The organism is Paenibacillus sp. FSL H7-0737 (assembly GCF_000758545.1).
In the GTDB taxonomy this organism is placed as follows: Bacteria; Bacillota; Bacilli; order Paenibacillales; family Paenibacillaceae; genus Paenibacillus_AQ.
In genome coordinates, this window is the sequence record NZ_CP009279.1 from 3,979,332 (window position 1) to 4,902,077 (window position 922,746).

A 922,746-nucleotide genomic window follows, 5' to 3' on the forward strand; every position below is an offset into this window, starting at 1 on the left:
ATAATGCTCTCCGAAATAATATTGTAAGGATCTAGATTTGGAAACAAAAGACGAGACGCTTTTTAATCGATCACCCTCAGGCTTATTGAGGTTAATCCATTGCGCAACTGGACCAATTGAATGTGTCGGATAATTGATCCCGTTATACTGCTGATGTAATTGCCCCCGCCAAGTCAGAGAACCATCCGGATGATGAGTCAAATGACGTAAATCATGGATATATCCGCCTTCCAGATAAGTAATTTCACCGAACATGCCTTGATCCGCCATATGTTTAATCGTCAGATTGGAGCGCGAGAAACAGTAATTTTCAGACATCATATATTTAAGTCCAGTTTGTTCAACAGTTTCGATAAGCTCCCAAGCTTCCTCTAAAGATTGGATCGAAATCACTTCGCTTAGGACATGCTTACCCGCATTTAAAGCATCAATAGATTGTCTGGCATGCAAATGCATGGGGCTTAAAATAAACACCGCATCTATTGCCGAATCTTTTAACATTTCATGATAATCCCGATACGTTCGGATTTCCGGGAATTTCTCTTTCCATTGGTTAAGCACCCACTCATTCAAGTCACAAGTGGCGGTCAGATGTATCCGATCCGATAGAGAGTACAATGCATTCATAAAACTGGCTCCACGATTTCCACCTACGATCGCTAATCTTACTGGCTGACGATTCATTGCTGGTCCACCTGCTTTCTATCCATTTGAAGTCGATTGATGATTAGCTCCTGATCTCTTGTCTCCCCTTCAGCCTGCGGATATTTTTCATAATCAAAAATGCTGAAGGTAAATAATGAAGACCATTTACTCAATTGCTCGCTTGCCAGATTCACCATCTCTAACCTGATTTCATCTTCAAGTACAGTAAGGATTCGAGCAGCAGGAATATCCAGGATGGAGGCTGTTTGAATGAAATGCCAGTTTTCTTTTCTAACGATAGAATGCACATGATTATGCCCGTTGAAATAGAAACCCACACCTTGCCATTGCTTCAATATCGGCCAAATGTCCAAGCTGGGATCCAGTGACATCATTGGCTCAGTTGATCTAGCCGTCGTATTATACAAGGGATGATGACCGAAGACGAATAAAGGCTTTTCCGATTTCCGCTTCATTTGTGCTTCGAGCCAAGTCAGCTGTGCATCATCAAGTGTTCCGCTCCAATCGTCACGATTTTCCCGTGCGGTATCCAGCAAAATAATGATTGCATTCGTCTCTTCAATCACACTGTATCGCTGCTGCCGGGTGACGGAAAGGATTTCTTCCTTAGGATAAGTGTACGTATCATGATTACCAAGAACATGTAGAAAACGTCTAGAATGCTTGCTGTCCTTAATCTTACCCATGATATAATTAAATTCGCTAAATTCTCCTGCGTGCACCATATCTCCCACGGAAATATGATAATCGGCTGGGATGGACAAGAATAGATTCATAAATTGCTCATAAAAAGCATCTCGTGCCTCTTTAATCAAAACCTTGTTGTTTAACAATTCGTCCGGGTAATGTAAGTCCCCAATAATCGCCAGCCTCATAAATGCCTCCTCCTAACCTTTAATGCCAGAGCTCATAAAACTACCTATCACTTGCCGCTGGAACAATAAAAATCCAATCATTAAGGGTGCCGAAACAATCAACGTAGCCGCGCAGACATCAGACCACTGTGCACCCGACTCTGTGGCTTTTGCGAACATCGCCAAGCCTACAGTTAATAAGCGATTCTCCTCCGAATTGGTTACAATAAGGGGCCACAAGAAATCATTCCAATGAAAGCTGACCGACACGATCGCAAAGGACACATAAATCGGGCGTGACAGTGGGACATAGATTCTTGAAAGAATATGCAGGCGTGATGCGCCCTCCACCCGAGCAGCTTCATCCAGCTCATAGGGTAATTGCTTGAAGGACTGCCTTAACAGAAACACTCCAAAGGAGGAGGCAAAGTAAGGTAGCATAATCCCCAGCTTGGTATCCAGCAGCCCCATTTCGTTCAACACCTGATAGTTGGAAAAGATAAGTACATCTGGCGGCACCATAATTTGCACCAAAAATAACATGAATAACAGATCTTTTCCGAAGAATCGTACCCGTGCGAAAGCATAAGCAGCCATCGTCATTGTAACGAGTTGCACAGCAAGCACAACACCGCACACAAGCAATGTATTTATTAAAAATCGTCCAAAAGGCGCTCCATTCCAGACATGAATCAAATTCTCAAACGTGAAGTCCCAAGACCATCCCGCATCGATAGCGATGTCTTTGGGTAGAAAAGCCGTTCTAACCACCCATAGGAAGGGAATGATCCAGGCCGCGGCAAACGTAAATCCAACCGCATGCCACAGTATCTGCTGGATTCGGCGCTTCGTTCTTTCGGAGTTCAGTATGCGCTCCTCTTCTAAAGCTTTGCGTGTATTCTGCCTTAATACTAAGGGCAGCTTTAGTGGATTATCCTCCATGGATTCCACCTCCTATTCATAATGGATTTTCCGATCCCAGCCAAAAAACTGTAAAGAGGAAATCAGGAGCAGCAGCACGATCATGACCACCGTCATCGATGCGGCCATCCCTTGATCGTAGAAATTAAAGGTGGACTCGTAGATATAATAAAGCAGCAGATTACTTGCATTATTCGGACCGCCCTTTGTCATAATCCAGAGATGGTCTACCAGCTTAAAAGAATTGGTTATCGCCACAACAGCCACGAACAACGTAGTCGGCATCGTGAGCGGAATTGTGATTCTGCGGATGGAAGTGAATGTACCGACTCCGCTTACTGCAGCCGCTTCATATAAATCCTTGGGAATCTGCTGCATTCCTGCTAAATAAAAAATCATAAAATATCCGGCTTCTTTCCAAATCATCATGATGACTAATGCGCCCATCACCGTATCAGGTGTTCCCAGCAAATTCACAGGCTGATCCGCGATCCATGAAGCCAGTCTGGCAAAGAGCCCAAAATGAGGGGTATACAGAAACAACCAGATGTTCGCCACAGCGATCATCGGGATCATATTCGGATAGAAAAATGAAAGACGTGCCAGTCCCCGCCCTTTTATCGCCTTGTCGGCAAACAGTGCCATCAAGAAAGCCAAAGCTAATGAAGTGGGTACTGTGCCAATGGCGAACCATATATTGTTACTGAACACCTTCATAAAGACATTGTCGTGCAATAGATTAGCGTAATTGTCAAAACCGACGAACAGAGGCTCAGGAGTCGCCAAATTTTTCTCATAAAAGCTAAGCCAGAACGATTTAAACATAGGGTAATAAGTAAACAAGCAAAGAAAGAGCAGCGAAGGCAACACTAGTCCCCAGCCGAATCCGTTTCGTCTAAGCCTCTCACTCCATCCGGCATTCATACCATTCAATCCTTCCATGATTAAGGTTTCTACGATTAATGAATAAAGTAATGACGCCAGAACAAGCTATCGAGCCGTCCTGGCGTATTCCATACCTCAAAGCTTACTTATTGAAGGGAGCAAGTGCCTGATCTGCTTCTGCTTGAGCCTTTTTAAGTGCACCTGCTGCATCAATCTCTCCTGCCAATGCCGCTTGAATCTGGTTCGTAATTGCCGTCGATACTTTACCATGATTATGAGTGGACAATTCCCGGAACGCATATTCCAATTGATCTCTCGCTACCAATGCTTGCGGGAAATCCGCTGTATACTTCTTCATAGCATCTGTATCGTATGCAGATTTTCTTACGCCAACATAACCGGATGAGCTGCTAAAGAGGGCAGCTTGTTCTGAAGCCGTCATATATTTGGCAAATTCCCAAGCTGCAGCTTGTTTTTCAGGAGATGTGTCCTTGAAAATATACAGGTTACCTCCTCCAGTAGGTGATCCAAATTGGTTTTGTGCGGGTGGGAACGCTACGCCGAATTCGAACTTCGCGTTATTTTTTACGTTGGTTAAGTTGCCGCTTGTATGCATCATCATGGCTGTTTTGCCTTGAATGAAATCTGTCGGAACGGTTGCCCAATCAATAACACCTTCCGGCATCGCCTTGTATTTATGGGACAAATCTAACCAGAATTGCAATGCCTCCACATTTTCCGGCGTATCGAACATCGCTTTTTTGCCATCGGAGGACATTATGTTTTGCTTCGGATCGGAAGTATTTTGCCGTGCAAGCATTTGAAACATCCAATACGAATCATCATTGCCCGGAATTTCCAGCCCCACGTGACCGTCTTTGTTCAGCTTCTTAGCATAGGTTACAAGCTCATTCCATGTAGTGGGTGGTTTCTCTGGATCAAGTCCTGCGGCTTTGAACATTTCTTTGTTGTAATACATAACAATCGTGCTCCGCTGAAAAGGCAGGCTGTACGTTTTACCTTCAGACTGTGTATCCTCTACAAAGGCGGGATAAAAATCAGCCATCTGAATATCCGTGTCCTTTGCAATAAAATCATCCAGCGGAATGATTGCATTCATATCGAGCATACTGTACAGCTCTGTTGACATCATGACCGCGACATCCGGTGGCTGTTTGGCCTGCACACCTGCTTGAATTTTCACGGTATTGTCACCGTAATTACCTGTGTACACGGGATTAACCTTAATTTCCGGGTGCTGCTCCATGAATGCACTAGCCATCCCATCGATTACTTTTGTAAGGGGACCACCAACATTAACCGGATAATAAAATGTAATCTCCACTGGCTTAGCGGTTGGAGTCTCTGTGGATTCCGGAGTTGCAGCGATTGCTGTGGGTTGAGCGGTATTTTCTTTGGCTTCTGCCGTACTGTTATTAGATTGTCCGCAGCCCGCTACTGCCAGCATTGAGACGGATAGCAGTGTTAGAATGGTTTTGGTTTGCTTTAGCATTTCTGTTAGCCCCTTTTTTCGCTTGGATTTGAATTAAAATGCATAATGGCGAAAGTTCACACTAATGCGATTCGAGCCTACATCAAGAATATGGAGCTGTGCACCATCAGCGGTAGGCAATACAGCAATTCCTTGGGCTTCAGTACCACTAGGCAGATTACGATCAAAGGCAACAGATACGTTTCCAGTCTCCGGATCAATCTGATAAACCGTTTGGGTTGCGTTATCCGTAGAAGCATACAGAACACCGTTGTACACTTCGGCACCTTGAATTCGATCAATACTTTGGGAAAGTGGAATGGTTGTGATCACATGCATATCGTCAAGACTTAGTACATTCAAGACGCTTGCATTACTCCACTGAGCTGTGTAGACCTGACCGCGAGCAGCATCAACGGCTACCCAAGGCACACCGCCAATATGCAGATTTAACGGTAAAGCATAGGATGTACCCGTATATTTCAATGTGTTCACATCATAGAGGGCGATGTAAGGATGCTGATAGTTTTTGCCGTCTTCAATAGGAGCGTATATTTTACCGTTATAGTAGGAAATATCACCGATATGGTCTCCACCTTGGGAGGCAATCTCCAGTGGAATAGCCAATTCATTCCGTGCTTTTACGGATTTTCCATCAAGTCCAGTCCGTAAGAGCCCATACGAGGAATTAAAGATCCATGAATTCCCGTCTGTAGCCACCCCTTGTCCCCGTTCCAGGGCATCAAGTAACCAGAAGGTTTGCTTAGATACTTCATGCCAAGTTCCAGCAGTTGTAGCTGAAGTTGACTCTGCACTGATTTCTACCTCGGTGTTTACTAGGTTATCCGGTCCGACTGGTGTGGCAGATGCTACTAAAGATAAAGAACTGGTCGTAAGTACCCCCGCGCAAATCAGACTGAATAATCTCTTTAATCTCATGTTTTCTCTCCTCCTAATAAGGTTGTAGTTCGGCATTTGTGCGCCTTACTTCAACCTTATTATAGGAGCTGGCAACAGCTCTCTAATTGAACAAAACACTTCTTTCCTTGAACAAAACTCTCATTTGCAAGAATAAAATCAATAAATCATATGATTAGGTTTGGAGGAGCTTTGATTCGCATACAGCTTTGGGGTTAGGCCGGTTTCTCGTTTGAATAATCTAGTAAAATGACCTTGATCGGCAAAACCAACCTGAGATGCAATTTCCTTCAAACCAATTTTTCCGGAACGAATTAGAAATTTAGAACGTTCGATTCTCAGACGAATTAAATAATTATGGGGTGTATATCCTGTCTGTTGTTTAAAAATCCGAATAAAATGCGACTGGCTCATATTAGCCATGCCAGCGAGATCAGTCAGTTGAATCTCATCTTCTAAACGCTCACGCATAAATTGAATGACCTGAAATATTTCTTGATTGGCTGGCGTTTTTCGGTTTGAATGCTGGGGAATCACTGAAGAATAGTGTTGTAACAAGTGAATAATTAACATGTTGGATAAAGAGTCGCTATATATTTTTCCTTTGGCACCGCCATTCTGTAATTCCTCCAGCATCCAAAGCCCTAATTGCAGAAGCTTGGAATCCTTGACATGAAATTTGCGGTCCAACTGGATATGGCCTTCCTTCAGATAACCAGATTCACGAGCAATCTCTTCGAGTACCGCTGGCGTAATTTCTATTTTCAAAAAATAGAGCGAGGTTCTGCCCCAAGGGCAAAGAAGACTCTCATTACAGGGGGTAATATGAATGGTGTAGTAATTTTCGTAGTAGGCTGTGCAGTGAATTCCTATTAAATATTTAGACTCCGAGGATGGGGTGAAAGCTTGTTGCGGGCTATACCATTGCGAAACTTGAAGCTTATCCCAACCAAAAGTATCACTTGCAAGGACAGGCTGAGCAGCTGCAAAGGACGACTCTTCCATTTCTTTCATATTCATCCCCCTTTTCCCTTCAATATAGCAAGCCAGTATACGCTCCGCGTCAATGAGCTGTAAAAGCTATATTAATTTCCTCATAGTATTCAGAAGGTTATTTACGTCAAAACGCAAAAAAGAGGGGTTAATTCCCCTCTTTAATATTTTACATATTCTATTTCTGTAACTCTAAGTCTGAACATCTATTCCAATTTAAACTGATTTACTAAAGCACGCATCTCATTTGAACCCTCTTGGAGCTTGCGAGCAGATGCGGCAATTTCCTCCATAGATGCAAGCTGCTCCAGAGTGGCAGCAGATACTGTCTGTGCAGCCGAAGCTGAGTGCAATGAAACCTGCTCGACCTCCATCACCGCAGCAGATATTTGTTCGGAGCCCATGTACATCTGTTGTGCAGCGGTCGATGATTGCTCCACCTGATCTACGATGGTCCGGGTGGCCTGCAAAATGCGTTCAAATGCTTTACCCGTATCATCAATCGCTTGAACCCCTGCTGCGACTTCATTTTGGCCTTTACTCATCGAATGATGGGCATGACCTATACTCGTAATAATTTCTTCAACCATGACTGAAACCCTTTCAGCTGCTTCACTTGTTTGTCCTGCCAGCTTACGGACTTCACTAGCTACCACTGCAAATCCCCTGCCTTGTTCTCCTGATCGAGCAGCTTCAATTGCCGCATTAAGCGCTAATAGATTCGTTTGCTCAGATATTCCTTTAATAGTACTGACGATGGTGCCTATTTGTTGAGACTGGTCATTTAAACTAGTAACGGTGATCCCTAAATCATCAACAGTATTACTTACTGCGTTCATTTGCTCGGAAGAGTTAATGATAAGGCTGTTTCCTTTATCAGCCTCTTCCAGTGTTTGCATCGACAGCTGATAGGCATGTGTAGAGGCTTCAGCTACTCGCTGAATCTCTTTTACCATCTCCTCCATCGATTGGGAAGTCTCCTGCGTTGTGGAAGCTTGTTTCTCACTATTGTTCGCCACTTCAGTCATTGAGGATGAAGTCTGAACAAGTGCCGCTGTGGTTTCACCTAACGTTGAAGACAACTGTTTGGAGGAAGAAGCTAATAACTCCGAGCTTATGGTTAAATTCCCAACCAATTGCCGAATATTACCCGATAATTGATTAAAGCTGATTCCGAGCTGTCCGATCTCATCCCGATTGCGCACAGTCAATGCTTTACCGCTTAGATCCCCTTGAGCGATCCGTTCAGCTTCACGGGCTATGCGTACAATCGGTCTTGAAATATGTTGTGCAAATATGTATATTACAGCAATTCCGATGACAACGCATACAATCAATGTAGTAATAATTCCCTTTAGAATGGTTTGTTGCCCGGTATTATAGTCTTGCATATAAGAGCCTGCTGCTACGACCCAGCCCCAAGAGGGCGATAGTTTAGCATAAGATATTTTCAACGCTTCTTCTCCTACAGCGTTTCCAGTACCATCCGATTTAGGTAGCGGCCATTTATAGTAAGTAGCTCCACCACCGTTCTGTGCTGCTTTAATCAAATCCTGTATGTAAAAAGTACCGTTTGAGGTTTGTTTATCCCAAATATTATCTCCCTCTAGTTTGGGATGAGCAAGCAGTTCCCCCTTGTTATCTAATATAAAGAAATAGCCGTTTGGACCCAAATCAATTGATTGATTAATAGGCCGAGTACCATCCTCATTTTTGTTTCCAAGTAGTAAGGTCCGTACTTGTTCTTGGGCTTCCACTTCAGTCAACTGCCCCGATTGAACGGAATTTTCCAAATTCTCAATTAAGGCGACAGCCAGGTTTACGCTTGAACTCAGTTTACTCTCAATGAGCTGATTCGTTTCTTTGACTGAAATCTGATAAATAACTGCTCCTAATATTCCGATGGGAAGAATTAGTAGTGTGAGTGACATCACGAGCAGTTTTTTCCGAATTGTTAGTCGCAACCTTGTACGTGTAACTTTTACCATATACACCGCTCCGCATCCTATTAGAATTAATTACAAATTAATACTATAGTACTAGTTTTGGGAATATAAATCAAAAAAAGAAATTCATAATTTAACAAAAAAAGCAAACGCCCCCCTAATAAGAGGTCCGTTTGCCATTTATTCAATGAAACTCCAAATTCCTACTTCTCATCCAACCACAATATCGCTGTTACTCCACGAGGATAATATTTACTGCCTGTAATCTCCCCGGAAATAATTTGATCACTCCAGCTGAAGATCGATAATTCTGGATGGGTAAGCCATGCCACATGAGCGCGATCTGCTGCCGCTCCTCGTTCATCCCATTCCAGTCCCAGAATGTTGCGGGCGATGAACTGCGAGAGATAGATTTTGCTAAGCCAGCTGTTATTGCTAGTGGATGAGATTTTCCAACCGCCGTCATCAAATAAGCAAACGCCCGGCTTCAACACCGCATGAAGATGCTTGTCGAGTGCGCCGATATATGCGGCGAACCGTCCATTGCGATCAAGAGCTTCCTTACAACCCGTATAGTATGGGAATACAAGACCCTCGATAGCCGGAATGATCTTGGAGTCGTTACCTTCTCCAATCACAGCCGGGATATATCCATCTGCTGTAACGCTTGCCACCATCGTTGCGGCGCATTTCTCTGCCCCTGCCCCTGCTGTTTTGGACAGCTCCGCACGCTCATACTCTGCAAATATTTTCTCCATAGCTAAGTAAGCCGCCCAGCATTTTCCTGCCAAGTAAATATTGTTGCGAGCCTGACCTAAAGAGACATCCAGACTATCATAGGTAGTAATCTCTGCTCCACCCATCGTACGTGAGCTATCTAGCGCCATAACACCGTTTCTTTGCTCAGGATCTGGATGATCCCGATTTAACATACTATCCAAGCACTTTTCCAAGATACTCAGATTACGTTCCATCCAACTCCGATCACCTGTGTGTTCAAGATAAGTTGCCGCACTCAGCACCCAGTTTACCAATTGTTCATGTGTCATATGAGAGAAGCAACCATCAATGCCATATAACTCATAGGAGGAATAGCCCGGACGTGAAACTACGTTGGCTACACCCATATCATGTGTGAAGCTAATTCCACCTGGATACTCTGTATCATCCCCAGGGAAACGTACCGTATCTTCATAGCTGAATCTTTCTACGAACATATCCAGCTCATTGCAAACCGTCCAAGGATTCAGACGCAGCTCGTAGAATAACTGATCGACGGTCAGATCAAAGGTATTCATCATCCGGTATTCGCCTTCGTTGACGATCCAGAACGGCTTATTTTTATTATCCAGTAATTGTGTGGAACCATAATAACTACGAATCGCATGCGCTAGCATAAAGGTTTGATCTTCGGATAGGTTTGCATGATTAAACATCTCGTTACCTTTCTCCGCTGCTTGTTTAAGAACATCGAATTTAGCTAATGCATATTCGGCTACTGCCTCAACATTGTTGAAATAGCGATTATAGTAATAGGAAGCATCCATACCAGAGGTAACATAACCCGAACGGTGAAAACAAATCGCAAACCGGTACGTTTCTTTTACTCCGGCTGGAACATCCATGATTAAAGCACCCACGCGACCCAGTCCAAAGGTCCAATTTTCCTGAAGCTCTTCACTTAGAATATCCTCCATCGTGAAATGAAGTGCGGACTTTGTAGTGCCTTTCTCGGCAGCAATCGCAATAAATCTTCCTTGTCCAACGCCTGTAATTTCAGATGACACATCATCCAGTCTTCTCATTCCGCTATACACATCTGTTCCCTGAAAACCAAAGAACGCGCGACGTGAGGTAGCTGATGAGGTGTTATCCACTTCGAGCTCAACCAGTACTGCTGGCAGCAACACTTCCTTCATTTCTTCCACAGACGCAGTTTCAGGATCTGGTACTGATCGAACTGGCGAGAGAATCCGGAAGGTCAGATCCCCCGCACTCCAGCTGTCTGTAGCTACTTGAAAATCTCTAGAAATCTCACGATCTTGAAAAGGGAACAGAATATTCTCCTTGTCTGGATTGGGGTCTGGATTCTCGATGTCATAGCGTTTGCTCTCGTCATCTCCGCCAATCTCGTGAAATGGTAGTGTGTCATAACCTTTCCCATCAGTGCGTTCTAATCCTATGAATATATTCTGTCTAGGAGGTTTGGCCATCTCCAAATCGAAACCACCACTAGCTCCTTTAAATCCTAAGGTAAAACTCGCAAATGCACCGATCGGTGAATGATGAGCATTAAAAAATTTATTATGTAACATAAATAAATGCACTCCCTCCAACATGATCCCGGATACCTCCGGGCAATATATCCATGTTATCGATATTTCTGGAAGTGCAACAGGGCTAAAGCCTTCTATTATTTGGGCAAATCAAACATCGATAACAACCTATGCTATAATTAAGCCAAATTTTATTGTAAAAGAGGATTGAAATGATCTCGAATGATCCCGCCTTCCATAATTCTATTGACGGTCAGATGTCACCAGACATTCAAGCAGCCTTTCATATCTTCGCCGCACATTGGAGAAAAGTAAATTCGGATTGGCAATATCCTGTACACACTCATCCGATGTTTGAGATTAATATTGTCCTTCAAGGTGAGCAACAAATGACGGTAGGCAATAAGTCTTTTATACAGAAAAGCGGCGATATTTTATTCATTCGTCCCGGTGTTGAGCATAGTAGTATGGGTTCAAATGCTGACTGTGACATGACTTATTACTGCCTGCATTTTGATATCGATGATCTGATTTTGCGGCGTGCCTTACTTACAGCAGATGCTGTTAGTCTCAGCGGAAACACCCCCGAACTGCTGGCCATCCGTTCCGCGCTAGATGTAATCATTAACTCTTCCATCTTGTCAGAGTCTAAAGACACACATAGAAATCGCTTGATCACACTGCATGCTTCACTGCAGCTTCTGACCGCGCTCAGCGGTTGGGTGCTTTCGGAAATGCCTCTCCCATCAGATACAGAAGCTACAGAAAATACAGTTGCCCTGGCTAACGCTATTGAAGGACTATTGCAGGAATCCGTCTCCACCGCTGCCAGCACAGGCGAAAGAGGTGGCGGTATTGAGGACATTGCTGCCAAGCTCGGATATAGCACTACTCACTGTAATCGTGCTTTTCATCAAATCTATGGGATGTCACCAAGGCAATATTTATCACGCTTAATCATTCGACACGCCAAACTGCTGCTGATGGATAATAGTCTATCTGTCGAATCGGTTGCTCAACGACTGGGGTACCGTGATGTGTCCCATTTCAGCAAACAATTCAAACGCTGGACAGGTCTCCCGCCAATGGGCTACCGCCGTTTAACTGCGAATCCAAGCACACTTTAAAGATCTTTACGCCTATGAAAAAAGGGGTGTATTCCGCTGTCCACTTAGTGGTTACAGGATACATCCCTCTTATGAATTACCCCTTCGTCGCTCCCGACGCAATCCCCTTCACAAAGTACTTCTGCAAAGCGATAAACACAATCAATACAGGCACCACCGACATCGCTGTTCCCGCAAAAATCATATCCCAACGTGAAGAGAATTCTCCGATATAACGGTAAATTTCCACAACCATCGTCTTGGCCTGTCCTGAAGGTAATACCAGCATCGGCATCAAGAAATCATTCCAGATTCCAAGTCCGTTCAAGACAACCATGCTTGCCGTAACAGGCCCTAATAGCGGGAAAACAATTCTCCAAAATATCCCGTACCGAGAACAGCCATCAATCTCTGCCGCTTCTTCAATTTCTCTAGGTATTCCTTTGACAAAACTGGTATACAGCAGACATCCGAAACCTACCGCACCGGCTACATAAATAAGAATGGGTCCCGCAAGGCTACCGTACAATCCTAGCATTCTAAGCTCTTTGAACAAAGGAATCATATACGCCTGAAAAGGAATCATCATTCCGGCCAAAAAATATACGAACATAAATCGAGTCCATCTAGTATTTCTACGTTCAATGGCATACCCTGCCATGGGAATGATCAAGACCTGCGCGGCGATAGACACCGCTGTCAGAATCAGACTGTTCAGAATCGCTCGTGGAAACTCTGTTTTTGTTAACAGGTATTTAAAGCTGTCCAGATAAAGGGTTTTCGGAAAAGCAATGGCATCCTTCATGATCTCTGCATTACTCTTAAAGGCCGACATCAAATTAAAGAAAATAGGAAAGAAAAATAGAATAGCCACTACTAAGGTAACCATAAAAAGTGCGATTTGCCCAACTCTTCTGCGTGTCTGCATCGTCATTTTAGAGCTGCACCTCCCGCTTCTGGAGAACCTTCACTTGAAAGACTGTAATGATCAGTATGATTAAGAACAAGACCATGGCCAGCGCCGTACCAAAGCCTTGTCTTAATTCACCAAACCCAACTTTATAAATAATATAAGTTAACGTCTCCGTCTCAAAGCCCGGACCACCATCGGTCATGACAGCAATCTGATCAAAAATCTTCAAGGCGCTGATCATCGATAGTACCATACATACAGTCATTGACCCCGCAAGCAGCGGAAAGGTGATATGCCGGAATTGTTGCCAGCCCCCTGCTCCATCAATGCTTGCCGCTTCATTCAATTCCTGCGGAATACCTTGCAATCCAGCGAGATAAATGATCATATAATAACCCGCGCCTTTCCAAACGGTAGACAAAATTATTGACAGCATCGCATATTTAGGATTGCCCAACCAATCTACAATCCAGCTTCCGAGACGGGCAGACTCCAGAATCTGATTAAATACACCAAAGTTGTAATTCAGAATCATCGCCCACACAAAGCCCATTACGATCCCACTCAGCAGTGTAGGGAAATAAAACACACTTCTGAATAAATTACGGAACCAGCGTACCTTATCGACCATCATAGCCATTGCAATAGCTGCAATATTCTCTAGAACAACTAGTGAAAGGGTCATGATCATCGTATTTTTCAGCGCATTATGCACCCTTGGACTATTCCAAATTTCCACGAAGTTAGCAAAACCGATATAGCGGACGTCATCGCTGATACCATCCCATGAAGTAAAGCTTAAATAGACACTTCCTACCGTTGGGACGATAACGAACATGGTGTATAGAATAAATGAGGGTAATATGAACAGTAGAGCGTAAGACTGCCATTTCTTCTTTTTCTTTTTGAGCTTTAACGTGGCAATCAATGACTTGTCAGCATTTACTGCGGATGTAGCCATGGCTACTCTCCCTCCCTTAAGGCAGGCTTGTAAAAAAGAGAACCTCTGCAGCAGCAGAGGTTGCTCTAACAGGCGCTGCACTTACATCTGATTAGCTTTCACTTGGTTGTCATATTCTTTATCAGCATCTTGCATATATTTAGTTACGTCTCCATCTTTCACAACAAGATCCTGCAGCAGTTTGTAATACCAGTTGCGGAACTGTGGAGGAATCAAGTTATCACCCCACCAGTTGTTGATCGCTAAGGACTTCACTACATTCGTGTCAGCAATAAGATCTAAAGCCACTTGCATTTGTTCACTGGTATCATACGTTACTTTTTCTTTAGTCGAAGGAATTGCGTTTATCGTCGCTAAATAATTCGAATATTGCTCCGGGCCGAAGAAGAAGCGGATAAAATCTTTAATGGCTTCTGTCTTCTCTGCGTCCTTAGCAGCTTCTGTGGATAAGGACCAGCCTGCTGGAGACGGAAGACCAATCACATTGATATTCCCTTCACGGTCAGGAAGACCATAGAAGCCAAATTCAAAGTTCGGGTCCGCTTCTGCAATTTGTGTAAACATCCATGTACCGGAGTACAATTGCGCGGCTTTGCCTGAGACAAGAATCGAAGCGGTTTGATTGTCGCCCGTGCTGAGCCAGCCTTTATCGACATAATTCTGGAACAGCTCTTTAAAATCAGTAATGCCTTGAACAACATTAGCATCTGTGAAGCTGACAGTTTTAGCTGTACGTTTGGAGTTCCAATCTGGATCTTTCGAGTAGACATCATCGATCAGGAATTTGTTTACCCAGAAGCCCATGTGGAAAATGTCTTTTCCGCCCACTACAATCGGAGTAATGCCTGATGTTTTCAATTTTTCTTGAATAGCTATGAATTCGTCATAGGTTTTGGGAAGCTCGGTGATCCCTGCATCTGCATATGCTTTTTTGCTGTAGATAATTCCTTGAGGTGCGTTGACTTGCAGTGGTGCATTCCACACCTTGCCATCCACTTGAGGAGGGGCTTCGAACAAATCTAGTAGATCGGAAGGCAGCTCTACAATTTTACCTGCGTCGGCAAAGACTTCAGTATCACGCATTTCCACCAGGTCCGGGAATTCCCCCACTGCATCTTTTGTTTTGAGCCAGTCAAGATAGGCAGCGGATGAAGTTTCACTCAAATCTTTGATGGTGACGTTCGGATTAGCTTCTGTAAATTTTTTGACCGTATCTGCGATAGCTTTTTTGGTCGCCGGATCACCGGATGCGTAGCCTATCGTAAAGCTAACTTCTTTCTTCGTCTCTTGCGGTGCATTTGCAGGTGCTTCGGATGCTGGTGTATTGCCTGCACTATTGCCGGCACTATTATTATTGCCACCACAAGCCGTCAAAGCTGTCGTTGTGGCGAGCAACAATACGGATAATTTCATCATTGTTTTTGTGAGCATACCTTAGTAGCCTCCCCTTTTGTATTCACTGTGGAAACTGAAGCAAGATGTGCGCATCATCTCTCGAAAGCGTTTCCGTTGCTATAAGAATAGCATTCATTATTAGTTGCTTGAATGAACTTTTTTAAGCGGGATGTGTGGTGAATTTAAGATGTGTTCAAGTACGATTTCAAAAAAAGAACGAAAGACCGCAGTCTTTCGCTCATCGCCTAACCCTTGATATTCATTCTCCATCTGCGACTGTATAGGGATTCTCTACAATTGGAAACGACAAAAGAATCGATGTTCCAATATGCTCTCTACTACTTAAGGACAGCCCGTATTCTTTACCATATACTGTACGAATCCGCTCATGAACATTTTTTAAGCCGACATTTTTACTGGGCGAACTAGGCTGTTCCAAGATTTCACTCAACAGCAGTACCTTTTCTTTGCTCATTCCAATTCCATCATCATAGATTGTAGCCAGCAACTTATCCTCTTGCTTCTCGACGGTTAGCGCTACTGTACCTCTCCCTTGACCGCGTAGTCCATGCTGAATAGCATTTTCAACAATCGGCTGAAGAGACAATTTCAGAATGTACCAGTTCAAATCCACTTCCGGCGAGACATCCACGACAAGCTCAAATTTATTCTCGTACCGTACAGAAATGATATAGAAATAATCCCGCAGATGATCCAGTTCCTCTCGGATGCTTACTTTATCCTCCCCATAATCAATCACATATTTTAACTGGTTGGATAACGATAAAATCATATCTGCAACCTCATCATTATCTTTATCCACGGCATTCATTCGAATAACTTCCAGGGTATTGTATAAATAATGTGGCCGAATCTGGCTTTTTAAAGCATTTAACTCAGTTTGCTTCTGCTTGATCTGGGCAACGTAAGCTTCATCGATATAAGCCTGTAGACGCTCAACCATTCGATTAAAACCATGGCTAAGTCTACCCATTTCATCATTGCTGTTCACTACCATCTGGGTATCAAGATTACCGGATTCTACAATTGCCATTTGCTTAATTAAGTTTCGTATCGGAGCAGCTAATCTTCTAGAGAACCAGACTCCCATGAGAATCATCACAATCGCACAAATAAACATCGCTATAAACACGGTCGTACGGGCTGAAAAAAGCTGATCGAATAAATTCGCTCGATGAATTCTTGCAGTTACCTTGCCGTTAAGAAAAGGAATATCCTCACTGAGGACGATCATTTTCTCATCTTTCCGTGCATGTAGTACCTCACCGTTCTCTGCTGCGTTCTCATTTGTGAAATATATATTTCCATCGCCATCTAATAAAAACAGATCATCCTGTTCTCCGAGATTTAGCTCTCTAAAAAACTGATTGAATATGGATGCATCAACGTCCATAAATAAAGTCCCTACAACCTTTGGCTCCTTGGTAACACGCCCAGAAATATCAATCAATGTACGTCCAATTGTGAATACACTTCGCTTTGAGCCTATGAAGTATTCCTCAGAATGAGTAGGAAAAATAGCCACATGAGATGGATCCGGAGCCATTTCCGTCAACCACTCTTTATAGGGCAGCAGATCAAAGTTGATCCCCTTGTTTTCTTTTTCCTGATAATATAGCTTATCGTCTAACTCCCTATGAAAATAAACACTAGTGATATAAGAGTCGCTGTATAGAACTGTTTTTAGCAAAGATTCAATGGGAATCGTGTTGATTTGTTCTAGCTCATTTACATTATAGGTTTGATTCTGCGAATAACTCTCGATAAAGCCTTCATAACGCCCCGTGTACATCAGTTTGGAAATCTCATTGTACTGATTAAAGGCAGAATTTAAGTTATAGCTCATATATAGCACCATTTGCTGCAAGTTACTTGTTGTGTAACGCTCGACATATCCAGAGAAAGTCTGAACAGAGATATAGCTAAGCGCAAACAACGGAATCAGACCGACTAGTAAAAAAGAAGCGGAGAACTTAACAAATAGGCTTTTGGACCTTCGGCCCCAGATAAACATGAATGAAGGCATCCCCTTTGCTATCCATCTGACGATTGGCTTTTGAAAGATTGCTTATACTCTTGTGGCAGTTTGCCGTATTTCTTCTTAAACATGTCGCTAAAATGCCGAGCATTGTTGTATCCTACACTGTCAGCAATCTCATAAACCATCATATCGCTTTGCAGCAATAGGCGGAGTGCGTGATTCATTCTTACCTCTGTTACATAGTTCTTAAAGTTCTGACCGGTATGCTTTTTAAAAAAGCTGCTGAAATAATAGGAGTTCATAAACATCATCCCTGCTATAGACTCCAGCGTTATGTTTTCTGGATAATGCTCATCTATATAAGCCTTCACTTGTGACAGTAGCTTTAGCTCCTTGTTGCCCATTCGACTGCTGATTTGCTCAGACATCTTACCCAGAATCAATCGAAACTCTTCCTCAACTTCTTGAAACGTAGTAAGACTAGCCATTCGCTGAAGCATAGGACTAGTATCCTGAACGGAAGGACCTGCCTCCACACCAAATTGCATAAGCTCCTGTTCAAGTTGGAGGATCGCATTATAAACGGTAGACACCGCTTGATTTCTATTCCCATCAGCCATGATCCGAATCATCTGAAGTAATCGCGAGCTCTCATATGTTATTTGCTCTTTGTTTTGAGATTTTAAGGCGATGCTTAGGGTGGATTGTATTTCATGCAAAGGAGTTATGATTAACGATTCATTTTCGAAAGGATTCTTTCTATAAGATAAGACACGATTTAGCCCTGCGAAATATTTACAGTGTAGCGCTTTCAAAGCGTTGCAGTAAGAATTATCAGCTTCGTCCATTCCGTCTACGGTGTTGCCCACGCCAATGGATACCTTCAATTTGAGAAAATTATTAATCTTCCCATGCAGATCCTCTGCCAATCTCTCTGGTTCCTCCGCATGCTCATGTTGAAGTAGAATGCAAAAACGTTCACCTTTGCGGAACATATAACTATTCTCTCTTTGCTCTACAGTTTCCTTAATAATGTTAGAGAGCGCAAAATCAATCAGCTTACGTTCACGCTCCTCCCATCTGGATGGCTGACCTGAGGATTCATCCGTCTCCACTATACAAATACTAACGTACCGACTGAGTGCAATAATCCCCATATCTTGTAGGGTATCCGCCGTCCCCTTGTTACCGTCCGTCAGCTTATCGAGCAATTCTTCGATGGTTAATCTGTGGTTTCTCTGTTCATAATGGTTCAGCTTTTCTTTGTTGCGTTCTCCTTCAGTTTCTTGACGAATAAGCGAAACAGCTTTACTAACGACCTGCTCCAGCTGGTTCTTATTCACTGGCTTCACCAAGTAATCCAGCGCACCATATTGCAGTGCCTGACGGGCATATGTAAACTCCTGATAAGCGCTAATAAAAATAACCTTTACCGACCTGCCAGCTTCATGAATTTCGCGGATAATATCTATTCCTGTATAGCCAGGCATGCTTATATCACTAATGATCAAATCGGGATTATGTTCTTCGATCTGTTGTTTCAATTCAAGACCGTCATTGGCTTCTCCAACGATGCTGAGTCCGAGGTTTTCCCAAGAAATTAGTTTTTTTAGACCTCGCAAAATCACCGGTTCATCATCGGCGAGCAGTACCCGAATTCCCTTCATTCTACAGTCCCCCTACCTTAGAAAAATCATCTCACAGTAGCCTAATAAACTTATTCTAATGATAACAGACAAACAATCTTTGGTGCATTGTGTGGGAATGAACTTTTTTAAGGAGAAACTGCAGTTATTTAAGAATGTTTTAAAAGAAAATATTATACGGTGGAGGTCGTAACTGCAGGGAATGTTTGGACTTCCGGCCGCTGTTGTCCCCAGTAATTTAACCGTGATTACGGTTGAAATCCGGAGACAGCTTATGCTTACGATGCGAGCTTTCCTACGGAAAGCTTTCGGGCGGTCGCTATCGCTCCTACAGTTCCAAACTTCCCCTCCGTTACTGCTCACCTGTTATTCTTTTTAATGTCTGAAGTTAAAAAAGTCTTACACTGCCTCAAATATAAAACCAGCGGCAGTATTGGACTTAAAAATAAAGTCTTAGACTGCCGCCGGTTTAATGAGATATCGTTCCCCTTTAGTTTACTTGTCTTTTAAGCTTTATGTTCACCTCTAAAACAAGCAATTAATGAAACTATTAAACCTACAAATGAAACACCAAGTCCAAATGCTGTTGCTGAACCACTTGATGTTAATATAAGTGCTATTCCAAAAAGTGATATTGAAATACCTAAAAGTGATAAAAGCATAATTAATTACCCCCAAAATTTCAAATTTCCACAAGAAAACTATACCATTTTCTTTTCAACTAAACTGCCAGTTAGTTGAACAAATAAAAAACGGCTGCCGAAGCAACCGCTATTCCACTAACGTGTCCCGTTAGTTCAATGAGTTCATGGAGGAAAAGTTATTTCAGACCTTCATTTTTCGTTTCGGAACCCAGAACCTTCCCTGTCTTGTCCATATACAGTTTTGTCATCATACCGTACTTGTTCTGCCCAATTACTCCAAAAAACAAGGCTTGATGGTCTTTTATAACGTTGAAATGATATCCTTTAGCCCATCCTTCCCCTGGTTTGACATCGTTTTTAATCGCAATCTTACCTTTTTTTATGTTAATGATTAAAATTTGATTTCTTTGACCATTTCCAAAGAGCAAATTCCAAACTTCTCTTTTGCCATCAATAGCAAGAGTAGATGGTGGTGTTGAGCTTGTGTCACCAACACTCGTGATTGAGATTAGATTCGCCTGAGCATCCCATTTTCTTGATTCTGTAAGACCGATCTGGAAAGCGTCTACTAATGTGATCCCTGAACTGGTGGATGCTGTAGCTTTACTCATTACATTAATGCCGCTCAACAAGATCAAAAAAATCAAAACGCCTCTCCGTAACATTGAACAGAATCCCCCATAAATGTTTGGGTTATTTTCCGCATAAATGATTGAATTATTCTGCCCAAAGTTTAATCACTTTCCATTGTCATTTGCAGTACGTAGATACATCGCAGTAGACTCATACTGCTTACTAGCGAATTCCAAAAGAACTCGTTTTGAGGGTTCCAATATAAAAAACTAACAGTTGCCTTAAACTAAAAAATAAAGTCCTCGACTACTGTTGGTTTATTGAACTAAAGTGTCCCGTTAGTTTAACAAGAATCGTTATAAAGCGAATCTATTTTTTATGATTTCAGCAACTTCACGAGCGTTGATTTTCGTATTGTTTATTCTCAAATAGTTTTCTTTTTTAATTTCTCCCTCTAACGAGTTCAATCGATGTTGCTCCATTGTCTGTTTTAGATCCTGTTCAGAGAATGTGATATCTCTCTTTGTCGGTTTATGTTCAAGTCTATGGGGAGTCTTGTTACGCTCTATTCTCTCCTCAAGATCGGCTTCAAGCTCAACAAAATAGACATCTGCACCTTGATCCTCAAATATTTTACAAATTTTATCGACATAATCCCAATCGCTCTGCAAATCGAATCCCCATACATATGTAAATATCATTCCATACATTTTACTGACGGCGGTTGCTTCAAATATATCTTGACGGAATTTATCCGATAATCCCCACATTTCACTACTGAAGCCAAAATATGGAGCCAGCAATTCTATCGTCATATGGTTGTGGAACAATTTTAAATCAGATATCATTTCCAGTTCATGCCCCACTGTCATTTTACCAACTGCCTGAGGACCAAATATCAAAACAAATTTCATGATATCACCACTTTTCGAAGTCATTTTAATAATAGTACCACAATTGGTAAAGTTTTATTGCACTAAACTGCCCGTTAGTTGAACAGGAACGTGTATGTTTACCACACAGATAGACTTGTTCTAAAATCATTTTCGTCGGTAATATACTCAACGTTCTCATATCCTTTTCTGACTCCATTCAGATATAAATCATTAATTATTTTTTCGTCCTTACAATAAATTGTGACGTACAAGGAGTCAACCAACAACAGAACCAACTGGCACTGACTATTTAAGAATTCCTCATATGTGAGAACATCTTTAATGATTTCACCTTTTAAATATGCCTTGAAATTCGCGAAAATTATATAATAAACTCTTGATTTCAAAATTTCACTGAGGTCTTGCCCCTTCATTCCATATATCTCTCCATGGAACATGGGTTCAATTTTACCCTCCCCAGTATCCTGATATGCTTCCTCTCCACCAATATACCAATCAAATTGACTGATATTGAAAGGTTCCAGTACCTCGCCAAGATGGCTACCCCATTCATTCGGTATCTCAAATTGGACTCCTCTGTTCATTTGCTCGCTTCCTCCCATCAATTCAAACGGGCTGCGTTCTCAGCCGTTTAAATATCGTACCCGTTAGGGTAATGAGAATCGAAATTTATTGGTATAGCATTTCCCGCCCGCAGTTGAAGCTTTAGATGGCATCACGGAAGGGGAATGGCTTTGAAGAAAGGGGAAAACCTGAGGTTTAATAAAGGGTTTCACATATTAGTCATGACTAATATGTGAAACCCTTTATGTTCAACTATCGTGTCCCGTTAGCCTAATCTGAGGGATCTGTTTTCTTTTAATAATATTGATGTTATCATCCATTTGCCATTAGAATTTAACAGCAAGTTAATATTGTTAGTTTCGTTAATTTCATTAGCTGTAATGCGCTCTTTTTCCGATACAATCTGTGAAGCTCAGTTGTTCTGCCTTACTATAGTTTTGTCACTCCGTTCGGAAGTTCGGAAGCCGGCGGCCAGACGATCGCTCCGCTGCGGTTCATGTACCCTCTGATTTCCTCGCGCGAATTCGGAACGAGCAAGCTGATCACCGCCAATTCTCCGTTAAAAGCGTCAGCCCAATAGAATTGCGACTTGATCACAAAGCGGCCGGATGTATTGATATAACCGTAACTCTGCCCCTTGCTGGCCGGAGCCAGGCCGCCCTTGAACAAGCCTCCGGCTGTAAAGCCCTGAATGACTTTGGTTCCCTTCTTGTTGATGTAGAAGCTGACTCCATTACGCTCGACAAAAGCCAGTCCTTCCGAGAACGGCTGCGCCATGCTGAACTGCGGTTTTATCAGGTAATTGCCGTTTTTGTCGATGTACCCGTATTTTCCGTTCACGTAAACTACTGCCGCCCCGTTTGAAAACGGTGTGGCGTAATCATACCGGGGCGTAACGCGGAGCTTGCCGGTGGTGTCGATATAGCCGTATTTGCCGCCGTACGCAAGCACTACGGTCGCCATACCTTCGGAGAAATCGGACGTCGAGCTATACCGGTACGGAATGACCAGCTCGCCCTTCGTGTTGATGTACCCCGATGCTTTGCCCACATTGACCCGAGCCAGACCTTCGGAGAAATTAAACGCCCGGGCGTAGATGGGCTGTATGCTCACCTTGCCATGGCTGTCTATATATCCGTACCGTGTCGCCGTAGCTCCGTCAGCGTTCTGAACCTGCGTCGTATACAGCGCACGGTCATTATAAAGAATGCCGGCATCTCTCAACTTGTATTCGAACAGCTCGCTGCCCGCCGAGCTGAAATAATATTGCTTTTTAGCCGCATAGTCCTCGACATACACCGTCCCTCCGGATACTCCTGAATACCCGTATCCGTCGTACACCGCCTCGATGACCTCCTTGCCTTTGCCGTTGATGAAACCGTATTTTCCATTAACTTCAATCGGATACAGTTGATCGCCTGTCTGCGCCTGCATAGCGGTCGCACTGGCAGCCAGCGATTGCTCCGCCACGTTTGTACTGAATACCATCGTCGTAAATATAAGGGTAAGAGCCATCTTTTTAAGCACCTGTTGTCCACGCTCCTCAGAGACTATTTTCCAATCGTTAGTATAGACGACACTTGTACCGGTCTTGTTGCGCGTGATTGGGAATAAATCACAAAAAGCCTTCGCTTAATCCCACATTTCGCCCGCCCACATACTGCCGATCAGAAAAATACTGTTTCGTTCCGAGTCTTACGGACACTGGAGCTGCTATTTGGTAAAATATGATTATTCCCTACTTATCGGCCCCAGTTCTTTTAGCTGTATTTTATGTCTTCATCGAATTGCCTATTTTTCATCGCCATAATCTATTCACCAAGCTTTCGGTGATGGTAAATCAATTAAATTTATTATAGAAAAGATTTTCGCTTAATACCCACTAACATTCTTATCAATCTTAGTTTTCTGCACTATCCTGCCCGTTAACTTAATAAAAACAAGGAACACTGCCGAGGCAAACCGTTCCTTGTTTCGTTCAACTATAGTCTCCCAATGCTTAAATATGGTGCTATCTGATGAATACGCCTTCTAAGAAACACTAACATTTCTTTTACTTAATTTCTTAAATACCGAATATTCCTTATTGGACTTAATAAAACTCAATATCTTTTCGGCACATTCTATTGGATTCATCTCTTCAGTATTTACTTCAAGGTCATATTCATCAATGCAATATACTGTGCTGAACTGTGAAGCTGCTAATCCAATTTTTCTATCTCCTCTTGCTTGCTCTCTTCTTATGAGTTCTTCTTTCGAGCATATTACACCTATAAATAACGTAGGCTGATCGAAAAATTGATCAAGAAACTCATTAAACCTCTTGTCATTGTCGATTACGGTATCTACTATTACATTAAAACCCAATTCTGATAACAATTTAATTGTCGAATGGTACACTGAGAATATGGAATCATCAAGTATTTGTGAGACAACTTGATGATCTATTTCTCTTGGAGGTTCATCTGGAAATTTATTATTAATAAAATCATTGTAATTATTAAAAAAATCATCAATTGATAAATGATAAAAAGGAATCTCTTTCTGATTTATCAGTTCAGTCGATATGGAGGTCTTTCCAGAACTTGAAGTTCCATTTAGATAAACTAATATCCCTTGTTTCAATTTAATCATCCCTTCAAAAACGTATTTTACAGATAACGTTATAATCACAAAGTTCATAAAATTATCCAACTCATAAAATATTCGAGAAACGATTGAACTATCCTGCCCGTTAGTTGAACAAAGGGCTACCTCTCGGCAGCCCTCTCATTATTGAACTATAGTTTCCCGTTAGGTTAACCGCTTTTTGCTTACTATTGGGAACAACCCTAGATTTTATTTGAACAAGATTGAGGTATCACGAGAATCAAAAAAGTACAACCGGACGTTGATGCTAACTAAATATTAGGACTCCAAATATAATAGTCAGTACCACAATAACTGTCAATGAGGCTACTTTTACATAACGAATTGCCCCCTCAGATACTTCAGGTTCTTCTTTATACATCCATCGTTTCCCCCATAATAAACTATCCTCAGGACAAAAATAGGTCCATATTAATACTCCATACATAGGAATCATAAAAATAAAAAACAAATAAATTCCAGCTATCTTTTCCACTACATCACGCTCCCTCTACCATACCCCAATAATGGATTGGACAATTCTTATGGCCTCCAATAAGTAGGATTTCGTCTTATTTAAATATACCATATATTGGAACCACCCTGCCCGTTCAATGAAAAAAGCAGGATACCGTAGCTCCTGCTCATCAATGTGTATTATTGAACTATCGTGTCTCGTTAGTTGAACGAAATGCACTGTTTGGTCACTATAAAGTCAGTTATTGGAGGCATAAACATAATGAAACTCTTTGAGGTTGCCTGTTATCTTGTCGTATAGAAATATTAAGCAAAAAGAATGGCTGTCGAGCCTTTCTCGACAGCCTGACAAGGAACCAAATGCGGTTCCTTGTTTTATTTATATTCCATAACCCAGTACTTCTCTTCTCCCAGACGGCCTTCCTCATCAACCTTCTTCCATCCGTTGCGTTCATAAAAGGTCAATGCCTTATGATTTTTAGATACGCATTTTAATCGCATCGGTTTATTCATTTTAACGTCAGCTGCTTGCAGCAAACGACTGCCGACTCCTTTCCCTGAGCAATCAGGGTGAACAAAAAGATTATGAATGAAGTTATCCGGCAAATACAAGGAGGTAAAGCCCATAAGGATACCGGCCTCTTCTACTACGATGATGAATTCGTCCTCCGTATGCTTGTCGAAATCCTCCAAGGTCATTTCAATAATATTGTCCCATACGAAGGTATTGTGCCGTGATTCGAGATACAGCTTTCTTAGTTCAGGGTAATCCCCTTCATGAGCCTCTCTAATATTCAATTGCTCACTCCCTCTGCACTGAAATTTTGATGTGATGTATGCCCCTTTTTCAAATATTCACCATTAATACCCAACTATTCTGCACGTTAACTAAACAGGCTGCCGATCGTGCTGGAAGCCTAATGATGTACTATACTATCGTTCCCCGTTAGCTTAATCAAGGATATAAACATACTTGGATGAAACACTCTGTTTCATCCCTTAAATCGGGTGGGATTATAATAGTGAAATGAACATAAAGTGTGGGATTCATCTAATGATTTTACTTATAGGTGAGATCCACCGCTTGCATCGAGCAATTGACCAGTTACCCAACGGCTGTCCGACGAAGCGAGAAAGGTAACAATATCCGCTACATCCTCAGGTTCTCCCCACCTGTTGAAGGTTGAAAGACCGGCCGCATATTTTTGTCCATGGGGATCTTGCAACGTCCCGGCATTCATCTCTGTGTTAATAATGCCGGGCTGGATGGCGTTTACCGTAATATTGCGGTTACCCAGTTGTTTGGCCAGAAGATGCGTAAATGTATCGATGGCCCCTTTCGACATGCTGTAGGTGAACACACTTGGAGAGGCTACGCGCGTCACAAAGGATGAAATATTAATAATGCGCCCCCCGTCTTTTAGACGCGGTAAAGCTTGCTGGGTAACAAAAAGCGGTGCTTTTACGTTAATCTTCATCACCTCGTCAAAAGATTCTTCAGTTGTCTCTTCTAGGCTAACTATTTGACCGATTCCAGCATTGTTGACAAGAATATCGAATCCGCTACCGCCCGTACGTTTCCGAATGTCATCATCCAGTACCGAAAATAAATCATGAATGCCATCGAGAGTGCTCAGGTCAGCACCAATTGCGCACGCGTTACCTCCGCTTTGCTTGATCTGGTGAACGACTGCCTCCGCTTCATTTCGTCTTTTTCCATAGTGCACGACGACAAATGCGCCCTCTTGTGCCAGACGCAATGCGATGCTGCGGCCAATTCCTCGGCTCGCTCCAGTTATTAAAGCGATTTTACCTTCCAACTTACTCATGCTTTCATCTCCTTGTCCGAATTCAGATATAGTTATATCACAGGATAACATTTGAAATGTTGCTCTCTCATTCGGTTACAAGGGGATGTCTTTTGGTAGGTTCTCCGTGCTTATTAAACTATACTGCCCTTTAGTTGAATAGCGGCAGATTTCTAAAAGGGATCTGCCGCTATTATATGCTAAAAAAATCGTCGATACATTTCTCTCCTGCGTTCGCCACGAAGTTGTGCGTATATTTGCGTGGTTGAGGCTTTCTCATGACCCAACATACCTTGGATGAAATCCAAGGGAGCACCGTTATCAAGGAGTTGGCAAGCATAGGTATGTCGAAAGCGATGCGGATAAACATTCGTTTCAATCTCTCCTCGATCTGCAAGTCGTTTTAATGCCCACCTTATTGTAGGAATAGCCATGCGTTTAGTTGGGTTGGTATCCATTACGAATAAGGCTTTACAGGTATCTCCAAGACTGGTCAGGTACTTCCTTAACCATACTTTGCACTCTGTCGTAAAGTACACTTCTCTCTGCTTGGAGCCCTTACCGTTTGGGAGCAGCTGCCCATAGCGGTCTGCTCTATGGTTGTTTGAACTATCGAGTCTCGTTAGCGCAACGACTTACTCTGTTGAATTTCGTGTTCCTCAACATAAAGCGGCATCAGAGAAGGCGGATCGTACCTTATCGCGGCCTTTAAACGACAAAATGGTGCCGATAGCCATAGCCCCATAGCCGCAACGAAATAATGAGCCTAATCCGACAGTGCCCGCATGATGTTGGATTTCGCCTCTGCCGCAATCGCTTCATTCCCGTCATCGACCGCTTGCATTAAGATCAGTATGGGGATGTATACCGCGATCAGCCGCGCCAGCAGCTTCGTTTCCTCGTCCGCTCCTCCGTACGTTTCGAAAAACACGCCACGAGCGTAAGGTGGTAAAAAGCTATAAGCAACGCTCAAATCGCAAGCCGGATGGCCTACGCTCAGATCGCCCCAATCAATGATGCCGGAAACGATCCCGTTCTCATTCACAAGCATATTTTTGAAATGAAGATCGCCATGTAGCAGTGCATTCACCGACTCGACACGGTCCTTTTGCAGCCTGCTAATATACGCTTCGATCACACCGGACTCCTCCGGCGACAAGTGTTCAACCACCTTCGATAGAAAGCCCTCCAATTTCACTTTGCGCGATGCTATGTCCGTCAAGTTTCGATGATCTTGCTGAACTCCGCACTTCAGCGCCGCCTGCACCGGAAACTCATGCAATCTCCGCAAAAATTTCGCCAGCGTCTCTGCCGATAAAGCCCGGCGTTCTTCCGTCAAACCGATGGGGAAATCTCCTGGCACGTAGGCATAGCCAAGAAATGGTGCCGGGTATTCGTCACTTGCTTCGCCATAAAACAACGGTTTCGGATAGGGGATGGTCATATATGCCTCCAGCTTCGGCAGCAGCTTCCCTTCCATATGAATCGAGCCAACTGCAATCGTTCTTCTTGGAAACCGGAACACGTACTCGTCACCGATGAGAAAAACCGTATTGTCCCAGTCCCAGCCCCAGCCCAATCGCTTCACTTTCTTCGATGACAGCTGAGGGAATTGTCTGCCGATCAGCGTCCGCGCCTGCTCTTCGTTAACCTCCCACTCCGCATCCCATACATTCGTTCCTCCCATGAGATGTCTGCCTCCTCGTTCCTTACGTTATTTAGATGTTTACATTCCCTGGTAGTTACGCATAACTGCCCGTTAGTTGATTGCATATCAGTATTATTCTACATATTACCAGTCGAAATCATTATGCAAAATGTACTCTTCTGGTTCCAATTCTATTGCAAAACTTTCGCAGATTATATCTTGTTCTGCATATTCATTACCATTGTCTATACCCAAATAGATATGTAGGAGTTCTTTAGTTCTTTATGTTTTTGTGCTCGTTCGGGAACTCTTTGTAGGATACTTGAAGTTTTGATAACTGCGGAGCGGTAAAATTCACTCCATTCATCAAATTCCATCCAATAAGGTAGTTTCGCATATACCACACCTGAAAATTTTAGCCTTGCTTCCCTTACTTTATAGGTAAAGCTGTGCTCACTTCTATCTACTCGCTCAATTACCTTAAGAAAGTAAAACTCAACGGTCTTGTTTTGGTGGTCAATTATGAGTTTCTTTATGACTGAATCATACAGTTGTAAATCATCATTACCTTTGTAATCTTCAGTGTTCATATTTTCTCCTTATTTATCCATTTGAAGATTATGCCCTAATTTTTGGAAATCTAGTGCCACTTTTATTTACAGATTACTGCCTGTTAGTTGAACGAAGGGCTACCTCTCGGCAGCCCTCTCATATATTGAACTATAGTGTCCCGTTAGCTTAACAACCATCGATCCACATGTTCCTTTGTTATTCATTTCATTTTTCTTTTATAGTAGACTCTTGACCATAAGAAAATTGTATTACCTATCAACAAAATAGTGAATTCCCAGTCCGTTTTACCTTTAGAGAAAAAGTTGACTAATGACCAAACCAACAACGCTAAAGTAAAAAATATATAAGCATTTTTAGCTGATTTATCATTTTGAAATTGTTCCATTTCATCGGCTCTTTGCAGTTTCATTTCGAGTCCTCCTTGTAAGTAAATAACTGGTCAACTGTAATTTTAAGTTGATTAGATAATTTAAATGCCAAAGTTAATGTGGGGTCATATTTATCGTTTTCTATAGCATTAATTGTTTGTCTTGTAACTCCACATCTAATGGCAAGATCTTCTTGAGACAGCTTCATCTTTTTTCTAATATCTCTAATTTTATTTTTCAAGGTATCACCATTCCCGGGATGTAAAAAACTTTTTACATTTTCAATGTACAATACATATAATGTAATGTCAAATTGTTTTTACATTTTTAATTAGAACCTATTGCATCTAACCTGCCCGTTAGTTGAACAAAGGGCTACCTCTCGGCAGCCCTCTCATTATTGAACTATAGTTCTCCGTTAGTTTAACCAAATTTCGGATTCACCAAGTCTCTAACATCGAATGCCGAAAGAGACTTTAAACCAATTTTTTTAAGATAAGATAAACGCAGTTCTAGATCATTAATCAATTCGCAATAATTATCTAACACTTGCTTGTCGAGACAATTTCGTAATTTCTGGAGAAACAATAGTGATTCTGAAATCGGCATTCTCAACACATCTGAAAGGGAATTCCCCATAACCAAGCGTTCCTGCTCCAACAAGCATTCGGTACAATTTGGGCACTTATCATGTCTGGAGAATAATTTTATCGCCCAAAGGTTTCCTTTACTAGTTGTTCCTGCATCACGCATATATTTCAAATCGAAAACGCATCCACGATAATAGTTTCTAAGTTCCTTTTTCTTGTGAACGTATGTTACAGGTTCCTTATCATATCCATAAAGTAAAATATCAGTAAATCGCTTATCCTGCTCAGCAAGTGGCCGTTCAAAGTTAATTCCGATCATTTTAGCCAATTCTCTGATCTTTACAACAGGTCCGCAGTTAGTACCCGCCCATAAAAGCACAGCTCCTTTTTTAAGCGAGAGTTCAGTTGCGACCATACGACTTGGATCTATATCACCAATGACAGTGCCTATGCCATTACATGTAGGGCATGTTGGAGTGCTTTCTAGTAAAGACCAAGTGCCGTCTTTCTCCTTGGCCTCCCCAATATTCGCATACAATGCCGAAAGATGTTCTAACACTCCAGTAATTGTACTAACAAGGGATCCTCTTTTGGTGTTAAACTTTTTATGGGAAAGAACAAATTCCAATTAAAAAACCCCCTTTGGCTGTTTGCTCGATACCCTTTAATCATACCAATTACTTGTTCCTGTGTAAATATTTCCCTTGAAACTATCCTACCCAATAGCTTAATGAGGCCGCCGTTCTTGCCGGCAGCCTCGTCTTATTTGCTGGCCTAAACTAACGTCACCCGTTAGTTCTAAACGAATTGTTTGGATAGATCATGGTCTCGATATATGGTAAAAACCCGATTTACATGAAATTTGTTCTTAGTCTAATTGCTTTTAGTTTTGGAATTTCACTATTAATTAATGAAATTTTCTAGATCGATTGATAGTTTATGAATTCCGCGAAATATGAATTTACCTTTTGATTTAGTATAATTGCAGAGAATTATTCTTGTATTAAACAACCCAGTTTTTAAGTCCATTTCATCAATTTCAATTTCTGCAATTATAAAATCATTTGATATTCTGGGTTCACCAATAATTCTCAAAATATTGCCTCCTTATTATTATTGACTTAAAAATCCGCCAAATAACTATGCTCTCCTGCCCGTTTACTTCAACGAGCAACGGCAACCGATCGTGTGGCCGGCTACCGTCATGTCTGGTGCTATCGTGTCCCGTTAGTGTAACTTCACCTAGCTGAGTTACCATTTCGATTACGACTATCCTATGTCTTTTTGTCAACAATGACCACAATGGCTTGAAGTCAAGAGTGGGGCAACCTGTTCCGCTTCCGGCCATAAACACAAGTGTCTTTCCTCCATTCCCTTCCAAAAAAAATGCATTTCAAGGCCATTGACGTTGACAAGTTTTCCTGGCGCAGAATGTATTAATTCCTTTTTCATCCCTTATCATATTACACATTATGTATTATTTGTAATTACTTTCTTATCAAAAATATGGGAATGCTTTTTTGAAGAATGTATAAAATTATTAAACTTTTAGGAAAAAAGGTGAATAAGGATAACGCTTATTTTGTATAATTTTGATAAATAACCTGTGATGACATTGCAGTTAATTCACAGATTGTGTACCCTTTGGTGATTAAATCGTGAATTATATACATACCAATGAAATATCCGCTTAAAGGATATTCGGTAGCATCATCACCACTCCACATAAAAAACTGACTCATTTTCTCTGCGGTCAAGGGTGTCCCAAATTCGTTTACAACCGCCTTTTCTAACGAATTTTTATTATTCATGAGTTTCATTGTTTTATTTATTGGCAATCCCATTACTTCCGCCACTATCTCAATAGTTAAGTCAAAATCACAACTGCCATATTTGAAAGCGACAGGACAATAAGTGCCCAAACCTTCCGATATTACCCGTTCGGTGAAGTCAAACATATCTATGTTTTGTAAAATAGCACCGCGCACCATATGATTTAGTTCATGCGGAATTAATGACTCGACGTTTGATTCACTTATATTTCTGTCAATTCCAATGTAAGCATAGGGGTTTCCGTGATTAACCGGAAGCGCAACGCCTCCGTGCATACCTAGGTCAAGCCCTATGTATAAATCAAAATCGCCATGATAATTCAACAATTTAATGGTTTTATTCACTGTCTTGACAATCTTATCAACAATACCGTTATTTATATTTTCTTTCGCTTTCGCAAGACAAGAATTAAAGTCACACTGTTCTATCATTGATTGCAAATTGCTAATATCAGTCATATAAAAATACTTAAAAATACCGTCATATAAATCTGGATATTTTTCAGTATAACACTTATAAGCGTTAAATTTGTCCTGAATTTTTGACATGTCACACATCTCATTGTAGTTGTCAATCATTTTTATTATTCTCATCTAAACAACTCCCAAAATATAATTTTAAAATTTCCGAATAGACAGCATCGTAGTCATTTCATTCCTCCAAAGATTGGATATTTCACATTAAATATTCGTGGGAAAGTAATCCATTCCTTTTTTTGGAATTGTGATAAACTGCCCTTTAGTTGAATAGCGGCAGAATTCTAAAAGGGATCTGCCGCTATTATATGCTAAAAAAATCGTCAATACATTTCTCTTCTGCGTTCGCCACGAAGTTGTGCGTATATTTGCGTGGTTGAGGCTTTCTCATGACCCAACATACCTTGGATGAAATCCAAGGGAACACCGTTATCAAGGAGTTGGCAAGCATAGGTATGTCGAAAGCGATGCGGATAAACATTCGTTTCAATCTCTCCTCGATCTGCAAGCCGTTTTAATGCCCACCTTATTGTAGGAATAGCCATGCGTTTAGTTGGGTTGGTATCCGTTACGAATAAGGCTTTACAGGTATCTCCACGACTGGTCAGGCACTTCCTTAACCATACTTTGCACTCTGTCGTAAAGTACACTTCTCTCTGCTTGGAGCCCTTACCGTTTACGACTATAGAGCAGTTTTCCCAGTTGAGATCCTCGATGTTTATCCTCTCTACTTCCCCGAATCGACAGCCAGTACAATAGAGAAGCTCAAGCAGCGCTCTTTCTCTTAATGTTTGGCCACGAGATCTTAAGATGAATAACATCTTCCTCGACTAAAAACTTAGGAATTCGCTTGTCCAATTTGGGTTCTCTTAGTTTTAAAGAAGGATTTGAAGTCAGGTAAGTCTCTTCATACGCATAGCGAAACAGGGATCGGACGAAACGAATTCGATGCCCTAGGCTGCTTGGCTTCAAACGTTCTGCTTGTTTCGCCAAATATTGCTTCAGCATTGACAATGTAATCTCCGCTATCTCGGGATCACCTAGTTCCGTCATTAGCATTTTGTTTTGGAGGATGTAGGCGCTCAATGTTCTCGGACTATATCCTTGAATTCGTTTATCAGCCTCATATAGATGCCACAACTCACTTAACTTCATAATAAAACCTCCCCTTAGAAGCTATTACAACTAGGTTTGCTTCTAAAGGGAGGTTTTAATCTTCTAACCTGCTTGAGCTAGCGTTCCTCGTTAGCTTAACGGCATGACGCACGGGTCCGACGGACTTCGCCATTGTAGAATTGTCTGACTGATAGCTCTTCCTAGAGATGCTTCGGACAGAATCAAGGAGTGAATGCGACTCAGTATACGGTGTTACAGGATGTCAACGCCTTCTTAGAGTTACTACTATATAAATCACAATAATAAAGTATCGATAATTTGATGAAATTTCATTCTATCCTCGTCTAATTCAGATATTCCATATCCTTTCATAAATTCAACTATTTCTTCTTTCCTATCTGTATAATAAGTAAGACTTTTTACAAGATAATAAATATCATAGTATGGATCTGATATCCCTGAAGCTCCTAAATCAATAAATGCTTCAATACATCCATTATTTATCATAACGTTTCCAGAACCATAATCACCATGAGTAAAAACTAGTTCCTCTGTCGACGCTTTATTCATTTCCAAAAAATCAATTAGTTGCTCAATAGTATGGTTGGGAAATGAGTTATTAATAGCCTCTATGACTTCATGTTTTCTCTCATTAATATTGTTTTTGACCATATCAATCAGTTTTTCTGGCAAAAAATCATTGAAAAAGCAATTATCAATGGGAACATTGTGTATTGTTCTTAAACCTTCTCCTAAAATATAGCCTAGACTTTTATCTCCCTCTTCCTGCTGTTATTCTTCCGCAGTACAACCTTCTATATAGGTCATAACTAAATATTCCTCTCCATTCTCCTTCTGATAACTTATTACTTTAGGAGAAGGAATCACATCATTTACCCATTTTAGTCTTTCTGCTTCGTCCATTAAACTTCCAGAATCTTTAACGTTTTTTTCTTTCAACACATATTTTACAGAATTATCAAACTCTAAAATATGCAAAGATTGATAATGTCTTCCTTTTTCAATGATTGTAGTTTTAAGTAATTCTGACTGATTTACTAATTTACTTGGCATTGAGAATCGGTTATTCATCATTTTGTACTCCTCATTTGTGTATCTTGGCGTTATTTCCAATATCGTCTTATCACGGACTCTATAAATAATTCATATGTAGGGTATTCGCGAAACTTTTCAACTAACCTGCACGTTAGTTGAACAAAGGGCTACCTCTCGGCAGCCCTCTCATTATTGAACTATAGTTCCCCGTTAGCGTAACGTCATTTCTCCATCTACAACGGATTTTCACAACTCCACTCGCATACCAGTCTTCCGAAATTATCCAGATAATTAGCCAGATATTTTTCAAGATTTTTGATTCCTATAATATTAATTTCATGAATCGATTCGACAAGTTCGTCGTCTGTAACATCCCATTCATTTTCTAGATACGTTGTGGGTACCTCATATTTCCTTAAGTAAAACCTAGCCGATTCAGGTTCTAACTTATTTAAGTATTTCTGTTCATTAATAACCTGTACTTATACGAAAGCTCGATTCATTTCAGTGTTAGCTTCAAGTTCACAAGCAAGGCCAACCCCAGTCATTAAATTGTTAATTTGACGTGTATCGAAGACCTGCACCTTTCACTTCCTCCTTTTCCTAATTAACTCTTCAACGTGTGTCATGGGATATAATCCCAACTAATTTTAGATCATATTGGTAGTATTCTATCCGTTAACATAACAAGAAGCAGCTGGTCCTCAAGGCAGTCTACTTCTGCCTGTATTGAGCTATCGTTCTCAGTTAGATTAACTGCACCTACCGTAGCCGTCTCCATTCTTTAGGAACATTTAGCCATATGGCGGGTACAAAACATGGGCTAAACCGCTCATCTTCCTTAAACTGATTAGTGTAGACTAGAATAGATTCATTTATTGAGGTTATTTCAGTAGGTGATATATTGCCCTGTTCTAATTTTTCGTATATACCATCAGGTAAATCAGAACTTTCATAATCTACACCCATTTCACTAAACCAGCCCTCGAAATGAATGCTTTGGGGACCTCCCATTCCATGAGGACATCCATAAAGACTCCTATTCTCATCTGTACAATGGCACCACCATGTTACACCATTAATTGCTATCCCGACTTGTGTGAGTTCAAATACTAAATTTCGAATATATCTAGAGTCAGTTATTATGTCGATATAACGATGTCCGACAGGTTGTGCTTTATTTCTTTCAAGTATATCTTCAACTTGTTTCTGTTTGCCTTCTTGATTTAACCTTAAAGACCCCAGATAATTCATGTTTAGCACTTCCTGACTTATAGATTTTTATTTGTATTTATTCGATTACTCATTCAACTAGCCTGCCCGTTAGCTTAATCACTAATCTGATTCATTTACTTTAAAAGAAGTGATTCAATAAATACCTCTATGTCAAATGGTTCAGTCGTAGTTTCGTATCTACCATATATATGGCCGTTTCGATCGATTAAAAACTTTGAGAAATTCCACTTGATCCCGTCACCGGCATATATGTCCGGATACTTTTCCAGCAGAAAATCCTGCATCCATTGACCGCCTGATGTCTCAGTATCGAACCCTTGAAATGGTGCTTGCTGTGTTAAATATTGAAATAACGGATGAGCAGACGGTCCCCTAACCTCAACTTTCTCGAATAAAGGAAACTTAACTCCAAAGTTGCTCTCACAATATTCACGTACTTCCGAGTTACTCTCTGGCTCTTTCTCGTTAAATTGGTTACAAGGAAAACCTAGTATTTCAAACCCTTGCTCATGGTGTATTTCGTAAAGCCTTTGAAGATCAGGTAATTGGCGAGAATAGCTGCATCTACTAGCAGTGTTCAGAATAAGCAGAACTTTTCCACGATAAATTGACAATTCAACAGGCTCACCCTTAATTGACTTCGCTTGAAAATCATAAATAGACATCAGACCATTCCTCCGCAGTATTATTATAAATAACATAATATAGCTACAGGCTTTTATTGGTCTAATATATAAAAGAAATAATTTTTATAGAATGAACCTATAATCAAATATTACCTTAGTATATTGCCCGTTTAATTTACTAGAAAAGAGGAGCTACCATATAGGAAGCTCCTCTACTTATTTCCCCCCAACAAAATCCGTTTCTAAATTCATCATGAAAATAGTACATCCTCTCAGCTCTGGGGCTTATCCTAACTCGCTGGAGAACTTTTTTTATTACCTATAGCCAATTGAACGATAATCTGAAGCACGATGATTACAGCCAAACCATAGAATGCTTGGACGAAGCTGCCCGTTGCATCGTGGAGCCAGCCAATGGCTAGCGGCCCAAGCGCTCCGAGAATGTAGCCACCTGATTGGGTCATTGCGGACCAGCTACTGGCTTCCTGAGCATTGCTTGTTTCATCAATGGGCAACATCAGTGCAATCGGGAACAGTCCACCTGCTCCAATACCGAGTGGAATCGCCGCGAGCCAGGGGCTAACGGATATGTTCAGCATCAGGACACCCATCAACTCTAATAACGCACACCCGACAAGCCAGAATACACGTCTTTGGTAACGGTGTACAAGCATGGGAATGAACAACGTAGAGGGCAGAGATATCAATGTAAATAAGGTTTGGATGTTGCCGGCCGTCTCTTGACTATACCCCTGGCTTTGGATTGCTGGCGCAAGCCAAGCGGTCAACGAGTAGAAGATCGCTGCCATCAGCCCGAAGAATAATGTCAGCATCCAGGCACGCTTGTTGTTCACTGGAAGTGGTGCATTAAGTACACTCGAGATTTTACCGGATTGTCGATCTATGCGCGCAGACCAGGCTAATCTCAACCAGATCGGCAATGCAATGGCTGCGAGAAATGCCCATACAGCCAACGAGCCCCTCCACGAACCACCCAGCGTATGCTGAAGCGGAACCGATAATCCCACACTAATGCTGGCCCCCATCACCATCGCTGTAGAGTAGATGCCCACCATAGCTGCCACTCGGTCAGGGAAGTACTGCTTAATGAAGCTGGATAATAGCGGCCCTGCCAATGCAATTCCTACACCGGACAGAAAAGAAGTGAACATCATCAATGGAGTTGTACCAACAAACCATCGTAATCCAGTACCTAACCCAATGAGGATTAAAGCCAGAACAATTGCGCCCTCATTCCCCCACTTTCTGCTTAATCTTACGGAGAACGGAGCAAATATGCCCATGCATAATACCGGAAGTGTGGTTAACAGACTGGCGGTAATCCCGCTTATACCCAGATCATTCTGTACGGTGCTCATTAGAGGTGAAATGGATGTAATAGGTGGTCGTAAATTCAGTGAAGCCAGGATAAGCGCTAGGACGATATAAAAAAGTTTCATTATGAATCACCTCATGGTAGTAGTATCGTTACATTCACCCATCATCCTATTTTTTAACGACAGATCGTTGGGTGGTGCACGATTAAGTATAGAATCTTTAGAATGATTGAACAATACTATAGTTTCTATTAAAATGATTACTAAAACCAATGATTAGAGGTAATACATATGGAGATTCGTCAGATGGAAAACTTCATTGCTGTTTGTGAGGAGCTTCATTTTACACGAGCAGCTGAGAAGCTCGGTATATCTCAACCTACGTTGAGCCAACAAATACGCGCGCTCGAGGATGAACTCGGTGTTCCCTTATTTGACCGAGTCGGCAAAAAGATTGTGATGACCCAGGCAGGAAATCTGTTTCTGGAGCACTGTGTACAGATGATTCGGCATTTACAGAATACCCAGGATGCGTTAGCTGAACTCCGCAATGATCAACGAGGTCGCTTAGTAATTGGTGTTCTTCCTTCCGATCTGGACTATCGGCTCACTCCATTGCTCGTGAATTTTCATGCACGATTCCCCAAGGTACAACTGAAGGTTATCTCTTCGATCTATGTCTTGAATCAAGTGCTCGATAATGAAGTAGACATCGGTATCGAGATCACGTCTGCTCCTGATGATCGGCTTGTACGCATTCCTTTGTGCAGTGAAGAATATGTACTCGTCGTTTCCGAGAATCATGATTGGGCTGAACGAAGCACGATCGGAATCCAAGAACTGCGAAATATCCAAACTGTGATGTTCCCCGAAGGATTTACAGGCAGAGAACTGGTTGATGGCTATTGCCGTAAATATGGATTCAGTTTAAATACGATCATGGAGACCAGTTCGGCTACTTCCATTATTAGCTTGGTTAAAGCCAACGTCGGAGGAACATTGCTGCCTTATCGTTTGATCCAAGCGATGAATGAACCAACTCTACGCTGCATCCGAATTACAGACGATCCGCCATACCGTCACTTTGAGATCATTCATAGGTCCGACCGTTTTCTGACAAAATCGGCCAAGGCATTTATTGAGAAAACTATCGAGTATTTCAATTAAGAGTGAGTTGCGATATAGAGAAGAGAAGTTACTAAGGAAACCGCATAATGCATGACAGAAATGTCATTGCGGATTCTTTTGTAAGATTCGCTTCTGCTGCCAGAACTAGAGTATAGTAGGAGTTGTTAAAAATATATTCAGGAGGCTATAGCCATGCCACAGGAGATCTGGATTAACCTGCCGGTCAAAGATGTTGAGAGGTCAACTGCCTTTTTCAATGAGATTGGATTCCATGCAGTGAGCGTTGGTAACGAGAGAGCCAAGCTTGACATAGGCCAGACAACGATTCTGCTGTTCCCGGATGCAGCGTTTGAGAAATTCACAGGTTCTAAAACCGCAGATACTTCCCATAGCGCAGAAGTAATATTCTCCATTGGCGCTGAAAGCAGAGAAGAAGTAGATGCCTTTATTCAAAAAGTAGAGTCTGCCGGAGGAAACATCTTTGGCAAGCCGAGTGAAACTGACGGCTGGATGTACGGCGCAGGATTTGCCGACCTGGACGGTCACCGCTGGAACCTGCTGTACATGGATGAGAGCAAAATGCCTAAAAGCTAATATGAAAACGCCGGTCACCTGCTTAAGGTGACTGGCGTTTTTTTCACACCCACTATAATCTCATATCTGTAATTCAAATCACCTGGGTTAGCCTATCGTTTCTTTGACCAATAAAGAAGCATATCCTTTTTTTCTTAAATATAAAGGGGTAGCAATTGAACCAATCCCTTTTACAATTTGGTCATCAGAAAGATTTAGATCATATACGATGAGGGAGCTTAATAGTTGCTTTGTATCTGTTGCTTCAAGAACGTACCACTTTCCCTTTTTATACTTTTTGGAAGCCTGGCACATAGTTATATATGCTTCATATGGCAGATTATCTCCCCAAACATCATAGCCCATCTTATAAATTTCGATCATTTCCTCTTTTGTTGCTTCCCTAATTTTTTTCAAAGTACCTTTCCTTTTGTTTATGCGGTTATAGATTCTTTTCGACAATAAGCTTATCATGATCTCTATTCTTCTGAAGCAAAACTGCTCCCAAAATATCTGGGCTAACGTTCGCCGTTCGTTGAACAAACTACTCCCAGTAAGGAGTACCACTAAAGAGAAATTCTTCTTTATTTACATATCGCTTAAATTCCCGACTTGCTAATTTACTAATGTGACTGGGTAACCACTCATTAGATTCAGGCAGCCCAAGCCAAAAATTCATTGTTTCGAGTTGGGCTGCTACAAAGAAACCTTCCAAACGTTGAACATAGTTATGAGGCAGGTCGAATTGTTTTGCGTATGATTCTAGCAACTGGTTTCTGAATGCTGGGTGGATATAAGAAAGTGTCCAACCTAAATCGAATAAATAATATCCGAACCCACAAGCTCCAAAATCAATAGCTCTAGCTTCTTGTTCATGAAACACAAAATTACTTGGAATCAAATCTGCGTGAATTATCCCCCAATTGCCTGGTGTTCTTTCTATGTCGTTCATCATTAAAATTGCACACTCTCCGGCCAATTGCAGAATTTCCACATCATTTTTATCGAGCTCACCAGCGTTAGCAAGCTGTTTTAGCTTTTCTAATGATTGTGAAATTCTAAAATTATCAAATGACGGTCGAGTAAATGATGACGGAATTTCCAAAAAGATGATTGTTTATGAAGCTTTCCGATCAATTCGCCTACGCACTCGGCATCATTGACTGTTGGAACAAATTGTTTTTGATCACCATCTACCCATTTTAACAATGTACAGTTTATGTCAGCTATCTTAGTAACATATTCACCAATGTTATTTTTTATAGGTGATGGCAACACCAGATTTGTATCATTTGTTAATGATTCCAGCCAAATCATTTCTGAATGGATGACTTTTCCTCAGACCAAATACTTTCCATCGAATCATTTTTTGATAGATGTATTCGCAAACTATAACAGTTACTTTCCTTATCTGTCACTTTATAGATGGTGTTTGCATTTTGTCCAATATGAGCTATTGATTGATAAGTAATTGGATTACAAGTTAATGCTTCTATAGCAATATTCTGAGTATTTAGCACGGTATCTTCTCCCCTTGAAACAACCGAATAAGGACATCGTACCATAATATTTTCCAATAGTTTGAGAGAGAACACTTATATTTATATTTTATCCATCACTTAGTTTATTAAGATAACCTGCTCATCTATATGTATTATTCAACTATCGTGTCCCGTTAGCGGAACGCTTAATATACTTTTTTATTACTTTCCTCCAAGATGAAACACACCAATTACGGTTTCACCATCAACTTCATAGAGCGGAATATCACGACCACCTGGTGATCTACTGTTCTGTATCGCAATGGCTTCCTCGGGTGATTTTGGTAGCTCAACGTCTAAGTCTTTTTTCAGCACATATCCTTCAGTGCCATCCACACCTATAGCACTGATTAATTCAGGTTCCGTTTCTGGAGAAGTAGCATCTGCGCCAGAACCATATGTCTTTCCGTTTTTATTTTTAGGATAGTTCATATTCTTAGCGCCAATATGAAAAGAACCAATTATGGTTTTCCCATAAACATCATACACTGGGACATCGCCAGGTTCACCGAGATAATCTTTTTTCAGCAGATAGCCTTTAATGCCATTCACAATTCCTACATGGATTAAGTCAGGTAGCATTTCAACGGAGCTGGCTTCTTCAGCAGAACCGTATGTCTGTCCATGTTCATTTTCAGGATAGCTCGTATAATTAGTGTGGCTTTGATTAGTCGTACCTTTAGCATACGTGCTTTGGAATATCATTACACTTCCTACAACACAAACGATAAAAACCATACCCATCAATATTCTAATACTTTTAGAATACATCCGCATATTTGTTCACTCCTAAAAGTTTTCTCGCTCTTTACTCTATAGCCGTTGTCTGTACGTTGACATAAAGTTGCCTACATAAATGACACAAATTTACCTACATTGTTATTAATAACATTAAAGTATCCTTCAATACATATGGCCTTCCTTATTACCGATAAGTTTGTTATTCATGGTAAGAATAAAGACCATTGAATCTATAAAATGAATGATCACATCATCCATATCTTCACCATACATTAGCGATAAATCATTACGATAAAACGATTCCGTTTCAATCACTACTAGACAGATAGGGAAGCGTCTTATTTTTTGATTGGTTTACTGTGGAATGCTTTGAATAATATCACCGTAATTAAGGCCTGTGTATTTAAATGTTTTTACAGTTCCATCACTAAGCCTGTAATAACCCAAATAGGTACCATTATTATAATTATAAGAATCATTGTAAATATCGGAAATATACTCAGGTCTACTGCCGCCCAACGTAGTGGTATCATAACCAGGTATATTTACATCAGAAAATTGCCATATGGCCTTTGCCGTTCCATCATTAATCTCAACCACTGTTGTTACTGTTCCATTACTATAGGTATAGCGAGTAGTCTCTTTGGAGGCAAATGTATACGTGTAGTATTGAGAATTATCACTTTCTGCACTTACATCAGGTTTAAATGAGTAATTAATTGGTAAAGAAATGGCTACCAGGCGCGCCTGCTTTAAGTCTGATGAATTTATTGCGCTGAGATCAGGAATAAAGTTTTTGGATTGAATGAATAAAATCCCTCGTGTCTTTTCATAGTATAAGCTATATCCAAAAGCTTCACTAACAAACTTTGCGGGGACCATCATGCGACCATTATAATTATTTGCTTCACTATCCATTTGTACAGGTTTCCCATTTTTATAAGCAATACTCTCACCCTGAACCATTTGAAATATTTCATTAGAAGAATTAGTAATTGTTGCAGTGTGGCTTTTAGCGTCCCACGAATAATTGAGTCCGAGGGAAGCAAGCGTTCTAATTGGAACCATAATTCTACCCGCCTGTATAAAAGGATTAGTATCGGTAGAAATAAAAGATCCGTTAATGTTGACGTTTATAGATCTTGTTGTTGAGTTGGTAGTTGTAGAAGCAGCCGAACTAACGCTCGGAAGCATCAATAAAATTATTAAACAGATAGGAAACAACTTTTTAATGATAGACATATACAATTAATTCATTCCCTTCCAATTATTTTCACAATGTTTATAACGCGAAATTAAAAAAAATGTTGCGCTATATATTTTTTAAAAAGGTATTGCGTAACGATACATTATAAAATGTAAGCCAATACAAATACTCAGGCTTATGAGAAGATTGATATATAGCCCGTAATAATAAAAATAACCCTTTATGAACAAAAACATAAGGGGTTATTTTTATTAATATTGAAAGGGGAATTTAATTGATCGTACTCTAGTTGTATTATTATGTCATAATTTAACTGTCCTGCCCGTTAGTTGAACAATAAAAAACGACTGCCGAAGCAACCGCTATTCCACTAACGTTTCCCGTTAGTTCAATAGAATCAACAGTTTCAGTCCGATGGTATCCTCTTGTCTATGATTCAAGCCACCACTTTCAATCCTATGATAAAATACTTATAAATCCCACTATAGCCAAACGGCCAAAGCGGATATAATCTTACTCTAAATTACTGGAGGTAGCGCTCCGTACTCGGCCCACTGCTCTTTTGTCGGGCCGTAAAGATCCGGCACACGAAGGCCTGCCTGACGCATCAGGACTGTCATCTGGCCACGATGATGAATCTCATGCTTTACGAGAATATCCAGCATTAAGCCGTTTGGCCATTGATCACCATACATATCGCTCATGATAAGCAGATTCTCATCTTTCCAACTGGACTGCATAGCATCAAGGAGCGCTTGTGAGGTCCTCTTATAGACTGACGCGATGTCTGCTGCCGAAGCTGGCACCGGCATATCTTCGCCCGGTCCTTCGAAAGACAGTCCCGTCCGAGATGGCATTTCGTGCAACGTCTGTACAAGGTGCCATGCAACACGTCCAAGCGTTCTATGATCGCTTGTTATCTGTTGGCCAAGAGACTCGTCGGTCAGCATCTCCAGTGTCCGCATTGTTGCTTCCGTTTCATTCTGCCAAGTTGCGGCAAAATCTTTAATGTGTTTATACATATCCAACATCTCCTTTTTGTAATGGAATCAAGCTTATTATACCGAACATTAGTTCGCAAGTAAATATTTACATTTACTTAAACTACCCCCGTTAACCAAACGAAGCTGCCGAAAATCATTGCGCTAATCCCGAAATGTAATTAACTACGTATGGTTAATACTTTTGATCATTTTGTTTACGCTAGCCTGCCCGTTAGTTGAACAAAGGGCTACCTCTCGGCAGCCCTCTCATTATTGAACTATAGTTCCCCGTTAGCTTAATATGATATGCTTTAACGCTCGGAAAGCGGCAGCTAAGAAGTTTCTTCAAAAATTAGTGTAAAATCACTTTTCAAGCACATCCGCCCTTACAGATTCATTTCTCGATAATCACTGTCCAGTATACTGTAAAAGAATTGATTTACCCATTTACCTTGCCAGGATAGTTCTTCTCTAAATATTCCTTCTCTGACCATTCCTGTCCTTTCCAATACCTTGTATGAAGCGATATTGAATTCATTGCACATAGCAACCACTTTATGCGCATTCCAATCTTCAAAAGCATACTTCAACGCTATTTTTGCAGCTTCTACAGAATATCCATGCCCTCGATATTCAGGAAAGATACAATAACCAATTTCCCAACTTTCACGCTCTTTTGCATACCAATGAATATGCAGTTCTCCTATAGGTGTTTTTTTTGGATCATCAAGCTTTATTATGTATTGTTTATACCAATCACTATTAATTTTTTCTACTACATTCTTCCTAACTGCTTCCTTATCGGATAAAATAGCATCTTCGAAGTGCCATAAGGAAGTGCAAGTTTTTTTATCAACAATGAATTCTACATCGTCTAAAGTTGCCTGAGATAATATAATTCTTTCAAATCTTTTCACCATCCAATTTGGTTTTATTGTGATTTCATATAACGGATTATTAGCGAACTTCTTAAATAACTCTATATGTAGAGTATTCGTGAAATTATTGAGCTATCCCGCCCGTTAGCGTAATGATGATCTGTCATCTATGGTACGGTTCTACTTAATGGGGCGGCGAATTAATTTCATAAAGCACCCTCACTGCTTATAATATTCTAGCAAATGATCTTGCTTGTGCAGAGTGTTAATGCCCACGGATGTCAAGATCACTTAATGGATAGTTACTACTGCCCCAAGTATAAACAATATAATAGTTAATTAGTTTTTCATCTGCTTTCAATGCTTTGAATTTCAAGTTACCATTAAGAAAATCAATGTTATTACTCACTTGCTTTTCAACGATGTAACGCCACTCATTCTCGTGATACTTTGAATAAAAATGATTTAATTCTTCTAAAGTTAGTTCCGATTTGATTAAAATAGCGCCAAAAAATTGCATTCCATTACCATTCCCAATTAATTTTCCAGCTGATGATAAATCATCTATCAATTCAGTTTTGTCTGGCAAAGATACTTCTACTAGATCTTTTTTTATGGAATATGCAATATAATTGTTAATAAATGGAGTGGATACGACTAGTAAAACAAGAGCACCTACTGCAATTATTAAAATGATTATGAATGTTTTCTTCAAGTTAACACCACTCTCAAAAAATATAAATATCCTACCGAACCACACAGGTTCAATACACTTAGAAACCCCTTTTTATTAATTTAGACGCAGTTTAATATTCTCCCTTACTTATACCTGCTTAATATTTCTTCTGGAATATGACAATAATCATTTGGACATTTAGCTAATCTATCTTGATGTTCTTCTGCACTTCTCACATAGTTTATGAGAGGTAATACTTCAACAACTATAAGGTCATAATCATTTCTCTCACTAAGAAACGCCTTCGCCTCTTTTAAGTGTTCAGGCTTTTCACTATATACTCCTGTTCTGTATTTCTCGCCAACGTCCTGTCCTTGTTTATTCAAACTGTATGGATCAATGATTTCAAATAAATACCCCATTAATTCACTGATCGTTACAACTGTCGGATCAAATCCTGTTTTTACAGATTCGGCGTACCCATCATAATCACCCTCAAGTGTATGACTTGTTCCATTAGCTCTTCCTGCTTCTGTAAACTTAACTCCAGGTAAAGTTTTTATAAAAGCTTGTACTCCCCATAAACATCCACCTGCAAAATATACTACTTCCATATTGACTCTCCTCTTCGTTTAAAAACCAAAAAAATTCATTCCAACTAAATAGGAAGAAAAAACTGTAGTTACTAAGTCTACTACACATTAAAATAATGACAAATTTTCTTATTCCACATTATGTACCGATTGTTGAACACAAATTAAACAACACTGTTCAACTAACCTGCCCGTTAGCTTAATGAAAAGAGCAGGATACCGAAGCACCTGCTCATCAATGTGTATTGTTCAATTGTCGTTTCCCGTTACATTAAAACCTAAATCGAACTGAATGCAAACATAATTTCAGATTCGCATACCAATTCATTATTTACCGTGGCGACTCCCTTTCCTTTGACGATTTGTCCCTTGATTCGAATTACATCAAATACAAGATGGAGTTGGTCTCCTGGTTTTACTTGTCGTTTGAAACGACAATTATCAATACCAGTCAGTAAGCCTATTTTATGATTGTTGCTTTCAACGTTAGACATAGCGACTCCACCGACCTGTGCCAGTGCTTCTACAATTAAGACTCCAGGCATTACGGGATAGTCAGGGAAATGACCGAGAAAATAAGGTTCATTAATGGTTACATTTTTAATCCCAACAGCTCTCTTCCCCTCATTAATCTCCAATATTCTATCGACCAAGAGAAATGGATTCCGATGAGGAATAATCTCTTTAATTCTTTCAATATCAATCATGGATTTGCCTCCCTAATCGGTTTATTACCATTTTATCGCCTTTGGGTTAAACTGGCCCGAAAAAAACTCAACATAACTCTTATTAAACTATCCTATCCGTTAGCGTAATAACTGCTCGAAATCAATAACCAAAGGGTACATACTCTCCATTGAAATGATAACGGTAGCCGTTATCTATTCGGACATATCCGAGTATACAATGATCTCTCCCCCTGAATGAGACACTAGAGTAGTTTTTATTGTCTTTATTACCTTCAGCAATCAAAATTTCATTGTCTTCACAAGCTAAAACAATTCCGATATGATCGTGAGAATTATCGGAGAGAAGCTTATCGAAAATAACAATATCACCACGTGCCGGATTAAATTCTTCTTGTTTAGCGTCATAGAAAAATCTAGTTTCGGGCAGCTGAGCCCAATCCAACCACGCACCAACCCCAGCTAGACGATACATTCGGTTAGGATATCGAATTGGAAGAAGTATTCCAACCTGCATACAGCAGTAGTATACAAATGCAGCACACCAGTTACCTTCTAGTACTTTATAGATATCAGAGTCCGGCCAATACTTGCAAATTTCCCGATAACGTTCATCTTCCGGTACCCCGATTATGTTTTGCTCTGCGAGCTTTTCCACAAAATCAGCCAGCATAAGTCGTCTGTCTTTAGTTTCTCTATTTAATGCTTCCACATCTACGTTTAATTCTGTATCTACATTTCCCTCCTGAATCCCTAATTCAATAAATACATTTTGTAGTCTATGTATATCCGTCTTAAGTAAATGATTTCCTGTATTTTGAAAGTACCTCTGCAATAAAATAGCGTCTTTAATAACTTCCTCATCTGGTCCATGAACTCGATTTCTGTCTTCTTGATAAAAGATTGATCTAAGAATTACTAAGATCTCTTCGTCGGTAAAGATTTGAGTGCTACGTATTATAGATCTTACCGCGTCTGCGCTATTGTGACCAGGAAAGGTATTTATTCCAGTTTTATAGAAATAAAAATCGTGTAGCATCCCCGCGATCGCAGCTATTTCCGAATCTTGTCCTCTTCTCATAGCGAGTATCGAAGCGAAGGTAGACACTCCTGAAAGATAAGCCCAAGCTTCCTGATTCTTGAAGCTGCTCTGCATTTCACAAACAAGGGATCGAACAATTTCAAGACGCTTAGATTTCTTCTCACATATCATAATTCATTCCCCAATCCCCGAACTAACACAAGCTTATGTCCGTAGCCTCTCTGTACTCATAAAACTAACGTTTCCCATTAGTTCAAGTAAGTTTTTTTAAAATGTTTGTATAGATCCATGTGAGTCTTGCTGTACTAGTTAATCCGTATCCGTGCAATCCAGTACAGACTTTTGACATCTATGACTCCGTTACCAACTCCTTTACTTTAGATGCAAAAGTCTCCCAGCTGTATCATATCCTACATTAAACGTCCACCCGTTAGATCTAAGCTTTTCACCTAAATAGATGTAATCGGCGCGTTGCTTATCATTTAGGTTTACATCTAAAATCTCGTCACCAACCTTGAACTCGTTCATGTAATCGTACATTTTCATAAGGATATCTTCCTTATCCTTATCTCTTTCCATTCCACTGTGTAAGATAATTGAATCGATGGCATCATCTAGTTTCTGTGTAACAAGAGTTTCATTATTCCAATTATGATCTTGTTGATACTGTATAGTTGCTTCAAGTTGAGCTAAATCTCGGTGAATGTTAGCATTCAATAATTCATATTTCAATTCTTGATTTCTGCTATCCTTTTTCTGATTCATAAAAAAGACAACATTACCGTTAGCTCAACGAGTCATTTGAGGTTATATCTCGCTAGGTGGTCTGCTCAATCGAGTGTCCGGTTTATAATATTTTGTTACCCAATGGTTTAATGACTTTGCTTTGAAACCAAGACTCTTATACAATTTTATTGCAGGATTGCCTTTCACAACCCCGAGTGTCACGTTTTTCCCACCTCTTCGCACAATTTCATTTACAAGAAATGAAATAAAAGCTCTTCCGTATCCTCGTGATTGAAGATCTAGATGAACGGACATATGACTCAGTTCAACCCCGTCAATAATTCCGACTGCTGCTATTTCACTATCAATAAGCATCACGAATCTATTGCTTCTATCTTCGGCGAATCTCATCCGCTCCGTTTCGTTAGGAGGATAATAGTAAGACGGAAGAATCCCCACGCGTTCATGCATTTCGTAAAAAGCTATTTCTCAAATGTTATGACATATTACATAATCATCATCTTCGTATTGCCTTACAGTAATATTAGTTTCAGGAAAAAGTACACCTTCACGCTCCATGATAAAGGATGAGTAACTTATGTAATACCCATGCGCATTTTGTTACTCTGTTGAAATTTTCAGTTGTTCCATCTGCATTCACCTAATACGTACTTTATAATAATCAGACCATAATTTCACAAAAATAGATTTCTCTATACTACCCGATTAGTTGAACAAATAAAACGGCTGCCGAAGCAACCGCTATTCCACTATCGTTCTCCGTTAGCTTAGTTTCTAAAATACAAATTCTGTCTCGTTGTTTTCCTTATCAAGATATATAACCCTACAGGAATCTTTCCAACTATCCCAATTTAATACGCTATCAACATCCACACGGAATAATTCATTATATGGTACATTCATAGGATTAGAAAAATCATAAAAAACAAGTTCATAGGGGCATGCCCAATAGCATCCATCAATCACTATTAGTTTTTTTTGTTGAAAATATATTATTTCCCCCCAGCAAAATCCATGCCCTTTATAAGCCTCTTCGGGAACATAATGATTGGTTTCTTTATTTGATAAATTAACAATTGAATACCCCTGATAATCTAACCCACACAACAGATATTCTGTGCCATCTACCTCCAACCAACTAAATAAGAATGGGTCATAATTTCTATATATTATGTCGATGATTTTATGCTCACTATCCATAACAATCCCTTTTGTGTAATTATGTCTGTAAAAACCTTCAACATGGTTATAGTGATGGATTTCAAGTTTGAACTTTCCTGAAGGTGAATGAATAATTTCAGTTTTCTCAGAGATGTAAAATTCATCTTGAAAATAGTACATCATCTCAGCTCTTTCACTGAGAAACTGTGAGTCCTCAACAATATTCCTCAAATTCTATCACCTCGCTTTAGTATTACAAATTGTACCATATTTTCAGACAGGCTATTACGCTATCTTGCCGTCTAGTTGAATAAAGGCGGACTTTAAGGGGGAATCTGCTTAGGATCACCAAAAATCCCCTCGACCTGAGGGGATTTTTCCTATTGCAATGCATTACGTCTCTCCTAACATTTCCTACAAACGCTAATGATAGATGAAGATGACGGAGAGAACGGCGTTTTATCCCAGTTAGCATATTGATGTTCGACGCGAAAGCCGTGACGGGTTAATAAAGATTGCAGTGTAGCCTGATCTGTAAACCGACAAGCAATTCGGGAAGTCGTTCGTTTATCCCCCCAATCACGCATCGTGACCCAATGCATGATATGTTGGCTAGCATCGTAATATTGTGTACCTGATACCTTGACGTTTTTCCCATCCTTATCAATAAATGATCCCCATTTTGTCTCCTCTTGATCGGATAAATCCGTTCCCATCGGATTACGGGTCTCGAATGCAAAGATTCCATGGGGTTGTAAATGTTTGTGAACGGTAGTAAGCAAATCGTTTTGATCTTGATCACTTAAGAATGCCTGAAATGCATTGCCAGTCAAATAGATCATCGAAAATCGCTTGTCCGATTCGAAGGTACGGGCATCGCCTTCCATAAAAGTAACAGTCAACCCTTCCGCCTTCAGCCGCGCATATGCGAGCATCGCCGAAGAGATATCTACGCCGGTCATCGTTATACCGGCTTTTGACAGTGGTATCGTTGTTAAGCCTGTACCACAAGCAAGTTCTAACACTTCGCCAGGACTCGATCTTGCAAGCTCAAGATAGAACTGATATTTGTCCATTTCACCGTCAAATTCAAGATCATAATTTAGCGGATCCAGATATTCTTCAAGATTGCTATGTTCAATCAACGCTATCCCCTCTTTCATTTCAATGTTACATTAGAGAAAAAATAATTTTCATTAGGAAAAACATGTACTTATATAGACTCAAAAAGGATAATCAAAATAAAAGCCCTCTCGATAACCCTCGTACTTAACAGTATTATTTTACTATTTATTCGATAAACCGTTTGGTAATTCATAGTTATAATCAATTTTTATCGAACCTTACATAACTACTTTTTAAGTCGATAATCACTACTTTATCCTGACCGCAATAGAATAATTAGAGGCCGACCCAACAAAATGGTCATCTTTTTTTCATATTCGGTATAGCATCTTTCTTTATTCGATACAGGTGATCGAGTAAACGATATCTCGTTCCCATCTTCAAGCCGAAACTGGTTCGCAGACACCGTGTCGGAACAATAACCGGGCCAGATGACGCAAAATTATTTCGACTGCGGTACCATTCCGTTAACCTGCTGTTAGCTTAAATGAAAAAGAAGAGCTACCCTATAGGAAGCTCCTCCACTAACGTTCTCAGTAAGCTCGATGACTTATCTAAATCGGAATAAAATTCTGCTATCGACACAAATATCAGAATAGGTGGACTCCACCTCTACCGGAAATTTTCTACACACTCATGTAGAAAGGCGTCTAGTGTGCGTGGCTCTCTGCCGAGCAAGCGCTTCACAGTGTCATTTGGACTTTCTGGCACCATCCTAGACATGGTTTGAATTTCCACAACGTGGTTCGCGAGCCAAGGAGGCAGATTCCCGTGCTCGATAAGATTACGGAGTAGTACTTGGGGTTCCAAGTTGATGTAACTTATCGGCCGATTAAGCAGGGCAGATAGTCGACTCGCGATCTGGGGATAACTGAAAATCTCCGAACCAGTAAGCGTATATATATGGCCTGATACCTTGTGGTTGGTCAGAACTTCTGCGGCAACGTCTGCAATATCGCGACAGTCTATAAAGTTACACGGTGAAACGCCCATGGAGCCGAAGAAAACATTTTGGGTTGTGATCGTTGGTGCAAAGCGCCTTAAATTTTGCATGAACGCATAGGGGCGCAATACGGTGTGGGTGAGACCCGATTCTCTCAGCGTGTTCTCAATTTCTTGATGCCAGCCCGCCACTGCCACTGGAGAGCTCTGCTCAAAGGCTGGACTGGATATTTTTACGATGTGTTTGATTCCAGATTCGGCGGCAATCTGAATGATAGAGGTTTCCAATTCGATTTGTCTTGGACTGTTGGACATGGCAAGGAAGAGCTGGCTAGCACCTGTAAACACGCGTCGCAGCGATTCAGGATCGGAAGCATCCACCCTTGCGACCTCAGTAGTCGATCGGCCTTTTTCTCCGATCTGATCACGCAACTTCTCTGGCTCTCTGCTCAGCGCCCTGACAGGTATGCCAAGATAAACCAAACGTTCCAAAAGCGCACTTCCAATCGTACCTGTTGCTCCCATAATAACTATCATTTTTATCTTCTCCTTTTAGATGAAAAATTAGTTGTGACGGCAAGTCGCCACCGCCATGTCACTATCGTGCTCGCTATGAATCCAGACAACGGGAAATCGATCCAGACACGATTTACCCAGGCCAAGTGATTACTCGGAATCATAATTTCTACTACAACAGATGTCACCCATGCAGCGTATAGTCCAAATGAGGACCCGGTCATTGCGAATACCCCTACCACAACCAAGTGAGGTGCACCGATGACCCATCGCAAATGGCCCACTCGGCTGTGCAACAAAAGCCCAATCATCAAGGCCATCAAGGCCGATGCACCGCCAATTGTGGTCAATGCCGCTATTTGAAGCCCCCTATCTGCAGTAACCAATCCCCCGATACCTGCCATAATGGCAGGAGCAGCATAGGCCATTACAACTTCACGCCATAGTACAAAAGTCTTTTTCTTGGAACCAGCAGCCTTGATGCCGTAAACATCATCTGTCTGATTCGAGTATTTCATCTGGTTCATTTACTTGCTCCTTTCTTCTTTGAAGTAGTTCAATGATTGCGTTCAGCTAGATATAATTAGGTGCCTAACTATATAAGAGTAAAAATAGGCTAGCTTCACTAGCCCATTCTACTCATTACTGATATTTCCCTTTGGTTTCGAGCCTAATTCGCCCGTAAGTGCTGAGATGCCTTGTGTAACTCGACCTAGCAAGTCGAGAAATACGCTGCGTTCTTCGATGTTGAGCAAGCCCACCATTGCTTCCAGCCGAGCGAAATGCTCAGGAGCCATTTCACGGAGCTTCTTCGCTCCTTCTTCCGTTAAAACGACTGATTTCTGACGTCCATCGTCTGAGCTTGATCGCCGAGATACTAGCCCATCTCGTTCAAGAATGTCGATAAGACCAGTCACTGTAGCACGTGTAACGCCTAGATGCTCCGCCAATTGCGAAGGCAATTCTTCTCCTTCGTTATCTTCAAGATCTGCCAATAAACGATAACGCCCTGTTGATAAACCGAATCTAGAGAAATGAATCTCTGAGGCGTGTCCAAGCATGGCTCCCGCTGCCATTAGCCTAGACGCGACGAGTATAGCCTGTGCGTCTATGTCTAGGTTATAGCGATCAATCTGACGCTTGGATTGTACAAGCGAGGGAATAGCCTCAATGTCATTTATTTTTTTATTATTGTTGTTCATATATGTAGTATGGTCCCTAACTACTTTTGTGTCAACTCATTTTTATTGCACAGCTCTTTATTTCTCCCAAAGCTCGATCAGTCGACCTTCAGGATCCTCAATCCAAACAAACTTTCCAAATTCACTAATTTCTTCTTTCTTTGCAAGTGGTATACCAATATGCTCAAGATGCTTAATAGTCTCGTCTAGATTATGTACTTGGAAATTTAACATCACTTGTTGTTCTGTTGGAAAATAACTATCATCCTCGGTAAAGAAAGAAAAGATAGTCTCATTTCCTGATTGGGGCTTTATCACAGTCCCATTCCAATGATCTATTTCTATCTTCAAGGCCTCACTGTACCATTTTTTTATAACTTCAAGATTCTTAGTTCTCCAAAAGATTCCTCCGAAACCTTTGATCATCGTATTTATCTCCTGTCTGTCATCAATTTTTTAGCTATCCGTTCTCAATAGATATTCGAGATTTAAATTTAAGTTCCTTTTTCAACTATCTTGCCCATTAATTGAACAAATAAAAAACTACTGCCGTAGCAACCGCTATTCCACTATCGTGTCCCGTTAGCGCAATGAGTCTACTACATCAAGTGGATGCTGTATGGAAGATTTTAGGTAGATGTATTCATAGAATAATGGTACATTATTTTGGAATCAATAGCGCGCAAGTCAGGATATACATTTAGACTAATATTTTTATATTGGGGGATGGTACTGGCATGGACAAGAATTCTGTTTATAGAACAAATATTATAGGTGCTGGCGAGGTTGGTAGCGCTATCTCGGTCGATATGGACAAGAATGTTATTCATGAAACTAACAGCTTGTTTTGGGATACAAAAGGAAATGATATTTTAGGAGCAACCGCGCTTCCTTTATATGGAGCATTCGTCTCAGAAGAAAAATGCCAGCTTTTTGGCGATATTTCAGGAAAAAAGATGTTGGAGATAGGCTGTGGAAGCGGTCAATCCTTGCAATATCTCGGGGAACGTAAAGCATCTGAACTATGGGGTATGGATATATCAGAAAACCAAATCGAAAAAACAAGAGAATACTTATCAGATCACGGACTTTCAGCAAAATTAATCTGTTCACCCATGGAAGAAAAATGTGGACTACCTGAGGATTATTTTGACTTTGTTTATTCGATTTATGCTATAGGCTGGACAACCGATCTTGAGGGTACTTTTAGCAGGATTGCTTCTTACCTAAAAAAAGACGGCGTATTTATTTTCAGTTGGTCTCACCCTATACACAAATGTGTTGCTGCAGAAGATGATATGCTTGTTTTTAAAAAATGTTACTTCGATGAATCTTGGTATTCGGTAACTCTTGACGAAAGTACGCTAACATTAGCTGACCGTAAACTATCAACCTATGTGAATGCGCTCTCAAAAGCGGGATTTGTTATTGAAGAAATGATTGAGCAATCTGATGATGAAATTATTCAATTGCGGGACGATAACGACGATTTTGCAAAAAAAGCAAAGATGCTTCCTGTAACTTTCGTAATCAAAGCAAGAAAACTGTAATTAGTAGTTGAAGATAAATGCCCGTTAATTGAATAAAGGCAGCCGATCATGTTGACTGATTGACTGCCTTATCGTGTTTATATTGAACTATCGTCTCCTGTTAGCTTAATTATGATTCCCGAAAGTCCATACATTCATCAAGTACGTCTCGATTTCTTCATTCCTCTAATATTTGCACATTCTTAGCTGTCCTACGCTGAGAATCAACTATATTCGGAAACTCGAATAGGTCGAATTCAACTTTTTGACCCTCTTTAAGGAACCGAAAGCCGTTCGGTAACCTAATAGGGTCTGGTAGTATTTCGCTGAAGTGTACAACAACATGGTAACCTTCCTGGCCGTCTAGCATTATCCGTCCGTAACCTTTATCTTCTTTGTACCATTTGACAACACCCCATCTTCTTTCCGCCACCTAAGCACCTCCTCTGTAACTTTATGGTACAACTCATTATGTGCTCACATCGCGTTGAATGAGTTATCTCATTTGATTTTTTTCGGAAACCCATATACAAAAAGTATCATACCGAGAAACGCAAGGATTGGCACAAAGATATTATCGAAGAAGCTTGTAATATGAATTTCAGGTAGGGCATTGAACATATTTGCTTCGTACAACGCTGCAATTTCATGGCTGCGAGCTATCAAAGAGCCTACTCGTTCGATTGCATAGATTACTCCAGCGGAAATTAGAAAGGATGCACCTAGTTTTCTGTAAAAGTCGTTGCCCATGAAATATTTGTCTCCTCCTCTATTTTTTATTGAGTACTTCTTCCATCATCCCACTTTACCACATTGTTCCAATTTTTTGAGTATCAGAATATCATTACATAACCTAATGCTAATAATGTGACGCTATAGCGCCACAAATTGTAAGTATTCTGCCGGCTAATTGAACAATAAAAAACGGCTGCCGAAGCAGCCGCTATTCTACTGTCGTTCTTCGTGAGCTTAATGATTTACTTTGCTTCGGACGAATCCTATTGCTCTTTATTGTGAACTTCATGGATTATATTTGTTATGTCGTTAATTTTGCGGGAACAATATTTTAAAATAGGGTTAGCCCAATATTCGGGTCCAGTTTCATCATCACCAATTTTCACTAAATTCAATGTATACACACCCTCTGAACGCATAGCTGGATACCATCCTAAATCCAAAATCAAACCTGTCTTTTCATTTCTTAAATAGAATATATCCTCATGTAGCTCCCATACATAAGAAAATGAGTCGTCATGAAAGTCATCGGGATTAATTTCATAAAAATGATTCCATAAGACAGTCCAATCTGACGGAATATTTAATGGCACCAATTGTAGACTCATGTTAATAACACATCCCTTAACAATCTTCATATTCAAATCTCCGTGATTGTCCAAGTTATCCTGCCCGTTACTTCAATGAAAAAAGCAGGCTACCGTAGCGCCTGCTCATTAATGTGTATTATTCAACTAAAGTTCTCCGTTAGTTCAATAGTCTTATGTTTTAATTAGAGTCGCTGCTTATAGTTGTAAGGCTGCTGAACACCTAATGCAGTGACGTCCCGACGGGCTTAGGGGGCTGGATGTGGTCACTCGCTTCTGAGAGTGACCCGGAGCGTCAATATGGTGTTAGCCGAAGGAAGTTCTGGAAGCAGCCATTGCATTTAAGGCGTTCTCAAAATAGCTATATACTTCATCTGCAATTCCCAGAAACTCTTCAACAAGTACATTACTATCCAAGTAACAAGCATACAGATAATCAACTAAAGCGGAGTCAATCTCACAATAGTTTAATATGGCATTCTTCATCTTAATAATGTCATCTTGCCATACACCTGTATCTTCTAAAACCAAAGAGTATAATGCACGAATTAATCTCTTAGAGTAACCTTTAATATATCTAGTTTTCATTGTGTTATCATTAGCATTAGAAAGTAAACTATGTATATGATCTACTTCCTCCTTGGTCTCTGTATTTAAGTCTAAAATGAACTCTGGAGAAATAATTATCGGTGGTACTTTTTCACCAACGTCATGACCATATATGCAAACACAAATTATCTTTACCCAAAAACCCCACTCATTTGGTTTACTTAATACATCGTCAATCGAGCAAATTATCGTATCAATCTTAGTTACTACTGGATATTCTTCCAAAAGCCTGTCTTTAATATTTGACAATCTTTCGTAATCAATATCTTTGGGATTTACACATACAATAGTAAAGTCTGCATCTGACTTAAAAGGTTTAGCAGTTCCTTTTGGAATCGAGCCACACATATAAATGCTATGAATCTTACCTTTAAATTCGGTAAGTATATTATCTATATACTTATCAACAAAATCCTTATATTCACTTTGTATTACAATTCTATTTATAACTTTTTCTAATATCATATAGACTCCTCCTAAACTAAGAACTTCTTTCGGCTAACGTCTTTTTTGCGAACTTCGTAAATTCGTCATGACTTAAGTTATTCGCGAAATCATTCAACTATCCTGCCCGTTAGCTCAACGGCATCCACGATTTGACGCCTACTTCAATAAAAAAGAGAACAGGGCAAGAAAGGCATCGACAAAAACCAAGCAGACACCTATTATTTTAACGTTGAACAGTGCAAGCATTGTCCGTTTGAAAGAGGGTTGTTATAAAGAAGGATCGAAGAGCAAAACCTACTCTGTAACGATTAAATCTGAAGAACATTCGGAACAGATTGCGTTCCAGGAAACAGAGTACTTTAAAGAAAAATCTAAGGAACGCTACAAAATTGAAGCGAAGAATAGCGAACTTAAACATGGGCACGGGTATGATGTAGCTACATCCTCGGGTCTGATTGGTATGGAATTACAAGGTGCGATGAAGATATTCGCCGTGAACTTAAAGTTTTTTGCAATGGTATGGAGCCGAGCTTAACCAGTTGAGAACCCTGCAGATCCCTTCGGATCGTCAGTTGATTTCTATGGTCAGGGAGCTTGTGAAATTCGCCCCCGGCTCCAGGGTGATTATTCCCTCTTTAGCTTGAAGTTCACCTTCGAAGACGTCCATATCCGCTACTCCTTGCCAAGGCTCGATGCATATGAAGGGAGCGTTCAAAGGCTGCCAGATGCCGAGGTCGGGAAAACCCTTATAGCTGACAACTACGCTTTTGGAGGAGTGCTTGCTTCTAAGCGAAATCTGCCGAGAGCTCACATTTCGGAAAATCAATGCGCCTTCGGCGAACATTTCATGGGATAAAGGCAGGATGGTCTCTTGTTTCAGAACGGGCTCCGATTTGCCGCTGATCAGCAGGCCGTCCGAATTCAAGAACAACCTTTCAAGGTTTTCCGATTCAGCGAACTCCAGATAGTAATCGTTCAGGCTACCGTTGTCATCAAGCGGACAATTGAACGCCGGGTGGGTTCCGAGCTGGAAGAAGATATCCTGTTCATCGCTATTTTCCACCCGGTAACTAAGTTCCAGTGTGCTTGCATTTAGTTTATATGTAATATATAGGTTGAATTTAAAAGGATAACTGGCCAGGGTTTTCTCATCATAAGAGAGGCGGTAAACCGCGTGGGTGTCGCTTTCTTGGACCAGCGTAAATTCGCTGCGTCTGGCGAATCCATGATTGCCGATCTTATAGGCTTTGCAGTCCACCTTAATCTCTCCATTCCGGGCCGTACCAATAATGGGAAACAGCACCGGAGAACGGCCTGTCCAATACGTGGCGTCACCGCTCCAGATGTATTCAGCTTCCGGATCCAGCTTTCTGAAGCTGATCAGTTCCGCCCCAAGGGTATTAATCTCAGCTTCCGCCGAGCTGCTGCGCAAAATTTTATTCATTGTTGTACTCCCTTTCATACTTATAGTCCAGATACACATATTATATCAAAGTTCTTGAGGGAGTTGAGAAAAAGACAGCCAATTCATCAGCTGCCGTTTCTTCGTGCTTATTGAGCTATCGTGTCCCGTTAGTTCAATGAAACTACGTGTCGTTCACGATCCTTCAACGCAAACGGTCTAGCATTGCGGGAGGGGCTTGTTCGATGGCCTCGAGGAACGCAAAATGATCAAAATCAAGGAAAACGACAGGTTGGATGAAGAACTGTTAATCCGTCTGCTTACGCAAGCATCCTCTGCTATCTAGCCTCGCAGTAGCAAAATAAGCCTATTTTCCCCCTATGGTACGGTGGCTGCAAACAGGCTTTTTGATTCCGCTTATATCATGATATGTCTTCGTTCAATGCCAGCCACTGCACCGCCGACCCGAACCTGATTGATTTCACCGCTCTCACTCAGGCGCAATCCTGCCTTGATTTCAGAAGGACAATCCATCGAATACCCTTGCCTGAACATGACATTCTCTACCTCCCGCAAAGATCGTTGGCCATGTTGGTACAAATAGCTGAGCAGGGCACCGTTGGATGTTCCTGTCGCGCTCTCCTCGGGAATATCGTACAGCGGCGCAAAATTCCGGCATTCCGCAGCAGCATCGTCTGGAGTATCCATCGTGAACAGATGATATCCAACCACACCATATTTTTCGCTGATGGCGGTTATGGCATCAAAATTTGGCTGAACCTCATTCAAGAGCTTCCTGCTGCGGATCGGGATCATAATGTCCCGCAGGCCCGTCGAAACAATCTGGATCGGCAACCCGGTTTCCAGACCCTCGGCATCCATCCCCAAAGATGGGGCGATTTCCTCACAGGATATCCTTTCAAGAAATTGAGGTAAAGCCTGTGACAAATAAACAAGACCCTCGGAGCTAATATCGACATCCAGAATCCCTGCCTTGGTTTCTATCGAATAGGAGGTCCCTTCCTTTGACAAACCCAGCGAATGCATTAGTCCAAATGCAGCAATCGTGGCGTGTCCGCACAGATCAACTTCGCTGGCGGGGGTGAAATAGCGGATTTTGTAATCCGCAAGCAGAGATTTTTCCATAAAGGCCGTCTCCGAAAGGCCCAATTCCTTCGCTATGAGCTGCATTTCGGCAGCATCCAGAGAAAGGCCATCCTCCAAGACAACGCCTGCTGGATTACCGCCACGCTCCCCTTTCGCAAACGCATTTAACGTATACACTTCCACATTCATGTTCCGCTCTTCCTCTCTTTATCTTCAAAAAACCGATGTGCGCAACCGCACGTCCACTCGCATTCAAGATCTTCCTTTTATCAATTTATTACTAGGTAAAGACGACAGGAGCGATTGAATTGTTGCGTTAATCTGCCCGTTAGCGTAATGATGATCTGTCATCTATGGTACGGTTCTACTTAATGGCGCGGCGAATTAATTTCATAAAGCACCCTCAATGCTTATAATATTCTAGCACGTAATCTTGCTTATGCAGAGTGTTAATGCCCACGGATGTCAAGATCACTTAATGGATAGTTACTACTGCCCCAAGTATAAACAATATAATAGTTAATTAGTTTTTCATCTGCTTTCAATGCTTTGAATTTCAAGTTACCATTAAGAAAATCAATGTTATTACTCACTTGTTTTTCAACGATGTAACTCCACTCATTCTCGCGATACTTTGAATAAAAATGATTTAATTCTTCTAAAGTTAGTTCCGATTTGATTAAAATAGCGCCAAAAAATTGCATTCCATTTCCATTCCCAATTAATTTTCCAGCTGATGATAAATCATCTATCAATTCAATTTTGTCTGGCAAAGATACTTTTACTAGATCTTTTTTATGGAATATGCAATATAATTGTTAATAAATGGAGTGGATACGACTAGTAAAACAAGAGCAACTACTGCAATTATTAAAATGATTATGAATGTTTTCTTCAAGTTAACACCTCTCTCAAAAAATATAAATATCCTACCGAACCACACAGGTTCAATACACTTAGAAACCCCTTTTTATTACGCTATGACAGTATAGACGTTAGACATTTTTTAAATTTCAATTTAATGGTATATAATCCAATATCAACATTTCTGTTACTCAGCTAACCTGCCCGTTAGTTGAACAAATAAAAAACGGCTGCCGAAGCAACCACTATTCCACTAACGTGTCCCGCTAGGTTAAATCAAGACCCTTTAAAAGCCAATAAATCTTTTGTGTTAATATGTTTAATATCAGAAATTTGCCCACTTGTAAGCATCTCATAAAGACCGTCAGGAACAAGTTTATACTGAATGTTTTCTTCAAAATCATATAAGTTCTTCCAAACAGCTATAAACTTTTTGTCCCCCTCAATCCCTTCAAATTCATTCTTGTTATAGTTATCCATTCGACTAAAGCTCGCTTCATAAATAAAATCATATTCATGTCCAATTTCTCCGTACCAAGGGAAGATGTGCTCGATAATCCCTATCAATTTTGGTTCAATAATATCAATATTAATTTCCTCTTTTACTTCTCGTATTACAGCTGATTTGCTATCTTCCCCATACTCAATCGTGCCACCAACTGGGCGAAATGTAATGATACCATCTTCTTCCGGGAATTGTTCAAGTAATATTGATTCTCTTCTTTTAATAATGCAAAGTGAACAAGCTCTATATCGCAAATTTTTCACTCCTCATAGTATTTTATTTTTCAAATATATTCCATATAAGCATTGCGTTATCCTGCCCGTTAGTTGAGAAACAGCAGCCAATTAACTTGGCTGCCGTTTATTCATGTTTATGCTCTTTTTAACTTATAAAATTTAAGATATCATCGGGTTCAATCAGTGAAATATTGTTTTCCATATTATATCGGGCACGCTTCAAGAACTCCCTAGACCAACCATCGAGTGCTTCAATATTTCCGTTTCGATAGAGAGCTGAATAAAGGATAGCTTGTCTCAAATCCATAAATAGTGGTAAGTCTCTTAACAATCTTATATCAATCGTATTTTCCTTTTCGTAACCTTCCAAGAACGAAGTTAGATACCTTTTCACAAAAGTTGGAACATCTTCATCTGGACTAGGCACTGCAATACCATAGAATAAGTTAACAGAAATATCTTGCGTGAACCATCCATATTGACATTCATCGAAGTCAAATACAGCGATGCTTCCATTTAGTTGAACTGTATAGTTACCAAAACAAAAATCACCATGAATAAGTCCAAAATTTTCACTATCACGTGATAATTTATGGATACTCTGCATCAAGGATTCAAAATGAGCGATTACAAGGCTCTGGGAAGAAGGAATATATGTTATGAATTCTTGAAGATAACTATTTTCATGCCAGTCGTATCGTGTTATCTCGGCTGTACTAGGAACATATTTTTTAGCTAGTGCGTGCATTCTCCCTGCAATTTCTCCCAATTTATTAAACTCTTCATTTTGAGATATTTCATCACTCCATGAGGCACCAAGCCCTTTTTGGAATGCTACAACAAAAAAACCATCCATCTTTTCAATTAGCTCGCCGTTACTTGATTTCACTGGAGTGGATACTGGAACACCGTTTTTCGCAAGATATTGTATCCATTCTAATTCACCATGTATAAGCTCCAGCGTCCTGTGAGATTCATGTATTATCCGAATGATGAGATTACGTGCTTTGTTTTTACTACCATAGGTAAAGTTTTGATTCTTCCCCAATAAAATTAACTCTTCAGGTATGAACCCATACCTTTTTGCTGCTTCAACTACAATCTTATCCGTAAAAAAGGCTTCAATTGTTGGATTCATATTTCACCTCATTATTTTTAATTCAAAGTGTTATCTCCATTCTAGTTCATTCTCTATTAGCACTTCTTTCCTCGAAGATTTTTCACGATAGTATTTTCCATTTTTCTACCTATTTCCATATATGCATAAAAAGAAGATAGACATTAGGTTTTATTTGTAAATAACTGCCACGTAACCTGCCGATTAGTTCAATGATTAATTACTAGTATTCAATGAGTTTCTTGTCAATTCCTGCAATTTCGCCGATCTTTCATATACCCTCCCATAGATTATTGACTTAACATCAGTAGGTACTTTCTTTCGTACTCCACTACGATTTGGAGAAAAGTAAGAATTGATTTTTTTTCCAAAATACGTTATTTTATAGAAAGCTTAGCGATAAGCAAGTTCCTGACACGAAGGGAGATGTGTTTTAATGGCAACTACTTATATGGTGGTTTGGTCTTAAAACTGAATAGTAGGCATACGCGAAAAAAGCGGGGAAACGCCCCTATTATTTGGTATGCCATCCGAAGTAACCTTTCGTGAATATTGCTGTTTGCAAGATACGATGAAGGTCGTGTCTTTTTTGCGTCCTGATGCCGCGTGACAGCAGCTTCTTTAGAGGCTGCTTGTACGTGGCATTTTTGCGTCCAAAAACAACATTAAAGGAGCTAACAAAAAAACTATGATAAATCTGAAAACCTATGGCTATACAGAAATAGAAGCAATTCCCGACGGATTATTGCCCGGCAGGGTGACAGAGCTTCGGCGCGAGCGCTTCACGGTCATGACCGAGCGCGGCGAAGTAACGGCGGTGCTCAAAGGAGCATTCTATCACAGCGTGGAAACACACGTAGATTTTCCGTGCGTCGGTGATTTTGTCTTGCTGCACTTCAACGAGAGCGGAGATTCTCTCATCGTTACGGTATTGCCCCGTCGCTCCAAGTTCTCACGCGCGGATTACTCAGGGCATGCTGTAGGCTATGCCAAAACCATCCGGGAACAAGTAGTCGCGACTAATTTTGACTATGTATTTATCCTTACTTCTCTGAATTGGGATTTCAACATTACACGCATCATGCGGTACCTGACACAAGCTAGACAGAGCGGCGGTCAGCCGGTCATCATTCTAACCAAGTCTGATCTCGTTGAAGATTATAATCTCACGCTCGCAGAAGTCACACAAAGCATCTCTGATGTTCCTGTTCACGCGATCTGCAGCCATACCGGCCAGGGGCTGAACGAGCTTGATCCCTACTTGATGCCTGGTAAAACAGTCGTCTTTCTCGGCATGTCCGGCGTCGGCAAATCGTCTCTGCTCAATGCATTGATAGAACAGGAAGTAATGAAAGTTCAGGCGATTCGGGAGGTTGACAGCCGGGGGCGGCATACGACAACGCACCGTCAGCTGTTCATGCTCCCCTCCGGTACGATGGTCATCGATACGCCGGGTATGCGTGAGCTCGGGCTTTTTGATGCCGGTGAAGGCATACGCGCAAGCTTTACCGATGTGGAGGATTGGTTCCCGCAATGCCGGTTTGCAGATTGCCGCCATCAGGGCGAGCCGGGCTGTGCCGTTCTCGCCGCGCTTGCCGACGGTTCGTTGCCGCGTGAACGGTGGGAGTATTATGTTGCCCAGCAGCATGAGCACAAGTATGTCCAGGATAAAACAAGCTACCTCATCGACAAGAGGGCTCGAAATAAAACGATAGCTATGTCAAGCAAGCAAACGAAGAAAAACGGAGGATGGAAGAAATGAATATTAAATTTGAAACGCTGATCTATGCTTTAAGCCGACAGTTCAAGAAGGATATTATCTCGGCTGACTGCCAAACCATGCCTTTACAGGGCGGAACTGTGGGAAATGTGCACCTGATAAACGGGATCGCCAAAACCGCAGATGGTGAAAAAATGCCGTACCGTATCGTGCTGAAAATTCAAAAGAAATGGGAACGTTACAACGATCCGGATTCCTGGCGCCGGGAATATGATCTCTATATGTCTGACTTGGGAATGACGTTCTCGGATACCTTCCGCTGGCCGACATGTTACCATGCGGAGATAAATGCCGAAGAAAATGAATTCCAGCTGTGGCTGGAATATATCGATGGCGTAACCGGTTTAGACTTAACCGGTGACATGTATGAAGAGGCGGCGCTGGAGTTAGGACGCTATCAAGGCAAGCTGTATGCGGAGAAGCCCGCTGTGCTGCAGAGCCTGACAAACCTGAGCCATGCAGATCTCATGAAGAATACGTATCTGCATTACCGGTCGTGGCCAGTCGTCTACGATTATATACGCTCGGAGGACTGCGAATTCCCGCAGCACATGCGGCAAATGCTCATCGACATCGATGAGCACGCAGATGAGATACTCGCCCGCATCGAGCAATTGCCCCTAGTGCTATGCCACCGGGACTTCTGGGTGACCAACCTGATCTATGCCGACGGAAAAATCGCACTCATCGACTGGGATACATGCGGTTGGGGCTACATGGGTGAGGATCTCGCAAGCTTGATTGCGGATGAAGCTGATATCGATCACATGGTCGAATACTACCAACGATGTGTCCCTGCGTATTACAAAGGTTTTTCGGAGTATGCAGATGCATCCCCTATCGCCGATAATTGCGTCTTCGAATTGATCCTTCTCATATTCGGGTACAGGCTTGTAGAGTGGTATCTCCACACAGAGAGCGATGACGAGAAAACAAAGTGTCTTCATACGCTTCAAAAAATCCATGAAATGAAGACTAGCCCTGCGCAGGGTTGACTCTAAAAAAAGAACTCCGAAACCCCTTGAATATAGTGGGTTTTCGGAGTTTCTTTCATTACTCTCATTCGGTGAATCGACAATGGAAATAAAGTCCTAGACTGTCACTACTCCACTTAACTAACGTGTTCTGTTAGCGAAAAAGTTATTGTTAACAGTCTTTTTTATAGGACTACAAAGATTCTAGTTTAATGAATTGTTGATTCGAGAACTCTGTCCAGATCATGTGATGCTTCAATAATGGCTGGCTCCAAATTACTCAACCATTCGGAATACTCTAAACGTGTTACCATGGATGGATCCTTCCTTAGCTCCTTGCATCTCTTCAAATTCTCTTTCCATCCGCTACTAAGATGTAAAAGCCCCCAGTCTGCTGCCTGGCTTTTAGACAAGTTGACACCTTCCTGCCACCAAGCTATAAATTTAGAAGCTAATAGGAGCCAGTCGACGGAATGTAGACTATTTCCCTTGCCAAACTTCCGCATACACTTGGCATATTCCTTAAAAAAACTAATGAACTCTTCCTTCGAATACGATGGAATATTGTCTAGATGGGACTCACCATACAACAAGATACTCTGCTCCTTGATCGTGTACAGGGTGAACAGGTCTAATTGATTTTCCGTCCAGACGGATTCGCGCTTTGTTCCCCACCATAAGCCACTGCCCTTTTCCCCACTCAGCATATTAATCGTAAGAAAGGCACCCTCAAGCATATCGGTATAGAGGTTGGGGGTTTGTCTATCGACGGATCTTCTAAAAAGGGATGATCTATAATTGGATCTTTGTTTGTTTAAAAGTTCGATTTCATTTTGGTTACGGTCCTCTCCAATTACAACGAGAAAATCCAAATCCCCGTATCCACAAATATAGACAAAGATTGCTCAAGTGTTTCGTCTACAAATGATTGGATAAACAATTCAATCGCTCCATTTTGTATTTCTATTTTCAGTAGCGTTCGCGTAGTTATGTATCTGCGATCACTCACAATAACCCAGTAATGCTTATAGGTTGGTATCCGCTAAACTTTCGCCTTCTTTAGATTGTAATAGCATGACATGAGCCTCTGCTACGGCATTACGAAACAACTTATCTGTCAATTCAATGCGATCTACTATATCTTCTAAGGTTTTTACACCATATAGCTTTTCCAGGATTAGTACCACTTCGACAGGAAAATCCCGAGATGCATGAACCAAGAAGCTGTCAGCTTGGAATGGTGTATAGATTATCCGAAGTACATCTACAAGTGGATTCACAACATACTTATGATAGTAAATCAACGACTCTAAAAAAAGCCCGCGTTTGGTATATTTGACAGCTCGGTTCCTTTGACTGTAAATACCCTGAGCACGTATCAATTGTGATTGAAGTTGTGAATGGTGTGTCGTGTGATCAACGTTTTGATACTTCACGATACCAGTCTTATCTATCAATATAACGGGTACGACAGTTTTGTCTTCGTTAATGAATAAAACAGGGACACTCTCACTTTGGATCGTCACGTCAACTAAGAGACTATCTGATGACTCCTGTAGGTGGTAAACCTTGTAGCGGTTATTTGTGGGTCGACCAGTTTCTTCATAGGCAATATCTACTTTTCCTAATCGACGCATACAGGCATCCAACCGGGTAATTGCAGAATCTATGCAGCCTTCTTTTGTATAGCACACCAAATCGATATCAGAATACTCGTCCAAAGTTTTAGTACCATCTGAACCCTCTAGCCAGATAGCTAAAATATAATTTTCAATTCCAAGGTCTGATACAATTGCGTTTAGAATGGTCTCACGGTTAATCGTCATAGCTAAACCTCCCATGTATTTTCATCTAATAATAGTTTTATCACCGGTTCACTCCTGTCATTACTGCAGGTAGGATTTTCGTTATGATCAACGAACACTTTTCCAGATTGATTTCGCTCAATTACGGAATATGCAAACACAGGTTCATATGCTAGATTTTTCAACAGTGGCAGAACGTGTGCGTAGTTTTCTTTAGATAATTCTATCATTTCATCTCTCCCTTCAAATTTCATCATTAGATAAGTTCCTTGTTAAATTAACCTGAACACAGTTGAACAAATAAAAACGGCTGCCGAAGCAACCGCTATTATACTAACCTTCCCCGTTACCGGAATGTGTCACCTCGGTCATAGTAATTTAAACTTCATCTTCAAATATACTTTTTAAAATCAAATCTGCGCATTCTTCGGAAGTGTTTAAATGTGTGTTGACTGTACAATTATACCGGATATCTTTTGCCATGATTTTGTGTTGCCAATCAGATTGGTCTTCGGTTCTATTTTCTCGTGCAATATTTCTCTGACGGCAAATGTCTAAAGGGCAAAACACTTCAACAATGTATAATGGGTAACCAGAAAATATATTGTTCACTTTTTCATAATGCGGTTTCAACTCAGGCCTTTCTACCATAATGCCATCAATAAGTACATTTTTACCATGGTCAGAAAATAATTTGGCTGTATGATACATCATGATAATTGCTTCACTTAAATACTTCCAATAATCTTCACGAAGATAACGTTCACCTATCATTTAACTGTAAAGCATCTCTGTTAATACCCCTAATTAATTCAATTAATCTCATTTTAATATTTAAACTGTAAGTCTGGAAATAAAAAACAACTATAATTGAACTATACTACCGTTAGTGAACAAATAAAAAACGGCTGCCGAAGCAACCGCTATTCCTCTATCGAGTCCCGTTAGCACAGCGAAGTGTTGTTACTGCACTAAACTGAACAATTATTAATCATTGCGAAAAAATACTAAGCACCAAATTGTCTTAAATGATGGTCTAGATGTTTATAAATCCCTTTACCCCATTGCTCAGGAGTAAACTTGCCAAAAAAAGGATGCGGATGGGATGAACATTTCTCCGGACCGTTTCTTTGGAAAGTTAAAATCTTTTGTTTCAGTTTTTCTTTTTCTGTCATAAAGTCTCTTTCATCTACAATAAGTATGGTCGGAATTGTTGACATATTGTGTGGTACCGGCTTGTCATTATAGAAAATAGAATTCACAAACCTTCCTATTAACCTTCCTAGCCAATATCTAGGGGGAAAGGAATTTCCCAATGCGATATCTTGAAATGCTGAGCAGTGAGCCAACATTTGAGCAACATTCATTGTTCCCCATTGTGGTTTTGAATTTGGACTTAAATTCTCGATACGGTTCAGTATTTCCGCTGTATGCAATTCATTATATATATTTTCCATTGGCACGCTCCATTAAATTTATCTGAGGAAGTTCATATATGGTGTAGACCGATGCGATTTCCTGCATAATCTAGAACCTTCTGGTTTGTCTATTATATTTATAATTGCTTCAGTACAATTCGACAGCACGTTGTCATTCTAATATTTACCATTTCCCATCAATCTATTCTTTGCTCACTATCCTGCCCATTAGTTGAACAAATAAAAAACAGCTGCCTAAGCAACCGCTAATCTACTAACGTTTACCTATGTCGTCCCTCATCAACCCTATTCTTCGCCACTACTCTTATATCTTCGTCATCATCGTTCAATAAAATAGTTAAAACTCGAAATGTCGCTTTTTTGTTATAGACAATTCGTTTTCTAACTGAGCTATCTAAATCTTTTGCCAGTTTCATTTGTAAACTTTCTGGTAGTCGATTTTTTGTAGCAACATTAAATCTAACCCTTTCATCTGCATCGTCAGCTAGAATTTCCATAATCTCAACAGGAATTGATTTATTATGTGCTACCCATTCACGCATTTCAGGGTACGTTTCAATTACTTGTAACCAAACCTCAAAAGGTGCTTCATCCCATGCAGCCTTCAGATATTCCTCCATGTTATCACTAAGCCTTAACCTTACAAATTCTTCAGCCGAATTAATCATCATTCAACCCCGATAAACAGATTTATTCACATTTTAACATAAAAATTTAGTTCAACTAACCTGCCGTTAGTTGAACAAATAAAAAACGGCTGCCGAAGCAACCGCTATCGGTTAACTTTCATCTTTGAAATGATAATGTTCATGATGGATCGTATCCATTCCAACCAACTTACTACTCTTTCTATGGTAATATGCGAAGTTATTATTTCGGAAAATCAGTTGAAGCATCAGCAACGAAAATCCCCCAAACATAATCATTTGGCATATAATTCACCCATCTCCTTTACCGCTCAATAAGACAAAGAGCAGCTGCCGCGGCGATCTGCTCCTTGTTTTAAGTAACTATAGTTCCCCGTTAGTTGAACAGACTCGAACGGCTGCTACAAGACACTGTTAAACAATTAAAAGGTCATGATTTTCCGCTTTCGCTTTTCTTATTTGTCTTCTTTTGGCATTGGCAATGGTACTTTCCAATCCAGGTCATAGCTCTTTTTTGCCAATTCTGAAGTAAGACTGAGCTTTTGAGGGAGTTCTTTCATTTCATCACTTTGCAATTTTATTCGGATATGGTTTCTGCCTTGTTCATCCTTTCCCATCATTTTAAAATCTCCACCTGTTACATTGAATATTTTGCCCTTTTCATCTTCTATAGTCCAACCAAAACGATTAATAATTTTATCTGTGTCATCATCCATTAAAATCGTATCTGCTACATTAATATATGATATATCCTTTAAATAAGCCTCTAGCAAAATAGTAGCGTGCTTCTCATTCTTTGGAGATGCTTCATTTAATGGTTCGTCAAAGGTTACGGACATGATCTCAATCGTTTTGCCATCCTCATCTACTCTTACAGATTTTTCAGCAAGCTGTTTTGGCTCAAATGATACACGTAGCTCATACGGTTCTGTTTTTTCTAAAGAATCCAATACAAGTGTATATTGGTGATCAGGAGACAGTGGAGCAAATCCATACTTCCGATTGGAATGACCGTATTCTCCCACAGCCTTGCGTGGAATATCAAGCGCCCTAGTTAAATCTTTTACTTTCTCTCCTTTTTCATTTTCAACATGAAAATTCAGTTTATAATCATCATAGCGAACATAAGGATCAACTGAATCTAGTTTTCCTTTCACTTGTTTACTTTCCTCTACTAATCTTTTCTTTGCCTCTTCCGTCCATTTCGTTTCATAATCCACACGAGCAGCAGTCGGTGAATGCATAATGCTATTTAGATTGATTTGCAGTCCCTGTGGTGTAGTATACGTTTTATCGATTGGTAGCACCTTGGATGCCTTAATTGCTTTTTCTAAATCAATAGGAATCTGTAAGGCCCAATTTCCTTTAACAGAGTCGATCTGATTCCCCTCAAACTGTAATAAAAGGTTTTGATCTTCTGTTTCCCCCGGTTTTTTTAGAGTGAGATATCCGTAATTTTCTTGGATTTCTACCATATACGTTTTAGTTTCTTTAATCACATTCCCTTTCAAATCTGTTACCTCTACGTTACTTATGTGAAGCTTATCCGGATGAATAAAGTTCTTTTGCTGATCCTTGATCGAATAAACAGCCACAATTCTCATCGGATCAGCCAATATCTCCTCTATTTCAAGAGTATAGCCCCGATCAGTAACAGAGACATTTACCTTCTGTGAAAAACCTTCCTGTGCTGCATATTGCAGTTCTTTATCAGAACCATTAAATAGCGATTTAACATAGGCCGCAAAGGTAGGACTCACCGATATCGTTAGAAGCAAAGCGCAGCTGATTAAGACAGGAAGTACCAAAGTGCCTAGTAAACGCGACCTTTTTCTTTTATAGGCTACCACTTGGTCAGGAATCACAAAACTAGGCTGATCCAATTCTCCAGCAACATTTTTTAGAGTTTGTGCAATTTGTTTGTCAAGATTAGTCATGCATGTTCACTCCCATCTCGGTAAATACCTGTGTTTCTTTGTTTACTTGTATTTTTTCAGCAATTAACTTTCTGGCCTTATGTAGCCTTGATTTTACCGTTCCCTCAAATACACCAAGGATTTTTGCAATTTCAGCTATACTAAACTCCTCATAATAGTAAAGGATAACTACTGAGCGATGTTTCAGCGTCATCATCTGAATCGCTCGCCAAATCTGTTGCTCTTTCTCCTTTTGAAGAATACTCTCCAATGGGTTTTGCCCAGGGTCAATAGAGTCCAAATATTCTTCCGTTTTTTTCTTTCTACGCACCATATTAAGTGCACGATGTGTCACAATTTTTATAAACCAAGCTCGAAACGATGTCCCTTTTCGTTCATCATATCGATAAAGTGATTGATACGCTTCCCATAGTGCTTCTTGAACGGCATCCTGAGCTAGATGATAATCATGGACGATCAAAAAAGCGACTCGAAATGCACTAGTTAAGTGAGGTTGAACAAGTGTTTCAAAATCAACTTGACCTCCTTCCTTGGGTATTGGAAAATGATGATTTTCTTTCACTTAAAAGACCTCCTCGTTTTTCCTTTCACTTCTTATTCACCAGTTCTCGTATTTTGGTTCATAAAAAGAGGAAAAAACTTTTCCCTCACTTGGGTGAACTGCTACTTGCGAGGTTATCAATAAATTCCTCCTTCTTATCGGTGGCACTCAAATATATACTGCAGCGAAAACTAAAAAGGTTGGGGAATTTAGAAAAATTTATTCAACTATCCTTCCCTTTAGCTTAATGCCGCTCCCAATCTAGTTCTAGATTAGGCTTCTCATCAAATAAAAAAAGACCGTTTCGGTCTTTTGTACAACTTCGAACACCCCAACTCATGTTACAATACAACCTGAACTCATACTTTACGAAGGCGGTTGATACTGTTGATTTACATCATCAAATTTGTATACAGCTTTGTGCTTCCTCCAGGACTTTTCATCCTACTTCTGCTCGGTCTTGTCATTTGGTTATGGAAAAAGAACCGTCGCCCTGCGATTGCCCTGCTTGGCGTTACACTGCTTATGTATTTCTCCATGACTTCCTTAGTCAGCGATGCGTTAATCGGAGGTTTAGAACGAAAATATCCTCAACCGGATACATTGCAAGGAGATGTCATCGTTGTTCTTGGTGGAGGTGCAAGCTCTGGGACACCGGATATTGATGGCGAGGGCAACTTATATGGATCAGCAGCGAATCGGCTAATTACATCTGTACGACTACATAATGCAAGTGGTTTACCCATCCTATTCTCTGGTGGACAAGTCTTCTCCGACAGCGGCAATGAAGCGGATATCGCCAAAAGACAACTCCTTGGACTCGGTGTCCCCGAAGAGGATATCCTGACCGACAATCAATCTCTTAACACGGAGCAGAATGCTGTAAACACCGCCGCAATCCTACAAGAGAAGGGACTTAAGCGTCCTGTACTAGTCACATCAGGGTTTCATATGCCCCGCTCGATGCAGCACTTCAAGAATGCAGGGCTAACAGCGCAAGCTTTTCCTACAGATTATATCGCCAGCGCTGAATTTTCGTTGCAACCCTCAAAGTTCACTCCTTCGCCAGGAGCCATGTCGACTACAGGCACAGCCTTGAAGGAGTATTTAGGTCTTCTTGTTGCTCATCTATTTAATTAGATCTGTGAATTTTGCATTTGTTACCCCTGCAAGAAGCTGCGGTGATACATCCATTTGTTGACCAATTTTCCCGGCGCTAACGGCTATCGTTTCCTGACTTTCTGCGCTGCTATCAATGAACGTCGGATATAGCTTTTTCATACCGACTGGTGAACATCCACCACGGATATAACCCGTCCACTTCTGCAAGTCCTTCACTGGCAGCATCTCAATCTTTTTCTCTCCGGCGGCCTTGGCCGCCTTTTTGAGATCCAGCTCCTCAGCAACCGGTATAACAAATACATAAAGATTTGCTCCGCTATGAGCGACCAAAGTTTTAAAAACCGTCTCTGCCGCCTTTCCAATCTTCTCCGCAACTGCCGTACCATGGATTAGTCCATCCTCGTTGTCATAAACAAACACTTCATATCCAATTTTCTTCGCATCTAGCATTCGCATCGCGTTGGTTTTGGTTACTGCCATATCTGATCTACCTCTCTTTAATCTATTCGATACTATATGGTCAAAGAGGCCCCAAAGCCAACATGGCTTACAGGACCTCTTATTGCTGCGTTCCCATTAATCTCTGGGATAATTAACTTGCATAATATCCATAAACGGAACTTTTTCGATACCTTCGTTTTTACTGATGTGTACTTTTCCTGTCCGCGAGTCCATTTCTACAATCGTTCCGCGCACCTGTTCTTCTTTTCCCCATACGGTCAATAAAATCTCAGAACCTTCTTGCTTCGCTTCAACTAGCTGATTGCCTAGCTCCTCAAGTACAAATTCATCTCTTGTGGGCCGCTTGGCCACTTTTGCTTTTGCCACTCTACTCCTCCAATAAGCGATTACAGGTATTAAGTATTTTAAAATACTAAGTATGAATGCTCTCGTTTATTATATCATGTTTCAGTTTAAGGCTCGAACCCCTTCTGGCTCAAGAAAAGCTCATCTTCATTAAAAACACTCCGGAGTCCATCGTACACCCTGCGATAAGCCGCCGGATCGTACCATTCTTCCAATTGCAGCTCTTCATAAAGGGAATAAATACCTAATCTCCGTGTCCGTTTGCCCCCACTGCCATCTCCCATAAAATAATCGTCGATACAGACCCTATCCACCAAACCCCTTAGGATCTCTGGAAAAGAAGTGCTGCTTGGCAATACCGGAGCGATGGTTGCTTGAATAGGAATGCCCGCTTCACGCAGTAATTTCAGTGTCTTTAATCTTGCAGAAATGGGTGGAGCACTTGGTGTGAATTTTTTGCGAATATCTTCACGATCCGTCTCTACAGTCATACTCACGCGAACCTTGTCTTCTAAGCGTAATAATAAATCTATATCTCTGCGTACGAGCGGACTGCGCGTCTGCACGAACAGAAAATCGGGTGGGGTCTCCACCATAACCTCCAGCAAAGCCCTGGTTACCTGCTCCTTGTGCTCTATCGGTTGGTATGGATCTGTACTAGAGGACATAAAGATGGAGACCGGTCCTTTGGACTTTGCTTTCAGGAGTTCTTTGTGTAAGATAGCTGCAGCTTCTTGTTTGACATCTACCCACGTTCCCCATTCCTCTTGGCGAAACAGTGAAACAGGCATTTGACGCACATAACAATAAGAACAGCCATAAGTACAGCCGGTATATGGGTTTAAAGAATGACTATATCCGTTCAGATAACCCGTCCCTTTATTTAGTAAGGTCTTTGGGGTTTTGTACTGGACCTCAATATTCATAATTCTAGAGCACTCTTTCCACTTTCCAAATTAAGCAGCCTAGTCTTCATCTCTAATCCCCCGCGGTAGCCAGTTAATGTTCCATTCTTGCCAATGACTCGGTGGCAGGGCACCGTAATTAGTATCGGATTTGCACCTATGGCCGTCCCTACCGCGCGTACTGCAGCAGGCTTTTGAATATGTGTGGCGATATCCGAATAAGACCACGTTTGTCCATATGGGATTTCACATAACGCTTTCCACACCGCGAGTTGAAATGGAGTCCCCCGATAGTCAAAAGGAATGCTGAAAGCCTGCCGTACCCCTTGCAAATATTCGATCAGTTCCTGTACAAATGGAACCATTTTCTCATCGTCCTGCACCAGTTTACTTTCAGGAAATCTACGGCTCATCCAGTCACTCATTTCTTCGAATGGCTTCTGCTGCGACCCCACATAACTTAATCCTTTCTCCGACGCTGCGATATAGAAACTCCATTCCTTATAAGCTAGCAATGTCCAGTATATGATTGCACTTGGTCTATAATCCATTTTTCTGTACCTCCATGAATAATTCAGAATGATTCGTTAATTCTAATTTGTTAAGCTGTCGATACTTCGTTGGGGTAAGCCCCGTCTTTTTCTTAAATAAGGTAATAAAATACGACGTATTTGGCAGACCCACATGTAATCCAATATCAGCTACATCCCGATCCGTGGTAACCAAATATTCAGATGCCTGATCGATTCTCTTTTGCTGTATATAATCCGCTGGAGTGATTCCCATTACTTTCTTGAAGGTTCGATGGAGATGATAAGGGCTTCCATGACAGACTTCTGCCAGCGTTTCAAGAGTAAGAGGTTCATGATAATGTTTGTCGATATATTCAGTCATTACAGCCACCCATTCCTTATCCGGCAGCCGCTCACCCGTCGGTTTGCATCTTTTACAGGGACGAAATCCAGATTCTAATGCTTGTTCTGCATTTTGAAAGATACGTGCATTCTCTCGATTAGGTGCTTTGGACTTGCAGGAAGGTCGGCAAAAGATTCCCGTAGTCTTCACAGCATAAAAGAATTTTTCGTTATAAGCTGCATCATTTTGCAAAATAGCCTGCCATTGCTCCTCAGTCATCTTTTCCACTTCTCCACTCTTATCCATACGATTCACCTCTAAACCAAGTATACCCCGCTACTGGGTCATCTGTACTCATTCTAGAATGTAAAAGCAAGATAGTGAAATCCAAGAATGGTGAGATTGCTCGTAATTACACTTTGTTTATCGAATCCGCACTTCCTTTGTCAGCCTTGCAGGGAGCAGCAATTGAACAACGAATTACTCATAACATGACTACCTGAACTGGAGGAATCAAAATGGAAATTCTGAAAACAAAGGATGCCGCAGAGCTGCTGTCAGTAAGCCAGACTACGATCAAACGTTGGGCTGCTATGTTCCCTGATTTTTTTCCAAAAGACCGGTTTGGCCACTATACATTCTCAGAGCAGCAAATCAGCTTGCTTAGTCATATTAAAGACCGCATTAATCACGGAGAACCACTAGAGAGTATTCAATTAACTGACTCGAATGAAAAGCAGATGTCCACGTCACCGCAAGATCCACTTCATCCCACAGACGCTGAGCCTATGCAAGATATATTATCCCGGATTCATTATATTGAACGTACACTCGATCAAAAAGCCGACGAAGTAGTCATGATACAGTTGCTTCAGCAGCGTGAAGAGCTTGAGGATCTGCGGATAATGATCAAACAATTAGCAGCAACCCTAGAACCCATGCAAGCTTCAAAAGGCAACGTCTTCACATCTAACGAAGCTTCTCGTCCCGTTACTACTACAAGGTTGCCCTCTCCACCAAGGAAACGTGGTCTATTACGCTCATTCTTTTTCCTGTAAGCCTGAAACGCAAAAGAACCTACTTCTAACTAGCGTTGAAGTAGGTTCTTTTAAATGTCGTAGGACACGCATGACAAAGTCAGCGATTAACGGTTAGGTAATCCCCTATTGCTTCTGCAATAAAGCTGAGCCTGCGATTCCTGGATGCGTCATTTCGTATGGGTCCAGAATCAGATTGAGCTCTTCCTCGGATAACACATTATACTTAAGGCACAATTCACGAACAGATTCTCCTGTCAAAATCGCCTCACGAGCAATACGTGATACCACTTCGTAGCCCAAATGTGGGTTAACCGCAGTAATGATTCCGACACTACGCTCCACATCCCGCTCTAGCTTCTCTTTATTGGCTTCAATACCAGCCAGACAGAAATCTGTGAAGACTTGGAAGGAGTTGTTCATGATGCTGATGGACTGAATGAGATTAAACACTAGAACTGGCTCCATAACATTCAGTTCCAGTTGACCCGCTTGGGAAGCCAGACAGATTGTATGGTCATTTCCTATCACTTGAAAAGCTACCTGATTGATGACCTCTGCCATAACCGGATTAACTTTACCTGGCATAATGGAGGAACCAGGCTGGCGAGCAGGTAATGAAATTTCATTAAACCCTGTCCGCGGGCCGGAGGCCATGAGTCGAAGATCATTAGCAATCTTGGACATGTTCATCATGCAGACTTTTAGCGCAGCAGATACTTCTGTGTATGCATCTGTATTTTGCGTAGCATCCACAAGATGATCTGCAGTAACTAGCGGCAATCCACTTATTTCGGCCAAATGTTCTACAACCACTTCGATATATCGAGGGTCAGCATTTAATCCAGTTCCTACTGCCGTTGCCCCCATATTCACTTCATACAAATGATGACGTGTATGTTCAATACGTTTGATATCTCTCTCAAGTACTCTGCGATAAGCCTCGAACTCTTGGCCCAGACGAATTGGCACTGCATCTTGTAGATGCGTGCGTCCCATTTTTATAACCGGATCGAATTCCTTGGCTTTGTCTGCAAACACCTCATGCATTCTGCGCATTGTAACAAGCAGTTGTTCCAGAAGAGAAAGCGTCGCAATATGAATAGCCGTCGGGAATGCATCATTTGTAGACTGCGCCATATTCACATGAGAGTTGGGACTTAAATGACGATAGTCTCCTTTTTCATGACCAAGCAGCTCTAATGCTCGGTTAGCAATGACTTCATTGGCATTCATATTTAACGAGGTACCTGCACCACCCTGTATAGGGTCTACAATAAATTGTTCGTGCCATTGACCTTCGATGATCTCATCTGCTGCTTTCACAACAACTTCTCCAAGCCCACGATAGAGCCTGCCGATTTCCATATTTGCAAGCGCAGCGGCTTTCTTTACGATCCCCATCGCTTTGATTAATTCATTGTGCACTCTATAACCCGTAATTGGAAAATTCTCTACTGCGCGTAATGTCTGAATCCCATAGTATGCGTTCTTATCTACTTGTTTGCTGCCTAGAAAATCATTTTCTACACGAAATTCAGTTCCTGTCACAGTAAATCCCTCGCATTCTTTGAGTTAGGTTTGAACGGATTTAAGAAAGCGCATTCATTCATATGTCTCACTTAGATATTAACCTTTATTGTGATAAATGTCTCTCATAAAATTAGAGATTAATGTAATTAATTTCAAATAAAATTACGAAAGCCTTGCCCTTAAAGGAAAGCTGGTTTTTTTTAGGAGTAAATTTCCAATTGAAGCTATAGCATAGTATGCGCATTTATAATATAAAAAAGCCGACCTTAAGGTCGACTCCATCCAAACTTAACTCACAACTATGTTGAGTTCTTATTAAACCGTATAGTTCTCCAAAGAGATCTTCACACCATTCAGCAAAGCTCGCGGTTGCTCTGACTCGCTCTTCATACTCAAATGCAATCTATCGCCATTACTGGTCGTATAATGAGCCGCCAAGCCGCCTTCCATCTCAAAGTGTGGTTCATTATGGGCCATTGCTATTACGAATGCATCCAGTCCGATGATGCCACGCTCTGCAGACTCCTTAACACCGATCGCCTCAACGATCACTCCACCCGGCATCCCTTGAACGGTTACCTCAATATATCCCGGACGTTCCTGTATTTGGTACGATTGAGATAAATATATTGCGAAATAGACATCCCCAACCTGACCGAATAAGGCGTTCGGGTCTTGCATCCACTCCCCATGAGGAAGAACACCGATGATCGTATTCTTTTCCCCCTGAGGAATGGGAAATAAAGAAATAACTACATTCTTGTGATAGAGGACCTCCATATAACGGCTCTGATGGCGAGGATCTCCCTCATTGTAGCCTTGACCTGGATGGAAGAAAAATAGCTGGTTGGACCCTCCTTCTCCATTCACAGGCAGAGAGAAAGTCCAACGGAGCTGTTCATTATCAAATTCCTCTACTCGTTCCCACATCCCGCCTGCTGCAAAATCCTCTGTAATATAGGCATAGGAATGAAGCAACGGTTGAGCGTTCGGATCTGCTGGGACTACCTTCTGTGTAATCTTGGTGGTTTCCACTGGCGTCCGCCGATTCATTGCATCTGTTAAAGCCTCATCTGGTGCTTTATAGAATAGGAGTCCAGCGTATTCCGTGCGTGGCATTGCCTCTGAAAGCTTGAAGTCCCCGAACTGAACATAGTCATGAAGCACATTAGCATCCCCTGGTACATCATGTGGCCAACCTCTAGAATGTGCACCCACCCAAGCACCATGTAAATAAAACTCTGCTCTTACCTTCCAAAGATGATCAAGCATGTCTTTAAGAGTAGTTATTAAATCCGTATCCTCTGTTGGGACAAGCTCCAAAGCGCAGGTAAACGCCTGTATCCAATGCCAGAACCACGGGAGACTGCCGTATTCTGGCATACCCTTAGAGCGGATGTATGTCAATGTATCCTTCAAACTTTGCCGACCATCCTCAACGAGCACATCATCTGCAAACATAGTGCCAAAAATCAGCTTTGCTGCTGTATATTTCGCTTCATGATGTCCAAAAGTGATTACCGGCTTACGGTAGAAATCACTCCGATAGATGTGTCCAAATGCTGTATTCAGGACAATGCGAAGTTGAGCGTTTAGTGCTCCACCATATCTTTTGCAAAAGTAGGCCATCAGACTGCCCATAATTTCTACAGGCAATTCATGCGGCGAAGCCTCACGTGGAACCGGATTCAATCCAAGCGGCCAGTGCCCGTATAGCTCCGTGCCAGGTTGACGATTCTGTAGCATTAATGTCTCTAGCAGCACATCCTGTGCCTTCTGTTTCGCTTCTTCCCGGTCAAAAGGCAACGACAAAGAATCATCTACTGCAGCTGCAAAAAGATATGAGGCATAATAAAAGTTATTTCGCACATCATCGTGGAACCAGAGTCCACTCTCAAGCAGAGGCCGTCTCTGCGCTTCCAGCGCTATACTTATAATGATTTCTTGTTGACGGTCCTGATAAGTACTCTGAATACCATTAGACTCCAGCATTCAAGTTCAACCTCCCACATCTAAATTTTCAATAGTATGATAACAACCCTATAAATGAGAACTAAGCATTTTAGATCTATTGTGCACACTTTTCGTTCATTTGGCAATTATTAAAACTTATAAATAAACTAAAATGAACCAACATCTAAAAATAAACACTTGTAATACGAACGTAAATGGAGTAAATTGTACCTATACGAACGAAAATATGCTTGTGAAGGAGATTGAATATTCCATGGAAAGACGTTTTGCATCCCATCCTAATGAAGTTAAACAGTTTGACACTGAGCGCCTCCGTAAGGAATTCCACATTCCTGTCATTTTTGCACCAGATGAACTGAAACTTGTACTTACCCATGAGGATCGCATGATCGTTGGCGGTGCTAATCCTGTTAAGGAAGAAGTTGCACTTACAACTGACCTCAAAGAACTTGGGGTTACTTACTTCTTGGAACGCCGTGAGCTGGGGATCATCAATGTTGGCGGTAAAGGTTCGGTTATTGTCGATGGTACAGAATATGAAGTAGATTTCAAAGAATGTCTGTATGTCGGTCAAGGTTCTAAAGATGTTATCTTCAAAAGTGCAGACGCTTCCAAGCCCGCTAAATTCTATTTGAATTCTGCGCCTGCTCACCAGTCCTATCCAACTACCAAAACCACTCTGGCTGAATCCGAATCTGGTGCAATGGGCGGTTTGGAGAACTCCAATGAGCGTACCATTCACCGGTTCATTCATACAAATGGCGTGCAAAGTGCTCAGCTAGTTATGGGTATGACTCAACTGAAGCCAGGTAGCATGTGGAATACGATGCCAGCACATACACATCCACGCCGGATGGAAGCTTATTTCTATTTCGGTCTACCGGACGATTCCGTTGTGTTCCACTTGATGGGAGAGCCTAATGAAACTCGCCATATCGTAATGCAAAACGAACAAGCGGTTATTTCTCCAAGCTGGTCCATCCACAGTGGTGTTGGTACTCATAACTATACTTTTATCTGGAGTATGGCTGGCGATAATAAAAGATATGATGATATGGACCCCGTATCCATGAAAGAACTACAATAGAGATAAGCTAAAACGCCTTCGGCGTCCTTTTAAGGACGATAAGCGTTTATGCGAGAATTATAAGGAAGAGTCTAGCGTGAAACTTAAACTTTCTTATAATTTTAATCAATTACGGAAAGCTGAGGCAAGCGGATGAACCCGATACGACGACATGAGATGATTATGGAAGTTATGCTGAACCAAAAAGATGTAACGGTGAATGAACTGAGCGATAAGCTACAAGTTACGGGAAAAACAATTCGTGAGGATTTAAGCAAGCTGGAGGAGCAAGGACTGATCGTACGTGTACATGGCGGAGCTGTGCTGGCACAAAGCGACCAGTTTGGTATTTTGCCCTCTAAGGATCCATTGGATAAGTATTCCGACGAAAAAACAGAGATCGCCTTGCGCGCGCTTGCTCATATTGAACAGGACGATATTATAGCTCTTGACGGCGGGAGCACAACGCTTGAAATTGCCCGACGCCTGGACAATATGCCTCTAACGGTAGTCACCAATGATGTATACATCATCAGCGAACTGGTTCCCAAAGATCATATTCGTCTCGTCGTTCCCGGAGGTTACCGTGTCCGCAATATGTTGGCCGGCACTGAAGCCGTCTCCTATGTGCAACAACTTAATATTCAAAAAGCATTTCTGTCCTCGACAGCTGTTCATATCGAACATGGACTTTCTATTTATACAGGAGATTTAATTGAGTTTAAGCAAGCCCTTGTGTCTACTGCCCGTAAGGTGTTCGCGGTTGTGGATCATCATAAATTCGGCCAAACTGCGCTGCGTACATTCGCTTCTCTGCAGGAAGTTGACGTTATCTTGACAGATAAAGGACTCTCTCCCGAAACAGCAGAACAGTTCCGCAGTGCAGGCATTGCCATTGAATGTGAGTAATAACGGAATCAAATCCATTTAAATCAAAGGGGCGTAATTTATAATGTCATCATCATTATTCAGCTTGGCAGGTAAAACAGCACTCGTAACCGGTGCTGCTCAAGGTCTTGGACAAGGCATTGCCCTTGCCTTCGCAGAAGCAGGTGCGGATATTGCATCCGTATCGCTTAATACAAGTCAAGAAACCGTAAACGCTGCAAAAGCTTTTGGTGTAAAAGCGGTTAGCATCGAATCTGACTTAAGTGATCATAGCAACCTGCAAAACACATTTGACCAAGCACTTGAACTGACTGGTCATGTTGACATTCTCGTGAACTGTGCAGGAATGATCCGCCGTACTCCGGCAAAAGACCATAGTGAAAAAGACTGGTTCGATGTTATTAACCTGAACTTGAACACAGTGTTCCTTCTGTCTCAGATCGCTGGCCGCCACTTCCTGGAAAGAGGATCCGGCAAAATCATTAATATCGCCTCTATGCTCTCCTATCAAGGCGGAATCAATGTCCCTGGCTACACCGCGAGTAAGCACGGGGTTGCAGGTCTTACTAAAGCTTTTGCCAATGAATGGGCAGGCTCCGGTCTGAACATCAATGCGATTGCACCAGGCTACATGGCGACTGAAAATACAGCTCCAATCCGTGCTGACCAAAGCCGCTCGGATGCTATCTTAGATCGTATTCCAGCTGCACGTTGGGGAACACCTGATGATCTTAAAGGTCCTGCTGTATTCTTAGCTTCCGCAGCATCCGACTATTTGAATGGTCATATTCTTAATGTTGACGGCGGATGGATGGCTAGATAAATAACCTGAAATATTTAACCCGCTGCCTGAAGCAGCGGGTTATTTTTACTTAAACAAGCTTGTAATGGATTCCCCATCAAATTTACTAGTAATCTTAAAATTTCCAGAGTGATACTTACTATTACTAGATCGATCGCTGAAATACAAGTAATCTGTGCCATAGAGTGTCATTCCAAAGCGCTGATCTTTATTTACATATATTCTTATCCAATAGGTCTCCGCAGGTCGTTCTGATGCTTCACTTCTTTTTAATTTCACGTCAGAAAACTCATGTATGATCTTTTCAATTTCTTTCGGGTCATCCACTTTAATTTCTTGTTCATTAGAACTCTTAAGAACTCTAATGGAGGTGATTTGAGTAGCATCGATTCGATCCAGTACAAGATTTTGAAATGAATTATAACTGTGATATAAGGGAACTCCATAAAGAAGCAGATTTATTACTATAAGAAACAATAAAAATAATTTACTTTTTTTCATAATTATTAGCCTTCTATCTCCACAAATTCTCCCGGATGTGCCCGAATATACTCGCCAATCAACCTGTGGCTATCTTCGGCTATGTTCTTAAATCGTTCAAATAAACCACTCATCTCATTCAACAACTCAGGATCTCGATCGAGATCCGTGATGGTAGCATCAACCCACTGTATTCCAAGTCGATTGTTTCTTTCTTCGAGAAATGCCTTTGTTTCCTGAAGCAAAAGAATCATCGGATCATCGCCAAAAAATCGTATGCCTCCCATCACCCCTGTCCAATACCCCGGCAGGTCTTGCATGTAAGAAATCCAAGCATAATACTCCCCTTCGGAATTACGGCTGTGATCATGCATTACTCTGAACATACAAAGTGCTTTCTGTCCGTCTGTGAGCTTTGAGATCACTTCGGATTTGATCGATGGTGATTTTGCGCGAATCTGCTGAAAGGTAGGCTCCATACAGGCCCATCCTAATCTTTCATCACTAAAAGTGTCCAAATCCTTCTGCTTCATGGTTACTAAATTCATTTAACTCCTCCTTTGATTAACATCCAAAAATATACATTTCATTCTAGCGGTTGTCAATAAGAACCTCCCTAACATTTAGGGTAATTCGAACGTTTTTATGATAGGCTTTAGAAAGAAGAAATCATCACAAAGGAGCTTTTCTATGCATAATGAGATACTTACCATTTTTGATGAAGCAGGCAACCGAACAGGTACGGCTCCACGTGAAGAGGTACATCGGTTAGGTCATTGGCATGAGACCTTCCACTGCTGGTTCATAAGCAAAGATCAGGAAATACCCTATATCTATTTACAACTTCGGAGTAAACAGAAACAAGATTATGCTGGGCTACTGGATATCACGGCCGCCGGACATTTGCTAGCAAACGAAACTGTAGAAGATGGAACACGCGAGGTTCATGAAGAGCTGGGACTGGATTTATCCTTAAAAGACCTGATCCCGCTAGGAACAATTCCTTACAGTATGAAAAAAGAAAAACTTATCGATAATGAACGAGCGCATGTCTTTGTTTATAACAATCCCTATCGTCTAGAAGATTTCCAGCTACAAAAAGAAGAGGTCGCCGGCATTGTCAAAGCTAAGTTCTCTGATTTCCGCAGATTTTGGCAGGGAGAAATACATAGTCTACAAGTCAACGGTTTTCAAATCGATCCGCATGGACATAGAATTACCATTGAGCAGGATGTAGACAAGACCCATTTTGTACCCCATGAAGTGGGTTATTATACTCGTATTATCGAGGGTATCGAAGCAATATTTCTAAAATTACCAGTAGTAACGGAGGACAAATGATTATTGATCAACGAACATTTACCGTGAAAGGAACCCAATACACTATTAGATCTGCAATCACTACGGATGCTATGGCATTGTCCGAAATAAGAGTACAAATCGATGGTGAGACCGAGAATTTAGACAGAGAACCAGGGGAGGCTTTTATAGACGAAATAGGGTTTCAGCAGCTAATCCAATCTGATTCAGAGAAACTAAGAAACTTATTTCTAATCGCGGTAGTTAATGATAAAATCGTTGGGTTCTCTAGATGCGAAGGCCATTCTTTAGCAAGATTCGCTCATAAAGTCGAGTTCGGAGTATGTGTGCTGCAGGATTATTGGGGTTATGGAATTGGAAAGAATCTTTTAGCAGAATCGATTGCTTGGGCCGACGCTAACGGTATCCAAAAAATCACTTTAAATGTCCTCGAAACGAACGACAAAGCTATTACCCTTTATCAGAAGCTTGGCTTTGAGATCGAGGGAATATTAAAAAATGATAAGATTCTTGCTGACGGAAAATTCTATAACACGATTATGATGGGACGATTTATGGATTGATATTAAAAAGGCAGAACCTGAATCCTCAGGTCCTGCCTTCTTTTTATACTAACGATTTACGCTTCAACATTGCGAGATCATTTACAGCTAGATTTAACACAGACGGAGCAGCAGTGCCTGAGCTCAAATCTGTATAATCCGCTCCATCTAATTGTACCGTTTGCGGACTGCCGCTGTAGTTTTGCACAAAAATATAATCACTCTCTCCATCCGTACGAAGCTGCGCTGTCACACCAGTTGGAAGCTCACTATCAAGCGCACGAGTAATTCCCGCTTTTGCAGTGATTGCAGCATACAATTCAATGTAGAAAGAGGCGTCTTTTACACGAGTAGCGAGATGATAAGCATTTCCTTCACCGAAACGATTTACCGTAAGCGCTGGACGTCCAGCATAGAAATCGCTGCGATAAGTGCCTAATACTTCCGCACCTTCCAAGTGGATCAGCTCAGCAATTTCATGCGCATCATAATCTCCACTTAGATTAAGTGCATTGCTCGCCTGCATTACAACACCATTCAAATCACGGCTATGCAGCCCTTCGGTCTCTTCTGCCCAAATCCCGAGCGTTCTACGTAGCGGTCCTGGGAATCCACCCAAATGACATAAATCCGTTTCGTTAACGACACCAGACCAATAGGTTGCAAGGAAAGTTCCGCCTTGCTCAACAAACTTCTCGATACGCTTTCCATTCTCTTCACTGATCAGATATAACATAGGTGCGATCACCAGCTTGTAAGCGGACAGATCATCCCCCGATCCGATCATATCAACTGGAATGCCTAGCTCCCAAAGGGCACGATAATGCTGTAGTACAGTCTCCTCATAACGCAATCCGGAATTACGAATGCCTTGCGCATCCTTGATCGCCCAGCGGTTGTCCCAATCGAAAATAATCGCTGTTTTTACTGGAGTTGATGTACCTACTACTTCTGTCATTCCCGCCAGCGTCTTTCCTACCTCTGTAACGTCTTTAAACACACGAGTCTCGGAGTGGCCGCTATGGTCAACAACTGCACCGTGGAACTTCTCACTAGAGCCCCGGCTTTTACGCCATTGGAAGTATTGTACAGAATCCGAACCATGTGTTACCGCTTGAAGCGAAGACAGCTTGTGCATACCTGGACGCTTCAGCTTACTGACCGATTGCCAGTTCGTAAGAGATGGCGTGCTTTCCATGAGCAGGAACGGTTTCTTTTTAAAAGAGCGCATTAAATCGTAGTGCATCGCCGTCCATGCTGCCAGTCTAGCATCGTCACCATCTTCGGTATAATGCCATTCTGGATAAGCATCCCATGAGACAACATCCAGAATTTTGGCTAGTTCGCGATAATCAATGCCATCGATCATATGCATATTCGTTGTAATAGGCAGTGCAGGATTGTAAGGACGAACAACATTGATCTCATGCTGACAGAAGTCAATCGTCCGTTCACTGACAAACCGCCGCCAGTCGAGGTTCAAGCCATGTACTTGCGTCTCTCCATGTGGAGCCGGGGATTCAATCTGTGTCCATGAAGTGTAGGTATGACTCCAAAAAGTAGCCCACCAAGCATGATTCACCTCATCCAGACTGTTATTGTATTTGACCTTTAACCAATCTCTAAAAGCATTTTGACAAAGATCACAGTGACATTCACCACCGAACTCATTCGAAATATGGCAACCGATAACAGCCGGATGCTGGCTATAACGTTCTGCTAGCTTCGCATTTAAAATCGCAGTCTTTTCCCGATACACAGGGGAGGTGAAGCAATGATTATGACGGAAGCCATGTAAATTGTGAACACGATTACGTTCCACTCTTAGAACTTCAGGGTACTTCTCAGACATCCAAGCAGGCCGTGCTCCACTTGGTGTTGCTAGAAATGCGTAAATCCCATTCTCAGCAAAAGAATCCAATACACTATCTAGCCAATCAAAAGTGAATACACCTTCTTCAGGCTCTATGGATACCCAAGAAAAAATTCCGACAGACATCACATTGCAATTCGCAAGCTTCATCAGACGAATATCCTCACGCAAAATTTCTGGGTACTTCAGCCATTGCTCAGGATTATAATCGGCACCGTGCAGCATCACTGGAGCTTTGCTGCTAATCGGGGAGTGTTTTTTAGTCATAATGTAAGATCATCCTCTCAATTCTGCCCATTTCTTAAATGGGACTATTCTCTGATGAGACGCTAGATGCTTAAGCTATCAAATTCACGAATCATCATTTATACTATTTATAATATAAGAACATTCATCCCGATCAGTAGGAATATACTCTCGAAGTGATAGTACAAAATGAATATGAGGTGAATCATCCTGCTTCCTTTTTCACTGATAGAACTACCGCGCGACGCTGAGACGCTTCCCTTATATCCCTACTCTGTAGGTCGTCATATACAATTTCATCATGTGCGCCCTACAGGTTTTCCTGTTCATCAAATTTTTCTGATTCGTACCGGAACTGGGTTGTTTCGTGATCTGGAGAGCGGTACTGAAATCATACTAGAACCTGGAATGGCTTTCGCCTTCCCACCGGATCGAGGACACGAATATTATCCTACCTCACATGAACCATGGCATGTGGGTTTCATCGGAATCGAAGGGAGTCAGTCGCAGGGAATGCTGGTGGGGATTGGCCTTCTCCCTTATCTCCCTTATCATCCTGCTCGTTTTGAACAATGTTGGGAGGAAATCGGAAAGATCTGGCATACGGTGAACAATCAGACGGCTAGTCGTCAAGACGAGCAAGGGATGGAGGATCTATCTATAACCCTATATCGATTACTTCTGATGTTACGTCGTTCTGAATCCATACACTCCTCAGGCAGTCGTTTAGAACTTGAGTCTGTACGTAATGAAGCGTTGGCTAAAGCGGTTGAACTTATTAACGAACATTATACTGAGCCACTCCTTATCTCCAATCTAGCAGCTGCTGTGGGGTATTCCGTCCAGCATTTCCAGCGTCTATTCGTACAGGAATATGCCGTAACTCCACATAAATATCTACAGAATCTGCGACTAGAACGTGCGATACAGTTAATGACAGAGAATGCTGATATTCTCGTTCAGGATATTGCGATTCAACTGGGAATGGAGACGAATTATTTTATCCGAATCTTCCGAAATACTTATGGCTGTACACCTGGGGTGATGAAGCTTCGACTTTTAGAGGGTGAACAAAAAAGATAACGAAATCCAAAGGGATATCGTTATCTTTTCATTTAAATATAGGATGAAGTTAATCCCGCAGCAATTCGTTCCTCACTTCGGTCAGTACGAATCCAAGTAGGTTCCTCCCCCGCCATTTTACGGGATTCTCCGCATCCGGATTGGACTGGCTCATACCTATTCCCCAAATGCGATCCTGTGGGCTAGCTTCGACGAGAATACGGTTTTTCGTTGACTTGAGGTATTCGCCAAGCTTCGGATTCTGCGAAAATTTGGCTATATTTCCTCTTTTGACAATGTCATAGCATTCTTTATCCCAAGTGTCATTTTCGAAGTTTCTTACTGCACGCCCGTAGGCTTTCATCTCCTTGGGATGCTTAGCTTTAAGGATCGCGTCCAACATATCGTCATCTCCAAACAGTCTTGCTTTCTCGGACATCATAAACTGCTCGACACAGGAATACTCGATCCCCTCTACCACGAAAGGACTCATCCACCATTGGCTGAAGCAGCTTTTGTCGACGCCGTCGTGCTTTGGCGGTGTATGGCCCCAGAAGAACACAAACTTGAACGTTTTGCCCGCGATATAAGCTTTTCTTAACTGCTCGATATTGTATATCATTGATATTCCTCCATATTTCTCCGATATAAGCGGGAAGGACGGTGTCCCGCATTTTCAGTATAATGATCGGTCTCCGCTACGAGATCCGCTACTTTACGCCGGAATGCGGCTTTCAACAACTCTTTGTCTAAGATCACCTCATAAACCTGCTGCAGATCCGTCAAAGTGAAGAGATCCGGCATCAAGTTTAGCGCAATATCGGTGTAATTCACTTTTCCCCGCAGTCTCTCAATAGCGCAAGCTATAATCTTCGCATGATCAAAAGCCAATCCGTCATTTGATACAATGGAGTATGCGGTTGACGTAGAAGCCGACTTTGACGTTATCGTCCGACCCACAACTGCCGTTAACTCTTCTTCATCGCTGCTTAGCTTGAGCTCGTATTCCTTCGTTTTCACATACCCATCCTCAATAATCTCTTTCCGCTCGCGCAGAAGCCGATAGGTTACCTTGAACCAGGCAGCATGGGCAGCGTCATCTCCCGCTTTCAGCTGTACCTGATCACTGTTGATTAAGGCCATGTAGCTGCAGCTCATCACCCAGGTACGAGGGTCCCTTCCAACATCGCTGAAGGTGTACAACTGCTCCAAATAAACGTCATCCACACCGGTTTCCTCACTCAGCTCCCTCACCGCCGCCTGCTCTGTCGTCTCGTCCGGCCGGACGAAGCCGCCTGGAAGTGCCCAATTGCCCAGGAACGGGTGACCTCCCCGCTGAATGAGCAGAATTCGCAGCTCTTTTTCCGGAAGCTTGCGGTAGCTGTCCGCCTCCGTGTTCGTAACGGTGAAAATGACCATGTCCGCCGCCACCGAAGGCCGCTCGAAATCCCCGGCATGGTACTGCTCTAAAAATTGACGTTCCGTAAGTCCATCGCGATCCAACATATTCATGTATCCTTGCCTCCTTTGTTCTTTATTCTAGCCATTCAACTCTCCGAAATAGTTCCGGTAGGGCTCGAACTTTGCCAAGACCTCACTTACTTTGTGCATTCGTTCCTCTAGGTTTCCTCGCAACGTGATATAGGGAATCCGCCGCTCTTTCAAATCGGCAATGATTTGCTTATGAAAAATATGCCGCTTCTGATCCCCGCTACGGTCCCATGTATTCTCATAAGGAATATCATCGTCACACAGGAAAAACAGATCGTAGCGCTGCGCGTTTTCTAATGCGATCCGGGCTAAGCATTCAGGAGCCCGGCCGTGGTAATCCAAAGCAAACATATATGTGGTAATTGCATTGGTATCGACAAAGAGATATCGGTTAGCTTCCAGCATCGCCTGCTCCTCACGTTCGATATGGCCCAAAGCGATCTCATCGAACGCTTCTAGGCTGATTCTACGATCCACTTGATGCTCGGTCCAGTAATCACGCCCATATTCGCTCGCAAAGGTTGTGCGATACCGCTGCGCCAACGCTTCGGTGATTGTAGATTTTCCAGTCGACATCGCTCCCACAAAAACCACTTTCGTGATTAACCCCCTATACACGACATCACTTACAAATCTGCGATATTTATAAGGGTCGGCACGTACCATCGTGGCCGAAATCGGCACCCGCTCACGGGCTTCATCCACCCGCCGGTCCACCGCGCCTAATGCGACACTCATATGCTCACCGTAAAACTCACTAGAGTAAAAATGCGTCACTTGCTCGCCCTTCAGCAGCCCTAGAATAAACTGCTCCTCTCGAATCTCATGCTCCCGATCGTTCGAATACCCGTCTGGACCGTCCCAAGCTTCGATTACCCGGACCGACGGATAGAGCTTGCGGATCCAGTTCGCCCGGATATGCAGCGGAATCGGGGTCACCGTCGTTTCGTAGATTACCACAATCAGTTCGTCGACCTCTTGCAACGCCGTCTCTATCATGAATTGATGTCCTTTATGCAACGGGGCAAACTTCCCCAGCGTTAATCCAAGCGTCTTCATACCGATACCTCCTTAGCACCTTTATTCCAATTGTAATAGCCGTAAGCCGCGTTAATCAGATACGCACTCCACATGACGATCATTAGCACCCCTTCGCTACTGCCTTCTAGCATCCGAATTACCCACAGCAGCACCGTAAACATATTCAAAACAATGTAGACCAGCCATTGTTCCTTAAATCTTCTGACCATTAAAAAGGTAGCCACAATGGATAATACCGTTGTAATAGCATCTATATAAGGCGAGTTCTGCCCTGGGATGAACGATAGCCCGATTCCCAGTAACAGGCAGCCTATTATGCAGACCGCTCCAACAAGGAACAGCCACTTAAGATCCATCTGTCGCATGGATAGTTTGCCGTCTTGGCGGTTGTTTTTCCACATATAGAAGCCAATGACATTCATAGGTACAAAGAATAACAAATTCAGCATGACCTCTCCAAACAAACCGTTTATATAAGCCAAGTACGCGTAACCAACGGTATTGTACATTCCGAAAACATAACTCATCAGGTTTCCTTTCGCCGCGAGCACCACACACAGCACCCCGGTGATAAAGACCGTAAATCCGAATAAGGAATCTTTAGAAATAACCGTAAACGCAACAGCAATAGAGGTAAATAAAACTAGCCAGACGATTTCAAACAGATTCCAACCACCCCATGTTTTATTCACTTTCATCCGCTCCCTTTCATTAAATTTCCTAATCTTCACCATTCAGTTTGTTGTTAGTAACTTTTTGATAATAACAATTTGTTAATATCAAATATAGCAAAAAGGCGAGGAAGATGCAATAAAAAGGTGAGAATAATTTCCAACTTAAGTCTGGACCCGTCCATGGTCGGTATCCTCTTCCTTAGCATAAGCCTATTTCTAGAATCAGCTAACGGTACTTATTCTTGACAATGATTTCTGGCAAGAATATACGCTGACAAAGGAAAAAAACCGCGATTTACGCGGGTTGGCGTTCGAACATGTATTTGTCATCCAGCTACTTCTTCTTCTCTGCTACTACGCTCGAATTATTGCCCACGGGCGTAATTCTTATAGAAATTTGTTACAGCTTAATTAAAAGCTTTATCGGCTGTGGAGTTTGGAGAACATTCTTGCAGATTGTGTTCCCGCTGCTTATGCCGGTGATTGCCACAGTAGCGATTTTAAATACGCTACATTTTCATGCAAAAATATATCATTAACGGCATCACGTCCGGTTCGTTAAAGGGATAGGGAGTTAGCTCTAGCTCTTCTTTCTGCAATCAGTTTTTTCAATGAATAATTTATCTCACTATATAACAGGCGCTATTTCATTTTTTCCTTCTTAGTATCCTACTCTTTTTTTTGCATGGATCGTAACGGTAATCGGCATATCGGCTTCTGCGTAAATTGATCGTAAGTACTTGGGTGGATGGGTTGCGCAAGATGAAATAACGAATAGTTTCCCCATCAGCGATTGAGTCGCCTGGAATACCTAAAATAGCGTCAACTATTATATTTGTGCTTGTCTGTTTTATAATTTTTAAACCCAACACTCTGCTAGGCAATCCCCCCGTATCTGCATCAGGAGAGTAAAGACGTCCTCGAATGTTTTTAAAACCTGCGGAGCAAATCATGCGATTTGCGTACACATTGTTCCAAAATTGGCGGTAATACCGAAAAATTTTGATTCGGGTCGAGAATCGCAAGGGAAGTCTGTAGTAATCAAAATCACCGATTCGAATCGGTGGACTGTTTAGATCATACGAAAAGACTACTTTCTCCCATGCCTTTTCCGCATTCTGAATAAATGCCATAAGTCGTTTTCTCGAAACCATGCCGTCCCCCTCCTTATCGCTCTTCCATTGCATTCTATGTATGTTACCTTATGGAAGGCACGGCAAGAATGAATCCTCGTATTTCATGATTTTTCATTTCATGATGTTTGCCGGCTCATAAGTAAAAACCTTATTTTTGAGACAGCAACTTGTAGCAAGGAACGATTACTGCTCGCACTTCACGCATTACAATCTTTGTTATCAACTAGCAAATGAAGATGATATCGGATATCCGAGCATTGAAAAATAAAACAGATTTCATCCTTGTATACCTACATTTCGGGAGAGAATATCGATCATTTCCATGCAAGCTGCAGCACAAAAAAAAAAAAAAAAAAAACGCGACTAAACCGTTCCTACCGGCAGCCGCGTCATTTCTTGCTAAGTAATTTTCTTATCGTTCTAGCAGTAAATCTAAATCCCGAAAGCCTGGAGTGCTTTTTCGATGAAATGTCCAAACGTACCTTTCCGGTAAAGCATATGTTGCAGATAACTGAATTTTCAAGGAGGGAAGCATATTGAATAAGAAAAGAAAACGTCAACTCCCCGTTCGCAAACAGCAAAACGAATTTATAACACCTGCAATTTTAAGACGAACGATACGAAATGTGCTGCCCTTCTATCGCGAAATCGTGCGCAATCCAGCATACTCAGCTGCATGGGTACAAGCGGTGAATACGATTGATTTTGTGCAGATGGAAAGACTGTTTCAAAAGGTAAGCCATGCCCCAATTGCAGAATTGGGATCAGGGTACAGTTTCGGCTTTCGTACACCTATGCGGGATCGACTATACGTCAACGGTTTTTTTCTTGACCCCGCTCAAAGTAAGTATAAAGTGGGAGAACATCTCGTAGTAGTACAAGCTATTCTTCCCTTATACCTCAGGTTGGCGACTGATATTCCATTTGCAACGCGTGTCACTGCCGCAATTAATTCAGGTAATACGACAAGACTGAACAATTTAATTCGTGGATTAATACGCTCCCGTTTTTTACTAACTATCAGAGCACAAGATTCAGGCTTCAGAATCAGCTTTAGATTTCCGATCAGTCGCAAAATATATACTAATTACATCTTACTAGGAGTGGGTTAGTTAGTTGTGAAAACTGCCGGCTTTCACTGGTGGCAGCAACTGATTGAACTACTCGCGACTAAAGTGGCAAAATTCCTAAGTACGGGAGACTAACGTTTCTACTCCGCCGCTTCCGTCAACCATGCTTGCATAACCGGTGATTCCGCCCGATTCAAACGTAGGGCGATTTCGGTATTGATCTCATCCGGCGGCATGACTTCGACAAGGACACATACTGACTCTCGCAGCTGATTCATGGCAAACATGCCTTCATCATCAAGCATTTTCATTGCCAGCTCCATGGCCTTCAGCCTCAAATCAAACTCGCGATTCCCTTCGTCATTCTCAAGATCCGCTATGAAAGGACGCTCGATGAATCGTTGTTTAACGTGATCGAAGTTCTCATCCCCGAAACAACAATAGGGTGAATCGGCATAGGACCATTTGATGAGTTCAGCAATCGTCGATCCCGGTGTGTCACTTTCGTCTCCTTGTCTGGTCGATTCCATCTCCAAAGCTTCCCACGACCAGGCAGAGATGCTAGGCGCATGTCCCTCGCCAGTAGTATGTAGCGTACAGTAATAATAATGTTCGCCATTTTCAAAAAGAGCACGAAATGACGTTCTGGCAGCAGCGGCGATTTCTATCGCCAGCGTCTCTATTTCTTGCATCGGCTTCATGATAACGGTCCTCCTTTCCATTAGTCGATCAGCTCAGGTTATTTAAGAACGCTCGTCAATCAGCCGTTCTAGAAATTCCGCAAACGTTGAAGCATACTTGTCGATCAAATCATTCATGAGATCATAACACATGATCGGAAATTCCCCCTGTTTATCTCTAGTAGACGTATCAAAAAAATAAAGCTCGTCGCTATCCGGCACGAACAAGTCCAGTCTGTGGGGAAACCGACCTACCCACCATTCCTCGGCTTTATTCAGTCTATGTATGTAAAGAAGGTCGCCGTCGTAATACTCTCTATGTTCCGGAGCTGCGATCGCTAGAATATTGCCGTCTCCCAACCGGGCATTACCGTAATGAACCAGCCACCAGCGATAAGATGGCGGCAGGCAGAATCCTAATTCCTCTTCAGCTTCTGCTATCCAGCTTTCTTCCGCACCATGGCCAGGAAACCATTTTAAAGCGGAGGTCGTTTTCAGTTTTTCTGCCAAACGCTCATACATAAGTTCGATCCCCTCTCCTTATACATGGGTTTATTGTAAGTTTTGGACTCTCCAATCTTCTACAAATGATATGGCGGCGCTTTTCCTGCTACAATATTATCAGGATGAACGTCAGTTGGCTCATAGTCATTCATACGGAGAAGGATATACTCAATCTCTTCTAATGGCATCTGCAATTTTTGGCTGACTTCATAAAGACCCATGTCTTGCGAAAGTAGTTTCCGTGCTTGATTTAGCTTTCCATTTAGCCAATTGTTTTCAAGCATCCATTTTTTCACCAGATCCAGTAGTTGATTTTGAGTTTCCTTATCTGCATGCTTATTATATTTAGCGACTGACTCTGACAAATAGTTACAAAGGTGACTGCTTAATACCTCACGTTGCTCATGCTTGGACATCCGTTGGTACTGTTCATAACTTATGCTGATATCTAATTCGAGGGTATGATCCCTGCTATCAAAACGTCTGGATGTTGTTCGACCATAACTTTCAGGTAAAACACGCAATACAAAAAAGATATCATAGGGAAACTTCCATGTATTTGCTAATTCCTCTAAGGGCAGCAGCTCATCTCTCAATTGACCCACACACGTTCCATGTGTATCCAAAGTAAAAACTAGTTTCATACATACCTCCCTCTCCCACACTTAAGGAGTATCCGGATCATCTGTTATTTTCTGAGATCGCATCGCAGCCTTTCGACAAGAGCCACTGCTCCATAACTTCAAACGCCTGCCCCGCATCCTGTTCATAGAAGACAGCCACCTCTTGCTGGTAGGCATAATTCAATCGTACATAGCCGCCCAGCTGCCGGTAGAACAGGAAACAAGCATAGGCATTCTCAATGGACAAATCCGGCGGAAATTCGTTTTGGCATAAGTCGGCCAGTTCAGGCAGCGTAAGCTGATCCTGTCCTTGTGGCAAACGCAAAAAGAGATGGCTCCGAGTGCCCGTCCACGGTTCATAGTAGATGCTCTCCCCTTGGCTGATTCCATACACCTGACGATATATTTCATCCAGCACCAAGGCGTACATCCCTTCGTCTTCCTGCTCCCGTGCCTGCAGGGAAATCGCCTTTACGTGCTCCGCATGCCGAGGTAGCCAGATCAGCCTAGCTGTCTGGGGATGTACTGCCAGAAAATCACCGTCCACCGTTGTACCTATAACGATACACTCGCCGATCTGTTGCTCACTAATGGGGCTGTTTTCGTCATGCTCCCATAATCCGTACTCGGCAAAAGGTTTAAGCACCTCCGCATCGGGAAGCTGAACATTCAACCACCCTCTGTAAGTCCCTTCACCGAATCGCCGCAAAAACCGGAGGTAGCCCTGTGGATAAACAGTAACGTCTTCCTTCGCAAGTGCTTGGTTTTGGCAGTCAGATAGCGGTTTTGGCTGAGATACGATGTACATAAATACTCCTCCTGTTAACTGAACGATCCTACCTTTTATTGAAAACCCAATTTTGCTAAAATTTGTTGTACTTCCCGGTCTGCTTTACTTTTGAAAGTTGCAAACTCCACTGAAGATAAAGAATTCGGAAGTTTCTGATGGATAAAGGAATCAAAATCGATTGCCGTCTTGAGAATACGAAGCGTGTGCAGTAAAGGTAGTTGCTCCATTCCCGTCAAACGGGTTAAGCCTTTACAATTCCTAATAGAAAGTTCCTCCAGTGCCTTCATTTCCTGGTTAAAGCTGATTTCCTTCAGTTGGATTTGATCCTCAATAACAAGTCTCTTCAGCGCTTGAAAGGCTGTAATATTGGTCAGGTCATGGAAGCCGCGGACTCTAGTAATCTCCAGGTTCTCGATTGTATTCTCTTCAATTTCATGAATGTGCTCCCGGCCTCCAAGCAAAATGCGAAGGTGCTCCAGCTTCCTCAGCCGGTTAATACAATGTAACGGCAGTTTGCTGATCGAATGCAGCGCGAGATAATTTAAGTTCTCCAGATAACCTATAGCATCAAGGTTTTTAACCTTACCCCCTACATGCAATTCCTCCAGATCAGAGAACTCTCTAAAATATTGCAGGTTGAGAGTCTTTTTATCCGAGATAATGTTTAATTTATTTAGAGAGTGCAACGTATCAATCCCCAGAATTTCCGAATTCTCCAGCTCGTATATGCCTATGCTCAAACTGCGCAGGTGATCCAGCTTCGCCAATGCTTCAGTGTTATGTGCCTGGGTGAGACTATCGAGGTGCAGCATTTTCACATGAGGAATCCGCAAGAGAGTATGACAATCAAAAGACAGCGAATAGTGGGCGTAGAAACGTACTCCGAAATCCTCATTCCAGCGCGCGCAAAGCTCATCCACTTCTTCCAATATGGAGCCATAAAAATCCGGGTGAGAAAATTGAATAATCACTTGGTTACCGTCGTGCAAATCCCGCTCGATCAGATCCCGGTCCAGCAGGGCAGGATTATTGATCAGAATTCTTTTTCTCCATATTTTCCGCATCCATTAATCCTCCTTTTTTGCCATTGATCACAAGCCCGTATTTACTGAAAATCCACGATTTGCTCAAATCGTGAATCGCATCATGGCTTATACGCACAGAAGGCTTTTGCTCTTTCATAGCATCTGCGTCATGCGTCGAGAAGCGAAGCGGCTTTGTCATTTTATTAATAGAGTCTTTTATTTCATCGAAAAACTTATATGTTAACGGCTTATGATCCTCGATATCCTCATAGATATAATACTTCCCGTTTTCATCTTCCAAATCCATTTGAAAGCCTTTAGGAAATGAAAGCAAGATACACGGCAATTCATCCTCTGCCCATTGTCCGTAATAGGGAAAATGGACACCTTCATTTCTCGCAAAAAATCCGGAGCCTTCATTATCAGACGCAACAGAAATGGAATAAACAAAGAATGGGTGACCATCATTCCTTTTTTCCTCTGCCGTAAAATAATGATAAAATGACTGATACGCCTCATACACCTGATTCTGGTCATGCTCTGTCTGGGCATAATTGGTTAGATAAAATTGCGCTTGCTTATGTTCAAAAAGCTTCAAAACGCTTTCAAACTCTTCCGGCCTTAAGAAGAATCTAAGTTTATAAAATCCGCTGTTCTTTAATCTATCCATTTCTTTTCTCTCACCGCCATGTTCTAAAGTGTCATCTCAGATGACTTTAGCCATTTGCTCATGTATTTTCAAAATTCATATTTCGCAAATCGTTCTTTGAGAGTTTCTTCGTGCGGGATCCACTCCCAATCGCTCCATAATGACATTCTTACGAGTTCTGACAGCTTATCTACGGCTTGTGCCGGACTCGTAATGCTAATGAAGTCGTCAAAATCCTCATTGCGGATATCCAACGCTTTCTGCAAATAGTCATCGTTAAGACGCTCTTCTTTAAGTTGTTCATATTCATCCCTCGTCCACTGTTCACAAAAGATTCTTTCGGCCTCAATATCTCCATTCTCGAACAACGACAACTCGAATATTTCCTCATTTATATATCCGGCGGTCATCACTGGCTCCTCGATAAGCCGAGACAGCGTTTTGCCGATCTCCTTCACCGTACCCCATACAAAATAATCATGGAGCACGCTGATCCAGTACTCGTTGCTTTTGCTTACGTACATGACAACATTGAACTTTTGAGCCTCAGTATTTGGCTTGCCTAATACTGTGGCATGCCCTTCGCTTAGCTCTCTTAATGCTTCGACAGTCTTATCAAGGTTGTTCGACTTGATATGCAAATTTGCGAATGATCTTCCCACGAGATGGCCTCCTCTAATCGCTTTCTTATTCAGACTGATTCTTATTTATATCCTATAGATTGTATCTAAGTATGTCTCTTATTTCCATTATAGTGATCATTTGTCCTGAGTCTTCCTACTTTTCACCTGAATTTTGGAAATGACCTTTACTAGGGAGAGATACTGTATTGTTGCTTCAAGCTGAGTTAGATCTCGATAACACAGTCATGACTGTGATCTTGTGTTCTTTATAAAAATCCATTTTTGCATCCCTGAGGTTGATATGCCGTTACTCTATCCTAACTTGGACATATCGTATTATGAGACTTTTCCCAAATAAAAAGCATCTAAGGGTTGGTTAAATGAATGGTGTTTCCATTATTACCTGTACAAATCGTCAAAATTATTTAAACAACCTACTCCAAAATTACAACAGACAACGATATGCCCAAAAAGAACTCATCATTATTATCAATAACAATGCAATTCCACTATCTCCTTACCAACAGTTATCTAATAATCACAAAAACATAAAGATATTTCGTAAGCCAGAACATCAAACTCTGGGTTCATGCTTAAACTATGCCGTAACGAAATGCAAATATCATACCATCGCCAAATTCGATGACGACGATTATTATGCCCCTCATTATTTGACAGAAAGTATTCAGACATTAAATAGAACAAATGCTGATATTCTTGGAAAACGAGCTCATTATATGTATTTAAGTGGTTCAAAGACTTTAATCCTTCGTTTCGCGCATGACGAACATCGAACAGTTACCCATCTCCCAGGCGCTACACTCGTCTTCAAACGTAAAGTATTCGATCATGTGAAATTCCCTAATAAAAACGTGGGTGAAGATGATCTTTTTTGCAGCAGAAGCAGAAAGAAAGGTTATAAGGTTTATTCTGCGAGTAAGAATAACTTCGTAGCCATCCGTAGAAAAAACTCTTCAAAGCACACATGGATCATCAGTGATAGCACTTTAATAGCAAACCATAAGATCATCCGTAATATTAAAAATTACAAAGCATTTGTTGGACGCAGTCCAAAGATCAAATTATGAAACGGGCTACAGATTCCACTATATCTGCTGTATCTATTCTGACCTGTACGAAACGAGCTGACTGTATAAATACACTGTTTGATAACTATCGACGACAAAATTTTAATCTTAAAGAACTTATCGTAATCATAAATAATGATAGTTTGAAGATAGATGACTATACAGCTGCTGCAAAAAAACATAAGAATGTGTGGGTTTTTAAAGTACCGGAACATCATTCTCTCGGTTATTGTTTGAATTTTGGTGTGCAATTAGCGAATTATAGTTATATTGCAAAATTTGATGATGACGATTATTACGCTTCCAACTATTTAACTGATAGCATGCAAATACTCCATAAGACTAAAGCAGATATCGTTGGAAAACGGGCTCACTATATGTATTTGAATGATAAGAAGTTACTTTTGCTTCGTTACCTCCGAATGGAGAATAAATATGTAACCAATGTTCAAGGTGCGACCCTACTCATTAAACGCAAGGTGTTCGATCAGATTTCTTTTCCAAATCGGAACAGAGGTGAATGCGTTAAATTTTGTGCTGATTGCGCAGCTCATGGTTTTAAGATTTACGCAGGTAATAAGTATAACTTCGCTGCAATTCGTAGAAAAAACTCCAAAGATCACACCTGGATCGTCAGCGACAAGAAGCTTTTATCAAAAAGTGTTAAAGTTATTAAAGTAAAAAACTTCAAAAAATACGTCACTCGAAACTGAATTAATGAAATACGAAATGCAGACTTTGGCCAGATCGAGTTATTTGCTGATGTTACCGGACACTGTTCCATAACGAGAGACTACCATTTGTGCGGTAATAGCCCAATAAAAAGACTGGATGGCAACATAACCATCTTGCTATCCAGTCTTTTTATAAGGGCTTCAAATCGTGAAATACCAAGAGTTAGTTTTATAAATTTCTAATACATAGAAGTCACGCTTCACTTTACTCACCTCGCTATTTCATTTATTTTTTTATTGCAAATGCAACAATTATGAGATAAGTTAATATATATTATTTATTGCATTTACAACAAAATACGCGCTAAGGAGTTATTTATGAAGGAAATCCTACGTGAAATTGGAATGATAGCTAGGGCATTAGATTCAATAAGCAATATAGAATTTGCAGAACATGACCTTACAAAAGGGCAATATTTGTACCTTGTTCGAATATGTGAAAACCCAGGAATAATTCAAGAAAAGTTAGCTGAGATGATAAAAGTAGATCGAACAACAGCTTCACGTGCAATTAAGAAATTAGAAATCAATGGATTTATAGAAAAGAAAGAAGACAATCAAAATAAAAAAATAAAAAAACTATTTCCTACAGAGAAAGGGGTTACTTTGTACCCTTACATAAAAAGGGAAAACGATTACTCCAATAAGGTCGCATTATCTGGATTCTCTGAGAGTGAAGTAGAAACTATGTTTACCTTGCTGCAGAGAGTCAGAAAAAATGTAGAAAAAGACTGGGAGTTAGTCAAAAAAGGAAACAAAAGAAATTATTGACTTAGTAAATGGAGGACAAATAAAAATGACCATAAAAATAAAAAAGTGTACGTTTGAAGATTTAGGGCTACTCCAAGAAATCAGTGTTGAAACATTTAACGATACATTTCAGAATCAAAACTCACCTGCAATTATGAATGCTTACTTAAATCGTGCTTTTAATTTGAAAAAATTAGGAAATGAATTATTGAATAATTGTTCGGAATTCTATTTTATTTTTTTGAATAAGGAAGTTGCAGGATATTTAAAGCTAAACTTTAATGATGCCCAATCAGAAAAAATGGGTAATGATTCGCTTGAAATCGAGAGGATTTATATCAGGGGGAAATTTCATAAACGGGGACTAGGTAAATACCTGATGAACAAGGCTTTAGACATAGCAAAAGATCAGAATAAAGAGAAGATTTGGTTAGGCGTTTGGGAAAAAAATGAGAATGCAATTAAATTCTATGAAAAAATGAATTTCGTTCAAACAGGGACTCACTCTTTCTATATGGGTAATGAAGAACAAATTGATTTTATAATGACTAAAACACTCATTTAATATTCTCATATTTCGTGAACCAGAACATCATCAGAAAAAAAATCGGCACCAAGTATATAGCTATATGCTAACTAGGTGCCGGCTGATAAACGCCTATAATAGATTTAAATTAATAGCACCATGCTTACGAATGCGGACAGGATAAATCTGCTCAACACCAAATGAGTGCATATATGCTTTATAGGAATCCGTATATTCTTTTGGCAATAAAGCCATTATAACTCCTGCAAAACCGCCTCCATGTACCCTGCAGGCTCCTGCCCCCTTCTCCTTGATAAACAGCTCAGTTAATGCCAAATATAGTGTCACACCCTGTTCAGTAGGAGTAGAGTTAGAATAGCAATTTTGCAGCCATTTCCAGGATGAGTTTCCAGATTCATTTACGAGTCTTATGAAGCTGTTTGCATTATCGCCTGTCAAAGCTTCTACTTGTTGATCAACTCGAATGTTTTCCTCATAGAAATGCAGTGCTCTCAATACAGCTCTATCCCCAACACTCTCTCTAAGTTTGTCCAGGTTGTCCAATATATCTTGCTTTTCTAAATCACGAAGCACATTTTTCCCAAGTTCTCGGGCAACAGCCTTCATTTCTGTTGGAATTGAGGAGTATTCTTCACTTAAATCTGCATGGTTTGCACCTGTGGGGACAATGAATAACTCATAACCTTTGTCAATAGATGAAAAATTTAATGTAGTGATCAGTGGAGCCTCGATGTTTTTAAAATCAATCGAAATTAGTCCCCCATATCCACAAGCAATTTGGTCGAGCAAACCCGATTGTTTGTTCCACTCTGAATTCTCTGCATATTGGCCTATCTTGGCACAGGTAACGACATCCAGCTCGTTATTGTTGTAGAAGAAATTAATAATAGAACATATCAACATCTCAAAAGAAGCTGATGAGCTTACACCTGCTGCACTTATAACATCACTTGTGATACAAACATCAAAACCGCCTAATTTATAACCGTACCGTTCAAAACCGTCCAAAATCCCTTTAACTAAGGTATATGTTCCTGAAAGGTTAAGGCTATTCCCACTCGAATTTAAATCAATAATGAAGTCTTCGTTATAGGTAATGCTTTTTATACGAATAATATTTTGATCATTTTTCGCAGCCGCTCCAATACAATCCATGTTTATACTGGCAGCAATTACTTTACCTAGATTATGATCTGTATGATTGCCACTAATTTCACTGCGCCCTGGTGAGCTAAAGAGAAACACTTCGCCCTCTGCAAATTTTTTTACATATTCCTGAACCAAGGTTTTATATCTTTGCTTTTGATCGTTTATGATAGATGGAACATCACCATACAGACTTTCTAGTGTTCTTTGAAATTCTTTTGATTCGATCAGTTGAATTGTTTCTGTAATTGATGGCATCCTTTGAATTCCTCCATATGTATAATTGCTCAAGAAAAATATAGCACTTATTAATTATTTCATACTAGTGAAAAATGTAACTTTTATATGGATGATTATGACTTATAATTCCTCAAATATATATATTTAGTGTATATGTTGCGTGCCAAGAGCTTTCACCGTAACGTGCTGTTGTTACGCTGTGATAACTAAATAAAAAGACTGAATGCCATAGCAAGGTAGCTATATGCATCCAGTCTTTCTTTTTAAAACGTATAATCGTAAAATTTCTCTGCATTACTTACACTAGACCATATATCTGCGCTTTCCCCACCTATATACCAATAAGCGATTCCGGCTAGATTGTTCTTAACGCTTAAATCGTATTTTGCTATTAATGAACGGCCATCCTCAATCCAGATTGTGTGCTTTATGGCCTGCTTCGAATAGTTGGCAACATATTGTCCTAAAGTCTCATTCCATACGGGCTTCATACCATAGCTACTAATAATCTGATTTTGCTCCGGAAGCGAGATATACTTTGAAGATGAAACCGTACCATTCTGATTCAATGTCCAGTCACGATTATATAAAGGCAATGCCAATATAACCTTATGGCTGGGTACGTCCTTTAGTACAGTATCCACTGCATGTTGATCAAAAGGAATAGAAGCATTGGGCCCTGGAAGCTTACTCCCGTCATAATGTTCGTCATAACCCATCATCACCATGTAGTTCACTTGCTTACCTAGTGCAGCGTAGTCAAAAGCATCTGTCCAATCTGTTCCAAGATCAGGAGAGACGTCTATCGACAGCGTCGCATTAAGAGCATGCATTTTCTCAGCTAATAATGTAATGAACGAGGTCAAATACTCACGATCGTCAGGCGCTACATTTTCAAAATCAATGTTTAGTCCATCTAATCTATATTTGCTCACTAAAGCTACTAATTGATTTACTGCCGTATTCCTTGTGGTTACACTCGACAACATTTGATGGGTCGCTTCTTGATCCGATCTATTGCCTACCATCGCCCATATTTTCTTATTATTCTTCTTTGCCCATGTGATCAGCGAAGCATCCGTTGAATCCGTTACTGCACCTGTTTTTCCTACATAATACCACCGTGGTGATAAGGTGTTAACGTTGGATTTCAGAACTGTATTCACATATTGTGCCGTCGTCTGCCCATATTGCCAGCCTAGAACGATTCGCTCCTCCGGCTCATCATCGAGTTCTGCTGCCCAACTCTCATTTTGCAGCACTCGGTCAATGAGGACGGCCGTTTCCTGTCTAGTTATAGGATCAGAGGGTCGGAAATTCTTGCGATTATCCCCCTTCATTAAACCTAGATCATTTACAGTTGCAACAGCTGATCTTGCCCAGCTAGCAATTTTATTTCGATCATTGAACGAAGTTAGAGCAGACGTATGGTTTGTTTGCTTTAAAGCTTTGGCCATCCATACAGCCGCTTCCTGCCTTGTAACTGCTTTTGCCGGCGCGAAAGTAGTTGCCGATGTGCCGTTAGCCAGCTCAAGCTGAACAGCTGCCTGTATCCAGCCGTAATACCAAGCTTTTTTAGCTACATCTGTATAAGGAGATACTGGACTGACTGCCGGATCAAGCTTTAGCAGACGGTCAAGAACCGTAATGAATTCCGCTCTAGTAATCGATTTAGTAGGTGAGAAGCTTGTCACCGTTGTGCCGGTTAATATGTTGCGGTGATACAAATCTATAATTTCATTTTTAGCATAACTAGTATCTATATCCTTAAAAGGCGCCTCATCATCAGCCGATATATGTTGAATAAATATTCCAGCTACAAGCACTAATACAAGTATCGTAATTACAAATCTTCCAAATCTATTGTTCACGAGATGATCCTCCTCGGATATAATCTTCGAATTATACCAAGGATAGAAGCTATAAACACTGCTAAAATATTGGTAGAACACAAAAAAATAGGGCATCCCACTAGCCGTTACGACTTTTAGGATCCCCCTATGATTTAAAGAGCCCGAAATAAAAGCTCCCCTTTGGATTGAATGTATCGATACATCACACCACACACCACTAATATCAATAATCCAATGCCTAACAATACGAGATTACCGTTCAGATCGGCTAGAAGAAGACTCAAACCAACTGGAATCAGTAAGCTTATAAAGCCTATCAACATCGCAACTAAAACAGATGCACTTTGTTTGACTACCGATACTTCATTTGTCCACTCCAGTTTAGGTAACTTCAAATTAACGAGTACACCAGTCATTGCAGTAAGACAAGCATATAAGACGGGAATAACCAATAATAGCAAACTTTCCATCCATCCGGTGTCTAGAGATATCATGAGGAGCACACTACTGACAATTACAATCGGCACGGTAATCGTAAGATTCACTGCGATTTTACTTAGCAATATCGTTATTGTCGGCACGGGTGCGCTTTTTAAAATCCAAATATTATTACCTTCGAGCGAAATAGAACTGGATGTCGTACAGCTTAAAGTTACAAAAACGGAAACAAACAGTGGAGCCAGTCGATTCAGATAATTTGAAAGCTCTGGTATCTCAACGAGTTGACCTAGTTGGTCTGCACTAACGAACAGTAAGGCGATCGCTAACACAAGTAACATTACCATGCCTATACTCGTGTTAAGTACATAGATAGAAGAACTAAAATAGCGACGCAGCTCTTTTTTATACAATGTGTAAAGCGGTGAAGATACTGCAAGTGATTTCATTTGATATTTATTTTTTGAAAAAGAAGTCGTAAGACCTGTGTGGATCGCTTTATATTTGCTACCAAGCACGATGGTAAACAGCATAAAAGAAATCAGTGAAAACCCAATAAACAATACTAAGGAATCAAACTGAAACGAGCAAACCGCATTTACATACATAAGCGTCAAAGGATACAAGCTGTATATTTGATCAGCAATTTGAGCGCTCATATCCGCAAGTAATTGTGGATTGTTACCATTTATTTGACCTGAACCAACAATTATAGCAATAATTACAACAAAAGTTAGGATGAGCGTTATTATACGACTTCCTTTAAATCTTGAGGAAACCCAGCTGATCAGAGCACCTATAATCGTTGCAGCTATGATCGGCACTAATGGAATAAATAACAGTGTAATCAAAAAATACAAATAATATAGTACGCCGGGATTCACCTTTATAGCATAAACAATGCCTGCAGGTACCATCACCATTAAAGAGAAGAATAGGTTTAACACATAAAGCTGAGCCACCCGACTTGCTACAATATGACTCGTTTTGATTGGCAGCGACATTACGAGATCGTAGTCTTTGGAGCCAAATAATACACCACTAGCCTTATAGATCGTTGTAAAAAATCCGATTAAGCAAGTAACTGCCATCATTATCGCAAGCAGCAGCTCTGGCCGGCCAATCTGTTCAAGGGTCTCTGCTATCATATAGCTATAACCAAATGAAACCACAGCCATCATAACAATTCCAATTAGGATCCCGATGGTCAGCAAAATCATTTTTCGTCTTTCTTTCACATCACGTGTGTGCAAAGCTTTATTTAACCCAAAGGAAGAGATCAGTTGAATCTTCGTCAATCTCCAGATATTAATCATGCTTAATCAACTCCAAAAATACATCTTCAAGGCTGCTGTCACCCTTCACCTCTTCTGTTTTCCCATGCGTAATCAATTCTCCCGCTTTGATAATGGCAATCTTATTACAGAGCTTCTCCGCTACATCCAGTACATGCGTTGAAAAAAAGATCGCACTGCCCTGACTGCAAATCTCCGTCATGATTTTTTTAAGCGTGTGTGCCGCTTTTGGATCAAGTCCCACAAAGGGCTCATCCAGAACTAACAGCTTCGGTTTATGTATCAGTGCTGAGATGATCGCTAGCTTCTGCTTCATACCATGAGAATACGAGGAGATTAAATCCCCCAAATGAGATGTAATCTCAAATTCATCACCATATTTCTTAATCAACAACTCCCGATCTGCTTTCGATACACTAAAAAGATCACCAATAAAATTCAAGTATTGAATGCCGGTCAGATGATCGTATAGATCTGGATTATCCGGAATATACGCAGTGATCGCTTTGCAGGCTAAAGGATCTTTTTTGATGGAATGTCCACCTATTTCGATATCCCCCTCTTCAAAATCAAGAACACCTACTACTGCCCGAATCGTCGTTGTTTTCCCCGCGCCGTTATGACCGATAAAGCCATAAATATCACCTTTCTCGACCACTAAGTTCAAGTCATTCACTGCCTTTTTACCGCCCTTATAGCTCTTGGTAAAATGCTTTATTGTCAACATCTTGGCACTCCCTCTCCGTTCGTATTCGTATTAGTAACTTTCATCATGCAATCAATGCCTACCGTTTCATACGATGTTAGGATAGTTTTACTATAGTACGTTTATCCTGTCCATTTAGTTCATTCCTTCATATAAATAAATTTTTCTTTATAAAAACGAAAAAAGAGAGGGGTTTTCCCCTCTCTTTTATAATCCTGTTTATACGTATTTATGGATCGTTGCGAGCAGTTGATCAGCTACATAGTCAACTCCGTAAGCAAGTTGATTGTGATCAAAGCGTATTTTCACAAAGCTCTCATCTGTATCAAGCGCATCGGCGAACAAACCAGCTAAACCACGTGCCTTGCGATCAATTTGTAGGAGCAACTCAATGCAATCCTCATTTGGAAAGAAAACGATTTCTAATTCGTCTAGTTGATTCCGGAACTGAGAGGGGGGAACGAATTCAAATTCTTGAACAAAATCTAAGCCATTGATCCTGCCGTAACACGGTGCATATTCACAAGTCACTTCACGAATAAGGAACCCGAGCTGATTCATCGCATCCAAAATAATAGCACAATATGGATGAGGGCCTACTTGAAGATAATCCTGATCCTTTGGATCAATTGCCTCTTTAATATCAAGTCCGGTTTGAATCCAAACCGGCGATCTCCCTAACGTCACTGGCGTTATCGCCGGAAGCTGGAATGAGACGGGAAATTCATAAACCTGCTCCGCCACTACTTTAAATTTACTTGCTAACAGGAATTTGGATACCGTCGCTTCCACTTCCATCTTCTTATCGTTCAGCTCTTTCAAGTAACGCGTCTTAACGAATGCGTAGACGTCATCGACCTCCTGATCCACTCGGCCACCTTGAATTCGAACGGAACCACTGATCGTATCACCTGCGTTCACGAAATCTTGATGGAGCATGAGATCTACTTTTGCCGCTCCAATTCCGGCACTCGCGAGCATTCGTTTAAACATTGACATTGTAATGAATTCCCTCCCTAATATTTGCATATTTAAGGATACGAAGGGAACCATCTGAGGTTTCATTTACGGGACAGTAAATGCCATGCTACTGACAAAAAAGAAGCATCCTCACCCAAAATAGGGTCGAATACTTCTTTTTATTCACAAAGTCTATGCTGAGGCGAACTGACTGTTATATAATCTGGCGTAATATCCACCGCTGGCTATGAGTTGATCATGCGTACCACTCTCCACAATGTCTCCATCCTTCATGAAAAGAATGAGATCCGACTCCCGAATCGTTGACAATCGGTGGGCAATCACAAAGCTGGTCCGACCAGCGATCATAGTCAGAAAAGCTTTTTGAATCCGTACCTCAGTTAATGTATCAATACTGCTTGTAGCCTCGTCTAAGATGAGCATAGGAGGATCTACAAGCATTACTCGTGCAATGGTAAGCAGTTGCTTCTGTCCTTGGGAGAGATTATCCCCTGAGCCACTGATCTTCGTATCATACCCTTCAGGCAGACGTTTAATGAAGCTATGAGCATTAGCAGCTTTAGCAGCAGCGATGATTTCCTCCTCTGTAGCCCCAGGTTTTCCGTAAGCAATATTATCTCTAATCGTGCCCCCAAAGAGCCAAGTATCCTGCAGCACCATCCCAAAATTACGTCGCAGACTGTCACGCGTAATGGTCTTAATATCCACACCATCAATCTTGATGGACCCACGGTCCACATCGTAGAAACGCATGAGCAGGTTTACCAGCGTCGTCTTCCCTGCTCCAGTCTGACCTACAATCGCAACCCGGGTACCGGGCTTCACTTCTAGACTGAAATCGTTAATCAAGGGACGTTCTGGATTATAAGCAAAGGTTACTTTTTCGAAGGTAATGGTTCCTTGACTTGTACTCATGATTTTGGCGCCCTTAGAATCAGCAGGTTCTGGTGTTAGATCGAGAATGGCGAAGATCCGCTGCGCAGAGGCAGTTGCCGATTGAAGCTGTGTAATCACACCTGTTATTTCATTAAACGGCTTAGCGAACAAGTTGGAGAAGATCAAAAAACTAGACAGATCCCCTACCGTGAAATGACCCCGAATTACCATAACACTACCGATCATAGCTATAACTGAGAACGTAACGTTATTTACTAGCCGCGTTGTCGGATTGGATAAGGAGCCATAAAATTGTGACTTCACACCGGTCTGATATAATGTCTCGTTTTGTTCTTCAAACTGAGACATTGCACGTTCTTCATAATGATAAGCGGTGACTACTTTTTGCCCGCCGATCATTTCCTCCACATAGCCATTGAGACCACCTAGAATCTTCGCCTGCTCTTTAAACATCTTTTGAGAGCGCATCGTAATAAATCTGGCCACAAAAAAGGTGGCGGGTGCTGACAGAAGAACTACTAAGGTCATCAGAGGACTGATGTACAACATAAGCACAATTGCCCCAACAATGGTGATGATCCCTGTAAGCAGTGTGGAGAAACCTTGCAGCAGTCCATCAGAGACGGCATCCATATCGTTAACAAACCGGCTGATACTGTCTCCTTGCGGGTGATTGTCGTGAAATTTTAAAGGCAAAACATTTAATTTATCAAAAAGCTCCCGCCGTAAGTCATATACAGTCCGGTAGGCGATTCGATTCGTCAGATAGGTAAGGAGCCATCCGAAAAAGCTGCCGACAATATATACCGCTGCCAGAATCAAAAGCAGTCTAAGTACGGCGTCAAAATCCACCTCTCCCGGTCCGATCATAAAATCAATGGCTTTACCGATAAGTAGTGGTCCGATTAGACTGGCGATCACACTGAGTAACGCGCATATAACTGCCCCAATAGCAATTTTTCTATAATGTCCTGTATATACAATTAGTCTTTTCCAAATGTTGTTTTTGTTCATTGGCCCGACTCCTCACTCGATAGCTGGGACAGGCAGATTTCTTTGTACACTTCACAACCACGCATCAGCTCCTCATGGGTTCCGACACCGGCGATCCGCCCTTCCTCAAATACCATAATTTTATCCGCTTGCCTTACAGTGCTCACCCTCTGCGAGACAACGAGAACGGTCATTTGCTGGCTGCTCTCTTTGAGCGCTTTACGTAGAGCCGCATCAGTAGCGAAATCCAGCGCACTGGAGGAGTCATCCAGAATTAGAATCGACGGCTTACCTACCACTGCACGAGCTATGGTCAAGCGCTGCTTTTGCCCCCCGGATAAATTAAGTCCGCCACGTGATACCTGCGTATTCAATCCTTCTGGCAATTTACGAATAAACTCTTCCGCCTGAGCAACAGAGGCTGCTTGCATGATTTCTTCCTCGGTTGCGTCTTCCTTACCCCAACGAATATTCTCAGTGATTGTTCCTGTAAACAACACTGCTTTTTGCGGCACAATCCCTATTTTCTCTCGAAGCTGATGCAGCTTATAATCTCTGACATTCACTCCATCCACTTTAACTTCACCTTGCACTGCATCATAAAAACGTGGAATTAAGTTCACGAAAGTAGATTTACCAGAACCCGTACTGCCAATCAGCCCCACAGTTTCTCCGCGGTTAATAACTACCGAAATATCCTCTAATGCCAATTCTCCTGTTGTATTATAACCAAACGATACATGATCGAATGATATGGCAGGAGCGGTATGATCAGGTTCAGTCATCACAACATTCCCGTCCTCAGACACGGATGCTTTGACACTCAGCACTTCATTCACACGATTGGCAGAAGATGAGGCTTTTGTAAAAATAATGACCAAGTTGGAGACCACTATAAGTGCCAGCAAGATTTGAGTGACGTAATTGATAAAGGCAATGATCTCACCTTGAGACAATCGCCCCCCATCAATGTGAATTCCACCTACCCATAAAATAGCTATGATCGCCGCATTTACTACAAGTGTCGTCATAGGTCCAAGTAAAGCGGAAATCCGCGAGACCCGGATCGCTGTATTGGTTAAATCCTCAGATGAGGCATCAAAACGTTCTTTTTCTGTACGTCTCTTCGCAAAAGCACGAATGACTCGTATCCCCGACAAATTCTCACTAAGAACGAGCGCAAGGGCATCCAGCTTCTGCTGGTATTTTCGATACAAAGGTGCACTTCGAGTGATAATAAAATATAATATAATGCCAAAAATCGGCGTTGCCGCTATTAAAATCAGCGATAATCTAAAATCCAAAATCATGGACATTATGATAGCCCCGATGCAGATAAACGGCGCACGAATAACCAGGCGAATCAGCATAGCCACTGCAATCTGCAACTGGTTTACGTCATTGGTAATCCGGTTAATCAGCGTAGGCGTACCGAACGTATCCAGCTCAGCGTACGATAAGGATGTAATATGATTGAACATTTTATTACGAAGCGTCGTGCCGAATCCCTGAGATGCTCGTGCCGCATAGTATTGACATACCATAGAGCAACCGAAGCCAAGTAGAGACATCAGCACCATCAAGCCACCCATACGGTATACATAAGCACTGTCATGATTTCCTACCCCATTATTGATGATTAATGCGACAATGGTTGGCAGAATCAGCTCCAGAATCGCTTCCATCAGCTTAAAGATTGGACCGATGATGGCTTCTTTTTTGTACGGTTTTAAATAAACTGCAATTTTGAACAACGTCATCCACACCCAACATAAGAAGTATTTAAGCATTTGAAATATGTATAATAACAGTTATGATTATGGCATATCTACTCACATATTAATAATATTTGATTCGTATCGCTCCCATACGATAAACATATCTCAAGTTCGGAGGATTCTTTTTATGGATATTAGACAGCTTAAATATTTTATGGCTATCGCTGAGGAAGGGCAGATTACTTCTGCAGCCAGAAAGCTGCAAATGGCCCAGCCTCCGCTCAGTCAGCAGCTTAAGCTGCTTGAGGAAGAACTAGGCGTCAAGCTTGTGGATCGAGGTCCGCGCAGTGTGCAGCTTACCGAAGCAGGAGCCATTTTACGTGATCGGGCTCAACAAATTCTGGAGCTGGCTGATTCCACTGCCCGAGAGCTCAATGATTTTGTCAAAGGCTTAAAAGGAACGCTCGCCATTGGTACGGTGTCTTCCTCAGGAGCGACCCTGCTCCAAGATCGACTTTGTGAGTTCCACAAAACGTATAAAGGCGTTAAATTTGAAATACATGAAGGGAATACCTTCAGAATCATCGACCTTTTGAACAAGGGTATTGTCGAGATTGGTATTGTTCGGACACCCTTTAATGCTACAAATTTAGAATGTCTTTACACACAGGCTGAGCCTATGATTGCCGTAATGACTCCAGAGTATGACTGGAAAACAGATGAAAACTTTGTTGAGATCGGTGAGTTAAAAGATAAGCCGCTCATTATCTACCGCCGTTTTGAGCAGCTTATCCGGGAAACCTGTCTTGAGAATGGTTTTGATCCGCTAATTTTCTGTATGAATGATGATGCGCGAACAACACTGCTCTGGGCAAATGCTGGTCTCGGCATCGGAATTATCCCCAAATCCGCTTTCGAATTAACGAGTAATCGTAATTTGATCTATAAAGAAATCAGTAGTGAGTCGCTTCGCACGCGGGTCGCCGCCGTCTGGATCAAAGATAAATACTTATCATCACTAGCTTCCAAGTTTATTGAAAGCTTTAAGAACGGTTAAGAATCTTCGCTATTTATTCACTTGTTGTTGAACTAGTCTATCCTCCTCTTCTTTAATACAAGTAATATCAATTCGTTCAAACAACAATTGTAAATCAGTTACCTGTTGATAAGGGGGAACTGAGCAGGGCTTCCATTTCGGTAGTTCAAGCGATAAGAACCCCCGAATCTTCTCACAAGAAAAGGGTAGAAACGGATGCAGCAAATTCGCCAAATTAGCAATAATCTGCACACAAGTAAATATTGAATTATTACAAGCTTCCCGATCCTCTTTTACCTGAATCCAAGGCTTTTGCCAATCAAAATACTGATTTGCCTTACGTACATAAAAGAAAATATACTCGAGCGCATCCTTCAAATCTCCCGCTTCAATTAGGCGTCCTGACTCCAGATACAAGAGGTCAATGTTATCGCTCCACCCCTTATCTAACTTTCCACTTGGCACGATCCCTTCATAAAACTTATCTACAAAAGCCAATGAACGATTCACAAAGTTACCAAATGCTCCAAGCAGCTCACCATTATGACTATAAATAAACTCTCTCCAGGAAAAATCCGTATCCCGCTTCTCAGGCCCGTTGGCAATTAAGAAATAACGAATAGAGTCCGGATGATACCGCTCTAGAATATCAGGTACCCAGACTGCCCAATTACGGCTAGTGGAGAACTTCTGCCCTTCAAGGGTTAAATATTCGCTGGATATAATCCGATCCGGTAAATGTAGTTCTCTTGCTCCTAATAAGACGGCTGGCCATATCAGGGTGTGAAAAGGAATATTATCTTTACCATGGACATAATAAGCGGTGATGTCCTCTTGTTCCTCTGACCAAAAATCTTCCCAGCTCCGCCCAGACTGTGCAGCCCACTGCTTACTGGCTGATAAATAACCACTTACCGCCTCAATCCAGACATAAATCTTCTTGTCTTCAAATCCAGCTATAGGAACATCTACGCCCCAAGATAAGTCTCTGGTTACTGCCCGATCCTGAAGCTCCTCCTTCAAATATCGTTTGGTCAGTTTTACTGCATTTTCTCTCCAGTGTACTGCTTCGTCTACGTAATCCGTTAATTCAGATTGAAATTTAGATAAGCTAAGATAAAAATGTTCTGTCGGTCGTTCTGTCGGTGTATTCCCACATAATTTACAGACTCTGTCTAACAAATCGGCAGGATCTAGAATCGTAGAACAATAATCGCATTGATCTCCACGCGCCCGCTGTCCACAGACTGGACAAGTCCCTTCCACATATCTGTCTGGCAAAAATCGCTGATCCGCCTCACAGTAACATTGCGCTATGGTTTTTTTATATAAATGTCCATTCTTTAGTAACTCTATAAACAACTCCTGCACGACCTTATGATGCTGCTGTTGATCCGTACGAGTATAAAGATCATAACTAAATCCCAGCTGTTCAAAACACTTCAGAAACTCTTCGTGGTATCGACTTGCAAAAGCTTCGGGTGTGATCCCTTCATTAGCAGCCTGAACCGCTACAGGTGTGCCATGACAATCGCTGCCTGACACATATAAAACGTTATCCCCCTTGCTGCGAAAATAGCGTGCCAGCACATCTCCAGGCAACACACTTGATAATCTTCCAAGATGTAAAGATCCATTCGCATACGGCCAAGCACCGCCTATAAACACATTACTCATTAACCTTCTCCTCCTTTTTTTAGACAACAAAAAAACTCCCATCCACAAAGGACGAGAGTTCTACTCACGTGTTACCACCTAATTTTATAAATGCCTCATGACATTTACCTCTTCAGGTACGACGTTAATAAACGTTTATACCCTAGCACTGTAACGGATGCAGGTTCCGGCGCAGCCTACAACCCAAAAGGTTTCGATGCGCAGCTCTGAGACCATATTCCCAAGGTTTTTCTTTACTCCTTTTCAGCGACCGGAGCTCTCTGTAGAAAGAATTGCCGTGGTACTCTTTCTCTTCTTTGCCTTTGAATATTCAAGTTACTGGAAATAATACTTAATTTATCGAGTAAAGTCAATACATAAGCTCAAGCACCATGAATTCGTCATAGTTTTTATAAAAAAAGACCACCCAATCGTACAATTGGATGGTCCCTGTAGTTTAAATTATTTCATGATTTTGCAAATATCATTGGTGAATTGAACAGGATCACTAACTTGCAATCCTTCGATCAGCAGAGCTTGGTTGTACAGCAGGTTCGTGTATAAACCGAGCTTCTCTTTATCGTTCTCAGCTGCCGCTTTCAAAGACTGGAAGACTTCGTGATGGATGTTGATTTCGAGTACCTTATCCGCTTGAACCTCTTGCCCATTCGGCATCGATTTCAGGATTTTTTCCATCTCGATTGTCAATTCGCCTTCAGCTGAGAGGCATACCGGATGAGTCTTTAAACGTTTGGAAGCTTTAACATTCTTCACTTTGCCGGACAAGATGTCCTTCATCGCTTCAAAAAGCTCCTTGTTTTCGTTCTCTTCCGCTTCCGTTGGCTTGTCCGCTTCGTCTGCTTCGATACCCAGATCACCACTGGATACGGATTTAAATTCTTTTTCTTTATAAGACATGATCATCTTGATCGAAAATTCATCAATATCATCAGTGAAGTAAAGAATTTCATACCCTTTATCCGATACAAGCTCGGTCTGTGGGAGCTTTTCGATTCTGTCGATCGACTCTCCGGATGCATAGTAGATATACTTCTGATCTTCTGGCATTCTTGACACATATTCGTCCAGCGTTACCAGCTTCTTCTCCTTGGAGGAGTAGAACATCAGCAAATCTTGAAGTGTTTCTTTGTGCATTCCATAATCGTTGTACACACCAAACTTAAGCTGTCTGCCAAAAGCGTTATAGAACTGCTCATACTTCTCTCTTTCATCCTTCAGCAAGCTTTGCAGTTGACTCTTCACTTTATTCTTAATGTTCTTAGCGATCAGAGTCAGCTGACGGTCATGCTGGAGCATTTCTCTGGAGATGTTTAGCGAAAGATCCTCTGAATCTACCATACCTTTTACAAAGCTAAAATAGTCAGGCAGCAGATCCGCACATTTATTCATGATCAATACACCATTGGAATAGAGCTCAAGACCTTTTTCATATTCCTTTGTGTAGTAGTCAAACGGTGTATTTTCTGGGATGAACAGGATTGCATTGTACACTACAGCACCATCGGCACTGATATGAATATGTTTAAGCGGCTTATCGAAGCCGTAACGTTTCTCTGCATAGAAGTTATCGTAATCTTCTGTTGTCAACTCGTTTTTGTTCTTCCGCCAGATTGGCACCATACTGTTCACGGTTTGTTCTTGAACAACTTCCTCGAACTCGTTCTCTGTGCCTTCTTTTGGCTTTTGCTCCTTCACGTCCATTTTAATTGGGAAACGAATGAAGTCAGAATATTTTTTAATGATGGATTTCAGGCGATACTCTTCCAAGTATTCATCGTATTGATCTTCTTCAGTATTCTCTTTAATCTTCAAAATCACTTCAGTACCTACAGAATCCTTCTCGACAGGCTCGATAGTATAGCCATCAGCGCCCTTAGACTCCCATTTAAAGGCCTCGTCGCTACCAAGCGCCTTACTGATCACAATTACGTCATCTGCTACCATAAACGCAGCATAGAAGCCAACACCGAACTGTCCGATGATATTGTGACCATCCTTGGCTTCGTTCTCTTTCTTAAATGCAAGAGATCCACTCTTCGCGATTGTTCCTAAGTTATTCTCCAGCTCTTCTTGTGTCATCCCGATACCTGTATCGGAGATCGTCAAAGTTCTGTTCGCCTTATCGGCAGTCACTTTAATATAATAATCTTCTTTATTGAAGACCAGGCTTTCATCAGCTAATGCTTTGTAATAGATCTTATCAATTGCATCACTTGCATTAGAAATCAACTCGCGCAGAAAAATTTCCCGTTGTGTATAAATGGAGTTAATCATCATTTCCAGCAATCTTTTCGATTCGGCTTTAAACTCTTTTTTGGCCATGAATAAGTAAATCTCCTTTCAAAATAACATCTTGTCCAACACTTCGTGATTAGCACTCTTATTAGATGAGTGCTAATTCTTCTTTTTATATAACATAAACTGATTTTGAATGTCAATATTTACAGCGACTTTCTTTAAAGAATGCTATCTTTTACATACAAATTTAAGATTTTATTGATCATTAATGACCCACTTGCGCGTAGGCTGATTCTATGTTTTAAATAGACTAGAGCATAAATTCCAAATAAAGGGTTATCATTATCAAACCTAGGAGGAATTCGAATGAATAATCACGCGCAGTCCATTGTAAATTCTTCAGCAACAAGTCCCATTAAGAATTTGATTGGCAGTGTATTTATCCCCGTACACGATATTGAAAAAGCCCGTAGCTGGTATTGCCAAGTCCTAGGACTCCAGGAAGCAGATCATCCGATTATGAACGGTCATTTATGCCCGTTAACTATGCAAGGAAGCACTGGGATCATTCTGGACACCATGCCCATGTGGGGAGGTTTAGAGCCTGAAGGGGCTCCTCCAATCACAACACCTGCTCTTATGCTTATAACCGATGATTTGCAAGCCTCTTTCAACTACATAAAGGAGCTCGGTGTAGAGATAGTAACCGAAATTCAAGATCAGCAATGGTTTGTGGTGAAAGACCCTGATGGGAATAAACTAATGATTTGCAAGTAACATTTGCGTTAGAAATTGCAATGGCTGAGACTTCCACTTCTTAGGATGCATCAAAAGCTGCAGATCAAAATGAATTTCTTGATGTGCGAAGGGCAGCTCAGCCAAGTTCCCTCGCTCAATTTCTTCCTCTGCAACAATTTTAGGTAATAATGCAATCCCTAACCCATTCATAACACATCGTTTGATCGCTTCTAGATTCGAAAGCTCAAAACCAATGCGGAATATAATCCCGTGCTCTTTTAACAAATTCTCGAACAGACTCCGATAAATACAGCTCTCTTCAGAAACAATTAATTCGCAGTTATTTAGATCCTGTAACGTTACTGTATCCATCTGGGCAAGGGGATGGTTAATGGGAGCTATCAACACGAGCGGTTCATCTCTAATGATCGTACGATCAAGCAAAGAATCCGTAGTGGTACGATCGAGCATCAAACCGATGTCTACTTCCCCATCTTTTATTTTGGCCAAGAGGTTAGCTTCCTGCATCGTTTGTAGATGGATATCAAGTTTCGGAAATTTCGTCCTCAACTGCTGTAAGTAGGGTGGCAAGTAGAAAGCAGCTAATGAATCAATCGTACCAATCGTTAGCGTACCTCCAATTTGCTGGGCGATGGTTTCTTTAGAACGATCATACAGATCCAAAATCTCCACGAATAGCTTCAACAACTCTTCTCCAGGCGGGGTAAGACGCAACTGTCGACCATGCCTTTCTATCAATGGCACTCCGTATTCCTTCTCTATTTTCTGTATTTGCATCGTAACACTCGACTGCGCGTAACCCAGCTCTTCAGCAGCCCGTGTAAAGCTCTGACGCTTAGCTACCTCGCGGAATGTTCGTAAATAGGTTAAATCCATAACCTCACCCTAACATCAATATTTTTGATGATACACATCATTTATTATAGCTAACGACGATGCAACATTCCATGGTAAAGTGTATGTAGAGGAATTAAAATATTTTGGAGGCCGATAATTTATGCTTACAGAACAACAGATTTATGGAATTTATGTCCCCGTGGTCACCCCGTTCAATGCTGCTGGTGAAGTCGATCTGGATTCGTATCAGCGTTATGTAAAGAACATTATTAACAACAGCATACAAGGTCTGGTCGTTAATGGAACCACCGGTGAATCGCCAACTGTAACCGTATATGAAATGCAGCTTCTAGTAAACACTTCTCGTGAGCTTTTACAATCTACATCTATCCCCTTAGTAGTCGGTACAGGAACCAATGACACAGCTTCTACGGTAGCACGCACAGAGATCGCAGCTAACCTTGGTGCAGATTGCGCACTAGTTGTCGTCCCTTATTATAGTCGTCCATCGCAAGAAGGCATCATTGCCCATTTCCGCAAAGCAGCAGAAGTAGGTATTCCGATCATGGCTTATGACATTCCAAGTCGTACTGGTACTGCAATGACTCTAGATACTGCACGTACAATCCTAGAAATGAATAATGTTGTCGGATTAAAAGACTGCTCAGGTAGCACCAAAATGGTTACTGAGCTAGTTCGTACAGGTAGCAAACCTGTGCTTGGCGGCGACGATTCACTCTTTTATGAAATGCTTAGCTCCGGGGCAGCTGGCGGTATGCTTGCTACTGCGAACGTTTATCCAGCAGAATGTATCCGTATATACGAAGCCTTCAAATCGTGTCAATTCGACTTGGCAAAAGAAAACTTTGAACAACTACTGCCGATCATCCGTCTCTTGTTCAAGGAATCGAACCCCGCTCCAATCAAATGGATGCTTAGCCAGAATGGCCTAATCAATTCGGATACGCTTCGCCTCCCAATGACTTCCATCAGCACAGCGCTTCAGCAAGAGCTTAGTTCTTATGTTCAGGACAATGCAATTGAAGCGACTGCATAAGAGAAAAGATAACAGCCGTTATACAGTGAGGAACTGTTTAGCGGCTATTTTTTTGTAAATTTAAATTCTCTGTAACTAATGTTCTGATATTATCTATTCTTACCCCTCTTCATCATAAGTTCACTAATACGCCCTTCAGAGACATCTCCTGCCATATTTCCAAATGCGATGGCTAGATAATCAGGATAGTTTTTCCTGCCGAACATCTCACTTAAATCTTCTTGTTCGGTGAAAATAAAGTATTAGACTGGAGTTGTTGATTTAACGGGGGTTTTGAATTGGAGATTACTCAGTTTTTTAAAAATTAGTTTTAGACTGATTCATTAAAAGAAGCAGCGGCAGAACAAGACTTGATAAATAAAGTCTTAGACTGACGCTGTTATTGAACTAACGTTCCCCGTTAGTTTAACGAAATGACAAGCGGGTCCGACGGACTTCGCCATGCAGAATTGTATGCCTGATTGCTCTTCCTAGAAATGCTTCGGACAGCATCAAGGAGTAAATGCGACTCAGCAGGAAAACGGTGTTACAGAATGTCAACGCCTTCTTAGGGTTACTACTATATAAATCACAATAATAAAGTATCGATGATTTGATGAAATTTCATTCTATTCTCGTCTAATTCAGATATTCCATATCCTTTCATAAACTCATCTATTTCTTCTTTCCTATCTGTATAATAAGTAAGACTTTTTACAAGATAATAAATATCATAGTATGGATCTGATATCCCTGATCCTCCTAAATCAATAAATGCTTCAATATGTCCATTATTTATCATAACGTTTCCAGATCCATAGTCACCATGGGTAAAAACTAATTCCTCTGTCGACGCTTTATTTATCTCCAAAAAATCAATCAGTTGCTCAATAGTATGATTGGGAAATGAGTTATTAATAGCCTCTATGACTTCATGTTTTCTCTCATTAATATTTTTTTTGACCATATCAATCAGTTTTTCTGGCAAAAAATCATTGAAAAAGCAATTATCAATGGGAACATTGTGTATTGTTTTTAAACCTTTTCCTAAAATATAGCCTAGACTTTTATCTCCCTCTTCCTGCTGGTATTCTTCCGCAGTACAACCTTCTATATAGGTCATAACTAAATATTCCTTTCCATTCTCCAACTGATAACTTATTACTTTAGGAGAAGGAATCACATCATTTACCCATTTCAGCCTTTCTGCTTCGTCCATTAAACTTCCAGAATCTTTAACGTTTTTTTCTTTCAGTACATATTTTACAGAATTATCAAACTCTAAAATGTGCAAAGATTGATAATGTCTTCCTTTTTCAATGATTGTAGTTTTAAGTAATTCTGACTGATTTACTAATTTACTTGGCATTGAGAATCGGTTATTCATCATTTTGTACTCCTCATTTGTGTATCTTGGCGTTATTTCCAATAACGTCTTATTCACGGACTCTATGAATAATTTCATATGTAGGGTATTCGCGAAACTTTTAAGCTAAACTGCCAGTTAGTTGAACAAAGGGCTACCTCTCGGCAGCCCTCATTATTGAACTTTAGTTCCTCGTTAGCTTAACGACACGATAACATAAAAATCCCAATATATGGTACAATGTTGTTGGAAGTTTGAAAGTCATCAATCTAGCATTAAAAGGGGGCTGCTGAGAGTTGAGTAAAGAATTCAATTCCAAAACTCTCATAAATTTTACTTGCTACATTTACAGTAAGTAACAAGCCAATAGCCAAAAAAAACAATTGATTCAAGCAATATAACAACATCTTTTTTTAAGCCTTGAATTACGTCCAATATTGCTCTTCAATCTTCAGATCCTTATGTCTCTTATCTACGTACTCATTCTCACTAATTATTTCTATTTCATTAGAATCAAAAAAACTAAGCAATCTCAATCCTTCATTTAACAATTCATCTTTATATTGTCGGGAAAACTCTGACCTTTTAACTGGGTCTGCAAGTTGATCATCGTAATCAAATACAATATATTTAAGGGCTATCATCCTAAAAAAGGAATATCCATTACAATACCCCCTGTAAATGTGTGAACAAGAACTAATGAATTCCTCCTCAATATAAACAAATCGATTTAATAGATCTCTGATCTTAAACTCTTCAACTGACCTATAATTAAGAATTTTTGTAAGTTGCCCTTCTAATTCATCCATCACATATTTAGAATTATAATTTAGATTAATCAATCTAAAATAGACATCTTTACCTAATGATTCTTCAAGTATCTCTTCTTTGTCATAAAGCCACTGTTCAAATTCCTTTGTTGAAAGTTTATTCCTCAAGACTGAGTGAAACCATTCTATAATTTCTTCATTGATCGGATCCATGATTTCAATCCTTTCCTTGCACCGCGGTTTCATATAACGCCTTATTTACGAACTTCGTGAATTTTCTTATGTATGAAGTATTCTTCGAAATGCTTACGCTCTGCTGCCCGTTAGTTGAATAAATAAAAAACGGCTGCCGAAGCGACCGCTATTCCACTAACGTACCCGTTAGTGTACTTTCATTCTATCCTAAAACAGAAATACAAACTAGTGTTCTTGTTTCTGTGTTTATATAATCAGGGGTTTCAGACAACGTCTTATTCGCGAACTTCGTGAATAATTCCGTATGTTGAGTATTCGCGAAATTACTGAGCTATCCTGCCCGTTAGCGCAGCAAGGCTGCCAATCGTGCTGGCAGCCTTGTCATGGTTGAACTATCGTTTCCCGTTAGCATTCCTGTAGAGCGTTATCTATCGTCACTTATCAAGCTGACAAATTTCACGAATAAATGAGCCTTCGTGAGAAAACTTAATAGCTCTTTGGCAATCGTACACATTCTTGACATTGTACATTGACAAGAATATTTACCGATAAAACAATAAAACCACGATTTACGCGGTAATTAATCGGCTTATATTCTTGTCATTCGACAGAAAAATAAGGCCACGGTGTAAACCGTGACCTGCCTAAAACTAATTGGTTGTTGGTCTTGTAGATATTAGACCCACTAACATTTATAGGATAAAGTTTGATTTATGGTCATGCATCCGCATTGTATGAATAATGAGTAATTAAATTATTCTTTGTCAAAATAATCATCTGGCAAATTTAATTTTTTCAAACAATCTGTAAATTTTTCTTTGAAATTAATATTGCTTTTATATTCCGGCCATGCAACCTTATAATGACGCAATAACTTCTCATGAGGGATAACGCCCCAAAATAAAATAGTGTTTTTCACAACCTCCTTATCGCCACCCACTAACATCTGTTCAATGATTTCCCAACTTTCCGATTTGTCATTGCAATTGCGTGTGGCATAGATTGCGGCAGATTGAATATTCGAGTCGGTGTGGCACAAAAAGGACGCAAAGTTCTGAAGTGTAATCGCGCCGGAAGATTCCAAAACATACCCCACATGACGTAACGTTTCCGAATCGTGAACCCTGTCAAGACTTTGCAATATCACTTTTATAAATTCCGCTAAATCAAAAGATTTACCGTACCAATTCAGAATCATTAAAGCTTGTAAAAAATCTTCATTTCTTTCAGAATACAACAGCTCCAGAAGATAGACTCTTCCCGCATCAAAAGAGGTTTTGCAGATTAGCTGAATGGATGTGGTGCGATCATTTTGTCTTTGCTCAGCAACGCTCCTTAAAAAATCAATGGTTGGCTGCGAGATTTTCTTAAACTTGAACATTCCATCAAGCGCTTTTGATTTGATTTCTTCGTTTGGGGCGTTTTGATAAACCTGTATCAACGCATTTTCATCGCCCGGCATTCTACTGCCAAACCACGCGATATCATAATCCAGAATAATTTCGTCCAGCCAGCGCTCATACCAGTCCAGAAAGTTGTCTTCATAGACAAAGAAAAAGGGATGATCAGGATAAAAAACTGCAGTGTAAATGATTTTCCCCCTGTGTTTCCCTTCAAGTACGAGATACATATCGTATTCACAGCCTTGTGTACCAATGCACAACATGCCGCCCATCACCCTATCACGGGCGGCGTCGTATTCCGGGTCGGAGATGTCTTCATCACTGATCAGTGGCTCGATCAGATGGTTCCATTTTTCTTTTGTCATTCTCGGGTGTATAACGCATTTTGTAGTGAATGCATTTCTTTCGGTATAGGAAGTTGCTTTTTCAATCGAATAAATCCCGTAATAAGGCCCGGCACCTCCATTTCCGACTTTCGTTAAAAACTGGGCATAAGGCTCCGGAAGTGTGACTTGATTCTTTGCTTGCCAGTCCGCAAGCTCTTTTGCTGTAAGCACTTCATAAACCTTGTATTTATGTGAAGATGCTCCAAACACCAAAAAAGCCGTATCTTTGCGCATGGCCTTTTCGAGTTTGTTTTTTATTCGATCAATTTGTGTTTCTTTCTTCCAAAACAACATATTGAATCCCCCCTGTTGATTATAGCCGGGCTTCCTTCGTTTGCTTATCCAGCAATTTCAGCAGATGCGGAAATCGGTATTCTCCGTACATACTCTGTATGTGCTCGGCAGCGACTGCTAGCTCCATGCCGACAGAGGTTATATACAAAGGCTTGGAGCTGTTGCCTCGGTAAAGCTTTTTGACAAAGGCTTCGTTGTCGTGAAAGGCATTTTTTGCAACACCGATCACTGGAATTTCCCCTGAAAAATTTGTGTAAACATAATGTCCGAGCCCGGGCTTTTTCTCATTGTTTAAGTACACATAGCCATCCACAACAATGGTATGTATTTGATTTATGTCAGTAAGTTTCAACAGTTCCTGTATGCAAGGGAGCTCTCGTTTATAGAAAAAACCCGTTTCGTATTTGTGAGGGTTTTCCGTATAAGACATGATGACTTCGAGTGGTTTAGAATCTTCCCAACATTGAAAAATAACCCCCACTGATTTCGCTTTATTTTCCTCATAATACACATCGACAGCGATGATCATTGATAGCGATTCCTTCCTTTAAGCTCATTTTAAGCTATAGATTATAGCCAATATATCACATTTTGCCGTGCAGGATGATCTATAGATTATCCCAATACCACCACTCCACCAATCTAACCTATCAAGGGGCGGGTAGTATTTATTCTGCCGCAGGCGCAGCACAGAAAAAATCTCCACCCTATAACCCTTGACAGGCTGGATTTTTGACGTGCCATTTCGCCGCCGACAACGGGGAACAGGATTTTATCCTGCCCCCGGCCTCCTCCAAAGAATAGGATAGGGTGTAAATGATTGAATCTAAATGTACAGTTTCGCTTGGATAAGATTGTACAAAACGCTTGAATAATAACAGAGAATTAAGAATCTTTGGCTCTAACTAACGCCTTCCGCTCTCGCTTCAGTTGTTAGCATATATAGAGTTGGAATGGTTTTGTTTCACAAACCATTCACTTCTATACATGTAATATTCACAGAAAACTATGTACAAGAAGCTCACTTGTACGCATATAATCCTAGAAAAGCGCTTAGCAGCTGTTTTTAAGGATTATACCAATCATTTTAGAACATTCTTACACAAGCAAATATGTACATCCTTATATCAGCATTTACAAACTATCCTCCGTTAACTTAACGAAGAAAGGAGCAGCTGCCGCGGTGGCAAACTGCTCCCAGGATCTCTGGACTAACGTGTCCCGTTAGTTCAAGAAGAATCGTAAACATTTCACTATTCCTTTACTTCGGTTAATTTCAATAAAACACCCTTTTAACTAACCTGCCCATTAGCTTAAAGCCATTACCGCAAAGGTACCATCGACAGCAATATTACTACTCCTGTTTAATTTTTGATAATATATCATAAAAAAGACTATCGAATGGACTTGTCGATAGTCTTTTTTGGGCTATTAATTGAATGGATGCATTGTTGCAGCTATTCCTTTAGGGCATCCACATATTGCTTCGCTTCTAATAGTGACAAACCAAGCACTTCTCTCGCTTTTTTAACAGCTGCTACTTCCTTGCCGTTACGTACGAGCTGGAGAACCTCATTTTGAACAAGATGTGGGGGCAGACCTTCAGACTTGGCAATTTGGTCAACGTTTACCTGCATTGTTTTGATACGAGCTTCCATGGCACTTACTTTGTTATACACAGTTAAACATACAACTAAGGACACAAGTGATATCGTAATTGATAGGTATTCCATTTGCGACACTCCCTTCTATCTCTTCTTTTATTCTAAATGAAGATGTCTGGTTCAACAAATTTATGTCGTGTCCTATTGAACTAACCTGTCCGTTAGCTTAATAACGCAGTGTCAGTCTAATACTTTATTTGCCGAGTCTAACACTTTATTTTTCAGTCTAGAACTCTATTTTCATTTGACACTTCTCTCTCACATTTAATTTTCTCGCAGTCTTCAATAATGAACTGAATCTCTTCCGCTGTAAGCTTAGCTTTTTTCGAAGAAAAATCCTTTTTTAAATTGTTGTAGACTTTCTTATTATTTTTGAGCAATTTGAACTCATATCCCATACTACTAACATAAAAATGTTTTGGCTCATGACTATCAATTCCATAACCCGAAACTTTAAGTATAGTTAGATATTCTAAAGTTTTTTTTCTATGTATGCAGCAGTGGACCTATGATGTCCGTCAATTAATGTACTCATAAAACCTTCATAATAATATGCGAGCCAAGTCATGATCTCCCCATTTTTAATTTGCTCCCTATATCCATAACTCTTTCAATGTTTAAACAATCGATTCGTTGAGAAGGTAAAAGGAATTTGGGAACCCCCTTGCTTGAATGGTACTTGTAAAAAACATCAGCTGACGCATTATACGTTCTCCTCTTAGTAAATAAGTTCCAAAAAAACTCTCCTTCTCCGTTAGTTGGTATCATTTCTATATAAGACATCAGGTAATAACCATTTTCTCGAATACTCAGTAGAGGTTTAACCTTTTCAAATGCAGTACTAAGGTCATTCCCTACCTCTTGTGAATCTTTAACTCTATCAATCGCTCACCAGAGTTATCCACCCCAAATTTAGTTATTAACTTTCCACTCCCATTATTTACTCGAAGTAACAAAGCATCCTTGTCCCATGAGTTAAAAATACTCGGAATGATTTCTTCGCATACGATCGAATTAGGTGCCTTAAATATCTTCCTCATAACTTCCACCCCACCCTAATATTACAAAAACCATACCATATCTTGAATTCACCTTATCATCAACTAACAAAAAAACCATCAGATTTCTCTGATGGTTTTGAGGTCTTACTATAAAAAACGTCCAGCGTTCATAATAACTTATCTGCTGCTCGTTTGTCTTCCTTTAGTGAACCACTCGGACTTTGGCTTTAATGGAGGGTTAGACTTAGGTTTTGCTTTGGCAGGTTTAGATGCCGCAGGTTTAGATGCCGCAGGTTTAGATGCCGCTGGTTTTGCCCCCGCTGGTTTAGCTGTTGATGGTCTGGAAGTCGATGGTTTAGAAGATGCAGATCTCGAACCTGACGGTTTCGAAGATCTTTCTGTCTTCATTTGCGTTTTACGAGACATCGGATACGGATGATCCTTCACTTCTGGAATCGATTTTCCGATCAATTTCTCGATATCTTTAAGGAACGGAAGCTCTTCAGATTCGCAAAAAGATATTGCCGTTCCGCTTAACCCAGCTCTACCCGTACGACCGATCCGGTGCACATAGGTTTCTGGAATATTCGGCAAGTTGAAGTTGATTACATGAGATAACTCATCAATATCAATTCCTCGCGCGGCGATATCTGTAGCTACAAGAACGCGGGTTGCACCACTTTTAAAATTCCGCAATGCATTCTGACGATCATTCTGCGATTTATTGCCATGAATGGCCTGTGCAGAAATGTTCACTTTCGCTAGATCGCGTGTAACACGGTCCGCACCACGTTTTGTACGAGTAAACACCAGCGCAGAAATGATTGATTTATCCTGTAACAAAAGATTCAATTGATTCTGCTTATTTCCATTCTCTAATAAATAGATCGATTGATCGATTCTATCCGCAGTAGATGACACGGGTGTGATTTCTACTTTTACTGGATTCACAAGCAAGGTTTTGATCAATTTGGAGATCTCAGTAGGCATCGTTGCCGAGAAGAACAGTGTTTGTTTCTTCGTTGGCATTTTGGCGATAATTCGCTTCACATCATGGATGAAGCCCATATCTAGCATGCGGTCAGCCTCATCCAAGACAAGAATTTGGACATACTGTAAGTCTACACGTTTTTGATTGATCAGGTCGATAAGTCTACCTGGAGTAGCAATTAGAATATCAGCACCTTGATTCAAGGCACGCTCTTGCACTTTCTGTGATACACCGCCAACGATGGCAGCAGAGCGGATATCTGTGAATTGGCTATACGCTTTTATGTTATCAGCAATTTGAATCGCTAGTTCTCTTGTCGGTGTTAAGATCAGCGAGCGAATGCGTCGCACATTGCTTGATTTATTGGGACTTGATTGTTCGCTTAATAATTGAATGATAGGTACAGAAAAAGCAGCTGTCTTTCCTGTTCCCGTTTGAGCACATCCAAGTAAATCTCTACCTGCTAATACAGCTGGGATCGATTGCTCCTGTATAGGTGTAGGTGATGTATAGTTTTCTTTGGTTAAAGCCTTTAAAATCGCAGGCATAATATTCAGTTCGTTAAATGTCATTGGGTCTCCTTAATTTCTAATACATATATTCTTAACATTAAATCCAATTATCACGTCATAAACAATAATCATAACACAATTAGTCACATAATAATAGATATTCTTTATCATCACACCAATTTTCATTAAAAATCCATTTCAGGATACCAGTACAATTAATAGCTAATAAGAGCTATGCAGCCAAGTATGCGTATCAGCCAAATAACGTTTCCCAACACACAACAAAAAAAGCGAAGGATTTCTCCCCCGCTTCTTATCATTCGTATGAAGACTAGTCTACGATTTCAGCAGTGTCGCCATTGTTGGCACCAGCAGCATTAGCTTCGTCAGTATCAATATGCATATCAAGTTTGAAGCTGTCGGATACACGAGCAATTACGTTCTCCAATACGAGACCGCGGTCGCCACCGAGACGAACTTTAAGCAATTGCTTATCCGCAATGCCCCAAGCTTCAGCTTCAGAAGTGTGGAAGTGAATGTGACGAGCTGCGATGATAACGCCTTGTTCTAATTCAACTTCACCAGCAGGTCCTTTAAGCGTAATGCCAGGTGTTCCTTCAATATTTCCAGATTCGCGAACTGGAGCTTTCACGCCAAGTGCGAAGGAGTCAGTACGGGAAATTTCTAATTGGGAAGCCGGACGAGCAGGTCCCAAAATTCTTACCTTGTCAAATTTACCTTTGCTACCGATAACTGCTACTTGTTCATTTGCTGCAAATTGTCCTGGTTGGGAAAGTGGTTTGAACTCAGTTAATTGATATCCTGGGCCAAACAGAGCCTCCACGTGCTCTTGCGTAAGGTGAATATGTCTAGCCGACACACCTACGGGTACAGTCTTACTCATTGTAAAGTCACTCCTTGTATTTTCTCTAGTATCTGTACAAGCCATTAACCATTATACATCTTCTTACCCAAAAATAAAAAGGGCTGCATCATAACGAAGCCCCTTTTTTCGACAATTTATGTTTTTTGCACAAGATTGTCATGGTTTAGACACCTGAGAGGGCAAATTTACGCTTAAAAAAGAGGTCGCATTCTCATACATCCAGCCTTTCACAGTATCCTCTGGATAATAACGGAGCAGCTGCTCTATAAGATCAGGGTATTTTCCCGGATGCTCCAACTTCTCTACCCAAGTATCGATGCCGTCAAAATCCGAGCCAAACATCATATGCTTCTCACCGCCGAGACTACATACATGTTCAATGTGCTTTAACAAATCATCCATACGAGCCTTCCCATCATCACTTACAAACCAAGGATAAAAGGTCAGACCCATTCTTCCATCCATTGCAATCAAAGCTTTAATCTGTTCATCATTTAAATTTCTAACATGCCCACATATAGCCGCAGCATTCGAATGGGAAGCAATAAACGGACGATTGCTTAAATCAGCCAACTCCCAGAACCCCGCTTGTGACAAATGCGACACATCAAGCAGCATTCCACTTTCGTTGCACCATTCTATCAGCTTTCTCCCTTTTTCCGTAAATCCACCATTACGCTTCTCTAGCACACCATCTGCTGCCCAGTTCGCATAATTCCAAGTCACACCAAGAAACCGTACTCCAAGTTCGAAGCAGAGCTGAGCATAAAACAAGTTCCCTTCTAAGCCGTCTACGCCCTCCAGAGAGAGCATTGCTTGTGGAGGTGCGCCTACTAATCGATTCCCTACTTGCTCCTTCCACTGTAACCACTGAAGCCCATCTGTGTTCACTATCTTTTGCCTAAAGAGATCAATTTGCCCTAGAACATGTTCAAAGCTTGGTTTTCCTCTGTTAGTTGAAAGATATATTGCAAAACATTGCAACGCCACTCCGCCAGAAGCCAGCCGCTCTGCAGTAACATCTAATCGAGGATCATTGTCAAAATTTATATCCGGGGAGGCTTGCATTTTGCTTAGCACATCACAATGGAAATCCGCTACTTTAAACTTATCAGCCCTCATTTTACAACCCCACTTTCTCACTGTCCCAGCCGTTCATTTCATTTCCAAATGCCTATTTCAGATACTATGCAAAAAAACGCCAGACTATAAATCAAAAGCAAAAAACCTGTTTACAAAAGTAAACAGGTTCAATCATTCTATAGGTCTATTATCTGGGTTCAACAATCAGTTTAATCGCGGTTCGATCTTCCCCATCAATCACTATATCAGTGAACGCAGGAATGCAGATCAAATCTACTCCGCTTGGTGCAACAAATCCCCGGGCAATGGCAACTGCTTTGACTGCTTGATTCAGTGCTCCAGCTCCAATAGCTTGTAATTCGGCCGATCCACGTTCACGAAGAACACCCGCTAATGCGCCGGCGACGGAATTTGGATTGGATTTAGCTGATACTTTTAATACATCCATAGTAAGTACCTCCCCTGGGAAAATAATGGTGTTCTTCCACTACTTTAGATGTTATTCGCGAGAGAAGAAATAATTCCTTCTTTTTACGGACCACGTCTTCCAAAAACGGTATTAAAGATACTCTTTTATGATATAAAAAATATCACACTTTACCCTAACTCAGCGAAATTACCCGGATTAAACCATACTCTGTTCTACGTTTAGCTCATAACCCATTCATCTTCACGTAACCGTATCTTCTCCAGACGAGTCGCCGCACCAGTATTTTCATCTAATTCTGCAAATAAACCGTGAAGCTGCCACTTGCCTTCATCGACAACAAATCGTGCTGGAAGCTGAGTTGTGAACTTATAAAGTACTGCATCTCTTTCCATACCCAGAATTCCTTCGCTTGAACCAACCATTCCCGCATCGGTCAAATAAGCAGTTCCTCCTGGTAAAATCACATCATCATTTGTCTGAACATGAGTATGTGTCCCAACAACAATCGATGCGCGACCATCCATAAAATATCCCATGGCGATTTTCTCAGAGGTTACCTCTGCATGGAAATCGACTAAAATACATTTGTGATCTCTGCGAAGCTCTTCCACAATTTCTTCCCCGACACGGAAAGGACAATCGATAGCAGGTAAGAATGTCCGGCCTTGCAAATTTACTATGGCCAGTTCTTTACCGTTCCCTTTAACGACTGTATAACCTCTTCCCGGTGTTCCTGGCGGAAAATTAGCGGGACGAATAATCCGAGCCTCATCATCGATGAACTCAAAAATATCTTTGTTGTCCCATGTGTGGTTTCCCATAGTTATACCGTGAACGCCCCAGTTAAAAAACTCATTAGCGATCGCCTTGGTGATCCCTCTACCGGCAGCAGAATTTTCACCATTAACAATAATGATATGTGGCTGATATTTACTTTTTAGTGAGGGCAACATCTCACGAAGAGCCTTTCTGCCAACATTTCCAACGATATCTCCAATAAATAGTACTTTAATGATTCTCTCCTCCTAATCGTAACCGCTATATCTAATAGATAAAACCTCATATTCAAAAGAAAAAAGGCCCCGCTTAGGGGCCAATTCTCAACAAATATAAGAAAGTATAAGTTACATCTTATCCCTTAACCTTATATTCCACCTATTTAGCGTATTCAACAGCCCGTGTCTCACGAATAACGGTAACTTTGATATGTCCTGGATAATCCAGTTCACTTTCAATCATTTTCGTAATATCGCGAGCAAGACGGAATGCCTCTGCATCGTCAATCTTCTCTGGCTGTACCATCACGCGTACCTCACGGCCCGCCTGAATAGCAAATGATTTCTCAACGCCTTCGAATGACTCTGAGATTTCTTCCAGTTTTTCTAGACGTTTAATATACGTTTCCAGTGTTTCACGGCGAGCGCCAGGTCTTGCTGCTGACAATGCATCAGCTGCACCAACCAACATAGCAATAACCGAGGTAGCTTCGCAATCTCCATGATGAGACGCGATACTGTTGATAACAACCGGATGTTCCTTATATTTCTTCGCTAGTTCAACGCCGATCTCAACATGCGATCCTTCTACTTCATGATCCAGCGCTTTGCCGATATCATGGAGCAATCCTGCACGTTTTGCAAGCACGATGTCTTCCCCAAGCTCACCGGCCATCAGTCCAGTTAAATAAGCAACCTCCATGGAGTGCTTCAATACATTTTGACCATAGCTTGTACGGAATTTCAGACGACCCAGAATCTTGATCAAATCTGGATGCAATCCGTGAACACCCACTTCGAAAGTAGCTTGTTCACCATATTCGCGAATTCGTTCGTCCACTTCTTTGCGGGATTTCTCCACCATCTCTTCAATTCGAGCGGGATGGATACGTCCATCTGCCACAAGCTTCTCAAGTGCCGTACGGGCCACTTCACGGCGGATTGGATCAAATCCCGACAAAATAACTGCTTCCGGCGTATCATCAATAATGAGGTCGATACCTGTAAGAGTTTCGAGTGCACGAATATTACGGCCTTCACGACCGATAATCCGCCCTTTCATCTCTTCGTTCGGCAGGGTAACAACTGAAACTGTTGTCTCCGCTACGTGATCAGCTGCACAGCGTTGGATAGCGAGTGTGATGATTTCACGGGATTTCTTATCCGCTTCCTCTTTCGCCTGCTGTTCAATCTCTTTGATCATTTGAGCCGTTTCATGGCGAACTTCTTGCTCAACATTGCTAAGAATAATACTTCTTGCATCTTCGATGCTTAAATTGGAAATTCTCTCCAATTCAGTGACTTGGTTTTTGTAAATAACATCAATTTGCTGTTGGGTTTCATCAATTCGTTTCTCTTTGTTAGCTACTTGTTCTTCTTTTCTTTCAAGCGATTCCATTTTTTTATCCAGAGATTCTTCCTTTTGCAGCAAACGTCTCTCTTGCCGTTGGATTTCATTCCGACGTTCACGAGTTTCTTTCTCAGCTTCAGTACGGATTCTATGGACTTCGTCCTTAGCTTCCAATACTGTTTCTTTCTTCAGCGCCTCTGCGTCTTTCTTCGCGTTCTCCACGATGACTACGGCTTCTCTTTCTGCGCTTTGAATTTTAGCTTCTGCAAGGGATTTACGAATAAAATAACCGAACCCAAAGAATAATGCAGCTACAACGAGAACGATAATGACCCAGATCCATGCTTGCATCTGTTCACCTCCTCGTTGGTTCCTCTCCAAGGTATATCCCTGGGAATTGTGCAGTTGTTAAACTATCCGTTCATCACCATACAAAAAACCGGTAAATAACCGATTGCCATACTGCACATGCTGCACATGCACACTGCCCGCCTTATCCGGCGATTACATTTCATATGAGTTGTACGCGAACCGTTTTAAAAAGTCACCTTTTTGGGAAGGAAAAAGGATTCTTACTTTATGCCGATTCATGTTATATTTTATTATTTATAAAAAGACATTGTCAAGAGAGTCGATATGCGCATTAATGTCAAGAGAATCAGTGAGTCTAGTAAAATTCCTCATCTTCACCCTCATAGTTGTCTTCCTCAAGTAAAGTATTGATCACTTGTCGCACCATATCACCCGAGAATCCACGCCGCATTAAGAAGGCTCCAGTCTTTCTGCGCTTATCTGTGGCTTCACCACGAATAAGATTCCATTTCTTACGACCAATCTGAAGTGCACTCTCTAGTTCTTGTTCAGGACTGACATTCTCCAGTGCTTCCGAGATCAAGGTTTTGTCGATTCCTTTCTCACGTAGCTCTTGGCGAATCCACATTTTCCCTTTTCGCTGGTTCGTAATGCGTTGCTCGGCCCATTGCTTTGCATACAAGGGGTCATCAAGAAATCTTTCCTGCTGTAGCCGTTGCACCACTTCCGCAATAATAGTCTCCCCTATTTCCTTCTGCCGTAAACGGCGAGTCATTTCCATAGCGGTACGTGGCTTCCGTTCTAGATAACGAAGTCCTTCTACATAAGCTCGTTGTCGCTCATCAGCAACAACAATTTCCTCCAAATCGGCTTTCATAAAAGAATTTCCAGTAATCATCCGATATTTAATCATGACGTCTTCGTGTACAGTCATGTTATAGGCTCCGAAATGTATGATGTAGCGGTGGTCTGACTTCTTCTGACGTTCTACCTTAGTAATTTCTAAAAGTTCTCCATCAGGAAAATCAGATAGGACCTGTACGTCCTGCTCATCCGATTCAAAATCCATATCCAGCTGTATTACCATAGTTGCTTGTCACCTCATAGCAATAAAATATCCCCACAAAGTGCGGCTTAACTTCGGTGCGTACTCAGGTACTTTGGGGGGACCCCAAATATATATGTTCTTACACTGTTAAGAAAAGACACCCTGCAACAATGAATCACAGGGCGTCCTATTCCTTAGTAAATTCTATTGTTCGATTTCGAGAAGTAGCTTTTCTTCTTCCTCTTGCTCTGCAATGATTTCCGCTTCATTTGGTGCAGCAACAATAGTGGACAGGTTACTTGCTTCACGGATCTTGTTCTCAATGATAAGTGCAATATCTTGATGTTCTTTCAAGAACTGTTTGGCATTCTCACGTCCTTGACCGAGACGCTCACCCTCATAGGAATACCATGCACCACTCTTATTCACGATGTCCATTTCAGTACCGATGTCTACAAGACTTCCTTCTCTGGAAATCCCTTCACCATACATGATATCAACATCAGCTTGTTTAAATGGAGGTGCTACCTTATTCTTCACAATCTTGATCTTGGTTCGGTTACCTACAACGTCGTTACCCATCTTAATACTTTCGACACGGCGAACATCCAACCGTACGGAAGAGTAGAATTTCAACGCCCGACCACCCGGTGTTGTCTCAGGGTTACCGAACATAACACCAATTTTCTCACGAAGCTGGTTAATAAAGATAGCAATTGTATTCGATTTACTAATGGCACCAGATAGCTTCCGAAGCGCTTGAGACATCAAACGAGCCTGTAGGCCGACGTGAGAGTCACCCATATCACCTTCGATTTCCGCTTTAGGAACCAACGCAGCTACGGAGTCAACGACAATAATGTCTACTGCACCACTACGGACAAGTGCTTCAGCAATCTCAAGTGCCTGTTCACCCGTATCTGGCTGAGATAGCAACAATTCATCAATGTTTACGCCCAAGTTACGTGCATACTTCGGATCGAGAGCATGCTCAGCATCGATAAATGCAGCTTGTCCTCCTTGTTTTTGCACTTCTGCAATAGCATGAAGAGCAACAGTCGTTTTACCGGAGGATTCAGGTCCGTATACTTCAATAATACGTCCCTTTGGAAGTCCGCCTATACCTAACGCAATATCAAGTGCCAAAGATCCGCTAGGTACAACTTCCACTTGCATATGAGTGGATTCTCCCAGTTTCATGATCGAACCTTTACCAAATTGTTTTTCTATTTGACGAAGCGCCATATCAAGCGCTGCACGACGATCTGACAATCAGACCACTTCCTTCACTGTTTATAATAATATAATAACGCGTTTTTGAGGTCTTGCCAAGCTTTTTTTCGAACATACATTCGTTTTTTTTGTCTCAAGCGTTAATTATCCCTTTTATTGTAAGCCTCCCTCCGGACATAGAAGTTAACTGATTTCTCTACTTCACCGGACATCAACGACTTATGATCAAAACCAAAACAGCGATCAAAATCTCCGCAGATATACAAAAAACCGCAGCAAAGAAATCTCAGTGCCACGGTTCTTCCGTATGTCTCAATTATAACTGGGCTAATCTCCCATTACAAGTCTGAGCCTTCAAGAGGTGTCTCCACCTTCCGTTCCTCAAGTCTGCGCCATAGACGATACAACAGAGCTTTAACAGTACGCAGTCGTATATTTTCACGTGTACCTTTAAGATTAAGCTCGTATACTTCTGTCTTACGCCCGCGTTCAGCTAAACCAATAAATACAAGTCCAACTGGCTTACGTTCAGAATAGCCTGGTCCTGCTACACCAGTTACAGATAAACCGAAATCACTATCTGCGATCATTCTCACCTGATCAGCTAACACCTCGGCAACTTCACGACTAACTGCCCCTGGAGCATCTGGCCCCTCCAAATAAGCACTTGGCACATTCAGAAGTTTTTTCTTCAGGTCGTTGGAATAACAGACGATTCCTCCCGCAAACATCGAAGCACTGCCTGGAATGTTAGTTATACTCTCCATCAGCAAGCCTCCCGTGCAACTCTCTGCCGCACTTAAAGTCAGACCTGCATCCGCCATCCAATCCACAATCAATTGCTCCAGTGGAACATCAATATTTGCATATAAATGTTCTGGCAAAATCTCTTTGATCTGTTTCTCCAGAATCTCCAGCTTCTTGTAAGCTTCATGCTCGGAAGGCGCTTTTGTCGAAATACGAACGGTTACCTCTCCCTCTTTAGCGTAAGGAGCTATGGTTGGGTCTGTCTGGCTGTGAATAAGATCAATGAGCTTATCCTCAAGCAGTGATTCTCCGATACCTGCAAATTTAAGCATTTTAGAATAAAGTGGCATTTCTGTCGTTAGAGCGTGCTGCTGGAGCCACGGTACAGCTTTATCTACGAACATCGGCTTCATCTCGCGAGGCGGACCAGGAAGCACAATATAATATTTCTTTTCATGCTCAAAAGCAATGCCAACAGCAAGACCAATCTCATTTGGCAAAGGTGTAGTTCCTTCAATTATAAGTGCCTGTTTACGATTATTCTCCGTCATTACAATCTTTCGATCATCAAAGAAACGTTGTACATGATCCATTGCCAAGCGATCTATATGAAGTGTGCGACCTAAGGAAGCAGCCAGCGCGTCCTTCGTTAGATCATCTTCTGTAGGACCAATACCACCGGTAAATATGATAACATCCGCTCTGCTTTGAGCGATCTCAATGGCTTGCTGCAAGCGACTGCTGTTATCCCCAACTACGGTTTGAAAATATACATCAATCCCAATAGCAGCTAGCTCAATAGACAAAAACTGGGCATTACTATTTACGATTTGACCGAGCAAAAGCTCCGTGCCTACTGCAATAATCTCCGCTTTCATACCTGGCTTTCGCCTCCTCGTTATAATGTAGATACACTGCTTTTAGGGTTTAAAAAAGGTAATAGGTGCTTTACCTATTACCTCTCCTATATGTAGCTGCCTAAAACGCTTAAGCATTATGCAGCTGTAATAGATCCTTATTCTTCACAAAATAATCAATTCCAGAGTAAATAGTGATCAAGGCTGCAGCCCAGATGGCAATATCGTCTACAGGAATGCTGACGAATTGAAATGGGAAATTATTTAACAACAGCAGTGAGATCGCTACAATTTGTACAACCGTCTTTATCTTACCCCATTTGCTGGCGGCAACCACTTTTCCCTCTAACAATGCTATCTGGCGAAGCCCGGTTACTGCGAACTCACGACTAATGATAACAATTGCGATCCATGAATCACATCTGCCCAATTCCACAAGTGAAATCAGAACTGCAGAAACTAACAGCTTGTCCGCTAACGGATCAAGGAGCTTACCGAGATTGGTGACCATATTATATTTCCTTGCTATGTAGCCGTCTATTCCATCTGTGCTCGCTGCAAGCAAAAAGATTACAGCTGCCACCAAATGATTAACAGATAGCTGAAAAGAGCCCCAATGTATCGGTTCTGGATAAAAACTGAAATCCACCAGTAAGAAAAACATCATAATCGGGATCAGGCAAATACGTGCTAGCGTGATGCGGTTGGGCAAATTCACTGAAGTTCCTCCCCTAAATCGTTCATACAAATTGCCTGAGTCAGGCTCATCTATTTCTACTTAAGCAAGTATATTATAGCTATAAATAGGTGTCAAAAAAAATACAAAGCACCCCGCATAATGGCGCTGATAAGCACTGCGGGGTACAAAATGCTATTTTAAGTTGTTGAACTGCAGGTCCAGCGGCAAATCAGCTTTACGCAAAATCTGGATAATTTGTTGTAAATCATCGCGACTCTTACCAGTTACACGGATCTGATCTCCTTGAATCTGGCTCTTCACCTTCAATTTCGAATCACGAATCAGGATGTTAATTTTTTTTGCGTTCTCCTGATCAATTCCTTGCTTAAGACCTAAACGCTGACGAACACTACCCAGAGAAGCAGGCTCCACTTTGCCGAAATCCAAGTTTTTCAGCGTGATACCTCTCTTCACCATCTTCGATTGTAAAATATCAATAACAGCGTTTAACTTATATTCGTCCTCAGAGGCGATAATAAGTGCGTCTTTCTCCAGCTTCAGACTACTCTTGCTGTTCTTAAAGTCAAAGCGGTTGTCAATTTCTTTCTCTGTTTGGTGGATCGCATTGGTTAATTCCTGCATATCCATTTTAGATACGATATCAAATGAACTTTCTGAACTCATAACTACACGTCCTTTGTACTTTTTAGTCTGCTACTATTATAAAAGAATGATACCCTTAAGTCTAATATTGGATAATATGTACCTCACCCGACACAGAAAACAGCCCCACATAGTGGAGCTTTTCCTTCGAAATGTGTTGTGTTTCAGGTAGAAATACGTCTCCAATGGAAAATATCCTCGGAGACGCACATTCTAAATCCCTATCTGCTTCGAAGCGGGCTTCGAAACATATCCAGAATTCCAAGCACGATATGTGCAAGACCGAACCCGAGAATTCCATAACCCCAAGCACTTGGTGTCATATAGTATCCGATAAGACTGACAACAACCCCAAGTCCAGCTACAATCCAGCTAACAATCATGAATGTACACCCCACTTTGGCTAAGAACTAGAAACAGTCTTATGTTCCCCGCAAAGCCAAAGTCTATGCATCATTTTTCTTATTGGCCTGTTTCATTAGTCTGGTCAATAGTATCGGTGGTACCTTCATTCTGGGTCGTTTCACTTCCAGTACCGTCATCCAGATTAAGTAGCAGACGAGATGAGGTCTTTTCATCCGTAATCACTTGTCCATTGACAGTAATCTCAGTAGCTGGTGAATAACCAGATTTAATATACATTCCTTCACTTCCAAGCACAAAGCTCATACGATCTCCTGCCGCTGTGTTACCAAATGAGAGTTTTTCACCTTTAGAGTTCTCACCTTTATACACCTCAAGCCAGCTTACCCCAGTAGCAGAAATCTCAACCTTCACTTCACTTCCAGCCGGAGCTGAAACCTTGAATTTTGTTGTTTTTCCTGCTTTCCCATCCGGTGTAACTGTAATGGATTGCGGGGAAGGCGTAGGTGTTGGTAATGGCGTTGGCTCTGCAGTAGGTTCAGTTGTTGCTTCTGTTCCTGCCGAAGAAGTTGGCGCCACAACTCCACCTCCTGAAGCCGGTGGAGATGTTTTAGCAGTCGTAGGATCCTGCTGTTCATTTGTCAGATTCGTCTGATCAATCTGATCAGGGTCCGGTTTGTTCAAACTAGATGCATAAATGTAAATCACAACAATAATTAATATTGGAAATGTCCACATTAGCACTGTTGGCAGCCATTTTGCATTCCGTTCGGTTTCAGGTCTACGGCTGCGTTTTTGAATCACCGTTTCCATGGCTGTGTCTTCGGGAGGGGCAGGTACATTCCCATGCTCCTCTAGCAGTTCGTCAGGACTCATCCCTACTGCCTCTGCGTACGTTTTGATAAACGCCCTAACATAAAAACTTCCTGGAAGCACCTTATAGTCTCCAGACTCGATGGCTTCCAAATACTTTTTGCGAATTTTCGTTACTTCCTGGACATCGTCAAGACTCATCCCTTTTTGCAGACGCGCCTCTTTCAATTGCCGGCCCAGTTCCGACATACCATCACCTCCTGTAAATTTCAATGAATATCATTGTTCATTGTTTTCTTGTTCTATAAATCATCACTGTAGCTAGTCGTAAACGACTCGTACAATATTTCTTCATTTGGATTATTGCGAAGCTCGATAATAATATCAAAATCATCAAAGGTGTACTCAGATTCCCGCACAAAAATATCTGGATGCTCGATCACTTTCGTACTTGGCATACTCATAACATTTTGTAATAAATTATAATGCTTCTCATTAGAGCGGATCGTACTAACAATACCATCAATAATAAATACATTATGTGGGTTCATCTCATCTTCTGCTAATTGACTTCGAACCGTCTGACGTAAAAGTGTCGAGGAGACAAATGTCCAACGCTTCATCGCGCAGACACTGCCAGCAATGATTGATTCCGTCTTTCCTACACGGGGCATACCTCGAAGTCCTATTACCTGATTTCCATCTTTTTTAAACAGTTCCCCGAGAAAATCGACCAATAGACCAAGCTCATCCCGGGTAAAACGAAACGTCTTCCGATCATCTGAATCCCGTTCAATATATCGCCCATGGCGCACAGCCAGCTTGTCTACGAGTCTTGGAGACCGCAGAGCTGAAACTGTAATATTATCAACTTTCTTGAGCATTTCGCCCATCAGCATTATTTTGTCATCGTCATTGGTCTCCAGCAACATTCCGCGAGTCTTTCCTTCAACGCCATTAATCGTCAGAATGTTGACTTCTAGCATCCCTAACATTGAAGCGATATCACCAAGCAGACCGGGTCTGTTCTTGTGAATCTTGTATTCCATATACCATTGTTTATATTCCACTTGTACACCTCATAGATTCCTTTTCCCGCACTTTGATATACATCAAAAAAATGCCGTTCAGACAAAGCGGTCTGAAACACGGGTCATGTTAATGATATATAAAATAAAAATGAAAGGCAAGGTCAGTCCTGTAATAATTGCAGAAAAGCTCCCACAAGGGGAGCTTTTCCGCAAGCTTAGGCGTGATTTTTCGCCAACTTGACCATGAGTTTAGCAATCGTCTGCTTTTCTTCATCGTTGCCGACGTCCCATAGCTCTTTGATTGCACGGTTTTGAGTGTTTGCTGGATCCACTTTTTCATCGAGGAATTCCCCAATTTCAAAAGCCAGCTTTGAGATTGTGTCTTCACTCATCCCAAGTTTCTCCGCCTGTACAACACGTTTTCCCAGAAATTTCTTCCAGGTGTCAAAATTTTTGATTACGCTATCTTCTTGTGTCATCTTAAATCCTCCTTCATGTTTACGGTCAAACACCTGCATACAGGCTGTAAGCCGCCTTACGTGAGATTTAAAAACAACACTTATAATATGTCTTAGAAGCTAAGTTATTATGCTGGAGCTTTTCTCCAACTGAAGATCAGGTAATCCATCCACCATTTGGACTAATAATCTGACCAGTGATATACCCGGACTCAGGCAAAGCCAAAAAATAAATTAGTGAAGATATTTCATTAGGCGTAGCCAAACGCCCTACTGGAATCTCATCCTCCAGCATACGGACTTCATCCTCCTGTAAATTGGACAGCATGTTCGTATTAACCGCTCCTGGAGCTACCGCGTTAACCGTTACACCAGATGGAGCCAACTCTTTAGCTAAAGCCTTTGTAAAGGCATTCACTCCACCCTTACTAGCCGAATATGCTACTTCGCAAGAAGCTCCAGTGATACCCCATACAGAAGAAACGTTGATGATACGTCCATAACGCTGAGACACCATGTACGGCATAAAAATCTGACTGCACATAAAGGTTCCCTTCAAGTTAATGGACATAATGTCATCCCATTCCTCTTCGGTCACATCAGCTAGCATTCCGTAATGCGATTTACCGGCATTATTGACGAGAATATCCGGCTGCATCCCATTACTCTCAAGCTTTTCAGCCATACGTACAATTTGACTACGATCCTTCATATCCGCGTTTACTGTCATTACCTTTGCGCCAAGGGCCATACAACGCCGAGCGACATCATTCGCAGCTTCATGTGAGTGTTTATAATGAATAACTATATTCATCCCCACAGAAGCAAATCGTTCCGCAATGGCGCCGCCGATCCCTCCGCTTCCCCCTGTAATGAGCACTGTCATTTCCCCTAGTGGTTTGCTGCTCTCTCCCAAAACGCTCACCTAAGGACTCACCACCAATGAAACGGCAAGCTGTTCCCAGTTTACATGGGCATGCAGACGCTCATTTACTTCTGCCAAAGTAATCGATTCATACATAGGCAGAACTTCAAAAAGGTCACCACCACGGAACTGGTAGCGTGTAAATTCATGTGCGATACTTTCAGGGGAGTTCAGCATGCGCAAATAACCGCCAATTTTCTTTTTCCGTGCCCGCTCGAAATCCTTCTCCGCAAAGCCAGACTTTAAGATTAGATCTATTTCTTCTTTAATTCGTTTTAAAAGCAAATCCGGATCCTTTGTATCCCCCCCCATTGCAGAAAAAGCATACTGCGGAGAACTATTAAATTCATGTCCAAAGCTGTCCGAGATCAATTCCTCATCATAAAGCTTTTGATACAATGCTGTGCTACTACCTACCAACAAATCGAGCATTAGCTTCGTTATCAGGTCGCGTTTCAGAGAAGCTTCACCTGTTAGATCTTCTACTTTTTCCTTGAAACCAAACATGATTTTCGGCATCGAAACAGCAAGCTTGCTTTCTAGCCGTTTTGTAGCGACTTGTTCGGGTTCATCTTCAAAAATACGCTTGATTTCACCCTGCTTGCCGTAGGTTTTACCCTTTTGGTTAGCGCGAATCAAGGAGAATACTTTCTCCGGGTCCACGCCCCCAACCACGAACAACAACATATTGCTAGGGTGATAAAAAGCGTTATAACATGTGTACAGCGTTTCTTTCGTGATCGTACTAATCGATTCTACCGTACCTGCAATGTCAATCCGAACCGGATGCTTCGAATACATCGCTTCAATAAGGCCAAAATACACGCGCCAGTCCGGATTATCAGCATACATATTGATTTCTTGACCAATAATTCCCTTTTCCTTTTCTACATTCTCATCTGTAAAATAAGGTCGCTGAACAAAATCAACGAGCGTACTAAGATTGGTCTCTATATTTTCTGTTGCTGAGAAAAGATAAACGGTCTGATCAAAGCTTGTAAAAGCATTGGCCGAGGCTCCATTTGAAGCAAAGGTAGCAAAAATATCGCCTTCTGGCTCTTCGAACATTTTGTGCTCTAAAAAGTGAGCTATACCATCAGGAACAGTGGTCTCTTCTCCACCTGCGACATGAAAATGATTGTCAACGGAACCATATTTAGTTGCAAATGTAGCATAGGTCTTTTTGAAGGTTGGTTTCGGCAACACATATACCTGAAGTCCGTTATCCATGACCTCATGATAAATGGTCTCTTGAAGTCTGTCGTAATGAATTTGTTCCATCGTTATTCCTCCTTTCCTGTCAAGAAATATATCGTATCCAGCTGAAAGGTTTCAGCGGCAGCTTTTACATCTTCAGCACCGATTTGTTCCACCTGCTCCAATAGCTGATCCGCTGTCCGTTCTTTTCCTGACAACTGGCGGTTGAAGTCGTAAGAGATCATTTCAAAAGCAGAATCCGGAATCTCGGAAAGCTGATTGCGGATCATAGCTTTGGTCTGACTCAGTTCCAGATCACTGATATTGCCAGCTTTCATCTCTTCCAATTGCTTCTCTATAATGTCCACGGCTTTGCCGTAATTTTGCGTTTCGATACCTGATTGAATCGTTCCAATGCCCTTGTGGCCGTCATAACGAGACGAAGCATAATAGGCAAGGCTTGCCTTCTCACGTACGTTAACGAAGAGTTTAGAGTGGGGATACCCTCCTAATATTCCGTTGTACATAAGTGCGGATGCGTAATTATCATCCTTATAAGTAATAGAGGTGCGTAGACCCAGGTTCAACTTGCCCTGACTGACATCCAGCTTCTCTTCTACAGTCCGCACCTCATTAACTGATACAGGTACGAACTTAGAGCTATATAAGCCCACCTCGGACTGAACCCGACCGAAATGACGCTGTACAAGCTTTTCTACTTCCTCAGCTGTAGTGTCACCCACTACATAGAGATCAAGGATGGCATCATCCAGCCAGGAATTATACGATTCATACAAACTTTTCGGAGTGATTTGATCCAGATCCGCTCTTTGCCCCAGAGGGTGAAGACGATATGGCTCGTTTCGGCACATTTCCTCAATACAGCGCTCAGCAGCGTAACGTATCTTGTCATTTACGATGGACTCCAGCTTCTTGCGAACGGTTTCACGCTCCGTTGCAACATACGAAGGTCGGAAGCTGCCGTCTTCAACTAATGGACGAGTCAGTACTTCACCTAAGAAAGCGAAGGATTGTTCAAGTAAGCTCTCCTGGCTTTGCACAAAAGAGTCATTAATAGTATCCATGCGGAACTGAACGATTTGATAATCGCCTCTTTTATAAATATCAAACCCGAATCCAGCGCCATACAGTTCCTCCAAACGCTCGCGGAATTGCGTGGTCTCCGGATAAGTCGCGGTACCTCTGCGAAGCACGAATGGAGCTAGTGCAGTAGAGGTTACTGTATTCTCATCAAGAGGGATCCCCGCATAAAGTGAGATCGCGTAGGTCTTGAATGCCTTGGTTGGCATAACGTGAATGCGCAAGCCTCCTACGGTGCCATGCTGAAATACATTATTAGTCAAGTCCAAAACTCCTTTACGGCGTGGATAGTTGCTCTACATCATGTTTATGAATTATTAACCATTCTAAACCATTCCAAAGTAAGGAAGCAACCGGAAGCCTCTTCCCGGTTGCTCTCTGAATTCTCTATCCTTCTTTTTACATACAGAAAATATGCTGACCAATCGTCTTCACCTGAGGACGGGTCCAAATCCATTTAGAGGTCGCTGTTTTAGGATTGAAGTAATACAAACATCCACCTGAAGGGTCCCAACCATTGAGTGCTTGCTGCACTGCTTTACGTGCTTGCTCATTGGGCTCCAGATAGATCTGACCATCGGCTACAGCTGTAAATGCTCCCGGTTGAAAAATAACGCCAGACGGCGTATTCGGGAAACTAGGTGATTTCACTCGGTTTAAAATGACCGCAGCAACAGCAACCTGACCTTCGAAAGGCTCACCTCTGGCTTCTCCATACACGGCATTAGCCATGATCTTGAGATCATTCTCCGATAAGCCCATCGAATTACCTGAAGACAATCCTGGCGAATTCGTTTTATTGGACGTATTTGTTTTATTGCCAGTGTTATTCTGTGCTGTCTTATTTCCCGTGCCCGAAGAAGGCTCAGTAGGCTTCCAGTTCTTCGTGGCGTTATACAGCTTAAGCTTAGTTTTGGCACCCACAATGCCATCAGACTTCATTCCGAATTTCCATTGAAACCAAGTTACTGCATTCTTCGTTTTTGGCCCAAAATGACTGTCTATTTTTCCGGCATAATAACCTAAATGCTTTAATCGCCCCTGCAATTCATAGACATCCTGACCCGTGGACCCAAGTTTAATGGGTGTTGTACTGAAAGCCGGCAAGACTTCTTCGTCAGGATTATTTAACTCGTGGACAAATGACGCAGCAGCACTTTGCTTGGTCTGAACAATGCCATTCCCCTTGAAAAACGTTCCTGCAAACGGCGCGACAGCAAGTGCAAGAGTTAAAGCAGCAAATATCCACATCTTTTGTTTCTTCATAGGGTTCGCTCTACCTTTCTTTTGTAAGTTCTGCATGGATGGCTAAAGTTATTATGACGACTGTCAGCGCATCCTATGCATTACTAAAAAAGAAGAAATAGCTTTTCATTATAATTGAGAATAATTATCAACTATAATACGAAATAAGAAAACCATGAAGTTGATATGAATCCTGAATTAAAAGGACCACATTTTACTGTGGACCACGCATGAATTGAAATTATAGATATAAGTCATACTTTTCAACATTTTAGTGATATGAATTCATAATAGTCCAAGTAACAGGTTCGCACTTTTAGGGAATTCCTCCCTAAAAATCAGGCCAATTCCTTTATTTCTTACCAAAATTAATAAATTATAGGGAGATTTTCCCTAATTATAAGTTTGAGAACCAATAATCTCAGAATTCCAGGGAGAAATCCCCTAATTATTATAATGAAGCTTCACTAAAGCCATTATTTAAAGTGTCATTTACACTTCTTCAGCATGAGTAAGGGCCGTCCCCAAGTAGTACAAACTACTTGGGGACGGCCCCTTTTTACTGTCTATTTAAGGTTTAAACTGACTTGTTCAGCTTAAGAACTGATCTTGTTATGCTGATACTGCTCAAGTGATACAAGCACCTCACGCGGCTTGCTGCCCTCGTAAGGCCCTATTACCCCACGAGCCTCCATAGAGTCAATCAAACGGGCTGCACGGGTGTAACCAACCCTCATCCGGCGCTGTAGTAGCGAGACTGAAGCTTGCTTCGCTTCAAGCACGATCGTTACGGCCTGCTCATATAACTCATCCTGTGGCTCCTGGTCTTCAGCGATTGTGTCATCAACCTCTGGAACAATGGACTCATCATATTCTGCTTCACCTTGGCTGCTGACATATTGAACGATCGTCTCAACCTCTTGATCGCTCATAAAGGCACCCTGCACACGAATCGGTTTAGAAGCTCCCATCGGTAAGAACAGCATGTCTCCCCGACCTAACAGCTTCTCCGCACCTGGCATATCCAGAATGGTACGTGAGTCTACATTGGAAGATACGCCGAAAGCGATACGAGATGGAATATTCGCCTTAATCAAACCTGTAATGACATCCACGGAAGGACGCTGAGTGGCGATAATTAAATGTATACCAGCTGCACGCGCCATCTGTGCAAGCCGACAGATAGCATCCTCTACATCGTTAGCGGCAACCATCATCAAATCCGCAAGCTCGTCCACAATAACAACAATATACGGAAGTATAGCAGCTGGGTTCTCTGCCATCAGCTTATTATAGCCTTCCATGTTGCGTGTTCCTGATTTGGAGAAGAGTTCATACCTTTTCTCCATTTCCACAACGATCTTCTTTAAAGCTAAGCTCGCCCGCTTCGGATCAGTAACGACTGGAGCCAGAAGATGCGGAATCCCATTATAGACATTCAGCTCTACCATCTTCGGGTCCACCATCAGGAATTTGACTTCATCGGGTTTAGCTTTGTATAAAATACTCGTAATAATCCCGTTAATACAAACCGATTTACCAGATCCCGTTGCACCAGCCACCAATAAATGGGGCATCTTCGCTAAATTACCGATAATCGTCTGACCCGAAATATCACGTCCAAAAGCAATCGATAATCTAGATTCAGCTTCCTGAAAGATCTGTGTCTCCATAACTTCACGCATGGTCACAATAGACACTTCGGAATTTGGTACCTCTATCCCAATGGCTGATTTACCCGGAATTGGCGCCTCCATACGTATATCTTTGGCTGCAAGAGCAAGCGCAATGTCATCTGTCAGATTAACAATACGGCTAACTTTGACACCGATATCCGGCTGAATCTCATAGCGTGTAACCGCTGGACCTCTAACTACTTCGAGAACCTTTGCTCTTACACCGAAACTCTCTAGGGTAGCTTCTAGCTTACGGGCGGTCTGCATATAATCATTCTGATCTCCTGCTTTACCGCTGTTGTTAGGTTTGGCTAGAAGTCGGAAAGATGGCAGCTTATATGGTTTTGGTGGAGGTGGTGCCGGTGGAGCAGGAATGATCTGTCCATCAGGAGTGGCGCTTAGCAATCCATCCAAGTCTATAGTCACATTCTCATCAGGCTCATCTGAAGGCTGTTGACTAACTGGATTAGCCCCTGCGACAGGAGCTTTGACGGTAACACCTCGAGCTGCAGGAGAGAATTCACTCCATTCCTCCCGATCTTCCTCATTCAGCCCTTCTGAGCGGATATGCTCAAAGAAGTCGCGAATAATTGGAGTCACAGGTTCCATATCCATATCTGCATCATCAAAATCATGTTGGATATCCTCAAGTGGAGTCACACGACTATCTACTGAAAGCCCAGAAATGATCGGACCGTGCGAAGCACTTGTTACAATTGGACCATGATCATCATCAGAATCGGCTTCCGCCTCTGAACGGGTGGAGCCTGTGAACCAACCGGATATTTTTTTCAATAGAACAGGTTGCTTACGATTAGGTAAATATCGATCGTCTTCTTCCTCTTCGTCATCTTCGTCATAGACAGGCTGCTTCACTGGCCGAGTCTTTGCGGGTGCGGCTGCTTTGGAAGGTCTAGCCGCTACTGGGACTGCCTTCGGACGGTTTGCCGCATGGAGACGAATCCCTTCCACAAACTTAACCGTACGAACTCGCAAAAGGGTAATAATCTCTACATAGGAGAGATTTGTAATTAACATAAAGCTGATGGCAAGCATAACGATCATGAGCAGCTTAGCTCCCAGACTACCAAAGAGCCACAGCAGCGCAGCATACTCCAATCCGCCGATATATCCGCCACTTATATCCTTACCCAGCATATAGACATTACTATTGTTAACACCGGGCGAAAGAGATCCCGAAAGATCATTATGTATTTGTGTCATCACGTTGCCAGGATGGAGCAAGGACAACGGGCCAAGCTTCTGCTCCATTGCAGAAATAGTGCTCATTAGGCACATGGATAGCAGAAGCAGAAGCACGCCTGTATGTCGACTGTTCCAAGAAGAAGGCCATCTTCGATGGATCATAACCATAAGCCCATAAAAAATACCAATAAGCGGCAACACAAAATAAAATCTCCCTAATAAATAACCCGCCATACTTGAAAGTGACCGCCCTACCGCCGCTTCACCGGACAGAGCAATAACGGATATCGTTATTAGTAAAATTCCGTAAATTTCATATTTTAAAACGCTGCCGAGCAGCGCTTTTTTCTTTTTCTTTTTTCGTTTAGCCACGCCAGCCACCCCCGGAACAACATTATACCATATAATGGCGTGGCGTACCTATGTTCTCTTTTGTCAAAAAATGAATCTTTATGTTAACGTAATTATCGCTCCAGGAGAGAACGACGGATCTAAATATCGCTCCAAAGGACAATCCAGTAATCTTACTATGCGCGCGCGTCCTTCCTCCATCGGCTCAACCTGCATGAGCATCCCCTGAACACTTACTTCTCGCGTTGTAGCGTAATTATTAAATGCCCCCTCCCACACCTGTTCCATCGACATTATCGTATAGAGTGTCATTGCGTAAGCCCTCCCGAAATCGCTGCTGTAGGCGCTGAAGAGAAATCTCCACCAATCATGCGGTTAAGATGCGCTAAGGCAGCTCCGATCCCGCCCACCTCATCCATGAGACCATATTTAACGGCGTCCAACCCCCCAACGGCTGTTCCAATATCACGATTGAGCTCACCTGTCTTAAACATGAGGTCACGGAACTGTTCTTCAGAAATCCGAGAATGAGAAGTAACGAATTTTACTACACGCTCCTGCATTTTTTCCATGTATTCGAACGTCTGTGGCACTCCAATTACTAAGCCATTCATACGAATCGGATGTATCGTCATTGTTGCACTTTCCGCAATAATTGAATACGTAGAGGATACAGCGATCGGAACGCCAATACTATGGCCCCCTCCAATGACTACTGTTACCGTTGGTTTAGAGAGCGAAGAAATCATTTCGGCAATCGCTAGACCAGCTTCTACATCTCCGCCAACAGTATTTAAAATAATAAGCAGACCTTTAATATTTTTATTCTGTTCAGCTGCCACCAGCTGGGGAATGATATGTTCGTATTTTGTCGTTTTGTTCTGAGGAGGCATTACAATATGGCCTTCAATCTGACCGATGATCGTTATGCAAAAGATATCCGGTTCACCGGTAGGAACCGCTGTTTGTCCAAGCTCTTTAAGTGCACCCATTGTAGTGGGCGGCATATTTTCATTTGTACTTGGATTTCCCTCTTGTGGTATAACTTCCTCATTCGTTGCTCCATTTGATCCATTCATGTAGTTCATTTTCGCAGCTCTCCCTTTTCTTATGCAGCTCTGGTCTGCTATAGCCTTACTAACTTTCATTAGTATGACATTTCAGGGCCCCGCATTATGCAAACCTCTCCTCATGATATGAATATAAACAATACAAAAACCCCTTTTCCCGTAGAAACCGTCCAATATTTCCGGGGAAAAGGGGCCAATGCCCAAGCTATATATTTATTTAAGGAGAATTCTCCTTACACTTCCATGATAATTGGCAAAATCATCGGTCTACGACGCGTTTGCTCATATAAGAAACGACCGAGTGAATCTTTTACGCTTGTTTTAAGCGATGCCCACTCATTTACTTTCTCACTCATCAGGCGCTGCAGTGTACTGGAAACAATTCGGTTCGCTTCGTCAAGCAGTCCTTCGGACTCACGAACATAAACGAAACCACGAGAAATGATGTCAGGTCCGGAGACAATTGCACCATTCTGTTTGCTTAGTGTAACCACGACAACCAAAATACCATCTTGAGACAGCAACTTACGGTCACGCAATACAATATTACCTACATCACCTACACCCAGACCGTCAATCAATACGTTACCAGCCGTTACTTTACCAGCTTTACGAGCGGCACCGCCTTGAATTTCCACAATCTCACCGATTTCAGTGATAAAAATGTTCTGAGACTCTACGCCAACGGATTCTGCCAAAAGCGCATGTTTGCGTTGCATACGGTATTCACCGTGAATTGGAATGAAATATTTAGGTTTCATCAAGTTGAGCATAAGCTTAAGCTCTTCCTGGCTACCGTGACCGGATACGTGAACGCCAGAATTGGAACCGCTATAAATTACGTTAGCGCCAAGACGGAACAATTCATCAATGGTACGACCTACATATTTCTCGTTACCTGGTACCGGTGTTGCTGCAATAATAACAGTATCACCTGGCAAGATATCTACTTTACGATGACTGGAACGTGCCATACGGGTCAATGCGGACATTGGCTCGCCTTGGGATCCTGTGCAAAGAACAACGACACGGTTCGCTGCCATTCTGTTCATTTCTTCAGGCTCGATCAGCATACCGTCAGGTACGTTCAGATATCCAAGCTCAGAAGCGATGGATACAACGTTTACCATACTGCGGCCAATAACTGTAATCTTACGACCTGTGGATTCTGCTGCATTAACCACTTGTTGAATGCGGTGCACATTGGAAGCAAAAGTTGCTACAACGACACGTTGTTCAGCTTTGCGGAAAATGTCTTCCAGAACGATACCGACATTTTTCTCAGATGGGGTAAAGCCTGGTTTCTCAGCATTTGTACTATCCGACAAAAGAGCAAGCACGCCCTTCTGACCAATTTCAGCCATCCGATGCAGATTTGCAAATTGACCGTTGACTGGAGTGTGGTCAAATTTGAAATCTCCCGTATGAACTACGTTACCTTCCGGTGTTTCTATGCATACACCGACGGAATCAGGAATACTGTGATTGGTTCTGAAGAAAGTAACTTTGAGCGAACTTCCCAGTTGAATTTCTGAATCTTCATTGATCAGAATTCGTTTGGTGTCACCCAGTAAGTTTGCTTCCTTCAATTTGTTTTCTACAAGGCCTAATGTAAGTCTTGTTCCGTAAACCGGAACATTCAAATTCTTCAGGACATATGGGAGACCACCGATGTGATCCTCGTGTCCGTGGGTAAGTACAATCCCTCTTACCTTGTCACGGTTCTCTGTCAAATAAGAGATATCAGGAATTACAATATCAATACCGAGCATATCTTCTTCCGGGAACTTAAGTCCCGAATCCACGACTACAATGTCAGCTCCATATTGAATGACATACATGTTTTTCCCGATTTCTCCGACTCCGCCCAATGCGAAAATCATCAATTTATCGTTGTTGTTTTTTTTGGACAAATGAATCTAACCCTCCTATGATGTTGGACGTCATACTTTTATTGGTAAATATTGAACTTCGATTATTTCAGCGGCGCTGAACACATTCTTCAAACAGCTGATAGCTTCCTTAATTAACAAGGATATTCCTGATATCTGTAAAATGCGCAATGCGAAAGCTCCCGATTCCGGGCAGTAAAGTTCATATTGAAGCGGACAAATGCCGTCAAAATTCACCGTCGCGCCCCTCGCGCGAAGACATTTCAATCATTTACACAGACTCATCTTGGGACCTATCCTGTCTCACAATGTATACCATTGACGGAAGATTACCGCATATTTAATTTTAACCGCACCCAGTCACTTAAGATCATTATACATGATTTTTTTGGCAAAAGACAAGTCACCCTATCTCGTATCCAAATTCTTTCCTTAAATGTGACCCATTATTTTAGCAAAATATAATAAATATAAAAACCGGCTCTCCACAGGAGAAGCCGGTTTAAAGACTAGAATATCATTGTTCAGCATTTAGTGAAATAGTGCCTCGATAAAGGCCGCCTCAGCTTCAGTAGGTGAAATAAGCGGCAATCTGACGCCTCCAACAGGCAGACCATTCAGACTTAAAGCATATTTGACCGCTGAAGGATTCGGTAAAGGTTGTGGACATTCGAACAACCCCTTGAAAATAGGGAACAATTGCCGATGGATCTCTCCCGCTCGCTGAACATTTCCTGAGGTGTATGCATAGATCATTTCTGACATCTGTGCACCAACCACATGACTAGCTACACTGATAATTCCGTATCCTCCTACGGCTAGACTAGCTAAGCCCGCAGAGTCATCACCAGTATATACACGGAAGTCATCGGAACACGCAGAAGCGATAAGTGTTACTTGATCGACAGATGCACATTCTTTTGTCGCAACAATATTCGATATTTCAGCAAGTCGAAGGGTTGTGTCCACGCTCATACTTACACCCGTGCGACCGGGAACATTATACAGCATGACTGGCAATGAAGTCTCCATAGCAATCGCAGAAAAATGCTGATAGAGCCCTTCCTGATTAGGTTTATTGTAATAAGGAACGACCAAAAGTACGCCATCCACACCTATTTTCTCCGCTTCTTTCGTGAGGTGAATAGAGTGCTTCGTGTTATTACTGCCTGTTCCAGCAATAATTTTACAGCGACCATTCGCCTTCTCTAATACAAAAGAAAACAGCTGCAGTTTCTCCTCATCACTTAACGTTGGGGATTCCCCAGTTGTACCACAGACAACCAATGCCTCTGATTTCTGTTCCTCAATTAAATAATCGACAAGCTGTGAAGTTACATCCCAGTTGATTTCTCCATCCCCGTCAAAGGGGGTTACCATGGCTGTTATTAATCTTCCGAAATCCACTTTGAATTCCTCCTTAGCGGTGCAATTCAAACATAGCGTGCAGCGAACGCAGGGACTGCACCATATCCTCTTTCTTCACCAGCACCCAAATCGTTGTATTCGAATCTGCGGATTGGAGAATCTGAATATTTTGTGAGCTAAGTGCCTCAACGATACGCGCCATAATACCAGGTACACCATTAATTCCGCCCCCGATAACGGAAACTTTTGCACAACCTGATAAACTCTTAGGACGCAAGCCCAATTGCTGAAGTACTGAGATCGCCTTTTCTGATTTGTCATCGAACACAGTATAAAGAGCTTCAGTAGGAGTTACATTAATAAAATCAACGCTTATTCCGTTGTCGGCCATACTTTTAAAAATTTGCAGTTGAACGCCCGTACCATTTCCATCTGGACACTCCACAGAAATCTGTGTGACGTTGCTGACATAAGCAATCCCTGTTACGAAGCGATCTACAATGCCACCAGACTGGATGTCGTTGAATCCTTCAGGATTCGTAACCAGCGTACCTTCATTCTCAGAAAATGTTGAACGAACGCGTACTGGAATTTGTGCCTGCATAGCAATCTCAACCGCACGTGGATGGATCACTTTTGCTCCTTGATGAGCCATATTACAAATTTCTGTATAACTAACATACGTTAGCGGTTTTGCATCTTCAACGATCCGCGGATCTGCTGTAAGAATCCCGTTAACATCTGTATAGATATCAACCATATCTGCATGAAGGGCAGCACCCAGTGCAGTCGCAGAGGTGTCACTTCCTCCACGGCCCAAAGTCGTCAAATCACCAGCTTCAGTCTGTCCTTGGAACCCGGTCACTATAACTACTTTATCTTCACGCAGTTCGCGAAGAATACGTTCAGGACGTACATCTAGAATTCTTGCATTGCCATAGTTGCTATCTGTCATAAAACCAGCCTGAGCTCCCGTTAGTACCGTAGAAGCAATCCCTTCATTCTCCAGCAGGCCACAAAGTGTAGTAGCAGAGATAATCTCACCACAGCACATCAAGAGATCCTTCTCACGCTCTGGGAGTGAATCTCCATTCTGAACAGCCCAATCCAGCAGAGTATCTGTTGCATAAGGTTCTCCGCGTCTGCCCATTGCCGAAACGACAATGACCAAACTATAGCCGCTAGCGAGCTCCCGTTTGACATTACGAATGACGTGCTCTCTAGCTTGTGGTGTTGAAAGTGATGTTCCTCCGAATTTTTGTACCAGAATACCCATGTATAATTCCTCCATTATTGTCAAAGCAAACACACTAATCGTTCGTAAATAGAACTCATTTCGTCTCTAATGAGAAATTCCTTTACAGTACGTAAGCTTATTTCTTAAGTAATTTTCTTTTATTTTGAAAAATGGTTGTACCGCCCTCGAAATGAGGACGGTAGCAGTAAATCTTATATTTTTTGGTGGCAATGATCTCAGCAATGGGTTTAGCAGATCTTGGCTTTGAATGTTCACGACCGTATCTATTGATTAAGAAGTAACTCCGACCAAGGCGGCATTTAACTTCTCATTGCTCATTTAGTGCATCTCCCCTTTTATTGTCCGCAACTAGCTCCACCGATTCCGCCCTATTCTAGACGGAATGAAACTTTTCAATAATCATCGGCTGTAGTTGTTTACCTTGCAAAGCGGCATAGCAAGCTTCTGGGATAAGATCCATACGCGCTACTAACGAATTAGGTTTACCCTCAGGGTTATCCTGTCCGAATGGCACAAAATAAATATGTTTAGCCACTAGAAGCTTTGCAATATTTGCGGCATTAAGACCTAAGCCATCATTGGTAGATATCGCGAGAACAAGTGGACGTCCATTGCGCATCTGCGATTTTGCAGCCATGAGCACTGGACTATCGGTCATAGCATTTGCCAATTTACTCGTTGTATTTCCAGTGCAAGGTGCTATCGTCAGCACATCCAGCAGCTTGGAAGGACCCAGCGGTTCCGCTTCAACAATTGTAGAAATGATATCATTACCTGTTATATCTTTCAACTGTTTTAGCCAATTTTGCGATGTTCCAAAGCGGGTGTCGGTGCCTAGTACGGATGCTGAAACTATGGGCACTACGTTTGCTCCTCCATCTACGAAGCGTTGAATTTGCGGCATTACCTCCGCAAATGTGCAGTGAGATCCGGTAATCGCATACCCTACTGTTTTTCCGTGCCAATCCATTTTATTCGTCCCCCTTGATTAAAGCCTCGTCCGATATCGACTGAACCAGCGCATTTGCCATAATAATCCCAGCGCTTTTAGGAGCTACAATGCCAGGGAGTCCAGGTGCCAGCATCGCTTTAATTCCTCTTTTCTCGGCATAACGAAAATCACATCCACCTGGAGCAGAAGCCAGGTCGACAATTAAGCAATGCGGTGAGATACGTGAGAGTACTTGTGCGGTGATGATCATACTTGGAATCGTATTAAATATCAGATCAACATCCGGCACATGAAGCAACAGTTCACTGGTCATAAACGGCTTCCAGCCCATTTCCTCAGCACGTGCATAATGTTCCTGTTTTCTAACACCAGCTTTGACACTAGCACCCAATCCTTGCAGGCTTCTTGCCATTGTAAAACCCGTTCTGCCCAAGCCCAGTACCATCGATTTAGAACTGTGAATGGTAAAATCCGTGTTCTGTATGGCCATAACCAGTGCCCCTTCCGCTGTTGGGATGGAGTTGTAGATGGCTACATCATCACGATTAAGCAATTCAATTAACTTTAATGAATGCTTGGCGCACATGCCGCGTAAGTAGCTTTTAGCCATACCGCTATACACCAAACAATGGGGTGGCAGAGCAGCAAAATGTTCTTCCAAGAGCATCAAGCGTTCAGAAGAAAATAAAGCACTAATATTCCCTTCATCATCACAACCAACCGTAGGCAACACTAATACATCTGCATTACTAAGCAGCTCTACCGTCATCTGTTCCAGGCTCACCCCTGGGCAAGGGGCTTCCCATTTATCGAACCCGGCAGCGCTTACCGTCGCATCCAATTCCACACATTTCCGAATCACTTCAAGCTGTCTCGCGTCCCCGCCCAGGAACACGATCCTGACGCCAGTAAGCATAGGGATGACGCTCCTTTCAACATACACTATCGACTATAGAGCATCTTATGCTGGGCATTCTTAATGGGTGAAAAGCGGAGAAGAATTAGCATGCAGGCTTAAATGTGAAACTTATAAATTGTCATATTCAAACGAAAAAAGCTCGCGAATCACGCCGATTGGGCATAATTTCGCAAGCTTTTTAATAAGTCATATTATTTGCCAGTGTGACCGAAGCCTCCGGCTCCACGTTCTGTTTCGGATAAAGCATCTACTTCAACCAAAGTGACCACTGGAACCGCTTGAAATACCATTTGGGCAATGCGCTCATTACGAGCGATAGCAAATGGCTCTTGCCCTAGATTGATCAACAACACTTTGATCTCTCCACGATAATCAGCATCAATCGTTCCAGGTGTGTTCAAACACGTAATCCCATGCTTCAAGGCTAGTCCACTTCGTGGACGAATTTGAGCTTCTAATCCGTCTGGCATAGCTAATGATATGCCTGTTGGAATTAATGCACGTTCTCCAGGTGCAAGCACGACTTCGCTACCAACTGCGGCATATAGATCATACCCGGAAGCCTGTTCTGACATTTTACAAGGAAGATTAACATCCTCGTTTCCAGCTAGTTTATTGATTTGTACGTAATAAGACAAGATCATCTCTCCTAACATTTGCAATAGCTTTATCTGTTGAACCTACCATCGCTAAAGAAAGCGGCTCAGCAAACATATTATCAAGCACACTGTTGATATTGTCCATCGTTACTAACTGAATCTTGGCGATCATATCGTCTAATGTGTTATGTTTTCCGAGCATAAGTTCATTTTTTCCAATCCGATTCATCCGGCTACTAGTGCTTTCCAGGCTAAGAATAAGGCTACCTTTAAGCTGCTCCTTGCCTTTTCTCAGTTCATCTTCACTAAGACCCTCAGTAGCAAGTTCGTACATCATTTCCTTAATTAGCTCCGTTACATCCTTAGTTTGCTTCGGTGCTGTTCCAGCATAGACCGTGAACAAACCAGAATCCGCTTGAGAACTGTGGTATGAATATACAGAATAGGCTAGGCCACGTTTTTCGCGAATCTCTTGGAACATCCGTGAGCTCATACCGCCGCCAATGGCATTATTAATAAGCACCATAGCATATTGCAATGGGTCGCCAGAGCGGACCCCTGGTAGGGAAAGACAGATATGATTCTGTTCTGTTTTTTTGCGGTGAAACAACAAGTCCCCATAATAATCCGGTGGAGTCAACGGCGCAGATGTGCCATGATTAGCAAAAGAACCAAAATGCTGCTCCAGCAGCTCAATCAATCCATCGCTGATGTTCCCAGCTACACTAATTACCGTATTCTCAATCGTATACTGCTCCTTCATGTAGGCACGAAGATCATCCGGCTTCATCTCCATCAGCCGTTCCTTTAAGCCAAGGATAGAATACGCAAGCGGATGATCCTTGTAAGCAGCAGCACACATCAAATCATGCACAAGATCGTCTGGTGTATCTTCGCACATAGAAATTTCCTCAAGAATGACGTTCTTTTCTTTCTCCAGCTCTTCAGCATCCATACGTGAACGGAAGAACATATCTGCTAATACATCTACTGCGATAGGCAGATGCTCATCCAGTACTTTTGCATAATAGCAAGTATATTCCTTAGAAGTAAACGCATTTACATTGCCGCCAATAGCATCGAACTGTTCGGCAATATCCTTAGCACTATATCGGTCCGTACCTTTAAAAAGCATATGCTCTACAAAATGGGATATCCCGTTGTTTCCAGGGTGTTCATTCCGCGAACCTGTCTTCACCCATATTCCAAATGAAACGGACCGGCCGGTCGGAATTTTTTCCATCACTACTCGTAATCCATTGGATAATACTATTTTTTCCACTTCATGTCCTCCTGGCAATAGCCATGTTCTATCTAAATTAATACACGTGCCTATAATCCTACCAGAAATAGATCACTCACTCAACATCAGAGGGGATTAGACGCTCCGCTGACAGCGTTTGGCTAACTGTTCCTAGCTGTAACCCTTTTGCCTTTATCCCGCGTATCATGGCCTTCAGCGCCTTGGAGGATGAGGCAGTAGGATGCATTAGAACAAGTGTGCCGGCTTCAGCTTTGCTTGTGATTTTGGCAACTATAGATTCAGGAGAAGGATTTCGCCAATCCACCGTATCTACAGTCCAGAGTACAGTCTTTAAGCCCAAGCTGCTAGCGATTTCTACTGTCTCTTGATCGAAATCACCAGATGGAGGTGCGAACCATTTATTAGTGACTCCAAGCGATTCCTTTAGCAGCTTTTGCGTCTTCTCAATCTCAACGGTAGCCCGCGCTCGACTTAAAGTACTCATATTGGGGTGGGTATAGGCGTGATTCTCCATCTCATGACCACGCTTTAACATTTCTGTAGCAAGCTCTGGATTCTTACTCAGCCAGCTTCCATCCAGAAAAAACGTAACTTTCACGTTCTCTTCATCCAAAATATCCAGCATTGGCACGATATACTGATTCCCCCAAGCCACATTAATCATCAGTGATACCATCGGTTTCGCCGAATTTCCTCGATATATAGGTTCTGCTCCCAGTTCATTTAACGATACTTTTGGTTCGATCTGCCGATACACTAACTTTATGGGCTCTTTTGGTGCCAAAAGAGCATTCCGATAGGTACTCTCTACATCAATCTCAAGTCCGTTATAGCCCGGAATGGCTTTCCACACCCGGTCAACCACTGCATCCACTGGAGGTGCATTTAGTTTGGCCGCGGCGGTCTCAATCCTCAGACGAAGATCGTTGTTCGCCGCCTTAGGGATATCCATCCACACCGCGAGATCATCCTGCGGCTTCAATTGCGCAAGCATGTCTTTGACTGGTCCCTGTGTGCTACCAATTCCTATCACGATTGCTACACAAGCAACCACTAATGCCACTTTTTCCGTCTTCATGACGACTTCCTCCCCGGTAGAAACGAATTTCAGGTTCGTTCCACACGATTACAAAGACACTTTGTCCCAATCTATGAGACAAGGGAGGAATTTATGTCATGAACAGATACAAGACTAATAGATAGGAATGTTTGCTACAGTTTTCCAGCTTCGTTCATATAAAAAAAGAGCCAGAACGCAAATCGCTTCTGTCTCTTTTAATAATGAAATTAGATCCCTTTAGTAAAGGTTATTACTAAGATCAATCTTACGCTTTAGCTCCAGTTTCCGAAGTCAACACTGCTTTACGAGACAGGTTAACCCGGCCTTGTGGATCGATCTCGGTAACTTTAACGGTAATGGTGTCACCAATAGCAACAACATCTTCTACCTTAGCTACACGCTCAGTAGACAATTGGGAAATGTGTACCAATCCGTCTTTGCCCGGAATAAGTTCAACAAATGCACCAAATTTCTCAATACGTCTAACTGTACCCACATAGATTTCTCCGACTTGTACTTCACGCACAAGACCTTCGATAATCGAACGAGCCTTTTGGATCATTTCTTCATCTGAAGAACCGATAAAGACACGGCCATCTTGTTCGATGTCGATTTTCACGCCGGTTTCTTCAATAATTTTATTGATAATCTTACCACCAGCACCGATAACATCACGGATTTTGTCCGGATTGATGTTGATAATAATGATTTTTGGAGCATATTTGGACAGATTAGGTCTTGGCGCAGAGATCGCTTCATTCATTTTGTCCAAGATGAACAGACGGCCTTCTTTAGCCTGCTGAAGTGCATCTTGAAGAATGTTGCGGTCGATACCGGCAATCTTAATGTCCATTTGAATAGCTGTAACACCTTCTGCTGTACCAGCTACCTTGAAGTCCATATCTCCGAGATGATCTTCCATACCTTGAATATCCGTCAGGATGGAGACATGATCTCCGTCTTTGATCAGACCCATTGCTACTCCGGCTACTGGTGCTTTGATTGGCACACCAGCGTCCATCATAGCCAGAATGCTGGCACAGATACTTGCCTGGGAGGTAGAACCGTTAGATTCAATTGCTTCTGATACTAGACGAATCGTGTACGGGAATTCAGTTTCACTAGGAATTACCTTGGATAATGCACGTTCTCCAAGTGCTCCGTGACCGATTTCACGACGTCCTGGTGCTCTAAGCGGACGAGCTTCTCCTACGCTGAACGGAGGGAAGTTGTAATGGTGCATGAAACGTTTCGTTTCAGTAGGATCGATTCCGTCGAGGATTTGTACATCACCTAGAGCTCCAAGGGTACAAACGCTAAGGATTTGTGTTTGTCCACGTGTGAACAGACCGGAACCATGTGTACGCGGTAACAGGCTTGTATCACATTCAATCGGACGGATTTCATCAAGTTTACGTCCATCTGGACGAACCTTATCATGCGTGATTAGACGTCTTACTTCATCCTTCACGATATCATGTAGGACTTCTTTAACATCTTTCAGAAGCTCCGGTGCTTCTATGTACTTCTCTACGAAATACGCAACCGCTTCATCATTAACGACATCAATCGCTTCCTGACGAGCATGTTTTTCAGCAATTTTAACGGCTTCCACCAGACGAGCTTCAGCAAATGCACGGACCTCAGTATTCACGTCAGCATTCACTGCATGCAGCTTCACAGCCATTTTTTCTTTACCAGCCACTTTGACCAGTTCTTCAATGGTTGCAACGATCTTACGGATTTCATCATGACCGAACATAATCGCTTCGAGCATCACATCTTCCGTCACTTCATTCGCTTCTGCTTCAACCATCATGATTGCTTCCTTCGTTCCAGCAACCACTACATAAATATCACTGATTGCTTGCTGAGCCATATCCGGATTGATCACAAATTCTCCATTAATCCGACCTACAGCAACTCCGCCGATGGGTCCATCAAAAGGCACATCTGAAATACTAAGTGCAGCTGAAGTACCGATCATAGCAGCAATATCTGGTGCGCAGTCCTGATCCACACTCATTACCATGTTCAATACCTGAACATCGTTACGGAAACCTTCAGGGAACAGTGGTCTGATTGGTCGGTCAGTCAAACGGCTGGACAGAATCGCTTTCTCACTCGGTCTACCTTCCCGTTTAATAAATCCTCCCGGAATTTTACCTACCGCATATAATCTTTCCTCATAGTTAACTGTAAGCGGGAAAAAATCCAGGTCCTTCGGCTCTTTCGAAGCCGTAACGGTACATAATACCGAAGTATCCCCATAACGCACCATAACGGCTGCGTTTGCTTGTTTAGCTAGTCGGCCCGTTTCCAGCACAAGGCGTCTTCCGCCTAGCTGCATTTCTACACGTTTTTCCATAAATACCTCCTTGAATAGTAGTAGACCCGCAGTCAAATATTGCAGGTTCACATATCGATCTAATGAATCGGAAAGGCTTGTCCCCAAGCTAAAAACGCCTTCGGCGTCCTTATAAGGACGGTAGCGTTTATGCGAGAATTATAAGGATAAAGTATAGCATGAAACATATACTTTCTTATAATTCAAGGTATGTAGCCTGTTCTGTATACATATAAGAAGAAACGGCTAAGTCTTACAGATGATGTAAAGTGGCCGTTTTTACGAATAATCTCATCAGTCTTGCTATAAAGTTTTCCCTAAATTTTCAAAAAGCAACCCAGCTGTCCCGCTGTCGCTCCGAGAAGGACATACGGTATACAACCAGGCTGCTTTAAGGGTTATCTTATGGAAAATTAACGACGCAATCCCAGTCTTTCGATCAGGGCGCTGTAACGTCTGATGTCTTTGTTTTTCAAATACGCCAGAAGTTTACGACGTTGTCCAACCATTTTCAACAATCCGCGACGGGAGTGATGATCTTTCTTGTGCGTACGCAAGTGGTCAGTCAAATTAACGATGTTCTCCGTTAGGATAGCAACTTGCACCTCAGGGGATCCAGTATCGGATTCGTGAGTTTTGTGCTCGTCGATCAATTGATGTTTACGTTCTTGAGTTAATGCCATCCTGTTCACCTCCTTCAATATAATCGCCATTAGCCTCGTCACCGTCGGTGAGAACGTGCAACCAAGCTAAGGTTATGGTGCTGTAAGCCAGCAACGTTTATTAGTATAGCATCTCCATTAACAAAAGTAAACGGCTTGTCCGGGATGACTATAGATTATAACCCAAAATCTTCTTCGCGGTTTCTGCATCCTCACCGATTTGAGTAATCAATGCACCAATGGATTCGAATTTTCGTTCAGGACGAATGTAAGATACTAACTCCACCTTAAGCTCTTGATCATACAAATCACCTTCGAAGTCAAACAGATGGACCTCAAAGCTTGGCGTCAATACACCCTCATGAAAGGTAGGTTTAACGCCCACATTCATGACCCCGTACAAAACTTTATCCTTATAAAAGACTCGGACCGCATATACACCTTTAGTCGGAATGACAAAATGAGCACTGAGCTTCAAATTCGCCGTTGGAAAACCAATGGTGCGACCTCTCTTCTCACCATGACCCACTTCACCACGCAGATAGTAGCAACGTCCGAACCAGGAGTTTGCCAGCTCTAAATCCCCGTTTTGGAGACTTTTACGAATGCCGGAGCTGCTGACCTTCTCACCATCTAGCAGAAAAGGGGGAGCAACCTCTACATTCATAACACCTTCACCCAGCTTGCGAAGCATTTCAACGTCGCCTTCACCTTGATAACCAAAACGAAAGTCAAAGCCGACAACTGCAGTTACAATATGTAGCGGCAAAAGCATAACAGAGACAAAATTCTGTGGACTTACACGGGAAAGCTGCTCGTTAAATTCAATAACATATAAGATATCGACACCCAAACTAGCAAGAATCTCCTGCTTTTCTACGGGTGGCGTCAAATACCCTTCATAATCACCCTTACCCATAACATCTTTAGGATGTGGATGAAATGTAAGGACTGCGGCCGGCACACCTTGTTTACGGGCTAGGGCCACAGCGGATGTAATGACGCTAGCATGTCCACGATGCAATCCGTCAAACTGCCCTAGAGCAGCCACTTGAGGCTGAGCCCACTCTGCAGCAGTCTCCGGAGACATCGGATAAGTTAACGTTACGGTTCTCACGCTGTTTCTCACCTACAATTCACTTGGTAAAATTGATTTAAGCTTGTGCAAATACCTTCACTGGAGCAATTGCACCTGTATCTTCCAATTCATAAATGCCAAGAAATCCACCTTGAAGATCGTATAGCCGAAATTGACTGTTCGTCTTCACCTCTGGAGCTATAAATCGTGAGGACAAACGCTGCCCCTGCAAAGCTGCCTTCTTTTTCTCATCCATTACAGTGTGCTTTGGCATATGAGAAATGGCTTCGTCTGCAGCGATTAAATGATCTTCCAATGTTCCGGCTTCCTTGTGAGTCGCAATATCCTCTAGCGTAAGACAATGACTGGCTGAAATCCCTGCCGACATCGTTCTCTCTAGTTTCACCATCACACCCGGCAGTCCAAGTGCTCGTCCGATATCGACACAGAGCGTACGAATGTACGTCCCCTTAGAGCAAAGCACCCGGAATGTGATATCGGGATGATTGCCTTCCCAAGTCATATCCGTCATTTCAATTTCATAAATCTCTACTTCACGGCTTTTACGTTCAACGGTTTTACCTTCTCTTGCTAACTCATAAAGACGTTTGCCGTCAACTTTAACCGCAGAATACATCGGTGGAACCTGAGAAATAACCCCTTTAAATGAAGCGAGCACTGATAGAATCTCTTCTTCAGTTACATGCACCTCATCTACAGTTTCTATAATAGTCCCAGTTAAGTCCTCAGTATCACTGGACATCCCTAGTCTCAGTGTTGCCACATATTCTTTGGGCAACTCCTGAATATACTCCACGACACGAGTAGCACGGCCCAGACAAAGTGGCAGCACACCTGTTACCTGTGGATCAAGCGTTCCCGTATGTCCGATCCGTTTCATGCCGAGAATACGACGTGCCTTGGCCACAACATCATGTGAAGTGAAGCCGGCCGGCTTGTAAACCGCCAGTACACCTTCTAATTCACTCATAAATGACGTCTTACCTCCTCAAGCACCTGCGATATTGCCGTTTCGAGTGTAGCTTCTATACGCGCGCCTGCAGCACGGGTATGACCGCCACCTCCAAACGTTTGCGCTAGATCAGCCACGTCCACCTTACCAGCAGAACGCAAACTAACTTTAACCGCATGTTCATGAATGACTTTGAACAAAATCCCTACCTCCACACCTCGAATATTGCGAGGGTAGTTCACGAGACCTTCTAAATCTTCATTAGCAGCAGCACATTCAATCATATCCTCCGGTGTAACATAGAGCCAGGCAATATCCCCTTCGGGTGATAATTGAAGAGTATTTAACGCTTTATTTAAAATTTTAATCTGCGGCAATGTCATTTCTTCAAGTAATGTCTCAGCCAGTTCAGGACCGTTAACGCCATAAGAAAGCAGTTCAGATACGGCTGCCATTACTTTTGGTGATGTGTTGGTATATCGAAATCCACCAGTATCTGTCAAAAGACCTGTGTATAAAGCTGTGGCGATATCAATGTCCCATTCAATATCGAACGTCTTCAGCAGATCGAACAAAATTTCCGCAGTCGCAGCAGCATCCGGTTTGATTAAATTCACAAGTCCATAACCGTTGTTAGTGGGATGATGGTCAATGTTCAGGATTAGAGCATCCTTCGCAAAATAGCGATGAGTCAGTCCTACTCGCTGAAAATCAGCACAATCCACACAGATCACATTGCTGTATTGACGGGGCGGCTCACTAGAGGCCATATTGATGATTTCATCCGAATGCCATAAATATTCCATCCGCTTCGGTATCGGTCCTTCATTCAGCATAGTGTATTTTTTGCCCAGACATGAGAGAAGCCAGCCCACCGCTAGGGTGGAGCTGACTGCATCTCCGTCCGGCTGAACATGCGACACTACAAGGTAATCGTCGTGTTCCAGCAGAAACTCACGGGTCTGCTGGAGACTTTGTTCATAGCTCTGCATTCGCCGTCTCCTTTATAAAGGTTGTTCAAAATAGCCTTGAGCTATTTTGAACTCCTTTTAGTACCTATTTCTAATCGTTCTTATGAAGCTCTCCAAGAAGTTTCTCAATGTGACTGCCATAAGCGACAGATTCATCGATCTTGAAGATCAGTTCCGGTGTATGCCGAAGGCGTATCGCCTTGCCAAGCTCGGAGCGAAGAAAACCATTAGCTTTCTCAATCGCTTTAAGGGAGCCTGACTTCTGCTCTTCATCCCCGAACACGCTTAGGTATACTTTCGCTTGCGACAGATCGTTAGTCACGTCTACGCCAGTTACAGTTACAAAACCGATTCGAGGATCTTTCAGTCCGCTTTGGATAAGTTGACTAAGCTCTTTCTTGATCTGCTCGCCCACTCGTCCTGCTCTAATTTTAGACATCTATATTCACCTCTTCGCTTAGCGCTCTACAGTTTCCATAAGAAACGCTTCGATAATGTCGCCCTCTTGGACGTCATTATAGCGTTCCAAAGTTATGCCGCATTCATAACCTTGCGCCACTTCTTTGGCATCATCTTTAAAGCGTTTCAAGGTATCAACTTTACCTGTAAATACAACGATTCCGCTACGGATCAAGCGCATTTCAGCATTACGGGTAATTTTACCATCAATTACCATACAACCTGCAATGGTACCCACTTTACTGATTTTGAAGACGCTACGTACTTCAGCGTGACCGATAACGTTCTCTTTGTAGATAGGATCAAGCATACCCTTCATTGCACTTTCGATTTCCTCGATTACATTGTAGATGATGTTATGGAGACGAACATCTACTTTTTCTTGTTCAGCAGCTGCCTTGGTCTGAGCGTCCGGACGAACGTTAAAGCCAATAACAATAGCATTAGATGCTGCTGCAAGTGTAATATCGGATTCCGTAATGGCACCAGCACCGCTGTGAATGATCTTCACGCGGACGCCTTCCACTTCGATCTTAGCCAAGGAACCTTTAAGTGCCTCGACTGAACCTTGTACGTCAGCTTTAATGATAACGTTAAGGTCTTTGATCTCGCCGTCTTTAATGTGCTGGAACAAATCATCCAATGTTACACGGGTGTTCGTATTCAGCTCAGATTGACGTTGGGATGTGGAACGTCTATCAGCAATCGCACGGGCTTTACGCTCGTCTTCGAAAGCCATAAACGGATCGCCAGCTTGTGGTACCTCAGTCAAACCAGTAATTTCTACTGGAGTGGAAGGTCCAGCTTCCTTGATCTTACGTCCTTTATCATTAACCATCGCACGTACACGTCCGAAGCAGTTACCTGCTACGAAAGCATCGCCGACTTTCAATGTACCGTTCTGTACCAGAACACGTGCAACTGGTCCACGATTCTTATCAAGCTCAGCTTCTATAACCGTACCGCGTGCCCGTTTGTCAGGGTTCGCTTTGTACTCATTTACTTCAGCAACGAGCAGAATCATTTCCAGCAGTTCTTCCAAGTTAATACGTTGTTTTGCAGAAAGGTTAACGAAGATGGTATCTCCGCCCCACTCTTCAGGAACGAGTTCATAGCTTGTAAGCTCTTGCTTCACTTTGTCAGGATCTGCACCCGGCTTGTCGATTTTATTAACAGCGACAATAATCGGAAGTCCAGCAGCCTTAGCATGTGCAATAGCTTCAACGGTCTGAGGCATAACACCGTCATCAGCAGCAACTACGATAATAGTCATATCTGTTACCTGTGCACCACGAGCACGCATAGCAGTAAATGCTTCGTGACCAGGTGTATCTAGGAACGTGATTTTCTTCTGGTTGATTTCAACTTGATAAGCACCGATATGCTGTGTGATTCCGCCTGCTTCGCCTAGAGATACACTCGTCGAACGAATGGCATCCAGCAAAGTAGTTTTACCGTGGTCAACGTGACCCATGATCGTAACTACTGGAGGACGTGACTGAAGTTCTTCTTCAGCATCATTCTCTTCCACAGTTTCAAAGCTATCCTCATCAACAGGAATCTTCACTTCTACTTCTACGCCGAATTCAGCAGCGAGTAGCAGGATGGTGTCGATATCCAGCTCTTGGTTGATGGTTGCCATAACACCCATAGAGATAAGCTTCTTAATTACTTCAGAAGCGTCTTTGTGAAGCAATTTTGCTGTTTCACCAACAGTCATGCTACCACGAACGATAATCTTCTTAGGTGTGTTATCGATCTTCTCACGGTGAACCATTGGCTGATTCTTGCCGCGGCCATTCTTACCACCACGACCGCGGTAGTTACCGCCTTTGCCATCATCAAACCGTCTATTGTTCGTATTTGGTCTACCACCAGTTGTGTTCTTCTTAGGACCTCTGTCGTCACCGCGTGTGAAGCCACCGCCAGTGCCAGATTGACCTTGTGGGCGGCTGTCAGTGCGAGGTGCACTGCTTTGTCCTTGCGGACGGCTGCCAGTATTGCTTCCTTGTGGACGGCTACCACCGGTATTACTACCTTGCGGACGGCTGCCACCAGTGCTGCTGCCTTGCGGACGGCTACCACCGGTACTGCTACCTTGTGGACGGCTGCCAGTATTACTTCCTTGCGGACGGCTGCCACCAGTGTTGCTACCTTGTGGACGATTGCCGCCTGTGCTACTTCCTTGCGGACGGCTTCCGCTAGTACTGTTAGTACGTGGAGCTCCGCTTTGTTGCGGACGTGCATTCTGCGTTGAACCTGTTGTTGTTCTGCGGGAATCTTGTCCGCTTTGGGGCCTTGGGGACGTCGTCGATTGGTTGTTGTTTTGGTTACTGTTCATACCTACCTGCTTTTCCTGTTGATTTTTGTTGGCATTCTGAGCACTTTGGGGTTCGGCAGTTACCGCACCGGTTGTCACCGGACGGCTGCTAGAGCTGGTATCCCGTTTGGCTGCAGCGTTCGACTTGATATCCTTGAAGAATTGCTCTACTTTGTTCACGGAACCGTTCTCCATGACACTCATATGATTATTCACAGGGACATTCAAACGCTTCAGAATTGTAATAATTTCTTTACTGCTCATGTTTAGTGACTTGGCGTATTCGTACACGCGCAATTTATCTTTGTTCTCTTCTTTAGTCAATAAATCCACCTCCGACAGTATCTCCGAGTTGCTTGGAGATCATTTCCGCGAATCCTTTATCCGTAATGGCCAGTACTACACGCTGGTCTTTACCAATACTTGCACCGAGGCTGTCTCGGTGAAATGCGATTACTAGTGGAATATCGTAGGTTCCGCATTTATCACGGAACTTTTTTTGGGTATTATCTGAAGCGTCACCTGCCAGAACGACCAGCTTCGCCTCTGAAGACCGTACAGCTTTGAGTACAGCCTCATCGCCGGTGACTATCTTGCCTGCTCTCATGGCAAGCCCTAAATAAGAAAGCGCCTTACTCATTATCCTCACTATCCTTTGCTGCTAGAAACTGCTCTTCCACGGAAGTAAACTCCCGGGCAAGCTGGTCATAGATTTCAGGACTCACTTGACATTTCAAAGCGCGGTCAAGTGCTTTATTCTTCTGTGCCAGCTTAAAGCATTCAAGCTTGCCGCATATGTAAGCACCACGGCCTGACTTCTTTCCTGTCAGATCAATCAGTACTTCACCCTCGGGCGTTCTAACCACTCGAATCAGCTCTTTTTTCGGCATCATCTCCTGGGTAGCAACGCATTTGCGCAGCGGCACCTTTCTTTGTTTCATACATACGCCTCCCGTCAAGCAGGTTAATTAATCAATGGAGACGGAATCCTGATGCATTTCATCAATAGAAGTTCTCGGTCTACCGTATTCCTGCTCCGCTTGACTTTCACTCTTGATATCAATTTTCCAGCCGGTAAGCTTAGCGGCAAGACGTGCATTTTGCCCTTTAATACCGATAGCCAGTGATAATTGATAATCAGGAACGATCACCCGTGCCATTTTCTCTGCTTCAAAGACTTGAACTTCAAGCACCTTAGAAGGGCTGAGTGCATTAGCGACATACTCCTGCACCAGATCAGAGTAACGGACGATATCGATCTTCTCGCCACGAAGCTCAGTAACGATGGTTTGAACGCGTGTTCCTCTTGGGCCTACGCAAGAACCAACTGGATCCACTTCCGGATTGCGGGAATACACAGCAATCTTCGAACGGAAGCCAGCTTCGCGAGCTACGGAACGAATTTCAACTACACCATCAAAGATTTCCGGAACTTCTAGTTCGAACAGACGCTTCAGCAATCCGGGATGACTGCGGGACAGCATAATTTGCGGTCCTTTGGTGGTGTTCTCAACTTTAGTGATATAAGCCTTGATACGCTCGCTTTGTTTAAACTTCTCACCTGGCATCAATTCGCTAAGCGGCAAGACCGCTTCGATTTTACCAAGATCAATGTAAATGTTCCGCATATCTTGACGTTGTACAAGTCCTGTTACAATATCATCTTCTTTGTCAATAAAGGCATTATAGATGAGTCCACGCTCTGCTTCGCGAATCCGTTGTGTTACAACCTGCTTTGCAGTCTGTGCAGCAATACGCCCGAAATCACGTGGTGTTACTTCAAGCTCAGCAATGTCTTCAAGCTGGAAATGCGGGTTAATTTCTCTGGCTGCCGGCAATGAGATTTCAGTCCTTGTATCCAGGACCTCTTCAACAATTAGCTTGCGGGCAAACACTTTAATGACACCTGTGTTGCGGTTCATGTCAACACGCACGTTCTGTGCTGCATTGAAATTACGTTTATAACTAGAGATCAGCGCCGCTTCGATCGCTTCGAACAGCACATCTTTACTGATGCCTCTCTCCCTTTCCAGCTCATTCATTGCTTCAATAAACTCCATACTCATGAATTTCCGGCCCCCCTTTCAAGACGTTAAAAAATAATGGCCAATCTCGCGCTTGCGACTTTGGCATACGGTACTACATGTTCTTTTTTGCCCGCGGAGATGAGCAGTTCCTCGTTCTCGAACGAGAGCAAACGACCTTCAAATTCTTTGAGTCCTTGAATCGGCTCATAAACAGTCACATACACGTCCTTACCTACCGCTTTAGCTACATCCGCAGCTTTTTTGAGAGGACGCTCTGCTCCCGGTGAGGAAACCTCAAGGAAATATGCCTCAGGGATAGGATCATTCTCATCCAACTGCTGACTGAAATATTCGCTAATGCTTCCGCAGTCATCAATATCAATGCCGCCTTCTTTATCTACGAATATACGCAGAAACCAATTGGAGCCTTCCTTCACGTATTCAACGTCCACCAGTTCGAAACCATTGTCGTCGAGATAGGGCCCGAGCATCTGCTCTACCGTTTGTTTAATTTTAGATTTGGGTGTGCTCAAAAGAAAATTACCTCCACGAACTTGTCTTTTGCTATATACCAAAGATAAAGAGTGGGTTTCCCCACTCTTTACACAACGGACTTATCTCATTATTACCAAAGAAATTATACCATAGTGAGTCTGGACTGACAAGTGCTAGCCCTTGACTCCCCCTTTGGAGCTCTCTTTTCTAGCCATGAAATAAGTGTTGTTAAAGCCTTTAAAATAGGGAAAGTTGATTGCTCTCCGGTAGGCCGCGGAAGCAGCCCATATTGGTTAGCAGCTCAATAACTGTCTTACTCGCCTTGGATTTTTGCTGGAAATCCTCAATAGAAAGGAATTCCCCGGCATCTTTCGCAGCGGCTATGTTGATAGCAGCATTCTCACCAATTCCCGCTAATGCGGAAAACGGAGGAATCAAACTCTTGTCATCAACAATAAACTTATTCGCTTCCGAACGGTAAAGATCAATGTTTTTGAATGTAAACCCACGTGCCGTCATCTCCAAAGCCATCTCAAGGACAGGCAACATAGCCTTTTCCTTTGGCAAAGCTTGAAATCCTTTTTGCTCAATTTCTACGATCTGACGGTTGATCGCTTCATATCCCTTACAGCACAATTCAATATCAAAATCTGCTGCACGTACAGAGAAATAAGTCGCATAATATTCAATAGGATGATACAGCTTGAAGTAGGCGGTACGTACTGCAGAAATTACGTATGCAGCAGCATGCGCCTTCGGGAACATGTATTGAATCTTCAGACAAGAATCAATATACCATTGGGGAACCTTGCACTTTTTCATTTCCTCGATCCATTCGTCAGATAAACCTTTACCTTTACGAACACTCTCGGTAATTTTAAAGGCCAAGCTCGCATCCATTCCCGCTTTATAAATTAAGAAGAGCATGATGTCATCCCGACAACCGATAACGGTCTTAATGTTACAAGTGTTATTCTTTATAAGCTCTTGCGCGTTACCAAGCCAAACTCCAGTACCATGAGACAAACCTGATATTTGCAGTAAGTCAGCAAAGCTGGATGGTTTCGACTCAATAAGCATTTGACGTACGAACTTGGTACCCATTTCGGGCACACCATAGGTCGCAACCGGTGATCTGATTTCGTCAGGTCTTACTCCAAGTGCATCTGTAGAGTTAAACATGCTCATTACTTTCGGATCATTCATCGGGATAGAAGTTGGATCAACACCTGTCAAATCCTGAAGCATCCGCATCATCGTCGGATCATCATGACCCAGAATATCAAGCTTCAGCAAATTCGCATCAAAAGCGTGATAATCAAAGTGTGTGGTCTTCCATTCGGCATTGACATCATCCGCCGGGAATTGTACTGGCGTAATATCTTCTACCTCCATATAGTCTGGAACAACGACTATACCACCAGGATGCTGTCCCGTACTACGTTTAACGCCTGTACAACCGGCCGCCAGACGGCCAACTTCAGCTCCACGCCAACGTTTCTGGTGAAGTTCTTCGTATTTTTTTGCAAATCCGAAAGCTGTCTTCTCAGCCACGGTACCAATCGTTCCGGCACGGAATACATTTTTCTCACCAAACATTTCTTTGGTAAAGTTATGTGCATTCGGCTGATATTCCCCTGAGAAGTTCAAGTCGATATCGGGAACTTTATCCCCTTTAAATCCAAGGAAGGTCTCGAACGGAATATCCTGGCCTTCACCTTTGAGCTTCTGACCGCAATCCGGGCAAACTTTATCTGGTAAATCGAATCCGCTCCGCACACTACCGTCCAGGAACCATTCACTATGGCGACACTCAGGGTTTAGGCAAATATAATGCGCAGGCAAAGGATTAACTTCTGAAATTCCAAGAAATGTAGCTACTACAGAAGAGCCTACAGAACCCCGCGAACCTACGAGATATCCATCTCGATTTGATTTTTTAACGAGACGTTCAGAAATCAAATAGTTGGCAGAGAACCCGAATTTAATAATCGGTGCAAGCTCTTTCTCCAAACGGGCAATAACTACTTCAGGTAGTTCTTCGCCATAAATGGATTTGGCAGTGTTATAACAGGTCTCGCGAATTTCTTCGTCCGCCCCTTCAAGAATTGGTGTAAATAGCTTATCTGGAAATAGCTCCAGCTCTTCAAAACGTTCTGCCAGCTCAACTGTATTCGTAACCACGACTTCCATCGCTTTTTCAGCACCGAGAAATTCGAATTCAGACAGCATTTCATCCGTTGTGCGGAAGTGTGCATCCGGTTTGCGTTGGTCTTTAAGCGGACTAAAGCCTGTGATCCCATTAATCGTAATATCACGATACAGCTTGTCCCGGGGTTCAAGATAATGCACATTCCCCGTTGCGATAACAGGTTTATTCAACTGTTCCCCTATTTCGCAAACCTTGCGGACTACATCGCGAAGCTCATCAGGGCCTGCTACAAAGCCCTTGTCCACCAAGTGCATGTACATGGTCAATGGCTGAATCTCCAGCACATCATAAAAATGAGCAACCTCCATGGCTTCCTCAGTCGTTTTGTTGAGTACTGCTTCAAAAAACTCTCCACGTTCACAACCGGAAATCACGAGCAGTCCATCTCTATGCTCTTCCAGCTTGGATTTCGGAATACAAGGTACACGTTTGAAATATTCCGTATGTGACATGGAAATGAGCTTATAGAGATTTTTTTTGCCTACTTGATTAAGTGCATAAATATTACAGTGGAACGGTCTTGTGTTCGAAAGATCATTACCCACATAATCGTTTAGTCGATCAAGGCGGGTCATGCCCTTCATCTTTTCAGCATCTGCGAGCAATCCCGTTAATATACCGCCGAGCGCTATGGTATCATCAATCGCACGGTGATGGCTTTCCAGAAGAACTTTATATTTATCGGCTAATGTGTTCAGCCTGTGATTCTTCATGCTTGGATATAGTAACCGAGCGAGCTCAAGCGTATCAAGAGATGGATTCGGAAGCACAGGTTCACCTATTTTACGTAACGAGGCCTGAATAAAACCCATATCAAATCTGGCGTTATGAGCAACAAGGATACTGTCACCCACAAATTCAACAAACTTACGCAGCACTGGCTCAAGATCAGGAGCATCCTTAACCATTTCATCCGTAATATTGGTCAATTGCTGAATATGATAAGGGATCTTCTCATGCGGATTAACAAAAGTAGAATAACGGTCTACTTCTTTGCCTTCGCACATTTTAATGGCCGCCAGCTCCGTAATATTATTGCGGGTAATCGATAATCCAGTGGTCTCTATATCAAACACTACATAGGTAGCTGTCTTCAAGTCCAAAGGCTGAGCATTCTCGACAATATTCACAGAGTCATTCACAACATTGGCTTCCACGCCATAAATCATTTTTATCTTATGCTTATGAGCTGCATGGTTCGCATCAGGAAAAGCCTGAACTCCGCCATGATCAGAAATAGCAATCGCAGGATGCCCCCACTGGGCAGCTGTTTTGACATAGGTAGTGATCGGAGTGACCGCATCCATCGTACTCATCGTAGTGTGAAGGTGGAATTCCACCCGTTTCTTAGGAGCCGTATCTTTACGCGCAGGCGGTGCCTTAACTTCCGTTAAATCCGAAGGGATCATCACTAGCTCAGGAATCTGCATAAAACGGTCATATTCAACTTTTCCGCGTGCTCTTACCCATTTACCGTTTGCTAGCTGACTCATAACCTTCAGATCATCTTTAGTCTTCGCGAACATCTTCATTTGTAGAGAATCCGTAAAATCGGTCAAACTGAAGGTGAACAAGGTACTACCATTGCGAAGTTCCTTACGATCCAGACCAAAAATGGTACCCTGAATTGTAATTTTCTTCTCTTCATCTTGAATTTCAAGAATCGGCACAGCCTGTTCCTTAATTTCATACCCCACTTGAAGCTTAATTACTTCATTAGGATCGCTATCATCAGCAGGAGCTTCTGATTCTACAGCAGTCATCATCTGCTCAACGATCTCGCGTTGTTCTTGCTGAAGCTTTTGTTGAAATTCTTCGTATGCTTCAACATTATTATTTTCGTTCTCTGCCATTAGCACTTTAACTTTTAAGGAGAGACCGAAATACTTATCATAAAATTTAATAATTGCCCCATCGATGCCTTTTTTACGAGCCAGCTCCATAGAAGTGGAGTCACTCATCGTCAGCATTAAAGTGTCATCTTTAAGCTCTTGGGTAGAACGTGTCAGCCAGCCATTAACCGAAGGGATCTCGCGAGTCACCCACTCCAGAAACAATCCCCAATATTCTTGGACTAGCTCTGCTCTACTAACTTTTTGATCATATACGAATAAAAAGCTTACTTTGGCTATATGCTGTAGCTTCTCGCGCATTCTGAGGCAAAATGTCCGGTATACCTGCGCTGGAACCAGACTTTCTTTCGCAATCACAATTTGCCAGTCTCGGTTACCACGGCTGATCTCTACTCGTTCTATATATCCATCTAAAAAGTAGGGATCCATAATTGCAGGTGGAATTTCACCTTGCTTCATCAAGAGCTCGAATCTTTTTCTTCTCTCCTGGTTTTGTTCCATGCTTTCCTCCCACCTTTGATAACTCCGTAAAACACAATCAATGATATTCAGTGAAAGTACAATATGATAAGAAGAAACGACGTTGTCGTCTTTTAAAGACGATAACTGTTTCTCGTAAAAATATAAGGATAAAGTATAGTGTGAAACTTATACTTTCTTATATTTCAAGCATAAACGCCTTCGGCGTCCTTATGAGGACGGTAAGTGTTTATGCGAGAAATAAAAGGATAATTTATTACGTAAGCCTATAAATTCTTATATTTTAAAAAGCTTCTGGATTCAAAAAGCATTGGGTTTTTTCGGCCCGCTGACTCCTCTCTCCAGAAGCTAGATTAAAATACTACAAGACTGTTGATCGGTACCAAAAGATTAATATGCCTTTGCAAAAACCACAGTATGCTCAGCTGGTTTACCACAGCAAATGCAGACTTGTTTCTTCTCCGCCGGATCGAAAGGAATGTTACGGCTACCCGCACCTGTCTCTTCCTTAACTTTGGACTCGCATTCTTCGGAACCACACCAGCCAGCTAGTGCAAAGCCGCGTTTTTCTTCCATTGAAGCTTTCATTTCTTCCAAGGAATCTACAGAATAGAAATGGTCCTCACGGAATTTCAGGGCACGTTCGAACATTTCATTATGAACCTGCTCGAGCATTGCTTGTACCTCTTCAACAAGGTTCTCCTGCTGAATTACCTTCTTCTCACCTGTGACACGGGATACGATAACGCAAACGCCATTCTCCATATCGCGTGGTCCAAGCTCCAAGCGCACAGGTATACCGCGCATTTCATATTCATTGAACTTCCAACCTGGCGTTACATCCGAACGATCATCCACACGTACACGAACACCTGCGTTCTTCAGCTCCTTGAACAGCTCGTCTGTCCGTCCAATCACGGCTTCACGAGTTTTAGGAGGTCCGATCGGAATCATAATCACTTGAGTTGGCGCTACCTTAGGTGGCAGAACAAGACCACGGTCATCGCCATGTACCATAATCAGCGAACCAATCAAGCGTGTAGTGGATCCCCATGAGGTCGTATGCACATATTCTAAATTATTGTCGCGGCTCAAATACTGGATCTCAAATGCTGTTGCAAACTTGGTACCCAAGTAATGTGAGGTAGCAGCCTGAACAGCACGTCCATCTTTCATCATCGCTTCAATAGAATACGTATCTACTGCACCAGCAAAACGCTCGGAAGGTGTCTTTTGTCCAGTGATCACCGGAATGGCAAGGAATGTCTCGGCAAAATCACGGTAGTTATCCAGCATCTTCATGGTTTCTTCACGAGCTTCGGCTTCATTCTCATGCGCAGTATGCCCTTCTTGCCAAAGAAACTCAGTAGTGCGGATAAATGGTAAAGTACGCTTCTCCCAACGAACCACGTTCGCCCATTGATTGATAAGTACAGGAAGGTCACGATAGGACTGAATCCATTTGGAATACATGTGCCCGAACATGGTCTCAGAAGTAGGACGGACAGCCAGACGTTCTTCAAGCACGTCTCCACCAGCCTCAGTTACCCATGGCAGTTCGGGATTAAAGCCTTCAATATGATCCTTTTCCTTTTGAAAGAAACTCTCTGGAATGAACACTGGAAAATAAGCATTACGATGCCCAGTTTCCTTGAGGCGACGGTTCATTTCCTCCTGAATATGCTCCCATATTTCATAGCCCTCTGGCTTAAATACGATACAGCCACGAACAGGAGAGTAGTCCATCAAGTCTCCTTTTTTTATAACATCAATATACCAGCGTGAGAAATCCTCGCTTTGCGGCGTGATTTCCGTAACGAATTGCTTATCTTTTGCCATGTAATGGAATGCCTCCCGAAGAAAATTAGCCGCTGATCAAACGTAAAATATCATTATACGTAACAGCAATCATTAATAAAAATAACAGTGCAAATCCGACAAAGTGAACCATACCTTCACGACTCGGATCTACAGGTTTACCGCGTAATGCCTCCACACCTAGGAACGCCAGACGGCTTCCATCGAGTGCCGGAATCGGTAATAGGTTGAAAATCCCCAGATACAAGCTTAGGATAGCAGCCCAATAGGTAAGATACTGAATGCCTTGTTGGGCAATTTGACCGGTTACTTCAAAGGTACGAACCGGACCTCCAATATCATCCATATTGAATTTATTGATCAATTGCTTAAAGCCCAGAAAGATAGCTTCCGTCGTATCGACCATAGCTTTACCTGAACCTGTCAACGTCTCTCCAACCCCTGCTTTGCGGGTAGGAAGCTCAGGTGTAATCCCGATTTTACCGCCTTCTTGTCCCTCCATGCTACGAGGAACGAGAGTCACATTAAGGGTCTCATCACCACGTTGCAGCATCCATTTCATTTCTTTCCCTTTGGACTCCGAGGTTAAGTCAATCATTTTTTGGTAATCGGCACCAATCTTCTCACCGTTGATGGAGACAATAATGTCACCCTTCTGCAATCCCGCCTCTTGTGCAGGCATTCCTTCAGAGACATCACCGATCTTAACATAAGTAGGATTCTCCACCGGAATTCCAACCATTTGCAAATGGATGGCAAACAGAACAAAGGCTAACAGGAAGTTCATCACAGGACCCGCAACAATAGCCAATGCACGCTGACCCACTGTTTTACTACCGAATTGGCGATCTTTAGGCGCAATTTGAGTCTGTTGCGTTCCTTTAATCATCATCGCTTGAGGATGAACGTCATAAGTAGTAACTTCGCCATCCACATCCAAGCGGATTTGCAGATCATTTTCAAGATCAGTATGCAAAGCCTCACCACGGATTACATTTTTACGTGTATCCAGTGCGTCCAGATAAATATTTTTCACTTTGTTATCCTGACCGAGTCTTACTGCAATGGTCTGTCCTGAGCCAATTTCAATAATTTCCGGATCTTCACCAGCCATCCGAGCATAACCGCCAAAAGGCAGTAAACGCAAAGTGAACTGTGTCTCATTCCGTTTATAAGAAAACAGTTTCGGACCGAAACCGATAGCAAATTCCCTCACGAGAATACCGGCGCGTTTGGCAAAATAATAGTGACCCCATTCATGTACAGTCACCAGGACAAAAAACATGAGCACCGTTAATAAAACGACTTGAACCATTTCCAAACGTATCATCCCCCTTTAGGTGTAAGACCGAAGTATGTCCTCTTAATTTATCATTATTCTCCGATCAGGCACAAGAGAATCAACTGTCCCAACCTATTTTTAGGGCAAAGTAAGTATTTCCAGCTTATCTAGAGATTTCACTACGTTCTACAGCGTTGCTGCCAGCTCACGAACACGCTTATCACAGGATTCAATTTGTTCCAAATTCGGATTGTCCTCGTTAATATGACGATGCAGCACTTCCCCGATGATCTCCTCAATGCGCAGGAATGGGATCTCATGACTCAAGAAACGAGCAACAGCAATTTCATTCGCAGCATTAAAAGCAGTAGTAGCTGTCCCTCCAGCTTTTCCACAATCCATGGCTAGCTTAAGCGCAGGGAATCGTTCATAGTCCATTTCTCGGAAAGTCAAACGTCCAACTTCAGCTAACGACAAACGCTGTGCCGGCGATTCCCAGCGTTCGGGATACGTGAGCGCATATTGAATCGGGACACGCATATCGGGATTACCAAGCTGAGCAATAATACTGCTATCGCGGAACTCCACATATGAGTGAATGATACTCTCTGGATGCAAAAGTACATTTACTTGTTCATAAGGTAGACCAAATAACCAATGCGCTTCAATCACCTCAAGCCCTTTATTCACCATTGTAGCAGAATCAATCGTGATTTTCGCGCCCATGCTCCAATTCGGATGACGAAGTGCATCTTCTACTGTTACATTCTTGAGTTGATCACGAGTGAAATCCCGGAAGGATCCACCAGAAGCCGTTAAAGTGATGCAAGCAATATCCGCGAGATTCTCACCATTTAAGCACTGAAAAATAGCAGAATGCTCGCTATCAATAGGTAACAACTTAACACCCTTACGATTAGCTAGATCAGTGACGAGGTGTCCTGCCGTTACCAAAGTCTCTTTATTAGCTAGTCCAATATGTTTGCCTGCTTCGATCGCAGCTAACGTGGATTGGAGGCCTACACTACCCATAACAGCCGTTACGACCATTTCGGCATCTCCACCAGCTGCCACCTCAACAAGACCTTCATTCCCGCTGTATAGCTGTATGCCAGAAGGCAGACTGGATCTAATCTCATCTGCCAACTCCTTTGTTGCAACAGAAACACGACGAGGATTAAACCGACGGACTTGTTCCAGCAATAACGCTGTATTCGTTCCAGCTGCCAAGCCATCTACTTGAAAAGAGTCTGGGTGCATAGCGATGACATCTAGAGTCTGAGTGCCGATCGAACCTGTGGAACCAAGAACACTTATTTTTTTCATAGTTATACCCTCTCCTTCCGTTAATAGTAAGGCATGAGCGTTAGGATATGTACGAATGGAAATACGATAATCCAGCTGTCACATCGATCAAGAATACCACCGTGACCTGGCAGAAGTGTGCCTGAATCTTTGATACCATACGCACGTTTATAGGCAGATTGCACAAGATCACCAAGCTGACCCAAGACCGCACAAGAAAGCCCTATAAGTAGCGCTCGTCCTATCGCTAGATGTTCAGGAGCAAATATTGCAAACACGATCGCGATTAGCATCGAGATCAGTACCCCACCTACTGCACCTTCCACCGTTTTGTTGGGACTGATGGCAGGCCAAAGTTTGTTCTTACCCATGCTTCTTCCAACAAAGTAAGCCCCGGCATCACTACCCCAAATGCAGAAAAGGAGTAAAAAAGTCCAGAACAAACCATGTCCGTCATCCGATGCACGAGCCATGGCCATATAAGAAAAACCCATTCCAATGTATACTATACCAGTAAACAGCAAGGCTGTTACTCGAATATCTAATTTATTTTTAGTAAAAACTGTAACTAAAAGGAACAACAGCAGCAGAATCCAAATTCCTTGTTCCCACGATAAGGGTGCAGAGATCCCAAGCAAATTCCAAGGGATCATAAAACTTAGAATGGCTGCATAACCAAGAACGGTAGAACCGGAAAGCGCAGGTATCCCTATCATTTTCACAAATTCATAAAACCCGATAAAAGCCATGGCAGTAAGTAACAACTGGTATGGCCAGTTTCCCAACACGCATAAGCCTAAAAATAGTGCTCCGGCAACAATTCCGGTAATCAATCGCTGCTTCAAAGGTTTCCATCTCCTATCAAGCTACTTCAGTCCACCATAACGGCGTGTACGGCGTTGATATTCAGCAACTGCCTGATGCAAATGCTCCTTATCAAATTCAGGCCAATACACATCAGTAAACCACAGCTCACTATAAGCAAGCTGCCATAGCATGAAATTGCTAAGTCGCATTTCTCCGCTTGTACGTATAAGCAAATCCGGATCTGGTAACCCACCAGATAACATTCGGCTATCGATTAGATCAGTCGTAATATCTTCCGGTGACAAAGCCCCTGATTGGATGTCCTTACCAATGCTGCGCATGCAGTCCTCAATTTCTTTACGTCCCCCATAATTAAGAGCAAAATTCAATATAAGTCCAGTATTGCCCTGTGTTCGGGAAACCGCTTCTTCCATAGCCTTACGTGTATATGAAGGTAATGCATCAGTATCCCCCATCATACGTACTTGGACATTCTTCTCAATCAGTTCATCAAGCTCAATGGCTAGAAACTCCACTGGCAAGCGCATCAGATAATCGACTTCTTCCTTTGGTCGTTTCCAATTTTCTGTCGAGAACGCATACATCGTCAAAAACTCAACACCCAGTTCGTCTGCAGCGATTGTAGCACGTTTAACAGCCTTCATGCCATTCTGATGACCCACAACGCGCGGCAACCCGCGACGCTTAGCCCAACGCCCATTGCCGTCCATAATAACAGCCACGTGCCGGGGAATGTTATCCGGTGAAATCTCGACTGGCTGTTGCCTGTCTTTACGGCTCAGCCACGCTTGAACCCGTTTGATCATTTCCGTTTCCTCCAAGCTCTTATCAGAAAGAGACAAACCCCACCATTAACGGAGGGGCCTTAAGTCTCTAGAATATCTTTATACTTCCATAATCTCTTTTTCTTTGGATACAAGCACTTTGTCGACCTCGGCTATGAACTTATCCGTTGTCTTTTGAATGTCTTCCTGATGGCCACGGGACTCATCTTCCGAGATACCGTTTTTCTCCATCTTCTTAATATCATCGTTAGCATCACGGCGAATGTTGCGGATCGCTACTTTCGCTTCTTCACCAAATTTCTTCGTCAATTTCACCAAATCCGTCCGACGTTCTTCAGTCAGCGGAGGGATAGAAAGACGAATGATTGTGCCGTCATTAGCAGGCGTCAAACCGATATCCGATTTCATAATCGCCCGTTCAATGTCAGACATCGATGTTTTGTCCCACGGCTGGATTAACAGTGTCCGGGAATCCGGAGTACTGATGTTCGCCAGCTGATTGATTGGAGTTGGGGAACCATAATATTCAACTTGAATGCGATCTAGCAGTGATGTTGTTGCACGTCCTGCACGCAATGTTGCCAAGTCACGTTTCAGCGATGAAATCGCTTTTTCCATACGCTCTTCGGCATTTTTTTTGACCGATTGTGGCATTAATCTACACTCCCTTTAACAATCGTCCCGATCTTCTCACCGAGAACGACACGTTTGATATTGCCTTGTTCAGTAATGGCAAATACAATGAGCGGTATATTATTATCCATGCATAGAGATGAAGCTGTGGAATCCATAACACCAAGGTTTTTGTTTAGAACATCCATGTAAGTGAGCTGTTCAAATTTCTCGGCTGTGCTGTCTTTAAACGGATCTGCTGAATATACACCATCAACTTTGTTCTTCGCCATCAGAATAACTTCTGCTTCGATTTCTGCTGCTCTAAGTGCTGCAGTAGTATCTGTAGAGAAGAAAGGGTTTCCTGTGCCTGCTGCAAAAATAACAACACGGCCCTTCTCCAAGTGGCGAATCGCACGACGACGAATGTACGGTTCAGCAATTTGCTGCATCGAGATCGAAGTCTGCACTCTTGTTGGCACATCGATTTGTTCTAATGCATCCTGCAGAGCAAGTGAATTCATTACTGTTGCCAGCATGCCCATATAATCTGCAGTAGCGCGATCTATGCCACTTGCACTACCAGCGATCCCGCGCCAAATGTTACCTCCACCACAAACAATCGCAACCTGAACGCCAAGCTCTACAACTTCCTTGATCTGTTCAGCGATGGAAATAATCATGTCGGCATCAATACCATATCCGTTTTGTCCTGCCAAAGACTCTCCACTTACCTTAAGGACTACTCTCTTAAATACCGGCTGTTCCAAATGTATACCCTCACTTTCTGCAAAAGACGGAACACTACGTGTACGTGTTCCGCTCTTCTGATGCTTGCCTTTATTCAATTCTTCACATTTATGATGAAGCTGATATTAATTATTTACTTGTGCCATAACTTCTTCAACAAAGTTATCGACTTTCTTTTCCAAACCTTCGCCTAGTTCAAAACGAGCAAAACGACGGATCGAGATGTTTTCTCCGATTGTGCTGATTTTTTCGTTCAGCAATTGGGAGATCGTTTTGTCTGGGTCTTTAACGAAGGTTTGCTCAAGCAAGCAATATTCTTCGTAATATTTACCAATACGTCCTTCAACCATTTTTTCAATGATTTTCTCAGGCTTACCTTCATTCAAAGCTTGAGCTTTCAGGATTTCTTTTTCTTTTTCTACATCTTCTTGCGGAACTTCTTCACGACGAACATAACGTGGGTTTGCTGCAGCGATTTGCATAGCGATATCGCGAGCAAAATCCTTGAAGGAATCTGTTTTACCTACAAAGTCAGTTTCGCAGTTGATTTCTACAAGTACACCAATACGGCCGCCAGCGTGGATGTAAGATTCTACAACGCCTTCAGTAGCAATACGTCCTGCTTTGTTTGCTGCTGCGGACAAACCTTTTTCACGAAGCAATTCAGCCGCTTTAGTGATATCGTTATTAGCTTCTTCAAGCGCTTTTTTACAATCAAGCATACCAGCGCCTGTTCTTTCACGAAGTTCTTTTACTGCTTTTGCATCAACTGCCATTGTTTATTCCCTCCAGGTAATTGTCGTTTTCTTACATTATTCAAGGCTTTTATCCTAAAAAAAGGGCAGTGAGAGGTTATCCACCTGCCAACCACCCTTTTCATTTAAGTTCTTGTATGTGTTAGTCGCTACTTAAGCAGTAGTTGTGTCTTCGCCTTGGTGAGCTTCAACAACAGCGTCTGCCATTTTACCAGTCAACAATTTCACGGCGCGGATAGCGTCGTCGTTACCTGGAATTACGTAGTCGATTTCGTCTGGATCACAGTTAGTATCAACAATAGCTACGATTGGAATACCCAATTTGCGAGCTTCTGCAACTGCAATACGCTCTTTACGCGGGTCAATGATGAACAACGCGCTTGGTAGACCTTTCATGTTCTTGATACCGCCCAAGAATTTCTCAAGACGATCTTTCTCTTTGCGAAGAAGGATAACTTCTTTCTTAGGTAGAACTTCGAAAGTGCCGTCCTCTTCCCAAGATTCCAATTTCTTCAAACGATCAATACGTTTTTGGATAGTTTGGAAGTTAGTAAGAGTTCCGCCCAACCAACGTTGGTTAATGAAGAACATACCGGAACGTTCTGCTTCTTCTTTTACGGAATCTTGTGCTTGTTTCTTTGTTCCTACGAACAGGATTGTGCCGTTGTCACCAGCGACGCTTTTTACAAAGTTGTAAGCTTCTTCTACCTTCTTGACTGTTTTTTGCAAGTCAATAATGTAAATTCCGTTTCTTTCAGTGAAGATATAACGATCCATCTTTGGGTTCCAACGACGAGTCTGGTGACCGAAGTGTACCCCAGCTTCTAGAAGCTGTTTCATGGAGATTACTGCCATCTTCACACACCTCCTAAGTTTGGTTTATTGTGTGTCTCCTCCGCCGTGCGTCATCTTTCAGCAAGACTTTCTTCAGAAGAAAGCACCCCTTGTCGAAATCAACCGGCGTGTGTTTTAACACCGTCAATTACTATACCATATTTTATTAGTGTATGCAACGATCATTGAAAACTTATTAATTTTTCTAGTATAGAATCTAGACTCTCGTCTTTATTAAAGGTATAAGAACCCGATTGAATCTTCGTATTGATCTGGCGTTGATTGGCCGCTTTAAGAAAACTAGCCTTGTCCTTAATGACTTCAGCCTTCTCCAAAATATCTGCTGTTTTTGTCAGTGTGCTACCTGAAGGTATACGAACAACAACCCCTGCATTCGCAGTGGCTTTAGGCTTATCAGGTGCAACAGCAGATGGTGCAGTAGTGACCTCTGGCTTCTCAATTGTGCCTTCTTTAGGCGTTGAGGGCTCTTTAGGAGGGACAACCTTATTAGGGTTATCAGATACTGTAGGAGATACTACAGGAGCGGGAGAAGCCGCTACTGTAGGCTTAGAAGGTTCCACGTTCTCCGTACTTCCCTCATTAACGCCGTCTGTCTTCCCACCTTGAACAGCGTCCTCCAAAGCAGACTCATCAGAAGGAGGTTCAGTAGATTCGTCGATAACCTTCAAGTTCAATTTCTCAGCACCTTGTATTACCTGTTCCTTGGTGAGTGGAGCCGCTCCACCGGATATCATTAACTGAAGTAATAGTGCGCCTGCAATTAGCCCTGTGCCAAGACCGAACAAAAAAGAACGGTTCTTCATCATACCGATTCCTCCTGTTTGGCGAGTTGCAGAATCAGTTGCACTTCTCCCCGCTGAAGTCCAGCCGTCTTGGCAATGGAGTCTATCGATTTCCCCTGCTCATGTAGTTCAAATAATCGTGGATATCGCAATTTAATAGAACTAATAGGTTTCGCTTTCACTTCTGATTTTATTGAACTCAGTTCAGCTCCGGCAGACGGGTCTCCGATCAACGCAACCTTAGCATACGAACCCTTCTCAACCAAAACTTCCAACTCTCTTAACCGCTTTTCTTCGTTAGTTACTCGGCCCTCTAATAATAAAGAGCTTTGCTGTAATTCTGTCAATTGATGCTGTAAATCACTAATCTGCCCTTGCATTGCTACATGATTAGTTTGTGATTGCTGTTTAATACTGCTGACCAACTGTGCTAGCTCTTCATTCTCGCGCTCTATGTCAGCCATATATAGCTCAAGCGCAGCCTCCGTTTCTTTGAGGCTTTGCTGCTCTGCTTTTCCTTCCTTCATACGTGCTGGAAGTAAAAGGGCATAAAGAATAGCGGCGACACCTACTAGCACAATATACACCCATGGTTGCAAGTGCCTTATCTCCTTTTACATATCAAATATAATTACTTATTAAAGACTCAGATCAATGCGCTGTCCTTTGTAAGGATGTTCCGCATCACGAGTGCCTGACTTCGAACGTTTCTCCGAGGAAGGATTCCCTCCGGAATGATGATTGCCTTTATCTCCGCCATCGCGTAAAGCAGATTCAGAAGATTCATCCACTTCAGCGCTTCGCATGGTCATTTCCTGACTTTGTTTCACATTTTGTCCGGCAAGTTGATGCTGATCAATAGCGGGGCGCTGCTGAGATTCATTCTGAACCTTACCCGCTTCCGTAGTCCGAGGTAGTGCAATTTGCAGTTCCACTGGTTTTAGGCTCATCATAACCCTCTTCTCATAAGAAGAAACGATGTTGTCGTCTTTTGAAGACGATAACTGTTTCTCGTAAAAATATAAGGATAATGTATAACATGAAACTTATACTTTCTTATATTTCAAGAATGGCCGGCCGCTATTGCTGCCCGCCCGATTAATTGTATGGCGTTAAGGATATATCACCTTCACTATAAACAAACACAACTCGTTCTGTGGGGTCCTTTACAAATCGTGTATATCTACCGATCATAATTTTGGATCCGCCATAGATCGTTTTGATCACTTCAACTCTAGCTCTGCCTGTATCTTCTAGCATTCTTTCAATCTCTAGTACACGTTCTTTAATTCTTTTTTCCTCACGTTGATGAGACTGTTTGGTAGCATTCAATTTAACGCGAAGTGCCACTTTATCTGCAGGGAGTTGACCATTAGTTGCCAATTGATTTAATAGATACAACGCTTTAGACGTTTTGTCCTCATTTTCAAGTAATTGACGCAGTGATTGACGCAGCTCGTTAATCTCATTTCTGAGCTCAGGTACTACTCCTACCTCAATAGAAGTCGCTGTGGACATGGTATTGCCTATGGTACGTGCTACGACTCTTTCCCCAGACTGTACAGTTCCGCCAACTATCAATCCCTTAGCCCCATTACAAAGAACGTCTCTGCCCGCGCGTATATTGGAATGCATAATGCTCTGGGATACAATGACATCTTCACCAGCTGTTACATTACCATCTTGAATGAAAGAGACCTTAACATTTTTCCCAGCAGTTACATGTCCTTTGTTATAGCCGATAATTCCACCCGTAATTTCGATCGATCCTCCAGAGATTAATTCCGCTCCTTCAACTCCACCAACCACACGAATATCACCGGCGGATTTTACAGAAAATCCTGAAAGTACGTTTCCTCGAATAACAACGGTACCTACAAAATCAATGTTCCCAGTACTGTAGTCCACATCACCATTCACTTCATACACAGGAAATACATTGATTTTACCGCTATCAGTTAAAGTAACAAGACCGTCAATTGCGGCATACATCGAGGTTCCATTGTTATCAACGAGTACGTTCTTACCCACTTTAAAATGAGCTTCCCTTCCAGCTCTGAAAGCAAGCTCATCACCAGTTACAGTCTTACCATGCTTACCAGGCTGAGCAGGGATAATTCTAGCTATCAGCTTTCCTTTGAGGACGTTACGAAGCCGAACTAAATCCTTATAATCCACCTTACCATCCGCTTTTTCAAGCGGCTTGCGATCCTCTTCCAGATCAACAGTAAGCATAATACTTCCGTCGACTCCATTTACTGCAGGTTCACCTGTAGCAATAGCGACTTTACTCCAAAAAAACTCCTCCGGATGACTACAAATACGTCCAACAATATCACGCTGGACCCCGTAGCGAATATTGTGACTGTGCAGGAAGCTTTCCAATTCTGTAGGAGTGCAGGAAAAATTCTCATCCTTTTTGGAGAACTGCAAATACGCGATCCCTTTGTCATCCGAAAAAGTAATACTTAAGTACTGATCCAAAGCATTTTGACCGATCAATTTTGCTCCCCCTTGTCACCACTAACGGTTAATCGTTCTGCATAAGTAGATCGCGATTCTTCTCAAGCGTTCCCCTCAGCCGCAAAATAGCCTTGGAATGAAGCTGCGAAATCCGTGAAGGAGATAGTGACATGACCTCTGCGATTTCGCTCAATGATAAATCTTCATAATATAAAAGGGACACAACGGTCCGTTCTTTCACCGTTAATTTCTCAATACCTTTGGTGAGGGCTTCGCGTAAGTAGAACTCATTTACCTTGCTATCCGGATTCTTAGCTTTATCGTCCACCAGTATGGACATTCGGGTCTCTGATTCCTCTTCACGAATCGGGTCTTCCAGTGAACATAGTGACATTACAGCCACATCCTGCAACATATTTTGAAATTCAGTTACACTAATATTCAGGTATAGACTCATTTCCTCATCACTAACGGATCTCAAATACTTCTGTTCCAACTGCTGATAAGCGTCCTCGATTTTTTTAGCTTTTTCTCGCACAGATCTAGGGACCCAATCACTTTGACGTAAGGAATCTAAAATCGCACCACGTACGCGCCAGGAAGCATAGGTCTGAAACTGCAATCCCCGTTTGTAGTCGAATTTTTCAATCGCATCAATTAATCCCATTACTCCATTGCTGGCTAGATCATCTTTAGATACATTTTTGGGCAATCCCACAGCCAAACGGCTGGATACATAATCAACAATATGGAGATAACTCTCTATCAGCTTCTTTTTGGCTTCAGGGTCACTGTGTTCTTTCCACTGTTCCCATAGCTCGTCAGTTTCCAATTGAGAAGCTTTACGCTCGTTCAATAGCTTTCACCCTTCCCAAAGTTTAGTCAGAGAGCTTGTCGCGGCGAAACCTGCCTAGTCACAAGCATAAACGCCTTCGGCATCCTTATGAGGACGGTAGCGTTTATGCGAGAAATATAAGGATAATGTATAAAGTGAAACTTATACTTTCTTATATTTAAGATAACCGATTCCGCCACAGCGCTCGCTTATTCTTCTTTCAGGTGACGAACGGCCTTGGCCAATTCTTCAGGATCTTTCATAGAGACTAGTTTTGGGGGTGTAAGAGGCTTGAACCCCTCACTGTTCCCACTCCCTTGTCCTGGCTTCGGTTTGAGTAGATTAATTAACTCTTCATCCTCATTAGGGGTACTGATGTCTAGCTTTGCACCAAGTTCTTCTCCCTCAACATCCTGTTCATCCGGAGGCGATGATTGATACACGATAAAACCCAATACCCATCTTAGGAGGAAAGCAAGCAGAAACCAGATGATAAATCCTAATAGGCTTCGTAATAAACTAGTACCGAGAACATTATTACTGTAGGTTACAAAAAATGTGAATACAAAACCTATCAAACCAAACAGCAAGTTTATAAAAATGTTTCCTATCATTTTCATATTTATATTTCCTTAGCGCCTTTTTGCACACTGCGGATGAACAATACACCAGTGTTGCAGGCAATTTCTATCGTACGGCCATAATTACCGCCCGTGTCTTCCGCAATTAACGGAATTTTCAAATTCTCAAGAGCAAGTTTACAAGATTCAACATTACGAGGCCCGATCCTCATGGTGTCGCTCCCCCCGGCAAAGGCAAACATTTGTGATCCTCCTGCCATCTTGGCTACGATCCGACTCCGAACCGCACCAAGCTCCAGCAAACGGGATAAGAGCTCCGGCACTGCAGTATCTGCAAACTTAGCGATGTTTAATTGCCCTTCCCTAGCAATCTCAGAAGTAGGGAGCATCACATGCGCCATTCCCGCGAGTTTTTTTCCAGGGTCAAACAATGTCAATCCCACGCAGGAGCCAAGACCCGTTGTACGAATCAAACTATCCTGGCTTCCAATGTTAAGATCTGCCATCCCTACTTTAATGATGCTTTGTTCTTCAATCATTTTCAAACGGAACTCCTAGCGATTTGAAGATTTTCGGGAATGATTCCGGATCGGGAATAAGGAAAAATTGCCCTTCAATTTCGTTTTTCCCCTCAAAAAAGGTAGTATCGATCAACAATGCATCGTCACCCATTTGCCCAAATTGCAGCAAACCGTAGCTTAGGATGGCTCCAGCCATATCCATAGCAAGTGCAGGAACTGTTGGATACATAGAAAGTGAGGTAAAGTCTGCAAGAGAAGATAAGTACGATCCTGCTAATATATTTCCAATTTCACTCAGCGCGGAAAGTTCCATTTCTCCAAGTTCTTGGTCACTCAAAATCTCGATGCCTGCAATGCGACTGAGTAAGTTCAAAGCGGCTTCCGGGGAAAGAATGAAAAATAGGTTGCCCGGAGCTTCTCCCTCCACACGTAAGAAAACTGCATATACTAGTTCTTCAGCTCCACCAACTTTGTCCGTTATCTCTTCAAAGTTGAGAAGCTGTACCTTGGGAACAGCCATATCAATCGGCTTATTCAAGAGCTGTGATAATGCGGTGGCTGCATTCCCAGCTCCAATATTCCCGACTTCCTTAAGCACATCCATTTTAAAATCCTTATAGTGCTTAAATAATTCCACAGGTTAGCCCTCTAGGCTTTCTAATTGAACGATTTCGTTTTTGTTAAGCACTTCTGACAGATTAAGCATGATCAGCAAGCGCTCTTCACCTATCTTGGCCACCCCATCTAAATACTTCGCTTTGATGCCGCCAACAACATCTGGAGGTGTATCGATAGAATCCCTGTTCAAATCTATTACATCATTTGCTGAATCTACAATGAAACCTACTTCCATTTCATTAACAGATACGATAATTACACGAGACTGATCTGTTTGCTCCGCCTCTTCGATCCCAAAGCGACCTCGAAGGTCAATCACAGGGATAACAACACCACGTAAATTAATTACACCCTTGATAAAAGAATACGTTTTAGGTACACGAGTTATTGGCATCATGCGCTCAATGGTTTGTACCTTCTCAACTTCGATACCGTATTCCTCTGAGCCTAATTTGAACACTATCACTTTAATATCTTCAGCCATGGAACGAACCTCCCTGTTCTATCCTAGTTATTTAATAAAAGCGTTCGGATCAATAATAAGTGCGACTTGGCCATCTCCAAGTATCGTTGCGCCAGATATCCCTTGAATTTCAGGTAAATATTTACCCAGATTCTTGATAACAATCTCGTTCTGACCAATAAAATCCTGTACAGCCAAGGCCACAAGACGTTCTCCCTTACGTACAACTACGATCTCTGTCTCTTCTTCAGTACTCTCATCATAATCAGGCACCGAAAATAGACGACTAAGAGAGACTAGTGGAATATGAGAATTCCGGAACTCTAACATTTTGTTGCCATGAATCGTACGGATTTGAGTGTTCTTCACGATTCCAGTTTCCACAATAGAGGATAATGGAATGGCGTACTTCTCAGAGCCCAATCGAATAAGCATGGCCGCAATAATGGATAGCGTAAGTGGCAGCTGTACTGAGAAATTCGTTCCTTTACCTGGTGAAGAATAGATTGTTACATTACCACCCAGTGAAGAAATCTTAGCTTTAACAACATCCAGTCCTACGCCACGACCTGAGACATCAGAAATAACTTCTGCCGTGCTGAACCCTGGTGCAAATAGTAGTTGATAAGCTTCATCATCCGTCATATTTGCCGCCTGCTCTTGCGTGATCACGCCTTTTTTCACAGCAGACTTCAAAACCTTCTCTGGGTAAATACCTGTTCCATCTTCCTCAATTTCAATGAAGACATGATTTCCGCTGTGGAAAGCACGTAGATGAACTGTCCCAGTCTCTGGTTTACCAGCAGCAATACGATCAGCAATAGATTCAATACCGTGATCAACCGCATTACGCAATAAATGCACAAGTGGATCACCAATTTCATCAATTACCGTCCGGTCAAGCTCGGTTTCGGCACCCGTTACAATTAGATCTACTTTCTTATCCAGAGACTTAGCTAGATCACGAACCATACGCGGGAAACGGTTAAATACGGTATCTACTGGAACCATCCGAAGCTTCATCACAATATTCTGGAGATCTCCGCTTACTCTGCCCATATGCTCGACGGTTTCCGTAAGATCACCATTCTGAACCTCTGAAGCCAGCTGCTCTAAACGAACTCTGTCGATCAGAAGTTCACTAAATAGATTCATGAGCACGTCTAAGCGTTCGATATCTACGCGGATCGTACGTGAAGGCGCTCCTCCAGTTTTGGTTGCTCCCGGCTTATTACCTTCATCTTTGGTAGGCAACGGTTTAGATGCTACTGGAGCAGCAGGAGCTGTTTCCTCTATAGTGGCTGTTGCGGCAACCTCTGACACGGCAGCTGCCGATTCTTGACCAAGCATTTTCAAGGATTCTTGATCTAGTGCTACTGCTGTTACTTTATCAATTTCAGACAAATTCATAATCATTGCCTGAATCTGATCAGCGTTTTTTTGGGTTATGTAATAGAGTGAGAAGCTTTGGTCAAATTTCTCTTGTTCTATATCTTGAACAGATGGGAAGGATTTAACTACTTCACCCGAACGTTCGAGCAGATCAAACACCATGTATGCACGTACAGCCTTAAGTTGGCAATCCTTGCGGATCGTTACATCTACATACAATGCATGATGCCCTTCCTGAATCGATTGTTCTAGAACAGAAAATTGGAACTCATCTAAATGTATCGGAGTTTCAGCTGCTTGTGCATCAGACGTATTAGCAGCAGAGGCTGCTCCGCCTTCAACTGGAATCTCACCCCGGACGATAGCCTGCAGGGATGAGACAATGGCTGATACATCTGCTTTACCTTCGCCACCTCTAGTAATATCCTCAACCATAGACTCTAAGGCATCCAAACTTTTGAATAACGTATCAAAAATGAAATCCTGCATGCGCAGCTTGTTATTACGTACAAGATCTAACACATTCTCCATTTGGTGTGTAAGTGAAGCCAAATCTTCAAAGCCCATTGTCGCTGCCATACCTTTTAAAGTGTGCGCAGAGCGGAATATGACCTGTACGATACTAAGATCCTCAGGATTCGCTTCCAGCCCCATCATGCTCTCGTTCAATGACTGCAGATGATCATTCGACTCATCAATAAACATGGATAAATATTGGTTCATGTCCATAGTAGAGCACCTCCCCTTCGAGTTCGCTTTTCCGTTATTTAACGGCTTGCACTAGCCTTGGAGCAATTTCTTGCAAAGGCAGTACATATTTGACGCACTGCAATTCCACCGCAGATCGCGGCATCCCGTAAACGACACAGGTCTCTTCACTTTCAGCAAATGTTGAGGTAACCCCTGAGTCATAGAGAGATTTCATCATCCTAGCACCATCACTACCCATCCCTGTCATCAGCAACACGTGCCGATCTAGAGATGTGAGTGGAAGCAATGATTCGAATAAAACATCCACTGAAGGTCGGTGGCCATTTCGCGCCTCCTCCTTCGTGAGTACAACTGCATATTGCCCTTTAGATGTTGGGGTAACCTGTAAATGATAGCCTCCAGGCGCAATGTAGGCTGCTCCTTTTCGTAATATCATCCCCTGCTCTGCTTCTAACACTTCTAGCGGACTGAATGTATTCAGACGCTGGGCTAGTGATTTCGTAAAGTTAGGCGGCATATGCTGCACAATGACAATAGGAGCTGGAAAATCCGCTGGAATTTTCTCCAGGAGTACCTTCAGTGCACGAGGTCCGCCTGTAGAACAACCGACAGCAACTAATTTGTGCAAATTCTCGCTACCAACCATTCGATCCGGAGTAAGTCCCGGAGACTCAGTAGATACCTCCACTAAAGACTCTATCACCGGTTTGGGCGGAAATGGTTTATTCTCTACTTTAGTCTTTGGTTTAGACTTTTCGATTAACGGTGTTTTAGCAGAGATGATTGGTTTGGTTGCTTTTTTAGGGATAGTACTATCTACTGGCTGTTTCCCCCGAGGTTTTCTCATTTCTTCATCTTTGAGAGAAGATTTAAGTGCTGCCTTGGATTTGTCCGGTAACAATCTCGGTGCAGTCGGCAGTAATGGCTCTAAAGGCGTGATTTCAGGCATCCTAAAAGCAGATGCTCGTGCTTCACGTTGCTCTCGAGCCAACATAGCTTCTTTCATTTGCTCTCTTAGGGATTCCCCTACGCCCGTTATATCCTGGGAATTTGATATTGAAGGTTTACGAATGAAATCAAAAGCGCCCCATTCCAGTGCAAGAATGGTTTCCTTCATACCCTCTTCATTGATGCCTGACAGCATAATCACTGGCAGCGGATCTGACGCCATTATTATTTTCAGCGCTTCCAGGCCGTTCATCTCCGGCATTTCCACATCCATAGTAACTAGATCCGGCCGAAGTTTATTTATTTTCTCGATAGCCTCGCGACCATTTGTGGCTGTTGCCGTCACCTGAAAGTCAGCGTCATTTTCAATTAAATCGGAAATGATCTTGCGCATAAATGCAGAATCATCAACAACCAAAACTTTATATGGCTTCATATCATTTCCACCTCTGTTCCAGATTCAGAACAATTATTTACTTCGCTTTAACCATTTATGGATAAAGCCTTTTATGCCTTGAACTTTTGTTTCTTTTTTACCATCTATGGTCAAATAACTTAGGGCTAGCCGATGTATATCTTTTGCAGCAACACTGTTTGGAAAAGCCAATGAAAATGGCGTCTGCCTTTTGACAGCCTGCACTACATGGGCATCTGAGCTTATATGACCAAGATAGGAAACATCTAATTGCAAAAAACGACTGGCCGCCATACGGATCTTATCACTTGTCACTGATGCTTCTCTCTCATCACCCGCTTGATTCACGATCAGTTTAAAAGAAATATCCGGATATGTCCGATTCACAACCTTCATTAATGCGTAAGCGTCTGTTATAGCAGTTGGCTCTGGTGTTGTAACTACTAGGCAATCGTCCGCAGAGGTTATAAACTTCATCGTTTCCTTAGATAATCCAGCACCTGTATCGAACAAAATATAATCCATGCTGTCCGCAATAAGGGCTATCTGGGCTGTGAAATAATTAAGGTCCGATTCCGAAAGAGAAAATAACTCATCCATGCCCGATCCACCAGCTATAAAAGGAAGCCCGTTCGGTCCTAACTGAATAATCTGCTCAATATCCGCTTCTCTTTTTAACAGATGATATAGGTTATACTTCGCCGACACGCCCATTAACACGTCTATGTTAGCCATGCCAATATCTGCATCGAACAGCAATACTCTCTTTCCCATTGCTTTTAAAGTTAAAGCGAAATTAAGTGTAAAATTCGATTTCCCTACGCCACCTTTACCACTACAAACAGTAATGATACGGGCGGATGTTTCCCCTTTTTCAGCTAGTTTAGGCTCCTGACTGGATACAAGCTGTCTCAAGGATTGTGCCTGATCCATCATGATTCACCTGTTCCAAGAAGCATCTCACTAAGTTGTTCTTTGGAAGCCATCAATAAATCGTCAGGTACATTTTGACCATTGGTCATATAAGATAATGTGAGAGGGAAATCATTCAGGACGTTAAAGAGTGGTCCATAACTTCCCGTCTCATCTAGCTTGGTAAAAATAACTTTATCCAGCTTGTACCTGCCGAAATGCTCGGCAATCAATTTCATATCACGGCTTTTCGAAGTTAAGCTGAGTACAAGATAGGTCTCACTTCTTAATTCCTTCGCAAGCAAGCTTTGCAGTTCTGCTACAAGCATATCATTACGATAATTCCGTCCCGCTGTATCCATAATTACAAGATCACAACTCTCCAATCGAAAGAGTGCTCTTTGTAAATCTCCTGGAGATTGTACAACCTCTAGCGGAACATTCAGGATAGCTGCGTATGTACGCAACTGCTCCACAGCTGAAATTCGATACGTATCAGAGGTGATAAAACCAACCTTGCGTCCGTTTTTGAATAGCTGTTCAGCCGCAAGCTTGGCTATGGTAGTAGTTTTTCCTACTCCTGTGGGCCCTGCAATATATACGATTTGGGTATCAGGTGCAATTCCATCAGCGATTCGCCCTGACAGGAATCCATCGAGCTGTTCTTTTAAGGACTCCTGAAATTTCTCAGGTCCCCAAGTACGCCCTTCATCCGCCCAACGTTCGGAAATATTACTGATCCACTCCTCAACAAGTACAGTATCCATCTCCTGCTCAATCAAAAGATCTCTAAGCTGCTGGAGACTATCCGGTAATTCTCTTGCCCCTGAAGACTGCCTCGCGATTCGTTCCATCCAAAGCTTCATATCTCTAATTTCACGAAGAACATCATTCTCCAGCGCCGAGGCAACCTCTGGCGTTTGATCTAACCCTAAAGATTCATATAAGGTTGATACAGAGGTAGTTTCATCTGGATTGGATTCAAGAGATTTCTGATCAGGCTCTGGATGTTTGGTTATCGATTCTTTTACATCAATAGCTTCCGACAAGGCAGCGGCGATTTCCGCAAAGGACCGAGGCTCTTCCGGCTTTTCCAACGTTACAGTAGAAGCAGATGATGAAGATGAAGCTTTTTGGTAAGCTTGCGGGACAGCGCTGCGCGGAATGTTCATCGCAGGCTTCACAGGCTTTTCAGGAGCACTCTCCTTTTGAGCTTTTTCAACAGCCGCTACTACCTCTATTTTTTTCTTTTTAAACAATCCTAAAAATCCGCCAATCTTAATTTCTTTAGTACTTAAAATTACTGCCTCGCTTCCAAGCTCACTACGAATGGAATGCATGGCGTCAGGCATCGTATCGACCACATAACGCTTCACTCTCATAAATTCACCACTCCGACGCTTTGTATTTCAATGTTAGGTTCTAGTTCGCTATAAGACAGTACAGGAATATCCTGCATTGTCCGTTCAATCACCTGCCGCAAATACATACGAATGGTTGGTGATGTGAGTACAATGGGCTGTTGTCCTGACTGCAGCAGTCGATTGATCTGTTCACTTAACCGCTGATAGATCGTTTGAGTCGATGCTGGATCCAATGCCAAATAACTGCCCTGTTCAGATTGCTGCACACTCTCAGAAATTTTCTTCTCTAGGTTAGGTCCTACCGTAATAACTTTCAGAGTCTCTCCAACTTGCGAGAATTGCTGAGTAATCTGTCTGGACAAGGATTGACGAACATATTCGGTAAGAATATCAGGATCCTTGGTGTACGTCCCGTAATCCGCCAACGTCTCAAAAATAGTAACCAAATCCCTGATCGATATTTTCTCGCGCAGCAGCTTGGCAAGTACCTTTTGCACATCCCCAATCGCTAATACCGAAGGAATAAGATCATCAACAAGCACTGGATAATTGTCTCTTAGGTTATCCACCAACATCTTAGTTTCTTGTCGTCCTAACAACTCATGTCCATAACGCTTAATCAGCTCCGTCAAATGAGTTGCAACAACGGATGGTGGATCTACCACGGTATAACCTGACAATTCAGCCCGCTCTTTAACCGATTCGTCAATCCACAACGCTGGAAGTCCAAAAGATGGTTCAATGGTCTCAATACCGTTTATAGATTCATCATCATAGCCTGGACTCATGGCTAAGTAGTGATTAAGTAATAATTCACCGCCGCCGACAGTATTTCCTTTAATTTTTATGACATATTCATTCGGTTTTAGTTGAATATTGTCGCGAATGCGAATAACAGGCACTACAAGACCCATTTCAAGTGCACATTGCCGTCGAATCATGATGATACGATCTAGTAAATCTCCACCCTGACCTGTATCTGCCAAAGGTATAAGACCGTAGCCGAACTCGAATTCAATAGGATCTACAGAGAGTAAATTAATTACACTTTCCGGACTTCGTACCTCTTCAATCTGTTTCTCTTCAACAAGCTGCTCTTCGGCAATCTGTTTTCGATTTAAATTTTGTCCCATACTATAGGCTGCAAAAGCCAGCAAACCAGCTAGCGGGAGCGTAGTAATCATATGTATAGGTGTAAAGAGACCTAGAAAAGCAACAGTAACTGCAACAATATATAATAACTTTGGATAGGAGAGTAACTGCCCTGTTAATTCTTCTGCCAGATTACCTTCCGATGAAGCTCTAGTAACGATAAGACCTGCTGCAGTCGAAATGAGCAAAGCAGGAATCTGGCTGACTAGACCATCCCCGATCGTCAATACGGAATAAGTAGATAACGCAGTGGAGAAATCCATTCCATGCACAACCATACCGATAATAAATCCACCAATAAGATTGATTAACAGGATAATGATACTCGCAATCGCGTCTCCTTTAACGAATTTACTCGCACCATCCATGGCTCCGAAAAAATCCGCTTCCCGTTCAACATTGCGGCGACGCTCACGTGCCTGTGTTTCATTAATCATGCCTGCGTTAAGATCGGCATCAATACTCATCTGCTTGCCGGGCATCGCATCCAAGGTAAATCTCGCCCCTACCTCAGCTACACGCTCTGAACCTTTAGTAATAACAATAAACTGAACCACTACCAAAATCAGAAACACGATAAATCCAACGGCAATTTGTCCACCGGCGATCCAGCTTCCGAAAGTAGATACCACGGAACCGGCATCTGCGTAAGTCAGGATCAATTTCGTTGTCGAAATGTTTAGTGACAGACGAAACAATGTCGTAACAAGCAATAATGAAGGAAAAATTGAAAATTCGAGCGCATTCTTCGTGTTCATAGCAACTAATATGATAATTAATGCTATAGAAATATTAATAACTAGCAAAACGTCCAAAAGCCAGGACGGGATAGGCAGAATCATCATAAGCACAATACCGATGATGCCTAGCAAAACTGTTAAATCTTTAGCTTTCAATGTCCTAACCCCCCGCCTTATTTCCTCTTACCTTTAAGTTTATATACATATGCCAGCACTTCAGCTACAGCCTGAAACAGATCATTTGGAACGACATCTCCAATTTCTGCTCTTTGGAATAATGCCCGTGCCAGCGGTTTGTTTTCCATAGTCACGACGCCATGTTCTTTAGCCAGCTCCCGTATACGAAGTGCTACATAATCCTGCCCTTTTGCAATAATCTGTGGCGCCTCCATTTTGGAACCATCATATTTTAGCGCAACAGCAAAGTGAGTTGGATTTGTAATAATTACATCCGCGTTAGGAACTTCCTGCATCATACGCTGCATGGCCATTCTGCGTTGGCGTTCCCTGATCTTACCTTTAATTAGAGGGTCACCCTCCATTTTTTTGTATTCATCCTTGATATCCTGCTTAGACATTTTCAGGCTTTTTTCATGCTCGTACTTCTGATACATAAAATCTAGAAAAGCCATAATTAGCAGGGCAACCCCGATTTTCAAACCAAGACTCATCGTCAGCTTGGCCGCAAACTTAAAAATTCCCTCCGCACTGATATGCGACAGGGATGCAAAGTTCTTCTTTTCTCCCCATAATGTGCTATATACCAGATAAGAAATAATTAGAAGCTTAAATATTGATTTCAGGAATTCTACAAACGAACGCATAGAGAAAATATTTTTGAATCCTTTTATCGGATTAATCTTACTGAATTTAGGAGTAATCCCCTCTCCTGTAGCCATAAAGCCCACCTGCGCCAAGTTGGAAACAAGTGCCATAACAAACGTAATTCCAAGTAATGGAGCTAGCAAAATCAAGATTTGCAAGCCATACTGATTAAATAGCAGCGTTATATTCTCAGGCGTAACGTCCAGCATCATTCGATTCTGAAATACGTCCGTGTATAGCTTCATAAAACGCTCTTTCATAAAACCACCAAACATCATCAAGCTAACTACCGCAGCTAGCAATACAACCGCACCAGACAGCTCAGCACTTTTGGCTACTTGGCCTTTTTTACGAGCATCCTGCCGTTTCTTCGGGGTTGCTTTTTCCGTCTTTTCACCGGCGAAGAGTTGAAGATCTAGTCTATAACGCTTCGTCTTAGGCATAATACTCTCCCCTTACGGTCACCTACGGCTTCTTCCCCATGAGACCCAGTAAATTCTCCATGGATTCGAACATGATTTCGAAGAGATTCTGAAACAACACAGCCAGACCTGGCATCAGCACTAAAAGAAGTGCAATACCTATGATGATTTTTAGAGGAACCCCTATAACAAATACATTATATTGCGGAGCCGTTCTCGCTAAAAAAGCAAGACCAACATCGGTCAGAAACAGTGCAGTTACTAATGGAGCCGACATTTGAAACGCTAATACAAACGACTGCGCAAATGTTCGGACCAGAAACTCTGACAAACTACCATCAACCATGCGTAGAAATAAATCATTATTCATAGGAATCCATTTATAGCTGTACACAATGGCATCTAGTAAATGGTGATGTCCATTCATACTCAAAAACATTAGCAGGGCTATCATATATTTGAAATTACCGAGAATAGGTGCTGACGTTCCTGTCATAGGATCAATGACGTTGGCAATACCGAAGCCAATCTGAATATCTATGAAAGAACCTGCTGTCTGAATCGCCATAAACATCAAATATCCAATGAAACCTAGCAATAAGCCTATTAATACTTCTCTCATAATAAGCAAAATATAACTAAAATCCTGCGGAATAGTAATCCCTGTTCCATTAGCACTAAAGACTACCAATGCTACAAAAAAAGATATGCCAATCTTAAAAGTTGTCGGTACCCCTTGAGAAGAAAATACAGGAACGACAACAAAAAAGGCTGTAATTCGACAAAAAATAAGCAAAAAGACGGGTAAACTTTGCAATAAGGTATCCATGTTCATTGGTTAACCAATATACATATAGAGACTGCCTAGAATTTGGCTAGTAAAGTCAATTAGCTTCGTGATGATCCACGGTCCAAATAGCAATAAAGCCAGCAGTACTGCGACGATTTTTGGAACAAACGCTAGCGTCTGTTCCTGAATCTGTGTCGTAGCTTGAAAGATACTGATTATTAGCCCTACCACCAGACCAAGAATCAGCATGGGAGCGCTGACTTCCAGCACTAAATATACGGCTTGGCTTGCTAGACCGATAATAAACTCCGTACTCAATCCTCATGCCTCCTCTTAAGGTCAGGTGTTAAAACTAAGAAGTAGTGATTTAATGACTAAGTACCAGCCGTCTACCAGTACAAAGAGCATAATTTTAAAAGGTAATGAAATCATGACCGGGGGAAGCATCATCATCCCCATAGCCATCAGCGTACTCGCCACAACAATATCAATAATCAGAAATGGAATGAAAATTAAGAAGCCCATTGTAAAAGCTTTTTTCAATTCTCCAATTGCGAAAGCTGGCACCATCACCGTCAGTGGAATATCACTGTATGTAGCCGGTTTAGCCGATCCCGTATAACCGGTATATTTCATAAATAACAAAAGGTCTTTGGAATTGGTCTGTTTAAACATAAACTCTTTCATCGGATCAGCAGCTTTATCAAAAGCCTCAGTCTGGGTAATCGTCCCCTTCATATACGGCTGTAATGCCGTTTCATTCACTTGCGCCAAAGTTGGCGACATAATGAACAGGGTCAGAAACAGAGCAAGCCCTACCAGCACCTGATTCGGAGGCATGGCCTGAGTACCAAGTGAGGTTCTAACAAAACCGAGCACGATTACAATTCTAGTAAAACTGGTCATAAGAACTAGAAACGCCGGAGCAATACTCAGAACCGTAACGAGAAGAAGAATCGATATGGAACTGGTACCACCGCTTGAACCATCTTCATTACCGACCTGAATATTAACATTAGGTATAGGATCAGCATGTATCGGCCGCATCATAACTATACTAATGAACCCGAATAGCAGAATAGCAAGAATTAGCTTCTTTTTCATAAATTCCTCGACTCATCCTTAGTAACATCATCCCGTAACAGCTCTTCCATTTTCTCTTTTCGCTCTGGTGCAGAACGAAGCTTGGATTGCAGTGTCTCGTAAAAAGATGATGTTTCACTAAGCTCGATTTCTTCTGATGGAACCTCCCCACGCAGCTTAACCTTAACCTTGGCAATAAGCGGTGCGAGAAAATTATTCTGGTTGGAGGACTGATCCTCAAATGCTGCAATGATCAAAGCCACCTCATCCGGATCAGTGACTTTATCCAAGATGGATATGTTCTCACCAATCCCGATTAAGTAAAGGCTGCTTCCCAGTTCAATAACCTGCATCGACTTGTTAGGTCCCAGCCCTACAGCACCAAGCGTTCGAATGGAGCGCCCGCTCATAAAGGTCTGATTACGACGTCCAAGAAAACGGATCAGCAGCACAATAAGTACAATGATTACCGCAAGGACAATAATAACGTTAAGCAAATTCAGCAGGGTGTTATTGCTCCCGAGCGGTTCTGAATTGAGGGGCATGTCTTTTTCCTACACACCCAACGTTTTGTTGATAGCTTCGATAACTCGGTCAGCTTGGAAAGGCTTCACAATAAAGTCTTTTGCTCCTGCTTGAATAGCATCGATAACCATAGCCTGCTGGCCCATGGCTGAACACATGATGACCTTAGCAGCCGGATCTACCTTCTTGATTTCTTTCAGGGCGGCGATTCCGTCCATCTCAGGCATAGTTATATCCATCGTGATAAGGTCTGGACGCAGTTCTTTAAATTTCTCTATAGCTTGAGAACCGTCCTGAGCTTCGCCCACTACTTCAAATCCGTTTTTCGACAAAATGTCACGGATCATCATTCTCATAAATGCTGCATCGTCCACGATTAGAATTCGGTTAGCCATTTTTACAAAATCCTCCCTAAGTATGCTTATTGTAATTTCTGAATTCGGTCCCACTGGCTGACGATATCCGTAACGCGTACGCCGAAGTTTTCATCGATAACTACGACTTCACCTTTGGCAATAAGCTTGTTGTTAACCAAAATATCTACAGGCTCACCGGCGAGCTTGTCCAGCTCAATGATCGAGCCTTGAGACATTTCTAAAATATCTTTAATCTGCTTCTGGGTCCTTCCTAATTCTACGGTTACTCTAAGCGGTATGTCCATCAATAAATTTAAATTGTTTTCATCAATATGACCAAAAGCTCCACCGTTAAGGTTAGCAAACTGTACAGGCTGTACATTTACATTGCGATTCGCTTCAGGACTAAGCGGTGGTGTCTGCCCATAAGGCATGCCTTGAGGCGGCATTCCGTAGGGTGGCATCCCTGGCATGCCATACGCCGGCATTCCTGCTGGAGGGTAATAATATCCGCCTTCTGGCATTCCTGGATAACCAGGCATCCCCTGCGGCGGGTACGGCGGAGGTGTTTCTCCTACGGGCTGTGAAGGCGCCTGTTGCACTGGAGGAGCTACAGGAGGCGTCTCTTGAGCCGGCTTAGCAGGAGTCTCTGTCGACGTAACTGCAGCCTCCTGCGCTGCAGGGCTTACATCACCCAGAAGCATCGTTACCATATCCTTAGCAAACTGGACAGGCAAGAGCTGCATAATAGTAGAGTCGATTAAATCTCCTATCTTAAGTCGGAACGAAATTCGAATTAAGGTTTCGTCATTGGGTAAGCTGCCGACACCTTCACCGCTGGACATGTTCAGAATGTCGATACCCGGAGGTGAAATATTAACAAACCGATTGAAGATCGTAGACATTGATGTGGCAGAAGAACCCATCATTTGGTTCATTGCTTCCTGCACAGCACTAATGTGAATTTCATTCAATTCTTCATCTTTAGGTTCGCCTTCTCCACCAAGCATTAAATCTGCGATGACCTGTGCATCCCTAATCTTAATAACAAGAGAGTTAATACCCTGAAATCCATCTACATATTCCACGTGTACAGCTACATGTGGTTTAGGAAAAGCCACTTCAAATTCCCCGCGTGTAATGATGGAAACTTGAGGGGTTGTAATATCAACCTTTTTCCCTAGTAATGTGGAAAGAGCTGTCGCTGCACTACCAAACGTTATATTACCGATTTCACCCAAAGCATCCTGTTCAAACGGTGTTAAATAGTCATTTACCGTTTTCTCTGAAGGAGCCAATGAGCCTTCCGCAGATTGTCTCAGAAGGGCGTCGATTTCTTCTTGGGATAAATAATCTTTACTCGTCAAATTCTTCAACTCCTTCACTGACAATCTCGTCTATTTGCACGGCTACCCGGTCTTTCACCATTCCAGGACTTCCGATGAACTTAAGCTTCTCCCCTACCTTAATCGAGAGTCCAGAATCTACATTCCTGTTTAGTGAGATCACGTCACCGACGCTAAGCCCAAGAAACTCAGATATAGATAAGCTCGATTCTCCAAGTTCAGCGACAATCGGCAGTTTCGCCTTATGAACTCTAGCTTTAATAGCTTCAAGTTCATCTGCATCCCGCGTCTTCTTCTCTGTTACAAACCATTGGTGAACAGATAGTCTAGACATTATTGGTTCCAGAACGACGTGCGGTATGCACAGATTGATCATACCTGTTGTATCTCCTATTTTGGTGCTTAACGAGATCAATGCAATGGTCTCATTTGGCGATACAATTTGCATGAACTGTGGGTTCGTTTCGAGCGCTTCCATGCGCGGATGGATATCCAGCACAGTCTTCCAAGCCTCCTGCAAGCTCTCAAAACATCTGCTGAAGATACGCTCCATAATCGTTGTTTCGATTTCAGTTAAAGCATTAATCTTAGATGGCGCAGTCCCAAAACCGCCCAGCAATCTGTCCAGCATAGCGAAAGCGATGTTTGGATGAACTTCCATTACCATTCGACCTTCTAAAGGTTCGGCTTCAAAAATGTTCAGTATTGTCATTTTCGGAATGGAACGAATGAATTCATCATAAGGGAGCTGCTCTACTTGAACGACATTAATCTGCACAAAGGTGCGTAATTGGGCTGAAAAGTACGTTGTAAGATAGCGTGCGAAATTGTCATGAATCCTTGTAAGACTACGAATATGATCTTTAGAAAATCGAACAGCCCGTTTAAAGTCATAAGATCGGATCTTCTTCTGAGTTTCTTCCTTTTTAAGTTCATCGGCATCCATCTCACCTGAAGAAAGTGCAGCAAGTAGAGCATCTATTTCGTTTTGTGATAGTACATCAACCAATTCAATCACCCCCCTATCAAAGAATTATCATGCCTGAAGCTACATAGAAGCCAAAAGGTATTTGGTGACTTCGATCTGAGTGATTTTGCCTTCGGTCAATGTCTTATTGATCAGATTAACAAGCTTGCTGCTAAGCTGGTCTTTGCCATTTGCTCCATTAAGCTCCTCAGGTTTGGTATCTGCAAGCGTTTTGATAATAATCGGTTTGATTTTGATCTCTTTTATTTTTTCGAATGCTTCCTTTGATTTCGCAGAATTCAGTTGGAAGGCGAAATCTATTTGAACGATATAATCGGGATCAGCAAGATTTGTTTTGATATCTTTGATCTCTGCCGTTAATTCGACGATTTCATCTGCAGTTAAATACTTGGTTTCCACACTTTGAACCGCAGCATTTACATCATTCGAATCTTTCGGAAAGATCTTGTCCATTAATAAAAATGCGGCGATCACGATAAGTGTAATCGCAAGTAAAATCGTAAGTAACCATGGCAGCATCTTCTTCATGTTAGCTCCTCCATTGACTGGACTTTAATGGTGGCAGCATATGTGCCTATGTCCCTGTTATAATCCCGGATCTTCGTAATAACTTCATCAGCTTTTTCAAGCACGATCAGTCTTTTTCCGGTTACTAGCGTAATATATGTATCCGGGCTTTCTTCTACCATTTCTACCAGTAGGGCATTGATCCACATCGGTGTTCCATTTAATCTCGTTACCGATATCATAACAGGCCTCCTAACAAAAATAGGGGGAGGGGTATCTCCCCCACGACTCCGCGTTAATCTTTAAAAAAAGATATTAAATTATTGATAAAATTAACGCTTCAGGTTAACTACTTCCTGCAGCACTTCATCAGAAGTCGTAATGATACGGGAGTTCGCCTGGAATCCACGTTGCGATACGATCATTTCTGTAAATTCATTCGTAAGATCCACATTCGACATTTCGAGTTGACCAGAAATGATCGCCCCAGTGCCATCTTCTGTATTATTCGCTGTAGTCGGAACAAGCTCACCTTCTGCATTCGCATTAAGTGACATACGGTATAGATTGCCACCAATCTTCTCTAATCCAGATGGATTAGTAACCTTAGCTACACCGATCTTCACACCTGCTTCAGTCGTTCCATCCGACATGGTCTGAACAATCGTTCCATCATTGGAAATGGAGAACGCTGTTACATCATCACCCAGTTGAATGGGTCCACCATCGGAATCTAGCACATGAAGTCCGTCAGAAGTTACAAGATTACGTGCAGCATCTACATGAAAATCTCCTGCACGAGTCAAGAAAGGTGTTTCTTGATCTTCTGATAGCTTTACTAGGAAAAAACCATCTCCGTCAATGCGTAAATCTGTCGGGTTATTAGTAGTTTGAGCACTACCGGGTAAATGGAGTGTATCGATAGAAGCGATACTTACGCCTAGTCCGATTTGTTTAGCATTCATACCACCTGCACCATCATCACTAGGAGCAGTTACACCAGAAACAGTTTGACTCATAATGTCCTTGAACATAACCCGTCCTGATTTAAAACCAATTGTATTGACATTGGCAATGTTATTACCGATTACATCAAGCTTAGTCTGAAAGCCTCTCATCCCCGAAACCCCTGAATACATAGATCTTAACATTTGTGTTGTCCTCCCAGATTATAGAGTCCTAATAACTTACTAAGTGAATGGGACCGCGTCAGTCGGTCAGCGGCCGCCTCGGCTTTCCGTTAGGACCAGCCGGTTATGAAATCACAATTGCACTATCAATTTGCGTAAACACGTTATCTTTAATCGAATTTCCATCCATAGCGGTTACAACCGTACGATTCGGGACACTTACGATAAATGCCAAGTCCTTCATTAATATCAAGGATTCTTTACTGCCTTTGGCAGCAGCTTTATCCACAGCAGAAGATATCTGATCCAGTTGTCTGCTTCCAAGTTCAATTCCTCTTTGTTCAAGACGCTTAGCAGCATGATTGCTGAATTTTAGAAGATTTTGTTGCAGTACGCTCTCAAAGGTGGCTTCTCCAGTCACAGTCTGCTTCGGTATCGAAGATCGCTGTAACGTTGAGGAATGTAGGGACGACGCAGGATACAGTTGGCCTATGGTCAGCCTGTCACTCATATTGTCGCCTCGCTTCCTCCGTTATTCTCCGGAGTATTACTATCTGTACCAGAACCATTCTCTGTTGTTGCGGGATTCTGAATTTGTGTAATATCGGTTAAAGCAATTCTGTCTTTCCCCACAACCGCATATTGAATCCCTTTGCTGACAACGATTGATTCAACGTTCCCTGTCTTAGGTAGATTTGTGGCGGTATCCGTCCATGTGATATCTTTACCAATCAAGCCGGATACTGATCCAAGAGACTGATTCATTGATGTAAGCTGTGTAGAGATATTCATCAGCTGCTCAACAGATGTAAACTGTGCCATTTGAGCAATAAATTCTTTATCTTGCATCGGCTGCATCGGATCTTGATTCTGCAGCTGGGTGATCAAAATCTTCAAAAACTGATCCTTACCCAAGACAGAATTTCCTGTTGTTTTAGTAGATTCAGGAGTTGTATAATTCCACTGGTCTTTAGTAGAAACAGGAGGAGTTGTTGTTGTCGTCATAACCGTTCACCTCTCTTTCACTTGTGATAAGTTTAAGCTTTGGCAGAGAAGGAGTTTCCTTGATTCTCATCTTCTTGCCCTGCGTTTGAAACCCAATCTTTCCATTCACCATTTAGCTCTGCGGCAAGAATGGCATCATTAGCTTCCTCACGACTTTCTTTGGAGCGTCTTCCCTGCTGACCACTTCCAGAACCAGGTTGGCGTCCTTCTTGACCCCACCCTGAATTGAGGGGGGTATTATTTTGTGTGACTTCCAATTTTTCTACTTGGAGGCCTTGAGACTGCAATGCCGCTCGAAGCTGGTTCATCTGCTGTTCCAACATATCCTTTGCTCCGGAATGTTCAGTCATAAACTGTGCAACCAGATGGCCGTTTTGCATAGTAATCTTAACATCTACTTGTCCGAGATTTTCTGGAAAGAGTGATATCGTAGCCTCAGCTACTCCGCCTTTTTGCACAATCTCCAATTTACCTGTAATAAAACCGGTCATTTCCTGTGCAAACTGATGAACGGGTACAGGAGCTACTGGAACCTCAGCCTTCAACGGAGCAGTAATTCCTCCCCTAAGAGCTAGTTGACCAGCAGTTACAACCTCATGATCTCCTTCTATGATAGTAGTTCCTGATGTGGAATCTTGAGCTGATTCTGCCTGCTTTGTCTCTCCAGTTGCACTGCTTTTAATCAATGGAGCGGTAAGCTCTGCTTCAGGATCTTGAACAGCTCCTGAGGTCACAGGCGAAGTTAGGACTGCTTCATTCTTAATTGCAGCTGCTTCTCCAGCACGATTACTAAGGTTTTGAATGGTTTTGTCCGTCGTATTACCTTTGCTTTCAGTCACTATAGGTTGTTGTACAGATACACCAGAATTTTCATTTGTACTGGAGTTCTTTCCCTTCCCCTTAATAGTGTTAGCGGAGGACTGTTCTAGTATTGCTGTGAAATTATTTAACAGGCTTATTCCTTTACTAGCAGCTTCTTCGTTCCCACTGACAGCAGCTTCCTGAATCATAGTAACTAAACTTTGCAAATCATCTTGAACAGCAAATCGCAGTGTATCCGCATGCTTAGCTAACGGCGACAAGCTTCCTGCCGACTCCGTATCAGATGTAGCATCACCCTCAGTCGCTTGACTTCCCGATAGAAGAGCTGATACCTGAAGTAGCCAAGCTTGTAAAGCTACCAGCACAGCAGGATCGCTATTGATGCTTTCATCTAGATTTTCAACATCAGCAGTTAGCTTCTCGATAAGATCAGAATTCTGCGTATCTTGTCCCCCTTGATCTTCTCCAGTTGTCTGCACTTCCTTTAAAAGACCTTGCAATAAAGAGGCTAGATTTCCCAGAAGCGGATCAGTAGGTACCGATGTGGTGTTAGCTGTGTTTCCTCCCATAGTTTGCACTAAAGTCTGCGCGAAAGGTACAGCAGCTGTTGTGCCAGTAGAAGTTGATGAGCTACCACTTGCGGCTGTAGCATTTGCGCTCACAAGCGATTGAACCACTAAACTCATATTATTTTTCACCTCCTTTCAATATTTATTTAGCACCCATCAAACGGTTAACAATCTTCGCGGTTTGCGCACTATCATTTTTAGTCATTTCTCCCAAAATCGAAGAACGAACACTATCACTAACGGTATTCATAATCGTTACTACTTTATCAGGGCTAATCTTATACATTTCTCCTAGTAGAGAAGCTGCATTGGCAGGCGTCATTGAACTAAAGGTTTGGTTCAACTTTTCCTTATCCAGATTTGTACTAGTTTTAGTCGTTTGAGTAGTGCTACCAGCTTCTTTTTTCAATCTAGATTGAAGAGCAGCAATTGCCATATCACCCGAAGAGGTAGTTTCTTTCAACTTAATCGTGACATCTGCCGCTTTTTGAGGATCCATTTTTTCCAGAATCGCAGTTTTACTCGCTTTATTCATCACGCTGAATATCTGCACCATCTCTTCTGTAGTCAAATTCTCCATAATCGGTGCAGCTTTGGAAGCTTTCATGCCCGCGTACAGCTTCGCCAGATCAGTAACCTGCTTCTGATAAGGATCTTCTGTTTCCTCACTGTTTACTTCAGCAGCTGCAGCAGCTTCCGTCTTCATCCCCTCAATTTGCGACTCTAGCGCCTGAACCTTGGTATCCTGGGCTGTTTTTTCATCTGTGACCTTCTTCAACTCATCTGCCTTCTGGGCAAGCTGAGCTTTGAGCTCCTTAATCGTTGAGTTTGAGCTCACTTCCTGCTTTTTGCTTTCTTCCTTCGGTTTAGAAGGATCTGTTGGCGGATCAGGAACCCATTTTTCCAGAATCGGAATTTTATTCGCAACTTCAAGCACGTTATTACGAATGTCCATATTAAAAAGCGTCAACAGTACTCCAAGCAGTACTAGCGTGAAGATAATCGGTATCATTAGAAATAAGAACCGCTCAAATTTCCCCGCTGACCCTTCATTTTCAAGTTCCATGTCATTATCAATTTTAGCCACTAGCGGAAACCTCCCGGGTTAGAGGGATTTCATCGCGAAGCGGACGGTTGCCATCTCATCCAGTTCGTTTTGTTCCCGTAAAATCATACTTTGCTGAAACTGTGTCTCAGCCTTATCTTTTGCCTTTAACCATACTTTTTCATCTAATACCTTTGTGCTTAACTGATCTTGCTTCTTCAAGACTTCCTGATGTGCACTTCTAATGTCCGTATGTTTACGGGCAATGCATATATCCAGGTATTCTACATATTCTTGTATTTCACGAATCTTCGCCATAGGTGCCTTTTGTTCTGCGGCATTTTGTAAAGATAACATAATAGCGCTCCGCTGAAAGGTGAGTTCATCCAGGCTTCTTTCTTGTGCCTGCAATTCTCCAAGCGCGCTTGAGAGCATCCATTCTGCCTGTGTCTTCTCATTGCCCTTCAAGTCAACGACTTTTTGAAAAGTATAATGAAATCTCATGATACTGAATCAACTCCTCGAGAAGTGTGAAATTAAAGACTGTTGAACTTCAGCCAGCGTAACTTTTTCATTCACTCTTTGTTTGGTGAATTCCCATATACTGTCTATATACTCCATCGACTCATCGATTTGAGCATTGGAGCCTCTCTGATACGCTCCGATATTAATTAAATCCTCTGAATCCTTGTACACGGCCATTAGTCGCTTAACATTCTCTGCTGCGGCGATCTGTTCTTCTGGCGCAATATCCTTCATTACACGACTAATGCTGGAAAGCACATCTATTGCTGGAAAATGTCCTTTGTTCGCAATACTTCGGTTAAGGACGATATGTCCATCGAGTATTCCTCTCACTGCATCAGCGATCGGCTCATTCATGTCATCACCATCAACCAATACAGTGTAAAAAGCTGTGATAGAGCCTGTAGGACCAGTTCCGGCGCGTTCTAGTAGTTTAGGTAAGCTTGCAAATACAGATGGTGTGTAACCTCTCATAGCTGGTGGTTCTCCGACTGCAAGTCCAACTTCACGTTGAGCCATAGCATAACGAGTGACCGAATCCATCATCAGCATCACATTAAGTCCACGATCCCGAAAATACTCAGCAATCGTAGTAGCAATAAGTGCTCCCTTAATTCGAATTAATGCAGGCTGATCAGATGTAGCGACAATAACAACTGACCTCTGCAAACCCTCAGGTCCCAAATCGCGTTCGATGAAATCCAGTACTTCCCTGCCACGTTCCCCAATCAGAGCGATAACATTAACATCTGCTGATGTATTACGTGCAATCATTCCCATGAGCGTACTTTTGCCGACCCCTGAACCAGCGAAAATCCCCACCCGCTGACCTTTACCAATTGTTAGCAAACCATCTATCGCTCTTACACCGATGCTAATAGGTTCTTGCACTCGTGGTCTATTGAGTGGATTGGACGGAATGTTAAAGGTCGAACTATGTGGCATTCGAGCTGGGATCAGGGAACCATCAAGCGGTTGCCCTAGACCATCCAGTACCTTACCCAGCAATTCTGAACCCACCTGAACACTAAGCGGCTTACCTGTTCCCACTACATCACAACCAGGTCCAATTGCCTGCAGTTCTCCAAGTGGCATTAATAGCACCTTGTTGTCACGGAAACCAACGACTTCAGCTTGCAGCGGCTTATTTCCTTTAGAAGGATAGATATAGCACACATCACCAATGCTAGCATCAGGTCCTTCAGATTCAACCATAAGACCGATAACCTGCGTCACTTTCCCATTGATCCTCACCGGATCGAGATTACGAAGTTGCTCCTTATAACGGTTACTATCAAGCATCTTCTTCCCCATTTCTCTGCTCATCGGTGTCCAGCGCGATTCTAACCAGCTCTTTCTTGATTTCTGCAAGCTGAGTATCAATTCGGGCATCTATGCTGCCAAAGGAGGAGCGGATTACACAACCTTGATCTTTCACAGTCGAGTCAGGCAAGATCTGTAGTTCAGCCTGCGAGTCAACCGCTAATGACAATTCTTCCCTTGCTGCGTTTACGAAAGCGAACTGCGCAGGTGATACACACAGTGAAATCAGCCCCTGCTCACGTTTACGAGCTAGATTCTTCCGAATCAAATCCATTGCAAACTGCGGCTCAACCGTTAACTGTCTGTCCACAATTTTCTCCGCAATATCACAGCTTAGCTCAACCAAGAAAGGTTCAGCTTCCTGAATAATGACATCCCTTGCCTTATAGGCTTCAGTTAAAACAGCACGAGCTTCATCCATCATCGCTGCAATTTTGAGCTTCATCTCTTGCTCAGCTTGAGAAACACCTTCTTGATACCCTAGCTGATAAGCCTCGGCTTTGACGGCCTCAACTAGATGTTCATCCTGCTCACGCCGCTCTTTCCACCACTCTTCAGCCTCCGCTTTTGAGGATTCAACAATCTGTTCCGCTTCAAGAGAGGCATTCCGTACTTGCTCTTCAGCAAATTCTTGGGCGTCTTTAAGCATTTGCTTACGTGCCACTTCAGCCTCTTCACGAGCGGGATCATGATAGTGAGTCTCGCTTACAGTCTCCTCTGGAACGGGCTCCTCAGTTAGGCCCGCATAGTGCCGGGCCTGCTCCAATCTTTTCAGTACATCAACTGGAACATACTGAGAATGCTTAATCAGCTTAGACAATGATGTCATCTCCTCCGCCACGAGCGATGATAATTTCTCCAGACTCTTCGAGTCTGCGGATCGTACCTACAATACGCGTTTGCGCTTCTTCTACATCACGCAACCGCACAGGACCCATGTACTCCATTTCTTCTCGGAATGTCTCTGCCATACGTTTGGACATATTCCGGAAAATAACATCTCGTACTTCTTCGCTTGCAACCTTAAGGGCAAGCTGCAGGTCCGCATTATCAATATCACGAATAATACGCTGAATCGAACGGTTATCCACATTGACAATATCCTCGAATACGAACATCCGCTTCTTGATTTCCTCGGCGAGCTCTGGATCTTGAATTTCGAGAGAATCCAGAATTGTGCGCTCTGTCCCACGGTCAACACCATTCAAGATCTGTACGATTGATTCGATACCGCCAGCATTTGTATAATCCTGAGTTACTGTAGCAGAAAGCTTCTGCTCTAGCACTCGTTCAATTTGTGTAATGACCTCCGGAGAGGTGCTGTCCATTACAGCAATTCTTCTAGCCACCTCCGCCTGCTTCTCTTGAGGTAATGAGGAGAGAATAGCTGCGGCTTGTTCGAATTGCAGATAAGACAATACAAGTGCGATAGTCTGGACATTCTCATTCTGAATAAAGTTCAAAATCTGGTTTGGATCAGCCTTGCGTGCAAAATCGAAAGGTCTTACCTGCAAAGTCGCAGTCAGACGGTTAATGACCTCCATTGCTTTTGCGGAACCAAGTGCTTTCTCCAGAATCTCTTTGGCGTAGTTAATACCGCCTTGTGATATATATTCCTGGGCGAGGCATATCTGATGGAACTCAGACATGATCGACTCTTTTTCACTGCTGTCCACTTTACGGACATTGGCAATTTCAAGAGTTAATTGTTCAATCTCCTCGTCTCTTAAATGTTTGAATATTTGCGCCGATACCTCGGGCCCTAGTGTGATAAGCAGGATCGCGGCCTTTTGACGGCCACTAAGCCCCTGCTGACTAGCCTTTGCCATTAGTTCACCTCTGTTCGTCTGCAAGCCATGTACGCAGCAGATTTACGAATTCGTCTGGCTTTTTCTTAGCCAAACTTTCCAATTGCTTACGAACTTGACTGTCATTCGTCACACTTTCCAAATTAATAGATGGAAATTCGGTAGGAACCTGCAATGGAATGTCTTCATCTTCCTCTTCCACAGTCTTCTTACGACTCCGATAGATTAGATATCCTCCACCTGCTCCAACCAGCAATGCAGCTGCTCCGATAGCCCATAACATCCATGTGGCAAGACCACCTGGTGTTGTATTAGCAGCGGTTCCGCCAAATTGTTGAGAATACACCGAAACCTTTTTGGTTAAATCAGCGTCTGTATATGTAGTACCTGAATCTGCGAGCGAAGCACGAACAATATTTACCAAAATGTTTTGAATTGCTGCTGATGTAGCAGCGTCCAAAGTATTTTGTCCTGTAGGTGGTTCAACTGCAACATTTATGGTTAAATCTTTAACAGTAAAGGGACTTGCGATAACATCCTTTGTAATTCGGTTTACTTCATAGTTCCTCGTTTCAGAAGATTCTTCCGAAGTAGAAGTATCCGTACCGGCTTGTGAAGGATAGCCCGCTACATCTTGTGAACCAGTGCCTGCCACTCCACCAGTTGTATTTCCTTGACCCGAATACGAATTACTAATGATTTGTGAACTGATCTCAATCCCCTTCATGTTCTCTGTATCCACAGGGGTTACGAGATTCTCCTTCCGGTTTTCCTTGTCAAAGTTCAGCTTCGAAAATACAAGAACATCAACTTTATCTGGACCCGTAAGAGTGCTAAGGAATTGTTTCACATCTTTCTTTACTTCTTCTTCGAATTTCTTCTGAAGAGCGAAGTTCTCTTCGACTTGGCTGGAAACTCCAGCTTGTCCACCTTTGGCCGTAGGCATTAACTCGACTTCATTATTAGCAATCGTAATGTTATCGATTGGTAGATTTGGAACAGCCGTCTTTACAAGGTTAAAGTACCCATCAATATTATCTTGAGTGGGTCTGAATCCCGGATTAAATGAGAGCACAACGGATGCAGATGCTTGCTCTTGGTCAGCCTGGGAAGCAAAAACTGTTTCTTTAGGCAGATTAATCAGCACTTTAGCATCCTTAATTCCTTGCATACGTCTCATTAACTGTTCTACTTCACCGTTTAATGCATTATTATACTTCACATTAAACTCACTATCTGTCGTCCCTATCATTGACGAATTTTCATTAAAGACCTTATAACCGATAGAGCCCCCCTGAACAATCCCCTGAGAACCGATATCCACCTTTATTCGAGCCGCTTCTGTGCTTGGCACGGAGATGCTTTTTCCATCTTGGCTTAATCGGTATGAAACACCTGCTGTATCCAAGTAGTTCATTACTCCAGCTGAATCTGTGCTGTCCAAATCTTGAAACGCTACTTCATATTCTGTCTTTGAAAGCTGCATGGTTAATACTACGATTATTATTAGAATGATAAACAATGTAGAAAAGAATAAAATCTTCTGTTTACCACTAAATCTGTTCCAATACAGGGTCACCTTCTCCCGATATTGGGCAAATCTTTCATTCACAGTGTCACCCCATCCGGAACTAAGCTAGGAATTAATTAAATTTGAGTTCTCATAATTTCTTGATAGGCTTCTATCACTTTGTTCCGGACTTGTGTAGTCAACTGCAAACTCAGTAAAGCCTGTTGGGAAGAAATCATCACCTCGTCTATGTTCACTTCTCCCAATACAAATTTATTACTCATATCCTTTGCTTGTTGTTCCTGATCTGCTACTTTAGTGAGTGCATTCTCAAGATAAGAACCAAAGCTCTCCATGGCATTAGCAGGAGTGGATGAAACTTCGGTAGATGTTGGTTTCATGGCAAGCTGCTGTACAGCTTGAACCCCATTAGTGATATTCTGTATCAACTGTTTCCCTCCTAAAAGTTTTGTAAGCTTATGCTTCCTAGATTCACTTCGTACAAAACTCACTGTGGAAGCGTTCCTTGTGTTAATTACGTTTAGCGCCCAATTTCGAGTGCTTTACTTACCATAGCTTTAGATGCATTCAGCATCGTGACATTGGCTTCATAAGAACGTGATGCAGATAACATATCTACCATTTCTTTAGTAATATCTACGTTTGGCATATAGACATAACCTTCGGCATCCGCATCAGGATGGCTTGGGTTGTAAACTGGCTTTAACGGTGAAGTATCTTCTATAATGGACTGCACCTTTACACCTTCACTACTACTACCGTTCAATTTCGAATTTAGTATATTCGAGAACTTATTGCTTTCGGTAGCTTCCATAACAACAAGTTTTCGACGGTAAGGAACGGCTTTGCCATCAACGACCGATGCTCTTGTAGTTTCCGCATTGGCCACGTTGGAGGAAATCACGTCCATCCGCAATCGTTGAGCTGTTAATGCTGATGCACTTATCCCAAAACTACTCCCAAAGTTCATGCAATCTTATCCTCCTTGAATTACAGCTCGCATCATCGAAATTTGACTGTTGATCTGCTCGACATAAGAACTATACCTGAGTTGGTTCTCAGCACTTAACGCCATTTCTCGTTCTACATCCACATTGTTGTCGTTATTATTCATCGAGGTAGTTTCATCCGTACTAACGACAGCTGCTGGTACAATTCTTTTACTACCAAATTGAAAATGTCGGGAGTCCGTTACCTTCGCGTTAAGTGTAGGTTTTATTCCACTTTCTTGTTGCTGAAGGAAACTTTCGAATGAAACATCAGAACGTTTGAAATTTGGCGTATCTTCGTTAGCCACATTATTCGCTAGAACATTTTGTCGTTTGTAGGCAGCATCAATGCCTCCCTGCAATCGTTGAAAACTGACACTATTCAGCAATCCCAAGATAATTCCTCCTTTCAAAGCTATCATAATGAAATGAATTCCACAACTTTCCTTAAAAAACCTGCTTGATTTCGACAAATAAAGTATAAAAGTCCTCTATTTATCAGTTTCTACGTCGAACCTTGTCGCAAAGTATAACTAATTAGTATTTTCACATACATTGATTTTCATTTAATTTGTATATTATTACAATAAGAAATAAGCCCTATCTTTTTAGAAAAGACAGGGCTTTTAGCACTTTATTGCTATTTTATTCCTTTTTTAACTCAAAATTATCTTTTTAATTGCATCTTTTTACATTTTTTTACCTATTAATGACACTAAATTGTAATTTTCTAATTCAATATGCCCAAATCCAAAAGAATAAGAATTTGTCGCATTAAAGAATATACTGACTTAGATCACGATCCTGCGCAATACTTGCCAATTTCTCACGCACATACTCTGGTGTAATAACCATAGTGTCCAGCGTCAGCTCAGGTGCTTCAAAAGAAAGATCCTCCAATAACTTCTCCAAAATCGTATGAAGACGTCGAGCACCTATGTTCTCCATATTTTGATTCACTGAAGCAGCTATTTTGGCAATTTCATAAATAGCATCTTTCTGGAACTCCACTTCAATGTCCTCGGTTTTTAACAAATTAACATATTGTTTCGTCAAAGCGTTCTCTGGCTCTGTTAAGATGGAAACAAAATCCTCCAGTGTCAGACTGCTTAGTTCTACGCGAATCGGAAAACGCCCCTGAAGCTCTGGAATCAGATCAGAAGGTTTAGCAACATGAAAAGCCCCGGCAGCCATGAAGAGCACGTAGTCCGTCTTCACAGGACCGTATTTTGTCATGATTGTAGAACCCTCTACAATTGGAAGGATATCTCTTTGCACACCTTCACGTGATACATCAGGGCCCGAACCCTTTCCTTGACTTGCAACCTTATCAATCTCATCGATAAAAATAATACCCGATTGTTCAGCGCGTGTCACAGATTCCTGAATGACATCATCCATATCAATCAGTTTGGTTGCTTCATCTTGAATTAGCACTTTACGAGCCTCACGGATAGGAAGCTTGCGCTTCTTCGTCCGCTTCGGAAGCAAGCTACCAAACATTTCTTGCATATTCATCCCCATCTGGTCGTTCCCTTGCCCTGCAAACATATCCAGCATAGATGGCGCTGTATCCTCAACATCTATTTCAATGATATCTTCTTCCAATTGACCAGCAAGCAGCTTAAATCTAACCCCGCGACGGCGTTCGCTTAAGCTTCCATCTGGTTCGGAATCTTCTTTAGAATCCTCTTGTGAAGAGTTCCCGCCAAAAATCATCTCAAAAGGATTCTTCTGAGATTTATTTTTTGAAGACGAAGGCACTAATATAGAGACAATCCGCTCATTAGCCAGTTCTTCTGCACGGTCTTTCACTTTTTCCGTACGCTCTAGCTTCACCATACGAATAGAGGTCTCAACTAAATCACGCACCATAGACTCCACATCTCGCCCTACATAACCCACCTCAGTGAATTTGGTTGCCTCCACTTTGATGAACGGAGCATTAACGAGCTTAGCTAGACGCCGAGCAATCTCAGTTTTCCCTACACCAGTAGGTCCGATCATCAAGATGTTCTTAGGAACAACATCATCACGCAGTTCCTCAGCCAGCAGACTGCGCCGATAACGATTACGAAGGGCAACAGCTACCGATTTCTTAGCTTGTTTCTGACCTACAATATATTTATCCAATTCAGCTACGATTTGACGGGGTGTTAGCGATTGATTCACCATCGTGAATTCCTCCTTGTCTCTATGGCACTGAGCCTATAATTGCTCAACAATAATATTGGAGTTAGTATACACACATATTTCTGATGCAATCTGAAGAGCTTCACGAGCGATATCCGCAGCAGCAAGATTTGGAGCATGACGTTTGAGCGCGCGACCGGAAGCAAGTGCAAAGTTACCACCGGAACCAATAGCGAGCACATCATCATCTGGCTCGATAATTTCACCATTTCCGGAGATCAAGAGCATTCCTTCCTTGTCCATAACAATCATCAATGCCTCAAGTTTTCGAAGAATACGATCTTGACGCCAGTCTTTCGCCAATTCTACGGCTGCCCGTTGCAGGTTTCCATGATGCTCCTCCAACTTGCCTTCGAATTTTTCGAACAAAGTGATAGCATCGGCCACAGATCCTGCAAACCCTGCTATTACTTGTCCTCTGTATAAGCGACGAACTTTTCTGGCCGTCGTCTTCATAATTACACTCTCTCCGAATGTAACCTGACCATCACCTGCTATAGCTGCCTGTCCGTTATGTCTTACAGCACAAATTGTAGTCGCATGAAAGCTGGGTACCATGATTGTAGTTACCTCCTTAAGATGGGCTTTGTTCAAAAATAAGAAGTATACGTTTCACGTTATACATTATCCTTATATTTCTCACTTAAACGCTAACGCTTATCATCCTTATAAGGACGCCCAAGGCGCTTATTCTTGGTTATCGATAGCCTCCGGCTCTTTATAAGCAAGGCCCGTACGATTGGCGTACTCGGCAAGACTGTCTAGTGCACGATGCGCTAAAATCTCATTCTTTTCTTTCTTATTACGGATTTTCTTCTCCACCTTCGGCAGAAGACCAAAATTGGCATTCATAGGCTGAAAATGCTCCGGATCAGCGGAAGTGATATAAGCAGGCATACTACCAAGCACCGTGTCTTGTGGGAAGATCAGTCCTTCTTGACCAAGTGCGGCTCTAGCAGCGTTAATGCCGGCAATCAGACCTGAAGCTGCTGATTCCACATAACCTTCCACGCCAGTCATCTGTCCAGCAAAGTACAGCCTTTCTTTACCCTTCATTTGATAAGTAGGATGCAAGAGTTTAGGAGAATTAATAAAGGTATTTCTGTGCATTACCCCATACCGAACGTATTCAGCGTTCTCAAGACCTGGAATCAGCGAGAATACCCGCTTCTGTTCGCCCCATTTCAAGTGCGTTTGAAAGCCCACCAGATTGTAAAGCGTTCCAGCAGCGTTATCCTGACGAAGCTGCACTACCGCGTAAGGTAGCTTACCTGTGTGCGGATTGATAAGCCCAACAGGCTTCATCGGACCAAACAATGCAGTTTGCTTACCGCGCTTCATCATGATTTCGATAGGCATACAGCCCTCAAAGTATATCTCTTTCTCAAAATCCTTGAGTGCCGCCGTCTCTGCAGAAATCAACGCGTCATAAAACACGTCAAACTCCTCTTCAGTCATAGGACAGTTCAAATATGCTGCTTCCCCTTTGTCATAACGGGAAGCCAGATACACTTTATTCATATCAATACTGTCCTTCTCAACAATCGGTGCTGCAGCATCATAAAAATAGAAATACTCTTCACCTAATAGACCCTTAATTTCAGCAGATAATGCAGGGGAAGTTAGTGGACCCGTTGCAATAACAACAATCCCTTCCTCCGGTATATGCGTAAGTTCTTCATTTATGACTTCCACAAGCGGATGATTATGCAATGTACTCGTAATTTCTCCCGAGAAACCATCCCGATCCACGGCAAGTGCACCGCCAGCAGGTACAGCGTGGCGATCAGCCGCACCTAATACAAGAGAGTTTAAACGTCGCATTTCTTCCTTTAATACACCCACCGCATTGCCTAAACCATTTGCACGCAAGGAGTTGCTGCATACTAGTTCTGCGAATTGATTGGTGTGGTGTGCTGGCGTCTTCACCACTGGTCTCATTTCATACAATCTTACCGGTACGCCTTGAGAGGCTATTTGCCAGGCCGCTTCACTTCCTGCGAGACCTGCTCCAATTACTGTTACCTTTGCTGTATCTGTCACTGTCTTATTTCCTCCTGTAGAGACTATTATTCTGCTAACTCTTCTTCGTTGTCTAAAACTGCCTCTGTATGGTCACAAGACGTACATTGCAGTTTGGTGCCTTGCTTATTGCGTTTCTCAATCATCCAAGCCCCGCAAGATGGACATGGTTTAGTGGATGGTCTATCCCAAGAGACGAAATCACACCCTGGATATTGATCGCAGCCATAAAAGACACGCCCTTTTTTGCTTCGACGCTCTACAACTTTTCCTTCATTACATTTAGGGCAAGTTACACCAATATCTTTGATAATCGGCTTCGTATTTCGGCAATCTGGAAAGCCAGAACATGCTAGAAACTTCCCAAAGCGTCCTAATTTATATACAAGTGGTTTACCACATTTCTCGCAGATCTCATCAGAGACTTCATCTTCAATCTCAATTTCTTTCATTTCTTCTTCGGCAAACACTAAGCGCTTCTCGAAAGACTCGTAAAATTCGGCAAGAACCTTCACCCAATCTTCTGAGCCTTCTTCCACATGGTCAAGATCGCCTTCCATATTAGCCGTAAACTCTACGTTCAATATTTCCGGGAAAAATTGTTCCATCTGCTCGATGACAAGTTCTCCAAGCTCTGTAGGCATGAATTTTTTCTCTTCAATCGCTACATAACCACGCTTCTGAATCGTTTCAAGCGTTGGTGCATACGTACTTGGGCGTCCTATCCCTAATTCCTCAAGTGTCTTTACAAGCCTTGCTTCTGTATATCGCGGTGGTGGCTGTGTAAAATGCTGCTTCGGCTCGATCTCTTGCTTATTTAAAGCATCTCCCGCTTCAAGAGGCGGTAAATACTTATCTTCATCTGTAGTTCCATCATCGTTACCTTCCACGTAAACCTTCATGAACCCTGGGAATGAAACCTTCGAACCCACCGCTCTGAATGTGGCTGTACCTGCTTCTATATCAACCGAGAGTGTATCAAGAAGAGCAGACGCCATTTGACTGGATACGAACCGCTCCCACACCAGCTTGTAAAGACGGAATTGATCCCGGCTTAAGAACTCTTTGACCATTTCCGGTTCACGAAGTGCTGAAGTTGGTCGGATCGCTTCATGCGCTTCTTGCGCTCCAGCCGCTTTCTTTGAATACTGGCGAGGGGCTTCAGGTAAGAACTTTTCACCATACTTAGCAGTAATCAGCTCTTTAGCCTCATCCTGTGCAGTGACAGATAAACGTGTCGAGTCCGTACGCATATAGGTGATCAAACCTACGGTTCCCTCTTTGCCTAGTTCCACACCTTCGTATAATTGCTGGGCAACAGACATTGTCTTAGCTGCACGGAATCCAAGCTTACGAGCTGCTTCCTGTTGAAGGGAACTTGTTGTAAAAGGAGCCGAAGGATGCCGTTGTCTTTCCTTCTCCTTCACATTACTAACCTTAAAAGCTGCGTTCTTGATTGCCTCAAGGACCTCTTGAACATCGCTTTCCTGATTAAGTTCCTTCTTCACACCATTCAGCTTATGAAACTTAGCTTCAAAGACAGAATCTCGAATCCCAAGTTTAGCTGTAATACTCCAATATTCAGTAGGTACAAAAGCGGAGATTTCATTCTCACGATCCATTATGATCTTTACAGCTACAGATTGAACACGTCCAGCAGATAACCCTTTTTTGACTTTCTTCCATAATAGAGGGCTAATCTTGTAACCTACTAGCCGATCCAGTATACGTCTTGCCTGCTGTGCATTCACAAGATCCATGTTAATCTTGCGTGGCGTCTTAAAAGCATCCTTCACCGCTTGTTTGGTGATCTCATTAAATACAACTCGGCATTCCTGTGTATTATCTAAATCCAGGGCATGTGCCAAGTGCCAAGCAATTGCTTCTCCTTCGCGATCGGGGTCAGCTGCGAGATAGACTTTTTTCACTTTTTTACTAGCGTCTTTCAATTCCTTCAATATAGAACCTTTACCACGAATCGTAATATATTTGGGATTGAAATCATTCTCCACCTCAACACCAATTTGACTCTTCGGTAGATCTCTGATGTGTCCCATAGATGCCTTTACAATATACTTACTACCTAGATATTTGCCAATTGTCTTCGCTTTCGCGGGCGATTCGACAATAACCAATGCATCTGCCATAGACTCTTCCTCCTCGTTAACACTCGTACCTCTATATTAAATTACCTTATAAATAGCTCCTGGTAATTGTGCTACCGCTTTTTTTATGATTAAAGATAACAGAACTGAATGCAAATGTCCAAAATCCCATCCTGTCCTCACAAGCAGATCGTCCAAAATAAAGGGGCCTTGATGCAGTATATGGTATAGGTGTAACTCCTCATTTGTCAATTTCTTTTCAATTAACAAATCATCAGCCACCTGTTTAGAGGGACCGCTTTCACCCGTTTTTGAGAGGTTTGTCGGGAGAAAAGAAGTGTATTCTTCTAAAATATCTAGTGCACCGGTTACCAGCTTTGCCCCCTGTTTAATCAGATCAAGAGCACCTCTACTTTTTGGAGATGTAATAGGTCCAGGGACAGCAAAAACATCCCGTCCTGCCTCCAAGGCAGCATCTGCAGTAATGAGTGATCCACTTTTACTATCCGCCTCTACGACCACTGTCCCGTATGTGAGACCTGCAATAATTCGATTGCGCTGCGGAAATAACCCTGGATGACTTTTGGTTCCAAGGGGATACTCTGTTAGCACTAACCCATCACGGGAAATCAATCGTTCAAGCTCCTTATTCTCAGGCGGGTAGACCCGATCAAGTCCTGTAGCCACTACCGCTATTGTGCCTCCACCGCTTCTTAGCGCAGCTTCATGGGAAACGCTATCAATCCCCCTAGCTAATCCGCTAACCACTGTTAGACCTGCTTCACTAAGCTCTTTCGTGAGGATCTCTCCTACCTTCCGTCCATAAGCTGTTGGCACACGAGTACCGACCATCGCTACACTGGGTGTCGATAACAGATCCAAACGCCCACGATAATAAAGAATCCATGGTGGCTGAGCTGTCTCCTTCAATAAATGGGGATAGTCTGCATCAAAAATCGTAACCATGTTCACAGCACTTTCTTCCATTAGTAAGCGGCGGTTTGCTATCCACTCCAACGTATATATAGAAGCAAGTTGAATCGACACTTTCTCGCTCAATCCAACCTTTTCCCAGTCTTCTGAGCTACAAGAAAATGCTTTTTCTGACAAAAGCCCAGCTCTGCGAATTTTGTCGATAGTTTTCCAGCCAATGCCTTCCACTTCATTAAAGCCGAATAGTAGTTCCCGTTCTTCCATATCATTTTTCGCTCCTTAACATGGAAGGCCTAGCCTTCCCTATTTTGTGTTACACATCATGAAAACGCAAGTATTTCTTTAAATTCAATAAATTTCTATTTAAAATAAAAAAAGCAACCTTTCATCCCTAAATAGGAACAAAAGGTTGCTTACCTCTTTAATTAATTATACACGAAATAACCTCACTACGTGGAGTGATTTCTCTGTCTTAACTACACTAATTAGTGCGATGTAAAAGCATTGAGAATACCGCGCTCTTCAAGCACACTTACGAGTGTTGAACCCATTTCAGCAGGTGTAGGGGCTACCTTGATTCCGCAAGCTTCCAGTACGGCAATTTTTTCGCTTGCTGTACCTTTCCCTCCAGAAATGATAGCACCAGCATGCCCCATACGCTTGCCTGGAGGTGCAGTTGCTCCTCCAATGAAGCCTACAACTGGCTTGGTCATGTGTTCACGAATCCACTCTGCTGCTTCTTCCTCTGCAGTTCCACCGATCTCTCCGATCATAATAACTGCCTTCGTACCCGGATCTTCATTAAACAGCTTCAAAATATCAATAAACTCAGAGCCTTTAACCGGGTCTCCGCCAATACCTACAGCCGAAGATTGCCCAATTCCACGCGTGGTCAGCTGATGAACCGCCTCATAGGTTAGCGTTCCGCTACGCGAGACCACTCCTACATAACCAGGCATATGAATATAGCCAGGCATGATTCCAATCTTACACTCTCCAGGAGTGATAACACCCGGACAGTTTGGACCGATCAACACTGTAGAACGACCTTCCATATAACGTGAGACTTTTACCATATCAAGCACTGGAATACCTTCGGTAATACAGATAACCAAATCCAACTCTGCATCTACAGCCTCCATGATGGAGTCTGCTGCGAATGCTGGCGGTACATAAATCACACTAGCAGTTGCACCAGTAGCTGCCTTAGCAGCTGCGACTGTATCAAATACCGGAAGACTAACTTCACTGCCATTTTCAAGGGTGATATTAACTGTCGTTCCACCTTTACCCGGCGTTACCCCTCCAACCATCTGAGTTCCATAATCAAGCGCACCCTTAGTATGGAACAAGCCCGTTGCTCCCGTAATACCTTGCGTGATAACTTTCGTATTTTTATCTACAAGAATGCTCATGCCTTAAGTCACATCCCTACTTATATTGTCAAATACGATAACTGGCTTCAACTTGCGAGCCATTATTGCACAAGAGATACAATCTTACGGGCACCGTCCGCCATAGAATCAGCAGCTACAATGTTAAGTCCCGATCCTGCCAAGATTTGCTTACCCAATCCAACATTTGTTCCTTCAAGACGAACAACAAGCGGTTTAGTCAATCCCAATTGACTTGCCGCTTCCACAACACCGTTAGCAATAACGTCACAGCGCATAATACCGCCGAAAATATTAACGAAAATTCCATTTACCTTTTCATCCGATAGAATGATTTTAAAGGCTTCTGTAACTTTCTCGGTAGTTGCACCGCCCCCTACATCAAGGAAGTTGGCGGGTTCGCCTCCGTAATATTTAATTATATCCATTGTTGCCATCGCTAGGCCTGCACCGTTCACCATACAACCAATATTGCCATCAAGTGCAATATAGCTCAGGTCATACTTAGAGGCTTCGATTTCTTTCAAATCTTCTTCATCTAGATCCCGAAGCTCTTGAATATCTTTGTGGCGGAACAAGGCATTGGGGTCAAAATTCAATTTAGCATCTAGAGCCATCACATTCCCATCCGCAGTAACTACCAATGGGTTAATTTCGGCAATAGAGCAATCTTTATCCACAAAAGCTAGATATAGCGCTTGCATGAATTTAACAGTCTTGCCTACCAGTTCATTAGGAATAGAGATGCTGTAAGCTAATTTACGAGCTTGGAAAGTCTGCAAACCTACTGCCGGATCAATGATTTCTTTGAAAATCTTCTCCGGATGTGTAGCTGCAACCTCTTCAATCTCTGTGCCACCTTCTTCAGATGCCATCATAACCACTCGGCCAGTTCCTCTATCAACAACGATACCGATGTAATACTCTTTAACAATTTGACAGCCCTCTTCAATGAGCAGCCGTTTTACTACCTTACCCTCCGGACCAGTCTGGTGAGTAACTAAAGTCTTACCGAGAATTTCGGTTGCGTAAGTACGCACTTCATCGATATTCTTAGCAACCTTTACACCTCCAGCTTTACCTCGTCCACCTGCATGAATCTGAGCTTTAACTACAACAACCGGTGTACTCAGTGACTCTGCGGCTTCTACCGCTTCCTCCACTGTATAAGCTACTTTTCCATTCGGTACGGCCACACCGTACTTCTTAAGCACTTCTTTTCCCTGATACTCGTGGATATTCATAGCGGTAGCCTCCTAAAGTAGCGTGGTGACTTAACAGGCAGCCTGTTGTCATCTCGCTTTCCGTTTTGATTGCCGCGGGGTTAGGGATAGGCTGATGCTAAACATGCAGCACTATTCCGGAACCAACAGAAACTGCTCTACCACTCGTAAAAGAATGGCCTTATTTCTGTGAGAGACATTGAGTAAATCTATAAGACTAAGCTTATACTTACCTATATGCCATATAAAGGAACCCAGAATAGTGTAACATGTTTTTAAAACGCTTTCCTTAAATATATTCATGATTTGTACACATTTTTTCGCTTGATTTCATGCCGGAATGCGAACGATCGCACAGACTCCTGATTATACTTACTTTTTACTATCTTGAGTGTTCGCTTCATGAACACGATTTAACAAGCTTTTGAACTGCTCAAGCAGCTCTACAGTTTCATCGCCGGACATAGTCGTTTCTTCCATCATTTTTCCAGGAATACAAGCCGCATTGCTTTGAAGTGCCCAGCCCTGTTCCGTTAGTGAAATCAGAACTTTTCGCTCATCTTGTGTCGAACGTTCACGCACGATCAACCCTGCAGCTTGTAGACGTTTTAAAAGAGGTGTCAGCGTACCCGAATCCAAAAATAGCGCCTCACCAATTTCTTTAACCGTGCATTGCTGCCGTTCCCATAACACAAGCATTACTAGATATTGCGAGTATGTTAAACCGATCTTATCCAAATAAGGTTGATACAGCTTTGTGATCTCACGAGAGCAAGCATAAATCGTAAAACAGAGTTGATTCTCAATCAGCAGCTCAGGTGTAGTCGTCATCTTTTGCATATCTTCTTCATTCATTTTCATATCTTATTCACCTGCCTTATACCCTTATTTTATCATAATTCACTCATAACATCATGTTAATAGCAAAAAATTAATTTGACATTATAGTTAATTGTGATAAATTAGATTGTACACAAACTAATTAGGAATTGGAGAGATACACAATGATGACGATCCAGCAAAAAATGTATGAAACCACTGTTAAAGCCGTAGGAGGAAGAAACGGTTTTATCGAATCAGAAAGCCCTAAGCTCAATCTTACAATCAGCACACCACGCGAAATGGGAGGTGCCGGTGGCGAAGGTACAAATCCTGAGCAATTATTTGCAGCTGGTTATTCCGCTTGTTTCGATAGTGCACTGAATATGGTTGCCCGACTCGGAAAAGTGAAAATTGAAGGTAGCGAAGTAACAGCCACAGTCAGCTTTGGTAAAGTTGAAGATGGAGGTTTTGGTATAGCGGTTAAGCTTGATGTGCTAGTTAAAGGCGTTGACAGAGAAACCGCAACCTCTTTAGTAGAGGCTGCTCATGGCGCTTGTCCATACTCCCGCGCAACCCGCGGCAATATCGCTGTAGAATTGAATGTACTGTAAGGAAATACAGAAAAATTTTTCTCAAACGAAGCCCTAACGGACACAGATGATTTTAAATTCAATTAGTGTCTCTGAAGTCCGAAAGCACGCTCCAAAAGCTAAAAATGACCATATCATGTCTTTCGGGTCCATAAGGTTCCAGAGATGTTAACAATTTTAGCGGAATGAAATCAATAATCCAAAAACAGAGCAGCAATTCGCCAATAACGGGAATCGCTGCTCTATTTAGCTTATTCTTCTGTCATCGCCTGCCGGTCTAAATTACGGTACTGCACAGCCTCCGCAAGATGCGCGGAAGTAATATCCGGTGCGCCTTCCAGATCAGCTATTGTACGGGATAGCTTAATAATTCGATCATGCGCTCGCATGCTTAAACCTAAATTCTCCAGAATGTCATACAGCAATTGGGCACCTTCACGGCTAAGACTTGCATATCTCCGAAGGGAAGCGCCGGAAAGTTCACTATTCCAAGAAATAGGCAAACGCTTAAACCGTTTAGCTTGTATCGTCTGTGCCGCCATCACCTCTGCATACATCTCAGCCGAAGATAGAACATGCCCTTGACGATCCCATTCCTTCGGGCGAGGAACATCCACCTGTAAATCAATACGATCCAATAAGGGTCCTGATATCTTTGCGCGATATTGAGCAATCCTGGCGGGGCTGCATGTACAATGTTGTTGAGAAAGATTACTCCCAAAATAACCGCAGCTACAGGGATTCATCGATGCGGCCAGCATGAATTTTGCAGGATAGGTAAAAGAAGCTCGAGCACGACTTATGGTAACAACCCCGTCTTCGAGCGGCTGGCGTAGCACTTCAAGTACATTCCGAGAGAATTCGGGCAACTCATCTAAAAAGAGAATCCCTCGATGCGCAAGACTAACTTCTCCCGGCTTTGGAATGCCTCCACCCCCAATAAGACCTGCGGCCGATATGGTATGATGCGGAGAGCGAAAAGGACGACTACGCAGTAAGCCGTTGTGGGCATCTTTTAAAGTTCCTGCTGCGCTAAATATTTTGGTTACCTCTAGTGCCTCACTCTCAGACAATTTCGGAAGGATGCTTGGAAGGCGTTTAATCAGCATCGTCTTCCCTGTACCGGGTGGACCGATGAGCAATATATTATGCATACCCGCTGCCGCAATGGTTAGGGCTCTTTTTACATGTTGTTGCCCTAGCACATCACTGTAATCATCCAGCATCTCGTTCATTGCATATGAGGAGTCCTCAGAAGTACCGTAAACTGGGGTATATTTAAGATGTTCCAAAGAAAGGACAAGAACCGGAGGTCGGTCATTAGTATCTATCCCCTTGGTCACAGTTACAGGAAAAGGAAGAGATGATAAAGAAGGCATATCTTCGGAAACTCCCCCATTCCTTCGGTTCTGTTCGTCTTCCCCTTTTATACCCTTAGCTGAATTGGACGGTGATTCTTCCGGGTTCGGTAATGTGCACAAATGGTCGATTGCGTATATATTTATACCACTGATCAAAGCTGCCTCAGCAGCATTCCCTTCAGGAAGCATTACAGCCTTAAATCCATTTTTGCGCGCAGCTTCCACCATTGGTAGAACACCTGATACTGGACGCAGACTACCATCAAGCGCAAGCTCTCCAATAAAAAGCACCTCATTGGCTGAGGGCATTATCAGTTGACCACTAGTTATCAGTATCCCCAGGGCAATCGCAAGGTCAAAGGCAGAGCCTTCTTTGCGTAAGTCGGCTGGTGCTAGATTTATCGTAATGCGCTGCTGGGGATAACGATAACCACAGTTCTTAATAGCGGCTCTTACTCGTTCTACTGCCTCACGAATCGCAGAATCAGGCAGACCAATGATATTCGTCTGTGGCAATCCATTCGCAAGATCAATTTCTACACCTATCATTACCCCTTCAATTCCATACAGACATGCACTATGCATTTTTCCATACATAAAAACACCTCATCTCCTGAAATACACCCCTGTTTGGGTGTCACATCTTCAAGAAAAAAGGTGCTTCCTTATTTTCCGGTAATAAATTTGCTATTATATCTCATTATATATAGGAAATCTTTGCGTAATCAAGAATTATTAATAAACATCAGATTGCATAAATACGCATAAATAATCACATAGACCCACATTAACCTTCTTCGCTAACTATGACAGAGTCCCTAATCTGTTCAAAAGTCAACGGTTTATAGTTCCAATGCTCTACACAAATGTTAAAATAATTGTTCCCTTCATATTTTTGGCCGTGAATATGACCATGCACATTTACGTAAGGCATATGTTTATTCATATACATAGGCTCATGAGAGAGAAAAAAGAAATCCTTATAAATCAGCGGATATTCACTAACCTCGTCAAAGCCTGCTTCAAGCCACCAATCCCGACCGCGTCCCCGATCATGATTGCCGAGAATTAGAATCTTATAGCCATGTAACCTCTCCACAATAGCACGTGTCGCTTCCTTATTAAGAAACGAAAAGTCTCCCAAATGAAACACTTTATCATCCGGATTTACGACCGAATTCCAACTCTCAATCATGGCTTCATTCATTTGCCCCACATCTATAAAGGGTCTGGATTCAAAATCAATAATCAACTTATGTCCAAAATGATGGTCGGATGTAAAAAAAACGTTAGCCATGTTCACCCTTCTTTCTTTTTTGATCATAGTTTGTATGATTATCTCCAGTCACGCCGCTTATGTGGTCGTTTTTTATTATCGCTCTGGATCAGTTCAGCTAGAGGGGGAGTCTCTTCATTCTCAATGAGCCAGCCACGCATCTCTTTAATCGCTTCCACCTGTCCATTTCCTTTATCACGCCATGTAAGAAGCTCTATGACTTTTATAACAAGCGCTAAGAGACTGCTATTGCTGTTTTGTGATTTATCAGCACGGATTTTTTGAAATAGCGCCTCATTTTTCCAATCGATTAATATTTCCTCAGCTATAGTGGGCCGCATAACCGTGAAGTTCTTATTGCAATTTGCACAACAGACAACGGATACTGGCTCTGCGGTAAATTTCACTTCAATCTTCTGCTGGCAATATTGGCAAGCAAAACTAACCTGCATTTCAAAAGGTTTATTCTTCACTTAAACAGCCCTCCTCATGATGACATTAAAAAGTTACTCTAATGTTTACCCATTTCTTTTGAGAAATGACCCACTGTGCGGAGGCTATGTAAAGACTTTTTTCATAAGAATGCTAGTGCCCATAATGAATGGCGTGAGAATATGGGGTGCAGCTTAAAAAGCCTCACGTATATGCCCCAAAGAAGCAATGCTTAAATCTTCATTCAGTAAAATGCTAATGACGTCAAAAGTTACTCTTCGATCATCATAACCTTTCATATGCAAATAAACCTGTGCTGTATTTCGCACTTGATGTATTTTTCGTGTATTCACAGATTCCTCCGGAGTCCCTTGATATAGCTCTCCACTACGACTGCGAACTTCAACAATAATAATACAGCCTTCGTTCTCCGCAATAATATCAAGTTCTCCGGTTCGACAACGCCAATTTCGTTCTAAGATCTTGTACCCACAAGTAGATAAGTACTGCACAGCCCCGTCTTCAGCAGCGGCTCCCTTTTGTTTGCGGTTGTAGCGTTCTCTTGTGTATGGCTCTTTCATTCCGGTCTCCGTTCACCGGCGGAACGGTCGCTCTGATACACAAAGCTGAGGATTTCAGCCACTAGCTGATAAAGTTCAGATGGAATCTGTTGATCTAGATCGAGCTTTGAAAGAACTTCTACGAGAGCTGCGTCCTCTTGGACAGCAACCCCACTTTCTTTAGCTTTTTGCAGAATCAGATCCGCTATCGCCCCTTGTCCTTTGGCAACAACGACAGGTGCCTCGCTTTGTCCTGGGCTATATTTGAGAGCGACCGCTTTTTTGAGCCCTTGTGAAATTGGAGGTACAGGCTCATTCTCGTTCATATACGGTAATCCACTCCTTTATAAGCATCAGGAACATAATCAACAAGCTTACTATGGGGATTGGCAAGTTCTGTAGATAGCTTTAGTTCTGGTAAAGATTCAGTTCTTAATCCCGACAACTGATAACCAATAGATTCTACTGCCGTTTTAATGTCATCACGCCGCTGTTCCAACAGCTCAAGCACCCAAGGATGATCATTATGCAGCTTAAGACTAACGATTCGATCAACAACCTGCACATCAACCAGCGTCTGGCCGAGCTGCTTCATATCCAAATCAAACCAGAGCCTGCAATTGGCAGCATCTAATTCACCCTTGCGTCCCCGACGCGACTGAATATGAACGGAAGCTGTCTCCTGCCCATCTGGACCTTGCAGCGGCAAGAACAAAGTTACTTGCGCGAAAGGAGCCGTTCGATCTGTATTGAGCAGCAGCTGTTGTCCTGTCAGCTGCTGCACTAGTCCGCTCGCGGCTTCTTTTACCGCGGGCGGCACCTCGCTGCTGCTCATGATCTGCAGCAGCACGCCCTTTAAGGTGTCGGTGGCTTGTTCGCCTCCGACACCCGCACTGCCAAGCGCGGCCGTACCTGTCGCCGCGCGGGCCGTCTCAGCGGCGGCTACTGCGACGCCGCGCACCGCCTGCTGCTCGTGCTCCGCACCGAGCAGCTTCAGCACCCGCCCCACCCACGACTCCGCGTCCGCGGGTGGGGCGGTGTCTGGCTGCACCGGCGAAGCCGTCGCAGCCGGGGCCTCCCCGCGCGGCGCAGCAGCCGCGGGGGCAGGGCTTGCTCCCGCCGCGTCAGCAGGCGGGAGCATGGCGAGCTGCGGCAAGCTCCCGCGCAGCTCGGTGAGCACGCCCTGCAGCTTCGCAAGCAGGGCGGGACCACTTGCTGCGTGAGGCGCCGCACCAGCAGCAGTTCCTTCGGCGCTCACACTCGCGCCACCCGGCATAGCCCCGCTCTTATCCATCGAGGCAGCCCGACTCTTATCTGCCTGTATAGCACTATCCAATGCCCCATCCTTATTCAAATTCAAGTCATTACCCTGAATCTCAACTTCACTGGAACGGATAGGATTATTCACCGCACTATCAGCTTGAGCGCTTAAAGCACTATTTTGAGCGCTAGAGGTCATGGCAGGTGTTGATTTACCAGCCATAGGCTCTGTAACAATACCACCCTTGGAGATCTGAGCTCCTTCACCTGTCTCATCAACTACAACTGGCTTGCCAGTTCCAATCCCCGTTTCATTATCAGAAGCTATATTAAGAGTCACCTTGACTGGCGTACCTTGTTCAACCGGTTTCAGAGCACCTTCAGCTGCTCCTTCTGAAAGAGCCGTACTTCCGCTAGCAATATTGCCTTCAGCGGTTTTAGTTGTAGCTTGTCCATTTCCTTTAGCTGCCAATTGTATAGGGTCAGCTTCTGTGACATCACTCTCAACAACACCCATGTTATTCCCACTTCCAGCACCTGCAGTTACCGAGGGTTCGAGTTTTCCAGTAATTGTACCCATTCCAGCTTTAGATTCTGCGGTCATTGTTTCTTCATTAGCAATTTGACCTGCCCATATAGTAATCTGATCTTCCAGTGCTGATAAAAGCTGATGCAGCTGCGGGCCAAATACAGCCTGCTGCAATCCTCTCACACTCTCAGCTGTAACGGGTAGTCCCCGCTTTACAGAAATGACAGCTGCGTCAAGCCACTCCGAAGCAGGCACACCAGCTGGTTTTGCACTCATTACCGCATCCAGCAAAGCCGCTGTCTCTTTTGTAAGTGGAACGCCTCCTGCTTGCATCGCTAGTACGATTTCTCGACCTGCTTTGGAATCAGCTAATCCTAGCGACTCCAAGGCCTCACCCATGCTTTGGGGAGTGACTAACGCCGTTTCACCGAGGGAGACCGGCTTCAATACGGGTAATCCGCCTTCTCCGGGTGATCCAACCTGTAAATTCAAGGTTTCTCCAGGCAGTAGTGGTGTTTCTAATTCTGCACGAACAGGTGTACCTTGGATTTGCACAACCGCTTCTTTGCCTGAATCCGATACAGAGAGGACAACACCACGAACAACTTGCCCTTCTTTTAACTCTAAAGACTTCGCCGCACCCGGTTTTTGATCTCCAAGCAATCCACGGATCAATGTTCCGATATTCATACCATTTCTCCTCCCTCCATTTTCTCTCTTCTTACTATATCGGTATTCATCCTACTTTTTTAAGCATTGCTTCTAGAATAACGTTTGCTGCTCCGCGAGAATCCGCCCAATAAAACTGCGCCGATGCATAGGTGTTGGACCTAGAGCCGTAATTTGTTCCCGGTGAAGCTTGGTCGCGTAACCTTTATGTATCGCAATCCCATAATCAGGGTATAATTCCTCCCACAGACCTTCACACAACCTGTCTCGTGTCACTTTAGCGATAATTGAAGCTGCTGCAATGGACTGACTATTAGCATCTCCTTTAATAATTGCCTGTTGTGGCAAAGGGAGGTCTACCTTTTCAGCATCGATCAGCATATAGTCAGGAGTGTGCTCTAGACTCTCAACCGCCTTTTTCATGGCCAGGCGTGAAGCTTGCTTAATATTAATCTCATCAATGACAGTAGAGTCTACATACCCCACACCCACGGCCAGTGCTTGCTCCATTATAATCTCGTATAAAGCATCTCTCTTTTTAGCTGTAAGTTTTTTGGAATCATTCACTCCATCAATAATAAGCCCCTCTGGCAAAATCACCGCTGCTGCGACGACGTCCCCAAACAAGCAACCTCTTCCTACTTCATCTACGCCTGCTATTCGGCGATAAGACTGTTCCCAGCCTTCTTTTTCATAGGCCAACATATCTAACGAACTCACTAATTTGTCACCGCCAATTATGAATTATTCTATGATCTATATAAGTCAGCTTATCATAGTAAAGCTTACATGGTCATCTTAAAATAGACGTTCCAATTTAATCCATTCCCATAAAATATCCCTAACAAGTGGGGCTTAGCTTGAGGCGTACTCAGGCACTTTGTCGAGGACCCAAAACATAAAAAAAGAGCCTCCGAAATTTCGGATGGCTCTTCCATACCTAGTCCATTAAACGCAGAATTCACACTATTTAAGGCGTTTCCAGCGTAAAGCGTCCAAGCTTACCTGCCCGTAGCTCATGCAACAAGGCCCGCGAAGCTTTTTCCAGATCTACACGTCCACCGCTGATTAGACAACCGCGTTTACGACCCACGGCTTCCATAACAGCCACGATCTCATCTGGATTCTCCAGATCCTCAGGAAGCTTCTCAATGCCAAAGCGTTCTTGAAATCTAGAGCCGTAGTCCTTCACCAAATATTTCACTGCATAAAAGGCGATGTCCTCAATATTCAGGATTTCTTCCTTTATTGCACCTGTTACCGCTAGGCGATAACCTACTTCTTGGTCCTCAAATCTCGGCCACAAAATACCTGGGGTATCCAGAAGCTCCAAGTTGCCGCCTGTCTTAATCCACTGTTGACCCTTGGTTACCCCTGGGCGGTCACCAGTAGCAGCAATACTCTTACCAGCCATCCGGTTAATGAGTGTTGATTTACCGACGTTAGGAATACCAACGATCAATGCACGCATCGCTCGCGGATTCATTCCTTTTGCAATCTGCCGGTCAATCTTCTCTTTTAGCAGTAGCTTGACTTGCTCTGGAATATCCTTTACACCTGTTCCAGTAGATGCATCAACAGGATAAGCAACATGCCCTTGTGCCTTGAAGTACGCCAGCCACTTCCGTGTAATTTCTGGATCTGCCAGATCCGCTTTGTTCAAAATAATCAATCTTGGCTTGTCCCGCAAAATATCGTCAATCATCGGATTGCGGCTGGAAAGCGGCAGACGGGAATCGAGCAATTCTATTACAACATCAATCAGCTTCAGCTTATCCTCGATTTGCCGCCTAGCCTTCGTCATATGACCAGGAAACCATTGAATGGCCATTGCCGTCACCTCCTTTGACTTCTGTCAACTTAATGGTTAATCAGTGAAATATCCTTTATCGGCCAGAAGATTAAATCTGCACGGCCTACAATATCCCCCAGAGGTACATAACCGATCATTCGGCTATCCGTACTATCCGAGCGATTATCCCCCATAACGAACACATGTCCTTCAGGTACAGTACCATCTGGGAACTCTTCATTAGGGAAATCTTTATTATTATACAGAGCGTTGATACTATGCTTTGCATCAATTGCATCTTGGATATAGGTCTCATTAACAACTTCCCCGTTAACTGTAACTACATCCCCTTCTACTTTCACAGTATCTCCAGCGACACCGATTACACGTTTAATAAAATCTCTACCCTCAGATGGCACGTGGAATACTATAACCTCGCCCCGCTGCGGAGATCTAATATCGTACAAAATCTCATTTACGATAACACGTTCACCAGTATGGAAATTAGGCTGCATGGAAGGTCCATCTACAATAAAAGGCTTGAACAAAAGCCAGCGAATCAGAAAAACCAACACTAAAGCAATCGCAATGGCCTTGACCCATTCCAAGACTTCATTTTTAGGTTTACGTGGGTTCTGCGCGCTTGATTCCAAAGTTTCACTTTGTTCCTGCTGCATAGTTCACCGTCCTCTCTTAATACTACTCTTACTATACAACACAAAAAAGCTCCTGCCAAAAACCCCTCCACAGATACTCCTTCAGGAGGCCTTTTCGGAGAAGCTGATCCCCAAGCGTATATGTCGCACGCATTGTATGCCAAGCTAAAACGCCCTCAGCGTCCTTTAAGGCGGGTAAGCGTTTATACGAGAAATATAAGAATAATGTATAACGTGAAACTGATGCTTTCTTATATTTTCATAAAATAATAAAACGAAAGGGGCTTGAATTCAAGCCCCTTTCCTTTGTCACTATTCTAGCGACGAATTTCTTTAATTCTCGCTGCTTTACCACGTAGTTCACGAAGATAATAAAGTTTAGCACGACGCACTTTACCACGACGAGCCACTTCGATTTTCTCGATTTTAGGCGAGTTGATTGGGAATGTTCTTTCCACACCAACACCGTAAGAAATTTTACGAACCGTAAAAGTCTCACTGATTCCACCGCCACGACGTTTGATTACAACGCCTTCGAACAACTGGATACGCTCACGAGTTCCCTCGATTACTTTTACATGCACCTTCAAAGTGTCACCCGGGCGAAAACTCGGGATATCTTTACGAAGTTGCTCTTGCGTAATAGCTTGTAGGATATTCATTAAGGACTTCCTCCTTCCGTACAGGTGTTCTTGCCTCTTCCGGAGAGATCTTTGCTCTCCCTCATTATCCGCAGCGGACCACCGTATTCCACACAACAGAGATAATAATACCATAAAGGACGGGCTAATACAACTTATTTTTTCTATTTAAAGCGGTAGCATATCTCTTTTTTTCGCCTTCGATTGGCAATCTTTACATAGACCAACCACAGTTCCATTATCTTGTGCATAGAAGACTAGCTTTCCATTCTTCTTCTTACAAGAAGAGCAAGGCTGCTCCCCTGGGCTCTGTTTGGCTTTACGATGACTATCCATTGAGATTACATTGCTCTGAGTGGTACGCGGATAATTTTTTGTAGTATTTATTTTCCGTTTCCAGACTAAAAAATATACGCCTGTCAAAACTACTAAGGCAAGCAAAATGGCTACATATTTCATTTGGCTCCCTCCACCCTTCAGGATTTATTAAAGAAAGAAAGTAAAAAGACCGCCCTGTTCTGCAAGTGAGGTAACGGTCTATATCTGTATACAATGTAGCCTTAGCACACCTATGCACTTCTATCCGAAAAAAGCGATTTCCAGTAGCTGCTGAAGGTTCTATATGAGGATTTCCGCGTCCTTTTAAATATGTACCCGTATCGTATTTATTCAGCGAGTGATCTTTCATTTATTTTAGCACAATTAAAAATCGAAGTGTAGTGAACACTTTTGAGACCTAGTCTTTGGTCCAGTATAATAACCCGCCTCCAGCCGTTTTTACAGATAAATTCCATAAGCTATACTTACAGAAGTACATAACGAAATCACATATGCCAGATCACATACACCCATATATGAGGAGGAGTTTTTTCAATGAGGAAAAGGAATAATAATAGTGTATTAGCAGCAGTAGCCGTATTATCTATCGTACTTTTGGCGGGTTGCACTGAATTACCAGGCAGACAATCTGCCAAAAATGAGGTTGAAAAGAGTATTTCTGAGGATGTGCACCAGAACATTGGTGAAGTTGTCAAGCAAGAGCTAGGAAAAGCAGCTGCAACTGTGCAGCAAGCCGTTGAGGAAACAGCAACTAAGGTAGTTGACGAAGTTAAAGCAGACAGCATTAGCAAAGAACTCTCCGTATCGCAAGCGATCGGTTCAGCATCCGTACTTAGCATGGACAATGCAGTAGGAGAAATAGAAGTTACAGCTGTTACAGGAGATCTGATCCATGTAAATGCAACGATCTCAGCCCACAATAGCTCTCTCCATGCGTCTGACCGTCAAAAGATTATGGATGATGCTGAAGTTTTAGTAGAGGTCAGTGGTGATACGTTGAAGGTGTCCACGCATTCCAAATCAAGTCCTAAGAAGGACTTATGGACATGGGCGCAAGACAAATACGGATATTCAGATTTTAGCATAAGCTATAATATAGAGCTCCCCGCCAGCATGAATAAATATAAAATCACAAATAACGTAGGTCAAATTCGTCTTCACAATCTAGAGGGGAATTATCAAATCGTCAGCAACGTTGGAGCGATCAATATTGAAAGAGCTAAAATCACTGGCAAATCCACTGTAGAATCCGATACTGGCAGCATACGAATGGATATAGCAGGGATGAAGAATGATAGCAGCCTAAAAGCCAAAACAGAGGTCGGCAGCCTCAGTGCTGTCTTAGCCGATGGTATGAAATGCAGCTTAGAAGCCAATAGTGATCTCGGGCAAATCAAAGGTGTAGAAGGCGGAAAGACCGATATCAATGGAGGCGGTCCCTTATTGTCCCTAAGCTCAAATATAGGCGCAATTACAGTACAGTAATCAGCAGTAAACAGACCGTCCGGGATAATCGGGCGGTCTGTTTTTGGTTCCTAATGATTAGATTAATGCGATGGCTAGCAGAGTGAATAAACTTAAAGTTAAGATCTGATTTCCGGCAAAAGAATTTCCCCAAAAAGCAGAAGTATGCACAGAACCATTGTCAGTTCTTAAGTAAACATTGTATCTGTCTACATCTGTAATAACGCCTTCATGCTGTCTACCGTCTCTAGTCAGAATCCGCACCCTTCTATCCTTACAACGCAAACAATTATAATAAGCTTCCACTAGTGTACTCCTCCTTGTTCGTAATGATATAATCTATGTGTAGGGGTACAGGTCGGTAACGGCGAACTTACATAGGTCGGACTTTGGGTCAATATTTACTTTTTTCGATCCTTGTATCTTTCGTATTCCTCAAGGCTATAGATAATGTAAGACCTATCTACAACTTGCAGTCCGCAATATCCAATCCATTCGAGGAGGCCAATCTCATGAATGTTGAAAGAAAACAGTTTATTAAAGAAGGCGTACTGCGTATCACCATTTTCGTTATTTTAGCTTCACTTACTTACACCGTTCGCAACTACGCATGGGCTGTTACTGTTCTCGTATGTGTTGCGCTGTACTCACTCCTTACAGGAGTACACAAAATCTTACGAAAAGAATAACATGTGCCTCCACGAACTTTTATAGCAAGCTAAAACGCCTACGGCGTCCTTTTAAGGACGGTAAGCGTTTGTGCGAGAATTATAAGAATAAAGTATATCGTGAAACTTATACTTTCTTATAATTTCAAAAATAACCACTTCTCGCTGAGATGCTAGATCTCATTGGAAAGTGGTTATTTACAGTTTAACCGGAGTAATAGGATTCAAGCTTTGTTACCTTCTAAAAGAATAAAACCATTAGCGACAGCGAACACAAAATTCACTGTATCTAATGGTTTTATTAAGCCTAACAATCAATCCCTAACATTCAATCTTATATGTTCACTCTTTAAATGGCGAATGGGCATTGCGATTTGTATAAAAATCGATAATATCATTCACGGTGCGGAGCGGCTCCGCTTCCTTGTGGATTGTGTCCACGTTAGGCTTGAATTCTTCATGCGTCTTCGTAGTCACTTCAGTTCATTCCCTTCAATAGTTAAGCTTGCTGCGTTATCAGCTGCATATATTAGTGCGGCACCTCTATTCATTACCCTAAAAAGAAGCTTTTAACGCACCAATACTCATATTATTTTGAAAACTATTATTTTATTTGTTCTCAGGTACACATAACAAAAACGCCTCCTCAACGTAAGATACGTTAAAAAGACGTCAAATATACCTGTTTCATTAAATTATCACTCCGGTTTGTCCACATTCCTTAGACGTTCCAGTGTCTTTTTGTCTTTCAATGTAAGTTCTGCAGTCTCAAGCAGGTCCGGTCTGCGTTCCAACGTGCGCAGCAGTGCCTGCTCTCTCCGCCATATGTCGATGTTAGCATGATGACCACTCAGCAAAATATCCGGTACCTTCCAGCCGCGAAACTCGGCAGGACGTGTGTAGTGTGGATATTCTAGCAGTCCAGTGCTGAACGAGTCAGATATCGCAGAGGTTTCATTTCCAAGTGCTCCTGGCTGAAGCCGGACTATGGAATCTATAACCGTCAACGCAGGCAGCTCTCCACCTGTTAGCACGTAATCACCCATTGAAAGTTCATCAGTTACCAGATGCTCACGAATCCGCTCATCATATCCCTCATAATGCCCACATATGAAGATTAGATGCTGCTCTTGCGCCAGTTCCTCTGCAATCTTCTGATTGTAAGTTTTTCCTTGTGGGCACATAAGGATGATACGCGGCTTCACAGAGCCCACCTCATCAGATCGATTGTGATCTTCCTCGTTCGGTGTAATACCAAGCACATGCTCGACTGCATTAAAAATCGGATCAGGCTTGAGCACCATACCCCCGCCACCGCCATACGGTGTATCATCCACACTATTATGCTTATTTCCCGAGAAATCACGGAAGTTCACAGCATTTAAGGAGACGATTCCTTTTTCACGTGCTTTACCAAGAATACTTGTGCTGAATACGCCTTCGCACATTTCTGGAAAGAGCGTAAGCACATCAATTCTCATCATGGCAATAACCCTTCCATCAAATGGACAATAATTCGTTTGGCTTCTATATCCACATTCAGGACTACATCGTTGATTACAGGAATTAGAATGTCTTGTCCTTTTGCAGGCTTAACAACCCATACGTCATTCGCACCAGGCTGCAAGATTTCTGTAATCGTACCGAGTGGTTTGTTTTCATCTTCATCCGTGTATACCTCACAACCGACGATTTGGTGGAAGTAGTATTCGTTCTCAGGGAGATCAACCAGATCATTACTCGGAACCTTCAGGAGGCTTCCTTTATATTTTTCCACTTCATTGATGTTCGTATACCCTTTGAGCTTAACGATGAACATACCCTTGTGCTCACGAGCGGATTCTACAGTTACTTCGAATTTAGAACTGCCATCTGCAGGGATCACCTGCAGCTTCTTACCTGCAGCAAAACGAACATCAGGGAAATCGGTATGGGATAGTACTTTAATCTCCCCGCGAATACCATGCGTATTCACAAGTCTGCCTACGGTTAACTCTTCTGTCATACAACCCTCTCCTTTACAAGCTTCATCTAATCTATATTTGAACAAAAAGGAGCCGGGATATACTATCCCTAGCCCCTCATTGTACGCATCATTTAAGATAAAATATCTACAGTTACGCGTTTATCGCTCTTGACTGCTGCAGATGTGACTACTGTACGGAGCGCCTTAGCGATCCTTCCTTGTTTGCCAATGACCTTTCCAACATCATCAGGATGTACGGACAGTTCATAGACAATTAGGTGATCCTTCTCCACCGCTCGTACCGTCACATCTTCTGGATGATCCACTAAAGCCTTAGCAATTACTCCAACTAATTCTTCCATAGAGGACCCTCGCAATCAGTCATTATTTCTGTTGCTTAAGCTCATGAAACTTCTTCATTACGCCTGCTTTGGAAAGCAAGTTGCGTACTGTATCAGATGCTTGCGCACCTGTTTGAAGCCATTTAAGAGCTTTTTCCTCATCGATCTTAACTACTGCCGGTTGTTCAATCGGATTATAATAACCGATTTCCTCGATAAAACGACCGTCACGAGGGGACCGGGAATCGGAAACCACTACACGATAGAAAGGCGCTTTATGCGCTCCCATTCTTTTCAGACGAATACGTACTGCCACGAAAAATCACCTCCTTATAATAGTTTCGAGATATTAGAACAGCAAGATCATTTAAAAGGGAACTTCATACCTTTTCCACCTAGACCTTTAAGCTGCTTCATCGCATTCTTCTTAGAGGCTTTGCCGCCTCCGCCCATCATGCCTGAGAATTGCTTCATCATCTTACGCATCTCATCAAATTGCTTTATGAGACGGTTGACCTCGGCAACCGAAGTTCCGCTACCAGCAGCAATACGCTTGCGGCGGTTATGGTTGATGATCTCGGGCTGACGCTTTTCCGTCTTAGTCATAGAATGAACTATGGCTTCAACGCGACCCATTTGCTTGTCGTCAACCTTCAAATCCTTAATGCCCTTGGCTTTGTTCATGCCAGGTAGCATGTCAAGAATTTGATCGATCGGGCCAAGCTTCTTCACCTGATCCATTTGCTCAAGGAAATCATCAAACGTAAATTCTGCATTACGCATCTTACGTTCCATTTCCTTTGCTTTATCAGTGTCAATGTTCGCTTGAGCTTTCTCAATCAGCGACAACATGTCACCCATACCCAAAATCCGCGAAGCCATACGTTCCGGATGGAACGGCTCCAATGCGTCAATCTTCTCACCTAGCGCAGCGAATTTGATCGGGCAACCAGTTACGGCTTTGACGGATAGTGCAGCACCACCGCGGCTATCGCCGTCAAGCTTCGTCAATACAACCCCTGTAAGCTCAAGCTGCTTATTAAAGCTCTCAGCTACGTTCACGGCGTCTTGACCGGTCATTGCATCAACTACTAACAGAACTTCATCAGGATTTACAATGTTGTGAATCTGCTTCAGTTCTTCCATCAATTCTTCATCAATGTGCAGGCGGCCTGCAGTATCAATAATTACATAATCAAGTCCGTTATCCTTCGCATGTTGTACAGCTTGTCTGGCAATCTCTACCGGACTAGTCTGGTCACCTAGCGAAAATACTGGAACTTTAATTTGTTCTCCAAGTACTTGAAGCTGTTTGATCGCAGCAGGGCGATAAATATCTGCCGCAACAAGCAATGGACGATGATTGCCCTTCTGTAACAGCTTCGCCAGCTTACCCGAAGTGGTTGTCTTACCCGCCCCTTGTAAACCCGCCATCATAATGACAGTTGGTGGCTTGTTCGACTTGGCCAGCTTCGCTTGGCTTCCGCCCATCAGCTCGGTTAGTTCCTTGTTAACGATGTCGATAATGACCATCCCAGGTGTAAAGCTGTCCATCACTTCTGTGCCAATAGACTTTTCTTTCACCTTAGCCACGAATTCTTTAACTACCTTGAAGTTAACGTCGGCTTCCAGAAGGGCCAACCGTACTTCGCGCATAGCTTCGTTTACGTCATCTTCGGATACTTTACCTTTACCGCGCAGCTTGCTGAACACATTCTGCAATCTTCCGGTTAAACCTTCAAACGCCATATGCAGTTTCTCCCTTCATGCTACTCTAACCTCTGCAAGCGATCCACGATCTCCGCGAACCGAAGTTTATATTGCTCAGGCAGCATCCCATTCGCCGGCAGTCTGCGCAGTTCTTCTAAATATTTGGTACGACTCTCATGCTTCACTAATAAACCAAGTTTTTCTTCATAATTTTCTAGGACTTGCTCCGCCCGTTTAATATGTTCATAAACGGCTTGGCGGCTGATTTCAAATTCAGCGGCAATCTCTCCCAAGGAAAAATCGTCGTGAAAATAATATTTAAGAAACGTTTGCTGCTTATCTGTAAGCAGTCGTTCATAAAAGGCAAAAAGCAGATTGATACGATTCGTTTTCTCGAGCCTATTCTCCTGACTCATTAAGGGCACTCCCTTCGTCAAGGAAAAACACTTTACACCTTCACAACGTCCCTTATGATACCTAAAAGAAAGAGAGATGTCAAGCATTTTTGCTTGTCATCTCTTTCTTTATTAAAAATCCCTTTTTCACGCAATAAATACGCTTGAAATTATTGGATCGGCAGTACATAAATCAATACGGCGAAGAAGTGTGTGACACTACCCGCAAGGACAAATACATGCCAAATCGCATGATGGTATGGAAACCCTCTCCATACATAAAAAACAGTACCTAATGTATAGAGTATACCTCCAGCCATCAGCAGGATCATTCCTCCGTCTGCTACAACAGCCGAAAGAGGGTTCCAAGCGATTACAATCAGCCAGCCCATTGCGATGTAGAATATGGTGGACATGAACAGAAACTTTTTAACAAAAAATGCCTTGAAGAAAACACCGAACACTGCGATTCCCCAAATAACTCCGAACAAACTCCATCCAAGCGTTCCCCGAATGGCGACTAACAAAAAGGGGGTATACGTGCCAGCAATAAACAGATAAATAGCGGAATGATCGAAAAATTCGAACAAATCCTTCGCCTTACCCTCTTTGAGACTATGCACTAGTGTTGAATTCAGATACAGAAGCAGCATTGTTGTTCCATAGATGGAGAAGCTGACCACATGCCATGTCGTTCCTTTCAGACTTGCAAAAACAACAAGCAGAACAAGTGCAGCCACGCTTAATACCGTTCCAATCCCGTGCGTAATCGCATTCGCGACTTCTTCTCTCCGGCTGTAGGTGTGAGTATTTGCCATATCCATATCCTTCCGTCTAAGCTTTCTTTCTATTATACCACGCGTACCCTACTGGATTACAGTTTGTAAATCTCCGTATACTTCGCTTCTAAATAATCAGCTAAATAATCTGGACTCAGTGGTTCCCCCGTTACTTGCTCAATAATTTGTGAAGGCGTTAAGCTATTGCCGAAACGATAGATCTTATCGGTTAGCCACTCTTTAATAGGTAGTAGGTTCCCTGCAGCAATTAACTCATCAAACTCCGGTAACTCTTTGCGAAGTGTATTCAGAATCTGTGCAGCGTACATATTACCTAAGGAGTAGGAAGCAAAGTATCCGAAATCCCCGCCAGACCAATGGACATCTTGCAGCACACCAAGTGCGTTAGAAGGCGGAGTAATACCCAGATACTCTTGATACTTAGCATTCCATACTTGAGGCAAGTCTTTTACAGAAAGGCCTTCATTAAAAATAAGCTTCTCGATCTCATAACGCACGATAATGTGCAGATTGTATGTAAGCTCATCTGCTTCGATGCGGATAAATGAGTTCTCCACGCTGTTGATCGCCCGGTAGAAATCTTCCAACTCCACATTTGCAAGCTGTTCCGGGAATTGTTGTTGAAGATCCCCGTAATAACGTTGCCAGAAAGCCCGGCTGCGTCCGATCATGTTCTCCCATAGTCTCGACTGAGATTCATGAATCCCCATCGATGCACCTTGTGCCAGTGGTGTTCCAACAAAATCCTTGCTGATATTTTGCTCATAAAGCGCATGTCCACCTTCATGTAGTGAGCTGAATATGGCACTAGTCACATTATCAAGCAGATAAGCGGTTGTAATACGAACGTCGCCTGGATTCAATCCTGTTGCAAAAGGATGCACACTCTCATCTAAACGACCTGCGTCAAAATCGTAGCCCATTTGCTCTAAAATAAAGTTGCCGAACTTTTCCTGCTGTTCTTTAGGGAAGATCTGCTGTAAGAAGCTTGTGTCTGGTTTATTGGGCGAAGCAGCGATAGCTTCTACCAATGGCACCAAACGGCTGCGCAGGCGGCTGAATACTCCATCCACTTTTTCTACCGTAAGATCAGGCTCATACATATCAAGAAGCGTATCGTACCGCGTTCCTTTTACACCCCAATAATCGATAAATTCTTGCTTTAGAGCAACTATCTTGCTTAAGTAAGGTTCAAAAGTAGCGAAATCATCATTCTCCTTGGCTTCTTCCCAGATGGTTTGGGAATGTGCGGACAGGACAGCGTACTCCTCAAATCTTTTGGAAGGGATGCTCTTGCTGCGCTCATATTCTTTACGGCAATCGGTAACGATCTTCTTCTGATCATGTGATAGCTGGGAAATCACTTCAGGACGGGTAAAAAATGTTGTAAAATCTCCCATTTCCTCCGAAATTCCGAGTCTGAACAGTTCTCCACTCAGCATCCCAATCGTACCCGAACGAACCTCTACTCCCTTACGTGGCGCACCGGTGCGTAAATCCCAGTGAAGTAATTCTATGGCCTCTGAATATCCACTTATTTTTGATAATAACTCGCTAAATTTCTCCCACTGTTCCTTCACTTGCTGTTCCATTTTATTACACCTGCTTTCTCTGTTTTGCCGACTCCTCTTGATGATACTTTTTTGAATGAGTATAATCAACTTCAGAGATTACATCTCTAATTTAAAATATTCAATGGGTTACATAAGAAGCAGATCTTGCTTCGCACAAAATTCAAAGGAGCGTGAACAGGCTATGATGATTCAAGTTACACCTCTCGCAGAAAGGAAGTTGAAGGAAAGGCTTGAAGATCGGCCAGGATTTTTCAAGCTCTTTTATGATACGGAAGGCTGCGGGTGTGACGGAATTAATGTATTACTGATTGTTTCAGAAGTGGAGGACGGCGATTCCAGGATGGAAAGTGATTCCCTTCCCTTTATCGTAAGCCGTCAGCAGGAAATCTTTTATGAGGACAAGATGCGTCTGGATGCCGAGGAAAGATTCTCTTCCTTTAAGCTAGACAGTGATTCACAGATTTACGGAAAAAATATCCTGGTAAGAGATATGCGTAATGTAAGTACAATTCAGTGATTTTAGGGAGGAAGAATAGCCATGAGCCATGTATCCGATATTATTAACTTTAATAAGAGTTTTGTAGAGAATAAAGAGTATGAAGCGTATTTAACAAGCCGCTATCCAGATAAAAAAATGTTGATTATCACTTGTATGGATACCCGTCTGGTTGAACTATTACCAAAAGCGATGAATTTTAAGAACGGTGATGTCAAAATCATCAAAAATGCCGGAGCGGTTATTTCTCAGCCCTTTGGTAGTGTTATGCGTAGTGTCATGGTTGCGTTATATGAACTTGACGCGGAGGAAGTTATCGTTGTTGGGCACTATGAATGCGGTATGGCTTCCCTCAATGCAGATCATATGATCAATTCCATAAAAGAACGCGGAGTATCCGAAGAGGTGCTAAACACGCTGGAGAATTCCGGGATCAAGCTTACCAAGTGGTTACGCGGGTTTGACAATATCCAAGAAGGGGTATCCCAAACTGTGAATCTGATCAATAAGCATCCATTACTACCCCCAAATGTACCAGTGCATGGCATGATCATCGATCCGGCTACCGGAGCGCTTGAGCTTGTCGTTGATGGGTATAAATGATTTAAGTAACTACCTTCTATCTGCTAATTGCGTGGATCCTGGATCCACGCTTTTTTTCTGATTAAAAAAGTATAAATTATGACAAGCATATACTTTCTTATATTTTAAATAAAAATTGAAACCTAGTAGGACTAGCTGCGTAATACTGAACATGCACACAAATTCATACTCACAGGAGGGTTTTCGTACTAAATGAAACCAATGAAACGCGTAATGATGATTGTAATGGCCTTTACTCTATTTTTCGCCGTAGCTACCCCGAACTTTGTGGATGCGAAGCGAGGTGGTGGCGGTTTTAAATCCGGCACTCGCAGCTATTCAACAACTCCAAAAAAATCAACAACCGATAACGTAAGAAAAAGCGATAGCACTAAAAGCTCCACAGCAGGATCTACTGCGAATACGAAACGGGGATTCTTCAGCGGTGGTGGCTTAATGAAAGGTATGATGATCGGTGGTTTGGCTGGGTTACTGTTCGGCGGAATGTTCGCCGGTATGGGTGCCTTCGGTAACATTCTAGGATTCGTCATTAATATGCTTGCTATCTATGTGCTCGTAATGCTCGTGATGTCCTTCTTCCGTCGCAGAAAAGAACGTCGTCGCTTAGAAGATCAAGGTGGGCGTTACTAATGTCAACAATGGTTCTAAGCATGGATGAGATCATCAATGCCCTCTGCCTACACATGGCTGAACGTAAAGCGGTTCGCCCTGAAGATGTTCAAGTAGAACTGAGCTGGGAAGAAGACACCGGATACTCTGCTGAGGTTTGGGTACAGGGACGTAGTCAATATTTAGTTGAGTCCAACATGATCGAGGCGATTCTACGTTACATGCTTAGCGAATATGGCATTCGTGCATACCGCGAAGATGTAAGGCTAGACCTGGACGAGGAAATCACTGCAATTGTAAATACAGGAAACTAATAGTAAAAGGGACAACCCAAATGGTTGTCCCTTTTTTTTGTATGCATCTATTCATAGAAAAATTGCTTTACCGTTCCTACTCCGTCCGTCACATCAACTTCAGCGTACGCACCGTTAATCAGCGTAATTTGCGGTGGAATATGACCACAATCGATATCATACACAATAGGTACCTGGAGCTCCTCAGAAAGCTCTGCGTAGATGTCTTCGGCCGTGTAATTCTCTACTGGTCGATTAGCAGGACTTCTGCCAAACATAATGCCAGAACAATTCTCAAACCAACCTGCGAGCTTCATCTGAACTAATGACCTACGTACATCAACCGTATTCAGTTCGCAGTTTTCCAAATACCATAGGATCGGTTCATTGTTAATCATTTGTTCTTGGAAATGCTGCAGATTGCCAAATGGTGTGCCAATCAGATGCCTAATTACATCTATACAGCCCCCTAGCAGACGCCCTTTCATAGTTACAGGACCAGAGGATACTGTCTTCCAACGGGTATCTTCTGTCAAGTGAAATACATAAGGCGTAGGAGCATCATGTTGCCATTCCCCCTGATATTTAAGCGATGAATGCTGGACAATAGAACCCCCTGCTTTCGTCTCTAGAACCGCTTCCCACATGGCTGTGGTATCATCTGAATACTCTCCTCTTAAATCAACAAGGTTAGTTCCGTGGGCCGTGGCAATCCCTGTTCTTAAAGTAACTGCAAGCAACAGCACGCTAATATCTGAATAACCTAAGATCCATTTGTCCTTCATGGTATCAAAATCAATAAATTCAAGAACCTCAATTAATAACTCTCCGCCCCAAGGCGGAATAAGGATATCAATATGCTCACTGCCCATCATCTCGTTAAACTCCTGAGCACGAACTTTGGCCGGTGCGGATTTGGCTTTCTCTTGCGTCCATACCGTATCCCCACAAATCATATTAAATCCTTTAGACTCTAAACGGCTTGAAGTAAGCTTAATTAACTCTGCATTTTGAGCGCCTACTCCAGATGAAGGTGCTGTTACCCCTATTGTCGCATTCTTGTTCAAAATCGGATATTTAATCATATGACACCTCCAGTATTACAGCAATTATATCAAGAGTACACATCAATTACACAAAAAAAGAACATGACTAGTCGCGTCAACGTACGATCGCAAAACCAGTACATGCTCTTATTCAATAGAATTCAACTTTAGAGTAAAGAAATAGCAAGCAGTTCGAACAACACAAGCGGCAAGATCACATTATTATTAGGAGGACCTGGGTAAGGACCCGGGCCGGGATACGGACCATGACCATGACCCGGATGATACGGTTGGTAAGGGTTATAATATCCGCGTGGCATTTGCCCATTTACTGCAACGTTCAAATACAAATGTTTATTATCTACTCCGGCAATAGTGCCTTCATGCACTAAGCCATCTAAAGTCTGTACATTCACCCTATGGTTTAGGTAGGGCTTGCAAGATTGATGCAAGGAATCACGGACACCGTGCAGGTGCCGGATCACCGTAGGATCGGCCTGATAAATCACATTCTGCTCTTGCCCAGTGTTATATGTCGACATGGATGCTCTGACCTCCGTAAATGGATTTGCTCCATTCTATGCAGAAGCCTATATCACGGTGCCTATTTGAGAGATATCCTTATACTGGAAGGGCTACCTTCTCAACTTTCACATTTACCGAAACAAGGGACAAGCCCATCATATTCTCCACAGCATTACGCACATTTTTTTGCAGCATATAACAGACCTCTTGAATCACACATCCGTAATTAACAATAACCCGCAGGTCGATGGCAACGTCTACTTCCTTCACTTCTACAGACAATCCTTTTTTCACATTTTTACCGCCCAAACGTTTGGCCCAGTTGTCCGAAATATTACTTCCTGACATCCCGGCAATACCTGGCGTTTCCAGAACCACCTGTCCAACGATCGATGTGACTACATCATCTGAGATATGAATTAATCCTTGCTCCGTTCCTTCATTCATATAAACAACCTCCATATTTGCTAATTTAAGAGATATTAAAGGCTCTCCTCTACCTCTACTTCTACCTCTGACTCTGCCCTGTGGTTCTTAACAAACAAATTATACACTTTGGTCAAGAGGATTTTCACAATCATATACAATGGAATAATCAGCAATATCGCAATAATCCCGCCTATATCTCCACCAACCAACACTAAGATGATCGTTGTCAGCGGATGAATATCAAGCTTTTTCCCAAAAATGTAGGGAGCAATCAGATTATCCTGAATTTGCTGCGCTACAAGAACGATGATGATGGACCATACTGCAATGGACGGCGATTGGATGAATCCGATAATGAAAATTGGGATACTGGAGAGAATTGCACCAATGAAAGGTACAAAATTCATCACAACAGCAATCACTGTCAACAACAATGCATACTGTAGTCCAATAATAAGGAAACCAATATACATCAGAACACCAAGTGCCAGATTGACTAATACCCGACCAACAATGAATCCACTTAACGCACTGTCAATTTCACTCATCATTGTAGTCCCTTCTCCACGATACTTCTTTGGAAAGAAACTTACAATCTTACGACCAAATTTCCCACCTTCCTTAAGCATGTAAAACAACATAATAGGAAAGGTAAATAAAATAATCGCGAAATTTGAAACAAAGGAGAATAGTCCCGTTACGTAGTTCGAAATCAGATTAAATCCTTTATTCAAATATTCAGTCAATTGGGAAGCAAGATCCATATCTGCTGGGATAATAGAAGCCAAGAATCCACTGTCCTCGAGCCTCAATAACTGCTGATTCACGGCTGCGATCAGATTTGGCATATTATCGACAAAATTAATTAGCTGTGTTCGAAGTGAAGGCCATACTCCAATACTAAAACCAAACAAGAGCAATGCAATGACCACATATACGATGATGATCGCAACAGAGCGATTTAGTTTATATCTCTCCAAAGTATTGATTAGAGGTCGGAGTAAATAATAGAAAAATCCTGCCAACATTAAGGGCACGATAATAACATTAAACAAAGACAAGATTGGACTGAAAATAAAATTAACTTGTGAGCCTAAAAATACGATGCCTAACACCAAAAGGATCGCTATACAAACTCGAATAAATGTGTTCAGTTTAGCCATAGTTCTCTCCTATCTTCTATTTTCGGGTGTCTTTCATCTCGTTATTTGGGAATACGTATAGTGAATACCGTTGGTTCCTTCTTTCCGCGACTGAGATGAAGCGTTCCACCCATCTTCTCTGTATTTTTCATAGCAATGGATAAACCAAGACCCGTTCCACCTGTAGTTGACCGCGCTTTATCTCCTCGAACAAACGGATCAAAAAGCGTTGACCAAAGCTCTTCAGGAATGCCTACTCCGGTATCTGCAATTTCAATAGTAACCTCGCTCTCCGAGGGGATAACCTCCACTCGTAGATGAGTGCCTGGCGGATTATAGGTCAAAGCATTGGAGATCAAATTATGAACTACACTCGAGAGTAGCTCCGCATCGAAGCTTGCGAACACTTCCTGTTCAGGAACATTCAGCTGCAGGATGAAGTTCTTTTGTTCAATCTCACCATAGGAGTCTGCAACGATTTCACGAATAAACTCGCCCAATTCATGACGCTCCATTCGTAGTAAAAAATCTGGGGAATCTATTTTAAGTAGCTCCACCATATTTTGAATCAGCTTGGTCACTTGCGAGGATTTATTATAGATATAGGTTAAATACCGTTTCTGGCGTTCTTCGTCCTCACCACGGCCTTCAACCAACGCCTGTGCAAACCCCTGTATACTCGTAATGGGTGTCTTCAGATCATGAGAAAGATCAACCATCATGCGTTTCTTACTTTCTTCTGCTTGACGTTTTTCTTTCGTTGTCTTCTCGATTACGTCCGCCATATAATTAAAAGTCTCCCCAATTTGCGAAAATTCTTTCTCTGCATATAGCGAGATACGAGTATCATAATTTCCTTCAATCATCTGCTTCAAACCAAGCGTAATAATACGCAGCGGCTTCCTGATTCTTCGTGCCACCCAATAGCTGTACACGATAATAAGCAAGAGAACCATTCCAACTCCTAAAAAAACATAGTATGAAAGCGAGTGGTTGAAGTATTCAACTAATGGATCACTATTAATTGAAATGTCGATAACTTCTCTAGGGATTTTCAAAAGCAGCCACTCTGATTCATTCTCATTATTACGTGTAGTCAACGAGTAGAAGTACGCCTGATCTTCTCCGTTTTCCAGGTTATTTAAGAGCTGGTTGTCGGTATATTGTGTTACATCGTCTTTCTTCTCACCAACTACGTCGATGACCTTCTTGTCTTGACCCAAGATCTCAATCCACCCACCGCTACGCAGAAGCCGTTTGGTTTCTATCCCATGCTCCAGATTATCTCGATAGGCACTCGCTTCAACCTTCAAATCAGGATCAGCGATTTTATTTTTTTCGAACATATGGGTCACATCAAGGTTAATGAACAAATAATAAACAATCACAAGAAAAAACAAAATGCAGATGAATAACAAAAAATCCAGCGTCAGCGATGATTGTAAAGGTCGTTGATCTCTATTGCTCCATAGGCGCTTCAATTTTGTATCCCAGCCCTCTAATAGTCTTTAAATAAACCGGCTTTTTGGAATCTTCCTCGATCTTTTCCCGGATATTACTGATATGTACCATGATACTATTATCCTCGTACACATAGAAATCTTCCCATACCGCCTCATATATTTTTTTTCGTGTAAAGACCCGACCCGGTTGTTTCATCATTAATTCCAGAATTTTGTACTCAGTAGAAGTAAGAACGACGGGTTCTCCTGAACGATAGAGCAGACACTGGCTTTGATCCAGCCTCAATTCTCCCAACACAATTTGTTCAGCTGCCTTTTCTTCAATAATCTGTGCGTCAAAATGATGTACCCGCCGCAGTAAAGCTCCTGCACGAGCTACAATTTCCAATGGATTAAACGGTTTAGAAATATAATCGTCGGCACCGAGTTCAAGTCCCAGTATTTTGTCGTAATGTTCGCTTTTTGCAGATAAAAACAACACCGGGAAATGATGGAACTCACGAATTTTCTTCAATAATTGCAGTCCATCTAGACCAGGCATCATAATATCAAGAATCGCTAAATCAATTTTTTGGTTCTGCACTTGCATTAACGCTTCAGTCCCACTGTTCGCTTCCACAATGTTGTACTCTTTCTCTAAATATAATCTCAACAATTCCACAATTTCTGCTTCATCATCTGCGATTAGAATTGTATACACAGTAATCACCCCATCTAACTATAATCTTCGATTATTAAACCCACCTAAACGCAATCTAAAGAATAGCTAAATTATTACATCCATCAAATTCTTGTATTTAAATAAAAATCGCACACAGGAACTCGTCCCATGTACGATCGTATAATTCCAGAAATCTGAACACCTGCTGGCAAATATAAACGCCCTCGGAGTCCTATTAAAAAGCAACACCAATTCCACCTTCACCCGCATAGGTTCCCATTACAGGTCCCATACTTGAGAGTAAAACTTCTTTGAACGGGTGCTTTTGTAAGATGCGTTCTTTGATCTCAAGTGCAAGCTTCTCACAGTTACTGTGTACTATAGCGATAACAGCCTTCTCGTAGTCATGCTGCTTCTCATCCAAATGCGCAAGCAGTCGGTTTAATGCCTTTGGAAGACCCCGGGTCTTCTCCACTACCTCAACAGTACCCTCTTCGCTGATTTTAAGCAGTAGTTTGATATTTAGCACGGAAGCAACCGCTCCTGATATACGGCTTAGACGTCCGCCCTTCATTACATTCTCAAGTGTATCCAGTGTAAAATATGCGCGAACTTCATCCATTTGCTGAAGCACCTTGTCCTTCAGTTCCTGCAGACTTGAACAAGTCTGTGACCACTTCGCCGCAAGGCCCACGATCAGCGACAACCCGCCAGAAAAGGTCTTGGAATCTATAACCTCTATCGCATTGGTGTGTCCTTCTTCTTGGTACATTTCCATAGCGATCATAGCCGTCTGATAAGTGCTACTAATATTAGAGGACATACAAATGACCATAATGTCAGTACCTTCCTCTACTTGCCTGAATGTCTCAAGGAATTGGTTTGGACTTGGACTTGCCGTAGTAGGTAGCTCCTTGGATTCACTCATTTTAGCATAAAAGGTTTTCGTATCCGTATCCGCAGGCATTAACTCATGCCCAAAATGAACCGGTAGATGGACCACGGAAACATTATACTTCTCCATGTAGTCAAGGGGTAGGTCAGAACCGCTATCTGTTATGATCTTGATTGCCATAATATAAGTACTCTCCTTTCAATATCAGTACTATTATAGCTATCGCCAAATGAAATCTCCAGTAACCAATATAACTTGAAAAATCCTTCAATTTGTGCTTATGTCTTTCTTCCTTAACTTGTCCTAATATGATATGGTTTATGAATAAGCGTATAGAAATGGAGTGTATGTATGAGTAAGGGAAGAGTATGGAACCGAGGCAAGCATGATGGAACAGGACTATCAAGAAAAAAAAGCGTGGATCAAGAAGTTACAACATCTACTGAAACAGAAGCGACTGAAGCTTCAAGTGAACCGTCAAATGCCAGAATTGATACAGTTAAGCCGATGAATCGTACGAACTGGGTAACTCGTCCTGCACGGGTTATCAATAAAGATTCCAAAAACAAACAATAACTATGACAAATAGGGTTTCAGAACTTGTCCCAGAGTTCTGAAACCCTATTTTTATATGTTCTTAAACGTAGGTAGTTTACATAATTACATCCGGACGCTTATACAAAACGAGTATGGCTGCTGCTATAAGGATCATCCCCATAAATGCGGGTGCGGCATGGCCTAGTGATACATAAATCTGACCTCCAATGATAGGCCCAATCATTCTTGCTAAAGCCTGAATAGATTGGCTACCTCCTTGAATCCTACCTTGTTCACTAGAATCGACAGATTTGGAAAGCATCCCGTTAAATGAAGGCCCAAAAATCGAATCCCCAAAGCCAAATATAAACATTCCAGCGATAAAAAGAGGATAGAATGAGAACAACGCAGATAACGCAATAAAACTGTAACCGATAATTTCCGAAGCCATTCCAAGAATTGCTATACGTTTATCACTAAGCTTCTTCAACAGCTTTGGCATGATCAAACCTTGTGAAATGATGTCTTGGAGACCCATAATCGAAAACATAAGTCCGATTAGTGCAGGCTTCCAGCTGAAAGTATCCATCGTAAATTGAGAAAATACTGCCTGTAAAGATCCGTTAGGAATCCAGAGTAAAAACGCTGAGACTAGCAGCCTATTTAAGTTTTTCATGGAAAGTAAGTTTGCAAGCTGTGAAAATGGATTCAGTCTTACAAAGGTAATCTCCTTCAGTCTATTCTTCTTGGCAAGGCTCTCTGGCATAAAAAAGAATCCATAAACAACATTTAATAAAGTTATGATTGCTCCAAAATACAAGGGAACAGAATAACCAAACTTAGCAAGTAATCCGCCAATCGTTGGGCCAATGACGGTGCCAACACCTACAACTGCACTCACCCATCCGAAGTATTTGGTTCTCTGCTGTGAAGGAATGATGTCTGCAAAATATGCAAAGATCGTGCTTATGCTCCCGCCTGTTATCCCTTCGATTATACGTCCAGCAAATAGTACCCATAGAGCTCCTCCTATGCCAAAAACCAAGTACCCGACGGCGGAACCCAACAGGCATACTAAGAGTAATGGACGCCGGCCATATTTGTCGCTCAAAGCTCCAAGTACGGGGGCTGCAAAAAATACACAGACTGCATATACCGAGGTCAGCATCGTAACAACTATTGCTTGTTCTCCCGGACTGCTAGTATAAGGCTGCACTAAGAATGGGACGACAGGCATTATGATACTAAAGCCTATTCCGCAAAGAAACACAGAGATAAGACCGAATATTAATGCGTGTTTATCTACGGATTGTCCTGTGTTCTGTTCATTGTGTGATTTAAATATGGACATTTATGTTCACTCCTTAAAGTCACTGTTTTGATTCCTAGGAAACATGTTTATCGTATCGCCATTTTGTTTCCTTGTCAACAAAATAATAACAATAAAAATGCAGCCGTTCTCCATAGAGCACGACTGCATGTGGTTTCATTTTCATTATTCAAATTTTATTCCGATTTAATATCTTTACCCTGTTTCTTTATTTCCGCATCCAAATGACTACTATACTTTTCCACGAAACTAAGCATACTATCAAATTGTTCCTCGGTTATCTGCGCAAAGACGGCTTTATCCCGCTCTTGAAACTCTTTGTGAAGGTTCTCATGGATTTTATAAATTACTTTTCCTTGCTCAGTAAGCCTAAAATAGATTTCTTTTTTGTTATCCGACTTCTGGTAGCTTTCGATCAGGCCTTTTTCTATGAGTTTCTTAGTTAATTTACTTATAGCACCGCGAGTCATAAAAAAGGACTCCGCAAGTTTTGTTACGTTGGAATCTACATTTTTTTCAATGTATTCAATACAATGTACTTCGGAAGATGTATAACCCTTAAGACTTGCTTCCATCTTATCTTTGTTAAGCCAAACCATCTTATTATATAGGTCCCTGACACCCGTTAGGATCTGATCTTCTTTGTTCATGACCTGTCCTCCTACCCACTCTTGCATTAACAATAGTATATCACATTATTTTTTTGTTCCTATTTCAACAATATTCAAAATAATTAATTCAGAATTGAACGAACAGCAAATAGGGTTTCGAAACGGAAATCATTCGTTTCAAAACCCTATTGCTCTATAGTCTGAAGCTACCTACAAAAGCAGCCTTTGCTAATCCTAACATTATGCACGAGTGGAGAGAATGAATCTCTCTAACGCTGCTGTATCCGTAATCCTATGATTACATTCTTGGCTCTCTATGCAAATATATTGGCCAATGGAGGAGTAATCATCCGGCGAAGATTTTGCAAGCCTGGTCTTGACCGTAAAGAAGGCGAGCTGCTGCTGCCGATTACAGAACAGGCAATACCCCTTCTTGTTCATTGGTGTCATTCTACCCTCAATACCGATAAACTGCCCTTCGAACGGATATACAATAAATAGTTTATTGGTAGCAATATCTATCCAGCTCAAATATGTCATATATCGAAAGTCGATTGCTGATAAATCAGGTACCTTCAGCTTCTTATTCTTAGGGAATAACTTCTGAATCTGTTTCGGTGTAATCTGTGGAAAAGGTTCTAAATAAGGCTCTAATCCACTAAGATACTTCTGAAAATCGTATGCAGTCTCAAAGGCAGATATTTGTTGCAGCAACTGTTGCTGACTATCACTTAGTGTTGAAAAAGCTTCTAATACATTCAACGATGAACGATATCTTACCGTCTCCAAGACTCTTCGATCCGCTACAGTTCGCAGTGTTTTTAGAAGGAAGTCTGTTTGTTTTTTAATAAAATTATATTGATGGTTTCTAATAAATGGTGTATTCATTGCTCTTCAGCCCCTTATATTTTGAAATTTCATAAGGTGCAAAGCCCATTATTAGAAACGATAATATTTAGTTTGGGCGATCATCCATCCTATCGCACCTCACGCAAAGTATCGCCCTAATTTAGGCTTTGCGTGAGGAACTTCTAGCTAATGGGCAAACCAGCATTAGCACAGTACCACCTCCGATTACATTCACGAAAAAAGTATAACAGGAATGTTTGGAATCGGCTAGACCACGTTGCCAACCTCTGCATCATCTCTGGAAGGTGCTTCACCAATGAGCTGCTTCAAAAGTTTCTTCATCATGACCGAAGCTTTCACTTTGGTGTGAAGACAAGGCGAAAGCTCAATTTCGTAGTTTCCTTGCTTAATGGTTTCTTTCAATTCCTCAACCGTCGAGCAGGTAATATTCAACCGATTCAGAACACTCCCATATTGCAGACATTGATGACTATCACTACCGGCAATCACAGGTACACCAAGCTTTTCAGCAAATGGTGTGATCAGGTTCTTATAAGTCTCTGCCCCCTGCATGTAAATATCCTTTGCATTGAAATCAAAAGCATCTAATCTCCGAAGCAGCTCCGGGTCCAGTTGATGTAAAGGCGTAGAAGTACGGAAAGGATGAGCTCCGATTTTCCAAAGGTTATGTTCGTCAGCCATGTCCAGCAGATCCTTGAAAGGAATAAAATCCCCCTCCTGCGTATGTTCATCCAGTAAAGCGCGAACTGCTAGAACATTCTCCTTAAGACCGATCAGCAGGATATGACCTGTCTCCGCGATATCCACCTCCATACCTGGAAACAGTTTAAGTCCGTTTACATCATAATAATGTCCGTTATAAGGATAAGTCTGGTCCAGCGTCTCATACATCGCAAAGAAATTAGAAGTGTTAAAGTGCTCGGTCAAAGCTACTGCCTGTAATCCATTCGCTTTCGCCTCAAACATCATTTCAGCAAAATATTCAGGGGAAAAGGTCGATTTCTTAGATAATTTACCGTGGGTATGCAGATCAATATTCATGTCTAATTCGTCTCCTTTGAGCTTATGAGTGATGTTAATACACCAGTTTAGGGTAGAGGTAGCCGATCCAGAAAAGCAAAATAACATAAACGGTGGATCCGGATAAAAAGTACCAGTCGGACCGCTTCATTTTCAAATAAGATAACTTGATCTTCTTCACTTTCTTATTATTCAGACCGTAGCTAAATCCCCTAGTCTCAAGCGCCTCGATCGTAGTCCGGGAACGTTTAGCGGTGTTTAGCATGAGTGGATAAAAAGCCAGGATCACAATGCGCAAATAATACGTTGCTGTTCTCCAATACAACAAACCATGTTGCAGCGGTCGTTGCCCTCTCAGTCTGAAGGATAACAAAATCTGATGGAATTCCTCCAATAACGTAGGCAAAATACGATAACCATAAGATAAGCTGAAAGCAAATGTATCAGGAATCCCTAAGGATAGCAGGCCGTCGCTAAGTCTTTCCGGATCGAGACTGGAGAACACCGTAATACTCGCTAGTGATATCACTGAAAGCTTAAGTGTCAGCGTCAACATAGGCAGCAACGATTCAATTCCTCCGCCGAAAAAGAGAGACAGGATGAACATCCACCCAATTTGGCTGATTAATCCCAGACACAATATAAAAATAATGTATGGGCTGACTCGGGAGAGGACAGTCGTTAAGACCATAAGCACGAACATCCCTAAGAGAACTGTACGGTTATGTACAAACCAAGGCACAATGGCAAAGAACAAATACCAAAGTAGCAGCGTTCGCGGGTCGAGCCTCCCCAGAAAAGTACTGCTGCTGTTATAAGCAGTCCCTAAGAGTTCCAGTTTAATTTGTTCTACAGATATACGGTCAAGTGCCCGTTTAACGGCTTCCATGGATTGCAGTTACCTCCTTTTTCACTTCCACTAGACTTACGAATTCCTCTAAGCTGCTGCAAATTTCGGGCAAACCGAGCATACGACTCAGCTCCATCAATTGTGTCTGAGCCAGACCTGCCCTCCGTAATAGAAGTCCGTCAGCGAAGATTTCATCTTTCGTTCCGTCAGCAATAATCCTGCCTTGATGCATAACGATAATCCTAGTCGCCCATTCAGACACAAGCTGCATATCATGTGTCGCGATCACCACTGTCTCAACATGACTGCGAAGTGTATCCAGCACATGAACCATTTCTTGTTTGGTCGAAATATCCAGATTTGCCGTAGGTTCATCAAGCAGCATGACGGCAGGCCGAACAGCGGCACCTATGGCCAGCGACACCCGGCGCTGCTGACCTCCACTCAGGAGACGAGCGTCACGTTCTGCTAATTCACTGAGTCGGAATGCCCTCAGCATTTCTTCTACTCTCTCTTCCGTATCCGCTATCTTCCGCGCCTTCAAATAATAAGAAATTTCTTTGCGTACAGAATCCTCAATAAACATTTCCTCTGGATTCTGAAATACATATGCTACGGTACCGGAGAGACGCTCAGGTGGTAGCCCGTTCACGGTTATCCCCTTGACATTAATGGTTCCTGCTGTAGGCCTAACAATCCCAGCGATCAGCTTCATCAATGAAGATTTACCCGCTCCGTTGTTGCCAATAAGAGCGATAGACTCACCCTGCCGCAGATCTAACTGAACACCATTCAAGACTGGATGCTTCGTCTTATGAATCGTACGGTATGAGAGGTGTACATTCTCCATCTGAACGACACTCTTCTCTTCCCGAATTACAGTAAGGGACTGCTCCTTCATATAGTCAGATGGATCATTTCTCTGGATCGCATGCTGCCGTAATATCATGTGGGCGTTCCCTTCTTCAGCACTCAAGGGAAGGAATTGGGTTAGCCGCGCATCAGATTGCAACAGCCAAGCTGCCCGAGTCACATCGGGGGGATAAATGCCCAGCTCCAGCAGTTCTTTTACAGATGAGAGGGCTTCACGCACCGGCTTCTGCCAGCGCATTCTCCCCTTATCCATCAGGACAACATGCTTACAATAGTCTGCAATAAATTCCGCATGATGTTCGATCACTACAATGGTCTTCCCATGCTCCTCATTCAAACGGCGCAAAATATCATAGATATGGCGGGCATGCTGCGGATCCAGCTGAGCTACCGGTTCATCAATGACCAGAATTTCTGGATCCATCGCTAGTGCTCCGGCTAAAGCGAGCAAATGTTTTTGCCCGCCACTCAATTGCCAGATGAATTCATTTCTTAAATCACTAAGTCCGGTTAGTGCCAGTGCTCGCTCTCCCCGTTCCTTGTAATCGGCAAATCCATAATTGAGTGGCGTAAACGACACATCATCAAGAACCGTCGGACGCACCAATTGATTCTCAAAATCCTGATAAACATACCCTATATGCTTGGAAAGCTCAGCTACACTTTTCCCATCCGCCGGTTGTCCACAGATCGTCACCTCTCCAGTGAAGTCCCCTGTGTAATAATGAGGAATCAGGCCATTAAAGCATTTACACAGCGTGGATTTTCCCGAACCATTACTGCCGATAATAGCAATGAAATCTCCTTCTTCTAGCCGCAAGGATACTTCTTGCAGTACAGGTTGTTCGGCTCCTGGATAAGTAAAGGTAACTCCGTTCAGTTCGAGTATTGAATTACGCATCTACTTGACCCGCTTCCTGTCTTTTACGTGCAGAACGCCGAATCAGGGATATAATCGCTGTTGCTGCAACAATTGCCGCTACCAGCATACTCAGCCAGATTAAGCTCTCTTCATTGGACTCTGCCCATGCAAACTCAAAGTCACCAAAGTTCCATCCGGATTCCGAGAGCAATTCCGATCCAAGCGCAACCATGACCATAATCGTTCCAAAAATAACGAGCTTAGGAGATAACCAAGCCCCTGTTGCATATTTCATGTTCCGTTCACGCGGCTTCATACCAAGCAAAGGTTCGATTTTTCCATATAAACGTGGAACCAGATACATAGTTGGAATTAAGGCGAACAAGATACCGGAGAAGAGTACATCGTTCAAAAAGCCAACTCCCTCGATCACAACGATACTCTCTGCCAGACCTTTAACAGCTTCAAGTTCTTCTACACCCACCCATACTTTCACTATATCCACAACGGAGCTGAAGAACTGGTGAATTGCTACGCCAGTAATCGCCGCCACTCCAACCTGTCTACGATTCTTCGGATCAGATACCATACGGCCAGCAGTATACATCGCCAATGAGAAAGTGATGAATTTCTCCAATTCGCCCAGCCCACCAAATTGACCTAACATTAGTTCCCCGAAGATCACTTCACCTACAGCTGCCCCAATAGCCGCATACAATGGATGGAACAGCATACATAAGGTCAAAGGAATGAAAGCGAAATATTCAATCGATAATTCAATGGGGCCTAGTTTGATCCCAGGCACAAGCTCCGTAAACATATTGGACAAGCCATAAAGCGACATCGACAGTACAAAAATCATCATTTTTTGTGACTGGGTCAGCGTGTAGCGTGTTTTTATCGTACTCATGAATATTTGGCCTCCCTACAGGAATTTATCTTTATTATAAGAAGGTCATGTCAGCACAACTTTTACCAATTGTTAAATGGGAGTAATATTTTTTTCAGTATTTTTAACGTTGTAAAAATATTTACAACATCTTCGCACGTTATATTCTATTTATTGCTTCATATTAGGAGGAATGAGAGATTGTATAAGGATTGGAATCGTCGCGCTTTCTCACCAAATCAACGAATTATTGCTGACTTCATTCAAAAAAATGAGCAACGTGTGGTCTACATGACCGAACAGGAAATGGCAGATGAGCTTCAATTAAGTATCGCCTCCGTCTCACGGTTCTGGAAAGCGGCTGGATACAAGCATGCCAAGGATTTCAAGAGCCGACTCCGTTTCCGCTTCGAGTCTACTCCTTCCATAAAAATGCGTGATGCCATGCAAAGATCGGATGATAGTTCACTCCCTCAAGTGCTGCTGGACAATTGCTTACATCATCTGCAAGAAACACGCCGCTATTTAAGCGACGAGGCGCTGCAGCGCGCAGTGGATGCTCTGTCGACAGCACGAATTGTGTATGTATATAGCCCTGGTCCGTGTGCTGGACTGGCAGAGCTGATGATCTATCGTATGGCACGTTTTGGAATACAGATGAAAAAAATGGCCCCCAGCGGTCACGAACTGCTAGAGACCTTAATGCACGCTGATCAAAAAGATGTATTGCTTGTCTTTGGATTCGTTCAACTGTTACCTGAAATCGAAGTGATTCTGGACCATGCACGTGAAGCTAATTACCAGGTCATCCTGATCACCGATAGACTCGTGTATCCTCGATCCCAAGATGCAGACATTGTACTGTATGCCGGAAGAGGTGAGGTTTGGGAGTTTCACTCCATGGTCGGTCCCACGTATATTATCGAGAATCTGATTCTTGGGGTAGGCTTAGTAAACAGGGAGAGTAGTCTGAGTAAGCTGGACAAATTGCAGCAGCTAAGGGCGCAATATGGAGGGAGGCTTCCGAGAAGCTAGGTTAAGCTATAAAGAAACGGAGTGATTGCTAAAATAGGACCATGGAAATCATGAATAATTTACCTCCTTTTACAAACACTACGAAACAAAAGGAGGCTGATGTTTCATGTGTCAACGTTTTTCTCTGGCGGCCGAACTACAAGACATTAGGGATCATTTTGAAATCAAACGGGTGATGTACTACTATAAAGACCGCTATAATATTAGTCCCACACAGGATATGCCTGTTGTATTACAGCAGGATGGTGAGCGAATTCTGGATGAGTTCCGCTGGGGCTTCGTTCCTTATTGGGGTAAAGATGCGATCAATGCGGATCTCCGAAATGTGCATCAGAATCCAACCTATCGCAAGATGGTGGACAAGCAGCGCTGTATTATCCCTTGTAATGGATTTTACTATTGGAAAAAAGAAGGCAAAAAGACTTATCCAGTTCGGGTAGTCATGAATAATCGCAGTATGTTCGGAGTGGCTGGTCTATACGAAATTTGGCGGGATACGCGCGGGGAGCCTCTTCGCACCTGCTCTCTGGTCATGACAGATGCCAATCCACTGATTAGCGAATTTGAGAGCCGGATGCCGGCGATTTTGTCCCCACAGGATATCACTCGATGGCTTGATGAGGAGACAAATGATCTGGAAGCACTGAATCCGATTCTGCGGCCTTATTCAGCAGATGAAATGCAGGTGTACCCGGTCACACCAATGATTAGTAACAACAGGAATGACTCGGCTGATTGTATTCGGGAAATGGATCTGAACGAATCCTGGGTAAAGCCCTGAAATAATAGCAGAATTAGATTAGAATACCTAAATAATGAAGCAGCGGTGCTAGGGCTGGAAACTAAAGCCTTAACATACCGCTGCTTTTATTGTTACCGCTGAATATTGAAAGCAAGTAGCTGCTCGGACCTCTATTCTTCTACTGTCTACTTGACGGAGAGTTCGGTTTCATATCGTTCAAGCTTTTCAAAAACACCGTCAACCCATTCTTGATCATCCCATATTTGTGGATTGTTAATCTTCCTTTCTGCAGGATGACCCGTTGTGAAAGTATCTACACCATCTTTGTATCCAAAGTACAAATCAACAATTTCCAATGACTTGTTTGAAGATTGAACTAATAGTTTGCAAGTCATTCCAGACCCTTCGCTTGAAAAAGGTAAGCTTAAATAGTAAAGATTCTTATCAAGTTTTTTAAACACTTCTTCCCTAAACTCATTATCAAGGCCGAAATTCACACTACTGGCACCACTCAATTCCTGCTTCTGTGTCAATTCCAACATTTTATTTGTGAAATTAAGAAGATTTGCATTCGAGATATAGTTCTCAAATACTACAGTTTCTTGTTTTGCAACAGCTCCGGTATATAGATTAATGAAGGCTTTACCAAAGGTCACAATGGAATCATAATCATCTTCACGGATCTGATCTTCTTTTATAGAAAATTTACGATTAGCCAATTCACTTAAGCTTTTTGCTGCTAATTTCTCTGACGGTTCAACAGATGCAAATAACATCAATACTACAATACCTAACGTGAATATTCTCATAAAACCACCTTTTTTAACCCGTTCTTAGTTTATTTTTGAAATTTTACTGGCTCTCTGTCGTTGTTTATTAACGCCCCTCCTTTATTTTGTATTTTGTATATTGAATGAGTTCTTTTCTGTTTTTCTAATTCCATAATATACTAAATGAGGTTTCTATATGGGGTGAAATCGATGCGTGAACAATAAAAAGCCCATTAGCGCAATATGTGCTAATGGGCTATGCCGCTTTTGTATTATCCAAGCATAGCGGCTTGTCGTTTGTACTGATCCTCTAACACTAAACAAGCCATAGCCTCTACGACAGGTACGATTCTCGGACAAATACATGGATCATGTCTGCCTTCGGTGCGTATCTCTTGTTCTTCCCCTTTGATGTTAGTCGTTTGCTGTGGCACAGAGATGGACGAAGTAGGCTTTACACTGATCCGAAATACTATTTCTTGTCCTGTGCTAATCCCCCCGATGATTCCTCCGGAATGATTAGTTAGAAAACCATCGCTATTCCTCGCATCATTATGCTCACTCCCCAGCATCGTTGCTGCTTCGAAGCCAGCTCCAAATTCTATCCCTTTAACAGCGCCAATGGACAGCATAGCTTTCGCCAGCTCTGCATCCAATTTATCAAAGACCGGCTCTCCAAGACCCGGAACCACGCCACGAATACGGCATTCTACAATGCCACCACAGCTATCCCCAATCTCGGCTAACCCCTCAATTTTTTTAATCATTTTGTCAGCTGCAATTGGATCACAGGCACGGACAGCGTTTTGTTCAATCACACCCTCATCGAAGGATTCACATCTTATGCCTCCGATTTCTTGTGTGTACGCTACTACCTGTACGCCTCTTCTCTCTAACAACTTACGAGCTATCGCACCTCCGGCCACTCTTGCCGCAGTTTCTCTACCTGAAGCACGTCCGCTACCGCGATGATCCCGAATGCCGTATTTCTCTAAATAAGTAAAATCGGCATGGCCCGGACGAAAAGCGTCCTGGATCTCGCTGTACGCTTCTGGTCTCATATCGTGGTTTTGAAGAACTACAAAGAGCGGTGTACCTGTTGTTTTTCCCTCAAATACTCCAGATTGTATGTGGACAACATCATATTCTTTACGAGGAGTAGTCACTGAAGATTGGCCCGGTTTTCTCCGATCCATCTGTTTCTGTATATACGCTTCGTTAATCTCGACGCCTGGTGTTACACCATCCACTATGACCCCTACCGACACACCATGTGACTCACCGAAGGTTGTAATTTTGAACACTTCACCGAATGTATTTCCTGCCATTATATATGCACTCCTTATTTAGTATTGGACCTGTACGCCTAACGCTGACAAACGGTCAAAATAATCTGGACAGGTCTTGGAGACACAACCAGGGTCGATAATCTGAATATTCTCAATCTTCAAGCCGATTAATGAAAGCGCCATAGCCATCCGATGATCGTCATGAGAATTTAGTAAAGCTGGGAGTGGCTGACCCGGATATACCGTTAGACCATCCTCAAACTCTTCCACATGTATTCCGAGCTTACTTATTTCCTCGCATATCGCGGATATCCGATCACATTCATGATGTCTGATATGTGCAGCATCCTTTAGAGTGATTGGACCATCTGCAAAAATAGCCATAGCAGCCATTGTTAGTGTTTGATCCGACCACTTCTTCATACTCACTGTGAATCCACCCTTAAGCCGTGGGACACCTTGTACTTCAACAAAGTTCTCCCCACGAACAACGGTACAGCCCATTACCTCCAGAACGTCTAAAAACTCGATATCAGGTTGACTTGTCTCGCTAGCATTAATCCCTTCAATTCGTACACGTCCTGCCGTAAGCGCAGCTACCGCCCAGAAGTAACAGCATGTGGATACATCAGGCTCTAAAGTGATCGCTTGTCCCTGATACTTTCCTGTAGGAACCGTTATTGATTGACCGTCCTTAGACGCTTCTGGTGTTACACCAAAGGAGGCCATCATGGTAAGGGTCATCTCGACATAATCTCTTTGCACAACTTCTCCATCAATATACACGGTTACCGGTTTTTTGGCATACGGTGCGGCTAGCAATAATCCACTTATAAATTGACTTGAAGTGGAGCCGGGCAGCGTTGCCTTTCCTCCTTGCAGACCTTTTGCCTCTAATGTAAAAGGTAAACAACGCTCGGCTTGTTTATACTCAAATTGTGCACTCAGGGTCGTTAATGCGTCGAGTAATGGGGCGAGTGGTCGCTCACAAAGTCGTTTACTTCCATTCATTGTCCAAGTGCCAGTCCCTGCCGCGAGTGCAGCGGGTAAGAATCTCGCAACCGTACCAGCCGCTCCTACATATAGCTCACCAGTCGGATTCGGCCAGTTGCCGCCACATCCATCAACAACAGCTGTCTCTTCTTCTATCACAACGGGAATCCCCAGTTTCTTTAATGATTCAATACACCAGTAAGAGTCATCACTTCTTAATATTCCCTTTATTTCTGAACGTCCATCAGCTAAAGCAGCGATTACCAAGGCCCGATTCGTCAGACTTTTGCTTCCTGATATGGTTATCGTTCCATTGATTACCGCTTTCGCTGGGCTAATCTTCACTATGTGTTTATCGCTATTCGTTGACCATGGAGAACGTGCTTCTAAGTCCGGTTGATTGGATTCCACTTCATCCACCCCTTTGAATTATTCCTCTAGCCTGATTATAATGAATGAAATGAAATAAATGAAATTGGATTTTTACTATAATGATATAGAGGTGATCTATACCACATGTTCAACTTGGAGTGGTATCGTATTTTCTGGCAAACGGCACGTCATCGAAATTTAACAAAAGCTGCAGGGGAACTACATATTACACAGCCTTCTGTGAGTTATGCCATTAAACAAATGGAAGAAGCCTTAGGACTGAAGCTATTTCACAGGCTGTCCAAAGGTGTAGAGCTTACAGAAGAAGGACGAGCGCTATTTGAATATGTGGAGCAATCCTTTTCCATGCTGGATTCTGCACAGAAGCATCTGGAGAGCTTGAAGCAGTTAAATGAGGGAGAAATACGAATCGGAGCCAGTGATTATCTGATCAAGCACCTTTTGTTGCCGCAGTTGAATACCTTTCATAGCACATACCCAGGTATACGAATTCGTCTCTCTCATGGGAAGACACCAGACATCACTAAGCGTTTAAAAGATGGTGAGATCGACTGCGCCTTTGTCCATATGCCGCTTCACGATCCACTGCTAAATATACAGAAGCTGGCTGTGTTAGAGGATTGTTTTGTAGTAGGTGAAGCCTATCAAGAATTAGCTAGTCGTTCACTAACCATGAGAGAAGTGTCAGAGCTGCCTTTAATCCTATTTTCTCAAGGGAGCAGCACTAGAGTATTTGTTGAACAATGGTTTGCGACTAAGGGATTATCGGTAATTCCAGATATTGAATTAGGGAGTATAGAATTGCTAGCAGAGTTCGCCAGATTAGGGTATGGGGCAGCTTTTATCAGCCGTTCTTTCGTGCAAGAGGATCTTCACAGTGGAAAGCTTCATGAGTTGAAGTTAGAAGATCCGCTTTTACCTCGCAGTATAGGTTTTGCAGTACGACGGGATCGAAAGCTGTCTGTTGCGGCTGAGCAATTTGTTCAGATGATTGGGGCACGGCTATCTGAGGGTTTATAATTCTTTGACTAAAAAAAGCAAAAACACCGGGAATCCCGATGTTTAATTCATTCCTAGAGCTTCTTTAATTTGCGGGATAGATAAACCGTTTGTTTTCATCTCTTTGATCCAAAGAATGCGTGCGACGGTTTCCTCTCTTTTATATCTGCGTGTTAAATTCTCCTCGGCCTGTTCAAAGGGAAGCATGCCTTCTTCTGTGTAATGTTTGAGTGTACTATAACGAGAGTTTGTGATTCTTACCAATTCACCTATAGATACATACTCTGAAGCCAAAATATTCTCCATGGAACGTTGTCTAGACATTGATTACCAACTCCTTTACAGCGGGCGCTTCGGAACAAGACGCACACCTTGGATTGGCACTTTCATCATTACAAAATGCGGGATCGCATCGTATAACAAATTATCAATTTTAAGGGTCGCAATCGATCCTCTCTCCATCACCTTAACTTCATGTCCATAGGACAATAATCTTGTAATAACTGCGTCTAGTCTTTGATTAGAATTATCAAACCAAGACTCTGTTTCTATAAAGACAGCTCGCGATGGCTCTAGGGCAGGGAATAAAAGATTGATGCTACTACCGATAAAAGTCTTCGCAAACTTTGTCTTCAATTCTAAAAAGCGTTTGATTCCCAGCTCAATTCCATGGCGAATTTGTATTGGAAGCAATGCCTTTGCCCATACATTACTTTGGTATAGAACATGTAGTTTGATATTTACCTTTTCTATTTCATTTAGCGAGAAGAAATCATGCATGCATCCACATTCACGAAGCAGCCACAGCATACAAATGACCTCATCCGTTACTGAACCCTCTTCCAAAATCTCTGCGCGAATGTTCTCTGTAATGCTTGAGTACGCCTCCATATTACTGCGATACGCTCTAACTTCAACTTCGGCAGTTTCAAAATACATATCGCTCCCTAACAGACTTGGGATATCTTCAAGCAAATCCATTGCTTTAAGATAATCTGAAATCGCGGTCTCGAACTTTTTTAATTGTTTGTTAGACAGCATGGAGGCCTTTTTTACCCACCAATTAAGATCACCCTTCACTTCAGCATGTTTATGAAGCAAGGGCTGTAGAACCGTTTCTCTATAAAGTGTTGAATGAGCTTGATCCAATCCTTCCTTGGGCAAAGTTAACTTGTTCTCTGATTGCGTAAAACATCCCTCTAAGTAAAGCTCCAATATAACCGCTGCTGCCATACAGCGTAAAGACACTTTCTTGACAGTAGTCATATGAAGACTTCTCTGTGCATTAAGCGCGATCACTGAAAAACTTGGTGCTAATTTTAAATCCATCATAACCATCCACCCCTATCCATAAATTCGTATTTACTGGATGATATTTATTCCGTATGGTGAGCGTTTTGATTTACTTACTACTTACTACTTATCACTTACAATACTCTACATTTACATTATTTTCAAGTGTTCTTGAATAAATTAAATAAAACCCCAACTCGTAATCGGAGACTACTAAAAGAACGGACATTCATATCCTTTTTAGCAAAAAAATCCAGATCGTCAAGCAATTACGCACATTGCTTGACGACCTGGATTTTAACTTAAAAATAAACCAACATTTTCTTTTTATGTATGTTCTTAAGTCATTAATATTTAGCACTGCGGTACAAAGTTATTTTTTTTTCATATTATAAAATAAGACCCGCAGTGAAAGGAATTTACACTCATGGAATATTTGAATATGCTTGCTAAATTAGGTGTTGGAAATGCTCATCCTGGAGGGTTTACTGCAACTTTAAAGCAGTTTGAACAATATCCGCTACCACCTGCTTCCCGAATCCTTGAAGTTGGTTGTGGCACTGGCAGAACATCTTGTTATTTAGCTGCACAAGGTCATGATGTAATAGGTATAGATATTCACCCAGATATGATCTCAAAAGCAAAAATACGGGCTGAAAAAGAGAATTCTTTAATTCAATTCTTAGTAGGTGACGCAAGTTCGCTTCCTTTTCCTAACGAGTCATTTGATGTGATTCTTGTTGAGTCTGTATCCATTTTCACTGATACAGAAAAGGCATTTTCGGAATATTATAGGGTTTTGCGGACTGGAGGCAAGCTTTTTGATAGAGAAATGATTCAATATAAACCTATGTCTACAGAAATCAATCAAGTGATTAGTACATTTTATCATGTTGAGAATCTATGGGACTTTAATAAATGGTCAGCATTAGTAAACACTATGGGATTTTATCATTCACAGATAGATGGTCCCTTCTTGTTTCCTAAATCAAGTGAGGATCTTACAGAGCATCCAGACCATTATCAACAAATGGATACTGATTCCTTTCTTGACCATACGATTTGGGAAGTGATCAGTAAGTACAACAGTATAATGGACCGTTATCATGAATACATCGGATTTATTCTCGTTATTGGAACGAAATAAAGGATTGGCATGTCCATCAACATTTGCAAAAAAAGAACAATAGCCTTGGAACAGTGGCTATTGTTCTTTCTGATAGCCTGCTATTATACAAAGAAACAAGCAGATAATATAATTACCAATAAGATATAAAGAACCAAAATTTCTCCAGTAGAAGTAAATCTGCCTCCAACTCCACCGCTCATTGATTATCCCTCCCTTTTACTTCCTAAAATATAATATGCGCCACTATTCTAAAAGTATGGACTATCACCTAATTAACCGAAGGAAAAACACGGCACGTGCTGACAAACAAAAATCACATTCCCATCGATATTAAACATTATAGATTAAGGTTAGTCATTGGACATAAAAAAGACTTGCTCGAAGTAGCGATGCCCGACTTATCATCTATCTTAAGGCTGAAGCTAGCGTCCTCTAACTCTATTACAGGCACTCCGTATATCGATATCGAACCCCAATGTTTAGCGGTGGTTGCAGAATCGGAGACATGGAATATAGCGTGTACGATTTCAACATGCCCAGAAGGTTGAGGGTGGATGGATCTGGACGATGTTAATCTCTCCAACCTCATTCGTCTCTCACATGGGAAGACACCTGAGATCACTAAGCATTTAATAGATGGTGAAATCGACTGTACCTTTGTACATATGCCTCTTCACGATCCACTAAGACAGAAAGAAAGCTATCCGTTGCGGCTAAGCAATTCGTTCAAATGATTGGTGTAAGGCTATTTGAGGATTTCAAATGAAGGAGGATTCCCAAAAGCGATACACATAGTTATACTCGAACGTACCATTTTTGCGATAAGTGTATGCGTCTGATGCAACAGATATTAACGCTCCCATCCATTTGGATACCACTTGTCCCAGAAGGCATGAGCAGCTTTCTTGTAGTCTTCGACATTCGTGATTCTTGAATAGTCTCCGCTATAAATCTGATACTTGAAAATAACTTTGGGCTTCTCATCTTCATCCAAAGCATCTATATATGGATCGTAATTGTCAAGCATAACTCCAATCAACCCCTCGTAAGTACCAAAATACCCTCTATTCTTATGATCAACTATATAGCTATCCATATCAAAATCACCCTTTTCATAAAACATGTAATCCACCGAAAACTCTATTTCTTTATGAGCACTATCCGGGTGAGTTTCAAAGTACCTAATAAGCGCTGAGATAATTTCCCCCTCTGCTAACCAGTTTTTCTCTAGTTGCTTGTCGATGTCGATGCGATCATACATCACACCTAAGTGCAAGTCGGTAGAACTGTCCCTAATAAGTACTGGTCCTGAGATATTTTCAGGATAGATACCTTGATATTTATTAAGATGATTATCTGGGTTGTACTTCTCTAGAATATTGAAAACTTCTTGTCTCAGTTCGAAAGCATCATTATTAAAGTTATCTTCAAACTTGCCTGTTTCCAGGCGCTTCTGGATTTGAATAGCTAAGCTAGGGTCTCTCTTGTCAAAGGCCTCGGCAATAAGATCTCCTGTTTTAGTACCGTGAGCATTATTTTCATACTTTTCGTACCACACATCAACTTCTCCAATTTGGAGACCATATGTCTGCTCCAGATAGGAAGTAACCTCAGCTTTCTCTTTCGAATAATCTGGTTCTTCACTAATCAAACTGCATCCAGAAAGAATAAATAAAGAAATAAAGAATACTAGTACTGCTCTTTTCACACAAATGACCCCCTAGAACTTTTTGACCTCGCTGACCCACGTCACTAACACTTTCCTATTTTCAACACTGTTTGCGGAAACCATTTCATAACTAATATTCTCCATTTCCACAATTAACCATTATTATAAATATTCAAAAAATGTTATACAACCACTTTTATGAACAATTAAAATCTGAAAAACACCGGATCTTTCCCACAAATGCTCATAGTGTATTTACCCTCTTGACCCTTAGAAACGCGCAAGACATCCTCTTAAGCAAAAAAGCCAGACCACCAAGCAATTAAGTACATTGCTTGGTGGTCTGGCTTTGTATTTAAAAAGAAATCAAAAATGTAAATATGCTACTTCCTTTATACAAAAACATACTCCCCGTCACCGATCTGAACCGTCTTCCCTTTCAGCGCTAACGAATCAGTCTCAAAAATCACCTGCTTGAACTGGTTCTCATCCCCTTGCACGAAAGCAAAAGACTTATCTCCTATCGCAAGTTTGAAGGTACCGTCCCCTGACTCTGCTACAGGCAGTCCGAATATCGATCCCCAGTGTTTAGCGGTAGCTGCAGGATCGGAGACATGGAATACAGAGCGCACGATTTCAACATGACCTGCAGGATGAGGCTGGATGACTCCAGACGATGATAATCTTTCTAACCTCTCTGCATCTGTCCCGCTCCATTGAATGATGAACGGATAGACTAGGCCTTGAAAGTCACCACCGATAGTCATCATGCGCCACTCGATTAATCTTCCCTCGTTATCTAGACGCTTCCCATCGATGATTGGAGATAGTGATAAACCCGCTGCTTTCAGGGAAGCCGCTACTTCTTCAATATCATCTGTCCGGATGACTACTCTGCTTAAGACTTCATGCTCCGGCAGAAGTTTTACAGCGTCTTTCACCACTAGATTATGTTCAGTTGCCTTTGCCAGCTCAAGATTCTCAATGCTCAGAAATTCGAGATAGGTTAGCCCGAAATAACTTAATGCGTTATAGGTTCCCCAATCTTTATGAGAACCTCCCTTAAAAGCAACCAAATCATGGGCTCTAAAGATTTCAACCGGTTTAGACAGATCATTGACGTAGTGTACTAAGTGATCCCATTTCACTGTTGCCATGATTACTTCACTCCTAGCTCAGTAGTACGCTTCACAGCTGCCAGAACACTTCTTTGCAGACCTGCTGCGAAATCACTGTTATTTAATTCGTACAAGCCATGCATCCCAACTCCGCCAGGTGAATTATTAATATCAAGCAGCTGTCTTGGATGCAGCCCTGTCTGCTGCAGCATAGCTACCGATCCCATCAAATTCTCCAGTGCAACATTCCAGGCTTGCTCACGCGGCAATCCGGCAAGCACACCTGCATCTACAAAAGACTCAATGAAATAATAAATATAGTTGGGGCCAGCCACACTAAATCCAGTGAAAATATCCATGAATGTCTCATCCAGATATTGCACTTTACCAAATCCGAGTAAGAAATGCTCCACTTGATCACGGCTAGCGTAAGCATTTAATGCTACACCGCTATATCCGTAGCCTGTATCCGTCAATGTATTTGGAATGACACGGATAATGGACCTCTCAGCTCCAAAATAACCAGCTAATTGGACATTCGTCACACCTGCCACAATCGATACGATGACTGCGGTAGGTGAAGCGAATTGTTGTACGATTTGTCCAAGTGTAGTTAAATCATCCTGTGGACGCACCGCAACCACAATCAGATCTGCAGTAGATAGGCTTTGTTCCTGTGAGCTCTTCGTATCTATTCCGTATTTGGTACTCAAAAACTGAAGACGAGCTTCATTAATGTCAGATACACTAATTTGATCTACCGACAGGGTGTTGTTGGATATACATGCGCGAATGATCGCCTCCGCCATCTGTCCTCCACCGATAAAATGAATCTTTTCTTGTGTCACTTGCGTTCACTTCCTTACTTAATTGTTGTCCCATGCTTCAGGCAGAATGAAACCATCATATTTCTCTATTCCACGAATATATTCTTCGAACTCTTTAGATTCATAAGCTGCTTTCAAGTCTTTCGCCCACTGTGTATTTTCATCCTTTTTATTAACCGATACGATAATTCTGTGTTCCATAGGTGTATTTTCGATTTTCAAGGCATCCGTAATCTTTCTGTCTGAATTAGCAATATAATTCCCGTTTACAACGCCGTAATCAACATCTTGCAGTGAAACTAGGATTTGAGCAGGGTCCAATATTTTAATATCAATGTTATATTTATCCGGTTCCATGCTGTTGATGTTAAAATCAGCTACGCCTGCGCCATCTTTAATCTTGATCCAACCCAATTCTTCCAGGATACGCAGTGCACGCTCCTGGTTCACCGGATCATTCGGAACAGCTACGGTTGTACCATCTTTAACATCGTCAAGTGTAGTATGATTTACGGAATAAAGACCTTGTGGTGCACCAGGCGCATAAGCAATTCCTACCATGTCTGCTTTGATTTCTTTGTTAATTGCCTCCATGTATGCTGTGCTTTGGAAGATACTTGCGTCAATGGAGCCTTCCTTCATCGCAGGATTGACCTGCATGTTTTGCGAAAAGGACTTAATTTCAACGCTATAGCCTTGTTTCTCTAGGATCGGAAGGATCGATTGGCGGAATTGCTCCTCATAGGTTCCCACACCAAATCCAATGGTAAGCTTCTTCTTATCTCCAGAATTATCGGATTGATTATTCCCGCAAGCCGTCAACACCGCTAGAACCCCTATCATCAACACTACTATCAACTTTTTCATAACTTCATCTCCTATTCAAATATAGATTGTTTTAGTTGTGCTAACGCCTCATCCGTCACATTAAGCGGGATAGCGCAATTTGGAGAAAGAATAAAAGGCTGGTCTTTCATTAATGTCAGTGCTTCTTTAGCCTGCTGCTTAATTTGTGCGATATCGTTTACAGCGAACAGCCCATGATCGACGCCACCTACTTTAGTAGCTTTAAGATCCGCCTCTAAACCAGGGTTCCCCTCGGCTACAGTATCCCAGCTGATCCCATCAATTCGATAATCATTAAATTTCTCAGGCTGGGCATAAGCCCCACAAGTATGAAGAATGTTTTTGCCGTAGCTTGCAGCTTCTAAGACAATAGAGTCATAAGGTCTGGAGAACTCGTCAAACATGACTTCATCAAATAATCCTGGGTGAGCGGTGCCTGTCACAGCGTAGAACAAACCGTCAGAACCCACTTGCTGCAGCTCTTGTACATAATCGGCTAAGGTTAATGAAATCGCATGTAACGCATGGTGCGCTGCCGCACGATGCTCCTTAAATAACGACTCCAAAGTTACCGGATGCTCAATGCCAAACACTGTTTTTGTAACATAAGCAGAACGTCCTACAATAAATAGCAATACAGTCAATGGAGAGAATACCGTTTGGATTAGTGGGGTATCAGGTAGTCCTTGACGAATTTTTCTAACACTCTCTAAGTGTTCTGCCAAGGAAGCTGTATGCACCGCCTTTTTAACTTCGATATCCCATAGATTAACCGCTGATGGAATTGCTGTTGTTTGCTGCCTTGGAAATACAGTCTGATAATCCGTAAAATCATATTGATTGCCCCAAGCTTCCGCCAAATAAGTTGCTCTAGGATTGATCTTGACCCAGTCCCAATCATATTGTTTCGTAAAAGAAATCGTAGTTTGCGCTAAATCATCTGCAGTTTGTTCTTTGTCGATAAAATGTCGCCAACCACTTACAATTGGGCGATCTGCCTTTTCTCCAGATAATATCGCTTTAAATCGATCTTGCTTGCTCCATTCACTCATCTGCCAAACTCCCTCCCGGAATATGTAATGACTAATAACGGCGAATTTTTCTTGCTAGCGTGTTGCCTAAAGATTGAATGCCTTGCACTAAAATAATGAGAATAACAACAGTAGCTACCACGACAACCGTATCAAAACGTTGATATCCATATACAATCGCCAAGTCGCCGACACCGCCGCCCCCTACCGTTCCAGCCATTGCAGTTGCACCGATCAACCCGATCGTCGCCGTTGTCAAAGACAGGATTAATGATCCAACTGCCTCTGGCAATAAAAAGTACCATATCACTTGAAATGGCGTTGCCCCCATCGCTTCAGCAGCTTCGAGAATTCCCGGGTTCACTTCAAGCAGGGAGTTCTCTACTAAACGGCCAATATAAGGTGCGATGTAGATAATTAAAGGTACGATCGCTGCGCTTGTCCCAATCGAAGTATGAACAATCAAACGTGTGAAAGGTACAATCGCTACAAGTAAAATAATAAAAGGCAGAGAGCGTATAATGTTGATGATCGGATTTAGTATGGCGTAAAGCGCTTTGTTCTCCAAAACCCCACCAGGACGAGTGATTACAAGCAATATCCCAAAGGGTATCCCTATCAATGAGCCAACAAACAAGGAGACGCCAACCATCTGAATCGTTTCAATAATCGCCTGCAGAAATTGATCACCTGTTAATGTGGTCGAAAACATTAGATTCTACCTCCTCTACACCGACTCCATGACGTTTTAAGAAAGATAACGCATTGTTAATCTCAGCTGTATCTCCACTGCATTGAATAATCACTGTACCCAGTGTCGTTTCCTGAATCTCGGTCGTGTTCGCAAATAAAATATTGACCTTCATATCGAAGGATCGAATCATCTCGAACAGGATAGGCTCAGAGGCGCTTTCTCCAACAAAATTAAGTTTATAAAGAACACTTCCGGGTTCTGTTTTGATGGATTTTTGGACGCTTGGCGTAATGCTATTTTGAATAACCGTCTTCACAAAATTCTGTGTCGTCTTATGCTTCGGACTACCGAATACATCTAGAACGCTTCCTTGCTCAATAATTCGGCCCTCTTCCATCACTGCCACCTTGTTGCAAATCTCTTGAATGACAGACATTTCATGTGTAATGATCATCACAGTAATGTTGTACTCTGCATTGATTTTTTTCAATAGCTGTAAAATAGAATGTGTTGTCTGTGGATCTAAGGCAGAAGTCGCTTCATCACATAATAGGATGGATGGATTCGAGGCAAGCGCTCTGGCAATCCCGACCCGCTGCTTCTGTCCACCTGACAATTCACTAGGGTAACTCCCTGCTTTGTCACTTAATCCAACAAACTCTAGCAACTCTTGTACACGCTGGCGGATTTCATTCTTATTCTTTTTTAAGAGAACTAGAGGAATCGCTACATTATCAAATACTTTTTTAGATTCTAATAGATTAAAATGTTGAAAAATCATGCCGATATTCTTCTTAGCCGCCCGTAACTCTTTATCGTTATACGTTCCTAAATCACGCCCAGCAACGAAGACCTGTCCTTCTGTAGGTCTTTCCAAATAATTGACTAAACGAATTAATGTACTTTTCCCCGCACCACTATAGCCGATAACGCCAAAGATATCGCCTTTATCGACCTTTAAATCGATCCCTTTAAGAGCATCAATCGTGATTCCTTTCCGAGTGAACGTTTTGGAAACCTGCTTTAGTTCAATCATATACATTCCTCTCAATCATCTTTAGGATTTAGGTCTAGGAGATCAATTAAGCTTTGACTTGTAGCTTCACCAGCGCTTGTTCTGCCAATAAAGCGAAGTACTTCGCAGCGGGTAAGATCGCAGCTTCATCCACATCGAACCGAGGGTGATGTAAAGCATAGGCTGGACCTGATCCTATATTTACAAAAGCACCTGGTATCTGTTGTAAATAAAAAGAGAAATCTTCTCCTCCCATTTGCGGAGGGATATCATGTACTATATATCCGGCATCTGAAGCGACCTCTTTGGTAAAGTCAGCCCATTCGCCATGATTAATCGTTGCTGGTGGTCCTGGATACCAATGTAGTTTAGCCTCTGCCCCAGCAGCTGCAGCAATCCCTTCAATAATTCGAGTCATTTGGACTGGAATTTGGTGACGGTTCTCTTCATTGTAAGTTCGCACCGTACCTTCTAATTCCACTTTTTCCGGCAGGACATTCCATGTGAAGCCCCCATTAATTCTGGTGACACTTAACACCACCGGTTCTGTAGTACTGTTTTGGCGGCTTACGATGGTTTGTAGCGAGGTAATGATCTGAGCCGCAGTGACAATGGAATCCACACCTTTTTCAGGATAAGCAGCATGAGCGCCGACACCTTTAATCGTAATTTCAAACCGATCAACACCTGCTGTTAAAGCTTCTGTTCTTGTTCCAAAAGCTCCTGTAGGCAGGTCTGGAGAATTATGTAAACCGAATATAGCGTCAACACCCTTGAGTCCTCCTGATGCTAAGACACTCTCCGCTCCATGCCCTGTTTCTTCTGCTGGTTGGAACAATACTCTAACCTTGCCAGGCAATTCACTTTCACGTGCCTTTAACAATAAGGCAGCTCCTAGAATCGTAGCCGTGTGAAAATCGTGCCCACAAGCATGCATTTTTCCAGGAATCTCAGAAGCAAAAGGTAATCCAGTCTGTTCCTCTATCGGAAGTGCATCAATATCACAGCGAATAGCTACAACAGGTCCATTACCTTGTCCGATCTCTGCGATAAGTCCGGTTTGTAAAGGAAGGTCTAGAATATGAATATTGGCATGGGTCAGCCATTCCCGTAATTTCTCTGTGGTCTTAAATTCTTCATAAGCTAATTCAGGCTCTCTATGTAGGTTTCTACGAACATCAATTAATTGATTCGCTAATGCTTGATCAACCTCATTAAGTATATTCATAGTAAAGTGCTCCCCTTTCTTTATGCTTCCAACTTTTCTTCAATACCTTTAATCCGGTCAAGTGCAGTAGCTAGACTGCTTAAAATATGATCTCGCATTGCTTTTTCAGCGCCATCTTCATTGTGGTCAGCGATCATTTGCAAGATAAGATCATGTTCTTCATCCGCCTGTGTATTCCAATCTCCATGCATGGAGACGAATCTACAATAGCGAAGGGAATGATCTCTTAATTGATTCAGAACTTTCTCGAATGTTTTTAGTTCGCTGATTTCTGATAAATAATCATGGAACTCAAATCCATAGGTTACAAAATTCTGATTGTCGCCAAGTTGGAAGGAGTGTTTCATTTTTGTAATCATCGTCGTTAAATTAACAATATCGTTCTCTGTAGCATGCTTAGCTGCATTTCTTGCGATATAGCCTTCAAGCATGCTGCGAATTTGGAATATTTCTTCAACCTCTTTGAGTGTCACAGAAGCCACCCGAAGTCTTCCATTTGGCTGTCGAATGAGAAAATCCTCGTTCTCCAATCTCTGTATCGCCTCTCTTAGTGGAGTACGACTAACCCCTAGTAACGCTGCCAAATTTTCTTCATGTACAGGCTGATTCGGCTCTAATTCACTATCAATAATTTTTTGTTTTAATGCATCATAGGTATTATCCTTTGACAACCTCCGTGATCGTATCGCCATATTTATGTAGCTCCTCATCGATAATCTGTCGGGCAAGAGCCTCAACAATATATTTGTATAATTGTATACAATTATTAGTTTTGAATTGATTCGTTCAATCTTTTTTTATACTATATTCCAATTAATCCACCTAGTCAAGTAGGATTTAGAGGAATAATGTATTTATCTTCAATATCAAAAAAAGCTCTACAACCACAAGGGTCGTAGAGCTTTTTTTGATGATTTTTTAGAAATTGAATTAAATTAAAATTTAATAATCCCTGAAGTATGAAGCAACACCAAGAACACCAGAATCGGCGCAACATACCGGAGCATAAACAACCAAACGCGGAACCAACCTGCCTTAAGCCCAGCCGCTTCTGCTGCCCCTTTCCAGAAATAACCGGCAAAGATGGTAACCAACAAACCGCCTAGTGGCAACATAATGTTAGAAGTTACAAAATCCACCCAATCGAACAACGCTTTGCCGCCAAACGATAGCTCAGGGACCATTCCCAGTGACATCGCCGAAGGAATACTGAGGAGGAAACATACTAATGACAAAATCCAAACTGAACGTTTCCGGCTCCAATTCCAGCGCTCCATCGCGAAAGATACAGGCACCTCAAGCAGAGATACGGCAGAAGTTAAAGCGGCAATCGCCAGCAAGATAAAGAACAAACCACCAAAGAATGCACCAAATGGCATTGCTGAGAAAGCTGCTGGCAAAGCAATGAAAATTAGCGAAGGACCTTGATCAGGAGCAATGCCAAATGAGAATGTCGTCGGAAAAATAATCAATCCTGCGATAAACGCATATAACAAATCTCCTGCCCCGACTGCGAGTGCAGCAGTTCCTAGCGATTGTTTTTTATCCACATAAGAGCCGTAAGTCAGGAGAATTCCCATCCCAAGCGACAATGAAAAGAAAGCATGTCCCAAAGCGACTAGCGCAGATTCCGCCGTCAGCACCGAAAAGTCTGGTTTTAGGAAAAAGGCTACTCCTTCGTTTGCACCTGGTAAGGTAACCGCACGAATCATCAATACAATTAGGAGAACAACCAGACCAGGAATCAATACCTTATTAAATTTCTCAATCCCGCCTGATACTCCAAGAATAACAACACCCGCCGTTATAAGGATTGCTATCCCCTGCCAAACAATTGGCATAGGTCCAGATATAAAGGAGCTGAATTCACCTGCATAATTACTGGAACTGAACAATTGTCCATTGAAGGCAATCATTGCGTAGTTCAACGTCCATCCTGCAACAATAATATAAAAGGAAAGAATTAAAAATGGTGCAAGGACTTGCAGAAATCCGACTGCCATCCAGTTCTTCCCGCCTCCGGCTCGTACAAATGCAGTAGCCGCGCTTCCACGTCCGCTACGACCGATGGCCAACTCTGCCAACAATACGGGTAAACCGATCAACACTAAACATACAATGAAAAGAAGGAAGAAAGCCGCTCCCCCATTTTCCCCAGTGATATACGGAAATTTCCACATATTCCCCAGTCCTACTGAGCTCCCAATCGCTGCGAAAATAAAGCCGGCGGAAGAGAAACGCTCCTTCTTCTCTGAGAGAAGATTTTTTTCACCTTTAAATTGATTCATTCTTATGCCCCGTTTTCTTTTTTTTCTTTTTTAGACCTCATTATAGCCTATGTTAGCTTGATCGTCATATGAAAATTTTCTGAATATTTTTATTGTTTTCAATAATTATCCAGTTTAGCCATGAAATCCGTCTAAATAAAAAAAGAGCTACATGTTCTAGTCTTGGACTAGAACCGTAGCTCCTTCTTCAAACTCTTTTTCTAAAAAGAGATTATTCTTTTACAGCACCTACCACAATCCCAGTTACAAAGAAACGTTGCAGGAAAGGATAAACCAATAGAATTGGCAAAGCACTTATAAAAATCTGCGAGGCCCGGATGGTTCGTTGTGATAAATTAGCAACGGCTGCCGGATCAAGCTTAGACATATCTGCCTGAACGATAATCGTCTGCATAAACGTCGCTAGCGGAAGCTTGTCTGCATCTCTGATATAAATAATACCGTCAAAATAAGCGTTCCAGTGTCCTACCATAAGGAATAGAGAGACGGTTGCAATAACAGGTAAGGAGACCGGTAAATATATTTTCACAAAGGTCTGAAAGTGTCCTGCCCCATCAATAAAAGCTGCTTCCTCAAGATCTTTAGGTACGGTACGGAAGAAATTCAGAAGCAAAATGATGTTAAATACAGCAACTAATCCAGGAAGAATAAGTGCCATCAATGAATTCATAAGACCAAGCTTCAGAATTAGAATGTAACCCGGTATCAGACCACCGCTGAACAGCATGGTGACAACAAAATACCAAAGATAAACGTTTCTTGCACGAAAGACTCTTGTTTCCTTAGACAGCGCATAAGCTGCAACCGTATTTACTACCAGCGCTAGTCCTGTTCCGAGTACTGTCCGTTCCACAGACACCCACAAGGAGTTAAGGAAATTGACATTATTAAACGTCTTTGCATAGGCTTCAAAGGTAAAGCCAATCGGCCAGAATGTGACTAATCCAGCATTAGCAGGTGCGGATGCACTAAGAGATACCATGAGTAAGTGGTACAAAGGTAGCAGGCAGAGCACGGAAAGGATAGTCAAGCACACATTATTGATAATACTGAATATTCGATATGGAATTGTTTTATGGTACATCAGTTGTCATCCTTTCTAGAAAATTCTGTACCCTGCAAATCTATAAGCAAGTCGGTAAGAGACTACAATTAAGACTAAGCTAATTAACGATTTGAATAGATTAACTGCGGTTGCGAAACTGAACTGTCCGCTTAGTAGACCTTCTCTATACACGAAAGTATCAATGATATCTCCCTGCTGATAGATCAATGGACTGTACAAGTTAAAGATCTGGTCAAAGTTTGCGTTGAGCACATTACCCAGTGCCAAGGTGGCGATTACGATAGCGATTGGGATTAACGCAGGAATTGTGATATACATCGTTTGTTTCCAACGCCCCGCCCCATCCACTTCAGCAGCTTCATAAAGTGATGGATTGATACCCGAAAGTGCCGCTAAAAAGATAATCGTATTGAAACCAAACTCTTTCCAAACATCACTAGCAATGATAGTGAACCTGAACCAGTTGCCGTCTCCTAGGAAGAAAATCGGCTTGATGCCGAATACAGATGTGAGGAATTGATTGACAATACCTGTCTGAGCAAGGATATCAATGAGAATCCCTGAAAGTGTAACCCAAGACAGAAAGTGCGGAAGATAAACGAGTGTTTGAATAGTTCTTTTAAGGCCCATTCTTCTTACCTCATTAAGCAATAAGGCGAAGATAAACGGAATAATCAAGTTCAAAACAATTTTAGAGCAAGCAAAAAATAACGTATTCCACGTAATGGACAGGAAATAATCATTCTCCCACATGTACCTGAAATGCTTAAGTCCGACCCACTCGGAATCAAAAAAACCTAGTGCAGGTTTATAGTCTTGAAATGCCATAAGAATTCCGGACATCGGAATATAAGAAAAAATAAAAACCATGATTGCCGCTGGCAACACCATAAAATGGAGAATCCATGGTTGATTAAAGCCTTTTTTTCTTTTTTTACTCGGCTGACTTTCTAGGCTCGCCTGTGGTATCGAGTTAACCTCCATATTAGCCTCCATAGCTCTCTCCTGTTCCCAAAAAAAATATTTTGTGTGTGATGGGGATCTCTGCTATAAATAGTATCAGGCGTTTCTCAGGTTTGACTATATAACATTGTTAGGCTTGATAGGGTTTTATTAGGACAACATCTGGAGGGGCATTTATGAATTTATGGAAGCGCTTTACAATACTTAGAGGAAACTTACAATCTCGATTTAGTCTGTTTGCCAAAATAAACAGCTTGATCATACTCCTATTCATTCCCATCATTATCATGTATACCTTTTCAAATAACGTCACCTTCGAGGTTGTTGGCAAAGAGTTGCAGACGTCCAATACGAAACAACTCACTTTTTTATCCAATCAGATCGATTCTCGAATTAATCAGATGATGGACTTCACCCTTATTCTCTCAAGAGATCCCAACGTCAGGGCATTCAATGGACTAAATGTATGGGAAGATCGATATGATCAGATGCAGACCAGATATATTCTCCAGGAAAAGATGGTGCTTCAAGCTGGGGTTACAGATATTTGGCCGACCAGATACGCCGTTCATTCACAGCAGAATAAAGATGTCATCGCCAATTACGACAGACCCATCGGGTATGATGAGGATTATTTAAAAGCAAATATGAGCGGAAGATGGACGTATGGTGATCATGGTGTGGAATCTCAAGGCGATTTAAAATCCTTTTACTGGTTCTTAACGGATTCCTTAGCTCAGCCGGGGACATTAACAGGAAGTAGCCTAGTCATTGAAGCCAGCTTCAGTTATACGAACATTCAGAACATGCTCGATTCGTACAAAGCAGGTGGGCAAGGCGATCCGTTCTTCTATCACAAAGGGGAGAAACCGATCCTCAACCGTAGCGCGGACAAGCAGCTATCCGACGAACTAGTTAATTACCTGGATAATCACTCTCCGGAGAATACAACTCAGGATGTAGTGAAGCTAAATGGGAAGAACTATTTGGTCAGTTCTGTGAAATCAGCCTCTTTGGATTGGCATCTAGTAGATGTTGTCCCCCTTTATCAAATTCTCAAACCGATTTCTCTTAGTCGAGATTTATTCTATATCACAATGATTCTGCTGTTTGTTGTGGGAGTATCCTCTTCCATTCTGCTGTATAGAAACGTTCAATATCCGATTAAAAAACTAGTCAGTGGTTTACAGCGCGTACAGCAAGGAGATTACTCCGTACGGCTTCATAGCAATGAGCAAAATGAGTTTTCGTTTCTGTTCCGTCGTTTTAACGATATGTCCCATCAAATTCAAGACCTGATAGAAAATGTATTTAATGAAAAGATCCGTGCTAGAGAAGCTACCCTCAAGCAGCTTCAAGCGCAAATTAATCCACATTTTCTCTATAACTGTCTTGGTTATATTATCAATATGGCCCAGATGAAAGATGAGGACGCAGTCGTCTCAATGGCTTATAATCTAAGTGCTTACTATCGTTATACCACCCGGATGGAACGGGAGACGGCTTCTTTGGAGGAAGAAATCAAGCTCTTAGTCAACTATTTAGATATCCAGAAACTGCGTAATGGCAGAATTGATTATCATATTGATATTCCTGAGGATATGCTTAGCCAATCTGTACCTCGCCTAATGCTTCAACCTATGGTGGAGAATTCTGTGATTCATGGAGTAGCGAAGTCCTATTCATCAGGTGAGATCAAGATTAGTGGTGAGAAGTCAAACGGTTTCTGTAGAATTTATATCGATGACGATGGTCCTGGCTTGAATCCCGATCAGCTAGAAGCATTAAACCGTAAAATGCAGGAGCCTTTGCAGGAGGAAATGGGTTGTGGTCTTTGGAATACAAATCAGCGGATCATTCACCTGTTCGGCAATCATTCAAGTCTTACCTTCAAGCCATCCCCTCTCGGTGGATTCCGAACAGAAATTATCTGGGAAATCCCAACTGAGGATGATAGTTATAAATTAAAGGAACATCAAGGAGACTAACAACATGCAGATGATCATAGTAGACGACGAAGCACACTGGGTAGATAATCTTTCCATGACTAAACCCTGGCATACGCTAGGAATTGAACATGTGCATAAAGCTTATTCCGCACGTGAAGCGCTACAAATTATCGATACGCATCCCATTGATATAGTAATCTCAGATATTCAAATGCCAGAAATGACGGGAATCGAATTGATAGAGCGGATAAGAAAACATAACAAAAAAATTAAATGTATTATTTTATCCGGCCATTCAGAATTCGATTATGCCAAAAAAGCACTTCAGAACAAGACCGTGGATTACTTGCTTAAACCGCCGACTGATGACGAATTGCTCGGAGCAGTCAAAAATGCGATCAATCAATTGAATGCTGAATGGGAGCTTATAAGTTCTCTTAAACGAACCCAGTTTACCCTCCGTGAGAACCTCCCTGTTTTACGGGGGCGATTGCTACTGGATGCCTTACAAGGTCATCGTTTTCAAGCCGGTGAATGGGAACGGAAGCTCGTGAGTTACGATCTGCCCTTTCAATCCGGAGAAGCCGCATTGATGCTGGTACGAATGGAAGAAGAATTCAGAGAATTTGATAATACCGATCAAACCTTGATTGAATATGCGATTATTAATATGGCTGAAGAGATTATGGGAGAATTTATGGAAGTCTGGGGCGTTAAAGAGGAACATGGATATCTTGTGTTTCTGCTCCAGCTTAAAGAACAAGGAGCTGACCTTGGAAAAGAATCCATATTAGAGAAGCTTTCTTTACAACTTCAATATAAGGTCAAGCAATTTCTGAAAGGCTCACTATCCATTGTAATCACGGAGTGGTTCAAGTTTCCTGAGCAGCTGTCGAATCGTTTTCATCAGGCCTCCTCCTCTTTCCGCCAAATTGTCGGAGATGAGCGAGAATTCATTATGCGGGTCAGTGACTTGGAGCTTCCCTCAACACAAGGGCCTTTAGACGCTCTTTATACTCCACCCTCTTTGATTCATCTACTGGAGAGTGGACATTGGGATGCGGCCGAAGAGAAATTGCTTGCCGTCTGTGCCGAGCTGGATGAGAAATGGTCTGAATCCTGGGAGCATTGCATGGAAGCTGGCTTTTTAATTACTGCTTCTTTCACGAATCTTGCACATCGCAATGGTCATACGCTAGCAAACTTAATGGGGACCGATATAGAAGCGTTACAAAGTGGGGATGCTTTTACCAGCATTAGTAAACTAAGAAAATGGTCGCTAAGTGTTCTAGCCAATCTAAAAGAAGGCACATCCAACGAAATCAAAGACATACGTTCCGAGTATGTAAAGAAAATTCAAGATTATACGGATAAGAACTTACATGATGATGTATCATTACGTGTTCTCGCTGACCATGTAAACCTCCATCCGACCCATTTATCAAAAATTTATAAGATTGAAACAGGTGAAGGCATTAGCGATTATATCTCGCGCTTGCGGATGGATCGTGCCTGTCATAAGCTGAAGACCACCAATAAAAAAGTCTATGAAATCAGCATGGAGATTGGATATATGGACCCTGCTTATTTTATCAAAGTATTCAAACGGCAGTTTGGGGTAACGCCGCAGGAATATAGAGATACTAACAAATAACATGATAGAGTCCTATCGAAACTAAAAATCTCATATAGATGACATCCCCGACAAGTTGTTAAAGTTACACTTGTAAAGATCATACACAGTAGGGGGAATTGAAGAATGATCAAGTTCAAGAAAATGTGGTCGGTTCTCACGGTCACAGCACTTATCACTCTCACAGCATGTGGCAGTAGCGGCACATCTAATGAGAATGCCAAAAATGGTAACGCTACCAATAATACCCAATCCGAAGCAGATGCTGCTTTCGCAAAAGGCAAATACGATCCACCGATCGAGTTCAGTGCCGTATTGATGCCTAAGAAGTATGTTCAAGGTGATACCAAAGAAAACAACGTTCACGATCGCTGGATGCTTGAAACATTGGGTATGAAGCATAAAGATACTTGGTATCCTGCAAATGACGATCAATACAGACAAAAGCTTCAACTTGCCATTGCTTCCGGCGAAAAGCTTCCTGATTTCGTTTTTGCACCAACTAACGCAGTATTGACCAATCAGCTTATTGATTCCGGTCAGTTCATCGCTATTGATGAGTTGTTTGATAAGTATGCAAACAAAATTCTGAAAGATCACGTTGCAGCACATCCAGAACTTTGGTACCCATTCACTAAAGACGGTAAGAAATATAATCTGCCGATCCTTGAATATACCGACAATGATGATACGCTCTTGTGGTTACGTGAAGATTGGATGGAAAAGCTGAAGCTGGAAGCGCCTAAGACCATCGCCGATCTTGAGAACATCATGGATAAATTTAAGAACGAAAACCCTGATGGGTTAGCGCCTAAAGATGTGTACCCGCTTGCAATTTCTTTGAAAAACAACACAAATACCTGGATGGGCCAACTAGACTGGTTATTCGGGGCATACGGTACAATTGAGGAACAATGGAACAAAGATAAAGATGGCAATCTTGAATATGGTTCCATTAACCCAGGTGCTAAGCAAGCACTCGCAAAGCTTAGCGAATGGATGGATAAAGGATATATTCACACGGACTCCGCCCTTTGGGATGAAGGTAAATCCGCTGAGAGCTTCACGAAAGGTGCAGCTGGTATTCTGCCAGGCGCCAACTGGGTTCCAGACTGGCCAGCTCCCGATCTTATGAAGAATGTACCTGGAGCGAAGATTAAAGGTTATCCGGTTCCAGCAGGACCAGATGGTTTGATTGGAACCAAATGGCAGAATTCCGGTGTAAATGCTAGTATCATGATTAACAAGGATGCTAAGCATCCAGAAGCTATTTTCTTGTACTATAACTACTTGCTTGATAACTTAGCTAACCCTGCTGCAGGCAGTCAATATGAATATGGCTTTGCTAAAGGTTACGACTGGGATATGATTGATGGAGAACCAACAAGTGATAAAGACAAGATTAAAGACTTCTCCAATGAATTCCCATTCTTAACAGGTCCGGCCCGTATTCCTGATCTGTTTATGAAGACTTTGGTTAAACTTGCTGACGGCGAGACACCTGTAACACCTTATGAAAAACAAATGGCAGAGTTCCGTAAACCAGAAAACTGGGCGGCAGGAAAAGTGGTTATGTCACAACTAGACGTTCGTAAACAAAACTACTTTACTGGTGCTGCTACACCAACGATGGTTTCCAAATGGAACCTGCTTCGTCAGTCCGAAATGGAAACTTTCAACAAAATTATTTATGGCAAACTGCCAGTAGACTCCTTTGACCAATTCGTTGCCAATTGGAAATCCAATGGCGGTGACCAAATCACTAAAGAAGTTAACGAATGGTTCAAGTCTGTATCCGCGCAATAAGCTTTAACAAACATAGAAACAAGCCGGAGCGTGATTCAATCGCTCCGGCTTGTTTTTTATAGAATTTGCACTCCTCTGGTAAAATAGAAATAAGATAAGGTCGTTTACAAAGGTGGGATTGAATGATGAAGGGAATACCCAATGGAATTACGTTTGGCAGAATCATTTTGGCAATGTTGTTGTTATTCCTCAAGCCGCTAAGTTTGGCCTTCCTTGTAATTTATATCCTTTGCGGGGTCACCGATCTGATCGATGGACCTATTGCTAGAATGACGAACACAACAAGTAGCCTTGGAGCAAAACTGGATTCCGCAGCCGACATGATACTGTTAGCGGTCTCCTTATTTACACTATATCCGCTTCTGGGACTTACGCTCGAAATCATGATATGGATCTTCATGATCGCGGTCATCCGTATAACATCGATAGGAGTTGCCCTCCGAAGATTCAAAACTTACGCAAGCATTCACACCTATGGCAATAAACTGACCGGACTCCTCTTATTTATAACTCCTCTATGGCTTCTCCACATCGATCACACCATTTGGAATGTCTTTGTATGTATCATTGCTACCATATCCGCCGTGGAGGAATTCATCATCCAATTCACTTCAAAACAATTACAGTTAGACCGAAAAGGATTGTTTATTAAAAATTGATCCATTAGAAGCGGCTTTCACCCTTCGATTCAGACAAACTCAAATACTCGAATTTCATCGAGCAGCCTTCACCCTGCGGGGATTGCGCGACAACACCTGCTACGCATTCAGCACCTTTATTCATTCCAAAATATCGGATCAGTGCCCAGTTCGCTCCGTCCTCTGAATAGGAGAAAGTAACACAATGATTTTGCTTGGTGATACGCAAATATGGATTATCCACAGCAACTTGTACGGAGTTACAATCATCTGACATCCCTTCCCTTGTCACCACAGACACGATTATGGGATACTGTCCGTCAAACTCAAAGCAAATTTTGGCCCAGTTATAATGGTCCATCATAAACATGAGACATCCTGAATCATATTTATGGCGCATTTCGACACGAAGTCTGGTTGTCAATTCAAAAGAATCTCCAACAGGTATAGATAAGAATGGCGCTGAGCTTACCATATGTTTTCCTGCCGGGTCTTGGAAAAAATCCGATTTAGGTGGTGCAATTATTGTAAGCTCATCTAAGTCTGTAAACTCCCAACGCTCGGGGCGATTCATCCAGCTCAGTTGTTCTCTTGTCTCGTTTACAAATAAGTTATTAGTCATTCTAATTCTCCTATCATGAATGATTTTTTGATTACAAATTTTCCTTTCTCTGTAATAATGGCAGGTAGCTTTTATTTTTACAATCAATGATGCAACAATAATGAAATATTCACATAAATTCCTAAAGAAAACACCAAAAAGGGATAACTCCAAGGAGTTCCCCCATGATCACAATCAATCTTTATCAGGTATGATAAATGACACCGTAGTTCCCAAACCAGGGATACTTTGAATTTGCAAGCCACGTCCATATAGTTGTGTCAATCTTCTATCCGTATTAAGCAGTCCAATACCTTGATTCTTATATCCATTCGGATTTAACAGCATGCTGACTTGTGCTTCGTCCATTCCAATCCCTGTATCTACAATGTTAAAATGAACAGCATCCGCACGTGTCTCAATATGAATACGCAGTGTCCCACCTTTTGCCCGACTTAAAACGCCATGTCGAACAGCATTCTCAACTAGTGGTTGAATCGTAAGCGGAGGCATCAACATTTCAAGATTCGCATCTACTTTCCATTCTACATGGAGTCTCTCCTCAAAACGCTGCTGCTGGATATATATATAATTCTCCACCAGCTCAAGCTCCTGTGACAGCGTAACGAGCTTGCCTGCATTTAAGAAGTCAAAACTTATGCGCAGATAAGCTGTGAACGCATCTGATAACTCTCTCATTTTGGCAGTATCAAAGTCACTTAAGGACATGATCGAATTCAGTGTATTGAAGAGAAAGTGTGGATGGATCTGCGCTTGTAAATAAGCACCCTCCATCCTCAACCGGTCATTGACCGCTCGCTTCATAGATGAAAGTGATAAGGCACGATACTTCAACTCCATTGCATCTACCGGCTTGGTAACATAGTCGTTTGCTCCAGCCAAGAAGCCCGCATAGACATCTTCCCGCTCACTGCGTGCAGTCAGTAGAATAATAGGTAATTCATACATCGTAAACCGCTCGCGGACTAATCTAGTCATTTCGTAACCAGACATACCCGGCATCATCACATCAGCGATGATCAGATCGAATCGATCATGGTTTAACTTATCCAGCGCTTCACGTGCAGAAGTCGCAGTCACCATCTGATATGTTCCATCTGACAAAATATTTTGCAAAACTTTTAGATTGACCGAATCATCGTCAACCGCCAGAACACGAATAATATCAGCGTCTGTATTCGAGAGTGGCTCTACTTCCTTCGTGGAGTATGTGGCGGCCACCATAGTAGATACCTCAGCAGTGATCCATTCACTGAAAGGTGACAATGGGTCCGTATCTTTTTCTATATGAATATCAGAAATGGAAGACTGTACACTCTCATTTACTTCAGGTAATTTGAAGCTGAACTTACTTCCCTTGCCCGGCTGCGATTGCAATAATAATTCACTACCGTGCAGCTCAACCAACTCTTTACAAATACTAAGACCCAGACCGATACCACCTTCACCGTAAGCTCCTTGTTCATAACGCATAAATACACGCTTTCTCAGTGCCTCATCCATACCAATTCCTGTATCCGTAACATGGATCCATACCTGCCCATCCACTTGTTCTGCTGACAGTACAACACTTCCCTGTTCGGTGAACTTAAGCGCATTATGAACTAGATTAATCAGAATCTGTACCAATCGTTCCTCATCAGCATATACACACGGCAAATCCTCATTAATGTCCATGCGAAGCTCCACCTTAGTCTCACCGGTCAGGAAGCGTAACATATCCAGCACGCCCTCAGCCAAGGACCTTACTTGCACCACCTTGATGTTCATCACAATCCGTTTATCCTGCAATCTCACTACATCTAGCAAATCGTTCAGCATGAGCGACATCCGCCGACTGACCATTATTAGCAGTTCCATGTCACGTTGACTCTCTTCATCCAGTACATGTTTCTTTCTTATGAGCACACTCTGAGCAATATTCATAATCCCATGCAAAGGAGTCCGTAGTTCATGAGATGTATTGGCCAAAAAACGATCCTTTAATTTGTTCGATTCAGCCAATTGAGCATTCAGTAACACATTTTGATGGGATTGATGAAAATATCTCCTAAACCAATAAGTAGAAAAAGCGGCAAGTGCAGCAATTAAATCTACAGGATAAAACATGAATTGTGAGGTTCCTGCGTAATAGACAGACGCCCACAATATATTATTAATCACAGCTAGCACTGAACATAATAAAAATAGAGCTCCCTCAGCTTGAATAAATACCATTTTCATAAAATAATAAGCCGTCCAAAATACTGGAATGTAATACAGGATCATATAGACCCCTTTTTCGATCGAATACAGCACTGTCTCTTCTGGACCAAAGATTATAAATAGGGTAAAACCGAGGAGTGAGAGGATATAACTATAAAAAGCCTTACCTTTCCGCAGGTTCCCAAAGAGCTCTCTTCCCATGAGGAACAGAAACAAGCAAAACCCTATGTATGAAAGAACCTTTAGCTTCAATGTCCAGGCAAAATCAACTTGAAGAAACCGGAACAATAGTCCATTATGTTCAACCCCAATAGATACAGCTGCTGCGACCATCATCGAAAAGAAAATAATCAACTCTGTTTTTCGCACATCCATCAAATAAATAATCAGTAAATAGAGCCCGTGAATCAAAAGCAATACCCCTACAACTAGCTGCAAGCCAATGGAATTCCAGTAGACTGTATCTATCTCGTGTTGAATGCCAAACTCTACAGACCTAACAATGCCTCCTTTTAACGGAGACCCGTAATTTGACGCTCGAACAAATAGATCCATTTGGTTCTGATCTGTCGGTACATAACTGATCAAGAATGACTTCGTGACAGAAACATGGCCTTCTTTCTCTTCAGATAACTTACCGAATCGTGAGAGGACTGTTCCATTAATCTCCACTTCAGAAGCAGTATAGACCGATTGAAACCAAAAGCTAAGCGGCTCAGATAAGGGTTGATCCAGCAGAATACGCAAATGATAAGTTCCGTATCCATATGCCTTCTCTTGATCTGCCGGATTGAATTTATAAGTCCAGTTACCCGGCACCTGAAGCCTCTGCCATTTCGTAGCGTTGTTAATATTGGTAGCGTTCACCCATTGTTCAGGATAGAATTCCCATTCACCATCCAGCGGAAAGGAGCTTAGTGATTCAATATCCACCCCACGTAAATCTAATACACCTTGTTTCACAGCAGGTGGATTGGACAACGAAAAATGATTATGCCAGCCCCATCGCACAACAATCAAGAGACCGATAAATACTACTATGTATAACATATGACTTAACTTAATTTTATTCTCCGAAGTTCTCATGTACGCCTCATTCTTCGATAAATTTAATAGTGCTATATTCCCATCTTCCACTATTGAATATTATAGTCTGATTATACTATATTATGAGGTTTATAGAGGTGGGTAATCCTAGTTTCAAAGGACAAAAAAAAGGAACTCCGTTTTGAGCGGAGTTCCTTTTTTAAAAATTATATCGAATCACTACTCTTGTTCATTAGCATTTCTACCATTTCTTGATAACCCCTATTTTGCGCATGCTGTAAGGGACTAACTCCGTTAGAATCTGCTATATGAATATCAGCACCATGATGTATTAACAATTGCACTATAGCCTGATGTTCTTTGCCCCCATCGCCTAGTATGATAGCTTCTAGTAATGCAGTCCAACCCAGATTATTGACATGATCAATATTGACGTCAGAACTTGTAAGAAGTTCTTTCACAATATCCACATGACCACGGTCTGCAGCAGGGATGAGTGCGGTCCCCCCAAACCTATTCACAATTGAGGTATCAGCACCTGCAGCAATAGATACCTTCACAAAATCAAGCATTCCTTCAGCGCCTGAATAAAGAAGTGGATTATCCGAGCGATTGTCGCGGATATTGATGTTGGCACCTTGTTCAAGCAATAATTTGAATATATCCAGTTGATTCGTGTGTACAGCGATTAAAGCGGGCGTTCTACCCTCATTATCTGTAACATCAATATCTGCACCGTCTGTTAATAGTTTTATTATAAGCTCCTTATCCCCTTCACGGGTAGCAGCTAACAACGCTTGGTTCAGCTTATCCATTTCATTGTTCACCTCCTGAGTTGATTGCTGCTCTTGGCTGTTTAACACCTTGAAATCATCGATCTGACATCCTGAAATAAAGAGGAAGAGTGTTAAGACAAGAAAGCGCATGACATTCAACACCTTTCATGTAGACTCGCCTTATTTCGAAGTGAATGTGGCTTGAGAGGTTGCCCATGCGCCTAGTGGTGTTACAGTATACACTGTCCCAGCAGCCAATTTACCGCTATTCGTAATATCGAATACACCAACAGCACCTTTACGACTGGAGAATTTATAGGTTGCAACCCATTTGTCTCCGTTTGGAGCGGTTAGTTGTACACTACGGCCCGAAAACAATTCATCGCCAGGGTCTTGAGCCAAGGATACATTGATGGATGTATCGCTGACAGCTTCAGCGCCAGAGATTTGCAGTGGAGATATTTCTTTTGCTTCGAATGAAGGATTTGCTATATTGGCCCAGTCAGATGTTACGGTATATTTCACACCCGGTTTCAAGACTTGTCCTTCAGGAAGCCGGAATTTCGGCTCAATCTTACCATCTGTTGATTGTGTAAATGGAACATACTTGGCAACGATGGATTCTCCACCTTCTGGGGTAATCGTTACTTGTCTACCTTGCATGGAAGGAATGATTTGATACGTGATGCCATTTGCTCTGTTGTTCTCATCCAAAACAAATGCGTTAGCACCACGTCCACCACTGTATGCAGAGATGACATATCCATAGTCAATGACGCCATTTGTTTTCAGTGCTTCAATCTCAAAGGTGTCGCTGGTTACCTGAGTGGTTGCTGTCATATCCACCTTGGCTGCGTTTCCTACAAATGATCCTGCATTCTTACCTTTGTACGTTAAATTATAGGTTGTTCCAGCTTTTTGCACCGATGTAGGAACAATGTACGTTGCAACAGAACCCGATTTCAGCCGCGGCATATTCGTTAAGGTTAGACCGTCATTGAATACAAAATCTTCTTTTACTTTAGCAAACACCTCATTCTCAGCTGTCAAAGGAGCATCTAAGGTTACGATTAATGTAATTTCATTGATCGATTTCACACTTGTAATTTGAGCTTTATCGGATGGCATTGCTTTACGTGCTGTATTCAGTAAGGCCGCTGTTTCGCCACGTGTTGCGGGTTCAGTAGTAGAATTCAATTGATTAACCCAGTAGTTAACCGATAAGACGTCACGCTTCAACGCCTTCGATACAACTTGCACGATTTCTTCATCCGTTACCGTTTTATTAGGGCTAAATTTACCATCTTCCGTTTCCATTATCCCTAAACCAACAAGTACTGACGCATATTTGTAATACCATACGTTCGAGTTCACATCGGTGATTGGGGCAGTGTTCTCTTCAGTGCTTTGTAATTTAAAAGTCAATACTACCATTTTCGCTAATTCTGCACGATTGATTGGATTGTTCACACCCATCGAATGATCTGCATAGCCCTGTAACACACCTAATCCCGCAAGTACTTCAACGGCTTCTTGAATTTCTTTATCTGATAACTTAGATGCAGCTGCGGATATTCCTATGTTGCCTGATGTAGGTGCTGCTTGTACATTTAACACCGCAAAGGATAAAGAGGTTGCTCCTAGTGTTGCTGCGACCATTAATGCTGCTGCTTTTTTAGCTACGATTTTCACTATATTTCCCCCTAAGATCATTAAGTTATTTGTTGTTCATGTCTATAACTAAATGATAATTGAAAGAAATAAACTCCCCAGAAACGATTTATTAATAAAGTATTAACTAGAGCTTAAAAATATCGAAAATCGTCAAGAAAATGCCATTACACCGTAAATCGGTATCCCGCACCCCACACTGTTTCAATATACTGTGGGTTCGAGGGGTCCGATTCCAGCTTCTCCCGTATTTTGCGAATATGAACCGTAACCGTTGCGATATCTCCGCTGGAGTCCATCCCCCAGACCCGTTCGAATAAATCATCTTTGCTGAATACCCGATTCGGATGACTCGCTAAAAAGACCAGTACATCGAACTCCCGCGCGGTAAACAAAACCTCATGATTACGTACAAACACTCTGCGGGAATTTTTATCGATATGAACTCCACGGATTTGGAGCTCATGCTTCTCCATTGGCTCTAGCTTGCTGAGCATGCGTTCATATCTAGTTAGGTGCGCTTTCGCTCTTGCCACTAATTCACTTGGACTAAAGGGCTTCGTAATATAATCATCCGCTCCGAGATTAAACGCCCGAAGCTTATCGATCTCCTCTTTTTTCGCAGATACGATAAAGATCGGCACTTCCTTAGCCTCCCTAATACGGCGGCATAATTCAAAGCCATCGATGCCAGGTAACTGCAAATCTACGATAATAAGATTGTAATCCCCTTCAAGAGCCTGCCCAAGCCCCTCAGAACCTGTATGACATATATCAACGGCAAAACCGTTCAGCTCAAAATAATCCTTTTCCAATTGCGCTATCGTTGCCTCATCTTCAATAATCAGAATCCTTGTCATGCGAATGAAATCCTCCTTCATCGGTCGTTCGCTTCAAAGTAAAGAACAAGCTTGATCCCACACCTGGTTCACTTTCCATCCATATCGACCCACCATGCCCTTCAATAATCTGACGAGCTATCGCAAGACCAAGTCCGCTACCGCCTGTCGATAGGTTCCGAGAAGGCTCTGCACGATAAAACCGTTCAAAGATATGTGGAAGAGCTTCGGCATCAATACCCATTCCATTATCCTTCACTTCAGCAGTCACCCATTCGCTATCCACTTGCAAAGAAAAACGGATGAAAGGGTCCGGCTTGTCCATATACTTCAGCGCATTTCCAATTACATTCAGTAATACCCGCTTTAATTTATCCAAATCTGCTATAACCTCAATACGCTCGGAGTTATGGTCGTCCAGATGAAATGAAACTCCTTTATTTTCGTTATGGTAGCGCATCTCTTCGATACAATCCTCGAGGAATGCAATAATATCCACAGCCTCGAACGAAAACGGAACCTGATTCAAATCCAGCTTGGAATAAAGGAACAATTCATCAACCAATTTATCCATTCCAATAGTTTTGTTATAAATAATGTCGACGTACATGTCCATCTTCTCAGGTGTATTGGCGACACCATCTCGTATGCCTTCAATAAACCCTTTAATATTCGTAATCGGAGTACGTAAATCATGTGAAATATTTGAGATTAATTCTTTCCGATTCTCCTCATATTGCAGACGAAGGTTCACTGACTCTTGCAACCTCTGTCTCATCGTCTCAAACGCTTTATTTAACTCCCCAATCTCATCTTTGGACTGCAGGTTAAGTTCAAATTGGAGGTCACCCTCTTGAATTCGTTCTGCGGAATCCCTTAACTTGTTCAGTGGCTTAATAACACTTCGTGTAATCCAGCGATATAATAGCACATTCGCAATCACAAGAACGCCAATTAATATCAATGAAAAGATCGGTAGCAGCCTCCGTGTGAGTTCCGCAAAAGGGCTATGCTCTTTGATGACGAAAACACTGCCTTTCGCCCCATCCGAATATTTAAAGTCAAATTTGGCATAGCCATAAAATCTTTCTTTAATATTAAACGTGTTACGAATCTGATAGTTATTGAGATCGTAAGGAGGTAAAGCATCCTTTAATTCAGGTTGATTGAAGGTGCGCGATTCAAAAACAGGGTCATTCACTCGCCTTACAAATAGTCCCGCTTTCTCAGTCTTTAGCTTAAAATCATATTCCAGTAACAAATCCTTGTTCTGCAATTCATCCGGGTCATGCTTGGCTAAATACTTTAATTCTAAAAAAATAGATTCCTCTTGCTCCGACAACGGATTTAATTGATAGTGCACTTTATAAAAATCCCGAAGACTGTGAACATCTCCTGTAGATGCAATTGTAAATAAAGCTGCCGTCATTACGATGATAAGTAAACTAACGACTAGCATTCCCGTATAAGATAACAGTAATTTTATCCGAATCGACACGACTGTTCCCCTCTCACTAACATTGGATCCGCTAAATAATCATCTCCGTATTTTAGTGAAATACTATCACATGGGGAGAGCGTTTGCTAACAGAAAAAAACTTCTACCAACACTTTGGCAGAAGTTTTTATAGAACTTAATTTACGCGAGATCATCAAATGCTATATAGATTGATCTGATGATTTTCCTATTTCGGGTTGGTCGCGACTCCAGAGAATGTTTGGACTTCCGGCCGCTGTTGTCTGCAGATTTCTTGATTTATACCGTTCTTAACGGTTGAAATCCGCAGACTGCCTATGCTTTCGAAGCGAGCTTTCCTACGGAAAGCTTTCGGGCGGACGCTACCGCTCCTACAGTTCCAAAATTCCCTTCCACCACTTTTCCCTTTTTTGAATATTTTCAAGTTCAATCTATATGGGTACGTTTTTCAATGATGAGAATACTTTATCGAAGCCTGCTTTAGAACGAGAAAATAATTCAGATGAACTTTGCGCGGAAGCCGGCGCCAGAACTTCTTGGGCGATCACACCGGTATACCCGATCTTTTTCAGGCTTCCCAAGAATCCTGTGAGATCAATAGAACCTTCTCCTGGATACAATCGATCGAAATCTAACAATTCCACTATCGGTAGAGGTTTAGCATCATTAATATGGACATATGCAATTTGATGCGGTTGTAATTTCAACAGATCCTCACTCGTTAATCCATTCGTATGCCAATGGTAAGAATCCAATAACAATCCGATGTTCCTTACTTGAATCGTCTCCATCCAGCTCAACGTATCTTGCATCGTCCAGATCAGTGGATTTGCCCATTGTGTACGTAAGTGATGAGGGCCTACGAACTCTAATGCTAATGTAATTCCATAAGCGCCTAATATTTCCGCGCATAGTCTTAAACGTCTTGTGGCTGCAATCATAAAAGCTGCGACCGGAAGATCTGTCGAAGGTAAAATATATGTACAACATGTCGTACAATTTAATGCAGCAGCGGCCTCAGCCATTTGGGTAAGCGATTTCAACCCTTCTCTAAAGCTTTCCTCTGTTGTGCGCCAATCTACCACTAAACCAAATGATCCTAGCATGATTCCATGGCTTTCCAGCAATTGAACAGCCCCATCCTTACCATACTGCTGCACTAACTCTAATGGATTTGCGTCTATCGACTGAAAGCCAAATTGGCTCGCAAGTCTGATATATTCTTCATTAGAACTGAGTTCACCCAAGCCTGCTGTTGTTAATCCTCTTATCATCGTCGTTCTCCCCCTTATGACCAATCTAAACAGTTCGTCATATCTAGTCTAGCGCATCGTGCACTCGAATAAAACCATCTCTAGTCCCCTTTAACAAATTCTACGATCCAATTGCAATAATGTTTTTTGTCAAAAATTAAGATGGGGTGAGAGGCTTATGGGGGGACGATGAGCCCTTCCTTTCATTTTCGTTCAAAGATCCTTATACTTGCTTGGAGAAGCATTTCAAGGGAGATTGAACAGTATGGACATAAAAAAATTGCAATACTTTATCGCAGTAGCAGAGGAACTGCATTTTAACCGTGCAGCAGAGAAGCTGAATATGACGCAGCCTCCCTTAAGCCAGCAAATTCAAGCTCTGGAGAATGAGATTGGTGTGAAACTATTAGAACGGAACAAAAGACAAGTTCGTTTAACGCCAGCCGGGGCGGTATTTCTAGAGGAGGCTAAATCCATTTTATCTCAACTGGAACGCTCTATTAAAACAACACAATTAGTCGATCAAGGAATTATCGGACATTTGAACATTGGATTTATTGATTCTGCAGCTGGCGGAGTATTGGTTGATATGTTAAAAATGTTTCGGGAACGTTATCCACAAGTACAACTCACATTACATGAGATGACGTCTGCTCAGCAGTGGCAGGCTTTACATGAAGGAACGATTCACATTGGATTTGTACGTTATACAGAGTCGGGCAAACATATCGAGCATCGTCCCTTAGTCAATGAATCGCTAATTGCCGTTTTGCCAGAGCAGCATCACCTAGCTCATTTACCGGTGTTATCCATTCGCTCTTTAGCTTTAGAGCCGTTTATATCGTTTCCACGTCATTTAGGAGCACCTTTTCATGACCTCATTATGAGCTTCTGCGCCCAACACGACATGTATCCGAATGTTGTACAGGAAGCCATTCAGATGTACACCATTGTAAATTTGGTAGCTGCTAATCTTGGAGTTTCCATTGTGCCCTCTTCAGTTGCTATTTTTCAGCGTGAAGGTGTCACATTTCGTCCCTTTGAAGAAAGCACACCATCGATTCCCCTTTATGCCGCTTGGAGAACCGATTGCGATCGTGCCTCCTTATCCGCGTTACTAGAGATCATAGGACAAATGAGTTCAGAAGTTATTAATGGTGAATGATATAATATTCAGCCCGTTTTTCTAGGATCACGTTCAACGAGTCCTTCTAGCACTCTATCGATTTGCATCATCACTTCCCTATCCAGACGAACTCCCGCAGCTTTGGCATTTTCTATTACTTGCTCAGGCTTGGATGCCCCAATAATTGCAGATGAGACTTGTGGATTTTGCAACACCCATGCTATAGCCAATTGCGGAAGCGTCAACCCAACTTCACTGGCGATGGTAGAGAGATTCGAGATCGCCTCAAGCACCTCAGTCCGAAGCCATTGACCCGCCAATTTATTCATAAAAGGTGAGCCCGCAGCTGTTGAAGCACGAGAACCCTCTGGCAATGGTTGCCCTGGCATATATTTGCCTGAAAGAATCCCTTGAGCAAGCGGTGACCAGACCACCTGTCCAATCCCTTCCCGCTCACAAGCTTGAACTACCTCCGTCTCCATTACGCGCCATAACATCGAATATTGAGGTTGACTAGCCACCAATGGCACCTTCAATTCCCTCGCCAAAACAGCACCTTCTGCTATCTGATCCGCCGTCCACTCACTTATCCCGACATAGAGAACCTTACCTTGACGCACCAGATCCGAAAAAGCCAAGAAGGTCTCTTCAAGGGATACTGTTGCGTCAAAGCGATGCGCATAATAGATATCAATGTAATCGGTCTGTAATCTGTTCAGTGAGGCATGGCACGCCTCCATAATATGCTTGCGGGACAGACCTCTTGCGTTACGTCCCGTCCCTGTGGGATGGCACACCTTGGTACACAATTCGATATCAGCTCTGTGCACTCCTTTTAATGCTTGGCCCAGCACCATCTCAGCTTTCGTATCGGAATATACATCTGCAGTATCAAATGTTGTGATCCCTACATCCAATGCAGCGCGAACACAAGCATGGGCAGTATCATTGTCCACTTGAGCACCATGTGTAATCCAATTACCATAAGCAATCTCACTTAGATGTAAGCCACTCGTTCCTAATTTGCGATAGTTCATTTTTACCCTCCTTTAGATAACAATCTGATTGTAACAAAGAGATATTAATACGAGAAATACTCTTTGATATGCGATTTAATTCAAAAAAGATATTACTGAGATACTTAAAGATAATAAAAAACGCCCTTTAGGCGTTTTTTTTCGGTAAATATTCTGTTTCGAAACTCTAACTTCGCCTACACTCCGGTGAGTATTAACCTCCAAGCCTTGTTACCGCACCACAACTAACAGTACAATAATTCCGAGCCAAAACAGCCAGCTTACTGGGTGACCGAAATTTAATCCCCAGCCGACTCCGAGCCTTTTCTTGACGATTAGGTTTGGATCTTTACGATTGAAATAAATCATACCTAATCGCCATTTATCATCATCATGGACAGGTCTGACATTGGAGCTATCGGCAGATCGCTCCAAGCGGCTTTCGCCCTGACCAGCCCAGAACGTTAAGACCAAGGCGTATAGGATAATAAGGGCTATTATGATTAGGATAATAGGGATAGCGAAATTCATGTTAAGCAGAGATATCATGTTTAGTTGCACAACAGAAAACAGGATAACCATTAAGAAGCTTGCTGTAAGCATAAAATATGACCAAGTACGGCGGTAAGTTGCGTCTTGTCTGATGGAACGGTTAGGATCATTGGGTTGAACCTGCTGCTTTACTCTGCGAATACTCCAATTCTCAAATATGAACAAAAGTGTTATGAACACTTGCATTATCGTAGGCATAAACACAGAACTAAAAGATTTAGCTGCATAGCGGTCTACGTTCCAACTGCTGTTGAAATGGATCGGAATTTGATCAGGAATCAGATCGTAGTTGCGTAGCACAGTTACAATACTAACAACAGTAATTAAAACATGAATGAGGAACCAATTATTAGACAAGCCAATGTTTCTTTTCCGAAATCCAGTGTCCACTGCCATGATCGATGGTTCCAGAGCAATAGGCAGCATAGGTAGTAAACTTTTCATTTTGAAATGATAGCTAATGTTAATGACTAGGGAGATTACGACCATGGCAAGTGAATAAGTGACAATGATCCAACTTTGTTGCTTGGAATGTTCATCACCGTATAGTAGACAGATGATACAAACAATGAACAAGATGGTATGCAAGGTAGCACTGATCCTAGCATATGACTTCCGCATCTGGTGCAGAGGCTCACTATGGAATTGTACAGGGCTGACGGTGACCCCAAAACTAATCGTCTCTCTTGTTAAATAAGGCATGCTTACCATGAGTACAATGGCAGGAACAAATACAAGGATCATTACTATAACAGGCATTATCGTCATATCATTCGCCTCCTCTTATACATAAGTGTTTATTTGAAAACTCTATAGCATATCCTATTAACTTAGGATAGGTAATCGACTTGAACATAAATTTTATTATAATCGATTTTAGTGACTATAGGGATGAAATTAACAATTTATCCAGTTTTTTTGCTACACAGAGCTACTCATCTGACAACTGAATTATGACAAGTACATCTGTTTGAAATTCTGTGTAGGTAAAGGATAGGATTTCGGACACTTACTTTAAATATTCTGCAATTTGGATGACTTGTGTGGGTAATAAATAAACATCATCCAACTCTTGTCGAGTGATTCCTATGGACGCTAAAGTGACACTCGGTGCTGAATGTGATTAATCTTACGATTTAATGATGAGAGGAAACTGAACAGCATATGCCTTATATTGATCGAAATGGTATGAACATTTATTATGAATATCTTCACTCTAACTCTCTTAACCAACAAATAGACGCTGTCCTGATTATCCACGGAGCGGGTATGAATTTACGTTCCTGGGATTTGATTGTTTCTTATTCGCAGCAACACTATCATATTCTTCGCTATGATTTGCGCAGACATGGGTTGAGCGATAAAGGACCAGATAGAGTAGCTTGAAGACTGCTATTCACTCTTTTTCTTCTAGAGCGGCTCAATATTTCTTCTTTTTTTCGCTGTTGGTCATGGAGCAGGAAGCATATGTGCCGTGCTGCTCGGTACAATCCGTCACTTCATAAAGGCAGTTAGTTTGATTAATTCATTTGAATTAATTATACTCAACAGTATGGAGGAATGGACATTGAATACAAACCTAAGCAACGATATGAATAAAGGAAATGAAGACTCCACCCAAACTCGTTTATTAGAAGCAGGGCTGCGGATCTTTGGATTAAATGGCTATGAAGGCGTACGTACGCGGACCCTTGCAGATGAAGCTGGTGTGAACCAATCGGCGATTCCGTATTATTTCGGTGGAAAAAAAGGATTGTACTTAGCGGTTGCCCGTCGCTTGACAGCAGCCGTTCAAGATGATTTTTTGAAGCAGGCTTTAATTGAGACAGAAGAGATTGAGAAACGGTCAAAAGAAGAAGCCGCAGAAGCTCTTAAAAAAGTCATGACGCAATTTTCCAAGACGATGATTGGTAATCATGAAGCCAATGCAAGAAGTGTATTTATCGCAAGAGAGCAGATGCAGCCTACAGAGGCTTATGACATTTTGTATGAACAATTCTTCCAGCCACTACATCAGATGATTGCCGTCTTGGTGAGTAAATTAATGGATCTAGACGCAAAAGATTCAAAAACGATATTAATCGCACATGCAATTGTTGGACAATCGGTTGCGTTCTCTGTGGCGAAGGAAACCTATTTGAGACGCCAAGGGATTCAAGACTTGGATGAAGTACACATTGCTTTGATCGCCAAGGAGCTTGGCGAAATGTCGATTCGTACATGCAGTGGCTATTCTCATTAAAAAGAGGGTACGTAACGAAGACATAAACATTCTTCTATACGTACCCTTTTGCTATTTTACCAAGTTGCCCTCATCAGCTGAGTAGAATTTTTATTTAGTTCAATCCCCCCAGCTTCACCCACGATCACCGTTCCGCCAAGATTAATGACCTTCTTACCAATCGCACAATTCGGCTCAAATGCAAACACCATTCCTGTCTTGAGTTCGGTCTCTAACCCTATGGATGGGATCGGCAGCACTTTCCCGTACTCTCTCGCCTCAGGCAACCGTGCAATCTCATCGCCAACCCCAATAAGACCAAATGGACTAATGGAATGAATAAGCGGATGAACGTGCCAACCTCCTGCTTCACGCATCGGCTCATTCATCGCTTTAACCACGTCTCCGAAAGTAGCCCCATGCCGCAGCTCTTTTACTCCGTTCTCATACGATTGTCTCGCTGCCGCTGCCGCCCGCTCAAAATCCGGATGCACAGCTCCTACAGCGATTGAAGGCTGATGCTGCGTCTCTAGCATTCCGAATGATGAAAATACCTCGGCCAAAATAATATCTCCTTCTTGGATCACCCGCGGCTCCTCTGGTCGATATGTCCATGCGGGCAATCCCCATCCTACGAACTCTGGTCCTGATCCCATTAATATCGTTGTCGTGAACCCGACATGGGTCGCACAAGCATTCATCGCTGCCGCATAGATCTCATTTTCTCTCACGCCTGGCTTCGTTGCCTCAAGCATCGCCTGGCACATTTTTTCCCCAACGTTCGCTGACCATTTTAATACCGCGATCTCCTCCTGACTTTTCACAGAAGACAGTGCGAAAAATTTGTGTCCCACAGGCTTAAAGGTCCCATTCGGTAATCCTTTTAGGATCGTTTGCCAAGTATTATAGGGCATGGCTCCATCAAAGTAATAGGGAGGATAAGGCTCTAAGCCAATCACACCAAATGCTTTATTTGTAAGTCCTCTCTCTTCCATAATCTTGACAATGTGCGCACCCATTTTTCCGACATACATATTTTCCGGGCGTATCCAGCCTTGCGTATTCGTATATCCAGCTTGAATATGATCTTCCACAGCAGTGGCTAAAAAGACAACAGAGATCGGCTCTTCATTCTTAGGGAAAATGACAATAGAACCTGGACGCTCATTCGTAAAGTAGGTGTCCGGGTTAAATACAGCAGGGAACGCACCTTCTCGATCTCCATACACAATCAATACATCCACATGCTCTTCTTCCATTAGCTGATTTGCAATGTTCCATCTACGATCTCTTTCCGCAAGTGAGTAGGTAGGGATTCTAGTATCTTGATTGTTCATACCTCTTTCTCCTCCTAACGTTTATTTCTTTCCAGAGTTCATTGCTGATCGTTGCCTTTTGTCATCATCCAACCGTATACATGCGAATGGCCCCCCTCCAATAGATGCCATGAATGAACCTGTTACATTGCAAGTATAATTCATTCATTTGATTAATTCAATTGAATTAATCAAATGATTTATGTGCAAAAATAGCTCCAATAACTTGGAGAATTAATCTTTAAATCATTAAAATGAAAAACACTGTATCTTTAAAGAGCCTGTTCAAAAAGCTCATAAAGTTGTATTAAAAAAAATGCACCTTTACGAGGAACGGTAAAATGAAGGTACCCCTACCAACATCAAACCATACGCGAGATGCATTTTCATGGACTTACAGTTTGAGCTGCAGACTTTGCGAGAAGACGTATTCCGATCACGACGCCATCTGCGGCGTTCAACGAGCGAAGGCGAACCAGAATAAGTTTTTCATTGGTTATCGCAAGCATTCCATTGTTTGCCCCAGCCCGAAAGGATCGGTCATCCCGCCCAATGATACGGCGGATGTCAAATTAATGCTGCCGCCAATTGAAATAATGAAGAAAATCGAAGGACTCAAGGTCGATTATCTGGTGGCCGATTTGGGTTATTTCGATGCCGATGATCAAAAAGAAGCGCGCCTTAAGCATGATGTAGCGGTCGTAACGGAAATCAGAAAACACGATATTTCCTGAACTCTCTTCCCATGAAGGAAAACCGGAATGTGAGCAAGGACATGCCCTTGTTTTCGACGGATTCGATAAAAAAACATATACCTCTTGTTTTCGCGGATACGATGACAAATGCGCCGCCTGTCCGCTACAAGGCCTTTGTGAGAAGCAGTTTGGCTATACCTTCAAGGAAAACCCGTTTTCTACGGACCTGTTTCACAGGGCAGTATGCTACAAGAGCACATGCTGAATCTCCGTAAGCAAGTGGAACTAGCGTTTGCACAAGAATCGAATCAACTAACTTCCGTTATGAAGTATAAAAAAGTAACGGTTCGTACAACAAAGCGCGTCGAGAATTGGTTTATCTTGCGGAATGCGTTTCGATTAATTGAGCGGATGATTGAGCACTTGCGAGCCACAATCCTGCCTCCAAATCATGTGACGACCCTCAAAAAGCTTCAAGAGATTCAAGTGGAGCAAATCTCGTTGCCGTTGGCGGGGTAAGAAAGTTGAACTCCCCCTAAAAAAAGCAAATTACGACACAAGGGATACGTCTGTTCAAAATCAGGTAAGTAACATACTTACTCTTAGCGACAGCATGACTTATCATATCTAACGGAACATCACCTGGTTTACTCGCTTCATAACAAAGAATATGTGTAAAACTATCCAGCTGAGGATTAAAATCGGGCCTCGCAGGATAAATCTGCAATAAAATAACATTCTCATTCTTCTTGCTTTGAATTTCGTCTTTTCTTTCAAATAAGTGTTATTACTTTAGCTTCCAGAAAATCTCTTCCATTCAAAATGTCTATTCGATCTGCTTAAAGCACTTTACAATAAAAAAACTTCCACCATACTCTGGTAGAAGCTTCTTATCGCAATTTAATCATTCAAAATTCCAATCATTTTTCTTTCCTTCGCTAGCTGCTCCACAGTAAAATCATGCTGAGCAGAAGCATAAGCGCTAAAAACAATATCGAGCACAAACAATTGAGCAAATCTGGAGCTTGTTGCCGCACTACGAAGCTGTGCTTCCGGCGCACGTGATGTAAATAAAGAAACATCAGCAAGCTGAGAAAGCTTGTTATTACCAGGACGAGTGAGGCTAATTGTTTTTATTCCCTGTTCCTTAGCTCGTTTTATTAATTGAATAACTTCTCTCGTTTCACCGCTATACGAAATTCCCCAGAAGACGGCATTTTCTGATTTCGTAGCCATGGCTCCCGCCAATAAATGACGATCTGAAATCGCATATACATTTTTGCCTTACCCCATAAACATAAATAACCTCTGCGTGCTCAATAGACTGCGCGTCGAGTTAACTGGCCGTATTCTGAAAGGTCAGTATGGTGTTCGACAGCAATTTATCAATGATGGAATCAACGTTTCATTCGATTCAACATCAAAGTATCTAACATGCGGCGTGTACTCTACCTCCGCGGATAAACGGATTTTCAGCGCTGGAAAGCCCTCTATTCCAAGCGACCGACAAAAACGAACAACCGCGGCACTGCTTGCCTCCGCTTTTGTCGCTAACTCATGTATGGTCATATGCAGTACTTCTTTAGCATTTGCAAGAATGTACTCCGCTACTTTTTTCTCTGATTCTGGCAATTCATTTAAGACTAGCTCAATTTGCGAAATCATACTTCCCCGCAATTAAACCTGCTCCAACAAATGTAGGAATCATTGGTATGAAAATATTTCCCATTTTTCGCAAAAAATTCTTGAACGGTTTATCATTCTTCTTTTTAAGCTTCGCCTTCATTTGTGCGCTTTGTGCTTGTAATTGCTCAGCCGAAGTCGCTATTTTCCCAATACTCATTTAGACTATATTGAGCAATCTAAATTTTGTATCACTTCTACGATTCCACACGTTCCATTATTGACGAATTTTTATTTCAATATTAAACTATAAATAAGAAATTAAATTCCAAAAAACCGTTTTTTTCATTTATTAAATTTATCCCAACATTACGTCGCAGGAGGAAATGAAAGATGACGACGACACCAAACATCATCGTAATGAACCATCCAACTAGAGAGCAGCTTGACAAGATTTACGATATTTTAGATGAATGCTTTTCCGTAGGCCGAGCTTATTTCCAAGAAAGATTAGACCTAGACACCACATATGATCCAGATACAACATGGTTTGCGATGGTTGACGATAAGATTGCATCTAATGTACAAATTTTTCCGTTTCATATTAGAGTCGGTCAAGCGATCTTGAAAACGGGTGCAATGGGGAGTGTCGGTACAGATCTAAATTACCGCGGGCTGGGGCTTGCACACAAAATTCTTCATGCGCAGACCAACTATATGAAAGAAACCGATTATGATATAAGCTTGCTTTTGGCTAGCAAGCATGCGTTTTATGAAAAAGCTGGCTGGAGACTTATTCCGGAGACTGCTTTCGCAATTGAAAAACCAGCAAGTTTGGAGCAGCAGCAAAACAGTGATGAAATCATTCCTTTTGAAGCCTGTTATCTCGATGATATCCGTTTCATCTATGAACAATTCAATAAGAATCGTACCTACACCGTGATCCGAAGTAGAACGTATTGGAATGATTTATTGACCTGGCCGGAATGGAAGAAAGTTGACTGCTTGCTCCTTCGCAGAAATGGAAAAATCGTCGCTTATGGCATCATTGAAAAGAAAGATACTGAACAAGTATTTATTAATGAATTATTGTATTTGAACGAAGCCGAAAACGGTGTTGAAGCTTTGTTTCATGCCTTATGTCAGCTGCGCCAAAATGCAAAGCAAATATTAGCGATGCTCCCAGAGGACCATAAGCTATATTCCTATTACCAACAGCATCAAGCAAATTCAATTCAAATCAATATGGCGATGTGGAAAATGATCAATCTCAGTTCAACTTTCCATAAGCTTCAGCCTGAATTAGAAGATCGCCTAAACCGTAGCAACATAATTGCAGACCAGGAGCTGCATATTGCACTTCGCAGCAATGAGGACTGTATCTACTTGGATTATAAGCAAAAGCAGCTTTCTGTTTCCGATGCTAGTAATCATACCAATCCCTATACTTCAATAGAAGTAGATGAACGTGAGCTAATGACTTATATCATGTTCGGCTATAATGAAGCAGGCGCAGCAAAGGACAGTACTGAGCACGCTAACATCCTTCAAGCTCTATTTCCGAAACAACAAGCTGTGTTTTATTTGACCGATAAATTTTAAGCCATTTTTGATTCCTACCATTTTAAAATAAGGGTGTGTCGCAAGTCCAACTGCTCGGACTTATGACACACCCTTATTTTTCCATAGCGACAAAAACTAGTCGTTGTTCATTTTTGATCTTCCTAACAGGACAGCACCGTAGGCTGCATCCTTAATCGGCAAAATCAGCTTTGTTTGCGTGTAGCTCTGTGCGAGCTTTCTCTCCAAGGCTTCTTTCACAAAGCGAGACTTTTGCAGCACACTTCCTGCAATCGCAATCGGACTTTCATATAGCTTAAGCCGTTCAATAACAGGCACAACAAGCTCATATAGATTGGCTGCACATTTCTCCGCTAACGCTATTGCATGTGCATCGCCCTTCTCGCATGCGGTCGTCATAATCGGTGCGAGCTGCGCAATATCTTTTTTCGTCGTATTTTTATCATAAACAAAGCCAATAATCTCTTTCACAGTGCTTAATCCAAGCTGCTCATATACCATCGCTGGGATGACCGTATCGGTTATTCTTCCGTCCTCCACTTGAACTAATATGGATAATAGATCGCGCCCAATGCTATAACCGCTTCCCTCGTCATCAATCAGATGACCAAAGCCTCCTGTGCGATGCTGCTCTCCTTTTTCATTGACCCCAAAGCAAATCGATCCTGTACCGGCAATGAGAATGATGCCTTGCATCGCATTTTGTGCCCCGTATAATGCGGTTTCTTGATCGCCTGTAATCGTTAATGACCCGATATAACCGTTATTTCTCACATGCTGCTCCAAAAAATTGATGACCAGCGGATTACTTATTCCTGCCGCACCTATACATATATGAGCAACTTCTTGTAAATTACCGCAGTAGAGCCTCGTTTGACTAAAAATTTCCTCAAAGGAGGCGGCAATAGCATCAGCATCACCACCGTTATAATTAATAGGCCCTACAGTAAAGGTGAATAAAGAGTCTTCCTGGTCATGCGTAATGGTGACAGCTGTTTTCGTGCCACCCCCATCAATTCCAACGATAAATGCCATACCTATGTCCCCTTGTTGTACTTTTTATCTACATCTGTATCGTAATATTGGCGGTGGGTACAACCTCACCATTTAGGATTGGAAGGAGTGATTTGAATGCATCAAGTGTATACTCAAATGCCGCAATTCCGCAGAACTCGCCTTCGATTAACGGTAAATCATATGGGCGACCTAATGTAATGGCCGTTACTTTGCAGCCTGCTGCCAGCAGCTTCTGAACAAGCGCAAGCTGACCTTTGTTTTCACGCGCATTGAACAAGCCGATAACAATATGCTTGTAGCCTTGTACCTTTGGCAGCGCAGCGTTGATTTGCTCCTCGCTCGGGTCAATGTCGATAATCTCATAAGCTGTATTAAAATGCTCCCCCATATATTGCGGAAAGCTAAGAGCTTGATTCAAGCTGCTGGACGCAAGATCGGTGCGGTATGAATAGGAACCCATAAATAACATTTGCTCGTCACCGGTATGAATGGGCTGGAGCTCACCTTTAATGAGGCAGATCGTTTCCGTACGCATTAGCTCATTTGCTCGGCGATGTACATCGCAGCCAACTAGTTCATAATCTAGCTCCTCAATCGTCGCATATTGTGCTTTATAAGCTAAAATTTTTGTAACAGCTGCATCAATCAGCGCTTCATCCAAATCACCGGTGGCTACAGCTTCTTCGATCAAATGAATCGCTTCCTTCACTGTCTCAGGAGTATGGCTAATGAATACCAAATCAATACCTGCTTTAACAGCTCCTAACGCTCCTTTTGCCGTACCATAGTATCGTTTGATCGCGTCCATTTCTAAACAATCCGATACAACTAACCCTTTATATCCTAATTTTCCTTTTAATATCTCTGTAATAATGGTATGAGACATAGTTCCGGGCACACCGGATTTTTCAATTTTCGGAAATAAAATATGTGCACTCATAATCGCTTGAGCGCCTTGCTCAATTGCGGCCTTAAACGGCAACAGCTCAAGCTGCTCTAATTCCTCAAGTGTTTTTTCAATGGTAGGCAAGCCAATATGTGAATCGACATTTGTATCACCATGACCTGGAAAATGCTTAAGTGAGGACATGACGCCTCCATCGAGCAATCCCCTCATCATTTGAATTCCATACTGGGATACTGTTGCAACAGAATCACCATATGAACGAACATTTATGACTGGATTCAATGCATTATTGTTAACGTCCATAACTGGAGCTAGATTAAAATTAATACCTAATGCTTTCAATTCTCTGGCAGTCATTCTGCCTGCTGCATACGCATTTTCAGGTCGTCCTGAAGAAGCAATTGCCATGGCTCCAGCAACATTGGTCGCGTCTTTAGGCATACGAGTGACTCGACCGCCTTCTTGGTCGATCGTAATAAAACCCGGGATACCAGTATGTGTCGTGTACCATTGCTGCAGCTCAGTAACAAGCTCGCCTAATTGATATTTATTGTCGATATTATGTGAGAATAAAATAATATTGCCGACTTTATAATGCTCAATAACTTCCTTCAGCTCAGGAGTGATCTCGGTTGAAGGGAAGCCTGTTACGAACATTTGTCCAATCTTTTCGCGCAAGCTCATATGTTCTATTGTTCTCATCAATTACTCACCTTCCTCTAGCAATATAAATGATACTGCTGTGTTATTTCTGCAAATTGCTTGCTTTCCGCTGCAAACTGTTCAAGCATCTGCTTGGCTTGCATATTTTCCGTACGATACATGTTGTCTCCCCCCAGCAAATCGATAAATGGACGAGAGCCCTCCTTCACAGGAGGCAGGAATGAAAATTGCTCGTACAAATCTCTTATCGTAAATAATAAGGTTACCCCAACTTCTAAAGGCCTCAGCACTTGGAGATCTGTAATGTAAATTTGTACCCCGCCGCATAGCTCGCCACAATGTTTAGATGACGTTGGCTTGAAATGAACTGGACGAAAAAGCACACCCGGGATACCTTTTGCATTCATCTCATCTGCCAATTGCTGCGCTTGAATGAACGGAGCACCAATCATTTCAAAAGGGAACGTTGTTCCACGTCCTTCGGAGCAGTTTGTGCCTTCAAATAAACATGTTCCTGTATATAATAACGCCGTTTCATATCGTGGTATTCCAAGTGAAGGATGAACCCAAGTTAATCCTGTATCCGGGAAGGACATGCTCCGTTCCCAGCCTTCCAAACGAACGACATGCAGCGATGCATTCCAATTCATTTGATCATTTGCCATCGTTGCTACCTCACCTGCTGTTAAGCCGTATCGTACGGCTAGCTCGTAATTTCCAACAAATGATTTGAAGCCGGGCTTCAAGACATTCCCTTCTACCGTTACCCCGTTAAGCGGATTAACACGATCAAGAACAACAAATTCTACACCTGCATTTGCACAATCTTCAAGTGCATACAGCATCGTATAAATAAATGTGTAATAGCGTACACCAACATCTTGAATATCGTATACAATGATGTCTACTTCATTCAGCATTTCTTTTGTTAAACGCTTGGAGTCTTTACGGTACAAGCTATAGACTGGAACATTCGTAAAAGGATCCATGTAAGTGTCTACTACTGCCCCTGCATCCAAATCTCCGCGAACGCCATGCTCAGGTGAAAACATCGCAGCAAGATTAAAATTATCATGTAATATAGTAATCGTTGATGCAAAATCCTTCGTAAGACCTGTCGGCGCTGTAATCAATCCTACGCGCTTACCTTCGAACAAATAACGATAATTCGTTATAGAATCAATCCCATTTAACACCATATGAAGCTGCCTCCTAGCTGCTTTTTCGCATAAATGGATAGAACAAGGGAATGTTTCCTGCTATACATAGAAACACTCCCTCTTAGCTAGTTGAATAGTTACCAAAGACTAGACTGCCTAACCTTCACCGTTTCAGCAGGCACCATAAATGCTTCTGCATATGTCTTTCTTGCTTCACAGCCGCGAACAACTGCTAGTGCTTTATAGTAATCCATGTATTTGAAAGATTTGCTATTCGTCACAAACCAATGCTTGCTTAAAGCATCTATCCATAGATCAAATGCCGCTTGATCAAAATCCACATATACGTAAGGGACATAATCAACCGCATCCTCCCAGTTTTCGGAGTAATATAATCTTGCTGCAAAGTGCGCGGGGAGCGCTCGTTCAAAGGATGATAGACTTGCGAAGAAACGGGCATCATTTACGATATGATGCGTTAGCGCATGGTCCTTATGCATACTGTTTTTCCAGTGTGTAATAATAATGTTAGGCTTCACGCGACGAATTACATCACAAACCTTCATACGAACTTCCTGATTGTCAGGCAACTCTCCGTCACAATAATCATCGAATACAATGGCTTCACCGCCTAGCATATCCGCAAAAACCTGTGCCTCTTTCACTTTTTGCTGACGATATTCCTTTATATCCTGTCCTGCCGGGACCCCTCGTTCACCCGCAGTTAACGCTAGTGTCACAATGCGATCTCCCTTTAAACTATGACTTGCGAGTACACCACCAGAAGCTAGCTCCACATCACCAACATGTGCTCCAATTGCTAATACTGTGAATTTTTCGCTCATCTTTAAAGTTCCCTCCGCAATATAGAAAATTGTTTTTCAATAGTAAAGCCCGCTTTTTGATAGATTCGAAGAGCCGGATTATTATTTCCAGTGAATAGAGAGATATATTGACAGCTCACATTTTGAAAAGCTTCAACCATTCGGAAAAATAATACACTGCCAAGGCCATGCCCCTCATGCTCTGGGTGCACTCCGATACCGCAAAAAAATGCTCTTCCATCAGGCTGCGAAATAATTGGACCTGCAAAGCCCACAACCTCGTTTCCGTACACAGCTACTACAAGCGGTGCGCCAACCTTCACATAAGTAACAACATCCTTCTTCCACTGCGGATTTTGCAGGGCAGCAAGCGTTGCTTCAAGCCCAGTATGTAAATCAGGGACATAGGACGTAATGTAATAGTCCTTGCTATTTGCATTGGTTTCCTTATCTAAAATATCTTCGGGAACTATAAAGCTTCCGAGTTTTAAATACATGCCGCATTGCGTCGCTCGATCTTCGTAGCCTCTAGCCATTAAAGCTTCATATAATGGCTGGTCCTTACTGATACCCGGGGCATTATTATGCTCATGCTGAGGTGCACTTGGTATACTCCACTTCAGCTTAACAGGGTTGAAAAACAATACATCCGCTTGTCTTTTCCCAAGTTCTTGGAATCTTTTTTCTAAACGCAATAGAAAAGCATCGTAAAGCTCCAGAGAAGCCACATGGGTATCTATAATAACACTCGTAATATAACCGGCCACATCTCCAAGAGGGAGATCTTCACCGCAGCAGCCAGCTGCAAAACCAACAATCCCTTTTTCGTCACAGCCTACCCATATACAGTCAGCGTCAAAATAAGGATGGTCGATGAATGTATCTTGAAACTCTCGCTCTGTAAATGGCTTATAATCATATTTTGTAGCCTCACGATTCCAAAGCTCTACAACTGCAGAGTGATCTTCAATTGAAAAGGGTCTGATTCGCAACATTTAAGCCTCCTGTGAACGTCCAATATAGGGCCAGGAAATTTTGCCCATTACTACTGGCTGTGAAGCTCCAGTTACTAGCGGGATATTGTTTGGTAAGCGCTCCATCGTGTAATACGCTAGCAGAGCAAAAGCAATTGCTTCCTTAGCATCACTATTACCACCGATATCCTCCTGCGTCAGCACCTGCACGTTATGCGGTGCAAATAAGTGCTGTAAATCACGCAAAAGCGTCTTGTTATAGCTTCCACCGCCGCCAATTAACAATTGCTCAGCCTGGTGCTGCGGTGTAATATACCGTTCATAGCTATCGACGATGCTCCAGGCAGTTAAGTACGTAGCTGTTGCAACAACATCTTCTGCTTTCCAGTTATTAACCTTCATCATTTCAATAATTTGTGCCACGTATTGTTGGCCAAACCGTTCTCTGCCTGTCGATTTTGGTAACGGCATCGTATAATATTTATCCTGCTGCATCCATTTCAATAGCTCATCAATCACTTGACCGCCCGCACCAATTTCGCCATTAACATCCATTGTCATTGGTGCAAATAACTGCGATACAAGGCCATCGATAATCATATTTCCAGGACCCGTATCAAAAGCAAATACCTCATCCGGTGAGGCATTTACAGGCAAAACAGTCACATTGCCTATTCCGCCAATATTTTGCATCAGAAGTGTTTTCTTTGGATTGTTAAACAACAAGTATTCGGTAAATGGTACTAACGGAGCTCCTTGTCCACCCATTGCCATGTCAGCAACTCGAAAGTCTGATACGCAAGGAATTCCTGTGCGATTGGCGATAACTGCACCATCCCCAATCTGAACGGTACAATGCAGATTATAACCGCCCATAACATTCTCATCCGGAGCATGATAGATTGTTTGACCATGCGATCCTACTGCGAATATTTGCGAAGGCGAAAGGCCGCATTTCCCTATAACGGATAATGTGGCTTGGGCGTATAATTCGCCAAGCCACATATTCATTGCGCCAACCTTATCAATCGTAGCGCTAGCGGGATCAAAAAGCTCAAATATGGAGTTTCTAACTTGCACCTCAAAAGGTGTGTTTTCAAAAGCCAGTAATTCAATCTCTACTCCATGCTCTTTTTCGGCTGATGGGAAAAGCTTAACTACTGCTGCATCAATACCATCTACTGATGTACCGGACATCAAGCCAACTAAGTATGTTGCATCAACTTTTGATTGTTTGTCCATTAACCTTTCACCGCTCCAACTGTTACCCCTTCAAGGAAGTATTTTTGTAAACTGAAGAACAAAATAAACATTGGAACTGCTGAAATGGTTGCCCCCGCCATCATCGGTGCAAAGTAAGTTGTATTCGCAAAACGAAAGTTTTTCAAGCCGACCTGAATGGTTTGCATATCCATTGTATTCGTTACTAGGAACGGCCAGAAAAAGTCATTCCATGCCGCCATAAACGTTAGGATTGCTAGTACTGCCATAATTGTTTTAGATAAAGGCATAATGATATACCAGAAGATTTTAGGCTGTGAACAACCTTCGATTTTAGCAGATTCAATAATTTCAACTGGAATGGAGGACATGAACTGCTTAACCAAGAAGATGTTGTATACCGTTACTATGCTCGGCATAATCAACGCCGTGTACGTATTTTGTAATTCAAAAATATTTACGATCAAAATATATAGTGGAACCTGTGTGACTTGAACAGGAATCATCATAGATCCCAGCAAAATAGCGAACAAAATGTTTTTCCCTTTAAATTTCATTTTTGCAAAAGCATATCCAGCAAGTGTAGCAAAAAATACGTTAGATACCGTGATACACGCTGCCACTATAAAGGAGTTCAATAACCAGTCCCATGTATGTGGGCTGAAGTTAAAGAAGAATTTATAAGATTCAAATGAAATCTTCGATGGTAAGATAGAATAGCTCATTGCACCAGCTTCTACCGGATCACCGAACGAGGAGATGACCATAAAGTATATCGGGAATATGGTAGCTGCGGCAAATAGGATAAGGAACGTAATGTTTGCGCCATTACGTATGAACAGATACCCTTTGCTTCTTAAGCTGTTGTTGTACAAACCCATAGTATTCTGCTCCTTTTCCTAGTATTCTACATCTTTACCTAAAAACTTGAATTGAAGGAATGATATAAATCCGATAATCGCTGCTAGAACTAATGATTGTGCCGCTGCCTCACCAAACTCAAAATATGTGAACGCATTGTTAAAGATTAACAAACCTACCATTGTTGTTGCATGGTCTGGTCCACCGCCTGTCATAAGATAAGCGTTTTGGAATACTTGGAAGGAACCGATAACACCAGTAACAAGTAGGAATAGCGTTGTTGGCTTAAGGAAAGGGACAACGATAAACCAAAGCTTTTGCAGGAAAGACGCGCCATCAATTTCAGCTGCTTCATAATAGCTGTTATCAATAGCGAGTAATGCGGCTATATAAATAATAATTGCTGTACCATGACTTGATAACCATGACATTAACACAAGTGAGAACATTGCAGTTGCACTGGAACCAAGCCAGTTTTGATTTTCAATACCTAAAAAACTCACGAGCTTATTAGCAATACCTGATTTTAACGGATCGAAGATCCACAGCCACACAACAGAAAGCGCTACACCAGATGCTACGGCTGGCAAGTAATATAGTGCTTTAAAGATCGTTTGTGTTTTTTTCTTGAAAGGAATAATCAAAATTGAAATTAAAAATGATAGAAGAATATTAAACGGAACAGTTAATAGCGTATATACTAACGTGTTTTTCAGTGCTTTCCAGAAAAGTTCATCTGAAAACGAGTTAACGAAGTTATCCATGCCGACAAAAGTGGATCCTAATGGACCATATTTTTGTAAGCTGATAATAAAAGCATTGATGACTGGGTATGCGGTAAATAAAGAAAACGCAATAAGTGCTACTGCGATAAACGCGTATCCCCAACCTGAGTCACTTTCGAGTTTCAATTTTTTTCTTTTAGTCAACGTTTGATTCATTGGGTCGCACCTCTCTTCTAAAAACAGTACAAGCTCTAGCTAATTTAGAAGGAAAGCTGTACGTTCTAGCTACGCACAGCTTTCACATGTCAGCCTAAGACAGACTAGTCAACTACAATACCATCTTTACCGAAAGATTTAATTGCAGCTGCTTTAACTGCATCATACATTTCTTGTGGAGCAATCTCATTTGCAAGTAAGGCTTGTAGTTTAGGAATAATAACTTCTGTTTCAATTTTTAATGCTTCAGCAGCCAGATCAGTAGGAATATCTGTACGAGCCGGAAGCGCTTTTGCCATCATAGCTTTACCTGCAGCAACGTTATCTTCGTTACGAGGGAATTTTTCAAGTACTTCTGCATTACGTGCAGATTCAGTAATTGGTGATAAGAACAGCTCATTACTGTAGTTAGCAGCAATTGAACCAGAAGACAAGAAATTCGTTGCTAGGGCAATATTTTTGATGTGCTCTTCAGATGGAGCTTTTTTACCACGAAGTGCGATATAACCATCAACGATTGAAGTAGGGACATAATCGGCACCGTTGAATGTTGGGACTGGAAGTGAAATATAATCAACTTCAATAGAATCTGCAACAGCTGAACCATCGTTCGCTTTAATCTTCTCATTGTTTAGACGAGCAGAGTTTTCAAATGCAGATAAACCTTTACCTGTGATCATCGTTTGACCCGTTAGGAACATGTTCCACCGTTTACCAGCATCGATAGAGCTTAGCTCTTTAGGCATAGAACCATCGTTGATCATTTCGCGAATAGATGTAAGTAGCCCCAAGAAGTTTTTGCTTGTATACGTATATTTAAGATCTTTATCGAAGTAATCTGGTAAACCAGCAGTTTTAGCAAGAATAGCTAGATAGTCTTTAGATGCTACACCAGATGTTGCGAACACGAAACCATAACGAGTAGTTTCACCTTTATCATTTTTCACTACGCCTTTAGAAATTGCATTACGGAACTCTTCATAAGTCCAACCGTTTTGTTGAATGCTTTTCCAATCAATTCCGGCTTCTTCAAGGAATTGTTTGTTACCACCGATAGTGTGGATTTCCATATACGCTGGTAGGCCGTATTGAGCGTCACCTAGTTGGAAATATTTCAATGGAACTTCGTCATAATCTGCCTTCGCTTCATCAGAAAGGGCACCGTTAAGGTCGATTAGTACATTAAGTGCTGCATATTTCGAAATTCCTGAAGCACCGATAAAAGCAATATCTGGAGGAGAACCTGCATTTACTTGAGTATCAAGTTTTTGCGTCATATCTTCCCAGCTCGCTGGCTCGATTTTCAAAGTCAAGTTAGGATGTAGTGTATTAAATTCTTTTTCCATATCAGCAAAACGTGTTTGATAGTTCGCTGATATCGGAGGTAAAAGTGCTGTAATCGTATCCTTTTTAGGCTCAGAACCACCGTTACTAGTTCCTGTGTTACCGGAATCTGTAGAAGCTGGAGCGTTATTTCCGTTTCCTCCGCAAGCCGATAATAGTGATACCATCATGATTCCTGACAAAAACAGAGTTAATCCACGTGATCTTTTTTTCATCGAAAACAGCCTCCTCAATTATTAATAGCATCCATCCTGTTATTCCACTTTTCACACCTAAACCAATGATGAGATTGCCTGTTTCAAGCGTCCTCCGTTTGCGTTAAGTACTTGTTCTGCTTCTTTTGCATCTAACCCCGATTTAATCATCATAATTGCCAACTTACAGTTCATAGATGCTTTTTCAAGTGTTTCTGCGGCGGTTGATGTATCTACACCAGTCGTGTTCATGATGATACGAATCGAGCGATCTACGAGCTTAAAATTACTAGCCTTCAGATCAACCATCAAGTTGTTGTACGTTTTTCCTAACTTGACCATTGTGCATGTTGTCAGCATATTAAGCACCAACTTCTGAGCAGTTCCTGCCTTTAATCGAGTCGAACCGCTAATGACCTCAGGTCCTACAACAGGTGTTATACAAACATCTACAATGGGTTCGAACTTTGAGCCTCTGTTGTTACAAACACCGATAGTGGCTGCTCCAAGTTCCTTTGCTTTCGCTAAAGCTGCAATTACGTAGTTTGCACTACCGCTTGCCGAAATCCCAATAAGTACATCTTTGTTTGTTACACCAATGCTTTCGATTAATGCGATCCCTTCATCCATATCGTCTTCACAGCCTTCAACCGCAGTACGCAAAGCAATATCACCACCAGCAATATAGCCCTGCACCAAGGAAGGATCTGTACCAAAGGTAGGAGGACATTCGGAAGCATCCAGAACACCTAATCTTCCTGATGAGCCAGCTCCTATGTAAAACATTCTTCCACCATTAGACAACCTATGATGTAGAATATCTACCGCCTTTGCAATCTGCGGAATCTCCTCAGCTATAGCTCTGGGGACCAGTGCATCTTGTTGATTCATTAACTGGATCATTTCTTCCGTAGTACATTCATCAATCATTAATGTGTCTGGATTCACAGCCTCTGTTGTCAATCCCGCAAGGTAGTCATTCATAGCCATCCTCCTTCTTCCCAGTCTTAATCTGTCATGTAATTAACAAAACGAGTTAGATTAACTTACAATTATTATGTCCTTATACTAATACAACACCATCGCTTCGTCAATAGATTTTGAAATATAATTTCATAAAGAAAATAAATTCTGATGTTTTATTTCATTCCTTACACACTATGTTATACCACATTTATAAAGCGCTTACAAGATGCAATTTAAATTTTTAACAATTGCTTTGATCGCTATGGCTCTAAGGTTAAAGCGATTTAAAAAAATGTATTATTTGCTGATTATCGCTCCAAACGAAACATAAAGTTACATCATCCGTGTTCAACCGGATGATGTTTCGTCTTCGATTCCATTCATTTTCTTCCTCATAATTGTGTGCCAAGCTATTAATTATTGAATTAAACTAATTATTATATTCATTAGATCAACGTATTCATCATGTAGATAATCTGACATGGATTGATAAATAGTATATTTAAGTATACGAAGTGAATGAAATACAAAAAAAAGAAAGCATTGATCCATGATCAATGCTTTCCTCCACATTCATTCTATCAGAACCTAATTTCTAAGTTTTTTCTTTAATATATTATGCGTTTTTGTTAAGTAGGTTTTTACTTCTTCATATTCTGCACTTGCGACACCAGCAAATAATATGTCGATGATCGTAAGCATCGCAATACGCGAGCCCATAGCCCCACTGCGGATTGTTATTTCAGGTGTGGATATGCTCAGTACAATATCCGCCCGCTCCGCAAGCTCACTTTTATTGTACTTCGTAATCGCAATACATTTCGCTCTATTCTTTTGGGCAATTTCCAGTGCATCAATAATATCACTAGTTGCTCCAGAGTTAGAAATGAAAATGGCAACATCATCTTTCTCAAGTAAAGTTGCTGCCGTGAGCTGACTATGACCATCTGTATAGGCATGACACATCTTATTAATTCGCGAGAACTTCTGTTCCCCGTCCATACAAACGAGTCCCGAAGCACCTATTCCAAAGAAAACAATTCGCTTACTATGACATAGTAATTCTACAGCTCTTGTAATTTCTTTTCGATCAATAACACTAAGCGTATCCTCAATGGACTTGCAATTATTCAATGAAATATTTGATATAATTGTCGAGAGATCGTCACCTGGCTGAATATCTGTATATTGAGCCTTTGAATCCTCATCACGAGAACCCAAAGATGCAGATATACTCACAATAAAATTGCGGTACCCGCTGTAACCCATCGTCTTACAGAAACGAAGGACAGATGCATCGCTTGTCTTACTCGATTGAGCCAATTCCTTAATCGACAAATGAGGGATCTCTTCCGTATTTTCTAAAATGTAATCTCCGACCAATCGTTCAACTGGTGTAAAACTCTCTCGCATATCACGAATTTTAATTAATACGTTGTCATTTAGACTCATAATCTACCTACTCTAGATTTAATTAACACCTTTAATAATATCATAATCAATATAAACAACCTATTTCAATAACAAAATACGTTTTGGCATATCAAAAGCAAATATTAATTAATCTATTAAAATCATCCTACTCTTAGATCACCTGGTGACTTTACGTTGATTATAGCGTAATAAAGTTGTAAGGTATAGTCGATAATTATATACCTTCTGATATGGTGAAACAAGGGACCACAAAGGTCCCCGAAGATTCTTTCTATTGTTCTCAGCATACGTATAACGCATGTATTTTTTAATTTTACTGCCGTCTAAATATGACTCGATTTGTCAACTACATTCTTTGATGTAGCACCGTTGCTTGAACCATTTAATTTGCTAGCAAGCTGCTTTAATGCAGTCAAGAACACCGGCATGGCCGCTACACTTAGTAATAATAGTGCAATGATTAATACGAATGCTACCTGTATAAGTGTCATTACGCCCGAAGGAATCAACGCGGCGCAGGTGCCTCCTAGAATAAAGGCAGCAGACAATACTACACCAACCATATAACGTGATGCCACTCAATTCTTGATCCAATATCCCCTTCAAGCTCGTTGTACCGCATCATCAGGAATATGCTGTAATCAACGCCCAGGGCTGCAATCAAGCCATCTAATGGCATTCCAAAAGCTGTCTGCAAGTTCTTCTTCGAGCTCAAGCGAATACAGTAACTCACCTTCTCCCATCATTTTAGCGAACATCTTCAAAGGGCCATATACAGTGCAGATCAATGCCATGGAAGGCAGGGGGCGTAACAATTTTTCCTCCTTACCTGATTTGGTTATATCTAGAATGAATTTTATTAAATCACCGAATATTGCTTTGCTATGTTCGTCTAAGTAATACCCATCTTCATGCAAGCCTTTCTTTTGCGATTTTTTTGCGCAAGAAATAAAGAGTCCTTTATAATGTAATAATGTACATAAAGACGGATTTGGAGGAAAACAAATGGCAAGTCATAAATGGGTATTAATCATAGACGATGAAGATGATTTAGCTCGTCTGATGAAGGCAGTTTTACATAAAGAAGGTATTGCAGACGTTGTAACTGCCGGGACAGTTGCAGAGGGCTGGGACAAGTTTCAGGAGTATAATCCTGAACTTATCTTGCTAGATATTATGCTACCAGATGGAGAAGGATATGACTTATGCAGAAAAATTCGGGAAACATCAAATGCACCGATCTTATTTATGTCTGCAAAGGATGAGGAAATTAATAAGCTGTTAGGACTGGCGATAGGTGGCGATGATTATATTACTAAACCGTTCAGTCCCAAAGAAGTTGCCTATCGGGTAAAGGCACAACTGAGAAGAGCTGGCTTTACAGAGGAAAAAAAGGCTCCGAAAAGTTTGCAAGTGGGCCCCTTTGAGCTCAGTGCCAATGAGACAGAATTAAAAAAGAATGGCAAACCCCTTGTGCTTACCGCCAAAGAAGTCGGTTTAATGAGCTGTTTCATGCATCATCCGAATCAGATCATAAGCAAAGAAACCTTATTTGAACAGGTATGGGGTGAAGATTTTTTTGGTTCCGATAATACAGTGATGGTACATATTCGGCGCTTACGCGAAAAAATTGAGGCCGACCCTTCAAATCCTTCCTTTATTTTGACGGTTAAAGGGTTAGGTTATAAATTAAATACCAAGGAGTGAGACTAGTTGAAATGGAAATTGACACTCCGCTTTTTAAGATCGGTTATGACTATTGTTGTGATCGTTGGTATTGTAAACGCGATTTTGTTCCTTTCCTTATTCGTTATAAAGGTAAATAATAATAACTTTGGCACTGAAGAAGCATCTGCAGAAACCTTTAGCCGGACCTTTTCACAATACGTAGAATTACAGGCTGGCAAACCTGTTGTGAATGAAGAAGGTCTCAAAAAACTACAAGAAATGAGCGCCTGGGTACAATTCTTGAATGACCAAGGGGAGCAAGCAGCTGCCTTTTATACCCCTAAAGAATTGAAAACAGAGTATTCTCCTATTGAAATTGTACAAATGTATAAATATAAAGAATTAGATGCACGCACGACGGTTTTTGTCAGCGAAGCCCAAAATTTCAGTTACTTTTTAGGGATTAATAATCCAAAAATAGGCCGGTACGTAATGACCTATGACTACGCTAAAATTTTCAAAGATGTTAATGTTTTTCTTTTCATTTTTTTAATCGTTGATGTGCTTATTGTAATCATCATTGGATTTTTATTTGGGAAAAAGTTAACTGCACCCCTTCATACATTAATAGAGGGTATTCAACAGCTTAGGGAGCGACGTTTTAAGAAAATGCCTACTCCTAAAGGCGTTTATGAAGAAGTTTTCCGAAACATGAATGAACTATCAGAAAAGCTCGATCGACATGAAGAAGAACGTAAGCATCTCGACCAAATGCGTGAGGAATGGATTAGTAATGTTTCACATGACATGAAAACACCACTTGCTTCTATTCAAGGTTATGCAGAATTTATAAACGACAGTGCCACAGATTTAACAGCACAAGAATTACAGGAATACACAGCAATTATCAAGAGTAAATCGATGTATATGAAAGATTTGTTAGATGACCTCAATTTAACGACGCGTTTGCGTAATCACCAGCTATCCCTGCAATTTGAAGAGGTGAATCTCGTTCAGTTTCTACGAGAAATGACGATTGAACTTTTAAATGACCCGACCTTTGGTGAACGGCAGATAGAGTTTGAGGCAAATGTGGTTAAAGCCGTACATAAAGTAGATAAAAAATTACTAAAACGAGCGATCCTTAACTTTATCTACAACGCGCTGGTGCATAACGATGAAAATGTTGTGGTGAAGATTCGAGTGGAAACCATTAGTCCGCATACCCAAATTACAATTTCTGATAATGGCCAGGGTATTCCAGCTAAAGATCTGGAACAGGTTTTCGAACGCTACTATCGGGGTACAAACACAACGAGTAAGCATGGAACTGGGTTAGGAATGGCCATCGCCAGAGATATTATTTGGGCTCATGAGGGGAAACTCGATTTGACGAGCGATGAAAATACCGGTACCACCATTACTATACTTTTATAATACAAATGACTTACCTACTCATTAGGTAGAGAAAAGGGCTGTTCTCCACTTACTTTATTGGAGACAGCCCTTCTTCAATCTATTAGTTTTTTAGTGCCTTTAGCGGAATATCCTCTAATTTCACTTCATCGTATGAGGAGACTTGATCACCTTTTTTTACATACATTTTCAAGTAGGCGCCTTTACGAAGATTTTTTTGTGCATTAAATTCCAGTGGAATTGTATTACCTTTGGCATTTGTAGCCTCTAGTGTATAAGAATAAGAGGTCATGACTGAACCATCGCTCAGTTTATATTCATGGGGTTCCCCATCCTCTGTGATTTGTAAGTAGTAATTTTCGGCATTGAAGCGATTGAAATCAATCTTGGCTATAGCAAAGACCCCTACAACTCCAATAACAAACAAAATACCCATAGTAATTAGAAATTTTTTCATCTCAATCATCCTTCTGTTCTATTATTTAGTGTGATAATACGATTGTAAGAACCTACGGTTAAGAAATAATACAACCCGTAAATTACGGTATAAGCAATCATCCAGAGCAACACAGGTTTTGCTAAATCTATCATCAGTAGACTAGAGAATGCTTTTAAAGCCACTACACTATGCAATAACCCTACTACAAGCGGTACAACAAAGATAACGAATACCTGTGACGCAATGGATTTTCGCATTTCTTTTGCACTGACACCCATTTTATGCAGCATATTGTACTGTGATTTATCCTCTTCTGCCTCTGTTAAAACCTTAAAATAAATGATACTGCCTGTAGCAGCCAGAAATACTAGACCAAGGAAACTTCCGATAAACAGTAGAGACCCCACACCTTCCAAACTTGTTTGGTAATCTTGTGGACCACTTGAAAATAACGCTTCTTCAGGTAATTGGTTTGCAATTTTTTTAGATAAATCTACAGAAGCATCATCTACCCCAAGAACACGATAGTGCAGCACTTCCCCATCATTTTGCAACACTTTATACTGATCCTCCGAGACTACCACGGTTATACCTGCTGTACCTACATTCAATACGCTTTGCGTTTTAAAGCTTTGGAATGTGAGAGGATGGCCGTTGCCTGTTGTTATAGTTTTCCCTGTATATATTGGTGAGAACCTTTTGTCATATCCGATATCTAAAATAACCGCGTAGCTGTCCTTTACATCTAATTTTTCTTTATGTTGTAGACTTGCTAATTGGTTGTATGTTTTTTCATCGATAACTGTATATTCTCTTTTATCAGAGCTATCGAATGTTGATGACGAGTTTAATTCTTTCGTATGAAACGTAATGGATAGTGCTTCGATATTTTCATCGTATTTTGTATCTGATACTACAGCACTCACTTGTTTATCCATTTCTGCATCTATCGACTGATACATAAAGGTATTAGGATTAATCGTTTTCGCCGAGTCATTCGTATTGTAATAAAGGCCATAGACCGCTCCACCGGCAGTTACTGTCGTAGCACTCAACACGGCAATCACAGTTAATGTACGTGCGTTCCCACGAATACGATAGAGCAGCTGAGAAATAGTAATGACATGAAGGCCTTTCCAAAGCCACCTTTCATTTTTCTTAATCATTGCTAACACAAAGCCAGTCACACTGTGGAACAATAAAAATGTACCCAAAATAACCGTTGTTAAAATAATTAATACAGTCAAGGGGAATCCAATTTTTTCCCATACCTTAGAAGTGAAAAGGTCCTGCATTGCAAGCCAATAGCCCAAGACAATGAGTAACACTCCAAGAACAGCTACTATCATAGATGGTTTAGGCGCCACTTCTCCCTTTTTGGAAGCATGAAATAAATCAATCAGCTTAAATTGATAGATCAAGCGATAGCCTTGAAACGATGTTACTAAAAATATAACTAGAAATACGATAGCCGTGTTCATCGCTGCCGCCGCTGAAAATGTAAAGGGTGCAACAACGTCATAACCCATTAATTGAATTAAAATCGTCATAAATCCTTTTGAACATAGGAACCCAAGTACAATTCCTACTACTAAAGAGAACAATCCTAACAATAAATTTTCGAAAAAGAGCATAAAGCCTATTTGACGATTACGTACCCCTAGCAACGCATACAATGCGACTTCTTTTTTACGTTTTTTCATAAAAAATGAATTGGAATAGGCTATAAATATGAACACGAAAAAGATGAGAATGACTGCCGCCCCACTCATTAGTGACCCAAGTTTTTGGGATGAAGCCGTCTGTTCTGCTATCGTATCGCTATATTTTAAGGTCACAAATGTAAAGTAAATGATGATACTAAACACCATCGATGCAATGTATAAAAAATATTGCGAAAAGTTTCGGGCTATATTTTTTCTTGCTAGACTAAATAACGTCATCTACCTCACCCCCAATGGCCGCATGAACATCTAAGATCTCTTGGAAGAAGGCTTTGCGTGTCTGATCACGACGAAATATTTCTGTAGAAAAAGAGCCATCCTTGATGAAAATAATCCGGCGGCAGAAGCTTGCGGCAAAGGCATCATGAGTCACCATCATAATGGTCGAGTTGTTATTTTCATTTAAAGTGCTTAAGCTTTCCAATAAATCTGTTGCTGATTTAGAGTCAAGCGCACCTGTTGGTTCATCAGCCAAAATCAGTGCAGGCTCTGTCACGAGCGCTCTAGCCGCAGCGGTTCTTTGCTTTTGACCACCAGAGATTTGGTAAGGATATTTTGCCAGTAAATCTTCAATCCCAAATACTTTAGAAATCTGAGTCACGAGGTGATTGATTTTCTTCGCTGGAATTTTAGCAATCGCCAGAGGAAGCAATATGTTCTCCTTTACCGTCAAGGAATCGAGTAAATTGTAATCTTGGAAGATGAAGCCGAGATGTTCACGTCTGAAGTCTGATAAGGCTGCTTCCTTCATATCATGAATACTCTTGTTCTTCATATAAATCTTCCCTTCAGTTGGGGAATCAATAGTTGCTAACAAATTTAGCAAGGTTGATTTCCCCGCTCCTGAAGGTCCCATAATCCCTACAAACTCACCTTCATGAATGTCAAAAGACACGTTTTCTAAGGCTGTGTAAGCAGCACTTAACTTCCCGTACACTTTTTTTATGTTTTCTACTTTTAATAATGGTTCCATTCATTTCACCTCATAATTTGCTGATACTTATACTATAGGCTGTGAACCTTACAGCAAATTCATGCCAACCTTACAATAAGCTTAAATCCAAAAAAAAGGGGTACCCAGTAGCCATTTAAGACTACGGAGTACCCCTTTACGATTGAAAAGAATTCATTTTTTTCTCGTTGTATATAAATCAGAAGCTTCATCAAAGTAAAAGCGGCGTTTTTGTTTGCCAAACACGACTAATATAACATGAATGAACAACACGATCGTTAAAATGATAGAGGTCAATGCTGCACCTAACGTTAAGAATATAGATGCCTTATAAAATGGAGAATCCATTGATAGTTCCACGTTATTCAAAGTATTCGCAATGACTGTTATGAAGTACATCGCGTAAATGGCACCAAAGCGTTTAAATAACCGCTTGTTCGTTTCCACTCGACTTATTTTACTGTCATAGCGATAACGCATTATTTTCGTACCGATTGTCGATCCATTCCAAATCCATGGAATAATAAACAAGGTTACAGATAGTGTAATTGTGCTCACAATAAATTCACTAACCATATTAACGTTGGTCATACTCAACACAACTTTAACTAATATGTTGCTGATAAATAGATCAATAATAACAGCCAGCAACACAGACATCCCTCTTACTTCATCAAGAGCCAATAATCTTTCTGCTTTCTCATTAATTTTCTTTTTTGATGGGAATAACGCCAACACGGCTGGAGCAATAAAGAAGCCCAGTACCCCGCCGGTAGTATTCAACAATAAATCATCCACATCAAAAATACGATAAGGGCAATTATAAATCCCGTAAATGCCGGTTACCTGTGTTATCTCATAAAATAATGTTAATAAGAACGTGATTGCTAGCGCTTTTTTCCAGTGTTTCTTGTCTTGAAAAAAGTATCGCAAATAAACACCAAAAGGTAATAATAGCAAGAAATTAAAAAAAGCTTGATAGAATGAGGGTTGGCTAAATAACAGTCTATAAGTTGCAGGCTGTGATAACACGATACCACTATTCCCTAAGGTGCTCACTATAAATTGAAATGGCATCAATGAATAATGTTGTGTGCCCGGTTTTTGTAGTGAACAAGTATCGCGTATCTCTGGCAACGGCAACAAGACTAAAAATAACGCTGCTAGAAAGTAAAAAATAAACGAAAATGAAATTAACGTGGTAGAAAATGGCAGATAGTTATACTTTCTATAGGTATAAATGAGCCATGGGATAAATAAGGCGAATGCTAAAACCACAAAAAAGATCGCTGCCACAAAGATTGGTTGAGTATATGCTGACATTTCTAGTTCACACCCCATAATTATTTAGTATTCATATTAACCATAAAACTGATTCTAATTCAACTGAAGTTGGAACATTTTATCATATTTAAGGATCCTGTAATGTTGGCATCAATTTAATGTAAGGTTCGCACCATATCACGGGTGGGTCAAATGGCATTTACAAATTATGTAGCTCAAAGCATTATAGGGACGGCAATCATTTCAATGATAGGTCTCGAAGTCGTTTCACCCAAAGATATTCTCTACATCGCTGTTCTGATTTATATTATTCAAATCATTTGTAGTACCATCTGGTTCAAGTTCTTTTCCATGGGACCTTTAGAAAAGCTTTGGCGCTTGATGACCTATGGAACAAAGCCTGCAACAAAAAACCCCTCATAAAAAAGGGGTTTTCGGGTTTAAGCGTTTTAACTTTTAGTCGAAGAATCATGCCATGAACTCTAATAATTAGAGAATCAAGTCTAATGCATCCTGTGAAACCCACACTTTATCTTTAATCATTACTGTCAGTACATTGAGTTTCGTTGTTTTGCCATCCAGAATGGCGATGTTTTTATCTATAGGTAGCTTGAGAACTTGGCCTGCTTTTTTCACTACAACCACCGGATTAGTCTTATCGGTCTTGTCTAGGGTGATCGTAGCTCCTTTGGCCTTGAATTTATCACTGGATACGTACAGTGTATCCTGAAGCTGTGCCAGATTTAGTCCGGTCACTTCTTGAATATACTTATTCACATCCGTATTCTGGATTACACCGCTGTTCACGAAATCGGTCGGTTTATAATTAGCCGGATGGTAGGCGAACAATCCAACTTCTTCCGATGTATGATCATCCGTAGAGAAGGTTACGCCTATCTTATTCCCCAAGATTTTACCGATGACCGGCGAAAGGTTATCTTTCATGCCTAATCTGACTTGATCCGCTTCTTCTTTGGTTAAATCACTAAGTCCATAATTATCCGCTAGGACCTTTTTGAAATTGTGCTCATTAATACTGCCTTCAATGTAATAACTGGTGTGCTTCGCTTTCTTCAACACGGAGACTAGGTCTTTGGTGGAATCATAGTTCGTCATATTGAGCCCGCCAGTAGCATGATCCGAAACGGACAAGACTGCTGTATTTCCGTCTTTTTCTGCAAAATCAACAGCGGCTTTGAAAGCTTTATCAAACGCTAAGGTCTCACTCATAATCCCCACCGGATCGTTATCATGACCATACCAGTCAATCTGGCTTGCTTCGACCATCAGAATAAAACCTTTCTCGTTCTGTGACAATTTCTCTATCGCTACTTTGGTCATTTCAACAAGGCTCGGTTGCTTTTGCGGGTTCAGATCAAAATCAGCATCCAGTGGTTCGGGGTTGAACAGCCCCCAGATTTTATTCGTTTTAGAATTCATTAAACCTGCTTTATCCGTTACGTATTCATATCCATTTGATTTCAGGATTTTGGTTAAATCTTCTCCGTCCTTACGGTTAATGTCTTCTTTGCCGGGTACCAAATACCCGGACCCACCCCCGAGAAGAACATCTACACCACTGTAGACCATCTGTTCTGCAATAGACTGCGCATTGTCACGCGTGTAGGCATGACTTAAAAATGTAGCCGGCGTCGCATCCGTTAATTCACAAGTAAATACCGTTCCTGTACTTTTCCCTGCCATTCTCGCTGCATCCATAATCGTAAGCAGAGGTTTGTTCACGTCCTCTGGCTTAACTGCGTCCACGAACGGCATCGTGATTCGGTCGGGCAGTATGGAGACCGTCTCACTCTTAACCTTATGGCCAGTGGCATAAGCCGTAGCTCCCGCAGCGGAATCTGTGGTAAGTGAATCCGTAGAATAGGTTCTGACCAGCCCACTGAAGTACTTATCCATCGCAAGCGCCTGTCCTCCCTGATACCATCTGGCCAAGTTCACATCGGATAAGCTCATCCCATCCGTAATAAACAGGATTACGTTCTTGACTGAATTGTTTGTAGGAGCATCAGAGTTATTGGCGCCACTGGCGTAGGTCGTTCCGTTGCCTGCTGCAAGCAGACTGCAAACCATAACTGTACTGCAAATTCTCCCGATAACCTTTTTGCGCATTTGAATCCTCCTCTAGCAGATTTTGTTAAGTACGTTTCTAGTTTAAAGGAGGATTGTTTGCGGGAGCAGCACCTATTCTCTTTTAATATATTAAATTCTGTGCATATTTTGACTTGACCTGTGCTACTGATAGTGGGCTGCATCCCTAATGCCTTAACACATTATTGTCCATATAATCTTCTATTTAACAGTAGCTACTTATTCAGATTATCAGATAAGTACTTAACAATGCCGTCGTCAGAGTCTTGAGAATACTCCCACACCATGACACCAGCCAGTTTTTTATCTTTGATATATTTAACTTTTGCCTGCAAGGCCTCTTTATCTTCATACGTAATAAAAGTATCACCATCATATAAATAGGCCGTCTTCGCTGTATCGTCAAAGTATCGTTTAAATCCATCTTGGATCATATATTTTTCTTTTATCGTCTTGTAGCTTAAATCTACTTTGTCGATATTGATAGGTTTACCCAGTAAAAATGAGGCGTCATTATTCACATCACTTTTAACATTATCCCATCCGTAGGAATAAGCTGGAATACCTAGGAGAAGCTTGCTCGGATCAACATCACGATCTAAATATAAATGAATAATACGATCCACGCTGGTTTTGCTCTTTTTATGCTTATCTATAAATAAATTCGAATTATACCCTGTTGTATCTGACCAAGCTCCAGTCAAGTCATAGCTCATGACATTAATGAAATCCACATACTTTTCTACTTTTTTAACTTCAACGTTTTTGAAGAACCACTCTTCATTCCCTGCAGCAAAGGTTAAATAGTAATTTTTATTTTTACGCGGGAGTCTATCCAATTTTTCATCAAGTTCCTTCATTAGACTAGTAAAGTTCTTGGTATCCTCAGGTCGGGCTTTAGTCGTATTCCAGGAATCAAAGGCTGGATATTCCCAGTCTATATCGATCCCATCTAAATCTAACTCCTTAACCATTGCGATCATACTCTCAGTAAAGGAGTACCGGTTTTCATCCAATGAAGCATCGGAGAATCCGTCCGCTTTATACCCACCAACACCAAGTATGAAACTCGTTTTTTTATTATTTGCTTGCAGCTTCTTTATATTTTCTTTAATGATCTCATTTTTAGCAGGGTCTAGATCAAAATATACATTGGTTTTATTAATTTTGGCAAAGGCGAGAATAGCAATATCAATGTTTTTGTCTTTTAGCTTAAGATCTTTAAAATCTTTCCATAACGGTATGTACACGGAGGTTATTTTTTTGTCTGAATCATTGAGATTGTAATAGTAAATTCCCATGCCTATAGCTAATATAGCCAGGAAGACTTTTGTATATATACTTATTTTCATCATGTTAACTTCTTCCCCCAAATAATACATGTGTAATATATTTATTTAGATTTAAGACTTTAACCGTGATATAGCTAATTAAGAATACAATAATGACATTAAAAGCAAGGTTAAATATGGATTGGAGTATAGTAGCTTGTATTTCTGCTCTTCTGGATACCAATATTTCAACTAACAAATGAATTAAGTAGATACTAAAGCTAGCCTTGGAAATGGAGCTGATTATTTTTTTGACTTTGTAATTTAACTTCTCGCTAATCGCGGTTTCTTTTTCTTTAAAATAGATAAACGTTCCAATAGCCATAAAAAATGTTGAGAGTGAATAGTTGCCATAGAACATTTCATCTAACACACCACTATATAAGGAAGAAAAATAGGTCGCTAATGGCGTTACAAAAAAGGATATAATGCCGAAGTTAAAGAAAAGATTTTTAGCTTTGATGGATATCGTATAGTTGAAGAGATAATATCCAAGGATAAAATATCCTAGATAACCCATGAACAAGGGGATGTTGGTTATGGGAATATTAATATATTCGGAGGTCAATCTGAATACGAGGTCGGAGATGAATTTATAAACCACACTAACAAAAAACCATATTAACAGATAATATCTTAAATCTTTTTCACTGCACACTTTTACCAGCTTACTAATTAATGGAACTGTTATATAGATCGCAATAATTGCATATAGAAACCATAAATGTATATAATTCTTATCAAAAATTAAACCGTACGAAAAATGAATAAAAAAATCATAAACGCCCATGCTGCTTTTTTGAATGAAATATTGGGTGTATACAGCATAAATGAGTGACCAGCTAACTAAGGAAATGATTAAAGGAATTACTTTTTTAATATAAAACTGCCGATATGATTTCACTTCCACTCTAAGGATCATCGCACCACTTATCATAAAAAACACTGGTACAGCAAATCTGGATATCGAATTAAAAAAGTTGCTAATCCACCAAGAGGTTGTATTGAAATCATTTGTCCTTGTAAGCAAGTCTGCAGTGTAGTGCAGAATGATGACAGCTATAATGGATATTATTCTTAATACATCTATAAATATAATTCGTTTATCTTTCAATATATGATTCATAAATACCTCCCGATGAATAGTTTGCTGATAGTTTCAGTTGGAGACTAGCTGATACTTGATACACCTTTTCTCTCAACGAATCCCCAGCCCTCGTCATTATCAAAGTATTTAAACGTGCCTACGATATTCATATAAAGCAGCAGATTTCGATAGGTTAGTAATTCAAATTGGCTAAACAAAAACATCCTAATATAATCTTTAACTGAATAATTGCTGCCATATTTTTTGCATAAATAGAGTGAAATCCCGATTTGCAGTGCATTAATGACAATAACAGACAACAAGAGAATAACTGCCTTAAATAAATTTGTACCTTGAAAGAGCGATTGTATGAGATAAAAAACGCTTGTAAATGCTGTTAATGTACCTAGAACAAAACCATCAATAGCAAAAAGAGACTGACGCCAACGCTAAACTTTCGCGATAATTTAGACCAATAGATTAATATGCAATCTACAAAAGCTTTTTGCCAGCGTATTCTTTGTTTATAAAAGTTACTTAAGTTTTCTGGGCATTCCGTGTAGCATACGGCTTCTGGCGCGTAGACGAGCTTCTTATTCAAGTTATTCGCTTTAATGAACTCGTGAATTTTCAAGGTAATATCAATATCTTCGCCTACAGTACTTCTAAACCCGTTAACGTCCACCAATATACTCTTATAAAAAGCACCAAATGCGCCTGAAATAACGACAATTGAATTAAAAACGGATTGTGTTAGTTTTCTAACATAAAATCCATGGATGTAGCTGATAACTTGGCTTTTTATAATACCTTTACCAGTAAATTTATCTTGGATAACTCCGTTTCTTTTCTCAGCGCCCTGTACGATCTTTACCGTGCCACCTAAGGCGATGATCTTATCATCTTGAAAATATTGATTTACATATTTAAGAGAGTTTATTTCCAGCATGCTATCTGCATCCAGCGTGATAACAACATCAGAATTCGCACAATCGATGCCGGCGTTAAGAGAATCTGCCTTTCCGCCATTTAATTTATCAATTACAAATATTTTTTCATATTTCTCCGAAAAATAAATTCCTTTTATAGCAGCGTATGAAAGCTTACCCTCTGCTTCTCTATCACTTATCGATAAATCCAAAAGCTCATTTAATTTTTGAAACGTCTTATCCTTTGAACCATCATTAATAATGATGACTTCATAATTACAGTAATTTAGGCCCTCCATTGCATCTATGCAATTCTTAATAGTGAGCTCCTCGTTATAAGCAGGAACTAAAACGGAAATCGATTTTTCATCACAATCGTTATTCAACTTCTTAACTTTACTGAAAAATAAAGGGATGACTGTGTAAAGAGTTTGAAACCCAATAAAAATGAAGGTTAACAAATAAAAAAAGTATTGCATCTCCTCACTCCTTTTTATCTATCTAAAGCTTATAATTCTATGAATTGAACTGTTCTCCAGACAGTTAATCCCACACTAATTTCAATCACTTACATCCTTTGTTAGTAATTCCAACTAATAATAGTAAATAAAACCAAAAATAGCAACCTTTGAAAGCGTTGTTATTGTAATTTTCTGAATAATATATAGTTTCCCTCTTTATTTTACATACAGTAGTTTTCATTTTTCATTACAAAAAAAGAAGAAAATTAAAAGAGAGATGAATTAAGAAAATGGTATATTAATCGTTTGATCATAATTTAAAGTAAATCTTTCAAATTTCAAGAATTATATGGAAAGATAGGGGGAATGTAGATCAGGTTCCGAGGAAGTCATTTCATACTAAAAACAGTTTATTTTTTCTCATTTAATCCTAATTTTGGTAGACAAATACCATTTATTTGCATATAATCACTGTGGTGTTATAACAATTGTTATCATTCAATGAATTTAGCCCTACGCACCTTTTTCTCTTACCTTTCATGTCGATATATGAGCTCTTTGTGAGTTTATATAAATACGTTCAACAAAGAAAGGAGTTGTAATTGAGACAAGACGTTCGGTTCTGAATGTAACATTCGTTCGTAGTGCATATTTCAAAAAAAGGAGGAATAAAATGTCATTTATTCGCATTTCTCATTCACCTAGGGTAAAGTTGTTAGCTTATGGGAGTATGATCTTGATTTTTTCATTGGTTGTAATGTTATTCCCGGAAAGATCCTTTTCTCACGGTTATGTTGAAGGACCTGCTAGCCGGGCTGCACTCTGTAAATCCGGACAAAATACAGATTGTGGCCCGATTGTTTATGAGCCCCAAAGTCTAGAGGCACCAAAGGGGTTCCCTGCTGCAGGACCAGCAGACGGGAAGATTGCAAGCGCTAACGGAGCTTTTCCTAAGCTTGATGAACAATCAGCTACACGCTGGTCTAAAGTCAATATATCTGCCGGACAAAATACATTCACTTGGAAACTGACTGCCGCTCATTCAACGGCCAGCTGGAAATACTATATTACAAAGCCCGACTGGAATCCTAACGCCGCTCTTACTCGGGACTCATTCGACCTGACTCCTTTCTATTCGGTGAACTATGGAGGTGTACAGCCACCCTTCACTTACTCAGACACGTTTAACGTTCCGGAACGTAGTGGATACCACGTCATCTTGGCTGTGTGGGAAGTCGCAGATACTCCGAACGCCTTCTATAATGTCATTGATGTCAACTTTAGCGGAAGCAACCCTGTCGATACCCAAGCTCCTTCCGCACCAGCAGCTTTGACGGCAACTGCAAAAACATCCACCAGCGTTTCCTTAGCCTGGAACGCATCCACGGATAATACCGGTGTAACAGGGTACCAAGTATTTAACGGAACTTCATTGGTTGCAACCGTATCCGGCACTACATTAAATCACACCGTATCTGGATTAACCGCGAATACTGCCTATACCTTTAGTGTCAAGGCAAAAGACGCTGCTGGAAATGTCTCAAGTGGAAGCAATTCCGTCAGTGTTACTACTAATGCACCCGTTGGTAATGATACGGAAGCACCCACAGCCCCCGGCGGCTTACATGTTATGGGGACACCAACATCCTCCAGCATTCAGTTAATGTGGAATCCGTCAACGGATAATGTTGGTGTTACAGGCTACCGTATTTATAGAGGAACGACATTAATCACCACTGTACCTGGCTCCACAACGGATTATATGGTAACAGGTCTTAGCGCCGGTGCAACATATACGTTCAATGTACATGCCTTCGACGCCGCAGGCAATCAATCAGTGGCCAGCACCATCAATGGCACAACCGCTACAGCCTCTACAGCCCCAGCTTGGGCACCCAATACCCCTTACACAGTCGGTATATTGGTAACCTACGATGGTTCTGTGTATGAATGTCGTCAAGCCCATACATCGTTAACCGGTTGGGAGCCTGCTAATTCCCCGGCGCTATGGTTGTTAAAGTAATGTTGTAATAAAAACATTAAATACCTAAATCTTAAAAAACCACGAGATACAGTGAAACTGTACTTCGTGGTTTTTTACTGTTTCGATCATATCGTTCAATTACCTTTTCACAAATTTTGGCACTCGTACATGGCCGACAATTTTCATGATAAACTAACGTTAAATATTAACTTACCTCATTACAACTGCTGGCTGGGCTTAGTAATATTTCCATATTAAAATCGGAGGGAATACATGAAAACATTTATACTCAAATGGAACCAATTGAGCCTGGTAAAACAAATACACTCGGAACGGTTACGGTGAGATTGATATAGCTTCCTACAGCATCCATAACCCCTACAGCCTTCAATCCGGAGGCATAGTACTTGTTTATAATCAGGGCGCCTCCACCAACGGTTCAACGGTTCCGCTTTCCATCTCCACATGGATAGGCTTTAAAGTTACCTCAAGATAGTCAAGGTCTGCTGTGTAGAGGTCATTGGAATCCTTTTGGATTTTAATTTTGTTGGTCCCCGCTTGCAGGTTTACCGTTCCGACGCCAGATACTTTCTTCCATGAGGAGGCAGACTGGTCCCATCCAGCATTTGTCTTGGGGAATGATGCCTGGAACTTATAAATTCCATTTACATAGACGCTTTGGGCGGCATCCGCCCCCGATCCGTTCGCATAGGCAATATCCAGTATATAGTCTCCGGCTACAGGCACATCTATTGTAACTTCCGCGAAACTCCCTACACTGTTCATAACGGCCACAGCTTTTCCAAAGGATGCATAATTCTTATTGGCGGCAATTGGCCCATTCAATTGACCATTTTCAAATTCATAGTGCTTCCCGGATGTCCCATTCAACACTTGAACTTTCCCAGAGCCTGTAACATTAGCAGCGGAAGTATTGGCGACCAAATTGCCTTTATAATATACGTTGTCAAATCTTACATAATATTTATCACTAAGATAGCCTCCAGTGGTTTTATCAAAGTATACATTCTTCAGGTTGAAATTTTTATTGGAGGATACATTCAGGTCAAAATACAGCAAGTTGTCCCTAGTCGAACCCGGCTCGGTATAGAGATTTTCGATCGTAAAATTATCGATATTGTCCTGAATTTTACCCCATATGCTTCCCAGTACATTTGTTTGCTTTATGGCATAGAAGTTAGTAATGCGAACAGTTCCAATCGAGCTGGTATCCTCGCCCGGCTTAGTTCCCTCAATTCCCTGAGCGAAGATGGCTGAAGTTTGAGCAATGCCGGCATGTTCGGGGAAATAAGCAATGTAATTATCGATCGTTACATTATCGGTTTTGCCCCACCAGCCAATGACAAGATTATTATCACCGGATACACTGAAGAAATTCTTAACATCTACCCCATTATTTCCACCAAGCGATAAACCGTCAGAGCATCTAGCATCGCTAATAACTTTAACATTGTCTATGGACACATTGTCCGTATTGCGTACAACCAGTTGATGGATCAGATTGTCGTTAAAATTTCGTACCAGGATGAAATCCCGCAACTCAACATTGTTGGATTTATAGAATACCATGTTGTTTTCAAACTCTGATTCATTCGGATTCACACCTGTATCATAGGCAACAACAATTCCTGGGCCCAGAATTTTTAGGTTGGAATTGTTAGCGGTATCAATTCTGGCATGCAGAACAGCTCCCGGCATGAGGAAAATCGTCTGATTGTCCTGCATCGTGAGTTCATTATTAGCGGGATAATGCGCCCCTGCTTGATAGACGATTGCACCGGCAGGAGGCGTCGCTACAGGCGGATCCCCGAACAAGAAAAGCTCTTTATTCGGATCGTTGTCGATCCGAATAATAATTTTGCTTTTTTTATAATCGTTTAACGTGAACTGAAGCTGGTTGGCCGCCGGTTTAGTATACGTTATTCCGTATTGGGAAGGCATAATATTAGCTGATGTGAAATTGGACTTGTACTGTACCTTAACAGTCACCGTACCCGTGAATGCGAAGCTGGTAACTGCTTTGGGGGTAGCGGCCATTCCCGGTGCAGTCCATACGGGTGATGAAGTGTTTTCGACCCACACCTGAAAATCGCTGTTTGAAGCGAGACTTGCGGGAAACGGATAGACTGTACTAGTTCCTGCTGCTTCGGCTTGCCGGACATAACCGACTGTAAACGCTACCAAAAAAGATAAAAAAAACATCCAATAAAACCTATTCTTAGCCCAAGTCATTTTTTCTCCTCCTCTAAACTTGTGTTGTAGGGGACTACAATCTGAATATTAGCAACACTGCCTGTAAAAAAGAATGGAAAATTTCAAGAAAGCGTGCCATATTTATTGAAATCGCATTTATTGTTGTTAAAAATAAACCTACATGTGGAATATGCTTTTTTCTTTATATTCCTTAGGTGTAATTCCCACATTTTTCTTAAATACCTTGCTGAAATACTTCTCATCATTGAATCCGGTTTTGGTTGCGACCTCGTACACTTTGAACTGGGGATCTATTAGGTATTCCATTGCCTTGTTTATTCTGACATTCACAATATAATCGGTTAAGGATATGCCCTCCTCCTTTTTGAACAATACACTGAAGTAGGAAGGATTCATGGAAACCTGATTTGCCAGCATATCGAGATTGATTACCTTGTGGAAATTCTTCTGGATGAATAGTTTGACAAGCGCAATTGATTTATTGTCTCCTGATTTTGTTCCTTCTTTATGGTCATAGGTACTTATCAATACTAAAGTATCAATAAAGCGCTTATTGGCCGCCGGTAAAGAAGTACATTCCTCCAGTTCCTCCACGAATTGATAGATGTTATTAGCCATAAAAACAGCGGCCTTTTCGGAACCGTTTATACCGGACCCCACCTGTATAAGCAAGCTGCAAAGCTTGTCCTGGTATTCCTTCACCGTTACCATTCCTTTTATACTTGTCTCATTGCACCTCTGATTGATGAAGACTTCCAGCCTCCCGGTGTCCATCATTCTGAGCATGGATATCATTTGGGTAATATCAGATTCGTTAAAGTGCAACCTGTCAGCGAGTTTAGGCAGTTCATCTGCAAAATAAATATTCCCTTCGCCGTATACCAATTTTTCCATGAAGGCGGCTTTGGCCTGCCTAAACAGCGTGTACAGAGGCACAGATTTACTGCTAATACCGCTGACTCCCCAGTTTACTCGAAGCCCTTTTTCCCGGAGATATTCATTCATTTCGTTTAATGAGGCTCGAAGTTCTCTCAAACCGTCTCCTTTTTTTATGTTGATGATAGAGATCACACTGTTTTTCACATGCGGAACAGATAGTACCTGAGGAAACATTGCCACCAGCTTACTGCCGAGCATAGTTGCAGGGAGAATACTTCCCTGTCCGGCATCTGAAAAAAGTTGCAGGTGGGTAAACTGTGCATATAAAATGATGAAATGCGGGCAAGGCATTTCAATCCTTCGTTCGGATAAAAACATTTGAAAGACCTCATCGCTCCCACCAGCGCTTAGCAGCATATCTTTAAGCATATTCCCATCTGTCTCGGAGAGGCTCCCAGGAGGCAGTTCTTCCGTTCCCTTTTCCTGGTCCAGATCGTCCAAAGCCCTCTTCAGGGCAGCCTCCAGATCCTGTCTCTTGATCGGTTTGAGCAAATACTCGGTAACCTTAAAACGAATAGCTTCCCTGGCATATTCAAATTCACTGTAGCCGCTGAAAATAATAACCCGGCTATCAGCACCTATATCCCTTATTTTTTTAAGAAATTCAATACCGTCCATATGAGGCATTTGAATATCGACTATAATAATATCCGGCTTGTGTTTCTCATATATTGCCAAAGCTTGGACTCCATTTTCGGCTTCCACCACTTCCCTGAACGAGAACCCAAGATCGTCGATAATCACTCGCAACCCTTTTCTAATGATGTTCTCATCATCTACGATCAATAATGAATACACGTTCATCCCTCCTTGGTTAATCAATAACCGGAATGCTGATATAAATTCGGGTTCCTTCCCTCATTTCACTTTCAATCTCTATACCATAGCAGCTTCCATACGCCAGCTTAAGCCGGTCATTGACATTGGACAGACCGATTCCGTTCTCACCTGGGGATAACCTGTTTTTATGGTTGTTTTCCAACCGTTCTCTCAAGGCTCTGAGCTTCCCGGGCTCAATGCCGTTCCCATTATCGCAAATTGTGAATCGGATATTATTTTGGTATACCTCGGCCGAAATTTTGATGACACATTGACCATCAAAGTTGCGAAACCCGTGGAGGATTGCATTCTCTACGATCGGCTGAAGGATCAGCTTCAGCATCTTTAACGAATATATCTGCTCTGCAATCGAGCATACCAGCTCCAATCGGCCGTTCATCATCAAATTCTGCAAACTGCAATAGCTCCTGATTTGTTCGATTTCTTCCGTTATCAGGACCAGCCTGTTGTCTTTTGTCAAATTGTAGCGGACCATAGCGCCCAATGAGGTTAACGCATCGGAGATTTCCCTTTCCCTGTTGATCTCGGCCATCATCTTGATGGTCTCCAGCGTATTATACAGAAAGTGGGGATTCACCTGGTTCTCAAGCGCTTTCAACAGCGCATCCTTCTGAAGAATTTCCGTTTTGTATACCGTCTCGATCAGTTCATTTATCCTGTTAAGCATTCTATTAAAATCCTTGCCGAGCTCGTCAATTTCATCATTCCCTTCAATTACCACTTGGGTATTCAGGTTGCCCTTCTGGACGCTCCTCATGACCTTTACGAGCCTTTTTATTTTCTTCATCAGTTTTCTGGAAAAAACATAGGAGATGAGAATCATCAAGATAAGTGCGGCTACGAGACAAACTACGAAGGTGTTTCGCGCTTTCGTGGTTTCTTGGATAACTAGATTCTGAGGAAACATTCCAATAATTCTGTAGTTAGGATTCTCTAAAGTCTGGATTTCCGTCAGAAAGGACTGGCTTCCCACCTTCGTAACGAAATTGGATGTACTTTGTTCAGCCTTGTTTAATTGGGAGGATAGCTGTGAGAGAACACCTGCCGGGTGATGATTGGATTCATAGACCAGTTGACCTACGCTATCATATACGAACACGGCTCCCTGTTTGAACTCCTCCATCTTGCCGAGACCACCAAAAATAGCGTCAGGTGCAATAAAAATTTCCAGCAGCGTGTTTCTATCGTTGGTTGTATAGGATAACATAGGCACGAACAAGGAGATTTCCTGATCGCGAATCGCTGGGTTTTTGACTTTGTCATAATCCAAAATACGGGCTTTGTGGAGATTCTCCCAGTATGGAGCGCTGTAAGTCGCCTGGATCGCTTCTTCAAACCATGCTTCGTTACCATAAGGCTTAGAATGGTAAATCCATTCATTCTGAAAGGTGTTGTCATTCGCAGTAAAGAACCGGAAGTGATACTCCGTAGTCTCCAGGCTGCGGACCCAATCCATAAAAGAATTGAGGTAATGATAGGAAAAATCAATCTTGTTGGTATCGGACATATATAAATCATCAAAATATGAAATCAGCAAAGGGTATTGCGCAATTTGGCTCCCGAGTTTTCGGTAATCGTTAAAAATTTGATGCACATTCTCTTTTTCTTTTGCCAAGGCTTCCTTGAGGGCGGTCTTAGACTGATCCTCCACATATTGGACAGACCGAATGTAGATAAAAACAGCCGACAAGGTTACGGGTATGAGAAGGACAAGCACAAAGGAAATCATGATCTTCCAAGTATAGCTGGTGTTTACGGGTCCCCGAAGCATTCTTAACATAACTCGTCCCTCTCTGTCCCTCAATATCCACTGCCGCGACCGTATTTATTATATCAATACTTACTGAAATCGACAAAAAATGAACATTTTTTGAGCTTTACTGCCCTCTTGCATGGGAGATTACCCTAATTCAATTTCAATCCATTTGTTCTCCGGTGTAATCTCGCAACGGATTCCCTGAGCAGCCTCAATACGACCCTGGTATACTGACAAATACTCTGTTTGAGATATGATTGTGATTCTTTTCTCTGTAGCAAGCCTGATTCTTCCCCTTATATCACCAACAAAAAAATAACTAAACTCGGGAGCCGTGCTCATAAAAACCAGACAATTTTCATGAAACGTAACTTCACCATTCAAAGCAATCGGCTTACCCTTCTGGCTGTGAATGCCGCTCGATTTAAACCAGGTGTCCACTGCCCGCGGCCACACATACCTGGAGAGAGAATGGTCTGGCTTCAGCGGGTATCGGTGGACCAGCACCCCAGGTTCCGTGCTATAAGGAATATAATCCGGAATATAACAGGCATATACAGTGCCATCCTGTTGAATCTTGCTGAGATTGGTTAGATAAGCATTGTAGGAAGAGAGGAGCCTGTTCATATCCCCTGTGAGGAGTGAGTAATAGAAATCGGCTTCTCCCCGCCAGATCGTCCAGGCATGTCCTGCATTGATGCACGGGCCGTCCTGATCGCCTTCCCAGATGGTCTCCCACCATCTGAAGGATGACTGGTACATCCGGGCATCAGGCGTGTACATCTTCCAGGCATCATGAAGCCGTAGAATACTTTCGGCAAATCGAATGTATTCATGCTTGAATTCAATGTGAAAGCAAACATACAGAACGGATAATGCCGTGCAGGAGATCGAGCCGTCCTCCATCTCCGACTGTGAGTATTCCTGATCCCCCTCCGTAGGGAAATGAAATCCCCGTTGCAGCAGATAATCCGCAATTTTCACGGCTGCTGCTTGAAAGACAGCCTCTCTGGGATCTCTCCTCTCCCCAAGCACCTTCGCCATATCCACCACTGCAATTACAGGGGCGCATACGGTGGTATAATCGATCTCTCTTCCTTTCTCATAACACAGGATGGCCCCATTCTCGGCAATATGCTCATGGAGCAGGTTCAGCAAGGTATCAATCGCATACTCCAGATAGCTTGAATTGCCAAATGCTTGATAAGCAGATAGAAGAATAGACACCCCAAAAAACTGCTCTTGTATTCGGGTTGACTCGAAGATATGGTAAGGCCCATATTCCCGACCCTCAAACCTGTGCGGATAAGGTACGATGGAGCATCCTGGCGTAGGGGAGACTCCGGACAGATTCAATATTTTATGATCAATATGTTCTAAAACCCTGTCCGCCAATTGCGGGTCCACCCCAAACCGCTTGATATGTTCACACAGAGCCCAGCACCACACCCCTCCCTCAGCAAGATTCTCATCACAGTGATAGGGTTGTTCGATAGTACTGCTCGCCTTGCGGAACAGCTCGTTCCAACCGCTGAAGCTGAATAATACACAGTCCAGGCTGTTCAGGGAATTTCCAAATGCTTCAACCCTGTAGAATCCCTCTTCACAAAGCCTAATTGAAACCTGATATACTCCGCTATCTTCTACTACATGCTCTGTAATATCCGTGCTGTTACCTGATGGTGAATGAAGGATAATTTTGTTATATACTCCTTCAATAGTCATGGGAAGCTCTGTCCCCAATGTTCCCCCTGCAACCGGAAAATAGGGAACAGGGGATCCCAAGGCGGAGCTCGCAAGCGACATGGCCTCCCTGTACGTGTCGGGAAAGTCGATCCTAAGGGCTATCGTATGTTTTTGTTTCGTGCCTGAATCTGAAACAAAAACATCATCAAAGCTCTCAAACATCTTCAATCCGAGAATAAAATGTCCAAAATTATTGGGAGAATACTCCAGTCGCCACCCAGCCAGGGGTTGAGGTGAGGTAACCAGAACCCATCTGCCGTTAGGCCTTGTCATTAGATAATAGGAGGCTTTGCCGTCTGCTGAGGTATAGGGGGATGTCGGGATCACCTGATCCTCATATCCTGTGCCTAACTTCCCTAAAAAATTGAAGTCAAGGTTCATGCCGAATTGGCTGATATTCGTGTCTGCAGCTTCAATGGAAAGGATAAAAAACTCGTCCATAAATTCGTATTTTAAGGTGGAGTTATATTCGAAATTGGTAAAAACGGCACAGGAACCTCTCAGATAAGAAAAAGAATGGGTGATGAGTTGGTCATCTATAACGATGTGTTTCTTGGACTCTGCGACATGGCTTATTTCTGTATGGTATGATTTCTTGTCTTTAAAGGTTGCGGCCAAGCTCCCGAATCGCCTGTTGCGGTCAACAAGGTTCACCCGGTTAGCATCTTTATTGTCATACAATTCCCTGATGCAGCCAGAACCTTTCTCGATGACAATGTCATACCCTTTTTTGCAGATTTTAATGGTTTCCTTCATTGTATCCCCCGAATAAACGTATAACGCGGATTTGTAGTGGATTTAAGAGTTTTCCTTGCGAAAAGAAGAAGGATGAGCCTGATTCTCGTCACACTCATCCACTTCTTTGATTAACATTATTTTATTGCTAAGCTGACTTATTTAAACTCCGCATACTTAGCGGTCCAAGCAGCCTCCAGTTTTGCCAAACCGGTGTCTTCCGCCTTCTTCACAAACTCATTATAGGTATCTAAAGCGGCACCCTCGTTCTTGGCCATAACCATTTTAGGGTAGTACGCTTTGGAGAGCTCATTGAGCTTATTTTGGATAATCCCTTCTTCAGAAGTGGACAATGGATGAATAAGTCCCAATGCGATATCCGCTTCTTTGTGCGGCTTGACAATGCTCTCCAAGTTCTTTCTGTAATCTGTCTTCTCGGAATCGGTAAGTGCAGCCATTCTGCCATGGATATAGTCATCCGAGAAAGCAAAGTAGGTGGATACCCCTGTTTCCTTCTGATATTTGCTTCCGTCGGTTTCGTATAAGGTCTGGAATTCCGGAGTCCGTCTTGGTACTTGCTTCCCATCGATCTCCTTCATCTCCCAATGAACGCCCTTTACCCCATAAGCATCAAGCTCTCTACCTGTTTGAGAAGTCATAAAAGAGATGAATTTAGCCAGCCGTTCAGGGTCAGCGACTTTCTTGGAGATCAGCGTAGCTGTCCAACCAGAGCCATCTTTGAAATACTTACCATCCGGGAAATACGGTAGAGGCTCCCAGCCCACTTCCGGATTATCCTGAGTTTTGATCGTTTCGTTAAAATCATTCACGATCCCGGAGAATACGATCGTATCCCCTTTTTGTTTCTTAGCTTCTTTAATATCCTGCGCATCTACGAATGATTCAGAGGACATTAATCCATTCGTGTACATTTTATTCATGAACTTTACGAATTCAGTGAATTTCGGATTACGCACACCCGATGTGAGCTTTCCATCCGCGTTTACATCATATACATGGATGCCGAATTGGGTAGCAGGGAACATATAACCTTGAAATTCACCTGCTTTAAAGAAGGTCAGATCTTTGTTGAAAGCCCCGAAATACCAGCCGGTAAGCTTAGGAAACTTTTCCTTTGCTGCTTTCACTGCATTAAAGAATCCGTCAGGCGTTGACATATCTGGTTTTCCGATTGCCTCATAAACATCACTTCTGATAGCGCTTACTCCATCACCTCCGCTAACCGTATTATAATCTGATTGTTGAAGGTCATATGGGGTAACGAGAAACGACGGGAAGAAATATTGCTTTCCATCCTTATAGTTGTAGTATTTAAAGACCTCTGGTTCACTCTGCTCCCTAATCTCAGGCGCATATTGATCAATAAAATCAGAAATCGGCAAAACCATGCCATTCTTGATCATTAAATCGATGGCGGGATCATCCTTGTTGGTTGTAATCAAATCAGGAATGTCACCGGAAGCAACCATCATATTTAGCTTGGTATTATCACCAGAAGTTGCTTTGCTTAATTCAATCTTTACATTGGCCTGCTTTTGAATTTCCTGACCGGAGGGCGAACTTGTCCAATCGACATTGAACCAGTCATAATTATAGAAATGCTTGATAACTAGAGGTTCCTGCGTCAATTCTTCCGAACCCGCAGTTGCTTCTGTACCCGTTGCTGGCTGACTTGAACTCTCCGCATCCTTATTCGATTGACACCCGCTAAAAACAACAGCCATCATTACTGCCATAAAGATTGACACAATCCTTTTTCCCTTACTCATCTTCTTTCCCCCTTTTTTTGTGTGTATATCAAGGCAAGTGACCTAGATATCGAGCATTATCCTTTTACAGAGCCCACCATCATGCCCTGGACAAAATATTTCTGCAGGAATGGATACGCGAGAGCTACCGGAACGACGGACACAACCATAGTTGCATACTTCATGGAATCAATAATGTTAATATTCTGCTTACCGGCTCCGAGATAATTTGCAGCAATCGCGGCTCCTTCCGATTGACTGATGATCTGATAAAGAACCAGTTGCAGGGTGGCCAGGTCTGGTGAATTGGTGTAGTAGGCTGCATCAAACCATGAATTCCATTGCTGTACTCCATAGAACAACGACACGGTGGCCAGAATCGGCGCAGACAACGGAAGGAATATTTTCCAGAAAACACGCCAATCATTTGCACCGTCTATCTTGGCTGATTCCTCTAACGCATCGGGAATGGAGGAAAAAAAGTTAATAAACAAAATGGCATTAAAAAATGAATACAGGGAAGGTATGATATACACCAAGAAGGTATCAATTAATCCAAGTGAGTTGAGCAGCAGATAGGTTGGAATGATTCCACCAAAAAAATACATGGTGATTACACCCGTCCGGATATAGAAGCTTCTAAGGGCCAAGTTTTTTTTAGATAAGGGGTAAGACACGCAAGCAGTAAACAATACGCTTGCAATTGTACCCAAAATAGTTCTCGCCCCTGTAATTAGGAATGAATGAGCTAACTTGCTCTCTGTAAAAACAATCTTGAAATTCTCAAGTGTGAATTTTCTTGGAGATAAATAGATGAAGCCTTTTTCGGCGATGTCATTGGCATCATTCAAGGATATGATGAATGAGTAGTACAATGGATACAACGTTACCAGGGTGACAATCGACATAAGAATAAACAGAACTATGTTGATGACTTTGTCTTCTGTATTTCCCTTCATTTCCTTCGCTCCTGACGGTTCACTTTATACGGGAATTTGCTTGTTAATATAAACTGGTGTTTGTTAAATTACGGCTGACTGCATTTGCTCCACTGAACAGCACAAACGATAACAATGATAAGATTAACCCTGCAGCAATAGCATAAGAGAAGCGACCTTGGGAAAGCCCCATATTTACGATATAGGTTTCCAAAATCATGGAATTGTCATAATTGAGCGAATTCCCAAAGAGTAGAGATTGCTGCAGATTTGATCCGGAGAGTCCTCCGTAAATCATGCTTCCAATACTAAGGATAACTACCATCATAATTGTGGATTTAATGGACGGAATAGTGATGCTAATCATTCTTCTGATGCGACTTGCTCCATCCACCACAGCAGATTCATATTGTTCTACAGGAATCGCAGCAATGGCAGCGAGATATATAATCGCCCACCACCCGGTCTCTTTCCAGGTGTCAATAATTGCCATCCAGATCCAGAAGCCTCCGGGAGAATTCAGATGAGCTTGGGGCTCATTGGTGAAACCAAGCGACATCAGTACATGATTGACAATGCCATCGGTGTTGAGCCACATAATAAACAGTCCTGCAACAACTACCCACGAGATAAAGTGCGGAAGATAACTCGCCGTCTGAACGATTTTTTTCAGGGTCATATTCTTGATTTCGTTAAGCATTAAGGCAAACAAAATCGGCATGATGATGGCAAAAACCGTCTTCGTTAAACTTAACCCGAACATGTTTCTTACCGAATTCCAGAACAACTCATCGTGAAACAGTTCTTTAAAGTGCGCGAAGCCTACAAATGGACTCTTTAGAATTCCCAGAAAAGGATTATAATCAAAAAATGCTGCAAAAAGTCCGACCATAGGGATATAGCAAAAAACAATTAGCCATATAAGACCAGGTAGCACCATAAGTTGAAGATATTTCTGTTGCCTTAGCGAATTTCCGATTCGTGAAAGCTTTATTTTTTTCCCTGCTTCATTTGACATTGTAGCTTCCTCTTCTTTTTCGTTTTGTAAAGCTCGGCCGGCCTACCAACCCTGTTACAAACCTTATTATAAAGGGGATTAAAATTCCGAAACACAGATAAAATATACATAAGGTGCAATATTTATAGGTCTTTGCCCTTGGAAGGAAAAAGACACTAGCGTGAGCTAGTGTCTTTTAACCAGGGTACATTCGGTTAGTAATTTTGTTTTTCGAGGATTCATTGCATTCCTACCTCTGCTGGAAGCGAATTATTTCTTGTCCCCACTGCTTTAATCACGAAATTGTAGGCTTTAGCAGAATCAATGCCGTTTAATGTATAGCTGTAACTCGTCTGACCGCTTACCGTCGGCACATACACGCTCCAATTTGTGCTAACTTTATCATTTTTCTCATAAATCCGGTAACCTCGCACCGGCTCAGGGCTATTTGTTGGTGCTTTCCACGAAAGAACTGCACGGTTCCCTGACTGTCTTACTGCGCTTGGATTTTCGACAATGCCGGGTTTGACGTCAGTCCGCTTGATACTGTAAGCATCATAGACGGCAAGGGGTTTATCTTTAACTGCTGTGTAGGATGTAAATTTCAGCACATCGTTTGTAATGGAAACATCCACGAACATTTTCTTGTTGGGCTGATCGTTTTTTGCTGCAAAAAAAGTGTCTGCGTCTGGATTAATAGCATAGAATTTCGAAGCAGCCGAGTTGCCCATTAGATACACAGTCCCTTTGGGATTCAGCACATTTCCTTGCTCATCGGTAATGACATTCTTAATCGGAACGTTGTTCAGCATTTGAAAAGACCTCATATACATATGGTCATGTCCCTCAAACACCATATCCACACCCAGCTCATCAAATACAGGAATCAGATATTTCCGGTAAAATTCTACCCGGTCGCTTTCTGCCGAAGCATTATCCCCTGAGGAATAAGCTCCCTTATGCATAGAGACGAATTTCCACTTCTTATCGGTCTTTGCCACCTGATTCCGCATCCATTCCAATTGCTTCGTGAACTGAATATCTGCTTTGTACGGCGTGACCTCTCCTTCATACTGGGAATTGATCTGCATAAACAGGGCATCGCCGTATTCGAAAGCATATACCGACCCGTCATGAGCACCCGTCCCGACATCTTTTGGAAGATTAAAATGGTTATAGAAGTTATTATTCGGATAATCCTCTATCTCATGGTTGCCGATAATCGGTGCAAATGGCACATTTGCAAATTCTTTTTTCGGCACACCCAAGAACCACTGCCACAGCTGCTCCAGATCACCATCATCCGTTAGATCCCCTGTAAGAAGAACAAACTTGGGATCTACCGTTTTCTCAATAGCTCGCTTAAAAGTATCCTGCCACAGATCGAAATTCGATTTACTTGAGCCTTGGGTGTCGGTCACGTAGAGGAAATGGAAATCCTGATTATCCGCCTTGTCCGTGGTAAAAGAACCCGCCTCGCTCCAGCCGTCCGCATCACCGTTACCGGCCCGGTATATATACTTAGTTCCAGGATTGAGACCGCTTGTAATAACTTTGTGACTAGCGAACTTTTTATACTTTTTGGAGCTTCTGTCTCCTGATGTCATTAAGGTTTCAATAACTGTTGAGCTGCCCTCATAAGAGGTTGCCAGTTGTTCCGGGAACTCGCTTCCTCCCGCATTGGAGGCCTCCACCACTTGCACTACTGTACCTCTGACTGTTTCGGCTGTATACCAGTCAAAGGCGATACTTGTCTTTGGGTCCCCATTAAAAGTCATGTTCAGCAGTGTTGGTGTTTTGTTTCCGGTATCCGGAGACTTCGTCTTAAAGCTCCAGGTAATATCGTTCTCCGGTGTCCGGCCATCCGTAGTCCCCTTAACAAGCTCTTTTGGGATGGTCACTTTATAAGTTTTGCCGGCAATAAAATCAGGGTGGCTGACTTTAACCGAGTCTTGACCGAGGAGCGAAGCAGAGATGTTGTTAAGAGGAACATTGTTTTCTGTGATTACAACTTGATAACCACTGTCGAGACTGATGGCTTTATTAAACTTCACAGTGATCTCTGCATTAAGGGAAACATCTGCAGCCCCTGAAGCGGGAGTTTTGCTTACCTCAAGTGTGGGAGTGTCCCCAGGTTCGCCGCTGCTACGTGTTCCTTTAATTACTACATCTTTGATTCTACTTGAGCCTGAGCTGGACACTGTTCCCCCGCTCACGCTTTTCGTAGAGTTAACCACCCAGCGGATATAGAGTACATCTTGATTGTTAGTTCCCGCAGGCAATGCGAGGTTCGTTAATTTGCAGGAATTATTGGAACAATTAAAATTGTTCTGGGCAAGAACAAGGTTGCCGCCCGCAACATCTGTCCATTCCTGCTGATCTATACTGTATTGCACCTTAAAATCCCTAGGCCCTGTACTTGAAGAAGTTTGCTGTGAAGAGAGGAAGATACCTTCGAAGCCTTGGGTAGAAAGCGTGGCAAGCCAGTATTTAGTGCCCGTTCCTTCATGCCAGCCCTGGTTGCGTACGCTGTTCTCACTGGGCTCATAGGTGTATGCATCCGTATTTGTTCCTACATCACGAATGGATGAAGCCGTTTGATATACCCCGCCTGTAGCCGGAAATACCCCGTTCTCGCCTTTGTCTTTAAAAATCCACTGGGCAATCGTTTCCTGAGCTGCAGTAACTTCGCTTGCAAGATCTTCCTCATTTCCCTCCCTTCCTGCTGAAACAAAACCGGTCAACTCCATGGCAAGCAGCAAACCTATAACCATTAGACTGATTACCTTGGGAAATCTGTTTTTGAGATAAGATTGGTGGTTATCCATTCGACCATCTCCCTCTTCATTAATCTCACTTATCATCGAACCGCCGTCTCCAAGAAGAACGGCGGTTTTGTCTACTCTCGCATTCCTGTTATTGGAGTTCCCAGTCGGTGACTTGAAGGACTGCCGAATCTGCACCCTTCAGGTCTGTCTCTCCCATGTTGAGCAAATTGCTCCACTGCTTCACACGGTTCTTGCCGTTAGGCGGAGAGTTGTACTCATTAGTATCCACAATCTTGGTCCGTTCTTTATAAAATTTGGTCATGAAAGTCTTCTCATCTGTGCTGCTTCCTGATTTACCCAAAAGCCCTTGAAGAGTCTCGGAGCCGCCGGTTGCTCCATGGTTCAGCGCAGCATCCACGAAGGAACCAATAGTTAATGCCGAGTTAAAGCCGCGATTTCGGGCCTGCTCCACACTGTATTTAATGTAGATATTGTAGAACGTTTTCCACATAGCCTCTCTCCACTCGGGATCATTTTGCAAATTGCCAATTTTTCTGCAGAAGCTCTCTTCGCTTTCATTGATTTCGAGGATCTTCCCTTTCATCGCACCCTTGACACCTATCCGGGCCAATGCGCCTTTAACCGAAGGATTACTCGCGCCTTTGGCAGCATCATATGCCTTGAACAGATCCGGACCGTCGGGACCGGTATCATTTGAGCCACCTGTAGTCGCACCGAATATTCCAATCGTATACCCGCGGTCATCATCAATATCTTCACAATATCCGTAAAAATTGATCCAGTTCAGATCGTCCTGCTCCGGTTTGTTGACAAGCATCATAATATTGTTCCACTGCTCACCATCCAGACCTGTGTTGTCGCGCAAGAATTGAAGTGTTGCCGGTGAGAAATTAGAATCAGGGTTCCCTGCCGCATAACTTTTCTGTTGAGATGCACTGGACAGATAGCCATAAGAAAAAATCATTGAAAAACTGAGCAGGATCAACAATGAAAATTTCATCTTCTTGGAAACCTTACTATTCGTTGAATTAAGCACCGCAATCTCTCCTTTGATTAAATAGTTTAAGCGCTTTAACTTTGAGTGGCAGCGAACCTTATCCCCAACCTAGCTGAGCATGACAACCCTCCTTTTTCCAACACTTGGTAATTCAATTTAAGCTTATCTCAAAAAGTTTGTCCAAACAGCACGTATTTTCTTGTAATTATTATTTTTTATACATATATTGCTATAACCCCTAGATTAAGTCTACAATCCTCTTAGGAGGTGCTGAATGAAACCGGTATTTTATGAGTCTACTCTTTTTGAGATCAGCCGCAAGAAACAGGTATACACCAGCATGCCTTCAAGACACTATCATGATGCATATGAGATTCTGTATTTAATATCCGGGGATTTTTATTATTTTATAGGGGACAGAACCTACCAGGTTGCGGGCGGTACGTTGCTATTTATGGATATTCACGAAATGCACAAACTGGTTAATTCCGGCTGCAATATGTATGAACGGGTTACACTGCTGTTTAAAAAAGAATTCCTGCAGCATTTTTGTACCGGTGGTCAAAGTGAGGAACTGCTCGAATTGTTCAAAAGTGATTACCGCGCTTTGAAGATGACCGGTATAGATCAGTATTTCATCGAACAGCTTTTTCAGAAGATGATTCAGGAGGGGAAGAAACAAGCCCGCGGATATGAACAGTACCAACAACTATTATTGGTGGAGTTGCTCCTCTATCTTAATCGTAAACTATTCGACAGCCGTGTTGCTCCAATGGTGGAATCCAATCGTACACACAAGAAAGTCCTGGACATCGTTAATTATGTAAATCAACATTATATGGAACCGCTTAAGCTCTGTGAGATTTCACAGAAATTCGACATAAGCTCTTCCTACTTATGCCGAACTTTTAAAGAAGCCACCGGGTTCAGCTTCATTGAATATATCAATAACATCCGCATTAAAGAAGCGCGTGATTTGCTGGTTGGCTCTTCTTTTAATGTTACTGAAATTGCGGGAATGGTTGGGTTTGATAACACCTCCCATTTTGGACGAACCTTCAAATTATTGATGGGCATCTCGCCGCTCTGCTTCCGCAAACAATTTAAGTCTTAACAGCAAAAACACTGGAATACATCAAGACATTTCGTCAAGACGAACAAATTGCAGGTTTCTTGCCTGCAGTTGGTTTAGCACTTCCTCTAAAGCTTGCAGCATAAAATAAGGAGCATGCCGGTCCGCGCCCACAGTCTCACCACTGTCGTGAAGTAGGACAACGGAGCCATCGGTGATTCCACCTAACAGAGTGGCCTGCATCCGGGTTTGACAGACCCGGGTGTTCCAGTCGCCTGCCTTCAGCGACCATAGAACAATTCGATACTGTTTGTATCGAAAGAAATCAAATAGATTGATTAATCCCCAGGGTGGACGGTAATGATTGGGTCGGGTTCCGACAATAGACTCTATAATATCAGCAGAGCGGTCCAGATGTTCTCGCCTAATAGTACGGGGCAGCATCAGCCAGTTAGAGGTATGACAATAATTATGGATGCCAATCTGATGGCCTTCCCGATCCATTCTTCTGATCAGGTCTGGATACTGCTCCGCTCTCGATCCTAGCACGAAAAAAGTAGCCTTCACTTGATGCAACTTCAATAAATCCAGCAAAATCGGCGTATATTTCGGATGTGGCCCATCGTCAAAAGTGAATGCCACCTGTTTTTTTACCGTTCCTTTGCGAAAGACACCAAAGCCGCTCACTCGCGTAATCAAACTCGGAATAAACATGTAAAGAGTGGCGGTACATAGTATCCCTCCTATTAAATATGTAAGAATAATTACACCTCCATATAACAAGCTTAAGACTTATCCAGAATAGTTCTGTCCGGGTGAGAACCGACTCTTCAGTGAGGCCCGTGAATGAATCAGTAGCATCGGGACCAGTTGTTCGGTTCGCCGACTGATTCTTTGTCTCCCTTCCGGATGCATGGCAGACAGCAGCAATCGAAGATAAATGGTGGTGATGCGTTCAAAAACACCGGACTTTATATTTTGTTGTTCAAAACCAAGACCGTGTGTTAATCCCCGATGGAGCAGTGTAATCCCCAATAAAGCCTTGACCTGCCTGAACTCGGACTGCGATTCGAAGGCTTCATTGATTTGCTGCATTGATTTGCGCAGCATGCGAGCCGTTTGGAGTGCAGCACGATCCGATCCTTCGGACTGGATCAACTTCAGGATGCTTCCATTATCGAGGTGGAGCTCTCCCACCCACTCCCCCTGGTTGATGACCGTGGCGTCCTGGCATACAATTGGCTGTCCCCGGTGTTTTTTTAGCATCACGGTACATATACCAAAACTCGACTTATGCGATCCGCGAAAATGTGAAAGCAACGCAAAAGCTTTTTCCCACATCATCCAGACGGATTGCACTGTGGTTTTACGTATTTTGAAACCCAACTCATCCACCATCCTTAATACGGTTATAGTCTCTCATTTCATACATTGTACATAACGGAACTTTCTTTTTTCTTATCCGATTCTCACAAAAATCTTAAGACTGTTCGACTGCAACAAGGAACATAATGAATCACATTTAATCTTTTTTAACATCTACTTCTATTTGACGTTATTCACCGGGAATTCTCTGCGCGTATATCAAATTTTTATACAACTATTTTCATTAGGACATAGGCTTCTCCAGACCACATTGCGGGTCCCATGTGACTTCAAAGTAAAAAGGTAACTTCAAATGAAGTTACCTTGAATAAAGAATCGTTATGATGTCATTTCATCGTTTTTTGTTTATTGATCACAAATTTACTAGCTGTTTAACTCCCTTGCTTCCTCATGATGAATAAGACATGCTACTATCAACCCAATGCACAGAATACATTCCAATAGAAGAAATGTAATTAAATAACTTGCATGATTCATCAATTGAAGCGAGATAATCGGACCAAAGCTTGTGCCTGTAAACAATATAAAAGTATATACAGATACAGCTATCCCGCGCATCTTGCCGCCCACTTGCCAAACAAGCGAAACAAGTGAAGGAACGGCTAGTGCGATCCCCCCACAAAAAGGATGCTCATCACAATAAGCAGCGGCAGATTAGAAATCATCCCCATAGACGCCAAACCAATGATCGCTAGCAGCAATCCACCGCGAAGCGTTATACCTACGCCGACATGCTTGGATATTCTTCCAGCCAATGGAGAAACAAGCATAAGGCAGAGTTACCTAACATCATGTATTATTGCTTTCCATTAACGTACCTATTCTTGCCACACCACTCTTGAGCGCCGCTCGAATAACCGCTTCCCGGATACGTTCCACTACCCGTGGATCAAACGCATTCGGCATAATATAAGTTTCATGAAGATCACTGGCGTCAATTACTGAAGATATCGCCTCTGCAGCAGCCAGTTTCATATCTTCATTGATTTCAGTGGCGCCACAGTCAAGGGCTCCACGAAAAATACCGGGAAAACAGAGAACATTATTGATTTGGTTAGGAAAATCGGAGCGCCCTGTCGCCATAACCTTGACGTAAGGCGCGGCAATTTCAGGATCAATCTCCGGAGTAGGATTGGCCATGGCAAATACAATCGGATCAGCAGCCATTCTTTTTACATCACCTAGCTTTAAGGCACCTGGGGCGGATAGTCCGATAAATACATCGGCACCCTGAATAACTTCAGATAAGGAACCTATCTCCAGATGTGGATTCGTAATTAGTGCAAACTCACTCCAATGCGATTTATCGTAATGGACAGCACGGTTAATTGCACCCTGGCGGTCCACACCGATCAAATTTACAGCACCGGCATGCAGGAGCATCTTGGATACGGCGATACCGGCGGCTCCAATACCGTTCACCACTATCTTTACATTCTTAATGTCCTTGTTGCATACTCTTAACGCATTCAAAATTCCAGCCAGTACCACAATCGCCGTTCCATGCTGATCGTCGTGGAAGACTGGAATATCGAGCTCCTGCTTAAGTCTCGCTTCAATCTCAAAGCAACGAGGCGAAGAAATATCTTCGAGATTAATGCCTCCGAAGGTAGGGGCGATTGCTTTGACAATCGCGATAATTTCCTCGGTATCTTTTGTATCCAGGCAGATTGGGAAAGCGTCCACATCTGCAAACTGTTTGAACAACGCTGCTTTGCCTTCCATGACCGGCATGGCTGCTTTGGGACCGATATCGCCAAGTCCAAGTACAGCTGTTCCATCACTAACGACAGCCACCGAATTTTTCTTAATCGTATATTCGTATGCTTTATCTTGGTCTGCGGCGATAGCCTGACACACTTTAGCTACTCCGGGTGTATATACCTTGGATAAATCCTCCATGCTTCGAATAGGGTTCTTCAAGCCGGTCTCCAGCTTGCCGCCAACATGCATCTTCATTACTTCATCCATTATTTTCATTACTGTTCCTCCTGTTAATTGCAATATATTTTTCTCTATAAGCTTTCTGGCTGTATGCTTGACATCCTAATTAGCTCCAAAACCGCAATAGAATAGTTGCCACAATAACAGTGCTGACGCCGCCGATCCGGGTGGAGATCTGGGCAAATGGCATGAGCTGCATACGATTGGAGGCAGAGAGAATGGCTACATCTCCGGTTCCACCCAAGCCGCTATGGCAGACGGTTACAATTGCCGCATCGACAGGGTACATATTGATTTTTCTTCCCACAAAATAGCCGGAAACCACCATGCTGAAGACGATGGCGAGGCAGGTCAGCACATAAGGTAGAGAGATAATGGCAGCTACATCCTTCAGAGGAACGTATAGCATGCCCAAACCTACCATGAGCGGCCATGTCAGGTTACCAGCAACGAACTTATACAACTGGTAAGCCCCATTTTCGAATCTTTCGGGAAGCGCCTTGACACATTTGATCAGAACGGCCATCAGAATCATGACAATCGGTCCGGGTATCCCTACATAATCTGCAAGCAATGCCCCAACAATGAAGAAACTGCATGCGATCAGAAGTCCCGCACCCATCATCATGAAATCTTTGGGTTTGTTATCCGGATTGTCATGCTGTAGATCGTCACCGGATTTGACTAGTGTACCGTTACCGCTTAGATGGGGCTTTTTCTCGCCCAGACGTTTCAGGAAGCCCGCCACAATGATGGCGAATACGTTACCGATAATTGCCGACGGGATCATCTGCGATACGTAATAACCCGCTTCGTGTCCACCCAGAATGCTTGAGTATGCAATCGAGAGAGGAAGAATCCCTTCACCGATTCCACCACCAAGGATCGGTACGATAATAAAGAAGAAAGTATGATACATGCTATAACCTGTGAGCGTTCCTACCAGTAGTCCACCGAGAACCGCTGCAATCGTCCCGACGATCAGCGGGATGAAGATCCGCGTAATACCCGCTACCAATGTTTTGCGGTGCATGCCGAGCATACTGCCACTCACCAGGATGGAGATGTACAAGTACAGAAAGTTGGCCTCTTTCATCAATGTGGTGACAGCGTCTGTCACAGTAGAGTTGAACAAATTCAAGTAAATCAGCAAGGATGGGATCATAAGGGCCATGATTGCGGGGCCGCCTATATTTTTCAACAAGGGAAGCTTCATACCGATATCACTCAGCAGAATACCCAGAACCATAATGACAGCGAACCCTCCAATCATGTCATTCGGTAGCTTCCCGGCCACACTTGCAAGAAGAATGACCACTGCCAGAGCTAGATACACAGGGAGCGGAAAGACACCGACCTTAAAGTGCTTACATTTTTGAATGAAGGCAGCCTTTTCTGGCAGGGGACCTTCCTTTCCTTTGGTAACAGGTGATGGAATCGTATTTTGCATTTTTCATTTCCTCCTAAACTCTTTTCTAGCCTTATAGTAGCGGAAATGAAAGCGCTTTTGTTTTTACGTAATTATTAATTGAATTATAAAAATTATTAAAGTAAGCGCTATCAAAAATAGGCAATCAAAAACCGCCGATTCCTTATAAAACACGGAACCGGCGGCCCACTCCAAAAAATTATATGAATTTAGAAATCACAGAACTGCCGCGGGAAGACATGCGATATCGCTGTACAGGTCTTCCTATGGTGCCATAGGTCAATTCACTGTTCAGCGCTCCCATATCTGCGAGGACGGCAAGATATTTCCCGACCGAAACCCGCGAGATTCCGGAACTAACTGCAATCTCTTCAGTGCTAAAGGAATTTGCATTATGGGTCTCCACCGCTTTCCAGACCGTCCGAAGTGTGTGCCGGGTAAAGCCCTTAGATAAATCCTGAACGACCGAGGGCTCTTTCCTATACCCGGTTAGCTTATCTAGTTCAGACTGATCCAGGGAATCCTGATTGCGGAACAGGAAATGCTGCTCCTTGTAGGCGGAAAGGGCTGCGAGAAACCGTTCAAACTCAAACGGTTTGATAAGATAATCGACTGCACCGTTCTGAAGCGCGTCTCGGATACTGTCCTTATCGCTCGCAGCTGAAATGATAATCACATCTATTCGTTTACTGCCTCGACGGAGAGCGGACAGCAGCTCCAATCCATTGCTCTCCTTCATGTAAATATCCAGCAGAATCAGCTCGAAAGACTCATCTGCCAATTTGATCAGAGCTTCACCCACTGATTTTGCCCAGCCTTTACACTGAAAACCTTCCACTTGCTCCAGATAGAATTTATTCATCTCGGCTACCATCGGATCATCTTCTACAATCAATACACTAATCATTGACCATCACTCTTTGCTCGATAAGGTAAACTAACCGTAAATCGGGTCCCTTCTCCCTTTCCTGTTTCACAAACAATCTTACCTCCCATAGCTTTAAGGCTCCGCTCAACCAGATACAAGCCTATGCCTCGATCATGTCCTTTTGTCGAATACCCCTGTTGAAAAATATACGGCAATTTCTCATCTGGGATACCGCTTCCATTATCGCTAACCGTAACTATCAGCGTCTTATCCTGATATTGAAAGCTGAAATGAATATATTTGCTGCCTCTACCTTCCGGTGCTTCCATAGCATTATCCAAAAGATTACCGACTATCGTAATGAGTTGGCAGGAGCGTTCCGGATCGCTAGGCTCCGGCAGAACCCCATCCTCCAGAAGCACCAGCCGAACTCCGGCTTCTCTGGCCCGGCTCAGCTTACCCAATAGAAAGCCGGCCATCACAGGGTCCTTCACTTGTCTCACCACCGTTCCCATCTCTGCCTGTGTTGTTGTGACAGTACTTGTTATATACGCCTCCAACCGATCATACCTTTTCATATGTGTTAATCCTAATATTACATGCAGCTTGTTCATAAACTCATGCGCCTGGGCACGTAATGCTTCGGCATATAAGGAGATGCCAGATAACCTTTCCATAAGTATGCTGATTTCCGTCTTATCACGGAATGTGGCAATTGCACCTTCTACAGCTCCCTTTACGTGAATGGGAACCACGTTTGCCAGTAACGTAACACCGCTATGCTCCACCTCCAAGTCCTGGCTGGCTTCACCGGTTTTGAGCACTGTATTCATCCGCAGTGATGGCCAAAAGCTCTCCACCGACTGGTTCAAGGGATCATCCTGCATGCCAATGGCTGCAAGCAAACGCCTGGCTTCTGTATTAATCAAAGTAATACGTGACTCTTTATCAACGGCAATGACTCCCTCCCTAACTGACTGTAGCATGGAGTTGCGCTCTTCCAAAAGCTTAGCAATAGCGGCCGGTTCCATGCCAAACATCATTTTTTTGATAACACGTGCCAGCAGAAATGCTCCTGCAGCCCCTATTAGACTGCCTATAAGCAATCCCCAATAAAGGATTCCCACGTTCTCTCTTATGGCAAGTCTGATGTTTCCTAGTGATATTCCTACTGCCACCGCTCCTAATTGTTTCCCGCTTGCAGAAAAGACAGGTGAAAACGCTCTTACAGATGGGCCCAAAGAACCCTCGGCTTCCGAAATGCTTTCCTGCCCCTGCAAGACTGCGGCTTCGTCGCCACCGATAAAATGCTTACCAATTTTGTCCTTGTCCGGATGGGAATATCGGATTGCATTCATATCCATGACCACAACAAATTCCACATTGTTCAACAATCGGATTTCCTCAGTGTAGCTTTGCAATTCAGACGAGCTGCGTGATTTGTTTAACGCTTCAATAATTAGAGGGTTACGCGATAACGTACGGGAAATGATCACAGCCTTTTGTTCCAACGAGGATTTTGTTTGTGAGGAAACCTTTATACTAAATAGCACATAGACCACTAGCAGCATTATGATAAGAACTGCACCAATCATCAAAGTAATTGTTGTTTGCAGCCGAAGTGTGTGTTTGCCAATTTTCATCAGCTGTCCCTCCGGAAATTTTTCTTCATTCTAACGTATACGTGCAAGGCTGGCTATGACCTTATACGCTACACCGTTATTATAAAACAACAAACGCATGGCTAAGATGAGCCCAAGCGTTTGTTTGCCTAGCCGAAAAGAGGCAGGGGGATAACTTATTGTGCTTTTACGAATTCAGCGGATTTTATACCCGTTTGGCGGCCGAAAATAATGATTTCCGCAACAGAGTTACCGCCGATCCGGTTTTGACCATGCAAGCCTCCGGTAACTTCTCCTGCTGCAAAAAGGCCTGGAATCGGTTGTCCGTCTTTATTTAAAACTTCAGTGTTGGTGTTGATTTTCACGCCTCCCATCGTATAGTGAATTCCCGGGCCGATTTTAATTGCATAATATGGCGCGCCGGACAAGTCATTGTCCATTCCGGTTGTTCTGCCGAAGTCGGCATCCTGTTTATTCGTCACCGTGCTATTCCAGCTGTCCAGTGTAGTTTTCAACTGATCTGCCGGTACGTCCATTTTTGTTGCCAAAGCCTCGATCGAATCTCCTTGGATAACGAAGCCCATTTTTTCATATTGTTCAATCGCTTTAGCGCGAGATTTTACGCCGGAATCAAATACAAGAAACGCAGATTTCTCAGGAATCTTATTGATTGCAGCGGTGACATTATCTCTTGTATCCAGTTCGTTTGTGAAACGTTTGCCTACACTTGAAACCAGGATCGCTCCTTCCCCACGAACAGCCTCCCCAATGAGATAGGATTTTTCCTGCTGCACAGTCGGGTGAACTTGGATTTGATCCATATCGACTGTGGTACCGCCGAGCTTCTCAATCATCTTGATACCGTCACCGGTGCTGCCCGGCTGGTTGGTGGTAACGTACCCCTCCAAATCAGATCTGACTCCTGAAATCATGTCTAGATTGGCGCCGAAACCACCGGTTGTCACCACGACAGCAGATGCTGTAATCGTTCTCTCCTCCGTTTGGCCAAAGATGACTTTGACGCCATTGACCTTACCGTCTTTTTCGGTAATTTCCTTGACATTGGCGTTCACAAAAAGGGGAATGCCTTGTTCTTGTACGTTTTTCACCAAACCTTTGACAAGGTATTGTCCTACTGCAGAACCATCTTCAGGACGGTGTGTACGTTTTTCGTTCATCCCACCTGTAATCGTGATATTATTCAATCTAATCCCGATAGAATCCAGCCAATCAATCGCACTTGCGGAATTGTCTACGAAGAAACGAAGCATCTCTTTATCGTTCGTATCATGGCCACCTTTTAAGGTCTCTTCATAAAAGAGATCATTGCTGTCTTCAATGCCTTGCTCTATTTGGAATTTCGTTTCAGAAGCATTCATTCCCGAAGATGATTTTGTTGTATTCCCGCCGGCAACCGGCATTTTTTCAAAAACAACCGGGTTCATACCTTTTGCTCTCGCCTCAAGTGCAGCAGACATTCCTGCACCGCCTGCACCGATAATGATGATGTCATATTTATCTTTTAGTTGATCGTACGGTGTATAGCTAGCTTTGGATGCTCCCGAAACGGCTTCAGTTTCCTTTGTCTCGTTGATCTTGCTGGTGTTCTTGTTCCCGTTTCCATTGCTGCTGTTGCTATTGCCACATCCTGTGATAACAAGCATGACTGAGAGAACGAGAATAAGAGCAGTGGTTACTTTTTTATTCATGTTATAGCTTTGCCCCCTTGTGAATATTTTTACAATCAGCTTAACGGCAAAGGCCCTGCTCTTGAAAGTTTATGTAACTAAAAAAAACGTTTTGTAACTAAATTAATCACTGCAATGTGTACGAAAGACCACCGGTTAGGGGCATGGCTCAAAAAAAGAAGAGCCTTTAGGCTCTCCTTCGTTTACAAGATCGCTTTCATCCGATTGTTTCTTGGATTATGCTCTACTTCCGCAAGACCCAATTCTTCGAGCAACGGTGGGATATACATTCCGAATCGCCCCCGAAGTCCCTTCTTTAATCCATACCAACCGCCGACAGGGTTTTCAGGTGAACGCCCCCATGCTTCAACGGTACCTTCTTTTGCTGGTTTTTGCTCATCAGCACTTCCTAACTCCATCCAATCACCATTTTGTATAAGCATGGCGTGCAGATCTTCAATACAGCGGTAGTCATAATGCAAAACCGTTTTCCCTACAGTGCAAACTATAATTTCTTTACCGTCTTTTTCGACCTTATACATTTCATACTCGGATGTTTGCGGTGGTGTCTTTAACTTCCAAGGATTTTCCTTGGTTCCTGTAGCTGTCGTCATATTTTCAACTCCCAAAGTAGCTCACAAAATTAGTAAGTTCTACTCATTTTATTATATTTGCATCACCTTACTATACTTCATTACCTTTATTCGTCCTACTCAGTATAAGAAAGCTTGCACTATCATTCCAAACTACTCAACTCCACCACATCTCCACTAGTGGCCTTCACAGCATAATTACAATCTAACTTCCCGCACAGCACATACTTCTTCTGCCCAGGATCATACACATAGACGGGTGTTAATTCGAACCATCCCTTGAGCTTGTCATAAGCTTCGTCATGGCTTACAGAAATCCCCTCTTCGCTCTTGAACTCATCAAACATATCGAGCATTGGCTTGTTATCCATATAATTTATAACCTTATAATTCTGCACATCGATGAACAGGAGGATCTTACGCTGGAATATACGATTACTTGGCGCCTTCATCCTCAGTGTTGCCTGAATATGTCCTCTTTCCCGTTGAAAAGTCTTCAACATCCATTCTCCGGATTCATCCGGAAAGAGCTGGCTTAAACCAGCTTCGACTGCGGCTATACATTCGGCTTGTTCTGCGTCTGTGATAGGAAATGAGTCCGGATGCGGCTCACTAGCTATTGCCTGCTCAATGGTAACAACCTCAAGTAGACGTATCTCCGTCCTTTCGAACGGCTCCAGCTCCGTATTCTGTTGCTCCCAATGGATTACTTGATCAATATTCAGTCGTGCTCTTGTACCTGATATAAACTCAAACGGGATGGTGGTTGTTCCGTCATTTGTAATGTAGATTTCTTCTATCCCATAGATCGGCAGGAGTTGCTTCGTCTCGTACACCGGATATTCTATAAGCTGTAGTTGTTTCCTCGCCTGTGGCTCTATCGTTTGAAGTGTGAGAGTATAGTTCTCTTTATGCACAAGGGAGCTGGAAGGAAACTGGCCATATACACTGTAAAAAACAAGCCTGCCTTCCGCATCGAAGCGAAGCTCGATCCGTCCACCAGGAGTGACTGGTATGCTACCTATTTTTTCAATAAAATGATATTCTCCAATCTGTTCCTTCTCTAAGTGAAATTGTTTACCGTATACAATCCTTGCCTCATCTTCAATCCACCGGATGACTCCGTTAAAATCTATATTTTGGAATGGTGTCCCATTCGCATAAGATATCCCGCCAACAAAAATCACACTTTTATAGTTGCGGGATTGTAGGTCAATCGTGATGACGGCAGTTCCTTCCGGATTGTAATCGCCCTTCCATTCCTTCATATGTGCAGGAAACCATTCCATACTAAGAAAATAGTTGGTCTCTCCCAGTATCGTAACGTCGCGATAAATTTCATGAGAGTGTAAGTAGTAGTTGTCCAATCCATATTTTTGCTGTGTAGCATCAAGCAGTTCTTTGATTCGAATATCCATCATAGTGCACCCCATAAAATTGATGCCTACATCATACCATTACTTAGCGTTGATTACGAAGCGCAGCAGCGAATATTGGAGTCGATTGTTACTTATTAAATAGTAAAATCTTCTGAATATACTACATGCTCATGCAATGGGCTTTGGTGATGTTCAGAAAATGATCAGTAGCTTGGGTTTTAATAATGCAGAGTGTAATAATATTTTGCACAACCTTCACCAGAATTCTATACGTGAATAATAACTAAAAATTTTTAATGGAGGTAAATCATCATGAATGACATCATCGATGGAAATGCGGCATTAATACAATTTTTCCCACTTCCAGCGCATCTTTATAGTAAGGATATTGCTTGTATTGCAACTGTTGCTTATGCAGAAGAGCAGGGACCAAATTTAACGGGCCTCATAAATGCTCTATACTGCAAGGGATATATAAACCTTGATCATCTACTAAATTCCACGTGGAAAAAACTATACCAAGTTCCGAGGTTGGGACACAAAAGACTGATGCTTCTACTTCGTTTACTAGAACGAATTTCTGCAGATCCCAAGACCATAGAAAACCATACCATTGTCCCTCGTGTTACAATGCAGAGTAAAAAGGATATGAAAGAATTAACTTTAAAGAGGATTATAAAGAAGTATAACGAAACATCTGTGGTGGTATTAACTGAAGCTACCGAAAAAGAAGCTCGTATAAAGAAAATTAAAGATAGACTCCGTGAAATGGGGTTGATTATATAACAATATCCCGCCAATAATCACTGATGGGAATCTTTTTTATGATCGATTTGGCTTGTGTGCCTGGATTACCTACCAACGAAATGCAATATACTTGCATGAAAAAACTCAAGCGGCATTACGCTTGAGTTTTTAAGATGTATTACAAATTGTTAATAATTTTTTTAAGCTCTTTTGCCGGTACTCCTGCAACGACAGTATTCGCTGGAACATCTTTAGTGACAACTGCTCCTGCCGCAACAACAGAGTTATCTCCAATCGTCACCCCGGGCAGTATGGTAGCGTTTGACCCAATCCATACATTGTCTCCAATGATAACTGGAGAGGGATAGGTTACATTTCTCGTTTCTAAAGGTAACCCATGATTAAGAGTAGCAATCGTGACATTCATACCAATCATTGTACCGTCCCCTATATTAATTCCACCTCTATCTTGGAAGGAACAGCCTATGTTGAAAAACACATTCTTCCCTACAGTGATATTTTTCCCAAAATCTGTATAAAACGGCGGAAAACACATAAACGACGAATCAACTTTATTGCCTGTAAGTTCACTAAAAATCTCCACTATTTCTTCTTTTGAATGATAGGATGTATTCAATTCCATTGTGATCTTTTGAGCTTGATAACTGCATAGAGTTAATAATCCATGCAATTCTTTATCCTCACCCGAAATTGAATTTCCCTTCTTACAAAAATTAATAAATTCTTTCATCTCCATTTTTAAAATCACCAGCCCAATTTAATTATACTTCTGATAATGAGGTTCATATGTTTAGAGTTCAACCTTTTCATTCACATCATAAGTTGATATGATTCAAATGACTAATACTTATACCAAATACATTCTTATGCCTTTTAAGCATAGATATAATAAGGAGACTGTTATGGAAATTCGTGTATTACGCTATTTTATTGCTGTAGCGAATGAAGAGAATATATCGGCTGCTTCAAAACAGCTGCATTTGTCCCAACCTACATTATCAAGACAATTAAAAGACCTTGAAATGGAATTAGGAGCAACTTTATTTGAAAGAGGTAATCGGAAAATTACTTTAACAGATGAAGGGAAGTACTTATTTAAAAAAGCGAAGGAAATCGTTGAGCTAGTAGATAAAACCGAAGTCAGTTTTAAAGAATCAAAAGAACTGATTAGCGGAGAAATTTACATTGGTGGTGGTGAAACAGAAGCTATGAATTTCATTGCCAAAGCATCAAAAGAATTACTTGAACATTATCCAAGTATTCGATTTGATTTATACAGTGGTAATGCTGACGATATTACTAGTAAGTTAGACAGTGGATTATTAGACTTTGGCATTGTCATAGAACCCACAGATAAACAAAAATATGATTATATAAAATTACCTGCTACTGATGTTTGGGGTGTTTTAATGCGCAAAGATAGTCCTCTAGCGTACAAGCAGTTCATCCAGCCAATAGATTTAATAAATAAACCACTGTTAATTTCACGTCAAACTGCTGTCAGTAACGAATTCACAGGATGGTTTGGAGCGAATATCGAGGATCTCAATATTGTCGCAACTTATAATCTACTTTACAATGCTGCACGAATGGTAGAAGAAAATATTGGATATGCATTGTGCTTGGATAAACTGATTAATACATCAGGAGATAGCAAGCTTTGCTTTAAACCTTTAAACCCCAAATTAGAGGCTAATTTAAATATTATCTGGAAAAAACATCAAGTGTTTTCTAATGCAGCAAATAAATTTTTAGCTCAGCTACGAAACAATATAAAAATATATAATTCATAACTGTAGACAATAACCCTGGAAAAGCGATCCCCCCCCCAATCGTAACATGTGTTTGTATGTTAGCTTGTCTTCAAAACGCAAGAAAAGCTCAAGCTTTTTTCTCAGCTTGAGCTTAGTCTTGCGATATTAAATATTGTACCCTAACCAATGATACACAGCACTCCATATGTCTCACGTGTTAAGCACCCATATTAACCTACGATAACGCCAACATCGCGTTCATATCTTCCTCGGCAGTGGTAATCAACTTTAACCCAAAAAGCTCTACCAACACATCCAACACCCCATCCGAGATAAACTCAGGCGGTTTCGGTCCGATACGAATATCCTGAATGCCAAGACTGAACAAACCCAGCAGAATCGCTACCGCTTTTTGCTCAAACCAGGACAGCACGATGCTGACAGGTAGCTCGTTCACCGTACAATCAAATGCCTCAGCCAGAGCTAAAGCAATCTTCACCGTAGAACCAGAATTATTACATTGCCCAAGGTCAATATAACGCGGAATTCCTGTGTCTCCAACAGTTCCATAATCTACGTCATTAAAGCGGAATTTTCCGCAAGAAGTGGTTAAAATGACGGTATCGTTCGGTAAGGATGTCGCCAACTCGCGGTAGTAATTCCCACCTTTACCTGGCGCGTCACAACCCGCAATAACGAAAAACCGGCGGATATGCCCATCTTTGACAGCCTGAATGATCTCTGGTGCCAGCCCGATTACTGTTTCATGATGATATCCTGTCGTAAGTACCAGATCTGACTCTACATCAGCCGCAGGTAATGACAATGCACGATTAATCAGGGGGGAGAAATCGTCATTCGTGATTTTCGCTACACCTTCTAGTCCTGCTACTTCATATGAGAAAAAGCGGTCTGCATACGTACCCTTAATCGGCATCACACAGTTTGTAGTTGCAAGAATCGCACCAGGAAACTGCTCGAAAAGTCTGCGTTGATCGTACCAAGCTTTGCCGATGTTGCCTTTCAGATGTTTATACTTTTTGAGCGCAGGATAGCCATGGGCAGGTAGCATTTCCGAGTGGGTATAGATGTTGATGCCCTTTCCTTCCGTCTGCTGCAGCAATTCCTCGAGTGCATACAAGTTATGCCCTGTCACCACAATACATTGACCTTCTATTTTATTCTGGCTAACTGTGATTGGTTGTGGAATCCCAAAGCGATCCGTATGCGCACGATCCAGCAGATCCATGACACGAACCGCCGCATCTCCAACCTTCATCGCCATCTCCAAATGCTCCTGCGTATTAAAGTTGGAATTGGTCAAGGTCATATACAAAGCTTCGTGGGTAATACGATCCACCTCAGGATCGCTATATCCTAGCTGCCGAGCATGTGTTGCATAAGCTGCAATTCCTTTTAAGGCAAAAATCATCGTGTCCTGTAAACTCGCAATGGTTTCATTTTTGCCGCATACACCAACAACGGTGCAACCGCCAGTCGGTGTCTGTTCACACTGGTAACAAAACATATTGTTATCCTCCATATCTAGATAATCTTTCGTTACTCAAACGTAACAGAACACCAAACCTTGAGTTGTGATTACACACACATTTTTTTAGATCAAGCAGATTTAAATGGCCGTCTATTGATAACAACCATCATTATAATAACGCCTATACAAATGAAAATATTAATCCCAAAAACCATTTTGAACGCCTGTAGCTGATTCTCCTGCCCTATCTCTCCACCCACCATGCCAAGTCCAAGTGCTGAACCAAACACCATCCCCGCATTTCGTGTTAAGGCAATTATTCCTCCAATTGAACCTACGTGTTCCTTAGGCGTCTGCTGCATAATATAGCTATTATTCGGAGAAGCAATGAGCCCCATCCCAAGTCCAATAAGACATAGAATCGCAGCGATTCCATAGACCGGGATATTCTCTAAAAATACTAGCAACAGGACGAACCCGCCTCCCATAGCACTCAGCCCCATAAGCATCAGCCGACGAGAACCATAACGATCGGACCAGTAGCCTGCAAGAGGACCTGCAAATGCCAATGCAATGGGATAAGCCGCCATAATGTAACCGGTCGTGGAGGACGAAAACTGAACCGCTGCTCCCATCAAATAAAATGGAATAAGGACAAGCAAGGTATTAGAAAGAATAAAAGAGGCACAGCTAACGATCAAGCCACCCGCCACAGCAGGAATTCTCAGCGCCCGAAGAGGTAGAAAAGTTGTCTTTTGCGTCCGTTCCCATAATAGAAACGTGACCAACAGCAGGATAACCCCCATCAAACTCGCCATCGTCTGCTTAGACACCCAGCCCCACTTGCTCCCATTTGTTATCACGAGAAGAAGCAAGGTGATCCATACCATGAACAAGCTAGCCCCCACGATGCTGACTGTTCCCGGCTTACGATCTTGCACACGGCTCGGAATGTACCGGTAAGCCATAACTGTAGCCACAATTGCCACAGGAACATGGATCAAAAATAGCCACTGCCAGCTGAGCCACTCCGCAATCAACCCTCCCGCAATAGGGCCTGTCATCCCGCCCAGTGCGACAGCCGTACTCAGAATTCCGAGTGCATGTCCTCTTTTCTCTTTCGGCATATGGATGGTGATGAGCGCAATATTCGTTGCTTGGAACATCGCAGCGCCTATTCCCTGCACAACTCTAAGCGTAAGCAATATTGGCAGATTAGGTGAAAAAGCGACCAAGATCGAACCAACTGTAAAAATCACATATCCGAGATTATGAATGCGGCGAAACCCATAACGATCACCCAGTTTTCCCATCACAGGGAGAAGCGCAGTAATCACTAGTAGGTACCCTGTTGTGATCCACAAACCCTTTGCAAGCTCCGTCTGAAAATGATTTATAAAAAAAGGAAGCGATACATTCATAATTCCGGCTGTAAAATGGGAAATAAAAGCTCCCATACAAATAGCCGCCATCATACCCAACCGCCGCCTGCGGGTGCCCGCTAGCTCTGTATTTTTTGCAACATTCATGCTGATCCCGTCCCCACTCATATTTGTCTAAGAATTACTAACAATTATAAGTAGATCCATTGCCAGGACCAATCCCATAAAGATGGGATATGAGAATCAAGCTCCATTAGTGAAAAAGCAATCTGATCAATCTAAATTTGCATTCAGATTAAAGCACACACCTACCTAGAATAAATTCCTAAATCAGGGAGAAGATAAAAATCACTTAACATCTAATTTATTAAGGAGAACTGCATGCGGAAATTTTTCAGCCCCAAGATACCTCCGGCAAATCCTAAGCTGCATCCACAAACAGAAACCAAAAATGAGCTTTCAAACAAGGATCCTTTGTCCCATGCCATCTCTGAATCTCTCGAGGACAATTTGCAGATGATTAGCGATTGTTTTGCCAATTGTTCAGATCTAAAGATTATCCCTTGGAATTATGGCCCTGATCTTAGCTATCAAGCCTTGGCAATCTACTTCAATACACTTACCAAGTCTGACCCTACAAATCATTTTAAAGATACTTTGCAAAATCTTGTTCCGCATGAGCTAGGTCCCACCTCAGATGTAAATGTTAAAGATGTCATCTCTTTCTTTGAACAAAATGGGGTTACTTCCCCACTCCTTGAATTGATGGACAATATCAATCAGGCCGTTAAGGGAATTCTTGACGGAAAGGTTGTAATTCTCTTTGATGGCTGGCAGAAAGCAGTCGCATATTATGCCCTTGATGTTGAGCAGCGTCAAACCTCTGAGCCTATTACTGAGCCAACCGTACAGGGCCCACACATCAGCTTTATAGAAAGCTTGGAGCGTAATATTGGTGTTATTCGTAGCTTATTAAAGACTACTAATCTTAAGTTTGAATTCTTCACTTCCGGTAAGCAGGTTCAAAGAACGTTGTCCTTTGGTTACCTGGATGGAGTAGTGAAACCAGAAACATTACAACAGTTCAAGCAACGCATAGCTGATATCGAAAAGGAAGAGATTATTGACGTATCCTATCTCGAAGAGTGGATCGGGGATTCTCTCTACTCTCCCTTTCCACAAGTCCGCTACACAGAACGACCAGATACAGCTATAACCGCTCTACTTGACGGGAAAATTATTGCTATGGTAAACGGAAGTCCTTCCATATTGATATGTCCTGGAAATTTCATGGAATTTTTTACGAATAGCGAGGATTATTACTACCGAACCATTTTTTCATCTTTAATACGGTTGATTAGAGTGGCTGCCTTCATTATCGCGCTGTTATTGCCTAGCACCTATATTGCGTTATCTAACTTCCATTCCGAACTAATTCCCACTGTTTTGCTACTTGCCATTCTTAACACGCGCGAAGGCATTCCCTTTCCTGCCTTGATCGAGGCATTGATCATGGAATTTTTCTTTGAGCTATTAAGAGAGGCAGGCATACGCTTACCTAGACCGATCGGGTCAGCCGTCAGCATTGTTGGTGCATTGGTCATAGGACAAGCAGCTATACAATCGCAAATTGCCTCTCCGGTTATGGTTATTGTCGTGGCCTTAACGGGGATTGCCTCTTTTGCGCTCCCTCAATACAATATGGCCATTGCACTGCGAATCTTGCGGTTTCCATTAATGATTCTTGCGGCAACGTTCGGAGGGCTTGGGATCATGGTTGGTTTTATACTGATTTATCTTCATCTGACTACCTTGCGTTCATTAGGTGAGCCGTATTTAGACTCGTTGGCTCCACTTGACCTTAAAAAAGTACGTTTTTCAATTTTCGTTCTGCCGAGAAAGCTACTGCTTCATTCACCTCGTAGTCGTCATTTATATAAAAAGACTTCAGGAAGGAAGTAGATATAGTGAATCGACTTACTACCATGCTAATCTGCCTTCTTGTTCTCAGCCTAACTAGCGGATGCTGGGATAATAAAGAACTTGACGAGTATGGGTATGTACAAGCAGTAGCCATTGACCAAGGTGAAGATGATCGCTTTGTGATAACGACTCATTTCTATAATCCTTCGACCAAAATTGAAATGGGGCAGTCAGGGAATCCAGCGTCCAAGGGGATTAATATTTCAACGAGTGGAGAGACTTTTTTTGAAGCCATACGAGAAATCCCTGCAAAATTCGGCCGCAAAGCCAAATGGGATCATATGCGTGTCATTTTAATCGGTGAACAATTAGCTAGAAACGTGAACATAAGGGAAGTGCTTGATTTTTTCTCTAGGGATCAAGAGCCACGTGGTACCGTTCTTCCCCTCATTGCTGAACAAGCCGCTGCACCTTTTTTAGATGTAAGTCCGTTTATTGAACAAACCATTGGTCAACAGTATAAGAGAATGGAGACGAGTGGTGCTCTTTATGCCGCAAAAACTTCCAAAATCCCTCTCTATGAGCTGGCTATTCAAATGTGCAGTCCCTCCAACACTTCTGTTCTACCTTACCTGCATAAGACCAGTGTAGATAATAAAGCAATAATATCAGGACTAGCGCTAATACAAGACGGGAAAATGGTAGAACTTCTGAAGGAGAAAGACACAGAAGCGTTCATGATGCTGATGGACAGATATATCTATGGAGCCTTAGAATTCCCTTGCACCAATGAGAACGAAAATGCGCTGCGAAAAAAGGAATCTCTTGAAGTGCTCACCTTCAACAGTAAGCTTACTCCAACCGTGAACAATGGTTCTGTTTCCGTCGGTGTAAAAATTGCAATTGAAGGTACAATCGGAGAGTTACGCTGTTCACATTTAAAAACATCTAAAGACATGAAACAATTTGAACAACGGATTGTAGCTCAGGTTGAACAGCAGGTGAAACATACTACCGATTTTTTTAAAACAAAAAAAGTAGATGCACTTGGAATTGGTAATCAGATCTATCAAAGAAATCCGCAACAGTGGAAACAATTAGAGCCGGTATGGAAGGAAAAGATTGCTCAGACTGAATTCGATATCAATGTTGAAGTCAAAGTGTTAAGCACTGGTATGAACTCAGGTACAATATTCGGGACAAAGGAGTAGTAGCTATGCTGGGACAAATTATCTGTGTACTGCTATTAGCTTCCGCTATGCTAGCCCATGACCTCCCAAAGTTTAGACAGGCCTCCGTTCGTGATCGAGTGGTCTATGGAGTCCTTCTGCTGCCGGTTCTTTATCTCGGGTTTATCTTCATAGCAGCAAAGCCATGGCCTAATTTGGACTCGCTCTTCAATCTACTTACGGGTCCAGCTGAACACATCGTCCATTGGATCAACCCGGCTATTTCATAAGTGTATAGAAAGAGGAGGAACGTATGAATAAGCAAGAACGTGTTAGCTCTATCCAAATGTCCATGCTGTTTCTCTTCTTTATGACAGGCTCTTCAATCGTCATCGTCCCTGCTTCACTAACTAACTTTGCTGGCAATGGAGCCTGGATTTCTCTCATTATTGCCTCGGCCACAGGAATGCTTCTGCTATCCGGTATTCTATATTTAAATAGACGAGCCCCAGAGCTATCACTTGTGGAACAAAGCCGCGCTGTGCTTGGAAATGGGCTGACTCTCGTTCTATTACTTCCTTTCACATGTGTTTTGTTTTGGAATGTCGCAGGAATTGTCATTGAGATCGGTACCTTTTTCAAAAGTACGATGTTAAAAGAAACGCCTACTTATGCGGTAAATACGATGTTTTTTATAACGATTGCTATGACAGCGCTCGCTGGCATCGAAGTAATTGCCCGTATGGCCGCAGTCTTAATGTCTCTAATGTTCGGATTTATTATCTTGGTCTGGATTCTTGTAGCAGGTTTGTATCATCCCGAATACTTGCTGCCCATCATGTCTGATGGAGTTAGACCTATCCTGAGTGCTGCATATGTAGTCTATGGTTTTCCCTATTCCGAGCTAATCGTTTTTTCAATAATTTTACCGTTTGTGCATAAAGAAGATAAATCAAAGCTAGGAAAACAAATGTATCTGGCACTCCTTATAAATGCTCTGACGTTAATTGCTTCTGTCATTAGCAGTATTATGGTACTGGGACCCCTGTCCGGAAGCTTAAAATATTCATTGTACCAGTTGGCGAGGTTAATTTATTTTCAGGAAACTATAGAACGGGTCGAGTCCGTGATCGGTTTTTCATTAATTATTGGCTTTTATTTCAAGGCTTCAATCCTGCTGCTTATTCTTATTAAAGTCATGAAGGAGCTTCTCAGATTGGAAAATGAAAGACTGATTGTCTTCCCGCTTGCTTTTATTTGCCTTCTGCTGTCAGTAACGACTTACACACAAGAATCTGAGCTCACAGAAATCGTAAACACTACTTGGCCGTTGATCACTAATTTGGCATACATCCTGCCTTTTCTTCTGATTCTGTTGGTCACTTTTATTCGATTCCACATGAAAAAGCATAAGAATCAACAGTTCTGATCCAATTTTAGATTACAGTTATATATTATCTGCCTAAGCTTGCCTTCTTCGCAATTCGGAAAGTAGCTAAAAAGCTTAAAATTACGAAAAAAAGCTGGATCGATAAGGCCAAGAGAATTCCTGTCATTACGCCCCATCCAAAGGATTCACTAACGGTAATTAGGGCACCGCCTAATCCGATGCTAAGTGCAGGACTAAACGCATCAATAAATTGAATATTCGCTGAAATTGAACCTGCATCGCCATCTTCGGCATGCTGTAGTGCAATGGCTCCCGTGGTTGGATGTGCCAGCCCTATTCCAAAACCGGTAAGTATTTGTGAGAACACTGCGAGCACGATTCCATTACCTGAAATGCCTATCACGGTTATGACCAGTGCAACTCCGACAATCATAAATGCAACGCCAATCATCACCCGTTGTCTACGGCCCCTCCCATGGTCTTGTTCATCAAGCTTGGATTGCAGCCACGCTGCTATTGACCAACTTATAGCCCCGGCAGCAACGATTAATCCCGCAACATCTGCCGATAACCCTTTAACATTTGTTAGAGCTAGAACAACGTAGGTTTCAACAGCATAGTAGCATGCAACAAACAGCCCTCTAGTAACAATGGTTGCCGACAAACCTTTTTTAACTACTAAAGCACCCTCTGGCAGCAGTTTCCGTAAAGGTTGAATCATAATAAAGCCCCCTGCAATTGAAATCACAATCCCCTTCCAAGAAGGTAAAAATCCTAATCCTGCTAATAGCAGCCCTGTTCCTAATGTTAATAAAATTGCGTATATTTCTTTATACGTCCCTCTTTTCGTCGATGAAGCATTATTATTTTCAGCTTGTAACTTACGAAATAATGGGAGCGTTAAGCATACAGATAGAACAATGAACGGCAGAACAAGCCAGAACACAAACTTCCACGAAAGATTTTCGGCTAAAAACCCTGCGATATAAGGACCAATTAATGCTGGAAGAATATAAGCACTAGAGAAAGCTGCAAGTATTTTTGTTCTTAGACTGTCAGGGTAACTTAAAGTAATGCTGGAGTATACACAAGTTAAAAGTGCACCTGCTCCGAAACCTTGAAAAGCTCTTCCGCCGATCAACATGTAAATATTGAAGGAAGTTGCTGCAATGATGATACCCGTAACAAAGATTAGAATAGAAACTACAAATGATTTATATACACCATTCTTATCAATCTGCTGTCCAATGACCATTGTGCCAATGATTTGGGATAAAAGAAATGCACTAAAAATCCAACCATAATAATGGATCGCATTCAAACTTTGCGCCACCTTTGGTGCAATCGTCGTAACCCCCAATCCTTCAAATGCTACTGTTGTGACTGCCAGAATAATACCGATAGTCAACGCTCTGTACTGGGCATCAAAAATCCCGATTTTATTATTGCTTATTCTCATCTTTGAATCCTCCTTATAATTGTCGAAGCATTAGTTGCCATAGCAAGTATTGGATAATAAACAAACGATTCAAAACAAATGGTCTTGACGATAATAGTCATAGCAACTAATTGGGTTGAGACGATCTATTCTTTTACAAACAAAATCTACTATAAATCCTTTACATTATTATGAATGACAGAAAGTAGCCTTCTAAAGGTTTCAACCTCTTCCTCAGTTAACCCTTCAATGGTCTTTCTATACGCTTCAAGAGAGGGAGCAAGAATCTCATCTTTTATTTCACGCCCTTTAGAGGTTAGATAAACACGTAAAGATCTTCTATCCGTCTCATGGGTTACACGATGAACAAAGCCTTTCTTTTCAAGCTTGAAGAGCATACGCGCAATGTTCGTCTGATCTTTATATAGTCTTTCAGCAATATCCTTTTGAGTAATCCCTTCACTCTCCCAAAGAATAACGAGGATCTCCCATTGGTCCACCGTAATATCAAAGGGATTTACCACTTTTTGATAATAGTTATTCAGCTTCAAATCTGCCCGGTGTACAATTACGCCTATGTATTTTTCTAATTCCAATGGTATAGCCTCCAGATAATTGATATGATCATAGTTGCTATGACGAGTATAATTGTAAAGGCTAATAAATGCAACTCTAGAATATAAGCTCCTTATTTCGCAGATTTCAGCTTCTTCTTCTCTTGAAACCAGCCCATCACTAGAAGTATTAGTGGAATGATAAACAGCATCGGAATCTGGACATAGAACCGGACGACACGTAATCCTGTATAGATAAATTCTACATAGTTTCCTGCCATCGCAATGGAACAAATAAACATGACCATAGTCACGGGGATCATTAATTTACGATAGGAGGGAATACCGAACAATGTTGCCGCACCGATTAGTGTCGCATATAAATAAATGCCGATCCGGAAAAAACCACCGACAATAGCTGTGACGAGAAACAATACATCCAATCGTTCTAGTAAAGCTCTTCCCTCAATCAACTCCGAGGTTGTCAGCAATGGGTATTGTGTTCTTGTAAATAGATCCGCACCGAGGACAGACACATTTAGCATCGTAACAAACGCGATAAAAGATCCGCTGATCAATAATCCTGTAATCACTGATTTCTTCACTTGTTGCGGTTTATTCACATAGGGAAACAACATCAAGAACACTATAATCTCTCCAAAAGGAAATACAACGGTACTTGGAATCGATTGCTTCAGCACGGTTAACCATCCCTCTTCGAGTACAGGTCTTAAATTTTGAAGATTTACATTCCCAGACGTAAGGATCGAGCTTAGACCGGTGACAGTAACAAGAAGTAACACAGAAAAAAAGAGCTCTGCTGTCCTCGACAACACCTCAATACCTTTTCCAATGACATACATAACCGAAAGTAGCATCAAAGCAATAATAACGAGAAAGGGAGTCTGTGTAAAAACAAAGGATACAGCCATTGAGGCGAATTCACGGACTACAAAACTCCCATTAAACAAGAAATAGACAACATATAACAAGGCGACGATACGACCCACAACGGGCCCTAATATTTTTTTCGCATATTCCGTGAGCGGAAGATCCGGATAAAATAAAGACAATCGATGATAGATTAGAAATAAACAAATTCCCCCGAGCATTCCGAGGATTGCGGTGATCCATGCATCTTGCTTGGCTTCCGCACCAAATCCGGAGATAATCGCGCTCACGATTTCAAACATCAATACAAGGATAAGCAATTGACGGGGACTGATCTTTGCTTTTTCCAATGTCACTCCTTCTCTCTATGAACAATTCATTTATCAGCTATTATCGATACTTTCCATTATGGTTCTATTACGCAACCCAGTATTACGCAAATAAGCCTCCACTTTCACTTTTACCTCAATCGTGGGAAAGGTCACATCGTTCCAATCCCGCTTTAACGTTCTCCATTGCTTAGGGTGATCACGATGCACCACTTCTCCAAATCCAAAAATGTCCGACTTTTGCTGTTGCATTAATTTAATCGTGGCTACCGCTTCATCATGAACGGCTTGCATGTACAGGCGCTCAATTTGCAAAAACAATCTCGGGTTAGTTACATCAATTGGGACATCAACCTCACCAATATTTGCATCCGCACCAATCTTCACCTCAATAATTGGTTTACCGGATTTATCAAAGCTTGAATGAAATGATGATTTGGTTCGTATATTCTCGATCCCGATTGTATGTGGCTGACCATTCCAATCCATGGTTAACAATGTCGAATTAACTCTGCCTAACACCCATAAGAATCCACGGCTTTCATTTCCGTCTAACCACCTCATTAATTTTCCATCTTTAAAAGTAGCAATCCCATTAGCCATTAATTTATCTTCTTTATTTGTAGAATCGAGTTGAATGCCAGTAATCGTAGGTTCTTTACCAGATGAGACGATGGCTTGAATGACTTGGTATATTTTCTCATCAATATTTTCACCAAAGGCTTTCTCGGTTTCAGCTACCATTTTCTTAATTTTAATGGCCGGTGAATTATCGAGACTCGTTCGTTGTTTAATGATTTCTTCTCCCGTCGTTCCCCTCGCGATAACCATTGTAGCGGAAGGACGAAACTCACTATCCCGCTCAATGCCGTCAAAAAGCTTCTTTATCCCTTGTGTTGTAGCTAAATCTTCACCTACCAAGAGAACTATCGCATGACCATAATGCAATTGCCTAGAAAGTTTTTGTGAGAGAACGCGAGTAGCATCAAATACATTATTTCCTTCTGCTGAATATGTGGTTGGAGGTAAAGGCATTGGGCTACCTCCTCCTTGTGAACTTGAGACATTTATTGGATTCACGATCTGAACCGTAACCCTAATGTTCTTTTTTTCTCCTTTATCAATCGCCATCGCAACCACAAAACCGATATCCGTTAACTCTCGACTATCCCAGCAACCCGTAAGAAGAGCAATCATAACTATCGACAAACAAAGCCGTGCCATTCTACGTCCCATCTTGATCACCCACTTGCTCTGTTGTAGGCTTCTTCATCAATTTGGGAACCAAATGTCTCATCCAAATCGGTAAAGGTGCATGAATCTGACTATTCTTTACATGCATCATTGGACTATAAGGAGCCATGTAAGGTACACCAAATGAACGTAAACTACACATATGTGCAATGATCATAATCAAGGTAAGAATCATTCCAAAGAAACCGAACGTTGCTGCACTGATCATGAGGAGAAAACGTAACAATCTCGCGGATACAGCAATCGAGAAAACAGGTGTCGCTAGACTAGAGATAGCTGTAAGTGAAACAACAATAACCATTGCCGTTGACACTAAACCTGCTTGTACAGCTGCCTGCCCAATGACAAGTGCTCCAACGATGGATACTGCTGATCCAATTGCTTTTGGCATACGAACACCCGCTTCACGCAGAATTTCAAAAATAACCTCCATTAATAGCGCCTCAACAAACGCGGTAAATGGCGTTGCTTCTAGCTGTGAAACAAGCGAAATCACTAACTGTGTTGGTATCATTTCTTGGTGAAAGGTTGTTGCTGCAATATAGAAAGAAGGTCCAATCATCGAAATGATAAACATTACGATGCGTAACAGCCGCAATGCAACACTGATATCATACCGATGATAAGAATCCTCTGTAATTTGAAAGAATTGATTAAAAACGGCTGGGATGATTAGCATAAAGGGGGTTCCATCCACCATAATTGCAATTTTTCCTTCTAAAAGATTAGCAGCGACGGTATCTGGGCGTTCTGTAGGTAGGACCGTTGGAAACGGAGTAAAACTCTGATCTTCTATCATTTTCTCAATATATCCTGATTCCAGAATGCTATCCAACTTGATCTTGCGGAGACGTCGCTTCGCCTCTTCAACAATGCTATCATCCGCGATCCCATTTATGTACATGATCCCTATCCTGGTATGTGTAACTTGACCTAATGTCATCGATTCCAGCCATAAATTAGGATTTCTTATGCGACGCCGAACCATCGAAATATTTGTCGTTAGGCTTTCAACAAACCCTTCACGAGATCCTCGAATAGAAGTATCTGTACCAGGCTCATCTATGGCGCGGACTTCACCGCCCGATGTAGCAATCGCTAGGGCTTCTTTCGATCCATCAATTAATAAAATAGTCTGCCCCCACAACAAAGCATCATAGAGTTCATCCCATTGAACAAGTGTCTTCAGACCACCGATTGGAACAATTTTATCTGTGATTACTTGAACCAGATCATTTAATGTCCTTTGTTCATTACTCAGCATGACGTTCAGCAAGACTTCCATGACAAATTGATTAATGGTTGTATTGTTAACAATGCCATCCACATAAATAATTGCGGCTTGAAGCTCCTCCTCCGAGCCCCCTATCGTAAATTCACGAATAATTATATCTCCACTATTCCCTGTCTTTTGTCGAATCTGCTCTAAATTGACTCTTAATTCTGTTGAATCAATCGGAATTGAAGGGACGGTCCATTGTGGATTGCTTCCAGCACTTTTGCCACTTGCATTGCCATCCTTTGCCATGCCCTTCACCTTTCTCTCCATTATTTGCTGCTCTTTGCGTGATTATTCTACCCATTAACAGCAAATATTATTGGAAGATTAACAATGAAAGCAGGGAAGTGGTATGAAAATATTCGTCGTAACTATACTCTTATTAATCTTAGTAATAGCACTGACCTTTCTGCTTGACTTCATTTCACTCTTTAGCATACAAGAAACATTTCGTAATCTAATGGCTTCTTTTCGCGTCATGAGTACCTCAGAACTCATTATCTTTAATTTCTTGATTGTAGGCACAATAACTTATTTAATGTGGCCACTGGTACAAAAATGGCTACCACAGCAATCTCCATCATCGCAAGGTCAACCATCCGAGCATGTCGACAAGACCCAGACGAAATAGTAATCATCTACATCGATTTCGATCTTCCAGCCATCTGTGAAATTAACTACCCTCCTTTATAAAAATAAACCCCATGTCTGATGACATGGGGTTTAAAAATTAGCTTTTAATATGTGACGTTTAGATTGCTGATCACACTAACCAATAAATTCTTGAACCCACTCGCTGTTATAGTAACCTATTCCAATTTCAGTAAAGGAACTATTCAGGATGTTGGCACGGTGACCAGGGCTATTCATCCATTGATTCATTACTTCTTCCGGGCTCGACTGGCCTTTCGCGATATTTTCCCCTGCTGTATTATAGGAGATCCCAAATGCCTTCATCATGTCGAACGGAGATCCGTAGGTTGGTGACTGATGGTCAAAATAATTGTTGTCGGACATATCCTGCGCTTTAGCCAAAGCCATTTTCGACAGCTCACTATTCAAACTAAGGGGTTTCAAGCCTGCGTTTGTTCTTTCTTTGTTTACCAGTTCCAATACTTTCTGCACAGATGCCGATGCATTGGTGGAGGTTTGCGGATTAGCAGAATATTGTGGATTGGACGATTGTTGCGGATTAGCAGAATACTGTGGCTTAGCGGATGTTTGCGGATAAGTGGTTTGATCCCCTGTTGTACCACCTGTAGGTGGAGTAGTGCGGATAAACCCATCCAGCCATTTCGTTACATCGCCGGGTACTTGTTTAGCCTTAATCGTTGATTTCCCAGCATTCTCTGTGGAAATAGAAGACGCTTGAGTTAAGGTTGTTGTTGTAGCTGTTTTGCCAGCATGATGTCCAACCTTCGTTTGTTGAGTAGTCATTTGGTTGTTGGCCGATTGATTACCCGAACAAGCTGTAACGAGCAATAGCGCTACTATTACGATAAATGGTTTAATAACGACCCCTCCTGATTTGGCAAAGTTGTGACTTAATCGAATAAAGTTTTTGTAAAGCACGATTGAATTATTCATTTCAAATTCAAAAAATAAAAAGCAAAAAAATCCACAGCAACATTCGTTGCTGTGGATTCTTTGTAAACTTATTATGTATCGAGATCCGTATTCTTGCTCACGTAGAGCTCACTAGGCTGAACTTGAAATCGTCCGGTTTGCAGCAGCTCTGGTAAACGCCCCATCCGTTCCGCTAAACAAGAAAGACTTTGCTCATGAAAATTAGAAAGCCCCGTATGAATCCGATCTTGAAAAGGTTTAAGCCACCTTGATTCCAAGCCATCAGGACCGAAATAAACCCCAAGCAGAGAGCCAGCCGTTGCTCCGAAGCTATCCGTATCGTTGCCTTGCATCACCTGCTTGCATATTCCATCACCAACATTGTCTGCAAATCGCAGGGTATTAATTAAGGTGCCTATTTCCTGATAAACATCACAGTGACAATAATTCGCATACTTACGGTTAATGCTCTGATACGCTTCCAGCCAGTCATCTGCATTCGCTACCATCTCAAGGCAATCTTTAGTAATCTCGTAGAATCGGCTTCTTTTAGGGACGAATTGCAGAGCCGTATTGATTATTTCAATGGGATCGCGCTGCACGTGAGCAACAGCAATCGCAGCAGCAATGAACATTGTGGAGTAAATGCCGGTCCGGCGATGAGTAAAACTTGCATCCCGCCAAGCTAGCTCAGCAGCCAGAGCAGGTTGACCAGGACAGGCATATCCGTAAGCATCTGCACGAATCGCCGCACCGCATAGTTCCGTACCCTGCACCATAAAATCAGGCCAAGCCTCTATTTCAGAATGATTGAATAGCTCCTTATCATGTTCCAAATAGCTAATCCCTGATCGCATCAAAATAGCCCTTTCCGGCCCCCAAGTTGTACTTATCGGAAGGTGATTTAACCATAAATCCCTTAAATTTCTTTTCGTAAAACCATCACCGAATTGTTCTAGCACCATCATTCCCATTAATGTGTAATTGATATCATCATCAGGTGCTACATAACGAATTCGCCCCCGTGTCGTCTCAAACCAAGACCAATGACGACGATCCAGTGCATGGAGAATTTCTTCAGAAATGTAATCATTCAGTGGCCATTCCCCTACAGAAGTTAAGGCTTGACGTAATTCCGACAAGTTGGGATTTACCTCTATCGGTTTGCCCAGCATTGAGCCACAGACTGAAGCGAGGAAACCTGCTTCTACACGCTTGGAGCTATCCTTCAGATTCAAAATCCCGACCTGACCTAGAGGTCGAGCCGGATCACATTCCCGCCATATCTCATCTAAATCGTTCGGCTCATTGTAAGGCCAGTTGTCCCTCATTGGAATGACAGCCAAGCTATGAGCGAATTCTAGATAGGCATCATAGCTTGCTGGGAGCTTTTCCAACTTAGCTAAATAACCGGAGGTTTGATGCCCCTGCTCGAATTTATTACGCAGAACGCCTTCCAATTGAAGTTTAAGAAATGTGAGTGATGGTAGCATATTGCATCTCCTTTGTCCTCGTATCTATCCACAATACATCAATATCATAAGCTTTAGAAGTAAAAGATAACTAGATAAAAAAGTATTGGTCGAATATTGATTTTCCCTTAATAATCCTTCATCCCAACACTATCGAAACTGCACAATAAACTAACAACAGTCCCATCAGTACATTAAATTGACTTCTATATTTAGATATCATTTTTTTGAAAAGAGAACCACACAAACACCAACAAAAAGTGCCCATATAACCGATGAAAGCAAGAATTAAAGAATAACTCAATAATCTAAAAGAGGAAGAAGGATAGGTAAGGATAAATGTTGATGTAACTGTGATCCCATATAATATCCCTTTCGGATTGATAAATTGTAAAAGCATTCCCGCAATAAAGCTATTGTGTTTATCTCCAGCTGCATCACTTTCTGGTTGTTTACTTGTAATCATTTTAAATGCTAAATACAGCATGTAGACTCCGCCTATTACAGCCATAATAGATTTAATTTGTGGAAGAAGATTATTCAAAAGTAGATTAAAGTAGGAACATAACAATATGATTATAAAAAATCCTGTACCCACTCCTAAACAAAATTTCATTGATTTTTTCAGCCCAACTTGGTTTGCAAAACCCATTGCCATAATATTATTGGGTCCCGGAGTAAAACTTGCAACAAATGCATATAAAAACAAAGAAACAAACACTAAATTATATCTCCCCTTCCAGCTTGTATGCTATAATGTATTCATCAGACGTTATAACGTACATTTGTGCGTTTTATTGTATATCACGATCGTTATAAAGTAAATGGAGACAGGAGTAATTACAGTGGAAGAAATAAATCTAATTATTGCGGAAAATATAAAAAAGATAAGAAAAAGTAAAGAGTTAAGCCTGGAAAAGGTTGCGGAATTAACAGGAGTCAGCAAAACAATGATTGGTCAAATCGAAAGAGGCGAATCGACACCAACCATTACAACCCTTTGGAAAATCGCCAATGGCTTAAAAATTTCATTTTCTGCGCTGATAGATTATCCAAAACCTGACACAAGAGTAATCTTAAGAAGTGACATTCAGCCACTGCTTGAAGATAACGGAAAATATCGAGTGTATCTATCTTTTCCATTTGAAGAAAGTAAACGGTTTGAAGGTTATACCGTGGAGATAGACAAGGGTGGATACCTTGATGCCAATTCTCATATGGAAGGTACCGAAGAATTAATCACCGTGTTTGACGGAGAATTGTCTTTCCGTGTCAATAACAATGAATACCTCTTGAAATCAGGTGATTCTATCACATTCCTCGCAGACAAACCCCATGTATATTATAATCCAGGACAAACAATAACCCGGTTAAGCATGATTTTATACTACCCCTCTTAGCAAAAAAATCCCAAGGCACTTGAGCCTTGGGACTACGTTCTCTATGATAGGGTTGCTAGATGAGTTAATATCCTTTTACAAAAAACAAGCCATCCTTTAGAAAGAACTAAAGGATGGCTTGTTCGTAATGCTTAGAGCGCCGCAATCCGCTGCTGGATGCGTGGAAATAAGGCGAAGGCATTCTCGTAAAATACTTTTTCGTGGTGCTGCTCAGGGACAAGTCGACGGACAAATTCCGCATACAGGTCAATAGGAGCAAGTGGCCAATCCGTGCCGAACAACATTTTCTCATAGTGGTCGGAATACACCAGCGCCCGGCGAAAATGATCCATGAACAGAGGTTCATTCATGAACCGTTCAAAATGAGGCCGATCACCGACTACAAGACCGGACAAATCGGCATAGACGTTTGGATTTTTGGCCACCACTTCGGCGGCATCCATCACCCACGGATCGCCAAGATGGCAAATCATAAAATTCACATCACGTCGTTGAAACGCTAATTCGTCTACCGTAAGAGGATGTGCATACTTAAGCAATCCATTCATCGAGTACGTATCACCGGTATGAATGACGACAGGCGTGCCGTACTTGGCTGCCAACTCATAGATCGGTGAATAGATTTTGTCATAAACGTAATGATGATAGTAACCGGCGTAGAGCTTAATACCAGCCACCTCGGGCGCTTGCAGCCGTGCCTCAATTCGGTCGAGCTCCTCCTGAGCATCCTTGCCTCCGAGCATATTCGGATTGATCCCCACGCATTCCATTAAGAAAGGCGGCACAGTGTCTTCCAAGTCAAGGCCCATCGGATTAGGGGAAGTAGAGTCAGGGAAAGCTCCCTTCGTCTGCTCCGATACCCCCATTCCAATGCCCAGAATAACGTCGTTCTTATCAAACTCCGCTTTGAGCCCGGCAGCAGTGTAATCAACTTTAGAGAGATCCAGTGCTGTTTGATGAAAGCTGTCGATGTCCGACAGATGAATGTGAATATCAATGATCGGCATTTAAGATCTCCTTTTCGTCAGTAGGTCTAGCAAAGGTCAGCTTCAAAAGACTGCGGACATCCTCTGAATTCAGAGCGAGTTCTCCCATGATCAGGAAGGACGGCTGTGTCCAAACGGTTTCTCCATTGAGAAGCGGAAGATGATGATGCACCCCGTGATTAAATACCTTATTGTTCACATACGCCGAGGCACTCTGATTCGGGTGACTGCTCGCCATATGCAGCATATCCTTACGCGAAGATGCCCCAATTCGCAATAGTCCCTTGGCCTCAAGATAGGTTTCAACCGTTCCTAATAAGAACTTGCCCTCCTTGGAGAATTCCATCCATCCTTCGGCATAGACTGGCGAAGGTTTGATATAATTCTCCTCCGACAACGAATAATTCGGCAGGGTCATTCCGCTGTCATTGGTCACCGAATGCAACACACAGAGCACAGGGACGCCGGGGAGCATAAGGTAATGCTGATTAACAACAATCCCTCGGTTCTTTTCCTGCTTCTCGATCGAAGTAGTGATACGTAATCCTTTCCATACATTGCCCTGAACATCCATTTGCTCGGTCCAAGCTGCGCTTCTTGGCTCCTCCAAACGACTAAATCCACCTATGCCTGAAATACCTACACCGAGTCCACCATGCCAAGGATTCCACCAGGAACGTGGTGCTGCTTCCGGGTAGGAGCTATCCAGCCATTCTTCTCCATGGTGCTTCAGGGAATGCACAACACTGCCGAAATCAGGAGCAGCTGCAATAGAAAGTACTCCGTTACTCACAGTGTAAATAGGACCCGCTGGTCCCTCTTCTGTGTCACAGATAACGGCTGCTGTTTCCGTTTGAGGGAACCAGAGGCCTGCTCGCTCTTGAATACGATCCTCTCCACGATAGACGACTCGAACCTTCTGTCCTGATTGGCTGTGTTCTGAAGAAGATTCCGCTTCCTCAGGCGAGAGCTCAAAGCCCGCGGAGTGCAGATTCTGCTCTCTTTGCAGATCCATCTCAGCGACTTTCTGCTCCTCTCCTCTATCCGTTTGTACATATAACTCGAGGCTTCCATTAAGCGGAGTCATCTTTCGTTCGATTAACTCCGCATGAAGCGCCCCCGCCGCAAACGGATTTCCACCGCCGAGCGTTAATTCAAGATGATCATCCAACACCGGTGTGATCGGATCCAGCTGCTTCCGTGCAAAGGTGCGGAAATCCGACCACTTCAGGAAGGTGTTTAAAGCGAACACCAGCGTCTTTGTTCGTACGACATCTCCAGCAGAGATTTGACCAAGATTATGCTCCAGTCCAAGTGGATACTCCGGACGAAGCAGCTTCAGCGAAGGGTCCCAGCAAACGCCGCATGTGACATTTTCTTCCTTGCTAAACAACCAATTTTCCGTAATTTGAGCGCTGTCCCAATAACTCGGATCACCCGAATAAGCATCGCCCATATCTACGTAATGCCCCTGATAAGGCAGGATGAGCCGTTTGCCAAAAAATCCGAAATTCGTTAGCAGATACATATCCTCTTCCAACGTTTGGTTACTCGTATTGCGTACCTCGCTATAAAACTCAGCGATTCCGTTTGCAAAGAGCTTAGCCACTCTTTTTATCTCCAGACCCGGGAATTCATCCGATTCATAAAGGGTCTCTAGAACTTGGCCCTCTCCTTCGGAATAGATCTTTACTTCTTTAGCCTGTTTCTTCGAGAATTCTTCGGCGAATGGTTTACCTAACTTCGGATGGGTTAACCAGAAATTATGGCTCGATCCGGGATATTCAATCCACATCCCATTGTCGTTATTATTAAGATGTACGGAGTAGGTGCCGTTTACAGCCACCCACTGATCTCCGTTTTCCCCACCGAAGCGGCCATGTGTTCCTTTCATTAGCACAGATAATTTGCTGATGAAGGACACTGCCTTCTCTCCAGTCGGAACGGCCGTCACCTCAATATCCCGTGAATAAAGGCCATATGAATTTAGGGTAAAGGGGACTCGGATGGAAGCCTTACTTTTAGCTGGAACCGAGAAGCTTACTGTCCGATCCGCCCACGTCAAAAATTCTTCCTCAGGCAAATCAAAAGAAAATTCCGCTTCCGTTGCAAAATTATTCTCAACATTCAAATATAGCTCAGCGGGAAGACCCGGATACAGCTCACGCTTTGGCAACTCCATCATCATTTTCAGTGGGAATTTAGGAGCAACACCTATACGAAACTCAGCACGCTTGCCACCGATGATCCATTTGCTCATAACCACAGGGTGAGTCTTCTTGTCGTTTTGCTCTTCACGAATCGGATCAAGCTCGAACTCACCTTCTACGATAAGTGTTTCTCCTGGCGCGAGTGTTGGTGCAGCAGACAAGGCAAAACGAATATTTTTGTCATTTTGGCCTTTGATCTCAATAGCCAGATCAGACGCCGAACGATTCTTGATGTGATAGCGAATCTTGTAGGTGGAACCGAATACAAGATCGTGATCGTCAATCTCCGTGGAGATTTCATAGTCAGGTGTATCAAGAGCCGTCAGGCCGCGACCGGTCTTCTCGAATTCTGCACGTAAGGAGAGTTCTCCCTTTTGCCAGGTGTAATCGAAGAAATCAAAACCACGCTCCCGGCGACCATCCGGCTGAATGGGCAGTTCACGGGTACTATCTGCATACCAATCCAGCTGTTCAAAATAAGGAGCGAGTGCTTCCGTTTGCAGAACTGTCGGAATAAAGTTCATCAAATGAACGTAATCCTCATTTTTTTCCCAAAAGAATCCACATTTCTTATACATCGGTACGGCCTTCGTATTGCCTGCCCAAGTAAACAGATCAAGACGTGGCCAGCCCGCTTCAATTGTTGTGCGAACAGCGTTCAAAATCAGGTTACGTCCTACCTTGTATCCGTGATAATCAGGTCGTACATTCAACAGCGGAACATACAAAGCTCCTTCGTCTTGACGGTAATGGGCAAAACTGCAGAAGCCGACCACTTCCTCACCATCAACGGCGAGAAACACATTCAGGTTGGACGAGATTTCCATCTCGCGGCGTACTGTATCCTCTGTTCTCTGATTGGTGCCTCCACCCCAGCTTTCGTTGCTACGGTTCCACATTTCTGCAACCGCCTTAGCGTAAGAAGGATCATATTCTATAATGCGGATTTGTTCCGCTGTAGTCTTAACAGTCATGCTCTCAGCTCCTTCTCCCTCAAATAGAGTATGTATACAACTTTATTCAAATAACTCCTACGAGTTCTTATTATACTATTAATTGGAAGGCTGTTACGAGGTAAAAAACTCTTTCTCCTTATTTTCTACATAAAGCCACTGCCAGCAGAAAGCTACAGAATAAAAAAGCTGTCGAGACTCCCTCGACAGCTTAGAATCTACTCTATGAGCAGCATTTCTATTTAACAACTCTCCACATGATCCGCTGATCTGTTTTTTAAATTCGCGATACCTACAATACCAATCAACAACACGCAGAAAGAATAAGGAAGTGCCATATTCGCGGTGTATAAAGCTGTGCCTATAACTGGACCTATAAATGATCCGCCACCTTGAAGGGCCGCAATAAAGGAAGCAACGCTTCTTTGCTCATGGTCTTGAACCGCCATTGAAGCACCCGCACTGTAGCCAAGCAATGTAAAGCCGATGCCAATTCCCAAGAATGTAAAGTCCACATAAGCAAATCTGATAAACAATAATAAGCCTAGCAGACCCAAAGCCACAAATAATAGCCCTACGAGCAGCACCTTCTTAGGATGCCATTTGAGATATTTGCTGATCACAATTTGCGAGAGCACCACCATTACTCCCGAGATAGCCAGACCCGTTCCAATTAACTGAGTGGCTTGCTGGGTACTGTATCCAAGGCTGTCTTGCACAAAAAATCCGATAGTAACCTGCACGATATTCAGAGCAAACGATAGCAATAGTCCAATCCATAAATAGAGGCGTATCCGTTTGTCGTTGGGTGAAAGTGAAATCGCCTGCCGTTCGATCTCGATATTCTTTTCTTTAGGAATAAACACTAGAAATAAAATAGCCAAGGTGAATAATAATATGGCTGCGGCGTACATTGGTGAGGTGAGTCCCAGCGAAGCCATTCCTCCGCTCATTGCAGGTCCTACTACGAAGCCAAGTCCATTGGCTGCACCGAATAATGCCATTCCCTGAGTACGGGTCTCTTTTGTACTCCAGCCCATAACATAAGCTTGTGCTAATGCTGGAATACCTCCAAAGAAAAAACCGGCGATTGCGCGAAGTATAAAGAAACTCCAAAACAGGCTAGTTTTGCTCGCAGCATGTACTGCATAATCAGCCAGCAGTGCAAAAATGACTAGTGTTGCCATATAGACGAACATGATCGAAGCGAGCAGCCATTTCCGGCTCATGAATGTTTGTTTTTCCCAGAAATATCCTCCGAGCAGCCAGCAAAGTCCCGCTACCGATACCAAACATCCTGATTGAAAATCACTAAGTCCCAAATTTCGAGCAAGCGGTCCAATAATCGGATTAAATGCAGCTATCGATATCATCCCTGTCAGTACAATTAGAAACATAATACCCAATCTGTATTTCATGAAATTCCCTTCTCCTCTCAAGTAAACCAAAACAATGTACGATTCATAATCGCTGTGTTCATGGTACTATGCTTGGAAGTCAGGCCTCTACCCGTTGGCGGATTACTTTACTGGTTATCGGGATTATTAGTTGAACACAAAAAAACTGCTCCTAAGAGCAGTTTAAGTGATAGCCTTTTAATCTACCGTCCCAATATTCTCCAAGTGCAATGAGCTTTCGGAGCTAACACCCGCTTCCGTACTCAGAGTAGTAAGTGCTTGTTTAAGATCCTCTTTATTCACATACACGTATGGACTCTTCCAAAGAGATTCCACATGTAAGGAATTGATATGATCTGGTTTGAGTTTAGGGAAGTTCAACAACCATTGCTGGAGATCTGCTTGTGGAATATCAGTCTTCACATTTTCACCGATGATGTCCAATACATTCCCCCATTGGGACACGCCTTGGAAATTCCCTAGCTTATCCAGAATCTGCTTAATTACTTGCTGCTGTCGATCATTGCGCTGAAAATCGGAGGATTCAGCCGTTCCTTGATTCGATTTGCGGTAACGCACAAAGTCAAGCACATGTTTGCCATCCAGCTTCTGCAAGCCCTTCTTTAAGTTGATGTTCGTTCCATCTGCCGAATCGATATATTTCATATCCATATCGACATCAATGGTTAGCCCGCCAAGCAAGTCCACCGTCTCCTTCAGCACATCAAAATTCACCACAACCATGTGATCAATTGGCAGACCTAGTAAATTGCTGAAAAACTCTTTTGTATTAGGGATAGCTTCAGTTTTATCTTTTATGTAATGGTAAGCATAATAATAATTAGCTTTGCGAGAGGGCAACGATTTAGGTTTTAGCAACAAATCCCTCGGTATAGATAAGAAACTCGTCGACTTCGTGTCAGGATTGAAGCTGACAAGCATTAGCACATCGGTATTCATTACCCCACCACCACCGTCCCGACTATCTACCCCGGCAAGCAGAAAAATCATAGGTTCAACCGATACCGTCGCCTTTTTTTCCTCTGGGGCAGCGGTTGGCTGGACGTTGACTGGAGCAGCCATGCGCTCTATCGCGTTATCCGTCTTTTTGTATAAATACCCTGCATATACTCCAATTCCGATAATCGTTGCGCCTAAGACAAGTCCAATGCTCGTCAGAATTTTACGAGTTGTTGTCCACTTGCGTTTGTTAGTCATAATTCCCTCCACTCAGTTCCAGTAGCTTTTTCAATCCGTGCTTTCATCCTTATGGACTTTCACACTTAGCACTATGCCAATCGCAATCATATTAGTAAGTAACGAGCTACCTCCATAACTAATAAACGGCAAGGATATCCCCGTCAGGGGCAGCAATCCAAGATGCATTCCAAGGTTAACAGAAACTTGAAAGATAATCATGGCGATAAACCCGGTGACAACATATGCCCCTGCACGGTCCCTGCTTTCGAGTGCGATAAAGATCATTCGATAGACGAGCAATAAATATAGCATCAGCAAAATGGATGAACCTATAAAACCGTATTTTGCACCGATGACTACATAGATCGAATCGGAATACGCGTATGGAATATATCCTTTTCGCAAAAAAATACCTTCACTACCCGATAATCCACCGGAGCCAATGGCTATCATTGCGTTTTTGACATGCCAAGATTTATCGGGATCACTCTGCGGGTCCAAAAAAGCCTGAATTCGTGACAATTGATGGGGCTCGACAATCTTGGATAACAAGTCGAAGTTGGCATAATAGAGCCATAATATCGTGCCAATCGAAATAATCACCACACCGAGGATCAAGATCATATATAGAGCACGGATGTTACCTATCCAAAGCATACTAAGCAATATGCCCGCAAAAACGAGCGCTGTACCCAAATCGGGTTGATCCATGATCAAAATAAAAGGAATTAAAAAAACGAAACAAACCGGCACTAAATCTTGAAAAAAGCGAAGCTGCTGTCCTTCTCGTTTACCCAATAGATGAGCAATGAGCAGCACCGTACATATTTTAGCCAGCTCGGAGGGCTGGAGCTGAAAGCTTCCAATACTTAACCAACGCACGGCACCATTGAGGTTCTCCCCAACCAGCTTAACTAGCACAAGTAGACCAATACCCACGCTATAAAAGAGATATGCTAACCAACCTAATAGAATCTTATAATCTACCAATGCGATGAATAACATGGGTATGCAAAATAAAGCAAATAAATACAACGAACTGATGTAAAGACCATCTAACCGTGTATCCGTAGTCGCGCCATAAATAGCAACAGTACCAATACCAACTAGGCATGTTACGAGAAACAGTACGGATCTGTCCAGCTTTGCAATTTTGGTGGTGAGAAACATGATACAACCTCTATTTAATTTCTGTATTTTTCTTGTTGTAAAATGAGCATCATAAATAATCCGCCTGAGCACTAATACATCTTGTTTCAAGATGAAGCTGAAGTGCAGCGGATTATAAAGTGGTATGATTATCTCAGATCAAATTTGTCCTGATACGCCTTCTTCGATAACAGCTTTAATTTATCTTCACTCAGCGTATAAATATCCAGCCCGTTCCCTGCCTCGCCCAATGACCAGCCCAGCGCGAGCTCGTTATGGCCATCATCATCGACATCATAGAATTCGGCATAATCCAAGCCATACCCAAACCCCTCAACCTCCGAAATCTTTTGCCACGCTTCATTTTCCTGCCTAAGCAGCATTGCTTTTATAGAAGAACCTTTGTTTTTGCTGTATTCATATACAACTACCGCTTCATCGATTCCGTCTCCATCCATATCCCCAAAGGAGATAGCATTATCCTCTTGTCCATCCAACGGAGTTATCAATTGAGCTTTGTCGGGAAGCCATTTGATAAATTCCTGGCTCGTTTTGTCTCGCTGCAGGCTTGCTTCTGATGATGGAGGCTTAATCAGCTCTCCTGGTGTCGCCGGCACTCCGCATCCTCCGAGCAAAAGTATCGTTGTTAACATAGCACCTATCTTTATGAATTTGCTCGGCATTTGGATCATCGACTCCTCGCTTGTCCGCATATATAGTATTTTATCTGTGAAAGAGATGAAAGTGGTTATGAAATAGTTAAATTTGAGCTCTATTTATATCGGCAAGTCAAATTGGACAATCGTCCCCTTACCTAAAGTACTGCTTATACGCAGCTCGCCATGATGCAACGTAATAATCTGTTCCGAGATGGACAGTCCCAAACCGCTGCCTGACGCCTGTTGATCCCCTTTGTAGAATTTTCGCCGCACATTCTCTAAATCCGCTTCTGCGATGCCTGACCCAGTATCCTCAACCGTAATTACAACTTTCCCTGGAACCGTATGGGCAGTAATAAGAATTCGACCAGAGGAGCTAGTAAATTTGAGCGAATTATCAATGAGATTAATCATGACTTGCTTCACACGATTCTCGTCAGCTTGAATGACAGGCAGATTCTCTTCTATTTTCACTTCGAGCAAGATGCCTTGTCTGGTTGCTCTAGGGGTGAGTTGTCTGCCAATATGCTGCAACAGCTCTGTTAGCTCCACAGTTGTGAGGTGAATTGCGATTCTTCCGTTATCCAATTTGGAGAAATCCAATAATTCATCCACCATATGAGTTAACCTGTCACTTTCAGATTCAATGATATCTAGCCCATCATGAAACAGAGCCTGGTTACTCTCCCCACCCGCCTTCAAGGTGATTACCCAGCCTTTGATCGAGGTCAATGGCGTACGCAGTTCATGGGATACGGATGCGATAAAATCATTCTTAAGCTGTTCACTTTTCGAGATTCGACTGGCCATCATATTCAATGTATCTGCCAAGGAACCAAGCTCGTCTTGATAGCGCTTTTGTACTCTTATGCTAAAATCTCCTTCAGACATTTGGTCTGCTGCCTGTTTCAGATCTTTAATGGATCTGGTTATGGTCCAAGATAGTAATAATCCAAGCAAGGTGACGATACCAATCACGAGCAAACCTACCCCGATCAGCAAAACCGCAATTTGATTTACTGTATGTATCGTTTCCGTTAAGGAGGTAATAAACCTCACTTCCCCGACGATGTTACCTTTGGCTTGTAAAGGATACGACACCGTAAAAATAGCTTCCTCCGTTACAGGGTCCTCACCCTTCCAACTGTCAGGCTGCCCTTGTATGGCTGCTTGCACATCCATGTTATCTGTCATCGTAAAATCGCCTTGGATTCCATTAGAATCCTGCAGCAGCCGACCTTCAGCATTAATAATCTGTACCTGTGCATCGGAATGGCTGGCAAAGCCCTTTAACAGCCTATCCGATTGTGCCTCTAAATCCTCGTCGCTAAAATATTGCTGATAAAAAGAAGCCGACAGTTCTGCTTGATTCATCAGGGTTTGCTCTATATTATGAAAATAATAATAACGTACAGATAAATTAAGAATAATCTCAAGAATGAGCACAGTAAGACAAATCACTACAAAATAGCTTCCTACTAATCTTTTCTGAATACCCATTCTTCAACCATCCTTTCTAAAGCGGTATCCGAGCCCCCATACAGTCTCAATCCAATGCGGGTTAGAGGCGTCCTCTTCAATCTTCTCTCTTAGCTTACGCACGTGAACATCTACTGTCTTTGGATCACCAATAAAATCCTCACCCCAGACCAGGTTCATTAATTCATTCCTAGATAGTGCTGTATCCGGATGCTCTAAAAAGGTCTTCATCAACTGGAATTCCTTCGGGGTTAATTCAATAATGTCATCGTGCTTAAACATCTTGTTCGAGTTCAAATCCAGACGAATCGGTCCAGCTTGAAGGATAGTTTTTTGCGGTTTTAAAGCTGTTTCTGTACGACGCAATATCGCTTTGATCCGTGCCACCAGTTCTAATGGATTAAAAGGTTTCACAATGTAATCGTCGGCACCCATTTCAAGGCCATTGATTTTATCCAGATCTTGTCCTCTTGCTGTTAAAAAAATGATAATGACCCCAGGGTCCTGCTCTCTTAGCTTCCGGCAGATCTCAAACCCATTTAAATCCGGCAACATGATGTCCAGAACAATAACGTCTGGCCGGTTCGCCTCAAAGCTCTGCAATGCTGCTTCTCCACAAGCAGCCTCACTAACCACAAACCCACTATTCGTTAAATTGATAGCTATAAACCTTCTAATATTATCGTCATCTTCCACAATAAGTACTTGATTGCGTTCTACAGTGTTCATGCTCTTCACCCCTATAACCCAGTATTCAAACATGCAAAAAAAACAAAAAAACTCTCCCAGTAAAGAGAGAGTCTTGTCTCAGATCCCTGTAATTAAATCACAAGTGGATATTACTCTATATCTCTATGCTTGTCAAAAATCTAATCCAAATACACAGCCTTACCCGTTTGTGCAGATTCATAAATCGCTTCTAATATTTGCGAAACAACATATGCCTGTTCAGGTGTTACAACCGGGTCTTTATCCTGTTCAATAGCCTCGATCCACTTTCTTAATTCGATGTCAGGTGCACTTTCTGCTTTACCTTCATAGTAAGCCACGCCGCCTGCCCCAAGCTCAATTTTATTAGTGTACAGCTTGCTGAATTTCTCTCCGTTAATTCTAAGTCCATCCTTCATATCTGCACCTGCTTCAGTCCCGCTCAAGCTGCATTTCGCTTCATGCACATCCAGAGAATTGAGTGCCCAGCTCGCTTCCAGCATAATTGTAGCGCCATTCTCCATTACGACCATCCCAAAGGCTGAGTCCTCCACGGTGAACTTTTTAGGGTCCCAAGGTCCCCAAGCGTTGGCGGCCTCTTCTTTTTGAGACAGTTCGTGATATTTGGTGCCCAGCACGACTTTTGGTTTATAGTTATCCATCATCCACAGCGTTAGATCCAGCGCATGGGTTCCGATATCGATCAGAGGTCCTCCACCTTGCTTCTCTTCATCGAGGAATACTCCCCATGTCGGTACCGCTCTCCGTCTGATGGCGTGTGCTTTTGCAAAATAGATATGACCAAGCTCCCCGGACTCACATGCTTTTTTCAAATATAAGCTGTCTTCTCTGTAGCGGTTGTCATATCCAATGGTTAGTTTCTTGCCTGTACGTTTCGCTGCTTCCACCATTCGTTTGGCATCTGCTGCCGTCTTGGCCATTGGTTTTTCGCACATAACATGTTTTCCTGCTTCAAGGGCTGCAATTGAAATTTCTGCATGAGCATCATTCGGCGTAAGCACATGAATAATATCAATCGAATGATCTTTTAATAGTTCTGTGTAATCCGTATATACAGCAGCTTCGCTAGTACCGTATTTCTCCGCTGCTTCATCAGCACGTTCTTTAATAATGTCACAAAAAGCTACGATTTCCACTTTACTTTGCTTGCTCAAACTTGGAAGATGCTTGCCATTCGCAATTCCACCACATCCAATAATTCCTACGCGAAACACTTTACTCATATCTTTCACCCTCACTTCTAATTAGTTTGTTTTGTATTTCGATAAGTTGCTGGAGTCATGCCTAACCGCTTGCGAAATACGATATGCAAATACGTGGCATTCGTAAATCCTTCCGTTTGAGCGATTTGTTCGATCGGACAATTGCTTTCTTCAAGCTTACGGCAGACCGCTTTCAACCTTATATCCTCAAGCGCCCTACTGAAAGATTGATCGGCGTTAACTTGTTTAAACACTCGCTGCAGCTGCCTTGAACTAATATTCAGCTTTTCAGCAACATTCTCCAAGGTAACAGCTCCTGAATAATTAGCTTCCATATATTGAATGGCATATTGGTACCGATAAGTTGACATATCTCTAACAGGTGCTTCTGTTCGAATTCCACCTGCATCATACGCTCTTACTGCCTTTAATAAAATGCTGATTACGAGATGTTTAATGGAAGTGTAATATCCCGTCAGTTTACCTTCACAAGCTTCATAGGCTTCAAGAAAACATTTCATAGCGCTGTGATAATCTTGCGCTGGAACTAGTGGTAGCTGCTTTAGCTTCTGAACACAGGTCTCAGCCTCCGCAACCTCCCAAGGATCAACCTCCTCTCTGATCTTCTCTTTGATGTCCACATGTAGACACAGTTCTTCCATAGAATCATCTGGATCCGCCTCTTGGCGGTGCATGACACCCGGTCCGGTTAAATAAAACATTCCCTCAGACAAGGGGTATTTTAAATCGCCAAGAGTCACTTCTCCCTTTCCTCTTGGAATAAAATGAAATTCGAATTCAGAATGATTATGGAAATCTATGACTCTTCCCGGCGGAAAAGAGGTCAAATGAAATCTAAGAACTGTTATCTCGTAATGTCCCCATTGGATTGAAATATCCAATCTTTCGAGCATATCATGCTTCTCAAACATCATCTCATAGGGAAAGTTACTCAATGTTAAATCCTCCTAACAGGTGGAGACCGGTTAAGCGTCTAGATCTGCTAACCGAATCATACGAGCTTCTTTAGCAGAACGATTCGCCGCCTCCATTAATCTCGTAAGCTCCACAGCAATTTGAACATTCTCGGTGGCGAAAGTATCCTTTTGGATATGATTAACCCACTGATGGAATGCGCTTTCACGATTAGCATGTAGCGCTACTTCTTTCCATCCTTCCTCTTTGTCAGCGGATTTGTTACTTCTAAGAAGAAGCTTATCCTCTGGTGTTCCGTAAAGAAGAGTTCCCTCGGTTCCATGTACCTCGATGGTAAACGGCGAATGACTATTCACGAAACCAGCCTCGACCACACCAATTGCTCCTGATTTCGTAAATAATGTTACCACTGCATTATCTTCTACTTCCTTGCCCGTTACATAACCAAAATTAGCACTTACACCAGTCACTTCTTGACCTAAGAAAAGCTTTGTCAAATACATAGGATGACAGCCCAGATCAATCAAAGCTCCGCCACCACATTGTTCCAAGCTATAGAAATGATCGGGAAGCCAGTTTGCTGTAGCCCCATTATGGGATAAGCGTACTCTAACGTAAGTAATCTCTCCGAGCAGTTCTTGACTTAGAACCTCTTGAATCGTTAATGCGTATCCATCATTTAGACGTGGCAAGGATACGGTCAGCTTCACCTCGTTCTCTTCCACTGCACTTATGATCTCTTCAACTTCTTTATGTGTGGGGGCAATTACTTTTTCCGTAAAAATATGTTTGCCCGCTTTAGCCGCAGCAACAATTACATCTCTGTGCACATTGGTCGGCGCATCCACTATGACGGCATCTATATCCTCTTGCGCAAGCAGTTCATCCAGTGATTCGAAAAAAGGAACATTTAAGCTTTCGGCAGCTTTTTTCCCACGCTCTGCATCTTCATCCCAAACTGCAGCCAATACAGTATCCTCATGTTCTTGAGCTTGCTTCGTATAGTCCCAAGCATGTACATGCCAATAGCTAATCTTACCAATTCTTATCGTCATTTGCTTGTGCCTCCCGTATATATGTTATTCTGACATCTACTAATAAAATATCACATAACAAAGCCCTTTATTAGTAGGAAAATGCGACATTATATATATAATATTACGACGCTATCGTTTCATATGATGTACAATTTCCATTTAATCACTTCTTACATTACACAACCAAACCATATGATCGGAATTGGGTCCCCAATAATCTTTTACTACCTTATAAGGCTCCCCAAATTTACGCTTCCACTTGATTTGTGCACGTTTATAGCCACTGTCCAAACAAAATTGCTCTATCCCTTGTTCGTTTAGAAATATCGTCATTTTCTTAATTAATGCCGAACCAATCCCTTGCCCCTGATAGCTTGGCAACACGTATAAACTCCCCAATTCCCCCAAATGATCCAACTGATGTTCTGTACAGATTTGAATAGTCTCACCACAGGGACCATAGGAAATCGTACCCACAACCTTCTCATTGATTTTAGCGATAAAGAAATAAATATCCGAGTTTGCCTGTTCCAGTGAAGATAGCGCCTTTTGCTTTTTATGATCGGTTTCACTTTGTATATCCTCAAGTAAGTGACCTAATCCCTCTTTGTAAAAGGCATCCGATATTGATTCTTCAAATACCCGGCATGTAGATACATAATCGCCCTCGGTGAGTGTACTAATAGTTAAATGCTTTGTCTCATTCATTATGTTGATCTCCTCTGCAATAATGTACTATAAACAATCAAGTTATGAGGTTTATATTCATAAGACAACTTTTACTGGAGGTCATCATGAATATAATTTCCTTTTTTCTCTATTGCATTGTAGTTACATGTTCACCCGGTCCTGCCAATATTGTTATTCTTTCTTCCGTGCAACATTCAGGGGCTAAGAAAACCATGCGGTATGTATACGGGGCTACGATGGCTTTTGGTCTATTGCTTATCCTTTCTACCTTGATGAATCGTGTTCTGGTGGAGGTTATCCCAAATATCCTGATCATTATGCAAGTCGTCGGAAGTATATATATGCTCTATCTTGCTTATAAAATCTTTAAAATGGGTGCAATGGAAGACCAGCCTAATCCAAATGCCAATTTTCGGTCAGGTTTACTTATGCAGCTTGTGAATCCTAAAGTGCTCTTATTTACTTTAACAGTCATTCCCAGCTATGTAATGCCATTCTATACTTCTTCTCTCACCTTATTTATGTTTGTTATAATTATAACTGTGATCGGATTTTTTGCTTTTACGACATGGGTTGTATTTGGGGCAATCTTCAGAGCATTTCTGCAAAATCACCAAAAAGTTCTAAATACTTTGATGGCACTATTTTTAGTATACTCTGCCATTATGATATCGGGAATCCTATAAGTCGTGGAGGTTAAGAGCGTGGAGAAATTCAACTATAAAAAGTCAGCAGATATCCTAACATTGTCAGCTAGCATGAGTGATTTCACTTATAAAAAACATTGCCATGAGGAATACGCAATCGGTGTCACCTTACGTGGCATTCAGCAATATAACCTTGATGGTAGCTTGCAATCCTCTCATAAAAATGGCGTAATGCTATTTAATCCCGAGCAAACGCATGACGGCAATTCATATGATAAAGCAGGTATTGATTATGTCATGCTATATATCAAGCCAACCTTGATACAAGAGATCCTAGGAAAAAAGGAACTTCGCTTCGCCTCTCCCATCCTATACGATGACAAATTGGTACAGTGCATATTAGCGCTAAGTCATGCCATCCAGAATGGCAAAGAGGAGTCCTTGTGCAGTGAGCTGTTGTTAAACCTGGTTCATCAAGTATCTAATACTGAACTAGTTACAGAGCACAGGATAAATAATAAATTTGTCAAAAAAGCAAAGGAAATGATGTACTGCAGTTTAGAACATGTACTGAAACTAGATGATCTCTGTAAAGAGTTTGGACTTTCCAAATATCAATTTATCCGAGAGTTTAAGACACATACAGGAATATCACCTTATCAATTTTTCTTAAATTGCAAGGTAGAGCATGCCAAGCAGTCCATTGAGAAAACTAAGGATATCTATGCCGCTGTAGTAGATTGTGGATTTGTGGATTTAACTCATTTGAACCGGCATTTTAAAAGCGTGTTTGGCATAACCGCACATGAATACAGGTTACAACTGCATTGAGCAGAAGTAACCTGTATTCATCATGATTTATGAAATTTGACCATTCACCATTGTCCAGCACACTTTAAATTCATCATCCAAGAGGACCAGATCAGCATCAAAGCCGGATGTTATTGTCCCCTTTTGTTGAAGTCCAAGAATATTGGCCGGCGTAGTTGAAGCCATCTTTACGGCGTCTATCAATGGAATTCCAGTTTCGACAGTATAACGTAAAGCTTCATTCATAGTCACTGTGCTTGAAGCTAGCGTTCCATCCTTCAGTCTCGCTACCCCCTCGGATACCGTAACATGATGGCCTCCGAACATATAATCCCCATCACCTAGTCCCATAGCTTGCAGTGCATCTGTAATCAAGACCATTCCTTCTGGTCCTTTCAAGGTATGCATTAATCGAATAATTGCAGGATGCAGATGGACGTTGTCCACAATCGCTTGAAGACTTACATGCTTCTCTTCAAAAGCAGCCACAATTACCCCTGGATCTCGATGATGGATAGGCCGCATGCCATTAAAACAATGCGTAACATGACTTGCCCCCGACGCAAAGGCTTGTTTAGCTTCTTCATATGTGGCATCCGAATGAGCGATGGCTATAACTACACCCTTTTCTTTCAAAAAGGAAATGAGCTCCATCCCTCCCGGTAACTCCGGAGCAATTGTAACCATCTTAATGAGTGAACCCGCTTCTTCAAAAATCAGGTTCATTTCCTCTAAGTTGGGGTGGCGTAGATACTTTTCGTTCTGCATTCCTTTTCGCTTCGGGTTCAAGTAAGGTCCTTCTAAATGAATACCTGCGATCTTTGCGCCCACTTCATGTCCGATCACACGCTTGACACTACGAATCATTTCTAAAAGATCTTCTAGCGTAGAACTCACAGAGGTAGCCAAAAATGAGGTACAGCCAGATGAAGCACAAGCACTTGAGACCTCTTGAATACTCTTTTCCGTACCGTCCATCATATCGAAGCCATTGGCGCCATGAATATGAACATCTATCATCCCGGGTACTAATAAATGGCCACCACCATCGATCCGTTCATATTGTCCCTCTGGAATCGAAAGATCCTCTGTATCTATCTTTATGATTTTCCCTTCAGAAATCCACACATTAGCCGCTGGGACAATACGATTCTGAAGCGCCACTTGTACATTTTGCAGAATATAAGACATAAATATCCTCCTCTGTTTTGTTATCAGTCTTGCTCTCGAGCCTCTTCAGTTTCTTCTGGACATTCAATCACTGTGATGTTCTTCTGATCTAGAATTTCTCTGATCTCACTGGGGAGTTCCCGATCGGTAATTAGAATGTCAACGAACTCAAAGTCTAGACGGAAAAATGATTTGCCAATAAATTTGGTGTGATCAGCCACTAAGATGACTTGATCTGATCTTCGGGCCATTTCTCTCTTCACCCGCACATCTTCTTCATATGGATAATAGAGTCCATCAGCACGGATCGCGGATGCTCCAATAAAGGCTTTATCAGCACGGATTTCACTAAGTTTATCGATAATAGAAGGGCCATATAACAAGCGGTTTTTCACATTCAAGTAACCACCAAGAACATAAATTTGCAGATCCTCCCGCTGTGACAAGATCCCTACGTTATCAATCGAGTGCGTGACAACCGTAATATCCTTCGCGCTGATCTGTTCTGCTACAAACTGCACGGTGGTTGATACATCTAAAATCACAGTCTCATGATCTTGGATAAGCTGCGCCGCAGCCTTCCCTATCCTCTGCTTACTCTCAGATTCATCGATCAATCGATCCTGATAAGATAACAATTCTTTTTGTAACTCAGGTAACGATACCCCTCCATGCGTTCGGATCACAACACCTTCTTGTACTAATCTAACAATATCCCTACGTGCGGTATCTCTGGATACATCAAATTGCGTACAGATCTCTTGAACACTCATCGATTGGTGTTGTTTCAAATATTCGAGTATTTTTAACAATCTCTCCTCTTGAAACATCATGTATGCACCTCCTAAAGTCATCATAAGTTATTAAGTAAGTATTTGCAAGTATTAAATACGTAATCATAAGTATATGTAAGTATTTTTCGCAACTTATCTTCATTGATATTCGCAAAAAAGACGTTAGCCAGATGAATGTACATCCGTTAACGTCCTTCAATTCACTTCATAGTGCGATTCCAACTCTTTTGGATCTTTCGAATAAAAACGATTTGCCCCACGTGATACGCGTTATGTGTTGTCACATTGCCTATTACTTCCCACCACTGACTGCCTTGGAATTCTTGAACATCGGCATCCAATTGTTCCTTTGTAATCAGTTCCTGCCAACGTAAAAGAACTTCTAAGAGTTGTTGTTGAAGCTCTTGGAACTTTACTCCTTCTGCAACGACAAAAGTATTATTGTTATCCACTGAAGGAACCGCATGGATACTCTTTTCTTTATACCTTGTTTGCCAAGTTTCATTCCAGTAGAGCAGGTGCTGCACTACCTCAGCAATACTATTGCTTTCTTCCGTTACTTTCCAAAATGCTTCTTCTTCGCTTAAGTCTTTTACGGCTACCTCAAAGGGCACATACCAACTTGGATCATTCGCATTAGCTAGCAACTGGTTAGCCAGAACATCATATACATGAAACATTCTTACTTCACCTCATTATTTAGATCATTATCAGCAAATCAAGTGCCGCAGAAGGTTCGATATGGACGTGCTGATTCCTCAGGTAGTGCCGAGTATTCATCCTGTTCAGGGGAATAAGCGTAAGGATTGGAAAGAGCTTTAAGCAATTGCTCCATCACACTGTAATCTTCCTGTTGTACTGCCGCTTGGAGCGCTTCTTCTACCCTGTGGTTCCGCGGAATGATCGCCGGATTACTATTGCGCATTAGCTGCAGCGAAACCTCTTTCGATTGCTGCTGTCTGCTAAGTCTAGCCTGCCATAACTCTTGCCACTTCGTAAATTCCGCTGCACCAAACAGAGCGGTTTCTTCCAGCTTCTCTAAAGTTAGGGCTCGGAAGGTATTGGTATAGTCTGCCCGATATTTCTGCATCAAATCTAGCAGATCCTCAATTAGCGCTACATCCTCCACCTCTTCGTTGAAGATTCCGAGCTTCGCCCTCATACCTGAGAGCCAGTGATGGTAAGACCGCTCTTTAAAATCTGCAATTTCCTCTTCAGCGAGCTGAATCGCCTGTTCTTGATCATCAGCCAGCAATGGCAGGAGAGTCTCAGCGAATCTCGCGAGATTCCAAGAGGCAATACCCGGTTGATTGCCATAGGCATAACGACCCTGCTGGTCAATGGAACTGAATACCGTTTCTGGATGATACACATCCATGAAGGCGCAAGGACCATAATCAATCGTTTCTCCGCTAAGCGCCATGTTGTCGGTGTTCATTACTCCGTGAATAAATCCTACCAGCTGCCACTTGGCAATTAATTCAGCCTGACGTCCAATCACTTCTCGAAGCAGGAAAAGATAACGATTCTCTTGAGAAACAGCTTCCGGATAATGTCTTTGTAATGTGTAATCTGCCAGAGTACGGACATCCTCAACAGTACCCCACGCTGCAACATATTGAAAGGTGCCCACCCGTAGATGACTTGCAGCAACTCGGGTCAGAATAGCACCAGGCTGCTCTGTTTCTCGAATAATCGTTTCTCCAGTAGTTACCACTGCCAAGCTGCGAGTGGTAGGAATACCCAAACCATGCATGGCTTCGCTGATGATATATTCACGAAGCATCGGTCCAAGTCCGGCTCGGCCATCGCCACCACGAGAATATGGTGTTCTTCCCGCGCCCTTAAGCTGAATGTCTATGCGTTCACCTTGGGGTGTGATCTGCTCACCAATCAGTGCAGCTCGGCCGTCACCTAACATGGTAAAATGTCCGAATTGATGTCCAGCATACGCTTGAGCAAGGGACACAGTACCTTCAGGGACTTCATTGCCTGCAAGATTCTGAACCCCCTCCTTACTATGTAGTGCTGTGCTATTCAGCCCTAAGGTAGTAGCCAATGGTTCATTTAAAATAACTAACTCCGGCTTACGCACAGGAGTTGGTTTGATCCTTGTAAACATGGATTCCGGCAGATGAGCATAACTGTTCTCAAAGTTCCATCCTATATCTATCTTCTCCGTCATAATATCTCCTTTTTATACCATCAGTCTATGCCTTTATGATCTCAGAATAAGTTATGTTAAAATTTAATGCAAATCTTCGCAATAACAAATACCCTTACTGAATAGATAAAAAGACCGCCCAGTTTCCTGCCATTCATGCAGGGAACCGGACGGTCTTAAATTATGATGTTCTAACCTGTTATTACCTTAAGAGAGGCTAATTCGCTCCGTCTTTGGAGAGCATGATATTTAGAATGGTCTTGTCAGTATCCGCCAGACCTTCCTGAACCAGTCGCTCCATGTTGCGGATAGTGTCTTCGACCTCTTCAAAAATAACTCCATCCTTGGTCGAAGGAGCAATATTGTTCATCGCTAGTGTGGCTGCCTGAATCGCCGTATTGGTGGAGGTAGATATCTTCAGCGCACAGGTTGAATTTGCACCGTCGCAAATCATTCCTGATAAAGAGGCTATCGTATTCTGTATCCCATGCTTGATCTGCTCAAGAGTGCCGTCCATGAGATAAATGATCCCGCTATTCGCTCCAACTCCACCTGCAATTCCTGATCCACATAAAGGCGACAACCGCCCAATATAATGCTTGATATGCACAGTGACCAGATTACTTAGTGCAAGCGCCCGAGCCAGCGTCTCTTCATTCTTGCCAAGTAATTCCGCCAAAGATATAACAGGAAGCGTACAGGCGATGCCTTGATTACCGCTGCCCGCTGTTGTCATCACAGGCATTGCGCTGCCATCCATACGAGCATCTGAAGCCGCAGCAGTAGCCGCTATTATTTTGTTCGCTACATCATTGCCGAACAAATTCACAGCAGATTGCTGATTCATCTTCTTCCCTACTTGCAACCCATAATCGCCTCGGAGTCCCTCTTCGGAAATCGCTTTGTTCATCCGAGCGCCTTCCAAGAGGAAGCTAAGATCTGAAAATGGAGCCGTAGTTATAAACTCGAATATCCGATCTACAGAGCCTTCATAGGCTTCAGTATCGGAAAGACCAGGCTTGCCACAATCTGCTTTAGACTTCTTAGGTGTCACTTTTTTCCCGTCCAGAGCCAGATATTCTATATTAGTGTGTTCTTTAGCAAGGATGGCAGTCGCTGTATGATTCTCTGTCTTCACCTGTGCTTCAATATATAATTTCTCAGGAGTGTCCATTATCTCCACTTTTAGCAGCTTTCGATCAAGCAGGTCATTTGCCAGCTTTAGCTCATCCTGAGTCAGACCTGATAGAATTTCCAGCTCCTTGTGCGAACGTCCGACCACCGCACCAAGGGCTGCTGCGATAGGCAGACCTGTCTGGCCTGTCCCAGGGATGCCCACTCCCATTGCATTTTTAATAATATTACCACTGAGATGCAGCTGAATCCCCGTTATTTCTTCCTCGAGAAGCTCTGCCGCCAAGGAGACGGCATACGCAACTGCGATCGGCTCTGTGCAGCCTTCTGCCGGTACGACTTCCTTGTGCAAAATTTCCAATAAGTTGCCCATGTATGCTTTTCCCCCTTCTCTCTCCCACTTGGAGTCATTTCTATATAGTAACGCAGAGTGAAGTTTCAGGGAATCCTTTTTCCTTTTTCTTCTCTAGAAGCTTCTGCTAGATCAACATCTTACATGCTTGCGTTTAAAACCAAGCCGAGCTTTGTCGACTGCTTTTTGAATATTTGCGTACGCGTGAATCAATTTACTCTTTGCCTTATTCTTATCAACTTCAATTGGCCCTACAGTTCTTGCGGTTTCACTGGCCTTATCATGAAGTGGCGAATAAGATACGGCCACTGTGTACATGAAATTATTCATTGCGTATTGGGTACGTTCTGGAGAATCATGAATCGTATTTTCCACCATCTCAAGCATACCAGCAAGCTTGCTTTCGGAAAACTCAACATCCGGCCGACTGCCAAGCAGCCAGCAGTAACAGCTCCAGCCCGCTGACATTCTCAGCTCTTCACCACTCGCGATCCATTTATCGGCAACTTGTTGTGCAATATCTGCTTCTGCCAAGGTTACTGCCACTACAAAGTCGGACAGCATATAAAAATAAGCCGCATCCATCCATCGGTCATAATCCGCTTCCGTCATTGCATTGGGATCAGCAATGATGCCAGCAAAATACATGGCATCATAGTTCCCTGTCGCGTAAAGTTCCTCAGCCAATGGCTGATTTATTTTGGTTTTCTTGAAAATTGGCTTCATTGCTCCGGTAGCCACGCCAAATAGCGGTTCCTTTGCTCCATTAGACATATATATTTTCTTGGTTCGTTCCTTGCCAAGCGCTTCCAGCTCCTGCATGACCATCTCTAAATCCACTATTTAACACTTCCTTTTTCAAAGTTCTTTCCCAAGCTATCTTAGGTTTGTACTAGTTAAAGAAAGTGTACTGTATGGGTTTCCTTGTCGCAAGTTAAGTTTCCTAAGAAATCCTTATGGGTGCGCAAAGAACCACCTATATTATTAGGTGGTTATTACCTCAACCTTTTACAGAACCGATTGTAATCCCAGCAACGATCTTTCTGGACACAAGAAGATAAAGTATAAACGTGGGCAGGAACACCAGAAGTGACGCAGCAAAAATACCCGAGTAATTACCAGTATTCGTATATCCTACTACGATGGATTGAAGAGCTAATGCTATTGGATGTCGATCCGGATTATTAGCAAAGATCAGAGCATAAAAATATTCATTCCAAATCCCCATCACATTAAAAATCGTTAATGTCAAAATACCAGCCTGTGCCATAGGTAAGATGATTTTGATAAAAGCTTTAATCGGCCCACATCCATCGATCGCTGCTGATTCCTCCAATTCTTTCGGAATGGATGCAAAGAACCCTGTAAGCAAAAATACAGCAAAAGGGACATTCGTAAAAATGTATACAAAGATTAACGTAAATGTTGAGCCTGTTAAATTCAATGAATAAAATAACGAAAACAACGGGATCGAGATCAATAGCCCCGGAACTGATAATGCCGAGATAAACATTAAATCAACTAACCTTTTTCCCCTAAACTGAATTCTTCCCAATATATAAGCAGCCGGAGCTGCAACAACAATAATACCTACGCAAGAGGTTACCGTATAAACTAGACTGTTCAAAAAGTACAAGCCGATCTTCGTTTCTTCGAATAATCGGGTATAGTTAGAGAAATGAAATCCGCTCGCCAGTAGTTTGTTCGTAAATATCTCTCTTGTCGTGCTGAGTGAAGCAAGGAATGCGTATCCAAAAATAATAATTGTAAAGATAAGCCAGACTACTAATGGAACATATCGTATGATTCGAGTGATTGAGTGAAAACGCATATTGTCTCCTCCTTCCTAATATTCTAAACGATCCTTCCTAAACAACAGACCAATCAAGAAGGAAAATCCAATAATTGCAACAGTAATCAATACACCAATCGCAGCCCCTGCTCCAACATTAAAAGCTTGCGTATCAGAAATTCTCTCCCCACCAAATACCTTCAAGTACATATAATAGCCAGGAGTCATCGTATGTGGATCATTTCTCCCGAAAATGGAAGACCATACAAAGAAGTTAATGGCTGTAACCGTCCATAACACCAGCGTGGTCTTAAACACATCACGGAGTAACGGAAGAGTAATATGGAAGAACTGATATACTGTGTTTGCTCCTTCCAATAATGCTGCTTCGTAGTAATCATTAGGTATCCGATCCATGGCCGCACCAAGAATTAATAAGAAATAACCAATTGATCCAAAACAAAAAGCGATCAGCATGGATAAAAATAAATGCTGGTCATCCGTCCATTGAATATTGGCTAATTGTTCAAGTCCAAGAAGGCGAAATACATGTGTCAACAATCCAAAGGTTGGATTATACACATACTGAAGCCATATTACTGACATGACAACAACAGATACAGTATTAGGCAGGTAAATCAAGGCTCTCCAGAATCCTTTGAAACGAACGCCGGAGGAAATAAGCACGGAGAAGAAAAAAGCCATAACGAAAACAATGAGTCCACCAATAATCCAAATCTTAAGCACATTTAATGAAGAATTTAAAAAATAGGAATTATGAAATAACCCCCAGTAATTGTCTAAACCAATAAATTTCCATTCACTGATACTACTGTTTATATTAGATATCTCGTAAAAGCTCATAAACACTGCCCGCAAGGTTGGATAAAAAAAGATCGACATATAAACCAGGATAGCAGGCAGAAGGAATAGCATCATAATCGGTTTACTAATTCTCATCTTTGTATCCCCCGCATCATAATGTGCAACTTATTCTTCCTAATACTCTAAAAAAATCTATATGCAGCTGCCGCTATTGACCGCCACATATAGATTTACATTAAATCTAGATTGAACAAAAAGACTCGAGAAAAGGGAACGAAGTGACGGAGGGTAATTTGGAATTGTTATGTTTTATTTACCGGCGTAGAATTTCTTAGCTTCCGCACTTAGCTTCGGCCCGAATTCTTCTGGCTTCAGTTTGCCAGTGATAAGTTCCATGAAGGTAGGCACAATGGTAGCAAGCGTAAAGTCGCCTCCATCACCAATACCTCCACCCCAAGGCATATTTTCTTTTGCATTTAGAAAAGCAGCCTCTGCTTCTGCAAGCATCGCAGGCCATTCAGAATCAATAGTAGCTGGGATCGCAAGTGCATCCTTCGCCATTTTTTCTTGTATCTGCTTACTAACGATATGTTTGATAAGCTCAAAAGCAGCCTCTGCATTCTTGCTCGATTTATTAATGAACATCCCTTGAGATCCAAAGATCAACCCTTGTTTTCCACCTTTACCGTTTCCATTTGGAACATCTGGGAATTGAAACGTGCCCCATTTGAAATCTGGTCCTGAGGTGGCAAGCACTTCATTCGGAAGCCATGTTCCATTTAGATAAGCGGCAGAACCACCAAGCACGAGATCTTGCTGAGCCGCAGGATATTTACTTCCGGCAATTTTATTAGAGAAAAAACCTTTAGCGTTTAAATTAGCCATATCTTTAGCGAATTGAAGAATGATTGGATCATTCCACATCTCACCGGTCTTATCCTGCACAAGCTGGCTTACCCAATCTGCCCCCATCGCATTTGCCAGATAGGATCCAATAAATAAGTCCCGATATGCGTCATCAAAGGTAAGCGGTGCTGAACCTGCTGCTTTGATTTTTTCAGCATCTGCAAGGAATTCGTCCCAAGTGGCAGGCGCTTTTGTTATCCCAGCCTTCTCATACACTTCCTTGTTATAGAAAAAGAGTACTGCATACGGTTGCTGCGGAATCGAATAAATACCTTCTTCTAAACCGTACTTAATGGAAAGCGATTGTATCCAGCTTAACAAGCTTGGAATCATTGAATCCTTTACTGACTTGCCTTCCATTCCGATGGATGGCTCCGCAAGCAAATCATCAAGCTTCATAACGTAATCTTTCATCCCTTGAATACCAGCTGGGCTACCTGGATCGGCTTCCCAAATATCAATTTGCTCTCCTCCATCCAAAGCAGGCTTGATCAATTTTAAGATATCACGACCGGTAAACTTCAGATCCACTTCAACTTCTGGATTAGCTGCCTTGAATTCAGCAACTGCAGACTCAATAACCTTCGCTTGTGGTTCTGTGCTGCTCCACATCGACCAGAATACTACCTTACCTTCTAGTCCAGAAGCTTTAACTTCGGTGGTAGCCTCAGTTGTAGCTGTAGGGGTGTTCTCCTTAGTTGCTTCAGGCGGGGCAGCATTGTTCGTTGTATTGCTTGATCCACAACCAGCCAATAACGTTAGAACCATCGACATAGCAAGCAACAAACCTGTGAGCTTCTTTTGTCTTTTTTTCACGTGTGTAGCATCCCCCTCAAATATGAAAGTGCTTTCACAAGTAAGTATATAACGAAGCAACTCAGGTCTAACATCGACGATATTGAACAAAGCATGCACAATTTTATCTAAATTTCAATCACCTTCAGCATCCTAAAAAAAAGAGAGCTTCGATTAAAATCATCGAAACTCTCTCTTGGTTTAAGCTCCAACTATTCTAAAATCAATGTTATTAGGCGGTGGATTTAAGGTTATAGCTTCCTTCATTAATTCTTCAGATAATACATTGTTTCTGCTCTCTGCTAGCTTCTTAGCTTGATATTTATACCACAGCTCCACAATCGTAACTTCACCTTCACGAATCACAGCAAATTCTTTCTGGAATAAGTTTAATAGGAATTCATTATGATCCAACTCCTGAGCTGCAGCTCCAATAATAATTTGAAGACGATCACTTTGCCTGAACTCTTCAGGAAGTGATTCGTACACACTCCAAGCCTTAGCAAATTGTTTATTTCTAATCAACATGCTAATATACTCATCTGCAAATGCTCTGTCTGGAAAGCCATTGTATAAAGAATACGCCAGTTCATAATAGACCAGAGCCTGATCTGCCTCTCCTCTCTGTTCAGAGGTAATCGCCAGATTACGATAAACCCAAGCAGATGGCTTCAATTCAAGCGATTGATGCCATGCAGTTACACCTTGATCTTCCAATCCATGCTCATAGAGCATAGTGCCGTAATGCAAGTAGGAATCCCACGTTTGATTATCTGCATGCTCTAGACTGGTACGAAGCAATTCCATCCATTCTTCTTGGACCATCCAAGAGGCCGGAATATCTTGCACATCTCCCTCTGGCAAACCACCTTCTTGTAACAGGGCTAACCATGGAAGTTGCGGTGCTGCAATACTGGATTCCAAGAATAAAAATCCATCCGGAATCGACCTTTCAGCATGAGCTTTTCTGCGAATATCCTCGAGTGCTCCCCAGCCTGAGCCTGAGTGCAATAGTTCTGATGGTGTTAAATTAGCATAAGTTTGCAACTTCTCATGAAGAATATACACTTCATCTTCTTGCAATTGTTCATTGACTTGCGTTTCAATAAAATCCCGAGCCTCAGACCAATCCCTTTGATTTGCCTTATGTGCATCCACCTGAGTAACACCGAATATTTGCGTGAAATCCCATATTGAATTCGCAGGCATATCTAGTCCATGCATCTGTGTTGGAGCAAGCCCTGCTTGTATCTCAACATAATTACCTTCGCCTGGCTTCGCTAAGAAATCGCACCATCTTCTACCACCTGCATGGTTGCCCCAGCAAAATAACTTACGATATCTTAAGAGGCTAGTCGAACGTTCGTAGAATAAACTACCATCCTCATAGGCAATCGCTTCCCACGGGGATTTATAATCTGCTTCTGTCTGAAAAAAATACTCGTTAGAGAAAGGAATTCTCATTGGATATGACGAGTCTTCATTTGGAACTGAAGGAAGCACTGGCAAATCTCCCAATCCAAACCCCTTTACTTGGTGATCAATATAGATAACCTTACTAGTGGATGAGAATACTCTTGATTGCAAGGTTTCCGGTGCTGCAATATTTGTCCAATAATACATAGGAACCGACGCTTTGCTATCATTAATGATTCTTACATAGACAGAGAGTTCCTTAGCCCCTTGAGGAAGATGAAAATCAATATGCCAAAAAATGTTCTTACAACGCTCATATTCATAAATTCTTAGAAATTCATTGCCATTATCATCCATCAATTTGGCAGCATGTACGGGAGATGCGGTCGTAAAGGTGTGACCTACCTGTCCCACATTCCATTCAATCCCTCCAGAGAACCAAGCGTTAAGAATCGCTAAATTAGCCGGTTGAAAGACAGGATTTGTATACAGTATATCTTTATTCGTACGTTTATCTTTAAGCGAATAGAGTCTACCTCCATACTCAGGTAAAAAGACTGCTTTTAAGATGTCATTTTCCAATACAATCGACTTCATAACCATCGGTTTTCTTTCACGTGTATATCGATCCTGCATGCGATAAGGTAAATATCTCCCACCTGTATGTTCACCCAGCTGCTGTCTCAATTCTGGCGTAAGTGTACCATTATCCCCCACTTTTGTATGATGGTCTCTGTTTCTGAACATTGGAAGAGGATTCTCTCCTTCTAATAATGCGCCTTCAAGAGTTAATGTTGAAATGACTACACTCATTCACGTCACATCCAATCCCATATAGTTAATCCAATTTTACACTGCTAAATGCTAAAGCTACCATTAACAGAATTGAACAAAACCTGTACGATTTAGGACACTCAATAAACAGGTTTATTCTTTAGAAGAACTTAATTCCCGCACACTCTTGGTTATTTTCTCAACCTCATCTTGCCACTGTTTAACAGTCAGCGTATTGCTCATTAGGCCAGTTATGGGGTTCCATATTGCCTCTACGTCTTTGATGACTAGCTGCGATGCTTGTTTCCATTGAAAAACAATCGGTGCTACATCTTTTTGAGATATTTGAACGGAATCATAGAATATTGGAGAAGTGTATGGCTTTACGATTTCCAGACCATTTTTAACCGTGACTATACCTTTGGATTTCTCCGCGTTTAATTGAACGATATCATCATTGTATTGATAACGCAGGAACTCCTTGGCAAGTTCAATATTCTTCGCCTTGGCGGGAATAAACAGGCTATCCAAATAGGACATGACATACCTCTGATCCCCCTTATTAAACACAGGTGGTGCGAGAAAACCAAATTCGAATCCTTCTTCGCGTGGAGTGCCTTTCATTTCATTCTCTATCCATATTCCGCAGGGAATGAACAATGCCTTACCTTGTAGAAAAGCAGCCTGTGCTTGTGTATGGCTTAACTTAACGGTTCCTGGCATGACATAACCTTTTTGTGCTATAGCACTCAACACCTCAGCTATTTGTCTGACGGAATCGGACCTAAATGCATCCTTCTCATAATTTTCCGCCTTCCAGACGTCTTCCATCCCCCCTACAGATGCCACTGACGGCCAGAAAATAGACTCTAAATAACCCGGAAACAAACCTTGGTAGGTAAATAGTGATCTTCCATCCTTCTTAGCGAGCTCACCTAACTTCAAGAATTCATCCCATGTCTCTGGGAGCTTCCAGCCTTTTTTCTCAAAAAGAGTCTTGTTATAGATTAGCCCCATTGGTGAGGTATAGAACGGTGCAGCATAAATTTTTCCATCCCCTAAGGGATTAGCATAATCTAAAATACCATCCAGCATTTTATTGTTAAGAGGTTCTTGATTATCGAGAGCATTCCCTTCAAATACATCCGTCAAATCGAGTAATAATTTATCTCTTAACATTTCTTCAATCATACCTGTCGTCTCACTCTGTGAGATATAAATGATATCGGGTGGATTACCAACTGCGATTTGCGGTTTAAGTATTTCCATGATCTTGGGGCTTGAAGTCAAATTAATAGTTACCCCTGGATAATCTGATTCAAATCGTTGTTTCACCGCGAGCCAATAATCCTTTCCTTGCCCTCCCTCAAATACTGCTAAGTTCAGAATTTTGTTCGCAAACTCATGTTTCACTTGAGAGGATTGCATTTTGCTCAGGCTCGAATCTTAAGGAGTACATCCTGCGCTAGCCCATAATAATAGGATCACACCTGCGAAAATTAAACTCTTTTTAATAGATTCCACATATTTCATAACAGGTGCCTCCTCCTTGGACTTATTTAGTTGCGAGTAATTTCTTTCGGAAATCTGAAGGACTAAGCCCCACGATCTTCTTAAATACTCGATTAAAATAAAACGGATCATCTATCCCCACTTGTGAAGCCACCTCTTTAATCCTCGTACCCGGAAGCTTTAACAATTCAATCGCTTTATTGATTTTTAGTTCATTCATATATTGAACAATGCTTCTACCCGTATCTTGCTTAAATACACGGCATAAGTAATTAACATTCATATTTACTTCTTGAGCGAGACGGTCAAGCGTTATTTTATTCTCAACATTCTCCTGCAAAATCTCCGTGATTCGAAGTACTTCTTTGCGATAAATATTACTTTTAACTTGATACAATAGATTGATGGCTTCCTGCATCGCTTGTTCAATAGATAGACTAAGCCCTTCCATAGACTCAGCTTGTGAAATATCACTCTCAAAACTCTCTAAGAGCGTTGTTGCCCCTACCCTATTTTGTTCAGTGGACGTTAGTACTTGTGTGTTCCATTTTAAGATCAAGTTGTCTAGGTCAGATAATAATCCCAAAAGGTGAAATTTTAAGGCTGAAGGGTCCCATTTGATTTGTTTTGCCTCATTAAATAATATGCTTATATTCTCCAATACTAGCTTTGTGTTCCCTACTTCAACTGCTGCTTTGACTTGATCCAACCATTCCACATAATTAATGGAGTGTAGTGACTGGGTTAACTTTGAATGCCCAGCAACCAAGACAGATGCAGGCCCCGTATAAAAGTTGTTTGTAGATGCTCGCAGACACAAAGTGTATTGTTCTCTCAACTGCTTCAAACCTACGAATGCATCACTTAATGTAATGCTGACACTTAAATTCAAATACAGCTTAAGCATCTGCACTAAGTTATTCATCAACAGTAACCAACTGGGTTCGTCAGAATAACCGCTCTGTTCATAAACTATAACAATATACTGATTACTCTCCATCTCTATGAAATCAAATGCAAAGCGATCAGACACGGTTTCTTTCACAATATTCGCTATAGAAAAGCTAAGTAGCCTCTTGTTATTAATTTTGCCGTTACTTAGCGCCTCCACATAATCATCGATTCTTAACATAATAAGATTACCAGCAAGTCTATCGAAGGGTATCCCGTACTTCTGTGTTTCTTGTAACAAATAAACCATGTCCTGCTCCTGATCTAAAAGAAGCTCTCTCCATATGCTGTTCCGTTGCTGAAGCTGCGTTTCATTAAGCTTAATTTTCATATGAATGTCCTGTTCTTTAAGCTCTCGTTCCGTTAATAATTGCTCCGAGATCTTCGTCAGCAAGACAATCAGCTCATCTGGCTTAAGCGTCAGCTTCAACATATAATCTTCTGCTCCAAGTTTCATGGCTTCCCGCACGTAAGCATAATCATCATAATTACTAAGCACCACAAACTTCCCAGTGAATTTGCGTTCGTTGAGCGTTCGGATTAATTCAAGTCCATCCATGTTAGGCATCACTAGATCCATAATCACGATATCGATCGATTCTGTCTCTATGACCTCAAGAGCTTTGTATCCATCTGCAACAGCACCCATTAATTTAAAACCATATTCATCCCATTTAATTAGTGTACTAAGTGCAATCCTCACTATTTTCTCATCATCCACAATTAGTATCCGCATCAGCTGAGTCCTCCTGAAGTGTAGAAATATAAGGTATCGTGATGATAACATCCGTGCCTTGATCAGGCTTACTCCAAATCTCTAATCCATAGGGGTCTCCATAATGTAATTTGATTCTCTCCCGTACATTTCCAATACCGATATTTGCTAATCGATTCTCTGAATGATTATCTTTAAGTTGCAATATCTCCTGTAACTTCTCAGCACTCATCCCTTTCCCATTGTCGCTTAACTTAATCTTTAACACCTCTCCGTTCAATTCAGCAGTCATTGTAATTCTAGGTTCCATATTCTCGCCGCTTAGTCCATGAATAATCGAATTCTCTACAATGGGCTGAAGCAAAAATTTCAACACTTGAGTATCTAATAACTGTTCAGGAATTTGCACATCAACCTGTAATGACATCCCGTATCTAATTTGTTGAATAACTACATAGTTCTTGATGTTCCGAAGCTCTTCCCCAAGCGTTATCCGTTCATTCTTCTGAACAATTGTACTTCGAAGTAATTCAGCCAGTGCACCTAAACCATTGCTTACACTATCCGCCTGACTTAGCATCGCCGTCCATTTTAACGAACTCAATGTATTAAATAGAAAATGCGGATTAATTTGTGCCTGCAACATTTGTAGCTCAATACCCCTCTTCTGTGCCTGTTCTTGCTCCACACGGTCAATCAATAGTTTGATTTCCTCGATCATGGCTTCAAATTTCCCTGAAAGGTATCCGATTTCATCTGGATGATTGTCGTTTATTTCTACCTTTAAATTACCTCGCATGACCTGGTTCATTCCACTCACTAACTTCTTAAGGGGGGTGGAGATACTAACAGAGATGAAGGTTGCAAATAAGGATGAAACAACTACACATATGACGGCAATGAAGAACATTTCATTTCTAATTTCTACAGATCCCATATTCAAGTAGGCTTGCGGAATTAAACTAATTACATTCCAATGAAGTACCTCATTATGTGTATTTAAGAAAAAGTAGGGTTCTGCCCGCAGCGTTACTGTCCCCGTCTCCATACGGGAATTAATCAAATGATTTAAAGTACGATTAGCTTCCAAATCTTGATCAGACTGAAACAAGTGGTTGTTGCTCGTCAATATTTCTCCTGCATCATTCATAATGATTTGTTCACTACCCTGTCCCATATTAATGCTTCCAAACAAAATCTGTGAGAATAATTCCTCATCAATCCCCATAATGACGAACCCTACAGTTTCACCCGATCCATATGAAAGTGGAATCCTCCTAGACAATGAAAGGATATTATCACCAGCTGTCGTATGGGCTGTGGTCCAGATATCTGCACTTTTATTCTGTTTGGCCTGAGCAAATATTCGCTGTTTATCCTCTGTAGTAAATTCTTCGTATCCATAATCGTACAGAACTTGTCCATTATTAGTTAGAATCTGTAGTGTTTTGATTGTAGCAAACAGCCAAAATTTATCGCTTAACACAGTGTCTTCAAACTTCTTATGTATGTTACTAATATCAAGATCACTCAATCTATTGTAGCGGAGCAGTGCTTGCTGAATATCTCCATTCAACATAATTTGATCGGCAAAAGTCTCATATTTGGCCACTTCTGTTCCGATCTTGCTTCCTAAGAGGCGTAATATATCATTTACAAAGGTAGTTGTCTTAGAGGTGATTGCTTCATTCGATTTATGGTAAGCTAGAAAGCCGAAGGTACACAGTGGGATAATAGCAAGCAGCAGAAATGAAATCATTAAGCGTCGCTGAACTTTTGACTTTCGTAGTAATTTAATCATTTACGTACACTAAAGTTAGATTCATAACGTTAAACCTCCTAATAACAGATCATCTGAAGTAAGTATTCAAGCGGTGTAGAATTTAGCCCTTTCATTAGTACAGGGTCTTGCATGATATAGGAATCTCTCCCTCGTCCCCCTAATATAGTTTAGGAAGAAGGGCGGGATGCACATGGGTACCAAAAAAGATCAAGAGCAAAGAGCTATCTTTCTAGCTGCTATCTGCGGACAGACCTATGCGCAGTTCTCAAATAAAGATGGTTCGTTCGTCGTTCCATTAGATTATCAGATCGTGGATACGATTGAAGCAAGATCCATCAGCGAGGTGTGGGAACGCTTTGGATTTATTTTGGAATCTCCACAAGAGATTATCGTTGCTTTCCGAGGAACCAGCTCCACAACCGATTGGATGTCAAACGTTATGGCCTCACAAGAGAGATTCAATTACATTAAAGAAGATACCCTTACCCACCGCGGTTTCACGAATATCTACTCATCAGCGCGCGATGGGATTATCTCTACACTCGCTAAGTTATCTCCCGATAAGACCTTATACATTACTGGTCACAGTCTTGGCGGAGCACTCGCCACTTTATGTGCTATTGATCTTGCGGCCAACACCTCGCACATCTCACCTATTCTGTACACCTATGGTTCACCACGTGTAGGCGATCCGAACTTCGTTAATGCTTTTAAACAATATGTCCGCAAGAGCTACCGTTATGCCAATCTCTTTGATGTTGTTACCTACGCGCCTCCACATGTATACAGGCTACCTAAACGGGAAACGAAGTACTATTACAGTCATGTCCACACTTTTTTATCACTGTCATTTCAGAATGGATCGGCAAGTGGTAATCATATGATCAGCTACTATTTCACAGAGCTATCCAAGCTTCAACCGCAATACTCCGAGGAACTTTGTCTAACGAACCCAGGATTCTGTCCAGTTGTAAATAACCCCATCATAAGCGCATCAATTCCACCAACTGCACCTCATGCGGAGACAACTTACTAATTAACGAATAGGTGCTCGTTATTTCGACTTGTTCAAAGGTCAGTTGCGGGCAGCTCGCTTGCTTCAAATAATTAAGGGTGTCAGCATCTATAGGATGAGGCGCCCCCATTCGTACCCACAGGTCGAAAACGCTTCCATTTTGTCTGTTAATTGTATGTCTTTTGATCGTATACGAGCCTGGCTGAATATCTGTAAGCTCCAACGTCAACTCTATGTCTCCACCTTCTTCGAACACATCGTATCTATTCATGCGATTAATGAGTGAGGCATCACCTTTTTGGTACAATGAATCGATATGCGCGTAAGCATACATCATCACCTGCAGCCCCATATCACTACTAGTAATGTAATATCCTTCCCCTTGATGAATGAATTGGCGGCCTAACTTTGCAAGCAGTTTAAACGCGTAGAAGGATGGCTTTGGTATCCCGTTATATGTCATCAGCCCCAAACCTCCATGAAACGTTTCTGACGACATTTTGAACTCCTCTAGCAAATCCGTAGCCGTCCAATAACCAAAACTATGGAGACCATCCATATTTTCCAGTACATTTTTCACGATATAGGCTGCCTTAAAGCATGTATCATTCACTAAATCACGGTGTGAGCCTGTGGCATTCCATTCTGTCATATGCAGTTCAGGAACATCACTTCCCATAGCTTCCGATACGGTTTTCTTCAATTTATTAATGACTCGCGATAAATATTCTGTATCCGCTGAAAGCTCTATTTTCTGAAACAACACATCCGGATTCTCTTCATAATCCACCTGAATCACTTGAGTTGATCTTAACGATTCATCATACGGATAACTGTGAAAGGATATAAAATCAGGCTTTACGCCTCGTCTGCACACATCATTCATAAACCTTGTCAGCCAAACTGACTGCATTAACGTAAGAGATAAAACACCTGGCCCCCCCACACGTAGCTCAGAATCTATGGATTTGATGGTTTGAAATGTTGAAATGAACAGTTCACAGTAAGCTTCATAAGTATCTGGCCAAAAAATATGGATTTCCGGTTCGTTCCACACCTCGAAATACCACTGCCTCACTTCATGAATGCCATATCTATGAATGTAATGTGTAATAAACTGATGAATCATCTGATTCCACTTACGGAGGTCCTTAGGACTACCCACCAAGCTCTTTTTATAAAAAACAGAAGTAGCTCCCTCTCCCGCAAGCTGGCGTGGTAAAAAAGAAAGCTCTAAAAACGGTTTCAATCCGGAGCACAGTAAAAAATCAAATAATGAATCGCTATAAGCAAAGTTTAAGCTCACTTCTCCCCGCTCATTCTCGCCATAAATCATCATCTCATCATCAAAAATACCGTGAAACCGTATATACTGAAACCCAATCTCCTGTTGCATTTGCTTGATATGTCTTTGTACCTCTGCAAACAATACCTCTTTGGCCTTTCCCACCGTCATGAGCTTCTTCCAAGTATGCGCAAGCTCCTTGCTTTGGTTAGACTTTACCGAAATCTCATGGGTCTGCTTATGTATATGAAGGGCAACTGGTAGATTGGAAGTAGCTGATAAATTCTTGTTAGGCAGATATTTGAAAAGCGACTCAAACGCCTGTGTGGGATTCATGTCAAAGTAGTTAAACTGGGCCACACTGCTTTTCTGAAATGAACTGCGTCCGTCAAAGACGGTCTTCCGGTATTCTCCAGGCGTCTGTCGATAGAACTCTTTAAACACCGCATTAAAGGATTTCAGGTTGGGAAACCCATGATCATGAGCGATCTGTGTAATAGATAGATTGGTAAGCGTCAAATCTTTTACAGCTTTATCCAAACGCACCGCATTCACATATTTGGTAAAGGAAGTACCCATATACTCTTTGAAAAAACGCGACAAATACGGAACGGTCAAATACTCCTGAAGAGCCAACTGCTGGATGTTAATTGCCCGATTGTAGTTCTCTTTGACATAAGAGGTAATTCGCAATAGCCGTTCACGATGCTTATCATCATGTTTCTCAGGACTTTGGTCTTGTTCACGAAACCCTTGCATGAGTAAATAAGTTAAATTAAGAAGACAGGACTGTATGCGTAGATGATACCCTTGTGGGCGCTTATTGTGGAGCAGCATCATCTCAGCCAGCAATGTACGAAGTTCATCAAACTTAGATTGTTCTTCATAGCTAGCAGCCGCAGAATTACAATCGAATAACATTCTTTCGATTTGAGGTTCAATCAGAAGTAAATAAGAAACTGGAATTTGCAGCGCTAGCACCAAATTATTCTCTTCAGCTTTAATCGCATGAATTTCATTAGCATTAATCAAGAACAAATCTTCTTCATTTAACTCTCTAAATCTGTCCTTTGTGAAAAGTTCAAGTTTCCCCTTGAGTACGAATAATATTTCAATGCTATCATGCCAATGATTCGGGACCTGATGGGTACTGTGCAAAAACATGTGGACCGGAAGATGATCGTCCATCTCAATATTTTCGTAGGTGTAGCTTTGCAACTAGCACCCTCCTCTCACTCTCTCAATATATGTCTTATGCCCTATTATATTATAAAAAAAGCGATTGAATAGAACTATCCTATTCAATCGCTTGATACTATTACAGATGACTATAAATTCTGATTATAGTTGTGTATCCCAATAGCCACAAAACGAATCCACAGGATTAATTCCTTTAAAGAAGGAACGTCCCACAAGCTTCTCAATCAGTGCATCTACCACATAATTACTTGGTGAATAGGCATTAATGAACGTTGGTATACGCGGGACGTCGATCAAATGATAAGGATTCGCTACAGAAATGAACATCGTTGGCATTTCTTGAATAAACCATGGCATGTCTGCCCCAAATGGAGGTGCCCAATTAATCCGTACAACGGTTTGATTACTATGGGTCTCCAGATTTGAGATATAGACCGCAGCATCATAGTGATCCGTTAACGCATTTACACCTCCGAACATGGCACTGAAATCAACTTCACTCTTATTAAAGAGCGTTACCTCGAATCCTTCCTCTTTTAGCTTGGAAATGAAGTACGGTGCAATATCTGCCCCTCCGAATAATCCTTCCTCGCCTCCTAGTGTGAATACCAGTAGACGTTTGTGACTCTCAGGACTAATGGGGAGCATCTCCTGTGTATCCTTCACTAATGTAACTGACTCATCTGCACATTCCTGAGCCCAACGCACATGCTCTTCGCAAGCAAGGACGGAAAGGGCTTCTTTTTCTGGAACGAGCATGCCTTGTTGTTTCTTCTTATGAAGTCCCAGCGCAGCTTTCACTGCAAGAATACGAGTCACTGCTTCGTTCACGCGTTCCTCCGTCAGAATGCCGGTCTCAATTCCTTTCATCATATAGGCAAAGTCTTCTTCTAAACTCTTGTTAAAGAGAAACATATCACAACCTGCAGCTATGGATGTCGGAACCGCTAGCTCCCGCTTCATTGCCATCGTGAATCCCGCCATTGGCGTAGCATCTGTAGTAATTAATCCATTAAAGCCGAGCTTGTTACGCAATAAATCATTTAAAAGCTCAGGAGCTAACGTTGCAGGCATAATCTCCAAATCTGTAATCCCCGGACGTAATTCTCTAGAATAGGCGGGATGAGCGATATGCCCTACCATAACCGTATGCGCGCCAGCTTCTATACAATCCGCATATACCTTTCCAAAGGTAGCATCCCACTCTTCCACTGAAAGTGAGTTAATAGAGGTCAACAAATGCTGGTCCCTTTCGTCAACGCCATCTCCAGGGAAGTGTTTAATAGATACCGCCATGCCATGCTCTTGAATCGCTTCGGTATAAGCCTTGCTCATGCGAGCCACTCTCTGCGGATCAGAACCAAATGTTCTAACGTTGGTTATCGGGTTACGGAAATTATAGTCGATATCGAGAATGGGTGCGAAAGCCCAGTTACAGCCTACAGCACCACCCTCCCGCGCGGCAATGATACCAAGTTTACGAGCCATTTCGGTGTTATCCGTCGCCGCCACTTGCAGCTGCTTGCCGAAGAAAGTACCCTCTGCCGCAGAACCATTACCTCCTGCTTCAAGATTAGCTGCAATTAGAAGCGGAATATCCGATGTATCCTGCAAGTAGCGATGTGTTTCTTGCACCATCTCTCCTGGACCGGGACGGAACATAATCCCGCCAATCTTAATCCCTTGTGTCAAAAGTGCCAGCTGCGTCTTATCCTCGGTGAACCCGATCGGGCAAAATAACTGCCCGACCTTGCCCACCAAATCCAGAGAGGCTAAGGTTTGTTCTACCCATTTAATCCCCTCATCATCTAGATGAAACGGTTTAGCTTTCAAATCTATCATGTCTTTTATCTCACTCTCCCAGATTTATTTATTGGAATTCAATAGATTAATCAGCTCATCTAACCCTTGTTCCGTCATAGCACCTTGACTGAACATAACCATTGCACGAATCGGCATGTTGCGCATCATCTCGATCATCATATCCGAGCCATCCTGAAGCATGGGCATCATCTCACCAGCTTGTGACAGCATAGCTTGAATAATAGCAGCAGCCTGTGGATCTCCCATAAGATCACCTATAGTTGAATTACGGGTATAGGATTTAGCGAGGGATACAGTTGATTCAACAACCACAGACTCAACAAGCAGGATCTCTTGGGAGGAAGCTCCCACCAAAATTTCAAATTCACCGGTTTCCACATGCCAATCTTTCAGCTTCACGTTATAATAAGCAAACGCTCTGCTATCAAGCGTAAAGCTTACCTGCTTCGTTTCCCCAGGCTGCAGATCTACCTTCGCGAAGCCCTTTAACTCCTTCTCTGGCCGCACCATATTACTGAGTACGTCTTTTACATATAGCTGTACTACTTCTTTGCCTTGCATAGCGCCAGTATTGGTAACCTTCACGCTTACTTGCAGCGTGTCAGTATCTTTCAAAGAGTGCGAACTTACCGAAAGATCAGAGTATGCAAATGTTGTATAGCTGAGACCATAACCAAAAGGGAATAAAGGTGCAATTCGCTTAGCATCGTAGTAGCGGTATCCTACGAACAATCCTTCCTTGTATTCAACGGTATCTCCTTCGCCAGGGAAATTTAAGTAGGAAGGATTATGTTCCAGCTGCAAAGGGAAGGTCTCTGCCAGCTTACCTGATGGGCTTACGTTTCCGAATAACAGATCGGAGATGGCACCACCAAGCGCTTGCCCACCTAGATAACCCTCAAGCACAGCTTTGACGTTGCTGATCCAAGGCATTTCAATGGCCGATCCGTTACTCAGCACAACGACAGTGTTAGGCTGAACATCAGCGACTGCTTCGATCAGGCGGATCTGACTCTCTGGAATACGAAGATGAGTCCGGTCGTAGCCTTCAGACTCATAGCGCTCTGGCAATCCGACGAACACAATCGCCGTATCTGCTTGTGAAGCGGCTTCTATGGCTTGCCCAATAAGTTCCAGACTCGGCTCATCGCTATCAGAAACGTAACCTTGAGAATAACTCAATTTCGCATATGAACCCGCTTCTTCAAGAAGGCTGTAATATATATCATCCAACCTAGTTGGCTTGATATGTGAGCTTCCACCACCTTGGTAACGTGGATTACGGGCAAAATCACCAATCACAGCATAGGAGCCTTCACGTTTCAGAGGAAGAAGACTACCCTCATTTTTAAGGAGTACCATACTTTCTCTGGCAGCAACTCTAGCTAATTGGTGATGTGCCTCAGGATCATAAGAAGCATTTTCTTTGTCATTCTCAACAGCTTTGAAAATAATAGAAAGCAAGCGACCCACCGCACGATCCAGTGCTGCTTCAGATAATGTTCCGCTCTGAACCGCATCGATAATCTTCTGATCACCGGCACCATTACTTGACGGCATTTCTAGCTCCAAACCTGCAGCTAAGCCTTTAGCTCGCTCATTCACCGCACCCCAGTCAGAAACTACGACCCCTTCATGTCCCCATTCTTCTTTTAATATATCCGTGAGTAAATACGGATTCTCTGAAGCATACTCACCGTTCACCTGATTGTAGGAGCACATAACGGTCCATGGCTGCGCTTTTTTCACCACGCTTTCGAAGCTCGCCAAATAGATTTCCCTTAGTGTACGCTCATCTACAATTGCATCTACAGACATACGCCGATGCTCTTGATTATTTGCAGCAAAGTGTTTTAACGAAGTTCCTACGCCTTGGCTCTGAACGCCTTCAATATGGCCTATTGCCATCTCGGAGGATAAATACGGATCTTCAGAGAAATATTCAAAATTGCGGCCGCATAAGGGTGAACGTTTAATATTAGCTCCAGGCCCCAGTAAAATAGAGACATCTTCTGCCTGACACTCTTCCCCAATGGCTGCGCCTACCTGCTTGATTAGCTCCCGGTCCCAAGAACAAGCCATTCCAGCTCCTGCCGGAAAACAAGTAGAAGGGACACTATCGAATATACCCAAATGATCATTCCCAGCTTTTTGCTTACGCAGACCATGTGGACCATCTGTCATCATGATGGATGGAATACCTAGTCGTTCGACGGCTTTTGTCTGCCAAAAATCTAGTCCTGAGCAAAGACCTGCTTTTTCCTCTAAAGTCATTTGTGCAATAATTTCTTGAATGTTAGGTACCATGTTCATTTCACTCCTTATGAATGACTAGTTTCTTTACATAGCGATAGAAGAATTGCGACGTTCCTCGAGCTCACGCATCATAACGGGTTGATCCTTGTCAAGACGATAGAACAACAGCAAAGTAATCATAATAATTTGGCCAATAATCGGTGCCCACAAATAGTTAAATGAAATCGCAGCTAATGCGGATTCTGACTGCGCCGTGGAGTTAGCTACATAACCACCCATCGACAATATCACCCCACCAAGTGCTCCACCGAGTCCCATCCCCACCTTAACCCCAAAACTAGCAGCAGAATAAAGTAGGCCTTGTGCCCGAACACCTGATTTCCACTCCCCATAATCAACCGTGTCGGCCATCATTGCAAAAATCAGACCTGCTCCTACTCCCATGCCAAGCCCGCTTATAAGAAGCCCTGCCAACAGCACCGGAATAGAAAGGGCATTCCCCCCAGTAATTGCAATAAGGTAGCCAATGATAGAAACCACTGATCCCATAATAATTGTGTTCCTTTTCCCAATTTTCTTCACTACAAAAGGAGCGATCACCATCGAAAATATCATCAACAATTGCATCGAATTCACGATAGGAATGAGTTCAGGCTTTTTCATATAATAGGTCATATAATAAATGCTGGTCTGTCCTTGTATCGATGTTGTGATCCACAGGAACAAGCTCATCAGAAGCATGATCAACCAAGGCACATTGCCTTTGAGCGCTTTAACACCTTCTCGCATCGGAAGCGGTTTTTCATCAATGGCTTTTACTCGTTCTTTAGTGTTCGCAAACATGTTTAGAAACAGCAGCAGTGCAATGCTTGAGAACAAGATCATGGTGACCAGAAAACCCTTTGCTTGATCGCCACCACCAAAAGCTTTCACAAGCGGCATCGTTCCAGCACTAACTGTAACAACCCCAATCACGGCGAATATCATACGAACCGTATTGATCACTGTACGTTCATTAGAATTACTAGTCAGACTTGGCAGGATTGCAGACAGTGGTAGATTAATACCGGAATACATAATACCGAGCACGGTGTACGAAATGTATGCGTATACAAGTTTGCCCGTATCACCAAAATCCGGCGTCAAAAACATAAGTACTGCAGTCAAGCTGAAAGGAACAGCAAGCCAAAGAAAATAGGGTCTGCATTTCCCCCACTTTGTTTGCGTGCGGTCAATCATGACACCAATGAACGGCTCGACGATCGCGTCGATTACCCGTGCAACAAGAAATACCACAGCTACCGCACCTGGGTTCAGACCAAACACATCCGTATAGAAGTACATGAGGTAAAGTGTTGTCATCTGGAATATCAGATTTGACGCGGTATCCCCTAGCCCATAACTGATACGCTCTCTCCATGGCATTTGATTTTCATTCATACTACCATCTCCCCTGCGCCGCATTTTGTTAGCGCTTTCTTAATTGCATTGTACTGAAGCTGATTCTTTTAAACTGTCCGTATTTTAACGAAAATAGGGGGCATTTTTATCTTTTAACAGAGCGGTAGCGGTATGTTGACTATTAGGATACAGATCAACCTTAAAGAGCTTACAGAACAGCAGCATACAAGTAATTGTAATAAATGCTCCAAATAATACATCCGTTGCAAAATGATCTCCCATAATGACGCGGCTAGTCGAGGTGCTGATTCCCCACACTACCGCACAGACAAGCATGATATTGCGCCATTTATTAGCGAAAGGCATAAACATCATCCACAGCATCATGGTCCAGCCATTGGCAGAGTGACCCGAAGGAAAGGATTTGTATGCTTCCGTTGTGACGCCGTTCTCTTGAATGCCTTGGGGGAGAAACCAGCTTGTAAATAGAGAATAATCGCCCTCCATATTACGAAAACGCATCCTGCCCCAAAAGATTTTGAGGACATTTACAAGCAGAATCTCCGCGAATACGATCACGATAGCTGCCCAAGCAGCACGATTATACTGTCTGAGCGTTTGAACAGCTATACGGTTCAATAGCCATTGACACAACGTTGCAAATAGTACGGTTATAATTAAACTGTTGATCATAACATGATCTCCATCCAGCTCATACCCACGAGTTAAAGTAATCGTTATAATACCAAATCCACTAAGTAGGATGAAAAATCCGGACACCAGACGGACCATAATCTTCTTTATCAACCGTTCATTTCTAACCGTACTAAATAGAATACTCCCAGCTGCGAATAACACTAGAAAAGCTGGATGTTCTCCATATACCTCAAAAAACCAACCAAACCGCGATTCATGTTCGTTATACAGAGCTTTGGATAGATTCAGATCATTAAACGTAAAGATCGTCATTAACATGACCCATACTATAAGAAATCCCCATATAAAACGTTTTGTCCCTTTTGTCGTCATCTCCTCATCCCCTTTATACTCATTTAGGAAACGCTTACATTTGAGATTATAAAGCTCCATTCATGAATTCGGATAGGCGAATAATAACTTAAACTAGGGTAGATTTTAACCCTCCTCTTATGTGAAAAAGTGATCAATAAATCAAAAGGATCGTTTATCTACAATAAGCAAAAAAGCCTAATCCCTTGTACACACTGAAAGGAGATTAGGCTTTATGGTACAAACGATTAGAAAAGGAAATAAACTAACACCACACCTTCAACTAACAAAATCAGTGAAACGATATGTTGTTTCGTATGCTTTAAGAATTTCCAATCAATAAATGACTGAAATCCTAGGGAAATAATTATGAATACAATCCAAAACCACTTCATTCCCATCCCCTGTACGCCATCAGCTATCATTATGACAATTACCGAAATTAATCCAATAAGTCCGAGTATTAATTTACCTTTTATATTTAGCTCATTACCGTCGTCAGAAAGTTTTTCTTTATCCGGGCCAACAATCCATATCCTTAGAAAAAAACCAGAAAAAGCAATAATTAATAATAAAAATGGAATGATCAATCCTGATGCCCTCCTTCTAAGAAGTTATTCATATTTATTTCTTATCATTAGTTCTTTGATTTCTCTTAACTCATTTAATATTTCTTTTGATATTTGCGTACTTCTAGAGTTATCGATGCCTAATTTAATCACGAATACTCCAAGCAAAAAATAGATGACTAGCATTACGATAATACTCAACTTATCTCCACTCCCCTCTTTATCGTTTGATTCTTAAAAGATGTAGTTAGTGATACCTTAATTATTCCTATGATACCATAATAAGGGTGTATGATTAACGCATGAGAACTTGTTTCTAACTTGACAAAAGATCTGCATTTTCGATAGTATAGATAATATCTCGATTATCAAGATATTCGATTTGCGAGAGTATTTTGAAACCTGAACAATTTAAACTGAAAAGAGGGACCACAATGGCAGTACTTATTCTATACGCTACAAAATCAGGGGCAACAGAGCAATGCGCAAAGGTATTATCAGAAGAGCTTCCTCAGAGTAAGATCTGTAATATTGAAATAGAGAAGCCAAGTCTTGAGGCATTTGATAGCATTATTTTAGGTGCTGGAGTAAGAGACGAGAAAATATATAAAGCGATTCGTGATTTTATCAAAAAAAATAAAGATGAGTTACTAAATAAGAAGATGGGCTACTATATTTGTAACGAAAAACCAAAGACTACGGAGGAATTAATTGAGAAGAATTTCCCAGATGATTTAAAAAAAGCTGCGATTTGCATCGAATCCTTTGGCGGTTATAAAGCCTATAAGGCTCCCAAAGAAGGTACTGATCAGCTCAAGGGGATTTTTGTAGATAAAATAAAAGAGTTTTCTAAGAATTTTAAATAGGGAATATAGAATTTTCTAATAAAAATCCTGTTATCCAGATATATTATCTGGATAACAGGATCTTTTTTAATAAAATATAATTGAATGGTTTATAACTACTTGATTGTCAATTCAAACTTCGCACCCACATCGCTTACAAATACAATTTTCCCGTTACTCGGAAGTTTAACTTGCGTAAGACCACTGACAGTAGAGAAATTCACACACACACCATTCGCATCATAAACAGCAAAGGAACCTTTAGATGGTAGCCCTACTGTCATCAACTTGCCTGATGCTGTCTCAGGTACTTCATACCATCTCGCATATCCATCTGCTTGAATGGTCACCAATGATTGCGGGCCGGCATAGATAGGTTTAATGGCATCCTGCGTTATAAATATTTGGTTTCCAATCTTGAGATACTCCACGCCCTCTTTATTTTCAAAAACAATATCCGCAAGATCGCGCCCACCTAAAGTTGGAATTTGCACGGTCATTTCAGCTTTATTCGGCCCAGTTATTTTATTTGAGCCCATATAGCCCGGTGCATCAAGGAACATAGCAATTCCAGCTACTGGCATACTCATGTAAAATTGTGAGCTATACTTCTCACTGACATCAAAATACAATTTCCCTTGACGCTGCTGCCAAGCTGACAAGACCTCATTGGATAAAGCGTTTGCCTCTAGCTTTTCAGCCGAATATTGAGAAAGAGCAGTCTCACCAAGCCCTGGAATGACCCCGTACCCTTGAATCCAAAGGTAGACACGACCATTGCTTTCCTTCACAAAGCTGACTTTATTAGTACCCGTTGCATCTAAGAATTCACCGTTTGTATTATACGAAAATTTCTGAGCTGGAAATGTAGGTGCCATAATCGAAGATATACTCAATTCCCCAGCTTTACTAATCTCTATCTTCATCAGTTGTGTAGAATCAGCATAGACACCAGCATACTCCAGCAATTCCTGCGGCATAACCTCTTTGTTCGAAGCTTTAAATGTAGGTGTAGGTTTTAGTTCCTTGATAACTCCCTTTTCTTGTAGCGCACTGAGCAATATTTCGTTAGCAAGCATCTGATCGGTTGTGCTATCCCCACCAGAAGATACCACAGCTGCTGCCATCTGCTGATCAGGCAAGACAACAAGTGAAGTATGATACAGAGTTGTATCCCCACCCTTTGTCAGAGCTTTGATCTCGTACTGATTGAATGGATATAAATTTACACTGTCCCAGCCCAATCCATACGCAAACGAATTATCTTTTCCTTTTGGCCACATTCCACGCTTGTACTCCTCTTGCTCCATCGCTTTTACTGATTTTTCTGACAGAAGTTCTTTCGATCCTCCAGTGAAAATAGTTGCAAATCGCACCAAATCTTCAGCCGTAGAATAGATGCCCCCTGTTCCAATCACGTTAATCGTCTCTTGGGGTAAAGCGGCAGGATAGGTAGCATTGTATACACTTGCCAGCTGTCTAGAATCCACAGAATCTACTGGCGTTTTCGTATGCCCAAGCCCTAAAGGACCTGTAAAATTCTGATGGATGAATGTAGTGAAGTCCATACCACTAACTTTCTCAACAATCAACTCCGCCAGCGTAAATCCATCATTACAATATACTGAGTAGGCTCCTGGATCTGCCTTTAGGCGTTGAGTTGTCAAAGTCGCCAGCAAATTATCTTTGGCGATAGAATCAGAATCATTGAATAAGAAAGAGTTCGATAAGTTCGAACCCCCAAGACCTGATGAATGATTCAGCAGCATTCGTACGGTGATTTGCTTATAGCGTGAATCTTCCATCGTAAAATTATTCAGATACGATACGACAGGTGCATCCAAATCTACCTTTCCTTGATCAACGAGCTTCATAATAGAAGCGGTCGTATACATTTTACTCGTCGAGCCAATTCCATACATCGTTGTAGTGCTTGGTGCTGTCTTGCTCTCCACATGGCTGTATCCAGCTGTGCCGCTCATAACGATATTATCGCCATCGATAAGAGCATATTGGAGACTTGTCGTTCCTATCTTTTCCGTTAAGAATGCTGCCTTCTCTGCCGCGACCTTCTGAGTGTTCACATATGTTTGCGTTTTGCTGCTATCCGCTGCTAATGCATTCGTAGGAAGATAAACTACTAAAAGTAAAGATACCATCAACAGGGATATTACTTTCTTCTTCATACATTCCCTCCCGCTATGAATTTTCCATTCCTTTAAAGGGTAAATTATCCATATGAGAATGTAAAGGACGTTTATATCATTATCTAATCCATTAATTCTACTTTGTCTCCGATTCTGATTTCCCCTGTCTTAACTACAGAAGCGTACACTCCGAAGTGTAGTTCAAACTCTTGGTTTAGTTTTTTCAATAATTTAGGGTCTCTTTCCTGACTATCCGGGTCCATCGTGATAACCATACATCTCTCACAAAAACTATCTACCTGTAGCTGAACATCTCCTATGGAGAGCTGCCGCCCGATCCAATCCCCTTCGAAAAGAGATTCATCGCGTAGAGCTATAACAAAGTTCCCACGAAACCGGCGCTGATCTAAGGTATGTCCCCACGCAGCCTCTAGCTTCTTCAAACTAGCATCCGTAATGAGTAAAATACTGGCGCCATCCACCGATAACAATTGCGGGTGCTCTGGCTGTGGATGTGAAGCTTTTATACTAGACATGGTAATTTGCGTTTTAGTTTGGCTTTGGATTTCTTCCAATAAATGCTCATCCCACCCAAAGGTTCGTCCATCCGAAGCCCTTACATGAATTTCTCCATTGATAAATTGCGCTTGGTAGGTCAGCATTTTAGGATTATTTCTAGCCGTAAAATACCGCCACCAGCCCTCTTTTGACTCATCATAAAAGGCACAGAAGCGATCCCCTAACATTCCATACGGTTCTATTACACAGGTTTCCAATCGTTCACCTGCAAATGACTTGACTGGATAGCGATTAATTTCTCTGATTTCACCAACGATTGATTGCACGGCACAACACCTCCACTTTCTAAAAATACAACATATCCTTTAATTCTAACTGAAATCGTTTGACTCTTGCACCCTTATTTTCACAACAACACATAGCTATTTCGAACGATTCTCGATCATATAAAAATTTATATATTTTATTTGATTATATGTTTTATACTATGACTATTACATATAGTGGAAAGAATATGAGAGGTGAATAGCAGTGCGGTCCAATGAATTCCAAAGTTTTGATTTTGCTTTTACACATGCTGTAATTGGAATGGCTCTAGTTTCGTTAGATGGAACGTTCCTAAAATGGAATTCAGCCCTAAGTACCCTATTGGGATATGATCATAACGAGTTAATAACACCTTCACCATCCGTCCGAACCCTTCTAAGTCAGATCCATGAAATTGCTGAGCTTGGAAGGTCTCTTTCCTCTATGAACATCCATCCGCATCGATTCCAACAGGACTACTACCTACCAACCGGACAGCTGTTATCAATAGAGATCTCCATATCTATCGTTTCTGATGCTAATGGTGCATCCCTATATTATTTTACTCAATTTGAGAACAAGACCTTGATCAGGCATATAGAAAATCAGCTGCAAGAAGCGGAAAGCAGTCTACTAGAAAAAGATAAATCATTCCTGCAACTCCTGGAGGGATTACCTCTGACCGTTGTTATTACAGTAAAAGGGATTATTCAGTATGTGAATTCAGCGGGCTTACAGTTAATCCATGCGGAGAGCCTGAATCAATTGGTGGGTACATCCACTACTAATATTGTAGACCTTTCCAATCATGCTATCCTCCAAGAACGAAGGGAAAGATATTACAGTGGTGACACGATTGGCTCTGTTTGCTACTTAATTAATTGCTTAAATGGTCAGCAGAAATTTGTGGATGGATTCACATTACCGATTATCTTCAATGGAAACAAGGCATTTATCGGAATATTTAAAGATGTCTCTCAGCAAATGCTGGAAGAAGAACGGCTAATCCAATCCGAGAAATTATCTACCGCAGGGCAATTAGCAGCTGGAATCGCTCATGAAATCAGAAATCCGCTTACCGCCATTAACGGCTTTATGAAGCTGCTTCGCTCTTCCGAGCGCATGAATGATAAATATTTTTTCATTATTGAGTCAGAATTGAAACGCATCGAATTTATCGTCAACGAGCTGCTGGTCTTATCCAAGCCACAAACGACGCATGTCAGTAAACCAGTGGATTTATTATCTTTACTAGAACAAGTCACCACACTAATGAATGGACAAGCTGCACTGAAAAACCTTCAGATCCTCCCTGTCTGTACAGATCACTCCATATGGGTCCATGGTGAGGCTTATCAGCTGAAACAGGTATTTATTAATTTACTTAAAAATGCGATGGAAGCAATGAATAGTGGAGGAAACATATATATTCATGTGCTTACGAATGAAAGCGAAGCCCGAATCAGCGTGCAAGATGAAGGTTGCGGGATGACAGAGGAACAGATTAAAGCACTTGGTAAACCATTTTATACGACAAAAGAAACAGGAACAGGCCTTGGATTTATGATCACGCAGAATATTGTACATAATCATGGCGGAGCGATCACTGTAGAAAGTGTTCCTGAGCAAGGCACTACATTTACGGTAACCATTCCAAAAATTTTAGAGCCAGAGGAAGCTGTCATATAACATAAGAAGTCCCGGAAACGCAACATCGTGCAAGAATGCACCTGATTTTCACATTATAATGCTTATACATAACTGGAAAAGAAGGTGCAGCAGTGACTCGTGAAGTTCGGACCATCGTCTTCGATAGCGGCTTGAATTTTGAGGCGTATCGCTTTGAAGGGATCATGCAAAAATTCCCTAACCATTTTCATGACTATTACGTTATAGGTTTTATTGAACAAGGCAAAAGACTTATGATTTGTAACAATGAAGAACATATCCTTAACAGCGGAGATGTTATCATCTTTAATCCGCAAGATACCCACAACTGTGAACCGATGGACGGAAACTCTTTTGATTACCGCGCCTTCAATATTCAGCCTGAGATAATGCGTAAGTATGTGCTTGAAATTACCGGCATGGACTACTTGCCTCGGTTCACACATAATGCGCTATACCAAAGTGAACTGGCAACCTCATTACACGATCTACATCAAATGATATTAGAGGATCAAACTGATTTTCAAAAAGAAGAATTGTTTCTGTTTCTCCTGGAGCAGCTTCTGAGGGAATATTCCGATGCAGAGCCTTTCTATTCTTCACAAGACCTTACCTCTGAAATCAAAACCATTTGCGAATACATAGAGACTCATTATGCGCAGAATATTACCCTCAATCAATTAAGTGAATTGACAAGCTTAAGCAAATATCATTTACTGCGTTTATTTACCAGACAAAAAGGGATATCTCCTTATCGATACTTGGAAACCATTCGGATTATTCAGGCCAAGCGACTTTTAGAACAAGGAGTACTCCCCATAGAAGTGGCCTCACTAACCGGATTCAGCGATCAGAGCCATTTCACAAATTTTTTCAAAAAATTGATTGGCTTAACCCCTAAGCAATACATGCGTATATTTATTCAGCAGCCGGGCCAAACGCGATCAACGGAACGCATGATATGATGGATCAACGCAAGACCCATACGGGACATCTGCTGGCACTAATTACGATTATCATCTGGGGAACGACCTTTATCTCTTCAAAAATACTATTAACGGATTTTACGCCTGTTGAAATTCTGTTCTTCCGCTTTCTTTTGGGTTACTTTGTATTGTTACTGATCTATTCACGTCCAGTGCGAACGAAATCCATTAAGCAAGAATTACTATTTATTTCAGCAGGATTATGTGGAATTACTTTATATTTTCTTCTAGAGAACATTGCCCTAGTCTACACCCTTGCTTCCAATGTAGGCGTGATTGTCTCAATTGCTCCATTCTTCACAGCTGTGATTGCTCACTTCTTTTTGGAGGAAGAGAAATTTCATCGTCAGTTTATATTAGGATTTGTAATTGCGCTGTCTGGAATTATTTTAATCGGGCTAAATGGAAGTTTTCTTCTAAAACTGAACCCGATCGGAGACCTATTGGCTTTCATAGCCCCTATGGTTTGGGCCATTTACTCTGTATTAATGCGAAAAATAAGCGATTTACAGGCTCATACGATTGGGGCTACCCGTAAAGTATTTTTTTATGGAATCTTATTTATGCTGCCAGCTTTATTTATCTTTGATTTTCATTTGGATCTAAGTAGATTCAAAGAAATCCAAAATATTACTAACATCCTCTTTTTAGGACTGGGAGCCTCTGCTTTATGTTTTGTCACCTGGAATCGGGCTGTAGGAATCTTAGGAGCCGTAAAAACAAGTGTGTACATATATATTGTGCCTGTAGTTACGGTGGCAGCCTCTGCCCTTATCCTGAATGAAAAGATCACTTGGGCAACTTTGCTGGGAATCTTCTTGACGCTAACCGGTTCATATATTTCTGAACGCAAACCGAAATAATCATTCATCTCCTAGAATTAAAATAAGATGCTATTCCAATATATGGAGTGGATCTAAAAACTAATTAGGGAAAACCTCCCTAATTCATCCTAAACGCGAAAAAAGGGGCGTACCGGAGTAGCTTAATGCTACTTCGGTACGCCCCTTTCATTATGGACGCTGGTAAACGCTGCTGATCAAAACAGCGAAACAGGAATGAGCTTTCTTCCACCCTTGACTAGGGTGGATTCTAACATATCCCCTTTAACGCCTCCGAAATAGAGCTGCCAGTACACACCAAAGCGAACGCTAACGTCATTCTTCACTAGCTCCGGTGGTGTTACAATCAGCCACTGAAATTTTAGAGCCTTAGAAATTTCAAATACGGGATCAAGCACGTTATTAGAAACCATTTCTCCAAAAGGATTGTCATATAAAAAGACCGTCCACCCTTTGTTCTCACGATTCACACGTTTATGTGTCATGATCATCATGGCTACCAGCAGCTGTACAGATTGGCGCTGTCCACCACTGCCGACAGCCTCATCCAGCGCACCCCGATTGATGATCTCCCAGTCGGAATAATGATAATCTTCCGGAGCGGCGTAGAGGAAGTAATTTTCCGTTACTGGTTTATATACCTGAAGAATCGGGAAGCGATTCTGAAGCGCCGCATAGACGATTCGTCCGTCATTTATAACCTCTTTGATTACCAGCGCTGGTACTTGTTCAATCTTTGGATATTTTGAGAGTAGTTCATTGATACACCGATTGAAATAGTCGCTCACCATCGGTTCTACCTCATCACTTGATCTCGGTATATTGATATTCTTATAATTCAGGCGTACCAGCGGGAAGGCATAATTATTCTCGTTATGAATAATCATCCGACGTTCCATTCGCTTCATAATATCAATGATTTGTACTACACGATAAGAAGCCCGGGCGACCCACATCTTGCGGGACAGATCCATATCCTCCTTATCACTTTGAATGCTCTCAATCTGATCGCGTGAGCTACGTAACATCGAATCTAGGACTTGCTGAGCAATAGCGAAGTTATCCCAATGAACCGTATTTAAACGATCTAGAATTTTGGTCTCCAGTTCAGAATTCCGTTCGTTTTTGGCAAGTTTTCCGGTTAATGAATTTTTCTCTTCCTTCACCTTTCTGGAGACCTCGTCCCGTCTAACTCGGCTATCCTTAATACGAAGAAGCCAGTCAGCAACCAGTGACTCACAGCCTTCTCTTACGCTCAGCATTAATTCTTCTGGCACAGTCCGTAGATTGACCCGATCCTCAATATGTGCATTCATGATCTTGATTTGATTGGATAACGTCTGAATAAGCGTATCCATTCGTTCCAAAGATCGTTTACACTGGTTAAGCATGAGCTCATTCTCTTGGAAACGCTCTTGAATGTCCGCCTCTTTTTGCTCGAGTGGCTCATTCCAAATTTCCACGGCACGCTCATGTTTCTCTTTGATTCCTTTTTCTACCTTACGCAATTCCTTCTGCAAATTCTCCAATTCGGTTTGGCAGCGGATGAAAGAGTCGTGAACCATCTGATAGTCTTCTTCCAGTGAAGCAGTTTCCGACTTTTGACGGTTTCTTGCAGCCATAATGGATTCAGTAGATTCAGCAGGCTCTGTTACCTTCCGCCAATTCTCATCCACTTGATTCAGGCTGGCTTCAAGCTCCGTTAGATTCTCGCTCGCCGCTTTAATCTGGGCGGCTCTTGTTCGAATTTCAAGCTCATTCTCCGTCAGAGATTGCTGCAGACTTTCAACGGTACTGAGCTGCTGCAACAGAAGGTTCTGCTCTACAGGATCTATTGGTGTGGGGTCCATATCATCCGAAAGCTGATGATATGTCGGAAATACAATTTCAGGGAACCAATGTTGCAGTCTAGGAAACAGAGCATACTTGGCATCTCCCATCCATTTCTCACGCTCTCCGCCAAGGCTTACCATTTGCGCTTCAAGATGCTCAAGTTGCTGGTCCTTACTCGCAAGCTCTTTGCTCACTAGACTCTTACGATCTGTATACTTTTTCTTCTCCTTTTGATCCTGCTCATGTTTCTTCGAACGTTCAATCCAACCTTGCAACGCTGCTGCTCTCTGCTCATGCTCTGCACTAAGCGCTTTATTCTCGATAAGTTCCCGACCGATCCGAGCAAGCGTGCTCTCGTTCTCATTAATCTCGTTGCTCAGACTGATAATGCTCTGCTGAAGTTCACTTTGCAGTTTCATAAGAGTATTGCGTTTGGCTGTAATCGTCACAGTGTTCTCTGTTTGATATAACCGCTCATATTCCTGACGCACAGATTTCAACTTCGATAAATAAGCCTCCGCGTCCTGAAGCACTTGTTCTTGCTCCTTAAGCTTCGCCTGAATACCGCTCTTAAAGTTTAAGAACCGATCTGGCTCCAGTACCATTTGTGGGCCTTGGTTAGCTAGAAGCTTAAAAGATACTGGATCTGAAGCTACCATCTCTTCACGGATAAAGATTGGCACCGCTGATTTCAGCAGCGTGTCCTTCAGCAAATCCGGTTTGATTTTATCAGCTTCGCGCCGGGTAACAATCAGACTATAAGGAAGGAGTGGATAGCGCTCTAGTTCTTCCTCACGTTCAAGGTATGGACGATCATTTAAATAGGAACTGCCCGGTGTGGATTGAATCTTGAGCGAATCGAGTGTATCCTTGACCGCGAGAATATCTGAATTCGGCAGCCAGTAGGATTGGTTCTGAAGTTCCACGTCCATAAGCTGATTGTAGTACTCTCGTCTGGAACGTTTTGTCTGTTGCTCCACTTCATCCATTTTTCGGATAAATCGTAGTTGAATCGTATCCTGCTCTTCAAAAAGGCCAGTAGCTCCCAAACGATTATGTTCATCAAACATTTCCAGTAGAACAACAATCTGTGACCATAATTGTGATTCTTTATAGGTCTGCGAATCAAGCAGTGCCCCAAGCTCGTCTGCCTCTCGTTCATAAGAGCGATGCTTCTCGCTGAGTTCTGCGTGATTCTTATGCAGTGCCAGCTTTCGGTTCTCTGCCTCTTTATGCTGTTCCTCTAGCACTTCCATATCCAGAATTATCGTTTTGGCAGCTGAAATCGCACGTTGAAGCGCTGCCACCGGAGCATGTGCAGCGTCCTGACCATGCTGAGCTGCGAATGTTCCGAGTTCTTCTGTATATTGACGGATAGATAGCGTCAATTCATTAATTTGGATATCCAGGCCTGCTAACTCCAACAGAAAGCTCTCCCGCTCCTTGCGCAGACCCTTTTCTTCAGTCGCCAGTGCTCGCTCAGCGTTTCCAAATCCTCTGATCGTTTGTTGCCAGAGGCTTGACACCACATCCCATTGTTTACGAAGCTTTTCTTTAGCCGTCTGAATGACCTCTTGACGTTCTTTCATCTCCAGAGATCCTTCGATTGCTTGAATTTCTTTCTGCCATTGCTCAATTTGTCGTGTGTGGAGCATACGTTTAGCTAAGAAATGAGCCACTTCAAGCTTTTTCTCCTGAGCCTTGGAATCGTCCAGCCGTCCACGTGCACGTCTCTGATCATCACTAAGCTTTTTGAACTCATCTTGTTTCAGTTCCATTTCTTCCTTGCTGCGCAAATACTTTAGATTGTCCGTCTCAAATCGCAATTGCTTCGCATCCTGATAACGCCCCGCCAGTTCATTACCAACCTTACTTCGCTCTTCTTCCGCATTTCTCTGTTCTTCATGAATAACCGTAAAGATCTGACGCCCACGAAGTTCCGTTTCTTGAACAACACTCTCTGCCTCTACTCCTAGCTTCACCAGCTCGTATAAAGGTGCAGCCATGCCAAGAAACTCTGTATAGACCTGTTCCCGCTGTTCAAGCATCGGTAGACGCTGAGCTACTGTCGCCGTGTCAATAAACATCCGCTGCAGCGTATTGTCTTCTTCTTTGGGTCCCTCATTTAGACTGGAACCTATCTCAGGGATAATTAGCTTTTCGAATAAGTTATGGTTGGTAAAGGCATCATTCTTTTTAAAATAACCTTTAATACCGCCCTCTTCCCCATTGATCCGCCGCATATTGCGCCACTCGGCGATATGGATATCCCGGGTAGCCAGGAAATCATAATATCTTTTTAAATCCGAGCTATGGCTACCAAAAGGTACAATTTCCCCTCGCCGATCTCGTATAAATTGCTGGATCGTTTCAAAACTCGTAGGTTCAGCAGTTTCTTCATCGAAGAGTGGCAACGTCGAAAGGGTGAGTTCAGATGCATCGCCATAATCCGTAAGTGCGTATAGAAGGTAATCCACTTTAATATCCTGCTGATCCAGTGAGTTATGTGCCGTCATAGCAATACCAGTCGTCATATATTCATTACGCTCATTGTTGTCCAGATGCCATTCGATAGCTACATGAAAGGTGTAAGGTTTAAGTTGTTTTTTATGATTATGAAAAAATGCTTCCACCTGGTTCTCACTATCTTTTCCCCATGGCGTTTTGGGCATTAATAACTGAAATATGGATTGCAGCAGTACGCCCTTCCCGCCACCATTCATAAGCGTAATAAGCGTATTGCTTGGCCCCTCTTCGTTACAGAGATCCAGAATCATATCATCATATTTCTTGAGCATTTTCTCGTATTTAAGTCCTGTAATCCGTATGCGTTCAATCCGCGGCATTAATAGCACCGTCTTTCTCAGCTAAAGTTCGTCCGATGAGTTTCTTCAATTCCTGATACCGGTCAACATCATGATATAAATACCGCATTCTCTCATAAAGCTCTTCCCGTGGGAATATCCGCTTCTCTGACTCCGAGATGAACACGAGCTTCTCCTCTTCGAGGAGCTTCATGCCTTCATGAATCAGCCCAATTCGTGAGCCTGCGCCTCTTGTCAGAAGATCGCTCTCTTCCTGACTCTTAGTTTGCATATAGAGGTTAGTCCACACCTTGGACATCGCTTGGATATCCAAGCGCCACTGCTGACTAAACCGACCTTCATCATCCATCTGCATCCATGCTTGGAAAAGTGAAGACACCTGATCTGATATCTGTATATAGGACATACTGTCCTGCCCGGACTTAAAGTGAGTCTCGTCCTGATCCATCTCGGCCAGAAACACAAGGATGATGATATTAATGATATGTAAATGAGTTTTACGCTCAATTCGTGAGTATTTATTCTTCAACTGGGTAAAGTTGGTGGCGAACACTGACCCGAGTGGATTGACCAACAAATGGAGACGGTGTCCCGAATTCATCACTCGGCAGCCTGCCTCCTTGGCAACATATTGAAGCGCATCATATGTTCCTGCATCCTGCAGGCATTCCGCTGCCGCAGGATCATCGAGAGGGATTACTTTTTTACGAAGTAATTCAAAAAATAGCCGTGAAGCTTGCTGTACCTGTTCTAATGTATAACTCATGCTAGTAACCTCTCACCTCTCCACGATCGTAATAGTATATGGGCTCATGTCTAGACAAGACCAGCGTACCCTTAGGCCTGATTCTTGCGCAATGCTCGTCCGCAATAGCTTGCCGCGCAGGCTCTCCAATTGAGGATCATCCGCAAGTACATAACGGATTAGCAACTGGCATTCATCGGATCCGTTGCTGTTCTCAGGAGCCTGCTCTTGCACAGTAATCTCTGAATGAAAAAACTGCACCCACAGATCGACAGCATCTGGTGTGCGTGCCCATCTTGTTAATTCCTCCTCGGTAAAAGCTTCTGTAGTAAACGTAAAGCTTCCCCGCTCGGCTAGCGCACTGAACACAGGCTTCCACAGTTCAACGACTTCCGCCCATGGAATACCTTTAGGAATATATTGAGCATTCTCAGCATAGAGCTCATCTTCAAGTTCATCTATTACTATATCCGGGATAAAACCAACCTCTTGTTCCTCCCAAGCCCAAGGAAGTGGATAGACAAAATCCTGATTCGGAGCAAACAATCCGCCGAGCAGCAGTTCAAAGCTGTCACCGCTTGGCAGCCCCTCTTCTTTAACCCATTCCTCCCATACATGTGTACGGAAATTAAAGCCGGCGGCTCCCCAGAATAGTTCAGGAAAGTTCAATCTTAAGTTGGTCTCCACCTCGAAAATATTCAAGACTATCTCAGCCAGCTCATCGTGTACACGCCTTGAGAGCTCGACTCGTTCAGAAAGAATACGGATCTCATTAAAGTCGATCACATCTTTCTCGTCATTGGCTAGCCGGGCCAGAGAACGATGAATATTATCAAAATGCTTGCGTTCCTCATCGAATTGCTGATGAATTTCTTCAAGTCGCTGATGCCGGGCCACTCCGAATTCACTAAAAATATGCTTCGGGTTACGGCGCAATGCATTCCGGTATTCCTGCTGCTCATGGGTCATCTTTCGAACCCGGGAGATAAGCTCATTCACATCCTGAAGCGCACGAGTTACACGTCCATGCTTAATATGCATCTGAATCTCGAGCAGCTTGATGCTGATCTGGAACTCTTCGATAATCTCATGACTCATAAAAATAAGCTCCATGGCATATTCGGAGAGACGATAGATTGTTCTGCCGCTCTCTTCCCAGCTACTGCGGGTCGCATCCTCATCCACCATGAAATACTTATATTTCTGCACAGACATTTGCCGAGCCGTATCATCATAATAATAGGATTCAAAATCCCCACCATTTCCGCTCCAGAGCAGGCCGTCTACTAAACGTTCTACGGATTCGGTAGTCCCGAGATTCGCAATATTGAACCGTTCCAATGCAGTCCAAGCCAACGCTATTATATCTTCCTTGGATCTTCTCTCATTGGATTCTAGCTCCAAATAATAGACTTGCAACAAGATGCTTAAAGATACCATTTCTTTGTACGGTTGGATTTCGCCAAGGTTCATCCCAGCCCCCAGATTCCATAGGGGATTCAATCGTTTATTTCGTTCGCCAAAATCCGACCAATTCATCTTTCTGCCATCCTCACCAAATAAAAATAAAACCCGTATACATCCGTATAGGGTTCTGAAGTACGCGAATATATGTTTCTATTATATCAATTCATCGAAGGTTGTGCTATTTATTGTTAAACAAAATCTTATAAGGACGGAGACAATTAAATGCCCCCGTCCCTACTATATCATTTTGTTACTACTTCACAGATCCGAGCATCCCTTGCACAAATTGTTTCTGCAGCAAGAAGAAGATTAATACTGTCGGCAATGTAGTGATAACTATGGAAACCATAATCATGCCATAATCTGGGTTATAAGACGAAGCTAACGATGACACGATCAAAGGCAGTGTTTTCTTATCCTGACTTTGGAGTGCAATCAACGGCCACAGGAAGTTATTCCAATTACTCATGAATGTAATAATCGCTGCTGCCGCATAGGTTGGTTTCATGGTTGGCATATACACTTTTGTGAATAATCTCAATTCACCCAGCCCATCCACACGACCTGCTTGCAGCAATTCTCGCGGGAAGGATTTGGTATTCTGCATAAAAAAGAAAATCATAAACGCGGTTGTAATGGTAGGCAAAATAACTGCTACAGGCGTGTTTAAAATTCCAAATTTACTGAACATCCGGAACAGTGGAATCATGATCGCTGCAAACGGCATCATCATGGAGAGCATTAGAATACCAAACAGGCGATCTTTACCTTTCGTCCGATAAATCTCAAATCCATACCCTGCGATCGAGCTAAGCAGCAATGTTAGGAGGGTACCCACGACCGCGATCAGAGCAGAATTCCAGAACGCCTGGCCAAGGTTGGTCGAGCCGAATAAATGACTTACATTATCGGAAAAGCTTGAGCCAAACGAGAATTTTCCTTTTACTATATCCGAAGAAGTATTCGTCATCCCAATAAGCATCCATACAAAAGGAAATAGAGAAATGACAGACGCTATGATTAAAAAGAAATGAATGACTGATTTATTTAGCTTGCTCAATCTTTTTCGCCTCCCACCTTAAGTTGAAGAAATGCCAACACAGCTACCATGATTACAATGGCATAGGAGACTGTAGCCGCATAACCAAAGTTAGGAGTATATACGAACGATAGATTATAGATATAATTCGATATCGTCATTGTCGAGTTACCCGGTCCACCATTGGTAATATTAACGACCTCATCAAATAATTGCAGCGTACCATTCGTTGAGATAATTGCTGTAAACAAAATAATTGGTTTCAACATTGGTGTAGTGATACTGAAGAACTGCCGAGTCTTTGAAGCTCCGTCAATAGAAGCCGCCTCATACACACTAGGATCAATATTTTGCATAGCAGATAAATAGAAAATCATGTTGTAACCCGTCCAACGCCATGTGATTGCTAGAATAATAACAATACGGGCCCAAAGTGGGTCAGTGAGCCATCCAACAGGCTCACTCACTAAATGAATGGACATAAGCATACGGTTGAGAATACCGTCTACAGAGAATATGCTTTTGAACAAGACTGCATAAGACACCAATGAGGTTACACACGGGAGAAAAATCGCCGTACGATAAACCCCCTTAAAGCGCAAACCAGGCATATTAAGAAAATAGGCAATGATTAAGCCCAAGAACAACATAATTGGCACCTGAATAACCAGGTATAATAAAGTATTCGAGACCGCTTGTCTAAACATAGGGTCGGAGAATAGACGCACATAGTTTTTGAGCCCTACAAAACTGTACACAGTCCCTTTCCCTGATTGAAATGATAACAGTAATGATTGAATCATGGGATAGAAGCTAAACAGCATTATGATCAGTGAAGGCCATAATACGAACTGCCATCCCGCGATAGTAGATTTATTCCACTTTTTCTCCATATCCTATCCCCACCTGCTAACTTTATATTTATTGCACCTGTTGTTCGAACAATTTTTGGATGTTAGCTAAGCTTTGCGTCAAATCCGCGCCATTCAGAATGTTTGGCAATTCATTTTTAAGTGCATCTTTTGCTTCCTGTGTATACATTCCCAGAGAAATCCCCGGAACTTCTGTAGACCATTTCGTGAAATCGCTGTAGATAGCTTGACCACCAAAGAACTCTGAGGTTTGACCATAAGCCTCACTGGAGAATGCCGGAATAAAGGAACCCACACCGCCATTTTCGGTCAAGAATCGCTCGTAGAATTCACTGCTGGAGCCCACTGTTTTGGACAGGAAATCAATCGCAAGATCTTTATTAGCTGAGCCATCAAGCACGAACCAGCTGGAACCGCCTTCATTCGATGCATTAACACCACCATCAATTCCCAATCTTGGCGTTGGCGCTACTTTCCATTTACCACTTTGATCTTTAGCGTCCATGATAGATGATACCTGCCACACTCCCGATACTACTGTAGCTACATCACCAGCATTAAAGCTGCCTACAAATTCACTCCAGCCTGTAACAGGCTTAGCAATCCCGGAATCAGAAATCGCTTTGTATACACGAAGGGTCTCTGTCATTACAGGGTTATTAACAAAGTTTCCTTTATTGTCAGGTGTGATGTACCACGATCCACCCGATTGCAGAAGAATGGAGGTTAAGGCTTCATCATTTGGATTAATGGTCGCCATGTATTTGCCCGTCTTTTCTTTTACAATTTTACCGATTTCAATATAACGATCCCAAGTGATATTCTGTAAGTCTGCATCCGTAAAACCCGCTTCCTCCAGATAATCCGAGCGGTAGAACATACCTGTTGAACCAATATCAAAAGGAACACCATACATTTTACCGTCTACCTTAAGTGCATCGACCTTGTATGGAGAGAATTGAGTGTAATCAATCTTGTCACCAAAATCTGCGAAGGTATTTGGATATGCGTTTACATATTTTTGAATATTAGGATCATTTACCAGAATAATATCTGGAAGACCGTCTTTAACATCTGCTGCCAGATTAGTATTCAGCTTTTGTTCCAAGTCCGTTTTGGCCATTTCAACAACCTCTAGCTCAAAATCAGGATTTTCTTTTTTGTAAAGATCTTCAGCGATCTTTAAAGCTGCACCATTAAAGGAAGGGTCCCAGGCCCAAGCGATCACTTTTTTCTTAGTAGTACCGCTTTCATTTTTCTCCGCTGAATTTGATGACCCGCAAGCAGCGAGTACCGTTACTGTCATTGATACTAAGAGCAATACTGATAACCATTTTTTCAATTTCTACAACCCCTTTTGACTTTGTATGTAAGCGGTTCATTCTTTAACGCTTGAACCTAATTTTAGAGAATTCAAAATGATAAGTATAATAATCATTCGTTCTTTCTTAGTAGTAATTATTGTTCATTTAATAAATGTTATTTTTTTCCTAGTAAAAATTATGGTCGATAGCACTTTTTATTTGTATATAGCTTTTCAAACCAGATCCCATACCGTAATATGAAAGATTGTTATATGATGAGAAAAATACAACAAGAGAAATAACGGGGTGTCCTACTATGAACAATAACGTTTCAACCTATCGGGTGATGATCGTAGACGATGAAGCCATCCTTCGAACGGGGATTATGCATTTATGTAACTGGAGCAAATATGGAATTGAAATCGTTTCCCAGGTCTCAAATGGCCAAGATGCGCTCGACCATATCGAATCCACACGTCCACATGTCGTCATCACCGATATTGTGATGCCAGTTATGGATGGAATAGAATTCTCAAAAATCATGAAAGTGAAATATCCGGAAATTAAAATTATCGTATTAAGCAGCTACAGTGAATACGATTATGTTCGGGAAGTCTTTAAATACGGCGTTACTGATTATTTACTCAAACCGAAAGTCTCTTCTGCTGAGCTTATAACTTTAATCCAGACATTGTGTGGTTCAGTGAACTTACAAACATCCGGTTATATTCGTCCTAATCTGGACATTTCGTTGATCCTTGCCCAATGGCTTGAACATGATTCGTTACCAAATGAAGAATCTATAGACTTGCTCACAAAATATTTTCGAGGAAATTGCTTTATGCTGGCAAAAGCCAGCAACAGCTTACTTCTGTCCAGAACAGAGTGGAGTCAAAACCAAATGGAGGAGCTCCTTCTTTCATTGGCAAAGCAACATTTATCTAATAACTTAACCTATTCTTTTATATTCCTTAAGACAGAATTTCTAATTCTCCTAAACTATGAGGAGACTGCAGCTCAAAATATAACGACATCAATTCAATCATTAGCTGAGGCCGTGAAAGAAAAGCTTCTGTATATCTCATTTATTCTTTCCAATCCATTTTCCGGTTTAGAACAGATTAAGGAAGCGCATTTGCGATTAACACCGTACCTTGGCAAACTGATCTATTTCCCAACACAAGTAGTAGTTCCGGAAAATGCAATTCTCATTCCTAGCGAAAAGGTATCTTTCGACCTGAATCAGTTTACTTCATTGTTACGGATTTTGGCTATAGATGACGCCAGAGAACAATTGAAAGCGTTTTTTCTAAAAATCTTATCTACACAGGACTATGACGAATATAGCTTGAAACGTTTATGTCAAAATCTCATCTATACGGCAATGAGTACACTTGAGCATATTAAGCAGCCCATTTCTGAGCTTGGTTCGTCCAGACTAAAGTTATTTAAAACCATTGATTTAGCTTATAGCATCAATGAATTAGAGAGTATTTTGATACAATTCCTAGATGCACTGAAATCCAGTATGAAACAAACAGATCAACAATCGATGATTCTGCACCAGATTTATGAATACGTCAACAAACATTATGCTAATGAAATCTCATTATCAGAAATGGCAAATACCTTGCATCTTAACTATAGTTACCTCTCCTCTTATTTCAAACAGCGAACGCAAGAGAATTTAACTACATATATCAGCAGGGTGCGAATAGATAAAGCGAAAGAACTGCTGCTGGACCCTAATTTAACCGTATCAGAAATCAGCCGTTTAACCGGATTCTCAGAACATAATTATTTCTCGAAGGTATTCAAAAAAATGACTGGAAAGACTCCTGTGGAGTTCCGTACTCAAATCTCCCAGTAAAGACAGGTGAACGGCTTGCTTCGTAAGAATAGTATCTTTATCAAAATTCTAATCCTTATGTTAATGGGGATTCTTGTAATCTCCTTCATCCTTACCATGGCCTCCTCGAAAATTTCAGAGCGGATTCTACTAAATCAAGTCGTCCAGAATTCATCCGCCAATATGAATTTGGTAAAGAATGATTTACTGCGATACAATGACCAGGTTGTGAATACGATGCTGCAGATAAACAGTAGTGTTGAATTTAAAAATTATATTACCAAGCCGGCTCTGACCTCGCTTGAGCATACCAATCTGGTTATGAGTCTTGGAAGATATATTGATATCTACAAAGATTACCTCAGTCCCGACAACTCCCATATCATTGTTTCGGCAATGCCGGGAAAAGGAGGACGCCATTATTCAAGCAATAACTTGAAATGGGATAAAATACCGGATGAAATCGTATCGGATTATATGACGATTAATGGAGTTATCCCCAATCGAATTCAATATCATAGCAGTTCAGATCTTTTCAAAGAAACTGTACCCTATAAAAACTATATTTTTGCTACGAAACCTTTGGTGGATAGTGCTTCCGGTTCAATGTACGGATATACAGCCGTTGTTATGGACGAGCTTAACATCTATCTTAAATACAGCCCCTACATTTCGGAAGGCATTCATATCTCGCTTATCTCAGCAGAGGGTACGATTCTCTCCAGCAGCAATAAGGCTTCCATTAGCACGTATAATTCCGTTCTTCTATTGAATGCCATGAACGCTGTGGAGCAAGGAGGTATCGTCACAAATTCAGAAAATAAACAAACCTATATTTCGTATTTCCTTCCGGAGTTTAATGCCTACATTATGGAGGAGGTTGATCAATTAACTGCATTTGCGCCGCTATATACAATCTCAAACGAAATCATCAAGGTAGTTAGCATTGTACTGGTGATTAGCATGTTGTTTGTCTATTGGCTTAGTAAACGAATCATTCAGCCCCTGAATCAGTTAGTCAATACGATGAAAACGTCCAAAGGGGACAGTCTGAAATTGCATCCCTTGCAGGAAGATGGCAGCTACGAGACTAATGTATTAACCAAAGCCTACAATCATCTGATTAGAGAAATTGACCGGTATACCGAAAGAGTTGTCTACGAACAGCAGGAACGCCGGAAGGCAGATCTCAATGCTCTGCAAATGCAAATCAACCCTCACTTCCTGTATAATACGCTGAGTTCGATCAAATATTTAGCCAACATGCATCGGACCCAACAGGTGGATCAAACGATCGATAGCCTCATCTCCATGCTTCAGAATACCTTAGGATCTACAGAGGACATGATTACTGTAAAACAGGAGATAGAGACTTTAAAGCATTATGTATTTATCAATCAGATCAGATACGGTGATCAAATCGGTGTCCACTTTGAGATTTCTGAAGACAGTACGGAGCTGTTGGTCCCCAAGCTGATCATTCAGCCTTTTGTGGAAAACGCGTTTTTCCATGCTTTCCCTGGATACGTCAGCGGCAATATTCAAATCTTCATCTCCCAGCGGGATGAGCATTTAATCATCGAAATTATGGACGATGGTATAGGGATGCCGAACGCTCCTGAGCAGGTGAATGTAAGCAAAAAACATCATTTATCAGGGATTGGCATCCAGAATGTTCATGATCGAATTCAGCTGCTCTTTGGATCACCTTATGGTATCCACATTGAAAGCGAGCCAGGTTATGGCACAGCCATAAAAATAATCATCCCTGCTGCGAAATATAGTTCATGATCAAAAAAAGGGCTGCCCCAAAAGCCATGAAATGGCTGAATGGGACGCCCCGTTTTAATAACTACTCAGTAACGCTTGGAGAATACGCCATGCAATACTGCTCTAATGTACTGTTGGGTAAGGGGATAACCTTAACTGTGCGGAACTGATAATGCTCATAGATGGGAAGATTACTTAGCGTCTGTGTCTCTAACGTGCATAATGCATTCTTCTCACAGCATTCGGCAAGCAGCGGCTTCAAGATCTTCGATACATAGCCTTGTCCACGGTAACGTTCTTGCACTACAAGCATATCCAAATGCATATACTTCTGATCTCCAAACATCGATAACCATAAGGAGCTCATACTGCGCAAAGTGGCTAACCCTCGAATAAATCCTCGCACACCAATGATACGGCAAATCGGTAAACACTTGAGAATCGCTAGCCCAATTTGTTTCATATAGTTGACGTTCGAAATCAATGTCCCGCTCTGACGCTCCGAATGGAACACCAAGGCGACAGCTTCATAATTTGTTGACGTCGTTAGTAAATCCGAATAAGGATACAACATCTCAATATAACGATGAAAAAAAATGTTTAATACGCGGAGTCTGGTTGTTTCATCAGGCAAAATATGCTGATACAGTGGATCATCCTTTGCGAAGGCTTCTGCCAGAACGCTGGCGGCTTTCGGAATGTCCTGCCGATGAATTTTAATTAATGAACTACAAATAGTTCCACCTCATTTAGTTTACTTTCGCGATAGGCTCGGTTAGTGAACAAGCCATTCAAGAATATTATAACTGGTTCAGTCAAGCCCTCATTTAAGGCGATGAACTTCGATATGGCACGATGGTTCTATTGTCATTTCTTCATTGAATGAGATATGATTAAAAAGATTACAAAAATACTGGGAGGAAAAATGGAAGATATTATACTGTGGCTTAAATACTTGTTTCTAGGGTTTGTTCAAGGGGCAACTGAGCCAATCCCCGTTTCCTCGAGCGGCCATTTAATCATCGCGCAGAAATTGCTAGGCTTAAAACAGAATGGGCTATCCTTTGAAATCCTGACAAATACGGCTTCTCTAATTGCGATTTGCTTTATTTTCCGCAAAGATATCGGAAGATTGATCACTGGATTTGTTCAATTTATTCTGACCCGCAAAGAGGAATATAAGTCAGATTTTATGTTCTCTTTGTACATTATCATTGGCACCATGCCTGCGGTTATCGTAGCCTTGTTCTTTAAGGACCAAATTGAGGAGATCTTCTCGTCAGTACACACCGTGTCCATCGCCTTGCTGGTAACCGGGGTTGCTTTATGGTTAATTCGTAATCTTCGCGGTCGTAAACAAGATGGGGATTTAAAAGCGAAGGATGCAGTCATAGTCGGACTTGCCCAAGCTGTAGCTCTTATTCCCGGGATAAGTCGCTCAGGCGCAACGGTCATCTCTTCCATTGCTGTGGGAATGAAGCAAGAAACTGCTTTACGCTTTTCTTTTATGCTGTATATTCCAATCAGTCTGGGCGGACTTGTTATGGGGGCATCTGATATTGCCAGTGACCCGAACCGAGCGCAACTAGCAATTCCATACTTAATTGCATTTATCACTACACTAATCGTTACGTATTTTTCTATGCGCTGGTTTATGGGGATTATGGCTAAAGGTAATTTGAAGTACTTCTCTTACTACTGCTTCTTGGCTGGGATACTACTCCTTATCTTCATGTAAGTACATGATTTCAAACAAAAGCCCTCATGACAATCTCTGGGATTACAGAGAGCATGAGGGTTTTTCATCCTATTTTAAGAGGGATATTACTTCACCACTCGACCGAATCTTGCCGATTCTAGGGAAAATCGTTTTACACACATAGTCATGCTCTTCTTTCGTAGAAGCAGTCATTGCATCTTCCACAAAAACTTGGTTGTAACCAAGCTGATAAGCTTCTCTAGCTGTCGTATCCACACCTATGGATGTAGAAATACCACACAAGACAATTGTATCTATACCACGACGCCGTAGCTGTAAATCAAGATCCGTTCCGAAGAATGCCCCCCACTGACGTTTAGATATCACATGTGCGTTTTTGAAGTCAGATAATTCAGGTACCAAGGTATCCCAACCTTCTGGAATGGCTCCTGCATTCATCTTCAGATCTGTTTGAGGTCTTAACATATCCTGTCCATCTAACGAGGATACTCTTACAAGTACTACAAACGCCCCCTTTTCCGTGAAGGCTTGAACTAAACTGCTGCCCTTCTGAACCACCTGCTCACCTGTATGTGGAGCCTTATTAGGCATGTTAACAATTCCATTTTGCAAGTCGATTACAACCAGCGCCGTTTTCTTTGCATCAATACATTCAGTTTCTGATCTCTTTAAGTCTTCCATTGTCTTCTCTCCCATTTAAGCTTAGTTTTTTATATACTTTAAAATAAACCCAGCCTGCATTTATCAATAGCAAAACACTGGTAATAAAGAATACATCTCGGATCCCAAACCAGGCTGCCACTTGCCCACCTAGAACCGAACCCGCAAATGTGCCAAGATAACCTGCCGACATGTTAAATCCAAACACTCTGCCTGTAAGCGCATCTGGTGTTATTTTCTTAACGAGGATATTCACAGAAGGTATTAACCCACCTGCCGCTAATCCTAGTAGAAAACGCAGACCCATTAACTGCCAAGGATTCTGAACAAACGCTTGTGGGATAAACAGAAGTCCTGCCGCTATAAGCGCAACTAGTATAACTTTTTGAGCACCTATTCGGTCAGACAACTTGCCAAGCCTTGGAGCAGCAATGATGTTAGCCAGCCCTGAAGCTGAGAAGGTCATCCCTGCAAGCAGAGCCACATGACTAGCACTCTTGGAGAGCTGAGTAACATATACCGTAATAATTGGTTCTACAGAGTATAAAGCAACAGTTAGAATAAAGAAGGTTACAAACAAGGTTAGCGTTAGGCTCTTCTCTGGAACACTGCTCCAGACCTCCTTGATACTTAGCGTCTTTTTATCTTCACGATGAAAAGATTCCTTCACGAACAAAGCGGTAGTAATGAAGGCAACCAGCATCAGTCCACCCGTAACAAAAAATGAACTTTGTAAACCCATGCTCTCTGCAATGAAACCACCAATCGTTGGGCCAAGCAAGGCTCCAGCAATACTGGCTGTTGAAAGAGTTCCTAAAGCATATCCTGCATGTTCCTTATCCGTCTGAGTGGCGATTAATGTAGTACAAGCTGTACTATAACCCGTTATTGTGCCCTGTAATAATCTTAGTGCAATTAATACATACACATTAGGCGCAAAACCCATACAGCTGATCACAATCGCCATCCCAAGACTTGCCCGCAAAAGCATTGGTTTTCGTCCGAACCTGTCTGCCGCCAGTCCCCAAATGGGTGAAAATATGGCTGAAACGATAAAGGTAATCCCAAAAGCAATGCCAGAAAACTGAGCAACGGAATCGGCGTTATCCACGCCAAGATGCTTAATGTAAAGTGGCAATACTGGCGCAATCTGGCTCATACCTACACCCGTTACAAACATACCAAACCAGCAAACGATCAAATTCCTTTTCCACATGGACATAAAAAAGCCTTCTTTCTGCTAACAATAACAACCTCATATTAACAGTCAGATTGGCTCTATACCATGCATTATTCTAAACTCCATGGACATTTTTGCTCTGAAATTCCGAAGGGCTGATGCCTGTCATTCTTTTAAAAATTCTGCTGAAATAAAATTCATCCGTAAATCCAAGGGTTTGCGCAACCGCTTTGATTTTTATGTCCCCTTCAAGAATCAGCTCTTTCGCTTTATCAATTTTCATTTTATTAAAAAACTCAATGATCGAATAACCTGTAATCTCTTTGAATGCTCTCGATAAATAAGCAGGTGAAAGCTGTACCAAATCTGACAATTCGCTCAAGCTAACTTTCTCATTGATCTTTTGATGCATATAATTAATAATTTTTTCCACCTTTAATGAAGTGGAGTAATTTTGACTTTGTTTTTGTGTATTTTGAGCAATTGCAATGATAAGCTGCTGTAACAAAGTCTTCGCTACAAATTCATACCCTGGCAGCTTAGTATTCCAGCTCTGAATCATTTGTCCGAAGATATCTTCCACTTGATAATAATCCTTCAATTCGGATACAGCTTGCAAATGGAGTGAATCCACATCACCACTAATTCCCCAGTTCTCCTCGTTCATGCTCACCTTCGCATAGTTGAAATGAACGGACAGAAAGCATAAGGGATCTTCAGCATCTATCTCTATTGAATGCTTAACATCTGGAGAAATATAGAATAACATACCAGCTTTAAACGAATGTCGTTTTCGCTCCATCATAAAGCTGCCCTTCCCTCCAGTCACTAAGAGAAGTTCATGATGCTGAAGGGTTCTAACGAGCTTGCTCCAATTTCTCTTGGGGTCGTTGAAGTATCTGTAATTACAATATAGTATGTGGAAAAATAGATTATTTATATTCATAAAAGCCCTGTCCAAATGTCCACCGAACGTTCGATCGGATCGTATTCAACGTCATATCCGAACGTTTCGGATATGAATCGGAGGGGAACATAGGTCGAGTAACCGTATAGATGAGGTGGGCTATTCATCTGCACAGCTTGTCCATTAATGTAGGCTGTATGATCGTCGATGGTCATCTTCAGAGAAAGTCCATTTTTTTCAGCGGTAATCGTGCGAGTTGCCTTGTTCCATTCTACCCTGGCTCCAAATAACTCAAAGAGATAACGCATGGGCACTTCTGAAATACCATTCACAATGTTTAGCGGCGGTGCTGATAGAAGTGGCATATCATCAATATTCAACTGATACAGGAATGGGCTTGTCTTAAAGGTCCATTTTTTCACTAGCGTTTCGCCACCAGATTGAAATGAAACCTCCGCGGTATACTCCCGATCCCCCCTCAACTGACGCTGCGCTGTTAATACATACCCGTAACCAGAATTGAGTTTCTTCACACTAAGCGGGATACTAATGTGGCGGTTGCCTGCCTGTGTGCTTAGTTTAGCCTTTATGTCCGCTACATCCCGTAGACTACTAAAGACCGTAAGTGTTGTAGCTTCTCCTTGAATTAACTGCTGTGCATTCATTTTGTAAATGTTGCCTGACCACACTCGCGTCATTCCATCATAAGGAAATAAGCTCGCAGTCGCTGGTGTAGTCATTACGCCTTCTGACTTCACAGCACCAACAATCACGGTAGACTTACCCACTCGTGCAATGCCAATAGAAGCAACTGCCGGGGTCAGCATCACTTCCCTGCGATCATGCATAACTGCTAGCTCGTTAATCTCTGAAGCCATATCAAATTCATCATAGGCCCGCTCTTTCATATATACGGTTTCCATAATCTCCGTTACTTCTCCGCTTAAACCCGACGTTAACACTCTCTCTTTAGGCGTTTGTTGGGTAAAGAACTCACGACCTTTCACTTCTATAGATAAATCGCCTTCAGACTTTATTGTAAAATTAGCATTAGCATAGCGAGCATGATTAATCGCCGCCTTAACGAGGGCAGGATCAAGTTTCACTTCATCCAACCCCATTTGTTGCCGAATTTTATTAATTGAAGCTAGTGCTTTTAGTTGCTCCGCACTACTAGTTCCGTCAAACAATACTTTTGCGGCTTGTACCTTTGTGACATCAATCAATGGAGTGATTGCCATAAGCAGCAAGACGCCTATAAGTATCCATCTTTTACGCATAGTTCCCCTCCTCAAAATTCCATATCTTGTTAGACGACATTCTTCCAGAAAGGTTTCTGTAAAGCAGTTCAAAAACACAAAACAAACCACCCCGTAAATGAACTTCACCTCAATGGTTAGACACACAATCAGAGGCGTATTTCATTATAGAGTGGCTTCTCTGTGATCTCTTATGGTTTCTGAATAAACAGTTGTGTCCAATAATGTTGATATTGACTAGTCGCAGTTCCCCCTACATAACCAACCCCAATATCCGTAAAGCGAGGATCCAAAATATTAGCTCTATGACCAGTACTATTCATCCACGTTCTCATTACTGCTTCAGGTGTTGCTTGGCCCGCCGCGATATTTTCTGCATAAGCACGCCACTCCACTCCAAATCGATCTAGCATTTGAGAGGGGGTACCATAAGTTGGAGAGGTATGACTAAAATAGTTATTATCCCTCATATCTCTTGATTTCAAAACCGCAAGATCAGTTAGCCGCGTATTTAGAGTTAAGGCAGCGATTCCTCTACTCGTCCGTTCTTCGTTGACTAATCTAAAAACTTGCAATTCAAATGCGTTAGCTTGTCTAATATGAATCCTTGACTTCCCTACTCTTTTCGTTCCGGAACTACGTTTCGTTTTTATTCCTTTACTCAAAGAACTTTTGACTCTTCTTATTGAAGATATTCTTTGCTTCATGATTTTCCCTCCTACACTGTATTTACAACAATATATTGTGGAAGAGGTCTTCACGCTTGTACCAAAGTCTATAATTCTACTATAAATTTTGTTAATCCTATGTACTTGATTTCTCTTTGACTTGACATGTATGTGTTACTTTATGTTAATATAAACAAATCATAAACGTTGATATATCATCTATTTTTCTAATTAGGAGAGATCATATGGATTCCAAAGACCCGCTAGGGTTAGTTATTCGAGATTTACACTTAGAAATAGCCAATTATTTAACAAAATTGCTTGCACCCGTTCGGCTTGCGCCTGAACAACATTTACTTATGGCTTTGTTGCTTGAGAAAGAAGGTCTATCTCAGAACGAGATTGCTAATAAACTTGGGAAGGATAAAGCCAGTGTTGCCCGAATGATCGCTAGCTTAGAGAACAAGGGGTACATTCATAAAGTACCAAGTACGCAAGACCGTCGTTCGGTAAATGTTTTTGTCACAGACGAAGGCAGGAAATTAGAGACTATAATCAATGAGGTGACGATCAAATTAAACGAAATTATAGCGACAGGATTCTCTCCTGCGGAGTACTCAGCGCTAACAACTTTGTTAACTCGTGTGCAGAATAATGTAAGAGAGGCATAAATGTATATCCTCTGCCCTATAGTTGACATATCATCTATTCTTCAAAAATAATACGAATCCATTTCTGAAAAGAGGTTTATCCCTATCATGGAATCAACAGCAGCTGTTCAAGTTAAACGTCCCGCCCTAATGGCCTTCTCCCTTATGCTAGGAGCATTCGTCGGACTATTTAGTGAAACTGCCTTAAATATGGCTTTTACCAACTTAATGGATGAATTTTCAATCAACGCCTCAACGGTTCAATGGCTAACCACAGGATATTTACTTGTATTAGGTATCCTCGTTCCGATATCCGCCCTATTAATGCAATGGTTTACCACTAGACAATTATTCACAGCATCCTTGTTATTATCTATCATTGGTACTTTAATTGCTGCCCTCTCCCCCAATTTCACCTCCTTATTAATTGCGCGTTTAGTGCAAGCCTTGGGAACTGGTTTATTGCTGCCCCTAATGACGAACATTATTCTAATAATTTTCCCTGCACATAAACGTGGAACTGTCATGGGGATGATGGGACTTGTTATTATGTGCGCACCGGCCATCGGGCCAACTTTGTCTGGTTTGATCGTGGATCATTTGGGCTGGGAGTTTATCTTTTGGACAAGTTTACCTTTATTATTATTTACATTTGGATTCGGATTAACATTTATCAAAAATGTAGCCAAAATCTCTAAACCTAAAATAGATATTTTATCCATTCTACTTTCTACTTTCGGATTTGGTGGCATCGTATTTGGATTTAGCAACATCGCTGATCATGCTTTAAGTGAAATCATTGTCTATCTGCCTCTTATCGTTGGTGTCATCAGCTTAATTCTGTTTGTATTAAGACAGTTTAAGTTGGAAACGCCGATGCTAAATTTACGAGTGTTTAAATATCCTATGTTTACAATAGGTCTGATAATGGTCTTTTTAGGAATGATGATCATTTTATCCTCTGCCATTTTATTACCGTTATATTTAAAAGGAGGTTTATTGTTATCAGCTACAGCTGCAGGAATTCTACTCCTTCCAGGGAGTGTGATTAACGGAGCTATGGCTCCAGTTACGGGTAGAATATTTGATAAATTCGGTCCAAAATTATTGCTGCCGCTTGGATTCTCCATCGCAACCATTGCAGGTTTTCTATTTACAAGCAATTCTACTGAAACCAGTAACCTGACCTTTATTTTAATACACTGCGCTATGTTTATCGGATTAGCTATGGTCATTATGCCCGCTCAAACCAATGGCTTAAATCAGTTACCCGTGAAATACTATCCGGATGGGGCTGCTGTTATGAACACACTTCAACAAATCGCAGGTGCTCTTGGTACAACGTTCGCCGTTACACTAATGTCTAGCGGACAAACACGATTCGCGAATACACATCCAACTGCTGCACAGCCTGAAATTTTAACCGCAGGAATTACACATGCATACTTATTTATCGCAGCAATTGCAGTTATCGGATTAATTTTATCGTTATTTGTGAAGCGTATTAGAGTTTATTAATTTTAATCAAAAAAAGACAGTGGACACGAGCTGTCCGCTGTCTATATTTTAATCAATAGTTTTTTCATAAAATACTAAAGTTAACTTATCATTAATTTGCTTTGTTTCTTCTGTTCGTTTATATCCTACCTTTTCATATAAATAGCAGTTCCTCTGCTCTTGCTCAATACTATCCAGCTCCCATTTTTTCGCGTCATTATATCTCTGTTCAATGATTGCAAAAACCTGCTGGGCGATCCCCATCCCCTGGTATTCTGGCATAATAAATATAGGGCTGACACGGTAAGTATTGTTTTCCTTTTTAACGATTCGGACACCGCCCACAACAATATCAGAATTCTTAATCATAAAATAATCTGTAAAAGACTGATTAATTCGATCTATCATTTTTTCTACGGACTCATTGGCAGGGCTGGTTTCATAATCCTTATATTTCTCCAGTAATGGCATAAAGGCTTTGACTTGCATTTGATGAATAAATTCCGCATCACTTACGTCTGCTTTACATAAAGAAATCCCCATAAAGATGTACCTCCATTAAAATATATTACTATTAACAAGGTTTATGGTTTGTTTTTAGGTATGATATAGAGTGATCCGTCTTCCTTGTATTCAGCATAAGCAATGTCCTCAACGCATTGATAGCCATGCTCCCTGATCCATTCCTGGATCTGTATCTTATTCATCGGTCTGCCACGCATCGAATCTTCCAGCAGCCTACCTTTATCAATAACTGTAATGGAAAAAGAGGAAGACTGCTCCGATTGCTCCTCTTCAGACTTGCGCATAATCGACAGTGAGCCATTCGTTTCGAGCAGAGCATACTTCACTTCACTTAGAGAAAAAATATTTTGCTGCCGCAGCATAAACAGCAGTTGGGTAAACTCAATATCGTATTTCTCCATCAAATCCTGATTCACTTTGCCATCGTCAATAAGCAACACCGTCCGGCCTTCCGCCATGTTCCCGAACTTCACAAAATGGGTCGTTGCCTTTTCAAACAAATAAGACAAAGCGGTCCAGATGAAAAGCGCAAACAGCAGATGCCAGATCTTCACCTCATTATCATATATCGTATTCCCTACAATCTCACTTAAAATCAATGATGACAGGAAATCAAGTGGCGTCAATTGACTAAGCGTCTTGCGGCCAGTAATAAAGGTAATGATCCACAAACCAAAGAAACTAATGATCAGTTTGACACCTATAGTTACAAATATCTCCATTGCTGCACCTCCAGATGGGACTTCGCACAGGGTCGTTGCCCTTATGACACGAAATCCATTCATGAAAGGTATTACACACTCCTAGTGGGGGATAAACAGCAAACGAGACGCTCTGCAGCTTGCCCTTATGTTGGAATGGTGATAAGGAACGTTGTGCCTTTTCCTTTTTCACTATCAACTTCAACAATGCCTTTCACTTTATCAATGGTACTGTAGACCATAAGCATCCCCAGTCCCGTACCTTCAGCTTTGGTCGAATAATACGGTTTACCGAGACGCGATATTTCTTCCTTTGTCATTCCAATGCCAGTATCGCGAATACTGATAATAATATTTTGTTTTTTTTCCGAAATATCGATGAACAGCGTACCACCGTCCTTTTCCTTCATGGCTTCGATTCCATTTTTATACAGATTAATAAGACATTGCTGTATTTGGTTCCGATCATAATTTTTGAATAGCGAATTATTAAAATTAAATTTGACCTCTACTTTGTGCATAGTGGCATAAGGCATGATGATATTCTTAGTATATTCTGCCTCCTCCTGCATGTTGGAATAAACCATATTATCGGATTGCGGCTTAGCAAATGAAAGATAGTCACTCACGATTTTTTCAGCCCTCTGTAATTCTAATAGAGATAACTCTACGTACTGTTTCTCCTCCCTTGTGATCGTCTTCGATTTATTCAACAGCTGCAAAAAACCGCTGGTCACTGTAAGCGGGTTTCTGATTTCATGTGATACACTTGCCGCTAGCTCGCTCACGACATTTAATCTTTCAGATTGCATAATTCGGTCGCGATTCTTAATATTAGTAATAATCTTTTCTATTAAGATCATATTGATACACATCACCCCGACATGCGTCGTAAAGGCATTTAAGGTGAGAAACCAATATTCCCTATTTAAACTCCCCTGTGTAAAACCTAATATAATTAGGTAAAATCCCATTGTCAGAAAAGAAATTATTGTTGCCGCGATGATGCGACTTTTCGAATCTAGTTTTAGGAACTTTTTACTATATAGAGGAACCAGAATTAGGATTGAAGTGGCGAAAAGAAAGGATTGTAACGTACCCTCTCCCCCCACATAGAATCGATAGATATTTAAAAGGATATATAGCGGTAGAACGTTCTTGTACCCACCAAAAAGAGCCACAATGATAAACGGGATATATCTCAAATCAAAAATAAAGCCCATATCGAGTTTAAAAGGTTTCGCTATGCAGAGACACATGGTCACTGCCGACAGTAGAACTAGAATCTTACTATTATAAGCAAAAGCACGATTCTCAAAGAAAAGTAGAAAAATTAAGATTGGAAACAATAAAAACAAGAAATTTAAAAGCAAAGTCTCAAACAAGGGATAACTTCCTTTCAGCCTAGTGTTGCTTAAAATACAGCGTACTGGAAAAATACGCTAAAATAATATTATAAGTAAAGTTCCCCTTATTAACTATGTATTTCTCAACCATTTTTAAAATAATAAAAAAAGCACCTGACGGCGTCCTTGGAGGTAAAGTTACAAGCTGAGTACATCCGTAATTCCATACTCGTATCCGTGTGAGGTTCCGCTTACCAACCGTATAGCCTTTATTTCGATGAAATAAGCACATATATTAGGGACGGACCATATTGCACTTATTCCCTAATAACAAGCCCATTCCGGGTGAATCAGGGCGAATAACGGCGCTGGCTCGTTTACGTTACCGGCGGCACATTGTATTCGGTTTTTCGCATACATTTAGCTCGTTACGTTACCGGCGGCACATTGTATTCGGTTTTTCGCATACATTTGGCTCGTTTACGTTACTGGCGGCACATTGTATTCGATTTTTCGCATACATTTAGATCGTTTACGTTACCGGCGGCACATTGTATTCGGTTTTTCGCATACATTTGTCCGTAAGCTCGACTAAAACATGCATTTCGGAGGATATAAGATCCACTCTGTCCGTTCTACATCCCATAGAGGCGTGTGCTTAATAAAAAACAGGGCTCCCCATCCCCAACAGTTGAATATAGGACCATCCATTGAATTTGTTTCACATTTCTCCGCAGTCTCAAAATTTTACAAATTCTATTATTTCAAAAAACATTCAATAGATGCTTTAATGATGCGATGATATTCTTACTCGTAATTTATTTAACGAATCGAATTATGATTATTTTGTCTTTTGTAAACCTCTTATTACGATCGATACAAACAATATTCCTAAACATCCCCCTGTAATAGGCGAAACCACAAGAATACCAATTATATTCCTGCTCGAACTAAAAAGTAACTTCATACTAGTTACTGCTATCGCTACAACAACTACTGATGTCCAGAAAATATTTTTTTGTATTGTTGTAACTGTTGGTATCATTGTTACCGTTTCTCGATGTCGATACAACGACCTAACTATGATCCAAGTTACCATGAGTAATCCGAATATAGAAAACGAATGCTGCAATATTTTATAAAGAGTGAAATTATAAATCACTATATCCCTTAATGGGGGAAATTGTTCTACAAAGTAACCATTGAAATGTGTAAAACCATCGATGAACACGTGAGTAAAGAAACCAATAATCACAGATATGATGAACACTACCCAGCCCTTAGAGGTCAATCTCCACTTGCTCAAGGTATTGTACGCTCGTTGATCTATATTATAGTTCGAAGGAAGATGCAATATTAATATCTCCTTAACTATAAAATGGAAAATTAGTGCAATAATCACACATAGGGGAATTGCCTGTAAAAATAATCCTGTTATAGAATGCCCTATACTTTGATGGGGCTCAAGCATAATAAAATATTCAAAATCAGGTGACATACTTCCTAGAATCAAGCCGGTAGCACTAAAGTATTTTGGGTTCACATATTTAAAAGGAAGTGCAAAAATAGGATGAGCAAAAGTGAAAGGCATAACAATCTCCTAGTGTTTATTATATTTTTTTAGCAACAAAGGTTATACAATCTGTTGTCAGTTTTACGGGGTGGCCTTTTCTATCAATTTCATATTCTATTTGTTTTACAAATCGTTGTTTAACTTCCCATCCAGTGTACTGCTGAACTAATAAATCAATCATTCTTTCTGTAGGTATATTCACTTCAAACATCGGGTCTAGTTCTTGTCCATTTTCAAGGTTTACCTCTTGTATGTTCGATCCGATAATAATGCAATTGATTCCATTTCTTTTAGTTCCAATAATCATTTCGTTAAGTTTACTTTCCAGAGCTTTTTCCGAACTTATATGTTCCAAGGCAGATACAGCTAAGATAATGTCATATTCCTCTTGATCGATAATGAAATATTCAATGTCAGATAGTCTTGTTACAATAAATGGTTCGACTCCAAATTTTCGACTATAACCTTCCAATTTTTCTATGGCCGACTCCAATAAATCAACACAAACTACCTTCCCATTTCTATTTTTCATGGATTCCGCTATGGGGATACTATTCCTACCAATCCCAGCTCCTAAATCTAATACACTTAAGTATTCTTGATCTCTGTATTCTTCTAATAGATCGATTACCGTTTTTACGGGTCTATGTAGCCAGGAACCTGGCTCGAACAAATTATAACTATCGTAACACAAGTCATGATATCTCTTCTCTTCAGTTCTTATATTCGCTACTCTGTCCATTTCACACCTCGAGCTTTCCTTATTACATATTTTCAACTAAGCATTGTACTGCGTTCAAATAAAACCTAAAATACTACATATATAGGTTTTTTTAATATTACACACTATGAACCCCCTATGATAATGAAGGAGATGGTTAACGTAGAGCCTACTCTTCTACCACATCATAGCTATATCCACGCGACGGAGCTAGCTATTCAATACATGAAGGAGCATCTTGATGAAGAAGTAACTTCAGAGCAACTCGCTCATCTAGTCGGTTATAGCGCCTATCACTTCACTAGAATATTTAAGAAGGCAACAGGAATTTCACCACGCCAATACTTGTCCGCCTTGCGGATTGAATCTGGTAAACAAGCGCTGCTGAAACAACCTTCGTTGCTAACGAAGATTATGCTCTCGATAGGCTTCCGAAGTGCCGGCTCCTTCCATCATCGGTTCAAGCAATTCGTCGGCCTATCACCTAAGAAGTTTGCAGCCACTTCGTCTGAGTTATTCTCCCATATGAATCAATATGAACACACACCCTTAACATCTGATACATTGCCATCCTCACCACAAATGTGTATTCACTGTCAACTAGAGACACCACCGGATTTTCGCGGTCTATTATTTGTAGGTTTATTTCCACGCCCCATTCCCGATCAGAAACCCATCGTCGGTACTGCGCTCAATATGCGCAATCGCGAATGCATATTTACCGATATCTCACCTGCTACGTATTACATACTTGCAGCAGGTATTCCATGGAGTCGTAATCCTGTTGACTATTTTAAGTTAGATACATGTTTGCGAGGGAAATTTGATGAGCCTGTTGAAGTGAATATTACAACGAAGTTGCACGTAAACATCCTCTTAAGAGATCCTCTCCCGCATGATCCACCAATCGTCGTTAATTTGCCGCTGTTATTGTTTGAGAAATTTAACCGAAAGCGAGCAAACTAGAAGACTTTACAAGCTGATTAATCACATATACTTAATCAAATTGACAGTAATCTTCCTGATAAGAGGTGACCAGATGAGTCTAGTATCACAAATCGTCGTTAACAGTAATCTAGAATTGGTATGGAAGGCATGGACTGAAGCGGATCTTCTATCGGAATGGTTTGCCCCAGAAGTATTAGTCGAATTGAAGGAAGGGAGGTGAAATTGAAAGCTTTTTCCGATGGTACACTTGTTACGATATGTCATTCGGGATGGACAGAATCTGAACCCTCACAAACCGCTAGAAGCTGGCATGAGCAGGCTTGGGCACAGATGCTTTCAAGTCTTAAGAGCAAGTTAGAGGCAGGTCAAGGAATATTGTGCTGTCAATAAATGATCCTATCCCTTGTTTGTGCACGTATTCTAACCTATTGGAGGAATAATTGTATGCCTAATATCAGTGTTATTTCTATTAACATAGCAGATATGACTGTAGCCATTGATTTCTATTGTAATAAATTAGGATTCGAAATCTCCACCCAATATGATGATTGCCTTATTAGCTTGAAGCACGAACCTATCCCGATTGTACTCTGTCAAGTGGAGCTCAATACTCAAGTTCAGTATCCAAGAGAATCACAAGTTGTAATTGGACTCCAAGTCGAGGACCTAGTCGCTTCTATTCAGCAATATAAGCTGCTTGGTATCAAAGTGCTATACGATGAACCTCGCGAGTGTCCTCCAGGCATCTATAGCGCCATTGTAGATCCGTTTGGCAATGTAATTGAACTGTTGGAATATAGATAATTAGTATAAACCGTTACTAGCATTTTCGAGTAGCAGTTTCTCTCATTGCTATGAGACATCGATCAATACATGGGAGCCAGTTCCATCTCCGATACGTGAATTGTGATTTGATACTGCTTCAAAGTAACGATGATTTCACAAAGCGGTTCGAAATCTCCAAGTAAAAAGCAAATCAAAGTCGCAATACGGTTGTTAGCTCTTCTTCAATAATTTCGCCGCTGTCACGGAAACCGAAACTTTCATAGAGCCTTTTAGCGGGCAAGTTATCAGCCTTATAAGAAATCCAACAATATTGTGCGGGGCCAGCCGGTAAAGTGCGGATAAATTCTAAAATTCTTGTCATGGCTTCTCGGCCGTAGCCCTGATTCTGGTATCGTTTATCAATCATTAGTCGCAAGATACAATAGCTATCATTTACAAAGGATGGCACTTCATATCCAGTAATACCATAAGTCATCATCACAAAACCAACCGGCTCTTCATCCGCGTAAATCGCAAACGGAAATGGATGACCACCATTAGTTACAAGGACATAACACGAAGCCATGCTTGATAAATTGGACGCTACGAAGCGACATTGATCGTCTGAAACCTCCAAATTGAAAATAGCACGTCGGTTTTCTAGTGTGATCTTTCTGAGAGTAATCATGCTGGGCTTCTCCCTTCATATCTGAATTATTGAGTTTGGATATTATATCATCATTTTCCATGTTTTGTGGCGATAGTCTGCCCACTAGCTAAAAAAGGCTACCGTTCAATCGGTAGCCAGGATAAAGCATTTATGTCTTTTATTTTCCTAGAAATCCGCCTTCAGACTTAATCACTTGCCCCGTAATCCACTGCGAATCATCACTCGCTAAGAAACTAATGCCTCTAGCTGCATCTTCTGGCAAACCGATTCTTCCCATTGGAAACATAGGCAAAAAATGAGTTTTCATCTCATCCGTTATCCACCCGGAATCCGTAGGACCCGGATCAAAACCATTGACTGTGATATGAAGCGGAGCTAAACCAACAGAAAGAGGTTCAATTAATCCAATTAATGCACCTTTTGTCAATATATAAGCCAGGTTATCAGGGTCAGGCCCTTTAGAAACCATAAAAATAATTCTACCTGGAGTCCCCTTTGAATGATTCTTTTCGAATCTTCTGGCAAATTCAGTACTGAGTAAAACCGTACCACGATTGTTCACTACATAGTGTTGATCTAACGAAATGATGCTCAGATTCTGATAATTCGTGGGCACGCAATATGCTGCATTGTTAATCAAAATGGAAGCATTTCCTAAAGTTTGTTCTACGTGATCCATAATCTTTATTGAGATTTCAGGATTGGAAAAATCCGCTTCCATATGACTCGCCCTGACTCCCAAGCTTTTCAGTTCTGCACAAAGTTGCTCCGGCCATTCCTTTTCTCCACCATTCCCTTCTGATTCATCAAAAGGATGCCAATGCGTAAAGAAAATATCTGCCCCCTGGCTTGCAAGTGAACGGCATATGGCTGTTCCGATTCCTGTGGATCTGCTTGCTCCAGTAACGATAGCAATTTTATTTTTCAATGAGTTCATCTATACCATCTCCGATCATAAATTAGAAGGATAGATAGGTAGAGATCCATAGACATAAGCAGATTCAGCATCACTAATCTATAAGGGAGATAGTGTACCGTCTTATTAATTATGTGCATTAGTGTAGGAACAGTTACTGTTCTATCCTTTAACAATAGTAGCTGAAATTCTGCTTCAAACATAGATAAACTTTCCAAAACTATTAATGAATTTACATCGCTTGTAAGTCATCCCTTCAGCGTCGTTCCTCTACAAGCTCTAACGCCCTGTTCTTCTCATCAAACTTACTGTTATGTGAGGAGACCTGCGCTCTTGTTGACGCATCCGGCTCGATATACAACTTGGCGCTGTTCACGGCTAACGCTGCATCCGTAAAAGCTCCGGCAATAAGATAAAGCTTGCTGCCGTAATTTGCCGTATCTCCAGCCACGAACACTCCCGGAAGATTGGTTGCCAGCTTCTCGTCCGCATTAAAATTCCAATCCTCACTCACTAACCCCCAATCTACAATAGGGCCTAAATCCCCGCGTAGCCCATGATTAATTAGGACGGCATCCACCGCAAGACGCTCCTGTTCTGTTTCATCCGTCCATTCCCCGTCCGCATTTAATGGAGCGATTGAAACAGCATCAAGGCGATTGCCATTCCCATATAAATCCTTAATGGCATATGGCGTAAGAACTTGAACGCTCGATGCCTTCATCCGCCTCACATTCCGTTCCATACCACTGAATCGTTCCCGCCTGTGCACGAGCGTAACCGATGAAGCGATTCCTACTAGTTCATTAGCCCAATCGACAGCTGAATCACCGCCTCCAGAGATTAGCACTCTTTTACCGCGAAAGCTTGCCACATCCGTAACGTTATAATGGAGATTATCCTTTTCGTAATTTTCCGCTCCGGGCAGGTTAAGCTTAGCAAGCTTTAGCGCACCATGGCCTATGGCCAAAATCAGCGTCCGGCTCCAATGCTGCTCTCCGGTCGCAGATGTTATACGCATCGTGCCATCAACCAATCTCTCCAACCCGGTAATTTGTTGACCCAGTACAATGGTCGGATCAAAAGTTTGAGCTTGCTGGATCATGACCTTTGTCAGCTGTGCTGCGCGAACGGGGGCCATGCCGCCGACATCCCAGACGATCTTCTCCGGATACATTAATGTCCTTCCTCCGAGTTCCTCTCTCGCCTCAATCAGTTTCGTCTTCATGTCGCGCATTCCACTGTAAAAGGCAGCATACAACCCCGCCGGTCCTCCACCGATTATAGTTACGTCAAAAAGCTCCAATTTCTGACCCATTCTTTGCCTCCCTCTGTTCTCATCCTCTTGAAAGAAGATCTAAATCTTCTTGCGCTTAAACAGCAGATACATGAAAAAAGGAGCTCCAATGCCTGCTGTGAACACGCCTGCCGGAACATCTAGCGGTTGAAAAAGCATTCTTCCTGCCAAATCCGCCAACAGTAGAATGATTGCACCTATTAATGCGGATACCGGGATGATCAGCTTGTAAGAATTTCCAACTAGCATTCTGGCGATATGCGGTGCCATCAATCCGATGAACGATATCGTCCCGGCTACGCCAACTGCAGCACCGGCAAGTGCAACGCTATAAAATAAGAGAATCATTCGGCTTAACTGAAGCCTGCTTCCAAGCCCGCGAGCGACATCCTCACCTAAGGATTGCACATTTAATTCCTTCGCGAGCAGTAGCGATAAAGGAATGAATACCGCTACCCACGGCCACAGCACTTCAATATAACTCCAATTGGTGCCGTAGATGCTTCCCGTCATCCAATTCAGCACTTGTGCGGCCAAATAAGCCGGCCCGCTAATTAGCAGGAACGTAGTAAGCGCGCCCATTGCGGTAGAAATGCCAATACCGATCAGCACCAGCCGAAACGGCGACACACCTTTTTTCCAGGCAAATACATAATTAATAGTTGTCGCAACCAACGCGCCGCCGATAGCAATGAACGGTACCCAGTGGATACTGTAGCCGGTCACGAAAGTCATAAAGGCAACTACAGCTACCGATGCCCCTCCGGTTACACCCAGCAGATCGGGCGAAGCGAGAGGATTGCGGATGACGCCCTGTAATAGCGCACCCGCTACAGCCAATGCTGCGCCAATGAGTATAGCGGCTGCTATTCGAGGCAAACGGAACTGCATAATGATAAGGTTACTGGCTTCTGCGTTTCGCCCCGTAAGAGAAGCAAGTACCTCTTTTAATGGTACGCTAACTCCCCCAACGGATAAACTAAGGAGCGATAATGCGGCAACGATACAAGTTAAACCTAAAAACAACAAGAACGAATGCTTCGCTATACGCGCTTTAAGCATGCTGTTTCCTCCTAGCCACATGGATCAGAAAGGGAACGCCGATAATCGCCGTTGCGACACCAACCGGAACTTCTCTGGATTCCAGAATAAAGCGCGATGCTAAATCCGCAGTCACCAAAAGAATTGCCCCAACTAATGCGGTATATGGAAGCAGCCATCTAAAATCATGCCCAACGATGTATCTGCATAAGTGAGGGACAATAAGTCCTATGAAAGCAATCGGACCAGCTGCTGCTACCGAGCTTCCCGCCAATAGTACAATTGCCGTAGCTGACAGCACGCGGACCAGCGTTAGACGCTGTCCCAAGCTCTTCGCGCTATCGTCTCCAATCGCCATAATATTTAACGAGCCCGAGAGTAATAGTGAGATCGTCATTCCTATTGCCATATAAGGCAGAACCATCAATAAATGCTCCAGATTTCTTCCTTCTACAGAGCCGATCATCCAGAATAGGGCAGATTCCAACGACTGCTTATTAATTAGAATAATGCCGGATGTAATAGAGGAAGCGAAAGCTGCCATACAAGCGCCGGCCAAGGTCAGCTTTACCGGCTCGAAACCGCCTCCTTGCAATCCAAGCGTATAGACAACCGCCGATGTTGCGACCGCACCTGCGAAAGCAAGCCAGACCATGCCGCTCATCGTTAACGAGGAACCGAATACGAGTAGCCCGATGACAATAAATAGCACAGCGCCCGCATTTACACCGAAGACAGAGGGTGAAGCCAGCGGATTTCTTGTCAGAACCTGCATAATTGCCCCGGCTACTGCTAAACTTGCCCCCACCAGTGCCGCAATCAGGGTTCGGGGAACACGAACCTTCGTCAGAATAAGATGTTCGTTCGAACCGTTGAATTGACTGTAAGCCAGCCATAGATCTTTTAAGCTGAATTGATGAAGACCGTACAATACACTGCATAACATACTAATTAGAAGCAGAATCGCGCCGACAACGAGGCCGGCGAGCTTTCGCTTGCTTAGGAAAGAACCATTCACGTCTGCACCGAGCCTCCTATTCATTGGCAGTCTTAACAACTAAACTGCCGGAATCGTCAACAAGCTGACGCGAATACAGCGCCAGCTTGTTGATTCGATCCGCCTTTATTATTTCACATCAAAGTATTTAACGAGTTCGTCCAGCAGCAGATTGGCTGCTTCATATCCGCCTGCTGAGTTCCAGATCGCTTCATCGACTTGAATCACCTTGTTGTTCTTTGAAACGCTCAAATTTTGGAACAACGGATCTTTTTTCCATTCCTCCACGACCTTCGATGCATCGTCCTTGCCCGGAGTCTCAGACACAAAATAGAAAAGCACATCACCATCCATGCTAGGAATCGTCTCTTTGGTCATAACTTCGATAAAGGAGTCTTTATCCTGCGACTCAGGCCGTGCAATTCCTAATTGGCTCAAGAGCACGCCGGAGAACGTTTGCTTCTGATAAATACGCACTTGTTTCGCGGAGAAGCGCACCACCGACACTTTCGTGTCTGCTTTGCTACCGAGCTTCGCCTTGACTTCCGCAACTCGTTTATCGAAGTCCGCCATCGCCTGCGCTCCTTCTTCCTGCTTGTTTAAAGCTTCGGAGTAGAGCTTGAAATTAATCTTCCAATCTCCTGCCAGGTCATCGGAGAATATCGTCGGAGCTATCTGCTTTAATTGATCGTAGATTTTCTCTTGTCTGACCTTATTACCGATAATCAGATCCGGCTTGAGGCTCGCGATCAATTCAATATTCGGCTGAAGCTCGTCTCCCACAACCGTAACGCCTTCCATGTCTTTCTTGATATGGTCGTACCAAGGGTCACCAATCCAAGACTGAACGGCTCCGACCGGTTTGATGCCCAGTGCCAAAAGTGCCTCTGTTCCTTCATTGGTCAATATGACAACACGTTCAGGGGCGCCGGTAAGCGTTTCTTCCCCCATCGCATGCTTAATCACTCTTGTGTCATTGCTTACATCCGTCGACGGACTCGCAGCTGGACTTGCGGAAGTTGCAACATTATTAGTAGAAGTGCTGTTGCTTGTCGGTGTGACATTCGTTCCCCCTGTCGAGCATGCACTCAAAAAGAGAACGAAACAAAATAATAAGGTTGCTGCCATTGTTGTTCTTGACTTACGATACATCGGTATTTCCCCTTCTCTTTTATATTGATAATGATTCTCAAACTCATTACCAATATAACGTTGCTGCCTTCTAGCAACAATGGGAGATCTGAACACGAAGGATGGATTATTTCGACGCTGCTCCTGTTGCAACGCTGCTTCTTTAAAGCTGGTGGGAGAAACACCCTCGTATTTCTTGAAGATACGGCTGAAATAATAGCTGTCAGTATAGCCTACACTCTCGGCAATTTCCTTCAGCGTGAAATCTGTGGATAGAAGCAACTGCTTCGCTTTGCTCATCCGCAATTGAATCAAATAATCGATCGGGCTCGTTCTCACTTGCTTCTTAAAGGCGTGCAGTAGCTGTCTGGAGCTGCAACTAAGGTGTTCAAGCAGCGTCTCTAGGGTTATCGGCTCCCGATAGCGTTCATGAATATAACGAACCGCTTGGGCCACTAAGTCAGGCTTAACGGCTATGATATTCTGGCGTTCCATCTGCTCTAAAATTTCATAAACCATTTGATAAAATATCGCTTTAACTTGAAGCTTATTGAGTAGATCTGAACGATGCCACTCCTTGCTCATGGAGATGACATGATGGAAAACGGAAATCGGATAATGGGGCTTAAATACATATTGCATTTGAAACGGATTGTGCTTCTCCATCAGCTTGATCGTTTCTTGACGGGATGGTAGTGCTAGTACCGCTTTATACAAAATAATATAGTATTCCAGCAGCTCATCTGCCGTAATATCAAGGTAGAGACCCTTGCCCCCATGGAGCAAGGAAAACCGGCTGACGCGGTGTGCTATGCCGTCCAGTTGGAGATGTGCGCTACCTCTAGTCACATATAAGAAGACGCTTGAGGGCATTCTGTACGCATGCAGCTCCTCGCCTTGTTCCATTCTTGTATGTCGTATATCTATGATCTTGATGAATGCCTGATTCCATAGCAAAGCTTGATCATTCAATGTCACTGTCTTGCGCTCCCCCTTCTCTATCACTCCATGTTGAGAGATTTATACCCCCATCATATATGATAATGATTATCATTTACAATGATATTCGCAGAACTATTTTCCAGCAGTGTTACTGACAATGGAACGTAAAAAAGACGAGCAACCGTTGATGGTTTGCTCGTCTTTTCTATCAAATTTAATAAATGTTTTATTTCCTCCCCATAGCTGATGTGTGTTGAAGGATTTTCGACACACATTCATCTAAGGAAAACTTGTCTGTCTCTACGATCACATCCGGGCTAATGGGCTCCTCATATGGAGAATCAATACCCGTAAAATGCTTGATTTGTCCGGCTCTTGCTTGTTTATATAGACCTTTCGGATCTCTCTCCTCACATACTTCCAAAGGACATTGAACATAAACTTCCTTGTAGGAATCCCCTATGAGAGAACGGACCTTATCGCGTGTAGAGCGGTATGGAGAGATCGAGGCAACGATCACATTCAGGTTCGCATCAAGCAGAATCTTACCAATCTCACCAATTCTTCTACCAACTTCCAGTCGATCTTCTTCGCTAAATTGAAGATCCTGATTAATACCTCTCCTCAATGTGTCACCGTCCAGAATGTAGCAATTCTCAATGTGATTTTTCAGTTCCTCTGCAAGCGTAGATTTACCTGAACCCGATAGTCCAGTTAGCCAGATCATTTGATTCATAGATACGTACCTCTTCCTGCTAGATTCTATTGTTAAAATACTTTGTATAGTTATTCTAGCTTAAACACAATTTCAGTACCTGTCCCGTCCTTCTTTAAGGGTACACTAAATTCCTTAAACACTAATGTAATACCGGAGTTATCATCTGGGAGAGGCGGAGATACTACGTAGTTATAGGCTGCATGTCCTGATGAACTTCCACCATTCGTCATTCGACAATCATACGATTTATCTATATATAACTCAAAGTGGTTAGGTTTATTAGCATATAATTCAGAGGTAATATCCCAATCCATACTAAGCGTGATAACACTTGCATTACTGTATTGTCGTATAGAGGTCAGTGTATAGAAGAACTCATCTGCCTCAATAGATTGTAGAACAGCAATATGTTTTCTAAAATCCGTTGGCTCGACCATCGGCTTAAAATGTTCTTCATTAAATAAAGTCCCAAATACCGCTTTCAAGAAATCCTCGTAGAGTTCAAACCTCGCCGCCCAATCTGAAATATACTCAAAAGATGGGAATCCTGGATTATTATCCGAGCGTTCCTTACGTTGTTTTATCAATGCACAAATCTGCTCATCGATATCAGTAATTCTTTGATCGTAATGCTCGGTTGGGCGTATAAACTGCATCCGTTTCATCTTAGTCCTCCTTATTGCAATTCTTTTCATTCATATGCTCATTAGACTAGCGTTACTTCAACAAACTATTTTATACATTTAAACACGAGAAAAAGTGGGATTCTCATCCTTCTCTTATACTCGCCTTCACTATCAAAAAACTGAGGATTTGGTTTACATTCTCTAATATCCTCTATTTTAAATCCTACATTTTTCAGTGACTGAAAATACTCTTCAAAAGTTCTGTGGTGCTTAACTACACTTTCTCCAATCCAAGGCTCCATTCTCTTACCCATTTCAAAATAGTTATCGACGATCCAGTCCGACTTTCTTTCTGAAGTTGTTGCACTTTTCATGGATGATGTTAGAACCGGATGCTGTACACTAAAAATAAACTGACCATTAGGGATAAGCGCACTACGGATACTATCAAAGATTGGTTCTAGGTCTTGTAAATAATGAATAGCCAATCGAGAGATTACCAAATCATATTTCTCTTTTGGGTAATTCCAACTCTCCATAGTAGCATGGTGAATCTCACTTTTAGATGTATTTAACAGTTCTTTTGCCGCTTTGACCATATTACTTGAACCTTCCACACCTTCGTAAAAGTTACATCCCTGCTCAAGCAACTCATATCCGAACTTAGCATCCCCGCATCCTAAATCGAGCACCTTTTTCCCAAGTACATCGCCCATAAGATCATATATAACCGGCTTTTCAATAATGTTATTTGGGCTATCCGCTCTGTTTCTTCTCAATAAATAGTTATAGAAAAAATCTTCATTGTCATACACCGATGACCCTTTGTAATCCAAAAAAATACCTCCTTGCTGTTTAGAGTATACTTTTGGGTAATTTTAGCATCTAAAACAACCTTATACTACCGATAATTTCATTTAGCTCTTAAACCTATCATTAAAAAAAACACCCCAAAGAGTCTCTCTGAGGTGTCCAATTCTTAGTGTTTGATTGGCAACGTATAGTATCCAAAAGCAAGATCAAGTAATGCACTCGCTTCTTGGCGAAGCAAAGGCTTTTTAGAACGAAAATCGACAGTCCCGTCATCATTCACTTTTGTATCAGGATCTACAATGCCTTGTGACACTAATGCTATGATCGAATCAGTGGCCCATGAGTCTGTGTCACCTTTAAGCGTAATCTCTGAAGCTTGCTTAGCTTGTTTTAGATTTTGAATCATAACGGCTGCTACTTGTCTTGTAATAACAGCATTACGATCAAAACCAGGGATACCTTTTTTCGTTAATTCTTTATTCCCCTCAATTAAATGAGGAAAGCCGTACCAACCATGAGCAAGAATTAGAGCATCCATAAACTCACCTTGCGTCATCGTTCCCTGTGATTCGAAATTGTTGCCAGATTTAGCACTTATCACATCAAGCGAATACAGGTTGTCGATGTAAGATTTATAAGGGCTCTCCTCAGATACATCAGCGAATGCTGGCTTCGTGTGAACCTTACGAGCATCTGAAACAAAGTCTGGGCTATTAGGATTCGTATAATAAAAGTATTCGATCTGATCTTTATGATCTTTTTTAAAGGCCAATTTGTTACCTAATTCATCTTCGAACAATAGCGGATTAATCATTCGTAACGTATGTGTACCGCTTGTTCCAGTCTCCATAATCAGATTGCCATCTGCATAGGTGAAGTTCGATTTCAAGAAATAGAATCTGGTGTTCAAATAAGTTCCAGTATATTTAGTAGCTTCTGATGCAGGTAATGGGAGATACGTTGGCGCCTCTGGTGCTTTCTTTTCAGGAAAATAGTGATCCATCAAGGCTTCATAAATGTCTAAGCTCATCATTGTGTCATTGTTATAGGACATGTAGAAAGCGGTATTCTCCTCTGGCAATAATACGATCAGTGATTGATGACCAGGCATATTCCCACCTTTGAGAACCACATGATAGCCATTCATCAGATCATTACGATACCCTTCAAATCCTCCAACCGTCGTCATCGGAAGCGATTCATTCGCAAATACAGAGTACGTTTGCATCATCTTCGTGGTTTCTTTACTAATGATTTGCTTCCCATTCACGCTACCTTGTTGTTGAAAAAGAGTTAAATATTTAGCCATATCTTCTCCTGTGGAAAGGATGCTGCCCTGTGGCCCATCGGTAGGCGCATGCCCAAAGGTTGGATGAGGTTTACCATCTGGTCCATAATGCGTGGCCATTCTAGCTAAAAGCTCTGGGGTAAATCGAGCACTAGTAGAGTTCATTCCTAACGGTTTGAACACATGGTTCTCCATATACTTATAAAACGGGGTACCACTTACGTTCTCAATCGCATAACCCGCAAGTAAAAAGGCAAAATTATCATAGGTATACGCTTCACCCGGCGTCCGAACGACAGTCGGCATATGCTCCGTCATAAACTTTTTCATGGGGATGTCCTGATCTACATATTCCGGTGCAACAAAGTTAGCTTTATCCGGGTAATCAAAGCCCGTTGTGTAAGATAACATATTTCTTAAGGTTAACGGAGTTTCCGTTTCATTTGGTACTTTCATTCCGCCAAGATACGCATTGATATCGTGATCAAGATTCATCTTTCCTTGTTCCACTAGCTGCAAAGCTGCTAGAGCGGTAAATGTCTTCGACACGGATGCGATCTGAAAGACGGTATTCTTATCGACAAGGGTTTTCTTTTCTTTGTCCGCATATCCGTACCCTTTATTCACGAGCACCTTTCCGTCTTTAACCACTACAAAATTGGATCCGTTCACATTGTATTCCTTCATTTTCTGCGCAAATATAGGGTCCGCGAAAGCCTCGATTTCTTTTCCATTAAAAGATCCTTTCGAACTGGTTGCGTTAGTGGAGACTGGTGCTGAACATGCTGTAAATACAGCTGTTGATAATAATAGTGCGATGACGCTAAGCTTGCGTGTCTTTTTCTTCATAATCCATTCTCCTCTATAGGGTTAGTTGTAAATAGTAAACCTGTTCTGAGTATCACAAACGGATTGTCATTCTAGCTAGAAACGTTCTGTCACCAATTAGCTTCGTTACATGTCATATGACATAACGATTTAATCAAAAAAAAGACACCAACAAGGAGTCAGTGTCTTTCATTTCGTATATTAATTTTGAGGAGCTTAGAGCCATCTCGAAAAACTTTTATGAGATACATTGATCTGATTTCGTTCGGCCCAAGCCTTTAACTGTTTCATCACTTCATCTTCATCTTTTTGTGACAGAAAATTAAAACATAATTTATAAGGAACAAATTTATTCACTTTAGGTCTAATCCCAACTACAGGACTAAAATATCCTTTTATATAAATATCATTAATCCGATCTGCTTCTATTCTTAGATCTTCTATTAATATAGATTCCGGTTGAATCTGAATTTCAACAACCCTTCTGATCGTAAATATCCTGTAGACTAAAACAATTGCAACAATGAAACACAAAATAGCCTGACCATAAAGTAAACAAGATAGCACTAAGTTGTCACTACTTGTATAGCGATAGTTTAGATTATAAATTTGAAATAATTGAATCCCCATTAGCAGACTGATATACACCAGAAGTGGTATTAACGACGGACGCCTCACTCTATAAACCTCTGTATTATCCATGTGCCCCTCCTTTTCTCACGTCCATATAGATTACCATATGTTATAAAAAATGGATATTGCACTTTTCTTCACTTTACTGGAATCTCAATCACCTTATTGTATGCCTTCAAATAGTGTATTCCTTCTATTAGTAGTGACCCAGGCTCTGCTTGTGTATCAAATAATAAAGTTCGTTCTTTCATTAGTTTACCGTCCACTTGCTTTGTCTCTTTTTGATTGATCGTTGTTTTTAAAGGTGTACTCTCGTTGTTCGTCTCTATAGACACACCATCCAGCATTACATCATCGTCAGAAGCGATTGTTATTTCGATGCCTTGAGAGGTTTTGGAGACATCCTTTAACCATAATTCTTTATCACCCAACATCAATGGCTTATCACTAAGGGAAGTCAGGGAATACTTTTCGTCCAGCTTTTGATATCCAGGAAACTCTTTAACGACTAGCTGCATGGAATGTAGCTCCTTAGGCAATGTGTCGAAGCGAATATCAAATGTTCTTCCACCTAATGAGGTTTGATTACCACTACCCAGGATCTCTACAGGTGTTCCATCGACAATTAATTGTATCCCATATAATCCAAGCTTCACTCGATCAAAATTATCGACATCCAGCTTCCCTTTTACTACAGTCATCATTGGTGTAGCTGTAATTGATTTGAAGGTAATCATCCCTTTGTCGACTTTAACCTTCTTGTTAATCGATTGTTTAATCTGAGTTTCCATGGCCTCATTAGGGTTATAAGGGAACGTAACTGTTCCTTCGCTCATCTGGCCGTTCTCTACTAGCTGCTGCCAAAAGTGTAACGTTAGTTTTTTTGAAAATGGATTTACGCTGTCAAACGACATCTGTCCTTTAATCTCCGTATGCTCTTCATTGATTAATGATGTACCACTTACTGCGTTAGAATCGGTTAAAAAACCACTTATTTTTGAGGGTCTAAAAGCGTCTACAGACATATCCTCTAGTCCATTTGGGTTAGTTAAGGTGTAATACATAATGAATTGATTGGCGTCCGCCATAATTCCGTTAATGGTAAGAGTTGTTCCGTCTAGTAACGTAGTTTTCTTGTTGATGTTTTGTCCCAACCCTTTTTCATTTAGCTGTTGTAAAGTTGTGCCATTAAGCAATTCATCAAAGCCAAAAAGCTGTTTGCCAAAATAAGCAAAAGCATTGTAGTTTTGTCCAGAGATCACTGTCACCAATAAAACAACCGCCGCAACCTTCCAAATCGGTGCTATTCTTTTCGTTCTTTTTGCGGGAGCCGAATTCAAAGCCTTTCTTAATCTCATTTCTAATTCTTCAGGTGCGGTAATGGATGCTATGCGCGTCTTCTCATCAGCCAATTGTTGCTCGACATTATTGTTCATCAACATCACCTCTGTACTGATTTTTGAGCGTTTGTAATCCATGGTAAATTCTTGATTTAACCGTTCCTATCGAAACCTTTGTAATGTCAGCTATCGTTTGATAATCGAGATCATGAAAATACTTTAATTGAATCGCTTCTCTCTGATGTTCATTTACTTGTAACAACAAGGTCTCCATATCCATTTGCTGCTCACTTCTGCGATAAGGATCATTACTACTCACTACTTGGCTTATTTCCCTATCGTCAACCTTACTCCAATCCTCTAACAGCACCAGCTTGCCGCGCTTATGAAGGAGTCGTTTACAGCCATTCACCAAAATCGTCTTACTCCAGCTATAAAATGCTTCCTCTTTCTTTAGTTGACCGATCTTTTCATAAAGTGTGACGATCATTTCGTCCATGGCATCCATGGCATCATGCGCATTCCCCATATAGCTGAACGCTAGCCTATAATAAACGTCTTTTTCAGACATGATTAAGTGGAGCAATGCTTCTTTATTCCCCTTTTTGGCTTTTTTCACCCAACGAGCAACATCCATGCCTTCACCTCTCTCCCCTATAAGAGTTAGGAGTAACTTAAAAAGTTCATTTCCCATAAAATAATTTTTATATACTATGTATGGTTTCATTCACCTAAATGTAATATTAAGGAAAATAAGTCTCTACTATACCCCAATCTAGTTGATTTTAAACACTTCAAGTAATAGAATGAACTAATCTAAAAGAAAAGGATGGGCATAAGAGATGCCGTTTAAAGAACCTCGTACACTCAGTAAAAGATCCCTATTTTTTTTCTCTCTCATTATGCTAGTTAAAAGTTATTTTGCTTGGTATTTTCTCTTTGAAGATGGGCCTACGTGGACCACATGGCTTAAAGAAATCCCTTTTGTGCTTCTAGTCTTTTGCTTGATTGAATGGTTCGCAACGAAACGAAAAATTGCCATCTACATGCTGGTCAATGTGTTGATCACTACACTATTTTTCTCACTCATTGTATATCATAATCATTTTGGCATTATTGCTACTTCACAAGTATTAGATCAGGTCAAGCAAGTTGGAGCCGTTAAGAAAAGTATTTTCTCGGTCATGCGTCCGCAATATATGCTTATTTTTGTGGATATCATTGTCATTGGTTTGGTCATGTTGAGAAAACAGAAGGCACTTAATTGGAAAAAAGCCATGTCGCGTAAAAGTAACCGGAAAGCGGTTGCGATCTTATTCTGTGTTTCCATCGTCATTTGCGCAATGAATATTTTTCCAAACCGAGCCAGTATGAACGAAACCGTTAAAGCCGAGCAAATGGGCATTCTCAATTATGAAGCTTACTCTCTATTAGCCAATCAAGAAGAAGAACAAATCGACGTCGCTAAGATTACACAAGCAGCGATTAACGAGACCAAAGGAATTCAAGCAACCTCAAATCCGGTTCAATTTGGAGCCGCCAAAGGAAAGAACCTGGTCATTCTTCAGATGGAGTCTTTCCAGAACTTCTTAATCAATCTAAAGATTGATGGAGTAGAAATTACGCCGAATATGAATAAGCTTGCGGCTAGCAGTTATTACTTTCCGCGTTTCTACCAGCAGGTTGGACAAGGAAATACTTCTGACGCCGAATTCATTGTAAATACTTCTTTCTATGTTCCACCTGATGGTCCAGCCACTCAAATGTATGCGCCAAAAGAGCTTCCAAGCTTACCTAAGCTGCTTCAAGCGCAAGGTTATGATACGGCAACATTCCATACCAATGAAGTCGACTTTTGGAACCGTGGCGAACTTTATACTGCCTTAGGATTTAATCGATATTACGATAAGGAATATTATGGTGAAGAGGACACGGTATTTTACGGAGCTTCTGATGAGGTGTTGTATGAGAAAACAGCTGCAGAGCTAGCAAGGATGGATCAGAAGGATCAGCCTTTCTACTCCCATGTTATTTCGATGTCAGCACATAATCCGTTCTCGATCCCTGAGGATAAATACAAAATGGCCCTTCCAGAACGATTCGAAGGAACATTAGTCGGAGATTATATTCGTGCTCAAAATTATGCTGACTATGCACTGGGACTTTTTATTGATGAGCTCAAACAAAATGGGGTATGGGATAACAGCTTGATTGCATTGTACGGAGATCACCGCGGACTTCCTATCTTCTCTCTAAAAGAGGACGATCATGTCTTATTACAGGAAATCCTTGGTCATGAATATACGGAACGCGAATTAATTAATATTCCATTGATCCTATCAGCGACAGGGATTACAACGCCAAGTGTAAAAGAACAGTTGGGCGGTCAAGTGGATATTTTGCCTACTGTATCTAATTTATTGGGTGTTTCTCTTGCGGATCATATTCATTTCGGACAAGATTTATTGAATCAATCGACTTATAACCTACTTCCTCAGCGCTATTATTTGCCTACAGGATCGTTCGTAAATAATGAAGAGCTCTTCCTATCTGGCAGTGGCTTCGAGGATGGTCAGCATTATACCTTATCTGGCGATGGTAACCACACGCAACAAACGACCGAGGATGAGTTCGATCGTGCTTTAGAGCTTCTCCATCTATCAGATAGTTATGTAACACAGTTACCGGATAGAGTAATTGAGGAAAAATAAGCTTATATATATCAAAAACACTGCACTCACCAAATCGGCGAATGCAGTGTTTTTCTATAGTCATTTACTTATTCTTTTACGACCAGTTTTAGAGGTGCGGCAATCAGTTTCTCAACCGTCTTGCCATCTAATACGTCTTTCGCTGCTTGAATCGCTAACTGCCCAATTAATGCAGGCTGCTGAGCAACGGTTCCTGTGAGTTTACCCGCCTCAATGGATTTAAGTGCATCTTCATTTCCATCAAAACCGATGACAGGAATATTCTTACCTGAACTCTGAATCGCTTCTATAGCACCAAGAGCCATTTCATCATTATGAGCGAAAACCGCTTGTACATCTGGATTTCCTTGGAGAAGGTTCTCCATAACGGTCAACCCTTTCGTACGGTCAAAATCAGCAGTTTGCTTCGCAATCACCTCAAGCTGCGTGTCGGCAATTTCATGGAATCCTTTCCCGCGTTCACGGGTAGCTGATGCTCCCGGTGATCCTTCTAGTTCTATAACCTTTGCACCTTTTCCAAGTTGCTCTACAATATATTCAGCTGCCATTGATCCACCTTTTACATTATCAGAGGCAACAAGGGCTTTAATGTCTCCCTTATCTGCAGAACGGTCCAAAGTAACGACTGGAATATCTAGACTGTTAGCTGTCTGAACAACCGTCGAGATCGCTGAAGAGTCTACTGGATTGATTAACAGCGCATTTACACCTTTTTGCATTAAATCTTCAACGTCATTACTTTGCTTGGCTGAATCATTCTGCGCATCGATAACGAGAACCTCCATACCAAGCTTCTTAGCTTCTGCCAAAACTCCATCTTTAACAGATACAAAGAACGGATTGTTCAAGGTAGATATGGATAATCCAATCTTCAAATTCCCTGGGCCCCCGCCGCTGTTCGGCTTTGCCCACTCTGGAGGCTCTAAGGAACAGCCCGTCATAAGAATCAAGAGTAAGGAAGTAAAAATTAATGTGAGCTTTTTCATGTGGAATCCCCCTTATACGGCTTTCTTACGGTCTATGAGTACAGCAATCGCAATAACGATCCCTTTTACTACCATTTGGTAAAATGATGATACACCGAGCAAGTTCAAGCCATTGTTCAGAATCCCGATAATAAGAGCACCAATTAATGTGCCTACGATACGTCCACGGCCACCTGTTAAGCTCGTCCCCCCTAATACTACTGCCGCGATCGCATCCAACTCATAGGATGTACCTGCTGTTGGTTGCGCTGAGTTCAATCTAGAGGTCAAGATGGCGCCAGCCAATGCTGATAACATACCCGTTAAGGAATAGATCATTATTTTGATGCGGTCTACTTTGATCCCTGAAATAATGGAAGCTTTCTCATTACCCCCAATAGCATACGTTTTACGGCCAAATGGCGTTTTATGCAGTACAATCCACAACACAGCGAATACGATAATCATCGTGATAGCAGGTACAGGTATTCCTAGTAAATATCCACGACCAAACAATTGGAACGTCATGCTGTCACCAAGACCTGTGATCGGATTACCGTCCGTGTATACAAGCGTTAATCCGCGGAAAATAGTCATGGTCGCCAGTGTAGCAATAAAAGGTGCCATTCTGCCTTTCGTAATCATCAGTCCGTTGACCATCCCCATCAGTCCACCCGCTAAACAACCCACAACAATAGCTAAGATTGGATCCCAGCCTGACAACATCAAGTTGGCTGTGAAGGCACTGGATAAAGCTAGAATAGACCCTACTGATAAATCGATACCACCCGTTAGAATAACAAAGGTCATCCCAAAAGCGATAAGCGCATTAATTGCGACTTGTCTAAGCAAGTTCAGTATATTAAGGGGTTCCATAAAGCTTGGGTTCAGCACGGTTACGATAATAATTAGAATGATTAGCCCTAGTAATGGCCCTAATTTCTGCGTGATTTGCCCAATTTGGAAACCTTTCTTTACACTCTCATCTTTGATAGTAGTCATTACTATTGCCCCCCTGTAGCTAACGTCATGATTTTTTCTTGCGTAGCTTCTTGTTGTGAAAGTTCTCCACTAATTTCCCCTTCATGAACAACTACGATGCGGTCACTCATCCCTAAGACTTCAGGAAGTTCTGAGGATACCATAATAATGGCGACACCTCGTTCAGTTAATTCGTTCATAAGCTGATAAATTTCCCGTTTTGCCCCAACATCGACGCCGCGTGTAGGCTCATCAAGGATAAGAACACTGAGGCCAATACCAATCCATTTGGCGATAACTACTTTTTGTTGATTACCCCCAGATAAATTCCGGACCAAAGTGGATGATGATTGTGTCTTAATGTGTAGCCGTTTAATAAGCATGTCCACGAATTCTTGTTCCTTCTTAGCATTAATTACACCCTTAGGGGCAAAGTCGTATAAATTCGTCAGTACCATATTATCTCGAATAGAGAAATCTAGGATTAACCCCTCATCTTTACGGTCTTCTGTAACAAAGCCGATTCCAGCTTGCATAGCGTCATTGGGATTCCGAATGGTAATCTTCTGTCCCTTCACCCAAATCTCACCTTGGTCTAATGATTCTAATCCAAATAAGGTTCTCATCATCTCTGTACGTCCAGATCCCATTAATCCAGAGAATCCTATGATTTCGCCAGCTCGCACAGAGAAATTAGCATTTTTAAATTGCCCTTTCTTTGAAGCATTCTTAACTTCAAGAACCACTTCTCCGGGTTTAGAAGTCCGCTCAGGGAACCGGTCCGTTAATTCACGACCTACCATCTTCCGAACTACATCGTCAAAATTAGTTTCAGGAATGGGCTTCGTGTCTACGGTTTTTCCGTCTCGCATCACGGTGATTCGATCACATATCGTAAAAATTTCTTCCATCCGATGCGAAATATAGACGATAGAGACGCCTTCTTTCTTTAGCGAGGCAATGACTTCAAATAGTTTCTGTATTTCTCTCTCGGTTAATGCAGCGGTAGGTTCGTCCATAACAATAACTTTCGCATGAGTCATAAGCGCTTTAGCGATCTCAATCATCTGTTTTTCACCTACTGAACATTCCCCCGTCTCTTGGTTCAAAGGGATGGTCACAGAGAGCTTAGCAAACTGTTCATTTGCTAACGCTTTCATCTCTTTCCTATTTAACAGGCCGAATTTGGATGTTCGTTCCTTGCCAATGAACAGATTATCCAGAACCGTCATATCTGGCCATACATTCAGCTCCTGATGGATAAATGCGATTCCATATTGTTCTGCCTCTTTGGGATTCGTAAAGTATTTCTCCTGATCATCTATACGAATGGTCCCTTGGTCACGTTGGTGCAGACCGATCAGAATATTCATCAGCGTAGACTTACCTGCACCATTCTCACCCATCAGGGCATGAACTTCACCATCCTTAAGTTCAAAATCCACACCGGTCAATACACGGTTAGCGCCAAAAGACTTATGAATATCTTTCATCGTAATGTGCATACACTTAGAACCCCCTTTTTATCCAAAATAGACCCCAGCTTGTAAAATACAATTTGCATATGGCTTTGCTTCACCCGTGCGAATAATAACCTTAGCCTGCTGGGTCAGCTGCTTAAATTGCTCATGTGAATACGCTTCTATCGGTATTCCCTTAAATTTATTATTCAAGTATTGAGAGGTGACTTTATTATCAGTCTCTAATTCCTCTGCAACGATCACCTTTTCGATGACCATATCCTCTGAAATCATATCAACGATATCTTGGAAGCTAGGGACCCCTAGTTTAACCGCCAAATCAATCTTCGGAATACCCGGTGGAACAGGAAGCCCAACATCTGCGATGACAATCGTATCGGTGTGACCTAAGTCCGCAAGCACTTTAGAAATATGACTATTTAATACTCCGTGTTTCTTCATAATTACAGATTCGCCTCCACCTCTGCTCTTGTTGGCATACCACCTTGAGCACCAAATTTAGTAACGGATAAAGATGCTGCTCGATTGGCAAACTTTACACTATCCAGAATGGAGCTGCCTTCAGCTAAAGCAACTGCAAATGCCGCATTAAAAGTATCTCCAGCTCCAGTCGTATCTATAGCGTTCACTTTGTAAGTAGGAACCAGAATTTCTTGTTCTCCATCGTAAAATCGAACGCCATTGCTTCCTTCTGTTATAAACAGCTTGTTGGGATACTTCCGTAAAGCATCTGTAGTACTCATCCCAGGGAATAAAATCGTACATTCATGTTCGTTCGGTGTCAGATAGGCGGCATTTTCTATAATCGTGTCACTGATGGGACGAGCAGGAGCTGGATTAAGCAGCATAGGTACATTGAATTTATGGCAAAGCTCACTTACATAAGACACCGTTTCTTCGGGTATCTCTTGTTGGATTAGCACCATATCAGACCCTTTTATAGCATCCAGTGCTCGCTCAACCAACTCAGGAGTGACTAAATCATTAGCTCCTTTTACAACGATAATGCTGTTATCACCTTCTGCTAAAATGATGTGAGCTGTCCCGCTTTCGATATGTGTAACCGGTTCCACATTGGTTGTAAGAACCCGATGTCTCTTAAGATTCTCCATGATTTCCGTACCATAGAAATCTTCACCTACACAACCAACCATCGTAACTTCTGCGCCCAAACGTGAAGCAGCTACAGCCTGATTCGCTCCCTTGCCTCCTGGAACGGTAGCGAAGCTCTCTCCAAGAACAGTTTCCCCTGCGTGAGGTCGCTTGGATGAGGTCACCACCAAATCCATTGAACAACTTCCGATTACACAAATTTTAGCCATGTCCATCAACCTTTCTTATGTTGTCATCTATTCTTTTCTTCTTGTTGTTTCCCGCTCCACAAAGCTAACGGGTAATTGAATGATTTTATCTTCTACTTTATCTTGCTCAATTAACTTAATAAGTAAACCAGCTGCTTCACGGCCCATGTCATGTGCAGGCTGACGGATAGTGGATAACGAAGGCGACAACAAGCTGCTGAGTGGGATATCATCGAATCCAATGATTTGGAGATCCTGTGGCACTCTTTTACCTAAGCGATGTGCTTCATGAATAACAGCTGTCGCCACGATATCATTACTGGCAATTACACCATCTGTATCTATATATTTATCAAACAACTCTACAGCCCATTGTTCCGCTTCCGTGTGGGAGAAGGATGAAGTCTGGATCACTTGATAAGTGATTCCCATTTCATCAAGTACTTCAATCGCACCTTGAAATCGATCTTGCGCCGGTTTAATATGCGCCGGTCCTTGCATAACTGTAATTTTGGTGCTTCCCCGTGCAATGATTTCTTGAGCAGCAAGGCGTCCGCCTTTTCTGCCATCTGCATATACGGAGGGACTGTCATTAGAAGTACGGTCAAGAAATACAACCGGAATTTTCAAATTAGAATAAATATCTTTCTCGGGAAAATTGGTTGATGAGATCATGCCAATGACATTATTTTGGATAAAGGTTTGAATATAATCCAATTCCTTTTCCTCGTTCTCATCACTATTACCAAAGATTATTCGATAACCATGCTCCTGCATCCGATCTTCTATCCCACGTGCTAATTGCGGGAAGAATGGGTTCGTAATGTCAGGCAATAGAAGTCCTATTAATTTGGATTTCCGTTTATACAATGACCTTGCAACCTCATTAGGGGTATAATTCATTTCTTTGATAGCTGCCTCAACTTTTTTTCGAGTATCGATATTCACATAACCAGATTCATTTAACACCCTAGAAACGGTTGCTACCGACACTCCAGCTATTTTTGCAACATCTTTAATCGTCATCATGATTCATTTCATCCCCCAATGTGTAACCGGTTACATGTATTACATTAATTAGATTATCATAAAACCGTTTTCATTACAAATCTTTTTTCGTTCCAATATATAACAAAAGATATCGATTGAACTCGATATCCTTAGTGAGGCTAATAAACCAGTTCACAATCATGGTGTTCCCAAACATCAAATAAATTACCATCCAGATCTTCAAATACAAAAAACTTACCATACTCACCTTCGTCACTAATGTTTCCGACTTTCACATCTTCACAACTCAAATTGTTATGAAGTGATACGACATCATTAGTAAAGAAAGTGATCACCCATCTTTTCTTATCCCTTACCTCGAACACAGCTCTTGAATCATGATCACTTTGTGTTAAACATAGGATCGGTCTATTCTCTCTAAATAAGCTTAGATTGCCTTCTCTTCGATCCCTAATATTAAAACCAAAATGTTTCACAAACCAAGCTGCAGATTTCTCCAAGTCTTTTACTGGGATCACATTATATGCAATACCTAAAATTCTTCCAACCTCCATCCAATACCTCCTTGACCTTAGACTTTTATCTACTAAAGATCTCTAAAGACTTTTATCAGCAAATCGATTTAATAGTTTGATTGTATTAAAATGCATCCCTTCATGGTAAAGCGTGAAATTTATGAATTCTCCGATTGTATTTAAGGTTAATCCACTTCCGGTTGTAAGCGGTGTTGCTTGCTCACTTAAGCGATTGTGCATTGCTTCCTGAATACGTTTGGGTTGCTCCGAAAGCATCTTAATTAACACTTCAAGTGTTGGTGGTTTCTCGCTCCACTCTGCAGGTTTAGTACCTTTTGCAAATAATCGTTCAAAGCTTTCCGGCAATTGCATAAGCTCCCTAGCGGAATGAAAAGCGAACTTCTCTTGCACCAAATAAATATGTCCCAAGTTCCATCTAATGTTGTTATTAAGGCCCTGTGGAATGATATCTAGTAGTTCCTCGGAAAGTTCTTCAACTGCACGAACAGTAACACTACGTACAAATTCAATTTGTTTGAACACGATTTGCTCCATCATAGCCCCTCCTATTTTTTATCCATAGTTTACCATGCACGACAACCGAATCCCAGCAGTTAGTACGAATTGTAAAATATCCCTTTACAAAAGAAAACGAATGGTTTATTTTAACATTAAGTAATTATTAAATATTACTCGTATTATCCCAACATTTAAATTCTATAGCAATAAATATCGGAGGTTATGATGGAAGATAACATGAAAGATACCTTACTATCGAACATAAAATTTGCGTACAACGAAGCTTTGGAATTCATTGTTTCTATGGGAATGATTGCTTGTGAAGAGCAGTTGCTTAAGGCAGCAGAGGATTACAAACTTGAAATGGACCCACAAGTGTTGTCTTATCATAAAGATGCACGAGCACGGTTGTCACCTCACTCCTACCGAGAACTTCAGTTTTTTTTCCAGTACAACTTTTTTCATAAAGCACTCGATTTTGCTTTCTATGAATCCATTTGCACCTGTCCAGAACCACAAACAGCTGAAGCATGGATAAATCGACTGGAAAAGAGTCCTGCAGAAAAGGTAGTCGCTGAAATGGTATATGGTGTGTATTACGATAAATTAGATGAGTTGCTAGAAGGAAACGATTGGGAAATCGTCAAGAAGGATACCCGCTTAATGGCTGAGCTTGTGGCAAGAACAAAACCACAGCTGGATGTGATTGAAGCGCAGGGGCCATTACTAGAGTGTCTTGCTTATCCCGAAGAAACTAAGCTACGTTATATGCAGCTCTTAAACCAGTTCTACAAGGATGTCTTTTCACTTTGGAAAGAGGAGTTAAAAAGGGAGTCTGAACAAGCCTCTCAGCGTTATGAAGGTTTGTTCCTAGCGAATCCTGAAAGATTCATTCGTGATATCAACAAAAATGAACCTGCAGTTTATGATGTTCCCACTACTTTTCATGTCAGCTTTTTCTCACAAGTTGGGAATCATGTTCTCTTCTTTTACGCAGGAAGTTCCCGTATCGCTTGGGTTATATTCGGCATTTTTAATGATCATGTATTCGGACCAGCTGCTGATCGAGAGAAAACTGAACTTTTTTTAAAAGCATTCTCGGATAAACGACGTTTAGACTTCTTGCTGCTCTTAAGGAATCGCCCTCACTATGGACAAGAAATTGCATCAGCACTTGGCATAACGCCCGCGGCAGTAACTTATCATGCCAACTTCCTATTCTTTTTAGATCTTATCGAACTAAAAAGAACCGACCATCGATTATATTACCATCTTCGAATGGATAAATTGAGAGAATTACTTGCCGTCACCACAAAAGTAATGCTCGATGAGGAACCTCCTATCTTTTAAGTGAACCAGAGCAATTAAAACCATAGTGGGGAGGGTCTAAATTGAATGGATCTACAAACATAGAAGCAGACTCGATCAAAAAATCCAAAGTAGTTTCTAACACTTTTATGCGTTTACTGAAACTTGGAAAACCCTATTTAGGCTGGTACCTCATATTATGTCTCTTAGCTGCCGTCGTTTCCCTTTCAACAGTTGGGATAGCCGAATCTTTACGACGTATAATCAACGCTGCTACGAATCAGAACATGTCCTTTTTAATGTCTGGTGCTATCTTTGCTCTAATAATCGTTATTGTAGATGCTTTAGCCAGCTTCTTTTTGACTTACTTATCAGGTGTGCTTGAATTCAAGTCGACCTCCAAGCTTCAGGTATCACTGCTAGCTAGATTATTAAACGTACAGATGAAGGATTTGGATCGTTATCATTCTGGTGATCTCATTAGTCGTATCAATGATTCTGCCCCAGCTGCTCAGCAAGGTATCAATCAGAAGACCATTGAACTATTCAGTAATCTGATGCAAATTACATTTCTCCTAACTTATCTGCTCTCACTCCAATATGTCTTAACGCTCGGAACTATATTGATTTGCTCGCTTGTTCCACTTGTGATGATTCCCTTCACTTCCCGCCTACGTTCCATGCACGAGCAAAGACAGCAAATTGAAACCGCTCAACAAATGTTTATTCAAGATACGATACAGGGTGCTGAGGTTGTGCGTGCCTTCTCCCTTGCACCTAAGCTGCATAATCAATTCACACAACGTGTTAGGCAATATTTCAACATTCATTTACCTGTCACACGCTTAGAAGCTGTGGGCTATAATATGCCCTTTGCCGTTATTCTTAGTGGATTGCTATATGTTCTCTCCTACGGCGGATATCTAGTTATCCAAGGGAGATTGGATGTGGGTGCAGTGGCGGCATTTCTGATTTGTTTCGAGCAAATTACAAACCCTGTATCAAAGCTGGCTAATCTATGGACAGAATTACAAGCCTCGCTGGCGCAAGGTAAACGATTGTTTGAAGTCCTTGATTTACCAGAAGAAGACGCAAGCCTTGAATGTAATCAGGAAGATTCTCATAAAGAAACGCCGATGAATAACAACCAAGCAATTAGTGGCTTGTACCCTATCACCTTTGAGAATGTAGGTTTTCTTTATGGTAATCATCAAGTATTAACTAACGTAAATCTAACCATAGAACCAGGTAAAGTAACTGCGTTTGCCGGTCCTAGTGGCAGTGGAAAAAGCACCCTCCTTCAATTAATACTCGCAACCTATGAACCTAATGAAGGGGTCATCCAATCTGGTAAGTTGCCGTTAAGCAGCATTCCCCCTCGGTCTTGGCGCAATCATTTGGCTTATGTTTCTCAAGAGCCTTATCTGTTCACTGGAACCCTATATGAAAATATTGCATGGGGAAGACCTGACGCAACCTATGAAGAAATTATTAAAGCAGCAAAAAGTGCGGGGATACATGAATTTATTATGAGAACCCCCCTTCAATATCAGACTTCCATTGGGGAACGGGGCCATACCTTATCTGGCGGTGAAAGGCAGCGGCTATCTATTGCCAGAGCGTTTGTCCGAGCGCCTAAGCTTCTCCTTCTTGATGAACCCACAGCTGCACTTGATAGCCATAATGAGGAGATTGTCGGCCAGGCCCTGCAAGAACTCATGCATGATCGTACAACGGTTGTTATCGCACATAGATTATCTACCATCAGAAATGCAGATCACATTTATTATATGGAAGCGGGTTCTATTGTTGAAGCTGGGACTCATCTGGAGTTAATGACTTTACAAGGACGGTATTACAATATGGTTGAGACCTCAATGAAGAAGGCTGATATTTCTGCTCTGGTCAGGGAGGTAGAGATATGAATGAGATGGAATCCAAGAATCTTAAACTGGGGTATGTTCTGCGTAGATTAATCTCTTACGCTAGCCCTTATCGAATTGGATTTATTGTGGCTGTTCTCCTTCTCTCTGCTAAGCTTGTAATGGACATAGGATTTGCAGCCATTCAGCAAGTATTTATTGATACGATCAACAACGCCAATATGAATGCATTAACACGTATAACTGTAATCTGTGCCATTGCTTGTGTCATCATTATCTGCTGTCTTATGGTGCAGCATTACTTCCGTTTTGTTATGCAAAGTCGGATGGCTTGGGATATTCGTGCGAAGCTGTTTGACAAAAGTCACCGACTTCCATTCCGTTACCTTCAGTCGATGCATTCAGGTGATTTGACTTCGCGTAACACTAAGGATGCAGGGATGGCCATGGGGATGATAAACAGCATCGTATACGATCTAGGCTATAATCTACTTCTCTGTTTCATTTCCTTTCTATATTTGGCTAAAATGGATGTCTGGATCGCCCTGTTAGCTCTTGGATCAGGTCCCCTTGTTTTTCTGTCCGGACGTTTCTTTGATCGCAGATTACGAAAATTATCTACTCAAATATATGCAAAAGAGGCGGAATTGCGAGGAATCTTACAAGAAACGCTTCAAGGAATGAAGGTCGTCAGAGCCTTTTCGCTTGAAGAAACTCTCTTAAATAAATATGCGTTGGAACGTGAGAAGTTAAGAAGAATGCAGCTGCGAAAATCGCTTCTAAATGGTCTCTTATGGCAATCTTCTGCCTTTATCAACAATCTCGTAATGGTGACATGCGCCGCTTTAATTGCGTTATCAGCTCTAAGTGGCGGAACATCAGCAGGTGAAGTACTCGCTTTTATTATTTTGATGGGTAGGGTTCAATGGCCTTTTGTCCATATGTCTCAAACATGGGGAGGTGTCCAGGAGGCTTTAGGTGCAGCTGACCGCGTATTCGCTATACTTGATGCACCGGATGAAGGAGCTACTCATCCTTTGCCAGAATCCAGCTCATCAACATTTGCTTCCGTAGAGGTAGCTGCATTACAAATAGAGGATGTCCACTACAACTATTCGGGTAAACCGGATAATGAAGCCTCCCTATTTACAGGGCTTAATATTCATATACAACATGGAGAAACTATCGCAGTAGTCGGGCCAAGCGGGTCAGGGAAGACGACGCTCGTTCGATTATGTAATGGACTTTATGAGCCTACTGCAGGAAGCATCACGGTTTATGGAAAGTCTGTACATGATAAGCTTGAAGAAGCACGCGCAATGATTACCTATGTTCCCCAAACCCCTTATTTGTTCTCAGGAACTATACGAGACAATATCGCCTTCAGTTCTAGTACAGCTAGCGAAGAGGATATTCGAGAAGCCGCTCGGCTCGCAGGTGCAGAAGAGTTTATTACGAAGATGCCCCATGGTTATGACACTATCCTAGGTGAACATGGATCGACTTTATCTGGTGGACAAAGACAACGCATAGCCATTGCCAGAGCTTTTCTTCGTGATGCTCCACTCCTTCTTCTAGATGAAGCAACTTCCGCACTCGATAACGAATCTGAGCGAATGATTCAGCAATCGCTTGATTTGTTAATGAAGAATCGAACCACATTGGTTATTGCACACAGACTATCCACCATACGTGAAGCATCTAGAATTATCGTGTTAAATCAGGGTTCGATTGTTGAGGAAGGTACACATGATTCCTTATTAGAAATGAATGGGCTATACTCACAATTATATAACATTCAATTTAAATCTTCTGAAGCAGAAGACATTAGTGCACCTGAGTTGCTTCAATTACATTCCAACCTTTGATCTCAGTTCAATGCATACATCGTAATTCATAAGTTATTTTAATTAAGGTGTATGCGTTGGAATCGAGTATAAATTATCCTCTTCTTTTAATCGTTTCATGACGAGCTTAATAAATGACTGGATATAGCTTTCTTGAAGCTCTTTCTTTCTGTGGCTCATCCATATCGAATGCTTAGAGACTACATTTTCCACTTCGACCTTGGCTAACATACCCTGATCAAGATAAGGCTTTGCTAACAACGCAGATACAAAGCTAATCCCATAACCGGCAATCACGGCTTGAATAACCTCATTTACTCCATTAAATTGCAGTTCGATCTTCGGTTGTTGTATCTTTCTTTCTTCACATAATTGTACAATTCTCTCTCTGGCTGCACTACCTTCCTCCCTCATAATAAATGCCTCAGCCATCACTTCCTCAAAGCTAACCTCCTGCTTGGCTAAAGAATGATTTGAAGAAACTACGAACACATACTCGTCCTTGTACAACTCACGATGTTCGAACACCCCTGTATGATGAGAAGGAAACGCCATATCACTATAAATCGCCACGTCTGCTTCAAAGTTATTTAATTGTTCCATGACTTCATGAGAATTTGCAGTAGAGATCTGAATTTTAACCTCCGGAAAAGATTGTTTGTATAATGATGCCCACCGGGGGATGAGTATGCTTGTGGCCAGGTAATTGCCTGCAATCCGAATATGGCCCGCAGGAAATTTATGATAATCCTCAATAATCTGCTGTACCTGTTCACCCATAGCAAATAACTTTTCAAGTGGTTCGATCAGTTTTCTCCCAATCGGTGTTAGCACCATTCTCTTTCCTATGACCTCTAATAATACGATATTATTCTCCCGTTCAAATTTGCGGATCTGCGCTGATATAGCGGGTTGACTAATGTGCAAACGTTCGGAGGCTTTGGTCACACTCCCTGTTATCGCAACATAATAAAACAATTTTAATACATGATAGTTCATTCTGATTTCTTCCTAACTATATAAAATAAAATCATATTTAACGGACCTTCGGCTTTCTTATTATAACTATACATTATGAATATTAACTATTATATATTGTTTATTTATAATTATTTATCTTATACTTACAACTATTCAAAAGGGAGGTTTCGTTAATGAAGGAGACAGTATTATTTCTAACCCGTCACGGGCAGACCGAATGGAATTTGCAGAAAAGAATGCAAGGACATCAAAATTCAGCGTTAACAACCTTGGGTGAACAGCAAGCGGAATGGTTGAGAGAACGTTTGGAAGGTGAGAATTTAGGAGCCATTTATTCTAGTACTAGTCCAAGAGCATTGCATACTGCGCAGATTTTACGAGGAAATCGGAGTTTACCGATTCAACAGCAAGCTTCATTAATGGAAATTAACATGGGCATTTGGGAAGGAATGAACACAGATCAGATTGAACAAGAATATCCATTACAGTACACCCATTTTTTCACCAGACCTGATCTTTTTATTCCTCTAGCCCCAGGTGAGACCTATAGTCAGCTTGAACAAAGAGTAACGCCGACTATTGAGCGTATCATTAACGATAATGAAGGACATGAGGTACTTATTGTCACGCATCGGATGACCCTGAAAGTCATTATGGCTCATTTTCTCAATAAATCATTGCAGGAATTAGGGGAACTACCGGATATTCTCTCTACAGCATTGTGTAAAGTAACCCTAACTGACAACAATACAACTATCGATCTGTACGGCGATACTTCACATTATCAATAAATCCTTCTCAAAAATAAAAAAGGAAACTCCGATTTAAATGGGGTTCCCTTTTTAGACTTCAATTTTAAATTTCCACACTTTTGATTGTAAAGCTGCGGACCTTCATCCATTTTCCTGAAATAAATTCGTCAATTGTTTTCGTCTTCGGTCTAACACAAAAACGATGCTTGCTCCCTTTATCAAAACCAACTGCTTCAAAAATCAGGCCGTCACCTATTTGCTCCTTAAAGAACACTTGCTTAAGTCCCAATCTATTTAACATTTCAAGCTTTACACTTTCGATATATGTGCGTGAATACTCCTTAGACATATGTGTTCCTCCTAGTAGTGGTAGTAATATTATAAGTTCAATATTAAGAAAATCAACCGAAGATCACATAATCACAAAAAGAAAAAAGCCAACCCATAGTCTATGGATTGGCTTCTACTGTATAAGTTGATTACGAAATTATTTAACTTCTGTTGTTCCAGTCACTTTTCCATCAATAACAGCTGATGTTTTCAGATCTTCGCTCGCGAAGTAGAGGTTACCATCAATAGTGGCGGTTTCAGGCAGAGTAAAGCCTTTCGCTTCTACATAAACATCGCCTTTAATCGTTCCGCCTTCAACTTTCAAATTCTCACTTTGTACTGTAAACTTTGGTACGGTTAGTGTATAAGTAGCAGTGATCTTGTGATCAGCATCTTGCGAATAAAGGGCAATCTTACGGTAGATGTCGCCATCTGCGGCTCCTTTATTACGGAATTCTCCAGCTACAACAACCTCATCAGGAATCGTTACATCATTTAGAATCGCAACAATCCAGTTTCCATCTTTGCTAACAGCCTTAGTAAATGCATCTGCTTGATTCACAATCGAAGCTGTAGTGACAGCATCTGTCTGCTCAGCAGCCGGAGCTGAAGTTGCCGCCGAATTGTTTGCTTTATCCTCATTTGCTCCACAACCTGCCAATACTGCTACCGAAACCCCAGCCACTAAAATCATTTTAAATAGTCTCATTTTCGATTCCCCCTAATTTTGATTATGAATTAATTATATATTAAAATTCTTAATAATTAAGTGAATAATTTCACAAATTTGTGTCAGTATCTAAAGCGGTTTCACAGCGCGCTCTCTTCCCGATTAAGATTCGTTCCCATGAGCCACACCTCTTCTCGCTGACTGATTTAGCTTCTTATATCTATTTACCCAAATTATAAAAATGAACACAAGCATCATTTGCTTCTTGGTATAAAGTCAATCGTTGACTCTTTTCAAGTGTTAATGATAATATTTGGAAATAAATATCTCAGCAAGGGAGAAGTTTACTGGTGAAAAAGACTACAATGAAAGACATCGCGCTACAAGCTAATGTCTCCGTTGCGACTGTAAGCTATGTTCTGAACCGCGTCGATAACCAAACCATTCCTGAGAAGACCCGCAATCAAATTCTGTCACTTGCCGAAGAACTTCATTACATTCCTAATCTAGCAGCCCGTTCGCTTGCCAATAAAAAAACGGGATTAGTAGGGATACTTGTCAATCATTCTGCTTATATGCCTCCTTGGAAACTCTATGCCCAGTTTACCTTTATCCGTGCTTTGGAACAGCGTTTAACGGATGCCGGATATCATACGCTGTTATATTCTCTTGGTACTGACCATCCTTCTCTGAATATCATCGTCGAAAGAAAGCTCGAAGCCGTCTTTCTGATCGATGTACACGATGAATCCTTCTATTCGATTTCCAAACATTTTGTAGAAGGCATCCCTTTGATTTTGATCGACAGCATGATTGAAGATAAGCTGTTTAAGCAAGTTCTTTACAATTATCGTTCAGCTCTACAAAAGGTAATGCCGGAGGATCTTTCACAGGTTTGTTTAATTATGGAGAGCTTCAATAACTCCCTACTCACTAGCTTTATCCAAGACAATCTTCCTTTACCTGAGAAAGCAATATTCAAAGTTCAAAATATGGAGGAATTGAATACAATCTTATCGGAGGGGATTTACAAAGAGGCCATAGTTATTAATGAGTTTATCGGAAGTTGTGTTGAAAGATCCGGGGTATTCGCACGTCTTTCTGTTCTATGTACCTGTAATTGCCCAGAAATGCTTGGAGAAGACGTTCAGAAATTCATATTCACTGGGGATAAATCAGCCACTGCTTTTGAACTAATGGAGGAGTTATTACATCGTCCTGACTACTCCAAACAAGAGAATAATCGTTATTTTGTTGATTAATTTTTTTTCGATATTCACTTAAGCGTTTAAGTCGAGAGGAGATTTTCCAATGACAGATCCTGTATTAGCAAAACATGCATCCACCACCGATCAATTCTATCCAACCCTTTGGGGAAACCGGAGATTTATGCTGCTACTCAGCTCGTATTCCATTTCCTTGTTTGGAAATACCTTTCACAGCATTGCTTTAAGTTTATGGGTACTTCAGACGACCGGAAGCGCTAAAATGATTGCCATTATTACGATAATCAATTTATTGCTCAGTTCTTTACTCGGATCGATAGGAGGCACACTCGCAGACAGGATCAATCGCAGAACCATTATGTTAATCACTGATTTGATAAGCTGCGGTCTAGCAGTTACGCTTGCTCTGGCCATTTCCATGTCTTCTACATCATTCATTATCGTGGCCATATTAACGGGACTTACGACAGTCTCAGCATTATTCCAATCCCCTGCGTATCAAGCTTCAATTACCACTGTAGTTGGAAAAGAACATGTACAAAAAGCAGTCGGGATTCTGAACCTGTCGGAGAACATCTGTCGGACGATTGGGTATTCGGCTGGAGGTATTTTTGTAGCAAGTTTTGGAGCGGCAGATGCCATATTATTTGATGGAGCTACATTTTTCGTTTCCTTTCTACTAGTTCTTGCTGTCCGCTCCCTTCCACTCCCAAACCGAGTGAATACCGGACCTAAAGAAGAAAGAAAATTCACACAGGATCTTGCGGATGGCGTTCGTTATATTTGGAAATACCCCTTCGCCCGAGCAATAATCATCATGCTTCCTACGCTCACTTTGTTCTTTATGCCTTCACTGATGCTAACGCAAGTTATGGCCGTCAAAGTATGGAATTCTAGTCCCTTTCAGTTTGGACTCATGGAAGCCTGCATTCCTCTAGGTTATATGATTGGTTCCAGCATGATCTTGTTTCTCGGCTCCAAATTAAAGAATCGCGGCTTCTTTATCATGACTGGACTGCTGTGTCTGGGTCCCCTGTACCTCCTGTTATCGTTCGTCACTACTGCTAACTTAGCCATTCCCATCATTCTTCTAATTGGCTTTATGTTCTCATTCTGTACATTGTTGATAAATACCATCCTCAGACTGGAAGTTTCGGAGGATATACAAGGTAGAGTCTTCGGTGTACTTGGCTCCATTATGAGTGTAGCACCCTCACTTGGTCTTACAGCTGTTTCATTCCTGTCCGATCACTTCAGTCCAGCCCCTGTCATGGGTTCCATCGGAGTCCTGATACTACTGTTTGCTTTATTAACTTTGACCAAGTTAAAGGTGATTCGAAATTATAAGTAATTTTAGAACATATCTTATGACCGTTATCGCCCGTTTTTCCTAATAACGCGTCTACTATGAAGCTCAATCAGTAATTGAACAACTATAATGATCAACAAGAAGATTCCCACGACACCTGTTAAAAATGGATAAATTAGAGGGAAAAATACACTTGGATAACTTTTAGTAATATCCGAATGGTAGCCCATACCCATAAGTGATGTACCCGAGAACTCGATAAGCTTCACCCCTAGATGATTGTCACTTCTTTGAGCATAACTCAGCATCTTTTCTTCTATACTGCCGTCATGTGAGATCGTGATTATTTTCCATTTTCTCTTTTCCATCGGCTGACTATCATCTGTAAGTCTTTGGACTATATTAATTTCTTTCTCGCCAGTCTTTCGATCCGTAACAGTAAGGATATCTATCCATGAGAAATATCTGCTTCCTCGTTCCCGATTAGACAACCATATTTCATCAGGAGTTGAGATTTTTTGACCATTTAATAAAAACTGAACTTTCACAATATCTCCAGGCGGGACACTCTCCTCTTCATCCCAAAGGGTCAATTCTGCTTTCCTGCCTGTATTTTCTTCTTGGATCTTAATATGCTTATCATCAACCGTTAGTTCTTGAACGTTTAACGTGTTATACCCTTTCTCAGCATGGTTGATCTCATAACGCTGATTGATCTGATCTGAAATCATATACTCACGGATATAGTTGAACAATGGGCTGAAAGAAATCGCTAGCAAGAAAAATGAAATCACCGATAAATAAATTATTTTTTTCATAATGAATCCTTGTGAGCGATCGTCAGCTTGAAATTTTGTCTTGAGCCACCTTCGAGGCCATTTGGAACCCCATCCTGCATAGGAAAGAAACCAAACTTCTGATAAAATCTTCTAGCAGGTTGACCCTCTGGATGATCCTCACCAAATGTAGTAACGAATATCTCTGCTGGGGTTTCGATACTTTCGATAATATAGTTAAGAAGTACTGTCGCTACACCCTTATTTCTCTCTATGGCTGAAACAGATAACCAACCAATCTTGTAATTAGGGGCATTGGATGAAGAGAATAACACAGCTCCAAGTAATCTTGAACCTGGCGAACCATTGTTTTCTCGTACACAAAAAGCGCTTTGTCGACTGATATTTTTTTCTAACGCTAGAGTGAAATTCGGATCATCTACCATCGGCCCAAAAAGGGACTCCACCTCTGCCGCCAGCTCCAGCCATCCTCTTATATCCTCCATAGTAGCTTTTACTACATTCATATATAAGTTCTCCTTTAGTAGTCTTGGTTACACCATTCGATACACTGAGGAATAAAGTTATCATAGTCATTTAAAGCAGTGATTGTATTTATTACTTCACGGGTTCCAAGCTCTCGCTCTGTATCATCCGTACTCTCTATTCCAAGTGACCGTCTGATATTATAAGCTAACCATTCTAGCTTCCCATGAAAACCATAGTTGAGCACATCGGACCAGTTAGCATAAATCTCGCCGCCATGATCGCGGTATGCATTAATAAGCGTGCAGAAAGCATCTTTGCTTACACTTCCCGATTCAAAGCCTGACCAATAAAGGGCTACATCTATTAACTCTTGGGTTGGATGGATAGGTCCTGCTGCTTCCCAGTCAATAATAATGGGTATCTGATGCTCATCCCATAGTACATTTTTTTGATCTAAATCCCGATGGCTGATCACCATATGATTCAATAATTGTTCCGCTGAAGAATCTACAAGTTGTTCCCAATGATTTATTTGGTTCAGGTTATCTAATAGCAAGCTAGACCATTCCAAACCATCCTGTTTTGCTTTTAGTGCATATTCATTCCAACAAACAGTGGATGTATTTACTGCCTCAAGATTTCCATTAGGATGATGATTAAGAAGTGTAGCGAAATCGATCTTATGAATTTTAGCAAGGTTTTCGCCAATCTTTTTACAACACCCTATATTAATACCTCCTGATGGCAATGCCTTACCTTCGACCCATGGAAATAATAAATAGAATTGACCCTCGAATTCATGCATAAAACTATCTTTGGATACGATGGCCGGTACTGCATTTATTCCATTTTGATAAGCCATATTTGCAACCTTTTCAGAAAGAATATAGTTGTACATAGCAGTATCCCGCTGCATAATTTGAGGATTTAAAGCTTTCACTGCATAGAGCGCTTTGTCCGTTTGTAGACGATACATTCTGTGCAGAAGACCACCTGTTACCTGTTCTGGTTCATTTTTCAAATGACCTAACCCGTATTTTGCACATAGCATTTCGAAATTTAAGTTATAATTCAGATTTCCCATGTTATGTATCCCTTTCCTATCAATCAGAATCCCAACTTCAATAACCAAGCCGACAACTTCTCTTCCCGCTCTTTTAAGTCCCCATTTATGCGATTGAATTTACCAAGCCATTGCTCAGAAGCTATGCTGCCATCCAGCATATACAGGACACGTTCTGCCTGAGCAGCGACTTTCGCATCATGTGTAGCCAGTAGAATCGTTGTACCCGTCTGATTAATATCTATTAATATCTCCATAATTTCACTAGCAGCTTTAGAGTTCAGTGCACCTGTTGGCTCATCACCAAATAGAATATCAGGCTCATTGATGATTGACCTGCAGATCGCTGCTCTTTGCAGTTGTCCACCCGACACTTGTGTAATATCACGCTCAGCGAGTGCGGAGATTCCGGTTTTTTTCATTAACTCAGCGGCTCTGTTATTGATGGTTCTACGACTAACGATTTTAGCTCGATAAGCGGATAAGATGATATTGTCCCGAATAGTCAGGTTTTTTAAAAGATGCATCTGCTGAAAAATAAATCCCATTTGATTTAAACGCAGTTCAGCTAATTCACTCTCAGAAAGACCACTGATGTCCTGCCCTTTAAAAACAACACTTCCTGAAGTCATCCGGTCCATGCCGCTGATCGTATAGAGCAATGTTGATTTCCCTGAGCCAGAAGGCCCCATTATAGCTACGAATTCCCCCTTTGATACCTGTAGATGAACATCTTTTAATACCGTCTGCGGGGTTCCTTGCCCGGTTACAAAGGTTTTATTTAAACCCTTCGTCTCTAATATGAACATACTACCACCTCACCCTCATTCGACAATCAGTTTAGATAAATTGGATTTCTTCATCGATATCGTGCTTACTAATGTTGTGAGTGCTACAATGAGCATGAAAAAAAGAGGGAGAACAAGATAAGCTATTACCGGATTAACCACAAACTGTATTTTGGATGCTCCCATAAAGGATCCGAGTAATTGAGTGAATTTTTGACCGATGGTATTCGCTGCAAAGGTTCCGAGAATGATTCCGAGACCAGAAACCAGTAGTAGCCTTACCTGATATTGCTTTCGAATATCTTCTAACGTAAAGCCAATGCTTCTCAAAATGGCAATTTGCGAGACGTCCTTCGCTAGCAGCATTTTTAGAAATAAAGCTGTAATCAATACTGAAATTGATATCGAGATGGCAATGGATAAGCCAGTGACCAGCTTTAATTGGCGAATCGTATTCCCGAGCGTCTGAGATAAATAGCTTTCTAGATGAGTAACTTTGGCTGGATAAAATAACTTTGCATATTGATCCATTTTCTCCTGAACGGAAACATTCGGATTCACATCTAAAGCTACGATATACCATAGCACGGACTTCGGGTCATACGGTAATCGGGCTTTTGCAGTTCGACCTCCATTCGTTATATCTTGGTAGATCCCGCTAACCGTCAATTTTTTCGAAGTGCCATCTACCTCCAAAAGAACGCTATCCCCTACCCTTTTGTTCCATTCCTTGGCATTCAGATCAGAAAGGGCAATCTCCTCCCCACTTTCAGGGGTTCCTCCGTTAACATAGGTGAGCGGAAAAATAGAGAAATCTCCTGTTTCAACATTGATATTCTCCCATACGCCATCGCTGCCTAGCACTTTAAATCGAGAAGTAATTAATGGTGAGAATTTAGCTATATCGGAGTCCTTATTTAGCGTCGTTATCAGTTCATTAAATCGCTTCTCTATTTGATCAGATGGCTGCAAATCGATTCTCATGTCACTCTGACCTACACCCATATAAGAAATAAACCGAGGGGACTGAAGGGTATTCAATATATTCACTGGCACAAGAATGATAAACAGACAGATCACAAATACGAAGAATAGCAATCCGAACATGGTGAAGCGTCCATAAACATCCTTTAGGCCAAGAAAAACATTCACATTTATATGCCTGCGCTTACTCAGCACTACTCTACTTTTATTGCCTTTCAACTCTCCCACAGTCCCTGACCTTAAAGCGTCTACTACTGTTATACGATTAAACCTTCTAAGAATAACTCTGCAAAAGAACACAATCATCCCGAAGATCAAACCGACCGCTAAGACTGGAACAATAGGCTGAAGGATCGTTTTCGGAGCAGTTCCCAAGTACAATGTGATATTCGCTGTAAACAATCGCACCACACCCAAAGATAATAAATATCCTAGCAGTGAAGCGCATGCTGCCATCACCATATATTTTGCCAAATAAATCCTTCTAATATCTCGCTGTGAGATCCCAATTGCTTTCATGACGCCAATCTCTCTGTAATCCTCCTCTAAAGTCGCGATCATCGTGAACCTTAAACATAGGACGGCAATAATCATCAGAAGGATACTTACCAAAATAATGACAACTGCAATAATCCCATCTGTCAGCGCATTCAGCGTCTTAAATAAAGGATAGTCTATCATTGGTCCTTTAGCGGGCATATCTGAGGATTGATAGGTATTCCGGAACTCGCTAAGTCTACTTAAATCGGTGATTTGAAATTCAATTAAGTACTCAACTTCTCCATGGTTCTTCTTAAGTACATTATAATCCGTGTCATTTACGACAAAGCGCTTAGAGCTAACAATTGCGGGGTTCATTTGGATGTCTCGAACAAAATCTGTAACCATAAATTTTTGATCAAACTGTCCATTGGAAAGGGTAACCTGATCACCAATGTTCAGATCATTCTGCTTCATATAATAAATAGGAACTGCGATTTCTCCTTCAGCTACCCTAATCACTTGATTCTCTAAATTCAGCAGCAAATCAAATGATGGGTTCTGCTTAACAAAACCTATATCCATTACGCTGTTCTCTTCCGACTTATTGCTGTTACCCAAGACAATCTGCGAACCATCTATCCTTAGCATTTCTACCGTCTGTTGATTCTTAACAAGTGGATTTGCAGAGGCGAATTTTTGAATACCTGCGTTATCTATTGGACCAGCATGCATTTGAACAAAATGGGGAGCTTTTGATTTATCCAGCAAATGACTTAAAGAACCGGACAATTCCATAATGACTTGAGAAGCACAAGCAGCAAGCAACGCCGATAACATCATAAAAATAAATAAGACGATCGTTATGATTTTATTTCTTTGAAAATCTTTTTTCACAATTTGTAGCAGCATTGACGATCTCTCCCCTGCGTCTCATTCATCCTCCCTGCCCGGACCTTACTCAAACATTTGCGTTACGTAGGAAAAGCTTCCTTTTTCAGCTCCCAACGTAGTCTCCATAATATAAATAAAGCTCTGAATTTTGAGAATGATCTCTTCCGGTTGCCACTTGAAAATCCCTTCATCCAATAGAAATTGTGAGGCGATCAACAGAAATTCCATCGTTTCTTTAGGATAAGGACAGTGGAACAAGCTCTCCTCGATTCCCTGCTCAATCACCTCTGTCAACACAGGTGTTAGCTTCAAAATAGTTTCAGCCAAGCTTTTCTGATGGATTAGTGCATTCTCAGCTTGATGAAACTGTTCGATCATGTGACCTTTTCTCTCCGAATCAGGTTTCTGTGCCATTATGATTTGTAGTAGCTTTTCATGTACGGAGAGCTTCGAATCAGCAGCAATGATCTTCGCAATGTCCACTCCAGCATCGATAAATCGTGTGACCACTGCTTCCATAACCTCCTCCTTCGACTTGAAATAATAGTAGAACGTGCCCTTGGCAATCCCGATCTCCTGCAAGATGTCGTTCACTGTAGTTCTCGCATAACCTTTCGTAAAAAAAAGCATTTCTGCCTTATCTAATATTTCATTTCTGCGTTCTTCCGCTTCTTTGGAAATTCTCATTTATTCTGAGTCCTCCTTTTATAGACCGACCGTCGGTCTATACCATTTAAATACATTTAATACATCATGTCAATGATGTTCCAGCAAATTGGACAAAAGAAAAAGGTAACCTCCAAAGGATGAGGTTACCTTAATGTGCAGTCAGCATAATCAGGAGACTTTTTTGCGCTTTAGAATATGATACACATTGCTGAACATACCGGACAGGATGCCAGCAATTGGAAATACAGCCCAGTTGACGTCCCATCGTCCATAGACAAAGCCCGTAAACAGAAAAATCGCCGTCGCCAACGGCCACAACACAGCCCTCTCACAAATTGTTCTTTTCCCTTCTACTTTGCATCGATATGTGGCTCATTCAGTAGCTTCGTATAAGTTTCTTGGATATTTCCATAATAGACGAACAAGAACACCGCAGTTGCTGCAATCACCAGAAATGCAGAAACTCCATAAGCAGCGAAATCATCGTTGAAATACGAAGTTGCGAAGATAAAGGTCGGCGACAGCACACAAAGACAGACGCCCACAATCAAAGCAAGGCGATAAGTCGGAGCATAAAGGGCTTGACTGCGCTGAAGCGCCGTTTTGAGCGCATAAGGTAGCTGAAAGCCTTGCTCTAGACTTTCGAAGCGCTCGAGTTTCATGCCGCTATGAATGAACATCCCAACGGCCACAGCGACCAGCACGAACATTCCGACCATCCCCAGCATTGAACCTTTATCAGCCATATCAGCATTATTTTCAAACAATGTACTAAGAGTAATCAACAGCGCCACCCCGCATGCGCAGAGAAAAACACCGAGACCGGTCCATAATCCGGAGCTACGTTTGGCAGCCGCATAAGCATAAACCTCTTCTTCACTCAGCATGGGCACAGTCTTCTCCTGTCCGGCTGGATGGATGCCTAGCTCAGCAGTCAGCTCCTCAATATTGCCGAATTCCGAAATAACGATACCGATCGCCTCATTCTCAGACTTACCATCCCGCTTCAGCTCCAGGTACTTATCTTCCATCCCGGACAGCAGCTCCTGCTTCAAACGCTCCAGTTCCGGAGTCTTCGGCAGACCTGCAAACATATTATCCAGATATACTATGATCGTCTCCATGCACTATCACCACTCCTTGATAAATTGGTTTACAACTTCCTGCGTAACCTTCCATTCCTCACATTTTTCTCGGTAATAGGCGAGACCCAGCGGGGTAATCCGGTAATATGTGCGCCGCTTGCCAAGACTCTCATCCAGATAAAAGGATTCAATGTACCCGTTCTTCTCCAGCCGGGTAAAGGCGGAATACAGCGTTGTCTCCTTCATGACATACTTCTCCTGAGTCAGCTGCCTGATATTCTTAGAAATCTCGTACCCGTAGGATTCCCCATCGAGCAGCATGTAGAGGATCATCGTATCATTGTAACCACGTATAACATCACTGCTGATCAAAAATGGTACCCCCTATGATTACTTCATCTGTCGTAGTAGTTGCAGTATACCATAATTACTACGACAGATGAAGTAGTTGCAAAAAAATAGGCAAAAAAATCTAAAAAGCATAAAAAAAGAGAATTGCTCTATGTGAGCAACTCTCCTCAAATCAGCTAGTCTCTTGAATTTTCAAAAATCTGATCAATCTTCTCTTTCGCACCTTCCCAGGAGGTCAATAATGGAAATCCATATTGTTCACGGGCTCTCAAATTCCATGGATGCGGAATACAGAGTACTTTCCTTCCGTCCTGCAATGCAGGAACCAAGTTGTGAACCCCGTCATCGATCAGAAGATCATAATTAATAAGATTCTTTCGTTTGCATGGGAAGAAATTTTCGATGGGAATAAACGGCATATGCTTCTGCAGCCAGTTCCATTTTTCAACAACTGCATTGGGCTGAGCCGCCGTAACAATAATAACATCATAAGCATTGTGCAGCTTCTCCATTTCACCTACAACATGCTCGTCGAATAATTCAAGCTCCTCATATAAACCAGGCCGCCCATAGAATACATCTTGTGTACAATCTGGATGACGTAAATGATCCGTATTCCAATCAAGCATCTCCTCGTACTTCAGTACATGAGTGGGGAAATCATTGTTGTTATGGTATATAGCTCGTTTGACTAGATGGCATATCGTGTCATCCATATCAACTGCAATTATAGGCTTTCTCATCTGTGTCCCCCATATGTTTTTTTATATTACTATTTAAGTATACACAATATAATTACTGTTTTCGTCTTGAGTTAGTTAAATTTCAATTTAATGTTTTTTAAACGCCTCTACGCATCTTTGACAGATACAGGCTTTACCACTCAGTTCCAAAGGTACCCTTTCTAGTAGTTCTGCAGGAATTTCCGTATGAAAACACCAACAATCACCACTATTAGCACCACAATGATTTAATTCTTTACATAAAGGACAATACCGTTGTTCAACTTGTTTATTTTTTATTTCCAAAGCTTCTACTCCCCCATACGATTAAACATTTCTCTTCTATTTAGTTACCAAGCATAGGATTATTCAATAAAGCATGCACAGCACTTTCCCAACATGCAATAAAGTCATTCACATTTTTTCCAATCATTTCATTCCTTCTATAGATCTTTGCAATACCTCTATACTTTCCTGAAGAAATGCCTTATTGTTCTCAATTCCTCTGGTTTTACACCAAACTACCGCACTAAAAGCATCATAAAAATTATAAAACGGTATAATATTTTCGAGATCAGGTAAAGGATGAACCGATTCGTAGCCTTGCACATAAGGGAGCCGTGTTAGCGGGTTTACTTCCCAGACGTATCGGTTTATTTTTGTAAAATCAATTTCGGAGGAACCACCACGAGCGCTCTCGTAATCAATTATACCAACGACTTCATTATCTTTTATTAATATATTGCCTGGTCGAAAATCCATATGAACAACACAAGGCCCATCAGGTTCAGGTAACACCGAATATACGCTATCAAAGTGAGTAATACATTTCTCAAATAAATCAGGATGAAGGAGTTCCTTACAAGGTTCTTTCCACTTTTCAAAATTATTTTTCAGGTATAATCTCCAGCTATTGTTCTCTACCATCTGAAAACCATCGGATCCATAACATCCATACGCTGGCATGGTAACTTCATGAAGCATGGCATGATAATTACCGATTTGAAACGCCAGACTCTGATCAATGTTACTCGTACAAGGCACCCCATCTATAGCGGAGAGAAGCAATGCACCGACACTTCTATTATCTCCGTCCCAGAAATCCAATACTTTTGGAACAGGTATAACACCCTTTAGTCTTTCAAGCATCTCATATTCGCGAACCAGTTTATCCCTGTTGTATGGAATTTTCACGTATACGTTGTCTAGATTATTAAGAGTAAGTTTATACACTTCAGAACTAAACGACTCTGGAACAGACTCTATATTCAAAACACTCAGCTTAAAAATTTCAATTAATTTATGTATGGATTTCATACGACTACCTCCAATCTCAAGGGAAAGGTGCTCTGTTCACGGTTGTGAACTCCCTATTCTTGCATTAAGATAGAGAACATTAGGAGTTTCTAAGGAACTCAACCGGGAGATTTGAACAGATGAAATTTAAGAATCACAGCTTTTCAGGTATCATTCATAGTGATCTGCTTGCTACCCAAGAGCTTCTATATAACCCGTGCAATCTTGATTGCTCTGACCTCATTCATGAACCACATAATGCTGATTATGGGGCGTATATATATATAAACGCGCAATCCATTAGATTCCGTGTTGCAAAAATCACACCTACAAAGATCGGGCAGTTTGTCACGTTATGGGAGAGAATTGGAGATGGCCCCATCCAACCCTATGATATATCAGATCCTGCTGATCTCTTCGTTATAAGTACGCGCAATGAAAATCACTTTGGTCAATTTGTATTTCCAAAAGCTGTGTTAGGTAAACAAGATATATTATCCAATAAAGGTGAGGGTGGCAAAAGAGCACTACGAGTGTACCCGCCATGGGATAATCCCACGAGTCGTCAAGCTCAAAAAACACAAAAATGGCAGTTGGAATATTTCTTAGAGATACCGGTAATTAAGCCAGCAGACGTTCTTCGTGCGCAAACACTTTACGGTTTTCCAGTAAATCGAACAGTCTGACCTATGTCCTCCACATGTTTTATATCCGCCCATAAAATAAAATAATTGTACAAAGAATCTCCTATTTTCACCGCTTCTGGATATTTCAAAATAATAGCAGCCTGTTGATTCCATTCCTCTTCCTGATCAGCAGAAGGCACAATTAATCGTGCTTTCTCTTCCGCTTTTAACCCCTCTAGTGTCAGTTCAATGATTTGTGGATCAGAGCCATAAGGCTTCAGTTGATGAAATGCATCCTTGTTTGCTACTTCATCGATGGATAACCCCTCTCCAGAAATAGCGGATAATTGAAAAAATCCGTCGTTCCCCTGATACCTCTCAGCATATTCTGGATTTAGTTCCCACTCGGAGGGATACTTCAAAGTGACCTTATACTCTTTTGAAGTATATGTTGACAACCCCGATGGCTTAACCAGCATTCCGATTCCAGTACTTACTAATGCAATAGCCGCAATAATCAGGACCCCTAACCACCATCTTTTATACGTTGACGTCTTCACATTATCCCCCTAAATCAATATTTAGTTGACATGCACAGCATCAGGAAATAAGATATAAGCAAACATATGAGCAATCATTCATATGTATTGGTGAGGAGGAAATTACAATGAGTAATCTAAAAAATATTCTATCCCTAATTCTTTTCTCCATATTCCTTATTTCTTACCTTTTGAAGCTCCTTATACTTTACAAAAAGAACCACATTAAAGGAAACGTATTAGCTAAAGGAAAAAAACGATCTATGATCCATTATACCGAGCTGTTCGTTAAGACTACTACTTTTGTGTGGGGAGCAGCGTGGTTTACGTTTTCCTTAGCGGAGTCATACATAGTTACACTAGTAGGAGAACATTTTAATCATCCGGCGATTCACTTTATCGGTGTTGGTGTAGTAGCCCTCGGATGTTCCATTTTCATACAAGCAATGATTGCCATGCGTACTTCGTGGAGAGTTGGGATTGATAAGTCTACTGTAACAAAACTCATCACGCACGGTATATATAAATTTAGTAGAAACGCCGCATTTGTCGGTTTTGATCTCATGTTTCTTGGATTGTATCTTATGTATCCAAATTCATTAACACTAATTATATTCTTTCTTAACATTGTAGCCATTCATTTACTTATTCTTCAGGAAGAGCAGCATTTAAAATCTGTATTCGGAGATGAATATATTCAATATTGTAATAATACACCTAGATATATTTTATTTTGAAATCTTGCCTACTGTAAATCCTATGCTTTCAAGCACGCTACAATTTACATTTTTTACAATATCCGAAAACATTCTCTTAATGTAATTACTATAGTATGAGGTTGTAAACATACATTAGGAGGGAAATTATGAAATCACCGAAAAAGTACGGCGTTAAGACGGCAATTGTAGCGACTGCAGCAACTGCTCTCTTCGTTTCCAACGTAGTCACTACACAAGCACCAAATCAGGCCAATGCAGCTTCATCAAACACAAGAAATGTGATTCTGTTTGTCGGTGACGGAATGGGTACTGCCCAGCGCAATGCCATCCGCCTAGCTACAGTAGGTGAAAAAGGAAATCTAGCGATGGATTCTATGCCATATGCTGGACTAATTCATACAAGCTCCACTGTCCCTGTTACAGATTCAGCTGCTTCAGCCACAGCCTATGCCAGCGGAGTCAAGACTTATAACGGTGCCATTGGGATGAATGCAGATAAAAAGTCCGTACAAACCATTATGGAATATGCAAAATCAGCAGGGAAATCTACAGGCGTTGTAACTACCAGCCAAATTACTGATGCTACAGGCGCTGCCTTCGGTGCTCATGTTGAAGATCGCTCCAAACAAAGTGATATCGCTCTGCAGCTTCTGACCAAGAGCAAAGTTGACGTTCTTCTCGGTGGAGGCGAAGACTTCTGGTATCCTGCTGGGAATCCAGGTAAGTTCGCAGATGAGCCAGCTGAAGATCCTTCAGAGAAGAGCAAAGGAACGCAAGGGAACCTTGTAGACAAAGCTAAACAGCTTGGATACTCCTACGTAACGAACAAAACCGATATGCAAAAGGCGAAAAGCGGCAAGCTTCTCGGGTTATTTGCAAATGAGGAAATGTTCCAGCAAAAGCCAGAGGGTGAAGGAGATATCTACAACCCGGTTGTATCCCTCCCTGAAATGACGAAAAAAGCGATAGACACGCTTGCAGCAAATAAAAAAGGATTTTTCCTGATGGTTGAAGAAGAGGGTACTGACGAATTTGCACACCAAAACAATGCCAAGATGACGATTAAAGCGGGACAAGAGTTAGATAAGTCCGTACAGATTGCCAAAGATTTCGCTAAAAAGAATCCGGATACCCTTGTCCTAGTTCTCGCCGACCATGAAACAGGTGGATTCTCTATTGAAGCCGTAGACGCTGAAGATGAATCAGGTGACGGCATTTCCAAAGAAGATGGTCCGTTTGCCATCGCTAACTCCAAACAGAATTTCGTTGTAGACTGGACGACTTCAGGTCATACAGCAGTGGATATTCCAATTACGGCCATGGGCAAAAACGCTCAGTTGTTTACAGGAGTATACGAAAATACCGAAGTATTCACTATGGTTGCGCAAGCCATGGGCATTAAAGTGAAATAAAAAGATCGAACAACATAAAAGACTAACCAGACTTTCTGGTTAGTCTTTTTGATTGATGAATCGCAATCCCGGGTTCTCCCTTATACACTATGATGATCTCCATACCTACTTAGCATCTGTTCGAATAACAAACGTGATTTCCTTAGTCTGGTCTAGCCACTCGCCTGTCAGTCGAAATCCCCGTATAGTTGCCCCTGATTCATAATCCTTACTATCTGAACTAAGAAAAGCCGCCATATTCGAATCGAGCTTAAAAGTAGCTGTCTTATCCGCCCATTCAACATTTACCGGCTCTGCTGTTTCTTTTTTATACTTTAAAGTACCATTATCTTTCAAAATATAATCTGTCAATTTGTAGCTGTTTGGGGCTGTATTGCTAAATTCGATTTCTATGATTTCTCCAAGCTTCACATAGGGAATTGAAACATCCGGTTCAGCCATAAGGCTTTGGAAAGATACATTATCTTCTTCTGAATTAGTGTTCCTTTCAAGTGGCTTTAAGACAGATTGAATGACTCTCCCCTTGGATGTAACCGTTACTTCCTTAATTACAGAATCACTTGCCTGTTCTTGATCGCAGGCTGAAATAATAAACAGGAGTACAAGACCAAGGGTTAATAAGTATACTTTTCTCAAGGAAAACCCCCTTCTTGATTAATTTCAGTTACAATGATGATCGACAGCGAGATACGGATCAATGCATATCCAAGGCGTCCAGTTTATGGGAAAGCTCATGGATTAACTCTAGCTCATGTAATACCATACTTCGGGTATAAAAATATAGCTCTTCAGAGTAATCCAAATCTTCACCGTTCCCAACCACTAGGGATAACTGTTGTAAATGTTCCAGCTTCTCTTTCATGTAAGTCTCTCTGTAATCAAGTAATCTTCGGCGGGCCTCCTGATCCAGTAGCTCATAATAAGCAAGACGAATAGACCATTCATTATCAATACGAATAGTCTCCAGTGAAAATTCGTTCAAGCAGATATGAAACCGCTCCTCACCCTCGGCTGTGATGGAATACACATACCGTTTAGGCCGGTTTTCCTGCATTTCCGTTTTTTTAATCACCCAACCTCGCTTTTCAAACAATTTCAGCTTCGGATACAGCGAATTATTATTAACGATTTTATCGTTACTCATTACGAAAATGATATTTTTTTTAATCTCATAACCATGTTTTGACCCTTTCATTAATTGAGCCAGAATCAAGACTTCAATATCCATATTCATCCTCCGAACTACCGGACTTCATTTCCGGTCATTTTCTTATCTTACCTCAAGGACTGCATTTGTGCCAAATACTTCGTGATTTTATGCACATACTTTTATCGTTCCGTTCGATAGTATAGGTTAAAATAACCTAGTTATTTTTAACCTATATATAGAGAGGAAGTTATAGCATGGAATTCGCACATTTGTTCAGCAAAGGTACGATAGGAAATATGGAGCTTAAGAACCGGGTCATTTTGCCTGCCATGGGAACAAAAATGAATGCTCCGGGTGGGTATGTCAGCGAGCGCTTGATTGATTACCATGTAGCACGCGCAAAAGGAGGTAACGGCTTAAATACAGTTGAAGTAACAACCGTTCACCCAACGGCTGCTTCTGAGGATGCTCCAGCCATTTTTGATGATAAATTCATTCCTGGTATGACCCAATTGGCTCATGCTATTCGTGATGCAGGCGGCAAAAGCTGTCTTCAGTTATGGCATGGAGGGAAAGTAACTCCCAACCTGATTCAAGTCTCCTCCTCCCCTGTCCCTTTCGAGGGTGTAACACATATCCCCCGAGAGCTGGAGAATCACGAAGTTAGTGAGATGGTTCAAGCTTACGCAGATGCTGCTTCACGTGCGAAAAAAGCTGGATTTGACAGTGTAGAATTCCATGCTGGTCATGGTTATTTGCCACAACAATTTCTAAGCCCAGCGATGAACTTCCGTCAGGATGAGTACGGCGGTTCCTGGGAGAATCGTTGTCGCTTTCCGCTCGCTTGTATCCGTGCCATTCGAGAAGCCGTTGGACCCAGGTTCCCTATCTTGATGAGAATCTCTGCTATCGAGGATCTTCCCGGCGGACTTACACTGGAAGATATGAAGCTCTTCTCGAAGCTCGCTGAGGATGCTGGTATTGATGCGATTAATGTATCGCGCGGAGTTCCAGCAGGCGCAGCTATTAAATATGAAGTACCACCTATCGATTTACCTGTGGGCTTCAATGTAGATAACGCAGCACAAATTAAATCCGTGGTTAACATTCCAGTTATAGCTGTAGGTCGTATTAATGATCCAGCTATTGCTAATCGAATTATTGCCGAAGGACTGGCTGATTTCGTAGCTATTGGCCGCGCTCAATTGGCAGATTCTGAATTCTGTAACAAAGCATTAGCTGGACGCGCGGACACCATTGTTAAATGTGTGGGTTGTGATCAAGGCTGCTTCGATGGATTCGTAAATCCGAAGGTGCCTTTCATCAGCTGTGTATTTAATCCTGCTACCGGAAGAGAAAGTGAATATGAATTACAGCGAGCGAGCACACCAAAAAAAGTACTTATAGCCGGTGGTGGGCCAGCCGGATTAGAAGCAGCAATCACACTGAAACGTCGTGGGCATTCTCCAATTTTATGCGAAAAAAATGACATTCTAGGCGGACAGCTTTATATCGCTGGTGCCGCACCGCGTAAAGAAGAAATGGCCGCGGCTGCTCTGAATATGGGTGAGACGGCTAAACGTGAAGGTGTAGAAATCCGAATGAATACGGAGGTTACTCCAGAGCTTATTCAAGAAATCAGTCCTGATGAAGTCATTCTTGCAATCGGATCAGCCCCGATTATTCCTCCAGTAGAAGGTGTTTTGAGTAGTCATGTAGTAAATTCACATGATGTATTATGGGGAACAGCTCATCCTGAAGGTCGAGTTGTTATTATTGGAGGGGGTTTGGTCGGTCTCGAGGTCGCTGAGCTCCTGGTCGAACGCGGAAATCAAATCACTGTTGTAGAAATGCAAGCCGATGTAGCAAATGATCTGGGTATCCTTCGTAAAATCTGTGTAATGGAAAGCTTATATGGCCACGGTGTTAGATTAATGACCAACAGCAAGTGCATGACGATCCAAAAGAATAGCGTGATGGTTGAAAAAGATGGGGAGCTTCTCAGCCTGCCAACCGATTATGTAGTAATCGCAGTAGGATCACGCGCCCTAAACAAGCAACCCCTTCAGAACTTCTTGGAGGAAAGCTCCATTCCTTATCATGTAATTGGGGATGCAGTACAAGCTCGCAGAGCGCTTAATGCTATTTGGGAGGGTGCAGAATTAGCTAGACGAATTTAGTTCATATAGTCAATTAGATTTATGAATAAACCCGGCAGGTCGCACCTGCCGGGTTACGTTCTTATCAGAACTATCTGAAAAATCAACTTTCAGGGGCTAATAAGTGCGTTAGTGCCTGCACCTGTTCCATATGTATTCGTCTTCTATAAAGCACCTTAACTCGCCCTCATTCATGAACTTGATCTTCACCCCTGAACGATATTTTCATTCTCATGTCAATGTAGAAGACACGCTAAAATTGAGTATCGGCAGCCCGATAAAAGCAGCATATCTTTCAGCAGCTTTAAACACAGCTTCTTCAGCATTTCCAAGTTCTCTAAATGGATGAATGACTATCTCAATTCCTTTTTTCTTAATCGAACGTTTCCATGTACCTATAACTTGGCCACCAACAACAATCATAGGCAGGAAAACACCGTTGTTGCCAGGAACAATTAAAGGAGCCGTCTCAGGTTCAAGTACAGCACTCCGGTCTTTATAACCAAGAATGTACTCATCGAAACCTGGAAGTAAATAGATACCTGACTCTTCATCCGCTGAAACTACTCGATGGTTAGACATCCAATGCTGATTGCCATTTATATCTGTCGATTGAAGTTCTTTTTTCACAGATTCTAGCCCTCGTCTGGCATCTGTAAGGGTTATGCCTGCCCACCAAGCGAAGTCCTGAACGGTCGCTAATCCACGGGCTGTAAAATACCGCAAGGCGAGTTCTTGCAACGATTGTTCGTAAGATAGCTCTCGGCAATCTGGCACCCATTCCTCTAACAATACAATCGTTTGCTGTTTACCATTCATCGGACCAAAACAAATCAGTCCTTGATAGGCACTATTCCAGAGCATGTGATAACCGCGTTGATTCCCCGTGTAGATACCTTTCTCTTCTATTAGCTGAAGTAGGACCGAACGATCCATATGCTTCCCGCCCTTTAGAGCATTCACAATAATTTCTCTACAGCGCTCCAGTGTCTGATCATCAAGTCCAAGCTCAGCCATTCGCCGCTTCGTTTGTGATGCTAAACGCGGTGCAGAGAGCTGTAGCATCCATTTTACATCTTCTGCTGGGACGAAATGAAGCGTACCTCGCAGCGTCCAAGTAAGAATAATCTTGCGGTCAGAGATTGCACGCTCTATATCAGCTAATTTCGTAGCAGGAGAACGTAGTCCGATGGCCCAAACCGCCTGCATATAGTCTTGCGCTTGCATAGCCCCCATTTTTTTCACGACCTGCTCTGGTGTGTGATGTAAAGAGCCTGCAATCATTTGATTATACAACCTACTATTTGCAATAAGGTTATTCGTCACACTACTCCCCCTTTTCAGAAATGAATCCTCAAATTATATACTTCCAGTTATTTAACAAAATGGTTAAGTTCTTGCTCATGTCTATGTCGATATTACTATTGATTCTATTGAAATACGAGATTAAATTAGAATATGAACTCCATTCCATTGCATAATGTGCAATAGAAAGTCATATACAGACCTCAAAAAAAGGTTTCTGTTGCACTTCGTACATTAGAATTTGCTGAAAACCTTCAAAAAAGAGTTTTAACCTATACTTAATTGTAAAAAATGCAACAGAATTCAGATCCCCTTTCTTTTGGATCCATTCTGTTGCACGAAATACAACGTTAGGGATAAAATACCCTTTTATATTACAGACTGAAGGTATTTTCTTAACAGAGCCCTTCTTTTTAAAAGAAAAACGCTGCTTCTTCCGCTTGCTTCACTTGCTGCATCGCATTCGTGGTATTCACCAATTCATTAGCTAGTCGATTCAGTCTAAAAATAATATCATCATCCACAATTACTTTCCGGTCATATTGTTTCTCTTCAATAAAAACATACTTAGGAACCACCACCGCTCTCATATAAGAGAGGATCGGTTTCAGTTGTTGTTCTGCCACTAAGTAATGTTTTGAAGAACCTGCAGTTACTACAATACCGATAACTTTATCCTTAAACCCATTAACCGGGAGTAAATCAAATAGATTCTTAAGTGTTCCTGGAATCGAAGCTTGAAAAACTGGGGTGCCAATGATATATGCATCGGCGGCCATGATTTTCTCCAGAACAACTTTGGTATCACCTGTATAATCCATGTAGCTGCGTCCATCACTAAATTCCAGCTTATAATCTCCTAGATCAATTAGTTCTACGTCGAAATCCGGATGCTTTTCTGTGATGTTGTTAAGTGCTTGCTGTACAGCAATTCTAGTCTTCGATCCAACAATGGATCCTGAAATCCCAATGATCTTCATACTATCCCCTCTTTCTTATTTCTTAGCTGTAGCACGTCTTACGGCTGGTGCTACTTCAGATGCGAACAGGTCAATCATTTGTTCCACTTGAGCATAAGGTAACCCACCGACATCAATCTGAGCTAGAAAACGATTATGGCCATACATCTCATGTTGATAGAGGATCTTCTCCACAATTTGTTGCGGGCTTCCCACGAGCAGTGCATTTCTCACACTCATCGCTTCCGCAAATTGTTCTTTCGGATAGTAAGACCCACGAAGCTCTTTCATCAAGTGATTGATATATGGATAATAATCGCGGAATGCTTTTTGTGAGTCCGGATCAATATACATTAAAGAAGTTGTGCTGATGGGAAGGTCTGCTGGATTGAACCCTGACTCTGCAGCAACCATACGATACGCGTCTACAGAACCTTTAAAGGCAGATGATGGTCCACCAAGGGTGGTCAGCATCATCGGGATCCCCATTCTTCCCGCCTTAATTGCACTTGCTGGAGGTCCCCCAACCGCTCGCCAAATTGGCAGCTTTCCATTTAAGGGCTTAGGGAAGATTTCCATATCATTTAATGCAGGGCGGAATTTCCCTTCCCACGTTATGCGATCGGACTCATTTATTTTCATGAGCAATTCAATTTTCTCTTCGAACAATTCTTCATAATCTCTTACGTCATAACCAAAAAGTTCATAGGCCCCGAGACGCGATCCACGTCCAGCAACAATCTCTGCTCTACCGCCTGATAACAAATCCAATGTTGCAAAGTCCTCATATACACGTACAGGATCTGCTGTACTTAGTACAGTTGCTGAACTGACAAGCTTTATACGTTCGGTTGCATTTGCAATGGCTCCAAGGACAACCGAGGCAGCTGAGGTAATGAATTTCGGTTGATGACTCTCGCCTACCCCAAATACATCTAATCCAGCATCCTCAGCTAATTTGGCAGCCGCTACGATCTCTTGAATCCGTTGTCGTTCACTAATTGCTTTTCCTGTTAAGGCATCTGTGGTGTGATCACCTAACGTGTATAAACCTAGCTCCAACCCTTTTTTCTCATCGATTCTATATTGTTCCATCATGATTATGTCCTCTTTTCATAGTTGTATTAGGTTTAGCGGATAGGATGAAGCTTCGATTCAATCTCTTCACGACGTTCTTCCAGAAATGAAGGTAAGGTCAAATTCTCTCCTAGCGCGTCAAAAGTTTCATCAATCTCAAATCCCGGGCCATCTGTAGCAAGCTCAAAAAGAATATGGTTCGGATCCCGGAAATACAAGGAATGGAAGTAATAACGATCAATGACCCCTGTATTTTTAAAGCCTGCAGCAGTGATCTTGGCGGCCCATTCGGTTAGTTCTTCGACATCCTTAACTCTTATAGCCACATGATGGATGCTCCCTTTACCCGGTCTCTCCCGATCTTTGTCATTTACTTCTTTGACCTGGAGCTCGGTGTATAAACCACCCTTCCCCGTTTCATATATATCTACCATAATCTTGGAATCACCCATGGAGGGTACTGTCCGAACTTGTGTATAGCCCAAGATATCTTCCAAAACCGTCTTTGTGCGGCCAGCCTCACTTACAGTCAATTCAACGGGTCCTAACCCAACGATGGCATACTTTGGAGGGATGTCTTCTGTAATCCACGGTTCAACTAGCTCGATACCGTTATCTTTTTCAGCCGATACTAAATGGACCGTCAATTCATCTCTATCATAAAAAGTAAGCGACTTACGTTCCCCGATACTTACAATCGCTTCATGAGGAACTTCAAAAGAATCTAATCGACTAGCCCAATATGACAAGGCTTCATCGCTAGGAACAAGAAGGGAGAAAGAACTAATACTGTTCGTCCCTTTGCGGGTCTGACCTGCATTTGGCATTTCAAAAAAAGATACTTCGGTTCCAGGAGCACCATTACGATTTCCATAAAATAGATGGTACATGGATGGATCATCTTGATTGACCGTTTTCTTTACAAGTCTCAGTCCCAGGACCTCTGTATAAAACCATAAGTTTTGTTTAGCGTCCTTAGTAAGCATAGACACATGATGTTGTCCGTTTATGGGTTGTTGTTTCATTTTAAAAACCTCCTAATGAGTTTTGTCGAATTTAAGTTTACTAGTATACTGATGAGGAAAAAAGTAAGCTTTATTATCAATAAAGCTTTTGCGATACTACTGAACACCTCGCGGGAGTCGATTCTCATCTTGGCTATGGCGATGAATCTTTTTAAGCATGCTGTAAAACACTTTCTTCTCCTCATCTGTCAGTGGATCGAATAACGAGGCTTGGAAATCCGATTGCAAGGGCAGTACCTTCTCAATAAGTGTTTGGCCCTTTTCCGTTAAAGTAATGTACTTCACTTTCCAATCCTGTTTGCGTTCAATCCATCCTTCTTTCTCTAATCTGCCAAGCATATGGGATACCCCACCTTTAGTAATGGTTAGATGCTCGGCAATTTCCATCTGTGTTACAGGCTGATGTAATAATATTTGTACCAAGGTATCGAATTGATTAACTGTTAAATTAAATTGCTTCAAGAATTCATTGGAAAGATCGTTACTATTCTCATATACCCTAACCAGCCGCAACCAGATCAATAAGCTTAATTGGTTATCTTCAGTGAATCCATTGTTTCTCATTTGGTCACGTCCATCGTTTGTTTATTTTATGTGTTAATTGATTTGTTAATATGAGTATACTAGTAAACTGACAAGGAGTCAAGCTCAGTAAAAATCCTACACGCTTGCCAAATACCACTTCGGAATATAGGTTTGAAAATCATCATACCACTCCAGAACACTCTCCGCTCGGCTCAGCATATTAGTAACTTCCCTTTGACCACCCCCTATGAACCGGTTCAACTACCTCCCCTTTAGAAGCATTAGGGATGTCACTAAAAAATGGAATCATTTCACAACCTCCTTTTAATCAAACTGCTTCACAAAATAGAAAAATTTTCTTATTTATTTCTCAGAAGATTATTTTATTCAATTGATGTTGGAACAACAATAGTGTATGATGCATAGTATAGATCGAATACTGTATGACACATAGTAAGTATAAGCGGCTTCGACGTCCTCTCAAGGACAGCAAGCGTTTAAACCTAAAATATAAGAACAATTTATAAGAGATTATAAATCCTTATATTTTAAATAATGAGGTGGGTGAATGAGTACTTTATTAAATTCTTTAATCACAGAGCTTAGAAGAGGTACGTTAACGCTAGCCGTTTTAAGTCAATTACGAACACCCCAGTATGGATATTCGCTCGTTCAATTGTTGGAGGAATCCAGCATCATCATCGATCAAAGCACCCTATATCCATTACTTCGCCGATTAGAGAAACAGGAATTAGTGACGAGCAGCTGGGACACATCCGAGAGCAGACCCCGTAAGTATTATGTTCTAAGTGACTATGGCGTAGAAATTTTTTTACAGCTAAAGGAAGAATGGCTTAAGAATTCGAAAGAGCTCTACGGCCTATTACAAGGGGAGGATGACCATGAATCTAATTGAGATTTACATTCATGAAGTGACTCGGAGGTTACCGGAACAAAATCGGGAGGATATCGCTCTCGAATTACGATCTACCATCGAGGATATGTTACCGGATGATTATGACGAAAAAGAGGTAAAAGCCGTCCTTACAAAATTGGGCAATCCCGCTATTTTAGCTAGTGAGTATCGCGATCAGCCCATGTATCTCATCGGCCCACGCTATTTCGATTTATATGTTACGTTGTTAAAAATGATTATACCAATCGCTGTAGTTGTTTCTTTAATCGCTCTGGTTGCTGATTACTTGATTGGCTATAGCGGAGATAAAACAGTTGCGGATATTGTTACTGCAGTTATAAGTAGAGGAATTGGAACCTTCCTTGAAGTAGGAATCCAAGTCTTTTTTTGGATAACTGTTGTGTTCGCTATTATCGAACGGGCGGATAAAGGAAAGGAAGGTCATCCACTTACTACAAAATTAAGGAAATGGACTCCTGATGATTTGAAGGATATCGCGCTTGTCCATAAGAAAAAAGCAATTACAAGCTTCGAAGTGTTCGGAAGTTTACTGTGGACTGCCATTTGGGCTACTGTTTATTTTAATGCTGAACACCTGATCAGAGTCTATAGAGGCGGTGAAGGCGCACTTAACTTCGTAGCCCCAGCTTTTAATCAGCATGTGTTACTTGATTATTGGCCTATTATTCTTATTGTGATCGGATTAGAAGTCGCATTAACTATATATAAATTAATCAAGAGACAATGGACTAGAGAATTAGCATTATGTAATACGGCTCTCGAGCTCATTGTGCTTATTGTATTCGCTATTATCCTTATAAATCCGAATGTATTTAACCAAGAATTCATTAACTACATGTCTAATTTATTAACCACTACAGCTAACCAGTTTGAAACGGGGCTAGTAGGTGGAGGAATAGCGGTCTTGATTTTAATTGCGGTCCTCAATATATATGAAGGCTTCCGCAAGGCTCGCCTTTAGTATTCACAGAACGGCGATTCTCCTGTTATTTGGAGAATCGCCGCTTTGTATTCTGATTCGTTGGCTGCCTGCTTCAACAGCTTTCACAGTGTCAGTCAGCACCCTCTAAGTGTTACGGACCCAGAGGACGTTATTTGCGAATTTCCAGCCTTTAAAACAGAGTTTCGGACAATAGAGTGCCCCAGTAGCCATTCATGACTTATGGGACACTCTATCTGGTTTAATTAAAGAAGCTCAAGCTCAATAACCGTATCCATCTCGTCGGGAAGCTTAGCCCCTTTTAATGTAATAAACGCTCCACCGTCAACATCCGAATATTCCTCAGCCATCCACGGCACCTCCACCTTTAGCTCGGTACCATCACGTAGTAATCTAGCCTTTTTAATCTTCCCTTTCAAGCCTTGGAAATAGATCGGGCCAATTCCACGGTCGTAGACGTGCGCATACAACTTGTTGCCCTTTTGCGTATAACGTCCCCACTCTGGCTTAGGCAGCGAAGACTTCCCGCATCCATAAATACTTTCGCCATTAAGGCGCATCCACTCCCCAACTTCGTCAAGGATAACCAGTGATTCCCGTGTCATTTCACCCTTAGCATCTGGTCCAACATTAAGGAGGAGGTTACCATTCTTACTGATACATTCGACCATTGAGCGAATGACCTGCTGGGTTGATTTATAATTTTTATCTTCGGAATGGTAGCCCCAGTTATCATTAAGCGTAATGCATGCTTCCCATGGAATGGATTGACCATTCACGTCAACAATGCCACCGGGAGGAATGATCTGCTCTGGAGAAAAGAAATCTCCTGCATATTCTTCTGGCTCGGCCGCGCGGATATTCCCACCCAAACGATTGTCGATAATAATATCCGGCTGGATAGAGCGAATCATACGGATTAGCTCCGTTGCTTTCCATTTCTCTCCGGTCATATTGTCGTAGGAGAAGTCAAACCACATGATGTCGATTTTGCCGTAATTCGTCAACAGTTCCTTCACTTGTCCATGCATATACTCCAAGTATCGATCAAAATCAATCGGCTTGTCTTTAGCCGCTTCGTTATCCCGATCAGGATGCGCTTTATCACCATATCCAGGGTAGTCATCATTATGCCAATCAATAATAGAGTAATACAGACCTACAGCAATACCTTCCGCCCGGAAAGCGTCTACATATTCTCGAACGAGATCACGTCCAGCAGGCGTGTTAGTCGCTTTAAAATCTGTTAGCTTGCTATCAAACAAGCAGAATCCGTCGTGGTGCTTGGTCGTAAGAACCGCATACTTCTGCCCCGCTGCTTTTGCTGCGCTGGCCCACTTCTTCGGGTCATATCGAGATGCGTCAAATTCATCGAAATACGTCATATAATGCTCTCTACTCATTCGCTCGTTTCCACGAATCCACTCACCTCGTGCTGGAATGGAATATAATCCCCAATGAATGAACATACCGAATCTATCCTGTAAGAACCATCTCGTTCTTTCTTCTCTTGTACCCATCTCTTCAGCCCCTCCGTTTGCTAGCTTTGATAAATAGTTCAGATAGTCTAGACGGTATGAAATAATGCTGCAGCGCCTATAAGACCTACATCATCCCTCAGACCTGCTGATTCAATAGTATAAGTTCCTTTATACGGCTTCATGACAAGTTCCTCTGTTTTCTCTCTCAGCGCTGGAAACAGTAGTTCACCAGCTTTGCTTACGCCTCCACCAATTACAATGCGATCAGGATTAAATGTATGTACCGCGTTAGCTAATCCAATCGCCATATAATGAATCGTTCGCTCAATCACCTCGACAGCCACCGGATCTTTTAGTGCCATCGCTTCGAAGACGTGTCGAGAATTAATCTTTTCACCACTTCTACTAGCCAGCTCTGTAATCATCGACGTTCTGCTCTCCATACTCCGCAGTGCCATATCCCGAATCGCTGTACCCGAAGCAAATACTTCCCAGCATCCATATCTTCCACAGCTACATTCCGTTCCGTTCGGGTCAATAATATTATGACCGAGTTCTCCTGCAAATGAGTTCGTTCCGAGCAGTAGCTCACCATCCATAACAATTCCAGCTCCAATTCCTGTGCTGAAGGTAACATACACCATGTTGTTCGAGCCTTTACCAGCCCCTCTTACATACTCGCCCCAAGCCGCAGCGTTCGCATCGTTTACCACCTTCACTTCTATGCCAAGTTCTGACTCCATCCAATGTTTCAGTGGAACATTATCCCATTCAGGAAGATTGGTACCGTGAATTACGATTCCATCCTGGCTATTCACAGCTCCAGGAGAAGCCAGTCCGACTCCAATCAGCGGTCGCCCTTCGGATACAGAGCGGATCATTCCGATCATTCGCTGCACCACCTCTTCAGCGGTGCGCGCGCCAGCTGTCTCCATTAATTCCCGATTCAACATGGTACCCTTTGAATCGAATAATGCTGCGGCAATTTTTGTTCCGCCTAAATCAATTCCTACTACATAGCTCTCAGCCTTATGCATAACCATTCACCTTTTCACTATCTATTATTAGCCGTTCGAATGAATATTCTTAGCTAACGCCCGCAGGGCTACTGGATCGATTGGCGACAAAGCATCTTTGCCATGACGAACAGCCGATCCAAAATGTACTTCTGTGACTCCGGTCTGTTGAATAAACGATGTAATACCTTCTGGCTTCAAACCACTTCCAGCCAAAATACTTATCGAACTACCTCTTGATTCCTCTACTAGCCTACGCATAGCGGGAATGGCTTCAGGTGCCGGACCTGGTCCAGCAGAGGTAAGTATACGAGTGATTTGCGGGTAATTACAAAGCGTCCGATAACCTGCAATTTGGTCCTCCAGCTCGTCAAAAGCACGATGGAAGGTTACTTGTAAGCCATCTGTCAACGGCAATAATATTTCAAGCGCATGCTCATCGATCTTTTTTTCCGGTGTTAATGCGCCAAGAACAACTCCCGAAGCACCACTGGCTGCAATCTGCCTGATCTCTGCAGCCATGGTCAAAATATCATCCTTGGAATAGTTAAATGATCGACTGTGCGGACGGACCATAACAAAGACAGGAATGCTAACCGATTTGGCTACCTGCTCCACCAACCCTATTCCTGGTGTTAATCCACCTTCCGTAATGGCAGTAATAAGCTCAAGACGATCTGCGCCATTCGCCTCAGCCGTCAGAGCATCATCTATACAAGTAGCGATGATTTCCAATCTCATAACTTTCACCCACTCTTCCAGTTGTTAATGATGCACTTGCTTCATGACATAATCGGCGAGCAGACGTGCACCATATCCCGTCGCTCCAGCTTCAGAGTACCCCACATCCTGTTTGTACTGTACCGTCCCAGCCATATCAATATGAACCCAGCTCATAGATTCTGCTACAAAGCGCCGAATAAATAGGGCTGCTGTAATCGCACCTGCAAAAGGGGAAGTACTAACATTGCGGAGATCGGCGTAATTACTCTGGAGATCTGCTTCATATTCATCCATTAACGGCATGGGCCACAGTCGTTCTCCATTGCGCTCACCAATCTCAACTAGACTCTGCGTTATATCTGCATCGCCCCATATGCCCGCGATGCCTAATCCGAGCGCCGCACCGACATTTCCAGTTAAGGTAGCGATATCAATAGCTTGGGTTGCTCCGATATTCGCGGCATGAATAAGCGCATCCGCTATGATAAGTCGACCCTCGCCATCCGTATTCGCAACCTGAACGGTTAGCCCGTTAGGGTAGCGGATAACAGACGAAGGTAACATCGCCTCAGCATCTGGCACATTATCAACAACTGGAATAAGTGCGGTCACATTTACATTGGCACGCTTCCGTATCAAAATATCCATAGCCCCAATTACAGCAGCCGCACCACCCATATCCATGCGTGCATCGCTGATATCGCTAGCCGTCTTCACATTCATGCCACCTAAGTCAAAGGTTACACCTTTACCTACCAGTGCTAACATCGGTAATTCAGGGTTACTCTTGTAACGAATTTCAACTAGGGCTGGAGCGTGCTTACTCCCCGCTCCAACTGCGAGCAACCCATTCATCTGAAGTTCCACAAGCTCCTGTCCTCGATAGATATGGACTTTCAAAGCAGCATCATCACGGTCGAAAAATTCTGCCATCCATTCCGCAAAACGATCAGGGTTCAGTGTCCCAGGTACTTCATTCACAAGATCGCGAGCAACTACGGCTCCTTCAGCGCGTATCTGCGCAGAAACCCGTACAGCTTCCAATTCAATCGATGACAGCTCAGGCCAATCTATCGATTGAAGCTGTAAATCAACAGAGCCTTCCACCTTGGTAGTTCCCCGATAAGTTTGGAAACGGTACAAGCCGAGAATCCAGCCTTCCATCCAAGCTTGTAATTCATCAGCAGCAGAAATATCCCTATTCCTATTTATAGCCTCGGATGCTAAGCGAACAAGTGAAGCACTACTGCATCCTTCCTTCAGAATTGCACGAGCAGCAGCTCCACCCGCTCGGCGAATCCTCTCAAGCGTAATATCCTTGCGCTTTCCCATTCCTACCGCTAACACATCAGACTCTTCCTCAGTGCGAGCATGTAACCAAGTCACACTGCTGCACTGTTTGTGGGGCGATCCCAGCTTAAAAGGAAAAGACTCCTCGTCATAAGCTAAATAGACAATAGTATCCGCCACATTAGCGGAATCGAATAAGATATTCATCGCTGTCCCTTCTTTTCCGTAAAGTTATCTCACAATTTCAGCTACCGCTCTAATTTCAGCATTTCTTCATCAAATAAATGACACGCAACCTCATGACCTGGTTCGACTTCTCGGAATATCGGTACATGCTGCTTACAGATTTCCATGCAGGAGGGACATCTTGTATGAAAACGGCATCCCGACGGTGGGTCAACCGGACTTGGAAGATCTCCCTTCAGAATAATGCGCTCCTTCTTTAAGGTAGGATCGGGTACAGGTACAGAAGATAGCAGTGCTTGTGTGTATGGATGCATTGGACGATCATACAAGGTATCCTTATCCGCCGTCTCTACGAGCGAACCAAGATACATAACTCCAATTCGATCACTAATATGCTCAACAACACTCAGATCATGTGAAATGAATAAATATGTCAGGCCATACTCTTCCTGCAGATCCTGCAACAGATTTAGCACTTGTGACTGAATCGATACATCCAGTGCTGACACAGGCTCATCCGCCACGATTAAGCTTGGGCGAACAGATAACGCCCGGGCAATTCCAATCCGTTGTCGCTGCCCACCGCTGAACTCAAAAGCGTAGCGCTCGGCGTGGATACTATTCAATCCCACTGTCTCTAGTAACTCGCATGCTAGTTTATCCCGTTCTTTGGAAGAGAGCTTTGTATGAATGAGCAGAGGTTCAGCCACAAGATCCTTCACCTTCATCCGTGGATTAAGCGAAGCATAGGGGTCTTGGAACACCATTTGTATATCTTTACGAATAGGCCGCATTTGATTGTCTGAGATATGGCTAATATTTTGACCCTTAAACCACACTTCACCGTCATTCGGCTCCAGCAAGCGAGTCACTAATCTACCCGTAGTAGATTTACCACAGCCACTTTCACCCACAAGGCTGAACGTTTCTCCTTTACGTATAGCGAATGAGATCCCATCAACTGCGTGCAAATATCTAGTAGTTCCGAAAAAGCCCTTTTTCACCGAAAAAAACTTCTTCAGACTTTTAACTTCAATGAGTGGAGTCTCCTTCACAAACGTTCCCCTCCTTCCGTGTTCTCCTGCTGTGTAAGCCAACAACGACTCTTTCGCTCTAGTCCCTCAATCGGGAGTAACTCTGGCTCCTGCGAGAGACAACGCTCTGTGACATAATCGCAGCGTGGCGCAAACTTACAACCTGCTGGCATTTGTGATAGATCAGGTACATTCCCTTTAATGGAATCCAAGCGACGTACGTTTTGACGCAGCTTAGGAACGGATTGAATTAATCCCTTCGTATATGGATGCTGCGGTCTTGCAAATAGTTCATGAACGGAAGCTTCCTCCACTACACGACCAGCATACATAACGACTACACGGTCGCATAGTTCTGCTACTACACCAAGGTCATGGGTTATGAGCAGCATTCCCATATCCTGTTCTTCTTTCAGGTGCTTCATTAGATCAAGGATTTGAGCTTGAATCGTTACATCAAGCGCCGTCGTTGGTTCATCTGCAATCAGCAGTTTCGGGTGGCAAGACATCGCCATCGCAATCATTACACGCTGCCTCATACCGCCAGAGAGCTGATGCGGATATTCATCCACCAAGTCTTCCGCACGTGGTATACCAACTAACCGCAACATATGAATGGCATGTTCACGAGCCTTCTTCCGACCATAACCCAAATGCAACATGATCGGCTCCATCAATTGCAAACCAATCTTCAGCACAGGATTAAGCGAAGTCATCGGCTCCTGAAAAATCATCGCCATTTCATTTCCCCGTATCTGGCGCATCTCTTTGTCCGTAACCTTTGTCAGATCCGTTCCCTCGAAACGAACAGAACCGCCAGAAATTCTGCCTGGCGTATCCTTAAGGAGCCGCATAATCGACAGTGAGGTAACGCTTTTGCCACAGCCGGATTCTCCAACTAGACCCAGCACTTCACCTTTCTTAATCACAAAGTCAACACCTGCAACTGCCGTTATACTTCCATCGCCGCGTTTGAACTCCGTTTTCAGCCCTTGTACTTCCAGCAAATTTTGAGTCATGTCTTGTCCCTCCTTAGTTTTTCATTTTGGGATCAAGAGCATCGCGCAGTCCGTCCCCGACCAGGTTAAATGCAAGTACTGTCAAAAATATAGCTAAACCCGGAAAATAAACGATATGTGGAGCTATACTTAAATAATCGCGCCCCATACTTAACATTGCCCCCCAATCGGGCTCCGTTGGCTTCGCACCCATTCCAAGAAAGCTCAGTGACGCAGCGGCTAAGATTGCCCCGCCAATTTTCATAGATAGATTAACGATGATACTAGGGACTGTTTCAGGAAAAATATGTCGCCAAATGATTCGACGATTCTTTGCACCCATTGAACGGGCAGCTTCAACAAACAATGTTTCCTTCGCAGACAATGTTACGCTCCGAATAATGCGGGCGAACGAGGGTGTACCGAAGACTGCAACGGCAATCACAACGTTGGATAAACCAGGCCCAAGTATAGCGACGATCCCAATGGCAAGCAGTAAATCAGGGAATGAGAACAATACGTCACTGCCACGCATAATAATCCGATCCAGCCAACCGCCATAATATCCACTGACAAGACCAAGGATGGTTCCAAGTACACCTGCAATCAATACGGAGCTCAGACTGACCGCCAAAGTCAACCTTGTACCATCAATTAAGCGACTTAGAATATCACGGCCGTATTCATCCGTTCCCGCCCAATGCTTGGCAGACGGACCCTGCATTAGCGCATCATAGTTCGGTTCATCAGGATTATAAGGGGTCAGAAATGGCCCGAAAATGGCAATTAAAAAAAGCAATATGATAAAAAATGCAGCCACAAGGGGCATCTTTTGTTTGCTGAACTTGCGAATAAAAACACCCGCGCGGCCTTTTGTTTTCTCCGGGGCTATTACCTCTCCGGGTATAGGAGAATTAGTTCCCATTACCGCCGAATTGTCGCTCATGATATCCCTCCTAATCCTATATTCACCCTATAGAAAACTATCGTAATTCTGCCTCTCAGTTACTCTAGCTTACTGAGAAAACCTGATTTTCGGATTGAGTACGCCATACAATAAATCTACAATTAAATTGATAAGGATAAATTGTGTTGAAAACAGCAGCAGCAAAGCTTGAATAACTGTATAATCCCGGAACAAAATGGAATCCACCAGCAGTCTACCCAGGCCAGGAATACTGAACACTGTCTCAACCATTACCGATCCACCAAGCAAGAACCCAAATTGAAGTCCAGCTACAGTAACGACCTGTATAAGAGAATTGCGCAGTGCATGCCTGCTAATAACAACATACTCGCGTAAGCCTTTCGCACGTCCAGTACGGATATAATCCTCCCGTAACGTTTCTAGCATCGATGACCGTGAGTAACGAGCCAGCATCGACATAATTCCCATTCCAAGTGTAATGGAAGGAAGAATATACGACTTCCAGGAATCTACACCACCGGTCGGAAACCATCCAAGCTCTACCGAGAAAATTTGAATGAGTACCAAACCTAACCAGAATCCAGGAATCGACATCCCCGAAATGGCTGTCAATGTGCCTAAGTGATCAGGCCATCTATTACGATAAACCGCTGAAATAACACCAATTAGAAGACCAATGACAAGCGCCCAAGCCATGCTGAGAAACGTTAACCACAAGGTAGGCATTATTCTACTTTCTAGCATATCGGTTACTGGAATCCCTGATCGAATCGAGTTGCCCAGATTACCACTTAGTAGATCGCTCATGTAGTTTATGTATTGATTCCACAGCGGCAGATTGAGACCTAGTTGCTCTTGAATGCCATGAATCTCTTCAAGTGTGGCGTCTTTACCCGCAATAAGCCGGGCCGGATCGCCCGGAATTAAGTGAATAAACAGAAAGACTAATACCGATACAATGAATAGCAACGGAATAACCCCGAGGAGTCTTTGTAAAGCATATCTACCCAACTCATAAGCCCCCTTCAGTATCGACAAATGATTTAGTTAAGGCCGCTTCCTACCATTCTTAAGAAGCGGCCTCGTTCAATTCTTGGGAAATTAAATCTTGCGTTTGACTTGAATTATTTCACTTCTGCATTTAGGACATTAATGGAACCATCCGGGAAAACTTTGACACCTTCCAGATTCGATCTTTTGCCTGAGATGATTTGGTCAACGCCCATGAATGCCCACGGAGCATCTTCCCATACTGTTTTTTGAATATTTGCATAAATGGATTTAGCCGCTTCTGGATCAACAGATTTGTTTGCTTCAGCAATCCATTTATCTACATTTTCATTTTTATAATAAGCTGTATTCGAGCCAGCAGGTGGGAACATTTCACTACTGAACAACCCTCTAGTAGCACCATCTGCATCACCGGAGGATGGAGACCAGCTGACATACCACATTTGAATTTTTGCTTCTTCAGGTGTTTTAGCATCGTTAATTTGGTCGGATAAAGTACCGCCTTCCATAGACTTCACTTCTACTTTAATGCCTACAAGCGCTAGCTGTTGTTGGATAAATTGCATACCCTTCATAGTTTCGGATTCATTCTCACCCCAAATTTCGGTTTCGAATCCGTCTGGATAACCCGCTTCCGCAAGCAGTTGCTTAGCTTTTTCAATGTCATAGTCATAACCTGTTTGTGGGGAATAATATTGTGTTTTGGATGACATCGTGGAATCAAGCTTAGCGCCAAGACCCGATTTCACCACCTTGGTATACGCATCTTTGTTGATAGCAAAGTTAATGGCTTGACGTACCTTTACATCATCGAAAGGTTTCTTCATCGTATTCAAAGTAACATAACGAACAATGGTTGAATCGATGGTATCTATAGTAATTCCTTCAATGCCTTCAACCTCGGATACTTGCTCGGTAGGCATTGGATAAATGAAATCAGCCTCTCCAGTCTTCAGCATCGCAATCCGTGATCCATTCTCTGGTACGGGTCTAAAGGTTATACTATCCACTTTCGGCAAGTCCTTTTGCCAGTAATCCGTATTCTTCTCAACAACTAGACGATCACCTTGCACCCATTCTTTGAACTTAAACGGACCCGTTCCTACAGGTTTTTTCGAAATATCAGCTCCGTTTTCTTCTAAAGCTTTCGGGCTAATAATAGGTGCCATAGCAACTTTATTTAAAAATGCGTTGTATGGCTCGCTGAGTGTAATAACCACGGTTTTGGCATCAGGAGTCTCCACTTTTGCTACCTTTGCAAAGCTTTTGCGCAGTCTCAGATTGTTCTTCTCATCTTGAATACGGGCGATGTTTACTTTAACCGCTTCAGCATTGAAGTCAGTACCGTCTTGGAATTTAACGTTCTCTTGTAAGTTGAACGTGTAGACCAACCCGTCTTCACTTATGGAATGGCTAGCAGCAAGGACAGGAACTACGTTCATATTCTCATCAAAACCCATTAGACCTTCGTACATCGTTCTGGCAGCGCTGATTGAATGTGTATCGCTTGCGTTATGAGGGTCCAGCGTAATAAAGTTAGCATTGATGGCAATTACAATGTCTTTATCATTTTTTGTAGTTGGGGTGCTAGTTTCAGTTCCACCAGCGGTATTGCCGCTTTGTCCCTCGTTGTTCGCTTTGTTGCCGCACCCTGCAGTCACTACTACTGTAATAAGCAGCAGCATGAACATTGACCATACTTTTCCTTTTGCTTTCATGTTATACACTCCCCTTTAGAAACGATGTATTAGAAAAGCTCCCAGTCCAATTATTCATGAGACTTGAAGATTATTCTCGATCCTTATAATCAGACTTCCCATTGGAATACAGCACGGCGTTCGCCTACAACTGTGCCGCCATCATTAACAATAGTGTTCGGCACGAGTGCATATAAACGATCAATCGTATCTTGATTGCTATAGCCTAAACGTTCCAGAATCGATGCGATGATACAAGGCCAGACTTGCTCAGAACCATCGGATACTTTTAGTGAGATACCGATTCGCTCCTTTCGGAGTCCAATCCCATATACACCTTTAGCGCCGCCCTTTGCCGTCAGATTATCATCCTTCAGTAGCTCTGAGCAGACGAATTTCGTATCTGCAATCATCACCGGATTATCGTTCATAAGCTTTGCAGTCGCAGCAGCTGCGTTACGTATTTCCGTATTCTCAATCAAATCAGGACAGGCTAGCTTTAAATATGAATAAGCGATTTTATGAAGAGGGAGTGCGATGATAGGAAGACCACAACCATCAATCCCTTGAGGAATGGATTCCTTCGATACTTCTGCGATATAAGCCATGATATCAATGATCTCCTGTTGCACGGGATGGTTAGGATCATAATAAGTATCTATATCCCAACCCATATATTTGCTAAGGCCCATTAACCCTGCATGTTTACCTGAGCAATTATGAAAGATTTTGCGAGTGGGCTCATTCGCCCGATGGCGTTCTGCCTTGGCTTCCTCATTCAGTGGGTATGTAGAACAACAATGAAGTCCCTCTTCTTTTAATCCCATTTTCTGAAAAAGAGATTCAAGTGCTTCAATATGAAAGGCCTCTCCCCGATGCGAAGCAGTAAAGAGTGAGGCTTCCTTACTTGTCAAACCGTAAACTTCATCGATCCGACGCTTCATAACCGGTAAAGCTTGGAATGGTTTAGCAGCTGAACGAAGATAGGTCATATGCTCCGGATTACCTGCTTTATACAAAATATTACCTTTCTCATCGACCACGCTAACTGCACCATAATGGACATTCTCCAGTAAGCCACCGCGATATTCTTCTACTAATGTTGTAAACCCCATCTGTACAACCTCCTTCGATGTAATTATTTTAATCCAATGCGAAAAAACGATTTTGCGATAGTAGTCCAGATCCGATAATTACACCATTCTCGTTCAACATCGAACGATGAATGGAGAAAGACCCACGAAGGGGTTCCCATGTGAAGCGTGAAAGATATAGCTTCTCGACTGCTTCATAAATATCCGGAAATTTGTCTACGAGTTCTCCACTCAGGATCACACTATCGGGGTTATACATGCATACGACATTGTTGATTGTAATCGCCATATACATGAGCGCACGCTCGATCAAATGAACCGCCCAATGCTCTCCTGCATCCTTTGCTTCAAATAACTCCTCGATCGTGCGAATCGGACGAATCCGATTGGCTTCCGACAACAATGAACTGATATTTATATAGGTCTGTAAGCAACCCGCCTTACCGCACTCGCACATCATTCCGTTAGGATCCACTGTCGTATGCCCTATTTCACCAGCACTGTTCATCACCCCGCGATAAATCTCTCCCTCAAGGATCATCGCGGAGCCAACGCCTTGCCCGAAGCCCAATAGTGCGGTACGGACAGATCCAACAGCAGCGCCTTTGAGGTGTTCAGCAAGAGCTCTAACTTTCAACTCATTATCTACAGCAATTTCAAAACCGGTTAGTTCCTTTAGGCGTTTTGCTAAGGCAACATTCTTCCATCCAAGCTGAACAGAGAAGACAACAATACCTTCTTCGTTATTCACAATTCCAGGAAGTCCAACGCCAATACCGACGATACGCGTTCTGTCAATCACATGCTGCTGCGTCAGTTGTTCAATCGCTTCATTGATTCGTTCCAGTGTCTTGTCTGGACTCTCGTCCGGAGTACGCGGGTATTGCCTGCTGCAGAGAAGCTTACCTTGCAAATCTACGATACCTACAATCATAAGACTGCGATCCAGCTCAACCCCAACCGACAATACAGAAGCGTCAACCATAGCTAGCAACGTTGATTTCCGACCTAATCCTGACGATACCTGATCCGAATCCAGTAGATAGCCCTGTTCAGTTAATTCCCCAACAATTCGACTTACAGTTGTAGGACTCATACCCGTTTGTTTGGCGATGGAAGCGCGAGAAATTGGTTGTAGATTTTTTATGATTTCGAAGACCGTCAAACGATTTTGCCGCTTCATAAAATCCTGATCGTGCTTTTTCACAGACATTCTCCTAATTATTTTCTTCAGTGCATTAATCAAACTAATAAAACTATAAAAATAAGAAAAAATTTGCCAATTAAGCTACGCTAATGTATTATTTGATTAAATTTCAGTTTAGTTTCTCCAGTGATGGGATTAATAATAAAGGCTCATTGATTGTATGTCAATATAAATGACATATTTTTTTATTCGAAATAAATGAAAGCGTTTAATATGTGATTTTTATAACAATCTCCAATAAATACATAACACAAACATAACATCAAAGACCAAAACCGCTCTCATAATAGACCGGGCGGAAACTATAAATAGGAAAAACTTAATTTAGAGGTGGAGGAAATATCTTAAAAATAAAAGAGGTTTGGGGTCGATGCAGAAGTTTTGTGAATCTGAATATTGGAAAAAAGGTAGAATCGTGCGCGGATTGATAGTGAAATGGAGATTGCACCCGCATCAAAAGCAAGTTCTTCATATAGAAACCAACTTTTGATGCGTAGTGTTAAAAAAATTATTGAAACTCTACTGCCTTAACAGACGCGTCCTCTTGTATCAATGACAACAATTTCACAGCATTAAACGATTCAGGAAATTTTACGATAATTTCTAAATTCAATTCGGAGGCAAGACTATTATTTTCAGCGTGAAAGCTTAAAATGGTAATATTTTTTTCTTCAAGGAGCTGTTGAATTCTACTCACGGCTCCTTCTGAATTAGTCAGACAGATCACAATCTGTTGCGTTTTCGGTGAGGCCAGCCAACTGTAGCGGCCATGCAAAATCTTTTGTCCAAGTAAGATAATAATTGTTGCTCCTCCACCAAGAATATATAGGCCCGATCCAATCGCCAGCCCTAGTCCCGCCGTTGCCCAAATCCCCGCTGCAGTTGTCAGGCCCTTCACAGTGTGTCTATGCATGAAAATCATTCCTGCACCAAGAAATCCCACTCCACTTACTACCTGGGCAGCTATACGTGCGGGATCGAGCTTAACATAGGACCAATCAGCTTGATCCTGAAATCCATATTTTGAAATGATCATCATAAGTGCAGCACCTAAAGCAACAATAAAATGCGTTCTAACTCCCGCTTCTTTCATCCGACTTTTTCGTTCAAAGCCAACTAAAACACCACAAATTCCAGCTCCAACTACACGAAGCAAATATTCAAACTCCATACATAGTCCTTCTCTCCTTATAATATTGCTATTTATTGTATCATAAACGGATTTCTATATTTCTCCCTCCTATAATATGAACATGATATTTAACATAGTTTGAGCATGCGCACAGTCACATCTGCAAAGATTTAACTGTGATACCTTTATAACTGTTACTCCAGTAGACATTTTATAACGGTCTACAACTAGTGAAAGAGGTGCGTTTATGAAACTGCCAACAATCCAATTTGGGCATATTAAATCCAAGGTTCCTGTAATTCAAGGGGGTATGGGCGTAGGCATATCCTTAAGTGGCTTAGCTGCTGCTGTAGCCAATGCAGGCGGGATCGGCACCATTTCCGGTACAGGAATCACCACTGATGAACTGAGAATGCATATTCGCAAAACAAGAGAGCTCTCAAAAGGGATTGGATATATCGGTGTGAATGTTCTATTCGCGATGAAGGATTTTGCTGATAAAATGAAGGTCGCTTTGGAAGAAAAAGTGGACTTTATTATTTCTGGAGCCGGGATTTCCAGAGATATTTATGCTTGGGGTAAAGAGTACGGTACTCCTGTGGTGTCTATTGTTTCCTCCGCCAAATTAGCCAGAATATCCGAAAGACTTGGTGCTTCTGCAGTCGTAGTGGAAGGATTTGAAGCTGGGGGCCATTTGGGCACAGAGAGATCCATGTTCGAAATTCTTCCTGAGGTTGTAGAAGCCGTTTCAATTCCGGTTATTGCTGCTGGTGGGATTCTTACAGGAGATGATATCGCAAAAGCCCTTCGGATTGGCGCTTCTGGTGTTCAGATGGGGACTCGTTTCGTGGCGAGCCATGAATGTGATGCTCCTTTGGCCTTTAAACAAAAATATGTAGATGCTCAGCAAGGTGATACTATTCTAATTAAGTCTACAGTTGGGCTAGATGGCAGAGCGATTCGTAATGAATTCACAGAACGTATTAGTGATGATGCCAAATTAAAAATAGCAAAATGCTCTAATTGTCTAAAGGTATGTTCGCATCGCTTCTGTACCATGGAATCCCTGCTAACTTCGCTTAGAGGAGATGTTAAGAACGGATTAGTGTTTGCCGGGTCCAGAGTTCATGAGATTAAAGAGATATTGTCCGTACAGCAGATTATTGACAATTTAATGTATGAGTATCAGGGAGCATTGAACCCGGTAACTTAAGATTGTAATAGGATACTTATGGGATGATAAAGTTAAAAAAAGAACCCTTTGTTGTATGCAACAAAGGGTTCTTTTTAAAAGGCGTTGTTTATAGTTGACTCTATATCAGCATAGCCTTACATCATTCCACGAGTATTAGAAATGCCATCTTGTTGATGACAGCTCTTATACATTTGTTCTAGTTCGGAATCACCTAAGTTAGGATGTCTTTCTTTCATAAAGGGCAACATCTCTTTAAAAGTGCTTGGAGCAAACCCGGCAGCATAAGCTGCTGTTCCAATTCCAAATGACAAAATAACAACACAGATTACTGCAAATACTCCTCTTTTCAAAAAAACCATCTCCTACTTTATAATACGGAAAAAATCAATACGAAAAAAATTTGCTGAAACCAACATGCACATCAGACCCATTCCCATAACTAGAATGGCTATGATCCAATCCGCTTTTTTCATATTCATCCTCCCGTGCCATCGAACACCCTGAATCTAACGAATAGTGGGGTTCAATAATATTAATGATTATAGATGAATATTGTGTGGAAACTATGTGGGACATGCTTAAGAGGTTAATTTTTGTCAATTCCGTGAAATTAATCACTATATAATCATTTGTTCATACTGCGTTCTTATTTGAAAGATATGATTTCAATATAACAATAAACATAAAGGAGTCATGATCATGAAAAAATTGTATTACACGTCTTTTTTCTATGCCATTCTTGGTTTGATAGCAGGTGTTGCTTATCGTGAAATTACCAAAATGAATGATTTCGAAGGAAACACCATCTTAGTTGCACTTCATACTCATATCCTTGTACTGGGCTTCTTCTTCTTTATAATCGCATTGATCCTAGCCAAGTTATTTAATATCCATGAAGCTAAATCCTTTGGCGCATGGTACATTGTATATAACATTGGTCTCCTGATCACGATCGGTACTATGGCCACTCGCGGGATGCTGCAAATTAACGGGACTGATATCAGCTTCTTACCGCATATTGCGGGTCTCGGTCATGCCATAGTAGGTGCTGGTATCATTTGGCTACTAGTTCTGCTCGGTAAACGAATTAAATCATAGGAAAAAAGCCGCTGGATCATATTCCAGCGGCTTTTTTTGATTAGTCATATTTAAGTTCATACCAAATGAGACTATAAGTATATTTGTTTATACACTGGTAAATGATACAATATGGAAGTCGCGAGATATCTTAAATTTTAACTTTAAACTATGCTTTCGATGCCAATAAAACTTTTAAGGAGTGAAGTAAATGTCTATCGATGTTTATCTGAATTTCAACGGGAATTGTCGTCAAGCCGCAGAATTTTACGCGGAGGTGTTTGGCGTTGAACGTCCACAAATCATGACCTTTGGCGAAACACCACCTGATCCCAATTTCACTCTTCCTGAAGAAGCCAAAGATTTAGTTATGCACACTCGCTTGAATATCGAAGGCAGTAATGTAATGTTCTCTGATGTTTTTCCGGGCATGCCTTTTGTGGAAGGAAATAACATTAGTCTTTCGGTAGTTAGTAAGGATTTGGATGGCATAAAAAAATATTTCCATAAGCTTAAAGAAGGCGGCAAAGTAGGTATGGAATTACAAGAAACCTTCTGGAGCTCGTGTTATGGTAGTCTAAAAGATAAATTCGGCATCGATTGGCAATTCAATTATGATGACGGACGAATGAATATGTAATAAAAATAACAACGAGTATGGAGTGGCTGCGAAACCTATTAATACAGGTATGGCCTACCTCCAGCTCGTTGTTTCTTGTTCAAGCGCTTAGTCCATAATTAAATCATATACACTGACCTTCCGAATCCGTCTTGCAACTAACATGGATACCACATAAGCAACCACTAGAATGACAGCACAGAGTAGAAGCACTTGAGGCAGACTAACCGCCAGCTGAACGTTATAAATGCCTAGACTTGAAAGCAATAATACAAACGCTGAATCCGAGAAAAAATAACCTGCTAAACTCCCCAATAATACTCCAACTACAATCACCGGAAAAAGACTGAACGTAATCTGTGTCATCAGATTAAAGGTTGTATATCCGATACCTTTAAGAATACCGAATTCCCGCTTACGTTTCATAATCAACGTCTTAATCACCAAATACAAAATTAAACTAACCACTATAATTGTGACCGCGGTAATGACTGCTGTCATAGAAGTTACTGCTGAAGTGAATGTACTAAGCGTGCTTTCTAACATGTCTAAAATGTTCGTTACGACCCATTGTCCAGGGAGACGTTCTTCAAGCTTTTGAATGAAGACTTGAGGATCTTCCCCTTCCTTTAAGTATACATTAATGGACTGGACGGAATAATTCGGCTGCAATTTTCTCATTCCATCTTCTGTTATGGTAGCAACCATACCTAACTGATTAATCTGCTGGCTAAGACCAGTCACCAAATAATTTTGGGTTAACCCATTAAACGTAACTGGAATCTCGTCCCCAATCGATTTATTTTTCATTTTTGCAATTACACCGGATATCGCAATTTCATTATCAAAAATGGGCTGCCTACCTTTATAGACCGTCTGCGTCTCCAGCTTGGCATAATCATCAGATACACGGATCATAAAACTGGAATCATCTATAGAAGCTACTCTACCTTCCAATATGGAGATCTTCTGAACCTCAGGCATGGCCTCTACTTCTGCAAATATCATTGGATCATGATCAGCTTTTTTTAGATCAAGTTGCAAATTGGTACGTTCTAGACCCACTAAATCTAAAACGGCTGAAGTATCCCCTTTAAAGTTAAAATTAAGGATGGAGCAAAATATACTCGAAAAGGTCAACCCTGCAACGATCAGCACGATCATAAAATTCTGCTTGGTCTGTCTAAATAAAGACTTCAGACTTAAGGCGAATTGCAAATTCAATGAAGTGCTCGCTAGCGGAAAATGATTTTTCTTAAAATTGTGGGTAAGAAGCCCGCTCTGAAGAGCTGCTATCGGAGTAATCCTTCGAATCTTTCTACTAGACAGGTAGGCAACTAAGAGAATCAGCACCGTAACGATAAGCAAACTCAACAAAGCACTTAATAATTCAAAAGTTGTCGGCCACAACAGTCCAACCGAAGACGAAATCATATTACCTACTAAGGGCATGACTAGAACAGAAATCAAACTTCCCGGTATGGAGGCCATTATAGACACTGAGACGAACTGTAACAGAAATGAGGATATGATCTGCCTTGACGTATAACCGTTCGCTTTCAAAACACCGATGTTGGTTAGATTATCCTCAATATTCCCGAAGATCTGAAACCTGATCACAATCAACGAGATTACAACCATAATCAATGCAAATACAATCAGAATAGCGGCTAAAATATTCACAAAAACGCGGTTACCTTCGAGCCCCACATCAGTTCGCATGACTAAAAATGAACTTGTATTTCCAGATCCAAAAATCTGTTCACTCAACTTTTGCTCCAGCTTGACTTCTTTCGCCCGTTCGTTTAATTGTACAGATAAAAAATTAAATTGAACTTCTTTCCCAAGCCGTTCCTCTAATTGCTTATAACCTTCATCGTTTAAAAATATTTTCAAAGCCCCATTCGTCAATGTCCCAAAAAGGGGTTCCTCAGTAAATCCACCGATGGTATAAGTAAATTTGTTGTTATCGTATTCAAACGAGATCGTATCCCCAAGGTTATACCCTGAGCCTCCGTGAAAGATATACGGCAAATAAATTGTATTTTGATCCGCAGGTTCCAACCGAGAAGTGGTATTAAATAGTCCCATAGAGCGCTGCGAATCCTTATTAAGAATCAAGAAAGCAATAGCTGTATTGTTTCCCCCGTAGTTTATCTTTACATCAGGTAGCAGAAGCGCCGCCTCATTCTCCCATGTTTCAGTATAAGGATAGCTATCCACCAGAGATTCATAATTCTTCACATTCTCATTTAAAGGAAAATAAGCGGTGATATCAGGTGTATTTAGCTTCGATATTTTTTCTTGCTGAAAAGAATTAAGCTTCAAGCTGACCGTGAGGCCAATGTTCAGCAGCAGCGCAGCAATCATAATCAATACGAAGAGCGTAATCGTTGCACTTTTTCTTTTACGAATATTGGACCAAGCAAGCTTTCCTATTAAGCTTCTCATCCCTACCACCCCAATTCGGTCAGAAAGGACTGTAATTGCTGCTGCCGTTCAGGTCCACTATCTTCGCTATAAGGGGAAAGGCGCAAATCTCCGATGACTACCCCATCCTGCAGATACAAGATCCGATTACCACGCAGCGCAGTTTTGAGATCATGGGTTACCATAATTATGCTTTGCCCCTGCTTATTTACCTCGGTTAGGACACGCAGTACCCCTATTCCTGCTGAGCTATTTAACGCTCCAGTCGGCTCATCCGCAAAGACCGCTTTTGGACTGTTGATCAGGGCCCGGATAATTCCGGCACGCTGAGCTTCTCCTCCTGAGATTTGCGCTGGAAACTTACCCCAGATTGTGTCATCCAGGCCTACATCTAAGAGCAGCTTTTTGGCTTTTTCCACAGCCCCAGCTCTATCCTTTTGGACAAGAAAAGCACTTGATAATACATTGTCGAGCACACTCATTGAATCGAGCAGATGGATCTGCTGAAACACAAATCCACAATTCTTCCGCCGGAATATCGCCAGCTGATCATTACTCATCGCCGTAATATCTTGACCTTCAAACAAGACCTCTCCAAGCGTTGGTTTATCCATTCCCGAAATGGCATACAGCAGTGTTGATTTACCAGAACCAGAGCTGCCCATGATAATCGTGAAATCACCATGATATAAGGTCAGATCTAGATTTTTTAATACATGCTGCTGAGTTCCTCCATGGGAAAAGGTTTTTCCAAGCTTATGGGTCTGCATCAATACTTTATTATTCACTTCGTTCATGTTGAACACTCCATTTACGTTCATGCTCATTAATTACGCTAATAGTAACCCTAGCTCTACGCACAATATAATGGCTGCAATTACAGACTCATTCGTAATTGCAACCTAATCGTACGTTAAATGTTCTTAACATGTCTTTGTGCAATCCTTAGCGAATTCTTAATTCTATCCTGCTAAAGGAATCAGCAGCTTTACAGTAAATCCATCCTCCCGATTGGAGCATACAATGTCGCCCTGCATTTTTTGCATCATATAACGAGAAATGTACAGACCTAGACCTGCACCGTTCTGGCTCACGGCCAGACTGCCCCTAAAGAATTTATTGAATATTAAAGGCAATTCCTCCTCAGGGATACCCGGACCATAATCCAGAACATCAATCTCCAGATAATGATCCCTAATCTCGAATTGAATATCGATGGGTGTACCGGCGTAGGCATACTTATAGGAATTGTTCACCACATTATCGATGACCTGCTGCAGCCGTAAGGGATCCACCATAATGATGCAGTCTGGCACAGATGCAGCTGAAATCCGTTCGTAGAAGTTCACATTATTTATAATTTGGGTCAGGAGGTGACTATTCTCCTCCGTTAAGCTGACGTTTAGTTCATTCAGTTCCTCCAAGGTGGAATGGAACATGTCTGTGACCAGACGATCAATCTGATCCGCTTTGGAATACAAGGTATTTAGCTGTCTGCTTGTCTTCTCATCTCTTGCGCTTAATAACATCAGTTCCGTAATCGCCTTCATCGAAGCGACGGGTGTCTTAATATCATGACTGAGACTAGCAACCAGCTCCTTCTTACTCTTGTTCGCTAAATATTCACTGTGCCTAGCCGCCGCTAGCTCTTCCCGCATCATATCGAAGCTTTCGGTAAAAGCACCAAATAGATGATTACGATCCATCTCCAGAGGCACTTCAAGATCGCCTCTTGCGATATGGTTTGCGAATAGCTGCATTTTGCGAAACGGACGAAGAATGGATCTATTCAGGAACCAAATATAGAGGATGCCTAGAATTGTAAGCAAAAGCAGCATCGCAACAGAAACTTGTATAAATTGTTGTTTCATATGTATAAAAATCGTACGGTAATCATTATTAATAATTACTTTACCCACCAGCTGATCCCGAACAACAACATCAACTAAGGTATCCCGATTATTGATAGCTTCGTTAACGCTAACGGAAATCGCATTTTCAGTCTGATATTTAAGTTCACCAGAAGTATCAATAATGGCGAAATCATAAGGACTTTCCTTGTACAGTTTCGGCTCAAGCTTATCCCAATGCTGCTCTGTAAGCTTAACAATGGTATTGATCGCCACTCGGTCTGTTGAGGTCTCCACTTTCAAATTAAATATCAGCAATAAGAGAGTTATACTTGCAGCGAGTATAGTGAGCATTAGCGCCAGTAGCAATTTTTTAGTCATCACTATTTATCCTCAAAAGCATAACCGATGCCCCATACGGTGCGGATGTACTGTGGATCGTTAGGATTCTGCTCAATCTTCTCACGAAGATGACGGATATGTACATTTAAGGTGCCATCTCCCGCAAAAACATCTCCCCATACCCCTGCAAATAGCTCCTCTTTAGGGATTACCCGATTTTTATGCTGGATCAAAAACTTTAGCAATTTATATTCCATTGTTTTCAGCTTGAGGGGTACGCCGTTAAGACTTGCCCTTCTGAGTTCGGGATCAATCTGTATGGGTCCGGATTCAAGAAGGGAGGACTCGGCTACAACTTCGTTGTTGTACCGTTTAAGCACCGCCTTTACTTTTGCCAGCAGCACTCTCAGGGTATACGGCTTATGAATATAATCATCTCCCCCGATATCTAGCGCAATTAATACATCATCCTCACTGGAGCGGGCACTAATAAACAGGATGGGAATCCCGGTCGTCTGACGCAGTTCTTTGCATAACTGGAAGCCGGATTCACCACCTAAATTAATATCTAGGAGTAACATCGACACCTGATGCTCACTCAAAAAGCTCCGACAGGCATCGGCGCTCGTAACAAATGCGGTTTGAACATCAAACAAATTAAAATATTCGCAGGTGGTCTCCGCAAGTTCAATTTCATCATCAATAATCAAACAATCATATCTCATCGATTTCTCTCCGCTTCAACTGAATTTATTATTATGTTAGAATATGCCTTTAAGGAGGGGTTACCTGTGGATACACAATTCCAGCGTCTGGAGCACTATTTAGATAAATACGAACAAAGCTGGCCATTAAGTGGCACAGTCTTAATAGCTCAGCGTGGAGAAATCAAGTTACATAAAGCGTACGGATATGCGAATCTTGAACATCAGGTCCCGAACACTTTAGATACCAAATTCCGGATCTGGTCACTTACCAAATCATTCACTGGCATGGCTATCCTGATGCTAAAAGAACAAAAACGTCTCAGACTGGAAGATACAATCCTAAAATATCTCCCTCAGCAGGATGCACATGCACTAGAAGGGATTACCATCCTTCACCTGCTGGGACATACCTCTGGTATAGCCAACTACACTTCCATACCCGAATATAATCAAAAATTAAATAAGCTAAAGCTGACTCCACAGGAGATGGTAAAGCTATTTGTGAGTCAACCCCCTGCATTTATGCCTGGCACTTCATTTGCCTATAACAACTCAGGTTATTATTTGCTAGGGATGATTATTGAGAAGATTACAGGGATGACATTTGAAGATTATATCACTACTTTTATATTACAGCCTCTGGGCATGGTAAATACAGGAGTTTATAACAATCAGCAGATTATTCAAAAATTAGCCTCACCTTATCATTCTTCTTGGGGAGAGTATACTCAGGGGGAATACATAGATATGAGTTCTATCTTATCTGCTGGCGGGATGTATTCGACCGCTGCCGATCTTTTCCTGTGGGATCAAGCCTTATACTCCGATCAATTAGTGTCTCATAACACCCTAGAGATGGCTTTTCATTCCAGTAACCTCAAATATCGATTTGGTTGGTTCTTGGACGAACGTTTTGATCGAAAAAGAATGTATCACGGCGGTGCCTATCGCGGCTTCCGAAGTGAACTGCATAGATACCCTGAAGATCAAACAAGCGTAATCATGTTGACTAATTATGATTGCGTACCCGTCACTAAGTTAACGGAATCGCTAGCTGGATTAGTCTTCGGTGAACCTGTAAGGGTGCCGATCTCTCCGCAAGCCTACCCGCTTGATGATAGTATTTATGCTTCTTATATGGGAACCTATGAGGGATATGGCTGCAAAGCGAGCGTGGAGCGTAGTGGGCAAGCTTACTATTTTGTCTGGAATGATGTAGAAGTCACTCCCTTTTATCCAATCTCGGAAACAAGATTCCATCATACGAAGCATGATTCAGAATATGAATTTAAGCGGAATGTACAGGGTGAGCTTTCATTTCTGGGAATGCATAAAAAACAAGACAAGTCTTAATAGACCTGTCTTGTTTTTTTGTTCGTGTTTACGCTAGGCCTTAGCTATAATGATGAACTCAGCCAGAAGCACAAGTAAGGCAGTAGCTACGCCAAGCGAATTAATTACCGTTAAAGCATCTGGGTAGCTTTCTTTCTTAAATTGCGAGAATAAAGATACCATCCATAATACACTGAAGAATAATGCGACCAATCCGGAAATAGCCTCACTATCCACTTTTCTGCTCCGCATAAAAAATCCTACAAGGCCAACAACGGTAAAAATCATGTATATAACAAGCTCTATGGATGTGATGATAATCGCCTCGCCTGCAGAGAACAAATGCATTAACATGTATTGAATCCCTAAACAAATAAACACAAGCTGGTTAAAAGAAACTTTGCTCACTCTCATAGCTTATCTCCTTTTAATTTAAGTAAACCGCAATAAAAAGATAACGCTTTCATTATATCGATAATTAAAATAATCCTCTGTGACTTTCAGTACTCTTCCGATATCAGCCCAATCAAAAACAAGCCCTGAACAAAAAAAATCTCCTGGCAATATGGTTGCCGGAGATTTTAGATTAGAGTTTAAATGCTGACATAAAGGATGTATCCAAAACAGCCAATTTTCTAATAAAACTTCATCAAAAACAGGATCTCATTAATGATGCATAAATCCACTAATTTTTAACTGCATTCAAAGCATCTAATTGGTCACTATGTCTTTTTTCTGTAAAAATAAGGCATAGGCACATACACCAGCAAGCTGCAAATGTAGAGACCATAGGAGCTACTTGTTGAGAAGCATTTTTATTCAGTTCCATTGTTTAGTCCCCTCCTTTCAGTTTGTCATAGGGTCTGTTTTGAATACATCTCTTATGTCAGCATTGAGAATGATAGAGCGAAATTTCTATGCCACTACTTTAGATGTTTCGGTATAACTTCAATAAGTTTTTCTACAGTTAAGTCTTTGATTTCACGGACAAAAGAATCATTGATTTGGAATCCAAGTTCGTTCTCGAGATCTGTTAAAATATAAATGATATTTCTAACAGAAGTTACACCTAATAGATTGGTCGTTCTATCGAATTCTTTGACATAATTTTTGACTGTTTCTTCTATAACCTGTTCGTTTAGATACAACAACTCCTTCCCCTCCTTTAAATCATCGGAATATTATTTTGCAGCTCACTTATAATTCTTCTAAAAGCCTCTTCCTGACTTGTAGAATTAGAAAGATTAAAAGTATACATCCCCTCTTGAGAATAGGAATTGTTTTCCATTGAGTCTCGATAATCTACAGAATAGTATTCTAGTTGTCTTGCTTCTGGATTATATAAACAAACATTCTCAGAAATATGATAGTAATCAATATTAACGCCATATTTATATAAACAAGTGGACTTCATTTCTTTCAAATGGGATTCTTCGTAATTTCCGTTATACAAACTTAATATTGTGATATCTGGTGTGACTGCATTACTGATTAGGAAAGGTATATACCCATATCCATTGGGAACTGAAGTGCTATACTTAAGAATGCTTCCTGGAACTCCAATAATAATGACATCTGGATTCTCAGCTTGTTCTATATATTTAATATAGGCATTAATACTCTCGACCTGTTCTGAAAACGTTAGATCATTGCCGTCTATAATGTCTGGGATTGTATGGTATCCCCATAATCTAGATAGTGCATTGCTGGAAATCAAACTCATCTTATATCCCGAATTGCGAAAGTTTTCACTTAGTTTAAGCTGCAAATTCCATTTTCCGCAGTTTTCCCCCATCCCCATAATTAAAATAACTGGGACGTCGATACTCGCTAATGCATTCTGTTTCGATATAGAAGGATGCTCTAGATCCAGACACTCCCAACCCTCTATGGTTGATTGGTTTAATACAGTTTTTAATTCAGACACGTACATAATATGCTTTCCCTTCTCTTCTGCAAGAGAAGTTAACCGGCAGTAACCTGATTCATCAACTTGAAATTGAGGCTTACATAATAACAGTACATCAACTGAGTTAATCAGATCATTTAAATAAAAGCTCTCTTCATCACATATTAAAGCCTTTTTAGTGTCGTCCACTTCATCGAATGACTCCCAGCCTTTTGGAACTACGGCATACATCAGCTCGAAATTCTGAAGCTCACTTTCTGTTAGCAATAAAGGTATCAGACCTTTGTGAAAAGGGTAAACCGCCAGTTTTTTCTTCACAGTGAAATATCCTCTCTTTTAAACTGATATTTAAATTCCCTCATCATCGTAAAGTTCTTCAAATTCTCTAATGCCGACGCTTTAACCCTGTTGCATTTGCTAAGCTTATAGCTTTCTGAATAATGTTCATCCTTTCCATTATCCGCTGCAGCGGGGCATATAGAGCAGCAATGAAAGGCCCAGCATTCTTTACAGTGTTGTTCCGTAACTGCTCCAACATTCAAAATTTCTCGAACCTTTTTAATATCAAAACCATCCTGAAGATTTCCCATTTTCATTAGTGAAGAATTTTCATCTATACGCTCACAAGGAAATAAGTTACCGTTTACATCTACAAAAAGTTTTTTCAAGCCTGGTATACAAGTCCCGCTAGGATGAGCAATTTTCGGGGTCTCATTGATTGGCGAAAGAAACTCTTTGTAGCTATAAATGGTTTCAATATCACGTTTATGATAGGCCACAGGCTCTTCTTTTACTTTTCCTAGCAGCAATAGATATGCCTTCAAAGCTTCGTAATTCCGTTCTTCAAAATAAGCCTCACCATATACGAATTCCGTCTCTGTATAGTTCATGGATAGTGTATTAAAGTTAACTTTAGAGAGGTCACTAACTCCTTCTCCCGCTCTAAAATAATCAAAGATCTCTTCAAACTTACCATCTGGACTAATAACTGTATTGAACTTCAGTTTTTGATATAGATCAGGATAGTTATCTCGAATATGTACAACATTACGATATACAATCTCATAGGAACCACGTCCATTTACAAACGTCCTATTTTCATTATGAACATCCTTCGGTCCATCCAGGCTAATCATAATGGATATGTTAAAATCACGAACTTCCCTTGCAAAACTATCATCCAGAAGTGTGCCATTAGTAGTCATACCAAAGGAAATTTCTTTGCCGCTGACTTTTTCCTGTGTATATTTCATAGTATCTATGATGAGTTTTTTTTCAATCAAAGGCTCCCCACCATAAAAAGCTACATGCAAGTGGTCCACGTCTTTAGAATGGGCTACAAGGAAATCAATCCCTTGCTGCAGAGTATCCCAGGTTATATTCAGAGCAGAATGTGAACGATTATTATAAATTTCATTGCTTGAGTAAGGACAGTAACCACAACGCAAGTTGCAATTTTGAGACATTTGAAAAGTGATTGAGTTAACACAGCGCTCTAACTGGTACTCCAACATTTGACTTGCCGGATGCTCAATTTGTAGAATCGGAGATTCAGCTAAAAGCCCTCTCTTTTGAAAATCTTTAAGCACATTTACATCAGCTTCCTCATAACTGCCTTCAGAAATATGACTTAACGCTTCATACTGATTCTGTTTGATTTTATAAATACTGTTTCTATTCATGTCATAGACGTAATGTAGATTCGCTCTCGTTTGAAAAGGAATAAAAGGCATCCGGGGTTTCCTCCCTTTGCGTACTAGTAATCATATCTCTAAAACTCTCCTGAGATGTATACAACTCATCAAAAGTACCTATCCCAAGAACCTTGCCACCATTTAAATAAATGATCTTATCTAATCTCTTTAACACTTCCGGTCGATGCGTGATAATGATAGTCATCATATAACGATCTGAAGATAACAGTTCCTCGTTAAAAACCTGCTCCGAATAATAGTCATAGCTTGAGGTTGCTTCATCCAATAGCAGAATTTTTGTATCCTTACGTGCTAATGTTCGGGCAAGTGCTATTTTTTGTTTTTGTCCACCCGATAGTTTAGCGCCATTATAACCAATTCGAGTGTCCATTTTTTCGGGTAGGTCTTGGATAAATGAATATGCCCCTGACTGTTTGCAGCTTTCCAATATCTCAGTAAGTGTAAGCTCTTCAGAAATGTTGATATTGTTCGCCACAGTATCATTGAAAAGATAATTGTTTTGAGCCATCAAGCTCCATATTGAGCGATAGGATTCAAAAGTATACTCTTTCACATCTTTATCGTTTATTTTGATGCTGCCTTCAGTAGGCTCATAGAATCTTAGCAGCAGATTTACAACGGATGATTTGCCGCTGCCGTTCAAACCAATAATCGCTACTTTCTCACCTTTTTGAATGGTGAAATTTACTTGATCCAGAGCTTTTTCATTCTCATATACCAAGGATACGTTTTCGAATTTCAGATCATTGATAGATATTGATTCTAATAATTCCTTCGCTTCCGGTTTATCAATTTCAGCATCGGTATTTAGAAATTTTAAAAACCGCTCAAAAGCTGGCTTCACGCTGGATAATTGCGTAATCAAATACGATATGATAGTAATTGGTTCAAATACCAATGATGAGTACGAAATGAAGGATACCAGACCGCCAATGGTGATTTCATCTTTTTGGATTAACCAAGCACCGTACAAGTAAAGACCACAAGTAAACAATGTCGTCATAAACGAACCCGATATACTATCAATAAATCCATAACGCATTAACTTGGATTTAGCATTTTTACTTCCATCCAGATTCACTTTCAGTTTCGCTAGTCGTTTTCCAGTAATCCCCCATACTTTTATCGCTTCAATGCCACTAATTGCATCCCCTAACCATTCTGAGAAATTTGATTGCAAGTGCATAATGATTTCATATACCTTTACTTGCTTTTTATATAAAAAACTGCTAATTAGCATTTTGACTGGAATTGTAGCGAGCATAACTAGAGTTAATTTCCAGTTAATATAAAACAATGCTGTTAAGCCGGCGAAAACTTTAAATAGATTAACGAAAGATGTTAAAAATTGCGTGTCTGTCAAAGACGATATGTTGGCGATATCTTGAAAAAGCTCAGACATCACTACTGAGAAATTTCTGTCTTTAAAAAATTTCGTGCGTACGGATAACACATGTTTACAAGCTTTCTTATTCAAGTCATATGGTATTCTCACACTTATTTCCTTATAGTAATAGAATTGAAAAATACCAAGTAATTGTTGGATAAGGAATATTAAAAAAATTAGTCCTACGTATTGAATAACTCGATAAAAATCCAAACCTAGAATACCAATGTCAATAAGTTGCTTGGTAAACCAAGGAGTCAAAAAGCTCCCTATAGAAGTCACCAACATAACAATACTGATTATCCAAATGTTTTTACGGTAAGGATGAAATAACTCTTTAATGCTGATCCATACTACATTGTATTTCATTTCACATAACTCCCCGCGACATATACTGAGACTAGCCTCATCCCATCTCAATACCAACAAAAAGAACAACAAAAACTACAATAGCTAGCAACGCACCTACAATAACGATCGTTTTTGGTGATCTATTACCCCTGTCCATTTCAATTCCTCCTTTATCTACGCGTGTATATCTCTTTTTCCAAACGAAATATAGGTGACAGACAAACTAATAGCTATGATAATCACAGGAATCAACACCACTTCCATAAAGCTCTTTGCTCCGGTTAGGACTATATGTTGTGAATTAACGACGTAGATTCCGGAAAACTTCATAACCTGAGTCGTTAAAGCATGGTCTGAAATCGCCCTTAACAATGCGGAGGAAGCATCACGGAAATAACCGGATATCATGAAGTCTCCGAATATAATTAGAAAAGTTACAACCACCGCTGAAGCCGTTCTTTTAATAAGAATACCTACCATAATGATTAGAGCAGCATAAGCTGATAAATAAAGGATATTTAATCCCAGTACACGGGAAACTTGAATCAAGTCAGCAGAAAAATTACGATTACCGATGTCAGTCCCAATTATCAAAGCAGCTATCATATAAGCGAGATAAAACACTACTGTAAATTGTAAAATCCACCATATAATAATTTTAAAAACAGAAAGGTATTTCCCCGTGATATAGATAAACCTACTTTGTCCGGAAGCCAGGATAACTTTGATAGATCCATATTCAAATCCTTCGGTTGCAAAAAAACATACGTAAACTGGAATAATAAAATAAAAAAATAAAGATAAAGGTGTCACAATCGTTAAGGGTTCCGCGAGATTACCGATTTCAAAACCACCTTTACCGCCAATCCAGATTGCTAGTACCAGACTTGCTATAAGGAACAGAAGAGAAATTCCCTTAAACATGATATCCCTTCTTATAAAGTAAGACTCAGCTTTCAGAAAATCCCTCATTGCTCATTCTCCTATCAGATCCATATAATAATGCTCAAGATTTGCTGTGGAAAGGTTGATTCCTTCAAGTGGAATTCCATTTCTAATTAACGTTGACATTAACTGTTCAAGATCTGTCAAATCCTTGGGAACCAATATTTCTCCGGCTTCTGACAATGTGATCGAATGAATATTAAGATCGTTCTTAAGCACGTTTATTGCTGCAGCTATTTCAACGGTCTTAATACAAATTTGTGCTTCGGCTGATTGCAAGAGTTCTTCCACAGAGACTTCCTTAATGAACTGCCCTTTATGAATAAACCCGAATTTGGTAGCTAACAATTGGAGCTCACTCAAGATATGGCTGGAAATCAAGATGGTAACCCCTTTTTCATGTGCCAGCTTAGCCAATAATTTTCTCATCTCTACAATTCCTGTAGGATCAAGTCCATTAATCGGTTCATCCAACACTAAAAATTCCGGTTCATTGAGAAGGGAAATCGCCAGCCCTAAGCGTTGACGCATGCCCAGAGAATATTCCGTTGTATTTTTGTTTTCAACATCCGTTAGTCCCACTAAATTCAGCACATCTTTAATTCTCTTGAAATCCGAAATACCATGAATCTTACAATAAAAGCTTAAATTCTCTTCAGCATTCATATGGGGGTAGAGGGCAGGTAGCTCTATTAAAACCCCCATTTTTTTTCTGACTCGTGCGATGTCCTTCTCACTACTTTTACCCATCAATTGGAAAGTCCCTTTTGTAGGGTAAACTAATCCACTAATTATTTTCATGAGTGTGGTTTTACCTGCTCCATTCTCACCTACAAAGCCATAGATATCACCCTGTTTAATCTGCATATTTATATTATGAAGCGCATTTGCACTGCCGTACTGTTTAGTTAATCCCTCAGCTTCAAAGATTGTTGTATTCATTTTTCAACTCCTCCATACCGTTTGCTACTAATTGATATTAAATTAGCATGTTTACTAGAATTACTAATCGCAATGGTAAAAAACACGGGAATAAATGTAACTTTCGCCGCTTCCAAGTGATCCCTAAAAGGATAAAGGTTGATTATACTCCCATATAATGTATTATTATTTATAACACAGGAGGGGAATTTCACATGATACATATTGCTATTTGTGATGATGATTTCAAGGCAACAGAATATATTGAGAGATTGATCCTTAACCATCCCATTCAGCAGACCGTAAAGATAGAGGTATCCATATTCTATTCTGGTGAAAGCTTCACGAAAGCCATTCAACATGGTTGTCCATTTGATCTTATTTTTATGGATATAGAAATGAAGGGAATAAGCGGAATAACAGCGGGTCATATATTACGGAGAGATTGTGATAATGATAGGGTTCGGTTGATTTACGTATCGAGCCACGAAGAGTATCATGTTCAACTATTTGACGTTCAACCTTCTGGTTTTATAAAGAAGCCTATACATAACGAGTCTTTTGAAAAAAAACTAATCTCTATGATTCAGCAAATAAAGGTCAAGCGTCAGCAAAATCAACCAAAATTACTGCCTGTACACCAAAGTGGAACTAAACTACTTATTCCAATCCGTAATATTATGTACTTGGCAAGTGATCGCCGAAAAATCATTTTGCAAACAACGGAAGATCAAACGGAATATTACAGTACTTTATCTATAGAAGAAGGAAAGCTACCTTCGAAGCAGTTTGTGCGGATTCATCAATCGTATCTTGTGAATTTCGATTACATAAAACAAATTCAGGGCAAAAAAATTGTATTAACGAGTGGGGAAGAACTTCCGATTAGCGATAAGCAAAGCACCGTAGTGAAAAAGAGTTATTTGCAATTCAGGGGGAGTCTGCTTGAATAATATTCTACTGGATGAACTGTTCTATGCCCTCACACTGGCAGCTCTCCCATTTATCATTCATTATTTCTATGATCATTGTTTCCCACGGCTTTGGGAATCCAAAGTAATCCTTTATTCCGTATACACTGCTTATTATATTTTCGTACTCCTCCTTCATTACAGCCCACTCCCCGGCTTATGGATGCTAGGGCTTAATATAGTGGGGATCGTTCTCTTGTCCTTTTTGTATAAAGGAAAAATACAATGGCGAATTGGTGCTGCTTTATTTATAGTCGCACTGATTATTCTTTCAGATGCAGCTACTGCACCTGTGTATACGACAAGCGGATACATCTTTACCTTGTTTTTGTCGAAGATTCTGATGTTTATACTGGTACAGATCACGCTTCGGTTTACCAAAGCTTTTGGCGAGGGTAGTCTAAGCAGTTGGTATTGGATCGGGCTGTTCTGCTTTCCGTTTATCAGCATCCTCAGTATTGCAAAATTATCGGGCGAGCTGTCATTGCGGGAATATCCGGCGTTGTATCCGACTTTGTCCGGAGGATTGCTGTTAATCAACTTCCTGATCATTCTTTTGTGTGATCGTGTATTAACCATACAATCGGCACAGAATAAAAACTACTTGTTGGAACAGCAGAACACCTACTATATGAACCAGTATCTGCTCACGAAAGAAAGGCAGCAAGAAGTCTTTACGTTTCAACATGATTTCAGGAATATCTTGCTCGGCCTGAGGTCTCAATTACAAGCTGGGGAAAAAGAAGCCGGACTGAATGATGTGGATAAGCTTCTTGGAGTAATAGAACTCTCTTCAGGTGAAAGTAATACCGGCTCCATCCTAATCGACTCTATCATTAATTACAAGTCGCAATTTGCCAAAAAGCTGGGTATTTCCTTTCAAACGGATATTAAGATTCCACCTCAGCTTGACCTTGATGCTTATGCATTTAGCATTATTCTAGGGAACACCCTTGATAATGCCATAGAAGCATGCAAGCATCCAGGTGTGACTCAGCCCTATATTAAATTCCAACTTCATTATCATAAGGGTACTTTATTTATCAGAATACAGAATCCATATCAGCATTCAATACGTATGAATCATTTCGGGGAATTAGCCACAACAAAACGAGACAAGCATTTTCATGGTATCGGTCTAAAAAGCGTAAAGAATGCGGTAGAAGAAATCGGCGGAATATGGGATATCATCTATGAAAACCAAATTTTCCAAGTGGAAATTTGTCTTTTTAACATTGAGATCTTATCAGTTGCAGAAACTGAGCAAAAATGCACCTCATAGAAAGACATCGGACCCAGAGGGTTTTCCAATGTTTATTCTAAGGGGTGCATTTCAGTCACAAGTACATCTATTATTTTACTTACGGTTCGATTGTAAATTTAGACGAAAACGAAATACTGCATCTTCACCGTACCACATAGGGAAATTGGTACCCCAGATATTGTTGTGCAAATTAAAATGCCATCCTTTATCTAGAGAAACAAAAGAATTATCAAATTGTAGCAGTCTTTTTTGACCCGGTGCAGCCAAAGCAGCATCCATGGTTTCGATAAAGGCGCTCCCATCTGCCCCCTGATAACTAACGCCACGTCCAATGGCATGAAGATTACGATTCCCGTCCTTCACTACACGCAAAGGTGAGACTGGCAAGCCCATCTTATCCATCATCCAAAGATTTGGATTATCGACATTCAATGCACAACCGAACCAGCTTGCTTCTGGAAGGCGGTTCGCTTCTTTTCCGAACCATTGCAGTGATACGTCAACCGTACCTTCATGCTCAAAATCATACACTAATTCAAGTTCCTTCGGCGCACCATATAATTCATAGGCTTGTACCGGCATGCGTAAACGTAGCAAGAACCGTTTGCCGTTTACTCGCTTCATATCAGTCACGATGGGCTCATATAGCTGATGGCTAGGTAATGGTCGAACGAATTCAAAGCCAGGCTTATTAAAGTCGGCATCAGACCATGGATGGGTGAAGCTTAAATTTTGCATATAGGTACGGAAGTATCTGGCGTAGTCCTCCGTTCCAAACGTCTCATAGGCGTAAACGCCGAACGGATGGCTTTCGTCTACCCATACTTTCTCATTAGCGTCCGATAAATGAACAAGTGAGCCATTCACGCCAAAGGTCAGTTTGTAACCTTCAACCGCGTACACCTCTTGGACACTAACCTGCTCAGCATCAGCGGAACAATCTTTCCTCGTAGGCTCTAGCCTACCGAACGCTTCCTTTGCCTCCGCTTGTTTATCTTTATCCAGGCATACGACTGCCTGATCCAGATAGCCTCGTTGCTCCGCCCAAGAACGTTCGATCATCGAATACTTTCGGACGCTCTGTTCTGAGGCAAATAAACCACTAGAATGTTTATCGAATTCATCCATAGCGAATGCACCAATATAATTGAATTTCGCAGGAATATCGTCTACATCAATCTCGTCCTTGATTCTAGCATCATTGAAATCTTTTTTCGCATAGTTTCGAAAGTCAGGAAGCCATTTCTTTACGTCTAAACCCCATGTATGCTCTGCTACCATCAACATAGCATCGCTCATCCCTTTATAGGCAGTACTATGCTCGTCTAAGCTTCCTTCGGACAGCCATTTGCTTCTCAAACGTTGAAGCTCGCGAAGCTTGGCAAGTTTTAATGGATCTGTCCCTGCACCATGAATCCAAGTATCACCGATTTCTTCACTAACCACAGGAAGCTGCTCGCGAACTTGCATAAGACTTCTTGCAAATGCATCTAGTGAAGACGCTATAATCTCAGCGTCAGGGTATCGTTCTTGGATTTCACGGAACTGCTCTTCGATTTCCTCAGCACTTGGCGGCCCACAATTGTCACCTGTATGCGCAAATAGCAATATATCGTCGATCCCTTCAATCTCAACCGGCTCTCCGTAGCTTCCGGCATAGTTCACAATTAATTCGCTGCCATCCTCTACCTGCCAGCGAAACAGCTTTGGTACATCAGGACGCATAGATGCTGGGTTAACTCCGAGATGCATATACTGAATGCCTGCTTTCTGCATATACGGAACCATGGACAGGGTATGACCTGGCACATCCGTCATTTTGGCGGCTATCGTTTGTTTTCCAAATTGTTTATCAAGCTCTTGGCTGATCGTTAGCCCGTATTGGAAAAGCTCCTTATCCATAAGCTCTGTATGTGTAGTGAACGGTAACCCATGCCACACTATATGTCCTTTACGAATTGCCTTCTCCATCGCTTCTCTTTCCGAAGCAGGTGCGCGATCCAAATAATAACGAATTAGCCAGGATCCAGTCGTCCATACAAATTGCGCGCGGCCTCCTTCAGCCTCTAATGTATCGGCCAAAGCGATCGCTTTCGGAATATACTCTTCCATGTATTGTCTTAATACATGCGCAGCCAAATTCGTGAACCCAATATCCAAATGCGTTTTAAATACAACATGGACCTTCTTAGTGTTATTCATTTTCCCGACCTGCTTCCGTTAGATTATGGCTTATAGAAAACTGGAATTTCCAACGATCTATTTTCAGATTATTATATGTCACTGATCTATACAACCAAATAGTCCGAAATAATAACATTAAATAATATGAAAAATACAATGTCGCAATTTTATATCACTGATATAAAAAAAACTCTTCCCTCCACAAAAATGTGGGGAAAGAGCCTCAAAAGTTAATTTACAAGCGAATTATTTAATAACGTTGGGTCTAACGGAGCTTCGCTCGACGATGGTGGTATCAATCTTAATCGTTAGCGCCCCTTCACGTGAATTATCCATCCGTTTAACAACTCGCTGGACAGCTGCTTGTCCGAGTTTCTCTGTAGCTTGTCTTGCTGTAGTTAATGGAACCGGCAGCAAGCTTGCCAATTGAATGTCGGTAAACCCTATGATAGACAAATGATCCGGAACCAATATTTGCATGGAGATTGCCGTATACAAGCATGATGCAGCGATATAGTCGTCTGCACATACGACTGCCGTTAAAGCGGAATTATTACCTAAAAACGACGCCAACTGCACATTCGGAGCATTCAACTGATGCATATAATCTTCTGAGCAGCTCAAGTAAATTTTACGGCTGTTTACCGGCAGATCATGATCCAGCATAGCTTGAAGATAACCTCTATACCGGTCTTCCCTGCTCGTCACACCATCAAATGCCATTGAAAGATATCCGATTTCCTGATGGCCTTTCTCAATCAAATACTGGGTGGTTTTATAAGCCCCTTGGTAATGATCATGGTAGACACAGTCAATCTGCAACTCTCGAAAGATACGATCAATGATAACTAGAGGGTAGTTTAATAGACTAAGCTCCAATACTTTCTCACTGCACTGCGTACTCCCACGCGGATATAAAATAATACCCTCCACTTGATCATCGTACAGCTCTTGCAAGCATATGCTTTCGTCTTCTTTGTCCCCAGTCATTCGAATGAGTAAATGACAATTCGCTTCACGCGCTTCTTTTTCGACGGAAGTAATTATTCTACCAATATAATCATCCATATTAGGAATCACCAATGCAATCCTTCGTATCGGTTTCTTCTCCTCGATCACCTTCTCCAGCATCTGTTCACCGGAATGTGTATGCTGGTAATCAGCGGATATGAATGTCCCACGACGGGCATGGCGATAAACGATCCCTTTTTTCTCCAAGATCTGCAGAGCAAGCTTCGCCGTCATGCGACTGACACCGTACAACTTCGCAATTTCCCCTTCAGATGGGACAAGATCATGTGACTGAAGCCTTCTCTTCCTTATTTCTTCCATAACATGATTTGCTGTCTGTATATATAATAGCGGTTTCCGCTCTTTTTGATGATCCTGATTATCCATTCGAGTCTTCACCCTTTACTCTTCTATGCCGTTAGTCTAAATATTTCGAATGGGACATCTTGTTCTCAAAATAGAATGAACAGTGGATTTATATGCTGCGTTATCAAATAGGAGGTCAACCACTTGAAAAATAAAGAATCATTTGTATTCGTCACAATCCCACTATCCGAGATCAAGAAATTCATTCTTATTGACTTTGTAGCTGGAACGGTCATTTACTTTGCCATTAGGTTTCCCTTACATTCCTTTATAGCCGCCTCAGCCGGCAGCATGTTCGGCCCAATACTTATTCGCCAATCCATGAAATTGGTTCAGAATCGCGCTAAAGCTTAAACCATAAAAGGCAAGCTTTCAACCTTGCTGTATGTATTTTAGAAATTGTTCAATCTGTTTTTTATGATGCTTATCATGTGGTATAAAACTTCTCATATACTTGCGAACACTGAACTTCTTGCGGTCTCCATCCTTATATTCCAAATCACATTCTTCATCCGATAATCCAGAGACTGCATCTAAAATTCTAGATCTGTAGAGCACAAATTGTTCAATCAAGGTTTGCTTGGATAACAATTTGGCATACTCAATCGCGTTAGCATTAAATTCGTTAAAATCCAAATGTTTCGTTGTTAGTGGTTCTTTCAAAATAATCTTCTTAATAGCACCTTCATAGAAATATTTATCCCAGAGCATGAGGTGACAGAGAATATCCTTCACGGTCCATTTACCAGTAGCTATGGGCTTATCCCAATGTTTATCTGGCACCTCTTCTAATGATTTCACGAATGGAATAAGAGACTTAAATTCGAGTATCATTTGCTCCTTTGATTTTACTGCCATAGAAGCTAACCTCCGTGTGAATATAAAATAGAATAGCAAAAATATTATGCAGCATCATCCTTAGAAGCAGTTATTAGATCAGCCTCAGTAGATTCTGGATTCAGCCAAATCTCAATCATATCATGGGTACGCTTTACATCATTTTCATCGAGTATATAATACCATTGATCCGTATGTTTTCCTTCCCCTTGGAGCATATGACTCGTTATTTCAGGGGTTCCACCTTCAAGAATTACCTTCTTAGCCAAATCCAAAATAAAATCTGACTTCATATTGGTTTTAAAGTTACTGCCAGCAATTTCAATAATGTTCTGTATATTAAGAATATTATCTATTCTTTTCATCCGATCAAGCGCTGCTTTTAGGAAAATCCGTTGTCTCTCTGTTCGCTTAAAATCAGAATCTTCCCGATATCTTACATACATTAAAGCTTCCTTACCGGAATAGATCGCTTTGTTCGGCTCAATTCTTAGTTTCTCATGATCGGGGCTCTTATTCTCTATCACCTTGGTGATTGGAAGCACCACTCCTCCAAGAGCATCTGTAACACCCACAAGCCCATTAAAATTAATAGTAGCATAGTAATCAATAGGTGTGTTCAGTAGATTCTTAACGGTATCCACACTCATCTGAGGACCACCGTAGGAATGCGCTGCATTAATCTTGGTTTCTTTTCGTGCTCCTTTGATATTTTCTGCTCCAATAATTTCAGTATATGAATCACGGGGAATGGAGACGAGCAGTGCTTTATGGTCTACAGGTCGAATAACTGTATAAATAATAGAATCAGATAGTCCGTTTTCTTTGCCACGCTGATCGGTGCCTAGTAGAAGGATAGAGAAAGGACGGTCTTTATTTTCCGTCGTTGCTTGTATTCCAGATTCTTCAGTGTCTTCCAACGGCACATAGGACTCTTCAAGGGTGTGTTCAATAGTGGGTGCTACAACATTATTAAACCCAAAAATCATTAGTTCTTTACGGAAAATAAAGGATCCTAGCCCAACAAGAAGTAAGGTAGCGATCGAAAAATACCAAATCTTCATTTTCTTGCTGATTTTATTCTTTTTCACTTTCTTTTTCTCGATTCTACTTAAAGCAAATGAAGCAGGTGGATGAGTGCTCTGTTTATTTTTCATTTGAATGAATTACCCTTTCTGTTTATGCGACTTCTCACCATTAATGAACATCACTTTTTATTTGTGCCTACCCTCCATTACCTAAATATCCCATTATTATAGACGATCATTGGATCGATAAGTTTCTTTTTATAAGAAATTTTTGAGGCAAAAAAAAGACCACATCCTATCAAGGATGGGTCTGCTAAGTTTATTGAGGTTACATTAGGTTTTGTTCAGGATCGTATCGATTTCACTTTTCAGTAAAAGATACCTGACAACACTTCTCATAATTGGGACTTTGGTTAACTTATGCTGGTCTACATAGCTTTTCATTTGATCTTTAGACAGACCAAGCAAGCTACCGGCTTCAGACACAGTCAATACTTCTTTGTTGCTTGTAGCGTTAAAGGTTTTCTTCACTTTTAAATTCCAGTCTTCAAACACCTGCACTTACATCCGCCACCTTTCTACTAAGCGAGAAATATAAGACATAAAGTATTGTGTGAAACTTATAATTTCTTATATTTAAAAAAATCCCCAAACTATAAGTTTGGGGATTTTTTTCACAACTTTAGAGTTTTACAACATTCTCAGCTTGTTGACCACGATTGCCTTGAACTACGTTAAATTCTACACGTTGTCCTTCATCCAAAGACTTGAATCCGTCACCAGTGATTGCGCTGAAATGTACGAATACGTCTTCTCCGCCTTCAACCTCGATAAAACCAAAGCCTTTGTCTGCGTTAAACCATTTCACTGTTCCTGTTTGCATAATATAATTACCACCTTTTTTAATTTACATGTTATTCTTATCCCAAAAAAATCTCTTACAAAATCTCTAAAAAAATAAAAATTCACATATGGTACAAGGTTATTGTCATCTTAAGAATAACCCTCTACGCTATGTGAATTAGCAGGTAACTACTTTCGATATATTGATTATAGCACATCCGATGGCATGTAGATACCTTTTAGATTATGTAATAAATGGAAAAAACCCTGATCCTTTAGAAAAGGACAGGGTTTCCCACCTGTAATCACGATATCACATCAGTTTAAATTTTAAAATAAGACAATTTGTCCAGCAAATCTTGCACCATTGAGCTGAGGGATTCCGTCGAAGCTGAGATTTCTTCCATAGAAGCAAGCTGCTCCTCTGAGGCTGCTGCAACACTTTGTGAATCTGCGGACGCTTCTGATGCAAGTTCGGCTAATACTTTTACACTAGCTGAAATTTGCTCTGTACCAGCAGTCATCTGCTGTGCAGCTGCAGATACTTCCTGAATCTGATCTGTAACCTGTGTCATTTCAGCAAGAATCGATGTAAACAAAAGATCACTGTCAGATACACCCTGCACACCGATACGTACTTGCTCATTACCAACAGCCATAGCCTGTGAGGCTTGATTAGTATCTTGGACCACATGTTCGACTAATTCAGTAACTTGTTCGGCAGCTTGTTTCGTTTGATCCGCCAACATGCGTATTTCCGAAGCTACTACAGCAAATCCACGACCTTGTTCACCCACTCTGGATGCTTCAATTGCTGCGTTTAATGCCAATAGATTAGTCTGCTTACTAATATTTGAGATCAGACCAATAATCCCACTAATCTGTACAGATCTTTCACCTAGTCGTTCAATCGCCAGACTGGTCTCGTCCACGGATTGCTTAAGCTCTGTCATCTGGTTCACCGCCATTTGAAGCTGTGCACTGCCTCTCTTCGTTTGATCGGTTACTTCGTCTGCAGATGCAGACACCGCTGATGAAGAGTCAGCGATACGTTGCACTCCAATGCTAAGATCGCTCATGGCCAGAGAAGATTCTCCTGCATAACCATTCTGCAGTTGCGCTCCCTCGGCGACTCGTCCAATAGCCACAGCAATCTGTTCAGCAGCTTTCCCTGTCTGTTCCGCGTTCGCTGTCAACTCTTCAGAAGTAGCACCCACTGACATCGATAAATCAGCCACAATTCCAAACATTTCTCGAAGCTTATATGTCATCTGATTAAAATGTGAAGACATCTTACCGAATTCATCATCATTTCGAACCTGCAATGTTTGTGTTAAGTCCCCTTGAGCCATAAGCTGCAATTTCTCAGATAATACTCGAAGCGGTTTGATCACCATTAACCATAATTGTAAGACTATAACTATTCCTAGAATCAGCATCCCAACAATCATGATAATAAATGATTCTGTTTTCGTTTGTTCGTAATCAGCCATGATTGTGGCTTTAGGAATCGCAGTCTGCGTATACCATACCTGATCGCTTTCTGGCAGTGGAATCGGAACAAAAATACGAAGTACATTTTCTCCTTTCGAATTATTGGTGTACCCCTGAACCGACTTCCCATTCTTCACTTGTCTCCACAGTGCAGCTTTCTCTTCCGTATCACCGAAATCTTTAAGTACACTTTCTGGATCATTAGGATTAGCTGCATATTTGCCATTACCCGTGACTAGAGAAACGTATCCACCCATAGGTTTATATTTATCAGCATCCTCCTGGAGCTTTGATAACGAAACATCAAATCCTACCGTCCCAAGAAAAGTGCCCGATTTGTCCAAAATGGGCAGCATAACCGAAATCATCTCTATAGCCCCACCAGTCGTCTCATAGGAATAGGGTTCAATGTAGATCGGTTTTTTCTCTTTTTTAGGTAAAAGGTAATAATCACCCGCACCTTCTACATCGTAATTCTTTAAGGGTTCAACCGTTATTGAACCTTGATTCCTAAGAACATAAGGAATAAAACGCCCCGTACCATCATCATACGGCATCTTATTGATATTAGCCTGATCGTTTTGATCGAAGGCATTCGGTTCCCACACTGTACTAATTGCAAAAAGCTCGGGTCTATTCTCAAGCATCGATTTCATTGTTGAAATAACTTCTTCACGACTCAAAGTTTGATGTTCTCTTGATTCAACCAGTACTTCTGTGAATACCTTTGCTGCCGACTCTATGTCTACCATACTATTCTGAATAGTTTCCGCATAACTTCGTCCAGCAACTTCCGCCTCTAGTTCACCATTCGATATGCTCACACTTCGAAGATTAAGCAGATTCGCGATTAGACTAAAGAAAAAGATAACAATGATAACTAAACTTACTACCAGAACAAATTTAACCGTTAAAGAAAGCCTACGATATAACGCCATCTGAACAACTCCACTCTAGGATAATATACCTTATCTTTAATCGACAAAATACGACTATCACTAAATAGGTCTTTTCACCTATAATTAAATAATAAAATTTAAAACACCTATCCCTTCAAAAAGTATGTTTAAATAAAAGTAGCCTAACTAAAAAAATCTCAATACAAAGGAGTTCATGCCGATGGAAATATCCTCTTTTTTGTTGCCTAAAGATCAAGTTGCCTATATCACTAACTCACTATCCATGCTGGAAGCCTTAGAACAATTAGAGCAGCACCATTATACGGCTATCCCTATTATTGATAATGAAGGAAAATATGTAGGAACACTTTCGGAAGGTGATCTATTGTGGAAGCTGAAAAACACAGCAGGTCTAACTTTTGACAATATAGGAGAAGTTCCAGTAAGCGATATCCAGAAGCATGTTCATAACGAGAGCGTTCTCATAAATGCCGAAATGGAGGATATGCTGACGCTCGCCGCAGATCAGAATTTTGTTCCTGTGATTGATAAAGAAGGCGTGTTTGTCGGAATTATTCGTCGAAAAGATATCATTGAATATTATACTCGCAACATTACTGATTAACTGATTAGTTGAACAACAAAAAGACCTGATCAGCAACATCATGAGAAGATGAAGCTAATCAGGTCTATTTTCTACCCTAAATTATAGTTCAGTCAGGATAATGGTTCCTTGAGGGGTGATAGCTAATGTATGTTCATACTGTGCTGACAGACCGCCGTCAATGGTACGTGCAGTCCAACCATCCGCATCAATCTTTGTCCTGTAGCTGCCTGTGTTCAGCATCGGTTCAATGGTAAATACCATCCCCTCTTTAAGACGAGGTCCTCTGCCAGCCGGACCATAGTGAGGTACTTCTGGTGCTTCATGCATTTCTGAACCAATCCCATGGCCAATAAAATCACGCACAACTGAAAAACCATTAGACTCTGCGTAAACTTGAATAGCATGAGCGACATCCCCGATACGGTTGCCTGCAACTGCCTGCTCGATACCACGGAATAAAGATTCTTTTGTGGTGTCTAGCAATTTAGTCGCCTGCTCACTAATGTTGCCAATCCCATATGACCAAGCGGAATCTGCCAACCAGCCATCTAAGTTAACTACCATGTCTATGGTTACTATATCTCCATCTTTAAGTGGTTCCTTCTTCGGAAATCCGTGGCAGATTACATCATTTACAGATGCACAGGTTGCATACGGATATCCGTTATATCCCTTTTGCTCAGGAGTCGCTCCTTGAGACAGTATAAATTTTTCTGCAAATTCATCAATCTCCCAGGTAGTAATTCCCGGCTGTAGAATTTGCGCAATTTGACGATGACATTCAGCGAGAATTTTTCCCGCCGCACGCATTTTTTCGATCTCTTCCATCGTTTTCATGATAATCATAATATCGCCTCTTCTGTACAGAACACATCACTCTCGGGCAATGGCTCTTCTTTTGTATTTAGTTTCCCCTTTATATTATGAAAGAAAAACACGAGAAATCCAAATCATTAAGCAAAAAAAAATATTTATTCCTGTCTGAAACTAAAAAACTCCCCTTATTCTTATGAAAATGTGGTTAGGGTAAGGCCAACCAACAAAGAGGTGTCCCAGCAGCCATAATGCAGGCTCTGGGACACCCATTTCAGTCTAAATTAGATTAGTCATGAAAATTAAGACCTGACGAAACCACTTTGACATAACCTGCACGGATCACGAAATCTCCAAAATGCTCGCTATGCAGACGTTCTTTTGAATAACGATGAAGAATTGGCTCCAGCGTCTCCAGAATTTCTTTTTCATCTATGTTTTCTTTATACATTTTGTTCAAGCGATCTCCTGTAAACCCTGCTCCCAAGTACATATTATATCTGCCTGGACCTTTACCAATAAACGAGATTTCGCCTAGTGCCGGTCTTGCACACCCATTAGGACAGCCTGTCATCCGGATCACGATTTCCTCATCGCGTAGACCAGCTTCATCAAGGACAAGTTCTAGCTTATCAATCAACGAAGGCAAATAACGTTCTGCTTCAGCCATTGCAAGTCCGCAGGTTGGTAGCGCCACACAAGACATCGAACTGCGTCGTAGCGCAGACAGATGAGCTCCGTCCGTAAGTCCATGCTGTTTAGCCAGCTCAGCCACTTTTCGCTTTTTGGCAGTGGTTACGTTAGCAATCGTTAAATTCTGATTCGGCGTAAGCCGGAAATCCCCGGTATGAATCTTGGCAATTTCCCGCAGTCCAGTCATCAACGTGTACCCTTCTTGGTCATGAATCCGTCCGCTTTGGATATAAAGCGTCAAATTCCATTTTCCATTCGTACCCTTCACCCAGCCATAGCGGTCTCCATTATGGTCGAAATGGTACTCACGTGCCGCCTCAAGCTGCCATCCGAGTCTTTCATGCAGCTCATCGACAAACCATTCCAGACCGTGGCGGTCAATCGTATACTTGAACCGTGCATTTTTGCGGACAGAACGATTTCCATAGTCCCGCTGAATCGTTACTGTCTTCTCCGCTACATCGATTAATTGATCAGGACGGCAAAAACCAATGATACGGCCAAGCTGAGGATACGTGCTGGTATCGCCATGCGTCATTCCCATACCACCGCCTACAGAAACGTTGAACCCTACCAGCTTATCATTCTCAAGAATAGCGATGAAGCCTAGATCCTGCGAGAACACATCTACGTCATTTGAAGGAGGCACCGCAAGACCAATCTTGAATTTACGCGGTAAATATACCGGACCATAGATCGGTTCAACTTCTGCCCGATCTCCTAAACTATCCACTACCTTTTCACCGTCTAGCCAAATTTCATGGTAAGCGGGAGTACGTGGGGATAGATGATCACTAACTTTGCGCGCCCATTCATAGACTTCTGCATGCACCTCAGATTGATAAGGATTCGGATTGCTCATTACGTTACGGTTGACATCCCCACAAGCTGCAAGGGTTGTCATTAGCGTATCATTGATGCTTCGAATGGTTTTTTTTAAGTTCCATTTGAGAACGCCATGCATTTGAAATGCCTGTCTTGTAGTCAGACGTAAGGTTCCGTTACCATACTTCTGTGCCAGATCATCCATCACCAGCCATTGTTCCGGTGTAGCTACACCACCTGGGGCAACTACGCGGAGCATAAACTGGAATGCTGGCTCCAGCTTCTGACGTTCCCGTTCATTGCGCAAATCTCTGTCATCCTGCATATAGCTTCCGTGAAATTTAAGCAGCCGATTATCATCTTCAGGTAGACCACCCGTAATCGGATTGCTTAGTGTCTCAACTAATGCACCCCGCAGATAGTTACTCTCCGATTTAATATGCTCAACATCACTTGGAGGCCCGCCGATCGGCTTAACCTTCTCATTGTTTGCCATTGTTGTTATCTCCCCCCGAAGTCATTCGATAACTCCATCTATCCATTAATAGACATCACGCTGGTAACGCTGCGTCTGTTGCATATCTTCCAGATAAGCCGCTGCCGCTTCAGGGCTCAGTCCGCCCTCACTCTGAATCACCGTAAGCAGTGCAGAATGAACATCATGCGCCATGTACTTCTCGTCACCGCAAACGTAGATATGAGCACCTTCTTGCAGCCATTCATAAACCTCACGACTTTTTTGTAAAATGCGATGTTGTACATATACTTTCTCTTCGGTATCACGTGAGAAGGCGACATCCAGCTTACTTAGAACGCCATCCTTTAGCATTCTCTGCCAATCAGTCTGATACAGGAAATCTGTTACAAAATGCCGATCCCCATAGAACAGCCAAGATTTCCCTTCCGCTCCCAGTTCTCCACGTTCCTCTAGGAAAGAGCGGAATGGTGCAACACCTGTGCCTGGTCCGATCATGATGATCGGCGCATCCGGATTAGTCGGCAGCTTAAAGTTAGGATTATGCTGAATGTAAATAGGCAATGTATCTCCCGGCTCTACTCTTTCTGCGCAATGCACTGAGCAGACACCGTAACGTTCCCTACCGTGAGCCTCATAACGTACAGCTCTGACGGTTAGATGAACCTCATCCGGGTTAGCTTTATAACTGCTGGCGATAGAATATAGGCGTGCAGGAAGCTTCCGCAAAATCGTCACAAAACTGCTGGCTGGACCTTCCCACGGTGAGAAGTCCTGGATCAAATCGAGTAGATCGCGTCCTTGAATATACGCTTTAAGCTCCGAAGCACGGTCTGGAGCTAATAACTCACTCAGCTTGTTTGAAGCAGACAGCTTTGCCGCTTGCTCCAGCAAAGGTCTGGTCAATACAGTGATTTCATAATGATGCAAAAGTGCCTCACGTAAGGCTCCTTCATCACCTTTCTTATTAAACGGAACCTTATCATTAGGATTCCAGCCCATAGTATGAATAATAGCGTCCACCAGTTCAGGATGATTCTCTGGGTAAACTCCCAGTGCATCCCCAGGTTCAAACTGTATATTAGAGCCTTCAAGCGATAGTTCCAAATGGCGAGTCTCCCTGTCCGAACCGCGTCCGTTCAAATTCAGATTCTCCAGTACCTCTGCCTTAAAAGGATTATTACGAGTATATAGAGGTTCTTGTGACTCTGCGTCCTCCGCGGCTTGAACCGCTTTTGCAGCAATGGCTGGAGCATTTAAATTTGCATTTAATGCACCAATTACACCTTCAAACCATTCGGCAACGGAATCGTCATAATCGAGATCACAATCTACACGTGGACTTAGAGGCTTACCACCAAGCTCCTCTAACCTCTGATCGAACTCTTTACCCGTCTGACAGAAAAATTCATAAGAGGTGTCTCCCAGAGCCAGAACTGAAAACCGTAGGTTCTCTAATTGAGGAGCTCTTTTACTGTAAATAAATTCATGAAAAATCCTTGCATTATCAGGTGGTTCACCTTCTCCATGAGTACTCACCAATAGAAGTAGATTCTCAACCTTTTTAAGCGCTGTAGGTTTGAAATTGTTCATCGCGGAGAGTGTGACCTGAAATCCTTGCTCTTCCAGCTTGCGGGACAAGCTCCCCGCAAGTCGCTGGCAATTCCCCGTTTGCGAACCAAATAATATGGTCACTTCCCGTGAGGCTGCTGGTTGGCTCGTTACGGAAGCGCCAACCTCTGTGTTTCCAATCGTATTCGATGGCACTTGAAGTTCAGCACCTGCTGGCGCTGCCGCCGTAGTACGTCCAATCGCGGACAAAAATCCACTAAGCCATATTTGCTGCGTCTCCGTTAAGGTTGGTAGAAGACGATTGAGAAGCTCGACTTGGTTCTCGTTAAAAGGACTGTTCGTTACCTGTAGTTGCAACAATATCCATCTCTCCTAAACATGAAATCTGGTTATGATCCGTGCCTCAATTGAATTTATCTGAGCCTTTTTTAGAACCTCATAAAATCAGGCTATCACAATATTTGTAAACGATCAATGAAGTCATTTTCACCTAAAAATTGTTAATTATTGAAAAAGTATCAATAAAGTACGTAAAAACCGATCAAAACAGTATGATTTGCTCTGTTTTGATCGGTTTCATTATAAAAAATGATACTATTTATAAAATATTGTGATAAATAAAAACTATAAATCCTTCTTACTTTCGGGAAATAATACCTCGCCTACCCCTGTCTTTATCTTCACAATCTCTTCAAGCGTATTTGATAACTCACCTGGCGGATAAGGCTTCGTCAAATACTTCTGTATCACATCATTCAATTGGTTCTTATCTGATTGATCCAGAGCAGAAGAGATAACAATCGGAATATTCTCTGTTCTCGAATCCTCTTTTAGCATTCGGATCAAATCCCAGCCGTCCAGTTCTTCACCAAGCATCAAATCAACCACGATCGCAACAAATGGTGTTTTCAAGGCCTGATCAAAAGCTTGCTGTGGATGATAGTGATGGGTAACACGGAACCCCTTCCCTTTTAGCTCTTCTGATAAAAGCAACGAAAGACTATAATCATCTTCAACAATCATTACATTAGGTTTGAGCTCTTTATCGGCATTCCATTTATTCAGCTCATCTTGCTGCCGGCTTGCTTCTGCATTAAGGATTGGAAGGCTAAACCAAACGGTTGTCCCTTCACCCTCTACCGAATCAATACCGATGGTTCCCTTTTGTTTCTCAATAATTTCTTTACAGATGGCAAGACCGAGACCTGTTCCACCAATTCTTTTGGAGGCGCTGTTGTCCACTCGTCTGAATTTTTGGAATAGCTGTCCGATTTGATCCTTTGGAATGCCCAGACCATTATCCTGGATACGCACAATAATATGATCCGGCTCATTATGCAGCAGTACCTTCACTTCATTGTTAGAGGGTGAGAACTTGATCGCATTACTTAACAAATTTGTTAGAACTTGGACGATCTTATCCTTGTCCACATCTACCTCCGCATTCAGAGCCTCATCCACCAATAGCACATGATGTGTGCTACTAAGTTTATATTGATCGATAACCCCAAGGACAATTTCACTAAGATTTACATGCTCCGTGATATACTGCTGCTTCCCTGACTCCATTCTCTGCAGATCCAGAAAATCATTAATAAGCTCAGTCAACCGCTTCGCTTCCTTATGAATCGTCTCCAAATACTTCAGCTGCTTCTCAGGCTTCATGGTTTTGGACAATAGCAGTTCCGTGAATCCTAATACACTCGACAATGGCGTTCTCAGCTCATGACTTACCGTACTGACAAGATCAGATTTCATAAGATCCAGCTCGTACTCCCTAGTGATATCTCTATATACAAACAATGTACCAATTCTAAGCTCCCGACGGAAAACAGGAATCGCATAAACATCAATATGCTTCTTGGATTCCGTTCCAATGGAGTATTGCATACTGCTAGACTCCAGAGCATCCTCAGAGATTGCCTGTTCAAAAAACGACCGAAGTTCATGGTTCTCATTCGAGCGTTCGATGAAATAATCCATCCATTCTTTTCTAGGAGTCAGTGTACCTTCGATCCAGTCATAGTTAACGATGTTGCACAGCGCCTTATTCATCTGAAGCATCACGCCTTCTGTACTCACGAACTGAATGCCTTCGTTTACGTTATTCACGATATCGCGGTTCAGCTTTCGCCCATGTTCAATCTCTTCGTACATGAACAAACGTTCAATCGCCAGAGCTACGCGATTCATCATTCCTTGAACCTCATTAATCTCTTCTTTACTGAAAGAATGTCCAATCCGGGTCCCGCAAAATACAGCTAGAATCTCATCTTCTGCATTTACAACAGTGGTATAGAAATCATAACAGTAGACCTCATCCGCAGAAATCCCCTGTTCCGATTGCGTAGCTAGACGCTTAATCAGATAGGTTTTTTCCGTCTTCAAACGATATAACATTTCATTGTTCTCATTATCGAGATAACGCTCTACATTTTCCTGAGGAATCCCTTTAACAGCCGCGATCTTATCTTTTACAAGAAGGAAGAAACTCGAATCAAATGAATACAGGTGATGCATGAACTGAATAAACTTATCTGCAAATTCATGTTTATCTAAGGTGTAAGTAATGTCATGATTCAACTGATTATTAAGCTCAAGCATTTTTTTTGTCTGTTCCGTATTCTTCAGCGTTTCCGCTAGCTCCAGCTGTACACTCTTCATAGAGGTGACATCATACGCGATAAAAATGTACTGATAAATCACACCCTCATTGTTCAGATACGGCACGACAGTCAGATGCATCCAGATTGGCGATCCGTCTTTAGTCAGAATCTGGAGTTCATTGCTCCATACCCCGCCCGTATATAATTTGTTGAAGATCTTCTGCATTTGTTCTCTAGAAATATTATAGAGTTCAAATAACTTATAGGTAAAACCGATAATTTCAGAATTTTTATAGCCGGTATATTTACTTAAATTATCATTCGCGTAGGTAAATACGCCTTTATCTGTAAGGATCCCCACCGCTGAGGATTGATCGAGTGCCTTCATCATACTCTCTATTTCACTAAGCGAACGTTGCAGTCTATACTGCTGATCCTGAAGTTCATCTTGCTGCGCGTGCAGCTCTTCATTCTGCATCATCAATTCTTCTTCTTTGTCCTGAATACTTCTGGCCATATTTAGAAATGCATTATAAAGCCGACCAATCTCATCTTGATGCTTAAGCTTGCCGAGAAGAATTTCCTCACCGGCAGCCAAGGAATGAGTGGCCCCTTCCAGCTTCAAAATAGGATTAATCAAATTCTTAAGAATCCGCCAGATCATAAAGGTAAAGAACAGTAGAATAATCGTGCTAAAAAAGAAGGCGATAAAGGTGAATTCGTTAGCTCGTTTAATATAATCCATAGCCATGGTATTTAATGCTGCATCGGATCGCTGTCTGTACTCTTTCGTATACGTTAGAAAATCATTCACTGATTTAGTAATACCATCTCCGGATAGTACTCTTAAAGCAGCATAATCATCAGCCTCGACAAGCCGAATTGCTTCCGGTAAGGTTTTATTTTTATACTGGACATAAAATGATTTTAAACCATCTCTAAACAAGGCTTCTTCGGCGGATAAATTAAGATTAGAATACGTATCCAGTATTTGATCAAATTTTACTAAGGCTGCATTTAAGAGCTTTAATTCATTCTCGTCCTTAAGCAAAGTGAATCCCCTAGCTCGGAAAAACACCTCATTTAACGTGCTCGCCATCTCGCTGATCGTGTCTGCTTTATACTGCAAACTTTCACGTTCTCTACTTAATTCATCTTGCTCATAGTTTATGAAAATAAAAAAAACAGTTCCCATAAGAAAGATTAAAGAAAACACTAATACAATGATGCGGAAATATTTATTTTTGATGCTGTGATTAGCGTTACTTTTCTTCACCACTCAGGATCCCCTCCACAATCTGCAAGAGTTCCATCGGACTAAATGGTTTCGGCATGAAGTAACGCGCACCTGCTTCAACTGCTCGAATTCGATCTACATCTTGAGCTTTGGCCGTTAACATTAATATAGCTGTACTTTTCTTCTTCTCCTCATCCAGCTGCTGAAGCACTTCAATCCCTGTCATTTCCGGCATCATATAATCCAGAATCACCAAATCATAAGGATCCGTAGACAGCTTAGTTAGAGCTTCCAACCCATTCTCCGCTGTGTGAATCTCAACATTCTCCAAATCTTCCAATGTATCCTCGATTAACATCCGTAATACTTCTTCATCATCCACTACCATTATTTTTTGCATATTCACACAATTCCCTTCATGTTAGAACAAGAATCTATGAGCCAACCGTTCCATTCGGGACAACAGCTCAGGCATATGGACAGGTTTTACTACATAATCATCGGCACCCATCTGCAGGGCATGTACAATATCCGCCTGATTATTTCTCCCTGTCAGCATGATCACTAATATATTCACTTCCGGATACGTCTTGCGAATTCTTTCCAGGACTTCAACGCCATCAAGATCCGGCATCACTCCATCTAGTAGAATGATATATTTCTCATCTATGGAATACCAATCCGATTGCAAGAAATCCAGCCCGTTCGCATAACTGCTGATATTCACCTCAGCAATATCCTCCGGCTCCCAAGTATCAATCTGATGAGTCACTATTTTTCGAATCAACGCATCATCATCCACAACAATTACATTTAGAACCGAATGCTTTTTAGTCGACGATAAATGGTCCGTGTAGAGTGTAGTCTGATTCCTTCCGGCATCTTTGCTGGCATAGAGAGCTTGGTCTGCTTCTTCTACAATTTTATCGGCAATATTCTCAGCTTCTGTTACCTCTGATATCCCACTCGAGAAGGTCACATGAAAGACTTCATTCTTCGCAAAAAAGTCAGTGGCAGCAAATTGCTCCTGAATACGGTTTATTACTGTCAATGCAGAACTCGCATCCGTATTTGGTAGGAACACAGCAAACTCTTCTCCACCGAAGCGGCAAAAGGTATCTTCCATACGAATCGAACCCTTTACAAGCTCAGACAAGGACTGTAATACCTCATCTCCGATTAGATGACCATATGTATCATTAATCTTTTTGAAATAGTCCAGATCAATCAGTGCTAAAGAAAACACCCGTTCCGTGCGCTTAAAATCGCAAATCAGCTGCTTCATCACTTGATTAAAGTGTTTTCGATTAAACGCACCCGTCAATTCATCCACAATGATGGATTCCTGCCACTCCCGCTTTAACTCAAAGCGGTTTTTAATCAAAGCCAGAAATAAATCAATATCTACAGGCTTCGATAAAAAATCCATCACGCCCAGCCTATACGCATGCAGTTGAGTCGCTTTGGAGTACTCCCCACTTATAATGATGATTGGAATACGTTCTTTTTTGGCTTTGCCGATAATTTGATTCAAGACCTCAATTCCGCTGATATCAGGCAAAAGAATATCCAGAAGAATTAGATCCGGTTTGGTTTCATAAAAAATCTTGAGACCCCGTTCAGCGGATAAGGCTATGCTTACATAATAGTTCTGCTTCTCCAATGATTCTTTTAAATAAGCCACTAATTCTACATCATCATCAATAAGCAAAATATCATTATGTGGGAGTGCAACATCATTTCCTTTTTTGTCTAACGGCTTAACTGAACCTAGAGAAACCGATGAATCTTGGTTAAACAGTGGAATAAGCGGATACAAATAATCGCCCCACTCTTCAATAGACCAGCTCTTAAGGCTACTTTCCATGAAATAGGGCAACGTTGCATCGGCAAACTGTTCAACTTCTTGTAACCCCACTGTTCCTGCCGTACCTTTCAAATTATGCAAAAAACGATAAATGTCCTTCTCGTTAACTTCCGACAGTTCCGACCATTCCTGGAGGGTTTGTTTGGTCCGCTCTTCAACCATATTTTTATATTTTTGTGTAGTCATATTTACTCCTTCAGAGTATCGTATCAATCTCTCACTTCATCATATTTTTCATATACTGTCAATCGAATTTTCTTTAAATTCATAGGACTTTATATAAAAATGATCAAACGGACAAAAAACCTTTGGTTGAAGCTTGCTTCAGCATTTGTAATAATGATTGGAATGGTTCATTCCGTTTACACGGCGTAATCACCATATACAAAGGGAGGCTGTATTTATGAAGGGGATTATTACTGTATTAGGAAAAGACAAAGTAGGGATTATTGCCAAGGTATGTACATATCTTGCCGAGCACAATTTGAACATTCTGGATATTTCTCAGACGATTGTACAAGATTATTTTAACATGATGATGATTGTAGACATTTCTGGCGCGACTAAAGCATTTGAGGATATTGTTGAAGATTTACATTTGATCGGAGAAGCGATCGGCGTGGAAATCAAGCTTCAGCATGAGGATATTTTTAATATTATGCACCGCATTTAGGAGGATGACCATGATATCACTGGTGGAAGTACAAGAAACGAATAAGATGATCCGTGAAATGAATCTGGATGTACGTACTATAACGATGGGGATCAGCCTCATGGATTGTGCACATACAGATATGAGAACTTTTAACCAAAACGTATACGACAAAATCACTAGATCCGCCGAGAAGCTCGTCAAAACAGGTGAAGATCTGGAAAGACAATTCGGTGTACCCATTGTTAATAAACGGATTTCTGTGACTCCTATTGCTATTGCTGCTGGCGCCGTAAAGACGGATACGTATGTGCCTGTAGCGGAAATTTTGGACAAGGCTGCCAAAGAAGTCGGCGTTAACTTTATTGGCGGCTTCTCTGCGCTTGTGCAAAAAGGGTGCACCAAAGGTGATCGTATTCTAATCGACAGTATCCCAGAAGCACTTGCAGTCACTGAAAGAGTTTGTTCTTCCGTCAACGTCGGCTCCTCCAGAAGTGGAATCAATATGGATGCTGTGAAATTAATGGGTGATATCATTATTCAAACTGCAGAACGCACCAAGGATCGGGATTCCATCGGCTGTGCTAAGCTGGTTGTCTTCTGTAATGCTGTCGAGGACAATCCTTTTATGGCTGGAGCCTTTCATGGGGTCGGTGAACGGGAATGTGTCATCAACGTTGGCGTCAGTGGCCCGGGTGTAATCAAGCGTGCATTAGAGGAAGTAAAAGGTCAGGACTTCGAAACCCTGTGTGAAACGATCAAACGAACTGCGTTTAAAGTTACGCGTGTGGGACAACTAGTTGCGCAGGAAGCATCGAAACGGATGAACGTGCCTTTTGGGATTATCGATTTATCTCTGGCTCCAACACCAGAAATTGGGGATTCCATTGCGGAGATCTTTCAAGTCATGGGTCTGGAAGAAGCTGGCGCACCAGGAACAACAGCAGCTCTGGCGATTCTAAATGACAATGTTAAAAAAGGTGGCGTGATGGCCTCCTCCTATGTTGGCGGACTCAGTGGAGCCTTTATTCCAGTTAGTGAAGATCACGGAATGATTCAAGCCGTACAACGTGGTGCTCTTACACTTGAGAAGCTAGAAGCCATGACCTGTGTATGTTCTGTGGGACTGGACATGATTGCTATTCCGGGAAGTACCACCAAAGAGACGATCTCTGGCATCATCGCCGATGAAGCTGCTATCGGAATGGTCAACAACAAAACAACCGCTGTTCGCGTCATTCCTGTCATTGGTAAGGATGTAGGCGAAATTGTAGAATTTGGCGGCCTACTTGGATATGCGCCTGTCATGGCTGTTAACGGCTTCAATTGTGCCAACTTTATCAACCGAGGCGGACGAATTCCTGCTCCAATTCACAGCTTTAAGAACTAATAGAAACCTCAAACAGCAAGTCCCTATTTGTACCTAGGCGACTTGCTGTTTTTTTATTGTTCAGAGCTTGAAGATGTTAATGTTATCAGATTTAAGCTCTCTGGATCCCAATATTAGGTGTTCCCCCGGTCAAATCGATAAATAATACATAGTCATTTCCATCCGTGCCCTTCAGCACGAGTCCTGTCTGACTTGAAACTCCCACAGCGAAATATCTGACTTGCTGAAGGCTCGTAGGTGCTGAAACTGGTGACAATGCCTGATTCACCGCGATCAAACGGGTCGCAGTTTTGATGGTGCCTGCACCGCTAATCTCACCGGTAACCCCCAAATGACCGAGCAGGGACTGACTGCCGTTCACCTGAAGGCTTCCCATAATAGTCTGACTACCATTTAATTGCAAGTTTGAATCGATAGTCTCATTCCCGTTGACATGCAGATCATTTTGAATGGTCTGACTTCCTGTAACAAGAATATTATCGAAGGTTGGCAAGACGATCATCCCTTTCAGGTTTTATAGTATATCTTATGTTAGACAAGACAATCCGGTCATAGATAGATATACATCTTTTACTAAATCCGCTTTTTCCTTCAAGATTCAGATTAATGGTCTTATACCTAAAGTCAAATGAACCCCCTACACATATAATGATTAGCAAGACTAGGTGCTAGAGCGAACGACTGGCTCCAATGAATACAGGAGGAATTATGAAGAAGACAGCTACTAGGCTCACTCCTCAAAGGATCTCAACTCACGAAGTCTCCATCAGCCAAGTTCATCAATCGCAACACCATAATCTCATTCTCGAGAACTCTTACAGAGCGGAAACCATAATACGGGAACTAAAGCAATTAAGAGTATTGCTTCTGGTCCCCTCAGAGATAAGTGATAAAATGCCTAATGTACGACTTTTTAAAGATCAGCTAAGGCATCTGGTCAAAGAAGTGCTTGCCATTAAGTTACATCATAATCTAGAAGAATATTTAGCCCAGTATCAGCCTGATATGATACTAGCCTTGGGATCAGAATCCCTGTTCCCTGAGGAGAATATTCCTGCCCTCAAAGCTTATAACGCTCCTAAGGCTGTATGGATGGCAGACGCGACCTGCCTTACCCGAACAGAACGTAATCTAGCGCTGTTATTCGATTATATTTTCACACAGAACATAGCTAATCTAATCTATTATCAAGGTTTACGTGAGAAACATTCGTGCTACCTCCCTTATGCTCCAGATACAGAACTCTATTATCCAAGACGTGTCGAGAACCGTTACCACAGTGACGTACTCATTCTCGGCCATTTTCAAATGAATAGTGTTCTGGACACCCTAGCTCATTCAGAACTACTTCATGGCCTCAAGATATTGACCATTGGTAGCGGGTGGGAGCCCACCAAAAATTTCATAGACATCACCTACGATAAAGCAGAAATATCTAACTATTATAATGGAGCAAGGATCATCATCAATTGCACAGGATCTGTGCAGCAAATTATGGAGGTCGCTGCTTGCGGTGTATTTCAGTTCGTGGAAGATCATCCCCATTTTCAAAGTTACCCCATCACAGAAGAAGGCCTTATTCGTTTCCAGAACTTTAAAGAGCTCTCTGAGAGCTTCAAGTACTATATTGCTCATAGTGATGCAAGGAGAAGTTCGGCCTCTCTTGCTCTAAAGGAAGTGAAGTACAATCATTCTTATCTTCAGCAGGGAAAGCTGCTTCTCAAAAAAATATTCACGGAACCATAGGGGGTGACTTGACTTGAAATGCATCGCTTTTGTATTGCCTCAGTTTCATCAGATAGCAGAGAACGATTCCTGGTGGGGAGAGGGATTTACAGAATGGACAAATGTCAGGAAGGCTACAGCCCTTTATCCTGGACATGATCAACCGAAAAAACCGTTAAATAATAACTACTACGATTTAACGGACCCTAATGTGAAACAATGGCAGGCAGAAACTGCAAAAGCTCATGGCATTTACGGTTTTTGTTATTATCACTATTGGTTCAATGGCAGGCGACTTCTGGAACAACCGGTTCAGCAGATTCTTGCCAGCAAAGAGCCTGACTTCCCCTTTTGTCTGTCTTGGGCTAACGAACCTTGGACACGAAGCTGGGATGGCACTGAAGAAGATGTCTTGATGCCACAAGAATATGGAGAAGAACGGGATTGGCGAATGCATTTTTATGCTTTGTTGGAGGTCTTCAAAGATGAACGATATATTTGCGTAGACGGCAAACCAGTATTCATTATCTATAGATCCTCCAGCATCCCTCGGTGTGATGAGATGCTTCAATGTTGGCGTGATTTGGCTCAGCAAAACGGACTTAAGGGCCTTCATCTTGTCCGGACACTGGGCGGATTCCCCCTATATACAGAGCACGGGTTCGACGCCAGTCTAGAATTCGAGCCTCACTACACATTCGCACATGGCGGTGTAAAGCACTTATGGAGTTCCAAGCAGGTGGAGGATCAAAAGCATATTGTCATTGATTACGATGAATTATGGGAATCTATGTTAGAACGGACACCTCATAGGGATGGGGAAATTATATATCCGGGAGCATTTGTTAACTGGGATAATACACCACGCAAAGGTGCTGCCGGACAAAGTACTTTAGGTGCAAATCCTCACAAATTCGGTCAATACCTGTCACGACAAATTGAGAGGACCAAGAAGATGTTCAAAAGTGATTTTATTTATATTAACGCTTGGAACGAATGGGCTGAGGGTGCCTATTTAGAACCGGATGATCATTATCGGTATCAATACTTGCAAGCCATTAAGAAAGCCCTTCAATATCATCACAAAGAAGATCCTTCCACGCCGTAGCGTCAGAAGGATCTTCTTCTTTTACTCCTTATGGTCTTTCCGAAGTCTGCACTCTGGCGCTTCTTGCACTAATCATTCTCCAACCCGTTAGCAGTGCAGCCACAAAGCATATGGATGCCGAAGTCATGAACACTACATGCATCCCACTGATAAATAACTCTGGTCGGCCTGGAACTAGACCTGTTACCCGATAACCAGCTTCACTGCTCATCACATGAAAGAGAATCGTCGTAGCTATCGTAATACCGACGACCATCCCCACATTACGAACAAGCGAGTTGACGCTGCCCGCAGAACCAAGCTGAGTTCTAGGCACCTTTGACATCACAAGCGAATTATTTGGCGACTGAAACAGACCACTCCCTATTCCTAACATAGCGATCCACACGCCTACCAGCACAACAGAGCTTCCTTCATGAAGCTCAGCTAATCCAAACTGAGCAATAACCATAACTACCAGCCCTGCAAAAGTTAGGAATTCAGACCCGATTTTATCCGATAAAGCACCGCTTATTGGTGCTACGACTACCATACATATCGGTAATAACATCAACAGGAATCCCGCTTCAAAGGGCGATAGATTCAGCATATTCTGTGCATAAAACGGCGCGATGATATTAAAGCAGAAGTTCGCTGTAAACACGAGAAACCCACATAAAATACTTAATGAAAACAACGGATTCTTAAATAATGACAATTGCAGTAGCGGTTCTTTCCGGCGAAGCTCCGTCCATAAGAAAGCAATGAAGCTGACTATAGCTACGATTAAAGACGTCACAATTAAGCTATCCCCATAACCGAGCTGCTGTCCCAATAATAGCCCTGCGAACAAACTTATGATAAAAATAGCGAAGAGTAAACTACCTGGAACGTCTATTGTAGATTTCGTCCTAGTTAAATCCTTAGGCAGTACCTTCCAGCCTAACAGGATAGCGATCACTCCAATAGGAATGTTCACCCAAAAAATATACTCCCAGCCTAATGTCGAAACCATAATCCCACCTAAGCTAGGGCCAGCTATACTTCCCAGAGACACGAATGTACCTATGAAACCAAGCGCTTTCCCCCGCTCATTGGCAGGAAAGATATCCGTAACGATTCCCTGGCTGTTCGCCATTGTCATCGAAGCTCCGATAGCCTGAATGACACGCGAAGCAAGTAAAGCAGGTAAACTTATACTAAATCCACACAGCATAGAACCAATAACAAAAACTATCGTACCAATCTTAAAGATTCGAATCTTCCCGACAATATCTCCAAGCTTCCCGAAGAAAAGAATCGCAGCACAAATTGCCATCAAATATCCTGTGGTTACCCATTCGATTTGTGCCATAGGCAGCTTCAATTGTTTCGATAATTCTGGCAGAGCGATGTTGACAATACTACCATCAAGTGTGGACATGAAGGTGAAAATATTCAGAACAATTAAAATCATCCAGCGTTTCTTCTGAATTTCCTTGTCTTCCTGATAGGTTGCGCTAATAGAACTCATAAACTAACACCTCATTGAATATAAAATCAACGTTTAGTTGCGCACGCAACAAAACTCACTTACCCAGTGTACATCAATTTAGTTGCGCGCGCAACGACTTTATTGTACACTTTGTCTCAGAGTAGCAAATACGCGAACTATAAACCCAAAGAGGTGTCTATATCTTGGAAAAAGAGCCTATAGGAAAGTTGATTTCCTATTTTCATCGTCAAAATCAAAAGCAATTGGTAAAAAAATTCATGCCCTATGGAATAGGTAGTGGTGGGCAACATAGTTTTCTAAAACTGATTACTTCCAGACCAGGGATTACACAAGATCAACTAACTTCTGAACTAAAATTCGATAAAGCCACCACCGCACGCTCCGTGAAGCAATTAGAGAATTCGGGTTATATTGAACGTAAACCAGATCCTAATGATCGACGCTCTCAACTACTATATCCAACGCCTAAAGCAATCGATTTCTCGCCAATTCTTCAGTCTATTTTAGATGATTATAACAAGAACCTAGTTGGTAAATTAACCAGCGAGGAAGTAGAGCAGCTTCGCTACTTACTTCAAAAAATCAGCACTGACGAAGAATAGGACAAAAAAAGAAACTGTCTCAAAAGTAGTAAAGGCTACTTAAAGGACAGCTTCTTTTTTTTGAGAATTATTAGGGAAATCCTCCCTAAAAATCAGAGTAATATCGGTATTTGCCAACAAATCAGCGAAATTATAGGGAGAAATTCCCTAATTATCGATCTGTGCTCCCGTTTCCTTGGTGAGGACACTCCACTTTTCCACAATCAGTCCATTCACTCCGCTACTTTTAGAGAAAAAATCTATATCATCCCGTACTTACTTCACCTTTACAGTTTCAGCAACTTCTTTAGTAATCGCCTCCCCGCCGAGGCTCTTCCATTTCGCTACAAAAACATCAAAGTCACTAAGCGGTGAATCGCCCACAATGATATTCAAAAATGTCTCGCTCTCCAGATTTTGCAGCTCCGTCCACTTACTCTTCATTAGTTGGGTGTTTCCGTAAAATACTCCCCGCACTCCCTCAATTGCAGTTGAGGTTAAGACGGCAACTCCATATTTATATGCATTCGCTGCTTTCCAGCCTTCCAGATCTTTCTTTGGTTGTTCAGTGTCCTCCACCCATTGATCATAAATGAGACGGGTATCTGGATTTAATGTTTCCGGGTCTATTTTGCCATGTAAAGCTTGCTGGATATCTGCATAATGTTTCTCTATCGCATCCGAATAATCAATTAAAAGGTCAAACGGATAATAAGCACGCAGCTGAATTCCTGTTTGCGCAGAGAAATCATCCAGCTTCTTAACTTCCTCCGAATTAGGGTCTTGTCTTCTCTCAAGTCTTGTAAACACGTTCAACTGCTTCATAATCGCCTCTGGATGCTCGAAACCTTTACGCACAACAAGGTAACGGTCTGTTACCGGAGCCAAATGAGCAACAAATTTACCAGACTCATCAAGTGGAGCAGCATACGCTCTCCATTCTGCCTTCGTATCGAGAGCAACCGCCTCTGACAAAGGATAATACGGCATCCACCACGGGCCAAAGAACATGCCTGATTTCCCTGTAATAATAGGCTCTTGCGTTTCTTTATAAAGTGCAAAATTAGGGTCCAGCAACCCTCTTTTATACCAATCAGCCAGTTTGGCTAGCGCTTGTTTGGTCTCAGGTGCAATGGATCCATATACGATATTCCCAGCGTTATCCTTGATCCAATTGGTGGGAAAAGCATGCAATGCACTAAACACAGCATCCAGACCATTTACTAATGGCTTTGTCCCATAGATGATATTTTTGTAGCCGCTAAGTCCGACCGTATCTCTTTTGCCATTGCCATCGGGGTCCTTCTCAATAAAAGCCTTCGCTATGTTCTCAATATCTTCAAAGGTTTGCGGTGCCTGCAGCTCCAGTTTATCCAGCCAATCCTGACGCACCCAGAGCAGAACAGGCGAATCCGCATCAATGGCTACATTAGGCAATCCGTATAATTTGCCGTATCGAGAAGCATCGGATAATGCCTCACCCTGAGTAGAATTGTACATATCCTTAATTAAATCAGAGCCATATACATTGTAGGTCTCTGTAAGATCCTCTATCATGTCATTATCAATGAGTTTCTTCAATTGATCTCGATCAACAACCATCGCATCCGGCAAATCATTGCTATCGATCGCAAGCTGTGCTTTTTGATTAAAAGCATCTTCACCCTTCGCTTCCCAAGAGTGAACTACCTTGATATTCGTAATGCTCTCCAAATAACGGGTGATTGGATTGTTGTCGTTGCTGTCACCTGTATTTAGCCTGGAATCGGGAACCTTAAATCCTACACGAATCACGATCGGATCTTCGTATTTGCTATACGCTAAAGAAGCATCTTCGACCTCACCCTGAGGACTTCGAGTAGAATCTACTGTTTTGTTCTGGTCACGGCATGATGTAAGTCCGATCATCATTACAAGTAAGAGGATGGATCTATACAATCTCATCATTGGTCCTTCCCCTCCGCACGATATTCACTCGGGAGTTGACCAATACGTTCTTTGAACAGTCTACTGAAGTAACGGTCATCTTCAAAGCCAGACCTTGAAGCAATCTCACAGACGGGTAATGAAGTCTCCCGTAATAATGATTTAGCCAACTCAAGCCGCATTCCCCGTAAACATTCACCGAATGTCTCCCCGGCAAAACGAGCGAAACATTGACTGAAATAACCACGGCTCATATTAATTTCCGCCGCTACGTCGCTCTGATTGATTTTGTCACCTGCATGGCTCTTCATGTAACGAACTGCGCGAATAAGGCAAGACATCACCTCTTTAGTCAATCCTAGCTCGAGCATTCTCCTTCCCACATGATCAGAAAATCGGCGCAGCCAGGTCTTCCAATGGCACCAGTTCAAATTAAAAGAAATATCCCGTTCCAGTTGAACAGCATCCTCTGACTTCAAAAGTAAAGAACTCCAGCTTTGCAAAAGGGAATGGGCGAACGTTAGAAATCTATCTTGCCTTGGCTTCTGCAGGAGTATGTTCGTTACAAAATTCTCCCATTCGTTTCCATCAATCGTCCACTTGAGATTTTGAGCTTGCACGAATAGATCAGCTTCATCCGGTTTTAAATGGGGAACCGCTATTTCCTTCTTTAGTTCCTCATAATTCAGAAAGGTCAGTTCTTCAGCACTAGAATGATAAAATAGCATATGCCGAAGCTTCGTGGTGAGCTGCTCCTCCAATTCCTGTAGTGACTGATCTCTTAACCCACTGATGAGCGCGGTCTGCCATCTCCCAGAAAGCTGGTTCTTAAGCTCACGCTTCCCCTCCTCTTCCGAGAACCGGTGAAGCAAGGGCGACATCCACATCTCATGAAAGGTAATCAGCGGATTATTCTTCACGAAGGATAGGTGAAATAACTCTTCTTCATTACAGTGGCTGCTTAATGGTAAATAGAGCAGTGCCTTGTCTGCAGCTATCCTTTTACCTTCACCATGAACCAGTGCATCCCTTGTATTGTCCTCCCATTTGATGCGATCGACCAGGCGACGTATAGTCTCGTCCGCATTTTCCATCTCCAATAGAGTTTTGACAATATAATCAACGGCTCCTAAACGCATGGCCTCCTGCACATAGTCAAACTCATGATGGCAAGTAAGCACAACACAGCGAATACCTGCGAAACGCTGCCTTACTAGTTTAATTAGCTCGAACCCAGAAATGCCGGGCATGGTCAAATCTACAAATAACAGATCCACATCCTGTTGTTGAAGTAGCTCCAAGGCCGATTTGCCATCTCCCGCCTCACCGACAATCACAACCCCTAAGGATGACCAATCAATTAGAGATATGAAGCCTTTCCGCACAAGTCTCTCGTCATCAACCACTACAGCCTTAATCATCGAAGTCCTCCTTACCTTTCCTCGGAATCACGATAGATACAACCGTACCTTCCCCTAGCTTGCTGTACATCTCTAGCTTCATTTGTTCTTCATAGTAGGTTCTGAGCATCCGGTTCACGTACGAGAATCCGATTCCGAGCCCCCGTTTCTTGGCGCCATTCTCTGACAGCAGTTGATCTAACGTATCCGCATCCATTCCAGCCCCATTGTCTCTTACACACAGCTGAACTTCTCCTTCACCATGCTCTGTAATCAAGACGTCCACCCTGCCATTATCGCTTAGTCCATGATAAATCGAGTTCTCAACAAGAGGTTGAAGTAAGAATCTGGGGACAGCCACAGACAATACATCCTCATCAGCCTCCACGTTAAATTCGAATTCATAGTCATAACGGATGCGCTGCAGTTCCATATAATTTCGGATCGCTTCAATTTCCTCTCCAAGGGTAACAATGATGCTTTGCTTGCCCAGATTATAATGCAGCACCTTAACAAGAAGGGTAACCAGCTTGTCGATCTCCTTCTGACCGTTAAGCCTTGCCATCCACTGCACCGTGTTCAATGTATTATGCAAAAAATGAGGGTTAATCTGGCTAAGTAGCTTTTCAATCTCGAATTGGCTTTTCTGCTTCTCATTATGGGCTACCGCAACAATCAGCTCATTCACCTGTTTCTTCATCTGCTGGAAGTTACTGAGCACAAAATCAAACTCTTCCACATTCGTGTAGGCAACCGGAGAGGTAACATTTTCCGCCATTCGATTAATTTCAAGGTTAACCTTGCGCAAAGGACCATAAATCTTTTTCCAGATCATCAAAGCCAGAACTCCAGCAAAGAGTAGTGTCGAGAACGCGAGCAGGATCATTTTATAGAACCAAGAATAAATTTCACTGTTGAATTCGGACTTTTTAACTACTGCAATAAGCTTCCATCCCTGTGGGCTAGCGTATCGAAACAGATGATATCCGGTAAGTGTTTCATGTGATAGATTAGAGTTGCTTCCAGCAGCTTTGATAATTCCTTGAGGCAATTTACCATCAATGACATAAGTGCTAGAGCCCTGTTGATTCACAAGCAGGTGGTTAACCTTCATCCCGTAAGATTCCTGATTAAATATTTTGCGAAGCAGGCTATAATTCGTCTCTAAATAAATATATAGCTTATGCTCACCTGGTACGCGTACAATGCGCTGCTCTGAGAACACGAGATTATCGCCGACGGCATACATCGTAGAATGAGGTCCATAATAATCAGCTCCGTTATATCGCATAAAAGAAGGTAACGTACTGATATCGAAATTTCTGCGCGCACTCATATTCGTGAACAGAACCGGATCATCACTGCTTGGCATAATGTAGGCTGTAAGTCCAATGTAGGGATTCGTGAAATTAACGAGGTTGATCTTCTGGTTGATGGAGTTCATCATTTGCGATTTGCGATAAATTTGCTTTTCCTGAATAAATGAGGACATTTCTTCCACAATCTGACCATCCAGCGCAAACTGTTTAGAGGCAAAATCCATATTGTCGATGGCATTCTCCAAGCTAGAGGCTTCCTGTTTCAAGCTTGCACTTATACCATTGCCAATTTTCCCTGAAAGAATAGAGTAAATAGAGGTGTAGGTTACGAATCCTACTAAGAGAAGCGGAAGAAGTGTTCCGATAACTAGATAGATGAATAAGGTATTCCGTAAGGATTTGACAACTGGGGTATGATTACGCTTAAGTACTCTTACCATCCGAATGATCCTCTTCCTTCTTCCTGTAAGCGTTCTATATATATATCAATGTGAGAATACCACATTTATCCTTAATTGAATAGAATAGGGCAGAACAGCCTCCACGCCGCCCCGCCCTATTTGTATTTTTCTAATCACACCTTATTTCACGCTTTTACGAGCCTCGAACAATTCCTCTGCCTTTTTAATCGAGAAATCCATAACTTCGGCATAGCCGAGACCATTCACCTTATCATGCATTTCTTTATTCAATTTGTCATATTCCGCTTGATCTTTAGCAAAAACCATTTTCCAAGAAATTTGTTGAATGACCGTACCAATTTGTTTGTTCTTTTGCTCCAGTGTTTTGTCCATCATCAATGGTTCTTTTCCAGTGAAGCCTTGTGGTGCTACGGCCAATAGATTATTTTTCTCAAAATACTCCTTAGGCGTCAGAACGCCCATCTTCGCTCTCCAGTCACTATCAAGCTTAGACGGATTACGCTCTAGGGTTGTCGTCCATAGATTGTGATCGTATGGCTCTTTGTTGTCTGGATTCACCATCGCCGGAACTACAAAAGAGAAGTTCATTTGATTAGAGCCGTAATAGTAGTCACCACCACCATATTCTGCAGGCACTTGTGTATTCTGTTGATCGGCATAAGCCTTCCAACCAAAGTCAGTCACGACAGGTTTACCGCTTGCATCCATATCCCAGGTTAGACCTTTAGGTCCGTTAGGCACCGCTGTTCCGCTTCCTGCAGAGATCATTGCACCTTCCGGAGTATACATCCAGTTAATAAATTCCATAATTCTAGCAGGTTCTTTAGCTTTTGCACCGATTGCTATAATACCGTTACCACCGTATACATTGAAGCCAGTGGAATACATCAGCTCATCCTTGAACGGAACTAATGCAAAACCTTTACCTTCTGCTGTTCTTTCCGGTGTATTGTAGTTTGCTGCCCCTAGCCACGGGAACCAAGAGAACAACAGACGACCATCCTTGTATTTCGCTACAACATCGTCGAATTTTTGTGTCATAGAATCTGGATCCACCAGACCCATTTGGTTAGCTTCAAAATACAGTTTGAGCGACTTCATATACCAGCTGTCTTCGGATAAGAAGTCATAATATTTCTCTTCGTCTGCTTTAACATATACAGCGGTATCAGGAATTTCGTCATAGCCCATCATGTTGGCGAACTGTTTCGCCAGTGTCATTTTATAGTTGCCGTCCCAGTCAGACCACATCGAGAAAGCATAGGTTTTCTTTCCTTGCTCATTTTTGGGCTCAAGCTCTTGCATTTTTTTCAGCACGGGCAAATAATCTTCAATCTTTGAAATTTCAGGTGCTCCGATTTGTTGATAAAGATCCCATCGCAGGTCTGGCCCCCAAGTCATATCTCTCCCTTCAGAAGGTCCAGATGGATTAGAAGCTACGCTGTTTCCGATGCCAAAAACGGATGATCCACCACCAAAAGCAACCTTTGCTTTCTCAATCGCTTTTGGGAACGTACTCCCAATGTCTTTTCCGTATTTATCCAGAAGTCCGTCTTGTGTCCAGTCTAAAAGAAGCTTTCCTTTGATCGCATTTGGATAATGGTTCTTATCATCACCGAAAATAATGATATCTCCAAGATCACCCGATGCCATCATTGCAGAGATTTTGGTATCTCCACCTGTCAGGTTTGAAGCTACAATGTCCATCTCAATATTGAACTTATCTTTGATGATTTTGGCAAACCACCCGGTTTGTGGACCCGCATAGTTAGCTGTTGTAGAGAATACGGTCAGCTTCAGCGGCTTGGAATGATCAAGTGCTCCGTCATCCGGTGCTGCTGTTTCTTCCGCCGGCGCATTCGTTGCAGCGGAAGTAGGCTTCTCTGTGCTCGTGTTTTTACCCGAGTTAGCCGTATTATTCCCCCCGCCACATGCTGCCAGAACAAAGACCAGGATTACGGATAGCATGACAAGCGATGCTCTTCTTAGTCTCATTGCTTTATACCCTCCCTTTCGTATCTTCACATATAGTTCAGCTCTGCTCCTAGCAGAGGAAAACCCCATTTCGTTACCGATCCGGTAGCTCATTAGCCCTTAACCGCACCGATCATAATCCCTTTGACGAAAAAGCGCTGGAAGAATGGGTAAACGATTAGAATCGGCAATACGACGATCATCGTTACGGTCATCCGTACAGAGGTTGGAGTCTGCATATTCGCTACACTAGCGGCCATATCTGGTGAATTACGAATTAAAGCTGCGAGTGAGCTGGACTCGTTCAAATAACGCCATAACAAGAATTGGAGCGTAAAGTACTTCGTATCTGTCATCAGAAACGCCGTATCAATAAATGAGTTCCACTGATTCACTGCGGAAAAAATCGTAATCGTAGCCAAAATTGGCGTAGTAAGCGGTACAATAATGCTCCAGAACACCCGCATGTAACCAGCACCATCCATAGACGCTGACTCCTCAAGGGATGGAGGAATGGCCTCAACGAAGGTTTTGACCAGAATGATATTGAATGGCGTAATAATCGTAGGCAAAATATAAGCCAGATAATTATTGGTCAGATGCAAATTGTGCATTGTAATATACCAAGGGATCAGACCTGCGCTAAAATACATCGTAACCACGACACTCCGGTACCAAATACTCCGGCCCCACATTTCCTTTTTGGTGAACAAATATCCTAAAAAAGCTGAAGACCCCACAGTAAGCAACGTCCCGACAACCGTTCTATACACGGAGACTGTTGCCGCATGTCCTAGACCACTGATTCTTAGCACCTTACTATAGTTATCAAAATGGATCTGTCTTGGATAAAATTTGATATCCCCCGCTGCGCTAAGATCATTCGAGCTAATCGTATTGATGAACAAATAATAGAATGGGTAGATGCATGACAGGGTGAACAATCCAAAGAGCGTATAGATCATAATCTGGAAGATAAGTTCTCCAGCCGTTAGTTTTTTCTTTCTCAAGTGGGATCACCCCTGACTTAAATGATAGATTCGTCACGCACCATCTTAGACAACGTGTTCGCTGCGAATAGTAGAATTACACTGACAACCGATTTCAACATGCTGACGGCCGTGGCAAAAGGAAAGTTGTTCGCGAAGGCGATGTTGTATACATAAAGATCCAGCACCTCAATAGAATCCTTATTCATCGCATTTTGAAAGGCAAAGTACTGCTCCATCCCGTTATTGACTAGATTACCTATGGAGAGCAGAAGCAGTACAAAAAAGGTTGGAATCAGACCTGGAATGGTGATATGCCAAATTTTGCGGAACCGACTTGCACCATCCACCTCAACAGCTTCGTACAATTCCTGATCAATGCCTGCGATTGCAGCAAGATAGAGAATGGCACCCCAGCCTAACGATTTCCACCAGTACCAAACGATCATCGTGACCCAAATATTTGAGCTGGAGGCTAAGAAGTTATACCCTTCATCTACCACTCCAAGCTGCACTAAAATGTGAGTGATGACACCGTTATCTACAGAGAACAACGAGAATGCCAATGCATATACCAGAATCCAGCTGATAAAGTTTGGAATCGTGGTTAGTGTCTGCACCAACTTGCGATACCAGCCTGACTTAATCTCAGTCAACATAATGGCAAAGATCACTGGAAAGATGGATGTAATTAATCCGAGTGAACTCATGGCAAGCGTGTTCTTCAGCACCCGCAGAACCTCTGCGGTCTGCGTCGGATTAGATACAATCGTCTTGAACCATTTCAAACCAACGTAAGGCGTGTCTGACAACGGTATTCCGGGAATGAAATCATAAAAGGCATAAATCCATCCGCTGATCGGCAGATAATAGAAAATAAAGGTGACAACAAGAAATGGAAAAGCCATGAAGAACAACTTATGTTTGTTCTTCATCTTCCAGCGGGATCGATGAACCGGATCGACGCTGGGAAGCAGTTCGCCAGCAGGTACCCCCATATCGGAATCTCCTATACCCAGATTTTGATTACGTTTTCAGAGTATCAGAATCTTAGCTTCTGGCGAGATAGAGAGCAGAACGTCTTATCAGGGAAACCGTCAGATACTTGTGAACCAAATTCGCAGTACAATCGACCATTTTCTACCTGTTTGTGGGACTAGAGATGGAGGGCATATATGACTTTAGACAAAAAACGACCACCACTTAGGAAGTACCCGAAGTGGTGGTCATTTTTTTATATGTCTATTTTCACTGAAACATAACCAAACGAATATTATCTAGACTACATGTTAATGCCCAGACGCTTGAACATCCCCCTCCGCAGAGGCATCCATCTTCTGACGTCCCATATAGAACGAAGCCAATAACGCTAAAGCTGCAGGAATCACCGCCCAAGCAAAGGTGTTTACTATGGAAGAAGATAACCCAGCTGTAATCTTACTCAGAATTTCAGGTGGAATGAGCGCCCTAGTCTCAGGTGAGAGCAAAGCATGCGGATCTTTAAAATCCATAGCTCCCGCCGGAGCCGCTCCTCCACCATTAGCCGAGAGTAGCTTGGTAAGACTGCCTGAGAAATAGTGACTTTGAATGATACCGAAGGTGGTAATGCCTATGGTCATGCCCATTGAACGAATGAAATTCAGCGTTGCGCTGGCAGAGCCACGTTGCTGTGCCGTCAATCCATGAATAGATGCCGTACTTAGCACTGAGAATGAAGCACCAATCCCTAGCCCAATTAAAATCATATATAAAGTAACAAGCAGTCGTGAAGCCTCCGGCGTGAGTGTCGCTACAAGTCCAGTACCGATCACCAAAAGTGCGAATGTAGGAATCAGCAGGCTGCGGTAACTGGTTTTTGACATCAGAAATCCGCCCATTGTAGCTGTAACCACTGAGCCAACCATCATTGGCAGCAATACAAGTCCTGAATTTGTAGCTGATCCGCCCAATACCCCTTGAATAAAGATCGGAATATACACAGAAGCCACAATAAAGGCTGCACCGCTAAATAGTGCACAGATAATGCTCACCGCGTATAATCTTTTTTTAAACAAAGCAAAGGAAATAATCGGTTCTTTCGCTCTAGTCTCTACAACAAGAAACACTGCTGCAAGGATGGCAAAGGCTGCAAATAAACCAAGAATCATGGAAGAATTCCAAGCATACTCTTTCCCGCCTAGCTCCAGCGCAAACATTAAGCAAATGACTGAACCAAGCAGCGTACCCGCTCCCAACCAGTCAATGGGCTGTTTAGAATGCTCATGCGATTCTTTATAAAAGAATACGACCATCGCAAAAGCCAACAGTCCAAGGGGTAAGTTAATGTAAAATATCCACTGCCAAGCAATATGATCGGTAATATACGCACCCAGTAATGGACCAAATATACTCGACAACCCAAATACTGCTCCGAATGCCCCGCCGAGCTTGCCCCGCGTCTCCAGCGGAACAGCATCGAACATGATGGCAAAAGCGATTGGCACCAGCGCCCCGCCACCAATGCCCTGAATGGCCCGGTACGCAGCTAACTGAGTTATTGTATCAGCCGTTCCACAGAGAGCCGAACCCGCCATGAATACGATAATTCCAAAAATAAAAAACTTCTTACGACCATACATATCAGACAGCTTGCCGAAAATGGGCATACCCGCCATCTCGGCTACGAGATAGGCTGATGTCACCCAGACAAATTTGTCCATTCCGCCAAGCTCCCCAACAATATTACCCATTGCAGTTGCAACGATGGTGCTGTCCATGGAGGCCATAAGAATTCCTAATAGGAGACCTGCGATAACAATACCCAGATTGGGCGATTTGGCAGCACTCATATGTTCCACTCCTCTTTTTCTCAAAAAATAACTATAATATTGTCTTTATATCTTCACTTGATGCTTCACTGTTGCGTGCTTATGAACTTCTAGTGTATCGCGGAATTCCACCGTTTCTATTTCACAATCCGGACCAATGATTACACGTTCTCCCCTCACCATACTAGCCTTTGTATTGACCAGATCAATAGCATCGCCTTCGATTAGCCCCGCTTCAAACAGTATTTTCGAAGTTGGCTTCATCATATGCAGCAGTCTCCCCGTTTTACTCTTCTTAATGGTTAAGATACTGCCCCCAACCTCCTTCGCACTACTTGGACCAAACAATTTAATCTCCAAATGCTCAGCGCTAAGTAATCCAGCTACGCTTAAGGCACCGGAAATTTGCAATTTTTCCCCTTCACAATCACCCTTCACATCCAAATTTCCGTAGAGATGAAGCTCATCGATTTTTACGGAGGCTGCTTTTATTTCACCCTGTCCACGTAAGGAATCCCCTTCAAGATTACCCTCGAGTGCAATTTCGCCAGTGATTTTCATTTGCTTCATATGCAGATTTCCAGCTATATTTGCATTTCCAGTCAGATTCATCTTTTCGCAATTCACATCTCCAGCGAATTTGCATTCTCCAGTGATCTTAACATCTTTAAAAGAACCACCGGCTGAAGATGTTGTTCCAATTATTTTCAGATTATCATTCACAGGGCCTTCTCCACCTTTCCAACCTTAGCCTCTGGATGCACTGTAATTTGTTCGCGATACTCTACCCGTCCGAGTGTACAGCCTGGGCCAATAATGACAATATTTCCTCTGATGATATCCGCAGTTGTATATTCTACATCTATAAAATCTCCCTCGATTGTTCGAGCACATAGCTCAGGCCGAAGTTTAGGGATGATTCCGCTAAACATCTTACTCCAAAACCCATTATTCACTTGCCGTATCACGAGGCTTTCCACACCAATTTCATTAGCCTTCCCTTGACTCTGCAGTTTGAAATCCACATGACCGGCACTTAGTAAACCACCAACACTAAAGCTACCTTCACCTACAAAATCCTCAAGTTCACAATCCCCTTTGACACTCACCATTCCGTTAAGGGTACAGCTTTCACCTCGAAAACTCTTACCTACATTAAGAACCCCATCCACCTTTAGGGTGCCAAAACGCATATTACCCATCACTTTGATGACCCCGTTGCATTCTGCTTCTTCTGCTGCGAGATCATCATTCAAATTCATATGCCCATTTCCTTTAAACATTCGCGCCACAATCGGTCCGACTACTTTACCTACACCATCCATGTTTACGTTGTTGTAAGTACCTCCGGCCCCACCACTAACCCCGTTTATTATCAAATCAGGCAGCTGATGTTTGTCCATTACTCTTCCTCCTATTCAACAAGCTTGTAGGCAAGCTTACCTTTCAATTGTTCGATCAAATCTGAATATGTCATTTTACTGACTAATCTAACCCCTTCATCAAACCATAACTCCGCAGGTGCTTGTGCCAGAATGAAGGATGAAACCCCCATTTTCCGGACAAAAAACAACTCCCAGCTTCCACTCTCGAGCCTTGAAACTTTCTCCTGCAAAGTGCGAAACAGAAGCTCCGCCTCCTCCATACTCATTTCCCCAGCACTAAGCAGGCGGTCTACGGCGAATAAATGAACGAGCTCCTCAAAAGTATATTTACTTTCATCACCGAGACTTTCTCCAAATTTCCTCAGCGTTGTTGTCGAAACAATGTTACGTTCTATAATTTCCTTAGCAGTTACACTCACCTTCTCAAAGGATGCCTTATCCGATAGCTTATCAGCCATTTCATCCAAAGAAAGCCCATCTTTCATATTCACAATGTTGTGAATTCGCGACAAGATCATCTCTTTAGGAAAAAAAGTCTCTTGTCCAGTAAAGGTAGATTTGCGAATAAACCATTCCTCGGGGATTAACTGCTTCCTTTTCCAGCGATACAATTGCCCATATGAAATACCGGTTAAATCCAGCAGTTGCTTCTTCGAAATCAAATCATCTTCCATTTCGATCACTCCTCGAAAACATCGTAACATAACACTGTTACGTTGTAAATAAAACACTCCCCCTTAAATCTCCTACTGAAACAAATCATTGCATTAAAGTTTCCCTCCAAGATTTTACGGCATAAAAAAAGAGCGTACCTCCGTCTAGAGGAGGATCTTCGCTCTTTTACCCGCACTGTATTCTTTGATTTAAGCTAGGCTGTTGCTTCACTCTTCATTTAAAACAAAGAAAAGAAAGCCCTCCCGAGCCAATACTATGGCATCTGGGACAGCCTTCTTTATTTTACTTGCTCTATCTACGAATTTTATTGTTCAAGTCTTTCATAATCTCACTACTGAACAAAAGTATAATGAGCTGAATCATATTGTGGGCCGGATTTCTCGTAAGTGAACCAGTACTCAATGCTGCTGCCAGCACTTAACCCACTCACAGTCTGTTTCCATGTACCTGAGCTGTTGGTCATCCGGTAATTAAGCTGTGGCCCCCCGTTAACCTTATAATGCACATCTACATAAAGAGCACTGGTTACAGGTGTAATATAAATGCTCGCTTCTGTTGAAGAAAGTCTCGTTACCCCTGCTGTAAAGTCAGCCGTCACATGATCACCGCCTCCGCTGCCTCCAGTGGGATTAGTAGTAACTGTTGCGGTATTACTAGCGGATGATAAATTACCTGCTGCGTCCGTAGCTTTTACTGTAAACGTATAGGCTGTGCTCGGAGTAAGTCCACTAACAGTTGCTGTAGTTCCCGCCACAGAGGCTACCTGCTGTGTTCCGCGATAAACGAGATATCCCGTTACACCAACATTATCAGTTGAAGCAAACCAGCTCAGGTTAACTGCTGTATCCGTCTTGCTGGTTACTGTCAGATTAGCAGGTGTAGTAGGTGCTATCGTGTCTCCAGTATTACCACCACCCGTCAAGTATTGCCCGGTGAATGGGTTAAATCGATGCAGGGATAGAATTAACCAACCCGTGCTGGACACGCAGTTTTGCTGCGCCATCACCCAATAGCTGTTGCTGGTCCCTTTCAGTGAGTACGGGATTCCCCCAAGCGAAGCGCCGCTTGTGCCTTGTTTTTTAATAATTTCAGTGTTAATGGCATCCGCTTTGGATACATTGCCTTGCATAAAGTAGGCGAGCGACATGAATGCGCTTCCTTCAAACCATACATCAGCACCCGTGTTACCGATTTGATTCCCGTTATCGTCATATGCGGGTAAAACTTCATCCGTCCAGTCAAAATCATAGCCGGTCAGCGTATTCCCAGCATCATTGTAAGTAAGCGTCTGCTTGTAACGCGGATTTGCAAGGGTCCCCGGGGTGCCGGAGGCATTTTCAACATAGGCTAAGCTTGCTCCATAGTTATGCGTTCCAGATACTCCTAAAGCCAGTACTCCCCATGGATTCACATCTAAAGGAATTTTAGGATCAATCAGATTCGTATCGTTTTTCCAGCCTCCCTTGAAGCGTTTGACACTGTCATCCCACACATAATTATCCAGGAAGGTTTTGACTCCAGTAGCTGCGCTATTGTATGTGGCAGCCTTTGAGGAATCCACTGAAGCATAATACTGTAGCACCCGGTAAATATCGATATTGTGCTCGGTTGAGCTCCAAGGCTCATCGGAGTTACTCCAAGCACTCCATCCTCCTGCGATACTGCCATTTGCTTTTTTATACTGTAAGCTCCAATCGAGCGCTTTGAGCGCCATCGGACGATATCGCGTGTCATTATATTGCTTTTCATAAGCCATAGCTGCCATTGCCATCCATACAACCGGCCCCACATGTTTACGAATTTCTTCTCCGAAGCCATTGTTATACCAATAAGAATTCAGCCAGAAACCTGAAGGGTCCTGAATGTCTCGCATTTTGTTCAACACTTGCTCTGCCCGTGTCCGTTCACCTTTTACAATAAAGGCAATAGCTGCAACAGCTTGATCATACGTATATACAATCTGTTTGGGGTTGTTAGGTCCCCAGAAATCCTCAAAGCTATCTACCAAGCCTTCAAAAGCATATCCCACCGTTGCATCCTGCTGGGCCTTCAGCCAAACTAAAGCACGATTTGAAGCATCACTTGTGGCATCTGCACTCGCTTTTCCACCAAAAGGTAGAGCTACCCCAAGCACCAACAGACTTGTCATTAAGATCGAAAACAGCTTCCTCATCTTCATAACTTTCCTCCTCATAATCATGATGAACTGGGTAATGAGAGATCTTTGAAGCATAATACTAAAGCGTTTTCAAACAGCGACAACAGGAACTTTTGAATTCTTTACCATGGTAATTGTCCTCATTTTCAGCCTTCGCGGCCTATTCGTCAACGATTTTCTGTAAAATTTTAACTAAATGAGGCGAAACAACCATAAATCCCATTTAAGAAACTATACGAAAGACCGCACTTATTTTATTAATTCGTGTTTACGAAGACAAAACAAAAAGAGCAGAAAGCTCCTATGGTAGGAATCTATCTGCTCTTTATGATTTATTCACTATTCTATTCAGCTTTATCTTCACCAGAAGCTTCGACTGCAGCTGGTTCAGCAGCATCTTCATCGGTTGGTTCTTGAGCAGCTGGAGGCGCAATTCGGACAATCAAAGTGTCCTCAGGCGTCAATACTTCCCAGCCTTCATGCTTCGGAAGATCAGACACCAGCAATTGATCACCAATATCTAGTCCACTGAGATCCACCTCAAAGGATGCCGTTAATTTATCTGGAAGTGTGCGAATATCCAGCTCATGCAATTCAATTTGCTGCACGCCGCCACTCTTCACACCTACTGGATCACCTGTAAAGTGGAATGCCACTTTTGTATCCAATTTAGCCTTCATATCAATTTGTTGAAAATCAATATGCAGCAGTTGTTTGGATACTGGCTGGCGCTGGATTTCTTGGATGACAACGTTCTTTTTACCCGAGTCTGGTAATTCCAAGGTTAATACTGCCCGAGGGTTATTAGCCAAAATCCCGGTAATTGTCTTAGCATCCGCTGTAAAGGACTGGCTATCTGAACCTGCACCGTACACGACTACCGGTACAAAGCCTTTTCTGCGCTGTGAAGAAGTCGAGCCGGATCTTTCTGTCAAACGTACTGTTGTATTCACGATGATTCCTCCTAAGTAGGGATTTTATACTAGACCGATTAGATATGTACGTCTAACCTAACCACTCTCTATTACCCCATTAACCTGGCTTCGAAACCCTCTAAGACTTTTTGTGCTCAGGCAAAAATAAGGTCAAATTGTATTATTATACAATTCAACATTAATTATTCAAGACTTAGGAGCGAATCGTCATTATATCTTTGACAGCTATCAGACCAAATGACAAGCTACAAAGTGGTTATTGCCAGCATCCCGGAATTCCGGAATTTCAGATCTGCAAACCTCTTGAGCATAGGGACACCGTGTATGGAATTTACAGCCAGAAGGAGGGTTCACCGGACTTGGAATATCCCCCTTAAGGACAATTCTTTCCCTTTTCAGCTTGGGAATAGGTATTGGAACAGCTGATAGCAATGCCTTGGTATACGGGTGAAGCGGATTCTTAAATAATTCATCTCTAGAAGCCGTCTCCATCATAGATCCCAGATACATAACACCGATTCTTGAACATAAATGCTCAACCACACTCAAATCATGGGAGATAAACAAATAGGTGAGCCCACGGCTCTGCTGCAGCTTACTAAATAAATTAATAATCTGTGCTTGGATGGACACATCCAAGGCCGAGACTGGCTCGTCTGCAATGATTAGCTCAGGATTCAGCACAAGCGCACGCGCGATTCCGATCCGTTGTCGCTGTCCTCCTGAGAATTCATGCGGAAAGCGATCAATATGATAAGAGGATAAACCACATGCCTCAAGCGCCTCAAGCACCCGATCACGAACCTCTGATTTTGAGCATAAGCCATGATCCAGTAAAGCTTCTCCGATAGCATCTCCTATGCGGACCCGAGGGTTAAGTGAGCTATACGGGTCTTGAAAGATTAGCTGCATTTGGGGTCTGATATTTCGCAATTCAGCGGGAGACAAAGAATGAATGTCTATCCCTTTGAATTTGATCTCGCCTGCCGTTTTATCCGTTAGCCGTAAAATCGTCCGTCCGACCGTACTCTTTCCGCTCCCGGATTCTCCTACAAGCCCAAACGTCTCCCCTGGCTGAAGCGTGATGCTAATATCATCAACAGCCTTTACATGCCCAACCGTCCGGTTAAGCAATCCCTTAGTGACAGGGAAATATTTCTTCAGATGATTGACCTCAAGCAGTGCCTCAGGCATGAACAACCGCCTCCTCATACAACCAGCAAGCTACCTTTTGTCTGCTGGCCACTTCTTTAAGCTGGGGCTGCTGGCTGACACATACAGGCATGCAATGCTCACAGCGGTCATGAAAATAACAAGAGGGTACCAGCTCTAGCGGATTTGGCACTTGACCTGGTATGGAATACAGCTCATCCTGCCGCTGATTGATAACTGGCTTCGATTTGAGCAGCCCTTTCGTATAAGGGTGTTTGGGATTGTTGAACAATTCAACAACCTCCCCCTCCTCCACAATCTTTCCGGAGTACATAACAATCACGTAATCAGCCATCTCCGCGACTACACCCAGATCATGGGTGATTAATAGAATAGACATGCCGGAGTTGTCTTTAATTTCACGAAGCATATCCAGAATTTGTGCTTGAATCGTTACATCCAGCGCCGTTGTCGGTTCATCTGCAATCAATAACTTTGGACTGCATGCGATAGCAATAGCGATCATTATCCGCTGCAGCATCCCTCCACTTAATTCATGTGGATAACTATCAGCAATTTGCTCAGGTCGTGATATGCCTACCTGTTTTATTAGTTCAATCGCCCGGATACGCGCCTGCTTCTTATTCATCTTCAAATGCACGATCAACGGCTCCATAATTTGTTCACCGATCTTGATTACAGGATTAAGAGAGGACATGGGCTCCTGGAATATCATCGCGATCTCGTTGCCACGGATGGCTCGCAGTGTGTTTTTGTCCATTTGCAACAAATCTTCACCCTGAAAATCAATTTTGCCATGGGTTACCTTGCCCCCTGGCTCTTCAACAAGACCCATGATGGACATCGCAGTTACACTTTTGCCGCAGCCCGATTCTCCGACGATACAGACCGTCTCTCCTTCACGGACACGGAAGCTTACATCATCAACGGCTTTCACTTTTCCTTCTTCCGTGAAGAAGTATGTACTTAGACCGTCTATATTCATTAAATCACTCATGTGAGGGTCACCTACCTCTTCTGTTTAGGATCAAGTACGTCCCGGAGTCCGTCACCAAAAATATTGATCGCGATTACTGTCGCGAAGATGGATAGCCCAGGTGGAATCCACAGCCACGGCCGATCCTTGAAGTCGATCATATTATTCGCTGCGTCAATCATATTGCCCCAGGTTGGCGTTGGCGGCATAACACCTAGCCCAAAAAAGCTAAGAACCGATTCACTCAGAATAGCGCCACCGATGTTGAGCGTTGCCATAACGATCAGTAGCGGGATAATGTTCGGCAGCAAATGGTTAAATAATTTACGCCGATCCCGAAGGCCTAATACTACAGCTGCTTGCATAAACTCACGTTCTCGCAGACTAAGCATTTGCCCCCGTACCATACGCGCCATACCTGGCCAGCTCACAATGCTGAGCATAAGCATAACGATATACATCCGGTAGTCCGTTGGAATCTTCCACTCTGATAATAATGCTCCAAAAATAAAAAGCAGCGGCAAACTCGGAACCGTCAATAAAAGATCCGCAATCCGCATTATGATTTGATCGGCGATTCCGCGGTAATACCCAGCTATGGCTCCCAAAAGAGCCCCGATAAACACTGAAAGAACCATTGATGCCAGTCCTACTGTTAGTGAAATGCGTCCTGCCTGCATCACCCGGGTCAAAATATCTCTGCCCAGCGCGTCAGTGCCAAGCCAATGCTTCATATCAGGGGCCTTGTTCATCAGTGCCATATTTATTTTGTTATCCGTATAGGGTGAGAACAGCGGGCCAATAAAACAAAGCGCAAACATAAAGATCACTACCACAAACCCGGATACCGCCAGCTTGTTCTTCAGCAACCTCCGAAGGGATTGCCGGAATAAAGAGGATTTTCCTTTGGTGGTCTGGGGTTTCGAGATACCCGCTACATTACTTTGAACTGCCACGTCAGCTTCCTCCTCTCTATAGCCGAACTCTAGGATCGGCAATCCGGTACAAAACATCCGAAAGCAACGTTCCTATGACGGTAAGTATGGCAATAAACATCGTAAAGCCCATCAGCAAAGGATAATCCCTAAGTCCGAAGGACTGCATATACAGCTGGCCAATCCCAGGCCAATTGAATATTTTTTCTATAATAAGTGATCCGCCAAATAGTGCTGGAAGCTCGAAACCAACCAGAGTAATCGCAGGCAATAAAGCATTTCGCAGAGCATGTGTAAAGAGCACCTTTCGCTCCCTTAGGCCTTTAGCACGGGCGGTGCGGATATAATCCTGTTTTAAGACATCGATCATATTACTGCGGAAATAACGGGTGAGTGAGCCCAATCCAAGGAGGGTCATAACAACAACCGGAAGGGTCATATGCGTTACAATCTCCTTAAAATACGCCAGACCCGTAGCATTACTACCTGTCGTGATTATTCCACCCGGAGGGAGCCACTTGAGATCGACGGCCAGGATTTTGATCAGGAATAAGCCTATAAAAAATGACGGCAGTGACATTGCTGCGAATATAGCGATCATCACGAGAGTATCGAACCATGAATATTGCTTATAGGCTGAAATCACACCAATAATAACTGCAATCACCCACGTCAGAAACGTGGAAACGGCAGCCAGTAGAAAGGAATTCCAAATATAATCATTAAAAAGCTGCAGCACAGGCTTTTGTTGGGCTAAGGAATACCCGAAATCGCCATGCAGCGCATTCTTCATCCAGATTCCATACCGCTCAAGCATCGGCTTGTTCAAGCCGTAGATCTCACGCAGCTCAGCTTTACGTTCTGCAGTCAATTTGATATTTCCAGTTATGAAATCGCCGGGGGTTGATGCATACAGGCAGAAGATCAATAATGATGCCGCAAATAAGATAATGACCATGTACAACAGTCTTTTCGATAAATAAGCGCTCATGACAGACTCCTTATGATTTGTCCCCTGCTCATCAGAGCAGGGGACACTGTTTTATTTATTTCAGGCTCCAAGTTGGCAGACTGCCAGCAAGACCGATGAACGGGCTGACCGATAGATTCTCAATACGTCCGTTATAGGCGTATACAGTCTTTTTGTAACTTGTGAAAATAATAGGCAGTTCATCATTGAAGAGCTGATACAGCTCTTTGTACACCGCTTTGCGTGCTTCAATATCAGTAGTAGCTAAGGCTTTATTGTATAGCTCCAGGAATTTCGGATTGTCATAATCCGTGATTTCTCCATCGAAGAATTGCATAAACCCGTCAGCCGGATCAGTTAACATACTTGTGGAGAAGGATACAAGATCGTAGTCCCCGCCTTCTACCTTAGATACCAAAGAGTTAAAGTCTGCAAAAACCTCAGGCTGGAAATCGATACCCAGTGCTTCAAAATTCTCTTTAGCTACAGCAATGAAAATATCTGTATTTTTGCTCTTAGAGCCGAGGTAGTGAATGGTAAGCGGTTTGCCATCTTTTTCACGGATACCACCCGCGCCTACTGTCCAGCCTGCTTCATCCAGCAATTGTTTTGCTTTTTCCGGATCATATTTGTAAGGATTAATGCCTTCCTCCGTGTAAGACCAAGAGATAGGGGATGCCGGGATGTTGGCAATTGAGCCTGCACCTTGCGCTGCATCTACATAAATACTCTGACGATCCAGACCGTACACAATGGCTTGACGTACAAGCTTATCCTTGAGCTGTTCATGCTTCAGATTGACTTGCAAATAACCATAGGTGCTTGGAGTGTAAGGAATAATATTCACAAAACCGAGCGCTTTCAGCTTCTCGATATTCTCGTCTGTCGCACTAAAAGAAGCGTAGTCTACCTCACCTGTTTCTACGAACTGCCATACATCGCCTTCCGTAGTTTTATAAATGAAATGTTCCGTTTTTGGTTTACCTTTGAAATAATTCTCATTCGCCACAAAACGTACTTCTTGCCCCGGAATAAATTTCTCCAGCTTGTAAGGTCCATCTCCAAGTGGCTTCTCATGCAGCTTCTTGATGTATTCAAGATCTCCAAATTTATAGTCCTTGCCATAGTAAGCTTTCGACAGAACATTCGAGCCGAGCTGTACCAGCGCTGTTGCGTTTGGTTGCTCAAGCGTCACTGAGATCGTCTGTGGATCAATCACTTTAATCCCTTCTATCGCTGTAGAAGTACCTTCTTTATAGGCTTTGCCGCCTTTAACATTTAGTGATGGGAGCTGTGAGCTACCGTCATACGATTTGTCGTATTGGATCGTCCAAGTAAACGCTACGTCATCCGCTGTCAATGGTGAACCGTCGCTGAATTTTAGATCTTTTCTCAAGTGGAACGTATATGTAAGCTGATCATCCGAAACATCCCAGCTCTCTGCAAGCTCCGGTGTTGGAACGCCTTTATCGTCTACAGTTACGAGAGAAGCGTATAGCAGTGAAGATACATTGCCATCATAACCACTTTGCTGAAAATACGGAGTAAAAGCTCCGCTTGGGTCCGTTAACCCTACGATAATGGTGTCTGTACGTTTCTGTGCAACTGCTGGAAGTTTGGACAAATCGGTTGCGGTAAAAGGCTCGCTTAGCGCACCCGCAGGAACAGTCTCTGGTGTAGTTGTTGCTTCCACATTGGTTGAATTGGACCCTGCAGCCGCATTGTTCGCGGACGAGGATTCGTTATTACTGTTGTTAGCGCAAGCAGAAAGTAACAGTGAACCCGTAAGCAGTAATGAAGTGATTACAATCGCATTTTTTCTCATGTACCTATCTCCCTTTTCTCTCTAATAGAATAATAACTATAATTCCTACCTGTTAAGTATGAATAACTTCTGATGTTCATTATAGAAAGGTTTTCGAGTTCTGTAAAGAGAGAACTTTAAAAAAATTCTCTATAAACAGAATCACAAGAAAATTAAGACACATAAAAAAAGCCAAAACCCTCTCTGTATAAGAGAATTCTGACTTTTAGATCGTTATATTTTTTTGTGAAATGATTATTTCAAATAATCGAATAGCTGCTCATTCATCCGATGAATGCCTTCCAGGCGTAGACTATATCCGGTGACATTCTCCCCTTCAATATAGGCATGAAGCAAACCCGCACAACGAAGATTAAAAATATGATCGTGAACAATTCCCTTCGAGATCCCCGCATGCTTAACAATTTCGGTGAATGTTTTGCGACCACCGCTAAGAGCATGGAGAATTTTCAGGCGGCTTTTTTCACCCAGACTACGAATGGCTCTATACATAAAAGGTGAAATTTCCTCGTTCTCCATCGAAATCCAGGCCGCATAATGACAGATTGTTAATTCACCGTAGCAATAGATAATATTAGCAGGCTGAAAATGATACTGTGGAATTAATACAAGCTTCTTAAGCCCATCCGTAGGCATGAAATAGAATCCGTTGGTCGTTTTGTTCACAAAATCAGCAGTATCCAGTTCATTAAGCTCCATGTTCTTCAAATCCGTATGCTGCTGTAATTTGCTTAGAATCGCAGGATTGCATTGACTAAAGTACTGGCGGTTCCATTCGGAGAGTAAAAATACTACGCGATTACGGTAATCCTCCATATGGCTTGGAAATACCATTACATATTTTGATAAGGTCTCATATAACTCGCCAACTGTTAACCCTTCAATCCAGTTCAGCACACTGTCTACATCATCCTTGAATGGACAACAGTAAATGAGCAGATTCAACATTTTCCATTCATTGTTTAGTTCGGTTTCCTTCAGACGGGATAATAGTTCCTCACTTAGGGTGCTTTCAATTTCAGTAACCCACGCTACCCCTAGGTCAATCTTCTTATAGGATTTTTTGCAGAGATAAGTATGTAAGCTATTCAATAACTCATAAATCGATCCAAATTCAACCTCAACTTTGTATTCCACAATGATTCCTCCTGCTAGCGGTTCTTTTCAGTAGTGAGATATTCTCTTAATCTTATTGTATTATCCTGAGAATACGCAAGCTACTTTATAAACGGGAGTGTATAAAAATTCATTGACTGCTGCTTGACTACTGTTTGAATGCAGAATTTATTTGCATCTCTCTTTGATTTTGAGATTGCGAGAGTCTAAGCAAGGGAATTGCTACTCATATGCAGCAGGACATTAAAGTGCGATTTCAACGGTGAACACGTCCCCGTACGAAGTTGCTATCGGGCATAGTGGGCCTTATAAGCAGTATTCCCCCCAATTTGGGGTTCTATCAGACTCCATAGGCGCTATTGGCATAGAAATCGCCTAATTTATGCTTTTTCCTAAGGAATAGCTGCAATGGAGTCCGAAACTTTACTCAAACGGCTAAAAATTTGCTAATAACGTCATCTGAGTCCGAAAGCTCCAGTGGATGATTATGATAACAGGAGTTTTTGGCACGCTGAGGTCTCAAGAATTCCCATGAGTCCGGCTGTCCTGGATATTCCTGCGTTAGAGTGCCAGGAATGTCTGGGCCGGCTTGCGTATCCAGCACACTAGGTTGTCCAGAAATTCTACCCCTTCCACCTTCTCGGCTCGCCAAAAGTCACCCATCACGTCTGCCTCCTATCCCCATTCCGCAAAGCCAAACTCCTTGCAGAACAAACATTACAAAGCAACTGCCTTTAGTAACATGAGCGCATCATTCACACCAATAATCCTAACTTCCTCGATAAATCCATCTATGGAACGCCATCAAACGTCCAGGGCGAGCAATCATTCTGCTTCGTTCCTCGCTTTTTGCAAATCGTGGTAGTAAAATATAGGCAATAACAATTTAGGAGTGAAGCCATAAGATGCAAATTCAAACTGGAACAGGACGTTTTTTTGTTGCGAATGACGGTAAGGACCTTGCCGAGATCACATACAGTTTGGATAAAGATGCTGGGGAATTGGTCATTGACCACACTCGTGTCTCTGAGGAACTGCGCGGTCAAGGTACCGGTGAAGAACTTGTACGGGCTGTTGTAGATAAGGCTCGAAATGAAAATTTGAAAATTGTTCCTGTGTGCTCCTATGCAGCTCATCAATTTGAGAAGCATCCGGAGTATAAGGACGTGCTGAGCGGGAACACAGGCGAGCGAGACTGATCTCCGTTCCCGTTTCCGTGAAGCTTTATTGACCTATTCGAACTAATACACTTAGTTCAAATACACTTTAGGAGGAAACGGGTTTGACTACTACTGATACTTTGAGAAATATAGAAGAATTACAAGAACGCTGTGAGCAATATGATGGAATTTCACTGAAATTGAATTGGGATATGCTTCGCCAGCCATCAAGCGTAGGAGATACGGAATGGCTCGTGACATATGAAGATGATTTACTCGTCGGCTTCTTAGGACTTTATGGATTCGGAAGCGATATGGAGGTCTGTGGCATGGTTCGACCAGGCTACCGCCGACGGGGCATCTTCACCTCACTGTGGAACCGAGCGCAAACTATTATCAAACGGGGCAATGTTGCTACCCTACTTCTAAACGCTCCTGCTGCCTCATCATCTGGTGTAGCATTCCTTCAAACGCTACCACTAGAGTTTAATCACGCGGAATACCAAATGAAATGGGGCGAAAATTCGGTTGCTTCTTCTGAAGCAAGCTCAGCCACAGGGACTGTGATCTTACGCCCTGCTCGTGAAGACGAAGCCCCAATTCTCGTTGAGCTGGATTGTGGAGGCTTTGACATAAAGACTGAAGATGCTGCCGAACTCTATGACCTGCAGAAACAGGAAGGCCTGCAAGAACATATTATGATCGAAATGGACGGACAACCTGTTGGTAAAATGCGGCTGTGGACCGAAGATAATGAAACCTGGATTTATGGATTTACTGTCAGCAAGAAGCTACGGGGGCTAGGCATTGGACGAAGTGCACTTCTTCAAACGATCGAACGAGAACGTAAAAACTATAATGGAATTAATCTCGAGGTCGCTCTAGATAATCCCAATGCGCTTAAGCTATATGAAAGCTGTGGCTTTATCATTCAGAATAAACAGGATTATTACCGTTATATCGGCTAATCCATAGAATTAAAGCCTCCTGTCTAATGGGCGTTCTCGCCTGTAGAGCAGGAGGCCTTATTTTATTATTAGGAGTAATCACATGAGCCCAAAGCCTCCAACATTAGCTTCGCCTCTATCATTTCTACGGTCGCTACAGTTTAATGAGCCATCAGCGTGCACTTCCTGCTCCAGAAATACAGATAACAATCGAACATAATCCAAAGACTCCTTATACGGGACTGCATTTCCCTTGTAAGAGTATTTACGACCCTCTAGCAAGGAGTAGATTTCCACGGTCTCCGCAGGTTCACCGTAAGCCGCATAACAAAAGACGTTAGTCATATGCAAAAAGCCCGCAATAGTATCCTCATTGCCATTCACCATAAATTTCTGAATGTTTAGGCTTCGACCATTCTGAGTAGAATTCCAAGCTAATTGAGTAATCATCGAAAGCTCCAAGCTCAGCTCCGGGACTGGCACATACCACTGCTCGTATAGCATTACCGGAATTTCCAGTAAATGATTGGTCGAAACGATACGCATTAGTTCATCCGCTATACTCGTCTTGATATCCCAATATTGCAGTAATGAAGGAAAAGCATCCCCCCTAGGTGGCCAACGACGCTCTAACAGAAATTGTATCGGTGTCTCCCTTCGAACTTCAGGCAGCAAACTATAAAAGTCGTTAAGTGTATGCCCTACAGCATATTGAACCTGCTGGCGCCAGCGTGGGAGCCCGGTCGCTGGAGCTCCGCTTGATAAATTCTCGGCCCCTCCAAGCATAATGTGCTCCACTCGATAATCATGCAGTCGTTTATATGGAGGCGTATGTAAATTCACTTGTTTCTTCATCCAACTTCCCGCTGGCCCGCCCATCCTATGATGCCACCATACAAGCTTCGATAAATTGACGACCGAATTGACGGCAAGCTTCTTTTTCAGCAGCGTTCGGGCCATATTCAATCTTAAGACTATCCTGTAATATCACAGCTCCACGTTCCTTTAACTTCTCCACGAATAAGTCCACGGCTCCACAATAAATCGCGTAACCTGTGTCTCCACTGCCAAAAACTGCTGATTTCATAGCGGTCAAATCAAGCTCATCCATCTCCTCATAGAAATCAAGAGCTTCATCAGGTAGCTCACCATCTCCCCAAGTGTATGCTCCTAACAGAACGCCTTCATATGAATTTATCTCAACCGCGTTACATTCAGTGACCGATTTCAAAACGGCTTCACCGCCTGCTTGGCGTATTCCCTCTACAATCAATTCAGCCATTTCCTCAGTGTTTCCAGTTAGACTGGCGTATGCCACTAGCACTTTAGTCATCTTTCTGTTCCTCCCATTACTAAACATAAAATTTAAATGATGTGTGCTTCACCCTCATTCTATTTGATAATGATTATCATTGTCAAATGAATAAAATAAAAAAAACGCAAACTCCCGTTTATTCACACGGTTGATGTTTGCGTTCAATCCCTTTTTTGTTCAAAATTATTTAGTATGCTCCTTCGAGCAAGGTAATGTGATTACCATCTGGATCGCGGAAATTCATTTCTTTCCCGCCATACGCCATCGTAACCGGTGGCTGACAATCCAGTCCCTTAGCCTTTAACTGCTCGTACGTCTCATCGAGATTATCGCAGCTGAATACTAAATTAACAAAGCCAGTCGTGAGCTTTTCCCATTTCGTCTCATCCCAAATGATGATTCCAGGCTGCTTCTTGTCGAATCCAATCTTTGCGCCATCAAAATTGCCGTAGCCTTCGAACGGAATTGGAATCCCTAGCACCTCCGAATAAAATGCAGCCAACGCAGCAGTATCCTTAGTGTAGATGTTAGTACCTTCAAAAGACGAAATCATAATTTGTCCCCTTTCATTCTCATCATCATAGTGCCCATTTCTTACTTGAGTTTAACAAGGCTAGCACCCTTTGTATTGCAAAATTGCGACATTTATCTGCCCGCATAGACTAAAGCCTCAAGTGGTGTTCTTCCTGCATATTTCTTGAAACTGTTTATAAAATGAGGCTGGTGGCTGAATCCATACGTAAAAATAAGATCCTGCATATTCTTCGTCTGCACAGGCAGTTGATACATTTCCCGCCATACATTCTGAAATCGCACAAGGTCAGCTGTTTTTTTAGGTGATACACCTATGTATTCTTGAAAAAGTCTTTCGAGTTGGCGTCGGCTTAGATTAGAGCTGGTTTCCAAATCCTCAGCTGTTACCACACCCTTTTGTTTAATTAGGGTATAAATTGCATTCATCATCCGATCATTAGTCCGTCCACCACGCTCAAGACGCTGAAAAAGATAAGCCTCAGCTGCCACTATCCTATCATTCATAGAATTTGCTTGTTCCAGCAGAAGTCCTAGCTCTTTTTTAAAAGTACAAAAGTATTGGTCCACATCTACAAATGCATTCAGGACATCCCGCAGATGGTCATCTGCAAAAAAATGAACGGCCCAGAAATGAAATCGGATACCAAAGGTTGAGATCATACCTTCCCCTCTGTCTGAAGGGACTTCAAAAGGAGCATCATTGATGCCGGAAAAAACGGTAGTTGTTAAGCCTGTCAACTCATTCAGATTCCAAATAATGTCCATGCATGTATCTGGAATAATTGTTTCCATTCGAGGTTCGTAACCAGATGCCTTGTCCACTACGTGAACGGATGCCTCTGTAGGAATACGCGGTGTAACAGCCCCCCAGAAACAGCGAATATATGGCTGCAAAGCTTGACTGGGTAGAAATTCACTAGTTTGTGCTGGATTTGCAGTTATCGGGAAATATAGAGGCGCAAGATTGAACATAAGCTGCTATTCTCCGATCATAAATATTGTAAAGACTCTGATATCTGATCATACACAATCATTGCTTGATCTACCAGAATAATAGCTGTGAGCATGGAAATATTATACACATAATCTTCATTGGATAAAATAAGTAGAGTGTTGAGCTTGTGCGTATTTTGTTTGTAGCTATATGGTGAAATGATGTACAATAAAGGCTAAATGAATTTTTGAAGGATGGATTAAAAAATGTATATAGCTAGCGACTGGAAAGACTATGAAGTAATTGACACTGGCGGTGGAGAGAAGCTTGAACGTTGGGGTGACATTATCCTGCGCCGTCCGGATCCACAAATTATTTGGCCACTCTCCAATGAGACAGCGAAATGGCGTGATGTACACGGTCATTATCACCGTTCCTCAGCCGGTGGTGGACAATGGGAAATGAAAAAAACAATTCCGGATGATTGGAAAATTAGTTACGGAAAATTAAAATTCCATTTACGTCCTACAAATTTTAAGCATACAGGGTTATTCCCTGAACAAGCGGCCAACTGGAGCTGGATGATGGACAAGATTGCGGCTGCTAACCGTCCGATCTCAGTACTGAATCTATTTGCTTACACTGGTGGAGCTACTGTAGCCGCCGCAAGTGCCGGCGCTTCTGTTGTTCACGTGGATGCAGCCAAAGGAATGGTGCAATGGGCAAAAGAAAATGTCCAGCTGTCCGGTCTGGGCGAGCGTCCAGTTCGCTACATCACGGATGACGTATTCAAATTCGTACAACGTGAACAACGTCGTGGTAGTAAGTATGATGCGATTATAATGGACCCGCCTTCCTATGGAAGAGGACCTGGCGGAGAAATGTGGAAGCTGGAATCCAGCTTATATCCTTTCCTTGAGAGCTGTATGCAAATAATGAGCGACAAACCTTTGTTTATGCTAATCAATTCATACACCACTGGGATTTCTCCAACTGTCCTACGTAATATGTTGTCGATGACCATGGGTAAACGTTATGGCGGGAAGCTCACCTCCGGTGAAATCGGTCTTCCGATCACTTCCTCCGGCATGAACCTGCCATGCGGTATTCTGGGACGCTGGGAGGCGTAAGCCATGACACAGCATTTATCTGGCAGCAACGAGCCGCTGGACGGAATGTCGAAGCGCTTTGAAGTGTTATACGAAGATAATCATCTTCTAGGCATAGTGAAGCCCGTGAATATTCCTGTTCAGGAGGATGCTACTGGAGATCCTGATCTGCTCAACCTGCTCAAAGAAGATGTGAAGGAACGCTTTAACAAGCCTGGCAACGTCTATATGGGGCTAGTCCACCGCCTGGATCGTCCGGTTGGGGGTGCAATGATCTTTGCCAAGACATCAAAAGCAGCCTCAAGACTATCCGAGTGTGTCAGAACTCACAGCTTTCATAAGGTGTACTTAACGGTCGTGCACGGAAAACCACCAGCATCTCATGGCCGTCTTACCGATACGCTGCTTAAAGACGCCAAGAGCAATACCGTCACTGTAGTCCGGAAAGGAACACCCGGCGGTAAGGAAGCCATTCTGGATTACACAGTACTTGGCAGCGCTGAGGGTTACAGCCTGCTCAAGATCGATTTACTTACCGGTCGTTCACATCAAATTCGAGTGCAGCTTAGCTCCATCGGCTGCCCCTTATACGGTGATCAGAAGTATGGAGCTTCGGTGAACAGACCTGGACAGCAAATTGCACTGTGGTCTGCACTTGTAGGTTTTCCCCACCCTGTTACTAAAGAAGAAGTAGAACTTATTTCCCTGCCTCCGCAAACCCATCCTTGGGATTTATGGTCCAAGGAATTACAAAAGAAGGCTATCCGTTAATGGATGGCCTTCTTTTTTTTGAAATAAAGTGTTGTTGTATATATTCATGGTGTAGAACCTTCCGGTGCAGTTGTAACAACCATTTTGCCCATTAAATAGAGTAGTAGCTGTTGGTTATGAGAGGATATCGGATCAAGCGCTTCTGCAAAAAAATCACTGCGGATCTTCAAACCACGTGCAGTCTCCTGCGTTCCAATTTCCGTTATACTCACCCATACAATACGGCGATCCGCAGCATCTCTCTCCCGAATGATAAGCCCATTTTTCTCCATCCGATCAAGTAACATAGTAACCGCTGCAGGACTGGTCGCCAGATGTGGAGCCAGATCAGAAGGCTTCATGGCATCACGTTCTTGAAGCAGTTCAAGTACTGTGAGTTGGGCATCCGTTAGCGATGGGGCAAGATTACTGTCCATATGTAGTTTGTAATCTTTTAAAATTTTATGCCAAATTTTACTGAATTCAGAAGCGTGCACACTGATTCCTTCCTTTCCTTGCGGTTCTATCCGGTATAACTACATTTTCGCGAAACAAATTCCATTTCCTGCAAAAGAAGAAAAATAAATCTTCTAAACTGATAAGCGGGAAAATTAAAAAAAGGCACTTAGTCAGTTCTCAAGAAGAATTGACTAAGCACCTTGATAAGTTATTTTAACAAATCTGTTTATTACTAGTTTATTTTACTTAACTGCCGGGAAAAGATTAACAATCTCATCCTTTTTCTCCACAGGAACAATCTGTTTGCCTGTAGAACGACGCTCTCCAAGTGGTGCAGATTCAGAAGAGAATGTATGATGTGCATTCTCCCGTGTAATTGCATTAAGTTCCAACGGTTCTCTGCAATAGAAAGCCCCTGCCAATTTACTGCCATTTGGTCGTACTCGCTTGCCTTCCTTAAATTCAAAGGTTGGCATCCCTTTGCCACCGCGGCTTTGAGATGGATAATCCACTAGTAATGAACGTTTCGCATATCCGATATCGGAGATAGAAAGGATCTCACCTTCATCTTCACTGACCCAGAAGCAAGAAATCACCTCATCGCCCTCACGAAGCTGAATGCCTCTTACACCGGATGCAACACGGCCCATAGGATTAACTTCATTCTCATGGAATCTAATACTCATTCCTTCACGAGTCACGAGTACAATATCCTTGTCATTCGTACTAGTAGCCACTGTAATGATCTCATCACCGTCTGCTACCTTACAGGCTGCTACGGCTCCAGAGCGGCTTGTAGAGTATTCCTTGAGCTCTGTACGCTTAACCTGACCTCTGCGGGTGATAAACACCAGGCTTTGCTGCGGATCATCAAGATTATTGACCGGAATCACGCTAATGATTCCATCCCCTTTAGACAATCCGATAACGTTAACAATCGCAGTACCTGGTTCTTTCCATTTAAACTCTGGAATCTGGTGAACCGGAAGTAAGAAGTACTGCCCCTTGCGCGTAAAGACCAGCAGACTGTCACGGGTATTCACATCGAGCAGCTTAACGATATGATCGCCTTCTTTAACGCCTGATGTATGACGTTCCCCACCAGAGCGAGTAAAGGAAAGCATACTTGTACGCTTAATATAACCGTCTGCGGAAAGTGCTACTAGCACATCCTCTGCGTTGACCAGCGCTTCAAGGCTAACCTTAAGCTCCTCAACTTCGCCTTGGATCAGCGAACGGCGATCGATCCCGTATTTGTCGCGGATCTCCAGCAATTCCTTACGGATTACAGCTACGAGCTTCTTGTCACTTTCCAAAATGCCACGCAGATGTGTAATCTTTGCCATCATTTCATCCAATTCTTTTTGGAGTGAAGTAATCTCCAAATTCGTCAGACGATACAATTGTAAGGTAAGAATAGAATCCGCTTGACGTTCACTGAACCCGAACATCCACACGAGATTGTTCTGAGCATCCTGACGGTTCTTCGATGCTTTGATGGCAGCGATGACCTCATCCAGAATATTCAGCGCCTTAACCAAGCCCTCTAAGACATGAGCACGGTCTTCTGCGCGTTCCAGATCAAATTGGGTGCGATGAGTCACTACTTCACGCTGATGCGCAATATAAGCCTCCAGGATGGCTTTAAGACCAAGCTGTTGCGGAGCCTTGTTGACAATCGCCACCATATTGAAATTATAGGTGATTTGTAGATCGGTTTTTTTGAGCAGATACGCCAAAACGCCTTGGGCATCCGCTTCTTTCTTGAGTTCAACCACAATCCGAAGTCCTTCTCGTCCACTCTCATCACGAACTTCAGCAATGCCATCGATTTTCTTCTCTAATCGAATATTCTCCATGGAGGTAACTAGTCGTGATTTTACAATCTGGAATGGAACTTCCGTAATCACGATTTGTTGCTTGCCGCCACGCATATTTTCAATCTCAGTCTTGGAGCGTAAATAAATACGGCCTTTACCAGTGCGGTAAGCATCCATGATGCCGTCTCCGCCCATAATAGTGCCGCCTGTAGGGAAATCCGGACCTTTCATAAAGGTCATGATATCTTCAAGTTCAATATCCGGCTTCTGCATCACTGCGATACAAGCATCAATAACCTCACGTAGGTTATGTGGCGGAATCTCAGTGGCAAAGCCTGCGGAAATCCCACTCGTGCCGTTTACGAGTAGATTCGGATACCGGGAAGGAACAACCACAGGCTCTTTGGCTGTATTGTCAAAGTTGTCCTTAAACAGCACCGTCCGCTTCTCGATATCACGCATCATCTCCATTGCAATCGGAGATAAGCGTGCTTCTGTATAACGCATTGCCGCAGCTGGGTCATCGTCCATCGAGCCCCAGTTGCCATGACCGTCAACGAGAACATGCCCCATCTTCCATGGCTGTGCCATTCGAACCATACCGTCGTAAATCGAGGAGTCACCATGTGGATGGTAATTACCCATTACATCCCCGACGGTTTTGGCCGATTTGCGGTACGGCTTGTCAGGCGTGTTGCCAGAATCGTACATCGCATAAAGAATACGGCGTTGTACAGGCTTAAGTCCATCGCGTACATCGGGAATCGCCCGGTCCTGAATAATATATTTGGAATACCGACCAAAGCGGTCACCGACGACCTCTTCCAGAAAAGCCGGCAAAAATTGTTCTGATAAACTACTCACTTGGCTCACCTTCTGTTCCTCAAACTGCCCGTTTTAAAATAGTGTGGTAATTCTCATGAACACTCCAGGGATTTTTGGACTTCCGGCCGCTGTTGTCTCCAGATTTCTTTGATTACACCGCTAATGCGGATAAAATCCGGAGACAAAGGCGGGCGCTATCGCTCCTACAGTTCCAAAATTCCCCAACGTTCCAAGAATCACCAAGCTTTTTGAAAATCGGGATTATCGTCACTTGCAGCACTACTAACTGCAACTACTCTACAATTTCAGTGAAATCGACATTTTCAACAATCCAGCGTTTACGTGGATCGACTTTATCACCCATCAGTGTAGAAACACGACGCTCAGCCTTAGCAGCATCCTCAATCTGCACCTGAAGCAGTGTACGCGATTCTGGATTCATCGTTGTTTCCCACAGCTGATCAGGGTTCATCTCACCCAATCCTTTATAACGCTGAAGCTCGAAGTTTTTGCCGAATTCCTTTAAGTAATTTTGCAGTTCTTCATCACTCCATGCATACCTAACGGTTTCCAGCTTGCCCGTTTTGCGGGTCAGCTTATAAAGCGGAGGCTGAGCAATAAAAACCTTTCCTGCATCTATTAACGGCTTCATATAACGATAGAAAAATGTCAGCAGCAGCACCTGAATATGCGCTCCATCTGTATCCGCATCGGTCATAATGATAATTTTGGAATAATTGCTGTCTTCGACGGTAAAATCCGGACCAATTCCTGCACCAATCGTGGAAATGATCGCTTTATATTCATCGTTCTTCAGGATATCCAGCAGCTTGGCTTTTTCCGGATTCATCGGTTTCCCTTTTAGCGGCAAGATCGCCTGAATCTTTGAATCACGGCCTTGCTTCGCTGAGCCACCAGCTGAATCACCTTCTACGATAAACAGCTCAGTTCGTGTAACGTCCTTAGACTGCGCAGGTGATAATTTTCCGCCAAGATTCGAGCTCTCGCTACGTTTCTTACCTGTACGGATCTCATCGCGGGCTTTGCGAGCCGCTTCCCGAGCCTTCGAGGCCTGAATTGATTTTTTCAGAAGGCTCTGTGCTACCTGCGGGTTTTCTTCCAGAAAACGAGCCATATTCTCAGATACGATATAGTCTACTGCACTACGAGCAGAAGCACTACCAAGCTGATCCTTCGTCTGTCCAACAAATTCAACCTCGGACATTTTGACACTAATGACAGCCATCATACCTTCGCGCAAATCATTTCCTTCTAAATTCTTATCCTTTTCTTTAAGCAGCTGTGTACGTCGGGCATAATCATTCAACACACGAGTATACGCGGTCTTAAAGCCTGTCTCATGAGTACCGCCGCTACGAGTAGGAATGGAGTTAACGAAGGAAGCCAAGGTTTCTGTATAGCCTCCATTGTACTGAAGGGCTACTTCCACTTCGATATCGTCCTTTTCAGCGCTGAAGTGAATAACATCATGTAGAACATCCTTGCCCTCATTCAGGAACTGTACGAATTGGCTTGCTCCACCCTCGTAAAAGAACTCATCCTGACGATTGCTCCGCTCATCATGCAGCGTAATACGCAGACCGGAATTCAGAAAGGCAATCTCCTGTACTCGCTCTGCCAGCGTATCATAATTCAGGGCAATTCCATTTGGAAAGACGCGAATATCCGGTTTAAAAGTAATTTTCGAACCGGTTTTGTTGGTGTTGCCCAGAATTTCAAGGCCCGTTACAGGTTCGCCAACATGCTCTTTCCCCTTCTTGTCCACCCAATATTCAAACCGTTGACGATGGATTTTGCCTTCACGATAAATCTCTACTTCAAGCCATTCAGACAAAGCATTCGTTACTGAAGCCCCTACGCCATGCAAACCGCCTGATTTCTTGTAACCAGATCCACCGAATTTACCGCCTGCATGCAAAATTGTAAATACAACTTGCGGCGTTGGCACTCCTGTCTTATGCATTCCAGTTGGAATCCCACGACCGTTGTCCGTCACCGTTACTGAGCCATCTTTGCGAAGCAGTAAGTCAATCTTCGTACAATACTTGGCTAAATGCTCATCCACAGCATTATCTACAATTTCCCATACTAGATGATGTAGTCCCGAAGAACTTGTACTGCCGATATACATGCCAGGTCGTTTGCGTACTGCAACCAGACCTTCGAGCACTTGAATGTCGTCAGCATCGTATCCAGTACGGCTATTCTCGCCGTTATTAGAAACTTCAGCAAACATATCGATCTGTTCGAGCATTCATGCTCCTCCTTCTTTTCTCTATACTCAAGCATTAACGCCTTCGGCGTCCTTATAAAGACGGTAAGCCTTTAAGCGAGAAATATAAGACATACAGTATAAATGCAAAACTTATACTTTCTTATATCTCTAGAAATGCAAACAAACGTTTTCGTCACTTTGTACATTCTAATTCAAAATATCCCTTTTCGTAAAGACGGCGAATGAAATGATCACCGAAGCAGCCCCCCACACGGCCAGTACAGCCATGGAAAATGACAAGGACATCCCCTCTATGGGTGCGGGAGTTCCTGACAAATAACCGGTCAGTCCAAGATTTACCATAAATAAATATTTCGCTGTTGTCCAGGCTGAAGCCATATTAGTCAGAATATTTCCAGCGATCAGCGCTGCCATCATGACCACTATACTAGCAGCAGTGCTCCTTACAAGTACAGAGATCATAAAAGCAAGCAGGGCAACTACGACACTTACGAACCAGACCAATCCACCTTGCATAAGCATATATTTCCATTGTGGTACTGCATGCACAGTAGACATATCCACCGAGTCTCCACTGATCTTAAAGCCTGTAAAGACAGGGATATTAAAGCCCTTATATCCAAAAGCAAGACCAGAGATAAGGTAGCTGATCACAAAGGTGGAGAGCACAATAAGCGAGACAAACATAAGCAGAGCCGCTAATTTGCTAAACAAAACTTTCCAACGCTTAACTGGCCTTGTCAGCAGCATTTTGATCGTCCCTGTAGTTCGCTCCGCAGAAACTAAATCCGAGGCTACCGCCATAATGAGCAGCGGAATAAATAAAGTAACGGAATTATCCATAAACTCACGGGTAAAGGTAACGCCACTTGGCTCGTTCGGATTCACATCATGGTGAAGGTAGTACTGAAGCTGCTGTACAAATATTCGCCGATAAGTCTTCCATTCCTCTGGAATTCGGTCGCTACCCAAAGAATTTTGATTATCAATGATCTGCTGCTGGATCTCCAGGCGCCAATCGGAGTTGAATTTATCTCGGCTACGCTCAGCTGAGCGCATTTGAGCGTAGGTGAACATAGGCACCAGTACAATCAGAATCAGCAGTATAACATAAAACCGTTTCTTTTTTATGATTTTTAAACATTCATTACGGATTAGCGGAAGCATATTATTCAACGTTCTCACCCTCCGTTAGTTTCAAGAATAGCTGTTCCAGTGTCGGATTGATTTTATGCACAGCCCTAACTTCGATTTCAGCAGTCACCATAACAGCCACAATCTCGGGGATCAAATCCTGCTCCATAATTGTGATTAAAGAATTCGGGCCCATACCAGCAATTATTGAATCATCCAAGGTAACGTCTTCCAGATTCTGAATCTGAATATCCGGGCGATCAGCCAGTAATGCCCTAGCTTCAGAAAAAGGCTCCAGCTCCCAAAGTACATACGGAGAATTTCGAGCGATCAGCTCATCTACCGCACCCACTGCAAGTACTCGCCCTTTACTAATAATCGCAACACGGTCGCAGAGAAGCTGGATTTCACTAAGTAAATGACTCGATACAAATACCGCTAAACCCTCATCTGCTAGTTTGCGTATAAATTCTCGCAGCTCCTTAATTCCCTTTGGATCTAAGCCATTTGTAGGCTCGTCCAGAATAAGCAGACGCGGACGTCCCAGAAGAGCCTGCGCTATACCAAGTCGTTGTCTCATCCCAAGCGAATATGTACTTACCTTATCATGGATTCGTTGATCCAACCGAACGATATCTACGACTTCACTAATACGTGCATTATCTATACCTGGCTGCATACGGGCAAAATGCTGTAAATTCTCCCATCCCGTCAAATAGGTATATACCTCAGGATTCTCAACGATAGAGCCGACAAATTGCAACGCTTTTTCCGGATTTCGGTTCACATTGTAACCACATACCGTAATCTTGCCCTCGCTTGGACGAATCAAATCGACAAGCATTCTAATCGTAGTTGTCTTCCCAGCTCCATTGGGTCCGAGGAAGCCAAAAATTTCTCCTTCTCTCACATCAAACGTAACATCATCTATAATCCACTTTCGCCCTATTTTTTTCCGTACCCCGTCTACAGACAAGACGACCGGGCTGGATTCTCCACTGTTCGCTTTTGTCATATTCTCCTTAGCTCCTTGTTACTGTCATTTCCTTGGCTAGTACTTGCTCAAAGGATATTTTATCTAATACAAATCATCATTCTTAGAAAGCTGGCTCTCACTTCTTTTTCTAGTGTATAGCCTGAATGAATCGCTCTCCAATTCGTTGATAGCCATCCCCATTCGGATGAAAATGATCCGTTGATAAGTATTTGTCCAAATGCTTGTTAAACAAGTCGAAGGTTGGAACCAATGTCATATTGCTGTGCTTATTAATAATATCCATTGCCGCATTATTCCACTTCGCAACCGCCTGATTACCTGGTACAAGTAGATCTGGTATATCACCAAAGGGATTGTATAACCCCATATAATAAATTTGAGCGTTTGGATTGATTTCCGTGATTTTCTCCAGAATCTTACCTAATCTTTCTACTGCTTCCGGAAGGGCTGCTAGCAAAGACTCTGGAGTCAGCTCTTGATCAGTCGTGGATTCACTTTGAAGTGCGCCACTATTCTGCAAAATATTGGAGTCCTTGAATAAATCATTCCCTCCGATCGAGAGCAGAATGACATTCGCCATATGCAGCGCGTAATCTATACCATCTTCATCCAGCTTGCTTTGCAGTCCTGCAGTTGTTAAACCATTAATTCCCATATTACCCAGTAAATCAACTTCGACACCTTTAGCGGATAAACCACTAACCGTACGCTTAACAAATCCTTCTCCGGTGTTATCACCAGTTCCCTTGGCTAGCGAATCTCCGAGAGCAACAACTTTGAGCTTCTTAACCGTCTCCGTCACTGGAGCGGCTGTTTGCTGAGGTAAGTTGGTCCCTGACGCTTCTCCAACCGGATAGATGATGTCTCTGACCGCATAAACTAAACCTACAATTAGAATTATTGTTGTTACTATGGAAATCAGGCTGACCGTGCGCCATGTCCACTTTGAATCATTCAAAGCCATCCCTCCGTGTGCCGTTCTATTATGTATTGTTCCACATTTTACAAAGATCTTAACTATGTACATAAACATAAATCTTCCATACCGGTTTTGCAAATGTCTAAAATAGAAATAAATCCAGCTAATCCGCTTATTTAACCCGAATCTGAATACGAAAATTCTCAAAAAAATTTAGCGATTAAAGTTTTGGTACAAAAAAACGTTCCCCGATTTTCATCGGAGAACGTTTGATTCCAGCAACTTTTTTCAATTATTTACCAATAAATTCTTGAACCCAATAGTTATTGTCATACCCTACACCGATATAATTGAAGTTAGCATTCAAAATATTAGCCTTGTGACCAGGACTATTCATCCATGCTTTCATTACTTCTTCTGGTGTTTTTTGACCCATGGCGATGTTCTCGCCTGCAGCGTTATAAGTGATCCCAAAGGATTTCATCATATCGAATGGTGAACCATACGTAGGTGAAGTATGTGAAAAATAGTTATTAGTACGCATATCCGTAGCTTTTGTAGCTGCTACTTTATGAAGGCTGTCCAACCCAGAAACAGGCTTCAAACCAGCTGCTGCACGCTCTTTATTTACCAGCGTTACGATCTGTTGAACATAAGTTCCTTTATTGCTCGCAGCACCTGTAGTAGGTGTAGTTTCTGTAGGTTTAGTTACAGGTTTAGTTACAGTAGTCGTATCCGAAGGCTTAGTTACAGGCTTGGTTACAGTAGTTGTATCCGAAGGCTTAGTAACCGGAGTTCCGGTAGATGTATCTTTATTTGGAACCGTTCCTGTTTGAGGCTTGGACACCACGATTGTGCTATTAAAAATAGGGAATCCCTGTAGGTTAGCTTGTTTTAAATATTGTAAAACTTGCTCATAGCTAGTACCTGATTTAATTACTGTTACCTCAGTTGAGGCCGCATTCGCTTCGAGTGGAAGAGAAATACTAAGTGCCATAACAGCTGCTACACTACCACCAATAATTGCTCTTAATCTCTTGTTCTTCATTCTGCCATCTCCTCTTTCTTGTGTGTACTATATGCTTCTGCTTAGAGTGACCAGCTACAAATGTTACAAAGTTGTAATTTGTTCCTCAGTCATTGTAGCATAAATCTATCAGCTGTGCTCTTCTAATTTTTAACATTTACTAGTCTTGATTGTAAGTTTCCTGAGCATGAATTGCATTCGATATTGGCGTTAAAAAGCAAAAAAAGTCGCCATTCTCGAAAGAATAGCAACTTCTATGTGCTAATAGATAAAAAGTAACTAGTGAAACGACTGCCAAAATTCTCCCTCAGTAGAGATAAGTCCCATAATTTCTGCATAAGGAATACGGAAAGTAGGAAAACCCGCAGAATAAGGAGCAATCTCATAAGGTGCGAAATAAAGATATAACGCTTCATTATCTACAAAGAAAGGCTGATCTGAGGTAATTCCTTTATACGTATCCGGAAAAACATAGGAGTACTCAGGATCATTCTCAATCTGCTTACCTACGATTTTACTGAGCTTCTCCACGTATCTACTTCCTGGCTTGAACAAATCACCTAGCTTATAGAACCTTCCGTTACGTACGTTAGTATGTGTATAGATTTTGGTAGGCATGCCGTGGGCTGCTCCAAAAGGATAACGGTATCCCGTTAACTCCAGCACTAGAAGGTTTTTGCGGAAAAAGGACACTGAAAAATCACCATTATAACTGAAATCCTGTGTTGCTCCGTTACTACCTGGGTCTTCGACTAGTGAAAGCTTCCGTAATTTATCATTAACCTCTCTAGAAACTTCCGCGCTTGCAATTCCTTCAACAACCGGATAGTAAACCAGATAATCCCTGTTCGGTTTGTACTTCTTCTCGACTACGGAATATGGAGGTCTCAGTGGGATGACTCCATTTTGCCTCCAAATCTGCTTCCCTTGACGATCATAATATGCTGTACGTTGATCTATATCTGCTCTAATTAGGCGTCCACTGAGGGTAAGTGTTCCCGTCCCTTGAATAACTGGAGGCTGAGCTGCTCTTTTTCCAGTTCGATCTATAAAAAAAGTCTCCTTAGCATCATATACAGATGCCAGTCCGTCCTGATAATTATTCACACCAAGCAGGGTATGATTGCTCAGAATTGCTCCTGTCTCTGCATCAGCGATAATGTAACGTGAGCCTCGATAAGGTTGACTAGGGAATATTGGTGTTCCTATAGCTGCTCTACCTTCACCAAGCTGCAGGACTTCATAATATTTCGCGGGGATAATCATTTTTCCTTGTTTATCAATCAGCCCGTAGGCGTTGCCATAGTTCTCAGCGGTATTCACCACTGCACGCCCCTCAGAGAAAGGTAAGGCAGAAGTAAATTGTGGCTGAATAGCTACTGTTCCATCCGTGTTTAAATAGCCGTACTTACCGTTCTCAGTCTCTTGATAGGAGAGCAGCCCATCACCCGGACTCCCTACGAATGGATGATTGTACGTATAGAGAACCTTCCCTTCAGGATCAATGAGTGCGTACTCCCCCTCTTTAATCTTGACTAAAGCCACACCATTCATGAAATCATTGGCGTCCACATAAATTGCAGGCAAAACCTCTTTGCCTTGCGCATCTACATACCCATATAGTGATGGACCACCCGTTGTATTTTGTTTCGAAAATAATGCAAGTCCCTCATGCAATGAGTTTAGATAATCATAACGGGCTGGAGTCACCTCTTTACCTTTTTCATCGATAAATGTGTACCCTTTCGCATCTGATACTACTGCGCGTCCTTCCGAAAAAGGGGCAATGAACGAGTAAATGGGCTTTACCCGCTCCCTTCCAGAGCTGTCGATCAGTCCGCTACTGTTTTTTCGTTGTACAATTGCTAGCCCGTTCTTCTGAAAATCCTCAGCATATTCGTATCTAGGTTCAATCTGAGCACGACCTTCGTCGTTAATATATCCCCAGAGCATACCCTCTTTAAGATTAAAAGGCGCCGGATGTAGCCCAGTATTCCTTAATTCGTCATCAACCCACTCCGGTAATACATACGGCGTCTCATAAGGCTTATTTGAGTAGTCTACACGATATAATCCCGCCTCTGCCGGGATCGTAACGAACAGCTCCTCTTCTGTGCGTATGAAATCTTCTTCTTGCTGCGTAATATATTCGTTCCAGCCAATGCCGTCCCATCTCCATACATCCGCTTGCAATGGACCATTGTCATTCCCTTTCCCCAGCTCATTCAATCTAATCCTTAACATCGAGTCGCTCCCCTTTAACAAAGGCATTTGCCTATAGAATATGGGAGAATGTTGGTTTATGTGATTTTGATCTTTGAGGTGTGGGAGAAGGGTTAGGGTGTGTAATAGGTGTTGCGTGAGGGAGAACGTGACGGCGAGACTGAAAGCTGTGCAAGTGGTGAGGCGGGGCTTGCGTGAGCGGACACTAACGGGCGGAGGGACTGGGATGTAGCACGCCTGGAGCGAGGAGTAACGTAGGATGAGCAGAGTAAGTATGTGGGTGGGTTTGATTTTATGCGAGATGTGTTGAGTGAGCACGGAAGTGCGATGGATGTGATGATGCGGTATGTGCTGAGCAGTCGCTCCACGAACGGAATGTTACTCCCATCGCTGCTGTCTCCAAATTTCTTGATTTGCACCTCAGTTTCGGATGAAATTCGGAAACAAAGGCGAACGCTACTGCTTGTACGCAATCATTCCGTTCTCTCCGCTGCTATCAGCGTGTTTCGTCAACACTATCTCACTATGTAGCTCGTTTCTATCGATTCAAGGCAGTTACACCTCCTGTTCTTCCAAAGTAGCTCGTTTCGGTATTTCTGGAGCATTTATACCCCTAATTCTTCCATTATGGCTCTTTTCCGCTATTTCTGGGGCATTTATACCCTTTATTCTTCCACTTTGGCTCTTTTCCGCTATTTCTGGGGCATTTATACCCCTTATTCTTCCACTAGGGCTCTTTTCCGCTATTTCTGGGGTATTTATGCCCTTGTTTCTTCATGCATCCGCTTCATATAGCTCATTTTCGTCGATTCTAAGGGATTTTTACCGTTCATTTGCCACCTGTAGCTCATTTCAGCCGATTCTACGGGATTAATACCGTTCTTTTACCACTTCTAGCTCATTTCAGCCGATTCTACGGGATTTTTACCGTTCTTTTGCAACTTGTAGCTCAATTCAGGCGATTCTACGGGATTATTACCGTTCTTTTACCACTTGTAGCTCGTTTTCGTCGATTCTACGGGATTTTTACCGTTCATTTGCCACATTTCAAACAAAAACAAGTGAAGTTTCTGCATGTAATATAAGTTGGTCTTAGACGTGGCTAAGTCGCTATAGGATTACTGGCGGCAGTAGGCGAAGGTGTTCGCACGAAGGTGTTGGCACGATGTTGTTGTAGCGGTATTGGGTATAGTGATGTTGGTTGTGACGGTGTTAGTTGCAGCAGTGTTGTTGCAGCAGTGTTGTTGTAGCGGTATTGGATGTAGCAATGTTGGTTGTGACGGTGTTAGTTGCAGCAGTGTTGTTGCGCCAGTTTTAGTTATAGCAGTTTTGGTTGTCGCAATTTTATTTGTGACAGTGTTAGTTGTTTGTTTTTACCTGCTACTTTTTCGAAGCGAAGCCATCGAAACAGGCATGCCAAAAAGCGTTTGCGATAACTAGCAAACGCTTCTTCTGCCCTACCCCAGCGAGGTGATAAGGATAACGGAGGGGAATTTTGGAGCTGTAGAAACGAAGTGGTCGCCTTTGTTCTCAGATTCCAACCGCTAACGCGGTATCAATCAAGGAATCTGAGAACAACAGCGATCGTAAGCCCAATATTCCCCGGAGTTAGCCCTTAATCACCACGCGACCACGCTGCTACTTCTTCGAAGAGTACTTCCGCATATCAAATGCGACAGCGGCTATAATAATCAAACCTTTGATAATCAACTGATAGTACGGGCTAATGCCGATAAAGGTCAGACCATAGTTAATGAGAGTAAAGATGATAACCCCCACTAGAACACCCGGCACAGTACCGATACCCCCGGTTGTAGATACACCACCAACTACACAAGCTGCAATGGCATCAAGCTCATACATGTTACCGTAGTTATTAGTTGCTCCACCTGTTCTAGCAGCTTCCAGAACGCCTGCCAGACCATAAAGCGCACCAGCAATGGCATAGATGTAAATCAGGTTCTTGGATACATCGATACCGGATACTTTAGCTGCCTGCATATTTCCGCCAATAGCATACATATTCTTACCCAGCTTGGTTTTATTGAATACCACCCACACAATGGCAGCGACACCCAAGGCTATCAGCACGATATACGGGATTGAATATTGGCCGCTCCCGATAAAGCCCGAGCCGATCTTGGTGAAATCAGGACGCAGACCGCCGATTGGCTGGGATTGGTTCGGGTCCATATCAAAGTACAGGGAGTTCAGCCCGTACACGATTAGCATTGTACCCAAGGTAGCGATAAATGGCGGAACATGAAGCTTGGAAACGACAATACCATTTATAAGTCCACAGAGAAGACCAGCAACGATAGCAATTGCTATAGGAAGGATTACTTCCACTTGCGGAAGATCTGGAAAAAAACGACGGGAATAGTCTGGGATTTGCAGCATGGAAGCGGAGATAACCGCCGTAAAACCAACCACCCGTCCAGCTGACAAGTCAGTACCTGCCGTAATAAGGATAAAGGCAACCCCAAGCGCGATGATAACGCGTGTAGACGACTGAATCAGTACGTCACGCAGGGTGTTGATGGACATAAAGTTTGGATCATATATGATGATCCCCATAATCAGCAGTACCAGCACAATGTAAATTGCGTTTTGAGTCACAAAGGATTGAGCTTTTTTAACGTTCATTAGTAGTGATCCCCCTTAAAATTACGCAAACATATTCTCCTATCCGTACTCCTTAATGCTGTGCAGCGAGACGCATAACTTCGGTTTCCGTAGCTTGCTCGCCTTCTAATATTCCTGTAAGCCGTCCTTCCGACATGACCATTACACGGTCAGACATTCCGAGCAGCTCCGGCATTTCAGAGGAGATCATAATGATACTCTTCCCTTGCTGCGCCAAGTCGGCAATTATGGAGTAAATCTCGAATTTAGCCCCTACGTCGATACCACGGGTCGGCTCGTCCAGAAGCAGGATTTCGGGCTCAGTAAGCAGCCATCTAGCAAGCAAGACCTTTTGCTGATTACCACCAGAAAGATTCATGATTAGCGTTTTGGTTGTAGGTGTTTTAGTTCGTAATTTTTCAATCATTTTATCGACTTCAACTTTTTTCTTCTTGCTATTCAGCAGGAAGTACGGTTTTTGATAACGATGTAGATTAGCAATCGCACCATTCTCATGAACAGACAAGACTGGAAATATGCCTGTTACACGACGCTCTTCGGTAAGCAAAGCCATTCCGTGTTTCTTAGCATCTTTCGGAGAATTAATAGTAACATCCTTGCCTTTAATAGAGATCGTTCCGGATTTCAAGGCTCGCAGACCGAACAACGCCTCAATTACTTCAGTTCTCTGGGCACCTACCAGACCCCCAATACCAAGGACCTCTCCACGTCTTAATTCGAAAGACACATCTTTAAAAGATCTTTCCTCCGGAGAGGTTAAGCCTTCCACTTTCATGTATACTTCACCAGGTACGTTGAAGCGTTCAGGGAAACGGCTGGTCAATTCTCGGCCCACCATTTTGGAAATGATAAGATCTGTAGTTAATTCTGCCGCTGGCCAAGTTCCGATTTTTTTACCGTCACGCATAATAGTAACTTCGTCAGAGATTGCAAGAATCTCTTCCATTTTGTGAGATATATAGATAATAGCTACGCCTCTACTTCTGAGATCCCGTATGATCCGGAATAAATGTTCCACCTCCACACTGGTTAGGGAAGAAGTGGGTTCATCCATTACAATAACTCGGGAGTGAAAAGAGACAGCCTTCGCAATTTCAATGGATTGGATTTTGGATACGGAAAGCTTACCCACTAATGTTTCGGGATTCAGGTCGATATCCAGATCTTTAAACAAATTTTCCGTGTCAGTGAACATTTTCTTATGGTCAATAAACTGAATCGGTCCGATTCCCTTCGTTGGAAAACGTCCTAGCCAGATATTCTCCATAACACTTCGGAACGGCACGGGATGCAGCTCCTGGTGAATCATCGAAATACCACTTTTTAACGCATCATTTGAACTGCTGATGGAAGCCTTCTCGCCATCCAAAAAGATCTCACCGGCATCCGGTGAATAAATACCAAAAAGACATTTCATAAGTGTGGACTTACCTGCACCATTCTCGCCCATAAGGGCATGCACCGAACCCGGTCTGACCTTTAAACTAACATCATCCAGCGCTTTGACGCCGGGGAATTCTTTAGTAATGTTGTTCATTTCCAGCAAAAACTCAGCTTTTTCCATGTTGTTACGCCCCCTACGCTTTTTTTCTTTTTTATGAGAGGCACAGCGGTTCCATCCTGTTCCCTGCCTAAAAGAAATACCGAGGAGCGGTTATCCGCTCCCCGTGCTGTCATATGATCATGAGTAACTCTGTAGCCGATGTTAATTACTTAGCGTCAGCTATGTTGTCTTTCGTAATCTTTTTGTAGGAAATCCATACGTATTGGTTGTCAGTGATATCAAAGCCTACATTGTCTTTCGAAGGCGTTTCGCCTTTAGCAAGCAGAGCAGCAACTGTGATGGCAGCCTTACCTTGGTTGTTCGCATCATTCAGCACCGTACCGAGCATTGTTCCATCTTCCAGCGCTTGAATCGCAGGAGCAGTTGCATCCACACCTACTACCGGCATGAATTTGTCACCCGTAAAGTAGCCAGAAGCTTTCAGAGCTTCGATTGCACCGAGGGCCATATCATCGTTGTTAGCAAGAACAGCTTCAATTTTGTCGCCGTGGGAGCCAAGGAATGCCGCCATTTTTTCTTGTCCTTTTACGCGATCCCACATTGCTGTATCTTCAGCCAGTTTCTCTACCTTGATTCCTGCATCTTCGATAGCTTGAATAGAGTAAGTAGTACGAAGCTCAGCATCTTGGTGGCCTGGTTCACCTTTCAGCATTACATATTGGAGAACTCCGTCGCCGTTCTTGTCCGCTTCAGGATGTGCTTTCCAGTAGTCAACAATCAGTTGGCCGGACATTGTACCGGACTCTTCTGCTTTCGCACCTACATAATAAACTTTATCCCATTTCTTCATATCTTCAGGAAGCGGTTCGCGGTTAAGGAATACCACTGGAATGTTTGCTGTTTTTGCTTTTTCGATAATGACGCCAGCAGCTGTACGGTCAACTGGGTTAATCAGCATCCCGTTATATTTTTTAGTGATGAATAAGTCAACCTTGTCATTTTGTGTTGGTTGCGAATTTTGGCTATCTACGATATCTACTGTAGCGATGCCTTTAGCAGCACTATCGATAGCGTTACGAACACCTGTCATAAAAGTATCGTCAAATTTGTAAATGGCGACCCCAACTTTAGGCGTTTCTGTTGTAGTGCCCGAGTTCTCAGTCTTTGGAGCGTTAGTTGCCTTGTCTGTAGCACTATCTGTAGTTTTGTTGTTGCCACCACAGCCTGTCAGAGCAGCACCCAGCAAAGCACTAGCTAATAGAACGGAAGTGATTTTTTTCATTATTCATTGACCTCCTATTTATACTTCTTTTTTTGTTTGCCCCTGATCGTCTCGGGTACATCCATATTATGCCTCACCTGAAAACGCTTGCGAATATAAAATCCTACTCATTACTATAAAAATTCTAATGAACCCAAGAAGAAATATAAGGATGATTTTCATTAAAAATTTATACTTTCTTATATTCTAAAATAAAAAACGAATACCGCCCCATTCAAGGATGGTATCCGTTACACGAAACGTATAAGCATAAACGCCTTCGGCGCCTATTTTAAAACAGCTCCTATCTAACAAACGGAAATAACAGCTTTTGATTCTCTGGCCACAGCATATTGTCCAAATCAATTAGCTTTGTTCCTGTATCGACACGTTCTGGTACATCGATTCCTTCGATCACTTCTACGGCATGTTTTACTGCCAAATACCCGTTGCTAAAAGGATTTTGGATCACTGTTGCTTGAACAGTACCGTCCTGCAGCAATTCCATCATCGAGGGGGAGCTATCAAAGGCTACCATTTTTATATTTTGCAGCCCCCGACTTTGGATAGCCATTGCCGCCCCCTGTGAAGCAGTCTCATTCAGGCTCGCGATTCCTCGAAGATTCGGATGCTTCAGCAGCATCAGTTGTGTAAGATCTTCTGCATCCTTAATACTGGAGGTCGTGTATGAAATCTCAACCACTTGTATATTCGGATAACGTGCAGTGTAATTTAAAAATCCCTTCTCCCGCTCCTCCGCATCTCTTGCACCATACTCAATGCCGTTAGAAGACTCCTGCTTCTCACTCTGCGTTGAATTGGTGAAGTTAATAATACCAACCTCGCCGTATCCTTTTAACAGCTTGATCAATCGTTCAGCAGATTTTTGACCCGCCTCATAGCCGTTCGAGCCAATATATGTCCTTACTCTTGCTGAACCTACTTCCGCATCTACGGATATGACAGGAATTTTGGAATAAGCCGCCTGATCTACAACCTGAGCAAGCCCCATGTAACTACTTGCAGCTAAAATAATCACGTCTGCTTTTTCTTTTATGGAGTCCTGCACCATTTTCACCTGTTCTGTGATGTCACTCTCGGAGTCCGGAGCTTTGAAGGTTAGTTTGACGTTGAATTCTTGCGCTGCAGCTTCTGCTCCCAATTTAACCGTATTCCAGTAATCGCCCCTGTTCATTTTCACAATAAGATGAATATTACGGGTCTTATTTGTATTGATGTAATTGGGCGCTGAATTAAAACAAGAGGTAACTGTAGTCCATAACACCGCACACATTAACAAGGTTAGCCAAAAACGAAAGGTTTTCATGACGATGTCTCATCCTCCTTAAGCCCTTCATTGCCTTCGCCTTTTGCTAGTGCCGGGAAGATAAGGGTAACCGTAGTGCCTTCTTCAATTTCACTTTCAAAAGAAAGTCCATATTCACGGCCATAGTACAACTCAATACGCTCGTTCACATTTCTTACGCCTACCCCGGAACCACTCATACTCTTACTGCCGCCTGTCAAAATAACCTTCATAGTCTCCTTGGACATTCCTAATCCATTATCACTAATCCTTATAATGACAAGATTGTCCTTCAGTTCTGCTTGGATAGAGATAAAACCTTCATCAGGCATCATTTCTATTCCGTGATACAAGGCATTCTCTACAATCGGCTGCAAAATCAGCTTAATCGTCTGACACTGCAGTACTTCATCTTGTGCAATGATCTCGTAGCGGAATTTATTTTTAAAACGAAAGCTCTGAATGACGAGATAATGACGAATATGATCAAGCTCTTCCTGCACGGTAATCATATTATTCCCTTTGCTTAGACTAATTCGGAAAAACTTAGATAAAGATTGAATCATTGTAACGACCTCCTCCGTCTTACCACGCTCAGCAAGCCGGATCACAGAGTTCAAAGTATTGTACAAAAAGTGTGGATTAATCTGGGATTGCAGAACTTCAAGCTCACCCTTACGTTTCGTCTCTTGTTCATAAATAATTTGATCCATCAATTGACGGATACGCTGTAGCATGAGGTTAAAGCGTTTAGACAACTGTTCTACCTCATAGGCGCCACTCACATCGATTCGAGTATTAAGATCCCCTTCTCCTACCTGCTGAAGTGTCCGTTCCAGCTTACGGATCGGGCGGGCAATTCGCGCAGACAAAAAGACAGATACGATAATTACACATAAAATAACTACCGCTAAGAACCAGGATAAAAAGTTGTTCAGATCACGCTTGGTGGTCACGATCTCGTCATAATAAGCAACACCTACTATTTTCCACCCGGTTTGTTCTAACGTACGTACTGTAATAAATCGTTTTTCACCTGTAGACTCATCCAAATAGCTACGATAAGCATATTCCAATACCGGCTCCACATTCTCATACTTTAAACCAGCATAAATAAGCTGCTGCTGCGGATGATACACGATGTTGCCTAACTGATCGAGGATGTAAGCGTATCCTCTTTTACCAAGCTTAACCTGCTTACTCAGCTCATCTATGGTGCGAAAGTTAAAATCCATCAGGAGGATACCCGTTTTTAGGACTCCATTTTCCTGATATTGAATGAGTTTACTGATCGACACAACCCAAATATATTGACCTTTAAACAAGTTCTGAATATGGGGCGCTGAATAGGAGATCTCAGATGTTCTTTTGGCCGTTGTAAACCAGCTCTGGGTTTCTAACTGTGTGTTGCTGCGCAACTTCTGTCCTGCTGTACCCACGACGTATTTCCCCTGTGGTGTAAAAACCGCAGCAGAAACCAGATCCTCTCTACTTCCCATTAACATGGCCATTCTTTCCATCAGTAAAGCAGAGTCCACGGAGGGACTATTCGTAATTTGATCTTCTGCAGTTTCAAAAATATTTCGCATTCCTTTTACATAAAGCTCCAAATTGTAGTTCACTTGCTCAATAATCTGCTGCATATTCATATTGGCATTCTCTTCTGCTGTCTTCGCAAACTTGTTATACAGCATAAGGCTGACAACGACGGCTACAAGAACGGCAACGGATGTAAAAGTGAGCGTAATCGTTACTTGAATACTACGCAGCTTAGAGGACAACCGGCGTTTCCCCCCTGTTGGATGCTGCGGCCGCAGTCGAAAAGAATATGGCTTTTCTTGCCGCATAACTACCCTCCTCTGGAGCTATTTTTATACTCTTTGGGAGACTGACCATATTTTTTACGGAAGCAAAAGCTGAAATAGTTAGGATCAGCAAAGCCAATTTTCTCGGCGATTTCAAAAGCCTTCAGTTCCGTGGAGCGTAAAAGTTCCTTCGCTGCCTCTAATCGGATTTGCAAGAGATAACTAACGAAAGTCATCTTCATTTCCTTCTTAAAAATACTGCTAAAATAACCCGTACTGATATGTAAATGCTGACAGACCTTTCCGATAGAAATATCCGATTCCTCATAATGGCTACGGATGTAATCTTTAGCTTCATCAATGAGCAGCTTATAGCTAGATTGGCGTTCTAAGGCAATAGAGTCCATTAGCCGGCTGCAGATCGTAATAATCCATTGCTTGGCTTCACTCATACTATTGAATTTATTCATCTCACTTAATGAGGAAATGCCAGATCCAACGAACTTAGCAGCATCACTACCGGACTCTTTGGCTACACGCAGGATGGATGTAATAATCTCCAGCAAAAAAATTTGATAATCCTGAGTAGATACCTGCTCAGCATTCAATCCGCCAAATAACTCCTCCACGACCTCCTTAAGCTCCTGTACGGTTCCCATCTTAATCGTTCGGATTAAGGACTGCTGGGTCAATTCATCATAGGCCAAGAGTGTATTCGAACGTGACTCCACATCCTCGATCCAAATGACTCTGTTATTGCCAAGAATGAGACGATAATCTAACGCTTGCATGGCATCTCCAAAGGAGTTAAATAGCATAGCAGGCGAGTGACAAACCGTTCCAGAACCAGCGGTTACCGTTAGCTTAAGAAACCGCTGCACATTGTGGCGGATTTCTTCTAGAATTTCAAAAGTCTTCCCCGTAATTTCAGTTTCTTCTCCTGCATCACAAATGGAAAGAAGCACTACCTCATCACGATGGATAAACACCCTGCCAAAATTATGCTTATTACATAATTCTTCTGCAATATTCAGCACAGCGAAGAGCTGTAAATTTCTCTCTCCCGTATCTCGCAAAGAAATTTGCTTACCTGCGGTAAGGCTAACCGTTTCCCGCTCTGGACGAATATAATCCACACTAATTACCGAGGCTTGGAACCATTTTCCATGTAGATCTATTCCGTATTCCGAACTTTTCTCGTCTATTTCATTCATTCGTAACTTGCGTGAAACTAGTGAAGATAAAAACTGCTCACGCAGCACAGGCAGACTTTTCCGATAATGCTCACTGAGTACAAAAACATTCTCCTTCTCTGCGATTTCAGCCTCTATAGTGGCTCTGACCTTTAGCAGAACATCAATCAGCTCCTGTGAAGAAAACGGTTTCAAAATATACTCATCGATTTGCAGTTTAATCGCCTTCTGTGCATATTCAAATTCATCATACCCTGTCAGAATAATGATCTTGGTATTAGGATGCCGCTCGCGAATCCATTCCGCCAGCTGCAGCCCGTTCATAAAAGGCATTTGAATATCAGTCACAACTACATCCGGGAGTAAACGATCTATCGCATCCGCTGCCTCTCGTCCATTCTCCGCCTGTTCTACAATTTCGAAGCCATAGTGCTCCCAATCAATCTGACTGATGACCCCTTCCCTTACATCTTCTTCATCTTCAGCAAGAATTAACTTGTACATTTCTCATCCCTCTTTGGACACGATTTATTTAGCTGTCATAAAATTCATTCTATATGATTCAAACTATTCCATCTATGGTTAAGTTATTTAAATAGATTTTGAGCAAAAAAAACCATCCCGCCGTAGCTGGGATGGGGATGATCGGAACCTATAAGTATTATAGCAACGCTTTGTTAAAGCGATAGCCTGCTGTCTTTTCGAAACCTAGATGACGATAAAAAGCATGTGCCGGTGCGCGTTCTACGCGGTTACCACTTCTCAAGAAGAGCTGACAGCAACCTTGCTCACGTGCCCATTCTTCAGCTGCGGCCACAAGTCTTTTACCGAGTCCGTTTCCTCTGAGTTCTTCTGATACGATAAGTGCAGTAATCTCAGTGATACAATCTGTCTGTTTGTAATACGAGATTACCTGTCTAAGACCGACCATTCCCACAACTTCATTGTTTAGTTCTGCAACAAGCGTGCATTGGAGATGGTTATTCTCCATGCTTTCCAGTCTCTCTTTCATCACGCTAAGCGTTGTTGGATAGCCGAATTCACGCAGAAGCGCTGTCACTCTCTCCAGATCATTCAAGCCGCATTTGCGAATTTCCAGTACAGGTGCCATGGTACTACTGTTCATCCTCATTTACCTCCACTTTTAGCATAGACGCTGCCTGCTTGGCTACCGTCCGCGCGATTTCCACATTTTCCGCCGCACTTAACGCTACAGCCATCCGCCGCCCTGGACGGACTTCTGGTTTACCAAACACCCGAACCTGAGTCCTAGGTAGATCCAAAGCTTCACCAATTCCGGTCACAACAAAAGCTCGTCCTTCTCCTTCAGCCTTCAGCGTAGCTGAGGCACCTGGTGTCAGTAATTGTACTGACTGGACTGGAAAACCAAGAATAGCTCTGACATGCACTGCAAATTGAGATAAATCCTGCGTTGCCATCGTTACCATCCCCGTATCATGAGGTCTAGGGGATACTTCACTAAACAATACGCCTCGATCCGTCAAGAAAAGCTCCACTCCAAAAATACCAAAACCTCCGAGCTGATCGGTAACTGCCTTGGCAATAGACTGAGCTTCATCCAGAAGTTCCGCCTTCATAAAGTGAGGCTGCCATGATTCGACATAATCCCCGTCCTTCTGAATATGCCCAATAGGTGGACAAAATATCGTGCCAGACACGGACCGCACCGTTAAAAGTGTAATCTCGCTTTCAAAGGTAACGAATGCCTCTACGATAACACGAGTGCCTTTAGCTCTCGCTCCATCCAAAGCAGTGTTCCAGCATTCTTCCGCATCCTCCGGTCTTTTGCAAACACTCTGACCTTTGCCGGAAGAACTCATAATCGGCTTGATGACACAAGGAGTGCCTAGTTCTGCAACGGCTTGATGCAGTTCTTCCAGACTATCTGCAAAACGATAATCCGCTGTTGGCAATCCAAGTTCTTCAGCAGCAAGTCGGCGAATGCCTTCTCTGTCCATGGTCAGACGAGCCGCTCGTGCGGTCGGAACAACGAAGAAACCTTCCTCTTCAAGCTCTTGAAGAGCATGAGTAGCGATTGCTTCAATCTCCGGAACAATAACATCCGGTTTTTCTGAGCGAATAAGCGTTTTAAGCGCCTCTGCATCCAGCATATCAATAACATGTGAACGATGAGCTACACCCATCGCTGGTGCATCGCTATAACGGTCTACAGCTACGGTCTCTACGCCAAGACGTTGAGCTTCGATTATGACTTCCTTACCCAGTTCCCCGCTGCCCAGTAGCAGCAGCTTGCGGCTTTGAGCTGAAAAAGGAGCTCCCCACATTGTCGATTTCAACCTCTTTCGGCAAATTGACTATCTCGTTTCCATAAATTTCTGAAAACAAAACAGTTTCATTGTATATTTTCAGGCTTCTTTATTTTCATCCATCATACGCCAGATTGCAAGTGTTCTTCGACAATTTCCTACAAATTTCAAAGATTTTTGTCTAATCTATCAACGAAAGATTGTTCCAAGAGAGATAATTGGTGACCTAATTGACCCCAATGATCTGCGGATTCACCCCCTTTAAGGAGATCTAACATCGCTTTCTCTTGCTCCGCTAACCCTTCTTGTAGGCGTTCTGCAGCAACCTTTAATTCTCTGGCTATGCAATCGACATAATGCGCAAGCAATTTTTTCTTCTGCTCTGCCGCCGCAACATTAACAGCTTCTTTCACAAGAGGCTCAGCCGCACCTTTGACTTGCTCCCGGCCAGCGCCTTCAAAGAAATAGCGAGGGGATTTGAAATGTCCCCATAAGGTTGGCCATTCCACGGACTGAAGCTGGCATTCCAGCTCACTAGGAGAAGGCCATGCTGCTTCTTCATTCTCCATCAGATGAAACTCTTGAGTAGAGAAAAACAGCTCAGTAGCAGCCGCTTCAGCCGCTTCATGAACAAGTCTACGCCCGGTACTTTCTAGTCGCAGCGTTGTCGCCCATAGCTCTTGCTCCAATTCACGCTTTGTGGTACGCATCAGCTCTGCACCACACGCAGCGAAGATAGCTTTTAAATTTCCTGCGTCCTCACGTAATAATGAGGGGTGGAAAGATTCCTGAAAATTTCTGGTGAAGGAGAAGCTAATTCGTTGACAGACATGATAGATCAGTTCCTCACCTTCATGAACAAGATCTCTGCTAGGACGTTCTTCGGTCTCCAATAGGGAAAGTCTCTTCATAGCCAGCTGACGACGTTCTTGCATTTCTTTTAATCCTGCTTCACGCTCGTTTGCCGCCATGGAAGCGAGATTCTGCCACTCTTCCGCCCTGCGGCGAACAGATGCGATGCTCTCTGCAGCTGCGTTAAGTGAAAGCTGAGGAAGTTCGTCTCCCGCAAAGCTTGATAAGGCTTGCTCAAAATGATGGAAACGGGAAGCCTCATAGCGTGCATAATCATGCTGGGTTTTGCCTTCCAGAGCAAGCAAGCTAGATAGTGCATAAATTCTCGGCGAGCGTAAGCCGCCTGCACGTAAATTTTGAGCAACATGTTCTCGTACCTCTTCCAATTCATCTTCGCCTGAAGCAAGATCAGAAGCGTTGATAATAAAGAACATTTTATCAAGTGCAAAGCTATCTTTAATTCGGCCTAGCTGCGCAAGCAGACCTCGATCTGCTTTTGAAAAGGCGTGGTTGTAATAGGTAACAAAACAAATCGCGTCTGCGTTTTTCATGTAATTAAAGGTTACGCCGGTATGACGAGCATGCAATGAGTCGGCTCCTGGTGTATCCACGAGTACAATTCCGCTTTCGGTCAATGGACAGGCATAATACAGATCAATCCCCTGCACAAAACAGGCTCGGGTCTCCTCTGCTACAAGGCCTCGGTATTCTTCTAAATCAACAATTCGCACCGTTCCCAGCAAGGGCTTAGCTTCTGCCCAGCCAGCCGCTGCTGCCCTTAGAAATCCAGCATGTGGCAACGCAGAAGGATGAATTCCCCTTGCAGGCAAGCTTGCTAGAACTGTTGTCCATGAGTTTTGCTGTGGTTCTCCTAGTTGCAGCACACTGAAGGAATGGCAGATGTCATCCCAGAAATCTGCCATCGTCTTCATTGTGACAACCGCGCTGGCATGGCGGAAGTCACCTTCCGGCGCCAAAATGCGGTTGACCGCAGCCGTGGCAGGATGTGGAGACACGGGCAGCACTTCTTCGCCGAGCAAAGCGTTGGCGAAGGAGGACTTACCCGCGCTGAATGCACCAAACAGCGCGAGGGTAAAGCGGCCGCCGGCGAGATCCTCCGCCCGTGCGGCCAGACTCCGCGCCGCCGATGCCATCGCTGGCTCGCGGCGCAGCAGCTCTGCCGCAGCCGCCAGCGCGTCAGCGGCTGCGGATAGCCGGCGGCGTCCGCCCGCCGGCGAAGCCGTTCCCGCCGCCCAATTTGCGGCGGCGGCACTTCCAGCCGCGACGTTTTGCGGCGGCTGGACCTCCCGCGGTGCGGCGCTCTGCGCAGCCGCTCGCGGGGTTACCCTCACCTCCGGCAGGATGCCGGGGGTGAGGGGCCGGCGCGGCGGCAGCAGCGCCGCGAGCTCGTGCGCGCGGGCAGCTGCCGCGCGGTCCAGCGCGGCTAGCGCGTCAACGGCGCGCGTCTGCGCCGCAAGAGCCAGTTCGCGGCGCTGGAGTACTGTACGCTGCTCCTCCATGAGCGGCGGCAGCTTCGCTAACAGCTCATCGCTCACCGCTAACGCGGCACGGCGGAACTGGCTCTTAATATCAGCCGCAAGTGTGCGGCAGAAATTGAGCAGCGCCTCGCCGCTATACCCCGTTCCCGGCTTAACTGCAGCCGCCAGCCACTCCTGGCTCACCGCCGGGAACCCTTGCTTCAGAGTCGTCTCCGCCTCCTCCTCCCACAGCCCGAGATTCTCCGCCCAATCACGTACCAGCTGAATCAAATGCCATTCCAGCTGAGCGGAAACCTCTCGGGTCAACAGTCCTTGCCAGACTGCCAGTCGTTTACTTTGTTCCTTCTCCCGCCGTGCAGCCGTAGAGAATAACCCTAATCGAAACGTAGGGCTAGCACTTTCCATATAGCTTCCCGACGCCTCTCTTACATCTGCAGGCATTAGATTAGCATTATTAAGTAAGGTGTCTAGGCCAGTTCGCAAACTCGCTCGTGACTGCTGAGGCAACGCCTCAAGTCGTGCCTTCTCTTCTTCGAGTGACTTCAGTTCATTCGTCACTGTCTCTGCATTCGTACCTTCTAGTTCTTCAAGAAGAGCCGCTCTTTCCTCCTGCTGATCTTCACGGAATGCAGTTAGAGAAGAATCCGCTGTATGATGAATAGAACGAGACAAGCTATATTGAAGTAGCTGTTCCTTTTGTTCCAACAGTTCGGTTATAAGGCTGAGTAGCTGATCCCAATGATTAAGAGGATGCTCTTTCTTTTTGAGAGAGGTGAATAAAATTCCCGCACAATGAATCCCCCATTGTTCAAAAGCATTTTCAAGTTGACGTTTATATTCCTCAATGGAAATCTCTTGTTCCCTGTGCTTGTCGATCTGATTAACAATCAGATACAAAGGTTTACCCCAGTCACTAAGATTTTTAGCAAAGGCCAAATTATTCTCTGACTGTACATGGTTATAATCCATCACATAAAATACGACATCAGCTAAATGCAGCGCAGAGCGGGTGGCCGCCTGATGACCATCATCCGTCGAATCTACACCAGGTGTATCCAATAGTACGCCATCCTTACCTAGCAGTGGTATCTCATTCCACACTTCAATTGCGGAATATTCACCACCATTTCGACAGTATTCTTGTAATCTTTCTGGAGTTGTCTCTATAGGAGCAGCATCATTTTTACTTCCTTCAACTCTAGGATAAATAAGCACTCGTGGAACTCCACTGCGAATAGAGACAATATTCGCACTAGTCGGCACAGGTCCAGAAGGCAGCACCGAACTGCCGCAAAGAAGATTGATCATACTGGATTTTCCTGCCGAAAAATGTCCGCAAAAAGCAAGGGTCAGCTCATTCCCACCCTCTTTATGTTGTAAATCTTCATATATACGTTCAGAGCCTTCATCACCCCAGCGATGCATTAATCCACGCAACTGGAAAAGCAGCGATGCCGTTTCACTTAATGTCTCTTTCTCGATTCTAACCTGTTCCGCTCTCACTGACTCTCCACCTCCACTGTTACCATCTAATCATGCTTTGAATATAACCCATTCAAGAATACGAAATCAGACTCATTATTAAAATATAGGAAAGTAAAAGTTTCACATGATACATTATCCTTATATTTCTCGCTTAAACGCTTACCGTCCTTATAAGGACGCCGAAGACGTTTATGCTTATTCAATGTTTATACAGGTGTAATTTCTGTGATGTCACGCAGAACCTTTTTTATAAATAATAATTACAGTTTATCACCAGTTTGACACAAATTAAATACACACTACTTACAAAATAACCTATCATCTCTTACGAAATGAGGTTATTCAAACATCTTTCTGCTTTTTCGCTAGAAAAGTAAGAAACAAAAAAGGAGCCAGCCCTAGGGCCGACTCCTTTTATCACTTCTAAATTTATGCAGTTTCCGAAACAGGCAACAGAATTTCGAATACTTTTCCGTGTTGCAGAATAGTCAAACCACGAGATTTATCTCTCATTACAACAACCTCAGGTTTCACTGACATACGATCAAAATAGTGTTCAGGAACGTCACCGGAATGACTGATCGTGATACCTTCTACTTCTTGCTCTTCGTTCTCTTCGAGTGGGCTTTCCACTACGCGATCAAAAATATCCGAGAACACTTCAAAATTATCTGTGTATACAGAAATGCATTTCATCTCTATCCCATCCTCTTCTTCAACTCTAACTTTTTGGCGTATGATCTTTAGCTTTCCTGACAACAGCTGTTTTCATACGTTTTTTGCCCTCTCGACATACATCAAGGAGCGGGCAAACTTGACATTTTGGGTTCTGTGCCTTGCAGTGATATCGTCCGAAAAAGATAAGCCGGTGATGAGTGATCGTCCATTCGTCACGTGGCACAGCCTTCATCAGCTTCTTTTCCACTTCCAGCACAGAATCTTTCCAGCCTGCTAATGCAAGTCGTTTAGCAACCCTCTCCACATGCGTGTCCACTGCAATGGCAGGAACTCCAAAAGCATTGGATACTACTACATTTGCAGTTTTACGACCTACACCGGGTAAAGTTACAAGCAAGTCATGAGCCTCAGGCACCTCGCCACCATACTGTTCTATGAGTATAGAGCATAGGCTTTGGATATGCTTAGCTTTGTTACGATATAGGCCGATGCGCCGGATATCCCCCTCCAACTCCTCCAGCGGTACAGAAATATAATCGATGGGGGCTTTGTACTTTTGGAACAGGTCCACGGTCACTTTGTTCACCGTTGCATCCGTACATTGGGCTGATAACAGTACCGCTATCGTTAATTCAAAAGCGTTACTGTGATTTAGCTCGCAATGAGCATCAGGGAACAAGTCTCCAATCGTATCCAAAATGTGGCGGACCTCTGCAACTTTCATAGTGTCCCCTCCACGGAGCGATTACGCTCATTAAAACTCACATGAGCGTGTCATCTCTAATGTAAAGAAATATAAGCAAAGTCTGTATTATAACGTATGGTTTCATACATTTCAAGAAAATACAACTCTTATACTTTCTTATATTTCAAAAAAAACGTCTTGACGCAGGCAAAGCTCCTGTGTCAAGACGGTGATTCACTCAGAAATCCACCATTGCTACTATTGTTTCACAATTTCAACCACGATATCATTATTGAAATACATTATAATATTATCATTTTCTTTCAGAGATTGCACGGACAATGTCGTATCTCCTTGATGAATATATACATTTGAAGCAAGAGTGAACTGATACTTATCGTTCAGATTAGCTCTCTTAGTCACCAATGAGTTCGTCGTACTGTCATAGCGAGAGAATGAACGAGTTAACTGTGGTAACACACGAATGACTGTCGCTCCATCCGTGTCTTTACGAATCTCCACTCTGTCCGCTGTTGTTAAGTTACTAAGAGCAGTTGTTGTGGCGCCATCACGTATGATTCTAACCCCACCGCTTACAGTAAAGTTTTGTGCTGCTCCAGCATACTCCTTCACAATTAAGCTATTCGTTGCAGCTCCTACTGAACTAATCTGACCCGTTGTAAGCTTGACGGCCTGAATAGAGAGCGGTGCGCTTCCATCAAAAGTCACATTCAGATAATCTCCTGATTTCAAAGCGGTTATCTTAATGCTCTCACCGGCTTCATTAGTTATTGGAAGCGCCGCAGTATTAATTTCACTGGTCCCCCCGTTCCACTTAATGCTTACACGGTTGGTTCCAGAATTAACAGTTGCTGCTTCAACCTGAAGAACGGTCTTTACTTTCAATACTGCAATGAGATCCTGACTAGTTGTCAGTGAGGCTGTCACATTACTACCAACAGGAACATCACTTAAGGATGGATTAGTCTTCCCAAAAAGATCAACTAATTGTGGATATGGCAGTGTTATAGTTTGCCCGCCATCTTTAAGCTTCAATACAATTGTTCTAGAAGTAGAATTAACAGCAGACAAAGTTCCTTCGTACTTTGTGACAATTTCCAAAGACAAAGCCCGTTGACCTATTGCCGTTAAATTCACTTTACGGTTCTCAACAAGTTTCGTACCGACATTCGTTAAGTTAGGAAGTACGCCTTCAATCAACAATTTTGTTTTTTCATCCAACTGAACGACATGTGCCTTTTTTTCAGTATCCATAACTGTCAACAGCTGTGTTTTAGTATTATAGTCAATAACCGTCGCTCCACTATACTGCTCAATTTGACGGCTTAACACTTCAATCTTTATGACTTGATCACTGCTGTTCAGCGTAAGCTGAATTTTGTCCCCACCTACTGTATCAGCTATAAGATCATCAGCCACAGCGCTATTCATATTCGGAATAACAATCACCGGCTTCGTGCCTAACAGTTTAACTTCACGTGTTCCGTCCGTTTTTTTATACACAACTGTTGAATTGCTCAGTTCGGTAAGTACACCTTGAACTGTCCGTTCAACACCTTCTGTCACTTCTACAGTACGTATCACATTTTCCTTAATCGTATATTTAACAGCAGCACCTGTCTTTAAATCTGCTGGCTGCAGCACTGATGATTGCGAGCTGAATAATGAAGTTCCATCTTCCCATTTAAAGGTTTCCACCGTACCAGCAGCATTTTTAAACGTAATGCTTTTCCCAGGAAGATCTATACTTTGAACGGTACCTGTTGTCGTTTTGTTTACAACGCCTGAAGTCACTTGAACCTTGACCACTTTATGTGAACCACTATAAGTTTCACGCTGTAACGTAACTATGCTGTCTGCTACCAGTGAAGCAGGTTCAATTGAAGTCCCATTCGCATCTTCAAAGGTAGTCGCTTCATCGTAGTAATATTCAGTGAACCCAGTAGCTGATTTCAGCCATAGCTTATTACCAGGTGCTACCATTGCGAAGTTTCCGGAAAGGCTCTCCACTTGTTGTGTAGGGTCAGTCACTTCAACATAGGCTGCATTATATGTCGCTCCAATTACAGTAACCTTTGTGTAAGGTTGGACATCACTTAGATTTATTCTACTTTCAGAAGCGCTTGTGTAATAAGCGGTGCTCGCTCCCAGGGTATATGTAGAAGTCTTTCCGTTGTTATAGACGGAGAGTTTCCCACCTGCTAATTGACTGATTGTTCCTGATACCGTGTTGTCATATTCAACCGTATTGTGAGCTTCTGCACGGCTAAAAAAAGTCGCCAATTGAGCACGGGTCACAGCCCCTTGTGGATCAAAGCGATTACCGTCAAGACCATTGGCTAGTTTCAGATCAACAGCAACGTTGATGTACCCTCTTTTGTTTGCAGACACTTTAGCATCATCCGCAAAGCCTGTCGGCGCACTAGCTGCTACGGCTGCATCTGCACTTTTTCCTAGTGCACGAATTAAGAGTTCAGCAATCCATTCGCGGGAGGCTTTACGTTCTCCCCAAGAAGTCTTCAGATTATCTGGAGCCATTTCAGTCGCCTTATCAAGTAGGCCTTGTTGAAAAGCCAACACTACATAATCCTTGTAATAATTCGTAACCTTAAAATCATTAGGTAAGGCAACCGTAGAAGAAGTATCCACTTTATCCTGCAACTTCATAAAACGTAATGCCATAAGCACAGCTTCCTGTTGAGTTACAGAATCCCCAGGGCGGAACAAACCATTATTACCAACTACAATTCCTTGTGATGCTAATTTATAAATATGCTTTTCAGCCCAAAAGCCTGTCTTCACATCGCTAAAAATGCCAACAGATTGTGTAGTAGTTGTTGCTGCTGTAGCGGCTGTATCTGCAAACACTGCGCTTGCGCCACTAAAAATCATGGTTCCAGCCATAACAGCCGATACTGCTTTCGTAGAATAAGCCTTCAATGGACGTTTTGACCTTTTTTGCGCGGACAATAGATTATTCCCCTCTCTATGACTCAAATAAATAGTATAGTTTAAAATTCGTCAGTTAGATGCTTTTATCCTTTGTTGTAATAACAATTAGCTATTATCTCTAGTCATTGGATGCATTAGATCAACATGACCCATCAAGCTTTCAACCTTTTCACCATCCACCAAAACTTCGATGCTTTTTACTTCTTCAAATTGAAAATAGGTTTTGGCAAGTGATGAAATCGCTAAGGACTCCCCACCAGCACCCAGCTGTGCTTCATCCGGTTTATGAAGATCCATCACAATTTGACCATCAACAAACTTTAACGATTTCAGTTCAATCTTGCCCCATAATGATACAAGGTCGGTATTCTCGTTGCTTTGCAATGCTTTGAACGTCTCTGTATATTTCTGGGCATCGTCAGAGAAGCTAATGCTAGTCTTAGCAGGAATCAGATCCATAACTTGTGAATCCGTATAATATGCATCGATACTCTGGCTCTGTTTTTGCTTCTCATCTGCTACTGGCTTTGCAGTTGCCTGAGTTTCTGTGTTGCTATTATCTGCTGTCGGTTGCGGAGTGCTAGTCACTTCGTTTCCTGGTTCATCGCTTGGAGCCGGTGTACTTTCTCCCGCACCACTTACAACATTTGAAGTCTCTTGCTCCACACCATTTGCTGGAGCCGCAGTAGGCTTGTCTCCACAGCCAGCAATCACTAGCAGAAGCAGTGTAGCGATCCCAATTGTACTCCATTTTTGTTTCATCATTAATAAACGCCTCCTCTAGATGAATACGGGCAGACAGGTACCGCAAAACCACTTCTTGCCTTTTAAAATAAAAGCAGAAAGCTGACTTTGCGGCGCTCGTCTGCCACTGGTCTGTTATTTTATACCCAAATATTCCTTAATCCCACTCACTATTGAAGCCGCAACTTTGTTTTGAAGTGCATCTGTAAAGAGCAATGCTTCATCTTTTTTGTTGCTAAGGTATCCCACTTCAAGTAATACTGCAGGCATTTTCGTTTCACGGATAACATGGAAATTCCCATAACGTACACCGCGATCGCTAAGCCCTGTAGCTTGAACAAGGTATTTATGCATCACGTTCGCCAATGCTTTACTGGCTTCCCGTTGATAATACGTTTCTGTTCCACTAGCTGATGAGGAACCTGAGCTATTGGCGTGTACAGATATGAAGATATCAGCTTTTAAATTATTCGCCATAGCTGCTCTTTCTTTAAGCTCCAAGAAAGTATCATTACTTCGTGTTAACACGACGTCAATATTACTTTCTTTTTTCAGCAATTCAGCTGTCTTAAGTACGATGGCCAAATTAAAATTCTTCTCGTATTTACCTGTAACACCCACTGCTCCAGAATCTTTAGCCCCATGCCCTGCATCTAATACTACTAGCTTTCTGCCATTATTTCCTGGTTGTGTAGTAGTATCATCAGTGCTTTCCGCATTTAGATCGATTACAACCAGCTTAGAATCGTCTCCAGTTACGCTAACGTTGTAATTCTTAGCATAGTTCAAATCGATTACAAAACGTACTGTATAAGGATTCGTGCTATAAAGGGAGTAACGTACTCCTGATACATCGGGATAATCTTTCACTTCCAAGCTACCGTTTAGGTCAGGATCAAGGATCTGTCCTGTGCCAAATAGGTCTGAGAAGGTGGCATTAGGTAAATCAACAACTAACCGATCCGGCCCAGTCATCACTGTCACTTTCGGTACTGAATTACCCTCCATGGCAATGCTCAAACGATTTTCGCTAAAGCTCACACCATTTACCATCGTTAAATTCTTTGAAGGATCTACCGGCGGTACAACCTCAGATCCACCATTTTCAGTATTTCCACCTGAACTGCCGTTATCATTTGAGGATCCTGGGGTAATAAGATACACACTCTTCTTCACGTTGTCCCACGAGACATTTAATCCGAACTGTTCACTAATGAACCGAATCGGTACAAGTGTCGTATTACTACGAAGGATAGGTGCTGTGGTAAGTGTTACTGTCTTGTCATCAACTGAGGCTATCTTTTGATTCACAACCAATTTGATGACTTTTCCTTGCTGTTCAATCGTTACCGTCTTGCTCTTCTGATCCCAACCCACGTTATATCCAAGGCTTTCAGAGATCAACCTTAACGGCACCATGATTGTATCATTCACATTCTCAACCGGGACAGTTTGCCCTGCGGTCAGCTCCTTGCCGTCCAGAAAAATCTTACTATTCCCGGCAGCAGCATGTCCGTTCTCAGGCAAAACAAATACTAAGAGCAACAAAAACAACATCAAACTGAATTTCTTCATTCTTCACCTCTAAATCTAGTATTCGCCTGTGAATGGCGATCGTGATGGCCTGTCTACGTCAACCTCAGACCTCTATTAGACGCTAATAATCTATAAAGGTTGCGAATATATTCCATAAAAATTGAGAAATCTCACCAACATTAAGCATTAAAGTCCTAGATATTCCTTAATACCGGCTACAATTTCTCTCGCTAATTTGTCTTGAAGCTGCTCACTATACATCCCTGATTCATTTCCTGAATTAGTAAGATATCCCACTTCTAGAAGTACTGCCGGCATACTGGTTTCTCTTGTAACATGCAGGCTTTTCGTTCTTACTCCGTTGTCCTTGAATCCAGTACCTGCTATCAGATGTTTGTGCATGACCTGAGCAAGCGGCAGACTCCCACTACGCGAATAGTACGTTTCACTGCCATTTATTTTGTCTCTATTCGGATAACCCAACTCTAGTGAATTCCCATGCACTGAAATAAATAGATTAGCCTTTGCTGCTTCTGCGATATTTACTCGATCCTGAAGACCCAACGTAATGTCTTCAGTCCTAGTAAATACGACGTCAACCAAAGCTTCCTGCATAAGTAGTGTTTGTACTTTACGGATAACTGCCAGATTGAAGTCTTTTTCCAGCTTACCCGTGAGACTGACTGCTCCTGATTGTGTCCCTCCATGACCCGCGTCGAGAACTACAACTGGCTTTCCTGTCATTCCACTACCACCTGAGGTGTTCCCTTCACTGCCTGTAACATTCAAATCCAGTGTCACCAGTCCAGTACTTTCATCCGTACTTAATTGATAAGGCTGGCTCCCGACCGTTTGAATCACGAACCTAACAGTAGAAGGACTTACACTGAACAACGCATACCGGATCTCAGAAACTAGAGGGTAACCAGTAACATCCAGCTTCCCTTGCGGACTTCCGTTTGTGGTAATACTCGGTAGACCTCCTACGAAATCAGGAGCAAAAGCTGCACCGGGAAAATCTACGACGATTCGATCTGGACTGCTCATTTTTGTGATGCTAGGTTTAGGGGCCCCAGAAACAGCGATGATTAATCGATTCTCAGTGAAGGCTGCCCCATTTACCAGCGGACCTGCTGCATTCACACCAGTGCTTCCTGGTACTGAGGATGATTGTGGTGTCGGTGAGGGCAAAACACTTCCAGTGCTTGTGCCATTATCCACGCCGGGTGTAGTAATCTGGGTTGGAGAAGGAGTACTTGTTGCTGTTGGACTAGTAACGGTTCCCTCAGGTGTAGCCACCGAAGCTTGTCCACCCGTCAAATAGACCGTTTTATCGCTATTATCCCAGCCAACCTTTAGACCGAACTGCTCACTTACGAAGCGAATCGGAACGAGAACTGTACCACCGCTTTGCTTGGGTGCTGCGTTTAAATCAAACGTTACTCCATCCGCATCAGCTGTTTTTTTTCCTACAGCCAGCTCAATGCTTTTTCCATCTTGGTGAACCGTTACTTTGCGGGCCTGCTGCTCCCACAATACCTCAAATCCAAGATTCTCCACTACCACTCTGACGGGAATCATAACGCTACCATTGACATTCTCAAGTTTAATTCCTTTTGGCAAAGCAAGCTCTTGATTGTCCATAATAATTCTGCCTGAGCTGCTACCAGCTGCGGCAGCTTCACGTCCAGTGAATGATAGTAATAATAATGGCAGCAACAATAGTAGCAACGTTCGATACCCAACTCTTCTCATTTTCCCGCTCCTTCTGCAAGTAATAGATCTAGATAAGTATTAAGACGACAGAAATCACCAAATGTTTCCTTTATCACCAATCAATATTTCGATTATAGCAAAAAAACTTCTATTTCCGACACCCGGAAATAGAAGTTTTGCGTAATTTTTGTAAAAGTTAAGAATGAAACCAGTTATATCCTATTATTAAGAGAATAACTTAGCCGCATGACGCTCTTCATACGCAGCAATTTCATCTGCATGCTGAAGGGTTAATCCGATATCATCCAGACCTTGCAGCAAGAACTGACGACGGTGCTCATCTAGATCAAAGCTGATGCTCAGTCCAAATTCATCGTGAAGTGTATTGCTCTCAAGATCCACGGTCAACTGGTAGCCATCATGCTCGGCTGTCCGATTAAATAGCTCATCCACTTGCTCTTCCGAAAGCTTGATCGGCAAAATGCCATTCTTAAAGCAGTTGTTGTAGAAGATATCTGCATAAGAAGGTGCAATAACAACTCTGAACCCATAATCCATAATCGCCCAAGGTGCATGTTCCCGTGAGGAACCACAGCCAAAGTTAGCACGTGAGATCAAGACAGAAGCACCTTTATAGCGTGGCTTATTCATTTCAAAGGCAGCGTTATCGTTACCAGCTTCATCAAAACGCCATTCGTAGAACAAAAATTGTCCAAATCCTGTCCGTTCAATCCGTTTCAGGAACTGCTTTGGGATAATAGCATCCGTATCTACATTCACCCGATCTACTGGTGCAACAATTCCTGTTAATTTTTTAAAAGCATCCATAGTTTTATCCTCCCGTGTTCTCTCTAGTTCTATGAGCTGACAGCTTCCGTCTTATAGTTCCAATCACGTACATCAGTGAAACGGCCTTTTATCGCAGCTGCAGCAGCCATAGCTGGGGATACAAGATGCGTGCGTCCACCGCGACCTTGACGTCCTTCAAAGTTACGGTTCGAGGTAGATGCACAGCGTTGCCCCGGTTGCAGTACATCAGGGTTCATCGCAAGACACATGCTGCATCCCGCTTCGCGCCATTCAAAGCCCGCGTCAGTAAAGACTTTATCAAGCCCTTCCTTCTCAGCCTGCATTTTAACACGACCAGATCCAGGAACAACAATGGCAGTAACCTTATCAGAGACTTTATGGCCTTTTGCTACCACGGCTGCGGCTCTCAAATCTTCGATCCGTCCGTTAGTACAAGAACCGATAAATACATAATCAATTGGAATTTCAGAAATAGGAGTTCCAGGAGTCAAATCCATATATTCAAGCGCTTTTTCAGCAGCTTTGCGTTCATTTTCAGTGGTAAAGTCAGCCGGATTTGGCACGCTAGAGTTGATATCAGTACCCATGCCCGGGCTAGTACCCCAAGTCACTTGTGGAATCAATGTCTCCACATCGAATTCAACTACCGTATCATACTGAGCACCTTCGTCACTAACAAGACTCTTCCATCCTTCAACAGCAGCGTCGTATGCTTCGCCTTGCGGCACATATTGACGTCCACGCAGATAGTTAAAAGTAGTTTCGTCAGGAGCGATCAAACCTGCTCTTGCTCCGCCTTCGATCGACATGTTGCAGACGGTCATACGTTCTTCCATCGACAGCTCACGAATAGCTTCACCTGTGTATTCAATTACATAACCTGTTGCAAAATCAGTACCATACTTAGCAATAACACCAAGGATCATATCCTTTGCTGTTACACCAGGATTGCGTTTACCTGTGAAACGAACTTCCATAGTCTTAGCTTTGGATTGCTGCAAACATTGGGTAGCCATTACATGTTCAACTTCACTAGTACCGATACCAAAAGCCAGCGCACCAAATGCTCCATGTGTGGAGGTATGGCTGTCACCGCAAACGATAGTTTTACCAGGGTGCGTCAAACCGATCTCAGGTCCCATTACGTGTACAACGCCTTGATCGATATCATTCAGGTCGAACAATCTAACTCCAAAATCAGCACAGTTTTTAGAAAGTGTATCAATTTGCTGCTTGGAAATTGGATCCTTAATGTTAAAACGATCCTTGGTAGGAACGTTGTGGTCCATTGTAGCGAAAGTCAGCTCAGGACGGCGGACCTTGCGGTTACTGAGGCGAAGTCCTTCGAAAGCTTGTGGAGAAGTTACTTCATGAACCAAATGCAGATCGATATAAATAATGCTAGGTTTACCTTCCTCTTGATGAATAACATGATTATCCCAAATCTTTTCAAACATTGTCTTGTTGCTCATAATTTCACCTCATTAATAGAATCGTTCATTGGAAGAGAGCGTGGAGTCTCTCTTGAATGATCTAAATATAACATCACCATCTTTATAATTCCAAGATATGATATCTATAGAAGTGATAGGTTTAACCTATAAATTGAAGATGATTTTTTTGCTGAGACCCTAGTCAGCCCACTCCTTAGACGAATGCCCTTCATACTATATCGGGTCCTGGTTGTTGAAATGCAGTGCATTTGTTAGCGCAGAAGGAGTTGGAACAATTGAGGTCAGGAACGAGACTTACCGGGCGAGTTATTTTCAAAGGTGATCAAGGGTATGAAACGGCACGTAAAAATTGGGATCCGCATACTGACAAATTCCCGAAAGTGTTTGTTTTCGCACAAAAAACACAAGATGTAGCGAACGCCATAAAATGGGCTAACGAGAATAAAGTCCCTATCCGTGCAAGAAGCGGTAGACATTCTCTGGAGGTTAATCTTTCACAGGTCACCGGAGGAATCGTCATCGATGTAAGTGAAATGAAGAAAATCAAACTAAATAAAAAATCAGGAACTGTTGTTGTGGGTACCGGAAATACTGTGGGGAGAATTGCACACACGCTTGCTGGGCAAGGATATATGGCTCCATTCGGCGATAGCCCTACGGTTGGAATCGGAGGCATCACCCTAGGCGGGGGTATCGGGCCGCTCCAGCGAACCGTGGGCCTTGTTAGTGATAATCTAATCGAACTCGAAATGGTTGATGCCAAAGGGAAAATTATTCGTGCCAATAAGAATAGTAACTCTGATCTCCTCTGGGCTTCCCGCGGAGGTGGCGGGGGGAATTTCGGAGTTTACACCAGTTACAAATTCAAAGTACGTCCTGCTCCAGCTTCGGCTACCGTTTTTCGTATCACCTGGCCTTGGGATCAGTTCGAGAAGGTATTCAAAGCTTGGCAACTCTGGGCTCCTTGCGTTAATACCAAACTGGGCAGTGAATTATCCATTGGTCCGAAAAAAGGCGGTAATGTCACTATGACGGGGCTGTTCCTCGGATCAAAGGCAGAGGCTTCCCGCCTCTTAAAGCCCGTTACGAGCGTTGGAACGCCTACGAATCAAATCATCCGCTCTTTGCCCTATACAAAAGTAGTGAGTTTTATGTTAGCGCCTGATCCAGTGCTAACTCAAAGAGTCAGCAACCAGTTCTCCAGCGGTTTCGTAAGAAAACCCTTCCCGGACAAGGCAATTAAGTCCATGCGTGAATTCTTAGAGAAAGTGGAGGGAGAATTCGCAGGTTTCTTTTTCCTCAACTGGGGTGGAGCTGTGAGCCGTAAGTCACCCAAATCTACAGCCTTTTACTGGCGTAAAGCGAAATTCTATGTTGAGTGGAATAGCTCATGGATCAAGAAATCGGAAGCTGCCAGAAATATATTCGTAGTACGAAATACACGCCGGAAGCTGCAGCCATTTATCGTGGGGAGCTACATCAACGTTCCAGACCAGGGAATTAAAAATTCCGGACCAGTATATTATGGAGCGAACTATCCTAGATTACGGAGAGTCAAAGCTAAATATGACCCGGGAAATATATTTAACAACCCTCAAAGCATCTCTCCAGCCCGCAAAGTATAGTAAGACGTAATAGCGTAGCATCGAAATTAGACCGGCAAACATAAAGGACTCCAGCGAATACTGGTAATCCACCCCTTCCTATTTGCCGGTCAGTGCGTTCGTGCACGAACTTACATGTGAACCTATATAAAACTTCAGTTTCATAGCTTATACTTATAAGTAAAAACAATCTCCCAAAGGAGTTTATACATGGAACTGAGACAACTACAATATGTACTGCAAATCGCAGCCGAAAAAAACTTCTCCCGTGCAGCGGACAAGCTGCACATTGCCCAACCATCACTCAGTCAGCAGCTTTCCAAGCTGGAAAAAGAGCTCGGTGTAATGCTGTTCCAGCGAAATACCAGCTCTGTTGAACTGACCTATGCTGGATCTAAATTCGTAGAGCAAGCTCAAATCATCATTGATGGCGTAGAACTGCTGCGACAAGAAATGTCTGATATTTCTGAATTGCGTACCGGGCGCGTCGTTGTAGGCAGTATGCCGATCACTGGTGCACATTTACTACCGCATGTACTTCCGGTTTTTAAACAAAATTACCCGGAAGTAGAAATCACTCTGCTCGAAGACTCCTCCATGAACCTAGAGAAGCTCACTGCGAGTGGTCAGACTGATTTGAGCCTGCTCTCATTGCCGCTCGAAATTCCAGCTCTTGCTTACGAAGAACTGGGTGAGGAAAGAATCGATCTTGCAGTCCCACCCGAACACCCGCTGGCTAAACGTAGCTTAGATGGAACTAAGACCTCTTTACAAGAACTAAAGGACGAGCCATTTATCGTACTTAAAGAAGGCCAAGGCTTCCGTAAAATGACTATGGATCTGTGCCGAAACGCTGGCTTCGAACCAAAAATTGTTTTTGAGAGCAATAACATGGAAACAGTTCAGTCACTGGTCGCCACTGGAATGGGTGTAACTCTTGTGCCTCATTTTATTGCCCGTGCACCGCGGAGTGAATTCGTCCCTGTCTACTTACCGCTCACTGATCCTGCCCCTAGCCGAACACTTGTCGTAGCCTATCGACGTGGACGTTATTTATCTAAAGCCGCTAAAGCTTTTGTAGAAACATTTAAATCTACGGTATCTGAATTAACCGAAGAATAGACCCTTGGAAGGCTGCTCAGATCATCTGACACCGAGCCGCACTTCCATTAACTGGCCGCTTTTTCGTTTAGATCTTGATTCTGCGCCTGCTCAGGATTGTTGTCTTTAGTCAATTTAATTCACCTCTTGGTAACAGATTATACCCTTACTTAGAGGTTAAACAGAATAATCAAAGCTTTCTAATGCGAGAAATAGTTCCTTCGTTTTTCCTTTGCAAAGCAACCATCTCCATGGTATTCTATTGAAAATAAGTGAAACGTGCAGACGGGACCAGTAAGAATGAGTCTAACCGCGCCTAGAGAGTAAATTCCGACAGGCTGAAAGAATTTACCGCGGTTTTCGTTCCGAATCCTACCCCCGAGCGGCCTGTGCTAAGCAGGACGGATCCTCCCGTTACGAGAATGAAGTCGGATGATCCCTCATCAATGAAGGTGGTACCGCGGAAGTTTACAAGCTTTCGTCCTTTGCTAAGTCTAAGGATGGGGGCTTTTTGTCGTTTTCAGCATCTATAAAAATACTGAGGAAGTGAACAGATATGACGACACGAATCGTAGTCAAAATAGGCAGCAGCTCACTGACTGGAACAGAAGGCGGATTGAATCGCGAAGCCGTGTCCTTCTTCGCTTCAGAGATTGCCGAATTGAAGAGAAACGGCTGCGAGGTGTTATTAGTAACCTCCGGTGCTGTAGCCGCAGGCTTTCGCAGTATCGGTTATCCTACACGTCCGAAGCTGCTGCATGAGAAGCAAGCAGCTGCTGCTGTAGGCCAAGTACTGCTCATGCAGGCATATCAGGAAGCTTTTGCCGAGCATGGAATAACCACAGCACAGATCCTACTAACCCGTACCGACTTTTGTAGTCGCAGAGCTATGAACAACGCGATGATGACGGTTGAAGAGCTGCTTCGCCTAGGAGCGGTACCCGTATTTAACGAGAATGACACCGTCTCCGTTGATGAGTTAAAATTCGGTGATAACGATACTTTGTCCGCGCTGGTAGCTAACCTGCTGAAAGCCACCAGATTGCTAGTCTTAACTGACATGGATGGCTTATATAGTGGAGATCCTCGGAAACATCCCGACGCTGTTCGCTATCAGTTCGTTGATGATATTACGCCGGAGATTTATGCTATTGCTGGTGGAGCTGGCTCTAGTGTGGGGACAGGTGGCATGCGTTCAAAAATCGATGCTGCCAAGATCGCTACACGAGGCGGTGTGCCCGTCTTTGTTGGGAGAGCTACCGAACCAGGGGATTTACAACTCGCAGCGACAGGCTCGGGCCGAGGTACTTATTTTGCAACCAAGTTATCTTCTTTACCTGTTAAAAAGCAATGGCTTGGCTTTATGTCCACCCCACTCGGCTCCCTGTACGTTGACGAAGGCGCCGTTGAAGCGCTGCTTCATGGCGGTCATAGTCTGCTGCCTGTCGGCGTCAAGCAGATCGAAGGTAACTTTCACGCTGGGGATGTTGTAGAAGTCCTTGGACCAGACTCCAAGTTGCTGGGACGCGGGATTGTGAATTACGATGACACTCAGCTGCGCAGTATTCAAGGTTTACCCAGCCGTCAGATTGTACCGAAGCTGGGAGAAGTACACCGGCTGGAGGTCATTCACCGTGACGAATGGATTACATTGAGGTAAAAATTTTGCCCATACAAATTTAAGGAGGAATCGTCATGAGTGAAGTTGTCAATAAAGCAAAATTAGCCAAGGAAACCACCGGAGTATTAGCGAGTCTAACTACCGGCCAAAAAAATGAAGCACTCTTAGTTATGGCTGATGCGCTGCGTCGTGAAGCTCCAGCTATCATTGCTGCCAACCGGGAAGATCTGGAACGCGGACGCTTAAGTGGTACTCCTGAGTCCATGCTTGATCGACTAGCGTTAGATGTAGGCCGAATTAACAGTATCGCAGAAGGACTTCAACAAATCGCTGTATTACCTGATCCAATTGGTGACACGCTAGAAACTATTGAACGTCCAAATGGTCTCAACATCCAGAAACTCCGTGTTCCACTCGGTGTCATCGGCATCATCTATGAAGCACGTCCAAACGTAACTGTTGATGCCGCTGGTCTGTGTCTAAAGACTGGTAACGCTGTTGTGTTGCGTGGTGGCTCCTCCGCCCTGTCCTCCAACCGACAAATTGTCGAGGTTCTTCACAACGCTCTAGCAAATACTTCAATGCCGAAAAATGCGCTACAGTTGATCGAAGATCCCAACCGTTCCTCCGTTGATGAAATGCTTAAGCTCAACGGACTACTTGACGTGATTATCCCTCGCGGAGGAAGTTCTCTGATTCAAAATGTTGTGCTTAACGCAACCGTGCCCGTCATTGAAACGGGTGCAGGCATCTGCCATACTTATCTCGACGCAAGCGCTTTGCCAGAAATGGCTCAGAACATTAGTCTGAATGCCAAAGCACAGCGCCCTTCAGTTTGCAATTCCATGGAGACGCTACTCGTTCATAAGGATTACGCAAACGAGTATCTGCTTTCTTTGGCCGAAGCTTTCCGTGATGTTAACGTTGAATTACGTGGCTGCCAGGAAACATTATCCTTTGTCCCATGGGCATTACCTGCAACATTAGAGGACTATGCTACTGAATATAATGATTATATCTTGAATATCAAAATCGTCAGCGATTTAGACGAAGCTATGCAGCATATCGCCCAGTATGGCACGAAGCACTCGGAATGTATCGTAACTGAAGATCCGGATAACGCTTCACGCTTCTTACAGGAGGTTGATGCTGCAGCTGTTTACCACAATGCTTCAACCCGCTTCACAGACGGCTTTGAATTTGGATTTGGTGCAGAGATCGGCATTAGTACACAGAAACTCCATGCCCGTGGACCGATGGGTCTGCCTGCTCTTACTTCAACCAAATATAAGATTTACGGAACAGGTCAAATTCGGGGTTAGTGTCCATGCATCCGTTTTTAATTACACCACTTTTAGGAGGATTTTGAGCCATGTGTCAGCAACCTTCCATTCCACTTATGAATCATAATATTGTATTTTATGGCGCAGGCTCTATGGCAGAAGCCATCGTTCGCGGGATGATTAGCCGTAGTATCGTAAAATCCGATAATGTTATTATGCTTAACCGTAGCAGTAGTGAACGTCTGGCAGAACTAAGAAGTCGTTACGGTGTAATCGGTACAAATGATCCTGAACAAAAAACAGATTACCTACGGAACTCACCAGTAATCGTGTTGGCTATGAAACCAAAAGACGCTGCAGAAGCACTTCGGGGACTCAGCCCACTTCTCTCACCTGATCAGATCATAGTCTCTGTAATTGCTGGGCTGTCCATTCGAACGATGCAAGGTCTGCTTGGCAAAGAGCAACCCATCGTCCGTACTATGCCGAATACTTCTAGTTCCATAGGTCTTGGTGCCACTGGCATAGCCTTTTCCAAAGAAGTAGATGAGAAAGGACGACGCCTAGCACTCAACATCTTTGAAGCTGTCGGACTAACAACAGTCATTGATGAAGAACGCATGGAGACCTTAACGGGTATCTCCGGCAGTGGGCCTGCCTATATTTATTATATGATGGAGGCAATGATCGCTGCCGGTATACGGGGCGGACTGCCGCTTGATCAAAGCACGGAGTTAACCGTTCAAACGGTTCTTGGCGCTGCTAGAATGGTACAACAGACGGGCGAGGATCCAGCTGCACTTCGTAAAAAGGTCACATCCCCGAATGGCTCTACACAAGCAGCGATAGAAGTACTCGAGCAGGGAGAATTTTTCGAAACTGTCATCGCGGCAGTAAATCGCTGTGCCGAACGTTCCCGTGAAATGGGCGCTGCGCTTGAGAAAGAGCTGCATTCGTAAAATAAAAAGATCGCTTCCCATACCACATTGGTCAGGAAGCGATCTTTTTTTTCAATTTAAGGCCATGATTAGCCCGTTACAACATTTCCATAAGTATCTCGAACAATCACTTTAACATTAGCCGGAGCCCCAACAGTCACGTCCAGCGTGTTCCTAGAATTATCGAATAGCAGATCTCTAGGAGTTTCCCCTAAAATGATGTATAGCGTATTCCCAACATGCTTAGTTTGAAGCAGCTGTTGTTCTTGTGCTTCTTGTAGCTTTCCTTTATTTGAAGAATAACTCCCGAATACATTCAGCTCGTTTCCACCCGTTTGATCTACTTTAATCCCATAAGGCTCTGCAGCTTGGATAATGATGGTACTAACGCCCTTTGGAACGGCTCCCTTCCAATCTGGCAATGCGTAACTTTCTTGCACAGCTGAAACGGTACGGCGAAATTCCTGTGTTAATCCTAAAGAACTAAATCCCGCAAAAACCAGACAACATACAGCTATAAACCCTACGAACAGAACGCTTAGCACATCATAATACATTTTTCCTTTTCCACGAAACCATAAAGTGTATATCACAATTTCTAAGCCTAATAATATAAAAATGATCGGCCACCAAGCAAGCGTCGTCTCAAACACTTCGGCGCCCCTCCACTGCGAGACCATGATTAGTGCTCCCAGAAATAAAAGGCTCAATCCCATCGACAACGTTCCCACACGCCAGCGTCTTGATTTATCTTCAGCAACCGGACGCTCACTTGAAACATTAACTCCTTGCTGTAATTCTGTCGGATTATTCAAGATTGACCACCTGTCCCTTTTCTCCCTTTATTGTTCTTGCTTCCCGCCATCAGCTTCAAACCACCGCCAATCAACAGCACAGATACGATAAAGGTCCTGAAATATTCATTGACTATATACTCTAAACGCCATCCAGGAAATCTGATATCAAGCGCAGGAACTGCGACATTAACTACAATGTAATACAGTCCTAGACACATCAGAGCAGCTCCAAGCCATCCTTGATGATTTAAAAATCCTTCTATGACTGGCTTATCCTGTAAAGGTTCACGTCCATGTCGGCTGACAAGCTGTAAGCCATCGAACAAACTGTAAAACCAAATGACTGGAATGAGGAAGAATAGCAGCGTTAAACGCAGTAGGTCCATGACATAAATACTCCCTAGAAATAGCAGCATGAGCTGTAATCCTCTTTTTTGCAGCCCTAGATACATTTGTCCGGCACCCGGAAAAGCAGAAAGCAATGTAGCCAAAACTTTGCTACGGCGCCCCTCCTCACGACCAGCCTCCATCTCTTCGAATAAAGTACGATCTACCATTTCTTCTCCAGCTTGCTTACGATGGATTAACTGAACCGCATCAAACATACAATATAACCAAATCACTGGTAATACGCCAAACAGGAGAAGGAAAACATCACTTGAAGTAATCCCTGCCAGGAATAACATCACGGTCATAAAACCGAAGAAAGAAATGAGGAAAGACAATCCTCGCTGCATCAACCCCATATGAAAATGACCCAATCCTGGAATGAACGATAATAAAATTACATGTACACGCTCATTATCGTCTGTCTTAACGGGCATTGAAGAAAAATCAAAATTCGATCCATCTGGAGTCATTGCCGGAGCAGGCATCTGGAGCATTTTAACCACCAGATGCACCATCGAAACCGTCCCAATAAGTAGGAACCCTATCACACCCATTAATAGAATATCCTCGGCACCTTCAGCCACAGCTATTAAGAATGACATAAATAAGATGCCAAAGCTTAACAGAAGATAAACAATTCCCTGTGGGCGTTTTCCCATATAATAATGACCTGCTCCAGGAATCAAATTAAGAAAAAAAGCTTTTAATTTACTACGCTGCTGTTGCATATTTCATTTCTCCTCTCATCACTTTCTGCTGCCCATTAGCTGATCCAACCATCCGCTAGTTGCCTGTATGACTTGCTCGCTAAATGATGGGGAATTATCTTTTTTAGGGATCATAAGCTCCATTTGACCTGTGTGCAGCTTATCAAACATACCAGATGTCATTATCAACAGCGTAAGTGACGCGGCAACCGCATAATGAAAGATTGTCTTTTCATACCAGCGATATCGCCGTACCCCTTCTTCAACCGTCACTTGTTCCAATGCTGCTGACGATTCCGTCATACTAGCCCAATCTGCCATAACCCTCTCTGTAAAAATAGACGAATTCTCCAATGAAGGCAGATCCTCCTGTAGCTCATCCAACATTTCCATGTATGAAGTAAAACTTTCCGTATCTTCCAGCAGCAACTGTTCCCAATCTTCTCTGGTCGCCTCGTCCATGTGACCTTCAATATAAGATTTTGCTTGTTCCCGTTGGATTAGATCGTCTCCACGCTTCATCATAGCCATTCATCCTCCTTCCAATGATTTCGGATCCATTGTCTCGCCCTATACAATCTGGACTCTACCGTCTTCAGGGAAATTCCCTGCTCTGCAGCAATCTGATCATATTTTTTATGTTCCAGATAATAAGCCACCATAATTTCACGATGAGTTTCAGGCAGGCTATTGATTTCACCGAGCAGCCGATCCATCCGATCACGGCGTATAACACCTGACAACACATCCTCTTCGTTGGAAGCGGTCTGGCTCAGTACAAGCTCATAGTCAACAGGAAGTTCCCTAAGTCGATCACGTTTACGTTTCGCATCAATTGCCTTATTTAAGGCGATCCGTGTAATCCATGACTTTAAGCCTTGATAACGGTAGTCAGGGAGAGATTTGTACATTTGTAAAAAAGCTTCCTGAGCAGCATCTTCAGCCATTTTGACATCGCGTAATACAGAATAAGTAATTTTGTAAATTTGCTGACTGTATGTATTTACAAATTGACGGAACGCATCCTCGTTACCTTGACAAATCCGCTGGATTAATACCTCTTCTTCAATGACTCTCCCCTCCTTCCCACAGCAATAGACGCGCCAGATTACAACTACCCCTGCACTTTTTAATAAAAATATTAAAAAGAACCGCACTTACTTTAGCGATGGGCTAAAGCAGTGCGGTTCTCTCCTAATCTATCTATCTTCCGCCATTACGGAATTTTTGTGTATAGTTCTTAACATCCTGAGCGTTCTTGACCCGGTTGCGGGCCCATTCCAGCAATATTCGATCAATATAACGGAAATGAACCTTTCCTGCAAATACAGATTCCTTCAGCGCTAACAGAATCAGCTCCTCGGGATACCGGTCTTGATCCACCCAACTGGATATCGTCTCACACTCCATTGGAGATAGCGGACGTCCGAATTCCTTTTCGAAAATACTGAATAGATTTCGGCTTTCCTCTTCAGCCCCAAGTTGAGAAGGAGATGAGGGGGGCTTTCCGCCGAATCCACCCCCTGAAGCAGCTCGAGGTGCCGACGTTGCATAGCCACCTACGTGCTTATCTTGCTCATGCTCTTGTACAACTGTCGCTAGATAAGCACCAAGCTTTCCGTATAACCCTGAGAAATTGTAGCGTTCATAATGGATGTCTCTTAGCTCATCGTTGTCTCCATCGATGCTAATAAAACCTTCCTTCATAAGCTTCTGCAACTCTCCTGCTAGTACAGATATGCTACGGCCAGTTACAACCTGAAGCTCCTCAAGAGAAGGGAAGTCAATCCCTTCCACCTGCCTGAAAGAAAGCAGATGTATCAGCAGCATAGCTTCACTTCCGCTTAAATTCAGCTTCCGGTAATACTTCAGTAATGCGTAAGGTATGACGGCCATTCCGTTCTCCAGACCGAAGGAGACGCCTTCGCTCCAGGTACTCCATCCTTTGCCGTCCATGAACGTCCCCCTTCAAATATAAGAACTTATGGGTAGAGACGGTACAGTGTACGTGGGAATGGAATAGTCTCACGTACATGGTCAAGGCCACAGATCCAAGCTACAGTACGCTCAAGTCCAAGTCCAAAACCAGAGTGAGGTACAGATCCGTAAGTACGCAGATCCATGTACCATTTGTAAGAGTCCATCGAAAGATTATGCTCTTTGTAACGCTCTTCAAGCAGCGCAGGATCATCGATCCGCTGTGAACCACCAATAATCTCTCCGTAGCCTTCTGGAGCGATCATATCCGCACACAGTACGACTTCCGGACGGTTTGGATCTGGCTTCATATAGAACGCTTTGAAAGAAGCAGGATAATGAGTAATAAATACAGGTTTATCGTATGCTTCTGCGATTGCTGTTTCATGAGGTGCACCGAAATCATCACCCCAAGCAATATCTTCAAAGCCTTTATCGTTCAAGAACTTGATCGCATCGTCATAAGTAATGCGTGGGAATGGTGCTTTGATATTCTCCAGCTTGGAAATATCGCGACCTACCGCTTCCAACTCCGCACGGCAATTCTTCAATACAGATTGCACTACGAAGCTAATAAATTCTTCCTGAACCTTCAAGCTTTCTTCGTGATCTGTAAAGGCCATTTCTGGTTCGATCATCCAGAACTCAATTAAGTGGCGACGAGTCTTAGATTTCTCTGCACGGAAAGTTGGTCCAAAGGAATATACACGGCCTAGTGCCATTGCTGCAGCTTCCATATACAACTGTCCGCTTTGTGTTAGATAGGCGTCCTCATCGAAGTACTTCGTGTGGAACAAGTTAGTAGTTCCTTCTGCTGACGTTGGCGTCAGAATCGGAGGATCCACCTTTGTAAATCCACTCTCGTTGAAGTACTGTTGGATTGCACGAATAATTTCCGCACGAATTACCAGAACAGCCCGCTGCTTCGAGGCACGCAGCCAGAGGTGACGGTGATCCATCAAGAAATCTACGCCATGCTCTTTCGGAGTAATTGGATAATTCTCTGTAAGATGCAGGACTTCAATTCCAGTTACAGTCATTTCAAAACCAGATTGACTGCGAGGTTCCTCGCGGATAATTCCGGTCACATACAAAGAGCTTTCCTGTGTGAGGCTCTTAGCTGCATCCCATACTTCTTCAGGCACTTCTGATTTCACTACAACTCCCTGAATATAACCTGTACCATCGCGAAGCTGCAGGAACTGAATTTTACCACTGGAGCGCTTGTTGTTTACCCAACAACCGATAACAACACTCTCTCCAACATGTTCATTCACGTTCTTAATTACACTCTTGTTAGCCATGCCTTCAATCTCTCCTCTAATTTAGCCGTTAATTCCTTGCACAATACGGTGTGTATCACGTGCAATGACAAGTTCTTCGTTTGTCGGAACTACTAGCACTTGTACCTTGGAATCTTCCGTAGAGATACGACGTGGATCGCCGGAACGAACTTTGTTAGCTTCAGCATCCAACTCAATACCCAGGAACGTAAGGTTATTTAGCAGTTTCTCACGAAGCAATGAAGCATTTTCACCAACACCGGCAGTAAATACGATCGCATCTACACCGTTCATGGCAGCCGTATATGAACCGATATACTTGCGCAAGCGGTACTCATACATTTCAAAAGCTAGTGTGGAATTAGGCTCACCTTTTTCCATACCATCAATAATATCGCGCATGTCACTGCTTACGCCCGAAATCGCTAAGAGGCCACTATGTTTATTCAACATGGAGTTAACTTCTCCTACGGACAATTCTTCCTTGTTCATCACATAAGGGACAATTGCTGGGTCAAGATCACCACTGCGAGTACCCATCATCAAACCTTCCAGAGGGGTCATACCCATGGAAGTATCCACGGACACTCCACCTTGAACTGCAGTTACACTACCGCCGTTACCGATATGACAAGTAATGATCTTCAGATCTTCCAGAGGACGCTCCAAGTACTCCGCAGCAGCCTTGCTTACGAAGTCGTGTGATGTACCGTGTGCGCCATAACGACGAACTTTATATTTATTGTACAATACTCTAGGAATAGCGTACATATAAGCTTTTTCAGGCATGGTTTGGTGGAATGCAGTATCGAATACAACAACCTGCGGTACACCTGGCATATTTACTTCAGAAGCCGTAATCCCCATCATTGCTGCTGGGTTATGCAGTGGTGCAAGGTCAAACAATTGACGAATTTTCGTTTTTGCGTCAGCATCCACAAGTGCGGAGGATTTAAAGAACTCTCCACCATGCACTACGCGGTGACCTACAGCATCAATTTCTTTAATAGATTCAATTACACCATGCTCTTTGTCTGTAAGACAAGCAAGGACTTTGCGGATCGCAGTATTATGTTCCAGAATTTCGCTTACTTCTGTCACTTCCGCTTTGCCAGTAGGTTTATGATTCAGAATGGAGGAATCCATCCCAATACGTTCAACCAAACCCTTAGCCAAAACCGATTCATCGGTCATGTTATACAGCTGATATTTCAAAGAAGAACTACCTGAGTTAATAACTAAAATATTCATACACGGTCACCATCCTTGTCGTACTTGAAGAAGCCTTCTCCTGATTTCATACCCAGTTGTCCTGCACGTACCATCTTCTTAAGAATTGTAGAAGGACGGTATTTCAGTTCTCCGTATTCACGGAACATATTTTCGAGTGCCGCAAGAACCGAATCCAGGCCAAATCTGTCAGCCATTTCAAGCGGTCCATATTGGAATTGATAACCAATACGCATAGCATCGTCAATATCCTGTGCGGAGGCAACGCCTTCTTGCAGTACATGCATAGCTTCATTGATAAACAAGCAAATGAGGCGTGATGTTACAAATCCTGGGGATTCATAAATCATTACACCTTTTTTCTCAACAATCTCATCAACAAAGGATTTTGTATCTTCAAAAGTAGCATCTGAAGTTTTCAGACCACGTACGATTTCTACAAGATCCACTTTAGCTACAGGATATATGAAATGCATTCCGATCACGCGTTCCGGATACATCGTAGAACTTGCAAGTTCAGTCAAGCTAAGTGTTGATGTATTGCTGGCAAGAATAATGTGGTTCGGGCATACTTGATCCAATTGATTCAAAATCTTTTTCTTTTCTTCCAAATCCTCAACAATGGTTTCGATAACCATGTCACAAGAGCTGAGCTCCGCGAAATGTGTCACTTTTTGAATGCGGCTAAGAATCAGCTTTTTCTCAGCTTGAGTGATCGCCCATTTCTCCAGTTGCTTATCTAGACTTGTCTCGATCATTTCGTAAGAGTAGTCCAGTTTCTCCGCGGTTTTCTCCACTAGTAATACATCCAGGCCTTTGGCTGCTAACATTTCAGCAATACCTTGTCCCATTGTGCCACCGCCGATGACACCTATTTTTTTGAAATTCATAAAAAAGTCTCCATCCTTTCAGGTATCTATACTTTTGTATTGTACCTTGTCTGTCGCAAAAATTTATAAAGCCCGACATATAATGATATCTTAGCATGCCTGAAAAGTAAAAAAAAATAACCAGCATAAATATTTATGCTGGTAAAAGGACGCTGTCACGAAATTGACATCGAAATTGCTCTCCAGAGAGTACTTCTTCCTTCATTAAAATGTCAAGAGAGTAATCAAATACATTTCGTTGCTTTTCAAGGTGCTCACGAGTGCGCGTCATCAGCTCATCCAATATCTTACTATTTTCCTTCATAAGCTCTTCAGTGGTAACCATTTCCAGCTTAGCAATACCCAGCGAAGTTAAACCTGACTTCATCATCGTTTCCACAATATTCAGCGCCTGATCGAAATCACCGCGTGAACCTGTGCTTCGTCCACCATAATACATTTCTTCAGCAGCTGCTCCACCAAGTGCAATCATAATCTGATCTTCGAGATAATCTTTGGTGTACAAATACTGCTCTTGCTGAGGATTATGTCGCACATAACCAAGGGCTTGCCCACGCGGAGTCAGCGTAACCTGACTAACGCTTCCGGGACGAAGGAGCTCTGCCATGATGGCATGTCCCAATTCATGAATGGCGACTCTCTTTTTCTCTTCGTGATTTGTTTCTCTATCCGTTTTTTCACCCATCATTACCTTGTCAATCGCCATCGACAGATGCCGCTGCTCAACTTTCGTCAAGTCCTCACGCATCATATAAATCGCAGCCTCATTCATGACACTTTCAAGCTGAGCACCGGAAAAGCCATAGGCTTCTTCAGCAATTTTGTCGAGACTCACATCTGGATGAAGAGGTTTATTCTTCGCATGCAATTCCAGAATCGATTTGCGGCCCTTTTTGTCAGGCATGTCCACTTGAATATGACGGTCGAAGCGTCCAGGACGTAGCAATGCCGAATCAAGCATTTCTTTCCGGTTTGTTGCAGCTACCAGTAGAATACGCGGTGTTTCGTTATTATAAATACCATCCATCTCAGTCAACAGCTGATTCAAGGTCTGATCATATTCACGCTGCTGTCCGCCTTCACGTTTACCGCCAATTACGTCAATTTCATCAATAAAAATAATGGCACTCTGTTTATTTTCCTTAACAGCACGGTTACGAGCATCCTTGAACAAATCGCGGATCCGGCCGGCCCCGACACCTACATACATTTCTACAAATTCACTGCCTGATGCAGCCACGAATACAGAGTTTGTATAATGCGCAGCTGCTCTGGCCATAAGGGTCTTACCTGTTCCTGGAGGGCCAGTGAGTAGAATCCCTTTCAAAGGGCGAATCCCAAATTTACTGATCTCCTCATGCCGGATCAAAAAATCAAGTGCCTCACGAAGCTCTTGCTTCGCATTATCTTGCCCACCTATTTCTTCAAAAGTGAGCTTTGAAGGTCCTTCCTTCTTGCGTTTCTTTCCAGCACCAGCGTTCACTGTAAGCCCACCACGCAAATGAGCAATTATAAGTAGTGCAGTGAGCATCCCAGCTGCTATAACAATCGGGAATATATTAATACCTAAAAAAGCCATGAAAATAAACAGTACAGGAATAAATCCGAGTAAAATTTCTTTAAGGTACTTAGGCATTATTCCATACCCCCAAGGTCGCAGGTTTTCGCGGCAAAATAATAAATTTGCTTTCTTTTCCATTACTCAAGCTTACGTACACATTGTTGTCGTCGATATCAGTAGATGCTATCACATCTTTAAATTCCGTATTTTGCTGTTTCAATCTATCAAGTTCTGTAGGTATAATCGTATATTTACGGCTCTCCATGGCTTCAGCTACAGAGAACATCGCTTTATCCCAGTAATCATCCAATAGTTCACTTGAATTTTGCTCCACATCGAGTTTAAGTTTACGTCCTTCAATCACTGATTTTCCTTCTTTGGATACATACGATACTAGATCACGTAAATTCGTGCCCGGCTGCAAATCAAGTTTCAAAGTGACCTCATCGCGGTTAATACTAATATGTGAAGTATTTACTCCCTCAAATCCGGTTACAATCTTTTGGAGCGGTTCCTGTAAAGCAAACTGACGATATAAAAAGAATCCTCCGAATAATAGCATAGCCGACAGTAGAGACGTTATCAGTACAGGTACAAGACGTAATTTCAAGAAACGTCCTCCTCTCAAAGATGAAAAAATGTAAACAGAATGATCCTAAGTCATAGCTGCTAAGAGCTCACCAGAGCCTGACGTTCTACTAACACTGTTCTAATTACAAACAGTAGTATATCACAGGTGTATATACTATATTGAAAAAAAGTGTGAAGATATTTAAAATTTTATTTTTTAATTCTTTCCATTTTATTTAATTTATTGATTTAATTCGACAAAAAAAGGGCTGTTACTCTTAAAATAACAGACCTTTTTTCGTATGAATCTTTAAATCCCAATATATAAATCCACTCTTATAGTATATCACAATTCGTGTACTAATAGTATATCAAATAATATGTCATTTTAAAAAACAAGCGAACCATAAATGGTCCGCTTGTTTCTCTTATAATGCCTTTGTTTAATTTAACGGCTAGGTAAACTGTAACCTTCACCCATTCGAGCCCCATCCGAGAACCGATAAAATTGATAATAATATCGACCGCTTTGTTTATAAAAAAGCTGCCAAGCATACTCCCCGTTATATACTCCTGGCAACAACCGCTCAATGCTGATGTCCGGAAGATCGGCTTTTATAAGGCTACGCATTTTCGCTTCAGAGGTTCCTTTACTTAGTTCTTCAGCATATACTGCGTCGGTTCCTTCAGCAAACTTCCCATCTACAGTAAAACGTACCCAAACCATCAACTCGGTCCCGGCTTCATTCTTCCCTGTTAAGACCCAGTACACCGCATTTTTATCCCACACGGATTTCTGCGCTTTGGTTACCTCTGTCAGACCAGCACTGGTTTTAGCGACATCCTTAGCGATATCTCGCTCGTTCCATTGATCTTTCATAATATAAGCATAGAACTGGATAAGTCCGAACAGAAGGAGCAGAATCAGAACTGACCCCAGGAGGATCCATTTTTTCCTTTTCTTCAAGGTACAGCTCCCTTTCTAGTAATATATCTTTTTTGATTATATAACACACCTGTGTGTTTATCCAAAGTTTCATATCCAATTCAATGATCTAATTATCAGAAACACAAAAGGCTGTAACTTTGCAATCGCAGAAAGTCACAGCCTTTCAGTTATTCGTTATGATCTTAGACTACCGTTTAAGCAGTCCATCAAATGATTCTTGCGCCTTACGACGGATTGCTTCCTCATCTAGCGTTACACATTCTCCATGTTTTACAACCTGTTTACCATTCACCCATACATGCTCAACATCCTTGGCACTGGCAGAGTATACAGCATGAGACAACAGATCTGTGTGTGGTAGCAAATGCGGCTGGTCTATATCAATCGCGATAAAGTCCGCTTTCATGCCAACAGCGAGTCTACCCACATCATTTAAAAAGATAGACTTTGCGCCATACTCTGTAGCTATACGCAGCGCTTCCGGAGCTGGAACAGCCGTCGGATCACCACTTACACCTTTATGGATGAGGGCTGCAAGACGCATCTCTTCAAACATATCCAGGTTATTATTGCTTGCCGCACCATCTGTACCCAGTGATACCTTCACACCAGCCTTTAGAAGATCCGTAACCCGAGCCACTCCACTAGCCAGTTTCAGATTACTTCCTGGGTTATGAGACACGCCTACATCATGACGAGCCAGTATCTCGATCTCTTCATCATTCAAATGAACGCCATGTGCAACAATAGACGGACGTGTGAACATTCCAAGCTTCTCTAAATGCGCTACAGGCCGAAGTCCGTAATCCACCACATTCTGCTCCACTTCGCGTTTGGTCTCGGACATATGGGTATGCATCGGTAAATCCAAATCATGTGCCGCTTGAACAAACTTAACAAAGAAGTCTGGTGGGCAAGTATATGGGGCGTGTGGCGAGATCATCGTCGTAATTCTACCATCAGCCTTACCATGCCAATTTCGTGCAAAAGAAATCGCTTCCGCAAGCTTGTGATTTTGTACTTCCTCTGGGCATAATCCGATTACACCTCTCATCAGTACGGAACGGATGCCTGATAATTCGACTACCTCTGCTACTCGGTCCATATGATCATACATATCCAAGAAGGTTGTAGTACCACCTTTTAGCATTTCCAGTACCGACAAGGAGGTTCCCCAGTATACATCTTCTCCAGTGAATTTCGCTTCCATCGGCCACATCTTCTCTTGAAGCCACACCTGAAGTGCTAAATCATCTCCATAACCACGAAGCAATGACATTGCCGCATGGCCATGTGTGTTTACCAGACCTGGCATAAACAGCAGACGACTGCCATCAACAACTTGCACATCATCTTCCATTAAAGGCTCTTCTTTTCCTATGTAAGTGATCAAATCATCTTCAATAGTCATATATCCATTCAGAACCGGCTCATCCGTTCCCGGAATAAGAAAACGCCCGCCCTTAATAATCGTTTTACTGCTCTTCATTTCCGATTTCTTCCTTTCCGTCTTTCAAATAATAAGCAAGGCTTTGCAAATCCGTTGTAAAATCGGCAGCATGAACCCGGATATTCGATGGTGTTTTTAGAATCACTGGTGCAAAATTCAAAATCGCCTCAATGCCAGACTCAATGAGAATATCTGCTACATTCTGCGCTTCTGAATCAGGCACAGTAATGATCCCAATTCGAATACCTTGCTCACGAACCGTCTGACCAAGCTCCTCCATCGGCTGAACGGTAAGAGAGTTGATTTTCCGCCCTACCTTAGGTGCATAGGAGTCAAATATAGCGGTAATCTTCATAGTATCTTTCAGATAAGCATTGTAATTAGATAATGCATGTCCAAGGTTACCGGCACCTACTAAAGCCACATTCAATTGTTGATCCAGCTTCAGAATATGACGGATTTTTTCAATAAGATAAGTTACGTCATACCCGATACCTTTTCTACCAAAGTCTCCAAAATAAGCTAAATCTTTACGAATTTGAGCAGGATTCAAATCAAGTTTTTGTCCTAGTTCTTGTGAGGAAACGGTTAATATTTCACGTTTCTGGAGATCATTCAAGAAACGCAAGTACACAGGAAGTCTGCGAACAACGGCTTCTGATATTTTATCCGATTTCATAATTTACCTCCTAATTTAAGTGATATTCTGTTCAAATCCTATCGAAATATCTGCACCTCGTCTCAAGGAAGAGCGGTATTCTTATACCGCCCTTCCTTGTAGAGTGATTAATAAGATTGATGACGTTCTTTTCAAGAAACGCCTCCGTCTTCCAACCACTCCGCTATACGAGGAACCATTTGATCCGTAAGCATATGCTCCATTTTCGGGCCAGGCAACGAATAGAGGAAATACTTCCCATAGTGAGATTCGATCACCCTTGTGTCATACACAATAACAATACCCCGATCTTGCGCTGTCCGTACCAGCCTCCCAAATCCTTGCTTGAAGCGAATAACCGCCTGAGGAACAGACAACTTCATGAACGGATTCTTTTTTTGGGCTTGTAATAACTCAGACTTCGCTTCCGCTAGGGGGTGGTTTGGCGGTTGAAATGGGAGCCTCACGATGGCCAAGCATGTTAATGCTTCACCTGGAATATCTACACCCTCCCAAAAGCTGCTTGTTCCTAACAGTACAGAAGCTGCACTGTCCTGAAAACGGCGGATCAGCTTGCTACGGCTGCCCCCCTCCACGCCTTGACCTAACACCGTGATCTCTTGTGAGGCTAGAGCCTCTTTCAGAGGATCGTAAACCTGGCGTAGCATCTTGTAAGAAGTAAACAGGACAAGCATCCGCCCACGTGTTGTAATAGCTGCTTCTGCTAGTGACTGTACGAGTGTATCGACAAATCGGGCATCGCCTACACTCCCCTTCACACTTGGGAAATCCCGCGGAATAACTAACAGCGCCTGCTCCCGATACTTAAAGGGAGAAGGCAGGAGTGATGTCATCAGACGCCCCTCTTCCGCAGCTTCATTAAGTCCGAGATTATCAATCATAAACTGGAAAGATTTATCCACAGAGAGTGTCGCCGAAGTTAGTACGATACTTTTCTTCTTGTCGAAAAACAGCTCCTTAAGCTGAGTACTAACATCAACAGGAACGGCATACAGCTGTAGCGATTTACTGCGATAATTTCCATTCGCCTCCAGCCAATATACTACATTCTCATCATTTAATCCCATAAAAAACCGTACTTGCTCACGTATAGAAGCTAAATCCTTAAATAAGCCGCTAATATCGGTAACTAGGCTATCTGAGGAGGATTGACCTTCTTGATCTCGCATCTCATTAAGCATTTTATCACCTTTACGGATAATTTCGCTTAATGTCAGATTCATAGTATTCTCTAAAGCAACCAATTCATCCCAATCTTTCGGTTTACGGGTAGGAAGTAGCCGCATGACTAACTGGCCGGCTTCTCCCGCCGCTGCATCGCTGCGTTCCGGCAAGAGGCTGAATAGTTTATCACTAAGCAGATCCCAGGTTTCTTTTACGGTAAGCAGGTCCGGATAGATTCTATCGATCACTCCGCTCCATTCAGAAGCTTCCTCACTGCCTGATGACTGAAGCATTTGGCGAAGTGTAGGAAGTTGGCCATTTCGACTATCCTTATAAAGACGCGATAGTGTATGTGCCACCGTGAAATGCTTCATATGCATGCCTAAATGCTTGCCAGCCACGTCCTCCAGATGATGGGCCTCATCTATTACAAGATGTTCATAAGCCGGAAGTAGTTGATGCCCAGCCTTAACATCTGCGAAAAGCTTAGAGTGGTTCGTAATGACCACGTCTGCAATACCAGCTTCATGCTTAGCCCGATGATAATAACACTTACGGAACCAAGGACACGAGCGACCCAGACAAGAATCGGTATCGCTTGCCACCGTCTCCCAAAAATCTCCGCCACGCCCACTTAGATTGAGCTCTTCGTCATCTCCTGATTCACTTTGTGTCAGCCAAACGATCATCTGAGCCGCAGTAAGCGCATCTTCCCTCGGACTTATAAAGTCTTTTTTATTAATTTTATGTTCGAACTTACGAAGACACAAATAATGCCCTCTGCCCTTAAAAATTGCAGCTTTAAATGGAAAAGGAACTACCTGCGTTAACAAAGGAATATCACGCTCACGCAATTGATCCTGCAGATTAATAGTATGAGTGCTGACCATGACTTTTTCATTAGTGCGTACGCTTTGGTATATGGCAGGCAATAAATAACCAAGGGATTTACCGGTTCCTGTCCCTGCTTCGATCAATAGATGCTTGTCTTCGGCAAGTGCCGTCATCACCTCATTGATCATAATATCCTGAGCTTCTCGGCTTTCATACTGTGGCAAAGTTTCCTTAAGTCGTTTCGTTACTTCATCCATATAATCTGTAAAAGATAAATTGTGTAGTGGATTCTCAGCATGCTCGTCTCGAGGTGGAGCTAATTCATTCCAGTCTCCTACAGCAAGCGCTAATTGACGATAGAAAGTCAGATCACCTTCGGGCTGAAGCGTCTCCGCTTCCCGTTCACGCAGCAGACCATCAAAATACCAACCCAGATCACTATCCTCTTCCGTAAACAGCTCACAGAGTCTCTGAATCGTCAGCAGAGGCAAATCGTAGAGCTCCTCCAGACATTTCAGCAATACAAGAGCAGTTGCGAGTGCATCACTGTCTGCCTGATGCGGACGATCATGCGTCACTCCAAAATGTGCACTAACTGATCCTAGTTGATAGGATGTGAGGGAAGGAAAGCAGATTTTCAGAAAATCAATCGTATCTAAAATCCGCCCTTGAAATGGTAAATACCCACATCGGTCTAAAGCATTTTGCAAAAAATGGAAGTCAAATGCGACATTATGCCCTACAAGCACAACATCATCCAAGAGTGGGACAAGCTCCATCATCATCTCATCCAGCTCAGGTGCATCCTTTACATCATCATCGGTAATCCCCGTTAGACCAGTTATAAAAGGAGGTATCGGCGTTCCGGGCTTGACGTAGGAACCATATACCCGGGAGATGGACCGGTCTTCTTCTATAATTGCAAGGCCAACCTGGATAATTTCACCCACGGATTGGGTTCCCGTTGTTTCAAAATCAAGCACGGCAAATTTCATTATAATTCTATTCCCTTTCAATTGAGACTCTTAATCAGCATAACAGAAGTTGCGAAAAAAGGCGATGCACACCACTGGTTCAGGGGATGCATCGCTTGAATGAAAATGCGGAATAATAAACCGTAAACGTAATAATTTACAATAATGAAACAAGCTGATTTCCGAAATGAAGCTTACCTCCTCGGCGGCGGCAAACCTCCAAATTAACGGTTGGTTCAGGAAGTGCCGGGTCAAGTTGCAAAGAAAGGCCAAACAGCTCCTGCGCTTCATTGAACCGTTCTTGAGAGGCCCTGATGCAACCTAAAGCGTTATAAACCATTGCCTTCAGCTTGGTTTCCCGTATCAAACCGAGCATATGGTTCAGATGGCTCCAAGCAGCTTCCCCCTCCCCTTCCTGCAGGTAAGAGATGGCTAAATATAATCGAGCAGCCAAGCTATCCGGATATTGCACAATAACTTCCTTAAACTGTTCAATACATTTTCCATACATCAGCAGCTTATAATACCCCTGACCTCTAACAAAAGTATCCATGCACAGCTCGGGTGCTTCCTGTTCTGGCACTTCCTCTTCAACCACAGTCGTAAAATCTACACTTTCACGAAAGTGACTTAGCTTCTCTGCAAAGGCCAGCCATTCATCCATCACTTTATCACTAAGTCGATGCAGCATATTATAATTGCATAAAAGCTCATTCCGGCGGGCACCCTCCGCTGTAGGGTAATCTGTAACGATCTCCTGAAGCACCTTGTTCATTTCAGCAAACAAATGTTGAAACATGGGCTATCCCCCCTTACTGAAGATGAAATCAGTTCAGCTTGCCTGACTTCATTTTCTGCGAGAACGGGGTCTTTCATCCCTGCCATTCATTACATGGCGTAAGTCCATAATTTAAGCGATTGTAGCATGCAATTCATGATCAGCCAGCTTCACTGGTCTGTTGTTCTCATCCACGAATACCACCGTTGGCTTATGCGACTCCAGTTCTTCCGAAGACAACATCGCATACGAAATAATAATTACTGTATCTCCCGGTTGAACAAGACGTGCAGCTGCACCATTTAGGCAGATCACACCACTGCCGCGAGGCCCTGGAATAACATAAGTTTCTAACCGTGAACCATTATTGTTGTCCACGATCTGCACTTTTTCATTCTCAAGAATATCTGCCGCTTCCATTAAGTTCTCATCAATGGTAATACTTCCCACATAATTCAAATTCGCTTCTGTCACCGTCGCACGGTGAATTTTGGATTTCATCATATGTCTAAACAAGAGCGGCAACCTCCTTTGGAATAAATACATTATTGTCAATTAATCGCGTTCTGCCAAACTTCACGGCAAGCGCTATAATAATTTCCCCATTTACATCCGTTAATAAAACTTCGTTCTCTAAGCCTTCCAGATTAGGGAAAGTCAGTATTTCCGCATAATCAATGACCGCCAAAGGAGAGCTGGAAATAACCGAGATCAACAATTCCCGCACTTCAGCAACGGTTGTTACTTTTCCTTCTTCAATAGACTGACGCGCTTCACGCAAGGAACGAGATAACACTAGAGCTTGAGAACGTTCCTCTGGAGATAAGAATACGTTACGCGAGCTAAGTGCAAGTCCATCTCCTTCACGAACGATAGGGCAAGGTACAATTTCAACATTCATATTCAAATCAGATACCATTCTGCGGAGCACAGCTACTTGCTGAGCATCCTTTAGCCCGAAGAAAGCATAATCTGGCTGCACGATATTGAATAGTTTATTAACAACTGTTGTTACGCCATTAAAATGCCCTGGACGCGAAGCCCCACAAAGTCGAGTGGTAAGCTCTGATACCGAGACAGTAGTCCGGGTAGGCTGCGGATACATTTCTTCCACACTGGGGATAAATACAATATCGACACCTTCGCGTTCCGCAAGCTCCAAATCACGCTCTTCATCGCGCGGATAGGAATCATAATCCTCATTCGGTCCGAACTGCAGCGGGTTCACAAATATGCTCATAACGACCGTGTTGCTCATTTCTCCTGCCCGCCGAAGCAGACTGGCATGTCCTTCATGCAGGTATCCCATGGTTGGAACAAACCCAATCGGGGTATGCCCACCTTGTCTCATATATTCCAAAGCTTCGCGAAGTTGCTTAATGCTTCTGACGACTCTCAACTTATTCCCCATCCTTTCCGGCACCGCCGTATAAAGATTCCAGAACGGTTTCATCTGCTTTAAAAACATGACCTTCATCTGGGTACGAGCGATCCTTCACTTCTTGCACATATTGGCTGATACCCTCACGAATCAGGCTACCCACATCCGCGTAGGTTTTGACAAAACGTTTCTCACGGTAGGGTGAGGCATAACGCAACAAATCATGGAAAACCAATACCTGTCCATCACAATAACGACCTGCACCAATCCCAATGGTCGGAATGCTCAGTGCCTCAGAAATTGCTTGTGCTACTTCTTCTGTCACCAGCTCCAGTACCACTGCAAAAGCACCTGCTGCTTCAAGGGCCTTAGCTTCATCCATCAGACGTTTTGCATCTTTGGCGTCCTTACCTTGAATGCGGTAGCCGCCAATCATATTTACCGATTGTGGTGTAAGTCCAATATGCCCCAGCACAGGAACTCCCGCAGCTACAACCGCAGTAACTGTCTCACAAATTTCGAGACCGCCTTCCATTTTGACGGCATGAGCCCGCCCTTCCTGCATCAGTCTGCGCACACCCCGCAAGGTTTCATCTATACTTCCGTGGTAGGTCATAAATGGCATATCTGCCACAATGAATGTTTTTTGTGCGCCCCGAGTTACCGAACGAGTGTGGTAGACCATATCGTCAATCGTAACCGGTAAAGTTGTATCATATCCAAGTACCACATTTCCCAGGGAGTCACCCACCAGAATAAGATCGATACCGGCTTCTTCAGCAAGTAGAGCCGATGGGTAATCATAAGCAGTCAGCATGCTTAACCGCTCACCATCTGCTTTCATTTTTTTCATTTTCACAATATTAAGTGCTTGTTTGTTTGCCATTTCTCTCTTCGTCCTCCTTTTTGAAATTACATCCCCGTAAAAATCGCAACAAAAAAACCTTTTAGCAACGATTTGCTAAAAAGGTCCGAAGGGCAAAAAAGAGTCACTCGCGATCGTCCCTTCTGTCTCGGTCCTTACGGCTCAGAGCAGAATCCAACGTAACCGTCTAACGCAGTTATGAAGGTGATTCCATTAATAAAACCATTATAAGTTCATCAGATCAAGAGTACAGTTCGCAAAACGATACCGCCTCTGCCCCATAGTATAACAAAAAGGACTCGGAAATACACGAAAAAAATATGACAGGGGATGACACCCTGTCATATAAAAAAGATTTATAAAAGCTCGATTTCACCTGAGCATACGCTAGAAATCTCTCCTGCGCTGTTTTTAAGGATTAGTCCACCTAACTCATCCAAACCTACCACAACGCTTTCAGAGCGTCCCTGAGGGCTATTCAGAGCGATTTGGCGACCCAAAGTAACTGACATCGACTCCCACAGCTCTTTGATAGGTTTAAAACCTTGTTCCATGTAAAGATTGAAATGCAGCTCTAACTCATTCAATACAGCTCTTACCAGTTCCGAACGGTCAATAGGGACACCGCCCCGCTGAATCCGAAGAGAAGTCGCTACTTCCTTCAGATGATCAGGATAATCGTCTTCAGTCAAGTTCGCAGAAATTCCAATCCCGGCGATGCAATAATGAAGCTCTCCTTCTCTTAGCGAAGACTCGAGCAAAATTCCACATATCTTTCGACCGCCCGCAAGCAAATCATTTGGCCATTTAATCCCGGCGTCTACTCCGGTTACACGGCGAATTGCCTTACAGACAGCAACCCCAGCAAGCAGTGTTAACTGAGGAGTCTGTAACAAAGGTAACTTCGGACGCAATACAATACTCATCCAAATGCCTTTGCCACGAGGAGAAAACCATTTCCTACCCATTCGCCCTCTAGCACCAGTCTGTTCTTCAGCGATTACGGTTGTTCCTTCTGGCGCACCGTTTTCCGCCAATCGTTTGGCTTCCTCCTGAGTAGATACGACAGACTCCAGGAGCTGAACTCTGTCTAGCCAATTCGAATCAGAAGCTTCCTGCTTCAACCCGTTTAGCGACAGCGCTTTTTCATAGCTCATGTCCATCCATCCTTTTTGCTTCAAGCAGCAATTCTTGTTTATTGTTAAGAAGATCTCCCGAAGCAGTCGCCTGCAGAAGTGCACTCAGCATATTGCCAAGCCAAGGTCCTGGACGTTTCTCAAGCGCTTCCGCCAACTCATTGCCTGTAACAGCAAGCTCGGAGAGACTCTTCAGTGGCATTTGCACGATCCACTCTCTTGCAGGCACCGTGGTGACAGCGGGCGAGATTTCCGTGTCCGCTGGCGAGTTCACAGCGGGAAGGGCAGCTGCTGGCAGGATCGCCAGCAGCGAGAGCCACCCTTCGGCGGCTTCCACGCCGAAGGTCAGCACGGCGGCGATCCAGCGCCGCCGCAGTAGATCCGTGCCGCCCGGTTCCCCCGGCGGCACAGCCTCCAGGGCAGCGGTCCAAGCTTCGCGGACCCGCAGCACCTGGACGACGCTGGTACGCGTCGTCCCAGAGAACGTCCATGCCCGCAGCAGCTCATCGGCCTCCTGGGCCGACTGCTTCAGGGCATGGAGGAGAAGCGCCCACCGCAGGTGGGCGCTCTCCAGTTCCCCTATCCCGGCCGTTAAGGCGGCAGCAGCCGCCAGATCGGTTCCGGTCCAGGGGAACGGGGCTTTGCCGCGCGCGAGCAGCTCGCAGCGCGCGAGCATAGCAAGGCCGCGCCGAGGATGCGGCCCCTCTACGATGCGGTCCAGCTCCGCGCGGACACGCTCCACAGCAATATGCGCCAGCTTATCTCGCTGGCGCAGTAGCCCCCTCCACGTATTCTTAGCGATGGAGAAATCTAACACCGATGCGAAACGAACGCAGCGAAGCATGCGAAGCGCATCCTCATCGAACCGTTCCTCAGCATCACCCACACAGCGGATCACACGGAGAGCTAGATCCTTCTCGCCTCCGAAGGGATCAATCAAATCTCCGTCCAGCCCGCAGCATATCGCGTTAATCGTAAAATCACGACGACGAAGATCTTCCTTCACATCACTAACAAATTCAACATGGTCCGGACGACGATGATCGACATATCCGCTTTCAGTTCGGTATGTCGTCACCTCAAATCCATGCCCATCCTGAAGCACAGTGACCGTCCCATGTGCTAGCCCTGTCGGAATACTGCGTGCGAAGATGGCTATCACTTCCTCCGGCACTGCTGAAGTTGTAATATCCATATCATGCACTGGCCTACCCAATAGCTCATCGCGAATGCAGCCTCCAACCCAAAAAGCCTCATGGCCGTTTTGCGTTAGCTCAGAAATTACATTTTCCGCCGCAAGAGCCATAGCAGATGGCGCCATTTTCCATTTCATTACGAACTCCTTACCCCCTGACTGTATCCAGTCTAGGTACCTTGCGCCCGAGCACACGGTAATATATATCCTCATACTGACTTGTAATCGAATCCTTACAGAAATCTTTGCAGGCCGTTTCCAGACAAGCTTGTCTGAACTGCTCCACCATGCGATCATCCGATAGGAGTTTGATTGCATATTTCGCCATAGTTTCTGTATCACCAATTGGAGCAATGAATCCTGTCTTGCCATGTTCTATGAGCTCCGGAATGCCTCCGGTTTGCGAACCTATAGTCGGAACACCACAGGCCATCGCTTCCAGGGCGACCAGACCAAAGCTTTCCTTCTCAGAAGGTAACAGAAGAAGATCAGCCAACGAAATAACTTGAGCAATCTCATCCTGTCTTCCTAAGAAGCGGACTTTATCATCCAGACCCATTTCACTGATCTTAGCTTGAATCTTAGGAAGATCCGGCCCTTCGCCAACAAGCAGCAGACGTGAAGGGATTTCACGATTCACTTTAGCGAAGATATCGACAACATCGCTTACCCTTTTAACTGGGCGGAAGTTACTGATGTGCATCAAGATCTTCTCCTCGGGAGAAGCAAAATCTTCTCGCAGATTCGATACATCCCGTGGATAATAGACACGATGATCAACGAAGTTATAAGTGAGGTCGATCTCGCGCGTAATATCCAGCACTTCTCGTGTTTCTCTAATGAGATCCTTCGATACGGCTGTTACGGCATCACTTTCATTTATTCCAAGACGGATTAGATCTTTTAGCGATTCATCCTGTCCAAGTACCGTAATATCAGTGCCATGCAAAGTCGTTACAACTTTTATATCATTACCAAGCATCTGCTTAGCAAGGAAAGCACAAACAGCATGCGGAACGGCGTAATGAACATGCAACAGATCTAAATTCTGCATTTTGGCAACCTGAGCCATCTTCGTAGCAAGTGCTAAATCATAAGGAGGATATTTAAATACATAATAATCATTAACCTCTACCTCATGATAAAATATATTTTTCTGGAATTTCCCTAACCGAAACGGAATGCTGTGTGTAATAAAATGAACTTCATGTCCCTTCTCGGCCAAGAGTTTTCCTAATTCAGTCGCTACTACGCCTGAGCCGCCAAGAGACGGATAACAAGTGATGCCTATTTTCAAACGATCCATATTCCGTCCCCTTCTATACCTTATATAGTTTGATCCCCTGCAGTAAACAGATCTACTGCATAGGGAACTTTTGTTGCAAATCCTTCCGCATAGGGAATAAGTCTCCGCTGTCCAAGCAACATGTCTCTGGAACGAACACGTTCAATATAACCTTCCGTTAGCGGTGTGGATACAGCATCGGCACCGAGCGGCTTGGTGAACTGGGAGCGATAGCAGGACAACGCCTGCTCCTTCAGCCCATATTGTTTAGTAACATCTACAATAAGATCCGTACGTCCTAAATCATTTATAAAATAAAAAAACAGCTGTGGAGCCGGAACTGCCGGCTTGTCCGGCATATATTTACGTAGTTTAGCATTAAAAACAGCCTCTTCTACTAGCTTACTGCACGCAATATGATCCGGATGACGATCTTCCCAATAAGGAGCAAAAACAATCGCAGGAGCAAACCGGCGAATTTCGGCTGTCACAGCGGCCACATGCTCTTCTGTTATAAACAGCCCTCTGTCAGATAAACCCAAATTCGTCCGCACAGACACGCCAAGCAGATCAGCAGCTTGCTGTGCCTCTTCCTTGCGTAGCTCTACAGTACCGTTCGAGGACATTTCCGCAGCTGTTAAATCGCACAGACCTACTTTTAGTCCTGCAGCGGTATGCTTCGCAATCGTACCTGCCATTCCGATCTCCGCATCATCCGCATGAGCCCCAAATACAAGAATGTCCAGCTTCATTCATCAACACCTGGTTTGTATTTATGGACGAGTTCACGCCAAGCAAAGTCACCGCGATCAATCGCCTTCACAAGCACCTCAGCTGTTGCGATATTCGTTGCTACAGGGATACCATATACGTCACATAGACGAAGTAAAGCTGTAATATCTGGTTCATGTGGCTGTGCCATTAATGGGTCGCGCAAGAAAATAATAAGATCCAATTCATCTTGGGCTACCATTGCCCCAATTTGCTGATCTCCACCCAATGGTCCTGACATATAGCGATGAATCTTCAAGCTAGTCACATCCATGATCCGTTGGCCAGTAGTCCCCGTAGAAAATAGTTCATGACCTACAAATACATGCTCATAGGCTAATACAAAATTTACGATTTCATCTTTTTTACGATCATGTGCAATAAATGCGATCTTTAACATGGTGTTCTCCCCTGTCTATTCTATAAAGTGCTCAAATCCATAGATCAAGCCAGTATATCCCATAACCTTTTGAATACCCATCTTAACGCCTGGCATATAGCCTGCTCGCTCATAAGAATCATGCCGGATTTTTAAGGATTGTCCGAACCCACCAAAAATCACTTCTTCTTGGGCAAACACACCAGGAAGACGGACACTATGTATCCGGAATCCATTATAGTAACCCCCACGCGCACCCTCAATCGTTTCTTCTTCTTTAGGGTTTCCTTGACGAAGCTCTTCCCGTACTTCTGAAATCATCTCTGCTGTTTTGACTGCAGTCCCGGATGGAGCATCCAGTTTTTGGTCACCATGATACTCGATAATCTCCAGATGCGGAAAGTATTTTGAAGCTTGAGCCGCAAATCTCATCAACAGAATAGCCCCTATAGAGAAGTTTGGAGCAATAAGTCCACCTATCCCCTGGTCTTGACACTGCTTGTCCAGTTCCACAATTTGCTCCGGTGTGAATCCGGTTGTACCGATAACCGGACGCACTCCATATTTAATGGCTAGCACTGTATTCATATACGCGGATTGTGGTGTAGTGAAATCGACCACAACATCTCCATTGCTTCCCGCGAGGGCAGCCTCAAGATCTGAAGTTACAATAACTCCTGAGTCTTCGAGACCTACTAGACGGCCTGCATCGATATCCATCGTTGAACGATCTACCGCAGCCGCTAGCTCCAACTCTTCGTCCTGCAGCACAAGTTTAACAACCTCTTTACCCATTCTCCCGCCTGCTCCGGATACGATAACTCTGATCTTGTTGCTCATATCTTTTCATCCTCGCTTTCACTAGTTATATAGTTACTGCATATACGATTGTATGGATTTCTGAAGGTCTACCATTAATTCTCGCAAGCCAGAATCATCCGGATGTAAAGAAATCACTTCTTTCAAGGCGGCCATAGCCTGCATATGTTCATTCACCCGACTATGTGCGATGGCAAGCCATACATAAGCATCCCCATATAATGGATCAAGGGTGATGGCCTCTTTGAGTAGCGTAATCGGATGATACGGGTTACGAGTTTTGTTATCTTCATCTTCTATCAACCGCTTAGCTTCCTGTACATGCATCATAGCTTGAAGATGCTGTAGATGTAGACTATACTCAGGTTTGCTGCCATCTAACTTCATAGCCGCCTGAGCATGAACTAAAGCTTTATCTAGCATACCACTGCGGGCATACGTTATGGAACAACGATATCTGACTTCAGCATCAGCCGGACTTGCTGCAATCGCGGCTTCAAAGCATACAATAGCTTCTGCAAAGTCACTACGCAATATAGAGCGATAGGCTTCTCTTACATAATCCCTTTGATCCATATCCTCACCATCCTCACGGCTAAATCCCGTTCGTTTGGTACAGCATATGTTATAGAGGCCTAATCGGTGTCTTTTGGTGTCCAACGACCAGCGTCTCGGGTATTAAACTTATGCATGACCTTATTATGTGCTTCAGTCAGATCAATCCCAAGAGAATTTGCAAAACAAACAGTAATAAACAAAATATCTCCCAGTTCAAGCTCTATAGAATTCTCTGCTTCATCAGACTTCTTCGGCTTCTCACCGAATTCATGATTGACTTCCCGCGCCAACTCTCCGACTTCCTCGGACATGCGGGCTAACATAGACAGCGGACTGAAGTACCCTTCTTTAAATTGCGATATATAAGCGTCTACTTCACGCTGAATGTCACCAAGACTTTTGTCCATAAAATGTATCTTTGCCCCCTCTGTATATCTTGCCTTCTGTTTGCCCCTATGTTATCGTAAAGACGTTTTGAAGACAAATCTTTTTTGAATATTTTAACACCTGCAAGAAAAGGTATACTTATTATAGGAAAAGAAAAACTGCCTTAACAAGGCCTAACGAGGGATTCCATGAATTCAAACAAGGTAATTTCAATCAGCAAAACAGTTGCCCCTATCATGCTGGGAACCGCAGTATATGCATTCGGACTACTGTATTTCATCATTCCCAGTCAACTAATGGAAGGCGGCGTAACGGGAATCACACTGCTGCTTAATTATGCCTTTGACATTCCAATCTTTTTAACAACACTGCTAATCAATCTCCCATTGTTTCTGCTCGGTTGGAAAGTCCTAGGCGGCCGCCAAATTGTATACACAGGGGTAGGAATCGGATCTTTGTCCCTTTTCTTGTGGATCTTCGAAAGATTGATCTCTGCTGGATGGATTGTCCCTTTCAGTACCGAACATGACTTTATTCTTGCTGCACTATACGCAGGGGTAACACTTGGAACCGGGCTTGGGATTGTGTTCCGTTTTGGTGGCACTACAGGTGGCGTAGACATTGTGGCAAGAATTCTGGGACGGAATTTCGGCTGGAGTATGGGGCAGATTATTCTGGCCATCGACATTTTCATTATCGGCTCTTCCATCTTCTATATTCCCAAAGAAAAAATTCTATACACACTCGTTGCAGTGTTCATCGCATCGCGTGTCATCGATTTTATCCAGGAAGGCGCTTATGCCGCCAAAGCATTTACAATCATTAGTGATGAGGCACCCCAAATTGCTGATCTAATAACTGCTGAACTAGAACGAGGTGTAACACTCATCCCTGCAATCGGTGCGTATTCTAAGCAAGCCAAACATATGGTGTACTGTGTAGTTTCAAGGCAGGAAATTCGCCGTCTTAGTTTACTGGTCAAATCGATTGATCCGCACGCGTTCGTAATTATTAGCGATGTGCACGACGTACAAGGCGAGGGATTCAGAGAAACATAAAATATCCCCACAAAGTGGGGCCTTGCTTCGATACGTACTCAGGTACTTTGCGGGGGCCCCAAATATATAAGTTTTGATTCGTTAAAAAAGGAGCGGGGGACTCTTCCCCGCTCCTTTTGGTTATTTATATAACCATTCCACTAAATTGGTTTGAAGTTCTGATTCTCTCCACGGTACTTACGATAACCCGCATAAGCTAATACAGCGATAATAAACCCTGCGGCTAGTCCTCCCCAAATCCCAAATTCTTGTGAGGCCAGGGGTACTGACAAAGCCGGCTCATCCTTCTCTTTTCCGAACATTACCCGCACAGTATCCTGACCATAAGACACAATTTCAAGTAACCGGGCCCGTTCGATTTTTTGTGAGGAAGAAGGAATGCCTGCGGCATATGAGAGCCAAGAATCAAATGTATTTACAACTTCAGGTTTCCGAGAGACGATCACCGCTGGCCGGATATTTTCATACCTGCCCTGTAGCCTCTCTACAGCCGTTTTCCATCCCGCCAGATCATTTGTAGCACCACTTTGCTCCATCGCATTTAAATCCTCGCGAATTAGCTTATAATACTGAAGCCAAATGGGTTGTCCGGGTTGATTCAGACTGTTGGCAGCTAATCGTAACCTGGTAGCTGTAGCCTCCAATTGCTGCTGAGATACTTTTGCACTTGCCACAGCAGCCTTCAGGTCCATAATGACCCCTGACAACGCATTAATGCCCTCTACAGAGGTCATTCCTTCAAAAGAAGAGGACACTATGATCCTAGAGATCTCTTCGGTCTCTTGTCGGACCTTCATCACATCCCCTTCCAAGACATACCCATACAATGCCTCAGCGGCTTGTTCTAGCTGCTGTGCTCCAGTCTTTCCACTCATCACTGTCAAACCGTTGCCCGAACTAACGTCGGCGCTTTGCTTCGAAACCTTGCCAGAACCTTCACCAGCATTCCCTTGCGCTGCTGAAGCTTTTTCAACATTCATGCTGGTCAATAACCAACAAAACACTAGAATAACCAACACATAATATCTCCCTCGGAGCATGAGACATCCCCCTCCTACCTAAGAAGAAACGACGTTGTCGTCTTTATTAGACGATATTCGTTTCTCGTAAAATTATAAGGATAAAGTATAGGATAAAACTTATACTTCTTATAATTCTAAATGTATGGCAGGCGGACAAGGGTTAGAACTGCTTACTAGAACCTGTTCTTAAACTGATAGATAGAGTCTACTGGTCTTTGTCTACTACTAAACAACCAAGCAACAATTACACTAAACACCGTAAGCGCCATCGTGAAATATTGCACCTGTGTGACATCATCATTCAGTACAGAAGGTAACCATGGGTATATTCCATAGGAATAGTCCAGCATATCGTTAGCAAGGGTCCAGAACAGCGCTAGCGGAATCATTTTGCGGAAAGAAAAGAATCGTGCATAGATCAAAGCTTCTACCGCCATCCCCAAATGAGAGATCACCAGCATCCAGTCTTTCCAAACTAGAATATCTCCTTGATAACCTCCAGCAAAAATCATACTTACTGCCCAAATCCCATACTTCACAGACGTCACAACCGCTAACGCCTCAATAAGCTCCCTTACATTGTTTCCCGTATAGCTTTTTGGAGGAAAGAGCATTAGCAACAGCGCCAAGGTAAAGAACAAGCTTGCGGTTGGACTATCTGGAACAAACGGGAGCAACCAAAGCGGAAAGTTAGCCGCCGTGAACTCCAATTGATTGCCATACCATATGTAGCCATAAATGGTACCGAGAAGATTCACAATAAATAACAACCAAATGATTCCTCGGTGCTTAAACAGTTTATTAAGAACGGACATACAGATCATTAACCTCCCAAGTAGTGGCAACTTTACATTTAGACATACAAAAACCTGACCGCAGTTTCGATCAGGTTTTGCGTTATTTTTATTTTACTGTTCGCTTTTTTGTTTGGCAAGCCAGTCTGCCAAGGCATCAATGTCTTGATCCGAAAGCCCCGCTCCCAGAGCAATATCATACATCTTCGGCATCTGTCCTTGACCCTCTTTTATAATAGTAAGGATTGCTTCTTTATCATGGGTGTCCCCAACGCCGCGAAGTGAAGGCCCGCCTGCCCCTTTCAAATCCGCCGCATGACAAGAGATGCAAGTAGCTTGCTTAAACAGCCCCATAGCAGGATCATCCTTATCTACAATCGCTACTTCCTTTGCCTTAACTGCACTCGAGGTTGGAAGCCCCTTCGCCCTATTCTCTGCCGCCTTCTCCTCCCGTTGAACATCTTCAGGAATTTGACCAGTTTCAGCCATTTCATGTTTGTATTCCGTCCAAGCGGTATTTGTTAAGTACACAATCGCCGCTAGCGATAAGAACATCAAAGATGAAGCGATCGGTCTACGATAGAAGCGACGTTCTCTGCCCGTGTCAAGAAATGGTGCTAAAAGAAGTGAACCAAAAGCTACACCGGTTACACCTAATGTACCCAGAACGATATAATCACCTGAAGCATAAGGAAGCTTCAAATACTGATAGAGAAACAAGAAATACCAGTCAGGAATTGGGATAACCGTAGCACTCGCATTCGCTGGAAACCCTAGCGGCGCTGGCTCTGAAATAGTAAGCACTAATATTCCTACAAGTACAACGACGCCAACCATCCATTCTTTCAGTAGAAAGTTAGGGATAAAGGCTTCCGATTTACCAGGATAGGCTGAATAGTCTGGAGGTGTGATAAATCCATTGCCTTTACGAACTCTGGTATCACCGACATATACAACCTTTTCCTTAGAATTGTTTCCATGTGCCATCCGTATTCCTCCTCTCTCAGATTAACTTACAACGGTCCAGAAATCCCTTGTCTGCGGATCATAATAAAGTGTCCTACGAGCAGACTAAGAAGCACCGCTGGGAGGAAGAATACATGAAGTGCGAAGAACCGAGTCAACGTTTCTGCACCAACAATCGTACCGCCTTGCATAAGTTCTTTCAATACGGGTCCCATCACTGGAACAGAGTTAGCAATTTCGAGTGTTACCTTAGTCGCAAAGTAAGCTTTATTGTCCCAAGGCAATAAGTAACCCGTTAAACCGAGACCCAACATTACGAAGAAGATGAGCATTCCAACTACCCAGTTCATCTCACGCGGAGCTTTATAAGAGCCTGTAAAGAAGACGCGCATCGTATGAAGGAACATCATAACAATGACAAGACTGGCACCCCAGTGATGCATTCCGCGAACAATTTGTCCAAAGGCAACACTAGATTGTAAATACTCAACACTTGCATAAGCATTGATAATATCTGGAACATAATACATCGTTAAGAACATACCCGATAAGATCTGAATCACTGTAATAAAAAAGGTCAGTCCGCCAAAACAATACACAAACGCAGAGAAGTGATGGGCCGGGTTAACATGCTCAGGAACCTCGTGGTCGGCCACGTCTCTCCAAATTGGCGTAACATCCAAACGTTCGTCAATCCAGTTATAGACATTTTTAAACATTAGAACCTACGCCTCCTCACTAGCTACTGTATTAGGCACAATATCACCCAAAAGAACCCACCCGTTATCAAATTTCGTTTTATACTGGTCAAGCGGTTTTGGAGCTACTTCGAGATTTTTGCCGAGTTTGGTATAACGTGCACCGTGGCAAGGACAGTGATACTCGTCCGGATGTGCCTTATCATTGTTCCATCCAACCGTACATCCTAAATGTTTACAAATGGGTGAAAGCGCATAAATATCACCCTTTGCGTCTTTACGGATCCACGCAGTCAGCGTCGCTGTGCTGTCGTACCATCCGTCTTTCTGTTTCAATTCAAACGTAAACTCTTGGGGCTCTTCGGTGATTTTGCTAATTTCAGCAACCTTTATAAAATCACCTGCGCCCTTCTTATGTAATATTGGGTCCACGACAAAACGGACCATTGGGAGAATTGTACCTGCCCCCATAAAAGCAGTAGCGCCACCTAGCGTGTAGGTCAAAAATTGCCTGCGCGACATCTCTTTACGGCTGGGTGGTTGTTCAGGCCAAATATCCTGTTGATCATTATGGCTGCTCATACTGTTATATAACCCCCTTCTCAAGATATAAGAAAGTATCTAAGGTGTCCGATCAGAGATGCCTTACTATAAATAATCCGTTTTCAAATCTTTTCAATGAAATACATCACATACCATTTCGATTCAACCTAATAATAGCTTAGGCACTAAAACCCGTCAAGAATATTGTCTAATTTGTGACAGGCCAAAAAGTGATTTCCGCTTACAATTGTTGATTTTCTGTCACATTTAAAAGAGACTCACCGTCCCCACATCTTTTGAATTTTCATACCAATATCACTATTAATCTTACCTTCCGGAGAGCCCTCAATGATAGGCAGAGAGAGTACTAAATCGCTTTCAAAAATTTCTTGTTCCAGAAGTGCTATATCTGCTGTTAACACCACGACATACTGGAAACCACTGGATTTGACTTTTCGGCAAACCTCATTAATTAGATCGACATATCCTTCCCCTCCATACTGAATCGCCGGGTAAGTTACAATCCGTCCCTTAAACGGTATTTCCACCAAATCCATAAAATCACGTAATCTTTCTAATGCTTGAACCGTCTCAGGAGGACTCTCGGACCCACTTAATCCTGTAAAAGGTATGAGACATGTATCATAGAACTTTCGATTTTCTTCCCACTGTTCAACTTCAAAATCACTGAATTTCATTAATGTCATCTCCCTATTTACGATCCTTCTTCGCGTCCACTTTTCACAAATTTGCCCGATGTTACAAATCCCATTATATTGAAAGAGGAGGACAAACGTCTAGATTTAGATTTTTACAGATATGATCAATCCAACGTAGAAGTAGATATACAAGTCTTTGAAGCGTTAATGGGGTTCATACTTTGAGAGCTTCATTACTCCATTAGAAAAATCAAATTATATAAATAAAAAAAGAAATGCGCTAAGCGCATTTCTTTATGCCAAACTTTTAAGTTCTTCTGTAAGATTTCGAAAAGCCAATTTATCTCCTGTAGCCAGCGCCGTGTCAATCTCACGGTGCAAGATGTCGGAGCGACGCTTTCGCAGCGCTTCATCCCACACCATTTCTGCCGCAAGTCCTAGCATCACTTCGTACGTAGCCTTCATTTTGTCCATTCGATACACCTCCGCTGTTTAAGAGATCCTTATTGCTTTAATATTTTGATATCCACCAAGATGATTTTGTTTTCGGTTTCAAAAGTGACGGCACCTACTAAATCATATTCAACAATCCTGTCTACGTTCTACATATTTACCCATTCTGATCAATACTTCATCTATTGTTCCTATCAACAACCAAAGCGAAGTCCTCATCTACATATGTAATCCCCATAAGCTTTTGCTTGTATGCCTTCATACTACTATAGATGTTTAGGCACGGCTATCTCCATCCCCCACGGCGTCATCATCACAGTGAGACCAGCAGTAGTCTCCCCTAATTTAAGCATCCCAAGGTGCACCATCATCCGAATAATTCGTTGCTCCAAAATAGAGGCAGCATTGTCATAATAGAACGGTTTAATTAACCACCCAATACCATCCACTAATGAAGGTACGCTCACCCAATTCCCAGCACTAATGCTTACCCAATACACAAGTGAAGGCAGGTTTGGTACAGCCCCCTTATATAGTTTTAACCAAAAAGAGAATATCTGCATCAACGAGTCACATTTTCCGTCGGCTAACACTGCCTCTCCTGTCGCCGTAAGCCTTAGCCGAAAACCTTCTTCAGTGATCCAGCGGCGATGACGAACATAATCATACAGGAGCGCTAATCTAGGCGGATAATGCTCACATGCCCTACCATAACCAAATCTCCAGCCGCCTTTGCTAAGAAGATCCTCCGGAATATGAAGTGCATTCATCACTCCTTGCTGATACCGCCTATACATTGCCCCTTCCTGATTAAGCTCTGGCTCATTTTCCTTGATATATCTCAGAAGCATAACCAGATCACTTAATAACAATTCTCCTTCATTTCGATACATGGCTGGTTCAGAGCTAACCGCAACCTTATCCTTGATATGTGCGCTCATCGTCTCACGAAAGCGCTCTTTCAAGTCTTTAGGCACTTGGAACAAGTATCTGGTTTGCTGGGAGGAACCGCTAAAGAGCCAGCCTCCGCTTTTGAAACGAGATACCATTTCTCGGAAGCCTCCGGTCTTTCCTTCTGGAGCATCAAAAGAAGCCTGTCTAGCTACAGCCAACAAATCTTCCAGACTAAAGTAGCTGCGTTCATCAAAAAGTAATGTATTCAGAAACCGTAGATCCTCCGGAGCACATTCCCGGATATGAGACTCCATAAAACTTCTGCTTCCAAGCATAATCAAAATACTCTGGATCAAGTCATGTTTGGAATTCTGCTTGCATTCACACCGGTAGCGTCCCGCTATGGCGGTCAGCTGTCCAATATCTGCATAAGTGAGCATATCCGCCAGATTCATGTTTTATCGCCTCACCGTTTTACTACCATTATGGGAAATACAGCCCTTTTTATTCCCCTTTGCGCAAAAAAAATAACCCGATGCACGGGTTAACGCTGATTTTGCAGGATATGGCGAGTACAATTATATAGAATAGGGTTCCATTCCCGTTCTTTCTTCTCCAAAATTGTCAGGGATAAATTCCCAATTCGCTCAGAATACTTATCTTTGTAAAATGCAGTATACAGTTGAGCGAGGAACCCTCCATGAGATATAACTAGTATATTCCGATTGGGATGCTGCGCAGAAATATCCTCCATAAAGGCAAGTGCACGTGCTTGAAGCTGTTCGTCAGTTTCTTGACCAAGTGAAAGCTGACTCCAATCTTTCCCCCACTTCTCTTCACGCTCAGCGGCAGTAAGCCCTTCTACTTGCCCGTAGGCACGTTCCCGGATCCGATCATCAGGATCAAGCAACGGTACATTTAATTTATCAGCGATGATCTTGCCTGTCTCTGCTGCCCGGGAAAGATTACTTGTAATGCAATAATCCCAGCGATACGGCTCTTGTAATAAGCGGTCAGCAAGCATAGCAGCTTGCATCCGTCCTTCATCATTAAGCGGAATATCACTTTGCCCCTGTATCTTTCCAATTGCGTTCCAGTCCGTCAATCCATGGCGTATCAAGCCGATTAGCATATTGCCTCCCCCTTTTCACCCAAGTATTTGTCTCTTAATGTAACATGGATGAAATAAAAAGTCTTCTTTTATACGTATTAGAATACAAAAAAGCCCCTTATCTTTACATAAAGGGACTCCTACATCGTTCTTAACACTATTATATACTGCAATAGCTAAGTCATACATCAATAGACCCTTTATGATCTGCGATATCGATTCAGCCGGGTTAACGAAAACACTGCAAAACCCACGCCAAGCATGGATAACATCATCCAATATTGAGGATGAGTAGGTCCCATATTTACTACAAGCGGTTCAATAATCCCACCTTCAGAGCCTAAAATGGGATAAGTAGAAGTCCATTCCATAGAGCCAGCAACGCCAGTCTCTACAATTCCACTTTGAGCCACAGTGATATCTGCAGGTGTTCTAAACATAGTAAAGTAAAGAACACTAGACAAAAATACCGCCAGGAAGCAAGCGATCCAGAGACTAAGCCTATGACGAACAATGGCAGATGTCCCTGCGGATTTCCCATCCCCTGGCATCAACCAAGGACTCTCTAGATAAATCCGCTCCATAACTTTAACATTTATAACTTCTGCACGCTCTTCACTAATCTCTTCTTTCAAATCATGCATAAGCTGGCTACTCTCTTGCCACAGAGACCATTCAGCAGCGCAGTAAGGACAAGTTTCAATATGTTGTTCGAGCAAAATCCGCCTAGGATGTGTGGGGGGAGCGTCCCACAAGAGCGGAATACATTCTTGCGCTTCCCTGCAATTCATTCGCCTTACACCCTCTCAACCTGCTCTTCAACTTCAGGCTCATTGAAATAGGATTCGAGTTGAAGCTTCACACTACTTCTGGCACGAAACAACAATGATTTTACGGAGCTTACACTCTGATCCAAAATTTCTGCAATTTCTTGATAATCCATCTGATCGTATTCACGCAGGATTAGCGCAGAGCGTTGTTTCTCCGGAAGATTATTAATTGCCTCACGAACCAAATTCATCCGTTCTTTACGCAATGCAGCCTGCTCAGGCGCTACTTCAAACGGTGCAACGGGAGTATATCCACTCTCTTCTAGGGATACATTTCCGGCACGATTCTTACGAAGCTCACTTAGCACGGTATTACGAGCAATAGTGTACAACCACGTTGAAAAGGAAGCATCTACCTCTCGAAAGGAATGCAAGCTACGGAATGCCTTGTAGAAAGTCTCCGAACAAAGGTCCTCTGCAATTAGCTCCATTTGTGAGTTTCTAAGCATATGATATACAAATGCCAATATTTTTCGTTGATAACGACGCATTAATTCTGAATATAATTCTGTGTTGCCTTGTTTGATTTCCTGGATCAACTGGGAATCCGTCATGGTGAGATTGGCCCTCCTCGCCCTTGCACGTCTTTTCCCGTCCGGTCCGTACTTATTATACCGGTTTGGGCTTTAAAAGTTGCGCTGGTTTACTACAACTTTTTAGTTTATTACAAGAAGAAACGATATTGTCGACCTTTTATGTAAGACAAACGTTCCTCGTGGGAATTTAAGGGAAAACATATGACGTGCAACTTATCCGTTCTTCAATTTTGAAATACACCTATGTATATTCAAACACCCAATAATTAAGGCATGATGATTGTGATGAATATAAAAAGAAAAATGGCATATTTCTAAGAGCATATAAATTTTATAACGAATCTAGAAATATACCAGATCTATTGTATCACAGATTCTCATAGGATGACATTAATAGACTTCAGAGCGGTAATCTCGTCAGCATGACCTGACAACAGATTATAAACGAACATGAAGTTCAACCATAAGACTTTGATCACTGTAATATGACTTTAATCTCTTTTTAATAAACTGTTGACAAAATGTAAACGTATACATATAATAAAAGTACAGTATGGTTTCTCTCCACTCCTATCCAAATACTACACGGTTCCAATTTATTGTGAACTGTAGCCGCTTACTTTGTAAGCGGTCTTTTTTTGTCCTGTAAGCGCTGTACCTTTTGTTAGATGATCTATAATAGGTTATTTTACTATAGCGAGCGAATTAGCTTCCACAAATCCCCACAGTCATCTATTACCCCGTTTGCGTCCACTTGAAGAGGTATGGAAAAGAGTCAAGATAAACAATATACTAGCTATAAAGATATTTGTTGAGGTGAATATGAAATGAATGAAATCGATGAATCAAAACAACTTGTACTACAAATCGGCGGTGCCTTGAAAAAGTACAGAAAAGAAAAAAACATGAACTTAGATGACTTAGCGGAATTAACAGGTGTAAGTAAACTTACTCTGGGGAATATCGAACGCGGCGAGACAAATCCAACTTTGGCGATTATATGGAAAATTTCAAAAGGCCTATCTTTACCCCTACTAGCTTTGTTCAAATCTGAAGACCCTGTTAGTTTGTATCGAGCAGGCGAAGGTCTTCGGTTTTCTAATGATCAAAAGAATTGGATCATTGAACCCGTCTTTAAAAACGTAAGCAACGATATTGAAATGTGTCGAGCTTACTTACAGCCAAATAGTTCGTATCACCCTGAAGGTCATCATGTGAATACAACTGAAATTGCGACAGTAATGACTGGTTCCATTGAAATTCAAGTCAATGGTGAGATGTACACATTGAATCAATATGATACGATCAGTTTTCGTGCAGATCGCCCTCACTCTTATACCAATCATACGAATAGCGAAACAGTGCTCCATATCTCCTTAAAATATGGTTTCTAAAAGCCGAAAATTTCACTAATAAAATGCAACTCAGTATTCCATTATATATGGGAACTCAGAGTTGTATTTTTTTTAACTAATATAAAGCACTTCAAGTGATAGGACAGTCTTCATAAAGTTAACTATAAAATACTTATTGTTAATTTTAATATATTATAATATACTTTTATTGTCCGCGCGGATGTTATTTCATAGTTTTTCAATCAGCAGAAAACCAAAAGTACACATAATTCTGGAAGGTGAAATGAAGAATGCCGAACAAGAAAATCTTACCATCATCTCTAGGGCTGCTAATACTCGGCATTATTATTATTGCCGCAAATTTACGTGCTCCCTTAACCTCGGTCGGTCCTTTAGTGGGTCTCATAAGGGAAGACGTTCATATCTCCAATACTTTAGCAGGCCTGATAACAACGGTACCGTTACTTACCTTTGCTTTATTATCGCCTCTAGTACCAAAACTAGGACGCAAGTATGGAGTAGAACTTTTAATTTTGTTTGCCCTGATCTTTTTGACTGTTGGTATTGTAATACGTTCTTTAGCTGGCGCTGCAAATCTGTATATTGGAACTGCAATTCTTGGATTTGCAATTGCCGTTTGTAATGTATTAATGCCAAGTTTAATCAAACGTGATTTCCCTAATAAAATAGGTGCCATGACTGGTATCTTTGGAATTTCAATGAGTTTATCTGGAGCGATCGCATCGGGAATTAGTGTACCGCTAGCCGCAAACGTAGGTTTAAAATGGCAGGGAGCGTTGGGAATATGGGGGATCTTAAGCTTTGTATCGATCCTCTGCTGGTTGCCTCAATTAAGGAAGCATACGAAGCGAACAACCTCGACGAGTCAACAGATAGCCTGCAATGATGTAAATGTTTGGCGTTCCCCTCTCGCCTGGCAAGTAACCTTGTTTATGGGTATGCAGTCCATGATTTTCTATGTGCTGATCGCATGGTTGCCTGAAATTTTAAAGCAGCAAGGCATTGACTCAAGCCAATCAGGATGGTACCTCTCAATAATGCAGTTAGCGCTGCTTCCATTTACCTTTATTGTCCCCGTTATTGCTGGGCGAATGTCAAGTCAACGTTCGTTAGTGGTCATCACAACCATTTTGCTTTTGACGGGAACGCTCGGACTGCTTTTCGGAAGCTCCAATATCATTCTGTTGTGGATCATCATACTCGGAATTGGTGGAGGCTGCGCCTTTAGCTTATCCATGATGTTTTTCGGTTTACGTACTAAAAATGCGCATCAAGCGGCGGAACTGTCTGGTATGGCGCAATCGATCGGATATCTGCTTGCCGCAATCGGTCCTGCCCTTATAGGATATCTGCATGATGCGACAAATAGTTGGAACCTGCCACTTTTCATTCTGCTTGGAGCTTCGGCCTTTCTCTTTTTAGTTGGTATAGGAGCAGCAAGAAATCGTTTTGTAGATAGCCAAAATAGTTACGGCGAAATAAACTCAAGTTAATTTGGTTAATGTCAGCCAGGAATTTATAATGAATGGCATGACATATGTACCTGAGAATTTCTTGGAAGAAATACTGATCGAAATGGAGAAAGCGAGTTCGGGAACAGTTACAAAAAGCCAAATCTAAATTAGAGCGAAAAACACCCAATATAAGCCCTCCAAATGAAATAGCGTCAGTGGAGTCCGAAAGACTACTTCAAAGGTGGTACTGACGGCGGCATGTGGAAGCTAGCAACCAACAAGCCAGAATAACAAAACAGCGATTCTCTAATAACATGAGAATCGCTGTTTTTACTATTTATTACGATTTGAAAATGACCCTGAGCGAACCTTAATACTACACATATACGGTATAATCGTGCTCCTGCAGGAGCACTTTCGCTCGTTCCATATCGTTCTCCTGACGAAAAGATAGGCGCATAATACCCGGCACATCTTCACGACTCTCGATGATTTGTACGTTGCTAAGATTAATGCCTTGGTCCCCCAGCTCAGTAGCGATACGACCGATAATCCCCGGATGATCCGGTACATCAATATGTAGGTCAAATAAAGGTGCTATCATGCCTTTACGCCGTTCAGGCAACTGACTGCGGAAGCCATTCGCTTCTTCGAAGGCCTCTTCAATCCCTACGCCATCTTCACTTTCCAGTAGACGAACAAAAGAAGAAACTTCCTCGTTCCAATCCTTCAATAAACGAAGCATTACGGAACGATTGTTCAGCAAAATGTCTCGCCAAATTATAGGATCACTGGACGCAATCCGAGTGATATCCCGAAAGCCCCCTGCAGCTAGCGTGCTATATAAGGAGTCGGTATCGTCATAGGCACGAATCTGATTTACCAAAGCAACAGCAATAATATGCGGTAGATGACTAATGGCACCTACAATCTCATCATGGCGTTCTGGATCAAGGCGTACTATCTGTGCTCTTGTGTGGTGTAGTAGAGACTCCAGTGCATGATAAGCCTCATCTGGCACTCCTGGAGGAGGCGTCAACACATAATAGGCATTCTCAAATAGCAGTGATGAAGCTGCCTCAACACCTGAGCGCTCTGATCCTGCCATTGGGTGTCCGCCGATAAAATGTACTCCAGGAATATCTAAGGAGACCGCACATGCGGCAATACTAGCTTTCGTGCTTCCTACATCTGTAATAATGCAGCCGGGTTTTAGAGGCAATTTACTTAATTGCTGCAGATAATCCTCTAACATCCCTACCGGTACACATAAAAAAATGAAATCAGCATCAAGTGCCGCTTCTTCAACAGAAAGCGTGGCTTGATCAACCACACCTCTGCTTATATATTTACTCGCGGATTCAGGACGGTGGGCATGTCCTACGACGGTCAGGCCCTCCTTGCCTTTAAAGCAAAGGGCCAGTGAGCCTCCGATCAGACCGACACCGAATATAGCTATTTTTGTCGTCATGTTCTTTGAACTACCTGCCTTTTTTAGTCTAGTCTTGCTGTTTATTACTAAGCCCGCACACCAGACTCTATAAGCGTTTGTTCCAGCGCAGTTATAAACGCTGTGTTCTGTTCAGCAGAGCCCACAGTAACACGAATATAAGTAGGGTAAACTTGATGACCCGCTCTTACTATGATTCCTTTACGCATCAAAGCATCGAAAACCTCGGTTGCAGGTTTGCGAACATCTACCATAATGAAGTTCCCGTGTGCGGGGAAGGATTCAAGGCCCAGACGTTTGAATTCACCTTGTAATTGGACAATACCCGCGCTATTAAGACGACGGCATTCCTCCACGTATTCTTGGTCATTCAAGGCAGCAAGAGCCGCCGCTTGCGCAAGACGAGTGGTATTGAAAGGCTCACGTACCTTGTTGATCAATGAAATAATCTCAGGACTAGCAACGCCATAACCAATACGCAATGCGGCTAAGCCATAAATTTTGGAGAATGTGCGAAGCACAACCAAATTCATATAACGATTTAATAATTGGATACCGTTGGAGTAAGAAAGATCTGTTACGTACTCACAGTAAGCTTCATCAAGAACAACCATTACATTGGAAGGAACAGCATCAAGGAAAGAAACCAAGGCTTCCTCTGGTACAATCGTTCCTGTTGGGTTATTCGGATTACAAATCCAGATAACCTTCGTACGGTCCGTAATACGGGCCAGCATCCCATCCAGATCATGTGTACCATTTACAAGTGGTACCTCGATGGACACAGCGCCTTCGATATCTGCGTTACTCTTATACACAGAGAAGGTCTGGTCAGCCATGATTGTCTCATCACCTGGCAAGAAGAAAGCACGAGCAATAAGAGCAATAATCTCATCAGAACCACAGCCAAAAATAATATTATCGCTGTTCACACCAAGACGGTTGGCAAGTGCTGCCGTCAATTCAACGGCCGATCCGTCTGGATATAGATAAAGATTCTCAAGCTCTGCTAGAATAGCTTCTTTAGCACTCGGGGAAGCTCCATACGGGTTCTCATTGGATGCAAGCTTAATAACCTCACTTAAGCCAAGCTCCTTCTTAACTTCGTCTATAGGTTTCCCTGGTTTGTAGACAGGGAGATTAACTATATTCGGTTTTGGATTCATGAATAGTCCTCGCTCTCCATAGTTGATTACTCCACTATACACAGGTCAAAATGACACTGTTATGGTCTTTTTAATTGTGCCACAAATTCTCGAATTTGCAACAGCCCCTCATTCCGTGTAGCGGGATTATCGAGCAGCGGAATGACCTCTTCTATTTTACGAACAATCGCACTACCTACTACCACGCCATCGCAAATCTGAGCAAAGCGGGCAACCTGTTCGCCAGTTGAGATCCCAAATCCTACAGCCACCGGCAGATCCGTAGCTTGACGCACGGAATCAATAAACGCCTCTACATCAGCATGGAAAGTGGATCGTTCCCCTGTCACACCTAACGAGGATACACAATAGATAAACCCACTCGCACCTGAGACAATCTTCGCAATACGTTCACTTGAGGTCGGTGCAACTAGTGGAATGAGATTAACGCCAACTTCACTACTGCGGCGGCGCATCTCCTCTGATTCCTCGACAGGAAGATCTGGAATAATAAGACCACTAATCTCATGAGCATTCAGTTCTGCGAAAAATGTATCCAACCCCATTTGCAGGATAGGATTGTAATAGGAAAACAAAATAAAGGGCAGGCTGCTTCCGGCTTGACGAGCTTTTAACGCGGTCTCCATACAGGTACGCAGGTGAACCTCCCCCCGCAGAGCTCGTGCAGACGCTCGCTGAATGACAGGGCCATCTGCTAGCGGATCAGAGTAAGGTACTCCTAGCTCCAAAATGTCTGCACCTGCCGCCTCCAGTTCTGCGATGATGGCAAGCGTAGTCTCCAGATCAGGGTCTCCAACCGTCAGAAAAGGAATTAATGCCGTCCGTTCTTCAGCTTTAAGCTTCCGGAATACCAAATCCATCCGGTTTGTAGTTTCGGTTGTCATTCGTTTCCCTTCCCTTCTGTGTACGCCATGATCGATTCCACATCTTTGTCTCCCCGGCCTGACAGGCAGATAACAACAATATCATCCTTGGTAAGGGTTGGACCCATCTTCACTACATGGGCTATCGCATGTGCTGACTCCAAAGCTGGAATAATGCCTTCCGTTACACATAGCAGCTTCAGTGCATCAAGCGCCTCTGCATCCGTAATCGGAACATATTTTGCGCGTTCGATATCTTTTAAATAAGAGTGTTCAGGACCTACGCCTGGATAATCCAGACCTGCGGAGATGGAATGAGCCTCTGTTACTTGACCATGTTCATCCTGCAGAAGGTAACTCATCGAACCCTGGAATACGCCATGAGTCCCCTTACTCATCGTCGCCGCATGAAATGGTGTGTCAATTCCCTTGCCTGCTGCCTCAACACCAATCATACCGACACCTTTATCCTCTACGAATGGATAGAACATGCCGATAGCATTACTACCGCCGCCTACTGCAGCAACAAGCACATCCGGCAGTCTTCCTTCAGCCTCCAGAATCTGGCGCCGCGTTTCATCACCAATAACCCGCTGAAAGTTACGAACCATCATCGGATAAGGATGTGGGCCTACGGCAGAACCGAGAATGTAAAAAGTATCTTCCACATTGCTAACCCAGTAGCGAAGCGCTTCGTTGCCGGCATCTTTTAAGGTACGCGATCCGGACGTAACGGGAATTACCTCAGCACCAAGCAGCTTCATACGGAATACATTGAGTGCCTGGCGACGAGTATCCTCTTCCCCCATAAATACCTTACATTCCATACCAAGTAGGGCTGCAACCGTAGCAGTAGCTACACCATGCTGACCAGCTCCAGTCTCAGCGATCACCTTGGTTTTACCCATCATTTTAGCCAGAATGCCCTGACCAATCGCATTGTTAATCTTATGAGCGCCCGTATGATTCAAATCTTCACGCTTCAAATATATTTTTGCTTCTCCCAGATGTTTACTTAGACGTTCCGCATAATACAGTGGGGTCTCCCGTCCGGAATATTGCTTTAATAGATAATCTATTTCTTCTTGAAAAGCAGGGTCTGCCGAATACTTCTCATAGGCTTCCTCCAGCTCAATCAATGCAGTCATCAAAGTTTCGGGCACGAAGCGCCCTCCGAATGAACCGAAACGTCCATGCTGGTCCGGTACTTGTGTCATGATTGCTTCACCCTTTCCACAAAAGCTGTCATTTTAATAATATCTTTAACGCCTTCACTCTCTACTCCACTAGATACGTCTACTCCGTACGGAGCATAAGTATCTAGCAACTCTCCTACGTTATTAGGATGAAGTCCGCCAGCCACAAATAACGGCAAACCATTTCGTAGCGCGATTTCCTGATAATCAGGCAACCTCTCCCAAGCGAACGTGCGCCCAGAGCCGCCGCTCTGCTGAGGATCATAAGTATCTAACAATACAGCATCAACGAAGCCTGCGTATTGTTCCAATGTATATTTGTTATCCGCGTCATCACGCTCTTTATCAGCAACAGACAATGCCTTCCACACCTGAACTTGTGGGAAAGCTTGCCGAACCTTTTGACAAAAGGCTGGACTTTCCTGCCCATGTAGCTGAATGACATCTAGTGACACAACGGAAAGCAGTTCGCTCAGCTCATCCAGCTCTGGATTAACAAAAACCCCAGCAGCTTTAGGTTTTTCACTAGTCTTCCATTGCGGAAGTTCAGCAATCAGTTCGGAAGCACGCTCCAGAGTAACCCTGCGACGACTGGGAGCGAATACAAATCCAATATAATCTAGTGGTAAGTGTAACATAGATTTTAGCACTTCAACGTCCTGAAGTCCACAGATTTTTACCAATGTCTCAGCCATGCCGGACACGGTCCTTTCCATTCGGAAGCATTCCTAGCAATCCATTTACCGCTTCTTCTACATTTGCCTGACGCATTAGATATTCCCCTACGAGGACCCCGTGAGCGCCAGTCGTTCTTAAGTAGTCAATATCACTTGGCCCTGCAATTCCGCTTTCACTGATCACAGGTACCCCTTGAGGTACTAGTGCTGCCAGCTCTGCCGTTGTCTCTAAGGACGTCTCAAAGGTACGCAGATTACGATTATTAATACCCAGCAGAATATTAGGATGTGTTATCTTGTCTGTACTTAATACCACCGCAAGCTCATTCCGATCATGAACTTCGATTAATACATCCATTCCAAGTCCAGTAGCTATTTCTATAAAATGAGACAGTTTATCCGGTGTCAAAATAGCAACGATTAACAACACCGCATCTGCTCCAAGAATACGCGCTTCATAAATTTGTTTCTCATCGATAATGAAATCTTTGCGTAGCAGCGGCAGATTTACAGCTTCCTTCACTTGCTGCAAGTAAGCAGCGCTTCCCTGAAAATAATCCGTATCCGTCAAAACAGATAAACAATCAGCACCGCCCGCTTCATAACCTTTTGCAATGGAAACAGGATCGAAATCCTCACGAATCAGCCCTTTTGAAGGGGATGCCTTCTTTACCTCCGCAATCAAACCTATATCCCTGTTCTTCCCCTGGGTCAGAGCCTTACGAAAGCCTCTAGTCTGAGGGAGTGCTGCTATATCACGTTCAGCTTGGGCTAGAGAAAAGCTATTACTGAGCGCCTCCACCTCTTTGATCTTTGTAGCGACAATTTTATCAAGATACATAATTAAGCTCCTCCGTCATCACAACAAGCTGTTTCAGCTTGGATAATGCCTTACCCGAATCCACTACTTCTTTAGCTTTCTCGACGCCTCCGGCCATGGTATCTGCCAGACCCGCAACATATATACATGCTCCTGCATTAGCTAACACGATATCTCGGTAGGGATTGATCTCACCTTGGAGCACAGAGGTAATAATTGCTGCGTTCTCTGCTGCGTCTCCACCCAAAACAGCTTCAAGTGGATGTCTGTTAAGACCTAATCCCTCCGGAGTAATTTCATAAGTTGTCACTACACCCTCTTTTAGTTCAGACACTAATGTAGAGGCTGAGATGCTGATCTCGTCTAGACCATCCGAACTGCTTACAACCATTGCGCGCTTGGAACCTAGCTCCTTCAGTACATTAGCCACCGTCTCCGTCTTATTTCGGTCATAAATCCCTAGGAGCTGACGGTCAGCTCCAGCGGGATTCGTAAGAGGACCCAACATATTGAAGATCGTACGTACACCAAGCTCCTTGCGAGGAGCTGCTGCATGCCGCATCGAAGGATGATAAATTTGTGCGAATAAAAAGCAAATGCCGATACGATCCAGACATTCTCGGGCTTGGTCTGCATTCAGATGAATGTTTACGCCAAGGGCTTCAAGTACATCCGCACTTCCCGCTCTGCCTGAAGCAGAGCGATTTCCATGCTTGGCAACTCTTACAGAAGCCGCTGATGAAATAATTGCTGAGGCGGTTGAAATATTAAATTTATGGATGCCGGAACCGCCCGTACCACAAGTATCTAACAAGCGTGCGCGATCAGTCAGTACGGATGTGCCGAACCCTCTCATAGCTTCTGCAAAACCCGTAATCTCCTCCACGGTTTCTCCTTTAATTCGTAAAGCGGTCAGCAGTGAACCGATTTGCGCTTGTGAAGCATCTCCTAGCATTATAGCACCCATTATATCCCTTGCTTCTGTACGTGTCAGATTCTTGCCTTCGATTAGTCCGGCGATTCCTGATTGAATTAATTTCGTTGCATCCATAATGTTCTTCCTCCCAGCCTTAATGAGTTACTATATAAATCAAACCACTTGTTCAGGGGTATATTCGTACATATAATCTTGGTTGATAACTTGTTTTTCTTTCACTTCGGATGGAAACATAGCTTCTGCCATACGAATAGCTTTCAGCATGCCCTTCGCCTTATTCACCGTTTCTTCATACTCTTTCTCGGGAACCGAATCCCAAACGATACCTGCTCCGGCCTGTACGTACGCACGACCTTTTCGGAAGATGATGGTACGAATGGTGATACAAGAATCCATGTTTCCTGAGAACCCTAAATATCCAATTGCTCCGGCATAAGCACCTCGAGCTTCTTTTTCCAGCTCTGCTATAATCTCCATAGCTCGCAGCTTCGGTGCCCCAGAAACCGTTCCGGCAGGCAGACAGGAGAGAAAGGCATCAAAGAAATCTTTATCCTCACTGAGCGTGCCTGACACATTCGATACCATGTGCATGACATGGGAGTATCTTTCAATCTCCATAAAGGAATCACATTTTACTGAACCAAATTTGGATACTCTCCCTAGATCATTACGACCCAGATCAACAAGCATCAGATGTTCCGCACGTTCTTTTTCATCCTCCAAGAGCTCCGCAGCAAACGCCCGGTCTGATGCTTCACTGTCACCCCTTGGTCTAGTTCCAGCAATCGGCCGTGTCTCCACACGATTTCCATCTACCTTTACGAGTGCTTCAGGTGAAGTACCAACAATAATCTCCTCGTCCATTTTCAAATAGTACATATAAGGAGAGGGGTTAAGAGTTCTGAGCATCCGGTATACATGCAATGGAGAAACTTCCGTTTCAATATGCAACCGCTGTGACAATACCACTTGAAAAATATCGCCTGAGCGAATATATTCCTTCGCCTGTTCTACATTGTTGATGTACTGCTCTTTAGTGAGATTAGAATGAATCTCTCCAAGCTCGATATCCTGCGGAATGCTGCGACGATTCACATTTTCCTTAGGGCCTTCTTTTTGTAGATCTTCGGCCATAGCCTCCAGCTTACGACTCAGGCTTTCATAATTGGATCTGATATCCGAATCTGTATCTCCGTCTTTTACATGCAGGTTACCAACAAGCAGAATCTGTTGCTTCACATGGTCAAAAACAATAATCCGATCGCAAAACATAAATCTTATATCATCCATTTGGAGATCATCCACAGGATGCTGAGGTAACTTCTCATAATATTGCAGCAGATCATATCCGAAAAATCCGATAGCCCCTCCAGTAAATGGAGGCATTTCGTCAAGCTTAGGACTACGGTATGAACGAAGTAACGCTTTAAGCTCCTCAATCGGCTTTCCGTATAGTTGCTTCTTCTCTCCGCCGACTTCAACGTTAATTGCACCCTTTTTACCGGATATCATCAAAAAGGGATCGCTACCGATGAACGAATACCGTGCCCATTGTTTTCCACCCTCTACACTTTCAAGTAAGAACGCGCGATCACGTTCAGCGAAACGTTGGAATAATCGGATAGGTGTTTCCATATCCGCGAGCAGTCGCTTTACAACAGGAATCAGATTATAATCCCGCGACAGCTTTACCACCTCTTGAACACTTGGATTCGTCATTGTTAGATGCCCCCTTAGATATATGAATGGTTCCGAAATACAAAAAAACCCTCTACCGAAGTAGAGGGTTTGTGTAAGTAAGTATATGTTTTTGAGCATTGATTAGCATAATTATGTAGTGTGTACAGACTTATCCCTAAATAAGATATATCACTGATAAATGACTTCAGTGCATATCAAAATAAAGACTCTGCTTACACGATACATGCTAATCTAAAAAACTTCTCGCACTCTGCTCAACTATACTCATCTCAACTAAACTAAACTCTTCTATACTCGGCTAACTACACTATACATGATGACGAGGGTCATTGACAACCCACAACTATAATTTAAGACTTGCTCTCTGATAAATCCGGACGTAGCTTCTGAGCCTCATTCAGATAAACGTGGCGAATCTCACGCTGCGATTTATCCGTATTAATCTGTACCATCAACCGGATACACATCGGCAAGCTTCCTTTAACTGGGATTTCCGTTGAACACATAAGTGGAACCATTTCCCAGCCTTCAATCTCACGAATAGCTCTTGCAGGAAAAGTAGCATCCAGATCATTGGTCATCGTAATCCATACATTGCTTATATTCTCAGCTATAACATCATTACGTTCTACGATCTCCCGCAGCAATATAACGGTCTCACGTAAAATCTCTGCCTCTTCGTTCTTAGTCACGGTTGTTGCTCCGCGAATTCCTCGGTTTACCACGGTCTTCCCTCCTTCTTAAGCTCTGCGAGAACCTCTCGCACAAGCGACTCCTGCACATCGTTCACAATGCTTACAGAGCCTATGGAATCAGGCACGATAAAGGTCATCTTGCCTTCCTTGAATTTCTTATCATGCATCATAGCGTCCATCAGTTCATCTTCATCATACTCGGAAGGAAGCCGTACAGGCAGTGACAGCGCGGTCAGCATAGATACAGTGTCCTCATAAATGAAAGTATCCCGCCCAAGCTTCGCCGCCAATAGCGCTGAACCCGCCATCCCAATCGCAATCGCTTCTCCGTGCAGAAACACCCCATACCCACCAACTGCTTCAATGGCATGTCCGATCGTATGTCCGAGGTTCAATATCGCTCGAAGTCCATGCTCACGCTCATCATTAGCCACTACATCTGCCTTAATTGCACAGCCACGCTCTAAAGCATAACCTAAGGCTTCGACATTCAGCTCTAGCAGCTCTTCGGCATGATCACGACACCAATATGCGAACTCTTTGTCCACGAGGAGACCGTGCTTTACCACTTCAGCCAGACCTGATGACACTTGCCGTGCTGGAAGAGTACTTAGTGTATCCAAATCGTAGAGTACCATTGACGGTTGATAGAAAGCCCCTATCATATTTTTGGCTAATGGATGATTGACCGCCACTTTACCACCTACACTACTATCATGAGCTAGGATCGTCGTCGGAATTTGCAGAAAGCCGATTCCACGCATATAGGTTGCTGCTACAAATCCTGCTAAATCGCCAACCACGCCGCCGCCTAAAGCTAAAACTGCTGAATTGCGGTCTAATCCTGCTTGAATCGCGGTTGTCATGACTTCTTCATACACGGCTAATGATTTAGAGGCTTCACCTGCCGTCATTATGTGACTAACCACAGTATAGCCGTGAGAACGTAAACCTTCTTCAAGAGCCGGCAAGTACCTTGGCGCTACTTCAGTATCACTCACTACTAACAGTGGACTACGCTCCGAAAATCCGGCCTCAGCACAATAATGGGCGATGTCCTTTAGTAAACCACTACCGATAAGAATAGGATACGAGCGGTCGCCCAAATCTACATTAATAGTACGCATAATTAGTAGCTCTCCAGCTGTGATAGGTAATTTTCATAGTTCGCTTTAATTTCTTCCAGTGAGTCGCCACCGAATTTATCAAGGAATGCTTTTGCGATTTCCCAAGCCACTACGTTTTCCAGAACAACACACGCCGCTGGAACTGCACAAGCATCGGAGCGTTCAACTTGCGCTGTAAATGGTTCTTTCGTGTCAATATCTACACTTTGAAGCGGTTTATAAAGGGTAGGGATCGGCTTCATGACACCGCGTACTACAACCGGCATGCCGTTAGTCATACCACCTTCAAAACCACCTAAGCGATTACTTGCACGGTAGTATCCTTTAGAAGCTTCATACATAATTTCATCATGGACTTGCGATCCACGCAATTTGCCAGCTTCAAACCCAATGCCAATTTCAACGCCTTTGAATGCATTAATCGACATTACCGCCCCAGCGATTGCTCCGTCAAGCTTCCGATCAGACTGTACATAACTGCCAAGTCCGATAGGAAGTCCTTCGACGATACATTCAACGATTCCACCGATGGAGTCGCCCTCTTCCTTAATCTGATCTATGTAAGCCTCCATCTTCTGTTCCGTTTCTTTGTCGACAACTCTAACAGAGGACTGTTCTGTCCGCTCAATCAGCTCATCGATAGGCAGATCGTTAGCAGGTGCTTCAATTTCACCGATACGAATAACTTGCCCTGCTACCTTCACGCCAAAAGCTGCAAGCAGCTGTCTGGCTACAGCGCCACATGCGACTCTGGCTGCTGTTTCGCGAGCACTGGAGCGCTCCAGTACGTTACGAAGATCCGTATGGTTGTACTTCAATCCGCCGTTCAGGTCTGCATGGCCAGGACGCGGCCGATTTACGCGGCGTTTTTCTTCGTCACTGCCAGGAATAGGCTCGATATTCATGATGTTCTTCCAGTGGGTCCAGTCTTTATTCTCTACTACCAAGGCTACTGGAGCACCTGTAGTATAGCCATGACGCACTCCACCTACAATTTGTGCCGTATCTTTCTCAATCTGCATGCGACGTCCACGTCCATAACCCTTTTGTCGACGCTGCAATTGAAAATTAAGCTCTTCAAAATCCAATGTCAAATTACTTGGCAATCCCTCAATAATGGCCGTAAGCTGGGGGCCGTGCGTTTCCCCCGCTGTTAAATAGCGCAAACTCATGCTGCGTTCCCCCTTTTATACTTTTAAACTGTAAACCGCTAAAATCCTAATGATCTTTGCTCATTATAGTATAGGCAATCCTCTTTGACAAGAAAGGGATATCCCTAAAACGACTCCATTCGCGACAAAATGAATTGGTTTTTGTGTAAAGAAAAAGCGCCATTCATACTCTAAAGAGTATGAATGGCGCTCCTCGGCTCGGTCCGGCACTTGTTAGCTTCCGATCCGCTGACTTGTTGAAGGAAATGTAGACTTACGCTCTTCCAGTTGCAGAAGGCGCTTCAATTGCATTTCTTCTACACCGAGAATTTGCCCGCACTCACGAACGGTAATAAAGCCTCGTTTGTACGCGGCAATGACCTTGCTTTTGTCCATCGGTTTAACGATCCTTTCGCTTAGCTTACAGATTCTACTACCCAGTATCACTGAACGATAGCGAAAGTATACCTATAAAAGTACACAGACGAAGGAGCAAGAAGTATTTATTTTTTACGATAGAAAAAGGTTTCCGTCGATTCAAAGCCATATTGCGCTGGCGTAAAGATCTGCTCTGTACTACCTACAAACAAATACCCGCCTGGACGTAAACTAGCCGAGAACTTATGGTAGAGCTTATTCTTCGCCTCTTCAGTAAAATAGATCATTACATTGCGACAAATGATAAGATCAAAACCCTCATCGAACTTGTCCAGCAGTAGGTTCTGTTTACGGAAATCTATGTTTTTCTTAAGCGTGTCGCTAACTTTTAATAAATGACCCTCGGGTTTAAAATAACGAGCAGCAACATCCTTAGGCACATCCTTTAAAGAACGTTCCAGATACAAACCTTGCTTTGCTTTGGAAAGCGCACCGTCGTCAATATCCGTAGCCAGAATGCCAGTCTGTCCCAATAAATTCTTATCCGATAAAATCATAGCCAGCGTATAGGGTTCTTCTCCAGTGGAACATGCAGCACTCCACAGTTTCAATCTGCGACCAGATTGTTGTATGTCAGGAAGAATGATATCTCGCAGTACTTCCCACCGATTCGGATTCCGCCAAAACTCGGAGACATTAATCGTCATTCGGTCCAAAAATTCATAAAATAATTCCTTGTCCTTCATCATTGCGGCAAAAAAATCACTAAAGGTTTGATATCCATTCTTCACACGAAGAGTCGTTAAACGCCGCTTCATCTGCGCTTCTTTATACTGAGCCAGATCAATTCCGGTGCTTTGCTTAACATGATGAATAAACCCGATGTAATCTGAATCTGCTGTTAATGCTGCAACATTACGATCAGACATGTTAATCCCCCGCCTCCCGCTTGGCTCCTACATCCAGACTGCGATCTCTTTGTTATAAAGATTCAATTCATCTGGAGTAAAGAAATTAGCAATTTCTCGTTCTGCACTTTCAGGCGAGTCTGATCCATGAATTAAATTAAGCGGTGTATGGCTGGCAAAGTCGCCTCGAATCGTACCCGGCAAGGCTTCTCCTACTTTCGTCTTACCAATGAGCATACGGGATAATGCTACAACATCATCACCTTCCCATACCATTGCAAACACTGGACCTGAAGTTATAAAAGAAACCAACTCTCCAAAAAAGTCCTTGCCAGCATGCTCCGCATAATGTCTTTTTGCTTGGTCTTCACTAACTGTAATCAGCTTTGCAGCGACCAGCTTAAAGCCCTTATCTTCAAAGCGTGAGACAATACGCCCAATTAATCCACGTTGTACTCCATCCGGTTTGACCATCAGATACGTCTTTTCCATAGAGGCACTCTCCAATTTCCCATTAGTTGGGTTGTTTTGACGCTATCTTAACAGAAACCGAGCTTTCTGGAAACGTTTAATTTCATGATCACCAAAATACTAATAAGCTCTACCTGTTACAAAAAAGGCAATATCGCGCAGATTACGCTTAGTCTTGTTGTTAGGCAACTGATCTAGTGCAGCAAGTGCCTTAGCGATATATCGCGAAGCCAGCTCCTCGGAACGGGTGATTCCGTCTCCAGAAAGAATAAGATCAATAGCACGCCCTACTGTGCTGTGCCCTTCACGAATAGACTTCAACTCTTCAAGAAGCGGAGCTCGCAATCTTTCATCCTCCAGGCTATAAATGACAGGAAGGGTGATGTTCCCTTGCCGCATATCACTTCCTGGAGGTTTACCGATTTGCTTTTCGGTGCCTGAGAGGTCAAGTAAATCATCACGAATCTGGAAAGCCATCCCTACATTATATCCATAATTATAAAGTAGACGAGCCACCTCTGGTTCAGCATCAGCAGCAAGTGCACCTAATTGGCAACTGACTGCAATCAACAGCGCTGTTTTGCGGCGAATCCGCCGCAGGTAATGACGCACACTTTGCTCACTGTTGAAGAAGTCACGAATCTGCTCCATCTCACCGATCGACATTTCTATCATAGCCTTGGACAAAATCTGATGAATTCGCGGATTCTTCAGCTCCGTCGTCATCACCAGTGCTTTCGCATATATGTAGTCACCGGTGTACATGGCAATTTTATCGCCCCATTTGGCCTTAACAGTAAGTTCACCTCGGCGCAGTTCTGCATCGTCAATGACATCATCGTGAACTAGTGAAGCGCTATGAATTAGTTCTAGCGGTATCGCCACACGCTTCAGCTTCTCAAGATCATACTTTCCAAATTTCCCACCCATCAAAACAAATACGGGACGCAATCTTTTACCGCCAGCTTTTAATAAATGCAGAGAAGTCTCGGTTAGTAGGTCGTCATCACCCTGTACGCTACGGTACAAATCTTTTTCAATCTGATCCATGTCTCTGTTCAGTAATCCGAATATTTGCAGTCGTTTCATTCCTTCACCCGTGTCAACAGTTTATGACTCCAAATCTCCATCTTCACTGCCTGCGGCAGCAGACCCATCTCATAGGCATAGCGGAAATAGAGGTTCAGACCTTTCTGCTGCCTTTCTCCAAAATCATAGCTTAAATTGCGAAAGTACCCTTCCCAATAAGACTTAGTTCCTCCAATTGTCGAACAGGCTGCAAGTACTATAGGATCTAAATCACTTAATCCCCGCAGTTTACTCTCAGCAAAAGCTTCTGCAATCTCCGCAATAGCTTCCGGTTTGTCATTCGCAGCTTTTCGATTCACTGCCCAGACCGCAAAGGTCATCCCTATGCCCGTCCATTCTTTCCAAAGCTCCGCCAGATCCGTAACGATATACCCTTGATGCTGCCAAGAGGCTTTAATCGCATGATCACCAATGAGTAAGCAGGCATCTGCTTGATGCATCATAGCATCCAAATCAGGATTAGCGCTAATATATTCTGGTTTATTGCCAAAAGCCTTTTCCATTAAAATTTTCAGCAAATTTACCGATGTTGCAGAAGTGTTCGTAACAGCAATCGTACCTGTACCTATCTGTGCAAGAGGCACTCGAGAAAAAAGAAAAATAGACCTCACAGGACCGTCCGCACTTACCGATAAATCAGGTAACAGCAATAACTTATCACTGGCTTCAGCATACGCAAAAGAGGATAATGCACCCACATGAATCGTTCCACGACTCATCCCCTGATTAAGAATGGCAGGTACCTCACTCACCATCTCTGCCGGATATTTCAGTGCAGAGGGATGAAAATTGTGAAATACCGGCCATGAGTTAGTATAGCTGATTTTACCTATGATGGTGTGGCTGTTATTCTCCATCCTTTCAATCCCCCCATCTGCGAAATAATTGATGTTCAATATTAAAGCTGTCAAGCACTTTACCCACCATGAAATTAATCAGATCATCCATACTTTGTGGCCCAAAGTAAAACGCCGGCATTGCCGGAATGATCCGAACCCCCAGACGGGACAGCTTCAACATATTCTCAAGATGAATAGCATGCAGAGGTGTCTCACGAGGAACAAGGACCAGTGGACGTCCTTCCTTAAGCATAACATCAGCAGCACGAGTCATCAGATTGTCGGAGGTTCCATTAGCAACCGCAGACAATGTTCCCATGGAACAAGGCATAATAATCATTCCCTCCACACGAAACGAACCACTTGCAATAGATGCACCGATATCAGCGACAGGATGATAAAGTAGAGAACCGGGATAGCCTTTGAACTTTTCGTTCAAAAAGCCTTCCCGGTCTGATGCGATATAACCTAGTTCTTCTTTAAAAACGCGCCAGCCCGCATTACTTACTACCAAATGAACGGAGTAGCCTAGCGATAGCAACGTTTCGATCAGACGAATACCATAAATAGCACCGCTTGCCCCAGTAATTCCAACCACGAAGTTTTTCGGTTTAGTAAGCGTCATTTTTTGAAATGCACCACCAAGTCAATCAAAGTGAAAGAGAACACCACGATGCTTAGCACGCCGTTCATAGTGAAAAAAGCGGTCTGTAAACGACTGAGATCACTCGGAGATACAATATAATGCTCATAAAAGAGAATAATATATGCGAGGATCATACCAGCCACATACCACCAGCTTAAATCCGTCAAAAACAGCAGCGATACGAATCCAATCGCCGTAAGAATGTGAAACACACGGGCAATAACGAGTGCACCTTGGACCCCAAATCGCACTGGAATGGATTTTAAGCCTTCTTTAAGATCAAATTCAACATCCTGACAAGAGTATATAACATCAAAACCAGCCGTCCAAAACACAATTGTGAAGTAAAATACCATTGAAGTCCAATTCACACTACCGGTCACAGCTACCCAGCCGCCCAGCGGTGCAAGCGCAATGGTAAGGCCGAGGATAAGATGGCATGCCCATGTAAAGCGCTTAGTGAATGAATAAATAACAAGAAGGAATACAGCGATAGGTAACAGCTTAGCTGACAAAGGATTCAATTTAAAGGCTGCCCAAAAGAGCAAGAAAAACGAAATGCCTATAAAAATGACAACTTCACCGATCTTTAGTAACCCTGCAGGAATCGCTCTTCCCGCTGTGCGTGGATTCTTGGCATCACTGATTCGGTCTATCAATCGATTCAATCCCATAGCTGCACTTCGTGCTCCAAACATAGCGATTACAATCCAGCCAATTTGACTCCAGGATGGGAGGCTATCATTCATGACCACAGATCCCAGTAAAGCACCCATAAAGGCAAAGGGTAAAGCAAATACCGTATGTTCAAACTTAATCATTTGTAAAAAGATACCGATTTTCTTAAACATTCCTGTTCTCCTTGAGCCCAATATGTAATGCCGCGATGCCTCCGGTCAAGGGGAAGGATTCCACTTTTTGAAGTCCGGTTTCACGGAAAATAGTGGCCAGTTGCTCCCGGTCTGGGAACATTGCCAATGATTCTGGCAGCCATTTGTATTGCTCGTACCTTTTCGCGAATAACTTACCAAGCAATGGAAGTACACGCTGGAAATAAAAGAAATATACACCTTTAAACGGCTGTTTCATCGGCTTGGATAGCTCCAAACACACAACCATTCCACCAGGTTTTACTACCCGCTTCATTTCGTTAAGCACTTGAACAGGATCTGGCACATTGCGTAGTCCGAATCCAATCGTTGCATAATCAAACGCATTGTCATCAAAAGGCAGCTCCATAGCATTGCCCTGCACCAGCGAAATACGGTCCTGAAGCTTGCGCTCTTCCACTTTGCGGCGACCTACTTCAAGCATACCTGCGCTGAAATCCAGTCCGATTACATTGCCAGTCTGCGAAGCTTCCGCCAAAGCGATGCTCCAATCACAGGTTCCGCAACATAGGTCAACGGCCGAATCCCCGCGCTTCATCCCCATCTTCTTCATCGTGAATTTACGCCATGCCTTGTGGCGGCGAAAGCTTAGGATGTCATTCATCAAATCGTATTTTCCAGCAATACTCTCAAATACGGAATGTACAAACTGCTCTTTTGGTTTGCTGTTGTCACCCACAGCAGTTGTCGTTTTTTCCATAGTCATCCCTTAACCCTCCACGGCTGCTTGTCCTGTGACCTTCATCTGCAGGAGAAAACGATCCAGCGCGATCTCTAGCTCTCTAAGTAAACTCTCGTCTTTAACGCTTTGCAATAGTCCCTGAATAGACTGAAGCGATTGATGAAGCTTGTCCGTCAGTTGCGAATCACATTTATATTTCATTTTTAGCATCTTCCATTCCTTCTGATCAAGGTTCAGGTCTTGAAGTTGCTTACGTTCTTCCTCTGTTGCAGTCTCCATCATCTTCCAATAGCAATAGCCATTCCCTGCATTCGCAGGATCATCACTACGAAGAAGCTCAATAGCAACGGTCTCGCACTGACTGAATTCTGCCAGCAGTTTTTCCCACAGCTCCACTAAGGAGTTCTCAATCATAGGCGTAAAAGAAAGGAACAGCCGCATATTCAGCTGTACCATGTGCCGCAAGTATTGTTCAGCCGAAAGGCGTATGCCTCTCATCTTCACGTAGAGATTCGCTTTCAAGACATTGAAATCTGCAATCGCCTTACTCAAGATTCCAATCATCTCGATCTGATCACTCTTTGCAAGCAAATGGTAAAACCAGCTGCTGAAGTAATCGCCAGCTAGTACCTTCAATTGACGGGAACGCATAGGGTCTCCTCCCCGTCTATCATTCGAACGGTCAATGACCTCATGCGTGTCCAGACCTAGTTGAACAAGCGCTGTCACAAGCGTGTACAACTCTCCGGCACTTCCTTTTGCAGAAGAAGCATGATTTAGAAAAATATATAACAAATGACCCCGGCCATCAGAAAACGGCGGCAAATCCGTATGCTTCTGAATCATGTCGTAGTCGGTGTAGGGTTTAGCCAGTTGCGGTATGCAGTACGGTTTCATTTCAGCCTCCGAAGCCATTGACATAATAATAATTCGTTTGTTCACAATCTTGTCTATTATATCACATGTTTTTTTGTCACGCACTGTGGTACGCCTGAGTTTCTTTTAATCCTTTCAAGGATAAATGAACTGTTTCTTCCAGAGCTCGGTTTCACTAATGCGGAAGCCCGTTTTGAGACGATCCGATATAGGAAGATTACCCGCAGACTGAAGTTCATCTTGCAGCGTATAAGACCATTCAGAACGTCTGATATCACCAGCTAACAGCAGTCGGCGGCTACCAAGCCATTTATCTTCTACCACAATGCGAAGTAGAAGTTGATCCACATTCGAGGTTTCCTGAATAGCAAAGGAAATGGCCTGAGCCATATTTTGATAGAGTTCCTCAGGTTCATGATCGTTCCCGCTCACTTTCAGATCCAGTGACAGAACATGATCTTCCCAGCCAACGCTATCTATGGATAAGGTCAACGGAAGAGCGCCCAGAACATCAACAAGATTGTCATTGCCCAGCACTGTGTTATGGTTGCCAGTAAAAGTCTCCACTGTCCCATTTCTCTGCTGTACGGATGAGTCTAAGTCTGCCAGTTTCGGCAAAATAACAGCAGAGGTCGCAGTCAAGAGTAGTACGGCACCAATCAACCAGGCTTTGTTCATGGACACGCCCCCCTTATCCATAGTACCCACTTTTTTTGCGGATATGATCATTCACCCTTACTATATTTTGAAAAAAAGCAGGCTATGCCTGCTTTTCAGCTTTCACTTTCCAATTGTCCGTGTTTCGTTAAAATTTCAGCTTTTCCGCGGATTTTCATTGCTGAGGTATGATCGGTAAATTGGGCAATCAACACCTCACCCTTGTCTAGCTTCTCTGTATGATGAAAGCGTGTATCCGTACCTCTAGTTAGCCCAATGACTTGAACGCCATTTTCTTTGGCCTTAACCACAATATAGTCGCTACCTGTCGGAAGCGGATTTTCGCTCGTATTTTTATCCGTCATCGCTGATCCTCCTCTAAACCTAATGTACAGCCCATGCTATTCCAAAAACAAATGCCGCCTTGGAGGGCGGCATAGTTGTTACTTAAAAAGACTATGGGATTGATATGTAGAAATCTTTATTTGATTCCGTCTTTCAGCGCTTTACCAGGTTTGAATGCCGGTACCTTGCTTGCAGGAATTTCGATTTCTTCACCAGTTTGTGGGTTACGGCCTTTACGTGCGGAACGTTCGCGCACTTCAAAGTTTCCGAATCCAACCAGTTGTACTTTATCACCGCTTTGCAGCGCTTCTGTAATTGCTTCGAAAACCGCATCTACAGCTTTAGTAGCATCCTTCTTGGGAAGTTCAGTTGCTTCTGTAACTACATTGATCAAATCAGATTTATTCATGTTTTCTCACCTCCCTGAGTAAATTTCCGGTATCATACACTGTTTCCGTTTAAACGTAAAATATACGTGATAATCCCGTTTATTACTGAACACTGGCGCCCATAGACCTTGAAGCGCAACAAACTTATAGTAATACAGCCCATCCATAAATTCAAGCAGTTAGACAAAAAAGGAGTAGAAATTATCATCTATGCTTGCATAAACATCTAATTCCCATCTAATTTTATAGACCTATAAGACCAGGTTAATTCTTCTTTTCAGAAAAAAAATTGAGTCAGATTCACCGTTATTATAGGAACTAGGAATCAAGTTTCGTTATTTTTACGCATAAAAAGAGTGGGATCTCTCCCACTCTTCCAATCTGCTTAAATTTAAGTTAGAGAATAATTGCAATAAGTCCGCCTGAGCCTTCATTGATGATCCGACCAAGCGTTTCTTGCAATTTGTAGCGCGCATTATCCGGCATCATCGCGATCTTGCCTTGAATACCTTCCCTCACAATGGAATGCAAGGAGCGCCCAAAAATATCGGATTCCCAAATCTTAATTGGGTCGTTCTCGAAATCCTGCATCAAATAACGGACCAACTCTTCACTTTGTTTCTCTGTACCAATGATTGGTGAGAACTCAGATTCAACATCAACACGAATCATATGAATAGATGGTGCGGTGGCCTTTAAGCGAACCCCAAAGCGAGAGCCTTGACGAATCAGCTCTGGTTCATCTAGCGCCATTTCAGCTAGTGAAGGAGCAGCAATACCATAACCGGTAGTCTTGACCATTTCTAAAGCTTCAGAGAAACGGTCGTACTCTCTTTTCGCGTGTGAGAATTCCTGCATCAGCTGGAGCAAGTGATCTTTACCGCGGATTTCAACCCCTACTACCTCCATCAGAACCTGATCATACAGCTCTTCTGGGGCATACAGATCGATCTCTGCTACACCCTGACCCATGTTCATACCACTTAGGCCTGCTTTATCGATAAAATCATACTCTGTGAACTGAGATACGAGCCGGTCAACATCCCGCAAGCGGCGAATGTCTTTTACCGTATCGCGAACGGAGTTCTCATAGCTACTACGCAGCCAGTGATTCTCTCCAAGCACCATGACCCAGCTTGGCAAGTTCACATTTACTTCATGAACAGGGAATTCGTACAATACTTCACGCAGTACACCTGTTACATCCTCTTCGGTCATGTTTGCTGCGCTGAGTGTCATGACAGGGATATCGTATTTGATGGCTAGCTCGCTACGGAGCTGCTGTGCTTCCTCACTGCGTGGGCGAGTGGAGTTAATGACAAGCACAAATGGCTTACCCACTTCCTTCAGCTCTGCAATGACGCGCTCTTCAGAGTCCACGTACGAGTTCCGCGGAATTTCTGCAATCGTACCATCTGTTGTTACTACAACACCAAGCGTTGAATGCTCCTGGATGACCTTACGGGTCCCGATTTCTGCCGCTTCCTGAAAAGGAATTGGCTCCTCAAACCAAGGTGTAGAGATCATTCGTGGTCCATTCTCATCCTCGTAGCCTTTAGCGCCTTCTACAGCGTAACCCACACAGTCTACCAGTCGAACGTTAACCTCAAGCCCTTCCGCAACCTTGATTTGGACTGCGTTGTTAGGCACGAACTTAGGTTCAGTGGTCATAATTGTTTTGCCTGCTGCGCTTTGCGGAAGCTCATCCACAGCTCTTACCCGATCTGCCTCATTCGTGATGTTAGGCAGGACAATTGTTTCCATGAAGCGCTTGATAAATGTCGATTTCCCCGTGCGAACCGCGCCGACGACGCCAAGATAAATGTCTCCGCCGGTACGCTCGGCAATGTCCTTGAAAATATCCACTTTTTCCAAAAGAGATCCCCTCCTCATATTACTCCGAAGAAAAAATGCCTGAAGAGCATCGACTTCGCGTTCCGCCGGTAATCTGACCCTTGCAGGACATCAACCGGACTTATCGTATGCCCGCCCGAAGCCTAGCTGCTTTCGACCGGGACGTACTGGCCCCGCGCTAAACTCCGAATGCTCGGACATGCATTTGGACTAGTATCATCATATGTATCCGGAACGAATTTATGACCCATAATCGCGCATTTTGCAATGTAATTTCTAAAAATTAGTTGTGCGCGCCGCAAGGCGTCTGACGCCCGGAAGCTTTCTCATCCATCATATGAGGTAGGGTTCATTGATAGAACTAACAAAATAGCCAGCTATAATAGCTGGCCCAATCCAATATATGCGTATATACTCTCTATTTCAGTAGCGTAATACCAAATGAAGCTCCGGCATTCCCGGCAAATACAATATTGCCCTTAATAGGTAGTACAACCTCATTGTTACTACTAATGACCGTGTTATTCACTAGGGCTCCCGTTTCATCGTATACCATAAAAGCACCTTTTGCTGGCATCTTAACTACCATTTTCTTTCCAGCCGCTGTTTCGGGAACACTGAACCATCTAGCATAACCATCAGCTTGTATCGTAGCTATCGACGATTTGCCTTTATAGAGCGGCTTCACTCCGTCCTCACTCATATACAAGGTTCCAGCCGCATTAAAGTACTCTATGCCCTCTTTGGCATAGAAAAGAATATCAAATGTATCTCGGCCCGCGATGCCAGGAATTTGGTGCTGGCTCCCAGCCGTATTTGGACCTGTTATCTTCATACCTTTGAAATAACCCTCACTTGTCTGTATTGTTGGCCTAATCATGTTCATATAGGTGATGGAACTGAATTTCTCGCTGACTGGATAGTATAACTTACCTTCTCTTTTTGCCCATGCATCTGCGGTTTGTTTATTCAGTGCTGCAACTTCCAATTTCTCCGCCTTATATTCAGAATACGCAAGCTGGCCTAATTCAGGAACCGAAATATACTGGCTCATCCACAAATAAGTCCGTCCGTTGCTTTCCTTTACAAAATTAACCTTTGTGCTGCCTTCCTCATCAACAAAAGTTCCATCCGTGGTGTAAATAAATTTTTGTTCCGGAGCAGTCATTCCTGATAACAAGAGTTCCCCGTCTTTGATAGCTACCTTCCACTGATCGCCTAGAGTACTGTAATAACCTGCGTATTTCACAAGATCTTTTGGCATGTCAGCCTTAACTGGCTTGCCAAATGATTTATCTGGCTTGATTTCTGTAATTGCGCCCTTCTCTTTCATCGCCTGAAGGAGCAGTTCACTTGCCAGCAGTTGATTAATTGAGGAGCTCCCGCCCGAGGTAATGACTGCTGCAGCCATATTCTGTACAGGAAGCACGACGAGGGAGGATTGATACATCTGTGTATCTCCTCCTTTAACAAGAGCTTTTATACCATAATCGTTAAAAGGGAATAATCGCACACTATCCCAACCAAGTCCGTAGTCAGCAGAATTATCCCCGTCTTTGGGCCAAAATCCCTTTCTATACTCTTCTTGCTCCATGGCCTGTACTGATTTGGTTGAGAGTACATCTGCTCGCTTCCCAGTAAAGATTTGCGAGAATCGGACCAAATCCTCCGCAGTAGAGTAGACTCCGCCTGTACCAATCGCATTGGTCGTCTCCGTTGGAAGCTGCCCCTCATATGCAGGAGAGTAAAGGCCGGCAAATTTGCTTGAATCTACCATGTCTTGTGGCGTCATGGTATGGTTCATACCCAAAGGTACAGCAAAATTGTCATGAATGAATGTAGTAAATGTCATGTTACTGACTCTTTCTACAAGAATTTCTGCGAGCGTGAATCCATCATTGCAATACACTGAAAAAGCTCCCGGTTCTGCCTTTAATTTCTGTGTAGACAAGTTCTCCAGCAGTGAATCGTGTACGTACGTATCTGGATCATTGAATAAAAATGCACTGTTTAAACTCGAACCCTGCAAACCGGATGAGTGATTCAACAACATGCGTGGGGTAATCTTTTTATAACGTTCATCTTCCATTTTAAAATCCGTAATATATTGTACGACAGGAGTATCGAGATTAATCTTGCCTTCATCAACTAATTTCATGACCGCTGACGCCGTAAACATTTTGCTCGTAGAGCCAATACCATAGATTGTTTCCTTCGTTAAAGGGATTTTTCCTGCTTTGTCGTTTATTCCTGTTTGTCCCGATACTTTGATCACTCCATTGTCGATCAAAGCATACTGTACGCTGGTTATCCCATATTGTTCAGTTAGAAGCGCTGCTTTCTCAGCAGCGAGCTTCTCTAGTGTCTTAGAAGAAACCGTAGCTACGCTGGAAGCCATCGCGCTTGTAGGAATAAGTGGGGTCAGGGCTAAGGCCGCTGCAAGCGTCCATATGATATTTTTTTTCATGTCATCAACATCCTTTTGTTTCTAATTTTGAACAATTATGAATTATTCACGATTCATCTCTAGCCTGAACTGAATCTCCTTTCTTACCTTCATTCTAGCAATCCAGTCTTACGCGCCATTAAACAGAACCTTAATTCCATCTACGATTTATGTAAGACAATTAAGCTTCTGTTAAGGCAATATCTGAACAACACAAAAACGCCTAATCCTTCGGATATAACCGAAGCTTAGACGCTCTTAAGCTTTAACTTTCACTTCAACTAGGAGACTGCGGGACAGGCTGATTGTTAATCCATAGATACGGCAAAGACTTCACGGGCACGTAATAGGAAGCTTCCTCCAGATCTAGTCGCAAATCTTTTTTCTCGTCATGTTCCCCACCATTCTTTTCGATGGCAGCTATAATATCAAAGACATAATCTACATAGACCATTCCAGCCTTATCCATGATGAAATCAAGAACCTGCCCGGAATAGACGCTAGTTAATGATATGGAGCTTGTTCCTGCCTTCTTATGATCAATGGTGTAAAGTCCAGGATATAGCTCATCAAGTACGGGCAAAGAGCCGTCATGAGCTGATTTATAACGATTAATCTGACGCTGCACATCATTCACCTTTTGAACGGTAACAAGGTCCATCACCTTAACTACTGGATCACTTTCCTCATTCAAAATAAGAAAATAAGCGCTTCCGCCCTGTTCAAAAGCCGTAGCCGGAATATCATCCAAATATCCCTTATTGTTCAGCTTGCCTAGGTCTATCCGGAACTTCTCATATCTTGGAGTAGCTTCATCCGCATTAAGGATCGGAAGCACACCTTCCTCTTGTTGAAAATCATCAACGGCTGCTTGTATCCGTTTAACACTTTCCCGATAATTAACGCTAGCACGCTTTTCTTCTCCAGGATACAGACATCCGGAAAGAGTAAGAGCGATTGACATCACTACCAGAAAAAGTCTTGCTCCTGCCTTTAGCTTCTTCTTTCTTCGTATAAACTCCAACCGAGTCCCTCCCACGGTGACAATCTAACACTACCACAGCTCATCTTCTTCCCCACGCCGCGCAGCTTCAAGCTTACGGCGTACAGCAGCCTTAAGTGGATCTTCTGGCACCTGAACGGTCACATCGCTCCATACGGCAGCCTGACAAGCCAGACGCACTCCTTCTTCTAACGTAGTTCCAAGCTTACGTCGTTCAATATCCCCTGGCGGTCTCAGCGCTGTGGCCTCTTCAGTCGCAATTTTAACCTTGCACATCAAACAGCCTGCTTTGCCTCCACAGCGAGTGGTAATCGTCACTCCGGCTTTACGAGCTGCCTCCAGTACCGAGATACCACGATTCACCACAGCTTTACGACCTTCAGGTTGAAACATAACGGTGACGCCATTTTGCGATTTCATGATGTTACTTCCTTCCTCAACATTATGTAACTGCTTACATAATCGAAACAACTCCGCCCAATAGGCCAACTAACATGATGACAAACGCAAGGATAGATAGCAGTGCTTTAAGCAGTCCCTTTGTTTTGCTCCGAGCAAAAGTTATTAGAAATACAGACAGTCCCATAATCAGCATTGCAATCAGGGACAACCACATTTTTGTCATCGGATCCAAGGTCAAAGCCCCCATTCGCCTGTAATATATTAGGGATTATTATATCATGACCTTATCCTATTCTGTAAAAAAACATCATTTTTTATATATTATTATTAAGATATTTTAGCTGAGAGAGTTTTACAATAAATAAAAAAAGAGCAAAAGATAACAGAATCTCATGGATTCTGGATCTTTTGCTCACCCAACCTAAAGCTATTTTTTAAGCATCATTTTCATTAAAGACTCCATTGTGCCGGAACCTGCGCCGCCTTTTTTGACGGCATTAATAATTTCCTGCACAGTAGCTTCACTGACCGGCACTTTCGCCATCGATGACACCTGCTTAATTAACTGGCGGAGCTGGGCTTCATTCTGCGTAGTTCCTGGTTTGACCGTACTGGCTAGCTTTTTGACGGCACTTTCCGTAATGTTCTTGCCCGCCTTTTTGTTAATGGCGTTCAATGCATCCTTGGAAAAATCTCTGCTCACTTTTCATCCCTCCTCCGTCAATCCCCAATACAACATATGAGAATTTGCGGAAAAAGGTGAACAGGATCAGGAATGCCACTGCTCCCAAGTTTCCTGAGATATTGCCTCAAGCTCAGGTTTACGATCACGGCCCATCAGAGCCTCAACAGCACTACGTGGACTTCTACCTTTAAATAGGACATGATAAATTTGATCTGTAATGGGCATTTGGACCCCTAGCTTGATGGAAATGGCATAAGCTGCCTCCGTGGTACGAATACCTTCGACAACCATTCCCATCGACTCCAGTACCTCATCCAGTGGTTTCCCTTGCCCGAGCATAAAGCCAGCACGCCAGTTACGGCTGTGCTGGCTCGTAGCAGTCACTACTAGATCGCCAACACCTGCAAGCCCTGCAAAGGTCAAAGGATTCGCTCCAAGCTCGACGCCCACCCGAGAAATCTCGGCCAGTCCACGTGTCAGAAGCGCCGCCTTAGCATTATCCCCAAATCCTAGACCATCGGATAAACCTGCACCGAGTGCAATAATATTCTTTAGTGCGCCGGCAAGCTCTACTCCTACCTGATCACGGTTCGTATATACACGAAAATCATTGTTTATGAACAATTCCTGTGCTTCAGCAGTACGCTTATCATCAGGTGAAGCCACAACAACTGTAGTAGGACACAGGCGCACTACTTCCTCTGCATGACTCGGTCCGGAGAGAACGACAATCTGACCTTCGTCACAGCCGAGTTCTTCAGCAATAACTATGGACATCCGTTTCTTGCTTTCAGTCTCAAAGCCCTTCGTAGCATGAACGCATAGCATTTCATCCTTCCAGAACGGCTTCAGACTGCGAGCAACCTGTCGCATACCTGAAGATGGGGCTACAATAACAACCGCTTTAGAACCGGAAACTGCGGTCTCCAGATCGGTGGTTGCAATGATGTTTGCGGGCAGAGAAATCCCCGGTAAATACTTATTATTGATATGAGAACCATTGATCTCGGCAGCTTGATCAGAGTTACGTGTCCACAGATAAACTTCCGAGTGATTCGCAGCCAGCACACTTGCCAGCGCAGTTCCCCAGCTCCCCGCTACTAGTACGGTTACTTTATCAGACAACACGATTCCCTCCTTTTACTTTTGAGCCTATCTTGTTCTCACGGCCCTCTACAATCTTAACAATGTTCGTCCGGTGCCGCCAGAAGGCAAAAACCGCAATGATAATACTGGTCCAGAGCACAGGCTGTGTAAATCCTGTCAATAATAGAAAAACCGGTGTCAGCGCGACAAAAATCAACGAGCCAAGTGACACGTAACGAGTGATAAAGATAGATCCTATGGCGATAACACCAGCGAGCAGTGCAGGCCATAAACACAGTGTGGCCATAACACCGATCGTAGTAGCGATGCCCTTTCCGCCACGGAAACGGAAGTAAAGCGGCCAGTTATGTCCGACAATGGCAGCGATTCCGCAAAGAGCAGCAACCCAGGTTCCCCAGCCGCCTACCCAAGTTCCTAACCAAACTGCGGCAACACCCTTCAGTACATCCAGCACTAGCACAGATATCGCAGGACCTTTTCCCAGTACACGCAGTGTATTGGTAGCCCCCGCATTGCCGCTCCCATATTGACGGATATCAATTCCCTTTAGTAGCTTGGCGAACAGCACACTAAAGCTGACAGAACCAAGCAAATAGCTTACAACGATAACCAGAAGTTCAAGCGCCACACTTCTTCTCCCCTAACCTTCGTTTTCGGATTTGCGCCGTGTAAAGAGACGGATTGGCGTTCCCTCGAAATTAAACGCCGCGCGGATTTTATTCTCCAAGTAACGTTCATAGGAGAAGTGCATCAGCGATGGGTCATTTACGAACACCACGATCGTCGGTGGCTTCACCGCAACCTGCGTTACGTAGTTAATACGTAAGCGACGGCCTTTGTCAGTTGGAGGAGGGTTAATCGCAATGGCATCCGATACAACATCGTTCACCAGATGCGTAGTAATGCGTAGTGCATGCTGTTGAGATACATGCTGCACCACTGGCAGCAATTTTTGCAGGCGCTGTTTAGTTAAAGCCGACAAGAAGACAACCGGTGCGTAACTCATAAACAAGAAGTGGTCACGAATCTTAGACTCGAAGTTCTGCATAGTCTTGTCGTCTTTCTCAATGGCATCCCATTTGTTCACAACAAAAATAGATGCTTTACCAGCTTCATGTGCATAACCAGCGATATGCTTGTCCTGGTCGATGATGCCCTCTTCACCGTTAATTACAACGAGAACCACATCAGCCCGTTCAATCGCACGCATAGCACGCATAACACTGTATTTCTCAATGTTCTCATAGACCTTGCCTTTTTTGCGCATACCTGCAGTATCGATAAGCACATAACGTTGTCCATCACGTTCAAAAGGCGTATCAATAGCATCGCGAGTAGTACCCGCAATATCACTAACGATAACGCGTTCTTCACCCAGAATTGCGTTAACCAAAGAGGATTTACCTACATTCGGACGGCCAATCAAAGCTACACGAATGACATCGTCATCATATTCATCATCTATTTTCTCTGGCAGACGTTCTACGACAGCGTCCAATAAGTCACCGAGTCCTGTACCATGACTACCGGAAATTCCGATTGGATCTCCAAAACCTAGGCTATAGAACTCATAAATATCATCTGCACGCTTCATATTATCCACTTTATTGATGGCAAGAACGATCGGTTTACCTGAACGGAACAGAATCTGAGCTACCTCTTCATCTGAATTCGTCACACCACTCTTTGCCTCACACATAAATACAATAACATCCGCTTCTTCAATCGCCAGCTCCGCTTGAACGCGGATTGATTTCAGAATCGTGTCATCTCCATCAATTTCAATACCTCCGGTATCAATCACACTGAACGACTTGCCGTTCCAATCTGAAATACCATAAATCCGGTCACGTGTAATCCCCGGTTTATCTTCTACAATGGCCAATCTATCGCCAATCAGCCGATTAAAAATCGTCGATTTCCCGACGTTAGGCCTCCCAACGATTGCCACAACGGGTCTTGCCATATTCATTCCTCCTGTCATCCTTACGATACTCATCATAGCAAAAAACATTAAAATTGGCTAACACTCATGTTAGCTTTAATAAATTCTTTCTGTCACTGAAAAAAGAGAATCGGCGAACCCCCGTATCGAGGGCTCGCCGATTACTTTACCCGTATATTCAAAAAGCAGGATTAGTTATTACCTTTGAATTTGTCCAACTTGTCACCAAAACGTTCAGCAAGCGTAAAGCTAAGGCCTTCGTTGCTTAGAGAAACGTTAGGGTTATTCAAAACTTCTTTAGGAGCTCTGTCTCTGCTGTTGCTGCGTTCAGGTCTAGCAGTAGGTGCTGGAGCTTCTTCAGTTTCTTTGATGCTCAGGCTAACACGTTTCTCGGATGGATTGAAGTCCAGTACTTTCACTTGTACTTCTTGTCCTTCTTTCAATACTTCGTGTGGAGTAGCAATGTGTTTGTGGGAGATTTGTGAAATGTGCACAAGACCTTCCACACCTGGAAGCAATTCAACGAATGCTCCGAAGTTCACAAGACGTTTTACAACGCCTGTTACAACATCACCGATGTTGATTTCGCCAGCAGCAGAGTCCCAAGGACCTGGAGCAGCAGCTTTAATGCTCAGGCTGATTTTTCCTTTTTCAGGATCAACCTTAAGTACTTTAACACGTACTTTATCACCTTCAGAAACTACATCAGAAGGCTTCTCTACGTGATTCCAAGCGATTTCGGATACGTGTACAAGACCGTCAACTCCGCCAACATCAACAAATGCGCCGAATTGGGTCAGACGTTGTACAGTACCTTCAATGATTTGACCTTCAGACAGTTCAGCCATAATTTTAAGCTTATTAGCTTCGAACTCTTCTTCAAGAACTTCTTTAGCGGACAGGATTACTTTGCTGTTCTCACGGTCAAGTTCTTTCACTTTAACGCGAAGGGTACGGCCTTTGTAATCGCTGAAATCTTCAACGAAGTGACGCTCAACCATGGAAGCTGGGATAAATCCACGTGCTCCAACATCAGCTACTAGACCGCCTTTAACAACGTCAGCCACAGTAACTTCGAAAGCTTCTTGGGAAGCAAAGTACTTCTCAAGATCTTCCCATGATTTTTCGCTATCAACAGCACGTTTGGAAAGAACAAGGCTTTCCTTGTTGTCGTTGATGCTAACAACTTTACATTCTACTTCCTGTCCAACTTCTACTGCTGCAGCAGCGTTGTCCAGTTGTACTGCGGACAATTCGCGAATCGGAATCACACCGTCGTATTTATATCCAATGCTTACATAAGCTTGGTTATCTTCAATTTTGACGATTGTTCCTTTCACGGTATCGCCTTTTTTCAGAGAAATGATTTCCAAGTCAGCTTGGTTAGTCACTTCTTCTTCGTTAACGGCAGCAACTTCTACAGCTCCGTTATTTTCTGTCACAGCGGATTCCACCGCTTCTACGGTTTCATTGCTCTCCGTAGCTTCCTGATTTTTAATTTCTTCAGACATGTGATTAGCCTCCTCGATTCAAAACCCCATTTATTTAAACCTGCGTATAGCAGAGTTCAAAACAAGCATTGCTTGGTATTACAAATTACACTTGAAGATAGTATGTTCCAAAAAATAGCGACTATGCCGTTATTTAATCATAGCACAGGACGAAATTTGTGATTCCGTTTATCCCTTAACCAACAGTTGGTATACCCGACTTCTTCATCTCATTGATGCGTTCCATAATGACATCGGTAACAGCCTCGAGAGATTCACTTCCTGCACCGGCAAATTGACTGAGATCTATAGGAGCCCCATAGACCACAACCATCCGTCGAAAGGGTTTGTACTCACCGACAATAGCGGCTGGAACAACTGCAGCACCGCTTCGAAGTGCAAAGCTTGCAGCACCTTTCTTGGCAACTCCGGCGTCAGAGTTACGCGTACCCTCCGGGAAGATACCCATGACATTACCACCGCGAAGTGTGTTAAGGGCCGTTTTAATGGATTCTTTGCTTACACCACCACGTTTGACCGGAAAAGCACCCAATTTGTTAATGAGCCAGCCAAGCACAGGAACCTCAAAAAGTTCTGCCTTAGCCATATACTTTACTTGACGGTCTAACTTAATCCCGATAGTCATCGGATCCAGCAAACTAATATGGTTGGCACAGAGCAGCACCCCGCCCTCCTTTGGCACATTCTCTTCCCCCACAATCTTAAGCGGGAAAACAATTGCGTAAATCAAGCGAAGCAATCCTCGGCAAAATACATAAATCATAAATGATTTCTCTCCCCGTCAACATGAGATCTACAATGGGATACAATGGCCTCCACGACTTGATCGATATCCATAAAGGTCGTGTCGAGAAGAATCGCATCTTCCGCACGTCGCAGCGGTGAAATCTCCCGTCCTTCATCCAGACGATCCCGCTGTGCAATATCATGTTCAAGCTGCTGAAGCGTCACCGATTCCGCGTCTCTCAATTCCTTATAACGACGGAGAGCTCTTTCTTCCACACTTGCCGTCATAAAAATCTTTACTTCGGCATCGGGCAGCACGGTCGTACCGATATCGCGGCCATCCATTACAACGCCTTTGCGAAGCGCCATCTGACGCTGCAAATGACTCAGTCTGGACCTTACACCTTCGATCTTCGAATACTGCGACACAAGGCCGCTAACCTGAAGACTCCGAATATGCGGCGTTACGTCTTCCCCATTAATCAGCACCTTCTGGATGTCTTTTTCCGGAATAAGCTCAATAACCATATCGTGAACTTTCTGGTTCACTTGATTCTGATCTTCCGGTTCTATGCCTTCTCGGATCATATACCAGGTGATTGCCCGGTACATTGCGCCTGTATCGACATAAATATAAGACAACTTCTGGGCTACCAATCGGGCTACAGTACTCTTGCCTGCCCCGGCAGGTCCGTCGATGGCGACGTTAATTCTGTCGTAAGTATGTGTACCCTGCCTATCCAACGGGGCATTCCTCCTCAAACACTCTTTCATAAGAAAAGCATCTAGCGATGTCAAGTTCGTTCCTGCAATATCAAGGAGCACATACAAATGGATATGCTTGATGATATTATCAAGAAAAAAGCAGGCATTGCCTGCGACTTATAAAATTATACCACAGTTTATACTTCAGTGCAAAATCAGAACACTTAATAGAGCTAAGAAAAATGCCTATCGGTTGCGGAAATCAAACTGTCGTTCAAAGCAGTAACGTATTATTTTCTGACGCTCATTATCCGTAATAGCCACAAATTTCAGCATGGCCAATTGGCGCCCGTTTTCAAGCTTTTTAATCCGAACCACTTCACCTTCAAAGTCCACATGCTCTATACTACCATTTCGATAAGGCACTAGAACCCAGCAGGATAATTTCGCTCCCACCTCGAGCTTCACTTGGTGATCCACCAAGAAAGACGTTCCTCCGCCGCCGATATCATCTGTACGTACAAGGAATCTTTTACCAAAGCTATCCTTCACAGCTAATTCAAGATCTGCATTCACCCGAAAAAAGCTTCGTCTCTGAATTTTGAAAATCGAATCCGCCTCTGGTTTTTGTATCCGGACCATACGAATTACATCTTCTTTAAACCCGAGAACATGAGTATTAAAGTAATTTTTAATGCCACCCTCAGTAATAAAATAAACCGAAAGCTCGTCCCCCATAAAAAGTCGTTTCAGACGACCGTCACTCTCCTGCATAGGAATTTCAATCAGGAATGCGTCGTCCTCTGTCTCTGCAATTCTCGATCTATATTCAACTTCTGCTTCAGCAGCGTCACTGGAAGCAACCTGTATGTATAGATATTCATTAATTTTAGGATACAAAGATGTCACCGCCAAATCAGTATAGTTAACAATGATTATAGCATGGGAATATCACCCAATGAGATAAATATTATTTGAATTTTAAAAATAAAATAGGGCGCATCCAAATAATGGATGCGCCCTATTTTTTCACTTTTGTTCTGCCCCTGAAGAAGGCCTGATTTCTTCCACGGACTCTTCGATGCCGTCGTCCGCATTAAGATAAATACGATACTGAGTACCATTTACCTCTCCGCCAAATTCGTAAGTCAAGACTTCTACGGAGTCATCATTTTTAATCCAAGCCATGCGATGGTAATTCTCATTGAAATCCGAATTCAGAAATTTCTTCGCTTCCGCCAGAGTCAGCTTTGGCTTTGGAATTTTACGATTGTCCTTATGCTCATTGACATATTCGCTAGCCTCAAATCCAACCGCTGTCCCAGTATCAAGTCCAATACGGATCGTCATTTTCTCAGGATAAATCAAAACATCATTTTGGCTCGTTACAAAGGTTAAATTCCCGATATTATCATAACGGTCAGCATTAACCGCAGTCATATGAGGATATCCTTTTTTCTTAAGAAACTGCTCTGCCTTGGAAACTGCTTCTTCTAGGGTCACTTTAGCAGGTCCTATCTCACGGTTATCGTAATAAGAGATCAGTAAACCACCATTTTTGGTGAAATCCATACTGATAATCTGCTTATTATTCGAACCACTGACTGTAGCCGTATAAGAAGGCCACTTCGTATTTTTGCCGTTTTCTTTAACGTCTACCTTAGCATTCGAGCCTGCATTAGCAAACTTAATGGCTTTACGTTTGATATCTTCAACTGAAACAGGGGTACCTCCGAGCATTTTTACAGAGCGTTTATCGTAAATGCTTGCAACTGAAGGACCCCAATCCAGGTCAGGGTAACCTTCGACACGTTTGTCTACCGACTTAAAGCCGTCAATAATCGAATTATCTTGTGCCTTATTCTCTGTAGCCAATGCCGTTTCAACATCCATCCAGCGCAAACGGCTACCAATCACTTTATTCTGAACATCTTGCAAATCTTTTGAGATTTCTCCAGAGCTCTTATACAATGCTTTTAAATTGCTCAATTCACCATCTGTCAAAGGCTTCTTAGCGAAATCACGAATCCCAGCTTTATAAGAAAAGTTTGAGATTTTGGACAGAAACTCCTCCGTTTTGCTAAATGGCAGTAATGTGAGTGGCAACTGATTAATTTCATTTTGTGCCTCACTGGTCATCCGCCACACATTAACAAGTCCTTTGCGGTGCATCCCGTTAGAAGCGGAGTTAACAGCTAGTGTGTTTCCCAGCTCTCCATGAAGACGCTCCACATGGTAAGACAAATCATGAAAGGCACGCTGATATTGGTTCTCCGCCTTAATTAGGATCGCATTCTTCTCCTGATTCTCCTGATAACCCCACACGAGCGCACCAATTAACAGCAGCGCAGTCAGCGGGAACATTACAGCACTTAATCTTTTGTACATAGGGCTACAAGACTCCTTTCGATAGCTTATTGGCGTTAGTTTGACAATAAACTAGGAGTCTTATGCACCCTTCTGTAACACAATATGACTAAAGTGTTTGAATAGAGGGATTTCACTCCAAATTTGCATAGCATAGCGCTTATGCTCTCTCTTCAATTTCAAAGCCACTGCTATTACTGCAAAGGCATTGCTTAAAGCCGGTTTGAATCACACCCTGCTCTTTTATCCCTCTTAATATGTAGGTCTCACCGCATTGTTTGCAAAGTATACGGACTTTTATACGCAAAAAAAGACACCTCTCTCCTCTCTGGAATCTCCCGCTAAGGAACAATCCTTTGAATATAAGTGTGTCCATCTCGATTATAGGTTAACCTCTTCTTCTCGTTTCAGAAAGCGGAAAGGGGACCGGCTATTTGCCCTATCCACTTTCCCCATCCCTCCGTACCATAGAATAGCCATCAGAGGAACAATAAACCATATCCAGTAGTTAGCTGTCGTACTCAAAATAAAGTCATAAATCCCATGCCACAACCATGGCAGCAAGATAGAGATTAACAGAATCCCCTTTGTTTTAGCTCCTTTTGAGAACTTGGCTCTCCCTAAATGATAGCCCATGATTACACCAAACATAGCGTGTCCAGAAACCGGAAGCAGAGCTCTCAGGAACATGGAACCGATTGATGCATTGCTATACCAAGCGTACATTATATTTTCTATTGTTGCGAAGCCGAGCGAAATCGCTACGGCGTATAGTATCCCATCATATGGCTCGTCAAATTCGGTGTGATTGTAAATCATATGGTAAAGCACAAACCATTTTAGACATTCTTCCACGCCAGCGGATATGAGAAAAGACTCCACATAAGGACCGCCATTCAGCCCCAGCATTAGTCCTCTCTGAATGATCATAACAGGGAATACAATCAGAAGGCCTAGCAGGAACACCTTAATAACGATATGAAGCGGTTCTTGATCATACTTATCTTTCAAATAAAAAAAGGTCAGCAGAGCAAGTCCCGGCGCTACTGCCGACGAAATAACCGATAACACGAGCACCGAATAACCTCCCTATATCCCTAGCGCCTTATTCTGCTGATTACAGCAAGGCAGATAACAGCTTTAATTCAAGAATGACCGCCATACCATCAAGAACAAGAATAGGGCTAATTAGCTAAAACGATGCTTATCAGCCCTATCATGCTATTTAATCCTGACGCTTAAAATGAGTGCACAATAACTGGACTGCATTCTCCGGCATTACTGTCTTCCCGTATTCATCGAGGACAGCTTCAGTAACCGGTGAGGAATCTCCAAACTCAGCTAGTACGCCAACAAGACCTGACAACGCTGTTTCTTCAAATTCCTTAGGATCGAAGTACAGATACCATTTATTGTTATAAGAATACAGTTTCCCCTGGGAAGTAATATTACCAATGAGCACATGGGCCGCTTCAACAAGAACCTCGAAATCGCGGAATGCATATACAATGGAGTCGCTTTGTTCAAGAGTAACTTCCATTTCGTAAATCTCTTCTGGCAATTCTTCTTCCCCGGACGCACCGTACTGATGGTGATCATATTTTCCTCGGGTCACTATAACGACCATGCCTTGGGCGGGCAATGCGAAAACTTCTACGGCAAGCGGACCGGTAGCATCAAAACCTAGTTCACTATATGCTTGGTCCATCATCTCCGTAAACAGGTCATGTACCTTGGGAACTTCCTGCCACATGTCTTCCTTCTGGATGCCCCGCTCGCTCAGGTCGTCAAAAGTGAGGAAAATCCGTATCTTATCTTGACTTAATCGCTCTATTCTCATGACAGGATCCTCCTTTTGCAAGCTCATTTATTATAATGTATGATGAGTCCCGAGTAATGAGCCAAAAATGGTTACTATGTATGTATGTTATCATTTTGCAGAGATAAATGCACGAAAATAAATATATAAAATCCTCTTAAAGCATTGCCACTACTGAAGAGCTTATTCTAATTCATAAACCATTTTCAAGCCCTTGAATATAAAAAAGAATCATTCTGCGGAATATTTCATCCTCAAAATGATTCTGAAGGAGTCCTTTACGGTTACAATCCCGGTATGGCAGTATGCGTTTCTTTAAGAATTTGCTCCACTTCGCTCTTTACTTCAGGATTGTTGCGAATGAAATCCTTTAGTAATTTGAGATTGGATTCTTTTGATTTTGCCGGTGATTCCGTTTTATGCTCAGAGGTTCCGCTGTTCGAACCATTACTTTGAGCATTGCTGCTTGTATTACTGCTTGCATTGCTGCTTGAAGCAGCAGTGTTTCCAAACCCTGTCGTAGCCATACCAATTATTTTTTCTTTTGCTTTATCTGCTGCTCCACTCATGGAACCGCCCGATTGCCCCAGCGAAGACATTAGAGAATTCCGCTTTTTGGACATAATCATACTGGCTGCGACGCCCATCAGCACCCCACATAAAAATGACGAAGTATTCATATTTCCAGCCTCCTTGTATGGTAAAATCATGTTTAGTGTTCGCGGAAAGATTGCCGCTCATGCAACCTAATAAGAAGAAAGCGAGTTGAAAAAAGTGGGTAAAATGACATCAGTGCTCCTTCTGGCTACCTTACTGCTGACAGCCTGTGGCAACAGCGGTGCGAATGGAAAGACAGCCGAGGATACAAACACCACAAACAATACGCCTACGGCGGTAGCTACACAGAGCGCAGAAACTACAGCGCCTTCCCCTGAAGTTACAGCCAGCCTTACCCCTGAAGCGTCAGCAGATGGAGGAACTACAGGTAGTAATAATACAGCCAGTAAGGATGAAGACTCCGCTGAAATTCCACTGCTGTACCATATGAACAAAAATTACGACATCGTCCCAAATGAGGAAACTACAAATAAAAAAGTCGTGTTGCTCACTTTTGATGACGGTCCCAAAGATGCGGAAATGATTAATCCGTTAATGGATGTTCTGGACAAACATCAGGCCAAAGCGATCTTCTTCGTAAATGGATACCGCGTTAAAGCGCATCCCGAGCTTCTAGAGTTAATTCATAACCGCGGAGGAATTATCGGCAACCATAGCTGGGATCATATTGTGTTGAAGGACAAGTCTTACACTGAGGTCAAGAAGCAAATCGAAGACGTTCAAAATGCGGTCAAGGAGATTATTGGTGAAGCCCCTCAGTTTTTCCGTCCCCCACATGGTGCTGGCGGAGATGTAGGGAAGAAGATTTCCGCTGAGAATGGGATGTTGTATATGACCTGGTCCAATGGATCACTGGACTGGGAAATGAAAGAGAAAGAAACCGGAAAAACAGATAAGTTAATCAAAAATGTGACGGATCAATTGCATTCCGGCAGTAATATTCTGATGCATGAGCTACCATGGACAGTTGAAGCGTTGGATAAACTGCTTACTACTCTTGAAGGCAAGGGCTATAGCTTTGTAGATCCTCGCAGTATTGAGCTTAAGATGCGCTAATTCCTAATTAGGATAAATTAAAACAGGTAATCCCCTTGATGGAAAGGAGATTACCTGTTTTTTTGTCCACCCGTTCAAGCGGTACAAAGACAGCTTTCTAATGTTTCTCTTTTCGGAGTGTTAGCACGTGCATCTCAGCAGGACTTCCCCAGCGGATCGGCAAGTGAGAGGTTCCAAACCCTCTGCTAATCAGCAGCTTCGCATCCCTTCCTGTCCCATCTCTTCTGGGCCATTGAAACATTCCTGCATCATATTTATGATAGAAATTTTCCACATGCCTTTGACCCAAAAAAGGAAGAATGACCTGCCCTCCATGCGTGTGGCCTGCTAATATCAGATCCGCTGGCACACTTTGACGTTTGGACAACCAGAGCGGATCGTGAACAAGAATGATACGACAAGTGTTATTTAGTGAAGAAGCACGTGACGTTAATCCAGGTAATGGACGATAAGAAGTGTTACCACCCTTTTTCGGAAAATCCACTCCCGTTAACCAAAGAGAAGCTCCCTCACGTTCAATACGCACATTCTCATCCATTAACAGCTTAGCACCACTGCCCCGGATAATCTGATCAACTAGTGAAATATCAGCTCGATAATCATGATTTCCATGTACTACATAGGTAGGCGCAATAGAAGTCACTAAAGTCATATTATCAGTCAGTCGATCCAGAGGACTGTTTTTTTCTGTTAGATCACCACCTAATAAAACAGCACCCACCGTTCCCTTTAACGGAGTCAGCAGTGCTGTTGGAAGGCGGCGGCGATGGATGTCAGTTATAAATAAGAGACGAAACCCATCAAACTCATCTGGGAGCGACTTCAAAATTATTTCCTCGGTAATAATTCTGTTTCTAAAGGCGTTACTCACCATAATCACAGCAATGATTAGTGCAATCAAAAGCACAACCACAACCAATCCCCAAATCCAAAAAATCACCATAAAGTACTCAAAGGCGGCGCCCCTTCGATTCCCCACCAGAGGAGCGCTACCAGCAATATTACAAAGATGAAAATCAGAGAGTTAACAAACATTTTACTAAGCCGAACACGTTCTGATGAATACGTATCCGAACGTGATGGAACAGATTCTTCCTGCTCTTTGTTTCCAGCGTTAGATCCCTTCGCAGAAGCTGCCGGACGGCGCGCTTTCCTTGATAAAGTTGCCGTTGTTGTCCGGGAATGATTGCTCTTTCTAGGAGCCCCCTCCGATCGCGGATTCGTTTTTTTACTTTTGCCAGAAGTTTTGCCTTCGCCACTGCGCTTTTTCTGACGAGACTTCAACCGGCTCAATTCCTCACTCATGATTCCCTCCTGTAGCGGATCACCAAACCAGAGAAAAGGTCGATGAAGAAATGACATAGTATAGGTGCCCATAGGCTTCCTGATTGAATGTATATATATCCAAGACCATAGCTGCTTAAGAATACCCATCCGGTAGGTACAAAGTGGCGCAAATAGCGAACATGAATAAGAGCAAACAAAATACTCGTCCAATAAGGACCAATGGAATACTGAATGGCTCCTCTGAACAGAAGCTCTTCACAGATCGATACCATAGCTGCAATTACAACAATGTGCCATACGGGCCGATTTCGAAATAAAAGGTCGTTTATTCCCCCGTCATCCATGCTTTCTTCAGGTACAATATGAGTCAATAAATAATCAACTACCAGCATTACAGCAGCAAGTCCAAGACCCCATGCCACAAAATGTACGTTTTCTGGAAAAATTAATAGCTGAAAAGGATTTCTTTTCTGAAATAATATCCATATCAAACCGATAATTAATGTAAGCCCCTGAGTAATGTAGAGATTGAGGAGCAGAAGACGGTCTGTTAACTGACCTGGCTCTACTTTTTTTATCTTAATCTCGCCAAATTTGAATTTTTTCATCGTGACCTGCCTGTTCTTTAATTTTTTGGGGCAGCTCCGAAAGAGAAACCGTCCATAATGTTGCTATCAATACATAATACATAGGATAATTCCCCCAGAAAAAGGAGCACTTATTATGAGCCAACGTAACTCCCGTACACAAATGTTGTACACTCTATTTTTTTTGTTTTTCCTTATTTGCGCCTTCGCCGCATTTTTCACAGGCGTCAAGGTTGGCGCAGACAAAACGGAAGCTAAATATGAGCAACAAAAGAGCAGTAATGGATATGGATTAGAAGAATTCACGGGCTCTTACCAACAGAAGGATCTTGTTACTTTCTATCATAACGTATTTTTGCCTTATCGGGAATTCAAGCAGAATTGGAACACACAAGTGGACAAGTTGGCACGCAGTACAGATGCCCGTGTAAATGCAGCAGCTATGAAGAATCTTAGCCTTCTAGCAGATAAACAATATGAAAGAGTTAACCAGGACTCTATCTTTTCCGACTCTCCCTTATTACATCAATCACAGCTAAACATACTCAAAAGCTTAACTTTATTCTCAAAAGCTTCTGGTGAAATAAGTGCAAGTGCATCTGGTGCAGAGACGGCAAAATTGCTGAAAAATGATCCTTATACTGCCGGTGCGGTTAAATTCGGATTGCTCGCACAAAAGAACTTTTATGATTCTATGCTAAAGTGGGGCTCTAAGACAAACCAGAAAATCCCTTCTGTTGCTGGTGAGCTAAAGACCATGTCCTTTATCCAGTGGAAAAAAATGCCTCTTCTTCAAAAGAACGCATCCATCGCTGATATGATGTTAAATCGCGGAATTTTTGCAGCCTACGATCCTCAGGACATTACTGCAAAAATAGACGATTTGATACATTCTGGTACAGCCAGTTCATTGAATCTTACGGATGTTCAGTCCTCAGTAACCCTGCTTATTTCCACAGGTGCTATACAGGTAGAGGATTTTATGAAGTGGCGAGAGCAGTACTATAGCAAGGAGACGATTCCACAGCTCCCGTTTTTTTATGAATAGAACCAGTCATTGAATCATAACGAAAAATGAAGTTCACTTCAAGAAAGCCTACTTTCAAAGCCTATTGACACATCTACATTACCGTGTTACATTATGAAAAAATTAATCAATCAAAAACGATGATGGAACAAAGATTCTGGAAGTCTTCAGAGAGCCGGTGGTTGGTGCAAACCGGTGACAAACAGATGTCTTTAGCGCTCCTGAGATATTGTATCGAACCTTAAAGTAGGTGCAATCGGATCAACTCCGTTACCAGTGTGGCCTTTGCAGGCCAATGAGGCTGCTTCTTCCAAGTTGCAGTGAATTAGGGTGGTACCACGAAGATAACTCTCGTCCCTTACTACGGCAGTAGTATGGGGGTCGGGAGTTTTTTTAATTTCTAAATACCTAATCTATACTATCCTTTTGCCCAAAGTTACCGATTCCGCGGTACTTCTGCACGCAGCTTCTTTTATGCGACACCGCGTTGATCTACTATTATCGCATGTTTTTTCTCTACTAGTTCGTGAATCTTCAGGTATTGTGGATTGCCCAAAAAGGCGTCCTCGACATATAAAGCTTTTCAACTTTAAGGGGGATAAGAAACCATGTTTAAAGTATTAGTATCGGATCCAATCAGTGATTTGGGCATTCAGCAATTGATGGACGCAGAAGATGTAGTTGTTGACAAAAAAACAGGACTCAGCGAAGACGAACTCATTGCAATTATCGGTGAATACGATGGTCTCCTTGTCCGCAGTCAAACTACTGTAACAGACAAAATCATCGAAGCAGGAAAAAATCTAAAAGTAATTGGTCGTGCAGGTGTTGGTGTAGATAATATCAAACTGGATGCTGCAACAAAGCGTGGTATTGTTGTAATCAATGCTCCTGATGGAAATACAATTACGACTTGTGAGCATGCTTTCGCAATGATGATGGCTCTGGCCCGTCATATTCCACAAGCTTATGCAAAAACAATCGGTGGAACCTGGGATAGAAAAACATTCGTAGGTGTAGAGCTTCGTGGCAAAACTTTAGGTGTACTCGGAATGGGCAGAATCGGTAGCGAAGTGGCTAAACGTGCTAAAGCTTTCGGTATGGAAATTCTTGCTTTCGATCCTTTCCTAACAGCTGAACGTGCTGAAAAGATGGAAGTTAAATTGGCTTCCGTAGACGATGTTGTTCGCGGAGCAGACTTCATTACTGTGCACACTCCACTTACTCCGGAAACACGCCATATGATTTCTCGCCCACAATTCGAAGTGATGAAAAAGGGAATGCGCATCATCAACTGTGCACGTGGTGGTGTAATTGATGAAATGGCATTGGTAGAAGCTATAGATAGCGGTATTGTTGCTGGCGCTGCGTTCGACGTATTTGAGAAAGAGCCGCCGCAAGCAGATCATCCTTTCCTGTCTCATCCAAAAATCATCGTGACTCCTCACCTTGGCGCTTCTACGATTGAAGCTCAAGAAAATGTGGCGATCGATGTTTCGGAGCAAGTGTTGCATATTCTGCGCAATGAACCGTTCATTAACGCGGTCAACATTCCTCCAGTGGCTCCAAGTGTAATGAATAAGCTTCAACCTTACTTCACGCTTGGGGAAAAACTGGGCAGCTTTGTTACCCAAATTGCAGCTGCTGCTATCCGTGAAATCCATGTTGAATACGCTGGTGATCTTTCGGATGTAGATACCCAACCACTAACCCGCTACATTGTAAAAGGAGTGCTCTCCCGCCACTTTGCAGAGGACGTTAATATCGTAAACTCCATGCATTTAGCGAAAACACGTGACGTGAACGTAGTAATAACTAAAGCTTCTAAAACTAAAGGCTTTACCAATCTGATTACTGTTACTCTAAAAGCTGATCGTGACCAAGAGTATCTTGTTGCCGGCACCCTGCTGCAAGGTTATGGAGAACGGATTGTTCAAGTGAATAAGTTCCCAGTTGATATTGCTCCTGAAGGTCATCAAATCTTTGTATCCCATAACGACAAAGTAGGGATTATCGGACTCGTGGGTACATTGCTTGGTGAGAACGATGTAAACATCGCTTCCATGCAAGTGGGACGTAAAATTGTTGGGGGCGCTGCAATCATGCTGCTGACCGTTGACAAAGCCGTTCCTAAGCATGTCCTTGTGAAACTCGCTGGATTACCAGAAATTAACACCGCTGAAGAAATCATCCTTCTTTAATCTATAATATAGAAAGGCCATTCCAGAATGTACTGGAGTGGCCTTTCTTATATTTTACGAATCTTTTTCTTCCTATATTATGAACGAAGGGATTATCCTTCCATCAATATCAGTAAAACCATACTTTTCAGCAAGCTTTCCAACCAGCTGCGGCTCACCGGACATAGACATAACCTTTGGATCAGCGGCTAGTGCAGTCACTGCTCGACCAATATATGTCGTCGATTCACTCATTTTCAGTTCCTCAACTTCTTGCCAATGTTCCTCATCTGTATTCATGGCTTCTAGAACCGCTTCTGTTCTCATCCATCCAGGTGAAAGTGGCATAACCGCAATGCCGTCATCCTTTAACTCCTTCGACAATCCGAAAGCCATACGTAAAAGTGCATTTTTAGAAAGATCATAATAAAAGTTGCCTAAATATTTATAATGATCCCAGAAGGTTGTATGGATAATTAGACCACCAGTTTTTGCCTTGCGCATCAAGGGAATTGCGTAATAATTTGTGATCATCTGTGCTCTCACACCGGCATTAAACATATTGTCCCAATGAGCTGTAGGCAGCTCCCAAAAAGGCTTCTGCTCGATAGCTAAATCATTGCCTCCCCATACGTTGTTAACTAAGATATCGAGCCGACCTTGCTCTTCAGCGATCTGGCGGATCACTGCTTCTGTTTCTTGATCCTTCGTATGGTCACATCGTATTACCGCACCAGAACCTCCACTTTCTTTTATTTCTCTAAGTACGCTATCTATACTCCCCTTAATATGTTCTGTGACGGATACATCTGTGGTCCTCCCTGTAATATAGACAAAAGCTCCTCTTCTCGCTAATTCTAAAGCGATCCCCCTCCCAGCACCTCTGCTGCTCCCGGTAACCAATGCGACTTTCCCTTTCAATGTCATAGCCCTCAACCCTTTCCACATGAATTCGGATTTCAATATTCTGTGAATATTCCTTACGTTTTATAAGTATAACCCGTATATATGACATCAACTGACATATATAATATAATCATAATTTAGAAATGATTAATGGTGATCGTCCAATCATTAATTCGAGGAGGTACAATAGCCTAATGAGAGCCGACCGTTTGTTATCAATATTACTTCTGTTGCAAAATCGTGGAAAAATGACTTCTAGAGAATTGGCCCAAACACTCGAGGTATCAGAACGAACTGTGTTTCGTGATATGGAAGCATTAAGTGCTTCAGGAATACCCATTTTAGCTGAACGTGGTCGTGAAGGAGGCTGGATGCTAACTGAAGGGTACCGAACCTCCCTAACGGGAATGAAGCCACAAGAGATTGGTTCACTGCTTCTGTCCGCTGACGCATCTATAATGAAGGATCTGGGGATACAAGACGACTACTCTTCCGCTCTTCTCAAACTAGAGGCTGCATCCTCACATCGACTTAGTAACCCAGCAAATTACCTAAGCGAGCGTATTCATATTGATGGCGCCAGTTGGCATCCTTCGGATGAGACTTATCCGTTCCTATCTGTACTGCAGAGAGCACTTTGGGAGGACCGTAAAGTAAAAATCACTTATCTCCGGAGCAACGAGACAACGGTCCGTTTCATTGAACCTCTTGGGTTAGTTGCAAAACGCGGAGTATGGTATGTCGTAGCCAAAAGCAAAGATGAACTACGAACCTTTCGTGTGTCCAGATTAGTTAACGTTGAGGAGACACATGAGTGGTTTAAAAGACCTGATGACTTTGATTTAAAACAGTACTGGGAAGAGTCCACCACGGCCTTTAAAGCAGCACTGCCAAAGTATCAAGTAAAGCTAAGGGTTAAAACATCTGTCTTAAAAGAATTACAGCGAGAAAGATTCGTCTCTGTCCAATTAATAGAGCCAACAAGCAATGCTGAGTGGGTGAACGTAGATGCCGAATTTAATACGATCGAGTCGGCCTGCCGGATAATCCTTTCTTTTAGTCCCTCGGTTATTGTACTTTCACCGCAAGAACTTTTAGAGATGGTAAAGTCTGCTATCGCAAAAATTTCCGCTATTTATGAGGATTTTTGACACGAAATCTAAAGAACTACTCCGAAAAGAAGATTTATGTCAGTTCTTACTATAGACCAATCACCTTTAAATCCCATATAATAACACCAATACATAATATTAATAAGGAGGACATTATACCAATGAACTGGATGCATAAACTTCCGTTAAAACAAAGAATTGTTGCCGGATGTTACCTCGTTGCCGCACTATTTGCCATTCCTGTTTTAGTTACTTTTATGATCTTAGGCAACATTATTTTGGGTATTGTTCTAATCGTTGTTCTTGCTGCTCTAACTTTCCCAGTGGCCCGCTTTATCGAGAGAACGCTTACATCTTCTTTTGATGACATCGCGAATGTATCTCATAGTATTTCAAAAGGGGATTTTACTAGTAGAGCCGACGAGAACGGGTCTATGGGGGACGTAAGTCGTTCCTTTAATACTATGATTGACAAGCTCAAGAAGATTTTGACAGAAGCATCACAAATCACTCGTCAAGTTATGGATGCAAGCCGTGGAATCGAAGATAAGAATCAGAATTTGAAAATTGTCATGGCACAGGTAGCCTCTTCGTCTAACGAGCTAGCTCTTGGTGCAAATGAAATATCTACGGATATCGCTGAAATGACAGAATCCATTAAAGATATTGAGAATAAAGTATCCAATTATACGAACTCAACGAAAGAAATGAACAGACGTTCAATACATACATTAGAACTAGTTGAACAAGGACGGCAGTCCGTTGATACTCAAGCTGAAGGCATGCGCAAAAACATCCAGGCTACTCAAAAAGTAGCTGATACAATCGAAGCCCTGTCTCATAATGCTCGCGGAATTACGATGATTACAAAAACCATCACAGAGATCGCTGAGCAGACCAACCTCTTATCGCTGAATGCCTCCATCGAAGCAGCACGCGCCGGAGAGCATGGTCGAGGTTTTGCTGTAGTCGCACAGGAGGTTCGTAAACTTGCCGAGGAATCAACAGCTTCAACGAAGGAAGTCTTTGGCTTAGTTCGGAGCATCGAAACTGATATCAAACAAGCGATTGACAATATCGCTATCAACGAAGAAGTCGTACAGGTACAGAATGAGATGATCACTCAATCTGCTCATATCTTTGCTCAAATTGTGCAAAGTGTGCAGTATATTACCGAGCAAATCTCTTCCTTCTCTGCTGAAAGTGATCTGATGTTGGAAAGTGCCTTGAAAATTTCAAGTGCAATAGAGAATATCTCTGCAATCACACAGCAAACCGCTGCCGGCACCGAGGAAGTATCCGCGGCTATGAATGAACAAATTAATGCCCTGCAGTCCGTCGCTGAAGAAACTGAGAAAATGACACAGGCTGTGTTTAATCTACAGAAGACTATCCATATTTTCAAGTTTTAAGTCACTTGCAAATCATATAAACAAGTCCAAAAACTCCTCCTAAGTTTTGACTTAGGGGGAGTTTTTTTATATCTATTATTTCATAGGTTGGACAAGACTTTCGTCAAAATTCGAGTTAATTTGCGAAAATATATTGACAAAGGTACTCTAGGAATATATTGTAAAGGAAAATTCTTCTTATAAATTTTAAAATTAATATTGGCAAAATCTTCGAAAGAGGATGACGCAAAACCATGGATCTACAGCCTCATTATTAATCAGAGGCCATGACTGCCAGGTTGCAGAAAACCAAGACGACTGAACAATTGTTCAGTCTCTATGGCGATTTATGCCACCAACCTGTGCCCTAATTCAGAGCACAGGTTTTCTAATGTTTGATTTTAAAATAACAATCAACTTGTGAGGTGTATTTTTTGAAGACAGTCGCAGATTACATGTCGGAAGCACTACGGAACCTAGGAGTTACCCATTCCTTTGGTATTATTGGGAAATCCATTTGTCCTATTGTTCTTAAAATGGTAGATTACGGTATTGAATTTATTCCTGGGAGACATGAGTCCAGTTCCGGCTTCGAAGCAGCCGGGTATGCGCTTAAAACTGGAAAACTAGGTGTAGCTTTTGGTACTTCAGGTCCTGGTGGAACAAACCTATTAACTGCAGCAGCACATGCTAAGGCTAACAACCTACCTGTCCTATTTATTACTGGCCATCAATCTATTAAAGAGCTTGGAATTCCCCAATGTCAGGACTCTACTTCTTTTCTAGCTGATTTAGCTGATATGTTTAGACCTGCCACCTTATATAGCAAGCTTATTGAACGTGGAGATCACTTTAACACAATCTTTAATCATGCCATATCCATTGCTTTGAGCGGTAATCGTGGTCCAGTTCACCTTTGTATTCCCTTTGATGTACAAACGGAATTGCTAGAGGAATGTAATATTGTAATCCCTGAACGCGAATCACTGGTTAGCCATGCTAATATCGACCGTGTACTTGATGCTATAAATAACTCTAAGAATCCAATAATTATCGCGGGTAAAGGCGTTAACCGCTCAGGAGCACATAGTGAGCTAATTCAATTAGCGGAAACATTTAATATTCCTGTAGTTACATCTCCAGGTGGTAAAGGGGCTATAGCTTGGGATCATCCACTCTATCACGGTCCAATTGGAGTAGGCGGTTGTACCCATGGGGATGACTTGCTGAATCAAAGTGATCTATTTATCGTTCTCGGGTCACGTTTAAGTGATATGACTATTTGTAATCTTAAAAGGGAAAATCATCCTGCAACATTAATTCAGTTTGATAGCGATCCGACTTTTGTCGGAAAAATATTGTTCTCTAAAACGATTCCAGTGACTGGAGATCTACGGGACAATCTAGTTTACTATCTCAATAATATTGACACGAACAACATCACAAAACGCGAAGCACCGACAAATTCCGATTATACCGAAGAGCCTCCGATTTTACCAAACCTTTCACTTGCATCGGTCTTGAGTACGATGAGTGATTTGATTCCTTATAACAGCACAGTCTTTGTTGATGATGGAAGTCACGGTTTCCATGCTGCGAAATGGTACAAGGTTAAGAAACCGGGCAGTTTTGTTTTCGATGCTTACTTTGCTTGTATGGGTAATTCCATCGGAATGGCGATTGGTGCAAAGGTTGCTGCTCCAGAAGAAACGATCTTCTGCATTACAGGAGATGGCTGCTTTATGATGCTAGGCGCAGAGATTAACGCTGCTGTCTGCAAGGATATTCCTGTCATATTCATTGTTGTGAATAATAAACAGCTAGATATGGCTCTAAAAGGTATGGAAAAAACTACAGGACGTATTGACGGAACTATCTACGAAGTCCCTATGGATGCTGTGAAATTCGCAGAATCACTAGGCGCTAAGGGTTACAAATGTGAGACAGCGGAGGAGTTCGAAACAGCCATCAAGGACGCTGTTGCCATCAACCGTGTTGCCGTCATTGAACTGCTAACAGACCGTGATGAGGTCCCTCCGACTGCTCACCGTACTTTGAACCTAAATTAGGAGGTCACTTATGAAAGACAATGTAAACAGTGGTCTGAACCACTTCACGAATCTCTCTGGAGACTACGGAGCTAAAGCACTGGCTCCGATTAAAGAACATTTCCCCGATTTGGCTGAATTTATTATGGGGAATGCCTACGGCGATATTTTTCAACGCAACACAATCGAAGCTGACTGGAAGGAAATCGCAGTTATCTCTGCCCTGATTTCGATGGGTCAGTTTGATCAATTGGGTGTTCATTATGTCATGGCTCTTCGTGTGGGAGTTACTGTAGAACAACTCAAAGGTATTCTATTACACTTAGTACCCGCTATAGGGGCACCTAGAATCATCACCGCTTTTAATATTCTTCTCGAAACGATTGAAGAAATAAAGTAACTATTTTCAGTAAATTAAAATATCGGGAGAGATGTTAACGTGGGACAGTTTATTTTAAAGACAGACACTACTAAAAAAGTGATCAATATTGAGCTGGAAGGAACATTTTCTGAAGAAGATGGTCTGAAATCTATCCAAGCTTATCAACAAACTATTAATCCTATCACTCCAGCAGACTATGAATTACAAATCGACTGCAGAAAGCTAAACGTAACTGCACCTGATGTTGTACCTCTTTTGGAAGGTTGCTTCGTAATGTTTAAGAATGATGGATTTGTAAAAGTAAATCTAACCCTTGAGAATAACCCAATTCTTAAAATGCAGCTTGCTCGTCTGGGTCGTAAAGCAGGACTAGATAACATCGAGATCATTTCCACCGTTACAGCTTAATTCTTCTTATAACTAAAAAAACTATAGAGTTTTTCAGGAGGATTCATTCATATGACCGGAATTCGTATTCAAGACATTGATATCTATCATCCTAGTAATAAAGTTGGTAACGACTTTTTTATTAAGCATTTTGACGAAAAGGGTATTGATATCCGAGGTCTACTGACCACTTTAGGTCGTGATACGCGCTATAGCATTAAGAATGAGGAAGAAAATTCTCTTACGATGGCTTTTGAGGCTGCCAGTAATGTGTTGGATAAAAATGGTCTCACTGGCGCTGATATCGATCTTATTGCCTATGCAAGTCAAACTCCTGAATATATCTTTCCTACTAACTCTTTAATGATTCACCGTTTAATTAACGGCGCATCCCATACAATTTGTATAGATAGCAACGCTAACTGTGCAGGTATGACTGCTTCCGTAGAACAGGTGAGCCGTCAAATGCAAGCCAATCCTAGAATTAAACGTGCTTTGGTCATCGGATCCGATTATGTAGCACCTCATGCAGATAAGAATGATCCAGTCTATTATGCTAACTTCGGTGATGCAGCTGCGGCAGTCCTTCTTGTGCGCGATGATAATGCGGTAGGCTTCATTGATTCTGTCTATCAAACAGACACATGCGTTTATGGCAACTCCATGTTCCCGGCTGAAGGCTTGGCTAATCTGGGTAGAAAAGGCGTAGCGGCTGGAGAATTCAATGTGAAGTTCATTCCATTTGATGATTCCATTTGCGTAGATGCTGCTTCTGAATCGATTCGCACGCTTCTATCAGATAACAACATAGCGCCTGAATCTATTAAAGCGGCCTGTTTCTCACAGCTTTCACTGCCTAATATCGTTGGTGTTTGTGAAAAAGTGGGTATTGATCGTGAGGTTGCGGTTTACATAGGTGATGAATTCGGGTACACCTCAACCAGTAGCCCGTTTATCGCTCTACACAAAGCTATTACTACAGGAAAGATCGAACGCGGAGATAAAGTTCTGTTCTGGACAGTGGGCGCTGGATGGCAAAACGTTGCATTTGTTATTGAATATTAAGCGTTACAACCTAAAAAGCGGCAGGCCAAGGATTATCCTTAGCTTGCCGCTTTTTAGGTTGATCTGTTCTTTAGGACTCGCTGGCAAAGGATAACCCCTTTACAGTGAGCGCACGCCGTAGTACATCAATCCCTTTTGGTCCCATCCCATGGAGCTGCAGAAGCTCTGACTCAGTGAGCTTACTGATTTGGTGAATCTGTGTATACCCAGCACCATGAAGTGCTCGAAGTGCAGGCTTAGATAGTCCACTCGGTAGATCAGATTCTGTTCCATTAAACATAGACATATGCATCTCCCTGATCACTGATATCTTTCATGTTTTTCCCAGCCCATGGTACGCGCTACAGCGTCTTTCCAGGCGTTGTAACGTCGTTCACGCTCATCTATACCCATTACAGGTGAAAAGACCCTCTCAGCTTTGTTAAAGCTTTCTAGCTGCTCTCTTGTCCAAACTCCTGAGGTTAATCCAGCCAGAAGTGCTGCTCCCAGCGCAGTCGTCTCCGCATATGTAGTTCGAGTAACTTCACTACCGAGGATATCAGACTGAAACTGCATCAGCAAATCATTACGAACCGCTCCACCATCTACACGAAGTCCGGTCAATGGCATGCCTGCATCTTTTTCCATCGCCCCAATTACATCTCTAGACTGAAATGCTAATGACTCTAACGTTGCTCTTACCAAATGCCCCGAGGTGGTTCCTCTAGTTAGACCGAAGACTGCTCCACGTGCATACATATCCCAATAAGGGGCACCTAGTCCAGTAAAAGCAGGTACGACGACAACCCCTTCACTGTCCTCTACTTCCCGCGCTTTGTCTTCCGAGCCTGCCGGCTCCGTTATGAGTCCTAACCCCTCCTGAAGCCATTGTACAGCCGCTCCGGCTACAAACACACTGCCCTCGAGTGCATAATAGAGCTCATCCCCCATTCCCCATGCTACAGTGGTCAACAACCCATGACTGGAGACTACAGCTTCTGTACCTGTATTCATCAGAATAAAGCATCCAGTTCCATATGTGTTTTTGGCACTGCCGGGTTCAAGACAAGTATGTCCAAACAAAGCAGCTTGTTGATCCCCCAATACAGAGTGAATAGGTATTTCTGTCCCGAACCACTGCGCGTCTGCTGCTCCAAATTCACTACCGGACATCCTCACTTCTGGCAGGATGGAGCGTGGTACACGAAGCTCCTCCATTAGCACTTCGTCCCAGCAGCGCTCATGTAGATTATATAGCATCGTACGCGATGCATTAGTTACATCAGTAGCATGTACAGCCCCGCCAGTAAGCTTCCAGATTAGCCAGCTGTCTACTGTCCCAGCTAGTAGCTCGCCATTATTCGCCCGCTCTCGTGCGCCTTCTACATGATCAAGAATCCAGGAGAATTTTGTTGCAGAAAAATAAGCATCCACAACGAGTCCCGTCTTGCTAGCAATGAGTCCCTCTAACCCCTTACTCTTGATCTCTTCACACAGCTCTGCAGTACGTCTGTCCTGCCACACAATCGCAGGATAAATCGGCTTGCCTGTTGCTCTATCCCAGATCAGGGCCGTTTCCCTCTGATTTGTAATTCCAATGGAATATACTTCCTGAGGTGTTATCCCGCCCTGAGTAATCGCATCTCTTGCAGCTGCAAGCTGTGACGCCCAAATTTGCTCTGGGTCATGCTCCACCCAGCCAGGGTGTGGGAAAGATTGTTCAACCTCATATTGCCCTTGTGAGACGATTCTAGCGTCCTCATCGAACACTATGGCTCGTGAACTGGTAGTCCCTTGGTCTAAAGATAAAATCATTTGATGGCCTCCCAAGCATAAACAATGAGATATGTTCCACGATGAACAAGATTAATGTGTTTGTTTCAACAAAAAGCACCTCTGCTGTCAGAGGCGCTATCACACATTGTGTTTGGAATTACTGTTTTTCGACAGGAAGTCTTAGGGTAAAGGTTGTACTTTCGCCCAACTTACTGGAAGCTGAAATGGTTCCGTGATGCGACTCAACAATATTTTTAACAATCGCAAGCCCGAGTCCCGTTCCACCTGATTCTCCCCGTACACGTGCCTTATCGGCTTTGTAGAAACGATCAAATATATAAGGCAGATCTTCCTGCGGAATGCCGACGCCTTCATCCTGAATTTTAATTTCAAAATAGCGACGCCCTTCTAAGACACAAGTTCCTGTATGAACTGTGATCTTCTTGCCACCCTGCGTATGACGAAAAGCATTATCGAGCAAATTGGTTAAGACCTGCTCAAGCTTATCTTCATCCGCTGCCTTAAGAACAAGGACATCGCTCTCTTTATTTAGCTGCAGATGAATATCACGCTCTTTCGCACGTACGGAAAATTTGCGATACACTCGTTCCAGCAGTTCGTTCACATCTACTTCTGCCTTCAACATATCCGTATGTCCAGCTTCCATTCGCGCAAGGTCGAGCAGATCCTTTACAAGACGTCCCATACGGAGCGATTCATCATGAATGACCTGAATCAGTTCACTGCTTTCCTCTGGTGAAGATGCCATGCCGTCAAGTAAAGCCTCACTATAACCTTGCATCATCGATAATGGCGTCCGAATCTCATGAGAGACGTTTGCCACGAAGTCACGGCGCATTTTTTCGAGTCGTACTTCTTCAGTCACATCACGCAGAACAGCAACCACTCCACGAATGCTACCCTCAGAATATAAAGGTGCCATATGGACGGACCACACGCCCTGCCGGACATGTACATTAGAACGCTCATCGCCGCCTTCTTTCAACGTGCTCAAAAATAAAGGACGCAGGGGAGGTGGAACATTACTCTCAGCCGTTTCCGTATGAGGTTCAATGTCACTCTCTTGTTCCCACTCTAAATCGCTCCAGCTCTCAAGTAGTGATTGACCATGCGGGTTGGTCAGAATAATCTGGCCTTCGATGTCAAAGGTGATTACAGCATCACTCATGCTGCGTAATACACTGGATAGATGGCCCTTCTCATGGTGCAGACTGCGAATATTCTCTTCCAACTCCTCAGCCATATGGTTGAAGGAAGTCGCCAATTGGCCAATCTCGTCACTTGTGACCAGCGTCAGCCTTGTTCCGTATTCACCACGTCGAATGTTGTTTGCAGCCTCGATGACACGTTGCATCGGCTGAGTGATCTTGGTAAACAAGAACAACGCGAAGAATGTCGTCAAAGAAAATCCGATCATGCACGTATACATAAATAAACGTTTGATATCGCCGGAATTAGCAAAGTTGCTGTCGATATAGGGAAGTAGAAACAACCCGAGTGTAATAAGCACGACAGCGACCAGGCAGATGATCGTGACCCACAGCTTGCCGACAAGACTTCTCCAGAAGTTCACTTATTTAGGTACCTCAAGTTTGTAGCCTACACCCCATACAGTTGTAATCATCGCCGCGGATTCCGGTGATACTTTATTCAGTTTTTCACGAAGACGCTTAACATGGGTATCGACTGTACGCAAATCTCCGAAAAACTCATAATTCCAAACATCTTTAAGTAGTTCTTCACGAGAGAACACTTTATCCGGTGAAATCGCCAAATAATGCAGCAGTTCGTATTCTTTCGGTGTCAGACTCACTTCTTCACCGCCAGCAGTTACTCGGTGTGCGTCATGCTCAATAATAAGATGAGTGAATACAATGTTATTACTGGAGTTGCTCTCTTTGGACAAAAATGCTGTTGCTGAAGAACGGCGCATAATGGCCTTCACGCGATAAATCACTTCGCGAGGACTAAATGGCTTCACGACATAATCATCCGCGCCCATTTCAAAGCCCTGTACACGATTAATCTCTTCGCCTTTAGCTGTAAGCATTAAGACAGGTGTCGATTTGACCCCTCTGAGTCGGGTCAGCACTTCCATTCCATCAATGCCAGGCAGCATAACATCCAGCAAAATTAGACCGTAGTCATTTGCTGTTGCTTTGCGAAGAGCGATTTCGCCATCTTCAGCTTCGTCGATTTCATAACCTTCTTTTTCAAGATACATCTTTAGCAGGCGGCGAATGCGTTCCTCATCATCCACTACCAGAATTCTGTTTAAATGATCTGCCATTTCACAACAACCCCTTCATCAAATACAGTAGAACGTAACCTTAAATCCATTGTGCTGTGTTAGCAGGTAAACTATGCTCAGTCCGTCCCCGCATAAGAATGAAGTCCGGCGATGACTAGATTAACGCCAACTAAGGTAAACATTACGACCAAAAAACCTAGAACGGCAAGCCAGGCAGATTTTCGCCCTTGCCATCCACGAGCCAATCGTAAATGAAGATAAGCACTATAGAAGAGCCAAGTAACGAGTGCCCAGACTTCTTTGGGGTCCCATCCCCAGAATCTTCCCCAGGCTATTTGCGCCCATATCATTGCAAAAATCAAAGCGCCTAATGTGAAAATAGGAAAGCCAATGGCTATCGCCCTATACGTTATCTCATCTAGATCGCCTTCATCAATCCCCTCCATAACCGGGTGAATCGCTGCGCCTAGTGGCTTGCGTACGATCAAGCGAAGAATTCCGTAAAGGAGTAATCCGGAAAGAATCGACCAGATTACAGTATTAAACTTCCGGCCAGCATTCACACCATTCATCCATGAAGGAGCTTCAAAGAGAGGTTCTTTCATGCCAAGAAACGACTGGAAGCTTTCTATTTCGCTATTGTGAGGAGCCACAATCGGCGGCATTCGATAACTCACTTTCTCTATTGTACTATTTTCCTGCCCTGCGCTGTCAATCGTAACGTTGGGACGGACAAAAACAGTCTCATAACCTGCTCCGCGGAAAGCAAAAACTGAACCCAGAAACCCAATTATAACAATGATTGAAAAGAGAGTAAATTCAATCAGTCTCTGTTGCTTACGATCCGCCTTCTCTTTACTGGAAAAATTAACAGTCCGTAGCAGATACATCAGCCCTGCCGCAAAACCTACCGCGAAAAAGGATTCACCTAGTGCTGCCAGTGTTACGTGAATCTTGAGATAGTTCGATTGCAGGGATGGAATTAACGGCTGAACCTCCTGTGGAAATACAGCTGCGTACGCCATCACAATAATGCTAATTGGAACTGCAAACAGACCGAGAATAACTTTGCGATAGATCGCGTACATCACTGTAAAGGCTACCATAACCATCATGGATAAGAAAGTCATGAACTCATACATATTGCTGACTGGAATATGTCCTGCACCAAACCAACGTGTAAAGAAATAAATAAGATGAAAGATAAGACCTATAGAAGAAACAATAAAAGCTATTTTACCCCATCGAGCAGTATGTTCCTCTGGCTTGCGGCCCGACCACTTGCGACCCATGATAGCGATAGTGAATAACATAAACGACCCGCTGTATAATAAGAATGCGGCAATAAAGACGGCACTGCTGATATCGAGCAAGCTCATGTAAGGCCTCCTCCATTATCTATTGATTTTTCATCGACTACCATATCTACTTTTTCTAAAATAGAAACGATCTCACGACGGAAACCGAACCAATTCTTGTTCGTATGTCCTCCGAGTATTAGCTCTCCGTTTACAACGGTAAGCCAGATGCGTCTATGCTGCCAGTAAAATCCAAGGATTAAACCCAGCATCACGATTGCTGCACCTAACCATACAAAAGGCATTGCACGATCAATACGTATATTCAAGTATGTAGTCGATTCCGAAAAATCAACATCGCTCATGTTGTCCACTTCAAGCTCAAGAAATCTATTGCTGCCACCAAGCTTATCGTTAATAGCCACCTGCTGAAACTGAGACTTATCTACCTGCTTAGGAAAATAGAAGTACTGCTGCCCTTCCGCTGGCAAATTCGGTCCTTGAATCAAGAATAAGAATGCTGGTGCATTCGGATAAGGCGACTTAGATATCGGCTGACCATCCTCATTCAGTCCAAAATCCATATACTTCTCTTTTAAAGTCATCGTATAGGGTCCCGCTGTAATTGTACGCTGCGGATTCTTCATATCCAGTTTGAATTTACCGTACGACTCCCCAGTGGTGGAATTTTTAAGCACAGGCTGTACAGAACGCAGTACAGGTGTTAGATCATAATCAAACTGATACGCTTTCAATCCTTTATAATCCAAAGGTGAGTTTACTTGGATATTATGCGTTGTCGCCTCGGTAAGCTGCGGTTCCTTAGTAGGATCTGCGCAATCCGCGGTACATTTATAAAGCACTGCTTTAGTTTGGAATAATTTTGGAAGGATCTTTTTGCCTCGAAACTCCGCAGGCATCTCTTCATCTGTGTAGAACTCTACGGTGAATTTCTCGTTTTTTAAATAGTAGGTAGTATCCGGAATCTGTGTAATCTCCCCTTGCGGGAAAGCAAGATGCTGATCCATGTTGAGACCCGGCAATCCTCTTGCCAGTACAGCAAGTAAAAAAATAATCAAACCAATATGTATTACGTAAGGCCCCCAGCGGCTGAAGCGGTGTTTCTCTGCCAGCAGAGCTCCTCCATCCGTCTTGACTCGGTAGCCCTTTTTACGCATAGGCTGAACCACCCGAGCAACCCAAGCTTCTGGTTCTTCTTGCACTTCAGTAACTAGCACAGCCTTTTGCCGAGTTAAGAACTGACGATGTTTCCGAATCTTCTGCCTAGTTAATGCCTTATATAGCGGAAGTACTCTGTCCAAACTACAAATGACTAATGAAGCACCAATCATTACGAGTAGAGTCACAAACCACCAGGATTCGTATGTATGTGAAAGTCCAAGCTTATAGTAGATGTCCCCAGCTGTTCCGTACTCCTGCTTATAATAACTCGATGCATCAATATTAAGGAAAGTACTCTCCTGAGGGAAAATGGTTCCCAGCATAGATCCTAACAGTGTCAAAACGATTAGATATATCGCTATTTTGACAGATGAAAAAAAGTTCCAAACTCGATCAATAATGCTTGGATTAACACGCTGCGAACGACGGGCTACACCATCATAACGCATTTCCAGATTCTCGCCCCAGTCCGATTCTTTGCCAAGCGGTTTTCCGCATGCTTCACATAGAACAGTGCCTACAGGGTTCTGATGGCCGCATTCACATTTGGTATTGGTTATAAAAGCTTCGCGTTCACTCATCAATCCACCAGCTTCCCAATTTGATCATCTAGTGAATCTAAATCAAGCTGGCCAATATGAATGCTGTCAATTTTACCCTTTGCATTAATAAAAAAAGTAGTGGGGAGCGGAGAAATACCATAACTTCGTACAGCGTCTCGTCCCGTGTCCATCAAAATCGGAAAATCAATATTGACTTGCTTCACAAAATTCTCGACAGTCATCTGATCTTCACCTACGTTGATTCCAATAACGACTACATCTTTGTCCTTCCATTTTTCCCATTGTGCTTGGAGAGCCGGCATTTCTTTTACACATGGCGTGCACCATGAGCCCCAGAAATTCAGCACAATAGCCTTACCCTTATACTCGTCTAACGTATGCCCAAGTCCATCAAGACCCAGCAAATCAATGGCAGGCGCTTTACTACCTTCCTCTGGTTTTCCGCTTCCACCAAATACAGAGGAACCAATTGCATAACCACCCACTAGAACGATTAGAAACAGAATTACGATTTGAATTGGTTTTCTCGCTTTACCCACATGTAAAGCCCCCTTCTGTGACGCAACTCATACTTATGTTGTAAGGTGTGAACATCCTATGAACATTATAGCGAATTTCGTCACAGTATTAGGGGGTTTAATTGTGAATATTGTGTGTCTTTATGACTCTTTACGTGGAGTTCTTTCTTTGAGTAATCCTGCTTTGGCAATTTGCTGCAGATGGTTAATTTCATCTTTAGTCAAATGACGGTAAGATCCACGTTTAAGATTTTGCAGCATAATATCCCCGAATGAAATCCGCTTCAGACGGAGAACGGGGTGTGAAATCGCATCAAACATGCGTCGTACCTGACGGTTACGTCCCTCGTGAATCGTAATGCTGATTACTGCTTCTTTATTCGCTTCATCAATATCTTTGTACTCTACTTCGGCAGGCGCTGTCATACCATCTTCCAGCTTGATCCCAGCCTTTAGCTTGTCCAGTGCAGTACCGTGCGGAATACCCTTGACCGTAGCGTGATACGTCTTAGGTACATGATGCTTAGGATGGGTAAGCAAGTTAGCGAAATCTCCATCATTCGTTAACAGCAGCAGTCCTTCCGTATCATAATCCAGACGGCCTACAGGGTAAACCCGTTCTGTAATTCCTTTAAGGTAGTCTGTTACAACCTTGCGACCCTTTGGATCGGAAGCACTTGTAATGACTCCTTTAGGTTTGTTGAACATAATATAGATTTTGTTCTCGCCCCGGATCAGTCTACCGGAGACTTTAATAATATCTGTTGCGGGGTCCACCTTCGTGCCAAGCGTAGTTACGAGTTCCCCGTTGACTTCCACTTTACCGGCCAAAATCATTTCTTCACACTTACGTCTGGACGCCACACCTGCCTGCGCCAAAATTTTCTGTAATCTTTCCATTTTCGACTAGTCACCTCAGATTAATGATAACCATCAGAGGGATAAATCACAAGTTCATTCCATGGAAAAAATGCGCCTGGGCAGTAATTATTGTGGGGTTCGATGATTAAAGGGGAGATTTGGTAGCGCTCTACCAGTTCTAAAATGAGTTTACCTGTGGCAAATAGCTGTTCCTTCCTTCCAGATAATGGAGGAATGCCATCTTCCCTGCTGAAATCACCTTCCAAGCAAATGTGAATATACTCCGGATCGGTCAGCAGTGGTGCTGCATAAATGGCTCCGTCCACACCAACCCAGAAATCAAAGCCTTTGCCATTAATGGAAGTACAGCGAGACTGATGCAGAATAAAACCTTTGTAGTTCATAGCGGATTGCCTCCCTCCACATTGCTGCAATAGCATATGTCGAGGAAGGAAAGGGGGTGACGCCTCCTACCCAAAAAGCAGGAGGCAGACCGCGATCGCGGCGACGAAGCCAACAACATCGGAGAATAGACCTACCTTAAGTGCATAACGTCCGTTACGCACACCAACGGCTCCAAAATAAACCGTTAATACATAGAGCGTTGTGTCCGTGCTGCCTTGTATGGTGGAGGCAATCATGCCGATTAGAGAATCCGGACCATGAACGCGAATCAGATCCGTGGTATAAGCAAGCGAGCCTGTCCCAGTGAGGGGCCGCAGAAGGCCGAGCGGCAGTACTTCTGGAGGTACGCCAAGTCCCCGCAGAGCAGGAGATATGAATCCCATTAGGAAGTCGAGTGCGCCCGATGCGCGAAAGACGCTGATCGCCACAAGCATTCCCACAAGATGAGGAATAATCGCGATTGCCGTTCCAAATCCATCCTTCGCCCCTTCAACAAATGACTCATACACCGGGACTTTACGCGTAAAAGCATAGAGCGGGATGAACGTAATCATGACCGGAATCGCCCATGCCGATAGGAGACTGATTAACTGGTACAAGTCATGCTCACCCTTTCAATGAAGAATTAGGCAGCGACGTCTTGGCCAATGGAGCAGAACCAGACTTTGCTGACGGCGGCTTTGGAGGTTTGCGCAGCAATGTCATCCTTCGGAAAAACCGGTCAGCCGCTATAGCCGCAAGAGTCGCCACAGCCGTTGCGGCGAGGGTTGTGCCTACTATTCCCGCAGGATCTGCCGAATTGTAATTCAATCGGATCGCAATTAGTGTCGCGGGAATTAGCGTAATGCTTGCTGTGTTAAGCGCCAGTAAGGTACACATGGCTGGTGTGGCCGTTTCTTTATCCGGGTTGAGCTTCTGCAGCTCCTGCATCGCCTTGATTCCCATAGGTGTAGCCGCATTGCCAAGTCCAAGCAAATTAGCGCTCATGTTGGAGAGAATATATCCGATTGCAGGATGGCCCTTCGGCACATCTGGAAAGAGGAAGGCTACGATTGGCCCAAGAATCTTGGCTATTTTTTTAAGCAAACCAGCATCCTCTGCGATCCGCATGATTCCTAGCCAGAATACAAGCACACTTATTAAGCCGAAACTTACTGTAACCCCACTCTTGGCTCCGTCGAATACGGCGGCTGTAAATTCATCCATTCTGCCGTTAACGGCGGCGAACAGAAAACCGATGATGATCATTCCTAGCCAGATCCCGTTAATCATGGATACGCCTCCCTCTTCATTATTCAGCTATCTGCTTACTTGGAACTTTCACCCAATTTAAATAACGCCTTCAGTGCACTCCCTATAGCCTGAAACCAATTATCAGCAGGATAAGTGTGTGCTTGCGTTGTACTGTATTTTTTAGTATAAGCGGATTCCTCAGGTGGTAAGGACTCTCGTGTATATACTGGAACCCGGCCTATCTCCTTGCCACCTAGATCAAGAACGAGAACCCCTTGTAATCCAAAGTTTGATCTTGCAGCTTTGGCTGACGCCGAAGGGATCTGATTTAAGACAAGTTTGGTGGTCACTCTATCCTGCTCCCCTTGTCCGAGTGGATAGGCGAATTTTTTGGCTGTCACGAAGTCATAACCGCTCACGGGGTCCCCGCGTTCGATCATTGTTTTTAGTGGGTAGTGATTAAATCCAAAGTTTAGCAGTGAGGCATGATCATTCCAGTCATCCCCATCATTTATGGTCACTGCGACAAGCTGCTGGCCGTTTCTGGTCGCTGAGCTGACAAGGCAGCGTAGCGCTTTTTTGGTATATCCTGTCTTCACACCATCTGCGCCCTCATATAAGTACAGCATTTTATTTTTGTTTCTCCACTTGTAATCCCATTTCTCATTTGGATTGTCCGCAGTTTTCTCCTGTGTCTTCACAATTTGCTTAAATACAGGATTATGAAGAGCATACGCCGTCAGTACGGCTAAGTCGTTAGCACTCGAATAATGGCCTTCAGCATCTAGACCATGCGGATTAGCAAAATGAGTGTTTTTTAATCCGAGCTCTTCAGCCTTATTGTTCATCAGGTATACAAACCCTTCTTCAGAACCGCCGATATGTTCAGCGATCGCTGTTGCCGCATCATTCCCAGAGCGCAGCATTAGACCATACAGCATATTTTCCAGCGTCATCTCTTCACCTTGCTGTAAATAAATAGAGGAGCCTTCTTTGGCGAAAGCATTTTTACCAACTTTGACTTTGGATGCTAAATCACCATTCTCAATAGCGACGAGGGCGGTCATTATTTTAGTCAGGCTGGCAATAAGCATCGGCTCATCTCCTCGACTGCTATACAAAATACGCCCGGATTCCACATCAATCAGCGCCGCTGCCCGTGCATGCGTAGATATAGAGCTGTTCTCCGCATGAATCAAAGTTAGCGGTGTCAGAAACAGCAGCAAAATGCTCAGTAATAAGGCGATTGGAAATTTACGGGTTATTGTCTTCATATTTATCCTCCGGATTCTTATCGGTTCTTAAGTAAAGTCATTCATTTCATGCTTATGTTGTACAAGTGTATGCGGACCAGCCTTAGGGTATGTCCTCTCCACACAAAAAGGGACACCGCCTGATGTAAGGCGATATCCCCGAGGCTATTTGAACAATTATGTGTACCTAATGTGTTGAAGATTGGGATGTACTTGGATCGGGTTTAGCAGGTGCTTGTGATGCAGGTGCTTGTGGTGCTTGTGGTGCTTGTGGTGCTTGTGGTGCTTGTGTAGCAGTTGACCCAGCTTGACCTGAAGTACTGCTGCTTTGGAACATGGTCTGGATTTTGTCGATGAGCCCAGGCGTAGCATCGATAATTTTTTCGAACAAATGCGTTTGATTGTCGAGTGGAACAATGTTTACCCCATCTTTACCAACCACTAGAAAAGCGATCGGTCTGATGGAGACACCGCCCCCACTACCGCCACCAAAAGGAAGCATTTTGACACCGCCTTGGGAGCTTGATCCACTTATAGAATCCTCTACTCGATAATCACTACCCCCTGCAGCAAATCCAAAGGCCACCTTACTAATCGGTAGAATAATACTACCGTCAGGTGTTTGTACTGGATCTCCAACAATCGTATTAACATCTACCATGCCCTTGATATTTTCCATCGCTGTTTGCATTAGACCCTGAATAGGATGGTCGCTCATATTGTTTCCTCCTTAATTGAGTACGATTTCTCTTGCTTCTACAGCGCTTATCATCCCCACATCCACGCATTTGTATGTAACTTTCATTCTAAACTTTGCCCATGAGACTCCCTACGCATCCGTTTTAGTATTTTTCTCCACTTACTGATTCCCCCCGCCTCCCTCAAGACACGAAGAAGAAGCTGCAATGATGCGTATACGGCATAGGAAACGGACAATTTACCCTCACATACGAACTCCATTGAAAAAGAATGCTCATCTTGAAAAACAGGCTTCACAAACACTCGTGGATTGTGTTTCAATTTGACCCTCTGCGAAATAAATCCAACGATGCTCCATTTCAATCCCCAGACGGCTCCTGATACTATGGCAGTGTCTGCCGCATCACCTAGTGAGAAGTCTGTGGACCAGTCGAGCTTTGATATTTTGACATGTGATACAGTTTCCTTGAACCACTTCTTCAATCCACGTGTGGATTTCACTGCTAGCTGTACATTGTCCCGCCAGCGCTCAATTCTTTCTTTATCGAATTGTTCTTCCTTTACAGTGTCAACACCTGTAGTCGCGGTACCCGTCTCTTTAAACTTCCCAAGCACGCCTTGCTCCAATCCCTTAAAGACCAATCGAGGCAGTTCATAGTGCAGTTTGATCAGACCAAAAAGTGTCTTAACATCTAACTCGATCAGATCATTTTTGTCATGTTTATAGCACCGGATGCGGAAATCGATAGATGAAGACAGAACCAGGATCATTGCCAGTACCAGCAATCCGAGGGGTATTCCAAGCCATAACGTCACGTATTTACCTCCAAGAAACCTTAATAATGGGAACCTTTGGTTTAGTATGGCAATTTAATCTGGAAAAAATTCGGGGTTTGACTAAAAAATGTGGCTCTACAAAAAAATAGGGACTGCCCATAAACCATTATGAATGGTTTATGGGCAGTCCCAGCAATACAAATCATTGCGGAATAACAAAAAAACTAAGGTTGCTCTATATCCTCGAACGTCATTTGAGTATCCAGCTTATTGAACAATAGCTGTGTCTCCTCTTCCAAATTATCAGTGGATTCGAAGTTAGATGGTTCTGGCAGCTCATTCAGACTTGCTAGGCCAAAGCTCTCCAAGAATGATTTAGTCGTCCCATATAAGATTGGACGCCCTACGGCCTCCGCACGACCTACCTCATGGATCAAATCCTTGTTATTCAGCGTATGAATAGCACGTTCGGATTTCACGCCTCGAATCTCTTCGATCTCCACCCGTGTAATGGGCTGACGATAGGCCACGATCGCCAATGTCTCTAATGCGGCCTGAGACAAGGTTGATCTGGATGGGGAGTAAGCTAAGCGCTCAAAATAATGGGCATGCTCCGGCAATGTAGCCAACCGATAATTCCCGGCAATTTGGACTACCTGCAATCCCCGCTCCTGTGTTACATAATCCTCTTTTAGTTCTTCTAATGCTCCAGCCGCAAGCTCTGGCCGCTGCTCCGTAATCTCGGCGACTTGCCGTACGGAGATCCCTTCATCACCTGATAGAAACAACAGGCCCTCAATAATCGATTTCAGCGTTTTGTAATCCATTGAAGTGTTCTCCTCCTCTCCACTCCATTACGATGTCCTCAAACAATTTCTCCTGATAGCAAAAAATCGCCTTCATTTTCATCAGTTCCAGAATCGCAAGAAAAGTAACTACGATTTCGTGTCGCGCCATTTCATCGTGAAGCAGTGCTGAGAAGTGGAGCCTACCGCCCTTCCCTCTGCGCTGCAGCGCATCCGATACATCACGTATACGATCTTTTACCGATATTTCGTCCCGGGTGATCCGCTGGTAAGATGACCTTCTTGCCGCCTTACTAAGTGCTTTACGGAAAGCAGCTATAAGGTCGGAAGTATGTAGTCCTTTTAGCGTATGGTCAATCTCTTCAGGCACGTATGGACCCAGATCCTCCGGCTCCTTCGTAAAAATCAAGCTCCGCTCGCTCTCCATATCCATTAAATGAACAGCAATACTCTTGAATTTACGATACTCAATCAGTCGCTGAACAAGTTCAGCTCGTGGATCAAATTCATCTTCTTCGTAATATTCAAAATCATCGATCTCAATGACCGGTGGTTTGGGCAGCAATAGCTTGCTCTTTATAGATAATAGGGTTGCGGCCATCACGAGAAATTCACTCGTAATATCCAGTTCAAGCTCCTGCATACTTCGCAGGTATTCCATATACTGTTCGGTGATCTCGGCGACCGGAATGTCCTGGATGTCGATTTCCGCCTTATCAATTAAATGCAAAAGCAGATCCAGCGGACCTTCAAACGTTTCCAGCTTGTACAATACAGTCACGAAGCATCCTCCCGCCAAAAAAAGTAAAGTGCAGCGCCCTAAAGGACGCTACACAAGTAGAAAGGGCTCTATAATCCATGCTTTCTTCTTATACTATAAATAAGCACGAATTCGACTGATTCGTCAATAGCTGACTTACTTAAACAGTTTGTTAAGATTCGCCATTTCAATCGCAGCAGTCGCAGCATCCCAGCCTTTATTCCCTGCTTTGGTTCCTGAACGCTCAATGGCCTGTTCAATATTCTCAGTAGTTACTACGCCAAAAATCGTCGGCACGCCGGTTTTAAGATTGATCGCAGCTACCCCTTTTGCAACTTCATTACATACATAATCATAGTGCGTTGTAGACCCACGGATAACAGTTCCTAAAGTGATTACAGCGTCGTATTTACCGCTTTCCGCCATTTTTTGAGCGATTAACGGAATTTCAAACACGCCTGGAACCCAAGCAACATCTACTTCATCATCGTTAGCACCGTGGCGTTTAAATGCATCAAGTGCACCTGACAAAAGCTTGCTGGTAATAAATTCATTAAAACGTCCTACTACGACTCCGTATTTTAACCCCTCGGAAACTAAATGTCCTTCTAAATATTTCGGCATATCATTCATCTACCCTTCGTTTTTTATTGTGTGTGATTATACTTTCGAATCCTCATTTTGTTCAATGTCGTCAAAAGACAGCAAATGCCCAAGTTTCGCCTGCTTCGTATGGAGATAATTAGTATTATCCTTATTCTCCGGCATTTGAATTGGCACTCGCTCAACAACTTCCAATCCATAACCTTCCAACCCTTTGATCTTTCGAGGATTGTTCGTTAAGAGACGAATTTGACTTATACCTAGATCCTTCAGAATTTGTGCTCCAATCCCGTAATCACGCAAATCTGCTGGAAAACCAAGCTTTAGATTGGCATCTACAGTATCGAGTCCTTCTTCTTGAAGCTTGTAGGCTTTAAGCTTATTAATAAGACCAATGCCCCTGCCTTCTTGACGCATATAGAGCAACACGCCTCTACCAGCAGCTTCGATCTGCCGAAGCGCTGCTTCAAACTGGGGACCACAATCGCAGCGATGGGAGTGGAAAACGTCACCGGTTAAGCATTCGGAATGTACTCGTACTAACACTGGCTCATCACCGGAAATATCGCCCTTCACCAATGCTACATGTTCTTTATCATCCACTTCATTTGTATAGGCAATGGTCTGAAACTCACCGAAATCAGTAGGCAGACGTACAGACACCTCGCGATTGACGAGCTGTTCCTTCTCATTCCGATAGTGAATGAGGTCTTTGATGCTGATCAACTTAAGATCATGCTTCTTAGCAATCTCAACCAGATCAGGCAACCGGGCCATCGAGCCATCTTCATTGATGATTTCACAAATCACACTGGCTGGATATGCACCACACATACGGGCTAAATCAACAGCAGCCTCTGTATGTCCGGAACGGCGTAGTACGCCACCTTTTTTCGCAATCAGCGGGAACATATGGCCAGGTCTACGGAAATCAGACGGCTTCGCTTTAGGGTCAATCATGGCCTTTACAGTCAAGGATCTTTCCCCTGCTGATATACCAGTAGTTGTATCTATATGGTCAACCGATACAGTAAAGGCTGTGCCGTGATTATCTGTATTGTGACTGACCATAGCCTGTAGTTCAAGCTCTTCCGCACGCTCAGCGGTAATTGGCATGCAGACCAAACCACGTCCCTCAGTGATCATAAAATTGATGACTTCTGGTGTCGCCCGTTCAGCAAGAGCTATAAAATCCCCTTCATTCTCACGATCTTCATCATCCACCACGATAATGACTTTGCCGCGCATTAAATCATATATCGCTTCTTCAATCGGATCCAAGACACTATCCTTCTTCGATTGTTCGCTCATGATCCTATCCTCCCAATAGCTTTACGAAGGATTATTCCCTTCTTCGTAAGCTTACTCATTATTTAAACAAATCCGTTTGCCGCCAAGAAATCACGACTAATCCCGGAACTGCTATCACTTTCTTCATCCTGTGCAGCTGAGCCATAATGAAGAAGATGATCTACATATTTGCCCAGGACATCACACTCAATATTCACACTATCTCCTGCCCGCTTATAAGTTAGCACAGTTTCCCCTAACGTATGCGGAATAATGGATACAGTAAGCGATGAAGCCGTCGTCTTTACTACTGTTAAGCTAATGCCATCAATCGTGATCGACCCTTTAGGGATGATATATTTAAACAGCGATTTGCGATCCGGCGCAATCTCATAGACTACTGCATTTTGATCACGCTTTACACTTTTGATGACAGCAGTGCCATCTACATGTCCCTGAACAATATGACCTCCAAATCGACCACCGGCTGCCATTGCTCGCTCCAGATTCATCCGACTGCCAGGACGTAGCTCCTTCAGATTACTGTTTCGATAGGTCTGAGGCATGACATCCACTGTAAAATAGTTCTCGCCTAAAGCTGTCGCTGTAAGACAGACGCCATTAACCGATACGCTATCACCAATCTTCAAATCATCCATGATGACGGAAGCGGCAATGTTCAGCACCATCATTTCTCCACCGGTGGAGACACTTCTCAGAGTGCCAACTTCTTCGACTAATCCAGTGAACATGCTTTCCCTCCTAGGAGTTTTGTGTGAGTAACACTTCTCCGCTATCTCTCCGAACAAAACTTGCTCCGGAAGCACACGATTGAGTTTTGTAACCATTCACTTTAGCGTACCGGAGTACCGCTGATACATACATTATCTCCGAGCACTTTTACTTCCAATCCCTCCAGAGAAATCGCATCCTTCATTAGCTCTATACCAGGAAATACGAACGTCCCTTTCGCTTCAGCACCACCGCCAACAATCTTTGGAGCGAAAAAGAGAATCACTCGATCAACTAGCCCACTCTCCAGCATCGCACCATTTAGCGTGCCTCCGCCTTCAAGTAAAATCGATCCGATTTCCATTTCACCGAGTGTTACCATAGCAGCCTTCAAATCCACCCGTGGTCCTGCTCCGCTAACAATGATTTGCACACCTGCTTGAAGAAGTGCTGCTTTCTTTTCATCATCTGCGGCTTCAGTTGTCACGATGATAGTAGGCGCTAGACCGTCACTTACAACTGCTGAATCCAAAGGAATACGTAGTCCAGAATCAATCACAATCCGTATCGGATGAATACCCGGCACTTCCGTTCTTGTAGTCAGTGAAGGATTATCTGCAATCACTGTGTTCACACCGACCATTATTCCCTGATGCCGATGCCGCAGCGTATGTACGATCTCCCGCGCTTCACCATTTGAAATCCATTTACTGTCACCAGATTTGGTAGCTAGGTTACCATCCAGCGTGCTGGCACTCTTGAGCGTAACAAAAGGCTGTTTTGTCAAAATATACTTGATAAAACGCTCATTCAACCGCAGCGCACGTTCACGCAGCAACCCTACTTCTACTTCAATGCCATGCTCACGCAGCATTTGAACGCCGCGACCCGCAACCTGAGGGTTAGGGTCTTCACAAGCGACTACCACTCTGGCTACTCCCTCGTCGATCAGCCTTTGGCTGCAGGGCGGAGTCTTGCCATAGTGACTGCAAGGTTCCAGTGTTACGTAGGCAGTGCTGCCCTGTGCTTGACCGGCCGCCATATTCAAGGCATGAACCTCAGCATGACCTGTTCCGCGCTGCAAATGAGTTCCAAGTCCAATCATCGCTCCATTCTTTACAACAACACAGCCAACAACAGGGTTAATTCCTGTCTGTCCTTGGGCCCGTTCTGCCATATCCAGCGCTAACGACATATAAAACTCGTCATTCATATTATCCATCTCGTTCCTCCTATCCACTTACTGTCTATCTGATGCGTAAAAACAGAAAAACCCATCTCATTCTCCAGGAGGAGTAAAGATGGGTTATGCGAGAGTTTATCGGCAGTCCAAATAAAAGTGTGCGTAAATAACCGTCAAACGACGGCAATTGTGAAATATCGCACATAATAAATGAAAATACTGCAGTCCACCTGTCTATTACAGACAAGCGGTTAACCTCTCCTTCTTCCATCCAGACTATACTGTCGGTCCCGGAATTTCACCGGGTCCACCGTTCGCGTCAACAACGCGAGCCGGGTAGCGGACTAAGTGTGGTAGATAAACTTAATAAATAAGCACTCTACAACAACATCACCGCCGGTAGGGAATTGCACCCTGCCCTGAAGGATTGATCCTTTATTTAATTGAGGTTCAAGTTTTCCTTACTAACAAAATTATCACTTACACCTTCGAAATGCAAGTGCGTTTTATATATTTACTTAAAATTTGTAACTTAATTCTGAGAGGTATGGTGATTACTAGAAGAAACGACATGGTAATATATAGCCTGCAAATGTACAGTTAAAACCCATTCCATACATTTACATAACAAAAGAAAAAGCGCCTGGACTGTATCTCCAGGCGCTTTTTCTTTTTCCAATTACAATCCGCGTTCTTGTTGTTTCAACAAATCACGAATTTCCGTTAGCAACACGATATCTTCTGTGGGTGCTGGCGTCTCCACCACTTCAACTTTAACGGCTTCTTTGCGCTGGAATTTATTAGCCAGTTTAATCACCATAAAGATTGAGAAGGAAATAATAAAGAAATCAACTACCGCCTGCAAAAATTGCCCATAAGGAATAATCAGTTCATTATGCATAACCATAACACTTAGAGCCCGATCCTTCAGATCTATACCACCTGTTATCAAGCCGACAATTGGCGTAATGATGTCAGATACTAATGAAGTCACAATCTTACCAAAAGCTGCTCCGATAACGACAGCAATGGCTAAATCTAGTACATTTCCTTTCAGGGCAAAAGCTTTAAACTCTTTCCACATCTTCCATTTCTCCTCCAACCTATTGAATTTGAAATTATTATAGCATAGCCGCTTCCCAAATCTTAAGGCTTGTTTAGAAACTATTAAGTTTACTTTTTACTTTTACATGCCGCCATTGGGAAGTTCGCCTGTCTCATCTTTGGTATGTGGAAGGCTTTATGATAGCTTTAAGTTTTTCAAAGAGCTAAACAAACTGTTTCCCATCGATCTTCGCCGGCCTTCAAATAAGGATTTCAATCGAGAATATTGTATACTTCTTGTAGTACGGACGGTATAGAGGCCTGTATAAAAATTCGAGGAACACAAAAATCCCCGATTATTATGTTATCTGCCAAGGGTCAGGAACTAGATAAAATTACTGGACTCAGTAATACACTCATGGTACACATTCGAAAAATCAGAGAAAAAATTGAAGCTAAGCCGAGAAAACTACTGTATTTAAAGACGGTATAGGGCGTTGGCTACAAACTGGAAAAAGGAGGTTCTTCTAGTTGAACTTTAAAAGATTCGATACCTTATCTTGGAAAATAGTTGGCTTTAGCCTAACGAGTCTAGCTCTTACAGCAGCAATTTTATTGGTCGGCTATTATGGGACATCCCTTTTGCTATGGCTCAATCCTTCTCATTCCTTCTGGGGCGTTAAACTCATCCGCTGGGTGACCAATAACATCGGTTCTACTTCTATAGTGATTCTCATTGGGGTTCCTTTATTTATTTTTTTCATCCTGAAGCTATCCAGAAATACAACAAGCCATCTTCATAACATTTCAAGCGGGGTTCAAGCGATTGCTGACGGCAACTTATCTTTCAAGGTACCAGTAACAGGAACGGATGAACTCGGTAAACTCGCGGAAAATATGAACCTCATGGCGGGCAAGCTAAAATCCGCTATAGATGAAGAACGAGCAGCAGCGAAAGCCAAAAACGACCTAATCACTGGTGTATCCCATGATCTTCGAACCCCTCTAATTTCTGTACTGGGATTCCTGGAATATGTGGAGAAGGATCGTTATAAGAACGAGGTTGAGCTGCGTTATTATGTGAATATCGCCTATGAGAAGTCCCTGACTCTTAAAAAGCGAATCGGCGATTTATTTGAATATACACGTGTTAGCAGCAACGGGCTTCCCCTTAATATGGAGCCTGTAGATCTCGGCAAGCTGCTCAAAAAGCTTGTCGAGGAATTCGCTCCCGTATTGGAGCAAGCGGATATGACCTGCCGTATTCATACGGATATGGGCCCTTTGATTATCCATGGTGATGCGGACGAGTTAGTACGATTATATGAGAACCTATTTACCAATGCGGTTAGATACGGTAAAGAAGGTAAAATTCTAGATATTTCCGTTTATAGAAAAGATAACAGTGTGATTACTACATGCACGAATTACGGTAACCCGATCCCTGCCACGGACCTCCCCCACTTATTCAAGCGATTTTATCGTGTAGATAAGTCACGTTCCAGGGAGACTGGCGGAAGCGGCTTAGGACTCGCGATTGCCAAGAGCATCACAGAGCTCCACGGTGGAACAATTTCAGCCAAAAGCTCACGTAAACAAACCGAATTCGAGACTTCCTTCCCTGCGAGTGAATAGGTTCTGAACACAAACAAAAGCACCCGACTATAATCACGCCGGGTGCTTCTTTCCGTTCAATTTCAAATCATACTTATTCATTTACTTTAAGTTTCCTCCACGTCTAAACACACGGTTTAGAATATAGCCTATGGCTATTAATCCAATACCTGTCATGTAGAGCGGCGCAGGGCTACTTTCTCCCGTCTTTGGAAGCTGAGGGGCACTTGAAGTACTGTTGTTGATGGTACCTTTCGGAACTTCCTCATCAACAATGTCGACTTCACCCAAAGGAACATTTTCATCTGTAATAACTAAATCAGGAGCTCCTACTTCTTCTGATGTCGCGGATTCCAGATCGCTCGTATTCCCAGGGCCAGCAGGTACTGCCGGATCATTGATGATTACTCCTGGCACCTGCGAACTCGTAGGTGTAGGTGTCAACGGACCTCCTGGGGCTCCTGAGGTTGGTGTAGACGCAGGTTCTGATGTCGGCTCTGTTGACGGAGTAGCCGTCGGTTCCGATGAAGCTGATGGTGTTGCGGTTGGGACTATAGTTGGTTCTGGCGTTGCAGTAGGCGTAGGCTCAACTGCTTTATGATTCGTAATTACGAGTTGATTCGTTGATGAGGAATGAATGGACACTGGATGCTCTGTAGGATCAAGTACATAGCCACTAGGAGCTGTCGTCTCAATCAATACGTAGTTACCCAACCATAATTTATTGAATGTTGCTGTACCAGCGGAATCTGTGGTTAAGCTATTAATAAATACCCTGTCTGAGCCGTTAAGGCGATAGAGTGCAAAAGTTGCATCTGCCAGCGTCTTCAAGTTGTCCTCTGCATCCAGCTTCTTGATCATCAAGGAACCTCTAACCCCGCTGCCTGATCCTGATCCATTCGACACACCGACGATAATTTCTTTAGAAGAATCTTTGCTTATTTCGATAACATTAAAACCACTGAAACGAACAGTATTAGTAACCTTGTCTCCTGTATTCGCCATAATCAGGGATTGATAGTCGAGAATATAAGGTTTACTAATCTCCTTGGCGAAGCTTAAAGCAAACGACTGCTTGCCGTCTACATCCGTTTTTATTTCTAAGCTGTAATCGATACCCTGAATCAATTCAGGTCCGCTTTTTGTTACATCCCCGTTTTCAGCTACGCTTGTAGGATACAGATGGAATGAATCCTGCAGCAGAATCTGATTAGCGCTAGGAGTATCTTTGATTAACGCATTCTTCACAGTAGACTGACTACGATTAATTTGAATGCCCCAATCGATTTTTTCGCCATTCTGAACACCATTTTTCAAGAGATATTCGTCTCCATAAGGAATCTTTACGGTAGCGTTCAAATCCTTGGATACCTTTTTTGCCCCATCATAGAGACTGGCTTTATTATCAATAGAAGTGCCAATGACTTTGCCTTCAAGACTTGTATGAAATTCTATATAATAAGCGGATTGAATAGCATCTGTAAAGGAGAGCTTCAGCTCATTATTACCATTAACACTGTAAGTGTATTTGCTACTATTTACCTCGACACCTTTCGTTGGGTCTCCATTCTTAGCAACATTCATGGTGTACACTTTCAGCGATCCAGGAACCAGGGTTTGACCCGATTTCAAAATATCCACGACCTCTGGCTCTGCAACTGTTTTGCTATTATAGTTGACCCCTAATTTCCAAGCTAATTCTTTAGTTGAAGCATTATAAGAACCAAACTTCAAACCATTGCTTTTCGCTTCGGTTCTTGGAATAAATAGCCCTTCTGCTTCTGTTGTGCGAGGAATTTCGGACGTGTCTAACCAGTCCATCCTAACCTTGTTATTGAAATTTTCAGTATTAGACCAAATCCAATCCTTATTAAATTCCGTTGTATAGCTAATCGTATAAAGACTAGTAATCTGCGAATTAAAGACAACCTTGAATCCTTTATTAGCCTGAACAGGAGCATTGTAAACCAAACTATATTTGGAAGGATTCAATACATTCCCATTAGAATTTCTAATTACGAGTGATTCCGGAATAAACTTCAGTCCGCCAAACGGGAATGACTCCGTAACTTCAACCTGACCCATTGGATAGTTATCACTGTTTAATGTGACTTTCCATCCAACCGTTTTATTCTAATAATCTACGCCTGATAAGTTCTTATACAAAATGGCTGGCCGTATTAAGCGTATAGCTTCTCCAGTATAGGTACTGTCCGTAACTGTATTAGTGATTATAGTATCTTCAAACACACGTTTTACAGCTTTGGTCTTATACTCGATTCGATAAGCCGATGTTACATCTTGTTTAAATTGCAAGGTGAACCCTGACTTCTTCACGTCTGAAGCTGCAACTACAGTGTAATCAATATCCTTGGTCAAAAGATTACTCAACGTTGCTGTACCCGCTGAATCCAGTTGCACCGTGTATACTTTTATCGAATTGGCTACTAACGCTTGAGAATCATCAAACAAATCCTTTAGTACAGCATTTCCTTGCGGAATCGTTTTTTTATTATAGTTATATTCGATTGCCCAGGAAATGATTTGATTGCTCCAGTCATATCCGCTAGAGTACTTGTTCAAGCTTCCTCCTCGTTCTACTTGAACAGTAGCAGAGGAACTTGCAGGAACTTGCCCATCTCCTGTAAAAGTCGCTGTATTCGTGAAGCTTAGCCGATGCTCATCAGTAATAGCTGTGGAGTATTCAATACGGTAAGCACTCGAAATCGCAGGATCAGTGAAACGAACATTTAACGATCCTCCAGTGAACTCTGTAGAATATTTACTGGTATCGAGTAGTGCACCTTGTGTTACCGAACCGTCCAACTGGATACTCAGTTGATACACACTCACAGTAACCGGAGTGCTAAGTGACAAACCTGTTGGTATAGGGTCCGTTACGACTGCATTTCCAACAGTTTTTAATGATTTATTTACGTCAACAGACCATAGAATATGGTCTGCATTAAAACCCTGAGGAATCCCCCTCTTCTCAATGGTCGATCCTACATTCGGTTTAAAATTCACAGTAACCGTCTGAACACCACCGCTCACCGGAAATAAAATCTGCTGAACAGTACTTCCTGAGATTTTTTGTTTATCAAACTTAGTATTGATCCGAAGCGTTCCTTGCACGTCATCATGCGTTTCTATGTAGTCGTTAAAGGTCATTGCTACTTGGTGTGATAACTGCTCAACTGTAAAAGTTCCTACATCTCCATCCTCTGAGACCAACAAGCCGCTAATATCATTAAAAAGCTGAAACTGCTCTGGAAGCTGAAAGGTAAAGGTGTCACCTTGCTTGTACGGATGAGCTTTAGGAAGAGACCACGTATAATCTAATGTTACATTAGCTTCTTGCTCATAGACGCTATCCGTAACCGTCTGCCCGTCTTCACCATATACAGCCATTGAGACACTGGTGATGATATTCCGCTCTTGATCGATTGCCGCTGCTTGTACTTGTGGAGTGAACCCGATGCCATAGGCATATTGAGCTACAAGCATCAGAATGACTATCATCATACTTATTCTTTTCTTTAACATTATCCTAAAGCCTCCAATTCCTTTTCCAATTTGATTTTTCTATGTTTGTATCCCCTCTTGAAGCGTAATCTCTGCCATTCCTCATGCTCGAATGCTTCTTATGTAAATCCGCGCCCATTGCCCCATCTTATGTTAAAATAATGAAAAGCCATCCTTTTGTGGGTAGCTGACAGAATGCATACATATATAACCATTTTTTGGATGTTTCGAAACAGAAAATATCAAAAATTTACAAAGATGTTTTTTGAAGTGCTTTTTAGGTACGAAGGAGGTTGGTTCCATGCATCTTTCATCTTATTTTGATCGACAGCGTACGGAGGATTTCATTATGTTCTCCCCTTCACATTGGATTGCTCTGTCTATCATTACATTGGTCTGTATACTGTTTTACAGTTTAAGATTCGAGATTCGGACTGATGTGAGACTTCGGCAAAGTGTGCGCTTGCTGCTGATTATTATTCTTTTGTTCTCAGAAACAGGTCTTCAAATATGGTACCTCTCTCAAGGCGTATGGCAATCCAGCAGCTCACTCCCGCTCGAACTATGCGGAATTACTTTACTACTATCCGTTATCATGCTGATCACTCGCAGCCGAGCACTATATTCCTTTCTGTATTTTGCTGGGATTGGTGGAGCATTCATTGCTTTACTCACACCGAATCTGGTCTATCCATTCCCTCATTTCCGATTTCTACTGTTCTTTATAGCACATGGTGGTATTGTTCTCGCTTCTCTTTATATGACCTGGATTGAGGGCTATAAGCCCACTTGGAAATCCCTCCTGTTCACCATGCTTGGACTAAACCTTGTGGCCGCTTGTGTGTGGATCGCCAATTACATCCTAGGATCTAACTACATGTTCCTATCTCATAAGCCCAGCACTTATTCTGTATTGGATTATTTCGGGCCTTATCCTTATTACCTGCTTGTTGAAGAGTTGTTTGCCTTCATTGTGTTTCTGCTCATGTATTTGGTATTCTTCTGGGTGCCAGAGCAACGTAAATCGAGACGTAAACGAATAAGCCGGATTCCTTATTAAAATAAGAAAAGGCCAGCCTCCGATAATCCGGAGACTAGCCTTTTTAAATTAAGAATTCTTAAGCTTCGATGATTTCTACCGAAGTCATTTTGTCGCGTCCTTTGAAAGTATCAACAAGATCCATACCTTCAACTACTTTACCGAATACAGTGTGAACTCCATCCAAGTGTGGTTGCGGTGCATAGCAGATGTAGAACTGGCTTCCGCCTGTGTTCTTACCCGCATGTGCCATAGCAAGTGTTCCGCGCTCGTGCTTGTTTGGGTTGATTTCGCAGTTGATTGTGTATCCTGGACCACCAGATCCAGTTCCGTTAGGACATCCGCCTTGAGCTACGAAACCAGGGATAACACGGTGGAATGTCAATCCATTGTAGAAACCATCTTTTGCTAGCTTTTCAAAGTTAGCTACAGTGTTTGGTGCATCTTGATCGAACAAGTCAATCAGCACTACGCCGCCATTTTCAAGAGTAATTTTCGCTTGCTTTGCCATATGTAAATGACCCCTTTCAAAATTAACAAATTTAGAATACCTCAATTATATTACTATGAAACTACGCACAAAGCAAAGCAAGCAGGAGTAATTCCTGCTTGCTCTTTATGCCTTACCAGTTTTCCCTACCTAACATTAACGGCTGTTACTTAGCAACAGCAGCTTGTTTAGCGATACGCTCAGGAACAATATCGTTGGCAATAAGATCATTATAGCTTTCGCGACGCACTACAAGATCGCTGTGTCCGTTCTGAACGAACACTAAAGCCGGACGACGAAGCCGGTTGTAGTTGCTCGCCATGGAGTAATTGTAAGCGCCTGTGCAGGCTACAGCCAACAGATCGCCGCTTTCAGCCTCAGGCAGCTCTACATCCCAGATCAGCATATCTCCGCTCTCGCAGCATTTACCAGCGATGGATACAGTTTCTGTAGCCTCTTCATTCGCACGATTAGCAAGTAATGCCTCATATTTAGATTGGTACAATGCAGGACGTGGATTATCAGTCATCCCACCGTCAACGGCAACGTACTTACGCACGCCTGGGATATCCTTGTTACTTCCTACTGTATAAAGTGTAGTACCTGCATCTCCAACAATACTACGGCCCGGCTCCACCCAAATTTCAGGCAAAGCATTATAGATTCCAGCAAAATGAGTCTTCACGGCATCCGTAATTGCAGTTACATATTCAGAAACATGTAACGGGGTATCACCCTCAACGTAACGAATACCGAAACCTCCACCTAGGTTTACTACACGGAAGTCCACTTCCAAACCTTCTTTAACACTACGAGCAAAACTCGCTACACGTTCAACAGCAAGCTGGAATCCATCCGTTTCAAAAATTTGAGAACCAATATGGGAATGTACGCCAAGCAGCACTAAATTCTTTTTGCTGACTGCCGCTTTAACTGCTTCATAAGCCGATCCATTACCGATATCAAATCCAAATTTGGAATCGGTCTGGCCTGTTGTAATATACTCATGCGTATGAGCTTCGACACCTGGTGTCACACGTAACAAGATGTTAACCTTAACTTCTTTACGTGATGCAATCGACTGCAAAAGATTAAGCTCTACCAGATTATCGACTACAAAGCAGCCAATCCCGGCATCAATCGCCATTTCGATCTCTTCAGACGTCTTATTGTTGCCATGAAAATGAATGCGTTCTGCAGGAAAGCCAGCTTGCAAAGCAGTATAAAGTTCGCCATCAGATACAACATCAAGCGACAAGCCTTCTTCATCAGCCAAACGAACCATAGCCATTACTGAGAACGCCTTACTTGCGTAAGCTACTTGGAACCCAAGTCCAGAGGATTTAAAAGCATCCATATATTCCCGGCAACGTTGTCTCACCAATTGCTCGTCCAATATATATAGCGGGGTTCCATATTCCGCCTTCAATTCAGTTACATCACATCCGCCGATCTCCAAATGCCCAGCATCGTTAATTCGGCTAGTACCGTGTAGAAACATTCTATAGTCCTCCAATTTCTGTGGAATATCAAGGTTCCACCCTGTCTTTAGTGTATTCAGTATAACAGACAGTGGGAACTCCATTGAATGGACTAATTTGCAGTAGTTTTGTATTTTCCTACGATTGTTAATCATTCTTTTGAGTAGGCGGCACTCTTGTATTATCTCTAGTTTTGTTGAAAGACGGCCTTGTCTTCGAGCTTAAGACTGGCTTGCGAACTAGAATTTCGCTCATTGCCTTTGCATTAAAAGGTATGAACGGCCACATATAAGAGGAGTTATAGGACCGATGGGTAGTTAGGAAAATAGTCAGTAGCGTCGTGCCAATCATAAATCCAGGCACCTGGAATGCCGCTACGGCTAGTAATAATACAAGCCTGACTATTCGATTCGCAAGACCCAGCTCATAACTCGGGGTCGCAAACATGCCTATGGAAGCTACAGCCATATATAGAACAACCTCGTTTACAAAAAGGCCGCTCTTCACCGCTATATCGCCAATCAATATCGCTGCAATCAGACCCATCGCTGAGCCTAAAGGGGTTGGAGTGTGTACTGCGGCCATCCGCAGTAAATCAACCCCAAGCTCCACAATAAGAAACTGGGCGAGTATTGGAATTCTGGCGGTCTTTTGAGGTCCAATGAAGTCCAGCATAGCCGGCTTTAGTTCAGGATGAATGACAAGCAACATCCATAGCGGCAGAAGGAACATGGATGCAAATATACCGATGAAACGGACCCACCGTAAGTAGGTTCCCATAAAAGGAGTCTGACGATTCTCCTCTGCATGTTGACAAAGATCAAAAAAGGTAGTCGGAAGAACAATAACAATTGGTGAGGTATCTACAAATATTATTACCCGTCCCTCCAATAAATTGGAAGCTACGACGTCAGGGCGTTCAGAATAACGCACCATAGGATATGGATTCCATCCACCGCCGATAATCGCCTCCTCTAATTGTTTATCTGCCAGAGGAATACCATCAATATCAATGCTTTTGATTTTGTCGATAACAGACTTGACCTGTGTTTTATCAACGATATCATCAATGTAAGCCACGCATACATCTGTCTGTGTCCGTCGCCCAACCCGAAATAGCTCATATTTTAACCCTGGATCTCGAACCCGTCTTCTGACAAGCGAGATATTGCTCAGTAAAGTCTCTGTAAAACCGTCGCGCGCACCGCGCACCACCCGATCAATCGAAGGCTCGGCTGGACTGCGACTAGGGTAAGAACGAGTATCCATGATGATAACTTTGTTCTCACCTTCGACGAATAGCACGCTCAAGCCTTCTAGTACCTTCTCGATACTTTCGCTTAAAGAATTCCCCTCTTCCACCTGGATGTGAGGGACATATTCATTCATAAAGCTAGACAGCACACCCGTAGACAGATTCTCAGAGGTGAGATAGGTCAGACGTTTTAGAATATCATCGGTCACATCTGTGTTGGTAAATCCACTTAAACAGAGTAGAGCTGTCTTATGTCCGCCAAAGGACATCTGTCTGAACGTTACATCAAAGCTTGTGCCCAGTCCCATTACCTCAGTAAGTGTTTGTTTCGTATCTTGCAGGGACATTGGGATTTCATCATTACCTTGCCAGTAAATGACGGATTCTTTTAACGAGTTGGAGTGCTCGCGATCCCGTTTCTTTTGTAGCTTGCCGCTCCCCTTTTGATTGCTGTCTTGTGACTCTTGTTGCGCTTGCTTCTTAGATAGTTTGGGCTTTGGCGTCACTTTGGCTTGAGATTCTTCCCCGGACTCTGTTGCGGACTCTGATCCGACTGTTTGTTGGGTATTCTGATCTTGCGCCTCATCTTCGGATTCCGAGTCTGAATCTAAGCCGAATAACCTGGCAAAAAATCCTTTACCAGGCTCATTCTGCTCCTGATTTCCGAGCTCATCTGACGCCTCTGCATCCTGCTGCCCGGAATCGGGCTGAGCTGATGCTTCAGCGTTTTGCTCTTCTGCCCCTAGCTCCGCAGCTGCTTCTGTATCCTGTTGCCCGGAATCGGGCTGTGCTGACGCTTCGGTACTCTGCTCTTCTGCCCCTAGCTCCGCAGCTGCTTCTGTATCCTGTTGCCCGGAATCGGGCTGTGCTGACGCTTCGGTACTCTGCTCTTCTGCCCCCAGCTCCGCAGCTGCTTCTGCATCCTGCTGCCCTGAATCCGGCTGAGCTGATGCTTCAGCGCTTTGCTCTTCTGCCCCTAGCTCCGCAGCTGCTTCTGTATCCTGCTGTTCTTGACTCGGATCAGCTGCTGTAGTATTTTCCGCCGGATCTGCGTCTTCACTGGTCATAGAAGCTCCGTTAACCTCGGTATGATCATCAACTAGATCCTCTGCGGTATTCTTCATTGCTGCGGCAGCCGCAGCGTTTTCTTCCTGATGATCCTCTTCTGGCACAGAATCACCGCTGTGAATAAATTTGCTCATTCCATAACCCCCGTTTACTGTCGGTATACAAACCAGTCGAACAAAGAACCCGCGACCTTCCCGCTTACCATCGCCATTAACAGGCCGAACAGATAATGTGTCATGTTCAAGCGTTTAGCGAGTATCGGCAGCACATTTAATACCTCGGTCAATGCTGCAGCAAGCATCCCGACAAAAATCCCGTCAAAAAGTCCTATACCAAGTTCAACTAAAGTACCTGACGATATTTTCCAATTCCAAAAATCACTTACGGTTCCTAGCAATGATCCAGCTACCATCGCACCCTCGTACCAATGTACTTTATCGTAAGAAGAAGTTAATTGAGCCAGACGGGGCACCATGTCGAGAACCACAAATAAAGCGATCACACCACCACCTACTGCGATCCCCCCTGCAATACCCAGCAGCAAATTCAACCCTAGTGTTATAGGTGCCGTCATCTTCCGTCCTCCACGTTCTCTGGTTGATTTTCTCCACGGCGCCTCATTTTGCTATACTCCTCATTGATGACGTATTGGTCGATATTTTTCTGATACAGGTACATTTCCACTTCTAGCGGTGTAGGCTCTTCATTCCACTTTTTCTTAAATAAATGGTTGAAAAAAATGACCATCCCAAAGCCGATTCCCAGCGAATACGCAATCTGAAATACAACCGGATGCTCATCCCGATGACCGGTGATCATCTCCACGATTCGGATTTGAACCTCCTGCATGTTTACATCTGCATGGAAATTCATGATGGTCAGCGCAGACCCAAAGAAAAGCAGCAGCCACACTAAGACAAACATCGCTACTGAAGGCTTCCGCCTCTCCACTGGACCTTCAATCTGAACAATCGTTCTCCCTTCGCCGATCGGCTCAATGTCCGCTTCCGGCAAAAGCTCATAAATGCGGGGAATAACCATCAGAAGATCAATCAAAATTAGATTGCCGTCACTTTGCTCTGGCTTCATTAGCAGAATAGATTCCAGCGACTCTTTCAGCTCTGGCTCCGCGATCAAAAATGCAATATCACCCAATGTGACACCTTTACCTTTGGGCACCGTCACCCGGTTCTTAAGCTGTATATAGATGGCGGGAGCAGAATGTTGTTTCATCCGCATTCCTCCTAAAGGTTGTGGTCAAGTAGCTCCGGTGCAAGATAACGGTAGTATGGGAGTAAAGCCTTATTTTTACTCTTGAAGCTCTGAATCAATTTCCAAAGATGCTGAAATGTTGAATTTTTATTGGTATCGGGAATGCTTACCCCACCTTACAATCTTGTTATAAAAGAGAAAGGGAGGAGTTTTATGTAAACGGATACAACCATCGCTAAACTAAGGGCGCCTGTTGTTAAATTCCTAATCCGGAGGTTATGATCATGAACAAACAGAACTCAAAAACAACGTTCAAATTGTTCGTTTGCCTGTCTCTCGTGTTTAGTATGTGTTTCAACTTTGGGAATAACAAACCAGCGGAAGCTGCTACGACTTTTGCAAAAGGGGCTGATGTAGGCTGGCTATCGGAGATGGAGTACTATAATTGGTCTTTTTACAATGATAACGGTGTGAAACAAGACCTACTGCAAATTCTCAAAGATCACGGAATGAACTCCATTAGACTACGGGTCTGGGTTAACCCTTCCATTAATTTCTCTAACAAAGCCGATGTTGTGAAACAGGCCGTTCGGGCCAAGAACATGGGTTTCCGAATCATGATTGACTTTCATTACAGTGATACATGGGCAGATCCCGGCAATCAGAAGAAACCTGCTGCCTGGACCAGCAAGAACTTTACAGCTCTAAAGACAGCGGTATATGACCACACGTATGATGTTATGAATACACTCAAAGCTAGCGGTGTTACGCCGGAATGGGTACAGGTAGGGAACGAGACGAATAATGGAATGCTTTGGGAGGATGGAAAGGCTTCTGTAAGTATGAGCAATTTTGCTGCGTTGATCAATTCAGGATATAGTGCAGTAAAAGCGGTCAGTAGTAGTTCAAAAGTCATCGTCCACCTCTCTAACGGCTACGACAATTCCTTATTCCGCTGGATGTTTGACGGTCTGAAGTCTAACGGTGCCAACTATGATGTGATCGGCATGTCACTCTATCCTACTACAAGCAACTGGTCTACACTGAATGCTCAGACATTAACGAATATGAATGATATGGTTGCCCGGTATGGTAAAGAAGTGATCATTTCTGAGGTCGGGATGGACGTTAGTGCTCCAACAACGGCTAAAGCTTTTCTTACCGACATCATTAGCAAAACAAAATCGGTAAGTGGCGGCAAAGGGCTTGGCGTGTTCTATTGGGAGCCGGAGAGTTATGGTACATGGTACGCTTACACAAAAGGTGCCTTTGATTCTTCTGGTAAGCCTACGGTGGCTTTAGATGCCTTTTTGAATTAAAAAAGAAGACAGCCACGGTGCTTAACCATTGGCTGTCTTCTTTTCTAATAATCTTTAGAAATGGAGCGAATCCAGTTTCTTACCTTCAAAATCAAACAGAGCTAAATTGGACCACCCATTCTCATGCCCAACAGACCATTCCTTTTGCGAAGGAATCCAAGCAGGCTCCCAGTAATAAAAGCCGATTCCTTTTCCGTTTGGTGTATTCTCAATTACGTTTATGAAATCCTTCATATACTTAGCTTGACCCTCTACTGTGGCTGGATAACCTTCATGGAGCTGGGCTTCCTCATTCACAATTACTGGAAATCCTTCAGGTGCATTCAGTGTCCATGGATAGGCTGTTTCCACCACAATGATATCCTTGTTATAACGCAGCGCTAATTCGTTCAGGTTAAGCTGCAAGTCGTCCAAAGTACCATGCCACCAAGAGTAGAATGATAATCCGATAACATCAAAATTTACGCCATGTTCTAAGAAACGATCAAAAAAGTTACGGCTCGCCGGATGATCAGCACCCCGGTCAATGTGGATCATGATGGACAAGTCAGAATCGACGGATTTCGCACCCGCTATACCTGCTTTAACTAGCGTAGTGAACTGCTCCCACTGCTCCGGAGTATCACAATCTCCATCTACCTTGCCTTCTCCCCATAACATGCCTGGCGTAATTTCATTACCGATCTGCACCATATCGGGCAGTGTGCCTTGGGACTGTAAAGCTTTAAGGGTCTCGCGTGTATAATCATACACGGCGGATGTCAAACCACTGAAGTCAAGTGCCTCCCAAGCTTTTGGCTTCCATTGGTTAGCTGGATCCGCCCATTTATCTGAATAATGAAAATCCAGTAGAAAATCCAGCCCTGCTTCTTTGATCCGCTTTGCCATAACCAGCGTCCGTTCCAAATTGCAAAAGACGCCTGGAGGGTCATTCCAAATCCGCAGCCGTATGGCATTTACTCCATTGTCCTTAAGGATGTGGAGTAAATCCTCACCTTCCTCAACGTTCCGAACAGAGCGACTATGGAATTTGCCTCCACCCTGCTCTATTTCATCCAAAAACGAGATGTCCATTCCATTAATAAATGTCGTTATCATCATCCCTACTCCTTTACAGAACCAAGTGTCATTCCTTTAACAAAATACTTCTGCAAAAATGGATATACGATTAGAATAGGAGCAGCCCCGATAAAGATTTGCGCGGCTCTAACCGTTGTCTGCGAGATTAATTCCATCTCCTTCGGATTAATGCTCATGGAGCTCATATCCCGTTGAATGATAACGGTCTGCAGAAAGGTCGCCAGCGGAAACTGCTTGGAATTGTTCAAGTACAATAGTCCATCGAACCAGGAGTTCCAGTGGAACACCATACTAAACAGTGCAATCGTCGCAATCGATGGTAATGAAATCGGTAAGTAAATGCTGAACAAGGTACGGAAATGTCCTGCGCCGTCAATTAGCGAAGCTTCCTCCAAATCTTTAGGAATACCGCGGAAGAAGTTCAGCATCAGAATTACCAAGAATGTATTCACCGCACCTGGCAGAACGAGTACCCAGAAGGAATCCATTAAGCCAATCTTTTGAATAACAATATAGAATGGAATCAGACCACCATTAAACACCATGCTGAACACGAACAACCAGGAATAAACATTCCGGCCTTTGAAGGCTGAGTTTTCCTTAGATAGCGGATAAGCTGCCAGAAAAGTAATCAGAAGCGTAAGTCCGGTTCCGAGTACAGTTCTTTGTACGGATACCCATATAGAGTGTAGGAATATCGGATTATTCATTGTCTTTTTATAAGCTTCCAGAGAGAACTGCTTTGGCCACAAGCCCACCAGATTGGCATCAGCCGCAGACTTGGCACTGAAAGATACAGCTAATACGTGAATCAGAGGAACAATACACATGAGTGCGAGTATGATCAGAAAACAAGTATTGAATATGTTGAAAATACGATAACCTCTAGTTTTGTAATACATAGGTCTCCCTCTTCCATTGGTAGTTTAGAAAATGCGATATCCTGCCCATTTTTTAGCCAGACTGTATGATACAAGGATTAGGACCATACTAATGGCTGACTTGAACAGTCCGATTGCTGTACCAAAGCCCATCTCACCATTCAGAATAGCTGTCCGGTATACGAAGGTGTCGATAATATCGCCTTTCTGATAGACCAGCGGATTGTAGAGGTTAAAGATCTGGTCAAACCCTGCATTCAATACATTTCCGAGAGCCAGAGTACCTACCACAACAACCATTGGCAGTAGAGAAGGCATTGTGATAAAACGTGTCTGTTTCCAGCGGGTTGCACCATCTATTTCTGCAGCTTCATATAATGAAGGGTTAATTCCTGCTAGAGCAGCCAGGAAGACGATCGTGTTATAACCAAATTCCTTCCATACATCTGTGAGAATGACGGTGAACCTGAACCAGTTATTATCTCCTAAGAAAAAGATGGGTTTAATCCCCATACTCCCGAGGATCTGATTGACGAAGCCATCTGTAGCAAGCAAATCTAGCAAGATCCCGCCAAGGATGACCCAAGACAAGAAGTGAGGTAAATAAACCAATGTCTGAATTGTACGCTGTATATAAACCTTGCGAATCTCATTCAAAAGAATGGCGAAAACAAATGGCACAGCCAGATTGAAGATCATCTTCAGAACGGCAATAATCAATGTGTTCCAAATGACCTGCATGCTGTCATTACGTTCAAATAGATAGCGGAAATTATCTAATCCAACCCACGCTGATCCCGAAATTTTTAGCCATGGCTTATAATCCTGAAACGCCATCACAATTCCGCCCATCGGGATAAAGCTGAAGATGATCAGGAATATCATCGCCGGCAGCAACATTAAGTGAAATGGCCATGTTTTTTTAAGTGTTCTCATCCTTGGTCCCCCATATCGTGTCAAGTTCTTCTGTAACCATACTCAAATTATAGCAACGACAGGATTCCCCAAATAGCGAGCAAAACCAATATATATGGTACAAAACCAATCTCTTTACCGTATAGAAACAGAAGCTAATTTATACAAATTCGGATAACCGCTAACGCAAAAAGAGACGGTTCCCACAGCTAAATAAACAGCTGAGGAAACAGTCCCTAATTGTGCTACTTATACCCTTCACAGAGCATTATTTTACGCTGTCATACCATTCATTTACTTCTTTAGTGATTTGGTCGCCGCCGCCTGATTTCCAGGTCGTTACGAAGGTATCGAAAGCTTCTAGTGGCTTGTTGCCATAGATGATCTCATTAAACGTTTGGTTCTCGATTTTGTTCAGATAATCCATCTTCGATTTCATAGTTTCAGTAGTAGGACCAGTGAACATATTTTTGAAGGATTTATCCTCTTGTGCCAGCAGAACCTTTGCAGCTGCAGGGGTATCCTTACCATAGTTCACAGCTACATCCTTCTCCAAACGAGTGGTTGGTTCAGCACCATCTGCAAGATTAAGAAGGGCTTTCATTTGGGCATCCGGAATCCGGGCACCGTCACGAACCAGCATATAACGAACGCTGTTCACATAACCACCAGCAATTTTATCATTTTCAATCATCTTACCGTTTGCATCTAGTTCATAGTCATATCCTGCGAAGAGGCCATTATCCAGCTCGCTACCAGGCTTAGGATCAGCGAAGTTATCGAACAGATAGTTTTGATAGGTGAAGAATGCCTCTGGATTTTTCATCTTAGTGCTAATCAGAGTTACACCGTTGGTGAACTGTGTTCCATGACGCATAACTTTACCATCTGGTCCCGCTGGAATTTCAATTGGAGCCCATACAGCATCCGGAGCATTCTTCACAGTATCTTGAAGCGGCCAACCGCTCATCCAGTAAGGTCCTGGGAGAATACCTGCTGTACCCGCCACTGCCGGCTCAGCTGTTTTGTTCTCATCCCAAAGCGCTGCTTCTTGAGGAATGTAACCTTTTGCGAGCCATTCCTTCATTTTTTCCAGCCCTTGCTTCATACCTGCATTTACAGAGCCGTATTCCAATTTACCATCAGCATCAAGATTCCATTGCTGCGGAAGCGTTCCATAAGCACCGAAGATCCAGGAAGGATCGCCCATCCAAGTGTTCATCGATGTCTTAAAGCCGATACTAAGCGGAGTTACCTTGTCTGGTGCCAAGCCATCAGGGTTCTGATTCTTGAATGCATCCATAACTTTTTCTAGCTCATCTATCGTTTTAGGTGCTTGCATATTTAGCTTGTCCAGCCAATCTTGGCGGATCCAAAGAATGTAATCATGGTTGTACGCGTAATCGAGAACAGGCAGACCCATTCTTTTGCCATCACGGCTGTATTGGTTCCATACGTTCGGATCCTGTGCCATGGCTTCTTTCCAAGTAGCTGAAGCGTATTTATCAAACAGTGTTCCCACTTCAGCATACATACCGGAATCGATCAAATCCTGAGCAATCGTGCTATCACCTGTACCGATCGTTACAACATCGGGCATTTCCTGACCAGATGACATCGACAGGCGCAGTTTGGTTCCAAAAGCACCATTCGTATCTGTAATGGACCAAAGTGATTTAATATTGATGCCGAACTTTTCTTTTGTCCACTTCGTAGCTACGTTATTCTCAATGCTTTCCCCGTTCTTGAATTTAAGCTCAGGGTCAACACCCCATACCGTTGTAATGGTTACCTCAGGATCATATTTATCCTTGTAGGCGTTTTCAGAATTAGATGTTGTATTGGTAGTCGTATCACCGGCTGTATTCTTTCCATCAGCAGCATTATTGCCCGAACAACCTGCGAGACTACCTACCAAAAGCATACTCATACACAGGAGCGGCAGCCATCTCTTTCTCTTCATCGCGCTCATTTTGTTCCCCCTTAGATTCCTTAAGTGTTGGTTATGACTTAATTATAGGGAACGAAGATGATGTCGAATACGTCATTTAAACAAGGTTTCTGCACCTTTCTCAACCTCTCTATCCGTCACGAAACTCATTTGGTGTCATATTGTAATGCTTCTTGAACATTTTGCTGAAATATTGCGGATTCTGATATCCAAGTTCGGTCGTGATTTCATAGATTTTTTTATTCGTATTCTTAAGTAGATAAAGTGCACGTTCCATCCGCATGCGGATAATATAGTCTCCGAGCCCTTCTCCTGTCTCTGCCTTATATATTTTAGATAAGTACACAGGGTGCAGATACACATGATCCGCTATCGTCTTGACCGACAGATCATGCCCAGAATGGTTTCCTACCAGCTCATGTACCTGCTTTATAATGTAACTTTTCGTGTTCTGATCACTTTCTGAGAGTTCCTTCTGCAGCTTGTTTAACATATCAAAAGCCCAGTCCTTCAGCTTGTCAAAAGAAACAATAATGCTCTGTGTCAGCATCGGATCGAACGCATATTGATCGATTTGCGAGATGAACTGCCCCCCTTTGTGGGCAATGTACATGAATGCATTAGTAATGGACAGAAAGACTTCATACAGATGCTCACTTGAAAAGCGTGCATTCTCCATATCTCGGAACACATCAGCTATCTTCTGACGGGCTGTATCCCATTGCTTAGATTCCAGCAAATGAATGAGCGTTGGCGGACGATAAAGACTTTCGAGTGATTTGATGCTCATCATCTCCTGAAGATGACGATCCCCCAGATAAAGTACCGAGCCTGTTTCATTATGTGTTGTCAAATACATTGAACTTAAGCCACTTCGATAGGCAGCCGTCATCCCTTCGGGAAAAGCAAACCACTCCGTTACGATAAGCGATATCTCACCCTTCAGATAGTTACTCACACTAATTCTGAAGTTAGCAATCGCTGACTTAAGGATCTGTTGTCTCGCAGCATCGTAATTATTCGACTTCTCTAACTCTCGCTGGATGACTGGCTTCAGTTCCACAAGCAAAATTAAACAATCATGGGGTGCTTTGCAAAACCAGACATGGAATTGCTCCTTAAAGAGCTCCTCGGCAATATTGCCGATGGCATATTCCATTAGGGAAACCGAATGATGATCCATTGCGGCGTAATGTTTACCCAGCTGAATCAATAACATCGCCGCTTCAACATCTGATTCGAAAGAGATTTCATATTCCTTAAGCTTTAATGCAAGTGTCCGCTCAGACAGCACTCTACCAAGTAGTAACTCATGCATCAAGTTGGCCCGCAAAACACTGTAATCGGCTTTGCGATTATAGAGTAGCAAATGATATTTATCATGTGCCTCCCATTCGTCTTTTAGAGACTCAATCGCTCCGGAGATACTATTGATAAATTCCTCATCACTTACTGGCTTCAAAATATAATCAAAAGCCTGTAGCTGAATCGCCTTCTTAGCGTACTGAAAATCAGAAAAACCTGTCAGCAGAATCGACCGGATATCCGGCCATCTCTCACTCACCGTTTCAATTAATTGCAAACCGGACATTCCAGGCATCGAAATATCAGTAACCATGATATCTATGTCCTGCTGTTCCAATATTTCCAGAGCCTCGGCACCCGATGCCGCCTGATGCACTTGCTTTACGCCAATCTCGTCCCACGGAATCGTGCGGGCCAGACTTTCTGTTACATAAGGCTCATCATCGACTAACAATATCTCTATCATCATATTCCCTCCTAGATGTCATCCATATTATTGTCAGTTAGCGGTAACAACCACTGAAGTTTAACCTGCAATCCTCCGAGTGATGATGGTGCAATCGTCAATCCTGCATCCTCACCAAAACGCAGCCGCATTCTCTGATGCACATTCCAAAGCCCGCAGCCCATTTCTTCATCCATCGCTTTGCCTAGCTTATTTTCCAATACGATAATTTCCTCCGGGGTCATGCCTTTTCCGTCATCCTCAACCGTTAATGTCATAACTCTTCCGTTGCATGTGCCCGTAATTCGCACCAGCCCCTCTTTAGAGACAGGTTCAATCCCATGGATAACCGCATTCTCGACCAAAGGCTGAAGAACCAACGGAGGAAGATCTCTTTTCCGCATTTGCGGCGGGATATGAACTTCATATTGAAGTCTGCTCATCCTCATTTTTTGGATCTCCAGATAGTGAGTCACAAATTCCGTTTCTTCAGATAAAGCGACAAGATCGCGTTCTTGGCGGGTCGTATATCTGTAATACCGGGATAAATTATGTGACATACCGACGACAGCACCCATATTATCGAGCTTCGCCATACTCGTAATAAATGAGAAGCAATTATAGAAGAAATGCGGATTAATCTGGGATTGAAGCTGCTTTAATCTAGCTTCTCGAACATGGATCTTTTCCATTAACACATTCTCAATCAGCTTCTGAATCTGTTCCACCATGCTATTAAACCTTCCGGACAGAAAGCTGAACTCATTCTTACCTTTGATCTCCACCCGCGCAGAGTAGTCTCCTTGCTTCAACCTCTGGAAGCCTCCAACCAATAATCTAACGGGCACCTGCACCTGAACATACAGTAGATAGGCTACGAGACAGCTCATTAATAACAATGCACCAATAGCAAAATAAAATAAGCGATTGGAGGTTTGGATCGGATGCAGTATTTCTGACAGCGGCATATAGTCGATCAAATACCAGCCCATTTTATCCGAATAGACTATGTTTACACTGTAGGACTCACCATTAATGTTCACGGTACGATTTTCACTTTGCTTCAGCTGCTCTTGCTCCAGCCTTTTTACCAATTCATTAGCTAGTAGCTTGTCAGCACTACGGTTAAAGATAAGACCAGTGCCCTGTTTATAATAAAAAGGATCTCTCCTGCCATCACTTTTGAATTTATCCAGCATATCTTCAATGTTTCGGCTGTCAAACTCCACTTTCATAATCGTATTGGCTTTTTCAGGAGTGAACTCTGACATGAAGGGGGTAAAAGAAAACCAAGAGAACACAAAATGGTCGCCATCTTGCTCAATGATCTTTTCTACATGCCAGCCTGACTTTACTTCCCGCTTCAAATCCTCATCCGAATACGGTATAGCATCATTCTCTGACACCATTCGGTGGATGGACGGTGAATATAGATACAACTTACTCTTCCAGTTGGAGGAGCTTTCCTGAATACTGATTTTGGTCTGAATCCGCTTAATCGTGTTTATCGCATCCAGGTTCAAATGTGTTCCCTTCAAATAAGTATCCTTTAAGCTCAAAATATCAGGATCATGAATGAGCAGGATCGGCCAGGAGGACAACAGCTCCATATTGCTCTCTACTTGATTCTGAAAAAAACTGAGCTGATTGCTGTTCGAAGTATTTAATTCCGTACGTAGCACATCCGTGGTCGTCTTATTGGAATAGAAATAGAGGATCGTAATAGGAATCAGCATGATGACCATGATACTTACGATTTTGGTAAATAAATTATATCTATACACTTTCCTTCACACTCCGACTCAAATGTCATAGCCTCTATTGTACAAATAATCTTCATTAACGCATAGATAATTTCTCCCTGCAAAATGAGGTAGACAAGTGATAGCTTGTTCAAGCACTATTATCGTCCTCTCTATTGTAAAGGCTTAAATTATTGCGCTATATGCTACGTACGAAACATTTCTGCAGTTTTTGCAGTCTAATGTATTGTAGAGACATACAAAAAGGGATGATCCGAAAGCCGCTAGGCATTCCAGTCATCCCTTTATACTTTATTTAGTTCAATCTATACAATCAGAGTCTGTTCAGAGCGTTTGTGCTTTAGATTGTTGACTCGATATGAAGAATAAAGCGGTCCAGATCAACGCGAACCCGATAATTTGCGGTAGCGTGACGAGCTGCTGGAATACGATCCAGTTAATGATTACTCCCGTCATAGGAAAGCTTAGTTCAGCCAATGTAGCAAAGGAAGCTTTGGTAGTGCTGAGTCCTTTGTAATACATCAGCATACTGAGTAGTCCTGGCAGCAGAGCCTGCAGCAACAAATTAATGGCGATGGCAGCAGATGCACCAAATCCACCATTAATCTGCCAAGGAGCACCTTCTAATGTGGTGATAATGAAAAGCAACGGCAGCGCCAATATAAATCTTAGGGAAGTCACTGTCTCATATTTCATAGACCCAAGCAGATAACGTCCCATTACTGTTGAGCCACCCCACAATGCGGCCGCTCCTAAGGCCATCAGACTGCTAACACCGATGAAGTTGTTCACATGTCCGAATGGAATACTCCAGCCAAAGGTCAGCAGATAGGTTCCTACCAGTGCCACAATAATGAGGATTCCGAAATTTTTAGGCAGACGTTCTTTAAGAATTAAGGCTGCAAGCCCGATAGCGAATATCGGCTGAAGCTTTTGCAGCAACAGCACAGCATTTAAATCCCCACTGGAGAGTGCCATCGTAAATAGAATTGTCGCCCCGGCAGAACCTCCCCAGGAAACAATTAGCAAAGCTCCAATCTGGCGAAATCCAATGCCTTTTAGCTCCGCCCGGTGACGCCAAAGAACAGGGGAAGCAGCCAAGAAAAGCACCACATGCTCCAAAAGAACAATTTGCGATGAGGTCAAAGATTTTAAGAGGATAATACGAAAGAGCGGATCAACGCCCCATAGTGCTGCACCGAACACAACGAGCCAAAACCCACTGCGTAACGGTGACGTGCTGCTTACCTTATTAGCTGATGATGAAGCTGTTACATTACTCATTATTCCATTCTCCTTGTCGATACAAACCCTCGATAAGAGACCAAAAACCCCCGAATCACCATAAAAGGTCGACTCGGGGGCATTATCAATAAAGACGTACAGGATAGACTCCTAGCGCCTTTATCTTATGATCCTCTCCCATCCGGACTTTACCGTCGGCTCTGGATTCACACCAGATCAGTCACTTCTCTGCAAGCAGAACAAGTGAGTCGCGGGCTCAGTTCGCTTTGAACATTACCGCCGGTTGGGAATTTCACCCTACCCCGAGAATCTTGTATTCCGTTGTTTTTTTCACAATCTCAGAATAAACCTCTTCTTGCCATTCGTCCAGTACTTTATGAAAATATACATAAAATTTTCATGTATCACAGCTTTTCTTACATATTTTTTTCGTTATTGTTCTACTGTCCCATCCCAAAAAATCTGTATAATGAAATTATGTTTATTTTTCCATAGTTTAGGAATTTTTCTAAGGAGGTTGTTATGAAGGAATCATTTTGGACGAAGGAGTCATTCTGGACGAAGTTATTGTTCTCCTTTTTTGCTGTCGGAGTCATAGCTTTTTTAGGATTCATAGGTTCGATAATTACCGCGCTTTTCGGGGGACTAATGTTTTATACTCCACTTGTGGCGATTTTATCTGTTGTGATAGCTATTTATGTTGTACTCCTTATATTTAATGTGTTGTCCCGAAAAACAAGCAATATTATATTGCTATCCATCCTCGGACTTAGTGTGCTCGTAACCGCAGGATATGAGATCAAACAAGCATATATCAACAGCATTGCCACGGTCGATGATCGGGAAGTTAATTTGGTACTATACGAACCTTTTGCTGAGAATACCAAAGCAGTGAATTTGGATAAACCTTCTTCATATCATATCGATAACAACTTACCAAAATTGGATGGCGCAACCGCACTATACCCACTGTATTCAGCTTTCGTACAATCTGCTTATCCTGCGGCCAGTTATAATCCATATGATTTCCAAACAAGTCAAGTGATTTGCAGTAGCACACCGGAAGCTTACAAAAGACTAATCGAAGGTGACACTGATATTATCTTTGTCGCTGCTCCTTCTCTTGCCCAACAGAAACATGCGAAGCGAAAAGGCGTTGAGCTGAAGCTCACACCCATCGGCCGCGAGGCTTTCGTATTTTTTGTGAATAAACGAAACGAAGTAACTGGACTTTCCACCGCCCAGCTTAAAGATATCTACGCAGGCAAGATCACCAATTGGAAAGATGTAGGCGGAGCTAATAACCGTATTCGCGCTTTTCAACGCCCAGAGGATAGTGGGAGCCAGACGATGCTGCAAAAGTTTATGGGAGACACTACACTCATGACACCTCCTAAGGAAGACGTGGCGGATATTATGAGTGGAATTATTAAACAAACCTCCAGTTATCGCAATTATAAAAATGCACTCGGGTACAGCTTCTTATTTTACGCCTCAGAAATGAATCAAAGTGGGGAAATTGCACTACTCGCCATTGATGGTGTTAAGCCCGACAAAGAAAGTATTCGCAGTGGACAGTACCCTTTGGCTACAGAATTTTATGCTGTGACTGCTGGAAGTGACAACCCCAATATTCAGCCCTTTCTAGATTGGATGCAATCTGCTCAAGGTCAGGAATTGGTAGAAAAAACGGGTTATACTTCTTTGCAATAAAATATTGTTACGAAAAGAGAGCTAACCCAAATGTTTGGGAAAGCTCTCTTTTCGCTTTTTATACCGAAATTTTTCCTTTTTCACTCTAAAAGAGCGCAACTTTTGGAAACTATTGTCGTTTAAGATTTATATAAGCCGAAACTGCATCATAGGAAGAAAAAGTAAGAATTGCTAGAAACCAAGAAACGGGGATGGTAGGGATTGCAGATGAAGAAGTTTGGTTTTTTGGCGTTACTGCTGCTTTTGTTGGTGCTGGTTCATCCAGGAACTGGTTATGCCGGCTCTGCAGAGACACACATCAATCTAGACGGCAATGATCTTAAGATTTCAAAAGAAGCACAAGTTCAAATTGTAAATGGAAGCGTGATGGTTCCACTTCGCCTCGTTACGGAGCAGCTTGGTTATACCGTGAAATGGGATAATGTGACCAAGACTGCAACCATTGAGCAAAAGGGAACGACATTAAAGCTTATCGTGAATAATGCGATGGCAGAGGCTTCGGGGAAACAGGTAAAACTGGACAACCCTCCTTTTCTCAGTGGCAACACGACCCTCGTTCCTTTAAGATTTGTTGGTGAACAGACAGGAACTACTGTCGGTTGGGATAATGTGACCAAAACGGTATACTTAACTTCTCCAGTACCAGAGATTGGCGGAAGCGAACCAGAAATTACAGTTCCAGACACATCTGTAACCGCACCCTCTGATAATGGATCGAATGGTAACACAACAACTGATGGAAACACCTCGACGGCAGCAGTCACAAATCTTAGCTTCATCGATAACAAGCTCATCATCGCGATGAACGGCAGTGTAACACCAAATGTATTCACAATGACAGATAAAGACCGAATTGTCGTAGATTTACCGAATACCAGCTTTGGCGACAGCTTTCATCAGAACCTTTCTGTCGGAAAAAACCAAAGTGGGCAGTTGACGATTACCGAATATCCTAACGTCTCAACCATTCGTTATTCATTATTCAGTAGTTCTCCCTCTACGATCCGGATCGTGATTGATCTGAACAGTGCGAATAACTACAGTGTAACGAATGCTAACGACGGACTTATTATAGTGGATCTAAATGGGACAAGCACAACGCCTCCTGCAACCACTGTACCTGAAGTACCGGTCACAACGCCTCCACCTTCTTCTGGCAACACAGACAAGAAGATAATTGTTATTGATGCAGGACATGGTGGGAAAGATCCTGGCACTGGAAGTAACCGCAAAGAGAAGGATTTCACCTTGCCAACAGCACTGAAAATTGCAGAATTACTAAAGAAAGAGCCAAATATTGAGGTTGTGCTCACTCGAAGTGATGATACATACCCGACCCTGCAGGACAGATCCAACCTCGCCAATAAGGTAAAAGCAGATTTGTTTATCTCTGTTCATGCCAATAGTATCCCAGTGGGCAGTAAGAGCAATCCTAGTGGTACAGAGACCTATTACACACGTAAAGATAGTTTATTATTCGCGCAAACCGTTCATAAATATCTTACTGTTGCTACAGGTCTTCAGGATCGAGGGGTTCGTCAAGCAAATTATCATGTAACAAGAGAAACTAAAATGCCAGCCATTTTATTAGAATGTGGTTACTTAAGTAATACCAAGGACGAAGCATTACTCTTCACAGTAGATGTTCAGAATAGGATAGCCGAAGCAGTAGTTCTAGGGATTAAGGAATATTTAGGTCGATAGAAAAAAGGGGAGCTTCTTAGCCAATTGGCTAAGAAGCTCCCCTTTCTATTTTTATTCTTGTTTGTTATTCCAAACACTCATTCGTTCTCTTAGATTAGAAGTGTGTAGCTCTAACTGAATCCCATCTGGATCGAGAAAGTTGACGGTCCAGCCTACTCCCCTTTTAACAGGTCCTCTAATGATTCGTACTTCGTGGGTACGGAGTACCTGTACAGCCTCCTCGAAATGTTCTTCCGCTATACTAAAGGCAATGTGGTCTATCCCAATTACACTGCCCATTAATTCAGTGTATTCTGGCTTTTCAATGAGGCAAATCCATGCGCTTCCCCATTCCATATAGGCATCTGTATTGCCTTTGTGTATTAGCTGAAGACCCAAAATACCAGTATAAAAATTCAATGAACGTGATAAATCACTCACATTTACCGTCACATGATTAAATCCTTGGACCTTCATCCCCGTTCATCTCCTCAGACTTCTCAAACCAGAATAGAGACAATTCTCTTGCGTTTCTCTGAATCGGGATCTTGAGTTACTCGCATCTCTTCATCAAAGATCAGTGTAGGACGTTCTTCCAGATTATACTCAGGCCATGATAGCTCGGATGTAGCTGGGTTTCCTCGATGAGCAAAGGCAATCCATGCCGTATGCATACTTTCAGCCAATTTTTGCATCGCCGGTGTAATTTCCGCACCCAAGCGAGTTACATGAGACAAATTGTTAAAAGCATAGACAATTTCCGCACCATGTACAGCTTTGTTTAACAATGGATGGCCAGGGACCGTCCCATCAAAACGATACATCCAAACAGGCGCATAGGCCAATTGATTCTCAGCTAAGGATATAGAGGTTCCCCAGAAATATAGATCCGTTAGAATCTCCGCCTGTCCTTCCCATGTAGAAGAATAGTGGCTGGCAACCTCCGCCAGACTTCCAGTTCCCATCATCTGCTCCAGCGCCTTGAGCGATTCATCAAAGTCTGCACCTGGTGTTTCTCCCCTGAAAAATAAATTCCCCTCATCTCGATTGGTTCCAATCAACAACGGAATCCCCTGGGCTGATCCTTCTGCCACAGCCTGTGCAGGATCTACAGGAAGCGTATCCCCATCAATGACAGGCTGAAATAACATGCCTATTGAACCACCCGTTAATTTAATAGTCATTCTTGTGGCTGCTTCTATAATTTGTTCCGCTGAGAACGTATTAAGTAGGCTAGTATCTCCATCAGGAGAAATGCCTAGTTCAGTAAGTAATGCTACAGCAATATCTTTTCCTTGTTGATTTGACAAGGTTTGAGCAGCCCCACTTTGCATGATCGCTCCAGCAAATAATCCCTTTGCAGCAGGCATAGCCAGAAGGGCAGCGATACTCATGCTGCCAGCTGATTCTCCAAATACCGTAACTCGCTGAGGGTCGCCTCCAAAGGCGGCAATATTAAGCTTTACCCATTCCAGCGCGGCAATTTGATCCAGCAAGCCTTGATTAGACGCAAATCCATCACCAAGCGAAGACAGATGCATAAAACCAAATGGTCCCAGTCGATAATTAATCGTCACCAAGACAACATTACCATTCTTCGCGAAACTAGTGCCATCAAACTGTGGCTGACTTCCAGCGCCAGTCACAAATGTACCCCCGTGGATCCAAAACATAACAGGGAGTGCCTCGCCTGGGGATGCAGGTGACCATACATTTAAATACAAACAATCTTCAGAATGACGAGGTGTTAAGCCACCGAAACGCGTACCTCTCGTATCCGCTGGCTGATGGCTAACTGGACCAAATTCAGAAGCATCTCTAATTCCGCTCCAAGCTTCTGGTGGCTGCGGCGCACGAAATCGAAGCTCTCCAACTGGTGGAGCGGCAAAAGGGATTCCACGCCAAACGTTCACGCCATCCTCCTCTCGTCCTTGAAGCTTACCGTAAGAGGTTACTGCTATCGGTCCTACCATTACATTTCACCCTTCCACATTATTCCTTATTCTCTTCAATCTGCTTATACAATCCGGACTGGAACCGGAACCATTGAAAAATATGTGTAAATACAACCTTGAGCACCGCGTAACCAGGAACTGCAAGGATAATGCCAAGAACGCCAAACATTTTGCCGGCAAAAATAATCACAAAAATGATCGTGATCGGATGAATCTTCAGTGTCTTGCCCATAATCTGCGGAGAGATAAACTTTCCTTCAATCAGCTGTACAGCCGTCCAAACGATGATCATCTTCAGCAGCATAAATGGTGAAGTGACCATGGCCACAATTAAGGCTGGTGTAATAGCAATTGCCGGACCCAAATAGGGAACAACTGCTGTACAAGCAGCGGCAATGGCAAGGACAAGTGAATACTCCAGACCAATAATCAAGTAGCCAATATAGAGCAGCGCACCAATGCAGCAGCTTACTATAATTTGCCCTCGAATATAGGAAGATACCTGGGCGTTCATCTCCGACATTACCATCCGAGTCTGCGGCTGCAGCGCGGTAGGTACAAATTTCAAAATGTAATCTGGCAATCTTTTTCCATCACGAAGCAAGTAGAATAGAATAAACGGTGTCGTCACCACCGCCAGCACAATCTCCGTAACGGCTCCGACGAAGCTCCCTACACCTGTTAGCGCATTATTCAGAAAAGAAGTGCCCCAAGCCGTAATTTTACTGGTGATTTCACTTAGGTTAGTTCCTATACTATCTTGAACTTGACCAAAGAATTCGCTTCCCGTCAGATTCATAAATCGTTCCTGGATCAAGTCACTATACCTTGGAAAATCGTCAATCAAACCAGATAATTGCGTTCGAAGAATCGGAATCACCATCACCAGAATCAACGTAATAATACCCGCAATTAACAGATAAAGAATGATGATTGCATACACACGTTTCATCCTGAATCTTTTTCCCATCAGGTCTACTAACGGATTCAGCAAATAATAAGCGATACCGGATAGTAACAATGGTGCAGCCACCGTGTGCAGCAATACAGATATAGGCGTAAAAATAAACGGTATCTTTGAGAACACCAGGATAGTTACCCCAGTTAACAATAAAATAAGTAAGGTTACCACAAATTTGTTGTTCAGAAAAAACTTCTTAAACTTCCCCGGCCACACCTGCAGCCTCTCCATCGAACCCTCTCCCCCATGCGCCACCTTATATGAAGTGTTATTTTATTCACTTTTTAATAGCATAGTCAACGTTAGGGGCGCAAGTCAAATTTGATATCTGCAATTCTGCCCGCCTTCACAAAACCAATCGATTGATATACTTTGTTAGAATCCAGGTTTTTGGCATCTGCTACGCCATGAATTCTGCAATCGTAGTACTGTATTCTTCAGTCGCAAGCATCATATATGTATGAAAAGTTTCTTCATGTAATTCACAAAAAGATTCCGTAAACAACTGCGCCGGTTCTGCATGATCATCCACTGTAAACCTCTTAAACATGTCTATTCCCCCCAGATCTTCCTTTCATTCAATCATAATCCTCTACTAAACAAAAAGAAACGAAGTTGCTTTCCTGAAAAGACAAAAAAATACCGCCAGCGCATTGACGGTACTTCAATCATTTCTACTTAGATTTCACTTAGCTGCGAACCTTCGATCAGTGAACAGCTATTTTTTCTTCTTCCCTTTAGCTCCCTTGTCATTTGCAGCCATCAGCTGACCATCATATGTATACAGCAGATGATCCTCAAGTCTCTCGCCTTGTAAATGCTTCCGTACTAGCGATTTCGCTGATTTAGGTGTGATCTCTTTATACCACACGCCTTCAGGGTATGCGATTACGACGCAGGAATCTGAACATCTACCATTACAACGGGTTACCGTCGTATGTATAAGACTCTGTGCACCTTGCTTTTCAATCTCATCTTCTATCGCTTCAGCTACCTCTTCACCTTTATGTTTCTTGCAGCTGCTACCATTACATATCAACAAGTGACTTACGGTTCCTTGTAAATTCCAAGTTGTCATGAAATCCCCCATTCCTTTCATACCTAAAAATATTCGTTAGCGGATTATTCTAAACACTATCATAAGAGCCATTATAGTCAATAGAAAGAAAGACTGGTATACTATAATTGAGAATGATTATCATTGAAAAAAGGGAGCGACTTCTACCATGCCCATCCAATCCGGCGGGATGCCACATCATTCCCATCCTTTTTATATGCCTGTTAAGATTAGTAGCCTAACAAGTCTTTCCCACTACGCAACCGATAACATCCCAGCTACGAATTCCTGTATTATGTTTGTCTGGGAAGGTAAAGGTCAGCTTGAGATAGATGGCGAACTTCATAGCCTCGAATCCGGAAGCATCATGATCTTTGCTGCAACTTCAAATTTGAAGCTAGAGAATGAGCAACAGTTACAGGGGATGTGGATAGAGTACACCAGTATGCCCAACCGTAGGCAAGAGCATTATTTTCTAAATGGCAGCCCAGCCTTACACCACGCCTCCACACAATTGATCGCATTGTCTGGTGAGCTTTACAGTGCTTGGATAGAACCCGATGATCGGAAACCGTTTAAGGTCCAGCAATTATTCACCCAATTCATCGTGGATCTTCATCATGAACTGACTGCAAAAAAGGAGACTTCAGGAGGATGGATTGAAAATGTGTTTGAATACATAGAAGCTCATTACAACGAAGATATTACTCGGGAGCAGATGGCTACGTTAGCTGGGGTAAGCCCTGAACACTTCTCACGTACCTTTCGTAAAATTATGGGTCAAACTTTCAGCGCTTATATTACACTGTTAAGAATCCGCAGAGCACAGCAGCGAATCCTCACCAGTTCCCCAAATCTAACAACACTGGCGCATGAGGTTGGTTATGAAGAAGGAACTTATCTGAGCCGTAAATTCAAGCAGCTTGTGGGTCTTTCACCTACAGCCTATCAGAATAAGAACAAAAAAATTGTTGCTTTAAACTACAATCACACAGCTATCCTACGGGTACTGGAAATTATGCCTCAACTCGGTGTTTATTCGGATTGGCATCGGAGCTTAGAGCAAGTGCCAGCCTCCAAACAACTTACGATGAACGAAGGTAACTCTTCCCTTCTATTTGATTCGATAGCTTTAGCAGAACCAGATATCATTATCAGCTACAATATTCCTGAGAATAAGATGCTGACTCCAGTTGCTCCGGTCATTGAATTACCCTTTATGCAAATGAGCTGGCGAGAGCAATTTGGTTTGATCGCTGATGTAGTCAACCGGCGACAGCGAGCAGAAGAATGGTTAGGTCATTACGATGGGCTCTGCCATACTGCCAATAAGAAACTGAATCATTCGATAGGATCGGAAAGAGGGACAGCTATCGTTTGGGAGCTTAGTTCCCGAGCAGCTTATTGTTTCAGTAGCAGTTACGGTAGGGGGTGTCAGATTTTGTACGGAGATCTTGGATTCAAGCCACCATCCATCATTATGGAGAACGGAATAATGGATTCAGGGTATCTAGTGTCATCTATTGAGGAAATCGGAACCTATCCTGCAGACTATATTATTATCACTAGCATCCCATCATCTTCTGAGGGAAGAAAACGCCTCTCTCGCCTTCTGCATTCTCGTGATTGGAAGCAGTTAGATGCAGTCCGTAACAATCGGGTATACATCCTGAACCAGGGTGACATGTTCTATGGATTTGATCCGCTGTCTTCTCAAGCACAGCTTAAAGAATTGCTGCATGTGATGACATCATAAATATGCACAAACGAAGATCATATTCGTCCATAGTAAATAACCAGAGAAGATTGTAAAGTTCTTATTGAGAATGATAATCAATTACCATAGGAGGAACAACAAATTGCATAATCTACAAAAGAATACTTCGAAACAGAATCATTGGCTTCTATTTCCCTTCATGCTGACGTTAATTCTAGTCCTATCAGCTTGTGGAAATTCCAATACTACGGTGGAGAATACAGGTGGTACCAGTAATACAACAGCAGCAACACAAGCACCAACCGAAACTAATCAAGAAGCAGAAAGTGCTGAAACTCCTACTGTCAAAACAGTAAGTACCGTAAAAGGTGATGTTGAAATCCCTGTTCATCCTAAACGAATTGTCGCTGAGGAATACTTGGGAAGTCTAATAGCTCTTGATACCATTCCTATCGGAGCTCCAGGCTTGACCTTAGAGAATATGTATTATAAGGAGGCTCTTACCGGTGTTACAGACACAGGGGCGTACGGTAAAATGTCACCTGAAAAAATCATCGCACTAAATCCTGACTTGATTATTTCGGGACAAGCAGAAAGCTATGAAACGCTTAGCAAAATTGCTCCTACCATCATTGTGCCTTACGGGGATTTAAAAGATGCTCATGCAGAATTAACCTATTTCGGAGAACTCCTTGGAAAGGAACAAGAAGCAAAGAATTGGCTTGCAGATTATGACAAACGGATAGCCGAAGCTAAAGCAAAAGTGGACAAGGCCCTCCCGGCAGATGCAACCTTCTCCATCATGGAAGACGGTGGAAAATCCATCTGGGTCTATGGCGATAACTTTGGCCGAGGCGGACAGCCCATCTATCAAGCGCTTGGTCGCAAGCCGCCTACAGAAGTAGCAGCGGAGATTATGGAGAAGCAATGGGCGGAAATTTCTAAAGAAGCGTTAACTAAATATGCCGGAGATTATATTATCTTAACCTCAAATAACCTTACAGAAGCTGATTACAAGGCTGATTCATTTTGGGGCAACCTTCCTGCAGTCAAAAATGGACACCTCTATGTTTGGAAAGAAGAACGTTCCTGGTATTATGACCCTATCGCGGTATTAACCCAGACCGAAGAGCTGGCCGATTGGCTAATAAATAATAAATAATGCATGAGGAAAAGGGATGTCCGAAGCCATAGCGGCTAAGCGGACATCCCTTTATTGTTGTACAAAATTCCTACTAAGATAACTTATAAGCATCTAAAGGCGTTTTATCTGTGAGTGTTGTTATCTCACGCTTCAAATTTAACTTATTGTAGGGACTTCAACAACGTGACTATCTCATCCAGCTGCTTGTCCAGCGCATAAGCATCAGAGAGATAATAAGTTTTGAGATCGTAGGTGAACACATGACCCGCCTTAACAGCAGGTAGGCTTTGCCAGAAGACACTGTCCAGAATGTCCAGCTTATCCTGCTCCACACCACGACTGAAGCCTTGGAATATATAATCAGCTTCTCCTAGATACTCGGGCAGCGTTTCGAGAGAAAGGGAAGCCCAGCCTTCCTTAAAGGCTACCTCTTCGACAAGATCAGGTGCATGCAGCCCCAATCCGTTGTATATAATCTCTCCACCACGCCCATATGACGAACCGTATAGAAACAGCTCTTTACCGGCAATTTCAAAGATTGCCACCTTTTTGTCAGCTGCGATCAGATCGGCCAATTCCGCTTTCTTCGCTTCCAGCTTCTGATTGAAATCCGTCACCCATTTTACAGCCTGCTGCTCCTTGTTCAAGATTTTCCCGATCTCAATCAATCGTTCCTTATAGTCGTATTTACCCCAAGGAATAAAGACAGTCGGAGCAATCTTGGAGATTTGCTCATAGGTATCTTCCTGATAAGTGATAATCAAATCCGGTTCCAGGCTCGTTATTTTCTCCAGGGACACCGTCATGTCATCACCCACTACTTCTACACCTGTAAGCGCCTCTTTGAAATATGGATGATTCAAGATGTCATTCCCAGCTACGGCAATGGGCGTCACCCCCAGCGTCAGAAGATCACCGATAAAGTCTTGTACCGGAATTACAATTCTTTGTGGATTGCGTGGGATCTGCACCGGACCTTTGTCGCTTTCATATGTCCAGTACTCTGCATCAGCAGCCGGCTCCGTGCTGGCAACTACAGAATCATTAGTGCTTTTAGCCACTTCAGCAGACGTGCTAGCTGGAGCATTCCCCTGATTAGCAGCTTGTCCGCATGCGCTCAACATTAGCACCAGCGTAAGTACAACGGCTATCATACTTGTTTTTCCTAACGATATTACTCTGTACAATGTAAATCCCCCTTGAGACTTTATATTATTGTGATATTGATAATCAATATCATTTAGATCCATGTTTAATATAACGTCTCCGTGGGAAAACATATATACACGCTAATACATCAATTTGGCTATGGACGATTGTCAGCTTAACTTATGGCCGATTAACAAATCTGTCTGTATCTCCAACTGACGTTCGAGTGCAAGCCCTTCGCTGCCCCAAAATTCCTCAAGCTTGAGGTAATATATGCGTTCATTCCTGAATGCTGGAAGATTGCGCCAAACCACACTCTTGCTAATGCGTTTACGTGTTCTCGACATCCAGTCCTCTCGTCCTGATACAACCACAAACATATGGTCAGCCGCGTATATTGGCAATTCCGACAGTGAGATGCATAGATGATCATTCCGCTCCAGAACATCTGACCTTACCTTGTCCGGCGGAGCTAACCCTAGCATTGGATACAGATTGTACACACCTCGGGCTGTATGATTCCAGATATAAATACTGTTATCTTGCCTAATCTCATACACCGCTACCGTTTCACCAGATTCAATTAGTGAGGACAAGCGCTGCTTGGCCAAATCTATTTTCAAATGATAGTGCCTTATCCATGCCTCTGCCTTCTCCTCTTCTCCCAGCAGTCTGCCGAATAAACGAATCTGTTCTAAGCGGTCCATCTCATCACATTCCACCGTAACTAGTGGACCCAACTTTTCCATGCATTTAAGCTGACGGGGGCTCAGATAGGTCGGTGCAATGACTATATCAGCTTCCAGTCCAGACAAGTCCGCTTCCGCCGGACATCCCTGTAATTCAAACGATCGTACATCCGCCAGTTCCGGCTGCAAAAGCAATGAGTAGTTCATCACATCTTTTTCAACCGCGACAGGCTTCACACCCAGCGCAAGTAAATCCCCTAAAAATTGCAACGCTACAATCCGCTTCGGTTTGGGACGCAAACGGAAATCTGTTGGAGTCATCCCGGTGACTTGCTTGAATTTCCGGCTCAGATATAGTCCATCTGAATAGCCTACTTTTTGAGAAATTTGCTGGATTGTTGCTTGGCTGGACATCAAATATTTTTTCGCTTTATTCACTCTTAAATGAGCTACATATTCGGTGAAGCTCCACCCCGTCTGCTTGCGGAACCATACTGAGAAATAGCGAGGATTAAATCCCATCATTCTAGACATCATCTCTCGCGTAATCTCCTTTTGGATGTTCTGGTGAATATAAGAGAGCATTCTGAAATATGAACTATCCGTAATGTCTGCTTCAGTGTCAGCCTCTACGACCAGTTGATGCAGCTGATACAGCAAGGATTGAATTCTATCTGCCTGTACTTCTAAATTATTGGCAGCAACATCTTCCAATTCGCTGAATAAGCGGGTTATTTTATTCGTCGTACGTACTGGTAAAATCCCATTGACCGGAAAAAATTCACGGCAAAGTCCATAAACCAATTCTTGCTCAGTGCTATTGCTTAGCCCATATACCTCATAGGAGATTGCTAGAACAGAGATAACGGTCTCTAATGGAGCATTAATATGATAAATCGTACCTGCACTTAAAAAAAGAATTTCACCTATTTTAAGAGCTACTGTCTCTCCTTCAATGGTTATTAGAACGGTAGCTTCTATTGGTGTCAGGAAGAGTGGGGACTGGGCCATCTGGAGATTACTGATGTGACCACCGCCGCATTGGCGTTTCCCAGCCTCTTTTAACATATAAATTCTGTGTACCAGGTTATTATTAGATAGCTTCATTCCTGCTCCCTTCCAGATCATCAGGCTATTAAACCTTGAAATATAAAGAAGGCGCATAAGGCTTCTCTCCGCTCGAAATGGATAAGAAGCCCTATACGCACAACATTAAAATCAAACCTATTCCTTAAGAATTTACCGCTATTAATGGTCGTCAACGACACCAAGCGCCTTATTCTTCTCTTTGAACCGCTCATTGTGAGAAGACACATAAGCAACTTTAGCCGCAGTTGGATCTATGAACAGCTTGGCACTATTAAGCGCCAGAACTGCATCGGTGAAGGCACCGGCAATTAAACGTACCTTACTTGTATAATCCACAAAGTCACCAGCTGCAAATATGCCAGGGAGATTGGTCTCCAGCTTATCAGATACGTTCGCACACCATTCGCCCATATCAAGGCCCCACTCTTTTAACGGGCCAAAATCGCTCTTAAGACCATGGTTTACGATCACTGCATCCACTTCAAATTGCTCTGATTCACCTGTCTCTATGTGGTTGATCGTCACCTGATCTATCGTTTCCCCATTACTGCTGTGTAATTGGCTTACTGCATAGGGCACGCGGACATTGACCGAAGATTCCTTCATCCGCACAATATTTTTCTCATGACCCCCAAACTGTTCACGACGGTGCACAATCGTTACACTTGCTGCAATCGACTCCAGTTCATTTGCCCAGTCTACTGCAGAGTCTCCTCCGCCGGAGATCAGCACCCTTTTACCACGGAATGGCTCTAGCTCCTGAACGGTATAATGAAGATTCGTCACCTCATAGCGATCCGCACCTTCGATTTCGAGCTTAGCCATTTGTAGGATTCCGTAACCAATTGCCAGAATAACGGTTCGTGTCCAGTGTTGTTCCCCGGTAGACGAGGTTAAGATATATGTCCCGTCTTCTTGTCTCTCTTGATTCATAATTTGCTGTCCCAGCACAATGGTGGGTTCAAAGGTCTGCGCCTGCTCCTTGAGCTGCCCAATCAGCTGATGACAAAGCGTCGGCGTTACTCCGCCTACGTCCCAGATCATTTTTTCAGGATAAATAAGCATTCTTCCTCCGAGCTCATCCTTCGCTTCAATCAACTTCGTCTTGAGGTCTCTCATTCCACTATAAAAAGCTGTATACATCCCAGCAGGTCCGCCGCCAATAATCGTTACATCGTATAATTCCAGTTGATTGTTCATTATGTCCCTCCAAAAGTATATTCTATTGATGCCCTTAGCTTCTTACGCTCCAAATTGTGCCTCATGTAGTCGACTGTAAATTCCGGTAGTCTGTAACAGTTCTTCATGTCTGCCTTGTTCAGCGATACCACCTTCCGCAACAACAACAATACGGTCGGCATTCTTGATCGTTGCCAATCGATGAGCTATAACAAGCGTCGTACGACCTTGTGACAACTCTGCAAGTGCTTCCTGAATTGCGGACTCCGTCTCGGTATCCAACGCCGATGTGGCTTCGTCTAGAATGAGAATCGTTGGATTCTTCAGGAACATCCGGGCAATGGACAGCCGCTGCTTCTGACCTCCAGAGAGCTTAACGCCCCGCTCCCCGATCATAGTATCCAGTCCAGCAGGCTGGGATTTGATCAGCTCTTCCAATTGGGCGCGCCGTGCTGCCTCCCAGATTTCTTCATCGGAGGCACCCAACCGCCCGTAAGCGATATTCTCACGGATGGTTCCGTCAAACAGAAATACATCTTGCTGTACAATCCCGATGTGTGAACGAAGAGATTCAAGCTTCATGGAACGAATATCAATTCCATCAATGCTAATGTTACCCTCACTTACATCATAGAAGCGAGGTAGTAGACTACAAAGCGTTGTCTTACCCGCACCAGATGGACCGACCAGAGCAACGGTCTCTCCTGCTTGAATCGACAGATTCACATTTTGGAGTACGTTCTCTTTATCGCTGTAGGCGAAAGCCACATCATGGAAGGTTATATTCCCCTTAAGATCATGAACTGTCTTAGCGTCAATCGCATCATCAACATCCGGCTCCGTCTCCAGCAGTTCGAGATAACGTTTAAAACCTGCAATGCCTTTGGGATAGGTCTCAATGACCGAGTTAATCTGTTGTAATGGTCCTAAAAATACATTGGACAACATCACAAAAGCAATAAATTCACCGTAGGTCATTTGCTTCTGGATTACAAAATATGTTCCGCATACGAGAACAAATAACGAGACCAGTTTCATGAGAACAAAGCTAAAGGATGAATTCCAAGCCATAATTCGATAGGTCATCAGCTTTGTTATACGGAAGCGTTCGTTATTGACCGCAAAACGGGAAATTTCATGATTCTCATTAGCAAAAGCTTGCACAACGCGGATCCCGCTTACATTGTTCTCCACGCGTGCGTTATAGTCAGCAATGTCCGCGAACATGATGTGGAAGGCTTTAGACATTTTCCGGCTGAAGTACATGGATAAATAAATCATAAGCGGAACGATTACAAACGTCAGAATAGCTAATTGCCAATTGATACTGAGCATAATGCCAAACACACCGAGCAGCGTCATTACTGCTATAAAGAGATCCTCTGGCCCGTGGTGGGCAATCTCACCGATGTCCATCAAATCATTTGTCATCCGGGATACTAGATGGCCGGTCTTGTTGTTGTCAAAGAAATTGAAAGATAACTTCTGAACTCGGTCAAAAAGCTTTTTTCTCATATCCGATTCGATATTAATCCCCAGCTTATGCCCCCAGTAAGTGACGACAAAATGCATAAAGGCACTGACAATATATATCCCCAGCAAGCCGAGGCATGAATAGAGTATCCATCTCCAATTGCCGCTTGGCAGCAGATCATCTACTACCCGGTTAACGGCTAACGGAAAGACCAGTTCAAGTAGTGCAGCAGCAATAGCACAAGAAAAATCAAGAATAAACAATCCCTTATAGGGCCTATAGTAAGCAAAAAAACGACGCAACATGTTAATAATTCGCTCCTTCTGGTGAGAGATCAGCCTACTTTCATCAAGATTTCGTACGGGCTAACAAATACAAAAAGTATGGTGCTCCAATTACAGCTACAACGATACCCGTAGGAATCTCAGACGGCTGGAGGATCCAGCGTCCAATGGTATCCGCTGTAATAACGAGTAGTGACCCAAGCAGTGCCGAAGTCGGAAGCATGAGTTGATGCTTCGGCCCAACTAACCGTCTCGCCAAATGGGGTCCGACCAATCCCACAAAACCAATTCCACCGCTGACAGCGACACTCGCCGCTGCTAATCCTACCGCAGCCGCAAGAAGCCGAAATTGTTCCTTCGTTACTGCAGCACCAAGTCCCACAGCGGTCTGCTCCCCTAGATTCAGTACGTTCATCACCCTTGCCTTATAGATGACATAAGGCACCAGAATAAGAATCCACGGTAGGAGTGAAAGTACAAACTTCCAGCTTGTTCCCCAAATGCTGCCTGCTAGCCAAGTAGCGACGAATTGGTATTTTTCTGGATCAAGCCTTAGCGTAAGCACGATCATAGCTGCACTCATCCCAGCTGCGACAGCTACACCAGTCAACAGTAGACGCATAGGCGATATTCCTTGGTGCCGTTTATAAGCTAGAGCATAGATTAAGGCAGCTGTAAGCCCCGCACCGACGAACGCTACCATTGGCAACAGATACACCGGAGCCGCGGTTGCCGTAGGGTAAAAAGAGATTAACAGCATAACCATAATTCCTGCACCAGCATTAATCCCTAAGATACCAGGGTCCGCTAACGCATTACGAAAGACGCCCTGCATCACAGCACCGGATACAGCCAGACCTGCCCCAATTAGAACGGAAATCACAATACGTGGCAGCCGAAACTGAAACAAGATTAACTCCTGCTTGTCGGTTCCTTTACCGAACAATGTATTAATCAACTCCATAGGAGTCAAACGTATGTAACCTGTATTCATACTAATAATAAAAGCAATCACAATTAGTACAGCCAACGAAATCATGATAATTAAGCCCCGTTTGTTTTTGGCGGCTTCGAAGGAACCGAATGTCGTTTTTTCCATCATTACAGCTCCCTCCTTTCTTTACGTGCAAGATAAAGGAAGAAAGGTACACCAATCAGTGCAATAATAGCGCCAAGTGGCGTTTCATTAGGTGGATTAATCATCCGCGCAGTTAAATCTGCAAATACAGCAAGTAAACTGCCGAGGATCGCTGAACACGGAATAATCCATCTGTAATCGACACCCACAAAAAATCGTGTCAAATGCGGAATAATTAGTCCAATGAAACCAACTGCACCAACTACGGCAACCGATGATCCAGCCAAAATCAATACGATTAATGCACCTGCTAACTTCACAAGCCCTGTACGCTGACCTAGACCTTTCGCAACATCGTCACCTAAACTGAGCATCGTGATCGATCGAGAGATTACCATTGCACCAATTAAAGCGGCCCCTATCCAAGGGAACATGATTTTGAGTTGGATCCATTTCGTTCCAGCCACACCTCCCGCATACCAGAAAGCTAAATCTTGACCGATGTGAAAATATAAAGCTACCCCTTCACTCAGTGCCGACAAAAGCGCACTAAAAGCAGCACCGGCCAGCACCAAACGAGCAGGAGTTAATCCTCCCTTAGCAAGTGATCCAATTCCGTATACGACGCCCGCGCCTACGCCGGCACCCACGAAAGAATATAGAATCAAATACATAAACGATAAATTTGGAAAAAAAGCAAAACATAGTGCAAGCGCAAATCCTGCGCCTGAGTTGATACCCATCAGACCTGAATCAGCCAATGGATTTCGCGTCATCCCTTGCATAATGGCGCCAGCAACTGCAAAGCTAGCCCCTATCATTGCCCCGCCAAGTACACGAGGTAATCTTAATTCTCTAATAATCTGATGATCCATGATCTCCGGATCAAAGTGAAACACAGCTGACCATACCACAGACAGCTTAATATCTGCTGCACCGAAGGAGACGGAAACAGCAATTCCTAATAATAATAGCGCCAGACCGCCGACCAAGATTAATGTTGCCGCCCAAGGACGTGAACGAAATTCTCGTTTAACTACTCCTTTATCGGCTCCTATCCTGGTAGTTATCTGTTGATTCATGAATGCCACCCTATTTCTGTGAAATTGATTCTCATTATCATTAGACTATTGTAAATTACATTTCCTAGGTTTGGCAATAGATAGATTTAATTGGAACCATTTAATTTATTGCATTGACAGAAATTCTAAGCTTTGATACAGTTCAAATTGAAAATAATATTGATAATGATTCTCATTATTATTATTTGGTACATATACTTAGGGAGGTTTACCATGCTAAAAAGAAAGACCCTTTTCCCCATCCTGGCACTCGTAATGTTATTGTCTGTATTTGTGACGGCTTGCGGGGGAAACAACAATGCTTCATCTAATACACCAAGCGCGACAACTGAAACAACAACAGCCCCGAGTGCAGAGGCAACAGCTGTTCCTGATGCTTCCGCTGCCGAAATGCGCAGCTATGAAACTACTAAAGGTACTGTTCAAATCCCAGTTAGACCTCAGCGGATCGTTACAGATTATTATGGTGGGGAATTACTCTCCGTTGGAGCTAACGTCATAGGCGTTGAACCTAGTACTTTTGATAACCCCTTCTTGAAAGACCTGCTCAAAAACACACAAGATGTTGGTGCTCCAGTCAACGCTGAGAAAGCATTAGAACTTGCACCTGATCTAATTGTAGTTATGTACGACGACAACTATGATGCTTTATCCAAAATCGCTCCAACCATTCATATACCATACGGAACTGCTACGAACATCTATGAAACCGTAAAACTGTTTGGAGATATTGTAGGAGCACCTGATAAAGCTGAGCAATTCATTGCTGACTTTGAGAAAAAGGCTGCTGAAGGCCGCGAAAAGCTTAAAGGTGTCGTGAATGAAAATGATACATTCGGAATTTATGAGCTGACTGACAAAGGTGAGCTATGGACCTTCGGTAACAATGCAGGCCGTGGTGGACAAGCCCTATATAATGCACTTAAGCTGAAAATGCCTACTAAGAACAGCAATGACAACCAAACACTTCAGCTATCCATGGAGCTATTGCCAGAATATGCAGCGGATTACATGTTCCTAACTACTTATGATCCTGATAAAAAAGGTGATAAGCTGAAAGAGCTGAAGGAATCACCCGTTTGGAACGGACTTGCTGCTGCGAAGAACGACCATCTGTTCTACAACGATTTTGATACCTTCTATCGCTATGATCCTATTGCCATTACCGCACAAATCGATCTGTTCGTTGATATGATTCTTGAGCGCAACGGTAAGAAATAAGAATAGACACATAAAGAAACACCCCACTTATTAGGCATCGCCTAAAGTGGGGTGTTTTGGTTATACATAAGAAGTTTCTGTTAATTTTATATCATCTAGTATATTCATTATACTCATCGGTGTTATTTAATTTTTTGTACATATACTCATCATTTTTAAGCTTATAGAGCTGCCCCATCCCAGCAAATACGAAAAACAGCACCAAAATTAATCCATACGCATAGGTGAATTCACCAATATAAAAGCAAGTGACTATCGCAACAAGGGTCAAGATCATTAATGCGACTGCAATTCTGGAAAAAATCTTTTTCAAATGGAATCCCCCTACGTTTTATTTGTTAATATTATCATAATTGGAATTAAATTTACATCTTGTATTATTCGTTGTGGGAACATCAAGCAGTTCGATATGTGCTAGCATATTGCGTGTGTATATTTTGGTGTATATACGATAAATGAGGACTTGTAATAAAAGATACGCTCCACCTACCAACAAACAAAACCACATCGGCTCCAGAGCTGTAGACATTTCAACCCTGGAAGAACTAACAACATAAAAAGAAGACAATGCAATACCTAATGCATACGGGAGAAAAAACAGCACCTTTAAGGGGCCGCCTATAATGCGAGCCACGTCCTTAGAAGTAATTCCAATCTTGTTCAGCTTCCTGAATTTGATCCTCTCACGCTCTAAATCGGTCTGAATACTGAAATGCAGCACTATCCCGGAGGCGCCGAAAAATATTAAACCAACAAATGAAATTACGAAGATTCCAAATCGGCCAGACTCCTGTAACTGTAGATAGTCACTTATTCTAGACTTCGTAGAAAATACGAGAGCTTCGTGCCGTTCATTGCCATACCAGGACTCTGTATTGTCTTTGTTATATTTGGCTAAAGCGGCATTTAACTTAGCATCTATATCCACAGTTTTTTTCCAATCCTTAAAATTCAGGAGCTGAAGGTTACCGATCGCTTTTTTATTTTCCGCTTTCAGCGCCATATAGTCCTCTTCGTTTACAATAACATGAAGACCATTCATAAGATTCGGCACAGGGTTAAATAGCATTTTAAAAATAAGTCCTTGTGAGTACAACGTATGATTCCCGGAAGAAAGCTTCATTTCGAAGGTGAGCATCTCTGGTCTTTGATTCTTCCATTCTTCTCCTCGAGCAACTAAGGCAAGATTAAGAAAGTGATCTTTCTCCACATGATAATCACTGCCGATTAATGTGTTGATGTTTTGATCCAAAAATACCTTGAAATTGAACAAATCAATGTATTCAAGCGTTTGGTGTGAAATCAGCGGTGTAGCACCATGATCCGTGATTTCGCTGAGTGTCTCAGATGGAAGGCTATTTTTCCCGAATACTTCTGCATAGGCAATATCATAAGGGTTGTTTTTCACAGGAATATTCTCAGCATCCCAGGTAATATAAAAGATAATACCGCTTAGAGAAATTGTTATGAAGACGAGGAAGGTGATAAGAGAAAGCACTATTTTGGAGCGACCAAGGGTATAGTTCAAATCGGAGCTAAACATTAAATGCTTGTGATAGGCTCTGCTTGATCGCGATATAAAAAGTTTCATCCAGTCCCCAAGTCCTGACAGCAGCAAATAGACACCCACCATACTTACTCCCAGATTGATTAACATCATACGGGCATCATCAGGACTGTAATGAGTAATCATATCATAAACGGAGATCCCAAGTAGTACGACTCCGATGATCCCTGTGATTTTACCATGAAGAAGGCTACGTTCTGCGGTTCTGGATTCTTTTAAAAGGCGTACAATGTTGTATCTCAGCGTTAATATTAATTGGATTCCAATCACAGCTATGTAAATAATCCCGAAGAATTTAATGGTATACAGATAACTTTCCAGCGTAAGTGAAAAAGAACTGCCCCCTATATTAACAAACAACGAGATGATGAAGAAGAAAAGAACGGAGAAGACCGTCCCTGCACCTAAACCCGTGAGAATCGAAGCTAACGCAATCAAGCTATTTTCTAACAAAATAATTTTACGGATATTGTGGCTCGTCATTCCAAGAACCATTAACAGCCCAAAGTCGCTTTTTCTAAATTTCAAAAAGGCCATTTGCGCATATACAATAAATAGAACAGCAAATACTCTCATCACCAAAAAAGGAGCATATAAATTACCGGACACCATTCCATTCACTTGATAGGGGTCATTAAAATCAGGGTTTATATACAGGGAGTAAAAGGCGAAAAAGACCATAATCGTAAAGCTGCTGCATAGGAAAAATAACAAGTACCTTCTAAGGTTCGCCTTAAACATCTGAATAGCCATTCTCCTAAAGGTCATCTTCTCCCCCTCCAATGAAGGCCAGACTCTCCAGAATCCTATCAAAAAATGCTCTCCGTTCTTTATTGTCCCTAGTAATCTCTAATAGAGCCTTCCCATCCTTGATAAAGAGCACGCGATTACAATAGCTGGCCGCAAAAGGATCATGCGTGACCATCACAATTGTTGCTCCTTTCAGAGCATTCAGTTTGGCGAAGGTCTTCATTACTATACTTGAGGATTTGGAATCCAAATTCCCCGTCGGCTCATCCGCAAAGATCACCTCCGGATCATTAATAATCGCTCTGCTAATCGCCGCTCGTTGTTGCTGTCCTCCTGAAACCATATACGGATATTTATCCTTCACCTCGCCCAGATCAAATAGCAATATCGTCTCATCTGTCTTGGTATTGATGTCGTCTACCTCTTGGTCATCCAAAACCATGGGCACCATTATATTTTCCCGTAGGGTCAGGCTATCCAGCAGATTGTAATCTTGAAAAACGAACCCCATTCGCTGCCGGCGAAACAGTGCAAGCTCATTCTTAGACATCTCGCTTATACTAGTCTCTGCAATCCGGACTACCCCACTATATTCCGTGTCGATCCCGCTAAGGATGTTTAGCAGCGTCGTTTTACCACTCCCCGAAGGCCCCATAATCGCAACAAGCTCTCCGCTATCCACACTCAGGCTTATGCCGTTTAGCGCCCGAAACACATTCATTTTGCCCTTGCCTTTATATTCTTTTGAGAGATTCTCTACCTCTAGAATAGGCATGCTCGCACCGTCCCCTTCATAGCTTGGCGGATTAACATTAAATGGAATTATGTTATTCCTGTAAATACTATAAAACTAAGTGAAGAGAACGGTTGTTAGATTGCTCACAGAACAAGAAAACTTGATTCCTCCTCTATCATTTCCGCTCTCGCAAGAAACAAAGACAAACAAAACCAGTAAAAGCAAGTCCTCCGATAGCTGCCAGTGAGAAGGAAAACGCCCTTACATAATCCGATAAATCTGCTTCCAAAAGAGAATGTTTCAACGAAGTGGAGAACAAAATACCGATTAGAGCCACCCCTAACGAGTTTGCTAAATACATAAATGTAGTGATCAGACCTGATCCTGTGCCCGTAATCCTTGCTGGTACTGAACTGAGCGTGACGTTGACTAATGGTGTAGTAGCCATTCCGAGACCGAAGCCATATATCAATAATATTAAAATATTTCGTGCGCCCAGTAGATGCGTCGCATCCACATTTAGCTCCCATATAAGCAATAAACTAGAGCATCCCATCATCAACGCTCCTATTTTAAGTACACTCATCCCCCATCTTCTGACCATTCGAGACGATATCAGGGAAGTCAGAAAAAAGCCTATACCTATAGCCAAAAAAACCAAACTTGTATCTTGAACATTATAGTGCAAGCCAAATTGCATATAGTAGCTTAAAACAAAAAAGAAGGAGAACATGCCTAGATAAAGGACAAGCACGGTCGCCAGACCTATACTAAATGTTCTATGTCTGAAAATAGATAGGTCGACTAATGGACCATTCCCCTGCTTTCCTTTCCGATTTTCAACCCAGACAAAAGTAAACAACACGAATAAAGCTATAATTAGACAGCCTGAGATCCACAATGGCCACCCTTGTTTTTGTCCCTCTGATAACGGATAGATTAGCAGGAACAAACCCATCAGCAAAAGGATACTTCCCGTCCAATTAATACTGTGCGTCTGCTCGGCCCGTGTTTCAGGAACAATCGGCATTAACAGCAAGACGAGAAGTCCGAAAGGCACATTGAAAAAAAATACCGTTCGCCAACCGAGATCGAACGGATTCCAATTCACAATAGTGCCTCCGAGAATAAATCCGAAAGCGAATCCAATGCCAATCATTGCACCATAAATACCGAAAACAAGCCCCTTTTCCTTTTGCAGAAAGCTGACCTGAAGTATAGACAAAACCTGAGGCTGGACAAGCGCAGCTGCCATACCTTGTACGATGCGAATAACAATCAGAAGTGTCGGATCTGAGGTCAAACCACCCAACACTGCCATAATCGTAAATCCACTCACTCCGATAATCAGCATTCGTTTTCTGCCGTATATATCCCCAAGCTTTCCACTAATGATCAACGCCACAGCTAATCCTAGCGAAAATCCGGTGACGATAAGCTGTGCTTCAGAGAAGCTCGCATTCAAGCGATTTTGCATTAATGGAAGGGCGACTTGAATCATATAAGTATTCAATGAAATGAGTAAAGTTGGAAGTAGAATAACCCATAGCGCATACCAACGTCGCGAATCAACTCCTTGCATTGTATTACCACCTCTTTATGAAATCTATGATAATGATTATCAATTAGAATAGTCTTTTTCTCTACCTGTTAAGGGAGGTTTACTCCTTGATAAGGGAGCAAACACAAAAAAACCTCAAGCAGGCAGAATATAGTGTTCGATTCCGAACCCTATGTTCTACTGCTTGAAGCCATCTATAAGTACAAATCCTTCTAGATCCTATTTCGCTCCAAAGTCTGTTGTTCGATACGTTTTAAGTACTCGCTTGGATTGCAGCCATAGTGCTTACGGAAGGTTGTCGTGAAATTGCTGACATTACTATATCCGACCGAAACGGCTGTTTTTCCTATATTCAAACCTTCTACCTCCATGTACCAAAGCGCCTTCTCCATCCGCTTTATACGAACAAGCTCGAAGATCGTCATGCCAAATAACTCACGGAAACCCTTTTTTAGCTTGAATTCATTGATGCCTACCCGCTTGGCTAACTCACGTATGGACAGCGGTTGTTCGAAATGGATTTGCACCAACTCATGTACCCGCTTTAGATTTATAATATCATCAGGCCGGAACGTCATACTCCCGCTCATAGAGCCGTAACCATCGGACTCCCCAAATAAAGCGATAAATTCAAGCGCTTTGCTCTCCATATATAATCGTCTCAATGTTCCATGATATGTACAATGGATCATTTCAAAGACACATTTTCGAATCGCCGCAGTGTCAGGATAACGGTCAATATTTCCACGATGATGTTTAAGCCAGGTCTCCATCTGTTGTTTCTCCGCTAGATCTCCGGCATAATACAGCAGTTCGCTAGGAGCTAGCCGTATTTCTAACAATTGATTGGAGACCCCAGCTTTTTTCTCTTCATACACCTGAACATCCTCTAAAAAAAGAACATTGCCTGTTTGTTTCTCCGTATGACTTTCCTTGCCGTTCCATTCGCAATAGATTTCTCCACTCACGTTATAACTTAGTTCGAACAACGGACAAGCTTCCTGAATGTAGAGCTTCATATCTTGTTCGTAAGTTATATCCGTATACATGATCTCCATACCTGGACGAATTCGCGTACGAGTAATGCTTCCCTGACCGATATGCGAGGGTATGGTAAGACGTTGTTCCCACTGGTTGTGCTCAACATGCCCTTCTATCCGCTCTGTAAATTGTTCAAAAAGATCATGAATCTCCAAATTCAATATTTTTAAAGCCATCGAAAGCCTCTCCTTCTTCGCCAATACAAATAAAGCCATTCACAACTCAAATGATAATCGTTATCATTTGCAGGTGTCAACATGGAATAAATCTATAGGATTTTTATCCCCACTTGGGATGAAACCCTAGGTTTACATAAAAAAGCGTTGGTGGATTTTCCTCCTACCAACGCCTATGGTAATAATTTATTCATCAAATTTGTTCGTCCAACATCCCCGTAACCTCCATAATCTTCGAGGCTAACAAAAATGAAGGAACTTCATAATCCACGCACTTGAGCTCAACCGCCGCTTCAGGCATTTCATTTACAATCGAAGTCTCTTGCGACTCTACAAGGGTAGATTGGGCGCCAGCTTGTTTGGCATTCAGCATGCCTCTTGCGCCATCGTTTCCCCTTCCCGTCATTAGAATCAAATGCTGCTTCAAGCTTTTCAGTCCAGAAATCGATTCGAACAATACATCAATGGATGGACGGTATCCGTTCAATGGAGCTTTCTTGTGAAGTTTGATTCTACATACTTGCCCTTGCTGAACTACAGTCATATGACAATTACCAGGTGCTATATATGCCGTTCCTCCAAGTACCAATTGATCATCTTTCGCCTCAACCACCCGTACACTTGAGAATCGATTCAATCGTTCTGCTAATACTTTCGTATACTTGGGTGGCATATGCTGAACGATTAATAAAGGATATGGGAAGTTTGCCGGGAGCGAGCTAATTACGATTTCAAGCGCCTTCGGACCACCAACTCCACATCCTATGGCTACGATTTGATCGAATTCATCCGTATATCCGTTCTTAGAATTGTCTTCTGCCTGTAGTCCTGTCATCACTTTCGAAACAGTAATATTGTTAAGGATAAGGGTTCTCAAAGGAATTTGAGCAGCTTGTTTAATTTTGAATATTAGCTCGTCTTTTATTTGGGATAAATCAGGTCCATGGATTTGAGTGGGCTTGGATATAAAGTCCACTGCTCCGTTCTGTAGACCTGTGATGGTTGCTGTTATTCCATCCTTTGACCCCGAGCTTAGGATAAGGATAGGGGTTGGACGTTGTGACATAATACTAGAGAGCGCTACTAAACTATTCAATTCCGGCACTTCTATATCAATCGTCACGACATCAGGCCTGAGTTCTTGAACCATGTTAACCGCTTCGGATGCATTTCGAGCTGCTCCAATGACCTCGATAATTGAATCCTCCGCAATAAGGTTCGAGATCTGTTTACGCATCATTACTGAAGTAGCTACAACGAGCACCTTTAACTTTTGCACTACTTCTCCTCTCCTATCAATGATGATCCCCATGACACTGTTTATTTAACTTTAAAAATAGATACGAGTGCATTTAGTTCCTCCGCAAGCTGTGCTAATGCATTAGCCGTCGTTGCCGTTTCACTACTGCTTGCCGCCATTTCTTCCGTTGCTGCCGATATGCTCTCGATCGAGTACAACACCTCTGATGACTGGGCGGCCTGTTCTTCACTGGCAGCAGCGATTTCTGTTACTTTATGAGCGGTATCGTTCACCATAGAGAGAATATGATCAAAGGCTTCCCCATTTTTTTGTGAAAAAGCTACGCCTTCGACTACCGCATTCACACTTTGGTGTGTATTTTTTTGCATTTCTTTAATTATGTCCGTGACTTGCTTAGTAGCCTCACTGCTCCGCTCTGCTAGCTTTCTTACTTCATTCGCTACAACAGCAAAACCTCGGCCCTGTTCACCTGCACGAGCCGCTTCAATAGCTGCGTTAAGAGCCAGCAGATTTGTCTGTTTTGCAATATCATCAATGACCGCAATGATCTCGCCAATTTTATCTGAGCCTTCTTCTAGTCTAGACATTTGGTTGTTAAGTAACGTCATCCCTTGAATGGAGTCAGTAACCACCGCACCTCCATCCTGAGCAATACGCATCGTATGATCTGACAGTTCTGAGGCTTGCTCTGCACTCTGAGCTACTGAATTAATCGCTTCAGACAATTCTCGGAACAACTCATTCATCGTTTGCGCTGCAGTGGCTTGACTCATACTGCCGCTAGCTACTTCCTCAGTACTTGCTGATATTTGCTGTGCTGCCGCCGAGACACTTTCCGCAGAGGATAAAATCCCCCCCACAGTATGTCTTAAGTTCAGAACCATTTCATTCACAGAATTCGCAAGTTTTCCGATCTCATCCTTAGAATTTAGATTCGAAGTTTCGCTTAAGTCTCCATTGGCTACTTTACCTAGCAGGCGCATCACTTGATTAAGAGGCCGTGCTATAATTTGCGAGATTAGATAGCCAAAACCCACGCTGATTAAAAGTGCAATGATAGTAACACTAAAGGTAATCAACCGAGAGGATTGATATAATTCATTGGCGTTATCACTGGATTCCTGTGCCTGCTTCATATTGATGTCGATTAAACCTTGCAAGAAATCCGTCATCTCCGTAGTGGCCAGCTGTAAATCTCCTGTTAGTAAATAATTCGTATATTCTTCATTACTAATGATCTTCTTATCCAATTCAATTGCATGATCCACGCTGGTGGTATAGCGTTGCCAGATCTCAGGATAATCCTTCATTTTCTCTAATTCTTCTTCTCTCAATCTTGTCTTACTATATTTACTCATGATGTCTTCAATGCTTTGGACATTCTTATGTAATTTATCCCGATATTCTTTTTTCTTCACCTCGGTTTGGGCCATCGTATTTATATCCCGGATGTTTATTCTATTCGTTAAAAAAAGTTCATTCGCTTCACCGAGATAGGCAATCGGTGTTAAGCGATTTTTATACATATCCTCGATGGACTCATCCATCTTACTCAAATTACTTATTCCATAGAATCCTACAAAGCATAAAATGACTGATACCAACACAAATGCTGAGATTAGCTTCACTGCTGTTCTCAAATTATAAAACCATTTCATCCTTCTGCACCTCATTACGTTAGTCAATTTTTAGTAATTCTTAGGAACTATTTCATCATAAACGGTAAGCAGAATATGGTAACCGAAAAAAAACGGCGTGATCACGCAAAATTATTGCGTACCTCCGCAATGACGCGTAAAACAAAAAATCCCGCCTCACTATCTAGTGATCGGGATTTCAATCTATAGGGTTGTTACTTATTTTCACAATGAATTAGTAAAATCTGATTCCTTCAATATTCCGAGCCGTTTAGCTTTTATAGCCGCTTCAATTCTAGATTTCACATTTAGCTTTTGGAACAAATTCGTTAAACTATATTCTAGTGACCGCTGACTCATAAGCACAATCTCCGCTATTTCCTTATTACTTTTTCCTTTTGCGATTTCCGTCAGCATTTCATGTTCCCTTTTGCTAATCATGGAGGTTGCTTGTTCATCATTGATTTCTAATCCTTTAGGTGGTACTTTTCTTAACTGCTTGACTAAGGTCCGCGGCAGAATAACTTCCCCTCTTAATGCACATCGTACCGCTGTAATCAACTGCTCTCTATTGGTTGTTTTTGAGATAAACCCAAAGATCCCCGATTCGATCATCAGGTTAAATTTGTTAGTAAATTCATATCCGGTGTAGATTAAGATAATCGCATCCGCGTTCATTGTTAATACTTGCTTCGCCAAATCAATCCCATTCACATCCGCGATATGAAGATCAAATAACATTACGTCAAAGGAATGACTACTCACCATTTCAAGCACTTCATTCGCTGCATTAGCTAGAGTAACCTTCATGTCTCCCTCTTGCTCTAATATCATTTTAGTCCCTTCCATCACAGATGGATGATCATCCACTAACAATATTTGAATCATGCCTATGACTACCCCTCTATCCAATTGTTATGCCGCATGATTAATCTGCAGGTATAGATATATTGACCGCTAATCCCTTTTTATCTGGCGATCGGAATACTATTGACCCATCCATACTTCGAACCCTTTCCTTCATCCCATAAATCCCCATACTTGTAAGTGAATCCTCACCAAATAAATTCATTCCGATTCCGTTATCTTTATAATCCAAATGAATATGATTGTCTTCACTAGCTAAGGTGATGTGGACTTCCGTCGCAAAAGAGTGCTTTGCTGCATTAGCTAAAAGCTCTTGCACAATACGGTACAGACCTATAAGCACTTCATCATCTAACTTATGCGTGAACCCTTCAGACTCGAAATAAATCTGATAGTTGGTACGTAGCTGCGTAAATTCAAACAACGTCTCCAGCGAGGAGATAAGACCTTCATTGATTAATGCAGGAGGTCGGAGCTCGTTACAAATAATCCGCAGTTGATAAATAACATCAAGTAAACCTTCTGAGATCTGTTCTAGTTGTTCTCTAAGTTCCCCATTAATGGACCTTTCACCTAAAAGAAAATCCAGCTTACGATACCAGATAATCTGTTCTTGAAGCGCTGAGTCGTGTAAGTCCTGAGCAAGTCTTTTTCGCTCATTCTCGGACAAATTAAACATAAATCGGAGAAGCCATGTAGGAGCCACTTGCTTGGAAGCTGCTAGCTCAAGATCCTTCGTTAAATCTTCGATAAGCAAAAAATGATCAAAGAGAACACTGACATAACGGGTAATCGTCTCAAGCCACACTCGAATAGAGCCGATTTCTAGTAAAAGCGTCTTCTCGTTAATCGATAGCAAGTAGCTTTTTCCTCGGGACTCCCCGATCTTGAGTGAATACCCTTGCTCAGTCTCGATAATTTCACATAATTTATCATGGTTAGATTCAACTGCGATAAATTTTATATTTGATATCTGCAGAGTTTCTCTGACTTCTCTAAGTAACCGCTGCTCCATATGACTAATCTTCATCACACCAAAAAGATCTTGGGAGAACTGATCGAGACTCATTTGCAGGCGAAAATACCGTTCCTCACTCTCTCGAATAATCTGCTCTGTATGTTCTCTGTCCTCATCTGCTTTTTTTCGATCACTAATATCCCTAAATATAGAGATACATGCGACTTTTCCTTTGTACAAAATGGAGCTAGCTGTTACCTCTACATCGATAATCGTTCCATCTGAACGTACGACCTTTTGTTCAATAGGAGCTAAGATCTTATAGGGTTCTTTATAGATCTCTCGCATGCGTTCTTTCGACAGCCGCAGATACTCCGGGTGCGCCCAAATGAAAATATTTTTACCGATCAATTGACTCTCATCGCTAACTCCAAATAATCCAAGACAAGAGAAATTTACATAAACAAACTTATAATCGCTATGCAGAACGACTGCTTCAGGCGACATCTTGATCAGCTGCTGATTGAACTCCTCGCTTTCCCTTAATTCATTTTCCATCTGGACTCTCTTAGTAATGTCTCTTGCTACAATTACGATACTCATTACTTCTCCATCCTCACCTAGAACAGGAGTAGCAAGACATTCTAAATTTAAGATATAACCTTTTGTGTGAATAAAACGATTGTAAAACATCTTGCTTGCTTTTGTCCGAAAAATATTTGATATCTGTTCACGCAAGTTTTCTTGCTCATCTGGATCGATATACTCTAGGATGGTAGTGTCCTTGATTAAACCTACAGGAATACCGATTAGGGTTTCGCAGGAAGGCGAGGCTACAATGAAATTACCTTTTTGATCCAAAACCCCCATCATATCCTTCATGTTATTAATAATAAGTCTATACTCTGCTTCACGCTGTGCTAACTTGTGTTCTACTTCTACTGCTGATGTTATATCTCTAGCAACTACAAAAGCCCCAACTATACGACTATTCACATAAACCGGGATATTTTTCATAGACCAATGGCTCACTGATCCATCCTTACGGGAAGAGGCCACAACATAGTGCTGAGCAGATCCCCGTACTGTTCTTCCGAAATAATCCAACATCCTCGGCATATTCTCTGCTCCAAATAGATTCATGATGGACAAATTCTCTCCGACCATACTTAAAGCTTCTCCAGTAATTTGCTGTGCCGTAGAATTGATTGCCAAAATATTACCTTGCAGATTCACCTCACATACGACGTCTGAGTTATAGTCAAATAAGGATTTATAGCGCTGTTCACTTTTGAGTAAAGCCTCCTTCATTAACTTTCTTTCAGTAATATCTGCCAAGATCCCATCAAGCCGAACTACCGCTTGGGATTCATCCAGACTGGGTATGATTCTGACCTGTAACCATCGAGGCTCACCACTTGCGTGGATAATTCGATATTCACTAAGTTGTGGAATCCCTTGACCAACTGATGATATGATCTCTTGAATCAAGGGGTTTTCTTCCTTATAAGCAATACGAAGCCAAAAATCATCCTCTTTTGCCTGCTCAACGGAATAACCGGTGATATTGAGAATGGCATCCGATATAAATAACACTTTCTTAGATACGTAATCGTAAGACCAAACCGCCACATCTAGATTAGAGAACATCTGTTGATACAAAGAAAATGTGCTCTCTAACTGAATCTGTGCCCTTTTTTGTTCAGTAATGTCCAGCATAATTCCATCTATTCGGCAGACCTTGTTCTCCTTATTTAGGATAGGCGTGCCGATATTTTGAACCCACTTCAGTCCTTCAGTAGGTAGTTGCATCCGATACTCAAGACTACTGATATGACCAGCATTTAATCTTTCCATGTAGGCATCATATCGATCACGATCCACTACATTCACAAGTTCCCGTAAAAAACTAGGGCTGTGCTGTTTAGTCTTACTTGTGCAACCAACCCATTCCTCTAAAATTCTCGACATCGTCAGTAGATTTTCTTCCATATCCATAGACCATGTGATCACATTCTCGTCGCCGAGTGAATGCATATTGAGATCACCTCCACATAAAAAGCCCCCCCTTTTCGGGGCGGCTTTTTGTTCTAATTCGCTATTTTACAAGCGTCATTACATGAATAACTTTATCCTACTGAGCAATCTGCTCACGGATATTCTGCAATATTTTCTTCTCCAGCCGGGATACCTGCACTTGAGAGATCCCTAGACGACTGGCGACCTCCGACTGCGTTTGATCACGATAGTAGCGAAGATAGACAATCAGACGTTCACGTTCACTGAGGCCTCCGATAGCTTCATTTAATGCCAGCTTATCGAACCAACGCTCCTGTGATTCGTCAGCGATTTGATCAATCAGCGTGATCGGATCTCCATCATTCTCAAACACCGTCTCATGGATAGAGGTCGGTGGTTTATTGGCTTCTTGAGCGAATACCACTTCTTCGGGTGTAACCCCTAGCGCTTCCGCAACTTCACCAATCGTAGGCAGACGATCAAGCGTTTTAGACATTTCGTCCTTCATCTTACGAACTTTATTAGCCATTTCCTTAAGGGAACGACTGACCTTCAAGGTGCCATCGTCACGAAGGAAACGCTGAATTTCACCGATAATCATCGGCACCGCATAAGTGGAGAACTTGACCTCATAGCTGAGGTCAAATTTATCAACGGACTTCAGGAGTCCAATGCAACCGATCTGGAACAAATCGTCAGGCTCATACCCGCGGTTCATAAACCGCTGTACTACCGACCAGACCAGTCGGATATTACAGCTTACAAGCGTGTCGCGGGCAAGACTATCTCCGGCCTGACTGAGCGCGATAAGACGTTTGACCTCCGCATCGTCCAAATAGGTCGGCGGAGCTTTTTTTGACTCTGCATCCATGGCTCCAACCCCTAATTGTATAAAGCTTTTTTCGAGACGATGGTTTTCTTCATTGAGATAGAAGTACCGTGTCCCGGTTCACTAGTGACTTCAAATTCATCCATGAAATTCTCCATAATAGTAAAGCCCATGCCCGACCGCTCCAGCTCTGGCTTAGAGGTATACAGCGGCTGTTGCGCCAGCTCCAAATCCTCAATGCCCCGTCCTTGATCCTCAATGGTTAGATGTACCGTTTCGTTGTCCAGCGATGCCGAAATGGTCACAATACCTTCCGGATCACTATCATACCCATGAATAATACAGTTGGTGACCGCTTCCGACACGACTGTCTTCAGATCATTCAGCTCGTCCATCGTAGGATCAAGCCGGGAAACGAACGCTGCTACGACTACACGCGCGAACGATTCGTTCTCCGAGCGTGCAGCGAACTGCACGTTCATGAAGTTACCAGCCTTACTATTTGTCATAACGCAACCTCCAAATCCGAGAGTGCAGTACTCTCGTCGTCATATAAGGGCATGATTTTGAACAGGCCTGACATTTCCAGCAGCCGCTTCACAGGTGCCGTAGCATCACACACAACCATTTTTCCACCTTTACTGTGGATCAGTTTATACCTTCCCAGAATCACGCCTAGGCCTGAACTGTCCATAAACTGCAGATGCTTAAGACTAAGAACCAAATGCGATACCTGACCACGCATAATCGCTTCATCCATATCCATTCTTACAAAATCGGCTGCGTGATGATCCAACTCCCCTGATAAACGGACAATCAACACACCCCTGTGATGCTCCATCTCCACATGAGAATTCATGCTTGCCACTCTCCTCTTCGTTGCTTTGAAAACTGACCTTGAAAGACAGTACCTATTCCCTTCAAGGACAAGGTTTTCTACGCGGCAAATCAGGAATCCTGCCTCACGACAAAACTAGAAGAAAACCCCTATGAATCTACAGAGTACATGGGGGTAATCTACAAAAAAACTGTTTTTAATCTACGCCGAACATCGAGCCTGTTGTGCGCTTAAAGAGCTTCCACCAGCCTGCTTTCGGCACAGCTTCCCCTGCTTTTAATTCATATTCCTTAATCACTTGGGTTCCTTGGTAGACCACTAGCTTGCCCACAGATTGACCTTCAGCTACTGGAGCCTTCACGCTTTCCGGCAATACTAGTTCGTGGCGGATGCCTTCTTGAGTCACACCTTTTTTCAAAAGAACACTGTACGTCTCTTTGGCCGTTATCGGCAGCTCGGATTTTACGCCCTTTTCAATCTTTAGGGTGCCGATGGCATCCCCTTCTTTGTGGATCGTGTGTACTTTATATTGCGAGAACAGGTAATCGAACATGCCTGACACTTCGCTATTGCGTGTCTTTGTGTTCGGCTCGCCTAGCACAACAGCGACAGCACGTAGACCATCTCTTGCTGCAGTAGCGGACAGACAGAATTTTGCCTCAGCAGTATAACCAGTCTTCAAACCATCAGCACCAGTGTAGAAACGCACTAGCTTGTTCGTGTTCACCAACCAGAACGGTTTGGTTGAATCCTTACGTAAGTAATCCTGATAGGAACCGGTATATTTGATAATTTGATCATGCTTCAAAAGCTCACGACTGATGACCGCAATATCGTAAGCTGAGGAATAGTGATTGGCGGCTGGAAGACCGTTGCAGTTGGCAAAATGGGTATCTTTTAGTCCCAGTTCCTCTGCACGTTTATTCATCAGATCGACAAAAGCACTCTCTGAACCAGCTATTTTCTCCGCCATCGCCACAGAAGCATCATTACCAGAAGCCATAGCGATACCTTTGAGCATATCGTCTACCGACATTTCTTCACCAGGCTCCAGAAAAATCTGCGATCCACCCATAGAAGCCGCATATTCACTTGTTCGCACCTTATCAGTCAGCTGCAGCCTTCCTTCATCCAGCGCTTCCACCGTTAGTAACATTGTCATAATCTTCGTAATACTTGCGGGAGGCAGCTTATCATGGCTGTTCTTCTCATAAATAACAGTTCCGGTACCAGCGTCCATCAAAATAGCAGAACGTGCTCCCGGTGCGAGGTCTACAGCGGCAGCATTACTGCCAGAGTCCTTGGTTTTTTCTTCTGCATAAGCGCCTGACATAGGTCCTAGAACCGATACAGCGATACAGAGCACAAGCACAGCAAAACGCATTTTTCTCACAATGGTTCCCCTCCTGAACGTTAACCTTCATATCACAGGTACTGTGTTCCAGTTTCGTCAGAAAGGGTGAAAATTATTCCATTTTTAAGGAAATAACAACAATTATTTATCTCAAGAATTAAGGATGTCATCAATTAAAAAAAGCCCAGCAGCAGTTGCAGAGCATTTTTATTATAGGGGAGATTAAATAATATTTCAAATTTAAAGTATTTCCATTTTTTTAGCTCTCATTTTAGGACTTTTAAAGGTAAATCGTAGACTTTCACGAATGTTAACTAAGAACCTATACTGTCTTACAGAGGAGTGAATATACGAATGAACCCACTTGAAACTTATATTGAGACAGAAGCAAAACAGAACGATTTCTCAGGCGTAGTACTAGCAAAACAATCTGATAAAGAAATCGCCAGCAGCTGTCACGGTTATGCCAATAAGTCGGATAAGCGCGAAAACAATATTCATACTCGGTTCGGGATCGCTTCCGGGTGTAAAATATTCACAGCAATTGCCGTCTGTCAACTGGTCGAAAGGGGATTGATTTCTTTCGAAAGCAGATTATCAGACTATCTGAAGAAGGTAGAGTTCCCTCTCTTTAGTTCTGAAATCACCATACATCAGTTACTTACGCATAGCTCTGGGATTCCAGATTATTTTGATGAAACAATCATGGATGACTTCGAAGAACTGTGGAAGACACAACCTATGTACACTTTACGGCAGCTGGAAGACTTTGTACCGATGTTTCGAAACCTCCCCATGATGTGGACCCCTGGTGAACGTTTCCACTACAACAATGCCGGATATATTGTGCTAGGTCTTCTGGTGGAGGAATTGAGTGGAATGTCCTTTTCCGATTATGTGGAGCTTCACATCTTTAAGCCTTGCGGAATGGAGCAATCCGGTTACTTTACGTTAGATGCCTTACCAGCCAACTGTGCACTAGGATACATAGAGGAAGAGAACGGTCGCTGGAGAAGCAATACCTATTCAATCCCGGTAAAAGGAGGCGCTGACGGTGGAGCTTTCGTAACCGCTCCCGACATGCAGTTATTCTGGAGCGGGCTAATGAACCATACCCTTTTGAGTCCAGTACTCACTTCATTGTTGCTTACTCCCCACATACATGTGGATGGTGAAGGCTATTATGGTTATGGTGTATGGATCACCCTCCGAAAAGAAAAAGTGTTCAAGTTTCACATTATGGGCTACGATCCCGGTGTTTCCTTCCGATCGGCTTTCTATCCGGCTAGTGGAGAGACTGTGGTCGTATTATGTAATACAAGCAGCGGGGCTTCTCAGATTTTCAATCTTATCGATAAGCATTTGTAGCTGCTCCGTCAAAAACGTAAAACAGCGAGCCTCCTATTAACGGAGGCTCGCTATTTTACTCTCTATTTCAGGTCTTTGTCATGAAAATAATTACATTTCCTTGGCTAGTACCGTGTTACTCCATCCTTCGTAACAAGCGCGAATACCAGTGGCAATGGTGGAACCGATTCAGAAGTAATACGGTAAGCTTCCAGCACCTTGCCCTCAGCTTCCTCTACTTTCTTATCACTGGCATCATTGATATGCAATACTGCAAGTGTATCCCCAATCTCTACAGCATCTCCAACTTTTTTAGAGAGTTGAATACCTACAGCCAAATCTATTACAGATTCCTTGGTTTCACGTCCTGCACCAAGCAGCATAGCAGCAATGCCGATTTCTTCTGCTTGAATCCCCTCAATGTAACCCTTAGTCTTCGCTTTCACTTCAATGAATCGTTTAGCAGCAGGGAGTTTCTCCGGATCATCGATTTGCGAAACATCTCCGCCTTGCGCACTCACGATCTGTTTGAATTTCTCCAGCGCTGTGCCATCTTCAATATGTGTCATCAGAATCGAACGAGCCTCCGCTTCATCCTTGGCTTTACCGCCAAGAACAAGCATCTGGCTGCCCAGAATAAGGCAGACTTCCTGCAAATCTTTAGGACCGTGACCCTTCAAGGTCTCGATTCCTTCCTTAATTTCCAGCGCATTTCCGATCCCGTAACCCAGTGGCTGATCCATATCACTGATGATCGCAACGGTATTACGACCCAAATGGGTGCCGATATCCACCATAGCCTGGGCAAGCGCAATAGAATCATCAAGCGTCTTCATAAAAGCGCCGCTGCCGGTTTTGACATCCAGTACAATGGCGTCTGCACCCGCTGCAATCTTCTTGCTCATCACTGAGCTTGCAATAAGAGGGATGGATTCAACAGTTGCTGTTACATCCCGAAGGGCATACAACTTTTTGTCAGCGGGTGTAATGTTGCCCGACTGGCCGATCACGGCAGCTCCGATCTCCCCTACTTGATCAAAGAAACGCTCGCGATCCATCTCTATAGAAAAGCCAGTGATCGACTCCAGCTTATCAAGTGTACCTCCTGTATGCCCAAGTCCGCGGCCGGACATCTTCGCTACCGGTACTCCAGCAGAGGCTACCAACGGTGCAAGCACCACGGTGGTTTTATCTCCCACTCCACCTGTGGAGTGCTTATCAACCTTAATGCCTGCGATTGGGCTCAGATCCACTTGATCACCAGACATCGCCATTTCCATCGTTAGATCGCCGGTCTCCCGTGCGTTCATACCTTGAAAATAAACCGCCATAGCCCAAGCGGAAAGTTGATAATCAGGAACTTCACCTTTACTATAGCCTTGAATTAGAAAGGATATTTCCTCACGGCTCAGCTCTCCACCGTCTCTTTTTTTCTGAATAATGTCGACAGCTCTCATTTTACACCTGCATTTCACGGACATTTGCGCGAGCAAATCCGATATATTTTGGTTTAGTTACATTAACTATCTGTTCATGCGTCAATGGCTTAAATTTAATCACTTGTGTCATAAAGATGACCTCCCAGTAATTCAAAATGCAGTGCCCGAAATTACATTTTCGGAATAAAGCCTAAGACCAGTTTCAAGAAACGTTCACGCACACGTTCTGCAGTTTCCATCACCTCTTCATGATTGAGAGGTTGATCGAGGATTCCCGCGGCCATGTTAGTAATACAGGAGATGCCCAATACCTCGATACCTGCATGACGAGCAACAATGGTCTCCGATACAGTAGACATGCCCACAGCATCGGCACCTAGCGTACGAAGCATTACGATTTCAGCAGGCGTTTCGTAGCAAGGTCCCAATAGACCTGCATATACGCCTTCTTTGAACTCGAAATTCTGCTGAGCTGCCGTTTCCTTCGCTACCTGGATCAGGCGGCGACTGTAGGCGGTCGACATATCCGGGAAGCGCACACCAAGTGCAGGATCATTAGGTCCTATTAAAGGATTCCGTCCAGTCATATTAAGATGATCCGTAAGAAGCATAAGATCACCCGGCTTGAAATCAGTGTTCACTCCACCAGCTGCATTCGTTACTAGTAAACTGGCTATACCAAGCTCTTTCATAACCCGTACAGGGAATGCCGTTACCTCCGGTCCATAACCCTCATACATATGAAAGCGGCCCTTCATCATCACGACTCGGCGGCCTTCGATCATACCAATTAATAGCTCGCCCTCATGTCCTTCTACAGTAGAAACAGGAAAGTGAGGAATCTCATCATATGGAATGCTTACTCCGTCCGTAATAAGGTCTGCCAGTACACCAAGGCCTGAACCAAGGATCAATCCAATTTCCGGAGCCACCGGACATTTATCTTTTATATATATGGCTGCTTCTTGAATTTCTTTTTGAGTTAACGCGCTCATGGATGATCCTCCTTCATTGATGTTGTGGAGCAACCCACAACCCTTTTATTGCAGTTTCGCTAAAAAGCTTGTCCCATACTGCGGCGCCTTCGCACCAAAGTTATCAGCAATGGTTGCAGCTACATCAGAGAAGGTTTCACGAATGCCCAAACTTTCTGGATGTTTAAACCGCGGGCTATAGATTAAGAGCGGTACATATTCACGGGTATGGTCAGTTCCACTATGGATCGGATCGTTACCATGGTCTGCAGAAATAATCAATAGATCATCTTCACCGAGCGTAGATAGAATTTCAGGCAGGGCCTGATCGAACACTTCCAGTGCACGACCGTATCCTTCTGGGTCACGACGATGTCCATACAAAGAATCAAAATCCACCAGATTCGTAAACAGGAAACCGTCAAACGGTTGACGAAGCTGCTCAATAGTAACTTCGATTCCATGTTCATTGCTCTTCGTTGGATAAGAAGCCGTAACTCCTTCTCCTGTAAAGATATCGTTGATCTTACCAACCGCGATAACATCCTTACCGATATCAGTCAGCGCGTTCATTACCGTTGGTTCTGGCGGCTTCACAGCATAGTCATGCCGGTTTGGCGTCCGAACGAATTTCCCTGGTTCGCCAACATATGGACGAGCAATCACGCGACCAACCGAGAATTCTGGAGCCATCGTCAGCTCACGGGCTATTTTACAAGCGCTGTACAGCTCTTCGAGTGGAATGATATCTTCATGTGCAGCAAGCTGGAATACGCTGTCCGCAGAGGTATAGACAATCCAAGCACCGGTTTTCATTTGCTCTTCGCCGTATTCAACAAGAATCTCCGTTCCGGAAGCCGGTTTATTCCCGATTACCTTACGACCAGTTGCCGCTTCGAACTTCTCAATCAATTCTGCTGGAAAACCGTCAGGATACGTATTGAAAGGAACCTCAATCTTCAGCCCCATTAGCTCCCAGTGTCCGGTCATCGTATCCTTGCCTACAGATACTTCCTGCATTTTTCCGTAGTAACCTGTTGGTGAAGCTACAGGCTCTAGCGGTGGCAGCGGAGCAATATTAGCTAACCCGAGCTTCTGGAGATTAGGAAGCTTCAAACCAGGAACACGATCCAATATATGACCAAGCGTGTGCGACCCAGCATCACCGAAATTCGCAGCATCTGGCGCTTCACCGATACCAACACTATCTAGAACAATAAACCCAATTCGTTTAAATGAGGACATTGTTGTCTTCACTCCTTTTTTAATGTAGATATTCTTTCGTACCAACAAGAAGAAACGGCTGTACCGTCTTCCAGAAGACATACGCTTCCGAAGCTAGCGATACAATGTACCGCTTATCAGGTATCCGTTTCTGCTAAAAGATAACCTGCGGATCATTCCCCAGTCTATCCTTTCAGTATGATTCCATCATAACCATCTTACTCACAAAAAGCATCTTTAAAGCAGAATTATCGAGCTCTAGGATGGTGGCTCTCATATACTTCCTTCATATTCTTACGGGCTATACCGTTATAAATCTGAGTCGTCGAAATATCGGCATGACCCAGCATTTGTTGTACGGAACGCAAATCTGCTCCGCCTTCCAGTAAATGGGCTGCGAAGGAATGCCTAAGTGTATGCGGGGTAATATCCTGCTCAATGTTTGCTTCCCGTGCATATTTTTTTATGATTTTCCAAAAGCCTTGCCGGGTTAATCTTCCGCCTAGACTATTCAGGAACATGGCTGGTTCCTCCTGGTGATCACGAAGCAGCTTGTCCCGCATAAGTGAAGTGTAAGCCGCTACACTCTCAGCTGCAAGGGTTCCAATGGGAACTACCCGCTCCTTGCCAGAAGTTCCTGTACAACGCGCAAATTTCATATCCGTGTGCACATCATCCACGTTAAGTGAGATTAATTCAGAGACCTTTATGCCTGTTGCATAGAGTAATTCCAGCATAGCCTTATCGCGCATACCTTGTGGCGTACTTACATCCGGCGCAGCCAATAACTGCTCTATTTCCGAAATGGTAAGCACCATAGGAGGTTTCTTATCAGGCTTCATGGTCTCCATGTCCAGTGTAGGATCCTGCTCAATCAAACGTTCCTTCAGCAAATAATGAAAAAAAGCACGGAGTGACACTGCGCTCCTGTTCAACGTTGCTGTTGCTCGACCAGCTCCGCGTAATGAGCCGAGATATAATATCACATGCGATCTTCGGATCTCATCAGGCTGACTAGCCCCCCGCTCTTCAGCGAACTCCAGAAACTGCGATACATCCCTACCGTAAGATTCCAGTGTATTCGGGGACAAGCCTTTATCTCCGGACAAATAATGTAAAAACGGCTGCAAGTGTGACTTCATTATTTCACGCTCCTGTCCTGGCGCAGCTACTCATAGTGACTTCCTGCAGCACATTCAGCATGAGGGTTCTGCAGATGTGTACATTTAGTATACGCTGCATGAATCCACCTTGTTTTCTTCGACATTCTTCTCGCTTGTTCCTGCTTCCTGCGAAGCTTTCATTCTCCATACCAGTAATAGAAGCGCAAACGCTGTCTTGTATCCAGACCATCATCACCACGATCGGCATGATCAAAAGCCCGAACAGCGGAGCCTTCAGGAATTCCATAATTCTCCATCGGACTGATCCATTCACCAAGCCAGCTCATAGCACTGTAGAGCAAATAGCTTAGAGCCACAAACATGATCATAAAATACAGCTTTCGAACTGTTTTGGGCACAGAAACGATCATATGGACGCCTCCCTCTAACATACAGTTAAGATCTGCTCGTCCTTCACCTTATGCACCAAAACGGACTGATATGTATACCTCCAATAGACCAATCATTTAAAAAGCTCTCTCCGGTAAAAAAACCGGGGAGAGCTTATGAAGTGAATTTCATTATAAGATGACTTAGGACGGATTTCCGTTTGAATTATTCTTATCGCTACACCGATAGCATATCCCATGAAAATCAAGTCTATGATCAAGCACTGTGAAATTAAATTCTTTCTCCAGTCGCTCTTCTAGCGGACCTAGCCAATCCTCGCGAATCTCATCCATACTACCGCATTGCACACAAATTAAATGATGATGATGGTGCTTCGCAGTATCTGTTCGCAGATCATAACGGGCGACACCGTCACCGAAATTAATCTTTTCTACGACATGAAGCTCGCTAAGCAGTTCCAGGGTACGATATACAGTCGCAAGACCGATCTCGGGAGCTTTCTCTTTCACGAGCATAAAAACATCTTCTGCACTAAGATGATCTTCCTCATTCTCCAGCAGCACTCTTAAGGTCGCTTCCCGTTGGGGTGTAAGCTTGTATCCTTGGGATTGTAACTGTTGCTTAATTTTGTCTATCCGGGCTTCCATTGTCTCCCTCCCCCTTGGAAAATTACCACACCGGTCTTCAAACCACTTCTTCCATTATAGGGGGTGTCGCTTTGAGAAGTCAAACGCTTTTACTGCAAGCCCAAGGTCGTTACTGCTTGTACAAGTGAGGGCGTAACCCAGCGCATCATGATCGGTGTAACATAGGTCTCAAAACTAGAAATGCCCAGAATCATCAGTGCCATCACAAGTGACAATATCGTGTACATCGTAAAAGGTCGAGTCACTGGCGTCCGACGTTGCCCTAACACTCGGCTACGAATCATCTGCAAGGAAAAGGCGATCGCCGCCGCACTACTTACTAACAACACTGGGATCAGTACCAGATTGTGCGGAGCCACAGAGACTAATGCAAATAGCATCCCATGCCATGAATATTGACTTACTAGACAACCGACCGTAAAGCCGATCAATACCCCTTTAAGAAAATCAAGAATCAAGATTCCCGGCAACCCAATAACAGACAATCCAAGGATCCAGATCAGTCCAATCCATTTCAGATTTAAGGCCGCTATACTCCAGTACGAATCAGGTGCTGCTGGTAATCCCTGCTGATCAACTGTCACAAAGAAATTCCCCAGATAATCGCCCAGCTCCTGTTGCTGATCCATCGTAAGCGCACTAACGATAAGAGCCCCAAATACAACACCTACCAGAAATAATACGCCGACAAAAATATACAGAGGCGTCTGTTCCTTCATCATCAGCCTTAAACTACGCATCGAGACGTTCCCCTTTCCGGTTACATGATACACCATATGAGAAAACGCCTCGTGATATGACTTGTCCTTCACTTAAAAACGCTACTTTCTGGGCTGTACGACTTTACCGTACGTCCCCCCACCGCCTGCTGATAGTTCCAATATGCCAGAGCGAGCCTGAACGATCATAGACGCCAAATCCGCTCCTACTACGCTAGCAATTTCCGCTTCACCGCAACCATGTAAAATGTTCATCTCTGTGCCAAAAGCTTGCAGTAATGCATTCATTTTAGCCTTCCCAAGGCCTGGTATAAATTCAAGTGGGACTTGATAATGATATGGCGGACGATTAGCGGGTACTACCGGTGTCTCGCGGTCAGCGATATCTAGGATCCGGTCGAATACGCCTCTCACCAATTTGAGACTGCCGCAATACTGGCAGCGCTCCGAAGTGACATAAGCTTCGTCAATAATACTGCCACAGCCTCCGCAGTAGGTCCGGTGGTATTTGCCAAGCCGGGGATTAAGTCCAAAATTCGCAGTTACCTTCCGCCCTTCCTTACGTTCGAGTGCGAGCCGCAGTTCGGCAAAAGAAGGTTGTGCTAACTCCATAACATTATACTCGCGCCCTAGTTTACCCAGAGAATGCGCATCAGAGTTCGTTAGGAACGTGAAGTCATCCAGCTCAGAAAGATAACCCGCCATTTCTGAATCTGCACTCAGCCCAAGTTCAACTGCAGCTATGCGATCCAGATCAAAGATGTCCGCCATCCGTTCTGCAGTACAGCCGTACAAGCCCTTGTGAGGCGTAAATATATGTGCTGGGATCAGAATGCCTCCTCGGCTATAAATCTCATCCTGAAGCTCTCTAGCCGGTGCATAGAGGCGCTGGGAACTAAGATTCACATTCCGCATATGGCGGCTCATCCAAGCACTGAAGTCTGTCATGCATTCCACGTCCGGCATGAAGGCGAGTACGTGGCACTCTTTTCGCCCAGGTTCACGGATTTCAATCTCCGCTCCTAGAATGATCGTAGTCCCCCGATAAGCGATCCCACCACCATCAGCTAACGTCATCTCTCCAGATTCCAAGGAACGCTGAATATCACGTAGTACGCCAGGTGAATGACTATCAATAATACCGATCATCTCAAGGCCCTTGCGCTCTGCAGCTTCTTTGGCGATTCCGGCAAAGGTGAGCTCGCGGCTACCGCTGATTTTGACCGCTTGTCCTTCCGACGTTCGTCCAATATGAACATGCAAATCGCAATAGAAGCTCTTCAGCTCAGTTGTTAATTCCATTGGCCTGTCAACGTGTATAAATGCCAAGCGTACACCGCCATCATCGTCTTCGCGTCCGCGATACGTCCGTCAGCTATATATTGATAGGCTTCCTCCAAGGTAAGCTCCGAGACCTCTAAGAATTCATCCTCGTCAAGCGACATGTCCCCTGGCTCGGCATTATTAGTAACATACAAATGAATAATCTCATCGGCAAAGCCGGGAGAAGTATAGAATGATTTAAGTAACTTCAGATCTCCGCTATGAAAACCGGTCTCTTCCTGCAGCTCACGACCAGCCGCAACTAATGGATCTTCACCTTTATCCAGCTTACCGGCCGGAATCTCCACCTCTGTGCGTTGCATAGGCTGACGATATTGCTCCACAACCAGCATTTTGTTGTTGTTCAGAGCGAGCACTGCTACGGCGCCAGGGTGCTTCACAACTTCACGTGTCGCAGAATTTCCGTCGGGCAGTCTCACTGTGTCCACTTGCAAAGATATGATTTTCCCATCAAATATAGGCTGAGTAGACAGCGTTACTTCGTCAAGCTCCGGCTTGCTGTGTAAATTTTGGTCTCCCATAAAATTTCTGGTCTCCTTTATCTCTGTTCTGCATACGGTGTATTATAGCAAACTTAAAGGGAAAGAAGGAATTTCAGATGAACGAAATCTTCAGCCGTACAAGCTCATCCGCAGTCACAATGGTAGGTAAACCGGAGGAAATCAAGGCCATCTTAACTAGGTGGATAGAGCAGTATGGACGCGATATGCCGCTCACATACATTCTCTCCCTAAAGGATCAATCCAAGATCATTCCTACCAAAGCAGGGTAAATTCTTAATCAAACATGCTTTTATAAATATAAGGAGCTGCTCCCAAGCTTAATAGCTTGGAGGCAGCTCCTTCATTTAATTAAAAGAACTTTAGGTTAGCCCTTCACACTCTCTTTAACAATATTTACTACAAGCTCAGCCACTTTAACGATATCTTCGGCTTTAATCCGTTCCTTAGTGGTATGGATATGCTCGTATCCTACTGCGAGATTAATGGTCGGAACATCTAAGCCATTGAATACGTTAGCGTCACTTCCTCCACCAGAGTGGAACAGACGCGGCGTAAGACCCATAGAAGAGATAGCCCGCTGTGCAAGCTGTACCACTGGATCATTTTCATTAAAGCTGAACGCTGGATAAATAATTTCACTGCGGAATTCGCATTCTGCACCGTATTCGCGGACAGTGGTCTCCAGTGCTTCACGCATCGAAGCGATTTGATCGCCAACTTTTTCCTGCACGATACTACGTGCTTCTGCGTCCAATTGAACGTGATCGCAAACCACATTCGTAGGTCCGCCGCCAGCGAATTTACCGATATTCGCAGTCGTTTCGTTGTCGATCCGACCAAGCTTCATGGCAGCAATCGCTTTGCTGGCTACTTGAATCGCACTGATGCCGTCTTCTGGATTAACACCTGCATGAGCTGATTTCCCGAAGATTTGCATCGTAATCTTAGCTTGTGTAGGTGCCGCAACTGCAATCGCACCGACTTCACCATTGGAATCGAGTGCGAAACCGAAGTCTGCATCCAAATTGCTCGGATCCATCGAACGTGCACCTAGCAATCCAGATTCTTCACCCGCAGTAATTACGAACTGAATCTGACCATGTGGCAATTTTTGCTCTTGAATCACTCTGATCGCTTCGAACAGTGCAGCTAGCCCAGCTTTGTCATCTGCTCCAAGGATCGTAGTGCCGTCACTTGTAATCCATCCATCCGCGCCGAGCGTAGGCTTGATATTTTGTCCAGGAACAACTGTATCCATGTGGCAAGTGAACAGAAGCTTTGGTGCAGTTCCACCGTTCTCAGCCGGCCAGGTAATGAACAGATTACCCGCTCCATGTCCAGTTCTTTCCTGGGAATCATCTTCGGTAACTTCTAAGCCAAGAGCGTTAAATTTGCTCTTGAGCACATCGGCAATCTGCCGTTCATTTCTTGTTTCACTATCAACTTGGACAAGCTCCATAAATTCTTGAATCAATCTGTCTTGTGAAATCACTGGACTTCCCTCTCTTTCGTGAATACGTTACAATGGTTGTACAGAAAGACCATCTTTATGCTATTAACTTAAACTAAATCTAAAGGAGTTACTCATGCAACGTAATAAGTGGTTCAAAATCTTCATCTACGTCATGTTGTTCGCCATGATTGCCTCTACGCTCTTTATGGTTATCGAGCCTTTCCTTGCAGGTTAATATCTACACAAGGAACATTGATAATAGCGGCTAAGGATTCCCTTGCCGCTATTTGGCTTGCCTGTTGGTTCGTTAATTAACCTTAAGCCATAGTGCCAAAGAACTCATCCTGCTCTTCGTAAGGAAAGTGTCTTAGAAAGTACGGGACCAATTCTTTGGCCACATCTTGAAGTTCAAAACGACGACCTGCACACTCTTCTAAGGAAGTTACTCCAAATTCAGTGATACCACATGGAATAATTCCTTGAAAGCCGTATCCAGATATTCCTTCGGAAATGTTAAAAGCAAAACCATGGCTAGTAACAAACCCTCTTCGGAATTTGCTTTTGTTAAACTTAACACCAATGGCACAGATCTTCTCGTCGCCAACCCATACCCCTGTATACTCCGGCTTCCGTTCCCCTACAATTCCGTAGGATGCCAAATAATCAATAATCACTGCTTCCAGACTGCGCAAGTACCCGCGTAAATCTACCTTACCTTCTTCACCGAGCATAAGGATCGGATAACCTACAAGCTGACCCGGTCCGTGATATGTAATATCTCCTCCCCGGTCGATTTCAAACAGCGCAATTCCTTTTTCTTTGAGCTGCTCTTCATCTAGAAGAAGATGTTCGGGATGATTCTGTGAACCAATAGTATAGGTAGGCGGATGCTGCAAAAGAATCAATCGTTCCGGCTGCTCACCAGCATCAATGGCGTGCACACTTTCCTTTTGCAGATCCCAAGCCTCCCCATACTCCATAATAGGGTCATATGAAATCTGCAGCTTACGAATATCCGAATTATTCATACCGTCAGGTCCCCTTTTTCAGTCTCATGCCTGCACAGTTTGGCTCGTTATTATTTTTTAGTAAAGTTTCGTATCTGGGGTATATCCTTCGATGTTATCCTTGACGCGTTGCAAGAAGCGACCGCAAATCACTCCGTCCAGAATCCGATGATCTAGCGACAGACAAATATTAGCCATTGACCGTACACCTATCATATCGTTAATGACCACAGGTCTTTTTACAATCGATTCAAACGTTAAAATCGCTGCCTGTGGATAGTTAATGATTGGATAAGAAAGAATGGAGCCAAATGAGCCGGTATTATTTACAGTGAAAGTCCCTCCCTGCAAATCTTCCAGACTCAGTTTGCCTTCGCGGGTTTTTTGTGCCAATTCATCAATCTCACGTGCCAGCCCGGCAACGTTTTTCTGATCAGCCTTCTTAATTACAGGAGTGATAACCGAATCTTCAGTACCTACTGCTAAGGAGATATTGATATCACGTTTGACAATAATTTTGTCTACAGCCCAGACAGAGTTCATAATCGGGTAATCCTTAATCGCACTCACAACAGCCTTCATCATGAAAGCCAGATAGGTTAGATTGATACCTTCCTTACGCTTGAACTCATCCTTATGTTTATTGCGCAGTGCGACCAGATTAGTCACATCTACCTCAATCATTGTCCAAGCATGCGGAATCTCCGAGACACTTTGGCGCATTCTTGTAGCGATTGTATTCCGGATTGGTGTTACATCAATCAGGTATTCCGAACTGCTGCCTCGGCCACCCTCGACTTCAATTGTTGGAATACGAGGAGATTCGCTCAAATGTAGACCCGAATGGCGAAGAGGCTCTTCCGTCTTCTTCTCTTGGGCTTGAACGAACTGTGGAGCAGGCGGTTGTGACACCACTGGAGTTGGTTGACTAGCAGAAATCGAAGCTGGAGATGTAGCTCCGCCACTTTCGATGAAGGCCAGCACATCCTTACGGGTAATTCGGCCACCCATACCAGTACCCATAACTAAAGTCAGGTCGATGTTATGCTCAGCCGCCAAAGTCTGTACCGCAGGAGAATAGCGTGCACGCATCGTATCGTTAGCAGTTGAAGTCGCACTTTGTCCTGCAACATTATTAGAGGAATTAGCTGCAACTGTGTTAGTGTTAGTCACGTTTGCAGCAGTAGATGCAGTCACAGGCACGGCAATACGACAAATGACTTCGCCGACATTGACAACCTGACCTTCTTCCGCCAATAGTTCACCCATAACTCCATCTATTGTTGAAGGCAATTCAGCATTTACTTTATCTGTAATAAGCTCACATATTGGTTCGTATTGCTCTACCGGATCGCCCGGTTTCTTCAGCCATTTGCCGATCGTCGCCGATACTAGCGATTCCGCCAGCTGCGGCATGATCACGTCAGTCAACTTTTGGTTGTCAGACATCTTTTCACTCCTCAAATGTTTTACGAAGTAAAACTCACTTCGTAAGCATAATCTTAAAAGTTTTACGAAGCTTCGCTTCTTAGAAATACTTCGCAGTAAAACTTGCATCGTAAGCATAATCTTTAAGTTTTACGAAGCTTCGCGTCCACTCAACTATTTTAATATTGCGCCAGTCGAAGCATTTCCGCCTTCACTTTTTCTTTGCTAAGCATGAAGAACTTCTCCATTGGCGGGCTGATTGGCATCGCTGGAACATCGGGACCACAAAGACGGAAGATCGGCGCGTCTAGTTCAAATAGACAATGCTCAGCGATAATCGCCGCCACTTCGCCACCAATACCGCCCGTTTTATTGTCCTCGTGCACAATAAGAACCTTTCCTGTCTCACGAGCAGCAGCTATGATCGCCTCACGGTCAAGAGGCTGCAAGGTCCGCAGATCCAAAATATGCGCTGTAATACCTTCTTCGCGCTCCAATTCTTCTGCTGCTTGCATCGCAAAATGCAATGGCAAACTATAACCAATAACCGTAATATCTGTTCCCTTACGCAGCAGATTAGCTTCGCCAATTGGAACAGTGTAATCACCTTCTGGCACTTCTTCCTTGATCAGCTTATAGCACTTTTTGTTCTCGAAGAATAAAACCGGATCAGGATCACGTACGGCTGCCTTCAGTAGTCCCTTTGCATCGTAAGCTGAGTAAGGTGCGACAATCTTCAATCCTGGTGTACCGAAGAAAATCGATTCCGGGCACTGAGAATGGTATAGACCGCCGAATACACCGCCGCCGATAGGCGCACGTATGACAACCGGGCAATTCCAATCGTTATTTGAACGATAGCGGATTTTGGCCGCTTCGCTAATGATTTGATTCGTTGCTGGAAGCATGAAGTCAGAGTACTGCATTTCAGCAATCGGCTTCATACCATACATAGCTGCACCAATCGCCACACCAGCTATAGCTGATTCCGCTAACGGTGTATCTAGTACACGCTCTTCTCCGAACTGTTCTTGCAGGCCTTTTGTTGTGGTAAATACGCCACCTTTGAGACCCACGTCCTCACCAAGCACAAACACGGATTCATCGCGTTCCATTTCTTCCTTCATCGCGAGCCGAATGGCATCGATATATTCCATTATAGCCATGGTTTATGCTCCTCCTTTCAGGTCGGAATCACTGTAAACATGCAGCAGTGTATCTTCCGGTTTCGGAAACGGAGCGTTGTCAGCATATTCGATAGCTGCTTTAAGCTCAAGATTGCATTCAGCAATAAGATCTTGTTCTTGCTCGTCACTCCAAAGTCCCAGACCAATTAGGTAATTTCGGAATCCTGCTACGCCGTCCTTCTTCCAATTCTCATCAACCTCTTCTTTGGTCCGATAAGCCAAATCATTATCCGAGGTGGAGTGTGGAGATAAACGGTACATCATGGCTTCGATCAACGTAGGACCTTCACCCGCAAGTGCTCTTTCCCGAGCTTCCTTAACGACACGATATACTTCCAGTGGATCATTGCCGTCTACACGCACACCTGGAAACCCATAACCCAGAGCTCGGTCGCTGACCTTACCGCCAAGCTGTTTGTGAGCAGGAATAGAGATCGCGTACTGATTATTCTGACACATGATAATAACCGGTAGCTTATTCACTCCGGCAAAGTTACAAGCTTCATGAAAATCGCCTTGGTTGCTAGAGCCTTCCCCGAAGGTTACAAATGAGACGAATTTTTTCTTTTGCATTTTGGCTGCCAAAGCAAAACCAACCGCATGAGGGACCTGCGTGGTTACAGGACTTGAGCCTGTCACAATACGCAGACGCTTACTACCAAAGTGACCTGGCATTTGCCGCCCACCACTGTTTGGATCTTCTGCCTTTGCGAACACAGACAGCATCAATTCACGAGTAGTCATACCCACGGAGAGTACGAAAGCATAATCACGGTAATAAGGTAAAAAATAATCATTCTGCCGGTCCAGCGCAAATGCTGCTGCTACCTGACCCGCCTCCTGGCCAATGCCGGAGACATGAAAGTTAATCTTGCCAGCGCGCTGAAGCAGCAGACTGCGCTCGTCGTATTTACGTGCGAGCAGCATATATCTGTACATATCGATGACCTGGCCGTCACTTAGTCCAAGCTGCTTATGTCTGTTAATCGTTTCTACAGTATCTTGGGATTCCATAAAGAGATACCTCCTTATTCATAAAGCCTGAGTCTTACAGGATTTAAGACCAATTGTATCCTGATCTTAAAACCTGGTACTAAGACTTGGCTTGAGTTTATTATAATCCCTTTTTACCCAAAAAGAAAAGCTAAATCCCGATAGATCTTCCATCTACAGCTAACATTGCTTCTCCAACGATCTCCGAAAGTGTAGGGTGAGCATGAATAGCCTCGCCAACCTCCCAAGGTGTTGCATCCAGCAGTTGAGCCAATGCAGCTTCCCCGATTAGATCCGTAACATGCGGACCTATCATCTGCACACCGAGAATATCTCCGCTGCTTCGGTCCGCCACAACTTTAACAAACCCGTCCTTCTGACCGTACACAATCGCCTTGCCAATGGCCGAGAAGGGGAATTTACCAGTTACTACATCATGTCCCAATGCTTTAGCTTCCTTCTCAGTGTGACCCACACTCGCAACTTCAGGACGTGTGTAGACACAACGCGGTACAAGATGTGTATGATAAGGATGAAGTTTCTCACCGGAGAGATGATTTACCGCCATGATACCTTCATGGCTAGCGGCATGAGCTAATTGTAGCCCACCGATACAGTCGCCAATCGCATAAATATGCGGCTCAGCCGTTTGCATACTAGCATTTACAGCGATAATTCCTTTATCAAAGCGAATATCTGTATTTTCCAGACCAATATTCTCTACATTCGCTACTCTACCTACGGATACAAGCAGCTTTTCTGCAGATAGACTTTGAGTTTGCTCTCCCTTACGGGCATCGATCGAAATTCCATCGTCCGTTACCTTGCAGGTTGCAGCATCCACTGTAGTTTCAGTCAGTACTTTAACACCACGTTTTTTAAGTAAACGTTGCAGTTCTTTAGCTACTTCTTCATCCTCTTGAGGGAGTAACTGACTAGCAGCTTCAACTACCGTAACCTGTACTCCGAAATCAACCAGCATAGAGGCCCATTCCACCCCAATTACTCCGCCTCCAACAATAATGATGGAAGAGGGTAACTCGTCGAGGGTGAGCGCTTCATCACTGCTAAGAATAACTTTCCCGTCTGGTTCCAGACCAGGTAATACACGCGGACGAGATCCTGTAGCAATAATAAGATGGTTAGAGACCACTGTTTCCATTTCACCATCTTCTAGTTCCACAGCAACAGCACCACTACGCGGTGAAAAAATAGAGGGACCCGTCACGCGCCCCTTGCCTTTAATAACTTGTATTTTATTTTTGCGCATCAAATATTGTACGCCCTGATGAAGTTGTTCAACTACCGCTTCCTTGCGCTTTTGTACTTTTGGGAATACAAGCTGTACACCGCTTGTCTCAATGCCATAGCTCTCGCTCTCATTGATTTCAGCATATACTTCTGCACTTCTGAGCAGCGATTTGCTAGGGATGCAGCCACGGTGAAGGCAGGTTCCTCCCAGTTTGTCCATTTCGATGACGACGACGGACTTTCCAAGCTGTGCAGCGCGAATGGCTGCCACATATCCCCCGGTTCCTCCGCCAAGTATGGCCACGTCACATGAAATTGTCATGATATGTATCCTCCAGTCATTACACGTAAGTTCATTTTACATTGTATATTGTACTCTCTTTTTAGCGTATTACAAAACTTATAAACGTCATATCCAAATGGACTTTTTCTTACTAAAGCGTTATCATATGGTTGAATCTAATGGGCTAAGAGGGGTAGGAGACACTTATGAAACTATTAATTTCACGCTTCATTGCCATCCTTATTCTTGTGTTTCCTGGTTTAATCGCAATGAAGGGCTTCTTAATGATGAAGGACGATATTTTTGATTATATCTCTATGCATGGCGATGACTCCGTTGTTCCAGATTTCGCTTGGCTGCATTTCGGCGGAGGGTTTCTGCTCTTTGCAGCAGGTATGACTTTCCTTGGCGGCTGGATTCTGGCAAGAGACCGCAAACGTAATTATGTTGGCCCTCGGTTCAAGGAGAAACAAAAAGCGAAACAAGCTGCCGCGCAAGAAACGATCTCATAAGCAGCATAATCATCCCCTCATTGTACAATCGAAATCTATTGCACATTCTGCAATTAAACCATCCGACAACTCACTTCAATGTATAATGAATATCCACACATTACATAAAGGCGAGAGTTTTCATGGACGCGACCTGCGCTTCCTTGAAAACTCCCGCCTTTTTATGCACAGCTTAAAGCCTAGCCTTATCAAGTACTTCTCTACGACCGCCTTGCACCAACTCGCTGTACAAGCCACCTTGCTTCAACAACTCCTCATGGGAGCCCTGCTGCAGCAATCTGCCCCCTTGAAGAACAAGAATTCGATCAGCTGCACGGATGGTGCCCAGTCTATGGGCAATAACGAAGCTAGTCCGTCCCTTCATTAGCGCCTGAAGTCCTTCCTGAATCTTGATCTCGGTCACCGTATCGATACTGCTAGTGGCTTCATCAAGAACAAGCATCGAAGGATTGGCAAGAATGGCTCTTGCAATGGATAGCAATTGCTTCTGTCCTTGGCTTATGCCGCTACCATCTGCAGAGAGCATTCGATCATAACCTTCCGGCATTCGGATAATAAAAGAATGAGCGTTAGCCAGCTTGGCCGCCGCCTCGACCTCTTCATCGGAAGCATCCAGTCTACCGTAACGAATATTATCGCGGATGCTGCCCTTGAATAAAAAGGAGTCCTGCAATACAAACGCCATATGGCTCCTCAGGCTTTCACGCCGAATCGAAGTGACATCTAAGCCATCCAGCGTAATCTTACCCTGATTAGGATCATAGAAACGAGATAACAGCCCGATAAGTGTTGTTTTGCCGGCACCGGTAGGTCCTACTAAGGCAATCATCTCACCAGGCTTCGCTTCAAAGCTAATATCATGCAGTGTGTTAGAACTTCCGTCATATGAAAAAGATACCTTTTCGAACTTCACTGCACCTTCAACTTTAACCAGCGAAGTGGCTGCACCTTCATCTTTAGCTTCCGTCTCTTCGTCCAGCACTTCAAACACTCTTTCCGCTCCCGCAACCGCTGACAGTAGTGTATTCCACTGATTCGCTAAGTCATTAAGAGGGCGAGTAAATTGACGCGTATATTCTACAAACACAATAATCACACCGACCGTAATCGCTCCGCGAATCGCTAACAAACCACCGACTCCAGCCACAATAGCGAAGCTCAAATTATTAAGTCCATTCATCAGCTTAGGAATGAAGCCAGAAATCGACTGTGCCCAGTATCCAGAGAGCATAATTCGCTCATTGCGTTCATGAAAACCAGCGATGACCCGTTCCTCTTGTGAAAAAGCTTTGATAATCCGTTGACCGGATAACGTCTCTTCTATATAACCGTTTAACTCACCCACATTGCGCTGACGTTCCTTAAAAAGCGGACCCGTACGCCGAGTAATCCAGCGCATGCCTAATAACATTAACGGCACAACCAGGAACGTGAGCAGCGTCAATAGAGGACTGAGCCAGAGCATTACCCCCACCGTGCCGAGCAATGTCAAAACACTAGAAAAGATCTGAATAGCTGAGCTATTCAGCGTAGAGCTGACATTCTCAATATCGTTGGTGAGGCGACTCATAATTTCGCCCTGCTGTCTCCGATTAAAAAAAGAGATGGGCAACCGATGAAGATGGGAAAACAACTCCGTGCGCATCCGAAATACGGTCTCCTGGGCAATTTCAATCATCCATATATTTTGCAGCCAAGAAGTTAATGAATAGAAGATATAAACACTAGCTAAGCTGATCAGAAAAATCGTCCACGATCGTCCGCCAGTACCTTCCAGATAATCATCCACAGCTTTACCAATCATATAAGGCCCGAGCAGTGCTAAAGCCGAGCTGAAGACTACCATTAAGAGAACGAGAAAAAGCTTAGCTTTACGCTCGGCAAGGTAGCTCCAAATCCGCATGAGCGTGCCGCCCCAATCCTTCGCCTTTGCTTTTGGCTTCCCTCCAGCAGCTGAACCAAGGCTTCTTCCTGCTCCAAGCTCAATGACAGGTTTTGGGTGACGAAAGGGTTCAAGAATTGCTTTGAACATGCTGCTTCGCCTCCTCTACCTGTGATTCATAAATCTTGCGGTACAGCGCAGAGCTTATCATAAGCTCCTCATGTGTTCCCTTACCGATTAAGCGTCCTTCATCCAACAGCAGAATCAAATCTGCAGATGCAGTAGAACTGATCTTCTGAGTAATCAGGAAGGTTGTACATGAAATCTCTTTCAGTGCCTCCAGCAAAAGTCCTTCTGTCACAGCATCAAGCGCACTCGTACTGTCATCGAGGATCAAAATAGCAGGTTTCCTCACAAGCGCCCGAGCAATGGTCAAGCGTTGCTTTTGTCCACCAGACAGATTTACCCCTCGCTGACCAAGCATTGTATCATAGCCATTGGGCAGATCCATCACTGTTGCGTGAATTTGTGCGGCAGCTGCTGCGTGTTCGATTTGTTCCTGTGTGGCATGTTCATTGCCCCAAGCGATATTATCGCGAATCGATCCGCTGAAGAGCTGCAGTTCTTGAGGAACGTAACCGATCGATCGCCGCAATCTTGAAATATCGATATCGGTGCTCTTTTGCCCATCAATACGAATGGTACCTTCTGTCTCTTCATATAAACGTGGGATTAGACCGACAAGAGAAGACTTTCCTGATCCGGTGGCTCCCATAATCGCTACACGCTCACCAGCAGCAACTTCAAAAGTAATATCCTCTAGCACCGAAATATCACTCTCAGGATACTTGAAGCTGATGCCTTCAAATTGGACGTGACCCTGTATTGGTTCGCCCTTTGCGGCTCCGCCTTCCTTAACTCCAGCGCCTGCTGACATCACTTCTGTAATACGCTGTGAGGAGGCACGTGCTCGGGAAATTGTAACGACAAGTCCAGATATAGCTGACAACGCTCCTATGGTTCGTAAAGAGTAGTTAATAACTGCAACAGTTTCTCCTAAAGTAGCATCCCCATTTGCAATCTCAATCCGTCCAAACCATAGGATCGACATAATCGCTGCATTCACAATAAGCATAACAAATGGCATCGTTGTCTCTGTCAAACGTAGCGCAGATACCGTGGATTTCATCAAATTCCCGCTAAAGACCGTGAAACGTCCAATCTCATGTCCCATGCGCACGAACACACGGATTAAGCGAATTCCCGTTAAATTCTCCTGGATTACACCATTCACACCGTCTAGCCGATTTTGTACGTTGCGAAATAACAAAGAAGCTTTTCTCATGATGAAGTAAAGGAAGAGAAGCAACAAAGGTAGAGCTACAGTGAGAAATAACCCCAGCTTCACATGAACAACCAATGCCATAATCACACTGCCCACCACAACCAGTGGCACCCGTGTCATAAAGCGGAGGCTCATAAATATAGTGTCCTGCAGCTGCGATACATCGCCGGTCAGACGCGTGATCAGCGACGAGGTGGCAAACCGATTGAATACTTCATATGTAAACGATTGTACCTTTTCATATAACTTGTCCCTAAGATCAAACGCAAAGCTCTGACTCGCATGGGCAGCAAAAAAAGAACTTAATACCCCAGCTATAAACGCAACTACCGCGCTGCCGATCAATACACCGCCCCAGAGCCATACTACAGAGGAATTTTGTTCTTTAATGCCCTGGTCAATAATTTTGGAAATGAGTAAAGGCTGTGACAATTCCACCGCTAGTTCAATAAGCATCATCACTAGGGCAGCTATTGCAGCGACTTTATATTTTTTAAGAAAAGAGAAAATCAAACCCATTCGCATACCCTCTTTTTCTATTCGTACAGTGCATCCCTTAAACGAGTCGACATTGTGGAAGCCTGCCCAGTTTTCATTATTGCCCGCCGCAGCGCTTTATTGCTTCGATTCAATTCCACCAAATCTGCCATCATCTCTTCCAGCAAAGCCTCAGCCTCGATAGAAAGATTTCCATTCTGCTGAATCAGAGCTAACCGTTCCTTGTATTCGTCTATTTTTTCAGTCACACATATTACTTCCTTTCCAATCACATGATTCCTTTTATCATACCACATTCAATTCTATCGCAATGTTTTCACTGGATACAGCTGACACGAATATGATACTCTAATAAGGTCGCATTTTTAAGATTAGATAATTGGCTTATACGAAAGGATAGATGGAAGTGGCACAATTGTTTTTCAAATACGGAGCAATGAACAGCGGTAAATCTATTGAGATACTCAAGGTTGCGCATAATTATGAAGAGCAAGGGAAATCGGTGCTCATTTTCACTCCATCCATAGACGATCGGGACGAAGTTGGTTTTATCTCCTCCCGTATTGGGCTGCGGAAACAGGCCATACCCGTCGACGAGAATACCGATATTTATAATATCGTCAGCAGTAACCAGCCCAAACCCCACTGTGTACTAATTGATGAATGTCAATTTCTAAGCAAGGACTGCATTCTTCAGCTAGTACGGATTGTGGATGAACTAGGCATTCCCGTTATGGCATTTGGACTTAAAAATGATTTCCAGAACCAGCTATTTGAAGGCAGCAAATACATGCTGATTTACGCTGATAAAATCGAGGAAATGAAGACCATTTGCTGGTTCTGCGAGCGTAAAGCAACAATGGCTCTAAGAGTAGAAAATGGTAAGCCTGTATACAGCGGCAAGCAAATCCAAATTGGCGGCAATGAAGCCTACTATCCAGTGTGCCGTAAATGTCACAAGAATCCTCCACTATAAAATATACCCACAAAGTGAGGCTTTGCTTCGATACTTACTCAGGTACATTGCGGGGGAGCCCAAAATATATACCTTTAGCTAAAAAAGCATTCCGAAGCCGCAATGGCCTCAGGAATGCTTTTTTTAAAATAAAACTCGATTAAACCAGATATCTTTCTTTAAGAATATTCAAATGATGATGATCATGCCCAATCAATACGCACGCCACTGCTCTCGCGGAGATGGTTGCATTGTTAACCGTTCCCTTACGAGTCCATGCATCTTCCGGCAAAGTGTCCAACAGAGCTTGCGTTGACTCTCGGACAAGCTTGTAATGAGCCAGTAGTTTTTCTAGAGTGTGTGCTTCAAAATTTGCGGTAGGCACATAGTCCTTTTCATCAAAGCCCGCCAGCGGGATCTTATCTCCTCTTGCAACGCGCAACAAACGATAAGACATAATTCTTCCAGTATCCGCTAGATGGCCAACCATTTGCTTAATACTCCATTTATCAGGAGCGTAACGATGCTCTCCTTGTTCTTCCGTAAGGTTCGAAATAAAGCTACAAATCTCATCCGTCTGCGCTCTAAAAACAGTACAAATGTCCCCTTCAACTGGCACTAAATCGACATACTTTGATAATTCTTCAAGATACTCACTGCTTTCTGGACGTCGATCCATGTCTAAACCCCTCTCATTTTGAATTTTTTTGAAAAAATAGGAGGAAAATTATACTGTAGTTGTTGTATTTTAGTCCATTTTATACGATACTTGCAATAATAGGGTTAGTTAAACTAGAAGTCATCGGGAGTGTCGGCATGATAGATTTTATGCTTTTTATGATATTTTCAATACTAGAGACCTATGCAATGTTCTTTCTGGCTTTCAAAATTTTCAAAATTGACTTATATCATAAAGAGATGTTGTTTGCTAGTTTTATTATGGGCTTTTTTTCTTATACCCTTAGAATCAACTATGGGATAGCTTCATTAGATACTTTCTCACAATATGCACTAATGTTTTGTTTTATGTGGATGTTATTCCGGATTCATCCCTTCTACGCTTCCATATTAACCGGAATGGCTTATCAAGCTTACTCGGTGATTCAAACCATAATTATGTATCTATTAGACTCTGTAATCAACATGCCTCTAAATACTTCGGAACCGATTACAAAAAACATAATGATAATGCAGATATTATCAGCATTAGCCGCGGTTCTCATTGGTATGTATGTGGGTCATAAACGTATTGGATTTGACTTTGTACCTGACAAACCCGATGTAAGAATTAAACCAACGACTAGCGAAAAATTATTATTTGCTCTTAATCTTCCTACAGTAATTGTCGTTACTTTACTCACCTACTTTTTTGAATCTTTTTTCTCTTTCTTCATCCCAATTTTTTATGGAGTACTATTATGGGGATATCTATATTTCTCACACAAAAAGGATAGAAATAACTATGAGTCATTTAACTTTTAAAATTGTTGAGCTCATTAAGAAAAGTAATCCAGAGCAAACGCATTCCATTGAAATCATGCATTATGCCCTTAGCATTATTTTAAATACTTTATTCATTATTATAACTTCGTTATGCATCGGCGGGCTCACTGGACAGCTAAAGGAAACATTCTTAGCCTTATTTAGCTGCATGCTCCTAAGAATGTCTTCTGGTGGAGTGCATTTAAAATCCGCAAGGTCCTGCAATATTGTATCTATCTTTATCTGTTCACTGATCCCTCATATCACTTATCTAATACATAACCATATCCTTTGGATTAATCTTTTTTCTTTGCTTGTAATGATCTTATGTGCTCCAAATCCTGATGCTAATGCGCAAATCCCCAAAGAATGGTATTTGGGTTTAAAGATCATTTCCATAATTCTGGTTTCTTTGAATTTTTGGATCCATTCGTCTGTCATTGGATTGGCATTTTTAGTTCAATCCTTTACAGTTATAATTCCATTACAAAGGAGGCCAATCAAATGAAGAAAAATTTAGCTCGTTATGCTTCTAACCTATTAGGTATTTCTGCTGTTGTTTTTGCAACAATTCTGAAACCACTTGCTAACAGCCCTGAGATTCCAAAAGAACTGCGCAAGTAATCAAACAAGGATGGGGAAAAGATGCGTGTCTTACAGAAAGACGGTTCCTCTAGTGATATTCTAGAGGAAGATATATTGTATTTCTCCAATTATAAGAATACAATATTCGTCCATACGAAAGAAGGCGAATTTATTCTCCCCACCACGCTTTCCGATCTTTCCGTAGCGTATGAGGGTAAGGGATTCGAACGCCTTGACCGCAGCAACGTCGTTAATATCAACAACATAGAAGGCTATGATCCCGGACGCAAGATTGTATGCTTTAATCAAGGTAAGCAGTTCACTACCGTTTCGGAATCCAATGAACCTCGCCTAAAGAAGTACTTATCTACTCATAAGAAAGATTCTGATTAAAACAATCCCGACATGTACTAAACATGTCGGGATTGTTTTTGTTTATTAAAATTCAAAGTAAACCAATCCATTATCACACAAAATAGCTATTATGCCATAATTCCCCTAAGATGTAAAGAAAAATTCATAGGATGAATGACAGGAGACGGATTGTATTCCAAATGATACCATATATATAAATGTGTAATAAAAACAAATATATGATGGAGGAACCAAATGAATTACTATTTTCATCCCTCACCACGCCCCTCATCTCTTGAATCAATATCTGATGAAGAATTACTTAACATCTATAAATTAGCGCTTGAGGCACAAGCTTTACCAGATTTCATAGAGATTGTTAGAGAGATCTTAGACAGTAGAGATCTCATACAAACTGAAAAATCATAACATCCCCATACACAAATTAATTCGCAAATTATGACATAATTACATAACTTCCTATGGCTTCACTGCGAGTGTTCTCTAGATTGTCTTCATGTTAACATCATCAACATAAAGAAGGTAGAGCCTCCTGAAGGCCCTACCTTCTTTATGTTCAGTAAGGACTACTCCCTGAAATAGAGTAATCTTCTACTCCGTAATTTCCGTTTTAAATACATTTTCCAATTTTCCGCCAAGTCTTTTCTTCAAAGGAACTTTAATATCTCTACCCAGCTCTTTGAAAAATGTTTCTACATCGCATTTCACATTTTGTGCAGTCGCAATTACAGCGCCATCACCAACAATATTTTGATTCTCTTCAAGAGGAACATCAACTTCGATATCATACTTTTTGGATAATGTCTTGATGTATCGTGCGAAGATCTCCAGCAATTCCTCGTTATTAAAATTCTCTATAGCGACTTTTCCCTTGCTGGTAAACTTCATGTTAATTTTCATTATTAATATCCCCTTTTCTGTCAAACCATTTTTAGTTGTTAGTTTATGGATCAAGATGAATAGATGGCTGCAAGAAAGGGCAACATTATTCATTTTTGAGATCATTTATGAAACACACATTATTTATAAGCACCCTTTATCTGTTGTACTTTAAACTGCGTAAATTCTTTGAGCGCTTGTATGACCTGATCCTGTTCTTCTTCCTTCAGCTCATAAACGCACTCCCGTAACCACTCGCCAAATAGAAAGGCTTGACGCCCTTTCCGAGGGCTCTTTCTTAAGGAGTCGAGGCAACCCTCAAACTTATCGTTCAGGACGTCGGTAAGATTGTATTTCTCAATCTTCTCTATTACCATTCCTGCCCCATATTCCGTTTCATAAACTATGACTTCATTAGAATCAAAGGAAACGTAAGATGTTTCTTTACCTTCCTTTGCCCTGAATTCCTTAAGCTTGTTAAATGCCGTCTCATAAATGTAGTCCTGAGACTGTTTAAGCTGTGGCAGCTCATAACCATGCTTTAAGGTCTTGATATATTCAATATCTGGCATATAGTCTGCCAAATGATACATCCGATTCTTCAGATCTGTTCCAAGTGCTTCGATGATCTTGTCCAGATTGTCTTTTAGCGGAATGCTCTCTCCACGCTCGATCTTGCTAAGCTGTGAGTAACTTATGCCGCTCTTTTCTTCCAGTCCTCTTAAGGTTAACCCTCTCGTCTTTCTGATGTGCCGAATGAAATTACCCAGCTCATCGGGATAGTTCTCAAAATCATTCATGGGAGTCACCTCCCTACTATCATAACACAACATAACAATTTGTGTTGGCTTATAACAATTAATACTAGTAATTACTTGCCTCTGAAGGGTGATTCTCAGTACCAAAAACCCAATATAATACTAGATTCCCAAAATATCGGAGAAGATTTGATACTCATCTGCCAGGCTCTGGATTGTAATCGTTGGTTGGGAATTACAGCGTATCGGACCGAGGAGATCTTATTAAGCTGATTTATGCCATTTCACTCAGCTATCGGACTCAGATGCAACTGTTCATTTAAATATACTACGGTTCGGTGCAAAAGTATGACAATAAGAGTTATGATGTCCGAAAACTTGGAAAAAGACCACCAAAAAGTTGAAATAGCTGCAATACAGTCCATAATGATCCCAAACCATCTACTGTATGCAAACCATTGTGTGCTTCCAGCTAATCCAATTTGTTAAAAAAAAAGCCAGTCCCAACAACCTGGAACTGGCCATAATCGTTACTCCAAAACACTCAACAGATTGAGGATCATCTGTGCACTTTCGGCACGTGTGCCGTTTTGCTTCGGAGCAAATTGCGCTACAGCACGTCCCTGCATCAATCCAAGTCTGTACACCTCGCTGATAGCCTCTTGAGCCCATTGTGGTGCAGTGCCAATATCATTAAATGCTGAAACGTTAAGACTAGCTACAGATACGCTGTTATTGGCGTATGCATATGCACGAGCCAGCATCGCTGCCATCTCTTGACGAGAGATCTTGGCATCCGGTTCAAACAGTAAAGCGGTCTGACCGTTAACAATTCCAGCTTGTTTTGCTAACCCTACTGCTTCTGCATACCATTTATCAGCAGGTACATCAGTGAAACCAGCTACTGCTTGACCTTTTAAGCCAAGCGCACGGACTAACATCGCTGTAAACTCGGCACGTGTAACCGCACGGTTTGGATCAAAACGATCCACAGCTACCCCCTGTACAAGCTGTTTTGCCGCAAGCTGCTTCACAGCAAGGTAAGCCCAGTGATCCGGCTTCAGATCATTGAATGTTTTGTCATATTCTAATACAACATATTTACTAAAATGACTGACAGCAGCAGATAGATAACCATTCATCCATGTACTGCTCATATACTCCAGCTTACCGGCATCATCCATAAAATAAATACCCAATAAACTTTGCTCTACAGTCGCACCGACCTTATATGAAATCGTGATCGGCTCTGCAAACTGTCTTAATGAGAAGGACTGGCCATTTTCTATGAGGATGCTGAGCGACCAATCTCGCAGATCACTTTTCGCTCTCAATTGTGCTCCAGCTAGTGTACCTGCACGATCTAACAGATCCACGGCTGTATTACTAGCTAACGTGTTCAACCGTAGTGAAATCGTACTCTTGGCAAGAGCCTCAGCTGAGATTAGCTTACTTAGTTCAGCCAGTACTGTAGCAGGAAGCGTAACGGATAAATCCTGCATAACCACTCTAAGCGGTGCGCGTCCAAGCAGCTCTGCAGCATTGCCTGGTAAAAGCAACTCCGTAACCGCTCCGTCAACAGAAACCACAACTTCACCTTGAGCATTCTTGTTCTCTGACAGTTGAGAGGCTGTTATGGTTACTACACCCGCTTGTGCAGATGCCGACGGAGTCGGTGTAGCAGTCGGCGTTGCTGTCACCGCAGGTCCCGGCACCCAGCCTCCTGGTGTTGGTGTTGGCTCTGGGCTTGGTGTTGGTTCCGGTGTTGGCTCTGGGCTTGGTGTCGGAGTCGTACCTGGCGTGCTCTCAGTCACTGTCAAAATATATTCAGTGCTGAACCCCTTATAAACAGCGCTGACTTTTGTTATACCAGCACTCAATGCGTGAAGCTCCCCATTCTCACTAATCATTGCAATGGAATGATCAGATGTATCATACCTTACGCCCTCGACCAATTCTTGCTTGCTTCCGTCACTATATACCGCCTGAACAACAACGGAGCCTTTATTTCCTTGTTCCAGCGAATCCGGCCCTTTTATCGTTATTTCTGTAAGAATAGGAGCCTCATCATTTGTTACGACGATACTATACTCCGAGGCGAACTCCCTGTAGGTTACTGAGATCACAGTAGAGCCTTCCTGATGAGCCTGGACCAAGCCCTGTTCATTGATTGTAGCAATATGCTCATTCGAGCTGGAATAATGAAGTCCATCCAATATTGGGATTCGTTTACCGGATGCATAGACTGCTTCGGTGACTGTCTGGTCGACCTCTGCTGGTTTAAGTTGTCCTTTGCCCTGAAGCTTAATCGCTTGCAGCGCATCTACAGTTATCTTACTTTCCGCAAAAATATTCGGGTAACCTGCCACTGTGACTCTCACCTTAGCTGTCCCTGGTTTTAGCGCAGTAACCAAGCCATTTCCATCTACGGTAACTACTGATTCTGCCCTTTCAGGAACGATGGACCAAAGTTTTGTCAGATGATTAGCCTCATCCGGCACTACCTTAGCTTGCAATTGCAGACTAGCACCAGGCTCAAGCTCAACAGCTGTTTGATCCAGCGTGATGGATTTTGGAACAAAATTTCCGATCACTAAACGGTCAATTTCTACACCGTCTACCGTTCTTGCCGTAACCGTAATCTCGTTCTTCCCAATTTCAACAGCCGTATAGATTTGCTCATCTTCGTCATATATTTTTTCCTGCCAAAAACGTGGCGTCAGCGCATAGAACTTAGGACCGGAGGAACCGCCGATAACATATCGTGTGCCTTCGCCTTCTGCAACCTGTTTACCATCCTTCATCGGAAAAGTTCGCAAATAGATATGATCATGACCGTTCATCACTAAATCCACATTATGCTTATCAAACACCGGCACCCACTTTGCTTGCACCTGTTCATTCGAATAGATGCTGCCATAGGGCCCTTGATGGAAAAAAATCACCTTCCACTTTTTATCTGTAGCGGATAGATCCTGATCCAGCCACTCTGCCTGTTCAGTGAACGGAGCACCTGAATGCTCTGTATTCATAACCACAAAATGTGTATCCTGAATGTCAAAAGAATAATTCGTACCTTTTACGCTCGCCGCACCGTTTTGCGGGTTATTGAATTGCGCCAGGTAATCCCCATCGCCATTGGTTCCCATCACTTCATGGTTCCCAATAATCGGAACAAGCGTGGTATTCATCAGCTGCTTTTGGGCTGCATCAAACCACCAGTTCCACTGCTCTTGTTCAAAGCCTTTATCCACCATATCTCCAGCGTGGACCAGCATTTCAGCATCCGGCATATAGGCAAAGGCAGCCTCTATCGTATTGCCCCAAAGACCAAATCCCGCTTTAGAATCTGCTTGAGAATCTCCGATAAAAAGGAATTTTGTAGAAGCGCTCTCCCCTCCGCTTGTAACGAAGGTTCCTTGCTCACTTACATTTAACTCCCCATCCCCCACACGATATACATATTCGGTTCCAGGGATAAGCCCTACTGCCTCCGCTTTATGAACTCGCATCGTTCCATCATTGTTGGTATTGTAAATTGAACTGTTGCCGGTAATTTTTGTTACATTCACGGCTTGAAAGCTTGTGAACTCTGCTTTTTTCACAAGTTCTACTACAGTATTCATGGTTAGCGGTTCTGTCTGCCAAGTAAACTGGCGAGAAGTCGCTGCATCCTGGCCCATCGTAACATTAACATTACGCGGGGCAGCAGTACCGTCATATGGAGCAACCTTGAACGTCATTACAGGACTATAGGTATTTCCTTTTACCGCCTGCAATTTAAAAGTTCCTTCTGCTGAAGTGACAAGGCTAGTAGTAAGTGTCCCACTTCCCCCTGAAGTTGCGCCTTGTACCTCCAATCCATCGAACAGCAGTTTCGCACCTTCAACAACACTTCCATTCAGATCTTTTACCGCAAAAGACGCATCAAAGCCCTTCGCAAGATCATAATGGTTCCAAGTGAGCATCAACTGTGTCTTTACAACAGATTCAACAGCCGCTCCAATAAAAGAAATAGGAACCCCGGTACCTTCTGTCGAAGTTACAGATCCGGATGTATTTTCAATTACAAAACGTTTGCTTGTATCCCCAGCGAGCTGCTCCTGAGTATAGGGACCCACATAATCATTTCGAACCGTATATTGAATTTGTCCGATGAGATCCGTATCTCGTAGATTGGAGGAATTGATATTCGTTAGGTTAAGACGCACAGTGCCCAAAGCTGGATCAATGATCGATTCCATTTGCGTTTCTGATAACTTATTCCCCCGAATTACCTGCAAATCTTTAACTGCAGACGGATTAAAAGCAAACGTAATATTTCCTTCCTTCAGCTTGCCCGCTTTCTCAGCCGTTACGTCCAAAGTGTAAGTGTTCCCGGCATAAACGGCTTCTGGTGTTTTGTACACATAGAATGGAGAGCCCAAATTCACTGTGAAATACCATTCTTTTATCGTCTGGTTACCGCTCAAATCGCGAATGGCAACTTTTACTTTATGACGGCCTTCTGTAAGTGGAACCTTTGGTTTATAAGTGATCTGACCTTTTGGAGGATAAAAGCCATGCTCCACTATTTGATCGTCCACATATACTCGTGTTTTGTCCGGATCGATTAAGGTCGTTCCCGGATGCACCACTGGATCATAACCATCATCCTCACCATTGACGGAAAGGGTCGGTGTAGCTGTTTTGACAATCTCGTTCACGCCAGGATAGGCATCTTTAAGCACAGGAGGTGTTCTATCCTCCTCTATCGGACCATAAATGGCACGAATATCATCAACGTAAATTGCACCTGCGCTCTTGTTAAGATTGCTTGTCTCCATATAGCGGACAGGCATATCCATCGTTAACGGGGTGGTTTTTCCCTTAGGAACGGATACTTCGACGTATTTCCACCCCGTCCAGTTCACTCCATTCACCTGATCTGTAAAATCCACAGGCACTGCCGCATTATTGCCATCACGAATCTGTCCCCGCAGCCAGTGCTTTTTGCCATCTCCGTAGATCCACATACTGATTTTCTCAGGATACCCCGGAATCTGAATTCGATTGGCAGTTGAGCTTGCGGCTAAATAAGCACCCGATGTGCCTGTTTTATTAACAAAATCATATTCCAGCTTTAAGGCTTTATCCCCATTACGGACAAAATCCTGATCAGTCACTTCCTGAATCGCCACACTGTTAGCTGCTGCACTGGAGGCAATATATTTATCAATGCCATTCTCAAAATCCTCCAGCATTACAGGCGGTAACCCTACATTTACTTCAAAAGAGGTCTGGGCGTCCCCGTACTTAGCATAAATCTTCCCGTTCTTCCCATTTTCACTCGTCGCTTGAAACAGACCTTTCTCATCTACAGTTCCGATCTCGCCCTCTACCCGCCATTCAAAACTATGGTTGTCGGCTTGAATTACCTGTCCATTACGTAGCGCCTTCACAGTTAATTGCGCAGCAGCACCTGAAGAATAAGTTTTGATCTCATCAGGAAACCTAAGGTCTGTGAGCTTATCCACGACTTCGATTTCCCCACTGCCTTTGACTGCCCCCACCTCTACATTTACCGTTCCTGTGCCGGCAGTGGTTCCTGCGGTGAAGACTCCGTTCGCATCGACAGTACCAAGGTCAGCGTCCACCTGCCAATTCAAAGTACCCGAATAAGGTGCCGGATGGCCGTTCTCGTCCACTCCTGCTGCTTTGAACATAAAGCTGGAGCCTTGCAAGATACGTTCCGCATTCGGCTGCACAACCAGCTTAGAAGCTGTAGATTGCTCTGGGGCTGTGTTGACGACCAGCAAACCGTTGCCGGTTTTACGTTCATAGCCATCAGAGCCCTGATTCATCATTTTGACACCAGATGCACCCGGCATTCTGGCCACAAAAGTAGAAGAGCCGCCACCATCCAGATTCATGGCGTTCACTACGCCCATATCCTTCAGAATGTAGCCAAGCTCATCCGTATCTACACCTTCGCTAAAACCTGGAGATCTTCCATCCACTTCGAATAGAACGAGACTTCCGTCCGCTTTTGTCCCAATGGCTGTACGTGGATGAATTCCTAAAGGCCCTACACCTTGTTGAACTACTCCGTCTTTTACCAGCGGCCCTTCGCCGCCAATAGCTACCTTCACATCATTCCATTCTCCACTAAGCGCAAAGGTCGCAGTAACGTTATCGCCAACCGATAACCCCTGCAGAACAGCACGAGACGTTCCGTTAGCAGACAAAACTACTTTTCCTTTGGTAAGCGGCGTATTGCCTTGATTGTTGCGAATATCAGATACCTTCAGCTTCAAGGTCTGACCGCTCTTCACTTCTCCCTCGACAATATCTAGAACAACCTCGTCACCTTCATTAGTCGACTTTGTAGTTGTATTATAATCTTCCGTATAAAGAACCAGCTCATTCGTATTTCGATAACGGTTGATGCTGGTTAAATTAGTTGTTTTTCCATTAATCGTTACGTTCTTGGTCAGCTTCGGCACCCCATAAATCGAGCTGCCATCTTCTTTTAAACCGAAAGTAAAAGCTGAAATCGAACTGTTCAGGATTACACCATCATCCATAAATAATCCATTCGGAACACCCGTGGCAAAACCGGAGATTTCATAAAAATCACCGTTAATCCCTGCGATCACCCGGTTTCCAGGCGAATCCGCATAAGCGGCCATTTCTGTAACACCCTTCATACCGTATACCTTTCCATCCTTCGTACCTGCCTGCAGTTCTAAATGGCCTTGCCCTGGGTTGAACTCCACTGCATGAATCTTTTGTAAACCACGTTCATTCTGAAGATCCATCCAGGTGTACATCGCCCCAGGTGCGAGCTCTGTTTGACGTACATCAATAACGGTTCCGTAGTTTGTTGCTGGTAAATCAGAAATGGAAGCGTGAACAAATACTCCCGGCTGCAACAACGAAATCAACAAAATAAAAATAACTGCCACATTAATTTGCCTTAGATACCTTCTCACTGTGTTGACATCCTCCCCACTTGGCTGTCCTAATAACGATCTGAGCTTGGACAACATCATAGGGTTATAATAACTAGGAAGCGTAAAGGTTAGATAAAATTTACCAAGGCATACTGTTAACTTCTTCTAATCCCCTCCTCAAATTCATGTTTTAACCTGTTGATGAATCTTCTGACCGTTTTCGATCCTTGTTTAGAAGCTGAAACAATGGACCCCGGAGTATTACGATCTGGTGATCGTAGCTCGATCGTCTTCATGATCTTCTGAGAACCCTCAAATGTTTTTAGAAAAGAATAATCCATCCCAATCGTGATCGCGAGTCCTGACGCAACTGCATTATCAATGGCACGGGTGTTATTGCTTGTAAAAAGAATATTCATCGGCCCAACTTTTAGTAAATAACGCTCCACAAAGTCCTGTATGTAATGATCATCGTATAAAACCAACGTCTGGCCTACTAACTGTTCGGGCGTAATTATTGTATTTAGAGCTAGTGGTGATTGAGGATGTACGCCTACAACAATCTTACCTTCCATTAATTCCTCGAATACGACTCCTTTATGTTTCTCTGATAAGCCCTCTGGCGAGACCATCAGTCCGATATCCATTTCATCCTGAAGCACATTATCCAGAATTTCTTTAGGTCCCTTTTCAAAAATCTCTATTTTCACATTTGGAAAATCCGCTTTAAAACCGGATATGACCTTCACGATTAGATGCATGGGTCCCGGAATCGTAGCAATCTTCAAATGACCACTAAGCGCATCGCTATAGATCTGTGCTTCAGCTTTTAATTCATTTACTTTCATCAAGACTTCATTTGCTTTGCTGATAATAGCTTGTCCCTCTGCTGTGGGAACTGCTCGTTGGCCTCGCGAACGAATGAACAAAGTAACTCCAAGCTCCGCTTCAAGCAGTGTTATGGACTGGCTTATGGCAGACAGGGTGATATGACGATTCTGAGCAGCTTTGGTTAGTGAACCAATCTTTGCGACTTCTACGATATTCTCGCATTGCTCTAAATTCATTTGAATCACTCCCTAAGTTAATATTTACTTAACACCTATTAAATTTACTTAAATTTTAATTAATTTAGACAAGTGCTACAATTTAAATAAGTTAGTAAATAACCTTTTCACCTTATGAGCCTATATTTCTAGTATAACTATATTTCTCGAGGAGGAGTCCCAAATGACAGACAAAAGAGTAGCCGTAATTACAGGTGGAGCCAGTGGAATCGGGAAACAAACCGCAATTAAATTTGCTAGTAAAGGTGATCAAGTGGTCGTTGCCGATTTCAATCAACAATTAGGTGAAGAAACGGTCGCACAGATTATCAAGGATGGTGGCGAAGCTATTTTCGTCAAAACGGATGTTTCAAAATACGAAGAGGTAGAAGCACTGGTTGAGAAAACCGTTGCCACATATGGCAGAATTGACGTTATGTTCAACAATGCCGGGATCGGCCGCGTCACTCCTGTACTAGACCAAGACCTTAAGGATTATCATAGTGTTATTAATGTCAATCAGCATGGTGTTGCCCACGGTATTATCGCAGCGGGTAAAAAAATGCGTGAGCTCGGCATCAAAGGGGTCATCATCAATACAGCTTCTGTATTTGGATTCCTAGCTTCCCCAGGTACATTCGCATATCACGCTTCCAAAGGTGCGGTCATTATGATGACTAAATCCGCAGCACTTGAAATGTCCGTTCATGGCATCCGCGTGCTTGCCGTTGCTCCAGGCGCTGTAGATACGCCAATTATCCAAGGATATAAAGATCAAGGAATGGTCGACCAGATGAAGAGCAAAGTAATGGGTAACAAATTAACATTGCCTGAACAAGTTGCAGACACTGTATACTTACTCTCCTTGCCAGAAGCTAGTGCAATTAACGGTAGTGTTGTAATGGCTGATGAAGGTTATGCTTCATTTAAATAAAAAATTTAAATCAAAAAATCCAAGGCTTCCCGAGCGGGATGTCCTTGGATTTTTTTGTATTACTCCCATGATCTCTGTTCATTGATTTCCAGCTTACGTTTAAATGCCTGCTCTAGATCAATATCCAGTTTATTGGCCAGATCAAAAATATTCCACACCACGTCGTACATCTCAAATCCCAAGTTTTCTTTCTTCTCTGCACCGGGGTCGAAGGATACGGATAGCACCTCTTTGGACAATTCCCCTACTTCAGTCATTAAGTACAGCATTCTCTGCTCAATGGAGCTCGTGTCAAAACCTTTGGTTTCACTGAACTTCTTCACATACTGTTGAAACTCAGATGTATTCATTTCGTTACGCCTCGCTTTTAGGGTATAAAGTTATGTAGTTTATAAAAACGATGTCATGCGATTAGCCTAGCTTTTTCCTTTATTATCATCCATTTGTTCGAAGAAAACAAACTCTCCCGTCATTACAAAAAAAACGATTCTTCAGATCATTGAAGAATCGCTAAGAAAATTTATTTACTAGTTGCTGTTTCAGCCACTATCTACGCCTATGTCGGACATTTCACTGCGCGTTAATCCGCAAGTGCACGGCCAATTTCATCGTCGAACGTGCCGCACCAGTAATGGCGAGACTCTTCATCATTATTCATTTATTATTCGCCGAGCTGCTCCTTGAGCTGCGCAATTTCTGTTTCCATGAAATCCACACGTTTATTCAACTCCGCGATATAGTTTCTTCGAGCCTCTTGGTCCGCTGCGCTTGTTCGGTCGGCCGCAGTAGTTTCCACCAGTTGGATGGCTTCTTTGAGAACTTGAACGCTTGATTCTGCTCCTGCTAATCTTTCCCGGAGTTTAGCCGCTGCAATACTTGCTTTTAGCGCTGCCTTCTCAGTCTCCTTACTCTCCAATATTATCGTTTTTTCTTCAACCGTCAACACTGCTCCGGTCGCTTCGGACATCGTGCGCACAGGTACGTAGGCCGAGTTATTTACTACAATCGCATCTGCAATCTTCTTTCCGTCTTGTTTTATCGTATACATTCCGGAAACTTTAGCGCCAATTAAAGACGAGCTCGCTGCGAATCCTATTGAACCACCAAGTAACAACGCCGCTGCTACAATCCCTACTATTATCTTCTTCATATCTACGAACCTCCTGAGCTTATTATTCTTCCAATTATAACCAATTAATTCGTAACATGAAAGATATACTAAGAGACTCTGCCACAGCCAACTCAACTACTGACCATATGTAATCTAGCTATAAGAAGCCATCTGAGTAAGCTTGATCCTATTGTTCTAAGTTGTGTTTTTCGATTTCACGAACAACTTTATTTCGAAATGATTGATGTTAGTTGTAAACAATGTTACTCTATCAACGGTAAACTCAAAATCTTATGCTCCTCAATACCTCTATTAGTAGTCACTAATTTAGTTATAAAGAAAGGTAACACTATGATAAAAGTTGATAACTTATCCTTCGCATTCCCGCAAAAAGAGCTATATAAAAACATTTCATTTACGCTTGAAGAGGCACAACATTGCGCTTTTATAGGAACAAGTGGCAGTGGTAAAAGTACACTGATCGATATACTGATGGATCCAGAAAAATATTTGTTCGAAGGCAAGTTAGAAATTGACCCAACCTGCAAAATTGGATATGTAAGTCAGTTCTCACAAGTAGACAGAACTAAAGAAACAACCGTTTTTGAATATATAGGAGAAGAATTTATTAAGATACAAAATGAAATAACAGCTATTCTCACTGAAATGGAAACATCATCAGATATTGATTCATTACTCGAAAAGTATCAATTAGCTCTAGATGCCTTTGATTCAATGGATGGAAATGATTTTGAAAGCAATATTAATAAGAAACTAAATTTAGCCAACCTCTTGAAGCTAAAAGATGCTAGGGTATCCGATCTAAGTGGTGGGGAATTCAAGCTTATTCAAGTGATGAAGGAAATGCTGACTAGTCCAGACTTAATGATTATGGATGAGCCCGATGTATTTTTAGATTTTGAAAACCTAAATGCACTTAAAAATCTTATTAATGCTCACAAAGGAATATTGCTAGTTGTTACGCATAACCGTTATCTATTGAATCATTGTTTCAACAAAATTATACACCTTGAAAACATGGAGATCCAAGAGTTCGATGGGCGATATATTGAGTATAACTTCTCATTACTTCAGACGAAAATTGAGTTACAAGAAATCGCAGTCGCTGAACAAGAAGAAATTGAGAGATACGATAACATTATTGATAATCTTAGAGCGATCGCAACCTATAATTCAGAAGCATCTAGAGGGAGAGCGTTAAAAGCTAGGGTTAAGTTTCAAGAAAGATTGGAAGCGCGAAAAATTAAAGCGCCATTCGTTGATATTAAGCAACCGAAAATCAGTTTTGGTGTGGACAATGAAATTGAAGAAGACATCACTGTTTTAAATGTGAATAATTATAGTGTTTCCTTTGATGAGTTGATTTTAGAAAATGTTAACTTTGAGATGAAACCTACAGATAAAGTAGCCCTTATCGGTCCAAACGGTACCGGGAAAACGACTTTACTCCGAGATATCTTTAAAAATAATCATGATTCAATTGAAATAAATGCTGATATTAAAGTGGCTTATCTTTCTCAGCTTCAAGACGAAGTGCTAAAGGATTCTAATACCATACTAGAAGACTTCATCGATGCTGGGTTTGCAACTTATGACGAGATTAGAGCACATCTTTCAAACTATGGCTTTGAAGGAGAAATTCTTAATCAAAAGATAGAATCTTTATCTGGTGGCGAAAAAAATATACTGCAATTGGCAAAAGTTTCTGCTAGCAAAGCAAACTTGTTGCTTCTTGATGAACCGACAAGTCATTTAGACACCTATACACAAATCGCACTGGAGAAAGCCATTGAAGATTATAAAGGTGCGATTCTCATGATTTCTCATGATTTCTATTCTGTAGTAAATGGTATGGATTATGTTTTAATCATTGACGAGAAGACGATTAGAAAAATGAGTATGCGAAAATTCAGAAAGATGATTTATGCCAGTCATTTTGATAAAGATTATTTAGAAAATGAACAAAATAAAAAAGCAGTTGAAATGAAAATAGAATTAGCTTTAAAAGACAATAATTTTGAACTTGCAAAAGGTATGGTTGACGAGCTAGAAGAGCTGATTAAGCTGCTTTAAACTACAACCCTCTGGCGGGAAAATGTCTATTAAAAAGACACTGATGGATAAGATCTCAGTGTCTTTTTACTGCATTGATTTGTTGATAGCTCTTGAAGCGGACAGTGGTTCACTTATCATTAAAAATCTTTCCCAACACATTTTTGGTCATAGAAATTTGTTGGGGATCTCTATTTATAATACAACGCAAATAATAAACGCCATTCCATATCAACGGGCATTTTCAGAATCGCATTCATTTAATCAGTATTTTTTTTAGCTCAAAAATAGTTGCCTCTGATAACAAGATAAGCCTATCGTTATTAACAACAAAAAAACTTAAAGGTATTCCAAGGTTTGTAGAAGGGTCACTTATATTTATTACTTTTACTACATCATTTATATTTAAGTCTGGGATATCTATTTTATATAATCTATAAAAAGAGTCAGAGTTATAACATGTCGCTGTAATCTCATATAATGGGTTTTTTAGTTCATATTGATAAACACTATAGTTTTTAAGTCCTTTTGATGAAAAAAAGTCTTTTTTGATGATAATTTCATCTCCAATAAATTTTTGCCCTGTTGGATATTCAGAAGCATCATTATATGAATTTGCAAATCCTAAAAGCTTCTCAACTTTCCAAGTTTCATAGAAATATTTTTCAGTTTCACTATCCAAATTTATACTTTCTTGAGCACAATAAACGGATGTGTTTTTTGGAATAATAGACTCATCCGTTTCAGATTTAGGCTCACTAGAAGTATTTGGCTTTGATGTCACTTCAACATTTGCACAAGCCGATGCTAGCATCAACATTATCATAATACAAACCAATAATATTTTTTTCATATTTCACACTCCCACTATTTTTCCAAGTTCATATGTCTCCTTTTAGATAAAATATTTGTTTTATCAGATGCTAAATTGTTCCATTAGATAATCTCTATAATCAACTCTATTGAAGAAAGTTAACTGTTCATCTGCTTCTAATTCATTTTGCACAAGATGTTTTATAAGATATTCCCTGTGAAGTACAGTACAACATAAAATTATCAATCTGAAATTAAAAATCAGTCATAAACAAACACTCCTCCATTGGATTTACCAACCCAATAAAGGAGTGAAATTTATACATATACAAATAAGAAATTGATTGGCTTTAAATTACCCAAAAAGAAGTTTATAGGCAAAATCGTTTCAGCCTAAGCACCTACCAGCAACCCACAATCCCTTACCACGCACTGCCCCTAACCCTTTCAACTAACCTTATGCTCAATCCGCAGCTTGTCAGCTACCATGGCAATAAATTCCGAGTTAGTAGGCTTAGATTTGGAGATATTAATCGTGTAGCCGAATAAATGGCTGATGGAGTCGATGTTGCCACGGGTCCAAGCCACTTCAATCGCATGGCGAATGGCACGTTCAACGCGTGAAGGCGTGGTCTTGAATTTCTCTGCTATGGCTGGATAGAGTGTTTTTGTAATCGCACCAAGGATCTCGATATTGTTATATACCATGGTGATCGCTTCGCGCAGGTACTGATAGCCCTTAATATGTGCTGGAACACCGATCTCGTGGATGATCGAGGTAATGTTAGCATCAAGATTCTTGCCCTTCGTAAGCGGCACTACATTCGATCTGGACGTCGACGAATAGTTGTACATGTTAGAGGATGAGCTCATGCTGCCTTGGACCCCTACAAGCTGACGTACACGATTTGCCAGGACCTCCATATCGAACGGTTTCAAAATATAATAGGATGCACCAAGCTGTACAGCTCTTTGAGTGATGTTCTCCTGACCAAAAGCGGTCAGCATGATGATCTTCGGTTGAGGATTCAGATCCATATCACGCAGACGTTCCAAGACACCCAGACCGTCTAAATGTGGCATGATGATATCAAGAATAAGGACATCGGGAACTTTGCGTGCTTCGCTTAGCATTTGAAGCACTTCTTCACCATTGTAGGCGATACCCGTTACCGTCATATCTTCTTGTTCAGAAATGTATTCGGAAAGCAAATTCGTAAACTCCCTGTTATCATCGGCCAACAACACTTCAATATTCTGCACTGGCTGCTTCCTCCTTAATTATATCTGCTATTCGAAAATAACATTTTTTTCTTGTCTCTTAACATTTTCGACATGGAGATTGAATTCCCTTCTGTCGAAAATTATTTTTCTTTATTTTTTTTCTGGCATGGATTATAATTAAATATTTTATTTCAAAGTTCGATGATCTTCGTACTCCTTCGACAAAAAAATCTTAAGGCTAAACCGCCTTAAGATTTAATGGATACCTATTCTCCTGTAGGGTTACACCAGAATCCTTAAGCATCCATTCGATGAAGCAACCATAACCGGACTTAGGATCATTTACAAACACATGAGTTACAGCGCCGATGAGCCGTCCATTTTGAACGATTGGACTTCCACTCATCCCTTGAACGATACCACCTGTCTTATCGATTAGTCGCGGATCTGTGATACGAATGACCATACCCTTCGTCGCCGGCGTCTGCTGATGTGCCACATGAATGATCTCAACCTTAAATCGTTCTACCTGCTGCCCATCTACAACGGTAAGAATTTCAGCTGGACCTTCCTTGACTTGATTGCTCATTGCTACAGGAATAGGTTCTTTATAAAGACTATGCTCGGGATTACGACTCATTTTACCGAAGATGCCAAAATCTGTGTTACTCTCCACATTACCAAGCACTTGGCTTTCTTTTAAGAAATGGGCTCGTTTCTCACCCGGATCGCCATCCTGGCTTTTAGAAATCGAAGTTACACTGGACTGAACAATATGACCGCTGCCAACAACAATTGGTGTTCCTGTATTCATGTCCGTAATCACATGTCCTAAAGCTCCATAAACCCCCTGTTTCGGGGCATAAAAAGTTAACGTGCCGACACCCGCTGCAGAATCTCGAATGTACAGGCCTAACCTCCAGACTTTGTCATTAATATCATACGCGGGTTTTAGCTTGGCTGTATGCTCTTTCCCAGCGCGTTTAAAGACAATCGTCAGAGAATTATTCGCTTTTCCAGCACGATCCACAAGCTTGGCCACCTTAGATAACTCGTCCAACTTCTCTCCATCAATGGAGATCATCAAATCACCTGGCACCAAACCGCTGACCTCACCTGGGGAAAGCTTGGATTTCTCGGATACTTCAATCAGATGATGTCCAACAACCAGAACACCTGCTGATTTCACCTTTACTCCGATCGTTTGACCTCCCGGGATCACCTTCAGTTCCGGTTTCATTCCATGCGCATTCACCTTGGCAGGTTCACTGTTCAGTGGTGCGGCAAAACTTTGGTGGGTTCCCGTTATGCCCGATAAACTAAGAAAGAAGGCAAATAAAAGGCCTGGCATTAACTTCCTGAGGTTAGGCTTCAATGGCTGTCACGCTCCCTTTTGCTTCTTTCGCTTGACGAAAAAGGTGGTCGCCAATTGCGTACCTATAAGATAACCTTGCCCCCAGGCTTTTATTACTGTCAATCATTGTTCCGCTTAGCTTGTTGCAGCCTTACTTGCCTCGGCCAAATTAAGCATTTCCTGCGAATGGTGCAATGTTTTTTCGGTAATTTCCACCCCACCCAGCATTCGGGCCAGCTCCATTACACGTCCATCATTCGAGAGTGATTCCACTTCCGTCATGGTTCTTCCGTCCTCAACCTTTTTGCGGATTAAGTACTGATGATCAGCCATACAAGCCACCTGCGGTAAGTGCGTAATGGAGAACACCTGACAAGTGGAGGACAGCTTATACAGTTTATCTGCAATGGATTGAGCAGCCCGACCACTCACACCGGTATCTACCTCATCAAAAATCAGAACTGGAATCGCATCATGACGCGCAAAAATACTCTTCATTGCCAACATAATTCGCGACAACTCACCACCCGAGGCAATTTTGCCAAGAGGTCTTAACGGCTCGCCAGGGTTAGGGGAAATCATAAATTCCGCACTGTCGATCCCTTGTCTTGTAAGACGAATACGCCGACCCTTATAATCAACTCCACGTGGGTCCTCCAACGTGTCTAATTTAACCTGTAGCGAGGTTCTTTCCATCTGAAGATCTTTAAGCTCACTCTCCACTTGCGTGGCTAAATCAGACGCACACAGCTTCCGTGCTTCACTTAATTCAGTAGCTGCATCCATCAGTACAGAAAGCAGTGCATCGCGTTTGGTCGTAAGCTTCTCCAGATATTCATCTTTATTCTCAAGCAGATCGGTTTCCCGATGGATTTGTTCATAATAAGCCAAAATCTGTTCTACACTATCTCCGTATTTACGGCGGAGTCCGGTAATTAAATCGAGACGATTCTCGATTTCTTCGAGTCGCTGTGGATTGAATTCGATCTCTTCTCGGTAATCACGAAGCTGAAATGCAGCATCCTCTAGTTGATAATAAGAAGATTGCAGCTGCTCAAGCACGGATTTAAGACCCTTTTCATCATAACGAACCGCATCCTCGAGTCTGGAAATGACATTACCTATGGATTCTAAGCCTTGTCTATCGTAGAGAAGCTCATATGCACCGGATACGGAATCCATCATTTTCTCACTGTGGGATAGTTTGACCCGTTCTTCGGCAAGTAATTCATCTTCTCCCGGTTTTAATGCTGCAGATGAAATTTCTTCTAACTGAAAACGGTACAAATCAAGCATTTGATAAGCCTTTTGGCTGGATTCCTGCAGCTCTCGGAGCTCTTTCTCCACTTTTGCAAAGGCTGAATACTTTTCCTGATATACCGCTTTTAGCGGCCCGATAATGGGTTCTCCGTATGTATCTAACAGTCCCAAATGTCGTTCTGCCTTCAATAAGTTTTGGTGTTCATGCTGTCCATGAATATTAACCAGCTGCTCACCAATTTCACGTAGCATAGTAAGATTGACCATCTGTCCGTTTACACGTGATGTACTTTTACCCTGAGAGGTGAGTTCACGGCGTATTATAAGATGCTCCTCACGCTGAGCCTCAATGCCAAGACGCTCTAAAGTATCCCAGACGGGATGACCGCTTGGGAGGCTGAAGAGCGCTTCCATCTCTGCTTTTTCACAACCGTAACGAATAGAATCCGCGGAGCCGCGCCCTCCGGCAATCAGTCCAAGCGCATCAATAATAATGGATTTACCTGCCCCAGTCTCCCCTGTGAGCACATGGAAGCCAGGATAAAAATGCACATCTACCGCCTCAACGACGGCTAGATTGCGGATAGACAAGGTTTCTAACACTAATAGAGCACCTCCGAGAAGATGATAAGAATATAATGAAATTTATACCTTCTTATAATTTAAGAAATGTAACCCATGATTTGTGAAATTACAGTCTTACTGTCCTCAGGCTGGCGGCAAATAATTAGAATGGTATCATCACCAGAGATGGTCCCCATAATTTGTGGCCAGTCAATATTATCAATCAAAGCAGCGACTGAGTTAGCCGTCCCCGGTAAGCATTTCATCACCACAAGATTAGCCGATGAATCGATCTGCACAAAATTATCCACCAAAACGCGCTTCAGCTTCTGTATTGGATTGTACCGTTGGTCAGTTGGAAGCGAATATTTGTATCTTCCATCATCCATAGGCACCTTGATGAGCAATAGCTCTTTAATATCTCGAGATACTGTAGCTTGAGTAACCTGAAAACCAGATTCACGCAAGGCTTCTACCAGCTCGTCCTGTGTCTCGATATCCTTTTGCGTAATAATCTCACGTATCTTAATATGTCGTTGACCCTTCATTGTTGCCTCCTAAAAGTTTTGTAAGCGACACTTCCAGATTAGCAGCGACAAAACTACATCGGAAGCATGGACTTAGTTTTGTAAGCGATGCTCCCCGAATTGCTTCGACAAAACTACTTCGGAAGCATACACCTAGTTAAATATGGACTCAGTTTGATTCTCCGTCATCTCTGCCAAGCTTAATCACTTGAATAGATCCTGCTGCAGTATTAACATACAAAACTCCGCTACATTCCGGATAAATCAGCAAGTACGGAAGCAAGGTATCTCGTAAGCCACTGCCTGTGAAATCCAAAGGTTTGCGTGGTCTAGAAAGGATAACCAAATATATTGATCCTTCCTCTTTAGTCGCCACATAATCTATAAATAACCGGCTATACATCTGCGCCCCGTTTACGTTGAAGGACAACGGGATTTTGAGCTTCCCTCCAACGACCTCGTACCCTTCATCCTCTAGTATGTCTATAGATGGGTGAGGAATAATCACTTTATTAAACGGGATCTGATCCTTCATGAAAGAACGCGGAGAACTTTGCAGCCATATATATATCCGATAAATTATAAAAATCGATAATGCTACTCCAATAAACGCCATGACGACCTTGTCAGAGCTACCCGCCACTATCAATCACCTCGGTGATTTATTCGCGTGAAGCCATGCCAATTCCTTCTTCTAAGCTGCCTTTTTAGAAGCTTTCCGAATAATTGTTATTTTCAATATGGAAAAAGAAACTCACCGGCGCGATGAGTTTCCATGAGTCGAATTTACATTAAAAGTACCCGTAGCCTGCTTAATCACTTCATCCGCTAGGGATGGAAAATCCTCCACTGGAATGACTGATGATACAGCATCTGAAGGCTGTAATGTACCTTCTTCAGCTTCCGCCAATTCAGGCGTTAGTCTCCAGTGAGCAAGAAACTCAATATTGCCCTCCCCACCTGTAATCGGTGAAAAGGTTAATCCCTGCAGCTGGTAACCCAGCTCTGCCGCCATGGTCAGTACATTAATTAATACCTCTTTATGAACAGCAGAATCACGAATTACACCTGATTTACCAACCTTCTCCCGTCCTGCCTCAAACTGTGGCTTGATCAGCGCAGCAATATCCGCCGGGCGCTTAAGCAAAGCTTTGAGCGGTGGAAGAATTATTTTTAAGGAGATAAATGAAACATCAATACTCGCAAAATCTGGAATCGGACCCACCAAATCTGGAGGCGTCATATATCGGAAATTCGTTCGTTCCATCACACTAACGCGTTCATCATTACGCAGCGACCAATCCAGCTGATTATAGCCAACATCAATCGCGTACACATGGCTTACCCCATTCTGAAGTGCACAATCCGTAAAGCCTCCAGTAGAAGCACCGATGTCCAGCATGGTCCGTCCCGTAAGATCAATATTAAATTGGCGTAGAGCCTTCTCCAGCTTTAGGCCCCCACGACTGACATATGGATGCACAGAGCCTTTAACCTTAAGGGTAGCCTCCCGTGACACCTTCATACCAGCCTTTTCAATGCGTTCTTCATCCGCGAGCACCAGTCCTGCCATAATGGCTGCTTTAGCCTTCTCACGGCTTTCATAAAAACCTTGCTCAACAAGTAGTACATCTATCCGTTCTTTACGGTGTTCCATGGTCATCTCCCGATCGTTCAAAGGGTTGCTAATTTCCGGCTTCCATTTAGGAAGACGAAGTTGTTTTGTAGTTATAAGCACTCAAAGCCATCATGGACTTGATACGTGCACATAGCGCTTCTACAGTAAGACCTGTTTCCTGGCGCTGTTCTTTAATAGAGCCGTGCTCCACAAAGATGTCAGGTACACCCATCAGATGTACACGAGCATCATAAATGTCATTCTCTGCGTAGAATTCTAATACCGAGCTGCCGAGGCTTCCCGCTTGGCAAGCCTCTTCAATAACAACCATGTTGGTTCCAGCGTGAGCCAAATCAAGCAGCATGGAGTTGTCGAGTGGCTTCAGGAACCGCGCATTCACGACGCCTACCTGAATCCCTTCCCGCTTCAGTAAATCAGCGGCTTCTTCAGCCACTTGAACCATAGGTCCACAGGCTACAACAGCATAACCTTCGCCTGTACGCAGTCGTTCCCATGATCCGATTGGAATAGTACGCAGCTCAGGATCCATTGCTACACCTGTACCGTTAATACGCGGATAGCGATAAGCAATCGGACCGTCATTATATTCAAGCGCCGTCTTCATCATATGACGCAGCTCATTTTCGTCTTTTGGCATCATCATCACCATATTCGGAATATGGCGCATAAAAGCAACATCGTACACACCCTGATGAGTCTCACCATCCGCACCTACAAACCCCGCGCGGTCAATGGCGAACATAACATTCGCGTTATGCCGGCAAATATCATGGACGATCTGATCATAGGCACGCTGCATGAAGGTAGAATACACCGCATATACCGGCTTCATCCCTTCCATAGCCAAAGCTGCACAAAGCGTAGCCGCATGTTGCTCGGCAATCCCGACATCAATCATACGATCGGGAAATTCCTTAGCAAAAGGAAATAAACCCGAGCCTCCTGGCATCGCAGGTGTAACAGCAATCAGACGGGAATCTTCCCGACCCAGTTCGATCAGCGTCTCGCCAAATACTTCCGTGTACATTGGAGGACCCACAGCTTTAAGCGCCTGACCCGACTCAATTTTGTATGGTGAAATGGCATGTGATTTATAGAAATCGGTCTCAGCCGGTTTGTAGCCCTTACCTTTAGTTGTTAGTACATGTACCAACACAGGTCCAGCCACGTTATCTGCTTGGTGGAAGGTATCAATCATCTTCTCCAGATCATGTCCGTCTACAGGACCGAGATACGTAAACCCGAGCTCTTCAAACAATACTCCAGGTACCATCATATATTTGAGACTATTCTTTAACTGTTCAGCAGTCTTCGCTAATCGTCCTCCGATGGCAGGAATCTTCTTAAGCAGCCCTTCGACCTCGTCTTTGGCACGCAAATAGTGGCGATCTGAACGTATTTTACTTAGATAATTATGCATCGCCCCTACATTAGGAGCAATTGACATTTCATTATCGTTCAAAATAACCATCAGCTTACGCTTCTCATGGCCAATATGGTTAAGTGCTTCAAACGCCATTCCACCAGTAAGAGCACCGTCACCAATCACAGCAATAACCTTATTGTCTTCACCCTTGAGATCGCGAGCCATCGCCATCCCCATTGCTGCAGATAATGAGGTACTGCTATGTCCAGCTTCCCACACATCATGCTCACTTTCGGAGCGCTTAACGAAGCCGCACAAGCCCTGATATTTACGCAGGGTATCGAAGCGATCTTGACGACCAGTCAGAATCTTGTGGACGTAAGCTTGGTGCCCTACGTCGTAAATCATTTTGTCACGAGGGCTGTTATAACAATAATGCAAAGCCAAAGTGAGCTCCACGACTCCCAGATTGGATCCGAGGTGCCCCCCAGTTTCTGTAAGCTTCTCAATCAGAAATCGACGAATTTCCTCCGCTAAGGTAGTTAATTCATCGACTGACAATGATTTTAGTTGCTTAGGATCATTTATTTGTGGAAGCAGCACGTATAGTTCCCCGCTTTCCTAGATGTTGTAAATTATATAAAACCCATTATAACACAAACGAAACGGCTGTCGAAATACAGCCGTTTCGAAAGTTCATAATTAGTGATCACGTGCCATTAAGTAATCTGCAATTTCCAGCAGGCGCTGGCTGTCATGAAAACCACCGTTCAGAACAGCATTTCGGGCTGTTTCTGTAAGCTGCTTCACTTCTTCTCGCGATGCTTCGAGACCGATAAAATAAGGATAGGTTACTTTATGCTGCTTAACATCACTGCCTGTTTTTTTGCCAAGTTTACCTTCGTCTCCAACCAAATCTAGAATGTCATCTTGGATTTGAAAAGCGAGTCCAATGGCTGTTCCAAATTTATGCAAAGCCTCAAGCTGCTGCTCGTTAGCACCTGCAATACGACCGCCAGCTAGTAGCGAAAAGATAATCAAATCTCCTGTCTTATGCAGATGAATGTACTTTAGCTGTGCAAGATCGGTTAGACCCTGCTCGCCTTCCATATCTGCAATCTGACCGCCAACCATACCACGAGGGCCTGCCATTTCCGCCAAATCCTCCACGATGGATAGTACACTTTCCGCAGGGACGCCAAATTTACGTGAGGCTTGTACCACACTGTAGAAAGCATGGGTCAGAAGGGCATCACCCGCAAGAATAGCGGTCGCTTCGCCAAAGACTTTATGATTCGTCAGCTTCCCGCGCCGATAATCATCATTATCCATGGCAGGCAAATCATCATGAACTAACGAGTAGGTATGTACCATCTCTATAGCAGCAGCGACAGGCAGGGCAGCCTCTCGATTTCCTCCTAGTGCTTCACATGCGATAATCACCAGCAGTGGCCGGAGGCGTTTGCCCCCAGCCATAAGTGAATACTTCATGGCTTGCTGCAAATTCTCTGGAACCATCCATTGTGTGGGGAGAATAACCTCTAGTTCATGTGAGACTAGATCGCTTAAGGACGCGATGTAATCCTCCAGTGGCTGACGCACTGTTTCTCCTTCAGAGCTTCTCTCAAGCTCATGCTCAAAGCGAGTCATCGGCGTCCCCTTCCAGACGTGCACCAAACGGCTTCTTACGCAGTTCTCCGTCCTCTAGGGTAATCATTTCGATCTTACGCTCTACCTGCTCAAGCTTGCTGCCGCAAAGCTGAGATAACTTCATACCTTGCTGAAATAAATCGATGGCCTTCTCCAGGGGAACGTCGCCGTGTTCAAGCTCACGTACGATTTCCTCCAGCCGGTCCATGGCGCCTTCAAAATCAAGTTCCGCTTCCTTCGTCATCGTCTTTGCCATCCTCCTTCATTCCCCATACCTGGCAGTTCAGCTGTCCGTCATTCATCTTTATCACTACAAGATCGCCAAGCTGTACTTCGGTCAGCGATTTGATTAAATGTTCTTCTGCTTCGTCATAGACTAAGCTGTAGCCTCTCGACATAACTTTAAGAGGGCTCAGTGCATCCAGATGACGAATCTCCGCTACATAGCGAGCTCGCTTCTCCTGCAGGCGGGCCTGCATAGCACCCATCAGCTCACGGCGCATGCTTTCGGTGCGCTGACGCGCAGCGGCAACACTGCCGTGCGGATGGAACCGCTGCAGACTATGATGCAGCACAGCTTTGCGCTCGCGGGAACGGCTGAGCCGTGCATCCGCTGAGCGCTGGAGCCGCTCACGCAGCTGATCCAGCCGCTGCGTGTGCTGCATCAGCGAGCGGCGCGGGCCTGCCAGCGCCAGCGAGCGTTCCAGCCCCGCGTGACGCTCGCGTCCGCGCTGGGCGCGTCTTTGCAGCGCTTGGCGCAGCCGCTGCTGCTGCTGGCGTAGCTGCGCAGCTAGCTCGCCGGCGTGTGGCACGGCCAGCTCCGCGGCCGCTGTGGGCGTAGCCGCGCGGAGGTCGGCGGCGAAATCGGCAATCGTGAAATCGGTCTCGTGGCCAACGGCCGAGATGACCGGAATCCTTGATGCCGATATCGCTCGCGCGACTTCCTCCTCGTTAAACGCCCACAGCTCCTCGAGCGAACCGCCGCCGCGGCCGACGATAAGCACGTCGGCCTCCCCCATCCGGTTCAGCGCTCCAATCGCCTTCACGATCGATGGCGCGGCGCCTTTGCCTTGCACCAGTACGGGATAGATTACAATAGCCACCTGCGGGAACCGCCGCTGGAGAGTAATCACGATATCCCGCACAGCTGCACCTGTTGGCGAAGTAATCACGCCAATGCACTTTGGAAAGCGAGGCAAAGGGCGTTTACGCGCTTCTGCAAACAGCCCCTCTTGCTCAAGCTTGCTCTTCAGCTGCTCATAGGCTAAATATAGACTACCAATTCCATCTGGCTGCATGTGTGTGGCATAGAACTGGTATTGCCCGTCCCGTTCATATACGGTCACATTACCTCTAGCAATTACCCGAGCACCTTCCTTCGGAATAAAGGGCAGGCGCTGGTTATGAGAAGCAAACATAATCGCCTTGATCCGACTGCTCTCATCCTTTAGCGTGAAATACATATGACCGCTACCATGATGCGTAAAGTTGGAAATCTCTCCGCGAATCCATACATCCGAAAGTAAATTATCCGAGTCTAGCTTCATGCGGATGTAACGGTTGAGTTCTTTTATCGAATAGACCTGCCGCTCTGCCGCCATGAATTCCTACCCCTATTCCAAGCCGTGACGGCGTTTAGCCGCAATCAGCGTATTGCTCATCAGCATTGTAATCGTCATCGGTCCAACCCCACCCGGAACAGGTGTGATGTATCCGGCAACTTCTTTTGCACTATCATAATCAACGTCACCCGCAAGCTTACCGTTATCCAAACGGTTCATACCCACATCAATGACAACAGCACCCGGTTTCACGTACGAAGCGTCAATGAAATTCGCGCGTCCGATCGCAACAACCAGAATATCTGCTTGACGGCTAATTTCTTGCATATTAGCTGTACGGGAATGGCACATCGTCACAGTAGCATTCTCACGTTGCAATAACAAAGACACTGGCTTACCTACAATATTACTGCGGCCAATGACCACAGCATGTTTACCAGCCATTCCTGTTCCTGTACGTTTGATTAGTTCAATTACACCTGCAGGTGTACAAGGAAGCAGACTGTCAGCACCAATCACTAGGTTACCTACATTTACAGGGTGGAAGCCGTCAACGTCTTTCTCCACGGAGATCGCATCAATAACAGCTTTTTCCTCAATATGCTTAGGCAATGGAAGTTGAACTAGAATCCCATCAATATCATCGCGTCCATTAAGCTGCGCTACGAGAGCCAGCAATTCTTCTTGAGTAGTAGACTCATCCAGTTTATGCACTTCCGAATGGAAACCAAGGCTGATACAAGATTTTTCCTTGTTGCGAACATAAACTTGTGATCCTGGATCTTCACCTACTAGAATTACTGCCAGACCGGGCTTCACGCCACGTTTCGCCAGTTCAGCAACCTCCTGGGCAATACCAATACGAATTTCCTCAGATACTTGTTTACCACTGATGATTGCTGCTGTCATGATAGTCTCTCCCCTTTTATATACTTTACTATTGTACAAGCATAAACGCCTTCGGCGTCCTTATGTGGACGGTAAGCGTTTATGCGAGAAATATAAAACATAAAGAATAGGTGAATAACTTATACTTGCTTATATTTTTTTAAAATTAAGAATGGTCAGCTTTAATTGTATCTATCTCCTGGATCATCTTACCAAGCACACCGTTTACAAACTTACCGGAATCATCCGTTCCAAAATGCTTGGCCAAATCTATAGCCTCATTCACAGCAACCTTAGCCGGAACATCATTCGCGAACACCATTTCATACGCCGCAAGACGTAAAATTTGACGATCCACACGTGACAGACGGCTCATTTGCCAGCCTTTCAAGTAATGCTCAAGCATATCGTCAATTGCAACCTTGTGCTCCCACACACCGTTTACATGCTCCACCACATAGTGCTTAAGCTGAATTTCGTCCGTAATTACACGCTCTGTTTCATTCTCCTCTGAAGCTTCCTCCAGCAGCATTTCCACAGCTTCCGCGCTCTCTACATCGTTCATTTCCATCTGATACAGGCTTTGGACAATAATCTCTCTCGCTATACGTCTTTTCATGTGTTCCTCCTAAAATCTTATATCGCATTAACATCTTTACTCAAACTTCTATAACGTCGGGCAACCATAAATATAACTTCACACCTCAAGTGTGATAATAATTCAGACTTTAATGACATCGCCTATAATTATTTTAAGCCCAAATCCTTCGAATTCTATCCCTAATCCTTAGAGGATTATTGTCCGATGTCCATTAAAGATATCTTTCACAATTAAAAAAACCGCAAAGTCTTTCTTCCAGGGGCATTGGACAACACAAACTTACGGCTTCCTGCTCCGGGAAAAAGACTATCGCGGTTCACTTGAAGGGACGCCAGCGTCCGGATAGACGCGTAATCAGCTCCTGCCACTGAAACAGGGGAGCCTCTGCGTTATCCTTTCTTTTGCCGAACGTATATCCGATGAACACTACCAGTGCAAAGAACAACATATCCCAAAAACCGCAAATTAAATATATCAAACCTAGACCAATGCCGAAAGTCACTCCGGCGATTCTACCCCCGTGACTTTCCCATACTTCTTTCCAAGACATAAGGGAAATTCACCTCTATTCCACTCGACTTTTGAAGCTTGGAGACTGCGTGAGGTTAGCAATGTATACAGACACATCAGCAACCGGAATACCGGTTGTCTCCTGCACAAAATCATGCACCTGACGTTGCACTTCTGTGGTTAGTAGCGGCAATGAATGTTCACCATCCACTACTGCGCGAATTGTAATTTCAAGGCCCGCCTGAGAAACGCGAATACGCGATTTGAGATCTCTGATTCCCTTCACTTTACCGGCAGCCTTCAGACTCAGATTCTCAATGGTCTCCACTGAAATCTGAATATCCCCATACTCTGTACGCTGATCAACAGAAGGTAAAGAAGCGCGATCACGACGCAAAGAGATATAGAAAAATCGGATGCTCAGAAGGAACAAGACAACTGCTACTACAATTGCAGTAATATAAGCTGCTGGTCCATTCTCAATCTCCAAAGTTTTAGGAATAGCACCGCTCAAGAGGAGGATGGCAATAACAGATAATATTCCGATACTTAAGCTGTAGACAAACAGCAAAAGTCTGTCCAAAATTTTTGCCACGAGTCTCATAACCTCCTTAAATTAGAGTAAACCCTCGACTTTACTGTCGGGGGTTTATGGAAGAACGACGACTGTTATTTCACGCGAAGAACCGTTTCAGCTTCCTCGTTCTTGTCTACAGTGTTGTTGTTCTTGAATTGTACATCATGAATATGCACATTCACTTCCACAACAGTCAGACCAGTCATAGTCTCGATGGAACGCTTAACATTACGCTGAATTTCAGCAGCCACTTCAGGAAGACGGTTACCATATTCAATGATTACAGAAACATCCACTGCAGCTTCGCGTTGTCCAACCTCTACTTTAACTCCTTTAGACAAGTTCTTACGTCCGAGAAGCTCAACAATACCACCGGCGAAACCACCGCTCATGCCAGCTACACCTTTAACCTCAACGGTCGCTAAACCTGCGATCACCTCGATCACTTCAGGAGCAATCTGGATCTCACCGATTTCTGTCCGTTCGTATTCTGTCGGCAATGTACTCATTTTAGACTTCACACCTTTCAACAAAGATTCTCATAAATTCAAGCGTAAAGCACGTCTCTTATTAAACATACTATATCATTTGACGAACTTTATGACAAACAAAGCGAAGTCGTCCTAAATTTCATACTCTTCCAGAAACTTGATGTCAAAATTACCATCCAGAAATACAGGATGCTCCAACAGTTTCTGATGGAAAGGGATCGTAGTATGGATTCCCTCCACGGCAAATTCAGCCAAGGCACGCTTCATCTTTGCAATCGCTTCCTGACGTGTGGGTGCCCATACAATCAGCTTTGCAATCATAGAATCATAGAAAGGGGAAATCGTATACCCAGGGTACGCCGCGCTGTCTACACGAACACCGAGACCTCCAGGCGGCAAATAAAAGCCGATTTTACCTGGTGAAGGCATAAAATTACGTTCTGGATCTTCCGCATTGATACGGCATTCAATCGACCAGCCATTAATCACGATATCTTCCTGTGTAAATGACAAAGGATTTCCTTCTGCAACCGAAATCATTTCCTTGATCAAATCCACACCCGTAACCATTTCCGTTACCGGATGCTCTACCTGAATACGAGTATTCATCTCCATGAAGTAGAACTGTCCATCCGGTCCAAGCAAGAATTCAAGCGTTCCCGCTCCCGAATAATTCACAGCGAGTGCTGCACGAACTGCTGCATTCCCCATCGCTTCACGGATATCCGGTGTAAGTACAGAACAAGGTGCCTCTTCAATCAGCTTTTGGCGACGACGCTGTACGGAACAGTCGCGTTCACCTAAATGCACTACATTACCATGCTTATCTGCAATAATTTGAATTTCTACGTGCTTCATACCTGTAAGGTACTTTTCCAAATATACACCAGCGTTGCCGAACGCCTTCTGCGCTTCCTGTTGTGCAGCAGTAATCTGCTTCACCAATGATTCCTCGTCCTCAGCAATCCGAATGCCCTTACCCCCGCCACCTGCGGTAGCCTTAATGATAATCGGGTATCCGATATCACGACCCAGCATGACGGCTTCCTCAACATCACCTACAAGGCCATCTGAGCCCGGGATGATCGGAACTCCAGCCAGCTTCATGGTTTCCTTCGCCACAGCTTTATCACCCATACGGTTGATTGCATCTGGAGATGGCCCAATGAAGATAATATTGCAAGATTCACAAATCTCTGCAAAATCTGCATTCTCAGCTAAAAATCCATAACCAGGATGGATGGCATCACATTCTGTTAAGGTGGCTACACTCATAATATTTGTAAAGTTCAGATAGCTGTCCTTGGACGGCATCGGACCGATGCAGTAAGCTTCATCAGCCAACCGGACATGCAGTGAATCCCGGTCGGGTTCCGAATAGACCGCGACGGTGGAAATGCCCAGTTCTCGGCAGGCCCTAATAATGCGGACCGCGATTTCGCCGCGGTTGGCAATCAACACTTTTTGAATGTTCATGCGTTTCCTCCCAAAGTTTTGCGAAGCTTCCGCTCCATAAGTAATCTGCGGTATTTATTCCGGTTTAACCAAGAATAGTGGTTGACCGTATTCTACAAGCTGACCATTCTCGGCCAGTACGGACACGATTTCACCTTTAATCTCCGCTTCCAGCTCATTCATCAGCTTCATCGCTTCGATAATGCATACCGTTGTTTTCTCACCAACACGGTCTCCAACATTAACAAACGATGGCATTTCCGGAGAAGCGGCACTATAAAATGTTCCCACCATTGGAGATACAATTTTATGTAGTTTGCCTTCTGCGACGGCTTGTGGCTGCTGCGCTGGAGGAACCTCACTGATTACTGGATAGGACACTTGCTGCACGCTCTGCGGCTGCGGGGCAGGCGTAAAGGGATAGGCATTATAAGGAGTCGCCTGTACTGCTGTTCCATCAGCTTCAGGGCGATCCGGTTTGCGAATTGCAAGCTTCATTCCTTCGCTTTCGATCTCCAACTCATGTACAGAGGAGGTCTGGTCCAGCAATTTAATTAATTCCTTAATTTCGCTCAACTTGAACATACATTAGTTCACTCCTTCAGCTTTCTCTCGAAGCCACTTCTTAAGCGGACAAGATAACTTTATGTATTATATCATAAACGCTAGAAATGGAAAGAGCCCGGGAGAACCCGAGCTCTTTCGTCATTTTTCCTATAATTTCACGTCTTATTATTTCTCGGAAACGTATTGAACACTAACTTTATCCTGAGACACACTCAGTTCCTTCATTACGAGATCAACGATGCTAACCGCTTGTTTTACATCCAGCTTGTCACTCAGGACGACTACTTTATAGCTGTCCCCAGCTTCTTCCTTCACGATGGCTTCCCCATATTTTTGTTGAAGCTGTTCTTCGATGCCCGTAATTTTAGATTCTTTTTCTTCAAGGTTAAGGAGCTGTTCTTGAGCAACTGCGTTATCAGCAGGCGTCTTCTCCATATCGTTAATCAAAGCCAGTAAGTCTTGTTGGCTCTTTAGATTCTTTTGCTCACGTTCATACAGGTAGTTAGTGAACATGCTGCTCGCCGATACACTTTGTGAAGCTACTTCATCCAGGATTTCTTTATCATTCTTAGCAGGGGTTTTGGATGTTGTAGTAGCCGCTGTATCCTTAGCTGCCGTATCCTTAGTTACTGTATCCTTAGCTGCTGTGTCCTTAGTTGCTGTGTCAGAAGTTTTACTGGAGTCTTTTGCAGCAGTGTCCGTAGAAGCTTTCTCAGAGTTACCGCTGTCTGCTGCTTTACTGCTATCATCCTTAACCGCTGTAGTTGCACTGTCATCAGTAGTTGCAGTGGCTGCACTATCGTCAGTGGCTGTAGTGCCGCTAGCGTTATCTACAACGCCTCCATCAGCAACAACATCTCCTTGATTGACAACTTCGTTCACAACGATGCCTTTGTCGCCAACCGTTGGTAATGCTGCGTTTGCTGTATCTTTTTTCAAGGAGTCTACCTGCATAGTTCCTGCTGTGTCTTTTGGAACCGATGCACCTGAATCTTCAGTAAATAAATAGTATGCCGAGAGTACAACCATCAAACTGAGCATAGAAACCAACCATATTGTTTGTCTTTTGCCGTTCATTCTTAATTCCTCCTAAAATTTAATCTAGTGGCTGCTTCGGAAGCACTCACTTCTTGACTTTCTCCTGCTACTCTTGTTTGCGTGGTACTACTGAAATGCGCTGAATTGGGACATTCAAGCCTTTTTCGATAGCCTGCTCGATAAGTCCACGAACGACTTTGTTCTCTGCACCTTTGGCAACTACCAGTACGCCGCGTACCTGAGGCTTAATCCGCTTCGTCACAATAGGTGTTTCATCACCCGATTGCGAGTAGGTTACGATTTCGCCATCCCTCGTATATTGTGTCGTGTGACGTTTTCCACCACTGGCATCCGTCTCCTCACTAAGCTGCTGGGAGTCGTTCATATTTCGCACCACGACAATTTCTTCCGTGGATTCCACAGTGACCATGATATCAACGGTACCGACACCAACGATTTTCTCCAAAATCTCCTTCGTCCGGTTCTCCAGTGTCTGTTCAATACTCTCGAACGAGTTAGTAGCTCCAGGATCACTCTGTACCAGCGCCGTTTGGGAGGACTGATTCAGCGGTGGCTCACGCCCCGTATTCTCGTTATCAATCTTCTTCACATTGACGAAGGAATTAAACAGCATAATCGCTGCGCCCAGCAGACCCAGAATGATTAGCCAGCGGAAAGTATGACTTCTCTTCGGACTGCCAGCCCCACCCCCAGCCCATTGCTCCAGCTTTTTCAGCCAATTGCCCACTCCTATCCCTCCTAACATTGATAGTTTAGAAGCTACAGACTCATAACTTGACGTTATTCACAACGCCGCCATCCACTTGGATTACCTCGGGATCCAAATCCCATTTTTGTTCCAACATCTTTACGATGGACTCCGTTTCACTTGAAGTCGTGTTATTTTCTGTTACATTTCCGTTCACTGCTTTGGGCTCATCTGCAGAAGCTGATCCACTCTCTGGATTTGTACCGATCTTTACTTCTACAGGCTCTACAGGAGCGATTGCAATCGGCGGAGCAGCGGCTGCGCTGGAATTACCTGAAGCCCCTATGGAATTAGCTGTTGCTTGGGACATTGAGACCTTCACTGCAGAGATGACAGGAATATCTTCATTACCGGAGCCGCCGGATTTCCCCATGCCGAGCGTTACAGTGACATTAACCCCGCGTTTGCCGGTCTCGCTGATGATCTGCTCCCTCATTTGCTCAGCAACCTCTTCTGCGGCCAGCTTTAGGCTTTGATCCTGTCGCCCTTGTGCAAGCTTTTGACCATCTGCCAGAATCTTTTCCAAAGAGGGATCTCCACTTCCCCCTCCTGTGAATAAGCCTCCCTCTTTCTCCTGACGCCCCATGGCTATACTCAGCTCGGCTATTGCATCACCTTTAAGGAGAGAAACGATCGGGCTAAGCATGGTAAGCAAGATCAGGAGGCTCAGCACCAGCCTTGCATAACGCTCCATGGATTTGCTTGGGAGCAGTAATTCAACGAATGATGCTAGCAGCACGACAAGTATGATCTCTCGTAGCCAATCGCCCAACCAGCTCATCGTTTCCCTCCTAAAAGTTTTGTTAGCATAGCCTTCAGAGAATTTCTTCGTACAAAACTAGCTTCGTAAGCACCCGCTAAGTTTTGTTAGCATAACCTTCAAGCTCACCTCATCATGACGGTTAAATTGCCAGCGGTTAGCATGATCGTGACGGCCATAAAAAACATTAACGATACAGCTGCCAAAGCAGCGAATACGTACACCATGCTTTTTCCGATGGTCTGGAGGCAGACCACAATCGGCGTCTCTCCTAATGGCTGCATTACAGCAGCAGCTACATTGTAGATCAGAGCAAGCACCAGAATTTTGATCGCCGGAAAAGCGCAAAGGAACAAAATGATGATCACTCCGGATAGCCCAATAGCGTTCTTCACCAGGAGTGAAGCTGAGATCACTGTGTCTGTTGCATCTGCGAACATTTTTCCGATGACCGGAACAAAGTTGCCTGTAATATATTTAGCGGCCCGGATCGTAACACCATCTGTCACTGAACTCGTAATTCCCCTGACTGAAATCACACCGAGGAACACAGTGAGCAGTACTCCTAGTAATCCAGCTCCGATATTTCTTAGCAGATTCGCCAACTGGGTCAGCTTGTATTTCTCCGACAATGCACTTACGAGATGCAGCACCGCCGAGAAGAATAATAGTGGAAAGACAATGGTGTGGATCAGTGTGCCAACGGTATGAATCATAAAAACAATTAGTGGATGTGTGACCGAGACGGTAACAATGTTCCCCATGGAAGCTAGTAACGCGAACAGTAGCGGAATCATGGCCATCATAAAATCAATCATCCGGTCGATAGCATCCTTCGCATAACCTATAGCGATATTGAAGCTGTTCACGGCAATAACGAGCACTACCATATAACAGAGCGTATAAGCCACCTTGCTGACCGTTTTTCGCTCAAAAGCGGTTTGTAGCGTCTCCAGTATCATGCTGAGCACACTGACCATGACAATCGTGACCAGCAGCCTTCCGTTGTACAACACCTCATGCCACATAAATCCAAGAAGCCCAGATAATACACCTTGTAAGCTGAGTCCCTTATCCCCTGGAAGCAGCATGTCCATAAGTGATGGTGTTGCCCCGTCTGGAAAAAAACCTCCGTAATCCTTCATCAGTTGATCCCAGTACGACTCCACCTTATCTGTTGGCAGATTGTTCACCTGACCCTTGACCCACTGGTCTACTGGGGAGGAGTTCCCCGATCCAGGTGCTGGAGTTGCTGGAGAAGCTATGGCCACCTGAGCTGTACCTGCAAACCATAGAATGAAGAAGCATGGGAGCAGCAGCAGTATTATTTTTAATTTTGGAGGACGAAAAACACTGCACTTTTGCATAACTTCTCCTCCCTAATCGTTGCTTAGCTTCCTTCAATTGCTTTAAGCAGGTAGCAGCTTCATGACCGTTTCAATAATGATGCTGATAATGGGTACAGCTAGTACCATAATGAGGACTTTTCCAGCGAGCTCTATTTTGGAAGCAATCGATTCCTGCCCTGCATCACGCACAATCTGTGCTCCAAATTCAGCGATATATGAAATTCCGATGATTTTGAACACGGTCTTCAAATAGATCATTTCCATCCCCGATGACTCTGCCACCCGCTCCAGTGTGGAAAGTATCATTCCAATCTTGCCGATTAGAAACAGGAAGATCAGAATCCCTGTGGCAGTAGCGAGGAGAAAGGCAAACATCGGTTTTTGTTCCTTCAGCACGAGAATCAATATGGTCGATATCAGCCCTATTCCAACAACTTGAATGATCTCCATAGCACGCCTATTGAAAAAGAAAGATCGTTTTTATTTCCTGCAACAGTCCGTCCAGCATTCGAATAACCATAAATAGCACAACGACGAACCCGATTACGGTAACCCAATGTGCGAAATCTTCTTTTCCCATCTGTTTAAGCACCGTGTGTATCATGGCGATAATTATGCCAATGCCGGCAATTTGAAAAATCGCATTGACTTCAATATTCATTCCTGGCACCTCGCTAAAAGATCAAAATGACGATCAATGCTCCAAGCAGCAGACCCAGGCTTTTACTCAATTTTTCATATTTGCCTTGATCCTCTCTGGCCACCGACTCCTCCTGCTTCAATTGCTGCAATGCTAACGCGATATGAGTGCTCTGATTGGACCTATCGCTTGTACCGAGAGTACAACTGAGCTGGCGGAGAATCTCTTTTTCTGTCCCCTTCAATGCGGTAGACTTCCAATGCGAGTCCATAGCCCTCTGAATGGCATCCTGGGCACTTCGATCATGGGGTGGGCTCATCTCCTCAGCTGTTTTAATAAACAACGTTTTGAGCGGTTCCTTAGACTGAATCCCAATGCGCCGCATAGCTTCAGGCAATGGGGTAAAGCCGTACATAATTTCTGTTTCCAGCCGCTGTAGCGCTGCTATCAAGCCTCTGATATGTCTTGGCCTGTCTGCATATTGTTTTGCAAATTGGAGCCCTGCTAACGTACCAGCCAGCACAATCAGAACGGCACCGAATAGCTTAAGCATGTAAATCACCACCTAATCGATCCCCGGGTGAGATAAGAAGTAATCCGCGTTTCTGTCCATCCAGAACACGAAAGGAGAGTCCTGCTTCTGAGCGATGCAGAATGACGTATCTTTCGAACATCTTTTGTTCCAATAGCCCGCCAAGCCCGGGTCTACGAGCCAGTTCTATTACTTCTTTACCGTGAGCCGAAGCAACGACTGATATTCCAGCATGCAGCGCTTCAGTGACTGCTTCAGCGTCTTCAGGACGACCAATCTCATCAGCGATCAATACATCCGGTGACAAGGAACGAATCATCATCATCATGCCTTCAGCTTTGGGACAGCCGTCGAGGATATCTGTGCGCGGACCAACATCAAAGGCGGGAATCCCGCGTCTGCTTCCGGCAATTTCAGAACGTTCATCGACAATCCCCACCTTCATACCGGGTCTTCCGCCTTCACGTTTCCCCAAATCTCCTAAGGAGATTTGTCTTGCGATATCGCGAAGAAGTGTTGTCTTCCCATGCTGTGGAGGCGAGAGGATCAAGGTGTGCATCATACGCTGCCCCCCCTTGTCCAGCAGATAAGGTAGCACTTTATCCGCGACTCCGGGAACCTCTCGGGCTATGCGGACATTGAAGCTTGTAATATCGCGTAGATGCTCCACACCACCACCACTCAGCACCGTCCGACCAGCAAGTCCTATTCGATGGCCGCCAGGAATCGTAATAAATCCCTTTCTCAGCTCTTCTTCCATCGTATATAGTGAATGGTTGCTGATAAGATCTAGCAGTCTATGAGTGTCCTCCCGATCCGGCCTATAGGCTTCTTCCGGCCTTTGCGTTACGCTGCCATTTGCTCTAAGAAAGTGATATTTACCTGAATAGTTAATCTCCAGCGGACGACCTTCACGGACCCGAATCTCTTCCACCATTCCAAGTAGCGGAAGGGGAAGGCACTTTAATAGTGCTCTTACTTTTTCAGGAAACAATTGCAACCAATCATCTGCCATACAAAGTACCCCCAAGTTGTCCTCTATCTAATTGCTTTATTCCATATTTATGCTTGTACGCGCTCAATATGCCTATCATCTATCATTTTTTTAGAATCCCGATTAAGAGAAAGGCTACACCGCAACCGACCCAGCCCAGTTTGCTCCAGGACAACTGCTGAGCCATCCCTGTAAGTCCGATCGCTGTCGTCAATATCAAGATCGTCGGGCCTACCAAAGCTAGTCCAGAATTGACTGCAAGCGCCTTGTCTACCTGATTCAACCGCAGCATAATCAGTGCAGCTATAATCTCCGCACTACCCGAGAACAGCCGAAGAGTCGCCATCCAGCTTACATACTTGTCCAATCCACTCCACTCCTAACTTTTACTATTTCACACAGAATGATATTCAGGGCTTGTTTGTCCTTCTCTTATCCATGGATATGCGATAATTACTCACTTTAGACAAGGAGAAATGACAGAATTGCAAGTCCAACTGTGAAAGAGTTCATAGTACACACCTATATAAATAAATATAATCAGTACGATAAAATTATTTTTTACGAACACTTCCATCTGTGGTATCCTTGTTAATTGGAAATATAGTGGGTTTATATTTTCAAAAAGAGCAGACTATAAAGACATAAGAAAAAGAGGGGATTTGTGTCATGCAAGTTCGAAGTTACGGGTTACCGCAAAACATGCGGACCGTAGTCAGACCACTCAAGGAAGTAGCTATCATTATTTTTTCAGCCTTTTTAATTGCAAGCGGGATGCGATTGTTTCTAATTCCTCATCAGCTTCTGAGCGGTGGGGTAGCAGGGGTGGCTTCGGTCGTCGGTTATTTAACGGATCCGAAGTACATTTCTAAGCTTTATTTTGTAATAAACCTTCCTTTAATTGTCTGGGGATTTATTGCAGTGGGGAAAAAATACATCTTACTAAGCTTGCTTTCCGTCGTGGCCACCACCTGGTTCATTACCATTATTCCTGAGGTGCAAATGACCAAGGACCCCATTCTTGCAAGTATTTTCGGCGGAGTAATTATTGCTGGGGGCGTTGGTTTTTCTCTCCGTACTGGGGGCTCTTCTGGGGGATTTGATATATTAGGCTCGATTATTTCACGTAAACGGGATATTCCCATGGGGAATATCATGTTCTTAATGGATGGATTAGTTATTCTGAGTTTAGGCTTCTTTAAAAGCTGGGATTCCGCCTTATACGCTATGCTCTGTATTTTTGTAAAGAGTAGAGTAGTCGATATGATCCATATTCGCCATGTGAAGCTGACCTGCTTTATCGTTACCAAAGAACGGGAGATGATGTTGACCCGTCTCAGAGAGTTACCTCATGGCATCACTGTCGTCAATGCAGAGGGTGGATACAGTCATGAGGGAAATACCATGCTAATGACTGTAACGACTCGGTATGAACTTGCAAATCTGCGGAGAACTATTCTTGAGGCAGACCCAAGCTCCTTCGTCAATGTTGTGGAGACTGTAGAGATTCAGGGCCGGTTCAAACGATTAGGATAAATTCAGGGACCTACCTCCCTTGCTGTTATATAAATGAAAAGGGATGCCCGCAGCCATTTGGCTGTAAGGCATCCCTCTTTGTTTACTCAGCAGCTCTTATCGGCGATCTTTAGGACCTCCGACAAAAGCCTGCTCTGTTGTATCGAGATTGTAGGCGGTATGAAGCGCCTGTATGATTGATGGCAAATTGCCTGATTCAATAACGCAAGATACTTTGATCTCAGAAGTGCTGACCATCTTGATGCTAACACCCTCTTGGGAGAGTACATCAAACATTTGAGCCGCTACCCCTGGATGGCTGACCATACCAGCACCAACGATGGATACCTTCACCAGGTTATCCTCGGAGGTAACTTCACGATAAGGCAAAGTTTTATGAATTTCTTTAATAACTTCCTTCGCCCGATCCAGCTCATCAAGAGAAACTGTAAATGAGAAGTCAGCCTGCTCATTCTGTACACCACTTTGTACGATGATATCTACGTTAACGCCCTCTTCAGCAAGCTTGCCGAAGACCTGAGCGAGTACACCTGGTACATCAGGAACTCCAAGAATACTGACACGTGCTACATTCTTATCAAATGCAATACCACTAACTACGATTCCCTGCTCCATGCTTGTTTCCTCCTTCACAACAGTACCTTCATTATGATTAAAGCTCGATCTAACGACCAGCTTAACTTGATGACGCTTAGCGTACTCCACTGCACGTGGATGTAATACAGCTGCTCCCAGATTGGCAAGCTCCAGCATTTCATCGTAAGAGATTTCCTTCAGCTTACGTGCCGTCTTCACGATACGTGGGTCTGTGGAGTAAATACCATCTACATCGGTATAGATCTCGCATACATCTGCTTGAATAGCAGCAGCCAATGCTACGGCTGTAGTGTCCGAACCACCGCGGCCTAATGTGGTGATCTCACCGTCCACAGTCATTCCCTGAAAGCCTGCAACGATCACGATCTGTTCACGCTCCAAAGACGCTAATACACGACGCGGGTCAATTTCATTGATACGAGCTCTGCCGTGAGTTTCGTCTGTTCGGAATCCAGCCTGCCATCCTGTATAAGAAACTGCATTCCGCCCGATCCCATGCAGGGCAATGGACAATAGAGCGACGGAGATTTGTTCACCTGTCGTCATCAACATATCCATTTCACGTGCGGGCGGCTGCCCGTTTAGTTGCTTCGCCGTATCGATCAAATCATCTGTTGTATCCCCCATTGCAGATACAACCACAACGCAGCGATGACCCTCATCTTGCTTGTCTGCGATGCGCTTGGCGACGCGTTTCATTCGTTCAGTGTCGCCGACGGAGCTGCCTCCGAATTTCATAACATAAAGTGACAAAGTCCCATTCACTCCCCATATCGGTCTATGTAGTTGCTTCTAATCGGTTTCCCGCTTTAAATCAGTATAATACGAAAACAGTGCCTTGCGTTAATGGTTTCATAAAAAATTTATTAAATTTCCCCGCTGTGAAAAAAAAAGATAAGGTCAGCATCTGCCCTTCAGCTGTGCTTATTTTACTCAACTTCCAGTATTTTAATGTAGGTTTCCATAGCATCTTTATCCGTTACTGTTCATAAAAAAACCTCCACCGTATAAACGGGGAGGCTCTTCTGGTAATATCCAGGTTATTGTTCTGTTTCCTACGCGCGGGAGATATATTTACCTTCACGAGTATCAACCAGCAAGATGTCTTCCTCGTTGATGAACAATGGAACCTGAACACTATGTCCGGTTTCAAGCTTGGCCGATTTCGTAGCACCTTGAGCCGTGTTACCTTTAACGCCAGGCTCAGTTTCAACAACCTTCAACTCTACGCTGGTAGGAAGGTTGATCCCAAGAATCTCACCTTTGTAACTAACGATGTTTACAGTCATGTTCTCTTTAAGGAAATTCAATTCCCATTCCAATTGCTTTTCGGACAATTCGAATTGGTCATAAGTTTCGTTATCCATAAATACATGGTCCGATCCGCTTGCATACAGATATTGTACACCACGGTTTTCGATAATAGCACGGCCAATCGTTTCACCTGCACGGAATGTACGCTCTACTGTATTACCGTTACGCAAGTTCTTAAGCTTGGAACGAACAAAAGCTGCGCCTTTACCTGGCTTAACGTGTTGGAAATCAATAACGGTAAAAATATCTCCCTCTACCTCTACGGTCAAACCTGTTTTAAAATCATTTACTGAAATCACTAAAAATCCCTCCAAAATTTATAATTAATCTAATAATCCCGCTTACTTACAGTACTGTATATTCTTTAGACGAATGGGTCAGCAACGATATTCCGCTCTCCGTGATCACAATGTCGTCTTCAATACGTACTCCGCCAATTCCCGGCAAATAGATACCCGGCTCCACAGTTACGACCATCCCCGGCTGCATAATATCGTCACTAAGTTTGGACAAACGCGGCCACTCATGAACTTCCATTCCAAGTCCATGACCTGTGCTGTGTCCAAAATGTTCGCCATATCCGTAACTAGCAATGATATCACGCGCCAAGGCATCACATTCCCGTCCAGTCATACCCGGCATGATATGTGCTAAAGTATATAGCTGAGCTTCCAGCACAATATCATAGATCTCTTTCAGCTTCGGATCCGGTGCTCCGAGTGCGATGGTTCTTGTCACATCTGAGCAATAGCCATCAAGTAATGCACCGAAATCAAGGGTAATGAATTCATTGCCTTGAATTACACGGCTGCTTGCTACGCCGTGTGGCATGGACGAACGTTCGCCTGAAGCAACAATCGTATCAAACGATGAAGAAGTTGCACCATGGGTACGCATATAAAATTCCATTTCCAAATCAACATCGCGCTCAGTCATGCCCGGCTTGATCACGTTCAGAATATGACTGAATGTAGCATCGGCCAGATCTGCTGCACGTTGCATAACGGCAAGCTCTTCCTCATCCTTGAACATACGAAGGTCTTCCACAGCTTTGGAAATTGGAACTAACACTGCCGGCTTAAGTGCTTCTGCATATGAGGTGTACGCACTGAATGAAACATCATCCTGTTCGAAACCGATACGCACCTCTTTACCAGAAGGCAAAAGCTCGCGAACGGTATCAATGAACTTAGTTGCATGTTCTACAACTTTAACCCCCATTGCTTGGTCCGCGGCCTGTGTCATATACCTGAAGTCAGTCAGCAGATAACAATCATCACTTGTCACCAGTACATAACCGGACGATCCGGTAAATCCACTTAAATAGCGGCGGTTATAACCGCTAGTTATCAACATTGCATCCAATCCTTGATCCTGCAAAACCTTACGCAGCTTGGAGACACGCTTGTTACCCATTTTCATTCTCCTCTCGAAATAGCCACATTGTATTTTAACATAGGGATATCCCCTTGAGAAGTTTTTTCGCGCCGTTAGGCAAGCGCTGTACTTTGCTCACGCTTCCGTTCGTCCGTATACTCGATCGCTGCTGTATATCCAATGAACATTCCCCATAGTAAAAAAATACAGAACTCACTAATGACCGTGTTCCACGGCAGCTTGAATGGGGGCTGCATAAGAAACATCTGAGAACCAGGAATAAATATTACCGACCACCATAAAATGCCGTAGACTAGCCCTGGCCAAGGTCCCTTCAGCTTGCGCAGAAGCAATACATACAGCATGGAGGCGATCACCGAAAATACAATAAACATCATATAGCCCACGAAATGTCCTAACGCAGTTGATAAAAACTCATGTCTGAAAAAAGGCTCTGCGATAAAGCCAGGACTGACTTTGGTAAAACTGAACCAATAGGCAAGCCAATGAAGCCCTCCCCAAATCAATCCTGAAAAAAAACCTAACTCAAGCGCAAAAAGCCAAATATTTGTATGCCCCGATTTTTGTTGATGAGATTTACTCATGAAATTGCCTCGCTTTCTTTATTTTCAATGCCGATTTATCTCTCGCTCTCTCTTGAAGATAGTATGTACAGCAAAAGGCGATCCAACTAGTAATGTCTACAAAAATTAGTTACAATGTATTATATAAATCATATTAAATACGAGAAGGTGAATTGGTTGTCCCAGGAAACTCCCAGTTACGGCGGCCAAGCCGTCATTGAAGGTGTCATGTTCGGCGGTAAGCATATCAATGTAACAGCCGTGCGACGCAAGAATCAGGAAATCACATTTTTAGAAGTACCCAAAAGCGATAAGAGCTGGGTCACGAAACTGCGCAAGATTCCGCTGCTTCGCGGCCTTGTCAGTATTATAGATGCCAGCGCTAAAGGCTCTAAGCACTTGAACTATTCAGCCGAGTCCTACGCTGAAGATGAATTGGAACCGGAAGATCTCGAGAAGGAAAAAGCGAAGCCGAAGAAAAAGGATGAGGGCTGGAGCCTTGGAATGATTTTTGGCGTTGCTGTAATGGGTATTCTCTCCTTCTTGTTCGGAAAGCTCATTTTTACGCTTGTTCCGGTATTTGTAGAGGATTTTTTATTTAAAAATGTATTTGATAACTACGTATTGCACAACCTCATAGAAGGCGGCATCAAAATGATTCTCTTGCTGGTCTATTTATGGGCGATTTCTCAAACACCTGTGATCAAGCGCCTATTCCAGTATCACGGTGCCGAACATAAAGTCATCAGCGCTTTTGAAGCAGGCGAAGAACTGACTGTTCAGAACGTTCAGAAATACAGCCGTCTGCATTACCGCTGTGGAAGTAGCTTTATGATGCTGACGATTATCCTTGGAGTGATCATATACTCCGTAGTCCCATGGGATAATCTTTGGGAACGAGTGATCCAGCGGATTATCTTGTTGCCAGTCGTAATTGGTGTATCGTTCGAAGTTCTAAAGGGAACCAATGCGGTAAGAGAAGTACCAGGCCTTAAATATCTGGGTTACCCTGGATTGTGGCTGCAACTCCTTACAACCAAAGAGCCAAAAGACGATCAGGTAGAAGTATCTATTGCCTCTTTCAACCGTATGCGTGAGCTTGATGCGGAGATTGAAGCAAGAGGATATTCGGAGGCAAGTGTGTCAGGCGGCATATTGGATCCTGCGAAAGGATGAGTGATCTATGATCAGGCATGCTTTAATTTTTTGGATTACGGTTACGCTTGCGATATTCGGTTTTGTGATTGGAGTCTTAACTGAGCCTTTCTTTACACTGTCGAAGCTGATTCTCCCCTTAGTACTGTTAGCAATCATTTATTATGCTTACAAAAAAATGGGGCCAGGCAAATATGCTCGTAGCAGCAGTGGGTCTAAGGTTAAAGTGAAGCCTTCCCAGAAGACCATGTCAAAGGTAGCAGGAATTCGCAAGACTCAAGCTGCACCAGGCAAACGCAAAAGCTATCCTTTCCAAGTGATCGAAGGAAGTAAAGGGAAAAATGACGATCAGCTTCCGAAATATCACTAACTTCATAAAAACTCCAAAAAGCATCTCCACGTTTTTATTAACGTGCGGGATGCTTTTTTCTCATATGGATACCCCGCTCGTTATCTTGGTCGCCACTCCTTAAAGAAATCTTCTCCTGCTTTAAGTCCAGCAGCATACATTTCATCGCTTTGCGCTTTTGTAATTTCAAATTGAGTCGTCCCAATCCCAAGCGTAGGAATTTTTACCGTACGAACAAATTTATCCCCTTCAATAAACTTCTCATCATGAGCAGAGAGCATGGTGGTTACCATAGCTTGGAGCATACTGAATGGCCCTCTAATTTTATGCGGCTGTGGATCGGTCTTACCTACCGTTTGATAACCTACCGTAGGAATTCTGCTCCCAAGTTGTTTGCTCCCATTATTCTTGCTGTCAAATAGCCACAAAGGAAAATTACTCAAGAGCCCACCATCTACAACATACACAAACTGCTCGGCAAAGGATTTCCCTCTTGCTGCCTGCCCGTTTAGTCTTAACATCACAGGATCAAAAAAATAAGGAATGCTGCAGCTCATTCGCACTGCCTTGGCCACTTCAAAATGCTCCGGAGAGATCCCATACTGCTCCAAGCCATCTGGCAAGACCAATATCCTTCCATTTGTGATATCGGATGCGATGATAGATAATTTACCGGCAGGCAGATCACGGAAGGTGATGATCCCCTTTTTCAGTAATAATGCTCTTATCCAGGACTCCAAGGCTTCTCCAGAATATAATCCTTTCTTCAATAACACTCGCAGCGCAGGACCAACGATAGCCGTATTATAAATGGGACCTCGCTTCAGAAACGATGAAAAGGATGTTCCTTGGATTATCCGACACATTTCCTCCCCTTCATAGCCCGCTGCTAGTAAAGTGGCTACAATCGAACCTGAGGAGGTTCCTGCTACCCTTTTAAAAGTCCAGCCTGCCCTTTCTGTAGCTTCAACTGCTCCCGCAAGAGAAATCCCCTTTACGCCTCCTCCTTCAAATACTGCGTTAATCTCCATACACAAAAATCCCCCGTTTCCCATAGATTCTATTGCTTATCTATGAGCACAGGGGAACATTCATGACTCCTTATGAATAACAGCTAAACTATTAGGATTTAAAATAAAAGGTCAGTAAGCTCGACAATCCGAACGGATTGCGGACTACGACGTCATTCGCTCTAAACATAATACTACCTGCAACCTCTTCGTACTTCTCATTATATTTGAGCTGATTAATAATTTGATCTCCACTTTGCCATTCAGCCTTTTGATCACTGGCTCCGACCTTATAACCAGCTAACCCGATGTAGAGTTTAACATTCGTATTCTCGACTTCTTTTACCCACCAATCTACTAACTTGTCATAACGAGCTGTGCTAAAGGACAAACTCCAATAAATTTGCGGAGCGACATAATCAATCCAGCCCTGCTTAATCCATGTCCGAACATCCGCATACATGCTGTCATAAGCAGATACCCCTGCAGTCGTGTCCGAACCTGTACTATCATTTTTAATATTTCGCCATACTCCAAAAGGACTGATTCCATAAGAAGCCTTTGGCTTCACCTTATGAATCTGTTCTCCCAACTGACGGACAAATTCATTAATATTATCTCGGCGCCAATCAGCTTTAGAAAGCTTTTTCGTATTATAGGTAGAATAAGCAGCATCATCGGCAAAAGTAACATTTGAAGGATAAAAGTAATCATCCAAATGGACACCATCGATATCGTAACCTTTAACCACTTCCATCACCGTGTCGATGATATGTTGGCGAGCCTCCGGAATACCTGGATTAATGTATTTCTTACCATCGGCATTCACAATCCATTCTGGATGTGCTTTTGCCACATGGTTACTTGCTAACGCTGAGGTGGAAGCATCCGTCGTTGCACGGAATGGGTTGAACCAAGCATGAAACTGCATGCCGCGGGAATGCGCAGCACCGACCATATAGCTTAGAGGATCATATCCCGGATTCTTCCCTTGTGTACCCGTCAATACCTTAGACCAAGGAACTAAAGTCGATGGATACAGACTATCTGCTGAAGGTCTAACCTGAACAAATACAGCATTAAAGCCAACAGCCTTTAGCTTGTCTAACAAATTATCAAACTCCTGCTTTTGTTTCGCTTCATTTCCTGCCGAAGACGTTGAAGGCCAGTCCAGGTTGAATACGGTAGAGATCCAAGCCCCCTTCATCTCCTTACCAGTCGATCCACCAGGGATAGTCGGTAACGTCGGCACTGTTGGTGTCGTAGGTGTCGTTGGTGTTTCTGGATCGACAGATTGTGGTGGTTCAGTGTTGGAGATCAAGGAAATATGCTTATTAACCTGATCCCATAACACCTGCAGTCCCAATTGCTCACTTACAAAACGAATGGGTACCATTACCCGCCCCTGCTTAATCTGCACGGATGTATCCAGCGCTACCGAAGTATCGTTTACCCATGCGTTTTTCAGGCCACTGGTCAGCTTGAGAACCGTATCTCCTTGAGTGATCGTTACAGTCTTACTATTTTGATTCCATACTACGCCGGCATTTAATCCTTTACTGATCACACTTATTGGCACCATCGTTACATTAGACGTTGTGATATACGGAGGCACATCACTAATCAGCGCCTCTCCATCCAGTTCAATCGTAATTTGCACCGCTGCCGCGCGTGCACCAGGAGACCATAAAGGCAGAAACAACATAAGTACTAACAAGCTCAACATCCATTTACGATAATTCATAATTCCTCCCCAAATCTAAAAAATATGTATCCAAAAAATAAGAAAAAACGGATAAATCCTTCAAGCAGATGAGAGAATGCCTCCTTCTAAAAAGGGGTTATCTGTCTCTGCAAAAAATATAAGAAGTACCGAATAAAACTCATACTCTCTTATATTTTTAAAAGGACTGTATCCGTTTTGACGCTAAAAACTGGGAAAGGTTGCACTAAACAAAATAGAAACGGCTATACTATCCACTGATTATGCTCACGAAAGCCTTGCTGCGCATAACTTTTAGGACAGTATCCGTTTCGGGAAAAACATTTCAAGAATCGCTTGTCAGTTCGTTGTGAATCGCATATAAAGTCTGTACACGTTCTTCGTCGCGGCGGAAATATTCTACCAATGTTTCAATACGCGTAATCGAATCCCAACTTAAGTGATGCTCGATTCCTTCAACATCATTATAAATGTATTCCTGCTGTACTCCGATCAATCCGAGGAATTCCTCCAATAGTTGATGGCGATCAACCAGACGTTTTCCTACTTTTTTCCCTTTGTTGGTTAGGACAAGCCCACGATATTTCTCATAGATGAGATATTCGTCCTTATCCAGTTTTTGGATCATCTTGGTCACAGAGGAGGGGTGTACTTCCAGTCCCTCGGCAATATCCGAGACCCGCGCATAACCTTTCTCATCTATGAGCTTGTATATGCGCTCCAAATAATCCTCCATGCTGGGTGTTGGCATTAAACTTTACCTCTTTTCTATAATGAGCATGGCGCCGGGCCAAACCTTGCTCTAACAATGATACATGTTTCTAACGCACCTTGGCAAGTCCTTCAAAGGAACTTACAGATGAGTTGCACATGTTTACCATGCTTCTATTGGGGCTGAGTTAGACATAATAAACATACTCGTCATTCAAAAGGAGCGTGAATTTATGACTATAGTGACGCCAGAGCCCTCTACTGTAAAAAGACCCAGAAAACCTACTGCACTTTTTCTTCCAGAGCTTGTTTTCTTCGAACCGAATGCTTTAAATTACCCTAAAGGTGAAAAAATAATGGAATGGGTAAAGGCTAACAATATCCCTTATCGTATGACCACATCACATAATCGTATTATGAATTTCCCTGGTGAAACTGAGGTCGAGCAATATAAAATTGCCAAAAGAACGCTTGTTGTCGGCCTACGCAAAACTTTGAAATTTGACCAATCCAAGCCATCGGCTGATTATGCTATTCCCATTGCCACCGGCTGTATGGGGCACTGCCATTATTGCTATTTGCAGACTACCTTAGGAGCAAAGCCCTACATTCGCGTATATGTAAACACAGGTGACATTATAGATGCTGCCAAAAAATATATTGAGGAGCGCAATCCAGAAATCACCACTTTTGAAGCTGCCTGCACATCAGATCCTTTAGGACTTGAGCATATTACCGGCTCTCTGGCAGAACTAATTACATTTATGGCAAAAGAACCCCTTGGCCGTCTGCGCTTTGTGACCAAATACCAACATGTTGAACCACTGCTTGCTTTGGAGCATAAAGGACATACCCGAGTTCGCTTCAGCGTCAACGCAGATTATGTAATCAAAAATTTCGAGCCTGCCACCTCCCGCTTTGAGGAGCGTATTGAAGCCGCTGGAAAGGTAGCACGGGCGGGTTATCCTCTTGGCTTTATCATTGCTCCAATTATTTGGTATGACGGCTGGCAAGAAGGTTATGCTGAGCTACTGGCCAAGTTAGCCCAGACCCTCCCCCCTGAAGTCGGAAAAGGATTAACCTTCGAAATGATTCAGCATCGATTCACCAAAACGGCTAAGACGGTTATAGAGAAGCGCTACCCCAAATCCAAGCTAGAAATGGACATGGAGAAGCGTAAGAAGAAATGGGGACGCTGGGGACAAAATAAATATGTCTATCCAGATGAACAGCAAACCGCCCTGCGAGAGTTTATCACAGAGCGGATATTCGAACATTTTCCAGAAGCAGGAATTGATTATTTCACTTAAAAAATGAGCCAATCCGGTGTGATTCCCTGTAGCCAAACTGTGATCCGAAACATTTGATCTGTAAAGAGCAGAATGCCCATAAATACCATGAGAACGCCACCAATCTTCATCAGCACATTTGAATATTTAAGGATGCGTCTGGCTCCTCCAAGAAAGAAGGCTAAGACAAAGAATGGCAATGCGAACCCTATGCTATAAGCCGTAATTAATGTAAACCACGTGCCAGGCTCACTTGCAGAAAGTGCGATAATCGCAGTCAGAATCGGTCCAATACATGGAGACCAGCCCGCTGAAAAACCGATACCAAAAATAAAGGATCCAACATAACCCGCCGGCTTCCATTTTAAATCAAGCTTACGTTCGCGAAGTAGAAATTGCGGCTGAAAGATCCCAAGCAAAAATAATCCCATCACAATAATCAAAATCGCCGATAATTGCCGGATCAGATCACGCTGTCCATTAAAAAATTGTCCAAATAGTCCTGCACCAAATCCTAAGGTGTAAAAAACCGCTGAAAAACCTAAAATAAATGCCAATGTATGGGTTATTGTGCGTATACGGACCTCTTTGGTATTGCTACCTGACTTCAATTGCTGAACGGATAATCCGGTAATATACGATAAATAAGAGGGATAAAGCGGTAAGCAGCAGGGTGATATAAATGATGCTACCCCTGCTGCTAAGGCTATTCCTGCATTGATATTAGACAAGGTAGCGGCTCTCCTTCCAGCATTCGAATCACTTCAGGGCATACCCTATATTTTATTCGCTGTTTATGCTGGCAAACCCTTTTTACCGATCAAAGTCAACACTAATAGTGATATGAGTAAAAGCACAATGGTTGCACCAGGGGCCAGATTCCAAACTCCTGCAACCACTAATCCGCCTACAACAGCAATTTCCGAAATGATGACGGATAGAATGACTGAGGATTTAAAGCTTCGAGATAACAATAAGCTGATGGCCACAGGAATGGTCAGTAGAGCTGATACTAGCAAAGATCCAACAATTTTAATCGCAGTACTGATTACAAGCGCCGTCAGAATGGTAATCAACATGTTAAGCAGCTTCACTGGGAGTCCGCTGACACTCGCAGCATCCTCTTCAAAGCTAAGTAAGAAGAACTCCTTAAAAAACAGAGATACTACTACTACAACTGCTATCGTTACGATCCCTACTACGATTAAATCGGTATTGTCTAACGTATAAATGCTACCGAACAAGTAACTCATTACATCTGCATTATAACCTTTTCCTAAAGTGAAAAAGAGTGAGGCTAAAGCCACTCCGCCCGACATAATTATGGCTATCGAGAGCTCTGCATAACTCTTATAAGCCTTGCGCAGCTTCTCTATAGCGAAGGAAGCCACCACTGCAAAAATAAGACCTGCTCCCAGCGGGTAAAATCCTGTCAAAAAACCAAGTGCCACACCGGCAATCGTAACATGAGCCAGCGTATCCCCAATCATTGATAAACGTCTGAGCACAAGAAAAACGCCTATAAGCGGCGCTGTAATGCCTATCAGAAGACCGCCCGCAAGCGCTCGCTGAAAAAAATCGCTAAATAGAATTTCCAACTTTAACTCTCCTCCGTAGAACAATTGAAACATTTTTAAAAGCTTTTATTAAAATCTTTTTTCGATTCCTCCCAAACCCTCCCTCCTAAGGAAGGGCCCCAAGGGCTCTGCCCTCTGGACACCCGTCAAGTGCAACTGGCATAGGAGGTGGGGTTACTGAACTTAGATCAATCGGGGAAAGATCGCTTTCGCCCCTAACGGGGCACGCTTACAGCGTCGCGGTATTTAGTATACGGAAAGGATTAAAGATGAGGGAATCCCTGCTCCCACGCTCTATGTACGCCCCCAATAATCGAGTGTTCCCTTTTACTACCAGAGTTTAACTATGACCTAAGAGAGCGTGTGCTGCAGGTTCTCCTCTGTACAATTCTGCAAATCATGAGAATGACGGGAGAAAAAGTTAATCTTACCGTTCGTTTGCACAGGTTCATTCCCTAAGTAATTCTTAATCATGTCAATATCATGCGACACCATTAGGAATGTCATATGATGATGGGCATGCATATGTGTAATTAATTCAAAGAATCCTGCTTGTGATTCAGCATCAATACCGACTGTAGGCTCATCCAAAATCAGCAGATCCGGATGGTTGATCAACGCACGTGCTAGAAATACACGCTGCTGCTGGCCGCCCGACAGCTGGCCTACTCTTTTCTCCGCAATATCCTGTATCCGCATCACTTCTAGTGCATCTTCGCACTGACGATGCTGAGCCTTAGATACTCTTCGTATAAGATTCTTGTTGTTGTACAAACCAGATAGCACTACTTCACGCACCGTTGCTGGAAACAGCGGGTTGAAGGCGTTCTTTTGTGGAACATAACCTATCCGTTCCCAGTCTTTAAACTTGCGGACAGGCGTTCCAAATAGTTTGATTTCACCACTGCTTGCCGGTAGCAAACCGACGATCATCTTCATCAGTGTTGTTTTACCAGCGCCATTAGAACCAATGATACCAAGGAAGTCTCGTTCTCTTACACTATAGTTAAGATTCGAGATCACCTTCTGTTCACCATATGAAAAAGAAAGATCCTGTATATCGATGATATGCTGATGGCAGTCCAAGGATACCGATTGCATGCTTTAGCACCGCCTTTTCCTTATACTTTCCTTTTTATTGTAAAGCCATAATCAGATTTTGCAAATTTTTCTCCATCAAGGTGAAGTAGTTATCCCCGTTCTTTTCTTGCTCCGCAGTAAGACCCTCTACCGGATTAAGAACCATAGTAGACACACCAGCTTCAGCCGCTAACGTCTTAGCCAGTTTATCGGAGACAAGCTCTTCAAAAAAGATGTATTGAATCTTCTCCTCTTTAACCATCTTCGCCAGGTTTACTAAATCCTGTCCACGCGGCTCAGCGTCTGGGGATAATCCCATAATCGCATGCTGCTCAAGCTTATAGTCACGGGCAAGATAGGCAAAAGCTTGGTGCGAAACTACAATTTTGTGGTTAGGCAGCTTGGTAAGCTCCTGTTCAAATTTACTATCCAAAGCCTGTAAACGTTCAGCAAGCTTATTGTAACGCTCTTCATAACCATCTTTATGCTCAGGGTCCACAGATTGAAGGCTTTCTTTTATATTGCGCGCCATGATGATCGCTGATTTTGGACTTACCCAGGTATGTGGGTCTGTATGAAGGCTATCCTCAGAAGAATGGCTATTATGATCAGCATCATCTTCGTGATGATCCTCTTCGCCGCTTCCCCCATGATCATGTCCGTCATCTTCATCGGTCATTATTAAATTAACACCTTTACTTACTTCAACAGCTTCCACTTTACTGCTACTATCAAGTCCTTTTAGAAAATTAGGAACCCATCCCTCAAGCCCTGCTCCATTGTACAAGAATAGTTGCGCTTTGGAGGTATTGACAATATCCTGACTGCGTGGTGTCCAATCATGCGGCTCTACACCAACCGGAAGAAGATTAATGGCATTTATATCATCTCCACCAATTTCCCGAGTAAACTCATAAATAGGATAAAAAGTAGTTACAACATTTACTTTCCCTTCAACTATACTTCCACTGCTCTTAGGTCCACATGCAGTGAGTGTAAATACAAGCACCAATGCAAGTATAAGCAGACTTATTCGTGACTTCATAGCAACCATTAAATTGATCTCCCTCTCAAATCGTAATCTTTACTATTAGAAGTATAATAGTAATCATTACGATAAGTCAACAATAAATCCTAATAAGATGATTCTGAATGTTATCCCTTCTTATACGTTGAAAAAAGGAATGTTCCCACAGCCTAGCTGGCTGAAGGAGCATTCCCTTTCTTATATAACAATTACATATATAGATTCTACATAACGAATCTTACTTCACAATAGCTCCATTTGGCATGCTATCTGGAACTGTGGCGATGGTTAACTGGTCACCTTTAGAAGCCGCTAAAATCATCCCTTGGGACAATTCTCCGCGCAGTTTCACTGGCTTCAGGTTCACAATACAAATCACTTTTTGGCCTACCAGCTCTTCCGGTGTGTAAAACTTCGCGATACCAGAAACGACTTGACGCTGCTCATAACCTAGATCCAGCTGCAGCTTCAGCAGCTTGTCGGCTTTCTTCACAGGCTCAGCTGCAATGACCTGAGCTACCCGAAGCTCAGCCTTGGCGAAATCGTCGATGCCGATCTCTTCTTTATGCTCTTCCTCAGGCTCGGATACCACAGGAGCCGCAGGTGCTGCTTCGGTCGCTTCAGCAGCCGGTTTACCAGCGCCCATGGCTTCGGCGATATAAGCTACTTCTTGCTCCACATCCAGACGAGGGAAGATTGGATTGCCTTTCACCAGCTTTGTTCCTGCCGGAATCAGACCAAAGGTCTTGCCGCTGTCCCATGTCGTTAATTCACCAACTTCGATGCCAAGCTGTTCCCAAATCTTCGCTGGGGTTTGCGTCAAGAACGGCTGCAGTAGAATGGAAGCGGTGCGAAGACCTTCCACAAGATGTCTCATTACGGAAGCCAACTCAGCTGTTCTGCTCTCATCCTTAGCAAGCACCCAAGGCTGTGTCTCATCAATATATTTATTGGTGCGGCTGATAAAGATCCCGATCGCTGTTAGCGCTACGGAGAACTCCATTTTTTCCATCGCTTCTTCTACTTTGGCATAAGTATTCTCTGCCGCAGCTTGAAGCTCACCATCAAATGCTGTTACATTTCCTTCATACGCTGGAAGCTCTCCACCGAAATACTTCTCTACCATCGCACCTGTCCGGTTCAACAGGTTACCAAGGTCATTAGCAAGATCATAGTTAACCCGATCTACAAAGCTTTCCGGTGTGAATGTACCATCCGAACCAAACGGTACTTCCCGTAGCAGGTAATAACGAAGTGCATCCAGGCCGTAACGATCAATTAATGTAACTGGATCTACTACGTTCCCTTTGGATTTTGACATTTTGCCATCCTTCATGAGCAGCCAGCCATGAGCAAATACCTTTTTTGGAAGAGGCTCACCCAGCGCCATTAGAATGATTGGCCAGTAAATCGTATGGAAACGGACGATTTCTTTGCCGACAATATGCACATCAGCAGGCCAGAAATTATCGTACAAACAGCGATCCTCGGAACCGTAACCCAAAGCAGTAATGTAATTTGTCAATGCATCGATCCATACGTACACTACATGCTTTTCATCGCCTTTAACCTTAACACCCCAATCGAAAGTCGTACGGGAAACCGCAAGATCCTCCAGACCAGGCTTGATAAAGTTGTTAATCATTTCGTTTTTACGGGATTCCGGCAAAATAAACTCCGGATTCTCCTCATAAAATTGCAGCAATCGATCTGCATATTTACTCATCCGGAAGAAATAACTCGCTTCCTTCACAAGTTCAACCGGATGACCGCTATCAGGGCTTTTTGCACCAATGATTACGCCATTGTCATCTCGAACGATATCGACCAATTGTGTTTCTGTATAGAAGGTTTCATCCGGAATACTGTACCAGCCTTCATATTCGCCTTTATAGATGTCACCTTGCTTGAGCAGTCGATCAAAAATATCCTGAACTACCTTCTTATGACGTTCTTCCGTTGTGCGGATAAAGTCATCATTGGAGATGTCTAGCTTGCGCCATAATTCCTTAATGCCAACAACGATGTCATCAACGAACTGCTGAGGGGTTTTGCCTGCTTCCTCTGCCTTCCGTTCAATCTTTTGACCATGCTCGTCTGTACCTGTAAGATACCTTACATCATAGCCTCGTAGACGTTTGTAGCGGGCCATTGCATCTCCAGCTACGGTAGAATAAGCATGTCCGATATGCAGCTTATCACTCGGATAGTAGATAGGTGTAGTTAAGTAAAAAGTTTTCTTTTCGCTCATTGATTAATCATCCTTTCTTTCATAAAAAGACAAAAAACTCCCGCCCCTTTAATGGGGCGAGAGTATAACTCACGCGATACCACCCAAATTTCCTGTCTCTTCACAGAGATCAGGCTTCGCCAGTTCCCTCTCGGGAACTGTCCATTAACGCTGGAACACGCCGTTATCTTACGTGAACCTCAATTGCAGTTCCCGCTCGAACACAGTTCCTCCCGGACCATATTCAATCAAACGCTCCATACCGGCTTTCAGCTCGTTCCGGCTCTCTGTAATGGGCGTACCGATTTACTCATCCGTTCCTCGGAATTCATACTATTACCTGTGAATATACCCAATGGCAAGGGCTCGTGTCAAGTCGCGCGAGCAGAATCCTTCTTCGTAGGGTGTTCCTCAAGAGGCGGAACCGGATCAAGTCCCCCTGGATTGAAGGGATGGCATCTAGCAATCCGCTTGGCAGCAAGCCATGAACCTTTAAGTGGACCATGGACTTCAATAGCTTCTAGTGCATAGGCAGAGCAGGTTGGATAGAAGCGACAAGTGGCAGGCTTAATCGGGGAAATGTACTTGCGGTACACCCGAATGGGAGCCTGAATCGTTCTACGAAGGGTAGCCATCCTTAGACCCCTTTTTTACGATTAGCTGCTGCGACTAGTTCTTCTTCCCGGTTCTCTTCACATTCCTTGCAATAACCGAACACCTCAAATTTATGCTTGACTACCCGGAATTGATCAGGTGTATCCGTTAAATTCATCGGGCAGAAATTAATCGGGTAGGTTTTCTCGCATTGAAGGCAGATCATATGATGATGGTGATCCTGATGATTGCAGCTTCCCTTGAATTTCACGCCGTCTTCAAAGACGATTTGTTCAAGTACACCAAGCTCTTCCATTACACGCAGATTGCGGTACACGGTATCAAAGCTAAGTCCGCTATACTTGCGGCCCATATGCTCATAGACATCCTTCGCTGACAAATAACCCTTATTCTCGCCGAATAACTTGGCAAGCGTTTTGCGTTGGTCGGTGATTCGCAGACCTTGCCCCGACATGACCTCTAATATTTGTTCTGTCGACAGCATACGCTCATCTCCCATTACATTTCAGTTCATTTCATTTATGCTTCACTCTCTTAATAATGCCCCAAAATAAATGCCCCGTCAATGAAACAACCAAGTGCATGAGCGTTCATCAGAGTAAAATCATACATTTAAATACAAAAAGTCCAGCTGAGTATTCCTTTGCGGAATATTCAGCCGGACTTTTATTTCAGGTGAATCCCAAATAACTTAAAGGATGGACCTATTTTGTTATTTCTTCGCTGGCAGCGGTGTAACCAGGAAATTCACCGGCAAGTTACTACCAGAAGCTGCTGTGAACAAAATCTCCACGGAGCCGCCATAATCGCCAGTACGATAAATCACACTGTTCATATCAGCACTAGAGAGACTTCCTGAATTCGGCATTTGTACGATTTGACCATTAACCATAACTGGTCCCATGTAATTACCGCCACGTGGATTAAACGTAATCAATGAATTAGGTGCAACACGGTCGAATTTGATTTTGTATAACACACCAAAGTTACCTGCATTGGATGCTTCAGTACCATTCATTGGGTCTACACCGGTCAAATTCAAATCACTCGAATTGTCACCGAGAAGAAGTCTCGCAGGAGTTGTTCCTACTTCGTCGGTAACCGTGATGATGCGTGTAGAATCAGCATAAGTTCCTCGGTTATGCACCCCATCACGATCCAATATTGGAAGTGTAGGAAGTGTAGTTAGAGGATCTTTATTCGCTTCGATCATCATGACATTATATTCAATAGGATAATCGCTAAACAAATCCGCTTGGAGGGATACAATCTCGCCTGGTTTCATTGCAATTTTGTTTAGATCCGTAAGAATCGAGACGCTTTCTCCTGGTTGAAGGACCGTTGTCTTATAATGTTCCCTAGTAATCATAGACTTCCAGTAACGTTCCACAGACATTTTACCAGTGCCTTCTGGAAATGAACTTGGACCGCCAAAGCCTACATACTCTGTTGTAATTGTCGTAGGGTACAGATTGTTATTCTTAGCAATCACATACACCTTCGTTTTAATATTCATATTATTCTTATGGTGGACCAAGAAGCGAGTTCCGCCGAATGATGTTTCTTTATATGTGATTCCTTCCGTATTCACTGTTTCTGGACTATTACTGCGAATAAGGTTATATGGCTCAGAAGAAAGATTATAGGCTACCTTCTGCCAAGTTGGAACCATCGATCCGTCGATGTTAAATACGCTACCCGGAGCACCGAATAATCTATAGAAATCTTCTTTACTGTACAAGATTTCATCTGAAATATTAATGGTTTTCTCAAAAGTGCTGATTGCGCCATGTGAATCTTTGACTTGAATAGCGACTGTTGCTGGACCTGGTGTAAAGAAAGCTTCTGCTTTGTTCGTCCAAGTCACTTCAATTGGATCACCGTCTGGGTCGCTGCTTAGATCCGAATAAGTGATCATTTCACCCATCTTGTAAGAATCTTTGTCTGTCGTGAAATTAGCGACTGGCGGTGTATTTGGTTTTAGTACGTTGATGGTCACAGAGTAAGGATCACTCCACTGTCCATTCGCATCCATAACGGAATAGGATACTACATAAAATCCTGGTGTATCATAGATATCTTGCTTATTTCCTTCCCAGCGTTCATCGACAATGGCCGTACCATTCGGTGAAGAGCTGGAAGTTACAAAATTCACAGGATCACCAGCATAAATTTCAGTTGGAACTGTAAAAGAAGCTTTTGGCTTCGTGTTCAACGTAAGAATTACTCGTTTTTGCACATTATCAACGGTATAAGGAATGCCTAATGCCCCGGTGATGGACGTCAAAGGAACCATGAATGTACCATTAGTTTGGTAAGCTGGACCTTTCATCGTCACATTTTTACCATTAACGGAATAGATCTTACTGTCCGTTTTAAAGCGCATTACGTCGCTTCCTTTGGTAACAATGGTCTCTTTCGTTTTATAATCGTAAATGTATTTCACACCTACGCGTTCTACCATAGCTCGGATCGAAACGTATGAGACGCCATTCTTCACGGCCATTGGCTGATTAGCCAAATACTCAACGCCGTTTTGGTACATTTTGTTGCTGTTCATCATAAGTACAAGCTGATTACTAGCTGCAGCACGAACACCATCCGTTGGTGTAGGTTGTGTAGTGGTTTCAGGTGTTGCACTTGGGAGTGGTGTAGCCGTTGGTGCAGTTGTTGCTGTAGGTTCGGATGTTGTTGTCGGTTCAGTTGTTGTCGTCGGTTCAGCTGTTGCCCCAGGGATTGGAGTTGGAGTTGGTGTAGGTGATACGACTCCCCCTGGTACCTCAGTTGGCATTGGCGGTAATGGGTCAGTAGCTTCTGGCATTACATCCGTCGCAGATGTGGCAGCTGCTCCTACTGCATTGGTATTACCTGAGGTACTATTGACAGATTCAGCAAAAGCCGGCACTGCCGAGGCGGCCTGAGATATGGCCAAAACAGCAACTAACGTTAATTTCTTCAAATCCATGATATGACTCCTCTGCTCCTATTTGTAAATATAAGTAGGTCTCTGTCTTTTTCATACTCCTCTTATATTCCCCGCAAAAACGCAACCGCTCTCAGCGGAGCGGAAGAATTGCTTTTTGCCACGTTCGTTATAACAAAACATAGTATTAGACGCATCCGACCGCAAAAAGTTTCATTTTAAAGTAAAGAAAGATTAACCCAGTATTAAAACAAGCAAAAATAACCCTTCATCCGCTACCCGAAAAATATGAGATTATCCATATAAATATGTGTATTTTACGGCAAGGTATATTCGCTTTCATTTGCTTTTGTTACAATGTATGGAAGAATATCTTTTCATGCGGGTGATGACATGTCCAAGAAAATCTCCATCCTCGTTCAATTAATCATGGGTTTCTCACTGATCATTTTCACTATCGTAGCCTTTACGATTTTTTTGTCCTACCGATCGTCATCCCAAGCCGTTCTTAACCGGTCGAACCAATATATTCTGGAGTCCGTCAAACAACTTCAAGGTAAAATGGACGCTATCCTTCAAGATAACGACAAACTCTCTTCTACGATCATGTTCAGTCCCTTGATTCAAGAAACACTAGGAGACTTAGCAGAATCCCGCACACCTCCTACTGACGCTATGGATATCACCCGCTACATCGATCAACAGACACGTTCCATCAATTATGACATCCAGTTCAAGCTGCTCGGACTTTCAGATAATCAGGTATATACCAATAGCAGCTCCTTAAAAGTAATCTGGGACAGCGAGAGAGAAATCCGCGGCGCCTATTGGTTTCCAGCTATAGCCCAGAATAACGGCCGTATGCTCTGGTTTGGTGTAGATGTATGGCAGAACGGCACGATCCCAGTGGTCATGGGAGCTAGGCAAATTAATGATTGGAATGATTTAAATCGGCTAGGAACCCTATTTCTCGTCCTTCCTGTGGAGGTTATCCATAACGCTGTCAGCCAATTTCATCTTGGTAAGAATGAGAAAATTCAAATTGTTGATTCCTTCAACACCATTGTTTATTCCACCGATCCAGATGAGATAGGTCTGTATATGGATGATAGAATTCTAAGTCAATTCAGTAATCATAAAGCACGAATCATCCCAAATACCATAAACTCCCGCAATATGTTCGTATCCTACGCTTATTCCCCCTACAGCGAGTGGAGCATTTTTGCTTACATTGATTCTAAAGAAGCTGTTAAAGATTTAAATGGCATTCGCAGAAATATTATTTTAATTGGCCTGCTCGGGATGGCCGCAGCGTTATTATTTACCTTCTTTTTCTCGTGGACACTGTCTAAGCCGCTTCGTAATCTCGCAACCAAGCTAAGCAACGTTGAACGCGGAACCACGCTACCGTTTGTAAAAACAACCATGAATAAAGAAATGGCTATCCTATACTCAAGCTATAACTCCATGCTTCAAAACCTAGACCATACGATTGCTGACCTCTCAAGCAAACAAATCAGTGAAAAACAAGCTCAGATCGTAGCTCTTAAAGCACAGTTTCGCCCTCATTTTCTTTACAATACATTGAACACCATCTATTGGTCACTGGCTAATAAACATATGCGAGAAGAGTCACAGATGGTTATTGCACTAAGCGATTTGCTTCGATACAGCATTGATCGTGGATCGGAATTTGTTACGGTTGATGAGGATTTACAACAACTAGAAAGGTTCATTTACCTGCAAAAACTACGCTACGAGGACAAACTACAGGTTGATCTGCACGTGAATCCTGAGGTCATGAATAGGCAGCTTATGAAGCTAACCCTTCAGCCCCTTGTAGAGAATGCTATCACGCATGGACTTGAACCTACACTACGCGAAGTATGGCTTATACGTATTCGGGCCTATAGTGAAGGCAACTCACTTGTGCTAACAGTAGAAGATAACGGAGAAGGCATGAGCGAGGCAAGAATGGAAGAGGCCTTAATCAGCGGCGAGGTTAATCCGGAGAAGCTGCTCCACACGGGTATCGGTCTCTCCAATCTGAATCATCGTATAGAACTAATCTATGGACATGGATTTGGCCTTCATTTATCAACCAGCGAGCTCGGAGGCTTACTCGTAAAAGTCACTGTTCCATTACAGTTCGATCAAGGGTAGGGGGCGAAGTGATGAAAGTGTTAATTGTTGACGACGAAAGTTTTGTCCGACGATCCCTGTCAGAAATGCTGGGAAGTGCGAACCATAATTTTAGCATCATTGGTTCAGTAGAGAACGGATTAGAAGCGATACAACTGTTAAAAGAGCAGGCAATTGACCTTGTAATATCAGACATACGTATGCCTGGCATGGATGGACTCGAGCTTTCTAAGCATATCCATGAATGTTACCCTGACACCGAGACGATACTGCTCACTGGTTATCAGGATTTCTCCTATGCCAGCCAAGCCATAAGGTACGGTGTACGAGAATATCTGGTCAAGCCAAATTCAGTTGAAAATATCCTCGAAGTCGTAACAAGTGTGTATCAACGTCTGGAATTGAAGAAGCAACACAGGCAAGTCTCGCAGCTGCGAGAAAAGAATCTTCGGGAGAAACGCCTTTCTGATCTACTTTATGGCATTCCATTACCCTACTTTGAAGAACAGCTCATACCTCCCTTTCATTCTTTTGTCATCATTACTGTAAATCACCTAGGTGATGTTATGCCACAGTACTGGTCTGAACAAGCGATGTATGCAGCCGTAATCAATATATTAGAAGAGTGTTTTTCGCTTTACGCTAATGTTGTCGGCATTCAAGAGGAGCAAGAAGCGATAATCATGTTGTTTTATCCCGATGAACAATCCGAAAGAATCGATGAGGCGCTAACTCAGGAAATGATGATTAAGCTGTCTAGCCTCTTGAAATCGCCTTTCAGCGCGGGTATCTCCAACCCTCACTATGATCTTGGAGCCCTCGCAACAGCTTATCATGAGAGCCTGCAGGCATGCCAACAGCTCAAAAAGGATAGTACCCGACCCGTGATCTATTATAGTGATGTATCCATGTGCTCAGCTTCTCCACAGCTTACGGAACAACTACAGGTGAAGGCTACACGCAGGGTAATCTCTATGATGATTGAGGCTATGAATTCGCGACTCCAAGAGAACCTCTCTCTCAAAATGATTGCAGATGAATTATACATGAATCCAACCTATCTGGGTCGTCTGTTCAAAGACGATGTAGGAGAATGCTTCTCTAGTTTTCTTACCAAGCTTCGTATTCAAAAAGCGATAGAACTGCTAAATAATGTTACGCTCAAAGTTTACGAGGTTAGCGAATTAGTTGGCTTTAAAGATCCTGCGTACTTCAGCCTCATATTCAAGAAATACATGGGTATGACTCCTCAGGAATTTCAGAAGCACAACAAATAAAGACGAGGTGTGTTCTCTTGCATGTGAAAGCTAAGTTGTTGACTATCCTGTTAAGCTTTGGATTGCTGCTTCATACAAGCGGTTGCCAGATCTCTCCTTCTAAGGAAGATATCGACCTTCAAGACCCGATCCAGCTGAACATCTGGCTTACGGCTGGATCAGGTCTTGAGCCGCTTATAGCAGAGTATCAATTGCAGCATCCCGAGCTAGAAATCCATATTCAGACCTCAACCTCCACGCAGCTTCCCGCCAAGCTGCAAACTTCATTCGCAGCAGGATATAGTTCCCCTGATGTGGCGGCCATTGATATTAGCTATTTGGATCGTTTCAAGCAGTTTCCCGATTATTTTTATAATCTAACAACATTTGGAGCGAATGATCTAAAGAATCAATTTCTGAGTTGGAAATGGCAGGAGGTGCTCGGTAATGATTTTATCTTCGGATTACCGACTGATATTGGTCCCTACGCTATGTTGTATCGGACTGACATCTTCGCGTTATCTGGACTCCCTACCAAACCTGAAGAAGTAGCAAAGCGAATCCAAACTTGGGACCAATTCCTCAAGGCCGGCACTAGAGTCCATGAGGCAACAGGCAAAGCCTTTGTCAATGACTTAGAGAATCTTTATCTAACCCTTCTGCGTCAGTCCAAGCTTCAATATTACAGCCCCACTTCCCAAGAGCTGATCATAGGAAATAATCCAGCAGTAAAAGGGGCTTGGGACTTTGCAATTCAAGCTCTGAAGCTGAATTTATCCGCAGGTATTGCTGTAGATACACAGCGCTGGGGCGCAGGTCTGCTAAACGGCGACTTTGCAGTGATGCTCTGTCCGGCTTGGATGATTGATCATATCAAGAGTAGTGCTCCAACAGCCAGCGGATTATGGAATGTAACGACCATCCCAGGAAATAGCGCTAATCGAGGTGGTTCCGTCCTTACCTTACCTAGAACAGGCAGTCATCCAGAGGAGTCATTCGCGCTTATCAGATGGTTAACCGAGCCTGCACAACAGCTAATTTCATTTAAGTCAGAAGGGGCATTTCCCTCCACGCCCGAAATTTATGACGATCCCGAGATCCATAACCTGTCTGATCCCTATTTTCCTAATTCTGAGGTTGGACGTGTCCTCTCTACAGCAGCACAAGAAGTAGTTCCCACCTACTACGGTCCGCACCACGCCGATGTAGAAACAAATATGCTCGAGTATTTAACCAAAGCCGAGCAAGGTAAGCTAGATCCCGAGCAGGCTTGGTCACTTGCCATTCAGGTAGTGCAAAAAATAGATACTTCTTTCCGCTAACCTATTCACCAAGCGTACAATAAAGGCTATCCCCAGCGCATTAATCATGCCGGGGATAGCCTTTTAGTTTCATTTAAAGTATTTATTTTTGAGCAGCCAAGAAAGCATCTAGTTGTTTTTGTTTCTCTGCAATAATCTTATCAAGTCCGGCTTTCTTCAGCTTGTCGGCGTACTTAGTCAATACGGTATCGGGATCAACAGAACCCGTATCCAAACTGATGTCATATTCATCCATAACAGCTTTACAAGCTGCCATTTCAGTCTTCATAGAGGATGCGTCGAAGTTAAAACCGAGCGCAACGGAAGCTTTACCTTTGGAGTTGAAGGCCTTGAATTGCTCCCATTTGTCTGGAGCTTCACTTTCCCATACAGGATTCAGGAATTGGCTTCCAAGCATCCAGGCAGCAGCGGTATTATAGTCACCCGTTTTCTCTGTAGCTTTAATCGTATCACCGCTAACGACATCATAATGGACACCTTTTACACCAAATACGAGCAGATTATTGATTTCTTTATCCGTGTGCAAAAGATCTAATACCATCATGGCACGAGCTGGATCACCCGAGGAAGCGGAGATCGCTAACATTGATCCTGCTGCATCACTAGTAGAAATCGTCGGTTCGTTAAAAGCAATTTGTTTCAGTTTTCCGACCAAACCTGTAGCATTAGCCAATTCACTATCTTTACCAGGTTTAAGTGATTGTACTGTCATAAAGACATTACCGGCCTTCATTGCATCTTGTGTAGAATTTGTAGCCACGGCCGCATCTTTGTTAATATAACCTTTCTTCATATATTCACGAGTAAGCTTGATGATTTCTTTGTAACGGTCCAGTTCAATCATGGATTGAATTTTAGTATCCGATGAATCCTTAAGCAGAACGCCCGGAATTGAAGCATCACCAAGCGTATCATACTGCGCCATGTACTGGGAGTTAAAGGTCTCTCCTTGCTTGAAGTACAGTGGAGTTAGGTCAGGTCTCTTCTCCTTTACGACTTTGAGCACGGCATCCAAATCTTGAATGGTCTTTACATTCGACATATCAATACCCAGTTCATCAGCAATATCGGAGCGATAAACGATCCCGCCTTGTGCTGCTAGCTCCTTATTCGTAGGAACAGCATAATTCACACCATTGATCGCAGAACCTTTTAAGAATTGCGGGTCGAGATTTTTAAGAATCCCTTGGCCATATTCGTTCAATAGGTTACCGTACTTGCCGTTATCATCATTAAGTGGGAGGTAAGCACCTTTAGCTGAATTCGTTACATAATTTTTCCATTGGGCTGTAAAAATAATATCGAATTTCTCCTGACTGGCAATCTTCAGATTAACATCATTGTCCCATGGACCCCAGTCGATCGGTGCGATATCCAATTTGGCGTTAATTTTAGGTTCCAGAAGCTTATTGATAGCGTCTTCTACAACCTGCTCATCCTTTTGAACGGCACCGACATAGATTAACTTAACAGTATAAGGATCTAATTTCTTCTCCGGTTCAGCTGTAGGATCTGCAGCGGGCTCATCTGTTGCCGCAGCATTGGTAGCGGTTGCATTTTCACTTGGCGCTGGTGAGGCTCCTTCATTATTCCCGTTATTCCCTCCGCATCCAGCTAAGCTAAGACTGAGTACTACGATAAGCATCAGCGTTAAAAGTGTGCTTGTTCGAATAGCCTTCATGTACAACATAACCTCCCTCAAAATATTTATATATGCTGAATCGGACGTTCACACACTTGCATGGAACGCCGAATTAAGCCATTCCAATCCTCATTAGCCTTTAACAGCACCAACGGTAAGTCCTTTGATAAAATACTTTTGGAAGAAGGAGTAAACGAATACGATAGGGCCGATCCCAATAACAGCCATTGCCATTCTTACTGTCTCTGTCGGCAGATTGATTTCTACACCTTGTGCAGCTAAGGCAGCCATCGCTTGAGGGCTTGCAGTCAGGAACTGAACGTTCAACATCGTCTTATACATTAGATACTGCAGATTGACATGCCCTTCGGGTGAAATAAAGATCAAGCTTAGATACCAGTCATTCCAATACGCCAAGGTTTGAAATAATCCCACTGTAGCTAGCACCGGTAACGACAAAGGCAGAATGATTTGAACGAAGATCCGAAACTCCGGTGCCCCGTCGATTTTAGCAGACTCAACTAGTGCCGGCGGGATTGTGTTTGCAAAAAAGGTTCGTAAAATGATGACAAAGAATGCTGAAACCAGCAGTGGCATAATCAGAATCCATAGCGTATCTTTCAAATGCATCATTTGAGTATAAACTAGATACCAGGGCACTAAGCCTCCATTAAACAAAAGTGTAAAAAACATAAAGAACGAAAAGAAATTACGATGTGGAAAATCCCCACGCGAGATAGGATAGGCATACATTGCCATAATTACGAGACTCAGAATCGTTCCAACCACCGTCACAAATAAGGAAACGGCAGCCGCATCTATGATTTGCCAATAATCTTTTAACAGAAATTCATATGACGAGATATCCCACTTGTTCGGGAAAAAGCTGTAGCCGTGCTGCACAACCGATTGTTCATCTGAGAACGATACGATAATCACGAGGATCAGTGGGACCACACAAATCGCCGTATAGATCCAGAAGAATATATTAATTAACAAATTGGAGATATTAGAAATTTCATTGGGTTGTCTTTGCCGTTTAGCTCTCTTTCCTGTACGACCCGACGGCCCGATTGCAGTTTCTGTCTGGCTCAACACGCCCACCTCCCTCTAAAATAACGCATCATCTTTACTTATTCGTCGTACTGCTAGATTTGCTAAGAATATCAGTAGAAATCCTACAATAGATTGAACGAGACCCGCGGCAGAGGACATCCCAATATCACCAATCGCCAGGAAGGTCTGATATACATAGGTGTCGATAACTTGCGTAGTGGAGTATAATGCTCCTGCGTTTCTAGTCACCTGAAAGAACAATCCGAAGTCTGCGTTAAAAATCCTACCAATCTGCAGTAGCGTCATTACGATGATAACCGGACTGATCAGCGGCAGCGTGATTTTGCGAATCTGCTTCCATTTAGAAGCACCGTCAATCAGCGCAGCCTCATAATATTCGTGATCTATGCCGATGATCGCAGCCATATAAATGACCGTCGTATAGCCAATCTCCTTCCACAGCTTTACTATCACTAGAATCCCCGGCCAATATTGCGACTGCGAATACCATTCAATTGGATCAACCCCAAAGAACGGAAGCAGTGTCTTGTTCATGAACCCGTGCTCAGCACTCAGAAAGCCGTATACTAAATAACTGACGACGACCCATGAGAGAAAATATGGGAGAAACATCGCACTCTGATGGAATTTTGATAGCCATCTGCTGCGCATTTCGTTAAACATAATCGCAAAAGCCAGTGAAAAAAATAGTGTGAGTACAATAAACGCAGTGTTGTACAATAGGGTATTTCTTGTAATGATCCACGCCGTCTCTGTCGAGAATAAATATTTGAAGTTCGAGAACCCGACCCAATCACTGCCTAGAATGCCCTTCTGGTAATTGATATCCTTAAAAGCAATTACCGTCCCTAACATCGGTATGTAGTTATTGATGATCAGAATAATAATGGCTGGGAGCATCATCAAATAGAACACCCAATATTTCTTCATTACTCTCAGAAAATTCGGCACTCTCCCCCTGCCGCGTTTTTTTACTTCTGATAAGCTGACGGAAGGATTCGTCACACTCATGTTCTGTTCCCCCATTTCCCCATCATCCTAATCTAGAGCCTTTTTCACGCTTGCTTGGCTATCGCCTTGCACTTCCTTCTTACACTCTAATTAAAACATATGATAAATTTTGGGAGTATAGGGAGCATATTATATTTCTATAAAAAAAGAGATGATTATCCTTAATAACTAAGGATAATCATCTCTACTGTTTAAAATCATTAAATTGGTTATAACTTATGTACCTTTATCACAGCCGCAGGCTGGTCGATAATCTCTTCTTTCCCCTAAGGAGTCCCCACAACCGCAGGAGTGGGACGACCCCATACCCACAACGAAGTGTGGTGAGGGAGAAGGAGCGGAGAGGAAGTTTGGAACTGTAGGAGCGTAGCGTTCGCCTAAAAGCTTTCCTTGGAAAGCTACCTCGGAAGCATATGCTTTCATTGGATTTCAACCGCGAGCAGCGGTTTCCAATCAAGAAATCCGAGGATAACAGCGACCGAAAGTCCAAACATTCCTCCGTAGTGACGCTTACCTCACCATGCTGAGTAACAGACATTCCTTGCAGTGACGCTAAACATCACCATACGCCGCCGACCTCATAACACTTCGGTTCGGCACCGGTCACGATACTCCTTAGGAGACATCCCCGTCTGCTTCTGAAATACCTTCGTGAAATAACGTCGTTCCTGATAACCGACTCCGGAACCAATCACCGTAATGCTCTTATCGCTGTTAGTAAGCATAAACTTGGCAGCTTCAATTCGTTGTTGTGTTACGTATTCCACGAAAGTCATTGCAAAACGGTTCTTAAACAAGAGGCAGAAGTAACTGCCACTAATGCCGATCTTATTCGCCACTTCCTCAATCCCGATATCTGAATGAAGATGTTCAGTGATGTATTGAGCGGCCAAGTTCATTAGCTGATCCGGCGTTTTTTTGCCATTGTCAACTTCAGGAATCTCCTGAAACAAAGGGATACTATTATACAGTTTATTCTTAAACTGTTTACTACGGATATTAGCTCCGATCTCACGTACCTTATTGCCAAGCTCCTCATAATGTATCGGCTTACAAATGTATTCTTTTACCCCAAGCCGGATCGCTTCCCGTGCATAGTCAAATTCCTGATACCCGGTAAGAAGTAGTACCTCACTATCCAATCCCAATTCCCGCAGCTTTCCTACAAAAGTTAACCCGTCCATCACTGGCATACGAATGTCACTCAACACAAGATCGGGTTGCTCCTCTTCAGCAATGCGCAAGGCGTCCATACCGCTTCGCGCCATACCGACGACCTCCATTCCCATCTCCTGCCATGGCAACACTCTCTTCAGATTATTCAGAATTGGGGCTTCGTCATCTACCAATAATACTTTTAGCATAATGATCTTCCCCCTGCTCGTATTTAGGTATGACACATTGAATAATAGTACCATATCCTGGACTGGAACAAATAAATATTCCATATCTGTCACCGTATTCAATGCGGATGCGATCCGCTACACTGCGAATGCCAAGGCCTCTACGTTCAAGATTCATCCGGTTTTCCCGTTCAACTTCAACCTCTTGCTCCACAGGATCATTCACAATATATTGGAAAATAGACAACTGAGAGGGTGTAATTCCAATACCGTTATCTTCAATTCGTAAAATTAAGTCCCCTTGCTTCTCCCAAACTCTCACAGAAACTTGACCTTTGTAATCAATACCCTCAAATCCATGTTGAATGCTATTCTCTACAAGCGGTTGCAAAGTAAGCTTTAAAATGCCGCAACTCATCAATTCTTGTGGGATATCAATATCGTATTCAAATAAATCCTCAAATCTAAATTTTTGAATATCCAAATAATTGCGCAGATGTTTAATCTCTTCATCCAGTGTAATTTCTTCTCGATCCTGAATGCTAATACGTAAAATACTTGCCAGTCGGTAGACCATCTCACTGACTTTCTTGCCTTCATTCTGTATAGCCAGAACATTAATCGACTCTAACGTATTGAATAAAAAATGCGGTTTAATCTGAGCCTGTAGAACACGCATCTCGGCTTGATTCTTGCGACGCTGTTCCAAATGGATTCTGTTAAACAATCGGTTAATTTTATCCATAAGATCATTAAAGCCTTTACCAAGAAGCGTTAACTCATCATTCCCCTTCACTTCTACCCGCGAAGTTAGATCTCCATCCTCAACACGTCGCATAAAACGAACAATTACGGCGATTGCACCAGTAATGCGATTCATAAAGAATAGATTGAAGATCACTGCTGCCAAAAAGCAAAGGAAGATAACCCCAACAAACCAGCGTGCAAATACTGTAACTTCTCGAGATAAAGAGTCCCATGAGGTTACAGACACTAGACTCCAAGGATAATCTTTCAAATGATACATGGAGAGAATACTTTTCTCCCCGTTATACTCTGTTTTAAAACTCTGAAACCCTTTTTTGAAGGTAATCTCTTTATTCGCGAATGACTGAATATCCTGCCCATCCAGCTTTTGATCTGGGTCAAATAGAATCATTCCGTCATCATTTACTAGCATAAACGAAACATCCTGATTACTATCCCCAATTTTTAAATTGCGAAATATCGATTCGAGCTCCCAATTTTTGATCTGTACAACAAGAATACCTATGTTCTGAAAGAAGCTCAGTTCCTTCACGAGTCGAATTTGTGTAAACACAGGTTCAGTTCCTGTAAGTTCGGGATACTCATGAGGAGCCAGCCATTTTGGCACGCCATTCAAATCCATTACTTCCTGGTACAAATCACTTTTTTTGAAAGTATCATAGGGTAGCGTTCGGAAATTTTCCTTATTAAAAAGCGACACGATTTCAGAGTTACCTCTACCGTTAAAATTGTATAAAAAAGCATAGCTAATCGATGGATGGTTAAACAACAGACTACGGAAATTGCGCTGGCTTGCATTCAAATTGAGTTGCTCAGCATCAGTCAAATCTTGATTAGAAGGATCTTCTGCGCTAAGTGCCATATGAAAAACCGAGGTAGCAATTCCGTTGTCTGTAACGTTATCCATATCTTTTAACACATTTGAAATACTGTAACTAATTGCTTTGAGCGAGTATTCCGACTGTTGACTGTACTTCTTCTCAATTGAGTTATAAGTCACGAAAAACATAAGCATGCCTAGAATAAATAAGGGAATGATTATCAGGCCCAAAAATGCCGTAAATAATTTATAGCGCAAATTCATCGGCTAGTGCTCCTGACTGAGAAAAAAAGTTATCCTTTTACGCCACCCGCAGTTACGCCTTCAATAATTTTTTCCTGTAAAATCGCATAAATCACAATTACTGGCAGAACGCTGAAGACGATACCCGCTGACATTTGTGCATAGTTCATCTGATATTGATCACGGAATTGAACCATACCCACTGGGAGCGTACGTAGTTCATCATTTGATAGGAAGTAGTTTGCCAGCAAGAATTCGTTCCAATTGCCCAGGAAATTAACAATGAATACAGTAACCATGGCAGGTACGGTTAGAGGTACAATAATTTTAGCAAAGATACCTGGTGCCTTCAACCCATCCATGACCGCTGCCTCTTCAATTTCTCTAGGCAACGAGCGCATAAATGCAGCCAATATAATTATCGTAAACGGAATTGCATTCGCGATATAAGGGATAATCAATGCCCAGTGTGTATTCAGAATTCCCATCTTACGTACAATCGTATAAATAGGAAGCATCAATGCGTTGTTTGGAATGAGCATTCCCACCATAACTAAGGTGAACAAAATCGTATTCCATTTGCCTTGGCGCATCCGAGTAACTGCAAAAGCAAACATAGACGCTAGAATGATAGATACTACAGAAGCCAATATGGAAATGTACAAACTGTTAAAAAAGTAGGTGCTGATCTTGGCATTTACCCAAGCTTCAACGTAGTTATTGAAGACGAACTCCTTTGGAATCCCAAAAGGGTTAAGTGCTATTGCATTGTTATCCTTTTTCACAGAGGAGAATAACACGAACAGGAAAGGAAATAGAATAACTAGTAGATAGGACAATAGTGCGACGTGTGGCAGACTTTTTTTCAGGGCGCGTGGCATCAGTATTCAATCCTTTCTGTGCGTCGGGCTATCAGCAGCTGATAAATAGCTGTAACCACCAATGTAAATACAAAGATCAGGACTGCAATGGCATTACCGTACCCGTACTTAAAGTTAGTGATAGCATATTTAATCATGTAAGTTGCCATTACATCGGTTGAACCAGCAGGTCCACCCTTAGTCATTACAATGACGATATCCGCCGCTTTCATTGCTCCAGCAATGGACAACATGATTACAACAGAAATGATCGGAACAATTAAAGGAAGCGTGATACGTGTAGCACGTTGGAATCCAGTTGCGCCATCAATGGCAGCTGCTTCATCCAATTCACCTGGTATCGACAGAATAGCTGCAAGTACCATTACAATGTAGAATCCGGTCCATTGCCAAGCATTCGTGATCAGGATGGATAACATTGCGAATCTTTCATCCGACAGCCAGTAAAGTGGATCAATACCAACTAAGCCTAGAACCTTATTTAAAAGTCCAATGTTGGGCTCATAAATGAAGCCCCATAGAATACCGATAACTGCTGTAGACATAATAGAAGGCATGAAGACCGCTGTCTTATACAAGCCTTTTAGCTTCTTTACATTCGATATCAATAACGAGAAGAATATGATTAACGGTACCTGTACAAAACAGGAGAAAAGAATAAAGAAACCGTTATTTTTGACAGATATCCAGAATCGCTCGTCTCCTAATGCCTTCTCAAAATTACTGATTCCGGCAGACTTGACTGTGTCAGATACCCCATTCCAGCTAGTAAAGCTGTAATAGATTGAACTAAAGATGGGATAGATGAAGAACATCGTGAACAAGATCAGTGCTGGAAGAATAAAAAGGAAAAATACCAATGGATTTCTTAGTGCTTTATTCATGACTACCTCCGGTTGCTTTGACATCTGGCGAACAATGAATGTTTTAGATCTTTGCAAACACATAATTTCTTTGAGTTTAAAAATGTACCCTGGTTCTGGCACCAGGGTACATTCAATTTGCAGCTACTTATTCAACTGCTGCGTTTGCTTCTTCTTGTACCTTCTGTAAAGCTTCGCCCATTTTCTCTGGAGTTGTCTGACCACCAATTAGCTTTTGAATTTGAATGTTACTGATTTCTGTAGTTACATCAGCTTGAACAAGTGAGTCAAATGCTGGGAACGAAGATTGTGAGTTATTAAGTACACCTACGATTTCGCTCATCAGATCATCCGTAATATTTTCATTCAGCACGTTTTGATCAATTTTCATTGCTGGCAGTACGCCATCTTCAACAAGACCACGTAATTGCATTTCTTCGTTAAACAAGTTTTTGATGAAAGATTTCACAGCAGCCAATTGACGTGGATCTTTCTCAGCAGAAGCAGAGAAACCGTAGCCATTGTTCACATCACGCATCAATGCAGTTTGGTCACCTACGCCACCATCAACTGGAGGAATATTGAAGAATCCAACTTTACCGATCAACCCTTCGCCAGATTGTCCTTCTTTAAATACGGAAGATTTCCAAGTACCATCATACAAGAGGATTGCTTCGCTACTAGTGAATTGTGTTGTATATTCAGCATACTCGAAACCAAGTTCGCCTTTTTTGAAGTATCCTTTGTCAACCCATTCTTTGTACTTCGCAAAACCTTTTACAACGTTTGGATCAGTCCATTTAGCTTCGCCTGTTGCAAACTTAGCAGTTACATCTGGACCTGCATAACGTGACCACAAGTGGTTAGCTAGCATAAGTGGTACCCAACCAGCCTTAGATGCACCAGCCAAAGGTACTTTGCCGTCAGCCTTGATGTCAGCCAATTGTTGTTCCAATTCAGCAAATGTTGTTGGAGCTTTCCAACCCTTGCTATTGTAGTATTCTTTGTTGTAGAAGAAGCCTTCACCAGATCCACCGATAGGCAATCCGTAAATTTTTCCTTCATAAGTGAAAGGATCAAGATTTGAGAATTTATCCTTAATTCCAAGTTCCTCTAGGATTGGAGTCAGATCGAGTAATTTACCTTCTTTAGCATAGATCTTAGAGTCAGGGCTTCCGAAAAGATCGAAGATCTCTGGTGGATTACCTGCAGCCATTTCACCACGTAATTTTTCTTTACGGTTTACATCTGAATCTACTCCATCAAGCTTAAAGGTCAGACCCGGTACATCGCCTTCTACCTTTTTCACTACTTCTTGCAGAATAGCTAAACGTTTCTGTTTGTCGGCACCGATTTGAGTGTGACGAATCGTCATTTCGAACGGCTCGCTACTAACCGGTTCTTCTGTTGCTGGAGCATTTGTAGCATCCGCTGAATTCGTCGCGGTAGCGTTTCCATCTCCTTTGTTAGAAGATGCATTGTTGTTGCCTCCGCAACCTGCCAGTAAAGCTGATGATACAAAAATCAGGGACAATAGCAAAGTCATACCTTTTTTCATTTCTTGTGACCCCCCATATAATGTTGTGCTTTACACTTCTTATTATAGAAAACAGATTCCATTCTCGTAAGGTTAAGATTCATCCACTATAGGGATAAAAATCTCTAATGAAAGCGGAATCAACTACATGATATGTAATATAATATAACTTTATTTCAGTAATGATTACGATCAAAAGCTTTATGGCGTAATTTAACCATACATATACTTAGAAAAAAATAATTAAAACTCAATATAATGACATAATATCTATCACAACAAATTCCCAACTGGTTAATTAACAGCTGTAAATATATCATTTTTTTAAAGCGAAAATACAAAATTACCCCTTTAAATGACATCAGACGTCCCTCATAACAAAAAAACCGTTCCTTCAGCAGTAAATCACTGAAGGAACGGCTCCACTTAATGTAGGTATAAATTATACCAATGCTGTCTGCTTACGACCTTCTTCGACTAAGCGGTATGCCCGCTGAACTTCTTCATCCGTAGGGGATGGCACTCCATCCAATTCATAAGCCTTGCCGAGCATTTCCCATTTATAGATACCCATTTGATGATAAGGTAAGATTTCAAATTTCTCAACGCCATTTAAGGTTCCAATATAACGACCTAGATTGATAAGGTCCTCTTCACGGTCATGAATGCCTGGAACATATACATGTCTAATCCACATCTTTCGGTTATGATCTGACAGCCAACGTGCAAGCTTCAAGGTCCGATCATTAGATTTACCAGTTAACTTAATGTGTGCTTCTTCATCAATATGCTTCAAATCGAGCATCACCAAGTCCGTAACATCCAATAGGTCATTAATCTTGTCACCTTCGTTATAACCATTACTATCTAATGTGGTGTGCAGATTCCAACGCTTCTTAACTTCCGTAAATAATTGTTTTACAAATTGCGCCTGCAAAGTTGGTTCTCCGCCGGATACTGTTAACCCACCACCGGATGAACGATAGTAGTTTAAATATGGCTCGATCTCCGAAAGCACTTCTTCTAGAGTCATTTCCTTACCTTCATCTAAAGCCCAAGTATCAGGGTTATGGCAATACTGGCATTTCAGCAAGCACCCTTGCATAAATAAGACAAATCGAATACCAGGTCCGTCAACGGTTCCAAAGGTTTCCAAAGAGTGTATGCGACCTTTAATCATAGGATGTCATCCTTTCTCCAGGACTGACTAACAGTCCATCTTTCACGAAGAAGAATCCCTGCCCTTAAGACTGTGTTCTCCTTAATCGCGACCGTAAAATTTAAAATTTTAATGATTCTTGAACAAGATATTACCGCCCTTGAAACAAGAGCGGTAATTCCTTGCAAATATTTTAGAGCATATCTCAATGAAAGATCTTTATAAATATAAACAAATTACATTGAACCGTGGAAAGTACGGTTAATTACGTCCATTTGTTGTTCGCGAGTCAACTTGATGAAGTTAACTGCATAACCGGATACACGGATAGTCAATTGTGGATAGTTCTCAGGGTGATCCATAGCGTCCATCAGCTGTTCACGGTTAAATACGTTAACGTTCAAATGCTGAGCATTATTATGGAAGTATCCGTCCATCATGTGTACCAGGTTAGACTTACAGGATTCATCATCTTTACCCAGTGCCTTAGGTACGATAGAGAACGTATTGGAGATACCATCTTGTGCATCAGAGTAAGGCAGTTTGGCTACAGAGTTCAGTGAAGCCAGAGCACCTTTCTTGTCACGTCCATGCATTGGGTTAGCACCTGGTGCAAATGGTTCGCCTTTTTTACGTCCGTCAGGTGTTGTACCTGTCTTCTTACCGTACACTACATTCGAAGTAATGGTCAATACCGATTGAGTCGGTACAGCATCACGATATGTTTTGTGTTTACGGATCATAGACATGAAGGTTTCAACCAATTCTACTGCGATGTTGTCTACAGCATCGTCATTGTTACCGTAGCAAGGGAATTCGCCTTCAGTTTCGAAGTCAATTGCAATACCTTGTTCGTTACGGATTGGTTTAACCTTCGCGTATTTAATAGCACTCAGTGAGTCAGCTGCAACGGACAGACCAGCGATACCGCAAGCCATTGTACGCAGAATGTCGCGATCATGCAGTGCCATTTCGATACGTTCGTAAGAATATTTGTCATGCATATAGTGAATGATGTTCAAAGTGTTAACATAAGTCTTAGCCAACCACTCCATCATCGGTTTGAAGCGTTTCATTACTTCGTCATAATCTAGATATTCAGAAGTGATAGCTGGGAATTCCGGTCCAACTTGTGCTCCGGATTTTTCGTCTTTACCACCATTAATAGCATACAGTAAAGCTTTTGCCAGGTTGGCACGAGCGCCGAAGAACTGCATTTGTTTACCGATACGCATTGGAGATACGCAGCAAGCAATCGCATAATCTTCACCCCAGTATGGACGCATTAGATCGTCATTTTCATACTGAATTGCACTAGTTTCGATAGAAACCTTAGCACAATATTTTTTGAAGCCTTCAGGCAATCTTTCGGACCAAAGTACAGTTAAGTTTGGTTCCGGAGCTGGACCCAAGTTGTACAGGGTGTTCAGGAAACGGAAACTGTTCTTGGTAACACGAGTGGTTCCATCTTCAGCCATACCACCGATGGATTCAGTTACCCAAGTAGGGTCGCCGGAGAACAGGTCATTATAGTCAGGTGTACGCAAGAATTTCACGATACGCAGTTTCATTACGAAATGATCGACAATTTCTTGTACTTGTTCTTCAGTCAAAGTACCTTCTTCAATATCGCGTTCTGCATAAATGTCTAGGAAGGAAGAAACACGTCCCAGGGACATCGCTGCACCATTTTGTTCTTTAACTGCTGCCAGATATCCAAAGTATACCCATTGAGTAGCTTCTTTGAAGTTCATCGCTGGTTTGGAAATATCCATGCCGTGAGCAGCTGCCATTTCTTTCAATTCGCCCAGTGCACGAATTTGCTCGGACAGTTCTTCACGTAAACGAATTACTTCTTCTGTCATGGAATCAACTTCAAGCTCAGCTAGTTGTTGCTTTTTGTCTTTAATCAAGAAATCAATACCGTACAGAGCTATGCGGCGGTAGTCGCCGATAATACGTCCACGGCCGTAAGCATCAGGAAGACCTGTGATAACGCCGGATTTACGCACTGCTCTCATGTCTGGTGTATATGCATCAAATACGCCTTGGTTATGCGTTTTGCGAATGTTCGTGAACATGTCAACGATGTTTTGTGGAAGCTCGAAGCCATAAGCCTTCGTAGCATCAACCATCATCTTGATCCCGCCGAATGGCTGGATGGAACGTCTGAAAGGAGCGTCAGTCTGCACGCCTACAATTTGTTCCTTGTCCTTGTCAATGTAGCCTGGAGCATGTGAAGTGATTGTGGAGACAGTATCTAGGGAAACATCCCATACGCCGCCTCTTTCTCTTTCTTCCTTGCTCAGTTGGGAAATAATCTTCCACAGTTCAGTTGTGTTACTAGTAGGACCTACGAGGAACTCTTCGTTACCTTCATAAGGCTTAATGTTACTAGCGATAAAGTTGTTAACGTCAACTTTCTTGGACCATTTACCTTTTGTAAAACTTCTCCAACCGGATTTCACTTCATTTACTTCTTTTTCAATCACCGACATGCTAAATCCCTCCATCTATATTTATTATATTTGTAGAGATCGCGGGCTTGAAGGTTGATCCCGTGTCTCGTGATCCCCAAAAGATGTGGTTGTTCCAAATTTCACAATCAACATTTCATATGTGGGACCGTTGTTTATATAAACATTCTAGTTTATTTTCTATAAAAACACTGTGACAAATATCACCTTTCGAGTGATATTTGTCACCTTTATCTAAGTCCACAACTATCCTATTCTCTATTTAACCATTTATTAATTATCAAATCTTCCGTAGAACGCATTACGGTATACATCAGCAAGCTCAGAAACCAGTGGCAGCTTAGGATTGGCAGTTGTACATTGATCTTCAAACGCACGGTCAGCCAAATAATCTACGCGGGATTCGAAGTCCTTAGGATCAAAGCCCAGTTGTTGGAACGATTCTTCGATGCCCAATTTTTTATTCATATCGCGAATAGCATTGATCAGGCTAGTTACACCTTCTTCAGTTGTGCGAGCTGGCAATCCCAGAATACGGGCAATTTCAGCATAACGCTCATCAGCTACGAAGTGCGAATATTTAGGGAACGAAGCGAACTTCGTAGGTTTTTTAGCATTGTAGCGGATAACGTGTGGCATAAGGATCGCGTTAGTACGACCGTGAGCAGTGTGGTACTGTCCGCCCCATTTATGTGCCAAACTGTGGTTAATACCCAAGAATGCATTGGCAAAGGCCATACCAGCAAGTGTTGATGCGTTATGCATTTTCTCACGTGCTACTCTGTCGCCTTCCAGCGCCGATTTTTCAAGGTATTGGAATACCAGTTGGATCGCTTTAATAGCTAGACCATCAGTATAGTCACTCGCCATAACCGATACATAAGCTTCGATAGCATGTGTCAATACGTCCATACCTGTATCAGCAACAGCAGTTTTTGGCAAGCTGTATACGAACTCTGGATCAATGATAGCCACATCTGGAGTTAACTCGTAGTCAGCCAAAGGATATTTAGTGTGCTGTTCAGTTGTTTTATCGGTAATAACTGCGAAAGATGTTACTTCCGAACCTGTACCCGAAGTTGTTGGAATCGCTACAAACTTAGCTTTGTTACCAAGTTTAGGGAATTTGTATACCCGTTTACGGATATCCATGAATTTTTGTTTCAGACCATTAAAGTCTGCGTCTGGATGTTCATAGAATAACCACATTCCTTTTGCAGCATCCATTGGGGAGCCGCCGCCAAGTGCGATAATGCAGTCCGGTTGGAATCTGTTCATCATTGCAGTACCTTTTTCAACTGTAGTTGTCGATGGATCTGGTTCAACTTCAGAGAACACTTCGATAGCTACAGGAGTTTGACGTTGACGCAGGTAATGTTCAACTCTTTCAACATATCCAAGCTTAACCATCATTGGGTCAGTGATAATTGCGACACGTGTGATATCAGGCATTTTGGTCAGGTACTGAGTAGCGCCTTTTTCGAAATATATCTTGTCAGGTACTTTAAACCATTGCATATTCACGGTACGACGATTCACCCTTTTCACGTTGATCAAATTGATTGCTGTAACGTTTTGCGACACGGAGTTACGACCATAAGATCCGCAGCCCAGAGTCAACGAAGGGATATTAGTGTTGTAGATATCGCCGATCGCACCATGTGTGGAAGGCGAGTTAACGAGAATACGTCCTGTTTGCAGACGGTTAGAGAACTTCATGATTACTTCTTCATTGTTGGAGTGGATAGCCGAGCTATGTCCCATACCACCAAATTCAACAATTTGAGCTGCGCGTTCGATACCTTGATCTGCATTCTTAACTTTGTAGCAAGCAAGAACCGGGCTTAATTTTTCAGCGGAAAGTGGATATTTAGTGCCTACACCTTCAAGTTCTGCTACCAGAATCTTTGTGCCGGCAGGGACTTGAATGCCACACATTTCAGCAATCTTCACTGCGGATTGACCTACGATTGCTGGGTTAACCGCACATTTATCTACATTCATTGCTCCACTAGTCAGTTTGGCAGCTTCTTCTTTATTCACAAAGTAGCAGCCATTAGCAATCATCTTTTTCTTCACTTGATCGAAGATTGGTTCTTCGATAATAACAGCTTGCTCGGAAGCACAGATCATACCATTATCAAATGTTTTAGAAAGAATAATGTCCGTTACGGCTTGATCAATATCCGCGCTCTTTTCAATGAAAGCAGGTACGTTACCAGGGCCTACGCCAAGTGCTGGTTTACCACAGCTGTAAGCTGCTTTTACCATTGCAGAACCACCAGTTGCCAAGATAAGAGCAACGTCTGGGTTGTTCATCAATGCGTTTGTCTTGTCCATCGTTGGCATTTCAATCCATTGGATACAGTTCTCAGGAGCGCCAGCTTTCACGGCAGCATCATGAAGAATTTTTGCAGCAGCTGCACTACACTCTTGCGCAGATGGGTGGAAACCGAATATAATAGGGTTCCGTGTCTTAATCGAAATCAACGCTTTAAACATCGTGGTGGATGTAGGGTTGGTTACCGGTGTGATACCCATAACAATTCCGACGGGTTCAGCAATTTTTTGGAAGCTATCATAAGCGTTGTCTTCAATAACGCCTACTGTTTTATCGTATTTAATTCCGTGCCAGATATATTCAGTTGAGAAGATGTTCTTCGTAATTTTGTCTTCGTATACGCCGCGTCCAGTTTCTTCTACGGCTAATTTTGCGAGGTACATATGTTTGTCGAGTCCAGCCAACGCCATTGCATGAACGATTGTGTCAACTTGCTCTTGGTCTAGCGCCATGAACGCCTCATGCGCTTTTTTTGCTTTATCCACTAAATTCTGAATATACTCTTCAGCGGTAACTTGTTTAACTTGGGCGGCGACTTCGTTCTTAACTGCCATCTCCCTCGTCCTCCTGTCAATTTTTAGTTGTTTTTCTCTACACATTTATCTTATCACATGATTTCCACCTTGTATAGTGAAATCTTTCACAAAGTATAAAGTTTTTTTGATTTGTTTTCAAAGCGCTTTCATTCGATCATATTATAGTCTTTTTACCATATTATGCGCTATAGAACCCTTTAAATCTTAGAATTATACTTTAATAAGCAAAATTT

General features: G+C 42.7%; 863 protein-coding genes, 8 pseudogenes, 3 riboswitches and 2 other annotated features (1 of these 876 cut by a window edge). Of the genes and pseudogenes, 149 read left to right on the forward strand and 722 right to left on the reverse strand.

Annotation, left to right across the window (positions count from 1 at the left end):
* The 9 genes from H70737_RS17265 to H70737_RS17305 all read right to left on the reverse strand — a co-directional run.
* Positions 1-684, reverse strand: partial view of a Gfo/Idh/MocA family protein gene (locus tag H70737_RS17265; protein ID WP_042189142.1) — the 5' portion only. The gene continues 519 nt to the left of window position 1, outside the view; the window shows 684 of its 1,203 coding nt (coding positions 1-684); its start codon is at positions 682-684; its stop codon lies off the left edge, out of view.
* On the reverse strand, positions 681-1,541 hold the full coding sequence (locus H70737_RS17270) for a metallophosphoesterase family protein (protein ID WP_042189144.1): 861 nt from the start codon (positions 1,539-1,541) through the stop codon (positions 681-683). The genes H70737_RS17265 and H70737_RS17270 overlap by 4 nt, the downstream gene beginning before the upstream one ends.
* Before the next feature lie 12 nt (positions 1,542-1,553).
* On the reverse strand, positions 1,554-2,462 hold the full coding sequence (locus H70737_RS17275) for a carbohydrate ABC transporter permease (protein ID WP_081951151.1): 909 nt from the start codon (positions 2,460-2,462) through the stop codon (positions 1,554-1,556).
* 12 nt (positions 2,463-2,474) lie between these two features.
* A complete protein-coding gene (locus H70737_RS17280) occupies positions 2,475-3,365 on the reverse strand; it encodes a carbohydrate ABC transporter permease (RefSeq protein ID WP_042189146.1) in 891 nt (296 codons plus the stop codon).
* Positions 3,366-3,468: 103 nt separating this feature from the next.
* Positions 3,469-4,839, reverse strand: a complete 1,371-nt coding sequence (locus tag H70737_RS17285; protein WP_042189149.1) for an ABC transporter substrate-binding protein — start codon at positions 4,837-4,839, stop codon at positions 3,469-3,471.
* Positions 4,840-4,872: 33 nt separating this feature from the next.
* A complete protein-coding gene (locus H70737_RS17290) occupies positions 4,873-5,757 on the reverse strand; it encodes a DUF6923 family protein (protein WP_042189151.1) in 885 nt (294 codons plus the stop codon).
* 138 nt (positions 5,758-5,895) lie between these two features.
* Positions 5,896-6,750, reverse strand: coding sequence for an AraC family transcriptional regulator (locus tag H70737_RS17295; RefSeq protein ID WP_052404329.1), 855 nt, complete (start codon positions 6,748-6,750; stop codon positions 5,896-5,898).
* A gap of 185 nt (positions 6,751-6,935) precedes the next feature.
* Positions 6,936-8,717: a methyl-accepting chemotaxis protein gene (locus tag H70737_RS17300; protein ID WP_042189153.1), complete on the reverse strand. Its 1,782-nt coding sequence runs from the start codon at positions 8,715-8,717 to the stop codon at positions 6,936-6,938.
* A gap of 161 nt (positions 8,718-8,878) precedes the next feature.
* Positions 8,879-10,990: a glycoside hydrolase family 52 protein gene (locus H70737_RS17305; RefSeq protein ID WP_042194095.1), complete on the reverse strand. Its 2,112-nt coding sequence runs from the start codon at positions 10,988-10,990 to the stop codon at positions 8,879-8,881.
* Positions 10,991-11,163: 173 nt separating this feature from the next.
* On the opposite strand from H70737_RS17305, the gene H70737_RS17310 reads away from it, so the two are divergent.
* Entirely contained in the window at positions 11,164-12,078 is a 915-nt protein-coding gene (locus H70737_RS17310; RefSeq protein ID WP_042189155.1) for an AraC family transcriptional regulator, read from the forward strand.
* A gap of 76 nt (positions 12,079-12,154) precedes the next feature.
* Here H70737_RS17310 and H70737_RS17315 read toward each other — a convergent pair whose 3' ends face one another.
* The 29 genes and pseudogenes from H70737_RS17315 to H70737_RS17445 form a co-directional block, all read right to left on the reverse strand.
* Positions 12,155-12,991 (reverse strand): carbohydrate ABC transporter permease, encoded by an 837-nt coding sequence (locus H70737_RS17315; RefSeq protein WP_197071216.1) that lies wholly within the window; start codon positions 12,989-12,991, stop codon positions 12,155-12,157.
* 1 nt (position 12,992) lies between these two features.
* A complete protein-coding gene (locus H70737_RS17320) occupies positions 12,993-13,931 on the reverse strand; it encodes a carbohydrate ABC transporter permease (RefSeq protein ID WP_042189157.1) in 939 nt (312 codons plus the stop codon).
* Positions 13,932-14,012: 81 nt separating this feature from the next.
* A complete protein-coding gene (locus H70737_RS17325) occupies positions 14,013-15,362 on the reverse strand; it encodes an ABC transporter substrate-binding protein (RefSeq protein ID WP_042189158.1) in 1,350 nt (449 codons plus the stop codon).
* Between the two features lie 223 nt (positions 15,363-15,585).
* Positions 15,586-17,361: a cache domain-containing sensor histidine kinase gene (locus H70737_RS17330; protein WP_042189160.1), complete on the reverse strand. Its 1,776-nt coding sequence runs from the start codon at positions 17,359-17,361 to the stop codon at positions 15,586-15,588.
* 20 nt (positions 17,362-17,381) lie between these two features.
* Complete coding sequence (locus H70737_RS17335) at positions 17,382-18,995, reverse strand: response regulator (protein ID WP_042189163.1); 1,614 nt, start codon at positions 18,993-18,995, stop codon at positions 17,382-17,384.
* 485 nt (positions 18,996-19,480) lie between these two features.
* Complete coding sequence (locus H70737_RS30765) at positions 19,481-19,636, reverse strand: hypothetical protein (RefSeq protein WP_156113135.1); 156 nt, start codon at positions 19,634-19,636, stop codon at positions 19,481-19,483.
* A gap of 158 nt (positions 19,637-19,794) precedes the next feature.
* Positions 19,795-20,265, reverse strand: coding sequence for a hypothetical protein (locus tag H70737_RS17340; protein WP_197071217.1), 471 nt, complete (start codon positions 20,263-20,265; stop codon positions 19,795-19,797).
* Between the two features lie 282 nt (positions 20,266-20,547).
* On the reverse strand, positions 20,548-21,105 hold the full coding sequence (locus H70737_RS17345; RefSeq protein WP_042189168.1) for a DEAD/DEAH box helicase family protein: 558 nt from the start codon (positions 21,103-21,105) through the stop codon (positions 20,548-20,550).
* 98 nt (positions 21,106-21,203) lie between these two features.
* Positions 21,204-21,671 carry a DUF2691 family protein gene (locus H70737_RS17350; protein WP_042189170.1) on the reverse strand — a complete coding sequence of 156 codons (468 nt, stop codon included), beginning with the start codon at positions 21,669-21,671 and terminating at the stop codon, positions 21,204-21,206.
* 409 nt (positions 21,672-22,080) lie between these two features.
* Positions 22,081-23,178, reverse strand: a complete 1,098-nt coding sequence (locus H70737_RS17355) for a WG repeat-containing protein (protein ID WP_042189172.1) — start codon at positions 23,176-23,178, stop codon at positions 22,081-22,083.
* Positions 23,179-23,682: 504 nt separating this feature from the next.
* Positions 23,683-24,276 (reverse strand): chloramphenicol phosphotransferase CPT family protein, encoded by a 594-nt coding sequence (locus tag H70737_RS17360; protein ID WP_042194099.1) that lies wholly within the window; start codon positions 24,274-24,276, stop codon positions 23,683-23,685.
* Positions 24,277-24,547: 271 nt separating this feature from the next.
* Positions 24,548-24,775 carry a hypothetical protein gene (locus tag H70737_RS17365; protein WP_081951152.1) on the reverse strand — a complete coding sequence of 76 codons (228 nt, stop codon included), beginning with the start codon at positions 24,773-24,775 and terminating at the stop codon, positions 24,548-24,550.
* A gap of 356 nt (positions 24,776-25,131) precedes the next feature.
* Positions 25,132-25,554, reverse strand: coding sequence for a GNAT family N-acetyltransferase (locus H70737_RS17370; protein WP_042189175.1), 423 nt, complete (start codon positions 25,552-25,554; stop codon positions 25,132-25,134).
* 266 nt (positions 25,555-25,820) lie between these two features.
* The gene (locus H70737_RS17375) at positions 25,821-26,585 is read right to left on the reverse strand and encodes an SDR family oxidoreductase (RefSeq protein WP_042189178.1); all 765 of its coding nucleotides are present in this window, start codon (positions 26,583-26,585) and stop codon (positions 25,821-25,823) included.
* Between the two features lie 179 nt (positions 26,586-26,764).
* On the reverse strand, positions 26,765-27,103 hold the full coding sequence (locus H70737_RS30425; protein WP_231573289.1) for a tyrosine-type recombinase/integrase: 339 nt from the start codon (positions 27,101-27,103) through the stop codon (positions 26,765-26,767).
* Positions 27,104-27,330: 227 nt separating this feature from the next.
* Positions 27,331-28,251 (reverse strand): phosphotransferase, encoded by a 921-nt coding sequence (locus tag H70737_RS17380; protein WP_042189180.1) that lies wholly within the window; start codon positions 28,249-28,251, stop codon positions 27,331-27,333.
* 206 nt (positions 28,252-28,457) lie between these two features.
* Positions 28,458-28,802, reverse strand: coding sequence for a hypothetical protein (locus H70737_RS17385; RefSeq protein WP_042189183.1), 345 nt, complete (start codon positions 28,800-28,802; stop codon positions 28,458-28,460).
* Positions 28,803-28,984: 182 nt separating this feature from the next.
* Positions 28,985-29,194: a hypothetical protein gene (locus H70737_RS17390; protein ID WP_197071218.1), complete on the reverse strand. Its 210-nt coding sequence runs from the start codon at positions 29,192-29,194 to the stop codon at positions 28,985-28,987.
* Complete coding sequence (locus H70737_RS17395) at positions 29,191-29,394, reverse strand: helix-turn-helix transcriptional regulator (RefSeq protein WP_042189185.1); 204 nt, start codon at positions 29,392-29,394, stop codon at positions 29,191-29,193. The genes H70737_RS17390 and H70737_RS17395 overlap by 4 nt, the downstream gene beginning before the upstream one ends.
* A 182-nt stretch (positions 29,395-29,576) precedes the next feature.
* A complete protein-coding gene (locus H70737_RS17400; protein ID WP_042189188.1) occupies positions 29,577-30,371 on the reverse strand; it encodes an excinuclease ABC subunit UvrA in 795 nt (264 codons plus the stop codon).
* 275 nt (positions 30,372-30,646) lie between these two features.
* Positions 30,647-30,838, reverse strand: a complete 192-nt coding sequence (locus H70737_RS17405) for a hypothetical protein (RefSeq protein WP_042189190.1) — start codon at positions 30,836-30,838, stop codon at positions 30,647-30,649.
* A gap of 482 nt (positions 30,839-31,320) precedes the next feature.
* Positions 31,321-32,169 (reverse strand): DUF2268 domain-containing putative Zn-dependent protease, encoded by an 849-nt coding sequence (locus tag H70737_RS17415; RefSeq protein WP_042189196.1) that lies wholly within the window; start codon positions 32,167-32,169, stop codon positions 31,321-31,323.
* 206 nt (positions 32,170-32,375) lie between these two features.
* A complete protein-coding gene (locus tag H70737_RS31285) occupies positions 32,376-32,873 on the reverse strand; it encodes a tyrosine-type recombinase/integrase (protein WP_231573290.1) in 498 nt (165 codons plus the stop codon).
* Positions 32,818-33,207, reverse strand: a complete 390-nt coding sequence (locus H70737_RS31290) for a site-specific integrase (protein ID WP_231573291.1) — start codon at positions 33,205-33,207, stop codon at positions 32,818-32,820. Before H70737_RS31290 ends, H70737_RS31285 begins: the two co-directional genes overlap by 56 nt.
* A 255-nt stretch (positions 33,208-33,462) precedes the next feature.
* Positions 33,463-33,942, reverse strand: a pseudogene (locus H70737_RS17425) (phosphotransferase); the annotation flags it as partial.
* Between the two features lie 18 nt (positions 33,943-33,960).
* Positions 33,961-34,263: a protein kinase family protein gene (locus tag H70737_RS17430; RefSeq protein WP_156113137.1), complete on the reverse strand. Its 303-nt coding sequence runs from the start codon at positions 34,261-34,263 to the stop codon at positions 33,961-33,963.
* Positions 34,264-34,986: 723 nt separating this feature from the next.
* Positions 34,987-35,478, reverse strand: a complete 492-nt coding sequence (locus tag H70737_RS17435; RefSeq protein ID WP_042189202.1) for a hypothetical protein — start codon at positions 35,476-35,478, stop codon at positions 34,987-34,989.
* 95 nt (positions 35,479-35,573) lie between these two features.
* Positions 35,574-36,125, reverse strand: coding sequence for a glutathione peroxidase (locus H70737_RS17440; RefSeq protein ID WP_042189203.1), 552 nt, complete (start codon positions 36,123-36,125; stop codon positions 35,574-35,576).
* Positions 36,126-36,376: 251 nt separating this feature from the next.
* Positions 36,377-37,546 carry an MFS transporter gene (locus H70737_RS17445; RefSeq protein WP_042189205.1) on the reverse strand — a complete coding sequence of 390 codons (1,170 nt, stop codon included), beginning with the start codon at positions 37,544-37,546 and terminating at the stop codon, positions 36,377-36,379.
* 183 nt (positions 37,547-37,729) lie between these two features.
* Here H70737_RS17445 and H70737_RS17450 point away from each other — a divergent pair, with 183 nt between their 5' ends.
* Positions 37,730-38,590, forward strand: coding sequence for a LysR family transcriptional regulator (locus tag H70737_RS17450; protein ID WP_231573292.1), 861 nt, complete (start codon positions 37,730-37,732; stop codon positions 38,588-38,590).
* Between the two features lie 153 nt (positions 38,591-38,743).
* Positions 38,744-39,145: a VOC family protein gene (locus H70737_RS17455; RefSeq protein ID WP_042189208.1), complete on the forward strand. Its 402-nt coding sequence runs from the start codon at positions 38,744-38,746 to the stop codon at positions 39,143-39,145.
* Between the two features lie 87 nt (positions 39,146-39,232).
* Here H70737_RS17455 and H70737_RS29870 read toward each other — a convergent pair whose 3' ends face one another.
* The 18 genes from H70737_RS29870 to H70737_RS17545 all read right to left on the reverse strand — a co-directional run bounded on the left by H70737_RS29870 (position 39,233) and on the right by H70737_RS17545 (position 53,569).
* Positions 39,233-39,541, reverse strand: a complete 309-nt coding sequence (locus H70737_RS29870) for a GNAT family protein (RefSeq protein WP_156113138.1) — start codon at positions 39,539-39,541, stop codon at positions 39,233-39,235.
* A 127-nt stretch (positions 39,542-39,668) separates the two neighbouring features.
* The gene (locus H70737_RS31295; protein ID WP_231573293.1) at positions 39,669-40,229 is read right to left on the reverse strand and encodes a phosphotransferase; all 561 of its coding nucleotides are present in this window, start codon (positions 40,227-40,229) and stop codon (positions 39,669-39,671) included.
* 598 nt (positions 40,230-40,827) lie between these two features.
* Positions 40,828-41,442, reverse strand: coding sequence for a hypothetical protein (locus tag H70737_RS29875; RefSeq protein ID WP_052404331.1), 615 nt, complete (start codon positions 41,440-41,442; stop codon positions 40,828-40,830).
* Positions 41,443-41,760: 318 nt separating this feature from the next.
* Positions 41,761-42,648 (reverse strand): stalk domain-containing protein, encoded by an 888-nt coding sequence (locus tag H70737_RS17475; RefSeq protein ID WP_156113140.1) that lies wholly within the window; start codon positions 42,646-42,648, stop codon positions 41,761-41,763.
* Positions 42,649-43,131: 483 nt separating this feature from the next.
* Positions 43,132-43,635 carry a DinB family protein gene (locus H70737_RS17480; protein ID WP_042189210.1) on the reverse strand — a complete coding sequence of 168 codons (504 nt, stop codon included), beginning with the start codon at positions 43,633-43,635 and terminating at the stop codon, positions 43,132-43,134.
* Positions 43,636-43,982: 347 nt separating this feature from the next.
* Entirely contained in the window at positions 43,983-44,516 is a 534-nt protein-coding gene (locus tag H70737_RS17485; RefSeq protein WP_042189213.1) for a GNAT family N-acetyltransferase, read from the reverse strand.
* 223 nt (positions 44,517-44,739) lie between these two features.
* Entirely contained in the window at positions 44,740-45,189 is a 450-nt protein-coding gene (locus H70737_RS17490) for a hypothetical protein (RefSeq protein WP_042189215.1), read from the reverse strand.
* 104 nt (positions 45,190-45,293) lie between these two features.
* The gene (locus H70737_RS17495; RefSeq protein ID WP_042189217.1) at positions 45,294-45,764 is read right to left on the reverse strand and encodes a peptide-methionine (S)-S-oxide reductase; all 471 of its coding nucleotides are present in this window, start codon (positions 45,762-45,764) and stop codon (positions 45,294-45,296) included.
* Positions 45,765-46,021: 257 nt separating this feature from the next.
* Entirely contained in the window at positions 46,022-46,450 is a 429-nt protein-coding gene (gene fabZ, locus H70737_RS17500) for a 3-hydroxyacyl-ACP dehydratase FabZ (RefSeq protein WP_042189219.1), read from the reverse strand.
* A 121-nt stretch (positions 46,451-46,571) separates the two neighbouring features.
* Entirely contained in the window at positions 46,572-47,642 is a 1,071-nt protein-coding gene (locus H70737_RS17505; RefSeq protein WP_042189221.1) for a CHAP domain-containing protein, read from the reverse strand.
* Between the two features lie 201 nt (positions 47,643-47,843).
* Complete coding sequence (locus H70737_RS17510; protein ID WP_042189224.1) at positions 47,844-48,236, reverse strand: hypothetical protein; 393 nt, start codon at positions 48,234-48,236, stop codon at positions 47,844-47,846.
* Between the two features lie 42 nt (positions 48,237-48,278).
* Positions 48,279-48,668, reverse strand: coding sequence for a GNAT family N-acetyltransferase (locus H70737_RS17515; protein WP_081951156.1), 390 nt, complete (start codon positions 48,666-48,668; stop codon positions 48,279-48,281).
* Positions 48,669-48,992: 324 nt separating this feature from the next.
* Entirely contained in the window at positions 48,993-49,610 is a 618-nt protein-coding gene (locus tag H70737_RS29880) for a hypothetical protein (protein WP_052404334.1), read from the reverse strand.
* A 173-nt stretch (positions 49,611-49,783) separates the two neighbouring features.
* The gene (locus H70737_RS17525; RefSeq protein WP_197071219.1) at positions 49,784-50,524 is read right to left on the reverse strand and encodes a class I SAM-dependent DNA methyltransferase; all 741 of its coding nucleotides are present in this window, start codon (positions 50,522-50,524) and stop codon (positions 49,784-49,786) included.
* A gap of 592 nt (positions 50,525-51,116) precedes the next feature.
* Positions 51,117-51,983 carry an SDR family oxidoreductase gene (locus H70737_RS17530; RefSeq protein ID WP_042189230.1) on the reverse strand — a complete coding sequence of 289 codons (867 nt, stop codon included), beginning with the start codon at positions 51,981-51,983 and terminating at the stop codon, positions 51,117-51,119.
* Positions 51,984-51,985: 2 nt separating this feature from the next.
* The gene (locus H70737_RS17535) at positions 51,986-52,489 is read right to left on the reverse strand and encodes a hypothetical protein (RefSeq protein WP_156113141.1); all 504 of its coding nucleotides are present in this window, start codon (positions 52,487-52,489) and stop codon (positions 51,986-51,988) included.
* Positions 52,490-52,597: 108 nt separating this feature from the next.
* The gene (locus H70737_RS17540; RefSeq protein ID WP_042189233.1) at positions 52,598-53,164 is read right to left on the reverse strand and encodes a MarR family winged helix-turn-helix transcriptional regulator; all 567 of its coding nucleotides are present in this window, start codon (positions 53,162-53,164) and stop codon (positions 52,598-52,600) included.
* 57 nt (positions 53,165-53,221) lie between these two features.
* Positions 53,222-53,569: a VOC family protein gene (locus H70737_RS17545; RefSeq protein WP_042189236.1), complete on the reverse strand. Its 348-nt coding sequence runs from the start codon at positions 53,567-53,569 to the stop codon at positions 53,222-53,224.
* 311 nt (positions 53,570-53,880) lie between these two features.
* On the opposite strand from H70737_RS17545, the gene H70737_RS17550 reads away from it, so the two are divergent.
* The gene (locus H70737_RS17550; RefSeq protein ID WP_042189238.1) at positions 53,881-54,693 is read left to right on the forward strand and encodes a class I SAM-dependent methyltransferase; all 813 of its coding nucleotides are present in this window, start codon (positions 53,881-53,883) and stop codon (positions 54,691-54,693) included.
* Between the two features lie 157 nt (positions 54,694-54,850).
* Here H70737_RS17550 and H70737_RS17555 read toward each other — a convergent pair whose 3' ends face one another.
* From H70737_RS17555 to H70737_RS17570, 4 genes are all read right to left on the reverse strand, one after another.
* Positions 54,851-55,105 (reverse strand): cold-shock protein, encoded by a 255-nt coding sequence (locus H70737_RS17555; protein WP_052404335.1) that lies wholly within the window; start codon positions 55,103-55,105, stop codon positions 54,851-54,853.
* Positions 55,106-55,173: 68 nt separating this feature from the next.
* On the reverse strand, positions 55,174-55,422 hold the full coding sequence (locus tag H70737_RS17560; RefSeq protein WP_042189240.1) for a hypothetical protein: 249 nt from the start codon (positions 55,420-55,422) through the stop codon (positions 55,174-55,176).
* Between the two features lie 248 nt (positions 55,423-55,670).
* Positions 55,671-56,045: a hypothetical protein gene (locus H70737_RS17565; protein ID WP_042189242.1), complete on the reverse strand. Its 375-nt coding sequence runs from the start codon at positions 56,043-56,045 to the stop codon at positions 55,671-55,673.
* A gap of 255 nt (positions 56,046-56,300) precedes the next feature.
* A complete protein-coding gene (locus H70737_RS17570; protein WP_042189244.1) occupies positions 56,301-57,068 on the reverse strand; it encodes a nucleotidyltransferase domain-containing protein in 768 nt (255 codons plus the stop codon).
* Positions 57,069-57,221: 153 nt separating this feature from the next.
* Between H70737_RS17570 and H70737_RS17575 the strand changes: the two are divergent.
* Positions 57,222-57,585: pseudogene (locus H70737_RS17575) on the forward strand (transposase); the annotation flags it as partial.
* 33 nt (positions 57,586-57,618) lie between these two features.
* Here H70737_RS17575 and H70737_RS17580 read toward each other — a convergent pair.
* From H70737_RS17580 to H70737_RS17600, 5 genes are all read right to left on the reverse strand, one after another.
* A complete protein-coding gene (locus tag H70737_RS17580; RefSeq protein ID WP_042189247.1) occupies positions 57,619-58,494 on the reverse strand; it encodes an aldose 1-epimerase family protein in 876 nt (291 codons plus the stop codon).
* Between the two features lie 375 nt (positions 58,495-58,869).
* Positions 58,870-59,748 (reverse strand): PhzF family phenazine biosynthesis protein, encoded by an 879-nt coding sequence (locus H70737_RS17585; RefSeq protein WP_042189253.1) that lies wholly within the window; start codon positions 59,746-59,748, stop codon positions 58,870-58,872.
* 260 nt (positions 59,749-60,008) lie between these two features.
* Positions 60,009-60,332, reverse strand: a complete 324-nt coding sequence (locus H70737_RS17590; protein ID WP_197071220.1) for a hypothetical protein — start codon at positions 60,330-60,332, stop codon at positions 60,009-60,011.
* Positions 60,333-60,699: 367 nt separating this feature from the next.
* The gene (locus H70737_RS17595) at positions 60,700-61,182 is read right to left on the reverse strand and encodes an NUDIX hydrolase (protein ID WP_052404336.1); all 483 of its coding nucleotides are present in this window, start codon (positions 61,180-61,182) and stop codon (positions 60,700-60,702) included.
* Positions 61,183-61,309: 127 nt separating this feature from the next.
* Complete coding sequence (locus H70737_RS17600) at positions 61,310-62,302, reverse strand: phosphotransferase enzyme family protein (protein ID WP_042189257.1); 993 nt, start codon at positions 62,300-62,302, stop codon at positions 61,310-61,312.
* 667 nt (positions 62,303-62,969) lie between these two features.
* On the opposite strand from H70737_RS17600, the gene rsgA reads away from it, so the two are divergent.
* Together rsgA and H70737_RS17610 are read left to right on the forward strand one after the other, a co-directional pair.
* Entirely contained in the window at positions 62,970-64,043 is a 1,074-nt protein-coding gene (gene rsgA, locus H70737_RS17605) for a ribosome small subunit-dependent GTPase A (RefSeq protein WP_042189259.1), read from the forward strand.
* Complete coding sequence (locus H70737_RS17610) at positions 64,040-65,056, forward strand: aminoglycoside phosphotransferase family protein (protein WP_042189260.1); 1,017 nt, start codon at positions 64,040-64,042, stop codon at positions 65,054-65,056. The genes rsgA and H70737_RS17610 overlap by 4 nt, the downstream gene beginning before the upstream one ends.
* Positions 65,057-65,244: 188 nt before the next feature.
* Here the strand turns inward: H70737_RS17610 and H70737_RS17615 are convergent, their stop codons facing one another.
* The 8 genes from H70737_RS17615 to H70737_RS17650 all read right to left on the reverse strand — a co-directional run bounded on the left by H70737_RS17615 (position 65,245) and on the right by H70737_RS17650 (position 71,425).
* The gene (locus H70737_RS17615; RefSeq protein ID WP_042189265.1) at positions 65,245-65,907 is read right to left on the reverse strand and encodes a hypothetical protein; all 663 of its coding nucleotides are present in this window, start codon (positions 65,905-65,907) and stop codon (positions 65,245-65,247) included.
* Positions 65,908-66,060: 153 nt separating this feature from the next.
* The gene (locus H70737_RS17620; protein ID WP_042189267.1) at positions 66,061-66,861 is read right to left on the reverse strand and encodes an aminoglycoside 6-adenylyltransferase; all 801 of its coding nucleotides are present in this window, start codon (positions 66,859-66,861) and stop codon (positions 66,061-66,063) included.
* A gap of 2 nt (positions 66,862-66,863) precedes the next feature.
* A complete protein-coding gene (locus H70737_RS17625) occupies positions 66,864-67,097 on the reverse strand; it encodes a hypothetical protein (protein ID WP_042189269.1) in 234 nt (77 codons plus the stop codon).
* 121 nt (positions 67,098-67,218) lie between these two features.
* Positions 67,219-67,614 carry a phosphotransferase-like protein gene (locus tag H70737_RS17630; protein WP_081951157.1) on the reverse strand — a complete coding sequence of 132 codons (396 nt, stop codon included), beginning with the start codon at positions 67,612-67,614 and terminating at the stop codon, positions 67,219-67,221.
* 233 nt (positions 67,615-67,847) lie between these two features.
* Complete coding sequence (locus H70737_RS17635; RefSeq protein WP_042189271.1) at positions 67,848-68,297, reverse strand: DUF1569 domain-containing protein; 450 nt, start codon at positions 68,295-68,297, stop codon at positions 67,848-67,850.
* A gap of 242 nt (positions 68,298-68,539) precedes the next feature.
* Positions 68,540-68,950: a hypothetical protein gene (locus H70737_RS17640; protein ID WP_197071221.1), complete on the reverse strand. Its 411-nt coding sequence runs from the start codon at positions 68,948-68,950 to the stop codon at positions 68,540-68,542.
* Positions 68,951-69,381: 431 nt separating this feature from the next.
* Positions 69,382-70,863: a DUF4179 domain-containing protein gene (locus H70737_RS17645; RefSeq protein ID WP_042189275.1), complete on the reverse strand. Its 1,482-nt coding sequence runs from the start codon at positions 70,861-70,863 to the stop codon at positions 69,382-69,384.
* Positions 70,856-71,425, reverse strand: a complete 570-nt coding sequence (locus H70737_RS17650) for an RNA polymerase sigma factor (protein ID WP_042189278.1) — start codon at positions 71,423-71,425, stop codon at positions 70,856-70,858. The genes H70737_RS17645 and H70737_RS17650 overlap by 8 nt, the downstream gene beginning before the upstream one ends.
* Positions 71,426-71,791: 366 nt before the next feature.
* Here H70737_RS17650 and H70737_RS17655 point away from each other — a divergent pair, with 366 nt between their 5' ends.
* On the forward strand, positions 71,792-72,544 hold the full coding sequence (locus H70737_RS17655) for a YdcF family protein (RefSeq protein ID WP_042189281.1): 753 nt from the start codon (positions 71,792-71,794) through the stop codon (positions 72,542-72,544).
* Here H70737_RS17655 and ybaK read toward each other — a convergent pair.
* The 5 genes from ybaK to H70737_RS17680 all read right to left on the reverse strand — a co-directional run bounded on the left by ybaK (position 72,533) and on the right by H70737_RS17680 (position 75,399).
* Positions 72,533-73,006 carry a Cys-tRNA(Pro) deacylase gene (gene ybaK / locus H70737_RS17660; RefSeq protein WP_042189283.1) on the reverse strand — a complete coding sequence of 158 codons (474 nt, stop codon included), beginning with the start codon at positions 73,004-73,006 and terminating at the stop codon, positions 72,533-72,535. The two genes, H70737_RS17655 and ybaK, sit on opposite strands and share 12 nt — an antisense overlap.
* Positions 73,007-73,102: 96 nt before the next feature.
* Complete coding sequence (locus H70737_RS17665; RefSeq protein ID WP_042189285.1) at positions 73,103-73,354, reverse strand: YolD-like family protein; 252 nt, start codon at positions 73,352-73,354, stop codon at positions 73,103-73,105.
* Between the two features lie 86 nt (positions 73,355-73,440).
* Positions 73,441-74,259: an SPL family radical SAM protein gene (locus H70737_RS17670; protein WP_042189287.1), complete on the reverse strand. Its 819-nt coding sequence runs from the start codon at positions 74,257-74,259 to the stop codon at positions 73,441-73,443.
* Positions 74,256-74,789 carry a methylated-DNA--[protein]-cysteine S-methyltransferase gene (locus tag H70737_RS17675; RefSeq protein ID WP_042189289.1) on the reverse strand — a complete coding sequence of 178 codons (534 nt, stop codon included), beginning with the start codon at positions 74,787-74,789 and terminating at the stop codon, positions 74,256-74,258. The genes H70737_RS17670 and H70737_RS17675 overlap by 4 nt, the downstream gene beginning before the upstream one ends.
* Positions 74,779-75,399: a bifunctional transcriptional activator/DNA repair enzyme AdaA gene (locus H70737_RS17680; protein WP_042189292.1), complete on the reverse strand. Its 621-nt coding sequence runs from the start codon at positions 75,397-75,399 to the stop codon at positions 74,779-74,781. The genes H70737_RS17675 and H70737_RS17680 overlap by 11 nt, the downstream gene beginning before the upstream one ends.
* A 212-nt stretch (positions 75,400-75,611) precedes the next feature.
* Between H70737_RS17680 and H70737_RS17685 the strand changes: the two genes are divergently transcribed.
* Entirely contained in the window at positions 75,612-76,151 is a 540-nt protein-coding gene (locus H70737_RS17685; RefSeq protein WP_042189294.1) for a MerR family transcriptional regulator, read from the forward strand.
* A gap of 105 nt (positions 76,152-76,256) precedes the next feature.
* Here H70737_RS17685 and aspA read toward each other — a convergent pair whose 3' ends face one another.
* Both aspA and H70737_RS17695 read right to left on the reverse strand, forming a co-directional pair.
* Positions 76,257-77,681 carry an aspartate ammonia-lyase gene (gene aspA, locus H70737_RS17690; RefSeq protein ID WP_042128747.1) on the reverse strand — a complete coding sequence of 475 codons (1,425 nt, stop codon included), beginning with the start codon at positions 77,679-77,681 and terminating at the stop codon, positions 76,257-76,259.
* A 297-nt stretch (positions 77,682-77,978) separates the two neighbouring features.
* A complete protein-coding gene (locus tag H70737_RS17695; RefSeq protein ID WP_042189296.1) occupies positions 77,979-79,655 on the reverse strand; it encodes a hypothetical protein in 1,677 nt (558 codons plus the stop codon).
* Between the two features lie 235 nt (positions 79,656-79,890).
* On the opposite strand from H70737_RS17695, the gene kduI reads away from it, so the two are divergent.
* From kduI to kduD, 3 genes are all read left to right on the forward strand, one after another.
* Complete coding sequence (gene kduI / locus H70737_RS17700; RefSeq protein ID WP_042189298.1) at positions 79,891-80,724, forward strand: 5-dehydro-4-deoxy-D-glucuronate isomerase; 834 nt, start codon at positions 79,891-79,893, stop codon at positions 80,722-80,724.
* A 132-nt stretch (positions 80,725-80,856) separates the two neighbouring features.
* Positions 80,857-81,612, forward strand: coding sequence for a DeoR/GlpR family DNA-binding transcription regulator (locus H70737_RS17705; RefSeq protein WP_042189300.1), 756 nt, complete (start codon positions 80,857-80,859; stop codon positions 81,610-81,612).
* Between the two features lie 43 nt (positions 81,613-81,655).
* Positions 81,656-82,414 carry a 2-dehydro-3-deoxy-D-gluconate 5-dehydrogenase KduD gene (gene kduD, locus H70737_RS17710; RefSeq protein ID WP_042189303.1) on the forward strand — a complete coding sequence of 253 codons (759 nt, stop codon included), beginning with the start codon at positions 81,656-81,658 and terminating at the stop codon, positions 82,412-82,414.
* A gap of 45 nt (positions 82,415-82,459) precedes the next feature.
* On the opposite strand, the gene H70737_RS17715 is transcribed toward kduD, so the two are convergent.
* Together H70737_RS17715 and H70737_RS17720 are read right to left on the reverse strand one after the other, a co-directional pair.
* Positions 82,460-82,894, reverse strand: coding sequence for a DUF5301 domain-containing protein (locus tag H70737_RS17715; protein WP_042189305.1), 435 nt, complete (start codon positions 82,892-82,894; stop codon positions 82,460-82,462).
* A gap of 5 nt (positions 82,895-82,899) precedes the next feature.
* Entirely contained in the window at positions 82,900-83,421 is a 522-nt protein-coding gene (locus H70737_RS17720) for a hypothetical protein (RefSeq protein ID WP_042189307.1), read from the reverse strand.
* A 142-nt stretch (positions 83,422-83,563) separates the two neighbouring features.
* Between H70737_RS17720 and H70737_RS17725 the strand changes: the two genes are divergently transcribed.
* On the forward strand, positions 83,564-84,214 hold the full coding sequence (locus H70737_RS17725; protein ID WP_042189308.1) for an NUDIX hydrolase: 651 nt from the start codon (positions 83,564-83,566) through the stop codon (positions 84,212-84,214).
* Complete coding sequence (locus H70737_RS17730) at positions 84,211-84,756, forward strand: GNAT family N-acetyltransferase (RefSeq protein ID WP_042189310.1); 546 nt, start codon at positions 84,211-84,213, stop codon at positions 84,754-84,756. The genes H70737_RS17725 and H70737_RS17730 overlap by 4 nt, the downstream gene beginning before the upstream one ends.
* 43 nt (positions 84,757-84,799) lie before the next feature.
* Here the strand turns inward: H70737_RS17730 and H70737_RS17735 are convergent, their stop codons facing one another.
* Positions 84,800-86,875: a beta-galactosidase gene (locus H70737_RS17735; protein WP_042189312.1), complete on the reverse strand. Its 2,076-nt coding sequence runs from the start codon at positions 86,873-86,875 to the stop codon at positions 84,800-84,802.
* Positions 86,876-87,082: 207 nt separating this feature from the next.
* Between H70737_RS17735 and H70737_RS17740 the strand changes: the two genes are divergently transcribed.
* Positions 87,083-87,937: an AraC family transcriptional regulator gene (locus H70737_RS17740; protein WP_231573497.1), complete on the forward strand. Its 855-nt coding sequence runs from the start codon at positions 87,083-87,085 to the stop codon at positions 87,935-87,937.
* A 49-nt stretch (positions 87,938-87,986) separates the two neighbouring features.
* On the opposite strand, the gene H70737_RS17745 is transcribed toward H70737_RS17740, so the two are convergent.
* The 5 genes from H70737_RS17745 to H70737_RS17765 all read right to left on the reverse strand — a co-directional run bounded on the left by H70737_RS17745 (position 87,987) and on the right by H70737_RS17765 (position 92,276).
* On the reverse strand, positions 87,987-88,538 hold the full coding sequence (locus H70737_RS17745) for a riboflavin biosynthesis intermediates N-glycosidase (RefSeq protein WP_042189316.1): 552 nt from the start codon (positions 88,536-88,538) through the stop codon (positions 87,987-87,989).
* Positions 88,535-89,428, reverse strand: a complete 894-nt coding sequence (locus H70737_RS17750) for an NUDIX hydrolase (RefSeq protein WP_042189318.1) — start codon at positions 89,426-89,428, stop codon at positions 88,535-88,537. The genes H70737_RS17745 and H70737_RS17750 overlap by 4 nt, the downstream gene beginning before the upstream one ends.
* 27 nt (positions 89,429-89,455) lie before the next feature.
* A complete protein-coding gene (locus tag H70737_RS17755) occupies positions 89,456-90,466 on the reverse strand; it encodes an AAA family ATPase (RefSeq protein WP_042189320.1) in 1,011 nt (336 codons plus the stop codon).
* Complete coding sequence (gene pnuC, locus H70737_RS17760; RefSeq protein ID WP_231573294.1) at positions 90,463-91,140, reverse strand: nicotinamide riboside transporter PnuC; 678 nt, start codon at positions 91,138-91,140, stop codon at positions 90,463-90,465. Before pnuC ends, H70737_RS17755 begins: the two co-directional genes overlap by 4 nt.
* A gap of 629 nt (positions 91,141-91,769) precedes the next feature.
* Entirely contained in the window at positions 91,770-92,276 is a 507-nt protein-coding gene (locus tag H70737_RS17765) for a DL-endopeptidase inhibitor IseA family protein (RefSeq protein ID WP_042189324.1), read from the reverse strand.
* A gap of 518 nt (positions 92,277-92,794) precedes the next feature.
* Between H70737_RS17765 and H70737_RS17770 the strand changes: the two genes are divergently transcribed.
* Positions 92,795-93,370: a hypothetical protein gene (locus H70737_RS17770; RefSeq protein WP_042189326.1), complete on the forward strand. Its 576-nt coding sequence runs from the start codon at positions 92,795-92,797 to the stop codon at positions 93,368-93,370.
* A gap of 98 nt (positions 93,371-93,468) precedes the next feature.
* Here the strand turns inward: H70737_RS17770 and H70737_RS17775 are convergent, their stop codons facing one another.
* The 7 genes from H70737_RS17775 to H70737_RS17805 all read right to left on the reverse strand — a co-directional run bounded on the left by H70737_RS17775 (position 93,469) and on the right by H70737_RS17805 (position 98,261).
* A complete protein-coding gene (locus H70737_RS17775) occupies positions 93,469-94,050 on the reverse strand; it encodes a DUF4303 domain-containing protein (protein WP_231573295.1) in 582 nt (193 codons plus the stop codon).
* A gap of 21 nt (positions 94,051-94,071) precedes the next feature.
* The gene (locus H70737_RS17780) at positions 94,072-94,530 is read right to left on the reverse strand and encodes an SMI1/KNR4 family protein (protein WP_042189330.1); all 459 of its coding nucleotides are present in this window, start codon (positions 94,528-94,530) and stop codon (positions 94,072-94,074) included.
* Positions 94,531-94,589: 59 nt separating this feature from the next.
* Positions 94,590-95,156 (reverse strand): Imm44 family immunity protein, encoded by a 567-nt coding sequence (locus tag H70737_RS17785; RefSeq protein ID WP_042189332.1) that lies wholly within the window; start codon positions 95,154-95,156, stop codon positions 94,590-94,592.
* 37 nt (positions 95,157-95,193) lie between these two features.
* On the reverse strand, positions 95,194-95,943 hold the full coding sequence (locus H70737_RS17790) for a hypothetical protein (RefSeq protein WP_042189334.1): 750 nt from the start codon (positions 95,941-95,943) through the stop codon (positions 95,194-95,196).
* A gap of 35 nt (positions 95,944-95,978) precedes the next feature.
* A complete protein-coding gene (locus H70737_RS17795) occupies positions 95,979-96,989 on the reverse strand; it encodes a leucine-rich repeat domain-containing protein (protein WP_042189336.1) in 1,011 nt (336 codons plus the stop codon).
* On the reverse strand, positions 96,952-97,620 hold the full coding sequence (locus H70737_RS17800) for a hypothetical protein (protein WP_042189338.1): 669 nt from the start codon (positions 97,618-97,620) through the stop codon (positions 96,952-96,954). The genes H70737_RS17795 and H70737_RS17800 overlap by 38 nt, the downstream gene beginning before the upstream one ends.
* A gap of 68 nt (positions 97,621-97,688) precedes the next feature.
* Complete coding sequence (locus H70737_RS17805) at positions 97,689-98,261, reverse strand: hypothetical protein (RefSeq protein ID WP_042189340.1); 573 nt, start codon at positions 98,259-98,261, stop codon at positions 97,689-97,691.
* Between the two features lie 341 nt (positions 98,262-98,602).
* Between H70737_RS17805 and H70737_RS17810 the strand changes: the two genes are divergently transcribed.
* The 4 genes from H70737_RS17810 (at position 98,603) to H70737_RS17825 (ending at position 101,359) form a co-directional block, all read left to right on the forward strand.
* A complete protein-coding gene (locus H70737_RS17810; protein WP_042189341.1) occupies positions 98,603-99,310 on the forward strand; it encodes a glycosyltransferase family 2 protein in 708 nt (235 codons plus the stop codon).
* Positions 99,307-100,023, forward strand: a complete 717-nt coding sequence (locus H70737_RS17815) for a glycosyltransferase family 2 protein (protein ID WP_042189343.1) — start codon at positions 99,307-99,309, stop codon at positions 100,021-100,023. The genes H70737_RS17810 and H70737_RS17815 overlap by 4 nt, the downstream gene beginning before the upstream one ends.
* A gap of 339 nt (positions 100,024-100,362) precedes the next feature.
* Positions 100,363-100,815, forward strand: a complete 453-nt coding sequence (locus tag H70737_RS17820) for a MarR family winged helix-turn-helix transcriptional regulator (RefSeq protein ID WP_042189345.1) — start codon at positions 100,363-100,365, stop codon at positions 100,813-100,815.
* A gap of 25 nt (positions 100,816-100,840) precedes the next feature.
* Positions 100,841-101,359, forward strand: a complete 519-nt coding sequence (locus H70737_RS17825) for a spermidine/spermine N(1)-acetyltransferase (RefSeq protein ID WP_042189347.1) — start codon at positions 100,841-100,843, stop codon at positions 101,357-101,359.
* A gap of 93 nt (positions 101,360-101,452) precedes the next feature.
* Here the strand turns inward: H70737_RS17825 and H70737_RS17830 are convergent, their stop codons facing one another.
* The 7 genes from H70737_RS17830 to H70737_RS17860 form a co-directional block, all read right to left on the reverse strand.
* Positions 101,453-102,745: a galactokinase gene (locus tag H70737_RS17830; RefSeq protein WP_042189349.1), complete on the reverse strand. Its 1,293-nt coding sequence runs from the start codon at positions 102,743-102,745 to the stop codon at positions 101,453-101,455.
* 245 nt (positions 102,746-102,990) lie between these two features.
* Positions 102,991-104,598, reverse strand: a complete 1,608-nt coding sequence (locus tag H70737_RS17835) for an S-layer homology domain-containing protein (RefSeq protein WP_052404337.1) — start codon at positions 104,596-104,598, stop codon at positions 102,991-102,993.
* A 134-nt stretch (positions 104,599-104,732) separates the two neighbouring features.
* The gene (locus tag H70737_RS17840) at positions 104,733-106,334 is read right to left on the reverse strand and encodes an ABC transporter permease (protein WP_042189351.1); all 1,602 of its coding nucleotides are present in this window, start codon (positions 106,332-106,334) and stop codon (positions 104,733-104,735) included.
* The gene (locus H70737_RS17845; protein WP_042189353.1) at positions 106,327-107,040 is read right to left on the reverse strand and encodes an ABC transporter ATP-binding protein; all 714 of its coding nucleotides are present in this window, start codon (positions 107,038-107,040) and stop codon (positions 106,327-106,329) included. The genes H70737_RS17840 and H70737_RS17845 overlap by 8 nt, the downstream gene beginning before the upstream one ends.
* A gap of 198 nt (positions 107,041-107,238) precedes the next feature.
* Entirely contained in the window at positions 107,239-108,018 is a 780-nt protein-coding gene (locus H70737_RS17850) for a sporulation protein (protein WP_042189355.1), read from the reverse strand.
* Positions 108,019-108,171: 153 nt separating this feature from the next.
* Positions 108,172-109,911 (reverse strand): ABC transporter ATP-binding protein, encoded by a 1,740-nt coding sequence (locus tag H70737_RS17855; RefSeq protein ID WP_042189357.1) that lies wholly within the window; start codon positions 109,909-109,911, stop codon positions 108,172-108,174.
* Positions 109,908-111,644 (reverse strand): ABC transporter ATP-binding protein, encoded by a 1,737-nt coding sequence (locus H70737_RS17860; protein WP_042189359.1) that lies wholly within the window; start codon positions 111,642-111,644, stop codon positions 109,908-109,910. Before H70737_RS17860 ends, H70737_RS17855 begins: the two co-directional genes overlap by 4 nt.
* A 151-nt stretch (positions 111,645-111,795) precedes the next feature.
* Between H70737_RS17860 and H70737_RS17865 the strand changes: the two genes are divergently transcribed.
* Positions 111,796-112,665 (forward strand): LysR family transcriptional regulator, encoded by an 870-nt coding sequence (locus H70737_RS17865; RefSeq protein ID WP_042189361.1) that lies wholly within the window; start codon positions 111,796-111,798, stop codon positions 112,663-112,665.
* 9 nt (positions 112,666-112,674) lie between these two features.
* On the opposite strand, the gene metG (H70737_RS17870) is transcribed toward H70737_RS17865, so the two are convergent.
* Both metG (H70737_RS17870) and htpG read right to left on the reverse strand, forming a co-directional pair.
* Positions 112,675-114,321, reverse strand: coding sequence for a methionine--tRNA ligase (gene metG, locus H70737_RS17870; RefSeq protein ID WP_042189363.1), 1,647 nt, complete (start codon positions 114,319-114,321; stop codon positions 112,675-112,677).
* Between the two features lie 44 nt (positions 114,322-114,365).
* Positions 114,366-114,627 (reverse strand) — a binding site (T-box leader).
* A 135-nt stretch (positions 114,628-114,762) separates the two neighbouring features.
* Positions 114,763-116,643 (reverse strand): molecular chaperone HtpG, encoded by a 1,881-nt coding sequence (gene htpG, locus H70737_RS17875; protein WP_042189365.1) that lies wholly within the window; start codon positions 116,641-116,643, stop codon positions 114,763-114,765.
* Between the two features lie 282 nt (positions 116,644-116,925).
* On the opposite strand from htpG, the gene H70737_RS17880 reads away from it, so the two are divergent.
* The gene (locus H70737_RS17880) at positions 116,926-117,336 is read left to right on the forward strand and encodes a VOC family protein (RefSeq protein WP_042189367.1); all 411 of its coding nucleotides are present in this window, start codon (positions 116,926-116,928) and stop codon (positions 117,334-117,336) included.
* Here H70737_RS17880 and H70737_RS17885 read toward each other — a convergent pair.
* Positions 117,319-118,194, reverse strand: coding sequence for a LysR family transcriptional regulator (locus H70737_RS17885; protein WP_042189369.1), 876 nt, complete (start codon positions 118,192-118,194; stop codon positions 117,319-117,321). The genes H70737_RS17880 and H70737_RS17885 overlap by 18 nt on opposite strands.
* Positions 118,195-118,315: 121 nt before the next feature.
* On the opposite strand from H70737_RS17885, the gene dapA (H70737_RS17890) reads away from it, so the two are divergent.
* Positions 118,316-119,212 (forward strand): 4-hydroxy-tetrahydrodipicolinate synthase, encoded by an 897-nt coding sequence (gene dapA / locus H70737_RS17890; protein ID WP_042189371.1) that lies wholly within the window; start codon positions 118,316-118,318, stop codon positions 119,210-119,212.
* A 568-nt stretch (positions 119,213-119,780) separates the two neighbouring features.
* On the opposite strand, the gene H70737_RS17895 is transcribed toward dapA (H70737_RS17890), so the two are convergent.
* The 101 genes and pseudogenes from H70737_RS17895 to H70737_RS18395 form a co-directional block, all read right to left on the reverse strand.
* The gene (locus H70737_RS17895; RefSeq protein ID WP_197071222.1) at positions 119,781-120,581 is read right to left on the reverse strand and encodes a phosphotransferase; all 801 of its coding nucleotides are present in this window, start codon (positions 120,579-120,581) and stop codon (positions 119,781-119,783) included.
* Between the two features lie 401 nt (positions 120,582-120,982).
* On the reverse strand, positions 120,983-121,540 hold the full coding sequence (locus H70737_RS17900) for a hypothetical protein (protein ID WP_042189374.1): 558 nt from the start codon (positions 121,538-121,540) through the stop codon (positions 120,983-120,985).
* Between the two features lie 736 nt (positions 121,541-122,276).
* Positions 122,277-123,605, reverse strand: a complete 1,329-nt coding sequence (locus tag H70737_RS17905; RefSeq protein ID WP_042189376.1) for an SMI1/KNR4 family protein — start codon at positions 123,603-123,605, stop codon at positions 122,277-122,279.
* Positions 123,606-123,624: 19 nt separating this feature from the next.
* Entirely contained in the window at positions 123,625-124,134 is a 510-nt protein-coding gene (locus H70737_RS17910; protein ID WP_042189378.1) for an endonuclease V, read from the reverse strand.
* Positions 124,135-125,062: 928 nt separating this feature from the next.
* A complete protein-coding gene (locus tag H70737_RS17915) occupies positions 125,063-125,338 on the reverse strand; it encodes a hypothetical protein (RefSeq protein WP_042189381.1) in 276 nt (91 codons plus the stop codon).
* A 1,109-nt stretch (positions 125,339-126,447) separates the two neighbouring features.
* Positions 126,448-127,833: a DEAD/DEAH box helicase gene (locus H70737_RS17925; protein WP_042189385.1), complete on the reverse strand. Its 1,386-nt coding sequence runs from the start codon at positions 127,831-127,833 to the stop codon at positions 126,448-126,450.
* Between the two features lie 271 nt (positions 127,834-128,104).
* Positions 128,105-128,677 carry a phosphate propanoyltransferase gene (gene pduL, locus H70737_RS17930; protein ID WP_042128797.1) on the reverse strand — a complete coding sequence of 191 codons (573 nt, stop codon included), beginning with the start codon at positions 128,675-128,677 and terminating at the stop codon, positions 128,105-128,107.
* Positions 128,678-128,815: 138 nt separating this feature from the next.
* Entirely contained in the window at positions 128,816-129,781 is a 966-nt protein-coding gene (locus H70737_RS17935) for a dipeptidase (protein ID WP_042189387.1), read from the reverse strand.
* Positions 129,782-129,929: 148 nt separating this feature from the next.
* Positions 129,930-130,190: a stage V sporulation protein S gene (locus H70737_RS17940; RefSeq protein WP_019910496.1), complete on the reverse strand. Its 261-nt coding sequence runs from the start codon at positions 130,188-130,190 to the stop codon at positions 129,930-129,932.
* Positions 130,191-130,390: 200 nt separating this feature from the next.
* Positions 130,391-131,185, reverse strand: coding sequence for a TIGR00282 family metallophosphoesterase (locus H70737_RS17945; protein ID WP_042189389.1), 795 nt, complete (start codon positions 131,183-131,185; stop codon positions 130,391-130,393).
* 142 nt (positions 131,186-131,327) lie between these two features.
* Positions 131,328-132,869, reverse strand: coding sequence for a ribonuclease Y (rny, locus tag H70737_RS17950; RefSeq protein ID WP_042128807.1), 1,542 nt, complete (start codon positions 132,867-132,869; stop codon positions 131,328-131,330).
* A 316-nt stretch (positions 132,870-133,185) separates the two neighbouring features.
* Positions 133,186-133,917: a regulatory protein RecX gene (locus H70737_RS17955; RefSeq protein WP_094870271.1), complete on the reverse strand. Its 732-nt coding sequence runs from the start codon at positions 133,915-133,917 to the stop codon at positions 133,186-133,188.
* Between the two features lie 165 nt (positions 133,918-134,082).
* Entirely contained in the window at positions 134,083-135,150 is a 1,068-nt protein-coding gene (gene recA, locus H70737_RS17960) for a recombinase RecA (RefSeq protein WP_042128809.1), read from the reverse strand.
* A gap of 299 nt (positions 135,151-135,449) precedes the next feature.
* The gene (locus tag H70737_RS17965) at positions 135,450-136,736 is read right to left on the reverse strand and encodes a competence/damage-inducible protein A (RefSeq protein ID WP_042189391.1); all 1,287 of its coding nucleotides are present in this window, start codon (positions 136,734-136,736) and stop codon (positions 135,450-135,452) included.
* Positions 136,737-136,845: 109 nt separating this feature from the next.
* Positions 136,846-137,433 (reverse strand): CDP-diacylglycerol--glycerol-3-phosphate 3-phosphatidyltransferase, encoded by a 588-nt coding sequence (gene pgsA, locus H70737_RS17970; RefSeq protein ID WP_036688397.1) that lies wholly within the window; start codon positions 137,431-137,433, stop codon positions 136,846-136,848.
* Positions 137,434-137,586: 153 nt separating this feature from the next.
* Positions 137,587-138,078 carry a YajQ family cyclic di-GMP-binding protein gene (locus H70737_RS17975; RefSeq protein ID WP_042128814.1) on the reverse strand — a complete coding sequence of 164 codons (492 nt, stop codon included), beginning with the start codon at positions 138,076-138,078 and terminating at the stop codon, positions 137,587-137,589.
* A gap of 200 nt (positions 138,079-138,278) precedes the next feature.
* Positions 138,279-138,440, reverse strand: coding sequence for a hypothetical protein (locus H70737_RS31075; protein ID WP_179086684.1), 162 nt, complete (start codon positions 138,438-138,440; stop codon positions 138,279-138,281).
* Positions 138,441-138,519: 79 nt separating this feature from the next.
* Positions 138,520-139,482 carry a helix-turn-helix domain-containing protein gene (locus tag H70737_RS17980; RefSeq protein ID WP_042189394.1) on the reverse strand — a complete coding sequence of 321 codons (963 nt, stop codon included), beginning with the start codon at positions 139,480-139,482 and terminating at the stop codon, positions 138,520-138,522.
* Positions 139,483-139,535: 53 nt separating this feature from the next.
* On the reverse strand, positions 139,536-140,303 hold the full coding sequence (locus H70737_RS17985) for a DUF3388 domain-containing protein (RefSeq protein WP_042128818.1): 768 nt from the start codon (positions 140,301-140,303) through the stop codon (positions 139,536-139,538).
* 176 nt (positions 140,304-140,479) lie between these two features.
* Positions 140,480-140,743: a DUF3243 domain-containing protein gene (locus H70737_RS17990; RefSeq protein ID WP_042189396.1), complete on the reverse strand. Its 264-nt coding sequence runs from the start codon at positions 140,741-140,743 to the stop codon at positions 140,480-140,482.
* A 136-nt stretch (positions 140,744-140,879) separates the two neighbouring features.
* Positions 140,880-141,608, reverse strand: a complete 729-nt coding sequence (gene ymfI, locus H70737_RS17995) for an elongation factor P 5-aminopentanone reductase (RefSeq protein WP_042194125.1) — start codon at positions 141,606-141,608, stop codon at positions 140,880-140,882.
* A 39-nt stretch (positions 141,609-141,647) separates the two neighbouring features.
* Complete coding sequence (yfmH, locus tag H70737_RS18000; RefSeq protein ID WP_042189398.1) at positions 141,648-142,928, reverse strand: EF-P 5-aminopentanol modification-associated protein YfmH; 1,281 nt, start codon at positions 142,926-142,928, stop codon at positions 141,648-141,650.
* A 2-nt stretch (positions 142,929-142,930) separates the two neighbouring features.
* Positions 142,931-144,208, reverse strand: a complete 1,278-nt coding sequence (gene yfmF, locus H70737_RS18005) for an EF-P 5-aminopentanol modification-associated protein YfmF (RefSeq protein ID WP_042189400.1) — start codon at positions 144,206-144,208, stop codon at positions 142,931-142,933.
* A 136-nt stretch (positions 144,209-144,344) separates the two neighbouring features.
* Complete coding sequence (sleB, locus tag H70737_RS18010) at positions 144,345-145,211, reverse strand: spore cortex-lytic enzyme (protein ID WP_042194127.1); 867 nt, start codon at positions 145,209-145,211, stop codon at positions 144,345-144,347.
* A gap of 575 nt (positions 145,212-145,786) precedes the next feature.
* Positions 145,787-148,444 (reverse strand): FtsK/SpoIIIE family DNA translocase, encoded by a 2,658-nt coding sequence (locus tag H70737_RS18015; RefSeq protein WP_042189402.1) that lies wholly within the window; start codon positions 148,442-148,444, stop codon positions 145,787-145,789.
* 78 nt (positions 148,445-148,522) lie between these two features.
* Positions 148,523-148,735: a YlzJ-like family protein gene (locus H70737_RS18020; protein WP_042128829.1), complete on the reverse strand. Its 213-nt coding sequence runs from the start codon at positions 148,733-148,735 to the stop codon at positions 148,523-148,525.
* A complete protein-coding gene (locus H70737_RS18025; RefSeq protein ID WP_197071223.1) occupies positions 148,732-149,511 on the reverse strand; it encodes a ClpP family protease in 780 nt (259 codons plus the stop codon). The genes H70737_RS18020 and H70737_RS18025 overlap by 4 nt, the downstream gene beginning before the upstream one ends.
* A gap of 215 nt (positions 149,512-149,726) precedes the next feature.
* Positions 149,727-151,406, reverse strand: coding sequence for a ribonuclease J (locus H70737_RS18030; RefSeq protein WP_042189403.1), 1,680 nt, complete (start codon positions 151,404-151,406; stop codon positions 149,727-149,729).
* Between the two features lie 510 nt (positions 151,407-151,916).
* Complete coding sequence (dapA, locus tag H70737_RS18035; RefSeq protein ID WP_042189404.1) at positions 151,917-152,792, reverse strand: 4-hydroxy-tetrahydrodipicolinate synthase; 876 nt, start codon at positions 152,790-152,792, stop codon at positions 151,917-151,919.
* Positions 152,793-152,805: 13 nt separating this feature from the next.
* Positions 152,806-154,029 (reverse strand): aspartate kinase, encoded by a 1,224-nt coding sequence (gene dapG / locus H70737_RS18040; RefSeq protein WP_042189405.1) that lies wholly within the window; start codon positions 154,027-154,029, stop codon positions 152,806-152,808.
* A gap of 355 nt (positions 154,030-154,384) precedes the next feature.
* Positions 154,385-154,981, reverse strand: a complete 597-nt coding sequence (locus H70737_RS18045; RefSeq protein WP_042189406.1) for a dipicolinate synthase subunit B — start codon at positions 154,979-154,981, stop codon at positions 154,385-154,387.
* A gap of 1 nt (position 154,982) precedes the next feature.
* Positions 154,983-155,879 (reverse strand): dipicolinate synthase subunit DpsA, encoded by an 897-nt coding sequence (dpsA, locus tag H70737_RS18050; RefSeq protein ID WP_042189407.1) that lies wholly within the window; start codon positions 155,877-155,879, stop codon positions 154,983-154,985.
* Between the two features lie 194 nt (positions 155,880-156,073).
* Entirely contained in the window at positions 156,074-156,520 is a 447-nt protein-coding gene (gene dut / locus H70737_RS18055) for a dUTP diphosphatase (RefSeq protein WP_197071224.1), read from the reverse strand.
* Positions 156,495-157,763, reverse strand: a complete 1,269-nt coding sequence (locus H70737_RS18060; protein ID WP_042189409.1) for a M16 family metallopeptidase — start codon at positions 157,761-157,763, stop codon at positions 156,495-156,497. The genes dut and H70737_RS18060 overlap by 26 nt, the downstream gene beginning before the upstream one ends.
* A 76-nt stretch (positions 157,764-157,839) precedes the next feature.
* Positions 157,840-158,823, reverse strand: a complete 984-nt coding sequence (locus H70737_RS18065) for a polysaccharide deacetylase family protein (protein WP_042189410.1) — start codon at positions 158,821-158,823, stop codon at positions 157,840-157,842.
* Between the two features lie 247 nt (positions 158,824-159,070).
* Complete coding sequence (gene pnp / locus H70737_RS18070; RefSeq protein ID WP_042189411.1) at positions 159,071-161,173, reverse strand: polyribonucleotide nucleotidyltransferase; 2,103 nt, start codon at positions 161,171-161,173, stop codon at positions 159,071-159,073.
* 392 nt (positions 161,174-161,565) lie between these two features.
* Positions 161,566-161,835 (reverse strand): 30S ribosomal protein S15, encoded by a 270-nt coding sequence (gene rpsO, locus H70737_RS18075; protein WP_036656390.1) that lies wholly within the window; start codon positions 161,833-161,835, stop codon positions 161,566-161,568.
* Positions 161,836-161,983: 148 nt separating this feature from the next.
* Positions 161,984-162,931, reverse strand: coding sequence for a bifunctional riboflavin kinase/FAD synthetase (locus H70737_RS18080; RefSeq protein ID WP_042189412.1), 948 nt, complete (start codon positions 162,929-162,931; stop codon positions 161,984-161,986).
* A gap of 37 nt (positions 162,932-162,968) precedes the next feature.
* The gene (gene truB / locus H70737_RS18085) at positions 162,969-163,883 is read right to left on the reverse strand and encodes a tRNA pseudouridine(55) synthase TruB (RefSeq protein WP_042189413.1); all 915 of its coding nucleotides are present in this window, start codon (positions 163,881-163,883) and stop codon (positions 162,969-162,971) included.
* Positions 163,880-164,857: a DHH family phosphoesterase gene (locus H70737_RS18090; RefSeq protein ID WP_042189414.1), complete on the reverse strand. Its 978-nt coding sequence runs from the start codon at positions 164,855-164,857 to the stop codon at positions 163,880-163,882. Before H70737_RS18090 ends, truB begins: the two co-directional genes overlap by 4 nt.
* 70 nt (positions 164,858-164,927) lie before the next feature.
* Entirely contained in the window at positions 164,928-165,275 is a 348-nt protein-coding gene (rbfA, locus tag H70737_RS18095; protein ID WP_042128856.1) for a 30S ribosome-binding factor RbfA, read from the reverse strand.
* Positions 165,276-165,293: 18 nt separating this feature from the next.
* Positions 165,294-167,939, reverse strand: coding sequence for a translation initiation factor IF-2 (gene infB / locus H70737_RS18100; RefSeq protein WP_042189415.1), 2,646 nt, complete (start codon positions 167,937-167,939; stop codon positions 165,294-165,296).
* Positions 167,934-168,255, reverse strand: a pseudogene (locus H70737_RS18105) (YlxQ family RNA-binding protein); the annotation flags it as partial. The pseudogene H70737_RS18105 and the gene infB, both read right to left, overlap by 6 nt.
* Positions 168,248-168,556: an RNase P modulator RnpM gene (rnpM, locus tag H70737_RS18110; protein WP_042189416.1), complete on the reverse strand. Its 309-nt coding sequence runs from the start codon at positions 168,554-168,556 to the stop codon at positions 168,248-168,250. The pseudogene H70737_RS18105 and the gene rnpM, both read right to left, overlap by 8 nt.
* A 27-nt stretch (positions 168,557-168,583) precedes the next feature.
* A complete protein-coding gene (gene nusA / locus H70737_RS18115; RefSeq protein WP_042189417.1) occupies positions 168,584-169,681 on the reverse strand; it encodes a transcription termination factor NusA in 1,098 nt (365 codons plus the stop codon).
* Positions 169,682-169,707: 26 nt separating this feature from the next.
* On the reverse strand, positions 169,708-170,175 hold the full coding sequence (gene rimP / locus H70737_RS18120) for a ribosome maturation factor RimP (protein WP_042128863.1): 468 nt from the start codon (positions 170,173-170,175) through the stop codon (positions 169,708-169,710).
* Between the two features lie 199 nt (positions 170,176-170,374).
* Positions 170,375-174,703, reverse strand: coding sequence for a PolC-type DNA polymerase III (locus H70737_RS18125; protein ID WP_042189418.1), 4,329 nt, complete (start codon positions 174,701-174,703; stop codon positions 170,375-170,377).
* 369 nt (positions 174,704-175,072) lie between these two features.
* Complete coding sequence (proS, locus tag H70737_RS18130; RefSeq protein ID WP_042189419.1) at positions 175,073-176,521, reverse strand: proline--tRNA ligase; 1,449 nt, start codon at positions 176,519-176,521, stop codon at positions 175,073-175,075.
* 25 nt (positions 176,522-176,546) lie between these two features.
* Positions 176,547-177,821 carry an RIP metalloprotease RseP gene (rseP, locus tag H70737_RS18135; RefSeq protein ID WP_042189420.1) on the reverse strand — a complete coding sequence of 425 codons (1,275 nt, stop codon included), beginning with the start codon at positions 177,819-177,821 and terminating at the stop codon, positions 176,547-176,549.
* Positions 177,822-177,968: 147 nt separating this feature from the next.
* Positions 177,969-179,108 (reverse strand): 1-deoxy-D-xylulose-5-phosphate reductoisomerase, encoded by a 1,140-nt coding sequence (locus H70737_RS18140; RefSeq protein WP_042189421.1) that lies wholly within the window; start codon positions 179,106-179,108, stop codon positions 177,969-177,971.
* Between the two features lie 20 nt (positions 179,109-179,128).
* Positions 179,129-179,932, reverse strand: coding sequence for a phosphatidate cytidylyltransferase (locus H70737_RS18145; protein ID WP_042189422.1), 804 nt, complete (start codon positions 179,930-179,932; stop codon positions 179,129-179,131).
* 21 nt (positions 179,933-179,953) lie between these two features.
* On the reverse strand, positions 179,954-180,721 hold the full coding sequence (locus H70737_RS18150) for an undecaprenyl pyrophosphate synthase (protein WP_042189423.1): 768 nt from the start codon (positions 180,719-180,721) through the stop codon (positions 179,954-179,956).
* A 78-nt stretch (positions 180,722-180,799) separates the two neighbouring features.
* Complete coding sequence (gene frr / locus H70737_RS18155; RefSeq protein ID WP_042189424.1) at positions 180,800-181,354, reverse strand: ribosome recycling factor; 555 nt, start codon at positions 181,352-181,354, stop codon at positions 180,800-180,802.
* Positions 181,354-182,082 carry a UMP kinase gene (gene pyrH, locus H70737_RS18160; RefSeq protein WP_036688491.1) on the reverse strand — a complete coding sequence of 243 codons (729 nt, stop codon included), beginning with the start codon at positions 182,080-182,082 and terminating at the stop codon, positions 181,354-181,356. The genes frr and pyrH overlap by 1 nt, the downstream gene beginning before the upstream one ends.
* Positions 182,083-182,187: 105 nt before the next feature.
* On the reverse strand, positions 182,188-182,838 hold the full coding sequence (tsf, locus tag H70737_RS18165; protein WP_042189425.1) for a translation elongation factor Ts: 651 nt from the start codon (positions 182,836-182,838) through the stop codon (positions 182,188-182,190).
* A 132-nt stretch (positions 182,839-182,970) separates the two neighbouring features.
* Positions 182,971-183,672, reverse strand: coding sequence for a 30S ribosomal protein S2 (gene rpsB / locus H70737_RS18170; RefSeq protein WP_036688493.1), 702 nt, complete (start codon positions 183,670-183,672; stop codon positions 182,971-182,973).
* Between the two features lie 161 nt (positions 183,673-183,833).
* Positions 183,834-184,478: an endolytic transglycosylase MltG gene (locus tag H70737_RS18175; protein WP_042189426.1), complete on the reverse strand. Its 645-nt coding sequence runs from the start codon at positions 184,476-184,478 to the stop codon at positions 183,834-183,836.
* A complete protein-coding gene (locus tag H70737_RS18180) occupies positions 184,475-185,053 on the reverse strand; it encodes a hypothetical protein (protein WP_042189427.1) in 579 nt (192 codons plus the stop codon). Before H70737_RS18180 ends, H70737_RS18175 begins: the two co-directional genes overlap by 4 nt.
* 39 nt (positions 185,054-185,092) lie before the next feature.
* On the reverse strand, positions 185,093-185,404 hold the full coding sequence (locus H70737_RS18185; RefSeq protein ID WP_042189428.1) for a hypothetical protein: 312 nt from the start codon (positions 185,402-185,404) through the stop codon (positions 185,093-185,095).
* Between the two features lie 148 nt (positions 185,405-185,552).
* A complete protein-coding gene (locus tag H70737_RS18190; RefSeq protein ID WP_042189429.1) occupies positions 185,553-186,956 on the reverse strand; it encodes a flagellar assembly protein A in 1,404 nt (467 codons plus the stop codon).
* Positions 186,957-186,984: 28 nt separating this feature from the next.
* The gene (locus tag H70737_RS18195) at positions 186,985-187,773 is read right to left on the reverse strand and encodes a FliA/WhiG family RNA polymerase sigma factor (protein ID WP_042189430.1); all 789 of its coding nucleotides are present in this window, start codon (positions 187,771-187,773) and stop codon (positions 186,985-186,987) included.
* A gap of 188 nt (positions 187,774-187,961) precedes the next feature.
* A complete protein-coding gene (locus H70737_RS18200; RefSeq protein ID WP_052404338.1) occupies positions 187,962-188,372 on the reverse strand; it encodes a hypothetical protein in 411 nt (136 codons plus the stop codon).
* A 2-nt stretch (positions 188,373-188,374) separates the two neighbouring features.
* Positions 188,375-188,872, reverse strand: coding sequence for a chemotaxis protein CheD (locus H70737_RS18205; protein ID WP_042189431.1), 498 nt, complete (start codon positions 188,870-188,872; stop codon positions 188,375-188,377).
* A complete protein-coding gene (locus H70737_RS18210; RefSeq protein WP_371915738.1) occupies positions 188,865-189,458 on the reverse strand; it encodes a chemotaxis protein CheC in 594 nt (197 codons plus the stop codon). The genes H70737_RS18205 and H70737_RS18210 overlap by 8 nt, the downstream gene beginning before the upstream one ends.
* A gap of 36 nt (positions 189,459-189,494) precedes the next feature.
* Complete coding sequence (locus tag H70737_RS18215; protein ID WP_042189433.1) at positions 189,495-189,956, reverse strand: chemotaxis protein CheW; 462 nt, start codon at positions 189,954-189,956, stop codon at positions 189,495-189,497.
* Between the two features lie 27 nt (positions 189,957-189,983).
* Entirely contained in the window at positions 189,984-192,056 is a 2,073-nt protein-coding gene (locus H70737_RS18220) for a chemotaxis protein CheA (protein ID WP_042189434.1), read from the reverse strand.
* Positions 192,057-192,090: 34 nt separating this feature from the next.
* Positions 192,091-193,422 (reverse strand): protein-glutamate methylesterase/protein-glutamine glutaminase, encoded by a 1,332-nt coding sequence (locus tag H70737_RS18225; protein WP_042189435.1) that lies wholly within the window; start codon positions 193,420-193,422, stop codon positions 192,091-192,093.
* A 33-nt stretch (positions 193,423-193,455) separates the two neighbouring features.
* Positions 193,456-194,337, reverse strand: coding sequence for a MinD/ParA family protein (locus tag H70737_RS18230; protein WP_042189436.1), 882 nt, complete (start codon positions 194,335-194,337; stop codon positions 193,456-193,458).
* Positions 194,334-195,695, reverse strand: a complete 1,362-nt coding sequence (flhF, locus tag H70737_RS18235) for a flagellar biosynthesis GTPase FlhF (protein ID WP_042189437.1) — start codon at positions 195,693-195,695, stop codon at positions 194,334-194,336. Before flhF ends, H70737_RS18230 begins: the two co-directional genes overlap by 4 nt.
* Entirely contained in the window at positions 195,692-197,725 is a 2,034-nt protein-coding gene (gene flhA / locus H70737_RS18240) for a flagellar biosynthesis protein FlhA (RefSeq protein ID WP_042189438.1), read from the reverse strand. The genes flhF and flhA overlap by 4 nt, the downstream gene beginning before the upstream one ends.
* Positions 197,726-197,742: 17 nt before the next feature.
* Entirely contained in the window at positions 197,743-198,837 is a 1,095-nt protein-coding gene (gene flhB, locus H70737_RS18245; protein WP_042189439.1) for a flagellar biosynthesis protein FlhB, read from the reverse strand.
* A gap of 22 nt (positions 198,838-198,859) precedes the next feature.
* Complete coding sequence (fliR, locus tag H70737_RS18250; RefSeq protein ID WP_042194135.1) at positions 198,860-199,645, reverse strand: flagellar biosynthetic protein FliR; 786 nt, start codon at positions 199,643-199,645, stop codon at positions 198,860-198,862.
* A 9-nt stretch (positions 199,646-199,654) separates the two neighbouring features.
* Complete coding sequence (fliQ, locus tag H70737_RS18255) at positions 199,655-199,924, reverse strand: flagellar biosynthesis protein FliQ (protein ID WP_042189440.1); 270 nt, start codon at positions 199,922-199,924, stop codon at positions 199,655-199,657.
* Positions 199,925-199,945: 21 nt separating this feature from the next.
* The gene (fliP, locus tag H70737_RS18260) at positions 199,946-200,710 is read right to left on the reverse strand and encodes a flagellar type III secretion system pore protein FliP (protein WP_042189441.1); all 765 of its coding nucleotides are present in this window, start codon (positions 200,708-200,710) and stop codon (positions 199,946-199,948) included.
* Positions 200,707-201,234, reverse strand: coding sequence for a flagellar biosynthetic protein FliO (locus tag H70737_RS18265; protein ID WP_042189442.1), 528 nt, complete (start codon positions 201,232-201,234; stop codon positions 200,707-200,709). Before H70737_RS18265 ends, fliP begins: the two co-directional genes overlap by 4 nt.
* 9 nt (positions 201,235-201,243) lie before the next feature.
* Positions 201,244-201,609: a response regulator gene (locus H70737_RS18270; RefSeq protein ID WP_036688523.1), complete on the reverse strand. Its 366-nt coding sequence runs from the start codon at positions 201,607-201,609 to the stop codon at positions 201,244-201,246.
* A gap of 26 nt (positions 201,610-201,635) precedes the next feature.
* The gene (gene fliY / locus H70737_RS18275; RefSeq protein ID WP_042189443.1) at positions 201,636-202,937 is read right to left on the reverse strand and encodes a flagellar motor switch phosphatase FliY; all 1,302 of its coding nucleotides are present in this window, start codon (positions 202,935-202,937) and stop codon (positions 201,636-201,638) included.
* Complete coding sequence (gene fliM / locus H70737_RS18280) at positions 202,927-203,925, reverse strand: flagellar motor switch protein FliM (protein ID WP_042189444.1); 999 nt, start codon at positions 203,923-203,925, stop codon at positions 202,927-202,929. Before fliM ends, fliY begins: the two co-directional genes overlap by 11 nt.
* 39 nt (positions 203,926-203,964) lie before the next feature.
* Positions 203,965-204,432 carry a flagellar basal body-associated FliL family protein gene (locus H70737_RS18285; RefSeq protein WP_042189445.1) on the reverse strand — a complete coding sequence of 156 codons (468 nt, stop codon included), beginning with the start codon at positions 204,430-204,432 and terminating at the stop codon, positions 203,965-203,967.
* A complete protein-coding gene (locus H70737_RS18290; RefSeq protein WP_042128923.1) occupies positions 204,429-204,653 on the reverse strand; it encodes a flagellar FlbD family protein in 225 nt (74 codons plus the stop codon). Before H70737_RS18290 ends, H70737_RS18285 begins: the two co-directional genes overlap by 4 nt.
* Before the next feature lie 90 nt (positions 204,654-204,743).
* Positions 204,744-205,562: a flagellar basal body rod protein FlgG gene (gene flgG, locus H70737_RS18295; RefSeq protein ID WP_042189446.1), complete on the reverse strand. Its 819-nt coding sequence runs from the start codon at positions 205,560-205,562 to the stop codon at positions 204,744-204,746.
* Between the two features lie 103 nt (positions 205,563-205,665).
* Positions 205,666-206,052 (reverse strand): TIGR02530 family flagellar biosynthesis protein, encoded by a 387-nt coding sequence (locus H70737_RS18300; protein ID WP_042189447.1) that lies wholly within the window; start codon positions 206,050-206,052, stop codon positions 205,666-205,668.
* Positions 206,049-206,546, reverse strand: a complete 498-nt coding sequence (locus H70737_RS18305) for a flagellar hook capping FlgD N-terminal domain-containing protein (protein WP_076285418.1) — start codon at positions 206,544-206,546, stop codon at positions 206,049-206,051. Before H70737_RS18305 ends, H70737_RS18300 begins: the two co-directional genes overlap by 4 nt.
* A gap of 32 nt (positions 206,547-206,578) precedes the next feature.
* Entirely contained in the window at positions 206,579-208,054 is a 1,476-nt protein-coding gene (locus H70737_RS29885) for a flagellar hook-length control protein FliK (protein ID WP_052404339.1), read from the reverse strand.
* Between the two features lie 25 nt (positions 208,055-208,079).
* Entirely contained in the window at positions 208,080-209,024 is a 945-nt protein-coding gene (locus H70737_RS18315; RefSeq protein WP_331281384.1) for a MotE family protein, read from the reverse strand.
* A gap of 18 nt (positions 209,025-209,042) precedes the next feature.
* The gene (gene fliJ, locus H70737_RS18320) at positions 209,043-209,486 is read right to left on the reverse strand and encodes a flagellar export protein FliJ (RefSeq protein WP_042189448.1); all 444 of its coding nucleotides are present in this window, start codon (positions 209,484-209,486) and stop codon (positions 209,043-209,045) included.
* 9 nt (positions 209,487-209,495) lie between these two features.
* Positions 209,496-210,821: a flagellar protein export ATPase FliI gene (gene fliI / locus H70737_RS18325; protein WP_042128931.1), complete on the reverse strand. Its 1,326-nt coding sequence runs from the start codon at positions 210,819-210,821 to the stop codon at positions 209,496-209,498.
* Positions 210,802-211,650 (reverse strand): FliH/SctL family protein, encoded by an 849-nt coding sequence (locus H70737_RS18330; RefSeq protein WP_042189449.1) that lies wholly within the window; start codon positions 211,648-211,650, stop codon positions 210,802-210,804. The genes fliI and H70737_RS18330 overlap by 20 nt, the downstream gene beginning before the upstream one ends.
* The gene (gene fliG, locus H70737_RS18335; RefSeq protein WP_042128934.1) at positions 211,643-212,659 is read right to left on the reverse strand and encodes a flagellar motor switch protein FliG; all 1,017 of its coding nucleotides are present in this window, start codon (positions 212,657-212,659) and stop codon (positions 211,643-211,645) included. The genes H70737_RS18330 and fliG overlap by 8 nt, the downstream gene beginning before the upstream one ends.
* Before the next feature lie 4 nt (positions 212,660-212,663).
* Positions 212,664-214,250 carry a flagellar basal-body MS-ring/collar protein FliF gene (fliF, locus tag H70737_RS18340; protein ID WP_042189450.1) on the reverse strand — a complete coding sequence of 529 codons (1,587 nt, stop codon included), beginning with the start codon at positions 214,248-214,250 and terminating at the stop codon, positions 212,664-212,666.
* 35 nt (positions 214,251-214,285) lie between these two features.
* Positions 214,286-214,597 (reverse strand): flagellar hook-basal body complex protein FliE, encoded by a 312-nt coding sequence (fliE, locus tag H70737_RS18345; RefSeq protein WP_042189451.1) that lies wholly within the window; start codon positions 214,595-214,597, stop codon positions 214,286-214,288.
* 92 nt (positions 214,598-214,689) lie between these two features.
* Complete coding sequence (flgC, locus tag H70737_RS18350) at positions 214,690-215,139, reverse strand: flagellar basal body rod protein FlgC (RefSeq protein ID WP_042189452.1); 450 nt, start codon at positions 215,137-215,139, stop codon at positions 214,690-214,692.
* 6 nt (positions 215,140-215,145) lie between these two features.
* The gene (flgB, locus tag H70737_RS18355; protein WP_042189453.1) at positions 215,146-215,553 is read right to left on the reverse strand and encodes a flagellar basal body rod protein FlgB; all 408 of its coding nucleotides are present in this window, start codon (positions 215,551-215,553) and stop codon (positions 215,146-215,148) included.
* Positions 215,554-215,932: 379 nt separating this feature from the next.
* Entirely contained in the window at positions 215,933-217,333 is a 1,401-nt protein-coding gene (hslU, locus tag H70737_RS18360; RefSeq protein ID WP_042189454.1) for an ATP-dependent protease ATPase subunit HslU, read from the reverse strand.
* A gap of 33 nt (positions 217,334-217,366) precedes the next feature.
* Positions 217,367-217,909: an ATP-dependent protease subunit HslV gene (hslV, locus tag H70737_RS18365; RefSeq protein ID WP_042189455.1), complete on the reverse strand. Its 543-nt coding sequence runs from the start codon at positions 217,907-217,909 to the stop codon at positions 217,367-217,369.
* Positions 217,910-218,038: 129 nt separating this feature from the next.
* Complete coding sequence (trmFO, locus tag H70737_RS18370) at positions 218,039-219,421, reverse strand: FADH(2)-oxidizing methylenetetrahydrofolate--tRNA-(uracil(54)-C(5))-methyltransferase TrmFO (RefSeq protein WP_156113145.1); 1,383 nt, start codon at positions 219,419-219,421, stop codon at positions 218,039-218,041.
* Positions 219,421-221,520, reverse strand: a complete 2,100-nt coding sequence (gene topA, locus H70737_RS18375; RefSeq protein ID WP_042189457.1) for a type I DNA topoisomerase — start codon at positions 221,518-221,520, stop codon at positions 219,421-219,423. Before topA ends, trmFO begins: the two co-directional genes overlap by 1 nt.
* Before the next feature lie 36 nt (positions 221,521-221,556).
* Complete coding sequence (dprA, locus tag H70737_RS18380) at positions 221,557-222,675, reverse strand: DNA-processing protein DprA (RefSeq protein ID WP_042189458.1); 1,119 nt, start codon at positions 222,673-222,675, stop codon at positions 221,557-221,559.
* A gap of 221 nt (positions 222,676-222,896) precedes the next feature.
* Complete coding sequence (gene sucD, locus H70737_RS18385) at positions 222,897-223,826, reverse strand: succinate--CoA ligase subunit alpha (RefSeq protein ID WP_042128953.1); 930 nt, start codon at positions 223,824-223,826, stop codon at positions 222,897-222,899.
* 62 nt (positions 223,827-223,888) lie between these two features.
* The gene (gene sucC, locus H70737_RS18390; protein WP_042128955.1) at positions 223,889-225,049 is read right to left on the reverse strand and encodes an ADP-forming succinate--CoA ligase subunit beta; all 1,161 of its coding nucleotides are present in this window, start codon (positions 225,047-225,049) and stop codon (positions 223,889-223,891) included.
* 351 nt (positions 225,050-225,400) lie between these two features.
* The gene (locus H70737_RS18395; protein WP_269321761.1) at positions 225,401-225,889 is read right to left on the reverse strand and encodes a MarR family winged helix-turn-helix transcriptional regulator; all 489 of its coding nucleotides are present in this window, start codon (positions 225,887-225,889) and stop codon (positions 225,401-225,403) included.
* A gap of 143 nt (positions 225,890-226,032) precedes the next feature.
* On the opposite strand from H70737_RS18395, the gene H70737_RS18400 reads away from it, so the two are divergent.
* On the forward strand, positions 226,033-226,461 hold the full coding sequence (locus H70737_RS18400) for an organic hydroperoxide resistance protein (RefSeq protein ID WP_042189459.1): 429 nt from the start codon (positions 226,033-226,035) through the stop codon (positions 226,459-226,461).
* 230 nt (positions 226,462-226,691) lie between these two features.
* Here H70737_RS18400 and H70737_RS18405 read toward each other — a convergent pair whose 3' ends face one another.
* The 11 genes from H70737_RS18405 to H70737_RS18455 form a co-directional block, all read right to left on the reverse strand.
* A complete protein-coding gene (locus H70737_RS18405; RefSeq protein ID WP_042189460.1) occupies positions 226,692-228,398 on the reverse strand; it encodes a YifB family Mg chelatase-like AAA ATPase in 1,707 nt (568 codons plus the stop codon).
* A gap of 190 nt (positions 228,399-228,588) precedes the next feature.
* Complete coding sequence (locus H70737_RS18410; protein ID WP_042189461.1) at positions 228,589-229,098, reverse strand: metallophosphoesterase; 510 nt, start codon at positions 229,096-229,098, stop codon at positions 228,589-228,591.
* 38 nt (positions 229,099-229,136) lie between these two features.
* Positions 229,137-229,550, reverse strand: coding sequence for a hypothetical protein (locus tag H70737_RS18415; RefSeq protein ID WP_156113146.1), 414 nt, complete (start codon positions 229,548-229,550; stop codon positions 229,137-229,139).
* Between the two features lie 153 nt (positions 229,551-229,703).
* Entirely contained in the window at positions 229,704-230,090 is a 387-nt protein-coding gene (locus tag H70737_RS18420; protein ID WP_042189462.1) for a YraN family protein, read from the reverse strand.
* The gene (locus H70737_RS18425; protein WP_042128964.1) at positions 230,087-230,395 is read right to left on the reverse strand and encodes an EscU/YscU/HrcU family type III secretion system export apparatus switch protein; all 309 of its coding nucleotides are present in this window, start codon (positions 230,393-230,395) and stop codon (positions 230,087-230,089) included. The genes H70737_RS18420 and H70737_RS18425 overlap by 4 nt, the downstream gene beginning before the upstream one ends.
* A complete protein-coding gene (locus H70737_RS18430) occupies positions 230,392-232,548 on the reverse strand; it encodes a flagellar hook-length control protein FliK (RefSeq protein WP_042189463.1) in 2,157 nt (718 codons plus the stop codon). The genes H70737_RS18425 and H70737_RS18430 overlap by 4 nt, the downstream gene beginning before the upstream one ends.
* Before the next feature lie 72 nt (positions 232,549-232,620).
* Positions 232,621-233,232, reverse strand: coding sequence for a ribonuclease HII (locus tag H70737_RS18435; RefSeq protein WP_042189464.1), 612 nt, complete (start codon positions 233,230-233,232; stop codon positions 232,621-232,623).
* Positions 233,233-233,497: 265 nt separating this feature from the next.
* Complete coding sequence (ylqF, locus tag H70737_RS18440) at positions 233,498-234,358, reverse strand: ribosome biogenesis GTPase YlqF (protein ID WP_042189465.1); 861 nt, start codon at positions 234,356-234,358, stop codon at positions 233,498-233,500.
* Positions 234,359-234,387: 29 nt separating this feature from the next.
* Complete coding sequence (gene lepB / locus H70737_RS18445) at positions 234,388-234,996, reverse strand: signal peptidase I (protein ID WP_042189466.1); 609 nt, start codon at positions 234,994-234,996, stop codon at positions 234,388-234,390.
* A 296-nt stretch (positions 234,997-235,292) separates the two neighbouring features.
* Positions 235,293-235,637 carry a 50S ribosomal protein L19 gene (gene rplS, locus H70737_RS18450; protein WP_042128973.1) on the reverse strand — a complete coding sequence of 115 codons (345 nt, stop codon included), beginning with the start codon at positions 235,635-235,637 and terminating at the stop codon, positions 235,293-235,295.
* 147 nt (positions 235,638-235,784) lie between these two features.
* A complete protein-coding gene (locus tag H70737_RS18455; protein WP_042189467.1) occupies positions 235,785-236,075 on the reverse strand; it encodes a hypothetical protein in 291 nt (96 codons plus the stop codon).
* Between the two features lie 414 nt (positions 236,076-236,489).
* On the opposite strand from H70737_RS18455, the gene H70737_RS18460 reads away from it, so the two are divergent.
* Positions 236,490-237,440: a hypothetical protein gene (locus H70737_RS18460; RefSeq protein ID WP_042189468.1), complete on the forward strand. Its 951-nt coding sequence runs from the start codon at positions 236,490-236,492 to the stop codon at positions 237,438-237,440.
* A 57-nt stretch (positions 237,441-237,497) separates the two neighbouring features.
* On the opposite strand, the gene H70737_RS18465 is transcribed toward H70737_RS18460, so the two are convergent.
* A complete protein-coding gene (locus H70737_RS18465) occupies positions 237,498-237,725 on the reverse strand; it encodes a hypothetical protein (protein ID WP_042189469.1) in 228 nt (75 codons plus the stop codon).
* Positions 237,726-237,931: 206 nt separating this feature from the next.
* On the opposite strand from H70737_RS18465, the gene H70737_RS30785 reads away from it, so the two are divergent.
* On the forward strand, positions 237,932-238,108 hold the full coding sequence (locus H70737_RS30785) for a hypothetical protein (RefSeq protein WP_156113147.1): 177 nt from the start codon (positions 237,932-237,934) through the stop codon (positions 238,106-238,108).
* A gap of 321 nt (positions 238,109-238,429) precedes the next feature.
* Here the strand turns inward: H70737_RS30785 and H70737_RS31500 are convergent, their stop codons facing one another.
* The 9 genes from H70737_RS31500 to H70737_RS18505 form a co-directional block, all read right to left on the reverse strand.
* Entirely contained in the window at positions 238,430-238,564 is a 135-nt protein-coding gene (locus H70737_RS31500; protein WP_256716277.1) for a hypothetical protein, read from the reverse strand.
* A gap of 221 nt (positions 238,565-238,785) precedes the next feature.
* Complete coding sequence (gene trmD, locus H70737_RS18470) at positions 238,786-239,568, reverse strand: tRNA (guanosine(37)-N1)-methyltransferase TrmD (protein WP_042194150.1); 783 nt, start codon at positions 239,566-239,568, stop codon at positions 238,786-238,788.
* The gene (rimM, locus tag H70737_RS18475) at positions 239,568-240,092 is read right to left on the reverse strand and encodes a ribosome maturation factor RimM (RefSeq protein WP_042189470.1); all 525 of its coding nucleotides are present in this window, start codon (positions 240,090-240,092) and stop codon (positions 239,568-239,570) included. Before rimM ends, trmD begins: the two co-directional genes overlap by 1 nt.
* Positions 240,093-240,184: 92 nt before the next feature.
* Entirely contained in the window at positions 240,185-240,415 is a 231-nt protein-coding gene (locus H70737_RS18480; protein ID WP_042128982.1) for a KH domain-containing protein, read from the reverse strand.
* Positions 240,416-240,437: 22 nt separating this feature from the next.
* Entirely contained in the window at positions 240,438-240,710 is a 273-nt protein-coding gene (gene rpsP / locus H70737_RS18485; RefSeq protein ID WP_036688604.1) for a 30S ribosomal protein S16, read from the reverse strand.
* Positions 240,711-240,757: 47 nt separating this feature from the next.
* Positions 240,758-242,143 (reverse strand): signal recognition particle protein, encoded by a 1,386-nt coding sequence (gene ffh / locus H70737_RS18490; RefSeq protein WP_042189471.1) that lies wholly within the window; start codon positions 242,141-242,143, stop codon positions 240,758-240,760.
* A 20-nt stretch (positions 242,144-242,163) separates the two neighbouring features.
* Positions 242,164-242,520 carry a YlxM family DNA-binding protein gene (gene ylxM, locus H70737_RS18495; protein ID WP_042189472.1) on the reverse strand — a complete coding sequence of 119 codons (357 nt, stop codon included), beginning with the start codon at positions 242,518-242,520 and terminating at the stop codon, positions 242,164-242,166.
* 149 nt (positions 242,521-242,669) lie between these two features.
* Entirely contained in the window at positions 242,670-243,317 is a 648-nt protein-coding gene (gene trhA / locus H70737_RS18500; RefSeq protein WP_042189474.1) for a PAQR family membrane homeostasis protein TrhA, read from the reverse strand.
* Between the two features lie 56 nt (positions 243,318-243,373).
* Positions 243,374-244,891: a carboxypeptidase M32 gene (locus H70737_RS18505; RefSeq protein WP_042189477.1), complete on the reverse strand. Its 1,518-nt coding sequence runs from the start codon at positions 244,889-244,891 to the stop codon at positions 243,374-243,376.
* Between the two features lie 163 nt (positions 244,892-245,054).
* Here H70737_RS18505 and H70737_RS18510 point away from each other — a divergent pair, with 163 nt between their 5' ends.
* The 4 genes from H70737_RS18510 to H70737_RS18525 all read left to right on the forward strand — a co-directional run bounded on the left by H70737_RS18510 (position 245,055) and on the right by H70737_RS18525 (position 246,895).
* Positions 245,055-245,390 carry an iron-sulfur cluster biosynthesis family protein gene (locus H70737_RS18510; protein WP_042189479.1) on the forward strand — a complete coding sequence of 112 codons (336 nt, stop codon included), beginning with the start codon at positions 245,055-245,057 and terminating at the stop codon, positions 245,388-245,390.
* 21 nt (positions 245,391-245,411) lie between these two features.
* Positions 245,412-245,972 (forward strand): beta-class carbonic anhydrase, encoded by a 561-nt coding sequence (locus tag H70737_RS18515; protein ID WP_042189481.1) that lies wholly within the window; start codon positions 245,412-245,414, stop codon positions 245,970-245,972.
* Positions 245,973-246,173: 201 nt separating this feature from the next.
* On the forward strand, positions 246,174-246,602 hold the full coding sequence (locus H70737_RS18520; protein WP_042194151.1) for a membrane protein: 429 nt from the start codon (positions 246,174-246,176) through the stop codon (positions 246,600-246,602).
* Positions 246,603-246,610: 8 nt separating this feature from the next.
* Entirely contained in the window at positions 246,611-246,895 is a 285-nt protein-coding gene (locus H70737_RS18525) for a YxcD family protein (RefSeq protein WP_042194153.1), read from the forward strand.
* 47 nt (positions 246,896-246,942) lie between these two features.
* Here H70737_RS18525 and H70737_RS18530 read toward each other — a convergent pair whose 3' ends face one another.
* The 7 genes from H70737_RS18530 to H70737_RS18560 all read right to left on the reverse strand — a co-directional run bounded on the left by H70737_RS18530 (position 246,943) and on the right by H70737_RS18560 (position 253,215).
* Positions 246,943-247,959: a S66 family peptidase gene (locus H70737_RS18530; protein WP_042189483.1), complete on the reverse strand. Its 1,017-nt coding sequence runs from the start codon at positions 247,957-247,959 to the stop codon at positions 246,943-246,945.
* A 128-nt stretch (positions 247,960-248,087) separates the two neighbouring features.
* Complete coding sequence (locus H70737_RS18535; protein ID WP_042189486.1) at positions 248,088-248,462, reverse strand: hypothetical protein; 375 nt, start codon at positions 248,460-248,462, stop codon at positions 248,088-248,090.
* Between the two features lie 79 nt (positions 248,463-248,541).
* Entirely contained in the window at positions 248,542-248,892 is a 351-nt protein-coding gene (locus H70737_RS18540; protein ID WP_042129003.1) for an Asp23/Gls24 family envelope stress response protein, read from the reverse strand.
* Positions 248,893-248,927: 35 nt separating this feature from the next.
* Positions 248,928-250,037 carry an AI-2E family transporter gene (locus H70737_RS18545; protein WP_042189487.1) on the reverse strand — a complete coding sequence of 370 codons (1,110 nt, stop codon included), beginning with the start codon at positions 250,035-250,037 and terminating at the stop codon, positions 248,928-248,930.
* Between the two features lie 41 nt (positions 250,038-250,078).
* Entirely contained in the window at positions 250,079-251,497 is a 1,419-nt protein-coding gene (locus tag H70737_RS18550) for a sensor histidine kinase (RefSeq protein ID WP_042189489.1), read from the reverse strand.
* A complete protein-coding gene (locus H70737_RS18555) occupies positions 251,475-252,179 on the reverse strand; it encodes a response regulator transcription factor (RefSeq protein ID WP_042189491.1) in 705 nt (234 codons plus the stop codon). Before H70737_RS18555 ends, H70737_RS18550 begins: the two co-directional genes overlap by 23 nt.
* Before the next feature lie 196 nt (positions 252,180-252,375).
* Positions 252,376-253,215 carry a DegV family protein gene (locus H70737_RS18560; RefSeq protein ID WP_042189493.1) on the reverse strand — a complete coding sequence of 280 codons (840 nt, stop codon included), beginning with the start codon at positions 253,213-253,215 and terminating at the stop codon, positions 252,376-252,378.
* A gap of 171 nt (positions 253,216-253,386) precedes the next feature.
* Between H70737_RS18560 and H70737_RS18565 the strand changes: the two genes are divergently transcribed.
* A complete protein-coding gene (locus tag H70737_RS18565) occupies positions 253,387-253,611 on the forward strand; it encodes a hypothetical protein (RefSeq protein WP_042189495.1) in 225 nt (74 codons plus the stop codon).
* Positions 253,612-253,687: 76 nt separating this feature from the next.
* On the opposite strand, the gene H70737_RS18570 is transcribed toward H70737_RS18565, so the two are convergent.
* The 7 genes from H70737_RS18570 to H70737_RS18600 all read right to left on the reverse strand — a co-directional run bounded on the left by H70737_RS18570 (position 253,688) and on the right by H70737_RS18600 (position 260,898).
* Complete coding sequence (locus H70737_RS18570) at positions 253,688-254,923, reverse strand: MFS transporter (protein WP_042189497.1); 1,236 nt, start codon at positions 254,921-254,923, stop codon at positions 253,688-253,690.
* A 155-nt stretch (positions 254,924-255,078) separates the two neighbouring features.
* On the reverse strand, positions 255,079-255,552 hold the full coding sequence (locus H70737_RS18575) for a MarR family transcriptional regulator (protein ID WP_042189499.1): 474 nt from the start codon (positions 255,550-255,552) through the stop codon (positions 255,079-255,081).
* Between the two features lie 201 nt (positions 255,553-255,753).
* Positions 255,754-256,401: a FusB/FusC family EF-G-binding protein gene (locus H70737_RS18580; RefSeq protein WP_042189501.1), complete on the reverse strand. Its 648-nt coding sequence runs from the start codon at positions 256,399-256,401 to the stop codon at positions 255,754-255,756.
* 228 nt (positions 256,402-256,629) lie between these two features.
* Positions 256,630-257,424, reverse strand: coding sequence for a PHP domain-containing protein (locus tag H70737_RS18585; RefSeq protein WP_042189503.1), 795 nt, complete (start codon positions 257,422-257,424; stop codon positions 256,630-256,632).
* A gap of 34 nt (positions 257,425-257,458) precedes the next feature.
* Positions 257,459-258,292, reverse strand: a complete 834-nt coding sequence (locus H70737_RS18590) for an energy-coupling factor transporter transmembrane component T family protein (RefSeq protein ID WP_042189505.1) — start codon at positions 258,290-258,292, stop codon at positions 257,459-257,461.
* Positions 258,279-260,027: an ABC transporter ATP-binding protein gene (locus tag H70737_RS18595; protein ID WP_052404340.1), complete on the reverse strand. Its 1,749-nt coding sequence runs from the start codon at positions 260,025-260,027 to the stop codon at positions 258,279-258,281. The genes H70737_RS18590 and H70737_RS18595 overlap by 14 nt, the downstream gene beginning before the upstream one ends.
* Positions 260,020-260,898 (reverse strand): DUF8171 family membrane protein, encoded by an 879-nt coding sequence (locus H70737_RS18600; protein ID WP_042189507.1) that lies wholly within the window; start codon positions 260,896-260,898, stop codon positions 260,020-260,022. The genes H70737_RS18595 and H70737_RS18600 overlap by 8 nt, the downstream gene beginning before the upstream one ends.
* 180 nt (positions 260,899-261,078) lie before the next feature.
* Between H70737_RS18600 and H70737_RS18605 the strand changes: the two genes are divergently transcribed.
* Positions 261,079-261,912: a MurR/RpiR family transcriptional regulator gene (locus H70737_RS18605; protein ID WP_042189509.1), complete on the forward strand. Its 834-nt coding sequence runs from the start codon at positions 261,079-261,081 to the stop codon at positions 261,910-261,912.
* A 106-nt stretch (positions 261,913-262,018) separates the two neighbouring features.
* Positions 262,019-262,693, forward strand: coding sequence for an SOS response-associated peptidase (locus tag H70737_RS18610; protein WP_042189511.1), 675 nt, complete (start codon positions 262,019-262,021; stop codon positions 262,691-262,693).
* 146 nt (positions 262,694-262,839) lie between these two features.
* On the opposite strand, the gene H70737_RS18615 is transcribed toward H70737_RS18610, so the two are convergent.
* The 3 genes from H70737_RS18615 to aroA form a co-directional block, all read right to left on the reverse strand.
* On the reverse strand, positions 262,840-263,463 hold the full coding sequence (locus tag H70737_RS18615) for a hypothetical protein (RefSeq protein ID WP_052404341.1): 624 nt from the start codon (positions 263,461-263,463) through the stop codon (positions 262,840-262,842).
* A 233-nt stretch (positions 263,464-263,696) separates the two neighbouring features.
* Complete coding sequence (gene aroC / locus H70737_RS18620) at positions 263,697-264,752, reverse strand: chorismate synthase (protein ID WP_042189513.1); 1,056 nt, start codon at positions 264,750-264,752, stop codon at positions 263,697-263,699.
* An 18-nt stretch (positions 264,753-264,770) separates the two neighbouring features.
* Positions 264,771-266,117, reverse strand: coding sequence for a 3-phosphoshikimate 1-carboxyvinyltransferase (gene aroA / locus H70737_RS18625; protein ID WP_042189514.1), 1,347 nt, complete (start codon positions 266,115-266,117; stop codon positions 264,771-264,773).
* A gap of 105 nt (positions 266,118-266,222) precedes the next feature.
* On the opposite strand from aroA, the gene H70737_RS18630 reads away from it, so the two are divergent.
* On the forward strand, positions 266,223-267,119 hold the full coding sequence (locus H70737_RS18630; protein WP_042189516.1) for a LysR family transcriptional regulator: 897 nt from the start codon (positions 266,223-266,225) through the stop codon (positions 267,117-267,119).
* Positions 267,120-267,161: 42 nt separating this feature from the next.
* Here the strand turns inward: H70737_RS18630 and H70737_RS18635 are convergent, their stop codons facing one another.
* Entirely contained in the window at positions 267,162-267,422 is a 261-nt protein-coding gene (locus tag H70737_RS18635) for a helix-turn-helix domain-containing protein (RefSeq protein ID WP_042189518.1), read from the reverse strand.
* Positions 267,423-267,437: 15 nt separating this feature from the next.
* Positions 267,438-268,430, reverse strand: coding sequence for a hypothetical protein (locus H70737_RS18640; protein WP_042189520.1), 993 nt, complete (start codon positions 268,428-268,430; stop codon positions 267,438-267,440).
* Positions 268,431-268,818: 388 nt separating this feature from the next.
* On the opposite strand from H70737_RS18640, the gene H70737_RS18645 reads away from it, so the two are divergent.
* Positions 268,819-269,538: a class I SAM-dependent methyltransferase gene (locus tag H70737_RS18645; protein WP_042189522.1), complete on the forward strand. Its 720-nt coding sequence runs from the start codon at positions 268,819-268,821 to the stop codon at positions 269,536-269,538.
* 83 nt (positions 269,539-269,621) lie between these two features.
* Here the strand turns inward: H70737_RS18645 and H70737_RS31305 are convergent, their stop codons facing one another.
* Positions 269,622-269,720 carry a YjcZ family sporulation protein gene (locus H70737_RS31305; RefSeq protein WP_231573297.1) on the reverse strand — a complete coding sequence of 33 codons (99 nt, stop codon included), beginning with the start codon at positions 269,718-269,720 and terminating at the stop codon, positions 269,622-269,624.
* Between the two features lie 354 nt (positions 269,721-270,074).
* Between H70737_RS31305 and H70737_RS31080 the strand changes: the two genes are divergently transcribed.
* A complete protein-coding gene (locus tag H70737_RS31080) occupies positions 270,075-270,254 on the forward strand; it encodes a hypothetical protein (RefSeq protein ID WP_042189524.1) in 180 nt (59 codons plus the stop codon).
* 116 nt (positions 270,255-270,370) lie between these two features.
* On the opposite strand, the gene H70737_RS18655 is transcribed toward H70737_RS31080, so the two are convergent.
* The 12 genes from H70737_RS18655 to H70737_RS18710 all read right to left on the reverse strand — a co-directional run bounded on the left by H70737_RS18655 (position 270,371) and on the right by H70737_RS18710 (position 282,286).
* The gene (locus tag H70737_RS18655) at positions 270,371-271,228 is read right to left on the reverse strand and encodes a hypothetical protein (protein WP_042189527.1); all 858 of its coding nucleotides are present in this window, start codon (positions 271,226-271,228) and stop codon (positions 270,371-270,373) included.
* 353 nt (positions 271,229-271,581) lie between these two features.
* Complete coding sequence (locus H70737_RS18660) at positions 271,582-272,346, reverse strand: VOC family protein (RefSeq protein WP_042189530.1); 765 nt, start codon at positions 272,344-272,346, stop codon at positions 271,582-271,584.
* Positions 272,347-272,348: 2 nt separating this feature from the next.
* Positions 272,349-273,155: a pyrroline-5-carboxylate reductase gene (proC, locus tag H70737_RS18665; protein ID WP_081951160.1), complete on the reverse strand. Its 807-nt coding sequence runs from the start codon at positions 273,153-273,155 to the stop codon at positions 272,349-272,351.
* A gap of 18 nt (positions 273,156-273,173) precedes the next feature.
* Positions 273,174-274,001, reverse strand: a complete 828-nt coding sequence (locus tag H70737_RS18670) for a MetQ/NlpA family ABC transporter substrate-binding protein (protein WP_042189532.1) — start codon at positions 273,999-274,001, stop codon at positions 273,174-273,176.
* Between the two features lie 11 nt (positions 274,002-274,012).
* Positions 274,013-275,032, reverse strand: coding sequence for a uroporphyrinogen decarboxylase family protein (locus H70737_RS18675; RefSeq protein WP_042189534.1), 1,020 nt, complete (start codon positions 275,030-275,032; stop codon positions 274,013-274,015).
* A 31-nt stretch (positions 275,033-275,063) separates the two neighbouring features.
* Positions 275,064-275,723, reverse strand: coding sequence for a methionine ABC transporter permease (locus H70737_RS18680; protein ID WP_042189536.1), 660 nt, complete (start codon positions 275,721-275,723; stop codon positions 275,064-275,066).
* Positions 275,698-276,741: a methionine ABC transporter ATP-binding protein gene (locus H70737_RS18685; RefSeq protein ID WP_042189539.1), complete on the reverse strand. Its 1,044-nt coding sequence runs from the start codon at positions 276,739-276,741 to the stop codon at positions 275,698-275,700. The genes H70737_RS18680 and H70737_RS18685 overlap by 26 nt, the downstream gene beginning before the upstream one ends.
* Positions 276,742-276,787: 46 nt before the next feature.
* A complete protein-coding gene (locus tag H70737_RS18690; protein WP_042189540.1) occupies positions 276,788-277,948 on the reverse strand; it encodes an amidohydrolase in 1,161 nt (386 codons plus the stop codon).
* A 20-nt stretch (positions 277,949-277,968) separates the two neighbouring features.
* On the reverse strand, positions 277,969-278,640 hold the full coding sequence (locus H70737_RS18695; protein ID WP_042189543.1) for a GntR family transcriptional regulator: 672 nt from the start codon (positions 278,638-278,640) through the stop codon (positions 277,969-277,971).
* Positions 278,641-278,883: 243 nt separating this feature from the next.
* A complete protein-coding gene (locus tag H70737_RS18700) occupies positions 278,884-280,236 on the reverse strand; it encodes a sodium-dependent transporter (protein WP_042189546.1) in 1,353 nt (450 codons plus the stop codon).
* A gap of 211 nt (positions 280,237-280,447) precedes the next feature.
* A complete protein-coding gene (locus H70737_RS18705) occupies positions 280,448-281,320 on the reverse strand; it encodes a carbohydrate ABC transporter permease (RefSeq protein ID WP_042129067.1) in 873 nt (290 codons plus the stop codon).
* Between the two features lie 15 nt (positions 281,321-281,335).
* Positions 281,336-282,286, reverse strand: coding sequence for an ABC transporter permease (locus tag H70737_RS18710; RefSeq protein ID WP_042132288.1), 951 nt, complete (start codon positions 282,284-282,286; stop codon positions 281,336-281,338).
* A gap of 155 nt (positions 282,287-282,441) precedes the next feature.
* Here H70737_RS18710 and H70737_RS18715 point away from each other — a divergent pair, with 155 nt between their 5' ends.
* From H70737_RS18715 to H70737_RS18730, 4 genes are all read left to right on the forward strand, one after another.
* Positions 282,442-284,253, forward strand: a complete 1,812-nt coding sequence (locus tag H70737_RS18715) for a sensor histidine kinase (RefSeq protein WP_042189548.1) — start codon at positions 282,442-282,444, stop codon at positions 284,251-284,253.
* Between the two features lie 4 nt (positions 284,254-284,257).
* The gene (locus H70737_RS18720; protein ID WP_042189550.1) at positions 284,258-285,868 is read left to right on the forward strand and encodes a response regulator transcription factor; all 1,611 of its coding nucleotides are present in this window, start codon (positions 284,258-284,260) and stop codon (positions 285,866-285,868) included.
* A gap of 105 nt (positions 285,869-285,973) precedes the next feature.
* Positions 285,974-287,653, forward strand: coding sequence for a type 2 periplasmic-binding domain-containing protein (locus H70737_RS18725; RefSeq protein WP_042189552.1), 1,680 nt, complete (start codon positions 285,974-285,976; stop codon positions 287,651-287,653).
* A gap of 122 nt (positions 287,654-287,775) precedes the next feature.
* Complete coding sequence (locus H70737_RS18730; RefSeq protein WP_231573298.1) at positions 287,776-288,312, forward strand: CDP-alcohol phosphatidyltransferase family protein; 537 nt, start codon at positions 287,776-287,778, stop codon at positions 288,310-288,312.
* A 4-nt stretch (positions 288,313-288,316) separates the two neighbouring features.
* Here the strand turns inward: H70737_RS18730 and H70737_RS18735 are convergent, their stop codons facing one another.
* The 7 genes from H70737_RS18735 to H70737_RS18765 all read right to left on the reverse strand — a co-directional run bounded on the left by H70737_RS18735 (position 288,317) and on the right by H70737_RS18765 (position 298,202).
* Entirely contained in the window at positions 288,317-288,913 is a 597-nt protein-coding gene (locus H70737_RS18735) for a DUF1349 domain-containing protein (protein ID WP_042189554.1), read from the reverse strand.
* A 174-nt stretch (positions 288,914-289,087) separates the two neighbouring features.
* On the reverse strand, positions 289,088-292,204 hold the full coding sequence (locus tag H70737_RS18740; protein WP_042189556.1) for an ATP-binding protein: 3,117 nt from the start codon (positions 292,202-292,204) through the stop codon (positions 289,088-289,090).
* 167 nt (positions 292,205-292,371) lie between these two features.
* Complete coding sequence (locus H70737_RS18745; RefSeq protein ID WP_231573299.1) at positions 292,372-292,980, reverse strand: ankyrin repeat domain-containing protein; 609 nt, start codon at positions 292,978-292,980, stop codon at positions 292,372-292,374.
* Positions 292,981-293,121: 141 nt separating this feature from the next.
* Entirely contained in the window at positions 293,122-294,633 is a 1,512-nt protein-coding gene (locus H70737_RS18750; protein WP_042189558.1) for an S-layer homology domain-containing protein, read from the reverse strand.
* A gap of 146 nt (positions 294,634-294,779) precedes the next feature.
* Entirely contained in the window at positions 294,780-295,472 is a 693-nt protein-coding gene (locus H70737_RS18755) for a response regulator transcription factor (RefSeq protein WP_042189559.1), read from the reverse strand.
* Complete coding sequence (locus tag H70737_RS18760) at positions 295,450-296,949, reverse strand: sensor histidine kinase (protein ID WP_042189562.1); 1,500 nt, start codon at positions 296,947-296,949, stop codon at positions 295,450-295,452. Before H70737_RS18760 ends, H70737_RS18755 begins: the two co-directional genes overlap by 23 nt.
* A gap of 410 nt (positions 296,950-297,359) precedes the next feature.
* Positions 297,360-298,202: a sugar phosphate isomerase/epimerase family protein gene (locus H70737_RS18765; RefSeq protein WP_042189564.1), complete on the reverse strand. Its 843-nt coding sequence runs from the start codon at positions 298,200-298,202 to the stop codon at positions 297,360-297,362.
* A gap of 244 nt (positions 298,203-298,446) precedes the next feature.
* On the opposite strand from H70737_RS18765, the gene H70737_RS18770 reads away from it, so the two are divergent.
* On the forward strand, positions 298,447-299,346 hold the full coding sequence (locus tag H70737_RS18770) for a LysR family transcriptional regulator (RefSeq protein WP_042189567.1): 900 nt from the start codon (positions 298,447-298,449) through the stop codon (positions 299,344-299,346).
* 8 nt (positions 299,347-299,354) lie between these two features.
* Here H70737_RS18770 and H70737_RS18775 read toward each other — a convergent pair whose 3' ends face one another.
* Together H70737_RS18775 and H70737_RS18780 are read right to left on the reverse strand one after the other, a co-directional pair.
* On the reverse strand, positions 299,355-300,344 hold the full coding sequence (locus H70737_RS18775) for an aldo/keto reductase family protein (RefSeq protein ID WP_042189570.1): 990 nt from the start codon (positions 300,342-300,344) through the stop codon (positions 299,355-299,357).
* A 210-nt stretch (positions 300,345-300,554) separates the two neighbouring features.
* The gene (locus H70737_RS18780) at positions 300,555-301,643 is read right to left on the reverse strand and encodes a DUF1648 domain-containing protein (RefSeq protein WP_042189573.1); all 1,089 of its coding nucleotides are present in this window, start codon (positions 301,641-301,643) and stop codon (positions 300,555-300,557) included.
* Between the two features lie 799 nt (positions 301,644-302,442).
* Here H70737_RS18780 and H70737_RS18790 point away from each other — a divergent pair.
* Positions 302,443-303,117 (forward strand): CerR family C-terminal domain-containing protein, encoded by a 675-nt coding sequence (locus tag H70737_RS18790; protein ID WP_197071226.1) that lies wholly within the window; start codon positions 302,443-302,445, stop codon positions 303,115-303,117.
* A gap of 56 nt (positions 303,118-303,173) precedes the next feature.
* Here H70737_RS18790 and H70737_RS18795 read toward each other — a convergent pair whose 3' ends face one another.
* A complete protein-coding gene (locus tag H70737_RS18795; RefSeq protein ID WP_042189577.1) occupies positions 303,174-304,433 on the reverse strand; it encodes a M24 family metallopeptidase in 1,260 nt (419 codons plus the stop codon).
* A 320-nt stretch (positions 304,434-304,753) separates the two neighbouring features.
* Here H70737_RS18795 and H70737_RS18800 point away from each other — a divergent pair, with 320 nt between their 5' ends.
* Both H70737_RS18800 and H70737_RS18805 read left to right on the forward strand, forming a co-directional pair.
* Positions 304,754-305,146 carry a transposase gene (locus H70737_RS18800; protein ID WP_042189579.1) on the forward strand — a complete coding sequence of 131 codons (393 nt, stop codon included), beginning with the start codon at positions 304,754-304,756 and terminating at the stop codon, positions 305,144-305,146.
* Positions 305,147-305,365: 219 nt separating this feature from the next.
* Complete coding sequence (locus H70737_RS18805; RefSeq protein ID WP_197071227.1) at positions 305,366-305,626, forward strand: hypothetical protein; 261 nt, start codon at positions 305,366-305,368, stop codon at positions 305,624-305,626.
* A gap of 381 nt (positions 305,627-306,007) precedes the next feature.
* On the opposite strand, the pseudogene H70737_RS31585 reads toward H70737_RS18805, so the two are convergent.
* A pseudogene (locus H70737_RS31585) lies at positions 306,008-306,376 on the reverse strand (SIS domain-containing protein); the annotation flags it as partial.
* Positions 306,377-306,466: 90 nt separating this feature from the next.
* Positions 306,467-306,784, reverse strand: coding sequence for a MurR/RpiR family transcriptional regulator (locus H70737_RS31590; protein WP_331281385.1), 318 nt, complete (start codon positions 306,782-306,784; stop codon positions 306,467-306,469).
* Positions 306,785-307,123: 339 nt separating this feature from the next.
* Between H70737_RS31590 and H70737_RS18820 the strand changes: the two genes are divergently transcribed.
* Entirely contained in the window at positions 307,124-308,332 is a 1,209-nt protein-coding gene (locus tag H70737_RS18820) for a GNAT family N-acetyltransferase (protein WP_042189588.1), read from the forward strand.
* A 96-nt stretch (positions 308,333-308,428) separates the two neighbouring features.
* On the opposite strand, the gene H70737_RS18825 is transcribed toward H70737_RS18820, so the two are convergent.
* From H70737_RS18825 to H70737_RS30430, 13 genes and pseudogenes are all read right to left on the reverse strand, one after another.
* Positions 308,429-309,346 carry an N-acetylglucosamine kinase gene (locus H70737_RS18825; RefSeq protein ID WP_042189590.1) on the reverse strand — a complete coding sequence of 306 codons (918 nt, stop codon included), beginning with the start codon at positions 309,344-309,346 and terminating at the stop codon, positions 308,429-308,431.
* A 28-nt stretch (positions 309,347-309,374) separates the two neighbouring features.
* Positions 309,375-310,937: a glycoside hydrolase family 3 protein gene (locus H70737_RS18830; protein ID WP_042189592.1), complete on the reverse strand. Its 1,563-nt coding sequence runs from the start codon at positions 310,935-310,937 to the stop codon at positions 309,375-309,377.
* Between the two features lie 17 nt (positions 310,938-310,954).
* On the reverse strand, positions 310,955-312,097 hold the full coding sequence (locus H70737_RS18835; protein WP_042189595.1) for an exo-beta-N-acetylmuramidase NamZ family protein: 1,143 nt from the start codon (positions 312,095-312,097) through the stop codon (positions 310,955-310,957).
* 98 nt (positions 312,098-312,195) lie between these two features.
* Complete coding sequence (locus H70737_RS18840) at positions 312,196-312,903, reverse strand: PIG-L deacetylase family protein (protein ID WP_042189597.1); 708 nt, start codon at positions 312,901-312,903, stop codon at positions 312,196-312,198.
* Between the two features lie 2 nt (positions 312,904-312,905).
* Positions 312,906-313,877 carry a GNAT family N-acetyltransferase gene (locus H70737_RS18845; RefSeq protein ID WP_042189600.1) on the reverse strand — a complete coding sequence of 324 codons (972 nt, stop codon included), beginning with the start codon at positions 313,875-313,877 and terminating at the stop codon, positions 312,906-312,908.
* Entirely contained in the window at positions 313,878-315,098 is a 1,221-nt protein-coding gene (locus tag H70737_RS18850; protein ID WP_042189603.1) for an anhydro-N-acetylmuramic acid kinase, read from the reverse strand.
* On the reverse strand, positions 315,098-315,958 hold the full coding sequence (locus H70737_RS18855; protein WP_042189606.1) for a carbohydrate ABC transporter permease: 861 nt from the start codon (positions 315,956-315,958) through the stop codon (positions 315,098-315,100). The genes H70737_RS18850 and H70737_RS18855 overlap by 1 nt, the downstream gene beginning before the upstream one ends.
* Positions 315,959-315,976: 18 nt before the next feature.
* Complete coding sequence (locus H70737_RS18860) at positions 315,977-316,879, reverse strand: carbohydrate ABC transporter permease (RefSeq protein WP_042189608.1); 903 nt, start codon at positions 316,877-316,879, stop codon at positions 315,977-315,979.
* Between the two features lie 104 nt (positions 316,880-316,983).
* Positions 316,984-318,438, reverse strand: coding sequence for an ABC transporter substrate-binding protein (locus tag H70737_RS18865; protein ID WP_036688723.1), 1,455 nt, complete (start codon positions 318,436-318,438; stop codon positions 316,984-316,986).
* 57 nt (positions 318,439-318,495) lie between these two features.
* Positions 318,496-319,401, reverse strand: a complete 906-nt coding sequence (gene murQ, locus H70737_RS18870) for an N-acetylmuramic acid 6-phosphate etherase (RefSeq protein ID WP_042189612.1) — start codon at positions 319,399-319,401, stop codon at positions 318,496-318,498.
* Positions 319,402-319,971: 570 nt separating this feature from the next.
* Complete coding sequence (locus H70737_RS18875; protein ID WP_042129113.1) at positions 319,972-320,835, reverse strand: MurR/RpiR family transcriptional regulator; 864 nt, start codon at positions 320,833-320,835, stop codon at positions 319,972-319,974.
* A 305-nt stretch (positions 320,836-321,140) separates the two neighbouring features.
* Positions 321,141-321,481 (reverse strand): annotated as a pseudogene (locus tag H70737_RS18880) (MMPL family transporter); the annotation flags it as partial.
* Positions 321,459-321,734, reverse strand: a complete 276-nt coding sequence (locus tag H70737_RS30430) for a TetR family transcriptional regulator C-terminal domain-containing protein (protein WP_081951161.1) — start codon at positions 321,732-321,734, stop codon at positions 321,459-321,461. The pseudogene H70737_RS18880 and the gene H70737_RS30430, both read right to left, overlap by 23 nt.
* Before the next feature lie 88 nt (positions 321,735-321,822).
* Here H70737_RS30430 and H70737_RS18890 point away from each other — a divergent pair, with 88 nt between their 5' ends.
* Both H70737_RS18890 and H70737_RS18895 read left to right on the forward strand, forming a co-directional pair.
* The gene (locus tag H70737_RS18890; protein ID WP_042189618.1) at positions 321,823-322,524 is read left to right on the forward strand and encodes a response regulator transcription factor; all 702 of its coding nucleotides are present in this window, start codon (positions 321,823-321,825) and stop codon (positions 322,522-322,524) included.
* 6 nt (positions 322,525-322,530) lie between these two features.
* On the forward strand, positions 322,531-323,922 hold the full coding sequence (locus H70737_RS18895) for a sensor histidine kinase (RefSeq protein ID WP_042189621.1): 1,392 nt from the start codon (positions 322,531-322,533) through the stop codon (positions 323,920-323,922).
* Between the two features lie 82 nt (positions 323,923-324,004).
* Here H70737_RS18895 and H70737_RS18900 read toward each other — a convergent pair whose 3' ends face one another.
* The 4 genes from H70737_RS18900 to H70737_RS18915 form a co-directional block, all read right to left on the reverse strand.
* Complete coding sequence (locus tag H70737_RS18900) at positions 324,005-324,358, reverse strand: YxeA family protein (RefSeq protein ID WP_042194171.1); 354 nt, start codon at positions 324,356-324,358, stop codon at positions 324,005-324,007.
* A 5-nt stretch (positions 324,359-324,363) separates the two neighbouring features.
* Positions 324,364-326,283, reverse strand: coding sequence for an ABC transporter permease (locus H70737_RS18905; protein WP_042189624.1), 1,920 nt, complete (start codon positions 326,281-326,283; stop codon positions 324,364-324,366).
* The gene (locus H70737_RS18910; RefSeq protein ID WP_042189627.1) at positions 326,270-327,037 is read right to left on the reverse strand and encodes an ABC transporter ATP-binding protein; all 768 of its coding nucleotides are present in this window, start codon (positions 327,035-327,037) and stop codon (positions 326,270-326,272) included. Before H70737_RS18910 ends, H70737_RS18905 begins: the two co-directional genes overlap by 14 nt.
* 153 nt (positions 327,038-327,190) lie before the next feature.
* A complete protein-coding gene (locus tag H70737_RS18915) occupies positions 327,191-328,339 on the reverse strand; it encodes a VanZ family protein (protein ID WP_042189629.1) in 1,149 nt (382 codons plus the stop codon).
* A 135-nt stretch (positions 328,340-328,474) separates the two neighbouring features.
* On the opposite strand from H70737_RS18915, the gene H70737_RS18920 reads away from it, so the two are divergent.
* Positions 328,475-328,723, forward strand: coding sequence for a DUF418 domain-containing protein (locus tag H70737_RS18920; protein ID WP_269321848.1), 249 nt, complete (start codon positions 328,475-328,477; stop codon positions 328,721-328,723).
* A gap of 66 nt (positions 328,724-328,789) precedes the next feature.
* Here H70737_RS18920 and H70737_RS18925 read toward each other — a convergent pair whose 3' ends face one another.
* The 4 genes and pseudogenes from H70737_RS18925 to H70737_RS18940 form a co-directional block, all read right to left on the reverse strand.
* Positions 328,790-330,430: an alkaline phosphatase gene (locus H70737_RS18925; protein ID WP_042189633.1), complete on the reverse strand. Its 1,641-nt coding sequence runs from the start codon at positions 330,428-330,430 to the stop codon at positions 328,790-328,792.
* Between the two features lie 194 nt (positions 330,431-330,624).
* Positions 330,625-331,761, reverse strand: coding sequence for a glycoside hydrolase family 18 protein (locus tag H70737_RS18930; RefSeq protein ID WP_042194173.1), 1,137 nt, complete (start codon positions 331,759-331,761; stop codon positions 330,625-330,627).
* A 4-nt stretch (positions 331,762-331,765) separates the two neighbouring features.
* Positions 331,766-332,866 carry an acyltransferase gene (locus tag H70737_RS18935; RefSeq protein WP_042189635.1) on the reverse strand — a complete coding sequence of 367 codons (1,101 nt, stop codon included), beginning with the start codon at positions 332,864-332,866 and terminating at the stop codon, positions 331,766-331,768.
* 44 nt (positions 332,867-332,910) lie between these two features.
* Positions 332,911-334,235: pseudogene (locus tag H70737_RS18940) on the reverse strand (glycosyltransferase family 2 protein).
* A 655-nt stretch (positions 334,236-334,890) separates the two neighbouring features.
* Between H70737_RS18940 and H70737_RS18945 the strand changes: the two are divergent.
* On the forward strand, positions 334,891-336,240 hold the full coding sequence (locus tag H70737_RS18945; RefSeq protein ID WP_042189638.1) for a lytic polysaccharide monooxygenase: 1,350 nt from the start codon (positions 334,891-334,893) through the stop codon (positions 336,238-336,240).
* A 378-nt stretch (positions 336,241-336,618) separates the two neighbouring features.
* On the opposite strand, the gene H70737_RS18950 is transcribed toward H70737_RS18945, so the two are convergent.
* The 9 genes from H70737_RS18950 to H70737_RS18990 form a co-directional block, all read right to left on the reverse strand.
* Positions 336,619-338,454, reverse strand: coding sequence for a carbohydrate-binding protein (locus tag H70737_RS18950; RefSeq protein ID WP_042189640.1), 1,836 nt, complete (start codon positions 338,452-338,454; stop codon positions 336,619-336,621).
* A 138-nt stretch (positions 338,455-338,592) separates the two neighbouring features.
* Positions 338,593-340,179, reverse strand: coding sequence for a response regulator (locus H70737_RS18955; protein ID WP_081951162.1), 1,587 nt, complete (start codon positions 340,177-340,179; stop codon positions 338,593-338,595).
* Positions 340,180-340,189: 10 nt separating this feature from the next.
* Positions 340,190-341,995, reverse strand: a complete 1,806-nt coding sequence (locus tag H70737_RS18960) for a sensor histidine kinase (protein WP_042189645.1) — start codon at positions 341,993-341,995, stop codon at positions 340,190-340,192.
* Between the two features lie 120 nt (positions 341,996-342,115).
* A complete protein-coding gene (locus tag H70737_RS18965; protein ID WP_042189647.1) occupies positions 342,116-344,473 on the reverse strand; it encodes a hypothetical protein in 2,358 nt (785 codons plus the stop codon).
* 137 nt (positions 344,474-344,610) lie between these two features.
* Complete coding sequence (locus H70737_RS18970; RefSeq protein WP_042189649.1) at positions 344,611-346,242, reverse strand: extracellular solute-binding protein; 1,632 nt, start codon at positions 346,240-346,242, stop codon at positions 344,611-344,613.
* A 56-nt stretch (positions 346,243-346,298) separates the two neighbouring features.
* Positions 346,299-347,180, reverse strand: a complete 882-nt coding sequence (locus tag H70737_RS18975; protein WP_042189651.1) for a carbohydrate ABC transporter permease — start codon at positions 347,178-347,180, stop codon at positions 346,299-346,301.
* A 43-nt stretch (positions 347,181-347,223) separates the two neighbouring features.
* Positions 347,224-348,177: an ABC transporter permease gene (locus H70737_RS18980; RefSeq protein WP_042189653.1), complete on the reverse strand. Its 954-nt coding sequence runs from the start codon at positions 348,175-348,177 to the stop codon at positions 347,224-347,226.
* Positions 348,178-348,395: 218 nt separating this feature from the next.
* A complete protein-coding gene (locus tag H70737_RS18985) occupies positions 348,396-350,984 on the reverse strand; it encodes a metallophosphoesterase (protein ID WP_042194176.1) in 2,589 nt (862 codons plus the stop codon).
* Between the two features lie 88 nt (positions 350,985-351,072).
* Entirely contained in the window at positions 351,073-351,981 is a 909-nt protein-coding gene (locus H70737_RS18990) for a chitosanase (RefSeq protein WP_231573302.1), read from the reverse strand.
* Positions 351,982-352,216: 235 nt separating this feature from the next.
* On the opposite strand from H70737_RS18990, the gene H70737_RS18995 reads away from it, so the two are divergent.
* Positions 352,217-353,056 (forward strand): AraC family transcriptional regulator, encoded by an 840-nt coding sequence (locus tag H70737_RS18995; RefSeq protein ID WP_042189655.1) that lies wholly within the window; start codon positions 352,217-352,219, stop codon positions 353,054-353,056.
* A gap of 21 nt (positions 353,057-353,077) precedes the next feature.
* Here H70737_RS18995 and H70737_RS19000 read toward each other — a convergent pair whose 3' ends face one another.
* From H70737_RS19000 to H70737_RS19045, 10 genes and pseudogenes are all read right to left on the reverse strand, one after another.
* Complete coding sequence (locus H70737_RS19000) at positions 353,078-353,728, reverse strand: polysaccharide deacetylase family protein (protein WP_197071321.1); 651 nt, start codon at positions 353,726-353,728, stop codon at positions 353,078-353,080.
* A 78-nt stretch (positions 353,729-353,806) separates the two neighbouring features.
* Positions 353,807-354,412 carry a YkoP family protein gene (locus tag H70737_RS19005; RefSeq protein ID WP_042189657.1) on the reverse strand — a complete coding sequence of 202 codons (606 nt, stop codon included), beginning with the start codon at positions 354,410-354,412 and terminating at the stop codon, positions 353,807-353,809.
* A 351-nt stretch (positions 354,413-354,763) separates the two neighbouring features.
* Positions 354,764-355,170: pseudogene (locus H70737_RS31310) on the reverse strand (MFS transporter); the annotation flags it as partial.
* A gap of 19 nt (positions 355,171-355,189) precedes the next feature.
* Positions 355,190-356,380, reverse strand: a complete 1,191-nt coding sequence (locus H70737_RS19015; protein WP_042189661.1) for an NAD(P)-dependent malic enzyme — start codon at positions 356,378-356,380, stop codon at positions 355,190-355,192.
* Positions 356,381-356,450: 70 nt separating this feature from the next.
* Positions 356,451-357,794 (reverse strand): 2-hydroxycarboxylate transporter family protein, encoded by a 1,344-nt coding sequence (locus H70737_RS19020; RefSeq protein ID WP_052404344.1) that lies wholly within the window; start codon positions 357,792-357,794, stop codon positions 356,451-356,453.
* 178 nt (positions 357,795-357,972) lie between these two features.
* The gene (locus H70737_RS19025; RefSeq protein ID WP_042189663.1) at positions 357,973-358,680 is read right to left on the reverse strand and encodes a response regulator; all 708 of its coding nucleotides are present in this window, start codon (positions 358,678-358,680) and stop codon (positions 357,973-357,975) included.
* On the reverse strand, positions 358,677-360,284 hold the full coding sequence (dcuS, locus tag H70737_RS19030; protein WP_042189665.1) for a DcuS/MalK family sensor histidine kinase: 1,608 nt from the start codon (positions 360,282-360,284) through the stop codon (positions 358,677-358,679). Before dcuS ends, H70737_RS19025 begins: the two co-directional genes overlap by 4 nt.
* A gap of 155 nt (positions 360,285-360,439) precedes the next feature.
* On the reverse strand, positions 360,440-361,972 hold the full coding sequence (locus H70737_RS19035) for a flavocytochrome c (protein ID WP_042189667.1): 1,533 nt from the start codon (positions 361,970-361,972) through the stop codon (positions 360,440-360,442).
* 182 nt (positions 361,973-362,154) lie between these two features.
* A complete protein-coding gene (locus H70737_RS19040) occupies positions 362,155-362,565 on the reverse strand; it encodes a DUF6855 family protein (protein ID WP_042189670.1) in 411 nt (136 codons plus the stop codon).
* A gap of 122 nt (positions 362,566-362,687) precedes the next feature.
* The gene (locus H70737_RS19045) at positions 362,688-363,965 is read right to left on the reverse strand and encodes a hypothetical protein (RefSeq protein ID WP_231573303.1); all 1,278 of its coding nucleotides are present in this window, start codon (positions 363,963-363,965) and stop codon (positions 362,688-362,690) included.
* Between the two features lie 270 nt (positions 363,966-364,235).
* Between H70737_RS19045 and H70737_RS19050 the strand changes: the two genes are divergently transcribed.
* The gene (locus H70737_RS19050; protein WP_042189671.1) at positions 364,236-364,709 is read left to right on the forward strand and encodes a hypothetical protein; all 474 of its coding nucleotides are present in this window, start codon (positions 364,236-364,238) and stop codon (positions 364,707-364,709) included.
* A gap of 139 nt (positions 364,710-364,848) precedes the next feature.
* Here H70737_RS19050 and H70737_RS19055 read toward each other — a convergent pair whose 3' ends face one another.
* Entirely contained in the window at positions 364,849-365,427 is a 579-nt protein-coding gene (locus H70737_RS19055; protein WP_042189673.1) for a sugar O-acetyltransferase, read from the reverse strand.
* Positions 365,428-365,593: 166 nt separating this feature from the next.
* On the opposite strand from H70737_RS19055, the gene H70737_RS19060 reads away from it, so the two are divergent.
* On the forward strand, positions 365,594-366,484 hold the full coding sequence (locus H70737_RS19060; RefSeq protein WP_042189675.1) for a LysR family transcriptional regulator: 891 nt from the start codon (positions 365,594-365,596) through the stop codon (positions 366,482-366,484).
* A gap of 196 nt (positions 366,485-366,680) precedes the next feature.
* On the opposite strand, the gene hcp is transcribed toward H70737_RS19060, so the two are convergent.
* Both hcp and H70737_RS19070 read right to left on the reverse strand, forming a co-directional pair.
* Positions 366,681-367,973: a hydroxylamine reductase gene (gene hcp / locus H70737_RS19065; RefSeq protein ID WP_042189677.1), complete on the reverse strand. Its 1,293-nt coding sequence runs from the start codon at positions 367,971-367,973 to the stop codon at positions 366,681-366,683.
* Between the two features lie 92 nt (positions 367,974-368,065).
* Positions 368,066-369,466 carry an MFS transporter gene (locus tag H70737_RS19070; protein WP_052404345.1) on the reverse strand — a complete coding sequence of 467 codons (1,401 nt, stop codon included), beginning with the start codon at positions 369,464-369,466 and terminating at the stop codon, positions 368,066-368,068.
* Between the two features lie 234 nt (positions 369,467-369,700).
* Between H70737_RS19070 and H70737_RS19075 the strand changes: the two genes are divergently transcribed.
* From H70737_RS19075 to H70737_RS19090, 4 genes are read left to right on the forward strand one after another with little or no spacing between them, the layout of a single operon-like run.
* The gene (locus H70737_RS19075; RefSeq protein ID WP_081951163.1) at positions 369,701-371,281 is read left to right on the forward strand and encodes a spore germination protein; all 1,581 of its coding nucleotides are present in this window, start codon (positions 369,701-369,703) and stop codon (positions 371,279-371,281) included.
* 5 nt (positions 371,282-371,286) lie between these two features.
* Positions 371,287-372,453, forward strand: a complete 1,167-nt coding sequence (locus tag H70737_RS19080) for a Ger(x)C family spore germination protein (RefSeq protein WP_052404346.1) — start codon at positions 371,287-371,289, stop codon at positions 372,451-372,453.
* A gap of 5 nt (positions 372,454-372,458) precedes the next feature.
* Complete coding sequence (locus H70737_RS19085; protein ID WP_042189679.1) at positions 372,459-372,701, forward strand: hypothetical protein; 243 nt, start codon at positions 372,459-372,461, stop codon at positions 372,699-372,701.
* Positions 372,702-372,724: 23 nt separating this feature from the next.
* Positions 372,725-373,840 carry a GerAB/ArcD/ProY family transporter gene (locus H70737_RS19090; protein WP_042189680.1) on the forward strand — a complete coding sequence of 372 codons (1,116 nt, stop codon included), beginning with the start codon at positions 372,725-372,727 and terminating at the stop codon, positions 373,838-373,840.
* A gap of 25 nt (positions 373,841-373,865) precedes the next feature.
* Here the strand turns inward: H70737_RS19090 and H70737_RS19095 are convergent, their stop codons facing one another.
* From H70737_RS19095 to H70737_RS19115, 5 genes are all read right to left on the reverse strand, one after another.
* Complete coding sequence (locus H70737_RS19095) at positions 373,866-375,260, reverse strand: MFS transporter (RefSeq protein ID WP_042189682.1); 1,395 nt, start codon at positions 375,258-375,260, stop codon at positions 373,866-373,868.
* A gap of 149 nt (positions 375,261-375,409) precedes the next feature.
* Positions 375,410-375,835 carry a MarR family winged helix-turn-helix transcriptional regulator gene (locus H70737_RS19100; protein WP_042189684.1) on the reverse strand — a complete coding sequence of 142 codons (426 nt, stop codon included), beginning with the start codon at positions 375,833-375,835 and terminating at the stop codon, positions 375,410-375,412.
* Between the two features lie 92 nt (positions 375,836-375,927).
* Complete coding sequence (locus H70737_RS19105) at positions 375,928-377,034, reverse strand: GerAB/ArcD/ProY family transporter (RefSeq protein WP_042189686.1); 1,107 nt, start codon at positions 377,032-377,034, stop codon at positions 375,928-375,930.
* A gap of 33 nt (positions 377,035-377,067) precedes the next feature.
* Positions 377,068-378,249 (reverse strand): Ger(x)C family spore germination protein, encoded by a 1,182-nt coding sequence (locus tag H70737_RS19110; protein WP_081951164.1) that lies wholly within the window; start codon positions 378,247-378,249, stop codon positions 377,068-377,070.
* Positions 378,239-379,816 (reverse strand): spore germination protein, encoded by a 1,578-nt coding sequence (locus H70737_RS19115; protein ID WP_231573304.1) that lies wholly within the window; start codon positions 379,814-379,816, stop codon positions 378,239-378,241. The genes H70737_RS19110 and H70737_RS19115 overlap by 11 nt, the downstream gene beginning before the upstream one ends.
* A gap of 82 nt (positions 379,817-379,898) precedes the next feature.
* On the opposite strand from H70737_RS19115, the gene H70737_RS19120 reads away from it, so the two are divergent.
* Positions 379,899-380,177 (forward strand): YczF family membrane protein, encoded by a 279-nt coding sequence (locus H70737_RS19120; protein ID WP_042189690.1) that lies wholly within the window; start codon positions 379,899-379,901, stop codon positions 380,175-380,177.
* 137 nt (positions 380,178-380,314) lie between these two features.
* Here the strand turns inward: H70737_RS19120 and H70737_RS19125 are convergent, their stop codons facing one another.
* The 3 genes from H70737_RS19125 to H70737_RS19135 form a co-directional block, all read right to left on the reverse strand.
* Complete coding sequence (locus H70737_RS19125) at positions 380,315-381,133, reverse strand: CAP domain-containing protein (RefSeq protein WP_231573305.1); 819 nt, start codon at positions 381,131-381,133, stop codon at positions 380,315-380,317.
* 71 nt (positions 381,134-381,204) lie between these two features.
* On the reverse strand, positions 381,205-382,605 hold the full coding sequence (locus H70737_RS19130; RefSeq protein WP_042189692.1) for an ADP-ribosylglycohydrolase family protein: 1,401 nt from the start codon (positions 382,603-382,605) through the stop codon (positions 381,205-381,207).
* 118 nt (positions 382,606-382,723) lie between these two features.
* Positions 382,724-383,305 carry a LysE family transporter gene (locus tag H70737_RS19135; RefSeq protein ID WP_042189694.1) on the reverse strand — a complete coding sequence of 194 codons (582 nt, stop codon included), beginning with the start codon at positions 383,303-383,305 and terminating at the stop codon, positions 382,724-382,726.
* A gap of 124 nt (positions 383,306-383,429) precedes the next feature.
* On the opposite strand from H70737_RS19135, the gene H70737_RS19140 reads away from it, so the two are divergent.
* The gene (locus tag H70737_RS19140; protein WP_042189696.1) at positions 383,430-383,984 is read left to right on the forward strand and encodes a helix-turn-helix domain-containing protein; all 555 of its coding nucleotides are present in this window, start codon (positions 383,430-383,432) and stop codon (positions 383,982-383,984) included.
* A gap of 131 nt (positions 383,985-384,115) precedes the next feature.
* Here the strand turns inward: H70737_RS19140 and H70737_RS19145 are convergent, their stop codons facing one another.
* The 12 genes from H70737_RS19145 to H70737_RS19200 all read right to left on the reverse strand — a co-directional run bounded on the left by H70737_RS19145 (position 384,116) and on the right by H70737_RS19200 (position 398,629).
* Positions 384,116-384,991 (reverse strand): amidohydrolase family protein, encoded by an 876-nt coding sequence (locus tag H70737_RS19145; RefSeq protein ID WP_042189698.1) that lies wholly within the window; start codon positions 384,989-384,991, stop codon positions 384,116-384,118.
* Positions 384,978-388,154 (reverse strand): GNAT family N-acetyltransferase, encoded by a 3,177-nt coding sequence (locus H70737_RS19150; protein WP_042189700.1) that lies wholly within the window; start codon positions 388,152-388,154, stop codon positions 384,978-384,980. Before H70737_RS19150 ends, H70737_RS19145 begins: the two co-directional genes overlap by 14 nt.
* A 221-nt stretch (positions 388,155-388,375) precedes the next feature.
* Positions 388,376-389,551, reverse strand: a complete 1,176-nt coding sequence (locus tag H70737_RS19155; protein WP_042189702.1) for an MFS transporter — start codon at positions 389,549-389,551, stop codon at positions 388,376-388,378.
* 177 nt (positions 389,552-389,728) lie between these two features.
* Positions 389,729-390,748 carry an LCP family protein gene (locus H70737_RS19160; protein WP_042189704.1) on the reverse strand — a complete coding sequence of 340 codons (1,020 nt, stop codon included), beginning with the start codon at positions 390,746-390,748 and terminating at the stop codon, positions 389,729-389,731.
* A 30-nt stretch (positions 390,749-390,778) separates the two neighbouring features.
* The gene (locus H70737_RS19165) at positions 390,779-391,900 is read right to left on the reverse strand and encodes an FtsW/RodA/SpoVE family cell cycle protein (RefSeq protein WP_042189707.1); all 1,122 of its coding nucleotides are present in this window, start codon (positions 391,898-391,900) and stop codon (positions 390,779-390,781) included.
* Between the two features lie 128 nt (positions 391,901-392,028).
* On the reverse strand, positions 392,029-392,562 hold the full coding sequence (locus H70737_RS19170; protein ID WP_042189710.1) for a hypothetical protein: 534 nt from the start codon (positions 392,560-392,562) through the stop codon (positions 392,029-392,031).
* A gap of 93 nt (positions 392,563-392,655) precedes the next feature.
* A complete protein-coding gene (locus H70737_RS19175; RefSeq protein ID WP_042189712.1) occupies positions 392,656-394,038 on the reverse strand; it encodes a sensor histidine kinase in 1,383 nt (460 codons plus the stop codon).
* A gap of 3 nt (positions 394,039-394,041) precedes the next feature.
* Positions 394,042-394,746, reverse strand: a complete 705-nt coding sequence (locus tag H70737_RS19180; RefSeq protein ID WP_042189714.1) for a response regulator transcription factor — start codon at positions 394,744-394,746, stop codon at positions 394,042-394,044.
* A gap of 140 nt (positions 394,747-394,886) precedes the next feature.
* Positions 394,887-395,969 (reverse strand): Gfo/Idh/MocA family protein, encoded by a 1,083-nt coding sequence (locus tag H70737_RS19185; protein ID WP_042189716.1) that lies wholly within the window; start codon positions 395,967-395,969, stop codon positions 394,887-394,889.
* Positions 395,970-395,986: 17 nt separating this feature from the next.
* A complete protein-coding gene (locus H70737_RS19190; protein ID WP_231573306.1) occupies positions 395,987-396,904 on the reverse strand; it encodes a helix-turn-helix domain-containing protein in 918 nt (305 codons plus the stop codon).
* A gap of 30 nt (positions 396,905-396,934) precedes the next feature.
* On the reverse strand, positions 396,935-397,939 hold the full coding sequence (locus H70737_RS19195; RefSeq protein WP_042189719.1) for a Gfo/Idh/MocA family protein: 1,005 nt from the start codon (positions 397,937-397,939) through the stop codon (positions 396,935-396,937).
* A gap of 141 nt (positions 397,940-398,080) precedes the next feature.
* Positions 398,081-398,629: a GNAT family N-acetyltransferase gene (locus tag H70737_RS19200; protein WP_081951165.1), complete on the reverse strand. Its 549-nt coding sequence runs from the start codon at positions 398,627-398,629 to the stop codon at positions 398,081-398,083.
* Between the two features lie 86 nt (positions 398,630-398,715).
* On the opposite strand from H70737_RS19200, the gene H70737_RS19205 reads away from it, so the two are divergent.
* Together H70737_RS19205 and H70737_RS19210 are read left to right on the forward strand one after the other, a co-directional pair.
* Positions 398,716-399,297 carry a LysE family translocator gene (locus tag H70737_RS19205; RefSeq protein WP_042189721.1) on the forward strand — a complete coding sequence of 194 codons (582 nt, stop codon included), beginning with the start codon at positions 398,716-398,718 and terminating at the stop codon, positions 399,295-399,297.
* Between the two features lie 18 nt (positions 399,298-399,315).
* The gene (locus tag H70737_RS19210; protein ID WP_042189723.1) at positions 399,316-400,089 is read left to right on the forward strand and encodes an AraC family transcriptional regulator; all 774 of its coding nucleotides are present in this window, start codon (positions 399,316-399,318) and stop codon (positions 400,087-400,089) included.
* A gap of 27 nt (positions 400,090-400,116) precedes the next feature.
* On the opposite strand, the gene nagA is transcribed toward H70737_RS19210, so the two are convergent.
* The 13 genes from nagA to H70737_RS19275 all read right to left on the reverse strand — a co-directional run bounded on the left by nagA (position 400,117) and on the right by H70737_RS19275 (position 417,169).
* Entirely contained in the window at positions 400,117-401,259 is a 1,143-nt protein-coding gene (gene nagA / locus H70737_RS19215) for an N-acetylglucosamine-6-phosphate deacetylase (protein WP_042189726.1), read from the reverse strand.
* 23 nt (positions 401,260-401,282) lie between these two features.
* Positions 401,283-402,068, reverse strand: coding sequence for a DeoR/GlpR family DNA-binding transcription regulator (locus tag H70737_RS19220; RefSeq protein ID WP_081382852.1), 786 nt, complete (start codon positions 402,066-402,068; stop codon positions 401,283-401,285).
* 164 nt (positions 402,069-402,232) lie between these two features.
* Entirely contained in the window at positions 402,233-402,712 is a 480-nt protein-coding gene (locus H70737_RS19225) for a DinB family protein (RefSeq protein WP_042189732.1), read from the reverse strand.
* Positions 402,713-402,750: 38 nt separating this feature from the next.
* Complete coding sequence (locus H70737_RS19230; protein ID WP_042189733.1) at positions 402,751-404,217, reverse strand: protein adenylyltransferase SelO; 1,467 nt, start codon at positions 404,215-404,217, stop codon at positions 402,751-402,753.
* Positions 404,218-404,413: 196 nt separating this feature from the next.
* Positions 404,414-405,703 (reverse strand): L-cysteine desulfidase family protein, encoded by a 1,290-nt coding sequence (locus tag H70737_RS19235; RefSeq protein ID WP_042189735.1) that lies wholly within the window; start codon positions 405,701-405,703, stop codon positions 404,414-404,416.
* A gap of 111 nt (positions 405,704-405,814) precedes the next feature.
* A complete protein-coding gene (locus H70737_RS19240) occupies positions 405,815-406,522 on the reverse strand; it encodes a DNA alkylation repair protein (RefSeq protein WP_042189737.1) in 708 nt (235 codons plus the stop codon).
* A 160-nt stretch (positions 406,523-406,682) separates the two neighbouring features.
* A complete protein-coding gene (locus tag H70737_RS19245; protein WP_042189739.1) occupies positions 406,683-407,513 on the reverse strand; it encodes a carbohydrate ABC transporter permease in 831 nt (276 codons plus the stop codon).
* 15 nt (positions 407,514-407,528) lie between these two features.
* Positions 407,529-408,434 carry a carbohydrate ABC transporter permease gene (locus H70737_RS19250; RefSeq protein ID WP_042189741.1) on the reverse strand — a complete coding sequence of 302 codons (906 nt, stop codon included), beginning with the start codon at positions 408,432-408,434 and terminating at the stop codon, positions 407,529-407,531.
* Between the two features lie 174 nt (positions 408,435-408,608).
* Entirely contained in the window at positions 408,609-410,021 is a 1,413-nt protein-coding gene (locus tag H70737_RS19255) for an ABC transporter substrate-binding protein (protein WP_052404347.1), read from the reverse strand.
* A gap of 180 nt (positions 410,022-410,201) precedes the next feature.
* On the reverse strand, positions 410,202-412,229 hold the full coding sequence (locus tag H70737_RS19260; protein ID WP_042189743.1) for a DUF5107 domain-containing protein: 2,028 nt from the start codon (positions 412,227-412,229) through the stop codon (positions 410,202-410,204).
* 114 nt (positions 412,230-412,343) lie between these two features.
* Positions 412,344-413,618: a carbohydrate ABC transporter substrate-binding protein gene (locus H70737_RS19265; protein WP_052404348.1), complete on the reverse strand. Its 1,275-nt coding sequence runs from the start codon at positions 413,616-413,618 to the stop codon at positions 412,344-412,346.
* Between the two features lie 127 nt (positions 413,619-413,745).
* Positions 413,746-415,389, reverse strand: coding sequence for a response regulator transcription factor (locus H70737_RS19270; RefSeq protein WP_042189746.1), 1,644 nt, complete (start codon positions 415,387-415,389; stop codon positions 413,746-413,748).
* Complete coding sequence (locus H70737_RS19275) at positions 415,367-417,169, reverse strand: cache domain-containing sensor histidine kinase (protein WP_042189748.1); 1,803 nt, start codon at positions 417,167-417,169, stop codon at positions 415,367-415,369. Before H70737_RS19275 ends, H70737_RS19270 begins: the two co-directional genes overlap by 23 nt.
* A 172-nt stretch (positions 417,170-417,341) precedes the next feature.
* Between H70737_RS19275 and H70737_RS19280 the strand changes: the two genes are divergently transcribed.
* A complete protein-coding gene (locus H70737_RS19280) occupies positions 417,342-418,187 on the forward strand; it encodes a lipase family protein (protein WP_042194205.1) in 846 nt (281 codons plus the stop codon).
* Here H70737_RS19280 and H70737_RS19285 read toward each other — a convergent pair.
* The 6 genes from H70737_RS19285 to H70737_RS19310 form a co-directional block, all read right to left on the reverse strand.
* Positions 418,135-420,669 carry a GH39 family glycosyl hydrolase gene (locus tag H70737_RS19285; protein WP_052404349.1) on the reverse strand — a complete coding sequence of 845 codons (2,535 nt, stop codon included), beginning with the start codon at positions 420,667-420,669 and terminating at the stop codon, positions 418,135-418,137. The two genes, H70737_RS19280 and H70737_RS19285, sit on opposite strands and share 53 nt — an antisense overlap.
* 123 nt (positions 420,670-420,792) lie before the next feature.
* Positions 420,793-422,493: a glycoside hydrolase family 3 protein gene (locus H70737_RS19290; RefSeq protein ID WP_042189749.1), complete on the reverse strand. Its 1,701-nt coding sequence runs from the start codon at positions 422,491-422,493 to the stop codon at positions 420,793-420,795.
* A 24-nt stretch (positions 422,494-422,517) separates the two neighbouring features.
* Complete coding sequence (locus H70737_RS19295; RefSeq protein WP_042189751.1) at positions 422,518-424,782, reverse strand: beta-glucosidase family protein; 2,265 nt, start codon at positions 424,780-424,782, stop codon at positions 422,518-422,520.
* A 33-nt stretch (positions 424,783-424,815) separates the two neighbouring features.
* Positions 424,816-426,171 (reverse strand): MFS transporter, encoded by a 1,356-nt coding sequence (locus H70737_RS19300; RefSeq protein ID WP_042189754.1) that lies wholly within the window; start codon positions 426,169-426,171, stop codon positions 424,816-424,818.
* 84 nt (positions 426,172-426,255) lie between these two features.
* On the reverse strand, positions 426,256-427,161 hold the full coding sequence (locus H70737_RS19305) for a phosphatase PAP2 family protein (RefSeq protein ID WP_042189757.1): 906 nt from the start codon (positions 427,159-427,161) through the stop codon (positions 426,256-426,258).
* 227 nt (positions 427,162-427,388) lie between these two features.
* A complete protein-coding gene (locus H70737_RS19310; protein ID WP_042189760.1) occupies positions 427,389-427,730 on the reverse strand; it encodes a DUF4181 domain-containing protein in 342 nt (113 codons plus the stop codon).
* 413 nt (positions 427,731-428,143) lie between these two features.
* Here H70737_RS19310 and H70737_RS19315 point away from each other — a divergent pair, with 413 nt between their 5' ends.
* Positions 428,144-428,575: a flavodoxin domain-containing protein gene (locus H70737_RS19315; protein ID WP_042189762.1), complete on the forward strand. Its 432-nt coding sequence runs from the start codon at positions 428,144-428,146 to the stop codon at positions 428,573-428,575.
* A 95-nt stretch (positions 428,576-428,670) separates the two neighbouring features.
* Here the strand turns inward: H70737_RS19315 and H70737_RS19320 are convergent, their stop codons facing one another.
* Positions 428,671-430,740 carry a serine hydrolase domain-containing protein gene (locus tag H70737_RS19320; protein ID WP_042189765.1) on the reverse strand — a complete coding sequence of 690 codons (2,070 nt, stop codon included), beginning with the start codon at positions 430,738-430,740 and terminating at the stop codon, positions 428,671-428,673.
* Positions 430,741-430,823: 83 nt separating this feature from the next.
* Positions 430,824-431,546, reverse strand: coding sequence for an MOSC domain-containing protein (locus tag H70737_RS19325; protein WP_042189768.1), 723 nt, complete (start codon positions 431,544-431,546; stop codon positions 430,824-430,826).
* A 205-nt stretch (positions 431,547-431,751) separates the two neighbouring features.
* Here H70737_RS19325 and H70737_RS19330 point away from each other — a divergent pair, with 205 nt between their 5' ends.
* The 3 genes from H70737_RS19330 (at position 431,752) to H70737_RS19340 (ending at position 435,043) form a co-directional block, all read left to right on the forward strand.
* On the forward strand, positions 431,752-433,215 hold the full coding sequence (locus H70737_RS19330; RefSeq protein WP_231573307.1) for an ATP-binding protein: 1,464 nt from the start codon (positions 431,752-431,754) through the stop codon (positions 433,213-433,215).
* A 92-nt stretch (positions 433,216-433,307) separates the two neighbouring features.
* Entirely contained in the window at positions 433,308-434,159 is an 852-nt protein-coding gene (locus H70737_RS19335) for an AraC family ligand binding domain-containing protein (RefSeq protein ID WP_042189770.1), read from the forward strand.
* Positions 434,156-435,043 carry a DMT family transporter gene (locus tag H70737_RS19340; protein WP_197071228.1) on the forward strand — a complete coding sequence of 296 codons (888 nt, stop codon included), beginning with the start codon at positions 434,156-434,158 and terminating at the stop codon, positions 435,041-435,043. The genes H70737_RS19335 and H70737_RS19340 overlap by 4 nt, the downstream gene beginning before the upstream one ends.
* Positions 435,044-435,219: 176 nt before the next feature.
* Here H70737_RS19340 and H70737_RS19345 read toward each other — a convergent pair whose 3' ends face one another.
* The 6 genes from H70737_RS19345 to H70737_RS19370 all read right to left on the reverse strand — a co-directional run bounded on the left by H70737_RS19345 (position 435,220) and on the right by H70737_RS19370 (position 445,145).
* On the reverse strand, positions 435,220-439,701 hold the full coding sequence (locus H70737_RS19345; protein WP_042189772.1) for a coiled-coil domain-containing protein: 4,482 nt from the start codon (positions 439,699-439,701) through the stop codon (positions 435,220-435,222).
* Positions 439,688-440,446: a DUF6063 family protein gene (locus H70737_RS19350; RefSeq protein ID WP_042189773.1), complete on the reverse strand. Its 759-nt coding sequence runs from the start codon at positions 440,444-440,446 to the stop codon at positions 439,688-439,690. The genes H70737_RS19345 and H70737_RS19350 overlap by 14 nt, the downstream gene beginning before the upstream one ends.
* Positions 440,447-440,458: 12 nt before the next feature.
* The gene (locus tag H70737_RS19355) at positions 440,459-441,964 is read right to left on the reverse strand and encodes a hypothetical protein (RefSeq protein WP_042189775.1); all 1,506 of its coding nucleotides are present in this window, start codon (positions 441,962-441,964) and stop codon (positions 440,459-440,461) included.
* 181 nt (positions 441,965-442,145) lie between these two features.
* Positions 442,146-442,952 carry a carbohydrate ABC transporter permease gene (locus tag H70737_RS19360; protein ID WP_042189777.1) on the reverse strand — a complete coding sequence of 269 codons (807 nt, stop codon included), beginning with the start codon at positions 442,950-442,952 and terminating at the stop codon, positions 442,146-442,148.
* The gene (locus H70737_RS19365; protein WP_042189779.1) at positions 442,949-443,824 is read right to left on the reverse strand and encodes a carbohydrate ABC transporter permease; all 876 of its coding nucleotides are present in this window, start codon (positions 443,822-443,824) and stop codon (positions 442,949-442,951) included. Before H70737_RS19365 ends, H70737_RS19360 begins: the two co-directional genes overlap by 4 nt.
* Before the next feature lie 28 nt (positions 443,825-443,852).
* Positions 443,853-445,145 carry an ABC transporter substrate-binding protein gene (locus H70737_RS19370; RefSeq protein WP_042189781.1) on the reverse strand — a complete coding sequence of 431 codons (1,293 nt, stop codon included), beginning with the start codon at positions 445,143-445,145 and terminating at the stop codon, positions 443,853-443,855.
* A gap of 278 nt (positions 445,146-445,423) precedes the next feature.
* Here H70737_RS19370 and H70737_RS19375 point away from each other — a divergent pair, with 278 nt between their 5' ends.
* Together H70737_RS19375 and H70737_RS19380 are read left to right on the forward strand one after the other, a co-directional pair.
* Positions 445,424-446,977 (forward strand): response regulator transcription factor, encoded by a 1,554-nt coding sequence (locus tag H70737_RS19375; RefSeq protein ID WP_042189783.1) that lies wholly within the window; start codon positions 445,424-445,426, stop codon positions 446,975-446,977.
* A gap of 15 nt (positions 446,978-446,992) precedes the next feature.
* Positions 446,993-448,747 (forward strand): sensor histidine kinase, encoded by a 1,755-nt coding sequence (locus tag H70737_RS19380; protein ID WP_042189785.1) that lies wholly within the window; start codon positions 446,993-446,995, stop codon positions 448,745-448,747.
* Positions 448,748-448,808: 61 nt separating this feature from the next.
* On the opposite strand, the gene H70737_RS19385 is transcribed toward H70737_RS19380, so the two are convergent.
* Complete coding sequence (locus H70737_RS19385; protein WP_331281444.1) at positions 448,809-449,240, reverse strand: GNAT family N-acetyltransferase; 432 nt, start codon at positions 449,238-449,240, stop codon at positions 448,809-448,811.
* 411 nt (positions 449,241-449,651) lie between these two features.
* On the opposite strand from H70737_RS19385, the gene H70737_RS19390 reads away from it, so the two are divergent.
* A complete protein-coding gene (locus H70737_RS19390; protein WP_042189788.1) occupies positions 449,652-450,464 on the forward strand; it encodes an undecaprenyl-diphosphate phosphatase in 813 nt (270 codons plus the stop codon).
* Positions 450,465-450,533: 69 nt separating this feature from the next.
* Here the strand turns inward: H70737_RS19390 and H70737_RS19395 are convergent, their stop codons facing one another.
* The 5 genes from H70737_RS19395 to H70737_RS19415 form a co-directional block, all read right to left on the reverse strand.
* Complete coding sequence (locus H70737_RS19395; RefSeq protein ID WP_042189790.1) at positions 450,534-451,127, reverse strand: hydrolase; 594 nt, start codon at positions 451,125-451,127, stop codon at positions 450,534-450,536.
* Positions 451,099-452,328, reverse strand: coding sequence for a multidrug efflux MFS transporter (locus H70737_RS19400; protein ID WP_042189792.1), 1,230 nt, complete (start codon positions 452,326-452,328; stop codon positions 451,099-451,101). The genes H70737_RS19395 and H70737_RS19400 overlap by 29 nt, the downstream gene beginning before the upstream one ends.
* 73 nt (positions 452,329-452,401) lie before the next feature.
* On the reverse strand, positions 452,402-453,232 hold the full coding sequence (locus H70737_RS19405) for an AraC family transcriptional regulator (RefSeq protein WP_042189794.1): 831 nt from the start codon (positions 453,230-453,232) through the stop codon (positions 452,402-452,404).
* Positions 453,229-454,473 carry a stalk domain-containing protein gene (locus tag H70737_RS19410; protein WP_042189796.1) on the reverse strand — a complete coding sequence of 415 codons (1,245 nt, stop codon included), beginning with the start codon at positions 454,471-454,473 and terminating at the stop codon, positions 453,229-453,231. The genes H70737_RS19405 and H70737_RS19410 overlap by 4 nt, the downstream gene beginning before the upstream one ends.
* A gap of 170 nt (positions 454,474-454,643) precedes the next feature.
* Complete coding sequence (locus tag H70737_RS19415; RefSeq protein WP_052404350.1) at positions 454,644-455,159, reverse strand: CAP domain-containing protein; 516 nt, start codon at positions 455,157-455,159, stop codon at positions 454,644-454,646.
* Positions 455,160-455,365: 206 nt separating this feature from the next.
* On the opposite strand from H70737_RS19415, the gene H70737_RS19420 reads away from it, so the two are divergent.
* Both H70737_RS19420 and H70737_RS19425 read left to right on the forward strand, forming a co-directional pair.
* Positions 455,366-455,791: a MarR family winged helix-turn-helix transcriptional regulator gene (locus H70737_RS19420; RefSeq protein ID WP_042189798.1), complete on the forward strand. Its 426-nt coding sequence runs from the start codon at positions 455,366-455,368 to the stop codon at positions 455,789-455,791.
* Between the two features lie 87 nt (positions 455,792-455,878).
* Positions 455,879-457,288 carry an MDR family MFS transporter gene (locus H70737_RS19425; RefSeq protein WP_042189800.1) on the forward strand — a complete coding sequence of 470 codons (1,410 nt, stop codon included), beginning with the start codon at positions 455,879-455,881 and terminating at the stop codon, positions 457,286-457,288.
* A 48-nt stretch (positions 457,289-457,336) separates the two neighbouring features.
* Here the strand turns inward: H70737_RS19425 and H70737_RS19430 are convergent, their stop codons facing one another.
* The 5 genes from H70737_RS19430 to H70737_RS19450 all read right to left on the reverse strand — a co-directional run bounded on the left by H70737_RS19430 (position 457,337) and on the right by H70737_RS19450 (position 462,154).
* Entirely contained in the window at positions 457,337-457,810 is a 474-nt protein-coding gene (locus H70737_RS19430; protein WP_042189801.1) for a GNAT family N-acetyltransferase, read from the reverse strand.
* A 41-nt stretch (positions 457,811-457,851) separates the two neighbouring features.
* On the reverse strand, positions 457,852-458,514 hold the full coding sequence (locus tag H70737_RS19435) for a DUF421 domain-containing protein (protein ID WP_042189803.1): 663 nt from the start codon (positions 458,512-458,514) through the stop codon (positions 457,852-457,854).
* Positions 458,515-458,639: 125 nt separating this feature from the next.
* Positions 458,640-459,356: an ATP-binding protein gene (locus tag H70737_RS31315; protein WP_231573310.1), complete on the reverse strand. Its 717-nt coding sequence runs from the start codon at positions 459,354-459,356 to the stop codon at positions 458,640-458,642.
* Positions 459,357-460,680: 1,324 nt separating this feature from the next.
* Positions 460,681-461,430, reverse strand: a complete 750-nt coding sequence (locus H70737_RS19445; protein WP_042189808.1) for a DUF4184 family protein — start codon at positions 461,428-461,430, stop codon at positions 460,681-460,683.
* Positions 461,431-461,449: 19 nt separating this feature from the next.
* Positions 461,450-462,154: a class I SAM-dependent methyltransferase gene (locus H70737_RS19450; protein WP_042189810.1), complete on the reverse strand. Its 705-nt coding sequence runs from the start codon at positions 462,152-462,154 to the stop codon at positions 461,450-461,452.
* A 123-nt stretch (positions 462,155-462,277) separates the two neighbouring features.
* Here H70737_RS19450 and H70737_RS19455 point away from each other — a divergent pair, with 123 nt between their 5' ends.
* From H70737_RS19455 to H70737_RS19460, 4 genes are all read left to right on the forward strand, one after another.
* Positions 462,278-463,099 (forward strand): AraC family transcriptional regulator, encoded by an 822-nt coding sequence (locus tag H70737_RS19455; RefSeq protein ID WP_331281386.1) that lies wholly within the window; start codon positions 462,278-462,280, stop codon positions 463,097-463,099.
* 73 nt (positions 463,100-463,172) lie between these two features.
* On the forward strand, positions 463,173-463,301 hold the full coding sequence (locus H70737_RS31320; RefSeq protein ID WP_231573311.1) for an SRPBCC family protein: 129 nt from the start codon (positions 463,173-463,175) through the stop codon (positions 463,299-463,301).
* A 2-nt stretch (positions 463,302-463,303) separates the two neighbouring features.
* On the forward strand, positions 463,304-463,471 hold the full coding sequence (locus H70737_RS31325) for an SRPBCC family protein (protein WP_231573312.1): 168 nt from the start codon (positions 463,304-463,306) through the stop codon (positions 463,469-463,471).
* Positions 463,472-463,525: 54 nt separating this feature from the next.
* Positions 463,526-463,885, forward strand: a complete 360-nt coding sequence (locus tag H70737_RS19460) for a VOC family protein (RefSeq protein WP_042189812.1) — start codon at positions 463,526-463,528, stop codon at positions 463,883-463,885.
* Between the two features lie 172 nt (positions 463,886-464,057).
* Here H70737_RS19460 and H70737_RS19465 read toward each other — a convergent pair whose 3' ends face one another.
* The 13 genes from H70737_RS19465 to H70737_RS19525 form a co-directional block, all read right to left on the reverse strand.
* Positions 464,058-464,534, reverse strand: coding sequence for a GNAT family N-acetyltransferase (locus tag H70737_RS19465; protein ID WP_042189814.1), 477 nt, complete (start codon positions 464,532-464,534; stop codon positions 464,058-464,060).
* Positions 464,535-464,673: 139 nt separating this feature from the next.
* Positions 464,674-465,453 (reverse strand): SDR family oxidoreductase, encoded by a 780-nt coding sequence (locus H70737_RS19470; RefSeq protein ID WP_042189816.1) that lies wholly within the window; start codon positions 465,451-465,453, stop codon positions 464,674-464,676.
* A gap of 235 nt (positions 465,454-465,688) precedes the next feature.
* Positions 465,689-466,750 (reverse strand): NAD(P)/FAD-dependent oxidoreductase, encoded by a 1,062-nt coding sequence (locus H70737_RS19475; RefSeq protein WP_042189818.1) that lies wholly within the window; start codon positions 466,748-466,750, stop codon positions 465,689-465,691.
* A 39-nt stretch (positions 466,751-466,789) separates the two neighbouring features.
* Positions 466,790-467,791, reverse strand: coding sequence for a FecCD family ABC transporter permease (locus H70737_RS19480; protein WP_042189820.1), 1,002 nt, complete (start codon positions 467,789-467,791; stop codon positions 466,790-466,792).
* Positions 467,784-468,812, reverse strand: coding sequence for a FecCD family ABC transporter permease (locus H70737_RS19485; protein ID WP_042189822.1), 1,029 nt, complete (start codon positions 468,810-468,812; stop codon positions 467,784-467,786). The genes H70737_RS19480 and H70737_RS19485 overlap by 8 nt, the downstream gene beginning before the upstream one ends.
* 84 nt (positions 468,813-468,896) lie before the next feature.
* Positions 468,897-470,876: an AraC family transcriptional regulator gene (locus tag H70737_RS19490; protein ID WP_042189824.1), complete on the reverse strand. Its 1,980-nt coding sequence runs from the start codon at positions 470,874-470,876 to the stop codon at positions 468,897-468,899.
* 190 nt (positions 470,877-471,066) lie between these two features.
* On the reverse strand, positions 471,067-471,630 hold the full coding sequence (gene cysC / locus H70737_RS19495) for an adenylyl-sulfate kinase (RefSeq protein ID WP_052404351.1): 564 nt from the start codon (positions 471,628-471,630) through the stop codon (positions 471,067-471,069).
* Positions 471,627-472,223, reverse strand: a complete 597-nt coding sequence (locus H70737_RS19500; RefSeq protein WP_042189827.1) for a hypothetical protein — start codon at positions 472,221-472,223, stop codon at positions 471,627-471,629. Before H70737_RS19500 ends, cysC begins: the two co-directional genes overlap by 4 nt.
* A gap of 65 nt (positions 472,224-472,288) precedes the next feature.
* On the reverse strand, positions 472,289-473,020 hold the full coding sequence (locus H70737_RS19505; protein ID WP_042189829.1) for a class I SAM-dependent methyltransferase: 732 nt from the start codon (positions 473,018-473,020) through the stop codon (positions 472,289-472,291).
* Positions 473,021-473,163: 143 nt separating this feature from the next.
* Positions 473,164-475,134: a serine hydrolase domain-containing protein gene (locus tag H70737_RS19510; RefSeq protein ID WP_042189831.1), complete on the reverse strand. Its 1,971-nt coding sequence runs from the start codon at positions 475,132-475,134 to the stop codon at positions 473,164-473,166.
* 195 nt (positions 475,135-475,329) lie between these two features.
* Entirely contained in the window at positions 475,330-475,815 is a 486-nt protein-coding gene (locus H70737_RS19515) for a hypothetical protein (RefSeq protein WP_042189833.1), read from the reverse strand.
* Positions 475,816-475,883: 68 nt separating this feature from the next.
* Positions 475,884-477,182: a DUF4179 domain-containing protein gene (locus H70737_RS19520; protein WP_052404352.1), complete on the reverse strand. Its 1,299-nt coding sequence runs from the start codon at positions 477,180-477,182 to the stop codon at positions 475,884-475,886.
* Positions 477,172-477,723, reverse strand: a complete 552-nt coding sequence (locus H70737_RS19525) for a sigma-70 family RNA polymerase sigma factor (protein WP_042194215.1) — start codon at positions 477,721-477,723, stop codon at positions 477,172-477,174. The genes H70737_RS19520 and H70737_RS19525 overlap by 11 nt, the downstream gene beginning before the upstream one ends.
* Positions 477,724-477,928: 205 nt before the next feature.
* Here H70737_RS19525 and H70737_RS19530 point away from each other — a divergent pair, with 205 nt between their 5' ends.
* Positions 477,929-479,797, forward strand: a complete 1,869-nt coding sequence (locus tag H70737_RS19530) for an LTA synthase family protein (protein ID WP_042189837.1) — start codon at positions 477,929-477,931, stop codon at positions 479,795-479,797.
* 68 nt (positions 479,798-479,865) lie between these two features.
* On the opposite strand, the gene rbsB is transcribed toward H70737_RS19530, so the two are convergent.
* From rbsB to H70737_RS19570, 8 genes are all read right to left on the reverse strand, one after another.
* Positions 479,866-480,783 (reverse strand): ribose ABC transporter substrate-binding protein RbsB, encoded by a 918-nt coding sequence (gene rbsB / locus H70737_RS19535; protein WP_042189839.1) that lies wholly within the window; start codon positions 480,781-480,783, stop codon positions 479,866-479,868.
* Positions 480,784-480,795: 12 nt separating this feature from the next.
* A complete protein-coding gene (locus H70737_RS19540) occupies positions 480,796-481,764 on the reverse strand; it encodes an ABC transporter permease subunit (RefSeq protein WP_042189841.1) in 969 nt (322 codons plus the stop codon).
* Positions 481,765-481,766: 2 nt separating this feature from the next.
* A complete protein-coding gene (locus tag H70737_RS19545) occupies positions 481,767-483,248 on the reverse strand; it encodes a sugar ABC transporter ATP-binding protein (RefSeq protein ID WP_042189843.1) in 1,482 nt (493 codons plus the stop codon).
* Between the two features lie 18 nt (positions 483,249-483,266).
* On the reverse strand, positions 483,267-483,665 hold the full coding sequence (rbsD, locus tag H70737_RS19550) for a D-ribose pyranase (protein ID WP_042189845.1): 399 nt from the start codon (positions 483,663-483,665) through the stop codon (positions 483,267-483,269).
* Between the two features lie 2 nt (positions 483,666-483,667).
* Positions 483,668-484,546, reverse strand: a complete 879-nt coding sequence (gene rbsK, locus H70737_RS19555) for a ribokinase (protein ID WP_042189847.1) — start codon at positions 484,544-484,546, stop codon at positions 483,668-483,670.
* Between the two features lie 27 nt (positions 484,547-484,573).
* Positions 484,574-485,554, reverse strand: coding sequence for a LacI family DNA-binding transcriptional regulator (locus H70737_RS19560; RefSeq protein ID WP_042189849.1), 981 nt, complete (start codon positions 485,552-485,554; stop codon positions 484,574-484,576).
* A gap of 140 nt (positions 485,555-485,694) precedes the next feature.
* On the reverse strand, positions 485,695-486,090 hold the full coding sequence (locus H70737_RS19565) for a VOC family protein (protein WP_042189851.1): 396 nt from the start codon (positions 486,088-486,090) through the stop codon (positions 485,695-485,697).
* Positions 486,091-486,132: 42 nt separating this feature from the next.
* Positions 486,133-486,609 carry a DinB family protein gene (locus tag H70737_RS19570; protein WP_231573313.1) on the reverse strand — a complete coding sequence of 159 codons (477 nt, stop codon included), beginning with the start codon at positions 486,607-486,609 and terminating at the stop codon, positions 486,133-486,135.
* 183 nt (positions 486,610-486,792) lie between these two features.
* Here H70737_RS19570 and H70737_RS19575 point away from each other — a divergent pair, with 183 nt between their 5' ends.
* The 3 genes from H70737_RS19575 to H70737_RS19585 are packed head-to-tail and all read left to right on the forward strand — an operon-like array spanning position 486,793 to position 491,629.
* Positions 486,793-487,920, forward strand: a complete 1,128-nt coding sequence (locus tag H70737_RS19575; protein ID WP_156113153.1) for a helix-turn-helix domain-containing protein — start codon at positions 486,793-486,795, stop codon at positions 487,918-487,920.
* Positions 487,921-487,961: 41 nt separating this feature from the next.
* Positions 487,962-489,803 (forward strand): ABC transporter ATP-binding protein, encoded by a 1,842-nt coding sequence (locus tag H70737_RS19580; RefSeq protein WP_042189857.1) that lies wholly within the window; start codon positions 487,962-487,964, stop codon positions 489,801-489,803.
* Positions 489,800-491,629, forward strand: coding sequence for an ABC transporter ATP-binding protein (locus H70737_RS19585; RefSeq protein ID WP_052404353.1), 1,830 nt, complete (start codon positions 489,800-489,802; stop codon positions 491,627-491,629). Before H70737_RS19580 ends, H70737_RS19585 begins: the two co-directional genes overlap by 4 nt.
* A gap of 42 nt (positions 491,630-491,671) precedes the next feature.
* Here H70737_RS19585 and H70737_RS19590 read toward each other — a convergent pair whose 3' ends face one another.
* Positions 491,672-492,607 carry a LysR family transcriptional regulator gene (locus tag H70737_RS19590; protein ID WP_042189859.1) on the reverse strand — a complete coding sequence of 312 codons (936 nt, stop codon included), beginning with the start codon at positions 492,605-492,607 and terminating at the stop codon, positions 491,672-491,674.
* Positions 492,608-492,762: 155 nt separating this feature from the next.
* Between H70737_RS19590 and H70737_RS19595 the strand changes: the two genes are divergently transcribed.
* On the forward strand, positions 492,763-493,380 hold the full coding sequence (locus H70737_RS19595) for a histidine phosphatase family protein (protein WP_042189861.1): 618 nt from the start codon (positions 492,763-492,765) through the stop codon (positions 493,378-493,380).
* A gap of 64 nt (positions 493,381-493,444) precedes the next feature.
* Here the strand turns inward: H70737_RS19595 and H70737_RS19600 are convergent, their stop codons facing one another.
* Complete coding sequence (locus tag H70737_RS19600) at positions 493,445-493,690, reverse strand: hypothetical protein (RefSeq protein ID WP_042189863.1); 246 nt, start codon at positions 493,688-493,690, stop codon at positions 493,445-493,447.
* Between the two features lie 138 nt (positions 493,691-493,828).
* Positions 493,829-494,380, reverse strand: a complete 552-nt coding sequence (locus H70737_RS19605) for a polymer-forming cytoskeletal protein (protein WP_042189865.1) — start codon at positions 494,378-494,380, stop codon at positions 493,829-493,831.
* Between the two features lie 311 nt (positions 494,381-494,691).
* Between H70737_RS19605 and H70737_RS19610 the strand changes: the two genes are divergently transcribed.
* Both H70737_RS19610 and H70737_RS19615 read left to right on the forward strand, forming a co-directional pair.
* A complete protein-coding gene (locus tag H70737_RS19610) occupies positions 494,692-495,603 on the forward strand; it encodes a LacI family DNA-binding transcriptional regulator (protein ID WP_042189867.1) in 912 nt (303 codons plus the stop codon).
* 49 nt (positions 495,604-495,652) lie between these two features.
* Entirely contained in the window at positions 495,653-496,918 is a 1,266-nt protein-coding gene (locus H70737_RS19615) for an MFS transporter (RefSeq protein ID WP_042189869.1), read from the forward strand.
* 23 nt (positions 496,919-496,941) lie between these two features.
* Here the strand turns inward: H70737_RS19615 and H70737_RS19620 are convergent, their stop codons facing one another.
* The 12 genes from H70737_RS19620 to H70737_RS19665 form a co-directional block, all read right to left on the reverse strand.
* A complete protein-coding gene (locus H70737_RS19620) occupies positions 496,942-497,694 on the reverse strand; it encodes a hypothetical protein (protein ID WP_042189871.1) in 753 nt (250 codons plus the stop codon).
* Positions 497,691-498,179 carry a GNAT family N-acetyltransferase gene (locus H70737_RS19625; RefSeq protein WP_042189873.1) on the reverse strand — a complete coding sequence of 163 codons (489 nt, stop codon included), beginning with the start codon at positions 498,177-498,179 and terminating at the stop codon, positions 497,691-497,693. Before H70737_RS19625 ends, H70737_RS19620 begins: the two co-directional genes overlap by 4 nt.
* Before the next feature lie 14 nt (positions 498,180-498,193).
* Positions 498,194-499,225 carry an aminoglycoside phosphotransferase family protein gene (locus tag H70737_RS19630; protein WP_042194217.1) on the reverse strand — a complete coding sequence of 344 codons (1,032 nt, stop codon included), beginning with the start codon at positions 499,223-499,225 and terminating at the stop codon, positions 498,194-498,196.
* A gap of 23 nt (positions 499,226-499,248) precedes the next feature.
* On the reverse strand, positions 499,249-500,013 hold the full coding sequence (locus H70737_RS19635) for an ABC transporter ATP-binding protein (protein WP_042189875.1): 765 nt from the start codon (positions 500,011-500,013) through the stop codon (positions 499,249-499,251).
* A 15-nt stretch (positions 500,014-500,028) separates the two neighbouring features.
* Positions 500,029-502,368, reverse strand: coding sequence for an ABC transporter permease (locus H70737_RS19640; RefSeq protein WP_042189877.1), 2,340 nt, complete (start codon positions 502,366-502,368; stop codon positions 500,029-500,031).
* A 45-nt stretch (positions 502,369-502,413) separates the two neighbouring features.
* A complete protein-coding gene (locus H70737_RS19645; protein ID WP_042189879.1) occupies positions 502,414-503,037 on the reverse strand; it encodes a TetR/AcrR family transcriptional regulator in 624 nt (207 codons plus the stop codon).
* Between the two features lie 150 nt (positions 503,038-503,187).
* Positions 503,188-503,337, reverse strand: a complete 150-nt coding sequence (locus H70737_RS31085) for a hypothetical protein (protein ID WP_197071229.1) — start codon at positions 503,335-503,337, stop codon at positions 503,188-503,190.
* A gap of 32 nt (positions 503,338-503,369) precedes the next feature.
* Positions 503,370-504,143 carry a permease prefix domain 1-containing protein gene (locus tag H70737_RS19650; protein ID WP_197071230.1) on the reverse strand — a complete coding sequence of 258 codons (774 nt, stop codon included), beginning with the start codon at positions 504,141-504,143 and terminating at the stop codon, positions 503,370-503,372.
* 6 nt (positions 504,144-504,149) lie between these two features.
* Positions 504,150-504,476, reverse strand: a complete 327-nt coding sequence (locus tag H70737_RS19655) for a PadR family transcriptional regulator (protein ID WP_042189881.1) — start codon at positions 504,474-504,476, stop codon at positions 504,150-504,152.
* 155 nt (positions 504,477-504,631) lie between these two features.
* Complete coding sequence (locus tag H70737_RS19660; protein WP_042189883.1) at positions 504,632-505,198, reverse strand: 5' nucleotidase, NT5C type; 567 nt, start codon at positions 505,196-505,198, stop codon at positions 504,632-504,634.
* A gap of 87 nt (positions 505,199-505,285) precedes the next feature.
* Entirely contained in the window at positions 505,286-505,483 is a 198-nt protein-coding gene (locus H70737_RS31680) for a cysteine-rich CWC family protein (protein WP_197071231.1), read from the reverse strand.
* 123 nt (positions 505,484-505,606) lie between these two features.
* A complete protein-coding gene (locus H70737_RS19665; protein ID WP_042189885.1) occupies positions 505,607-506,494 on the reverse strand; it encodes an aminoglycoside phosphotransferase family protein in 888 nt (295 codons plus the stop codon).
* 119 nt (positions 506,495-506,613) lie between these two features.
* On the opposite strand from H70737_RS19665, the gene H70737_RS19670 reads away from it, so the two are divergent.
* Positions 506,614-507,159: a MepB family protein gene (locus H70737_RS19670; RefSeq protein ID WP_042189887.1), complete on the forward strand. Its 546-nt coding sequence runs from the start codon at positions 506,614-506,616 to the stop codon at positions 507,157-507,159.
* On the opposite strand, the gene H70737_RS19675 is transcribed toward H70737_RS19670, so the two are convergent.
* On the reverse strand, positions 507,129-507,659 hold the full coding sequence (locus tag H70737_RS19675) for a hypothetical protein (protein WP_052404355.1): 531 nt from the start codon (positions 507,657-507,659) through the stop codon (positions 507,129-507,131). The genes H70737_RS19670 and H70737_RS19675 overlap by 31 nt on opposite strands.
* 107 nt (positions 507,660-507,766) lie before the next feature.
* Between H70737_RS19675 and H70737_RS19680 the strand changes: the two genes are divergently transcribed.
* Positions 507,767-508,375 carry a methyltransferase family protein gene (locus H70737_RS19680; RefSeq protein WP_042189889.1) on the forward strand — a complete coding sequence of 203 codons (609 nt, stop codon included), beginning with the start codon at positions 507,767-507,769 and terminating at the stop codon, positions 508,373-508,375.
* Positions 508,376-508,503: 128 nt separating this feature from the next.
* Positions 508,504-509,769: an alkaline phosphatase gene (locus H70737_RS19685; protein WP_042189891.1), complete on the forward strand. Its 1,266-nt coding sequence runs from the start codon at positions 508,504-508,506 to the stop codon at positions 509,767-509,769.
* Between the two features lie 105 nt (positions 509,770-509,874).
* Here the strand turns inward: H70737_RS19685 and H70737_RS29890 are convergent, their stop codons facing one another.
* Positions 509,875-510,405 carry a hypothetical protein gene (locus tag H70737_RS29890; RefSeq protein ID WP_052404356.1) on the reverse strand — a complete coding sequence of 177 codons (531 nt, stop codon included), beginning with the start codon at positions 510,403-510,405 and terminating at the stop codon, positions 509,875-509,877.
* Positions 510,406-510,463: 58 nt separating this feature from the next.
* Positions 510,464-510,997 (reverse strand): PadR family transcriptional regulator, encoded by a 534-nt coding sequence (locus H70737_RS19695; RefSeq protein WP_052404357.1) that lies wholly within the window; start codon positions 510,995-510,997, stop codon positions 510,464-510,466.
* Between the two features lie 176 nt (positions 510,998-511,173).
* On the opposite strand from H70737_RS19695, the gene baiCD reads away from it, so the two are divergent.
* A complete protein-coding gene (gene baiCD / locus H70737_RS19700; protein WP_042189892.1) occupies positions 511,174-513,099 on the forward strand; it encodes a bile acid Fe-S flavoenzyme BaiCD in 1,926 nt (641 codons plus the stop codon).
* Between the two features lie 210 nt (positions 513,100-513,309).
* Here baiCD and H70737_RS19705 read toward each other — a convergent pair whose 3' ends face one another.
* From H70737_RS19705 to H70737_RS31505, 6 genes are all read right to left on the reverse strand, one after another.
* The gene (locus H70737_RS19705) at positions 513,310-514,404 is read right to left on the reverse strand and encodes a winged helix DNA-binding domain-containing protein (protein ID WP_042189894.1); all 1,095 of its coding nucleotides are present in this window, start codon (positions 514,402-514,404) and stop codon (positions 513,310-513,312) included.
* Between the two features lie 392 nt (positions 514,405-514,796).
* Positions 514,797-515,363, reverse strand: coding sequence for an NADPH-dependent FMN reductase (locus tag H70737_RS19710; protein ID WP_042189896.1), 567 nt, complete (start codon positions 515,361-515,363; stop codon positions 514,797-514,799).
* Positions 515,364-515,378: 15 nt separating this feature from the next.
* On the reverse strand, positions 515,379-516,440 hold the full coding sequence (locus H70737_RS19715; protein ID WP_197071232.1) for an LLM class flavin-dependent oxidoreductase: 1,062 nt from the start codon (positions 516,438-516,440) through the stop codon (positions 515,379-515,381).
* A 32-nt stretch (positions 516,441-516,472) separates the two neighbouring features.
* On the reverse strand, positions 516,473-517,444 hold the full coding sequence (locus H70737_RS19720) for a ring-cleaving dioxygenase (protein WP_042189898.1): 972 nt from the start codon (positions 517,442-517,444) through the stop codon (positions 516,473-516,475).
* 96 nt (positions 517,445-517,540) lie between these two features.
* Complete coding sequence (locus tag H70737_RS19725; protein ID WP_042189900.1) at positions 517,541-518,008, reverse strand: MarR family winged helix-turn-helix transcriptional regulator; 468 nt, start codon at positions 518,006-518,008, stop codon at positions 517,541-517,543.
* Positions 518,009-518,104: 96 nt separating this feature from the next.
* The gene (locus H70737_RS31505; RefSeq protein ID WP_269321764.1) at positions 518,105-518,230 is read right to left on the reverse strand and encodes a hypothetical protein; all 126 of its coding nucleotides are present in this window, start codon (positions 518,228-518,230) and stop codon (positions 518,105-518,107) included.
* A gap of 307 nt (positions 518,231-518,537) precedes the next feature.
* Here H70737_RS31505 and H70737_RS19730 point away from each other — a divergent pair, with 307 nt between their 5' ends.
* Both H70737_RS19730 and H70737_RS19735 read left to right on the forward strand, forming a co-directional pair.
* Positions 518,538-518,885, forward strand: coding sequence for a PadR family transcriptional regulator (locus H70737_RS19730; RefSeq protein WP_042189902.1), 348 nt, complete (start codon positions 518,538-518,540; stop codon positions 518,883-518,885).
* Entirely contained in the window at positions 518,872-519,867 is a 996-nt protein-coding gene (locus H70737_RS19735) for an HAAS signaling domain-containing protein (protein ID WP_042189905.1), read from the forward strand. The genes H70737_RS19730 and H70737_RS19735 overlap by 14 nt, the downstream gene beginning before the upstream one ends.
* Before the next feature lie 224 nt (positions 519,868-520,091).
* On the opposite strand, the gene H70737_RS19740 is transcribed toward H70737_RS19735, so the two are convergent.
* The 12 genes from H70737_RS19740 to H70737_RS19795 form a co-directional block, all read right to left on the reverse strand.
* Positions 520,092-521,366: an alpha-L-fucosidase gene (locus H70737_RS19740; RefSeq protein WP_042189906.1), complete on the reverse strand. Its 1,275-nt coding sequence runs from the start codon at positions 521,364-521,366 to the stop codon at positions 520,092-520,094.
* Positions 521,367-521,413: 47 nt separating this feature from the next.
* On the reverse strand, positions 521,414-522,364 hold the full coding sequence (locus H70737_RS19745) for an ROK family protein (protein ID WP_143764145.1): 951 nt from the start codon (positions 522,362-522,364) through the stop codon (positions 521,414-521,416).
* Positions 522,365-522,391: 27 nt separating this feature from the next.
* Positions 522,392-523,084 (reverse strand): copper homeostasis protein CutC, encoded by a 693-nt coding sequence (locus H70737_RS19750; protein WP_042189910.1) that lies wholly within the window; start codon positions 523,082-523,084, stop codon positions 522,392-522,394.
* A 24-nt stretch (positions 523,085-523,108) separates the two neighbouring features.
* Complete coding sequence (locus tag H70737_RS19755) at positions 523,109-524,563, reverse strand: leucyl aminopeptidase family protein (protein ID WP_042189912.1); 1,455 nt, start codon at positions 524,561-524,563, stop codon at positions 523,109-523,111.
* A gap of 41 nt (positions 524,564-524,604) precedes the next feature.
* A complete protein-coding gene (locus tag H70737_RS19760) occupies positions 524,605-525,597 on the reverse strand; it encodes an ABC transporter ATP-binding protein (RefSeq protein ID WP_042189914.1) in 993 nt (330 codons plus the stop codon).
* Positions 525,594-526,595: an ABC transporter ATP-binding protein gene (locus tag H70737_RS19765; protein WP_042189916.1), complete on the reverse strand. Its 1,002-nt coding sequence runs from the start codon at positions 526,593-526,595 to the stop codon at positions 525,594-525,596. Before H70737_RS19765 ends, H70737_RS19760 begins: the two co-directional genes overlap by 4 nt.
* Positions 526,596-526,608: 13 nt before the next feature.
* Positions 526,609-527,520: an ABC transporter permease gene (locus tag H70737_RS19770; protein ID WP_042189918.1), complete on the reverse strand. Its 912-nt coding sequence runs from the start codon at positions 527,518-527,520 to the stop codon at positions 526,609-526,611.
* A 69-nt stretch (positions 527,521-527,589) separates the two neighbouring features.
* Positions 527,590-528,513 carry an ABC transporter permease subunit gene (locus H70737_RS19775; RefSeq protein WP_042189920.1) on the reverse strand — a complete coding sequence of 308 codons (924 nt, stop codon included), beginning with the start codon at positions 528,511-528,513 and terminating at the stop codon, positions 527,590-527,592.
* Between the two features lie 113 nt (positions 528,514-528,626).
* On the reverse strand, positions 528,627-530,231 hold the full coding sequence (locus H70737_RS19780; RefSeq protein ID WP_042189922.1) for a glutathione ABC transporter substrate-binding protein: 1,605 nt from the start codon (positions 530,229-530,231) through the stop codon (positions 528,627-528,629).
* A gap of 89 nt (positions 530,232-530,320) precedes the next feature.
* Entirely contained in the window at positions 530,321-531,325 is a 1,005-nt protein-coding gene (locus H70737_RS19785) for an asparaginase (protein ID WP_042189924.1), read from the reverse strand.
* A gap of 28 nt (positions 531,326-531,353) precedes the next feature.
* On the reverse strand, positions 531,354-532,511 hold the full coding sequence (locus tag H70737_RS19790) for an ROK family transcriptional regulator (protein WP_042189926.1): 1,158 nt from the start codon (positions 532,509-532,511) through the stop codon (positions 531,354-531,356).
* A gap of 508 nt (positions 532,512-533,019) precedes the next feature.
* Positions 533,020-533,682, reverse strand: coding sequence for an MgtC/SapB family protein (locus H70737_RS19795; protein ID WP_042189928.1), 663 nt, complete (start codon positions 533,680-533,682; stop codon positions 533,020-533,022).
* 208 nt (positions 533,683-533,890) lie between these two features.
* On the opposite strand from H70737_RS19795, the gene H70737_RS19800 reads away from it, so the two are divergent.
* Positions 533,891-534,856, forward strand: coding sequence for an NAD(P)H-dependent flavin oxidoreductase (locus tag H70737_RS19800; protein WP_042189930.1), 966 nt, complete (start codon positions 533,891-533,893; stop codon positions 534,854-534,856).
* Positions 534,857-534,972: 116 nt separating this feature from the next.
* On the opposite strand, the gene H70737_RS19805 is transcribed toward H70737_RS19800, so the two are convergent.
* Positions 534,973-535,188 (reverse strand): hypothetical protein, encoded by a 216-nt coding sequence (locus tag H70737_RS19805; RefSeq protein WP_231573314.1) that lies wholly within the window; start codon positions 535,186-535,188, stop codon positions 534,973-534,975.
* A gap of 349 nt (positions 535,189-535,537) precedes the next feature.
* Here H70737_RS19805 and H70737_RS19810 point away from each other — a divergent pair, with 349 nt between their 5' ends.
* Positions 535,538-535,936 carry a DUF2871 domain-containing protein gene (locus H70737_RS19810; RefSeq protein WP_042189934.1) on the forward strand — a complete coding sequence of 133 codons (399 nt, stop codon included), beginning with the start codon at positions 535,538-535,540 and terminating at the stop codon, positions 535,934-535,936.
* A gap of 190 nt (positions 535,937-536,126) precedes the next feature.
* On the forward strand, positions 536,127-536,555 hold the full coding sequence (locus tag H70737_RS19815; RefSeq protein WP_042189935.1) for a VOC family protein: 429 nt from the start codon (positions 536,127-536,129) through the stop codon (positions 536,553-536,555).
* A gap of 87 nt (positions 536,556-536,642) precedes the next feature.
* On the opposite strand, the gene H70737_RS19820 is transcribed toward H70737_RS19815, so the two are convergent.
* The 4 genes from H70737_RS19820 to H70737_RS19835 form a co-directional block, all read right to left on the reverse strand.
* On the reverse strand, positions 536,643-538,985 hold the full coding sequence (locus tag H70737_RS19820) for an ABC transporter permease (RefSeq protein ID WP_042189937.1): 2,343 nt from the start codon (positions 538,983-538,985) through the stop codon (positions 536,643-536,645).
* Positions 538,986-538,987: 2 nt separating this feature from the next.
* A complete protein-coding gene (locus tag H70737_RS19825; protein ID WP_042189939.1) occupies positions 538,988-539,761 on the reverse strand; it encodes an ABC transporter ATP-binding protein in 774 nt (257 codons plus the stop codon).
* Between the two features lie 165 nt (positions 539,762-539,926).
* Positions 539,927-541,195, reverse strand: coding sequence for a HAMP domain-containing sensor histidine kinase (locus H70737_RS19830; protein WP_042189941.1), 1,269 nt, complete (start codon positions 541,193-541,195; stop codon positions 539,927-539,929).
* 2 nt (positions 541,196-541,197) lie between these two features.
* Positions 541,198-541,881 carry a response regulator transcription factor gene (locus H70737_RS19835; protein WP_042189943.1) on the reverse strand — a complete coding sequence of 228 codons (684 nt, stop codon included), beginning with the start codon at positions 541,879-541,881 and terminating at the stop codon, positions 541,198-541,200.
* Positions 541,882-541,947: 66 nt separating this feature from the next.
* Between H70737_RS19835 and H70737_RS19840 the strand changes: the two genes are divergently transcribed.
* On the forward strand, positions 541,948-543,216 hold the full coding sequence (locus tag H70737_RS19840; protein WP_052404358.1) for a serine hydrolase domain-containing protein: 1,269 nt from the start codon (positions 541,948-541,950) through the stop codon (positions 543,214-543,216).
* A 33-nt stretch (positions 543,217-543,249) separates the two neighbouring features.
* Here H70737_RS19840 and H70737_RS19845 read toward each other — a convergent pair whose 3' ends face one another.
* The 8 genes from H70737_RS19845 to H70737_RS19875 all read right to left on the reverse strand — a co-directional run bounded on the left by H70737_RS19845 (position 543,250) and on the right by H70737_RS19875 (position 550,444).
* The gene (locus H70737_RS19845; RefSeq protein WP_042189944.1) at positions 543,250-543,609 is read right to left on the reverse strand and encodes a hypothetical protein; all 360 of its coding nucleotides are present in this window, start codon (positions 543,607-543,609) and stop codon (positions 543,250-543,252) included.
* A 271-nt stretch (positions 543,610-543,880) separates the two neighbouring features.
* A complete protein-coding gene (locus tag H70737_RS30800) occupies positions 543,881-544,024 on the reverse strand; it encodes a hypothetical protein (protein ID WP_156113154.1) in 144 nt (47 codons plus the stop codon).
* Positions 544,025-544,118: 94 nt separating this feature from the next.
* Positions 544,119-544,346: a hypothetical protein gene (locus H70737_RS19850; RefSeq protein ID WP_042189946.1), complete on the reverse strand. Its 228-nt coding sequence runs from the start codon at positions 544,344-544,346 to the stop codon at positions 544,119-544,121.
* A gap of 14 nt (positions 544,347-544,360) precedes the next feature.
* Positions 544,361-545,422: a TIGR04066 family peptide maturation system protein gene (locus H70737_RS19855; protein ID WP_042189948.1), complete on the reverse strand. Its 1,062-nt coding sequence runs from the start codon at positions 545,420-545,422 to the stop codon at positions 544,361-544,363.
* A complete protein-coding gene (locus H70737_RS19860) occupies positions 545,419-546,837 on the reverse strand; it encodes a radical SAM/SPASM domain-containing protein (RefSeq protein WP_042189950.1) in 1,419 nt (472 codons plus the stop codon). Before H70737_RS19860 ends, H70737_RS19855 begins: the two co-directional genes overlap by 4 nt.
* On the reverse strand, positions 546,788-548,575 hold the full coding sequence (locus tag H70737_RS19865; protein WP_042189952.1) for an ABC transporter ATP-binding protein: 1,788 nt from the start codon (positions 548,573-548,575) through the stop codon (positions 546,788-546,790). Before H70737_RS19865 ends, H70737_RS19860 begins: the two co-directional genes overlap by 50 nt.
* A 156-nt stretch (positions 548,576-548,731) precedes the next feature.
* Positions 548,732-549,529 carry an ABC transporter permease gene (locus H70737_RS19870; RefSeq protein ID WP_042189954.1) on the reverse strand — a complete coding sequence of 266 codons (798 nt, stop codon included), beginning with the start codon at positions 549,527-549,529 and terminating at the stop codon, positions 548,732-548,734.
* 3 nt (positions 549,530-549,532) lie between these two features.
* Complete coding sequence (locus tag H70737_RS19875; RefSeq protein ID WP_042189956.1) at positions 549,533-550,444, reverse strand: ABC transporter ATP-binding protein; 912 nt, start codon at positions 550,442-550,444, stop codon at positions 549,533-549,535.
* A gap of 194 nt (positions 550,445-550,638) precedes the next feature.
* Between H70737_RS19875 and H70737_RS29895 the strand changes: the two genes are divergently transcribed.
* The gene (locus H70737_RS29895) at positions 550,639-551,376 is read left to right on the forward strand and encodes a LytR/AlgR family response regulator transcription factor (RefSeq protein ID WP_052404359.1); all 738 of its coding nucleotides are present in this window, start codon (positions 550,639-550,641) and stop codon (positions 551,374-551,376) included.
* On the forward strand, positions 551,369-552,676 hold the full coding sequence (locus H70737_RS19885; protein WP_042189958.1) for an ATP-binding protein: 1,308 nt from the start codon (positions 551,369-551,371) through the stop codon (positions 552,674-552,676). Before H70737_RS29895 ends, H70737_RS19885 begins: the two co-directional genes overlap by 8 nt.
* A gap of 75 nt (positions 552,677-552,751) precedes the next feature.
* On the opposite strand, the gene H70737_RS19890 is transcribed toward H70737_RS19885, so the two are convergent.
* The gene (locus H70737_RS19890) at positions 552,752-554,860 is read right to left on the reverse strand and encodes a DUF5054 domain-containing protein (RefSeq protein WP_042189960.1); all 2,109 of its coding nucleotides are present in this window, start codon (positions 554,858-554,860) and stop codon (positions 552,752-552,754) included.
* A 228-nt stretch (positions 554,861-555,088) separates the two neighbouring features.
* A complete protein-coding gene (locus tag H70737_RS19895) occupies positions 555,089-556,240 on the reverse strand; it encodes a substrate-binding domain-containing protein (RefSeq protein WP_042189961.1) in 1,152 nt (383 codons plus the stop codon).
* Positions 556,241-556,363: 123 nt separating this feature from the next.
* Here H70737_RS19895 and H70737_RS19900 point away from each other — a divergent pair, with 123 nt between their 5' ends.
* On the forward strand, positions 556,364-556,573 hold the full coding sequence (locus H70737_RS19900) for a hypothetical protein (protein WP_042189964.1): 210 nt from the start codon (positions 556,364-556,366) through the stop codon (positions 556,571-556,573).
* A gap of 18 nt (positions 556,574-556,591) precedes the next feature.
* Here the strand turns inward: H70737_RS19900 and H70737_RS19905 are convergent, their stop codons facing one another.
* The 5 genes from H70737_RS19905 to H70737_RS19925 form a co-directional block, all read right to left on the reverse strand.
* The gene (locus tag H70737_RS19905) at positions 556,592-557,077 is read right to left on the reverse strand and encodes a DinB family protein (RefSeq protein ID WP_042189967.1); all 486 of its coding nucleotides are present in this window, start codon (positions 557,075-557,077) and stop codon (positions 556,592-556,594) included.
* 44 nt (positions 557,078-557,121) lie between these two features.
* Positions 557,122-558,213 carry an LCP family protein gene (locus tag H70737_RS19910; RefSeq protein WP_052404360.1) on the reverse strand — a complete coding sequence of 364 codons (1,092 nt, stop codon included), beginning with the start codon at positions 558,211-558,213 and terminating at the stop codon, positions 557,122-557,124.
* A gap of 204 nt (positions 558,214-558,417) precedes the next feature.
* The gene (locus H70737_RS19915) at positions 558,418-558,645 is read right to left on the reverse strand and encodes a MerR family transcriptional regulator (RefSeq protein ID WP_042189969.1); all 228 of its coding nucleotides are present in this window, start codon (positions 558,643-558,645) and stop codon (positions 558,418-558,420) included.
* Between the two features lie 121 nt (positions 558,646-558,766).
* Complete coding sequence (locus tag H70737_RS19920; RefSeq protein ID WP_036685790.1) at positions 558,767-558,967, reverse strand: cold-shock protein; 201 nt, start codon at positions 558,965-558,967, stop codon at positions 558,767-558,769.
* Positions 558,968-559,250: 283 nt separating this feature from the next.
* Positions 559,251-561,359 (reverse strand): methyl-accepting chemotaxis protein, encoded by a 2,109-nt coding sequence (locus H70737_RS19925; RefSeq protein ID WP_042189971.1) that lies wholly within the window; start codon positions 561,357-561,359, stop codon positions 559,251-559,253.
* 181 nt (positions 561,360-561,540) lie between these two features.
* Here H70737_RS19925 and H70737_RS19930 point away from each other — a divergent pair, with 181 nt between their 5' ends.
* A complete protein-coding gene (locus H70737_RS19930) occupies positions 561,541-561,945 on the forward strand; it encodes a CBS domain-containing protein (protein WP_042189973.1) in 405 nt (134 codons plus the stop codon).
* 81 nt (positions 561,946-562,026) lie between these two features.
* Here the strand turns inward: H70737_RS19930 and map are convergent, their stop codons facing one another.
* From map to H70737_RS19960, 6 genes are all read right to left on the reverse strand, one after another.
* Positions 562,027-562,773: a type I methionyl aminopeptidase gene (gene map, locus H70737_RS19935; RefSeq protein WP_042129378.1), complete on the reverse strand. Its 747-nt coding sequence runs from the start codon at positions 562,771-562,773 to the stop codon at positions 562,027-562,029.
* A 256-nt stretch (positions 562,774-563,029) separates the two neighbouring features.
* Complete coding sequence (cysI, locus tag H70737_RS19940) at positions 563,030-564,754, reverse strand: assimilatory sulfite reductase (NADPH) hemoprotein subunit (RefSeq protein ID WP_042189975.1); 1,725 nt, start codon at positions 564,752-564,754, stop codon at positions 563,030-563,032.
* Positions 564,755-564,799: 45 nt separating this feature from the next.
* A complete protein-coding gene (locus H70737_RS19945; protein ID WP_042194232.1) occupies positions 564,800-566,662 on the reverse strand; it encodes an assimilatory sulfite reductase (NADPH) flavoprotein subunit in 1,863 nt (620 codons plus the stop codon).
* A 267-nt stretch (positions 566,663-566,929) separates the two neighbouring features.
* The gene (locus H70737_RS29900; protein ID WP_156113155.1) at positions 566,930-570,187 is read right to left on the reverse strand and encodes an ATP-binding protein; all 3,258 of its coding nucleotides are present in this window, start codon (positions 570,185-570,187) and stop codon (positions 566,930-566,932) included.
* Positions 570,174-570,548, reverse strand: a complete 375-nt coding sequence (locus H70737_RS19955) for a response regulator transcription factor (protein WP_042194236.1) — start codon at positions 570,546-570,548, stop codon at positions 570,174-570,176. Before H70737_RS19955 ends, H70737_RS29900 begins: the two co-directional genes overlap by 14 nt.
* A gap of 21 nt (positions 570,549-570,569) precedes the next feature.
* A complete protein-coding gene (locus H70737_RS19960) occupies positions 570,570-572,201 on the reverse strand; it encodes a diguanylate cyclase (protein WP_042189978.1) in 1,632 nt (543 codons plus the stop codon).
* Positions 572,202-572,418: 217 nt separating this feature from the next.
* Between H70737_RS19960 and H70737_RS19965 the strand changes: the two genes are divergently transcribed.
* Both H70737_RS19965 and H70737_RS19970 read left to right on the forward strand, forming a co-directional pair.
* Positions 572,419-572,688 carry an ACT domain-containing protein gene (locus H70737_RS19965; RefSeq protein WP_042189980.1) on the forward strand — a complete coding sequence of 90 codons (270 nt, stop codon included), beginning with the start codon at positions 572,419-572,421 and terminating at the stop codon, positions 572,686-572,688.
* 13 nt (positions 572,689-572,701) lie between these two features.
* Complete coding sequence (locus tag H70737_RS19970) at positions 572,702-574,057, forward strand: PFL family protein (protein WP_256716384.1); 1,356 nt, start codon at positions 572,702-572,704, stop codon at positions 574,055-574,057.
* Between the two features lie 91 nt (positions 574,058-574,148).
* On the opposite strand, the gene H70737_RS19975 is transcribed toward H70737_RS19970, so the two are convergent.
* A complete protein-coding gene (locus H70737_RS19975) occupies positions 574,149-574,559 on the reverse strand; it encodes a hypothetical protein (protein WP_231573315.1) in 411 nt (136 codons plus the stop codon).
* A 206-nt stretch (positions 574,560-574,765) separates the two neighbouring features.
* Here H70737_RS19975 and H70737_RS19980 point away from each other — a divergent pair, with 206 nt between their 5' ends.
* On the forward strand, positions 574,766-575,803 hold the full coding sequence (locus H70737_RS19980) for a glycosyltransferase family protein (protein WP_052404362.1): 1,038 nt from the start codon (positions 574,766-574,768) through the stop codon (positions 575,801-575,803).
* A 13-nt stretch (positions 575,804-575,816) separates the two neighbouring features.
* Positions 575,817-576,890, forward strand: a complete 1,074-nt coding sequence (locus H70737_RS19985) for a glycosyltransferase WbsX family protein (protein ID WP_042189986.1) — start codon at positions 575,817-575,819, stop codon at positions 576,888-576,890.
* 28 nt (positions 576,891-576,918) lie between these two features.
* Here the strand turns inward: H70737_RS19985 and H70737_RS19990 are convergent, their stop codons facing one another.
* Entirely contained in the window at positions 576,919-578,382 is a 1,464-nt protein-coding gene (locus tag H70737_RS19990) for an MFS transporter (RefSeq protein ID WP_042189988.1), read from the reverse strand.
* A 164-nt stretch (positions 578,383-578,546) separates the two neighbouring features.
* Between H70737_RS19990 and H70737_RS19995 the strand changes: the two genes are divergently transcribed.
* The gene (locus tag H70737_RS19995) at positions 578,547-578,966 is read left to right on the forward strand and encodes a MarR family winged helix-turn-helix transcriptional regulator (RefSeq protein ID WP_042189990.1); all 420 of its coding nucleotides are present in this window, start codon (positions 578,547-578,549) and stop codon (positions 578,964-578,966) included.
* Positions 578,967-579,221: 255 nt separating this feature from the next.
* Here the strand turns inward: H70737_RS19995 and H70737_RS20000 are convergent, their stop codons facing one another.
* The 18 genes from H70737_RS20000 to H70737_RS20085 all read right to left on the reverse strand — a co-directional run bounded on the left by H70737_RS20000 (position 579,222) and on the right by H70737_RS20085 (position 601,951).
* Entirely contained in the window at positions 579,222-580,892 is a 1,671-nt protein-coding gene (locus H70737_RS20000) for an extracellular solute-binding protein (protein ID WP_052404363.1), read from the reverse strand.
* Entirely contained in the window at positions 580,889-582,292 is a 1,404-nt protein-coding gene (locus tag H70737_RS20005) for a response regulator transcription factor (RefSeq protein WP_042189992.1), read from the reverse strand. The genes H70737_RS20000 and H70737_RS20005 overlap by 4 nt, the downstream gene beginning before the upstream one ends.
* Positions 582,285-584,030: a sensor histidine kinase gene (locus H70737_RS20010; protein WP_042189994.1), complete on the reverse strand. Its 1,746-nt coding sequence runs from the start codon at positions 584,028-584,030 to the stop codon at positions 582,285-582,287. The genes H70737_RS20005 and H70737_RS20010 overlap by 8 nt, the downstream gene beginning before the upstream one ends.
* Before the next feature lie 141 nt (positions 584,031-584,171).
* Positions 584,172-586,007, reverse strand: coding sequence for a type 2 periplasmic-binding domain-containing protein (locus tag H70737_RS20015; RefSeq protein ID WP_042189997.1), 1,836 nt, complete (start codon positions 586,005-586,007; stop codon positions 584,172-584,174).
* Positions 586,008-586,099: 92 nt separating this feature from the next.
* On the reverse strand, positions 586,100-586,996 hold the full coding sequence (locus tag H70737_RS20020; RefSeq protein WP_042190000.1) for a carbohydrate ABC transporter permease: 897 nt from the start codon (positions 586,994-586,996) through the stop codon (positions 586,100-586,102).
* Between the two features lie 17 nt (positions 586,997-587,013).
* Complete coding sequence (locus H70737_RS20025) at positions 587,014-587,973, reverse strand: ABC transporter permease (protein WP_042190003.1); 960 nt, start codon at positions 587,971-587,973, stop codon at positions 587,014-587,016.
* 291 nt (positions 587,974-588,264) lie between these two features.
* Positions 588,265-589,803 carry an MDR family MFS transporter gene (locus H70737_RS20030; RefSeq protein ID WP_042190005.1) on the reverse strand — a complete coding sequence of 513 codons (1,539 nt, stop codon included), beginning with the start codon at positions 589,801-589,803 and terminating at the stop codon, positions 588,265-588,267.
* Positions 589,804-589,848: 45 nt separating this feature from the next.
* Positions 589,849-590,505 (reverse strand): hypothetical protein, encoded by a 657-nt coding sequence (locus H70737_RS29905; RefSeq protein ID WP_052404364.1) that lies wholly within the window; start codon positions 590,503-590,505, stop codon positions 589,849-589,851.
* Positions 590,502-591,185, reverse strand: coding sequence for a hypothetical protein (locus H70737_RS20040; protein WP_042190007.1), 684 nt, complete (start codon positions 591,183-591,185; stop codon positions 590,502-590,504). The genes H70737_RS29905 and H70737_RS20040 overlap by 4 nt, the downstream gene beginning before the upstream one ends.
* An 11-nt stretch (positions 591,186-591,196) precedes the next feature.
* Positions 591,197-591,841 (reverse strand): YhbD family protein, encoded by a 645-nt coding sequence (locus tag H70737_RS20045; protein WP_042190010.1) that lies wholly within the window; start codon positions 591,839-591,841, stop codon positions 591,197-591,199.
* Between the two features lie 332 nt (positions 591,842-592,173).
* Complete coding sequence (locus H70737_RS20050) at positions 592,174-594,021, reverse strand: fibronectin type III domain-containing protein (RefSeq protein WP_197071233.1); 1,848 nt, start codon at positions 594,019-594,021, stop codon at positions 592,174-592,176.
* A gap of 323 nt (positions 594,022-594,344) precedes the next feature.
* Complete coding sequence (locus H70737_RS20055; protein WP_052404365.1) at positions 594,345-594,953, reverse strand: 50S ribosomal protein L25; 609 nt, start codon at positions 594,951-594,953, stop codon at positions 594,345-594,347.
* A 210-nt stretch (positions 594,954-595,163) separates the two neighbouring features.
* On the reverse strand, positions 595,164-596,129 hold the full coding sequence (locus H70737_RS20060; protein WP_042190014.1) for an ABC transporter ATP-binding protein: 966 nt from the start codon (positions 596,127-596,129) through the stop codon (positions 595,164-595,166).
* Positions 596,122-597,105 carry an ABC transporter ATP-binding protein gene (locus H70737_RS20065; protein ID WP_042190016.1) on the reverse strand — a complete coding sequence of 328 codons (984 nt, stop codon included), beginning with the start codon at positions 597,103-597,105 and terminating at the stop codon, positions 596,122-596,124. The genes H70737_RS20060 and H70737_RS20065 overlap by 8 nt, the downstream gene beginning before the upstream one ends.
* 11 nt (positions 597,106-597,116) lie before the next feature.
* Positions 597,117-598,040 (reverse strand): oligopeptide ABC transporter permease, encoded by a 924-nt coding sequence (gene opp4C / locus H70737_RS20070; RefSeq protein ID WP_156113156.1) that lies wholly within the window; start codon positions 598,038-598,040, stop codon positions 597,117-597,119.
* 16 nt (positions 598,041-598,056) lie between these two features.
* On the reverse strand, positions 598,057-599,010 hold the full coding sequence (locus tag H70737_RS20075) for an ABC transporter permease (RefSeq protein WP_042190021.1): 954 nt from the start codon (positions 599,008-599,010) through the stop codon (positions 598,057-598,059).
* 55 nt (positions 599,011-599,065) lie between these two features.
* Entirely contained in the window at positions 599,066-600,814 is a 1,749-nt protein-coding gene (locus H70737_RS20080) for an ABC transporter substrate-binding protein (protein WP_042190023.1), read from the reverse strand.
* A 234-nt stretch (positions 600,815-601,048) separates the two neighbouring features.
* Positions 601,049-601,951: an ArsR/SmtB family transcription factor gene (locus tag H70737_RS20085; protein ID WP_042190026.1), complete on the reverse strand. Its 903-nt coding sequence runs from the start codon at positions 601,949-601,951 to the stop codon at positions 601,049-601,051.
* Between the two features lie 884 nt (positions 601,952-602,835).
* On the opposite strand from H70737_RS20085, the gene H70737_RS20090 reads away from it, so the two are divergent.
* Both H70737_RS20090 and H70737_RS20095 read left to right on the forward strand, forming a co-directional pair.
* Positions 602,836-603,129: a GNAT family N-acetyltransferase gene (locus tag H70737_RS20090; protein WP_042190028.1), complete on the forward strand. Its 294-nt coding sequence runs from the start codon at positions 602,836-602,838 to the stop codon at positions 603,127-603,129.
* Positions 603,130-603,212: 83 nt separating this feature from the next.
* Positions 603,213-604,058 carry a GNAT family N-acetyltransferase gene (locus tag H70737_RS20095; protein WP_042190030.1) on the forward strand — a complete coding sequence of 282 codons (846 nt, stop codon included), beginning with the start codon at positions 603,213-603,215 and terminating at the stop codon, positions 604,056-604,058.
* Positions 604,059-604,136: 78 nt separating this feature from the next.
* Here the strand turns inward: H70737_RS20095 and H70737_RS20100 are convergent, their stop codons facing one another.
* The 4 genes from H70737_RS20100 to H70737_RS20115 form a co-directional block, all read right to left on the reverse strand.
* On the reverse strand, positions 604,137-604,892 hold the full coding sequence (locus tag H70737_RS20100; protein ID WP_156113157.1) for a hypothetical protein: 756 nt from the start codon (positions 604,890-604,892) through the stop codon (positions 604,137-604,139).
* A gap of 25 nt (positions 604,893-604,917) precedes the next feature.
* On the reverse strand, positions 604,918-605,370 hold the full coding sequence (locus H70737_RS20105) for a flavodoxin (protein WP_042190032.1): 453 nt from the start codon (positions 605,368-605,370) through the stop codon (positions 604,918-604,920).
* Between the two features lie 169 nt (positions 605,371-605,539).
* The gene (locus H70737_RS20110; protein WP_042190035.1) at positions 605,540-605,905 is read right to left on the reverse strand and encodes a VOC family protein; all 366 of its coding nucleotides are present in this window, start codon (positions 605,903-605,905) and stop codon (positions 605,540-605,542) included.
* Positions 605,906-605,997: 92 nt separating this feature from the next.
* Positions 605,998-606,858: a helix-turn-helix domain-containing protein gene (locus H70737_RS20115; protein ID WP_042190037.1), complete on the reverse strand. Its 861-nt coding sequence runs from the start codon at positions 606,856-606,858 to the stop codon at positions 605,998-606,000.
* Positions 606,859-607,086: 228 nt separating this feature from the next.
* Here H70737_RS20115 and H70737_RS20120 point away from each other — a divergent pair, with 228 nt between their 5' ends.
* On the forward strand, positions 607,087-607,950 hold the full coding sequence (locus H70737_RS20120; RefSeq protein WP_042190039.1) for a class I SAM-dependent methyltransferase: 864 nt from the start codon (positions 607,087-607,089) through the stop codon (positions 607,948-607,950).
* Positions 607,951-607,953: 3 nt separating this feature from the next.
* A complete protein-coding gene (locus H70737_RS20125; protein WP_231573316.1) occupies positions 607,954-608,700 on the forward strand; it encodes an RluA family pseudouridine synthase in 747 nt (248 codons plus the stop codon).
* 44 nt (positions 608,701-608,744) lie between these two features.
* Here H70737_RS20125 and H70737_RS20130 read toward each other — a convergent pair whose 3' ends face one another.
* The 8 genes from H70737_RS20130 to H70737_RS20165 form a co-directional block, all read right to left on the reverse strand.
* Entirely contained in the window at positions 608,745-609,176 is a 432-nt protein-coding gene (locus H70737_RS20130) for a MarR family winged helix-turn-helix transcriptional regulator (protein WP_042190041.1), read from the reverse strand.
* Between the two features lie 204 nt (positions 609,177-609,380).
* Entirely contained in the window at positions 609,381-611,822 is a 2,442-nt protein-coding gene (gyrA, locus tag H70737_RS20135) for a DNA gyrase subunit A (protein WP_042190043.1), read from the reverse strand.
* 253 nt (positions 611,823-612,075) lie between these two features.
* Positions 612,076-614,058 (reverse strand): DNA topoisomerase IV subunit B, encoded by a 1,983-nt coding sequence (gene parE / locus H70737_RS20140; protein ID WP_042190046.1) that lies wholly within the window; start codon positions 614,056-614,058, stop codon positions 612,076-612,078.
* A gap of 168 nt (positions 614,059-614,226) precedes the next feature.
* Complete coding sequence (locus H70737_RS20145; RefSeq protein ID WP_042190048.1) at positions 614,227-615,216, reverse strand: ABC transporter permease; 990 nt, start codon at positions 615,214-615,216, stop codon at positions 614,227-614,229.
* Complete coding sequence (locus H70737_RS20150; RefSeq protein WP_042190050.1) at positions 615,209-616,189, reverse strand: ABC transporter ATP-binding protein; 981 nt, start codon at positions 616,187-616,189, stop codon at positions 615,209-615,211. The genes H70737_RS20145 and H70737_RS20150 overlap by 8 nt, the downstream gene beginning before the upstream one ends.
* 109 nt (positions 616,190-616,298) lie before the next feature.
* Complete coding sequence (locus H70737_RS20155) at positions 616,299-617,135, reverse strand: GDSL-type esterase/lipase family protein (protein ID WP_042190053.1); 837 nt, start codon at positions 617,133-617,135, stop codon at positions 616,299-616,301.
* Between the two features lie 247 nt (positions 617,136-617,382).
* Positions 617,383-618,138: a CAP domain-containing protein gene (locus H70737_RS20160; RefSeq protein WP_042190055.1), complete on the reverse strand. Its 756-nt coding sequence runs from the start codon at positions 618,136-618,138 to the stop codon at positions 617,383-617,385.
* A gap of 258 nt (positions 618,139-618,396) precedes the next feature.
* Positions 618,397-620,361 carry a WG repeat-containing protein gene (locus H70737_RS20165; RefSeq protein WP_042190057.1) on the reverse strand — a complete coding sequence of 655 codons (1,965 nt, stop codon included), beginning with the start codon at positions 620,359-620,361 and terminating at the stop codon, positions 618,397-618,399.
* Positions 620,362-620,634: 273 nt separating this feature from the next.
* Here H70737_RS20165 and H70737_RS20170 point away from each other — a divergent pair, with 273 nt between their 5' ends.
* Positions 620,635-620,871, forward strand: coding sequence for a hypothetical protein (locus tag H70737_RS20170; protein ID WP_042190059.1), 237 nt, complete (start codon positions 620,635-620,637; stop codon positions 620,869-620,871).
* A gap of 1,107 nt (positions 620,872-621,978) precedes the next feature.
* On the opposite strand, the gene mglC is transcribed toward H70737_RS20170, so the two are convergent.
* The 17 genes from mglC to leuC form a co-directional block, all read right to left on the reverse strand.
* Complete coding sequence (gene mglC, locus H70737_RS20175) at positions 621,979-622,986, reverse strand: galactose/methyl galactoside ABC transporter permease MglC (RefSeq protein ID WP_042190061.1); 1,008 nt, start codon at positions 622,984-622,986, stop codon at positions 621,979-621,981.
* A 52-nt stretch (positions 622,987-623,038) separates the two neighbouring features.
* On the reverse strand, positions 623,039-624,550 hold the full coding sequence (locus H70737_RS20180; protein ID WP_042190063.1) for a sugar ABC transporter ATP-binding protein: 1,512 nt from the start codon (positions 624,548-624,550) through the stop codon (positions 623,039-623,041).
* 145 nt (positions 624,551-624,695) lie between these two features.
* The gene (locus H70737_RS20185; RefSeq protein ID WP_143764073.1) at positions 624,696-625,772 is read right to left on the reverse strand and encodes a galactose ABC transporter substrate-binding protein; all 1,077 of its coding nucleotides are present in this window, start codon (positions 625,770-625,772) and stop codon (positions 624,696-624,698) included.
* A 283-nt stretch (positions 625,773-626,055) separates the two neighbouring features.
* Positions 626,056-627,078 (reverse strand): substrate-binding domain-containing protein, encoded by a 1,023-nt coding sequence (locus H70737_RS20190; RefSeq protein WP_052404367.1) that lies wholly within the window; start codon positions 627,076-627,078, stop codon positions 626,056-626,058.
* The gene (locus tag H70737_RS20195) at positions 627,075-628,904 is read right to left on the reverse strand and encodes a sensor histidine kinase (RefSeq protein WP_081951172.1); all 1,830 of its coding nucleotides are present in this window, start codon (positions 628,902-628,904) and stop codon (positions 627,075-627,077) included. The genes H70737_RS20190 and H70737_RS20195 overlap by 4 nt, the downstream gene beginning before the upstream one ends.
* Positions 628,905-628,906: 2 nt before the next feature.
* Entirely contained in the window at positions 628,907-630,559 is a 1,653-nt protein-coding gene (locus H70737_RS20200; RefSeq protein ID WP_042190068.1) for a response regulator, read from the reverse strand.
* A 157-nt stretch (positions 630,560-630,716) separates the two neighbouring features.
* The gene (locus H70737_RS20205; protein WP_231573317.1) at positions 630,717-631,181 is read right to left on the reverse strand and encodes a GNAT family N-acetyltransferase; all 465 of its coding nucleotides are present in this window, start codon (positions 631,179-631,181) and stop codon (positions 630,717-630,719) included.
* Positions 631,171-632,361, reverse strand: a complete 1,191-nt coding sequence (purT, locus tag H70737_RS20210) for a formate-dependent phosphoribosylglycinamide formyltransferase (protein ID WP_042190070.1) — start codon at positions 632,359-632,361, stop codon at positions 631,171-631,173. The genes H70737_RS20205 and purT overlap by 11 nt, the downstream gene beginning before the upstream one ends.
* A gap of 149 nt (positions 632,362-632,510) precedes the next feature.
* On the reverse strand, positions 632,511-636,197 hold the full coding sequence (locus H70737_RS20215; RefSeq protein ID WP_052404368.1) for a dynamin family protein: 3,687 nt from the start codon (positions 636,195-636,197) through the stop codon (positions 632,511-632,513).
* A 411-nt stretch (positions 636,198-636,608) separates the two neighbouring features.
* Entirely contained in the window at positions 636,609-636,875 is a 267-nt protein-coding gene (locus H70737_RS20220) for a hypothetical protein (RefSeq protein WP_042190072.1), read from the reverse strand.
* Between the two features lie 25 nt (positions 636,876-636,900).
* Entirely contained in the window at positions 636,901-637,581 is a 681-nt protein-coding gene (nth, locus tag H70737_RS20225) for an endonuclease III (RefSeq protein WP_042190074.1), read from the reverse strand.
* Between the two features lie 219 nt (positions 637,582-637,800).
* Entirely contained in the window at positions 637,801-640,533 is a 2,733-nt protein-coding gene (locus H70737_RS20230) for an S-layer homology domain-containing protein (protein ID WP_052404369.1), read from the reverse strand.
* An 87-nt stretch (positions 640,534-640,620) separates the two neighbouring features.
* On the reverse strand, positions 640,621-641,280 hold the full coding sequence (locus H70737_RS20235; RefSeq protein WP_042190076.1) for a GerMN domain-containing protein: 660 nt from the start codon (positions 641,278-641,280) through the stop codon (positions 640,621-640,623).
* Between the two features lie 114 nt (positions 641,281-641,394).
* Positions 641,395-642,834, reverse strand: a complete 1,440-nt coding sequence (locus tag H70737_RS20240; protein WP_042190078.1) for an N-acetylmuramoyl-L-alanine amidase family protein — start codon at positions 642,832-642,834, stop codon at positions 641,395-641,397.
* Between the two features lie 147 nt (positions 642,835-642,981).
* Positions 642,982-644,550, reverse strand: coding sequence for an N-acetylmuramoyl-L-alanine amidase family protein (locus tag H70737_RS20245; RefSeq protein WP_042190080.1), 1,569 nt, complete (start codon positions 644,548-644,550; stop codon positions 642,982-642,984).
* Between the two features lie 186 nt (positions 644,551-644,736).
* Positions 644,737-645,339, reverse strand: coding sequence for a 3-isopropylmalate dehydratase small subunit (gene leuD / locus H70737_RS20250; RefSeq protein WP_042190082.1), 603 nt, complete (start codon positions 645,337-645,339; stop codon positions 644,737-644,739).
* A 29-nt stretch (positions 645,340-645,368) separates the two neighbouring features.
* The gene (gene leuC / locus H70737_RS20255) at positions 645,369-646,793 is read right to left on the reverse strand and encodes a 3-isopropylmalate dehydratase large subunit (RefSeq protein ID WP_042190084.1); all 1,425 of its coding nucleotides are present in this window, start codon (positions 646,791-646,793) and stop codon (positions 645,369-645,371) included.
* A gap of 257 nt (positions 646,794-647,050) precedes the next feature.
* On the opposite strand from leuC, the gene H70737_RS20260 reads away from it, so the two are divergent.
* The 5 genes from H70737_RS20260 (at position 647,051) to proC (H70737_RS20280) (ending at position 653,343) form a co-directional block, all read left to right on the forward strand.
* Positions 647,051-648,400 (forward strand): FAD-binding oxidoreductase, encoded by a 1,350-nt coding sequence (locus H70737_RS20260; RefSeq protein ID WP_042190087.1) that lies wholly within the window; start codon positions 647,051-647,053, stop codon positions 648,398-648,400.
* Positions 648,401-648,589: 189 nt separating this feature from the next.
* Positions 648,590-649,501, forward strand: coding sequence for a LysR family transcriptional regulator (locus H70737_RS20265; RefSeq protein WP_042190089.1), 912 nt, complete (start codon positions 648,590-648,592; stop codon positions 649,499-649,501).
* A gap of 535 nt (positions 649,502-650,036) precedes the next feature.
* Positions 650,037-651,140, forward strand: coding sequence for a glutamate 5-kinase (gene proB / locus H70737_RS20270; protein WP_042190091.1), 1,104 nt, complete (start codon positions 650,037-650,039; stop codon positions 651,138-651,140).
* 35 nt (positions 651,141-651,175) lie between these two features.
* Entirely contained in the window at positions 651,176-652,423 is a 1,248-nt protein-coding gene (locus H70737_RS20275) for a glutamate-5-semialdehyde dehydrogenase (protein WP_042190094.1), read from the forward strand.
* A 50-nt stretch (positions 652,424-652,473) separates the two neighbouring features.
* On the forward strand, positions 652,474-653,343 hold the full coding sequence (gene proC / locus H70737_RS20280) for a pyrroline-5-carboxylate reductase (RefSeq protein WP_042190097.1): 870 nt from the start codon (positions 652,474-652,476) through the stop codon (positions 653,341-653,343).
* 68 nt (positions 653,344-653,411) lie between these two features.
* On the opposite strand, the gene H70737_RS20285 is transcribed toward proC (H70737_RS20280), so the two are convergent.
* The 26 genes from H70737_RS20285 to H70737_RS20410 all read right to left on the reverse strand — a co-directional run bounded on the left by H70737_RS20285 (position 653,412) and on the right by H70737_RS20410 (position 678,351).
* Positions 653,412-654,137 carry a hypothetical protein gene (locus H70737_RS20285; protein WP_052404370.1) on the reverse strand — a complete coding sequence of 242 codons (726 nt, stop codon included), beginning with the start codon at positions 654,135-654,137 and terminating at the stop codon, positions 653,412-653,414.
* Positions 654,134-655,237, reverse strand: coding sequence for a membrane protein (locus tag H70737_RS20290; RefSeq protein ID WP_042190100.1), 1,104 nt, complete (start codon positions 655,235-655,237; stop codon positions 654,134-654,136). The genes H70737_RS20285 and H70737_RS20290 overlap by 4 nt, the downstream gene beginning before the upstream one ends.
* 18 nt (positions 655,238-655,255) lie before the next feature.
* Positions 655,256-655,741: a hypothetical protein gene (locus tag H70737_RS20295; RefSeq protein ID WP_052404371.1), complete on the reverse strand. Its 486-nt coding sequence runs from the start codon at positions 655,739-655,741 to the stop codon at positions 655,256-655,258.
* Positions 655,738-656,373 carry an RNA polymerase sigma factor gene (locus tag H70737_RS20300; RefSeq protein ID WP_231573318.1) on the reverse strand — a complete coding sequence of 212 codons (636 nt, stop codon included), beginning with the start codon at positions 656,371-656,373 and terminating at the stop codon, positions 655,738-655,740. The genes H70737_RS20295 and H70737_RS20300 overlap by 4 nt, the downstream gene beginning before the upstream one ends.
* 46 nt (positions 656,374-656,419) lie before the next feature.
* Positions 656,420-657,172 carry a DnaD domain-containing protein gene (locus tag H70737_RS20305; RefSeq protein ID WP_042190102.1) on the reverse strand — a complete coding sequence of 251 codons (753 nt, stop codon included), beginning with the start codon at positions 657,170-657,172 and terminating at the stop codon, positions 656,420-656,422.
* Between the two features lie 26 nt (positions 657,173-657,198).
* A complete protein-coding gene (gene asnS, locus H70737_RS20310; RefSeq protein ID WP_042190104.1) occupies positions 657,199-658,497 on the reverse strand; it encodes an asparagine--tRNA ligase in 1,299 nt (432 codons plus the stop codon).
* 21 nt (positions 658,498-658,518) lie between these two features.
* Positions 658,519-659,727, reverse strand: a complete 1,209-nt coding sequence (locus tag H70737_RS20315) for an acetate/propionate family kinase (RefSeq protein WP_042190106.1) — start codon at positions 659,725-659,727, stop codon at positions 658,519-658,521.
* Complete coding sequence (locus H70737_RS20320; protein WP_042129488.1) at positions 659,724-660,596, reverse strand: 3-hydroxyacyl-CoA dehydrogenase family protein; 873 nt, start codon at positions 660,594-660,596, stop codon at positions 659,724-659,726. The genes H70737_RS20315 and H70737_RS20320 overlap by 4 nt, the downstream gene beginning before the upstream one ends.
* A 133-nt stretch (positions 660,597-660,729) precedes the next feature.
* The gene (locus H70737_RS20325) at positions 660,730-662,232 is read right to left on the reverse strand and encodes an AAA family ATPase (protein ID WP_042190108.1); all 1,503 of its coding nucleotides are present in this window, start codon (positions 662,230-662,232) and stop codon (positions 660,730-660,732) included.
* Positions 662,225-662,767, reverse strand: a complete 543-nt coding sequence (locus H70737_RS20330; protein WP_042190109.1) for a hypothetical protein — start codon at positions 662,765-662,767, stop codon at positions 662,225-662,227. The genes H70737_RS20325 and H70737_RS20330 overlap by 8 nt, the downstream gene beginning before the upstream one ends.
* Before the next feature lie 408 nt (positions 662,768-663,175).
* On the reverse strand, positions 663,176-663,694 hold the full coding sequence (locus tag H70737_RS20335; protein ID WP_042190111.1) for a cell wall elongation regulator TseB-like domain-containing protein: 519 nt from the start codon (positions 663,692-663,694) through the stop codon (positions 663,176-663,178).
* 169 nt (positions 663,695-663,863) lie between these two features.
* Positions 663,864-665,165, reverse strand: coding sequence for an amidohydrolase (locus tag H70737_RS20340; RefSeq protein WP_042190113.1), 1,302 nt, complete (start codon positions 665,163-665,165; stop codon positions 663,864-663,866).
* Positions 665,152-665,805 carry a redox-sensing transcriptional repressor Rex gene (locus tag H70737_RS20345; protein WP_042190115.1) on the reverse strand — a complete coding sequence of 218 codons (654 nt, stop codon included), beginning with the start codon at positions 665,803-665,805 and terminating at the stop codon, positions 665,152-665,154. The genes H70737_RS20340 and H70737_RS20345 overlap by 14 nt, the downstream gene beginning before the upstream one ends.
* A 131-nt stretch (positions 665,806-665,936) precedes the next feature.
* Positions 665,937-668,798: an ATP-dependent DNA helicase DinG gene (dinG, locus tag H70737_RS20350; protein ID WP_042190117.1), complete on the reverse strand. Its 2,862-nt coding sequence runs from the start codon at positions 668,796-668,798 to the stop codon at positions 665,937-665,939.
* Between the two features lie 136 nt (positions 668,799-668,934).
* A complete protein-coding gene (locus H70737_RS20355; RefSeq protein WP_042190119.1) occupies positions 668,935-669,576 on the reverse strand; it encodes a tetratricopeptide repeat protein in 642 nt (213 codons plus the stop codon).
* Between the two features lie 111 nt (positions 669,577-669,687).
* Positions 669,688-670,071: an aspartate 1-decarboxylase gene (gene panD, locus H70737_RS20360; protein ID WP_042129504.1), complete on the reverse strand. Its 384-nt coding sequence runs from the start codon at positions 670,069-670,071 to the stop codon at positions 669,688-669,690.
* Positions 670,064-670,954 carry a pantoate--beta-alanine ligase gene (gene panC / locus H70737_RS20365; RefSeq protein ID WP_042190121.1) on the reverse strand — a complete coding sequence of 297 codons (891 nt, stop codon included), beginning with the start codon at positions 670,952-670,954 and terminating at the stop codon, positions 670,064-670,066. The genes panD and panC overlap by 8 nt, the downstream gene beginning before the upstream one ends.
* Before the next feature lies 1 nt (position 670,955).
* Positions 670,956-671,822 carry a 3-methyl-2-oxobutanoate hydroxymethyltransferase gene (panB, locus tag H70737_RS20370; RefSeq protein ID WP_042190123.1) on the reverse strand — a complete coding sequence of 289 codons (867 nt, stop codon included), beginning with the start codon at positions 671,820-671,822 and terminating at the stop codon, positions 670,956-670,958.
* A gap of 335 nt (positions 671,823-672,157) precedes the next feature.
* Entirely contained in the window at positions 672,158-672,958 is an 801-nt protein-coding gene (locus tag H70737_RS20375) for a biotin--[acetyl-CoA-carboxylase] ligase (RefSeq protein ID WP_052404372.1), read from the reverse strand.
* Positions 672,948-674,270 (reverse strand): CCA tRNA nucleotidyltransferase, encoded by a 1,323-nt coding sequence (locus H70737_RS20380; protein WP_042190125.1) that lies wholly within the window; start codon positions 674,268-674,270, stop codon positions 672,948-672,950. Before H70737_RS20380 ends, H70737_RS20375 begins: the two co-directional genes overlap by 11 nt.
* 10 nt (positions 674,271-674,280) lie before the next feature.
* Positions 674,281-675,438, reverse strand: coding sequence for an N-acetyl-alpha-D-glucosaminyl L-malate synthase BshA (gene bshA, locus H70737_RS20385; RefSeq protein ID WP_042190128.1), 1,158 nt, complete (start codon positions 675,436-675,438; stop codon positions 674,281-674,283).
* Between the two features lie 20 nt (positions 675,439-675,458).
* On the reverse strand, positions 675,459-676,169 hold the full coding sequence (gene bshB1 / locus H70737_RS20390) for a bacillithiol biosynthesis deacetylase BshB1 (RefSeq protein ID WP_042190130.1): 711 nt from the start codon (positions 676,167-676,169) through the stop codon (positions 675,459-675,461).
* On the reverse strand, positions 676,166-676,588 hold the full coding sequence (locus tag H70737_RS20395) for a methylglyoxal synthase (RefSeq protein ID WP_042129517.1): 423 nt from the start codon (positions 676,586-676,588) through the stop codon (positions 676,166-676,168). Before H70737_RS20395 ends, bshB1 begins: the two co-directional genes overlap by 4 nt.
* 15 nt (positions 676,589-676,603) lie before the next feature.
* On the reverse strand, positions 676,604-677,407 hold the full coding sequence (gene dapB, locus H70737_RS20400; protein WP_042190132.1) for a 4-hydroxy-tetrahydrodipicolinate reductase: 804 nt from the start codon (positions 677,405-677,407) through the stop codon (positions 676,604-676,606).
* Positions 677,408-677,440: 33 nt separating this feature from the next.
* Positions 677,441-677,962 (reverse strand): tetratricopeptide repeat protein, encoded by a 522-nt coding sequence (locus tag H70737_RS20405; protein WP_042190136.1) that lies wholly within the window; start codon positions 677,960-677,962, stop codon positions 677,441-677,443.
* Between the two features lie 59 nt (positions 677,963-678,021).
* Positions 678,022-678,351 carry a nucleotide pyrophosphohydrolase gene (locus H70737_RS20410; RefSeq protein ID WP_036676271.1) on the reverse strand — a complete coding sequence of 110 codons (330 nt, stop codon included), beginning with the start codon at positions 678,349-678,351 and terminating at the stop codon, positions 678,022-678,024.
* A gap of 168 nt (positions 678,352-678,519) precedes the next feature.
* On the opposite strand from H70737_RS20410, the gene H70737_RS20415 reads away from it, so the two are divergent.
* A complete protein-coding gene (locus tag H70737_RS20415; protein WP_042190138.1) occupies positions 678,520-679,389 on the forward strand; it encodes a YitT family protein in 870 nt (289 codons plus the stop codon).
* 140 nt (positions 679,390-679,529) lie between these two features.
* On the opposite strand, the gene H70737_RS20420 is transcribed toward H70737_RS20415, so the two are convergent.
* The 11 genes from H70737_RS20420 to H70737_RS20470 form a co-directional block, all read right to left on the reverse strand.
* On the reverse strand, positions 679,530-680,429 hold the full coding sequence (locus H70737_RS20420) for a sporulation protein YpjB (protein WP_052404373.1): 900 nt from the start codon (positions 680,427-680,429) through the stop codon (positions 679,530-679,532).
* Between the two features lie 155 nt (positions 680,430-680,584).
* The gene (locus H70737_RS20425; RefSeq protein WP_231573319.1) at positions 680,585-681,226 is read right to left on the reverse strand and encodes a DUF1405 domain-containing protein; all 642 of its coding nucleotides are present in this window, start codon (positions 681,224-681,226) and stop codon (positions 680,585-680,587) included.
* A 93-nt stretch (positions 681,227-681,319) separates the two neighbouring features.
* On the reverse strand, positions 681,320-682,192 hold the full coding sequence (locus tag H70737_RS20430; RefSeq protein ID WP_042190142.1) for a menaquinol-cytochrome c reductase cytochrome b/c subunit: 873 nt from the start codon (positions 682,190-682,192) through the stop codon (positions 681,320-681,322).
* Positions 682,193-682,218: 26 nt separating this feature from the next.
* Complete coding sequence (qcrB, locus tag H70737_RS20435; protein ID WP_042129529.1) at positions 682,219-682,890, reverse strand: menaquinol-cytochrome c reductase cytochrome b subunit; 672 nt, start codon at positions 682,888-682,890, stop codon at positions 682,219-682,221.
* A 6-nt stretch (positions 682,891-682,896) separates the two neighbouring features.
* Entirely contained in the window at positions 682,897-683,451 is a 555-nt protein-coding gene (locus H70737_RS20440; protein ID WP_042190144.1) for a QcrA and Rieske domain-containing protein, read from the reverse strand.
* Between the two features lie 239 nt (positions 683,452-683,690).
* Positions 683,691-684,110 carry a DUF2487 family protein gene (locus H70737_RS20445; protein WP_042190146.1) on the reverse strand — a complete coding sequence of 140 codons (420 nt, stop codon included), beginning with the start codon at positions 684,108-684,110 and terminating at the stop codon, positions 683,691-683,693.
* 255 nt (positions 684,111-684,365) lie between these two features.
* A complete protein-coding gene (locus H70737_RS20450; protein ID WP_042129535.1) occupies positions 684,366-684,545 on the reverse strand; it encodes an IDEAL domain-containing protein in 180 nt (59 codons plus the stop codon).
* 245 nt (positions 684,546-684,790) lie between these two features.
* The gene (locus H70737_RS20455; protein WP_042190148.1) at positions 684,791-685,873 is read right to left on the reverse strand and encodes a hypothetical protein; all 1,083 of its coding nucleotides are present in this window, start codon (positions 685,871-685,873) and stop codon (positions 684,791-684,793) included.
* Positions 685,874-685,962: 89 nt separating this feature from the next.
* Positions 685,963-686,550, reverse strand: coding sequence for a histidine phosphatase family protein (locus tag H70737_RS20460; RefSeq protein ID WP_042190151.1), 588 nt, complete (start codon positions 686,548-686,550; stop codon positions 685,963-685,965).
* 179 nt (positions 686,551-686,729) lie between these two features.
* The gene (locus tag H70737_RS20465) at positions 686,730-687,320 is read right to left on the reverse strand and encodes an anti-sigma factor family protein (protein WP_042190154.1); all 591 of its coding nucleotides are present in this window, start codon (positions 687,318-687,320) and stop codon (positions 686,730-686,732) included.
* Positions 687,321-687,325: 5 nt separating this feature from the next.
* On the reverse strand, positions 687,326-687,913 hold the full coding sequence (locus H70737_RS20470) for an RNA polymerase sigma factor (RefSeq protein ID WP_042190156.1): 588 nt from the start codon (positions 687,911-687,913) through the stop codon (positions 687,326-687,328).
* 809 nt (positions 687,914-688,722) lie between these two features.
* On the opposite strand from H70737_RS20470, the gene H70737_RS20475 reads away from it, so the two are divergent.
* Positions 688,723-689,289, forward strand: coding sequence for a helix-turn-helix domain-containing protein (locus H70737_RS20475; RefSeq protein WP_042190158.1), 567 nt, complete (start codon positions 688,723-688,725; stop codon positions 689,287-689,289).
* 251 nt (positions 689,290-689,540) lie between these two features.
* Positions 689,541-690,764 carry a CynX/NimT family MFS transporter gene (locus H70737_RS20480; RefSeq protein ID WP_042190160.1) on the forward strand — a complete coding sequence of 408 codons (1,224 nt, stop codon included), beginning with the start codon at positions 689,541-689,543 and terminating at the stop codon, positions 690,762-690,764.
* Positions 690,765-691,101: 337 nt separating this feature from the next.
* Here H70737_RS20480 and H70737_RS20485 read toward each other — a convergent pair whose 3' ends face one another.
* The 40 genes from H70737_RS20485 to H70737_RS20680 form a co-directional block, all read right to left on the reverse strand.
* Entirely contained in the window at positions 691,102-692,196 is a 1,095-nt protein-coding gene (locus H70737_RS20485; RefSeq protein ID WP_042190163.1) for a prephenate dehydrogenase, read from the reverse strand.
* Between the two features lie 47 nt (positions 692,197-692,243).
* Positions 692,244-693,341 carry a histidinol-phosphate transaminase gene (hisC, locus tag H70737_RS20490; RefSeq protein ID WP_042190165.1) on the reverse strand — a complete coding sequence of 366 codons (1,098 nt, stop codon included), beginning with the start codon at positions 693,339-693,341 and terminating at the stop codon, positions 692,244-692,246.
* A 59-nt stretch (positions 693,342-693,400) separates the two neighbouring features.
* On the reverse strand, positions 693,401-694,225 hold the full coding sequence (gene trpA / locus H70737_RS20495) for a tryptophan synthase subunit alpha (RefSeq protein WP_042190168.1): 825 nt from the start codon (positions 694,223-694,225) through the stop codon (positions 693,401-693,403).
* A complete protein-coding gene (trpB, locus tag H70737_RS20500; RefSeq protein WP_042190170.1) occupies positions 694,222-695,421 on the reverse strand; it encodes a tryptophan synthase subunit beta in 1,200 nt (399 codons plus the stop codon). The genes trpA and trpB overlap by 4 nt, the downstream gene beginning before the upstream one ends.
* Positions 695,418-696,095 (reverse strand): phosphoribosylanthranilate isomerase, encoded by a 678-nt coding sequence (locus H70737_RS20505; RefSeq protein WP_042194271.1) that lies wholly within the window; start codon positions 696,093-696,095, stop codon positions 695,418-695,420. Before H70737_RS20505 ends, trpB begins: the two co-directional genes overlap by 4 nt.
* Positions 696,088-696,918, reverse strand: coding sequence for an indole-3-glycerol phosphate synthase TrpC (trpC, locus tag H70737_RS20510; RefSeq protein ID WP_042190172.1), 831 nt, complete (start codon positions 696,916-696,918; stop codon positions 696,088-696,090). The genes H70737_RS20505 and trpC overlap by 8 nt, the downstream gene beginning before the upstream one ends.
* Positions 696,908-697,948 (reverse strand): anthranilate phosphoribosyltransferase, encoded by a 1,041-nt coding sequence (gene trpD, locus H70737_RS20515; protein ID WP_042190176.1) that lies wholly within the window; start codon positions 697,946-697,948, stop codon positions 696,908-696,910. The genes trpC and trpD overlap by 11 nt, the downstream gene beginning before the upstream one ends.
* A gap of 39 nt (positions 697,949-697,987) precedes the next feature.
* A complete protein-coding gene (gene trpE / locus H70737_RS20520) occupies positions 697,988-699,553 on the reverse strand; it encodes an anthranilate synthase component I (RefSeq protein WP_042190178.1) in 1,566 nt (521 codons plus the stop codon).
* A gap of 332 nt (positions 699,554-699,885) precedes the next feature.
* Positions 699,886-700,260 (reverse strand): chorismate mutase, encoded by a 375-nt coding sequence (gene aroH / locus H70737_RS20525; protein ID WP_042190180.1) that lies wholly within the window; start codon positions 700,258-700,260, stop codon positions 699,886-699,888.
* On the reverse strand, positions 700,254-701,357 hold the full coding sequence (aroB, locus tag H70737_RS20530) for a 3-dehydroquinate synthase (RefSeq protein ID WP_042190182.1): 1,104 nt from the start codon (positions 701,355-701,357) through the stop codon (positions 700,254-700,256). Before aroB ends, aroH begins: the two co-directional genes overlap by 7 nt.
* 2 nt (positions 701,358-701,359) lie before the next feature.
* A complete protein-coding gene (gene aroC / locus H70737_RS20535) occupies positions 701,360-702,529 on the reverse strand; it encodes a chorismate synthase (protein ID WP_042190184.1) in 1,170 nt (389 codons plus the stop codon).
* A 213-nt stretch (positions 702,530-702,742) separates the two neighbouring features.
* Entirely contained in the window at positions 702,743-702,904 is a 162-nt protein-coding gene (locus H70737_RS31090) for a hypothetical protein (protein WP_170880309.1), read from the reverse strand.
* A gap of 107 nt (positions 702,905-703,011) precedes the next feature.
* On the reverse strand, positions 703,012-703,815 hold the full coding sequence (locus tag H70737_RS20540) for a CheR family methyltransferase (RefSeq protein ID WP_042190186.1): 804 nt from the start codon (positions 703,813-703,815) through the stop codon (positions 703,012-703,014).
* Between the two features lie 27 nt (positions 703,816-703,842).
* Entirely contained in the window at positions 703,843-704,286 is a 444-nt protein-coding gene (ndk, locus tag H70737_RS20545) for a nucleoside-diphosphate kinase (protein ID WP_042190188.1), read from the reverse strand.
* Between the two features lie 99 nt (positions 704,287-704,385).
* On the reverse strand, positions 704,386-705,354 hold the full coding sequence (locus H70737_RS20550; protein ID WP_042190190.1) for a polyprenyl synthetase family protein: 969 nt from the start codon (positions 705,352-705,354) through the stop codon (positions 704,386-704,388).
* Positions 705,351-706,211: a menaquinone biosynthetic enzyme MqnA/MqnD family protein gene (locus H70737_RS20555; RefSeq protein WP_042190192.1), complete on the reverse strand. Its 861-nt coding sequence runs from the start codon at positions 706,209-706,211 to the stop codon at positions 705,351-705,353. Before H70737_RS20555 ends, H70737_RS20550 begins: the two co-directional genes overlap by 4 nt.
* Positions 706,212-706,215: 4 nt before the next feature.
* Positions 706,216-706,818: a UbiX family flavin prenyltransferase gene (locus tag H70737_RS20560; RefSeq protein WP_042190195.1), complete on the reverse strand. Its 603-nt coding sequence runs from the start codon at positions 706,816-706,818 to the stop codon at positions 706,216-706,218.
* The gene (locus H70737_RS20565; RefSeq protein WP_042190197.1) at positions 706,815-707,690 is read right to left on the reverse strand and encodes a UbiA-like polyprenyltransferase; all 876 of its coding nucleotides are present in this window, start codon (positions 707,688-707,690) and stop codon (positions 706,815-706,817) included. Before H70737_RS20565 ends, H70737_RS20560 begins: the two co-directional genes overlap by 4 nt.
* Positions 707,683-708,435 carry a demethylmenaquinone methyltransferase gene (locus H70737_RS20570; protein ID WP_156113159.1) on the reverse strand — a complete coding sequence of 251 codons (753 nt, stop codon included), beginning with the start codon at positions 708,433-708,435 and terminating at the stop codon, positions 707,683-707,685. Before H70737_RS20570 ends, H70737_RS20565 begins: the two co-directional genes overlap by 8 nt.
* Positions 708,436-708,438: 3 nt before the next feature.
* Positions 708,439-709,392, reverse strand: coding sequence for a heptaprenyl diphosphate synthase component 1 (locus tag H70737_RS20575; protein ID WP_231573320.1), 954 nt, complete (start codon positions 709,390-709,392; stop codon positions 708,439-708,441).
* 30 nt (positions 709,393-709,422) lie between these two features.
* Positions 709,423-709,965, reverse strand: a complete 543-nt coding sequence (locus H70737_RS20580) for a hypothetical protein (RefSeq protein ID WP_042190202.1) — start codon at positions 709,963-709,965, stop codon at positions 709,423-709,425.
* A gap of 95 nt (positions 709,966-710,060) precedes the next feature.
* Complete coding sequence (gene mtrB / locus H70737_RS20585; RefSeq protein ID WP_042190204.1) at positions 710,061-710,309, reverse strand: trp RNA-binding attenuation protein MtrB; 249 nt, start codon at positions 710,307-710,309, stop codon at positions 710,061-710,063.
* A gap of 116 nt (positions 710,310-710,425) precedes the next feature.
* Positions 710,426-710,698 carry an HU family DNA-binding protein gene (locus H70737_RS20590; RefSeq protein WP_036676223.1) on the reverse strand — a complete coding sequence of 91 codons (273 nt, stop codon included), beginning with the start codon at positions 710,696-710,698 and terminating at the stop codon, positions 710,426-710,428.
* A gap of 376 nt (positions 710,699-711,074) precedes the next feature.
* Positions 711,075-712,553, reverse strand: coding sequence for a stage IV sporulation protein A (gene spoIVA / locus H70737_RS20595; protein ID WP_042129583.1), 1,479 nt, complete (start codon positions 712,551-712,553; stop codon positions 711,075-711,077).
* A 397-nt stretch (positions 712,554-712,950) separates the two neighbouring features.
* Entirely contained in the window at positions 712,951-714,999 is a 2,049-nt protein-coding gene (locus tag H70737_RS20600; RefSeq protein ID WP_042190206.1) for a serine hydrolase domain-containing protein, read from the reverse strand.
* A gap of 256 nt (positions 715,000-715,255) precedes the next feature.
* Positions 715,256-716,002, reverse strand: coding sequence for a YphF family lipoprotein (locus tag H70737_RS20605; protein ID WP_042190208.1), 747 nt, complete (start codon positions 716,000-716,002; stop codon positions 715,256-715,258).
* Between the two features lie 30 nt (positions 716,003-716,032).
* Complete coding sequence (locus H70737_RS20610; RefSeq protein ID WP_042190210.1) at positions 716,033-716,401, reverse strand: 2Fe-2S iron-sulfur cluster-binding protein; 369 nt, start codon at positions 716,399-716,401, stop codon at positions 716,033-716,035.
* A gap of 34 nt (positions 716,402-716,435) precedes the next feature.
* Positions 716,436-716,615: a DUF2768 family protein gene (locus H70737_RS20615; protein WP_042129589.1), complete on the reverse strand. Its 180-nt coding sequence runs from the start codon at positions 716,613-716,615 to the stop codon at positions 716,436-716,438.
* A 195-nt stretch (positions 716,616-716,810) separates the two neighbouring features.
* On the reverse strand, positions 716,811-717,086 hold the full coding sequence (locus H70737_RS20620; RefSeq protein ID WP_042190213.1) for a stage VI sporulation protein F: 276 nt from the start codon (positions 717,084-717,086) through the stop codon (positions 716,811-716,813).
* Between the two features lie 66 nt (positions 717,087-717,152).
* Complete coding sequence (locus H70737_RS20625; protein WP_042190215.1) at positions 717,153-718,193, reverse strand: NAD(P)H-dependent glycerol-3-phosphate dehydrogenase; 1,041 nt, start codon at positions 718,191-718,193, stop codon at positions 717,153-717,155.
* On the reverse strand, positions 718,186-718,803 hold the full coding sequence (plsY, locus tag H70737_RS20630; RefSeq protein ID WP_042129592.1) for a glycerol-3-phosphate 1-O-acyltransferase PlsY: 618 nt from the start codon (positions 718,801-718,803) through the stop codon (positions 718,186-718,188). The genes H70737_RS20625 and plsY overlap by 8 nt, the downstream gene beginning before the upstream one ends.
* Positions 718,804-718,815: 12 nt before the next feature.
* Positions 718,816-720,141, reverse strand: coding sequence for a ribosome biogenesis GTPase Der (gene der / locus H70737_RS20635; protein WP_042190218.1), 1,326 nt, complete (start codon positions 720,139-720,141; stop codon positions 718,816-718,818).
* A 170-nt stretch (positions 720,142-720,311) separates the two neighbouring features.
* Positions 720,312-721,631 carry a 30S ribosomal protein S1 gene (rpsA, locus tag H70737_RS20640; protein ID WP_197071234.1) on the reverse strand — a complete coding sequence of 440 codons (1,320 nt, stop codon included), beginning with the start codon at positions 721,629-721,631 and terminating at the stop codon, positions 720,312-720,314.
* Positions 721,632-721,806: 175 nt separating this feature from the next.
* A complete protein-coding gene (locus tag H70737_RS20645; RefSeq protein WP_042190219.1) occupies positions 721,807-722,394 on the reverse strand; it encodes a lysophospholipid acyltransferase family protein in 588 nt (195 codons plus the stop codon).
* On the reverse strand, positions 722,391-723,101 hold the full coding sequence (cmk, locus tag H70737_RS20650) for a (d)CMP kinase (RefSeq protein WP_231573321.1): 711 nt from the start codon (positions 723,099-723,101) through the stop codon (positions 722,391-722,393). The genes H70737_RS20645 and cmk overlap by 4 nt, the downstream gene beginning before the upstream one ends.
* A 207-nt stretch (positions 723,102-723,308) precedes the next feature.
* Positions 723,309-723,962, reverse strand: coding sequence for a flagellar brake protein (locus H70737_RS20655; RefSeq protein WP_042190221.1), 654 nt, complete (start codon positions 723,960-723,962; stop codon positions 723,309-723,311).
* A 129-nt stretch (positions 723,963-724,091) separates the two neighbouring features.
* Positions 724,092-725,450 carry a germination protein YpeB gene (ypeB, locus tag H70737_RS20660; RefSeq protein ID WP_042190223.1) on the reverse strand — a complete coding sequence of 453 codons (1,359 nt, stop codon included), beginning with the start codon at positions 725,448-725,450 and terminating at the stop codon, positions 724,092-724,094.
* A 360-nt stretch (positions 725,451-725,810) separates the two neighbouring features.
* Complete coding sequence (gene prsW, locus H70737_RS20670) at positions 725,811-726,506, reverse strand: glutamic-type intramembrane protease PrsW (RefSeq protein ID WP_042129603.1); 696 nt, start codon at positions 726,504-726,506, stop codon at positions 725,811-725,813.
* 148 nt (positions 726,507-726,654) lie between these two features.
* Positions 726,655-727,269 carry a genetic competence negative regulator gene (locus H70737_RS20675; protein ID WP_042190227.1) on the reverse strand — a complete coding sequence of 205 codons (615 nt, stop codon included), beginning with the start codon at positions 727,267-727,269 and terminating at the stop codon, positions 726,655-726,657.
* A 263-nt stretch (positions 727,270-727,532) separates the two neighbouring features.
* Positions 727,533-727,928, reverse strand: coding sequence for a hypothetical protein (locus H70737_RS20680; protein WP_042190229.1), 396 nt, complete (start codon positions 727,926-727,928; stop codon positions 727,533-727,535).
* 85 nt (positions 727,929-728,013) lie between these two features.
* Here H70737_RS20680 and H70737_RS20685 point away from each other — a divergent pair, with 85 nt between their 5' ends.
* Positions 728,014-728,922, forward strand: a complete 909-nt coding sequence (locus H70737_RS20685) for a polysaccharide deacetylase family protein (RefSeq protein WP_442950243.1) — start codon at positions 728,014-728,016, stop codon at positions 728,920-728,922.
* A 97-nt stretch (positions 728,923-729,019) separates the two neighbouring features.
* On the opposite strand, the gene H70737_RS20690 is transcribed toward H70737_RS20685, so the two are convergent.
* Genes H70737_RS20690 through H70737_RS20700 form a run of 3 tightly spaced genes read right to left on the reverse strand, consistent with a single transcriptional unit; the run spans position 729,020 to position 730,817 of the window.
* The gene (locus H70737_RS20690) at positions 729,020-729,865 is read right to left on the reverse strand and encodes a metallophosphoesterase (protein WP_052404376.1); all 846 of its coding nucleotides are present in this window, start codon (positions 729,863-729,865) and stop codon (positions 729,020-729,022) included.
* Positions 729,859-730,227, reverse strand: coding sequence for a hypothetical protein (locus H70737_RS20695; RefSeq protein ID WP_042190231.1), 369 nt, complete (start codon positions 730,225-730,227; stop codon positions 729,859-729,861). The genes H70737_RS20690 and H70737_RS20695 overlap by 7 nt, the downstream gene beginning before the upstream one ends.
* Positions 730,224-730,817, reverse strand: coding sequence for a CPBP family intramembrane glutamic endopeptidase (locus H70737_RS20700; protein ID WP_042190233.1), 594 nt, complete (start codon positions 730,815-730,817; stop codon positions 730,224-730,226). The genes H70737_RS20695 and H70737_RS20700 overlap by 4 nt, the downstream gene beginning before the upstream one ends.
* A 115-nt stretch (positions 730,818-730,932) precedes the next feature.
* On the opposite strand from H70737_RS20700, the gene H70737_RS20705 reads away from it, so the two are divergent.
* Positions 730,933-731,844 carry a hypothetical protein gene (locus H70737_RS20705; RefSeq protein WP_042190235.1) on the forward strand — a complete coding sequence of 304 codons (912 nt, stop codon included), beginning with the start codon at positions 730,933-730,935 and terminating at the stop codon, positions 731,842-731,844.
* 110 nt (positions 731,845-731,954) lie between these two features.
* Positions 731,955-732,185 (forward strand) — a binding site (T-box leader).
* 246 nt (positions 732,186-732,431) lie between these two features.
* A complete protein-coding gene (serA, locus tag H70737_RS20710) occupies positions 732,432-734,024 on the forward strand; it encodes a phosphoglycerate dehydrogenase (protein ID WP_042190237.1) in 1,593 nt (530 codons plus the stop codon).
* 72 nt (positions 734,025-734,096) lie between these two features.
* On the opposite strand, the gene H70737_RS20715 is transcribed toward serA, so the two are convergent.
* Positions 734,097-734,930 (reverse strand): SDR family NAD(P)-dependent oxidoreductase, encoded by an 834-nt coding sequence (locus H70737_RS20715; protein ID WP_052404377.1) that lies wholly within the window; start codon positions 734,928-734,930, stop codon positions 734,097-734,099.
* 173 nt (positions 734,931-735,103) lie between these two features.
* On the opposite strand from H70737_RS20715, the gene H70737_RS20720 reads away from it, so the two are divergent.
* The 6 genes from H70737_RS20720 (at position 735,104) to H70737_RS20745 (ending at position 741,294) form a co-directional block, all read left to right on the forward strand.
* Positions 735,104-736,060: a helix-turn-helix transcriptional regulator gene (locus H70737_RS20720; protein WP_042190239.1), complete on the forward strand. Its 957-nt coding sequence runs from the start codon at positions 735,104-735,106 to the stop codon at positions 736,058-736,060.
* A 122-nt stretch (positions 736,061-736,182) separates the two neighbouring features.
* Positions 736,183-737,433 (forward strand): methyl-accepting chemotaxis protein, encoded by a 1,251-nt coding sequence (locus H70737_RS20725; protein WP_042190241.1) that lies wholly within the window; start codon positions 736,183-736,185, stop codon positions 737,431-737,433.
* Positions 737,434-737,623: 190 nt separating this feature from the next.
* A riboswitch (cyclic di-GMP riboswitch) is annotated at positions 737,624-737,719 on the forward strand.
* Between the two features lie 118 nt (positions 737,720-737,837).
* Entirely contained in the window at positions 737,838-739,481 is a 1,644-nt protein-coding gene (locus tag H70737_RS20730; protein WP_052404378.1) for a thiamine pyrophosphate-binding protein, read from the forward strand.
* Between the two features lie 10 nt (positions 739,482-739,491).
* Complete coding sequence (locus H70737_RS20735; protein WP_042129622.1) at positions 739,492-739,860, forward strand: carboxymuconolactone decarboxylase family protein; 369 nt, start codon at positions 739,492-739,494, stop codon at positions 739,858-739,860.
* Positions 739,861-739,899: 39 nt separating this feature from the next.
* Complete coding sequence (locus H70737_RS20740) at positions 739,900-740,250, forward strand: hypothetical protein (protein ID WP_042190245.1); 351 nt, start codon at positions 739,900-739,902, stop codon at positions 740,248-740,250.
* Between the two features lie 51 nt (positions 740,251-740,301).
* Entirely contained in the window at positions 740,302-741,294 is a 993-nt protein-coding gene (locus tag H70737_RS20745) for a 3-oxoacyl-[acyl-carrier-protein] synthase III C-terminal domain-containing protein (protein ID WP_042190247.1), read from the forward strand.
* A gap of 70 nt (positions 741,295-741,364) precedes the next feature.
* On the opposite strand, the gene H70737_RS20750 is transcribed toward H70737_RS20745, so the two are convergent.
* The 21 genes from H70737_RS20750 to mscL form a co-directional block, all read right to left on the reverse strand.
* Positions 741,365-741,580 carry a helix-hairpin-helix domain-containing protein gene (locus tag H70737_RS20750; RefSeq protein ID WP_197071235.1) on the reverse strand — a complete coding sequence of 72 codons (216 nt, stop codon included), beginning with the start codon at positions 741,578-741,580 and terminating at the stop codon, positions 741,365-741,367.
* 14 nt (positions 741,581-741,594) lie between these two features.
* Entirely contained in the window at positions 741,595-743,088 is a 1,494-nt protein-coding gene (gene glpK, locus H70737_RS20755) for a glycerol kinase GlpK (protein ID WP_197071236.1), read from the reverse strand.
* 118 nt (positions 743,089-743,206) lie between these two features.
* The gene (locus H70737_RS20760; protein ID WP_042190254.1) at positions 743,207-744,643 is read right to left on the reverse strand and encodes an ATP-binding protein; all 1,437 of its coding nucleotides are present in this window, start codon (positions 744,641-744,643) and stop codon (positions 743,207-743,209) included.
* Positions 744,644-745,360: a response regulator transcription factor gene (locus H70737_RS20765; RefSeq protein ID WP_036676174.1), complete on the reverse strand. Its 717-nt coding sequence runs from the start codon at positions 745,358-745,360 to the stop codon at positions 744,644-744,646.
* Between the two features lie 77 nt (positions 745,361-745,437).
* Entirely contained in the window at positions 745,438-746,700 is a 1,263-nt protein-coding gene (gene ccsA / locus H70737_RS20770) for a cytochrome c biogenesis protein CcsA (protein WP_042190256.1), read from the reverse strand.
* On the reverse strand, positions 746,697-748,382 hold the full coding sequence (resB, locus tag H70737_RS20775; RefSeq protein WP_042190259.1) for a cytochrome c biogenesis protein ResB: 1,686 nt from the start codon (positions 748,380-748,382) through the stop codon (positions 746,697-746,699). The genes ccsA and resB overlap by 4 nt, the downstream gene beginning before the upstream one ends.
* Complete coding sequence (locus H70737_RS20780; RefSeq protein WP_042190261.1) at positions 748,382-748,903, reverse strand: redoxin domain-containing protein; 522 nt, start codon at positions 748,901-748,903, stop codon at positions 748,382-748,384. The genes resB and H70737_RS20780 overlap by 1 nt, the downstream gene beginning before the upstream one ends.
* 120 nt (positions 748,904-749,023) lie before the next feature.
* Positions 749,024-749,782, reverse strand: a complete 759-nt coding sequence (locus H70737_RS20785) for a pseudouridine synthase (RefSeq protein WP_036676166.1) — start codon at positions 749,780-749,782, stop codon at positions 749,024-749,026.
* Positions 749,783-749,802: 20 nt separating this feature from the next.
* Positions 749,803-750,147 carry a peptidoglycan recognition protein family protein gene (locus H70737_RS20790; RefSeq protein WP_042190263.1) on the reverse strand — a complete coding sequence of 115 codons (345 nt, stop codon included), beginning with the start codon at positions 750,145-750,147 and terminating at the stop codon, positions 749,803-749,805.
* 66 nt (positions 750,148-750,213) lie between these two features.
* On the reverse strand, positions 750,214-750,702 hold the full coding sequence (locus H70737_RS20795; protein WP_042190265.1) for a spore maturation protein: 489 nt from the start codon (positions 750,700-750,702) through the stop codon (positions 750,214-750,216).
* Between the two features lie 52 nt (positions 750,703-750,754).
* Positions 750,755-751,420 carry a nucleoside recognition domain-containing protein gene (locus H70737_RS20800; RefSeq protein WP_042190267.1) on the reverse strand — a complete coding sequence of 222 codons (666 nt, stop codon included), beginning with the start codon at positions 751,418-751,420 and terminating at the stop codon, positions 750,755-750,757.
* Between the two features lie 35 nt (positions 751,421-751,455).
* The gene (locus H70737_RS20805; protein WP_042190269.1) at positions 751,456-752,655 is read right to left on the reverse strand and encodes a D-alanyl-D-alanine carboxypeptidase family protein; all 1,200 of its coding nucleotides are present in this window, start codon (positions 752,653-752,655) and stop codon (positions 751,456-751,458) included.
* 166 nt (positions 752,656-752,821) lie between these two features.
* Positions 752,822-753,352: a GerW family sporulation protein gene (ytfJ, locus tag H70737_RS20810; protein ID WP_081951173.1), complete on the reverse strand. Its 531-nt coding sequence runs from the start codon at positions 753,350-753,352 to the stop codon at positions 752,822-752,824.
* An 83-nt stretch (positions 753,353-753,435) separates the two neighbouring features.
* Entirely contained in the window at positions 753,436-754,149 is a 714-nt protein-coding gene (locus tag H70737_RS20815) for a DUF2953 domain-containing protein (RefSeq protein ID WP_042190271.1), read from the reverse strand.
* 185 nt (positions 754,150-754,334) lie between these two features.
* A complete protein-coding gene (gene scpB / locus H70737_RS20820; RefSeq protein ID WP_042190273.1) occupies positions 754,335-754,937 on the reverse strand; it encodes an SMC-Scp complex subunit ScpB in 603 nt (200 codons plus the stop codon).
* A complete protein-coding gene (locus H70737_RS20825; protein ID WP_042190275.1) occupies positions 754,906-755,697 on the reverse strand; it encodes a segregation and condensation protein A in 792 nt (263 codons plus the stop codon). Before H70737_RS20825 ends, scpB begins: the two co-directional genes overlap by 32 nt.
* A gap of 135 nt (positions 755,698-755,832) precedes the next feature.
* Positions 755,833-756,300 carry a 6,7-dimethyl-8-ribityllumazine synthase gene (gene ribH / locus H70737_RS20830; protein ID WP_042194286.1) on the reverse strand — a complete coding sequence of 156 codons (468 nt, stop codon included), beginning with the start codon at positions 756,298-756,300 and terminating at the stop codon, positions 755,833-755,835.
* Between the two features lie 36 nt (positions 756,301-756,336).
* Positions 756,337-757,590 carry a bifunctional 3,4-dihydroxy-2-butanone-4-phosphate synthase/GTP cyclohydrolase II gene (locus tag H70737_RS20835; protein ID WP_042190277.1) on the reverse strand — a complete coding sequence of 418 codons (1,254 nt, stop codon included), beginning with the start codon at positions 757,588-757,590 and terminating at the stop codon, positions 756,337-756,339.
* A gap of 62 nt (positions 757,591-757,652) precedes the next feature.
* Positions 757,653-758,321 (reverse strand): riboflavin synthase, encoded by a 669-nt coding sequence (gene ribE, locus H70737_RS20840; protein WP_042190280.1) that lies wholly within the window; start codon positions 758,319-758,321, stop codon positions 757,653-757,655.
* A gap of 101 nt (positions 758,322-758,422) precedes the next feature.
* Entirely contained in the window at positions 758,423-759,523 is a 1,101-nt protein-coding gene (gene ribD, locus H70737_RS20845; RefSeq protein ID WP_042190282.1) for a bifunctional diaminohydroxyphosphoribosylaminopyrimidine deaminase/5-amino-6-(5-phosphoribosylamino)uracil reductase RibD, read from the reverse strand.
* A 216-nt stretch (positions 759,524-759,739) separates the two neighbouring features.
* Positions 759,740-759,915, reverse strand: a riboswitch (FMN riboswitch).
* 248 nt (positions 759,916-760,163) lie between these two features.
* On the reverse strand, positions 760,164-760,568 hold the full coding sequence (gene mscL, locus H70737_RS20850; protein WP_042190284.1) for a large-conductance mechanosensitive channel protein MscL: 405 nt from the start codon (positions 760,566-760,568) through the stop codon (positions 760,164-760,166).
* A gap of 267 nt (positions 760,569-760,835) precedes the next feature.
* On the opposite strand from mscL, the pseudogene H70737_RS31685 reads away from it, so the two are divergent.
* A pseudogene (locus H70737_RS31685) lies at positions 760,836-760,937 on the forward strand (DNA-binding response regulator); the annotation flags it as partial.
* Positions 760,938-761,059: 122 nt separating this feature from the next.
* Positions 761,060-762,163, forward strand: coding sequence for a sensor histidine kinase (locus tag H70737_RS20855; protein ID WP_042190287.1), 1,104 nt, complete (start codon positions 761,060-761,062; stop codon positions 762,161-762,163).
* A gap of 81 nt (positions 762,164-762,244) precedes the next feature.
* On the opposite strand, the gene H70737_RS29910 is transcribed toward H70737_RS20855, so the two are convergent.
* Together H70737_RS29910 and H70737_RS29915 are read right to left on the reverse strand one after the other, a co-directional pair.
* Positions 762,245-764,227, reverse strand: coding sequence for a collagen binding domain-containing protein (locus tag H70737_RS29910; RefSeq protein ID WP_052404379.1), 1,983 nt, complete (start codon positions 764,225-764,227; stop codon positions 762,245-762,247).
* Positions 764,228-764,275: 48 nt separating this feature from the next.
* Complete coding sequence (locus tag H70737_RS29915) at positions 764,276-765,688, reverse strand: collagen binding domain-containing protein (RefSeq protein ID WP_052404380.1); 1,413 nt, start codon at positions 765,686-765,688, stop codon at positions 764,276-764,278.
* 280 nt (positions 765,689-765,968) lie between these two features.
* Between H70737_RS29915 and H70737_RS20865 the strand changes: the two genes are divergently transcribed.
* Complete coding sequence (locus H70737_RS20865) at positions 765,969-766,727, forward strand: YwaF family protein (RefSeq protein WP_042190289.1); 759 nt, start codon at positions 765,969-765,971, stop codon at positions 766,725-766,727.
* 58 nt (positions 766,728-766,785) lie between these two features.
* On the opposite strand, the gene H70737_RS20870 is transcribed toward H70737_RS20865, so the two are convergent.
* The 5 genes from H70737_RS20870 to H70737_RS20890 all read right to left on the reverse strand — a co-directional run bounded on the left by H70737_RS20870 (position 766,786) and on the right by H70737_RS20890 (position 772,233).
* A complete protein-coding gene (locus H70737_RS20870) occupies positions 766,786-767,217 on the reverse strand; it encodes a peptidylprolyl isomerase (protein ID WP_042190291.1) in 432 nt (143 codons plus the stop codon).
* Between the two features lie 145 nt (positions 767,218-767,362).
* Positions 767,363-768,697, reverse strand: coding sequence for a diaminopimelate decarboxylase (lysA, locus tag H70737_RS20875; RefSeq protein WP_042190294.1), 1,335 nt, complete (start codon positions 768,695-768,697; stop codon positions 767,363-767,365).
* Between the two features lie 127 nt (positions 768,698-768,824).
* The gene (locus H70737_RS20880) at positions 768,825-770,438 is read right to left on the reverse strand and encodes a spore germination protein (protein WP_042194288.1); all 1,614 of its coding nucleotides are present in this window, start codon (positions 770,436-770,438) and stop codon (positions 768,825-768,827) included.
* A gap of 710 nt (positions 770,439-771,148) precedes the next feature.
* Positions 771,149-771,574, reverse strand: a complete 426-nt coding sequence (locus H70737_RS20885) for a stage V sporulation protein AB (protein WP_042190296.1) — start codon at positions 771,572-771,574, stop codon at positions 771,149-771,151.
* A complete protein-coding gene (locus H70737_RS20890; protein ID WP_042190298.1) occupies positions 771,571-772,233 on the reverse strand; it encodes a stage V sporulation protein AA in 663 nt (220 codons plus the stop codon). The genes H70737_RS20885 and H70737_RS20890 overlap by 4 nt, the downstream gene beginning before the upstream one ends.
* A gap of 263 nt (positions 772,234-772,496) precedes the next feature.
* Here H70737_RS20890 and H70737_RS20895 point away from each other — a divergent pair, with 263 nt between their 5' ends.
* Positions 772,497-773,531, forward strand: a complete 1,035-nt coding sequence (locus tag H70737_RS20895; RefSeq protein ID WP_042190300.1) for a glycoside hydrolase family 53 protein — start codon at positions 772,497-772,499, stop codon at positions 773,529-773,531.
* A 54-nt stretch (positions 773,532-773,585) separates the two neighbouring features.
* On the opposite strand, the gene H70737_RS20900 is transcribed toward H70737_RS20895, so the two are convergent.
* The 7 genes from H70737_RS20900 to H70737_RS20930 all read right to left on the reverse strand — a co-directional run bounded on the left by H70737_RS20900 (position 773,586) and on the right by H70737_RS20930 (position 783,155).
* Positions 773,586-774,632, reverse strand: a complete 1,047-nt coding sequence (locus H70737_RS20900; RefSeq protein ID WP_331281387.1) for a glycoside hydrolase family 53 protein — start codon at positions 774,630-774,632, stop codon at positions 773,586-773,588.
* Between the two features lie 2 nt (positions 774,633-774,634).
* On the reverse strand, positions 774,635-775,513 hold the full coding sequence (locus H70737_RS20905) for a carbohydrate ABC transporter permease (protein ID WP_042190304.1): 879 nt from the start codon (positions 775,511-775,513) through the stop codon (positions 774,635-774,637).
* 24 nt (positions 775,514-775,537) lie between these two features.
* Positions 775,538-776,428 carry an ABC transporter permease gene (locus H70737_RS20910; protein ID WP_042129685.1) on the reverse strand — a complete coding sequence of 297 codons (891 nt, stop codon included), beginning with the start codon at positions 776,426-776,428 and terminating at the stop codon, positions 775,538-775,540.
* Between the two features lie 247 nt (positions 776,429-776,675).
* Complete coding sequence (locus H70737_RS20915; protein WP_042190306.1) at positions 776,676-778,379, reverse strand: type 2 periplasmic-binding domain-containing protein; 1,704 nt, start codon at positions 778,377-778,379, stop codon at positions 776,676-776,678.
* A 109-nt stretch (positions 778,380-778,488) separates the two neighbouring features.
* The gene (locus H70737_RS20920) at positions 778,489-780,129 is read right to left on the reverse strand and encodes a response regulator transcription factor (protein ID WP_042190308.1); all 1,641 of its coding nucleotides are present in this window, start codon (positions 780,127-780,129) and stop codon (positions 778,489-778,491) included.
* 11 nt (positions 780,130-780,140) lie between these two features.
* The gene (locus H70737_RS20925) at positions 780,141-781,892 is read right to left on the reverse strand and encodes a sensor histidine kinase (protein ID WP_042190311.1); all 1,752 of its coding nucleotides are present in this window, start codon (positions 781,890-781,892) and stop codon (positions 780,141-780,143) included.
* A gap of 303 nt (positions 781,893-782,195) precedes the next feature.
* Positions 782,196-783,155, reverse strand: a complete 960-nt coding sequence (locus H70737_RS20930) for a DMT family transporter (RefSeq protein ID WP_042190313.1) — start codon at positions 783,153-783,155, stop codon at positions 782,196-782,198.
* 126 nt (positions 783,156-783,281) lie between these two features.
* A riboswitch (FMN riboswitch) is annotated at positions 783,282-783,430 on the reverse strand.
* Positions 783,431-783,638: 208 nt separating this feature from the next.
* On the opposite strand from H70737_RS20930, the gene H70737_RS20935 reads away from it, so the two are divergent.
* Complete coding sequence (locus tag H70737_RS20935; RefSeq protein WP_081951174.1) at positions 783,639-784,829, forward strand: PstS family phosphate ABC transporter substrate-binding protein; 1,191 nt, start codon at positions 783,639-783,641, stop codon at positions 784,827-784,829.
* A 207-nt stretch (positions 784,830-785,036) separates the two neighbouring features.
* Positions 785,037-786,533, forward strand: a complete 1,497-nt coding sequence (locus H70737_RS20940) for an N-acetylmuramoyl-L-alanine amidase family protein (protein WP_042194292.1) — start codon at positions 785,037-785,039, stop codon at positions 786,531-786,533.
* Between the two features lie 51 nt (positions 786,534-786,584).
* Here H70737_RS20940 and H70737_RS20945 read toward each other — a convergent pair whose 3' ends face one another.
* The 5 genes from H70737_RS20945 to H70737_RS20960 form a co-directional block, all read right to left on the reverse strand.
* A complete protein-coding gene (locus H70737_RS20945) occupies positions 786,585-786,989 on the reverse strand; it encodes a VOC family protein (RefSeq protein WP_042190315.1) in 405 nt (134 codons plus the stop codon).
* A 23-nt stretch (positions 786,990-787,012) separates the two neighbouring features.
* Positions 787,013-788,485: a carboxylesterase/lipase family protein gene (locus tag H70737_RS20950; RefSeq protein ID WP_042190317.1), complete on the reverse strand. Its 1,473-nt coding sequence runs from the start codon at positions 788,483-788,485 to the stop codon at positions 787,013-787,015.
* A 19-nt stretch (positions 788,486-788,504) separates the two neighbouring features.
* Positions 788,505-789,659: an AI-2E family transporter gene (locus H70737_RS20955; RefSeq protein ID WP_042190319.1), complete on the reverse strand. Its 1,155-nt coding sequence runs from the start codon at positions 789,657-789,659 to the stop codon at positions 788,505-788,507.
* A gap of 169 nt (positions 789,660-789,828) precedes the next feature.
* Positions 789,829-789,978 carry a hypothetical protein gene (locus H70737_RS30815; RefSeq protein ID WP_156113160.1) on the reverse strand — a complete coding sequence of 50 codons (150 nt, stop codon included), beginning with the start codon at positions 789,976-789,978 and terminating at the stop codon, positions 789,829-789,831.
* A 168-nt stretch (positions 789,979-790,146) separates the two neighbouring features.
* A complete protein-coding gene (locus H70737_RS20960) occupies positions 790,147-790,506 on the reverse strand; it encodes a (2Fe-2S) ferredoxin domain-containing protein (protein WP_042190321.1) in 360 nt (119 codons plus the stop codon).
* 148 nt (positions 790,507-790,654) lie between these two features.
* Between H70737_RS20960 and H70737_RS20965 the strand changes: the two genes are divergently transcribed.
* Both H70737_RS20965 and H70737_RS20970 read left to right on the forward strand, forming a co-directional pair.
* The gene (locus tag H70737_RS20965; protein WP_042190323.1) at positions 790,655-792,241 is read left to right on the forward strand and encodes an AraC family transcriptional regulator; all 1,587 of its coding nucleotides are present in this window, start codon (positions 790,655-790,657) and stop codon (positions 792,239-792,241) included.
* Between the two features lie 103 nt (positions 792,242-792,344).
* Complete coding sequence (locus H70737_RS20970; protein ID WP_231573322.1) at positions 792,345-793,364, forward strand: ABC transporter substrate-binding protein; 1,020 nt, start codon at positions 792,345-792,347, stop codon at positions 793,362-793,364.
* A gap of 143 nt (positions 793,365-793,507) precedes the next feature.
* Here H70737_RS20970 and H70737_RS20975 read toward each other — a convergent pair whose 3' ends face one another.
* The 6 genes from H70737_RS20975 to H70737_RS21000 all read right to left on the reverse strand — a co-directional run bounded on the left by H70737_RS20975 (position 793,508) and on the right by H70737_RS21000 (position 801,370).
* Complete coding sequence (locus H70737_RS20975; RefSeq protein ID WP_231573323.1) at positions 793,508-794,533, reverse strand: iron-hydroxamate ABC transporter substrate-binding protein; 1,026 nt, start codon at positions 794,531-794,533, stop codon at positions 793,508-793,510.
* 132 nt (positions 794,534-794,665) lie between these two features.
* Positions 794,666-796,291, reverse strand: coding sequence for a helix-turn-helix domain-containing protein (locus tag H70737_RS20980; RefSeq protein ID WP_197071237.1), 1,626 nt, complete (start codon positions 796,289-796,291; stop codon positions 794,666-794,668).
* A gap of 141 nt (positions 796,292-796,432) precedes the next feature.
* On the reverse strand, positions 796,433-797,473 hold the full coding sequence (locus H70737_RS20985; protein WP_042190330.1) for an NAD(P)/FAD-dependent oxidoreductase: 1,041 nt from the start codon (positions 797,471-797,473) through the stop codon (positions 796,433-796,435).
* Between the two features lie 42 nt (positions 797,474-797,515).
* Entirely contained in the window at positions 797,516-799,231 is a 1,716-nt protein-coding gene (locus H70737_RS20990; RefSeq protein WP_042190332.1) for an ABC transporter ATP-binding protein, read from the reverse strand.
* Positions 799,232-799,274: 43 nt separating this feature from the next.
* Positions 799,275-800,309: a FecCD family ABC transporter permease gene (locus H70737_RS20995; RefSeq protein ID WP_042194295.1), complete on the reverse strand. Its 1,035-nt coding sequence runs from the start codon at positions 800,307-800,309 to the stop codon at positions 799,275-799,277.
* 2 nt (positions 800,310-800,311) lie between these two features.
* Positions 800,312-801,370, reverse strand: coding sequence for a FecCD family ABC transporter permease (locus H70737_RS21000; protein WP_042190334.1), 1,059 nt, complete (start codon positions 801,368-801,370; stop codon positions 800,312-800,314).
* Positions 801,371-801,583: 213 nt separating this feature from the next.
* Here H70737_RS21000 and H70737_RS21005 point away from each other — a divergent pair, with 213 nt between their 5' ends.
* Entirely contained in the window at positions 801,584-802,591 is a 1,008-nt protein-coding gene (locus tag H70737_RS21005) for an ABC transporter substrate-binding protein (RefSeq protein WP_042190337.1), read from the forward strand.
* A gap of 91 nt (positions 802,592-802,682) precedes the next feature.
* On the opposite strand, the gene H70737_RS21010 is transcribed toward H70737_RS21005, so the two are convergent.
* The 13 genes from H70737_RS21010 to H70737_RS21070 all read right to left on the reverse strand — a co-directional run bounded on the left by H70737_RS21010 (position 802,683) and on the right by H70737_RS21070 (position 818,164).
* Positions 802,683-802,904 (reverse strand): hypothetical protein, encoded by a 222-nt coding sequence (locus H70737_RS21010; RefSeq protein ID WP_042190339.1) that lies wholly within the window; start codon positions 802,902-802,904, stop codon positions 802,683-802,685.
* A gap of 18 nt (positions 802,905-802,922) precedes the next feature.
* Entirely contained in the window at positions 802,923-804,926 is a 2,004-nt protein-coding gene (locus tag H70737_RS21015; RefSeq protein ID WP_042190341.1) for an FtsX-like permease family protein, read from the reverse strand.
* On the reverse strand, positions 804,916-805,683 hold the full coding sequence (locus tag H70737_RS21020) for an ABC transporter ATP-binding protein (RefSeq protein WP_042190343.1): 768 nt from the start codon (positions 805,681-805,683) through the stop codon (positions 804,916-804,918). Before H70737_RS21020 ends, H70737_RS21015 begins: the two co-directional genes overlap by 11 nt.
* Before the next feature lie 136 nt (positions 805,684-805,819).
* Positions 805,820-807,226 (reverse strand): MFS transporter, encoded by a 1,407-nt coding sequence (locus H70737_RS21025; RefSeq protein WP_042190344.1) that lies wholly within the window; start codon positions 807,224-807,226, stop codon positions 805,820-805,822.
* Between the two features lie 191 nt (positions 807,227-807,417).
* Positions 807,418-808,422: a helix-turn-helix transcriptional regulator gene (locus tag H70737_RS21030; protein WP_042190346.1), complete on the reverse strand. Its 1,005-nt coding sequence runs from the start codon at positions 808,420-808,422 to the stop codon at positions 807,418-807,420.
* Between the two features lie 193 nt (positions 808,423-808,615).
* Positions 808,616-809,701: a chemotaxis-specific protein-glutamate methyltransferase CheB gene (gene cheB, locus H70737_RS21035; RefSeq protein WP_042190349.1), complete on the reverse strand. Its 1,086-nt coding sequence runs from the start codon at positions 809,699-809,701 to the stop codon at positions 808,616-808,618.
* A gap of 41 nt (positions 809,702-809,742) precedes the next feature.
* Entirely contained in the window at positions 809,743-811,341 is a 1,599-nt protein-coding gene (locus H70737_RS21040; RefSeq protein WP_042190353.1) for a HAMP domain-containing methyl-accepting chemotaxis protein, read from the reverse strand.
* Positions 811,342-811,545: 204 nt separating this feature from the next.
* Positions 811,546-812,208, reverse strand: a complete 663-nt coding sequence (locus H70737_RS21045; protein WP_042190355.1) for a response regulator transcription factor — start codon at positions 812,206-812,208, stop codon at positions 811,546-811,548.
* A 40-nt stretch (positions 812,209-812,248) separates the two neighbouring features.
* Complete coding sequence (locus H70737_RS29920; RefSeq protein WP_052404382.1) at positions 812,249-815,182, reverse strand: sensor histidine kinase; 2,934 nt, start codon at positions 815,180-815,182, stop codon at positions 812,249-812,251.
* A gap of 97 nt (positions 815,183-815,279) precedes the next feature.
* A complete protein-coding gene (gene sigF / locus H70737_RS21055) occupies positions 815,280-816,035 on the reverse strand; it encodes an RNA polymerase sporulation sigma factor SigF (RefSeq protein ID WP_042129724.1) in 756 nt (251 codons plus the stop codon).
* Between the two features lie 11 nt (positions 816,036-816,046).
* Positions 816,047-816,502 (reverse strand): anti-sigma F factor, encoded by a 456-nt coding sequence (gene spoIIAB / locus H70737_RS21060; protein WP_042129726.1) that lies wholly within the window; start codon positions 816,500-816,502, stop codon positions 816,047-816,049.
* The gene (gene spoIIAA / locus H70737_RS21065; RefSeq protein WP_042129729.1) at positions 816,499-816,852 is read right to left on the reverse strand and encodes an anti-sigma F factor antagonist; all 354 of its coding nucleotides are present in this window, start codon (positions 816,850-816,852) and stop codon (positions 816,499-816,501) included. Before spoIIAA ends, spoIIAB begins: the two co-directional genes overlap by 4 nt.
* A 175-nt stretch (positions 816,853-817,027) precedes the next feature.
* A complete protein-coding gene (locus H70737_RS21070) occupies positions 817,028-818,164 on the reverse strand; it encodes a D-alanyl-D-alanine carboxypeptidase family protein (protein ID WP_231573502.1) in 1,137 nt (378 codons plus the stop codon).
* Positions 818,165-818,539: 375 nt separating this feature from the next.
* On the opposite strand from H70737_RS21070, the gene H70737_RS21075 reads away from it, so the two are divergent.
* Positions 818,540-819,553, forward strand: coding sequence for a serine hydrolase domain-containing protein (locus tag H70737_RS21075; protein ID WP_042190357.1), 1,014 nt, complete (start codon positions 818,540-818,542; stop codon positions 819,551-819,553).
* 104 nt (positions 819,554-819,657) lie between these two features.
* Here H70737_RS21075 and H70737_RS21080 read toward each other — a convergent pair whose 3' ends face one another.
* The 9 genes from H70737_RS21080 to H70737_RS21120 all read right to left on the reverse strand — a co-directional run bounded on the left by H70737_RS21080 (position 819,658) and on the right by H70737_RS21120 (position 827,914).
* Complete coding sequence (locus H70737_RS21080) at positions 819,658-820,989, reverse strand: pyrimidine-nucleoside phosphorylase (protein ID WP_042190358.1); 1,332 nt, start codon at positions 820,987-820,989, stop codon at positions 819,658-819,660.
* Positions 820,990-821,141: 152 nt separating this feature from the next.
* Entirely contained in the window at positions 821,142-821,966 is an 825-nt protein-coding gene (locus H70737_RS21085; RefSeq protein WP_042190359.1) for a purine-nucleoside phosphorylase, read from the reverse strand.
* A gap of 45 nt (positions 821,967-822,011) precedes the next feature.
* Positions 822,012-823,190, reverse strand: a complete 1,179-nt coding sequence (deoB, locus tag H70737_RS21090) for a phosphopentomutase (protein ID WP_042190363.1) — start codon at positions 823,188-823,190, stop codon at positions 822,012-822,014.
* A gap of 227 nt (positions 823,191-823,417) precedes the next feature.
* Positions 823,418-824,311: a site-specific tyrosine recombinase XerD gene (xerD, locus tag H70737_RS21095; protein WP_042190365.1), complete on the reverse strand. Its 894-nt coding sequence runs from the start codon at positions 824,309-824,311 to the stop codon at positions 823,418-823,420.
* A gap of 158 nt (positions 824,312-824,469) precedes the next feature.
* Positions 824,470-824,703: a DUF4227 family protein gene (locus tag H70737_RS21100; RefSeq protein ID WP_042190367.1), complete on the reverse strand. Its 234-nt coding sequence runs from the start codon at positions 824,701-824,703 to the stop codon at positions 824,470-824,472.
* A gap of 162 nt (positions 824,704-824,865) precedes the next feature.
* Positions 824,866-825,330, reverse strand: a complete 465-nt coding sequence (gene fur / locus H70737_RS21105; protein WP_042129744.1) for a ferric iron uptake transcriptional regulator — start codon at positions 825,328-825,330, stop codon at positions 824,866-824,868.
* An 89-nt stretch (positions 825,331-825,419) separates the two neighbouring features.
* Complete coding sequence (spoIIM, locus tag H70737_RS21110) at positions 825,420-826,070, reverse strand: stage II sporulation protein M (RefSeq protein ID WP_042190369.1); 651 nt, start codon at positions 826,068-826,070, stop codon at positions 825,420-825,422.
* An 81-nt stretch (positions 826,071-826,151) separates the two neighbouring features.
* A complete protein-coding gene (locus H70737_RS21115) occupies positions 826,152-827,351 on the reverse strand; it encodes an endonuclease Q family protein (protein ID WP_042190374.1) in 1,200 nt (399 codons plus the stop codon).
* Positions 827,342-827,914: an NUDIX hydrolase gene (locus H70737_RS21120; protein WP_042190375.1), complete on the reverse strand. Its 573-nt coding sequence runs from the start codon at positions 827,912-827,914 to the stop codon at positions 827,342-827,344. Before H70737_RS21120 ends, H70737_RS21115 begins: the two co-directional genes overlap by 10 nt.
* Positions 827,915-827,991: 77 nt before the next feature.
* On the opposite strand from H70737_RS21120, the gene H70737_RS30820 reads away from it, so the two are divergent.
* Positions 827,992-828,165: a hypothetical protein gene (locus H70737_RS30820; protein WP_156113162.1), complete on the forward strand. Its 174-nt coding sequence runs from the start codon at positions 827,992-827,994 to the stop codon at positions 828,163-828,165.
* A 95-nt stretch (positions 828,166-828,260) separates the two neighbouring features.
* On the opposite strand, the gene H70737_RS21125 is transcribed toward H70737_RS30820, so the two are convergent.
* Positions 828,261-829,388, reverse strand: coding sequence for a tripeptidase T (locus H70737_RS21125; RefSeq protein ID WP_042190377.1), 1,128 nt, complete (start codon positions 829,386-829,388; stop codon positions 828,261-828,263).
* A gap of 94 nt (positions 829,389-829,482) precedes the next feature.
* Between H70737_RS21125 and prli42 the strand changes: the two genes are divergently transcribed.
* Positions 829,483-829,584, forward strand: a complete 102-nt coding sequence (gene prli42 / locus H70737_RS30825; protein ID WP_094872112.1) for a stressosome-associated protein Prli42 — start codon at positions 829,483-829,485, stop codon at positions 829,582-829,584.
* An 82-nt stretch (positions 829,585-829,666) separates the two neighbouring features.
* On the opposite strand, the gene lipB is transcribed toward prli42, so the two are convergent.
* From lipB to lpdA, 5 genes are all read right to left on the reverse strand, one after another.
* Positions 829,667-830,377 carry a lipoyl(octanoyl) transferase LipB gene (lipB, locus tag H70737_RS21130; RefSeq protein ID WP_042190382.1) on the reverse strand — a complete coding sequence of 237 codons (711 nt, stop codon included), beginning with the start codon at positions 830,375-830,377 and terminating at the stop codon, positions 829,667-829,669.
* A gap of 57 nt (positions 830,378-830,434) precedes the next feature.
* Complete coding sequence (locus H70737_RS21135; protein WP_042190383.1) at positions 830,435-831,805, reverse strand: dihydrolipoamide acetyltransferase family protein; 1,371 nt, start codon at positions 831,803-831,805, stop codon at positions 830,435-830,437.
* Between the two features lie 158 nt (positions 831,806-831,963).
* The gene (locus H70737_RS21140) at positions 831,964-832,950 is read right to left on the reverse strand and encodes an alpha-ketoacid dehydrogenase subunit beta (protein ID WP_042190385.1); all 987 of its coding nucleotides are present in this window, start codon (positions 832,948-832,950) and stop codon (positions 831,964-831,966) included.
* Between the two features lie 3 nt (positions 832,951-832,953).
* Entirely contained in the window at positions 832,954-833,985 is a 1,032-nt protein-coding gene (locus H70737_RS21145; protein WP_042190387.1) for a thiamine pyrophosphate-dependent dehydrogenase E1 component subunit alpha, read from the reverse strand.
* A 130-nt stretch (positions 833,986-834,115) separates the two neighbouring features.
* Positions 834,116-835,537: a dihydrolipoyl dehydrogenase gene (gene lpdA / locus H70737_RS21150; protein WP_042190390.1), complete on the reverse strand. Its 1,422-nt coding sequence runs from the start codon at positions 835,535-835,537 to the stop codon at positions 834,116-834,118.
* Positions 835,538-835,704: 167 nt separating this feature from the next.
* Between lpdA and H70737_RS21155 the strand changes: the two genes are divergently transcribed.
* On the forward strand, positions 835,705-836,010 hold the full coding sequence (locus H70737_RS21155; RefSeq protein WP_042190393.1) for a DUF2627 domain-containing protein: 306 nt from the start codon (positions 835,705-835,707) through the stop codon (positions 836,008-836,010).
* A gap of 172 nt (positions 836,011-836,182) precedes the next feature.
* Here the strand turns inward: H70737_RS21155 and H70737_RS21160 are convergent, their stop codons facing one another.
* Genes H70737_RS21160 through H70737_RS21170 form a run of 3 tightly spaced genes read right to left on the reverse strand, consistent with a single transcriptional unit; the run spans position 836,183 to position 839,983 of the window.
* A complete protein-coding gene (locus H70737_RS21160) occupies positions 836,183-838,042 on the reverse strand; it encodes an ABC transporter ATP-binding protein (RefSeq protein ID WP_042190395.1) in 1,860 nt (619 codons plus the stop codon).
* Complete coding sequence (locus H70737_RS21165; protein ID WP_042190397.1) at positions 838,023-839,756, reverse strand: ABC transporter ATP-binding protein; 1,734 nt, start codon at positions 839,754-839,756, stop codon at positions 838,023-838,025. Before H70737_RS21165 ends, H70737_RS21160 begins: the two co-directional genes overlap by 20 nt.
* 17 nt (positions 839,757-839,773) lie before the next feature.
* Positions 839,774-839,983, reverse strand: coding sequence for a hypothetical protein (locus H70737_RS21170; RefSeq protein ID WP_042129770.1), 210 nt, complete (start codon positions 839,981-839,983; stop codon positions 839,774-839,776).
* Between the two features lie 158 nt (positions 839,984-840,141).
* On the opposite strand from H70737_RS21170, the gene H70737_RS21175 reads away from it, so the two are divergent.
* Positions 840,142-840,711: a thymidine kinase gene (locus H70737_RS21175; RefSeq protein ID WP_042129772.1), complete on the forward strand. Its 570-nt coding sequence runs from the start codon at positions 840,142-840,144 to the stop codon at positions 840,709-840,711.
* A gap of 139 nt (positions 840,712-840,850) precedes the next feature.
* Here the strand turns inward: H70737_RS21175 and H70737_RS21180 are convergent, their stop codons facing one another.
* Positions 840,851-841,369 (reverse strand): DinB family protein, encoded by a 519-nt coding sequence (locus H70737_RS21180; protein WP_042190399.1) that lies wholly within the window; start codon positions 841,367-841,369, stop codon positions 840,851-840,853.
* A gap of 137 nt (positions 841,370-841,506) precedes the next feature.
* Between H70737_RS21180 and H70737_RS31095 the strand changes: the two genes are divergently transcribed.
* From H70737_RS31095 to sda, 4 genes are all read left to right on the forward strand, one after another.
* A complete protein-coding gene (locus H70737_RS31095; protein ID WP_197071238.1) occupies positions 841,507-842,172 on the forward strand; it encodes a hypothetical protein in 666 nt (221 codons plus the stop codon).
* Positions 842,153-842,680 (forward strand): accessory gene regulator ArgB-like protein, encoded by a 528-nt coding sequence (locus H70737_RS31690; protein WP_042190409.1) that lies wholly within the window; start codon positions 842,153-842,155, stop codon positions 842,678-842,680. Before H70737_RS31095 ends, H70737_RS31690 begins: the two co-directional genes overlap by 20 nt.
* Before the next feature lie 137 nt (positions 842,681-842,817).
* Positions 842,818-843,150, forward strand: coding sequence for a LytTR family DNA-binding domain-containing protein (locus tag H70737_RS21195; protein WP_042190411.1), 333 nt, complete (start codon positions 842,818-842,820; stop codon positions 843,148-843,150).
* Between the two features lie 216 nt (positions 843,151-843,366).
* Positions 843,367-843,540 (forward strand): sporulation histidine kinase inhibitor Sda, encoded by a 174-nt coding sequence (gene sda, locus H70737_RS30445; RefSeq protein WP_081382883.1) that lies wholly within the window; start codon positions 843,367-843,369, stop codon positions 843,538-843,540.
* A gap of 183 nt (positions 843,541-843,723) precedes the next feature.
* Here the strand turns inward: sda and H70737_RS21200 are convergent, their stop codons facing one another.
* The 4 genes from H70737_RS21200 to H70737_RS21215 form a co-directional block, all read right to left on the reverse strand.
* Positions 843,724-844,032, reverse strand: coding sequence for a hypothetical protein (locus tag H70737_RS21200; protein WP_042190413.1), 309 nt, complete (start codon positions 844,030-844,032; stop codon positions 843,724-843,726).
* A gap of 119 nt (positions 844,033-844,151) precedes the next feature.
* Positions 844,152-844,811: a helix-turn-helix domain-containing protein gene (locus H70737_RS21205; protein WP_042190416.1), complete on the reverse strand. Its 660-nt coding sequence runs from the start codon at positions 844,809-844,811 to the stop codon at positions 844,152-844,154.
* Positions 844,812-845,299: 488 nt separating this feature from the next.
* Positions 845,300-851,743, reverse strand: a complete 6,444-nt coding sequence (locus H70737_RS21210) for a phosphodiester glycosidase family protein (RefSeq protein ID WP_042190419.1) — start codon at positions 851,741-851,743, stop codon at positions 845,300-845,302.
* Positions 851,744-851,859: 116 nt separating this feature from the next.
* Entirely contained in the window at positions 851,860-852,771 is a 912-nt protein-coding gene (locus tag H70737_RS21215; protein ID WP_042190421.1) for a LysR family transcriptional regulator, read from the reverse strand.
* Positions 852,772-852,934: 163 nt separating this feature from the next.
* Here H70737_RS21215 and H70737_RS21220 point away from each other — a divergent pair, with 163 nt between their 5' ends.
* On the forward strand, positions 852,935-853,684 hold the full coding sequence (locus H70737_RS21220; protein ID WP_042190424.1) for an SDR family NAD(P)-dependent oxidoreductase: 750 nt from the start codon (positions 852,935-852,937) through the stop codon (positions 853,682-853,684).
* 59 nt (positions 853,685-853,743) lie between these two features.
* Here H70737_RS21220 and H70737_RS21225 read toward each other — a convergent pair whose 3' ends face one another.
* Positions 853,744-854,034 (reverse strand): MazG nucleotide pyrophosphohydrolase domain-containing protein, encoded by a 291-nt coding sequence (locus H70737_RS21225; protein ID WP_042190426.1) that lies wholly within the window; start codon positions 854,032-854,034, stop codon positions 853,744-853,746.
* 311 nt (positions 854,035-854,345) lie between these two features.
* Complete coding sequence (locus H70737_RS21230; protein WP_042190428.1) at positions 854,346-854,834, reverse strand: hypothetical protein; 489 nt, start codon at positions 854,832-854,834, stop codon at positions 854,346-854,348.
* A gap of 312 nt (positions 854,835-855,146) precedes the next feature.
* Between H70737_RS21230 and H70737_RS21235 the strand changes: the two genes are divergently transcribed.
* The gene (locus tag H70737_RS21235) at positions 855,147-856,889 is read left to right on the forward strand and encodes an ABC-F family ATP-binding cassette domain-containing protein (RefSeq protein ID WP_042190431.1); all 1,743 of its coding nucleotides are present in this window, start codon (positions 855,147-855,149) and stop codon (positions 856,887-856,889) included.
* Between the two features lie 235 nt (positions 856,890-857,124).
* On the opposite strand, the gene H70737_RS21240 is transcribed toward H70737_RS21235, so the two are convergent.
* The 27 genes from H70737_RS21240 to H70737_RS21370 form a co-directional block, all read right to left on the reverse strand.
* Entirely contained in the window at positions 857,125-857,721 is a 597-nt protein-coding gene (locus tag H70737_RS21240; RefSeq protein ID WP_042190433.1) for a hypothetical protein, read from the reverse strand.
* A gap of 407 nt (positions 857,722-858,128) precedes the next feature.
* The gene (gene spo0A / locus H70737_RS21245; protein ID WP_042129795.1) at positions 858,129-858,944 is read right to left on the reverse strand and encodes a sporulation transcription factor Spo0A; all 816 of its coding nucleotides are present in this window, start codon (positions 858,942-858,944) and stop codon (positions 858,129-858,131) included.
* A gap of 199 nt (positions 858,945-859,143) precedes the next feature.
* Entirely contained in the window at positions 859,144-860,256 is a 1,113-nt protein-coding gene (gene spoIVB / locus H70737_RS21250; protein ID WP_081951177.1) for a SpoIVB peptidase, read from the reverse strand.
* Positions 860,257-860,394: 138 nt separating this feature from the next.
* Positions 860,395-862,122, reverse strand: coding sequence for a DNA repair protein RecN (gene recN, locus H70737_RS21255; protein WP_042190438.1), 1,728 nt, complete (start codon positions 862,120-862,122; stop codon positions 860,395-860,397).
* A 59-nt stretch (positions 862,123-862,181) separates the two neighbouring features.
* Positions 862,182-862,631 carry a transcriptional regulator AhrC/ArgR gene (gene ahrC / locus H70737_RS21260; RefSeq protein WP_042190440.1) on the reverse strand — a complete coding sequence of 150 codons (450 nt, stop codon included), beginning with the start codon at positions 862,629-862,631 and terminating at the stop codon, positions 862,182-862,184.
* Positions 862,632-862,779: 148 nt separating this feature from the next.
* Complete coding sequence (locus H70737_RS21265) at positions 862,780-863,253, reverse strand: hypothetical protein (protein ID WP_231573324.1); 474 nt, start codon at positions 863,251-863,253, stop codon at positions 862,780-862,782.
* 111 nt (positions 863,254-863,364) lie between these two features.
* Complete coding sequence (locus tag H70737_RS21270; RefSeq protein ID WP_042190442.1) at positions 863,365-864,267, reverse strand: TlyA family RNA methyltransferase; 903 nt, start codon at positions 864,265-864,267, stop codon at positions 863,365-863,367.
* Between the two features lie 46 nt (positions 864,268-864,313).
* Complete coding sequence (gene dxs / locus H70737_RS21275) at positions 864,314-866,218, reverse strand: 1-deoxy-D-xylulose-5-phosphate synthase (protein ID WP_042190445.1); 1,905 nt, start codon at positions 866,216-866,218, stop codon at positions 864,314-864,316.
* 99 nt (positions 866,219-866,317) lie between these two features.
* Positions 866,318-867,265 (reverse strand): polyprenyl synthetase family protein, encoded by a 948-nt coding sequence (locus tag H70737_RS21280; RefSeq protein ID WP_042190447.1) that lies wholly within the window; start codon positions 867,263-867,265, stop codon positions 866,318-866,320.
* The gene (gene xseB / locus H70737_RS21285) at positions 867,252-867,509 is read right to left on the reverse strand and encodes an exodeoxyribonuclease VII small subunit (RefSeq protein WP_042129807.1); all 258 of its coding nucleotides are present in this window, start codon (positions 867,507-867,509) and stop codon (positions 867,252-867,254) included. The genes H70737_RS21280 and xseB overlap by 14 nt, the downstream gene beginning before the upstream one ends.
* Positions 867,487-868,866 carry an exodeoxyribonuclease VII large subunit gene (xseA, locus tag H70737_RS21290; RefSeq protein ID WP_042190449.1) on the reverse strand — a complete coding sequence of 460 codons (1,380 nt, stop codon included), beginning with the start codon at positions 868,864-868,866 and terminating at the stop codon, positions 867,487-867,489. The genes xseB and xseA overlap by 23 nt, the downstream gene beginning before the upstream one ends.
* 12 nt (positions 868,867-868,878) lie before the next feature.
* Positions 868,879-869,736 carry a bifunctional methylenetetrahydrofolate dehydrogenase/methenyltetrahydrofolate cyclohydrolase FolD gene (gene folD, locus H70737_RS21295; RefSeq protein WP_042129810.1) on the reverse strand — a complete coding sequence of 286 codons (858 nt, stop codon included), beginning with the start codon at positions 869,734-869,736 and terminating at the stop codon, positions 868,879-868,881.
* Between the two features lie 145 nt (positions 869,737-869,881).
* Complete coding sequence (gene nusB, locus H70737_RS21300) at positions 869,882-870,334, reverse strand: transcription antitermination factor NusB (protein WP_042190451.1); 453 nt, start codon at positions 870,332-870,334, stop codon at positions 869,882-869,884.
* A gap of 298 nt (positions 870,335-870,632) precedes the next feature.
* Positions 870,633-870,866, reverse strand: coding sequence for a DUF2273 domain-containing protein (locus H70737_RS21305; RefSeq protein WP_042190453.1), 234 nt, complete (start codon positions 870,864-870,866; stop codon positions 870,633-870,635).
* A 15-nt stretch (positions 870,867-870,881) separates the two neighbouring features.
* Positions 870,882-871,421, reverse strand: a complete 540-nt coding sequence (gene amaP, locus H70737_RS21310; RefSeq protein WP_042129814.1) for an alkaline shock response membrane anchor protein AmaP — start codon at positions 871,419-871,421, stop codon at positions 870,882-870,884.
* 74 nt (positions 871,422-871,495) lie between these two features.
* Entirely contained in the window at positions 871,496-871,912 is a 417-nt protein-coding gene (locus H70737_RS21315; RefSeq protein WP_042132343.1) for an Asp23/Gls24 family envelope stress response protein, read from the reverse strand.
* Positions 871,913-872,026: 114 nt separating this feature from the next.
* Positions 872,027-873,370, reverse strand: a complete 1,344-nt coding sequence (accC, locus tag H70737_RS21320; protein ID WP_042190455.1) for an acetyl-CoA carboxylase biotin carboxylase subunit — start codon at positions 873,368-873,370, stop codon at positions 872,027-872,029.
* 54 nt (positions 873,371-873,424) lie between these two features.
* Positions 873,425-873,934, reverse strand: a complete 510-nt coding sequence (gene accB, locus H70737_RS21325; RefSeq protein WP_042190457.1) for an acetyl-CoA carboxylase biotin carboxyl carrier protein — start codon at positions 873,932-873,934, stop codon at positions 873,425-873,427.
* 147 nt (positions 873,935-874,081) lie between these two features.
* The gene (locus H70737_RS21330; RefSeq protein ID WP_042190460.1) at positions 874,082-874,993 is read right to left on the reverse strand and encodes a SpoIIIAH-like family protein; all 912 of its coding nucleotides are present in this window, start codon (positions 874,991-874,993) and stop codon (positions 874,082-874,084) included.
* Positions 874,994-875,060: 67 nt separating this feature from the next.
* Entirely contained in the window at positions 875,061-875,702 is a 642-nt protein-coding gene (gene spoIIIAG, locus H70737_RS21335; RefSeq protein ID WP_042190462.1) for a stage III sporulation protein AG, read from the reverse strand.
* A 40-nt stretch (positions 875,703-875,742) separates the two neighbouring features.
* Positions 875,743-876,504, reverse strand: a complete 762-nt coding sequence (spoIIIAF, locus tag H70737_RS21340; protein WP_052404383.1) for a stage III sporulation protein AF — start codon at positions 876,502-876,504, stop codon at positions 875,743-875,745.
* A gap of 104 nt (positions 876,505-876,608) precedes the next feature.
* Positions 876,609-877,850 (reverse strand): stage III sporulation protein AE, encoded by a 1,242-nt coding sequence (gene spoIIIAE, locus H70737_RS21345; RefSeq protein WP_042190464.1) that lies wholly within the window; start codon positions 877,848-877,850, stop codon positions 876,609-876,611.
* Between the two features lie 42 nt (positions 877,851-877,892).
* Positions 877,893-878,282, reverse strand: coding sequence for a stage III sporulation protein AD (gene spoIIIAD / locus H70737_RS21350; protein ID WP_042129828.1), 390 nt, complete (start codon positions 878,280-878,282; stop codon positions 877,893-877,895).
* Positions 878,283-878,289: 7 nt separating this feature from the next.
* Positions 878,290-878,493: a stage III sporulation protein AC gene (gene spoIIIAC / locus H70737_RS21355; RefSeq protein ID WP_036682849.1), complete on the reverse strand. Its 204-nt coding sequence runs from the start codon at positions 878,491-878,493 to the stop codon at positions 878,290-878,292.
* A gap of 13 nt (positions 878,494-878,506) precedes the next feature.
* Complete coding sequence (gene spoIIIAB, locus H70737_RS21360) at positions 878,507-879,025, reverse strand: stage III sporulation protein SpoIIIAB (protein WP_042190466.1); 519 nt, start codon at positions 879,023-879,025, stop codon at positions 878,507-878,509.
* Positions 879,018-880,019 (reverse strand): stage III sporulation protein AA, encoded by a 1,002-nt coding sequence (gene spoIIIAA / locus H70737_RS21365; RefSeq protein WP_042190468.1) that lies wholly within the window; start codon positions 880,017-880,019, stop codon positions 879,018-879,020. Before spoIIIAA ends, spoIIIAB begins: the two co-directional genes overlap by 8 nt.
* Before the next feature lie 82 nt (positions 880,020-880,101).
* Positions 880,102-880,365: a YqhV family protein gene (locus H70737_RS21370; protein WP_371915730.1), complete on the reverse strand. Its 264-nt coding sequence runs from the start codon at positions 880,363-880,365 to the stop codon at positions 880,102-880,104.
* A gap of 302 nt (positions 880,366-880,667) precedes the next feature.
* Between H70737_RS21370 and H70737_RS21375 the strand changes: the two genes are divergently transcribed.
* Positions 880,668-881,534 carry a YitT family protein gene (locus tag H70737_RS21375; protein ID WP_081382878.1) on the forward strand — a complete coding sequence of 289 codons (867 nt, stop codon included), beginning with the start codon at positions 880,668-880,670 and terminating at the stop codon, positions 881,532-881,534.
* A gap of 96 nt (positions 881,535-881,630) precedes the next feature.
* On the opposite strand, the gene H70737_RS21380 is transcribed toward H70737_RS21375, so the two are convergent.
* The 4 genes from H70737_RS21380 to H70737_RS21395 all read right to left on the reverse strand — a co-directional run bounded on the left by H70737_RS21380 (position 881,631) and on the right by H70737_RS21395 (position 885,427).
* Positions 881,631-882,884, reverse strand: coding sequence for an aspartate kinase (locus H70737_RS21380; protein WP_042190470.1), 1,254 nt, complete (start codon positions 882,882-882,884; stop codon positions 881,631-881,633).
* 302 nt (positions 882,885-883,186) lie between these two features.
* On the reverse strand, positions 883,187-883,744 hold the full coding sequence (gene efp / locus H70737_RS21385; protein ID WP_042190473.1) for an elongation factor P: 558 nt from the start codon (positions 883,742-883,744) through the stop codon (positions 883,187-883,189).
* A gap of 46 nt (positions 883,745-883,790) precedes the next feature.
* Positions 883,791-884,861, reverse strand: a complete 1,071-nt coding sequence (locus tag H70737_RS21390) for a M24 family metallopeptidase (RefSeq protein ID WP_042190475.1) — start codon at positions 884,859-884,861, stop codon at positions 883,791-883,793.
* A gap of 74 nt (positions 884,862-884,935) precedes the next feature.
* Positions 884,936-885,427, reverse strand: coding sequence for a YqhR family membrane protein (locus H70737_RS21395; RefSeq protein ID WP_042190477.1), 492 nt, complete (start codon positions 885,425-885,427; stop codon positions 884,936-884,938).
* Positions 885,428-885,634: 207 nt separating this feature from the next.
* Here H70737_RS21395 and H70737_RS21400 point away from each other — a divergent pair, with 207 nt between their 5' ends.
* Both H70737_RS21400 and H70737_RS21405 read left to right on the forward strand, forming a co-directional pair.
* Complete coding sequence (locus H70737_RS21400; protein WP_442950260.1) at positions 885,635-886,582, forward strand: DUF1385 domain-containing protein; 948 nt, start codon at positions 885,635-885,637, stop codon at positions 886,580-886,582.
* Positions 886,583-886,589: 7 nt separating this feature from the next.
* Complete coding sequence (locus H70737_RS21405; RefSeq protein WP_042190481.1) at positions 886,590-886,931, forward strand: hypothetical protein; 342 nt, start codon at positions 886,590-886,592, stop codon at positions 886,929-886,931.
* A gap of 80 nt (positions 886,932-887,011) precedes the next feature.
* Here the strand turns inward: H70737_RS21405 and H70737_RS21410 are convergent, their stop codons facing one another.
* The 3 genes from H70737_RS21410 to mntR all read right to left on the reverse strand — a co-directional run bounded on the left by H70737_RS21410 (position 887,012) and on the right by mntR (position 890,394).
* Positions 887,012-887,941 (reverse strand): patatin-like phospholipase family protein, encoded by a 930-nt coding sequence (locus H70737_RS21410; protein WP_042190483.1) that lies wholly within the window; start codon positions 887,939-887,941, stop codon positions 887,012-887,014.
* Between the two features lie 91 nt (positions 887,942-888,032).
* Entirely contained in the window at positions 888,033-889,664 is a 1,632-nt protein-coding gene (locus H70737_RS21415; RefSeq protein WP_042190485.1) for a family 10 glycosylhydrolase, read from the reverse strand.
* A gap of 304 nt (positions 889,665-889,968) precedes the next feature.
* On the reverse strand, positions 889,969-890,394 hold the full coding sequence (gene mntR / locus H70737_RS21420; protein WP_042190488.1) for a transcriptional regulator MntR: 426 nt from the start codon (positions 890,392-890,394) through the stop codon (positions 889,969-889,971).
* A 193-nt stretch (positions 890,395-890,587) separates the two neighbouring features.
* Here mntR and splB point away from each other — a divergent pair, with 193 nt between their 5' ends.
* Positions 890,588-891,664, forward strand: a complete 1,077-nt coding sequence (gene splB / locus H70737_RS21425; protein WP_042190490.1) for a spore photoproduct lyase — start codon at positions 890,588-890,590, stop codon at positions 891,662-891,664.
* Here the strand turns inward: splB and H70737_RS21430 are convergent.
* The 8 genes from H70737_RS21430 to H70737_RS21465 form a co-directional block, all read right to left on the reverse strand.
* Positions 891,661-892,374, reverse strand: a complete 714-nt coding sequence (locus tag H70737_RS21430; RefSeq protein WP_042190493.1) for a cytochrome c biogenesis CcdA family protein — start codon at positions 892,372-892,374, stop codon at positions 891,661-891,663. The two genes, splB and H70737_RS21430, sit on opposite strands and share 4 nt — an antisense overlap.
* A 63-nt stretch (positions 892,375-892,437) precedes the next feature.
* Positions 892,438-893,241, reverse strand: a complete 804-nt coding sequence (locus H70737_RS21435) for a metal ABC transporter permease (RefSeq protein ID WP_042194307.1) — start codon at positions 893,239-893,241, stop codon at positions 892,438-892,440.
* A gap of 330 nt (positions 893,242-893,571) precedes the next feature.
* A complete protein-coding gene (locus H70737_RS21440; RefSeq protein ID WP_042190495.1) occupies positions 893,572-894,321 on the reverse strand; it encodes a metal ABC transporter ATP-binding protein in 750 nt (249 codons plus the stop codon).
* Between the two features lie 34 nt (positions 894,322-894,355).
* The gene (locus H70737_RS21445; protein ID WP_042190497.1) at positions 894,356-895,354 is read right to left on the reverse strand and encodes a metal ABC transporter solute-binding protein, Zn/Mn family; all 999 of its coding nucleotides are present in this window, start codon (positions 895,352-895,354) and stop codon (positions 894,356-894,358) included.
* A gap of 211 nt (positions 895,355-895,565) precedes the next feature.
* Positions 895,566-897,578, reverse strand: a complete 2,013-nt coding sequence (gene metG, locus H70737_RS21450; protein WP_042190499.1) for a methionine--tRNA ligase — start codon at positions 897,576-897,578, stop codon at positions 895,566-895,568.
* Positions 897,579-897,928: 350 nt separating this feature from the next.
* A complete protein-coding gene (gene yidD / locus H70737_RS21455) occupies positions 897,929-898,192 on the reverse strand; it encodes a membrane protein insertion efficiency factor YidD (protein WP_042190501.1) in 264 nt (87 codons plus the stop codon).
* Between the two features lie 2 nt (positions 898,193-898,194).
* Entirely contained in the window at positions 898,195-898,656 is a 462-nt protein-coding gene (locus H70737_RS21460; RefSeq protein ID WP_042190503.1) for a Fur family transcriptional regulator, read from the reverse strand.
* A gap of 228 nt (positions 898,657-898,884) precedes the next feature.
* Positions 898,885-901,137, reverse strand: a complete 2,253-nt coding sequence (locus tag H70737_RS21465; protein WP_042190505.1) for a copper amine oxidase N-terminal domain-containing protein — start codon at positions 901,135-901,137, stop codon at positions 898,885-898,887.
* A gap of 351 nt (positions 901,138-901,488) precedes the next feature.
* On the opposite strand from H70737_RS21465, the gene H70737_RS21470 reads away from it, so the two are divergent.
* Genes H70737_RS21470 through H70737_RS21480 form a run of 3 tightly spaced genes read left to right on the forward strand, consistent with a single transcriptional unit; the run spans position 901,489 to position 905,815 of the window.
* Entirely contained in the window at positions 901,489-903,258 is a 1,770-nt protein-coding gene (locus H70737_RS21470; RefSeq protein ID WP_042190508.1) for a sensor histidine kinase, read from the forward strand.
* Between the two features lie 11 nt (positions 903,259-903,269).
* Positions 903,270-904,514: a response regulator gene (locus H70737_RS21475; RefSeq protein ID WP_042190510.1), complete on the forward strand. Its 1,245-nt coding sequence runs from the start codon at positions 903,270-903,272 to the stop codon at positions 904,512-904,514.
* Positions 904,515-904,537: 23 nt separating this feature from the next.
* On the forward strand, positions 904,538-905,815 hold the full coding sequence (locus H70737_RS21480; RefSeq protein ID WP_197071239.1) for an ABC transporter substrate-binding protein: 1,278 nt from the start codon (positions 904,538-904,540) through the stop codon (positions 905,813-905,815).
* A gap of 82 nt (positions 905,816-905,897) precedes the next feature.
* On the opposite strand, the gene H70737_RS21485 is transcribed toward H70737_RS21480, so the two are convergent.
* The 11 genes from H70737_RS21485 to adhE form a co-directional block, all read right to left on the reverse strand.
* Positions 905,898-907,496: an ABC transporter substrate-binding protein gene (locus H70737_RS21485; protein ID WP_042190512.1), complete on the reverse strand. Its 1,599-nt coding sequence runs from the start codon at positions 907,494-907,496 to the stop codon at positions 905,898-905,900.
* 93 nt (positions 907,497-907,589) lie between these two features.
* Positions 907,590-908,552 (reverse strand): carbohydrate ABC transporter permease, encoded by a 963-nt coding sequence (locus H70737_RS21490; RefSeq protein WP_231573325.1) that lies wholly within the window; start codon positions 908,550-908,552, stop codon positions 907,590-907,592.
* Between the two features lie 15 nt (positions 908,553-908,567).
* On the reverse strand, positions 908,568-909,560 hold the full coding sequence (locus H70737_RS21495) for an ABC transporter permease (RefSeq protein WP_231573326.1): 993 nt from the start codon (positions 909,558-909,560) through the stop codon (positions 908,568-908,570).
* Between the two features lie 563 nt (positions 909,561-910,123).
* Positions 910,124-910,909: a response regulator transcription factor gene (locus H70737_RS21500; protein WP_042190514.1), complete on the reverse strand. Its 786-nt coding sequence runs from the start codon at positions 910,907-910,909 to the stop codon at positions 910,124-910,126.
* On the reverse strand, positions 910,884-912,740 hold the full coding sequence (locus H70737_RS21505) for a cache domain-containing sensor histidine kinase (protein WP_042190517.1): 1,857 nt from the start codon (positions 912,738-912,740) through the stop codon (positions 910,884-910,886). The genes H70737_RS21500 and H70737_RS21505 overlap by 26 nt, the downstream gene beginning before the upstream one ends.
* A 29-nt stretch (positions 912,741-912,769) precedes the next feature.
* The gene (locus H70737_RS21510; protein ID WP_042129876.1) at positions 912,770-913,600 is read right to left on the reverse strand and encodes a carbohydrate ABC transporter permease; all 831 of its coding nucleotides are present in this window, start codon (positions 913,598-913,600) and stop codon (positions 912,770-912,772) included.
* Positions 913,600-914,484, reverse strand: coding sequence for a carbohydrate ABC transporter permease (locus H70737_RS21515; RefSeq protein WP_042190519.1), 885 nt, complete (start codon positions 914,482-914,484; stop codon positions 913,600-913,602). Before H70737_RS21515 ends, H70737_RS21510 begins: the two co-directional genes overlap by 1 nt.
* Before the next feature lie 127 nt (positions 914,485-914,611).
* Positions 914,612-916,021, reverse strand: a complete 1,410-nt coding sequence (locus H70737_RS21520; protein WP_042190521.1) for an extracellular solute-binding protein — start codon at positions 916,019-916,021, stop codon at positions 914,612-914,614.
* A 421-nt stretch (positions 916,022-916,442) separates the two neighbouring features.
* On the reverse strand, positions 916,443-917,180 hold the full coding sequence (gene pflA / locus H70737_RS21525) for a pyruvate formate-lyase-activating protein (protein ID WP_042190523.1): 738 nt from the start codon (positions 917,178-917,180) through the stop codon (positions 916,443-916,445).
* Between the two features lie 215 nt (positions 917,181-917,395).
* Positions 917,396-919,657, reverse strand: coding sequence for a formate C-acetyltransferase (gene pflB / locus H70737_RS21530; RefSeq protein WP_042190525.1), 2,262 nt, complete (start codon positions 919,655-919,657; stop codon positions 917,396-917,398).
* Positions 919,658-919,909: 252 nt separating this feature from the next.
* Positions 919,910-922,531 carry a bifunctional acetaldehyde-CoA/alcohol dehydrogenase gene (gene adhE, locus H70737_RS21535; protein WP_042129885.1) on the reverse strand — a complete coding sequence of 874 codons (2,622 nt, stop codon included), beginning with the start codon at positions 922,529-922,531 and terminating at the stop codon, positions 919,910-919,912.
* Positions 922,532-922,746 lie beyond the last annotated feature (215 nt).

Coding starts and splice junctions, on each gene's coding strand:
- H70737_RS17270 (WP_042189144.1), bottom strand. CDS start 1,541: ATGAGGCTGGCGATTATTGGGGACTTACATTACCCGGACGAATTGTTA.
- H70737_RS17275 (WP_081951151.1), bottom strand. CDS start 2,462: ATGGAGGATAATCCACTAAAGCTGCCCTTAGTATTAAGGCAGAATACA.
- H70737_RS17280 (WP_042189146.1), bottom strand. CDS start 3,365: ATGAATGCCGGATGGAGTGAGAGGCTTAGACGAAACGGATTCGGCTGG.
- H70737_RS17285 (WP_042189149.1), bottom strand. CDS start 4,839: ATGCTAAAGCAAACCAAAACCATTCTAACACTGCTATCCGTCTCAATG.
- H70737_RS17290 (WP_042189151.1), bottom strand. CDS start 5,757: ATGAGATTAAAGAGATTATTCAGTCTGATTTGCGCGGGGGTACTTACG.
- H70737_RS17295 (WP_052404329.1), bottom strand. CDS start 6,750: ATGAAAGAAATGGAAGAGTCGTCCTTTGCAGCTGCTCAGCCTGTCCTT.
- H70737_RS17300 (WP_042189153.1), bottom strand. CDS start 8,717: ATGGTAAAAGTTACACGTACAAGGTTGCGACTAACAATTCGGAAAAAA.
- H70737_RS17305 (WP_042194095.1), bottom strand. CDS start 10,990: ATGTTACATAATAAATTTTTTAATGCTCATCATTCACCGATCGGTGCA.
- H70737_RS17310 (WP_042189155.1), top strand. CDS start 11,164: ATGATCTCGAATGATCCCGCCTTCCATAATTCTATTGACGGTCAGATG.
- H70737_RS17315 (WP_197071216.1), bottom strand. CDS start 12,991: ATGACGATGCAGACACGCAGAAGAGTTGGGCAAATCGCACTTTTTATG.
- H70737_RS17320 (WP_042189157.1), bottom strand. CDS start 13,931: ATGGCTACATCCGCAGTAAATGCTGACAAGTCATTGATTGCCACGTTA.
- H70737_RS17325 (WP_042189158.1), bottom strand. CDS start 15,362: ATGCTCACAAAAACAATGATGAAATTATCCGTATTGTTGCTCGCCACA.
- H70737_RS17330 (WP_042189160.1), bottom strand. CDS start 17,361: ATGTTTATCTGGGGCCGAAGGTCCAAAAGCCTATTTGTTAAGTTCTCC.
- H70737_RS17335 (WP_042189163.1), bottom strand. CDS start 18,995: ATGAAGGGAATTCGGGTACTGCTCGCCGATGATGAACCGGTGATTTTG.
- H70737_RS30765 (WP_156113135.1), bottom strand. CDS start 19,636: ATGCTTTTATCACTTTTAGGTATTTCAATATCACTTTTTGGAATAGCA.
- H70737_RS17345 (WP_042189168.1), bottom strand. CDS start 21,105: ATGAAATTTGTTTTGATATTTGGTCCTCAGGCAGTTGGTAAAATGACA.
- H70737_RS17350 (WP_042189170.1), bottom strand. CDS start 21,671: ATGAACAGAGGAGTCCAATTTGAGATACCGAATGAATGGGGTAGCCAT.
- H70737_RS17375 (WP_042189178.1), bottom strand. CDS start 26,585: ATGAGTAAGTTGGAAGGTAAAATCGCTTTAATAACTGGAGCGAGCCGA.
- H70737_RS17380 (WP_042189180.1), bottom strand. CDS start 28,251: ATGGGAGGAACGAATGTATGGGATGCGGAGTGGGAGGTTAACGAAGAG.
- H70737_RS17385 (WP_042189183.1), bottom strand. CDS start 28,802: ATGAACACTGAAGATTACAAAGGTAATGATGATTTACAACTGTATGAT.
- H70737_RS17390 (WP_197071218.1), bottom strand. CDS start 29,194: ATGAAACTGCAAAGAGCCGATGAAATGGAACAATTTCAAAATGATAAA.
- H70737_RS17415 (WP_042189196.1), bottom strand. CDS start 32,169: ATGAGAATAATAAAAATGATTGACAACTACAATGAGATGTGTGACATG.
- H70737_RS31285 (WP_231573290.1), bottom strand. CDS start 32,873: ATGTTATTCATCTTAAGATCTCGTGGCCAAACATTAAGAGAAAGAGCG.
- H70737_RS31290 (WP_231573291.1), bottom strand. CDS start 33,207: ATGAAGTTAAGTGAGTTGTGGCATCTATATGAGGCTGATAAACGAATT.
- H70737_RS17430 (WP_156113137.1), bottom strand. CDS start 34,263: ATGATGAATAACCGATTCTCAATGCCAAGTAAATTAGTAAATCAGTCA.
- H70737_RS17435 (WP_042189202.1), bottom strand. CDS start 35,478: ATGAATTATCTGGGGTCTTTAAGGTTAAATCAAGAAGGCAAACAGAAA.
- H70737_RS17440 (WP_042189203.1), bottom strand. CDS start 36,125: ATGTCTATTTATGATTTTCAAGCGAAGTCAATTAAGGGTGAGCCTGTT.
- H70737_RS17445 (WP_042189205.1), bottom strand. CDS start 37,546: ATGAAACTTTTTTATATCGTCCTAGCGCTTATCCTGGCTTCACTGAAT.
- H70737_RS17450 (WP_231573292.1), top strand. CDS start 37,730: ATGGAAAACTTCATTGCTGTTTGTGAGGAGCTTCATTTTACACGAGCA.
- H70737_RS17455 (WP_042189208.1), top strand. CDS start 38,744: ATGCCACAGGAGATCTGGATTAACCTGCCGGTCAAAGATGTTGAGAGG.
- H70737_RS29875 (WP_052404331.1), bottom strand. CDS start 41,442: ATGCGGATGTATTCTAAAAGTATTAGAATATTGATGGGTATGGTTTTT.
- H70737_RS17475 (WP_156113140.1), bottom strand. CDS start 42,648: ATGTCTATCATTAAAAAGTTGTTTCCTATCTGTTTAATAATTTTATTG.
- H70737_RS17480 (WP_042189210.1), bottom strand. CDS start 43,635: ATGTATAAACACATTAAAGATTTTGCCGCAACTTGGCAGAATGAAACG.
- H70737_RS17485 (WP_042189213.1), bottom strand. CDS start 44,516: ATGGTGAAAAGATTTGAAAGAATTATATTATCTCAGGCAACTTTAGAC.
- H70737_RS17495 (WP_042189217.1), bottom strand. CDS start 45,764: ATGGAAGTAGTATATTTTGCAGGTGGATGTTTATGGGGAGTACAAGCT.
- fabZ (WP_042189219.1), bottom strand. CDS start 46,450: ATGATTGATATTGAAAGAATTAAAGAGATTATTCCTCATCGGAATCCA.
- H70737_RS17505 (WP_042189221.1), bottom strand. CDS start 47,642: ATGATATGTGAGAAGAAATCTAAGCGTCTTGAAATTGTTCGATCCCTT.
- H70737_RS17510 (WP_042189224.1), bottom strand. CDS start 48,236: ATGAATCAGAAAAAGGATAGCAGAAATCAAGAATTGAAATATGAATTA.
- H70737_RS17515 (WP_081951156.1), bottom strand. CDS start 48,668: ATGCATGAACGCGTGGGGATTCTTCCGTCTTACTATTATCCTCCTAAC.
- H70737_RS17530 (WP_042189230.1), bottom strand. CDS start 51,983: ATGATAGTTATTATGGGAGCAACAGGTACGATTGGAAGTGCGCTTTTG.
- H70737_RS17535 (WP_156113141.1), bottom strand. CDS start 52,489: ATGAACCAGATGAAATACTCGAATCAGACAGATGATGTTTACGGCATC.
- H70737_RS17540 (WP_042189233.1), bottom strand. CDS start 53,164: ATGAACAACAATAATAAAAAAATAAATGACATTGAGGCTATTCCCTCG.
- H70737_RS17545 (WP_042189236.1), bottom strand. CDS start 53,569: ATGATCAAAGGTTTCGGAGGAATCTTTTGGAGAACTAAGAATCTTGAA.
- H70737_RS17550 (WP_042189238.1), top strand. CDS start 53,881: ATGGACAAGAATTCTGTTTATAGAACAAATATTATAGGTGCTGGCGAG.
- H70737_RS17560 (WP_042189240.1), bottom strand. CDS start 55,422: ATGGGCAACGACTTTTACAGAAAACTAGGTGCATCCTTTCTAATTTCC.
- H70737_RS17565 (WP_042189242.1), bottom strand. CDS start 56,045: ATGAAGATTGTTAAGGGATGTGTTATTAACATGAGTCTACAATTGGTG.
- H70737_RS17570 (WP_042189244.1), bottom strand. CDS start 57,068: ATGATATTAGAAAAAGTTATAAATAGAATTGTAATACAAAGTGAATAT.
- H70737_RS17580 (WP_042189247.1), bottom strand. CDS start 58,494: ATGAATAAAATTTTGCGCAGCAGCTCGGCGGAAGCTGAGATTAATACC.
- H70737_RS17585 (WP_042189253.1), bottom strand. CDS start 59,748: ATGAATGTGGAAGTGTATACGTTAAATGCGTTTGCGAAAGGGGAGCGT.
- H70737_RS17600 (WP_042189257.1), bottom strand. CDS start 62,302: ATGAATCCAACAATTGAAGCCTTTTTTACGGATAAGATTGTAGTTGAA.
- rsgA (WP_042189259.1), top strand. CDS start 62,970: ATGATAAATCTGAAAACCTATGGCTATACAGAAATAGAAGCAATTCCC.
- H70737_RS17610 (WP_042189260.1), top strand. CDS start 64,040: ATGAATATTAAATTTGAAACGCTGATCTATGCTTTAAGCCGACAGTTC.
- H70737_RS17620 (WP_042189267.1), bottom strand. CDS start 66,861: ATGACGATTAACCGTGAGACCATTCTAAACGCAATTGTATCAGACCTT.
- H70737_RS17625 (WP_042189269.1), bottom strand. CDS start 67,097: ATGATGAAATTTGAAGGGAGAGATGAAATGATAGAATTATCTAAAGAA.
- H70737_RS17630 (WP_081951157.1), bottom strand. CDS start 67,614: ATGATAGGTGAACGTTATCTTCGTGAAGATTATTGGAAGTATTTAAGT.
- H70737_RS17635 (WP_042189271.1), bottom strand. CDS start 68,297: ATGGAAAATATATATAATGAATTGCATACAGCGGAAATACTGAACCGT.
- H70737_RS17640 (WP_197071221.1), bottom strand. CDS start 68,950: ATGATGATTAATTCGGCTGAAGAATTTGTAAGGTTAAGGCTTAGTGAT.
- H70737_RS17645 (WP_042189275.1), bottom strand. CDS start 70,863: ATGACTAATCTTGACAAACAAATTGCACAAACTCTAAAAAATGTTGCT.
- ybaK (WP_042189283.1), bottom strand. CDS start 73,006: ATGGCAGTAACCAAAACCAACGCGATGCGAATGCTAGATGCGAAGAAA.
- H70737_RS17670 (WP_042189287.1), bottom strand. CDS start 74,259: ATGAATATTGAGGTCCAGTACAAAACCCCAAAGACCTTACTAAATAAA.
- H70737_RS17675 (WP_042189289.1), bottom strand. CDS start 74,789: ATGGATTATAGACCAAGTGCAATCATATACTGGACATTGCTAGCTTAT.
- H70737_RS17680 (WP_042189292.1), bottom strand. CDS start 75,399: ATGGATAAGAGTGGAGAAGTGGAAAAGATGACTGAGGAGCAATGGCAG.
- H70737_RS17685 (WP_042189294.1), top strand. CDS start 75,612: ATGGAAATTCTGAAAACAAAGGATGCCGCAGAGCTGCTGTCAGTAAGC.
- H70737_RS17695 (WP_042189296.1), bottom strand. CDS start 79,655: ATGCTGGAGTCTAATGGTATTCAGAGTACTTATCAGGACCGTCAACAA.
- kduI (WP_042189298.1), top strand. CDS start 79,891: ATGGAAAGACGTTTTGCATCCCATCCTAATGAAGTTAAACAGTTTGAC.
- H70737_RS17705 (WP_042189300.1), top strand. CDS start 80,857: ATGAACCCGATACGACGACATGAGATGATTATGGAAGTTATGCTGAAC.
- kduD (WP_042189303.1), top strand. CDS start 81,656: ATGTCATCATCATTATTCAGCTTGGCAGGTAAAACAGCACTCGTAACC.
- H70737_RS17715 (WP_042189305.1), bottom strand. CDS start 82,894: ATGAAAAAAAGTAAATTATTTTTATTGTTTCTTATAGTAATAAATCTG.
- H70737_RS17720 (WP_042189307.1), bottom strand. CDS start 83,421: ATGAATTTAGTAACCATGAAGCAGAAGGATTTGGACACTTTTAGTGAT.
- H70737_RS17725 (WP_042189308.1), top strand. CDS start 83,564: ATGCATAATGAGATACTTACCATTTTTGATGAAGCAGGCAACCGAACA.
- H70737_RS17730 (WP_042189310.1), top strand. CDS start 84,211: ATGATTATTGATCAACGAACATTTACCGTGAAAGGAACCCAATACACT.
- H70737_RS17735 (WP_042189312.1), bottom strand. CDS start 86,875: ATGACTAAAAAACACTCCCCGATTAGCAGCAAAGCTCCAGTGATGCTG.
- H70737_RS17745 (WP_042189316.1), bottom strand. CDS start 88,538: ATGATATACAATATCGAGCAGTTAAGAAAAGCTTATATCGCGGGCAAA.
- H70737_RS17750 (WP_042189318.1), bottom strand. CDS start 89,428: ATGAATATGTTGGATCGCGATGGACTTACGGAACGTCAATTTTTAGAG.
- H70737_RS17755 (WP_042189320.1), bottom strand. CDS start 90,466: ATGAAGACGCTTGGATTAACGCTGGGGAAGTTTGCCCCGTTGCATAAA.
- H70737_RS17765 (WP_042189324.1), bottom strand. CDS start 92,276: ATGGTTTCGAGAAAACGACTTATGGCATTTATTCAGAATGCGGAAAAG.
- H70737_RS17775 (WP_231573295.1), bottom strand. CDS start 94,050: ATGGAAAGGAGGACCGTTATCATGAAGCCGATGCAAGAAATAGAGACG.
- H70737_RS17780 (WP_042189330.1), bottom strand. CDS start 94,530: ATGTATGAGCGTTTGGCAGAAAAACTGAAAACGACCTCCGCTTTAAAA.
- H70737_RS17785 (WP_042189332.1), bottom strand. CDS start 95,156: ATGAAACTAGTTTTTACTTTGGATACACATGGAACGTGTGTGGGTCAA.
- H70737_RS17790 (WP_042189334.1), bottom strand. CDS start 95,943: ATGTACATCGTATCTCAGCCAAAACCGCTATCTGACTGCCAAAACCAA.
- H70737_RS17795 (WP_042189336.1), bottom strand. CDS start 96,989: ATGCGGAAAATATGGAGAAAAAGAATTCTGATCAATAATCCTGCCCTG.
- H70737_RS17800 (WP_042189338.1), bottom strand. CDS start 97,620: ATGGATAGATTAAAGAACAGCGGATTTTATAAACTTAGATTCTTCTTA.
- H70737_RS17810 (WP_042189341.1), top strand. CDS start 98,603: ATGAATGGTGTTTCCATTATTACCTGTACAAATCGTCAAAATTATTTA.
- H70737_RS17815 (WP_042189343.1), top strand. CDS start 99,307: ATGAAACGGGCTACAGATTCCACTATATCTGCTGTATCTATTCTGACC.
- H70737_RS17820 (WP_042189345.1), top strand. CDS start 100,363: ATGAAGGAAATCCTACGTGAAATTGGAATGATAGCTAGGGCATTAGAT.
- H70737_RS17825 (WP_042189347.1), top strand. CDS start 100,841: ATGACCATAAAAATAAAAAAGTGTACGTTTGAAGATTTAGGGCTACTC.
- H70737_RS17830 (WP_042189349.1), bottom strand. CDS start 102,745: ATGCCATCAATTACAGAAACAATTCAACTGATCGAATCAAAAGAATTT.
- H70737_RS17840 (WP_042189351.1), bottom strand. CDS start 106,334: ATGATTAATATCTGGAGATTGACGAAGATTCAACTGATCTCTTCCTTT.
- H70737_RS17845 (WP_042189353.1), bottom strand. CDS start 107,040: ATGTTGACAATAAAGCATTTTACCAAGAGCTATAAGGGCGGTAAAAAG.
- H70737_RS17850 (WP_042189355.1), bottom strand. CDS start 108,018: ATGTCAATGTTTAAACGAATGCTCGCGAGTGCCGGAATTGGAGCGGCA.
- H70737_RS17855 (WP_042189357.1), bottom strand. CDS start 109,911: ATGAACAAAAACAACATTTGGAAAAGACTAATTGTATATACAGGACAT.
- H70737_RS17865 (WP_042189361.1), top strand. CDS start 111,796: ATGGATATTAGACAGCTTAAATATTTTATGGCTATCGCTGAGGAAGGG.
- metG (WP_042189363.1), bottom strand. CDS start 114,321: ATGAGTAATGTGTTTATAGGCGGTGCTTGGCCGTATGCGAATGGATCT.
- htpG (WP_042189365.1), bottom strand. CDS start 116,643: ATGGCCAAAAAAGAGTTTAAAGCCGAATCGAAAAGATTGCTGGAAATG.
- H70737_RS17880 (WP_042189367.1), top strand. CDS start 116,926: ATGAATAATCACGCGCAGTCCATTGTAAATTCTTCAGCAACAAGTCCC.
- H70737_RS17885 (WP_042189369.1), bottom strand. CDS start 118,194: ATGGATTTAACCTATTTACGAACATTCCGCGAGGTAGCTAAGCGTCAG.
- dapA (WP_042189371.1), top strand. CDS start 118,316: ATGCTTACAGAACAACAGATTTATGGAATTTATGTCCCCGTGGTCACC.
- H70737_RS17895 (WP_197071222.1), bottom strand. CDS start 120,581: ATGATGAATAACCGATTCTCAATGCCAAGTAAATTAGTAAATCAGTCA.
- H70737_RS17900 (WP_042189374.1), bottom strand. CDS start 121,540: ATGGATCCGATCAATGAAGAAATTATAGAATGGTTTCACTCAGTCTTG.
- H70737_RS17905 (WP_042189376.1), bottom strand. CDS start 123,605: ATGTTGTTTTGGAAGAAAGAAACACAAATTGATCGAATAAAAAACAAA.
- H70737_RS17910 (WP_042189378.1), bottom strand. CDS start 124,134: ATGATCATCGCTGTCGATGTGTATTATGAGGAAAATAAAGCGAAATCA.
- H70737_RS17915 (WP_042189381.1), bottom strand. CDS start 125,338: ATGGAATACCTATCAATTACGATATCACTTGTGTCCTTAGTTGTATGT.
- H70737_RS17925 (WP_042189385.1), bottom strand. CDS start 127,833: ATGACATTTAACGAACTGAATATTATGCCTGCGATTTTAAAGGCTTTA.
- pduL (WP_042128797.1), bottom strand. CDS start 128,677: ATGAGTAAGACTGTACCCGTAGGTGTGTCGGCTAGACATATTCACCTT.
- H70737_RS17935 (WP_042189387.1), bottom strand. CDS start 129,781: ATGAGGGCTGATAAGTTTAAAGTAGCGGATTTCCATTGTGATGTGCTA.
- H70737_RS17940 (WP_019910496.1), bottom strand. CDS start 130,190: ATGGATGTATTAAAAGTATCAGCTAAATCCAATCCAAATTCCGTCGCC.
- rny (WP_042128807.1), bottom strand. CDS start 132,869: ATGCAAGCATGGATCTGGGTCATTATCGTTCTCGTTGTAGCTGCATTA.
- H70737_RS17955 (WP_094870271.1), bottom strand. CDS start 133,917: ATGGTAATACAGCTGGATATGGATTTTGAATCGGATGAGCAGGACGTA.
- H70737_RS17965 (WP_042189391.1), bottom strand. CDS start 136,736: ATGAAAGCGGAGATTATTGCAGTAGGCACGGAGCTTTTGCTCGGTCAA.
- H70737_RS17975 (WP_042128814.1), bottom strand. CDS start 138,078: ATGAGTTCAGAAAGTTCATTTGATATCGTATCTAAAATGGATATGCAG.
- H70737_RS31075 (WP_179086684.1), bottom strand. CDS start 138,440: ATGATTGTTAGCTGGATTGTAGCTGGACTTGGGGTTGTTGTCAGTCTT.
- H70737_RS17980 (WP_042189394.1), bottom strand. CDS start 139,482: ATGTCGGAACTGGGCCGGCAATTGAAAGAGGCGCGTCTGCAAAAAGGG.
- H70737_RS17990 (WP_042189396.1), bottom strand. CDS start 140,743: ATGACACAAGAAGATAGCGTAATCAAAAATTTTGACACCTGGAAGAAA.
- ymfI (WP_042194125.1), bottom strand. CDS start 141,608: ATGACAGTGCTCATTACAGGGGGAAGCGGAGGGATCGGCGGCGCCATT.
- yfmH (WP_042189398.1), bottom strand. CDS start 142,928: ATGGAACAAATTCATTACGACAGACTTCAAGAGACCATTTATCATGAG.
- sleB (WP_042194127.1), bottom strand. CDS start 145,211: ATGAAGAAACAAAAGATGTGGATATTTGCTGCTTTAACTCTTGCACTT.
- H70737_RS18020 (WP_042128829.1), bottom strand. CDS start 148,735: ATGACACTCTATACGATAATGTCGATGGAACAGGTGTGGGAGGGGGCA.
- H70737_RS18025 (WP_197071223.1), bottom strand. CDS start 149,511: ATGAACTACATGAATGGATCAAATGGAGCAACGAATGAGGAAGTTATA.
- dapG (WP_042189405.1), bottom strand. CDS start 154,029: ATGGGTATTCTGGTACAAAAATTCGGAGGAACATCACTTTCAACACCA.
- H70737_RS18045 (WP_042189406.1), bottom strand. CDS start 154,981: ATGGATTGGCACGGAAAAACAGTAGGGTATGCGATTACCGGATCTCAC.
- dpsA (WP_042189407.1), bottom strand. CDS start 155,879: ATGCTTACTGGCGTCAGGATCGTGTTCCTGGGCGGGGACGCGAGACAG.
- H70737_RS18065 (WP_042189410.1), bottom strand. CDS start 158,823: ATGAAGACGGAAAAAGTGGCATTAGTGGTTGCTTGTGTAGCAATCGTG.
- pnp (WP_042189411.1), bottom strand. CDS start 161,173: ATGGAAAAACGTGTAGAAATGCAGCTAGGCGGAAGACGCCTTGTGCTG.
- rpsO (WP_036656390.1), bottom strand. CDS start 161,835: ATGGCATTAACTCAAGAACGTAAACATCAATTGATCGACGAGCACAAA.
- truB (WP_042189413.1), bottom strand. CDS start 163,883: ATGAGTGAATTAGAAGGTGTACTGGCGGTTTACAAGCCGGCCGGCTTC.
- H70737_RS18090 (WP_042189414.1), bottom strand. CDS start 164,857: ATGCAGAGCTATGAACAAAGTCTCCAGCAGACCCGTGAGTTTCTGCTG.
- rbfA (WP_042128856.1), bottom strand. CDS start 165,275: ATGTCTAAAATTAGAGCAGGACGAGTGGGCGAGCAGATCAAGAAAGAG.
- rnpM (WP_042189416.1), bottom strand. CDS start 168,556: ATGAAACAAAGAAAGGTGCCGCTGCGCAAATGCGTTGCTACCCAGGAG.
- nusA (WP_042189417.1), bottom strand. CDS start 169,681: ATGAGTATGGAGTTTATTGAAGCAATGAATGAGCTGGAAAGGGAGAGA.
- H70737_RS18125 (WP_042189418.1), bottom strand. CDS start 174,703: ATGGAACAAAACCAGGAGAGAAGAAAAAGATTCGAGCTCTTGATGAAG.
- proS (WP_042189419.1), bottom strand. CDS start 176,521: ATGGCAAAAGATAAGCAATTCGTTACGGAAATCACGCCGCAAAGCGAG.
- H70737_RS18140 (WP_042189421.1), bottom strand. CDS start 179,108: ATGAAAAAAATAAGTGTTCTTGGTTCCACAGGTTCGATCGGCACTCAG.
- H70737_RS18150 (WP_042189423.1), bottom strand. CDS start 180,721: ATGATCAAACGGGTTCAAGCGTGGCTGAGCCGTAAAGACAGGCAACAG.
- frr (WP_042189424.1), bottom strand. CDS start 181,354: ATGCCACAATCGGTCAAAAAAAATGCCGAAGAGCGTATGGAAAAAGCG.
- tsf (WP_042189425.1), bottom strand. CDS start 182,838: ATGGCAGTTGATGCAAAAGCAGTAAAAGAACTTCGTGAAAGAACAGGC.
- rpsB (WP_036688493.1), bottom strand. CDS start 183,672: ATGGCAGTAATCTCCATGAAACAGCTTCTAGAAGCTGGGGTACACTTC.
- H70737_RS18175 (WP_042189426.1), bottom strand. CDS start 184,478: ATGATGAAGAACCGTTCTTTTTTGTTCGGTCTTGGCACAGGGCTAATT.
- H70737_RS18185 (WP_042189428.1), bottom strand. CDS start 185,404: ATGAGCCTAAAACCAGTGGAACTGCAAATTGCACTACCTCGGACTACG.
- H70737_RS18200 (WP_052404338.1), bottom strand. CDS start 188,372: ATGAAAATGATAGGAAACATTTTTATAAACTTGCTGTTTGGTTTGATA.
- H70737_RS18205 (WP_042189431.1), bottom strand. CDS start 188,872: ATGATTGAAGAACAAAGCATCATTAAAGTAGGGATGGCAGATCTTAAC.
- H70737_RS18210 (WP_371915738.1), bottom strand. CDS start 189,458: ATGGATGTGCTTAAGGAAGTCGGGAATATTGGAGCTGGGAATGCAGCC.
- H70737_RS18215 (WP_042189433.1), bottom strand. CDS start 189,956: ATGGCTGAAGATATTAAAGTGATAGTGTTCAAATTAGGCTCAGAGGAA.
- H70737_RS18220 (WP_042189434.1), bottom strand. CDS start 192,056: ATGGACATGAACCAATATTTATCCATGTTTATTGATGAGTCGAATGAT.
- H70737_RS18225 (WP_042189435.1), bottom strand. CDS start 193,422: ATGAAGCCATATAAAGTTTTGGTTGTTGATGATTCTGCATTTATGCGC.
- H70737_RS18230 (WP_042189436.1), bottom strand. CDS start 194,337: ATGATGGATCAGGCACAATCCTTGAGACAGCTTGTATCCAGTCAGGAG.
- flhF (WP_042189437.1), bottom strand. CDS start 195,695: ATGAGAGTGAAGCGTTATGTGGTCGATACGATGCCTGACGCCATGCAT.
- flhB (WP_042189439.1), bottom strand. CDS start 198,837: ATGCCTAAGACGAAGCGTTATAGACTAGATCTTCAACTCTTCGCCGGT.
- fliR (WP_042194135.1), bottom strand. CDS start 199,645: ATGGATACCTTATTGCAAAGTTTACCCGTCTTTTTGCTTATTTTTTGT.
- fliP (WP_042189441.1), bottom strand. CDS start 200,710: ATGAAAAAGAAGCTAATTCTTGCTATTCTGCTATTCGGGTTCATTAGT.
- H70737_RS18265 (WP_042189442.1), bottom strand. CDS start 201,234: ATGCCCCTCAATTCAGAACCGCTCGGGAGCAATAACACCCTGCTGAAT.
- H70737_RS18270 (WP_036688523.1), bottom strand. CDS start 201,609: ATGGCTAACCGAATTCTAATCGTGGACGATGCAGCATTTATGAGAATG.
- H70737_RS18285 (WP_042189445.1), bottom strand. CDS start 204,432: ATGAAGAAGATGCTGCCATGGTTACTTACGATTTTACTTGCGATTACA.
- H70737_RS18290 (WP_042128923.1), bottom strand. CDS start 204,653: ATGATATCGGTAACGAGATTAAATGGAACACCGATGTGGATCAATGCC.
- flgG (WP_042189446.1), bottom strand. CDS start 205,562: ATGTTAAGATCTATGTATTCAGGGGTTTCGGGGATGAGAGGCTTTCAG.
- H70737_RS18300 (WP_042189447.1), bottom strand. CDS start 206,052: ATGAGTGACAGGCTGACCATAGGCCAACTGTATCCTGCGTCGTCCCTA.
- H70737_RS18305 (WP_076285418.1), bottom strand. CDS start 206,546: ATGACGACAACAACAACTCCTCCTGTTTCTACTAAAGACCAGTGGAAT.
- H70737_RS29885 (WP_052404339.1), bottom strand. CDS start 208,054: ATGAGTTTAGTGGTTCAATCGCTTGTGAGCGCAAATGCTACAGCCGCA.
- fliJ (WP_042189448.1), bottom strand. CDS start 209,486: ATGAGATTTCATTATACTTTTCAAAAAGTCGTTGACTTGAAGGGCAAT.
- fliI (WP_042128931.1), bottom strand. CDS start 210,821: ATGGGGAAGAAGATGCTTGATAGTAACCGTTATAAGGAGCAACTTCGT.
- fliG (WP_042128934.1), bottom strand. CDS start 212,659: ATGGCAAAGGCTAGTCAGCAGGGGCTTAGTGGCCGTCAAAAGGCCGCG.
- flgC (WP_042189452.1), bottom strand. CDS start 215,139: ATGAACTTTGGGAGTAGTTTTGGGATAAGTGCATCAGCATTAACAGCT.
- hslU (WP_042189454.1), bottom strand. CDS start 217,333: ATGGTGAATCAATCGCTAACACCCCGTCAAATCGTAGCTGAATTGGAT.
- hslV (WP_042189455.1), bottom strand. CDS start 217,909: ATGGTACCCAGCTTTCATGCGACTACAATTTGTGCTGTAAGACATAAC.
- topA (WP_042189457.1), bottom strand. CDS start 221,520: ATGGCAGATGCATTGGTTATTGTCGAATCGCCCGCGAAAGCGAAGACA.
- dprA (WP_042189458.1), bottom strand. CDS start 222,675: ATGGAAGAACGGGAACTACTATTCGGCTTTAATGAAGTGGAAGGCATT.
- sucD (WP_042128953.1), bottom strand. CDS start 223,826: ATGAGCATTCTTGTAGATAAAAATACGAAAGTTATCACGCAAGGTATT.
- sucC (WP_042128955.1), bottom strand. CDS start 225,049: ATGAATATCCACGAGTATCAGGGAAAAGAAGTGCTTAAGAAGTACGGT.
- H70737_RS18395 (WP_269321761.1), bottom strand. CDS start 225,889: ATGAAAATGAATGAAGAAGATATGCAAAAGATGACGACTACACCTGAG.
- H70737_RS18400 (WP_042189459.1), top strand. CDS start 226,033: ATGATGACGATCCAGCAAAAAATGTATGAAACCACTGTTAAAGCCGTA.
- H70737_RS18405 (WP_042189460.1), bottom strand. CDS start 228,398: ATGTATGGAAAAATGCATAGTGCATGTCTGTATGGAATTGAAGGGGTA.
- H70737_RS18410 (WP_042189461.1), bottom strand. CDS start 229,098: ATGGCTAACGTTTTTTTTACATCCGACCATCATTTTGGACATAAGTTG.
- H70737_RS18420 (WP_042189462.1), bottom strand. CDS start 230,090: ATGAAAGAGCCATACACAAGAGAACGCTACAACCGCAAACAAAAGGGA.
- H70737_RS18425 (WP_042128964.1), bottom strand. CDS start 230,395: ATGAACGAGAATGAGCCTGTACCTCCAATTTCACAAGGGCTCAAAAAA.
- H70737_RS18430 (WP_042189463.1), bottom strand. CDS start 232,548: ATGAATATCGGAACATTGATCCGTGGATTGCTTGGAGATCAAAAACCG.
- H70737_RS18435 (WP_042189464.1), bottom strand. CDS start 233,232: ATGTTGGCCTATGAAAAAGAAGGCTGGGAACAGTCTTATCGCCGAATA.
- ylqF (WP_042189465.1), bottom strand. CDS start 234,358: ATGGCCATTCAATGGTTTCCTGGTCATATGACGAAGGCTAGGCGGCAA.
- lepB (WP_042189466.1), bottom strand. CDS start 234,996: ATGCAGCAGGAACAAAGTGAAACTTTGGAATCAAGCGCGCAGAACCCA.
- rplS (WP_042128973.1), bottom strand. CDS start 235,637: ATGAATATCCTACAAGCTATTACGCAAGAGCAACTTCGTAAAGATATC.
- H70737_RS18455 (WP_042189467.1), bottom strand. CDS start 236,075: ATGAAATATGTAGCCATTTTGCTTGCCTTAGTAGTTTTGACAGGCGTA.
- H70737_RS18460 (WP_042189468.1), top strand. CDS start 236,490: ATGAGGAAAAGGAATAATAATAGTGTATTAGCAGCAGTAGCCGTATTA.
- H70737_RS30785 (WP_156113147.1), top strand. CDS start 237,932: ATGAATGTTGAAAGAAAACAGTTTATTAAAGAAGGCGTACTGCGTATC.
- trmD (WP_042194150.1), bottom strand. CDS start 239,568: ATGAGAATTGATGTGCTTACGCTCTTTCCAGAAATGTGCGAAGGCGTA.
- rimM (WP_042189470.1), bottom strand. CDS start 240,092: ATGACAGAAGAGTTAACCGTAGGCAGACTTGTGAATACGCATGGTATT.
- H70737_RS18480 (WP_042128982.1), bottom strand. CDS start 240,415: ATGGAAGAATTAGTTGGAGTAATTGCTAAGGCTTTAGTGGATCATCCA.
- ffh (WP_042189471.1), bottom strand. CDS start 242,143: ATGGCGTTTGAAGGTTTAACCGGAAGATTGCAGAATGTGTTCAGCAAG.
- ylxM (WP_042189472.1), bottom strand. CDS start 242,520: ATGAGTCAGGAGAATAGGCTCGAGAAAACGAATCGTATCAATCTGCTT.
- trhA (WP_042189474.1), bottom strand. CDS start 243,317: ATGGCAAATACTCACACCTACAGCCGGAGAGAAGAAGTCGCGAATGCG.
- H70737_RS18505 (WP_042189477.1), bottom strand. CDS start 244,891: ATGGAACAGCAAGTGAAGGAACAGTGGGAGAAATTTAGCGAGTTATTA.
- H70737_RS18510 (WP_042189479.1), top strand. CDS start 245,055: ATGATGATTCAAGTTACACCTCTCGCAGAAAGGAAGTTGAAGGAAAGG.
- H70737_RS18515 (WP_042189481.1), top strand. CDS start 245,412: ATGAGCCATGTATCCGATATTATTAACTTTAATAAGAGTTTTGTAGAG.
- H70737_RS18520 (WP_042194151.1), top strand. CDS start 246,174: ATGAAACGCGTAATGATGATTGTAATGGCCTTTACTCTATTTTTCGCC.
- H70737_RS18525 (WP_042194153.1), top strand. CDS start 246,611: ATGGTTCTAAGCATGGATGAGATCATCAATGCCCTCTGCCTACACATG.
- H70737_RS18530 (WP_042189483.1), bottom strand. CDS start 247,959: ATGATTAAATATCCGATTTTGAACAAGAATGCGACAATAGGGGTAACA.
- H70737_RS18535 (WP_042189486.1), bottom strand. CDS start 248,462: ATGTCGACATATAACACTGGGCAAGAGCAGAATGTGATTTATCAGGCC.
- H70737_RS18540 (WP_042129003.1), bottom strand. CDS start 248,892: ATGAATGAAGGAACGGAGCAAGGATTAATTCATATCTCAGATGATGTA.
- H70737_RS18545 (WP_042189487.1), bottom strand. CDS start 250,037: ATGGCTAAACTGAACACATTTATTCGAGTTTGTATAGCGATCCTTTTG.
- H70737_RS18560 (WP_042189493.1), bottom strand. CDS start 253,215: ATGGCAATCAAGATCATAACAGATAGCGGTTCTGACCTACCCCTTGAC.
- H70737_RS18565 (WP_042189495.1), top strand. CDS start 253,387: ATGAGTAAGGGAAGAGTATGGAACCGAGGCAAGCATGATGGAACAGGA.
- H70737_RS18570 (WP_042189497.1), bottom strand. CDS start 254,923: ATGTCCATATTTAAATCACACAATGAACAGAACACAGGACAATCCGTA.
- H70737_RS18575 (WP_042189499.1), bottom strand. CDS start 255,552: ATGAACAAAGAAGATCAGATCCTAACGGGTGTCAGGGACCTATATAAT.
- H70737_RS18580 (WP_042189501.1), bottom strand. CDS start 256,401: ATGAATACACCATTTATTAGAAACCATCAATATAATTTTATTAAAAAA.
- H70737_RS18585 (WP_042189503.1), bottom strand. CDS start 257,424: ATGAATATTGATCTGCATACCCACGGTAAATTATCTAAGAAATCGACC.
- H70737_RS18590 (WP_042189505.1), bottom strand. CDS start 258,292: ATGGAAGCCGTTAAACGGGCACTTGACCGTATATCTGTAGAACAAATT.
- H70737_RS18595 (WP_052404340.1), bottom strand. CDS start 260,027: ATGCGTAATTCAATACTCGAACTGAACGGAGTTACCTTTACTTATCCA.
- H70737_RS18600 (WP_042189507.1), bottom strand. CDS start 260,898: ATGAGTACGATAAAAACACGCTACACGCTGACCCAGTCACAAAAAATG.
- H70737_RS18610 (WP_042189511.1), top strand. CDS start 262,019: ATGTGTCAACGTTTTTCTCTGGCGGCCGAACTACAAGACATTAGGGAT.
- H70737_RS18615 (WP_052404341.1), bottom strand. CDS start 263,463: ATGAGAATATTCACGTTAGGTATTGTAGTATTGATGTTATTTGCATCT.
- aroC (WP_042189513.1), bottom strand. CDS start 264,752: ATGGCAGGAAATACATTCGGTGAAGTGTTCAAAATTACAACCTTCGGT.
- H70737_RS18630 (WP_042189516.1), top strand. CDS start 266,223: ATGTTCAACTTGGAGTGGTATCGTATTTTCTGGCAAACGGCACGTCAT.
- H70737_RS18635 (WP_042189518.1), bottom strand. CDS start 267,422: ATGTCTAGACAACGTTCCATGGAGAATATTTTGGCTTCAGAGTATGTA.
- H70737_RS18640 (WP_042189520.1), bottom strand. CDS start 268,430: ATGATGGATTTAAAATTAGCACCAAGTTTTTCAGTGATCGCGCTTAAT.
- H70737_RS18645 (WP_042189522.1), top strand. CDS start 268,819: ATGGAATATTTGAATATGCTTGCTAAATTAGGTGTTGGAAATGCTCAT.
- H70737_RS31305 (WP_231573297.1), bottom strand. CDS start 269,720: ATGAGCGGTGGAGTTGGAGGCAGATTTACTTCTACTGGAGAAATTTTG.
- H70737_RS31080 (WP_042189524.1), top strand. CDS start 270,075: ATGGATCTGGACGATGTTAATCTCTCCAACCTCATTCGTCTCTCACAT.
- H70737_RS18660 (WP_042189530.1), bottom strand. CDS start 272,346: ATGGCAACAGTGAAATGGGATCACTTAGTACACTACGTCAATGATCTG.
- H70737_RS18670 (WP_042189532.1), bottom strand. CDS start 274,001: ATGAAAAAGTTGATAGTAGTGTTGATGATAGGGGTTCTAGCGGTGTTG.
- H70737_RS18675 (WP_042189534.1), bottom strand. CDS start 275,032: ATGAGTGAATGGAGCAAGCAAGATCGATTTAAAGCGATATTATCTGGA.
- H70737_RS18680 (WP_042189536.1), bottom strand. CDS start 275,723: ATGTTTTCGACCACATTAACAGGTGATCAATTTCTGCAGGCGATTATT.
- H70737_RS18685 (WP_042189539.1), bottom strand. CDS start 276,741: ATGATTGAACTAAAGCAGGTTTCCAAAACGTTCACTCGGAAAGGAATC.
- H70737_RS18690 (WP_042189540.1), bottom strand. CDS start 277,948: ATGAATATACTTAATGAGGTTGATCAAGCATTAGCGAATCAATTAATT.
- H70737_RS18695 (WP_042189543.1), bottom strand. CDS start 278,640: ATGGCGATACGATCACGGAGGTTGTCAAAGGATAATACCTATGATGCA.
- H70737_RS18700 (WP_042189546.1), bottom strand. CDS start 280,236: ATGAATCAATTTAAAGGTGAAAAAAATCTTCTCTCAGAGAAGAAGGAG.
- H70737_RS18705 (WP_042129067.1), bottom strand. CDS start 281,320: ATGTACCATAAAACAATTCCATATCGAATATTCAGTATTATCAATAAT.
- H70737_RS18710 (WP_042132288.1), bottom strand. CDS start 282,286: ATGGAGGTTAACTCGATACCACAGGCGAGCCTAGAAAGTCAGCCGAGT.
- H70737_RS18715 (WP_042189548.1), top strand. CDS start 282,442: ATGAATTTATGGAAGCGCTTTACAATACTTAGAGGAAACTTACAATCT.
- H70737_RS18720 (WP_042189550.1), top strand. CDS start 284,258: ATGCAGATGATCATAGTAGACGACGAAGCACACTGGGTAGATAATCTT.
- H70737_RS18725 (WP_042189552.1), top strand. CDS start 285,974: ATGATCAAGTTCAAGAAAATGTGGTCGGTTCTCACGGTCACAGCACTT.
- H70737_RS18730 (WP_231573298.1), top strand. CDS start 287,776: ATGATGAAGGGAATACCCAATGGAATTACGTTTGGCAGAATCATTTTG.
- H70737_RS18735 (WP_042189554.1), bottom strand. CDS start 288,913: ATGACTAATAACTTATTTGTAAACGAGACAAGAGAACAACTGAGCTGG.
- H70737_RS18740 (WP_042189556.1), bottom strand. CDS start 292,204: ATGAGAACTTCGGAGAATAAAATTAAGTTAAGTCATATGTTATACATA.
- H70737_RS18745 (WP_231573299.1), bottom strand. CDS start 292,980: ATGGATAAGCTGAACCAAGCGTTGTTAGCTGCTACCCGTGAAGGGGAT.
- H70737_RS18755 (WP_042189559.1), bottom strand. CDS start 295,472: ATGACAAGGATTCTGATTATTGAAGATGAGGCAACGATAGCGCAATTG.
- H70737_RS18765 (WP_042189564.1), bottom strand. CDS start 298,202: ATGATAAGAGGATTAACAACAGCAGGCTTGGGTGAACTCAGTTCTAAT.
- H70737_RS18770 (WP_042189567.1), top strand. CDS start 298,447: ATGGACATAAAAAAATTGCAATACTTTATCGCAGTAGCAGAGGAACTG.
- H70737_RS18775 (WP_042189570.1), bottom strand. CDS start 300,344: ATGAACTATCGCAAATTAGGAACGAGTGGCTTACATCTAAGTGAGATT.
- H70737_RS18780 (WP_042189573.1), bottom strand. CDS start 301,643: ATGACGATAATGCCTGTTATAGTAATGATCCTTGTATTTGTTCCTGCC.
- H70737_RS18795 (WP_042189577.1), bottom strand. CDS start 304,433: ATGAACAATCAAGATACTAGAATCCCTACCTACTCACTTGCGGAAAGA.
- H70737_RS18800 (WP_042189579.1), top strand. CDS start 304,754: ATGAAGGTACCCCTACCAACATCAAACCATACGCGAGATGCATTTTCA.
- H70737_RS18805 (WP_197071227.1), top strand. CDS start 305,366: ATGCTGAATCTCCGTAAGCAAGTGGAACTAGCGTTTGCACAAGAATCG.
- H70737_RS18820 (WP_042189588.1), top strand. CDS start 307,124: ATGACGACGACACCAAACATCATCGTAATGAACCATCCAACTAGAGAG.
- H70737_RS18825 (WP_042189590.1), bottom strand. CDS start 309,346: ATGGCATTTATCGTTGGAATTGATGGGGGTGGCACGAAAACAGCTGTC.
- H70737_RS18830 (WP_042189592.1), bottom strand. CDS start 310,937: ATGAGAACAATAGAACATATGAGCTTGCGCGAAAAGATTGGACAAATG.
- H70737_RS18835 (WP_042189595.1), bottom strand. CDS start 312,097: ATGGTGTTAAATGGGATTGATTCTATAACGAATTATCGTTATTTGTTC.
- H70737_RS18840 (WP_042189597.1), bottom strand. CDS start 312,903: ATGAGCGAAAAATTCACAGTATTAGCAATTGGAGCACATGTTGGTGAT.
- H70737_RS18845 (WP_042189600.1), bottom strand. CDS start 313,877: ATGTTGCGAATCAGACCCTTTTCAATTGAAGATCACTCTGCAGTTGTA.
- H70737_RS18850 (WP_042189603.1), bottom strand. CDS start 315,098: ATGGACAAACAATCAAAAGTTGATGCAACATACTTAGTTGGCTTGATG.
- H70737_RS18855 (WP_042189606.1), bottom strand. CDS start 315,958: ATGGGTTTGTACAACAACAGCTTAAGAAGCAAAGGGTATCTGTTCATA.
- H70737_RS18860 (WP_042189608.1), bottom strand. CDS start 316,879: ATGAATCAAACGTTGACTAAAAGAAAAAAATTGAAACTCGAAAGTGAC.
- H70737_RS18865 (WP_036688723.1), bottom strand. CDS start 318,438: ATGAAAAAAAGATCACGTGGATTAACTCTGTTTTTGTCAGGAATCATG.
- murQ (WP_042189612.1), bottom strand. CDS start 319,401: ATGAATGACTACCTTGCGGGATTGACAACAGAGGCTGTGAATCCAGAC.
- H70737_RS18875 (WP_042129113.1), bottom strand. CDS start 320,835: ATGAGTCTAAATGACAACGTATTAATTAAAATTCGTGATATGCGAGAG.
- H70737_RS18890 (WP_042189618.1), top strand. CDS start 321,823: ATGGCAAGTCATAAATGGGTATTAATCATAGACGATGAAGATGATTTA.
- H70737_RS18900 (WP_042194171.1), bottom strand. CDS start 324,358: ATGAAAAAATTTCTAATTACTATGGGTATTTTGTTTGTTATTGGAGTT.
- H70737_RS18905 (WP_042189624.1), bottom strand. CDS start 326,283: ATGACGTTATTTAGTCTAGCAAGAAAAAATATAGCCCGAAACTTTTCG.
- H70737_RS18910 (WP_042189627.1), bottom strand. CDS start 327,037: ATGGAACCATTATTAAAAGTAGAAAACATAAAAAAAGTGTACGGGAAG.
- H70737_RS18915 (WP_042189629.1), bottom strand. CDS start 328,339: ATGTCAGCATATACTCAACCAATCTTTGTGGCAGCGATCTTTTTTGTG.
- H70737_RS18925 (WP_042189633.1), bottom strand. CDS start 330,430: ATGCGCAAAAAGGTTATCGGGAGAATTTGCAGTACAGTTATGGTTTGC.
- H70737_RS18930 (WP_042194173.1), bottom strand. CDS start 331,761: ATGAAAATAAGTATATATACAAAAGTCTTCCTGGCTATATTAGCTATA.
- H70737_RS18935 (WP_042189635.1), bottom strand. CDS start 332,866: ATGAATCATATATTGAAAGATAAACGAATTATATTTATAGATGTATTA.
- H70737_RS18945 (WP_042189638.1), top strand. CDS start 334,891: ATGTCATTTATTCGCATTTCTCATTCACCTAGGGTAAAGTTGTTAGCT.
- H70737_RS18950 (WP_042189640.1), bottom strand. CDS start 338,454: ATGACTTGGGCTAAGAATAGGTTTTATTGGATGTTTTTTTTATCTTTT.
- H70737_RS18955 (WP_081951162.1), bottom strand. CDS start 340,179: ATGAACGTGTATTCATTATTGATCGTAGATGATGAGAACATCATTAGA.
- H70737_RS18960 (WP_042189645.1), bottom strand. CDS start 341,995: ATGTTAAGAATGCTTCGGGGACCCGTAAACACCAGCTATACTTGGAAG.
- H70737_RS18965 (WP_042189647.1), bottom strand. CDS start 344,473: ATGAAGGAAACCATTAAAATCTGCAAAAAAGGGTATGACATTGTCATC.
- H70737_RS18970 (WP_042189649.1), bottom strand. CDS start 346,242: ATGAGTAAGGGAAAAAGGATTGTGTCAATCTTTATGGCAGTAATGATG.
- H70737_RS18975 (WP_042189651.1), bottom strand. CDS start 347,180: ATGAAGGGAAATACAGAAGACAAAGTCATCAACATAGTTCTGTTTATT.
- H70737_RS18980 (WP_042189653.1), bottom strand. CDS start 348,177: ATGTCAAATGAAGCAGGGAAAAAAATAAAGCTTTCACGAATCGGAAAT.
- H70737_RS18985 (WP_042194176.1), bottom strand. CDS start 350,984: ATGGATAACCACCAATCTTATCTCAAAAACAGATTTCCCAAGGTAATC.
- H70737_RS18995 (WP_042189655.1), top strand. CDS start 352,217: ATGAAACCGGTATTTTATGAGTCTACTCTTTTTGAGATCAGCCGCAAG.
- H70737_RS19000 (WP_197071321.1), bottom strand. CDS start 353,728: ATGTTTATTCCGAGTTTGATTACGCGAGTGAGCGGCTTTGGTGTCTTT.
- H70737_RS19005 (WP_042189657.1), bottom strand. CDS start 354,412: ATGGTGGATGAGTTGGGTTTCAAAATACGTAAAACCACAGTGCAATCC.
- H70737_RS19015 (WP_042189661.1), bottom strand. CDS start 356,380: ATGAAAATAATGGATGAAGTAATGAAGATGCATGTTGGCGGCAAGCTG.
- H70737_RS19020 (WP_052404344.1), bottom strand. CDS start 357,794: ATGCAAAATACGATTCCATCACCTGTTACCAAAGGAAAGGAAGGTCCC.
- H70737_RS19025 (WP_042189663.1), bottom strand. CDS start 358,680: ATGATTAGTGTATTGATTGTAGAAGATGATCCGATGGTAGCCGAGATG.
- dcuS (WP_042189665.1), bottom strand. CDS start 360,284: ATGAAAATTGGCAAACACACACTTCGGCTGCAAACAACAATTACTTTG.
- H70737_RS19035 (WP_042189667.1), bottom strand. CDS start 361,972: ATGAATAAAAAAGTAACCACTGCTCTTATTCTCGTTCTCTCAGTCATG.
- H70737_RS19040 (WP_042189670.1), bottom strand. CDS start 362,565: ATGACGACAGCTACAGGAACCAAGGAAAATCCTTGGAAGTTAAAGACA.
- H70737_RS19045 (WP_231573303.1), bottom strand. CDS start 363,965: ATGATGGATATTCGAATCAAAGAACTGCTTGATGCTACACAGCAAAAA.
- H70737_RS19050 (WP_042189671.1), top strand. CDS start 364,236: ATGAATGACATCATCGATGGAAATGCGGCATTAATACAATTTTTCCCA.
- H70737_RS19055 (WP_042189673.1), bottom strand. CDS start 365,427: ATGGAGATGAAAGAATTTATTAATTTTTGTAAGAAGGGAAATTCAATT.
- H70737_RS19060 (WP_042189675.1), top strand. CDS start 365,594: ATGGAAATTCGTGTATTACGCTATTTTATTGCTGTAGCGAATGAAGAG.
- hcp (WP_042189677.1), bottom strand. CDS start 367,973: ATGTTTTGTTACCAGTGTGAACAGACACCGACTGGCGGTTGCACCGTT.
- H70737_RS19070 (WP_052404345.1), bottom strand. CDS start 369,466: ATGAATGTTGCAAAAAATACAGAGCTAGCGGGCACCCGCAGGCGGCGG.
- H70737_RS19075 (WP_081951163.1), top strand. CDS start 369,701: ATGCGGAAATTTTTCAGCCCCAAGATACCTCCGGCAAATCCTAAGCTG.
- H70737_RS19085 (WP_042189679.1), top strand. CDS start 372,459: ATGCTGGGACAAATTATCTGTGTACTGCTATTAGCTTCCGCTATGCTA.
- H70737_RS19090 (WP_042189680.1), top strand. CDS start 372,725: ATGAATAAGCAAGAACGTGTTAGCTCTATCCAAATGTCCATGCTGTTT.
- H70737_RS19095 (WP_042189682.1), bottom strand. CDS start 375,260: ATGAGAATAAGCAATAATAAAATCGGGATTTTTGATGCCCAGTACAGA.
- H70737_RS19110 (WP_081951164.1), bottom strand. CDS start 378,249: ATGGGACGTAGAATGGCACGGCTTTGTTTGTCGATAGTTATGATTGCT.
- H70737_RS19115 (WP_231573304.1), bottom strand. CDS start 379,816: ATGGAGAGAAAGGTGAAGGGCATGGCAAAGGATGGCAATGCAAGTGGC.
- H70737_RS19120 (WP_042189690.1), top strand. CDS start 379,899: ATGAAAATATTCGTCGTAACTATACTCTTATTAATCTTAGTAATAGCA.
- H70737_RS19125 (WP_231573305.1), bottom strand. CDS start 381,133: ATGAATAATTCAATCGTGCTTTACAAAAACTTTATTCGATTAAGTCAC.
- H70737_RS19130 (WP_042189692.1), bottom strand. CDS start 382,605: ATGCTACCATCACTCACATTTCTTAAACTTCAATTGGAAGGCGTTCTG.
- H70737_RS19145 (WP_042189698.1), bottom strand. CDS start 384,991: ATGCCGATCATTGATATTCACATTCATCTGTCGGACATCGACAGCTTT.
- H70737_RS19150 (WP_042189700.1), bottom strand. CDS start 388,154: ATGACTGTTAAGACTACAGCGGAACAAATCCGCATTATAGAATATGAT.
- H70737_RS19155 (WP_042189702.1), bottom strand. CDS start 389,551: ATGAAATACAGATTGGGTATTATGTTTCTAATTGTACTGACAGGGATG.
- H70737_RS19160 (WP_042189704.1), bottom strand. CDS start 390,748: ATGACTAACAAACGCAAGTGGACAACAACTCGTAAAATTCTGACGAGC.
- H70737_RS19165 (WP_042189707.1), bottom strand. CDS start 391,900: ATGTTTCTCACCACCAAAATTGCAAAGCTGGACAGATCCGTACTGTTT.
- H70737_RS19170 (WP_042189710.1), bottom strand. CDS start 392,562: ATGCCGAGCAAATTCATAAAGATAGGTGCTATGTTAACAACGATACTT.
- H70737_RS19175 (WP_042189712.1), bottom strand. CDS start 394,038: ATGGGTATTCAGAAAAGATTAGTAGGAAGCTATTTTGTAGTGATTTGT.
- H70737_RS19180 (WP_042189714.1), bottom strand. CDS start 394,746: ATGAACACTGTAGAACGCAATCAAGTACTTATTGTGGAAGATGACGAT.
- H70737_RS19185 (WP_042189716.1), bottom strand. CDS start 395,969: ATGAGTAAAGTGTTTCGCGTAGGAATTATTGGATGTGGTGGAATTGCG.
- H70737_RS19195 (WP_042189719.1), bottom strand. CDS start 397,939: ATGACGATAAGAATTGGTAAGATTAGCTATTGGCATGTACATGCTTGG.
- H70737_RS19200 (WP_081951165.1), bottom strand. CDS start 398,629: ATGAATGAGACAAAGCATTTAACTATTAGTACACTCACCGAGGGCGAT.
- H70737_RS19205 (WP_042189721.1), top strand. CDS start 398,716: ATGAATATAATTTCCTTTTTTCTCTATTGCATTGTAGTTACATGTTCA.
- nagA (WP_042189726.1), bottom strand. CDS start 401,259: ATGTCTTATATTCTGCAAAATGTACAAGTGGCGCTTCAGAATCGTATT.
- H70737_RS19220 (WP_081382852.1), bottom strand. CDS start 402,068: ATGTTTCAAGAGGAGAGATTGTTAAAAATACTCGAATATTTGAAACAA.
- H70737_RS19225 (WP_042189732.1), bottom strand. CDS start 402,712: ATGTTTCATGTATATGATGTTCTGGCTAACCAGTTGCTAGCTAATGCG.
- H70737_RS19230 (WP_042189733.1), bottom strand. CDS start 404,217: ATGACGGAGAAGATAGATATAGGATGGAACTTTGAGAACAGTTATGCT.
- H70737_RS19235 (WP_042189735.1), bottom strand. CDS start 405,703: ATGGGCAACTTATTGGAAATTTTGCACAAGGAAGTCGTACCGGCAGAA.
- H70737_RS19245 (WP_042189739.1), bottom strand. CDS start 407,513: ATGCGTTTTCACTCAATCACTCGAATCATACGATATGTTCCATTAGTA.
- H70737_RS19250 (WP_042189741.1), bottom strand. CDS start 408,434: ATGAGAATTAGTAAACCGATTATGATGCTATTCCTTCTGCCTGCTATC.
- H70737_RS19260 (WP_042189743.1), bottom strand. CDS start 412,229: ATGAGTGTAGTCATTTCAACATTAACTCTTGAAGGCGCATTATTAGAA.
- H70737_RS19265 (WP_052404348.1), bottom strand. CDS start 413,618: ATGCAATCCTCTCAAGTGAAACATGAGTTTGCGAACAAAATTCTGAAC.
- H70737_RS19270 (WP_042189746.1), bottom strand. CDS start 415,389: ATGCGGATACTAATTGTGGATGATGAGAAAATAGTGAGGATTGCACTT.
- H70737_RS19275 (WP_042189748.1), bottom strand. CDS start 417,169: ATGATTAAATTACTACGAAAGTCAAAAGTTCAGCGACGCTTAATGATT.
- H70737_RS19280 (WP_042194205.1), top strand. CDS start 417,342: ATGGGTACCAAAAAAGATCAAGAGCAAAGAGCTATCTTTCTAGCTGCT.
- H70737_RS19290 (WP_042189749.1), bottom strand. CDS start 422,493: ATGATAGATTTGAAAGCTAAACCGTTTCATCTAGATGATGAGGGGATT.
- H70737_RS19295 (WP_042189751.1), bottom strand. CDS start 424,782: ATGGTACCTAACATTCAAGAAATTATTGCACAAATGACTTTAGAGGAA.
- H70737_RS19300 (WP_042189754.1), bottom strand. CDS start 426,171: ATGAATGAAAATCAAATGCCATGGAGAGAGCGTATCAGTTATGGGCTA.
- H70737_RS19305 (WP_042189757.1), bottom strand. CDS start 427,161: ATGACGACAAAAGGGACAAAACGTTTTATATGGGGATTTCTTATAGTA.
- H70737_RS19315 (WP_042189762.1), top strand. CDS start 428,144: ATGGCAGTACTTATTCTATACGCTACAAAATCAGGGGCAACAGAGCAA.
- H70737_RS19320 (WP_042189765.1), bottom strand. CDS start 430,740: ATGAAGAAGAAAGTAATATCCCTGTTGATGGTATCTTTACTTTTAGTA.
- H70737_RS19340 (WP_197071228.1), top strand. CDS start 434,156: ATGATGGATCAACGCAAGACCCATACGGGACATCTGCTGGCACTAATT.
- H70737_RS19345 (WP_042189772.1), bottom strand. CDS start 439,701: ATGCCGCGGATTGAACGCATACGGATTACAGGACTTAAATACGAGAAA.
- H70737_RS19350 (WP_042189773.1), bottom strand. CDS start 440,446: ATGAGTTATACATTAGAACAGGTACAGCAAGCTTCACGGCTATTTTTT.
- H70737_RS19355 (WP_042189775.1), bottom strand. CDS start 441,964: ATGAATTGGTCGGATTTTGGCGAACGAAATAAACGATTGAATCCCCTA.
- H70737_RS19365 (WP_042189779.1), bottom strand. CDS start 443,824: ATGGAGAAAAAGTGGAATAAATCTACTATCGCGGGATGGCAGTTCGTA.
- H70737_RS19375 (WP_042189783.1), top strand. CDS start 445,424: ATGAACAATAACGTTTCAACCTATCGGGTGATGATCGTAGACGATGAA.
- H70737_RS19390 (WP_042189788.1), top strand. CDS start 449,652: ATGGAAGATATTATACTGTGGCTTAAATACTTGTTTCTAGGGTTTGTT.
- H70737_RS19395 (WP_042189790.1), bottom strand. CDS start 451,127: ATGGAAGACTTAAAGAGATCAGAAACTGAATGTATTGATGCAAAGAAA.
- H70737_RS19400 (WP_042189792.1), bottom strand. CDS start 452,328: ATGTCCATGTGGAAAAGGAATTTGATCGTTTGCTGGTTTGGTATGTTT.
- H70737_RS19405 (WP_042189794.1), bottom strand. CDS start 453,232: ATGAATATAAATAATCTATTTTTCCACATACTATATTGTAATTACAGA.
- H70737_RS19410 (WP_042189796.1), bottom strand. CDS start 454,473: ATGCGTAAAAGATGGATACTTATAGGCGTCTTGCTGCTTATGGCAATC.
- H70737_RS19415 (WP_052404350.1), bottom strand. CDS start 455,159: ATGAAGCAAAGAATATCTTCAATAAGAAGAGTCAAAAGTTCTTTGAGT.
- H70737_RS19420 (WP_042189798.1), top strand. CDS start 455,366: ATGGATTCCAAAGACCCGCTAGGGTTAGTTATTCGAGATTTACACTTA.
- H70737_RS19425 (WP_042189800.1), top strand. CDS start 455,879: ATGGAATCAACAGCAGCTGTTCAAGTTAAACGTCCCGCCCTAATGGCC.
- H70737_RS19430 (WP_042189801.1), bottom strand. CDS start 457,810: ATGGGGATTTCTTTATGTAAAGCAGACGTAAGTGATGCGGAATTTATT.
- H70737_RS19435 (WP_042189803.1), bottom strand. CDS start 458,514: ATGGAGATATTTGTAACTATAGGTGTCAAACTGATCATTAGTTTCTTT.
- H70737_RS31315 (WP_231573310.1), bottom strand. CDS start 459,356: ATGATCTTAATAGAAAAGATTATTACTAATATTAAGAATCGCGACCGA.
- H70737_RS19445 (WP_042189808.1), bottom strand. CDS start 461,430: ATGCCTTTCACTTTTGCTCATCCTATTTTTGCACTTCCTTTTAAATAT.
- H70737_RS19450 (WP_042189810.1), bottom strand. CDS start 462,154: ATGGACAGAGTAGCGAATATAAGAACTGAAGAGAAGAGATATCATGAC.
- H70737_RS19455 (WP_331281386.1), top strand. CDS start 462,278: ATGAAGGAGATGGTTAACGTAGAGCCTACTCTTCTACCACATCATAGC.
- H70737_RS31320 (WP_231573311.1), top strand. CDS start 463,173: ATGAGTCTAGTATCACAAATCGTCGTTAACAGTAATCTAGAATTGGTA.
- H70737_RS19460 (WP_042189812.1), top strand. CDS start 463,526: ATGCCTAATATCAGTGTTATTTCTATTAACATAGCAGATATGACTGTA.
- H70737_RS19465 (WP_042189814.1), bottom strand. CDS start 464,534: ATGATTACTCTCAGAAAGATCACACTAGAAAACCGACGTGCTATTTTC.
- H70737_RS19470 (WP_042189816.1), bottom strand. CDS start 465,453: ATGAACTCATTGAAAAATAAAATTGCTATCGTTACTGGAGCAAGCAGA.
- H70737_RS19475 (WP_042189818.1), bottom strand. CDS start 466,750: ATGGGTCAGAAATTGGAGCTTTTTGACGTAACTATAATCGGTGGAGGA.
- H70737_RS19480 (WP_042189820.1), bottom strand. CDS start 467,791: ATGCTTAAAGCGCGTATAGCGAAGCATTCGTTCTTGTTGTTTTTAGGT.
- H70737_RS19485 (WP_042189822.1), bottom strand. CDS start 468,812: ATGAATAGGAGGCTCGGTGCAGACGTGAATGGTTCTTTCCTAAGCAAG.
- H70737_RS19500 (WP_042189827.1), bottom strand. CDS start 472,223: ATGAAACGGATGCAGTTTATACGCCCAACCGAGCATTACGATCAAAGA.
- H70737_RS19510 (WP_042189831.1), bottom strand. CDS start 475,134: ATGAAGAAAAAGACACGCAAGCTTAGCGTCATCGCACTATTATTATCA.
- H70737_RS19515 (WP_042189833.1), bottom strand. CDS start 475,815: ATGGATAATACAGAGGTTTATAGAGTGAGGCGTCCGTCGTTAATACCA.
- H70737_RS19520 (WP_052404352.1), bottom strand. CDS start 477,182: ATGAACAATAATGTCGAGCAACAATTGGCTGATGAGAAGACGCGCATA.
- H70737_RS19525 (WP_042194215.1), bottom strand. CDS start 477,723: ATGGATGTTGCTCGTTGGGTGAAAAAAGCCAAAAAGGGGAATAAAGAA.
- H70737_RS19530 (WP_042189837.1), top strand. CDS start 477,929: ATGCCGTTTAAAGAACCTCGTACACTCAGTAAAAGATCCCTATTTTTT.
- rbsB (WP_042189839.1), bottom strand. CDS start 480,783: ATGAAAAAGCTCACATTAATTTTTACTTCCTTACTCTTGATTCTTATG.
- H70737_RS19540 (WP_042189841.1), bottom strand. CDS start 481,764: ATGACTACTATCAAAGATGAGAGTGTAAAGAAAGGTTTCCAAATTGGG.
- H70737_RS19545 (WP_042189843.1), bottom strand. CDS start 483,248: ATGCACATTACGATGAAAGATATTCATAAGTCTTTTGGCGCTAACCGT.
- rbsD (WP_042189845.1), bottom strand. CDS start 483,665: ATGAAGAAACACGGAGTATTAAATAGTCATATTTCTAAAGTGCTTGCG.
- rbsK (WP_042189847.1), bottom strand. CDS start 484,546: ATGGCTAAAATTTGTGTAATCGGAAGTTGTTCAATGGATTTGGTGGTG.
- H70737_RS19560 (WP_042189849.1), bottom strand. CDS start 485,554: ATGATGACGATTAAAGATGTTGCAAAAATAGCTGGAGTGTCGGTAGCA.
- H70737_RS19565 (WP_042189851.1), bottom strand. CDS start 486,090: ATGGAGGTTGGAAGAATTTTAGGTATTGCATATAATGTGATCCCAGTA.
- H70737_RS19570 (WP_231573313.1), bottom strand. CDS start 486,609: ATGATGGAGCAAATCGTGTTCAAACAAATTGAATTTGTACGTAGTGTT.
- H70737_RS19575 (WP_156113153.1), top strand. CDS start 486,793: ATGATGGAAGATAACATGAAAGATACCTTACTATCGAACATAAAATTT.
- H70737_RS19585 (WP_052404353.1), top strand. CDS start 489,800: ATGAATGAGATGGAATCCAAGAATCTTAAACTGGGGTATGTTCTGCGT.
- H70737_RS19590 (WP_042189859.1), bottom strand. CDS start 492,607: ATGAACTATCATGTATTAAAATTGTTTTATTATGTTGCGATAACAGGG.
- H70737_RS19595 (WP_042189861.1), top strand. CDS start 492,763: ATGAAGGAGACAGTATTATTTCTAACCCGTCACGGGCAGACCGAATGG.
- H70737_RS19600 (WP_042189863.1), bottom strand. CDS start 493,690: ATGTCTAAGGAGTATTCACGCACATATATCGAAAGTGTAAAGCTTGAA.
- H70737_RS19605 (WP_042189865.1), bottom strand. CDS start 494,380: ATGAGACTATTTAAAATGATTTTAGTGGCTGGGGTTTCGGTAGCAGTA.
- H70737_RS19615 (WP_042189869.1), top strand. CDS start 495,653: ATGACAGATCCTGTATTAGCAAAACATGCATCCACCACCGATCAATTC.
- H70737_RS19620 (WP_042189871.1), bottom strand. CDS start 497,694: ATGAAAAAAATAATTTATTTATCGGTGATTTCATTTTTCTTGCTAGCG.
- H70737_RS19625 (WP_042189873.1), bottom strand. CDS start 498,179: ATGAATGTAGTAAAAGCTACTATGGAGGATATAAGAGGATGGCTGGAG.
- H70737_RS19630 (WP_042194217.1), bottom strand. CDS start 499,225: ATGGGAAATCTGAATTATAACTTAAATTTCGAAATGCTATGTGCAAAA.
- H70737_RS19635 (WP_042189875.1), bottom strand. CDS start 500,013: ATGTTCATATTAGAGACGAAGGGTTTAAATAAAACCTTTGTAACCGGG.
- H70737_RS19640 (WP_042189877.1), bottom strand. CDS start 502,368: ATGCTGCTACAAATTGTGAAAAAAGATTTTCAAAGAAATAAAATCATA.
- H70737_RS19645 (WP_042189879.1), bottom strand. CDS start 503,037: ATGAGAATTTCCAAAGAAGCGGAAGAACGCAGAAATGAAATATTAGAT.
- H70737_RS19650 (WP_197071230.1), bottom strand. CDS start 504,143: ATGGAGACGATCATAGTATATCTGGATAATATGTTTGCAGGTCTGCCG.
- H70737_RS19660 (WP_042189883.1), bottom strand. CDS start 505,198: ATGAGAAAGCCTATAATTGCAGTTGATATGGATGACACGATATGCCAT.
- H70737_RS19665 (WP_042189885.1), bottom strand. CDS start 506,494: ATGAAATCCATACATAAATTAATTGAAATTTTTAAGCTGAGTGTTTTG.
- H70737_RS19670 (WP_042189887.1), top strand. CDS start 506,614: ATGAAATTTAAGAATCACAGCTTTTCAGGTATCATTCATAGTGATCTG.
- H70737_RS19680 (WP_042189889.1), top strand. CDS start 507,767: ATGAGTAATCTAAAAAATATTCTATCCCTAATTCTTTTCTCCATATTC.
- H70737_RS19685 (WP_042189891.1), top strand. CDS start 508,504: ATGAAATCACCGAAAAAGTACGGCGTTAAGACGGCAATTGTAGCGACT.
- H70737_RS19695 (WP_052404357.1), bottom strand. CDS start 510,997: ATGGATATTGAAGTCTTGATTCTGGCTCAATTAATGAAAGGGTCAAAA.
- baiCD (WP_042189892.1), top strand. CDS start 511,174: ATGGAATTCGCACATTTGTTCAGCAAAGGTACGATAGGAAATATGGAG.
- H70737_RS19710 (WP_042189896.1), bottom strand. CDS start 515,363: ATGAAGATCATTGGGATTTCAGGATCCATTGTTGGATCGAAGACTAGA.
- H70737_RS19715 (WP_197071232.1), bottom strand. CDS start 516,440: ATGATGGAACAATATAGAATCGATGAGAAAAAAGGGTTGGAGCTAGGT.
- H70737_RS19720 (WP_042189898.1), bottom strand. CDS start 517,444: ATGAAACAACAACCCATAAACGGACAACATCATGTGTCTATGCTTACT.
- H70737_RS19725 (WP_042189900.1), bottom strand. CDS start 518,008: ATGAGAAACAATGGATTCACTGAAGATAACCAATTAAGCTTATTGATC.
- H70737_RS19730 (WP_042189902.1), top strand. CDS start 518,538: ATGAGTACTTTATTAAATTCTTTAATCACAGAGCTTAGAAGAGGTACG.
- H70737_RS19735 (WP_042189905.1), top strand. CDS start 518,872: ATGAATCTAATTGAGATTTACATTCATGAAGTGACTCGGAGGTTACCG.
- H70737_RS19740 (WP_042189906.1), bottom strand. CDS start 521,366: ATGGGTACAAGAGAAGAAAGAACGAGATGGTTCTTACAGGATAGATTC.
- H70737_RS19745 (WP_143764145.1), bottom strand. CDS start 522,364: ATGCATAAGGCTGAGAGCTATGTAGTAGGAATTGATTTAGGCGGAACA.
- H70737_RS19750 (WP_042189910.1), bottom strand. CDS start 523,084: ATGAGATTGGAAATCATCGCTACTTGTATAGATGATGCTCTGACGGCT.
- H70737_RS19755 (WP_042189912.1), bottom strand. CDS start 524,563: ATGAATATCTTATTCGATTCCGCTAATGTGGCGGATACTATTGTCTAT.
- H70737_RS19765 (WP_042189916.1), bottom strand. CDS start 526,595: ATGACTCAAAATTTGCTGGAAGTACAAGGGCTGAAAACGGAGTTCAAA.
- H70737_RS19770 (WP_042189918.1), bottom strand. CDS start 527,520: ATGAGCGACAATTCGGCGGTAATGGGAACTAATTCTCCTATACCCGGA.
- H70737_RS19780 (WP_042189922.1), bottom strand. CDS start 530,231: ATGAAAGCAAAAGGAAAAGTATGGTCAATGTTCATGCTGCTGCTTATT.
- H70737_RS19785 (WP_042189924.1), bottom strand. CDS start 531,325: ATGGGGTTTACAACATTAGTAGAAGAATATCGCGGTGGCTTACTGGAG.
- H70737_RS19795 (WP_042189928.1), bottom strand. CDS start 533,682: ATGGAGTTTGAATATTTGCTTCGTGTAGTTGGAGCTGGAATTTGTGGT.
- H70737_RS19800 (WP_042189930.1), top strand. CDS start 533,891: ATGAAACTGCCAACAATCCAATTTGGGCATATTAAATCCAAGGTTCCT.
- H70737_RS19810 (WP_042189934.1), top strand. CDS start 535,538: ATGAAAAAATTGTATTACACGTCTTTTTTCTATGCCATTCTTGGTTTG.
- H70737_RS19815 (WP_042189935.1), top strand. CDS start 536,127: ATGTCTATCGATGTTTATCTGAATTTCAACGGGAATTGTCGTCAAGCC.
- H70737_RS19820 (WP_042189937.1), bottom strand. CDS start 538,985: ATGAGAAGCTTAATAGGAAAGCTTGCTTGGTCCAATATTCGTAAAAGA.
- H70737_RS19825 (WP_042189939.1), bottom strand. CDS start 539,761: ATGAACGAAGTGAATAATAAAGTATTGATGCAGACCCATAAGCTTGGA.
- H70737_RS19830 (WP_042189941.1), bottom strand. CDS start 541,195: ATGACTAAAAAATTGCTACTGGCGCTAATGCTCACTATACTCGCTGCA.
- H70737_RS19835 (WP_042189943.1), bottom strand. CDS start 541,881: ATGAGATATGATTGTTTGATTATTGATGATGAAATTGAACTTGCGGAG.
- H70737_RS19845 (WP_042189944.1), bottom strand. CDS start 543,609: ATGAGAGTGAGCAAAGTTTCTTTTAACCAGCTTGTGTTTATTTGTTTA.
- H70737_RS30800 (WP_156113154.1), bottom strand. CDS start 544,024: ATGGAACTGAATAAAAATGCTTCTCAACAAGTAGCTCCTATGGTCTCT.
- H70737_RS19860 (WP_042189950.1), bottom strand. CDS start 546,837: ATGCCTTTTATTCCTTTTCAAACGAGAGCGAATCTACATTACGTCTAT.
- H70737_RS19865 (WP_042189952.1), bottom strand. CDS start 548,575: ATGAAATACAATGTAGTATGGATCAGCATTAAAGAGTTATTTCATCCT.
- H70737_RS19870 (WP_042189954.1), bottom strand. CDS start 549,529: ATGAGGGATTTTCTGAAAGCTGAGTCTTACTTTATAAGAAGGGATATC.
- H70737_RS19875 (WP_042189956.1), bottom strand. CDS start 550,444: ATGAATACAACAATCTTTGAAGCTGAGGGATTAACTAAACAGTACGGC.
- H70737_RS29895 (WP_052404359.1), top strand. CDS start 550,639: ATGATACATATTGCTATTTGTGATGATGATTTCAAGGCAACAGAATAT.
- H70737_RS19890 (WP_042189960.1), bottom strand. CDS start 554,860: ATGAATAACACTAAGAAGGTCCATGTTGTATTTAAAACGCATTTGGAT.
- H70737_RS19895 (WP_042189961.1), bottom strand. CDS start 556,240: ATGGATAATCAGGATCATCAAAAAGAGCGGAAACCGCTATTATATATA.
- H70737_RS19905 (WP_042189967.1), bottom strand. CDS start 557,077: ATGGCAGTAAAATCAAAGGAGCAAATGATACTCGAATTTAAGTCTCTT.
- H70737_RS19910 (WP_052404360.1), bottom strand. CDS start 558,213: ATGAAAAATAAACAGAGCACTCATCCACCTGCTTCATTTGCTTTAAGT.
- H70737_RS19920 (WP_036685790.1), bottom strand. CDS start 558,967: ATGCAAACAGGAACAGTGAAATGGTTTAACGCAGACAAAGGCTTTGGT.
- H70737_RS19925 (WP_042189971.1), bottom strand. CDS start 561,359: ATGGCGTTATATCGTAGGCTTTCTTTAACGGTTAAATTTGTTCTGGTA.
- H70737_RS19930 (WP_042189973.1), top strand. CDS start 561,541: ATGGAAATATCCTCTTTTTTGTTGCCTAAAGATCAAGTTGCCTATATC.
- map (WP_042129378.1), bottom strand. CDS start 562,773: ATGATTATCATGAAAACGATGGAAGAGATCGAAAAAATGCGTGCGGCG.
- cysI (WP_042189975.1), bottom strand. CDS start 564,754: ATGGCAAACAATGAGAAGGTTAAGCCGATCGGCGGGCCTCCAAGTGAT.
- H70737_RS19955 (WP_042194236.1), bottom strand. CDS start 570,548: ATGCAAAAAATAATGGTAGTGGATGATGAAGAAGTATTACGGATGTTA.
- H70737_RS19960 (WP_042189978.1), bottom strand. CDS start 572,201: ATGACTACACAAAAATATAAAAATATGGTTGAAGAGCGGACCAAACAA.
- H70737_RS19965 (WP_042189980.1), top strand. CDS start 572,419: ATGAAGGGGATTATTACTGTATTAGGAAAAGACAAAGTAGGGATTATT.
- H70737_RS19975 (WP_231573315.1), bottom strand. CDS start 574,559: ATGATCGTCTTGCCAACCTTCGATAATATTCTTGTTACAGGAAGTCAG.
- H70737_RS19980 (WP_052404362.1), top strand. CDS start 574,766: ATGAAGAAGACAGCTACTAGGCTCACTCCTCAAAGGATCTCAACTCAC.
- H70737_RS19990 (WP_042189988.1), bottom strand. CDS start 578,382: ATGAGTTCTATTAGCGCAACCTATCAGGAAGACAAGGAAATTCAGAAG.
- H70737_RS20000 (WP_052404363.1), bottom strand. CDS start 580,892: ATGATGAGATTGTATAGATCCATCCTCTTACTTGTAATGATGATCGGA.
- H70737_RS20005 (WP_042189992.1), bottom strand. CDS start 582,292: ATGATTAAGGCTGTAGTGGTTGATGACGAGAGACTTGTGCGGAAAGGC.
- H70737_RS20010 (WP_042189994.1), bottom strand. CDS start 584,030: ATGGTAAGAGTACTTAAGCGTAATCATACCCCAGTTGTCAAATCCTTA.
- H70737_RS20015 (WP_042189997.1), bottom strand. CDS start 586,007: ATGAGACTAAGAAGAGCATCGCTTGTCATGCTATCCGTAATCCTGGTC.
- H70737_RS20025 (WP_042190003.1), bottom strand. CDS start 587,973: ATGGGGGTACCTGCTGGCGAACTGCTTCCCAGCGTCGATCCGGTTCAT.
- H70737_RS20030 (WP_042190005.1), bottom strand. CDS start 589,803: ATGAGTGCTGCCAAATCGCCCAATCTGGGTATTGTTATCGCAGGTCTC.
- H70737_RS20040 (WP_042190007.1), bottom strand. CDS start 591,185: ATGGACAAACATCAGCTGCCTGATTTGATAATAAACGGGGTTAGTGGT.
- H70737_RS20045 (WP_042190010.1), bottom strand. CDS start 591,841: ATGGAAGATGATTTGATTTCGAAGAAGCAACTGCTGGATTTAACCGGT.
- H70737_RS20050 (WP_197071233.1), bottom strand. CDS start 594,021: ATGAAGATGAGGAAGCTGTTTTCGATCTTAATGACAAGTCTGTTGGTG.
- H70737_RS20060 (WP_042190014.1), bottom strand. CDS start 596,129: ATGCCTGAGGCACTGCTTGAGGTCAATCATCTGAAGAAATATTTCCCT.
- H70737_RS20065 (WP_042190016.1), bottom strand. CDS start 597,105: ATGAGTGATTTAATGAATATAGACGGTCTAAGTACATACTTCTTCACG.
- H70737_RS20075 (WP_042190021.1), bottom strand. CDS start 599,010: ATGAGCGCTTATTTATCGAAAAGACTGTTGTACATGGTCATTATCTTA.
- H70737_RS20080 (WP_042190023.1), bottom strand. CDS start 600,814: ATGAGAAAAAATGCGATTGTAATCACTTCATTACTGCTTACGGGTTCA.
- H70737_RS20090 (WP_042190028.1), top strand. CDS start 602,836: ATGCAAATTCAAACTGGAACAGGACGTTTTTTTGTTGCGAATGACGGT.
- H70737_RS20100 (WP_156113157.1), bottom strand. CDS start 604,892: ATGAAGAAACAAGTGAATTTACATACGCCTCCATATAAACGACTGCAT.
- H70737_RS20105 (WP_042190032.1), bottom strand. CDS start 605,370: ATGACTAAAGTGCTAGTGGCATACGCCAGTCTAACTGGAAACACTGAG.
- H70737_RS20110 (WP_042190035.1), bottom strand. CDS start 605,905: ATGATTTCGTCTTTTGAAGGTACTAACATCTACACTAAGGATACTGCT.
- H70737_RS20115 (WP_042190037.1), bottom strand. CDS start 606,858: ATGTTCAATCTTGCGCCTCTATATTTCCCGATAACTGCAAATCCAGCA.
- H70737_RS20120 (WP_042190039.1), top strand. CDS start 607,087: ATGTATATAGCTAGCGACTGGAAAGACTATGAAGTAATTGACACTGGC.
- H70737_RS20125 (WP_231573316.1), top strand. CDS start 607,954: ATGACACAGCATTTATCTGGCAGCAACGAGCCGCTGGACGGAATGTCG.
- parE (WP_042190046.1), bottom strand. CDS start 614,058: ATGCTCGAACAGATCGATATGTTTGCTGAAGTTTCTAATAACGGCGAG.
- H70737_RS20150 (WP_042190050.1), bottom strand. CDS start 616,189: ATGACAAAAGCGAACAGTGGAGAATCCAGCCCGGTCGTCTTGTCTGTA.
- H70737_RS20155 (WP_042190053.1), bottom strand. CDS start 617,135: ATGGCTTTGAATGATTCAAAGTGGACATGGCGCACGGTCAGCCTGATT.
- H70737_RS20160 (WP_042190055.1), bottom strand. CDS start 618,138: ATGAAGAACAAGAGATTAAGAGCAATTATTGGTGGTAGTGTAGCAGCT.
- H70737_RS20165 (WP_042190057.1), bottom strand. CDS start 620,361: ATGTTAAGGATTAGATTGAATGAGCTGGGGAAAGGGAATGACAATGGT.
- H70737_RS20170 (WP_042190059.1), top strand. CDS start 620,635: ATGCGAGATGTGTTGAGTGAGCACGGAAGTGCGATGGATGTGATGATG.
- mglC (WP_042190061.1), bottom strand. CDS start 622,986: ATGAACGTTAAAAAAGCTCAATCCTTTGTGACTCAAAACGCAATTTAC.
- H70737_RS20180 (WP_042190063.1), bottom strand. CDS start 624,550: ATGGAAAAAGCTGAGTTTTTGCTGGAAATGAACAACATTACTAAAGAA.
- H70737_RS20185 (WP_143764073.1), bottom strand. CDS start 625,772: ATGAAAAAAATCACTTCCGTTCTATTAGCTAGTGCTTTGCTGGGTGCT.
- H70737_RS20190 (WP_052404367.1), bottom strand. CDS start 627,078: ATGAAAACCTTTCGTTTTTGGCTAACCTTGTTAATGTGTGCGGTGTTA.
- H70737_RS20195 (WP_081951172.1), bottom strand. CDS start 628,904: ATGCGGCAAGAAAAGCCATATTCTTTTCGACTGCGGCCGCAGCATCCA.
- H70737_RS20200 (WP_042190068.1), bottom strand. CDS start 630,559: ATGTACAAGTTAATTCTTGCTGAAGATGAAGAAGATGTAAGGGAAGGG.
- H70737_RS20205 (WP_231573317.1), bottom strand. CDS start 631,181: ATGAACAGTAGTACCATGGCACCTGTACTGGAAATTCGCAAATGCGGC.
- purT (WP_042190070.1), bottom strand. CDS start 632,361: ATGTGGGGAGCTCCTTTTTCAGCTCAAAGCCGCAAGCTGCTGCTACTG.
- H70737_RS20220 (WP_042190072.1), bottom strand. CDS start 636,875: ATGAAATGCATTTCTGTATACACAGATAATTTTGAAGTGTTCTCGGAT.
- nth (WP_042190074.1), bottom strand. CDS start 637,581: ATGAAAGTTGCAGAGGTCCGCCACATTTTGGATACGATTGGAGACTTG.
- H70737_RS20235 (WP_042190076.1), bottom strand. CDS start 641,280: ATGATGAAACAAAAATGGAGTACAATTGGGATCGCTACACTGCTTCTG.
- H70737_RS20240 (WP_042190078.1), bottom strand. CDS start 642,834: ATGAAGAAATTCAGTTTGATGTTGTTTTTGTTGCTCTTAGTATTTGTT.
- H70737_RS20245 (WP_042190080.1), bottom strand. CDS start 644,550: ATGAGAAGAGTTGGGTATCGAACGTTGCTACTATTGTTGCTGCCATTA.
- leuD (WP_042190082.1), bottom strand. CDS start 645,339: ATGGATGCTTTTAAAAAATTAACAGGAATTGTTGCACCAGTAGATCGG.
- leuC (WP_042190084.1), bottom strand. CDS start 646,793: ATGAGCAACAAGACAATGTTTGAAAAGATTTGGGATAATCATGTTATT.
- H70737_RS20265 (WP_042190089.1), top strand. CDS start 648,590: ATGGAACTGAGACAACTACAATATGTACTGCAAATCGCAGCCGAAAAA.
- proB (WP_042190091.1), top strand. CDS start 650,037: ATGACGACACGAATCGTAGTCAAAATAGGCAGCAGCTCACTGACTGGA.
- H70737_RS20275 (WP_042190094.1), top strand. CDS start 651,176: ATGAGTGAAGTTGTCAATAAAGCAAAATTAGCCAAGGAAACCACCGGA.
- proC (WP_042190097.1), top strand. CDS start 652,474: ATGTGTCAGCAACCTTCCATTCCACTTATGAATCATAATATTGTATTT.
- H70737_RS20290 (WP_042190100.1), bottom strand. CDS start 655,237: ATGCAACAGCAGCGTAGTAAATTAAAAGCTTTTTTTCTTAATTTGATT.
- H70737_RS20295 (WP_052404371.1), bottom strand. CDS start 655,741: ATGATGAAGCGTGGAGACGATCTAATCCAACGGGAACAAGCAAAATCT.
- H70737_RS20305 (WP_042190102.1), bottom strand. CDS start 657,172: ATGGACGGCAAAGGATGGAGTACCTGGAGCGAAGGCGTCTCCTTCGGT.
- asnS (WP_042190104.1), bottom strand. CDS start 658,497: ATGGCTAACAAGAGTGTAATTAAGAACGTGAATGAACATGTTGGAGAG.
- H70737_RS20315 (WP_042190106.1), bottom strand. CDS start 659,727: ATGAATATTTTAGTTATTAACTCAGGTAGTTCTTCTTTGAAATATCAG.
- H70737_RS20320 (WP_042129488.1), bottom strand. CDS start 660,596: ATGAATTTCAAAAAAATAGGTGTCATCGGCGGTGGCACAATGGGACAA.
- H70737_RS20325 (WP_042190108.1), bottom strand. CDS start 662,232: ATGCCTAAGTACCTTAAAGAAATTTTACTCGGATTTATTCCTGTACTG.
- H70737_RS20340 (WP_042190113.1), bottom strand. CDS start 665,165: ATGAAGAGCAGTAAAACGATTATTAAGGGCGGGCGTTTTCTTATTCCG.
- H70737_RS20345 (WP_042190115.1), bottom strand. CDS start 665,805: ATGAAATCGGATAAAATATCAGAAGCCGTTGTTCGCAGACTTCCTGTG.
- dinG (WP_042190117.1), bottom strand. CDS start 668,798: ATGAAATTTGCCGTGCTTGATTTTGAAACAACGGGAACCCAATCCGTG.
- H70737_RS20355 (WP_042190119.1), bottom strand. CDS start 669,576: ATGTTTCAACATTTGTTTGCTGAAATGAACAAGGTGCTTCAGGAGATC.
- panB (WP_042190123.1), bottom strand. CDS start 671,822: ATGGCAAACAAACAAGCACTTAATATTGTGAAAATGAAAAAAATGAAA.
- H70737_RS20375 (WP_052404372.1), bottom strand. CDS start 672,958: ATGAGCTATGAAAAAGCGCTGTCGCTAAACGGGTTGAAGCAGGAAGCT.
- H70737_RS20380 (WP_042190125.1), bottom strand. CDS start 674,270: ATGAAATGGAAAATGGCGCCATCTGCTATGGCTCTTGCGGCGGAAAAT.
- bshA (WP_042190128.1), bottom strand. CDS start 675,438: ATGGATCGTTTGAAAATAGGCATCACTTGTTATCCGTCTCTTGGCGGC.
- bshB1 (WP_042190130.1), bottom strand. CDS start 676,169: ATGAAGCTGGACATTCTTGTATTTGGGGCTCATGCGGATGATGCGGAG.
- H70737_RS20395 (WP_042129517.1), bottom strand. CDS start 676,588: ATGTTAAAGATCGCATTTATTGCACATGATCGTAAAAAAGATGAAATC.
- dapB (WP_042190132.1), bottom strand. CDS start 677,407: ATGAGCAACAAGATCAGAGTTATCGTATCCGGAGCAGGCGGGAGAATG.
- H70737_RS20405 (WP_042190136.1), bottom strand. CDS start 677,962: ATGGATCAAAGGGATTATGTAAGAGAAGCCTATCGCTCTATATTGCGT.
- H70737_RS20410 (WP_036676271.1), bottom strand. CDS start 678,351: ATGGACAAAAGTCTTGGTGACATTCAGCGTGAAGTAGACGCTTATATA.
- H70737_RS20415 (WP_042190138.1), top strand. CDS start 678,520: ATGAATTCAAACAAGGTAATTTCAATCAGCAAAACAGTTGCCCCTATC.
- H70737_RS20420 (WP_052404373.1), bottom strand. CDS start 680,429: ATGCTCCGAGGGAGATATTATGTGTTGGTTATTCTAGTGTTTTGTTGG.
- H70737_RS20425 (WP_231573319.1), bottom strand. CDS start 681,226: ATGTCCGTTCTTAATAAACTGTTTAAGCACCGAGGAATCATTTGGTTG.
- H70737_RS20430 (WP_042190142.1), bottom strand. CDS start 682,192: ATGGCACATGGAAACAATTCTAAGGAAAAGGTTGTATATGTCGGTGAT.
- qcrB (WP_042129529.1), bottom strand. CDS start 682,890: ATGTTTAAAAATGTCTATAACTGGATTGACGAACGTTTGGATGTTACG.
- H70737_RS20440 (WP_042190144.1), bottom strand. CDS start 683,451: ATGAGCAGCCATAATGATCAACAGGATATTTGGCCTGAACAACCACCC.
- H70737_RS20445 (WP_042190146.1), bottom strand. CDS start 684,110: ATGAAATTCAGTGATTTTGAAGTTGAACAGTGGGAAGAAAATCGAAAG.
- H70737_RS20450 (WP_042129535.1), bottom strand. CDS start 684,545: ATGGACAAAATGAAGGCTACGTACGAAGTGATGCTAGGACTTGCGGCA.
- H70737_RS20455 (WP_042190148.1), bottom strand. CDS start 685,873: ATGAATCTGGCGGATATGCTCACTTATGCAGATATTGGACAGCTGACC.
- H70737_RS20460 (WP_042190151.1), bottom strand. CDS start 686,550: ATGCTAATCGGCTTGATACGCCATGGATTGACGGACTGGAACGCAATT.
- H70737_RS20465 (WP_042190154.1), bottom strand. CDS start 687,320: ATGAATTGCAGGGAAGCGCAAGAATGTATTCCGCTCTTGTGGGACGCT.
- H70737_RS20470 (WP_042190156.1), bottom strand. CDS start 687,913: ATGACGGATTCCCAGTTGATCCAGGAAATCAAACAAGGCAACACAGAA.
- H70737_RS20475 (WP_042190158.1), top strand. CDS start 688,723: ATGAATGAAATCGATGAATCAAAACAACTTGTACTACAAATCGGCGGT.
- H70737_RS20480 (WP_042190160.1), top strand. CDS start 689,541: ATGCCGAACAAGAAAATCTTACCATCATCTCTAGGGCTGCTAATACTC.
- H70737_RS20485 (WP_042190163.1), bottom strand. CDS start 692,196: ATGACGACAAAAATAGCTATATTCGGTGTCGGTCTGATCGGAGGCTCA.
- hisC (WP_042190165.1), bottom strand. CDS start 693,341: ATGAATCCAAAACCGAATATAGTTAATCTCCCTGTCTACAAACCAGGG.
- trpA (WP_042190168.1), bottom strand. CDS start 694,225: ATGACAACCGAAACTACAAACCGGATGGATTTGGTATTCCGGAAGCTT.
- trpB (WP_042190170.1), bottom strand. CDS start 695,421: ATGACACAAGTACCGGACCAGCATGGACGTTTCGGTTCATTCGGAGGG.
- H70737_RS20505 (WP_042194271.1), bottom strand. CDS start 696,095: ATGGCTGAGACATTGGTAAAAATCTGTGGACTTCAGGACGTTGAAGTG.
- trpC (WP_042190172.1), bottom strand. CDS start 696,918: ATGTATCTTGATAAAATTGTCGCTACAAAGATCAAAGAGGTGGAGGCG.
- trpD (WP_042190176.1), bottom strand. CDS start 697,948: ATGGATGCAACGAAATTAATTCAATCAGGAATCGCCGGACTAATCGAA.
- trpE (WP_042190178.1), bottom strand. CDS start 699,553: ATGACGAATCCAAGTGTTCAAGAGGTGGTAAAGCTGTCGCGGGATTAT.
- aroB (WP_042190182.1), bottom strand. CDS start 701,357: ATGCGTACTATTAATGTAGATTTGGGCGACCGCTCGTATCCTATTCTT.
- aroC (WP_042190184.1), bottom strand. CDS start 702,529: ATGAGTTTGCGCTATTTAACAGCGGGGGAAACGCACGGCCCCCAGCTT.
- H70737_RS31090 (WP_170880309.1), bottom strand. CDS start 702,904: ATGGACAAAAGCAAGGTCATTGCCGCGTACAAACGAGGCTTTATTACC.
- H70737_RS20540 (WP_042190186.1), bottom strand. CDS start 703,815: ATGTCTGATCGTAATGTTGCAGCATTAACAGCAGATTCAGATTACATC.
- ndk (WP_042190188.1), bottom strand. CDS start 704,286: ATGGAAAAGACGTATCTGATGGTCAAACCGGATGGAGTACAACGTGGA.
- H70737_RS20550 (WP_042190190.1), bottom strand. CDS start 705,354: ATGAAACGACTGCAAATATTCGGATTACTGAACAGAGACATGGATCAG.
- H70737_RS20555 (WP_042190192.1), bottom strand. CDS start 706,211: ATGGAGAATAACAGCCACACCATCATAGGTAAAATCAGCTATACTAAC.
- H70737_RS20560 (WP_042190195.1), bottom strand. CDS start 706,818: ATGACGCTTACTAAACCGAAAAACTTCGTGGTTGGAATTACTGGGGCA.
- H70737_RS20565 (WP_042190197.1), bottom strand. CDS start 707,690: ATGTTTAAGAAAATCGGTATCTTTTTACAAATGATTAAGTTTGAACAT.
- H70737_RS20570 (WP_156113159.1), bottom strand. CDS start 708,435: ATGACTATGGAAAAAACGACAACTGCTGTGGGTGACAACAGCAAACCA.
- H70737_RS20580 (WP_042190202.1), bottom strand. CDS start 709,965: ATGAACAAAGCCTGGTTGATTGGTGCCGTACTACTCTTGACTGCGACC.
- mtrB (WP_042190204.1), bottom strand. CDS start 710,309: ATGACGGATAAAAATACGAGCGAAAATCCGCTTCCGACAGGTAGCGAC.
- H70737_RS20590 (WP_036676223.1), bottom strand. CDS start 710,698: ATGAATAAATCTGATTTGATCAATGTAGTTACAGAAGCAACTGAACTT.
- H70737_RS20600 (WP_042190206.1), bottom strand. CDS start 714,999: ATGAAAAAAAATATCATATGGACGCTTGCAGCGGCCTTAGCCCTGACC.
- H70737_RS20610 (WP_042190210.1), bottom strand. CDS start 716,401: ATGAAATCGCAAAATGGCGTCACCGTTATGTTTCAACCTGAAGGTCGT.
- der (WP_042190218.1), bottom strand. CDS start 720,141: ATGGCAAGACCCGTTGTGGCAATCGTTGGGAGGCCTAACGTCGGGAAA.
- rpsA (WP_197071234.1), bottom strand. CDS start 721,631: ATGTCTGAAGAAATTAAAAATCAGGAAGCTACGGAGAGCAATGAAACC.
- H70737_RS20645 (WP_042190219.1), bottom strand. CDS start 722,394: ATGATTTATGTATTTTGCCGAGGATTGCTTCGCTTGATTTACGCAATT.
- ypeB (WP_042190223.1), bottom strand. CDS start 725,450: ATGTACAAAAGATTAAGTGCTGTAATGTTCCCGCTGACTGCGCTGCTG.
- H70737_RS20675 (WP_042190227.1), bottom strand. CDS start 727,269: ATGAGAATAGAGCGATTAAGTCAAGATAAGATACGGATTTTCCTCACT.
- H70737_RS20680 (WP_042190229.1), bottom strand. CDS start 727,928: ATGAATACTTCGTCATTTTTATGTGGGGTGCTGATGGGCGTCGCAGCC.
- H70737_RS20690 (WP_052404376.1), bottom strand. CDS start 729,865: ATGGTGATTTTTTGGATTTGGGGATTGGTTGTGGTTGTGCTTTTGATT.
- H70737_RS20695 (WP_042190231.1), bottom strand. CDS start 730,227: ATGAGTGAGGAATTGAGCCGGTTGAAGTCTCGTCAGAAAAAGCGCAGT.
- H70737_RS20700 (WP_042190233.1), bottom strand. CDS start 730,817: ATGAAAAAATTCAAATTTGGCGAGATTAAGATAAAAAAAGTAGAGCCA.
- H70737_RS20705 (WP_042190235.1), top strand. CDS start 730,933: ATGAGCCAACGTAACTCCCGTACACAAATGTTGTACACTCTATTTTTT.
- serA (WP_042190237.1), top strand. CDS start 732,432: ATGTTTAAAGTATTAGTATCGGATCCAATCAGTGATTTGGGCATTCAG.
- H70737_RS20715 (WP_052404377.1), bottom strand. CDS start 734,930: ATGACATTGAAAGGGAAAGTCGCATTGGTTACCGGGAGCAGCAGAGGT.
- H70737_RS20720 (WP_042190239.1), top strand. CDS start 735,104: ATGAGAGCCGACCGTTTGTTATCAATATTACTTCTGTTGCAAAATCGT.
- H70737_RS20725 (WP_042190241.1), top strand. CDS start 736,183: ATGAACTGGATGCATAAACTTCCGTTAAAACAAAGAATTGTTGCCGGA.
- H70737_RS20735 (WP_042129622.1), top strand. CDS start 739,492: ATGAAAGACAATGTAAACAGTGGTCTGAACCACTTCACGAATCTCTCT.
- H70737_RS20745 (WP_042190247.1), top strand. CDS start 740,302: ATGACCGGAATTCGTATTCAAGACATTGATATCTATCATCCTAGTAAT.
- H70737_RS20750 (WP_197071235.1), bottom strand. CDS start 741,580: ATGTCTATGTTTAATGGAACAGAATCTGATCTACCGAGTGGACTATCT.
- glpK (WP_197071236.1), bottom strand. CDS start 743,088: ATGATTTTATCTTTAGACCAAGGGACTACCAGTTCACGAGCCATAGTG.
- H70737_RS20765 (WP_036676174.1), bottom strand. CDS start 745,360: ATGGCAGATCATTTAAACAGAATTCTGGTAGTGGATGATGAGGAACGC.
- ccsA (WP_042190256.1), bottom strand. CDS start 746,700: ATGAGCTTGCTCGATATCAGCAGTGCCGTCTTTATTGCCGCATTCTTA.
- resB (WP_042190259.1), bottom strand. CDS start 748,382: ATGAGTGAACGCGAAGCTTTTATAACCAATACCAAATGTGAATGCGGC.
- H70737_RS20785 (WP_036676166.1), bottom strand. CDS start 749,782: ATGGAAAGATTACAGAAAATTTTGGCGCAGGCAGGTGTGGCGTCCAGA.
- H70737_RS20790 (WP_042190263.1), bottom strand. CDS start 750,147: ATGAACTACAAAGGTTTTATTCTGCATCAGTCTCGCTGTACTTCCATT.
- H70737_RS20795 (WP_042190265.1), bottom strand. CDS start 750,702: ATGATTACGTTCATCCCGCTCTATGCTTTTACGCGTAAAGTCCCGGTG.
- H70737_RS20800 (WP_042190267.1), bottom strand. CDS start 751,420: ATGATTAACGGGATCTGGCTAGGAATGATCATCATCGGTTTTCTGTTC.
- H70737_RS20805 (WP_042190269.1), bottom strand. CDS start 752,655: ATGAAGACAATAACCCGTAAATTTCCAATCGCCTTATTACTGAGCATT.
- ytfJ (WP_081951173.1), bottom strand. CDS start 753,352: ATGAGCGACCATCCTATTCAGGGTCTAATGCAAACAGCGATGGAAAAT.
- scpB (WP_042190273.1), bottom strand. CDS start 754,937: ATGGATTACAAAACGCTGAAATCGATTATTGAGGGCCTGTTGTTTCTA.
- ribH (WP_042194286.1), bottom strand. CDS start 756,300: ATGCCGAAATATTTAGAAGGACATTTAGTTTCCGAGGGGTTAAAATAC.
- H70737_RS20835 (WP_042190277.1), bottom strand. CDS start 757,590: ATGAGCGAACAATCGAAGAAGGATAGTGTCTTGGATCCGATTGAAGAA.
- ribE (WP_042190280.1), bottom strand. CDS start 758,321: ATGTTCACTGGATTAGTCGAAGAAGTTGGCACTCTGAGAAGTGTCTCC.
- ribD (WP_042190282.1), bottom strand. CDS start 759,523: ATGGATAATATGAATGACGAGTTTTATATGTCGTTAGCGCTGGATATG.
- mscL (WP_042190284.1), bottom strand. CDS start 760,568: ATGTGGAAAGAGTTTAAAGCTTTTGCCCTGAAAGGAAATGTACTAGAT.
- H70737_RS29910 (WP_052404379.1), bottom strand. CDS start 764,227: ATGGGTCAGGTTGAAGTTACGGAGTCATTCCCGTTTGGCGGACTGAAG.
- H70737_RS29915 (WP_052404380.1), bottom strand. CDS start 765,688: ATGTTAAAGAAAAGAATAAGTATGATGATAGTCATTCTGATGCTTGTA.
- H70737_RS20865 (WP_042190289.1), top strand. CDS start 765,969: ATGCATCTTTCATCTTATTTTGATCGACAGCGTACGGAGGATTTCATT.
- H70737_RS20870 (WP_042190291.1), bottom strand. CDS start 767,217: ATGGCAAAGCAAGCGAAAATTACTCTTGAAAATGGCGGCGTAGTGCTG.
- lysA (WP_042190294.1), bottom strand. CDS start 768,697: ATGTTTCTACACGGTACTAGCCGAATTAACGATGCTGGGCATTTGGAG.
- H70737_RS20885 (WP_042190296.1), bottom strand. CDS start 771,574: ATGACGGCACCTATAACACTAGGGTTGAATTTGCTGCTGGGTATTGCA.
- H70737_RS20890 (WP_042190298.1), bottom strand. CDS start 772,233: ATGAAACAACATTCTGCTCCCGCCATCTATATACAGCTTAAGAACCGG.
- H70737_RS20895 (WP_042190300.1), top strand. CDS start 772,497: ATGAACAAACAGAACTCAAAAACAACGTTCAAATTGTTCGTTTGCCTG.
- H70737_RS20900 (WP_331281387.1), bottom strand. CDS start 774,632: ATGATGATAACGACATTTATTAATGGAATGGACATCTCGTTTTTGGAT.
- H70737_RS20905 (WP_042190304.1), bottom strand. CDS start 775,513: ATGTATTACAAAACTAGAGGTTATCGTATTTTCAACATATTCAATACT.
- H70737_RS20910 (WP_042129685.1), bottom strand. CDS start 776,428: ATGAGAACACTTAAAAAAACATGGCCATTTCACTTAATGTTGCTGCCG.
- H70737_RS20915 (WP_042190306.1), bottom strand. CDS start 778,379: ATGAGCGCGATGAAGAGAAAGAGATGGCTGCCGCTCCTGTGTATGAGT.
- H70737_RS20920 (WP_042190308.1), bottom strand. CDS start 780,129: ATGATAGAGATATTGTTAGTCGATGATGAGCCTTATGTAACAGAAAGT.
- H70737_RS20930 (WP_042190313.1), bottom strand. CDS start 783,155: ATGAGTAATGTAACAGCTTCATCATCAGCTAATAAGGTAAGCAGCACG.
- H70737_RS20935 (WP_081951174.1), top strand. CDS start 783,639: ATGAAGGAATCATTTTGGACGAAGGAGTCATTCTGGACGAAGTTATTG.
- H70737_RS20940 (WP_042194292.1), top strand. CDS start 785,037: ATGAAGAAGTTTGGTTTTTTGGCGTTACTGCTGCTTTTGTTGGTGCTG.
- H70737_RS20945 (WP_042190315.1), bottom strand. CDS start 786,989: ATGAAGGTCCAAGGATTTAATCATGTGACGGTAAATGTGAGTGATTTA.
- H70737_RS20950 (WP_042190317.1), bottom strand. CDS start 788,485: ATGGTAGGACCGATAGCAGTAACCTCTTACGGTAAGCTTCAAGGACGA.
- H70737_RS20955 (WP_042190319.1), bottom strand. CDS start 789,659: ATGGAGAGGCTGCAGGTGTGGCCGGGGAAGTTTAAGAAGTTTTTTCTG.
- H70737_RS30815 (WP_156113160.1), bottom strand. CDS start 789,978: ATGTTTAAGAGGTTTACAGTGGATGATCATGCAGAACCGGCGCAGTTG.
- H70737_RS20960 (WP_042190321.1), bottom strand. CDS start 790,506: ATGACAACTTGGAATTTACAAGGAACCGTAAGTCACTTGTTGATATGT.
- H70737_RS20965 (WP_042190323.1), top strand. CDS start 790,655: ATGCCCATCCAATCCGGCGGGATGCCACATCATTCCCATCCTTTTTAT.
- H70737_RS20980 (WP_197071237.1), bottom strand. CDS start 796,291: ATGAAGCTATCTAATAATAACCTGGTACACAGAATTTATATGTTAAAA.
- H70737_RS20985 (WP_042190330.1), bottom strand. CDS start 797,473: ATGAACAATCAACTGGAATTATACGATGTAACGATTATTGGCGGCGGA.
- H70737_RS20990 (WP_042190332.1), bottom strand. CDS start 799,231: ATGTTGCGTCGTTTTTTTGCTTACTATAGGCCCTATAAGGGATTGTTT.
- H70737_RS20995 (WP_042194295.1), bottom strand. CDS start 800,309: ATGGAAAAAACGACATTCGGTTCCTTCGAAGCCGCCAAAAACAAACGG.
- H70737_RS21000 (WP_042190334.1), bottom strand. CDS start 801,370: ATGAATCAACAGATAACTACCAGGATAGGAGCCGATAAAGGAGTAGTT.
- H70737_RS21005 (WP_042190337.1), top strand. CDS start 801,584: ATGCTAAAAAGAAAGACCCTTTTCCCCATCCTGGCACTCGTAATGTTA.
- H70737_RS21015 (WP_042190341.1), bottom strand. CDS start 804,926: ATGACCTTTAGGAGAATGGCTATTCAGATGTTTAAGGCGAACCTTAGA.
- H70737_RS21020 (WP_042190343.1), bottom strand. CDS start 805,683: ATGCCTATTCTAGAGGTAGAGAATCTCTCAAAAGAATATAAAGGCAAG.
- H70737_RS21025 (WP_042190344.1), bottom strand. CDS start 807,226: ATGCAAGGAGTTGATTCGCGACGTTGGTATGCGCTATGGGTTATTCTA.
- H70737_RS21030 (WP_042190346.1), bottom strand. CDS start 808,422: ATGGCTTTAAAAATATTGAATTTGGAGATTCATGATCTTTTTGAACAA.
- H70737_RS21040 (WP_042190353.1), bottom strand. CDS start 811,341: ATGAAATGGTTTTATAATTTGAGAACAGCAGTGAAGCTAATCTCAGCA.
- H70737_RS21045 (WP_042190355.1), bottom strand. CDS start 812,208: ATGATTCAAATATTGTTAGTGGATGATCATCCATCTGTGATGGAAGGG.
- H70737_RS29920 (WP_052404382.1), bottom strand. CDS start 815,182: ATGCATTCACTCGGCGACGAGAATGTGATCACATGGTCTATGGATATG.
- sigF (WP_042129724.1), bottom strand. CDS start 816,035: ATGGATGCAGAGTCAAAAAAAGCTCCGCCGACCTATTTGGACGATGCG.
- spoIIAB (WP_042129726.1), bottom strand. CDS start 816,502: ATGACAAATAGTAAGGCTGGTAACTTCATGAACGTGCAGTTCGCTGCA.
- spoIIAA (WP_042129729.1), bottom strand. CDS start 816,852: ATGAATTCTCATGTGGAGATGGAGCATCACAGGGGTGTGTTGATTGTC.
- H70737_RS21070 (WP_231573502.1), bottom strand. CDS start 818,164: ATGTCAGGCGCTTATGCAGAAGAAAAAACCAAGGACTCTGGCAGTAAT.
- H70737_RS21075 (WP_042190357.1), top strand. CDS start 818,540: ATGAACCCACTTGAAACTTATATTGAGACAGAAGCAAAACAGAACGAT.
- H70737_RS21080 (WP_042190358.1), bottom strand. CDS start 820,989: ATGAGAGCTGTCGACATTATTCAGAAAAAAAGAGACGGTGGAGAGCTG.
- H70737_RS21085 (WP_042190359.1), bottom strand. CDS start 821,966: ATGAGCGCGTTAACTCAAAAAGAAATTCAAGAAGCAGCCATATATATA.
- deoB (WP_042190363.1), bottom strand. CDS start 823,190: ATGTCCTCATTTAAACGAATTGGGTTTATTGTTCTAGATAGTGTTGGT.
- xerD (WP_042190365.1), bottom strand. CDS start 824,311: ATGAAGTCACACTTGCAGCCGTTTTTACATTATTTGTCCGGAGATAAA.
- H70737_RS21100 (WP_042190367.1), bottom strand. CDS start 824,703: ATGATCGTTTCTGTGCCCAAAACAGTTCGAAAGCTGTATTTTATGATC.
- fur (WP_042129744.1), bottom strand. CDS start 825,330: ATGGAAGCCCGGATAGACAAAATTAAGCAACAGTTACAATCCCAAGGA.
- spoIIM (WP_042190369.1), bottom strand. CDS start 826,070: ATGCGTAGTTTAAGGCTGATGATGAAGGAACAGACGCCTCTGTATATT.
- H70737_RS21115 (WP_042190374.1), bottom strand. CDS start 827,351: ATGGAATTAACAACTGAGCTGAAGAGCTTCTATTGCGATTTGCATGTT.
- H70737_RS21120 (WP_042190375.1), bottom strand. CDS start 827,914: ATGGGAGACCAAAATTTACACAGCAAGCCGGAGCTTGACGAAGTAACG.
- H70737_RS30820 (WP_156113162.1), top strand. CDS start 827,992: ATGAACGAAATCTTCAGCCGTACAAGCTCATCCGCAGTCACAATGGTA.
- prli42 (WP_094872112.1), top strand. CDS start 829,483: ATGCAACGTAATAAGTGGTTCAAAATCTTCATCTACGTCATGTTGTTC.
- lipB (WP_042190382.1), bottom strand. CDS start 830,377: ATGAATAATTCGGATATTCGTAAGCTGCAGATTTCATATGACCCTATT.
- H70737_RS21135 (WP_042190383.1), bottom strand. CDS start 831,805: ATGTCTGACAACCAAAAGTTGACTGACGTGATCATGCCGCAGCTGGCG.
- H70737_RS21140 (WP_042190385.1), bottom strand. CDS start 832,950: ATGGCTATAATGGAATATATCGATGCCATTCGGCTCGCGATGAAGGAA.
- H70737_RS21145 (WP_042190387.1), bottom strand. CDS start 833,985: ATGGAATCCCAAGATACTGTAGAAACGATTAACAGACATAAGCAGCTT.
- lpdA (WP_042190390.1), bottom strand. CDS start 835,537: ATGACAATTTCATGTGACGTGGCCATACTTGGCGGAGGAACCGGGGGA.
- H70737_RS21155 (WP_042190393.1), top strand. CDS start 835,705: ATGAAACTATTAATTTCACGCTTCATTGCCATCCTTATTCTTGTGTTT.
- H70737_RS21160 (WP_042190395.1), bottom strand. CDS start 838,042: ATGTTCAAAGCAATTCTTGAACCCTTTCGTCACCCAAAACCTGTCATT.
- H70737_RS21165 (WP_042190397.1), bottom strand. CDS start 839,756: ATGGGTTTGATTTTCTCTTTTCTTAAAAAATATAAAGTCGCTGCAATA.
- H70737_RS21180 (WP_042190399.1), bottom strand. CDS start 841,369: ATGGATCGACGTCCAGAAAGCAGTGAGTATCTTGAAGAATTATCAAAG.
- H70737_RS31095 (WP_197071238.1), top strand. CDS start 841,507: ATGATAGATTTTATGCTTTTTATGATATTTTCAATACTAGAGACCTAT.
- H70737_RS31690 (WP_042190409.1), top strand. CDS start 842,153: ATGAGTCATTTAACTTTTAAAATTGTTGAGCTCATTAAGAAAAGTAAT.
- H70737_RS21195 (WP_042190411.1), top strand. CDS start 842,818: ATGCGTGTCTTACAGAAAGACGGTTCCTCTAGTGATATTCTAGAGGAA.
- sda (WP_081382883.1), top strand. CDS start 843,367: ATGAATTACTATTTTCATCCCTCACCACGCCCCTCATCTCTTGAATCA.
- H70737_RS21200 (WP_042190413.1), bottom strand. CDS start 844,032: ATGAAAATTAACATGAAGTTTACCAGCAAGGGAAAAGTCGCTATAGAG.
- H70737_RS21205 (WP_042190416.1), bottom strand. CDS start 844,811: ATGAATGATTTTGAGAACTATCCCGATGAGCTGGGTAATTTCATTCGG.
- H70737_RS21215 (WP_042190421.1), bottom strand. CDS start 852,771: ATGAATTTAGAGCAATGCGAGAATATCGTAGAAGTCGCAAAGATTGGT.
- H70737_RS21220 (WP_042190424.1), top strand. CDS start 852,935: ATGACAGACAAAAGAGTAGCCGTAATTACAGGTGGAGCCAGTGGAATC.
- H70737_RS21225 (WP_042190426.1), bottom strand. CDS start 854,034: ATGAATACATCTGAGTTTCAACAGTATGTGAAGAAGTTCAGTGAAACC.
- H70737_RS21230 (WP_042190428.1), bottom strand. CDS start 854,834: ATGAAGAAGATAATAGTAGGGATTGTAGCAGCGGCGTTGTTACTTGGT.
- H70737_RS21235 (WP_042190431.1), top strand. CDS start 855,147: ATGATAAAAGTTGATAACTTATCCTTCGCATTCCCGCAAAAAGAGCTA.
- H70737_RS21240 (WP_042190433.1), bottom strand. CDS start 857,721: ATGAAAAAAATATTATTGGTTTGTATTATGATAATGTTGATGCTAGCA.
- spoIVB (WP_081951177.1), bottom strand. CDS start 860,256: ATGCCAGGCCTTTTATTTGCCTTCTTTCTTAGTTTATCGGGCATAACG.
- ahrC (WP_042190440.1), bottom strand. CDS start 862,631: ATGAAGGGTCAACGACATATTAAGATACGTGAGATTATTACGCAAAAG.
- H70737_RS21270 (WP_042190442.1), bottom strand. CDS start 864,267: ATGGAACACCGTAAAGAACGGATAGATGTACTACTTGTTGAGCAAGGT.
- H70737_RS21280 (WP_042190447.1), bottom strand. CDS start 867,265: ATGACTCGCTTTGAGCATGAGCTTGAGAGAAGCTCTGAAGGAGAAACA.
- xseB (WP_042129807.1), bottom strand. CDS start 867,509: ATGACGAAGGAAGCGGAACTTGATTTTGAAGGCGCCATGGACCGGCTG.
- xseA (WP_042190449.1), bottom strand. CDS start 868,866: ATGGCGGCAGAGCGGCAGGTCTATTCGATAAAAGAACTCAACCGTTAC.
- folD (WP_042129810.1), bottom strand. CDS start 869,736: ATGACAGCAGCAATCATCAGTGGTAAACAAGTATCTGAGGAAATTCGT.
- nusB (WP_042190451.1), bottom strand. CDS start 870,334: ATGAAAAGACGTATAGCGAGAGAGATTATTGTCCAAAGCCTGTATCAG.
- H70737_RS21305 (WP_042190453.1), bottom strand. CDS start 870,866: ATGTCTTGGAAAGAAGTATGGGAAAGTCACGGGGGTAGAATCGCCGGA.
- H70737_RS21315 (WP_042132343.1), bottom strand. CDS start 871,912: ATGAGTACATTGCCGACAGAATACGAACGGACAGAAATCGGTGAGATC.
- accC (WP_042190455.1), bottom strand. CDS start 873,370: ATGAACATTCAAAAAGTGTTGATTGCCAACCGCGGCGAAATCGCGGTC.
- accB (WP_042190457.1), bottom strand. CDS start 873,934: ATGTTCAAGTTGAGCGAAATTAAGGAATTAATTAAATTGCTGGACCAG.
- H70737_RS21330 (WP_042190460.1), bottom strand. CDS start 874,993: ATGAACGGCAAAAGACAAACAATATGGTTGGTTTCTATGCTCAGTTTG.
- spoIIIAF (WP_052404383.1), bottom strand. CDS start 876,504: ATGAGCTGGTTGGGCGATTGGCTACGAGAGATCATACTTGTCGTGCTG.
- spoIIIAE (WP_042190464.1), bottom strand. CDS start 877,850: ATGCAAAAGTGCAGTGTTTTTCGTCCTCCAAAATTAAAAATAATACTG.
- spoIIIAD (WP_042129828.1), bottom strand. CDS start 878,282: ATGGAGATCATTCAAGTTGTTGGAATAGGGCTGATATCGACCATATTG.
- spoIIIAC (WP_036682849.1), bottom strand. CDS start 878,493: ATGAATATTGAAGTCAATGCGATTTTTCAAATTGCCGGCATTGGCATA.
- spoIIIAB (WP_042190466.1), bottom strand. CDS start 879,025: ATGCTTAAGCTATTCGGTGCCGTTCTGATTGTGCTGGCTGGTACGTTA.
- spoIIIAA (WP_042190468.1), bottom strand. CDS start 880,019: ATGGCAGATGATTGGTTGCAATTGTTTCCTGAAAAAGTAAGAGCACTA.
- H70737_RS21375 (WP_081382878.1), top strand. CDS start 880,668: ATGCAAGTTCGAAGTTACGGGTTACCGCAAAACATGCGGACCGTAGTC.
- H70737_RS21390 (WP_042190475.1), bottom strand. CDS start 884,861: ATGGGTAACAAGCGTGTCTCCAAGCTGCGTAAGGTTTTGCAGGATCAA.
- H70737_RS21395 (WP_042190477.1), bottom strand. CDS start 885,427: ATGAGTAAATCTCATCAACAAAAATCGGGGCATACAAATATTTGGCTT.
- H70737_RS21400 (WP_442950260.1), top strand. CDS start 885,635: ATGTTCGGCGGTAAGCATATCAATGTAACAGCCGTGCGACGCAAGAAT.
- H70737_RS21405 (WP_042190481.1), top strand. CDS start 886,590: ATGATCAGGCATGCTTTAATTTTTTGGATTACGGTTACGCTTGCGATA.
- H70737_RS21410 (WP_042190483.1), bottom strand. CDS start 887,941: ATGGAGATTAACGCAGTATTTGAAGGAGGAGGCGTAAAGGGGATTTCT.
- H70737_RS21415 (WP_042190485.1), bottom strand. CDS start 889,664: ATGAATTATCGTAAATGGATGTTGAGCTTGTTAGTACTTATGTTGTTT.
- mntR (WP_042190488.1), bottom strand. CDS start 890,394: ATGCCAACACCCAGCATGGAGGATTATTTGGAGCGCATATACAAGCTC.
- splB (WP_042190490.1), top strand. CDS start 890,588: ATGACTATAGTGACGCCAGAGCCCTCTACTGTAAAAAGACCCAGAAAA.
- H70737_RS21440 (WP_042190495.1), bottom strand. CDS start 894,321: ATGCAATCGGTATCCTTGGACTGCCATCAGCATATCATCGATATACAG.
- H70737_RS21445 (WP_042190497.1), bottom strand. CDS start 895,354: ATGGTTGCTATGAAGTCACGAATAAGTCTGCTTATACTTGCATTGGTG.
- metG (WP_042190499.1), bottom strand. CDS start 897,578: ATGAGCGAAAAGAAAACTTTTTACTTAACTACACCTATCTACTATCCG.
- yidD (WP_042190501.1), bottom strand. CDS start 898,192: ATGGCTACCCTTCGTAGAACGATTCAGGCTCCCATTCGGGTGTACCGC.
- H70737_RS21460 (WP_042190503.1), bottom strand. CDS start 898,656: ATGCTGTCGACAGAACAAATATTAGAGGTCATGTCGGGGCAAGGTCTG.
- H70737_RS21465 (WP_042190505.1), bottom strand. CDS start 901,137: ATGGATTTGAAGAAATTAACGTTAGTTGCTGTTTTGGCCATATCTCAG.
- H70737_RS21470 (WP_042190508.1), top strand. CDS start 901,489: ATGTCCAAGAAAATCTCCATCCTCGTTCAATTAATCATGGGTTTCTCA.
- H70737_RS21475 (WP_042190510.1), top strand. CDS start 903,270: ATGAAAGTGTTAATTGTTGACGACGAAAGTTTTGTCCGACGATCCCTG.
- H70737_RS21485 (WP_042190512.1), bottom strand. CDS start 907,496: ATGAAGGCTATTCGAACAAGCACACTTTTAACGCTGATGCTTATCGTA.
- H70737_RS21495 (WP_231573326.1), bottom strand. CDS start 909,560: ATGGGGGAACAGAACATGAGTGTGACGAATCCTTCCGTCAGCTTATCA.
- H70737_RS21500 (WP_042190514.1), bottom strand. CDS start 910,909: ATGCTAAAAGTATTATTGGTAGATGACGAAGCCCCAATTCTGAATAAT.
- H70737_RS21505 (WP_042190517.1), bottom strand. CDS start 912,740: ATGAATTTGCGCTATAAATTATTTACGGCATTTTTGGGCCTGATAATC.
- H70737_RS21510 (WP_042129876.1), bottom strand. CDS start 913,600: ATGCCACGCGCCCTGAAAAAAAGTCTGCCACACGTCGCACTATTGTCC.
- H70737_RS21515 (WP_042190519.1), bottom strand. CDS start 914,484: ATGAATAAAGCACTAAGAAATCCATTGGTATTTTTCCTTTTTATTCTT.
- H70737_RS21520 (WP_042190521.1), bottom strand. CDS start 916,021: ATGAAAAAAGGTATGACTTTGCTATTGTCCCTGATTTTTGTATCATCA.
- pflA (WP_042190523.1), bottom strand. CDS start 917,180: ATGATTAAAGGTCGCATACACTCTTTGGAAACCTTTGGAACCGTTGAC.
- pflB (WP_042190525.1), bottom strand. CDS start 919,657: ATGTCGGTGATTGAAAAAGAAGTAAATGAAGTGAAATCCGGTTGGAGA.
- adhE (WP_042129885.1), bottom strand. CDS start 922,531: ATGGCAGTTAAGAACGAAGTCGCCGCCCAAGTTAAACAAGTTACCGCT.